This is a genomic window from Haloarcula sp. CGMCC 1.6347 (assembly GCF_037078395.1).
Classification (GTDB): Archaea; Halobacteriota; Halobacteria; order Halobacteriales; family Haloarculaceae; genus Haloarcula; species Haloarcula amylolytica.
Map to the genome: position 1 here is coordinate 1 of NZ_JAYMGX010000001.1, position 887,820 is coordinate 887,820.

An 887,820-nucleotide genomic window follows, 5' to 3' on the forward strand; every position below is an offset into this window, starting at 1 on the left:
CGGCGGGGTTGCCTCCCGTACCCATCCCGAACACGGAAGATAAGCCCGCCAGCGTTCCGGGGAGTACTGGAGTGCGCGAGCCTCTGGGAAATCCGGTTCGCCGCCACCATTCATACCTTATTCACTCATCGAAGAGAGGCATCTCTCTCCGGTGGGCTTTCGATTTTTATAAGCAGTGCGTAACTACGTGGTCTGACCGAAAGGGTACTGTATGACTCGCGAGGTCAAGCTAAACGAACTTACGGCGCTTCTCGAAACAGCGACGTACCCCCTGCCGGTTGAGACCGCCCAGGCAGAGTTCGACGATGTACAGCTCGTGTACGCAGACGGCTCCGAACCGTTAGCTGCGCTACTGGATCGGGTCAATGATGAGCAGTTCGACTCACCGGACGAGGCACAATCATCCATCTACAGTACTATCCCAGTTGAAGGAGTCGGTGAACCGGGCCAGTCTGAGGGTGAGGGCTAACTGAATTCGCTACGCTTAAACGACCGAGTTGATTACCCCTATTCGTGCCAAGGTGGCAGAGTCTGGCCTAACGCAGCGGCCTGCAGAGCCGCCCATCGCCGGTTCAAATCCGGCCCTTGGCTTCCTCGTCTCTTACACCCCCGAGAAGTGCCGGTATGTAACTGTTACCTGCCTTTCTCTGTAGACTCGACGTTGTGAACTGTTGCTCGAAAACGGTTGCATACAGGATCAAGACTCTATCGAAGAATACAGTACGGACAGTCCGCTCATGAAATCCGTTTCGACGGGGCAACGCCCGACGTAGTGGGATCGCACGAACTATAGTAGCCATTGAAAGTCAATGCACACCTGATCGCACGACAGCAGTGCGATCAGTGTGTAAATCGTTTCAATTGTTACTATACTGTTACGGCCACAAACTGGTTCCCGGGACATTCGAAGCTGGAGTTAGCAGAGATGGGGCGGCGGAGAAAGGTGGATGCCGCTGCTGACCCGGTATCAACTCTTATTTGTCGGCACCAGTATTACAGTTGCAATGGGGTTGTTGGGACGGGAAACACGGCGGAGAGTCGTCGACAACTACGAACTGCTACTGATTTGTCTGATCGCCATCGCTGCGGTTGGCGGATATCTCACGTATACGGGCCACGTTGCTCCGGGAACGGACACAACTACGCGTCAGGTATCGTCGTGGCAGTCGTCCGGATCGTTCTCCCACAATGCGACAGTTCGCAACGGTACCTCGGCGTTTCCAGAGGGTGAAGTGCTCGAAGATCAACCTGTGTATCTCCGGACGGTCGCCCCCGTATTGGACGGCGCGTTCACGTACACGTTCAGCGCCAGCAACGAAAGCGATCTTACGGCCTCGGCTGACGTGTTCGTTCAGTATCGCTCCGTCGAATCAACCCAGAACGGAGAGCTCGTCTACTGGGAGGTCAAACGACCACTGACACAAGGCACTGTGCAGTCGCTGGCCGCGGGTGAGCGGCTGACGGTTCCGTTCTCGCTGAATGTCAGTCGCGCAGCCGAAACTGTTCGACGTATCGATTCGGAACACGGCCAGACGTCCGGTCGACTTGAGATGGCGGTGGTCTCTCAGGTGGCTCTTTCGGGGACGCGAAACGGGCAGTCGGTCGACACGACTCGGACGTATCGCCTCCCGATTATCCCGAGTCAGAGCAGCTACCGGGTCGAAAACGCTGGCCCGGTTCCGAACAGTGGTGACCGAACCGTCGAAGCGCAGGTCGAAAAAGCGTATGGACCGATCTGGACTCTCGGTGGCCCAGTGCTCCTGCTTGGTAGCTTTAGTGGTGCTGCTGCCCTCGTCTACGGGCGCACGACCGACTATCTCACACTTACCGACGCCGAGCGCCGATGGCTCGCATACAAGTCCGCCCGTGAGGAGTTTGACGATTGGATAACCGTCGGCCGGGCTGATCCAGTCGACGACGACATCTGGACAACTTCAGTTGATTCGCTCGTCGGGCTCGTGGACGTCGCAATAGACACCGAGGAACGTATCATCGAGTCAGATAGCGATTCTGAACTCATCGTGTACACTGGTGACCGACTGTTTCGGTACGCGCCTCCGCCAGAACCCGGAACTGATTCGACTGTGGGAAACAGTGGCGCTGAGACGCCGGACTGACCGAGTTGTTTTAGTGCTCTTCGGTGCCGCCGTCGGCAGCTTGCAGTTCGGGCAGTGCATCGAGTTCTGGGACCAGCCGGTACCCGGTCCCCGTGCCGACTGCAGCGGAGAACGCGAGCGCCGCAACCAGCTGCGAGACTGGGCCGAAGCCAGCGCCTGAGGCAGCTGCCACGACAAGAACCGTGAGTACGATTCCGGCAAGACCGATCGCGGTCTCGCGGACAGCGACGCGCCGGAACCGGCGACGGCGGTCACTCGGTTGCGTCTGGAGTACCGGGAGGACATCGTGATATCGCGTCTGCACGAGGTAGTTCGTCACTACGGCGAGCAGGCCAGCGATGAACGCCCACGGCCCCCAGCTAATTCCGAATGCCGGCTCGAAGCCGAGCGTGAATCCGTTCGGTTCGGCTGACTGTTGACTTTCGGGTGTCGTCGGCACGGGCTCAGCGCCACCGCCGGCCACGGTTTCGGGTTCTTCTTCGCTGGTGGTGGGTGTCTCAGCCCGTTCGTCGGTCGACGTCCCGACACCAGTACCGCTGCCACCGCTTCCGCCGCCAGCGGCTGTTTCAGTCTCGTTCCCGTCATCGTTTGCGGTCCCGTTCGTCGAGTTACTGTCCGTCGGCGTTGGCGTCGGCGTCGTGGGATCGCCCCCGTCCTGCGTACCACTCCCATCATCGTCACTGGGTGGCACACTGCCACCACCGCCACCGGTTGACCCACCGCCGCTCCCACCGTTGCTCTCGTCCCCTTCGGTTGACTGCTGTTCGGGAACAGGGGCGGTGATCGATATCGTGCCAGTGAAGTTGCGCTCCGCTGGCGTCACTGCCAGCCCAAAGCGAACTGATTCGTCGGGCTCCAACGAGACGGTGTCGCCGGCGACTTGTGCTCCAGTGTCCATCCGGTACATGCGAACTGTTTCCGGCTCGCTGTCCAGTTCGACGGTAGCGGCACTATTAGTTCCCTCGTAACCCGCAAACCCGACGACGAACAGGTCATCGACGCGGGTCTGACCGTTCGGGAGCACTGGTGAAAGACTGATGCGTAGCTGCCCTGTCTCGTCGTATTCGGCGTACTGGTCCCCGTTTACCGTGTCAGCGGGAGCCAAGTAGACGCCGGAGTTCCGGTCGGGTGCAACCTCGTCGCCGTCGATGAAGGCACCTGTTGCCATAGCGGTCCCTGCGAGGAGGACGACCGCTGCCATGACGGCGACGAGAGTGCGATTCATAGTTGGTTGTGTCGTGCCGACTGCGTTGGATCTTCGTGTGTGCCTGTATCTGGGCCTGTTGGTCGGCGGCCAGCGCCGGAATCGCGTTTCACTTACTGCTGGACCGCCTCGACGACGAAGGTCACGTCGCTGATCTCGCTGAGATCGTCGCCATCGACGCCGTCATCTCGGAGGTCGACAACGATGTCCAGTTCCACGGTGTCGCTGTAGCCGCCGTCTGAACTCCCGCCGTCGGGGTCGAGCGCGATAGCCTGGTCCGAGCCGACAATCGAGACGCCAGCGGATCCCTCCCGGAAGTCCAGAACTTCACCGTTTGTGGGGTCATCCCCAACCCCAGTAGTGCTGTCATCAATATAGAGGTTGACCTTGGATTGGCTGTTGTTGTCGACCTCCAAAGCGTTCTCGAAGCTGGTCTTCGCTTGTTCGTTGAGATTCGTCTGTTCGAAGTTGATGATATCAACCGACTCGTTTGTGTCCGTCCCGACGATGCTCGTGGCACCGCTCCCCGGGCTGAACCCCACCTGTGCCGACCCGGTATCGCCGGTGACTTGGAGATTGACGTTCCGGTCTGCTTCGATAGAGGTGAACGCACCGGAACCAAACACCGCACCCGTCCCCACACTGGCCGCACCAATACTAAGGAGAAAGCCACGCCGATTCATTGGAAGCTAGTTCACGGCATAGCGGCTTAGTACTGAACAGCGTTAGCGGCTTCAATGAGTGCTTTAGCCGGGCTAATGCAACAAAATAGTAAGTGGTAACCTCTCGATAAGCGAACTGAACATGAAACTGAACCGTAGAAGCGTACTCGGTCTCATCGGGACAGTCGGTATCGGATCTGGCGCGGCGTTCGGCTCTGGTGCATTTAGCACTGTCAGCGCAACGCGTGAAGTCGAAGTCAACGTCGTTGGCGCTGACGGCAACGGCTCCGAGATCGCAACCGAATTTACTGACGTGCTTGTCGACGCGTCCGCCGATGAGGTTGCGCTTCGGAATAGCAACGACGATCTCGTTACCGACGCTACGACCCTGTTTCCGACGAGTTCTGACTCTCTTGCTACCGATGGCGGCACGACTGTTTCGACTGACTACGTAAGCCTCATCGCGAACGACGTATCTGTCGTCTTTGGATACGAGGACGGTGGAACCGACGAACGGCTGATGCCAAACAGTACGTACGACTATGACAGTGGGTTCTTCAAGCTGGTCAACAACGACGGAAACTCGACGGCGTTCAACGTTGAGCTGAGTACCGGCAGCGGCCTTCTTTCCGATATCAACGGGAGCGGCGATACCCACAGCGAAGAGGTGTCTGCCGGTGGGGTTTCTGATCTCTCTGCAACCCTCGAAACGGGCGACAGCGCCCAGGAAACCGAAGACCTGACAATCACAATCACTGAAGTATAACGGGTTGGCTCTGCTGTCCGACTCCCTCACCTACCATGCCCTGCTGTCGGCAGACGCCTGCCTCTGGCGATGGATGTCTAGCGTAGAAAATACAGTTACTTACCATTTACAATCAAATACGAACAAAAAATCTATCAAGTAGTGCAGTTTAAACAGGAACATGGGACAGGTGGGGGTTAGCCGGCCAGAAGAGCGACAGCTATCGCGTGATGACGTATACGACATACTGAGCAACCAACGGCGCCGGTACGCTTTACACGCGATAAAACAGGAGGACGAGTGCGCCGAACTCTCTGACCTTGCCGAGCAAGTCGCTGCGTGGGAAAACGACAAGTGCATTCAGGAGATCACGTCCACGGAGCGACACCGCGTGTACACGTCGATGCAGCAGACACATCTCCCGACGCTTGAACGCGCGGGAGTCATCACGCACGACAACGGGACAGTTACGATGACCGATACAGCTGACAGCCTTGACGTGTACCTTGACGTCGTCCCGGGGGATTCGATTCCGTGGGCGGAGTACTATCTCGGGCTCGCCGCTGTTTCGTTAGCGCTCGTCGTCGCTGTCTGGGTCGGTGTCTTTCCACCGTCGGTTCCGTCGCTCGTGTGGCCGACGGTCATCACGCTGCTGTTTCTCGTCTCTGCGGCGTATCACGTCAAGGAGACTCGCCGGCTGCAACTCGGCGCAGCCGATAAGCCACCGGAGTTGTCGGAATGAACAAGAAGTGGACCCGACGTGGTGCACTCGCGTTCATCGCCAGCGGTGCAGGACTGCTCGCTGCCGAAACAGCCGGTGTCACTACCATCGACGCAAAGCGGTCCAGTACCCTGAAAGCGACCGACGGCAGCGATGCACTGCTTGGTATCGACATCGGGCCGGACAGTGACACGGATGACCAGAAGGTCAGTGGCACGGACGGCCAGCAGGTGACACTGGCAACGCTCACCAACAACTTCGACCAGCAACTTACGAGTGTTCGTGTCAGCCCCGGTCCCGCTCCACCGTTCGAAACTGTCCAGACGCCGAACAGGCTTCTGCCGGGCGAGAGCGGCGATGTCACAACGACGCTCGCCTGTGACTCAGAAGGGAGTACCACTGTCAACCTTGATATCACTGCTACCGGTACCGACCAGCGTGTCGAACTGAGCCGATCGGTTTCAGTTGAGTGTCGCGACCCCAGGGTGTCGTGGTGGCACTTCGAAGATGTTAGCAGAACGGATATCCCGGATTCCTGGGCCGCTGGCAACGATGGTGAGCGAGACCGTAGTCTTGACCCGGACAGTGACCCCCTTTATGAACCGGATCTAGCGACATCCAGTCAGGGCCGCGGTGAAGTGCTCAATTTCGATGGTGACGACGTCGTCACCGTTCCCGACGACGATACACTCGACTTGACTGCTGATTTCTCGCTCTCTGCCTGGGTATTCCCCCGAAGTCAGAATGGCCTCACACGACTGTTCAGCAAGTGGAACTCCCGTGGCGACGATAGCTATCAGTTCGGCTTCGGTGGTGGTTGGAAGGGTTCGGACGACAGAGAACTGCTCATCGAGACCACCGACGATAACAAACTCACGGGTGTTTCGCTGACGAAGAACCGGTGGGCACACGTCGTGTGGACCCACGGATCACAGGACAGGGTGTACGTCAACGGGGCGCAAAAGGGGCCGACGTTTTCGCTCCCCGATGCGCAGGCGTCCGAACAACCGCTTCGAATCGGCACCGGCATCAACCCTGGTGGGAACGCTATCTACGGATTCAACGGTGCCATGGACGAACCCAAGGTGTACGACGCCGCGCTCACCGCCGAGCAGGTGAGCAATCTCTACAATTCAAGCACGGCAAGTGCAGGTGGTGGCGGCGGCGATATCACCGGATGAACCCGCGATCATTCACGCCTAAGCAGGCGGCGTACCTGTCGCTTCAGCGGGACCGACCGGTCCCGGCTCCGCTCGCGCGTTGTTCCGAACCCGAAGGTCGCCCCAACTGCCGCTGTGAGGCTTCCTAACACCAGGAGATTGAACGCTCCGAGGGCCACCAGCGGGTGGACTCCGTGCAGCCCCGCGATGACGCCCGGCGGTGCTAGCAGGAAGTATCGATGCTCTTCGACGGTCACGACCGCCTGTTCGCCCGGTGGTGGGGCGGGCACCGACAGCGTTGCCGTCGCGGACCCGCCGCGCTGGACGACAAGCCGGTTACGGTCCATCGCCGCGTCCGGGTGCGATGATTCGAGGATAATGAGCATCGTTACCAGTCCGCCGTTTTCGGCAGTGAACTCGCTTTCGACGGTCTCCCCGGGCGTGACATCCTCGCTAGTGCTGTCGATGGTGACGCTGTGAGTGCCGCTCGGAGCGACCATCGCCGCGTTGGCTGGGACGAGAATCAACACTGCCAGTGCGAGTATAACCGTCCAGCCATTGATGGCGTCCCCGTCGCGCGAACGAGTCCGTTCTCTGGTCCGCTCCTCGCTGGCCCGGAAGCTGTCGACGAAGACGAGCAGAAACAGTCCGAGCCCGATAGAGATGAACAGTCCACTGAGTCCCTGTCCGCTCGTCAGGTCGCTGTTGCCCGGCCCGCCAATCAATACCAAGCCGCTTTCTGCCGCCGTTCGAGCGGAGCTGATGGCGGTGCCGAGACCGGGGAGCCGGACGACCTGTCCGTTGATCTGGAGTGCTGTCGCGACGACTCGGTCGTCCGTGACAACCGGCTCACCTCCGCTCTGGTCTCTGAACGGGTTGTTGTCCCCTTTCGTGATGTAGCCGCCGTCGGTCTCCGCGACAACCCGGTGTGTGGTCAGTCCGCCGCCCTGTAACTCGACCGCTTCGAACACGATGACGTCCCCCGGCTCGATCTCGCCAGCGACGGGTGCAGGAACGGCGACGAACGCGTCGCCCGTGTTCAGCGTCGGTGACATACTCCCTGAAGTCACGTACCCCAGCAGGATCGGCTGTCCGAGGAGCTGCCCGATAACGAGGGAGAGAACGACGAGGACAGCAAGCAGGGTGAACGCGTCCTCGACGGCCTGCCGCAGCATACCTGCAGTAGCCGGTCACAGGTTTTCAACCCTCCGAACAGCGGAGCAGTCGACGCAGTCGCTCATTATTCGAAGCGTACGAAATCGGCGCGTGGGGTCTCTGCGCGCGACGCACTGTCGTATGGTGACCGCGTGGCAGGCCAGTTCTGGTCGACCATATCACTGACCGTCTCGATCACTCTGTTTCGACAGGGATCGTGTGGACCTGCCGGAGCGGCGCGATGTGTGCTTTCGCCGCCTCGTCCAGTGGAAAGGTCCCGTGGATGTCGGCCGGGACCTGGCCGTGGACGACACGCCCGAACGGCGCGGCGGCGGTGGGATACACCTGCTCGGCCAACCGGGCGACAGGGGCCGCGACATCGAGGCCTTCCAGCGCTTCCTTCACAGCCGCTTCGCCGACGTGGACGGACTCCCCGTCGATCAGTATGAACGCGAACGGCGGGTCGTCGAACTGCGCCCGGAGGAACGCCTGAATCGCATCGGACTCCCAGGGGACCGGCGTGATGTCCGTGGCACAGCGGGTTACCGTCTCGGCAGCGCGCCGGAACAGGTCGGTACTGCCGTCGTAGACGAGAAGCGACTGAGTCACACCCCCCTGTACGGGTTTGGGCCGTTTGAACGTTGTGTAGTGTCACAACGGCTTATGCTTCTGCCCCTCTACGTTTCTGTATGGACGCACGGGACGAACCGATGCCCAGACTCGCCCGGCGACTCGAAACAGTACTGGAGAGCGCGCTTGCCGATAGCGTGTCGTGGACGGTCACTACTGACGGCCCAGTCGTCGCTCGACTGCCCGACCGCGAGTTCGCGTTCGAGCGGAACGATAGCCCGGATGGGTACCGGTGGACAGTCGTGTTACGCGCGGACGGTGCGGTCGTGAGCAAGTTCGGGCAGTTCGAGACGGTCGATAGCGTTGTCGAGCGGGTCGAATCGCTCGCCCACTCCGACGCTCGGTACACGGTTTGCTGTGACGGCTAACTGTCCCAGCGCCAGAACTACCCAGCAAGCGAATTCAGTGACCACGTTTCAGTCAGCGACACGTCGCTCGTGGGTAATCTCTATACGAATCCCGTACCAACGAGCAGGCGTATGAGTCTGCTCAAGAACAAGCACCTCCTCAACGGGATCGTCTCACTGGTCGTCAGCGTCGGTATCACTGTCTGGCTGGCCGACGACGAGGACGCGCCGTGGAGCCTGACTGACATGGCCATGGCCGTCGCTATTTCGTCGTTCCTGTCCGGCTTTTTCACCAGCTACTTCGCCGACTGACGCCCGGTGACTCTCTGGACGGGGGAACACCGATGCCGTTCCGGCCCGTCCGACTAGTATGGACGAACCAGAACCCGTCGACGACTGGCCCAACCGCCCGTTCTCGCCGACGGAAGCCAGTGCCCTGCTGGATGACATCGACGGCGCTGTCGCGGTCTGGGTGATGCACCACGACAACGACGTTCGGTCGGCCGTCGTTCTCGATGACGCCCCCGAGGACGCAGTCATCGACATTGTCGTCGAGACTGAGGCTGCCTTCGAAATGTACAGTTACACGAGCGGCGTGTGGATGGACTACGGCACGCAGCGGAAGGACGACTCGGATGCCCCGTCGATGGCAGGAACGCTCGACAGCTACGACGTTCTCGCTGGCGAGTCTGATACAGCCTGACCCGATACATCGACACCGCCGTTACTGGGGCGAGACGCCCCTACCACCCGTCTATCAAGACACTCGAAAAGTAATCATTAAACGGCGCGGCGACTGACCCTCCTGATATGCAACGACGAGCCGCGGCGGCGTACTTCGCGTTCTTCCTCGTTATCAGTGTTGCTGCGTACGCCTACATCGGCGTCGCGGAGAGTCAGCGGCCGGCGGTGTCGCTCGACGCTGACGCCGAACTGACGAACGAGAGTACGTTCACTGTCGACGGAACGGAATACACAGCCACGAACATCCACATGTCCGGCGGCGGCGGTGGCGGCCACGGCGGCGGCGGTGGCAGCATGGCAGCTGACCTCTCGTGGACGAACGAGTCGTCACGGTATACAGCGACGTTAGAGCACAACGCCACGACGACCTACCAGAACGACACCTATCGCGTCCACACTGACGGTAACGAGAGCACGGTGACGCTCGAAGAGGAACTCAACGTCAGCGCACTCCTCGTCGAGGACTCCTCAGTCCAGAACACGCTGGCGACCCAGAACGGGACCGAGTACGTGGTCTACCAGTCGAACAACACGCAAGTCCCGCTGAGTGAATGGCTCCCAGAGCCGGAGACGGTGTCGTTCACCACCGGCGATACCTACCCGCACGCGACCGATAGCGGCACCCAGGAGACCACGATCTCCGAAGTGACCGACGACGGCGCGACCCTCGAATGGTTCGCACCGCGCGAGAACACAATCGAACTTTCGGAGGGTGGGAACGTCACGCTGAACGAGCAGCAGTTCTTCACGCACTTCCCAGACCATAGCACCGTCCAGATCGTCCCGATTCAGCAGTACGGCCAGTACCAGGAGACACTCGACCAGCAGGACTACTTCCACGAGCGCAAGAACGGCATCTGGGGCGTCTCGATACTCTCGGGCATCGCGGCCGTGCTGATGCTTGGGATGGCGTATATGCCCGTCCGCGGATAACAAGCCGTCTGTTTTTGGTCTTCTTCGACGACCGGTTTACGCGTCGGCTGCCCAGCTGATGTACGCTAGTCCGACACCGAGCACGCTCATCAGGACCGCCGCGACCATCTGTACAATCGCCGCTGCCATCGACGCGTGCGTCTGCCACGGTGTGCCGGCCACCGCCGCGAGCGTGGCGACGACGAGCAACACGCCGACAGTGACACCTAGCGGGCGCAGCGGCTGTGCGAGTACGCGCTGAACCGTACCGGTAGTTCCGTCCATACTGGTGCCATCCGCCGTCTCGGTGGTAAATGAACCGGTCTCGGACTCTGTCCTGTCGCGCTGCTTCTTGTACACAGAACAGCGGGCCGGGCGGGAGTTGAACCGGAGGAAGACATGCTCGCTCACATTCGTTCGCTGTGCGTGCCTTCCAGGGTTCAACTCCTTCCTGCCGGTTCACTCACCGACTCGCGGTGCTCGTCGGTTCGTTGCACGGGCCGGAGGGAGTTGAACCACCTGCACTTCGCTCACTACGTTCGCTCGTGCCGTAGTTCAACGCCCTCCGTAGCCGCTTTGCTTCTCACGTCCGTTCGTCGCAAAAGCGGGCCGGGAGGGAGTTGAACCCCCGACCATCTGGTTAAAAGCCAGACGCTCTGCCTAACTGAGCTACCGGCCCTCGCTATTCGCTCGGGGGAGCGGCGATTAAGACCTTACGGTCCGTCGTCGAAGTACGATTCGATAGCCTCGCTGATGACTTCTCCGGGGGAGGCCCCATCGAGTGCAGCCTGCCGGCGGAGTCGACAGTAGGCGTCGCGGCCGAGTTGTGTCCGTAACTCGCCCAGCGCGTACCCGTTTCTGGCGAGCGCCGCGTCCACGGACGCGCCGTCGTTGACACTGCTGGCAACGGACCGGATCTGGCGGACGGTGAGGTCGTGGTCGAGGGCGGCCCACGCCAGTAGGAGGCGGGATTCGCCGGAGACTCTGGCGATGTGTTTGGCCGCCGTCGGCGCAATTTCTCCCTTGGCGACGTGAATACGGACGGACCGCGGGAGGTCGTGCACGCGGGACCACTTCCGGATGAACGAGACCGACGCCTCCCCGCCGGCCCGTTCGGCAGCGGCCTTGTAGGACCCCTCACCACGGACCAGGGCTGCACACGCGGCCGCGCCGCGCAGAATGAACACGTTGTCGTCGGCGCCGGCGGTGTTCTCGGAGAACTTCTCGACCGTTCTGGCGGCGAGCTCGAGGCTCTCGGAGTCGTCGGGATCGAACTCGATGGCCTCCTCGGGCCGCTGGCCAGTGAGTGCCGGGTCCCCGCGGATGACCGGTTTACCGACCGGTGATTCACGGTCGGTCGATGGAACGTAATTGTCGGGCCCCTCAGGCATCGATACGTGCTTGGGGAGCACCGCACAAAAGTATCCCGTACAGGGGTGTCATACAGGCTATTGTAAGTCATTCCGGGATTTCGCCGACCCGGGCCGGCGCACTTAATACGCAGTCACAACAGTCTGTATCAGTCGTCAGAGGCGCTCTCGCGCTCTTCGCTCATGTGCTCCCAGATTTCTGTGCAACCGCAGCCATCCTCGACGTTGTCGAGGTGGTCTGTGGTCGGCTCTTCGCGTTCGGCGTCGTCGTCGTGGGTCTGTTGTGCGTTCGTCATCGTTTCTGGCACAGCAGCGACCTGCGTGGCCGCCGCGTGGTGTCGTACTCCTTCGTAACGCCCCCACTATCTTAAACACGGACTCTCCTGTAAGCTTGGCCCGCACTGCGACTTACAGGCAACATATGTTTGTATCTCGTACAGATCCCATCAAATAGTGGGTCATTATGTTCTGATACACTCACCGCATGACTGCGGTGGATTCGTCCCGATCCGGTGATACTTGCGACCGCCGATGCTCTCAGGTATCTCTGGAATCTAATGAGATGTAATGACGACCGACGTTCACCAGCTCGACGACGGGGCCTGGATTTCCGTCAACGACTCGCGGGAAGTGAACGTCTCGGACCTGTGGTTGTTAGCTCGAAGCGACTTCTGTGGGTGTGAGACGACGGATTTCCTCGCCGAGGGGTTCGTAAAAGTGGGCGTGGATTACCCGGATATTCAGGCGCGAATTGCCGGTCAGTGTATCGCCTGCGGTGAAAGCGGTGTTACCGACTGGCTGACGGTCGGCCGCGTCGTAGACCCCGAATCCGGTGAGTTCTACGGCGTCGTCCACGAGAGCGTCCATTTTCCGGAGAAGCGAACCCGGCTTGCCCATCCCGAAGAATAGGCAACAATCTCTTGTTTCGGGGAGTGGTGGCGACGGTTGACGGCAAAGTGTGTTGTATAAGTCTGTGAGACTTGTGGAAGAACACATTAGCTATGCCCAGTAAAGTCGAGAAATGGAAGGACGAGGTCTACGGTAACGAAATCCGGGAGCATCTGATGGAGTTCGCAGAGAAGGGCTGGGACGCCATTCCGGAAGACGAGCACGACGCCTGGTTCGAGCGCTTCAAGTGGTGGGGCCTGTACCACCAGCGCTCCGGCCAGGAGTCCTACTTCATGATGCGTATCGGGACGCCAAACGGCGTCATCAAGCCCGGCCAGCTCGAAGTCATCGGCGAAGTCGCGAAGGAGTACGCGACCGGCCCCGTCGATAACCCCGAGTTCGGCGAGGCGTACTGTGACTGGACGACCCGCCAGAGCATCCAGCTCCACTGGATCAAACTGGAGGACATCCCCGAGATCTTCGAGAAGCTCGAAGCCGTCGGCCTGGGAACGCAACAGGCCTGTGGTGACTCCTGGCGGAACATCGTCGGCTGCCCCGTCGCCGGCAAGGACAAACACGAGCACGTCGACGCCTGGCCCGTCGCCGAGGACCTCCACGAGACGTTCAAGGGCAACGACGACTACTCGAACCTCCCGCGCAAGTGGAAGGTCGCCATCGCTGGCTGTGACGAAGGCTGTGGCCAGGGCGACATCAACGACCTCGCCTTCGAGCCGGCCGAGAAGGACGGCGAACTCGGCTTTAACGTCCGCATCGGCGGCGGCCTCTCCCGCAAGGAACCGCGCCTCGCCCGCGATATCGACGTGTGGGTCCCGCCGGAGCAGGCCGCCGACGTGGCCCACGGCATGTCCGCGCTCTTCCGCGACCACGGCGACCGCGAGGACCGCTTCAACGCCCGCATCAAGTTCCTCATGGACGAGTGGGGTCCGGAAAAGATGCGCTCGGTCCTCCAGGACGACTACGTCGACTTCGAACTGGAGACCGCCGGCGAGGACATGCGCGACCAGTACAGCTACAACACCGGCTCCCAGGACGGGCACAACGACCACGTCGGGATCCACGAGCAGAAGGACGGCAACTACTACGTCGGCCTGAACGTCCTGGTCGGCCGGATGGGTGCCGACGACGTGCTCGAACTCGCGGAACTCGCCGACGAGTACGGCTCCGGCGAGGTCCGACTGACCCAGCGCCAGAACATCATCGTCACCGACGTCCCCGAGGAGAACCTCGACGAGTTCACCAGCGAACCCCTGCTGGAGAACTACTCCCCGGACCCGTCGCCGTTCATGCGCGGGTCCATCGCCTGCACGGGCACGGAGTACTGCTCGCTCTCTATCGTCGAGACGAAGAACCGCCAGGTCCGCTACGCCCGCTGGCTCAAGGACAACGTCGAACTGCCCGAGGACCACAAGGACTTCCACATCCACCTCTCGGGCTGTACGGCCTCCTGCGCCCAGCCCCAGATCGCCGACGTTTCCCTGCGTGGCATGAAGACCCGCAAGGACGGCGAACCGGTCGAAGCGCTCGATATCGGCCTCGGCGGCGGCCTCGGCGACGACCCGCGCTTCGCCGACTGGGTGGAGATGCGCGTCCCGGCCGACGAAGTCCCCGGCGCGATCAAGAACCTCGTCAACAACTTCAAAGAGGCACGCGAGGGCGGCGAGACCTTCCGTGACTTCGTCGAGGACCGCGACGAGGAGACGCTGGCCGAGCTGGTCGAACCCGAAGAGACGGACTACCACGACCCGTACATGCACAACACGAAGATGACGTGGTACCCCTACGCGGAGGACGACGACATGCAGTCCTCGCCCGCGCCCACGAACGGGCAGGGCGAGCCGCTGCCCTCTGACGACTAAGGCGTACTACTGGGCACTCTCGGCTCGTTCTTCGACGAATCGTGCGGTTGTCCGCCGTTTGATTAAGTTTCGTATCTGCCTGTGGCCGGGAGTGCGCTCCGTCGCACGACCACCGTCAGAGCGCTGCTCTGACGAGCCTTCGTTCGCTTCGCTCACGAAGACGGGGAAAGGCAGGCCCGCCTGAAGAAACAAATTTAGTAGCTGTTGTCGCTGAGCATACCGCGAGCGAAGCGAGCGGTTTCACGCGAATCGCTTTGCGATTCGCGCTTTTTCGCCCACGTTTTTCAAGGAGTGGTTCGCGCTTTGCGCGAACCCGACGCAGAAAAAGGTGGTTGGTAAGCCTTATTCGCCGCACTGGCATAGCAGTAAGTGGCAGCGGGAGGCCGGCTCCCGTGGCGCAAGCCATGAGGAAAGTCCCCCCACCTGTCGGACAGGTGACCGGGCGCAAGCCCGGGGCGGGAGACCGTCGGCTCTGGAACAGCAACGACACGTCGTCGCCGGACCGATGAGGTGTGCGAATCCCGAGCGAGGCTGGTCGTGCCCCACCAGACGGTGCGGCACGCGGCCAAAGCGAGGGAGAGGTAACCCACCGAGGGCAGTCGCGACCCGGTGACTCCGGGGCGCGCAGTTGTGGACCACATCCGTGCTCCACCCGTGGGCCGCAGACGCCCCACGCATTCCGTGGGCCGCAGACGCCCCACGCCTCCGGCGACGGACCGATGGAACGGCGAAACCTCACCGGTGCAAGGCCGCGTCGACAGGTAGTCCGACGCCGCGCGCAAGCGCTGGACGTGGCCGCTCAGCCGAATGCTGGCCCGAACAGAAGGGGGCTTACTCCCCGCAGCCACTGATTCTGATAGCGGCGGGTCCGATGGTTACAAGCCCGCGCCGGCCGCAGGCCCGTGTATGACCGCAGCCGACCTTATCGACGACGTTCGTGACGACCAGCAGACGGAACTCTCCCGACTGGGCTCCTCGAAGACGCTGTACGCCGACACCCGCGGCGAGATGGAACCGGACGTAGTGCTGGCGGCGGCGGCCGCCCGCGAGCAGGCGGCCCACGACACGTTCGACGCCTGGAGCGACGACGACCACGACGACGCGGCGGCGCTGTTTGCCGATGCGGCGGGCGAGACGGCCGAGCGCCGCGACAGCCTCGGCGCCGACCCGGTCGACCGGACGCCGGCGATGCACGACGTGCTCGCTGACCTCGACGGGACCGTCGAACGCCTCGGCGGCTTCGTCGGCTGGTCGCTCGTCGACAAGAAGGTCAAAGAGCAGTACACCGGCTTCTTCACCGGCCAGGCGGACCCCCAGACGGCGAGTACGTTCCGCAGCGCTGGCAGCGACGTGGTGGACCTCCGCAACGAGGCCGCCGAACTGCTCGATGCGGTGTGTGAGAGCGACGACGACTGGGACGCCGCGGCGGCGGCTGCTATCGACGTCATCTCGACGGCCTACGACGAGTACTTCGAGACACTGGAAGACCTCGGCGTGAACCCGAAACCGGTCTGCTAACCCTTCACGAACCACGCGGCTCAAGTCCGTCCAGCCCGATGTGTGGGTAATGAGCGACACCGGCGGCCCACTCTCTATTGACCGACCAGATGTCGACCGCGAGTTCCGCGTCGACGCCCCGTTCGAGCCCGCAGGCGACCAGCCCGAGGCCATCGAAGGGCTCGCGTCGGGCTATCGCCAGGGGATGGACCGACAGACCTTGCTCGGTGTGACCGGCTCCGGGAAGACAAACACCGTCTCGTGGGTCGTCGAGGAGATTCAGCAACCCACGCTCGTCATCGCCCACAACAAGACCCTCGCGGCCCAACTCTACGAGGAGTTCCGCGAGCTGTTCCCGGACAACGCCGTCGAGTACTTCGTCTCCTACTACGACTACTACCAGCCCGAGGCCTACGTCGAGCAGACGGACACCTTCATCGACAAGGACGCCTCCATCAACGACGAGATCGACCGGTTGCGCCACTCCGCGACGCGCTCGCTGCTCACCCGCGACGACGTCATCGTCGTCGCGTCGGTGTCGGCCATCTACGGCCTCGGTGACCCGCGCAACTACATCGACATGTCCCTCTCACTGGAGGTGGGCCAGGAGATCGAGCGCGACGACCTGCTCGGGCAACTGGTCGACCTGAACTACGAGCGCAACGACGTGGACTTCACGCAGGGGACCTTTCGCGTGCGCGGGGACACGCTGGAAATCTACCCGATGTACGCCCGCTACGCTCTGCGCGTGGAGTTCTGGGGCGACGAGATCGACCGGATGCTGAAGGTCGACCCGCTTGAAGGCGAGGTCAAAAGCGAGGAGCCAGCCGCCCTGCTCCACCCGGCGGAGCACTACTCGATTCCGGAACAGCGGCTCCAGCGGGCCATCGACGAGATCGAAGAACTGCTGGATCAGCGTATCAGCTACTTCGAGCGCCAGGGTAACCACGTCGCCGCCCAGCGCATCGAGGAGCGGACCACGTTCGACATCGAGATGATGCAGGAGACGGGCTACTGCTCGGGCATCGAGAACTACTCGGTCCACCTCTCGGACCGGGAGACGGGCGAGGCCCCCTACACCTTGCTGGATTACTTCCCCGATGACTTCCTCACGGTCGTCGACGAGTCCCACCAGACGCTCCCCCAGATCCGCGGCCAGTTCGAGGGCGACAAGAGCCGCAAGGAGAGTCTCGTCGAGAACGGCTTCCGCCTGCCGACGGCCTTCGACAACCGCCCGCTCACCTTCGAGGAGTTCGAGGAGAAGACCGACCAGACGCTGTACGTGAGCGCGACGCCGGGCGACTACGAGCGCGAACACAGCGACCAGGTCGTCGAGCAGATCGTCCGTCCGACCCACCTCGTCGACCCGGCCGTCGAGATCGCCTCGGCGACGGGACAGGTCGAGGACCTGCTGGAGCGCATCGACGAGCGCGTCGAGCGCGACGAGCGGGTGCTGGTGACCACACTCACGAAACGCATGGCCGAGGACCTCACGGAGTACCTCGAAGAGTCCGGCGTGAGCGTCGCCTACATGCACGACGAGACGGACACGCTGGAACGGCACGAACTCATCCGGTCGCTCAGATTGGGCGACATCGACGTGCTGGTTGGCATCAATCTCCTCCGGGAGGGGCTGGATATCCCGGAAGTATCGCTCGTCGCGATTCTCGACGCCGACCAGGAGGGGTTCCTCCGCTCGGAGACGACGCTGGTCCAGACGATGGGCCGGGCTGCCCGGAACGTCAACGGCGAGGTGGTGCTGTACGCCGACGAGCGCAGCAACGCCATGCAGTCGGCCATTCAGGAGACCCAGCGCCGCCGGCGCATCCAGCAGCAGTACAACGAGGAGCACGGCTTCGAGCCGACGACCATCGAGAAAGAAGTCGGCGAGACGAACCTGCCCGGGAGCAAGACCGACACCGGCGGCATTTCCAGTGACGGCGCGAGCGACGCCGACGAGGCCGCACACCAGATAGAGCAACTGGAAGAACGGATGCAGGAGGCCGCGGACAATCTGGAGTTCGAACTGGCTGCGGACATCAGGGACCGCATCCGCGAACTGCGCGAGGAGTTCGACTTAGACGGCGGCGACGACGGCGACGGCGTTCCGGCACCCGGCCCGGAGTTCTGATCTGGATCTGGGAACCGGTCTGACCCGGATTCTGGGCACCGCTCTGATACTGCCCGCTCGCGCTGCTGTCAATCGGCCCGCTGACTCGCCCCTGTCCGGCACCGATGCCGCTGTCATCTCGACTTGGACTAATACAACCAAAATTGTTTTACGCGCTACTGCAGTTGTATAGCGTGATGTCCCGCGTCTCGCTCCCACACGATGCGAAGGCCGGTCCCACCAAGCCGGAGGTCCGGGCCGTCCTCGCTAGCAAACTCGCCCTCACCGGGTCCGACCACTTCGCGGAGGTCGGCTCCTGTACCGGTGCCGTCACTATCACGGCGGCGCGCCGGGCCGGGCGGGTCACTGCGCTCGAACGCAAAGCCAGTCGACTCGACGTGACTCGCAAGAACCTCGCCGCCAACGACGTCGACGCCGATGTCGAACTCCGCGAGGCCGAGGCCCCGGAGGGGTTGCCGGACGACGCCGACGCGCTCTTTCTGGGCGGGTCGCGCAACTACGAGGCCGTCCTCGACCACGCCGTCGAGACCGGTGTCGACCGTATCGTGATGAACGTCTCGCGGCTGGAGGTCGCCGGCGCAGCCACGGAGGCCTTCCGAGAGCGCGACATCCTAGAGGAGGTCGTCCAGTTCCAGGTGAGCCACGGCTACGAACTCGCCGGTGCGACGAGTTTCAACTCGGAGAACCCCGTGTACATGCTCGTCGGCAGCGCCAGCGAGGATGTCGCCGCCGACGGCGGCACGCCGGCCGAGACTGGGGCGACGAACGGAGGCCAGCGATGACCCTCTACGGCATCGGCCTCGGTCCCGGCCAGCCCGACCTTGTGACCGTCCGCGGGAAGCGCGCCCTCGAATCCGCCGACGTGGTGTACTCGCCGGGGCGGCTCTCGCGCTCGGTCGCGACCGAGCACGTCCCCGAGGAGCGCATCGGCGACCTCGACTTCCCGATGACGCGCGACGAGGACAAACTCCGGTCGGCGTGGAAGGAAGCCGCCGCCGAAATCGCGCCGACGGCCCGCGACGGCGACGCCGCTTTCGTCACGCTGGGGGACCCGAACGTCTACTCGACCTTTGGCCACCTCCGGCGAACGCTCGCAGCGTTCCACCCCGAGGTCGACCTCGAAGTGGTGCCCGGCGTCAGCGCCATGTCGGCGTTCGCGACGGCGCTGGGCGTCGAAATCACCGCGGGGTCGAGCTTAGCGCTGCGGGAGGCCGACCGCGGCGCGTCGCCGACGGGGCCGGACCGGATGATTCTGTTCAAGGTGACCGACGCGCCGGCTACCCACGAGGGGCTGGTCGAGGCCGGCTACGACGTGGTGTACGGCCGCCGGCTGTTCATGGAGCAGGGCGAGACCGTCGTAACCGACGACCCGAGCGAGATCGACGAGCGAGACTACTACACGCTGGCCTACGCCGAGAAGCCCGAGACCCGCGTCGAGCAGGCGACCGACGCCTTCCTCGAAGCGGCCGACGAGAGCGGCGTCGTGACCGACGGCGGCGAGAACGGCTCCGGGGCGGTAGTGCGACAGGAGCGCTCCGAAGCCGCCCTCTGTGGCGACGAGGTGAAACATGACTGAGAAGACTGATGAGACTGGCGAGACGGACCCGCAGACGGCCATCGACTCCGTCGCCGGCAACCGCGACGACCGCGTCTACGAGCACAACGCCGGCGACGAACAGGAGGGCATCCCCTTCGTCGGGGCCGGACCGGGCAACCCCCGGCTGCTGACCGTCGCCGGCCGCGAGCTACTGGCCGACGCCGACCTCGTGGTCCACGCCGGGTCGCTCGTCAACAGCGAACTTCTAGAGGAGTACTGCGCCGACGCCGAGACAGTCTCCTCCATCGGCAAGGACTTAGAAGAGCTGATTCCGCTGATGCGGGACGCCTACGAGGACGGCGACACGGTCGTCCGCCTCCATAGCGGTGACCCCGCGATTTATGGAGCCGCGCTGGAGCAGATGGACGCGCTCGAACACGAGGGCGTCCCGACCTACATCGTCCCCGGCGTCACCTCCGCCTTTGCTGCCAGTGCTACGATGCGGACCCAACTGACGCTGAACGAGGTCGCCAACCACGTCGCCTTCACCCGCCCGCAGGGCAAGACCCTGGACGAAGACGAGGACCACATCTCCGAGTTCGTCGGCATGGGCGACGTGACGACCTGCATCTACCTCGGGACCCACGCCGTTTCCGAGACGATGGACCGCCTACTTGAGGACGGCCACGACCCCGAGACGCCTGTTGCGGCGATTTATCACGCCTCCTGGCCCGACGAGGACGTCATCGAAGGGACGATTGCGACCATCGGAGAGAAACTGGAGGACGCCGGATATCGCGCCTCCGCGATGGTCGTGATTGGGGACGCTGTTGGTGGTGAGGACTACGAGCGCTCGTTCCTCTACGGCGACTGGGCGAACCGGGGCAGTGATTCGGGTGACAGTTCGCAGGAGGCTGACGACTAGGATGGTTCGTCCGTATCGAGTACAGCCAGAAAGCCCCCGGTCGCTCCAGTCGAGGACCTCGCCGCGCGCGCTCGCTGCCCTCGCGTGCTCGCGTCGGTCGTCTTCCCGGAGCGACCGGCCCCTTTCAGTCCACCCTACAGCACCGCACTCCACCGCGAGCCACACACCTCCCCACCCGATTGCGCTGCTCGCTCGCTGGACTCGCTGTGCTGCTCATCCCTCGCACAGTTTTGGCGCGCCATCCGAGCGCGCCAGCGCGCGCCGACAGCAGTCGAGAATCGAATCGCAGACAGGACCCAGGCGGCTTCCTGGCCGACAGTCGCCTGGGGAAGTTTCACTGGCCGGAGCGAACCCATGAGCACTGACACAGACAACGATTCCAGTTCGAACAGTTGCAAAGCGCCCGACTCGGACGGCGAAGTAGCCGAAGACATCGCCATCGTCGCCTTCGAGCGGAAGATGGACACCGCCGAGGACATCGTCGACGGCATCGGCGACCGCTATGAGTCCATCGACATCCTCGAATACCACGGCGACGTGTTCGAGGAGTACTGGGGCGAGTACGACTGCTTCATCGGCCTGATGGCCAGCGGCATCGCCATGCGCAAGACGGCCCACCTGCTCGATGACAAGTGGGACGACCCGGCCATCTGTGTCGTCGACGAGGAACTCACCTGGGCCATCCCCATCACCGGCGGCCACCACGGCGCGAACCAGGTCGCCGACGACCTCGCGTCGATGGGCGCAGTGCCGGCGATGACCACCGCCTCGGAGGCCGCCGACAAGCAAGGCGTCGAGAAGCAGGCCAAGGCGCTCGACGCCCACGTCGTCAACGGCGACTCGACGGTTGCGACGAATCTCGCCGTCTTGGACGACGAACTCGGCCCCGTCGAGCGCCTCGACGGGCCGAAGGCCGTGCTGGTCGACGACGATGTGACCGTGCTCAAGCGCAACAAGGACGACGGCGTCGTGCTGGGGTGCGGCAGCGTCGCTGGCGCGGATGTCGAGCAGTTCCACGCCGCCTGGGAACAGGCACTGGACGAGGCCGACTTGGACCGCGACGACGTGGAGTTCATTGCGACGGGGACTCGGAAAGCCGACGAAGACGGGATGCTCGCCGCCGCCGAGGAGTGGGGCCTGGGCGTCATCGCCTTCGAGAAGGAGACGCTGGAGGAGTTCGAGGGACCGACCCCCTCGCGGTCGAAGGAACTCATCGGCTGGCCCGGCATCGCCGAGGCGTCGGCCATCGCTGCCGGCAGCGACCACGACCTGTTTGCCGAGAAGACCCGCTACGACGAGGCCGTTACCGTCGCCATCGGGCGCTAACCTCGACGTTTTCCGAGAGTCATGTTCTCAGCTTCGGTTTCCTGTCACCGAGCGACCGCTGAACTATCTGTGGCGATGATTGTACGGCCGTTTCGCGTTCATGTCACTGTACAACTCTAAACTTATTTATTATGTGCGCCTGTGGTGACAAATGGCGCATGACAACACTACTCGAAGGGAAGACGGCGGTCGTTACGGGCGGCGCGAGCGGATTCGGCCGGGCCATCTGCCGACGGTACGCGGAGCACGGTGCTAACATCATTGTCGCGGACCTGCAGGAAGAACCACGCGAGGGCGGCGAACCGACGCACGAACTGGTCAACGCCGAGACAGACCAAACAGCACACTTCGTCGAGTGCGACGTGACCGACCCCGACGACCTGGAGGTGGCTGTCGCCGCGGCCGAGGAACTGGGTGGTATCGACATCATGGTCAACAACGCCGGCATCTCCGAGATAGCGGACTTCTACGAGACTACAGAGGAGGACTACAACCGGCTGATGGACGTGAACACGAAGGGGGTGTTCTTCGGCGCGCAGGTCGCCACCGAACGGATGCGCGAGAACGGCGGCGGCACCGTCATCAACATGTCCAGTTCCGGCGGCATCCGCGGGACTGGGCTGCTGGTCAACTACTGCACCTCCAAGGGCGCGGTCCGACTGTTCACGTACGCGCTTGCGGACCGCCTGAGCAACTACGACATCCGGGTCAATGCCATCCACCCGGGCTACAGCAAGACCCAGATGTTCGAGGACGAGCGCATCGACGACACGACGAAGATGATGCTGAAGGAACTCATCCCCTCCGGCCGCTTCGGCGAACCGGAGGAGATCGCCGACGCGGCGACGTTCCTCGCCAGCGACATGGCCTCCTACGTCAACGGCGAGAGCCTCGTCGTCGACGGCGGGCTGTCGAACACCTGACCGAGAGGGTATCGAACTGTCTGCGGTGCGATTCGCGGACGCGAGTACGATTGAACAGCGACCGCTCTCGACTTCTTCCCGAATCCGAATACAACTGGAATATGGTCTCCCAACACCTTCGCTTGGACTAGTACAAGCACAATTGTTTTATGCGAAAGCGGCGTTGTACTCATCATGCGCCATAGTATCGAGAATCGACCGGCGAGTCGCGGAGCGCCAGGATGAGCAGCGACGGACGCCAGTCGACAACGGCCGCGACCGAGGCAACGCGTCCAGCCGACTACGGGACGCTGTACGTGGTCGGTATCGGGCCGGGGCTGCCCCACGACATGACCCAGCGGGCGAAAGACGTCATCCAGACCGCTGACTGCATCATCGCCTCGAACCTCTACCAGGAGTTCCTGCGGAAGGACGGGACGCTCCCGCCCCAGTCCGCCGAGGTCGATGGGAAATCCGATGACGGCGAGATCGCCGACGAGGAAGGGGCGGTGCTGGAGCGACCCGACGGCAGCCGGCAGACCCTCATCCGGTCGTCGATGGGTAAGCAGGTCGAACTCGCCCGCGAGGCCTTCGAACGGGTCCGGGCCGGTGAGGACATCGCCCACGTCTCCGGCGGCGACCCGAACGTCTACGGGAAGTCCGACCTGCTGTTCACGATGGCCGACGCCGACGACGCCGACGACGTGCCAATCGAGATTGTCCCCGGCGTGACCGCGGCGCTGTCGGGCGCGGCGAACCTCGGCGCGCCGCTGTCGAACGATTTCTGCACCATCTCGCTGTCCGACAAGTGGCGCGGCTGGGAGGAAATCGAGGAGAAGCTCCGGGCGGCCGCGATCAGCGGCTTCGTCGTGGTCCTCTACAACTGTTGGCGCGACTACGAGCGGGCCGTCGATGTGCTGCGGGAGGAACGAGCCGACGACGTGCCCGCCGCCATCGTCAACGACTCCGGCCGCGGCGAAGCCGGCCGGAACCTTGACGACGAGACGGAGACGGTTACGACGCTCGGCGAACTGTCCGAACACGACGACAAGGTCGGCGGGATGGGTTCGTCCATCGTCGTCGGCACCCACGAGACCGAAGTGTGGCGCAACGACTACCAGGAGTTCCTCGTCACCCCGCGCGGCGGGCGTGACGTCGACGATTTCTGACAATGAGCACTGACAACACCACCGACGCGAGTACCGAGACAGAATCGAAATGTGGCGCGAGAGCGAGTTCGTCCACAGAAACGACGCCGGACACGGGCGACGACACCGCCTCGAAGTGCGGGGCCTCGTCGTCATCCGACTCCTCGTCTTCCTCCAGCAGTAGCTCCTGCGGGGCGTCCTCATCGTCTGATTCTTCGGATGACGAGGAGGAGGTCGGCGCGACCGTTGACGATTTCGACGCCGAGCCGGGTCAGCTCATCGCCGTCGGCCTCGGCCCTGGCCAGCCCGAGGGGATGACGGCCCGCGCGCGCTCCGCGCTGCTGGACGCCGAGCACATCGTCGGCTACACTACCTACGTCGAACTGCTGCCCGACGAGGTCACTGAGGGAGCCGACGACATCTACAACACGCCGATGTGCGGCGAGGTGTCCCGAACCGAGGAGGCCATCGACCGCGCGCTGGCGGGCAACGACGTGGCCATCATCGGCAGCGGCGACCCGAACGTGTACGCGCTGGCGGGCCTCGCGCTGGAGATTATCGAATCCAAGGGCGCGACGGCGACGATGCTCGACTTCGACGTGGTCCCCGGCGTCCCGGCGGCCCAGTCCTGTGCGGCTCGGGTCGGTGCGCCGCTGGTCAACGACACCGTCTCCATCTCGCTGTCGGACCACCTCACCGACATGCCGACCATCGAGTCGCGGCTCCACGCCGCCGCCAAGGAGGGGTTCACCATCACCATCTACAACCCCTGGAGCCGGAAACGGCGGGACAACTACGAGAAGTGCTGTGAAATCCTGCTGGAGCACCGCGACCCCGAGACGCCCGTCGGCGTGGTCCACGCCGCCGGCCGCGAAGACGAGCAGGTCGAGATCGTCGAACTCGGCGAGTTGCCCGAACTCGGCGAGACGGACCTCGTCGACATGACCACTACCCTGCTCGTGGGCAACGAGGACACCTACGTCTGGGACGACCGGATGGTGACCCCGCGGGGCTACGAGACCAAGTACGACTACTAATGTACCGAATCACCATCGACCGCGACGCCTGCGACGGCGTGTTCGCCTGTCTCGTCCGCGACGGGCGCTTCGCCGAGGACGGCGAGGGACTGGCGACGCTCGACACCGCGGGGCCGACCGAACTGGAGGTCGACGACGCCCACGCCGTCGCGGCGACGTTCGACGACGACCAGCGAGACGACGCCGAGCAGGCCGCCGCGGCCTGTCCGCTGGACGCGATTCACGTCGAAACCGTCGAGGAGGACGCCACCGCAGACGCTGCGCCAGCGGGTGACACCGAGGAGGTCCAGCCATGAGCGTCGAGACCGGCGCGCCGAACGATATGCTCGCGGCCCACCCCGAAACGGCGTACTTCTGGGGACGGGTCGCCGGCGACGGCGAGTGCGAGGACGGCTGCGTTACCGTCCGGACAAACGACGAAACGGCCGCTCGACGGCTCGCGTCCATCGCTGGCGCGGAGCGGGCCGACCGCCGGATCGTCGAACGCGCGTACGCCCACGACACCTCTATCACCCGCCAGGAGGAGGAATTCACAGTGCAGGTCGTCGGCGGGCTCGCGGACCGCGCTAGCGCCGCGCTTGGCTTGCCTTTCGACGGGGACTCGGGCGGCTACCGCTTCGACGCGCTGGCCGACTACGACCGCCAGCTCCTCCGGGGACTGCTCGAAAGCTGTGGCACCGTCTGTTTCAAGTCCGACGACAACGCTGTCGGCATCTCGTTCGTTCACGAAGACGAGCGACTCCTCCGGACGGTCCAGACGCTCCTCGACCGCTGCCCGGTCGACGCGCCGTACGACGACCTCTCGGAAACCTCGTCGGGCTACTGGTTCGGCGTGGACGACGACGCGGCACCTGCCCTCGGCGACTGGCTCTACGAGGGCAGCGAGGAGACGGGGCTGTTCGCGCCGAGCCGGCGGCGCAAGCTCCGCAAGAGCATCGAACGAGTCCGATGAGCGAAGCGATTACCGCACCCGACACGCTCGACGACGAAGCGGTGTTGCTCGTCGGGCACGGCTCCCGGCGCGAGAAGTCGAACGAGCAGGTCCGTGACCTCGCGGTCGAACTGGAAGGGCGGCTCGGCATCCCGGTCGACGCGGCCTTCCTCGAACTCGCGGAGCCGGCCATCGACGAGGCCATCGCGGGGCTGGCCAGAGCCGTCTCGCAGGTATCGGTGGTCCACCTCTCCCTGTTCGCCGCCAGCCACGTCAAAAACGACGTGCCGCTGGCCGTCGAGCAGGCCCGAGAGGCCCACCCCGAACTGACAATCAACAACGGCGCACATCTGGGCGTCCACCCGGCGCTGCTGGACCTGCTGGACGACCGCGCGGCGGCCGTCGAGGCCGAACTCGGTGTCGACCGCGAGGAGGACGAAGTGGCCGCCGTCGTCTGCGCCCGCGGCTCCAGCGACCCGGACGCCAACGCCGACGTGCACAAGCTCGCCCGGCTGCTGTACGAGGGCCGCGAGTTCTCGCGGGTCGAAGCGTCGTTCATCGGCGTCACCGAGCCGCTGCTTGACGAGACGCTGCACGACATCGCCAAGACCCGGCCCGACGCTGTCGTCGTCATTCCGTATATGCTCGGCGATGGCGTGCTGACCGGCCGCATCAAGGACGGCGCACGCGAGTTCGACGAGGAGTACCCCTACGTCGACGCCGCGCCGGGCGAGCCGCTCGGGACTGACACGCGCCTGCTGGACGTGCTGGGCGACCGCTGGCAGGAGGCCCGCACGGGAAGCGTCGAGATGTCCTGTGACACCTGCAAGTACAAGGTCGAACTGGACGGCTACGAGGAGGACCAGGGCGGCGCTCGCGCGATGCTCCGGGCGCTGACCCACCAGGCCGAACACGCCGACCGCGAGAACGTCGACGACGACCCGCACGTCCACGACGCCCCCGAGAAACACGTCGCCGTCTGCACGAACCAGACCTGCGCGCAGGACGGCGCACCAGCGGTCCTCGAACGGCTTCGCCAGGCTGCCCGCGACAGCGACCAGTGCGACGCCCGCATCACCCGGTCGTCGTGTCTCGGCCGCTGCGGCGAGGGGCCGATGGTCGCCGTCTACCCGGACGGCGTCTGGTACGGCGGCGTCGAGGACGAGGACGCCGCCGATATCGTCTCCTCCCATCTGGACCGCGACCGCATCGTGAGCGAACTCGTCGACCAGACGCTTTGAGAGTACACCCTTACAACACTACGATACCCATGAGCTGCTACGAAATCGAGGCCCTCCGACTGGGCCTCATGAACGTTCTCGGTACCGAAGACGACCACGCCCGCCAGCACGCCGAACAGGAGCTGGAGGGCCACATGACCGGCCCCATCGAGGCCCTCGCTGGCGCGGAGACGCTGGCCGCGATAGAGCGGCATCTCGATGCCGCGCTTGTGGACCTCGAAGAAGACATCGCCGCGACCCCCGAAGACGACCCCGAGTACGACTACCTCCGGGGCCGACTCGTGGCGGTCCGCGACGCCGAGCGGGCGGTGTCGCGCATCACCATGCAGGGCGAGGACGTCCTCGACGGGCTGGGTGAGGCCCACGACGTCCTCCACGAGGCGTTCCCGGTCGATGAGTAGCCAGGGCACTCCGACCGCCGACCTCGGAGACGTAGCGCCGGCCCGCTCGCGCCATCAGGGCCGCCGTTCGGCGGTCACGCTGACCGACGGGCTCGCGGTCGTCGGGACCGCCGACGGGGACCTGCAGGCGTTCGACGTGTCGACAGGTTCCGGCCCTCCACGTCGGCGCTGGCAGTACGAAACAGACGGGGAGCCCAGCGTCGTCGCGGCGGTACCGTTCGACGGCGGTGTCGTCGTCGGTGAACGCAGCGCCCGTGGCGAAATTCGGTGTCATGACACCGACGGGACGCTGCGCTGGCGGTACGAAACCAGGACGGACCTCGGCGCGGCTCAGCAGGAGACGCGCTTCCTGCTCCCCTTTGTCGCGTCCCTCGCCACTGACGGTGACCGGCTGTACGCCGCCGCAAGACGATACGAGCGACGGACTGACGATGACGGGAACGACCTCCGCCACTTCGAGAGCGTCGTCCACGCCTTTTCGCCCGACGGCACCGTCGACTGGACGTACCGGACCGACGGTTCGCCGATATCCCTTGACGCCGACGATGGCCGCGTCGCAGTCGCGTACAACCGCTGTCCCGGCGACCACCAGCACGGCCTCGTCGTCCTCGATGCCGCCGACGGTGACCCGCGCTGGATGTGGGACCCCGGCACCGACGGCCAGCGGCGTGTCGGTGACGTTGCCCTGCTGGACGACGGCGCTGTCGTCTCCAGCCACGGCGACTACTGTGGCTACCGGCTCGACAGCGGCGGCCGGGAGCGCTGGCGTGTCCCGCTGGCGACGCCGACCGACGTGGACGGCGACATCGTCTACGCGTACCCGAACCACGTTCACGCGACAGAGGTGGGCGCGGTGTTTGTGACCGGCAACACCTACCCCGAGGAGGGCCGCGAGACAGAGGCACGGCATCCGACCGAGCACACTGTCGTTGGCGTCTCGCCCGATGGCGACCGTCGCTGGGACGCGCCCGTCGGCGGCTTCGCTAGCGGGCTCGGCACCGACGGTTCGTTACTCGCGGTCCCCGGCGCGCAGAACTTCCGGGACCGCGACGCCGACGACCACGCACTGCGGCTGTTCGATGTCGCAGACGGCCCCATCGACATATTGGACACCGACGGCGTCGTGACGGCGGCCGCAGTCTCCGATGGGACCGCTGTCGCCGTCGAGGAGCCGGTCGTCTACCACGACGAGGGCCGCGAGCGCGGGGCGTACCGGTTGCACCGAGTCGAGATGGGAACCGACACCGGCCGACCGCGTCGTTGACGCGCCGAGGTAGCGATTTGGGCCGGTAACGGTCCGGGCGAACGATTTCTGATTCAGATGTCCTGTTCCCGGTTTGGCTCCGGTTACTGTGTTATGGGGTGTCAAACTAACCGTTCGCTAGTCGTAGCGCCTCGGTATGGGAGCCGAGTATGGCCAATGACACAGACGCGGATCACGAGGAGGGACCGTCGGACGCGGACTCCGAGGCCGACGACGACAGCACTGCTGTCGATGACCACCCAACCGAGCGCGAGCGGGAGTTCGCGCAGATGCAGCGCCGGCTCAACGAGCGGGAGATGGGCCTCGACCAGCGGAGCGCGGAACTCGACCGGCGCGAGGAGAAAGTCGACGCCCGCGAGGAGGAACTCGACCAGCGAGCGACGGAACTGGACGAGCGGGAGTATCGGCTCGACGAACGCGAGGCTGCTCTCGACGACCGGGAGACTGCGCTCGACGAGCGCGAGGCCGAACTGACCGAGTACAACGCGCAGTTATCCGAGCGCGCCGCGGAACTCGACGAGCACGAGGAGACACTGAACACCTACCTCTCGGGGCAGATGGCGGAAGTCAAGGAGGCCGTCGGGGAGACCATGTACGACGCCCTAGACCAGTACGAGGCGGACCGGTCGGGCGGTCGGTTCGGCCCGACCGGCACGATGCTCGTCGGGCTGACCGGTGTCGCGCTCGTCGTTGCCGGGATCGGGTTCGGCGCGCTGGTCTCGGCCGGTACGGCGTCGTTCGGCGTCGGCGGGACGACGACGAACCTCGCTATCGCCGCCGTCGTCGCTATCGTCGGCCTGGCGCTGAATCTCGGAACGGTTGCCGGAAAAATCTGAGCCGCGTCGTCGTTAGTCCGCGGTCGCGGGATAGTCCAGGTCGTCCGCGACTGGGGTATCACTGTCCCCGAGCCAGGCGTGAATCCCTGCGATTGTGGCCCACAGCAGCAACTGGCCGAACACGACCGTCCAGCGGTAGGCTGCGACGAGCGCGGCGGGCACGTCGCCGTGGACCGGGTTCGCGGGTGCGAGCGCGACTGGAACCGCGAGCAGCGCGAGCGGCAGCGCCGTCGCCCCGAGTCGAACTGCCGCGTGGCGTCCCTCGGCCCGTCGATACGTGAGTCCGGCGAGCACCGCGACCAGCGCGCCAAGCGTCATCAGGCCGGCGTACCAGGCGAGGCGCGTCTCCGTTCCGAGCGCCTGCTCGACGCCCGGCGGCTGCGGCGGCAGGACGAGCCACGGCGCGCCGGAGACGGTGAGGAAGCCGGCTCCGGCGAGCGCCAGTCGCTTCGTCGCGCCCGAGCCGGGAATCGCGGGTTCGAGGAAGAAATACGCCATCCCGAACACTGCGACGCCGAAGAGGATACCCCAGAGGACGCCGCCGCCGATGCTCGCGACGGCCGTCGTGAGTCCGGAGACGACGGGGCCGCCGCCGTGGCCGTGCCCGTGTTCGAACGTCTCCAGACCGGCGGTGAACGCGTTGCCGACAGTCGCGACGAACAGGCCGTAGACCAGCCCGCCTGCCACGCCGGCCACTGCGCCGCGTTCGAGGTAGTCAGTCGCCATCAGTGGCAGGTGATCCCGGCGCTGTGTCGGAAGTTGTGCAGCGAGTCGTGCAGCATCGGGTCCTGCACGAACAGCAGCGTGAAACCGAGCGCCGCCACCAGCGCGACGGCGATGGCTATCTGCGGGCCGGTCAGCGACGCTCTGGCGCGTTCGATACGGTCGTACACGCTGTCCGTAGCGCGTGTGGTGTCAGTGTCGTCCTGCATTGAAATCTCATTTGTCTTAAGAACAAGTAAGATTGTAAAACTTCCGCCTGAGACAGCTCCGACGGGGGTTATCGTTCGCTGGCGACGGCGTCGACGCGCTCGGCGGTCAGCGCGTCCAGCGGGACGACTGCTGCGTCTGTTTCGTCTGCAACGAGGTCGAGCAGACCGGCGCGACTCCCCTCGCCCGCATCCACGACGACGGTCCGGTCAGCCGCTTCGCCGAGCGTCCGCGCCGCGCTTCTGGTCGCCGCGACCGGGCTCCCGTCGGCGGCGTTCGCGCGGCCGTCGGTCACGACGACGACGACGCCGGCGTCCGGGTCCGCCCGGTCGAGCACTTCCCGAGCGGCCGTCAGACCGTCCGGTAGCGGCGTCCGGTCGCCGGTCGGGAGGTCCTTCAGGTGCCGGGCGGCCAGCGAAACACTGTCGGTCGGCGGGAGCACCACGTCCGCGCCCTCGCCGGCGAAGGTGACGAACGCGACCTGGTCGCGGGCCTGGTAGGCGTCCTTCAGGAGCTCCAGCACGGTACCTTTCGCGGCTTTCATCGCCGGACGCATCGACGCGCTCGCGTCGACGGCGAACACGACCAGCGTTTCCGCGTCGCCTGCGCGAACGGACTTGCGGAGGTCCCGCGATTCGACGCGGCCGCTCCCGCGGCTGGCCGCCGCCCGGACCGAGGCCGCGGCGTCGACCTCGTCGTCGCGGCCGGCGCGCTCGGTGCGGACCGTCGCACCGCGCCTGGTGTCTGTGGCACTCGCCCGCCCGCTTGTGCTCCCGCCGTCCGTGTCGACCGTCGGGGCGTCCACGTCGGGCGCGCCGCTGTCACCGACTTCCGCGCGGGACTGGCCCGGCAGCAGCGGGGTAGCACTTTCGGGGTCGTCGGACTGCCCGGGTTCACCCTCGTCGCCATCGTCTTCAGTCGCTCCTCCGCCGTCGTCGGCCTCTGTCTCCTGCCGTTCGCCGTCGCTGTCGGCGGAGGCAGGCGTCGGCTGCTCGCCGTGCTCACCCGACTCGTCGTCGCTGTCCTCGCCGGATTCTCCGCTGTCGTCTGGGCGCTGCTCCTGCTGTTCTCTTTCGCCGTCCTCACCGCCGTCAGAATCGGCTCCGTCGTCCGCCGACTCGCCACCTGCCTCGTCCCCGTCGTCGCCGTCTGCGCCGCTTTTCTCACTACCGCTCTCACCATCTTCGGCGGACTCCTCCTCAGACTCGCCGTCTTCGTCATCGAAGTGGTCGTCGAGCACGTCGTCCACATCCGGTGCGTCCTCGAAGGGCCGGGAGGTGAGCCGGTGGGGTAGCGCGAACTCGGCGGCCCGCTCGATGTCCGATTCGAGGACTGTCGTCCGCCCGTCGAGCGCGGCGAAGGTCCGGGCCGTCCGCGCCGTGGCGATGTCCCCTCGGTGGCCGTCGAGGCCGGCGTCCCGACAGAGCTCGGCGATCTGCTCGCGGAATTCGCGGGCGAGGTCGACCTCTGGAAGCAGTTCGCGGGCCGTTCGGAGGCGCTCGCCCGGGTCGCGGTCGTCGGACTCGGGGTCAGTCCGTGCCTCCCCGTCCCCATCCCCGAGCGCCTGATCGATGATAGCGACGCGGTCGTCAAGGTCCTCGCAGGCCGACACCTCGGTCTGGAGGGCGAATCGGTCCCGTAGTTGAGGACGCAGATCGCCCTCCTCGGGATTCATCGTTCCGACGAGCGTGAACTCGGCGGGATGGGTGACCGTCACGCCGTCGCGCTCGACCCGGTTCTGACCGCTCGCGGCGGCGTCGAGCAGCACGTCGACGAGATGGTCGTCCAGCAGGTTCACCTCGTCGACGTAGAGGATGCCGCGGTTCGCGCGGGCGAGCAGGCCGGGGTCGAACTCGTGGTCGCCGTCGAGCGCGTCGGCTACCGACAGCGTCCCGACGACGCGGTCCCGCGTGGCTCCGAGGGGGAGCGTGACGAGCGGTACCGACCGGGTTTCGACCGGTGGGTCCGAGCGCGTCCGGCAGTCCTCACACTGAGCCTCCGGTCTGTCTGGCGGACAGCCGTAGGGGCAGTCAGCGACCGCGCGCTGCTCGGGCAGCAGGTCGGCGAGCGCGCGCACCGCCGTCGACTTCGCCGTGCCCTTCTCACCACGAACAAGGAGGCCGTCCAGGTCGTCGTCCGCCGCGACGGCAAGCAGTCCGTCCTTGAGGTCTCGCTGGCCCACCACGGCCGCGAACGAGGCCCCCTGCGAAGCTTTTTTGCCGTCGCCGAATACAACCATACTTGTATTAGTGCAAACGGAGATTTAATAACGTTATGCCACAGCTAGGACTCTACACCGCGACAGAGAACGAACTCGGGGCCGTCCAGCGGGCCGCGGGCGAGGTGGACGCCGACCTCGTCGTCCGCTCGGAGAGCGACCTCGACGACGAGCCAGCGGTCGAGGCGTTCGTCGACGAACTGACAGACGCCGACGCCGTAATCCTGTGGCTCCACGGAGCCGAGGACAGTATGCCCGGCTACGACCTCGCCGTCGAGCGCCTGCGCGAGGCCGGCATCCCGCTCGTGGTGAAAGCGACGGGCGACGCCTTCGCCTTCGAGGACACGTCGGTTCCCGACGAGCACCGCGACACCGTCTACGACTACCTTGAGAAGGGCGGGGCGAGCAACGTCGCCAACTGCCTGCGCTACCTCGTGGCGCAGTTCGGCGACGCCGACCCCTCGTACGACGATCCGGTGACCCTGCCCACGGAGGGTGTCTACCACCCCGACCACCCGGGCGCGAGCATCGACGACCTGCGGGCGACGTTCGACCCGGCGAAACCGACCGTCGCCGTGTGGTTCTACGAATCACACTGGACCCACGAGAACACGCGCTACGTCGACGCGCAGGTCCAGGCCATCGAGGCCCAGGGCGCGAACGCGCTCCCCATCTTCTGCGAGCCGGCGACCGACGCCGAGCGCCAGTGGAACGCCGAGCAGGTCACCGAGGAGTGGCTCCTCGATGCTGACGGCAACCCGCTCGTGGACGCCGTCTGCTCGTCGTTCATGTTCTCGCTGTCGATGGACGAACGCGGCCGCAGCGCCGACGACGAGGGCGACAGTGCCCAGGACGTGTTCCTCGACAAGCTCGGCGTCCCGGTCATCCAGACCGTGACGACGATGCGCTCGCGCTCGCGCTACGACAGCAGCGACACCGGCGTGATGGGCTTCGAACTCGCCCTTTCCGTGGCGCTACCGGAGTTCGACGGCAACGTCATCACCCACCCTATCTCGGGCAAGGAGCGGACCGACGACGACGCTGGCATCGGGAGCGCGCCGAAACAGCACTTCCCCATCGACGACCGAATCGACCACGTCGCGCGGCTGGCCGTCAACTGGGCCGAACTGCGCCACACCCCGAACGACGAGAAGCAGGTCGCCGTCGTCCTGCACAACTACCCGCCCAGCGACGACGGCATCGGGACGGCGTTCGGGCTGGACTCGCCCGAGAGCACGGTGAATCTCTTGGAGGAACTGGACGCTCGTGGGTACGATTTAGGGGATACGATGCCCGACAGCGGCCAGTCGCTGGTCGAACGCCTCACCGCACAGCTTACCCTCGACGACCGCTGGGTCGCGCCCGAGGACGTGCGCGAGATGAGCGTCGACACCGTCTCGCCGACCCAGTACGGCGAGTGGTTCGAGACGCTCGACGAAGACTTCCGCGAGAACGTCATCGAGGAGTGGGGCGACCCGCCCGAGCGCCCGTTCGCGATTCCCGGCGTCGAGTTCGGCAACGTGCTCGTGACGGTCCAGCCCCCGCGCGGGTTCGGTATGGACCCCTCGAAGGTGTACCACGACTCGGACCTCCAGCCGCCCCACGACTACGTCGCGTTCTACCGCTGGCTCCGCAACAGCTACGAGACGGACGCCGTCGTCCATCTCGGCACCCATGGCAGTTTGGAGTGGCTGCCCGGAAAAACGGTCGGTCTGGACGGCGAGAGCGCGCCGGACCAGCTCATAGACGATATCCCGAACGTCTACCCCTACATAGTCAACAATCCCGGTGAGGGAACACAGGCCAAGCGCCGGTCCTACGCCGCTATCGTCGACTACCTGACGCCGGTGATGGCCAACGCCGGGACCTACGATGATCTCGCTGACCTGGAGGAACTGGCCGACCGCTACCGCGAGGCGGGTATGGAGGACGCCCGCACCGACGACGGCGAGCACCTGGCAGAACAGATCCGCCAGACTGTGGACGAACTCGACCTCGCCGTCGAACTCGGCATCGCCGGTGAGATTGACGAGAAAGCCGACGTTCGAGGTCCGGACGAAGCCGGATCGACCCTTGCGGAAGGTGATGTGGAAGGCGAGGATCTCGACATCGACGCCCTCGTCGAGCGCGTCCACGAGTACCTCACGGACGTGAAGACGACCCAGATACGGAAGGGCCTGCACACGATGGGTGAGCCGCCCGGGGACGACCGACTCGTCGACTATCTAGTCGCCCTGACTCGGCTTGAAAATCCCGGCGCGCCGTCGTTGCGAGAGAGCGTCGCGGGCGTGCTCGGCGTCGACTACGACAAACTACGGAACGCCCCTGGAGAGTACGACGAGGCGCTGGGGATGACCTACGCCGAGGCCGCTGACCACGTCCACGAGACCAGCAAGGACCTCGTCCGGACGCTGGCCGAGCACGACTTCGACGTGCCAGAGAGCGAACTCGAAGACAGCAGTTCGGAGGTGAACATGAACCTCCTCGTGGTCGACATCGAACCGCTCGGGGACGCCCGCGTGCGCTCGGGCGCACACGAGGATTTGCGAGCGGCGCTGGCGTACATCTGCGAGGAGGCGGCCCCGCGGGTGGCCGGCGCGGCCGACGAGATCCCGCGAACCGCCGACGCGCTGGCAGGCGAGTACGTCCCGCCCGGCGGCTCCGGCGCGCCGACCCGCGGCGGTGTCGACCTGCTCCCCACGGCCCGGAACTTCTACACGCTTGACCCGCGGAAGGTCCCGGCCAAGACGGCCTGGGACGTGGGCAGCGAGGTCGCCGACGGCGTGCTGGACCGCCACGAAACCGACGAGGGCGAGTACCCCGAGGAAATCGGCGTCGTCGTCTGGGGCACGCCGACGGTACGAACCCGCGGCGAGACCATCGCGCAGGTGCTCGCGCTGATGGGCGTCGAACCGGTCTGGTCCGACGCGGGCCGCGTCGAGGATGTCGAGCCGATCCCGCTCGAGGAACTCGGCCGGCCGCGCATCGACGTGACGACACGCGTCTCGGGCCTGTTCCGTGACGCCTTCCCGGCGGCCGCGGGGGTCGTCCACGACGCCGTCGACGCCGTCGTCGACCTGGACGAACCCCACGAGATGAATTATGTGAAGAAACACGTCGAGGAGGAGACCGACGATCTCGTCGCCGACGGTATGGACGAGAGTGACGCCGAGAGCGCGGCGAAACACCGCGTGTTCACGACCCGGCCGGGCGGCTACGGTGCCGGGACGAACAAGGCCGTCGACGAGGGCAACTGGGACGACCGCTCGGACCTCGCCGACGTGTACGTCCAGTGGGGCGGCTACGCGATGGGCTCGCGCGGCCGGGTCAGCGACGCCCACGACGCCTTCGAGCGCCGCCTGTCCTCGGTCGACGCGACGGTCAAAATCGAGGACACCGCCGAGCAGGACGAGTTCGACTCCTCGGACTGGTACGCCTTCCACGGCGGCTTCATCTCCGCAGTCACGGAAATCGCCGGCGAGGAGCCCAATTCCTACGTGGGCGATTCCTCGGACCCGGACAACGTCGACGTCTACACCAACGAGGAGAAGGTCCGGAAGGCGATGCGCGCCCGCGTCCTCAACCCCTCGTGGCTCGACTCCATGGAGGAACACGGCTACAAAGGAGCCGGGGACCTCTCGACGACGGTCGATGTGGTGCTCGGCTGGGACGCGACGACTGATGTCGTCAGCGACACGCTGTGGGAGGACGTCGCCGAGCGCTACGCCTTCGATGCGGACCGCCAGGACTGGCTCCGGGACGTGAACCCCTGGGCGCTGGACTCGATTACCGACACGCTGCTGGAAGCCATCGACCGCGGGCTCTGGGACGCCGACGACGAGACCCGCGACCGTCTGCGGGATCTGAATCTGGAGGTGGATGGCGACCTGGAGAGCCGAGCGACGGGCGGTCCGGAGCGAGGCTCTCCGGACGAGCGAGCGGGGAGCAGTGCGACCCGCGAGCAGGACGAGGAGGTGACCTCAGATGACGACTAACACAGACGACGCGACAGACGACGAGACGAACAGCGACGACGACTTCGAGGAGTACGCCGACCTCGGCGCGACCACCTCGAACGCGATGGACATCGCGGAGACGTCGATGGACCGCGTGCGCGAACTCGTGCCGGACGAGACGCTGGCCGACCGCATCCGCCAGAAGTCCGTCCACGCCACCGGCGACCCCGAGTTCCAGTATCTGATGCGGTTCACTGGTGCGGACGACGACGAACCGGTCAGCGCGGGAGCGCGGGCCGTCCTCGACGAACAGCCCATCGTCACCGACATCACGATGGTCAAGGCCGGTATCACCGGCCGCGGGCACGACTGCCCGGTCAAGAAGGCCATCGGCAACGGCGCGGAGCTGGCCGCCGAAACCGGGATGACCCGGACGGCCGCGTCGGTGCTCGAACTCGACAAGCAGGGCGTCTACGACGGGGCGATTGCCGTCGTCGGGAACGCGCCGACCGCCGCGCTCGCGCTGGCGGACTGCATCGAGGACGGCACGCGCCCGGCGGTCGTCGTCGCCACACCCGTCGGCTTCGTCAAGGCCGCCGAAAGCCGGGAACGGCTCCGGGAGGTCGCCGCCGAGCACGGCGTTCCGACCATTACGAACGTCGGCCGCCGCGGCGGGAGCGGGCTGGCCGCCGGCCTGACGAACGAACTGGTGCATGTGGCATCGGACGTGCGCGAAGGGACGGTCTCACTCGATGACTGACGACGACTACGACCTCGATAGCGGACCGGACCCGGCGGCCATCGCGGCGAGCGCGCCCGAGGACCCCGACGCCGACCGGCCGGTCTACGCCGTCGGCATCGGCCCGGGGAACCTCGATTTCCTGACGCCGCGCGGTGAGCAGGCGATTCGCGAGGCCGACGTGGTCGTCGGCTTCGAGACGGTGGTCGACTTCGTCGCCGACCGGACCGACGCGGACCTGCTGACCTGCGGCTACCGGGACGAACTCGACACGCTGGAGACCTTCGCCGAACGCGTGGCCGACGGCGAGCGCGGGACTGCGGTGGCGATGGGTGACCCGAACCACTCGGGCTACCAGTTCGTCGGGAAGGTCCAGCGGGCCGTCGACCGGCCGGTTCGTATCGTGCCGGGCATCTCCTCGCTCCAGATCGCTGCCAGTCGCGCCCGGACGCCGATGGAGGACACGACGTTTGTCACGCTGCACAAGAGCGGCGACCTCTCCGCCGACCTCGACCGGCTTCGGAGCGACGTGGGCGACCGACACCTGCTCGTGTTGCCGCGCCCGTTCGACCTGATGCCCGAAGACATCGCGGCCGAACTGCTGGACGCTGGCGGCGACCCCGAGCTGCCGGCGCTGGTCTACGAGCGACTGACCCACGACGACGAGGACCGGACCGCGACGACGCTCGGCGACCTTGCCAAAGATGCTGGCGGTGACGGCAGGGACGACACGCGGTTCTCGGACCTGTCGGTGTTCGTCGTGCGGCGAGACTGAGCCGTTTTACTGCGGTCAGCTAACTGCGGCGGGCTCTTGCTGCCGCCGCCTGTATTCGTTTATCAGACGGAACGCCAGCACGTACCCGATAGCAGCGAACACGACGGCCAGGATGATGTTCCCCGTCCACAGTCGGACCAGCACGTCGCCGCCCATCGACATCGACACACCGTCGAATGACAGCCCGGGTATCGGCCCCAGAATCCGGTTGCCGAGCCAGAAGCTCGACGCGTACACGCCCCACTTGACTGGCGGATTGAGTATCAGCACCGAGGCAAACAGCGCGACCTTGCTGAGCTGTCTGAACAGGTACGCGAGGACGAGAAAGGCGATGAACCCAGTGCCAAGCGTCGGTAGCGCGGTGAGAAACACGCCGACGCTGAAGCTCATCGCGACCTCCTGCGGAGAGTGGTCTTCTATCAGCGCGGCCACTAGCTTCTCTTTGACCTGGTCTCGCGTCTGCGCTACTCGTCGGCGAACCATCTACGTGCCAGAATGTACCGTGGGTACAAATCGCTTCCTCTCGTCGACGGGAGCTCGGCACTGCCGCCGCGACAGCCCTAATCGCCCTCGCCGTCGGTCGCCATCGGCCGGTTTGTCGCGGCCAGCGTCGCCTCGAACGTCCGTGGTGTGCGCGTGTCGGCCATCGTCCGTGCCGTCTCGACGGCGGTTGCGACGGCTTCGGTGACGAGCGGGTGGTCGTCCAGCGTGTCAGTGTAGGCGAGCCCGCCCCGGTTGAGGTCGAGTTTAGCGGGGATCTGCGCCTCGGTCGCGTCGCTCGGCGCGAGAAAGAGCGGCACGGCGACGGCGTGGTCGTGGGTGAGGTTGTACCTGACACATTCGACGGCGGGGTTTTGCAGCAGATAGCACGGTTCGACCTCGCCGAAGGCCGAGCGCTCGCGCAGGCGCTCGGCGTGGTACTCCGTCACCTGCCGCTGATACGGCTTGCCGCTGGAGCCGAAGGCGACGAGTGCGACGGAGGAGTCGGCAGCTTCCGGTACCGCAGTAGCGGCGCGGTCCCGGAGCGCTTCGGTCAGCAGCGGGCTTCGCCCAACCGGTTCACAGTAATGCGTCTCGGCGTCAACCTCGTCGAGTGCCGCCGGAACGTCCGTGACTGTCGTGTGGTCGTGAGCGACGGTCATCGGAAGCGCGAACACGCGGTCCGCATCGATGGCTACCAGTTCGTCGCGTAACTCCCGACGGGGTTCGTGGTCGTAGGTCAGGACCGTCACGTCGGTGGCTACCCCGCGCTCGCGCAGACGGCGAGCGTGTGTCTCGTAGGGCGTAGCGCGTGACGTGTCCCGACCGATGAGCAGGAGTGTGTCGTGTGGCATTGGTAGCTCCCAACGCTAAAACAACCTAACTTGTTTTAGCGAAAGTTGGCTTGCCTGAACGTTGGCAGGAACCCACTAATACCTTTGGGTCCCCCTTCGCTCGGCTACCGGCGACCGTCCGTTCAGGACACCGGGCACCGTGTCTTATACACGCTCGACCGCAATCTCGGGCCATGGACGTGACCGAGAGCGACCTGCCTGGTGTGGGGAAGAAACACGAGGTGGACATCGGCGGTGGCCAGCAACTGGTCGTCGTGACCCACAACACGGGCACCCGTGAACTGTTCCTGAGAGAGAACGAGAACGCTGACTCGGAGAAACTGCTCGAACTCTCCGACCGGATGGCGCGGATGGTCGGCACGATACTCGAAGGCGCGTACTTCCAGCCGGTCGAATCCGACCACGTCGAGACGATGCTGTCGGAGGGGACACTGCTTGAGTGGTACGCAGTCGAAGAAGACTCGCCGCTAGTCGGGGAGACTCCGGAGAGCGTCGACATCGGCCAGCGGACCGGTGTCACTGTTGTCGCGATACAGCGCGACGACGACGTCATTGCCGGCTCCACGTCCACCGCCGAGATCGAGGCCGGCGACACGATCGTCGTCATCGGCGAACGCGACAACTGTGAGCGATTCGAGAAGCTCCTGTCCGGAGAGCTGTAGACAGATGCCGACAACCGGCTCGTTGGGGGTCCATCGCCATGGCTGACCTGCTCGGTATCGGTGTGTTGTTCGCCGCCGTCGCGGCCGCCACGCTCGTCGCCGTGCGGCTGAACAAGTCGGTGATCCCGTTGTACATTATCATCGGGATGGTGCTGTCGCCGTCGGTCGCGGGCCAGCTCTCCGTCGCCGGCTACGGCCTCCCAGTCGTCGAGTCCTCCGAGTTTATCGAACTCGGCGCGGAGCTGGGTATCGTCTTCCTGCTGTTTTTCCTCGGGCTTGAGTTCAATCTCGACCGGCTGCTGGATCGGTGGGAGCGCATCACCAGAGCGGGGACCATCGACCTCGGCATCAACTTCGGTGTCGGTCTCCTGCTCGGGTTCGCGCTGTTCCGGGACCCGCTCGCGGCCTTCCTGATCGCCGGCATCGTCTACATCTCCTCGTCGGCCATCATCACGAAGTCGCTCATCGACCTCGGCTGGATCGCCAACGACGAGGCGGACCCGTTGCTCGGGACGCTCGTGTTCGAGGACCTGGTCATCGCGGTGTATCTCACGATAGCCGCCGCGCTCGTCGCTGGCGGGTCCGACGTAGGGGCCGCCGCGACCTCCGTCGGCATCGCGCTTTCGTTCATCGTCGCGCTCCTGCTCCTGGCCCGCTACGGGACGCCGTGGTTCGAGCGGGCCTTAGAGACGAACTCGAACGAGTTCACAGTGGTACGAGCCGTCGGCATCACGGTCCTCATTTCCGGCATCGCCCTCGCTATCGGCGTCAGCGAAGCCGTCGCCGCGTTCTTCGTCGGGATGGCCTTCGCTTCGACTACTCACACGCACAAACTGGAGAACCTGCTGGAGCCCGTCCGCGACACGTTCGCGGCGGTGTTTTTCTTCTGGATCGGCGTCGAGACCGACCCCCGACTGTTCGCCGGCGTCGCGGGGCTGGTCGCCGCCGCTGTCGTCGTCACGACGCCGACGAAGATCCTGTCGGGCTATCTGGGCGGCCGCGCGTACGACCTCGACCCCCGTCGATCGATGCGCGTCGGCCTCGGCATGGTCACTCGCGGCGAGTTCTCTCTGATCATCGCCGCCGTCGCACTGACCGGCGCAGGCACGTCGCTGTCGTCCGAGCTAGCCAACGCTGTCTACTCCTTTACCGTCGCCTACGTGCTCGTGATGAGTATTCTCGGGACGATGCTGATCCGGTACTCTGCTCCCTTCGAGGACTTTGCAACGGCCCGCTTCGGGGCGGAGTAACGACAAAAATGTGGGGGGCGGTCTTACAGCTCGCTGTCGGGAACGACGACGACCTTCCCGAAGCCTTCGCGGTCCTCGATTATCTCGTGTGCCCGAGCGATCTCGCTCATCGGCAGCGTCTCGCGGACCCGCGGCTCCATCTCTCCTTGCCAGACCAGATCAAGCACTTCGTCGGCCTGCCCCGGGGTGGCCATCGTCGAGCCGATGACCTGCAACTGGTTCCAGAAGATGCGGTTGATGTCCGTCTCCGGGTTGCCGCCGGTAGTCGCGCCGCAGGTGACGACCCGGCCGCCTTTGACGAGGCTTTTGAGCGAGTCCTGCCATGTCTGTGCGCCGATGTGGTCGACGACCATGTCGACGCCGCGGCCGTCGGTCAGGTCCCGAATCTCGCTCGCGAAGTCCGCCTCCTCGTAGTTGATGGTGTGGTCCGCGCCCAGTTCTTCGGCGTAGTCGAGCTTTTCCTGGCTGCTGGCGGTGGCGAACACCTCGGCGCCGGCGTGGTCGGCTATCTGGACGGCCGCGTGGCCCACGCCGCCGGAGGCACCGAGAACGAGAACGGACTCGCCGGCCTTCAGGTCACCGCGGTCACGGAGCATCCGCCAGGCGGTCTGGAACACCAGCGGCGATGCGGCGGCCGTCTCCCAGTCGACGCCCTCCGGGACTGGCGTGAGATTCTCCGCTGGCACGGCGGCGTACTCGCTGTGGACACCCCGGACGTGCTCGCCGATGATGTGGAAATCAGGCGCGAGCGTCGGGTCGCCCTTCCGCGTGAACTCGTCGCCACCACCGCTCTTGCCGGCGAGGACGGCGACGCGGTCGCCCGGTTCGAACCGCGTGACGCCGTCGCCGACCTCGTCGACGACGCCTGCGGCGTCACTGCCCGGGATGTGTGGCATCTCCAGGTCGATGCCGGGGAGCCCGCGCCGGGTCCAGATGTCGAGGTGGTTCAGCGCGGCCGCCTTCACGTCGATGACGACCTCGTCGCGGCCCGGTTCGGGGTCGGGAAACTCGCCATACTCGAGCACATCACGATCGCCGTGACTGTCGAACTGAACGGCTTGCATCGTCATCACTTCCCGTGGCTCGCTTATAAACGCCAGCCTCCCGGAGGCTATTCTGGTTGTCGTCGCCAGTGTTCGGCCTACCAGCGCCGCTCAATCTGTGTCTATTGCTTATTCTATTCTGCCTATGCACTATATGGTTACAGAATACACCCCTTCTCCCTATCTAGCCGACTTCTATTATTATCTATCGTATATGCAGCCATATCAGCCTGAGATACTGTGGATATCTGGAGATAAAAATACAAAAGACGCTAATTCAGATATTTGAGCGTCCTTCTCGGCCTTGCAACACTGTCCGGGATTGGTGTGTGCTACTATTCACCACTGCTGGCTCGATGAGGAGCATACTTACCGCTCGAACCCGTTCTCTACGCCACCAATGACACACACATCAAACACACCCACTGGTCGCTCTCGGGCCGTTCCGACACGCGACTGCGTGGGTCCTCGCTGCGTGACAGTGGTGACTGACCGATGAATCTCTCACTCGTTATCGTCGCGACGATGACTGGCGTCGCAACCGGCGTCGTGTTCGGACTGCTTGACGTTCCGATTCCGGCCCCACCGAACCTCGCTGGTGTCATGGGTATCCTCGGAATCCTCGTCGGCTATCGCCTCATCGAGTACTTCGACGTCGGCGTCAGCCTGCTGTCGTTGCTGAAGGTCTGACGACGATAGAGCGCTTTTCTGACCTGAGCGTCCCATCTTCTCGCTACCAGAACGACAGTGACGGCAGTGATGACACTGCCGCCGTCAGTGGTCCGCGTGTTCTGTCCCGTTGTGCTGGTGACTGCTTTCGTTCCCGCTGTGGTCGGTTCCAGCGTGGTCGTGATCGCGAGTGAGGCGGCCGTGGTACGTGTCGAGCGTCCGTTCGAGGAGTGCGGTCCGCGTCTCGTGGCCCTCGACGACCGGTTCGACCCACCGCGATTCGGTTCGCCAGTAGCCCATCACGTCGCCGGACGGCTCGATCACCTCCGCGTCGAGGCCCTCGACCCCCCAGTCGTCCGTGTACGCCTGAATGAACGAGACGACGACCGTCTCGATGCCGGCCGCGAGTTCGTGGCCGCGCGTGCTCTTCGTGACGTACGTCAGCCTGACGCGGCTGTCTTCGACGGCGAGCGAGTCGATGTCGACGAACCACTTCCGCAGGTTGGACTCGAACGCGGCTAGCTCGGTGTCGGCAGCACCGCCGGCTTCGTCGTCGCCACCTGCGTGTTCGCTGTCGTGGCTGTGTCCCTCGCCGTGGTCGTGACCGCCGTCTGTGTGCGTGTGGCCGTGCGCCTCGTCGTGATGTGCCCCATCGTCTCCCTTCGCGGGCGTTGCCGTCGAGCCGCTGGCTCCGATGTCGTCCGACTGGCTGTTCTGCGTGCCGCCGAGGCTGCTACAGCCTGCGCTGGTCGCCGCAGCCAGCGCGAGGGTTCCGAGGAACCCACGCCGACTCCGTCGCTGGCTGGCGTCTGTCATGGCTCAGGTCCTCCGTCGCGTTGCGAGCAGCGCTGCGCCGACGAGCGCGAGCAGCGTGACGACGGCGGTGAACCCGGGTCCGGACGCGGCGGTCGTCTCCGACTCCGCGGTTGCAGTGTCATCCGCCGCCGTGGTCGCTGACTCGCCCTCGGTGTCCGCCGGCGTCGCAGTCCCCGTAGTGCCGCCGGATTCGCCGTTGCCGTCAGTCCCGGATTCGGCCTGCTGGTCGGTCGAAATCCAGACCGGGCTGGTCAGCGCTCGGTCGCCGTCCTCGTCGACGACGCGGAAGGCGACCCAGGCGTTCCCGTCGATGTCCACGTCAGTGCTCATAGTGTCGTTCGTCCCGTCGAGCGTGACGTTCGAGACGGTCGTGCCGTTCCGGATGACCTCGGCATAGGCCAGTTCGTCGAGGTTTCGGACCGTTGCGGACGCCTCCACGGACGACCCGGCGGTCGTGTTCACGGTCTCGCCGGGCATCCTGTCGTCGACGGTGAACTCGACGGACGGACCGTACGTCGCGTACGTGTGCCCGTCTTTCACGGACTGAGCCCACTTCTCTGGCGTGACGGGTCCCTCGACGTATGCCCGCGTGCGGGCGGTGCCGTATTTCGCCGGGAAGCACTGCGAACAGTGATCGTCGCTGACACCGGTCGCCGTGATTTCGTAGCCCTCGTTCCAGAGGGTGAACAGCCCCTGGACGCTGGCGGTGTCGGACTCGCCGTACGGGCCGTTGTACGCCTCGATGGCGTCGACCATCGGGAGGTACTCCTCGTGTTGGCCGGGCGCACTGTCGAGGCTGACGAAGCGGTCACCCGGATGGTTGATCTGGAACACCGTCGCGTTGTGTCGGCTGCGGGACTCCTCGATGAACTCCACGAGGGTCCCGTCGGAGTCGACCATCTCCTCGCCGTGCATCGGGTAGGGGTTGAAGTGCCCCAGGTCGCCGGTGGTGATCTCCTCGCTCCGGATGAACATGATGTCGCGCTCTGCGGCCTGTGACTCCATCGAGCCCCAGCCGCCGATGGCGTTGTGGTCGGAGATGAACACCGCGTCGACGCCCGCCGATTTCTGGATGGCGACGAAGTTGTCGATGGGCGTCTTGCCGTCGAAGCTGACGCTGCTGTGGGCGTGGGGGTCGATGCCGACCCAGTTGCGCTCGCTGGGGTCCAGTTCCTCGGTGAACGTCGCGTTGACGCTGACTTTCTCGCCGGGCGTCACTGAGATGTTCTTCTCGACTGGTTCGGCGATGTAGCCGGTCCCGTGGTTGAACACCAGCGTGTAGTTACCGGGCGGGAGCTGGAACGAGGCCGTGCCGGTCGGCGTCGTCTGGGTGTAGACGGTCTCGACCGCGGTGCCGTCGTCGAGCACCGTAACCCGGGCGTCGGCGGGACTGACCTCGCCCTCGTCGTCTATCGTTGCGGTGACGTTGACGGGGGCCGGCCCCTCCAGCGAGTCGAAGTCGGCGGTGGCCGTTTCGCCGCCGCTGACGGTGACGGACTTCGGCTCTGATGCCGCGAATCCGCTGGCATCGGCCGTCAGCGTGTACTCGCCGGCGGGGAGTTCGAGTTCGTACGTTCCGGTCTCCGACCCGACGGTGTAGGTGAACGCGCGGTCGCCCTTCGAGGCGGTGACTGTGGCCTGTGAGACGGACTCGTTGTCCGTGCTTTCGATGCTGCCAGTCACAGTACCCGTCTCGGTTCCCTGCTGCTGGTTGTAGTACTCGCTGGTCGCGCTACTTGAACCGTCCTCGCCGACGAAGAGAGCGAACTCCGCTGACCGCGTTTCGCCGGGGTCGAGACGGTGTTCGAGCCACGGGTCAATCCAGGTCGTGGCACCCGTGTACGAGGTAAAGGAGCCGTTCCCGCCCCAGACGCCGTAGCTCACGCGGTCACCGGTGAGCGCGGCCCAGGGCTGGTCGAGTGTGTCGGCACTCACTGGCGGCGAGCGCGTCTCCTCGAGTCTCCCCGAACCGGGGAGCCAGGTCGACTGCCCCTCGGAACTCAGTGCTGCCCCGCTCTGGAGGCGCTCGGAATCGTTGACCGGGAGGCGCTGATCGCCGCCGTTCTCCATCGTGGTGTTGATCCAGATGTGGCTGGAATTGGCCGGCAGCGTGTACGTCGTCGTGACGGAGACGTTCGGGTTCGTACTGACGTGGCCGGTCGCGGTGACGACCGCCGCGCCGTCCGGCCCGGTGGCGTTCTGGCGCTCGAAGGACTCGTAGACGGGCCACGTCCCGAAGTTGTTGAACGCGAACTCGGCGACGCCGATCTGGTCGGTCGTCAGCCCGTACGCGTTGGCGTCGTAGATACCGCCCGGCAGCGTGCCGAAAGGACCGTTAGTTTCAGTGCCGATGGCGGCGGCGACTTCGCTGTTTTTCAGGACGATAGTCTCGTTCGCCGGCGTCTCGCCGCCCTTGATTCGCTCGCCGGTGACGGCGACCGGCCTGTCCGGTCGCTCGACGTGGCCCGACGAGGCCAGCCACTTCACCGTTCGGAAGAGGAACGGCCGCGTGTCGGTCTGCTGGTGTTCGGCCTGCCACTCGTCGGTGAGATACGTCGTGAGCGACTTCTGGCTGCCGAAGGCGACGACGCGGCCGTTGTCACCGATGTCCCACGTCGCGGCCGCACCGACGATGCGCTCGCCACGGGGGTACTCTTTCTCTGTCGTGGAGTAGGTGTACTCGTAAGTATCGCTGTCACCGTACAGCAACGGGGCCTGCGTCCCGTTTTCGGTGTCGGTGACGTTGAGACTGACTCCGTCGTACTCCACGGTGTCGACGTTGTTCATTATCGGATGCCGGCCCGTGTTGTGCAGAATGACCCGCCACTCGTAGTCCTCGACTGTCTTGTTGGTCGGATCCTGAACGTTCCGGAGCCACTTGTCGCTCTCGCCGTTGAAGTGGAGCCCGTACGGGTCGGTGATGTCGTTGAGCTTGCCGGCGTGGCCCTGTAGTGGCGAGGTCCAGTCCCCGACGACGAACAGGCTGCCGCCGTTTCTGACGTACTCGTCGATTGCATCCTGCTCGGCCTCGCTATAGGCCGTCTGGGGGACGGGAATGATGACCACGTCGTAGTCCGACAGCCCGCTCGCGGCCGAACTGTTCCACGAGGTCAGCCCGCCGGTCGTCGACCGTTTCGTGTCGACGTCGTACCCGCGTTCGCTGAGTCGGTTTGCGAACTTCGTGAACGTCGAGCCCTGATGACTCCCGTCGATCAACACGTCGACGCCGGCACCGCTGTTGTTGAGATCGACCGAATCATCAGGAACCGGACAGCTCCCGTCGAGCTGACAGGTCGCTCCACCAGCCGAGGCCGTCTGTGTTGCTGTCTGACTGTTCGCCGTTGCCAGCTCGTTTTGTTCGCTCGGCGCAGCAGCGGCGCTTCCGAGGAAGCCGGTGCTGACAACCGACAAAACGAGTAGTACGCTGAGTAGTACTGGCCGTATGTGATTTCTATCCATCACTTCCTGTACGGTATTGTGACTATATAGTTAAAATTTATGATAGACGCACTGTTTCCGGATACTGACTGTTCTCCGTAACGAATGATTGACTTTCCCCCTGAGCTGTGGCCCGGACTTCGGGGATGGATGAACCCTCAGCTGTCCCCCAGTATCGCACCGCTTGGCCAGTATAAGACGGCTTTGGCGGACACACCTTGTCTGTCGGCCACACATTCCGACACACGGATTGTGGTAGCGACGACGGCCCGACAGATCGCCCACAGGTCTGTCTCCGGCGGTGTCCGTGTCACAACCGGCACGTACCAGCTTTTAAGACCCGATGGGCGGAACTTCGAAGGTATGTCACGCAAAGTCTTCTTCGATACGGACCCTGGCTGCGACGACGCGGTCATGCTGGCGATGGCGCTCGGTCACGACGGGATCGACGTTGTCGGTCTCTCAACTGTCTGTGGGAACACGACTATCGAGAACACGACGCGAAACGCCCACGCGATACTGGACCTCGGTGGCTACGACGTTCCGGTGTCCCGGGGCTGTGGGCGTCCGCTCGTCGACGATCTCACGACCGCCGAGTGGATTCACGGCGAGAACGGGCTCCACGGCGACATCCCCGACGCCGAGGACGACACGCGGGACATCCACGGGGCCGACGCAATCGTCGAAGCCGCCCACGAGTACGGGGACGAACTGACGATCGCGGCCGTCGGTCCGCTTCCGAATCTGGCGATCGCACTGGCCAAGGAGCCCCGGTTACCAGACCTCGTCGAGGACATCTATCTCATGGGTGGGGCGGCGATGACGACCGGGAACGTGACGCCGATGGCCGAGGCCAACTTCCACAACGACCCCGCGGCGGCCAGCCGCGTCCTGCAGGACGCCAACACGCGGATGGTCGGCCTGGACGTGACCAACCGCGCCACCGTCTCCCCCGAGTTCATCGAGGAGTTCCGCACGGCCGACGGCGTCCGCGGAACCATCGCCGAGTGGCTCGACTACCGACCCGACTCCGGGACCTACCCGCTGGCCGATGCGCCGGCTATCCACGACGCCGCCGTCGTCGCCGATCTCATCGACGAATCGGTACTCACCTTCGAGGAGTACCACATTGAGGTAGACACGACCGGCGGCCCCTGCCACGGGGCCGTCATCTGTGACGAGCACGGCACGACCGACAACGACCCCAACAATCGTGTCGCTGTCGACATCGACGTCGACCGATACCGGGACATCCTTGAGACGGGCCTCCAGGCCTACGCGACGCAGTAGCGGCCGCTTGCTGTGTCGGTTCTGCTATTACAACGCCCTGATAACACCCGTGAAACTGTCTTCGGGGCGAAAATCCGATGAGCCGACAGCCTGAAGCCACGGAAACCAGACCACTGAGGCGCGGACTGCTCCACCGCTGCAGCACGAGTGTGTCCGAACTTGCGCTACTGTGCTATTGCCGACCGAATGCCAATATGGCACAAGTCTGTGATTCACTTTGCGCCATATTACCACACCAGCGTCTGTGTGGATTAATTGTTGTAGTTCCGTCACATTAGCACCCAGCAAATATTTTATATAAACGTTCAATCTAATGTATGCTGTGTCACGAAGCAACAAAGAAGACCTAGAAGCCGCTTCAGCGGACCGATCGGAGAACGATACGACGAACACACCAGTCGACCGGCGGAAGTTCCTCTCGGCTACTGCTGCACTCGGCGTTGCGGGACTCGCCGGCTGTGCTTCCAGTTCCGACGACGGCACCGAGCAGACCGACGAAGCATCTACAGATGCTGAGGAGACCACGACCTCATCTGGCACGGCCGAGAGCACATCTGAACCTGCAACGGGCGAGGTGACGCTCGTCCACGACACCCACGTCCACGGCAGTTATGGCGACCTCGAAGAGGCGGCGAACATCGCTACCTACTTCGACCTGATGAATCAGATCGCGGACAACAACGACCACTCAATAAAGGTCGGATCCGGCGACGACCTGGCCACCTCTATTCTCTCCGCACAGTTCGACGGCAAACACATCGTCGACGCGTTCAACGAGGGCGGGCTGGAGTTCGACACGTTCGGGAACCACGACTTCGACAGAGGGCCGGACGTGTTGCGGGACCGCATTTCCGACAGCGAGTTCCAGTGGGTGAGCGCGAACGCCCGCAACGCACAAACGGGCGACGTGTTCGGCGCTGAACAGGGAGCGAGCCAGTACGAACTCGTTTCGGCCGGCGATGTGACTGTCGGGCTCACGGGCATAATCAACGTCGAAGCGCCGACAATCACCACCATGGGCGAGACGACGGAGGTCCCGGGCCTCGAAGCCCCGGTCGAGGCAGTCGTGACCGAAATGCGGGACGACGGCGCTGATCTTGTCGTCGTGCTGTCCCACGTGGCAAGCCCGGCCGCCGTCGAGCTCGCGGAGTCTGTCGACGGCATCGACGCCATCGTCGGCGACCACGCCGCGACGTTCTCCGAGGAGCCCCAAGTCGTGAACGACACGGTGCTTTCGTTTGTTGACGACGAGTACGACTACCTCGGCGAACTGACGCTCACTGTCGAAGACGGGGAGCGAACCGACCACAGCCTGACGGTGTACGACACCGCTGCCGCGGTTGATGAGGGCCGCGTCGAACCGCACCCAGGTGTGCTCGAAGTCGCGGAAAGCTACGAGAGCAAGCTCAGCGACGAGCTCGACGTCGTCGTCGGCGAGACAACCGTCCCGCTCGATGCCCGCGAAGACACTGTGCGTTCCGAGGAGTCGAACTTCGGGAACTACATCGCCGATGCGCTCCGCAGCCACGGTAACGCGGACGTCGCAATCCAGAACGGTGGGGGTATCCGGACCGACGAACTCTACCCCGAAGGGGATATCACGAGACGGATGGTCTACAGCGTCCTCCCGTTCGGGAACAACCAAGTGACTATCGAGGTCACCGGTGAAACGCTGGTCGAGGCACTGGAGCTCAGTTCGACCGGCGGGGGCGGATTCCTGCAGGTGAGCGGTATGCGCTACACATACGACCCGGACAAATCGAAGGGCGACCGCGTCACGGAGGTAACAGTCGGTGGTGAGCCACTCGACACCGAAGCGACCTACACCGTCGCAACGAACGGCTTCACCGCCACAGGCGGCGACAGCTACACGATGTTCCAGGACGCCCCGAGGATTATCGACGCGAACGAGGGCGAACTGCTGTCGGTCATCGTCGAGGACGCAATCGAGGAGGACGGGACGATTTCGCCGTCGGTCGAAGGCCGAATCAAGACAGAGTAGCTACAAACATGGATTCACTTGGCCGACCATGATTGTCTCGCCGCTGTGTGCGGCGTGTCCTACACTGGGCCGCATCGCCGTCGTGCGCTCTCTCGTCGTCGGTCGTCCGGCATCCCAGCGCCCGCCTTCCGTGCGATGGTTGTAGCCGGGTTCCGTCGTCTCGGCGGTAGCAGACTCTCTCCCGATGTGGCACTCTGACCCGGAGTCGCATCTCGCTCGTAGCTGACAGTACACGGCCAGGCCACGTCTGGCGTGAGAACTGTCGTCTCCTCGCTGTGTCCCCGAGTAGCCCCCTACGTCCCGTCTCCGAGCGTGAGCGTCGTGTCGTCGAACTCCAGAAACGCAGTCTGGTAGCCGCGATGTCGCGCGACCTGTGGCGGGGCCCCGACCGAAAGCGTCACCTCGTCACCCATCGCGATAGCAGGGAACGGGGCACCGTAATGATACCCCAGCTCGGGGTGAACGGCTGCCTTCAGTGGCTCGCGGACCTCCTCGCCGGCGTTGGCCACAGTTGCTCGGAGACCCATGAACGGGAGGGGATACTGGTTGTACGGCGTTCGAGCGGACACGGCGAGATACGGGCCAGAGCTGTCGATTCCGGCCGGAGCCCTACGCAGCACCTGCACCACAAATTCCGCAGCACCACTTTCGACGATCCCGCCGTGTTCACCCGGTAGCGACGCTGCATCCGCCAGCCTTCCGTCGGGCTGCATATCCGTCTCCATCGGTTCGAGCGCCCCCGCTTGTCCCGCCTCGTCGACGAACCGCTCGCGAATGTTGTTCGTGATGTCGGTTCTGAACAGCAGGTCGAACTCGGCGTCCACCGCGTCGGTGAACCGCCCGCGATACTCCCCTAACTGCCGCGCTGAGACCGGGTCAAACGAGAGTTGCACCGTGTACTCTCCCTCCTCCGGAAACGCGACGTTGTCCCCGAAGTGTGGGCCCATCTGCTGGGACAGCATCGGCCACAGCGACTTTTTGGTCACACTGTCGCCGCTTTCGGCGGCTCGAACCTCGACCGGCGGGCTACCCAGCGGGATGCGCTGGTTGTATTCCGGGTCCCACACGGTTGCCATGAGATGCAGTCCCTGCCCGTCCTCGATCTGTACGTAACTCTTCTCCTTGCCAGTTAGTATCCAGAAGTCGTGAAGCAGTGTATAGGACATCGCCACCATATACGGTCCTACCTCCGCCATACCGACCATCCGCATCCCGTCTTGATGTGCCGGGATGTGCACTAATGGCCGTTCCTGGGCAGACGCTGTCGGGAGCTCATTTCCCCGCCCCTGTTCGGTTCCCTCGGGCGTCGATTCGGTACCGCCAGGTGCAGCCTCGGACGGGGTCTCGTCCGCGGCGTCATCCCCCGTTGCACAGCCGGCGACACTCACCCCAAGTGCTACCCCACTCGTAGCGATGAAGTCCCGGCGCGTCGGGTTTCTCCTGGGCGACATGGTATCCCTCTGCTCTCGGAAAGGATAAAAACCTTGTCAGGGATAGACCGTCGCCGTCGTTCGGGCGGACTGTGGGGCCGGCTGGGTCACGACGGACGGGGGAACGAGCGTTTCGAGCGGGGCGGGAGCAAGTAGTTCCCGCGTCGAACCGTCGTAACGTATTGCAGTATCCCGTTGTTGTTCTTCGTACCGACGCCGCCGACATTCGCAACGTCGTCGCCGTTCATGGCGTTCCGGGTCCGGATAAAGTCCGTTATGCCCTCCTGAAGACTGAGGAAGTGTACTCCGGTTTGGCCATCGTCTACCGTCGCGAAATCGCGTCGGAGGAGCCGTGGGTCACCGCCCTCATCTCGTGCACGCGCGAGTTTCTGTGCGTGCCCGACCACTCCCTTCTCAAATGCGTCGTCCTCGACTCGGTCAGCGACACCAGTCTCCGCCACGAGCGACGAATCACCGAGGTTGTCGCCCACACCCTCGACCAGGTTCTCCGCCGCGTGCGTCGCCGAGAACATCTTGGCGACGCGCTGTTCCCGGGAGTCTTGGTTGTACCACTGGTCCAGTTCCGTGCGTAGCAGTGAGAGGTGTTGCGTGGTCCCGCCCGCGAACGGCCCCTCCGCGATCGTTACGCTGTCTTCCGTCGCTTGATTCTGTCGGAACCCCGATTTGAAACCCATGAACAGCGGTGCATCTTCGGGGACCACGCCGTCCGGAACGTCGTCCACGTCGTCGTGTTCCGCCGGGAGCCCCGCACCGATAAACCCCGTCCGTCGGTCGACCAACTCGACCGTCCCGTCTATGGTTTCGGTGACTTCGCTCCCGTTTGCGGTCTCCAGCTCACCGAACAGCGCTTGCTTGGCCTCCAGCACCGCCGAAGCGCGGTCGCTTGCCAGATGAACGAGGAGGTCCGGGGTATCGAACGACGGGTCCTCGAAAGGGGCCAGCGCCGCTGGCTGTGGCAGGTCGACCGACTCGGAGAGCGGTTCGTCATACCGGTCGAAGTACGCCGGGGAGTAGCCGACAGTAAACAGAAGCCCGTCAGACGCCCACCGATACGTCTCCTCTAGCTCGCGAAACGCGTTCTCCGCTTGCGTCTGGTCGCCGTCATCGACCGGTCCGTCGCCAACATAGTCGGCCAGCAACAACACATGGTGCCGAGCCGGCACCGGATTCCCGTGCTCGTCGGTTCGAGAGAACTCGTTCCACGCGTGCTGTCGACTCGGTAGTTCAGCCTCCGATTCGGTGCCAGCCGGCCGGTCGGTACCGCGGTCTGTCCCTCCCGCCTCCGTTGGCTGCCCCTCCAGGTCGAGGCAGGCTGCGAGCCCTGTCGACCCTCCGAGGGCGACGGCTGCGCGGAGCGTTTCCCGGCGGGTCAGGGTCCTGTCTCCGTCTGTCATCAACTACTATCCGTTCGGACGATTCCGGCATAAGTATTGGCCTGAGGCCCAACAGGACGACGCTCGGCGGCCTGACTCCGCGAACGACGAGACGGCTCGCTACTGCGGCGGTCAAAACGGACGGAGTGCGCTTACCGGGAGAAACAGTGCCGCTATTCGTAGATGTGGACGCTCCCGGTGGTGTTGTCCTCGATGTAGTCCCAGTCGTACTCCACGCCCAGGCCGGGGCCGTCGGGGACACTGACTGTCCCGTCGTCGTCGACGGCGTCCATCAGGTCGGAGTAGCCGCCCTCATACACCGGCGGCTGGGTGTTCTGGCAGTCCGGGTGGACCAGCGCCATCTCGTAGTAGTTGGAGTTGCGGCAGGCGGCAATGCAGTGGCGCTGGGCGGGGCCGGGTGCGTGGAACTCCACGTCCAGCCCGAACGATTCGGCCATCCGGGCCACCTTGATCGCGCCGGTAATGCCCGCGTCGTACTCGGGGTCGGCCCGGAGGAAGTCGGTCGCCTCGCTGGCGGCGAAGTCGGACTTGATCTCCAGTCCGCGGATGTGTTCGGTCTGGAGAATCGGCGTGTCGAGTTTCTGTGCCAGCTTCTTGTGGGCGTGCTGTGAGATACCGCCGTCGCGGAACGGGTCCTCGTACCAGAAGAAGCCCTGTTCATCGAGCGCCCGGCCCAGTTCCAGCGCGTCGGCGAACGTCTCCAGTTCGCAGGCGGGGTCGTGCATCAGGTCCATCTCGTCGCCGACCGCTTCGCCGACGGCGTGGACTGCCTCGACTTCGCGGTCGAGACTTCGGGCGTCGTCGCCGCCGCCCCAGCCGTGAATCTTGAAGCCGCCGAAGCCCTCGTCGCGGCACTCCTCGGCGAAGTCGGCGAAGGCCTCGGGCGAGTCCAGCCCGCCCGCGTCGTCGCCGTGGTACGTCGACGCGTAGGTGGGGATACGCTCGCGGTAGGTCCCCAGCAGTTCGTGAATCGGCGCGTCGTAGTACTTGCCGGCGAAGTCCCACAGCGCGATATCGATCGGGCCGATACCCATCCGGTCGTACTTCCGGAGCGCGCGCTTGCATTCGGACCAGTGTTTCTCGCGTTTCAGCGGGTCCTTGCCGATGAGGTACTCTGCGATGATGTTGTACTGGGCGGCTGCCGGCGAGTTCCCACCGACGTACTCGCCCGTGATTCCCTCGTCAGTGTGAATCTGTACGCCGAACAGTTTCCGCGTGGTTGTCTCGCCCGGCGCATAGACCAGATTGAAGCCGTGCTTATCGGTCCCGACGTCATTAAGGGGGTACTCGAACTCTCGGCTTTCGATCCTCGTTATCGTTGGCGACATTTGCCGGACATACTGTGGTGGGGATATTAAAGCTACCCCGCGACAGATACGCCGTCTCTGTTTGAGCGGCCGACACAGCGGTGACCGGAACCACGGTCTCATCTGCCAGCTGTAAGTCTGTGAAGAATCTCGCCATCTCGGGGTGGCGAATATCTTGAAATAGTTACAGCCGGCAGTATCACTCAGTCCAGCGCGTCAATACGACGAATACCGGCCTCACCCAGCCGAACCGAACAGCCGATGTACAGCGGTTCGATGACTCGGGGGTAGTCGAACGACACCGCGTGCTCGTGGAGCACCTTCGGGTCGCCGGCTTCGCCCTGCCACATATCGTGATGTGAGGGGAGCAACCGGGATAGCTGGAGCTGATTTGCGGCCTCGATAATCTCGTTTTCGTCCATGTACCACTTCGTTCTGACACCGCAGTCCGGCTCGGGCTCGTAGATAGAGCCGACGGTGCCAAACGCCAGCGCGCCCACGTCGATGTCGAACCGTTCGCCGACGTCGGCAAACGCCTCGGCAGGCCGGCTATCGCCGGCGTGGAAGAACGTCCCGGCGTCGTGCTCGATGACGTACCCCACCGGCTCGATGGCGTCGGGGTCGTTGGTGCCAGTAACGTGAACGGTGAAATCACCGACAGCGAACTCGTCGCCGACGGCGATCTCGTTGCGCTGCTCGTCGGGGACCCGCATCTCACCGTCGTAGTCCGGGGAGTCATACGATGCCGACGGGGCGTACAGGTCCGCTCCGAGGTCCTCGACCAGCGGGCCGTACGAGGGCGGGTGCATGTGGTCGATGTGTTCGTGTGTGACGAGTGTGGCATCACACTGGGTCGCGTCGGCGGGGTCTATCGGCACCGGAATCATGCGAATGAGGTTCGGCGGGTCGCCAGTCCCGAAGTAGGGGTCGATGTACAGTGTCGTCGACTGCGACCGGAGTACGAAGCCGTTACAACCGAGGTACCAGATTACGACGCCATCGCCGGGGTCTGTCGCCTCTATTTCGTCACGGACGAACCAGTCGTCCCACGTTGACTGAACCATGCGCCGAACTACGCCCGGCCGGGTCAAAAAATCCCGTACCGCATTCAGTCGAGTGTGACTGTCGACTCCGTCTCGGAGGCCTCGTAGATTGCCTTGATCGTGTTGATGTCGACGAGGCCGTGTTCACCGTCGGCGTAGGGCTCAGTGTCGGTCAGCAGACAGTGGGCGAAGTACTCGAACTCCTCTTCCATCTGATCGATCTGTTCGAAGTCGATGTCAACCGTCGTTCCCTCGTGGGAAAGCTGGAGCGCACGGTCGTCCCAGGGATAGAAGGCCGGTTCGACGCGGACCTTGCCCTCGGTTCCGAGTACGGATATGTGACTGTCGAGATGGGCGTTCTGGCTGGCTGTACACACCGCGTACATGTGGCCGGGGAAATCTAACTGGAACGCGCCGTGTTCGTCTGGCACGTCGGCGAACTCTTCCTGTACCGATGCGACAGTCCCCCGGACGGCCACGGGGTCGGCATCCAGCAGGAATCGGCTCGTGTTCAGCGGATAGAGGCCGATATCCATCACGGCACAGCCGCCGGAAAGCTCCCCGTCCAGCCGCCACTGGTCGGGGTCGGGGACGAGTTCGAGGATGGGTTCGGTCATATTCCCGTGGACGAACAGCGGTTCGCCGATGTACCCTTCGTCGATGAGGTCCTTCGCCCGCCGGACGGCTGGCTCGGTGTGCATCCGGTAGGCGATCATCAGCGTCGCGTCGTGTTCGTCACAGACCTCGACCATTCGCTCGGCGCGCTCGATGGTGGCCTCCATCGGCTTCTCACAGAGGATTGCCTTCCCCAGTTCTGCCGCCGTCTCGACGTAGGGGAGGTGGAGCGCGTTCGGGGTGACAATGTAGACGGCGTCGTACGCGTCGCTCGCGGCCCCCTCGTGGAACTCCTCGTAGGTGATCGCGTGTTCGACTGTCTCCGAATCAGCGGCCACATCGGCCGCCTTCTCGCGGTCACTGCTGACCAGCACAGTCGTCTCACAGAGGTCCCCCGCGTCGACGGCGGGCATCGCCTGTTCGGTGGTCCACCAGCCGACGCCGATCATCGCGAACCGTACTGGATCGTCGGTCTCTGTCTGTTCCTGCCAGTCTCGACGGTCGAATCCTCCCGTGAGCGCGTCAACGTTCATGCCGCTGCCATCGACTGGCTGGATATTATCTTTTGTGTTGGCACGCCCGTGTCAGCTCCCGCTGTTCTAGAGTGGCGAATGGTAGTTCGTCTGTTAAGTAAACTAGTCCCAGCAGATGACATAGATGTTTGGTATTATGGAACCATATGACTGTCTCACCCGCAGATATTCTACAGCGACCCGTCGATAATCCGGGCGGAAAATACTGTTTCACGGGCCGTCTGTGGACTGTCTTCGTCTACGCTCTCCGGTTTCCGTATCGAGAATAACGACAGTACAACCGTTACGGGAACCGTTCCATAATACTGAACGGACTGTCGAGGGCGGAGCGCCACGGTTCGTCTGACAGGGGCAACTTCGAAGCCCTGTCGCACTCGCTGTGTTCACACGAGGTGTCTACAATGACTGCCACTGACAGAACGGCGCTGCGCCCATTCGAATGACGGTCTCGTTTCTCGCCGCATTCTGACCGGCTAGTGGCACTTCGCGGTAGTGAAACTTGCTTCGGATGCCGGGGCGCTAACAACGAGAGTGGAACGCCTGTACGGGACAGACAGTGTTGATGCTGGGACCGTTCCACCATCGTCGGTCGGTTGGGCTACGACCATGACTTTGCACGCTTGCTCTTGCGGTGGACAAGAGCAACAGGATATTAAGAATAATACTATATAACTTTATTGTAATAAAAACTACACTCCACCGTCAGCGACGGTGGCCGCCTCCATTAGCTGTTGCGGTACACCGTCTTGATGTAGCTGAAGAACTCCAGTCCGGCGTCACCCTGCTCGCGGTAGGTGTTCGTCGAGGAGCGCTTGAGGCCGCCGAAGGGAACGTGCAGTTCCAGTCCGGTCGTCTTCTCGTTGACCTTGACCACACCGGACTCGGAGCGCTCGATGAACTCGTTTTCCTCCTCGATTCGGTCGGTCACGATGCTGGCCGAGAGCCCGTAGTCGATGTCGTTGGCGACCTCGACACCTTCGTCGAAGTCGGAGACGGGAATCACGGCGAGCACCGGCCCGAACACCTCTTCCTGTGCGATACGCATGTCAGGCTCGACGTCGGAGAAGACGGCCGGCGAGATGAAGTTCCCGGCGTCGTACTCGCCACCAGTGAGTTCTTCGCCGCCCGTTTCGAGGGTTGCTCCCTCCGACTGTGCGATGTCGATGTACTCCAGACTCCCCGCGAGCTCGTCTTCACTGACGTGGGGTCCCATGCCGGCCCGGTCGAGGCCGTTTCCGATCTCGAGCGACTCTGCGTAGTCGACGACGGCGTCGAGGAACTCGTCGTACACGTCTTCGTGGACGATAGCCCGGGAGGTCGCTGTACAGGCCTGCCCCGTCCCGCCGAAGGCCCCTGCCCCGACGATGTCGGCCGCTTTGTCCACGTCGGCGCTCGGCATGACAACGGTCGGGTTCTTCCCGCCCATTTCTGCCTGTGCGCGCTTCCCGTTGCTCGTCGCCTGTTCGTAGACGTGCTCGCCGACGGCTGCGCTGCCGGTGAACGACACCACGTCGACGTCGTCGTGGGTGGTCAGCCGTTCTCCGACCTCGCTACCGGGGCCACAGACCAGGTTGATAGCGCCGTCCGGAATACCGGCCTCGTCCAGCGCCTCGACGATCATTGCGCCGACGGTCGGCGCCTGCATCGCGGGCTTGATGACGACGGTGTTGCCGACCGCAAGCGCCGGGGCGATCTTCCAGGCCGGAATCGCGATGGGGTAGTTCCACGGCGTGATAAGCGCCGCGACGCCCATCGGCTCTTTTTTCGTCTGCAGACCGGCGCGGCCGCCGCTTGGCTGTTTGACAGTGCCGCCGAAGTCGCGGGCCTTCTCCGCGTAGTAATAGAAGATATCAATCGCACGCTGTACCTCGCCCTCGGCTTCGCCGAGCGGTTTCCCCTCTTCGCGGGTCAGCGTCTCCGCAAGCTCGTCTTTCCTGGACTTCAGGATTTCACCGGTCTCACGCAGGATCGCGCCACGCTCCGGGCCAGGCATCCCGCCCCATTCGTCTGTTGCTTCCGCCGCGGCCGCGACCGCTTCGTCGGCGTCCGCCGCCGAGGCCACCGGAACCGTGCTGACGACGTCAGTCTCGTCTGCCGGGTTCGTGACGTCCTGTGTCTCTCCGCTCCCGGTCCATTCACCGCCGATATAGTTCTCATACGTCTGCGTCATACGTTTAATTCATCTCATTCCCAATACTTACGCGTTTCCCATCCTTCGCTGTGCCGCGTCGTTCGACGGTATGGAACGACTGGTGGGTCACGGAGGCAATGCTGGATAACAGGCACCGTAGCCAGTGTAATCAGCGTCGCCGGTCCAACCCCGAATTCGCGATGACCGACTCACAGCGGAACCGAAATTGAAGCCCACTAAAATAGCTACCGCTGTCAAATAGCACCAACACGATCTGTGTGTTGCCAGATCTGTCACAACGTGGGACGTGGCCGCGTTGCGGTATTTGTGTTCCTTGGAAATTACTATTGGTCGGCCGTACCGGTATCCCAGAGCTATTCGCATTCTGTTGCCGTGTCGCTACGACTGATCGCTGCTGCGACCTCTCCTAGTATATAAATACATCTCATAGTCTAACATGTGTATGTATGTTATTGACCCGCTGCTGGTAGTTGCTGGACCGGCCGTCGCCCGAGTCGTCTCCCAGCATTTGATATAGCAGTATTCAATTTATAGCGATAAACCGCACCGACGAAAAAATAGCAGTCAATGCGCTGTAGTACGGCCCAGGGCTCTCGAACCGAGTCGAATCTACCACGCGAGCGGTGCCAGTGTTACCCTTCGATTTCAGAATATGGGTAACAAGTGGACAAGTATGAACACAAATACCGTACTACTCTCTCCAGAATTAACTATTTGGTACTACCAGACGATACTGACGCCCGTACCGAAATTAAACCCGGGCCAACTCGTCGCTGTCCACTCTTTCGAGAAGCGCGTCAACAAGTGCGCTCTTCCGGTGTGAGACCAGCAGATGGCAGTAAATGTCGTCTTCACTGTCCGCACCACAGTTACACAGTGGGCATCCGTATGTGTGGCTCTTTGCCCCCTCGGTCGCTCGCTGCGGGATGCTGGCTTGCATATGCGGATGTAAGCGCCTTGCCGAACATAGCAGTTTCTAGGACCGCTATGTTGCTCTCAATGTGCATATAGAGACTTTCCCCGTGTCGGCCTCGGACGCGACACATCCTACTGCTCACTCACCTTGACGAGATTGGTGTACAATGTTCGTCCCCTCTCACGCCTCAAACGAGACTGTCGTCGGTCAGACACGCCCGCCAAAACCGACGTGTTTCGAGCGGTATCTACCACGAAGAAGACCGATTCCTGGTCATATATGTCCTATATGTTTGTTGAATGAGGTTGTCCATCTCTATAAGCAATCGTTTGCATATACTACGGCGCTCCCGGCCGTCGCTGAACGACGCAGCTACCGACGGCTGCCCGACGCCTCGCTCACCCTCGCGGAACTCCGTGCTGCGCTCTCCTGTAGCCGCTGTATCCGCTCATCCATCGGCGGGTGCGTCGACAGGAGACGTGAAAGCTCGCTGTCCGCTTCGCTGTGAACGTATAGCTGTCGCAGGAGACCGGTGTCCGACTTCGACGCCTGCTCGATTTTCGTGAGGGCTCGGGCGAGTCCAACGGGGTTCCCCGTTATTTCGATCGCGCGGTCGTCGGCTGCCAACTCGCGACGCCTGGAGTAGCCGAGTATCAGCAGCGCTACCGCGAATCCGAGACCGGCAACGACCTGTAGCGCGTACCGCTGTGCCCGCCCGAGCCAGGAGCGCGACCACGACGAGGGGTTGCCACGCAGTAATGCGAACGAGCGCGCGAGGCCACCGGTTAGCACCACGACGGGAAACAGAACAAGGCCGACAAGCCCGACAACCGTCTGGACGAGGCTGTACGCGACAGTCTGAACGAGCGCATCCCGGGTCTCCAGATGCGCGAGTTCGTGTGCCAGCAGCGCCTCGAACTCCGTCGCGGATAACAGTTGGAACAGCCGCCGGTCGACGACGATAACCCCAGCGCCGCCGCCGATGGCGAACGCGTTCGGGACCGGCAGCTCCGCCAGTAGCAACGTCGGCGTCTCGACGTCCATCTGATCGACGAGCGTGTCGAGGCGGCGGTAGACCTCCGGCACACGCGCTCGCGAGAGTTCGACTGCGTCGAGAGACCGCTTGAGCCGCGCCGTAGCAGCCCAGTAGTTCACGATGCCGAGAACAATTGCCGTCACGATAACGACAAGGGCGGCTATCAGCGGCGACGGACGGCTGTCCCACACTGGTAGAAGCAGCGCGTACCCCACGTATGCCGCCGAGAGATAGACCAGCAACGACAACACTCCGACGACGGCCATGAGGAGCCGTCGGGTCACAGCCATATCTGCTGATACGCGTTGCCCGAAAAAGTCACTTCGGTGGTCAGCACGGCGTTTCTGACCCCCAGGTTCTGAATGGGGTTGTCGCTAGCGGCCATTTCATATAGCGCAATGGAATTTATCTAATACTGCTCCAGTGGCAGTCTCATTCGACGAAGCGACCCGAGAACGGCTCACATCCCATTCAAAACGGTCTTTCGAGCAGTGTGGGGCGACACGCCTTTTTGACCGGCCTTCGGACCACAGCGTATGCGAACCGCACGACTGTTAACGGACGATGGACCGGTCACTGGCGAATACGTTGACGGCGTCGTCCATGCTGACGATGGCCAGTATGTGGTCGGCCGCGATGGACGACTCCTCCCGCCGTGTGAACCGACCGCGCTGTACTGCGTCGGTCGGAACTACGCCGCGACCAACGACCAGATGGATTACGACCGGCCCGAGGAACCGGACTTCTTCATCAAACCCCCGACAGCGCTACTCGCCCACGAGCAGCACATCCCTTACCCGCCGTTCACCGACGAACTCACCTACGCCGGTGAGCTGGCTGCGGTCATCGGTGAGCGGTGTCGTGACCTTGACCCGGCTGACGTTTCCGACGCCGTCCAGGGATACACGGTACTGAACGACGTCGACGCGCTGGACCAGCAGGGCCGCACGGCACGGAAGGCCTTCGACGGGTCCGGACCGCTGGGGCCGTGGATCGAGACTGACGTCGACCCCACAGGTCTCGACATGTACACTGACATCAACGACGAGCGCCGGCAGTCTGCCAACACCAGCGAGATGCTGTTCGGTCCCCACGAGGTGGTCGCGTACCTTTCCGAGCGGTTCACGCTCCGTCCGGGCGACGTTGTTGCGTTCGGCAGTCCGGCCAACCCGGGGACGGTCGCGCCCGGTGACACAATCGAGATAACCTACGAGGGTGTCGGGACGCTCCGGAACTCGGTCGTTTCGCTATAACGGCATTAAGACGCTGGGATCGCCATATAGCGACCTTCTTTAGCCTCTTCTCGACAGATTAGCGAATCTGAGCGCTATGGCCCGATAAACTACTAAACGCTATACAAAATCACTGTAGCCGGGTCCGAATCGTCTCTGCGGTCTGCTCGCCGATACCGTCGATAGCTGTCAGCTCCTCGTCGGAGGCCGTCCTGACGTTGTCGACGCTGCCGAAGCGCCGGAGCAGTCGCTTCCGCGTTTCGGGGCCGACGCCGGGCACGTCGTCGAGCGTCGTCGACACTTCATCCCGTAGCGTCTGGTGGTACTGGACGGCAAAGCGGTGGGCCTCGTCGCGAATCCGCTGGAGCAGGTGGAGCTGCGGGGCGTCGCTGTCCCAGTCGTACACGCGGTCGGGCGTGATGACCAGTTCCTCGTCCTTCGCCAGCGCGATGGCCGGCACGTCCCAGCCAGTCTCGGCGAGGGCGTCGCGGGCCGCCCCGAGCTGGCCGTCGCCGCCGTCGATGAGCAGCAGGTCCGGGTCCGGCCGGTCGTCCCGGCCTTCGACGGCGCGCGCGGCCCGCCAACGGAGGAGTTCGCGCATGTTCGCGTAGTCGTCGTTTTGCTCGGTGAGCTTCTTCCGGCGGTAGTCGCTCTTCTCGGGCGTCTCGTCGACGAAGGTGACGTTCGAACCAACGGCTGACCGGCCCTGCGCGTGGCTCACGTCGAAGCCCTCGATACGGCTCGGGCGGTCGATACCCAGTGCGTCGGCTAGACGGCCGCTCTCGTCGTCAGCCCCGCCGCGCTGGCGGGCGTTTTTCAACGCGAGGTCGACCAGCGTCGCTTCCCGTCCGGCACCGGGCACCCCGAGCGTAACGCCCTCACTTTCAAGCCACGCTTCGATGTCCGGGTCGGCGGGGGCCTCGGCACAGAGAATCCGGTCCGGCAGGTCCCGCTCGGCGTAGTACTGCGGGATGAACGCCCGATACACGCCCGCGGTCCCCTCGCTGTCCGGGGCCTCCAGCGTGTGGCGGTCCCGTTCGACGAGCTTGCCGCCCTCGGCGTGGAGCCGGGCGACGATGGCGCGCTCGCCCTCGACGGCGGCCCCGAGAACGTCCGTCGTCTGGTATCCCCCGGAGTCGCTAACGGCGGTGTCGCCCTCGCCGTGGAGCGCCTCGACGGCCCCGAGCTTGTCCCGGAGGTTCGCGGCGCGCTCGAACTCCTGGTTCTGTGCGGCGGTCTCCATCTCGCGGCGTAGCGGGTCCGCGAGGACGCCGGTTTCGCCCTCGAAGTACCGCGTGACGGACTCGACGTCTTCGGCGTACTCGGTTTCGCTGATCTCACCGGTGCAGGGCGCGGTACAGATGCCCATCTCGTAGTCGAGACAGGGTCGGTCCCGGTTGCTGTACTTGTGGTCGGAACACCCCCGCAGGCCGTACGTCTCGCGCAGTGCCTTCACGACCGTCTCGACCCGCCCCTTGTCGGTGAACGGCCCGTAGACGGTCGCGCCGTCCTCGGGGTCGCGGGTCACCTCGATTCGGGGGACTGGATGGTCGGTCAACTGGACCAGCGGGTAGGACTTGTCGTCTTTCAGCCGGACGTTGTACGGCGGCCGGTGGCGCTTGATGAGGTTCGCTTCGAGCAACAGTGCCTGCGTCTCGGTGTCGGTGACGGCGAAGTCGATGGTCTCGGCCCGCTCGACCATCTTGGCGATGCGCTCGCTCCGCGGGTCGGCATACGAGCGCACGCGGTCACGCAGGTCGACGGCCTTCCCGACGTAGAGGACCCGGCGCTTGTCGTCCCGGCCCTGTTCGAACAGGTATACGCCGGGCTCCCGTGGCAACGACCCCGCGCGCTCTCGAACCCCGTCGGCGTCCATTAGCTCGGAGTTGGTGCTCGGCGGGGTTGAACGTCACGGGAGCGGGTCGTCGGGCGCAGGCCGGTCGACGTTCCCGGCGTCGGCAGGGGCCGCCTCCGGAACGATGGCGGCCTCGATTCGCTCGACGATACTCTCGTCCTCCGGCGCAGCAAGTTCGATGTCGTCGTCGCCGGCGACGCGCACGACGAGCAGTCGGTCGCGGCTCCAGAGATAGACCCCGAGGACGACGGCGGCGAAGGCCAGCGCGAGGCCGCCGAACAGGCGCAGCAGGTCGTCCAGTTGCGCCATCAGCGACAGCATCGTCCGGAGCATCCCCAGCATCCCCCCGATACCGACGGCACTGGCGGCACCGCCGCTGTCCAGCGAGACGTTGCTGACGAGGCTGTCGAGGCTCACGGTCATCCCGGCGGCCACCAGCACGACGCCGACGACCAGCGCCTTCACGCCGAGTTCGAGAAACGACCAGTCGCCGCTGGTGGTGACGTCGACGCCCTCGACGTTGGGGCGGTCGACCTGCCGGTAGTTCGACCCCTCGCGGTCGGGCGTGAACACGAGGATACGGTGACTCGTCACGACGACCCCGCCACGGTCCAGCCTGACGTCCGCTTCGATCACCTCGCCATCGTACAGGAGGCTCTCGGCCCGTGCGACCCAATCCATACACCCCGTTTACCGCGGACACCTGTATATTCTCCCCCCGTAACCGCTAACTGTGCGCCCTCGAACATGACAGTATGACCGCCGATCCCCGCTGCCCTCACTGCTCGGAGAAAGTCAGTGCGACCGCGACGTGGTGTATGCACTGCGGCCGGGACTTCGAGAGCCCGGTCGATGCCGGAACCGGGACAACAGTCCTTGATGCCGACGGCAGTCAGACCGCGTCTGACCTCGAAGCGGCCCTCAACGCCGGCGACGTCGACGGTATCCAGAACGCGCTCGCACAGAGCGACAACGGGCCGACACTCGTCGGTGTCTTGCTCGCCGGTATCGCGCTGTTTACCCTCCCACTCGTCTCGCCTCCGGGTGCCGCGCTGTATCTCCTCGTCGTCGCCGGTGTCGGGGCAATTGCCGCGACACAGTCGACGTTCGACGCGGCGCTCAGAACCGGCGGGAAGGCACTCGCGCTTGCTCCCTTCCTACTGGTGTTTATCGACGTGTTCCTCGGATATCTGTTCAGCGGAGCGGTGGCGACCAGTGCCACAGTTCTGTTCGGCCCGGCAATTTACGCCGGTCTGGTCATGTACGGCGTCCGCTGGTATCGTCGTCGCTGAGCGGTTTGCGGTGACCCGAACCCGAGTCGGCGTGCATCTCGATCAGCGTGTCGGAGACTTGCTCGACCGCTCTATCGGCGACGGCCGCTCGCTGGGCGTCCGTGAGCGGGGTGTGGCTGCCCATGGACGAACGTGACTGCTCAATTGGTAAATACTTCCTGCAGAGTACAGTCGCTGTCTGCGTATTCTTTGCGTGAGCGGGTCCCCGCTTTAGAGCACGCATTGATTCGCTTCGTCCGGTATCAAAACTACCATGCCTCCCGGATTCGAGAGTCCACCTACTACAGGTGGTTCTGTGACCGAAAAACGCGAATACAAAGACGAGTACCAGGACAAGACGCTGTATCTCCCGGGGCCGACAGAGGTGCGCGACGACGTTATCGAGGCGATGGCCGAACCGATGTTCGGCCACCGGATGGACCGGATGACGGACCTCTACACCACCATCGTCGAGGACACGAAGGAGTTCCTCGGCACCGACAACGATGTCATCGTGCTCACGGCGTCGGGCACGGAGTTCTGGGAGTCGACGACGCTCAACCTGGTCGAAGACAGTATGCTCGTGCCGACCTCCGGCGCGTTCAGCGAGCGCCAGGCCAACGTCGCAGAGCGCCTCGGCAAGGACGTCGACCGCATCGAGTACGACTGGGGCACGGCGGTCAAGCCCGGCGACATCCGTGACGCGCTCGAATCCGGTGACTACGACGCCGTCGGGGCCGTGATGAACGAGACCTCGACCGGCGTCCGGAACCCTATCGAGGAGATCGGCGACGTGGTCGCGGAGTACCCGGATACCTACTTCATCGTTGACGCGATTTCCTGCCTCGGCGGCGACCAGATCGACATCGAGGCCCACGGCATCGACGCTATCTTCACGTCCACGCAGAAGGCCTTCGCCATGCCGCCGGGGCTCGCGGTCTGTGCCGTCAGCGACGCGGCCTACGAGCGGGAACTGGAGAAGGATTCGGCGTCCTGGTACGGCGGCTTCCAGCGCTGTCTGGACTACTACGACCGGAAGGGACAGACCCACTCCACGCCGGCGATTCCGCTCATGCTCGCGTACCGCAAGCAGATGAAGCACATGCTCGATGAGAGCCACGACGCCCGCGACCAGCGCCATCAGGAGATGGCCGAGTACACGCGCGAGTGGGCGCGCGAACACTTCGACCTCTACCCCGAGGAAGGCTACGAGTCCCAGACGGTGACCTGCATCGAGAACACGCAGGACATCAACGTCGCCGAGACGGTCGAGGCCGTCTCCGAAGAATACGACATGGTGTTCTCCAGCGGCTACGGCGACATCAGCGAGGAGAGTTTCCGTATCGGACACATGGGCGAACACACCGTTGAGAGTATCAAAGAGCTAACCGACGCAATCGAAGACGTGGCCGATCTGTAAATTGAGGAATAATCGACTGAGGCCGGGGCTATAGGCCGTTCTAGGGCGGCTCGCTTCTACCACTTGGCGTTTTCACAGTTTGATAATGCTGGGAAGACTATATTACTGCCGACTACTTTGATGTAGATAGACGAACCATATGAGTAAAAGCAACAGGCGGAGTAGGGACAGCGACTCCTCAACACCGATGAACGTGACCAGAAAACAGTTCGACTGGAGCGAGACGCGACCGAGCGCGGCAGTGACTGAGTACATCTCCGCCATGACCGGCCGGGAACAGACTGACTTCGCACCGCTGTACGAGACTGTCGACCCCGAAGCGCTCGACTCACTCGTCGACTCCTCGAAGCGCTCGACGCCTGTCAGTATCTCGTTTGAATATGCTGGCCACTCGGTCACTGTCCGAAGCGACGGGGAACTCGTTATCAAGGCACCAAGCGCCAGTATTGGCCGATAACTTTCGGTTTGCGGAGTTTTTGCCCCTCCTCTCCTGTTTTCCCCCTGATAGCGATTGTGCTTGTGCAGGATCGAAACGCCCAGTTCCGAATATCTATAAAAGACCGTTTTTAGGCCTCGACGCCCCAGTTATCAGTATTTGAATTCGAAAAGGTAGGCATAAGTCAGGAGGTCAGAAATTCGCACGTATGACTGAAACGAACGTGCGAACGAGGGTTGTGACCCACTACAGCCGACGAATCGGGGTCGCAATCGGTGTGACGCTCGCAGTCACGCTCGCGTTCGGGGCTGTGTTTGCCGCGCACGCGGCAAATCAGGGGGCTGGACTCGCGGCCATTTCTGGGACGCTGTTCGTGGTAACGCTCAATCTCGGACTGCTCGCGATTGTTCTGGCCGGGAACGCGGCGGTCGAACTCCGGCGCCTGACCGACGCCGCGACAGCTATCGAGGACGGCGACCTTGAGACTAGTCCGGACGTCGACCGCGCGGACGAGTTCGGTCGCCTCGCATCGGCTTTTGACAGTATGCGCCGCTCTCTCAGCGACGCGTTCGACGAGTCCGAAACCGCACGTAAGGAGGCCGAACAGGCCAAGCAAGACGCACAGGCGGCGCGACAGGAGGCCGAGGAGTTCAACGAAACGCTCCTTGATCATGCGACGGACATCGGTGACGCAATGACGGCCGCGGCTGACGGCGATTTCACCCGACGCCTCGACACAGACACCGGTGTCGATGCCGTCGAACGGATCTCGGTCGCCTACGAGGAGATGGCCGACGGCCTCTCGGAGACTGTCGTCGATATCCGGCAGTTCGCAACTGATGTTGAGGAAGCAAGCACGGCCGTCGCTGCCGACGCGACAGAGGTCGAGGAACTCAACCAGTCTCTTGCCGTCGATATCCGGGAACTGGCCGGCGATATCGAAGCCCAGGCAACCCAGCTCGAAACGGCCATCGAGGAGACGAACGACCTGTCCGCGACCGTCGAGGAAGTCGCCTCGACGACTGACGAGGTCGCTCGACAGGCCGGGGAAGCCGCGAACGTTGGCGCGACCGGGACAGACCGGACGGCGGAGGCCATTGAGGCCATCGAAGGAATCGAAACCGCTGTGACCCATCTCGATGAGTTGGTGACTGACTTGGATGACCGCATGGACGACGTCGCGGCCACGACCGGACTGATAGATGATATCGCCGAGCAGACGAATATGCTCGCACTGAACGCCAACATCGAGGCCTCACACGCCGGTGACGGCGGTGACGGGTTCGCTGTCGTCGCCGAGGAAGTCAAGACGCTCGCGGAGGAAACCCAGGCGGCGATCGACGAGATCGAGAGTATCGTTGAGGGGGCTCGCGGGGAAGTCGACGAGGTGGCCGACGAGATGGACCACACCAGAGAGCGCATCGACGCGGGCGTTACCACGGTCAATCAGGTCGGTGACGCCGTCGAGCGGTTGACTGACACTGTCGACGATGTCGACGATGCGATGGCCGAGATCTCGCGGGCGACCGACGACGGTGCCAGCGCGACCGAGGAACTGGCCGCGACTATCGACACCGTCGGCGAGGTTGCCAGCGACGTCGCCGAGCAGTCCCACGACCTGGCCGATACGGCCCAGGAAACCGCCGAAACGATGAGTGCCGTCCGGCAGCGGGCAGAGGACCTCTCGACACGGACCCGAGAACTCATCGATCGACTCGATGCGTTCGAGACGCGGGCAGTCGGTCACGGTGGAACGGACGGGGCGACACCGACCGCCGGACAACAGCGCGTCGGGGGCGACGATGATTAGCGGGTCGGCCGTCTACGAGATCGCCGCGGTCCTGCTGGCCGTCGCGGCCGTCGTGCTCTCTGGGTGGCTCAGGCGCATTCCGTCGTCCCACCGACACTACTGCTACCCGGTGGTGGCCGTCGTCGGGATTTCAGCCGTGACGACCGCGCTGACGGCGGCCGGCGTCCTGCCAGTGCCCGGGTCCCAGCTCACTGTCCCGAACATCGTCGACGACTTCGTCGCGTACACGGTGCTGTGGACGCTCACGGTCGCGATAGCCGGGGCGTCCCGCCGAACGTTGGCTGTCGCCGCCGCCATCCCGGCGGTACAGGTCATCGCTTTCAACGGCGGGACGATCGTCGGCGGCGCTATCGGACTCGTCGGCTTTGGCGTCCTCGTTATCGGCCAGCTCCTGCTTGCGTACCTGTTACTCGGCCCAGTCTGGCGTCGTGCGGCCGACCTGCCCGACGACCAGCGGCTCCTGCACTGGAAGTCCCGGAACCTCCTGTTGTTCCTCATCGGGATGCTCGTCGCCTACTCGTTGCTTGCGGTTGCGGACGTGTTCGACCCGTTCGTGTTGACCGTCATCAGCGAGTACATGGGGCTCCTGATCCGCGTCGGCTTCGCCGGGTTCCTGTTTGCCAACGTCGATGCTATCGCGGTCGACCGGACCGGCTTTGCCGGCGTAACGTCGGAGTCGGCTGGCGCTCAGCGCGCTGATTGACGAGGGCCGCTGTTGTTGGTATAACACTCTGCAATCCCAGACGGAGTTGCTTAGTGGTCGGCACCCAGAACAGACTGTAATGGCTGTAGCCGACGACGCTGATCTCGCGGACAACCCCTATGTCGAGGGACCCCCGACCGAGTTCGAGGACACAACGACTCTCGACGAAGCGACGGCCCGCGAGCAAGCTGATCAGTTGCGCGAGGCGCTCCGCTATCACGACTACTGCTACTACGTCGAGAACGACCCGGTCATCGGCGACCGGGCCTACGACGCGCTGTTTGCCCGGCTCCAGCGACTCGAATCGGCGTTCGACCTCGACACCGACGGCAGTCCGACCCAGCGCGTCGGTGGCGAGCCACTCGACGAACTCCCCGACGTCGAACACGTCGCCCGGATGGGCTCTATCGATCAGGGCGGCGAGGAAGCGGACGTGCGAGAGTTCGACGAGCGGGTCCGAGACGGGCTCGACACCGACGATGTGCAGTACTTCTGCGAGCCGAAGTTCGACGGCCTCTCTATCGAGATCGTCTACGAGGACGGCGTCTACCAGCGCGCTGCGACCCGCGGCGACGGCGAGGTCGGCGAGGACGTGACCGAGAACGTCCGTACCATCTCTAGTGTTCCACAGCGCTTGCGCGGTGACTACCCCGACTTCCTGGCCGTCCGCGGCGAGGTGTACATCCCGCGGGACGCCTTCACGGCGTTCAACCGCGAGCGCGTCGAGCGCGGCGAGGACCCCTTCGCGAACCCCCGCAACGCCGCCGCCGGGACGCTCCGCCAGCTCGACCCGTCGGTGACCGCAGAACGCCCGCTGTCGGTGTTCTTCTTCGGCGTCCTCGACGCCTCGGTCGACTTCGAGAGCCACAGCGAGATGCACGAGCGGTTCCCCGAGTGGGGCCTCCGGGTGTGCCAGCGGACCGCCGTCGTCGACGACATCGACACCGCCATCGACTACCGGACCGACCAGCAGCAGGCCCGCGACGACCTCGACTACGAGATCGACGGCGTCGTCATCAAAGTCGACGACATGGACGCCTGCGACGAACTCGGCTCGACCTCGCGCGCCCCGCGGTGGGCCTTCGCCTACAAGTTCCCGGCCCGCAAGGAGGAGACGACGGTCAGGGACATCGTCGTGCAGGTCGGCCGGACCGGCCGGCTCACCCCCGTCGCGCTGATGGACCCCGTCGAGGTCGGCGGCGTCACCGTCTCCCGCGCCTCGCTGCACAACCCCTCGCTCATCGCCGACCTCGGCGTCGACGTGGGCGACCGTGTCCGCATCAAGCGGGCCGGCGACGTCATCCCGGACGTCGTCGAAGTGCTCGACGACGACGGCGACGGCCACTTCGAGTTCCCGGACACCTGCCCGGCGTGTGACAGCCCCGTCGAGCACGATGGTCCGATGGCGTTCTGCACCGGCGGCCTCACCTGTCCCGCCCAGCGCGAGCGCAGCGTCGAGCACTACGCCAGCCGCGACGCGCTTGACATCGAGGGCCTCGGCGAGAAGGCCGTCCAGCAACTGCTGGACGCCGACCTCGTCTCGGACCCCGCGGACCTGTACGAACTCACCGTCGAGGACCTCACCGACCTGGAGGGCTGGGGCGAGACCAGCGCCCGGAACCTCGTCGAAGGGATGGAGGACGCCCGCGAGCCGCCGCTTGCGAATTTCCTCGTCGCGCTGGGTATCCCCGAAGTGGGCACCGTCACCGCACGAAATCTCGCCCAGGAGTTCGGCACGTTCGAGGCGATACTGGACGCTGCCGACGAGGGCAACACCGACGCCTTCGAGGCCGTGCCCGACGTAGGTTCGACCGTCACGCGCTCAATCGTAGAGTTCTTCGAGGGCGAGGGGAACCGCGCCGTCATCGACCGTCTGCTCGACCACGTCAACCCCCAGGCCGCTGAGGAAACGGGCGGCGACGCCCTGAACGGCCAGACGTTCGTCTTCACCGGGTCGCTCGACGGCTACACCCGCAGCGACGCACAGGACCTAATCGAGCGCAACGGCGGGTCGGCGACGAGCAGCGTCTCCGGCAACACGGACTATCTGGTGCTGGGCGATAATCCCGGCCAGCGAAAACGGGACGACGCGGAAGAACACGGCGTCAAGACGCTCACCAAGAGCGAGTTCGAAGAATTGCTGGACGACGCTGGTGTCCTGTAGGCCTACAGGTCCTTGTTTTCGAAGACGTAGTAGCCGGCGACCAGCGGGACGACCAGCCACAGCAGGAGGTAGCCAATGACTGCAACCGTCCCGTACTGGGGCGGTAGCGCGGCGCTGGTACACTCGCCACCGGCCTGTGTCACTTCGAGCGTCCCACCCAGCATCTTCTCGCATGTCGCCTGCGGGTTCGACGTCAGGAGGAGCCGCGAGCGGATCGGCGAGCCCTGCAGGATCTCTTGGACGAGCGTGCGGTACGCCGCGATGGGGCTCAGCAGCGAGACGAACAGTTCGACGTGAAGCTGGGTCACCTCGCCGATATTCGCGTGGTCCGACAGCAGGTTCCCCAGGCCCGTCCCCAGGTTCGACCAGAACACCTGCAGGTAGACGTAGATCCCGAGCGACGCCGCCATCGCCCGTCGTGCAGTCTTCAGCGCCGCCGAGAGGCCGATTGCAAATGCCGTGAACACGACCCCATAGGCCATCGTGGTGAGTGCGAACAGCAGGAACGACTCCCACGCGATCTCAATCTGTGACGGGAGTATCACCAGCAGGGTCGTCAGGAGCCCGACCGTGACCGGAATGAGCGTGATCGCGCTCCGGCCGACGAACTTGCCCGCGAGCAGTTCGCCGCGCGTGTACGGGAGCGAGAGCAGTATCTTCAGGGAGCCGCGCTCGCTCTCCCGGGCGATGGCGGCGTAGCCGATCACGATAGCGACTGCGGGGAGCAGCGGCGCTGCAATGGGCAGTGCGAACCGGACGTACGCGTCTGTCGTCAGCGACGCCCCGGACTCGGCGAACTGCTGCCCGATGTTGAAATACAGGCCAAGCAGCGCCGGCAGCGCGAAGAGGACGATGAAGATCAACGAGAGGACCCAGATCCACGGCGAGCGGACCGTATCGCGGAACTCCTTTTTCGAGATAGGGTACCAGTCGGCGAACTCGGAGTTCTTGATGCTCGTGTCGATATCGCCGAGGAGGCGCTTGACGGGGTTCTGCTCGGCGCTCATGCGTCGACCTCCGGTTGCTCCTGTTCTTGCTGTTCGGTGTAGGCGGCGAACACCTCATCCAGCGAGGCCTCCTCTGTCTCGAAGTTGGCGACTTCGCCCCCGCTCTCCTCGACGGCGTTGAGGACGGCCATCTTCGCGTCGCTGTCACAGCCCACAGTGAGCGTGGTCCCGTCCGCGGTCACGGTCGAGACCTCGTCGAGCCCCTCGATAGCCGCGACCGCGGCGTCGGTGCCGTCGCCGTCGGCCAGCGTCACGCGGAGGACGGTGTCACCGGTGGCGGCCTCGCGCAGCCCGGCGACGCTGTCTTTCGCGATGAGGCGGCCGTTCTGGAGGATGCCGACCGTGTCACAGACGGCCTCGACCTGTCCGAGGATGTGACTGGAGAAGAAGACGGTCGCGCCGCGCTCGTTCTCCTCGCGGATGATCTCACGCATCAGCCGTGCGCCGTTCGGGTCGAGCCCAGTCGTCGGCTCGTCGAGGATGAGGAGGTCGGGCTCGCCGACGATGGCCATTGCGAGCACAAGCCGCTGTTGCATCCCCTTGGAGTAGCCGCCGGCCTTGCGGTCGATGGCGTCGGCGATGCCGACCCGTTCGGCCAGTTCGTCGGCGTCAGCGTCGGCGTCTTTCGATTCGATGACAAAGGAGAGGTGCTGGCGACCGGTGAGCCGGTCGTACACGTCGTAGCCTTCGGGGAGGACTCCAGTGCGGGCACGGATTCGCTTCGGTTCTTCGTGGATGTCGTGGCCGAGCACCGTCGCCGACCCGTCGGTCGCGCGGACGAAATCCAGGAGGATGTTGATCGTCGTCGACTTCCCGGCCCCGTTCGGGCCGAGGAAGCCGAAGATTTCGCCCTCCTCGACGGTGAGGTCGACCCCTTGCAGTGCGGTGAGGCTCCCGAACTGCTTGGTGACGCCATCCAGTTCTATCGCTGCCATACGGCCGGTTTGTGACGGCCGCCTGTATAGTCTTTCGTGTTCCAGTTATCACGCAAGAAAGTCAGCACGCGGCCACACACCGTCTCAGGGCCGGTTACACCTCAGCGTCGGGGTCGTGGCGCTCGGCCATCCGCTGGGCCTCCGTGGCGTAGCGCTCCCGCGTCTCCTCGTCGGTTACGGGTTCGAGCTTGTCGACCTCGACATCCGTCGCTGCCGTAATCCGTTTCCGTCTGAGCAGGTTCGGTGAGAGCTGCTTGGTCAGGTGGCGGTCGCCCTCCGGGGGCGCGTAGATGAGCGTCACCATCCGCTCGTCGCCGAAACTGGAGCGTTCGACCAGCCAGCACTGGACCGTCTCCTCGTCGTCGGTCATTGCTGTGTCGTTTGCGGGCCGGCGGTTTATATCTTACAACCCCCTCTCGAACCGCTGTTACCGGGTCACGTTCAGTCCTTGCTCAATGTCCGCGGTGAACTCCTCGTCGATGTCGACCGCAGTCCCGGCGTTCCGGACCGTATTCGTCGCGACCACGCCCGCGTTGCCCGACCGGAGTCGGATGCCGGCCGCTGAGGCGTTGCTGACCGTGTTGCCCGTGATGGTGAAACTGTACGGTCGCTCTGCACTCCGTGCGTCGGTGTTGTCAGCATCCGCTGGGACCGTTCGCGCAAGGATGCCAACCGGACAGTTGTCGACCTGATTACCCGAAATAGTGATGTCGGACGACCGGGCTCTGGGGGTCCCGGCTACCTCGTCCCGGAGGTGGGTCTCCTTGTACTCGATTTCGATGCCCGCCTCGCCGCCAGGGTCGGGTGCGAACTCCGTCAGGTCCTGACAGACGTTCCCGACGATGGTCCCGCGCTGGGCCGGCGAGCAGGCAATGAGGCTGTGGCCGCCGTCGACGGCGACGTTACCGATGACGGCGAAGTTCGCGACGTTGTACGGCGCGATGTTGTTGAACTTCACGCCGACGACGCGGTTCCCGGCGATGACCACATCGCTGGACTGCCGGAGGTCGCGGTCGCTGCCGGTCGGTGCGGCCCGGCTGGTGATACCGTACCAGTTCGGATTGACGACCTCGTTGTGTTCGACTGTTACACCCGTACATCGCGTGAACGACAGCGCCATCTGGAAGCCGTTTACCGTCCGGTTGCGGGCGATGTAGACGCCGTCGCACTGATCGGCCTGAACGGCTTGGTTGTTCAGCTGTGTCCCGTTGGCGTCGAACTCGATGTCGGTGACGGCGACGTTGTCACCGCGCACGCGAACGAGGTCGTGGCCGGCCGGCAGCGGGTTCGACTGGGACTCGGACGGTGCGGGGTCCTCCCCCGTTCCCGTCTGTGACGCGACGAAGCGGGCCCCCTGGTGGCCGGTCAGCGCGGTGTTGTCGCCCATCGTCGCCGGCTCGCCAAAGCGAAAGGTGTCGGCGCTGGCGATAACGGCCCCGCCGCTGTCCGGCACGTTGTCGAAGGCATACTGGAACGCCTCATCGGCAGTACCGCCGGTCGAGAACGCGACGCTGCCGCTGCCGTCGAGCACCAGATACTCCGTTCCGTTGCCGTTCCCGTTTGATTGTCCGGCTCCCGTCGTGACGAGGTACAGCGCTCCTGCCCCCGATAGTCCAGCCCCCGTCTGTGCCTGCCCGGTTCCGCTGAACAGTCCGATGCCCGCTACGGCACCGATACTGGACAGCACGGACCGGCGTGACGCCTGCCAGCCCGATTGCTGTGACCCAGTACCAGCTCCGTTTATGTCAACAGTCATGTATTTGGGGCTGCCCGCCCGCTCGCAATAACCGCTTATAATAGCAGTCTGACCCGTACGTACTCGTCCATACCTGAACTGTCAGTCCTACATAGCTGGCAAATCTCCGGGAGTGCGGTTGGTGGCGACACGGGTTTCCAATCACCGGAACGCGACACCCGGGCTCACTATCCCCACCGTTGACAGCAGATTTATGCCGACAGCGACGGGACGATACGGTAATCCGACGTGGGCTCCGACGACTCGCCGTTCGACGACGTATCGGCAGACCGGGACTACCTCCGGGTCCTGCTCACTGCCGTCTGTGTCGTCGCCGTGGTGCTGGCGACGGCGACCCTCCCGATTCTGGCCCCTGGTGGGACACAGAGCCCGATGGAGTCCATTATTCCTCTCCCCCAAGAGAACCCGTTCGGGGAGGCTGGGGGAACCTCGACCGGTGGCAGCGGGGGGCAACTCGGCGCGCTGAACCCGGGAAGCCAGACTGATGTTGGCGGCTCGCTCGACAGCGGCGACAGCCCGTACCAGTCACAGGACACGGAGCCGCATTTCACCGTCACGAGTTCGGAACCGGCGTACTGGCGGACCGGCGCGTACGAAACCTACACCGGCACAGGGTGGGACGGACGCGCGGACCCGCAGGCTTACGAGGGGGCGATGGCGGTCGACGGGATGGCCGACACGACAGTCGACTACGAAGTGCGACTGGCCAAGTCCGCCACGTCGCTGCCGACCGTCTGGCGGCCGAAATCCGTCTCGCGCGACGACGTAATGGTCACCGAGTACGGCGCGGTCGCGTCCGAGCGGCCGCTGCCCGCCGGAACGACATACAGCGCGACTAGCGTGACGCCCCCCGACGACCCGGAAGTGCTGCGGACGAGTGGCCGCGATTACCCTGACGCCATAGAATCGCGCTACACGGGCGTGCCGGCGTCGACCTCGGCGCAGGTGGGGCCGTTCACCGACCGGCTGACCGAGGACAGCGACTCGCCCTACGAGACGGCGGCGACCATCGAGGGGTGGCTGGAGGCGAACAAGAACTACTCGCTAAACGTCAGCCAGCCGCCCGAAGACGACGTGGCCTCGGAGTTCATCTTCCAGATGGACGAGGGGTACTGTGAGTACTTCGCCACCTCGATGGTCGTAATGTTGCGCAGCCAGGACATCCCGGCGCGCTATGTCGTCGGCTACTCGACCGGCGAGCGGACCGGTCAGAACCAGTACACCGTTCGCGGGATGAACGCCCACGCGTGGGTCGAGGTGTACTTCGAGGGCGTTGGCTGGGTGCAGTTCGACCCGACGCCTGGCCAGGAGCGTCTGGAATCCGAGCAGCAGGCGATGCAAAACAGCAGCCAGGAGTACAGCGCCGCGGAGTCCGGGAGCCCCGACGAAGAGTTCGCCGTCGGGACGCCAGCGGACGAGCCACAGACCGAAGCCCCGACTGACGGGGCTGGAGAGGAGTCTGGCGGTGACGAAACCGAGGGCACCGAGACAGGTGCAGACGGGACCGGTGACAGCGACGAAACCGGCGACTCGGGCGACGGCGAGACGGTCTCCCAGTCCGGCGAGTTCGTCATCGAACTCAACCGGACGGCGACGCCGGGCGCGGCGGTGGCCGCGACGGTGACTCGCGACGGCGCGCCGGTCGAGGGCGCGACTGTCTCGTTCAACGGTGAGCCGGTCGGAACGACGGGGCCGGACGGCACCGTTTCCGGGACGGTCCCCTACGAAGACGAACTGACGATTAGCGTCGATGCACCTGACGACGAGGACGCACTCGTCGCCCCGTCGGTCCCGCGGGACAGCACTCGCGCGTTTGCTGTCGCCGGCCCGCAGGCCCAGCAGTCGACGAACGCGAGCTACGAACTGAACACGAGTGCATCGGTGAGCATCACCGGCGAGCGGGTCACCGGTGGCGAGGTGACTGTCACTGCGACCGTCGACGGCGTCCCGGTGCGGGACGGCGATGTGCTGCTCGACGGCGAGCAGGAGGCGACGACGGACCGGCGGGGGCGGGCAACGCTCACGCTCCCGACCGAACCGGGCAACGCCTCGATTGCCGTCGAGCGGGACGCTGTCAGCGGCAACACGACTGTCGCGCTCGAACGGCTCTCCGTGGCAACGTCGCCGTCGCTCCCGCTGGCCTTGCCCGTCGCTGGCCAGACGGTGAACGCGACGATGGGCGGGGACCCGGTCACGAACGCGACAGTTGCCGTCGGCGGAGAGCCGACAGCACGGACCGGTGCGGCCGGTCAGGCGACGGTCGGGCTGCCGTTCGCGGCCAGCGCCGAAATTTCCGTTTCGAAGTACGGCCAGACGGCCACGACGACGGTCGGTGGCTTGCTCGTCAACGCCGCGGGCGTCGTGCTCGCTCTCGGTGTTCTCGTCGCTGGGACGGTCATCGGTGCTCGTCGGCGAAACGTCACGCCGGGGACGGTATGGGACTGGGTTCGGGCCGCACGCGAACTCGCAGTCGGGGTGCTCGTCGGCATCGCGGTGATGGCCGATGACCTGCTGGGCCGCCTCCGAACGCGACTCGAACGCACTGTCACGGCGCTCCGGGACCTGCTCGCCGGCCGCCGGTCCCCTTCGGCATTGCTCGACGCGTTGCGAGTGTGGGTCAACGAACGCCTTTCAGCGGCCGAAGAGGCAGCCAGCGATGCGGTGGCGGCCGTCTCCACCACTGACTCGAACGGGGACGACGGAACGCCCGCGGCCCGCGTCACCATCCGCGAGGCGTGGACGCGTTTTCTGACCCACGTCTCGCTCCGTCGGTACTGGATGCGGACGCCCGGTGAAATCGCGACCCACGCCATCGAACGGGACGGCCTTCCGCCGGCCGCGGTTCGGACGGTCCGGGACGCGTTCCGGGCGGTCGAGTACGGTCAGCGAGACCCACAGGAGCACGTCGCGGCCGTCGAGGACGCGATTCGGACTATCGAGGCGGCCGCCGGGCAGCAGTCCAGCGCGACCGACGACACTGACGACGCGACGGAGGGGCGGCCCTGATGCGCTTGCGAACGGTCGTCTTCGGGACTGTGGGGCTGCTGGCGACCGCCGTCGCGGCCGCCCTCATTGTTGCGCCGACGGCCGCCGGCGAGTCCCTGGTCGCCGTGTTCGGCAGTGTTGCCCCGACGACCGCCCTCCTCGCCGGGAGCCTGACCGTTGGGCTCTGTGCGGTTCTTGCCGGCTGGCTCGGTGGGCTCTTCGGCGGTGGCTCGGCGACCGCCTTCGACGTGGCTATCGACACCCCGCCGGAAGACGTGACGGCCACGGGGAGTCGGCTGTTCGCCGCCGACATCGACGCGGCCATCGACGACGCGGTTGCGGGCGACGACGAGGCGATGGACACGGTCACCGAGCGACTCGCCGCGGCGGCGACGACGGCCTACGCTGTCGGCAGCAGTGTCTCGCAGGCGTCCGCCCACCAGGCAGTACGCGCAGGGACGTGGACCGACGACGCCGTCGCGGCGGCACTCCTTTCCCCGACAGAGTCTCAGTCGTTGCTGGCCCGGCTCCGGCTGTGGCTCGACCCGGAGAGCGAGCGCCGCCGCCGCATCCGCCGGACGGTCGACGCCATCGAGCGGATGTCGGGGGGTGAGCGCTGACGATGCATCGCCGCGTGCGGCGCTGGAGCGGCGGCCTCGCGGCGGCGCTGTTTCTCGTCAGCGTCTCGCTTTTGACCGCCGAGCCGCTGTTGCTCGCGGCGACCGCAATCCCCCTCATCTACGTCGCCTACGGCGCGTTGTCGAGGATGCCGGCGGGAACCGACTTGCAGGCGGCACGGTCCGTCTCCGACGCCCAGCCGACGCCCGGCGAACCGGTCGAGGTCGAACTCACCGTGACCAATACGGGCAGCAGTTCGCTGACCGACGTGCGGGTCATCGACGGCGTGCCCGAGGAACTGGCTGTCGTCGAGGGGTCGCCGCGGCTCTGTACGTCACTGCGGCCAAACGAGAGCGCCACGCTGTCGTACGCCGTGATGGCCAAGCGCGGGACCTACACGTTCGGCGCCGCCGCGGTGCGGGTGCGGACGCTGTCGGCCAGCGACGAGGTGACCGTCGACCTGCCCGTCGCCGGCGACGGGACGCTGACGTGCTCGAACACCGTCTCCGAAGTGCCGATGGCCGACGCCACGCTCCCGCGGGCGGGGACGCTTCCGACCGACTCCGGCGGGAGCGGCCTCGAGTTCCACTCCACGCGGAGCTACCAGCCCGGTGACCCGGTCAACCGCATCGACTGGCGGCGCTACGCCAAGACCGACGAGCTGACGACCATCGACTACCGGGAAGAACAGGCTGTCAGGACGGTGCTGGTCGTCGACGCGCGGCCGCCGGCCCGCGTGACACCGGAGCCCGGGTTCCCGACCGGAGCCGAACTGTCGGCCTACGCCGCCGAGCGCCTGTTCGATGCCCTCTCCCGGACCAGCGTCGTCGCGAGCGTCTGTGCCGTCGGACTGGCCCCGGAGGATGTCCCCGGCGGGCTCGGTCCCGATGGACTGGCGTGGGTCGACGCCTCGGGCGGCCACGCGGCCGCCCACGCGAGACAGATATTCGATAGCGTTGGCCGCGCTGCGGCCCGGCAGTCGGATACCGACGCGGCCGATGTCGCTGATGTGTCCGAGGACGAGTCCTCAGAGCAGTCCCAGGGCGGAGATGTGAAGGTGACGACAGCTGATGGCGGCACAATCGAGGACTCGGACCTGCTCGCCGTGCTCGCTCGGCTCCCGCCGACCGCGCAGGTGGTCGTGTTCTCGCCGGCCGCCGACGACTGGCCCGTCTCGCTGGTATCGTCACTTGCGGTCCGTGACTACCCGACGACCCTGGTCAGTCCGTCGCTGGCCCGCGGGGACTCGCTCGGTGCAGCCGTCGCTGGCACCGAACGCACCGCCCGCCTACAGCGGGCTGAACTATCCGGCGCGACCGTCATCGACTGGGACCTCGACAGCCCCATCGACGTGGCGCTCCGTGCCTCGCTCGCGGACCTGTTCAGCGTGTAATCATGGACGATACAATCTCGCTCCCGACCCGGATGCCCTGGACCAGCCTCGCAACCGTCGTCGGCGTGACGGCGCTGCTGGTCGCGGGACTGCTGGGAACCGTCTCCGCCGACCGGGCCGCGCTCGTCGGCGTGGCCACCGGCGTCTTGCTGGCGCTGTCGCTGTGGCTGAGCGGCTGGGACCGCTGGCAGGCGGTCGGGACGGCTCTGGCCAGCGCCCTCGCGCTGCCGGTCGCCGTCGGGCTCATGGTCGCCACCGGCGGCACGGTCGCCTCGCTCGGCGCCGAACTGTTTCCCGTCACCTCGCAGACTGGCGTCCGACCGGCGGTCGTCACACTGCTGTCGCAGGTGGTCGTCGTCCTCGGCTGCCTGACCGCCGTCTTCGGTGCGACCGCGGCCACCCGCGGCGTCGTCGACACTGAGCGGGTTGGGGCCTACGGCGGCCTCGTCGTGCGGACGACCGCCGTTCCGTTCGCTGTTGCCCTCGTGCTGTTCACGCGAGGTGCCGTCGACTTCCTGCAGTCCAACACTGGGACGCCGGGCGTCCAGCAACTGACCGGCGAACTGCTCACTCGGGTGCTGGAACCGATTTTCGACCCGGTTCCCGGGCGGACGCACATCGCTATCTTCAGCCTGCTGCTCGCCCTCGCCGCCGCGGCGCTGGCCCGCGGCCTCGACGCCTTGCCGCTTGCCGAACTCGTCCCGGAGACGAGCGACGCGCCCGACGTCGACAGGGCCGTCGCCGCCGTCGAGCGAACGCTCCGGTGGACGGGCCGGCTCGCCTTGCTGGTCGCACCGGTCGCCGGCCTGTTCGAACTGGGCCTCGGTCAGGAACCCATGGCCGAACTGCTCCCTGTCGGGCTGTACGACCTGCTCGTCACAGTTACGGCCGCGCCGGGCCTCCGCGGGCTCCTCTGGTGGCTGTTCCTCACTGGGACGGCCGTCTCGGTGGCTGTCTGGTTCCTCCGGCGGACGGTCCAGAGTTCGGCCGACCGCGTCGGGACCGTTCTCGCACCGTACGTCGGCGGCGGCGTCATCACGCTCGCCGCGGTGGGGGTCGCGGGGCCGGCAGTCGATGCCATCGAAACGGCGCTCCGGGCGACGCCGGCCGCGGCGGCCGCCGAACAGTTCTTCGTTCCGATACTGGACGTGTACGGCCCCGAGACCGTCACGCTGTCACTGGCCGTCGTGGCGCTGTTTACCGTCGTCGGCGCAGTTGGACAGCTGTGGCTGGCGCTGGCGACGAATTATCTGCGTGAGCGGACGGCCGGCGTCACGCTCGCCGCGGCCGGCCTGTTCGGTGCGAGCGCGTTCGCGGCGACGCTTGACACCTCGGCGTGGCTGGTGCTCGCGGGGCTGGTCGGTGCGGTCGTCGTCTGGGACGCCGGTTCCTTCGGGACGACGCTGGGACACGAGGTCGGCACCGGGGCCGCGACGCGCCGCACCGAACTCGTCCACACCGGCGGAACCGTCGCGGTCGGCGGCGTCGGCGCGGCGGTGACGCTGGGTCTGGCCGGCGTCGCCCGGGGTTCTATCGCTGTCGAGCCGTCGGTCGCCGTGGCTGGTCTCGTGGTCTGTCTCGTCGCCGTGCTGGCACTCGTGGCCGCGATACGGTAGGGCGCACCGAACAATCCATTGTGGTGTGGTGACAAGCAAGTAGCATGACCGACCGGTCCCCGCTGGAGCGAGCCAGAGACAACGTGACGGAACTCACCTCTCTGGCGGTCACCGGGTTCTGGCTCGTTGCTCTCCTCACCGGGCAGGAGTGGTGGCTCGTGGCGCTGCTCGTCGGCTACGTCGTGGTCGTTCCGCTGACCGAACTGCTGTACGGCGATGCGGACGAGGAGGCGGAAGATATCGAGGAAGCGGACCCAGCGCCGTCGAGCGATACTGGCGACGAAACACCGCTGGAGCGCCTGCGCTGCCGCTACGCCGAGGGCGAACTGACCGACGAGCAGTTCGAGCGGAAACTGGAGCGGCTGCTGGAGACGGAGACGCTGGAGGACGCCGAGGACGCGACTCGGGACGAGCGGGAACGGGAGTTCGAGCGGAGCTGAGTGGGTGTAGCGTAGCCGGTCGGTGTCGTTCTCAGTCCGAGCGGATGTCGGGCATCGACTTCCTCGGCGAAAGCGATGGGTTTCGCCGCCAATCCTATGAGTCAGTGGGCGGCCATCGAGGACAGGACGTTGAGGCAGTACACGCCGGCGACGATGAGCGCGATCCCGACGACGCCGACGGGGTCGACCGGTTCGTCGAACACGACGGTTCCGATGGCCGCGACACCGACGATACCCAGGGCGGCCCACGTCCCGTAGACGACGCCGATGGGGAGCTCCTCCAGGGTCAGCGAGACGAGGTAGAACGCCGCGCCGTAGCCGAGAACGACGCCGAGGCTGGGAACGGGCTTCGAGAACCCCTCCGAGAGCTTGAGCGCGGTCGTTCCGAGCAGTTCCGAGGCGATTGCCGCTCCGAGCAACACGTACGGATTCATAGTGAGAACGCCGGCCGGCGGTGGGATGAACGTACTGAAACGCCCCGCCACTTTCGGTGTGTTTCGGCCGCTCGGCGGCCCTGGCGGCGCTTCCGGTGGCAGGGAATCCACGTCGGGGGCGCTCCTCGCGCCGGCCGCACCCGCGTCGAGTCCGGTCCTGTGGACCTTTGTACCGGCCGCTCGACCACCCGACGATGACCGAACTGGCCGAACTCGGGCTCTCGAACTACGAGGAGACGGCGTATCGGACGCTGCTGGTGACCGGTGCGGTGTCCGCGAGCGACCTCTCCGACGCGAGCGGCGTCCCTCGGGGGCGGATCTACGACGTGCTCAACGGCCTCGAAGCCCGCGGGATAGTCCGGACCCAGTCGACTGACCCGACGCGGTACACCCCCGTCGACCCGGAGACGGTTGTCGACAGGCTGCTCTCGGAGCGGACCCGCGAACTGGCGTCGGAGTTCGATCGGTACCGGTCCGTCGCCGCGTCCGTCAGGGCGGACCTCCTGCCCGCGCCGCCCGTCGACAGCAGTTTCTGGCTCGGATCGCTCGGAAGCGAGGAGATGCGGGCGGCGATGAACCGGCACGTCAGGACCGCCCGAGAGCACGTCCGGGCGACCGTCGGTCCGCCGTACGAGCGCGCGTCGTGGGAGACGCTCCAGACCGAGGTCGACGCGTTCCTCGACGGTGTGGGCGAGGACGTGCGGGTCGACCTGCTCTGTAGTGAGGCGGTACTCGACGTGCTTCCCGAGTCTTTCCCCGACCTGCTCGCCGACCGCAACGCGGCGGTCCGGGCGGTGCCGACGGTCGGGGTCTCCTTCGACGTGATCGACGCCGCGGCGGTGACGGTCGACGTTCCGGACCCGCTCTCGCCCGCCGACAGGCTCGGCGTGGTCGGGATCACCGATTCGGAGGTCGCGGCGGCGTTCGAGGCCCGCTTCGAGCGACTGTGGGTCGAGGCGGAGCCGTTGCTGGGGCGGTAATCCGGAACCGACTGACGGCCCCCCGTCTCAGCGGCCGGGGCTGACTGCAGGCACCTCGACGCGGTCCAGCACATCATCGACGACGGTCGCCGGGTCGACCCCGCGAACGCCCGCGTCGGCGGTCAGGACGAGTCGGTGAGCGAACGCTTCCTCGACGACGCTCTTCACGTCGTCGGGAACGGCGTAGTCGCGGCCGTCCAGAACCGCGGCGGCGCGAGTCGCCTCGAACAGCCGCTGAATACCACGCGGGGAGACGCCGACGTCCACGCGGTCGTCCTCGCGGGTGGCGCGGCCGAGTTCGACGACGTAGTCCCGGAGCGTGCCGTCGACGGTGACCGATTCGACTGTCCGCTGGAGCGCCGGCAGGCGCTCGCCGTCGATGACGCTGGTGACGCTCGGGGCCTGTGCCGTCCGGTCGGCCCGCCGGTCGATGAGTTCGCGTTCGCCGCCGAAGTCGGGGTAGCCCATCGACGTCTTGACGATGAAGCGGTCCCGCTGGGCCTCTGGCAGGCCGAAGGTCCCCTCCTGCTCGACGGGGTTCTGCGTGGCGATGACGAAGAACGGCTCGGGCAGGTCGTGGGTCACGCCGTCGACGGTCACTTGCTTCTCGCCCATCGCTTCCAGCAGCGCGGCCTGCGTCTTGGGCGGTGCGCGGTTGATCTCGTCGGCCAGCACGACGTTGGCGAAGACGGGACCGGGCTGGAAGTCGAACTCGCCGGTGGCCTCGTTGAACACGTTCGAGCCGGTGATGTCGGACGGCAGCAGGTCCGGCGTGAACTGCACCCGTTTGAAAGAGAGGTCAAGCGCCGTCGCGAACGACTGGGCGGTGAGCGTCTTCCCCGTGCCCGGCACGTCTTCCAGCAGGACGTGCCCCCGGGCGAGAATCCCGGTCATGACGGTTTCGAGGAAGTGGTCGTCAGCGATAACGGCACTGCCGACGGCGTCGAGAATCTGTCGGCTGGTTCGTCCGGCAGTGTCGTGGTCCATACCGGCGTGTAGACAGCCACCGACAAATACCCTCTCCCTCGGGTCCACAGGTCGGCGGACTGATACCGTGCTACCCTATCACAATAAGAGAGTATTGCCGTAACTCTGAGTTATAGATAGCTAGAGATATATGCATACTGCACATGACTACCGACTACGGATTCGGGACGCGCTGTGTCCACGCCGGCCAGGAGGAGCCGGACCCGGCGACGGGGGCACGCGCGCCGCCCATCTATCAGACCTCGTCGTACGTCTTCGAGGACGCCGACACCGCGGCCGACCGGTACGCTCTGGATGACGACGGCAACGTCTACTCGCGGTTCGACAACCCCACTGTCAGGATGCTCGAAAACCGCATTGCGTCGCTCGAAAACGCCGTCGACGCCGTCGCGACGGGGTCGGGGATGGCCGCGCTCGACGCCGGGACGTTCGTCCTCGCGGCCAACGGCGACAACATCGTGACGGCCTCCTCCATCTACGGCGGCACGCACTCGTACTTCTCGAAGGCCGCCAGTCGGCGGGGCATCGAGACGCGGTTCGTCGACACGCTCGACCCGGACGCCTACGCCGCGGCCATCGACGAGGACACGGCCTACGTCCACTTCGAGACCATCGGGAACCCCTCGCTCGTGGTCCCGCCGATGGAAGACATCGCCGAGGTGGCGCACGACCACGGCGTCCCCGTCTTCGTCGACAACACGTTCGGGACACCGGCGCTCTGTAACCCGCTCGATCACGGCGTGGACCTCCTCTGGGAGTCGACGACGAAGTGGATTCACGGCTCCGGCACAACTGTCGGCGGCGTCCTCGTCGACGGCGGCTCGTTCCCCTGGGACGAGTACCCCGAGAAGTTCCCGGAACTGGGCGGCGAGAACGAGGCCTTCGGCAAGAACTTCGCCGAGGCCTTCGGCGACCGCGCCTTTTCGGTCGCCGCCCGCCAGCGCGCCCTCCGCTCGCTGGGCGACGGCCAGAAGCCCTTCGACGCCTGGGCGACGCTCCAGGGTGCTGAGACCCTCTCCCTGCGGATGGAACGCCACTGCGAGAACGCGATGACCGTCGCACAGCACCTCGACGACCACCCCGAGGTCGCCTGGGTCACCTATCCCGGGCTGGAGAGCCACGAGACCCACGACCTGGCACAGCAGTACCTCTCGGGTGGGTTCGGCGGTATCGTCACCTTCGGGCTGGAAGCCGGCTACGACGCCGGCCGACGGTTCTGCGAGGAGACGGACCTCGCGCAGTTCCTCGCCAACATCGGCGACGCGAAGACGCTGGTCATCCACCCGGCCTCGACCACCCACGCCCAACTCAGCGAGGCGGAACAGCGCGCCAGCGGCGTGACGCCGGACCTCCTCCGGTTCAGCGTCGGCATCGAGGACCCGGAAGACATCATCGGGGACATCGACGACGCCATCGAACGAGTCACATGAACGTCGAACACAACACTGTCTCGCTGGGCGAGTTCGAGTTCGACTGCGGCGAGACGATTCCGGACCTCGAAATCACCTACGAGGCCTACGGCGAGTTCGACGGCGACAACGCGGTGCTGGTCTGTCACGCCCTGACCGGCAGCGCCCACGTCGCAGGCCGCGACCGGGTCGACAGCGCCGACCAGGCCCGCGCCTGGTGGGACGACATCGTCGGACCTGGCAAGGCCATCGACACCACGGAGTACTACGTCGTCTGTGCGAACGTGCCCGGCTCGTGCTACGGGTCGACGGGGCCGAAAAGCGAGAACCCGGAGACGGGCGAGCCCTACGGCACCGACTTCCCGCCGGTCACTGTCACGGACTGGACTGAGGCCCAGCGCGCGCTGCTTGACGAACTCGGGATTCCGCACCTCCACGCGGTCGTCGGCGGCAGCGTCGGCGGCATGAACGTCATCGAGTGGGCCAAGCGTCACCCGGACCACGTCGACCGCATCGTCCCCATCGCCGCGGCCGCGCGACTGGACACGCAGTGCCTCTCGTTCGACGCCATCGCCCGCCGGGCCATCACGACCGACCCGAACTGGAACCAGGGCCACTACTACGGCGAGGACCAGGACCCACCGAACGACGGGCTGGCGCTGGCCCGCCAACTGGGCCATGTGATGTACCTCTCGAAGGCGTCGATGGAGCGCCGCTTCGGCCGCCGCGCCGCTGGCCGGGACGCCGTCCGCACGTTCCCCACCGATGCCGCGGGCGCGTTCTTCCCGTACCGCGACGTGGAGTCGTATCTCGACTACAACGCCGAGAAGTTCACCGAGCGCTTCGACGCCAACAGCTATCTCTACCTGACGCGGGCGATGGACAACTACGACCTCGCCGCTGGGTTCGAGTCCGACGCGGACGCGCTGGCGGCGTTCGACGGCGACGCGCTGGTGATGTCTTTCACCGCCGACTGGCACTTCACCACCCAGCAGGCGGAGGCGCTGGCCGACTCGCTCCGGGAAGCCGACGCGAACGTCGCCCACCACGTCATCGACTCCGACCACGGCCACGACGCGTTCCTCGTCGAACCGGACAACGTCGGGCCGCCGCTCGCGGACTTCCTCGACGACGGCGTCGCGGGCAAGGCCGTCACCGATTCGGTGGTCGAGGACTCACAGGAGAGTGACTTCGCACCGGTCCACAATAGCCTCTTCTCGCGGTAGCGACGCGAGTGCCGTTCGCCGACAGGCGGGTTCGCTGGCCCCGATTCGGCTCGCTAATCATGCACAGATCCACGCTAGCATTTAACATATATCGGCACGACTAGTTCTATGTATGGCTGACATGACCACGAACATCGAAAGTGAAGAGTACTCGTTCGGACAGACGGTGTACGACGAGGACGGGGACGCACTTGGCACAATTCGCGGGTTCGACGAACACGGCTTCTACGTCACGGTCGAGGACGGCATCGAGTCGCTGTCGAGCGAGCATCTCAGCGCCGGGGCCGCGGGCGAGGCCGAACTGATGTGGCGCTGCTGGGAATGCGGCGAGATGGGCCAGATAGAGGACATCCCCGACGAATGCCCGTCCTGCAACGCGCCAAAAGAGGATATCTACTACTGGCAGGAGGATTGAGGCGACGCCCGCGTGACAGGCCGCTTACGCCTGCTCGAATCGCTCGGCGACGGCCGGTCCGACTGACTCCCGCACGGTCTCAACGGCCGACGACGGGAGCGAGAACCGCAGCGTCGTCCAGTCGAGTTCGAGAATTGCGTGCCCGTCCGCATCACCGATGACTACGTACACCAGTGTCCCCCCGTAGACCCGCGCCAGCGCGTCGAACGTTTCTGCCGTCACCGGCACCGCTCCGGTCGTGTGGGTGTCGGTAGCTGAAACGTCGGTGTGGCCCGCGAATGTCTCGACAGCGAACCGCTCGCGCTGGGGAGTGTCTCGCCGGCCGACACCGAGGTGGACAAAGGCCTTTTCGGGGGACCGCGGTGACGCGTCCAGCACCGCCGCGAGTACGTCTAGCCCGACCGCTTCGTCGGGCTCGGTCAGTTCGAACCGACGTATGGTTTCGTCTTCAGGCCAGGTCGGCCCCGGTTCGACGCCGCCGCCGATACCCTCCCACGCCGTGACGATTGTCTCGGTCAGCCGGTCGATGCCGATTTCGTCGATAGCCCGAACTACCGCCTCGGCGTCGTCGGAGTCGCCCATGGCCGCTCGTTCGTCGCTCGCGGCAAAGTGCGTGCTGATTCCGGCGCGCCGGTGGTAGGTTTTTGTCCCGGCCGTCCCTGCTCGTCGGTATGGATATCGTCGTCGTCGGGGCCGGAAGCCTCGGCAGCCTCGTCGGTGGCTTGCTCGCCCGCGAACACGACGTGACGCTCGTGGGCCGCGAGCCACACGTCGGCAGCGTTAGCGAGAACGGTCTGTCGGTAGTGGGAACCGAGGAGTTCCGGGTCCGGCCGGGCGCACAGACGACGATTCCGCAGCGTGCCGACCTCGCGCTGGTGACGGTCAAGGCCTACGACACCGCCGCCGTTGCGACGGACCTCGCGGACTGCACCCTCGACGCTTGCCTCTCGCTCCAGAACGGGATGGGCAACGAGGAGCGGTTAGCCGCCGAACTCGACTGTCCGGTGCTGGCGGGGACATGTTCCTACGGTGCGCGGCTCCGGGAACCGGGCACCGTCGCCTTCACCGGCCGCGGCGAAATCGTGCTGGGGGACCGCAACGGCGGCCGGTCCGCGGTCGCCGACGAGGTCGGGGCGGCGTTCCGTGCGGCCGGCATCGAGACGACCGTCGCAGTGGACATGCCGACCCGTCTCTGGGAGAAACTCGCGGTCAACGCCGGTATCAACGCTGTGACCGCGCTCGCCCGCGTGGCGAACGGCGCGCTGGCCGACTCGCCGGCCGACGCCATCGCCGTGGACGCCGCCCGTGAGACGGCCGCCGTCGCCCGCGAGCAGGGGATCGACCTCTCGGACGAGCGTGCAGTATCGCTCGTCGAACGTGTCGTCGGCGACACCGCCGCCAACCACTCGTCGATGTACCAGGACATCTCGGACGGCCGCCAAACGGAGATCGCCGCTATCAACGGGTACGTCGCCGACACCGCGACCAGGTCGGTCCCCGTGAACGAGACGCTTGCCGGGCTCGTCCGTACGTGGGAGCGACACCGCGAGCAATAACAGCTGTGGCGCGACGGTCCCGGCACGATAGATGTCGGCCTGCGTTATCCGCTGACGCCGAAAGCAGCGGCTCGTGGCTGTTCTGGAATCACACAACGACTATATACACGTCTCCTATGTGTGTCTCACATGACTCCACAGACCGACGGAGCACGGCTCGATGCGCCGCGTAGTGCTCCCAGCGGGACTGCTTCGTGTACTACAGCGAGGAGGCCACTGGTATGACAGCCGACGACGCGGGCGGGAACCGCATCGTCGACTACGAACTGTTCGAGGTGCCGCCCCGGTGGCTCTTCCTGCGTCTGGAGACGGCCGACGGCACCGTCGGCTGGGGCGAACCCGTCGTCGAGGGCCGGGCCCACACCGTGCGTGCGGGCGTCGAGGAACTGCTCGACAGCTATCTCATTGGGGAGAACCCCGAGAACATCCAGGACCACTGGCAGGCGATGTACCGGGGCGGCTTCTACCGCGGCGGGCCGGTCCTGATGTCGGCCATCGCCGGCATCGACCAGGCGCTGTGGGACATCAAAGGGAAGCAACTCGGCGCACCCGTCCACCAGCTCCTTGGCGGCCAGGCCCGGGACCGGATTCGAGTGTACCAGTGGATCGGCGGCGACGAGCCCTCAGACGTGGCCAGCGCCGCCCGGGAGCAGGTCGATGCCGGATTCACGGCGCTGAAGATGAACGCGACGCCCGAAATCGAGCGCGTCGACAACCCGGCCACGGTCGAGGCCGCCGCGACGCGACTCCGAGAGGTCAGGGAGGCTGTCGGTCCAGAGGTCGACATCGGCGTCGACTTCCACGGCCGGGTGACGAAGCCGATGGTCAAACGGCTCGCCTCGGCGATGGAGCCCTACGAACCGATGTTCATCGAGGAACCGGTGTTGCCCGAACACAATGACGCGCTGCCGGCGCTCGCGGCCCACACTGACATCCCCATCGCGACCGGCGAGCGGATGTACTCCCGTTGGGACTACAAGGAGGTGTTCGAGGACGGTGCCGTCGACGTGATCCAGCCGGACCTCTCCCACGCCGGCGGCATCACCGAGGTGTACAAGATCGCGTCGATGGCCGAGGCCTACGACGTGGCGATGGCACCCCACTGCCCGCTCGGCCCGGTCGCCCTGGCGTCCTGTGTCCAGGTCGACGCCTGCTCGCCCAACGCTCTCATTCAGGAGCAGAGCATCGACATCCACTACAACGAGACCACCGACGTGCTGGACTACCTGGCTGACCCGTCGGTGTTCGACTACGAGGACGGGTTCGTTACGGTGCCCACCGACCCTGGCCTGGGAATCGACATCGACGAGGCGTTCCTCCGGGAGCAGTCCCAGCAGGACGTCGACTGGCACAACCCCGTCTGGCGACACGACGACGGCAGCGTCGCGGAGTGGTAGCCCGGTGGCTCCCCCTCGGTAACTGGCTAGGTGGCTCCCCCTCGGTAACTGGCTATCCCCTCGCACTCTCTCACCGGACAACTGTGAGACCGGCAGCACGGACACGCACCAAAGGAAAGGGCTCATATTCCGCGCCCGATACGTACCTGTATGGCCTCCTCAACGTCGTGGAAGCGCGATTTCGCGAGCGGCCTTATTATCCTGTTGCCGCTGCTGGTGACGGTTTACGTTATCATCTATCTCTACTCTATCCTCGCGTCCGCGGCGGTCATCCCGGCGATTGACGGCGAACTGCTAGCGACGCTCGGACTCCCCTCGGGAACGTCGTCTGTCGAACTCGCACGGGTGTTCACGACGCTGATTATCTTCATCCTCATCGTGTTCTCCATCGGCTATCTGATGCGGACGGCCTTCGGCGACATCGTCGAACGGGCCATCGACGACGCGATGAACCACGTCCCCGGGCTCCGGGTGGTGTACAACGCCTCGAAGATGGCGGTCGAGACGGCTGTCGGTGGAACCGAAGAACTTCAGGCACCGGTGAAAATCGAAGTGTGGGACGGGATGCGGATGACCGCGTTCAAAACGGGACAGACGACCGAGGACGGCCGCGAGGTGCTTTTCCTGCCGACAGCGCCGAACATCACGACCGGCTACGTCGTCGAGGTCGAACCACACCGCTACGAGGAAATCGACGAGCGCGTCGAAGAGGCGCTGACACGGATTCTCAGCGCCGGGTTCGGCGACACGGACCGGAGTACCGCCACGCCGATTCCGGTCGCCGACGAGGAAGACCTCGCGGACGACTAGCCGCGCGGTTCAGTTCCCGCTCAGACGTAGTGGAACCACTCTTCGCGGTCGCCGCTCTCGATGACGTCGAAGAAGGCCGACTGGAGTTCGTCGGTGACCGGCCCCTTCGTCCCTTCGCCGATCTCGTTGTCGTCGACGCTTCGGATGGGCGTGACCTCCGCCGCCGTGCCGGTAAAGAACAGCTCGTCAGCGGTGTATAGCTCACCGCGGGAGATGGTCGCTTCCTCGTGGACGGTGTAGCCCATCTCCTCGGCGAGCGTGATTGCGGTGTTGCGGGTGATGCCTTCGAGGATGCTCTCGGCCAGTCCGGGCGTGTAGATTTCTCCGTCCCGGACCATGAAGATGTTCTCGCCCGGCCCTTCGGCGACGTTGCCTTCCTTGTTCAGGACGATAGCTTCGGTGTAGCCGTTCCGGCGGGCCTCCTCGCCGGCGAGCATGCTGTTGACGTACAGCCCCGTCGTCTTGATGTTGGTCGGAATCTGGCTGGAGGCGTGCTTGCGCCAGGACGACACCATCACGTCGACGCCCTCTTCCAGCGCTTCCTCGCCCAGATACGCGCCCCACGGCCACGCGGCGATGGTGGTCTTCGTCGGGCAGTCCTTCGGGCTCACGCCGAGCGAATCGAAGCCGTAGTAAACGATGGGGCGGATGTAACACGACTCGAACCCTTCCGTTTCGATGAGTTCCGTCGTCGCCTCGGTGAGTTCGTCCTTGCTGAACTCGATGTCGAGGTCGTAGGGCTTTGCCGACTTGTACAGGCGGTCGAGGTGTTCTTCCCAGCGGAAGATGGCCGGCCCCTGTTCGGTGTCGTAACAGCGAACGCCCTCGAAAACGCCGGTCCCGTAGTGCAGCGCGTGCGTGAGGACGTGGGTCTGAGCGTCCTCGAAGTCGACGAACTCGCCGTCCATCCAGATGCGGTCGGTCCCCTCGAACATCTCTGGACGGTCACTCATCGCACGACCCCTCCGGTGAGTTGACAGTCGCGATGCCCGCGGGTGATGCCTCCTGCTGTCTCGTCGTGTGTCATATCTACCCCATTGATTCCCGTGGTTAAGAGTGTTGACGGTCCGAGGAGAGTTCGCCACCGAACCGACGCGGTACTGCGTTGACGCCCCTGACAGGCGCTGGTTCAGTCGAACCGCTCTAGCAGACTGGCCCCTTCGACGTACACGAGGCCCTCGCGGTCGGCGTAGGCCCGTGCCGCCGCCGGGGGTAACGCCGCGCCGGTCTCGTCGTCCAGCATCTCACAGACGACGGCGGCCTCGGGCTGGTCGGCCGCGGCCGCGAGCGCGAGCGCGAGTTCGGTGTGCCCTTCGCGGTCGGCCAGGCCGTCCGGGGCCGCACGGAGAAGGTGGACGTGACCCGGTGACCGGAAGGCATCGCTGAACGCGTCCGGGGCCGGGTCCGCCGCGACGGCGGCCAGTTCCCGAATCGTCAGCGAGCGGTCGTCGTCGGTGATCCCGGTGAACGTGTCGCGGTGGTTCACCGTCAGCGAGAACGAGGAGCGCTCGTCGTACGCGAGGTCGTGGTCGGCCGCCGTCGGATGGTCGAGGACCTCCTGCATGAACGGCAGTTCCAGCGCCTCGGCGACGCGGTCAGAGAGGGCGACACAGACGAGCCCGCCGGCGTCGTTTCGCATCCGGGCGACGGCGTCGGGGCTGACGGCACCGGCCGGATAGACGAGGTCGGTCTCGCCTTCGCGGTCGGCGGCGTCGTGGATCAGCACCGGCTCGCCGCGGGCGAAGGCGGCGACGGCGTCGGCCACGCTGTCGGCGTCGACGGCGGTTTCCTCACTCCGAGACATGGACGATCACCTCGTCACCATCGTCCAGCTCCAGCACCTCGCGGAGCTTTTCGGGCGCAATCACTTCGAGTTGCTCCTCGCCGTGGTGGGTCCGCTCGGGCGCGATGACGTGGGCCGGCTCGTACTCGCCGTCGCTGCCCTCTATCGAGGCGGGGTAGCAGTACGCGGGGCCGTACGTCCGCTCGTCGTCCTCCCAGCCCTCGATGGTGACCGGTTCGATGGCGCTCATCCGCGCCCGCTTGCGGACGCTCTCGGCCGTGAGTTCGAGGTTGAGCGTGCCCGCGAACGGCTCGTACCCCAGCCGTTCGATGAACTGTTCCATGTAGCCCGGCAGCGTGATGTAGTGCCGCCCCTCTCCCATCCCCGAGGTGACCACGCCGGTCAGGTCGACGCTGGCGTCGGATTCGAAGATGCGCCGGTAGTCGGCGTACTCGGACTGGAGGCGTCGCTCGCCGTCCCCGGTCAGTTCGACCTCCTGTCCGTCACTGACGATGTCTCGGGCCAGCAGCCCGGCGTCTTCGAGCCGCTGGAGCCGCCGCGAGGCGGTCTGGTTCGAGGCGTCCAGTCGTTCCGCGAGATCGGCACAGGACACCTTTGCCGACTCGTCGAGCGCACCGTCGAGGGCGAGCAGTTTCAGCGTCGCCAGTTCGTCCCGACCGACGCCCTGTCCCGTTGATTCAGCCATGCACTGCAGTAGGGATTCCCGCCGGATAAGCATACCGAAGGTGGAATGCATTCCACTTTTGGAACGGAGAAAAACTGGTACGGGGTTGGTAGCAGAAGCGCGTCTTACCGTTTCTACTGGATACAATTCAAGCCGCTGCCTAACACGTTCGACCCTATCACACCGCTGTGATGGTGGTTCCTCGTCGCACGATACCGTTAGTATTCAACGAGCGAGTCCTGCTCCCAGAACTCGCTTGACTTCTCCAGTTTCGGAACCCATGTGTTCTCGTCCTCGGCGAGCATCGCCACGCGGGAGTCCTCGACCTCCTTCAGCACGTCGTGGTCGGGGAGGTACTCGCCCATCTCTCGGGTGAACTCCCGGACCTCGCTGTGGTCGGGCATGGAGTCCCGGTCGAGGCGGCCCCGCGAGTGGCCGACGTGCATGTATGCCTTCATCTCGACGAAGTCCGCATCGGCCCGGTCACACATCGCCGCGTACCACTCGGGGTGGTGCATGTTGTGGCCTTTGACCAGCGTCGTCCGGATGACGGTGCGGGTGTCGTCTTTCTCGGCCAGGACGTCCAGCGTGTCGATGAGCGAGTCCCAGGCGTCGTCGTCCATCGCCTGTACCGTCGAATCAAACGTCCCGCGGTCGGCGGCGTCGACGGAGACGTATAGCTGGGTCGGGTCACACCGCTCTAGCATCTCCGTGTTGGTCCCGTTGGAGACGAGGAACGTAGTGATGTCGCGGTCGTGGAACTCTTCGATGAGTTCCGGCAGATGCGGGTAGAGCGTCGGTTCGCCGTCCAGCGAGATGGCGACGTGGCGCGGCTCCATCGCCTGGTCGAACACCTCGCGCGGTACCTCGTCGTTGCCGCCGAAGCCCGACAACAACTTCCGCTGGAGTTCCACGGAGGCGTCGGCGACCGCCGCGGGGTCGTCCCACTCCACGTCGCCGAGTTCGTAGGCGTGGCCGGCGTGGTCGCGCCAGCAGAACACGCACCGCTCGTTGCATTTCACGACCGGCGTCATCTGGATGCAGCGGTGGGACTCGATACCGTAGAACATGTACTTGTAACACTTCCCCTCACCGCGAAGGGCGTTTTTCGTCCAGCCGCAGGTCTGGGCGGCCGTGTGGTTCTCACTGTGGTAGGCCGGGTCCGAGACCTGTTTCGGACCGCCGTCGGCGTCACTCATTGGACACCAGTTTAACAGCCAGCGGCAAAAACTCCCGGATGTTGCGCGTCAGCCAGTTCGCTCCGTCGGGCAACTTACGTCAGCTTGACGATGGGGTTGCTCATGTGGTGGCCGACGACGTTGCCGTTCTCCATGATCCGGTCGTAGCCGTCGTCGTCAACTTCGATTCGGGTTTCGCTGTCCTTCTGCATCAGATAGAGTGTTTTGTTCATACACCTGTGGATGCCCCTGATAGGCAAGACCAGAACTACTAGGTGTATAGATACGCGCTGTGATGTATGCTATATGTATCAAACCCCGCCGAAAATATATCTCAGCCGGAAGATTTTGGGGTTTCGACGCTGAGTGTACTAGTATGGGTGTGATTGACACAGTTTCCGAGCTGTTCGGTTCCGGGGACCAGCACTACCGGTTCCGCTGTGCTGACTGCGAGACCGAGTTCGCACAACGCGTGGCGACCGTTGAGGACCTGACCTGTCCGGAGTGTGGCGCTGGGGCGGTGCGGCCGGCCGAGGCGGCGTGAGGTCGGGTAGCCAGTAGGCCCACGAGTCAGCGGCCCAGGTCGTAGAACTCGTCGTTCGGGCGGATGTCGGCGAGCTGTGCGAGGCGGTTCGAGAGATTGAAGAAGGCGGCGACGCTGCCGATGTCCCAGATAGCGCGGCGGCTGTAGCCGTGGTCCTCCAGCCGTTCGAGGTCTGCGTCCTCGATACGGGCGGGCGATTCTGTCAGCTTCACCGCGAAATCGAGCATCGCCTTGTGCGTCTCGTTGATGTCCGCAGTTCGGTGGTTCGCAGCGACCTGCTCGGCGAGTTTGGGCGCGTCGGCGTAGATCCGCAGCAGCGCACCGTGGGCGACGATGCAGTAGAGGCAGTCGTTGACGCCGCTGACGGCGACGATTATCAGCTCGACTTCCTCGCGTTCCAGCGCCGTCTCCTCGACCAGCGCGTCGTGGTACGCGAAAAAGGCCCGGAAGTGCGAGGGGCGATAGGCCATCGCCGGGAAGATGTTCGGCGTGAAGCCGGCGCGTTCGGTCTCCTCTTCGATGCGTTCCTGCAGGTCTTCGGGGAGGTCGTCGATGTCGGGGGTTTCGAACCGAGCCATCACTGTGTCGGAGTCTGCCATACCACACGTCCGTCCGGCCGCGGCTTGAAAGTTAGCTGCCTGCCTGGCCATGGCTGCCGAGAGCCGGTGTATAGTTCTTCCGGGGACGTGGCACGAGGTCGAACAGCCACGCCGGCTCTTTTGCTAGACGGCGCGACCGTTCACATGCATGTCAACGACGACAGAGACGACACAGACGTACGACGTCAGTACCGGCAACTGGAAAGCCGGCGTGCTCGGCGGTATCGCCGGGAGCGCCGTCATGGGGGCGCTGATACTGGTGATGAACACCGCGACGCTCGCCGTCGCAATCCCGTCCCTGTACGGACTCGCGCCGCCGCCGAGCCCGGCGGCCGGCCTCGTCGTCCACCTCTCCCATGGGGCTGTGATGGGCGTGCTGTTCGCCGGGCTAGCGCGGCTCCTCAGTCTGGAATCGCCCGGGGAACTGCTTGGACTCGGCGTCGGCTGGGGCGTCGCCACCTGGGCGCTCTTTGCCGCGCTCCTGATGCCAGTCTGGCTCGGCGCGGTCGGCTCGCCCGCCTCGCCGCCGTTCCCGAACTTCGCGCCGCCGTCGCTGCTGTGGCACGTCGTCTACGGCGCTGTCCTCGCGGTCGTTTACGCCGTGACCGCGGACCGCATCTGAGATCGGCCGTACCTGAGCCGTCGCGGTCGCCGCTACTGCTCCTGAAACACGGTCCACTGTCGCTCGTCGGTTCTGGCGTCGGCTATCGCCTCGACCTTCTCGCGCTGCAGGTCGTCCAACTGCGCAGTCGCCAGCCGAACCCACGACAGGAACTCCCCGCGGAGCCGCTCACGCACTACTTCGGGCGGCTGTGGCGTGTAGACGTACACATGCCCGCCCTCCGGCCTGATTCGCCGGCGCTTCTCGACGACACCGAGGTCGGCGAGGTGATTGAGATGCCGCGCGACGACGCTCCGGTCGTAGCCGATTTGTTCGGCCAGCGCCGTTACGGTCAGTTCGCCGCCTTCCATCACGCAGAGACAGACATCCAGCTCAGTGCCGGACATATCGAAGACGGTCTGCAGCAGGGTTTCGAGTGACGGCTCGCTGACCGCCGTCTCCCCTGTCTCGGTCGCCGCCATCGGCTTGCCACAGCACTCCGGCCGGTTGTCGCCGATGCCGACGCCGCCGCAGGTCTCACACTCGAACAGCCGCGGTTCGTCAGCGGAGGGTGTCATACGACGGGCTACTCACCCCGCCGGTAGAAGCTTCAGGTATGGTCGGAGTAACTACGGGCGGGTGCCGGCGGGTCGCGGTTTCTCGCCCGTCATATAGATGTTAGTCCAAAGGTCTAAGCCCTCCCGGGACGGAATACAATTCACTATGAGCACTGACACAGAGGACGCCAACGACCTGCGCGAGCGAATCACGAACTTCCTGCGCCGCAACTTCCCCCAGATCCAGATGCACGGCGGGAGCGCGGCCATCGAGGAGATCGACCGCGAGGAAGGCAGCGTCACGATCCGCCTCGGCGGCGCCTGTTCCGGCTGTGGCATCTCGCCGATGACCATCCAGGCCATCAAGACGCGCATGGTCAAGGAGATCCCGGAGATCAACGAGGTCACCGCGCGTACCGGGATGGAACAGCAGGAAGGAATGTCCGGCGGCAGCGGCGGCATGAGCCCGTCGTTCCCCGGCGAATCCCGCGGCGGCGACGTCGGCGGCGACGAAGACGAAGGCCCCGAAGCGCCGTTCTGAGGCCAGTTCTCGATCTTTTTTAGAAACGTGGCTAGCCGCAGGTGTGGAAGCGTCTCTCTGAGTCGCCGTCTCTGTGCTCAACAGCCAGAAAGCTCCGACTGGCTCCGATCGGGGGCTTTCTGGCTCGTCGCATCCGAACCAACGCAAGCAACCATCACTGCAGCAGCGAGTCACACAGATTAAGACGACGGGACCAGACCGCGAGGATATGGAGACGGTCGACACGGTCGTCTGGGCGCTGTGGGCGATGTTGCCGGCGTATATCCCGAACAACGCCGCGGTACTCGCCGGCGGTGGCAGACCGATAGACGGCGGCCGAACGTGGGGCGGGCGGCGCGTGCTGGGCGACGGCAAGACCTGGCGCGGGACGCTCATCGGCACCGCCGCCGGGACGCTGCTCGCGCTCGGACTGACACAGGTCGCGCCCAGCGTGAGCGCCGCACTGGGGACTGACCTCCCGACGTTTCCGCTCCGTGCGGGGCTCGGACTCGCATTCGGCGCAATGCTCGGGGACATCGGGGCCTCCTTCCTCAAACGCCGGACGGGCCGCGAGCGCGGGGCCGCGTTCCCGGGGCTAGACCAACTGGACTTCGTCGTCGGAGCGCTGCTCTGTGCGCTCGTGGCTGCGCCGTCGTGGTTTGCCGAGACGTTCACGCTCCCGGTTCTGGTCGTCGTCGTCGTCGCGACGCCGGTGTTGCACGTCGTCACCAACGGCATCGCCTACCTGCTCGGGCTGAAAAACGAGCCGTGGTGAGCAGCGCTGGCGGGGCCGTGCGAACCGACGAAGAAGTGTGCTTTTACGCGCTGACCGAGGAGTGTCGGGTATGACAACACGCGGGGAGACACTGCAACTGGCGACGCGGGGCTCGGACCTCGCGTTGCGCCAGGCGGCGACGGTTCGGGATTCGCTGAGCAGTCGCCGGCTGTCGGTCGAACTCGTCGAGGTGGAGACGACGGGCGACCAGATACGGGACGAACTCATCCACCGACTGGGCAAAACCGGCGCGTTCGTTCGCAGCCTCGACGAGAAGGTTCTCGACGGCGAACTCGACGCGGCGGTCCATTCCATGAAGGACATGCCGACCGAACGGCCCGAACGCCTCGTCGTCGCGGCGGTCCCCGAGCGGGCCGCCGCCGAGGACGTACTGGTGACGCCGGACGGCCACTCGTTGGAAGAACTGCCGGAGGGTGCAACTGTCGGTACGTCGAGCCTGCGACGCAAGGCACAGTTGCTCGCCGAGCGCGACGACCTCACCGTGGAACCGCTCCGGGGCAACGTCGACACGCGCATCGCGAAACTGCTGGCCCCGTCGCTCCAGCAGGAACATCAGGAGCGCCACGAGGCCGAACAGGAGCGGAAGGGCAACGCCGGTGACCCCGACACCGACGAAGAGGACGAACACCCCTACGACCGCACGGTCGAGGAGTGGTTCGACGACCTCACCGAGTTTGAGCGTCGAGCGATGGAGCGGGACCCGGACGTGGAGTACGACGCCATCGTGCTGGCGAAGGCGGGCCTCCACCGGGCCGGGCTCACGCGCTACGTCGGGATGTCCGACCTCGACCCCGACCGGTTCGTTCCGGCCCCGGGGCAGGGCGCGCTGGCGGTGACCGCCGTCGACGGCGACCTCGCGCTGGACATCAAAGACCGGCTGGACGACCCCCAGACGCGTGTCGAGACGACCGTCGAGCGGACGATTCTCGAAGAACTGGGCGGCGGCTGTGTCGCGCCCATCGGCGTCCACGCCCACTTGGAAGGCGGCGTCGTCCACACGCGGGTGCGCGTGCTCTCACAGGACGGCACCGAGGAGGTCTCGGTCGGCCGCGATGTCCCGGCCGAGTACCACATCGACGCGGCACAGGACCTCGCGGCGGAACTCGCCGAACAGGGCGCTGACGACCTCATTGCCGAGGCCAAGCGGGACTCGACAGGCGCCGACGACGACGCCTCGACGGTGCGGGAGGAGGACGAGGAATGACCACAGGCAAGGTGTACCTGGTCGGCTCCGGACCCGGCGACCCGGACCTGCTGACAGTCAAGGCAAAGCGCCTGCTGGAGGAGGCCGACGTGGTGCTCCACGACAAGCTCCCCGGCCCGGAAATCATCGGGATGATTCCCGAGGCAAAGCGCGAAGACGTGGGCAAACGCGCCGGCGGCGAGTGGACGCCCCAGGAGTACACCAACGCCCGGCTGGTCGAACTTGCCGAAGAAGGCAACACCGTCGTCCGACTGAAAGGCGGCGACCCGACGGTGTTTGGCCGCGGCGGCGAGGAACTGGCCCATCTCGCGGAGAACGGGATTCCGGTCGAGGTTGTCCCGGGTATCACGAGCGCGATAGCCGGCCCCGAAGCCGCCGGGATTCCGGTCACGCACCGCGATTACACCTCTTCTGTCTCTTTCGTCACGGGCCACGAGGACCCCACGAAGGACGAATCCGCTGTCGACTGGGCCGCGCTCGCGGCGACCGGCGGCACGCTCGTCGTCCTGATGGGCGTCGGCAAACTGCCACAGTACACCGAGGCGCTGCGCGAGGCGGGGATGGACCCCGACACGCCCGTGGCGCTCATCGAACGGGCGACCTGGCCGGACCAGCAGGTCGCCACCGGCACGCTCGACACCATCGTCTCGGTCTGCGACGAAGCCGGCATCGAACCCCCTGCTATCACTGTTATCGGCGAGGTAGCCGGCGAGCGCGAGCGGGTGGTGGAGTTCCTGGGGGGGTACTGATGCGAGAGGAACCCCGCCTTCGCGTGGCCGCCTTCCGCCCGGCCGACGACCGCCTCGACGACGCGGTCGAACTGCTGGAGTCGCTGGGTGCCGACCCGGTCCCGGACCCGATGCTGGCGGTCGAACCGGCAACGATGCCAAGCGCCAGTGACGAAAGCGATGACGACGACCGAGTCACGCCGCGCACCGACGCCGACTACGTCGTTCTGACGAGCAAGACCGGCGTCGAACTCGCCGCCGAAGCCGGCTGGGACCCCGGCGAGGCGACGGTGTGTGCCATCGGCCAGTCGACCGCCGGGGCGCTCCACGAGGCCGGCTACGGCGTCGACATCATCCCCGCGGAGTACTCTTCGACGGGACTGGTCGAAACGCTGTCTGGGGCGGTGGCCGGCGCGCGAGTCGAAGTCGCCCGGTCGGACCACGGCTCCGCGGTGCTGACTGACGGGCTGGAGGACGCCGGGGCGTACGTCCACGAAACCGTGCTGTATCGGCTGGTCCGGCCGCCGGGATCGGGCGAATCCGCTGCACTGGCGGCCAGCGGGGACCTCGACGCGGCGCTGTTTACCTCCTCGCTCACGGTCGAGCACTTCCTCGATGCGGCCGCGGAGCGCGGCGTCCGCGAGTCCGCTATCGACGGGCTGAACGAGGCGACTGTCGGCGCGATCGGCGGGCCGACGCGGGAGACGGCCGAGGACGCCGGCATCTCGGTCGACGTCGTCCCCGACCAGGCCGATTTCGAGGCGCTGGCCTGCGAGGCCGTCGAGGCGGCGGCCCCGACACACTACGAGTAACGACACTCGGACGGCGGTTTCGGCGTTTCTTCGGAGCTATTCTGCGGCCTCTTCGACGGCGTCGCGCTCGTCCATCTCGGCCCGCAGCGTCGCCAGTTCGTTCTCGACGGCCCGCTCGCTGGAGAGCCGGTCGAGTTCCTGGTCGATGGAGTCACCGTCATCGAGTACCGATTCGAGCTGGCCGCTTTCTTCGAGTTCTTCGAGCGCGGCCGCGCGCGCCTCCATCTGCTCCGTGCGCTCCGTCGCGCGCTCGATGGAGCGGTGCACGTCGGCCATCGTATCGCCAGCGCCAGTAAACGCCTCCGAGACTCGGGCCGACGCCTCGGCGGCCTGATAGCGGGCTTTCATCGTCTCTTTTTTCGTCCGGAACTGCTCTATCTGGCTGCTGAGTTCGGCCCGTTTGCCGACCAGCCGGTCCTGTGTCTCCTGTAAGTCGTCGATCTGGCCCGTCAGCTCCGTGATCTGGCTGACGTTCACCTGCTTCTTCTCCAGCGCCCGGCGCGCGAGGTCGTCGCGCCCCTCCTGCAGGGCGGCCCGGGCCTGTGTATCGTGTTTCTCGACGTTCGACCGCAACCGGGTTCGGTGTATCTCCAGGCGTTTCTTCTGGGTCGTCACGTCGGCGATACCGCGGGTCACGTCCTGCAGTTCGTCTCGCATCTGTTCGTATGAGTAATCCAGTTCTGCTGCCGGGTCCGCGGTCCGGTTTAGCAGGGCGTTGAACTTGGCGCGGATCGCGAACGCGAACCGTCGGAGCAGACTCATCGGGCCTGCTCCGGTCGGACAGGAACTCGAAGCGATTCCGACTGCGGCTCGGTCGTGATAGCTCTCATGTCATCTCGTATGACTGTAGATATTATAATAACAGGGTATTACTCGATTTAATACGGGGTTAATCGGCTAAAACGACGGAAATCCGCGGTTATTCGAGCTTACCGTCTGGCTACTTGATGGGGTGCCGGAATCAATCGATGGACGACGATGACACGAACCCTACTGCGTACGGTCGGCACGCTGGTGCTCGCGCTGACACTCTTCACAGCGGCGGCCGCGGCTGCGCCCGCGGTGGACGGTGACGACGGGACGAACGCCGTCGGCCCGCCCGGCGGTCTCCCGGATCAGGTCCCTGACTTTGTGACAACGATCATCGAAGCGATTCAGGAGTTCCTCGCCGGTGGGAGCGACGACAGCCCCGGCTCGGACGTGAGTGGGGCGGCGACAGGGGTCGGGACGTAGACCGATGAACGGAAAGCTGCTCGCCGTCGGCGGCGCTGTCGTGCTCCTGCTCGCGGGTATCGGCGGCGCGTTCGTCGCCGGCCTCGGTCCGTTCCAGGCGGAAAGCAGCGGGCAGGACCTCTCGGAGTTCCCGACGGAGACGCCTGATAGCGATACCGCCAGCACCGAGGACGGAACCAATGCTGACGGCGGCGCGGCCAGCACTCCGCCGTTTGCGTTCACCGTCGATACTATCGAGGAGTGTGGCCAGACCTGCCGCGACGTGACCTCGACGCTGACGAATCAGCAGAACAGTACGGCGGCGGACATCACCGTCTACACGCGGATTTACGCCGGGAAATCCACTGATGACGGTGACGTGGTCTGGGAGGGCTCCGAGGACGTGGGGACGCTCGAAGCTGACGAGTCCTACACCACGACTCGGCGCGTCGACCTGTCGTTCGGTGACGCCTACGCTATCGAACAGGCGGACGGCTGGATAACGATCCGGACGACTGTCGAGACGGCCGACCGGACCGTCACGCTCAGCGACCAGCGGAAGGTCGCCTGACGGGGCACGCCGGTCTGGGACGACTGACCGCGCGTCTGAACGTTTTTATGCCGGAGCGCACCTATCCCCGGTACGATGACTACGACCGGCCCCGTTCCAGCGCTCGCCGACCGCGCGGCCGCCTGCGCCGACCGACTCCGGGCGGCCGACCGCGTGTTGCTGGCCTCCCACATCGACGCCGACGGGCTGACCAGCGCCGCCATCGCCACCGCGGCGCTGTCGCGGGCCGGCATCCCCGTCGAGACCGTGTTCAAGAAGCAACTCGACGCCGCTGAGATCGAGAGCATCGCCGCCCGGGAGTACGACACCGTGCTGTTCACGGACTTCGGGTCCGGCCAGCTCGACGTGATCTCCGAACACGTCGCCGCGGGCGACTTCGAGGCGGTCATCGCCGACCATCACCAGCCGTCGGCCCCGGACGACTGCCACTCCGACGCGGTCGTCGACACCGACGGTTACGCCGACTTCGACACTCACCTCAATCCGCTGCTTGAGGGCATCAACGGGGCGTCGGAGCTCTCGGGTGCGGGAGCGGCGTACGTCCTCGCCCGCGCGCTCTCGACCGATGAGACGGACAACCGCGACCTCGCCGCGCTGGCGGTCGTCGGCGCAGTCGGGGACATGCAGGCCGTCGGCGGGGAACTCGTCGGAGCCAACGCCGGTCTCGTCGAGGAGGGCATCGCCGCCGACGTGCTGGAGGAGGGCACCGACCTCTCCCTGTACGGCAAACAGACCCGGCCGCTGCCGAAGCTACTTGAGTACGCCACGGAAGTTCCGATTCCGGGTATCTCGAACGACCAGGCCGGCGCGACGCGGTTCCTCGAAGGCCTCGGTCTGGACCTGAAAGCCGATGGAGACTGGCGGACGTGGGCGGACCTCTCCGCCGACGAGCGCCAGACCGTCGCCAGCGGGCTGGTCCAGCGTGCCGTCGAGCGCGGCGTGCCGGCGGACAAGATAGAGACGCTGGTCGGCACGACCTACACGCTGACCGCGGAACCGCGCGGGACGGAACTCCGGGACGCGAGCGAGTTCTCGACGCTCCTGAACGCCACGGCCCGCTACGAACGGGCGGACGTGGGACTGGCGGTCTGTCTCGGCGAGCGCGACGCACCGCTGGAGCGGGCGCGGACACTGCTGTCGAACCACCGCCGGAACCTCTCGGAGGGACTCACGCTCGTCAAGGAGCGCGGCGTCACCCAGGCCGGGACCGTCCAGTGGTTCGACGCCGGTGACGCCATCCGCGAGACCATCGTCGGCATCGTCGCCGGGATGGCGCTGGGGACCGACGGCGTCGATTCGGACAAGCCAATCATCGCCTTTGCCAGCACCGACGAGGACGAGACGAAGGTGTCCTCGCGGGCGACCGGCCCGCTCGTTGGCCGGGGCGTCGACCTGTCGGTCGTGATGCGCGACGCCGCCCAGGCCGTCGGCGGCGACGGCGGCGGCCACGATATCGCGGCGGGCGCGACTATCCCGACCGGCAAGGAATCGGCGTTCATCGAGGCCGCCGACGAGATTATCAGCGAGCAAGTATCGTAGCCGAGACGTAGCAAACTGTGCGGCAGAGCGATTGATGACGCTGCCACCAGTATCAGCAATAAAAGCTATACGTCCGCTTCTCCGAACACCCCACGATGGACTCTCGGGGCCTGTTCGATATCGTGCTCGTCGTCGTCGCCGGCCTGCTAGCCTACACTGAGACGTTCGGCTTCGCGAACCCGCGGACGTCGCTGCAAGAGATTATCGCAGCTATCGCCAGGCTAGACATCCGCGTCTTTCTCGTCCTGGGTGGCATCTTCGGCATCTGCTTCGTCGCGTACCTCACGATGTACCTCCCACAGAAGGACGCACGCACGATACAACGGTGATACTGTCGGCTGTAACTATCTCTGGATAGTCGACACCCCTGGGAGGCGAAATTCGTCACAGACGTACAGCCGACAGTATGAACATCGGGCCATCTTTATCCCCAGCCCTGTACCGTTCTGACAATGACAGAGTTCGACCCCGAGAAGTTCGAGGACAAGTACGCGAACTACTTCCCGGAGCTCCAGAAGGCCTACAAGAACGCCTTCGAGCGGATGAACGACACGTACGACTCCGAGCTAGTCCACGCGATCGACCAGCAGGTCCTCAACGAGTCGGAGCCGTTCTACGAGGACGGCGAGTTCAGTGTCGAACTGCCGGAGAACCCGACCGAGCGGCTCTCGGCGATCATCGTCGACGACGAGAAACTCGACGCCGTGCTCTCCGAATACGTCGACGAGATCGAGCGCGAACTGCGCCGCGTCTTCGACATCGACGACTGACTGCACTCGCCGCGGTTCGACAATTGCTGCGTTATTCCTGTTCTGCCGGTATCCCCGACGAGAGCGGGCGGTGACGCCCTACTCGTCGGCCCTCATCGTCTCGTTCGGTTCGGGCGTCAGGGTTGATTCCGGCTCGGACGGCAGTGCGCCGCCACCGCCCGTTCCGGCACCGGGGAGCGAGCCGCCAGGTCCGGACTCGCCGGTGTCTGCGGGTTGTGGTGCGTCTGCGGGTGATTTCTCGCCTGTGACGAGGAAGTCAAGCAGATTCCCGACTAGCTGTTCGTTGTCGGCCCGGTAGAGGAACTCCTGTGTGAAGACGTTCGTGTCACCGACGGTGACGACGTTCCCCGAGCGAGCAACGACGCCGTACGTGTCCTGTCGCCGGGTCTTCGAGAGCGTTGTCTGTTCCGTCGTAGTGAGTGCGGTGTCGCCGCCCTGAACGGGGATCGCAGCGTAGAAGACCGTTCGGTCGACGCCCTCTGTGAGTTCCGTATCGCCCGTCGGCGTCGCGTAGACGTTCTGGTAGTTGGTGTCGTACTCGTGCATGTTGTACAGGTAGCCGTTCCCGTACGAGAGGCCGTACTGGCTCGCCAGTGGGGCCATCGGCTTGGTCACGCTATCCGAGGAAATCGGGCCGAAAAGCCCCAGTCCGGCGGGACTCGCCTCCGACGGCTCGTTCAGCAAGAGCACGCGACCGCCTGCATCGGTGAACGCGGTCAGACCGTTCAGTTCGCTCTCGGTGTAGCGCTGTTCCGCGCCGAGGACGACGAGAGCGTCAGCCGAACGCAGTGACTCGTTGAGCGGGCTCCCGTTCTGCCGCTCACCGACGTGGTACCGTACCGTTGCTCCGTTTTGGGTCAGGGTCGATACGAGTGGCGTGAGCGCTTCGCGGTCGATGTCGCCGGCGTGAGCGACGTCGATGACAACGGTCTTCCCGGACGCGTCGGCCGACATCGAGAGTTCACCGCTCTCGTCGGCCGGAGTCACGACGGACTCGTCGCTGTTGAACGATGGGGCGTTCACCTGCGTTACATCGGGGGCTGCCTGACCACTGCCACCTATTGCTACGGTGCCGACAACCGCCGAGAGGACGAGTATACCGACGAAGAATCCTGCTCGAACGACCGGACTTGAGCTATCAGATGACATCTCAGGCACCTCCCTGTGCGCTGCTGTTGTAGACGACTTGCTGGTTCTCCGGCGTGCCGTATATCATGAGGAAGTGGACTGTGTCGACGCCCTGGAACGTGTACGGTGCGCCTTCGGCGGCGACGGTAGCGTTCCCACCGGCTTCACTCCCGCCACTGAGGAGGAACAGCCCCTGTGGGTCCGCGGGGTTGTGGTACACGACCTGATACTCCGAGAGGTCGGCGGCTTCGGCCGCGCCGGCTATCGCGGCTTCGAGTCCACCGACTTCGTCCGCATAGCCGGTCTGGACCGCGCGACCGCCCTGATAGGCCGACGCTTCAGCGACAGTCTCGCGGGAGACGTTGAGCCTGTCACCGCGTTCGGTCATGACTGCACCGACGAAGGCCCGTTTCATCGATTCGAGGCTCGCGTAGTACTGGTCGCGCGTCATACCTCGATGAGCTTTGTCTGGTCCAGTAGTGGCGGACGAACTCAGACCGTCGCTCGGCGCGGTTCCGATGACGCCGACGTGGCCGACGAGACTGGCCGGCGTCACGTAGATGCGGTCGCTCGGGACCGCGGTGTAGTACGCGCCGGAAGCGGCGTACTGGTCGACGCTCGTGTACACCGGCTTTTCGGCCGAGAGCCGCTTGACAGCCAGATACATCGACTCACTGGAGGCGGCGCTCCCCCCGGGGCTCGACACCCGCAGGACGACTGCCTCGACTGACTCGTTACTGCGGAGTTCGCGGAGTTTCTGTACCGTGTCCTGTGAGCTAGAACTGGAAATCGTTTCGTCGATGTTCACTACAGCGACGTACTGTTCGTCACCCTCGGAGACCGACGCCGCATACGGTACGACGGCGGCACCAATGAGAATGGCAATAACCGCAAGTACCGTGTACGACTGGAGGGCAGTTGCGACCCGTCTATCGATTGGGTTATTCATGCGACAACATAGATTCGCTGTCACGTTAGCCTAATAAAAGCATAGCCTGAACTGCTGGGTCAGAAGTCGCCGGACCGGAACGACATGAGAAGTTTCCTTACTGTCGACCTGCAACCGATCTCTATGGACCAACGAAAGCCGCCAGCCACGGAAGAGGGCTGGTACGCGCTGCACGATTGCCGGAGCATCGACTGGGACGCCTGGCGCGAGGCCCCCCAGCGAGTCCGTGATCGTGCGCTCTCGGAGGGGATCGGCTTCCTCGACGCGTACGAAGCCGTCGAAGACGCCGAGGAGGGCCAGACGGCGGTGTACACCGTCATGGGTCACAAGGCCGACATCATGATCCTCCACCTGCGGCCGACGATGGGTGACCTCGACGCGGCCGAACGGCACTTCGAGCAGACGGAGTTCGCCGCCTTCACCGAACGGGAGTTCTCCTACGTCTCCGTGACGGAGGCGTCGGGCTACACCGAGAAGTCCCGCGAGTACTTCGAGGGCGAAGTGGACGACGACTCCGGGCTGGCCCAGTACATCCAGGCCCGACTCCACCCCGACGTGCCCGACGACGAGTTCGTCTGCTTCTACCCGATGAGCAAGCGCCGCCAGCCCGACCAGAACTGGTACGACACCTCCTTCGAGGAGCGGGCGGCCCATATCAAACGGCATGGTGACATCGGCCGCACCTACGGCGGCGACGTGAACCAGATGATCGCCGGCTCCATCGGCTTCGACGACTGGGAGTGGGGCATCACGCTCTGGAGCGACGACATGCGCCACATCAAGGAGTTGCTGACCGAGATGCGATTCGACCCCTCGACCTCGCAGTTCGCCGAGTTCGGTCCGTTCTACGTCGGCCGGAAGTTCGACCCGTCGGAGTTGCCGGCCGTCCTGGCCGGTCAGCGCGTTCCGACCGACGACGAGTCGGTTCCGGAGACACCGGCGGACGTTGCGGAACACGAACACGCGCCGGCTGATGCCGGCACGAGTCACAGCCACGCCGAAGAGCCGACGGCGAGCGACGCACAGGCCGGGGCACACGCTGGCGGTGACACCGATAGCCACGGCGGTGCCCATCCCGGGAGCGCCAGCGAGGGCGACCATCCGCATTCCGAGGAATCCTCCGACGAAGACGACTCGGGATCGTCGAGCAGTTCGGGCGGCCGGCCGGACGTCTCGGCCGACTTCGAAGAGGTCGACGACGCACCACAGCGGCTCGGCCGACTGGGGCTGCACGAGGGCGATGCGTACGACGCCGGGGACTACGCGCTGGTGTTCCACTCCTCGGCAGATGCGGAGGACATCGTCGACGACGTGTCCGACCTCGAGAGCAGTTTCGACCACTACGACCGCCACGTCCGGACGGCCGTGCGCGCCGACAGCGGCCAGACCTACGTCGTCAGCATCTGGACGGCGAAAGACGCCGCCGAGACGGCGGCCGGGTTCCTGAAGGACATCGACGGCGTCGAAGAACAGTTCGGCGGCGCCCTCGGCGAGGGTGCCGAGAGCGCCGAGACCGAGGACGGCAGTGACGCCCAGACTGCCGAGTCGTCGCAGTCCATCCGAGAGACGCTCGAATCGGCGGGCGTCTATGCCGGCCAACCACACGGTGAAGACGTGTACGCGCTGGTCGTGTACTCCGAAGCCGACGCGGCGACGCTCGACGAGGAGGTCGCGGACCTCCGGAGCGCGTTCGACCGCTACGACACCCACGTCCAGACGACAGTGTACGGCGACACCGACGGCGACCTCTCGGCTGTCGCGTCACTGTGGGACACCGAAGACGCCGCCCAGACCGCCAGCGACTACCTCACCGACCTGCCCGGCGTTGTCGGCCGCCACGGAGAGGGCGACGGGTTCGGGACGATGGGGATGTTCTACACCGTCAAGCCCGAGTACCACGACGACTTCGTCGAGAAGTTCGACACCGTCGGCGGCCTGCTCGAAGAGATGGACGGCCACCGCGAGACTTCGCTGCTGTTCAACCACGACGACGAGAACGACATGTTCATCGCCAGCCAGTGGGACTCACAGGAGGATGCGATGGCGTTCTTCCGCTCCGACGACTTCTCGGAGACGGTCGACTGGGGTCGCGACGTACTGGCCGACCGACCGCGCCACGTCTTCCTGGCCTGAATCACAGGCCAGCTGTTCGTTATCGACTGGCGACGAACCGCAACCGCCGGTAGTCGACGGTCCACGTCTCGGTCTCTGTGTCGTATAACGCCGGTCGCAGCCGGTCCTCGATACTGTCCAGAACAGCTCCGTGGTCGCGTTCGGGGACCGGAGCCAGCACCGAATCGCCGAACATTTCGAGCCATTCTCTCAAGCCCGCGCTACCGCCTTCAAGCGGTGTCGGACGGTCAAACAGCCACGCCGCGGTGACCTCCAGTCCGTGCGCTTCGAGACGCGACGTGTACTCGCCGAGGCTCGGGAAATACCACGGGTTCTCGGTCTCGTAGCCCCGTTCGGCGAGTACCGAACGGACCGCTGTTTCGACCTGTGAGACGTTCCCCTGGCCGCCAAGCTCCGCGACGAAGCGACCGCCTTCGTCCAAGGCCTCGGCGACCATCGACAACACGGCGTCGTGGCCGTCGCTGGGTATCCAGTGCAGTGCGGCGTTCGAGAAGACAGCGTCGAACGTGCCGGGGTCGTAGTCCCGGGCGTCGGCGACCTCGAACGTCAGGTCGGGATACTGCTCGCGAGCCTGAGCGACCATCTCTTCGGCGGCGTCGATACCGACCACAGCCGCACCTCGGTCGGCGATTTCGGCTGTCAGGTGGCCCGTGCCACAGCCGATATCGAGGACGCGCTCGCTCGGCTGTGCGTCCAGCAACTCGACCACGTCCGCTCCGTACTCGGCGACAAAGCTGTGTCCCCCGTCGTAGTCGTCGGGGTCCCACTCGTTTTCCGGCATTGACTGGGCTATCACCCGAGTGGCATGAAAAGCGTACTGACGGTGTGTGAGTCCGTCTCAGTCGTCGTCTTCGGTCGTCGTCCGGTCGATGTCCTTCTCGCCGAAGTAGATCTCCGCCCCGTCCTGAGCCACCTTCTCGGCGAGGACGGCACATTTCACCCGCATCGGCGAGATGTCGACACCCAGCATCTCTGTGATGTCGTCGCGGTCCATCGCTTCTAGGTCCTCGACCGCCATCCCGGCTAGCTCCTGTGAGAGCATCGACGCGGAGGCCTGGGAGATGGCACAGCCGTCGCCCTGGAAGGCGACCTGTTCGATTGTCTCCTCGCTCTCGTCGAGGACGACATCCATCCGTATCTCGTCGCCGCACATCGGATTCTCGCCGATGTGGGTAAACGTTGGGTCCTCGATCTCCCCGTAGTTCCGGGGGTTCTTGTAGTGATCGAGGATCTGCTGCCGGTACATGTCCGAGCCACCGATACCCATAATTGAACTAAGATACGGCTGTCAGTCGGAAAAGCGTTCCGAGGTATCGGTTCGCATGTATTTTGTTCTTCGGCGGGGCGGCTCCGACGGTCTGTGAGAACTGACCGCCGCTCTCCCATCAGTAGGCAGTATTTACTATCGCAGTCCGTTCTGTCAACACATGGGGCAGAACGACGCTTCGGCTTCAACCGACTGTGCTGTCCGACCTGTGGGGTTCGTCAGCGATGCGCCGGTGATCCGACAGATCGGCGACCGGCCGCTTTTTATCGGCAACAAACACGCGGCGCGGCCCGAAGCGCACGACCGTTCCTTCGAGCACGTCCTCTCGGCGACGGCCGAGGCGTACCCGCTCACGACCGCCCACCACCCGCTCACCGACGGCCCCGGCAACGAGTGGGCGGCGTTCGAGGCGGCCGTCGATACCGCCCGGCGCTTCGTCCGAGCGGACGGTCCGGCGCTGATTCACTGCAAGGCTGGCGTCTCCCGGAGTTCGACGCTGCTTGCGACGGCCATCGCCGCCGAGGAGGATCGCCCGCTCTCGACCGCGCTGGCGGCTGTACAGGAGGCCCGGCCGATTGCGACGCCGAACCCCGCTCTCTACGAGCTCGCTGTCATCTACCTCGCTGCGGACCCGTGATTTCCCGATACGTACCTATTGGACCTACTCCGTGACGGCGTTCTCGTCTTTCGTGACGACTTCGTCGCGGACTCGGTCGACCCACAGCGCAACCGGCCAGTCCTCTGTCTGGTACGGTTCATTCCCTTCGAGCAATTCGAGGCGTCCGACCGAGTCCGACGGCATTGCGACCAGTCCCTCGTGACTGGCTTCTCCCACAGATTCGATCTTGTGTCGTGCTCCACCGGGTAGATAGACGAACTCGCGTCGTTCAGCCCGGATTACTTGCTCGCTTCCGTCTTCGCGTTTCAGCGTGTATCTGGCGGCACCATCGAGGCACAGACACACCTCGTCGAAACTGGGTGCGTGCGTGTGCCAGTCAATGACTGCGCCGGGGTCCATCTCGAAGTACAGCAACTTGAATTCGTTCGTGATACACACAGGGTACGTCCGGATGTCGTCCCCGCCCTGTTCGAAGTGACTGGCGTCGTCGAGTGACACCTTGTACATCGTTTGATCGGGGAGGTGCGTGTAATCGAGCGCTTCCGGCGTCAGCGGCCGCTCCGCTTCATCGGTATCAGTCATTGTCCCGCCGAAAGTTATCGGTGGTGTGTCATATAGGTGGCGTGCGCCGCGGTAATATAAAAACTGTCAATAAACCGATCCGCAGCTCCGACGGAAACTGAGAGAACAACTACGCGAACAGCTGGCGGGCGTCGTCGATAGCCGAAACGAGCTTGTCCACTTCTTCCCGCGTGTTGTAGACGTAGAAGGAAGCACGCGCAGACGCCGGGACGCCCATCTTGTCGTGGAGGGGCTGGGTGCAGTGGTCGCCGGCGCGGATGGCGACGGCGGAGTCGTTGAGGATCGAGGAGAGGTCGTGGGCGTGGACCGAATCGAGGTTGAACGCGACCAGACCGCCCCGTTCCGTTCCCGCGGCCGGGCCGTACGTCTCCACGTCGCCTTCGTCCCGCAGTTGTTCCAGCGCGTACTGGGCGAGCTGCTCCTCGTGACGCTGGATTCGTTCCATGCCGATATCGTCGAGGTAGTCACAGGCCTCCGCCAGCGCGATGCCCTGGCAGATGACGGGCGTGCCGGCCTCGAACTTCCAGGGGAGGTCGTTCCAGGTGGCGTCCTCGAAGGTGACTTTCTTGATCATCTCGCCGCCGTAGAGGTACGGCTCCATCTCCTCCAGCAGGTGCTTTTTGCCGTAGAGGACGCCGATACCGGTCGGACCGGCCATCTTGTGCCCAGAGAAGGCCAGGAAATCGGCGTCGATGGCTTCCACGTCGACCGGGCGGTTCGGGACCGACTGGGCCCCGTCGACGAAGATGTACGACCCGTGGTCGTGGGCGATGTCCGCCAGTTCCGAGACGGGGTTGACCGTCCCGAGCGTGTTCGAGACGTGGACGACGCTGACCATCGCCGTGTCGTCGGTGATGATTTCACGGGCCTGGTCCATGTCGAGCGTGCCGTCCTCGTCGACGCTGATGTAGCGACACGTCGCGCCGGTCTTCTTGGCGATCTGCTGCCAGGTGACAAGCGAGGCGTGGTGTTCCATCTCCGTGAGGACGACCTCGTCTTCGGGCCCGAGTTCGTTCAGGCCCCAGGCGTAGGCGACGAGGTTCTCGCTCTCCGTGGTGTTCTTGGTGAAGACGATTTCCTCGCGCTCGCCCGATGCGCCGATGAACTCGGCGACGCGGTCGTGGGCGTCCTCGTAGGCGACGCTGGCCTCCTGGCTGAGCTGGTGGAGGCCGCGGTGGACGTTGGCGTTCGTCGTCCGGTAGTAGTCGGCGATGGTCTCGACGACCGGCTCGGGCGTCTGCGTGGTGGCCGCGTTGTCGAGATACACCACTTGTTCGCCGCCGAACTCGCGCTGGAGGATGGGGAAGTCCTCGCGGATACGCTCCACGTCTAGTAGTTCAGATTCAGCGTGTCCCATTGGTTCTGTTCAGGGGCTCAACAGGCAACATTCCTTCGGTCGCAGGTATTACGGAACGGTTCGACGGGAGTGCGGCCAGTCCATGTGACAGCCTGCAGACGGGCCAGTAAACGAGCGTTCAGCTCCACCGCAACCGTGTTGACGATTAGTGGCGTCCCGGAACGTGGACTGGCAGGATTACCTGACTGGCAGGACAACTGACTGGCGTATCTCCGTCTACTCTACGGGTCCGCGCCCGACGGTGTAGACACGATGGCTGGTGTCAGACAACGTCAGTGTGTCCCGCCCGTCGATGACGACTGAGCCCGCTGGTCGGCCCATCGAGGCCCAGTCTAGCGCCCCGAACTCGTTGTGCGGTGTGACCATGACGATAGCGTCGTAGTCCCGCTCTGACGCCCGAGAAAGTGGTAGCTGCTTCAGGTCGAACTCGGCGGTATCGTCGAGAAGCGGGTCGATCCCGTCGACGTCGGCCCCGGCCGCTGACAGCCTCTCTGCGATTGTACGGGCCGGCGATGTCTGCGTTTCCTCCACACCGGGGCGATAGGTCAGCCCGAGCACAAGGACGCTGGCCGCGGCCAGTTCCACGCCGTCGGCGGCCAGTTCTTCGCGGAGTGTCTCGACTGTAAACACCGGCATCGAATCGTTGACCTCGCGTGCGGTTTCGAGCAACGGCGCCTCGGTGTCAAACGGTTCGATGAGGAAGTGGGGGTAGACTGGGATACAGTGGCCACCAACTCCGGGTCCAGGATCGTGGATGTCACAGAACGGTTGCGTGTTGGCAGCCTCGATTGCTGCCCGAACGTCGACGTCAAGCTCGTCGGTGAACGTCGCTAGCTCGTTTGCCAGCGCGATGTTGACATCACGGTACAATCCCTCAAACAGCTTGACACATTCGGCAGTGGTTGCGTCGGCGACAGCGATAACACCGCTGTCGTTGATACTGGTGTAGATGCACTCTGCCAGTCGGGTACTTTCATCGTCGACACCGCCAACGACCTTCGGGTACGCGCCGCGGATGTCCTGAATAGCGCGTCCACTCGCGGTCCGCTCGGGACAGAATGCGACACCGAACGCATCGGTCTCTAAGCCGGCTGCCGCAGCGATGTCGGGCTGGACGCGGTCAGCAGTCGTCCGTGGTGGAACGGTGCACTCAACAAGGACGAGGTCCCCGGGTGCGACCTCCTCCGCAATCCCATCGATAGCAGCGTCAAGCATCGAGAGATCGGGCTCAGACGTGTCAGTGAGCGGTGTCGGCACGATGACGACGTGAACGTTCGCTGCAGCCGCCGCAGCGGCCGGGTCAGACGTCGCGCGAAGTTTCCCGGCGGCGACACAGTCTGCCACTAAATCGGGCAGTCCCGGTTCGCGCTGGACGTGGCAGTTGCCAGCATTGACACTTTCAACGACTGCCGGATCGATGTCGACACCGATGACAGCGCCACAGACGTCGGCAAACACAGCAGCCAGCGGGAGCCCCATCTTGCCGAGTCCGTACACTGCCACCGGGAGGGTTCCGTTTTCAAACGCGGTTTGAACCTGCTCGGCAGTGGCGTCGTTCCCGTAAACGCCACCTACTGACTCAGTCTGTCTGTGCATTGGTGGTGAACTCCCCTTCCGAAGATCCCGTGTCGAACGCTTTTCGGTCAATCGTCTGTGCTAACTCGACGGCTTGGATCCCGTCCTCACCTGTGACACGCGGTTGGCTGTTCGTCTGTACAGCATCGAGGAAGGACTCGAGTTCGCGTTTGAGTGGTTCCCCGGTGCGTACTGCCGGTTTCTCGACGATACTCTCATGGCGGTACCGGACCTCGTTGTCCGTCGCAACGTACTCCGGAACTGACTGGCGATGGACTTCCAGTGACTGATCAATGAAGTCAGCGGTCACGTAACAGGAATCCGCGGTGATTTTGAACTGGCGGATCTTCTTTTCTGTGACCCTGCTCGCCGTCAGCGAGCCAATGACTCCGGAGGCAAACTCTAACGTTGCTGTCGCGTATCGGCCCTGTGCAGCGCCGCTGACCTGAATATCTGATACTGCGGACGGCAGGAGATGACAGATCAGATCGATGTCGTGTATCATGAGGTCGGTGACTGCCGAGTCCTCAACAGTGCGATCGACTGACGGCCCTAGCCGTTTGGCCGACACAGAAATAACATCGATATCTGTGAGGATCTCATCCAAGACCTCTGTCACAGGGTTGAACCGCTCTATATGGCCTACCTGAAGGGTCACGTCCTCGGCATCCGCAGCGTCGATGAGGTCGCGTCCGGTCGCAGTCTTCACGACCAACGGCTTTTCGATCAACATCCCAGTCCCAGCGTCAATACACTGTCGAGCAACCTCGGCATGGTACCGCGTCGGGACGGCGATTGAGACCGCATCGGCTTGCTTGCACAGTTCCGCGCTGTCACAGGCCCGGACCCCATTTTCGTCAGCGATCTGCTTTGCTCGGTCCGCGTTGGCGTCGGCAACGCCGATCAGCGTCGCACCGGACAGCTCGTTGTAGACACGGGCGTGGTGTCGACCCATTGCTCCGACGCCAACAACACCGACATCGAGCGTCTCACCCATACGTCTGGACCACCTCCGCCACTCGCTCGACCTCACGTTGCTCCAGCGCCGGATGTACCGGAAGTGAGCATACTTCCGCAGCTGCGCGCTTCGCTTCGGGTGTGTCGGCAGTAACACCGCTGTACGCCTCTTGTTCATTGATCGGGGTCGGGTAATAAACACCGTATCCGATATCGTGTGCGGTGAGATGGTCGATCAATCCGTCTCGGTCCCGACAGCGAACAGTGTACTGATTGTAGGCGTGCCGGCGGTCGGACGGTTCGACAGGAGTCGTCAGGTCAGTCGCCGAGAGTGCGTCAGTCAGTATCGTCGCGTACTCTCGCCGAGTCGCGACGTACTCTGGAAGGCATTCTAGTTGTGCTAGGCCGATAGCGGCAGCGATACTCGTCATCCGGAAATTATGCCCTACGTCGGTGTATCCCTCGTCGCCACGACCGTGGTTGACGAACCGCTCGGTCCGAGCCGCGACCACAGGATCGTCGGTGACAACCATCCCACCCTCGCCAGTAGTCATGTTCTTTGTTGGATAAAAGGAGAAACAGGCCACATCGCCGAGACTACCGACCGGTTCGCCGCCGACAGCCGCTCCGTGGGCCTGTGCCGCGTCCTCCACTAGCGGTATGTCATGCTCGTCAGCGATTCTTCGCAACCTGGTCATGTCGGCAGGTAATCCGTAGAGATGAACAGCGATGATAGCGTCGACGGCCCCATCGTGGGCCGCAATAGTCCGTTCAACGCTGTCGGGGTCTAAGGTGTACGTTGCCGGAGCGATGTCGGCAAATATCGGCTCCGCCCCGGCGAGGCGAACTGCGTTCGTGCTCGCGATGAACGAGAACGGCGTCGTCAGGACACGGTCGCCACTTCCGATGCCAAGTCCTTTCAGCGCAGCGTGGAGGGCTGTGGTCCCGTTGGCGGTAGCAACGGCGTGGGACACCCCACAGTGCGTGGCGAACTCGCTCTCGAACTCTCGCACCTGCGGACCGTCCGCCAGCTGTCCGCTATCGAGTACTGCTTGCACCCGCTCGCGCTCCGCATCCCCGATGTCGGGTGTGGCAAGGTTGATCATTGCTCTAGCCTGTTTCGTGTATCTAGTTCAGGCGGCAGTGGTTCGTGGCTGGCCGGGACGCCGACCACTAAGCTATTCGGCGGAACATCTGTCGTGACGACTGCCCCTGCAGCAACAAAGCTGTGCTCGCCGATAGTCACATCAGGTAACACCGTGGCGTTCGCCCCGATAGTGACTCCGTCCTCAATGGTTGGCCCCGACAGTCTACCGTCGCTACGCACTGGATACCTGTCGTTTGTCAGGACTGCATGTGGGCCGAGGAAGACGTTGTCCCCGATGGTTGTCTGAGACGGGACGTACACCCCTGTCTGAAGACTAACATGAGAGCCAATCTCCGTCTTCCCATCGATAACGGCGTTCGTTCCGAGTACGACATCGTCACTGATGGTTGTATGCTCCCGAACCAGTGCGTTGTGTCCTGTGACAAACGATGCTCCAATGGCGACGTCACAGTAGATGACTGTCCCGGCACGTACTGTTGCCGCTGTGCCGAGGACTGTCGGTGAGACATCGTCATTGTACTCGTAGCCCACCGTCGCCTGTGGCGAAATAGTTGCGCTTTCACCCACCTCAGCTCGCATAGAATTCGATACCTCCGCTCACCCTGTTGCTCGTAAATACGTTGTTCAGCAGGAAAGGAACCAGCGTGTTACTGGCCGAGTACTGCTCTCCATACCACCAACAAGCCCTATGGTTAGAAGGCATGTCCAAGCGGCTATTTTTACTATACAGGCTTTATTATAAAGTATATATTTTATATAATACTACCATACCTATCAGTAAGTTATTCTTTTCAACGAGTGATTATATACACAGTACCTGTAAAATCAGGAGTACTGTGCAAACCACCGATACAGTTGCAGTAGTGAATCGATACCGGCTCCGCTCCGCTCCATAGAGTAGAACCCGGTTAGCTCGGGCCCGAAATGGAGTTTATACCTGTTTAGACGGGGGTCACCTGCACCCACCAGTTCATAGGCTGTTCGCCCCCGCTCGATCGCATCAGTAATCCCTCGCCAGATGAGCAACTCATTGACCGGGAGGTCCACATGATCGGGGGGCTTGACGTTCCCGAGCCAGCCCGAAATTGTGTCTCCGTCGTCGTAATAAATGTGCCCGCCGACGACATCGCCATCCACTCGGAGAACGTAGGGGCGGATTTGCCCCGGTTGAAGCGCTTCGTAGAGCCGCCCGGGGAACCCAGTGGGAACGGGGAACGGCTCGCCCTGCTCGTTGTACCGGCTTTCAACGTGGTGCATCACCGTCTCAGTCGCGTCAAGTCCTTCCTCAGAGATCGTGTACTCGGACTCCGACTCCTGCCCGATACGGAGCCGCCGACGCGCCTCGCTGGTAAACCGGTCTCGAACGGCGTCTTTTCCACCAGAGAGGTCGGTGACATACGTATACTCCGGCCGAACTGTACAGCCATTCCACTTGAATTGCCGGACGTCATTGAGCCCGGTTGGCGACCGCACTCGGAGGTACTTCGGATCAATCGTGTCTTCGATATACTCGAATGCTGCATCGATGAATCCCTGCCGACGTCGTTCACGCTTGCGTTGCTTGGGGTCCCCTCGAACGACGAACGCCGGACCAAGTCGGGGAATCCAGAGGTTCGGTGGCGGGGAAAAAACAGCACTGAACGGCCCCTTTCGAAGCTCGAAGACTGGCAGAACACCGATCGGCTCCTGTCCCTTGAACCCCATCAGCCGGTGGATTTCCGTCCCTGAGTCGGCTGCCAGTTGCTCTAGAGCCGCACACCGGTGGAAGACAGTAGCGTGTGGCGAATGTTCAAGAGCGCTATCCCACTCTTCATGTCGGTCTGTCCCGACGCACTCAATCTCGATACTCATTGTCGTGGTTTGGTTCCAGTTGTCATCTCAGTAGTTCTGTCCGCGATAGAGCCGGCGTCCGAATTTGAACGCACGCCAGGCGACCGCCGAAAGCCCTCTGTCCCACTGGACGATCGGGCAGACCGCTGGTCCGTACTGTGACTTATACGTAAACAATCCGTCTCTGAAGTCCGCACCCGTCGCGCCGAAGTCGTAGCTCTCGAAGCCAGCGTCAATGGCCCACTGAATGGCCGCGCCATGGAGCTGTTCCGATGTCCCGTATTCGTAGGCTGACGTCTCCGGAACTGCCGAAAAGTAGTATCTGAGGGCTGACTGCTCCTCATCTACGATGCAGATGTGCCGGCCGAGGGTATTGCCCTCACGGCGAGCAGTAAACACCTCGACTCGTTCGTCCATGTGTTCGGCAAGCGCCTCAAAGAAGGCCATTGGAAAGCTATCCGCTCCGATTCGCTCCATGTTCTGGACGTAGTCGGCATGGATTGAGGCCAGCATCGGGCCATCGAAGTCAGTTCGTTCGACGGTAACTGCGTCGTTGCGTAGTTCCGTCCGTCGTGTCCGGTCCATTCCGGACTTGATACGGTCCCACCCGGGCGCAAGGTCAAGTACGAGTCGGCAGGAAGTGACTGTCGATTCATACCCTTGGCCGATGAGGTACTTACTGTATCTGTTCTGTGCCTGGCTCCCGGTCCGTATTTTGTGCGAAAGCGCCTGCCGTGGCGCTGCTGTTGTGAGTGCCGACAGCATCGTATCGAGGCACGACTCGTGGTCTGTGGCGATTACTGGACCGCCAGTGCCGGGATGGAGCGACACTAGACGCTCAGTTGGCAGGTGCGAAGCCGTCGCTTCCACAACCCGATCGGGGCCCGGTAGATCCGCTGGGTCGGGGGTTGCAACCGGTACCAGGACAGTCGGAAGCACAGCAACCGGGTTCGATCCTTTCGTCACGACCGCGTGATAGGCTGGCCGATCCAGACCTGCTTCGACTGCCCGGAGCCACTCGTGCCGGTGGAACACCGTTCCGAGGTCCGACTGTGTGACGAGATTGTTCCACTGGTTCGCGTTGACGGCTGTAACTGTACTGTGGATCGTCGTCTCGTGAGCAGTCATGCACACCTCCGGTCGATAGCTGATCGGTACACTGCGGTCAGACGCTCTGCCATCCGATTCAGACGTAGCGGCTCGACAGCAGCCCGTCCGTGGACAGCCTCTGACGACTGGAGGGTCGCTGTAAGTTCCGTCGTGAGTTCTTCGTCGTCCGCGCAGACGGCAGACCGAGCGGCCCCATCGATCAGACTTGCGACGTCACCGACATCTACCGAGACCACTGGTGTATTACACGCCAGCGCCTCTTTGACCGCGTTCGGTGACCCCTCGTGGGTCGAGGTCAGTATGAGCGCATCTGCGGCGTTCATGTATGTCGGGACCCGGTCGTGGGCGACCCCATGGACGACCTCAAGCGAGACCGGCGTGTCGAGACGCTCGTTGACCGCATCTATGACACGGACGGCTCGGGGATGGTCCTTTTCGGCACGGTCGGGGTCGTAAGGAAACAGCACGTGATATTTGCCGTCATCCCAGCCCAACGTCTGTTTGGCAGTTTCGGTCGGGACTGGCTCGAACTGCTCGAAATCGACGGCATGAGGGATCACATGACACGCTTCTCCAAGCGCATCAGCCATGGCCGAAGACATTACGACGACTTCGTCAGCGAGCGTGGCACACTGGCGACTCAGCCAGTCGTACTGGCCGAAAATGTCCGATCCCCATAACGACAGGACGACCGGACGGGTCGGCTGTGCCAGTGCCATCGGCGCAGTCAATCCATAGTTAGCGTGGACGAGGTCGTATTGCCACGGGGAGGCACTAAGCGATTCCGTGTAGAACTGGAGATACGCCATCGGTGACCGAGTAGCTTCGTCGCCACCGGGCACCTCCAGAACCGTACAGTTGATGCCGTGACGCTCCAGCGCTTCGACTTGCTTGTGAAAAAACGGCCGCCGGGTTGTCACAAGCTGAAGAACGTCCATCGGGATTTACTCCCTCTTTGTGGCAGGAGTGGTCGCTGGGTCCTGCCAGAGACACTCAGTCACGTACACCCACCTCTGTCCCAGGACTCTTCCGGTGGTCGAGGACCACTCCGAGCGAAAAGACGAGGACGCCAAACAGGTTTGCGAGCGCCGCCGCTGTAAGTCCAGTGTCTTGTGCCAGCCCCAGTACGCCGGCGACCAGTCCGACGCAGATCGCACTGAAACCAGCGACGTAACACAGTACGAGCGGGTAGACCCCCTCTCGGACGTATGCTCGATCCAGTCGTGAACAGAAGTTCCGCACCAACAGCCACGAGACCCTTGGAATGTACTCCCGATAGCGAATACTCGACTCGGCTTCATCGTACTTCGCTGGCATCGGAACATCTGCAACCCGCATCTCACTAACGCTGAGTTCCACAAGCAGATCGTTGCAGTACCCGTAGTACTCGTACATCCCGTCAAGGTCGATCGCCAACAGCGCCTGCCGTGATATGGCTGTATACCCGTTCTGGGGGTCTGTTATCCCCCAATAGCCCGACGCGACCCTTGTCAACGCTGTGAGGATCGCATTGCCGACAAGCCGGGCACGGGGCATCGCTTCACGATACGCCGGTCTGTGGAGACGGTTACCCTTCGTGTAGTCCGCCTCGCCGTCGATGATGGGATCGAGGAATGAGTCGAGAATACTCGGATCCATCTGCCCATCACCGCCCATCACGGCAGTCACGTCAATGTGGTCCCGCAACGCATGGCGGTACCCTGTTTTGATCGCGCCACCGACGCCGCGATTAGTTTCGTGGCGTATCGGGCAGACTCGCTGTTCAAACCCACCATCTGTTTGCACGGATGGCTCCGGATTGGACTGGGCATCCGCCTGGTCCAGTCTTGCGTGTGCCTGAATTTCTGTCCATGTGTCGTCTGTCGAGCAGTCGTCGATAGCGTAAATCCGGTCGACGTATTCCGGAATTGTATCGATGACAGTCCCGACGAGTCCCGCTTCGTTGTACGCTGGGACAACCACACCAACAGTGTGCCCTCTATACATCCTCACCCATCAGGCTGAGACAGTCAACTGGCCCCATCAAGGCCTCGCTCGACCGCCTAGCACATATGTATAGTATCATATCTCTCTGCTAACTCCACAGATAGTGTGGCGATGGCTGACTCTCAGTTAATTATAAGTTCATTATCGGTAGAAGGATGGACTTACTAGGTCTGCTGCGGGGCCGAGCCGACAGTCCGCTGTGCGACTGTCTCCATGGTCCGGACCGCGAGACCCGGGCCACGCTTTTGATCGATATATGATAATACCGACTCCATCCGCTTGATCCCCGCGTCGTTGATGAGATTGTTTGGATGAAGCCAGAGGTGGAAGATTCCATCACCACCGTCGACCTGGTTGACCCCTCGCTGGACCATTTTGACAACGGGGTCAGCCCACAGTGTCTCAGTTATCTGGCGAGCCCATCCTTCGAAGCAAAACAGTAACAGCGACGCCGGGATCTCAACGAGTCCATGCTCGTCGACACGAGGATGGACAATGGGCGGCGTAATTCCTAGCGGCGAGCCACTGACGGCCCGAACCAGTGGCGTCAATCGATTGTCAGTGTGCCAGCACGGTGGCTGCCGCCCACGGTAACAACGAAAACCCGATCTCGCAAGGACATCGCGATGTGCAACACGGTTACGTGGGAACACGAAACTGGACAGATCAATTCCGCAACGGTCGGCGAGCTTGTGACACCGCCCCAATTCGGCCGCCGCAACAGACTTCGAGGCCCTGCTAGACTGGAAATTAACGTGTGAAAAGGAATGACAAGCGATTTCGTGGTCGACTGTCGCGTCGGCAACTGTGTCAATGAGATCCGGCGCACACCACAGATCCTCATGCTCTGAAGACCGTTCTCTGTCAAACCACGCCGCATCGAGCGGGTGGTTCGGGTGTCGACCATCACAGTCTTCAAGAAACAAGTGGCCAACGACCGCCCAAGTGGCGGGAAGATCATACTTTTCAAACAGGTCCAACAATTTTAGCCACATCTCCCGGGCGCGCGCGAGTCGTCGGTCCGGTAAGACCGGGAAATCGACAAACCCCCATGCGAGTTCGGCGTCCAGCGAAATGACGACGGTCCCCATCGATTGGATGTCTTCAGAATCTAGGGTGTTAGTAACGTTCTCCTTAGAGTACTTTTTAGCGCCGTGGACACCCCACATCGCCGTCAGGAATATTCTGTCCGTAGTGGTTGTTCCCGAAACGAAGGTTTGTTAACGATTCGACGTGTGGCTGGATGACTGCTTCGTTACCCCGACCCGCCGATGGCTGCTTTGGGTTGTAAAACCAGTTGTGGTGGATCTCACCGCGGTCTTCGGGGACGCCACGGATGCTGACGTGCGTTCCCGGTTCCCCAGGATGTCGACCAACGTGTCGGAGGGGCGTGAAGGTGTTATGATGGATCAGCAGCGTCGTCCCACCCGGCTGATGTGTTCCGACCTGATAGGAGGGTGTTTCGGTGCCGCCAAAGTGATTGTATCGGACCTCGTATCCGGCCTTCCCGGTCCCACTCGCAACAGAATGGCGATTAAAGTCGAATCGATTGTACTCTATGAGCGTGTTGTCCCCGTCTAAACATTGGATACCGTAGCCCAGTCCGCCCATGGGGTTGTCGTGGATATGGCAGTGATGGATATGTGTCGACGTTCGGAGTTTGAGTGCTGCGTGGTTGAACCCCCATAGCTCGGTGTTGTCGATTTCACAGCCTGTTCTCTCAACGGTGACGCCACTGGATACCGGGGTACTGTACTCGCGATATCCGGTTTCGGGTCCTCTGATCTGGAGTCCGGTCAATCGGACGTCCTCGCTCAGGCCCATGAGGTGTTCATAATCGATGACGCCAGTGGAGATCTGGCCACCCGACGCGCCGTCGATACCACGGTTAGAAGCGAGGGTTACTCCGGCAGGCACAGTTAGCCGGTCACTTCCGGTAACTGGCGAGGCATCAATGGTAGCGTCGCCAGCAACGTAGACAATATCGCCGCGGCCAGCAGCATCCAGTGCAGTAAGCAACTCGGAGAGTGTCTCGACTACGTAGTTGGCATCTGACTCAGGAACCGTGTTGGTATACCTGCCGCCACCGCCGATCTCTGTAGCCGGATCTGGAGACCGCTCAAACGGCGAGAGGTCGATCTGCTTCCCATCAACGTATACCGAAGCGAACGGCTCAACGGGCCCGAAGTCGATAATCTCGCCGGAAAAGTAGTACTGGTCGCCGTAGCCGTTACCAGTATATCCGTCGATCATCCAGGTGTCGTCGTCGTTACGGACGATCCTGTCATTGTCGTCAGCGGCGTTTTCCGTATCACCAGTACACGGAATCGGCTCACCCGTCGTCGTCAGTTCGTAATCGAGTTCAGAGGGGTCTTCGGTGGTCTGTATCTCAACGACGTGGTCAGCCGGTGCAACTAGCTCCGAGACTGTAACCACCGCTCCGTCCAGCCGGATTTCGTAGTTCCCACTGGCATTGAAATCGGTAACGATACCGTTGATTTCGTAGCTATCGCCGAATCCATTGCCTGTCCACCCAATCGCAGTCCACGTTTCGTCGTCGTTTTTCGCCACGCTATCATTGGCCTCTGCTGCGTTCTCGCCGTCATTTACCGGGACAATCTCGCCTGTTGTGGTAAACTCGTAGCGCACGTCGAGGGAGCCAGTCTCGCTTTGCTGATCCGTTGAAATTATTTCGAGAGTGCGAGAAGATGGCATTCCAAGTCCCTTCGGAATCATCGGTACTGTACTTGCAGCCAGTATGCCTCCCAGTAGCTGCCTTCGCGTCAGTAGTAACCGTCCCTCTTTGGCGGAGTCCGCACTAGAACTGGCCCCATCATAACTGTGGGGTAGTATGTAATTCTTTTCGACCATTCAGGAGAACGTTACTAATAATGCAATAAAGCGTGATTACGACTACCGCATTTTTCGGGGCCAAGTAACTACCAGTTACGCTTCAGTTGGTAGGAACAGATTCAGACAGTAAGCCGAACCTTCCGCACGGATGAGTCGATAAGCGACAGCGGCTCGCCGGGAACCTGAATGGTTGAGTCGGTTATTAGGCACTCGTCTGCACTGGTGAACCTAACTCCATCGCGCCCCGCTCCCGACTGCTCGATTACGCAGTCCCGCAGTACTGTTCTGTCTCGATCAGCGATAACAACGGCAGCACCGCCGGCTGCGTCGCCAGTCACACTAACGTTCCGGAGAGTAAGTGGTGCCCCGGTGCCGCCACTGTCCCCACTGATGGCCCTGACCGCATTGTACTCGTCTTTGTCGACGTGGATCGTCGTGTTGCGAACGGTCGAAGAGTCGTGGTCGGGGTGATAGACGATAGCACCGAATCCGGGGCCTGCGTCACTAGTGATAGTGATATCGCAGTCGCTGATGAACTGTCCGGACTGGGCACGTAGCCTGATTCCGCGGACATTTAGCTTCTCCAGTGACGGGTACGGTGGTACCGAATCGACGCGAACCGTGACTCCGTAAGCCGTCGATCCGGTCGATCCCAGCCGAACGTTAGCGATGTTGTTATTTGCGTACAGACCCCCTTTAACGTGTACAACGCCGTCCCGACCCCTATAGTTCCGACTGCTTCGGCCCGGCGCGGAGGCATAGAGTCCGTTATTGGGGAAGTTAGCGACAGTGCAGTTCTCGAATCGAAGTGTGCCGGCGTGGTTTTTACCGACGAAGATACCAACGCTGTTCCCCCCTTGATGTCCACCGTCAGGGGCAGAGACATCTCTCACAACCCCTGTCGAATCCGGGTCGCGCACGTCAAACCGGAACCCGACGTGTGGTATCGTCCGGTCCTGATCCGGCAATTGACCACGGATTCTGAGGTCCTGAGCCAGAAAGTCACCATTAGCGATCACCCTGAGAGTGTTTCCGAATCCCGGCCGTGAAAAGTCAAATGTCAGTCCATTTAAAAGGAGGTCTTCGACCCCTTCGAACGTAATGAGTGAGCGCTGATCGCTGGCTGGTGTCGCGGGCTCAAACAAGACCCGCGCCTCGGGCTTCGCTCGTAGACCCAAGTTACGAACAGGGCCGACGTCGAGGGAGCCAAGACGATACCTTCCCGCGGGGAACTCGATGAGTGTATCATCATCGATGTACCCCTCGAGGACGTTGTCGATCCGTTCCGACCCATCGGGGTCTGCACCCGCTGCAATGGCGTTGACGACAGTGTCGAACCGCGACTGGGTCGTGACAGTCCCGGGGTAGTTAATACCGACTGTCAAGGCCGTAGCGGCGATCCCTTTAAGAAACCCCCGCCGCGTCCGCTGGCCTCCATTCATTGCCGCCTGTAGCTGTCTGAGATATTATATAATACACACCTTACCGTCGACGAGTCGGGTAGCTCTCGCTGCCTTCCCGTGCGGTCTCCGGGTTGTGTACGCATAACTCCCCTTTACTTATGACCGTAACCGTAGACTTTCGGTGCAAATGATAGCAGGAACAATCACACGAGGCATTCGACCCGTACCGGTGGGTCTGTAACCCCTGAGCCGATGGCACAGCGTCGCTCTCTCCTACTGATTCATCACCGCGATGTTAGATCACCGTTCAGCGCGACTGTCCCACACTACATCTCGACAAAGCTTGCAGCTACACACACTGTTCATGTCATCTGTAGCGCCGACAAAGACCACGATGCAGGCGATACCGGTAACACGTCAGTCGTTTACCATCCGATCCGAACCGGCAACACCCGCCTCGTTTCGACGATAGCGTTCTTCATCATCGCCACACTGTACGCGACCGTACTCGGGGCTCGGCATCGGTTCGATGCCACCTATGGCTTCCAGCGAACCCTCGTTCAGGCATGGGTTGGTGCTATTGCCGGTGACTCGCGCTTTGTCGCTGGGCTTCAGGTGGTTCCGGTCCGACAGAAGCGTGACTTTGTCACGTCTAGACAGGCAGATATGTCGCCCGTGGAGCGCCTCTCCGTCATGATCTGGGCAGGGTACGCCGCCGCAGTCAAAGTGGCTTTGCAGCGGTGTGATCAGGTCACCTGTCTGACTGAGGGGATCCGTCAAGTCACCGAACAGGAGTACGGACTGGACCTCTCGTCGGCGACAGTCATCGGAATGGGCGTTGATACTGAGACGTTCGAGCCCGCTGACGGACGACAGACTGGTGACTCCTTCTCTAGACCACTGACCGTGACATACGTCGGCTCGCTCGGCGCAGCCAGGGGGCTCCCACACGTTATTGAAGCGCTCGCAGAGTGTGGCGAGACGTTTGAGTTCCATATCGCGGGTGATGGCCAATCCGGTTACATCGATGCAATGCAGGCAAAGGCTGTGAAGTTGGGAGTGGCTGACCAGATCGTCTGGTACGGACGAGTGCCCCACAGTGACGTCCCAGGGCTGTTGACCCGGACTGATGTGGCCATTTCTCCGCTAGAGGATATCGAGTCGTATCGAATCAGTTACCCGGCGAAACTGCTCGAATACATGGCAGCCGGCGCAGTCGTCATGGCAACAGATATTCCGCCACACCAGCGCCTGATTACGGACGGAGACAATGGGCTCCTGTACGATGGAACAGCAACGGGGCTTTGCTCGGCGATCGAGCAGTGTCTCGATGACCCGGCTCTCGCCGGTCAAATCGAGCGCACGGCCAGAGAAACTGCTGAGGCGCATGACTGGAGCACCGTTGTCGACAAACACGCTGCAGCGCTGTTCCCAACTGCTACGCCCAACCAAGCGACCCCATAGCCTGCCGCAACTGGATTCGGATACCGGAGTTAGCCAACAACAGCCCGGCGTAACTCAACACGCCGACTCCGAGGCCAACGCTGAGACGAAGCCAGCCGGGATCGAAGAGACGAATCACCAGCGCAACTGTACCAGCCATCAGTGTCGCCGCGATAGCGCTCCAAACGATTCGTTTACGCGGGAGTGGAATGCGGACGAACTGCCGCACGTAATAGATTGACACCACGGCGGCCGCCGCCGCGCTCAGAGTCGTTGCGACCGCTGCTCCACGGATACCGAAAGACGGAATGAGCGCGAGATTGAGAACAACGTTCGCACTGATAGCGACGACACTGCCCCGGTAGCCCAGTTGCGGCGCATCCATTGCGTACAGTGCCGGACCGATAACAAGCTGTACTGACCGGAGGATCTTCTCTAGCATAAACACAACCAGCACAGGATAGCCCGCAGCAGCCGCGCTTCCGAAGATAGTGGTCAAAAGATCGGGGCCAAGGACGACTGCACCGGCGAACGCTGGAATAGTCGCGTACAGCGACAGCTGAACCCAGGTTCGGAAGGCGTCTTCAATGCGTTCAAACCGGTCCCGGTCGTGCCATCTTGAGATCTGTGGGAACAACGATGTGCGGATAGCGTTGGTCAACAGCAGCGCGACAGCGGCAACCCGCCAGGCGATTTCGTACACACCGACGAGCGATACCGGGACGAACAGACGGAGGATCGCCACGTCGATCCACTCGTAGACGATTCCGCTGACACTCCCGACGAACAGGTACCGCCCGAATCCAACGAGTGCGCGCGCCCGATCCAGTCGGGGCCAGCCCACCCTGATATCGAGCCGTGCCATGGCTCCGAGCGCAGCCGCGAGGTCGCCCAGCACGAACCCGAGAACGAGGCCACTTGCACCCATTCCATTTACCACGAAAACGGCACCCGTTCCAACCCAGGTCAGCTTTCCGAATACTTTCACCGCTGCGTTACGCTCAACCTGGAGCTCCCCCGCGAGCAGGCGCAGCGCAAGCTCTCGGACCTGTCTGATGACGAGGCCGGTGACCAGAATGGGTACAACGCCCGGAATGCCGATATACTGCTCAACATACGAGGCAAATGCCACTAGACCGGCCAGCCACGGCAGCACCAGCAGTGTCTTGACGACGAGTGCCGTCCCGAGAACCTCGCCCATCGGGGCAGCAGCCGAAAGCTGTTTTTCAACCGCCTTCGAGATGCCCAGATCAGCGGGGATATTGAGCATCCCAATGACTGCCTGAAAAAGAAAGAACGACCCGATAGCCCCAGTGCCCATAGCTCGAGTGAACCCGGCAACCGCCGCAAACTCAATGATCGCGAGTGCGATATTTCCGGAGAATAACTTCAGGACGGCCGTTCTAACTTCCATATAGCAACACCAGTACCTCGTGGACTGCGCTGGTATCCATTTGTTAGCAGGGGATTATCTAGCTATAGCAAGGCGTACCGCGATTGAAACCGATGCATACCGACGGGATAGAGGGTGTCTGTATCGGTTCAATCGTTACCACCAGTTCGGATAAGCTCGACCATGTGCTCTGTTACGTCACGCTGCTGTGCCAGGAGCCGCTTACGTTCGCGCTCCCAGCGCTCCGCGTCATCGTCAGACAGCAGAGAGTCGGCCCGGTCGATGGCCGCTGTCCCATCTGTATACGAGTACAACAGCTCCCGCTCCTCCAGTTCGAGGAAATTGTGCATATCGTTGTCTCCGACGACGGAATTTATTCGGATAGCTGGTGTCCCCAGCAGGGCAGCCTCAGTTGGCATCGTCTGTGAATCACCGATATAGAGGTCGGCAAAGTAGAGGAGGTCATGGACCAGATGCGGCGGGACAGCGAGCTGATGCCGGTCGTACTCTGACGGCAAGTCCCCCTCACAGGTAATATACACCTCGCCCCGATCACATAGCTGCTCAACGAGCTGTGACCTGGTAGCCGCGTCGAGCCCCTTTTCACCGATATCGTGGTACGCATCCCAGCCCGCCAGTCTGACTACGGTGTAGGTCGCATCTGGGTTGACACCGTGGGCTCGTAGACGCTCTGGGTCCGGCTTGAACCGGTCGGGGTGGAGGTACGCTAGCTCCTGGAACCCGACCGTGTGTGACTGTCCAAAGGGAACGTGAAAGTCCATCCCCGGTGGCGAACAGATATCGTCGACGAATGGGAGCGTGAGTCCGTGATACAGCAGTCGAACCGTCCGCGGGCGAAGGATTGTGTCCATGTACACAAGGTTCCGACAGCCAAGCGCAGTGGCGACGTGGACCGCTGGCGGGGCCAGCCGCGCGACGATTACGGAGGGATCAAACTCACGGGCCAAGTTGTAGAGCCGCCGCTCTCGCTTCGCAAGCTCGGCTGTCAGCTCCACTAGCCCGTCGCTTTCGGTGGTAAGTGTGACGTAGTCCAGTCCCTCGGCCGAGAGCAGGTCAACCGTCATCTCCTTCTCGCGAGCAGCCACGAGCGTCTCGAAGCCCTCTGCTTCGAGCTCCCGGGCGGCATATTTGAAAAGATGGACCTGTGCGGGATGATTGACGCTGAACAGGACTCGCTCACTCATCGGCTGTCTCTCTCGTCGACGTTGCAGTTTCAGAACTGGGTCCCTCGTGGGCCGGTATCCATCGGTGCATAAGATCTGGTATTCCTGCAAGCGATGGCCAGTAATTTATACTCGAATTAGCTGTCGAGAGTCCGAGGCTATACGCGGATGGGGTCATGGTAATCGTACCTCGACAGGGACAGACACCACTCTGAGTGCATTGTCCCGCGTGGGTGTTTCCGGGGCCTGTCCCTCATATAGGAGCACGACGACGGTGCCGTTGCCCGACGGTCCATCGAGTTGCACGCTCACGTCGTCCGTTACCGGGATCGACGGTCGAGCGGTAACAGACGTCCGCTGCCTGACTGACCAGGAACCGGAGCCGTTCCCCGACTGGCGCTCAAAGCCGACAACGTACGTGTACTCTTGGGACGTATCGCCGTGGTGTTCGATTTGGACTGTGTAGTTACCCGTATCACCCGGGAAATAGACGCCCTGGTAGTCTTCGATGGTCACATTTCCTGCAGCGTTCTCAGTTCCGATTGCGAGTTCGGCGTTCGCCGTTGCTCCGTTTCCATCGAGAACCACTACGCCAGCGGCGGTGACCAGTACCACTGCAACGACGGCGGCCAAAACCGGTAACACGTCGATACGTGACTCGATGCCGAGCACTTCGCGTCCAAGCCCGCCGTCCACCGGCGGCTCCCAGCCTGTAACAGTCCGCCGGCCCGCAGCGACGGCACAGCACCCAACTGTCACGGTAGCGGCGACAGCACAGATCAGCGAGAGGCGAATCCGAGTCACCATCGAGAGGCCGTACAACACCATCGGGAGTCCCGATGCGCTTGCGACAACTGCGAGTGTCACACGTTCGACCGGGACAAGCCCGTTTAGCCGGTTACGAGGTCGCGTAGGCGGGGCTCGGCCATCGCTTGTGACTGATTCGATAGTCAAGCTCGGGAAGATCGCAGCGACCAGAGCATATCCCGGCGCGAACAGCAACACTGGCAGGGCAACGGGGATCCGTGCCGTCGGTCCCAGCCATCCCGGAGACTGCAACACCGAAGCCACCACGGTCGTATAGCTGGCGACGAGTAGCAGATCGGCGTACGGTCCCGTCCGGTGTAGCAGCCGGTTACACAGTGAGCGAATCATCGGTAGCTACCCTGACACCTCGAAAGTACGGCAGTACTGGACCGCCCCATTGTTATAAACTACGGCCGAATCGGACGGACAGACGAGTTCCCTGTCAAGCTGTACTTTTTTGAACCGACCGTTAGCAGTGATGATTGGCGACCCAGTGGACTGATAGCGCCGGTACACCCGGTCTCTGCTCTCAAAGCCGCCGCTATCGGTGTCGTACTCTAACGGCCGCGACGACTGGTTTTGCCAGAGTGGAAACACCATCCGGTAGGGGTGATCGGTCACGACTGTACTCCGATCCTGTGACCGGAGCGCTGAGATCGATTCCACCGCAGCCAGCTCAGACTCCGTGTGTGAGTACCGCGGGTATGCTTCCTCAAAGGCAGGGTCCTCGAGCGTCGCCTTACGTGAGACGAAGACTGACCCGGGGAACACAAGCGCGAGAATCAGCATACAGGCGACGACAGTACGGGTCCCAAACTGTTGTGTGACGTATCGCAGGCCAAATACGCCAACGATTGCCATCAGGACATAGAGGAACGCGAACCATCGATCCGGAATGAAGACGTTGACGCCAAACAGTGGGAGCCCCAGTGTGAATACAAGCATAATCCCCGCGCCGACAACAAATATCGCGGAGAGTTGGGTGAGGCGGTGTCGCTGAAGCAACACCAGTAGTCCCAGCACTAGCAGACACAGCAGGATCGAGAACCCCATTGCGTCAACGAGAGTCACTGCAGTGGGGACATCTTGCACGATTGAGGCGGGCAGTTCTTCACTGGCGGCGTTACTGCTGCGCAGGTTGAGGAAGCCGGCACCCGAGAGGTCGCTGCTGAGCAGTACAATCATCCGGCCGATAAATGACTGGTCTCCATAGGGCGTAACCGACCAGAACCCCATTGCCAGTACCGTCGTCGTACCGAACAGTCCAATCGTGTTTACCGTTGGAATCTCCGAGGGGACGCGGTCCGCGACGCCACTGAGATAGTCCGTATGGTCTGTGACGAGCTTGGCGACGACACCGGCACCAAGCAGTGTAAGCACGATGAACGTCGACACCTGATGGACCAGGACGACCGACAGACAGCAGTACAGCGTAAGCGCATACAGTGGGCGCCGGGTGTCGGTGTAGAATAGCTTCGTTAGTCCGAACAGGACAGCGGCGAAATAAACGAGCCCAAGACTGTTCGGGATAACGTCGATACTCCAGCGCAACATATAATCGCTCATCGTGAACAACGCTGCAGCGAGAAGCGAGCCCCGTACTGCTAGCATATACCGGGCTGTACTGTATACTAGTAGTGGCGTCATCGGAATGACGAGCGCGACGCTCGCAAACATGGCTGTCCGGAGACCGGATCCGAACAGCGCCGCACCGCTGACGACGAGTATGTGATACACCGGTGCCACCGAGTACTTCGACTCGGAGATCGCAGCGGTTGTTCCGGCGGACTGTATGTCCGCGATGAACTGGGTTACGTGAACCCATGTGTCGACGCCAATGAATCCTGGAGTGGTCAGCAAGGCAGTGTACTGGATCACGAGCAGGAGCCCGAGCAGTTCTGCCAGCACGACCCGGGGCCGCAATGCCGATGTCTCAGCGAAAACGATCTGCGCAATGATTGCCGTGCCAATGACGCCGCTCACGAGATGGAACTGAATTGTCCGGCCGTTCTGGAGAGCCCCAAGCAACGCCAGGGCTCCAATTCCAACGATGACAGCCGTCTCTACGACCCGTACCGCGTTCTTTCCCACGAACGCTGTCGTGTGCGTGCGTGCTTCGTCGGTTCGTAGCCACCCCGCCAGATATGTCAGGCCAGCAACCCCACCACATAACGGGACTATGAGAACAAATATCTCTGTTGTGAACAGCACCAGTGGCGCGAGCAGTACTGTGGCAACTATTCCGACACAGGCGATAACAACGTCTCTCGGAACGGACTTGCGACTGATTTTCGGGACCGACGGCAGATTCATGTTTGGCCGTCAGCTACCCTCCACCAGATCATGGTTCCCCTTGCGTGATACGATACTTTGTTAACCAGATCTTTCGGCGTAACCAGCCTGAAAGCGGCTGCTTTCCGCGAATGAATGTGTAATACTACCACGGCACACAGGTGTGGTGAGCAAAGCCCGTGCTCTCTCGCTAGTCAGACACTTCGGAATATGTTGTGTACCGCCTAAGAGGATCTGTACTATCAATAAAACCGGTAATGAAGCGTTATTAGACAGCTGAGGTTTCTTTCGGGGCACCCTGTACACAGGCTGTCGTCCGCTATCGATAGCGGGAACATGTGGATCTACTCGGAGTCAGACTCGGCGGCCATCGCGTGTTGTTCCCGGTAGGTCTCCAGCAGGTAGTTGTCCCAGACGAGGTCCCCGAGGACGTGGGCGTACAGGACGAGGGCGGTAAACAGCGATAGCGGCTCGGAGACGAGCCAGAGACCGAACACGACCACGCCGCCGATGAGGTGGTGGCTGAGCAGTCGCTGGAGCGGCCAGAGGTCCTGCGGCCCGAAGATCTCGTCTTGGTCGAACACCGCGATCTTCGGGTTCCGGAGGCAGCGGCGGAGCGCGGCCCAGTCCCCGGTCTCCAGTCGGGCCACGGCGAAGTGGTCGAAGTCGATGGCGACGCCGACGACGACTGCGTAGCCGACGGCGGCCCACCACGGAAGAGGGACCGGTAGAACGGTGACGCCCACGGCCCCGACGGCTGCAGAGACGATGGCGTGGTCTCGAGAATACATACGTGCCCTCTCGATGGGCGCACCCAAAGACTGTCGGGGTCGGCTCGCGGCAGCGACCTGAATTACATCCAGAGCAGTTGCGCGTGGCGCGTCTCGCCCAGGTCGAGCACGTTCTCTTCGTCGACGAAGCCGTGCTCGACGGCGACGCTGACGGCGTCGTCGCCGACGATGTTGGCGACGGAACAGCGGGCGAGGCTGTCGACGATTTCGTCTTCGGTGGCCGTTTCGCCGCCGTAGAACTCCTCGTTGACGGTCAGCGATACGGGACCGTTCTCGAACGTTTCGCCCATGATGTCGGGGTCACAGACCGAGACGAGCAACCCCTCGTCGGTGTCGCGTTCGTTGAGGATCATTCAAGCAGTTGCTGTTCGGCCTCCTCGCGCATCTCGTCGACTTCCTCGGCCAGTTCCTCGGCGCGGTCGAACTCGCCGACCTCTTCGAGGGCGCGGGCCTTCTCTTCGAGCACGTCGGCGTTGCGGAAGCCGAGGCGGACGGCGTTGTCGAAGGCGTCGATGGCCTCGTCGGCCAGCCCGCGTTCGAGCAGGAAGAAGCCACGGTTGTACCAGCCCTCGCCGAAGCGGGGGTCGATCTCGACGGCGCGCTCGGCGTGTTCCAGCGCCTGCTCGGAGCGGCCAGATTTCCACAGCGCGTACGCGAGGTTCGTCTCCGCCGTGGCGGCGTGGTCGGACTCCTCGTCGAAGTTGAGCGCTTCCTTGTACGCGCCGATGGCGGCGTCCCACTCCTCGAGTTCCGCGTGGGCCGCGCCCTTGTTCGTCCAGGCCTCCTGTTTGAGCCGGTCGTCGTCCGTGTACTGGGCGACGCGCTCGAACGTCTCGGCGGCCTGTTCGTGGCGGTTGATGTGCATGTACTCCAGGCCGACGTCGAGCAGTTGCTCTGGGTCGACGGCGTCAGAGGAGATATTCCGCTGGTCCAGCAGGTCGGTGACGACACGGGAGTCGACGGGGTCGACCTTGTCCGGGTCCACCTCGAACTCCGGCGGTTCGAGATCGAACCCTTCGTAGGGGTCGTCGAACCCCTGGCCCTCGGAGAAGGCGTGGTCGTCGTCGTGGTCTGTCATGCCTCCTGATTGACGGCCAATCCGGTTAAGGGCTACGTCCACGGCTCGTGAAGATTTAGGTGTCCTGCGGTCGGATTCCCGGATATGCGGGACCCACTGGCAGTAGACGCGTTGCTCGTCTTTTTCGGGGGTGTGTTCGCGGTCGTTAGCTGGGCCGCTATCACCTCGAACGAGGCCCCGCTGTCACTGTCCGCCGCTGGAGTGGGCGTTGCAGGAACGGTCGTTCTGGCGGTTCTCGTCGGACGCTACTACGCGCAGCTACCGGCGTTCGGGCGCTGGGTATCCAGTCCGGCAGAGACGCCCCGGGCACGAGCGCGGGTAGCCCTCCTGATTGTGGCGGCCATTCTCGTCCGGCTATCTCTCGGTCTCCTTCCTGACACTGCTATCCCCGCTCTCTTCGGCGTCGCGGTCGCAATGGTCGCTCTGGGGCTCGGACATAGCCTCTGGCGGTGGTATACAGCCCCAGACCACAGCAGCCACTGACCTCCGTCGTAGCTTTCTTGCGGACACGACCGGAACCGCTAGCTATGGCCAAACGCCTGTTCGTCAGCGTCGATCTGGACGGGCTCAGCGACGCCGTAGCGGCCGTTCAGGACCGGTTCGACGGCGTCTCTGGGCTTCGGCTGACCGACCCCCCACAGGCCCACGTCACGCTGAAGTTCCTCGGCGACACCGACCCGGACCGCGTTGACGACATCGTCACTGCCCTCGAAGGGGCGGTCGAAGACAGCGGCGTCGAGCCGTTCGAAGCCGAGCTTGGCGGTCTCGGCGTGTTCCCGTCGCTGTCCTACATCAGCGTCGTCTGGGTCGGCGTCCGCGACGGACAGGGTGGCGCGGAACTGGCTGCGCTGCACAAGGCGGTCGAGGATCAGACCGTCGCGATGGGGTTCGACCCGGAGGACCACGAGTTTACGCCGCACGCGACCATCGCCAGAATGGACCACGCCGGCGGCAAAGAGACAGTACAGAACGCCGTCGAGAACGACGACCCTGACGTGGGACGCCTGCAGGTCGAGGAAATCCGGCTGAAAGAGAGTGAGCTGGGACCTGACGGCCCGACGTACCGAACCGTGGAATCAGTGTCGCTGTGAGTGTGTATCGACACGGCCAGGCAGTTGCTATCGGTGCGCGTTCTATGTGAACGGTATCAGTGGAATATATTAAATTCCTGTCAATAACTGCACGCCAGCGTCGGGACTATCGTAGCACTGGCCTATAACCGAGTGAGGGGGCGTCAATTAGCCACTTGAGAACCTATTTACAGCGTATCAGCAGACTGTTTAGGCCGACCAAAATAAATCAGGTTAGTGACAATTTTTATCGGTCCGAGCGGCGTAGGACCGATATGGTCGCCGTTGAGAACGTTGCTTTCGTGTTCGTTGCGGGGTTGCTTACGGCGCTTGCCACCGGCCTCGGTGCGATCCCGTTCTTTCTCGTCGATGAGTTCTCCGACAGATGGAACGTCCTGCTGTGGGGGCTGGCCTCGGGAATCATGGTCGCCGCATCGCTCTTCGGACTCGTCCGGGAGGGGCTGGCATACGGGTCGCCGCTTTTGATGGTTCCCGGCATTCTCGCTGGCGTCCTGCTCGTCGTCGTTGCCCACGAACTTCTGGATGACTTCGACCAGTCACCCGAGCAGTTCGAGCGGGCCGACTTCAAGAAGCTTCTGCTTATTCTGGGCATTCTGACTGTCCATAGCTTCCCGGAGGGCGTCGCCGTCGGCGTCTCCTTCGCGGAACTCGGGCTGGAGTCGGCCACGCCCGAATCCGCTGTGGGTATCCTCGGCGTCTCCGTCCCGCTGCTGGCTGTGTTCATGACTGTCGCCATCTCCATCCACAACGTCCCTGAGGGGACTGCTATCGCCATCCCGCTCCGTTCGCTGGGTGTCAGCGAGTGGAAGATGGTCTGGTGGGCGGTGTTCTCCTCGCTGCCACAGCCGGTCGGGGCCGTTATCGCGTACTACTTCGTCACGCTGGCGAAGGCATTTCTCCCGTTCGGCTTCGGCTTCGCCGCCGGGGCGATGGTGTATCTCGTGCTCACGGAGTTCGTCCCCGAAGCGCTGGAGTACGGCGACGGCTTGCCGGGTGGCGGTAAACGCGAACTAACTGCCGGCGTCGCTGTTGGCGTCTTGGCGATGGTGCCGCTGGCGTTCGTCTAGAAGGGGAGTTTGTTCCGGATGACAGTGAGGTCGACGAAGGCCTTCAGCGGATCGTCGTAGTCATCGACGCGTGTTTCCATCCGGTAGTTCGAGTGGTCGACGGCGAAGAAGTACGGCCCGGGTTCGTCCAGTGACTCCCGCGCGCCGCCGTCGTCCGTGGACGCCCGGTAAATATCCGACCCCTCCGGCTGGACCGCTGTCTGGCTGAACTCGGGGTTCCCCGGCGGTGTCTCGTCGGGCTCCCGACCCTTGATGAACGTGTCGTACTGCTCGAACTGCTCGCGGTCAGTAAAAAAGTACACGTTGAACGGGATGTCCGCTTTGACGATATACCGTAGCTCACCGCCGGGGTCGGATACGTCCGGAATTTCCTCCTTGATCCACGCTTCGTGCGGGTCAACTCTGACGTCCTGTTGCACGCTGACGACGACCTCACCGCCCCCACCCATGCAACCAGAGCTGACGGCTGTCGCACTGACACCCATTGTCTGGAGGAATCTCCGGCGCTTCATCCATTGATAATCAGGGTCACGGACTACTTAGTTCTACGTCCGCAGTTATAGCCGCTGATAACGGGCCGCGACCGGCTCGAAAAGGAAGGAATTTAAACCACGGCGCGGAACAAGCACCATACCATGGGTAAGAAATCGAAGGCTACGAAGAAGCGACTGGCCAAACTCGACAACCAGAACAGTCGAGTCCCGGCCTGGGTCATGCTCAAGACGGACCGCGAGGTCCAGCGCAACCACAAACGACGCCACTGGCGGCGCAACGACACTGACGAATAATGAGCGCCAGTGACTTCGAGGAGCGTGTCGTCACCGTCCCGCTCCGAGACGCGCGAGCCGAACCGAACCACAAGCGCGCAGACAAGGCGATGATCCTCATCCGCGAGCACCTCGCCAAGCACTTCTCTGTCGACGAGGACGCCGTCCGCCTCGACCCCTCGATCAACGAGGCGGCCTGGGCCCGCGGTCGCGCCAACACGCCGAGCAAGATCCGTGTTCGCGCCGCCCGCTTCGAGGAAGAGGGCGAAGCCATCGTCGAAGCAGAGACCGCAGAGTAACGTTGCTCCGCGCGGCTTTCTCCGGGTCGTCGTACGTGGGTGTGTTCGCCCGTGCGACCGACGACTGCGTGCTGGTTCGCCCAGACTTAGACGAATCGCTGCTTGAGGACCTGAGCGACGAACTCGGCGTTCCGGCCGTGCCGACCACCGTCGGCCGCTCCGGGACCGTCGGTGCGCTCGCGACCGGCAACGAGAACGGGCTGGTCGTCTCCGAACGCGTCCGCGAGACCGAAATCGAACGGATTCAGGATGTCGTCGACGTGCCCATCACCAGAATGCCCGGCCGGATCAACGCCGCCGGAAACGTCGTCTGCTGTAACGACTACGGCGCGTACGTCCACCCCGACCTCTCTCGGGATGCCGTGCAAGCGGTCAAGGATGGGCTGGACGTGCCCGTCGAACGCGGCGTCATCGCCGGTGTCACCACCGTCGGGACCGCCGCCGTCGCCACCAACAAGGGCGTGCTCTGTCATCCGAAGGCCACGGACGGCGAACTCGACGCCCTCGAGGACATCCTCGACGTGCCGGCCGACATCGGGACCATCAACTACGGCGGTCCGCTCGTCGGCTCCGGGCTGCTCGCCAACGACCACGGCTACGTCTGTGGCTCGGACACCTCCGGGCCGGAACTGGGCCGTATCGACGCGGCGCTCGGCTACATCGACTGACGCGGTTTTCGTTTTACCGCCCGCTCAGGACGGATGCTGGTGGCTGAGTTTTTCTGCCACCACGCTCGGAACGGGCAGTCTGCAGTCCCCACACGCCCAGGCCCGACTGGTCCCGCCGCGCTCCAGCGTCAGGTCCTGCCTGAATCGCAGGGCCGCACCGCACTCGCACTGGTAGGTCGTCTCGCTCATAGCTGGCTGTACGTATTGCCCCGGGAAATCCATCTGGGTCGGCAACCATGACAACTCGTGTCAAAGAATAATATAGTGCGTCCCCAAACGTCACGTATGGTCCAGCGAACACCGCCCGCGGAAGACCAGAACCGCCTCGTCTGCCGGAAGTGTGACTATTCGACAGGTGTGCTCCGGCCGTCCTGTCCAGAGTGCGGTGGCGACATGCTGTACGCGCCGGCGTCCGAGGAGTAGGCCCGTCACTCGTTTTCCAATCGCGTTGTCGTCACAGTCGCAGGACAGGACGATCCATCTCGTGAACGAGACACACCCGGGACGGGCGGAAGGGGAAGATACTTCCCTGCCCTGCCCGCACCTGCGTGTATGAGCACGTACACTGTTCGCGGTAGTTTCCCGGCCCGAGACGGCCCACAGCAGTTCGAGAAGGAGGTCGACGCGCCAAACGAGAACGTCGCTGAGGAGCGCGTTTACAGCGACTTCGGCTCCCAGCACAACCTCAAGCGCACGCAGATCACGATCGAGGAGGTGGCAGCATGATGGGCGGTGGCGGCGGTGGCGGCGGCGGTCAGATGCAGCAGGTCGCACAGGAGATCGAGCAGATGGAGCAGGAAGTCGACGCTATCGACGAGGAAATCGAGCGCCTCCGCGACAAGCAGACTGACATCGACGAGGCAATCGAGGCCATCGAGACGCTGGACTCCGGCTCCACGGTGCAGGTCCCGCTCGGCGGCGACGCTTACATCCGCGCGACTATCGAGGACATCGACGAGGTCGTCGTCTCCCTCGGTGGCGGCTACTCCGCAGAGCGCGAACAGGACGGCGCTGTCAGCACGCTGGAAACCAAGAAGGAGACGCTGGACGACCACATCAGCGAGCTGCAGGAAGAGAAGGCCGAAGTCGAGACCGAGATGGAGGAGCTCGAACAGCAGGCCCAGCAGATGCAACAGCAGCAGATGCAGCAGATGATGCAACAGCAAGAGCAGGAAGACGAGTAAGGCCGCCATGTTCGACGGACTGAAGGACAAACTCAGCGGGTTCACGAGTGATGTCGAGGAGGATGTCGACGACGACGCACTCGAAGCGGAGGATGAACCGGACGCCGACGAGGCTGACGGGGAAGCACCTGCCGACCAGGCGGCCGACGCCGAGCCCGCAACGGACGCGCAGTCGTCCGAAGACGACACGCAGGCGGCTGCGGCCGAGCCGACGGCCGAAAGCGACCAGCCACAGACTGGTTCTGAACCGCCGGCCGCTGACTCCGAAGCGATAGACGAGCCAGCCACAGCGTCGTCTACGGCAGTCGAAGACGCGGATGAGGTCCCCGAGGAAGCTTCTCAGTCGGACGACACCGCAGTGACTGATGACGACTCGGCATCCGAAGCCGATTCGGAGTCCGAAGAAGACGACGACGGCGGCCGCGGCCTCGCCGCGAAGGCGAAGCTCATGGCCACCGGGAAGACGGTCATCGAGGAGGAGGACTTACAGAGCCACCTCGACGACCTCGAACTGGCGCTGCTGTCGAGCGACGTGGAGATGAGCGTCGCCAACGAGATCCTCGACGGTGTCAAGGAGAACCTCACGGGTCAGACCCGCCGACGGCTCTCCAGCACGGGGAACCTCGTCCGGGACGCGCTCCGGGAGTCGCTGTACGACGTCATCAACGTCGGCCAGTTCGACTTCGACGAGCGCGTCCAGCAGGCAGACAAGCCGGTCACCATCGTATTCACCGGGGTCAACGGCGTTGGGAAGACGACCTCGATAGCGAAACTCGCCCAGTACTTCGAGGAGCGCGGACTCTCGACGGTGCTCGCCAACGGCGACACCTACCGCGCCGGCGCGAACGAGCAACTGGAGAAACACGCCGAGAACCTCGACAAGAAGATCATCACTCACGAGCAAGGCTCGGACCCGACGGCGGTCGTCTACGATGCCGTCGAGTACGCCAAGGCCAACGACATCGACGTGGTGCTTGGCGATACGGCCGGCCGACTCCACACCTCGGACGACCTGATGGCCCAGTTGGAGAAGATCGACCGCAACATCGACCCGGACATGACGCTGTTCGTGGACGAGGCGGTCGCGGGCCAGGACGCCGTCAACCGGGCGCGCGAGTTCAACGACGCGGCCGAGATCGACGGGGCGATCCTGACGAAAGCCGACGCCGACCCGCAGGGCGGCGCGGCCATCTCTGTCGCGCACGTCACCGGCAAGCCGATCCTTTTCCTGGGGACCGGCCAGGACTACGGCGACCTCGAACCGTTCGACCCCGAGGAAATCGTCGACAGCCTCATCGGCGAGTAGGACTCGGCCTTCGCGGTTACTTTTGCTGCTACCCCGCGTTCTGAAACGCTACTGTCGACCCTGTTTGTGTAGAACCCGGCGAGTTCGCGCTCTTCCGACGGGAACGCACCGCGTGCGATGCGGCAAATACTGCCACTCCATCGCAGGTGTGGTCGTTTTCGCCGACAGGGGCGCGTTGAAGTCGTTTGGTGTTCATGACTGATCCACACAGTATCGTAGCATGACACCAATGCAGGCAATCGAACGACGCGACGTTTCCGGCGATGTGAGGAATGGGGCTGACAGTGGTCTCGCGGAGGGAGCCACCGATGTCTGATGGACGCTACTGCCGGCAGGTCGCGCCGGCTGATGTCGCACCCGAACTCATCGTGCTGTCGTCGGGTGACCATGGTCTCCCGGTTGACGAGCCGCGGCTCGTAACTGACGGAGGCGTGCCGGTACCCGATGTTCCAGACGACGGCGGCGACAATTACGGCTACGGGAGTTCCCGCGAGGATGGAGACTGATCTGCCCACTGCGTTCAGGTTATGACGTTGCTAAACGGCGACTGAGCGATTTTGACCGCTAAAACGGCTGTCTGACTCACAATGCAGGGCCTGATATCGTTGCCCCAGGGGCGAAGATACCTATGCGCTCGATAACCGCTCGGGAACAGTACGATTAGTTGTAACTCGGGCCTCGAACCACACTGCAACAGGCCGATGTTCGGCTATCGAAGTGTAGAACCACCCGTGAACTGGCCGAAATATCGGACTCGAACCAATCATGGTCTGAAACAGATCGTTTATATTTGCTTTGCGAACCGGCCCACCTTCGGGTGTTGCTAAGCCGTTCTGTCGGCTCTCCGTCAGACGCTTAGTAGGTCATTCACAAACTGTCCGGCTTCTCTTCGGGCAAACGCTATGGGACGACCCACATCTCGACGGAACGTTATCAAAATCGCAGGCGGCGCACTCGTGGCGCTGGCTGGCTGTAGTGACACTGGCGGTAGCGGTACGGAGACTGGCGGTGGCGGCGGTGCCGAAGCTCCGGGCACATCGACGGCAGCAGAGACTGACGCGATGACGGAAGCCGGTACGGAATCGCAGACGGAAACTGAAGCCCAGACCGAAGAGGGAACCGGGATGGATACTGAGACGGAACTCGGCGAGAACGAAACCGATGCCCTCGGAAACGAGACCGAGATGCCGGATACTGAAACTGAACTGCCCGGCAATGAGACCGACGTACCGGGCAACGAAACCGAACTGCCCGGGAACGGGACCGAGGCCCCGGGCAACGAAACTGAAATTCCTGGAAACGAGACAGATATTCCGGGCAACGAAACGGACATACCCGGGAACGAAACCGAGATACCTAGCAACGAAACCGAACTGCCCGGCAATGAGACCGGCACGGTCGGGAACGAGACAGCGACGACTGGCAACGAAACGACCGCGAACGAAACCGGGGAATAAGCCGCCGTACCAGGTCCTTTTTCCACCGGTTGGGTGAGCTACTCTCGGGCGGCCTCGACGGCGTCGACGAACTCCGCGGCCTGTTCGCGGACGCCGTCCATGTCGTCGTTTTCGATTGCTTCGTAGTTGACCAGCGCCGAGCCCGCGCCGACGGCGACCGCGCCGGCATCGAAGAACTCGTCGACGTTGTCGGCCGAGACGCCGCCGGTCGGCATAATCGGGACGTCGCCGAGCGGACCCTGCAGCGCGCCGATGTGTGCCGGGCCGACCGTTTTCGCCGGGAACATCTTCAGGATGTCCGCACCCGCCTCCATCGCGTCGGCGGCCTCCGTCGGCGTCATGACGCCGGGGATGGCGAGGACGCCCTCGCGGTTACACACGTCGATAACGTCCTCGTTGAGGTTCGGTGCGAGGACGAACTCCGCGCCGGCCTCGATGACGTTGCGGGCGGCGGCGGCGTCCATGACCGTGCCGGCCCCGATGATGGCGTCGGTGTCGTCGAGCGCCTTGTCGACGGCAGCGATCATGTCCGAACAGCGCTTCGCGTCGGCCGTCAGTTCCAGCGCTGTGACGCCGCCTTCGTGGACGGCTGTCGCCACGTCGACCATCTTTTCCTCGGGAATCCCGCGGAGGACTGCCGTGACGCCGCTGTCGACCAGTTCCTGTTGTACCGCCTGTTTGCTCGTCATAGGCGCAACTGTGGTGGGGTGGCTGAAAAACGTGTCTGAACCGCCGAGCCCCCTCGCTACGCGTCGGGGTCGTACGGGCGCGCGATGTCAGTCGGTGGTGCGCCGACGCCCAGCACGGTAACTGACTCGTCGGCATCAGCGGGGTTGTGCGCGCGGTGTGGGCTCTCCGGCTCGGCGACGAACACCTCGTCGGCCGAAACGACGTACTCCCCGTCGGGCGTTTCGACGTGGAGCGTGCCGTCGAGCACGTAGAACAGTTCCTCGCGGGTCTCGTGGTAGTGGTAGGCCCGCGAGAGGTCTTCGCCGGGTGCCATCTCGTAGGTGGCCGCGTGGAGCGCGTGGAGTTCGGCGGCGTCGGAGACGCCGCGCCGGTCACAGGGGTAGTCCGCAGTTTCCGACAGGTCCTCGGGGTCGATCTGGTGGTAGCCCATATCGTCGGTGGGGGCACCGGCGGGCAAAAGCGTGACCACGGCGGGGCGTCAGGCGAACAGCCAGATCAGCACGGAGAGCGTTCCGATTGAGGCCACCGTCGAGGTGAAGACGTTCAGCGAGGCGAACGCGGCGTCGCCGCCGAGTTCCGTCGTGTAGACGTACGTCGACACCGCTGTCGGGGTGCCGAGCATCACGACCGCTGCGCCCAGCGCCGTCGCGTCCATCGCTAGCGAGGAGTACACCAGCCACGCCAGCGCCGGCATCCACAGCACCTTCAGCCCGACGACGCTGACGGTCTTCTGCAGGTCCGCCACCGGGAGGTCCGTGTCCAGCGTCGCACCGATACACAGCAGGGCGACCGGCAGCGCCAGTTCGGCCGGCGGGCCGAGCGCACCGACGAGTCGCTCCGGAACGGACAGCGACAGGACCGAGGCTGTGATGCCGGCCGCCAGCGCGATGAGCACCGGGTTCGTGAGGAGTTTCTTGCACTCGCCCAGCAGCGAGGCGTCGCTGCCGTTGATGCGGACCAGCAGGAACACCGTCACCGGGACGTGGGTCACCGCGCCGATCCCGAGGATGACGCTGGCGACGGCCGTCGCTTCGCTGCCCATCGTCGCTGCCACGAGCGGCAGCCCGAGAAACCCCATGTTGCTGTGATACGACTGGACGACGGAGACGCTGCGGCGGTCGGGGGATTCCAGGCGCCGGTGGACGAGCCAGCCCAGCGTTATCGTCAGCGCGATGACGGCCCAGAAGCCCCCGAGCAACGCCGGCGAGATAATCTCCCGTAGCGGGCGGTTGTACGTGGACCGGAATATGAGCGCCGGCAGGGCGACAGTAAAGACGAGTGTGGTGAGGATATCCGTCCGCCGGTCGGTCAACAGCCCGAAGTGGCCGGCGGCGACGCCGGCCGAAAGAAAGGCGACCATGAATCCGAGCTGCCCGAGCACGCCCATATTGTCGACCAGTCGGTTCGACCTCTTCACCCTTTCGCCACCGGTAGACGTGGAATTAATCGTGCAGATGTCGCATACAGATAGCACGTCTCGCCCGAAGATGGCCGGAAACGTGAGATGGACCTGCCGGTCTGCCTCGCTCCGATAGCAACGAGCGAATCAGCCCCAACCGAACGGATACGGCAGTCATCCCAGCGGTTAGCGGGCGACAGCATGACAACAAGCCTTTACCCGCGCCGTCGCGTATCTCGCGCTAACAATGGTACTCGACGATCTTGGGAGTTCGCTTCGGGGGACACTCGACGACCTCCGGGGGAAGTCCCGGCTCTCCGAGGAGGACATCGCGGACATCGTCAAGGAGATTCAGCGGTCGCTGTTGCAGGCCGACGTGGACGTCGGGCTCGTACAGGACCTCTCTGACAGCATCGAGACGCGTGCGCTGGAGGAGGAACCGCCGGCGGGGACGACCCCACGCGATTGGGTCCTGCGAATCGTCTACGAGGAACTGGTCGACCTCGTCGGCGAGTCGACCGAACTACCGCTCGAAGAGCAGACCATCATGCTCGCCGGCCTGTACGGGTCGGGGAAGACGACCACGGCCGCGAAGATGGCATGGTGGTTCTCGACGAAAGGGCTCCGACCGGCCATCATCCAGACCGACACGGACCGGCCCGGCGCGTACGACCAGTCCAAGGAAATGGCCGAACGCGCCGAGGTCGACTTCTACGGCGACCCCGACGAGGACGACCCCGTGAAGATCGCCCGGGACGGGCTGGAAGCGACGGCGAACGCGGACGTTCGCATTGTGGACACGGCTGGTCGTGACGGCCTGAACGAGGAACTCATCGAGCAGATCGAGCGCATCGAGCAGGAGGTCCAGCCCGACCGGGACCTGCTCGTGCTGGACGCGGCGATGGGCCAGAGCGCCAAGAGCCAGGCTGCCGACTTCGAGGCGGCGATTGGCATCGACGGCGTCGTCATCACGAAACTCGACGGGACGGCGAAAGGTGGCGGCGCGCTCGCCGCCGTCAACGAGACTGACTCCACCATCGCCTTCCTCGGCTCCGGGGAGACGGTCAAGGACATCGAGCGGTTCGAGCCCTCCGGGTTCATCTCGCGCCTGCTCGGGATGGGCGACCTCAAACAGCTCACCGAGCGCGTCGAGCGCGCGATGGAGGAAACCCAGGAAGGCGACGAGGAGGACTGGGACCCCGAGGACATGCTGGAGGGGCAGTTCACCCTCAAGGACATGCGCAAGCAGATGCAGACGATGAACAACATGGGGCCGCTGGACCAGGTGATGGACATGATCCCCGGGCTGGGCGGCGGGCTGATGGACCAGCTCCCCGACGACGCGATGGACGTGACCCAGGAGCGGATGCGGGACTTCGACGTCATCATGGACTCGATGACCGAGGAGGAACTGGAGAACCCCCGCGTCGTCGGCCAGTCCCGGACCAGGCGCATCTGCCGTGGCTCCGGCAAGCCCGAGGAGCGGGTGCGTGAACTCCTCCAGCAGCACAAGCAGATGGAGCAGATGCTCAAGCAGTTCCAGGGCATGGGCGACGGCGACATGGAGCGGATGATGAAACAGATGCAGCAGGGCGGCGGAGGCGGCGGTGGCATGGGTGGTATGGGCGGCGGCGGTATGGGGCCGTTCGGCGACTGACGCCGCTTTCTCGGTCCGCGAGACGTGAGACGCGACGTTATTTTTGATGATTGATGTTCGAAATCCGGGCCAGAACTAAGGGTTGGCCCGTCCTACGGACGAAGCGAGCATGTACGAAATTGTCGCTGGGATAGACAAAAGTGAGGCTCGTGGGACCGCCATCGCGGAAGCGATAACCGAGATTCCGATGGACGCCAGCGAGGTTCGCGTCACGCTGCTGCACGACTTCGAGGAGAACCCCGAAGGCGCGTCCGTCGATCAGGTGGCCTCCGTGCGCCGGGCACGGGAAGTCCTCGAGGACGCCGGCGTCGAGGTGGCGCTGGAGGAGTCAAGCGGCGAACCGGCCGACGCGATCCTCCGGCTGGCTGACGAGCACGACGCCGACATGATCGTTGTCGCCGGACGCAAGCGGACGCCGACGGGCAAAGTGCTGTTCGGCAGCGTCACACAGAGCGTGATTCTGGGCACGGACCGGTCCGTGCTGGTCTGTAGCGGCAAAGAAGAGTAACGCCGCAGTCAGACGCCGTACACTTCTTCGACCCGTTCAGCGAGCGGCGATGGGTCCGTCCGGCCAGTGATCCGCTCGACGGGCTCGCCGTCCTCGAACAGCACGACGGCGGGTGCCGCGTTGACACCGACCGACTGACAGAACTCCGGGGACCGCTCGCCGGCGAGACCACCGACTGGAACGCCCTCGGGGAACGCGGCCAGCACGTCGTCTAATTCCGCTTTCATCGCTTCGCAGGGCTCACAGAACAGTTTCCATACGGTGACGACACACCGGTCGTGGGCGTCGACGAAGGCCGCGTAGCTGTCGTCGTCTAAGTGTTCGACTGCGTCGGGGACCGGCGTCTCCGGCCCCAGTTCGGTCGCCATCTGTGCCATCGTCGTCAGTTCCACGGAGGTGTAGGAGCCGTCGACGTTCGACCGCAGCGTCAGGAACGTGGCGAACTCCTCGCGCGACACGTCGAGTTCGTCGACCCGCTCGGCTGCTTCGGCGGCCGAATCGAGGCCGAACACGTCGGCGACGGACTCGTGGAACTCCGCGTCGCCCATCGTGACGTAGGTGTCGTAGTACACCCCGCGGTCGGCCTCGAACGCTTCCGTCGTGCTGACTTCGTCCGTTTCCTCGTCGATGACGACGACACCTTCCGATTGCAGTGCGTCGAGCAACGCTTCGGCGGATTGTGTGTTCGACATTCAGACACCTAGGTACTTGTCGCGGGTCTCTTGGTCGTTCTGCAGTTCCTCGGCGGCCCCCTCGAAGACCACCTGGCCGCGGTCCAGCACGTAACACCGGTCGGCGATTTTCATCGCCGCGACGGCGTTTTGCTCGACCAGCAGTATCGTCGTGCCGTCCTCGCTGATGCGTTCGATGGCGTTCTCGACGGACTCGATAATCTGCGGTGCCAGCCCCTCGTATGGCTCGTCGAGCATCAACAGGTCGGTGCTCTGGTGGAGCGCGCGGGCGATGGCGAGCATCTGCTGTTCGCCGCCCGAGAGCGTGCCGGCCTTCTGGGAGCGTCGCTCGTCGAGTCTCGGGAAGTACTCGTAGATCTCCGCCGTCGACATCCCTTCGTCGCGGAAATCGAGCTTCCGCCGCCAGGTGTTCGACTTGTTGCGGACGGTGTCCGCGAGGTGGAGGTTCTCGGCGACGGTCAAATCAGTGAACACGCGCCGTTCCTCCGGGACCAGCGAGATGCCGCGGACGGCGATGTCCTCCGGCGGGTCGTTGGTGATGTCCGTTCCGTCGAACTGGATCGTGCCGCTCCGGACGTCGGGCGGCGTCGCCCCGGAGATACACCGGAGCGTCGAGGTCTTCCCCGCTCCGTTGCGGCCCAGCAGGGCCGTGATCTCGCCGTCGTCGACGTTCATCGACACGTCCTGAATGATGTGGCTCTCGCCGTAGTAGCCGTTGATGTTGTCCACGTCGAGCAGCGTCATTCCTCGACACCTCCCAGGTACGCTTCCTGCACAGCGGGGTCGTCCTGCACTTGGTCGGGGGTCCCCTTCGCGATGACTGACCCGCGGTTGAGGACGATGATACGGTCGGAGATGTCGAAGACGATCTCCATGTCGTGTTCGACCAGCAGGAACGTCAGGTCGAGTTCATCCTTGACTCGCTTGATAAGGTCGACGGTCGATTTCGTCTCCTCGGGGCTCATCCCGGCGGTCGGCTCGTCCATCAGCAGCATATCCGGTTCGGCGGCCAGCGCAATGCCGAGTTCGAGCCGGCGCTTGTTCCCGTAGTCGAGGCTGGCGGCCTCGTTCTCCCGCTCGTCGTACAGCCCGACCGACTCGAGGACCTCGTTCGCCAGTTCGTCGACCGCCGGATAGCTGTTCTGGTTGCGGAAGAAGTTGAACCGGAACGAACCGTGTTCGGCCGCCAGCGCCGCGATAGTCGCGTTCTCCTTGACGGTCAGTTCGGGGAAGATAGAGGCCGTCTGGAAGGACTTGCTCATCCCCCGCTGGACGACCTCGTGTGGGTCCATCCCGATGATGGAATCCCCTTGGAACGCGATCTCGCCGTAGCTCGGTTCGAGCCGTCTGGTGACGAGGTTGATGAACGTCGATTTCCCCGCGCCGTTGGGGCCGATGAGGCTCACGCCTTCGCCCTGTTCTATCTCCAGGTCCACCTCGTCGACGGCCGTGAGGCCGCCGAACTGCTTGGTGAGCCGCTCCGTCTTGAGGACCGTCATTCGTCCTCACCTCCGACGACCATGTCACGGACGTACTCGATACCGCCCCAGATTCCGTTCGGGAAGAGGACGACAGCGACGACGAACACGATGCCGAGAATGAGGTGCCAGAAGGGCCCCAGCGTCGGGAACCCGCTGACGATATTCTCGATGTACAGGTACAGGCCGGCACCGAACAGCGGGCCGAACAGCGAGCCGACGCCGCCGAGCACAGTCATGATGACGATGCGCCCGGACTCAGTCCAGTACAGCGACTGCAGGGGCACGTAGTTCCCCTCGATGGTGAACAGGCTCCCGGCGATGCCGGCGAAGGCCGCCGAGATGATGAACGCCATCAGCTTGTACCGCCAGACGTCCAGGCCGACGAACTCTGCCCGCCGCTCGTTCTCGCGAATCGCGCGGAACACGGTCCCGTACGGCGAGTGCAGGATGCGGTTCGCCATCGCGACCGACAGCACAGTCATGACGGCCACGAACACGTACAGCATGTTGTCGACCAGCATCGACAGCGGGAACGGCACCCCGCCGTGGATGTCGATGACGCCCAGCAAGTGACCGATATCCACGGAGGTGAACCCGTTCTCACCGTTCGTGAGGAACGCCAGCGGCGACGCCGCCAGATAGAACGACATCTGGCCGAACGTCAGCGTCAGGATGGCGAAGTAGATTCCGCCGCGGCGCAGCGACAGGAACCCGACAATCCACGCCATCAACACTGCAAACACCGTGCCGGCGAGCAGCACCAGCAGCGGCGAGCTGCTCACGCTCGCGCTGAAGATACCGGCGGCGTAGGCCGCGCCGCCGAAGAAGACGGCGTGGCCGAACGACAGCAGGCCGGTGTACCCGAGCAGGATGTCGAACCCGACGGCGAAGATGCCGTAGATGAGTACTAGCGTCGCCAGCTGCGTGTAGCCGTCGAGGAAGTTGTTGAAGAGGAACGGGAAGACGGCCACGCCCACGACCGTGAGCAGCACCGTCGATATCTCCCGGTCGCGGAAGCTGGCCCAGCGGTCGCCGAGACCGCCGGTGACCTCCGCGTCGGCGTCGGTCGCCGCCGTGGCAGTCGCGTCGCGCGGTTCGTCGCTCACGAGACATCAACCTCCGAGCCAAGCAGCCCCTGCGGACGCACAAGCAGGATTATCGCCGCGAGCGCGTAGATGCCGACCTGGCTCCAGGCTGCGTAGCCGGTCTGTATGAGCAGCACCTGTAGCGTCCCGAGCATCAGTCCGGCCACGACAGCCCCTTCTATCTTCCCGACGCCGCCGATGACGACGGTCAGGAACGCCGGTACCAACTGTTCAGTACCGATGTTGGGATTGACGTTAGCGAGCGGGCCGCCGACGACGCCGGCCACGCCGGCGAGGGCGGCACCGATGCCGAAGACGACGAGGTACGGCCGGCTCAGCCTGATCCCCAGCAGGCGAACCATCTCGTCGTCGAGGGTACCGGCCTGAACGATGAGGCCGAAGTCAGTGTACTCGACGAGGGCGTACACGGCCAGGACGAGGACTGCCGTAATCACGATGACGCCGAGTCGCCAGCGCGGGAAGTTCCCGACCACAGGCAGCGCGATGGGACCGGATGCCCACGAGGGCTGTGGGAACGGCTGGCTGTTCCCGCCGAGCATCGCTCTGAGCAGTTCCTGGACGATGATTGCGAGCCCGAAGGTCACGAGAATCTGGTCAGTGTCGGGGCGGTCGTAGAACGCCTGTGCGATGAATCGCTCCATCAGGAGGCCGATGACGAACACGACAATCGGCACGATGACCAGTGCGGCGATGAATCCCAGTCCGATGCCGTACGACTGGATGCCCCATTCTACCAGTTGACCGTCATTCAACGGAACACTTCCAGTTATGAACAGCCCCAGATACGCACCGATGAGGTACAGCGCCCCGTGGGCGAAGTTGACGAATTTCAGCGTCCCGAGGATAATCGACAGTCCAACCGCGAGCAGGACGTAAATCGCGCCCTGTTGCAACCCATTCAATAAGATGGTGAGGATGTCCGCGAGTAGCGTCACGCCGGATCCCCCCCACCGCACTCTGCTCGTACTCTCTGCGTATTCCTAATCATGCTAGTTTTTGTGTATCAAGTAAGGCAACCTCATGAACTATAAATCATGAGGGACACGGTCCCCTGTCCGGATTCCGTCCTATTCGTCGCCGTATTCGCCGAGTTCGCACTCTGCGGCCGGTCCGGAATCGCACGCGTATCCGACGTCGTCCCGGGACGTGATCTCGACAATGTCGATGAAGTTCCCGTCTGACTGTTCGCTCTCTGGCAGCCCCTGAGCGACCGGAATGTCCCGCTGGGCCTGGTGGTCGCAGGCACGCATCGTCTCCTCGCCCATGCCGATGTAGCTGTACTCGTAGTCCTCCAGTTGGCGGATGACCTCCGGCGGGTAGAACGTGCCCGCACGTTCGGCGGCGGCCGCGTACTGGAGCGTCTGCGAATAAGCGAGCTGGGCCGGGCCGGACGGGACGCGGTCGTACTCGTCCTGGAACGCCTGGGTGAACGCGTTCGACGCCTCGTTGTCGATCTGGGAGTCCCAGGCGATCGTTCCGTAGATGCCTTCGATGGAACCACCGGCGGCCTGTGCCATCGGGCGGTTGTACAGCGGGACGACGAGTTCCATGTCCTCGTCGATACCGGCATCGACGGCCTGCGAGACGGAGTTCGCGCCGTCCAGCCCGTAGTGGTTCAGGACGAGCACGTCCGCGCCGCTGTTTGCGGCCTCCGAGAGATACGAGGAGAAGTCGCTGGTCCCGAGCGGCGTCGGCACGCTGTCGACCTCTTCCCAGCCGATCTCCGAGAGGAACTGGTTCATCGAGTCCTGTTGGGTCTGGCCCCAGGAGTAGTCGGCGTACAGCTGGTAGAACTCGTTGTCCGAGCCGTACTCGCTTTCAAGCACCGGCGCGAGTGCCTGCCCGGTCATGTACGCGTTGAACATCTCCCGGAACCCGTACCGGGCGCAGTCTTTGCCGGTCGTGTCGTTGGAGTGCGTCAGACAGGCCATGAACATGACGTTCTGCGACTGACAGAGGCCCTGTACGGCGATGGCCACTGCGCTGGAAGAGCCGCCCGAGATCATCACCACGTCGTCCCGGTTTATCATTCGCGAGGCGGCCTGTCGAGCGGTATCGGCGTCGGTCGCCGTGTCGCCGTTCACCGAATCGACCGTGTACCCGAGGACGCCGTCGCCGCTGAGGTCCTCGAAGGTGTCCACCCAGCCACCCCCGTTGTTGAGGTGCTTCTGGGCGAGTTCGTACGCCCGTAGTTCGTCCTGGCCCTCTGAGGAGTAGGGCCCGGACTGTGGAACGTTGAACCCGAACGTGACCGTGTCGCCCTCGACCGGGAAGTTCCCGAGCGACGGGTAGTCGTCGCCACCATCGCCGCCACCGTCGCCACCATCGCCGCCATCGCCGCCACCATCGCCACCGTCGCCACCGGAACAACCGGCCAGTCCCGTCAGCCCTGCCACACCTGCAACGCCCGTACTCTTCAGCAACTGTCGTCGGTTGACCGTACTGCCATTAGTTGGCATGTTCCATACGGTGGTTCAATCTATCATAATAGTTTCGGTAGGTTAATCAACGGTTTCACATCTATGTACTGACAGATATCGGCTAAACGACGATCCGTAGACTTATTCCGATCTGATTGGTTTGCTAGAGCATGGCGAGGAATCTGCGTCGGCAGTTACTCGTCTTCATCGTCGTCGTTACCGCGGGCTGTGGGGGGTTCGGGTTCAGCGGCGGCGACGACTCGGCGACGCCGGTGACGCCCGCCCCGGTGCCGACCGACTCCGCGACCACGTATCCGGCCGGCGTCGGGGCGACAGGCGTCACCAGCCCATCTCTGCTCGGTTCCGCACACGGTGACCGTCTCAACGGAACCGGGTACACGCTGACGATGAACCGGACCGTCAGATATGCAAACGGGTCGTTGCGGTCCCACCTCCGAGTCCAGGTCGCGCTGGACGCGAGCCGGACACATCTCGCTAACATATCTGTCCGCGGCCCTGCCGCCCCGGTGCTCCTCGGTCGGCCGCCGGCGACCGCGTCGTTCTGGTCCGACGGCGATACGTATCTCCGCCGACTCGTGCGCGACAACCAGACGATCTACAACGAGTACGACCCGCCGGACAGCTACGCCGGAACGTGGCGGTACTGGGTTCACGCCGCCGCGTTGAACGGCCGTCCGGCCGCCGACGTCACTCGGACCGTTGCCCCGTTCCACACCCGGACCTTGCGGCCCCAGCAGTCAGACGGGACCACCTACGTCATCAGGGGGGACCGGCTACGGGAGAACACCTCGTCGACAGCGTGGGCGTCCCGGGAGAACGCGACGCTCGTCGCCCACGTCACGCAGTCGGGCCTTGTCCGCGACTACCGGACCGAGTACACGACGCTCACGGACGGCGACGAACCGGTCACCGTCACCAGAACTGTCAGGTTTACCGCGGTCGGCAACACGACGGTCGGACCGCCGCCGTGGCGTGACAGGGCGCAGTCGACTCCCGGTTGAGGGCGCGCCAGCGCTATCAGGGGGCTTTTTTTCGCTCGCCGCCCTTCGCCCTGCAATGACTGTCCGCGAGGTGGCACTCGAAGCCTACCGGGAGTCGCTCCCGGTACTGGCGCTCAGTGCGGTCGGCGGCCTCTTCGCGGGCGTCGTCCTCGGCGGCATGGACGCGGAGTTACAGGACGTCGCCGGGCTACTCGTGCTCGTGCCGGCGCTGCTTGCCACTCGGGGGAACGTCTACGGCTCGCTCGGCGCACGCCTGGGGTCGGCGCTCCATCAGGGGCTTATCGACCCGACGTTTTCTTTCGACGACGACCGCATCAACGCCGCCGTCGCGGCGGCACTGGCAAACGGCGTGCTCATCAGCGGCGTCGCCGCGGTGATGGCCGTCGCCCTGCTCGCCCTGGTCGGGCGACCGTCGGCCCCGCTCACAACCCTCGTCGCCATCGCGCTCATCGCGGGCTTCGTCTCCGGACTGCTGTTGACCATCGCCGTCGTCTCGGTCGTGTTCGTCGGCTACCGCCGCGGGCTCAATCCGGATACGCTGGCCGGCCCGGTCGTGACGACGACGGGCGACGTGGTGGGCATCGCGACGCTGCTGGGCGCGACCCGCCTCGTCCTCGCACTGGGGGGTGGCTGAGTGGCGGAGTTCGCCTCCCAGTGGTCGGTCTCGGGTATCGTCCGGACGATGTTTCCCATCCTGGTCGTGCTCACCGCTATCGAACTCGGGAGCGGCCTCGTACTCGATACCTTCGAGGGAACACTGCTGCAGTACCCGTCGCTGCTCGTACTCGTTCCGGTGACCATCGGGATGGCGGGCAACCTCGGCAGCATCCTCGCGGCGCGGTTCTCGACGGCGTTTCACCTCGGTCTTTTGTCATTCGCGGCGACCGATGACCGGCTTGCCGGCAACGCGATCGCCACCGTTGCCCTCGCGGTGACGCTGTTCCCGCTCGTCGGTGCCGGTGCGTGGCTCCTCCAGGCCGTCATCGGCGGCACTGCGCTCCCGCTCCGGACGGTCGTTCTGGTCGCGCTCGTCAGCGGGAGCCTGCTGGCGGTGCTGGCCATCGTCGTGACGACGGTGACGACCTACGCCGCCTACCGGTTCGAACTGGACCCCGACGACGTGGTCATTCCCGTCGTCACGAACGTCTGTGACGTGCTGGGCGTGGTGGTGCTGTTCGGCGCTGTGCGGGTGTTCGTGTGATCTGGTGAAGTGGCTGTGCTAGCCACAGACGCGATTGCTCGCTCAGCGCGATTCTGTCGCTACCGATGGGCATTTGCCAGCTAGACCACTACTTTCAGACGTGCAGTCGCTCGTCGCCGCCGTGCTTGGCCACCCCATAGTCGCTGTCCTCGGAGAGGTCGCTGTCCGGGTCCTCCGCATCACGCTTTTCCTCTCCTTTGGCGTGTTCCTCGCGGAACTGGCGGTCGCGTTCGGACTGGTCGAGAAAATTGCCGTTGTCTCGCGCTATCTCACGTCGCCGGCGAACCTCCCGGACGAGGTTGGCACCGCTATCCTGACGACGACGGCGTCGACGACCGCCGGCTACGGGATGCTCGCCGACTTCCGCGAGTCCGGCGTGCTGTCCGACCGCGCGACGATAATTGCCGTCACCATCAACACGTTCTTCGGCTTCGCCCAGCACATCATCACGTTCTACGCCCCGATACTCATCCCGATCCTGGGCTTTCGGGTGGGGGTGCTGTACGTCGCCACGCGGGGGCTCATCGCGCTGGCGATTACGCTGACCGGCATCGCCGCCGGTGCGGTCCTGCTGGACGCGTCCAACGTCGGTTGGTCGACCGCAAATACGGACCCGGCCCCTGACGGCGGGACGGCCGACGACGCGGGCGACGTGTTCGACGAGCGTCCGGAGAGCCGCCGGGCAGCGGTCAGGACGGCGTTCGACGCGACGGCCGAGAAGGTCCGGGACATCCTGCCCCGACTGGCGGCCATCTACGCCGTCGTCTCGCTGCTCGTCGCCTACGGTGACGAGATACTGGCGCTGGCCGGCAGCGACGGGGCCTCCGTCACCGCCGCCGCCGACGGGTTCGCGGGACTGCTGGGGCTGCCCGGCGCGGCCATCCCCGTCATCGCCGCCTACGCGCTCGACACGACCTCGGGGGCGACGGTCATCGCGCCGCTCATCAGAAACGGGACCTTCACCGCCCGGACCGCCGTGGCGACGATGCTCGTCGGCGGCATCATCTCCTTTGCCGTCTCGACGTTCAAGCGCTCGATTCCCTTCCAGTTCGGCATCTGGGGCCGGGAGTTCGGCACGAAGGTCATCGTCGTCAACACGGGGCTGAAAATCGTCTGGATCGCGCTGGCACTGGTCGTCCTGCTGTAGTGCGAAACCGGTGGTCCGCCGTCAGTCGAACGTGTAGGCCATCATCACCTCGTCGACCTGCTCGCCGTCGATGCTGTAGTGGTTCCGGCGGATACCCTCGGTGTTCCAGCCGTGGTCTTCGAGGAACACCATCGCGTTCTCCGTGATCGCCGGCACGCTGTTGTACAGCTTCCGGTAGCCGTTGGCCTTCGCCCAGTCCAGCCCGCGTTGCATGAGCTGGCTGCCGATGCCCTGGCCACGCTGCTCCTCCCTGACGCCGACGGTGAGCTGGGCCGTCTCGCGGAGCTTGTCCAGCTGTGGGAGGTCGAGGTGGCACCAGCCGATGACCTCCCCGTCGACCGTGGCGACGAAGAACACCCGCGATTCGACCGTGTTGTGTCGCGTGACAGCGTCCTCGTACAACAACTGCTCGGCGACGCTCTCGGCGACGACGTACGTGCCGTCGCTGGAGACGTTCCGAATGGTCTGGACGAGCCCCTCGAAGTCGTCGTTGTGGGCCGGCCGAATCGTGTACGTCAGCCCGTCTGTGGTGTGTTGCTCGACTGAGCCGACATCGAGCGCCAGCGTCAGGGTCCCGCCGTCGTCCTCGATGTAGCCCTTCGACAGAAGATGTGTCAGCGCCTCTTCGAACGCCTCCGGCGAGAGGTCTACCATCTCACGGACTCTGTGCCGTGCCGCCGTCCCGTGTCGCTCGACGTGCTGATACACCTCCATCGCGGCGCTCGTCTCGAAAGTCGGCCGTTCGACAGCGTCCATATCGAGTACATCTACTAGCAGAATATTAACAATTGTTATTCGGTAACACGAAACATGAAACGTGGTGGGAGTTCTGTCCGAGCAGTCCCGTCGACTGTGACGAGATGCGTCCGACTGTCGATTTAGACTGTGTCCGGAATCGGGTCGGAGATGACGACGGCGTCGCCTTCGATGACGCAGTTCCCCTCGGAATCGTCGACAGCCGTGGCCAGGCGGAACCGGTTGTCCTTGATGCGTTCGACGACCTCACAGCGGGCCGTGACCTCCTCGCCGATGTCGACGGGTCCCTGGTAGCTCAGCTCCTGGGAGAGGTATATCGTCAGCCCGGGGAGCCGGGCCAGGGCTGCGCTGATGATTCCCGAAACGAGCGTTCCGTGGGCGATCCGGCGACCGAACCGCGTCCCTTCGGCGAAGTCCGCGTCGAGGTGGAGTCTGTTCGTGTCGCCGCTCGCCTCGGCGAAGGCCTCCACATCGGCCTCGGATATCGTCTTGCTGAACCGGACGTGGTCACCGACGTCGATACCGTCGGCGGTCCCGTAGCTCTCGAACGTCCAGTCCTCGCTCTCGTACAGCGTGTCCGGTCGGGTGAACCGCTTTTGCTGTGGCGGCTCGCCGGTCGGTCCCTTCATGCGTGAGAGGTGCGGAATGTAGTCCGAGAGGTCGGTCGTCGTGACGATGCCGACGAGAGTCCCGTCCTCGACGACGGGCAGTTTCTTGATGTTGTTCGTCCGCAGCCGATCCACGGCCGTTTCGATGTCCGCGTCGGGCGTGATCGTCACCAGCGTCTCGGCCATTACGTCACCGACCGACAGCGCTCTGGTATCCCCCTCGGCTGCGGTGACGGCGACGATATCGCTCTCCGTGATGATGCCGACGCAGCCGCCGTCGTCCTCGACGACGAGCGAGCCGATATCCTCGTCGCGGAGGCGCTTCGCCGCCTCGATGACCGGCGCGTCGGGGCTGATGGTTTCGACCGGCGTCCGCATGATATCTCTAACTGGTAGCGGGACGAGCATCCTACCGGAACCCAGACATGGCAGACGTATAACAGTCCGCCCGACGACACCGGCACCCTTGTGTCGCCGGCCACCGATATCTCGACAATGCGTCGGCTCGCGTTCGGTCTCGTCGTCGTCCTCGTGGTCGCTGCCGGCTGCAGCGGCTTCACTACTTCTCCGTCTCAGCCCGCGGGGACCGCCGTTGACAGCCAGTCAGCAGTCGACGTTCCGGAGCCCGCTGTCACCGTGACCGTCACAGCTGTCGTCGACGGCGATACGATACAGGTCGCCTACGAGAACGGGACTGGTGACACGGTCCGACTGGTCGGTGTCGACACGCCCGAAGTCCACATCGAGAACGACCCCGCGGAGTTCGAGGGCGTCCCCGAGACCGACGCCGGTGCGTCCTGCCTCCGCAGGGCCGGCACGAACGCGTCGTCGCTCGCCAAGCAACAACTGCTGGGCGAGACAGTCGGGCTCGCGTTCGACCAGAATCTGGACCGCCGCGGCTACTACGACCGACTGCTGGCCTACGTCGTCCTCGACGGGACGCTGTTCAACTACCGACTCGTCGAGACTGGTCATGCGAGGGTATACGACAGTGAATTCTCCCGCACCGACCGATTCTACGCGGCCGAGGACGTTGCCCGCTCTGATCGGCGCGGGCTCTGGCGCTGTACGGACCCGGACGCAGTGACCCACACGGCTATCGCCGACGGCGGGACCGAGAGTGCCAGCGGCGTCGAGATCGCGGAAATCCACCCCGATGCGACGGGCAACGACAACGAGAACCTGAACGACGAGTACGTCACGCTCACGAACACCGGCGACGCGGCGCTCGACCTCTCAGGCTGGACAGTCAGCGACGAAGCCGGCCATCAGTACACGTTCGCGGACCTGACCCTCGACCCGAACGCATCGGTGACCCTGTACTCCGGTAGCGGAACCGACACCGACACGGAGCGGTACTGGGGCCGGAGCGGGGCGGTCTGGAACAACGACGGCGACACTGTCATCGTCCGGAACGCCAGCGGCGAGACGGTCCTGCGGCAGTCGTACTGACGCCGCTACGCAGGGATGGCAGTATAAACCGTTCCAGTGCTAACCGCTGGCATGGCCATCCGGCGGCTGACACCCACCCCACGGGCGGTCGACTGGGGGCTGTTCGCGGCGGTGGCGGCGCTGCTTGCCACCGGTGTCGCCACCATCTTCGCAGGCATCCCCAGCAGCGCGTGGATTATCGACCTCCACGCGCTCTCCGGCGTGGTTCTGACGCTCCTGTTGCCGGTGAAGCTCCGCCGTGTCGCCCATCGCGTCGCTCCGTCACGGCTGACCGGTGCCCGCGTCCTTTCGGTCGTTCTGGCCGCGGTCGCACTGGGCGCGCTCGGCACCGGTGTCTGGTGGATATTCGGCGGCACGCTCGACCTCGGGCCGTGGGGGTTGTTTCACCTGCACGTCGCGCTCGGCCTGCTGGTCCCGCCACTGCTACTGGTGCATCTCCGTGCTCGGTTCTACTCTCCAAGACAGGCCATCCGGGGCGGCCGCCGGGACGTCCTCCGGTACGCCGGGCTGGTGACTGCCGGCGCGCTCCTCTGGCGAGTTCAGGGGCCAGTCAACGACGCGCTCGACTCGGCCGGCGCGGACCGCCGGTACACCGGTTCGCGGGAGGAAGGGACCGACGATGGCAACCGGTTTCCCGTCACCAGTTGGGTCGCCGACGACCCGGACCCGGTCGACGCGGCCGACTGGTCGCTGTCGGTTGCCGGCCGAGTCGCTCAGGAGACCAGCTACGCTGCCGGCGAACTCTCGCCGGACGCGACCGAATCGGCGATACTTGACTGTACGAGCGGCTGGTACTCCGGCCACGAGTGGCAGGGCGTTCGGGTCGGTGACCTGCTCGACGCCGCCGACCCCGACGACGCGGCGGCGTGGGTCCAGTTCCGCTCGGTGACCGGCTACCGGTGGAGCCTCCCGCTGTCGGAGGCCCGCGATGCCGTGCTGGCTACCCACGTCGACGGCGAGCGCCTGGCCCACGGGCACGGCTACCCGCTCCGACTCGTCGCACCGGGCCGCCGTGGCTTCCAGTGGGTGAAGTGGGTCGAGTCGGTTCGGGTCAGCAAGCGCCGCGAACTCGGTGAGTGGCTCGCGATATTCGTGAGCGGGCTCTGAGTTTGCTCGTGTGCTCCAGCAACAGAGCAGTCGCCGTTCTCTCGGGGTAATCCCGCGTGGAAAGAGGGGATTACCCGCAGTATCTGCTCACTTCGGACGGGTACACCCCGACGCACTGTCTCTCTACGCTGACTCGGCGCTCAGCACAGTACGACAGGCCCAGCGGTCGAAAGAGCAGCTTACCACTGTAGTTGTCATTGAAGCTACCACTAACGAAGTGCTGTGGAGCAGTAGCGGGGGCTATGAACTGGCGGCAGCCCGCCCGACTCACCGGCCCGTCGAACACCGCCGTCGCCCTGTGGGCGGTTGCCGTCGCCTTCTTCGGCGTCGGTGACCTCGTCACGACGCTTGTCGGCTACAGCATCACCGGCGTGACGGAACTCAGCCCGGTCGTCAGGCTACTGCTGGAACGGCATGCACTGCTGGTGTTGACTGGCCTGAAAGCCTTCGTATTCGTTGGCTTTTTCGCCATCTGGAAGTACGTCTCCTGGCCGTACTCCATCGGTGTCCCGCTCGGACTGGCGCTGCTGGGCGTCGCGGTGACGGCGTGGAACACCGGCATCATCCTCACCGCCCTTCTGGCCTGAAACCGCCGGCTGACCGCCTCTGATACCCACGGCGTTCTGTGCCGGCAGTTGTATGTGCTACACCAGCGCGTCGATAGAATCCCAGAGGTCCGGCCCGCCGTCGTCGCCCGACTCGTAGTGAATCGGTACGAAACCGGCGTTGCGGGCGCCCTCAACGTCGGTTTCGTACTCGTTACCGACCATCACATACTCGTCGGCCGGTAGTTCCTCCCGGACCCGGTCGAACGGCGCGCTGTCCGGTTTGTGTGCGCCGACCTCGTAGGAGGCGACGAAGCGGTCGAACAGGTCGGTCAGCCCGTGGTGGTCGAGCTTGCCGACCTGCCGCTCCCGGACGCCGTTGGTGACGATCGCGAGTTGGTTGTCGGCAGCGAGTGCGGTCAGGCTATCCCGGGCCGCGTCGGGTACGGTCGTCGACGCGTACTCGGTCTCTCTGAGTGTCTCGACCACCGCATCGAGGTCGGCGTCCGCTCCGGCCGCCTCGACGACGGCGGCCATAGATTGACGGTACGGCTCCGGTTCCAGTGCCTCGAAGGCCGTATAAAACGCGTCTTTGCTAACCGCCCGGAGTTCGTCCGTGTACTCGATACCGTGGGCCTCGACCGTCCGGCGGATGATGTTCTTGTACGGCTCCGGGTAGTGGACGACCGTGTCGTCGAGGTCGAAACAGATGGTCGTCGTCATGTCTCCTCGTCGTAGACCGGCTGGCCGTCCTCGGTCGGCGGCGCGACGTAGTCGATGTACTCCTCGGCCGTCGGTTCGTGGACGGTCACGTTCACATGGATATCGCCCAGTTCCGAGGGGTCACCGACCGCGAAGTTGATACGCCCCTCGAACGCCGCTTGCTTCTTCACGTCGAACGCGAAGGTGTCCTCCTCCAGATTATCGAAGAAGACCGACCGGGCTGTATCCAGGATTTCCCGTCGGTGGAGCAGCTCGGAGAACCCGTCCATCGTGTGGACTTCGGCGACGAGTGTACCCTGCTGGTGAGTCGGGTCGGCCTCAGGGAAGAGGTTCCGGACCGCGTCAGCGACCCGGTCGGTCACTTCAGTGTCGTTGACGGGGGCCTCGATTCGGATGTCGACGGAGTAGACGGCGCTCATTGGTCGAGTGCCTCCGGTCCGTCCCGAATCAGTGTGCGGACGGTCCGCTGGAACGCGGCCAGCGTCTCCGTGTTCTCGATGGTCAGGTCGGCCATCTCCATGGCCTCGCCCATCCCGAAGCCGAGTTCGCGAGCGTCGCGGTCTTCAAGCGATTCGCCGCCGTCCTCCGCCGAGGTGTCCCGCCCACGGAGGTCGAGGCGGTCGGCCCGCAGTTCGAACGGGGCGTCTATCTCGACGAGCAGGAACCCGTCGCCGAACGCCGACTCGAACGCCTCGACTTCCACATCCGACCGGATACCGTCGACGAGAACGGTGTCGTTCGATTCGAGTTCCGCCTCGATCATCGGTAGCGAGCGCTCGGCGATGGCGGCGGGACCGTTCTCCGCCCGGAGCGCCTTTGCAACCGTCCCGTGGTCCGATGCGGGGTCCAGTCCGCGGTCACGGCACTCCTCGCGGATGACGTCGCCCATCGTCACGACCGGCACGCCCATCTCGGCGGCGACGTTCGCTGCCTCGCTTTTCCCGCTGCCCGGCAGCCCGACGATACCGATAACTGTCATTGCCGGGCGTAATCGAGCAGCGGGCAAAAGCCCTCTCGTTCGGATCGGTCCTCACCGCTCGCGGACGACGACGAACTCCGCGAGGTCCCGCAGGTACTCCATCGACTGGGATTCCGGGGCGTCGATAGTCGACAGCGACTCCAGCGCGGCGTCGGACTCGGCCCGCGCTCGTTCGTTTGCCTCCTCGGTCGTCAGTTCCGTCACTTCCACCAGCGACGGCCGCTCCATCTCCGCGTCGGTCCCGGCCGGCTTGCCCAGCGTTTCGGCGTCGGCCGTCGCATCGAGTACGTCGTCACGCATCTGGAAGGCGACGCCGACCCGTTCGGCGTACTGGCCGACCGCCTCGACCGTGTACGGGTCCGAGTCGGCGGCGATAGCGCCAAGTTCCGCCGCAGCGCGGAACAGCGCCCCGGTCTTTCGGCGGGCCAGTTCCATGTACTCCTTCTCGTTAGAGGGCTCCGCGACCAGTTCCATCGCCTCGCCTTCGCCCAGTTCGACCATCGACTCGGAGACGGTCTGCATGGCGCGCTCGTCCGTCGAGAAAAGATTGAATGCCTCACCGAGCAGGCCGTCGGAGGCGATGATGGCCGGGCCGTGGCCGAAGGCTTCCCAGGCAGCCGGGGACCCCCGCCGGAGTTCTGACTCGTCGATGATGTCGTCGATGACCAGTGAGGCGTTGTGGACGAGTTCGATGCCGACCGCGAAATCGACGGCATCGGCCGGCTCCCCACCCAGCGCCTCACACACCAGCACTGTCACCGTCGGCCGCACCCGCTTCCCCCCGGAAAGCGCCACATGACGCACTTCGTCTGCGAGTTCGTCCGGCTCCACGCTGTCGAGGACAGCCTCCAACCGCTCCTCGACCCGGTCCCGCCGGCGCTCGAGATACTCCATTACCGCTCCCTTAGGACTACCATAAAAAGTACCTTGTCACCCGCGATTCAGTGTGTGGTGGCTACTTGAACTGTTCGATGAGTGCCGGGACGACCTCGAACAGGTCATCCTGAATGCCGTAGTCGGCGATATCGAAGATCGGCGCGTTCGGGTCGGTGTTGATGGCGACAATCGTGTCCGAGCCCTTCATCCCGGCGACGTGCTGGACGGCCCCGGAGATGCCGATAGCGATGTACACGTCCGGGGTGACGACTTTCCCGCTCTGGCCGACCTGACGGTCCTTCGCCAGCCAGCCGTTGTCGATGAGCGGCCGCGAACCCGACACCGTCGCGTCCAGCGCCTCGGCGAGGTCGTGGATGATATCCAGGTTCTCCTCTTCTTCGATACCGCGGCCGACGGACACCAGCACGTCCGCGTCCGTGATGTCGATGTCACCACCGCCGACCTCCTCGAAGCCTTTCACGGTAGACCTGACGGCGCTCTCGTCGATGGTCGCGTCGAACGCTTCGATGGCAGCATCCCCGTCCGCTTCGATGGTCGGCCACTCGGCCGGACGGATGGTCACGGCCGCCTGGTCGGCGTGGACGTCGATCGTCGTTTCGGCTTTCGAGCCGTACAGTTCTCGGGTTGCAGTGAGGCCGTCCTCGGCGTCGATATCGACCACGTCGGTCACGAGCGGCCGGTCCAGCCGGTTAGCGACCGCTGGCGCGTAATCGAGGCCGTTGACGCTGTTTGGCATCAGGAGGACGGTCGGGTCCAGCTCCGTGGCCAGCTGGGTGACGACCTGCGTGTACACGTCGTGGTTGAACTCCTCGCCGATATCGACGGTGTGGACGGTGTCGACGCCCTCGCGGTTCAGCTCCGCCCCGAACGCCTCGACGTCACCGCCGATGACGGCGGTGTGTAGCTCGCCGCCGAGTTCGTCGGCGAGATCGCGACCGGCTGCTAACTGTTCCAGGCTCACTGGGCGGAGCTCCCCGCGCCGGTGTTCGGCGATAGCGAGAACTGACATTAGCTGGTCACCCCCTTCTCCGCGAGCAGTTCAGCCAACTCGGTCGCCGTTTCCTCGGGACTCCCCTCGAACACCGTCGCCTCGCCCTCGGTTTCAGGCTCGTACAGCGAAGTCTGTTCCAGCGGGCTCTCGATCCCGGCCGCGTCGAGGCCGATGTCCGCCAGGCTGTACTCCGCGAGCTCCTTGCTCTGGGCCTGCCGGATGCCCCGAAGGCTCGCGTAGCGTGGGTCGTTGATCCCGGTCTGTATCGTCAGGACGGCCGGAATCTCGATGTCGGTGAGTTCCTCGACGCCGCCTTCCAGTTCTCGGTGGACGCTGGCGACACCTGCCTCCAGATCGAGGTCGAGATCGTTGACGACAGCGCCCCACTCCATGTCGAGTTTGTCGGCCAGCGTGACGCCGGTCGCCCCGAACCCGTCGTCGGCGGACTGGACACCGGTCAGCACCAGATCGGGGTCTTCCTCGGCAGCGACGGCGGCCAGCACTTGGGCCTTCGTTTCGGGGTCCAGCAGGCCGGCGTCATCGAGTGCGTCGTCCCAGACACGGATCGCTCGGTCGGCCCCTTTCGCCAGCGCTTGCCGGATCGTTTCGTCCGTCTCGGACGGGCCGATAGTGGCGGTGACGACCTCGACGTCGTCGTGGGCCTCCTTTATCTGGACGGCCGCTTCGACAGCGTACTCGTCCCACTCGTTGAGGTCGGCTGTGACGTACCGGTCGTCGATAGCGAGTCCGTCGATCTCGAACTCGTCGTCGACGGCTGCCACCTCCTTCACCGTGACAAGGATTTTCATGCTGAGACGTCCGACCGGACAGCGAATAAACGTTTTCGAACCAGAAACCACGCCCGGCTCGTTTACAGTCAAATAGTCCGGACAGTTACTCGTCGAAGTCGGTGATCTCTTCGTCCGGGAACGAAATGAGGTTCTCCCGACCGATACGGAGTTTGTCGATGCGGCCCTCCTCGTCCATCGCTGAGAGCAACTGCGACACCTTCGCGTTCGACCACCCGGTCTCGGAGACGATGCGAGCCTGCTTCATCCGTCCGCCGTTTTCTTCCAGGAGCCGTTCGACGCGTTCCTCGTCGCTCAGCAGTTCGACGTCGACGTCGTCCGAGGCTGCGGTGTCGCTCGCCGGGGCTGCCGTCCCGGCACTGTCGTCTCCGTCGTCGTCGGTCCCGGCAGCAACCGATGGCAGCGCGTCAGTGTATCCGGTCTTGAACATGTAACCGACGGCCCCGACGAGCAGCACCATCAGCACGACCCCGCCGATCCAGGTCGAGTCGACGCCGCCGAACATCGATCCAGGGGTTTCTGCCGGCGTCTGGGTAGTCGGTTGTTCGCCAGTGTAAACGACGGACAGGTACCCCGGCTCGAACGTCCGTCGCCCCTCGAAAATCAGCTTTCCGTCGTCGACGGCGCTCGGGGCGCTCTCTACCCCGTACTCAGGCGGTGGCGAGATAACGAGTCGCTGGTCCGCAGTTAGCGTCCCGAACCACGTACCGTCCGTTGAATTGAACGCGTCCCCGACGACGATGTTCTCGCCGGTGACGACTGCGAAGTTCGTCCACGTAAACTCGAGGATCAGTTGCCCCTTGCGGTCTGACACCTCGTACCGACGGTCGACGTCGGTAATCTCCATCTCGCGGCCGGTGACGGCACTGGCCTCGTCGCTCGCCTCCCGGAACGACGGCAGCCACACTGCCTCGGTGTCCTCGCTGGCGAACTGCTCACCGGTGTTTCTAAACGACTCAGTTTCGGATTCGTCGAGCGCGTAGGTGTCTGTTATCGTCCACTTGGCATCGCCGTTCGATTGGATCTGGAGAGCGAACGTCGTGTTCTCCGCGACCGGTGCCGGCGTCCCGGTCGTCTGCTGGGCGGGGACGGTATCCGTTGCCGCCGCTGTCGCAAGCGGCGGGGTCGCCAACAGGGCAAACAGGACAAGGAGGAGGAGGGCACCTGATACCCGCGGGGTCATTCTCGTTCACCGATGAACGTTCTGGGGGCAAAACCCTTTCCATCCGAGAATAAAACGTCAGCGGGCGCTTTGAAAGGTCTCGTGGCTTCTCAGGTCATTATTGATACATGGAGAATGGGGAGATTTTTGTACGGTGGGCGAGTATGCGATGCTGAATGCGTCCCCTCCCCGCAGTCGGTGTGATCCTCCTCATGGTCGTCTCCGTGGCTGCCCCAGTGACTGGGTTCGCCTCGCCGGCCCAGACCGCTGACGGCAGCGATCAGTTGCCACAGGTCACGGTTGTCGACAACACGACGAACCATCTCACTATCCCGGCCAGCGACGTCAGGTCGACGACGTACAACCAATCGTCGATCGATGTCGGCGTCGCGGTTGCAGCCGGATCCAGTGACCTGCGGAGCGACTACGCGACGACGACGTTCGAACGGAAGTTCTTCCAGCAGGACAGCGAGGCCGCCCGCGACCGCCTCGTCGACGAGACATTGACCAATATCGAAAGCAAGCGAACGAGTCTGGAACAACGGAATCAGATCGCAATCCAGCAGTACGCAAGCGGTGCGATAACCGCTAGGGAGTTCCTGCGACAGCGGGCGCTGCTCGACGCAGAGTCACGTCAACTGGCAACCCGACTCGACCGGATTCGGGCGACCGCTGGTACCGCACCGGACTACTCACTGTCACCGAACCAGCGCTTCCGGCTGGAAAACAACAGGGGCGTGCTCAAGACGTCCCGTGGCCCGATTAGTCAGCGTATCAGCGCTGAAACCGCCGGTAATACCGAGCCGAACACGGTATACGTCGAGGTTTCGTCCGAGGGGTACATGCTGTCGACGGTCGTAGACGGTCGGTACACGCGTGAGACGTATCTCGGACAGGACCGCGAACAGACGGCAATCGACCAGTTCGCCCGGACCAACGACTCCCTCCGTGCGGTCAACACGCGGGCGGAGACTCTCTACCCGTGGCTCTACAGCGAACAGTACCCGTCCGTCCAGACGTACGGCCGGAGTGCCATCTACCAGATTCAGGCCGATCACTCGAACGGACAGCTAACGGCCTATCTCGACGGCGGCACGACGAATGTCTTCTACGAAACCCAGCACCTCGAACTGACGACAGTCGACCGGTCGGAAGTAGCGACGAACGTGAACCAGTCAGTTCGCGTCCGAGTCGAGCAGTCCTTCGAGTCCGGACCGCTGCTCGTCACGGTCAGCGACAACAGTACGGGATCCACGGCGGATGCGACTGTCAGGATAAACGGTAAACGGATCGGGACGACCGGTACAGACGGCTCTCTCTGGACTGTCGAACCCCGCGGAGAGTACACGGTTACCGTCACCACACAGGACGGCGACCGAGTACAGGTTCCCGTCAGTGGATCGGCGTAGCACGGAAGAAAGCGGCTCTATGGTCGCTGTTACTCTGGTACTTCTGCAATCGTCGTAATCGCTCGGGGACTACCTGGTCGGGACTGCCGGACCACGTTTTTCGGGTTCGGGTGACCTTCGGTCACCGCTCACCGCAAAAACGTGGGCGAAAAAGCGGCCACTCGCTTCGCTCGTGGCCGAAGGGCTTACTCTGGTACTTCTGCAATCGTCGTAATCGCTCGGGGACTACCTGGTCGGGACTGCTGGATGTGGTGTTCGAACTCCTCGAACCCGGCCTCAGTGAACATCCGGTCGGCTTCCTCTTCGTCGTAAAACAGCATGATGGCGTCGGCCATCTTCTGGAAGACAGTCGAGTTCGGGTAGTCGGGGCCGACGATGAGGACCTTGCCACCGGGTTTGGTCAGTCGGCGACACTCCGCCAGCGCGTCGACGGGGTTGGGCCAGTACTCGATGGACCCCGAGGACCACACCGCGTCGAAACTGTCGTCCTTGAACGGGAGTCGCTCGGCGTCACCGAGATGGTAGCGTACGTCGCCGAACTTGCCGAACTTCTCGAAAGCTTTCGAGAGCTGGTGGGGGCTCTGGTCGAGCCCGTACACCGTATCGACGTGTTCGAGCAGCCCTTCGGTGGCGAAGCCGGTGCCACAGCCGACATCGAGGACCTTGTCGTCGGGCGAAAGATCGAGCATCGCGATCGCCTCGTCGCGCATCCGTTCGTCCCAGATGAAGGGGTTGATCTGGTCGTACACCTTCGAGAGATACTTGTAGAACGTCCGCGCGCGGGCCTTGTTCTCGAGGACTCCCATTACTGCCGGCTTAGGACTTGGCGGTCATAATTCCCCGGATTTTGGCCGCTCTATCACACGGGGAAACTTCGCAACTACCAAATAGCCGCTCTGGCAACGCTCACATGATTAGAGAATGCCACGGCCAGAAGTTCTTGACAGGATACAGGAGGCCGAGCAGGAGGCCGACGAGATCGTCGCAGAGGCCGAACAAGACCGCGAAGACCGCATCGCGGAGGCTCGCGAGGAGGCCGAGGAGATCCGCGAATCCGCGCGGGAAGAGGCCGAGACGGCCGCCGAGGACCGTCTCGAAGCGGCTCGCGAAGAGATCGAGGCCGAGCGCGAGCAGATCATCGAAGACGGCGAGAGCGCTCGCGACGACCTCGAACAGCAGGCCAGTGAACAGATCGACGAGGTAGTCGAATACGTCACAGACCTGTTCGAGGAGGCGGTGCATGCTCAGACCTGAGAAGATGTGCCGCGTCTCGGTGACGGGGTCGAAACGCGCGATGGAGCAAACTATCGAGGCCGTCCACGACCTCGATATGCTCCACGTCACCGAGTACGACGGCTCCTGGGACGGATTCGAACCCGGGAACTCGCTCGACGGAACCAACGAGGTCGCCGATAAACTCGTCACGGTCCGCTCGCTGCAGTCCATTCTCGGTGTCAGCGATGAGGACGCCGGTCCGACGCGGGTCGTCACAGACGACGCGATCGAGGACCAACTCGAAACAGTCCGAACCGAGGTCAACGAACTCGACGACCGGCGCGACGAGGTCCGTGACGAACTCCGGGCCGTCGAGGACCGTATCAACACGATGGCGCCGTTCGTCACGCTCGGCATCGACCTCGACCTGCTCCGTGGCTACGACTCGCTGTCCGTCGTCGTCGGTGAGGGCGACAGCGACGAGATCGAGGCTGTCCTCGCAGATAGCGACGTTGAGACGTTCGAGCTGTTCACCGAGGACGGCGTCGTCGCCGTGTTCGCACAGGCCGACGGAGACGCCCTGCAAGACGCGCTCGTCGGGGCGACGTTCTCCCGACTCGAAATCCCAGAGGGCGACGGCGACCCGACGGCGTATCTCGAAGAGCTGGAACACGAGAAACAACAGCTCGAATCGAAGCTCTCGACCGTCGAGGACGAACTCAACGAACTCCGTCTCGACCACGCCGGGTTCCTGCTCGCGGCCGAGGAGAAACTGGCTATCGAGGCCCAGAAGGGCGAAGCGCCGCTCACCTTCGCGACGACGGAAAACGCTTTCATCGCCGAGGGCTGGATTCCCAACGAGCGCTACGAGGAGTTCGAGCGCGCCCTTTCGAGTGTCGTCGGCGATGCCGTCGACATCGACAGGATCGAAATCGCCGAGTACGACAGCGAGGGGCACGCAGAGTCCCACGAAGAAGTCGAGCGGGAAGGCGGCAACAGCGGCGAACCCGTTGGAAGCTCCGTCGATGCTCCCGAACCGGAGAGCGAGCGCCAACCGCAGGAAACCGTCGCTGACGGTGGCGTCATCACGATGGGTGACGACGCGCCGCCAGTCATTCAGGACAACCCGAAAGGCGTCAAGCCGTTCGAGGACCTCGTCGAGGTCGTCAACCGGCCGAAGTACGGCGAGTTCGACCCGACGGTCGCCTTCTTCCTGACGTTCCCGGCCTTCTTCGGGTTCATGATCGGTGACCTCGGCTACGGGCTGCTGTATATGGCGCTGGGGTACGGGCTGTACTCGAAAGTCGACAGCGACGTGATCAAAAGCCTCGGCGGCGTTGCGATGTGGGCCGGTGGGTTCACGGCGCTGTTCGGCGTGCTGTACGGCGAAGTCTTCGGACTGCACCAACTCGGGGAAGTCGTCTGGGGCGGTCATCCGCCGATGCACAAGGGGCTCCAGCCGGCTTACTCCGACTACGCGCTGGCCTGGCTGACGATAAGCCTGCTCGCCGGAACGGCTCACCTCGCCGCGGGCTGGATATTCGACTTCGTCGAGAACCTGAGCCACAGCCTCTGGGACGCAATCACCGAGAGCGGGTCCTGGCTGCTGATGATGTTCGGTCTGTGGGCGTGGGTGTTCTCCGGTGCGAACGGCGCAGCGCCCGACTTCCTCTACACCGCTGAGGCGGGCGTCTTTGCCGGGAACCCGTACGCGTGGGGCTTCACGGGACTGCCGGCCATCAACCTCTTCACGATTCCGGGACTCGGTGCGCCGTTCTCGGCGTGGCTCGTCCTCTTCTTCGCCGGTCTCGTGTTGCTGGCACTCGCTGACCCGATCGAGGTCGTCGAGTTCCTCAACGTGCTGGTGAACGTCCTGTCGTACACGCGACTGGCTGCCGTGCTGCTGGCCAAGGCCGGGATGGCCTTCGTGGTCAACCTGCTGTTCTTCGGGGCTTACGTCGACAGCAAGGGCGGTTGGCACTTCGGTATCGGTGGTATGCCGACGATACCCGAAGGCACGGAATCGGTGATGTACCACGGGTACGAGGTCACTAGCGTGACGTTCCCCGGCCTCATCCACTCCGGCATCGCCGCTGCGCTGGTCGGCGTCCTCATCCTGGTCATCGGCCATCTGCTCGTGCTGGTGCTGGGTATCACCAGTGCCGGCCTCCAGGCCGTTCGTCTCGAGTACGTGGAGTTCTTCGGGAAGTTCTTCGAGGGCGGTGGGAAGCGGTACAACCCGTTCGGCTACGAGCGCAACTACACGACTGAGGACTGAGCGCGCGCTTCCCTTCTCTACGGGCTAATGCTGGTTGTTTACTGCCGGTTCTCCCTACTCCACAGCGGATATCGACTGCTACACGCTCACAACCAACTACAGCTGAGCCGCTAAACCGCCCGAACAGCACGCTGACGAACCGTTTTGGGAAGCTTTATGAACTACGTGGATTCACATACGCCTGTTCGGACACGAGCAATTCCAGAGACTACACATCCATGATCGAAACCATCGCACTCCTTGTCAACGCAGTACTGCAGGAAGGTACCGCCAGTGCTCCAGCTATTCCGGCTTCAGCCGGCGCAGCACTCGCAGTCGGACTCGCCGCGCTCGGTTCGGGGTATGCGGAACGTGGGATCGGGGCCGCCGCAGTCGGCGCAATCGCAGAAGACGAGAGTATGTTCGGCCGCGGGCTCATCCTGACAGTCCTGCCGGAAACGCTCGTCATTCTCGCGCTTGTCGTCGTCTTCGTCGTCTAACAACACTCCGTCTTTTCCAATAATGAGCCTTCAAACAGTCGTAGAGGACATCCGCGACGAGGCCCGCGCGCGTGCTCAGGAGATTAGCGACGCGGCCGACGAACGTGCCGAGGAGATTATCGCCGACGCCGAGGCCGACGCCGAGCAGATCCACGAGGAACGCGAGGCCGAGGTCGAGCGGACCATCGAGCAGGAGCGAGAGCAGCGACTCTCCTCCGCGAAGCTCGAGGCCAAACAGGCTCGACTCAACGCCCGGCGTGACATCCTCGAAGACGTTCGCGGCGACGTCGAGGACGCGCTTGCGGCCCTCGAAGGGGACAGACGAGAGGAACTGACACGCGCACTGCTTGACGCCGCTGTCGATGAATTCGACGACAGCGACGAGCTGTCGGTGTACGGCCGTGCGTCGGACCAGTCGCTTCTCGAGGATGTACTCGATGACTACGACGGCGCGACGTACGCCGGCGAGCGGGACTGCCTCGGCGGCGTCGTCGTCGAGAGCGGTGAGTCACGAGTCCGTGTGAACAACACGTTCGATTCCATCCTGGAGGATGTCTGGGAGGACAACCTGAAAGCAATCAGCGACCGCCTGTTCGAAGACCAATGAGTTCGCGAACGGGAACGAGCGGCCAGGGAAGCAACTACGAGTACGTCATCGCACGGGTTCGTGCCCGCAGCGCGTCCCTGTTCGACGATGACGACTACCGGAAGCTGGTCCGCATGGGGACGGGCGAAATCGCCCGCTTCATGGAGGAAACGGAGTACGAGACCGAAATGAACGCGCTCGGCTCCCGGTACGACGGCGTCGACCTCGTCGAGTACGCGCTGAACCGCAACCTCGCGAAACACTTCGACGACCTGCTTCGCTGGTCCGAGGGGGCGCTGTACGACTACATCGCCCGCTACCTGCGGAAGTTCGACGTGTGGAACGTCAAGACCGTCATTCGCGGGCTCTACTCGGACGCGGAGCGGACCGAGGTCGAGGACGACCTCATCCGGGCCGGCGAGTTCACCGACCGACGTATCGAGGACCTGCTGAACGCCGGCTCTATCGAGGAGGTCGTCGAGCTGCTCGACGACACCATCTTCGGTGACACGCTGGCCGAAGCGTTCGACGTGTACGAGGAAAGCGGCGTTCTCGTGCCACTTGAGAACGCGCTGGACCGCGCCTTCTACGAAACACTGCTGTCCGGCTTACCGGACAATCCGGAGATCGACAGCCCGACCGGGCTGTACGTCGAGTTCCTGGAGACGGAAGTCGACTTCCGCAACCTCCGGAACGCGCTCCGGCTGGCCCGCAGCGGCGCGGATATCGACCCCTCGGAGTACTTCATCGAGGGCGGCCAGCTGTTCGACGCACAGGAGGTCGCACAGCTGTCGACGAACCTCGACCAGCTGGTCAGTGCCGTCCGCGAGAGCAAGTACGGCGACGACCTCGATCAGGCGCTGTCGGCGCTTGAGGAGGCCGACAACCTCATCGACTTCGAGCGGGCGCTGGACGCGGCGCTGCTCGAATACGCCGACCGGCTCTCGAACCGCTATCCGCTGTCGGTCTGTCCGGTGCTGTCCTACGTCCTCGCCAAGGAGCGCGAGGTCGACAACATCCGGGCGATCGCCCGCGGTCGCGAGGCCGGCCTCGGCCCCGACGAAATCGAACAGGAGCTGGTGATCCTATGAGCCAGGAGATCGCTGTCATCGGAAGCCCGGAGTTCACGACGGGCTTCCGGCTGGCGGGCGTCCGCAAGTTCGCGGACGTGCCTGCCGACGAGAAAGACGAGCAGCTCGACGACGCCGTCGAGGAGATGCTCAACGACGACGACGTCGGCATCGTCGTGATGCACGACGACGACCTGTCGCATCTCTCACGCGGTGTCAGACAGGACGCGGAGACGAGTGTCGAGCCGGTGATGGTCACGCTCGGCGGCGGCACTGGGAGCGGCGGACTGCGTGAACAGATCAAGCGAGCCATCGGTATCGACCTGATGGACGAGGACTAACCATGAGTCAAGCAACAGACACAGACGTCCGCGAGGACGGCATTATCGAAAGCGTCTCGGGACCGGTCGTAACGGCTCGGGACCTCGACGCCCGGATGAACGACGTCGTTTACGTCGGCTCGGAAGGGCTGATGGGCGAGGTCATCGAGATCGAAGGAAACATCACCACGATTCAGGTGTACGAGGAGACCTCCGGCGTCTCCCCCGGCGAACCCGTCGAAGGGACAGGTTCGCCCCTCTCCGTGGACCTCGGGCCGGGCATGCTCGACGCCATCTACGATGGTGTCCAGCGCCCGCTCGACGTGCTCGAAGAGAAGATGGGGTCGGCGTTCCTCGACCGCGGTGTCGACGCGCCGGGTATCGACCTGGAGAAGACCTGGGAGTTCACCCCTGAAGTCGAGGAAGGCGACGAGGTCGAGGCCGGCGACATCGTCGGCACCGTCCCCGAGACGCCGAGTATCGACCACAAGGTGATGGTTCCGCCCGACTCCGAGGGCGGCGAGGTCGTCGCCATCGAATCGGGCAACTTCAACGTCGAAGAGACGGTCGTCGAACTGGACAGCGGCGAGGAGATCCAGATGCATCAGGAGTGGCCGGTGCGCCAGCAGCGACCGACCGTCGAGAAGGAAACCCCGACGGAACCACTCATCTCGGGCCAGCGCGTGCTCGATGGCCTGTTCCCGATTGCGAAGGGCGGAACGGCCGCCATCCCCGGCCCGTTCGGCTCGGGGAAGACGGTCACCCAGCACCAGCTCGCCAAGTGGGCCGACGCGGACATCGTCGTCTACGTCGGCTGTGGTGAGCGTGGCAACGAGATGACGGAAGTGATTGAGGACTTCCCGGAGCTTGAGGACCCGACCACCGGCAACGCGCTGATGGACCGGACCTGCCTCATCGCCAACACGTCGAACATGCCCGTCGCGGCGCGCGAATCCTGCGTGTACACGGGGATCACCATCGCGGAGTACTTCCGCGACATGGGGTACGACGTGGCGCTGATGGCCGACTCCACCTCCCGGTGGGCCGAGGCCATGCGTGAAATCTCCTCGCGACTCGAGGAGATGCCGGGCGAGGAAGGGTACCCCGCGTACCTCTCCGCTCGACTGAGCGAGTTCTACGAGCGCGCCGGCTACTTCGAGAACATCAACGGCACCGAGGGGTCCGTCTCGGTCATCGGGGCCGTCTCGCCGCCTGGCGGGGACTTCTCCGAGCCGGTCACCCAGAACACGCTGCGTATCGTCAAGACGTTCTGGGCGCTCGACGCTGACCTGGCCGAACGCCGGCACTTCCCCTCTATCAACTGGAACGAGTCGTACTCGCTGTATCGCGACCAGCTCGACCCGTGGTTCGAGGACAACGTCCGGGCCGACTGGCCGGAGACGCGCCAGTGGGCCATCGACACGCTGGACGAGGAAGCGGAACTGCAGGAGATTGTCCAGCTCGTCGGGAAGGACGCGCTGCCCGAGGACCAGCAGCTGACGCTTGAGATCGCCCGCTACCTGCGCGAGGCGTGGCTCCAGCAGAACGCCTTCCACGACGTGGACACGTTCTGTGAGCCCGAGAAGACCTACCGCATCATGGACGCTGCCAAGACGTACAACGATGCGGCCTTCGAGGCGCTGGATGCTGGTGTCCCCGTCGAGGAGATTACCGACATCGACGCCGCGCCGCGGCTCAACCGTATCGGCGTCCAAGAGGACTGGAACGAGTACATCGACGACCTCGAAGACGACATCGAGTCTCAACTGCGGGAGCTGTACTAACAATGAAAGAGTATCAGACAATCACGGAGATCAGCGGACCGCTGGTGTTCGTCGAGACCGACGAACCGGTCGGCTACGACGACATCGTCGAAATCGAGCTCAGCGACGGCGAGACCCGCCGTGGCCAGGTGCTCGAATCCGCGAGCGACTACGTTGCCATCCAGGTGTTCGAGGGGACCGAGGGTATCGACCGCGATGCCTCGGTTCGCTTCCTCGGCGAGACGATGAAGATGCCCGTCACCGAGGACCTCCTCGGGCGGGTCATGGACGGGACCGGCCAGCCGATCGACGGCGGCCCGGAAATCGTGCCCGACGAGCGCCTCGATATCGTCGGCGAGGCGATCAACCCCTACTCCCGGGAGTACCCCGAGGAGTTCATCCAGACCGGTGTCTCGGCCATCGACGGCATGAACACGCTCGTCCGTGGCCAGAAACTGCCGATCTTCTCCGCCTCCGGCCTGCCACACAACGACCTGGCGCTGCAGATCGCGCGACAGGCCACAGTGCCGGAAGAGGAGGAAGGCGGCGACGACGAAGGCTCCGAGTTCGCTGTCATCTTCGGCGCGATGGGTATCACGGCCGAAGAGGCAAACGAGTTCATGGACGACTTCGAGCGCACCGGCGCGCTGGAACGCTCCGTCGTCTTCATGAACCTCGCGGACGACCCGGCCGTCGAGCGGACGATTACGCCGCGGCTGGCGCTGACCACCGCCGAGTACCTTGCCTTCGAGAAGGACTACCACGTCCTGGTCATCCTGACGGACATGACCAACTACTGCGAGGCACTGCGCGAGATCGGTGCCGCGCGTGAGGAGGTCCCGGGCCGGCGTGGCTACCCCGGATACATGTACACCGACCTGGCGCAACTGTACGAACGCGCCGGTCGGATTCAGGGCCGCGAAGGCTCCGTGACCCAGCTGCCGATCTTGACGATGCCGGGCGACGACGACACGCACCCGATTCCGGACCTTACCGGGTACATTACCGAAGGGCAGATCTACATCGACCGCGACCTCAACAGCCAGGGTATCTCGCCGCCAATCAACGTCCTGCCAAGCCTGTCGCGGCTGATGGACGACGGTATCGGCGAGGGGCTGACTCGCGCCGACCACGCCGACGTGAAAGACCAGATCTTCGCCGCATACGCGGAAGGTGAGGACCTGCGCGACCTCGTGAACATCGTCGGTCGCGAGGCGCTGTCGGAACTGGACAACAAGTACCTGGACTTCGCCGACCGCTTCGAGGAGGAGTTCGTCGACCAGGGGACTGACACGGCTCGCAGTATTGACGAGACGCTCGAACTCGGCTGGGACCTGCTCTCGATGCTCCCGAAGGATGCGCTGAACCGCATCGACGAGGACCTCATCGAGGAGCACTACCGCGAAGACGAGGCCGCCGAAACTGTCGAAGCCGAAGCCTGACAACGGCCCTATATCTCACGGCCGTTCGCAATTTTTACCACATATTTTGGGTACGCGACTGTTTAGCGTTGACCTCCTATACTAGCGTGCACTATGCCAGAACCAGGGAGTGAAGCGATATGGCTGTGGTTAGGTACAGCGGGCATGTTCCTCGGCATGCTATACTTCATCGCGCGTGGCTGGGGTGAAACCGACAGCCGACGCCAGAAGTTCTACATCGCGACAATACTGATCACGGCAATCGCGTTCGTGAATTACCTCGCGATGGCACTCGGGTTCGGCCTGACGTTCATCGAGTTCGGCGGGTCGGAACACCCCATCTACTGGGCGCGATACACCGACTGGCTGTTCACGACGCCGTTACTGCTGTATGACCTCGGACTGCTTGCAGGGGCAGACCGCAACACCATCGCCTCGCTCGTCAGCCTCGACGTGCTGATGATCGGTACCGGTGTGGTCGCGACGCTAAGCGCAGGGAGCGGCGTGCTGTCGGCCGGCGCGGAACGGCTGGTCTGGTGGGGTATCAGCACCGCCTTCCTGCTGGTCCTGCTGTACTTCCTGTTCGCCTCGCTGTCCGGCCGGGTCGCAGACCTGCCCAGCGACACGCGGAGCACGTTCAAGACGCTGCGAAACCTCGTGACGGTCGTGTGGCTGGTCTACCCGGTCTGGTGGCTCGTCGGCAGTGAAGGACTCGGCCTCGTCGGTATTGGGATCGAGACGGCCGGCTTCATGGTCATCGACCTCGTCGCGAAGGTCGGATTCGGTATCATCCTGCTCCGTAGCCACGGCGTGCTTGACGGCGCTGCGGAGTCGACCAGCACCGGCGCAACGCCTGCAGACGACTAACGACTGCCGTTCGCCGACTTCGTTTTTTGGGTGTCGATCCGGAAGCGGCGGCGCTCGAACCGAAATAACTGGAAACCGTTAACTGCCTACGTCGAAAAAAGACCCGTAATGGCTAAGGACGTCAAACCCACGCGCAAGAATCTGATGCAGATCGAGGACCGCATCGAGCTGTCCGAGCGTGGGCACGACACGCTGGAGAAGAAGCGTGACGGCCTCATCATGGAGTTCATGGACATTCTGGACCAGGCCCAGGACGTCCGTGAAGACCTCGACGGTTCCTACGAACGGGCCCAGCGCGCGATCAACATGGCCCGGGCGATGGAAGGCGACGTGGCCGTCCGCGGGGCCGCCGCAGCACTGAAAGAACACCCGGAACTGACGACCCAGTCGAAAAACATCATGGGCGTCGTCGTCCCGCAGATCGAGTCCAGCAAGGTCCGGAAGTCACTGGACGAACGCGGCTACGGCGTCATGGGGACCTCGGCCCGCATCGACGAGGCCGCCGAGGCCTACGAGGAACTGCTCGAGAACATCATCCTCGCCGCCGAAGTCGAGACGGCGATGAAGAAGATGCTCGAAGAGATCGAGACGACGAAACGGCGTGTCAACGCCCTCGAATTCAAGCTCCTGCCCGACCTCTACGACAATCAGGAGTACATCGAGCAGAAACTCGAAGAACAGGAGCGTGAGGAGATCTTCCGCATGAAGAAGATCAAAGCCAAGAAGGAAGAGGAAGAGGACGCGCTCGCGGCCGAAGAAGAATCGGAAGAAGAGCCCGAAGCGGTCACTGCTGACGACTGATCGGGGAGTCCGTCCTGACCGGTATCGTTTTTGCGCTTTCCCGTCCGTGCTTGAGTATGTCCTGTCCCGACTGCGGTGGCGACCTCGTTTCGTTCCCAGTCCCGGCCGATCTCCAGCAGTTTCTCCCCGGGAACGCACCGGGGGCCAGCGTCTGCCAGTCCTGTTTAACTCTCGAACCGGAGACGGAGCCACCCACTGCTGTCCCGGATTTTACTGGTCTCGACAGTTCGATTCCAGATGACGACGGCGCAGCGGTCCCGCTGGTGTTGCTCGTCGGGCTGCTCGATTCGCTGGCGATGCACCGGGAGGAGATCACTGCGTTGCTGGAACGAATCGAGCGCGAGGGCGTCGACCCGCTACTGGTACTGGACCGCCTCGACGCCAGCTACGGAGAGGCGGCCCATGTCGACCTCGGCCGTCGTCGTCGGCAACTGGAACAGTTGTTATAACAGAACTGAACGTGCGAACGACACGCGTTAGACGCCCGTCGAGTAGCGCAGCAGGCCGGCGACGCCGCCGAAAGCAGTCAGCAGCTGTTCGCCCTTCTCGAAGTCCGTCGAGATGAACACCGTCTCGGTGCCGCGCTGATCGGCCAGTTCCATCAGGTGGTCGATGGCGTCTTCGCGCTCGCCGTCCTCGGCGTCGACGGTGGCCCCACAGCGGGAGCACTCGTGGTCGTCAGTCCCGGCGCTGCTGTTGATGAGTTCGTACTCGTCGTGGCCGTTCTCGCAGGTGTAGGCGACCACGTCCTTCCGGAGGTCCTCGGAGATGAGCAGCTGTTCGACCGCGCCCATGTTGAGGTTCTGGCGGGTCTGGTCGAACCCGTAGGTGGCCTTGTCCCCGTTGTGGAGCTGCTTGAAGAAGTCCTCCATGAGCTCCTTGTCCCGGAGCATCTCGTGTTCGGCCAGCACGTCATCGGCCGCGTCAACGAGGTCGTACAGCCCTGACTCGTCCGTGTAGGCCACGTCGAACTTCCCCAGCACCATGTCCTGGAGTTCGTGGTGGAGGTAGTCACCGTCGAGGAACTCGTCTTTCGTCGGTGAGGGACCGCCGACGAGGATGCCGTCCAGTTCGTGGCGGTCGGCGACGAACAGGTCGTTCGCCATCCCCGCGACTTCCTGATAGAAGTTGTCGATGGCTTCCAGCCGGAGGCGGGCGAAACGCTGGGCTGACTGACCACCTTTTCGCTGTTTGCCCGGGACCAGTGAGGAGGCGGACTTGACGGGCTCGACCCGTTTGCCCTTCAGCCAGCCGACGTTTGCCTCGCGCCGGTCGAGCACGATGAGGCCGAACAGTCCTTTGTCGGCCAGCATGTGCTCCAGGGGCTCGGTGAGGAACTCCGAGTCACAGTGATAGCGGAACGATTCGATGGGGTCCGGCGGGGATTCGAGTACCTTCGTTACCATGTCGGTCCGACCGCCGCCAGTGTCGAATGCACCCGAGAACACGACCAGCCCGTTTTCGGGGGGTCGCACGTCGTAGTACCGGAGGCGGTCCTTGATTGAGGTGAGTGCGTCCTGCACCGCCGTCCGGGTGTCCTTCGATTTGATGTTCGAGGCTTCGGAGTGCTCCTGGGTGACGTGGGCGACGACGTCGCTGATCTGCTTGTCCTCGGGCACGTAGATAGAGACGAGTTGGGTTCCCGAGCCCTGATACCCCTTGAGTTCCTCTATTACCTTCCGGAACTCGTATTTATGCTTATCTGAGTATTGCTCCGTATTACTTTTATCGTCGGAGGCCATGTGTGTTCTTATGGGAGACAAGACGACGAAGACGGTAAAGGTTGACCAATCCAAAGCCGAAGATTGGGACGAGTACGTACAGGAGAATGCACATATAGACAGCGTGAGCCACCTGATTCGCCTGTCTGTCGAACGGGAATTGAGTGGAGCCTACGACCAACCACAGACACCTTCAGACGCCTCAGACGACGCCTCTTCAGGGGAACTACTCACTACCCTCAGACAGATACAGACGGGCATAGGTGACTTGGAGGAACGTATGAGTGCGCTTGAACAGGTGGAAGAAGCGGAAGCCAGCTACGACTTGAAGAAAGCTATATATGAGATTCTGCCAGCAGACACCGAGTTGGAAGACCCTATTGGGATGATTGACGAGATTCCAAAGCCTGAGAACCCAGACGATTTAGGCGTTATGACACCTCAAGAGGTAGCGCGGAAACTCGGGGCAGACGTAAGTGATGTAGAGGATACACTCAAGGAACTTGCCGAGACGACAGGGCAAGTACAGCGAAGTGACCTAAACCACGACGGAAACCACTACTGGAAGAAAGGCCAATGAACGACGACGACTTTCAGCGGGTAATCCGTCGTGTCGAAAACAACAAGTCAGAACAGACTGCTACCCAGTATATTGCCAAGATTAGGGATTTCCGCGAATGGCTTCAAGACCGGGATACTGCCTTTGAGGAAGCCGATGCAATCAATATCGAAGACTGGCTGGCTCACCTTGATAACAAGTACACCAATGCCAGCAGTGTCGGCAAAGGGGAAGCCGGTTTGGTGGCCGCATACGAGGAGTTGAACAAGCTCATTCAAGCTGAACGAATTGACGGAGATAACAGTGAGTGGGGAAGATTCGGAACTCCGGCAGAGCAAGCCGACTACTCTCCACAGGATTCAAGCACTTATAAGAGTCGAGAAACCCGCGAAGACGTAGAGTACCTGAAGCCGGCAGAGGTGGACAAGCTTGCGAGGAATACGGAGCGGCTTCGAGACGAGTTGATGATTCGGCTATTGTTCCAGACGGGGCTTCGAGTCACCGAACTCTGCGAGATTCGGGAGAACGACGTAGATAGAGACGAAAGAGAAATCAACATACGGGGCAAGGGTCAGAAGAATAGAGCGGTATTCTATCAACCTTCTCTTGACTTGCTCATGGACGTATGGATGGACGAGAGACGACCAGCAGTCTATTACGCCGACGAGAGCAAGTACCTGTTCCCTACGTCTCATAGTGAGAATATCACTCGACAGACAGTGGAGGAAGTTGTACGAGAGGCGGCAGACAGGGCAGAGCTACAGGAAGTCTATGGACGGAACGCAGACGGACATGAGCTACACACAGTGACGCCCCACGTCCTGCGCCACTCTTTTGCTATGGCCGCTCTGGATAATGGGTGGGACGTATACACACTGTCTCAGGCACTCGGACACGCAGACGCAGAGACGACTACCTCCACTTATTTGCACGATGATAAGGAGAGGAAAAGGCGGGCCTTCCGACAACGTGGCCCGACGACGGACGACTAACCCGGCTACACTCTCCTGGCAAACTACTGCAAGACAATGGATGGGGACGCAACGTGACCGTGGAGACATCTCTCAAGACTCCAGTCATCAAGCCGTCACAGAATAGGCAAAATCTGGTTAGACCGTCTCGAACACATCTCCGCACTGCCGCCTGAAATAGACGCTTTCGGTTGATTAGGGAACTCGTCAAAGATGTCGCATTGCGAAACGGATGGGCACTCTGCACATAGTTTTACAGCAAACAGGGTTTTAAGTGGCTATGCCAGCTATGTCAAACCGTAATGGCGGGCAATCCAAACCAGTATATCGAAATCGGCTCAGATGGCATTCGGTTTGTGATGGAACACCAGTCCATCACCAGCAACGAAAAGACGATGATTCCCCGTGAGGAGGTTCCAGTTGACGAAATGCCAATCGATAACATCACTATCAACGGAGTGAGCAACATCGAATCGATTGATGATGATTCCGGCCAGCTCATCCGTATGAAGTACGATGAAGTAGAATATACTACTTCAGGAGATGATAAACCAGAGGACGAAAGGAGCTTTTTTGAGAAGCTTGAAAACGAGACTGGTATCGCGTTTGACGACACGTCACAGGAGTTCATTTTCTCCGAAAACAAGACTGGCAAAAAGAACTTTATCGACTTCATGAGGGTCCTCTTTGAGCAGGGGCACATGACGAAAGACGACCTCCCGTATCAGACAAAGTACGCCCGCAACGCCTATCTGCTTAATACAGAACCAGTAGACCAGAAAGGCGAACAAATGAAGCGAACTGGCGAACCGGTTGAAGGAGTTTACGTCGCCACACACTACGCTGAGGACCAGAAGAAGAAGTATATGAAACAGCTTGTCAACGATTTCGTCAAAGGAGAATCAATCGACACATGAGCCGTACCGCTCAATCAATCACAGCACAGGAAGTGGTAGACCGAATTAGAGGGGATAAAGAGGCTTATCAAGACGCCGAAGTGCTACGATTCCTCTACCACAATGCCAGTATGAGCATGAGGCAAATCGGAGACATGTTCGATGTCTCCGGCCCGGCGATAGACTACTGGATGCAAGAATACGGCATAGAGAGACGAGAGATGGAGGAAGGTTTTCGTATCCGGCAAGTGCAGGATATGGAACTCGGAGAAGATAGCACACCCCGCCTGGAAGACCTTCAGCAGTTTTTGGACTAAATCGCTAATCGAGACGTAGGTCAGTGTCTCGTTTGCCCCAAAGGAAAGGTGGACCATCGAAAGGAAATAAACCAAAACCGGCCCGATGCCCCGCCTAACACCGCAAGGCGACGGCGACTGAGGGGTGCTTGCCCCCGCAGGGAGACGGAGACGCTATAGGGACGAAGGACCGCCAATCGTGAGGCGGTTGAAATCACTCGTTATGAGTCTCAAAATTTAACGGTGGAGAGCAGTAAGGTTGAAGAATTCACTCATTTGTGGGATACAGATTATCAAAAATAGATATCGTCCGAAAAACTATTTGTTGGCTCCTGATTTGGGTAATATCAGATGGCCCGACAAGAATCTGAGAACCGACAAAAAGAGGGTTTTCAATGACGACCATTGTACTGAATCATTCTCGTGAGGACGCCAAGGTAATTATCAAAGCGAGTATGGAGAAATCAGACTCGATTGACAAATACACCGATGAGGGACAACGTATTCTTGGCCAGCAGGAAGCGTCCCTAACTGGTGGAAACGGGGCTCGCTTGATGGTTGACATATCTGAAGCCCAGAAACAGACGAATCAGGTGGAAATTGAAGTGACAGCAGAAAAAGAGGTTAGTGTTGATATTGCCACCAGTCCCGAAGATATCAAATCGGAATTTCTTAGCCTCATTAATGAACTTCGAGAGAGGGAGATAGCTGAGCTTGTCGAGGAAATGAATCAGGCCGTTGAATCCAAGGAAGTGAGTAATTCGGCGGAATTTAGTGACGCCCAATCCACATTGGCTAAGCGGTTCCTGATTGTCTTTACTTCCATTATGGGTTTTTCTATAGTTGCTGGTATTCTCATGATGATTGTCATCACAATTATCGTGTTCCTATTTTTTGGATTAGTATTTATATGAGATTGAAATATTGACCCCTACTGTTAATCAAGCCGTGGGTCTTTCCGTCGGTCTCCTCTAAGCCACCCTTGTATAGCTTCCTCCAGAGCCTCACCTGAAAGTTCCTCTGTGTCCTCAGACGCCTCAGGCCGACGTGAGCGAAGCTCATCTTGCTTCTCATGCACGCTGGCAAGTTCTTCGAAAGTCGAGACAAGTTCATCTGAAATGCGCTCGTCGTCAAATTCGGCAAGAGCCTCAGCATCGTCGTCAGAGACTTCTACTGTCCATGTTAGTTTGGTACTCACTGTCCTACCTCTTCGATGTAGTTCTCTGCCAATCGCCGGACGACAGCACCACGGGGCACTTGTCTCTCAACTCCATACATTATTTCTGACGCCTGTGACAGCGTATTCAATTCCTCTTCAGTCATGCGAATCATAGTTTTATTCTCGTTCGACATAGTTTATTTCAACCAATTAAAATGAGCCAATTGGCCAGGCTCGAAAGAGCGAGTTGGTACTGGCCTCACTCACGCCAGTTATGACAGATATACCTGTGAGCAGTTGAGTACGTTGAACAGTACAACTCAACCATCAGTGAGAAGCAGCATCCTTGGAATCGTTGCTACCCAATAGTACATATGCACTCCAGCTACTTAAACATTTCGATTTTGATATATCAAATGCTATCAAAAACATATTGTCTGACGAGAATTGGCAGTTTTTATATAGTCGGGGTGGCTTATTTATATAGGGGTAGATATCCATATTATTATAAAAAACGACATATCAATCTGAAAACCTTATATATTCAAACCTATATTTTGATGACGACACCTATTCAATCCGATAGGACAGAGAAAATGAAGTTTCAAAAGATTTAAGTGTCTGGGACACCAATAGTATAACAAGACAGATTAGATATACGTATTGAATCCTCTATGTGGTTTGAAAGAGCAAGGGCCAAAGGCCCCTACAAGAACTTATACACTCTTGTATTAGGATTCCAGAAACTTAAATATTTCGATAGTCCTTCCCTTGCTTGCGCTTCTGTCTATGATTCAACATGCGAGCAAACAATAGTAAGAAAAGCGATAGTACAGGCACAGAGACATATATAGAAGTATCGGAGACACTCGTCTGGCAAATCCTCTGGTTCATTCTCGTAGTATTGGTGGTTGCTCTATGAGTGCGACGGAGTGCCTTCGAGGAATGGCAGACATACTTGATGAGACAGGCGTGACGGTTGAACTTGAATCGTTTGAGCCTGACCTTTTGATAACCCACCCGAATAGAACGGTTGACAAATTCTGTCAGTGGCTCAGGGGAAAACGAGAGTCAAACCTCACGGAATATGAAGACACTACGGTTCAATTCAACCCGGAACACAATTGGTCACACTACAAGGCACGACAGAATTTCGCCAAGGCCAAAGACGTAGATAGGCACTTCTGGAACTCCTACGACGAGTTTACGACGGTTCTCATCACCCGAACAGCAGACGAGAATGACGCGCCTCTCGTGGAGCAAACGGAAGCTCTGACGCTAAAGTCCTACCACCAGTCACGCTACCGATTGCTCAAGCGACTCTCAGATGACTACGCGGCTTGCTCAGTCTACGCACCGAAGTACCCTACCCATGTGGAGAGAACGGTGCGCACTCACGTACACACAGGCATATGGCTACCCGGTCACGTTGAACCGGAAGCCTTCGACTTGCTCAAGGACAAGCACATGGCCACCGTGGAGGGAGCGACGGATTGCCACATCACCGTCCGACATCATTCGTCCGATAGCTACCCACCCGTTGAGAACGGTCTCGACTCCACCCGTGGGGCGACGACGGCACTACCCTACGAGTTGGCGGCAGAGAACCAACCCCTCATGAATACCGAGACAGACGCCTCAGACTTGTACGACGAGAGGTGTCTTGAGTGGTGTGCGACTCTCTCAGCAGGCGACGACGGCAGTCACGACACACCGGGAATGAGCTACTGGCGAGAGCTTGGTAGCTTCGGAGAGTATGCCGACAGGGTGGAGAACAGTATGAAGCGACAGGTAGAGAGAGACTTGCGCCGTAGTAGATTACCCCACCGTACAGAACGGTCTGAGACAAACGTCATGCCAGAACTTGATGAACCAGAGCCTTCCCCTCTCGGAATATCCAAACCCGCCAGAGAGAGCCTGATACGAGCAGTTAGTCAATTGGCCCAAATCCCGACACCCGAGAGAAGGCTTGAGTCTCCCGAAATCGGTGAGCTAAGGGGTGTCCATGGCCATAATTAGAGTCTGAGAATATAGAGGAAATCTCACCAATGAACGACGAAATTACACTAACAATTCCAGAGACTCACGACAGAATCGTAGAAATCGTAACCGAATCGCTTGAAAGTGAGGGAATCGACTATGAGACAGAGAAACGGCTTGATGATAGCAGTAGGGTAGATGTGTTCTACGACGGGGTGGTAGTAGAAGTGAAATCGGTGGTAGGAGTGGTGGACGACGACAAGCTTGCCCGATATGAGGCACACCCGGAAGTGTCCGAAGTGGTGTTAATCATGCCCGAACCCCATGCTCAGAGAGTCGAGACAGGGGGCAGACGGGTTGTCACAGTACCACGGGAAAAGTTCACAGTGTCGTTCGGAGAATGAGATTTCTGGAACTACCGGCAAATATACCCGACTAATCCGACTTTCTGTAATTCGGCAAAAAGAGCCAGCAATTGTTGCCAGATAGTATTACAATCTAATACTGTAGCGACTTGAACTCGTATTTCTGCTTGTCAGATTGCTCCTGTTCCTGCTGCTCGCTCATTACTCTCTGTTGGCCGAGGTGGCGTAAGAACCTGTTGACAGGGAGCGAAGGGCGGCCTTCGGGTTAGCGAGCGGGGAGGCGACCCGTGAGCAGCGAGGGGCGCGAACGGAGTGAGCGGCCCTCGTGCCCGAGCGGCAAAGCCGTGAGGCCGATACGACAGACGTGACAACCGAGCTATTTGACTAGCGGTGAAACCACCTACTCTGAACGTCGCCTGGCCCGTCCCGATCCAACAAATGACAGTCGCATTTATATGACTGCCTGCATTGTACCCAAGCAATCAGATTATGGCGGGGTACGTGTGTACGATTGCGGGCGGCAAGGGCGGCGTCGGAAAGACGACGACCGCGGTAAATCTCGGGGCTGTGCTTCAGGAGATGGGCTACGATGTCGCCGTCGTCGACGCGGATCTGGGAATGGCGAACCTCGGCTCGATGCTCTCTGTAGAGCCCGAAAAGAGCCTCCACGAGATTCTGGCCGGTGAGGCTGCCGTGAGTGAGGCTTTGACTGATGCGCCGGGCGGACTCACGGTGATTCCGGGTGAACAGTCGCTGGAGGCGTTTGCGGACGCTGATCCCGCAAAGCTCAGGAAAGTCATCAAGACGCTCCGAAATGCCTACGACGTGGTGTTGATCGATACCGGGGCTGGACTGAGCCACGAAGTCGCCGTGCCGCTTGGGCTGGCCGACGGAATCGTCCTCGTCACGACCCCCGACGACGTTGCGGTGGGCGATACGGTCAAAACGGCCCAGCTAGCGAACCGGATCGACGGGACCGTTCTCGGTTCGATCATCAACCGCGCGACCCGACACACTGACGTCGCGGCCATCGCCGAGCAGATGGAGTTCCCGCTGCTTGCGGTCATTCCGGACGACCCGCAGGCGACGACAGAGGAACCGCTCGTGCTCAACGCCCCCGAGAGCACGGCTGCCGACGCCTATCAGCGGCTGACCGAGGCGCTGGAGGGTGTGTTCTTCCGCGGCGAGAGCCCCGAAACGGATATCGAGACGATACTCGACGACGAGTGGTTCCTCGACGACACTGAGGATCACTCCGATGTCGACGACGACGAGGACTCCGGCGGTGTGTTCGGCCTCTTCAACTGACGGCTCTGTACCCGCCAGCCGGTCCGGTCTCAGCCCGCCGCTCCGACCGCATCTCGCTGTCTCTGACTCATTCCGGAAGCGGCGGCCACAGCGTCGCGACCGTTTCCTGAATGAGTTGAGTCTGTGCCCGGCGCAGTCGCTCCGAGAGCGACGATGCAGAGATGTCCAGTTCCTGGGCCACGGCGTCCAGCGACGTGCGCCGCGGAATCTCGAAATACCCCATCTCGTACGCCGTCCGTAGCGCTTCCAGTTGTCGGTCCGTGAGCCCGTTGCCGGGCGACTTCGGCTCCGCATCCCGGGTCAGCCGCTCCAGTCCGAAGTCCGCGTTCCGCTGCCAGAACGAGGCGAACTCGGTGAACGCCGCTCGGTCGGCGAACCATCCCAGTTGCTCCCACCCGTCTGCGGTCACGGTTATCCGTTCGATGATGGCGTCTGCCGTGGCGAGTGCTTCGAGTCCGTCCAAGTCATTGATTTGGCCACCGAGTTGTTCCTCGAAACTCAGCGCCGGCACTGCCTGATACCGACGGGTATCGCCGGCCGTCCCGATACGCGTCCACTCCTCGATATCGTGGGCATCAGTGAACGCCCGCTCGATGGCCTGCTCGGAACCACCCGTCACGGTCCCAATAAACAGCGGGCGGCGACCGTGATTGTACTGCAGCGAGAGGGTGATCGTCGCTTCGGGTACCGCAGCCGCGACCGACACGAGCGGCAACGCGTCGCAATCGATCTGAAATTCTGCGATAAGCCCCATACGGCATCGCTCGCTGCCAGTGCTGAAGCGCCTGTCGAAACAGAGCATCGGCGTGGCTGTCGGTCCTGCTCTTGACACCCCTACTTAAACGGCCCAATCACTGAGAGAACGGCTTAGCCCGACTGCGTTCGACCGTATGTTGTATGCAGCCGACACCGTCCGCAGACGAGACCGAAGTCGAGTTCGAGCGCTACGGCGATGGCCAGCCACTTCTCCTCCTGCACGGCGGGATGGCCCCCACTGAGTACTGGGGACCGGTTATCCCAGAGTTCGAGGGCTACGGTGCTGTCGTCCCCCAGCGTCCGGGGTTCGGGACCTGTCTCGACTCCCCCGCAGAAACGAGCGCAGACGAGGTGCTGGACCGCGAAGTCCAGTACGTCCAGACGCTTGCCGACGCTGTCGACGGCGAGCCGATCCTGTTCGGGCACTCCTACGGCGCGCTCACCGCTATCGAGGCCGCGACGGCTACAGAAGTCGAGGCTGTCATCGCGTACGAACCGGCGGTACTTCCCGCCGACTACCGGGCGGATGCTGACCTCGCGGACCGAATGGCCTCGCTCGTACAGAACGGGGAGCCAGAAGAAGCGGTGAAACGCTACATCGAACAGGTCCTCCACCCCGACGGCATCGAGGACCTCGACGCCTGGCTGGCGGAGTGGCCCGTCTGGCCCGACTGCGTGGCCCTCGCTGAGGAGGTCGTTCGGATGAACTGGTCCGTCGAGCAGTACCGGCTCCCCGACCGCCTCGATGTCGACGCCCCAACGCTCGTTCTGTCCGGCACCGACGGGCCGGATTTCCTCCGGCAGAGTGCCCGGGCCGTTCACGACGCACTCCCCCACAGCCGATTCGTCGAGTTCGACGGGGTCAGCCACAGCGGCCCCGCTGAGGCACCTGCACTAATCGCGGCGGAAGTCGACGCGTTCCTGCAGAATTAGGCCGGCTCGACGGACTTTTCGCGGCAATCGCGCCTGTCACATCGGATTCCCGACGCAGACCGCTCCTACATCGAGGTCGGCGCTTCGACGCCCAGCGCGTCGAGTGCGTTCGCAATCGTCGTCCGGGTCCCGTCGACGAGCGCCAGCCGCGCGGCGCGGGTCTCGGGGTCGGCATCGAGCACGGGACACTCTCGATAGAAGGCGTTGAACGTCTCGGCGAGGTCGCGGGTGTAGGTGGCGACTGTGTGGGGCGTCAGGTCGTCCGCGGCTGCTTCGATGACGGCGGGGAACCGGGCCAGTTCGCGAAGCAGATCGCGTTCTTCCGGTTCTGACAGCGGACCGAAGTCGGGCTCCTCGGGGATGTCGGCCTCCACGTCACCCAGGATACCACAGCAGCGCGCGTGGACGTACTGGACGTAGGGGGCGGACTGGGCTTCGAAGTCCAGCGCGCGGTCCCACTCGAAGGTGATGCCCTTGGTCGGCTGTTTCGAGACGATGTCGTAGCGCACCGCTCCGATACCGACCTGGCGGGCGATGCGGTCGATGTCGTCCTCGTCGAGGTCGCCGCGGGTCCGGTCGTCCAGCCGGGACTCGACCTCTTCGCGCGCGCGGTCGATAGCCTCATCGAGCAGGTCGTCGAGGTCGATACCGGTCCCCTCGCGCGTGCTCATCCCGCCTTCGGGGAGGTTCACCCAGGAGTAAAACACCTGCCGGAGCTGGTCGGTGTCGTTGTCGAGCAGTTCCAGGGCCGCCGAGAGCTGGTCGGCCTGGAGTTTGTGGTCCTCACCCAGCACCGTGACGGCGCGGTCGTAGGTATCGAACTTCCACTCGTGGTGGGCCAGGTCGCGGGTGGTGTACAACGATGTGCCGTCGGAACGCAGGAACACGAGGTTCTTCTCGAAGTCTGGTAGGTCCAACTGCCAGGCATCCTCCTCGTAGACGGCGCAGTCGAGTTCCTTCAGCCGGTCGACCAGGTCGTCCGTGTCGCCGTTGCGCATGAACCGCGTTTCCTTGACGAACTCGTCGAACTCCGCCGGGAGGCGGCCGAGCGTGGTCTGCATCCCGCCCAGCACGGTGTCGACGACCTCGGCGACGCGCTCGTAGGTCTCCTCGGCGCCGTTTTCGAGGCCCTGTAGAATGGACTGAATCTCTGTCTCTGCCTCCTCAATCTCGTCGGGGTCGCCCTCTTCGAGGACGGTGTTGCCCTTGCGGTAGTACCGGACCATCTCGTACTCCGGGGACTCCCGCTCGGGCTCGGGCAGGTCGGACTCGTCGAACGTCTCGTAGGCCCAGGTGAACACGGCGATCTGGCGGCCCGCGTCGTTGACGTAGTAGTGGCGGTCGACGTCGTAGCCGGCGTAATCGAGCACCCGAGCGACGGCGTCGCCGATGATAGGGTTGCGCGCTCGTCCGACGTGGACCGGGCCGGTCGGGTTCGCGGAGGTGTGCTCGACAACGACGCTGGTGTCGCGGTCGGGAAGCCGCCCGAACTCGCTCTCCGTGACTGACTGTAGGGTCTCGTCGAAGTACGCCTCGCTCGGGAGGAAATTGACGTACGGCCCTTGTGTCGTCACAGCACTGACGTAGGTGAGGTCGTCCGTGTCAATCGCCTCGGCGATGTCGCCGGCGACGTTCGGCGGCGCAGTACCGACCTCGCCGGCCAGCCGGAAGGCGACGCTCGATGCCAGTACGGCGTCGACATCCTCCGGGGGTTCCTCGATACCGAGGTCCTCGGCCGGCAGGTCGAGGGCTGTGAGTGCGTCGGCGAGGGCGTCCTCGACCTCCGCACGGAGCTGCAGGAACATACGCCGGGCTTTCGCGGCGGGGAGTAAATGGGTAACGAAACCCCGGCCGTCTCAGACGGACTCCTGTCCGTCTCAGGTCAGGAGCCGCGGGCCGAACACCATCAACAGGAGGCCGCCGATCATCGACACCGTGATCGCGATGGAGACGGCCGTCGTCACCCGCCGCCCGTCAGAGACGGGCAGCCGCGAGACGAACGATTCGGTCGACGCCCGCAGGATGTGGCCACCGTCGAGCGGGAACGTCGGGATGAGGTTGAACTGGCCGATGACGAGATTGATCCAGCCGGTCCAGAACAGGACGTTCGCGAGCAGGAACACCGGCGTCGTTCCGAGCGCCCCGAGCGGTCCCTGGACGGTGTAGAAGTTCGTCGCGATGCCGGTGAAGCCGGCGAAGTTGTAGCCGAAGCCGCCGGCGACGCCGATAAAGGGGAGCAAGAGCGTGCTGAAAATCCGCTGGGCGAACGAGAACTCGGAGACTGACGTGGGGGTGTCAGGCGACCCGCCGAGGAATTCCAGGAATGCGGCGGCGGGATAGGCGTCGATGCCGAAGTCACTGACCTGAATGCCGCTGATACCCTGCTGGATGCTGACGCCGATGATACCGTTGTCGACCTGCTCGCTTTCGGCCATCGTCACCTCGTAGGTCTCGCGTTCACCGTCGACGTAGCCGGTGACCGACACCCGGTCACCGGGTTCGCCGCCCTCGAGGGCCTGCATTAGCGCTGCCCCGCTGTGTGTTCGTTCCCCGTTGACGTCGGTGATTATCATGCCCTCGCCGCTCGGTGCTCCTTCCCCGGCGAGCGGGCCGTCCTCGGCGACCAGCACGTATGCGCCGAGGGCAGTCGTGACCGTCTCCCCGGATTCGGTTTCGAGCGTCGCGACGGGATGCTCTCGGGCTGCCTGTTCGAACTCACTGCGAGTAGCCACCGCAGTCCCGTCGACAGAGACAATCGTCTCACCGGTTCCAAGTGGCGCACTCTCGAGGGCCGCCGAGACGACGACGGACCGCTCGACAGAGACGGTTTCGGCATCCTTCCGAGCCACTTCGACGGTCTGTGCGTCGCTCTCTGCGAGCACCGCTTCGAGTTCCTGCTGGTTCTCGACCGACTGGCCGTCGACGGCCGTGATGACGTCGCCCGACTCGATACCCGCATCGGCGGCGGGGGTTCCGCTGATCGGGCTCCCGACCGGCACGCCGTCGACGACAGCGACAGCGCCGGCGACTGGCCCGAACAGCAACAGGAGCGTGATGATCGCGAGCGCGAAGTTGTTCGTCACGCCGGCCGTGTACATCCGGGCCTGCGCGCCGCGGTCGGAGCGCAGGAGTTCGTCTTCGTCGGGTTCGACGAACGCGCCGATGGGGATGATCGCCAGCAAGGCCAGCCCCATCGACTCGATGTCGATGTCCTCGACGCGACAGAAGAGCCCGTGGCCGCCCTCGTGGACGACGAGGCCGAGCAACAACCCGAGCACGATTTCGGGTGCGACCGACAGCGGGAGGAAGTCGTTGACGCCGGGAATCGCCAGCGCGTTCCGCGGCTCGTTCAGTGCGGAGGGCTGTGGGTTGACGAGCGCCTGGTAGGCCCCGAGCGCAACGAGGAGGAAGGAGCCGACCATCACCACGAGTCCGAACCCGACGCCGAGGTTCCCCCAGGCCCGCCAGAACCGCTTTGGCCGTGCGAGCCAGTCGAGGACAGCTTTGCCCTTCTGCGTGTGAATCGTCGTAATCGGGCCGCTAAAACGAATATACTCGGGGACAACGCCGCGGGTCCGTAGCGCCATCGCGAGGAGGGTGTAAGCGACAAGGCCCGCGAGGACCCACGTCAGCGTACTCACCATTTACCCGAAACTAGGTTTAGCCAAGCAAGAGGGTTTGGTTTGGGACACACCGTCAGCAGCCAACGGTGAAGTGACCGCGCCGCAAACGACCACACAATGTACGACCACGTTCTCATTCCCGTCGACGGGAGCGACGAAGCCACGGCAGCCGCACGGCGTGGCCTCGCACTGGCTAAGGACTTCAACGCGACTGCCGAGGTGGTTCACGTCGTTGACCAGCGAGCGCGCAGGCTCACGCGAACGGACCGCGAGAGCGGACGCCTCCGCGAACACGGCGAGTCCGTCCTCGCGGACATCGAGTCGCTCGCCGACGATATCGGCCAGCCCGTCACGACAAAATTGCTGGAGGGGAAACCGAGCGTGCAGATCGACAAGTACGCCCGCGAAACCGACGCAGGGCTCATCGTCCTCGGTCGACAGGGACTGACCGGTCTCGGGAAGCGACTCCTCGGTGGCGTCACCGAACAGCTCCTGCATCGAACTGCGGTGCCCGTGCTCGTCGTTTCGGACGGAACACAGGCGGAAGGGAACGAATTCGACTACTCACGAGTCCTCGTCACAACTGACGGGAGCGAGACCACAAACACGGCGACGCGACACGTCGCGGCGGTTGCAGACCAGTACAACGCTCTGGTTCACGTTCTCAATGTCGTCGATATCCAGGCCGCCGGCGGAGCGTTCAACGCTGGCGGGCTGAACGAGGCGTTCATCGAACGACTGGAAGCGGACGGGCGTGATGCCGTCGCAGCAACCGCCGACGAACTCGAAACGGCGGCTTCGGACGTAGCGGTAGAAACCGCCGTGGAACGGACGGACTCGCTCGATGGCGTCGCCGCTGGCATCCGCAAGTACGTCTCCGATCGGGACATCGACCTCGTCGTGATGGCGTCACACGGCCGCTCGAACCTGAAACGCCAGTTGCTCGGCAGTGTTACGTCCCAACTGCTCCGAACTGTCGATGTCCCCGTGCTAGTGACGCCCCGTTCGACCTGAGCGGGTGGACGAACCACCCGTTCTATGTATCGTGGGAACGTATCGCAAGACGGTGCCGGACAATGCCAGAAACCTGCGGTATCTGTGGTGAAACCGTTCCGTTCGACGCCACGGTTCACGCGATGATTCACACTCACAGCGAGACGGGCGTCATCGACGCGTACGTCTGTCAGGACTGCTACGACGAGCGTCTCGGACCGATGTTCGAGCGGGTCGACACGCAGGAACAGTCGCCCTGAGAGAATCCCCTGAATAGGCTGCTACGGACAGGTAGGACCTTCCTACTCCGCCCTACTCGTTCCGACGGAAGCGATCCACGACGAACTCCTGATCCAGTTTCGCGATGAACGTTCCGAGCTGTGGGCCTTCGGTGTCGTCGAACAGCAGCCGGTAGCCGGCCGAGAAGAACTCGCCGATGTCGATGTCGTTTCGCTTCGCCGTTTCGTATATTTCGGCCTGAATCGCCTCGCCGTCGTGGCCTTCGGCGATGAAATCGGCCAGCTCGTCCAGCGCGGCCGCCGTCGCGTCGTCGAAGGACACGTCGGGAATCTCGGCGCGCTTGAGTTCGTAGTTGAACTCGTTGTTGGTCAGGCTGGCCCACTCCTGGGCGCGCTCGACGCGGGCGAGCGCCTGCTCGACGGCCCACTCCGGCGCATCGTCGGGGATATGGCCTTCCTTCCGGGCGATCTGCTCCCGCTGTTCCGGGTCGTCGGTCATCCCGAGCACGGCTGCGAACGTGTAGGGGATCCGAACGCGCTGTTCACGCGGTTCGTCCACGACCATCGGGTAGGCCCGCTCGGCGAGTTCGGCGTCGTCCTCGCTGGCCTCGACTTCCCCGAAGTAGCGCCGCTCGAACCGGTCGAACTCGTCGACGAGCTGGTCGACGTTCTCGACGGAGAAGTCCCGCTGCTTCCGCGGATCCTTCACGAAGAAGTACTTGAACACCTCCGGTTCGAGAATGTCCAGCACCTCGTCGACGGTGATGACGTTGCCCGAGGAGGAGGAGAGCGGTTCGCCGTCGAGCGTGAACCATTCGTACACCATCGGGACCGGCGGCTGAATGTCCAGCACGTTCTCGGCGACGTCCTCGCCGGAGGGCCAGGAGCCCTCGGCGTGGTCCTTGCCGAACGGCTCGAAGTCGACGCCCAGAATTTCCCACTGGGCGGGCCACTCGAAGCGCCACGGGAGCTTTCCGTCCCGGAGCGTCGCTGTCCCCTCGTGGCCACAACCCTCGATGGTCTGGTCGCCGGCCTCGACGTCCTCACAGACGTATTCGACTTCGCCGGCGTCGAGGTCGACTTCGGTGACGCCCTCGGTGAGCTTGCCGCACTCCTCGCACTGGGGCAGGAACGGGACGTAGTCGTCCCCGACCTTGTTCTGGTACTCGGCGAGCACGTCGCGGGCCCGGTCGGCGCGTTCGAGCACGCGGCGGGTCACGGGTTCGAACTCGCCGTCGGCGTACAGCTCGGTGTTCGAGACGAACTCCACGTCAACACCGACCAGATCGGCGCTTTTCCGCAGGAGCGTCGTGAAGTGGGCACCGTAGGAGTCACAGCAGCCGAAGGGGTCCGGGATGTCGGTGTACGGCTTCCCGAGGTTCCGCCCGAGCGCGCCGGCGTCGACCTCGCCGAGGCCGACGACGTTCCAGTCGAGGTCGGCGAGCTGACGGGGAACCGCCCGAAGCCGGTCTTTGTCGTCGGCGGTGAACACCTGTCTGACTTCGTGGCCGCGGTCCCGCAGGGCCTCGGCGACGTAGTAGCCCCGCATTATCTCGTTGAAGTGACCGATGTGGGGGACGCCAGACGGGGAGACGCCGCCCTTGATGACGATTGGGTCGTCGGGGTCGCGCGCCTCGATAGCGTCGGCGACGGAGTCGGCCCAGAAGGCTCGGCCGCCGCCGCGGCCGACCTCGTAGGGGTCTTCCGCCATCTATGCCTCCGGAAGAATCTCGGACCCGTCGAACTCGCCGTCTTCGACCGCGCGCACGACGTGTTCGGGGTCGGTACCGTCGAGCACTATCGTCCGGATGCCGGACCGCTGGATGATTTTCGCGGCCAGCAGGTCGACGGGCGCGCTGCTGCCGGCGTCCATCTCGATGTCGGCGATCACGTCGACGAGTTCGCTCGCACCGAGTTCGTCGAACCGCGTCGCGTCGTCGTCTTCGTTCGGGTCGGCGTTGTAGACGCCCGGGACAGACGTGGCGTAGACGAGCAGGTCCGCGCCGACGTACTCCGCAAAGGCGGCCGCCACGGCGTCGGTGGTCTGTGCGGCGACGATGCCCCCGAGGACGGGGATGTCCCCGCGACGGATGGCTTCCCGGCCCTCGTCGTAGCTCTCGGCGGGTGTCGGCGCGGCGCGGTCGTCCAGGGCGGCGATCAGTAGCCGGCCGTTCAGCCGCGTGACGGCGATACCGAGCTGGTCGAGCTCGATTTCGTTTGCGCCGAGGTCGCGGGCGGTCCCGATGTAATCGCGTGCGGTCGGTCCGCCGCCGACGACGGTCCCGAGCGTGTGTCCCTGTGCATCGAGCGACTGGATGGCGTCGGCGTAGTCGGCGACCCGGTCCGCGTCGAGGTCCGGGGCCAGTACGCTTCCGCCAATGGAGACGACGACTTTCATTAGCCCGCCGTAACCGCGATGCACTCTTAAGGGTTGTCAAGGCCACTGACTGCTGTCTCTCTAGTCGGCCCTTTCTGGTTCCCACAGCGATTGCTGTCGGTCGCGTCCCCGCGAGAATGTCCGTCTGACGCGTGCCCGACGTGCTGACGCGTGTCTGACGCTTCTGGGAAACTAACGGTGAAATTCGCCGCATATTGGCGCTACAGATGGTGATATCTCTCTTTCACAGACCGCTCAAAACACCACGAAACTTGCGCCGATTTACGGTCTAAGAAGGCTTTGTGAAATGTCTAAAAGAATCTGAAACGGTCGTAAAAAATGCGTTTTAGCTCGATTTGTCCTGAAAGTGACCGAAGTGACCTGAAGGTTCCTTCCTTTATATACTCCCGGCGGGGTTACGAAGAAGTGAGGTGACAAAGATGAGCGCTACCGCAACGCCCTCCGGCGAGGAAGAGCCCTCCAAAGAAGAGCGACTGAAGTCGTTCCTCGCAGAGAAGGCAAGTGACGGCGAGATGTATTTCAAGAGCAAGTTCATCGCTGACGAAGTCGGTCTCTCCCCGAAGGAGATCGGTGCCCTGATGGTCAAGCTCAAGGACAGCGCGTCCGAGATCAATGTCGAGAAGTGGTCGTACACGAGCGCGACCACCTGGCGTATCGAGCCGGCGTAGACGACCGGTCCCCGCGTACAGTTCTTGGACGATAGTACCTGCTATAACAATTGAAACGATTTACACACTGATCTCACTGCCATCGTGCGATCAGGTGTGCATTGATTTTCAATGGCTACTATAGCTGTGTGATCGTTCGCGGAGTATTTGTGCCCGCATCGTTTACGAGTAGCTGATGAGTGGCTCCGCGGACCCGCCATCGCCTGATCGACTGGCCGGCGTGTTCTCCGTCTCGTCAGTGCGGCGGACGGATGGGACCGTCCAGTATATCGGCGACCCGCTAGTGCCACCAGCCGCCGCTGTCGAGCAACTCAGGCCGCTGTTTCGACAGCGGGGCTACGACGTTCGACTCGAAGAACTCGGCCCGGAATCCGGCGATGCAGCAGCCACTACGAGCAACGGCGGCACTACTGTCGTCGGCGGTCCGGGCGCCGGTGACTCGATGACCGCCACCGGTGGTGCGTTGAACCCGCGCCCGGACCAGTACGCACTGGTCGCGGAGCCTGCCGACACGGACACTGGCGGTATCCCGTGGCTCAACATCGGGCTCCTACTCGCGACTATCGCGTCGACCCTCTACGTCGGCGCGAGCGCCTGGTACTACATCCCGGTCGCTGAGGACCCGGTTCGCGTTTTCGAGGCCTGGCCGTTCGTGGTCGCGATGCTCGGCGTGCTCGGCATCCACGAACTGGGTCACTACGCTGCGGCCCGCCATCACGGCGTCGACGTGACGCTTCCGTATTTCATCCCGTTCCCCTCGTATCTGGGGACGATGGGGGCGGTCATCAACATCCGCGGACGCATCCCCGACCGGACGGCGCTGTTCGACATCGGCGTCGCCGGCCCGCTCGCCGGACTTGTCGCGACGACGGTCGTTACCGTTATCGGCCTCTCGATAGACCCGATTACGGTTCCGGAACGCGTGGCAAACAGCGACACCGGCGTCATCATCACGTTCAACTATCCGCTCCTGTTCCAGGCGCTGGAAGCGCTGGTGAACGCGCTGGGACTCGGGACCGAGATTGGGCCCGGCGAATCGGTCCACCCGATCGTGTTCGCCGGCTGGGCCGGGATGTTCTTCACGTTCCTGAACCTGCTCCCGGTCGGGCAACTCGACGGCGGTCACATCGTGCGGTCCATCGTCGGACAGCGGCAGGAGACCGTCGCCGCCGCTGTTCCCGGCGCGCTGTTCGCACTCGCCGGCTACCTGTATTTCACCCGCGACCCGCCGCCGGTCGGTTTCGGCGTCTGGGGCCTGTGGGTGTTCTGGGGCCTGTTCGCCACCGGACTCGCGTATGCTGGTCCGGCCAGACCGACAGTAGACACAGAACTCGACCGACGGCGGGCGCTGCTCGGCCTGTTTACGTTCCTACTGGGGCTGGCCTGTTTCACGCCGGTTCCGTTCGAGATCAGCGCGGTCTAACTGTCAGCCCGCGTCGCGGCCGGGACATTCTCAGTGTGAGTACCCGCGGTCCGGAAGCGTCTCGCCGTCGAGCGTGACCCCGCGCTCGGTGACCGTTCCGATCCGCTGTAGCGGGCACGGCACGGCGTCTCTGGCTTCGGGAACGTCCGATTCGGGCAGCGTACAGACCAGTTCGAAGTCCTCGCCGAAGAACACGCCCAGCTCTCTCCGCTCCTGCTCAGTCTCCGCGAGCGCGTCGACTTGCGCGTCTATCGGGAGCGGCTCTTCGACAGCGAAGCCACAGCCGCTGGCTTCGGCTAACTGGTGCAGCGAGCGGGCCAGCCCGTCGCTCGAATCCATCATCGCCGTCGCGTGCGGTCGGAGCGCGACGCCCGCACGTACGCGGGGATCGAACTGAAACAGCTCGTTCGCCCGGTCGGTGTCACCCCGGTCGAACAGTTCGAGCGCGGCGGCTGACCGGCCCAGCGTGCCGGTGACACAGACTGCGTCGCCGGGCGACGCGCCCGAGCGACGGATCGGGTCCGCGGCCGCCCCGATGGCCGTCGTCGCGACGGTGAACTCGTCGTGGTTGTCTAAATCCCCACCGACGTACTCTGCGCCGACCGCGTGACACACGTCCTGTGCGCCGTCGACGAACGCCGCGAGTTCACCCGCCTCGAACGACGGCGCGCCGTACGCGGCCACCGCGGCTGTCGCGGCGGCTCCCATCGCGGCCACGTCCGACAGCGAGGCGGCGACGGCCCGCCAGCCGGCCGTGTAGCGGGTCGTCCCCGCTGGGAAGTCCGTCCGCTCGTGGAGCATATCCGTCGTGATGACTTGCCCGTCCACGACGGCGCAGTCGTCGCCCGCGTCGGGAAGCCGGTCGGCGAGGTCGGCGAGTGCAGCCCGCTCGTCCATACCCGGTCGTCGGTGTCCCGGGGCAAAACCCTCGGGGTATCGGTCGGCGGGACAGGGTCGGTGGGTTGAAACCGGAGACTGCCAATCCCATCTACATGGATGGGAACCGGATGGCGACGGTCGTCGGGTTCGCGGCAGCACTGGCCGTCCTTGGGGGGCTGGTGTGGTTTGTCGGCATCGACGAGACGCTGGACGCGCTCACGACGGCGGACCCGTGGGCGCTTCTCGCTGTCGCGGGCATCGCCATGCTCTGGCTCGTCTCGTGGGGGCTGGCGCTGTGGACGGTCCTCCGAGCGCTCGGCGCACCGGTGGCGCCACACACTGCCGTTCTCGTGTTTGTCGCCGCCGTGTTCTCGAACAACGTCACGCCCTTCGGCCAGGCCGGCGGCGAGCCCGTGAGCGCGCTGTTGATATCGACGGCCGCCGACACCGAGTACGAGACCGGGCTGGCGGCTATCGCCACCGTCGACACGGTCCACTTCCTGCCGTCTGTCGGGTATGCCATCGTCGGCTTCACGTTCGTCGCCGCCGGTGCGGTCCAGTTGACCCGAAACCTGGCGTTTGCCGCCGGTGCTGTCGCGGTACTCGCGGTCGGTATCCCCACTGCTGCTGTCCTGGGCTGGCGACACCGGGACCGCGTTCAGGCGGCAATCATCCGCGGTGTTGTACCGACTCTCGCCGCGCTGTCGGCCGTCGTGCCCCGATGGTCACCGCCGTCCGCCGAAAACATCGAGACGCGAATCGCGGGGTTCTTTTCGGCCATCGAACGCATCGCGACCGACCGGCGGACAGTCCTCCAGACCTTCGGGCTCTCGGCCTTTGGCTGGATCTGCCTGTCGGCATCGCTGTGGACGTCGCTGTACGCCGTTGGGGCACCGGTACCGGTCGAAGTCGTCCTGCTTGTCGTTCCCGTCGGGAGCATCGCCAGCGTCGTCCCGCTTCCCGGGGGGTCCGGGGCTATCGAGACGGTTCTCGTGACGCTGCTGGTCTCGACGACCCCGGTTTCGGCCGCCCTCGCCACCTCTGCGGTGCTGATCCACCGCGTCGGGAGCTACCTGCTGCCGACGGTTATCGGCGGCGGCGTCGCCGCTGCGCTCAGTGTCGACCGGGTCGCATCGCCCGAGGAGTGACACTCGCGGTTCCCGACGGGAGAGAGCATCGCTGCCCTATGGGCGAGTGAACGGTTCACGCCCGCCGACTGCGAACGACGCGTTTAAATGACGGCGACGGAAAGAAATCTGCAATGGCTACACTCTACGACGTTCCCCCCGAGGAACTCATCGAGGCACTTACGGAGACGCTCGCAGACGAAGACGACATCGAAGCGCCGGACTGGGCCGAGTACACCAAGACCGGCGTCGACCGCGAACTCCCACCCGAGCAGGAAGACTTCTGGGCGCGACGCGCGGCCAGCCTGCTCCGAAAGGTCGCCGTCGACGGCCCCGTCGGCGTCAACGCCCTCCGCTCCGAGTACGGCACCTCGAAGCAGGGAACGACCCGCTACCGCGTCCGCCCCCACCACAAGACCAAGGGCTCGGGCAACATCATCCGGACGGCGCTCCAGCAGCTCGAAGACGCCGGCTACGTCGAGACCAGCGAGAACGACGGCCGCCGTGTCACCGGTGACGGCCGCAGCCTCCTCGACGACACCGCAGGCGACCTCCTGACGGAACTCGACCGTCCGGAGCTCGAACGCTACGCGTAACTGACGCCTTTCTCGCTGTTTTTCAGCCGGCCCGTAGCTCCTGCTCCGAAATCGTTTTCCGACCCACTCCAGTACTCTAATACAACTATGAGTGGCGACCCCAGCGAGGAGGAGCTCGAAGAACTCCGGAAACAGAAGATGGAGCAGCTCAAGGAACAGCAGGGCGACGAGGGCGAGGCGCAGGAGGCGGCCAAGCAGCAGGCCGACGCCCAGAAGCAGGCAGTCCTCAAGCAGAACCTCACCGACGGCGCACGCAAGCGGCTCAACACGGTCAAGATGTCGAAACCGCAGGTCGGCGAGCAGATCGAACAGCAGGTCGTCGCGCTGGCCCAGAGCGGCCGCGTGCAGGGCCAGATCGACGAGGACCAGATGAAGGAACTCCTCTCGGAGCTGACGCCGGACTCCAAGAGCTTCGACATCAAGCGCCGGTAGATGGAGTGTGCCCTGTTGTACAGCGGGGGCAAGGACTCGACGCTGGCGGCGCTCTTGCTCGACCCCTTTTACGATGTGACGCTCGTCAGCGGCTCCTTCGGCGTCTGTGGCACCGACCCCGCTCGGGAGAGCGCGTCGGCTGTCGGCTTCGACCACGCGACGGTCGATCTAGACCCGGACGTGGCCCACGACGCCGTCGAGCAGATGCGCGACGACGGCTACCCGCGCAACGGCATCCAGCGGGTCCACGAACACGCCGTCGAAACAGTTGCTCGCGGCGACTGGGTTGCCGGCGCCGACGGCATAGATTCGCTTACGGCCGTCGCCGACGGCACCCGCCGCGACGACCGGGTGCCGACCATCGAGCGCCCGCTCGCACAGAGCGTCGAGGACCGCTTCGGCGTGGACTACCTCGCGCCGCTTGCGGGTATCGGCCGCGGCGCTATCGACGCGATGGCCGCAAACCGACTCGTGGTCGAGAGCGGCCCCAGCGCCGAGATTCCGAAGGCCGACTACGAGGTCGAACTCCGCGCGCTCCTGCGGGAGCGCTACGGCGAGGGTGCCGTGACCGACGTGTTCCCCGAGCACACGCAGTCACGCGTGCGGGGCCTGCGGTAGCCGTCGGTGGGGCGGGTCTCGTGCGTGTTCCGGTCAGGCTAGGCGATGTCCCGGCTGGTGTCCACGTTGATCCGGTCGGTGAGGTCGAGGAATATCGGTTCAGTGAGCGCTCGGCCCCCGCGGAACTTCGGGACGAAGAGCCTGTTTTCGATGGCGTCGTCGTTTCGCTTCGTTTCGAGATCGAACACGATGTCGCTCGTGTACTCTGTCCGGTGGCGCTGTGACGGCGTGGCGCCGTGTTTGAGCGCGTACAGAACCGCAACGCTGTCGGTCTGTGTAAGTCTGGATTGCAGCGTTTCGAGGAAGGCCCGAAACTCCCCTGTGTCGGCGCGCTCAAGTGGTTCGACCGGATCGACGACGAGGAGCGACTCCTCCGTGACTCCCTCGACGTGGGCGAGCGCGTCGCTGATCGGGGCTTTGCGGTCCAGTTGGCTGACTGCGAGGTCGTCGTAGGTCCCCCGCTGGGACCGCAGCGCCGACGTGACTGTGGTCGGTGCCTGTTCGCCGGAGAGATACACCGTCTCCTGCTGGGCGACGAACTCGGAGAGAAACAGCTCCGCCTGGCTCGCCGGTTCGGCGAGCAGCGTGACGAGGCTCCCAGTCGGAATGCCGCCGTCGAGCTTCCGGTCGAGTGCTCGAACCCCCGTCTCGAATCGCTGTGTCACTGTCTCACCCCGCGCGGCGTCAACCGGTGCCTTGCCCATCCCATAGGGCCACCCTCGATAGACCGCGTCTTTGTTGTCCCCTCTCTAACACGGACCGTTCCCCGTGTAGCCGGCCACTAGCCCTTTTGACGCCAGCGCGTGCCGGCCACGCCCGTCTGTCACGGACGGACTACTGTCGAAAGCAGCAGCGAGCCCCTGTTTTAGTGAGTCTTTACTGGGCACGGTTCGTTGGTCACGGTCAGCGTGAACGAACAGGTTCAAGCGCGCCCTCGCTGTAGACGCGGGTATGTACGACTCCGTCAAGGGCTTTCGTGATTTCTACCCCGAGGAGATGCAGGCTCGGCGGTGGGCCATGGACACGCTGGAAGACGTCGCACAGCGCTACGGCTTCCGGGAGATCGGCACGCCGGCGCTGGAACCGACCGAGATGTACGTCGACAAGAGCGGCGAGGAGATCGTCGAGGAGCTGTACAGCTTCGAGGACAAGGGCGGGCGCGAGGTCGCGCTCACGCCGGAGCTGACGCCGACCGTCGCGCGGATGTTCGTCGCCAAGCAACAGGAACTCTCGAAGCCGATCAAGTGGGTTTCGACGCGACCGTTCTGGCGCTACGAGGAGCCCCAGCAGGGGCGGTTCCGTGAGTTCTACCAGACCAACGTCGACATCTTCGGGTCGGCGGAGCCGACGGCCGACGCCGAGATTCTGGCCGTCGCCGTGGAGATGCTCACCGACCTCGGACTGAGCGGCGAGGACTTCGAGATTCGCGTCTCCCACCGGGACATCCTCGCGGGCGTGCTGGAGTCGTTCGGGGCCGACGTGGACGTGCCCGAAGCGATTCGTGCGGTCGACAAGCGGGCCAAGGTCGACCACGACGACTACCTCGACGCGCTCGTCGAAGCGGGGCTCAACTACGGCCAGGCCGACAAGTTCGACGAGATGCTCCAGATCGACGCCGAGGAAATCGAAACGCTCGCGGACCTCACCGGCTCCGAGGATGTCCGCGCGGCGACCGACAATCTGCAGGCAGTGCTCGACGCGGCCGAGGACTTCGGCGTCCGCGACCACCTCACCGTCTCGCTGACGACCGCGCGCGGGCTGGACTACTACACCGGCGTCGTCTTCGAGTGCTTCGACTCGACGGGCGAGGTGTCCCGCTCGGTGTTCGGCGGCGGCCGCTACGACGACCTCATCGAGGGATTCGGCGGCCAGCCGACGCCGGCCGTCGGGTTCGCGCCCGGCCACGCCACGCTCCAACTCCTCTGTCAGCGCGCCGGCGTCTGGCCCGCCGAGGAGCTGTCGACGGACTACTACGTCCTACAGGTCGGCGACACGCGCCCGACCGCGGCCCGAATCGCCCGTGACCTGCGCGAGCGCGGCCACGTCGTCGAGAGCGACGTCGCCGACCGGTCCTTTGGCGCGCAGATGGGCTACGCCGACGGCATCAACGCCGAGACGGTCGTCATCGTCGGCGAGCAGGACCTCGAAAACGACGAGGTGACGCTCAAGGAGATGGACGACGGCGAGCAGATCAGCGTCCCGCTCTCGGCGTTCCCCGGCGACTACGACCGGCCGACGTTCGAGGACTTCGCGGAGTAGCGCCACCTAACGGTCGGATTGTGACAGTAACTTTTTGCGACCGCCGTGTTGATTGTTCGACATGCAGCTCCCCTCCATCGCCCTCCCGAGGTGGAAGCTCGTCGCGACCATCGCGATACTGTCGACTGGCTTTGCCATGCTCGCAGGTGCGGCCGGCCTCGGAAACGTGCTTGCTCCGATATTTATCATCCTCGGCTGGTTCATTCTGGCTCCGCTTGTCGCCCTTCTGGGATCGAAACTACCGATGGTTGAATCGCCGGCGGCCGAGCCGGACTCGGATGAAACCGAGATGACCACGGCGTCGGAACCGACGGTAGATCCGGTCGACCAGCTCCGGGAGCGGTACGCCCGCGGTGAACTGACAGACAGCGAGTTCGAGCGGCGGCTGGACCGCCTGCTGGAGACCGAATCGCTCTCGGCGAACAGCGAGGCAGAGAACACGGCCGGTGAGGTCGATAGGGAAGTCAGCCTCGAAACCGAGTGACGGAAGACACTACTGCCGCGTGGCCACTACCCCTGCGTGAAGCCGTTGTGAGGCAGGCCGGTCAGAGCGCCCGCTCCATTTCCATCTCCACGCGCTCCTTGGCGATCGTCTCGAAGCCGACCGACTCGTACAGCGCTCGGGCGACGTGGTTCGTGTTCGAGACGGAGAGCCAGACGCGGTCGAGCCCGTTCTCCTGCCCGTATCCGAGGAGCACGCGGATGAGCTGTGAGCCGATGCCGGCGTGCTGGTAGTCCGGATGGACGAAAATCGCCAGTTCCGAGGTGTCCTGATACGGGACGAGGACGGCGTGGCCGACGGCTTGCTCCTCGTGCCAGACAACGACGTTCAGGCCGTCTTCGACGAGATTCGGCAGCCAGTCGCGGATATCCGCCTCAGTCCGTGGTGGCACGCCCTGTGACCGGGAGTCGGGCCCGAAGTCAGCATACATCTCCACAAGTGGGTCGATGTCGCCGTCGTAGGCCTCGATTGTCACCGTCCGCCCGTCGTGGTCGGTGAACGTTTCGGGCGGGCGGGGGAAGTCGTGATCCGCCGCGGCGGCGTTGGACATACTCCCACCTTTGTTCTCAGCATGCCTAAGTTCGTCTATCCTTCCCAGCGACTGAGATTCGGGTGAGACAAGTGGCTCGCAGTCGACAAATCGGTATGCGCGCCTATCGCGTGGCCTACGACGGCCGACCGTATCACGGGTTCCAGCGCCAGCCCGACGTCGACACCGTCGAGGGGCGACTGCGCTCGGCGCTCGTCCGCCTCGGCGTCTGCGAGCGCGGCGACGGCTTGCCCGAGTGCTACGCGGCCGCTGGTCGGACTGACGCCGGTGTGTCCGCGCGGGCACAGACAGTCGCCTTCGACGCGCCGGCGTGGCTCTCACCGGCGGCGTTCAACGGCGAACTCCCGGACGACATCCGTGTGTGGGCCAGCGCCGATGTCCCCGACGGCTTCCACGCGACCCACGACGCCGCCGAACGCACGTACACCTACTATCTGTACGCGCCGACGGACACGGACCGGCCCGGACATCGACCCGTCGACGACGAACGGTGGGCCGATGCCGTCGACGCGCTCGCTGGGACCCACGACTTCCACAATCTCACGTCCGACGACACCGGAACCGAGCGAACCGTCGACATCGACTGGACGCGGGACGGCCAGTTCCTCGTCGTTCGGCTCACGGCCGGCGGGTTCTGCCGCCAGCTGGTTCGTCGGCTCGTCTCGCTCGCGGCGACTGTCGCGGACGGCTCCGCCCAGCTGTCGAAGGTTGACCGTATCCTCTCGCCGGAGTCCGTCAGTGGCCCCGACGGCGTCCCGCCGGCCCCGCCCGAACCGCTGGTGCTGACCGACGTTCGTTACCCGGACGTTGCCTTCAGTCGGGACGAGGACGCCGCTGCGGACGCACGGACGGTCTTCGAGCACCGACGCGCGAACGCCCACACGACAGCGCGGGTTGCCGACCACATAACCGACGGGCTGTAGTTCCCCGTCGCTGAAACGAAGGCTTACTTCGGCCCCGTCCCAAGAGCGGGCTATGAGTTCGGTACCCGCACGGAGCGACATCGACGAGGCGTACAAGTGGGACCTCGATTCTCTCTACGCCAGCGACGAGGACTGGGAAGCCGCCTACGAGGAGGCGGAGGAACTGATCGAGGACCTGTCCGCCTACGAGGGGCGCGCCACCGAGGACGCTGCGACGCTGTTAGAAACTCTGGAGACCTATGAGGAACTGATGCGGACGGTGTCGAACGTCGCCGCCTACGCCCGGATGCGCCGGGACGAGGACACGACCGACGACACGTACCAGGCGCTGACAGCCCGCTCGCAGTCTCTCTCGTCGGAGGCCAGTTCGGCCGCCTCGTTCCTCGACCCGGAACTGCAGGATTTGGAATACGACGACATCGAGGCGATGATCGACGCGGAGCCGGGGCTGGAGCCCTACGAGCACTACTTCGACGACGTGCTCCGGATGAAAGACCACACCCGCTCGGCCGAGGTCGAGAATCTCCTTGCAGAACTCGGTGAGGTCACCGGTGCGCCCGGCGAGGTGTACAACATGCTGGCCAACGCCGACATGGCGTTCCCGACCGTCGAGGACCCCGACGGCGACCAGCAGCCCATCACGCTCAACAACTTCACGACGCTGCAGAAACACCCCGACCGAGAGTTCCGCCAGCGCGTCTACGAGGCGTTCTACGACGAGTGGGACACCGTCCGCAACGCCGTCGGCACGGCCTACAAGAACGCCGTCAAGACGGACGTGAAGATGGCGAACGCACGGGACTACGACACCGCCCGCGAGGCCGCGCTGGACGGTCCGAACGTCCCCGTCGAGGTGTACGACACGCTCGTCGACACCGTCCACGACAACCTCGACACGCTCCACCGCCACGCCGACCTCAAGCGCCAGTCAATCGGGGCCGACGAACTCCGGATGTGGGACCTCTACGTCCCGCTTGTGCAGGAGGAATCGCCCGAAATCGAGTACGAACAGGCCTGCGAATACGTCACCGAAGCCGTCGCACCGCTGGGCGATGATTACCAGTCCCGGCTCGCCGACGGGCTGGATTCGCGGTGGGTCGACGTGTACGAGACCGAGCACAAGCAGTCCGGCGCGTATTCGGGTGGCACCTACGACTCCCAGCCGTTCATCCTGATGAACTACCAGGACGACGTGGAGTCGATGTACACGCTGGCCCACGAACTCGGTCACTCGATGCACTCGGAGTACACCAGCGAGGAGCAGCCCTTCGTCTACTCCGGCTACGAGATATTCGTCGCCGAGGTCGCCTCGACGGTCAACGAGACCCTGTTGACCCACCATCTGCTGGACACCGTCGAGAACGAGCGTCTGCGCCGACACATCCTTAACGAGTATCTCGAACGGTTCCGGTCGACCCTCTATCGGCAGACGATGTTCGCCGAGTTCGAGCTCCGCACCCACGAGATGTCCGAGGCCGGCGAGCCGCTGACCCCCGACCGGCTTGATGACCTCTATCGGGACCTCAAGGGCGACTACTACGAGCCGGCGGTGCTCGACGACCGCATCGCCCGCGAGTGGATGCGCATCCCGCACTTCTACCGGGCGTTCTACGTCTACCAGTACGCGACCGGCATCTCGGCGGCCGTCGCGCTCGTCGACGGCATCCTCGATGAGGGCGAGCCAGCCGCCCAGCGGTACATCGACTTCCTCCGGAGCGGGTCGCGGCAGTACCCGCTGGAACTGCTTCGCGATGCGGGCGTCGACATGGCCAGTCCGGACCCCGTCGAGTCCGCGCTCTCGACGTACGGTGAGTATCTCGACGAGTTCGCCGAGTTGCTGTAGGACGGCCAGTAGCTATCCGGTGCCTGTCTGGCTGTTCGAGCCACCGGTCTAACCGAACGCTACAGCCCCGTCCCGACACGGATAACCCTTTCACCCCCTGTGACCCGAAGGCACTTTGTGTCTCAACCGTATAGTATCGACCATCCAAATGTCGCGCAGTCCCTCGCTTCCGGAACGACCACGGTTGGAACTTGATCCCGATATGACGCCTGACGAGCGTCTGGAGGCACTCCGGGAACATTTCAAAGAGATAGTACAGGTCAACGAACAGCTGACCGAGCAGCTTGACGCCGCCCGTGACCGGCAACACGACCTCACGGACGAGGTCGACCAGCTTGAACGGGAAAACGAGACGCTCAAGACGTCCTCGCTGTATATCGCGACAGCCGAGGAGCTGACCGACGACGGCGTCGTCGTCAAACAGCATGGCAACAATCAGGAAGTCCTGACCGAAGTCTCGCCGTCCATCCGCGACGGGCTGGAGGCCGGCGACCGCGTCGCCATCAACGACTCCTTCGGCGTCAAGCAGATTCTCGATCCCGAGACTGACGCCCGCGCACAGGCGATGCAGGTCGACGGCTCGCCGGACGTCTCCTACGACGATATCGGCGGCCTCGAAGAGCAGATCCGCGAGGTCCGGGAAGCCGTCGAGGAGCCGCTGGTCAACGCCGAACAGTTCCGCGAGGTCGGTATCGAACCGCCGAGCGGCGTCCTGCTGCACGGCCCGCCCGGCACCGGGAAGACGATGCTGGCGAAGGCCGTCGCCAACGAGACCGACGCGACGTTCATCAAGATGGCCGGCTCCGAACTGGTCCGGAAGTTCATCGGCGAGGGCGCGCGACTCGTCCGTGACCTGTTCGAACTCGCCGCCGAGCGCGAACCGGCTATCATCTTCATCGACGAAATCGACGCCATCGCGGCCAAGCGAACGGAGTCGAAGACCTCAGGCGACGCCGAGGTCCAGCGGACGATGATGCAACTGCTCTCCGAGATGGACGGCTTCGACGAGCGCGGGGAAATCCGCATCATCGCGGCGACGAACCGCTTCGACATGCTCGACCGCGCCATCCTCCGACCCGGCCGCTTCGACCGCCTCATCGAAGTCCCGAACCCGGATGTCGAGGGCCGCGAGCGCATCCTCGAAATCCACACCACGGAGATGAATCTCGACGACGACGTGGACCTGGGTGCGTTCGCCGCCGAGACCGACGGCCTCTCCGGTGCGGAGCTAGCGTCGCTGGCGACTGAGGCCGGGATGTTCGCCATCCGCGACGGCCGGACGACGGTGAAGCAGTCCGACCTCCACGACGCCTACGAGAAGATCGAGGCCGACGACGACGCCAGCAGCGTGCCGGTCGCGTTCGCGTAGCGTCGGTACAGCAACCCGGTTTTTCGCGGTTCTCGGACTTACGGTACGGCCAGCAGATTATCGACTACGGTGACGTTGGCCTGTTCGAACACCGACCGCATCTCGTCGCTCAGCGATACGTCCGTAATGACCATATCGATGTCATCGACCGTCGCGAACTCCCGGAAGCTCTGACTGTCCAGTTTGCTGCCGTCAGCCACCAAGATGACATGCCGACCGCCTTCACAAAGCAGCGTCTTGATGCGCGCTTCGTCCTCGTTTGAGACGGAGAGACCGCCGTCGCTCTGGACCGCATCGGTTTCGAGAAACACGATGTCGAAGTTCGTCTTCCGGAGATACGACTCGGCGCTGGGGCCGACGAGTGCGTCCGAGGTTTGACGCAGCGAGTCGCCGACGACCTTGACTTCGCCGCAGGTCTCCCGAAGTTCGAACGCGCTTTCCGGTGAGTTCGTCGCGGCGAGCAGCGACACCGCCTCCGGGATGGCTTTCGCCACTTCACGGGCCGTTGGCCCCGTATCGAAGAAGACGGCGTCGCCGTCACTCAGTTCCTCGACGGCCCGGTCGGCGATCGCCCGCTTGCCGCTCGGGTTGTCAATGCTGTCGGTCGTGCCAGACTCGTTGATCTCCTCTTTCGAGGCTGGGAGCGCACCGCCGTGAAACCGTTCGATGAGCCCGTCCTCCGCGAGTGAGGAGAGGTCCCGCCGGATCGTCGCCTCGGAGACGCCGAACTCCTCGGTGAGCTCCTCGACCGTGACCCGATCCGATTGGTTCACTTGTCGAACGATCTCCTTCCGTCGTTCATCAGGTATCATGTTCTGTTACAGTGTGACATCGGTGGGTCCGGACCCTGCGAGCGAGTTCGGCCTACGACTGGTGTATGTGTTATCTATTGTCATCATCGATCTCGAAAGAATCGGCCCCACTCCCAGGGCCGGCGTCGCAGTCTAGTGATTTGCGAGATTGCTCGATGGCGTTCAGTGGGATATCATGCAGTATGTAGACGTTCATGAAAAACTCTCTCCCGGTACTAAGTACTGAGGACACCGAACAGTGTCGCGACGACTACCCCGACACTGCTGATGATTGCGCCGCCGTAGATACCGGTCGCGTAGTTGAAGACTGCAAGGCCTGCCAGCCCGAACGCAGTCCCGAACACGAGCATATTGGCGGGTGCCATCCTATCGGTGAGCGCTGCGGCCATCGTCAGATCGTCGCCTGCTGTTCGATCTTCGAATCGTACGTGAGCGATTCGCCCGTGGCCGGGTCGAAATACTGGAGCGAGTCCCTGTCGAACCGGAGGTTCACCGCATCGCCCATCTCGACGGTCGTATCCGGATCGACCGCGGCCTTGATGCTCTGGCCGGTCTCGAGTTCGAGTTCTAGGACGGTCTTCTCGCCCTGCGGTTCGACGACTTCCACCGTCGCCGGGTGGACGTTCGCCGGGACGCCGTCCTGGTTGAGCGCGATGTTCTCCGGGCGGATGCCCAGCGTCACCCGGTCACCGAGATACGGTTCGAGCGCGTCGGTGAACTCGTCGGGGACGTTGTGGATCGCGCCGCCGAGATCCAGTTCGAACTTGCCGGCGGCGGACTCTTCGAGCGTCCCTTCGAGGAAGTTCATGCTCGGTGAGCCGAGGAAGCCGGCGACGAACATGTTTCGCGGGTTCGAGTACACGTGGGTCGGTTCGCCGACCTGCTGTATCTGCCCGTTGTCCATGACCGCGATCTGATCGGCCAGCGTCATCGCCTCTACCTGATCGTGGGTGACGTAGACCGTCGTCGTCGACAGCTCCTCGTGCAGTTTGTTCAGTTCGGCACGCATTTGGACACGAAGCTTCGCATCTAAGTTCGACAGCGGCTCGTCCATCAGGAACACCGCGGGATCACGCACGATTGCGCGACCCAGCGCGACGCGCTGTTGCTGTCCGCCGGACAGCTCCGACGGCCGGCGATCCAGTAGCTCTTCGATCTGTAGCAGTTCCGCGGTCTCCTGGACCCGCTCGGTGATGATCTCCTCGTCCGTGTCGTGTTGCTCCAGCCCGAACCGCATGTTGTCCCGCACCGTCTTGTGGGGATACAGCGCGTAGTTCTGGAACACCATCGCGATGTCGCGCTCGTACGCGCGAGCGTCGTTGACGATGTCCTCGCCGATTCGGATTTCACCGCCGGTCGCCCGTTCGAGCCCCGCGATGAGGCGCAGGGTCGTGGTCTTGCCACACCCTGACGGGCCGACGAGGACGGTGAAGCTTTCGTCGGGGATGTCCAGCGAGATGCCGTCGACTGCGGTAACGTCGTCGAATTCCTTTACGAGGTCGGTGAGTTCTACGTGTGCCATAGTTAGTTACTCCTTGACAGCTCCTTGTGTGAGTCCGCTCACGATGTACTGCTGGAAGAACAGGCCGAACAGGATGCCGGGTAACGCGGCGATCATCCCGCCAGCTGCGAGGTGTGCCCAGTCGACGAAGTCGTCGGCGACGAACAGCGAGACAGCGATCGGTAGCGTCTGTGCCTGTTCCGAGGACGTGAGAACGAGCGCGAAGACGAACTCGTTCCACGAGAAGATGAACGCGAGGATGGCGGTGGCCGCGATACCCGGCTTCGCCATCGGCAGAATGATCTTGACGAACGCTTCCCAGCGGGAACAGCCGTCGATCTGGGCCTGTTCGTCCAGCGATTCGGGGATGCCGTCGAAGTAGTTCTTCATGATCCAGACGGCAAACGGGAGATTGAAGAACGTGTACGTGAGGATGAGTGCGAGCCGCGTGTCGTACAGGCTCCCGGTGAGCCCGCCGATGAGCGGTGGGTTCGACATGATCTGGAAGAACGGGACGATCAGTGCGATGGGCGGGATCATCCGCGCGCCGACGATCGACAGCAGCAGCGATTTGTTCCCCAGGAAGTCATACCGGGAGAAACTGTAGCCGGTGACCGTCCCCAGGGTGATACAGATGAGCGTCGTCGTCGTCGCGACGATCATGCTGTTGATCGTGTAGTTGTCGAACGGCCGGTTCGTGAAGATATCAATGTAGTTCTGTGCCGTCGGGTTCTGCGGGAAGAACGTGATCGGCAGCGACAGCACTTCGCTCGATGGCTTGATGCTCGTGATGAAAATGTAGTAGATCGGGAACCAGATGATCAGGACGTACACGGCGAGCAGTCCGTAGGCCAGCAGCCGCTCGCGGGCGACCGACGGCCACTCGTTCTGTGTATCCAGTCCCAGCGACCGACGCAGTCGGTTGAGTGGTGATTTCTTCGTGCTCATGCTTCGTAGGGTGACTCGCCGAATAACTTGTACAGACTGGCCACGATGGCGAAGGTCACGGCCAGCAGGACGACTCCGAGTGCAGCGCCGGTCCCGGGTTCGTTGAACACCTGTGCGGTCCGGTACAGCCAGGAGGCCCATACCTCAGTCGACTTCCCTGGGCCACCCTGGGTCATCACCCAGACCAGGTCCAGTGCCCGGATGTCGAAGATGATACGGATGGTCAGCGCGACCAGTATCGACGGTTTCAGGAACGGATACGTGACGTTCCAGAACCGGGACCACCGACTGGCCCCGTCGACTTCCGCGGCGTCGTACAGCTGCTCGGGGACGTTCTGCAGGCCCGCGAGCAGGATAATGATGATAAAGGGCGTGAACACCCAGACGTCGGCGATGATGAGCGCCATCATGGCGAGCGCGCCGTCCGAGAGGAACGGGATGTTCCCGGAGATGACGCCGAGGCGCTGGAGTGCGCCGTTTATCGCGCCGAAATCGGACTGGAACATCCAGCGCCACATCAGCCCGCTCATCACGTACGGGAGAATCCACGGGACGATGACCGCCGTCCGGAACCAGCCCCGTCCTTTCAGGTCCTTATCGAGCAACAGCGCGATGCCCAGCCCCAGCAGGAACGAGATGGAGACGCTGAAACCGACGTAGATGACTGTATTCGTCGTTATCGAAACGAAACTGGGGCTGAATACGCCGAGCGCGGCATCGCCCCCTTCGCGTGCGAAGATCAGCCGCTGGAAGTTCCGCAGACCGACGAACTCCATCTCATTCGTTATCGGGTTCCGGAACTGGAGGCTGCTGAGAAACAGCTTCGCGGTCGGGTAGACGATTATCGCGGCGATCCACAGAAGCGTCGGCCCGACGGTCAACGGGACGAACAGCTTGTCGAGTTTGCGACGCAACGGACTCTTTTCTATTGACATATTATCTATATATCTTGGACCGCGCCGATCAGATGAGGCCGATGTCCTGGTAGAGACGCTCGATGTTGTCGTAGGCGTCGTTGAGCGCCGCCTCGGGGTCTTTGTTCCCGAGCAGCGCCGGCGTGAGCTGTTCGTTCAGGTAGTCGTCGACCTGGGGCTGGGCCAGGTAGGTCTCGCTCTGTGCGTTTTCGAGGTTGAACCGCATGTCTTCGAGCAGCCAGGAAGGGTACTCGTTTTGGATCTCCTCGTCGTCGTACACGTCGGGGACGACACAGGGGTTGCCCTCGACGAGCATGTTGTTCTTGCAGGACTCTCGGGTGGTCATGAAGCGGGCGAACTCCTTGGCCGCGTCTTTGCGTTCCGAGAACGCCGAGACGCTGATGCCGTTCGTGTCCTGGAACGTCGCGCGGCTCTCGGGGCCTTTCGGCGGTTTGGCGCTGCCGATTCGGTTTTCGTCCCATTCGTCGATAGCGCGCGCCCCGAGCGGCGTCCAGGACTCGACGGTCGCGTACTGGCCGGCGATGAAGTTGTCACCGATGCCACCCTCGCCGAGGCTGGACATCCCGTCGGGGGTGATGCCACGCTCACGGAGCCCGTTGAAGAACTCCAGCACCTCTTTGCCTTCCTCGACGAACACCGGCTCGTAGCTGTCGTTGAACAGCTGGCCGCCGGCCTGGTAGAGGAACTGCTTGAAACTGAACACGGACTTGCCGGCCCACGTGAACGCGAACCCGGACTTCTCGCCCTGTGAGAGCTGTTCGCCCTGACTCAGCACCTCGTCCCACGTGTCCGGCGGCGCGTCGAAGCCCTGGTCGTTCAGGTACTGCTGGTCGTAGAGGTAGCTTCCCCACTTCCCGAACTCGGGGGCCATGTACGTCTGGCCGTCGAACTGGACGAGGTCGTTCAGCGAGTCGGGGAACTTGCTCATGTGATCGTTCCCGAGGCCGATCGGTTCGAGCCAGTCGGAGCTAACGAAGTCAGCCAGCCACCAGGTCGGCCCGTTGAAGGCGTCGACGGTGCTGTCCTGGTTCCGCCAGATCGTCGTCAGGCTGGTCTTGAGGTTGCTCCACGGGACCTCGTTGACTTCCACGGAGATGCCGGTCTCCTCCTCAAACCGATTGATGTTGTCCTCCGTCCCCGGGTCGAACTCCAGTGACCCGGCGTTGTAGAACACGATTTCGTCTGCCATGGTCTCCGAACCAGTGCCGGTCGTGGCACCGTCTGAACTTTCACCGTCGGAGCTTTCGCCGCCGGAGCCGTCCTCCGTGCTCGAATCGGAGCCGCCGCTGCAGCCAGCGAGTGCCGCTGTCCCGATGACACCAGCGCTTTTGATGAACGTTCGACGAGTGCGTTTTGAATTCTTCTGCATGCAATCGCTCACGAGACAGCCATGGATTATAAATTATGGGGGTAATTAAGAATGAACGCTCATCTCATAAATAATAAAATAAGCGTCCAAAAGTAGATATTAGCGGCTAAAAACGTCTTTGAGATAGCAAGCGCTATAGTATATTATTGGTTATATATTAAATCGTATATTTTTGTGTGATTGATTTCACTCACAAATCTGAATTCGAGCGTGTTTTGAACGGTCCGTTCACCGAATCGTGCAGACCCGGTAACCGACTGAATCGGACTTCCGTCATTCGGTTCGGTATCGAGACGCCCGAAGGTCGCCTGTGGCCCGCGTGACCCCGCGCGATTTAAGCCACACCGCCCGGTATCAGTGCCCGTGACAGAGCGCGGACGGACGCGGCGGGCGTTTCTGGGGACGCTCGCGGCGACGACGGTCGGGTCAGTTGCGGGGTGTCAATCACAGTTCGATCCGCTCGCATCGACGGCGCTTGACGAACACGCCGCCACACAGTTCCGGCAGGGGCTCCTGAACCAGGGATATCAGGACGCGTCGATACCGGACGCTGTTGAGCGGGCCTGGGAACTGCCGGCCAACCGCGGGGACCACACCGCGGCGAAGGGGAGTCCCGTGCTGGCACCGACCGGTGACCTGATTTTGGCCGACGACACCGGCCGCGTGCGGGCCATCGCACCTGATGGCGAGGTCCAGTGGGCGACGACCATCACGCAGGCCACCCGGGGGAGCCACGGCACGCCGGCTATCGCCAACGACACCGTCTACATCGGGGCCTACGACGGCGCGCTGTCGGCGCTGGACCTCGAAACCGGAAAGCGGCGCTGGCGGACGGAACTCGGTGATGCCATCGGCGCAAGTCCGACCTACTACAACGGGTCGCTGTACGTCGCTGTCGAGCACGCGGCTCCGAGCGGGAGCGTCGTCGCGGTGAACGCCGCGACCGGCGACGTGCAGTGGCGGGACAGTCGGCCGACCGACCATCCGCACTCGACGGTGGCGCTGGACCGCGAACACGGTCGTCTGCTGTTTGGCTCGAACGACGGCTACTGCTACGCGTGGTCGTTCCCGGGTCTGGAACAGGTGTGGCGGTACGACACCGGCGGCGACGTGAAAGCCCCCATCGCCGTCGCCGACGGGACCGCTATCGTGCCGTCGTGGGCCGAGACGGTCACTGCCGTCGACGTGACCGACGGCTCGGAGCAGTGGACCTTCGAGGCCGACGCCGACGTGATGTGTGCGCCGGCGGTCCACGACGGCACCGTCTACGTCGGCAGCCACGACGACCGGGTGTACGCACTCGACCTCGAAAGCGGCGAGGAGCAGTGGCGCTACGACACTGGCGGGTGGATTATCGGGAGCGTCGTCGCCACCCGAGGCCACGTCCTCGTCGGGTCCTACGACGGGCGACTGTACGCGCTGGAGCGGGACTCGGGAGCGAGGGTCTGGACCACCGACAACCGCGGCCATGTGACGAGTGCTCCGCTGGTGACCACCGACGCCATCTACTACACGGAGCGCGCGGTCGAGGGCGACCCGAACCGACCGGGAATGTGCTACAGACTCGTTCCGGCATAACGAAGCGAAACCCCTTACCCCGCGGACCGTCGACTGTCGCCTATGAGTACTATCCGGGTCGTGTGGGGGACTGCGACCGGCCCGACCGCACTGGCCGCGTACGACGCGGCACTCGCCGAGGCGGGCGTCCACAACTACAACCTCATTTCGCTTTCCTCTGTCATTCCTACCGAGCCGGCTATCGAGGTGACGGAGACGGCACCGGACCTGGGGCCGCCCGGCGAAGCGCTAGAGGTCGTCCAGTCCTCGGCGACAGCCGAGCCTGGTGAGAGCGTGGCCGCTGGTATCGGCTGGGCCCGCAGCGAGGACGGGCCGGGCATCTTCTACGAGGTCGACGGGGGCAGCGAGGACGCGGTCCGGATGGAAATCCGCGAAGGGCTGGCCGCCGGCCGGGACCTCCGGGATTGGGAGTTCGTCGAGGAGAACGTGTACGTCGAGTCGGCGTCCGACGACGCCGAGTACGCCAGCGCCGTCGTGCTCGCCACCTACGGCGAGAGCCACCCCGTCGTGTAAGCGGCATTGCACCGACGGTTCCGGTCAGAACTGTGTTCGACCCTGGGTTTTTAGTCCTCCCCCCCATAGAGACAGAGAACGTTCATGTACGGTAATACGTCGTTTGGTGGGGAGACGGAAGAAGTGACGCTGACCGCGGAACAGCGTGAGGAGCTCCGACGGGACCTCTCAAGCGTCGCCGCCCGGACCCGCGAACTCCTGCCCGGCGAGTTCGTCGTCGGTTCGGAAATCAGCAACAGCACGACTGGACCGCGGGCCACAATCGCGGTCCAGCCACCCGTCGGATCGGTCGTCAGCGCCGACTACACGCCCGAGGACCCGGAAAGCGCGAGCATCTCCGACGCCGAGCGCGACGACCTCGCGCAGGGCATCGCCGCCTCTGCGGCCCTGCAGGTCAAGCAGGTGATGGGCGACGACACCTCGCCGACGGCGCAGTAACGACTGTCGTTTTCAGTTTTCGCCGGGACAGTCGCGGAGCGGAGACGCCGAAATCAGGCGTGGCCATCACTGGCGACTGGCGGATTATAGAACAGCGCGTAGCCGATAGAGCCGCTGGCCGGGAGACTGCCGGCACTCAGCGCAGTCACGAGGCTGATGGAGGTGACGACTGCGCCGAGCGACGCCAGCAGCATCGAGAGGGCGATGCTGGCGAGCACGAGGTCAGGCATCGACGGGCGGCCGGACATTCGTGTCTCTACAGAGACACGCCTGCTAATTAAATATTATTACTCGTGCAAACGGTGCGCTGCCCACCGCCTACTTCCACCAGAACTACGAACCGAATTCTGAACCGCACTACGGGGGTGACGGAACTGCGTATTACTACTACAACTCTCGCAAGTCCGTGGAGATCGTACGCAGAGAACTCAACGAAACGCTCTACACAGCAGTTGAATCGGGGAATTGCTCCTTACACGCACGTACGCAGAATCAGGATAATTGCTGTTGGTTCATAACTGACCTCAGAACATCTCCATTCTTCTTTTTGTAATAACTCCGGGTATAGGGAATTAGTTCTGGGTCAAGATATAGACAATCAAAGTCCCATAGAGCATCAGCAGTAAATGTTGCAGTTTTTCCAGAGTCACCTTCAGTATCGCTTTCGTTGAATTGTTCTTTTTCCATTTCACCCATACGAACTTCCCAAACCCAAGGTGTATCCTTTCTCTCACCTCGTTCGTAGCTTCTGTCTCTCCCGCCGAGGACATATCGTACGACGACGTACATACCGGGCTTAGCGATATGGCCTTTTGGTTGGTTATCTTCCATAGCCATCTTGACCTCAATACCGGGAACACCGCTCTGCTTCCCGCTACTGATTAAATCGGGGAAGTTCCCTGCGTTCACCCGATACAATCCATCAGATGCTCCAGCTACACCAGATGCGAAGAATTCTCCAATAACTGTTGACAGAGCCGCATACTCATCGAACTGTTCTGCGAGCGGGTCGAGACCTCGACGGCGTAGTGCGAAATCAATCGTGTCCAGGTTCTCATAAATCTCTTCGACACCATTGAGAATCGCAGAGCTATCAAACGGAACTTCTTCGAGAATGTCTGCATCTTCTATAACGTATTCCCTGTTTGCTGTCCTGAATGATTCGGGATTTGTAAGTTCCGTTATTGTGATATCTAATGCTTCCGCAATCCGCATAGCAATCGACAAACTCGGCTCTCTCTCACCTCTCTCGATTTTTCCCAGAGTAGTCCGATGTATATCAGCAGCCTCGGCAACTTCTTCAAGCGAGCTTTCGTGTAGTTCACGAAGTTCCTTTATCCGATTACCAAGCTCCGACTTGAACTCATCGTCCATAAGATATTGAGAGAGACCGACCGATTTAAGAATGGTTGTGACAATTGTCTCATTAACGGATTGACTGTTTCTTCTGAACGTGGGTCGTGAAGATTATTAAGTGCGTATAGCGACACAGTATCTTAATGAGCGAGAGTTCCAATCAAGAATATTTAAAAAGAAATGAGACAATTGTCTCATACAACCTATGGTAGGTGTAATCGATCTGTTTTGTGGAACGGGAGGATTCACATACGGGTTCAAGACTCACCCATCAAATGAGTTTGAGGTTCTCCTTGGACTCGACAAAAAAGGAGCAGCTACAGAGACCTTTAAAGAAAACCATCCTTCAGCTAGCGTCGTTAATGAAGATATCCGAGAGTGGCCTGCTGAGAAAACTGCTACAGAGAAGGACATTTCTCCTGATGATGTGGATGTGATTGTAGGCGGCCCACCCTGCAAAGGCTTCTCTTCAATCCGCCCAGACCGCGGAACTGAGGCTGAAGACGAGAGGAACGGCCTCTATACAGACTTCGTGAATTATGTCGATTTCTTTGAACCTGACTTCTTCATTATGGAGAATGTAGTGGGTCTTGCCACTCACAACGACGGAATAACGATTCAGAAGATTATCGATAGTGTACGGGATATCGGATATAGTGCTGACTGGCGAATTGTTAACGGCGCTAACTTCGGACTTCCCCAGAGGCGTGAACGCCTGATTATGATTGGTTCGGGAGATGACCGAGTTATCGAATTTCCACGACCTACTCATCAAGCTAATGGGCGAACTATTGGCTACAAGGACGAGTCTAAGGTAATCACAGCTCAGCCGACTCTTGATAATTTCCGTGCTGGGACTTCCCTACCAGAAGGCCGTACCATTATGGACGCTATCGGTGATTTACCTGAATTAGAGGCTGGAGAGGAAGTAACAGAGTACACCAAGCCAGCGCAGAACGAATATCAAGAGACTATGCGGAAGAATTCGAACGAGCTCTCTCTACATAAGGCGACGAAGCACCAGTCGAAAATGATGACCATCATTAGGCATAGCGGTCCAAATAAAGAAGCTACAATAGAGAATCTTCAAGCGTCTGATGAGGTAGACGATGTTGAGGATTACATAAGTAGTGGCTATAGCTCAAGCTATTCTCGTCTGGACCCAGACCTTCCATCGGTTACGATTACGATGAACTTCATCCATCCTGCTTCGAACAAATGTATCCATCCGTACCAAGACCGAGCTCTAACTCCACGAGAAGGTGCTCGGGTACAGAGTTTCCCTGATGACTTCGAATTTGTTGGTAGTCGAAGTGATATTGTGGAGCAGATCGGTAACGCCGTACCTCCGCTACTCGGTCGTGTGTTGGCCGAGCATACTCTCGGAATGTATGATGATTCGTATGAGACCGACTATGTTGCCTGTGTTACTGAGAAGAAGGACCAACGAACAGTTAGTATCTAACTGAATCTGTTTATCTGGGTACAACCCTACATTTCGGGTCGAAATTGATTAGAAGGACCGCCTTGAGAACATGCACGACACCATGCTTTCCCAGGGTGGTATCCCTAACAAGGTGTTTTCCGATGTATACGGCGCACTACCCGTGGTGGAAGAAGTATTTGAGGGGGCGGACAGGGACGCTATCGCCGTGAAGTTCGGAGCAACGGCGGCTGAAGTCGCAGATGACGCGGGTGTGTCGGAACTTGAAGCAGGGAAGGCGCTCGTTCAACTCTACTACGAGGACGATTACAGCGACGTGCAGATGTTGATGATCCACGGGTTTGACGCTCCACACTACTGGAGGGAGGTGGGTCAATGAGTGCCATGGACCCTATCGAGAGTTACCGCGAGAGTTACGTACCCCGTTCACAGTCGGATACGGCAGAGAACACGGTAAAGCGCCACGTCCGACACCTTCGAAAGTTCGAGATGTGGCTTCAAGACCGTGGGAAGGAGATCACTGGGGAAATCGAGGTGGAGGATGACCTACTGCGGTTCCATCGGTGGATGAAACTGCGGGGTGCTGGCACCAAGTTCCCAGAGTGCGATACCGTGGCGGACCCTTTCGAGGACCTTTATCCTGACTGTGGGGCCGACGTGTCGTAGGGTGAACCTGTCGGCTACTCGGAAGGGACAATCAAGAACGCAACGGGGGCAATCAGCAAGTTCTTTCAGATACAGCGACCAGATGATCCGAACCCCGTAGACCAATGAGAAACCACAGGGTCGGACGGTAAGTGGTCAATCACCACGGAGAAGAAGCGGGCCACTCGGGAGGGTGTGTTCTACCTCGAATCCGATGAGGTTGACCAACTCGTTGAGGCGGCAGACGGCTTTCGAGACAAATTGATTATCCGCATCTTGGTTTCCACGGGCATGAGGCGGTCGGAGTGCATCAGCCTGCGGCTCAGGGACGTGGAGCCTGACCAGAAGTATATCCTCATCTACGAGCGTAAGAACGACGACTATCGGAAGGTCGGTTTTCGCTCAGACAAACTGGCGCGGGATCTCCAGATGTGGATTGACCATTACAGACAGCAGGAATACGGGGCCGCGGAAAGCGACTACCTCTTTCCCCCCGACGGGAAGGGCAAGAGCGACCATCTGGGTGAAACCGTGGTGCGAGACATTGTGGTTGAAGCGGCAGAACGAGTAGGGATTCAAGACGACTACGGGACTGACGCTTTGGGCAGAACGCAACACCTGGTAACTCCGCACGCCCTACGGGCCACATTCGCCGTCCAATGCGCTAAGAACGGTATTCCCGCGCCGATGGTCAAAGAGGCATTGGGCCACCACTCACTCAATGTGACCGACATCTACACGTCCGTGATAGATGATGACGCGGCAAACATGATTCGCCGTGACGGACCCTCTTTCTAACGCTGTTGGGACCCACTCTTCACACTTGTATCACAAGGCGGGACAGACTGGGGCATTTGACTCACCTTGTCGGGTCAGCCGACGGAGGGTCTTCTTCAACCACTCTATCATTTTCTATGTCACTCTTCATAATCTTCCCCACTTCATCTGATTCGTTGTAGAGGTGGCGGAGTGGGCGTTTGTATTCCCTATCACAACGAGGGCAGACCCAAACCCGACGCGTAAAAAACACCCATTTTGTGACCTTTCGACGTGTGAGTTCGGTATCATCATGCGGGCAAAAAGGCCCTTCTACGTGGATATACGGCTTTGATCGCCTAGAATTGCTCCCGTAGATCCCACACCAATTTACGCCCCACTTTTGTACTGTAACCGCTTCCTCAACACGATTCGGTCTCCCCTTCACTACATAACCAGGTGGCGCGTTGTCGCTAACCAACTCTTCTCTACGCCTTTTCAGGTAACGGAAGACTAGGCTAAGAAGTATGAACACAACTGTAAAGATCAGTATGAATCTCGGGACGGGTTCAGTAAGAAATGCAATTGGTGGAGTTTCGGAATAGACTTCTCGGGATACCAAATCATAGAGAAGGGTAGCAATTAGAGCGGCTACAATCCGCTTCGCAGTGACTTTGAAAAAGTCCCTCATTTACACACTAATTGATCATACGATACTTAAAAGACTTTGAGAGCTGAGGATTGTCCTTACAATCGAATCTAACGCAGTTGCGAAATGTGGGAATGAGAACCCCTCACGACGATAACTCAAAGTCATCTTCTAGAGATTTTATTCGCGGGAGCTGTCAAGGCGATGGTCCCGCTCACCGTGGTGGGGGCGTTCGTCTTCGTATTTTTCAAGTTCGCGGGGGAGATGGCATAGATGTCCGACTTGGACGACGCGGATGATCTGGCGACCGCCGTGGCGATACTCGGAGCGGCTGGTGTCCTCCTAACCATGACTTCGAGTATTGGTGACGCGAGTACCGCCCAAATGGTCGCATGGGCTACGGACGTGATTCGGACTATCGCCGTTCCGTCTTTTGGGCTTATTATCCTGTTCTGGTTCCTTCTCAAAGCCGAACCGCTGATAGACGCCTTCGCAGACTGGTGAGGAGGGCAGTCGGCATAACATCTTTACTTGAAACCCATTGAGTGAGCCTATGAACAGCCTACCATCTAAAAACAAGATAGTGGTGTGGCTGTTCACCTTCGCTTCAATATTGTTCGTAACTCTCTCTGTGGTTTTCGACTATCGCCCTACTCAGACATACCTGCAGATCTTTGAGAAGTCTCTGTTGCTGATCCTCCCGACATCAATACTTGCTATATTGATAATATATTACAAAAACAACTTTTGAACGGTGTGTCGCAGGTGGTCAGATATTATCTCAATACGTCACCCAAGGCTACCCACCACCTACTGTGGAGCGATAGGGACCCATCCGCTCTGTAATCTTGACGGGGCGGGGTCGCGGGGTGTGACAGTTGAGCTGGAGTGAGGCGAGAACAGTTGTGAAGCGGCTACCTATCAGGTTGGTAGAGTTGTTTAGCGGGATCAATCCCGACCGTCGGCTATTCCCTCCGAATTTGTGTACACATTCGACTACACAATTCGCCTATTTCCCCCAGAAGGGGTCCCGGTTCCGGTGTTTCTCCAGATACATCGACAGCGCCTCGCGCTCGTCGACGGAGATGTCCTCCTTGAGTTCCTGTTCCAGAATCTTCGCGTGCTTTTCGGGGATTTCGACCCAGAGGTCGTCGCCTTCCTCGATCTGGCGGCCGACGGTCGGCCCCTGGATCGAGACGGCCATACGCTCGCCGGCGCGGGCGGAGTCCACGTCCTCGCCCTCGTCCTGGATCGTCTTGAGGGTCCCGACGCGGTTTGCCTCGCCGTTCTCCCATCTGACGACGTTGACGTTCCGGCGGAGTTCACCGGAGAGGATTTCGACGCCGACGACGGCGGGGTCTGACTGGCGGAACGTGTGGTCCTGCAGAATCCGGAACTTCGCGGGTCGGGTGATGTTCTCCAGAATCTGCTCCTGCTGGGCCTCCTCGATGGCGGTGACGTGGTCGTCGTAGGACTCGACGAGCTGGTAGATGACGTCGTCCTCGAACAGCTCCACGTCCTCCTGTTCGGCGAGGTCTCGCGCGTCGTCGAGGACCTCGACGCTGAAGGCGAGAATCGCCTGGTTGGTCGGCTCGCCGGCCGTTTCGGCGACTCGCACGTCCCGCGGGGCGACCGCGCCGACCTCGGCGCGCATAACCGGGATCTCTTCCTCTTCGAGCGTGCTCGAAAGGGCTTCCAGCGAGCCGAGGGTGTCGGCCTTGATGACGACGCCTTCTTCTTTCGTGGTCACCTCGATTTCGGCGAGTTCCTCCTCGACTTCGGCGATGACCTCGCTGCGGTCGCGGTCGCGGATGACGCGGATCGGCGCACCGGCCATCGCGTCGCCGAGGTCCGGCGCGGCGATCTTGACGCCGTCGGCGGCGGCGACCTGCTCGACCTGCTCGAACTCCTGTTCGGTCCGTATCTCTTCGAGCGGGCGTGGCCGAAGCAGCGCGCGGACATCAGTGACGATGGGGCCCTGCAGACCGCCGACGACGATGGTGTCGTCGTTGCGGATGGTCCCGTCGTAGATGATAGCGTCGAGCGTCGTTCCAAAGCCCTGGGTGTCTTTCACTTCGAGGACGGTCCCGACACCGGGACCGCTGGTGTCGATCTCCATCTCCTCTTTCATGTACCGCTGGGACAGTCCCATCATCACCGTCAGCAGGTCAGGGATGCCCTCGCTCGTTTCGGCCGAGACCGGCACGACGCCGATGTTAGCCTGGAAGTTCTGGACGCGCCAGTACATGTCCGCCGAGAAGCCGTTGTCCGAGAGTTCGCCGATGATCTCGTAGAGCTTCTCGTTCAGGTCGGACTGGACGCGGTCGGACTGGGCGTCCATCGTCTGCTGGACCGGCTGTCCCTCGTTGGGATTCCAACCGGGGACAGTGTCGATCTTGTTCGCAGCGACGATGAACGGCGTCTGTGTGCGCTTGAGGATGTCGATGGCCTCCAGCGTCTGGGGCTGGAAGCCGTCGTTGACATCGACGACAAGGATGGCGATGTCGGCGAGCGCGCCGCCCCGAGAGCGAAGCGTCGAGAAGGAGTGGTGCCCCGGTGTGTCGATGAACAGCAGGCCGGGCAGGTCGAAGTCAGTCGGGTCGACGAGGTCGCCGGCGATCTCGGAAATCACGTCCAGTGGGACTGCCGTCGCGCCGATGTGCTGGGTAATCGCGCCCGATTCGCCGGCGGTGACGGCCGAGCCGCGGATCTTGTCGAGCAGGCTCGTCTTCCCGTGGTCGACGTGGCCCAGAACGGCGACGATGGGCGTCCGCAGGGTGTCGTCGGTGGCTGTGGTGGGGTCCGTGTCAGACATAGATGGCTCCAGAAGTTGTCAGAACCGAGTCGTCGGTGGCAGTTAAGTTCGTCGTCATCAGACGCGCGCGACCGAACGTGGGGCTAAGCGGGCGTCACTCGGTTACAGTGAACGACCCCGTCATGCCGACGCTCTGGTGGGGGACGCAGTGGTACTCGTACTCGCCGGGGACCTCGAACGTGTAGGCGTACTCGTAGCCCGAACTGTACGTCGTCCCATCGTCGCCGGGCGTCCCCGACCAGTCGCTGTCTTCCGGCGTCGCGGTCGGCTTGACGTTGTGGCCGCCGGCCTTCCAGACCCACAGCACGGTGCTACCGACGGGGACCTCGAAGGTTTCCGGGTCGAAACTGAAGCTTCCCGGCGCGACGGCGACCTCCTGGTCGGCGTCCACCGGCGTTCCGGTCGGCGTGGGCGTCGCTGTCTCGGTCGGGGCGGCCGTGGCAGTCGGTGTCGGCGACTCAGTCGGCGTCGGTGTCGCCGTTTCAGTTGCCGTCGCGGTTCGAGTCGGCGCTTGTGTGGCGGTGGCTGTCGGTGACGGTGTTCCGTCGCCGCCGCTACTACAGCCTGCCACGGCCCCGATGACGGCGGCCGCGAGGCCCCCGAGAAACTGACGCCTGTTACTGTCCATGCGTACCCGTCGGCCGCCTCTCGCATAGGGTTGTGGCTCGCTGTAGATGTTCCGGGGCGCGTCGGAAGGTCGAAGACGGCACCATGGCCGCCGATACCGGTATCCATCGGTCCACATCGCAGCTCACCTGTCGGACATCCCCGTGGCGTTTATGTAACCTCGTTCGGAACAAGGGGGTATGGCTGCAATACTCGCAGAAAACCTGTCGGGGAAAGACGTGATGGGGACTGACGGCGCGGAGATCGGCAGTCTCTACAACATCACGATGGACTTTTCCTCGGGCGCGCTGCACAATCTCGTCATCGACCCTGCGGAGTCGCTCCGCAACACGAACTTCGAGTACAGTGACCAGGGCCGCCTGCTTGTCCCAGTTGAGCGGGTCAAGGCGGTGAAAGACCATATGATCGTCAAACGCTAGATGTACGTTCTTGACTCCTCGGCATTTATCAACGAGTATCATACTGACGAGCAGATAGCGACGATTCCGCTTGTCAGAGAGGAACTGGAGGACGAGGCCGCCTATCGCTTCGACGCCCTCGAAGGCTCGGGAATGCACCTTCACATCCCCGAGGACAACACGGTCGAGCGCATCGAACGCGCCGCCAGCGAGACCGGTGACCTCGCGGAACTCTCGGAAACCGACATCCGGCTGATCGCGGCCGCGTTCGAACTCGACAGCCGACTCGTCACCGACGACTACGCGATGCAGAACGTCGCGGAGAAACTCGACGTGGCGGTCGAAGTCATCGCCCGTGAAGGGATTTCCGAACAGCGGGAGTGGCTGTTCCAGTGTGCCGGCTGCGGCCGTGAGTTCGACGAGAACCGCGACCGCTGTCCCATCTGTGGCAGCTCGCTATCGCGGAAGAACCCGGCTTAGACGGTTTGTTCGTCCCGGGCTTCGAGTCCGAGCTCGACCAACTGCGAAAGCACTTCCTCCTCTGTGATGCCGTAGCGCCGCGCAAGCGTTTCGATGATCCGCGCTTGGTCGTCATCACAGACGATGGTGAACCGCCGAGTCATGCCATCGCCTACAACGGTAGTTCGCATAAACACCCGTCAGACAGCAGTCAGACGCCTCAAACTGCCGGATTTCCTGTAATCTCGATGTACAATGTGAGAAACTGGATGGCATTGAACGCCCCGTGAATAAAGATGGGGACGAGCAGGTTCTCGGTCTTGAGATAGCTCAGGCCCAGCAGCGTCGACAGGACGAACACCAGTAACAGCGAGAGGACGGTCTGTGTCGGCGTCCCAGTACTGTACTGCCCGAAGTGGACGACGCCGAAGACGGCGCTCGTGAGTATAATCGCCTGCAGATCACTGAAATCGTCGTAGAGGTACTTCTGGATGATGTTTCGGTAGATGAACTCCTCGCTCGGCGCGATAGTGAGAAACGCCAATGGGACCATCACGAGCAGGAACGAGGGGTCTCTGTTGGCTAGCTCTTCGACGCTGCTTCGGGCCGCTTCGAGTCCAAGCGCCTGGATGAGGTAACTGAAGCCAAACAGCGCGACCATGAGGACGGCGACGCCGCCGACGCTGTAGCCGATATCACGGAGACCGGGTCGCCGCAAATCGAGATCAGCCCAGGTCCGGTCTAGCCGGTTGGCGACGGCCGCCCCGAAACCGACGAAGCCGACGCCGATACCGATAGTGAGCGTGATGTACGTCGGTCCGGTGACAGTCCCGCCGTCGAGCGCCGCGGCGCTGACAAGCCCTGCGGCCGCGGCTCCGAGCACGACGAACTGGGCGAACAGCGTGCCCACGAGGAAGCCGGCCAGCCCGATTCCCGTCGCGACCGAGAGCGCTCTGGCGACCGTGTACAGCCGGTCGTTTGCCACGTCGGCCGCCAGCGCCCAGCCCAGCGCAATCGTCACGCCGCCGGCCAGCACCGCGAGATACACGGCGATTCCGACAGTCGCCTCGACGCCGGGACGGAACTCCGGCCCGAAGAAGGCGACGAGCGTCGCGAGCGTTGCGATGACGCTTGCGCCTGTCGCGCCCAGACCTGCCTGACGACGGTCGAGTGCGCCGTGACGGACAAGTGAGAAGGCGAGCGCGGCGACGACGAAGCCGGCGGCGGTGACCTGGCGAGCGGTGACCGGACCGGCCGTCGTCGCCGGTGTCATCCAGCTAACGACGCCGGTTTCGGTGGCGACGAGTACGACGAGACCGAGGCCAGCGGCGAGAACACCCCAGTTCGCGGCAGTGTCGTCCATTATCGGCAGTCCGTTGCGCCGGCCTAAAGGGACTCCGTTTCGCCGATCCGCAGCCGCTCGCGCTCGTCGATAACCGCCGTCTCGTCCGTCGACTCGCCGCGGATGAGCGCCCGCGTGGCGTTCTTTCCCCACTCGACGGCAGGCTGGGTGAACGTCTCAACCTCCGCGAGTTCGCCGACGAGGACGCAGGCCGCCTCCATCGCGTACAGCAGTTCCCCCAAGTTCTCGGCGTCGAGGCGGTCGATCTCAACTTCCAGCGCCGGCCGGTCAGCCGCCGGCAAGCTCGCTACCGTGGCCTCGTACTCGGCGTCGATGAGGCCGCCGAGGTCGGTGCCGGCGAGATACGACAGGTCCTCGTGGTCCGGATCGGGAATCGCCACGTCGGCGCGTTCGCGCGGCCGGACGAACGTGATGACCTTGTCGCGGTGGCCGGCGCGGTACAGCTGGAGCTGGGAGTGCTGGTCGGTCGCGCCCAGTGCACGCGCGGGTGTCTGGCCCCGCCCGTCCTTGCCCAGGCTCTCGGCCCAGAGCTGTGCGAACCACTCGCCGAAGGACTCCAGGCGCTCGGCGTAGGGCATGACGGCGTTGACCGTCGCGCCCTCCTCTTCGAGTGCGTAGGCCATCGCGCCGTAGGCATAGGCCGGCGAGTCGTACAGCGACGGCGCGAGGTCGTCAGCCGCTGTCTGGCCGCCGGTAAGCAGCCCTTCAATGTCGATACCGAGAATCGCCGGCGGGACGAGCCCGACCGCCGAGAGGGCACTGAAACGCCCGGGGACGCCCTCGGGCACCGGCAGCGTCGGCAGGTCGTGCTGGTCGGCGAGCGCCCGGAGCGGGCCGGACTCGCCCGTGGTGACGACGATGCGCTCGGTCCAGTCGACGCCGCGGTCCTCGTAGGCCTCGCGGACGACGAGGAAGTTCGCCAGCGTCTCCGCCGTCGTCCCAGAACGCGAGACGACGTTGATGGCTGTGTCGGCGAGGGAGAGGCCGTCGAGCGTCCGCCGGACGTGCTCCGGGTCGACGTTGTCCAGGACGACGTGGCTGTCCGGGTCCTCGGCCAGCGCCTCCGTGATTGTTTTCGCCCCCAGCGCGGAGCCACCGATCCCGACGGTGATGACCGAGTCGGCGTCGGCGACCGGCGCGACGGCGTCGCGGATGGTCTCGGCGTCGGTTGCTTCGGGGAGGTTCAGCGACGCGTAGCCGAACTCGCCGTCGTCCCGTCCCTGCTCGATTCGCTTGTGGGCCGCGGCCACCCGCTCGTCCAGGTCGTCCAGCGTCGCTCGCTCGACGCCCGGGTCGGCGGCACTGGCAAGCGCGGCTCCGATATCGACGTGCATACTGGGGGTGTCGACGGGCGGGTACAAACAACTCCCGGACGGCATGGCAGGCCGCAGACGTGGCTCCGCTCTCACCGCTGGTCGGACAACACCGCGCTTAACCACGCGCTCGCCTAACCCACAGGTATGACAGACGCGACGGCAGAGCAGTCCGTCACAGCTGACGCCGACGACGACCGGCCCGAACCGTACAACGGCCTGCCGGGTGCGTTCCCGTACGCGTTCCGGGCCAGCGACTCGCTGCTGTTCAAAGCCTACGTCCCGGTCGCGCTGTTGCTGTCTGTGGCGATTACGCTCGTGTTCTCGCTCGGGCTGATAACGCAACTCGCCGAGACCGGGAGCGTCCGCGGCGGCACGTTCACCTTCTCGCGGAGCTTCTTCCTGTTCATCGGACTGTTGCTCGTCGCGCCGCTGCTGGCCCCAGTGCTCTCCGTCGCGCGCCGTCACCGACGGACCGCGTCCTCGGTCGCCTACGACCGCGCCCTCGCGCTCTCGGCGTTCCTGTTCATCGGGTCGATATACCTCGCGCTCTTGACCTCCGCCCCGGCGGAGCTTCGCGAGCCGACACAGAGCGCCGTCGTCGGGTTCTTCTACTCGCTGCCGCCGCTTGCGGGCCTGGCCCCGCCGCTGCTCGCGACGCTGGTGATCTATCTGACCCACCGGCTGCTGAAGTAGCGCCGCCGGCCCACGGCCCCCACTCCTCCGAAGCGATACGACACACCGTCCCCGGGTCGAAACGGGCAAGAACGCCCGCCACGAATTAGCGTCTATGACAGCGATTGAAGGGACATTTCTGGTCACGAACGCCGACGACGCGTCGGCGACGCTTCGGAACGTCGCGGACTCGCAGGTACTGACACTGTCGGACAACCCCGGTGTCGAGGCCGGCGAGGTAGTGGAGGGGACAGTCGAACCGGAGCCGCCCATGGAGGTCACGTACACCGTCACCGAAGTCGCCGAGCGGCGACGCATTCCCGTCGAGAGGGTCGACCTCGCGCCGACGGCACAGACGACCGAAATCGCGGCGGAACAGGCCCCCGGCGAGCTAACGACGGTCGAACGCGCCGGCGAGGGCGAGGTTCACGTCCTGACGGTCCCGGACGACGAGACGGACGAGGCTGCGGCGGATGTCGTCGAGGACGAAACCACCCTCTCGCGGGCGGCCAGGCTCGGCGTCGACCGCGTCGAGGTTCGGACGGCAGAGGGCGTCGTCAGCGTGCGCTACCTGCCGGACTGACGCGTTCTCTCGTCCGCTCCAGTTTCCTATTCGGTCGGTCCGGCGGCGCTCTGAACCTGCCAGCCGCCGGCGATTCCGCAGGCCTCCCGCTCGGTGTAGACGAACGCGGTGTCTTCGGTCACCGCGGACCCACCCTCGACGGATTCGATCTGAAGCGGGAAATCCAGCGTGTCGCCACAGCAGCCGACGCCGACGAACTCCGTCCACACGTCGCCCGGCGCGGCGGTATCGTGTGTCTTCCGGAGGTACGCGCGGAACGGCGAGCCGTCGATTTTGTCGCGACCCCAGCCGCTGAGGTCCGCCGGGTAGGAGAGTTCGACCCTGGTTGCGCTTTCGGGCATACTCGGATATACGTGATAAACTGCCATAGATGTACGGCACGGCGGATGTCAGCGGCAGTGATTGAGAAGGCTTATTCGCCCCCGTCTCACACCGTTCCGTCATGTTCGAGTTCGAGGTCCCGGAAGTCGATTACACCCAGTATTCGAACCGCCAGCTGGTGGCGGTTCCGCTGGTGGTGCTTGCGCTCTCGCTCGCGGTCATCGGTGGTTGGTGGGCTGTCACCGGGGCACCAGTCGACCGGGGCATCGACTTTACTGGCGGGACGGAATTAACGATAGGGACAAACGCGACGCTCACAAACGAAGAAATCGAAGCCACATTCGACGAGCCGGTTGTTTCGGTGCAGGGTATCACGACGACTTCGGAATCCACCTACGAGAATCAATACGTCGTCACGTTCGACAATTCGGCCAACGTGTCTTCGGTTCGGTCCGCTGCCCAGTCGGCGGAGGAACTGACACTGTTGGGGAGCGGAACGACATCGCCGCTGTTTGGCGGGCAAAACCAGCGTCTCGCAGTCATCGGTGTCGGAGTTGCGTTCGTTGGAATGAGCCTGCTCGCGTTCGCCTTCTTCCGCACATTCGTCCCGAGTATCGCCATTGTTATCTCGGCGTTTTCCGATATCATGATTCCGCTCGCGATAATGAACCTCCTTGGAATCAAGCTTTCACTGGGAATCGTCGCAGCGCTTCTCATGCTGATCGGGTACTCTGTCGACTCGGATATTCTGTTGAATAACCATGTTCTCAGACGTTCAGGCGGGTTTTACGAATCGACGTACCGTGCGATGCGAACCGGTGTGACGATGACGCTGACCTCTATTGCAGCGATGACAGTGATGGCGGTCGCAGCGACACTATTCGGGATTGGCCTGATGGCCGACATCGGCTTGATACTGGTACTTGGACTGACGGCTGACCTGATGAATACGTACTTGCTCAACGTTACGCTACTTCGCTGGTACAAGTACGAGGGGGTAAACCGATGAGTACCCTTCGAGACAATTGGCGAGTCGTTTTACTGGTCGTGCTTCTCCTGACCAGTGCCATCGCACTGTTCGTTCCCGGAGTTCCGCCGGGAACGAGTGCTGATGGACCGGCCGACGCATCCGGTCCTGCAGCGAGTGAATCCGAACAGTTGACGAACCTCAACTACGGTATTCAGCTCAGCGGTGGAACCCGCCTTCGCGCCCCTATCGTCGGCATCACTGCCGAGAACGTCAACGTGACGCAGGCGGATTCATCTCAACTTGAGCAAACAGTGGCCGACGAACTCGACCTCGACACAATAGACGTCCGGGTCCGACCTGTCACCTCTGAGCGAAGCGCGGGGGCTGTCGAGGTCGTTACAAAAGACGTCACGCATCAAGAACTCCGAACGGCACTCGAGAACAACGGGTATCAGCCGACCACCGTACGTGACGGCGTGACGCCGGAGACGCGCCAAGAGATGGTCGAAGCCGTTGACGAGAAACTCCGGACCTCAGCGCTCAGCGGTGCGTCAGTCCAGGTTGTCAACGTTCCCGGTGGCCAATACTTCGTCAGTATTACCGCCCCAGATCGGGACCGAGAAGAGCTCGTCGACCTGCTGAACGAGCGCGGGACCGTCAAAATATACGCCGTGTATCCCGGCGGTGAAAACGGGTCCTTCGTCCGCGAGGAAGTGCTCAAGCGCTCCCAGATGAGTGATATCTCGGCTGCGGACAGGGAAGGCGTCGGTTGGGCTGTGTACATCACAGTCAGCTCGGATGCCGCCGACGAGTTCTCACAGCGAATGGTCGATGCCGGGTTCGGTGACGGGGCCCCGTGTGGAAACTACAACCATTCGGATATTCAGCAAACGACCGCCGGTGGGTCGGCCGACCCTGCACTTGCAAACGATGAACCTGGCTGCTTGGTCCATACGTTAAACGGAGAGGTTGTCACAGCCCGGGGCGTGACGCCGGGCCTCGGCGAGAGCTTCGCCAGTGGCGAGTTCGCTAACGACCCTGTGTACGTAATGCAAACTGGAAGCTCGGACAACCCCGCTGAAACGGCCAGTGAAATCGAACTGAACCTCCGGGCCGGACAGCTTCCGGCACCGCTCGACCTCTCTGAAGACTCCGGCTCGTCACTCGACCCGGCGCTTGCCGAGCGGTTCAAGCAGAATTCGCTGTTGACCGGTTTGCTGGCTGTCCTCGCAGTCAGTCTCGTGGTCTACGTGCGATACAAACGGGTTGAGGTTGTCGTCCCGATGGTCGTCACGGCGCTGTCGGAGGTGTTCATCCTCCTCGGGTTCGTCGCCTTCGTCCAGTATCCGCTGAACCTCTCGCATCTGGCCGGTTTCATCGCAGTCATCGGTACGGGGGTGGACGACCTCATCATCATCGCCGACGAGATCCTCCAGCAAGGGGAAGTCGAGACCGGACGCGTGTTCCAGAGCCGCTTCCGCAAGGCGTTCTGGGTCATCGGCGCGGCCGCGGCGACGACTATCATGGCGATGAGTCCGCTGATGGTCCTGCCACTCGGCGACCTCTCCGGGTTCGCCATCATTACCATCGTGGGCGTCCTCATCGGCGTGCTCGTGACGCGGCCGGCATACGGTGACATCCTCCGCCACCTCGTGCTGGACGAGGACTGAGCGGCTCCCGCTTTCTGCCTGTTACGCAGTACTGGCCGGGTTCACGCACTCCAAGTTCGCTGTCGAACTGTTCCCGTTCAAAAGTCGCCCAGCGACGCCTGTTCTGCCGCCGCCAGCACGTCGTCACACGTCGACCACGACCGGCGGGCACACGCCGGCAGCTCGCCGTGGTGGTCGACGTAGTCCGCCAGGAACGCCCGCGTCGTCGGGTCGCTGGGGTAGCCCGACCCCACGTCGCCGTACTCCTCGGCCAGGTCCGCGACGTGTGCGTCGCGGGCGACCTTCGCGACAATCGAGGCGGCACCGACCAGTGGGTCCGTCTCGTCTGCGCCGTGTTCCGCAGTCACCGTCACGTCGGCGTTGACCGCGTCCGCGACCCGGCGACCGAACCGCGCCGCGTCGGTGTCGCCGGCGTCGACCGTGCCCAGCAGGCCGTCACGGGCTACTACCGATAGAGCCTCTGCCTGCGCGTCGACGGTCAGCGTGTTCATGTCTGTCCCGTCGGCGTCGATGCGTTCGACCGGAATCTCGGCGACACCGACGGCGTCGGCCGACTCGCGTATCTCGCCAGCTAGTCGCTCGCGGCGCTCCGGCCTGATGCCCTTCGAGTCGCCGACACCATCGGGCAGGGCCGCCGGGTCGGCCCGGACGGCGGCGGCGAACATCGACCCCAGAACCGGCCCTTTCCCGGCCTCATCGACGCCGAATCGCATGACTATCCTCTGGACGGCGCTGCAAAAACAGCTTCCGATTGGACGGCGGCCCGGCGCGTTACTCTCTGAGGAACTCGTCTTTCGCGAACGGCTCGTCCTCGCCCTGCACGTCGATTACGTCGAGCGCCGTCACCACGGCGTCGGTGTCGAGCAGGCCAGCCAGGCTCGGCTCCGTGCGGCCCTCGTCGCTGGAGACGAGTTCCTTCACGTACAGGCCGCCCTCGCCGTGGATGCGGAGTTCGGCGTGACGGTCGTCGGTCAGCTCGCCCTCGGCGTCGTACACCGTCCGCGTCCGGGTGATATCGGCGCGTCGGTGGGTGACCCGCTGGGGCGTCTCCTGCTGGATGGTCGTCCCGTCTAGTTCCGCCAGTGCGTCCTGCAGTGCGTCGGCGTCGACCGGTGCCCCGAACTCCACGTCCATCCGGTAGGTCTTCGAGGCGTCCAACTCCTTGACGCGTTCGACCATCTCGTGGGTCGCCAGATGGAGGTCCGTCACTTCGACCTTCCCGTCGGCGAAGGCGTTGATGTCGGCTTCGAGTTCGTCGGCGTCCACGTCACGCTTGCGTGGTTCCATTACCTCGATAACGAACGGGCGGCCCGAATCGAGCATTCGGGCGTCGACGTCCTCGCGGCCGGCACCGTGGAACACGGCTTCCTCGCCGTCCATCGCCTCGCGGACGACGGGCGCGGACAGCTGCTCGACGCTCTCGTCGTAGCGGTAGCCGCTACCGCCACAGCCGTCGCAGGGCTCGCCCTGCCACAGTCCGGTCCCGTTGCAGTCGTTGCAGGGCCACTTCGTCTGTGGAATATCGCGTTCGAGCTTGCGGTAGCGGCCGTAGACGAACGCCGAATTGACGTGGGTCTCCACCTCATCTGTCGCGAGGTCGAGGGTGAGCTGGACCGCCGGACGACCGAACTCGACCTCCGCGCCGGTCAGGTCGCCGATCCGTTTGCCGACCTCGCGGTTGAGTTCGGTCTTCAGCGCTTCGCCGGCGTCGGGGTCTAGCCCGATGTCTTCCCGGAGCAGTTCGTCGTTCTCTTCGAGTAGTGGCGGCACCTTCGTCCCGACCTGGTAGGTGTCGAAGTCGTAGCCGCGGACGGCGCTCGCGGCCTGTTCGGCCCACCAGTCGAAGCGGTCGCATTCGTTTTCACACACCCAGCAGTCCTCGCCCGCCTCGAAGGGGTCGTCGTCTGCGAGCGCAACCGTCACCCGCAGGGCGTGGCCCCGTTCGGCGTTGGCCAGCCCGAAACTTCGGTCGGCGAAGAGCCGGCCGAGACAGGAATCACACAGCGGCCCGGTCGCAAGCGCCGCACGGGCGTCCTCAAGTATGCTCATTGCCTGAGCCGACGCGTCGCCACCGTAACTGCGTTTCGACCTCTCGGTTACCCGCATCAGTCAGGCTGCGACCGTGTTCGCGCTCACTCCCCGGTTACGCCACCGTCGTCTGTGTCTTTGCCCTTCGGCTGCGCTTGGTCGAACAGTTCGCCCGGAACCTCCTCGGCCGAGATGGAGATGGACCGCTGGGGAAACGGGATCTCGATGTCCTCAGCCCGGAATCGCTTGTAAATCGCGCTGTTGAGTTCGTGTGTCGCGCGGGCTGTCAGAGCCGGGTTGCTGACCCAGCACAGCAGTTCGAAGTTCAGCGCGGAGTCGCCGAACTCCCGGAAGCGGACCCGCGGATTCGGGCGGTCTTGGACGAGATCCTCGGCTTCAGCCAGTTCAAGGAGAATCTCCTCGACGTGGTCGATATCTGTCCCGTAGGCGACACCGACGGGGACGCGGATCCGGCGCTTCCGTCTCGGCGTCGACTCGTTGACGATGGCGGCGTTGTTGAGCTTCGAGTTCGGCACAGTAACGAGGATGTCGTCGCGGGTGCGGATGACCGTCGAGCGCACGGAGATGTCCTCGACGCGGCCGCGTTCGCCGGTTTCCAGCACGACGAAATCGCCGACCGCGTACGTCCCGTCGAGATACAGCGACAGCGAGCCGAAGAAGTTCGCCAGCGTGTCTCGGGCCGCCAGCCCGACAATGATGCCCATAATCCCCGCCGAGGCAAGCAGTGGCGTCACGTCGATGTCCCAGAGGACCAGTAGGAGGAGGACGCCGCCGCCGGAGATGAGCGCGCTCCAGACGTTCTGGAGGATGGGAACCATCTGGCGGTCGATGTACGCCGAATCCGTCGCGAGGGCTGACGCCTGGCGGCCGATACGCAGCAGAATCACCATCCAGACGATGACGACCAGCGAGAGCGTCCCGGCTTCTAGCGAGACAGCGACGGCTGGGCGAACGTCGTAAATCTGTGCACCCGCGTACGCGCCGCCGAGGCCGACTGTGACGTACACGGCGGTGTGGATTCCACGGAAGACGATGTCGTCGACGTCGCCCTCGATGTGGGGTGTGACCCGCCTGAGAAGTCGGTCTCCGAGGACACGGATGGCCAGCGCGAGCGCGACTCCGCTGCCGACGAGCACCACAAACCCTTGCCAGGCCGGCAGCCCCGACAGCAGGTCTACCACCCCGCTTCCCAGTTGCATACCCCCGTTTGGACACCAGCGCTATATATACTGCCACGTCGACGGCCCGAACCGAACGGCCTTTGTCCCGCGGCGTCCGCTCCGTGGGTATGAACCCGATTCTCGTCGCTATTCTGCTGGGCCTGTTGCAAGGGATACTGGAGTGGATTCCGGTCTCCAGCGAGGGCGGCGTCGCGCTCGCCTCGACGGTGGCCACTGGCGTCTCCCCGGCCGCCGCGACCCGCCTCGCGCTCTTTCTTCACGCCGGGACAGCGGTCGCGGCGACGGCCTACTACCGCACTGAAGTTCGAACTATCCTCCATTCGATTCGCCAGCTCTCCCGCCGTCCGTTCGCCGACGAGACGGCGGACCTCTCGTTTATCGTCATCGCGACGGCGGCGACCGCCGTCACTGGTCTTCCCGCGTATCTGGTGCTCGACGCGGCTGTCTCAAATCTTGAGGGTGGACTCTTTCTGGCGCTGGTCGGCGGCCTGCTCGTCATCACTGGCCTGCTCCAGCGGTTCGCCGCGGCGCTGTCGCTGGGCGAGCGCGAGGTTCCGGACTGGATCGATGCTGTCCTCGTTGGAGTGTTACAGGGGCTGGCTATCCTTCCCGGTGTCTCCCGATCCGGGACGACGGTGAGTGCCCTGCTGCTCCGGGGCCACGAGGGCGAGTCGTCGCTTCGACTTTCGTTTCTGCTGTCGATTCCAGCTGCGCTCGCCGCGAACGCGCTGGTCCTCGTCGACGACGGCGTCCCCGCAATCGACCCGCTGCCGGCCGTCGTCGCGCTCGTCGTGAGCGCCGTCGTCGGCTACCTCACCGTCGACGCGCTGGTCCGCCTCGTGCGGCAGGTCCCGTTCTGGGCGGTCTGTACGGTGTTCGGCGGGCTGGGCGTCGTCGGCGGGCTGCTCGTCGCGCTGTAGCGACCAGAGGGCGGCCTACTCCTCGTACTCGACTTCGGTGCCGCTGGCGACCGGCTGAAGGATGTACTCGCCTGTCTGGCCGCGCTTGACCGGCGTGAAATCGGCCGTGAACACGGTACGGGTGTCCGCGCGGATCTCGTACTCCTGGGTGAACTGCAGCGGCGCGTCGCCGGGCGTGTCAACTGTCGCGTCACCGCCTTCTGCGAGCGTCCCATCGACGCCGGTCACGTCGAGCTGGAGGAACTCGTAGGTGTCAACGTCGAGTTCGGTCTCGTCGATGAGCGAGGTGTTGCCGTCCTGGAGCTGGACCAGGTCGGCCTCCTGGGGCTCGTCGAACTCGTGGTACTCGCGGGCGTCGCTCGTGTCCGCTGTCGTCGATTCCTCGGTCGCTGTGTCCTCCTCTGAGACTAGCTTTACCCAGATACCGGCCATCGTGATGACACACGATTCGAAATCAGCGATGTCGCCCGGCTGGTCGGTCACCTGTGTCGCGAGCGTGCCTGTTTCGGTGCCGCTCCCGGAACAGCCGGCGAGACCGACCGTGCTCGCTGCCGCGAGGCCACCGGCGGCTTTCAGATAGTCGCGCCGAGACGTCGTTCCTGACTGCTGTGGATCGTGCATACACTGTTCGATAGCCGCCCCAGGGTAAAGGAGCCGGCAGATAGTCAGGCCGAGTTCAGCCGAGTTTCGCCCGGTTTGCCGGCAGTGAACGGTTTCCGGGCCGACACAGACCGGGTGGTATCGACCAGTGCCGTGCTGGCGACGATGGAAGTTATTTATCCCTTGGCATCAAATCTGTAGTACCAGCGGCCATGAGTGGTGACGAACGCAAACTAGTCGACACATCGGGAGACTTCCAGTACGTCGTCCGCGATGGCGACACGGTGACCGACCCGAAGTGGCGCTCCTGTCGACTCATCGTCACCAACAAGCGACTCATTCTGGCGACGAACGGCTCGAAACAGCCCATTCCCCACTCCAACATCACCCTCCCGTCGAACCCCGACGATCTGGTCCCCGACGGCGGGACCGGCGGTGCAACCGCGCTGGAGGTCGGCAACAACGTTCTGCTCGTCGACACGCCGAACCTGGACGACTTCGAGACGGAGTACGTCCGCGCCACGCTACAGGGCGAGGTCATCCTCGCTCGACAGCAGGCGGTCGTCGGCGGCGTCGTTCAGGAGGACGCCGAGTGGAGCAAGGCACGGTTTCAACTGGACGATGACATCATCCGCCTCCAGTTTCCCGGCGGCAAGAGCATGTCATTCGAAATCGAGGACGTCGGAACCATCGAAACCGGGACCAGTACCGTAATGGGCCAGGAGCGGGAGGTCATCGAGGTCGAACACACTGACGACCAGGACCGTAGCGTCGAGACCCACATCTCGGGGATGGACCACCACACGCGGGCACTGAAGACGCTGTTCACCCGCGTTATCGAGGACCGCGAGGACGATTACGAACTCTCGGAGATGGAGAGCCAGGTGTTGATGGCGCTGTACTCCGGTGTCTCACCGTTCGAGATGTCCGATTTCGTCGGAACGACGCCCGACGAAGTCGAGGAAATCTATCAGAAACTGCTTGATATTGGGGCGGTTGACGAGGTCCGGGTTCGGACCGAGGTCGCGTTGAACGCGCAGGGGCGGAATATGGCGAGTGAGGCAATGAGTGAGAAATAGCGAGGGGCCGACCGGAGGGAGGGCCCTCGGATAGCGAACGAGGAACGCAGTGACTCGTGAGCGGCGTGGCGCTACGCGCCACGAACGAACGGCGATGCCGTGAGTAGCGAGAGCCCGAGCGAAGCGAGGGGTCTCGAATAGCGAACGGGGAGCGTTAGCGACCCGTGAGCAGTAGAGAGGCGCTACGCCCATCTGAACGAGCGGTACGGTAATGTGACCCGCAGTGGCGGTTTCCCTGCCGGTCTTGCTGTGGCACAGGCAGCCCAGACGGACCCGTGGCCTGCCCCGGTCTTGCCGTTTTCACTCACCCAGGTATTCGACGTCTTCAGCCTCTGTCACCGATACCCCATCCGGAAGGTCGGACTCCGGGACCGGCGTCAGGGTGAGGACGTCACCCGCCTCGGTCTGTACCCACTCCTGTCCAGTCGCTTGACTCCAATCGTGTGGTTCCCAGAACCCCGACTCGAAGCGCATCCAGATGTCGAGACCACTGTAGTACTCTCCCGTCGAACTTTCGTATATCATTGCTGAACTCCACAGCGTCTGCTGCCGTCGAAAGAGTCAATGCATCTACATGGTCTTATTAGTACCGGCGAGAGCGAAATTCGACGGCCTTGAGAATAGAGGGGTGCTTGGATGACCCGGGTACGGCGGTGATTCAGCCACTATATGTGTATCTTTCACAAACCCCTCGTGAACTGGCTGTGAATCCGTCGCCACCGTGACAAACGGAGCCCGACCTACTGCTGTTCCATCGCCAGCTCAAGCGACCAGAAGAAACCGTAGTACGCGACGACGCCGCCGGCGAGCGTCAGGTAGTAGACCCACTGCGGAGCCGACAGCAGGTCGAAGATGACGCTCACGGCAGTCACCCAGGCGATAGCGAACACGAGGTCGACGAACATCCCTCGCTTGTGGTCGCGGACGTGGTTGCGGAGGGTGTCGACGACGCTCATCGGCGGCCTCGCGTGGTCCGCAGCGATTGGAGTCGATTCAGTGCCATGGTACTGTCAGTCTTCAACGTCCGTCTCGCCGTGGACGTCGACGACGAGCACCGGCAGTCGGGTCCGGCGGAGCACTTTCTCCGTGACGCTGCCGAGGATGACGCGTTTCAGCCCCGAGCGGCCGTGGGACCCCATCACGACGAGGTCGATGTCGTTGTCCTCGACGAACTTCCGGATCGCGCGCGCGGGCTCGCCGGCGGTGATGTGCTCTTCCACTTCGACGCCGTGTTCGGCGGCGCGGTCGCGGACGTAGCCGGTGGCTTCGTCGGCGTCTTCCTTTATGTCGGTCATCTCCTCCAGGTTCCCCTGGCGGATGCGGTCGACCTGCTCTGTCCCCAGCGAGTAGCTGGTGGCGTCGACGTCGACGACGTACAGCGCGTGGACCGTTGCGCCGTACTTCGAGGCGATGTCGACTGCCTGGTCGACCGCATTTTCCGCGGTTTCGCTGCCGTCAGTCGGAACGAGAATGTTGTCGTACATGGGTTTAGTCGTCTGCGGGGGTGCCGCCGCTGGTCTTGTCGCCGACGACGTCTGCGGCGGTCTCCTGTTGCCCCATCGGTTCGGGGCTGTGACACTGTCGAACCATCTGCTTCGTCTCCAGGGGCGGCTCGGGCGTCGCCAGCGAGACGGCGATGGTGACGATGAACACGACCGGCGTCCCGATCAGCGCAGCGCCGATGGGCGGGACGTACTGGGCGTATATCGGGACGATCGCGCCGCTCTCTCCGGCGGCCGCTCCGAGCGCGCCGATGTAGTTCGGCAGGACGCTGTTGATGATCGAGGTGATCCAGATGAGCAGGCCGAGCACCATCCCGGCCAGTGCGCCCTGACGGTTCGTGTTCTCCCACCAGAGGCCGAGGAAGAACATCGGGAACAGCACGACGCCGGCCAGCGAGAACGCGTAGGCGACCAGTTCGCCGATGAGCGCCGGTGGGTTGAACGCGGTCACCGTCACCAGCGCGCCCATGCCGATGATCGTCCCGCGACCGATGAGCACCTGCTGGCGCTGGGTCGCGTCGGGGTTGATCAGTTCGGTGTAGATGTCGTGTGCGACCGCTGAGGAGGCCGTGATGAACAGCCCGGCAGTCGTCGCGATAGCGGCGGCCATCGCACCGGCCGCGACGAGGCCGACGAACCACGTCGGGAGGTTCGCGAACTGCGCGGCGAGCACGACGATCACGTCACCCTCAGCGCCGGACATGCCGCCTTCTGCGGCGTAGGCGCTCGCGCCGGTCGTCGCCTGGAAGAGGTCGACGCCGAAGGCCGCCATCGCGGGCGAAGCCCAGTACAGCAGGAGGATGAAGAACAGCCCCCACACGCAGGACCAGCGGGCGACGCGCTCGCTTCTGACCGTGTAGAACCGGACGAGGACGTGCGGGAGGCCGCAGGTCCCGACGATGAGCGAGAACGCCGTCGCGATCCAGAGGTAGAACGGCTGGTTCACGAACGGCGCGGAGAACTCGCGGCCGAGGTCGGCGATCAGCGCGCCGTACTCGATCTGCGGGAGCACCGTAGAATAGCCTTGCGAGAAGCCGACCACGTACACGCCCGCGAGGAACGCGACGATGAGGATCGTGTACTGAACGGCCATGTTCTTCGTCGCGCCCAGCATCCCCGAGAGCGCGAGGTAGCCGACGGTAATGGTCATCATCACGACGATCATCGGGATGATGTCGAGGCCGAAGACGTACTGACCGACCAGCCCCATGCCGCGGGCCTGGCCGACGGAGTAGACGTACGCGATGAGCAGCGTGGTGAACGCGGCCAGCGCCCGGGCAGTCGGCGAGTTGAACCGGTCGCCGACGAAGTCCGGCGCGGTGTACTTCCCGAACCGCCGCATCTGCGCGGCCAGGAAGATGAGCAGGATGAAGTAGCCGGTCGTCCAGCCGACGATGAACGCCAGGCCGTAGAAGCCCGAGAGCGCGACCAGCCCGGCCAGTCCGAGGTACGAGGCAGCGGACATCCAGTTCGCGCCGATGGCCATCCCGTTCTCGATGTTCCCGATGCCGCGGCCGGCCACCCACATCCCCTCGGTGTCGGCCACCTTGAACACGTAGCCGATAACGAGGAACGAGGCCATCATCAGGAAGACGATGATCGCCGGGACGAGTTTGAACGAGATATCCAGCGCTTCCGCCTGTAGCGGGACCGTCACTGCTCGACACCCCCGTCAGCGGCTGTCGCTTCGCCAGCCTCGGTCGCCGCGCTCTCGACGGAGTCGGGGTCGATCCCGTACTTCTGGTCGAGTCGGTCCCGGTAGCGCGTGTACACTACTGCAAGGATGAGCGCACCCGTCGGCGCGCCAAGGGAGACGAGGAAGTAGTGCAGCGGGAAGCCGAATATGGGCGTCCCCACGGTCATCATCTCCGGCGCGATAGCGGTCATCGTCACCGGCCCGAACACGACCAGCGCCCAGAGCACGAAACTGCTCCAGATGATCTTCAGGTGGTCGCGCATGAACGGCGTGCTCGGCCGTAACAGGTTCACCTCCCTGTCGAGGTAGTCGATGTCTTCGTGGGCGGCCTCCGTGCCGCCATCTGGTTGGATAGTTGACTCTTCTCGGTCCGCAGGCGTGTCTCTTGACATGGGTTGATAGGTTGAAAATTCGTGGTGCTGTTCGCCGCTACGGCTCAGTCACCCTGGACTTTTGTCTCGATATCACTGACGACGTCAGGGTTTCGCAGCGTGCTCGTATCGCCCAGTTCCTCGCCGTTGGCGATGTCTTCTAGCAGGCGGCGCATGATCTTCCCGGAGCGGGTCTTCGGCAGTTCGGGCGTGAAGATGACGGCTTCCGGTCGGGCAATCGGCCCGATAGCGTCCTCGACGCCGTCGATGATCGCACTGCGGAGTTCTTCGTCCTCTTCGTAGCCGTCCTCGGTGATGACGTAGGCGTACACCGCTTCGCCCTTGATGTCGTGGTCGCCACCGACGACGGCAGCCTCCGCGACACCCTCAACGCCGACGATAGCGCTCTCGATCTCCATCGTCCCGAGGCGGTGGCCGGAGACGTTGATCACGTCGTCGACCCGTCCCAGCACGGTGATGTACCCGTCGTCGTCGATTTTCGCCCCGTCCTCGGGGAAGTACACCCAGTCGTCGGAGTCGTCGCTGTCGGTGTCTGAGTACTCGGCCCAGTACTCGTCGATGAACCGCTCGTCGTTCTTGTACAGCGTCCGGAGCATGCCGGGCCACGGCTTGTCGACGGTCAGGTAGCCGGCGCGGCCGGGCTGTACCTCCTCGCCCTCGGTGTCGACGATGCGGACGTCGTTGCCCGGCAGCGGCGGCCCGGCCGACCCGGGTTTCATGTCCTTGATTCCGGGCAGCGTCGTTATCATCATGCCGCCGGTCTCGGTCTGCCACCAGGTGTCGACGACGGGACATTCTTCGCCCCCGATGTGTTTGTAGTACCATTTCCAGGCCCGGGGGTTGATCGGCTCGCCGACCGTGCCCAGCAGGCGCAGGCTGGAGAGGTCGTGCTGCTCGGGGTACTCCTTGCCCCACTTCATGAACGCGCGGATGGCCGTCGGCGCGGTGTACAGCTGGTCGGCCTCGTACTCCTCGACGATGTCCCAGAGGCGGTCCTTGTCGGGGTAGTCCGGCGTCCCCTCGTACATCATCGTCGTCGTCCCGAGCGCGAGCGGGCCGTAGACGATGTAGGAGTGGCCGGTAATCCAGCCGATGTCGGCCGAACAGAAGTACGTGTCCTCGGGTTTGATGTCGAGCACCGCTTGGGAGGTCCAGGCCGCCCACGCGAGGTAGCCGCCGGTGGAGTGTTTGACGCCCTTCGGCTTCCCGGTGGTCCCGGAGGTGTACATGAGGAACAGCATGTCCTCGGCGTCGCGGTCGACCGGCTCGACTGTCTCGCCCTCGTTGTCGGCGACGACGTCTTCGAAGGCGACCTGATTGTCCGCGTAGTCGTGGTCGAAGCTGTCGCCGTCCATCAGCCGCTCGGCGACGATGGAGCGTTCGACTTCGTGGTCGACGCCGCTCAGCCCCTCGTTGGCTTTGTCGAGGTGGTCGAGCGGGTCGCCGCGGCGGTAGTAGCCGTCGCAGGTGACCAGATACTCCGAGTCGGCGGAGTTCATCCGCGTCGCGAGCGCGTCCGCGGAGAAGCCGGCGAACACGACGGAGTGGGGCGCGCCGATACGAGCGCAGGCCAGCATGGCGATCGGCAACTGCGGGATCATCGGCATGTACATCGTCACGACGTCGTCCTCGCCGACGCCCATCTCGCGCAGGCCGGCCGCGAACTCGTTGACCTTCTGGTGAAGTTCTTCGTAGGTGTAGGTGACGTTGTCTTCCTCGACCGGCTCACCCACCCACTCGATAGCGGCTTCGTCGCCGCGCTCCTCCAAATGGCGGTCCAGACAGTTCGCCGAGGCGTTTAGTTTCCCGTCCGTGAACCACTCGTAGAACGGCGGGTTCGAGTCGTCGAGTACCTGATCGTAATCCTCCTCCCAGTCGAGCAGGTCGGCGGCCCCCTCCCAGCACTCCGGCCAGTTCTCGGTAAACTCCTCGTAGATACCCTCGTCCGTGACGTTCGCCTGCTCGACGAACGACTCCGGGGGCTCGAAAACCTCCTGTTCTTCGAGCCGTGCTTCGAGTTGGACATCTTCATCTGACATGGTCTATCATCGATATTTCACAGCGGCCATATAAACGGGGGGTCTAACTACGATAACATGAAACAGGGTTTCAGTTGTCGGTCGGCTGTCGCGGTTCGGTCGGCCGGTCGTCGAAAAACGCGGTCAGGACCTTCTGCTGGGCTTTCCTGAGGTGATTGTGCAACGTCGGCGACGAGACGTCCAGCGAGTCCGCCAGCTCTTCGGCGGTCGACCCGCGGGGCCACTCGAAGTAGCCGCTGTGGTAGGCCGCCTGGAGGACGGTCTCCTGCCGGTCGGAGAGCGTGTCTGTCAGTCGGTCGCGGAACCCTGTCTCCGTCTCGGCCGGCCGTTCCGTCTCTCGCTTCGCCGCTAACGACGTCTCCGGGTAGGCGTCGGTGACGGCGTTGACCGTCGGTCTGATGTCGGCCTCACTGGGGAGTTCGACTGCGATAGTCGCGACGCCGTCGGTGGCCGTCACAGAGCGAACGCGGCCACCGCTCTCGACCAACTGGAGCGCTGGCGTGTCGGTGACTACGACCTCCAGTAGCAGGCCGTCGCTGTGTTCTTCGAGGAGTCTGGCGTCTGTCACACCGTCGTCGGCGTCCGCGTACGACAGTACCGACTCGGCCGACGCACCGTCGACCATCAGGTAGTACAGCAGCGACTGGCCCGCAACGGGGACGACGCCGGACAGTTCGACCGTACACTGCAACGCCCCGGACACCCCGGCGGTGAAGGTCCGCTCGTCCGCACAGTGGAACTCCAACTCGGTCACCGTGTCGGCAAGCAGGAGTCGCTTGCGTTCGGCGGCGACCTGTGCGTGGCCGACCTGAACCCCGAGCGCGGACAGTACGGCGCGTTCCGCGTCGGTAAGCCCCTCCCTGGAACCGACCCCGATGACACCGGAGACGGTGTTTTCCCTGACGAGCGGGACCAGCGCAACCGGTCCGGCGCTGTCGTCGACGACACGAACCTCGCCCACGTCTAGCGGCGCGGTGACCGACTCGATATGCTCGTGAATCTGGTGCTCGACGGCCGACTCCGAGATCTCTGTCGTCGTGCGCAGTGTCAGCCCGTCGCCGGTACGCTCGGCGAGCCAGGCGAACTCGAAGCCCGCCGTCTCGGTCAGGTGGTCACAGACTGCCGTCGCAATTGCTTCGCCGGTCGCGGCGGCCGCAAGCGCCTCGCTGACCGTCGTGATCCAGTCGAGGGCTCGCCGAGACTCGCTCGGGGCCGCCCGCTCGTCGGACCCGTCAACGGCCGCGACGATGGTTTCGCGGTCCGGTTCGTCAAGCAGCGGCTCCAGCCGGGTGAGCCGGTCCCAGCCGCCGAGCGCGCAGACCACGTCCGGCGGGACGCCGTCGTCCAGCAGACTCGCAGCGAACCGCCACCGGAGGTCCCGCGTGGAAACCTCCTGCAGGTGCGGTGCCGCGTCGGCGGCACGGTCGGCCACCTCACTGACGAGCATTTGGAGCCGACGCGGGGAGACGGAAACCAGCGGCTCGTCGTCGTCCGTTCCGGCCGCGTTCGCGTACTTCCGTATGTCGTGTTCGACCGAGTCCGGAAGGTACGTCTCACGGACAACCTCGTTGCCGTCCCGAACGGCAAGCAGGCGATGTCCCTCGAACTCGGTGATATCGGCCAGCCGAACAGCCGTCATCTCCGCCGGACGGAGTCCGACCTCCGCGCCGAGCCGCAGCACGAGGTCGGACCGGTGTGTCTCGGCCGCACGCCGGAGCTGTTCGTACCCTCGTTCACCGATGTGGTCCGCTGCTCCGTCCATATGCTTCGGAAAATCAGAGAATACCGAAATAAGTATTGCGGTCATATCGTGGGGATGGCTGGGAAGAGACCAATAAAACAGTCACTAAAGACATTATTGTCGACAAAACATTTCGGTGATATAGAAAAATACGAAATATCTCACTCCCTTCTCGTCGTCGACTGGATCTCCCCGAGGATTTCGGGGTTACGTAGCGCGCTGGTGTCGCCCAGTTCCTCGTCGTTCGCCACTGCGGTCAGCAGGCGGCGCATAACTTTGCCCGAGCGCGTCTTCGGAAGGTCGGGCGTGAACACGATCTCCTTGGGGCGGGCGATACCGCCGATAGCGTTGACGATAGCGTCTTCGATGGCTGCTCGGAGTTCGCTCTCGGTGTAGCCGTCCTCCGGGGAGGCGAACGCGTACACCGCTGTTCCGGTCGTCTCGTCGTCGGCCCCGACGACGGCGGCTTCGGCGACGCCGGTGACGCCGGCCACCGTCGACTCCAGTTCCTTGGTGCTGAACCGCCGGCCGGCGACGTTGATCGCGTCGTCGATTCGACCGAGGAAGGTGATGTAGCCGTCGTCGTCGACCGAGACGCTGTCTTCGGGGTAGTACCGCCACTCCCCGGCGCTGTCCGGGACGCTGCCCCAGTCCGTTCCGTCGAGTAACGCGCGCGGCATCCCCGGCCAGGGGCGCGTCACGACGAGTTCGCCGGCCGTGTTCGGCTCGACCGCCGCGCCTGAGCGGTCGACGACGGACGCCTCGATTCCCGGCAGCGGCGTTCCCGCGGCCCCGGGTTTCATCTCGTCGACGCCGGGCAACGTCGATACGAGCACCGCTCCGGTTTCGGTCTGCCACCATGTGTCGACAATGGGGCACTCGCCGCCGCCGATGTGCTCGCGATACCACTCCCATGCGCGAGCATCCATCGGTTCGCCGACCGTACCCAGCAGGCGAAGGCTGGAGAGGTCGTGTCGGTCGGGGTACTCCTCGCCCCACTTCATGAACGCCCGAACGGCTGTCGGCGCGGTGTAGAACACGTCGACAGCGTACTTCTCGATGAGTTCCCACAGCTGGTCTTTTTTCGGGTGGTCCGCCGTACCGTTGTACAGTACTGTTGTCGTGCCGAGCGTGAGCGGGCCGTAGACGATGTAGGAGTGACCGGTAATCCAGCCGATATCGGCCGAGCACCAGTACGTGTCCTCGGGCTTGATGTCGAGAACTGACCGAGCGGTCCAGGCGACGTGTGCGAGATATCCGCCGGTCGTGTGGGTGACGGCCTTCGGCTGCCCGGTCGTTCCCGAGGTGTAGATGCGAAAGAGCGGGTCGTCCGCCGCCCGCGAAACCGGCTCGACTTCCTCGCCCTCGTGGGCCGCCAGCAGGTCGTGATAGTCGTCGTAGTCGTCGCCTAAGTGCACATCACGGCCCAGCCGGTCGAGCACCACGACCGACACGTCGTGGTCGACGGCGATGCGCGCGTTATCCGCCTTGTTCTTTTGTGCGACGGCGCTACCGCGGCGGTAGTAGCCATCGCAGGTGATGAGGTACTCCGAGTCGGCTCGCTCCATTCGCGTCGCCAGTGCGTCCGCGGAGAACCCGGCGAAGACGACGTTGTGTGGCACGCCCAGGCGCGCACAGGCCAGCATTGCGACCGGGAGTTCGGGCACCATCGGCAGGTACAGTGTCACCACGTCGTCCGGTCCGACGCCGCGCTCGCGCAACGCCGCGGCGAAGGCGTTGACTTCCCGGTACAGTTCGAGGTAGGTGTAGGTGCGGGACTCGCCGAGGTGCCCCTCCCAGACCAGTGCGAGCTGGTTCTTCCGCTCGGGGAGGTGCCGGTCGAGACAGTTGTATGCGGCGTTTAATCGGCCGCCGGGGAACCATTCGAACGGTGGCCCGTCTGTTCCACGGAGCACCGTCTCGAACGGCTCCTCCCAGTCGAGCAACGCGGCGGCCTCGCGCCAGCAATCGGGCCACTCCCGTTCGAAGCGGTCGTAGACGGCCGGGTCCGTCACGTTCGCCTGTTCGACGAACCAGTCCGGTGGTTCGACTGTCTCTCGCCCCGTCTGGGACTGGTCCCGATCCGGTTCGTCACCCCGTGTCATCAGTTGACAGTACACCGCCGTACTCAAAAAATATCCTATCTAATTGTGCACGATTCCGCTGTGAGTGGCTCACCAGTGCAGTCGGCCGTTCTCACTTTCGACACTGGCGACGGAACTTATATTGAGTCCTGCGGTCAACGAGTGTACGAGAGGCCGGTACGGGGTATGAGCGACACCGAAAAGAAGATCGCCGATACGAAGGGGCAGTTCCTTCAGGCGGTCTCACAGGGCCAGCGCCTCACCGACGCCGAGTGGCGAAACTGTCGCATTATCCTTACCACCGAGCGGGTCGCCCTGCTGGGTGACGACAAGCGACAGATTTCACTGACCGACATCGACCGTATCGCCGACCGGTTCGACGTGAACCAGCAGAGCGCCGGCGTCTCCGACTACGTCGCGCTCTACGTCGGCGAGGACGTTATCCTCGTGTCGGCATCGGACCACAGGACGTTCGAGACCGACTTCTACCGGGCGAGTCTCGACGGCGCAATCGTGCTGGTTCAACACCCTGCACTGAAAGGCGGCGTCGTCCAGTCCGCCGAGTGGACGAAGGGCCGCCTCAAAGTGACCGACGAGGCGCTGAAACTCGCGATGGCTGACGGGCAAGCCGTTGTCATCGACCGCGCCGACATCGGTGACCTCGCTGTCGAAGAGAAGCAGGTCAGCGGCGAGGAACGGACGGTCATTCAGGTCGAGCACAGCGAGGACGACATCAGCGTCGAAACACATCTCGCGGGCGAGGAGTTCCACGCAACCGTCCTCCGGACGATGCTCGAAGAGAGCGCCGAACAGAACCAGGCCGATCTGGACCTGAGCTCGACTGAGAAGCGGGTAATCATGGCGCTACACTCCGGCGTGTCGCCGTTCGACATTCCCAACTTCGTCGGCATTGACGTTGAGAAAACCGAGGAAATCTTCGACCGACTGATCGAACTCGACGTGATAAGCGTGCTCCGGGAGCGGACGGAAGTGAATCTGACGACGAAGGGCCGTCGGGTCGCCGGCGAGCGGATGGGCGAGCAGTAGTCCGTACCCGGAACCAGTGAAGCGTCGCGAGGACCGACTGTCTCGGACGCTCCCTCCCGTTCGGTTTCGACGCCACAAACTGGACATGCGTGGCGAGTAGACGCCGACCAATCTCGGTAAGGCCGCCATATTGAAGCCCCTCCTCCGTCTGCAACAGGTATGCACATCGATACGGCTGTGGTCCTCGCTGCGGGTGAAGGGACTCGCCTCCGGCCGTTGACGCGAAACCGGCCAAAACCAATGCTTCCGGCCGCGAACCGTCCGATCCTCGAACACGTCTTCGACGCACTAGTCGAGGCAGGCATCGAGAAGCTGGTCGCCGTCGTCGGCTACAAGCGCGACCGCGTTCAGGACCACTTCGGGCCGACGTACCGTGGCATTCCTATTTCCTACGTGAGCCAGACGAAACAGCTCGGTAGCGGGCACGCGCTCCTCCAGGCGCGGAGCGTCGTCGACGGCCCGGTTCTGGTGATGAACGGTGATCGTCTCGTCGACGCGGCCACTATCGAGTCGGTAGATACCTCCTACGCGGAGACTGGGCACACAAGCATCGCTGTCATCGAACGACAGGACACCAGTCGGTACGGTGCCGTCGAGGTACAGGACGGCGATATTGTCGACATCGTCGAAAAGCCCCAACACGACGAGTTCAGGCTCATCAACGGCGGCGTGTACGCCTTCGACGGCGACATCTTCGAGGCTATCGACGAAACGACGCGGCACGCCGGCGAGCTGGCACTGACCGACACTATCGAACTCCTGCTCGAATCTGACCGCATTCAGGCAGTCGAGGTCGACGGCATGTGGGTCGACGCGACATACCCGTGGGACCTGTTGACCGTCGCGCGCGAGGTACTGGCCCGGGGTCGGGTCGTCGAATCGGCCCGCGACGAGCAGGTATGGGTCGACAACTCCGCACGCGTCCACGACGAGGCGACCCTCCAGTCGCCGGTCGTCATTGGCCCGGACTGCGAGGTCGGACCGGACGCTGTCATCGGTCCGAACGTCGCGCTTGGCCGTAACACCACTATCGGGGCCAACAGCGTCGTCCAGCACACCGTCCTCGACGCCGATACGCGTGTCGACCCGAGTTCGACCCTCGTCGATACTGTCACCGGTCAGGACGTGAACCTGGGTGTCAATACGGTCGTCCCCGGCGGCCCGGCCGATGTCCAGGTCGGCACGGAAGTGTTCGAGGACCAGCGGCTCGGTGCCGTTATCGCCGACCGTGCTGTTGCACTCGGTGACGTGAGCTTCGTCTCCGGATCGCTCGTGGGCCCCAACGCTCGGCTCGCCACTGGCGTGACAGTCGATGGAACCGTCCGCGAGGGCGCGGAGGTGGTCCGCTGATGTGTGGTATCATCGGCTGTGTCGGCCGCGGCGACGAGACGCTCGACACGCTCGTCCACGGCCTCTCGAAACTGGAGTACCGCGGGTACGATTCCGCCGGCGTCGCACTGGCGAACAGCCACATCGACCTGTGCAAACACTCCGGCAAAATCGCCGACTTGCGCGACGCGCTGTCGGAACGGACGCTCTCGGGCTCGGTCGGCATCGGCCACACCCGCTGGAGCACGCACGGCCCGCCGACCGACGAGAACGCCCACCCCCATCAGGACTGCACCGGTGAGGTCGCGGTCGTCCACAACGGTATCATCGAGAACTACCAGTCCCTGAGAGACGAACTCGTGAGCGCCGGCCACACCTTCACATCTGACACCGATACGGAGGTCGTCCCCCATCTCATCGAGGACGCGCTGGACGCCGGAGCCGACCCCGAAGACGCTGTCAGAGAGACGGTCAGCCGACTTGAAGGCAGCTACGCCGTCGCCGTCGTCATCGCCGGCTGTGACTCGGTGTTCGCTGCGCGGAACGATTCGCCGCTCGTGTTAGGCATCGACGACGATGCGACTTATCTGGCCAGTGACGTACCCGCCTTCCGGGACTTCACCGACAAGGTCGTCTATCTCGCTGACGGCGAGTTCGCCCGACTCAACGGTGATGGGTGGGCTGTGACTGACACCGACGGCAATGTCGTCGAGAAAGACATCGACACTATCCAGTGGGACCCCGAAGAGACCGGCAAGAGCGGCTACGACCATTTCATGCTCAAAGAGATTCACGAGCAACCTCGTGCGCTCCGGCAGTGTCTCCGCGGCCGCGTCGACGAACTCGCCGGGACGGTCGACATCGGTGACCTCGGAGATCTCTCCCCGACCGGCGTCCAGTTCGTCGCCTGCGGGACCTCCTACCACGCCGCCCTGCATGGCGCGCAACTGTTCCGCGAAGCCGGTATCCCCGCCCAGGCGTTCCTCGCAAGCGAGTACGCCACTGCCACGCCACCCATCGGTGACGCGCTCGTCGTCGGCGTCACACAGAGCGGCGAGACTGCGGACACGCTATCGGCACTTCGGGCGGCTCGCCGCCGCGGCGCGCGAACGCTGGCTGTGACCAACGTCGTCGGCTCTACCGCGGCCCGCGAGTGCGATCACGCGCTGTACATCCGTGCTGGGCCGGAAATCGGCGTCGCCGCGACCAAGACTTTCGCCTCACAACTGGCCGCGCTGAACCTGCTCGCACTCGGAACGTCCACAACCGGCGACGCCCGGCAGGTCATCAGCGCACTCCGTGACCTCCCCGGTCACGTTCAGGAGGTTCTCGACGAATCTGCCGCTCAGGAGGTCGCTGAGTTGTATCAAGACGCCAACGCCTACTTCTTCATCGGCCGCGGGTATCAGAATCCCGTGGCGCTCGAAGGCGCGCTGAAAATGAAGGAGATTACGTACAAGCACGCCGAGGGCTTCGCTGCGGGTGAGCTGAAACACGGCCCGTTGGCGCTGGTGACCGAGAACACGCCCGTGTTCGCTATCGTGACTGGTGACGACGAGCGCACCCGCAAGACGATCGGGAACGTCAAAGAGGTCGAAGCACGGGACGCGCCGGTGGTCGCGATTACGGACGGACAGAGCGACGTTGAACGGTACGCCGACCATGTGCTCCAGATTCCGGAAACCCATCCGCGAGCCGCTGCGGTGCTGGCGAACACGCATCTGCAACTGGTGTCGTATCACACGGCCGCGTTGCTGGGGCGGAACATCGACAAGCCGCGAAACCTGGCGAAAAGCGTGACAGTCGAGTGAGCAGCGCGTAGCTGGCTATTTGCGGCTCTCTGGGAGCTCTATCGGATCGGGGTTGCCACTAATTTAGCTGTTGTTGAACCGGAGCGGCTCGCTTTTCCAGAGCAGGCTACAGAGGTGGGGGCAGAATTTCTCTAGGGTCTCGCAACTCAAGATGTGACAGCACCGAGCATAGAGTGTATAACTCGTATGCTTCCCAGGGTTTGTGCCGCGATACCATCTGCTGGAGCGTTTTTCCGAGATACGTGAGTTCACTACGAACGGTGTACTCCGGCCGATACTGGAGCAAGTGGGTCGTACAATGGCCTGCCAGTTCTCACCGATTCCTGTATGCCATCACGAGGTCAATAAGAACGCTCCAGACCTGCCTTGAAACAAGCTTCATATCATAGCTAAACGACTGGTCACGCACGTATTCGAGGTCGTATCGCAGCTTTTCGCTCGGCTCTTTTCCAGTCACATGATTAACCTGGGCGGGCCCGGTCAGGCCTGGCTTGACGAACCATCGTTTCTGCCAGTCAATGACACCGGTCTGGATATCCGAGTCCAGTTCCGGCCGTTCGGGCCGTGGGCCGACGACGCTCATATCACCCCGTAGTATCGACCAGAGCTGTGGTATCTCATCCAAGTGCGTCTGTCGCAGCACTCGGCCAACCGATGTCACGCGTGGATCGATCCCACCCGCATCCTCGTCACTGATTTTCACGCCGGTCTCGTCTTCGGCGTTCTCGATCATCGACCGGAACTTGTAGATGGAGAAGGTTTCACCGAAAACTGCTGTCCGGTCTTGCTGGTACAGTATTGAGCCGCCATCGTCCAGCTTTATCGCGACTATGATCCCAACAATCACGGGCGATAGCGCGACCAGCCCAGCCGATGCAAACGCGATATCGAACGCGCGCTTGAGAATATAGTCCTGTATGTCCCATGGCTCGATCTCCACGTCGATCAGGGTTCCGACGCCACCGCTGGCGGTCAACACAGAGTCTGTATGGTCGCGATGGACTTTCGCGTTGACACCGTACTCGTAACAGGCGTCGAGAGCGCCGAAGAACTCCGCCCGGTCGGCATGTTCAAACGCCAGCACGACCGTATCGATATCATACTCGACGAGCACGTCCTCGATTCGCGAGAGGCCACCTAACCGTTCCAACCCACTCGGGTTAGTGCCGCCGTCAGCGATGGCTTCGGTCCGTTCGATTGTCGTAATGACACTCGTTGGACAGAGATAGCCCAGGAGCGTCCCGTCGACTTCACTTGCCACTTCTTCTATCACCTTGAGGTCGTCCCCAACGACGATGGTTCGTTCGCCGTTCGACGACGGCCGCTTGCGAATCCACACGAACCATGTGGGCAGTGCGACCAGTAATAAGGGAGTTACTAACACGACCGTCAAGCGCGGCAATCGGTACGTGTAGTCGAAGTAGCCGATTGTCGCCAGAACAAGAACTGCTACGAGCACCCGCTTCTGGGCCAGTGCTATAGCGTCGAGAATTCTTCGCGGGCGGGGTTTGTACAGTGGGAGGAACACACTAACGACGACTGCGATTGTGACCAACAGTTCAAACGTGAACTCCGACCCAGTTGGGGGGTCAGTCGGTAGCCGATTGAACACCGGGATGGTTGTCGCTATCGACTGGATGGTAGCGTTGTTAACAAGTGCGACGGCGGCCGCTGTCAGCACGACGACGCCGGCTACACTTGCGACCCGGTACCGCCAGCCACTATCCATTATCAGTGTGATTGCCGAGTTCCGGGATAAGTCCTGCGTCCCGGGACTCAAATACTGAAGCTACTGTAGTCAAACCGCCCTGAATAGACGGTGTGCTACTGAGAGACAGTATTGCACGAGAGCTGTTTGCGTACTGACGCACCCACGACGAACGTACCAGCGCAGTCGTATCGGCTATCACAACGTCGATCCAACTACGTGACTGTGTGGTCCTCACTGGTTACTGACCAGGCTATCCTGTGTGGCCCCTCACTCGCTTGCAGCGATATTCTCGGCAGCCATTTCCGGGTCAATCTCGCCCTGTAGCCGTTCCTCGGCCTGATCGCGGTCAGCTGGATAGCCGATATCGTTCCGCCAGCCGTCCATGCGGATCGCGTCGATCGTCCGCCCGGAGTGCAACAGGAGGTCAATCGCGTCACTGATCTCGTACTCGCCGCGGTTGGAGGGCTGTACCAGATGGCAGGCGTGGAAGATGGCCGGCGTGAACGTATAGAACCCGGTCATCACTAGGTTCGACGGCGGCTCCTCCGGTTTTTCGACGACTTCGGTGATCTCGCCGTACTTGTTGGTGTCACAGACACCGTACCGCCCGGCCTCATCCCATGGGACTTCCTCAACGAGGAAAGCGGCGTCGGCACGTTCCTCCGCCTGACGGTTGACGACATCTCGGAGGTTCGCTTCGAAGATGTTGTCGCCGAGCATCAGCATGAAGTCGTCGTCGACGTGCTCCTCGACGGTCAGAAGCGCGTGTGCGAGGCCGTTCTGCTCGCGCTGGTGGGTGTAGGTGATCGGGACGCCTTCGAACTCGTCCTCGTAGTGATTAATGATGGCCTGCTTCTTGTAGCCGACAACTACCAGCAGTTCGTCAGCGCCTAGTTCGATCAACTGCTCGAAGCAGTGGGTCAGAATCGGTTTCCCCGCGACCTCTACCATTCCCTTCGGCTTGTCTTCGGTCAGCGGGCGGAGACGGGTCCCCTCACCAGCGGCGAGTACGACAGCTTTCATATATCTCAATTCGTTGGCCGTCCGATAAAACTCTTGTCGAATTATAAGATCCGAATTATAATATCCGCCCCTCGACTACTGCCGCCCGATGAACGTCAGTATTGTCGGGAGCGGATACGTCGGGACGACGGTCGCGGCGTGTCTTGCGGATCTCGGACACGAAGTGGTAACGATAGACATCGACGAGGACATCGTCGACACGGTCAACGACGGCCGGCCGCCGATACACGAACCTGGCCTCGACGAACTCGTCGCCGAACACGGCGGCGGTCGACTTCGGGCAAGTACCGACTACGACGAGATCCTCGATACTGAACTGACGATGCTGGCGCTCCCGACGCCCTCGAACGACGACGGGAGCATCGACCTCCAGTTCATGGAAGCCGGTGCGGCATCCGTCGGCGAGGCGCTGGCCGGCGCCGAGAACGCGGCAACGGATCCACACCTCGTCGTCACGAAGTCGACTGTCGTCCCAAACACGACCGAGGACCGGCTCGCCCCCCGTATCGCCGACGCCGGTCTCGAACGCGGGACGGACTTCCTCGTCGCGTCCAATCCCGAGTTCCAGCGCGAGGGGACGGCCGTCGCGGACTTCCTGAACCCCGACAAACTCGTCTTCGGGACGGACGACGACCGCGCGACGGACCTTCTCCATGACCTCTACGCACCACTGCGTGAGGCCGCTGACGGCGACGTGCCGGTCGTCGAGACCGGTATCGCCGAGGCCGAGATGATAAAGTACGCCAACAACACGTTTCTGGCGACGAAAGTCAGCCTCATCAACGACATCGGGAACATCTGCAAGGAGTTCGGCGTCGACGCCTACGAGGTCGCCGATGCCATCGGACTCGACGACCGCATCGGCGAGCAGTTCCTCCGGAGCGGCGTCGGCTGGGGCGGCAGTTGCTTCCCGAAGGACACGGATGCCATCATCGCCGCTGCGCGGGAACAGGGCTACGACCCCGCCGTCCTTTCGGCGGCCGTGGAACTGAACGACGCCCAGCCCGAGCGCCTCCTCTCCCTACTTGACGACCACGTCGACGTGTCCGGCAAACGCATCGCCGTTCTCGGCCTGGCGTTCAAACCCGGAACGGACGACATCCGGAACACGCGCGCGGTTCCGGTCATCGAGGGACTCAAAGAACGTGGCGCGGAAATCGTCGCCTACGACCCCGTTGCCACCGAGAACATGCGCGAGCGCTATCCCGACATCGAGTACGCCGACTCGGCGGCGGCCGCCCTTGCGGGTGCGTCAGGCGCTGTTGTCGTCACTGACTGGGACGAGTTCGCAGCGCTCGACGCTGCGTTCGACGAGATGGCAGACTCCGTCGTCGTTGACGGTCGACGCATCATCGAGCGGCGCGACGGTATCACCTACGAAGGATTGACCTGGTAGCGCAGTCAGTTACCTGCCTGTATTCGCCTGTCGATGACGGCTACCGTGCCGGCAGCGAGTAGCGCCACAACGAGCACGGTCGGGTCCGAAGACACGTACAGGCTCGGCGTCGGCGGCCGCCAGTTCGTGAACGGATACAGCCAGGCACTCGCTCGCCCGTCGGCGTACACTCGCATCCCATCGAGCAGCAGCGACGTGAGGCCGCCGAAGGTTACGAGGCCGAACACGCGCCGCCAGTGGCGTCTCTCGAATGCGACGGTGATGACACCGGCCAGTAGCAGAAATCCACCGAGTGTGGAGAGGGGAGCATAGGTAAACGGAATACCGAGAAGTGCTTCGACCGTGCTCTCATCAACTACGATTCCGACTTTCACCAGATCGGGAATTGCCGCACCACCCATCCCAACGACGACCCAGCGCTTATCGAGCCAGTCGACGCGCCAGCTCGCGACCGTGAGGAGGATGTATGGTACGAGCAGGTGGGTCAACAGGTCAGCCATCGCGGGCCTCCAGTGTCCACGTATCTCGGTCGACACGCCAATAGCGGAAGAACAGGAGTAGGAATCCAAGCGCGCCGACAGCCGAGGCACCGTACTTGTAGAACTCCGCCCACCGACTGCTGTTGACGACTTCGACGCGCTCGGCCGCTATCGCCCGATCTGGCTCAAGCGTTCCGTACACCTGAACGACGCCACCGGGTTCGACGGCCGCTTCCGTCCCAGTGACCCTGAGCGTTATTGCCGTCCCGTCGCTTTCGGCCCTGATTGCCATTCCGCCATCGCCGGTCTCCGTCACTGTTCCAAACACCATGAGGTGCTGTCCGACGTACGACTCGTACCCGGTCGAAAGGTCCGCAGCATCTGGATACGGGGACCGCTGCTCTTCTGTAACTGCCGCGTGGACGAACAGTCCACCGAGTATCAGACACAGCACAAGTACGATGACGGCACGAACCCAGACGCGCACACTCTCTGTTCTTTCGGTGGGTACAATGGTCGTTTCGCTTCAGAACCACAGCGTGTCTGTCTCCGAAAATCACTCGACAGTGACGTTGCCGCCGTCGTACACTGTCTGTTCTGTGACTTCGACGGTCGTTTCACTTCCGCTATCGGTCGTCACGGTGTATATCCCGGGGTTTGCGACGGTAACAGTGAACGCACCGTTCCGGTCGGCTGTCGTCTGGCGCTCGTAGTCGACCTCCCTGTCTGAGACGGCGACTGTCGTTGCGACCGAGACGGTCGAATTCGGGGCTGCAGTCCCCCGGATCTCTCCACCGGGAACGACCGCGAACGCCTTGTGGCTCCCGTCTTCGCTCGTGAAGAGCGGCCGGTAGCGGGCCAGTCCGTCCACATCTCCGTTCTGGCTTCCGAAGTGCTGGTGTAACCGAGTGTACATCGTGCTGGGTTCCTCCAGTTCCATCTCTGTCGTTACGACGTATCCGACTCGACCGGAAATCCGATTGTGGGCCTCATCAGGGTCCGTTGCTGCGACAAACGGCCCGTACGTCTGGCGGGCGTAGCTGTAGCTCCGTGACTCACCGTTGACGAAGTAGTTGTACACGCGGTTCTGTCCCCAGCGGCTGAGGACGTAGTTTTCGGGGTAATCGAGCCCGCGATCGGCGGCGTCTGCCTCGATTGCAGTCGCCGCACTGTAGGTCCCGTCCTCGACGAGCACCTGGCTCGTTTTGACTGGAACCTGCACCATTCCGAGGGCCCCGAACAACAGAAACAACACGACCAGCGATGCAACTGCCCGGCTGTCGGGAACGAGTACGTCTCGAAGGTCGCTGTCGCCAGTCGTCAGCACCGGTCGGGCGAGATCGACCCACGAGGCGGCCCAGACGAACGCGAGGCCGGCGAACAGTGCGAGAAACGGGGCCAGTTCGCCGACGAAACGGACCTGAATCACGGCGAGAGCGAACAGCACCCAGGCGTAGCTACTGGCGACGAGCCAGCCGCTTCGGTCGTTCCGAGCGAGGTCGATTCCCCACGCCATTGCTGGAAGCGCCAGGAACAGCGTCAGGCCGAGCAGGAACAGGAAGCCGAAGGCGTCTGCGCTGAACAGTCCGTACGTCTCGGCGATCGCGTCGGACCGAAACAGCGTATCGAGCCGCCTGTCGAACGTGCCCCACTGTTCTGTGAAGCCGAAACGAAAGACGAGGAGGCTGACGACGCCAAGTCCGACATCGACCACAGCCAGTTGTCTGGCAGTGCCACCGAATCGTCTGGCCGCTTCTGCTGTCGCGATGACGACGACAGTGCCCAGCGTCAGCAGTGCTGGCGTGCTAGCGACGAGCGCAGTCTGCCAGCCGGTGACAGTATGAACACTCCAGGCGAGTATCGCGCCGAGGCTAACGCCGGCAAGGACCGGCGCGTTCCTGACCAGTGCCGACCGGTCGTTTGAGCCATCCAGCAGTGTCTGTCCCAGCACCACCAGACAGACCGGCAGGACAAGCAATGGCCCGGCTTCCCACGCAAGTACCTGTCCGGCAATCCCGACACCGATACCGACCGCGGCGATCCACGGCTGGGGTCGCCGAAGCGACGTTCGGTTCGTGGCCGTCGTTAGTGCGACCACGAGTGCAAGCGCGGTGAGTCCCAGCCAGGGATAGTCGAAGGCGTGGTGATCTGCGAAACCCAGGCTCGTCCGAAAGGCGTGGCCGGGAATGAACGCCAGGAAGAGGACCGATGCGAGACCGACACGCCGATCGCCGGACACCCGAACCGCGAGTAGATAGAGCAGGACGCCCGTGACGAGTGCCGACACGACCGGATACCAAGCGAGAACGTGGCCAATAACTGCTTTGCTCCCGCCGAAGAGGCTGGCGACCCACCAGAGCGTCGCGACCGTGAGTGGCTCCCCGTTGGTTACTACATCCGGAATCACGGAGAGCGCTCCGAAATCGGCCGGGCCGCCAGCGCTTGCCGCGACCTGCTCGACGTGATATCTGTAGTAATACGGATCGTTACTCGACAGGACGATGTCGTCGCCGCGGTAGATCGACCCGATGACGTACGTTCGGGCGACAAACACGACCGCTAGAGCAGCGACGAGCAGGCCAGTTGCTCGCGCGTCGAAATCAAACCGTAGCGCGTCACCGAGAGCCGTCCCGCTCTCGCTGTCGCTACCAACCGCGGAGTCATCGTTGAGCGCGGCCCGCACAGTGTCGGGATCAGCGACGCGGTACTCGTCACCGTCTTTCTCGACGATGCCCGCTGAGACGAGTTCACCGAACTGGCCCGAATCGATGGGAATGTCGTCGAACGTCCAGCCGTCCTGTTCGTCGTCGACGGCCAGAACCGCCGCTGTCGCGTCTCGTAGCTCGGGTCGGTCATCGAGTACCGCTCCCGCCCCGGGCGTATCGCTCATGTATCCTCTCTTTCCGGTCTGGCGAATAAATCCATCGGGACTCGCCGTCTACGTGTTTGCCGACTCTAGCGCCGCTCGAACCGCCGATTCCACGTCGTGTTCCGGCGTCCAGCCCAGTACGTCGGTCGTTCGGCCGGTGTCGACCGGGAACGAATCGACGAGCGTCTCGTCGTCGCCCCGCGGGTTCTCGACCAGTTCCACGTCGGCATCGATGTCGGCGGCCGAGGCGGCGATATCCTTGACGAGTTTGGCGACGGTGTGAACACCCGGGTCTTCGTCGCTGGCGATTTCGTACTTCTCGACGCCGGTCTCGCCGCGGTCCAGTTGCTCCAGTAGCCGTTCGCAACTGTCGACGTACGCCCGGGCCACGTCCTTGACGTGGATGAAGTTCCGGGACTGCGTCCCGGGCTCGTAGACGGTCAGCGTCTCGCCGGCGAGCGCGCGGTTCACGAAGAAGTTGATGACAGTCCCCTTTGAGACGGTTTGACCGTCTATCTCGTGACTGCCGTAGAGGTTCGAGATCATGAACTGGTGGGCGGGGAACGCGCCCTCGGCGTACGTCTCGATGTCGCGCTCGTTGAGCAGTTTCGTCCGCCCGTACCAGTTCAGCGGGTCTCGGGGGTGGTCGACCGTAATGGGGAACTCCTGTGGGTCGCCGATAACGGCCATCGAGAACGGGAAGATCAGCGCCGCGCCGGTCTTGCGGCAGAACCAGGCGACGTTGTCGGTCCCCTGAACGTTGACCTCGTAGGCCAAGTCCTGCTTCTCTTCGCAGTCGTCGACGCCGGAAACCGCGGCGAGGTGCATCACGACGTCGGCCCCGTCTAGCACCGCTTCCAGTCGGTCCCGGTTCCGGATATCGACGTGTTCGATGTCGACATCGCCGACGGACCGCACGGTGCCGAGATAGAAGTTGTCGATGGCGGTGATCTCCCAGTCGGGGTGGGCCTGCTGTAGCTCGTAGATGACGCGACTGCCGATGTAGCCCGCACCGCCGGTGACGGCGATGTGGGGCGTGTTGTCTGTGGGTTCTGTCTCAGGCATTGGTGGTAAATTTCTCTGCGAGGTCGCGGACGCCCTCACGGAGCGTCCACGATGGTTCGAAGCCGGTCTGACTCAGTCGGTCGAAGTTGACGTGATACGACGGGCCGGGATGCTCGTCTTCGAGATAGGTCACGTCGACCGGGGCGACCTCGTCGGCGACGATATCGGCGATTTCCGAGATCTGGTAGTTCGATTCCATCGACCCGACGTTGTACACCGACTCGGCCCAGGACTCGGGGTCGCACGCGGCCTCCGCGTAGGCGCGGGCGGCGTCCCGGACGTGGATGAACGGCCGCCAGTTCGAGCCGTCGCCGTAGACGGTGAGCGGGCGGCCGGTGAGCGCGCGGAACACGAAGTAGTTCACGACGAGGTTGAACCGGATGCCCGGCGCGTGGCCGAAGTTGGTGGCCATCCGCAAGGCGGTGCCGGTCATGTCGAACTCCTCGCAGTACTCCCGTAGCAGCGTCTCGGACTGGAGTTTCGTCTCCGCGTAGGGGTTTATCGGGTCCGGATCGATTGTCTCGTCGATGTCGGTGCTGGTCGCGCGGCCGTAGACGTTACACGAGGAGGCGAAGACGACGTGGTCGACGCCGAGTTTGCCGGCCGCGGTCAGGACGTTCTCGGTGCCGTCGTAGTTGATGGCGAACGTCTCTTCGCGGCGCTCGTGGGTGCTCGACGCGCCAGTGATAGCCGCGAGGTGGATGACGCGGTCGACGCCGCGCATAGCGCTCTCCACGTCGCCGTACTCGCGGACGTCGCCGCGGCGGAATTCGAGGCCGTCCCCGAGCGTCCCGAGCAGCGCACGCGGCGATCCCGAGGAGAGGTCGTCGAAGACGACGACGCTATCCACCCGGTCGTCCGCGCGCAGCAGCGGGACCAGCGCGCTGCCGATGTAGCCACAGGCTCCGGTGACCAGCACGTCCATCGTCAGTCCTCGCTCAGGACGCCCGGCAGGAACCGGTCCTCGTGGGCTTCGATGGTGTCGGCGTACCGCGTCAGCGTCCCGAAGATGTCGCCGACGCCGTCCTCGAAGGACTGGGACTGGCCGCCGATGAGGTCGGCGTAGCGGTCGTTTTCGATCTCCATCTTGTGCGTCTCGTCCTCGTCGCGGGGGTTCTCGAAGTGCTCGACGTCCACATCGAGGTCGTACTCGCTACCCACGTCGGCGATGGTCTCGGCGATTTCGACGATGCTGATGGCGCGCGTGACCTGGTTGTACACCGTCAGACCCTCGGGGCGCTCGTCGGGATCAGTCAGGGCCACTTCGGCCAGCCCTTCGACGGCGTCCTCCAGCGAAATGAACGGCTTGCGCTGTTCGCCCTTGCCGTAGACGGTGACGGGGTAGCCCGCGACGGCCTGCGCACAGAAGCGGTGCGTGACCGTCCCGAAGTAGTAGTCGAAGTCGAAGCGGGTCTTCAGCCGGTCGTCCTCGCGGGTCTCCTCGGTCTCGGTACCGTAGACAATGGCCGTTCGCACGTCCGAAATCGGGATGTCGAACTGCGTGTGGGCCAGGCGCATGTTCTGTGCGTCGAAGCCCTTGGTCGCGTGGTACCAGCTCCCGCCCATGTTGGGGAACGGCACGTCGTCGCGCTCGCCCTGGTTCTCCATCGCCGCGCCGCCTTCCGGAATCGGGAACTCCGGCGCGCCGTAGACGCCCGTCGTCGTCGTCTCGACGAAATGGGTGTCCGTGAGGTCGTGTTCTTCGAGGCCCCACAGGAGGTTCCGCGTCGCCTGTAGGTTGTTGTGCTGAGTGTAGTTCGCTCGCTCGCCGTTGATCTGGGAGTACGGCGCGGAGGGCTGGGCGGCGGTGTGGACGACGACCTCCGGCTCGTGGACCGTCAGCAGTTCGTCGACGAAGGCCTTCTCGGCGAGGTCGCCCTCGACGAAGGAGAGGTTCGTCAGGCCGTGGACCTCGCGAGCCGCATCGAGGCGCTCGTCGATGCTGGCAACCGGTGTCGCGCTCGTCGCGCCGACGTCCTCGACCCACTCCCGTCGGGCGAAGTTGTCTACGAGCAGCACTCGGTCGTCCGTTCGGTCCGCGATTCGCAGTGCGGCCGGCCACCCGACGTAGCCGTCGCCGCCAGTGATGAGGATGGTCATAGTTACTCAGTTAGTGAGTAACTGCGATGCGTAATCAATCTTCTGTTCAGTTGCCTGCTAGTCTCGTCCAGCCTGACTGCTCATGAGACACGTATTCGTCCGCAAAACAGCACTGTTCACCCGCTACTGGCCGATATCGAATCGCTCGAAGTATTCCGTGACGTACTGGTTTGCATCTGCCGGTGGCTCCGTGACGGTGCGATACGAGTCGTGCTGGTCGTCGAGTGTAATCTCCGCTCCGCCGTCGGGCACGACTCGGTAGACAATCGGTATCGTGTGTCTGGAGTCGACACCGTCGACTGACGACGTGTCCCAGAAGTGTTCGCTGACGCCAAGCCGTTCCGTCGCAACCGATGTGAGGCCGAGTTCCTCCCGGGCGATGCGTTCTGCCGCGTCGTCCAGCCGCTCGCCCTTGTAGAGGCGACTCCCCGGCCAGAACCACTCGCCTTTGGCTGGCTCGTTCTGCCGCCGTGTCAGCAAGATACCACCCTCGTACTCGACGACGAGGTCGACACAGGGCTGGGGCATATTGTCGAGACAGGTCGCGAACGTCTCCGTCGGAATGCGTTCGTCGTGGCGGTCCATACCTCCCGCTTGCGGGCCGCCGGTGAAACCGCTCCGCTTCCCGCCGTTTCGCAACCGTTAAAACTGACCCTGTCTTCTAGCCGATTGCTATCGCACGGGCCGGTGGGGTAGCCTGGTATCCTTCGGCCTTCGGGTGGCCGTAACCGCGATTCGAATTCGCGCCGGCCCATACCATACAAACCCTTTTTCCCGGGTTTCCTAACAGTTAGCGGCCGCTCTACGGGGTGGTCGCTGTGAGTATTCAGCGGGCTCACGAGCTGTCCATCTGCGACTACTGCGGCGGCTACATCGAATCACCACGACAGCCGTGCCCGGCGCTAGACGAGGGGGTGTGTCGTCCATGAGCCGTGCCAGCCGCAGCTGGCAGGCGAGCGACGACCTGCCTCAGTCTGTTGGTGGCCCGTCGACGTTGTCGATGCCCGACGACTGGACGCTGTCGACGGCGTGGAAGCGCGCACAGTCCGAGAACGACCGAGGCGGCGCTATCAACGACGCCGAGCGTGTCGTCTACCTGAGTGACGGCGACAGCACTCACCGCGTGCTGTGGGCGCTACAGGGCCGCACACTCGTCGCAGACTGCGACTGCGCCGGCTACCAGTACCACGGCGGCTGGTGTGCCCACGTCGCTTCGCTGTGGTGGCAGTGGGTCCGCGGGCAGATCGTCGTCGCACATCTCGACACCGGCCGCGAGTACCCATCACCACCAGCATGGCTCCGCCTCGACGACGAACCGACCGCTTTCAACCAACTCACTCCTGCCGAACTCGACGCTTACCTGACCTGTGACCTCGGAAGCCTCGGGGTTCGGGAGTACGCCCGACTCTCCGGTCGCTCGCCCGGAACCATCGGGAACCTACTCCGCTCTGCCCGTGACGAGATGGAGGGCCGCCGATGACACAGGCGCGCACGCCCGCCCTAGCGCGTGACCTTCTGGCGACCCCATGGGGGGCTGTCCTACACGTACCAACATCGGCGTCCGTCACCGCGCCGTATGGGGATTCGGCCCCGTCTTACGGGGAGGTGGCTAGTCAGACATGACTGGTGGAAGCCAACTTCACGAAGAAGATGGGAGTGACAAAATCACCTTCCGTCTGTCGACCACGCTGAAAGAACAGTACAAGGAACAGGTCGACAACATGAGCGCCGATCTAGAGGAATACGTTCGTCAGCGCGTTTCGGAGCCGGAGACTGATGGCGGGCTTGAACCATATGCTGACCCGGACAATCGAGAACTTGCCATTGCCTACCGGACGCTCTGCGAGAAGCGCACTGATAACGGCATTGTCCGAGGAGAAAGCGCGAAGCGTGCACTTGCTCAGGCTGTCGATAGTATCGACCAACAAGACGCACAGCGCCTTCTTGCCCGACTTGAGAAACGCGGGTATGTCCATCTTCAGAACGGGATACCACCAAGCGACTACACCGCTGTCCACGTCCGACCGTTCTCACGTAAGGGTGGAACTCAGAACCAAACTGCCGATGCGTGATATCCGTCTTGCTTAGTTAATTATTAACTAAGCAACAGGTTTTATTTTGTATATAGCCCCATCAAAGACTATGACTCGAAATACAACCGGTGTATCGATGCCCGAGTCAATGGTCGAAAACATCGACGAGAACTACGTAGCGGCCGGATACCACAGCCGCTCTGATTTGATACGAGATGCGATTCGTGACAAGTTGTCTCAGATTGAACACCAGTCAAAGTAACCCGTTTCTCTATTCTCTGTTGTTGACAACAAGCGAGCACCCTTGTTAGTAGTGCCACTATCGCCGGCCGCATGGCCGCCAGCGAGGAAACAGACAGCTCCCAACCTGCGGACCCTTCTACAGTAGCGGAATTAGAGGCGCTACCGTACAGCGAGAAACAGCGTCTCGCCGGGGAACACGGGTACGGGCGAATTGTCGGTGTAGAGGAGGCAGAATTAGAGAATTTTCTCACAGATACACTCGCACTCAGTGAGAGCGAGAACGTCGACAGTGGCAACGATAGCGAACCGGAGGGAGGAACCCAGACAGTGACAAACTCAGAGAGTACGAGCGCCAGCACAGAGACACAGACAGACGCTATCTCCGTCGGTCACGAGGGGAAAGAGAAGCTATCCCCTGAAGGAGCGCCAGACGACGAAGGAACAGCAGTAGAACCACCCAGCGGTGTCGACTTAGACGGGCTGTCACCAGACGACCTCGAACCGAGTGAGTCGGCGTCACCAGCGAATCAGAGCGAGAATAGCAAACACGCTGAGAAACCAGAACAGCAGGAGCAGAACGACAGTAGCGAGAACAGCGAGGATAGCGGTGGCCTGTTGGACCGGATACGTGGCGATAGCGACCGTTCAACAGACGAAATCGTAGCGGAAGCAGATAGCGAGGGAGAACGACAGCGCCGCGAGGAAGTCCGTGAGACGTTCGCTGACGCCTTCGGTGAGGAGCCAGGAGAGAGCGGCGACAGTGCCGAGGGACAACCCGACTCCGGCGGTGACCACTCACCAGCGGGAACCCAGCAGGCCAGCGGCATGGTAGTTGATGAGACGGTCGTGAAGCACCTCATTGGAATGCCCTTCTCGATGACCGCGACGATGACTGACTGGGAGGGCTGGGAACTCTCTGAACAGGAGAAAGCGGCCAATGCAGAGCTGTTCATCGCCATGTGTGACGAGCACGATGTCGATGTCGGCCCGACAGCGATGTTCGCTCTATCGATGCTGGGAACCGCTGGGGGCCGAGCGATGCGCTATCGTCGCCATCGAGATACTGACCCGGTTGAGACTGACCGGAAACAGAGCGAAGACGCTCCTGAATTCAACGACGACGTGACAGCGGTACGCGGTCAGGACGGCCGTCGAGATCGCCGCGACACTCGCGCCGAACACAGAGCAGAACAGAGCGAGAACAGCGCAGAAAGCGAATTCGATTTTGAAGACAGCAGTACCTGGTAATCATGCAGGAAATCATTCAGCAGCTCGCGTTAGTAGCGAGTCAGGCAGACGAATCGCCCGAAGAACGAACGCAGCGACTCAAACAAGTTGCCGACGACAGTGGTGCAACGGCCCGGACACTCTACGAGGTGGAGGAAGATCTTCGCGGACTGGGATGGTCCGCTCTTGTCGACAATGAGGAAGCAGTCGACCAGATCGAGGCGAAGCTACAGGGGTTCGCTCCGATGTTCGGCCTCGACCCACAACGCGCGGAGGACCAGTTTGGTCCTGAGACATTCATCCATCTCTTCTCGCAGTACGCGCTTGCGAGGCCGGAGGCGACAGCCTACGCTATCGCTACGCTTGACGACGTACTCACCCGGCGCGGGCTGTACGATGAGCTTGACGTCGACGTACCGGAACCCGGCGAGTACAGCGGCAGCGAGGGGCAATAGCAAGCGATGGATATTGACCTGAGCGAAATCTCGGTCATCCTCGGCCAGAAGAACTCGGGGAAGTCAGTGCTCTTCGAGCACCTGCTGACCCAGACAGAGCGCTACATCTGTATCGATCCGAACGCCGAGCATGGACCACCGGGTGCGGTGTTTCCCGATGATCCCGGTGACGTGCTCGACCACTGGATGCGCGGCAACACTCAGCAGGTAATTCGAGAAAATCCGTTCACCGAGGATGTCCTCGACGAGTACCTTCGAGCGTTCGGCCAGCTCAAGCGGTGTTACCTCTATCTCGATGAGGCACACAACTGGATGTCCGCACATCATATTCCCGAAGTCCTTCAGCACCTCGTGAAGTGGCACGTCACCCACGCTAACTGTGGGTTGGTACTCGCCGCTCACAAGGCGAAAGAAGTCCACGATCAGATCTGGACACAGACGGACAACTACCTGATTTTCGCCTACGGTGACCACGAGGACAGCAAATTCAGCAAGGTGAGTATCCCCGACAAGCACCGGGTGACCGAGATGGACCCGAACGCGTACCAGTTCCTCACGTACAAAGATGTGGCTGGAGCATCATCGACTATCAGAGGGCCGGTTGAGATTCCGGCGCACCTACGATAGCGTAAAATAGCGCGTACAGACTTCTCGCGGCCATCCGCTATCGGTGTTGTCAACAAACAAATACTGAATCATCCCTCGCGGCAACTACTGGTCGCATGGTTTCGACCAGCACAAGCGGAAACTCGGAGTCGGGTGGGTCACCCAGTAGCTCCGGGTCCAATGGTATCGTCGAGTTCCTGAAAACGCCCATCGGGATGGCTGCTGTGGGCGGGTTCGGGGCTGCAATCATCGCGGGCTACTTCATCATCTGAATTATGGCACTACAAGTCTCTGAACGGAACGCTGCTATCGGTGCCAGCGCGGCGGCAGGGCTTCCCGTTCTGATGTCGGCAGGAGGTATCAACATCGAGGATCGACTGGTGGACGTATCGAATGCAGTGTTTGAGGGCGACCTCGGCTCTGCATCGATGGTCACCGGTGGGGCCTTCTCGCTCATCGGGCTCGGGCTCATTGCGGCAGCATGGGTCGGCCCGCTTCGGGGCTCGCTCGGGATGCTCGCTATCGGTATCGGAATCGGCTTCGCTATGCTCGGTGTCCAGAGCTTCGACGCTGCACGGAGGGCCAACTGATGACCGACGAAACACTCAGCACGGAACTCCAGTACGCGACAGTCTCCGAGAACGTCGCGGGTACGCCGACGCCGATCACGACGTGGGACGTGCCGGAGGGAATCGCTATCTCTATCGCACAGGGATCGCCAGCGATTCTCGACGTTGAAGCCAAGGACGGCGGCAACGTCTCGCGCTCGACGAAGATCGGCTTCGGCTATCGGGAACCGAACGACCCGCTGGATTCGTGGACGGTCATCAGCGAGTTCGCCGTCTCACCGTTCAACACACTGTCGCTGAAGGACCAGCAGTCCGGCGAGAACGCACAACGCCGCCGGGTTCGGTTCCTCCGTGACCGAGTTCCGAATGGGCGGCTGACGCTGGAAGACGCTGACGAGCTGGCGCTTCTGGTGAACGGCCCCGACGTGGTCGACCCGGCAACGCTGTTCTTCAACTACCCCATGCAGGTGGACAACCGGTAGACCATGAGCGGAGCCAACGCACGGCCGGGGAAGACGGTCTACCTCGGTTCTGAGATGTTCGATTTCAAGAGCTATCAGCCCGGTTCAGAGGGAATCGTCGCCACGACGAAGGTCCCGAGCACACAGGTCTGGAAGGTTCCAGTCGGGATGCCGCTGGTGGTAGCACTCGTCGGCAAACAGACAGCGACGGCAGCAGGGGGTGACACTACTACGGTCGACCTCACTCCCGAGGCCCCGATCGTCGACTACATGGACGACGTGACTGCCGGCGAGTACACGACCGACGCCTCGCTCGTCGGCTACTTCGACAGCGACGGTGACGGTGACCCGGATACGCTCATTACTGACAGCACAGACACGCAGTACACTGGCACGTTCGGGACTGACGGCGATTTCGTTGCGTCGGCAGAGCTGAAAGAGACGACCGGAAACGGCGATGTCTCAGTCGCCTTCTACGCGGTGATGCGCCACGGGCTGACGAAGATACAGAAGCGCAACAGTGGGAAGGGCAACGTCTCGCAGGAACTTCAGAGCGAAGACAGTATCACATGGGCGTTCTCGAACCCGGATTCGCCGGAGACGGACCGCCAGATCACATGGGACGGACGCAACAGCGGGATGCGCGGTGTCCTCCCGCCGAAGTTCAACATGGACCTGCTGTTCTTCGACACAGAGTTCGCCACGGCTGTCGAGGCAGCCGACGCGGAGAACGTCGAGGTGAGTATCCCGGTGAATCAGCGGCCCCTTCGACCGGATGAGGAGGCTGCTGAACTCCGGCGAAAGGTGACCCAGACCATGGTGGCCTAACGGGCCACCGTTCCAACACATGGTGATTCTACACGACACTGACGACCCAGATAGCAGCAGTACCGATACTGGCTGCCCGTGTGACAGCGGCGGGAACGTGCTTGCAGGGCTTGCGGAGAAGGCCCGGATAGTGGCCGACCTGATAGCGCCGTTCTCGTCGCTGTTGACTTCGCTGGTGCAGGCTGCGACTGTTCTGGCACTGATTCGGGGGCAGTCGATATGAGCGGGTATGGACTCATCGGGACAGATACACCGATAGACGATCTGCTTGAACAGTACTTCCCCGGCGCACCGAGGAACGTGCTGTACGAGGCTTTCGAAGACGAAACGAACGCGCTGCTGGCGGCCCTGCTGATGGAGATGCGGGGCGACGACATCGACCAGAACGTTTCGGGCGACTCGGAAGCGGTGTACTACAGCGAACCCGGCGTTCCGGTTGACGATACCGACGAAGAGACGGTTTCGTGGGACTTCGCCGCGGATACCGTCGTCGTCTACGGATTTGACTCCCCGATAGTTGTCGCGTTCAAGTCGACAAATAAGGCTGACCGGTTCATCCCCCTGACCCCGTCGGACGCGCCGTTCTCTCTGTCCCCGCCGGGCGGGCTGGGTGCCTCAAAGCTGTGGTATCGGAAGATGACCGAGGGAGACGCCAGTACCTCCCTGAACGTGCTGGCACTCAAGTAAAATGACGTTTACAGGACCAAACGCAGTTACCTGGGGCGAAGCGCTCGCGGCACTCCGCGACAACATCGACAGTATCAGTGGCTGGAGTATCATCGACACATCGGCCAACGGCGGTGCGACTCCGCTCACTGCTGGTGAGTGGTTCGTGCTGGAGACGCCGAACGGCGAGAACCACCGTCTCAAAATCCGAGATAACAGATACAGCGGTGGCATAACCATGGAATCCGGTCCCTCGTGGGACGCCGGAAACACGACATGGGAAGACCGCTACGCCAACGATGTCGAACAAAAGACTGGAAGCGACGGATACGGCGATCCGATGGCGTACGCTCCAGACGACCGGGGTGGTAAGCGTATGTCCATGTCTCACTCCGTGAGCTACTACCTGGACTACACAGACTCGGGATGGGCATTCTACGCGGAACGGAACGAGGGCGATGGTAACGATGAAGACCTCGCTATCGGGATGGCCGAACTTTCGAAGACATGGGACTTCGACTCTGCGGCCAACCGGGAAAGCAACTACGCAATCCTGTGGCACGCACAGGCTTACGACACCGACTACAATAATAGACGAAAGAGGCAGTGGACGAACTTCCTCCCGGCGATGAGCGGCACGCAGTCGGGAAGCACACACCATGGCCGCGGGATGGTGAATCCCGACAACAACTACGCGAACTACACCACCACCGACAACGTCGTCGCCAGTTCGCAGTATCGGAACAACCGCAACAACGATGCAATCATCGGGACCCATGACCTGTGGATTCGGGAGGAAAGCGGTCAGGACGCAAGCCACGAGGACACGATACAGGATAGCGGTGCGAACAACCTGTACAAGCTCCTGAAGGCTCACAACGTCGCGCAGGTCGGTATCGGGATGAGGTAATCCGATGGCGACGTACACTGAAGCACCGGCCGGGACAACCGCAGGAAGCCAGATGCGCCCAATCCCGGCGAGGACGGGAACCGCTTCTGACGGGGAAACACTGAGTACGGAGCGTCCAACTCCCCAACGGGCGGCGACCGTCGCAGCTGGTGCGACGACCGACACGATACGGCCCCGTCCACGTCGGCCCGGTGACCGAGTAGATACGGTCACAGTCTCCCTCGACCGGCCACGGGTCACTCGTTCTCGGGACCACGCCACCAGCACCGACCGGAGCGGGGTACTTATTCCCGCAGCGTTTCGGCCGGTGAGAGTTTCGGTGGTGGACCCAGACGGGAATCCACTACCCGAAGTTGAATGGGTGATGTCGGCTGGTGTGTTCCCGACAGCGGCTACTATCGACGGTAGCGCACAGGGTGACCTCCCGTGTCTTGCTACGACGTACAGCCAGTTTATGGGCGTAGCGCGCCGGGACGGTGGTCCTAACGGAGTTCAGTACACATGGTTCTCACCGGCTATCGATGCCGATGGGAACCCACTACAGGAGCCTATCGGCCCGCTTGATGACAGCGCTGAGATCGTTCTCGACCCGGTCGAGATCAAGGGTCTGTACGCTGGGACCGGGGCAGACTTCGGAGGGATGTTAGGATAATGGTGAACCTGAATATCGACCAATCAGAGCCGTATATCGACAGTATAGACGTACCGAGCGAGGCCCGCCCAGATGAGTCGTTCACCGTGACGGTCACAGTCGGAAACGAGAGTTCGATTATTGCCCCGCAGGATGGGACGTGTCAGAGCGGGATACTCCAGTTCAACACTGGATGGCGGACGCCGGTCATCATCTACGTCGACGGGCAAGAAGTTCATCGAGAAACGAAGTGCCTCGACGGCAATAGCGCCCCGAAGACGGTGACCAAGCGAGTGACGCTGGGTAGTGGAGAACACAGTGTCACCGCGGAAGTGCTGAAAGTTCCGAATGACACGGTTGCAGAAGAGCGGGCGGCGGAGGTAACCGTTCACTCTGATGCACAGGACCCGGCCCTGCCGACGACAGGTGACCGACTGACAGAGATGATTAGCGATATCGCAGACGCGCTTGGCGGAACGACCCAGCAGGTGATGCTGGGGTTCGCTCTAGCCGTCGTGCTGCTGGTGGTGATCTGAATGGTGACGTTCGCTGGCGGTATTCCAGACGGCGGGCTCGTACTGGAATCAGTCGGAACGACCTCGTTCGCTGTGTACAGTCCCGACGATCCGCGTGTCGACCGACGGCAGGAATACGAGCCACAGCTACAGGCCGAAGTGACGAACACCTCTTTCGAGGAACGAGAGGCAGCGGTCATCTGGACATTCGATGATACCCATGTCCAGAGTCAGACTGAGACGATTGAAGCCGGACAGACGGCTACAATCTCGAATCGGGTTCCGTGGGAGAGGCTACAGGAGAACTTCGACCTGATTCCGGGCGACTACGAACTCGGTGTGCAGCTGCTTGGCGGCCCGTCGTGGGACAAGCAGACGACGACGTACGGAACGATGCACGTCTACGAGAAGCGTGTACCCGGCTCCGGTGATGAGCCGAACGACGAACCCACGTACCCACCTATCAGTGACGGCGATCCACCTGACGGAAGCAGTGACCCGCCGCCTGAGAACACCGGGCCAGAGTCTCCGCCTGCCCTGCTACCTGACGGGTTCCCGACGCTGCCGGCGGTCGGGCCGCTGACTGCCCCACAGACAACGCTTGCGGCCCTCGCGGTCGTTGCGGTGGTGGTGCTTCGATGACGGTAGCACGGCTACTGGGGCAGGTATTCGGTGCGTTGACCGGTATACTTGGTGTGCCCGGAACGCTGCTACTCATCGCCGTCGTCGTTGGCGCCGTGGCAATCTGGAGGGACGCTGATGGTTGAACCGTACACCGCAGCGGCATGGGCGGTCAGCGTCTCATCGATGCTCGTGGTCGGTATCACGGGCTGGGTCGGCCGCCGCGTGGTCGGCTACGTCGAGGAGACGCGCAACGAGGCGCAAGCGGCCCACGAAACCGCAGAGAAAGCCGTCCGTGTTCTCCGAGGTGAGGAAGGGATCGACGACGCCGGGCTCGTCGAGGATGTCCGGTCACACCGCCGGGCGCTCGTCGACGAAGGTATCTACCCACCGAAGGCAACGGACGGAGGTGAGAGCGATGCCTGACCTGACGTGGGTACAGCTGGGCGCTCTCATCTGGTTCTGTGTCACGTTGGCGGTCACCGACGGTGCGGCGCTCTCCCGACTGGGAATCGCGTGGCTGGCGAAGCGGTTAGGACTACGGCCAGCAGAGATAGTACGCTTCGAGGCGGCGGCTGGCGGTGGTGAGGAGTGACGGAAGTTCTCGATATCCGGTCGCTCCCTCGGACTCGACAGGAGCGGTTACAGCGGTCGAAGTCGTTTGGCGACGTTGCCGAGGAGATCGTGGCTGAGGTGTACGGCTTGGAAGGCCTATCGCTTGACCCGGACTGGTGGGACCTCAGACATCCCAGCAGGGCAACGAAATACCAGGTCAAATCGACATCAACGACAGTCGGCAACAGGTATCCCGGCGATGGTCGCTTTCGCGTCTGGGAAGGACAGACGCGCTCTCTCATCGCGTCGGACGCACAGGCGACGGCGTGGTACGCGTTTGTGTTCCTCGATGAGACGGACGGCGTACTCCGAATCACGCGCATGAAGCCGTCGACGGTGAACAACCTCGTTCAAGATCGGGGCGGATGGAACCGCTCGGGTCATTCGATGGGGAAGCAGCACAAAATCCCGTGGGACGAGGTTTTCTGAGTGGCCGCTTCATGGGTGAGAGTAGGAGACTTTTCATGAAGGAATCTCTTGGTTCGATTCGGAGGTTATTTTCCCAAAGACACCCACGATTGCTCTATGACTGATTTTGATGATGTTCCAGTAGAAGATCTGGCTTATGCAAAGAGACAGTTACTCCAATCTTCAATGCGGCTGTCACAAATCAAAAATGAGTATCATTTAGCTGATGAAGACGCTAAACCAGATGAAATCTCTTCAGATGATCTTAATGAGATTATGCTGGAAATTGGGCCTGAAGTCGTAATTTCGGATTGTCAAGTATGTGTTGAGTTGTCTGCAAAAGCTATTTTCAAATCAGTAGGTGTCAATCCTCCTCAGCATCACGATATCGAATTTACCGACAATCGGGTGAAGGGGTTACTTTCAAGCCTCGAAAAAGACTATGACGAAATAGAAGAGATTTATAGAGTCCTTTTTCTAACCCAGTTCTGGGAACGATTCTATACGCTCGCGAAGTACGGGGCTCCTGAACAAAATATACCCTCTAGTAGCTTTATGGATCCCCGTGATGCAAAAAGAGCAGTTGACGATGCTGAGTTCTGTTTGGATACCGCCATGAATCTCCATGATTACGTTCTCGACCAGAAAGAGATGTCATTGGACGATTTTGACTTTGATTTGTATTTAGACATCGAAACAATCGATCCACATTCATGATTAAATATCATTTCGAATACCTCAAGAACCACCGTTCTCGTACAGACTGTACGTAACTACCAGCTTTTATATATTTGGCGTGGGTGTACGAGTGTATGGGTGATATTGGGTGCTACTGCCGAGTGAGTACGCAGGACCAGAGCCTTGACCGGCAACTTGAGTCGACACAGGAGTATGCTGAGGGCGAGTTCGGCGCGGATTTGGGAAGGCTCCGATTCTATAGAGACAAGTCCACCGGAACCAACACGGACCGATCAGACTACCAGCAGATGATGGATGACGCCGAGAGCGGGGAGATCAAGGCTGTAGTGGTTCACAGTATCTCGCGTATCTGCCGGTCCATCTCCGACTTGGAGCGGACGGCGTCGCGGCTTGAAGACGCTGGCGTCGAGCTCCACATCATCAGCGAGGGGTTGACTCTCCGGCCTGACGAGAGCGACCCGTACCAGACGGCGCTATTCCAACTTCTCGGCGTGTTTGCGGAACTGGAAGCGAACATGGCTCAACAGCGGACGAAAGAAGGCATCGCCGCGCGTCAGCAAAACGACGACTATCACCACGGACCTGCTCCGCTTGGCTTCGAAAAAAATGATGGCCTACTCGTTGAGGCAGCTAATTATCATGAAGTAGTGAGTGTTCTTGATATGGTCCAAAAAAACGAAATATCAAAGAGAAAGGCGGCAAAGCGGTTAAACACGTCAAGACCAACAATTAATAGAGCGATCAATAGAAGTGACTTGTATGGGATATAATAACAGACTGAATTAATTCTATTCAACAGTTTTTAATCCACACCAGCATATGGGAGATTATGCAGTCTGGTACACTATACCTTTGTGACAGTCTGTCCACTGGGTTGGACGATTTTCGTGCTACCGTCGCCCTTCCACAGCAGGCACCCGTCGACAGCGTCTCAGAAGGCATAGATATCCGCGACTCAAAAAAGACAGAAGATGGAGTCCTGATTCAATCGGGCGATGCGGCTGCGGAGGAGCTGATTGAGGACGAAGTCACGCAAATTACAGATAGTAGAATATCAAACAGAACTAAAGAGACAATTAATGCTAATTTTGGGACATTTACTTACTCCAGTGACGGCATTCTTATCGTAGGCGGTGGTAGTAGTTTCATTCCACAAATAATCAGTGAGCACACCGAAATTAATGCCCAATCTTCAAAAATAGATATCAACTCATACTTCGATTTCCTGCGGTCGGTGCATGGTCCTGATGATGTTGAAGTATGGAAAGTTGGCTTTGAAGAGAAACGGACGAACGCAGATAACGGAGTTCTTCACGGATCGGATTTGATGAATGACTCTGAATTAAAACCGCTACTTGAGTCATCAGAAAAAACTCAATTAGGTGTCGAATTCCAATTCCGTGGCGAGCGAATAAACCTGTATGTTGCAGAAAGCGGCTATTTTGACATCTATGAGCCGACGAACTATCCCGATAAGCAGGTTGTAGAGTTCCTCCAAGACCAGTTGACACAATTTGCAACAACAGAATAGGCGTAGCTTGCTGTAATGCGAAGTTGTTTTTAATAAGTTACCGGTAATGTCCATAATAAGCACATAACTATGGCACCAACATCAACTACAATTTACTTCCCTCCAAGTGGATACAGTGTTAGTTCTCTTCAGGACATAATTGATGGCATTCTGTTAGAAAGAGACGATGAGAAAGTCTCTGAACCTCTCAGGACCGAATTTCGCAATATAAACGATACTAATAATGGTTTTTCCGCAGCGATGCGGTTTGAGGTTCCAAAGAAAGAATCCGGCTGGGATGGTGCTGAATTCGGAAAGACGACACACCAGTCGCGTATCCGGTTTACTAACTCAATCAGCAACGGTGGAATGATGATATTTGGTAAAAGTGATCTCCATAACGAGATTCAATCACGATTGGACGATCTTCTATATGAACATGGTCCCGATGGTTTCAGTCCCGGTGAGCTGGAACAAGTTGAGATTGACCGGGAGAATATTGAAGATATTCTTGAATCAGATCGGCTCATTGAATCCAGAGCAACGTACAAATCGCTTGATGAAAACACTTCAAGCGCATCATTGGCTGGAAGGCTCGAGGAATCCGATACCGCTGAGCGGTTTGAACAGCGGGGGAACAAGGTTTGGGTCATATATGAATCGGAATCATACGACCGAAAAGTCGGTCTTACTTCAAAAAACAATGCAGCGGTCTTCTACGGAGATTGGAACAATGATGAAATGGCAATTTATTGGTATCGGATTATTTTGAACGAGTTTGATGTCTAACCGTAGAGAGTAACCATCTTCTTTGTTTTCGTAATCGCTTGACCAACAGCGCTCTCATCAAGATTCCGTAGCCGAATCGTGTCGTTCCTTATTTCCAGTTCAAGACCTTCGGTAGTCGTCGCTTTGATATTCTCGAACCCCAAGTCGTCCATCACACGGTTAATTAAAGGCGGCTGACCTGTTTCGCAGACGAATGAATATGCGTTTCCATCCATTTCTGCTGGTATATCCGACTCAACGTTCCGAAGCACCTCATACGAATTGAATAGCATTTCCTCAAGTTCACCGTATGGCAGCTCACCAGAAACAGCTATTCTAATATGACTCACAACCTTCTGCTCAGACTCTGTTTCTGGCATACCCATTCCCATACTCTCTCCTAACCCACCCGGACCCGACATTTCGCTTTCCCACTGCAATTGAACATCCACCTGATACTTTTTCCCCCCATTTTTACGGGAAAAATCGAACCGATCAAGTGAACTCTGTGGGCTGGTTCCCAAACTCACTCTCAGGTCTTCAGTTAGTTCTCCTAATTCTGCGGGGTCTTCAACCTCATACCCACGAGAAATTTTTGAATCGATAACATAACCTCGACGGAAAACGGCATTGCTGGCCCGGTTTATTATATATTTTATTCGCAGCTTGATATTACGAGGTAAAAACCACTGTATGACAAGCGGAGCTAGTGCTCCAACGAGAATCGTCCCTACTGTTGTGGTCAAACTCATTTTGTGTGTGTTTTGAGCGTCTATCTTTTGTAACAGACTGTCTATCGCTATATTATTGCTTCAATATTCGGTGGACATACGGCTTATTATGATATTTTAGCTCTAGATATAAGTACTTCGGCAAAGTCCGGAGTGAAAGTGAAACTGATAGCCATACGCTTATGACCAATTCACTTCCTCAGAACGTGCTTGCGGCCATTCAGCTGGCGTCGGGTACCTGTCCTGAAACACAGCACTTGGGCGCGGATTCGGATAGTGCTCCGCATCGAGATCTCCATTTAGGTACCGGATTCCATCTCCAGTCAGGTCGTACGAGTGCTTAGCGATTGGCTCGATAAGGCCAGCGTAGTAGAGGCGAAGGCACTGCTCGCGGATGTGGCCTTCCGAGGCAGAGAACCCCCGCGAGCGTGCCATCACCGATGGGGAGCCCCACCCTTCGCGGTCAATGTATTCGAGTATACGCTCGTCCAGTTGGGTCATCCAGTAGGCGGACTTTCTTGGAGGCATATTTCAAACCTGCTCGTGACTTTCATCTGCTGACGAGCTGCTATCGTCAAACATTGAGTCTACCTCATCAGGAGCGTCTTTCGAGGTGTCTATTTCGCCATCCAAATAGCGCTCACCGCGCTCAGTGATTACATAGACCCCGTTACCCAGGTGCTCCAACAGCCCGTGCTCTACGAGCTTCTTTGCTCGTTTGTGTACGTATTGACGAGAATAGCGAACGTATCCACTGTCAGCCATCGCCTTTGGGCGACCAGACCCCTCATGACGTACATACTCCAAGATTCGGTCATCAGCGAGTACCATCCAGTCACCCGAGTAGCGCATAACTAACTTATTGAGACCGTAGTCTAAAACACGCTCGAATAGGCTCGTTAGTATCTTGTAGCATATTGAGAGTACACCGTAAACTATAGTAGACATAAGTTAGTAACTGGTGGATGCATGGCACGATTCCTGACTATGTCTATTTCCATGTCGCCAGAAATGGCGGATGAGATAGACAGAGAAGCCGACAAGCACGGTATGAACGCATCGCAGTACGTGCGTCAAGTGCTGCGCGAGCACGACACGACGCCGTTCAACTGCGAAGACACGGTCTTGTGTGTGGACGAGAACAGCGAGGAGCGTCGAAACGAGGGGGCCGCCTAAACTATGTCCAGTAGCGTCGAGGCCCCCGATTCGGAAAACGACACCGGCCAGCAAAAGACTGACGACGACGCGGAGGACGGCCCATGAACGACGAGAAGATCGACCCTGAGGACCTGCCACTGCATCCGGAGTACACGCCGGCGATGGTCCAGATTCAGGGCCAGGGTGTCGTCTACGTCGCGGACTACCAGACGCTCGAAAGCGGCTGGGTTCGTCTCACCGAGTGGCGTGACCGCCGCGTCAAACTCCCGCCGCACAAGATTGAGGCGATTCGAGAGGTGCGGACGGAGTACTACGACGCCGGTACAGACGGCGAGTACGTGAAGGCGAAGCGCGTGGCCCACGACGAGCAGCGAGAGGAGGCCAGCGCTGACGACTCCGGCGGCAAGGTGGTGGTCGCGGATGACTGACGCCTATAGCCTCACAGTCGAACTCACGCGGGGCGGCGACAGCAACAACCGCGACAAGATGAAGGCGAAGGTCTCGGCTGACAGCGTCGACGAACTGCGCGAGAAGGTCGAAGCGGTTCGTGGCGAGATGCAGGAGTGGGCCGACGACTTCCGTAACATCCAGCCGCAGGTTCGCCGCCAGCTCCCGGACGACCAGAGCGAACTGAGTGAGTTAGAGGCATGACTCGCGGCGGTAGACGGCGGGGCGACCCTACAGAGCTATCTCCCCGCGAGGCTTGCCAGCGCTACCTTCGACGCCGTCGGTCAGACTCGACAGAGAAGAGCGTTCACGGCTGGGAGTACCGGCTGAAGCTCTTCGTTGAGTGGTGTGACTCCGTCGGCATAGAGACGGTCGGGGAACTGCGTGGCTACGATCTCGACGAGTACTACGAAATGCGGAGCGCGGAGATCGCGCCGGCCACGCTCGAAGGCGAGATGTGGACGCTGAAGATGCTCTTCGAGTTCCTCGAAGACCTCGAAGCGGTCGACCAAGGTCTATCAGAGAAAATCCGCATCCCTGACCTTGACCCAGAGGACCGGTCAAACGATACGAAACTTGCTGCCGACAAAGCAGCAGCACTGCTGTCGTATTACCGTGAGAGCGACAGAGACTACGGAACTCGGCAACACGCGTTCCTTGAACTTGCGTGGAACACTGGCGCTCGACAGGGCGGCCTTCGGGCCCTGGACCTTCGGGACACGGAGCTGGGGAGTAGCCCTTACGTCGAGTTCCGCCACCGACCGGAAACGGACACCCCGCTGAAGAACAAGCGCCGCGGTGAGCGCCCGGTGGCGCTTCCAAGAGAGACGGCCGATGCGCTGGAGGCGTACATCAACGGCCGTCGGTACGATGTGCGGGACGAGCATGGCCGTCAGCCGCTGCTGACAAGCGCGAAGGGGCGGCCGACGACCAACACCATTCGAGTGTGGAGCTACCTCGCCACGCTCCCGTGCAGCTACGGGATGTGCCCTCACGAGAAGGACATCGAGAAGTGCGACTGGAATGAGTACGCCCACGCCAGCAAGTGCCCGTCGAGCCGGTCCCCGCATCAGATTCGGACGGGTTCGATTACGTGGCACCTAAACCGAGGATGGCCGCCGGAGGACGTAGCGGAGCGCGTCAATTCCTCGGTGAGTACTATCGAAGATCACTACGACAAGGCAGACCCCGAACAGCGGCGGCGACGGCTTCGCAACCGGATGGAGGACCGCCGCCGACCACTCATCAACGAACTGGAGTTCACCCAATGACACCAACTGACCCATCAGCGACGATTCGACAGCGAACCGAGTATGAGCATCCTACGAAAGCGGTTAGTTCCGCGTCGCGCCGGCCCATTTTTCAACACCACTTTCAAGCAGTATCTGGCCCATCATTTGCATCCGCTCTCATCCGTCGGTTTCACCTCGTGAGACTGCATACGCCTGGCCGCGGAATCGGAACCGACGCGAGTCAGCATCGTAGCCGAGAACACCGTCTACAGCCCGTTCATCGGTTTCGACAACAACGCGACGCACATCGTCTGTCAGGAACGGGAGGGCATTGCGAAGCCCGCCGTCGGGCGCGATGAACCCGCCCGTCATCACCTGTTCGGCGAGAACCCGTTCGTCCGCGCTGTCGGCGCGCGAAAGGGAGAACGTCGCGTCGGGCGGCTGCTCACCGTCACCGTGGCGGCCGGTCGTCACCGTGACGGTGTCGCCGTCTCGGACCGTTGACACGTCCTCGGTTGGCGTCACTGTAGCGCGGTCACCGACCAACTCCACCAGAGCACCGCTCTCGTTTTTTTCGTGCCCGTAGCCGGCGACGACAGCGTACTCGCCACCGCCGAGATAGCCCTGCGTGAGGCCGTCGCAGTTACAGTCGCCGGTGCTACAACCGACCGCCTCCCCGTTGAACGCTCGGAGACCCCAGCTTTCTCTGCCGCCCGGCCCCAAGATGCGACAGTCGGACGTGTGGCCCGTCGGGGCGATGTGGAACCACTCGCCGTCGACGAGTTTGTAGAGGTCCCAGTGGCCACACTGCAGCCGCTCGTGGCTGTTGTTGACCATCTCGAAGCCGATCTGTGTGTCCAGTTCCGCCCGCTCGGTACTGGGCCGAACGAAGGCCGGAGTCGTCCTCGCTGCTTCGTGGAACCACTGGACACCGCCGTCGCCGGGAAACGGCGGCAGCGAGCGGCCGGCAAAGCGGGAGTCGGTTTCCGGACCGGGACTTCGCGTGTCCCAGACGGAGACCGAGAGTGACCCGGCCTGACCGCGGAACTCGTAGGTGCCGGTCGGCCGCCCGGACTGGCCCGGTTCGCCGACGAGGGCGTACTCCAGTTTGACCCATTCACCGGGATTTAACCGGTACGTCTCTGGCATCCACGGACCGACATCGTCGACGCGCCAGTACCCCTCGTCTGTTCGGCCGAGTGAGGGCACTTCGTCGGCAAGGTCGTTGTTGTCTGTGGGTGCGAGATGGAGGCGCGCTTCGTGGTCGTAGCCGCTGGGTTGGCGGCTGTGTGTCTGTCCGACTCCTGGAATCCACTTGACCCTGAACGTGTTCTCGAACTCGTTGCTGTTCTGGAGCCAGCCCCGAAGCGTGGCCGGATGGTCGTCGGTCGCCGTCTGGTCGAACCAGAGCCCGATTCGCGCCCTGTCGGCGGTGTGGAGTCCTGGCGAACTGAGGGCGTAGGTTCGCGGCCCGGTTTCCAGTTCGATGACGGTCGTCGGATTCTCGGGTCGGGGCGGGTCGCCAGTGCCTGTCGGCGTCCCTGTCCCGCTGTCATCTGGATCAGTCGGTGACTGTGTCGGGCGTGGTGCGGGCGTTACGTCTGCGGTCTCGTCTGAGCCGAGGGTGCCGAACGAACAGCCGGCGAGTCCGGCCAGCGCACCCGGGATCGACGCGAGGAGGGCACGTCTGCGCATAGTCCGCGATTCGTCGCACCCGGTAAACCCTTTCTGGACGCTCAGACGGCGTTTGTAGCGTCTTTCGTATCGGTACTGACAGCAGTCGACGGACGTAAATCGCCGTGGGGTGACGAGTCAGTATGCGCCAGTTCGTCATCATCGGCCACGACGCCCCGACGACGCCGGAGTTCTCGCTCGACGACCTGGCCGGCGCGGCCGGCCGGCTCGACGTGCTCTGTCGGTGTGTCACCAGCGCGTTCTTCCTGAGCCACGCCATCCGGGAAGACGTGCGGGTCCACCTCATCCTGGCGGATGAGTACACCGTCACGTTCGATGGGAGTGACCTCCGCCGACTGAACCCGGACGAGCGGTCCACGGCGGCGCTGATCCGCAAGGCGCTGGAAGAGCGCGAGGAAGCTATCGGCCACATCCCGGTCGAAACGTCGCCCGGGGTGTCGCTCACGCGACGGGGGTTCGAGGGGACGCTCGACGACGCGGCGAGCCGCGGAACTGTCGTCCAACTGCACGAGGACGGCGATCCCATCGTCGACGTTGCACCGCCGTCGGACCCGGTGTTCGTCCTCTCGGACCATCACGACTTCCGGGACGAGGAAGCGACGCTGCTGGCCGACCACGCGGACGAGTGTGTCTCGCTCGGGCCGAAGGCCCTCCACGCTGACCACTCGATCACGGTCGCGCACAACTGCCTCGATACGGACGGGTTCGAGCAGTACTGACGGGGCACGCTGGGCGACTGCCAGAAGGGTTTTCCTCCGCGGTTCGCTGAATAGTGTATGGGATTATTGGGCTCGGAGACAGCGACGGGTCGCGCTGTCGGACGACGTATGGAAGCGACGAGGGATCGATGACTGACCGGGACGCGCTGTCCCGCCGTGCGGTTCTGCAGACGGTCGCCGGAGCCGGCCTCGCGTCCGTCGCCGGCTGTTCGGCGTTCGAAGGCGGGAGCGACGACGCGGCCTCGACAGTCGAGGGCGAACGGGCCGAAGAACTCGCGCGCCGGTTCGCGCCGACGCTGTACTTCGATCAGGCGGAGCCGTGGTTCCCGACGGACCCGCGTCCGTACACCAGCGAACAGGACGGGGAAACCGTCGTCGACGGGTTCGACGCCTTCGACGGGTATCACGAGCGGATGACCGAAGGGGAGCCGCCGGACCCGACGGCGTTCTACAACGTTGTCGAGTACGAGAACTCGCCGCTCGCCGTCGTCCAGTTCTGGTTCTACTCGGCGTTCGACCAGTTCACGACGAACTTCCACTGGCACGACTGGGAGGTCCTGCATGTGTTCGTCGACACGGGGACGGGCGACCCGCAACTGTACGTCGCCAGCTCGCACTCCCGGAAGGTACCCAACAACGAGTTCCTCGACCCCGACCCGGAGATGGTCCCACGCATCCTCTCGGAACTGGGGTCACACTCTAGCGCGCTGTCGGTCAACGACGCTCGCGACCGGTTCACCCGGCTGCCGGAGGGCGACCGGTTCGCGGACATCACGAACAGCGCCGTCGAAACCATCGAAGACCTCGCGGAGATCCCCGTCGCTTACGGGCTCCCGCGCGACGAGGGGTCCCGGCTCCCCTACCTCGTTCCGGAGTACGAGGGCGCGCCGCTGTACGAACACGAGCGGCTCCCGTCGGTCAGCCGCGAGGACCTCATTTCGGAGTCGCTCACGATCCGTTCGTTCGACAGTCTCACCCAACCACCGACGGACCTGCCGACGCGGGAGACGGGGCTCGTCTTCCAGCACACCAACCGCGGCGAGGCCGACCCGGACATCGAGTACGATCTCGTGCCGAGCAGCGAACTGGAGCACATCGCCGATTTCACCGGCCCGCAGTTGAGCTTCGAGTTCGCCGTGCCCGAGTTCGTCGAGGACGCCGTCTCGGGGCACATCACGACAACGGGCGCGCCCTGGAACCAGCCGCGATACGAGAACCCCGCCGCGGACATCTCCGAGCCCAACCACCGGGCGGCGCTGGCCGAGCGCTACGACGCCATCGGGGCACCGGCGGAGATACGCACCGTCGTTGCCAGCCTCTCGGAAGCCGTCTCGAACGACGACGCGCCCGAGGACGATGGGCTCACGACCGAGGACACGTCCGTCGAGTCCGTCGCCTTGCTGGAGAGTGACCCCGAGGCCGTCCCGACCTTTTCTGGGCTAGCCGTCGTTCAGGACGTGCCCGCGGGCGACCACCGATTCACGGTCAACGGGGCCGGTGTCGCACCACACAGCGAGACGGTGTCGGTCCCCGACGCGGAGTCGGCTGACGGGCCGACCAGAGCCGGTGTCGACGGAAAACTCCCCCTGGTCGCCCGGGAGAACGCGACCCGCCTCGAAGTCGATCCGTCGGGAGCCGACAGCGACCTCACCGACCTCGCCGTGGAGGACGACTTCGCCGGCCGGCTGTACGACGCTCCCCTCTCGGAACCCGACGCCGTGTACGTCCACAGCGGCGGTGCGTACACGACGGAGGTCCGGGACCGCGACGACGAGATCGGCGCGTTCCGCGTCAACCCGGACCCCGAAGCCGAGACTGCCGCAACAATCGACGAGCCCCGAACTGGCAAGGCGTCGCTGGCATCGTTCCTCGTCGACATCGCCGAGGAAACGCGGCAATCGGTGCTTGACGAGATGGACGATGGCGGCGACGACGGTGACACCGATGACGACGATGACGACAACCCCGGGAGCAGCGGTGGCTCCGAGAACGCGATTCGAGGCCTCGAACGGGCGCTCGCAGCTGTCGTGGAGGCTGCCAGGCGGGCGACAGAACGCGCCGAAGCCGGCGACCGCGGGAACGCTGACAAACAACTCCAGGCCGTCGCCGACCGGCTCCAGCGCGTCGCGACCAGAATCGAGGACGCCAGCGACGACCTGTCCGACCCGCTGTCGAACGCAGCCCGGAAGCGCCTCGATCAGGCCGAGCGGCGGACCGAGCAGGCCCAGGCCGCCGACAAACTATAAGTTCTTCCTCTGCGCTTAGAGCCCGCCCCAGCGGGCTAGCGCGCCGGCGACGAGCACCAGTCCCCCGGCGATGAACGTTCCGGGGACCGGGAGGACGAACAACACGGCACCGAGCAGGAGGCGGAGCGTCGATATTCTCATTCCAGCCACACGTAGCGCACCACGTCGTATCGGTCTGGTGCCTGCATATTCGTGGACCCGTGCCGGTTTTGCCAGTGCGGGCCACACTGCTGATATGGACGAGGAACTCACCTGGGAGACGCTCGGTGCCGAAACCGCCTACGCCTGTCCGGGGTTCGATATCATTCGCGAGGCCGTTCGCCTCCCCGACGGAACCGAGGGAGAGTTCGACTATGTGCAACACGGCGAGAGCGTCATCGTGCTCCCGTTTACCGCTGATGGCGACGTGGTCGTCATCGAGGAGTGGCGACAGCCGGTTCGCCGAGTCAACCGCGGCCTGCCGGCCGGGACGATGGAGGGCGAGGACGACGACCCGACCGTCGCCGCCGCCCGCGAACTCCGCGAGGAGACGGGCTACGAGGCCGACGCTTTCGACCACCTCTACACGGGCGAACCGGCCAACGGCAACACCGACTACGTGTTCCACTACTACGTCGCACGCGGGTGTGTGGCCACGGCCGACCAGGATCTGGACCACAACGAATCGATTCGGGTCGACACCGCCGACTTCGACTCGCTGGTCCAGTCGGTGCGCGACGGGACGCTCCGTGACAGTCGGTCTGCCGTCGGTATCATGTACTATGCCCTGTTCGAGCGCTGAACTGACGACAGTTTGAAACTCTGCGGAATGGTACCATTACGCATATGGCCTCGATTGCACTCGACGAACAGACGGAACGCCGGCTGGATAAACTGCGCGCGGCCGTCCGCCGTCGGACCGGCCGGCCGGTTTCGCGGGCGGAGTTGCTCGAACGGCTTGTCGAGGACGCCTACGGGTCCCGTGACGAGGTGGTCGATATGTTCCGGACGTCACAGGCGTACGTCGCCGACGAGGACTCCGGGACCGTCCACCGTCCCGAGCACAAACTGGTGCCCGGCGGGCCTGAGCGGTCCGACGAATAGCGGCGGGTCGCCGGTCGGGTCGTCTGTTCCGCTCTCAGACACTTCTCGGGCGACGATTGTGGGAACACAACCCTTAGGCACGCCGACCGACGACGACGTGTAATGACGAATTTCGAGGTCCGCCAGTACGACGCAGCGGGCCGGCTGGGCGAGCTAACGGTGCCGCGGGCCGGCGTCACCGTCGAGACGCCGACTATCCTGCCGGTGGTCAATCCGCACGTCCAGACGGTCGCACCGGCGACGCTGGCGTCGGAGTTCGGCGCGGAGATACTCATCACGAACAGCTACATCCTGCACGGCTCCGACGACCTCCGCGAGCCGGTGCTGGAGCAGGGCCTCCACGACTTGCTCGGGTTCGATGGGGCTATCATGACCGACTCGGGGTCCTTCCAGCTCGCCGAATACGGCGACATCGACGTGACTACCGAGGAGATTCTGGAGTTCCAGCACGAAATCGGCTCTGACATCGGCACGCCGGTGGACATCCCGACGCCGCCGGACGTGGACCGCGAGCGAGCGACAGAGGAACTCAAAACGACCCAGGAGCGGCTCGAACACGCCACTACCGTCGACACTGGCGAGATGCTCGTCAGCGCGCCAGTCCAGGGGTCGACCTACCCGGACCTGCGGGAGCGCGCCGCCGCGGACGCCGTCACCACCGGGCTGGACGTGTTCCCGCTCGGGGCCGTTGTCCCGCTGATGAACGAGTATCGCTACGCCGACCTCGCTGATGTCGTCGCGGCCTGCAAGCGCGGGCTGGGGGAGGTCGGCCCGGTCCACCTGTTCGGCGCGGGCCATCCGATGATGTTCGCGATGGCGGCGGCGCTGGGCTGTGACCTGTTCGATTCCGCGGCGTACGCGCTGTACGCCCGCGACGACCGGTATCTCACGGTCCAGGGGACGGAACTGCTCGACGAACTGACCTACTTCCCGTGTCACTGCCCGGTCTGTACCGACCACACGCCGGCAGAACTCGACGCGATGGACGCCGACCAGCGCGAAGAGCTGCTCGCCCGGCACAACCTCCACGTCACCTACGGCGAAATCCGGACAGTGAAACAGGCGATTCGCTCGGGTAACCTCATGGAACTGGTCGACAGTCGCGCCCGCGGCCACCCGGCGATGCTCGACGGCTATCGAGCGTTGCTTGACCACGCCGAGCAACTCGAACGGACCGACCCGGTCTCGAAGGACGCCTTCTTTTACACTTCAAATGAAAGCGCTCGCCGGCCCGAAGTCCGCCGCCATCAGAACCGACTGGAGCGCCTCCCGGTCGAGGGCGACGAGGTGCTGCTGACCGAAGGGAGTTCCAGCGCGCAGTACGACGAAACCTGGGGCGTCCTGCCCCCGTTTGGTCCGTATCCGCGCGAACTCGCGGATACCTATCCGTTGACCGCCGAAACTCCGGACCGGACCGACCGAGCGGCCTACGAGGCCGCGGCCACAGGGGTCCGGCGACTCGTCGAACTCCATCCCGACGTGTCCTTCACGCTGGTCCACGACGACTGGCCGGCGACGGCGCTGGACCGCGTGCCGGACGGCGTCCGTCTGCGCGACCTGCACGCTCGCGACTGACGGCGCAGTTGTCTCGACCGCTGCCGGTCAGACCGTCGGCACGGCCACGTTCTCGTCGGCCGCCTCGCGCCAGGAACGGGTCGGCTCCCAGCCCAGCAGTTCCGTGGCTTTGGCCGTCGAGTACGCCGCGTCGTCCCCTTCGACCGTGCAGTCGTCCGGGACAGTACCGTACTGCTCACGCATGAGTTCGACCAGCGGCCGGCCCAGCGCGTTGTCCGGGCCGACGCAGTTGAACGCTTCGTGGCCCGAAACCTCGCCCGTGAGCGCGGCCTCCACGAGGTCGACCACGTCCCGCACGTCGACGTACGACCAGTAGTTGCCCGCCCCGGCCGCGAGGTCGTCGACGTACTCCTCGGCCCGGCAGGGGTACTCCCCGGGGATCTGTATCCATGAGGGACGAATCGACGCCACCGAGACGTCATCCCGGCGAGCAATCGTTTTCCCGATTTCCTCGGTGACGACCTTCGAGAGCCCGTAGTCGTCCTCCGGCCTAAGCGCGTGCTGTTCCGTAATCGGGAGTTCGTCAGGTACCGGCGTCTCTTCGGCGAAGAAGAAGCCGTACGCACCGTCCGAGGAGCCCTGCACCACGTCAGCGCCGACGCGGCCGGCCGCCGAGAGCACGTTGTGTGCCGCGATGGTGTTGTTCTGGAACAGGTCTACCCCAGGGTGGTTCCCAGCGACCGGAATCGCCGCCCAGTGGACCACTGCATCTGGGTCGATGGCGGTGAGCGCGTCGAACACGCTCCCAGCGTCCGTCAGGTCGAGCGCTCGGTACCCGACAGCCGGATGCCCCCCATCGTCGGGGAGGCGGCGGTCGAGCACTGTCACGTCGTGCGGTCCGGCGAGTCGGTCGACGATCCAGCGTCCGGAACTGCCCCGGCCGCCGGTCACGACAACATCCATAGCTGCTCTGTGGCCGCTGGCATCCAAAGCGTGGCGGTGTGCGTCGTTGGTGCCAGCTACTTTATGTGTCGAGCCGGAACCGCTCGCCGTGCGTGAACGTCGTCCAGCCGAGGATGCGCTCGTCGCGATGCGGTCGGTCGGGGTTGTCGATTGCCGCCTGCTGGGCCGAGACGTACGTCGGGACGTTCTTCACCGGCTGTCCACTCTGTTTGAGTGTTTCCAGATAGGTGTCTTTCTCGTAGTACGAGTAGGCCACCTCGTACAGTGAGGACGCAGCCTCCTGCTTTCTGGCGGGGAAGCCGTCGTTGTTGACGAACCGGTCGGGGTCGCCCTCACCCATCGCTTCCCAGGCCTCCGGGTCAGCCACGTACGGCGCGTGGGCGTCGAGAATACGTTCGATGGCACCCCTGTCACCGTCGAACTTCTGGTACTCGTACAGTGTGGGGCCGTCGAGTTTGTCGGCGTAGAGTCGGCTGAGTTCCGCGGCGGTGACCAGTGCCTTCGCCGCGTACAGCGAGTACGCCAGACTCGACGCACGAATAATCTCGTTTTCCAGCAGGCCGTCCTCGCGGAGTTGGTTGAAGCCGGTCTCGCGGTTCCGTTGCATGGCCTTCCGGAACCGGTCCCAGTCCCGGAGATACACGGAACCGGCGGCGTGGGTCATCTCCTGCCAGTTGAAGATGTTCTGTTGTCCCATCTCGGTCGGAATACCGTGGCCCACGTCGTCCAGAAACGTCCGGACCCACTCCTGCAGGTCGGCCTCCGTGCCGACGCTGTCGTCGTTCCACGCCTCGTGGCCGCGAACGAGTTCCGCACCCCACCACATTTTGGGGAGCGTGATGAACTGCTCGATGCTGTTCGTTTTTACTGGTGCCATATAGGTCTCCGAGTTCAGGAACCAGTGGTCTAGCAGTTCGACGGCTTTCTCGGCGTACTGGTCCGCGCCGGTGTACTGGTAGGCGAGGCCCAGATCCCGTATTCTGTCTCCTGTTCTGATGGCGGCAACGTAGTCCTTGCGCGCTTCGGGGTCCTCGGGGCCCTTCGTTTTGAACTCGTGGCCGTCGCCGTTGTCCGTGACGCTCTCGGGATCCGCTGCCATCGCGTCGCGGACATCGTCGATGAAGGCTTCGTGGGCCCCTGTCCACGGGCTGTCTCCGTTCTCGACACGGGACTGTATCGCAGCCAGTGTATCGAGATGGACGAACATTGCGGGCCCGCTTTCCACTGTTGACTCGGCTACTTGTTCCGTCGGTGTCGGCTCCGTCTCGTGTGACGCGGCCCTCGCGTCCGAGTCCCCTGAGGAGAGGCCGGTCGAACAGCCCGCCAGCGCTACGGCTGTCCCCGAGAGGGCGAGCAACACGTCTCGTCGTGTCTGTCGCTGCACGAACGGTCAGTCGTCCCCTATAGATTTAGTTAGGGCCCAGCTAATCAGCGGATAGCGACCTGTCCGCGATAATCATGGCCACATAACTGTCGACCGGAACGAAGTATGCTGAGTTTGAACGCACCTTCGGTCGCCACCGAGGCCGGTGCTGGTACAAAGGCAAGATAGTTGGTCGCGCGTGGCTGACGCCATTGCATGACCGACTACTTCGAGATCCACGAGCGCGACAGCGCCGCGCGAGTGGGTGAGCTACGCCTCGCCGACTCCGTGACGACGCCGGCGCTGGTCGACGACGTGGACACAGAAACGCCGGGCGACTGCCGGCACGTCCTCGACGACGCCGGAAGCCGCTGGCCCACCGAGCAAGACGCCCCCGATGGCGACGACTCGCTGCTCACTGTCCTGCCCCACCGCGGACTCCCCGCCGGCACGCCGGACGAAGTCGCCGAGGCCTTCGCCGTCGACTATCCCGACGTGTCGTTCCCGAGCGCGGCCGTCGTCTCGTCCGATACCGCGACCGACCACGGCAGCGACGCCTACGTGCTCGCTGGTGCGCCCGGCTACGTCGGGCACGCGTCGGCGTTCGTCGATGCCGTCTCGACCGTCCGGGAGGCTATCCCCGCCGACACCGCGCTCTACCTGCCTGGCGTCGCCACGCCGCGAAACGTCGCGACGCTCGTCTACGCCGGCGTCGACCTCGTGGACCCTGACCGCGCCGTCGTCCGCGGGACTGAGGGCCGGTATCTCACGACCGACGAGGCGTACTTCCTCGAAGACCTCGACGAACTGCCGTGTGCGTGCCCGGCCTGCCAGCAACCACGCGATGAGTTCGACCGCGAGGACTGCGTCGAACACAACGTCAATGCCCTCGCCGCGGAACTTCGGCGCGTTCGCCGCCGGATTCGTGACGGCAGGCTTCGGGACTACATCGAGGGACAGGCCAGACAGGACAACTGGCTCACCGCGACCTTCCGGCGACTGGACCAGCAGTACAGCTATCTGGAGGAGCGCACGCCGCTCATCCGGCGGGCCGACCTCTCGGCGGCCAGCGACGACTCGTTGCGCCGCGTCGAGATCCAGCGCTTCGCCGAGCGCGTCACCGACCGCTACGTGCCGCGCTTCGACGACCGCCCGCTCGTGCTGGTGCCGTGTTCGGCACGGAAACCCTACAGCGATTCCCAGAGCCACAAGCAGTACCACGACGCGATCAAGTGGCGCGCCCACGTCGTCTCGATGACCTCGCCCATCGGCGTCGTGCCCCAGGAACTCGAACTCACCTACCCCGCCCAGCACTACGACTCCGTGGTCACGGGCAACTGGACCGCCACCGAAATCGAGTTCGTCAGCCGCGTACTCGAACGCTATTTAGAAGGCACCGACTACCCGGAGATTATCGCCCACGTTCCCGGCGAAGGCTACCGCGACATCTGCGAGCGCGTGGCCGACTCGCTGGGGCGGGAGTTCACCTACACGGTCACCGACCACCCGACGACGGCGGACTCGCTGGGGAACCTCGCCGCCGAACTGGAAGGCTGGGACCGATATCCGAAACGGGAGCGCGAACACAACACTATCCGTGCTGTCGCTGACTACCAGTTCGGCGCGGGCGCGGGCGACGAACTGTTCGACGACCTGTCGACGCAGGGCCGGTATCCGCAGTTGCGGGCTGACGACGCCGACGGCGAGCAGCTTGCGGCGCTGGCCCAGCAGTACGGGGTCCTCTCGCTGACCACCGCTGGGGCGCGCCGCTGGGTCGAGAGCGACGTTCACACCAAAACGGTCGAAATCGAGCCGTTCGTCCCCCACGGTTCGGTGCTTGCACCGGGAATCACGGACGCCAGCGACGACATCCGCGTCGGCGACGACGTGGTGATTCGGGGCGACGCGGCCTTCGGCGTCGGTCGCGCCCAGATGAGCGGCCCGGAGATGCAGTCATCGACTCGCGGCATCGCCGTCCAGATGCGTCACGTCGACGAGCAGTAGGGCCGTCTTTGCCGGTCACCGGATTAGACTGTGCGGCGCCTGACCACGCGACTTATCTGCCGAACGGGAGAACCGTCAGTATGGCTTGGTCGGAATTCCGCCGCTACCTGCCCGCTGTCGGGTTTTCGCTGTTGTTACTCGTCACCTCGCTTCTCCCAGTTCCCGAGGGGGCGGGAGAGCAAGTCCCCGCGCTCCTCGGTTTTACGCTGGATAAGTGGGTTCACGCGGCGAGTTACGGGATACTGGCGGCACTGCTCGCGTGGGGCCGACAGGCCCGTGATGTCACCACAGTTGCAGCACTCGTGACCGTCTCTATCTGCTACGGGACGGGTGTCGAACTGCTACAGGGGCTCGTCCCGTCACGCGGTGTGAGCGGCGCTGACTTCGTGGCTAACGCGGTCGGGGCCGTCCTTGCCGGACTGTCGTGGCTCGCGGCTCACCGAACTGGTGCGCTTTCGGACCAGACCGACCCACGATCCCGGCAGTAACGAAGCGGCTTTACGCGCTCATCGGCTACCTCGCCCCAATGAGCAAGCCCAGTCCTGAAGTCTACGAGGAGGGCAAGGGCATGGACGCCCACAACTCCGTGATGCGTGACATCCGGTCGCGCAACGACTCGACGTACGACCCTCGTGAGCCGACTCGCGTGTGGCTCGACGAGGACAACACTCCGGACGGCGTCTACCAGAGCCTGACCATCATCCTGAACACCGGCGGCTGCCGGTGGGCGCGCGCCGGCGGCTGTACGATGTGTGGCTACGTCGCCGAGAGCGTCGAAGGGGGGACCGTCGCCCACGAGGACCTCATGGCCCAGATCCAGCACTGCCTGGACCACGAGAGCGAGAACAGCGACGACAAAAGCGGCCTCATCAAGATCTACACCTCCGGGAGCTTCCTCGACGAGCGCGAGGTGCCGGCGGAGACGCGACAGGCTATCGCCGAGACCTTCGCGGACCGCGAGCGCATCGTCGTCGAGTCGCTGCCGGACTTCGTCGACGAGGAGACGGTCGGCGACTTCGTCGATGTGGGTCTGGAGACGGACGTGGCAGTGGGTCTGGAGACAGCGACCGACCGCGTGCGCCACGACTGCGTGAACAAGTACTTCGAGTTCGCGGACTTCGAGGAAGCCTCCGAAGCGGCCCAGGCAGCCGGCGCCGGCGTCAAGGCGTATCTGCTGATGAAACCGCCGTTCCTCTCGGAAGCCGAGGCCGTCGAGGATATGAAGCGGTCGGTACGGCGCTGTGCGGCCGTCGACGGCTGTCACACTGTGTCGATGAACCCCTGTAACGTCCAGCGCTACACGATGGTCGAGGAGCTGTACCACGACGGCGGCTACCGGCCGCCGTGGCTCTGGTCGGTCGCCGACGTGCTGGAATCGACGGCCGACGAGGATGTCATCGTCGTCTCCGACCCGGTCGGCCACGGCAGCGACCGCGGCCCGCACAACTGCGGCGAGTGTGACGACAAGGTCCAGCGCGCCATCAAGGACTTCGACCTCCGACAGGACCCGTCGGTGTTTGAGCAGGTGAGCTGCGAGTGCGAGGCGACGTGGGACGCCGTCATCGAACGTGAGAAGAGTTACTCGCTTCCGCTCGCTCGATAGCCCTTCGACCCGGAGAACCCGTGTGACGTCCTGCCGACCAACGTTTATCCGTCTTTCGCGCCTAAGACTGTTCGATATGACCCCGAACGGTGACCAGGACAGGCGCAGTTTCAATACACGCGGGACGGTCACGGAATGTGACCTGTGTGGCGAACGGCGACAGTGTATCGACGACGATGGGATGGTTGCCTGTAGTGCCTGCCAGTCCGACCTGCTGCCGTCTAACTGGGGTCTCTGAGGCGACCCAAGCCACCGTGTTTCACTCGCTTACGATGACTCATCCGGCCACGACTGTTCGATAGCGGGAATGACGCCGACGGTCGCGGTTGCCTTGAACGAGGCGACGAGTTCTGCGCCCGTGGTGATATCGAGTTTGTCGAGGCTCGTGTCGGTCACCACCGCCGACAGCGTCGTGTCCGGGTCGACTGCCAGTGCGACCAGCGCGATAGAGGTACCTTCGTCGATACGCTCGACGGTACCCGCAAACTGGTTCCGCGCGCTCGTCCCCGTCGGCTCCGGAGCCTCGGGCGGCGCGTTCAGTGTCACCGTGTCGGCGCGAATGCCGACTTCTACGGTGTCGCCGGGGCTCGCTTCGGTGTCGACGATGGCCCGGACTGTCCCCGGCGGCGTCTCGACGGTCGCCAGTTCGCCGTCGCGGTCCACGACGGTCCCCCGGAGGACCGTCTCCGCTGCCGTGGCGACGCCGTCGAACTCGGCCTGAAGGCGCTGAAAGCGGGCCAGCAGTTGCTCGGCGGTGTCCGTGAGTTCGCTGCCGCCGCCACCGCTGCCGCCGCGACTGCGGTCGACTAGCGGGCCGAAGGCGTCCTCTAATTCGACGACTCGGCGCTGGGCGTGGGCGTAGGACCGGCCGAGCGCGTCGGCGGCGCTGTTCAGCGACCCGTGGGCTGCGACCGCCTGCAGGAGCGTCCGGTCGCGGGCAGTCAGCGCCACGTCGCCCTGCCCCAACTGCACTTCGACGTCCGCGGTCGCGTCCATACCGCCACATGACCGCGCCATCACAAAGGCGTTGCCGCGCGGGACCTGCGACCCCGCTGAGGACCAGTGTGACAGACATCACCATCAACAATTAAGAACCCTGCCGCCGTCGTTATGTCCATGTCGATGCAACGCCGACGCTTCCTCGCATCACTGGGGGCCGCCTCCGTGGTCGGGCTCGCTGGCTGTGCTGGCGAGAGCGACCCCAGCGGTTCGACGGCGACACAGACCGGTGGCGGGGCGGACGGACAGTCCGGTGGGGCACAGACCGGTTCGGGCCAGATCGGCGACGGTGAATTAGTCCTCGCCACGACGACGAGTACCTACGATACGGGACTTCTCGACGCGCTCCATCCTGTGTTCGAGGAGAACTACGGCGTGACGATGAAGACCATCCCGAAGGGGACTGGCGCGAGCCTCCGGACGGCGCGGGACGGCGACGCCGACGTGATCCTCGTTCACGCTCGCAACGCCGAGGACAAGTTCATGCAGGACGGCTTCGGCGTCAACCGCCGGGACGTGATGTTCAACGACTTCGTCATCGTCGGCCCGGAAGACGACCCCGCAGGCATCAACGGGATGGAAAGCGCCACCGAGGCGTTCACGACCATCGCCGAGAGCGAGTCGACGTTCGTCTCGCGGGGCGACGACTCCGGGACGAACAAGAAGGAACTGCTCGTCTGGGACGAGGCCGGCACGGACCCCAGCGGCGAGTGGTACCGCGCCGTCGGCAAGGGGATGGGCGATACGCTCGTGCAGGCGAGCCAGACCGGCGCATATACGCTCGCCGACCGCGGGACTTACCTCTCGATGCAAACCGAGATCGACCTCGCGATTCACGTTCAGGGGCCGCTGCAAGGAGGTCCGGTCATCCTCAAAAACCCCTACGGCGTGATGGCGGTCAACCCCGCGAAATACGACGACGTGAACTACGAGGCGGCGATGGCCTACATCGGCTTCCTGACGAGTCCGACCGGACAGTCGATGATCGCCGACTACACTGCCAACGGCTCGCAGTTGTTCTTCCCCAATGCCATCGCCGAGGAGCCGAACTTCGGCCAGTACGTCCCGCAGGGGTACACGGCACAGCAGGCCAGCAGCCTCTCACCGCAGGACAAAGAGTACCTCTACTGGGTCGACGAGCAGGTGCCGGCCGACTACTGACCCCGATGATTCCACTGCAAGCACAGCTCCCGGACGGCGGCTGGACGTACGTCGTGAGCATCGTGGCCGTCTCGCTGTACGTCAGCCTCACCGCCGTCGGTCTTAGCACGCTGTTCAGCCTGCCCGTCGCGCTCGGTATCGGTTTCACCGACTTCCGCGGGAAGCGGCTGGTCACGGCCGTCGTCAACACCGGCATGGGGTTCCCGAGCGTCGTCGTCGGGCTGGTCGTCCTCATCCTCCTGTCCAACAGCGGCCCGCTGGGGAGCCTCGACCTCGCGTTCACGCCGCGGGCGATGATACTCTCCCAGTTCATCCTCGCGACGCCGGTCCTGCTGAGCGTCAGCCTCTCGGCGGTCGAGGGCGTCGACCAGTCGGTGCGCGACGCGGCCTATGCGATGGGCGGGACCCGAGTCGACGTGGGGCTGGCGGTCATCAAGGAGGCCCGTTTCGGCATCGTCACCGCGATTCTCGCCGGGTTCGGTCGGGCCATCAGCGAGGTCGGGTCGATACTTATCGTCGGCGGCAACATCGTCTACAGCGACGGCCAGTCCTACACCCGGACGCTGACGACGGCGATAACGGTCGAAGCTCGGCAGGGCCGCTACGAGGTTGGTCTGGTCCTCGGCGTGATCCTCCTCGCGCTCGTCCTCGCCGTCAACGGCCTCGGGTCGTGGCTCCGGAACCAGGGCCGGGGTGAGCGGTCGGTATGACACTCTCCGCGACCGACGTGTGCGTGGGCTTCGGCAACTCTCCCGTCCTCCGGAACGTCTCGCTGGCGGTCGACCCGGGCAAAGTCGTCACCGTCGTCGGCCCGTCCGGCACCGGCAAGACGACGCTGTTGCGCCTGCTTGCGACCTTCCGCCGACCCGACGATGGAACGGTCGCATGGGACGGCGACGATATCTGGGCGATGGCCGACGACGAGCGACTGGGTATCCGCCGGCAGGTGAGTATGGTGTTTCAGGAGCCGAGCCTGTTCAACGCACCCGTCCATCGGAACGTCTCCTACGGCCTGCGCGTCAGGGAGCCCTGGCGAGCCCGAATCCGACGCAGCATCGGTGAACTCGTCGGTTCGTCACGGCCCGCCGATACCGTCACGTCCGCGCTCGAAACGGTCGGGCTTGCGGACTCGGTCGACCAGAACGCGCTCTCGCTGTCCGGCGGCGAGGCCCAGCGGGTCGCGTTCGCGCGGGCGCTCGCCGTCGATCCGGCGGTCATGCTGCTGGACGAACCCACGTCGAACCTCGACCCGCACAACACGGCGCTGCTCGAAAACGCCATCGAGCGGGCGCGGGACCGCGGCGTCGGCGTCATCGTCGCCACCCACGACATGCACCAGGCGAAACGCATCTCAGACCGAATGGCCTTCCTTCACGACGGCGAACTGGTCGAGACCGGCCCGCCCGAGCAGTTGTTCGAGGACCCCACCGACGCCCGGACGGCACGGTTCCTCGACGGCGAACTGCTCGTCGGTGACCGGGAGAGGTCGCGCGTGCCGCAGTCGCCCACAGCCGACCCATAACTGGCGATTTCACTTACACTCCGGTAAGCATGTGCTTATACGGCTTGACCCACAAAGCTGGAGTAGGGACCGCCGGACTATGTCACACGCTCCGCTGGTCCCTTCCCCTTTGAAACGAAACCGGATAGCGATGCGACTACGCGTCCGGGTCAGATCTTCTGTGAAACCACCGCAATGAAAGCCGAAGCTGCCGGTGTTACAGCGGTAGCGAGGCGAAAGCCCATCGGCTTTAGCCGTGGGATGAAGCCGACAACTGGGAATCTATCCACGCTCGTAGCCACGACTGGGGTTAGATGTTTGCCTAACATCTTTAGGTGAGTGACATCTATATACTGACGATGCCTCGTGGGTTCGACAGGGAACGTACCAGCGTCCACAAACTCCAGTACCACTTCATCTGGTGTCCGAAATACCGTAAATCGGTGCTTGAGGGCGAGGTACGTACCCGCCTCGAAAAACTCATCGAAGAGAAAGCCGACGAGCTCGGGTTAGAGATACTGGAATTGGCGATTCGCTCCGACCACGTACACTTGTTCATCACAGGCGACCCGACGCTCGCCCCGAACAAGATAATGCAACAGGTCAAGGGCTACTCCTCACGCCGACTTCGGGACGAGTTCGACTTCGGTTTGCCGTCGCTGTGGACGCGCTCGTACTTCGTCTCAAGTGCGGGCGACGTATCCAGCGAAGTCATCGAGGAGTACATCGACGCCCAAGCAGGTGAGTAGCCATGAAACGGAACGTCTCAACCACGGTTCGGGTTAAACTCCACTCACTGACAAACAGGAAGACTGACTTGCTCGCCCGTGAGTATGAGGCGTTCCAGACTGAGGTACACGGTGGAGACGCTGACCTGTACTCTGCAACCGACCAGCAGGCGTCGAAAGTACAACGGCAGAAAGACCCAAATCCCGGTACGGAACAACCTGTCGTCCTTCGCAACGACGTGTTCGATGTGGCCTACGACGAAGACACCGTTCTCTCGTCGTGGTGGGTGAAAGTCCCTGTCTACGACCCTGAGAAAGGACAAGGCAACTCCATCTGGTGTCCGGCCCACGTCCCACAAAAAGACGAACAACTCGTCCGTGAGGGGAATCTTCGAGACAGCGAACTGGTGCGCCGTGACGGTGACTGGTACGTGCATCTCGTCGTCAAGCGATCTGTGACCGTCCAAGACGAGTACGACGACGTGCTGGCTATCGACATGGGCGCACGGTGGGTCGCTACCTGCGCGTTCCTCTCTGACCGCAAAACCACGTTCTACGGCGAGGAAGTGCGCCGTATCCGCGAACACTACAAGCAACTGCGCAAGTCCATCGGGAAAGCCAAACCCCGACAGGGACAGCAGGTGGTTGAGCGTATTGGGGACGCCGAAGCACGGAAGGTAGACGACCGTCTCCACAAGATCGCTCGCTCGATTGTAGAGGATGCCGAGGAACGGAACGCGGTCATCGTCGTGGGCGACCTTGGCGGGATTCGCAAGGACAACGACAAGGGCCGATACGTCAACGACAAGACCCACAAGATGCCATTCGCTCGCTTGCTGAACTACATCGAGTACAAGGCCCAGGGCGCGGGTATCGACGTGCAACTGGTCGAAGAATACGACACGTCGAAAACGTGCAACCGCTGTGCCTGCGAAGGTGTCCGAACAACGCAGGGGCGTTTCGAGTGTCCCGAATGTGGGCTTGATGACAACGCAGACAAGAACGGTGCGCTGAATATCGGCAAACGAGCCTTGGGCAAGTTCTTGAAACCGCTGTCCGAGGCGGGGGCTGTACTGGCACAGTCCGAAACGCAGGTCATCGTCCAACGCGACGACGAACCTGCGAACCTCTCTGTTTCCGTGGATTCAACCCCCAGTGGGGGAACCCCACGGCTTTAGCCGTGTGGAGGATGTCAGTCGGCGAAGCCCTCGAGCACGCCCTGGCCGTCGGTCCGGCCCAGATCCGAAAGCGTCGCCCGCTCGGGGTGGGGCATCATGACGGCGACGTGGTCGTCCTCGCCGGTGACACCGGCCACGCTGTGTTTCGAGCCGTTCGGATTCGCCTCGGGGGACACGTTGCCGTCCTCGTCGCAGTACTTGAACAGGATTCGGTCTTCGGATTCGAGTTCGTCCAGTCGGTCGTCGGTAATCTCGTAGCGGCCCTCGCCGTGGGCGATAGGGAGTTCGACGACCTCGCCCTCCTCGTACTGGCTGGTCCAGGGCGTGTCGGCGTTCTCGACGCGCAGGTGGACGTGTTCACACTGGAACCGGGCGCTCTCGTTTGTCGTGAACGCGCCGGGGGTCAGCGACGACTCACAGCCGATCTGTGCGCCGTTACAGATGCCAAGCACCGGCGTTCCTTCGCTCGCGGCCTCGCGGACTTCGGCCATGATGGGCGAGCGGGCGGCCATCGCGCCGGCACGGAGGTAATCGCCGTAGGAGAAGCCGCCGGGGAGAACGACCCCGTCGACATCTTCGGGGAGGCCGTCCTCGTGCCAGACGAGTTCCGCGTCGAAATCGAGCGATGTCAGGGCCTGCACGGAGTCGCGGTCGCAGTTCGAGCCGCCGAACTGGATGACGGCGATGGTCACGCGAGCCACCTCCGCGTGTTAGAATAGGGCATCGCCGTCAGCTTCGAGGCGATGGTCATTCTGTCTCGGTCACCTCGATGTCGTAGTCGTGGATGGTGGGGTTCGCCAGGAGCCGCTCGGCCATCTCTTCGGCGCGTTCGGCCGCGTCCTCGGCGCTGTCGGCGTCGAGGTCCAGCTCGAACACGTCCGCCGAACGGAGGTCGTTCAGGTCGAAGCCGAGGCGCTCCAGAGAGCGCTGTGTCGTCTCGGCTTCGGGGTCGAGGACGCCCCGCTTGAGTCGAACGGTGACAGTCGCGGTAAAGGCAGTCATTACTGGCAAGCGAGCGGGCAGCGGAGAAAACGCTTGTGTTCTCCCGGCAGGTCACGTCCCGGCGCTGACCGGCGTCCAGTCGGACGGCTGGTCGGTCAGCCCTTTGACCCGGATGTCGAGGTCGCCCGCGTCAGCGTGCAGATACCGGTGGGGACTCGCGTGTAGCCGCTGGCGTACGTCGAGATCGGTCCGCGTGTAGCGCCGCGGCTCGCCGTCGGTACAGTACACTGCGCCGATAGCCCGCCCCTCCTTGTCCGTGATTCGCACGCCGGCGTAAGACCTGCTGTCGAGCCGTTTCAGTGCGTCAACTTCGGCGAAGCGAGGGTCCTCGTGGGTGGCCTCGGCGACCATCGCCCCGCCCGAGAGAATCGTGTGGGTGCAGATGGAGTCCTCGCGGGAGCGCGTCCGCCGTTTCCGCGCGCTCGTCGGCATCCGGGTGAGCACAGAGAACGGTCGGCGAATCACTCGTCACGGCCGTACATACACGGACGGATACACAGAGCGTCGGTATCCACGCTAGGTGGAAAACGAAGGCTTTTGCCGAGGGACTGCCGACTCTGGGTCAAATGAATCACGACGCTGTCCGGAGGTGGGTATCGTGACGCGCGGTCTGACTGAGATCACGGTCGTCGGTGAGGACGACACGGGTCTCATCGCCGAAGTGACCTCGCTCCTGTTCGAGCGCAGTATCAACATCGAGGACCTCGACCAGGCTGTCCGGGAGGGCGTCTTCCGGATGACCATGCGCGTCGACACGTCCGAGATGGTGACGACGGAGGAGAAACTCCGCGAGGACCTCACCGAACTCGGCGACGAACTCGGCGTCGACGTGCAGGTCCGGTTCCCGTCTGACCGCGAGACACAGACCATCGCTGTCCTCGTCACGAAGGAGTCACACTGTCTTGAGGCGCTGTTCGAGGCCTGGGCCAACGGCGACCTCGGGGCCGACATCGAAGTGGTCATCGGCAACCACGACGACCTCGAACCGCTGGCGGCCAAGTACGACGTCCCGTTCCACGACATCGGCGACGAGAAGGGGACGCCAGACGAGCAACAACTGCTCGACTTGCTCGCGCAGTATGACGCCGACCTCATCGCGCTGGCCCGGTATATGCGCATCCTCTCGCCGGACGTCGTCTTCCGCTACGAGAGCCGCATCATCAACGTCCACCCGAGCCTGCTGCCCGCCTTCCCCGGCGCGTCGGCGTACATGCAGGCCATCGAGGAGGGCGTCCGCATCGCCGGCGTCACCGCTCACTACGTGACGACGGACCTCGATCAGGGACCGATCATCACCCAGCGCGCGTTCAACGTCCCCGACGACGCCACCGAAGAGGAACTCCAGCAGATCGGCCAGCCGCTGGAAGCCGAGGCGCTCATCGAGGCCATCAAACTCCACCTCAACGACGAGGTGAACGTCCACCGCGGCCGGACGAAGCTTCGGGACCCCGAGGAGACCTCCGCCCAGCTCGGCGCACCGGAGAAACTCGACCAACTGAACCCCGACCGCCCCATCGACGGCCTCGGCGAGTTCGTCGCCGAGGACGACGGTGAGATCGAGGCTGACGACTGAAGTTCTTCTCCCGATTCAGAGTTCGCTAGCGGCGCTAACGGCTTCGTCGAGTGACGGCGCGTCGAACACGTCGCCACCGACGTAGGCGTTCGTGCCGGCGCAGTAGAGGTCTCGCGCGACCTGAATCACGCTCTCGTCGAGCGACTGCGGCGATTCGTCACAGAGGGATTTCCAGTCGGCGACGCCCTCCGCGTCGGCCTGCTGTTTGGCCTCGCTGACGGCCTCGACCCACTCGGACTGGGTGCGCTTGTGGTACTGGCGGATGACCTCCTTCGAGACCTGCTGCCCTTCGTAGGAGAAGCGGTTCTCGTCGAACGTGCCGACCACGTCGGCCACGCGGATCTCCCCGTCGTAGTACAGGCATTCGATTTTCCCGTCCTCGTGGACCAGATCGGCCTCGGCAGCCTGCTGGGTGACGATGTGGTTGACCGCGCGGGCCAGTTCTTCCAGGCGGTCGATGCTGGCCGTCCCGGCGATCCGGTCGGCCGCCTCGCGGTCGAGATACCGGTCCTGCTCCTCGTATTTCGTCGAGAACTCCACGATCGGTTCGTCGAGGTCCACGACCTCCTCGGGCCAGGTGTCGTAGTCGAGGCCGTGGTCGGCGGGCTCGGTCCGGGACCGTAGCGACGACCCGACGCCGACACGGTTCCGGAAGACGATCTCCAGGGGGATGAGGTAGTTCTCGTCGGCCGCCCCGTGGTAGGCGTCGTAGTCGTAGCGCCCGTCCTCGAAGGGGAGGTCCGGGACCTGTGTGAGTTCGATGACCATCTCCTCGGGGGCGGCGTCGGCCGACAGCGCCTCGCCGAGGTCCAGCACCTCGTCGCTGTCGGGGAGCCTGACGCCCTCGTAGTGTGTCGGGACGTGGTTCTCCTCCAGCAGTTGGAAGTTGTACGCGCCCATCGTACACAGCGACGCGCCCTTGTCGGGGATCTGGTCCGGCATCTTGCCCCAGTCGAACACGGAGTAGTCGTCCGTGAACACGAACGCGCCGCGGCCGAGGTCCTCGGCCGTCGCCGGTTCGTCCACGCGGAATTCCTTGACGCTCGTCATTGTGCCCGCCTTTCGGGCCGGGGACAAAGACGTTTCTCATACTGTCGGCTGTAAGTCTGTAGAGCATTTCGCCACCGCGAATATCTTAAAATAGTTACAGCCGACAGCATCACTCGCGCTCGGAAGGCAACGTTTTCCGTCGGGCTGTCGACTGACCGTCTGATGGCTTCCAGTCTGTTGGTCGAAGTCGCGATCATCGTCGCCGCGACGGCAGCGATCTGGAAAGGGAGCGACTGGCTCGAATCCTCGAGCGAACGTCTCGCGACGTACTACGGTCTCCCGGAAGTCGTTCAGGGCGCGATCATCGTCGCCGTCGGGTCGAGCTTCCCGGAGGTCGCAGCGGTCGTGCTCTCGGCGCTGGACGGGTCGATGTCTCTCGGTGTGGGCGCAATCGTCGGCTCGGCGATTTTCAATATTCTCATCATCCCCGCAGTCGCGGGCATCGCCACGGACGACGAACTCGAATCGAGTCGGACGCTCGTCTACAAGGAGGCGCAGTTCTACATGCTCGCCGTCTCAGTCCTGCTCATCACGATGGCGCTCGCGGTCATCTACTACCCCGGCGAGGCGACGCTTACGGGCGTCATCACGCGGCCGCTGGCGGCGATTCCGCTCGCGCTCTACGGACTGTACGTCTTCATCCAGTACCAGGACACGGCCGACCACGACCCGGGGGAAGACTGGACCGCCGGTATCTCTGTCGGGCGGCAGTGGCTCTTTCTCTTGCTCGGCCTCGCGGTCATTCTCGTGGCGGTGGAGAGCCTGGTCCACTCCGTCAAAGTCATCGGCCGGGCCGCCGGCGTCCAGGAGTTTCTGCTCGGCGTGACGATTCTGGCGGCGGCGACGAGTCTCCCCGACACGCTCGTCAGTGTCAGAGCGGCCCGCGACGACCGCGGGGTCACGTCGCTCGCGAACGTCCTCGGCTCGAACACGTTCGACCTGCTCGTCGCCATCCCGCTCGGCGTCTTCATCGCCGGCGCGTGGACCGTCGACTTCGCGATGGCCGTGCCGATGTTCGGTGTCCTGACCGGGGCGACGATTCTCCTGTTCACCGCCCTCCGGACCGACCTCGTGTTGAGCGAACCCGAATCGTATGTGCTACTCGTTGCCTACGCGGCCTTCGTCGCCTGGATCGTCGTCGAGACCGCGGGCTGGGTCGACGGCGTATTACCGACCTGACCTATCGCTCCCGGAACTGCAGCCGCTTGCGTCCCGAAACACGGGGACCTGTCGACCTTGTGGACCATGTGCGTACCCATACGTTTTTGACCGTTCTTTCCCTCCTGTCCAGCAATGCCGGACGTCCCAGAGACCGTCGGTACGCCGGACGGCTCCGTCGAGTTCGAGCACCGTCCGACGACTGCCCAGTCGTTCGAGAACGCGCTCGCCAAGGCGAGAAACGGGACGCGACTGACAGTCGACGACGCAGTCGAACTCCTCACGACGGGCACCGACCGGGACGGCATCGACCACTACCGGAAAGAGCAGGTACTCGAAGCGGCTGACCGACGCCGGGCGGAGGTCGTCGGCGACGAGGTCACCTTCGTCGCGAACCTCAACAACAACGTCACGACGGCCTGTAACACCGGCTGTCTGTTCTGTAACTTCAAGGACCGCTCCGAGCAGTTCCGCAGCGACTCCCAGGAGGACCACGGCGGCTTCACGAAGACGCCGAGTGAATCCCGCGAAATCGTGCGGGACGCCCTCGACCGCGGCATCTACGAGGTCTGTTCGGTATCGGGGCTCCATCCCGCGCTCGCGCTGGACGACGAGCACCGGGAGATACTGGAGACGAGCGACCGCGGGGACCTGAACTACCGCTCCCCCGACGAGTACGAGAAAGACCCGGCCACCTACTGTGAACAGATTCGGGCGATGAACGTCGGCGACGTCCACCTCCACTCGATGACGCCGGAGGAAGCCTATCACGCCCGCCGCGGCACCGACTGGTCCTACGAGGAGGTGTACGGTCGCCTCCAAGACGCTGGCCTCGACAGCGTGCCCGGTACCGCCGCCGAGATTCTCGTTGACGAGGTCCGGGACGTCATCTGTCCGGGCAAGATCGGGACCGACGAGTGGCTCGAAGCGATGGAGGCGGCCGCGTCGGTCGGCCTCGACATGACCTCGACGATGATGTACGGCCACGTCGAGAACGAGCGCCACCGCGCGCTGCATCTGCAGCGCATCCGCGACCTGCAGGACCGGACCGGGGCGATCACTGAGTTCGTCCCGCTCTCGTTCGTCCACGAAGAGACGCCGCTGTACGAGCGTGGCATGGTCGAATCGGGTGCGACTGTCGACGAGGACGAACTGCTGATCGCCGTCTCGCGGCTCTTCCTCGACAACGTCGACCACATCCAGTCCTCGTGGGTCAAATACGGCGACACGCAAGGACTGAAGATGCTCACCTGCGGCGCGGACGACTTCATGGGGACCATCCTCTCCGAGGAAATTACCAAACGCGCCGGCGGCGACTACGGCGAGTTCCGGTCGTTCCAGGAGTACGCCGACATGATTACCGCTATCGGGCGGACGCCTGTCGAGCGGTCGACGGACTACGAACAGCGCCGCGCCATCGACCCCGACGCCGACGTGCTCGGCCCGCAACTCGGGCCACAGGCTGACGGAACGCCGTTGCTCGACTGAAGTAGTGGACCACGGCTGGGCACTGGCCGTGGTCGACGTGGTAGAGTATTCTGCCTGGCACTGCTGTCAGAGGCACGTCCAGGCATGATATGTATTGGTATGCCAGTATATGTGTAGCTACGGCCTAGTCGACTAGGCGAGTGATGTCCAGTATCCGTTCTGACTGTGACGGCTGTTCATGCGCAGAGGCCAGTGGGCGGGATCACACGCTCGCCGGATTCACGCCGCGGTCCAGTATCGACCGGAACCGTTCGCCGTTGTCGTCCTCAGCCTCGATAGCCGCCTCGATGGGCTCCGAGAGCCAGCCGTCGTCGACGAAGCGGTCGTAGACCGGCAACCGCTCGCTCAGTGGCACCTCGGCGGCCTCGGCGACGGCCGTCAGTTCCTGCAGTGCGGGCCACTCGTACTCGGGGTTGATGTGGTCCACAGTCACTGGGGAGACGCCGCCCAGGTCGTCGATACCGCAGTCGGTCAGGTCCCGGGCGGGCGCGAGGTTCGGCGGAACCTGTACCGACACCTCCTCGGGAAGCGCTGCGCGAGCCATCGCCGTTACCCGGCGCATCGTCGCCAGGTCGGGAGAGCCGCCCTGCCAGCGCTCGTTCTCGACGACGGGCTGGACGATGACCTCCTGGATGTGGTCGTAGCGCTCGTGCATCTCGCGGATGGCGAGCAGGCTCTCGGCGCGGTGGTGCCAGTCCTCTCCGATACCAACGAGGATGCCGGTCGTGAACGGAACGCCGAGTTCGCCGGCCACGCGGAGGGTGTTGAGCCGCTGGCCGGGGTTTTTCGCCCGCGGGCCGCCGTGGGCCTGGACAGCCGTGGTCGTCTCAAGCATGACGCCCATCGAGGCGTTCAGGTCGGCGACGTGGGCCATCTGCTCGCGCGTCTGGTCGCCCGGATTCGCGTGCGGGAGCAACCCCTCTTCCAGCGCGATCTCGCAGGCCTCCCGGAGGTATTCGTGAATAGAGTCGTGGCCCCACTCGGCGAGCTGGTCGTGGACGGCGGTGTAGCGGTCGTCCGGATCGTCGCCGAAGGTGAACAGCGCCTCAGTGCAGCCGGCGTCGGCCCCGCGGCGGCAGGTCTCGCGGATCTCCTCGCGGTCCATCAGCTCTGCTTGCCCCGGCGGGTCGTAGTACGTGCAGTAGGTACAGGTGTATCGGCACGCGGTCGTCAGCGGCAGGAACACGTTCCGGCAATAGGACAGCGCCGACGCGGCCTCGATGTCCCCGGGCATCACCGACAGCAGGCGCTCGATGTCGGCGTCCGAGATCTCGATGTCGATGTCGTACGCGTCCGTGCCGGGTATCACGTCCCGGGGTGTGCACCCCACGAACAAAAACCTTCACTCGCGGCTCGCGGTGACACGACCGTCTGTGAGCGACAGACTGAAACCGGCGTCAGTGAGCCAGTCCGCGGCCGCGCCGTCGCTGTGTAGCAGCACTTCAGCGAGGTCGCCCGGTTCGTCGATGTCGGTCGCGAGCCGCCGGGAGTCGACTTCGGTCACGGCGGCTCCCTCGTCCCGGGCAATCCGCCGGTGGTCACGGATCGACGCGCCGTGGTAGTCGACCCTGAACCCGGGGTGGCGACTGACGAAGGCGTTCGTCCCGCCGCCCAGACCCGGGGCCAGCACGACGTCGGCGTCGGGGGCGAGCAGTCGCTCGATGCTTTTCGGCGTTACGAGCGGCAAATCCGCCATCACGACGGCAAGTGCGCCATCGCCGTCAGTCACTGTCGACGCGAGCAGGTCGTTGACGAGCGGGTCGAGCCCGCGGTCGTCGACAGTGAGCGGTGCGGCACAGCCGAGCGGCGCTGTCGAGATGACTTCGGGTTCGTGGCCCGCCGCTGTCACTGCGTCGACGACGTCTGCAAGCATCGCTTCGGTAAAATCACGGCGCTCGTCGGGAGAAAGAACGGACGCAAGTCGCGTTTTGGGGTCAGACCCCGAGACGGGGACGACGAGACGCATTACAGCTTGGAGTACTCGTCCTCACTCATCTGAGTGTACGCGTAGTAGCCGCCACCGACCAGCAACAGGAGGACGACGAGTCCGCCGCCGACCAGCAGGAGCGTTCGCTGGGTCTGAGCGCTCTGCTGGGCCTGCTGTGCCTGACTTTCGGCCTCCTCGGCGAGGTCCTGGGCGTTCTGGAAGTTCCCGTTCTCGTAGGAGGAGATAGCGCTACTGACTAGATCCTCGGCGTCTTCGTTCCCACCGGCTTCGTCGATTGCGGCCTGCGCGTCGTCGATTGCCTGTCTGGCCGCTTGGCTCTCTTCAGTGTAGTGGTGGGCGGTGTCGTTGCGGAACTCGTCCTCGTTGCTCCCGCTGATCCGACTGAGCGAGGCAACCCGATAGTTCTGTGCCGGGTCGTACGTGTAGTTCGAGATGGCCGGCGTCGTGCCGACGAGTTCGATGCGAACCTGGTCTCCGTTATTGTCGATCTCCAGGTCCTGCTCGAAGGACTGGTCGCCGTAGGTTTCTTGGCTCACCTGGCTACCCGCACGCAACACAGTGACCGTCCAGCTAACGTCCTGGAGTTCGGTCGAGCCGGCGAGCGTCCACTCGTTCGGTGCGTCGGTGAACGGGTCGTCAATCGTGTACGTCACCGACACCTCTTCCTCGACGGCCGTCTCGCTCGGGACTCCCTCGGCAGAGACAGAGAACGCACTCGCTGTGCCGGCGGTCGCGAGCAGCGCGACAACACAGAGGAGTGCGGCGGTCTTGTTAGAACAGCGGATCAAGTTCATCTTCGTCGTCTTCGACTAAGTCCTCTAAGTTATCTTCGCTTTGGTTACGGATATCATCGATGTTGTCCTGTGCCTCGATGGCGACCTGCTGGAGTTCCTTGATTCGTGGAACGTTGTGGACGCCGGCCAGCAGAATGGACGCGGCCACTTTCGGGGCGTTGGTCGGATAGTCGCCACCGCGGACCTCCATCGAACCGGTCTGCTCCTCGAGCCACTTCCGGCCGCGCTCTATTCCCTTCCGATTCAGGTGCTCTGGCGGCCCTGCCATCACGAGCAGAGCACGCTCCGCACCTTCGATCTCACAGGGGAGCGTCAGCCTGCCGAGCGCGGCTTTCCTGACGAGCGACGTGATACGGTTCGTCGTGTTCGCCGTGTCCATCCCGTCGTCAGACGAGTCGTCGCCCTTGAACCGCGAGAGCAGGCCGCCGCCGCCGGAGGATACCTCGACGTCCTCGGAGGCGTAGCCAACGGTGGACACGCCGCCGCCGTCGAGCGTGTTGATGATCTCGGAGGAGTCGACGACGCTTTCGGCGACGTTGTCGCCGGCCTCGATCTCGCCGGCCCCGAACAGCACGCCGAAGCGTCGGACGATCTCCTCGTTGATGTGATCGTAGCCGCCCTCGACGGACTCGCCGGTCTGTCGCCAGGCGTCGTTGTCGAACACCATCAGATTGTCCACCTCGCGCACGAACGTCTGGAACGACCGAGCGGCGTTGAGGGTGTAGATGCCACCCTCGTCGCTGCCCGGCAGGACGCCCAGGCCGTACACCGGTTCGGTGTAGATGCGTTTGAGGTGTTTCGCGACGACCGGCGACCCGCCCGACCCCGTCCCGCCGCCGAGACCGGCGACGATGAGGAAGGCGTCGACTTCGTGGACAGGGATGTTGTCGATCGCGCCCTGAACCTCGTCGATGTCCTCTTCGGCGATTTCCGCGCCGAGTTCGTTGTCTGCGCCCACGCCGTGGCCCTTAACGCGGGCCTGGCCGATGAGCACTCGATTCTCTTCCGGAATGTGTTCTAGCCCAAGCAGGTCTGCTTTCGCTGTATTGACCGCAACAGCCGAGCGGACGATTCCCGAGCCGGTCTCCTTGTCGTACTCGAGGAATTTGTCCACAATTTTGCCACCGGCCTGCCCGAAGCCGATCATCGCCAGTTTCATTATATAGTTCTCCGCTTAAAGGGTCAAAGAGCGATAGCGAGTATAAGTGTTTTGCCCGGATCTCAGCCCTGAAAGCCAGGATTGAAAATCAATACTAGCTAACACAACTCTCTTTAGGAGGTGGCTACTGTCGACGCTTATCCGTGGAGGTATCCGCTGAGTGTCGTTAAAGAGCCACTACTGGCTCCGAACGCGTCGATTTCGTTCGTTGTCGGAGTGTTATCGAATTTGAGTGAGCGGTACTGGTCGGCACCCATCGGGAACCCGACGCTCCCCAGCACAGAGAGACCGACCTTCGCCAGCGGCATCGGGAGCGGGACGATGCTTACCGACGATCCCTCGGCATCGTACACCTGATTGGTCACGTCTCTGAGCGTCAGCACTTCCGGCCCACCGATCTCGTAGGTCTCGCCGACGTGTTCTTCGGATTCGATACTGTCGACGAGCATCGGCACGAGGTCACCGACCCAGATGGGCTGGAACTTCGTCTGTCTACCGCCGCCGGGGAGCGGATACAGCGGGACGCCCGGCGCGAACATTCCCTTGAGGCGCTTCGTGAAGGAGACGAACTCCCCGCCCTCACCGAAGACGACCGACGGCCGGAAGATGGTCCAGTCCAGCGAGGACTCCGTAACGACCTGCTCGGCCCGACCCTTCGACCGGATGTAATGCGTGTCGCCATTGGGGTCCGCACCCAGCGCACTCAACTGGACGAACCGGTCGACGTCGTGCTCTTCGGCGGCTTCCACGCTGTTTTCGGTCCCGCCGAGATGGATGCGTTCGTGCATCTCGTCGCCGCCGTCCGGCTTGAACAGGGGCGACAGTGCGACCAGGAAATACACCGTGTCCTGGCCCTCGAACGCGCTCTCGATGCTGTCGTACTCCGTGACATCCCCGGCAACAGTTTCGACACCGCTGGGAAGCGTCGCATCCTCCGGTGACCGGGACAGCGCAGTGACCGTGTGTCCCTGGTCGTCGAGTTCACGGCACAGGTGTTGCCCGATGAATCCAGTCCCGCCGACGACAAGTACATTCATAGACTCCAGTACGGTCGGTAGAACCGTAAAGGTGGGCGTGTTTGTTCGGCTAACCGGCCCGCAGTCCGGCCACTTGTGTCAGCCTACGGATGCACTGTCCGGTCGGGGCGCTTACGTCCCCCCACACGGATTGTGAGGTATGCTCGTCACGCTCGAAGGATTGGACGGGAGCGGCAAGACGACCGTGTGGGAACGGCTCCGAAGCGACGACACGGTCCCCGATGACACCGTGTTCACGCGCGAACCGACCGACTCCTGGTACGGGGACGCCGTCCAGCGCTCCATCGACGACGACGACGCGGACTCGCTGGCCGAACTGTTCCTCTACACTGCCGACCACGCCGCGCACCTCTCGAACACGGTCCGACCTGCGCTCGGCGAGGATCGACTCGTCGTCTCCGACCGCTACAGCGACTCGCGGTACGCCTATCAGGGTGCGACACTCGAAGCTAGTGAGACGTTCGACGACCCACTGTCGTACGTCCGGGAGGTCCACGCCCCCTGGACCCGTCCGCCGGACCGGACCGTGTATCTCGACCTCGATCCCGAAACCGCCGCACGGCGAAGCGGCGCGACGAACAAGTTCGAAACTGCTGACTATCTTTCGACGGTTCGTGACAACTACGAGCGACTCATCGACGCCGACCCGGAGCGGTTCGTACGCGTTGACGCGACCGCCGACCCGGACACCGTGTACGAACGCGTTCGAGCGGCGATTCTCGATTAGTCCATCGACGCCGGCAGTTCGACCTCGTCGGGGGCAGGCATCCAGAAGTAATCGAACGTGATTCCGATAGCGAGCGGAATGACGACTGTCATGAGGATGACAGCCGTCTGACTCCCGAGATCCGCGCCGAGTCTGAACACACCGCTCAATACGAGGAGGATGACGACCATGACCACCGGACAGAGGAGCAGCGAGTAGACGATACTTCCCCACCGCGTGTGCAAACGGACGCGGAAAAAGCGCGTCATGAGCGCCGTCACAGCACTGTTGACCAGCACGATGACGAGCAGGCCGATAATACCGGCGACACTGACCATGTTCGACGTAGGGCGGCAAGTCCCTTTGCCGTGTCGGAAAAACGTGGCTCGCTCACTCTAAACAGATGTACGTGCGCGTGTCAGCGACACCGTTGAGATCACGGACGTGACCTGCGACCGACTGCATGATATCGTACACCTCCGTGCCCGTCGCTTCGGCGATGATATCGTACTGCCCAGCGACGATGTGTGCTTCGGTGATGCCCTCGGCGTCGCGAACTGCCGCAAGAAGTTCTTCTGATTTGCCGGCAGCGGTCTTGATCATAATGAACGCGCTAACCATATTGTGGTGTGTCGTATCATAGCACGAAAAAGCTTCCGTCAGGGGACAACAACGGCTTTGTTGTTTGATAGCGTGGTCAAGGCGTCCGGTGGTTCCACCGGGTGGGTACTTTTATTCACCCCCGCCCCATAGGAGCGTGTATGCGATTCGTTATCGTGGGTGCAGGTCGTGTCGGACTGCGGACGGCTCGCGTCCTGCAAGAGAGTGGCCACGAAGTTGTCCTCATCGAACGCGATGAGAACGCGGTCGAGCGCGCGCGGACGGCTGGCTTCGAGGTGATCGCGGGTGACGGCGCTATCGAGGAGACGCTCGGTGGCGCCGACCTCGAAGCTGCCGACGCGCTCGGCGCGCTCACCGGCGACCTGAACGACAACTTCGTCGCCTGTATGATCGCCAAGGAACACGGCTGTCGAACCGTTATGCGCATCGACGAGGACTACCGCGAGGAGATCTACCGACGCTACGCCTCCGACGTCGACGAGGTCATCTACCCCGAACGGCTGGGCGCTATCGCCGCGAAGAACGCGCTGCTGGGCGGGAACATCCGCGCAGTCGCCGACATCGCACAGAACCTCCAGCTCGTGGAGTTCACCATCCAGAAGCAATCGCCGATGGAGGGGTACTCACTGTCGGAGTTGGAGCTTCCGTCGAATTCCCGACTGATGGCGCACGGGAAAGGCGAAGCCCCGCTCGCCATTCCCGACCCGGACGAAACACTGGAGGCCGGCGACCGGGTCGTGATACTGGCCGACTTCGAGACGCTCTCCGACGTCCGTAGTATCGTTGTCGGTGAATCAGAGCCCGCGACCGCGCTTGGAGGTGCCTGAACATGGTTATTGCGTACGTGATGGTTAAAGCCCACACCGGTGATGCGGACCGTCTGAAAAGTGATATCGAAGCCGTCGACGGCGTTGCCGAGGCCCACATCGTCGCCGGTGACGTCGACTTCATCGCAAAAGTGAACGTGGAGACGCCCGCCGAAGTCAAGGACGTCGCAGCGACACATATCCAGGAAATCCAGGGCGTCGAAACGACACAGACCTACATCGCGATGGACTAAACGACGCGGCCACGGTTTTCGGCGCTCTGAACCGTATAGCTACAGCGGCGTCCCGCCGCGGGTGCCTTCGCTCCCGCCGGTACTCGCCGAATCGAGCAGGTCAGCCACGACGCCAACGTAGTCGTAGCCGGGAATGACGCCCTCGACGTACGTCCCTTCGACGTACTCGACGAAGGTCTTGGCAACGTCTGCGGCTTGCCGTTCGCCGCCCATCGTGTACCCGAACGTGACGACGACCTGTTCGTCGTCCTCGACGACGCTGTAATCGTCCAGTTCGACAGATGTCCGGGTCGCTTTCGGCGCGTCCTCGAGCCGCCGCTCCAGTGTCTCGAACCAGCCGTCGATGACGGCGTCACCGACCTCGTCGCTTGTCGCGGCCTGTAGCGACGGCGCTCTAACCGTCACCTCGTAGTTCGTCCGCCACTCCTCGCCCGCAGTCGCGGTCACACGACCGTCGAAGTTCGTCGTCTCGACAGCGTAGCTATCCCCGGCCGGGACGAGCGCATCGTGTCGGTCGAACGCTTCGGCAACGTCGTCTGGCACATCAGTCATTACGCCGGTATAGGCCACAGACGTGCAAAAACGCGTCGTGTCCGGTTCGTCTCCGTTCGAATTGCTAGCCACTCGACGCTACTGTCTGAGCGTCACACCCGAATCTGTGACCGACGCAGCTGTGCCACATCTGTGCCAAGTCAGGCTGTCAAGTGTGTCACAGATCAGCGGCCAAAGTTGTCTCTTGTGGACTACTGTAGCGACTATCGCAGGCGCACAGCGTCCGGTGGCAATCTGCACCCCACTCGCATCGCTCCTCGTGTCCACTCGTCGCAGAATCCGAGGGATGGGATTCGAACCCGATGCAAATCCTCACTTCGTTCGGATTTCCGTGATTCGAATCCCACGATGACATTCGTTGCTCACGGATTGTTCGCAACAGAATGCGAGGGATGGGATTCGAACCCACGGACCCCTACGGGAGCGGGTCTTAAGCCCACCGCCTTTGGCCAAGCTCGGCTACCCTCGCGCAGATTGAACTCTGCGGGGGCTAGTGAATGGTCCTTTCGGTCTCGGACTGCGAGGTGTCCTATCGCGTCCCACCACAGTCAGGTCGGCGGAACTCGATAGCGACCGTGACACACTGATTCAGCTGTCACTTCCCCTCAGACACCCGCCCTACTCCTCGACTGGGAGCCTGTCGGTCGGGAGGAACTTCGTCCGGTCGGCGTGGTCGAACGTTGCGACCGGCGTCCCGTCCAGTTTCCTGAGCAACGTCTGGAACGTCGCACCGTCGTTCGCGGCGGTAACCGCGTTCCCGGCATCCTGGAGTTTGTACGCGCCAGCGATGAACAGCGAGGCGGCGTCCGGATCGAAGTACTCGACGGCCAGAAACACCTGCTGCCCGACCGTCCGCCGGTACACGTCGTACGCTTCGAGGGGGTTCGATTCGACCAGCCGCGTCACTTCCTCGGCCTTGTTACCCGGAATGACGAACACGAGTTCGAGTCCGTCACCGTCGTCGACTGTCTGCAGGCCCGCGTCCCCGGCCGGGACGACGACGGCCTCGCGGCCGTTAGCGCGCCGCTGGTCAGCCAGCGCCTGTGTCTCTTCCAGCGTCTGTTTCCACGATGCTTTGCGGTCGTCCGAACCGGCGGCAAGCCGTTCGAGGTCGTCTGTCCCCTCGCCACCTGTCTTAACCATATCCTGTCGTTACGCCCGCGGGAGGTAAATGGTGGTGTCACTGGACGCCGAAGACGACCTCCATGCTCAGTGAAAGCCCGAGGACGAACAGACTCGCGACGAAGAGCTTCACCGGCGGTGAGAGCCGGTCTTCGGGCGGGGCGAGCGTGTCGAGTGGCGGCACGACGCGGGCCAACACCGACTCGAACGGCGTCCGCTCCCGCGCTGACACGCCGAACGACACGCCGGACTCATCAGACTCGTCGGAATCGAGGGACGGCGCGCGCCACAGGGTGATCGATGCGTAGCCGAACAGCGCGAAGCCGATAAAAAACAGCACGAACTTCACCGTCACCCAGCCACCGCCACGGAGCGGCGAGAGCACGCCACCGATAAGCGTTGCTGTGAGTGTGACGCCGAGGGCGTACCACAGCAGATCGAGTACCTTCCCCGCCAGGTTATCCATCGTGCGTGTCGTAGCCACGGCGACGCAGTTCTTCGCCGGGAGCGTCGTGGTCCGTCGCGTGCCGGTGACAGAAACTCGTCCGTCTGTCGTCGACATCGTAGTACTGCGGCGTTTCGGTGTCACACCGACTGCCGAACGCTTCCTTGAGGTAGGCCCGTGCAGCGTCGGGGTCTCCATCACTGAGATACGTCACAGCCTGTTCGACGTGCTCTCGCACGTCCGGCGGGAGGTCCACGTCGCTGAACTCCTCGTCGACGATCTCATCGCCGTCGGCCAACGCGGTCTCGAACCCGAGCCGTTCCTTGAGCCGCTCACCGATCGACTGTTCCGCGCGGGACCGCTCACGAATGACGTCACGGAACTCCCGGATACGGTCCCACACTTCGTCGCTAGCGTCTATGTCTTCGGGCCGAATCCGGACGGGACACCGCGTTGCGAAGGGGCACCCCTCCGGCGGGTCCCGTGGACTCGGCGGTGAGCCAGGCAGGGTAATCCGGTCCGCCTGGGCCGTCGGATCCGGTTCCGGAATCGCGGACAGCAGTGCGCGCGTGTAGGGGTTTTCCGGGTTCTGGAACAGCTGTTCCGTCGGCCCGACCTCCATGAGGTTCCCGAGATACATCACCCCGACGCGGTCACAGATGTGCCGGACCACGCTCAGGTCGTGCGCGATGAAGAGGTACGTGAGACCGAACTCCTCCTGAAGTTCCTCCAGCAGATTGAGTATCTGGGCCTGGACGGACACGTCGAGTGCCGACACGGGTTCGTCGAGGACGACGAACTCCGGTTCGAGCGCGAGTGCCCGAGCGATGCCGATACGCTGTCGCTGCCCGCCGGAGAACTGGTGGGGATACCGGTAGTAGTGCTCCGGCATGAGCCCGACCTCGTCGAGCAGTGTCCGCACCTTCTCCCGACGCTCGCGGGCCGTCCCCTGTTCGTGGACGTCCAGCGGCTCGCGGATGATCTCGCCGACAGTCATCCGGTCGTTGAGGCTCGATTCGGGGTCCTGAAACACCATCTGGGCGTTGCGGCGCCACTGCTTGAGGTCGCCGCCGCTGAGTTCGGTTATATCGGTTCCATCGAAGGAGACCGTCCCGGACGTGGCGGTCTCCAGTTGGATGAGCGTCCGACCGAGAGTCGTCTTGCCACAGCCGGATTCACCGACCAGCCCGAACGTCTCGCCGCGCGCGATCTCGAAGTTCACGCCGTCGACGGCTTTCACCGGGTCCCCACCGAACAGTCCACCGCCTTCGTAGTACGTCTTCAGGTCCTGCACATCGAGCAACGTCTCGCCGGTCTGGTGTGACACAGTATCGACGATTGATTCACTCATCTGTGTCACCTCCCTCCAGTTGTCCGCCGGTGTCTCCGGCACTGTGGCTGTGGCCACCATCAGCCCTGGCATCGCTGTCTTCGGACCCGGCCGGGCCGGTATCCTCACCGGCTTTTCGGCGCTCAGCCGGCCAGTCGTCCGCCGACAGCGCTTCGCTTGCCTCGGCGCCCGTCTGGTCTGCGTTCTCTTCGTGGTGTGTCACAGTGTCGTCGGTAGGCATATCTTCGGGATACAGGAGACAAGCGGCGGTGTGGTCTGCTGATTCGCCGACCTCCACATGGGCGGGATGGACCCGCTCACACTCGTCGAAGCCCTTCGGGCACCGGCTGACGAACCGGCAGTACGACGCCGATTCGTGTGGCGTCGGCACGTCCCCTTCGATAGTGGGCAGCCGATCCGTACTGGGGTTCCGACCGGGAATACTCTGCAGTAGTCCCTGCGTGTATGGGTGGTGTGGGTTCGCGAACAGTTCCTCTACGGGTGCTTTCTCGACGACTTCCCCGGCGTACATCACGGCGACGCGGTCGGCGACCTCCGCGATGACGCCCATGTCGTGCGTAATGAACATGATACCGATGTCACGCTCCGTCTGGATTTCCTGTAGCAGGTCCAGAATCTGGGCCTGAATGGTGACATCGAGCGCTGTCGTCGGCTCATCACAGATGAGCAGGTCGGGGTCACAGGCCAGTGCCATCGCGATGACGGCTCGCTGGCGCATCCCGCCGGAGAACTCGTGGGGGAACTCGTCCACACGCCGTGCCGCGTCGGGGATGCCGACTGCACGCAACAGTTCGATGGCTTCCGACTTGGCTTCGGTGCCTTCCATACCACGGTGGAGCTCCAGCGCCTCGATGATCTGGTTCCCGACAGTGTACACCGGGTTGAGCGAGCTCAGCGGGTCCTGAAACACCATCGCGATGTCCCCGCCACGAACTGACCGATACTGCTTTTCCGAAAGCGTCGTCAGCTCTCTCCCGTCTAATCGGATAGACGACTCCTCGCGGATTTCGCCCGGACTGTCGACCAGTCCCATTATCGAGCGTGCGGTGACACTCTTGCCAGAGCCGGATTCGCCGACGATACCGAGCGTCTCGCCGCGCTCGATGTCGAACGAAACGCCGTCGACAGCGCGGATCTCCTCTCGCTCGCTGTGGAACACGGTTCGGAGGTTGTCAACGGCCAGCAGCGGTTCGCCGTCGTCGGTGTGGCTCATCCGCCACCACCTCCGGCGGCCGCGCCAGTCGCACCGCCTTCGGCACCCTCACTCTGTGGGTCGATAGCGTCACGAATCCCGTCGCTGAATGCGTTGAATCCGGTGACAACCAGCGTAATCAGGATGCCCGGGATGAGCGAGATGTGCCAGGACTGACTGGCGATGTACTGCTGTCCGATGTTGATCGCCCGCCCCCACTCGGGAGTCGGGGCGGTGATCCCGAGTCCGAGGAACGACAGGGCAGAGACGGAAATAATCACGCCACCGAGCGTCAGGGAGGCGTAAACCAGGAGATAACCGAGGATATACGGTGCCATATGTTTCCGCATAATCACAGTGGGTCGCTGGCCGTAACTCTTTGCCGCGTCGACCCACTCCTGTTCGCCGACCTGTAACGCAGGGCCACGGACCGCTCGCCACAGCCCCGGCCAGCGTATCAACGCGAACAGGAGGATGAACAGCATGGCCCCGCTGTATAGCTCTGCTATCCAGTGGTTCCTGAACACCACCGTCGCAAGAATCACCAGCAGCAATGCTGGCATTGCCTGGACGGAGTCACTGGTCAGCACCACGATGAGGTCGGTCACCCCCTTGTAGTAGGCGGTAACTAATGCCAGCGTCGTTGCGATAAAGCCCGCAATCGCCATCGACCCGAGTCCGATGAACAGTGACACCCGTGCGCCGAACGCGAGGAAGGTGAACAGGTCCTTGCCGCTGACGAGCGTTCCGACAGGGTGGAACCGCCCGAAGTCGTCGTAACTCCAGATTCCGACGTTGCTGTCCCCGCTACCGCGGGAAGCGGAACCGAGGTTCGCTTCACCGATGGTAATCGTTTCGACCGTCTCCGTGTCCTCGTTGTAGTACTTCATATCGTGGGAGTACGGTCCCTCGATATTCTCTTCGGCCGTGGTTGGGCCGACAACGGGCGCGAACGCGGCCATCGTAATGAAGAAGACGACGACAGCGAGTCCGAACAGTCCCCAGTAGTGGCTTCGGAGTCGGTCGATGACGTCGTCAGTCGGCGTCCAGTTAGCGGCGCGGTAGTGTCGGCGGAAGAGCACGTAGCCGTACCACAGCCAGCCCAGCAATGCTGCAACGTATGCATACACAAGCAGGAAGCGGATGAGCCACGCGTACTTCGGCTCGAGGCCGAGGAAGGTTCCCTGCCAGGCGCTCCCGTCGTAGTACCCTCGGTTGGGTACCAGTTCGCGGCTCAACAGATGCGGCAGTTCGCTGAAGAAGGCTGACGCACTGGCGAACGCCTCGGCGCCGGGCGCTCCCGGGAGCAACGCGAGTCCGGCGCCTATCGCGCCGAGCAGCCCGTCGAGGTACGTCGGGCCTTCGAGCAGTAACAGGACACAGAGCCCTGCCGCCCACAGTAATGCCGGTCTGGGGTGTGCTTTGAGTCGGTCTCTTAACGGCTGATCGATGTCGTCGGTGAGTTCTGTTTCCATCATCCGTCGTACCCCACACGCGGGTCGATAATCGTGTACGCGAAGTCCTGTACGATGTTCAGGCCGACAATAAGCAGGATGAACAGGTACATCAGTGTGCCTACAAGCGGCAGATCACCCTGTTCTGCCGCCCGGAAGAACAGGAGGCCGATGCCGTTGATAGAGAAGACAGTCTCGACGAGCACTGACCCGCCGATCAGGATGAACGCTTCCGCAGTGATGACCGGCACGAGCGGGATCAGGGCGTTCCGGAAGATGTGCTTCCACACCAGCACTCGCGGTGAGACGCCTTTGGCCTTGGCCGTTTCGACGTACTTCGAGTTGATTGTCTCAAGGACGGCGGTTCGGCCGATGCGCATCTCTGTACCCATCGACGCGGACCCGAGCACCAGTGCGGGCGGCAGTATCTGTTTTGTCGCTTTCGCGAGGTTAGTCCATGCCTGTCCCGGGTCAGTTAACAATCTCGTTGGGTTCTTGAGTACCGCGAGGTTCGGCGAGGTCACGACGTTGGTCTCCACGATGAAGCTGGTCCAGCTGAACCCGAACAGCTGTTCCGACTGCGAAAGCACCGTAACCAGAATCACCGCAAGCCAGAAGTTCGGCATCGCTCGCCAGACAATCCCACCGAAGGAAGCGAAGTAGTCAGAGAACGTATTGGGATTCAGGCCGGCGTAGAAGCCGAGCGGGATTCCGATACCGAGGGCGATCAGGACCGCCCAGAACCCGAGCCAGATCGTCCGTGGTGCGTAGCTGATGATGAGGTCGATGGCCGGCGTTCCGGAGTTGATGACCCACGATTGGCCCAGATCAAACAGGAACAGATTACTCATGAAATCGAAGTACTGCTCCCAGAGGGGGTCGTTCAATCCCAATCGCTGCTCGATCTGTCGAATCGCGCGCGCATCGCCTTGCGGCCCGAGGATCGCCGCCGCGGGGCTGAGCGGCCCCAGCCGGATGATTGCAAACGTTACTGTCGTCCCGAAAATGATAACGGGGATTGACAGAGCCACGCGCTTGAACAGGTATGTGAAGCGGCTCATGGCTTGTCTTGTCTCGGTTGTACGGGTGTTTGTGAGTTCATAATCTTTGAGGGCTGCGAACTTGGTACCGTCACCGGGTGTGACGGAAACGAAACGCTAGCGGGACGGGACTACTCTCTCTCTCCGAGAGACACAGTGTTCATCTTCTGTCGGCTCGGCCCCATCCCGGCCGGCGGGGTAAAGTCGACGTGGTCGTACCAGAACAGCTCCCTCAGCTCGTGATACACCGGCAGCATTGCGACGTCTTCCCAGTTCGCGTTCTCCAGTTTGATATACGCTTCGTTCCGGGCAGCCTGGGCTTCTTCTGTCGGTGCCGGGTTATCGCTGAGCGACTGGTACGCCTCCTCTGCCTGCTGTGCGGCGTCGCCGTTCTCCGGTAGCCAGTTGACGTAGGAAATCGGGAAGTCGAGGCTCGTATCGGTCTGTGGCGGGTTCAGCAGCTGGAGGAAGTTGTCCGGGGCGGGCCAGTCGGCGACCCAGCCAAGCGAGTACATCTCTAGCTCGCCATTGCGGCCGCGTTCGAGCAGCGTGTTGAACGGCGCCTGATTGACTTCGAGGTCGATGTAGACGCTCTGAAGCTGGTCCCGGAGGATGCTTGCCGTTTCGCTCCAGACACCGGACTCGTAGATCGTCAGCTCGATGGCGACACGCTCGTTTTCGCCGTAGCCGGCCTCTTCCATCACCGAGCGGGCCTGGCCGAGCTGGCTGTCGTCGTAGCCGTACGGGTACTCGTTTTCGGCGCGGTCGTTGTAGTTTTGCGCACCGCCGGGGAAGATAGATTTCGGCGTGAAGTTGTACGCGGGCTCGCCGCGCTGTTTGAAGACCTGCTCGACAACGGTGTGCTGGTTCATGGCGTACGCGACGGCCTGGCGGACCGGCTTTGGCACGCTGGCCATGTTAAAGCCGAGATAGAACACACCGATGTTCGATACACCGGAGTAGTTGGCCGTCGCACCGTTACGCAACTCGCCGTAGGTTCCGATCTGACGACCCTGGTCGTCTTCTTCCTCGACGGATACCTTCCCGGGGTCGTACTGCGCCGTGGGGAGCTCGAAGATGTCGGCATTGCGGTTCATCGCGTAGTTGTAATTGGCCGAATCGTTCTCGATGACCGCAAAGTGGACGCCGTCGACGTTCGGGCTCTCGCCGTAGTAGTCGTCGTACGCACTGACCCTGGCCTCAGTTCCGGAGTCCCACGTATCGAACTCGAAGGGACCGTTCCCGATGGGGTTCGAACTGGAGAACTCGCCCTGGCTCACCTCGCCGTCGTACCCTTCGATGTCGCCGACCATGCCCTCGGGAACCGGTGAGAAGGAGGAGTACGCGAGCATCTCCAGCGTGGAGGCGAACGGCGCGTCTAGCTGGATCTCGAGCGTTGTTTCGTCAACGGCCGTGACGCCGAGTGTCCCGGGCTCGTACACTTCCTGTTCTTCGCCGTCGACCGTCTCGGTCGTCGTTTCGTGTGTGACGCCCAGCGAGTCCAGAACGAAGTAGGCACGACTGGAGTTGTCAGATGCAGTCAGCCGCTCGAACGCGTAGACGAAGTCACTGGCGGTTACGGTGTCCCCGTTGTGGAACGTCGCGTCCTTCAACTGGAACGTATAGGTCGTGAAGTCGTCGGATACTTCGTAGTCCGCAGCCATAAGCCCCTCTACAGCGGGCTGGCTGTTGGGATAGTTCATCAGCGGATCGAACATCTGCTGGATGACGATCCCCGACTGGGTGTCGGTCGCCTCAATCGGGTCCATCGTCGTCATCGTCCCCGTATTGACTCGCCAGAGGTCACCGTCCTCTTTCAGGTCGGTCCCGACATCGCCCCCACTGCTGTCCGTCGAGTCCATACCGTCTCCGGTCCCCGCCTCGTCCTCAGTTCCGTCACTGTCACTATCACTTGAACATCCCGCCAGTGCTGCGGCCGCCGCAGCACTGCCCGTCGCTTTCAGAAACGATCGACGCTCCATGCTACTTGAACGTGGCATATTGATACCCAAATTGCCCCCCATAAATAGAAGTTATGTCATACAGTAGCTTGAAATATTAAACTGCTTGCATCAAGAAATTCAGTTTATTATCTATAGTAATCTTACATGATATATCCTGTGGTGGCTGATTTCTGGGGGCGGAGATTCACCCCCGCAGAACCGAGTTCTCGGTGTCGCTGACCGCGCGCACGGGATACTACTGGACTGATAGGTGGCAGTAAAGCTGTCGCTATCAGAAACTGCGCTACCAGTCGACGGAGAGTGACCCGTCGCCGTTCGGGTCCGGGGCGATCTCTTCGTTCGTTCGCCGGTCGATGACGTGGATGATGCCCCGGTCTTTCTTCGCCGGGCAGGCCTCCGCGGCCGCGATGTTGTGATCGAGGTCCTCCTCGTCGATGAAGTAGGCCTCGGGCTTGGCGATGCCGGTGTCTAAGTCGAGCGTCCAGTTGCGTGACTTCTCGGCGCACTTGCCCGCGCCGAAGCACTTGTTGGCCTCGAAGATGATCTTGTAGGGCTTCTCCTCGACCGGGGGGCCGTCCTGTTCGCCGAACTCGCTCGGGTCGACGGGGTCGTCCGCGTCTGCCATTACTCCTCGTTCGAGGCGGACCGCCTTTCGATTGTCGGTCTCGGCCGCGTTCGCCCGCTACGTCTCGTCCGTCGACACGACCTCGACGAGGTCCCCGACGGCGAGGTCCGTACCGCGGTCGCCCTCGGGAACGCGGGCGATGAGCATCAGGGTGTAGAAGTGATCGAAGGCGTCCCGGTCGGCCCACTCCGGAAACGTCTCTCGCCGGCGTTCGATGAACCGCTCCCGGAATTCCGGGGTTTTCCTACCGGTGTCAGGGTCCCGCTGGGGGACGACACAGCGACCGCAGGGCGTCACCCCTTCGAAGCGGACGCCGCCGGCCCGGAAGGCAGGAGCGTCCGTACCGACGAAGCGGTCCTCCCAGAACGCCGGAACGCCGCCGATTTCGACGTTCGCGCGGAGCCGCCGTCGCAGCCCTTCGACGGTCACGTCGTCGAACCACGATGCCACGGTCTCAAGCGTCGCAGTGCTGATGACCGACGGTCCCATCTCCCGCCGGTCGACGTATCCGAGCGTTTCGTCGCGCTCGACGGTCAGGTCCACGTCGAAGAACGCGCTGAGCCACTCGGCTGCTCGGGCGCGGTCATCCGCATCCCGGAGTTCGAACGACACGCTATCGCCATCAGTGGTGACCGACAGCGTTCCCGTTCCAGTGTCGTAGCTGGTGTCGGTGTCGTGGACGCGGTCGGTCCGCTTCCCGTTGACCACGTCGCCGTCGGCATCGAACATGGCGAACTCGCGGTCGTGCGCCAGCGTCCCGCCCGGGCGGATCGATACAGAGTCGCAGTCCATGCCGTCCAGTGCCTTGACGGGGTAGACGGTGAGTCGCTCGACGTGTGCCACTATCGGTTGCTCGCTCGGAACAACGAAAACGTTGTGTGGTTACCGGTGAATCTCGACGGATTCGAGCAGCATCTCCTCGGTCGGTGCATCGTTGCGGTCGGTGTCGACGCTGCCGATGGACTCGACGACCTCCATCCCGTCGATGACCTTCCCGAAGACGGCGTGTTTGCCGTCGAGGTGGGGCTGGGCGTCGAGCGTGATGAAGAACTGCGAGCCGTTGGTGTTCGGGCCGCTGTTGGCCATGCTGAGGACGCCCGGGCCGTCGTGGCTGAGTTCGTCGTGGAACTCGTCGTCGAAGGAGTAGCCGGGGCCGCCGCGGCCGGTGCCGGTCGGGTCGCCCATCTGGATCATGAAGTCCTTGATGATGCGGTGGATGTCGATGTCGGTGTACAGTGGGTCGATGCGCTTCTCGCCGGATTCGGGGTCTTCCCACGCACCGGTCCCCGGGCCGACTTCGGTCCCGTCGTAGTCGTCGGCGCCTTCGGCCAGGCCGACGAAGTTCTCGACGGTGGTCGGCACGCGCTCGTCGTACAGTTCGACTTCGATTTCGCCCTCTGTCGTGTGGAGGGTCGCAGTCAGGTCACTCATACTCAATCGGAGGGAAGCCCGGCAGAAAAGCTTGCCCACTGACCGAGAGTTCAAGTACCGATACGAGGCCATCGCCGCCATGATCTGAGTAGCCGTCGCGTGGCGGGTCGCGGGAGCCCGACACGTCGCCACGCCAGCGGGAGTGTCGGCTGTTCGCTATTCCGGGCTACGGCAGGTGTGACAGTAGCAGCTTCGACACCTGCTCGGGGGCGTCGAACTGAACCCAGTGGCTCGCCGCCGGGAGCCGCTTGACTCGACAGTCCGGGACCCACTCGTCGAGGTCCTCAGTCAGGGCGAGCGAGAGCGCGTCGTCCTGAACACCCCAGATAAGGAGCGTCGACGCTGTCACCGGCTGGTCGCCGATGCCGCCTGCTGTGAGCGTCAGCTTTGCGTTCCGTCGGCCGAGTGCCCGGTAGTAGTTGACCGCGGCCGTGCGTGCGCCCGGCTGCCCGAGCGCCCGCTTGTACCGCGTCACGTCGGTATCGGTGAAGGCGTCGGGGCGGGTCGGCCCGTCAGCGAGGATGCGCTCCAGCACGGTGCAATCCTTCCAGCGGAGGCTGGCCTCGGGAAGGACGGGAAGCTGAAAGAACAGCACGTACCAGGACCGCAGAACCTGGTCGAGCGAGCGGCGGAGCTCTCGCTCGTACGCTGACGGGTGGGGTGCATTCAGGACCGCTAGCTGGTCGACGATATCGGGACGGTCGATGGCGGTCTGCCAGGCGATGACGCCGCCCCAGTCGTGCCCAACAACGTGGGCCTGTTCGTGGTCGAACGCCGAAACGAGGCCCGCGACGTCGGCGACCAGTTCGTCGATGTGGTACGCCGCGACGCCGTCGGGTTTGTCGGAGTGATTGTACCCCCGGAGGTCCGGCGCGACCACACGGTAGCCGGCGTCGGCGAGCGCCGGTATCTGGTGTTTCCACGCGTACCAGAACTCTGGAAAGCCGTGCAACAGGACGACGAGGTCACCGTCCGGCGGCCCAGCGGTCACGGTGTGGAGCCTGATACCGTTGGTGTCGACCAGCTCGTGGACGCCGGGTGTTTCCGATGCGGGTACTGTCCACGCAGTGCTGTCACGAGCGCTGGCGTGTTGTCCCATCAGAATCACTTCGCCCGCTCGGTAGAAGTGGGTTCCGCTCCGTACCCCGTCGCCGGATTAGAAGGCCCGGAGGTCGTCGAGTATCTCCGCTGCGCTGCCGTCAGCAATCGCCTCACGGGCCTGTTCGAGGCCGTCCCGAATACTGTCGGCGTCCTCGCGGGCGTAAATGCGGAGGGCGGCGTTGAGCGCGACAGCGTCGGCGAAGCCGTCCTCGCGCTCGCCGGCCAGCACGGCCTCGGTTATCGCCGCCGACTCCCCGGCTATGTCGTCGACCTGCAGGTCCTCGCTTTCGATGTCCATCCCGTACTCGCCGGTACGGATTTCGAAGTCCGCGATGTCCTCGTCGTCGGACTCCTCGTCGGTAACGGGCCATTCGGCCACGACCGTCTCGCCGGGGCGAACGTCGTCGTAGCCTTCCATTCCCTGGAAGAACAGGGCGCGCTCGACGCTGCTGGTCTCGGACTGGACGAGCGTTCGTACCATCTTCTTCGCGAAGGCCAGATGGTAGAAGCTGCCGAGATGTACGCTGGCGTTGGCCGGGTTCGCGAGCGTCTCGACGGTGTTGACGAAGGTCCGGACGCCCATGTTGTCGCGGCGCTCGAACAGGGTGTCGATGCCGGGATTGAACGCCGGCTGGTAGTAGAAGCCGAAGCCGACCTCGTCGACCATATCGGCGCTTTCGCTCGATTCGATCTCCGTTCGGACGCCCAGTTCGTCCAGAACGTGCTTGTAGGCGTCCTGTTTCTGCGTGGGGACGCGGTCGCCGGAGTGAACGACAACGGGCGTGCCCGCGGCGGCGGCGACGACGCCCGCGGCGACGCCGAGAATCGCGGACCGACCTTTGCCGTCGTAGTTGGCCCCGCAGTCGACCGGGTCAGCGTCCGGAGTGGCTGTCTCGACCGATTCCTCGGACATCACGTCGACATAGGCAGCCAGTTCCTCTGGGGTGTTGCGCTTCCAGCGGTTGGCGAGCCAGAACGCGCCGAGCGTCGTGTGGTCGGGTTCGTCGCCGAGGATGCGTCGGAACGCCTCCCGGGCCTGCGTGCGGGACATATCGTCGGCCGATTTGTGACCGGAGCCGACGACTTCCGTCATGAGTCGTTTGAGCGGCCATTCGCCGTACTCCCGGGTCGCTTGCGCCATGGAAACGTGTTCGGGCCAGAGTTCAAAAGCCCCTGCGTTTCGTTCTCAATTTGCGGGAACTGGCTGTGGTCCCGAAAGGGATACACCATTACACTCCTAACGAGGATCAATGAGTCTCCAGTCGGGCGAATGGCGCGAGCGCATCGACGAGGTGGACGCCGCGCTCATCGACGAGTTCCAGAGCGACTTCCCGATTCAGGACCGCCCCTTCGAGGCTGTCGGTGACGCACTGGGTGTTTCGGCAGAGACAGCACTTGATCGGGTCAAAACGCTCCGTGACGACGGCATCTTCCGTCGCTTCGGCCCGGTTCTGAATCCGCCGGTCATCGGCTCTTCGACGCTGGCCGCTGTCAGTGCCCCGGAGGACCGGTTCGACGAGGTGGCCGAGATCATCAACGAGTACCGGCAGGTGAACCACAACTACGCTCGCGACCACGAGTGGAATATGTGGTTCGTTGTCACTGCAGGCTCCCGACAGCGACGCGACGAGATTCTGGCCGAGATTGAGGAGCGAACCGGCTGTTCGGTGCTCGTCTTACCGATGTTGACAGACTACTACATCGATCTGGAGTTCCCGGTCGTCAACGGCGACCGGTTCGCCCGGGAGAGCCTGGAGACGACTGACGCCAGCGCAACCCGGATAAGCGAGGACGCCGCCGTCGACCTCTCGGAACTGGACCGGCGATTATTGCTCGAAATCCAGAGTGGGTTCCCGCTCGTCGCGACGCCCTACCGGGACGTGGCGGACGCTGTCGATGCCGACGTGTCCGAAGTACTCTCGGCTATCAAGCGACTCCAGCGAACCGGCTGTATCAAGCGCATCGGCTGTGTCGTGAACCACATCGTCACCGGGTTCGACAACAACTGTATGGTCGTTTGGAACGTGCCGGACGACGCCCTCGACGAGCGGGGACAGGCAGTCGGGGAACTCCCCTACGTCACGCTCTGTTATCACCGGCCACGCCGCCCGGAGCAGGACTGGCAGTACAATCTCTTTACCATGATTCACGGGCGCGAAGCGAGTGTGGTCGACCAGAAGATAGACGAACTCGCCACCGAACACCTCCCCTACGAACACGACCGACTCTACTCGACGGCGACGCTCAAACAGACCGGAGCGCGGTACGACGATATCGTCGGCCAGTAGGGCCTGGATAATAAGGTAGACGGGCTTGTGACAGCCGGAATCCTTTTGCAATTCTGTTCTAAACATGCTAGCTAATGACAATGGGTCGGCAAGCGACAATCCTCGTCGTTGACGACGAACCAGCCGTGGCCGACGTGTACGCGGAACAGTTGCGGGACCGGTACACAGTCGAGACGGTATACAGTGGTGAGGCCGCCCTTTCGAAGCTCGATTCCGCAGTCGACGTTGTCTTGTTAGATCGGCGGATGCCGGACCTCTCCGGCGATGAGGTGCTGTCGGCGATCCGTGAGAAACGCTACGATACGCGCGTAGCCATGGTGACCGCGGTGGACCCCGACTTCGACATCATCGAGATGCCTTTCGATGACTACGTCCTCAAACCGGTGTCGAAGGAGGACCTCTTCGGGACAATCGAACAGTTGCTCCTGTACGCCGATTACGAGGAACGCCTGCGTGAGTGCTACTCGCTCACGGCGAAATACGCTGCACTGGAATCGTCGAAACCACAGGCCGTCCTCGACGAGAGCGAGGAGTTCGCTGAACTGAAGGCCGAACTCGCGGAGGTCCGGGCGGAGCTTGACGATATCACCGATTCCTTCGACGCCACTGACTTCGAGTTGCTGTTCCGGGACTTCGAGACGGGTGAATCGATGCCGGACAACACACAGCTCTGACCCGGTTCGGAGCGGGTCGTTTCTACGGTGGCGATGCTCACGGCGACCTTCCCACCCTTTCGAAAGCACTAACCGATTCTCTTCCATAGGAAGGGCAATGAGTCAGCAACTCCCGGACGTGCAGGCGTCGAGTCCGGACGTAACGGTCGGTCTCAATCGCGTCGGTGTGACGGGCGTCGAGAAACTCGTCAAGCTGGGGCGTCGTGACCGCGACCCCATCGTGCTCATGGCGGAGTTCGAAGTGTTCGTGGATCTGCCGTCTTGGCGAAAGGGGGCCGATATGTCCCGCAATATGGAGGTCATCGACGAGACGCTGGAGACCGCCGTGTCCGAGGAAGCCTATCGGGTCGAGGACGTCTGTGGCGACGCCGCCGAACTTCTGCTGGAGAAACACGACTACACGACGAAGGCGGAGGTCCGGATGGAAGCGGAGTACGTCACACACGAGTCCACGCCGGCCTCCGGGATGCCGACGCAGTCGACCGCCGATATCATCGCCTCGGCGACGGCGACCGAAGACGGGACGAGCGAGGAGATCGGCGCTCGCGTCACCGGGATGACTGTCTGCCCGTGCTCCCAGGGGATGTCAGCCTCCCGTGCCCGCGAGACGCTCCAGCAGCTAGATGTCGACGACGACGTCATCGAAGAGTTCCTCGAAACGAACCCGCAGGCCGGCCACTCACAGCGCGGCCACGCCACGCTCACAGTCCAGAGCGAGGGCGCGCCCGAAGTCGACCTGAACGAACTCATCGAAGTCGCCCGCGACTCGATGAGTGCCCGCATCTACAACCTCGCGAAGCGGCCCGACGAGGACCACATGACCTACGAGGCCCACAAGGACGCCAAATTCGTCGAGGACTGCGTTCGTGCGCTCGCCGAGGGCGTCGTCGAGACGTTCCCGGACCTGCCGGACGATGCCGTCGTGACGATGAAACAGTCCAACGACGAGTCAATCCACCAGCACAATGCCCACGCCGAGCGCGTGGCGCAGCTGGGCGATCTGCGGCAGGAAGTTAGCGAGGACTGAGCGCAGCGAAGTCCTCGGAAATTCGAGCGGGGAGCGCGAGACGCACCGCGTCTCGGTTACGAACGGCGAAGCCGTGAGCGTAGCGACCCGCGAGATTGCGGTCGCCGTCTGTGACGCTGGTTCTAATCCTCTGCTGACCCAGCTACGGCGGGCCGACCGGCTTCGCTTCGGCCCAGTGTTCTTCAAAGGCCTGGCTGATATCGGCAGTGAAATCGGAGTCTTTCATGTCGATGACGCCGAAGGTTTCCTCGCGGCCGAGTGGGTGTGGGACCTCGATACAGACCTCGACACCGTCGAGTAGTTCGAACGTGGTCCTGATGTTCGGGCTGGCGCGGGCGCTGTAGTTGTCGTAGTGGAAGAGGCGCTCGTAGTACTCGCGGTTGGCCTCCTCGGGAAGGCTCTCGAACAGATCCGGTCGGACGAGCAGGGACACCTCGACGCCCCGTTCCAGCGCCGCTTCGAGTTCATCGACGATCCGCTCGGTGCCGGACAGAATGTCCACTTGCCGGGCGGGTGCCGAGCCGACCATAATGATTTCGTCGTCGGCGGCAGCCAGCCGTTCGAGCAACAGGTCAAGCGAGTCGTTGGGGCCGACGGCGGCCGTCCAGAACGGCTCCTCGACGGGGTCTGCCGACTCTAGTTGTGACGAGAGGTCGTCGACGATTTCCTCGTACTGGCCGACCTTCTCCTGGAGTTCGCGCTTCTTGTCTTCGAGCAGGCGGTCGAGGGCCGTGTCCGGCTCGACGGCGACGTATTTCTTGGGTCGGCTGGCGGTCTGGCTGCGGACGAGATTGTACGTTTCGAGGCTGTTGAGCACGTCGTAGATGCGGCCCATCGGGACGTCGCTGGCCCGCGACAGTTCCTTGGCCGTTGTCGGTCCCGTTTCCAGTAGCGACCGGTATGCTCTAGCTTCGTACTCGGAGAGGCCGAGATCTCTGAGACTGGACATACCCATACATCAGGGTACGTGTGCAAAAACTTATCGGGGGTTTACCGTTTGTCCACGTTTGCTGCCGTTGTTCGTGTCAGCGTTCGCCAGTTATCGAGGCTTCGAGGTCGGTCGGCGTCGTTCCCTCGGCGACGATAGCGTCCCCGTCGAGGAGTCGCGCCGTGCCGTCGCCGTCCGGCTCCGGAACGACGGTGGTCTCGTGGTCGGCCAGTCGCAGTGCCGCGCGGTGGAGGTCGGTCCCCGCTTCGGTGCCGACCGTGAGCGTCTGGGGCTGCTGGAGGCGGGCCGCGACGCCGGCGTAGCCGGCGACCTCGACGCCCATCCGTTCGGCCGCGCCGGCGAAAGACTCGACGGCGGAAAGCGCTGCGTTACGGTACCGGCCCTCGCCGGTGAGTGCCGCGAGGTCGACCAGTGCGTCGGCCAGTTCTACCGTCGCGTCGAGCGGATGGAGCGAGCGGTTACAGAGCCCCGCGCCGCTGGCGGGTCCGTCGCGGAACGCGCCGCCGTCCTGCTGGCGGTTCTCGATGGTCCAGTCGGCGACAGCTCTGGCCGGCCCCGGCTCACCGAGGACCTGCCAGCTCGTCGTCAGGCCCTGAAGGAGCTGGGCCTGGTCCAGCAACAGGCCGGTATCGCTGTCCGCGCCGTCGTAGTGGGCGACTTCGCCGTCGTCGACGAGTGACTCACAGACAGCGTCCCGGGCGCGACTGGCGTACTGCTGGGCGCGCTCGTCGTCAGTGTAGGCAGCGACCCACAGCAGGGCATCGATGGCGAGCCCGTTCCGGTCGGCGAATACCGTCTCGTCGACGTTGGGGGACACCGTCCCTTCGCGTTCAGTCGGCTCCAGCCGGTAGTACTCGTCCGAACCGGCCTGACTCGCCGCGAACGCGTCGCCGGCCCACAGCGTCGTCGTGAGGTAGTCGACGGTCCGCTGGGCGGCGTCCCGGTACGCCTCGGTCCCGGTGTACCGGTAGCCGTGCGCGAACGCCCGGACCAGGGCGGCGTTCTCGTCCAGCAGTTTCTCGCGCCGTGGGTTCCCCCAGTTGCGCTCCGTCGAGTATCGGAAGAAGCCGCCGTCGTAGGTGTCGAGCAGGTGCGTGCGAATCGCTTCGAGTGTTCGGGTGGCCTGGTCTCGCGCCCGGACGAGAGCGAACTCGACGGTCCGTGGCAGCGGGAACTTCACGTCGGTTCCCCAGCCGCCGAACTCGTCGTCGAACGCGCCCAGCAGTTGCTCGACCATGTGCTCCTCGATGCGCGGCCGGAGCTCACCGGCCGGCGGCGATTCGTCCTGAAGCTGTCGGGGGACCGAGCCCGCCGCCGCGCCCTGTGCGTCCCACGACTCTCGCACGGAGTCCAGAATGCCGCGGAACCCGTCCGGCCCGAGGAACGTCGCGCCGGTGATAACCTCGCCGTCAGGAGTCAGAAACACCGTCGACGGGAACCCACCCATCGTGTACCGCTCGCGGACGCGCGGATTGCGGTCGGCGTCGACACGAACCGGAATGAATCCATCGTTGATGTTGGCCGCGATGCGCGGCTCGCCGTACGTGCCCCGGTCCATCGCTCGGCACTCGGCGCTCCACGGGACCGTCAGCGCCAGCAGCACCGGCTTCCCCGACTCGGCGGCGTCCTCGAACGGGGCTGTGCCCCACTCGCGCCACTCGACCTTGGTGTCGCGTGCGTATTCGTCCATACCAAGCCTGGGCGGTGGGCGTACAAAGGCCCTCTCACTCCCGGCGAAAGACCGATTGGCGGGGCGGCCCAAACGTCGGCGATGGATACCCAGCAGGCGATTCCCGAACCACCGGAGCCGGTCACGCCGGGCGACCGGCCGCCCCGTCTCGGCCGTGTCCCGTTCGTCGACAACACCGCCGCGATGTTGCGTGACCCGCTGGGGTTCTACGACCGCGCTGGTGGCCACGAGGCCGACGTAGTGGGGTACAACGTTGCCGGGACGACGGGCTGTTTCGTCTGCCATCCAGACCTCGTCGAGCAGGTGCTGGTAACCGATGCTGACGCCTACGAGAAGGGGCGACTCCTTCAGGACACCCTCGGACAGTTCATCGGCGAGGGACTGTTCTTGCTGGAGGGCGAGGAGTGGCAGCGCCAGCGGACGGCGCTCCAACCGGCGTTTTACCGGGAGCGCATCGCCGCCTACGGCGACACGATGACTGAGTTCGCTGACCGGACGGCGGCGGGCTGGAGCGACGGCCAGCGCATCGACGTGCTCCCGCACATGCAGTCGCTGACGCTGAACATTCTCGGCAAGACGCTGTTAGACGTGGACATCGAGACCACCGCTGACGCGCTGGAGCCGCTACTCGACGCGCTTCGCAAGCGGCTGGACCCGCGGTCGCTGTCGGCGTACCTCCCGCTGTGGGTCCCGACGGGAACAAACCGCGCCGTCAATCGCTCGCTGGCCGAGTTCCAGGCCACGCTCGACGACGTTATCGCTGCCCGCCAGCGCGAGAACGAGAGCGCCCGCGAGGCGCGCGACGACGTGCTCTCCCTGCTGCTTTCGCTCGACGACGAGACGATGGACCGCGAGCGACTGGGTCACCAGCTCTTGACCTTCCTCGTCGCCGGTCACGACACGACGGCGCTGACGCTCACGTACGCCTGGTTCCTGCTGGCGAACAACCCCGAGTGCCAGCAGCGCCTGCACGAGGAACTCGACGCGACGCTGGGGAACAGCCGGCCGACGCCCGATGACCTGTTCGAACTGCCGTATCTCGATGCCGTGCTGAACGAGGTCCTGCGGCTGTACCCGCCCGCGTTCACGGTGTTTCGCCAGCCGACGGAGCCGGTGACGCTCGGCGGGTACGAACTCTCGACGGACGCACAGCTCACCCTCCCGCAGTGGCTCGTCCACCGGGACGAACGATGGTACGACGCACCTGACGCGTTCCGTCCCGAGCGATGGAACGACGACCTCGAAGCGTCTCTCCCGGACTACGCGTATTACCCCTTCGGCGGTGGCCCGCGCCATTGCATCGGCATGCGCTTCGCCCGGATGGAGGCCAAACTCGCGCTGGCGACCATCGCCCAGCAGTACGCTGTCGAACCGGTCACCGAACTGCCGCTGTCGCTGGCGATGCAGATTACGCTGAGCCCCACAGAGCCCATCGAGGTCCGACTACGGGACCGCTGACCCGCTACCCCGGTGGCCGACAGCCGGGTCCCGCTCTCGAAAGGCGTTTGGGGGCGGGCCTGCAAGCAGTGGTATGCTCCGGGTCATCGGGCTGTTGCTGCTCATCCCGCTGTTCGACATCGTGTTGCTGGTGGCACTTGCAACAGGAGTTCTATTTCCTGTTCCACCGCTTGTTCTCATCGCGCTCGTCGTCCTGACGGCGCTCGTCGGCATGCTGCTGGTCCGCGCCGAAGGCCGTGCGACGCTTCGGAAGATCCAACAGCGGCTCGCCGTCGGCGAACTCCCCACCGACGAACTCATCGACGGCGGCCTTCTCATCGCCGCCGGCGCGTTCTTCCTCACGCCCGGCCTGGTTACGGACTTCGTCGGCCTTCTGCTTGCGGTGCCGTTCACCCGCTACCCCGTCCGTGCCGCCACACGCCGCTGGGTCGTCCGGCCCTACATCGACGCCAAGACCGGCGGTTTCGCCAGCGGGCAGGTGTACATCGGTGGCTTCCCCGATGACGAAGGCGGCCCCGCTGGACCCGGTCCGACCGGTCCGGAGGGCGGCCCCGGTCCGGGCTCTGGTTCCGGTTCCGGCACCTCCTTCGACCCAAACGACGCCACCGACGTCGACTTCGAAGACAACGACGAAAACTGAAGCCCTGACGCGGTTTCACATCCCCAACCGCCCGCGAAACGTTACCCTTTTCAATACCCCTCGGGTACAGATGAATGCGTCGGGCCAATAGCTCAATCAGGTTGAGCGCTCGGCTGATAACCGGGAGGTTCGCGGTTCAAATCCGCGTTGGCCCACTATTTCTGCGCCACACAACGAGGAACGGAGTGACGAGTCTGTGCCGCATGAATCGTGTCTCCGAGCGGATTTGAGCCTTGGAAGTCGCAGCGGACGAACGCAGTGAGTCCGACCGTCTTCCTCCGGTTCAAATCCGCGTTGGCCCATACCGAGTTCTTCCCGTTCCTGACTTTACCAGAACCGGATCCACAGCGCCGTAGTTCGTCTATTTCGACGGAATTGAAAAGTGCCGTTGAAGGAAGTATTTGTCAACTCGCAAGGGAACCTTGCGGACCCTGCCGCCGTCTGGCGTTTACTACGGCTCAGGCTGTGCTCACGAGTGAGGCGTGTCTGCACGATTCCGACCGCGAACAAACACACCCGGAAAACTTTCCTTCCGGTTGCCTGTCAGTAGCTGTATGCGACGACGCCAGTTCCTCGCGAGCGGAACAGCCCTCCTCTCGGTTGCTGTCGCCGGCTGCGGCCATCCCGCCGTCGTGCTTGACATGGACGACGCGACAGCGGCCGACATCGCCGACGAGGTTTCGATGTCGCCCAGCCCCGAGTCGGCGGAGTACACGGTCGCCTCGGAGGCCGTCGAAAACGGTTCTGCGATGCGCCGGGGGCGATACGAACTGTTCGACCAGACCGATACCGTCCGGATCGACGATGCCTTCTACGAAGTTTCGGAGACGGCACTCGAAAGCAGCGACGTGACGGTGTACGAGGTCCGAATCGATTTCGATCCGGCTGATTCGACGGCTGAGATCGGCGATATCGCCTACGAAGAGCTACCGACGGCGGACCGCCAGCGCCTTGATCCGATCATCTCGGATGACAACCCACCCACCGGGGACGGGTACGACGTGGGTGTCGGGTACGGAACCGCCGAGGAAGTGGGTGACGGGTCGGTGTTCGTTCCGGAGCGCCAGTACGATATTATCGTCCACGACGGCGACCGCTATCGGGTTACGGTCAGTACACGAACGACAACAGAGACCGAATACCGGTACGAGGCGACGGAAGTCGCATCGGATGTCGACTCGTTCGCCGACCAGATTCGAGACCAGTACCTGTTCACCCTTTCAGGCCTTTCCGAAGCCGAGCGAGAGGTCGTCGAGGAGGCCATCGACGGCGGCTACTTCGAGGACAACGAAGCCTTCGAGTCGGTCACTGACCGCATTCGGGAGCACGAGGGAATCGAGGTCACGGACAGCTACGGGACGTGGTTACTGGAGTACGAACAGGTCGAGTATCTCACGTACGTCGAGTGGTAGCTATCCGGTGTACTCGTCGAACAGGTCGGCGACACGCTTCTCTATCTCGTCGCGGATTTCCCGCACCCGCTCGACCGACTGCCCGTGTGGGTCGTCTAGCGCCCAATCGCGCACTGCGACGTCGGCGTCGAGTTCGAGCGTCGAACATCCCATCGTCGCAACGACGGTACAGCCGTTGAGTTCGTCGTCCGAGACCGGTCGCGGGACCCGGTCAGACAGATCGATGCCCAGTTCTTGCATGGCTTCGACGACTTCCGGATGCACTTCGTCCGCGGGGTCTGTGCCGCCGGTCAGGATTTCGACCTCGTCTTCGAGTCCGCGGCGGGTGCGTTCTCGCTCGGCAAACGCTGCGGACATCTGACTTCGGCCCGCGTTCTGGACACAGACGAATCCGAACTTCAGGGGCGTATCAGTCATCGCGTAATAGTTCCGAGCGAGCGGAATAACCCTTCCTAAGACCGCTATTGTGGTCTATATATCCGAGACGCTCCCCACTGTACGGCACCAGTGGTCGGCGAGCCGACCCGCGGCGGTGCCGCCTCGCGCACCTATATCCCCTCCACATTGAGGGGGCAGTTCCTTCGGCTATCCAAGTCCGTGCCTGAGTACATGCCGGAGTACCGCTTCACGTGCCCGAACTGTGATGCGTGTGCAACGGTCGACGGTGGCGTTCGAGACCGCCTGTTGGTTGTTGGATGCCCAGTCTGTGCCGGGCCAGTCGATACCCCGGCGTTCGTCGAGGTTTCGCCACACAGCACCGATAGTACCTGAGCCACGCCGTTGCCCGTACTGAATTGGTCCGAGAGCTGCGAGGTCTGGATCGCAGCTTTCACTGATTACACAACTTATTTGAACCTATCTTAAGACTGACTGGACATGATAGAAGACGCACTTCGCTACCAGACACAGGGCGATGACTGGGTCAAACGCGTCGCCCTCGGTGGCGTCGTACTGTTTTTCGGCTTTTTGCTCGTTCCGCTGTTCACGTTCCAGGGATATATGCTCGAAGTGATGCGCCGGGTCCTCAGGGGCGAGACTGACACGCCGCCGGCCTGGGACGAACTGGATCTGGTCGAGATAACTGTCGACGGAGTCCGACATACAGTCGTCGTTATGGGGTACGGGGTGGTGCTCACACTCGCGCTTGCTATCCCGGGTCTGCTGGTGATCGCCGGCGGACTCGGCGATTCGGGGGGACTGCTGCTCGTCGGCGTGCTCGTCGCTGCCTTGCTCTACTTTATTGGCGTTCTCGCAATGGCAGTGATACTGCCCGTTGCGACAGGGAACTTCGTCCGGGCTGATAGTATCGCTGCGGGCTTTGACCGTGATGTGCTCTCGTCTGTCGGGACAAGTCGAACAATGCTGATGGCCGTGGTGATGGCGTTTGCGGTCAACATCATCGTCTCCGTTGGAGCGACCGTTCTGGGGTTCACCATTGTCGGCTATCTGGCGGTCCCGTTCCTCGCGTTCGTCGGCCAGTCAGCGATTATGTACATCTGGGGGCGTGGCTTCGCGGACGCATACGAGGAGGAGTACGGCGAACCGCCGCTCGAACCCACGACTTCGACTGGCGGGACACACGGGTCCGGCCCATCCACGGCAGGGGCCACCTCGGGTGTGAACGACCCGGTGGGTGATAGTTACGCCGACGATTCGGGCCGGAGCGACGACACCGACGAGAGCGGATTCGGCACTTCGGCCTGGGACGACGACGGTGACAGCGGGGGACGCCGATAACGGTTGCTGGGTACGGGTCGTTTACCGCAACGCGAAGCGCTGTTAGAAATCGCTTAACTGCGACTGGAGCCCGGCGACCAGTTCGGACTTGCGTCGTAACTGCCCGAGAGTGACGGGGAGCTGGTCGGCGATGGCCGTCAGCGTTTCCCGGAAGGACTGGGCGGTCCCTGGCTCGCCGTCGAACGCGTTGCGGACGCCCTCGCGTACCTGCCAGACGCCGACCGGGGCCCAGTAGTCGTCGGTGATCTCCCGCAGCACCAGACACTTCGCCTGTCTGTCGCGCTCCTGCAGGTGTTCGAGGACGCCGAGTCGTGCCGCGTAGTACGCCCCTGCAGTCTCCTCGACGTAGGCGGTCCGCCCCTCGTAGCCCTCGTGAGCACTGGACATGTAGTAGCCCGTCTCGGGGCGTGGGTTCCAGACGCTCTGGGGGGCTTTCATCTCGACGAGTTCGAACTCCCAGCGCCCGGGTGCGAGCACGACCCAGTAGCGGTTCCCCATGTACTCGTTGTACCACAGTTCCGGCTTGTCGATGGTGTCGGCGTTGCGTAGCGTCCCGCGGACGTACTGCCCGACCGTGTCGTCGACGGCGGTGATCGACCACCGCGTCGGCACCAGTGACCGCTCGCTGGCCTGCCCGAGCGCGCCCGCCGAGAGGATCGTGTTGATGTCGTACACGTCGAACCCACGGCGGTACAGATACGCCATCGCACCCTCCGCGCGCCAGTCGTCGTCCGACAGCGTCTTTTCGACGGGTCGGGGAACGTGGGGGTTCTCCGCCAGGTCGGCACCGGTCGCGTGGGCTCGCGGCCCCGTCGGCGTCCCGACGTCGTCGAAGCTCACATCCATCTCAGGGGTACCGTCGAGACCCACCTCCACGTCGACGGGATGGTCCGCGATAGCGACTTCACGCTGGACGCCGACGAAGCCGTTCCAGACATCGTGAACCCCGCCACCGCCCCGCCCGCCACCGGCGCTGACGGAATCGACTGATGTCGTCTGGGTGGAGTTCACCATGCCGGTCCGGCGCTGGAGGACGTCCTCGATACCAAGTCCCTCCTGGTACCAGTCGCCGCTGGTCGCGAACCCGGAAGCGGCGGCGTCGGTATCGACCGGAGAGAGCAGGCCCGTCGAGACGTTGGGATACCCCGACCGGCCGACGAATATCTCCGGGGCTGTCGATCCGAACAGCGAATCCCCTTGCACCGCGTCCTCGAACTGCCGCTCGACGTCTTCGAGGTGGTCCGTGATGGCGTAGGATTTCTCCGCCGCGAGGTGGCGCCGCTGTGCGGCTTCGTCCTCCTCGAACCCCTCGATGAACTCGTCGAGTTGCATCTGTCACGCTTTCGGTCCTCCCCGATAAGAACCTTTCCGGCGGTCCGTGGGAGAGCAACTCTTACAGGGTTGGATTGAGTAACAACAGGTGATATAAATCATGGTAGATACAACGAAGTGGTTCCTGCTCGGCGCGACGCTGGTCAGCATGGTCGTCGTATTCGTCTCTGCTGTCATTCCCGTCGCGTACCAGCAGGCGCTCGTCAACCTTCTCGTCGGGGAACTCGCGGCCCTCACGCTCGCACACTCCACCTACCGCGTCTCGTCAGGGAAACAGGTAAGCCCCGTTGGCGCGGCGATAGCCATACTGTCCGGGATTGTCCTGTTTCTCTCACCCATCCTCATCGAACCCGTCGACCCAATCCTGTCGATAATGTTCGCCGCCGGCGCCGTTGTCACCGTCGGCGGGCTGGTCGGTGTTCTCGGTCGGGTACTCGGCGGTGAAGAGGGTCGACAGACCGGTGCCGAGCGAATCAGCAGAAACGCCGGAAACTGACCGGCCGACCACAACGTCTATACCGACGGGTCAGTCACCCTCGGACAATGCCGGTCATCGAATGCGACGAGACGACGGCCCGCGAGCGTCTGGCGGATGCGGGGCTCGACATTCAACAGGGAAACACCGACCACGAGCGCTGGCGCGTCGAATACGGCGGCGCGACGGCGGTCGCCTACGACGGAAAAGTCGTCGTACAGGGTGAGGGGACTGCACAACTCGAGGCGCTATTGCGCGGCGATGACGGCGGTCGCGTCCATGCGTATTTTGACGGCGCATCGCGGGGCAACCCGGGACCGGCCTCGGTCGGCTACGTACTGGTCGACGACAGCGGAATCGTCGCGGAAGGCGGGGAGACGATCGGCACGGCGACGAACAATCAGGCGGAGTACAAAGCGCTCATCCGCGCGGTCGAAGTCGCACGCGATTACGGATTCGACGATGTCCACATTCGGGGTGACTCAGAGCTTATCGTCAAACAGGTCCGTGGCGAGTGGGATACGAACGACCCAGACCTGCGCGAAAGCCGTGTCCGCGTGCGCGAACTGCTGACCGACTTCGACGACTGGCAGATCGAGCACGTTCCGCGGGAAATAAACGACCGTGCGGACGAACTAGCAAACGACGCACTCGACGATGACTGACCTGCCGACAGACGTGACCGAACGGGCCGAACGGCTGACCAGACTCGCTCGCGAGGCGGTCGACGATGCTGAGGCCGGCGCCTACAGGACCGAACGCGACGAAATCCTCGCCGAATACGACTACACTGCCCGCATCAGGAACGACGAGACGGGTGACGTGCTCGTCTGCCATCCCGTCGAATGGGTCGATGACGGCGTCATCCGTCCGGAGCGGGTCGACGACATCGACCGTGGCGTCGAGATACGGCTTTCGGGTCCCGGCGACCCGGACGAGTGGGCGGAAATCGACGCTGCAAACCGAGCCGTCGTCGAAGCTGTGACCGAAGCACACGGTGAGACACACGGCGCCAACGCGGAACTGCTCGCCGATTTCATGGGTAACCACTACGCGAAGCCCATCTCGGAGGCGACACCGGACGAAATTCAGGAGTTTCGGGACGACTACGTCCGACGGAACGCGTGGCCAACTGCGGAACAACAGTCGGCCCTCGACCAGTCGATCCGTCTCACTGTGGAAGAAGCCGGTGGCCGCGTCCCCGACGCGTAACCGTTCGGTATACCCGCCGGTAGTCAGCGTTTGGTTCGCATTAAGAATTGATTAACAGTAGTTCGCAGGTGCCCAGATGCGAGTCTACTGCTGCGCCGCGATCAGGTCACGCAGTTCGTCGGCTCGACCGTCATCGGAGATGAACTTTCCGAACACCCATCCGAGCTGGTCGAGGACTGCGTCCTTGCCCGACTCGGTCAGGGAGTACTGGTTCGTTCGCTTGTCGAGTTCGCTCTTCTCGACGAGGCCCATCTCGACGAGGTCGTCGAGGTTCGGGTACAGGCGACCGTGGTTGACTTCGTCGTCGTAGTATTCTTCTAGTTCGCGCTTGATAGCGAGACCATACCGCGGCTCTTCAGCGAGTATTACCAGGATATTCTGCTGAAAAGCGGTAAGCTCTTTTGCGATGCCCGGACTGTCAGTAACTGTTTGTGCCTCTGACATAGTTGGGTAAATGTCAGCAAGCTATTTAACACTTGTTAACTCTGGCGCACAACGCCTGCTGTGGGGCATTAACCACCACACAACTAGCAGGTACAATAATATCGAGAAATTTATATTATGTGGATTCAGTTAAATTGAGTTTCCGATTAATCTGCTTTCAGATTGTCGTTTACAGGTAGTAAGTGTAATCTAAGAATATATCTATAGTTAGATATTATTGGGTTATATAGCGCATAATACCCAATAGCTGTGGCTATTACGAAAAGATTTTTTGACGGCGTCGCGCAGTCGCCGGTGATGACGAACCTCTGGGAAGACCTGGAAACCGGACCGAACCCGCCCGAAGAGATCTACGCTGTCGTCGAGTGCCTGAAAGGCGAGCGTAACAAGTACGAATACGAGAAGGACATCCCTGGTGTCGTCCTCGACCGTGTTCTCCACTCGAACGTTCACTACCCGTCTGACTACGGTTTCATTCCGCAGTCGTACTACGACGACGAGGACCCGTTCGACGTGTTAGTCCTCGTCGAAGACCAGACGTTCCCCGGCTGTGTCATCGAAGCCCGCCCCGTGGCCCTGATGAAGATGGACGACGACGGCGAGCAAGATGATAAGGTCATCGCAGTTCCGGTCGAGGACCCGCGTTACGACCACATCGAGGACCTCGACGACATCCCGCAGCAGACCCTCGACGAGATTGACGAGTTCTTCTCGACCTACAAGAACCTCGAAGAAGGCAAAGAAGTCGAAACGCTGGGCTGGGAGGACAAAGAAGCTGCAAAGGACGCTATCGTCCACGCCCAGGAACTGTACGACGAAGAGTTCAACTGACGCTTCCGGGACCACATTTTTGCGGTTTTGTTCCACCGCCGCCGTATTTCCAGAAGTAATACCGGCAGGTGTCTCCGATTATGTATGAGCATGGGTAATTTTTTGCCCGTGTAACCACTATCGATACGTGTATGGCTACTGATGACACCGACGCGGCGCTGGACCACACGACTGTCGTTCCGCGAGTCGAGCGGCGGTCGACACCCGGACTCGCACATCTGACCGTGGTCCCGGAGAACGCGGACCAGTCGTCCTGATCGTGGGCTGTATCGATGGTTTTGCCGCTTTCGGTGACGCGGCTCCGAAAAGAAGTTTCTTGTTCCTGACCTGACTAACGGGTCGTATGGGATTATTCGACCGATTGAAGGGCGACGACGCACCGCGTGTTGCCTTCTTCGGCATTGACGGCGTACCGTTTAGCCTCATCGACGAACACCCCGACGTGTTCCCGAACCTCACGGAGATGGCGTCGGACGGAAGCGCCGGCCCCATCGACAGCATCGTTCCGCCCGAGTCTAGCGCCTGCTGGCCGGCGCTGACGACCGGCGTTAACCCCGGACAAACGGGCGTCTACGGCTTCCAGGACCGCGAGGTCGGCTCCTACGACACCTACGTCCCGATGGGGCGTGACGTGCAGGCGACGCGCCTGTGGGACCGCGTCACCGACGATGGCCGCAATGCCACGGTTCTGAACGTGCCGGTCACCTTCCCGCCACAGCGGAACGTCCAGCGGATGGTGTCGGGCTTCCTCTCACCGGGCGTGGACAAGGCCGCCTACCCGGACGAACTCCGGGACCACCTTCAGGACAGCGACTACCGGATCGACGTCAACGCCAAACTCGGCCACGACGACGACAAGAGTGACTTCGTCGAGGACGCCCACAAGACGCTGGAAAAACGCTACGAAGCGTTCAAACACTATGTCGAGCAGGACGACTGGGACCTGTTTTTCGGGGTGTTCATGACCACTGACCGTGTCAACCACTTCCTGTTCAAAGACTACGAGCGCGACGGCGAGAACCAGGAGGCGTTCTTCGAGTTCTACAAGCAGGTCGACGCCTATCTCGGCGACCTGCGCGACCGACTCCCCGACGACGTGACGATGGTCGTTGCCTCGGACCACGGTTTCACTTCCCTTGACTACGAAGTCCACTTCAACGAGTGGCTCCAGGAGGAAGGGTGGCTCGACTACGCGACCGACGACCACTCCGAACTCGGCGATATCAGCGAGGACACCAAGGCGTACTCGCTCATCCCAGGACGGTTCTACATCAACTTAGAGGGCCGGGAGCCGAACGGCAGCGTTCCCGAATCCGAGTACGAGTCCGTTCGTGCGGACCTCAAGGAGAAACTCGAATCGCTTGAAGGCCCGGACGGCAAGAAGGTCGCCGACCGTGTCGTGACCAAGGAAGACGCCTTCCGCGGCGACCACGACGACATCGCGCCGGATCTCACCGTCGTCCCGAACCACGGCTTCGACCTGAAAGCCGGATTCAAAGGCTCCGAGGACGTTTTCGGCGTCGGACCGCGAAACGGGATGCACAGCTTCGACAACGCGACGCTTCTGGTCGATGACCCGGACGTTCGCATCGAAGACGCCGATCTCTACGACATCGCGCCGACCGTTCTCGACCTGCTCGACCACGACTTCGACCGCGCGAAGTTCGACGGTAGCAGCCTCGCCTGAGGCTGCCGTCTCAGTCGATCGATTCCGGTATCTGCGCCGAAAACAGCTTAGAACAGTCCGTCCAGTTTGTCGTTTGTGAACTCGTCCGGGTCGGTCGTCCCGCCCTGGGAGTCAGCCGCCTCGCGGGCGCGCTTCATGAACTCGTCGACCCGCTCGGACCGTTCGACGCCCGAAAGAACGATGAGCGACGCGATTTTGTCGGAGCCGAGCGGGAAGTCCCCGCCCCGGACCTCCATGCTCCCGGTCTGGTCTTCCACCCAGCGGCGCGCTCGTTCGACGCCCTTCCGCGAGAGGCGTTCGGGGTCGCCCGCGACGACGAGGAGGGCCGAGTCGGCCTTGACCGCGTTGGGCAGGCTCATGCTCGTGAGGAGGGCTTTCCGGGTGACGCTGGTGATGGTGTTGACGTTCTCACCGGCGTCCTCGCTGGCCTCGGCGCTGGCGTAGCCGATGGAGGCGATACCGCCGCCCCTGAGCGTGTTGATGATCTCCGAGGAGTCGACGACGCTCTCACCGACTCCCTCGACAGCCTCGCCGGAAGCAAACAGCAGGCCGACGCGCTGGGAGATAGCGTCGTTGACGCGTTCGAACCCGGCAGCGACGCTGTCGCCGCTGCCCCGCCAGGCGTCGTTGTCGACGAGGAGGAGGGAATCGGCCTCGCGGGCGGCGGTCTTGAGCGAGCGACCGGCGTTCGCCTGGTACAGACCGCCTTCGTCCCGGCCGGGGAGGATGCCGAGGACGTACACCGGCTTCTCGTAGATGCGCTTGAGTTCGCGGGCGAGCATCGGTGCGCCGCCGGAGCCAGTGCCACCGCCGAGTCCGGCGACGACGACGATGGCCTCGGCCTCGGTCGTGATGCGCCCATCGAGTTCGTCGAGCACCTCGGTGGCGTTCTCCTGCATGATCTGGGCCCCGAGTTCGTTGTCACCGCCGACGCCGTGACCTTTCACGCGGTCCTGTCCGATGAGGGCCGTGTCGATATCGAGGTTCTGGAGGTCGGCTCGCGCCGTATTAACGGCGAGGGCCCCCCGGACAGCGTCGAACCCCATGTCGTAATCGAACTGGGCAAGCGACTGGGTTACTTTCCCACCAGCCTGCCCGACACCAATCAGGACGACTTTCATATCAGATGTCTTGTGAGGCTGACTAATCAACGTTGTCCTCACACTGTCAACGGGCGACAAGGAGCGGTGAAACGGTTCTTGGCGCGGAATACGGGGTTCGATTACTCGACGTGAGGCGTGTCGGGTGGCTACTCGACCCGGAGCGTGTAGATCCGCTTGCGGGCGTCGGAGAACGAAAACCGGGAATCGATGACACCGACGTCTTCGAGGCGGGAGAGGGCGTACCGGACCGTCCGCGGTGGCAGCAGCGTCTCCTCGGCGAGTTGGCTCTGAGTGAGGGTGTCGTTGTACTCCAGGACTTTCGCGACGAGTTTCGCGCTCGGCGGGAGATCGCGGACGGCGTCCCACCCGCTGGTCTCGTGCTCGCTGTCGGTATCAGCGGACTGGATATCGGATGCACTCATGGTACTTCCTCTGTATCCAATACAGGATGATAATATTTTCTGTTCGTAATTATGCTCTGTAGAAATGTTTCGGCAAAAAACGCGGCCACGGCCGGGGGTCCAGCCCGAAAGTTTACCTTCGGTACATCCGGTGTCACAGACGTGGACGAAGTCGAGGTCAGCACGGTCGTGTACGTCCCACCCGAAGAGGTCTACGAGTTTCTGCTGGACTTTCCGGGCTACGCACGATACTCGGAGTATCTCGACCGCGTGGTACAGGACGGCGACGGCTCGCCGGGGACGAACTACGACCTCGTGTTTTCGTGGTGGAAGCTCTCCTACACCGCTCGGTCGGCGGTGACTGATGTTTCGCCGCCGACGCGCATCGACTGGCGGATCGTCAAGGACATCGACGCCGAAGGGTACTGGGCAGTCGAGCCTGACCCGGACGGCGTCCCGGCGGACGTGGAGACGGCGTCACGGGTGCGGTTTCACGTCGCGTTCGACCCCGGGTCGGCCTCGGACAATGCCGTCGACCTCCCCCGACTCGTTTCGATGGACTGGGTCATCGAGAAAGTCAAGCCGCTCATCCGCAAAGAGGCGACCAAAATCGTCGAACGCGTCGTCGAGGACCTCGAAGGGCAGGAACGGGACGTCGACCTGAAGATTCACGCCGGTCCGGATTCGGTGTAACGCGGCGACGGCGCGTTACTCGGGCGTCTCGTAGTCGCCGCCGTACCGGATGAAGAAGTACGCGAGTCCGAGCGTCGCGACCATCACGAACGAGGTTGCGACGCCGAGCGTTTTCGCGCTGTTTGGCACTTCCGGCGGACCGGCGCTCTCGCCACCACCGCCGCCGGAGGACTTCGTCGGGTAGTCCGTCCCGACGACGACGGCCCCCTTCATCCCGAGTCCTTCGTGTGGCACGCAGACGTAGGGGTAGATGCCGTCTTCCTCGAAGGTGTGCTCGTAGTTGACGCCGGCACTGGAAGTTGTACTGCCGGAGTCCAGCGGGCCGTCGCCGTCCGAGACGACGTTGTGGCCGCCGCCTTCGCCCGTCCATTCGAACTGGACGGTCGCGCCGTTGTCGACGTGGACGGCAGCCGGACCGAACCCGTACGCGCCACCGTTGGCCTGTACACCGACTTCGACGGTCACTGTGTCCTTCCCGGTCTCATCGACGGTCGACCCGTCGAAGTTCCCGACTTGATCCAGGAAACCACCGTAGTCCGGCTCGCCGCCGCCTCCGCCACCGTCGCCGCCTTCGGTGCCTTCCTGTGCGGTCGCGGTGCCTGCTGCGGCCGACGCAGCCGTGGCCCCTGCCGCCGTCCGCAGGAAGCCCCGACGGGACACGTCCGCTCTACCGTCTGTCATACCTGACCGTTTGTGACTCCCCGTCCTGAATATGTCGGTTTCGAATCGGGGCAGTACTCTTCACAGCATATCACAACAGCCACGGCTGCCGTGAAACATTTAACGCCGGTAGAACGAAATCACCGGTATGTCTACCGGAAGCCACGGGGTCGTCGGCGGGATCCGTATCGACCTCAATAGATTACACGAAACGTGGATGGAACTCGTGTATCCACGTCAGCGAAACGCTAACGACACCGTCCTCGGGACGTGGACGCCGGACTCCTCGGTCGGGTTGGCCCTCTATCGCCTCTGGTCTGCGCTCGGGGTCCCAGTCATCGCGCTGGTGTATCCGCTGGTACTGTGTGGCGTCGTCCTGCGCTACCAGACCCGTCGCATCGACGGCACGGCGACCCGCCTGGGCGTCGTCGGCGTCGTTCTACTCTCCGTCGTCGCCTGGGGTGGCCTGGCGGCTCTCGCGCGACTCGAACCGGGGAGTATCGACCTCGTGTCGGGTGGGTTCACCGCCGTCGTTGTCGCCGGCGGCGTTGCGACGCTGTCGGCCGCACTGGCTGTCACGTTCCGGCGGGTCGGCGGCCGCGGGACGACAGTCGCGCTGGCGTATCCGTTCGCCATGACGGCCATCTTCCTGCCGCCTGTCGTCGCAGCGCTGTACTCGACGACCGTCGCCTCGGTCGTCATTCCCGCGAGCGACTCGTTGTCCCGGTGGTTCCTCTACGAGGTGCTGGCCGCTGTCGGTGTCGCGGAGTTCTTCATCGAGAACTTCGAGCGGGAAGGCATCGCCTACGTCATCATCTGGCTCGGCATCTCCATCCCGCTGGGGTGGGTGCTCGGGCTACTGGTGACGCTTGCGGACTTCGTCCGACCGACAGAGTAACCGCAAAGCCAACGTTTAGACGACCCGGGCTCCAATGATCGGCTGTTATGGAATTCGATACGACAAAGACTGCAATCGCCTTTCTCGTCCTTGTCGGGGTAATGGTGAGCGGCTCGTTCATGGGAATGCCTTCGAGTATCGCACTCCCCGTCAGTGTCGGGCAGATAGTCGTCTTCGCGCTAATTCTAGCGCTCGGCGTCAAACACGGCGAGTACCGCGCGACTCGCTAAACGGCCCCGTAGCGGACGATTAAAAGGAGCTACGACGGCGTTGCGTCGCCCGGCCGAACAACGGTTTCTTCCGGTGCATCTCCATCGGCGACAGCGATGTCCGCGGTCTCGTCGCCACCGAACACCACCGTCGCACCGGCCCGCATCGGTGCAAGCAGTCCGGCGACCACTGCACCCGCAGTCGTCATCGGTGCCCGGAGCGCGACAGTCGTCTCCGCGTCGATGTCGTAGTCAGCGACGACACGACCGCTCTCGGCCATGAGTTCGCCGTGTGTGTACGTTCTGTCGGCCGCCAGCACGTCGTCCTCGGGCGCGACTTCGCCCGGCGGCTGGAGCGGGTTCTCGCTCCACAGCTCCCGCTCGAACTGAGCGATGGTGGGATCATCGACTGGGCCGCCGTAGGCCAGCCCCTTCGTTCCCGGCCCCTGCGTGTAGCGGTCGAGCCATGCCGCTGGTGCGACCAGTGCTGTCGCATCGACCGCATTCGGCGGGTCCATATCGACGACCGCGCCGTCGAGTGCGGCCGCGAGGAAGGCAAGCAGTGCGTCCGGCGCATCCCGAAGGTAGCCCGGCCGATCTTCGTCGGTCGGCTCTTTCGGGCCGACGACGACGGCGACCCGCGTCCCATGCCGGACGCCGTAGTGCCGCAGCAGATTCCCGCCCTTCCAGGCGTTCGTAGCGAAGTCGGAGTAACTGTACGGTGTCGACCGCTCCGGCGAGCGAAAGAGAACACCGTCGCGGTCGCGGGCCTGCGCGACAAGGTCACCGAGTACCTGCATGTGTCGTCGTTTGGCCCCGCCGATGAAAAACAGCGCGGCCACAAAGCCGATATAAGTGGCCTCCTCCACGCTCTAGAAATGAAAAGACAACAACAAGTCGCCGACGTGCTCAGGCACAACGATATCGACACGCCGCCAGCCTACCGGCTACTCGATGTGGTGGCCGAACTCGGCGACATCGCGGCCGAAGTCAACGAAACGACCGGCTACGGTACCGACTCGACGGCGCTGTCGCTACGGGAGGACGAACTCGGCGACGCCCTGTTCGCACTGCTCGCGCTGTGTGAACAGCTCGATGTCAGTGCCGATGCCGCGCTCTCGGCGGCGCTCGCGAAATACGAGGGTCAGTCCGGCTCAGACGGGACGCCGGCGAGTGGCGACTGACTACAGCGAGTTCTTCAGTTTCTCGAAGAAGCCTTCCTCGACGTCGACCTCCTCGCCACCGGCCTCCGCGAACTGTTCGAGGGCCTCCTTCTGTTCGGCGTTGAGGCTGTCGGGCGTGACGACCTGCACCTGTACGTAGAGGTCACCCTTGCCGCGTCGGCGGAGTCGCGGCATTCCTTTGCCCTCCAGTCGGAACACTTCGCCGCTCTGGGTGCCGCTGGGCACGTCGACCTCAACTTCGCCGTCCAGCGTCGGGACGGTGATAGTGTCGCCGAAGACGGCCTGCGGAAACGAGATGGCCTGCTGGTGTTGCAGGTCGTCGCCGTCGCGCTCGAAGTCCGGGTGGTCCCGAACGCTCACCTCGATGAGCAGGTCGCCGTTCGGGCCGCCGTTCTCGCCGGGTGCGCCCTCGCGCTCCATCCGGAGCGTCTGCCCGTTGGCGATGCCGGCCGGGACCTCGACTTCGAGGCTCGCGTCGTTCTGGACGACGCCGTTGCCCCGACAGGTCGAGCACGTCTCGTCGTACAGCGTCCCCTCGCCGTCACACCGGCGGCAGGTCGTCGTCTGCTGAACCCGTCCCATCGGCGTCTGCTGGACCTGCGTCGTCTGGCCTTGGCCGTTACACTCGGGACAGGTTTCGGAGTCGGCTCCCGGCGGATGCCCGGCCCCGTCACAGTCGTCGCAGGCTTCCGGCCGGGTGACGTTCAGCTGCTTCGTCGCGCCGTCGTAGGCCTCTTCGAGGTCGATCTCCAGTCGGGTCTGGAGGTCCTGGCCCTGTCGCCGTCGGCTGCCGCCACGGCCGCCGCGGCCACCGCCGCCGAAGAACTGGTCGAAGATATCCTGCATATCGAAGCCGCCAGCGCCGCCGCCGAACGGGTCCCCGCCCATGCCGCCGCGGCCGCCGCCACCGCCAGCGCCGCCACGCTTCTCAGCCTGCTCGAAGCGCTCGTGACCCATCTGGTCGTACATCTGGCGCTTCTCCTCGTCGGTGAGGACCTCTTTGGCCTTTTTCGCCTGCTTGAACTTCTCCTCGGCGTCGGGGTCGTCGCTCACATCCGGGTGGTATTCCCGGGCTTTCTCTCGATAAGCCTCCTTGATCTCGTCTTCGGAGGCGTCCCGAGAGACACCCAGTATCTCGTAGAAATCCTGACTCATTCGTTGTACGAGGCTTAGACGATTGAGCTACTTCAAAAGAACGGGTTGCCGACTAGTAGTGTTCGACCCGTACCGGGGCGCTTATTTCCGTGCCGGGGGAGGATTCGGGCAATGAATCTTGAGTCGTCGCGTGGTCACCGGGGTCTCGTCACGGTCGAGCGAGTCGCAGTCTGGGGGCTCGCGGCGCTGGCCGTTGTCGGGCTGGCCGCACTCGTCGTCGGCCCCGGCGCGGACCTGCGGACGGCGTCCCCGTCGGTCACCATCGACGGCCAGTTCGACGCCGAGGCAGGGGCGGTCACGCTTACCCACGCCGGCGGGGACAGACTCACGGACACCAGCACGCACGCGCTGACACTCGTCGTCACCGACGCCGACCGGAACCGCTCGACCACGCTGACGTGGGCCGGGGCGGACCAGCTACCCGTCGAATCTGACGATACAATCGTTCTTGACGACCCGCGCGTGGACTCGGACGGCGACGGTAACTACCTCGACGGCGACGTCTCCGTCGGCTTCTTCCTCGACAGCGGCGATACCGTTGCGGTTCGCTGGACCGGTCGGCCACTTGGCGCGCCGGGCGAGCGGACGACGACGCTCGACACAGTGACGCTCGGTAACGAGACTGGCTGACTGTTTGCACCTCACAGGCGGGCCCGCTAGAGCGTCTCCGGGAAGCGTCACCGGCCGCCGTCGGTGGTGTGCCTGTCCTGCAAACGGTCACGAACGGACGGGCCCGGTGCGGACATACACGTCCCCAGATCCGGTCACGGTCACAGCGTAGTCGTCCAGCTGAAACGAGAGCGAAACGGCTCTGTCCGGACCTGACGCATGGACAAATAGCTCGTCAAGCGCGTCCGGATCGAGCGTTTCGATGAGGGGCGATAGCTCTATGGCCTCTCGGTCAGCCGCGGTCGCGACCGTTTGCATCACTGCGACTGACGGTGAGACAACGTCCCAGTCGAACTCCGCGTGGAGGGTGTCCGGGTCGTCAGATGTCCGGTCGGGCCGCCTGTCGGACCCACTCATTACTGGAAATATGTCTATCTATCATATTAATTCTACTGTCAATTCATCAGTTGGATATGTGATGTATAATACAGCTATCTAATATCGGAGTGAACACCGGTTACATGTCTGTGAATACACGGTGTTGGTTACATTTTATAACCGTAGGCTGATACAATAGCTATCCGATGAACTTGCTTTTCGGAGTGAACTGTTTCCACCGAGAGTGAACACTGGGGTCGAAATACGGGCAGCGAGATGACTGCTGAGTTCCATCTTACAGCGATCTGCTTCGGGGAAACCACGTTCTGGACGCGCCGCTCAGAGCCTGTCGGACCGATCTTTTGAAAATAGCACGCAGCAGATGTGGTTGGGACACATAGATTGCTGCGTGCCAACTACTCATAGTCAGGACCCATGTATAACAGTTGTGTGATTAATTGAGTAAACATAGATGTCACGTTGAAATAACTTCGACGCAGATCGTCGATTACAACCGCTGGAGGCTCCTTCAGTCACAATACGCTATGGATCGTTCGTCGAACAACGCTCACTGAGACGAGAGCCGACAGTGTTACAGTAACAACGTCTTTTACCTGTGGGCGTCATCTCTCTACACATCCTCGGCTTCCACCGAGATGAAGGTTGGGACACATGACATCTGATGCAACACACGAAGAAGCAGTAAGTTTACTCCAGGAGTTGGGCCTGAAAGAGTATGAGGCGAAATGTTTTGTCGGACTCTCTCGGATGTCCAGCGGTACAGCGAAGGGACTGAGCGAGGTGACGGAGGTCCCGAGAACGCGGGTCTACGACGCCGTCCGGATTCTCGAAGCGAAGGGGCTGGTCGAGGTCCAGCATTCCAGTCCCCAGCAGTTCCGGGCCGTCCCGCTCTCCGAGGCCACCGAAACGCTCCGCGATCAGTACGAAGAGCGCGTCGAACGCCTCCAGTCCGCGCTACGCGAGATGGGAAGCATCGAGTCCGACGACGACGACGAGGCCGAGCTACAGGAGGTCTGGTCGCTCACCGGGTCCGAAGCTATCGAGAACCGTGCCGCGGCAATCATCGGCGACACGACCAACGAAGTGGTCCTCGTCATCGGTTCCGACGCGGTCCTCACCGAGCCACTGATCGAGCAACTCAATTCCATCGACTCGGATATCGACCTTATCGTCGGAAGCGGGTCCGCTTCGATACGGGACCGTGTGGAACAGGAAATCCCACGCGCGACCGCGTTCCTGTCGGAACTGGACTGGCTCCGCGGCGAGATGACACCGCAGGAAGACGCTGCTGTCGGCCGGCTCCTGCTCGTCGACCGGTCGGCAATGCTCGTCAGCTCAATTGACCCGCAGACTGGCGACGAACAGGCCATCTTCGCGACCGGACTCAGAAACGGACTCATCGTCATCGCGCGCCGCCTCCTCTCGCAGGGCGTCGTGGAAATGACGCCACTCGAACAGGATTAGCGAACAACGCAGTTCGGGATTTTGCCCTCCCTATCTCTCACTCGTCGTAGTTCTCGGAGAGGAACGCAAGGAGCGGTCGGACCTGCTCGTACTCCGGGCCGCGTGTTACCCAGTGAGTCTCCCGGTCCCACTTGATGAGCTCCATCTCCGCTAACTTCGGGAGATGCCGGTGATAGAGGTCCGCCGGGATTGCCGGCTCTCCCACTGGTGTCCGACTGCCGTCGAACTCCGAGATGGACGGCCGCCACCGCTCCGTGTCACGTATCGCTAAGAGTATCTGCCGACGGTCTTCGTGTCGCACCGCGTCGAGGTGGGTGCTCAGCCGCTGCGCTTGTATCTGTTTCTGGTTGCTCACTGTGCGGCCGTACGCTCGACTATCTGATATATATGCGCTATTTTCATTATCTTATACTGTTTTGATTATCAGGGTTACCTGCGCTAGGCGATCCCTACTAATACTCCGATTCCTTGGTTAGGAGGATCGGAACAGCGATGTGCCCGCTCACAGCGATTGTCAACTCAACATGATGGAACGCAGCCATGTACTGAACAGATACTCCTACTGACCCAATCCGACCGCTTCGTGAATCCGACAACGCTCCCCAGACCCGTGGATTCAGCTTCAGCACTTCCGGCACTCAAAAAATATGTGCCGTTCACCGTTGCGAGCCCGCCAGACACGTCTAACGAGCTGGTGAAAACGACTTATTCTTCGTCATCGTCTTCGAGACGTTCGCTCCGCTCACGTCTCGAAACACCGGAAGATATCGCTTCGCTCATCTTCCGAGCCGACGACTCGGCCTCGTCCTGTTAGTCCTCGTCTTCGTCGTCGACGTCTTCGAAGTCGGCGTCGACGTACTCCTCGCCCTGCTCTGCAGCGCCGCCTGCTGCGCCACCTGGTCCAGCGGCTCCGCCGGCCCCGGCTGCGCCGCCCGGACCAGCGCCCGCGGCACCGCCGGCGGCCTGCTGGGCCTGGTCCTGGTACATCTGCTTGCCGATCTCCTGCAGTTCCTCGCTCAGGGTTTCGGTGACCTCCTCGTAGTCTTCCTTCGTGGCGTCCTCGTCTTCGAGGACTTCCTCGACGTCCTCGATTTTCGCCTCGATGTCGGACTGGAGGTCTTCGTCGATCTCCTCCTCGTTCTCGTCGAGGAGCGTCTCGGCACGGCGGACGGACGCTTCGGCCTCGTTGCGCGCTTCGATGCGCTCGCGGCGCTGCTCGTCCTCTTCGGCGTGCTGTTCGGCCTCCTGTTGCATCTCCTCGATCTGGTCGTCGGAGAGGCCAGCACCGCCTTCGATGGTGATATCCTCCTTGTTGCCCGAGCCCTTGTCCTCGGCTTCGACGTTGACGATCCCGTTCTCGTCGATGTTAAAGGACACTTCAATCTGGGGCGTGCCCGCGGGGGCCGGCGGGATGCCGGAGAGCGCGAACGCGCCGAGCAGTTCGTTCTCCTCGGCAATCTCACGCTCGCCCTGGAAGACGCGGATCTGGACCTGCGTCTGGTTGTCTTGAGCGGTCGTGAAGATCTTCGACTCCTCGGTCGGAATGGTCGTGTTCTTGTCGATGAGCCGCTCGAACAGACCACCCTTGACCTCGACACCCAGCGACAGCGGCGTCACGTCGAGCAGGACGATGTCGTCCACGTCGCCGCTCAGGACGCCGGCCTGGATGGCCGCGCCCAGCGCGACGGCCTCGTCGGGGTTGACGTTCTTCTTCGGCTCCTGCCCGGTCATCTCCTCGACCTGGTCCTGCACCTGGGGCATCCGCGTCGAGCCACCGACGAGAATGACCTCGTCGATGTCGCTTTTGGTGTATTCAGCGTCGGCAAGCGCCTGCTCCGTCGGGCCGACGGTGCGCTCGATGAGGTCCTCGGTGAGGGACTCGAACTTCGCGCGCGTGATCTTCTGTTCGAGGTCCAGCGGCCCGTCGTCCGTGGTCGCGATGAACGGGAGGTTGATGCGGGTCTCCTTGCGCGAGGAGAGCTCGATCTTGGCTTCCTCGGCGGCTTCGGTCAGCCGCTGGAGGGCCTGCCGGTCGTCGCGCAGGTCGATGCCGTGTTCGGCCTCGAACTCGTCGGCGAGGTAGTCGATGATGGCGTGGTCCCAGTCGTCGCCACCGAGGTCGTTGTCCCCGTTGGTCGCGACGACTTCGTAGACACCCCCACCGAGGTCGAGGATGGAGACGTCGAAGGTGCCGCCCCCGAGGTCGTACACGAGGACCGTCTGGTCGGACTCGTCGTCGAGGCCGTAGGCCATCGCGGCCGCGGTCGGCTCGTTGACGATGCGTTCGACCTCGAAGCCGGCGATCTCCCCGGCGTCCTTGGTCGCCTGGCGCTGTCGGTCGTTGAAGTACGCCGGGACGGTAATGACGGCCTTCTCGATCTCGTCGCCGAGGTACTCCTCGGCGTCGTGTTTGATCTTCTGGAGGATCATCGCCGAGACCTGCTCCGGCGTGTACTCCTCCCCGTCCAGTTCGACCGAGTAGTCGTCCTCGCCCATGTGGCGCTTGATCGACTGGATGGTCTCGTCGGGGTTCTTTACCGCCTGGTTCTTCGCCGGTTTCCCGACGAGTCGCTCGCCGTCGTCGAACGCGACGACAGAGGGTGTCGTCCGCTCGCCTTCGCCGTTGACAATGATTTCGGGGTCGCCACCTTCCATGACCGCGAACGCGCTGTTCGTGGTCCCAAGGTCGATACCCAGAATCTTGTTGCTCGCCATCTTACCCGCTCATAGCGGATTGCGCCGGTTAAAAGTTGCTAGATGTACTGATCGGAAAAACGGACAAAGGGGCCTCCTCCGGGCGTTTTTCTACTCGGTGGCGTTCCCTGACCGGTGATTATTTAATGTACCGCAATACGACCGCTATACCGTCGTGGTCGCCCGCTACTCCTCGCTCTCGCTGACGGTTACCTGTGCCTCGCGCAGCACTTTGTCGGCCATCTCGTAGCCCGGCCGGTGGACATCGGCGATGGCTCCGTCCGGCTGGTCGCTGTCGACGCGGGCGAGCACCTGATGCTGTGTCGGGTCGACGTCTCCGCCCGGTTCGGGGTCGATAACCTCGACGTTCTCGGCGTCGAGCACGTCGTCAAGCTGGCGGAGCGTGGACTCGACTCCGCCCCTGATATCGGTGTCCTCGTCCTGTCCGAGCGCGCGCTCCAGATTGTCCCGAACGTCGAGCAGGCGCGTCACGAGGTCCTCAGTGGCACGCTGTTGCTCCTGTTCGCGGCGCTTGTCCATCCGCTTCTTGTAGTTCTGGAACTCCGCCTGCTTGCGCTTGAGCTTCTCCTCTAGCTCCTCGATGTCGCCGTCCTGCTGTTCGACCTGCGATTCGAGACTGTCTGCGCGCGTCCGCAGCGCGGAGAGTTCCCGAGCGATGTCTTCGGGGTCCGATTCGGCGACCCGGTCGACCAGATCGTCGTCGACGTCGAACTCGCCCAGGTCAACCTCGTCTGCGGTGACGTCCTCGGGGGCGTCTTCGAAATCCGCGTCGACGTTGCCGTCCGCTTGCGCCTCGCTCGCGGTCGACTCCTCCGTCGCGGCCGTGTCGTCGGCTGCGTCCTGCTCGGTCATACCCGATAGAAGTCGTCACATGGATAAAAGGATTCAGAAACGGTGTGGCGGTGACACTACCCACCGAAGCCGGCGTCACAGGAGGAAGCTAACGACCATCAGGACGAGGAACACGACGACGAGTATCTTCGCTATTCGCATGCTGAGCCCCGCCACGCCCCCCAGGCCGGCCAGCCCAGCAACGACGGCGAGGACGAGAAACAGCAGCGCTAGTTCGAGGAACCCGCCACCGGGCTGAAGCGGGACCGCAATTAGTAGGTGCTTCATGACGTTGTGTACCGCCCATCCCGATTTATTATAGGTCCCCTAATCAGGGACCGATGGCGAACGCGCCGGGGTCGTACTGGAACCGCGTTCGATAGGCAGTCCACTCACCGAGTTCTTTCAAGCGGTATTTCGCGAAGGAGGGGTTCCGGACCAGTTCCAACTCTGCGAGCCGTTCTCGGACCGGGTCGAAAAGGGTCGCCCAGTCGAGTTCCTGGAGCGATTCGTCCGGGTTCGCTTCGCTCTCAGTGAACGTTAGTCCGTCGTCTGTTCGCTCGATGGTCCCGTACTGGTACCGGGTCCAGACGGTATACTCACCGAACGGAACGGTCTCAGTGGGTGGCGGCGGTCGACGGTACTGCGCCTGAAACCGCTGGTGTAGTTCGTCGCCACCCCACAGCACTCCGCGGGTAAGGAGCTTGATCCGTCGGTTGGCGTCAACGCCGCTGTTGTAGACGATACGTGCGTGTTTGTATTCGCTGGACCGGAACTGCTCGGCGACGTCGTTGTCATGGTGGATATCGATCTCGTACTGATACGGCAGTGGCGTCCGACTTGCGCGTTCGAGCACTGAGACCGTCTCCTCGCCCCGGCGCAGGTCGTCGTACGGTCCTGTTCCACGCCACTGCGCCGGGTCAGCCTCGTCGGGGTCGACCCATCGGTCCATACTAGTACTATGCGTGAAGCGTTCTTAGCTTTTCCCGCGGCTCATGAGTACCTGACCCGGAATTATCGACGTTGGCCCCGGAACGACGACCTACACCAGCACGCGGTCGAGTTCGACAACGAGGCCGCTGTCGGCGTCCGGGTCGGCGACGAGCATCCCCAGACAGACCGCAGCGCCGTCGGGCGTGACACAGACGACCTGCGACCCCACCTCGGCCGTCGCGTCACCTACTTCGGCCAGGCCGGCTTCGATGACACCCGGCGCATACACCGGCGCACCGTCTTCGACTTCCCGAGCAGCACTCGGTGCAATCGTGACCCGCGGCAGGTGGACCAGCGCGCGCTCCGCCGGCTGGATAATCTCGCGGAGTTTCCCCTCGTCACCCTCGTCGGCAAAGGCTAGCGCGTCGACGAGGTCGTGCATCGTCGACAGCGACGCGTCGTCGAAGGTGCCGGTCGCCGTCCGGCGGAGGTCGCCCATGTGTGCGCCCGTACCCGCCGCCAGCCCGATGTCGTGACACAGTTTCCGGATGTAGGTCCCCGAGGCACAGCGGACCCGCAGGAGCAGTCTGCGCTCGGCCTGTTCGAGGATATCCAGCGCGTGAATCCGCCGCGAGCGCAACTGGCGCTTGACCGCGCTCTTCCGGGGCGGCTTCTGGTAAATCTCGGTCTCGAACTCGGCGACGATGTCCGTGATGTCGGCCGGGGCCTGGTCGTGGAGTTCGAGCACGGTGACGTACTCCTTGACAGCGTCGTCGAACACCTGGGCCATCCGGGCGGCGTCGCCGAGCAACACGGGCAGACAGCCCGTCACCTTCGGGTCGAGCGTCCCGCCGTGGGCGACCCGGTTCTGGCCGGTGGCGTCGCGAATCCAGGCCGCGACCTGGTGGGCCGAGGGTCCCGGGGGCTTGTCGAGGTTGACGACGCCGAAGGAGCGAAGCGAGTCCAGGTCCCGGTCGTCGGGCGGGGCACGGAGCGTCATCGACTCAGAACTCGTACCGGATGTTCTCGACCGGTGCCTTCCCTTCGTCGCCGTCGGGGCTGTACGATTCGACGGCGTGCAGGGTCACGCTCAGAACGCCCTGCGGGTCCCAGCGGGCGGTGTTGACCGCCAGATCGTAGATAGAGAGGTCGTCGAAATCGATGTCGTAGTAGTCGCTGTAGCGCTGGGCCTCGCTCTCGCCGCGCTCCCGGGTTTCAGTCTTTGCCTGCTCGAAGGGCTTGTTCTCCCGCGTCGCGATGCGGTCGGCGCGTACATCGAGCGGCGCGGTCAGCCACAGTTTCATGTCGGCGTACTCGCCCGCCATCCAGCCGGCGAGACGGGACTCCAGTACGAGGTCGTCGCGCTCGGCGGCGATATCCCGGAGCCGGCGGTCCAGATCGCGGTCGATCTGGTCGTCCTCCTCGGCTGCTTTGTTCAGTTCGAGCGGCGTCATCCCGCGTTCCTCGGCCAGCGAGCGGAAGATGTCCCCGCCGCTGACGTGCTCGTAGCTCAGGGCGTCGGCCAGGCTCTTGGCAAGTGTGCTCTTGCCGCTGCCGGCCGGGCCGGAGACGGTAATCAACATAGAGGTGTTCGGGAGGCCCCGATAGAAAGGGCTGTCTCTTCGCGCCTACCCGGTCGGCGTCGTCTCGACGTTGAGCGCCTTCCGGATGATCTGGGTGAACGACAGCGAGCACAGGAAGTACCAGACGATCCACGCCTGAACTGGGCCGGCGACGCCGTTGCGCCACGCTTCGACCTCACCGAAGATGGGCAGCGTGATCACTGGGCTCGCCTCGACGCCGGCTCCGAAGACGATCCAGTAGAGCCAGAGGAACAGCGGGATGTTGACCAGCATGATCCACACCATCGGGCGGAACTGCTGTTTGAACATCCCCATCTGGTCGGTCATCAGCTCCATCTGCTCCTCTTCGAGGCGGTCAAGTGCCTCCTGGTCGTCGCGTTCCTTCGCGGCTTTGCGGCGCTCTTTCAGGTCCTCCATCTTCTCCTGGTGGTCGCCCATCCCCGACATATCCATGAGGTTGTCCTGGAGAATCGTCGAGGTGGTGCCGGTGATGATCGCAAGCACCAGGATGACGACATAAAAGGGAAGCATATCGTTGAGCGGCCCGAGGACAATGTCGATGACCCCGCCTGCGATAACGTCGCGGACCGAGGTCATCGAGTAGCCTGCGAACAGGCCGAGCGTCCCGAGGCCGGCGAGCTTGTCCCACTTCGACCAGCCGCTGTCGTCGTCATCGTCGCTGGGCTCGGCGTCGGACTCTTCGAGTGCCTCGCGGACGCCCTCGGGATCGTCGATAACGAACCCCTCGCCGTCGGCGTCGATGAGCAGGCCGGATTCGATGAGCCGGCCCCACTCGCCGCTCGTGAGGTCGTCGCTCACGTCGCTCCAGGTGACGGTCCCGTTCTCTTCGGCCGCAGCGAGTACCGTCGAGAGCGCATCAGTCATTGCCTCGCCGTCTTCGGCGAGTCGTTCTACCTTCGGCGCGGTACGTGCCATTGTGTGTGCTTGAGGTGCGACGGCATATCAACGTTTTACTCTGACTGTCTCGACGATGTCGGCCTCGAACGGCGGTTCCGTCGCGTCTCAGGCCGTCTGTGCGTCGACGGCGTCCTGAATCTCGCTCCAGACCTCGTCGGGGGTCTGTTCGCCATCGACGGCGACGAAGCCGTCGTGGTCCCCGTAGTGGTCGATGACCGGTGCGGTGTTGTCGTCGAACACGTCCAGTCGGTTGCGGACGGACTCCTCGTTGTCGTCGTCGCGCTGGATGAGGTCGCCGCCACAGTCGTCACAGACTCCGTCCTCTTCGGGCTGATTGAACTCGACGTGGTAGTTCGTTCCGCAGTCGTCACAGACCCGCCGGCCCGTAAGTCGGTCGACCAGTTCCTCGCGGGACACGTCGAGCGAGAGGATCACGTCGAGTTCGGTCATCCCTTCCAGTTCCTCGGCCTGGTCGAGATTGCGCGGGTAGCCGTCGAGTACGAACCCGTCGGCCTGGGAGAGCGCCTCGTCGACGATGGCGTTGACGACCGCGTCCGGCACGAGGTCGCCCGCTTCCATGTACTCGCGGGGCGTGTCGTACTCGGTGTCCATGTCGCTGATGTCCATGTCCTTGTTCCCCCGGAGCGCGTCTCCGGTCGTGATGTGTTCGACGCCGTACTCCTCGGCGAGGTTGGCGCTCTGGGTCCCTTTGCCGGCTCCCGGCGGCCCGAGAATCAGGATTCGCGGATTCGACATAGGCAGGGTTTCCAAGGGGTCGGTTAAATGGTTGTCCAAATCCTGCCGTCGGGTCGTGCTGCCGCCACCCAAAGGTGTGTAGGCCCCGCCGACCAACCGATGATATGCTCGAACCCGGAGCGCCAGCGCCCGAGGTCAGCGCACAGAACCAGTTCGGCGAAACAGTCTCGCCTGACTTCGAGGAGCCAACAGTGGTGTACTTCTTCCCGGAGGACTTCACCGGCGGCTGTACCATTGAAGCCCGCGATTTTCAGGAACACCTCCCGCAGTTCCGCGAGGGCGGTATCACCGTCTACGGCGTCTCGATGGACGACGTGGCGACCCACGACGAGTTCGCCGAGGCGGAAGGCCTGCTGTACGACCTGCTGGCCGACCCCGACGGGACCGTGGCCGAAGCGTTCGGCCTGGACACCAGCGGCGGCCGGACGGACCGCCGGACGTTCGTGCTGGCCGACGGCGAAGTCAAGTCCGTCTACGACCCAGCCCCCTCGAACCCCGAGGGCCACGCCGAGGAAGTGCTCCACGACGTTCGCAACGAGTACATTCAGGGCGGCTGACCTGCCTTTCGTCTTTGGCTTCTCGGTTTGAGTATCTGCCCGACCACGTCCCGTAGTCGAGGACCGGCGCGCTACTGCTGGTCGTCCGGCGGGTCCCGCGCCGGTAAATAGAAGAAGACGGCGTTCCCGTCACCGCTCCGCTCGAATCGGAGCTCACCGCCGAGAGACTCGATACACCACTTCATGACGAACAGGCCGACGCCGGTACCGTGCGCCGTTTCTGTGGCCTGCGTCGGGTCGAAGAGCGCGCTGATCTCCGTATCTGGAATCGGGGGGTTCGAATCACGAATGCAAATCTCCACTCGGCCGGTGTTCGGTGACGGACCGATGCGTACCTCGACTGACGGGGTGACAGCCTCACTGTGAATGATTGCGTTCTCGATGGCGTGGGTGAGTGCGTATGTGAATGCGTCATTGCTGTCTACCCACAGCTCCGCCCGTTCGGTAACGGTAATCTCTGAAGTAGGGTAGTCGGTCAGGATGGTGTTCACGATACCTCGTACCCTGCGCGTGACGTGACAGCGAGTGTAGTCTGTGCCGGGGCGCGCGACTGCCCGTTCGATCTGCTTGACGGATTCGACGATGTTTGTGAGGTTTTCGACGCGGGACCGAATCGTCTTGCTGGCGTCCCGCACGGCCTCAGTCCCGGCTGAAGCTGTGATACGAGCCGTGTTTCCGGCGATGACTGTCGCTTCGTTCCGCAGGTTGTGTCGCAGTATCCGCCAGAGGAGCTCCTCGCGGTGGTGTGTCTCGAAGTACTCCGTGATGTCACGGATCTCCGCACAGACGTACGTCCCCCCGGACACGACCCGTTCCGAGAGGTGAATCCGGGCCCAGATGAGCTCGCCGTCCGCCCGTTTGATCCGCCAGGTGAACTGGCGCGACTCGCCCGCGGCGCTGTCCTGCAACCGGGACCTGAAATCGGCGACAGAGTGGACGAATGTGTTTGCGGTGTACTCGCTGATCGACCGCTCGCGCAACTCCGAAACCGAGTATCCGAATATCTCTGCCAGCCGTTCATTGCCGTCCAGAATAGCACCACTGTCGGGGTCGTACAGTGCGATGCCGATGTTGAGCGCGTCGTATGCTGCTGGAAGCGCGTGCCCCGTCTGAGATGCCATTGATAGTTCAGGTAGCTCGGCGAGACGCCTTGTTGTTACTAATAGCAGTACATAGTGCTATAACGCAGTACAGACATCTCGTCGCCCAGCGGGGTAGTTCTCCGTCGCGCTGACGGGAATGCTCGTTCAGACTCCTTGACGACTGCCTTCGAAACGGAACCAGCCGCTACTCGCAGAGGTGCCGGCTCGGACCTGCGGACGGTCTCAGAACACTTCAGCGCCGCCGCCGATTCGGGTCTGGTACACGCGGGCGTCGACGCCGCGCTCACCGAAAGCGTCGAGCATCGTGCTCGCGATTTTCCGGCGGTCTTCCTCGGCACAGGCGGCGATAACCGTCGGTCCGGCTCCGGAGATAGTGACGCCGGTGGCTCCGGCCGCCAGCGCGGCCTCGCGGACCTGCTCGTAGCCGTCGATGAGTTGCGCGCGGGCCGGCGTCACGACGGTGTCGTGCATCCCCTGGCCGACGAGTTCGGGGTCGTCGCGATGCATCCCCGTCGTCAGCGACGCGGCGTTGCCAACCGTCTCTACCATCTGATCGACGCGGGCGGTCTCGGGGACGACGTTGCGCGCGTCCCGCGTGGAAACGACGATGTCGGGGAGACACGCGACGAGGGGGATGTCGGCGTCGACCTGCGTGACGCCCTTGTCAGTCGCGATGGTGAACCCGCCCATTATCGAGGGGGCGACGTTGTCGTCGTGGGCGTCCCCGGAGACGACGGCCTCGCCCTTGGCGGCGATGGGAACCAGTTCCTCGCGGGAGTAGCCGCGGTCGTACAGTTCGTTCAGCCCGACGGCCGCCGCGGCGGCGCTGGCCGCGGAGGAGCCAAGCCCCGATGCGGGACGGACACCCTTGTCTATCTGAATGTGGGCCGGCGCATCAAGCGCCTCGGCGACCGCGCCGACGGTGTTTTTGTCGGGGTCCTCCGGGATATACTGGCTGCCAGCGCCAGTCATTTCGATGGTGACCCGGTCGGCCTTCTCCAGACGGACGACGTCGGCCGGACGCTCCAGTGCGACGCCGAACACGTCGAAGCCGCTCCCGAGGTTCGCACTGGTAGCCGGCGCCCGGACTGTCAGCATGCCTGCGAATTTCAGCAGTGTAGGCAAAAAGGTAGCGAACCGACACTGTGGCCGTTTCGCAGTACTGAGAACGCGGCCCAAAGGCATAATACAGGGAAACCTGACGTTGGAATAGGTATCGATATGGATGTCGACATCGCCACGGTCGCCATCCTCGGGAACGCGGGTGGGGCGCTCATCGGTTTCGCAATCGCTGTCGTCGCCGCCCGAAACCAGGATGTCCCCGGCGCTCGCCAGTACGGCTGGCTCGCGGTCGCTGGGGGCTGCTGGTGTGCTATCTCGATATGGCAGATAGTCGTTTCGGACCCCGCCGCTGTCAGGACAGTGTACCTGCTGTCGCGAACCGCCGCTATGCAGGTCATCGGGCTCTGGGTCGTCTTCGCGCTCGTCTACACCGGCCGACAGTCGTGGCTTCGGCCATCGTCTCTCGTCCCGCTGTTTCTCGTGGTGAACGCGGACGTGCTATTACTGCTGACGGACCAGGCACACGACCTCGTCGAAGTGGCGGCCGTGCCTGTCACTCAGCTCGGTACGACGCTGGTCGCCATCCAGCGCGGTCCCACGTTCGCGGTACTTCTCGCCGTCAGTTACGGGCTGTTACTGCTCGGATACGCACTCCTGATCGAGTTCTTGTTCCGGTCGCAGAACGTCTATCGGCGACAGACAGCGGCGATCATTATCGGAACCGGCCTTCCGATATTCGTCGCTGTGCTGTATGATTTCGGCTACACGCCGCACCCGGCCATCGACTTCACGCCGGTAGCGTTCTCGCTCAACGCGGTGCTCGTCGGCTGGGTACTGTTCAAGGACGAATCGCTGTCTGTGACGACGCTGTCGGGTGACACCCTCGTCGACAACCTCCCCGACCCAGTCATCGCTCTCAACGACGACTGTGTCATCATTGATTACAACGCCGCGGCGGCCAGCGCGCTGGATCACCCGGACCCCGACGGAGAGCTACTTGACGACCTCGTCCCGGGGCTCGTTGACCACATCGAGCGTGGCGAGGTGTTCTCGTTCGGAGATTCGTTCACGTACTACAACCCACAGACGACGAGCCTCACCGACCAGTCCGGGACGGAACGCGGTCGGCTCGTCGTTCTCAGGGACGTGACCGGCCAGCAGCGCCGTCAGGACCGACTCGAAGCGCTGCAGGCCGCGACCCAGCAGTTCATCGAGGCCGAGACCGCCGAGGCGGTCGCGGAGATGGCTGTCGAGTTCGCGACGGCCGTCCTCGACCAGAACGCGGCGGGCGTGTTCCTCGAAGACGACGGCATCCTCGAACCGGCCGTCATTAGCGAATCGATTGCGGAACACGTCGAGGACGAACTGCTGTACGCCTCGCCGACGGACGAGCCCGAAAGCAAACTCTGGAAGACGTACGAAACCGGTGAGATACAGGCCGTCTCGCTCGATAAGGACGGACTCGACCCACTGGACAACGCGCTGATGCTGCCGCTTGGCTCCCACGGCGTGATGGCGATTACGTCCCACGACAGCACCCTCGCCACGGAGGACAGGCGGTACGCCGCGATTCTCGCACAGACGACGCAGGTAGCCCTCGACCAGGTCGAACGCGAGCGCGAACTCCGCCAGAGCCGAAGTTCTGTTCAGCGACGCCGCGAGCAGATCGAGTTCTTCAACGGCGTCCTCAGACACTCGCTGCACAACGCGATGGTCGTCATCCGCGGCCGCGCGGAGCACATCAGAACCGACGTGCCGCGGTCGAAACGACGGCATCTCGACAGCATCAGCAACTGGTGTGGGAAGCTCACGGAGATGAGCGAAACGATCCGGGATATCAACAACACCGTGACGGCGAGCGAAGCTGAGCGGTTGGACGCCGTCGACCTCAACGCCACGCTCCGTCGCTCGATTGAGTCGCTCCGGGTCGAGTACGAGTCGGTATCGGTCTCCTGTGAACTGGTCGGAGACTACAGCGTGCAGGCGAACGCACTGCTCGAAGAGGTCCTCCTGAGCATCCTCCGGAACGCGGTCGACCACAACAACGCCGACACCCCGCAAGTGGCCGTCTCGGTCCAGCAGGCCAGCGACTGGCTGCAGGTCCGTATCGCCGACGACGGCCCCGGAATGAGCGACGAACTGAAGACGACGGTGTTCGAACGCGGGCTCTCCCCCGACCAGACCGCCGGCGGCTTCGGCCTCTACTTCGTCTCAGTCATGATGGACCTGTACGGCGGGACGCTCTGGTTCGAGGACAACCACCCGACGGGGACCGTCGCGATCCTCGAATTCCAGCAGGCGGTGACGGGTGATGAGGCGGAAGATGACTTCGGACCCGACGACACGGAGACGGCGGCGACCGAAGCGCAAACTAAATCCCACGACCGCTGATAGGTCGGGGTATGATTGGCGTCGTCGGTGGCGGTATCGCCGGCCTCTCGGCAGCGTACCGGCTCCAGCAACGCGGCCACGAGGTCCGTGTGTTCGAAGCGAGCGAGGATCTGGGCGGCCTGGCAGCGACCTACGAGACGGCCGGGGACCCCATCGAGAAGTTCTATCACCACCTCTCGAAATCCGAGGAAACCATCGTCGAACTCGCCGAGGACCTGGGCCTCGGTGACGCGGTCGAGTGGCACATCGGGAAGAACGCCTACTACGTCGACGGCGTCGTCCACTCCATGGACAAGCCCTGGGAGATCCTCTCGTACCCGCATCTCTCGCTGTACGACACGTTCCGGCTGGGGATGCTCGTCCTCGACATCGACGTTCGCGGCGGCGTCCCGAAGTTCGACACCTACGAACGCTTAGAGGACTTCGAGGACGTTCCCATCGAGGAGTTCGTCGTCGAGCACACCAGCCGGGGCGTCTACGAGAACTTCTTCGAGCCGCTGCTCGACGCGAAGTTCGGCGACCGGAAAGACGACGTGAGCGCCGCGTGGCTGCTCGGGCGGGTCAAGTTTCGCGGCGAGCGGGACATCCTGAACGGCGAGATTCTGGGCTACTTCGACGGCGGATTCGGCCGACTGCTCGACGCGCTGGTCGACGCCGTCGGCCGCGAAAATATCTCCACGGGCACGCGCGTGACCGAGGTCGATACGAGCGGCGGGACCGTCTCGTCGTTGACGGCCACGGACGGAACCGAGACGACGGTTCACGAAGCCGACGACGTCGTCGTCGCGGCGATGCCGAACGTACTGGAGGCGTTGACCGGCTACACCTGCGATATCGATTTCCAGGGGACGGTGTGTTCGGTCATCAGTATGGACGAACCCCTGCTGGATACGTACTGGCTGAACATCGCCGACGACGCCCCCTTCGGCGCGCTCATCGAACACACGAACTTCGTCTCCGCCGAGCGGTACGGCGGCGAACATCTGCTGTACGTCGCTCGTTACATCCAGGACGAATCCGAAGCCATCTGGCAACAGACCGACGACGAAGTCGCCGAGACGTGGCTGCAGGGCATCGAATCCCTCTTCCCCGAGTTCGACCGCGACGCCGTCAACTGGATTCGGACGGGCCGCAACCCCCGGACGGCACCGGTGTACGAGCGCGGCTATCTGGACATGGTCATCCCCTACGACCTCGGCGACGCCGTCGCGGACGGTCTCTACTACGCCGGGATGGCCTCGCGTGCCCAGTATCCGGAGCGCTCGCTCAACGGCGGTATCGTCGCGGGCTTCGAGTGCGCCGATCGGATCGCACGCGACCCGTCAGCGGCGACGAAAACCGACGATTCGCCGCTTTCGGAAGCCCAGCGCTGAGCGCTCTGCTGCCCTCAAATCCGTTCTCTATCGGAAAGCCCAATTCGGTGTGTGCCGCCCGAGTTAGTCGCCAGCCGCGCCTTCCACGTCGTCCTCGTCGACGACCGGTGCGTCGGTCGGGCTCACGTCGTCCGGCTCCTCGCGGCCGCCGCCGACGACCATCTCGCCGTCCTCGGTTTCGACGTAGACGTCGTCGGCGAAGCCACCGACGGCGTGGGGGTGTTCCGGCTCGTCCAGCCGCTCCGGCGTCGACGGTGCGTCGGCAACGCCACCGGCTGGGCGGAACGTCCCGAGCGGGTCGTCGATGGTGATGCCGTGGGCGTCGAAGAAATCCGCGTACCGCTCGTAGTGGGCTTCGAGTTCGTCGGCCGGGAACTCCATCATCTCCGTCCAGCCGTGGTTGTAGAAGTCGAAATTCGCCTGGATGTGGGTGATCTCCCGGGCCTCGGCCTCCGAGTACTCCGCCTGGAGCGCGGCCACGTAGGTGTCCATCGTGGCGTCGAAGAAGTCGTCGAGGTGGTCACGCCGCTCCTCCCGGTGGGCCTCGTCGGCCTTCCCGAGGAAGATCTTTGTGTGGAGTTTCACCAGCCCGTAGTTGGCCACCGACCGGACGCCGGGTGTGGTCAGCGCCTTCTTGCTCGCCCAGTGGCGCGGGTTCTGGTATATTTTCATTTCAGTCACGAATACGGGCTACAGCGCCTTCAAATCCCCGACTATCGGTGTCTTCAGTGCGCTATCGCAAACGATACGCAGATAGCAATCCACATTAAGCCTGATTTCGTACCGCCCGTACATGAGCACGTCGCACGTAATCATCGGTGACGGCATCGCGGGTGCGTCCGCAGCCGAGACAATCCGGGAAGCGGACCCGGACGCGTCGGTCACAGTCCTGACCGACGAGGGGGAGGCACTGTACAACCGGATCCTCATCAAGGAGTTCGCCAAGGGGAAGCTGCCGGAAGCGCCGATCTCCATCCACGAGCCGGAGTGGTACGACGAGCGTGATATCGACCTGCAGCTGAACACCCACGTAACGGACATCGATCCCGACGCTCACGAGATCCACACCCACAAGGGGGACACCTACGAGTACGACAAGCTGCTGGTGGCCACGGGTGGGACGCCGGCACAGCTCCCGGTCGAGAACAGCGACGCCGACGGCATCCACCACTTCTGGACGTTCCAGGACGCGCGTGGCATCCGCGAGCACGCTGACGAGTCCGACCAGGGCATCATCGTCGGGGCGGGACTGCTCGGGATCGACCTCGCGGCGGTCTGTGCCGCACAGGAAATCGACGCGAAGTACCTGATGCGTGGCAACCGCTGGTGGCGCTACGCGCTCTCGGAGGACGGCGCGGAGATCATCCACGAGGCCCTCGAAGAGAACGGCGTCGAACCCGTCTTCGAGTCCGGCGTCGACCACTTCGAAGTCGACGACGACGGCCACGTCACCGGTGCCGTCGACCCCGACGGCAACCACTACGACGGCGAGTGGGCCGGCGTCGCTATCGGCCTGAACTTCAACACCGAGTTCCTCAACGGAACCGGGCTCGAACTCGACGACGGCGTCGTCGTCGACGAGTACATGCAGACCAACATCGAGGACATCTACGCCGCGGGCGACCTCACCCAGTTCTACGACACCATCCTCGACTCCCAGGCGCAAAACGGCGCGTGGGGCTCGGCCAAGGAGCAGGGGTCGGTCGCCGGGACCAACATGGTCGCAGACGCCGAGGAGAAGGAGTTCCGCTGGGTCTCCTCGTACTCCATCACGCACTTCGACTTCCCGTTCCTCTCCTTCGGGCACCCGACCCGCGGCGACGACGAAGCCGAACGGAAGTACTCCGACAGCGAGTGGCGGCGTCTCGCCTTCGAGGACGGACAGCTCATCGGCGGCGTGCTGATCGGCGACCTCTCACAGCAGTCGGCGTTCAAACAGCTCATCCGCGAAGAGCGTCAGGTCGCGGAGAAGAAGGAACTGCTGCTGGAGAAGGAAGTGGACCTCGAAGAAGTGAAGGCACAGACGCCCGCCCCGGCCGAATAAGGCCCGCCGACACCGATCTTTTTCAGCGCTGCGGACGTAGTGACGCGTATGCGTGACGCCCTCTCCAGCATCGTTGCCCGGCTCACCCGTCGTGACGGCCAGTCGGGTGGGGCAGACACGGCAGCCGATGACAACGCCAGTTTCGCCGGCTCGCTGCTCGATGCGTCGGTCAATTACAGTCACGGCCAGAGCGACCGTCAGGCCACTAGCGAGATGGCCGCAGTGCAGGAAGAGGCCAACCGCCTCGCACAGGCGGACCAGCACCGCGAGTAACTACCAGCAGGAGAACGACGCTCTTTTTTCGCCCTAAGGCGGAGAGTCGCGTATGGATGGCGGCAGCGGCGATATGACACTCGCGTTCGACCTCGACGCCCTCAAGCAACTGGCCTACCCCGACAGCGTGTTCAACGACGCGCGCCAGTGGTCCGAGTACGTCGGCGTCATCTCCGAACAGCCCACCTACGTCGTGACTAACTTCACCCGGAAACACCGGATCAGACAGGACTTCTTCTCGGGGCCGCGCGGCCGCGAGGAGAGCCTCGAAAACGTCAAAGAGCAGTTCGACACCGACCGGCACGTCTTCGTCGGCGGAACCGATGAGGACGCCGACCTCGCCGAGACGGCGGGCTGGGAGTACCTCCCCGTCACGCAGGCCGCGGAGGCGGCCGACTGGGACCTCGGCGAACCGGAGACGCCGGACGCGACAACCGACGCGGACGAGGAGCGCGACGACTGGCCGTAGGCGCGGACATCTCCGGCTGACAACAAGTCGAGTAGTTTTATATTTTCCCGGTTATGGGTGGTGTGTATGGCCCTCCAAATCGGCCGTGCCTTCCAAGACGGTATCGACGAACTACTCAGTGAGCGCGGGGCGGTGTTTGCCGGCGTATTCATCGTCTATGGATTGCTCAGCTCTGTCGTCTGGGCGTCGCTTTCACAGGCGTTCACAGAACTGTTCCTGGGGCAATTGCCGAGCGATGCACAGGTCAATCAGGCGGCAATGGCTGGCGGGACGCCACTGGCACTCGACCTCCCGCTTGCAGTTGCTGCCGTCGGCGCGCTCGTGCTGTTTGTGGTCAACGAAGCGCTGAACATCGTCGCGATTCGTGCCTTTGCCAGCGATGACCGTGAACCGATTCCCGACAACGTGGGCCGGCGACTGGGCAAAACTGTTGGGATCGCGATCGCAGCCGGCATTCTCACTACTATCGCAGTGGGCGTCGGCCTTGTTCTGCTTATTATCCCCGGACTGGTGTTTGCACTCCTGTTTTTCTTTGTCCGACAGGAGATTGCGCTGAACGACAGCGGAATTATCGAATCAATCAGCAACAGTGTCAGTATCGTCACCGACAACCTCCTCGCCGCGTTTGTCCTTGCCGTTGTGCTCGCGGTGCTCGGATTCGTTCTTGGGGGGGCTTTCAGCCTCCTCCCGATATCGCTACCACCGATGGTCCTGACGACGGTATCGACGGTTCTCTCCAGTGTCGTCGGCGTGTTCTCGATTGCTGTGACGACTGTCGCATATCTCCAAGCGACTGAGTCTGACCACGATGTCGCCCACGAGACGGAGTCCGTCGGCGGGCTCTAGGCCGCTGCGGTTCGTATCGCGGCCTTTAACCACGGGAGCGACCAATCACGGATAATGGCTGAACCGCGCGTGCCCGGCGGGCGCGAGTCCGAACTCGAACTGGCCTGTGGCGAACGCGTCGACACGCATGACCTCCATCTGGGCATGCGGGAGTTCGCGTGTGACTGCGGGAAGACACACGCCGTTGTGCTGGACCCACACCCGCTGGCACGCTTCGTTCCGGAGTTTCTCACCGAGGTGCTGCACGCGACCATCGAGACCAACGACGACTACGACGAGTTCACGACTGTCCACCTGATGGGCGTCGTGATGGAGGAGTTCCCGGAGAAGGTCGTCGCCGCCGACACCAGCGAGGACGGGTCGGTCGGCTTCTCGCTGGCGTGGGTGAGCGATTTCGACTCCCGCCGCCTTCACGAAATCGTCGTCGAACTGCTCGTGGAACTGATGGAACACGCAATCAGCCACGCCGAGGACGACGACGTGATGGCGGAGTTCGAGGAGCAGATGCTCCAGTTCGACGTCGACGCGTTCGTCGAGCAGTACCGGGACGAGCGGAACTTCGACGGCCGGTCGGACACCGCAATCTGAGGCCGACTGCGACCTGAGTACTTAGTGGGTCTGGCTCGCACACCTATGCATGGCGGGTCGTGTGGTGATCCTGCTCGTGCTCTTGCTTTTTGCGGGCTGTGGAGCCTTCGGCGGGGCGGAGCGACAGACGGTGACGCCAGTTCCGGTCCCCGAGCAGTCTCAGGACGGCCGGGTCGAACCCGCCCTGACCGAGGACGCCGTCGACGCAAGGCGACTCGCGGCGGCCCACCAGCGCGCGACGCGGACCCGCTCGTACGTGCTGGGGATGCGGCTGTCGCTGGAATGGGGCACGCAGATCGTCTCGCTCGTCGTCGACGACAGGTATCACTACCAGTTCCGGACCGAAATCGTCGACCAGAACTACACCAGGCGGGTGTACACCAACGGGAACCGACGCTACGTCTACGACAAGCGAGCACAGGGAGCCTGGACCACAGCGAGGCGGCCAACCCCGGTCAGCGGGGTACTCGACCCCGACCCTGCGCGACTCATCGAAGCCTACCTCGCAACGAACGTCAGCGCCGAGCGCCCGAGGGACAACTGCGACACCTGCCCCGTGATACTCACGGCCACGGACCCACCGGCGGCGTTCGAACCAGCCGACAATTACAGCGTGCAGGCGATTGTGCGGCCGGACGGGCTCGTCCAGTCGCTGACGGTATCGTACTGGGACCGCTCCAGGAACTCCCTGGTGAGCTACGAAATCCGGTACTCTGCAGTCGGCGAGACAACCGTCTCCCGACCGACGTGGGTCCGAAAGCGCTGGGGGAACGCGACAGACAGCGACCTCGAACTGTCCGACAGCCAGTGACACGCCGCTGTCGGTCGATTTCCCGAAATCAGCCGTCTGACTGTTGTCTGACGGTGTTATATGATGGTTGCGGTGTTGTAACTGTGTATGGCTATACGTGAGGGAGAGTTCGAGCGCATCCTGACAGTGCTCGAAGAAGCCGACGCCGACGGCACGCTGACGGCCCGCGAGATATGTGACCTCCTCGAAGAACACGACGAGGCGTTCGGGAGCGCCCACCGTGTCGCGACAGTCCTGGGTCGCCGTGCGCAGTCCGGCGAGGTCGAGGTCATTCAGGGCCAGCCCTACCGGTATCGCGTTCCCGACCGCGACAACTGACGGCTCTCAGCACCGCTACCGTCGGAATTCTAACTTGTGGCTCCGCTGTGAGACAGCCAATCGTGTGACACACATACGTTACGATATTCGAAATTAGGCTTCGAGCTTCGCATCCTTTCGCCGGGCTTATTACGATGTATAGACTCCGCTCGTACAATGACAGCGGACGAGGACCGTACAATCCTGCTCATCGGCAGTGGCCCGATCAAGATCGGACAGGCGGCCGAGTTCGACTACTCCGGCGCACAGGCGTGTCGCGCCCTCCAGGAAGAGGGTGCCCGCGTCGTGCTCGTGAACTCGAACCCGGCGACGATTATGACTGACCCGGAGATGGCCGACAAGGTGTACCTCGAACCCATCAACACCGAAGCCATCTCTGAGATTATCCGGAAAGAAGACCCCGACGGCGTCATCGCCGGCCTTGGCGGCCAGACCGGCCTGAACGTCACGGCCGAACTCGCCGAGGAGGGCGTCCTCGACGAGTACGACGTGGACGTGATGGGGACGCCGCTGGACACCATCTACGCGACGGAGGACCGCGACCTGTTCAAACAGCGGATGGAGGACATCGGTGAACCGGTGCCGCGCTCGACGACCATCACGCTCGACGAGGGCGAGTCGGTCACCGATCTGGACGAGGAATCGCTCGTAGACCGCGTCGAAACAGCTGTCGACGCGGTCGGCGGGCTTCCCGTCATCGCACGCACGACGTACACGCTGGGCGGTTCCGGCTCCGGTGTCGTCGACGAGATGGACGAACTCATCGAACGCGTTCGCAAGGGCCTGCGCCTCTCGCGCAACAACGAGGTCCTCATCACCGAGTCCATCTCCGGCTGGGTCGAACTCGAATACGAGGTGATGCGCGACGCCGACGACTCCTGTATCATCATCTGCAACATGGAGAACATCGACCCGATGGGCATCCACACCGGGGAGTCGACCGTCGTCACCCCCTCGCAGGTCATCCCTGACGAGGGCCACCAGGAGATGCGCGACTCCGCGCTGAAAGTCATTCGCGATCTGGGCATCCAGGGCGGCTGTAACATCCAGTTCGCCTGGCACGACGACGGCACGCCCGGCGGCGAGTACCGCGTCGTCGAGGTGAACCCGCGCGTCTCCCGCTCCTCGGCGCTGGCCTCGAAGGCGACCGGCTATCCGATTGCCCGTGTCACGGCGAAGGTCGCGCTCGGCAAGCGTCTCCACGAGATCGACAACGAGATTACCGGCGAGACGACCGCCGCCTTCGAGCCGGCTATCGACTACGTCGTGACGAAGGTCCCACGCTGGCCCATCGACAAGTTCCGCGACACGGAGTTCGAACTCTCGACGGCGATGAAATCCACCGGCGAGGCGATGTCTATCGGCCGGACCTTCCCCGAGAGCCTGTTGAAGGCGCTTCGCTCCTCGGAGTACAACCCGGCTGCCGACTTCGACGAAATCGACGACGCGGAACTCGAAACGGAGTACCTCGAAAAGCCGACGCCGGACCGCCCCTACGCGATGTTCGAGGCGTTCTGCCGCGGCTACACCGTCGAGGAAGTCGTCGATATCACCGACATCAAGGAGTGGTACGTCGAGCGGTTCAAAGAGGTCGCCGACGCCGCCGACGCCGCCCGCGAGGGCGACTACGAGACCGCCGCACAGGCCGGCTTCACCGACCAGGAGATCACCGCGCTGGCCGGCGGTGAGTTCAACGACACGCACGTCTCCTGGCTCCCGGCGGACCTTGACGAGGACGGCGGCGACGAACCGGAAGTCGAGGCAGCCACGGACGGTTCCGGTGTCACAGTGGACACTGTCGAGACGGAGACGACCGACCGCGACTTCAAGCTCGTCGACACCTGTGCCGGTGAGTTCGAGGCGACGACGCCGTACTACTACTCGACGCGGGACCCGCTGTCGGGTATCGACCGCGACGAACTCCAGATCGACCCCGACTTAGAGAGCGTCGTGGTCGTCGGTGGCGGCCCCATCCGTATCGGGCAGGGCGTTGAGTTCGACTACTGCTCGGTCCACGCGGTCCGCGCACTGGAGGACCTGGGCATCGACGCCCACGTCGTCAACAACAACCCCGAGACGGTGTCGACGGACTACGACACCTCCGACGGGCTGTTCTTCGAGCCGGTCACCGCCGAGGAAGTCGCCGACGTGATCGAGGCGACCGAAGCCGACGGCGTGATGGTCCAGTTCGGCGGCCAGACCTCCGTCGACATCGGTCACCCGCTCGAACAGGAACTCCAGCGCCGCGACCTCGACTGCGAGATCATGGGAACCTCCGTCGACGCGATGGACCTCGCGGAGGACCGTGACCGGTTCAACAAGCTGATGGACGAACTCGGCATCTCACAGGCCGAAGGCGGCTCCGCGACCTCCAAGGAGGAAGCCCTGGACCTGGCCCACGACATCGGCTACCCCGTCCTCGTGCGCCCGAGCTACGTGCTCGGCGGCCGTGCGATGGACGTGGTGTACAATGACGACGACCTCGAAACGTACATCGAGGAAGCCGTCCGCGTCAGCCCGGACAAGCCGATCCTCGTCGACGAGTTCCTCGCCGACGCCGTCGAACTGGACGTCGACGCCGTGGCCGACGAGGACGACGTCCTCATCGGCGGCGTGATGGAACACGTCGAGACGGCGGGTATCCATTCGGGCGACTCCGCCTGTATGATTCCGCCGCGGTCACAGGAAATCAAGGACGTGATGCCACGTATCCGCGAGGTCGTCGAGGACATCGCCGACGCGCTCGACACCGTCGGTCTGCTGAACGTCCAGCTGGCCGTCCGCGACGGCGAGGTGTTCGTCCTCGAAGCGAACCCGCGCTCGTCCCGTACCGTTCCGTTCATCTCCAAGACGGCCGGCGTCCCGATCGCGAAGATCGCCGCCAAGGTGATGTCCGGCGCGACGCTGTCGGAACTCGACGTGCAGGAGCAGATTCCCGAGCAGGTCTCCGTCAAGGAAGTCGTGCTGCCCTTCGACCGCCTGCCGGGTTCGGACCCGCGTCTCGGCCCGGAGATGAAATCCACCGGCGAGGTCATGGGGACCGCCGGCTCCTTCGGCAAGGCCTACCAGAAGGCCCAGATGGCCGTCGGCAAGGCAATCCCGCTTGAGGGAACGGCCATCGTCGACCTGCCCATCCTCGGCTTCGAGGAGCACTTCGACGTGCAGGACTTCGACGACTACGCGGACACCGACGCTATCATCGACGCCATCCAGAGCGGCAAGGTCGACCTCGTCCTCTCCCGCGACCGCGACGTGCTGGAAGCCTGCGTCGAGGAGACCGTGACGTACTTCTCGACCCACGAGAGCGCCGAAGCGGCGCTGGAAGCCATCAACTCCGCCGACCAGCCACTCGCCGTCCAGGCCATCGACGAACGGCCAAAGACCCAGCGCGAGTGGGGCGCTGAGTAACGCCGGCTAGCCGCGGGAGCAGACCGCTCACCGCGGCGGCACCGATTCCTGTCACTCGAACAGATCGGCACAAATACTTATTCGTTGGACACGCTCATATACTCTCCATGGCCGATGCAGTACGTGTCCTACACGTCGAGGACGACCCCGAGTTCGCGTCGATGACGGCGGCGTTTCTCAGCCGTACCGACGACCGCTTCGACGTGATTTCGGCAACATCGGCGAGCGAGGGGCTCACCCGGCTCAGCGAGGAGCCCATCGACTGCGTCGTCTCGGATTTCGATATGCCCGGCCAAGACGGCATCGAGTTTCTGGAATCCGTCCGGGCCGTCGACGAAGACCTCCCGTTCATTCTCTTTACCGGGAAAGGCTCCGAGGAAGTGGCCAGCGAGGCGATTTCGGCCGGTGTGACGGACTACCTCCAGAAGCAGCAAGGCACTGACCAGTACACGATTCTGGCCAACCGCATTGCCAACGCGGTCGAGCAGTACCGGTCACAGCGGGCACTGGATGCGAGCCGGAAGCGGCTCTCGCTGTTTATCGATAAGTCACCGCTCGGCGTCATCGAATGGGACGAGAGCTTCGAGGTGGTTCAGGTCAACGAGAAAGGCGAGGAGATTCTCCGGCGTGGGGAAGCGGACCTCGTCGGCAAGGAGTTCGAGACGCTCGTTCCGGACTCGGCGCTGGATGCGGTCGAAGAGACGATCACGGCCCTACAGGAAGCCAGCGGTGGCTACTATACCGTGCTCGATATCGAGACCGGCGACGGCGAGCAGATCGTCTGTGAGTGGCACAACCGCACCATCCGAGAAGACGGGGAGACCGTCGCGATCTTCTCACAGTTTCGGGAGATAACGGAGCGCCGGCAGCGACAGCAGCGTATCGAGGCGCTGCACGACACGACCCGGAAGCTGATGCACGCTGAGTCACGCGAGGCTGTCGCCGAACTGGTCGTCGAAACCGCACGCGACCTGCTCGGGCTGCCGCTCAGCGCTGTCTTTCTCGCCGACGAGTCGGCCGACGCTCTCAGACCGACTGCAGTGACCGACCAGGCACAGGCGATCATCGACGAGCACCCGACGTTTCGCGAGGGCGACAGCCTCGTCTGGGAGGTGTTCGAATCCGGCGAACTGCGCGTCTTCGACGATGTCTCCACTAACCCCGGCCGCTACAACCCCGACACCGACATCAGCAGCGAGATTCTGATCCCACTGGGCGACCACGGCGTGCTGATCGCCGCATCGACCGACGCCGATGCATTCGAGGACGCATCGATCTCACTGATGCGGACTCTCGCTGCCAACACCGAAGAGGCGCTTTCCAGACTCGACCGGCAGCAAGAGCTCAGAACGCTCACGGAACGCCACGAACTCGCGCTTGAAGGTGCCGAACTCGGCGTCTGGGACTGGAACGTCAAGACGGACGAGGTCACCTTCGACGAGCGCTGGGCCGATATGCTCGGCTACTCGCTCGACGAACTCGAGCCGTCGGCAGACACCTGGGACGAACTGATCCACCCCGAAGACCGCGAGCGGACCTACGAAGCACTGAACGCCCACTTCGACGGTGAGACGGAGATCTACGAGTGCGACCACCGGCTCAAGACGGATACCGGCGACTACCGATGGATCCGCGACATCGGCAAGGTGTTCGAACGCGACGAGAACGGCGACCCGGTACGTGCGGTGGGGATCCATCAGGACGTGACCGACCACAAAGAACGGAAACAGGCCCTCGAAGACACGAGCCGCAAACTGCAGGTCATTCTCGATACAGCGCCGACGTACATCCTGATGAAAGACACCGACAGTCGCTTTCTCTTCATCAACAGCGCGGCCCGTGAGCTCTACGGGGTCGACGCTGACGAGTCCGTCGTCGGCATGAGCGATTACGATATTCTTCCGGATCACATCGCGGAGCAGACCCACGCCGACGATCAGCGGGCCCTCGAACAGAGAGAGACCGTCGAAGTCGAGACGGTGATTCCTGTCGACGGGACGGAGCGGACACATCTGACGCGGAAGACGCCGATACTCGACGAGGACGGCGAGCCGTACGCCCTCTGTGTCGTTGCGACCGATATCACCGACCAGAAACGGCGCGAGCGGGAGTTGGCCCGCCTCACCGACGAGTACGAGGCGGTGTTCGAGAACACGAACGACGCCATCGCGCTCGTCGACATCGAGGACCCGGCGGACGATCCGACGTTCCGCTACGTCCGGACGAACGAGGCCTACGAACGACAGAGCGGATTCGAAACCGAGTCACTGACCGGTCAGACCCCAATCGAGGCTGCCAGCCCGGACACCGGCCGTCGAATCGCCGACCACTACGAGCGGTGTGTCTCGGCCGGCGAAACCATCACGTTCGAGGAGCGGGACCTCCACCCGACCGGCGTCTGGGAGACACAGGTGACACCGATCTTCGCTGACGGGGAGATCGACCGACTCGTTGCTATCTCCCGGGATATCTCCGACCGCATCGAGTACCGCGAGCAACTGGAGCGGCAGAACGACCGGCTCGAAGAGTTCGCGAGCATCGTCAGCCACGACCTCCGGAACCCGCTCAGCGTCCTCGAAGGTTCGCTCGCCCTCGCCAGAGACACCGGCAACGACGAGCAGTTCGACCGCTGTTTCCGTGCCATCGACCGCATGAAGGAACTCATCGAGGACCTGCTGACTCTGGCCCGTGAGGGGGACACGGTCTCCGAAACGGAGCCGCTCGCCCTCGAATCGACTGCGCTGTCCTGCTGGCATGCCGTCGAGACGTCTGATGCCACTCTCGAAGTCACTGCCGAGAGCACGATCTACGCCGACGAGAGCCGCGTTCGCCAACTCCTCGAGAACCTCATCAACAACGCCGTGACACACGGCGGCCCGGCCGTCACTGTCGAGGTCGGTGATCTCACCGATTCGGGCTTTTACGTCGCCGATGACGGCGGCGGTATCCCGGCTGAACAACACGAAACGGTGTTTGAGAGCGGTTACACCACCACTGACGGTGGCACCGGGTTCGGGCTCGCTATCGTCAAGGAGATCGCGGCGGCACACGACTGGTCGGTATCCGTGACCGAGAGCGAGGCTGGCGGCGCACGGTTCGAGTTCAGCGGCGTCAGACAGGAGTTCTGAGCTGGGGGGTGTGATGACTGCTCGCCGTGAACGCCCTCCCCTCCACCATTACAACTCTGTACTATCGCACCGATATACTGGCTATAGGTAATCAATATTCATATATTGGTGCCTATCTGTCCTGTTCTGGGTCAATAATGGCACGTTCGTAACACTCATTTCCGGGGCTGTGGCACTAGCTGTATGGATCGCGTTGCAATCGCTGTCGCCGCTCCGGGAAGCCGATGATAGAAGACGTCACCGAGCGGGCGGAGACAGTTGCGGAGATGGCTCCCGGTAGCTCGGTAACGACGGCAGTCCTCGCCGGACACGAGAGCCGGTTCTCCGAGTCACCACCACTGAACAACCCTCCGCTGACGTACCTCGACGGCGCGGAAGCCCCGGCGTATCTCCTGACCAACGGGAAGCGCGGCATCGGGCGCGGGACGAAACGCAAGACTGATTCGCCGGTCGGCGACCGTCGGACGGTCATTCTGATTACCGGCCGCCGGACGCTCTGCCTCATCGGGAAAGACGAGGACGACGAAGTCATCGAGGTCCCACACGAGGCGGTTGCCGACGTTACCACCAAGTCCGGATTCCGTGCGCACCGCCTCGCGCTCCGGACCCCACGGAAGATGTATCACTGCTGGGTGCACCGCAAGACCGACAAGACAACCCTCAACGCGGCCGCCGAGTTCATCGAGAACCATCAGCAGGACAGCCCGGACGCCATCGACGGCGACGACACCGCCAACCGGGTCATGTACCGCGGCCGCCCCGTCGCACCGCAAGACACCACAAACGAAGACGAAGGCAGCGACCAGACCACGTACTATCGCGGGCAGCCAATCGACGACGACAGCGACTGAATTACCCGGTTCTCACTCGCTACGCTCGCTCCGAACCGCGCCGCTCACGGTTCGCTATCGCTCACCGTTCGCATAAAACGAGGCCTCTCACTCCGTTCGAGCCCTCGCTCGGAAGCCCGGGGACCCCTCCCTACGGTCGGGCTCTCCCTGCTCACGGCTCCTACCGTCGCCGCTCGCAATTCCGAGGGCCGCTCCTTTCAGTCGCGCCCCTCGCTCTCCTCACGGTTCGTTACCACTCACCGTTCGGGTGTCCGGAGACCCCTCGCTACGCTCGGGCTCTCCCTACTCCCCCGCCATCCCTAGCACATCATCGAAGAAGCCGAGCGAATCGTGCGGGCCGGGGTTGGCCTCGGGGTGGTACTGGCGCGTGATGATGTTCAGGTCGTCGTTTTCCAGCCCTTCCGGCGTGTCGTCGTTGACGTTGACCTGGGTCACGTCGAGTTTGTCGCCGGGGTCGGCGACGGTGTAGCCGTGGTTCTGGGTCGTCATCACGACCTGATTGGAGCGCAGGTCACGAACAGGCTGGTTGACGCCGCGGTGGCCGAACTCCATCTTCTCGGTTTCGCCGCCGAGCGCGTTGGCGACGACCTGCTGGCCGAGACAGATGCCCGCAAGCGGCACGTCGCCGACGTAGGTCTCGACGAGTTCCCCAGCCTGCTCGAAGTTCTCGGGGTCGCCGGGGCCGTTCGAGATGAACAGCAGGTCTGGGGCGACGGCGGCCACGTCGTCCTCGCTGGCGTCGTAGGGGAAGACGTGAACCTCGGCGTCGCGTTCGACGAGCGACTCGGCGATGGAGCCCTTTGCACCGCAGTCAACCAGCGCAACCGTCGCACCGTCGCCGCCCTCGTTGTGGACCTCCACGTCGTCGACGGAGACCTGCGCGCCGATGTCGGTGTGGTCGGACATGTGCTTGCACTCGTGGAGTTGGTCGAGCGCGTCCTGTTCGGTCACGTCCGGGCCGGCGGCGATGCCGCATTTCATCGCCCCTTCGTCGCGGATCTCGGTGACGATGTCGCGCGTGTCGAGGTGGTCCACAGCGGGGACGCCCTCGGACTCCAGCCACTCGGCGACGTCGTCGGTCATCTCGCGAGCGACGGCGGCGCGCGGGTGGACGCGGTCCGACTCGAAGCGCTCCTCTCGGACGCCGTAGTTCCCGATGAGCGGGTAGGAGAACGTCAGCACCTGCTCCTCGTAGGACGGGTCGGTGAGGCTCTCCTCGTACCCGGTGTACGCTGTTGTAAAGACCAGTTCGCCACGGGCGGTGCCCGGAGCGCGAGCGCGCGCCTCGATGACGCGGTCGCCCTCGATTGCCACGTATGCGTTAGCCATTACGAGATGCGTACACTATAGTCGGCCATAAGGGTTGCTTTCGAAGACGAGTTTCGAATTTCGTAATCCTCAAGTCACGGCCGGTGATACTGTCACATCTCGATGGACGACCTCGACAGAGAGATACTCTCGATACTCCGCCGGGACGCCCGAACCCCGTATACTGAGATCGCGGACCGGGTCGGCACGTCGGAAGGGACCGTGCGAAACCGCGTCGAACGACTGGTCGAGGACGGTGTTATCGAACGCTTCACTGTCGCGACGCGGACCGGCAACGTGAAAGCGATGATCGAGGTCAGCGTCGATGTCAACGTCGACACGGCCGAGGTTTCGGACCGCATCGCTGACTGGCAGCAGGTCGATTTCGTGTGGCAAGTCTCCGGCGAGGAGGATATCGTCGTCGTCGTCGACGCCGCCGACACCGACGCAGTCAACGGGCTCATCACGCAGGCGCGTGAGTTGGAGGAAGTTGTGGGGACGAAGACGAGGCTAATTTTGAACGAACGAGTTGGGTAACGCGCGGCACCGCCGCGCGAGCCAACTCGGTGAATCGGAATTCGCCGAGTGAGGTTGATTTTGAACGAGCGCGTCGGGTGAGCAGCGAGGGCTCGAACGGAGTGAGAGGCCTCGTTTTATGTGAACGGTGACGACAGGGACCGTGAGCAGCGAGGGCTCGAACGGAGTGAGAGGCCTCGTTTTATGCGAACGGTGACGACAGGAACCGTGAGCAAGGGCCCCTCCCCTATGGTCAAGGTCCCCGGACTTCCGAACAGCAGGCGGAGCCGTGGTCCCCACCAGCACCGACGTGACACCCTGATTTCATGTCCGTTGGGCTACGACAGACGGTATGCAGTTCCCGGTGGGCCTGGATACCGACATCGTCTCGGCGTACGGACAACTCGCGACAGACGGGGCGCAGTTCCTCGCCGTCGCGGCGCTCCTCTACGCTATCGGCCGGCTAGTCGTCGTGCCAGCAGTCCGATGGCTGCTGTCACGAACCGAGACTAACAAGACAGTCGCCAGTGCGCTGACCAGCGCCGTCCACCTAATCTCGGTCATCCTCGCGGTGGTCATCGGCGCTAGCGTCGCGGGCTTCCGGGGTGCACTCGCGGGGTCGACCCTGCTGGCGGCGGGCATCACGCTTGCGGTGGGGCTGGCGGCACAGGACGTCCTCGGGAACTTCGTCGCCGGCGCGTTCATCGTGACGGACCCGGACCTGAACGTCGGCGACACTATCGCCTGGAACGGGATGCAGGGCACAGTGGTCGACATCGACCTGCGGGTAACCCGGATTCGGACGTTGGACAACGAGCGCATCATCGTCCCGAACACGGCGCTGGCGACGAGTGCGGTGACGAACCAGACCTCGACTGGGCCTATCGGAATTTCCTATCAGTTCGGTATCGGCTACGACGACGACATCGAAACCGCGCAGGCCATCATCGAGAACGCCGCCCGCGACCTCGACCACGTCTCGGAGAAGCCGGCTCCGACAGCTAGAGTCAGCGACCTCGCGTCGACGGCGGTCATCCTGACAGGCCGGATCTGGATCCCCAACGAACGGCGGAACCGACTCGCGTCAGTCAGGGCTGCGTTCATCCAGCAGGTACAGACCGACTGCCGCGCCGAGGGCATCGATCTCAGCGACACGAGCCAGCACGAACTCTCCGGCGACATCGGCGTCCACGACAGCGTCGGGCCGGCGCACGAGCGAACCGAGTAGCCACCGCTCGGGACCGTGTCCGGCCCCGCGTTGTCTGCGAGGTTCCCAGCGCCCGTATATTTATAACTGTTCATAATCTGGTACGTATATGGACGAGAAGCGCTTCGTCGTTGCCCTCTTCGGCCTCGCTGTCGCGGTGGTGGTCGGCGTACTCGCATATCAGTTCATCGCGGCGCTGACCGTCTCCGTGTTCCTCTATTATTCGACGCGACGGTACTACAGTTCCCTGCGCAGGCTCCGCCTTCCAGCGCGGGTGCGTGCGGTCATCGTCATGGCATCGCTGGCGATTCCGCTCCTATTGCTCGTCAGCTATGCGGCCGTCCTCCTCATTGTCGAAGCCCGGCAGTTCGTCACCCAGTACGCGCTCGTCGACGTGGCCGCGACGCACGTCAGTTGGCTTGACGGCGCGGAGTCCGTGCCGGACCTCACCGTCGAGGGGCTGTACAGCGCCTACCAGTCGGGACAGCTCTCGCCGTTCGTCGACTTCCTCAGCGAGAACGCGATGGTGCTTACCTCGGTCGCCTCCCAGTTCGTGCTCAATCTGTTCATCACGACCATCGTCACGTACTACCTTCTGGTGGACGGGCGGCGCATTCGTGAGTGGTTGCTCCGGTTCGACGACGGTGCTATCATCCGCGAGTACCTCGAAGCTGTCGACGAGGAACTGGAAGCGGTACTGTTCGGCAATCTCCTGAACGTGTTGGCGATTTCGCTCATCGCCATCGCCGCGTTCACCGGCTATAACGTCGTAGCGCCGGCGGCTGTCGAGGTCCCGTATCCGACGCTCGCCGGCGCGCTGACCGGTATCGCGAGCTTGATTCCCGTCGTTGGGATGAAAATAATCTACCTCCCGTTGACCGGTTTCACCGCGCTCCCGGTGGTGCTCGACGGGCAGTCTTCGCTGCTCGCGTACGTGCTCGGATTCCTCCTCGTCGCGGTGGTCGTCGTCGACACGATTCCGGACCTGCTGCTTCGGCCACTTCTCAGCGGCGAGAGCACGCACGTCGGACTCCTGATGCTCGCGTACACGCTTGGTCCCGTCGTGCTGGGGTTCTACGGGCTCTTTTTCGCCCCGATACTGCTCGTCGTCGGCATGACGTTCGCGAACACAGCACTCCCTCGTCTGCTCGGCGCGAGCGAACCGGACGGTATCCACCCCGATCAGTTACGACTAGAAGACTTCAGCTAGCCGCTGTGACCGGGGCCGGAAATCGAACGCAAATGGGCGGTTTGCGAGGGACAGGTCTCGACGGCCGCGCCGGGGTGTGTCTCTGTCACACACGAGACGAACATTTATATTCAGGTCAATTTAACTAGGTGAAAATGGGGATGGACTCCGATTTCCCCTCCTGTCAGGTGGCTCCGGACGACCAGATCGGGGAGTTGTACGTGGCGACGCGACGGCTGATGACTGCCGAGGACCAGTCCGAAGTCGCGACTACCGCTGTCGAGACTGCGACAGCGATTCTCGACTTCCCGTTCAGTGTCTTCTGGGAGGCAACTGATAGCGGGCTCAAAGCAGAGGCGATCTCTGACCCGCTTCGAGAGCACGTCGAGGTTCCGGATGATCCGGGACAGGTACTGCGACACGAGCGCGGGAGTTGGCTGTGGGACCACTACGAGAGTGACGAGACGCAGCGGGTCCTCGTTGATGAAGAGAAAGCGGCGTCCGACGCGCCACTCCACGGCGGTATTACTGTCCCACTCGGCGAGTACGGGCTCTTGACAGCCGGGACGGATGAGCGATCCGAACCGACCGAGCGGGAGACGCAGTTGGCCGACATCCTCGGGAAGAACGTGCTCTCGACACTCGAACGGATCGAGCGCGAGCAGGAGCTGAAACGGCAGCGCGACAACCTCGACCTGCTGAACCAGATCGTCCGCCACGACCTCACGAACCACTTACAGACCATCAGCGGCCGGGCGGAACTGCTCCGGGACCAGTGCAGCGGCGACGCTTTGGAACACGTCGACGGGATTCGGGAAAGTAGCCAGGCAGCCGCGGAACTGCTTGAGACGGCTGGGGATCTCGCGACGGTAATGCGACAGACGGACTGGGAGACCGAGCCGGTGGCGCTTGGACCAGTACTGTCCTCGGTGACCGAGGATATCACAGCGACGTACAGCGACGCACAGGTCACCGTCCCGGACGAGTACTCGTCGATGCGGATACAAGCCGACGAACTCCTGTCCTCCGTGTTTCGGAACGTCCTGACCAACGCCGTCCAGCACAACGACTCGGCAACACCGTCGGTTGTCGTCGACGTGATCGACGACGGTGACGTGGTCCACGTCACTGTCGCCGACGACGGACCGGGAATCCCGGACGAGCAGAAACAGGCGGTGTTCGAGCGCGGGGAGAAACGCCCGGACAGTGACGGTACCGGGGTCGGCCTCTACCTCGTCCGAACGCTGGTCGACGCGTACGGCGGCGACGTGTGGGTTGAGGACAACGAGCCGACGGGGACGGTAGTCGGGGTTACGCTGTTGACGGCAACGGACGGCTCCTGAGGCGGTTTTTCCACCGGGCGGTCACGCTACTGCGCTACCAGCCCGTCCAGTAGATGTATCGCGCCGTGTTTGTCGAGCGGGTCGTTCGCGTTCCCGCAGTGGGGCGACTGCACGCAGGCCGGACAGCCGTCGGCGCAGTCACACGAAGTCAGCATCGACAGCGTGGTGTCCATCAGCGGCCCGATGTCGTGGTAGCCGGCTCGTGTCAGGCCGATGCCGCCGGGGTAGCCGTCGTAGATGAAGATGGTCGGCTCGCCGGTGTGGGGATGACGCGGCGTCGATAGCCCGCCGATGTCGCCGCGGTCACAGAGGTACTCGAAGGGGAACATCGAAATCATGGCGTGCTCGGCGGCGTGGATGGCTCCCGGGAAGTCGCCAGGCTCGCCGCCGCCGTCGGGCGCTGCATTGCCGGGCTGACCGCCGCTACTGCCTCCACCATCGTTTCCGCTCTCGCTCTCGCCACCGGAGTCGCTTTCGGCTCCGTACGCTCCCTGCCGTATCTCGCTCTCCAGGTCCGACGGCACCGTATGGTACAGCGCCTTCGTCTCCAGTGTGGTCTCGGGCAGGTCGAGCGAACGCTGGCCGAGTACCTCCCCGGAGGAGCCGTCGCGGCGCTCGTAGCCGGTGATCTGCTTGCGCATCGTCACGGACGCGAACCGGACCGGCACGTCCTCGCGGGTCGGCAGTCGCCGCTCCGCCAGGTCCGCCTCGACGGTGATGGTCTTGTCGTGCAGGACGCGGGTGAAGTAGTCGGCCCACGTCCGGTCGAGTTCGGCGACGCCCGCATCGAGGTCGAGGTCAGTCACCTCGTAGCGCCGGCCCTGGTGGTGATAGATCGCGCCGGGATAAGCGTCCCGCAGCGCGTCTTCGACGGAGAGCTTCGCTATCACGTCGCCGTTCGCCACGAGTTTCACTTCGCCGTCGTCGACGGTCCGCAGGTTCATCTCGTGGTGTGGGCTGCCGGTGCCGAGCCAGCGCATCCCCTGGTCGGTCTGGCGTCGGTCGAGCTTTCCGGCTGATTCGAGGTCAGCGACCACGTCGGGGAACGTCTCGCCGAAGTAGCGGTCGTCGGTCGGCGAGAGCCAGTTCTCGCAGGCGGCCGCATGGACGTGATCCGGAAGCAGTTGCTCGTTTTCGGGGTTGGTCACGGCCTGCTCGGCCCCCGTCTCGAACAGCGCGTCAGGGTTGCGCAGGACGTACTGATCCAGTTGGTCCTCGCCGCCGACCAGCGCGACCAGCGCGGGGTCGGTGCCGCGACCGGCCCGTCCGGCCTGCTGGAAGGCCCGCATCCGCGTTCCCGGGTAGCCGTCCAGCAACACGGCGTCTAAGCCGCCCACGTCGACGCCCAGTTCGAGCGCGCTGGTCGACCAGACGCCCCGCAGGTCTCCCGATTGGAGGCCCTGCTCCAGTTCGCGTCGGCGGTCGTCGGTCAGCGCGGCCTGGTACGCGCCGACGCTGTCGGCAAGGGCGTGCTCGCCGCGGCTCCGGAGTTCATCCGCGCTGTCGCTGGCGTACCGCTCGGCGGTCTGGCGCGACCCGGCGAAGACGACCGTCTGGAGGCCCCGCTCGACGAGGTCCACGAACAGCTGTTTCGTCTCGACGTGATTCGACTTCCGGCGGCCGCTCCCCCAGCCGTCGCCCTCGTACTCCGGCGGGTTCCACAGCAGCCAGTGGCGCGGCCCGCTGGCGCTGGCGTCCTCGTCGACCAGCGCGAACGACTGCTCGGGCTGGCCGGTGACGGCCGCCGCGTGTTCGACCGGATTGCCGATGGTCGCCGAGCAGCAGACCCACTCCGGGCCGCCCGCTGTTGCGCTGTCGCCTCTGCTGCCGTTGCTTTCGCTGCTATCGCCGCCGGCGTCGAACCGCTCGGCGACCCGCTGGAGGCGACGCATCACCAGCGAGACGTGGCTGCCGAACACGCCGCGGTAGCCGTGCACCTCGTCGATGACGACGGTTTCGAGGCGCTGGAAGAACCAGTCCCACAGCCGGTGGGCATGGGGGAGGATGCCGTAGTGGAGCATGTCCGGCGTCGTCAGCAACACGGTGGGCTGGCGCTCCCGGATGGCCTCCTTCTCGGATTTCGACTGCCGACCGGTGTACTGGGCGACGGAGACCCCGGAGGCGAAGCCGAGCCCCTGGGCCAGTTCCGATAGCGTCTCGGTCTGGTCGTTGATGAGCGCGACCTGTGGCGCGATATACAGCGTCGTGGCCCGTCGGTCCAGCGCCCGCTCGAACGCCGGCACGGTGTAGGCGAGGCTCTTGCCGCTGGCCGTCTCGGTCGCGAGGACGACGTTGTCACCGGACCGGACCGCTTCGATTGCATCCACCTGATGGGCGTAGAGGTCCGTGATGCCCTGGTCGTCGAGAACGCTGGCGAGGCGGTCAGTCACCTCACAGTCCGCGGTTTTCGCGTCCTGACCGGGTATCGTCCGCTGGTCGACGATCTGTCCCTCGTAGTACGGACGGTCCCGGAGCCACGCGATCGTGTCGTCCACGGGCGGGGTACGTGGACGAGAAGTATCGGTGTTGCTGTTTTCAGTCAGTCGTGGACTGCGCGGGCGACCGTGTCACATCGCGTTCCCCCGCGGGTGGGAGAGACGCGACTGCCGCCGGGAGCGTAGCTATCGGTACGGTGTCGTGAGCGTTGCTGGTGTATGCGCTCTCATCCGTCTCGACGGCGAGACAGGCACCGCCAGTCTCGACAACCCGGCTGTTGCCGTCACCGGTTTCGCCCGCTATCACGACGGCATCGGCGGCAGCGGCGAGGTCGGCGGCGCGCTCGCGGGCTGCGTCGTCGATGCCGGCGAAGGCCGGGACTGTGACCGCCTCGCAGCCGAGGTCCGCGGCCCGCTCGGCAGCTGTGTCACCGGCGGGGACGACGCCGATGCTGACCCGACAGCCGGCTCCAACGAGTTTCGAGACGGCGGCGGCCGCCGGCCTGCCGGTTCCGACGACGTGGACGCGACGGGCGACCGATTCCCGGTCGGCCAGCGGGGTCACGAGCGGCGCGTCGGTGCCGGGCTGGGTCGTCACCAGCGTCTCCGCGTCGAAGGCGTCACGGAGCGTGTCGCTCGTGAGCACGTCAGCAGGACGGCCCGCGGCGCGGACCCCGCCACCGGCGAGCAACACCAGTTCGTCGCAGTACCGTGCGGCCAGGTTGAGGTCGTGAATCGCGGCGACGGCCGTCTTCCCGTCGTCGACGAGCGCTCGGACAAGTTCGAGCGTGCGGACGGCGTGGTTGATGTCGAGGCTCGCCGTCGGCTCGTCGAGCAGGAGGACCGGCGTTTCCTGTGCAAGCGCCCGGGCGAGGAGGACCCGCTGGCGCTCGCCGCCCGAGAGCGAGGTGAACGGCCGGTCGGCGAACTGGGTGACGCTCGCGCGCTCCATCGCCGTCTCGACGGCGCGCCGGTCGGCCTCGTCCATACGGTCGAACCGGCCGAGATGCGGTGTCCGGCCCATCTCCACGGTCTGTCTGACGCTGAAGTCGAACGACAGCGCAGTGCCCTGTGGCGTGCTCGCAACGAGGCGGCTCACCGCTTTCGCGGACTTCCTGTGGATGGGTTCGCCGTCGACGCGAACCGTTCCGATGTCCGGGTCGAGCGTCCCCTTGATTGTCCGCAGGACGGTCGTCTTGCCCGCGCCGTTGGGGCCGACGAGGCCGACGAGCGAGCCCCGGTCGACGCTGAAATCGACACCCGAGACGACCGACTGACCGCCGAAGGACACCGCGAGGTCGGACATGTCGAGCATCGGTCCAGTGCGGTCCTGTCCCGGGTTCGTGTCGTCGGCTGCGGGCTGCTCGCTCATAGCTCGTGTACCTCCCGCTTCCGGAGCAAATACAGGAAGAACGGCGCGCCGAGGACGGCGGTGACGATGCCGACCGGGACCTCGGCGCTGCCCGAGCGTGCCAGCGTGTCCGTCGCCACGAGGAACGACGCGCCGGCGAGCGCCGCTGTCGGGAGGAGTATCCGGTGGTCCGGCCCGACGAGCAGCCGCATCACATGAGGGACGATGAGGCCGACGAAGCCGACGATGCCGGCGACGGCGACACCCGCCGCCGTGATGACTGCCGACAGCGCGAGCAGGACCCGCTTGGTCCGTTCGACCTCGATACCGAGGCTCTGAGCGTCCTCCTCGCCGAGCAGCATGACGTTCAGATCGCGTGCGTAGGCGAGCAACACGACGAACGGGATGGCGACGAGCACGACGCTGCTGGTCACTTCGGGCCACGACGCGCCCTTGAGATGGCCCATCAGCCAGTACAGCGCCCGGCGGATGCTCTCGCCGCTGTGGAGCAACAGGAAGGAGACGACCGCGCCGAGAAACGTCTGTATCGCCACGCCGGCCAGCAACAGCGTCGCGACCGGCGTGCGGCCGTTTCGCGTCGCGATGAGATAGACGCCGAAGGCCGCGACCAGCGCACCCACGAAGGCCGCGCCGCGGAGGCCGAGTCCGAACGGGATCACGACCGGCGCGACGATGAAGCCGACCGCGCCGACCGCCGCGCCGGAGGAGACGCCGATAATAGAGGGGTCGGCCATCGGGTTCCGGAAGATCCCCTGCATGATCGTCCCCGCGGCGGCGAGCGAGAAGCCGACAACCGCGCCCAGCAGTATCCGTGGGAGCCGGACCTGCATCACGATCTGTGTCTGGAGGTCGCTCACGGCGTAGGAAAACACATGGGCCGTGGTCACGTCGACGGCGGGGCCGGAGACCGAGATACCCGTCGGGACGACGACGGCGTTGAGCAGCACTTTCCCGACGACTCCGGGCGGAATCCACACCGGACCGATGCCGGCGCTCGTCGTCACCACGGCACAGAGGACGGCGACGAGCCCCGCCGACCACCCGACAGTCCGACCCGCGAAACGCATGTATGAAAGCCCAGTTGCAGTAGATAAGTATTTATTGCTCCTGACACCCGCATAGGGCATGCGACGACTTTCTCTCGTATGCGTCTTTGTCCTGCTCGTCGGCTCGTTCGCGGGTGTCGCTCCGGCCGCAGCAACAGCCGATACGCAGGCGGACGACTGCTCGTTTCCCGTAACGATGACTGACGCGACCGGGACCGAGGTCACTATCGAGGAGCGCCCGGAGCGAGTCACGACGACCAACCCATCGGCGGCACAGACGATGTGGGAGATCGGCGGCCGCTCTCAGGTCGTCGGGCTCACCCAGTACGCGAGCTATCTCGACGGTGCTGAGAGCCGAACGAACGTCTCAGCGAGCTTCGGCGTCAACGTCGAGCGTGTCGTCGGCACGAACCCGGACCTGGTGATCGCGCCGAACGCCAGCGCCGGTGACGTGGCACCGCTCCGGCAGGCCGGGCTCACAGTGTATCACCTCCCCGCTGCGACAACTATTGAGGATATTCGAGCGAAGACGGCGACTATCGGTCGGCTGACCGGTAACTGCGAAGGCGCGAGCGAAGCGAACGCCTGGATGGACGCGAACGTCGACGCCGTTCGGCAGGTCACCGCGGACGCCGAAGACCGACCGACGGCGCTGTACCCACTTGGCGGGGGGTACGTGGCGGCGAACAATACCTTCGTCACGTCGCTCATCGAACTCGCGGGCGCGGAGAACGTCGCGGCCCGCAACCACACCCAGTACCCACAGCTCAACGACGAGGTCATCCTCAAGCTCGACCCGGATGTTCTCTTCATCACCGAGAACACGGCGACCATCGCGCAGACGGAACCATACGCCAGCACGACCGCTGGCGAGACCAACACGACGGTCACCGTACAGGTGCGGAACATCAATCAGCCCGCCCCGCGGAGCGTGGTCTCGTTCGCGCACAACGCCACCGCACAGCTCTATCCGGACCGCTACGACGCCGACAGCTACGTTCCCCGATCGGCGGTGACGCCGGCCGAGACCAAAACGAGCGAGCCCACGCCCGCGGACCACACGCCGAGTACTGACCAGTCCACGACCGACGCCAGCGGTCCCGGGTTCACCGCCGTCGGGGCGCTTGTCGCACTGCTGGCGCTGGTCTGCACACAGCAGTTCCGCCGCCGGAGGCCGTAGCGCCATGGACAAGCAAACTATCCGCGAAACGGTCTGGGACGCGCTGGAAGAGCAGGGTATCGCCCGGTTCCCGTTCCCGCCCCACGACCGGATTCCGAACTTCGAGGGCGCAAGCGAGGCCGCACAGCGCCTGACCGAGACGGCGGTCTGGGACGCCGCCGAGACGGTGAAGGCGAACCCGGACTCGCCACAGCTCCCGGTCCGACGGGCGGCGCTGCGGGCCGGCAAGACGGTGTATATGGCCGTGCCACGGCTCCGGGACGAGCGGTGCTTCTACGAACTCGACCCAGCGGAACTGGACGATATCGAAGCGGCACCGGCGGTTTCGAACGTCGCGGACCACGCGCGACAGGTCGGCCCCGAGGCGGTCGGGAGCGTCGACCTCGTGGTGTCGGGGTCGGTCGCGGTCACCGAGGACGGCGCGCGTATCGGAAAGGGCGAGGGGTACAGCGACCTCGAATACGCCGTCCTCCGGGAACTGGGGCTGGTCGACGAGACAACGCCGGTCGTGACGACGGTTCACGAACTCCAGATTGTCGGCGGCCCCGAGGGCGTCGTCGACACCGCCGTGCCCGTCGACGACCACGACGTGCCGATGGACTGGATCGTGACGCCGGAGCGAACTGTCGAAACGGCGACCACGCACACGACACCAGCGGGCGTCGATTGGGACGCGCTTACCCCGGCGCGCATCGACGAGATTCCAGTGCTTTCGACCCGCCGGCCCGACTGAGATTGTGGCCGCTATAGCTGGGTTAGAACCCTGGTAATGGAAGCTTACCGGCGGTACAACTTTAGCCCCACACGCCTTGGAACGCATATGGATACGCCCGTGGCTACGCCGAACCGTCACGGGGCCGATGGGACCGCCGGTCGAGTGCGTGTCCTCTACGTCGACGAGGACTGCGACGACATCACGGCGGTCAAGGAGGCGCTGACTGGTAGCACTGACGAGTTCACGGTGACAGTGTGTGAGACGGCGGATGACGCGATCAGAACTATCGAGAACGCGTCGTACGACTGTGTTGTCAGCGAGTACCAACTGCCGGACCGAGACGGAATCGAACTGTTACGGGCCGTCCGGGAGCGGTCCTTCGACCTCCCGTTTCTGCTCTTCACTGACAAGGGGGACGAGAGCGTGGCCAGCAACGCTATCTCTGCCGGCGTCACGGACTACGTGACGAAAACGCCGCTTTCGGAGCAGACGGAACTGCTCCGACAGCGAATCACCGCTGCTGTCGCCCGCTATCAGGAGGAAGCGGACATTCTCGACCGGATGACCGACGCGTTCTTCGCGGTGGACGAGAACTGGGAGTTCACGTACGCCAACGAACGCGGCCGACGCGTTATCGGCCGTGTGATGGGGGCAGAAATTAGCACTGCGGACCTACTGGGGCGCAACATCTGGAAAGTGCTTCCGTCCTTGGAAGGAACAGAGTTCAGCAAGCAGTACCGGCAGGCGATGACCCAGCAGGAACCAACATCCTTCGAGGCGTACTTCGAGCCGCTACAGACGTGGTTCGAAGTGTCTGTGTACCCGTCGCCGGCCGGGATTTCGGTGTATTTCCGTGACATCACTGAGCGTCATAAGCACGAGAAGGAGATCAGGGGTAGAGAGCGGACGCTCAGAGAGATTTACCGGGTCATCTCCCGGAAGGACCTCGATTTCGAGGACAAGGTCGAGCGCCTGCTCGAAATCGGACAGACCGTCCTCGGAACCGAAACGGCCGCGCTCTCACGCATCGATGGCGACATGTACGTCTTCGAAATCGTGCGCGACCGGACGGGGGCCATCGAGGCGGGCGATGCAGTCCCGCTGGACGCGACGAACTGCGAGCGGGCCGTCGTCGAGGAGAAGACGCTGGTGCTCGCTGATATCGCCGAGGACCGGCCAGAACTAACTGAGAGAGCGGGCTACGCCGAAATGGGCGTCTCCTGTTACCTCGGCACGCCCGTTGTCGTCGACGGCTCCGTATACGGTACGTTCTGCTTCTACGGCACCGAGCCACGCGACTCGTTCTCGGAGTGGGAAGTCACGCTCGTCGAGTTGATGGGGAACTGGGTCAGTTACGAACAGGAGCGCGAACGCCGCGAGCAGGAACTCACCCGCGAGCGAAACCGCCTGGAGGAGTTCGCCAGCGTCGTCAGCCACGACCTCCGGAACCCGCTCAACGTCGCGTTCGGCCGGCTCACGCTCGTCGACGAGGCGTACGACGGGGACCCGGAGCACGTCGAGGCGCTCCGGCGGTCGCTCGAACGGATGGACGAACTCATCGACGACGTGCTCGCGCTCGCCCGCGGCGGCCACAAGGTCATCGACGCGACCGAAGCGTCGCTAGACGATATCATTACGGCCGCCTGGGACACCGTCGAGAGTTCGGACGCGACGCTCGAACGCGTCGACACGGACGCGCGAATCACGGGCGACCAGACACGCCTCCAGCAACTGTTCGAGAACCTCTTCCGAAACAGTGTGGAACATGGTTCCACAAGCAGTCGGACGGAGTCCGACGACAGCGTGGAACACGGGGGCAGTCCGACGGGGGCCGACGACACCGTGACCGTCCGCGTCGGGACGCTCTCGGACGGGCGGGGGTTCTACGTCGCGGACGACGGCCCCGGTATTCCCGAGGACGAGCGCGACGAGGTGTTCGAACGCGGCTACACTACGAGCGAGGACGGGACCGGGTTCGGACTGGCCATCGTCTCCGAAATCGTCGACGCACACGGTGCTCGGATCACCGTCTCGGAAAGCGAAGACGGCGGCACGCGCTTCGACGTGACCGGTATTCAGGTCGAGTGAAGTTGGTCGACGCAGTCCCGGATGAGGCCGTCGACGTTTTCGGGGAGCGTCGGGTGGTAGGCCCGATCCGGAAGGTCGCGCACGTCGAGTCCCAGCTCGACGATGATCTGGAACTTCTTTGCGAAGCTGTCCGCGTGGTAGTGCATCCCCTGCCAGCCGAGTACTGTCCCGTCGTCGGCGTCGACGACGAGCTTCGCCAGCCCCTCGGGCACGTCCTTCGATTTGAACACGCCGTCGTCGCTGGCCTGTCGCGTCGCCGTGACGACGTCGTAGCCAGCCGCTTTCGCCGTCTCCTCGTTGTGGCCGACGCGGGCGTATGGGTACACGCCCAGCCCGGAGAAGATGACGTGGTGGTGGACGTTCCGGTACTCTTCGAGGCTTCCACCGGCCTCCTGCCGGACGATGTTCTCGGCCGCGGTGAAGCCCTGCTCCTTGGCGACGTGGAGAATCGGCTCCTTGCCGTTGACGTCGCCGACGGCGTAGATGTGGTCGGCGTCGCGGGTCTGCATCGTGTCTTTCGCCCAGTCGCCTTCGACCGAAACGGGCGTGTTCTCAAGCCCCAGTCCCTCGATGGTTGGTCGGCGGCCGGTAAAGAGGAACAGCTGATCGGCCTCGAACGTCTCCTCGCCCCCGTCGTCGTACTCGACGGTGAGGCGGACGCCGCCGTCGTCTGTCTCCTCCAGTTCCTTCTCGTAGCAGTTCGTCGGGATCGTCACGTCCCAGTTGTCCTCGTAGATGGAAAGCGCCTCGTCGCCGAACTCCGGGTCGCCCTCGTCGATTGGCCGGTCGTCGTGCTCGATGACGGTGAGGTCCATGCCACCGGCCTCCGCCAGATACGGGACCATCTCCATCCCGATGTATCCGAAGCCCATCACGATACCGGAGTCGGGGAACTCCGTGGCGTCGAGTACCTGGTCGCTGGTCATGAAGTCGACCTCGTCGATGCCGGGTGTGTTCGGAACGTTCACGCTGGAGCCGGTCGCGATGACGACGTAGTCGGCTTCGTGCTCCTCGCCGCCGGCCCGAACCGTGTGCTCGTCGACGAACGTGGCGCTGTCGTGGATGAATGTCACGTCGTCGCGCTCGGCCATCTCGTGGATGGAGTCCCGCCGGTGACCGGCCCAGCCGAGTACGTGGTCGTCCTTGCGCTCGACGACGGCCTCTAGATCAACCTCCGGCACGTCGCCGACGAGACGCTCGTCGTGGCGCGCCTGGAAGCGATGGGCTCCCGCGGAGAGCACTTCTTTGGACGGCATACAGCCACGAAGGATACAGAGGCCGCCGCCGGGCTCGCCGTTGTCGATGAGTGTGAGCTCGATGTCCTCCTCCTCGACGAGGTCGCCGGCGACTGCGGCCCCGGCACTGCCATACGCGCCGATGATAACGACGTGAGTCATACCAGTGCTAGGGCGATGCCCGCAAATAAAGGCTTCAATGGCGTGTTTCGCCCGAACACGACCGGCAGTGGAGTCGTGCCTCGGGGCCGCGGATCAGTCGTCGCCGTCGACGGATGCCGGTGGACGCGACCGCCCGAGCCCGAGTATGCCACGAACCGACCAGTCGGCGTTGAATACCCGGTCCCAGACGACGAGCGCAGAGGGGATCACCAGGAGGGACGCGAGGAAGGCGTACGCGATTGACAACGCTGTCAGGATACCGAACTGGCCGATTGCGGGGAACACAGCCAGCCCGAGCACGCCGATTCCGAAGGTCGTGGTGAGCATACTCCCGAACAGCGCGCCGCCGGTCCCGCGGACGGTCCGGTCCAGCGCCGTTTCGAGGTCGTTTTCCTCGAACTCGTCGGCGAACCGGTGGGTGACGTGGACCGAGTAGTCGACACCCAGACCGATAGTTATCGCCAACATCGTCGCTGTGAGCGCGTTGAACGGGATATTGAGTAGCCGCATCGTCCCGCCGAGCCACGCCACCGTGACGACGACGGGGATGATGTTCACGAGGCCGAGCGACGGCCGCCCTTCCAACATATTGTAGATGAGGATGAGGAACACCGACGCGCCGATAAGCGCAATCGCCAGTGACTGGATGGCCGACTCCAGAATCAGGTCCGAGACGGCCTGGAACACGACGACCGAGCCGGTCGCCGTCGCCTCGTACCGGAAGTCGTCGGCAACGTCTCTCGTATCGGTGGTCACCTCTGCGTCGGTCGCGTCCGATTCGACCGTGTAGACGACGCGTGCGCTCCGATAGTCCTCGGTAATGTAATTTAGCGCCGTACTGCGGGCCGGCGAGTCGAGCAGATACTCGTAGATCTCTTCGAGGTTATCGTCCGGGACGCCGTTGTCGTTCCGGTCGTTGCGCTCGACCATCCGGCGGAACTCGGGGTCGCGCTCGGCCTGGTCCTGGATGACCGTCACGATAGACGTCGAATCAGCGCGTCCGTCCTCTCGGATGAACGAGTCCGGCGGGTCGTTACCCGCCCGATACATCTGTTCGAGCGCCGCGTCGTTCCGCATCGGCCCCTCTACGTACACCGTCGCCTCACTGGACTGTGTCGTGTCGAACCGGTCGTCGAGGAAGTTCGTCACCTCCGTTACGGTGTACTCGCTCGGGGCGAACGGTTCCGGCAGGGCCTCGACGAAGTCCGGGTTCTCCTCGGGCGGCAGGAAGTCCTCCTGGCTGAACGACGTCGAGACGCCGGTGGCGTAGTAGCTGGCGCCGACCGTGGACACGAGGACGATGACGAGGAAGATGACCGGGGCGCGGTTCGAGATGACGACGCCGCCGCGCAACACGTCACCGAGTGCGGAATCCTCTGCACCCAGCGGCGTCTCGCTGAACGTCGGGATTGGGTAGCGCTGGCGGAGTCGGTCAAGCTCCACCTTCGCGGCGGGTAGGAACACCCCAAAGATGAGGAAGGTGAAGGTGATACCGACGGAGGCCACGTAGCCGAAGTCCTGAATCGGCGGTAGCGCGCTGGTGAGGTTCGCGGCGAACCCGATGACCGTCGTCCCGGTCACGATGAAGAAGGCGACAAGCAACTGGTCGGTCGTGATTCGCATCGAGTCCTGTATCGACGCCCCGGTCTCACGCTCCTCGCGATACCGATTGACGGCGTGAATCCCGAAGTCGATACCGACCGCCAGCAACAGCGGCGGCACGGCGATGAGCATCTGCGAGAAGGGGATGCCGGCAAGCCCCATGAAGCCGAACGTCCAGACGACGGCCATAAACAGCGCGAGTAGGCCAAGCGCCATGTCCGCGAGGTCGCGGTAGGCAATCGTCAGGAAGAACAGGATGAACAGCACTGCCGCGGGCACGGTCAGGATGAGCGAGTCGCCGACGACGTTCGAGAACTCGTCTGCGACGATACCGCTGCCGAACAGGGTGATGCCACCGTGGTCAGCGCTGGCGACAGTGAACCCGGCCTGTTTCTGAATGCTCGTCAGCGGACTTGACCCGCCCTGTCCTGACCCAGAAGAGATTCCGGCCGGGACCTCGTGTGTGACGACGCCGATTGTCGCCGACGCCGAGGCGGCTTTACGGTTGAAGTCCTTGCTCAGCAGCGATTCGAACCGTGGGTTCTGCTCGGCCGCGCGCCTGACGGCGGCATCGATCTCACCCGGTGTCGCAGACTCGACAGCATAGACCTGTTGCTCGGTCGTGGTCGCCTCTGGATCTACCTGCTGGGCGACAATGCTGGCGGCGCTTGAGGTCGACGTGACACGGAGCTGTCCGTGCTGTTCCAGCCGATGCTGTGACCTGAGCATCCGGAGCAGCGCCGGCTTCGAGAGCACGTTGTTCTCCTGCTGGATGAGCTGTGTGCTCCCTGTATCCGGAGAGAAGGGCGGCGAGAACTTGTCGTTGACCTCCTGTAGTGCCTCCTCGGCGGGAAGTCCGGTCGTAAACTGCGACGTCCCGGAGTTGGTCGAGACGCTCCCGAGGCCGGCGCTGAAGACCACCGTCACGACCAGGAAGAGGAGCACCACCTTCCGTGAATCGTGGACGATGCGGTCGTCCGCCCAATCGATGTAGCGCTGGTAGTCCATGCGTTAGCGGAACCTGAAGTAGCCGCCGATGGCCAGGGCGGCCACGAGTGCGACGCCGATAATCGCCGTCAGCGGCGAACTGCCACCGCCGGAGTTGGTCACGGAGATCGGGAGGCGGTAGGTGTCGGACGTCGGCGTATCTCCGTCCGGCTCCTCGTACTGGAAGTCCACCGAGACGGGGTAGCTTTTCGTCATCGCGGAACCGCTTGCGCTGATACCGAACTCGATGGTCGTCGACTCGCCCTGGTCGAGGCTGTCGACGTACGCCTGATCGTCCGACACGGAGATGGGGGACTCGGCGAACAGCTTCGCCTCGATATCGGTCAGTCGCTCGCCGGCGTCGTTGGTGATGGTCACTTCGAGCGTGCTGGACCCGCCAACGTCGACGGACGCGTTCGTCGTCTCGACGATGAACTCGTCAGCGCTGCCGTCGACGCTCTGCCGGATTTCGAGCGTGTCGCTCTCGCGCTGGTCGCCCTCGCTGTTGCGGTAGTTGGCGACGAAGTCGAACTGCCGCGGGCCGGAGTTCGCGTTGTCCGACACGTCGGCGTCGAACGAGACGGTCGTGGACTCGCCCGGTTCGAGGTCGCCGACCGCGTACTGGGTCTCCTTCGGCGAGATGTTGTCGTGGGTGCTCGCCCAGTTCAGGACGACGTTGCGGACTGTTCGGTCGCCGGTGTTCGTTAGGGACGCTTCGATGGTTCCGTCATCGCCCGCCTGGAGGGTCGACTCCACGTCGCCCATGGCGAAGGACTGTTCGGGTTCGGGCGTGAGTCCGAGCGAGATGTCGTCAGCGACGCCGGCATCGCCTTCGGGGTCGTCGTAGCTCACTGACGCCGACAGGGCGTAGCTCTGTGTCTTGGCGTCGTCGCTGGCGCTTGCGTCGACGCTCACCGTTCGCGTTTCGCCGGGCTCCCAGGAGCCGACGAACTGCGACGTGGACTCGGACTGCCCGAACGTAATCGCGCTGTTCTGCGTGGTAAGCGACACTGTCGCGTCCGAGACAGTGACAGGACCGTCGTTGCGCAGGGTCACGTTGTAGGTCCCGGAATCGCTGACAGCGACGGCGCTATCGGTACTTTCGACGGTGAACGTTTGCTCGGGGTCGGGCGTAATACCGAGCGAGGAGGCGGTCGTGCTCTTTCGCACCCCGTCCGTGTCGTCGAAGTCGACCTGAAGGTCGAACTGATACGGTTCGGCTCTCGTATCACCGCTCGCACCGACGCGGTACCGGAGGGTACGCTGTTCACCGGCCTCCCAGGTGTCGATAAACCGGGAGCTGCTGGCGTCGCCACCGACTGTGAGTTCAGAGTTCGTCGATTTCAGCGTCACCGAGGCTTCTCGGGCCGGTTCATCGCCGGTGTTCTCGACGGTGACTGCGACCGTGCCGGTCGAGTCGACGCGTGCGCCGGAGTCGACGCTTACCACGTCAAAAGCTGCATCGTCGTCGATGTCGAGTTCGAGTTCGATCCGTTTGGTCGCGGTCTCTTCGTCCCGTGCACCGTCGTTTTCCGAAATGTAGCTCGTGTACTCGTATTCGACGATGACAGGAACAGTGTAGCTCCCGGGACTTGCGTCGTCAGCGACGCTGATGTCGAAGGAAATGGGTTGGGTCTTCCCTTCCGGGACGGAACCCACAGCCTGTTTGCTCGTTGTCACCGTAATCGGGGCGTCACCGTCGTTGACTTTGACTGTGGTCCCGCGGGCGGTCGTCACCTCGCTGCTCTGGACACCCTGGGTCGAGGACCCGGAGTCGATCGTTCCGCTGTTGACGAGGACGACGTCGAGTGTCGTCTCCTCACCGGGCGTGACGGTATTATCGACGAACGTTGCGTCGAAGTCGGGGCTCCCGGTTACGGCGGCGATCGCCGTTCCGGATGCCATGAGCAATGCGACAACTGCCAGCGTCAGTAATGTTCGTGGTTTCATGCGTAGGGACACTTCGGACATTCCTTGCCGTTGTTTCTGTCTGGAGCGGACGTCATGCTTGGGAGATCGGGATATGTACCCACATACGTCTGTGCAGACTCCCGCCCGAACCGTGTACATCGAACGAACGTTCGGTCGCCTATCAACGTTGTGGTTCCGTAACAGTGGGAAGATATTTACTGCCCGAACGAATATTCGGTCGGGATGACTGATGGAATTCCGTTCGCCGGGGAGCCAGCGGACTCGCACGAGGCGATAATGCGGGCCACGTTCCGCGCCCTCCGGGAATACGGGTACGCCGGACTTTCGATACAGCGAATCGCGGACGAGGCCGACCTCAGCAAATCGACGTTCTATCACCACTTCGATGGCAAGGAGGACCTCCTGCTGTCGTTCCAGGAGTTCATCCTCACGGAATTTAACCGCATCTTTCAGGTCGAATCCACCGGCGACCCCGAACAGGACATCAAGACGTTTGTCAGCCTCGTTCTCGACGATTTCCCGGACTGCGTCGAAACGCCGGACAAGAACGCCGTCCTCGGGTCGTACGTCGAGATGCGCGCCCAGGCGGTTCAGAACCCGGACTTCCGCGAGAAGTTCACTGAGACGGACGAACTGTTCGCCCGGCAACTCGTACAGATCATCGAGGACGGCATCGAACAGGGGGTCTTCGCCGACGTCGACCCCGAGACGGTGTCGCGGTTCATGATCACGATACTCGACGGCGTGATTCTCCAGAGCGCAACTCGTAACGACAACCCTGTCGCCGAGGTTCGGGACACTATCGACGAGTACATCGAAGAGACGCTGATTCTCGGTACCTATAGTAGCCATTGAAAATCAATGCACACCTGATCGCACGACGGCAGTGCGATCAGTGTGTACATCGTTTCAATTGTTACTATAGCTTCGGCTTATCGACTGGTACGTCTCCTTCAGCTCCTCGAAATCGTCGTTTTCGGCGTGCAGCACCCACTCCAGTTCTTTTGCCCGTTCTTTCAGCCTGGTGTACTCGTCGCTCGACTCCAGTTGTGATGGGGATCTCTCGCGTTCCAGCACGGAGAGCTTCGAGGAGATCCGGAAGTACTCGTCGAGCCTGTCGTCCTCGTCGGGCCTGTCGAGGTGCTGGTCGAGCGCCGACAGAAGCGTCGACTGGTCGACCGGCTTCTGGAGGTAGTCGTCGAAGGGCATCTCCAGAATGTTCAGGTCGGCGTCGACTGCGGTCAGCATGATGATGATGCCGTCGTACCCCCGCTCGCGCAACTGCGACAGCACGTCGTCACCGTGGACATCGGGCATGCGCCGGTCGAGCAACACGGCGTCGAACTCCGGGCCGGCAGCGTCGAGCGCCGCCTGCCCACTGTACGCGACAGTCGTCTCGTAGCGCTCGCCGAGTTTCAGAGCCTGCGTGTCGGCGACGTCGTGCTCGTCGTCGACGACGAGCACCCGCGGCGGACCGCCTGTAGTTCTTGACACGGTATTACACCGTTCTAGGGCTGGCAACTGTATATGTTTTATCAGCAGCCGCCTCTCGAAAAGCGTTAACCGATGGCCCATTGAGTGTGTACCGATGAGCAAGTCGTCGGCGGGCACAGGCGGTCGACATCGCCTCGGGAGCCTCGCGGCCGTGGTCGGTTGGATAGGGGCAGGAGCGGTCGTGCTCGCCACCGTGGCGCTGGTGGTGCAGTCGGTGTTCTCGCTGGGGCTCTCGGAACAGGTCACCGTGGGCCTCGGCCTGGCGCTCGGTGGGGGACTGGGTGGCGTCTCCTATCTCCTGGTGACTGATTCGCCCGGCGAGGCGACCGACGAGACGATGACGGTGTCGGCAGACGTCGAGCGAACACCGGAGCCACAACCGGTCGATCTCTTCGACGGTCATCCGGACCCGGTGTTGTACTTCGCCGACGAGGGGCACGGCCCAGTCGTGCGTGCAGCCAACGAGGCGTTCGGGACCACGTTCGACGTGCCGTCCGACCGCCTCGACGGAACGGCGCTCTCCGAGGCGCTGCTCGTGGCTGGTATCGACGAAGTGGACGCCGAGACAGTCAGTACAGTAGACCTCGATGTCGTGGCCCTCTCGACGGCACTCGACGAACCGAGGCAGTTCCGACTGCGGACGGCCGGCACCCAGTCGACTGGCTACCTTCTGCTCACACCACTGGGGACAGCGGGCGATTGAACGGCCGAACGCCGCTCACGGGTCGGCGGCGTAACGGAACTTTAAAGATTCCATCCCGGCGAAATTCTGGATAGGAATGCTCGCGTCACCGCTGCAACTCATCGATAGTTTCCTGCTGAACTACACCATCGGTGATGTCCTGCTACTCGGCTTTGTCGGTGGGCTCGTCGCAATTCTCCCGCAACGGTCGCTCCGGATGCTGGGGCTGCATACGATTGCGCTGGGCGCACTGCTCGTGATTACGCCGGCGTCGGCGATGGAACCAAGCAGTGCGAGCGTCCTCGCGTCGTCGTTCCAGTACAAACTGTTCGGCCTGGTGCTGCTCGTCCTCGCACCGGTGCTGTACGCCGTCGGTCGGCGTTAGGCTAGCTTGTCCAGTGCGGTGAAGAAGTCAAGCGGCGGCCCGGCGAGCCGGACCGGTTCGCTCGCACGCGAGACCGTAATTCGCTCCGGCGGGACCACGTCTTCTCTGACCCGTCCGTCGCTGACGACGACGCCGCTGTCGGCGTCCGTGAGTTCGACGACGATTTCGCTGTCGACGTCGACGACCAGCGGCGGCGTCCCCATTTCGTCTGCCATCCCGGTGATGATGAGGCCGGCCACGTCGGGATGGACGAGCGGGCCGCGTTCGCTGAGGTTGTACGCCGTCGAGCCGGTGGGTGTCGCCACCAGCACGCCGTCGGCGTGACCGGACGTGTACAGCGAGTCGTCGACGTACACGTCGAGCGTCGCCCCGCCGCCGTGACCGCGGCGCTCGCCCTGGACGACGACCTCGTTCAGCGCCGGCGACAGCTCCCAGTCGTCGCCGCTGGCCTGGAGCCGCGGCTTGGCCCGCGTTCTGGCGCTCCCGGTCTTCTGGATGTGTTCGACCTCCGCGACGACTGTCTCGACGGCTTCTTCGGGTGCGATAGCGTTCAGAAAGCCGACCTCGCCGAGATTGACGCCCAGGATCGGCGTCGACCCCGCGCCGCGGGCCGCGTACAGAAACGTCCCGTCGCCGCCGATGCTCACGACGAGGTCACAGGCGGACATCTCATCGACCGGGGCCGAATCTGGTACGGCGGCCTCCCACGCGTCGTGGTCTCCCAGCGCCCCGGCGGTCGTTTCGTCCACGACGACGGCCGCCGACGTGGCGCGCAGTCGGTCACACAGTGTACTCGCAAGCGACATGGCCCGGTCGTTGTCCCGCTGCGCGACGATACCGACAGTCATTGCCGGACGTTCCCGCCGGCCGCATATAAACCCTCTACGACGGCAATTATATCCGTCCCGACGCGTATCCACTTCCATGGGCCGTTCGTGTGGCTGGTGGTCGTGCGTATGAGCGGGGACGACGGGTCCGACGACGACTGGTTCGAAAGTGCGCTGGACGACGAGGACGGCGACAGCGAACAGACGGATACCGACGATACTTCGGCGACACAACCCGAGAGCGACGCCGAGGAGCCTACATCTGCGGACACTGGGCCGTTTGCGGCAGACAGTGACGAGAGTGATAGCAGTGGGGGCGACAGCCCCTTCGACGACGATGGGGGCACTCCCTTTAACGAGGAGAGTGACAGCAGCCCGTTCGACGACGGCGGCGATGACCCCTTCAACAGCGGTGGAAGTGAGGCCCCCGATACCGACGCTGGGTCCTCCGGCGACGACGGCGGCGGGCTCTTCGACGACGACTTCGCCACCGCGTTCGAGTCCGCCGGCAGCGGCGGCGGTGACAGCGACAGCGGCTTCGAGGAGGAGTTCGAGTCCGACATCCCGCGGGTCGACGTCGGCATCGAGGGCCTCGACCAGATGATTCAGGGCGGGATTCCACGGCGTCACCTCATCGTCACCATCGGCTCGGCCGGCACCGGGAAGACGACGTTCGGACTGCAGTTCCTCCACCACGGCCTGCGGAACGGCGAGAACGCGGTGTTTCTGACCCTTGAACAGTCTCACGATGCGATACTGGACACCGCCAGCGAACGCGGCTGGGGATTCGAGGAGTACGAGGAACAGGGCCAGCTAGCGATTGTCGACCTCGACCCGGTCGAGATGGCAAACAGCCTCGACAACATTCGTGGCGAGCTTCCGGCACTCATCGAGAAATTCGACGCCGACCGGCTGGTGCTCGACTCCGTCTCGCTGCTCGAGATGATGTACGACGACCAGTCCCGTAGACGCACCGAAGTGTTCGATTTCACCCGGTCGCTGAAACAGGCCGGCGTGACGACGATGCTCGTCTCCGAAGCCAGCGAGAGCAACCCCTTCGCGTCCAGACACGGTATCATCGAATACCTGACCGACGCGGTGTTCATCCTGCAGTACGTCCGGTCGGACACCGGTGAGACACGACTTGCCGTCGAGATACAGAAGATACGGAACGCGAACCACTCCCGGGAGACGAAACCCTACGAGATAACGAACGACGGTATCTCGGTCTACCAGCAGGCCAACATCTTCTAAGCCGTCGCCGTCCCGACCGACTCCGGTTCGTCCCGCTCGTCGAGTGCGGCGTTGTAGCCGCCGGCCCAGAGGTCCGTCGCGACGACCAGCACGTAGAAGGTGGCGAACGGGCTGAGAATCACGGCGAGGAGCGAACCGAGGAACGGTATCACATTGAGCAAGTTCACCACGACGTTGACGGCGATGAACAGCGCAATCGAGACCAGCCACGGCGTCGCGTACTTCGGGGACAGGACTAACTTCCGTAGCGTCCCGAAATCGAACCCAGCACCGAACTCGCCGGTACAGGCGAAGTGGATGATGGCGGCCGTCGCCACGTAGCCGAACACCAGCGACAGGACGAACGAGATCGCCAGCCCGCCGAAGAGGCCGGCCAGGCCGGCACCCGCTCCGGCGCGGGTCCCCGTCGCCATCGCGAACAGGCTGCCGCCGACGGTCACCCCGAACACGACGAGCGGGACGAGCATGTACACGATGCCGATGACCCAGGCCTTGAGACCGTCGACGAGCAGTTCGCCCCAGTCCTCGAACGCCGGCGGCTCTGTCGCCCCGTCCGCCCGTTCGCGGACTGCCTGAACGAGATAGCCGTACACGAGGATACCGGGTACGAGGAGAAAGGCGAGGAGGCTGAGAACGCCGCCGATGAGGACGGTCACGGTCCAGTCGTCGTCTTCCATGGGATATCTGAGTGTATCTTCGAGCGACTCCATGTTTCTTGGTCACACCCTACATAATTAGTTACAGACACCTTGCCGGGTTATTCGCTCGGCTTACCGCAGGACTGCGATGTGTCGATTCCAACACGATTCCTCTCAAATCGCGCCAGCTTGCGGAACCAATAAATCACAACCGGGCGACAGGAGGGATATGGTACTACTCGTGCCCTTCGACGGTTCGGCCCTGTCGAAAGCCGCGCTAACGCGGGCGATGGAGTTCGCGGACTACCGCGACGAGGACATCACTGCGCTGTCCGTTATCCCGGACGATGCGGCGTACGCGCGGGAACGCGGCTGGATCGACGCGGACGAGGTGTTCGATACTGAGACCGTCGCCGACCGGATGCGAGAGCAGGCCGAGTCGGTCGCCCCGACGGCGTCGTTCCGCTACGAGGTCCCGGAAGACGTGAGCTCGATGGCATCGACGACGACAGATATCACTCGGACCATCAGAGAAGTCGCTCACGAAGAGGGGGCCTCAATCGTGTTCATCGGCAGTGAGAACGCCGGACGGGTGTCGACACCGGTCTGTAGCGTCGGTTCACCGGTCTCAGAAGACCCACAGTACGACGTCCATATCGTCCGGCACCCGTAGCGCTATCTGACGACGGTTACGGGGACGGACGCCCGTCTGACGACGATTTCGGCGACGCTGCCAAGCAGGATGCGGGACATCCCCGAGCGGCCGTGGCTTCCCATGACGATCTGGTTGATGTCGTGTTCGTCCGCGTACTCCACGATTACCTTCGTCGGTCGCCCGACCTCGATGACGCGTTCGACGGACTCGACACCGGACTCGGCCACTTCAGCTTCGAGTTCGTCGAGCAGGTCCTCCGCTGTGGCCTTCTGTTTCTCGTACCACTCCTCGGAGAAGGAGGGAATCGATGCCTCCGCGCTGTAGCCGGCCTCTGCAGGGTTGATGACGTGCAGGAGAACGACCGTCGCGTCCGGATACTCCTCGGCTGCGAACTCACACGCTTCCGTTGCCTGGTCGGAACTGTCGACCGGAACGAGGATTCGTTTTGCCATACGTCCCATTCCGCTGGGGTCGGTTTGAATCTTCGGCCCGCTGCAATCGGTGAGCGGGTCTTCGGTCTGTCAGTCTCGCCCGTGACGGGTCACACACGTCGACAGACCAATTAGTTCGACTGGCTCGGAGTTATCCGGTGAGTAGACGACCCGCTGGCCCTTCTCCATGTAGGGGACCTTCGATTCGAGGTTGCTGGGGATGTTCACCGCCGAGATGGCGTCCTCGTCGCCGAGATTGAGTACCATCGTCGTGTTGATCTGCTTGAACACCGGGTCGGCGATGTCCTGGGGGTCCTGCGTGATGAGATACAGGCCGAGGCGCTCCTTCCGACCCTGTTTTGCGGCTTCGGTGAACTTCCCGATGACCTTGCCGGCCTGGACGCTGTCGGCGTCGGTGAGGAAGTTGTGGGCCTCGTCCATCCCCAGCACGAGCGGCGTCTCCTTGATGCGGTCGTAGTCCGGGTCGTTCGAGAGCTTCTGGTCGATGAGCAGGCTGGAGACGGCCAGCACAATGGTCGATGCCGTCCGGGAGTCCGTGATGTGGTACGTCGGGATGACCGTCAGCCCGCCGTCGCGGACGAACTGCGATATCTGATCGGTGATGGGGCGAGCGTCCTGGTCGAAGACAGCGCCGAAGCCCTGAACGCGGCGCTTGACGGCGTCGAACGTGGCCTCGTGGACGTCGCCCGCCTCGTCCAGTTCCTCCTTGAGCGCGGGGTCCCCGAGGAAGGTCCGGAAGTCACTGTACGTGCCGCTTTCGCCGTATTCTCGCTCGAACCGCGGGAGCAGCGTGTTCACCAGCGCGCCGTACTGGTTGTCGTTCAGGCTGGAGCCGGCGATGAGCCAGGGGTTGTCGTGGACGAGCGAGAACGGGATGGTGAACTCCACCTGCTCGGCGCGGTGGTGGCTGGCGTTGTAGTCGGCCCCGGCCACCTTCGGAACGAAGGCGATGGTGTCGTCGTGCCCGCCGTAGGCGACGCCCTCCCGCTCACAGCGGCGCTCGAACTCGTCGGTCATCGCGGGGTTGTCGTCGTGCATCTGCGCGTACTCGTCCTGGGGGTCGAACTGGACGACGGCGAGTTCTGGCGTGCGGCCGTCGCCCATCTCGTAGGTCCGGCCGAGATACTGCCGCAGGACGTTCTTCGAACTGTGAGTCTTCCCGGACCCGGTCCCACCCGCGACAAGGGTATGCCGGAACACGAGCGGGTCGCCGGCGTCGTAGTCGTCTTTCAGCCGGTAGTCGATGGTCGGCGGCTCGGCGGCCGTCCGGACCTTCTCACCGCCGACGGCGAGATGACCCAGGAAGACGCCGTCCTCGGGAATCTTCAGGCCGGTTTTGATCTCGGATTTGTCGGTGGCCTCCCGGACGACGGTTTCGGGTTTGGGCACCCGGTCGGTCATCCGCCGCTTGAGTTCGCCACCGTCGCTGTACAGCACTGCAACCGGCTCAAGCTCGGCGATGAATTTGAAATCCCGCTCGTCGATGCCCCGCTCGCGCATCGCCCGCCGGGCGTGGATCTCTGTCGCGTCGTCAGCGTGGAACTCCTGGGCGTATTCCAGCGCCTTGATACGACAGAACAGTCGCTCCCCGTCGGGGTACGGAACGAGCAAGTACGTCCCGATGCGAAGCCGCGAGCGGTTCCGCGCGGTGACGTACGCGCGCAGGACTGTTTCGTCGGCTTCCTCGCTGATCCGGAGGCCGTTCGCCGCCGAGAGGACACCGAGACCGGTGTCTGTTCCGGCCGGTGTCACGTCCATATCTTCGAAGTCGTCGTCTGTCGATTGTGCTGTCGGGTCCGTGCCCCCCGACGCGTCGACAGCCTGGTCGCCGTCGTCGGCCGTCTCGGCAGAATCGGCGGCCTCGTCGTCGGCCGCCGCGTCGTCGCCGTCGAAATCAGTGAAATCCCCGAGGTCGGACATACCCCAGTTCAGGGTAGCCGGGGATTAACACCTTTCCCCGGCAGCATGAATGTGAAACCTTACCCGGATGGCTGTCAACGAACGCATATGAAGCCGACGCGGGTGATGTCTTTCAATGTGCGGTACGACACCGCCGGGGACGGGGGAGACGGGTGGCCCCACAGGCGGCGGCTGGTGGCGGGAATACTCCGGTATCACGACCCCGACATTATCGGGATTCAGGAAGCGATGACCCACCAGCTCCGGGAGCTAGAGGTGTTGCTGGACGGCTACGAGTGGGTCGGTGACCCGCGTGACGCCGTCGACGCCGGTGGGGAGCACACGGCCATCGGCTACCGGGCCGAGCGCTTCGACTGCGCGGCCACGAACACGTTCTGGCTCTCCGAACAGCCCGCCGAGCCGAGCAGCGTCGGCTGGGACGCCGCATACCCCCGCGTGGCGACCTGGGCGCGCCTCCGTGATCGCGACACTGACGAGGATCTGCTGTGTCTGAACACGCATCTGGACCATCGAGGGGCTGACGCGCGGGTCGAGGGCATCGAACTGGTTCTCGACCACCTCGATTCCATCGCCCGTGAGGCCCCCGCGGTCGTGACCGGCGATTTCAACTGCGTCGTCGGCGAACCGGCCTACGAGCGGGCCGAGGGCCACGAACTCCCGGACGGCCGCACGCTCGTCGACGCCCGCGACACAGCGACCGCGACCCACGGCCCGACGACGAGCCGGACCGATTTCCACAACCTCCTCCCCGAGATGGGGATCGACCATGTGTTCGTCAGCGAGGACGTGGCCGTCGACACCAGAGCGGTCATCGCCGACCGCGACGACGACCACTACGGCTCCGACCACCTGCCCGTCGTGGTCGACTGTGAACCCTGACCCGAGGGAGAATCTTTTGCCTGTGTGGCCCCTACGTGTAACTATGTTGCTTATTCGGGGGACCGCGGGCGGGACGGCGCTGACCGGGACGCTGTACGAGCCGGGTGAGGAGCCGCCCGAGTTCAAGGGCGCGCCGGACGAGGGGACGCCCTACGTCTGGGTCTGTGACGCTTTCTACGAGGTCGAAAGCGGCGGACAGGTCCAGTCCATCGACGACCGCGAGATCCGAATCGCCTTCGAATCCCCGATGCCCCGTGGCTTCGAGACGCGCGATGCGGCAATCGACGCGGCCAAAGAACATGTCAGAACGCAGTTCGCCCGGCTCGGCGTGGCCGGCGAGACGGTCGACGTGACGGTGCAGCAGGCCGAGACGGCGTAGCCGACAGGTCTGTGGAGAACGGCGGCCCGTTTTCTGAGTCAGCGAACGACCAGTGAGTTATACCAATGTGACGGGTGAACCCACTGCGCGTGGCCGAGGACCCGTCCCCGACCGAGGTGTTCGCCCTCCTCGACGATGACTACGCTCGCGCGCTCCTTGCAGCCACGAGTCACAGACCGATGACAGCAACCGAACTCAGCAACGACTGCGACATGTCACTCTCGACCGTGTATCGCCGCCTCGACGCGCTTGAGGACTGCGGCCTCGTCGCCGCTCGAACGCAACTCGCGGACGACGGGCACCACGCGGACGTGTACGAGGCACAGATGGACGCGCTCACTGTGCGGCTTACCGACGGGACCTTCGACGTGACCCTCTCCGTCGAGTCGAAGACACACGAGTTCGCCGACGCTCTAGTGGATCTCTGGGAGGGGCTCTGATGGAGTTTGCCGGCCTCTCCGCCGAAACGTGGGTTACCGTGAACACTGCTTTCCACCTCGCACAGACGGGGGTCGGGCTGCTCATTGCTGCATTGGCGCTCGTTGGCTACCGTCGACGACGGACCCGCTCTATGCTCGCACTGGCCGTCGGAATCAGCCTCCTCACCTTCGTCTCGTACCTCGTTACCCTCAGTGCCGTGCAGGTCCTCCCGCGAGTGGTGTTTCCCCTTCCGGGAACTATCACAGAACTCGTCGGGCTCATCGCCCTCCTGTACGCCATCGTTCTGGCCCGCCGCGATTAGCACGCTTCAGAACGATTCTTCGACGGCGCCCCACCGGATATCGTTGAACTCCCGCTCGCGGTCAGTCTCGAAGGTCCGCTCGATGCGGCGAGTGAGTTCCTCGCTCCCCTGGCGGTCAATTTTGGCGAGTTCGTCGGCCTTCCCGATAGCCAGCGGCGGCCCCTGCTCGCGGGCCACATCGTGGAGTATCTGCCGCGTGAGTTTGGCCCGGCACTCCGGGTCTTTAGTGAACGCGTACGGGGCCTCGACGCGGAACACGAGGTCGGAACGTGGGTCGTAGAGGACGAAAAACGTCACTTCGTAGGCTTCGGGGTCGAGCGACCGCTCGATGCCCAGCGCGTCGCCGTCGGCGGCCATGATGCCGTCAGTTCCGCCCCGCGAGCGGAACCAGTTCGTCGCAGTGAGACAGTCGGTCTGCAGTTCTCCCTCGTCGTCGCGTCGCTCCAGAATTCGGCGGAAGAAGGCGGTGTCGTTCACCCATGGGGCGTTGGTCTTGCGCCGCAGCGCCCGTGTGAGGGCCTTCGTCGAGGAGTTCTTGATGAATCCCACCATCGGAACGTCCCGTTCGACGAACCGCTCGACGAGGTCGACGTAGTTGTTGACCACCGTCTTCGGGCGGTCGTCCTCGGCAAGCAGGTCGGCCAGTTCGGTGTCGCGGTCGGCCCAGCGGAGCACGCCGGTCGGGTAGATCGGCCCGTCGAGGATGAACAGGTCCTCGACCACGTCGGCGTTTGTCAGCGCGTGCTGGCTCTCCGCGAGGTACAGCGCCAGCGCGTGGACGACCCGCTGCTCGTAGCGGTCGACCTGTGGCACGTCGAGGACGCGCCGCTTGGCGTAGCCGCGGTCCCCGCCCTGCCAGTCGCCGTCGAATCCCAGCGTCGCGTCGTTCGAGTGGACGGCCATGATAATCGTTCGGCCGCGGTGGAGTTCGACGTCCGAAGGTACGCTGCCCATCGCCGCCTGTGCCACGTCCAGCACCAGCCCGTTCTTGAACGTCGTGGGATTGATAGTCCCCGAATCCAGGCCGTGCTGGGTCGGAAACGGCGGGTCCGCCAGCGCGATATCCTCGATAGGGACCTTCCGGCGGCGCTGCTCGTCTAGCGGTTCCAGAATCTTCGTTCCGTCCTGCCACAGCGGGTCGAGAAAACTCTCCCAGACTTCCTCGGCGGCCGCCTCCTGGTCGCTCGTCTCGACGGTCTCGCGCACCTGCCCGGCGAGCTTGGCGATGCCGTCGACGTGGACCGGGTCCAGCGTCATGCCCGTGCGTTCGCGGGGACGGGCATAACCCTTTGGTCACCTGCCGATTCGGCGCTTATACTGTCGGCTGTCCGTCTGTGACGAATTCCGCCACTCCGGGGTTGGCGAATATCTTGTAACAGTTACAGCCGACAGTATTACTCCTTGCCGGACTCTTCACGGAGGATGCGTTCGATGGCCTCGGCGATCTCCTCGTAGGACTGCATCGTCAGGCCGTCCGTGGTGATGAGCACGCCCTGGCGCTCGGTCGTCGCCCGCAGGAGGTAGCCGTTAGAGAACGCGCGGACGGTGAAGCGGTAGTCGCCCAGTTCGGACTCCTGATATGCGTTTTTCGTCTGCTTGTACCCCTGCCACTCGTGACCGACGAAGTCGTTGAGGTCGGCGTCCTGTTCGAGGTCCTCCCGCAGGTAGAGTTGCTCGAAGTTCGCACGCGTGAAATACGTCACTGAACGGAGCGAGTCACCCGTCGCTGTCCGGGCTGTCGTGACGATTGCGTCGGCCAGATCGTCCGAGAGAATGTTCCGAGTCATGCCAGACCGAAGGCGGGCCTCCCTCTTAATTTCAGGGTTCCCGATACTGGCAGTGATAGCAGGGTAGTGATATGGAGTACCGACACCAGAACCGCCGAATTTCGCATTATCGACCGTCACGTTCGGGGCTGACCGACAGTGTATTAGGCCGGTCGCGTGACCCACCGGGTATGGACGTCGGACTCATCATCTTAGACGGGTGGGGCCTGAATCCGGACGACGATGTCCGGGATGCCGTCGCCGCCGCCGACACGCCGAACTTCGACCGCTACCGAGACGCAGGCGCAGCGTCGACGCTTGCCACCCACGGCCGCCGGGTCGGTCTCCCGGAAGGTCAGATGGGTAACTCCGAGGTCGGCCACCTCAACATCGGGGCCGGCCGCGTCGTCAAACAGGACTCCGCCCGCGTCAGCGACAGCATCGCCCGCTCGCGGGGCCAGTCGCCACCGGACGACGCCGCACAGGACCCGCCGTTCTTCGAGAACGAAACGGTTCTGTCGGCATTCGAGCACGCCGAGGAACACGGCGGTCGAGTCCACTTCATGGGCCTCGTTTCGGACGGCGGCGTCCACTCCTATCAGGACCACCTCCACGCGCTCATCGAACTCGCCGGCGAGCGCGGGACCGACGCCGTCTCGCACGCCTTCACCGACGGCCGCGACACCTCGCCGACCGGCGGCGAGGACTACCTCACCGACCTCGAAGCCCACGCCGAGGCGCACGGAACTGGCCACGTCGCCACCGTCTGCGGCCGCTACTACGCAATGGACCGCGACCAGAACTGGGAGCGGACCCGCCGGGCCTACGACGCCATCGTTCACCGCGAGGGCGACCACCACGCCGCCGACGCTGTCGCGGCCGCCACTGAATCCTATGCCCGCGACACTACCGACGAGTTCATCGAGCCGACGACCGTCGGCGACCACGCCGGCTTCGAAGACGGCGACGCGGTCATATTTTTCAATTTCCGCTCGGACCGCGCCCGACAGCTCACCCGGATGCTCGGGGATATCCGCCCGGAGGACTGGGGGGCCGACACCGAGCCGCCGGCCATCCGACTGGTGACGATGACGCAGTACGACGAGACGTTCGACCTGCCGGTCGCCTTCCCGCCGAACCAGCCCGAGGACGTGCTCGGCGAGGTGCTTTCGGCGGCCGGGAAGACCCAGATCCGGCTGGCCGAGACGGAGAAATACCCCCACGTCACCTACTTCCTCAACGGCGGCCGGGAGGTCGCGTTTGACGGCGAGAGCCGCGAAATCGTCGACAGCCCTGACGTGGCGACCTACGACATGCAACCGGAGATGAGCGCGCCGGAACTGGCAGACACCGCCATCGAGTTCATCGACCGCGAGGACCCCGACGCGATGGTCCTGAACTTCGCCAACCCCGACATGGTCGGCCACACCGGCGACTTCGACGCCGCGGTGACCGCCGTCGAAACCGTCGACGAACAGCTCGGCCGGCTGGTCGCGGCGATTGGGGCCGCCGGCGGCCACACTCTCATCTGTGCCGACCACGGGAACGCCGACGACATGGGGACCGTCGATGACCCGCACACGGCCCATACGACCAACCCCGTCCCGTTCATCTACCTGGCCGCCGACGGGACCGCCGGCGGCCGGACCGCCCGCGACGGCGGGACGCTGGCCGACCTCGCGCCGACGATGCTCATGCTCATGGGCATCGACCAGCCGGAGGCGATGACCGGCACACCGCTGGTCGAATAGCGGGCGACGCGATCACGCTATTTTTCGAGCAGTGAGAGATACCCCGGCGGCACGCGGTCAGTCGTGTACGTCTCGGTCCCGCGCTTGACGATTCGGCGGTCGTCGGCCTGCATCGCCGCGGCGTCGACGACGAACACGACGGGGTCGGCGGCGTGGCGACGCCCCACCTCGCGGGCCGCCGCGACGGAGTCCGAGAGGTGGACCGTCTGTCGCCCCATCGGCTTCAGTCCCGCGTCGCGTATCGAGGCGGCGTTTCGCGGCGCAGTTCCGTGATACAGCGTCGTCGGGACCGGGTCGTCGGTCGCGTCGAGAGTCACGTCGACAGAGTGCCCGTAAGCCGCCCGAACGCGGCCGCCAGCGGCTACTGTGCTTGACTCGTCACTGGTTCCTGTCCGCTCGAACCGTCCTTTCGGGTCCGTGGCGATGACTCCAGCCAGTGCCTCGCCGTCGGCCCAGTCGTACTTCCGCTCGACTGCGGTCTGGAGGGACGCGAACGCCGTCCACCCCGCTTCGTCTACCTCGATGCCTGCGTCCTCGGGAAAGTGTCTGAGCGCTCCCGAGGTAAATTTCGAGAGCTGGCGCCGCCGTGCGCCGTCGAGAACGAGGGTCCCCTCTCTGTCACAGACCGGGCACGCATCCCCCTCGAAGAAGCTGTCCTCGGGACAGCGACGGACCGCATCTGGCATGGTCGGGAATGAGCCACGACCATACAAAAGCGTCACGCGGACGTGACGACGGCCCGCGTATCGACAGCTGTCCCAGACGCTTTCACCGGCGGCCACGGCACCGCTACTTCCGAAGTAGCGCTTAACTCTCCATCCCGGCGGGCGGGTATCTTCAAGTAGATACAGTCATCAGTCTGCCATAACGAAATGCCGTCCCCAACAGACCTCGAACTCGGCGGTGAGCGGTCCGATGTGTATCGGTTCGTGGAGCGGAACGGCCCTGTCGCGCCCGCCGAGGTGGCCGAAGCCATCAGCGTCGACCCCGAGCGGTTCCAGCACCACGTCTCCATTCTCAAACGGGACGACCTCATCGAGGCCACCGAGGACGGGAAGCTGACCGTGGCGCTCCACCACGGCGAGACGGCCGAACACTACGAGGCCGGCGTCAGCTACGAGATACGGCCTTCCCGGCCGTCGGACCTCTCCGGCGTCGTCGGGACGATACGCGACGTGACCAGCGAAGCGCCGTACATCATCGCGGCCGGTGTCGCCGAGCAACTGGCCTACGAGGACACGCTCGTCCGCTGGGGTCCCAATCGCTGTCGCGTCGTGTTCGTCGCCACGGTCGACGACGACGTCGTCGGCTGGGTCCACGTCGCCATGTCCGAGGTGGCCGAACTCGCGTCGACGGCCGAACTCACGCTCGGAGTAATGGAGACGTACCGCCGTCACGGTATCGGCAGCCACCTGCTCCACCGCGGGGTCGAATGGGCCGCGAGCCGCGGCTGTCGAAAGGTGTACAACAGCCTGCCGGCCACGAACGAGCGGGCCATCGACTTCCTGAAGGAGACCGGCTGGACGGTCGAGGCTGTCCGCGATGGCCACTACGAGATCGACGGCGAACTGGTCGACGAGGTGATGATGGCGCGCCGGCTGGAGTGAGACGGACTGACGGCAAGCGCCACGCTCGTGAGCGGAGAACCCGGAGATAGCGCCCTATGGATTTATGATTGTCTACCGACAAGTGACGACATGACAGTTACCGAACTAGAAGACTACGGAATGCTCCAGATGGACGTCGAGGACATCGAAAAGACCCTCGAACGGAAGAGCATCGGCGTGCTTGGCGTCCCGACCGATTCCGCGCCGCTACTGCGCCCGCTTGGTTTCTGGTACGACGGCGAGTCCACGCTCTACTTCGTCTACGTTCTCGGTGCCGACAGCCGGAAAGTGACGGTGAGCGACCACGCGGACGTTGCCCGGTTTCTCATCTACGACGTCGAAACGACGTTCAACTGGCGCAGCGTCCTGCTGACGGGGACCATCGAACGAGTCCCTGGCGACGAACGCAGGGCAATCGAAGAACAGATAGACACTTCCTGGACGCCCGACGTGTTCGAGCGGGCGGCCGAGACGGAGGCCACGGCGCTGTATCGGTTCCGAATCGACGAGCGGGCCGGTATCAAGCAACTCGAACTCCCGCCGGAACTCAGAACCGAATCTTCGACGAGTGGACCGGAGTAACCGGGACTCAGCCCGTTCGGAAAGAGAAATCCAGCGTCGGCGCGGAGTGGGTCAGCGACCCCATCGAGATGATGTCCACGCCCGTTTCGGCGTAGGCCGGCACGTCCGCAACTGTGATACCGCCGCTAGCCTCGGTAAGCGCGTCGGAAGCAGACGTTGCCACTCTGTCGACGGCCCGCTCAGTTTCCGCGGGAGTCATGTTGTCGAGCAGGACGATGTCCGCGCCGGCCTCGGCGGCCCGCGGGGCGTCCGCCGGAGCTTCGACCTCCACGTCGAGTTTCGTGGCGAAGGACGCCCGCTCGCGGAAGTGCTCGATGGCGTCGACCAGTCCCATCTCGGCGATGTGGTTGTCCTTGACCATCACCATGTGCGAGAGGTCCAGTCGATGGGTGTCGCCGCCGCCGGCCGCTACCGCTCGCTTCTCGATGCCGCGCAGGCCGGGAGTCGTCTTGCGCGTGCCGGCAATGCGGGGCGTGGAATCCGTCGCAGCCGATTCCGCCGCATCGACGGCGGCCCGCGTCTTCGTCGCCACGCCCGAGGCGTGGCCGGTGATATTCACGGCGACGCGCTCGCCGCGGAGGACCGACTGCGCGGGGCCGTCGACGCGAAGCACTACGTCGCCGGCGTCGATAGCGTCCCCGGAGTCGACCGGTGTCTCAACCGCACAGTCCAGATACTCGAACACAGCGGTGGCGGCGTCGAGACCGGCGGCGACGCCGGACTCTTTCGCTACCAGGCGGCCCTCGGTCGTCCCGGGCACGTCGTTGGTCACGTCGTGGTGGCCCACGTCCTCGCGGAGCCACCGCTCGATGTCGCTGTCGGCGAGCATCAGTCGGCCGTTGACTCCGGCGGTTCCTCACTCGCATCCACGAGATTGTGCGTGCCGACGCTCTCCTCGTTCTCGGCGGCGTGGCGCGCGATCAACAGCGCGGTGACGCTGGCGTGGCGGAGTTCGTACAGCGAGCGGCTGGTCCGCGTGCGAACGTAGGCGTCGACTTCGCCCTTGAGCCGGCGGAGGACGGCCATCGCGCGCTGGAGGTCCGCGGGGTCCCGCTCGACGCCGACGTTCTCGTCCATCACGCGAGTCAGCCGCTGGAACTTGTCGCGGGCGAAGCGGTCGGGCAGATCCGGGTCGCGTTCGAGGAGTTCCGGCGCTTCGATTGGCTCCGGCTCGGCCCCGGCGGCGTCTTCGCCGGCGCGCAGGCCCCAGACTAGCCCTTCGAGCAGGGAGGTGCTAGCGAGGCGGTTCGCGCCGTGGACGCCGGTTCGGGAGCATTCGCCGACGGCATAGAGCCGGTCCAGTGTCGTCCGACCGCGGTCGTCGACGCTGATGCCGCCACAGAGGAAGTGCTCGGCGGGCGCGACCGGAATGCCGTCTGTCCAGTCGATGCCGTACTCCTCGCAGTTGTCTGCAAGGTCTGGGAACTCTTCGACGAAGTTCAGGGGAGAGACATCCAGCGTGACCTCGCCGGTCGCCTCGCGCTCGGCTTTGACCGCCCGAGCCACCACATCGCGCGGCGCGAGTTCGGCGTCGGCGTGATAGTCGGGCATGAACCGCTCGCCCTTGCCGTTGCGCAGCAGGCCGCCCTCGCCGCGGACGGCTTCGCTGACGAGGAAGGCGACCTCAGCGCTACCGGAATTACCTTCGAGTACGCACGCCGTCGGATGGAACTGCACGTACTCCATACCTTCCACGTCGGCCCCGGCGAGTGCGGCCATCCCGATGCCGTCCCCAGTGGTGTTGTCGGGGTTCGTCGTCCGCGGGTACAGGTCGCCGATGCCGCCGGTCGCCAGGACGACGCTGCCGGCGAAGTACGGGTCGACCTTGCCGTCGGATTCGAGCATCGCGCCGTGGACACGACCCTCGTGACGGATGAGTTCGAGCGCGGCGGTGTCGTCCAGAATCTCCACGCTGTCGTGGTCGTCGATGTAATTCAGGAACGGGACGTGGATGTGCTTGCCAGTCGAGGCGTCGACGTGGAGGATGCGATCCTCGCTGTGGGCGGCCTCGCGGGTGAAGTCGTGGTCGGAGCCGTTGTGGTCAAAGTCAATGTCGAGGGTGTCAAGCAGCACGTCCTCGACGGCTCCGTTGGCGTTCTCGACCAGCACGCCGACGGCGTCGGGGTCGGCAGTGCCGTCCGAAGCGGCCATGATGTCTTCTTTGAACTCTTCGGGGGTGTCCCGGGAGACTGCGATGCCGCCCTGGGCCCACCAGGATGAGGAGCCCTCCGGGCGGGTCGCCTTCGTGGCGAGCGTCACGTCGTCGCCTTCTCGGGCCGCGGCGAGCGCCGCCGCCAGCCCGGCGATGCCGGAGCCGATGACCAGTACGTCCGTCGTGATCGGGTCGTCCGTCATGGTTAGATCTCCAGCATTCGGTCCATCGCGACCTGTGCCAGGTCCTTCTCCTCGGGCGCGACTTCGATGACGTTGCGCTCGCGACCCTCGACCAGTTCCTCCAGCACCCACGCGAGGTAGTTCGGGTCGATCTGACGCATGGCGTTGCAGTCCATGCAGGCGTCGCCACACAGCGGAACCACGTTCACCTCGGGGTGCCACCGCTGGAGGTGGTGGGTGAGGTGAATCTCGGTGCCGATGGCCCACGTCTCGCCGGGGTCGGCCTCGGCGACGGACTCACAGATGGTCGACGTGGAGCCGGCCACGTCGGCGGCCTCGACGACCTCGCGGCGACACTCGGGGTGGACGATGACGTTCGCGTCGGGGTAGTCCTCGCGGACAGACTCGATGTGGTGCTCGCGGAAGCGTTCGTGTACCTGGCAGTACCCCTCCCAGAGGATGACGTCGTTTTCGACGGCGTCAGCGGCGTCGGTGCCCTCGGCGTCCCACGGGTCCCACTCGACGGTCTCGTCGGCCATGCCGAGCCGGTGGGCCGTGTTCTCACCGAGGTGCTTGTCGGGCAGGAACAGCACTTTGTCGCCCTTCTCGAAGGCGTACTCGAAGGCCTTGTGCGCGTTCGAGGAGGTACAGACCAGCCCGCCCTGCTCGGCGCAGAAGGCCTTCAGGTCGGCGTAGCTGTTCATGTACGTGATCGGGATGATATCTTCGTCGTCGTCGAGCGCCGCGGTCAGTTCCGCCCACGCGGCGTCGACCTGCAGCGCCTCGGCCATGCCGGCCATCGGGCAGGACGCCTCCATCGACGGGAGGATCACGGACTGGTCGTCGTCCGTGATGATGTCCGCGGATTCGGCCATGAACGTCACACCGCCGAAAATCACATAGTCGGCGTCGGACTCGGCGGCCTCCTTCGAGAGCTGGTAGGAATCGCCGATGAAGTCGGCGTGTTCGACGATCTCCCGGCGCTGGTAGTTGTGGCCGAGGATGACCACGTCGTCACCGAGGGTATCGAGCGCGCTCTCGATGCGTTCGGTCCGCTCGTCCGCATCGAGGTCCCGGTACGCCGGCGGGAGCTGCTCGAGGTTGTCGTACTTGAAGAGGCTGAGGTCCGTTTCGAACGCTGCGGTTTCCATTTCGGGCACGATGTATCCACCTGTCGGTACTCACACTTCGGAGCTCTCCCGTGAAAAGATTTTATCTTCAAAGTCGGGGGTTGGTGGGCAAGGAGATTGTATACCTGGTATTGGAGGTAACTACAGTTCTGTTTCCGGTGTTGGTGGCCTATCGGGTTTTATATCCGGCTTTGGCGATCTAACTGCTTCTATATCCCGTACTGTCGAATTATGTTGTTTGTTACCGAGAAACAGGAAACGTGACGCGTCGATACTACCGTCTGTCGGACTTACTCGCCGGAATCGAACACGGTCTGGCCGTCGCTGACGGTCAGCGTGACGGCTACGTCCGAGATATCCGCATTCGGGACGTCCCACGGAGAGGCCGATAGCACGGCGAAATCCGCAACCGATCCCGGCGTAATCGTGCCCATCCGGTCCTCGTCGAAGCCCGCGTACGCGGCACCGCTGGTGTACGCCCGGAGTGCCTCGTCAACTGTCAGCCGCTGGTTCGACTCCGGCGCGGTGACGGACTGCTCGACGCCGTACAGCGGGGAAAGCGGCATACAGTCGCTCCCGAAGGCCAGTTGTGCGCCGGCATCCACGAGGTCGCGGAACCGGTTCGTCAGCGCGCGGCGCTCGCCGAGTCGCTCGTCGTACAGGCCGCCCGGCACCGCCCAGCGGTGGAAGTTCGGCTGCGCCGAAACGACCAGTGGCGACGCCGCCAGTCGCTCCGCCAGGTCGCCGGTGAGCACCTCGGCGTGTTCGACGCGGTGGCGCTCATCCGCGGCGTCGACTGATTCGATAGCCGAAAGCAGCGCGTCGATAGCCGCGTCGCCGATGGCGTGAGCGGCGAACTGGAGGCCCGCGTCGTCGACCGCTGACACGAGTTCCCGGAGGGCATCTGGGTCCGTTCGCCACTCGCCGACGCTGTCGCTGTCGGCGTACGGCTCCCGGAGCCGCGCGGTGCCGGCCCCGAGCGACCCGTCGATGTACGTCTTGATCGCGCCCGTTTGCACTCGGTCGCTCCCGTGGTTCGTCACCAGTCCGAGTTCCCGTATGGCGTCGAGGTGGTCTACCCAGTAGTTGAGCCGAATCCGCAGGGAGAGTGCGTCCTCGGTGTCTAGGTCGCGGTACACTCGCGGGGCGTGAGACTGCCGCACCATGTCGTGTACGGCGGTAATTCCCTTTGAGAGAGCCACCTCCTGTGCGGCCAGCAGGTACTCCCGGGTCTGCGTGTAGTCGGGCGCGATAGCGTCGAAGACGGCCTCGGCGGCTTCCTCGACGAGCACGCCAGTTGGTGCTCCGTCCTCGGTCCGAACGCCGTCGTCGGGCAGGTCCAGTACGTCCAGCGCGGCGTGGTTCACCGACACCGTATGGAGGTCCTCGCGCGCGGCCGCGACCGGCCGATCAGCGCTCACCCGGTCCAGCGTCGCCGCCTGCAGCAGGTCCCCGTCCCAGTCGCTCTCGTCGTAGCCAAACCCCAGTATCCAGCCCTCGCCGTCGTCGGCCGCCAGCAGCCGGTTGATGCAGTCGTCCGGGCCGTCCGCCCCGGCGAGGTCCGCCTCGACTGCACGCCGGCCGACGATGTCGAGGTGCGTGTGGGCGTCGACGAAGCCGGGCAACAGAACGCCACCGCGACAGTCGACGGTCTCGGCACCCGCGGTCGAGAGTTCGTTCGGGTCTCCGACGGCTGTGACAGTTCCGTTCGTCACTGCGACCGCCGATGCCGGACCGTCGCCGGACAGCGGCCGCACCTCACAGTTCGTGAATACGCGGTCGACCATACAAACTCGGCGAGCGGCGACTGCAAAACGCTTGGCCCGCCAAGAGCAACTGTTAGGAGTCCCGAAGCCACACCGGTCAGTATGACCGACTCCGACGCTACGGCGCTCGCGGAGCGCGTTCGTGACGGTGAGTTGCGGCTCTACGAACTGGAAGACCACGCCGACCCCGACGTTGCGGCGGCGGCCCGTAGACACCTGCTGGCCGAGGAGACCGGCGCGGATCTCTCGGCGGTCGGCGACTACACCTTCGACGCCGCTGACGCCGAGAGCAACATCGAGAACATGGTCGGTGCGGCGCAGGTCCCGATGGGCGTCGTCGGCCCGCTGCCCGTCGACGGCGGGGCCGCCGAGGGCGACCACTACCTCCCGCTGGCGACCAGCGAGGGCGCGCTGTTGGCCTCCGTCAACCGTGGTGTTTCGACCATCCGAAACGCCGGCGGCGCGACCGCTCGCGTGCTCAAATCCGGGATGACCCGCGCCCCGGTGTTCCGTGTCGAAGACGTGGCCGAGGCGGGCGAGGTGTCGGCCTGGGTCCGCGAGCACGTCGACGCTCTCGCCGACGCCGCCGAATCGACGACCAGCCACGGCGAACTGCAGGACGTGACGCCCTACGTCGTCGGCGACAGCGTCTTCCTGCGGTTCTCGTATGACACCAAAGACGCGATGGGGATGAACATGGCTACCATCGCGACGGAGGCGGCCTGCGACGTCGTCGAGTCCGAGACGCCGGCTGACCTCGTCGCGCTGTCGGGCAACCTCTGTTCGGATAAGAAGCCCGCCGCTATCAACGCTGTCGAGGGGCGCGGTCGGACTGTCGCCGCCGACGTACTCATCCCCCACGAGCAGGTCGAGGAGCGACTGGACACGACTTCCGACGCTATCGTCGAGGCAAATACCCGCAAGAACCTCGTCGGTTCGGCGAAGGCCGGCGCGCTGGGATTCAACGCCCACGCCGCCAACGTCGTCGCCGCGGCCTTCCTCGCGCTCGGGCAGGACATCGCGCAGGTGGTCGAGGGGAGCAACGCTATCACGACGGTCGACGCCCGGGAGGACGGCCTGTATGCCTCTGTCACCATTGCATCGCTGGAGGTCGGCACTGTCGGCGGCGGGACGGGTCTCCCCACGCAGTCCGAAGCGCTTGACGTGCTTGGCTACAGCGGCGGCGGCGACCCTGCTGGCAGTAACGCCGACGCGCTCGCGGAGGTCATCGCTGCTGGCGCGCTTGCTGGGGAACTCTCCCTGCTCGCGGCGCTCTCGTCTCGGCACCTTTCCTCGGCGCACGCCGACCTCGGGCGGTAGCCCCGGCTTCCCGGCGGCGCACTATCACTGCCGGCTCTGGCTTACCAGAAAGCCGGCCCCCGCAACGAGAACGATGACGCCAGCGAGCAGGAGCGCTTCCTGCCCGAGCAGCGGGCCGAGCACCAGCAGCGCCCACGCCACCGCGAACACGCCGTGGGCGATGGCGAACAGCCGTCGGCCGCGCCGGGCGAACACGACCGTCCCCAGCGCGAATCCGAGCGTGAGGACGACCGCCGAGAGCGCGACCGTGCTCACCCGTAGTGAACCCACAGCAACCGGCTCGACGACCGGCGTGAGCAAGAACAGCAATCCCGAGAGACCGACAAGCGTCCCGACCGCGACTGGGCCGGGCTCGAAGTCCAGCGTCGCGGTCATAGCAGCCGGTACTGCCCCCGGCTCTCCGATGCCTTGCCGGCGCGAACCAGCTTTGTCAGTGCCTTCCGGGTGTACGACGCCGGGACGCCGCGTTCCTCGGCGTAGGCCACGACATCATCCTCGGTCGGCTCGTCGAGGGTCCGCAACGCACTCAGGACGGTTTCCTTGCGGCTCGACCCGTCCGTCGCCCCCTGTTCGGTGCGCTCGGCGGCCGCCGACACGGCGTCTGTATCCACCCCCGAATCTTCGAGGTACGTCTCGTCGTCCACGCCCGCGTCGTCGACCTGGCGCTCCATCTCGGCGTAGGAATCCAACTCCGCGAAGGCGTCCCCCTCCCCCTGTCTGTTCGCCAGCATCGACGCCCGGACCTCTCGGGCGTGGGCCTCGTCGTCCGTTTCGACGAACTTCCGCCGCTTGGCGTGTTTCCGGCGCGTGCCACACCGCGGGCACTGTGTCGTCTCCGGCCGTCCCTCGGTGACCCACAGCGCGCTGCAATCACTACACCCGACGACCGCGTACATACCTCTCTGTCAGGGCCGGACGGTACTGAATCCACCGACAGGCGGCGCGACCACAGCGTGTGGATTAGGATCTCTATAACGAGTGTCACGGCGTCGATGCTCACCCCTGTCGGACGAACGCTTAGGTGGGCCGGGTACGACAGCATAGCGCATGAGGGAAGTACCACAGGCGGCCTGCGAGACAGTCGAAGCAGTCGACGGCGTTCACCTGACACAGTTGGCGGTCGGAGAGCAGATGAGCGTCCAGCAGTTCCACATCGACCCCGGCGCGGCCGTCCCGGAACACAGCCACCGCCACGAGCAGGTCGGCTACGTTGTGAAAGGGACCTTTACCTTCCACGTCAACGGCGAGGAGTACGTCATCGGCCCCGGCGACTCCTACGTGGTCCCGAGTGAGGAGCCACACGAAGCGCGCAACGTCGGCGAGGAACCGGTCCGGGGTATCGACGTGTTCAGTCCGCCCAGATCGAACCCGGACTGGCAGGACTAGCCACAACTGTTTGGGGCCGGCGGCCGTAGCGCAATCAATGACGCGAGCAGTGGCTGCTGTCGTGACGCTCGCGCTCGTACTCGCCGGGTGCTCGGGCTTCGTCCAGCAGGACAGTCCCGAAACAGTCACGCCGGCAGCGGTGCCGACCGATGGGGCCGGCTATCCGCCGGGTGTGAGCGACGAGGCTGTGGTGCCGTCAGTGCTGGCCAGCGCCCACGCGCGGACGCTCGCGACGACGAACTACACGCTGGCCACCCGCCAGCGGGTCACTGACAGCAACGGAACGGTACTCCGGCGGTCTAACCACACACGCCACGTCGCGGCGAACAAGACAACGTATGCCGGGCAGTTCCGCCAGAACGGCACTGAACTGAACACTTTCACGACCCGCATTGACTACTGGACCAACGGCTCCATCGTCGCGGCCCGGTACGACGAGCGAGCGAACCGGCCCCAGCGGGTCAAGTGGACTGTCCGCGACGACGGCCCGGTCTCGGACCTCTCGGAGCGCCGTATGATACGTGGCATCGGGGAAGCCGTCGATCTCTCCGTTGCCGACCGGAGCGACGGCGGCGTCGTCCTCGTCGGCACCCGTTTCACGGACCCTGGCAGGCTCAGTACACCGCTGTTCGTGAGCGACCCTCGCAACGTCTCCGTCCGACTCCGCGTCAGTCACGACGGTACCGTCTCGGCGCTTCGGCTGGCATTCGATGCCGAACGGAGCGACCAGCAGGTCCGTGTCACGCAATACCTGCGGCTACGAAACGTCGGGTCTACGACAGTGACACAGCCGAAGTGGGTCGCGAATACGACCCAGCGGTCGCTTCAGGAATAACCGCCCGTAACGAACAAATTCAGGCGCTACCGAGCGCGGGCAGGACTCGGCGTGAGGCGAGCATATAGCCGGCGTACAGGAGAACCAGTCCAATATAAACCTCCCAGATAGCGAGCGCAGAAATACCGCCGGACATATCGGCGAGAGCGGCCTGTTCGGTGAGTGCTCCTCCTACGGTTAGCCCAGCAGCGAGGAGCGTCGAGAGCAGGAGTTCGAGTAGCTCTGGAATCGATTCTGAAACCATGTATGCGCAGATATCAGTGTCAACCCGCATGTAGCTCTTTCGATCCGAGAGAGCTTAGTAGGCCCACGAGAACGGGCCTGTATGAGCCAAAACTGGAACGCTGACTACGCGACACTCGCAAAGCGCGGGTTCATGCTCGGGGCGGGGCTGTTCCTCCTCGGCATCGCGGGGGAAGTCGCCGGAAGCGCCGTTCTCGGGACGCTCCCCGCCTGGGGCGACACGCTGCTGGTCGACATGGAAATGCTCGGTATTCTCGTCGGCCTCCTCTCGCCGCTCGTGTTCGGTGTGGTCCTTCCGCTGACCGAGTAACCCTTCTCTGACGGATACGCTCGATAGAACGACTCCCGAGCTACGGCCTCGTTCTCCCGACAGCACGACCGCTCGTCTCGCCAGTCCCGGCTGTTGTGCGCGATAAAAAATGGAGAGTTTGGGTGATCTGCGCGACTCGCTTACGCGAGCTTCTCTATATTCTCGACGACCTTCTCGGCGAACTCGCTGGTGGCGAGCTTCGTGCCGCCCTCGATCTGGCGTTCGAGATCGTAGGTGACGTTCCCGGAGGAGATCGTCTCCTCGACGGCGTCGCGAACGAGCTGGCCGGCGTCCTTCCAGCCCATGTATTCGAGCATGAGGCGGCCGGAGAGGATCATCGCGGTCGGGTTGACCTTGTCCTCGCCGGCGTACTTCGGGGCGGAGCCGTGGACCGGCTCTGCGAGACAGCGGGCCGAGCCGAAGTTCGCGCCGGGAGCGATGCCGAGCCCGCCGATCTGTGCGCCGGCGGCGTCGGACATGTAGTCCCCGTTCAGGTTCATCGTCGCGATGACGTCGTACTCGTCGGTGCGAGTCAGGAGCTGCTGGAGCATGTTGTCGGCGATGCGGTCGTTGACAACGAGCGCGTCCTCGGGCGCTTCGCCGTCGTACTCGTCCCACAGCTCGTCCTCGGTGATGACGTTCTCGCCGTACTCCTCTTCGGCGACCTCGTAGCCCCAGTCACGGAAGGCGCCCTCGGTGAACTTCATGATGTTGCCCTTGTGGACCAGCGTGACGCTGTCGCGGTCCTCTTCGAGGGCGTAGTCGATGGCCTCGCGGACGAGGCGCTTGGTCCCGAACTCGGTGATCGGCTTGACGCCGATGCCGACCGGGCCGTCGTGGATGGTTTCGTCGAAGTTCATCTCGTCCTCGACGAACTCCTTGACCTCCTCGACTTCGTCGGTGCCGGCCTCCCACTCGATGCCGGCGTAGACGTCCTCGGTGTTCTCCCGGAAGGTGACCATGTCCATCTCCCCGGGGTCCTTGACCGGCGACGGGACGCCGTCGATGTGGTAGGTCGGGCGGACGTTCGCGTAGAGGTCGAGCGTCTTCCGGAGCGCGACGTTGAGCGAGCGGAAGCCGGCCCCGACCGGGGTCGTCAGCGGGCCCTTGATGGCGACGTTGAACTCCTTGATCGCCTCGACGGTGTCGTCGGGGAGGTTCTCGTCGTACTTGTCCCGGGCGGACTGGCCGGCGTAGACGCGCATCCAGGAGATGTCACGACCGGTGGCGTTCGCGGCGGCTTCGAGCACCTTCTGTGCGGCCGGACCGACGTCCGTCCCGATACCGTCCCCGTGAATGATGGGGATGATCGGGTTCTCCGGAACGTCGAGTTCGTCGTCCTCCGTGACCTGAATCTGCTGTCCCTCGTCGGGAACCTCCACTTTGTCGTAATCGTAGCCCATATTCCGCCAATTGACAGTCGCCCCTAAAGGCGTGCCGCTTTGCCTCAGACATGGTAACACAGTGCGTAAAGAAAGGGCTGCGACCGCATGCCGGCACGTCACTATCGCTATAGCCGGAGGTCATATGCCTTTCGTCTGTCAACAGGTCTGCATGCACGTCATCGTCCACGGCGGCGCGGGCAGTCCACCGGAGTCACCGGCCACTCGGCAGGAAACACTCACCGACGCCGCTGAACGGGCAACGGCGGCGGAGGGTCCGATGGACGCGGTGCTGGCCGCGCTTCGACCGCTCGAATCCGACCCGGCGTTCAACGCCGGCGTCGGCGGGGCCGTCCAGAGCGATGGGGAGGTCCGGACCGACGCCGGACTGATGAACGACGACGGGCAGGTCGGTGCGGTGTGTGCAATGTCTGGCGTTGTACACGCCGCGGATGTGGCCCACAGTGTGGGAACCGAGACGCCACACGTCTTGCTGGCCGGTGACGAGGCCGTCGATTTCGCGGCAGACATGGGTGTCGACACCGGTCGCGACCTCACGACGGCGGAGACGCGCCAGCGATACGAGGCCGCTGACCCACCCGGTGGCGGGCCCGCCGACCACCTCGAATGGGTCCGTAAGCATTTCAGCGGCACCGACACTGTCGGCGCGGTTGCGACCGACGGGGACCGGCTTGCGGCAGCGACGTCGACCGCCGGGCGATGGTTTGCACTGGCCGGTCGGGTCGGCGACGTCCCGCAGGTCGGCGCTGGGTTCTACGCGGACGACCGCGGCGGCGCGAGCGCGACCGGCGAAGGGGAGGCCATCGCCCGGTTCGGCCTGGCCCGCCACGCCGTCGAACTGCTCGACACGTACGGCCCGCGACAGGCCGCCGAGGAAGCAATCGCGGCGTTCGAGGACGCCACCGGCGGGCGCGCCGGCGTGATCGTGCTCGACCACGCCGGTCACACCGGGGCCGAACGCAACACCGCCGCGATGCAGACCGCGACGAGATAGCCAGAGGGAAACCCCTTTGCCCGCGACCGACTAACCGGCGTGCATGACTGACGTGGACTTCGATTCCGAGCAGTACGAGAAATGCCGCGAAGCGGGCGAGATTCTGGCACAGGTGCGCGATGAGGCGGCCGAGCGCGTCGAGGTGGGCGTCTCCCATCTCGAAGTCGCTCAGTGGGCCGAGGACAAAATCAAGGAGTTGGGCGGCAAGCCGGCGTTCCCGGTGAACATCTCTATCGACGAGGAGGCGGCCCACGCCACGCCCGAGCGCGACGACGACGCCACCTTCGGCGAGGAGATGGTCAACCTCGACATCGGCGTCCACGTCGACGGGTGGCTCGCCGACACCGCCGTGACGGTCGACCTCTCCGGGCAGGACGAACTCGCCGAAGCGCCCGCCGAGGCCCTGGACGCCGCGCTGGACGTTGCCGGCCCCGGCGTCGACGTGGGCCGGATCGGCGCAGCCGTCGAGGAGGTCATCGAGGGGTACGGCTACAACCCCGTCGTGAACCTCACCGGCCACGGACTCGGTCACTGGGAGCAGCACACGTCGCCGAACATCCCGAACCGCGAGGTGGCACAGGGCGCGACGCTCAACGTGGGCGACGTGGTCGCTATCGAGCCGTTCGCCACTGACGGCCGCGGCAAGGTGCAGGAAGGGGCCGACGAGGAGATTTTCGCCCTCGAACGGGAAGGGTCAGTTCGGAACCGGCAGGCTCGACAGGTCCTCGAACAGATCACCGAGGAGTACCGCACGCTGCCGTTCGCCGCCCGCTGGCTTGACTCACCGCGAGCAGAGATGGCGCTTCGCCGGCTGAAACAGCAGGACATCGTCCACGGCTATCCGGTACTCAAAGAGCAGGACGGCGCGTACGTCAGTCAGAAGGAACACACCGTCATCATCACCGAGGACGGCTGTGAAGTGACGACCCGTTCGCGGTAGCGTGAACACCGGCTTCGAACCCGCTGGACTGACACCGGACTCCGCTTCTTGAGCATCCACAGCGACATCTCTCTGTGGCCGGTGTGAAAGGGTGTGATGGGTGGGGTGTGTGGCCACGCAGTCAAAGACCGCGTGGCGTATGGAAACGGTGGGGTGGGGGGTGTGTGGCCACGCAGTCAAAGACCGCGTGGCGTATGGAAACGGTGGGGTGGGGGGTGTGTGGCCACGCAGTCAAAGACCGCGTGGCGTACTGAAACGGTGGGGTGGGGGTGGGGTGTGTGGGATGGTCAGGCGTTGTTCATCCGCGTGGACGTGGTTGTGCCACAGATCTGACACTCGCTGACCCGATACGGCTCTCGGGAAAACGCCGCGTTCTCGCGTTTATCGGACTCTGTCTGTATCTGGACACGCACGGCGTGCGGTGTCTCGCGGTCACACGTCGAACAGTGTTCAGCCATGTCAACGCCGTCGTTTATCGCTGCCATCCCGCCTGATACAAGCCGGGTAAGGAGTATAAAAACCACCTTCAGTTCTGGTCCGTTCAGCACTGTTTATCGCCAGATAGCGGCCGATTTTTTCGGATTGCTACCTTAGAGAAGACGAGAATGTTTAAAAGCCCCTCTAAGGCTATAGAATCCGGTCTACGACCGTGAACGGCCAACACTTTTATATACTTCTTTCGCAGTATCAGTCCTGTCGTTTTTGCTGGTGGGTCGACAACTGGCGGTATGGACAAGGTGTTCGCGCCGTGGCGCATCGAGTGGGTCGAACGCGAGGAGACGAACCCCGACGTCGACTGCGTGTTCTGTGCGTTTCAAGCGGGGGACGACGACCGGGCGAACAACCTCGTGGCACGAAGCGACCACGCCTTCGTCCTCCTGAACAACTACCCGTACAACCCCGGGCATGTGATGGTCATTCCCCACACCCACACCGGCGAGTACGGCGACCTCGACGACGAAACCCTGCTCGATCACGCCCGGCTGAAACAGCGGACGTTCGACGCCCTCGAAACGGCGCTGTCCCCGGACGCGTTCAACGCGGGGCTGAACCTCGGTGGCTCCGCGGCCGGCGGGTCGATTGACGACCACCTCCATACTCACGTCGTCCCGCGGTGGAACGGCGACACCAATTTCATGCCGGTCATCAGTGATACGAAAGTCATCGTCGAGGCCGTCGAAGAGACGTACGACCGGCTCTACGCTGCGTTCGCATCACAGGACGGGACAACCGCTCCTGACGACGGGGCTGTCCGCATCAATTGAGGCGGTCGCGGGGAAGTTCAGTCGGGGATAGCTCAGTGTCGAAGCGGCTTTGACGGCGGCCCGACAACGGGGGAGCAATGTCACGCCGCGCGACGCTCAGGCGGGTCGGCCTGCTCGTTCTCGGCGTCAATCTCCTCCTCGTGCTGCTGAAAGCCAGCGTCTGGCTCACCACCGGGAGCTTCGCTGTCCAGTCCGAGGCGGTCAACAGCGCCGCCGACACCGCCTACTCGCTGGTCATCGTCGCTGGATTGTACCTGACGACGCGCCCGCCGGACTTCGAGCACCCCCACGGCCACGAACGCATCGAGCCGTTCGTCTCGCTGTTCGTCGCCGCGGGTATCTTTTCCGCTGGCGGTTTCGTCCTCTGGAACGCCGGTACTGCCCTGCTGACCGGGAACATCTCGGTGACACAGGGCCCAGCCGCCGTGCTCGTGCTCGCCTTCTCGGCCGTCGCGAAGTACGCCCTCTATCGCTACTGTCTCCGCGCGGGCACGGACCGTAACTCCCCGGCGCTCGTTGCGACGGCGAAGGACAACCGCAACGACATCCTCACCGCGGGAGCGGCGCTGGTCGGCGTTGCCGGCGCGATGGCCGGTTACCCCATCGCCGACCCGCTGGCCGCGCTCGTCGTCGCCATCGGCATCATCTACACCGGTATCGAGGTCGTACAGGAAAACGTCACTTATCTCGTTGGCGGCGCACCGCCGGAGGACCTCCGGCGCGAAATCCTCCGCCGCGCGCTGGACCACTCGCAGGTCCGAGGTGCACACGACGTTATCGCCCACTACGTCGGCCCCGAAATCGACGTGAGCCTCCACATCGAGGTGGAGGGCGACCTGACGCTGTTCGAGGCCCACGACATCGAGACGGCGGTCATCAAGTCCATCGAGGAACTCCCGGAGGTCGACGACGCGTTCATCCACGTCGACCCGAAGGAACTCGGCGAGTGGAAAGACGACGAGGAAGTGGAACGGCTCGCTGATCTGGAGTGACGTTTTAGTAGCTTCCGTGCCATGCTGTAGCATATGGGCGACGACTCATCACGTAGCTGGCTCGCGCTCGGACGACTGTTGTTCGGTCTCGGCGTGGCTCTGCAGGCCGCCGAGGACTTCCGCGACATGGAGGACGCAATCGAGTACGCTGAATCTGCGGGTGTCCCCGCGCCGGATTTGTTGGCCCCGCTGGCCTCGGGGATGATGCTGGTCGGCGGGCTGGGGACGGCATTCTGGCGGCTTCCTCGGGTTTCGACCGGGGCCGTCGCCACGTTCCTCGCCGTCGTGACCCCGACGATGCACGACTTCTGGAACGCCGATCCAGACGACCAGAGCGGCGAGCGCCTGGCCTTCTTCGGCAACCTCGCGATGTTCGGCGGAGCGATAGCGTTCCTCCGCGAGGCATACAGTGGCGACTGATTGCCCGGTCGATTCCGACTGAAAATTCGGGCTGCCGACCCGCTTAGTCCGCGACCTGCGCTCGCTCGACCGGCTCGCCGAAGGCGTACACGGTGTTGTGGCTCGTGATCTCCACGTCGACCGTGTCGCCGATTTCGAGGCCGCGCTCCTGGGCGTCGGCGATGACGACCTGCCGGTAGGCCTCGTCGTAACCCACCAGCGACTCGTCGGTGCCGTCCTCGACGAGCAACACCGAGGACGTGTGGCCGACCATCTCCTCGTAGGCCTCGGCCATGAGCTCCATCTTCGCCTCGCTCATCTCCTTCGAACGGTCCTTCTTCGTCTGGCCGCCCAGGCCTTTCATGTCGGCGGCGTCGGTGCCGGGCCGCTTGGAGAAGCGCGTGACGTTGATCTTCTCGGGGCGGGTCTCGCGCAGCAGTGCCATCGACTGCTCGTGGTCGGCCGGCTCCTCGGTCGGGAAGCCGACGATGAAGTCCGTCGACAGCGTCCAGTAGTCCAGGTGGTCGTCAAGCGTTTCGACGACCTCCAGGTACTCCGAGACGGCGTGCTGGCGGCGCATGTCGGCCAGCACGTCGTCGCTGCCGGACTGGACCGGTGCGTGGATGAAGTTGTACAGTTCGTCGTGCTTGGCGAACACCCGAGCCAGTTCCTCGCGGACGCCGTGGAGGCCCTTCGGGTTCGCCATGCCGACACGCACCCGGAAGTCGCCGTCGATGTCGGAACAGATGCGGTCGAGTAGCTCCGGCAGCAGGCTCGTCCCCTGGTTGGTGTCCCAGCCGTAGACGCCGGTGTCCTGGCCGGTGATACGGATTTCCTTCGCGCCGGCGTGGACGAGTGCGCGTGCCTTCTCGACGTTCTCCTCGACCGAGGGCGACTCGATTCGGCCCGTCGCCTGCTTCGTGATGCAGTAGGAGCAATCGGACATACAGCCCCGGGCGATGGGGAGGATACCGACGACGCCGTTCAGCACCGTCTCGGTGTCCGGCGTGATTGTCGGGCACTCGCCGTTGAGGACGTACTGGGGCACGTCGTCCCAGTGGAGTACTTCCGCGTCGACGTCGGCGGTCTGGAACTCCTCGCCCTGTGCGAGCGCCATACAGCCCGTGATGACGAGGTCGGCCGGCGTTTCTTTGTCGAGTTCTTTGGCCCGTGCGAGCATGTTCCGCTCGGTTTTCTCAAGCACCGTACAGGTGTTGAGAATCGCTACGTCAGCCGACTCCGGCCCGTCGGCGGGGTGGTGCCCGCCCTCCCGGAGCGCCTGCTCGATCTGCTGGGTCTCACCTCTGTTCGAGGTGCACCCGTACGTCTCGATGTGATACCGGGCCATTCATCCAGACACTATCGCCAGGACGGCAAAAGGGCGACGGATTGGACCGGTCAGTAGCCGTCGGTTGTGTCCGCGTCGTCCCGCTCTCTCTCCGGTTCGGTCGGCGACTCGCCCTCTGTCTCGGCCTGCCACTCCCGGACGATAGTACCGCCGCTGGAGGCCCCGATTCGCTCGGCCCCGGCCTCGAACATCGCCTCGGCGTCGGCCCACGACCCGACGCCGCCGCTGGCTTTCACCGGGAGGTACTTGCTGAGGATCTCCACGTCGTGGACCGTCGCGCCGCCCTCGCTGAACCCCGTCGCGGTCTTGAGATACGCGGCGTCGGCGTCCGCGACCAGTTGGCCGACCCGTTCGAGTTCGTCGTCAGAGAGCAGCGGCGCTTCGACGATGACCTTCACGGGAACCGGGACGCTGGCGACGACCTCGGTGATGTGGTCCCGGACGGCGTCGTCCTCGCCGGCTTTGAGCAAGCCCACGTTGCACACCATATCCAGTTCGTCGGCCCCGGCGTCCCAGGCCAGTTTGGCCGCCTGACAGACGCTGTCGGTCTGGCCCTGCCCGTGGGGGAAGTCGATGACGGCTGTGAGCGGGACGTTCGCGTACTCCGTCGCCAGCGGGAGGTAACACGGTGGAATGCACGCTCGCATCCCGTACTGCAGCGCCTCGTCGAGGCAGGTCCGTACGTCGTCCGGTGTCGTCGTCGGGCCGAGGACTGTATGCTCGATGCGGTCTGGAATGTCGTCCATACCGCGGGGTGACACGCGGTGTCTACGTAAAGACGGCGGGCGGCGGACGGTGCGGGTCGGGTGTCCCGCTGTAGTGGCTGTCCGCGATAGCCGCTCGTACCGATGCGCCCGCCGTCGGTCTCGTTCGGAAGGTTTTCCCTCGTCGGCGTCGGCGTGAGGGACATGGTACTGCCTTCGGGGTTAGCGCTCCCGCCGCTCGAGTACACTGTGGCGCTGCTTGCAGGCACACTCGTGGTGACAGCGCTGTTGTACGCCCTCGAACCACCGATCGACCAGCGGACCGTGGTCGCCCTGACGCCGTGGATGGCACTCGGCGGCGCGCTCCACGCGTTCCACCAGCCGCCGATCGAAGCGTACAGGCCCGTGGTCGCTCCGCTGTTCGGCGCACCGGCGGTGTACCTCACGACGTTCGTCACGCTGGGCGTCGTCTGGATCACGCTGACGCTGTTCAGCGTCCGGCGTGGCCACAGCGAGACGATATCGCGCAATCTGGGGTACATCGGTATCGGACTCCTGACCGTGTTGCTCGTCATCGCCGTCGTGATGGCACTGGAGTCCGGCCTGCTGGGGCTCATCTGGCCGACTGTCGCCGTCGTCGTCGCAATCGTCGTGACCGCCGTGACGGTGCTTGCGGTCGCGCTGTGGCGGACACCGGTCGTGGTTCGGATGCGCTATGCGGCCCCGACGGTCGTGTTCGCGCATATGCTCGACGGCGTCTCGACCGCGGTCGGCGCTGACGTCATCGGCATCACGGAGCGAACGCCGATCCCGGCCCGCATCATGGAGTTCGCCGACACGCTCCCGACAGCGCCGTATCTCGGCAAAGGCTGGCTGTTCGTGTTCGTCAAACTGCTCGTGGCAATTGCGGTCGTCTTCCTGCTCGATGACTACCTCGAAGAGGACCCGGTCGAAGCGAGCCTCCTGCTCGCGCTCGTGACCGCCGTCGGCATCGGCCCGGCCACGAACAACATCGTCCTGTTCCTGTTCAGCCCGGTCTGAGGGCGGCGTTATTCTGCCACCGAATCGCTGCGTCGCTCCTGTCGTTCCTGTTCGAGCCGCTGACACCCGAACACGAGCGACTCCGGAATGTCCGTCGCGTTCGACTGCAGCGCTTCGAACACGACGGCCACCTCCTCGAACCGCGGCCCGCGACCGGCGACCAGTGGCTCTGTCTCCCACGTAATGAACTCGTGGTCGGCCAGCATCGGCAGGTGGCAGTGGTACAGCTTCTGTCGAAGGACTGCCGGATCGCGCGGGACGTTGGGGTTTACGGCACTTTCGGGGAGTGGGACTGTCTCGTCGGGGTGGGCATCCGACAGCGAGATAATGAGCTGCCGCCGCGACTCGGCCGTAACGGCCTTGAAGACCTCGTCCCAGCGTCTAATCACCTGCTTCCCGTTCTGGTAGCGCTTCCGCGTCATGATATAACTTAGCGTAGTTATTGAGACGGCAGCATATATATTGTCGTGATGTGATATATTGAGTAAACCGATCTCAGGTCGGGTTGAACCAGCCGGGCCCGGAGCGCTACTACGCCGGTGGTGAGTCGATTTGACGACTCCTAAACTGCCATAGTGTGCTACAATGCACATATTGAAATTCTGCTATATCCCTCGTCGTAGATGCTACCGCCAGCGCACTCTCGGATATTTCTGGCGTTGCTACATTGACAGCGCCTCCGTGTTATCGAACTGTTCCGCCGGAACTGTCGACTTTCTCCGATCTGGGCGCATGACACAATGCTCATTGGCACTGCGGGCAAGGGCAAACATGTGCTTGAGTACCCCCTCTCGCAGTGGGCGTTCGTCTGTGTCGTCGCCGGCGCGGTCGTCGGCCTGTTGTTGAACATCCCGATGGTGACACAGGACGAGGGGTACCTGCCAGCATACATCGCCGCGGCCGGACTCACCCGCACCGACCCGGCGGCAGTGAGTCGTCCCCTCGCCGTTGTTGTCCATCACGGCACCGCCCTCGTTGCGGCACTGCTCTACGGCGCGGTCGTTGCAGGCCTCTCGTCCGTGCTTCCGACGGCAGTCTCGCTCAACGGCGTCCCGCTGATACCGCACATCGTCGGCGCTGCGGGCGTCACCGCGTTCATCTACTACTTCTTCGCCCGCGTGGCCATGCCTCGCTTCGGCGGCAGTTTCCGAGACGACACTGACGAGATTGTCCAGCAGTGGGCGCTCACGGCGTTCATCTTCGGGACGGCGCTCGCACTGTTCGTGCCGGTGCTCGTCACCTGGCTGTGAGCTACCTATCTTCGACTCGCTTCGAGAGGTTTCTGTAGGCTCCGAGATACAGGAATACGCTGGCAAGGAGCGCGAACGGGACGACGAGGGGCCACGAGGGGCCGTCCGGCGTTCCCGCGCCGACGGTGTAGCCGGTCAGCAGTCCGAGGATGACTCCGGCGGCGATAGCGATACCCGCCGGCCCTCGCATCCGCCTATCGAACAGCGAGAGATCGTCTGCCATACGTCCGCTCTCGCGGCCGTCCCACCTCACTGTTGCGACCGACAGGAATCCACTGACTACTAAATAGTTCCGCCCGACTGGCCGATATGGCGAAACAACCGCATCTACTCGTCGAACCGGGTGACCTGACAGACATCGCGCTCGTGCCGGGTGACCCCGGACGCGTCGACCGCATCGCGGGCCTCTGTGACGACCACGAGGTCGTCGCGGAGAACCGCGAGTACAAACTCGTCAACGCGACCTACGACGGCCGCGAACTGACGATCTGCTCGACCGGGATCGGGTCGCCGTCGACGGCCATCGCCGTCGAGGAACTGGAAGCGGTCGGCGTCGAGACGCTCATCCGCGTCGGAACGACCGGGGCGCTTCAGGAAGGCATCGAGATCGGTGACATGGTCGTCGCTAACGGCGCTGCCAAGGACGAGGGAACGTCCCAGCGCTACGAATCCAAGTCCGTCCCGGCCGTCCCGAACTACGACGTCCTCTCGTCGCTGGTCGACGCCGCCGAGGCGAACGACGAGGACGTCCACGTCGGCCCCATCGCCACGGACGACGCCTTCTACGCCGAGACGGACGAGTACATCAACGACTGGGAGGCCGCCGGCCTGCTGGCCGTCGAGATGGAGGCCGCCGCGCTGTTCTCGCTGTGTCGTCGCAAGGGCCTGCGCTCGGGCGCTATCTGTACCGTCGACGGAAACCTCGTCGAGGGGACACAGAAGGGCGAAACCGAGGACGAGGAACTCCCCGAGAAAGCCAAGAACAACGTCGAACGCGCCATCGAAATCAGTCTGACGGCGACCACGTCGCTGTAAGCGTCGGCACCGCTGGATTCTGCGAGCGCCTGTCGGGGCTGTCCCGTGTGAGCGACCGGTCGCGCCGCTTCCCGGCGGAGGGCTTAACAGACATTCTCCCGTGGGAACCTGTATGCTCGACCAGTTCCGGAAACGACTCAACGTGGCGGTCAGACGGCTCCGGCGGGTCGAGCGCCGCGAACTACAGGACTTCAGACGGTGGGCCGAGGTGACCGAAAACCTCGTCCATCTCTCCATGCTGGTGTTCGTCCCGCTGGCTATCGTGCTGGTGACGACGCTGGCGAACGCCGTCCCGCAGTTGAGTTTCCTACTGTTCCCGCCGCTTGCGGCGGGGTCGTACACGCTCTTTGTCGATCCGACGAGTAAGTACTCCGACCCGAAGCGGTTCGTCGCGGGACTCACCATCGGTGCGGTCTGTGGGCTGGGCGCGCTCGCCGTCTCGAACAGCTACCTCACAGCCCCGGGCGGCCAGTTCGGCGTCACCGCGCTCGGTGCCGGCTTCGCCGTCTTCGCGACCGGCGTGGTCACCTGGCCGCTCGACATCGAGGAGCCGTCGTCGTACTCCACCGCCCTGCTGGCGCTGCTGGTCGAACCGAGCCAGCGGGCGGCGTTCGTTGTCAGCATCTTCCTCGCGAGTTCGCTCGTGGCAGCCCTCTTCGTCGTCTGGCGCGAGGAGTTCTACGAGCAGCGGGCGACGTACCTGTACGAGTCGATGTCCGGCGACGACCACGTCCTCGTCCCGATGCGCGGCGACTCGGCTGGCCAGACAGCGATGCTGGGCGCACGGCTCGCGGCTGCCCACGAAGCCGGGAAAGTCGTCTTGCTGGACATGGTTTCGGACAACGACGCCGCCACGACCCAGCAGTCGCTCATGCGGGACACGATACAGATGGACATCCGGTCGGAGAACGGGTCCGACTCGCCATCGGCCCGGACTCGTCGCGTCGCTGACGGCGGTGACCCAGCTAACGCGTCGGTATCACCCGACCAGACTGACCTCGAAGCGGAGGTCGATTGGCTGGAGACCCACGCCGACCGCATCGAGACGCGAACGGGCGTCTCCTGTCAGGTCGTCGTCGCGAGCGACGACGGGTCGCCGGCGAAGACGACGCTGCAAACCGCGGCCGAAACCGGCTGTGACCTCATCGTCGCGCCCTACGAGAGTCGACACGGGGCGCTGACGTCGTATTTACAGCGGCTGTTCCGCAGTGAGAGCGATATCGTCGTCCATCGGTCACGGAGCGACCGGACCCGCTGGAAGCAGGTCATCGTCCCCGTGCGGTCTGTCAGTGACGTGGCCCACAACATGGTCGACTTCGCCACGCGACTGGCCGGTCGGAGCGGGCGGGTCGCCGTCGCGACCTGTATCGGGTCCCGCGGGGACCGCCGCCGGGCCGAGGAGATGCTCGCGGACCTCGTCGAGCCGTACGAGGGCGCGTTCGAGACGCGGGTTCCGCGGACGGACATCCAGACGTTCCTGTCCGACATCGCCCCGCAGTACGATCTGGTCATGATCGGGGCGAGCCGCGACCGGAGCAAGGCGTCGCGGTTCATCTCGCCGCCGACGTTCGAACGGCTAGAAAACGTCGAAACGGACGTCGCTATCGTCGACCGCGGCCGGGCCTAGATATCCGCGTCGTCCTCGTCGTTCACGTCGAGCAGGTGGTCGGCGATGTTCTCCATCCCCTTGCGACCCAGCGCGGACTGGACGATGAGATGGCCACCCAGCACTGCCGGGCTGATGACCGTGTCCGCGCCCGCACGGCGGAGCTTCTCGATGTTCTCGCGGTCCGTCGCCGCGGCGACGATGTTGACCTCCGGATTGAGCGTCTGTGCCGTCAGTATCGCCAGCGCGTCCTGTGCGTCGTCGTTCGTCGCCGCGACGACGGCGGCGGCGTCTTCGATGCCGGCCCGTTGCATCGGCTCTTCGTCGCTCGGGTCCGCGGTCAGAACGGCGATGTCCCGTTGCTGGAGCCGCGTGGCCGTCTCCGTGTCCGGCGTGATGACCACGAAATCGATTGCGCCGGTCAGTTCCTCGATGATCGGTTCCGTCAGGTCGCCGTGGCCGAGCACCAGTATGTGGTTCTCGAGCAAGTCCAGTTGTGCGTCAGTCATGTTTCCGAGTGCCTCCGAAAGCCGCTTCTCGATTGCCGGGCCCAGCAGCGACCCCAGTGCGATAGCGAAACTGGCCGTCCCGAGGACGACCACCGACATGCCGAACAGTTTCGCCTGCTGGCTCTGTGGGGTCATGTCGCCGTATCCGACGGTACTAGCCGTGACAAGTGTGTAGTAGAACGCGTCGGTCGCCGTCGAAAGATTGGTGAAGTCATCGCGGAGCGCGTACGACCCCGCCGTTCCGTACATGAGCGAACCGAGGAGCGCCGCGCCCGCGGCCAGTTGCGCCGTCGAGAGGTCGATCGGTCGGTCGAATCGCCGCCGGTTCAGGAGCATCGTCGGGAGCGAAAGCAGCGAGAGCGCAACGAGCGGGATCGATACCGCCGAACTCGGTACGGGGCCGACAAACGGGATCGATACCGCCGAGTTCTGCACCAGCCCTTGAACCGCCGCGACGGGAAGTAAGACGACGGTCGCGTACCACGCGACTCGCAGGCGACGGCGGAGTCCGACGACGCTGACGAGCAGCGTGAACCCCGTGAGCGCACCGGTGAACCCGGCGGTGCGCTGGAGGCTTCGCGGAATGAGGTCCCCGAGCGGCCCGCTAATCGACACGGCACTGATGTTGACCACACCAGTGACGAACGACAGCACCGCCACCAGCACCGGCAAGAGGATTGTCGCGCGCGCTCCCAGCCAGTCCCGCGGTCTGTCCATACCCATCCAGATTACAGCGGTCGGTGTAAATGTACTGTCCGCGGGCCGGAAGCGATTTACTACCGGCCACGCAGGATGTGGACATGGCTTCGCTCCCGGTCGAGGTGTTGATGGGGATCTATCTGGGGCTGTTGGTGGGAGTGATACCGGCGCTCGTGTCGTGGGCGCTAGGGTTCAGTTTCAAGTACTTTACCGGCATTACCGTGCCGGGGTTCGGTGTCGTCGTGCTGGCAATCGCACTTGCCGGCGTCAGCGGCGGCCTCATGGCACTGGCTGACAAGTCGATTACGCAGGCCCCCAACGCCGAGCGAATCATTACTGCAATTATCCTCGTCGGGATGGTGTCGCTGTACGCTCACAGCAAGGGCGACCAGCTCGGGGCGGAGTTCCCGAAGCGGCTCTCTTTCCAGGGGCTACGCGAGAAGAAACTCTCTGCGGACGTGGTCGAGTTCGTCGGCGGCCGCGACGAGGTCCGTATCCGCGTCGTCGGCGACGTGGCCGACATGGAGGGGTATCCGCCGCTTTCGGAGCCACTCCGGGCCGAGATACGCGCCGAGGAGTGGCGGTTCCCGGCGGACCTCCGTATCGGCGAACTCGAACGCCGGATGGAGGAGCGCCTGAAATCGGAGTTCGACCTCGGCGACGCTGCCGTCTCGATAGACGAGCAAGGGCGGGCGACGGTCGTCGCCGCGCCGCCGTTTTCGGGCCTCTCGAAGCGCGTGGGCGACAACCGCCACGCCGTCTCGGTGGACGCGCTGTTGCCGACCGGGCTGGCCCGCAACGACGAGGTGACGGTGCTGACTGAGGACGCACAGGTCCGGGGGACCGTCGTCAGTGCCTGGTCGGCTCCGTCGGCCGACGAGACGCCCGCCGAGACGCCGACGGAACCGGAGATCGCCGACGCCGAGGCATCCCCGGCACCGGTCCAAGCACCGACGACCGACGGCGGTGAGGGCCGGCTCACGGTCGCCGTTACTCGGACGGACGTGCAACCGCTCTTGCGGTCGGCCCAGCCGAAGGTCGTGGTCGAGCCCCGCGGAACACACCGGGAGTACGAACTCGTCTCGCTGCTCCGCCGGGCCGGAAGCCGGTTTCGACGGCTCACGGTCCGCGCCGACGGTCCGCTGGACGGGACGACGCTCAGGGACGCGCACGTCCGCGAGGCCTACGACGTTGCCATCGTCGCTATCCGGACGGCGGACGGCTGGCAGGTCGCGCCACGCGGCGACGCGGCCGTCGAAGCCGGCGACGAACTGTACGCGATTGGCCGCCGTACCGACCTCGACGCCTTCGCGGAGGCGGTCGCATGACGCCGCTCGGCCCGGCACTGCTCGCACAGGCCGGTGCGAACCTGCAACTGGGGACGGTGTCACGGGCGCTGGTCGAGGGCGTTGTCTGGCTCCTCGTCATCACGCTCCTCGCCGCGACGCCGGCGGGCGCTATCGCCGTCTTCTATCGCTGGTACGTCCGTGAACGCATTCAGACCGGGCTGGCGGTCCTGTTCGGCCTGACCGCGGTCGTCCTCGTTATCGGCGCGACGACGGCGCTCAGCGAGGTCATCGCCCAGCGTGAGGACGTGCTGGCGGCCGGTGCAGTCCTGTTGAACCTCGCTGCGTTCCTCGCCGGCGGCGTCGGGGCCTACGGCGGGATGCGTATCGGGGACCGACTGGGCGTCGACCTCTTCGCCGCGACCGGCGGCCGGAACATCGACGCCGACGTGAGCGAGATCGTCCAGACCGTCGGCCGCGTCACGTCCGTTCGCCTGCCCGAGGATATCGACGACATCATCGGTTACGACCCGATGCCCGACGAGACCAAAGAGACGCTCGCGAACCGGCGCTTTCTCTTCCCGCGGCGGCTGACGAAAGACGAACTCCGGGACCGGCTGGTCGTCCGCCTCAAGACCGACTACGGCGTCGGCCACGTAGACGTCGAGCTGGCCGACGACGGCAACGTCGACTACCTCGCCGTTGGCTCACGGGCGGCCGGCATCGGCCCGACGCTGCCGCCCTCGACGAACGCCGTCGCCATCCAGGCCGATCCGGCCCACGCCGCGAGCGCCGGCGATCTGGTTCAGGTCTGGGAGCAAGCGCCGGCGAAGCGCGTGCTCACCGGCGAACTCCGGGGCGTCGCCGACGACGTGGTAACGGTCGCTATCGACGCCGCCGACACGCCGAAACTCGACCCGCAAACGCAGTACAAGCTCGTCACGCTTCCGGTGCAGGACCGCTCCGACCGGGAGTTCGCCTCGCTGCTCCGGGCGGCCGACGAGACGATGGGCACCGCCACCGTCGAACCGGGGAGCGCGCTCGACGGTGCGGCGGTCGGGAGTCTGGCAGTCACTGTGGTCGCGATCACCCGCGACGACACAGCGCCGGAGACGATCCCGTCCCGCGAGCGTGTGCTGGCGGCCGGCGACACTATCTACGCAATCGCCACGCCGGACGCGTTGCGGCGGCTGGAGGAAGCCACGGAAGGGACGGGCGAACCGGCCACGACGCCGACTGTGACGGACGAGCCAGGAGACGATACTGCTGCCGAGGACGGTCAGCCAGGCGCGTCTGACTCCGCTGACCTGACCGAGCGGACTGGCGGGACGGCGGAACCAGCGGCCGACACGACTGATGCCGATGCCCGCGACAGCGCGGGGGATGTCGACGCGACCGAGACTGAGACCGATGACACGACCGACGCCGACGCGGACACAGACACGGCTGACACCACCACCGCCGACGAGCCGACTGGCACCGCCGATGAGGATGAGGCGACTGCTGATACCGCTGCTGACGCTGGCTCGGCTGATATCGGCGCTGACGACGGGACAACCGAGACCGGAGACGAACCCACGGACGACGACCCGCTGGCGGCGCTTCGGAACGCCGATGTGGAGGACGCGGACGACGAGCTGACTGCGGACGAGGCGTTCGAGGACTTGCCGGCAGACGACGGCGACGACACCGTCGAAGTGTGGGACCCCGAAGAGCGGATCGGCGGGGCGGACGACGAGTCTGCTGCCGACGAGGTCGACGACAGCGACTCGGCGGACTCCGAAGCGCCCGCCGAGGACGGAGACGGCGTCGACGACGAATCGGCCGCTGCTGACGATTCGGAGAAGCCAAACTGAGAGGCGGGTACCGTTACTGCCAGATGCACGCCGTCGCGGACTGTCCTTCTCCTGTGCGGCTGAACGGGCCGGACACGGCGCGGTCCGGAACCCTCTTTTGCCGGACGCCCGGAGTACGGCTATGGAGTGGAAACTGTTCGCACACCTCCGGGACGCGGCCGACGGCCAGTCCGTCAGCGTCGATATCGAGGGGGACGCCACGGTCGAGACGGCGCTCGATGCGCTGCTCGCGTCGCGACCGGCGCTCGCCGAGGAGGTGCTCGACGAGAACGAGGAGTTGGCCGACCACATCCGGGTGCTCGTCGACGGCGAGGACCCGTTCGCCGCCGGTGAGGGGCTGGCGACAGCTGTCGACGAGGAGACGGAACTGGCGTTGTTCCCGCCGGTCAGCGGCGGCTGATACGGATTGTTGGCCGGGTCACTTTTTGAGCGGTCCCGCTACCGTCACGTTCGAGATGACGATGCGAACGCCGTCCTGATACTCGGTATCGAGCGTCACGTCCCAGCCGTGGGTCCGGGCGAGCATCCGCAGGTTCGGGAGCGTCATCCCGGCCTCGGCGTCCGGCATCGCGCCGCCGTACTCGAAGAAGGCCTCCGCCGCCGTCTCGCCCGCCGGAGTCCCGTCGTCGGTGATGACGATCTCGTCGGCCTCCCGCTCGACGGTGACCGTCGACGCGCCGTTGTGCGCCGCGAACGTGAACCCGCTCTCGAAGAGGTCCCGCAACCGAGTCGGGTCGGCGATTATCTGTCCCTCCACGTCGGCCGCCATCGTGAGGCCGTTCGTGTCGGCACGGTCCCAGGCTCCGTCGATGACCGGCTGGAGGTCGACAGCCGTCGTTTCGTCGATTGTCTGCCCGTGTCGAGCCAGCGTCGCGAGTCCGTCGACGATTTCTGACATCCGGTCGGCCGTCTCGGACGTCGACTGGAGGGATTCTTTGGCCAGATCGACCTTGCCGCGGTTCAGGGCGTCACCGGCGACGGAGACCCGACCGGTGATTATCTGGAGCGTGTTCAGAAGCTCGTGTCTGATCGCGGTTGCGAACCCCTCCAACTGCTCGTTCTGTCGGTCGAGTTCGCGGCGACGCCGCTCGCTTTCGGTCACGTCGGTGAACACGAGCATCCGGCCGATATCGACCTGTCCCAGCGAAAACGAGGTGTCGCTGACGAGGTAGTACTCCGTCCCGCCGTCCCGGTTCCGTTCGAGAATCTGCTCGTCCGTTTGCAGTATCTCTGAAACGGCCGGCAACACCGCATCAAGCTGCTGCCCGCGGCTTCCGGCCAGTGCCGGGAAGAGCCGTTGCGCCTCACCGTTGGACTCCTTGATGTGGCGATCATCGTCGAGATACACGACGGCCTCGTCAACGCCGTCGGTCAACTGCACGGCGAGAAACGCCTCGTCGTACACGTAGAGGACGCCGAACGCGAACAGTGCGACGCCGAGCGGCTCGTGGTTGATGTCGAGCAGGATATCGCTGACGTACCCGACGATATCAAGCACCGCCGGGATCGCCGTGACACCGACCAGAACGCCGAGCGGACGGGTGTCGTAGTCCGCTTCGAGGAACAGTTCGAACAGCATGAAGAAGCCGACGGTGACGAGCGCGTAGGAGAGTCCCGTCACCACCCAGTGAAACACGCCGTGTGTGATTGCCAGATGCGGAAACGGGTCAGAGACGAACTGCGTGGCGAAATAGAGCCCGTGAAGCGGATTGGTCAGCTTCACCGTGACGATACCGAGGTACACGCTCACGGCGACCACACGGTATAGTCGGTTCCGGTGGAATGCCCGCCCGGTGTACGCCGAACAGAAGTACAACCACGCACCGACCGTCGCGAGACCGACGATGAGGCTGCCGAGGTAGAACGCGTATCCAAGCGTCCCGGGCGTGATCAGGAAACCGAGTTGCAGCGCCGCCCAGCCGCCGCTACAGAGCAGGAGTCCGACCATCCCGCGGCGGGTATCGGGGTCTTCAATGCGAGTCGCTCTGTAGAGCCCGACGCCGCATCCGACCGCCGCGAGGCCGTACGCCGCGACGTATACGAGAAATGCCGGCGAACTCCCAACAAGATCCATCTACCGGTGATAGGGCGGGTATTTGAATGAGTGTTGCGTCCGCGTTATCGGCTATGATAACTCTCCGAGGCCGTCTATCTCGAACACGAAGTCCGGGCGGCCGTCGATGTTCCCGCTGGCGTACGCGGCCTGGGCCACATGGCGCGGTGTCTCGGGGATGAGGACCCGCGTCCCGTCAACGCCGAGCGTAGCTGCGTCAGCGGCTATCGCAGTGAACAACGCCCGCGCAGCGTCGACGTCGCTCCACACCCCGACCGCGTACTCCGAGAGCCGTTCGCCGTCAGCTTCGGTCGTCCGAACGCGACACGCCATCCCGCGTGGCTTATCCCCGACGGTCAGGACCGCCTGGTCAGTCGCCAGCCGGTCGAGCGTTTCCCGCGTCAGCGTCGAGAGCGCCCAGCTCTCCCCGCTGTCGAGCGCGAGCCCGGACAGGACGTCTCGTCCGTCGCTCTCCTGCCAGTAGCGCCACGCTGTCGCGGGGTCGTTTCTGACAGTCATCCCGGGCGTCTCGTCCGCCGGGTCCGGGTGTACCCAGCGGAACGACGTGACCGCCTCGAAGCCAGCAGCCAGCGACTGCCCGAGTCCGGCCTCGTTCCAGGAAAACACCATGCTTCGGCCGACTGACGCGCCGGCATCGGCCGCCCATTCTATGAGGTTGTCGGTCAGCAGCGACCCCAATCCCTGCCCTCTGTAGTCCGAGTCTATACGCATGCCCTGAAACCACGCCTCGGTCTCGGTGAGCATGACGGCCTGCGCGAGGCCGACGGCGTGACCGTCAACGTCGACGACGAGGGTTTTCCGGTCCGCGCCGTCGTCGTCGACCCAGTCGCGGAACACGTCGGGGATGTAATCGGCCATCGCGCGGTCGGCCCAGACATCGCTTGTCAGTTCGACAATATCGTCGTAGTCGTCGTGACGAGCCGTCCGAACAGTCGGCGACATACGGGCAGACTCTCCCGCGACGGTGAAAAAAGGGTCGCGTCGATTTGCCAGCCGGGAACGGCCCGTCCCGCCGAGGCTACCACACCGTGTTCGGTGCTACAGCCACGGCGTCGAGCGCTGCTGAATCTCGCCGGCAAGGGGTTCCTGCATAGCGTCGGCAACGTCGTCGCTGTTTGCCAGCGCCCACATGAGCTTGACCTTCGCTGTGCCGGGGAGCATGTCCTCGCCCTCGATGACGCCGGCGTCGAGCAAGTCCCGGCCGGTGTCGTAGACGCGGTCACAGACCCGGCCTTCGAGGCACTGGCTGGTCATGACCAGCGGGATGTCGAGTTCCTCGATGGTCCCGATCCAGTCGGTGTTGACGTGGCCGAGCCCGGTTCCCTCGATGACGACGCCCTCGCTGTCCTCGGCGGCGGCTTCTAGCAGCGACGGGGCCATTCCGGGGGAGAACTTCAGGAGTTCCACGTCCGTCTCGATGTCGTCGTGCAGCGCCAGGTCGACGGCGTCCCGTTCGGCGTATTCGCGGTGGAACGTAACTGTGCTCTCACCGTCGATGTCGTAATCGACCTCACCGAGCGGCTTCGCGCCGACCGTCTCGAAAGCGTCACGGCGCGAGGTGTGGTTCTTCCGGACGCGAGTGCCGCGATGGAGCGCACAGCGGTCGTCGGACTCGTCGGCGTGCATACAGACCAGCACCTCCGCACAGTCGCTCGTGGCGGCCTCGACGGCGGAGACGGCGTTCATCACGTTGTCCGAGGACGGTCGGTCCGCCGAGCGCTGGCTGCCCGTAAAGACGATGGGGACCGGCGTGTCGAGCATGAACGACAGCGCCGACGCGGAGTACTGCATCGTGTCGGTGCCGTGCATGACGACGATGCCGTCCGCGCCGGCCTCGATCTCCTCGTGGACCGCCTGCGCGAGGTCCTGCCAGACCGCCGGAGTCATGTTCTCCGAGAGGATGTTGGCGACGACGCGGCCGCGGTAGTTCGCCATCCCCGCGAGGTCCGGCACCGCTCGAAGCACGTCCTCGGCGTCGAACTGGGCCGTCACCGCGCCGGTGCGGTAGTCGACCGTCGAGGCAATCGTGCCGCCGGTGGAGATCAGCGAGACCGTCGGGAGGTCGTCGTCGAACTCGATGGCGGACTGGCTCTGTTCGTCCTGTGCGCTCTCGACGTCGTACACGTCCGATTCCAGCACGTCGACGGACGCGTCCTCTCGGTCGATGCCGACGTTGTACCCGCCGTCGAGTTTGACGACGAGGTGGTCGGGCGTACTCGACGGGAGCATCACGCCCTCGTAGGTCTGGGCCGCGCGCTCGACGCGGACCCGGTCGCCTGCGTTCATGCGCGGCACTTTCCGCCGGTGGGACTTGAACCCACTCGTTTCGACGAGCGCTCTCGGTCACGCGCCGGACCTGGCGAGCGGTCGATGGGTGGGTGTCCGCTGTGGTTCTGACCCGGGATGTCAACGTCCGTTACTGCGAGTTACAAACGGCACCAGACCACAATGTTATCCCACTAGACACTCATCTAACAAGTATGGCAGACAACAAGAACGGCCGCGAAGCCCAGGCCCAAAACGAGGAGCGCCGCCAGCGGGAGCGCGCTATCACTGAGGAGCTTGAGCGCGCGGACGAACCCGAGCCGCCGGTCGACCCGACGCAGCTCGCGTACTTCGAGACGGAACTCGATACGCTCGAATTCCCGGCGACAGCGGCTGACGTGGTCGCTACGGTCGGTGACCACGAGATCGAGTCGGTCGACGGGACGTACACCGTTGCGGACCTCTTGCCCGATGCGAAGATCGAGTCGTTCGACTCGCCGGCCGAGGTCCGGACGCGGGTCCAGCGGCCGACCGTAGCGGGGGCGATGAAACGCGTCGTGGAGGCCGCCGACGAGCACCAGAGCGCGTCCTTTGGCGCCTCACAGCGCGACGGCTACGAGCGGACGTTCCGGGAACTGCGGGCTATCGACGCGGATGACGACGACGAAGGTATTCGGGCCATCGCCGACTGGATTATCGAGCGCACCCACGAGAAAGAGACGCTTCCCGGGTCCCGCGACGTCCGCCGACAGGCGGCGAAGTTCTGCCGGTCGAACGGCTACTCGGTTCGCAACGACGAGTGGCTCGGTATCTGAGCGACACACCTCCGTATCCCTGACTGCCGGCGGCCCCCACAAGGACCATACTGCTCGCGGTTCCACACTCTATATGGCCGAACGAACCGAGGAGCGGACCCGCGACGCGGACGCGAAATCGGGCAGTGACCTCGGCGTCGATGTCGGCACGACGGCGTCGGTCGAGACGGATGTGACTGTCGGGGAATCGAGCGACGCGGAGGCGTCTGTCACCGAAACGGCCACGACAGACAGCGGGAGCTACTTCTCGCTGCGGGCGCTGCTGTTCGCCTTTGGCGCGGTCGGCGGTGGGATGGTGCTCGGCGGGCTGATACCGCTCGTCCCGTTCACCGAACTGGTCGGCATCCTGCTTGGCGGATTCGTCTACGGACTGCTCGCCAGCGAGCGCCGATACGCCGAACTCGGGCTGGCGGGCGCTGTCAGCGGCGGCGCAACGGCCGTTCTGTCCCTCCTCCCACAGCTCGCCGCGGGACTGAACGGCACCAGACTGTTCGCTATCGCCGGCGGGGTCGGCCTCGTGCTCGCGCTCGTCGGGCACTACTTCGGTCGTGACCTCCGGAGTGGGCTGACGAAAGACCTGTAGCTCTCTTGACGGCAGATTTGGATCAGTGCCGCGACCGCCCCTTCTGAGCTTACTGTACTGGATAGTCCTGTCGTACGGTATGCCGCGTATCGGTCGACCGGACAAACGATGCCGGTCTCTTCTGCTGGGAGCCTGCGTGTGAAAGAGTGCGCAATACTAGTTTCGACGTGGACAGACTCCCTGTCACGTAATATCGACTGTACTGGTCTTGTGATATAGTGTATGAACAAACCTATATCTCCAGAATAATGGATAATATCTGACCGTCTGATTCACTTTCACGCATTTTGGACACGATATCTTGAGTTGATAACGCTTATAACTCTCGTATGTAAACTCCCGGAGTAGAACGCATGGCACCAGAGACATACGGGCTCATCAGCCTGTTTCCGGCGATGCTCGCCATTGTACTGACGCTGTTCACTCGCCAAGTACTCCTCTCGCTGTTTGCAGGTATCTGGATCGGAGCGACGGTGCTCGTCGGCTGGAATCCGGCCGCCGGAGCCGCTCGGAGCCTCCAGTTCGTCGTGGATAACGTGACCGAACCGTTCAACGTCAAACTGCTACTGTTCACGTTCCTCATCGGGGCAATGCTGGGGATGATCTTCCTCTCCGGCGGGATGAACGCGCTGGCGTCACAGATGGTCAAGCGCATTCGGACCCGCCGGCAGGCGGCGCTTGGCACGTCGCTACTGGGAATGACCATCTTCGTCGACTCGTACGCCTCGACGATGATTACCGGGTCGGTCATGCGCCCGATCACCGACAAGTTCGACATCAGTCGCGAGAAGTTGGCGTATATCCTCGACTCCACCACTGCACCGACCGCGTCGATATCAGTCGTCTCGACGTGGCTCGGGTTCGAAGTCGGACTTATCGCCGAGCAACTGACCACAATCGGGGTGGACCGAAGCGCGTTCCTGCTGTTCCTCGAATCGATTCCCTATCGGTTCTACAGTCTCCTTGCGCTCGCAATGGTCTTTATCATCGTCATCGCGGATCTGGACTTCGGCCCGATGGCGAAGGCCGAACGCAGAGCCAGAGAGGAGGGGAAAGTCCTCGGCGACAACGCGGACCCGCTGATGGAAACACAGGAGGACGATATCGTGACGCCCGACCACGTCGACCCGCGGTGGTGGTACTTCGCCGCGCCGATCGCCGCACTCGTGGGGGTGACCGGGTTCTCGCTGTATTACTCCGGCGGCGGGTTCGCCGGGCGCAGTCTCACCGACGCACTGTCGAACGCGGCCACTGCGGACGCCATCGTCTGGGCCTCGTTCTCGGCCTGTCTGGTCATTCTGACAATTCTGGTCGGGCACGCACGCATCGCGGTCGACGAAGTGAGCGACGCCATCTTCGAGGGGTTCAAAATGGTGATGTTCCCCGTCGCGGTGCTCTCGCTCGCGTGGTCAATCGGCGCTGTGAGCCAGGCACTGGGTGTCGGCCCCTACGTCGTCGCCATCAGTGAGGGGATTATCACGGCCGGGATGCTGCCCGCTATCATTTTTCTCAGCGCCGTCATTATCAGCTTCAGCATCGGCACGTCTTGGGGAACGATGGGTATTCTGTTCCCGGTCGCGATCCCGCTCGGACACGCGCTCGGAGCGCCGCTGGCACCGGCCATCGCGGCGATCCTGACCGGTGCGCTGTTCGGCGACCACTGCTCGCCCATCTCCGACACGACGGTGATGTCGAGTATGTTCGCCGCGAGCGACCACGTCGACCATGTGAACACCCAGATTCCCTACGCAGTGCTGGCCGGCATCGTCGCAACCGGGCTGTTCCTGATGGCCGGCTACGGTGTCCCGGCGTACGTCGCACTCCCGATCGGACTGGCCGCTGTCGGATCTGTGACGTACCTGCTCTCGGAACAGCTGTCGGTCGAGGTTCCGAGTTCGTACGGGTCGAAAGCGGACTGAGACGGTCCGCTGTTTGAACTACTGTTCTGTTCAGACGATTTCCCAGCCGTCGTCGGTCCGCTCGACCACGTCGTCGTCTGCAAGCCGAGTGAGCGCTTCCTCGACGATCTCCGGCGGGGCCTCTATCTCTCGGGCAAGCGCCGGAACGGTGTCGATACCGTTTGCGAGGCCGCTGACCAGTTCCGCGTACAGTCGTCCGTCGCCGTTCTCGAAGCCGGAGTCGATGCGGTCTCGCACGTCGGTCATGCGGGCCTGCACCCATCGCTGGGCCAGCGACAGTTCGTTCTCTAGCTGCTGGAGATGCTCCAGTTCCCGCGCCAGATCGTGAAAATCCCCGTCGGATGTGGACCCAACGTCTATCGAGAGATGGCGGCAAGAGGGCATCTCGAACTCGGGGTTTGCCGGGTAGGCGCTCTTGGTACCGAACTCGTAGGGAGAGACTCGAACTTCCAGACGGAGATTCCGGGCGATAGAGAAGTACTTCCGGCGCTGGTCGTCCGTCCGGGAATCGACGAGCCCGGCGTCTTCGAGCTTCTGGAGGTGGTCGATGACAGCTTTCGGGCTGACGCCGATGTATTCACTGATTTCCGTGACGTAGCAGGGTTTGTGTGCGAGGAGTTTGAGAATCCGCCGGCGGTTGGCGTTTCCAAGGAGATTGAGTAACTCGGCGGAGTCCATCGATACGTAGGTAGCGGGTCACGGTTCAAAAGCATGACTCTCGTCGGGCGGTTTGCTGGTGTCACTCGGCTACGCTAGCTGATCCATCCACGACGTGTTCTGTGAGCCGCTGTTCCCGTTCCCCTGACCGCTTCCGCCATCACCGCCCTGTCCGCCACTGTTCCCCTGCCCGTTATCCTTTCCGCCGTCATTCGCGTTGCCGTTGTTACCGCCGGACGCGCCGCCAGAATCATCAGTACCGTTACTATCAGAGGTGTCGTCAGCACCGTCACTGCCAGAACTTCCGTCAGAGTCATCGGAACTGTCGTCAGCACCGTCACTGCCAGAACTTCCGTCAGAGTCATCGGAACTGTCGTCAGAACTGTCACTGTCAGAACTTCCGTCAGAGCCATCGGCACGGCCACTGTCAGAACTGTCGTCCGAGTCCGATGTACCGGCTGAATCATCCTCCCCACCACTGTCGGCTTCATCTGAACCGCTGTCGTCTCCTGCGGTATTGTCGCCGCTGTCACTGCCGTCCCCATTCCCGTTGCCTCTGTCGTTGCCCTGTTCAGCCCCGTTTCCCTGTGTGGACTCCCCGGTTTCGTTTCCGCTGTCGTCAGGCCCGTCGTCCGGTGGCCCCTGGTCGCTCTCGTTTCGTTGTTGTCCGGGTGCGTCAGCAGGCGGTCCCTGTTCGCTCTGGTTTGCACCCCGTTCGGACGTGTTGGCTGGTGGTCCCTGTTCGCTCTGGTTGGTTCCAACGCCGTCCGGCGGCCCCTGCTCACTTCGGTTGACTCCGGCGTCGTCCGGTGGTCCCTGCTCACCTGGGCCGGCGGTCTCTGGCGGTCCGGCGATGCCGCGAGCAATCGACGAGACCTGCTGGCCGGAGAGCTTGCTTGCGTTCTGTTTCAGTCGCTCCAGTGCGGTGTCGTTCACACCGGTCTGTTCGGCGGCCGTATCGGTGTCGTTAATCGCGGTCTGTAGGCCCGCGATCTCCGCCGTGAGCCGGCTCTGCTGAGCTACGTACGCCTGCTCACTGATGTTTCCGTTCTCGTATCGCTGTTCGAGCGTGGCGTTGCGCTCCTGTAGCCGTTCGAGCCGGTGTTCGAGCGCGCCGGCTCGCTCCGTGACCAGTTCGGCTCGTTCAGTTCCGTTCGATTGGTTGTACGCCGACCGCCACATCCCGTTCTCGACCGTGTCGTTCGCGGCGGCAGAGTTCGACTGGAGAAACACCGTGAGTTGCGTTCCCATCCCGTTGGCAGAGTCGTTCTGCGTGGCCACTGTCTCCGTCGCGGTCTCCTGCGCTGTCACGGCCGGGAGGCCGACAGCGACAGTCCCGACGATGACCAGCACTGTGAGGAGCGTGGCCTGGCGTGGGCTCATTCCTATCCCTACTTCTGCCCTCCCACATCAAAAAGAAACGCCTTCGTTCGTGTCGTTCACAGACGCCTGAAACAATCGCAGATAGTCCAAGAGTGTTTAAGCTGTCTTCTGCGTCGGCTTCCCCATCGGCAGCAGCCGCCAGGCGATCACTACCGACAGCACCGAGAGCGCGACGGTGGCGAGCGGTAACACGAGACCTGGGTCGTACCGCAACGGCGGATGATAGCCGAAGCCGTAGTCGAGCACGTCGTTGCCGAGCGCCAAAACCAGCGCAGTCACGAGCGCACCCTTCGTCGTCCGGGCGTAGTGAGGGACTAACAGCCCCTCGGCAACGAACCCGAGATGGGTGACGATGATGCCGAAATACGCCCACGGGGCGGGGAAGTAGGCGTCGAAGCCGATGTTTAACGCCACGACGGTCCACAGCCCCATCTTGATCAGCCAGACCAGCGCAATAGTGTGGAGGTACGCGAGCGGCACCGTCAGCGGCACCTCGTCGAGTGACTTGCCGAGGAACGGCAGGAGGGTCGCAACCGACAGCGTCATCAGGAACAGCGCCACCGGCGAGTCGGCGTACAGCGGCCAGAGGAACGTTGACACCTCGGGCATTGTCTCGACGTAATACCGGATACCGACGAGCATCGCGACGGCGTTGACGACCAGCAGCCACACGAGACTCGGCGTCTGTTCCAGGTAGTACCGCGCGTACCGACGTGGCAACGGCCCCCGCTGCTCGCTCATGGATCGAATCGGGGCCGGCCGTGGCATAGCCCTGTCGGACGGGAGCCGACACCGCGTCGTCCACCCACTGAGTCCGCGCTGTTTGCACGACGGCAAAAGGTTGCCGGCGAACACTTATGTATGTCAATGACACACATTCAGTTGCACCGATGTTCGAACAGTTTTCGCGCGGATACTACCTCGGCCGCCTCTACGTCGAACCGAGAGACGACGCGGCGGCCGCGATGTGTCGCGAGCAGCACGAACGAGTGAACGAACAGTTGTACGCCTCCGGCGAGGGGGTCGAACGCACAGACTATCCGCTGGTAATGAAACTCGGCTCCCAGCACTTCGCCGTCCACGGGGACGAGCAGGTCCCGGCGGACACACTCGTCGTTCCCGAAACGATGCTTGCGGACGCCAACGTTCGGAACCCGCCCAGCCTCGAAGAAGTGTTTCTGGCGAAAGCGGACCACGCCGCACAACTGCTCTCTATCTCGGAGGGGACGCCGACACTTCCCGATACCGCGGTCTGATGGCGTAAAACCCCGCTCTGGTGACGGTCTCCGCTTCCACCGAGCGGGCAGAAAGCGGGGGACTTCTCGCGGGCCGGTATAAGTAGGTTATACGCTTAAGCTACAGAGCAATGCGGGCAGGTGGCTTCTATTCACCTGTATGTCACAGCGGAACCATGCAGACGATCAGGACAGAGCTACGGAATCCAAATTCTACCTCCCCGCAGGGACCACCCCGTCGTCCGAAGCCGGCTGGTTCGAGCGTCTCTGGGCCGTGCTGTTCAATCATCGCGTCTGAACCATCGATGTGCGAGACTGTGCTGAACAGTGGGGTGATTTCTGATCGGGTCTCCCAGGCTGACCGGCTCGTATCGACGCGCAAACCCTGACCGTAGTCTCGTGCGCAGAAACCACGACCAACCGACCCAGTTAAGCTACCGCACGGCTACCGTTATAACGCCTACTTGTCCGCCTTAGCGCACCAACCACTATACAGAACAATGACCGATATCACGGCGGTCGTCCGAGCCGAGCACCCCGACATAGTGCTCACGGAGACCGTTACTCACGACCGAAGTTCGAAAGTCAGGTCGGTGTCAGAGGCGGGAACAGACCCGACATCGGGAAAATTCTTCTATCACATCGAATCATCCGATTTCCAACAGTTCGAAGACGGATTACGGAACGACAGTACCATTGGCGAATTCGAACGAGTCATCGAAACCCGAGACGACGAGGCCATCTACAGCTTCGAGTACACGGACGAGGCGAAGATTCTCTCTCCTGTAATTTCCTCCGCGAACGGTGTCATTCTCGACATGGAGAACGACGGGAGCGCCTGGATTCTGACAGTGTGGATGCCCGACCGAACGGATCTGGTTCACCTCTGGGACTACGCACAACAGAACGAGATTGATATCGATTTACTGCGCGTGAACGAATACGCCAGTTTAGGGAATACCGACGCTGGGCTGACCGACAGCCAGCGAGAAGCGCTCCTCGTCGCGTTCGAAACGGGATATTTCGAAGAACCGCGGAACGCGACCCTCAGCGATGTCGCCGCTGATCTGGATATCTCTCAGCCGGCAGCCAGTGGTCTCCTTCGACGCGGCATCAAGCGACTCATCATCTCGTCCCTGCGGGATGACAGCGAACCGCCAGATTGACCGACGGCTTCTCGCTGCAGTGGCGGTCCGGGAAGCCACTTTTAAGCCTGTTCCCGTCCGCCATCCAGTCGATGCTTGACCGGTTGCTGGGCAGAGCGTCGCTGAAAGAGCGGGTGGCCGAACTCGAAGAGGAGAACCATCACCTCGAACGACAGCTCGACGCCGAGAAAGAGCGCCGCGCCGACGCAGCGACCGAGCGCCAGCGGGCCGAGGCCGAGGTCAACCGGCTGGAGGACCGCGTCGCCGAACTCCAAGACCGCGTCGAGCGGTTACAGGACGAAGAAGGCGAATCGACGTTCCGGACCGAGGAGACACTCAGCAGGGCGCGGCTGAGTGAGGTACTCGACAGGCTGGAATCTGTCGAGACGGAGCCGGAAGGCGTCTTTACCGCCTACGTCGACGGGGAGCACTCCCTCCCTGCCCCGGTCCGGGAGGCCTTCGGCGACCGCGCGTCGCTGGTCGCCAGCGCCGCGCCGTGCCTAGCTGTTACGGATGACGCAGGCCTCCTGTCGGCGTGTCTGTCCGTCCCCGTGCCGCCGTCGCCGTTCACCGAGTGGGCTGACGCCGTCCAACTGGAGCGGTCGTGGTTCGAACCGACCGGTAAACACGTCGTCGCGCTGGTCCGTTCCGACCTGTTCGCCCTGGGCGAGTACGACGGCCGGGAGCAGACTGCCTTCCACGGGTTCGACTCGGAGCTGAAAAGCCAGCACTCGAAGGGCGGCTTCTCACAGAGCCGGTTCGAGCGGCTCCGGGACCAGCAGATAGACTCCCATCTCGACCGCTGCCGGGCCGCTATCGAGGAGGTGTCCCCCGACCGGCTGTACGTCGTCGGCGAGGGGTCAGTCATCCACGAGTTCGAGGACCTCGCGACGGCGACGAAGCCGGTCGACGCGACCGGGGAGCCGGACGACGCACTCGACGACGCCGTCCGGTCGCTGTGGACTGTTCGGTTGCGCGTGCCGTAGTTCGGGACCCGGTCATCCCAGCTCCGTCGGTGCCGGTTCCGTAGCTTTTTCGCGGGGCGGCGATTCTGTCCGGCTATGGCCGTAGCCATTCTGACACACGACGCCTTCCCCGACCGAGCCAAGACGGCTGTCGGGCTGTTGCGGTACGGCGACCGGGAAGTACGAGCACTCGTCGACCGCGAGCGGGCCGGCCAGCGCGTCCACGACTCGCTGGCGGACGTGCAGGACGCCCCAATCGTCGCGTCGATGGCCGACGCACCCGACGTCGACGCGCTCGTCATCGGCATCTCGCCCATCGGCGGCGAGTTCGACGAGTCCTGGCGCGACGACGTGCGAACAGCGCTCGAACGCGGCTGTGACGTGTACTCGGGACTGCACTACTTCCTGGCCGACGACGAGGAGTTCGCTCGCCTCGCCGACGACCACGACGCCGAACTGCACGACCTCCGCAAGCCGCCCGAAGACCTGACCGTGGCGGCGGGGACCGCCGGCGACGTGGACGCGACGGTCGTGACGACCGTCGGCACCGACTGCTCGACGGGGAAGATGACCGCCTCGTTCGAGATTCGTGACGCAGCACGGGAGCGCGGCCTCGACGCCGCCGTCGTCCCGACCGGGCAGACCGGCATCGCCATCTCCGGCCGGGGCATCGTCGTCGACCGCGTCATCGCCGACTACGCGGCCGGTGCGGTGGAACGGCTGGTCGAAGAAGCACAGGCGGCGGACCTCCTCGTGGTCGAAGGCCAGGGCGCGCTTGCCCACCCGGCCTATTCGGGCGTGACGACGAGCATCCTCCACGGGTCGGCCCCCGACGCGCTCGTCATGTGTCACGAGGCCGGCCGGGAGCGGATTCACGGCTACGAGTCCTTCGACATTCCGCCGCTCCCCGAGTACGTCGACATCTACGAGCGGCTGGCCGCGCCCATCTCGGACGCGTCAGTCGTCGCGGGGATGCTGAACACGCGCCATCTCGACGACAGTGAGGCCGCGGATGCTGTCGCGGGGTACAGCGACGCGCTGGACGTGCCGGCGACTGACCCCGTCCGCCACGGCGTCTCAGACGAGATACTGGACGCCATCCTATGAACTGGAGCGTCGACCGCTACGACCTGCCGCTATCGAACCCGTTCGGAATCTCGCGGGAGACCAGTGAGACCAGCGAAACCGTCGTGGTCGAACTCACCTACGAGGGAACCACCGGAATCGGGGCCGTCACGCCGTCGGCGTACTACGACGAGAGTGCGGCGTCGGTGGCCGAAACGCTGCCATCGCTCTGTGAGGTTGTCGCCCGAATCGGCGACCCGCACGCCCAGCAGCGTATTGAACGAGAACTCGGCGAGCGAGCGCCGGACCAGCCCGCCGCCCGGACGGCACTCTCCATCGCCGTCCACGACCTCGCCGCTCGGAGCCTGGACCTGCCGCTGTACCGCCAGTGGGGGCTCGACCCCGACGCGGTCCCGCCGACCACCTATACGGTCGGCATCGACACGCCCGAGCGGATGGCCGAGAAAGCCGGGACGGCGGCCGACAGCGGCTTCGGCCGTCTGAAGGTCAAACTCGGAACCGACGACGACCGAGCGCGACTGGACGCGGTCCGGGACGCGGCCCCCGACGCCGAGGTACGCGTCGACGCCAACGCCGCCTGGACGCCCGAGGAGGCTATCGACAAGGCGGACTGGCTCGCCGACGCCGGCGTCACGATGCTGGAACAGCCGGTCGATGCCGACGACATCGGCGGTCTTCGCCGCGTGACCGACGCGACCGAGATCCCCGTCGCGGCCGACGAGTCCTGCGTTACCGCGTCGGACGTGCCGCGGGTCGCCGACGCCTGCGACATCGTCAACGCCAAACTGGTCAAATGCGGCGGCCTCCGGCCCGCAATGCGGCTCCTCCACGCCGCTGACGCGCACGGTCTCGACTCGATGCTCGGCTGCATGGTCGAGTCAAACGCCAGCATCGCCGCGGCGGTCCACCTCGCGCCGCTCGTCGACTACGTCGACCTCGACGGGGCGCTCCTGCTGGCGTCGGACCCCTACGCCGGCGTGCCACTCGACGGCGACGTGTTCGCCCTCACTGCGGTGTCGGCCGGCACCGGTGCTCGGCGAGCGCGAGACGCGTAGCTGTGAGACAGTACCGATAAAAATCCGGTTCGGAGTATTATGTGGCCCGTTTACGCCGACTCGACGGCGTCCAGCAGTTCGTCGTAGTCCGGCTCGTTGGTCGGGTCGTCGGCGACCCAGCTATAGGAGACTTCGCCGTCGTCGTCGACGACGAACACGGCGCGGTTCGCGACGCCGAGCAGCCCGAGGTCTTCGATGTCGATTTCGAGGTCGTAGTCCTGAATCGCCGACCGGCCCATGTCGCTGACCAGGTCGAACTCCAGCCCGTGCTCGTCACGGAAGGAGTTCAGCGAGAACGCCGAGTCGGCGCTGAGGCCGAGCACCGTCGCGCCGGCGTCGTGGAAGTCCCCGAGGTGCTCCTGCAGGGCCACCATCTCGTTGGAGCACGGCGGCGTGAACGCGCCCGGGAAGAAGGCGAGCACGACCGGCCCGTCGCCCAGGTGGTCGCTCAGTTCGAAGTCCGCTACCTCACCGTTCGCGATTGTCGCCGAGATGTCCGGCGCTGTGTCGCCTGTGGATACCATCACCCGAATATAACGGCGTCACCCGAATAAATACCCGCCATCCGGCAGGGGTGCCGACTCCGGTTCGCCGTGAGACTGGTCGCTTACACCCACTCCGCAAAGGAGTGGTGCTCGCGGCTCGCCTCGATGTAGTCCCGCTGCATCGACTGGATGGCCGTCGAGAGGTCGTCGCCGGAATCGAGGGACTGTCGAACCCGGTCGATCTTCCAGTCGCTCGGGGTCATGCCGGCCTCGTAGCGGGCTTCAATCGGGTCGAGATACTCGTCGATGCGAGCCTCGGGCACGCCCTGCTCGGCCAGCCCCAGACGGGCGTACTGGAAGATTTCGTCGTAGATCTCGTCGTGGTCGGCCGTCCGCTCGCCCCCCGCTGTCACCCAGGACAGGTCCGCGTCGGAGCCGTCTGCTGCGGCGCTGTAGAAGCTCCGCCTGGCTTCCTGCCAGGGCAGTTCCGCGGCGGGATGGTCGGCGACGACCAGCCCGCGGATGAGACCGACCGTCAGCGCCTGCAGCCCGATCATGTCTTTGGCGTGGGGCTGGGTCGGCAGCGGGCGGTACTCGATGCGGAGCGACTTCTCCGTGCTGGCCCCGTCGACGGGCGTCCCGCCGACGACACAGCGGAGCCAGCGCCAGTAGGTCCCGCGCTTGTGGTCGAACTCCCAGAACTCGTCTTCGAACGCCGTTCGCTCGTCGTCGTGCAGGAACTCCCGGAGGAACGGCGCGAACAGGTCGTCGTCGACGACGCGGCCGACCACGTCCGTCGTGTCGTCGAGGTCCCGCGGCACCCGGACCTTCGGGTTCTCGCTGGTGTTGACCGACTGCTCGAAGGCCGCGATGCGGAGTTCGTGGTGCGTGTTCGCACAGAGCCACTCGCCGTCGGTGTCGCCGTACATATCCGCCGGGAGGAACGGCGAGTTCACCGAGAGCGCGAGCAGCGGCCCGAGCGTCCGGATCGCGGCGTTGTAGTACTCGGTGAACGCCTCGGCGTCCGGAACCTGGAGGTGAGGCTGGATCGAGGTGGCCAGCGACTCGAACAGAATGGTCGGGAACGACCCGCTGTACCCCGGCACGTCGAAGTCGATGCTGCCGCCGGCGTGGTCCAGCGCCTCGTTGTCCAGCGCCACGTATCTGGGGGCCTGCCGCATGTTGTCCGCGAGGACGACGCCGTCGTTCGTCTCGTGTGCCGAGAGGTACTGCTCGCTGCCCTCCTCGGGCGGGATGGTCCACATCGCGTCGAGGACGAGTTCGCAGTTGTGCTTGCTCGCCTGCTGGCGGGCCTGTTTCGTCTGCATCTCCACCGCCGTCGTCTGGACCTCCATCCCGGTCTGGTCGAAGCTGTTGGGTTCGGTGTTGACCTCGGCGTTGTGCAGGCCAAGTTCCTTGTTGGCCTCGCCCTCGAACACCACGTCGGGCAGGCGGGTCAGCCGCCCCTCCCAGTCCTCGGGGTCCATGTACGGCTCGTCACTTTCTTCCTCGACTGACGACTCGACGGCCGGTTCGGCCTCCTCCTCCTCTGGCGTCTCCGGTTCGTCCTCGGCCAGCGGGCTGTCCGGGTCGATGTCGAGCGACGGTCCCTCTCCGGGACCGAACGAATCCTCGGACTCGGCAGCGGTTTCGCCGGCGTTCTGGTCCAGTGACTCACCGCCGGCTGGTTCCAGCGGGTCGCCCTCGTCTGGCTCCAGCGACGGCCCGTCGCCATTTGGTTCCAGTGATGCGCCAGCGCCGTCTTCTGGCTCCGCCGGCGCGTCGAGCGACCCGCTCCAGGCCGCCCCGCCCGATCCGCTCAGGTCGTCGTCGAGGTCTTCTTCGGCGACTCCCTCGTCGTCTGCTTCCTCGTCTGGCTCGGGTGGGTCCGGCTCCGCGTTGATGGCGTACAGTTCGATCTCCAGGCCGACGGAGAACGCTTCGTTGTCGAACTCCCCGGCCTCGATGGCTCTCCGGAGCTGCATCGCCTGTTCGTCGACCCGCTCAGTGAACTCCGCGGCAGTGTCGTCGGCGAGCGACCGGGTCACCAGGTCGACGATATCGTCCATGCTCGGTACTGTGTGGGCTCTTCCACTATAAGTGACCCGTCGTGCGTTTCCAGCGTTGATACTCGGTGTTACTCGAACAGGTCCTCGTGGCGGGCCGCGAGGTTGGCGTAATCGCCGGAGCTGAACGCCTCGAACACCTCGTTGGGGTCGATTGTTGTCTCGGACAGCGGTGTCACCGTGGCTGGGCTCCCGCGGACGAACGACTCGGCGGGGACCTCGTAGCCCGGCGGGACGACCGTTCCCATCGCGACGATGGAGCCCTCGCCGATGGTGGCGTCACTGACCGTGGAGTTGAAGCCAACGAGCGCGCCGTCCTTGACCGCCGCGTCGTTGAGGACGGCCCCGTGGCCGACCATCACCTTCTCGCCGACGGTCGATGCGTGGACGATGGCCCCGTCACCGATCGCCGATTCGCGGCCCACCTCGACGGGGGCCACGTCGCCGCGCAACACGACGCCGGGCCAGACGTTCGCGTTCGGGCCGACAGTGACGTCGCCCACCAGCGTCGCCTCGCGGCTGACGTGGGCGTATCCGTGGATGTTCGGCGTGGCTCCCTCGAACGCGTACTCTCGGCTGTCCATACTGCTCCCATCGTGTCGGCGGCTCGAAAAGATACCGGTCAGAACGGGGTGTTACAGCGGGAGCAAGGCGAAAGCCCACCCCTTCAGGGGTGTGGATGAAGCCGACAACCCGGCAGCTTCGCCTGTAGCCTCACTCAGCGGAGTTTTATAACCGGTGACACCGTATGCATGACCACACCGAGGCGGATCAGCCGCCCAGATAAACGGATAATATCGGGATTCGGGCCACGCTACGTCCAAAAGAATCCCTTTCGGGCCGCTGGCTGTGGATTCCGACACACGGTAACTCCGAATCCCCATACCGGGGATAGGAGTAACGGCGGCTTGGCCCCGCCAGGAGTCCGGTCATGCCGACCTGGCTACAAACCTGAAACTCCCAACCTAGCGGTGCGGTGCCGCGGGAATCCCACGCCTGAAGGCGTGGGAGGAGGTCAATGGTGGTCTGTCCGCTGCCGAGCACGTCCGCGAACGGACCGGCACCCCCACCTGAGCTATTCGATGTGGACCACGAGGACGGGGACAGGCGCGCTCTGTACGACGCGCTCGGTGACGCTTCCGAGATTGGCGACCCGGTCTCGTCCGGTTCGACCGTGGGTCCCCATCACGATGAGGTCGATGTCTTCCTCCTCGGCGTAGTCGGTAATCGTCTTGTGGGGAATGCCCTCTTCCATGGTTGTGACGACCTCGACGCCGGACTCCTCGCCGCTGACCACGATGTCGTCGAGCGCGATGTCCCCCTCTTCCTCCAGCGACTGCCGCACTTCGTCCTGATTGGACTTGTCGGCCGCGACGTACAGCCGCTTGTCCACGACGTACAGCCCGTGAAGGGTCGCGTCGTTGTCGCGCGCGATCGAGGTGGCGTGCGCGAGCGTCTCCGTCGTACCCGAACTGCCGTCTGTGGCTACAAGCACCGAATCGTACATATCCGGCTTCTCATGCGAACTGTGCCCACATAGTAGTCCCTATCACGCTGACACGGCCCGTGGCTGTCCAACCGATGACGAAACTATTTGATTCAGTTTCTGTCGTTCAGTGTATAATCATTCTAACCATTATTTGTCAACAGGAATACTTTTGCCAGTTGCTGCCTATTAACTTCTATACGATGCAGGGGAGCACGCAGCCAGACGACACACGGGCAGAACTATACGTTCGTTCACTCCTGCCCGATGGGCACACGCAGCAACAGGCTGCGGTAATCGACCGTCTTGACGGGCTGTCAGATACCGACATTCTGTCAGAAGTCACCGTTGAGGTTATCGGACGGCAGATTCCGTCCACGCCAGCGGAGGCGCGGACCGAACTCGGGTTGTTTGCCCTCAACCGAGTTAGTGTCTTTCAGGAGTGGGCGAAACGAAACGATTGTTCACTTGAGCCGGCGTTTCAGGTCCGGTCGGTGGACTCGGAAATTTCGGGGGAACAGTACCGGGCACTTGTGTTTCCGGTCCAACTCTTGGCGGAGTACGAGGGGTCGGAACTCAGATGCGTGACGCCGCATACGGCTGACGGGGAAACGACGACTGTCATGGACCGGCTTACCATGCTTGAAGCAGAGGAAGAATCGACGTTCTCGCCGCTAGAGCGGGCGAGCGCGGCACAACCGCCGACGCAGTCTGACCTGCCGGCAGTCGACGCTATCGACGAGGACTCGGACCCGCTGTTGCCAGAGTAGCCCCAGCGTCGCCCGCGTCTCAATACACTTATCCCCGGCCGCCGTCGTATCCTCGGATATGAGTACGGTCACGGTCACGCTGCCCGACGGGACCCCCCTAGAGGTCGAGCGTGGCAGCACGGTCGAGGATGTCGCCTACGAAATCGGGCCAGGGTTGGGTGACGACACGGTCGCCGGCGTCGTCGACGGCGAACTTGTCGACAAACACGCGCCGCTGACAGCCGACGTCGAGCTCGAAATCGTCACCGAGAGCAGTGACGAGTACCTCGACGTGTTGCGTCACTCCGCCGCCCACGTCTTCGCCCAGGCGCTGCAGCGACTCTACCCCGACGCGAAGCTCACAATCGGGCCGTGGACCGACAACGGGTTCTACTACGACATCACCGGCGTCGACATCGACGAGGACGACCTCGAAGCCATCGAGGCCGAAGCCGAGGAGATAATCGAGGAAGACCTCGACATCGAGCGCGAACTCCTCGACCGGGAGGACGCCTTCGAGCGCTACGAGGACAACCCGTTCAAACAGGACATCCTCGAAACCGAGGCTGCGGACGACGAGGTGGTCTCGTTCTACACGCAAGGCGAGTTCGAGGACCTCTGCCAGGGCCCCCACGTCGAATCGACCGGTGAAATCGGCGGCTTCGCCCTGCTCGAAATCTCCGCGGCCTTTTGGCGCGGCGAGGAGGAGAACGAGACGCTGACCCGCGTGTACGGCACCGCCTTCCCGACGGAGGACGCGCTTGACGAGTTCCTCGAACAGCGCCGCAAGGCCGAGGAGCGCGACCACCGCAAGATCGGGCAGGAGATGGACTTGTTCTCCATCGACGAGACGACCGGGCCGGGCCTGCCGCTGTACGAACCCAACGGCAAGAAGATCCTCAACGAACTCTCGGACTACGTTGCCGGCCTCAACCGCGACGCCGGCTACGACGAGGTCGAGACGCCCCACGTCTTCCGTACCGAACTGTGGAAGAAATCGGGCCACTACGAGAACTACGTCGACGACATGTTCCTGCTCGACGTAAACGACGAGGAGTACGGCCTGAAGCCGATGAACTGTCCGGGCCACGCCACTATCTTCGAGCAGAACTCCTGGAGCTACCGTGACCTCCCGGTGCGGTACTTCGAGGACGGGAAGGTCTACCGCAAGGAACAGCGCGGCGAACTCTCCGGGCTCTCCCGGACGTGGGCCTTCACTATCGACGACGGCCACCTGTTCGTCCGCCCGGACCAGATTGAGGAGGAAGTGCTGGCGACGGTCGACATCATCCTCGACACGCTTGATACGTTCAACCTCGACTACACCGTCCAGTTCGCCACTCGGCCCGAGAAATCCGTTGGCGGCGACGAAATCTGGGAGAAAGCGGAGTCCCAGCTCGAAGCCGTCCTCGACGAGCAGGACATCGACTACGTCGTCGAGGAAGGTGACGGCGCGTTCTACGGCCCGAAGATCGACTTCGCGTTCGAGGACGCGCTGGGGCGGCACTGGGACGGCCCCACCGTCCAGCTGGACTTCAATATGCCCGAGCGGTTCGACCTCTCCTACACCGGCGAGGACAACGAGGAGCACCGCCCGGTGATGATCCACCGCGCGCTGTATGGCTCCTACGAGCGCTTCTTCATGGTGCTGACCGAGCACTACAACGGGAAGTTCCCGCCGTGGCTCGCCCCCGAACAGATCCGTCTGCTGCCGGTCAGCGACGACAACATCGCCTACTGTGAGCAGATTCAGGAGGAACTCGACGACTTCCGTGTCACCATCGAGGACCGCTCCTGGACGGTCGGCAAGAAGATCCAGCAGGCCCACGACGACCGCGTGCCCTACATGTGCGTCATCGGCGACAACGAGGAGGAGGCCGGCACCATCTCGGTGCGGGACCGCAAGGAACGCGAAGAGAAGGACATCGACATCGCCGAGTTCCGCGACCACCTCGAAACCGAGGTCGAGCAGCAGCGGACCGCTGTGACGTTCCTCGCCGGCCGGTAGCCGCTGCCGGCCTGACCGGCCCGATCAGTTCTCGCCGACAACACACTGCCAAAACCGGCGCGTGCCAGGCACGCCCTTTTATCCCCGGCGGGCGAGCCGACCTGTATGACCACTGACAGTGGAGAGTCGAGCGATACCATGCGGGAGCGCGCCACCGGTGACACCCGACTCCTCTGGCTCCTGCTCGACGCGGACCGCTGGCTCGTCACCGCCCTCCTCTCCGGTGTCCTGTTCTGTGGGATTCTCGCCGTCGGACTTTTGCATCCTACACCGGCATTGACGCTGTTGACTCGCGGTGACCCGGTCGAAACGCTGTTTCAGGCGCTGATTACGGGGACTGTAACCGCCGTTACGCTGGTTCTGACACTGAATCAGCTCGTCCTGTCACAGGAACTCGGTGCAGTGGGCGATCAGCGCGAGCGGATGGACGGGTCGATGCAGTTCCGCGACGACGTGGCCGACGCCGTCGACACGCCAGTCAGTCCGGCAGAGCCATCGGCGTTCCTCCGGTCGCTGGTCCGCGGGACCGCCGAACGAGCCGAGGCAGCCCGGAACGCCGCCGACGAGACGGCGCTCGATGACGACCTGGCGGCGTTGCTGTCGAACTACTTGGAGGACGTGCTGACCAACGCCGACAGCGTCACCGACCAGCTCGAAGACGGGACCTTCGGCGAATTCGACGTCGTCAAGGCCGCGCTGGACTACAACTACTCCTGGAAGCTGTACGCCGGTCGGCGCATCCGCGAGGCCTACGCCGACGAACTCACCGACGAAATCGACGACTCGCTCGCGGAACTCGTCGAGACGCTCGAACTGTTCGGCCCGGCCCGGGAACACTTCAAGACGCTGTACTTCCAGTGGGAGCTGTCCGACCTCTCCCGGACATTGCTGTACGTCGCCATCCCGGCGCTTACCGTCGCAATCACCTCGTTATTGTTCCTCGATGTGCAGGATTTCGTCGGCGTCACGGCCGGCGTCCCCGACGTGTTGTGGCTCCTCGCGGTGACGACGACAGCATCGCTGCTTCCGTTCACGGTCCTGATATCGTACATCCTCCGTATCGTCACGATAACCAAACGAACGCTCGCTATCGGCCCCTTCATTCTCCGCGAGACGGACCGGCGCGTCGACGTCGACTGGGACTGACGCCGCCGCACATCACCACGGTATAAGTGCCGGACCGGACTCGCTAGTACTATGCAGATTGGCTCGCGTCGGTGTATCCTCAACCCCGTCAGCGGCGACGGCGAGCACGCCGACTACGTCCCGCGGCTGATGGCGGCGCGCGGGTTCGAGGTGTCCGAAACCAAGGCGGCGGGCGACGCGGTCGAACTCGGCCGCGAGGCGGGCCGAGCCGAGGCCTCGGAGGTGGCCGTCTGTGGCGGCGACGGGACGGTGAACGAGGTCATCCGTGGGCTCGACGACGCCGGCCACCTCGACTCGGTGACGCTGAGCGTCGTCCCGGCCGGAACGGCGAACCTCCTGGCCGGGAACATCGGTGTCACGGACATCGAACACGGTGTCGAAATCGCCGACACCGGCGACACGCGCCCGGTCGATGTCGGTGTCGCCGACGACGAGCCGTTTCTCGTCTCCTGTATCGCCGGTCTCCCCGCCGACGCCAGCGTCTCGACACCGGGCGACCTCAAGGAGCGGTTCGGCACGCTGGCCTTTCTGCTCACCGGGGCACAGGAGGCGCTCCGCTTCGACGGGTTCGACATCACTGTCGCGGCTGTCGGCGAGGACGGCCCGTTCACATGGTCGGGCGAGGCCGCCTGTCTCTTGGTGGGCAACGCCCGTAAGTTCGTCGCGGAAGGCGGGCAAGCAAACATGGAAGACGGCCTGCTGGACGTGGCTATCGTCGAACAGATGCCAACGGGGAACCTTGTCGCGGAGGCCATCGGTCAGCGACTCCTGTCGCTCGATACCGACGGGGTGACCCACGTTCGTGCGAAGGGGATCTCGGTTAGCGGCGACGGCGACGAACTCACGTTCAGCCGCGACGGCGAACTCAGCACGCACGAGGCGCTGTCGCTGTCGGTGCGCGAGCGCGCCCTCACGCTTCGCGTCGGGGCGGGCTACGCGCCGAACCCGGACTGAGACCGGTCGCCTGTCCCAGCCGTCCACCGGCGGGGTGATCGGTCGGAATCGCCCCCGACGCTTTTGCCCCCATCCATCGAGGGCAATGGTATGCCCCCGCTCTCGATGGGTGCGCTCGTGGTCTTCGCGCTCGTCGCCGCCGCCCTGACGCTGTTCGTCACCGAGTGGCTGCCGCCTGACATGACGGCCATCGCCGTCCTCGTCGCGCTGGTCGTGCTGGAACCGTACACCGGTGTCCCGGCACGGACGTCCATCGAGGGATTCGCCAGCCCGGCGGTGGTCACCATCGTCGCGATGTACATCCTCAGCGCCGGCGTCGAATCGGCCGGCGTCGTCGACTGGCTGGCCGGGAGGTTGGCGGCGCTGACCGGCGGCGACGAGCAGCGCCTGCTGGCCGCCATCGTGGGCACGACGGGCGTCAGCGCGGGGTTCGTCAACAACACGCCGGTGGTCGCGGTCTTCATCCCGCTGGTCACCGGGCTCTCGGAGCGATACGGTATCTCGCCGTCGAACCTGCTGTTGCCGCTCTCTTTCGCCGCGATGCTCGGCGGGACGCTCACGCTGGTCGGTACCTCGACGAACCTCCTCGCCAGCGACCTCTCGGCGCAGTTGCTCGGCCGGCCGTTCTCGATGTTCACGCTGACGCCCGTCGGCGTCGTCGTCCTCGCCGTCGGCGTGGCCTACCTGCTGACGGTCGGTCGGGCGCTCGTCCCCGAACGGGTCCACCCCGCGGCCGATTTCACGGAGGAGTTCGACATGGACCGCCACCTGTCACAGTTACAGGTGCGCGAGTCGTCGCCGCTGGTCGGACTGACGGTGCAGGAAGCACTGGAAGGCGGCGTCCCCGACGACGTGGTCGAAGCAGTCGCGGACGTGGTCGATGCGGGAGAGTCGCTGCCGACCGAGGCCACCGTCGAACAGGTCCTCGCCGCGAGCGACCCGCTTGACATCGATGTGCTCCAGATCGACCGCAACGGCGAGTCGTTCTTCGCGACGGCCACCGACCGACCGCTCGAACCCGGCGACGTGCTGACCGTCCGCGGGAACCGACAGGCCGTCAATCAGTTCGCCCAGACGCTCGACCTGCGGGACCTCGCCCGCGAGTCCGTCACGGCGGACCTCCTGGCAGAGAGCGGCCATCCGGGCGTTCTCGCGGAGGCCGTCATTCACAGGGAGTCCCGGCTCCGCGGGCGACGGCTCGCCGACGTGCAACTGCGCAGTCGGTTCGACGTGACGGTCCTCGCCGTCCGCCGCGGCGACGAGATCATCCACGAGAACCTCGCGGCGGTCGAACTGTCCGCTGGCGACCTGCTCTTGCTCCAGACGCCTCTCGACGAGGTGGGCCACCTGCAGGACGAGGGGTACCTGTTCTTGACCGAGGGTCCCCCGGAGCTGTTCGACGCGCTCGACGGCGGCCCGCCGTCGCTCGACGCCGCGGCGGCGGTCCCGCTCGCGACCCTGCTCGCAGTCATCGCGCTCGCGGCGCTGGACCTGCTTCCGATCTATATCGCCGCACTCGGCGGCGTCGTCGCCACGGTCGCGACCGGCACGCTGAGCGCGTCGAAGGCCTACGACGCGGTGAGCTGGAACATCGTGTTCCTGCTTGCCGGACTGCTCCCGCTGGGGCAGGCGATGCAAGCGACCGGCGGGGCCGCGTTCGTCGGTGGCCTCCTCGTCGACGCGGCCGGCGTCCTCCCGCCGCTCGCGCTGCTGGCGCTGGTGTACCTCCTGACGGCCGTCCTCGCCAGCGTCATCACTCCGGCCGCGACCGTCGTGCTGATGATTCCGATTGCCGTCGCCACCGCCGCCGAGATCGGCGTCGCCGGGTTCCCGTTCCTCGTCGTCGTGACCTTCGCGGTCGCAACGTCGTTCCTGACACCTATCGGCTATCAGACGAACCTGATGGTGTACGGCCCCGGCGGGTACCGCTTTACCGACTTCCTGCGCGTCGGCGGCCCGCTACAGCTCCTTCTGTGCGTCGTCACGACGCTCTCGGTGTCTGTCGTCTGGCCGCTGTAAAAGTCCCGCGGCGGCGTTACTTCTCGTCTTCTTTCAGTTCGTCGAGTTCTGACTCGACCTCGCTCTCATCGACGTCGACCTGCGTACTCTCGTCCGTGAGTTCCTTCTCCAGTTCGGCCTCGGAGACGTCTGCGTCGCTCGACCCGCTGTCGCCGTCCTCGGCTTTCCCCATCTCGGCTTTCAGCGTGTCGAGTTCGGCGTCGACCGAGCCTTTCTGTCTGACCTCCTCAAGCTCTCGCTCCAGCGAACTCTCATCAGAGATCTGGCTTTCGAGAACACCGTCTTCCTTGAGTTCGTCCATCGCCTGTGAGCGGGCTTCCATATCCTCGGTGCGTTCCTCCGCACGCTCGATAGCCTGATTGATGTCCTGCATCTCGTCGCCCGCGCCCGTCATCGCCTCGTTGACGCGCGCCGACGCCTTCGCGGCCTCGTGGCGGGCCTTCATCGTCTCCTTCTTGGTCCGGAACTGCTCGATCTGTTTCTGGAGTTCGTCTTTCTGCTCGACTAGCTGGTCCTGCTGGCTTTGCAGGTCCTGTATCTGGCCCTCCAGATCCTCGATCTGGCTCATCTTCTGCTTTTTCTTCTCCAACGCCTGACGGGCGAGGTCCTCTCGGTCCTGCTCGACGGCCTGGCGTGCCTGTTCGTTGTGCTTCTCGACGTTCTCTTCGAGGCGGCGCTTCTGTATCTCCAGTCGCTTCTTCTGGGTCGTCAGGTCCGCGATGCCCTGCTTGACGTCCTGCAGTTCGTCACGCAACTGCTCGTAGCTGTAGTCGAGGGTCTCTGTCGGGTCCTCCGCCCGGTTCAGGACGGCGTTGAGCTTGGAGCGGATGACGTACGACGCGCGCGAGAGGATTCCCATGTATGCGCATTGGTCTCTCCAACCTTAAATTTCTTACAGCGGTGTGGCGTCTGAACACGTATGACTACCGTCGGGATACCGGGCGGGCGGGGCGTCACCGCGTCGCTCGACCGGCCGGCGTCGGACTCCGTCGTCGTCGCGTGCCCGCCGCATCCGCAGTACGGCGGCTCCCGGTCTGATAGTCGCCTGGAAGCGGTCAGCGACGCGCTTGCTCCCGATATCGGCTGTCTCCGCTTCGACTATGGCGCGTGGGACGAGGGCCGCGGCGAGCGGGCCGACGCCGAGAACGCCCTGGCGTGGGCAAGTGAGCGGGCAGACGCCGTCGGCCTCTTTGGTTACAGTTTCGGCGCGGCCGTGGCGCTCTATGCGGCTGCCGAACTCGATAGCGGGTCCGAGCCGGCGGTCCTCTCCGTCCTCGCTCCGCCGGCCGGACTGACCGACCATCTCGATGCTGTCGCCGCACTCGACGCCATCGACTGCCCGGTACAGGTCGTGGTCGGCGAGCGCGACGACACCGTGGACTGGGAGCCGGTCGCCGACCGCGCTGTCGAACTGGGACACGCCGTGGAGCGACTGCCGGCCGACCACCACTTCGTCGGCCAGAGCGGCCGCATCGGCGAGACTGTCGGTCCGTTCCTCCGTGACCGATTGTAACGCAACTGCTGGGCAGTACAGAGCGTCATACAACTTTTTACAAGGTATTGATTTCAGACAGTGTCGCCTGAATAGACTGCACGGTAGGACTGCATATGTAACGCGGAAGACGTATAAGGTATCCAGAGATATTGTTCGTGCGAGTCAACGTTCAGTTCTCCGTGATACGGTATTCATGGGGTGCACTTTTACAGCGTTTCTCGCTATTCTTGGCGGTCTTATCGCTATGGTTCTCAGTGAACCTCCTGTAACGTTCTTAATCGACCCGTTCACAGACCCATTTTGGCTGGTCGCGGTAGCTATCGGTCTGTTTTTTTGTTGTCACCGCGTACCGACGGGCAAACGCAAATTTCGCTTAAGGTATGGCATCTGTGCTGATATACCTACACATCTACCTAGCAGCTGTTCCAGCAGGAAAGTTGTCGAACCACTAGGATTACACCTATGGAAACGCTGCTATCTAGATAAACCACCGGTTTCGACAAAATAGTTGAGCCATCCTGTAGTCTGCCGTTCTCCCAGTCGGCAGGCGGCCGATCTCTTCAGGCGGTGCGGTTGTGGTCTGGCGACAGCTATCACTAATGCTGGTCCCGACCGGCCACTGAGGGCCGCACACCTGGCGGCCCTCAGTTCCCTCGTCTACGCACTCATATCGGGTAGATCGTATACCTCGCCTCGGTCTATCATGTGATAGATCGACACCAGCATTTTCTGAGAGCAGGCTACGATCGCCTTCTATGAGTTTTTCCGGCCTGCTAGCCGCTGGTAGAAACGGATCAGGTACTCATCGTTACAGGTGTGAACTGCTATGTTTGCAGCCTGGACGAGCAACCACCGGACACAACCCGATCCACCTTTCGAAATACTTCCTTCGATCCGCGAGTCGGGCGACTCGCGGATCACTGGGTTCAACCCAACGTAGCTGACAACCGATTTATCACCGTCCAATCGACTGATCTCGCCTAGCTCGGCGTAAATTGTCAACGCTGTATAGTAACTCACGCCGGGTATCGTCATCAGCAGCTGGGTCTCCTTCAGAGACCCAGCGCGCTCTTCGATCGTTTCTTCGAGGTTCCGAATTTCCTCGGTGAGCGTCTCAATCAACTCAATATACGACCGAGGATCAGGGTGAGCGTTACCGGCTGGCGAGTGTAACGGGCGGTCAGGTGAGCATCGCTGACGGTGACAGCCGCCGGTCGGAGGGAACGCCTGTTTAGGAGGAATCTCGATCTAGTATATTAACACTTGACAACCCTGAACCTCATATTAGATTTGGCAAGTAAAACTCAATAAACATGAATATAAGAGGAAGAATCACAGAACCAACCAACTGAAACAGTATATTCACTTGAAGTGGATAGAGGCTCACGGAATTATAATTGTCATAATTCCGTTGAACTCGTTCGAGTTCTAACCGCTTATTTAATTCAGACAACTCGTCTTGATCCGGATCATTCGTAGCCTCCTCTATTTGATGATATTCCTCACGGAGTTCCTCAAGTACAGCATCACGGTATTCTTGTGCTCTCCGGTTAACGATGGCAGTCGGATAAATAAAGGAGGCAAATATGGTTAGAATCAATATTCCTGCACCAGCAAATATGATTTCAGAGACACCGCCTGCTGATGAAAAATAGAACAGGAGCGGTAAAAATAACGAGGCAGTTGAGAATAGAAGCGTAGTTCGGATAGAAACATATCCAACATTGCTAAGCCCGCCTAAATTGTCAGGGTGCAAGGGATCAATCTCTAATTCGTACTCTGTGAGTTCACGAATGAGTAGTATTGTTGTAATTGGGCCAACATATCCATGACTCAAAATTGATCCAATGTAGATAGCGTATGCATATGTGGTCCAAATAAATATTGAACCTGTGCCTGTCATACCCTGCGCTTTGAGCGCTGGTTCACTCACGTATACGATACTTGTTAGTAAGACCGTAAAAAATATTGAAACGGACAATCGGTGGTTAGCGAAAAATTTGTTATACTTCCTCGATAACCTTTCCCGTTCCTGTTTGTCAGGGATGAGTTCAGAAAGATGATTAAAAAACGCCGGTAGTACTCTTTCATCGTAATACCAAATTAGAGATGGTGCAATATTAATCCAGATTAACCCTAATATAGAAGCATAAATAAATGAGATCGTAATTGAGTCCCAAAACAGAATCGTGTAGCAGATGGATAATATATTCCACGGCATGGAGAATTTCAATATACTAACTGCTACTGGGTTCGAAATGCCAAGTATTCCATTCTCAACCTGCTCACTCACCCAATGAGAGTCATAATCAAATTTTTCATGCATGTGCTTAATCACTCCAATTTTGCTGAATTATATTCCCAGTTATCAGTATAGGCATCAAACAGTCGCTTGAGCATCTGGCGATCTGCAACGAGTTGTGTAGCAACAACTGGATGCTGAATAACACGTCCAATAACACGCTTTGGTTGACGAGTGATATCATCGATAGTCAACCCTTCCAGAGCTTCAGCGACACTGGCGAGTAGATGTGGGTCCTCGTGTTCAACCCAAGCACCTCGCATCAATCGGGCGAGACGATATTCCGATTTCATGTTATTAAATAATTCATCTGGATAGTCAGATTCCCTGCCCTCTGCAATCAATTTACCGAGGAGATTTGCAGATCTTATGCCCTGACAAATACCTTCTCCTTGGTATCGGTTAGCTATCCCGGCCGAATCGCCCACTAGGAAGACATTATCTTCGGGCATATGAACGGCTTGGGGTTCAAGACTGGGACCACGCGGAATCGTATAAATATTCACGTCCTCCTGATCTGGCACTGGGAAACCATTACGCTCTGCTGCTGCCTCCAACGCACTCATGTAATCATTCGGCCGTTGATCACCCGCCCACCCGATTCCAACGTTCGCATGTGTTTCTGACTTCGGGAATGACCATGAGTACCCGACATACCCCTCAAAGAAGATTCGTGGATAATCGATATAGTCAGAAAAATCCCCTTCCACCGTAGCGTTTAGGGCTACCATGTCCCCTGTATAGTCTGGGACTTCATCATTAATCTTAGATGTAAGAGATGGTTGACCCGTCGCATCCACGACGTAATCATATTCTTCAATTATATCATGATATTCATTTGCCGTGATTGAACTGCCAGTCTCGAAAACGACCCCTCTATCGGAAAGCTTCTGTGCCCACTTTTGTTCTACTGTATCACGGTCACATATATAGCCTGCATCACACCTGAGATTCGAGACTCCCAGTGGCTCTTCATTATGACTTCGATCAGTACCGGAGTATACTCGTAGTTGGAAGCCCGTGACATTATTGAGAAATCCATTCGAAGAGGTTTTTTTCAGAGGTACGAGGGTGGCATCGTTGATGGCCTCGCCACAGTCAACTCGTTTTTCATCGTATTCCTGACGTTCGAAGACACGTATCTCGTTTATTTTTCCCAGACCAACTAATTTTTCTGCGGCACCCAACCCCGATACCGAACCACCAATTATGGCCACATCCTGTGTTTGTGGATCCATTTCTGTCATATATTGTAGAGCCTGTTTTAATAATTCTCGGTTAAAACCATTGAGCTAACCAATCTAAGAGTGATTGTAAACCTTAATTCTAAAAATATGAACCCTCTGTTTTCCTCATTATATGGCCACAATTTGGACAATTGAACTGCATGTGGTGCTCGTCTTTGATTATACCATCATCGTGGGCCTGGCGGAAATCTGCATTTTGCTTCGCACAGGGTAGGTGCCAATGTTCCTCACAGTTTTCGCAGGTCCCATACTGCGTATTCTCTACACTCTTTTCACAGTACATACACTCGGGAGAACCGAAAAGTCCCATAGAGTATCTAATATGGCAGTGGTACATAATATTAATTATCAGGGCACTTTTTGATGTTAAACTATAAAATCCCGCGCTTGGACGCAACTGGATCAATAGGTTGCTGAACTCAGCGTCTGTATCTTGTCCGAGATTCTTGAAAAGTATCGATTTAGTCAATAGGTTGAATGATGTGTGAGTTACCTGTACTGACCGTTTCAACTCGGGCCTGACAACAGTTCTATGACACCATAGGACAGTACCGAAAGACAGAGACACCGGCGGCCCGACCTCCGGACATGAACCGCGCGCTCACGTTCGCCGCTGTTTCGTTCACTACTACTCTGGTAGCGCTATTAGTACTGATGCAGACGGCGCTCGTCGCGGGCGGCCCAGCCAGAGCGGTCGTCCTCGCCACGATGGGTGGGGTGGGGACGTACGTCGCTATCAGATCCGGCGTCCTCAAATCCTAACCCCCGATCGAAGGTACATTTATAATATATACTGATAAATATTGTAGTATGTCAACGCACGCCAGGGAGGCGGTGTCGCAGTCGACACGCCAGGGCGCCGTGTCACTTCTGGGAGGCTTCGTCGCCGGCTACCTGCTGTTTATTGCTATCGGCTCTAGCCCCGGCGACGCGCTGTTTTCGGCGCTGTCGCTTGCCCTTCTCGTGACGGCGTGGCGCGTCCTCACACAGCCCTCACTGTAGCCGCGTTGACACTGCGACGCGGTGGCGAACAGTGCGCGCTCCGAAACCGTTTAGACCACGCGGGGTTCACCGTCGGTATGCCGACCGAACCCGAAACGGACTACGACCCGGAACTGGGTCGGAAGTTCATCTTCGTCACCGGTGGCGTGATGTCTGGCCTGGGGAAAGGCATCACCGCCGCCAGCACAGGTAGATTACTCAAAAACGCCGGGTTCGACGTTACAGCGGTCAAAATCGACCCGTATCTGAACGTCGACGCCGGTACGATGAACCCCTTCCAGCACGGCGAGGTGTACGTGCTCAAAGACGGCGGGGAGGTCGACCTCGACCTGGGGAACTACGAGCGCTTCCTCGACATCGACATGACCTTCGACCACAACGTCACCACGGGGAAGACCTACCAGCACGTCATCGAGAAGGAGCGGTCCGGCGACTACCTCGGTCGCACGGTCCAGATCATCCCGCATATTACCGACGACATCAAACGCCGCATCCGCGAGGCCGCCGAGGGCAACGACGTCTGTATCATCGAGGTCGGCGGCACCGTCGGCGACATCGAGGGGATGCCGTATCTCGAAGCGCTCCGGCAGTTCGCCCACGAGGAAGACGAGGACGATATTCTCTTTACCCACGTCACGCTCGTTCCCTACTCGAAAAACGGCGAGCAGAAGACCAAGCCGACCCAGCACTCCGTGAAGGAACTGCGCTCTATCGGGCTCCAGCCGGACATTCTGGTCGGCCGCTGTTCCGACAAACTCGACATCGACACGAAGGAGAAGATCGCGCTGTTCTGTGACGTGCCGACGGAAGCCGTCTTCTCGAATCCCGACGTCGACGACATCTACCACGTCCCGCTGATGGTCGAGGAGGAAGGCCTCGACCAGTACGTGATGGAGGAACTCGACATCGCGACCGAAGCCCTGCCCGAAGACGAGCGGGAGAACCGCTGGCGCGACCTCGTCACCCAGCAGACCGAGGGCGAGGTCGAGGTCGCCCTCGTCGGCAAGTACGACCTCGAAGACGCCTACATGTCCGTCCACGAGGCGCTGAAACACGCCGGCCTGGAGAAGAACGTCGACGTGAACGTCCGGTGGGTCAACTCCGAGAAGATGGGCGACCACCACGCCGACCGGATGCGTGAGGCCGACGCCATCGTCGTGCCGGGTGGCTTCGGTGCCCGGGGCACGGAGGGCAAAATCGAAGCCATCCAGTACGCCCGCGAGAACGACGTTCCCTTCCTCGGGCTGTGTCTCGGATTCCAGATGGCCGTCGTCGAGTACGCCCGCAACGTGCTGGACTTGGACGACGCCCATTCCGCGGAACTGGACGAGGACACCCCACACCCCGTCATCGACATCCTGCCCGAGCAGTACGAGATCGAGGACATGGGCGGGACGATGCGGCTGGGGGCCCACGAGACCGACATCGACGCGAACACCCTCGCTGCGACGCTGTACGGCGGCGAGTCCTGCACGGAGCGGCACCGCCACCGCTACGAGGTCAATCCCGAGTACATCGACGACCTCGAAGCCGCTGGGCTGAAGTTCTCTGGCTACGCCGAAAACCGTATGGAGATACTCGAACTCGCGCCCGAGGACCACCCGTACTTTATCGGGACGCAGTTCCATCCGGAGTTCCGCTCCCGACCGACGCGCGCCAGCCCGCCCTTCGTCGGCCTGCTTGAGGCCGTGCTCGGCGACGACCCACACAGCGTGACGACCGAGGAGGTGAGCCACTGATGGTGGACGTCGACGAGTTCATCGCCGACGCGAAAGCCGAAATCGCCGACGAGATCGGCGACAAGAACGCCGTCATCGCGCTGTCGGGCGGTGTCGACTCCTCGACGGCCGCCGCCCTGGCCTACGAGGCCATCGGTGACCAGCTTACCCCCGTCTACGTCGACACTGGGCTGATGCGGAAAGGCGAGACCGACCAGATTCGCGAGACGTTCAGCTACATGGACTCGCTGCGGATCGTGGACGCGCAGGACCGCTTCCTAGACGCGCTCGGCGACGAGACCGACCCCGAGGAGAAGCGCCACATCATCGGCGAGCAGTTCATCCGGGAGTTCGAGACTGTCGCCAAGGACGTGGACGCGGACTACCTCGTCCAGGGGACCATCTACCCCGACCGCATCGAGAGCGAGGGGACCATCAAGTCCCACCACAACGTTGGCGGCCTCCCCGAGGTCGTCGACTTCGAGGGCATCGTCGAGCCGATGCGGGACCTCTACAAGGACGAGGTTCGTGAGGTGGCCCGCGCGCTCGACCTCGAAGAGATCATCTCCGAGCGGATGCCGTTCCCCGGCCCCGGCCTCGCCGTCCGCATCATCGGCGAAGTCACCGAGGAGAAACTGGAGGTGGCCCGCGAGGCCAACCACGTCGTCGAAGAGGAACTGGAGGAGTACGAACCGTGGCAGGCGCTCGCCGCTGTCATCGGCAAAGCGACGGGCGTCAAGGGCGACAACCGCGTCCACGGCTGGGTCGTCGCCGTCCGTTCCGTCGAGAGCCGGGACGGGATGACCGCCCGCGCACAGGAACTCGACTGGGACACGCTCCAGCGCATCCAGTCGCGCATCACCGGGGCCCACGAGAACGTCGCCCGCGTCGTCTACGACGTGACCCACAAACCGCCCGCGACCATCGAGTACGAATGAAGGTCGTTCTCGTCGGCACGGACCCGAACGGGCTCACGGACGCGCTCGAAGCCGAAGGCCACACGGTGTCGGTCGCCGACGTTGGCAACCGTCCCGGGCTGGAGGAGGCCGGCATCCACGAGGCCGACGTGTACCTGCTGACCGAGATGTCGCAGGCGACCTCCATCGCCGTCGCCAAGGACCTCGCCCCCGACCTCCGGGTCGTCGTCTACGCGGCGGGCTCCCTGCCGGACTTCGCCAGCCGACAGACCGACCTCGTCGTCGACCCGGACCTGCTCGGCGTTGAGGCGGTCGCCGAGGAACTGTAGGCTCGCCCGGTCTTTTCGTGTCTATGGTGTCCGCCCAGCAGTACCAACAGCCGGTCCGGCCGCACCCTCTTGCTGTTGAAGGAGCATAATTTAACACATTCTTCGACGGATTTAATAGATAGATTAAGAGAGTAACTACTGGATACACCTATGCTAGCGATTCAGGCCGTCACGGAACGACCGCTGTTGCTGCAAGCGAACGTCGCTGACCGAATCGTCGAATTCCTGACAACCCTCGTCGCCGACGGCGTATCGGCCGTCGGGACGATACTGATTGCGGCAGTCATCCTTGCCATCGGCTACGGGGTCGGCGAGTACCTCGACGGCGCGGTGTACGACTGGACGCTCGAACGCGGGCTCGACGACCGCGCCGAGGAAACGCCGGTGTCGGCCGTCACAGCGGAGTCGGACCCGGTCGCGTCCGCAGCAGGTCTGCTCGCCCGATATCTCGTCTATCTGGTCGCTGTTCTTGCGGCGGTCAGAACGCTGAACATCAGCGAGCTCCGGACGCTCGCCGCGACGCTGTTCGGGTACGTTCCGAACATCGTCGCCGCCGCAGTGTTCCTGGTCGTCGGGTTCGGTCTCGGCCGACTGCTGGGCACGCTCGTCCCCGGCCTCGTCTCCCGGCCCGGTCTCACGGAGAACTTCCCGGAAACGCACCTCGGACAACTGCTCGACGCTGACAGCGGCACCGTTGGCAGAGTGGCTGGTCTAGTCGTCGAGTACTACGTCTACGCGGCGGCCGTCTACGTCGCTGCGGCGACGCTCACTATCGCTCCCGTCGCGGCCCTGCTCCGTGATGGGCTGACCTACGCGCCGACCCTGGTCGGTGCCCTCGTCGTCCTCGTCCTGGGGGCACTGGTCGCCGACCACGTCGCCGACGTGATCACGTCGGTCGATGCAGCCGAAGAGTGGGTCTCGAAGCCGCTCCTCTCGGGAACGCTGCAGGCGCTCGTCTACCTGTTTACCGCCGTTATCGCGCTCAACCTCGCGGGCGTCGACTCGCTGCTGCTCGCCGTGTTGTTGCTCGCGGTCGTGTTCCCCGTCGGGATCGGGTTCGCGCTGGCGGTCGGGCTGGGCGGCCAAGACTTCGTGGCCGGCCGGCTCAGTAGCGACTAGGCCAGCCGTTTCACAGCGTCGCTGCCAGCTTACTGAGTTTCGCGGAACCCCCTTCCTCGAAGGGGACGCCGTGGCCCGGCACGGCGGTCTCGAAGTCAGGTGCGCGCTCGGCGAAGTCTCTGATACTCCGAGCAACGGCGTCGGTATCGTAGCTCACCAGCCACGGCGAGGGCTCGAAGCGGCCGCTGTCCTCCCGGACGAGGTCACCCAGCAGTCCAAGCGAATGGTCTTCGCTGACGTAGCAGACGTGCCCCGGCGTGTGGCCAGGGGTATCGTAGACAGTGAAACTGCCGACGGTGTCGCCGTCGGCGAGGGGGACGACGTCGTTGTCCGGCGCGTCGAGGAACGGCGAGACGAGTCGCTGGAACGCCCCCTTGTGGGTGCCCAGCGGCGGAGCCTGCTCGCCGGTGACCAGCGGGGCGTCCCGCTCCCCGACGTAGATAGTCACGTCGATGCCGTCGAAGGCCGACAGCCCGCCGACGTGGTCGAAGTCGAAATGCGTCAGCAGAATTCGGTCCAGATCCCGGAGTTCGTAGCCGGCGTCGCTCAGGCCGGCGATGAGCGCGTTGCCGTGCCAGGGTAGCCCCGCGTCCACGAGCGTTAGCGCTCCGTCGTCGTCGGCGAGCGTCGCGTTGACGCCCGTGAGGTCGTACCACCAGATATCATCGGCGAGCGCCGTTACCATAGCGCGGGATTGGTGTGTCGTCGTCAAAACGCTTGGTCACGAGTCGACGTGGCCGCTGAATGAGTCGGCCGTGGCGCTCAGAACGGCAACTGCGACCGGACGAACTGCACGCCGGTCTTGACCGTCGACGGGTCCCGGATCCGCTCCATCTCCGCGTCGGTGAGTTCGAAATCGAAGACTGCCATGTTCGCTTCGAGGTGTTCACGGCTGGACGCTTTCGGAATCGCTGCCACGCCCTCCTGCTGGACCAGCCACCGAAGCGCGACCTGCGCCGGAGATTTTCCGTACTTGTTGCCGATCTGGACGAGTGCGGGATCGTCGAGGACGCCGCCGCGAGCGAGGGGGCTGTAGGCGGTCAGGAGCACGTCGTGGATGCGACAGTAGTCCAGCAGTTTCCGCTGGTCCCAGTAGGGGTGGTACTGCACCTGGTCGGTGAAAATCGGAGCCGATGAGATGTCCCGCGCCTTGTCCAGCAGCGACGGCGAGAAGTTGCTGACGCCGATATGGCGGACCAGCCCCTCCTCGACGAGGTCGTTCATCGCCCCGAGCGTCTCCGACAGGGATGCCATCCACGGCGTGTTCGGCCAGTGGATGAGCAGGAGGTCGAGGTAGTCCGTTCCCAGTTTGTTCAGGCTCTCCCGCGTCGACCGTCGGACGCTCCGCTCGTCGCGATTGGAGCCGTCGAGCTTCGTCGTCAAAAACACGTCCTCGCGGTCGACCGCGGCGGCGTCCATCCCCAGTCCGACCTGCCGCTCGTTGCCGTACGCCTGCGCGGTGTCGATGTGGCGATAGCCCATATCCAGAGCTGTTTCGACGGTTTCACGGCAGGACTGGCCGGTGAGCTGCCACGTCCCGAGGCCGAGTGCGGGGACCGACGTACCCTGGACCTGAATGTCGTCCATGCAGGGTGTTGGAGGGGGCCGGTGAAAAGTCGTGGCTCCGACGCGCCGCTGTCCCGAGCCGGCCAGCGCTACTGCGTCGTCGTCACTTTTCGAGAATGGTCCCGCCCGAACCGACTGCGATATCCGTGCCGCCGCGGACGACGGCCGTCAGGTTCTCGCCGGCGGGCGTCTCCTCCTGGGTCCAGTCGCCACCGCCGAGGGCGTACACCTTGCCGCCGCCACCGACGGTGTAGCCGGCGCTGTCGTCGTCAGTGACCTTGATATCTCGAAGGCCGGCGTCGCCCGTGTCGGTCGGCGTCCATTCGGAGCCGTTCCAGTGGAAAATCATCCCACCGCCGCCGGACACCCACACGTCGTCCGGACCGTCGGAGTCGACGCCGTAGAAGTTGACGTTGGCGTCGGCGAGGCCGACCTTGTTCCACGTCGAGCCGTCGTCGGTGGCGAAGACGCTCTTGTTCCCGTCGACGATGTGGCCCGAGCGCACGCCGTGGAAGTCGACGGCGTTGATCGCCGACCCGGAGCCGGGCGTGGTGTAGTCCCACGTCTCGCTCGCGCCGTTCTCGAAGCTGTAGTACATCTTGCCGGAGTCGCCGGCGACGTAGACGTTCGCCTCGCCGGCCGTGCCGGTCACGGACACATCGTTGAAGTTGTTGGTCACGTCCATCGGGGCGCTGTGGTCGGTGAGCACGCCCGACTCGACGTCGTATTCGCCGATAGCGCCCGAGGCACCGACGAACCAGAGGGCCTTGCCGTCGTCGGTTACGTCGGCCCCGTAGAGGCTGTTCCCGTTGCCGGTCGGGCCACCGCCGACGACCTTCTGCCAGCCCCTGCTGGTCCGTTCGAGGACGATACCGCCACCCGCCACCGCGTACGCGCCGGTGGCCGTGTATTCGACGTCGTGGAGGGTGTTCCCGGTCGGGGACTCGACGGACTCCCAGGGACCGGCCGCCGCAACCGTCCCGGAGATGGCCGCCCCACCCAGTGCAGCTGCAGCTGTCGCGCCGATACCCGTGAGCACGCCGCGTCGTGTCGCGTTGCGATCGGACATGACACCCGACCCTGTGGACTGTCTCCACTTCAATGGGGGCCGCGGTTAACGACGTTTCACCGCGATTGAAACGTTTAAACGGCAGATATTCGGGAGAACAGCCGGTTGGGATTGGGGAAAATCGGCGACCCGAGACGAATCGGCAAATATCACGTTAAGCCGGCTAAACGGACACAAGACTGATACCGCGAGTCCGCCGAGTCGGCTCAGGACAGTTCAGCGACGAGGGCCGGGGCTTCCGCCGCGATGATCTCGTCGATAGCGACACGGGCCGCCGCTGGGTCCGCGGGCAGGCAGAACACCGGCGTCTCTCCAGCGATCCCGGCAGTCGCACGGACGGCGATGACACCGGTTCCCTGCTGTTCGAAGAGGAGGCTCCGGTACACTTCCTCGAACCCCGGCAGGGCCTTTTCGAACAGTGGGTGGACTGCTTCGAGCGTCTGCGCCGACGGGGCGACGCCGAGGCCCCCCGCGGTGACGACGATCTCCACGTCGTCGCGCCCGACTAGTCTGTCGACGGCACCCTGAATGCCGTCGTAGTCCCCTCGCAGGCGCTCGCGGGCGGTGACCGTCTGTCCGGTCGCTTCGAGTGCTGTCTCTACCGCCTCGCCTGTCGGGTCGCTCTCCTCTGTTGCCGTTCCGACCGTGACGACGGCGGCGGCCACCTGCCGCTCCTGGGCCGCGTCGTCCTGGGATACTGTCTGCGCTGGTGGTTCATCCGCTGTCGGCGGCGTCTCAGCCTGCGATGTGTTTTCCGCTGGGTCGCCTGCCTGTGTCTCAGAAAGGGGGTCTTCGTGGGGTCCCTCGTCGGGTCGCTCGGTCGCCCCGCCGGTCCCTTCAGCGTCCTGTGTTTCGGCCGCTGGATGGCTGCTTTGCTCTACCGCCTCGTCGATTCGTTCTACGACGGCGCTGTCGGCTTCAGGCTCCGACGTGGAACCGTCACCGTCCTCCGTTTTGTCGTCCACCGCCGAAGTCTCTGTTCCGTCACCCCCACTTGCTGCTGTGTCGTCGCTTCCCGGCGCTGTGTCCGCTGCATCGGTTGGCTCTGAAGTGGTGGCCTCGGAGTCAGTATCGACCGCCGCGGATTCCTCGTCGTCCCCCGTCTCGCCCTCGTCTGTCTCGTCGTCTTCCCCGTCAGTCGGACCCCGGCGTGTGTCACGGGACTGGAAATCCACTATACTACTCCATCGGTCGCGGTGGATAAATACCCTGACGACCGTTTGCGGGACTGTAATGTATATAATATCTGAAAACGATAGGCTTAAAATATAGCCATATGAAACAAAATGTATGGCTGGGAGCTACCACGTCGTCTGCCATGAGTGTGCGTTCGAGGGACTGTACGAAGACTCGTCGGTTGCGGAGGGCCAGCGGGACGCACACGCTTCATCCAGCGGCCATCGGATGAGCCTGCGTGACATCTCGAGCCAGGAAGCACCTGGTCTGTCGCAGTAGCGGGACCGTTAGCGTTTTGCGCTCGCTTGCCTGATGCCGAGACATGCAGCCACGTTGTTTCGTCGGTATTCCTGGGGGTGGTCCCATCGTAACGCACCGTTCGAGCGGACGCGACGGGGTGTGTGCCGATGGCTGACGACGAGTCTGGCTACGTCCACCGTCCCGACACGGAGCCACAGTCCGCAGACGCCCCATCTGCGGACAGTGAGACGGGTATGGAAGCCACCGACGGTCCCGAGTTCGGGACGAGCGGCTGGATTCTGGTCGGGATGATCGGCGTGGCGTTCCTGCTCGTCCCCGGCGCAATCTTGCTCTTGCCGTCCGCACAGGGCGTTATCAGCAGTTTCGGGCTCACGCTCCGGGACGCATATCTCACACTCCCGCTCGTTCCGGCGTTCGTACTTGGTGCCCTCGCCGTGTGGTCCGCGGTTCGTTCGCAGTCGAAGTGACCGAGAATAGTTATATCAGGGACGCCATTACTACGCTACTGAATGGTCCTGTCGCCGCTTACTGTCGTTTTATTGTCTGGTGTCGTCGGTATGGGCGTCGCCTTTCTGGTGTGGCTCCACCGGGACCGGCCGGGTGCGGGACCGCTGGCAGTGTTCGTCGTTGCGGCGAGCCTCTGGGCCGTGACGTACGGTATCGAGCTCGCTGTGCCGGGGCTGTCTACCATGGAGCGACTCGTCCAGGTACAGTTGACGCTCTCAGTAATCATCCCTGTCGCGTGGCTCGTGACGATTATCGAGTACACGGGACACCCACACTGGCTCACGCAACGCCGAACAGCGCTGTTGCTCGTCGAACCCGCGGTGTTCGTCACACTTGTCTGGTCGAATCACGCTCACAGACTCATCTGGTCCGGTCATGGGACACAATCCGTCTCCGCATCGTCGGTAGCGCTCGCTCCCGCGTACGAAGTCCTGTACTGGGGGCACATGTCCTACATACTACTGTTGATCCTCGCCGGCGGTGTCCTCCTGTTGCGGATGCTGTTCCGGTCGAACCAGGTGTTTCAGGGCCAGGGGATCGCACTGTTGCTCGCCATCGCCGTCCCGACGGTCGTCCAGTCGCTGTTCGTGCTCGGTGCGCTACCGACTCCGTTCAACCCGACGAGTCTCGGGTACGTCGCCTCGGGGGCGGTCCTCTCAGTCGCCATCCTCCGCGGGCAACTGCTCGACGTGGCACCAGTGACCCGGGAACTGGGCCGGGAAGCGATCTTCACCGAAATGGACGATATGGTTATCATCGTCGACGACGAGCGCCGCATCGTCGATATCAACGCGACAGCCACGGTGCTGTTCGACGGCGACCAGAACACGCAGCTGGGCCGTTCGCTACCGCATACAGTACCGGCACTCGCCGAGACGGTCCCCGGCCCCGGTGAGCGAACGCAGACTGAGACGACCCTCGAACACGAGGGCAGCGTCCGGTACTACGACGTGCGCGTGATACCGCTGTACCGCGCGTACGGCGTTGTCTCGGGCCACCTCATCAGCCTCCGAGATATCACGGAGCGGCGACAACGGGAACAGCGACTGGACGTACTCAACCGCTTGCTCCGTCACGATATCCGGAACGAGATGAACGTCGTCAAAGGGAACGCGGACCTGCTCCGGGACACGGCCGACGCCGACGAACGCGAGCGACTCGACCGTATTATCAGCACAGTCGACGACATCGTCGACCGCAGTAACAAGATCGGCCGAGTCACCGAGGCCCTGGAGACCGAACAGCACAGCCCGACAGCGCTTCAGACGCTGCTGGAATCGGTCGTGAGCGATGCTCGGGATCGCCGCCCCGACGTGGCGATCACGCTCACCTGCGAGGATGATCTCTGGATACAGGGCGGTCCGTCGATCCTCATCGCACTAGAGGAACTGGTCGAGAACGCCGTCGAACATCAGGCGACCGATGGGGGTCCTGTCGAAGTCGAGATTACGGCGACGCGGACCGACGGAACACCGGGCGTCCGTGTGGCCGTTCACGACAACGGTCCCGGTATCACCGACCACGAGCGCGAGGTCATCCGCTCGGGAACCGAAACGCCGCTCAAACACGGCTCCGGCGTCGGGCTCTGGCTCGTCAACTGGATCGTCCGAAACCTCGGCGGCCGGATGTCGTTCCCCGATACGGCCGAGCCGGGAACGACTGTGGAACTGCAACTGCCGGCGGCTGAGCCCGCCCACGCGACAGACGAGCCAGCGACGGCCCGAAGCGAGAACGCTGACTGATCGCGGCTGTCTACCACTCGATTTCGGCCCTATCGCGCCAGAACCGCCCGCTCGGTGCCTCTGGTCGGAAGCGAGCGAGCCACACCGGCGTCTCGGCCCCCTCCTCGGGCGTCCGTGGAGCGCTCCCCTCGGTCATGTCCGTCTGGACGTAGCCCGGACAGACCGAGTTGGCGATGAGGCCGTCGGCCGCGTACTCGCCGTCGAGGTACTTCGTCAGCCCGTTGACGCCGGTTTTCGAGATGCGGTAGGCCGGCGTGCCGCCCGACTGGCTCTCGGTGATGGCTCCCAGCCCGGAGGACATGGTGACGACGCGGCCGCCACCGTCAGCCAGCAACAGCGGGAGCGCGTACTTCGTCATGAGGACCGCCCCCCGGAGGTTCGTCTCGAGGGTGTGGTCGATTACGTCGGTCGGCATCTCGTCGAGCGGCTCTCGTGAGTCCATCACGCCGGCGTTGTTGACCAGCACGTCGAGCCGTCCCTGCTCACGCTCGATGCGGTCGACCGCGGCGACCATCCCGTCGTCGTCGGTCACGTCGAGTTCGATGGCATGGCGGTCCGTAGCCGCGATGTCGCCGGTATCGCGAGCGCCGGCGTACACTGTCGCGTCGAGGTCGACCAGTCCGTCGGTGATTGCCTTCCCGATGCCCCGCGTGGCTCCGGTGACGAGTACGACCTGGCCGTCGAGAGAGTCGTACAGCGGAACGTCCATACCCGGGGTTGGGTGGCCGGGCCGAAAAGGAAACGGGTCGGGGCGGCGTCACTGCGATGCCTGCCGCCCGCGCTGATGCTGACCGTCGGCGTTACCGTTCCTCGTCCCGGCGCATCGCGATCTCGAACCAGGGACAGAGGCGGAGCTGGCGGTAGTACTCGGGGTGTTCACGCAGTCGCTCGTAGGGAACCCACATGAGGCCGTCGACCTCCTCGGGGTTCGGTTCCAGCGAGGTGTCGTGGAGCGTGGCCTGCAGGACCGCACAGACTTCCCATTCGAGGCCAGCGTTCTCGTAGTAGCGCTTGTACTCGAACCGGTCGGTCACGCGGAGGTTCTGGTACTGCGAGGGGTCGATGCCCAGTTCCTCTTCGAGTCGCTCCTCGGTGGCTTCGACCTGTGTCTGGCCCTCGACTGGGTGGGAGGCGACGGTGCCGTCCCAGTGGGTGTCCCAGAGGCGTTTGTTCGCCGCGCGCTGGGCGAGCAGAATCCGGTCGTTCTCGTCGAACAGCAGGGCAGTGAACGCGCGGTGGCGAACCCCCTCGCCGGTGTGGGCGTCGAGCCGATTGACCAGCCCCTCCTCGTTGTCGTCGGCGTCCACCGCGATGACCTCCTGTCGGGCGTTTTCGTGCGTCTCGTCGACCGCGTCGGAACTCATATGTCGTACCTCTCACAGAGGCGCGTATTACGCGCTTCGACTTCCCCTCACCGCGCGGGGAGGTCCGAGACGAACTGTTTCAGGATCTGCTCCTCCGCGCGGTGGAGGGTTTCACTGCAGGTCGACTTCGCGATACCGACGCGGTCCGCCAGTTCCGTTAGCGAGCACTCCCGCGGCGTGTCGTAATAGCCCGCGTCGATGGCCTCCTGTACCAGTTCCAGTTGGCTCTCGGTGAGCACCTGCTCGGTTTCGAGGTGTTGCTGGATGCGGTCGACGCTGAAGGAGATACCGAACTCCTCCAGTTGCTCGCCGAGTTCGGAGAGTCGCTCCTGTGGCGCTGATATCTCCCAGACGGCCTCGCCGTTGGACAGGGTGAACGGCATCTCAAGCGGGACGCCCGAGCCCTGGACTGGGAAGAGCAGGAGCGGCATCGACGTCTCGAACTGAATCAGCGCGCTGTCGTCCCGGTGTGAAAGTATCTCAAGGGTCGTGACCGACTCCCGGTTCTCGATATCACGGAGAACCGCTGGGAGGTCGTCTGATGTGATCTCCGCTAGCCCGACACCGGAGTCCTCGCCGGGGAGCGCAGACAGGATGCGAAACGTCGCGTCGTCGTACGCTCGCGAGATGTCGCCGATCCAGATCTCATCCGGAATCGTGAGCGTGAGTTCAGCGTGTGGCATTGGTGTATCCGAATATATTCGCCCGACCCCCGCGTCCGTAATCCCGAACATGTTCGTACAGTTGCGATAGGAATAAGAAACTTGGGGAGTGGTGTCACACACTATCAACACGAGATCAGGTCGCGCAAAACCAGAACGCCGAACATCTCCGGGTATGGCGAACGCTTATTCCGCCGGCCGCTGGCCGTCTGGTATGGAGCGCGTCTCGCTGACTCGGACGGTCCCAGCCGACCCAGAGACAGTCACCGACCTGATAACTGACGTGGAGCCGTTTATGCTTGCGGCAGGGTTCGACGAGGTGACACTCGACGGGGACAACCTCGGCATCACGAATCGCGTCGGACTCTTCGAAATCGAACTGGACCTCGAAATCGTCGAAACTGACGCAGTGTTGCGGTACGAGCAGCGGCAGGGAATCTTCGAGTCGATGATGACAGAATACACGGTCGAGGCCGTCGACGGCGGGACCGAAGTCACGGCGACGACGGAGTACAGCGCGCTCGACCTCCCGGTGCTCGGCGAGATGATCGATTCGACCGTTATCTCGCGACAGCGCAAGAAGGAACTGAACAAGCAGTTCGACTGGCTGGTCGAACAGGTCTCGTAGTACTACGTGTGATAAAGCCGCTCAGACGAATTATTCTCTGCAATCCGTTGTGTATAACAACCCGAACATCTTCGGGAGAGGACCGAGGGATACCCACGGATTACCAGTACATATGAGCCATTCCCACGAGGACGTGCCTCCGGTTACAACCGAGGTTCACGACAACTCTTGGTCGGCGAACCTGGAGACGCCCGCACACGCCGAAGACCCCGACGTGGTCGTCGAACAGGCCATCGACGCCGTCGAGATGACGACGGCTGGGAACCACGTCAATCTGGTGAGCCACGCCGACCACGGCCATCCGGAAACCTACCTGTTCGACGCGCTGGCGGAGGCGTTCGGCGAGACCATCTCAGTGGAGTACGTCCAGCAGTGTGGCTGTGGGGGCCACGTCACCCGCGTCCACCGGGAGGCATAGATGCGCGGGAAACTCGATCTCGACCAGCAGCCGCTCGTGCTGATCTGGGAGGTGACCCAGGCCTGCGAACTGGCGTGCAAGCACTGCCGTGCTGATGCCCAGCCACGCCGTCACCCCGACGAGCTATCGACGGCGGAGGGGAAGGCGCTGCTGGACCAGGCCCGCGACTTCGGCGACGGCCAGTTGGTCGTCCTCTCGGGCGGGGACCCGCTTGCCCGCGAGGACCTCCCGGAACTCGTCGACTACGGCACCGAGCAGGGCCTCCGGATGACGCTGACGCCCAGCGGGACGAACTCGATCACGCAGGACCGACTGGCCGAACTCGACGACGCCGGACTCCGGCGGCTGGCCCTGTCCATCGACGGCGGCGACAGCGAATCTCACGATACCTTCCGGGGCGAATCCGGGAGCTTCGAGGCGACGATGGCGGCGGCCGAGGCGGCCCGTGACCTCGATATCCCGCTGCAGATAAACACCACCGTCTGCGCGGAGACGGTCGAACAGCTACCGGTGATCCGGGACCTCGTCGCGGACCTCGATGCGGTGCTGTGGTCGGTGTTCTTCCTCGTTCCGGTCGGCCGCGGGCGGGTGCTGACGCCGATCGATCCCGAGCGAGCGGAGCGCGTGCTGTCGTGGCTCCACGAGGTCAGCGAGGAGGCATCGTTCGGCCTCAAGACGACCGAAGCGCCCCATTACCGGCGCGTCGCGATCCAGAACCAGGACGAGGGCGCGGGCGGGCTCAAACGCCGGATGGGTATACGCGCCGGCAAAGGGTTCGCCTTCGTGAGCCACACCGGCGAGGTGTTCCCCTCCGGGTTCCTGCCGAAATCGGCAGGTAGCGTTCGGGAGGAGAGCGTCGTGGACATCTACCGGGAGTCGTCGCTGTTCCGGCAACTCAGGGACGACGACGCGTTGACGGGCAAATGCGGGGCCTGTCGATACAGAACGGTCTGTGGCGGCAGTCGGTCGCGAGCGTACGCGACGACGGGGGACCCGCTGGCGGCGGACCCCCTCTGTGACTATCAGCCGGATGGGTTCGAGGGGTCGGTTCCCGACCAGCACCCGGCAGATTGAGGGGGTTTTTCACTCCGTGGGAACGCGCCTCGCCCGTTTTGTAATGTGGTGTCACAGTAACTCATATGAGCGACTCCGGCATTAGAGTGGAGCTGTCGGTCGACACCCCTGGGGCCTGTCCGGTGGCGAGCGTCTCGGACGAGGCGGGCGCGGCCGTGACCGACGTCGCCCGAAGCAGCCCAGATGCAGACGGGCAAGTCATCGAAGAGTTCACCGCGACGGGCACTGACGAAGGGGCAATCGAGGCCCGGGAGGACATGGACAAAGTGTTCGCGACGGGCAACGGCTCCCGCTACCAGTTCTCACGGTCGCGAACTGAGTGCGTCTGCGAGGCGGTCGAAACATACGACTGTCCGGTCGCTGATATCCGTGCCGAGGGCGGACAGCTCCACCTGACCTTCCACGCTCCCGATGTCGACCGGGTGCGCGCTATCGTGACACGGCTGAAGGAACTGTACGACGGCGTCTCGCTCCGGTCGATGCGTCGGAACGGCGACGTTGACCCGGTGGACTCGATCCTCGTCGACCGAAGTAAACTCACCGACCGGCAACAGGAGGTACTCGAAACCGCCGTCGAGATGGGCTACTTCGAGTATCCGAAAGGGGCCAACGCCGGTGACGTGGCGTCGGAACTGGACATCTCCGTCTCGACGTTCGCTGAACACCTCGCCGCCGCCCAGACGAAGCTGCTCGACAGCATCATCGCGGAGTAGGCCCACAGCGCGTCGCTACTACTGCCATCGGCGAGCGAACGCCGCTAACAGGAGATACGTATAGAGAAGTGCACCGAGAACCCCGGTCGCCGTCCCGACAGACGTCATCCGGCCGAACTGGCCGACGAGTCCGATTAGCTGGATGCCGAGTCCGCCGCCGAGCAGTCCAATCGACAGCAGCGCCGTCCGGTCGTTCGCACCGGGCCAGACGCCGACCGCCGGCGGGTAGAACTGGAACGCCGCACCGACCACGGTGAGTCCGAGAAAGCCCGCCAGCATCGCCCGATAGTGTGCGCTCACCAGCGCCGGGCTCCGCCCGGTTACGGCGAGAGTCAGCCCGAACCCGATACCGACGACACCGGCCACAACTGCCACCAGCACCGCGTAGAACCCGACGCGGCGGCGCTCCGACCGCAGGAAGAGAACGATATACGACAGCGCAAAGCCCACGACCGCGGTCGCCTCCACGACGCCACCGATGAGGAGGAGTCTACGGTCGAACAGACCGAAGCCCAGCAGCGCGGGACCGACAGCGCCGGCAACGATGACAACCGTAACGACCGGTCGCGGCGCTTCAGCGACCAGAAACCGGGGAAACAGACGGAAGCCGACACCGAAGACGAACAACGCTGCCGTCCCCGCAGCGAGCAAGTGCGACAGTTGCTGGGGGAGCGTCGACCCGAAGCCGGCAGCGGTCGTGAGCGTGCCACCTGCGGCAAGTGCGAGGTAGCCGAGTGCTATCGGGACCGCGACGTTGGCGGTTCGGTCGACCGGCTTCCGATGGGCGTTCGGACCGCCGGTCCCCGTCGCCGCGCCGGTGACGTTGCCGCGAATCGTCCACCCCAGCGTGCTGAGAAAGACAGCGACGCCGCCTGCCCAGAGCATGGTTCCGACGGGCTGGAGCCACGGTGGACCGAGCGGCGCGAGCGCTAGCCCTGTTGTGCCGAGGACCGACAGCGGGAACTGCACGGCCGGCCCCCGATCCCACGCGAGGTCCCGGTCGAAGTACGACGGTACGAGCGCGTAGGCCTTCCCGAACAGGACGTGCAGGACGAACCCGTAGAGGCCGAGCGTGACGACGACGCGGCGGGGCGCGGCGACCGCCATTGCGGCGTGGAAGCCGACGAAAAACAGCGCGCTGGCGGTGACGAACCACCGCGAGACGCGCTCGGGACGCATCTCACTCCGGTCGGATCGTGACGTGCCACTCCTCGTCGGCGACCTGTTCCGTGTCGTACTGGTATCCTTTTCTCGTGAGGACGTCGTACAGCGGCACCGGCTCGAAACTGTTCACCAACCGGAGCGCCTCGCTCTCGCCCACGGAGTCGAGGGCGTTCATGATCTGTTCGAACGGTTCTCCGTCGACGTCCCGAACGTCGAGTTCCTGTACCGACTCCTGGTGATCTGTGCTCATACGTTCGACGACGGTCCCCGCCAGTCAGGCGCTTGTCCCGAACGTATTCGGCTCCATGGCAGGACAGTACCCCGTGGTACGAGCCCGAACGGATCGCCAATACCACTGCGTTACTCCCGGTATCGCGCTACCGCAGCGTGGTGTAGCTCAGTCCGGCAATCGCGACGAACTGCAGCGAGCGCAGGACCAGCACGGCCTGCTGGACGTGTGGGTCGCCGGCGTAGAAGCTCTGCATCGAGAAGAAGAAGTAGACGGCGATGGCGTTCTCGGCGAGCATCGCGACGGCGAAAGCGATGAGGCCGGCGACGAGCCCCGTCCGGAACGTCGCGTAGTTACGGACCCAGACGCCAAGCAGCGGGAGCAACAGCAGGACGTTGAGCCCCGCGAGCGCCGCCGCGGCGGTGATGAGCGGTCCCATCGCCATCAGCGACACCTCTCTATATCTGTCCCCGTCATTCGTCCATCTTCTCCACGATCTCTTCGAAGGTGTCGCGGTAGTTGTCGAACTGATCCGTTAGGAAGTAGAGTTTGGCGTACTCCTCGTCGCCGGATTCGACCACGTCGTGGTCCTCTAGCTGTTCCATGTGGTGCCTGACCGTCTTGTAGCCCACGTCGAGTTCGTCGGCGAGTTCGTTGGCGTTCATCGGTCGGTCCGAGAGAGCGTCGATGATGCGCGCCCGGTTGGCGCCGCCGCGCGTCGCCGTCAGCAGATACCAGAGCGCTTTCTCCATCCCACTGTCCTCCCGGGAACTGTGTCTGCCCGTCCTATAGTCCTGTCTCTCCCCGTCGAACAGCGCGCTGGACTCGGATGCATGTGCCACGATGGGATACGAGGGTCAAGACAGGCGGCAAATAAAGCGTTTCTTCGCACTCTCTTCCGAGACTGTTCCAATTTCGGGATAACTGTCCGGCGCGGTTCCGGCTTCCCCGTGAGCGCTCAGCGAACCGCCGCCGTCGCGTCGGCCATGATGTCGATGGCCTCCTTTAGCGTCGCCATGTCCGTCGCGTAGGAGATTCGGGCGTAGCCCGCGCCGTGCTCGCCGAAGGCGTCGCCGGGGACGACGACGACCCCGCGGTCGATGACCTCGTCCACCCAGCCCTCGGGGACCTTCGGCATCGCGTAGAACGCGCCCTTGGGCGTCGGACAGTCGAGCCCCATCTCGTCGAGACCGTCCAGCAGCACGTCCCGGCGCTCCTGGAAAGCCTCGCGCATCTCCGACACCTGGTCCTGTGGGCCGGACAGTGCCGCTTCGGCGGCGTACTGGGCCGGGGCCGACGCACAGGCCTGGGCGTACTGGTGGACCCGCAGCATCCGCTCGATACGGTCGGTCGCGCCGGTGACCCAGCCCAGCCGCCAGCCGGTCATCGAGTACGCCTTCGAGCAGGCGTTGACGACGACGACGTTGCCCGTGTCGGTGAACTCCGCCGGCGAGCGGTGCTCGCCCTCGAACACCTGGTGTTCGTACACCTCGTCGGAGATACACAGCACGTCGTGCTCGTCGGCGATGCGGGCGAATTCCCGCATATCCTCGGGGGACTGGACCGCTCCGGTTGGATTCGCGGGCGAGTTCACGACGAACGCCGCCGTGTTGTCGGTGATGGCCTCCTCGACCGTTTCGGGGGCCATCGTGAGGTCCTCACGCAGCGGGACCGGCCGCGGCGTCCCGCCCGCGAGGTGGGTCAGCGCGTCGTAGGAGACGAACCCCGGGTCCGGGAAGATGACCTCCTGACCCTCATCGACGTGGGCTTCCAGTGCGATGTGCAGCGCCTCGCTCCCGCCCGACGTGGCGATGATGTCTCCGGGGTCGACATCGAGGTCGTTGTCCCGTTTGTGCTTGGCGGCGATTGCTTCCCGGAGTTCCTCGGTTCCCTTGTTCGACGTGTAGGCGTCGACTTCCCCTGCCTGAATGGCCTCGACAGCCGCCTGGCGGGCGTGCTCCGGCGTCGGGAAGTCCGGCTGGCCGAGGCCGAGGTTGATGGCGTCCTCGCCCGCCGCCTCGAACACTTCGCGGATGCCAGAGATCGATACCTGCTCTACCCGTCGGGAGAATCCAGTCATATTCTGTTTGGGGGCGGCCGGCCCGATAATTCTTCCTTGTGCTTCGGTAGCATTAGCGGCGTCCGTCTGTTCTGTTGCTATTGCCGACCGGTATAAACTACTATAACGTTCATAACTATTCCTTTATATATCAGAAAACAAAATAAACACGTATTTATAAAGTAGCATATATAATTTTGTTTATTAGACACCGGGTTGCATGAGGAATTATATATTAATTTTATAACCCACCCATATTTATTGGGAGTCGGATGTCCCGACATACCCTGCCGAAACCGTCCAGAAGATCAGTTATCAAGGCACTCGGCTCCGCTGTAACCGTCGCAGCTTTTGGTGGAGAAGTCAGCGCATCACAGGAAGCTGACACAGAAGAATATCTGATTGGTGTATCAAATGATAGGAACGCTTCAGATGTTCATGACAAAATAAAAGAACGGTCTGACCTCGAACAGCTCGATATCATCGACGTGAACGAGTCACTTTCGTATCTTCGCTCAGCAGTCCCGCAGAAATTCAAGGGCGAAATCCTTCCGACAGTCGAAGGAATTGACGGGGTCAAATATACGGAATTCAACCACGTTCGCGAGCCGATCGCCACGGTTCCGAACGATCCGAAGTTCGACAGCCAGTACGCGCCACAGCTGGTCAATGCCCCGAAATCATGGGACATTACGTTCGGAAGCGAAGACGTCACCATCGCCGTCATAGACACCGGTACAGATTACACCCATCCCGACCTCGACGGGCAGTTCGGGAGCCAGAAAGGACGTGACTTCGTCGACAACGACGACGATCCCGCCCCACAATCCGCTCAGCACGGGACACACGTCTCCGGTATCGCTGCCGGCGAAACGAACGACGAAACCGGTATTGCGGGCGTCAGTAACTCTCGGCTCCTGAGTTGCCGTGCACTCGGCCCGAACGGGGGCCGAACCGCCGATATCGCTAACGCCGTCCAGTGGGCGACTGAGCAGGGGGCGGACATTATCAATATGTCTCTCGGTGGCGGCGGCTACAACCAGACAATGAAAAACGCGGTCTCAAACGCGTGGGATCAGGGTGTTCTCCTCATCTGTGCAGCCGGGAATCATAAGGACAGTGATCCACCAAGCCAGCAGGACGTGTCGTACCCAGCGGCCTACGAAGAATGCGTCGCCGTTGGTGCCGTCGATAGCAACAAGAGTCCGACCGAGTTCTCGAACTACGGCGAGAAGGTCGACATTGCGGCACCGGGCAATGACATACTCTCATCCGTTCCGGGGGGAGACTACGCGCAGTTCCCCGGGACGTCGATGGCGAGTCCTGCTGTCGCCGGCGTCGCTGCGCTCGGGCTCGACAGACATGATTGGTCCGTCAGCCAGGCCCGACAGAACCTTCTCGACACCGCCCAGCCACTGGACGCAGACGGCCAGTTCGTCGGTTTCGGCCTCGCGGATGCATACAACTTCGTAACCGCCGGTGGCGGAACCGAAAACGAACCGCCGATCGTGACACTCAAGGACGATTCGCGAACTGTTTCCGTCAACGAGGAGGTTATATTCAACGCCAGCGGTTCCCGTGACCCTGATGGTTCGATAACGAACTATCGCTGGGAGTTTGGCGACGGATCTGACCCCGTCGAGGGAGCGGACGCAACAGAGGTCAGCCACACGTACGCCAATACTGGCGAATACACCGTTACTGTCACTGCGACTGACAACGACGGTGCCGAGGCAACCACGTCAGTCAGCGTCTCCGTCACCGATGAATCGAAAGACCGTCTCACCGAAGAGTTGTCCGGGTCACTCGATGGGATGCTTGACTACGACAAGCAGACGTACTCCCTCAAGACGGAGTCGCCCATGCAGCTGATCCTCAGCCTCGATGGCCCATCTGACGCCGACTTCGACCTCTATGTCTCCTTCGACGGTCGCACGCCCACCCCGAACGACTACGACCGCGCGTCCTATACGCAGGACAGTAGCGAACAGATAATCATCGACGACTTCTCACAGGTCAGCGAGATCGGCATACTCGTGTATGTCTACAGCGGAAGCGGAGACTACACACTCACACTGGAGGAAATCGGAAAAACAGGCTCGTAATTTAATTGCCGTTCTCTCGTTTCGACTGAGTGCGTAGCGCCCCTCTCGCTCTTCCACTTTCAGTTCAGCGGGATTTCACGCTGCTTTGACATCGCAATCGCGCCACCGCCACCGACGCTCACTCGCCTCGCCGCTGGCGGGGCCTACCGGACCACGGACATCGCAATCGCGCCGCCACCGCCGACGCTCACTCGCCTCGCCGCCGGCGGGACCTACCGGACGACAGACATCGCAATCGCGCCGCCACCGCCGACGCTCATCCCCACGATGCCGCGGTGATGGTCTTCCCGCTCCATCGCGTACAGCAGCGTCGTGGTGAGGATGCCGCCGCTGGCCCCGATGGGGTGACCCAGTGCCACCGCGCCCCCCAGCGGGTTGTGCTTCTCGGCGGGGATGTCGAGTTCGTCAGCGACGTACACCATCTGGGCGGCGAAGGCTTCGTTGAGTTCGAAGTGGTCCACGTCGGCGACGGTGAGGTCGTTGCGCTCCAAGAGCTTTGCGACGACGTCCCGAACCGCGATGGAGAATTCCGCCGGGTCGCGATAGGCAACCGCGTAGTCCTCGACGTGAGCCATCGGCCCCAGCCCCTCGCGCTCGACCGTCTCGGCGTCGGCAAGCACCACTGCGCCCGCGCCGTCGGAGAGCTTCGAGGCGTTGCCGGCGGTGATCGTGCCGCCGTCCTCGAAGGCCGGCGGGAGCGCCGCCAGCTGGTCCACTGTCGTGTCCGGCCGCGGTCCCTCGTCCTCCGTTACGAGGCCGTCAGCCGTTTCCACCGGGACGAGTTCCTCGGTGAACTTCCCGGACTGGATGGCCTCGACGGCCCGGTGGTTGCTCCGTCGAGCGTACTCGTCCTGTGCCTCGCGGCTGATGTCGTGCTCGGCGGCGATTTCCTCCGTCAGCGTGCCCATGTGCGCGTCGTAGTGTTTGTCCCACAGCGAGTCCCAGATCATCGCGTCGACGAGTTCGCTGTTTCCGTGCCGGCGGCCGCCGCGCATGTCCGGCACGAGATACGGCGCGTTCGACATCGACTCCATGCCGCCGGCGAGACACACCGACGCCCGACCGGCCTCGATGCGGTCGGCGGCGGTCATGATCGCCCGCAGTCCCGACCCCGAGGCCTCGTTCAGCGTCGTCGCGGCGACATCGTCAGGTAGCGGTGACTCGACGACGACCTGTCTGGCCGGGACCTGGCCGACGCCCGCCTGCACCGCGTTTCCGAGGCCGACCCAGTCGACGCTGTCTTCGTCGACGCCGGTTCGGTCGAGCAGTCCCTCGACGGCTGCAGTACCGAGCTCTGTCGCGCTTCGCTCTGCGAGCCCTCCCAGCAGTTCACCGTGTGCGGTGCGTGCGCCGTCTACCAGAACCACATCCGTCATACGGCCTACATGAACCTGAGCCTACAATACTGTTCGCCCGACGATGGACGGCGTCTTACAGCGGGAGCAAGGCGAAAGCCCACCCCTTCAGGGGAGTGGATGAAGCCGACAACCCGGCAGCTTCGCCTGTAGCCTCACTCAGCCGGAGTTTTATAACCGGTGACACTGTATGCATGACCACACCGAGGCGGATCAGCCGCCCAGATAAACGGATAATATCGGGATTCGGGCCACGCTACGTCCAAAAGAATCCCTTTCGGGCCGCTGGCTGTGGATTCCGACACACGGTAACTCTGAATCCCCATACCGGGGATAGGAGTAACGGCGGCTTGGCCCCGCCAGGAGTCCGGTCATGCCGACCTGGCTACAAACCTGAAACTCCCAACCTAGCGGTGCGGTGCCGCGGGAATCCCGCGCCTTCAGGCGTGGGAGGAGGTCAATCCTCGGTTGCCGTCCGCAGTTCCTCGATAGCCGTCTCCAGTCGCCGGAGCGTCGCATCAGCGTCGGTGTAGCCTTGCTCGTACTCGTCGTATGCGTTGTCGGCTTCGCTCAGAAACGCTTCGACGGCTTCGTGCATCTCGTGGTCGCTCATGGCTGTCCCGACGGTAGCCGACCGGAAAAGTCCCGCTACTTGCTGGTTACTGCGTCACATCGTAGTCGACGCTCGCGTCGCGGAGGGCGTCGGTCACACGACCGACGGTGTCCTGTGTCGCGACGACGACGGCATCGAGTCCCCGAGATGCGGCGTCGGCGGCCACCTCGCCCGCCGCGAAGTGCGTCGTCGGTTCGATGTCGGCATCGCGGAGCGCGACGACGGCCTCGACACCCGCGGCGGTGACGATGGGGGCGTCCGCACAGGCCGCGGCGATGTCGTCGACGTTCTCGACCGGCCCCGACCGGACCGGCGGAACCTGTATCACGCTGACGTGGCCGGGGTCGAGGTCGATGACGCCCTCGAAGCCGGTGACCCCGACGACCTCGCCTTCCGCGGCGCTGGTCGTCGTCACGCCCGTTGCGTCGCCACCGCCGGGGTCGGCGTGCAACAGGCCGTCCGACAGCGAGAGCGTGACCGTCTCGCCCTCAGCCAGGTCCGCCGTGGCAATGGCGGCGTCCTCCTGCACGCTGCCAAGCACGTCGTCGGTGACGTGGTCGGCGAACCGGCGCACGTCGGTGGCGGACTGGAACACCCAGTCGACGCCCTCCTTGGTGACGCGGTAGCGCGACCGCCCTTCCTTCTCGACGAGGCCGTCGTCGACGAGTTCACGGATGTACTCGCTGACGGCCTGGCTCGTCACGCCGACGGCGTCGGCGATTTCGCCCTGACTCACCGCGGGCTGGCGCTCGGCGATCTCCACGAGGACCCGAAACCGCGTCGCGGCCCGCTTGTTCTCCAGGACGTCGACCATACAGAAGTCACGGGAGTCGCAGGTAAAAATACCACCGACACTGTCAGGCCGAGACATTCGGCCGCGGTCCGGCCGCCTGCGATGGGGCCCGTCGCCGTGACCGACAATATAACCGTCACCAGCGCCGACTGGACGGCGATGACAGCCAGTTACGACGACCGGGCGCTCCTGCTCGGGGAGACGCTCGTCGTCGCGGATCTCCACGTCGGCCGGGGTACTGGTGGGAATCTCGAACTGCCGGTCGGGTCCGGTTCGGACATGGTCCAGCGGTTCCAGTCGCTCGTCGAGCGCCACGGCCCCGAGGAGGTCGTCGTCGCCGGCGACCTCCTCCACTCGTTCCAGACCGTTCCTCGGTCGGTCGAGAGCACCGTGGCGGGGCTCAAGAGCGCCTGTCAGGAAGTCGGCGCGCGGTTGGTCGTGACGCCGGGCAACCACGACACGATGCTCGACAGTGTCTGGGACGGCCCGACCGAGACGGAGTACTGGGTCGGCGATACCGTGGTCTGTCACGGTCACGAGGCTCCCGAAGTTGACGCAGAGCGCTACGTCGTCGGGCACGACCACCCGACCATCTCCATCGAGGGCCAGCGCCGGCCCTGCTATCTCGCCGGGAGCGGCCAGTACCGCGGCAGCGACGTGGTGATGCTCCCGTCGTTCAACAGGCTGAACGCCGGCGTCGAGGTCAACGAGATGCGTGCCGGCGACTTCCAGTCTCCACTCGTCACCGACGCCGACCGACTTGAGCCGGTCGTCTGGGACGAGAGCGGGCGGGAGACCCTGTCGTTCCCGCCGCTGGGTGAGTTCCGTCGAATGTTATAACGGTAAATATTTGGCCTGCGACGGTGGACGCTGGAACATGGTTCAGACAGAAATCGCGCTGGGTCTCATCGCGATTACGCTGCTTTCGCTACTGCTGCTGTACTTCGCGACGATAAAGTACGTCTCGGAAGTCCTCGAAGGGGAGGGACACGACCACGAGGGAAACACGAATAGCGGCGGTCCGGCCGCATAGGCCGCCGTTCCCTTCCTGCAGTCGTATCGGCGTTTTCCTTATCGAAGCAGATCAGCGGCGACCTTGCCGCTTTCCAGCGCAGCCTGTATCGACGACCAGCGGGTGTAATCGCCGGCCAAGACGGCGTTCCCGTCCGGCGCTGTCGGGTCCGGAAGCGAGTCCCGATACCCCGGCGGCTGGGCGAACTGCGCGAACGGGACGCGGTCGGTCCGGAGCAGTTCCAGCGCCTCGAAGCTCGCGTTCGGATACCACGACCGAAGCGCATCCCGGACCGCTGCGGCCAGTTCCGCGTCGTCTTCCGCCGGCGTCCCGAGGAACGTGGCGCTGTACAACTCCATGCCGGCGGGGGCGTACTCGCTGGCGACCGCCGACAGCGGCGCGACGGTGTTCGGCCGGTCGTCCGCCGCGTTGAGGATGATGCGCTGTCCGGTCGTCGGTGCGCGATTCGTCGGGAGCGCGAAGTACTGGGTGACACAGCCGACCGGCTCGGTCGGAATGGCGTCGATGTCCGTCAACTCCGCCGCGGTTCGCGGGTCCGTCGCGACGACGGCGCTCTCGGCCGTCACCGTCTCGTTGCCCACTTCGGCAGTGACCTCGCCTTCGTGGGTTTCCAGGTCCGTCACGGCCGCGTCGGTTTCGATGGTCGCGCCCGCTGAGCGTGCGCGGTCGGCGAGCTGTCGCGGCATCGCCTGCATCCCGTCGGCGGGGACGAATATCTCGCCCTCGCTCAGCATCTTGTAGGTGTATTCGAAGATGCTGCTGTCGGTTCCGAGCGAGCGGTCGAGCGTGATGCCGCCGTAGAACGGCGCGGCGAACCGCTCGACGAACCGCTGTGAGAAGCCGTAGTCGGCGAGGTACTCCCGGATTGTCTTTCCGCCCCGGGAGAGCAGTTCGACTGGCTCGACGTTGGCCAGCTCGCGCTGGAGCCGGAACAGCCGGAGCTTGTCGGCCGTGCGAACGTCGGTGTTGAGCAGCGTCTGAGGCGCGGCCGAGGGGTTCCGGAGCGGGTCCGACAGCACCGAACGGTGGTTCGGACTGGCGATGGTCGCGCCCGGTGTGAACGTCCGCGGAGCCAGCGCCTCGATGTCGAGTTCGCGCTTCGCCGCGGGGTAGGCGGTGAACATGACCTGGAACCCGCGGTCGAACGTGTAGCCGTCCTCGTGGGTCGTCCGGACGCGACCGCCAACGTCCGAGCGCTGCTCGAAGACGGTCACGTCTCGGCCCGACGCAGCCAGGTGCCTGGCGGCGACTAGCCCGGAGAGCCCCCCGCCGGCGACGACGACATCTGTCATACTTCCCAGTTCGACCGCCCGGGACAAGAGCGTGCTGAAGCGGGACCGGACCACACTTGGTCGTCCCGTCCACAGAGAGAACCATGGAGACGACTGCGGCGTTTCGCGGCCTCATCTGCACGGCGTGTGGCGCGGAAACCGACAGCACGAGCGACCGCTGTCCCGACTGCGGCGGCGTTCTCGTCGGCGACTACGACGTTCCTGACCTGACGCCCGAAGCGCTGCCCGACACGACGGGACCGGGCCGGTACGAGTCCCTTCGGCCCTTCCCGCAGGACGCGACGGTGACGCTCGGCGAGGGGGCGACGCCGCTGGTCCCGGTTCCGGACCTGGCCGAGGAACTCGGCGTCGACTCGGTGTACGTCAAAGACGAGGGGCGCAATCCCACGGCCTCGCTGGGCGACCGCAGGCTCTCGCTTTCGGTCACCGCCGCCGCGCAGCGCGGGGCTGAGCGCGTCGTGACGCCCTCGACGGGCAACGGCGCACAGGCCAACGCCGCCTACGCGGCCCGCGCGGGCATCGAATCGAAGGGATTCGTCCCCTCGCGCTGCCCGTTCCTCAATAAGGCGATGGTGAACGTCCACGGCGGCGATATGCGCGTCGTCGAGGGCCGGTACGACGACGCCGTCTCGGCGTTCGACGAGGAACTGGCCGAGGAATCCGACGGGTGGGTCCCGGTCGCGCCCGGCCACCCCTTCCGCATCGAGGGAGCCAAATCCGTCGCCTTCGAGACGGCCGACGACCTCGACTGGACGGCCCCAGACGCGGTGGTCCACCCCACCGGCCACGGTGAGACGCTCGTTGGCCTCGAACGTGGGTTCCGGGCGGCTGCCGACAGCGGCCTCACGGACTCAGTCCCACGAATCTACGCCGCACAGCCGGACTCGACGGCCGCCATCGCTGACGCCGCGAGCGCGGGCGACGACGAACCCGCGACCATCGAGCACCCCGACACCATCGTCGGCCCGCTGGAGGTCCCCGACCCCGCTGCTGGCGCGGCGGCACTCGACTCGCTCGACCGCTCGGGCGGCGACGGCGTCGCCGTCCCGGACAAAGACATTCTGGCCGGCGCGGTCGACGGCTGTGAGATGGGGCCGGAAACCGGTGCGACCGGTGGGACAGCCATCGCCGGCGCGCGAGCGTTGGCCAACGATGGGGCCTTCGACGATAACGATGTCGTGGTCCTCGTGAATCCCGTCGCCGGGAGCAAGGAGGCGGACCTGCTGCGCAGCCACCTCATGAGCCAAGGTATCTGAGCAACCGGCCGAAATGCGAGGGTGTTACAACATCCCACGATTCGGTGTTGTTTAGCCCGTCGTGGCACAACACAGGCCCGATGCGCACTGCAGCGTTCCGTGAACTCACTGGGCCGGACGGCGTCTCGATTATTAACCAACCGACCCCCGAACCCGGACGCGGTGAAGCGGTGGTCTCCGTGGAGGCGTGTGCCATCAACCGCCACGACCTCTGGGTTCTCGAGGGGGACTCCGCGATGGTCGACACGGACGACCTGCCGTTCGTCAGCGGCCTTGATGTCGCCGGCACCGTCGATACTGTGGGCGAGGGCGTTACTGCCGTCGAACCCGGGGACCGTGTGGTCCTCTGCCCGAACGAGACCTGCGGGACGTGTCGCTACTGCCGCGAGGGGCCGGAGAACCTCTGTGAGAACTTCTCGCTGTACCACGGCGGCCTCGCCGAGGCGGCCCGCGTGCAGGCCGATCGCCTCGTCAGGCTCCCCGACGGCGTGGAGACGGTCGACGCGGCTGCCCTCCCGACAGCCTACATGACGGCCTTCCATATGCTCCGCCGGATTGAGGCCGGTCCGGGGGATCTGGTGTTCATCCCGGGCGTGACCGGCGGTGTCGGCGTCGCAGGCGTGCAACTCGCGTCCGTTCTCGGTGCTCACAGCGTCGGGACCTCGTCCTCACAGGCGAAACTGAACCGGGTCGAATCGCTCGGCCTGGACTACGCCATCGAGAGCACCGACCCGGACGAGATTCGAGCGGCGGTCACCGACATCGGAACCGTCGACGGCGTGCTCAATCATCTCGGTGGCGAGTACACGCAGCTCGGTCTGGACGTTCTCCGACGCGGCGGCCGGATGGCGGTCTGTGGACGGACGGCCGGTGGCACATCCGAGATCGATATTCCCGACCTGTTCCTCGGTCACAAACGAGTCATCGGGAGTACGATGGGGACGCAGGGCGACCTGGAGCGACTCGTCGGGCTCGTCGCCGACGGCAACCTCACCCCGGAAATCGACGAGACGTACTCGCTGGAGGAGACCGGTGCGGCGTTTGCGGCGATGCAGGACCGCGATGGCGTCGGGAAGTTCGTCGTGACGCCGTAGTCACCCCCGCGACCCGGGACGGTGTTTCTCCGGACCGATTCCGGTGGAAACGGGGCAAATGTGAGGCCGTCAATTCATCCCTCAGTCTCCGTCACTCACCGAGCGACGATGACTGGAACGGGTGAGTTACGGAACACTTTCTGGGCGACGTTCCCGACGACCAGTCGATCGGCCAACGCGCCGCCGTGACTTCCGAGTACGACCGCATCGAAGTCGTCGGCTCTATTCAGAATCGCCCGAGCCGGATGTCCCAGTTGTACCTCGGTGGTGATTTCGACATCGTACTCGGCAGCGATCTCCCGAGCGTCGTCGAATACCGCCTCCGAACGCTCCTCCGCGGCCGCTTCGACGTCTTCCGAAAGAGCCAGTGCCGTGGCCGCTCCCCCCAACGGTGACGGTCCGCCCACGACGTGTAAGACAGTAATCTCCGCCCCAGGGTGGTTCTCAAGGGCGTACTCGAGCGCCCGCTGGGCCATCTCCGAGTCGTCCATCGGAACGAGAATCTGTGAGATCATATCCCGACTACGGTCAGGTGGCTGATAAAACGGTGGTGCGCTTGTCTCATACTGTTGGCTGTAACTATTTCAAGATATTCGCTACCTTGAGGTGGCGAAATTCTTCACAGACTTACAGCCGACGGTATCAGGATAAGCGACGTATTACTACTGTGGTGATCTTCTATCTCGCTACGGCTTTTGTCGGGTACTGTGTCGGTTGAACGAGGCGTGCGAGATGCAGCACGCGTACGCGGCATAAGATGATTCTCGAATGAACGACGCTACTTCGTGGTGAGAATCGAACGTAGTGTTAAATCAATAGCCTGTCAAACTGTGTCCATGAGCCGAACGATCGACTCGATTCTCGTGCCGACCGACGGCAGTGACGGCGCGCGGATCGGTGCCCGGCGAGGTATCGATCTCGCTGCCACAATCGGTGCCGACCTCCACGTACTGTCAGCGGTTGACTCCCGTGACATCGAACCGGATCTGAATTCTGACGGGCAGACTGACCGGGAGCGTCTCCTCGAAGCGGAGGCAGAACGAGCGGTAGATTCCATCGCCAGACTCGCCCGGGCACATCTCTCTGGGCAAATCACGACCGCTGTCGAGTCGGGCATCCCGTTTCAGGTGATCAACGACTACGTCGATACCCACGACATTGATCTCATCGTTATGGGGACACAGGGGCGGACAGGGTTCGAACGGGTTGTCCTCGGGAGTGTCGCAGAAAAGACGCTCCGGACCGCAGATGTCCCGATTGTCACGGTAACGCCGGACGGGGACATCGTCGAAATCGGCGACCAGCGGTACGACAACGTTCTGCTCCCGACTGACGGCAGCGAGGGCGCAGAACTCGCGATCGAGTGGGGAATCACGCTAGCTGAGGTGTTTGACGCGACGATACACACGATGTATTCCGTCGATACGAGTCGCTTCGGCGGCGTTGAGGGGGCAGCCGAGATTCACGACGCGCTTGAGCAGACCGGCCAGGAGGCACTCGAGACGGTCCATGAGCGTGCCAGGGATGCAGGCGTCAGTGTCGCGGGTAATATCGCAAGCGGCCCGGCTGCACGCACTATCCTCTCCTACAGCGAGGAACACGATATCGACCTCATCGCGATGGGAACACACGGTCGATCCGGCCTCACGCGATATCTGACCGGAAGCGTCACTGAGACCGTTGTCCGTAATGCGGCTGTACCGGTCTGTTGTGTCCCGATGCAGTGACACGCTTGTCGGGTAGCACCCTCCGGTCAGTCATCGCCTGGCGATACCCTGGATTATCGACCGATTCTCGGGTGAACAACGCGTTCGAGAACCGCTGTCTGATATCCTACGATGCCCGCTGTCTCGACGCGCCGGACGCGTGCTGTTTCGCAGTCGTGTACGCCTCTCTGACGCGCTTGAACTCGTCCTCGTTGCCGCCGTGATCCGGGTGGACCTCCTTGACGCGCTCACGGTAGGCCGATTTCACGTCGTCCAGTGATGCATTCTGTGTCAGTCCCAGTTCGCTGAACGCCTGCACTGTCGGGTGTGGTTCCTCCTCCGGGTCCGGGCCGAGGTTGACTTCAGGTGTCTCGAAGGGAAGGCGTGCGCCGAGATAGACCCCCGGCATCTCGTGTTCGACCAGTACGGGAACGGTCGGCGACCGCTCGATGCGGTAGTACGCCCGGGCGTCGAACGTGATCGCCACGTCCCGTTTCGGCAGGTAGAAGGCGACGTGTTGCCCCTCGACGAAGTGGTTCTCGGCGAACTGCTCGTCGATGGCGGTGAGGTACTCCCGCAGCTCCGCGCGGCGTCGCATCTCTCCGCCGTCGGTCGCCTGTCGGTTCGGCCGCTCGGCCGGAAACACACGATTGGCGAGGACGAACAGCCCGGCGACGACGAGGGTTCCGGCGACACCGAGGACGAGCCCGAGGAGCAGCCACTCCGGTAGGACGCCCGGTTCTGTCTGCACGCCCCTCCGTTAGGCTCCAGTGGTAAAGAAATTCCCGCTCTCCGGTAGCACCGACTCCGCGGTCACCAATACCGAGACACGGGAACGGCAATCCGACTCAGCCGATGTACCTGAGGTCCTCGTCGGCGGGCGACGGGGAGTTCTGCTGTTCCATTTCCTGGATCTTCCGGACGACCTCCTCCATCTCGTCGGCGCGGTCCTCAAGTGAACTGTAGTCGACCTCGAACCCGATGACGTCCTGAAGGATTTCGAGGACGGCCTGCGCGCTCTTGGGATCGACCAGATAGCCCGATGTTTCGCCCATGAGACAACTGGCCGGTACGTCCCGGCGCTTGCTCAGGCCCAGCAGCAGGCCGGAGACGCCGACGATGCCGCCGGCCGGTTCGTCTTCGCGGAAGGCCACGCCAGCGTCCTCCAGCGTTTCCTTGAACTCCTCGGTCGTCGTCGCGCCGAGTACGTCGTACTCCTCGATGAGTTCACCGGTCGGGACGCCGCCGAGGGCGAACACCCGCTGGACGCCGAACTCGTCGGCGATGTCGAGGAACGTGTCGGTCAGGCCGTAGTGGCCCTGGTTGTCCTGCGCCTGATGGTCCCCGGAGAGGACGAGCAGGTCCTGGCCCTCGTCGGGGGTGACAGCGTGGAACTCGGCGCAGGCGAGTTGTGCCTGGCCGTCATCGATGCTGACCTGCGGCGGGAAATGCGTCGAGTAGACGCGACGGACGAGCTCGCTTTCGAGCTCCTCCAGCAGGTGTTCTGCGGCGAGTTTGCCGACGTGGCCGACGCCGGGCAACCCCTCGACCAGTACCGGCTCGTCGAGGTCGGGGTCCGCTACGCGCTCGATGTCGAATTCGTCCATACGGCTTATTCGCGGCTGCGGCGCTTAAGAGAACGTCGATACTCGCCGTAGCTGTCTTCGGGCGAGAACGGCGCGGGTGCACTGTTGACCGCCTCGTGTCCGCACTCCGGACAGGTGTCACCCAGCGTGTACACCGGCCGGTCGTGTTCGGATTCCCAGGCGGCACAGACGCGGATATCCGATTTCATCGGTGGTGAATCACTGGCGCAGCAACCGACTTACTCGTCGTCTTCGCTGCGTTCGCGGTGGAACTGCCCCGACCCACCGTGTTGCTCAACGACTTTCGCGGCGCGGTCTGCACTCTCTTCGAGTGCGTCCTCGGCGGTCTTGTAGTCAGGCGCTTGCACCTGAATGCGGTACTCGGGCGACCCGACGTAGGTCACTTCGAGTTCGATCTCGTCGGGGACCTCGCCGTTGCCCTCCGCGGCCTGCAGCGCTTCCTTGATGATGTCGACGCCGTCGCTTTCGGGACAGGACAGGTCGACGTAGCCGGTGACCTGCACGTACGGCACGGAGACATTGTTCCGGGCCGTCTGGACGATGGCGTCGATCTCCTCCTCGGAGAGGTCGACGTCTTCGAGGGCGTCGTTGCCGTGGATCGCCGCCGACTCGAACCCGTCGTACATCGAGCCGAACTCCGCCAGCAGTTCGTTGGCGATGGCGGCGTAGGTCTCGTCGTCCAGGTCCTCGCCGAAGGCCAGTTCCATCCAGTTGTCGGCCTTCTGCTCGTTTTTCCACTCCTGAATCTTCTCTTTTCGCTGGTGGTCGTTGACGTCCTTGATCGAGAGGTCGATCTGCTGGGCGCTCTCGTCGACGTCAAGCACTTTGGCAACGACTGTCTGCCCTTCGTTGACGTGGTCGCGGACGTTTTTGATCCATCCGCTGGCAACCTCGGAGATGTGACAGAGGCCGCGCTTGCCTTCGTACTCGTCGAGGTCGACGAACACGCCGAAGTCCTCGATCTCGTCGATCTTGCCGACGACGAGTTCGCCCGGTTCGGGCCAGCCGCTGTATTTCATCCTATCGGGCCTCGACGACGGCGGTCACTTCGCCTTCGATGTCGGCCTTGCCGCCCGTCGGGCGGGCGATGGTGTGGCCACAGACGGCACACGAAACTTCGCTCGCGGCCTTCTCGAAGAGGGTCTGTTCGTTCTCGCAGTCGGGGCATTCGACGGTGATGAAGCTTCCTGCCATCGTTACTCCTGGAACTCCAGTCGGCCAGCGCGCCATCCCTCGCGGAGGTGGGCCTTCCCACACTCGCCACAGCGGTACTTGAGGTCCGTCTTCTTGGTGGGCTTGTCGCCACCCGGGACCTTCGAGAACTTGCCGTCGTTCCCGATACCGGAGTTACGCTCGCGCTGGCGGTCGATCCACTTCATGCCGGTCTGACGGCCGCTACGGACTTTCTCGACCTCGTGTTCCTGGTGCTCGTTACAGTGCGGACAGTACGTATTGAATCGTCGTGGCATCTGCATAGATATCGGCCTTACCGAGCGATTTGACGTGGCCGCTTAAAACCCGTTTGGTTCGCACCTGTTGTGCGGCGCTCGATTCCCCGCTGCTGTGACTGAGTGACCGGCGCTACGACAGCTATCCCACACCGTTACCGGAACCGCGCGGAGGGACCGGTCAACTCGATTCGGACCGCGCCGAACACGTCTGACGTGTCTGCCCCGGCCACCAGTTCGAGATTCACCGCTTCGCCAGCAGAGAGCGACCCCAGCTTCATCGCCAGTTCCTCGTCGATGTAGTCCACGACCTCGTAGACTTCGTCGGCTTCGACGTCCCGGAGTTCCATCCGTCCGTCGTCGTCCATCGGGCTGACGACGACTGAGGCCCGCTCGCACGACCGCTGCTGTTGTTTCAACATACACGACTGTCGCTATTCCGGATATATAAATATCCGCTATCAGGATGTTTACCATCTAAACACTATCGGCAAGAGTATAAGGTCATTCTAGTCACAGGTAGTTCACCTGTCGCCCGCTGTCGGCTAGTGCGTCGTGTCGCAATCGCCTTCGAAGTCACTAAGTACGCTGTTGGCAAAGGAACGGGCATGAAGAAGCTCATTATCCACGGCGACCCGGGGCTGCGAAAGGGCGGCCGCATCGAGTACGAAGACGAGGAGTACGAGGTGTTCTCGGTCTCGCGGCAGGGCGACTGGCACGGCCCGGACCGACCACAGCTCTGGTGTACCATCGGCTCGGAGGACGAGGAAGAGACGTTCAAACGGCAGGAGTACATCCCGATGCATCTGGACACGGACGACATCGAGGCCGAGGCCGTCACCGTCCTCCGCGAGCGCGCGCCGCCGAACGCCGAGTCCTGACCGGCCCGACACTGCGCGCTGAGTAACCGCCGTTCGCCCGCAGCAATCCGCTCTCCGTTTTCAGAAGTACTCCGGTCGCACCTGATAGATAGTGACGCCGTCGGCCTGTTTCGCCACGGTCACGCCCTGTAGCTGGTCGACAGTCACGTCGCCGTAGCGGGCCCGCTCGGCCGGCCCGACGTAGACGTAGCGCACGTCGTACGCTTCGAGGAGGCGACGCTGCTCGGTCGCGTCCCCGGTGTAGATCGTCTCCACGTCGTCGACGCGGCGGTCGTACACCGTGTCGTTTCGGTACTGGGCCTCGTGTGTCCAGCCGGCGACGGTCGGCAGGCCGGTCAGGCTCGACGGCGCGCTTGCGCCCTCACCGTCGTCGGCGTTCCACTGATAGCCCGCGGGCGCGGCCGTGACGATGGTCGGTCGGCCCTCAGTGTTGTCGTCGAGCCACCGAATCGCCTTGGCTTCCTCTGGGTGGTCGTCGTCGAGATAGGCCAGCCCGTCCAGTGTCGGATCGCCCGCGGCCTCGACGTGGTTCGAGAGCGCGAACACGCCGTACAGCGACGCTGAACAGACGAGCAAGGCGACGAACGCACGGACGCCGATGCTTGCCCACGCTCGTGCGCGGTCGTCGGTCGGCCGCCAGCGGGTGAGCAGCCACGCTAGCACGGGGCCGGCGGCGACGCCCCAGAGCACCCACACCTGCATGTACGTCTTGAAGACGGTGTTCATCCGGCCGATGTTCTCCCTGACGAAGACGAACTCGACGAGGAGAACGAGGCCCGCACCGGCGAGAATCAGCACGGCTTCGAAGCCGACGGGTCGGTCGCCGCCGTCAGCCAGCGCCGGGACCGCGGCGACGGTTCGGTCGAGCGTCGGGGAGCGCGCGAACAGCCACGCGCCGAGCAACAGGGGGACGAGCAGGCCGACCGCCGCGATGTCAAGTGTGGCCGCGAGCGCCGCCGTTCCGACGGTCACCAGACCGACGATGCGGGCCGTGCTCCGGCCGACAGCACGCCCGGTCTGGGCGTACAGGTACAGCCAGAACGGGGCGACGAACAGGCCGTGAACGGCCAGTAGCTCTAGCAGCGAGGTCCGGTCGGGCAGGACCGCTATCTCGCGTCCGCTCGCCGGGCCGAGCCAGAACGGGAGCGACCAGAGCAGTCCCAGCGCGAGGACGCCACCAGCGACGGCCAGCCCCATCCCGACTCGGACGCCCTCCTGGCCCGGCCCGTTCAGCCGGAGTCGCTGTCCGACATGCTTCGGCAGGAGCGTCGTCGGGTCGGCCGGCGCGACGGTGACCGTCAGCAGGGCCAGCCCGCCCATCGACGGGAACGACCAGGTGTTCGTCACGGCCATGATGCCGGCGACGGCCGGGAGCGCGCCGAACAGCAGTGCGACCCGTCGGCGGCGTTCGGCGGCCGGCGTCTGGTAGTAGCTGAAACAGAGCGCGGCGGCCAGCAACAGAAAGCCCGTGCTCATCATGTGTGCGTGCATATCGCCGTTGAGCCAGGCGAACAGCGGGAACTCGTCGATGACCAGCGCAGCGCCGGGCTCGTACGTTCCGAAATCGGCCGCGCTATCTTCGATGACGCGGCTCGCGTCCCAGTAGCTAAACGAGTCCGGACCCGATGCGAGGCCGTCCAGTTCGTAACCGCCCCGCTCGACGACTGTCTGGCTCAATCCATCGGGCAGAAGCCAGATGACGAACTTGGCGGGTGTCGACAGATTGCTCGCGATGCCCACACAGAACGCCGTGAGGCCGGCTGCCAGTCGTCGTGGGAGACCGCGTTCGCTCGCGACAGCGCCCGCCAGTCCGTACGCCGCCGTGACAAGCGTCGCGTAGAAGCCCGCCAGCGCGAGATTGTACGCGAACTGTCCCGCGGTTCCCGTTATTCTGGTGAGGATCGCCGCGACGAGGTGCCCGCCGTAGTAGTACGCGACCGGTTCGCCGGCGAACCACATGTCCTCTAGCGGGAGGCTGTCGGCCCGCACGAGCGACTGCAACAGTCCGAAATCGAGGAACTTCTCGCCGCCAATGGGGACGATCCCGGGGTCAAGCGCGCGGATGCCGACGACGAACAGAAACGCGACTGTGAAGACGCCGGCCGTCTCGGCATAGGTTCGAGCGTTCGGTCCGCCATCAATCCACCAGACAGCTAGCGTACTCACAGCGAGAACGCCGACGCCGAGCCAGACACCGACTGTCAGCGAGAGGCGACCGGCGAAGTAGGTGACCAGCCACAGTATCGAGACGGCGACCGGGACGCCGAAGGCGAGCCCGCGGTCGGCGAAGCGAGGGAACAGCAGTCCAGCGACGGTCCCGCCAGCGTACAGTAACAGGAGGTAGAGGGCGAGCCAGGAGGCGAGGAGCCCGTATTCCATCAGTGAAGGGACCGGTTCGCTGGCCTATACGCTTTTTCGTTGCTCCCGGACTTATGACCTGATTAGGGACCGGTAGCTTCGAACTGTTTTTACTTCCGCCTGTCCGATTACTCGGCAATGTCGCCGACCGTTGGGGTTGTCCTCCCAGCCTACCGTCCCGACATGGACCAGCTCGGGACCTATATCGCCGCTATCGACGATGCCCTCGATCCGCGGACTATTGTCGTCGAACTCGATGCGCCACGAGACGGCGTCCCTGCACAGCTCCGGTCGCTCCCGGCAGCGGTCCACACTGTGCCCTACCGTCGCGGGAAGGGCGCAGCGATCACCGCCGGGTTCGAGCGATTGGAGACCGACGTGCTGGCCTTTGTCGACGCCGATGGATCGACACCGGTTGCCTCGTTCGAACGGATACTCGATCCGGTCACCGACGGCCGAACGGACCTCGCCGTTGGCTCTCGCCGCCACCCGGACGCCACGGTCGCCACCCACCAGACGTTCGCCCGCCGGTTCCTCGGCGACGGCTTCGCGTGGCTCGCCGGCCAGTTGCTCGACGCGCGGCTGTACGACTATCAGTGTGGTGCGAAAGCCATCGATGCGGCCGCCTGGGAGCGTGTACGCGACCATCTGTACGAACCCGGGTTCGCGTGGGACGTCGAACTGATAGCTATCACCGCGGCGCTGGACCTGTCTATCGAAGAAGTCCCCATTGAGTGGGAGGACAAGCCAGGCTCGACGGTGTCGCCGATACGGACGTCGATAGACCTGCTCGAGGCACTGCTGACGGCCCGTCACCGGTCGAAGCAACTGCGCGATGATCGCTTCCACACGGCTCTGGCCGATCACCTCGACGAACCAACCGCCCTTGTCGAGAAAGACCGATGATGGACATCGAACAGCAGGTTCGCCGCGTCGTTCCCGACCGGTTCGAGTCACTCGTGTCGGGCGTCCGGTTCGGCCAGTTCGTCTCCGTCGGTGTCGTCGGCGCGATCAGCGACAACACGGTCCTCGCCGTACTCGGCCTGGCGTTCGGCGTCAGCGATATGTGGGCCAAAGCCGCCGGCGTCGAGACGGCGATCCTCGTGATGTTTCTGGTCAACGAACACTGGACGTTCGCCGGCCAGGGTGACACCGGCCGCCGTTCGTTCGCCAAACGGCTCGGGAAATCCCATCTGGTCCGGTCCGGCGGCGTCGCGGTACAGCTCGCCGTCTACTGGCTGCTTACACAGTGGCTGACGGTTGAACTCGTCGTCGCCGGAACTGATCTGTGGTTCATCGCTGCGAGCCCGCTCGCGATTGGAGTCGCGATGCTGGTCAATTACGTCGCCGAGAGTATCTTCACCTGGCAGGTCCACGCGGACGAGTGAGAATAGCGCGTTACTAACTCACGGACGGCACTCGAATCACAACCCTTAATGAGGGGACCGGACTACGAGAAGGTAGCGGGATGGGATAGCCAGGAGATTCCGGCGGGCTCATAACCCGCAGATCGGTAGTTCAAATCTACCTCCCGCTATATTCTGTCGCTCACAAATCCGTGAACGACTGGAATAGTCCAGTAGATTTGAAGTAGGTCACGAGCGACCAAAGGGAGCGACGTGAACGTGGTTCAAATCTACCTCCCGCAATGTTTTCGCGCTGCAGACTGCTTTCAGCCTGTTCACCGCTATTGCTCACTGCTGTGGAGGTACCCTTCTCTGGCCGCTGTGAGTGTTCGGTACAGTGCGGCGACTAACGCAACGACGAGCAGCACGCCAAGGACCTGTGCAGCCGTATTCTGCGTCTCGAATGCCCACGGGAGCGACAGCGCTAAAAACCCGATAGAGACGATAAGTCCAGCGAGTGTCGTGACGGTGACTAACAGATACCGGGCACCACGCTGAAATGAACCGCCGCGGTCCAGCGTAGCGAGCCCGTATCGCTGTACCATCGCCCCCTCCAGCGCCAGCCAGAGTGCCAGCAGTGCGGCCACGCTGAAGCCGATGGTTCCAAGCGGGTCCGGAACCGCGACTCCTATTATATCGGCGATAATTCTGCCTGCGAGGACGAGTAGCCCGAGCGTCAGTGGCCCAAGCAAAGCAAGTGAACTAAACAGTGCGGCGAAATCCTTTGTGCGGGACCGAATGGAGGGGGACACAACAGCCGGTATCGGCTCAGATTTTTGTAAGCCTACTGGTGACTACTGGCGGCTCGCTCTCGACTCGCTACAGGAACCGTATCAACAGCCGCTCTAGTCGTCGCCGTGCTCGTCGACGATAGTGACTTCGCCGTCGATGACCTGGACGTTGATCAGCGTCTTGGCGTCGTACCCCGCCTCGTCGAGCTTGTTCGTCCCGTCGGCTTTCTTGATCACACAGACGATATCGCGGATGTCTGCACCGATGTCTTCGAGCGCGCCCGTGAGTCCGGCCAGCGTCCCACCGGTCGAGAGCACGTCGTCGAGCACGAGCACTTGGTCGCCCTCGTACACGTCGTTGACGTACATCTCGCTCTCGGAGTAGCCGGTCACCTGAGACAGCGATACCTCGCCGTCGAGTCCGTACTGGCGCTTGCGGACGACGACGAGCGGGATATCGGTCATCAGCGAGACGGCTGTGGAGATGTGGATACCCATCGCCGCCGGTGTGACGATTTTGTCGACGTCGTCGAGTTCTGCCTTCCGGATGATCTTGATGACGATCTCGCGCAGAAGTTCCGGTCGAAGCATCGGGACCCCGTCGCTGATGGGGTGGACGAAGTAGTGATAGCCTTCCTTCTCGATAATTGGCGCTTCGAGTAGGGACTTCTTGAGTCGGTCCATGCTGGCGGTACTACAAGCCCGTACTAAAATTCTCCGTCACCGACTCAGTAGAGCGCCAGCAACTCACCGAGCGCTCGCATCATCGGCAGGAGGTGCGCATCACCCAGTGCGTAGTACTCGACGGTGGTTAGGAGTAGAAATACGGTCGCAACGCCCGTTGCGGCACCGAGAAGCACTGCACCGGCCTGCCCGGCTCGGTCTTCGGAGCGACCACACAGCGCCCAGATACCGAGTGGAATAGCGATTCCAAGCGCGAGCAGCGCGTGCAACTGGAACGCTTCGCCGATGCCGTTCACCGTCAGCGCGACGAACACCACAGTCACTTGCCCGCCGATCAACACGGTCCCCGCAACTGTCCAGAGGAACACGTCCCAGTGGTCCGCGAGGCTCCCGCGTACCGCTGGGAGCCGCACGAACAGATACACGCCGAGCGGATAGAGCGGGAACAGATACCGGGCGGTCACCTGCGCGTGCAGCGGCAAGCGGCTGTTGTACAGCAGGACGACGCCGACGAACGCCGTTATGGCGAACGCGTCCACGACACGGTCGGCGCTGAGTGTCCGGTCGGCCATCGACGAGGGCAAACGCAGCCGTCGGACGACTGGAAGCGCGCCGAGCATAGCAACGAGCACCGGTGCGGATTCGAGCAGCGAGAGATTGACGGATTCCTCACCGGTGTTATCGAGCGCACTGCCCGCGCTTCCCGACCGCACGAACGCGTGATACACGTCATCTGGTTGCTGCTGGAGTGTTTTGAGTCCCGAAACGAGTTCGCCGCCAAGCAGCAGCAGTGGCCGCATCCCACTTTCGAGGATCCCGAGCAGGGGTGCCAGCGGCGTGAGCAATCCACCGGACCCGCCTCCTCCACCATTGCTCCCACTCCCGCCGGCACTGTTCGCGGCATCGCCACCGAGGGAGCCGCCACCGGAGATCAACCTCGGCGGTTTAATCGGGGACCCGGAGATGGCGATATTAGTGAGGATGAACGGCAGCAGGGAGAGTGCAAAGACGATGCCGATACGCGCGAGCGTTTGCGGGCGATTGTCCGGGGCTGTCGGGATATCGACCAGTGCCAGGGCGACACAGAGCAGGAGCGCTTCCGGAGCGTGTACCCACGCGTACAATCCCACCAGCGCATATGCGAGCGCGCGGAAGGTTCGCCGCTGCGTGATAACTGGCCCATCCGCTGGCTTACGGCTCCGATAGAGGCAGTACGCGATGCAGACGACCACCGTCCCGGTGACAGCGTGGCGCTTTGGCACCGTCGCCCAGAAGGCCAGCGGTGTCCCGGCTGTGAGCACCACGGCGCTCAGGAGCCCCAGCCGGCGTGTGTGCATCCGACTGAGAAGCCGATAGAAAACCACCGGCGTAAACGCCGCGATGAGGAGATGCGTCAGTTGCAGCGCGTACAGATGGGTTCGGTCGGCGTCGAGTGGCTGTGCCAGCGCGACGTTCAGCCCGAACAGTCCCAGCACGGCAACGGTACCGCCGTAGAGGACCCAGTCGCCGTCGGTGTAGTGACTGCACTGGACCACCAGTGCCAGCAGCGCGAGCGACCAGAGCGCGACCAGCGCGATGCGGAGTTCAACGACGGCGGTGAGCAGGTCGAGCACGAATACGGCCGGCAACGAGAGGACAACAACACCGTAGTTGCGCGCGTACCACTGGCCGCCGTACCTGCTCGCTCCCGGTGTATCGAGCCCGGGTCCGTAGGTCGCCTCGGTCATCGCTAGCTGTCCGTTCGAGAGGCTGTACAACCCATTTGCCAGCGTGTAGGAATCGTTTATCAGGAACGCCGTCCGCCACAGCAGCCCGAACAGCACGACCGTCGCGAGAAACACAGTCAGGCCGAGCCGGTCACCGAACAACACCGAGTATGCCGTCTCGCGGGTGTTCGACAGCGCGGTCGTCCGCTGTCGGAGACGCCCGACGAACTCCGTCGCCGTCATTCGACCACCGATATCGTGACGTTGCGCGTCGCCACTACGCCGTGGCCCGCCCCGTCGCGCTTGCTCACGGTCACTGTTCCGTTGTACTGTTCGCGCTTTATCTCCCCATCGGTGAACGTGTCCGACGCCAGCGTCAGGTCGTAGGTATCACCGGTCGAGTCGTCCAGGAAGTGATTCGTCGTCCGCGTGTACCCCAGTTCCTCGATTGTGAGTTCGTAGACGAGTGTCGGCCGTCCGGTCCGATTCGCGAAGTGTACGCGGACCGGTGGCGCGTCAAGGTAGTAGCTCGCCGCACCGTAAGACCCTTTCTCAAGCGTTACTTCATCCGGCATTTCAACTGTGGAAACCGTGACGTTGCCCGATTCGAGTGTCACTGGTTCTGGCTCGGATGCCAGTGTGACGCCGGGGACCAGCGGGCCGGAAAGCAGTGTGACGCCGAGTATAATGGCGATCACACTGGTGATAACAGCCCGCGTTCTTTCCATTGTTACCAGTCACTAGATATCTGGCAATAAAAGTATCGTGACGGATTCTCGGGTTTGATTCTAAGCCGGCGACTCTGACGCCAGAACCCCTCTCTGAGTTGGCTTCCCGACCTATTAGAAGGGCGTAAAAGGGGAGACCTATGTTTGAGATGATATAATCACTGCAACAAGGCGAGAGCGTAGCGAGTCGCAGTAGCCAGCGTCTCGTGGCCTTTCTGGTTGTATTGGTTTGCTGCTACCAGAAAACAACGGTGCTGCCGCTCAGTGGCTGAAAAACAAAGAAATGGTGGCCAGATTATGCGTCAGGACCGGTGTCTTGTGCGAGCGTAGCAGAGCTGTCGCCTTCTTGCGTCTCGTAGACGACTCGAACTTCGTAGTCACTCGGAACACCATCATCTGCATCGTCACCAAGACGGGCGGAACTTCCAGCGGTCACTTCGGAATCCGAATTCAGACTTCCATCAACAGCGTCCGATGTCCACTGGCCGGTGTTCCCGTCACCATTATCGGTATCATTGTCCATATTACTTCCGCGAACGTACAGTTCCTTTGGACTGATACTGTCGCCACCGTCGTGCGTAATCGTCAGTGCCCGCTCGGTACCCCCCTCATAATCGAACGAGAAACTAGCCTGCGGCGTTGCCTGCTGCGCCTGGTCGCCGAGACCAAGCACGAAGGAGGCAATTACTGCGGCCAGAATGACCGTGATTGCGACCATCAGGATGACCCCGATGACCGGCGACACTGCGTCGTCGTCGTGGATGAGTTGTTTGATATCCATGGTTTGTTCGACGCACACCGCGAGTGTGACCCGAGTAGGAACCCCCTATACATCGAAGGATTTCCTTACCGGCTCGCGGGGTGTGCTGACTCAACCACATGAGATGTGCCCACTTATACTCACAACACGTTTTAGCCGTTCAACGTTGCCTTGAAATCCTTCAAGGCTGGCTGTACCGCCGAAATTCGATATGGCGGTGCGTGGATAGTTCAGCGGTAGTCGAGACAAACGAAACAGTACAGGCCGTGAAATAAACAGGAGTTTAGTTGTCGGACTCGGCTTCCTGTGCCACATACTCGGTCAGTGTCATCTCACGACCGGCGTAGGTATGATAGCCCGCGGAGACGCTGAGTACAACCGCAATCAGTGTGGTCCAGACCAGCGGCGGAATGACCGTGAAAGGATAGACGCCGACCCAGAGGATCGTCACGATTGCCAGACTGACCGCGCCGAGCGAGAGGTAGTACTCGCGCCAGGGGAACTCGCTTCCCGGCACGATTTCGAGATAGACGGTGAGTTCCTCCGTGTGTGCAGTCTTGGAGATCGTCCCGTTTTCATCGTCGTAGTCGATGATACCCGTTTCGTCCATCCGCGGGAGATGGGACTGCTGTAACGTGGTGTAGACGCGCTTCCGTTGCGCGCTCGTAACCTCGGTATCCGGGCACTCGTACTCCTGTGCGGCGACGTGTGACGCGAGGTCACCGAGCTGTACTGGCCCGTCGTGTTCCCGTAGATACTGCAACGTGTAGCGACGCCGTTCGTTCTGCAGGACGTCGAATATCTCTCCTTTGGAAAGGTCATCCTCCGTCGTGGAGTCCGACCGTTCTACCTGCTTACTCATATCATATTCTCCAGTTCCCCACCACCCATCGCAGGGAATACAGCCAAACTCAGAGTGTTCATCAGTTATAAACTCGCGGATTTCACTGCCGGAAAAAACGATGGCTACGTGAGTTTATGCGCTTGGTCCGGACGCAGTTGCGAGCGTCGCAGAGTTATCACCTTCTGCCGACTGGTAGACTAAGTTGATCGTGAAACTGTCTGAGTCAACTCCGACAGTGACACTATTACCTGCGACAACCTTGCTATTGCTCCCGCTGGCACCTCCCTTCCATGTACCCTCCGACGTCATATCAGGATTATCTCCCTCAGACCCACTGGCGACATCTCCTCTGAAGTATAAATTACTCGCTTTTATTGAGTCACCACCCTCATGAGTGAATTTAACCCAGTCATTTCCATCATCGTACTCCGTACTAAAGCTAGCCTGTGGAGCCGTGTTGCTGACCTGATCGCCCAGACCGAGGACGAATGTTGCGATAACGGCCGCGAGGATGACCGTGATTGCGACCATCAGGATGACCCCGATGACCGGCGACACAGCATCGTCGTCGTTGAAGAATCGTTTGAGTTCCATTGTTGTGTCCGCACGCATCAACAGGTCCCCCTGTTATGCCGTGCTTATCGAATCGTAGCTATGGAGATATATAAGTCTGCACCTGTATTATCAGAGCCTGTAATCACCTCACCTGCTAACAACTATTCTGAGGTGTTTGAACCCAAATATCCCTGACTGTACCCTCAATTATCACAGAAGATGTTTTTAGAACATCATGAAAGGGCCAGCAGTGCTACCGTAACGAAGACCGCGAGGATGAGGATGCTGAGTCCGATACCGGCTCGCATCGGATGTACGAGGCTGTCGTCGTCGCGTAATCGGGCAATCACGTCGTTCGGGGAAGTCACTGTTCGCGTAACGACGGTCGTCGCCTGAACCACTGTGCGGTCCACGGCGGCGTACAGTTCGGTCACGCCGACGACGAGGCCGCGGGAGCCATAGAAGACGGCGGGGTTGTACAGTTTATCAATATCCGGGACGCGGCCGAGCTTCGAGAGGGGCTTCTTTGTCACCGCGAAGCCGATCAGCCCGAGGACAGCGAGCACGACTCCTTCGATGAGATGGGGGATGGTGTAGGTCTCGTAGACGTGGTCGACGACGGCCCCGCTCGTCACGTCGAACGGAAGGATGGTGAACAGGGCTGTATCGTACACACCGTAGATGATACAGAGCGCGGCTACGGACACCATGGCGACGCTCTGGAGACGGTTCGCGTCCGGCACGCTCCCGTCGTACTCGCCGTGGAAGAACGCGTAGTAGCCGAACTTGATGAACGACATGAACGTGCCGACGCCGCCCAGCAGCAGCATCCACTCGAGCGTATAGAACTCACCGAGCGGGAGCGGTCCCTTTCCGAAGGTGTAGTGGCTTCCAGAGATGATGATGCCCTTGCTGACGAAGCCGTTGAAGCCGGGGAAGCCGGCGATAGACAGCGCAGCGACGGAGAACGCCCCAGCGGTGATGGGCATCTCTCGCCAGAGGCCGCCGAGTTTCTTCAGGCTCTCCGTGCCGGTCCGGTAGATGACGACACCGGCGGTCATGAACAGCAGGCCCTTGTAGAGGATGTGGTTGAATACGTGCGCGAACGCGCCGGCCTGAGCGAGCGGCGAGCCGATACCGACGCCGGCGACCATGTACCCGACCTGGGATTGGATGTGATAGGAGAGGAGCCGACGCATGTCGTTCTGGAACAGCGCGAACAGCGCGCCGAAAATCGCCATCGCACCGCCCATATAGGCGATGGCTTCGTGGCCGTTGGGGAACGCGCGGTACATACCGTAGACGCCGGTCTTGGTCGTGAACACGCAGAGGAAGACGCTGGCGGCGATGTGCGGGCGCGGATAGGTGTCGGGTAGCCATGCATGCAGGCCGATGAAGCCGACGTTGACGCCGATACCGATAGCTGCCAGCGCGGCGGCCAGCCCGGACGAAATACCGGCCGTCTCCGGGCCACCCGGTACTGATGCGAACAGGAACGTCTCCACCTCGACGTAGTGCCGGAGGATGGCGGCCATCAACAGCGTGCCGCCTAGGCCGTGCAGCAGGGCGTACCGGAAGCCTGCCCGGACCGCCTTGCCGCCGTAGTGCCACACCAGCAGCGTGCTGGTGACGGCCATCAGCTCCCAGAAGAAGATGAGTGTGAGCCAGTCGCCGGCGAACACGGCCCCGAAGCTCGTCGCAACATACGAAAGCGCGAACGCCGTCTGTGTGGTGTCGGCCTCACTGGCGTAGGAGTAGAGGATGGCGACGGCGGCGATGAGGCCGAAGATGATGCCCATCAGCCGGGAGAACGGGTCGACGTTCAGGAGGACGGCGTCGAACCCGAGGAACTGGGTCCGGAGGTGTGCGCCTTCGGGCACCATGACTGCCCACGGCACCGCCAGCGCCGGGACGAGCGCACCGATGGCGTGTCCGGCCCGCCGCGGGAGCCGGGAGACGACGATTGCCAGCGCGAGCAGTATGACCACCGGCGGAACCGTCGTCAGCATCGACATTAGACGACCACCCCCGGGAGGTTCTCGACGATAGCATCGACGATTTGCAGGAAGACGGCCGTGTGTGGCACCGTCCCGAGCAGGAGCGACAGCGTGGCTGCGGTGAGTATCGGCCCGAGCATAAACCACGTACTCTCGCCGCCGCGCCAGCCGCGGTCGTCCCAGCCGCCTGCGGGCGGGCCGCCGTGGTGTTCGTGTTCCTCGTCGTGTTTCCCGAGGTGGTCGACGTGTTCTGGCTTCGGTACCTCGCCCTCGTCGGAGTGACCGTCGGCAGCGCCCGATTCGTGGTCCTCACCGCCGTCGGCCCGAACCTTGTCTCGCCCGCCAAGTGGTCCCCCGATGAGGGGCTTCTCGTCGTGGTCCTCCGGCGACTCGAAGTACGCCTGATAAACAATTGGCCAGAAGTACGCGATGTTGAGCACGCCGGAGACCAGCAACGCGGCGGCGAAGATGAGCCCGCCATCGAGGCTCAGCGCGCCGATGACGAGGTACCACTTGCTGACGAACCCGGCGACCAGCGGAATTCCGGCCATCCCGGCCGCAGCGACGGCGAAGGCGGCCATCGTCAGCGGCATCCGCTTCCCGATGCCGGCCATGTCGCTGATGTCGTCGGTGTGGGTTTCGACGTGGATTGCGCCGGCACAGAAGAACAGGGTGAGCTTCATGAACGCGTGGGCGGGGATGTGGAGCAGGCCGCCGGTCAGCGCTTGCCCGTGGAGCAGGCCCAGCCCCAGCACGATATAGGACAGTTGGCTGATCGTCGAGTACGCCAGCCGACGCTTGAGGTTGTCCTGTCTGAGCGCGATGATACTCGCGGTCAGGAGGGTAAAGGCCGCAATCGCGGCGAGCGGGAGGCCGACGCCGAGTTGCTCCATCGTCCCGGTTCCGTACACGTCGAGGACGACCCGAGCGATACCGAACACACCGCTCTTGACGACGGCGACGGCGTGGAGTAGGCCCGACACCGGCGTCGGCGCGACCATCGCGTCCGGGAGCCAGGAGTGCATCGGCATCAGTGCGGCCTTGACGCCGAAACCGGCCGCAAGCAGGGCGAAGGCCGCCCGCGCCAGCGTCGGGTCGGCCGTCGCGAGGCCTTCGAGGCCACCGGGTGTGAATGCGGTTGTTCCGGCGAGGACAAACACCAGAACGGTTCCACCCAGCACGGCGACGCCGCCACCGAAGGTGTATGCGAGGTACTTCCGGCCGGCGGCGCGGGCCTCGTCCGTCTCGTCGTGGGTGACGAGCGGGTACGTCGACACCGTCAGCAGTTCGTAACAGACGAACAGCGTCAGCAGGTTCGACGCGAACGCGACGCCGATAGCCGACGCGAGGCTGGCGGCGAAGGAAGCGAAGTAGCGCGTCTGCGCGTGCTCGTCGAGGCCGCGCATGTAGCCGATGCTGTAGAAGCTCGTGACGATCCACAGCAGGCTCGCGAGCAGGCCAAAGAGGAGCCCGAGCGGGTCGACGCGGAACGCCAGTTCGATGCCGGTGGCCAACTGGCCGAACGAGAAGACGTACCGCGTCCCCGACAGGACGCCGGGGACCATGCTCGCGACGATAGCGAACTTCGCGACTGCCACCGTGATGGTCACCCCCTCTCGCACGTTCGGACGACGTTTGAGCGAGAGAATCACGGGGATAGCCACCGCGGAGACGAGAATTGCCAACAGCGGTCGAAGCGATGAGATGTCAGTCATTGGGTCAGGAGTTGTGGAAGCGTTTCTCGAAGCACCTGTTCGAACGCCGGTACGGCTGCGGTCAGCGCGACCGCGAGCGCGGCTGCGATGACGACGACGGCGATCATCCCGAACGAGACCGCCTGTCCGCTCCCGTCCGTCACGGGAGCCTCGTCAGGCGTATCCTCCGAGTGAATGGTCGCCTCGGCGAAGTAGAGCCGCTCGACGAGGCGGGCGAAGTACGCGAGCGTCAGCAGCGTACTCGCGAGCAACACGGCCACGACGGCCCAGTTCTCGGCGTTGACCGCGCCGAGGACGATGTACCACTTGCCGACGAAGCCGACCGCCGGCGGAACGCCGACCATCGCCAGCGAGAGCACGGCGAACGAAAACGCCGAGAGCGGGACGCGGCTTCCCATCCCGGCGTAGCCGTTCACAGTCGTCGCGCCCGTCTTACGCTCGATGACCCCCGTCGCGGCGAACAGCCCGCCTTTCATCACTGCGTGGCCGAGCAGGTGGACGGTCGCGCCGACGACGGCCAGCGGGGTCGCGATGGCGAATCCGGCGATGACGAGGCCGAACTGCGACACCGAGGAGTACGCGAGCATCCGCTGGACGCTGTCCTGCGAGACGGCGAGCGCGCTCCCGGCGATAATACTCACGCAAGCCAGTCCGACCAGCGCCCAGCGAGCGACGGGCACGGCCGCCAGGAACTCCACGGTGAACACGGAAAACAGCAGTCGGGCGAGCGCGTACGCCGACACCGTCGAGACGAGCGCCGAGATGAACGCGCTCACGGTGTCCGGCGCGTTCGCGTACGCGTCTGGCTGCCAGGTGTGCAGCGGGAACAGGGCGACTTTCACCGTCAGCCCGCCGATCATCAGCCCGAACGCAGTCAGGACGAGCGTCGAGTCGTAGGCCGCCATCTCCCCGAGTTTGCTCGCCAGGTCAGCCATGTTGAGCGTCCCTGTCGCCGCGAGCAGGTAGCCAACGCCGAGCAGATACAGCGAGGCCCCGACGGTCCCGATGATGAGGTACTTCAACGCCGCGACGGCGGCGCTGGCGTCCCGGCCACTGGCTACGAGGCCGTACGCCGCGAGCCCCGTGATTTCGAGGAACACGTAGAGGTTGAACACGTCGCCGGTGACGGTCATCCCCGTCAGGCCGGCGACCAGCAGCAGGTACAGGCCGTAGAAGGCGTTCGAGTGCGGGCCGGCCTGTCGAGCGTACGCGAGCACGCCCAGTGACACGACGGCCACGAGCAGGGCGACGGCCCCCGAGAGCCCGTCGACGACGAGTTCGATGCCGTACGGGGCGGCGAAACCACCGACCGCGTAGGAAACAGTTCCGCTCGCGCTGACAGTCCACGCGAGCAGCCCGGCCAGACCGGCCTGGCCGACGAGCGTCAGCGTCGCGACTGGCCACCCTGCCCGGTCGCTGACGAGGCTGGCGACGAGCGGTATCGAACCGCCGACGATCGGCAGGACGACCAGCAACACAGGGAGCTGTTCAATCATAGTAGAGCTGTTTGAGTTTGTCTTCGTCAAGCGTTCCGTACTCGGTGTAGATGCGGATGATAAGCGCCAGCGCCACGGCGGTCAGGCTCACCCCGACGACGATAGCGGTCAGGATGAGGACGTGTGGCAGCGGACTCACGTAGGGGCCGCCGCCCTCCTTGATTATCGGGGGGTTCCCGCCGGCCCGGAACGCGAGCGTGATGAAAAACAGGAAGATGCCCGTCTGGAAGATGTTCATCCCGATGACCTTCTTGACGAGGTTCTGGGACTCGATGAGCATATAGAGGCCGATACCCAGCAGGAGCATCACCGCGAAGTAGTTGTAGTGTGAGTTCAGCAGTTCAAACATTAGCTCTCATCCTCCGGTGAGTCGACGGCGTGGCCGAACCCGGCCGCGAGCAGGAAAAAGAGGCCGATGGCAACGCTGGCGACGATACCACCGATGGCCAGTTCGACGAGCTCGATGGCGTAGGCGACCACATGCGAGATGAACTGTTCGTACAGGTGGTATTCGAGGAAGTTCCCGCCCAGGAGCATCGTTCCCAGGCCGATTGCCGCGAACGTGAGCACGCCGCCGGACGCGAGCGCGGCGACGACGCGGACGTCGAGCCAGTCCCGGGCCGCGTCGATGCCGTAGGCGAAGGCGAGCATCATCACAACCGACCCGGCGATGACCCCGCCCTGGAATCCCCCGCCGGGGGAGTTCGCGCCGTGGAACATCACGAACAGGGCGAAGGTGAGGACGAACGGCGACACCACGCGGACCGTCGTCATGATGATCGTGCTCTCGACGTACAGTCCGGTTCGCTCGTCGCTACTCATGCGAACACCTCCTGTCTGAGGACGGTCAGTGCCGCCACGCCGGCGGAAAAGACTACGACCGCCTCACCCAGCGTGTCGAATCCACGGTAGGCCGCGAGCACGGCCGTCACACCGTTTTTGACTTCCGTATCCGCGTACGCGTTGTCTATGTAGTACTGCGTTACTTCGCCGCTGACGACGGGGTTTGCCGCGCCGTCCGCCCCGACGGCGGGCAGCGACGGGACCGTCGCGATCATGACGACGACGAACGCACCGACCAGGACGACGGTCGGGACGCTGATCGACTCGAACAGGCCGTTCTCCTGTGGCCGAACGGTGTTTGCCAGCGCCAGGATGAACAGGATCGTCATGATGCCGGCCCCGACAGCCGCTTCGGTCAGCCCCACGTCAGGGGCCTCGAGCATCACCCAGATAATGGAGATGCCGAGGCTGTAGGCGGCAAACGCCATCAGCGACGCCAGCACGTCACGGAGTACGGCCGCGCCGATAGCACAGCACAGCACGAACACCAGCAACACTCCCTCGATAAGTGAGAGCGTCATGACTCGCCCTCCTCATCGCTGGCAGTCCACGGCTCGATACCCTGGTCCTGTGCCGCCCGGGCGACGGCGTGGGCGGCGGTGGGGTTCGTCAGAAACATAAACACCAGCAGGAAGACGGCTTTGATCGTCGCGAGGTCGGTCTGAATCGCGAGCGCGGCGGCCCCGATAGCGAGGACGGCACCCAGCGTATCGCTCTTCGATGCCGCGTGCGTCCGAGTGTACACGTCCGGCAGTCTGACGATGCCGACCGAGGCGACGCCACCGAAGAACGCACCGACCAGTGCGAGTACAACGATCCCCAACTCCAGCGGCGTCATAGCACACCCCCGTGTTCGACGTTGAACTTCGAGAACGCTATCGAGAGCAGGAAGTTCAACAGGGCGTACACGAGCGCGATATCGAGGAACAGCGGCTTATCGAGCGCGCCGGAGACGAGCGCGATAGCGATGACGGTGTTCGTCCCCATCACGTTGACCGCGATGACTCTGTCGTGGTCCGTCGGCCCCGCGAACACGCGGTACAGCGACACGATAGCGAACAGGACGAACGCGCTGGCGATCGCCAGCAGCGCCGCCTCGAACTCAATCATCGTCTGCCACCTCCGGGTCGTCGATGTCGCTCTCGATTGTGCCGTCGCCGTCCCCCTGCCCCCGTTCGCGCGGCGAGGGAATCGCTGCGGCCTCCCGGCCGTAGAAGACGAACCGGACGGCCCGTTCGAGGCCGCCGTCGAACAGGTCTTCGCGCGCACTCCCTGTGAGCGAGTGGATATCGAACGCCTGTTCGGAGACGCTGACGGTGAGCGTCCCGGGCGTCAGCGTGATGCTGTTTGCCAGCGTCGTCACCGGTCCGTCTCCCCAGATGGCCGCCTCCAGTTCGACCATCTCGGGGTCGATTGGCAGCGACGGGTGCAAGACGACGTAGGCGATTTCGAGGTTCGCAACCGCGATCTCTTTGAGGAGGTACGGGATGTAGAGGGCCATCCGGGCGAACTGCCCCGGAACCCGTGTCAGCGACGGCTGGCGACTGAACGCGATCGGCGCAAGCAATGCAGTGACGATAGTCGCCGTTATCGCGCCAGTGAGGAAATCCAGCGGTTTGTACGAACTCAACAGCAGATAAAACAGGTAGGACGCCCCGAAAATGGTGAGATACTTCGGGAGTGTCGCGGCGCGAGCGAGCGCGGTCGACCGTGCCGGCCGCTCGACGGGTGCGGTCTCGACGTCGATATCGCCCCGGACGAGTTCGACTTCGAGCGGCCGGAGCATCGGCGTCGTGCCGCCCGGGTTGAACTCCGGATCGAGGACGACCCGTTCGATGCTGTGTTCGTCGGCGTAGGCCAGTATCACGTCGGCGTAATCGCCGGGGCTGAACAGGTAGCGGTCGGCACCGATGACGCCCAGTTCCACGTCGAGGTTCGACGGCGGGTCAGCACCCAGATCTTCGTCGAGCCAGACCTCGATTCGGTCGAGCAGGTCTTTGGCCTGGCCGAGTTCCGTCTGGGCGTCGGGGTCGACGGCGCGCGTGCTTGCGACGGCGACGAGGTGCAGGGATACCTGTTGCTGTCCCTCACTGGCCGCCGATTCGGCCTGTTCAATGGCGTAGGCGACGGTGTTACGGACCGTCACCGAATCGGCTACTGGCACGAGCAGGCGACGGGGTGGTGGTACAGTCACAGTATCTGTTTAGAAACTCCGAATAGCGGTTCGTCGGGCAGTACTGTCGTTATCGGACCGGAGCAACGGAACACGCAAAACTATTTCGTAATCGGTTACGCGGTCAGCCACGACTGGACAGATGGGCACCGAGTTCGTCGGCGACACGAGCGCCCAGCCCTTCCTTTTCTCCGACGTACTCCGTGGCCGTGTCCGCGTCAACGAGCAGGGCGCGCGTCTCGTCGGCCCCCATCACGCTCGCGTCGTTGGCGACCACGAAAGTCAGCCCGGCCCGCTCGCGTATCTCGCGGGCGCGCTCGATCAGCGTCTCGTCGTCGCCCTCGGTTTCGACTTTGAACCCGACGATAGGGAGGTCGGGGTGGGCCGACCGAACGGTGTCGATGAGTTTCGGCGTCGGTTGCAGCGTCAGCGTCAGTTCCGCCTGCCCACTCTTGATTTTCTCCGGTGCCTGCTCGACGGTGTAATCCGAGATGGCGGCCGCCGAGACCAGCGCGTCGGCCGAGTCGGCGACCCGACGGACGGCCTCGGTCATCTCCGCGGCTGATTCGACCTGCTCGACGGTGGCGTACGGCACGTCTGCCCCGTCGTGGACGAGCGTCACGTCGGCCCCGCGGGCGTAACAGGCCCGCGCAACTGCCCGGCCGGTCCGTCCCGAGGAGCGGTTCGAGAGCGTCCGCACCGGGTCGACCGACTCCGTGGTCGCGCCCGCCGTTACGACGACGTGCTCGCCCGCCAGCGGCCGGTCACCTGCGACCCGTGCTGTCGCCGTGACGATGGCCTCCTCGGTCGCGATTTTGGCCTTCTCCTCTTCGATTCGGGGGTCCACGAAGTCGACGCCCCAGGACTCGACGCGGTCGATAGCGTCCAGCACGCCGGGGTGGTCGTACATCGGCTCGTGCATCGCCGGCGCGACGACGACCGGCACGTCCGCGCCGAGGGCGGTCGTCGCACACGTCGTCACGGGCGTGTCGTCGATGGCTCCCGCGATCTTCCCGACGGTGTTTGCCGTCGCCGGTGCGAGCAAGAGCACGTCCCCCCAGCCCGACCGTCCGCAGAGGTCGACGTGCTCGACGCTGCCCGTGATTTCGGCAACAACCTCGTTGTCCGTCGCGAACTCGAGTGCCCACGGGTGGATGATCCCCGTCGCGCTGTCGGTCATCACGGCCCGGACGGACGCCCCCTGTCGTCGGAGTTCGTGTGCGAGTTCTACCGTCTTGACGGCCGCGATAGACCCCGACACCCCCAGAACGACGTTGACTCCGGTCAGCATACCTGCCGGTTCGCGGTGCGGGGGTAAAAGCCCCTGTCTCTCCGGCGGGCTAGTCGCCGTCAGTAGCGGGCTGCTCGTTTCGCGTATCACTCCTGTCGCTGCTGGTACGTGGTCCCCCGTCGTGAGCGTTCAGCGCGAGGGTGAAGGCGGCTATCGCAAGCAGGACCAGTCCGAGCGCGACTACCGAACTGAGCGAGAGTCCGGTCGACGTGGTCGGAACTGCGACCGGAATGAGAACGTACCTGACGAGCATCACGAGCAGGATAGCTCCGGCGAGGACGGCCGCAGTGCCGGTGACGTGGACGAACTCGCTGTCGGTCGTTTCGGCGTCCCGGCCCAGCTGGTGGCCGATACTGCTGGCGTGCGCGCCGGCGTCCCAGACCAGCAGCGCTGCCGCGCTCCCGATGAGGACGAGTATCGGTGCGAGTCCGCGCTCCGCTCCGAGCAGCGTCATGACGAACAGGAGTCCGCTCCCGGCCGCGAATCCCGCCACATGTCGGGACAGCAACTCCGCACCGACTAGTTCGGACAGCACCGTGACGAGCCCGCGAAGGACGACGACCGAAATCAAGACGCCGAGGAGGACCACGGTCGCCGAGCCGTAGTGGCCGCCCCCAGTATAGGTCGGTGCTACCCGCCGGGTCACGCCAGCGGCCGTAAGGGCTAGCGCGCCCAGCAACAGTCCGATAGGAACCACGATACTGCCGGCCTGCCGGGCCAGCGACCGTCCGGGGTCGTCCCCGAGCCACTGCAGCAGCCACTGCCGGAGCTGTTCGACGACGAGGATACTCAGTAACGCCAGCAGTCCGGCCGCAAGGGGGAGATGGAGCGGGCCACTGAGAGCGACCCGCAGAGACGGCCCGACCACCGGGAGGGTGCCGAGGAATCGGTCGAACAGTCCCTGCGCCGTCGGGACAAACGCGACGAGCAACTGCAGGCCCACGGCGGCTTTGACGTAGCGGTCGACGTCCCACCAGCTCGTCCCCAGCAGGTCCAGCCGCCCGAGCGTCCGGCCGGTCGTCGCCGTGGGTGCCGGAATCCACGATTCCAGCGTCTCCGTGACCCGGTCCAGCAACAACAGGGCGAGGAGGACGCCGGCCTGTAGCGTCACGAAGCCCACGAGCGGCTGGACCGAGAAGCTGGCGACGACACGGACGAGCACCCAGGGCAGCCTGACGGCAGCGGCGACGGCACAGACGATTGTGACGCAAGTACCGACCACCAGTACCACGAAACTCTCGTCGAGCATCGCCGTGAGTTCGTCCGTCGCGTCGGTCGGTGGCACCAGTCCGCTACTCGCGTCGATGACGACGAGTGTGGCGGCCAGCGGGAACCCGAGCGCCACAGCGAGCGACCAGTAGTCAGCAGCCAGTAGCGCGGTCCCACAGAACACGCCCGCGCCGATGACGACGGCGACGCTGCCGCCGGCGATGCGTTCGTGGGTATCGCTACGGAGCGCCCAGGCCCCGGCCGCGAGACAGAGCCCGCCGACGAAGCCGGTCAGTACTACTATCGGGTCCACGACAACGACAGCGAGAACGAGCGAGACGAGGACTGCCACGCTCCCGGCCAGCGCCGCGCTCGATGCCGCCGGTCGACTGTCGAACTCCGTCATGCCCACCGCTCCGTTGCGCGAATGAGGGCTTTGGCGAGCGGTTCCGCGGGCGTCCAGTCGACGACTCGAACCCTCCCTCGAAGGTCGTCGAGGCGGGCCGTTCGGTCGATTCGTTCGACGGTACTGCCCGGGCTGTCCCCGGTCGTCATGTCCGGGCTGACAACCGTGACTGCGTGTCCGTACGCCGCGAGCCGTTTTGCCGCATCGGCCGCTCGGTCGTCGAGCAGGGGCGTACAGAACACGACCTGTGACTCGCTCGGTATCGAGCGGTCGAGTGTCGCCACCGCGTCGCCGCCGTCGGCGATACCGTACCGGTCTGCCGTCTCGGTCGATGACGACATTCGCCGGGCGCCGGTGTCGAGCAGCGACGAACTGCGGGTCCCTGCCGACCCAGTGACCGACCCGCTCACAACCGTCTCCAGAAACGCCTCCAATCGCTGTTCCTGTGCCCGATTGGCCGACGGCTGGAGCGTCTCACAACTGTCGTAGACGGCGGCGCCCACGCGGTTGTCCATGTCCAGTAACGCCGAGCCGACCTGCTGGGCCGCGTAGGCACAGAACTGGACAGCCGTGGGTGCGCCCGCTTCGCCCGCAACGGGATGTCGGGAATCCACGAGCGTGATGACGGTGGCCGCCCGCGTCTCCTTGAACTCGACTGTCGCCAGCTCGTTGGTCTTCGCGAGGCGGTTCCAGTCGACGCGGCTCATCGGGTCCGAGGACTGGTGCTCGCGGATGGCGTAGAAGGCGAGGCCGTTCCCGCCTGCGTCCGTCGGCACGCGCCCGGACTGGGAGAGCGTCTGGCCCGAGAGCGGGACAGTGTCCACACTGGCACTGCACGAGACCGTCGTCTCGACGGTGACCTGCTCGGCGAACTCGACGGTCCCGGTCAGGTTCCGGCAGACGACTGCTACGTCGGTGAACGCGTGGTCCCCGCGCCGGGCTTCGACGGTGTAGGTGACCGAACCCGACGCCCCGGCTTCGAGATGGGTACCAAAGCGCGGGGACCCCTCGACTACTTCCAGCCGCTCGGGGACGCCGTCGAGGACGCGAACGTCGGGCAGGGTCGCGTCCCCGTCGTTCGTGAGCGTCAGCGTCACTGTCACTTCCGAGCCGGGGAGCGGGTCGGCCGGTTCGACGTGACGCTCGACTGTGAGCGTCGGTTCGGGGTCGCCGATGGCCGCCTGATAGGCCGCGTACACAAGCGCCACCGCCGCGACCATGAAAATCGCCGGGTTCCCGGTGACGATTCCGGCCCCGCCGGCCACCAGCGCGGCCGAGACACCGACGTTGCGCTGTGTGGTCTCTCGGGTGCTCATGCACCCTCACCCCGCTGGAGCCGGCGTATCTCGGCCGCCGCAGCCTCGACTTTCCGGTCGAACCCCTCGCCGCTGGCCCAGTCCCGTAACTGCATCTCGATTGGCGGGTCGGGCGCCTCCGGGCCGCCGAGGAACGCGGCCGCCCGGCGGTTATCCGTCCACGAGCCAGTACGGACGTCCCGGGCCGCCGCCTCCGTCGACATGTCCGCCGTTTCGACCAGCACCTGTCTCGCGGCCTCGCGGAGCCTGTTCCTGACTTCGGACGCATAGCTCGCTTCGAGGCCGTTGTAGGGGTCGACACGCCCGTCGATTTTCGCGAGTAACTCGTCGATATCCTCGCCGACCATATCGCCGGATTTCGCCTGTGTCGCCTCGGACTCAAGCAGTTCGTCGAGCAGTTCTGCCGGCTCGTCGTCGGTGCCACGGTCACGATAGGGGCTGTGCGGTTGGCTCCCCTTTATCGGCGGAAGTGCGGAGTCCTGCGTCCGGACGACAGTGTACAGGCCGAAAAGGCCGATTACGGCGGCACCGATACTTGCACCGAGCTGGAGCCGCTCGGCCGTCCCGCTACCGACGTCCGGCAGGACCGAGGGAAAAGTAACGACGAACACCGCCCCGGCAAGTGCGACGAGTCCCAACAGCGTGTGCCGGACGAACTTGCGCCCCGGTGTCGGGCGTTCGACGCTGACGTCGATGGTTGCGCTGGCGGTCTCACCTTGTCGTGACTCTGAATCGCTCATCAGTCGTCACCTCCGCCGAGGAGCTGTCTGAGGGCGTTCCGGGCCGATTCGGCTCGGGCACCGGTCGCCGACCGCCCGCCGTATTCGACCTCGCGGAAGAGGGTTGTTAGCCGGCGAACGGGCTCTGCCGGAAGTCCGCTGTCGATAGCCCGGCGGGCGTACTCGCCGGGCGTCGCCGTCTCCGGGTCCGGGACGGAGACGCGGTCGGCCAGCAGTGCCCAGGCCTCTTGGACGGACAGACTATCGATGTCCGGGCCGTCGTCCGCCTCTGCCGTCGATTCGGTGGCCGTCGACTGTCTTGGCTCCGAGTCCGACGAACCAAACAGCGACGGGCTGTCGACGCCACTCCGGACTGAGGCGAGGAAGCCGCCAGTCCCGCCGAAGCCGCTGAGGGCTTTGAACGGCGCGACCGAGAGCGACCCGAGCGCACTCGGTAGGCCGGCAACCCCTCGCAGTGACATCGTGCCGACCGACCCGATTCCGGTTGTCAATCCTGTCAGGACACCGCCGGAGACGGCGCTGATACCGGCCCCGACTCGTGAGAGCGCCGCCGACCCCGAGAGCAGCGCGGCGGTCGTTACCTTCGGAATCCGACCGATGGTCCGCCCAACCGCGCCGTTCGAAACCGCCGAGACGACTGTCCCGGCCAATCTGTCGAGGAGCGGGTGCAGGAGGAATCCGGCGTCTGTCGACCCGTCGCGTTCCGGGTCCGATGCCGCCCGGATGACACCGACCGCGACGACGCCGAACCCGCCGATAAGCGCCAGCCCGATCAGTTTCACCAGCACGGGGGATCCACTGTCTTCGCCCTCGCTGGCCGCTGGTGTCTCTGTCGCCGTCTCCGTCGGTGTTGGCGTCGCTGTCGCCGCCTGTTCGTCGCTCGCGCTCGGCGTCGTCTCTGTCCCATCGCTCGTCGCTACCGGTGTCGACCCACCGTCGACTTCGTCGGGCGCTGTGCCGCCGGGTGTGACCGGCTCGCTCGCTCGGCTGTCGAGGGGACCGCTCGACTCGAACTCGACGCCGAGCGCGCCGGGAAACAGCGCCGTCCCGAACAGGACAGCGACCGCACAGAGGAGGGCGAGGGCGGCACGCACCAGCTTTGTTGACACTACGGGACCGTTTTCGGCGGTAGAATAAGTATTTTCTCTCACTGCTGGACTGTCCGAGCAGAAAACCTTTCATTCGCTGTGGGTATAGCAGAACTACCCCCTATGCGGACACTGACTCGCCGTATCCTGTTGACTCTCCTGCTCCTCCTCGCCGTTGACCTCGCTGTGGTCGCGACCGCGGCGGTGCTCCTGACGCCCTGGCTTGCGCCGGTGCGGGACGCCGTTGCGTCCTCGCTTCCGTTCGGTGGGGCGTCGGCACACATCGCCTGGTGGGTGGCCGTTCTCGCCCCCGCCCTCGTGGCGTTTGTCTGGGCACAGCTGCGATACACCAGCGCCCAGACGATGGCCGAGGTCGACGCTCGTATCGTCGGCCCCGAGGAGTACCCCGCCCTCCACGAACGGGTACAGCGGCTCGCACAACTGGCCGACCTCACGCCGCCACGGATTGCCGTCGCGGACGCCGACGTACCGAACAGCTTCGCCATCGGGACGCTCGGCGGCGCGACAGTCGTCGTCAGCGAGGGACTGCTGTCGACGCTCGGAGGTGACGAACTCGACGCGGTGCTGGCCCACGAACTCATGCACGTCGCCAACCGCGACGCGACCGTCATGACGCTGGCCAGCTTCCTCCCGTCGCTGACAAACGGCGAGTACGACCCGCTCGATGACCACCTCCCCGGCGGGAACGGGAGTCGCTATGCGCTCGGGCTGGTCGCGCTCGGACTCGCGTACGTGTTCAGTGCCCGGGTGCTTGCAGCCCCCGTCGGGAGCCTCTCGTTCACGCTTGGTTTCCTGTTCCTGTTCGCGGTGACAGTCCTGTTCGGCGGCGTCGCGCTGGGCGTGTTCACTGCCCCCGTCGTCGTCCTCGGCCGGTCGCTGTCGCGCGCTCGGGAGTTCGCCGCCGACCGGAGCGCGGCCCAGCTGACCGGCGACCCCGCCGCGCTCGTCGGGGCGTTAGAGACACTCGAAGGAGCTGACGACCGCCCGAGGACCGACAAGCGCTCCGCGTACGCGGGCGTTCGCGGACTGTGCTTCCTTCCACACGGCTTTGACACCGAGGCGTCGAGCGATTCCCTGTCTATCGAAACGCGGTCACACCCGCCGACGGCCGAGCGGATTGAACGGCTGCAGTCAGTTGCACGCTCGCTCGAAACAGGGGCAGAGTGACTGCCGGAAGCCGTTTCGACCGCCGTACGGTCGAACCGGGACCCTGTTACAGCAGTCCCTCTCAGTCTGAATCCTGGTCGACGCTCGGGTGCATCGTCGGCTCGCCCGGCATCGGCTCCTCGAAGTACCGCCGCATGACCTCCAGTGACTCCTGTTCGCGTTGCTTGCGCTCTGCCTCGTCGATCTCCTCACAGCCCGGCGGAACCGGGCGGTCGCGGCCGGTGAAATACCCCTCCGGCGCGGTCCAGTCGTGATAGAAGTCGATGTCTGCGTCCTCCAGCAGCGTGAGCCCGACCTGTGCGCCGTGGCCCGCGGCGACGATGGTCTGGTGGTGCTGCTCGGCCAGCCGACCGGCCGCGTACAGCCCCTCGATGTCGGTCCGCCCCTGGTCGTCGGTTGAGATGAACTGCTTCGACCCGCGGTCGATGAGCCCGATTTCCAGTCCGTCCAGATACGAGGGGTCCGACCAGGACGCGGCGATGAGGTACGTCGCGTCGTAGGACTCACCGTCGGCACAGGTCACCTCGAAGCCCCCCTCGGTTTCCGCCACTTGCTCGGCCTCGCCGTCGATGAACCAGACGCCGGCCCGACGCGCCTGTGCCCGCATGAGTTCGAGCAGGAGCCGAGGGTTGATTCCCGCCGGGAATCCGGGGTAGTTCTCCAGGTGAGCATTGCGGTTCAGTATCGACTCACCGGTCGAGATGATCCGAGTCGACAGGTCGGCGCGAGCGGTGTAGATCGCCGCCGAGAGCCCGGCGACGCCCCCGCCCACGATGATGACCTCTTCGCGGTCGGTTGGCATGGACAGATGTTCCCAGTGGGGGCCAACAAACGTGCCGGTTTGAGACCTATAGACAGAAAGCGGCCAGTAGCGGTCTCCTCAGGGCACACGCCGGGCGATACAGTTTCTGAGACTACCCGAAGCCTCATAACGATACACCCACTAAAGGCGTCGTAATGACCGACACCGTCGACGAGGTCGATATGCCGTACGACGATGACGCGTCTCAGCAACAGAAGATCGAGGCGCTGCAGGAGCGGCTTGAGGTGCTCGAATCCCAGAACGAGGAGATGCGCGACAAGCTGCTGGACGCGAACGCGGAGAACAACAAGTACCAGCAGAAGCTCGAACGGCTCACGCACGAGAACAAGAAGCTCAAGCAGTCACCGCTATTTGTGGCGACCGTGCAGGAGCTCTCCAGTGACGGCGTGATCATCAAACAGCACGGCAACAATCAGGAGGCCCTGACAGAGGTCACCGACGAGATGCGCGAGGACCTCGAACCCGACGACCGCGTCGCCGTCAACAACTCCCTCTCTATCGTCAAACAGCTCGACGACGAGACCGATGTCCGCGCTCGCGTCATGCAGGTCGACCAGTCGCCGGACGTCACCTTCGCCGACATCGGCGGCATCGAAGAGCAGATGGAAGAGGTCCGCGAGACCGTCGAGATGCCGCTGAAGAGCCCCGAGATGTTCGAAGACGTCGGCATCGACCCGCCGAGCGGCGTCCTGCTGCACGGCCCGCCCGGCACCGGGAAGACGATGCTGGCGAAGGCCGTCGCCAACGAGACCGACGCGACGTTCATCAAGATGGCCGGCTCCGAGCTGGTCCACAAGTTCATCGGCGAGGGCGCGAAGCTCGTCCGCGACCTGTTCGAACTGGCCCGTCAGGAGGAGCCCGCCGTCGTCTTCATCGACGAAATCGACGCCATCGCAGCCAAGCGAACGGAGTCAAAGACCTCCGGCGACGCCGAGGTCCAGCGGACGATGATGCAGCTGCTCTCGGAGATGGACGGCTTCGACGACCGCGGCGACATCCGCATCATCGCGGCGACGAACCGCTTCGATATGCTCGACCGCGCCATCCTCCGCCCCGGCCGCTTCGACCGCCTCATCGAAGTCCCGAACCCCGACGTCGAGGGCCGCGAGCAGATCTTCAAGATCCACACCCGCAACATGAACGTCGCCGACGACGTAGACTTCGAGGCGCTGGCCGAGGAGATAACGGACGCCTCCGGTGCTGACGTGAAGGCTATCTGTACCGAGGCCGGGATGTTCGCCATCCGCGACGACCGCACTGAGGTCACGATGGCGGACTTCCACAACGCCTGGGAGAAGATCCAGCAGGAGGAGACCGACGACGAGGACGTCTCCCGGACCTTCGCCTGATTCGGCCACGCTTCTATTGCAGTTCTTTTCTGTTTTCCGAGTCAGCAGCCACTGCTCCGGCCCGCAATCGCGCTGTCGTTCTCGTCCGTTTCAGAACACAGTTACCACTCCGGTCCTGAACTGTTGCTATGGCCGTCGCAGACACACTCCAGTCGCGTGCCCGCGCTCGTCCGCGGCTCGTCACCGCTGTCGTCTCGGTCGTTGGCTACGCGCTCGTGTTCGGCGCGTTCGGTGGCGTATTACCCCTCCCCGAGTTCTCGAACGACACCGTCATCCTGCTGGGTGACGCAATCGCCGTCGTCAACAGTATCGCCTTGCTCGCAATCATCGCCGGCGTCTACTTCATCAAGAACGACCAAGTACAGAAACACCGCGTGGCGATGCTAACCGCCTTCACCCTCATCATGGTGTTTCTGGCCCTGTACATCCTCAAGGTCGGCGGCGGCTTCGAGAAGGAAATCGTCGCCGAGGGCTTCGTCTGGACGGCGTACATCGTGATGCTCGCCATCCATATCCTGCTGTCCGCGGTGTCCGTGCCCGTCGTCGTTCACGCCGTCGTCCTCGGGCTGACACACTCCCCTGCGGAACTCAGGGAGACGGTCCACGCCCGCGTGGGCCGCATCGCCGTCTCCGCCTGGGGGCTGAGCCTCTTTCTCGGGCTCGTCACCTACGTCATGCTGAACCACATCTACGGCTGGGTTCCCCGGTAGCAACAGGAGTCGTGGCGCGTGTTCGAGTTGTGTTTCGTTTAGCAGGACTGGACGCAAAGAGCCAGAAGACCCCCTTTCAACCCTACCCATACCGGCTGACCAACCGGCTACGGGTGGGACTGAAAGGGGCGGCTGGCTTCGGGAAGACGGCCGAAGTAAGCACCGCAACGCAGTGAGGAGCACAGCGAGGCCCTCGACCGAAGCCAGCCGGGGCTTTCTGACTGTCCACACACTGATTTGCTTAACAAACACTACACGCGTTCGGTGGCGAACGATTTTGCCGGCCGCCGCCGTAGCCCACGGCAATGACCACAATCAAGGACAGCGTCCACGACCACATCGAGGTCCAGGGCGTCGCGGCGGCGTTGCTCGATACGCCGCCGGTCCAGCGGCTCAGGCATATCTCGCAACTCGGCACGGTGACGCTCGTCTACCCCTCGGCGAACCACACCAGATTCGAGCACTCGCTTGGGGTGTACCACCTCGCGGACCGGGCGCTGTCGCATCTCGGAATCGAGGGCCAGCAGGCCGAACGGGTCCGCGCGGCGGCGCTCCTCCACGACGTGGGACATTCGCCGTACAGCCACAACGTCGAGGCGCTTATCCACCGTCGGACAGGCAAGTACCACGACGACGTGGACGAACTGCTGGGCGACGGTCCGGTCGCGCGGGTTCTCTCGGAGCACGGCCTCAACCCCGACCGCGTGGCCGGTCTGGTCGCCGGCGAGGGCGAACTCGGCCAGCTCGTCTCCGGCGAACTGGACGTCGACCGAATGGACTACCTGGTCCGTGACGCCCACCACACGGGCGTGCCCTACGGGACGATCGACCACGAGCGGCTGGTCCGGGAGCTGTGTTTCGTCGACGGCGAACTCGTCCTGGACGAGGGGAACGTCCAGACAGCCGAGTCGCTCCTGCTCGCGCGGGCGCTGATGAACCCCACCGTCTACCAGCACCACGTCGCCCGAATCGCCAAGTCGATGCTGCGCCGGGGGACGGAGGAACTGCTCGCCGCGACGGACGCGACGGCCGAGACGCTGCGCCGGTGGGACGACAGCGACCTGCTCGTGGCGCTCCGGCAGTGTGACGCGACGGCGGCGTACGCGCGGCGGCTGACCCAGCGGGACCTGTACAAGCGCGCCGTCTGGGCGGAGTGGGGGGCCGTGCCCGACGAGGTTCTGGCGGCCGACCACGAAGCGGTCGGCGCGATGGAGCAGGCTATCGCCGACGAAGCGAACGTCGACAGCGACGCTGTTGTGCTCGATATCCCGCCCGAACCGTCGATGACCGAGTCGAGCAGCCGCGTCCTCGTCAACGGCGACGTCCGCCGGCTCGGCGAGCAGTCGACACTGGTCAACGCCATCCGCGCCGCCCAGCGCGACCAGTGGCGGCTCGGCGTCTACGCGCCGGCGGACGAGAGCGAGCGGGTCGGTGCGGCGGCGATCCGCGAACTCGGACTCGATCTCGACGGGGCCAGAGTCCGGGACGTGCGGACGGGCATCCATGCCACCCTCGATGAGTTTAACTGAGAGAACAGGCGAACGGAGAGTATGATTCTCGAAGGGACGATTCTGACGGGACGGTCGTTCGAGGCTGTTGAGGGCCGTGTCGTGGTCGAAGACGGGGAGATAGCCGCCGTCGAGGAGACCGCGGTCGACAGCGACGACATCGTGGTCCCGTCGTTCGTCAACGCTCACACCCACATCGGCGATTCAATCGCCAAGGAGGCTGGGGAGGGACTCTCGCTGGAAGAACTGGTCGCGCCGCCGGACGGTCTGAAACACCGGTTGCTTCGCGATGCCAGCCGGGACGAACTGGTGGCCGCGATGGCACGGACGCTGTCGTTCATGGAGCAGTCCGGGACTGGCGCGTTCATCGAGTTCCGGGAGGGCGGCGTCGAGGGCGTCCGCGCGATACAGGACGCGCTGGCGGGTTCAGACCTCGACAGCGCAATTCTCGGGCGCGAGACGACGGATGCGATGGAACTGGCCGACGGGTTCGGCGCGAGCGGGGCCAACGACGGCGAGTTCGGGGCGGAGCGGCGCACGACCCAGGAGGCCGGGAAGCTGTTCGGCATCCACGCGGGCGAGGTCGACAGCTCCGACATCAACCCCGCGCTCGATCTGGACCCGGACTTCCTCGTCCACATGGTTCACGCCGAGTCGCTGCATCTCGAACGGGTCGCCGACAGCGAGATCCCCGTCGTCGTCTGTCCCCGGTCGAACATCGTCACCGACGTTGGCCGTCCGCCGGTCGAAGAACTGGCCGACCGGACGACAGTCGCGCTCGGGACGGACAATGTCATGCTCAACAGCCCGTCGATGTTCCGCGAGATGGAGTTTACCGCGAAGCTGTACGACATTTCCGCCCGAGAGGTGTTACGGATGGCCACGGTCAATGGGGCCGAAATCGCTGGGCTTGGCGGCGGTCTGGTCAAGCCCGGGCAGCCAGCACGCCTGCTCGTTCTCGACGGTGACTCGGATAACCTCACCGGGGCGCAAAATCCCGTCCGGGCTGTCGTTCGCCGGGCGGAGACGGCCGACGTTCGGCGGGTCGTCCACCCCAAGACTGAATAATTCTTATCACTGCGGGAATAGTATCCTTGGACGATGCCCTCCACCACCGACCGCGCCCTGAGCACACCGGCGAAGATACTCCTGTACGGCCTGCTCGGCGTCGTCTCGCTGATCGTCGTCCTCACCGTCGTGAGTTTCGTGTTCGAACTGCTGTGGGGCCTTATCGGGCTCCTGTTCGGTATCGTTGCTCTGGCTGCCACCATCGGCGTCCTGGCGGCTATCGGCTACGCCGTGTACTGGCTCGCTTCGAGCATCACCGGTCAGGACGAGGCGACGCCGTCGACCACCGATGTGTCAGAGACGCGGGCTACCGACACGGCAGGTGTGACCAGCGCCGACGAGACAGACTCCGTCGAACGACTCTCCGAACGCTACGCCAACGGGGAGATAACCGAAACCGAACTGGAACGCCGGCTCGAACAGGCCCTCGACGAACCGGCGCTGGATGGCTCCGGGGCAACAGAGTACGAACGGGACCGAGAGCTGAACTGAGCTCTATCCTGCTCGGTTGTTGTATGCTATCTGTTACCAAACTATATCCCTTCAGACAGCCAACAGTACAGCATGTACGACAGGATACTAGTACCGACGGACGGCTCACCCGGGTCGCGAGTGATACTCACACACGCTGAGGCGCTCGCCGACACCCACGACAGCGAGATTCATGCGCTGTACGTCGTCGACACCGGCCGGTTCTCGACGCTCCCGCACGAACCGACGTGGGAGAGCGTCACCGACTCGCTCCACCGCGAGGGCGAGATGGCCCTGGACATGGTGGAGCGTCTCGTCGCCGACGACGTGACTGTCACGCGAGCCACAGCCGAGGGAAGCCCGAGCCAGGAAATCGTCGACTACGCGAACCAGCACGGTTGTGACCTCATCGTGATGGGAACCCACGGGCGTGGCGGCATCGACCGCCTGCTGCTGGGGAGCGTCGCCGAACGGGTCGTCCGGTCGGCCCACGTCCCGGTCGTTACCGTTCCGGTGGAGACAACGCTGCAAGATATCTCGGAGGACGAACAGCCTACCGGCGTCCCACAGTGACGTGTCTCCTGTCGTCGCCCTCACTCCGTAACCGGACGGAGATGTTCGCAATCTCCCGCTGAAACGACTTCTGTACCGGATTCTGTCTCGATGACGAGCGCGCCCGGGAACTGGATATCAACAGCTTCGCCCTCGATGGGGCCGCCCGGCGTCTCGACCCGGACCTGTTGTCCCAGCGTCGTCGCGTACTCCCGCCACGCCTCGACGACCTGCTCCGTGTCCTGGCGCAGTGAGTCGAACTCCTCCAGCAATCGCTGGGTGAACAGCCGTCTGTCGACCGGTTCGCCGCGTTCGGCCGAGAGGCTCGTCGGGTTCGCCTCGTCGGGTAAGTCCGCGGGGTCGACGTTCGCGTTGACGCCGATGCCCACGACGACCCACGAGACGCGGTCGGCCTCGCCTTCCATCTCGGTGAGGATGCCGACTAGCTTGCGTTCTTCCTCGCCGCGCCGGACGAGCACGTCGTTTGGCCACTTGATGTTGGCCTCGACACCGGCCTCGCGAGCGGCCCGCGTCACCGCCACGGCCGACGCAAGTGTAAACACCGGCGCGTGGGCCATCGGGACGTCGGGACGGAACAGCACCGAGAGCCAGACCCCGCCGCTCGGCGAGTGCCAATCGCGGTCGAGTCGCCCCCGGCCGCCGGTCTGCTCGTCGGCCAGCACCACGACGTCCGACGCCCCCTCCGCCGCGAGGTCGCGGGCACGAGCGTTCGTGCTCGGGATGCTGTCGTGGTACTCGACCGAAAAGGGTGCATCGAGGCCGTATTCGACCGCGCTTGCCCCGAACTCAGGTACCGAATCGAGGACGTAACCCGCGTCGTCGCTCCGGACCTCGAACCCCTCGTCGCGGAGGGCTTCGACGTGCTTCCAGACCGCGGAGCGCGAGATATCCAGTTCGTCGGCGAGGGTCGGCCCCGAGACGGGGCCGTCCGCCAGTGCGTCAAGCACTTGGTGGCGTGTCTCGTTCATATGCGGAGCTTCGACCGGCCGGAATAAAAGGCGTCTGCAGAAGCGGTTCGGAGTGGGGCGGTGTGATGCCCGGCCCCGACCTCACCCAATCACGAAGAGCAGGTCGCCCATGTCGACTGACTCACCCTCGCTGATGGCCACGTCGTTGATCGTGCCGCCGCGCTCAGCGACGATGTCGTTTTCCATCTTCATGGCTTCCAGCACACAGAGGACGTCGCCGGCCTCGACCTCGTCGCCTTCCTCGACGTTGACCTCCAGAATCGTCCCCTGCATCTCCGCGGCGACTTCCTGCCCCTCAGCGGCGGTGGCACTGCCGCCCCCGCCGTCGGAACTACTGCCGCCCTGTGGCCGCTGTGGCTGGCTCCCGCCGTCGGCGTCCACGTCGCCGACGTTGATCGGGGGTGCGCCGCGCTCTTCGAGGTCGACCTGGAAGCGCTTGCCGTTGACCTCCACGGTAAACTCGCGCTCGACGACTTCCTCGTCCTCGTCGCCGTCGGATTCGGTGACGGTGCCCCACTTCTCCTGGGCCTCCTCGACACGCGTCCGGTCGAGTTGCTCGTCGAGGTACTTCGTGGTGTGTGTGCCGCCGACGAACTTCTCGTCGGTGAGCATCAGGCGGTGGAACGGGATGACGGTCGGGATGCCGTCGATGTCGAAGTCCTTGAGCGCCCGTTTCCCGCGCTCGATACACTCCTCGCGGTCCCCACCGTAGGTGATGAGTTTCGCGATCATCGAGTCGTAGTCGGTGACGAGGTCGTCGCCCTGCCGGAGCGCGTCGTCGAGGCGGACGCCGATACCGCCCGGCGGGTCGTAGGTGTCGAGGCTGCCGCCGGTCGCGGGCGCGAAGTCGTCCGCGGCGTTCTCGGCGTTGATGCGGAACTCCATCGCGTGACCTTCGATCTCCACGTCGTCCTGTGCGAAAGTGATCTCCTCGTCCATCGCCACCCGCAGTTGCCACTTGACGATGTCGATGTCGGTGATCTCCTCGGTGACGCAGTGCTCGACCTGAATACGGGTGTTCACTTCGAGGAAGTAGAAGTTCGCGTCCTCGCCGAGCAGTTCACCCGGCTCGCGGTCGGTGTCCTCTTCGACGAGGAACTCGACGGTCCCGGCGTTGTAGTAGTCCGATTCGCGGACGCCGCGGCGGGCGGCGTCGCCGATTTTCTCCCGGAGAGCGTCGTTCAGGGCCGGCGATGGCCCCTCCTCGATGACCTTCTGGTGGCGGCGCTGGAGCGAGCAGTCACGCTCGCCCAGATGCCGGACGTTGCCGTGGTGGTCGGCGATGATCTGGACCTCGATGTGGCGGGGGTTCTCAAGATACCGTTCGAGATACACCGAATCGTTCGAGAAGTACGCCTCACCCTCCCGCTTTGCGCTTTCGAGTTGCTCCTCGGCTTCCTCGGGATCGTGGACGATCTTCATCCCACGGCCGCCACCGCCGCCCTCGGCCTTGATGGCAACCGGGAAGCCGTTTTCCTCGCCGAACTCGACGACCTCCTCGGGGTCCTCGACCGGGTCGGTCGTTCCCGGGACGATTGGCACGTCGGCCGACTGCATGATCTTGCGGGCCTTCGTCTTCTCGCCCAGCGCCTCCATCGACTCGCTCTCGGGGCCGACCCAGGTGACGCCGTCCGTCTCTTGGACGCGCGCGGCGAAGTCGGCGTTCTCCGCGAGGAAGCCGTACCCGGGATGGATGGCGTCGGCGTCGGCCTGCTTGGCAGCGTCGATAATCGCTTCCTGATCGAGATAGGAGTCCGCAGCACGGGCCGGACCGACGTTGTACGCCTCGTCAGCGTATCGGACGTGCCCGGCGTGCTTGTCGGCGTCAGAGTAGACGGCCACTGTGCCGATGCCCAACTCCTCGCATGCGCGCATCACGCGCACCGCTATCTCCCCGCGATTAGCGACGAGCACCTTATCGAACATACGCCCTCATACTGAGAGTCGGCCCATAAAACTATGCGCAGATAGCGGCCAAACTTACATATATAATCATGTTAGTATGAGACATGGCCGCAAATCCAGATAGGGCACCGCCAACTGATACGGATTGGTGTAGATTATTTCCGGATAGCTCCGACACCGGGGTCGGAGCATACCAATAAATCGCTCCACCAATCCGTATAACAGAAGAACTGTCCGTGGTCAGAACCGTTCGGTGCGGCCGGCGGCGCTCCAGGGGTCGGTCGGCGCGTCCGTGCGGACTCGAACGGACCGTTTCTGCGTAGCTTCGACGCGCCCGGAGAACGACCACTGTTTGCCGTCCCAGGAGTCCCCGTCGTCTGCCGCCGCAGCCGCCGCGGCCGCTGCCGCCGCGCGCTGGCGGTCAGTGAGATGCGCGCCGACAGCGACGGCAATGGCGGCCGCCTCGTCCGTCGAGGCGTCGTCGAGCTGTGCGGCGATCTCCGCGACCAGTTCGGCGTCGACAGCCGAGTCAGTGTCTGCCGCCATCGTTACAGTGGGATGTTGCCGTGCTTGCGGTCAGGCTGGTCCTTGCGTTTCCCCCTGAGGAGGTCCAGGTCGTCGATGAGCCGCGGGCGGGTCTCCTGCGGTTCGATGACGTCGTCGACGAAGCCGCGCTTGGCCGCCGTGTAGGGGTTCGCGAAGGCGTCGCGGTACTCGTCGATGAGTTGCTGCCGGCGGGCCTCCACGTCGTCGGCGTCTTCCAGTTCGTCGTCGTAGAGGACGTTCACCGCGCCCTTCGGCCCCATCACGGCGATTTCGGCGGTCGGCCAGGCGTAGTTCATGTCCGCGCCGATGTGCTTCGACGCCATCACGTCGTAGGCCCCGCCGTAGGCTTTCCGCGTGATGACGGTCACCAGCGGGACGGTGGCCTCCGAGTAGGCGTACAGGAGCTTCGCGCCGTGGTTGATGATGGCGTTGCGCTCCTGGTCCTTGCCGGGCATGAACCCGGGCACGTCGACGAACGTGAGAATCGGGATGTTGAACGCGTCACAGAACCGGACGAAGCGCGCGCCCTTCCGCGAGGCGTTGATGTCCAGCGTCCCGGCGTTGACCCGCGGTTGGTTGCCGACGACGCCGACGCTGTGGCCGTCCATGCGGGCGAACCCGATGACGATGTTGCGCGCGAAGTCCTCGGCGACCTCGAAGAAGGAGTCCTCGTCGACGATGTGCCCGACGACGTCCGTCATGTCGTAGGGCTTCTGCGGTGCGTCGGGGACGGCCGTCTTCAGCCCCTCGTCCCGGCGGTCAGGGTCGTCCCAGGGCTCGACCCGCGGCGGGTCCTCGACGTTGTTCTGGGGGAGATACGAGAGGAGATACCGGATATCGTCCATCGCGTCCTTCTCGTCGGCGGCCGTGAAGTGGGCCACCCCGGACTCGGAGGCGTGGGTCTTCGCCCCGCCGAGTTCGTCGAAGCCGACCTCCTCGCCGGTCACCGTCTCGATGACGTCCGGCCCGGTGATGAACATGTGGCTGGTCTCCTCGACCATGTAGACGAAGTCCGTAATGGACGGCGAGTACACCGCGCCGCCGGCACACGGCCCCATGATGGCCGAAATCTGCGGGACGACACCGCTGGCCTGCTGATTGCGGTGGAAGATGTCGGCGTAGCCCGCCAGCGAGTCGATGCCCTCCTGAATCCGCGCGCCGGCGGAGTCGTTCAGGCCGATGATGGGCGCACCCGTCTCGATGGCCTTGTCCATCACTTTACAGACTTTCTGTGCGAACGCCTCGCCCAGCGACCCACCGAAGACGGTGAAGTCGTGGGCGAAGACGTACACCCGGCGGCCGTCGACCTTTCCGTAGCCGACGACGACGCCGTCGCCTGGTACCTTCTTGTCTGCCATATCGAAGTTCGTCGAGCGGTGTTCACGGAGCGAGTCGATCTCGACGAAGGTACCGTCGTCGAGGAAGTAGTCGATGCGCTCACGAGCGGTGAGTTTCCCGCGGTCGTGTTGCGCCTCGATCCGTTCCTCGCCGCCGCCCCGCTCGGCCTCGGCTTTTCGTTCTCGAAGGTCCTCGACACGGTCATCGTGGCTCACGCGATATCACTTCTCCCGGACCGGAGCATATCCGACTCCTTGCGGGCATCCGAGAAAAGCGTTATCAAACTTCACCATTATTTCTCGTATTCGATAACCGAAACCGGCGGAGTTTTGAGCGATGGCCCGTTGAGTTCGCGCGTGAAGAACGTCACGGCCCGCCAGCACAACCCCTTCGGCTTCGACGCACCGTGTGAGCCGTTCGTGCCCGGGTACGGCGACGCCAACGCCCACTTCCACGTCATCGGCGACCATCCGGGTGTCCACGGTGGCGAAACGTCCGGCATCCCCTTTACCGACAACGCCGCGGGCGAACGTCTCCAGCGGGCGCTCGTCGAGGCCGGACTGCTGGCCGAAGCCGGTGCGCCACCGACCGTCGAAAAGACGTATCTGTCGTATCTGTACATGTGCGGCGGCGAACCGCCGACCGAGTCGGACTACGACGACCTGGAACCGCTGTTCGACACGGAACTCCGGGCCATCACCGCCCACGTTCTCCTGCCCGTCGGCGAGCGCGCCACGCGACATGTGTTCGCGAACACGACATCGGAGCCGACCGAGTCCATAGACATGGACGCGCGCCACGCCACGGAGGTCGTCGGGAGCGGCTGGCTCGTCTACCCCATCAAAGAGCCCGCGGAGTGGACCGCTGACGAGGAGGACGCCCTCGTCGACGCGCTGACCGCGCTGCTGGAGACGGACTACCGCCGCGAGGCGGACCTCGGACGGTTCATGCCGGGCGAGGACCCGTATCTGGTGCGGTAGCTGCGCCTCGACTGATTTCTCTGGCGGTCGCGGTTCCCGGTGACTCGAAACAACGGAATTACAGCGACCACTCGTCCGAGAGCGGGTCCGCGGACGCCCAGTACGTGTCGAACGTCTCGATAGCCCACTCGCGGACGGCCGGCGCGGTCGTGTCGATTGACGCCTGCAGGACGCCGTTGCCATCCCGCAGCAGGAGGTGGACCACGTCGTCGGCAATCATCACGGCGAGTGGCACGCCGTCGCTCCGGACCCGGACTGAAGCGTCCGGCTCGACACGGAGCGATTCGAGCCGACGCCGGAGTCGGTCGTCCGCCGCGAGCGCGTCGATGGCGCTTGGCGAGAACACGCCCGAGAACCGCTGCTCCCCCGCGCTGACTCGTTCCTGAACGACCCGAATCGCCTGGTCGTTGAACGCGTGTGAGAAGGTCCGGACCTCCTCGGCGTCCCGAAGCAGGTCAAGCAGCCGCTGGACCGGCGCGTTCGGGCGCGTCTGGCTCGGGACGGTTATCGTGGCGTCGGCCAGATGTTGCAGGTCGAAGTCTATCGCGTCGGTGGGAAGGTACTGGACGATGTCGCGCAGCCGGCGCTCGGTTTCGAGGCTGTCGAGCAGGTCGGTGAACCCGTCGGCGACGATGCGGCCCGTCGCCGTTGCGACGTACTCGCCGCCCGTTCGGCGTATCCACGACCGCTCTTCGAAGTCCGCGATGATACGCCCGAGCGTCGCCTGTGACGCACCGGTTTCGGCCGCGAGTTCCCCGCGTGAGTGGGGGTCCGCCGCCAGAAGCCGTAACACCTCGACCCGGTTCGACGAGAGCGCGAGGAACTCGATCTCTTCGAGCGCCGATTCCATACCGCCGCGTTGGGGAGTCCGTCCTAAAGCGCTTTCGCAGTGTGAAATAATTTCACACCGTGAATATCCGCCACGGGTGTTCGGCCGTTTCGCGTTATGTAAGATTTTCTAAACGGCCCTATAAGCCTCGATCCCGTACCGTAGAGTACGATGACTCAGGTTTCTCCACGCCCTCTCTCTGTCGGCTGTGCAGATATTTCAGAAATTAAATACGAGGTGGCGGCATGATTTCGCGCCGCACGCTCGCCCTCGCTGCGGTTGCCAGCGTCCTGCTCGGTGGGACCTTCGTCGGAGCGAAGGCAGGCCTCTCGTACCTCCCACCGCTTCTGTTCGTCGCCCTTCGGTTCGACATCGCCGCCGTCGTGCTCCTCGGCTACGTCGTCGTGACCCGGTCCCGGGACGAACTGCTCCCGCGAACCCGTGGCGACGTGCTGGCGATTCTCTCGACGGGTCTATTCGCGCTCGGCCTCGCGAACGCGCTGATATTCGTGGGCCAGCAGTCCGCCACCAGCGCGGTCGCGGCCATCGTGTTCAGTCTCAACCCGATACTGACGCCGGTGTTCGCCGCCATTCTGCTCTCCGACGAGCGGCTCTCGGCCCGCGGCGGCCTCGGGATGGTCATCGGCCTGCTCGGCGTCGGCCTCGTCGTCAGCCCCGACCCGGCGATGCTCCTGAGCGGGGGCATCGGCAAGCTCATTCTGTTCGCTGGCGCGACCAGCGCCGCGCTGGGCAGCGTCCTCATCCGGTGGTCCGGCGGCGACCTGTCGAGTACGGTCCGGACCGCGTGGGCGCTCCCCGTCGCCGCCGCGCTCTCTCACGCGCTGAGCATCGGCATGGGCGAATCGGCGGCCACGGCGGTCTGGTCTCCGACCGCGATAGCGGCCCTGCTGTACGTCGGTATCTTCGCCGGGGCAATCGCCTACATCGCCTACTTCGGCCTGCTCGATGTCACCGGTGCGATCCAGGCCAACCTCATCTTCTACGTGGTCCCCGTCGTGTCGACGCTTGGCGGGTGGGCCGTGCTCGGTGAGACTATCACCTCGACCGCAGTGGTGGGCTTTCTGACCATCTTCACGGGATTCGCGGTGCTTGGCAGCGAGTCGGTCGATATCCACGCACTGCTCCCGGGTACCGCTGACGAGGGTGACACTGCGTCCGAGAGTCTCGGCATCGCGGACGAACCACGCGGGTTCGAATCCGACTGAGATTGGCTGTTAGGGTGTCGTATAGCTGCTGTCAACCGGTCAGCCGGGTTGTTGAAAAGCGGGTCTGCATCCGCCGGAAACCGATACCGTACGTCGGTTATATCGGCGGGATGATCGCCGGGTCCTCGGCGAGGAACAGCGTCTGCAGGCCGAGCGCCAGCGTCAGGATGACGCCGAGGATGACCACCGTTCGGACCATCCAGAGCCAAGTCGGGCCGAACGCCCGGAGTCCACCCGTCCCCTGTCGAAGCTCGGCAACTGCGTCAGAGGAGAGCACCCAGCCGACGAACACCAGAACGAGCAGCACCGACAGCGGGAGGAACAGCTTGTACGCGAGCGTGTCGAACCAGCCGAACCACGCCAGGTCCCAGGCTGATGGGAATCCGAGAACGAACAGCACAACTCCGAGCATCGCCGACAGAGACACTCGCGAGTACGACGTGTTGTCGACGCCGTAGGAGACTGCAACTTCGAGCAGGCTGATCGCGGAGGAGATCGCGGCGATGAGGACAACGCCGAAGAACACGATACCGAGGAGTCGCCCCCCGGGGAGCTGTGGGAACGCCGACGCCATCGCGACGAAGATGGCGGACGGGCCGCTGGTGTCGGGACTGATGTTGATGGCGAAGAGAATCGGGAACACGACGAGACCCGCCAGCACACCGACGAGCGTGTTCGTCACGACGATGATGCCACCGTCGACCGGGAGGCTCTCGTCGTCACCGATGTACGAGGAGTAGGTGATCATGGCTGCCATCCCCAGCGAGAGGGTGAAAAACGCCTGTCCAACTGCGAACGGGATCAGGTCGCCGGCGTTCGCCGCCAGCGTGGAGAAGTCCGGCGAGAGGAAGTAGCTGTAGCCAGCGCCTGCTCCCTCGAGTGTGGTGACCCAGGCCGCCATCCCGATCATGAGGATGACGATGCTGGGGACCATCACCTTCGTCGCCTTCTCGATACCGTCCTCGACACCCACTGCGACGATGCCGACACAGATTAGCAGGAACAGCGCCTGCCCGGCGACGGCCTCTGGACCACTGGAGATAGCGCCGAAGTACTCCGCGGAGTTGCCGAAGTATGCGCCCGTCGCGCTACCGAGGATATACCGCATGACCCACCCGCCGACGACGTTGTAATACGAGAGGATCCAGAATCCCGTAAAGACGCCCAGGCCACCGACGACCCGCCACTGCTTGAACCCGAGTTCTGCGAACGCGTCGACGGCATTACGGTTCGTTCGCCGACCGATGATGAACTCCGCCAGCATTGCCGGGAAGCCGATGAGCAACACGGCGGCGAGGTAAAAGACGAGGAACACTGCGCCGCCGTTTGTCGCGGTCTTGAACGGGAACTGCCAGATGTTTCCGAGACCGACTGCGCTACCGATCGCTGCGAGAAGGAACCCGAGCCGTGAGGCCCACGTTTCTCTGTCACTCATTGTGATGCGGCATATTCTTCTGGGGTATAAAAACCACCGTGATTCCGGTTCGCAATACCATCCGATAGTATGACCAGTCTGACATCATTTGCGACGGCGAACAGCAGCAGCCGAGAGGTCCACACTGACACCTCCTTGCTGGTCATTTCTCGACAGCGCGGATATGTGACTTCGAATCTACCTATCTGACCACGTCTGGAATCTGTATCTCAAATAATCAAAAACAAATCCACGATGAAAATTGTTGGGTTTGATTCATGTTCGCCGCGTACTGTGGAACGTAGAGACCGAACCTCCGGTTCTCGGACAACAGACATGGACTATTCAGATACAGAGCGGATTGTTGATGAATCGCTCGAGTTCCCAGCGACGCATACGGCTGTGATTGAACAGATCGGTGCCATTGAAATAACGTCTCCCTCCGGTAACTCGGTGACTATTCAAGAGACGTTAGACCCGGTCGAAGAGGAGAGTTATCTGACCGCGGATGCGCTTTACACCTCGATTATCGGCAATCTCGACGAGACATTCATTGGACGCAAGTACTATGATGATCGCGGGGGGATCGCAATCGGAACTGAGATCAGAGACGAATCTACCGTCTCTTTCTGACGATTGCTCCCGCTCATCCAGACTCCCGGTCGCCGTTCTGGACACGATATCGGTGGCTGACCAGGCAATTGCACCGATACCCAGAATAGTCACCCGTGACGTGGTGGACCGTACTGCCGGTAGACGACACTGTCCGACGGTCCAGCCAGCAGCATCAGACCTCGCCGTACACCGGCACCGCTGCGCCGCTGGTCACGGTGGCGGCGTCCGAACAGAGGAACAACATCACGTCCGCGATGTCTTTCGGGTCGACCCACGTTTCGAAGTCGGAGTCGGGCATCATCTCGCGGTTCATCGGGGTGTCGATGACGCTCGGCATCACGGCGTTGGCTCGCACGGCCCCGAGGTTCTCCGCCGCGATGGTCTCGGTCAGTAGTCGGACGCCGGCTTTCGATGCGCGGTAGATACCGTCGCCGTCACCGCCCTCCAGTGACGACCGCGCGGAGACGGAGACGATTGCGCCCTCGGCAGCCCGCAAGTGTGGAATCGCGTGTTTCGACGCCAGAAACATCGTCTTCAGGTTCACGTCGAACAGGAAGTCGAACGTGTCCGCGTCCGTCTCGTGGATCGGTGTGCCACCCCGCCACGTCCCGGCGATGTTCAGCAAGTAGTCCAGTCGCCCGTGTTCGTCAACGACTGCGTCGACAGTCTCGGCGACAGCCTCCTCGTCGCTGAAGTCCGCCTGGTAGAAATCCACGCTGTCGGGATCGGACAACAGGAAGTCCTCGGTGTTCGGTTCGATGATGTCGCTGCCACAGACGGTCGTCCCGGCTTCGAGGAACGCGTTTGCGACCGCGCTGCCCAGCGCCCCGCCGATACCCGTAACCAGTGCTACCTCGCCGTCGAAATTAAATTCGGCTGACATACATTTGTCAACGGATAGTAGGAAGATAAATGCCCATCCCCGGAAACGCGAGGGGCGGGCCGGTAAACCGACGACGGGGTCCGCAGTAGCCGGTCTACGGCGTGACGACGAGTTTGCCGAGGAAGCTGTCGTTCAGTACGTCGTCGTGGGCGGCCGGGACGTCGTCGAGGTCGTACCGGCGGGCGACGACCGGCGTCAGGTCGTCGTCGGCCATGAGCGTCGCCAGCCGGGAAAGCACCGCGCCGAACTCCGGCGTGTTGAACATCGAGACGTGGTGGACGCTGAGGGCTTTGGCCCGGCAGCGCGGAACGTTCTCGAACGTCGCCGCGAGGTCGGTGTTCCCGATAGCGGCGATTCGCGCGCCCTGGGCGGCAACCTCGGCGTCGAACGCGAGGTAGTCGTCGAGCCGGTGGTCGAGAATCACGTCCGGCGCGCCGGCCTCGACCACCGCGTCGGCGAGGTCGTCCCGGCTGTAGTCGAACACGTCGTCCGCGCCGAGGTCGGCCAGTTGGTTGTGGTAAGCCGGCGATGCTGTCGTCGTCACCTGCGCCCCGTTCGCCGCAGCCAACTGGACTGCAACGTGGCCCACGCCGCCGCTCCCGCCGTGAATCAGCGCCCGCTCGGCCGGCTCCAGCGAGCAGGCGTCGACGAGCGTCTGCCAGGCGGTGACGCCGACGAGCGCGACGGCCGCGCCCGCCTCGGCGGACACCCCGTCGGGGAGTCGCGCCAGATGCGACTCCGGAACAGTGACGTACTCCGCGCAGGTTCCCTGAAGCCAGTTGCCCAGCCCGGTCGCGAACGCCCGGTCGCCCTCGGTGACGGTGGCCACGCGCTCGCCGGTCGCGGCCACGGTCCCGGCACAGTCGGAGCCGGGTATCCAGGGCAGTTCGCCCGGCTCGTAGTCGCCGGTCCGGAAGTACGTATCGACCGGATTGACCGCCGCTGCCTCGACTTCGAGCAGGACCTCCTCCGGACCTGGTGTGGGTCGTTCGATGTCGTCGACGCGGAGCACGTCCGTCCCGCCGTATTCGTGGAATCGTACAGCACGCATTGGGGTATGCGTCAGGTGGTATCGGGAAAACCTTTCCCCACAGACTGAGCGGCCCTGAATATGGATACCGATATATCGCAGTACGTGACATCACCGACGGCGAACGGTCCGGGTCGGGGACTCATCTCGGCGGCTGCAAGGAGTGTTATAACAACAGTACAATTGACCAACGTTAGTTGTGCTGGGGGCCGAAGGGTTTCCACAGTTGGTCGTAGCGTTTATCATCGGTGAAAATTGCGTAACAACCCTTTATTAGCACGTTTGCGTAGCACTGGATGATGGAACCAGATAGGGACTCGCCACTCCCGAGTTTTATTGCTGGCAGTTACGCCGCCAGACTCGGGTTGGCGCTTTCATTCGCGATAATTGTTATTATCGCCGCCGGGGTCCTGACAAGCGTGCAGGCGTCCGCCACTCTCGAGGAAGACGTTGCGGACGACATCACGGCGCTGTCAGAGACGCAGGCCGCACAGTTGGACGAATGGTTGACGACATCGCAGCGGGATGTCCGATCAACGTCGCGACTCCCCGTGTTCACTGACGGGACGAACACGGAGAAACAGCAACGACTGGAGGAGTTACGGTCCAACGAGGAACTCCCGCCCGGTGTCGTCGCAGTGCACTACTTCGACACCGAGACAAACGAGATTCGCGCCAGTTCGAACCAGGACTTCATCGGGGTCAACGCTGCCGAGCAGGGCGCACCGTTCGCTACGGACCCGCCGCAGTTCGACGGTCCCGACGACACGCATGTGACGGAGCCGTTCTCTGTCTCGGTCGTCGACCATCCGATAGTTGCCGTCGTTTCGCCGGTCCCCGGTGACGAAGACAGAGCGCTCGTGTACATGATCGACCTCCGGGAGAAGGCCGATCAGATATCGAACCAGCGCGATGGGTCGTTTACCACGGTCGTCAACACTGACGGCGAGTTCGTCTCCCACCCCAACACCTCGATGATCGGGTCGACGGCACCGATCTCGGAGATGGAGTCGAACCCGCTGGGGACGCTCGAACCCGGCGAGAGCGCCTTCCACGAAACGGACAGTATGCTGATGGGACTGAACCGACTCGAATCACAGGACTGGGTCGTTATGGTCCACGCTGATCGCCAGAACGCGTACGCCCTGAGCGACCAGATCAACTCCGACCTCATCGGGCTCATTTTGCTTGCCGTCGTCAACCTCGGACTCATCGGAGTCACGATCGGCGGAAACACGATCGCTTCGCTGCGACGGCTTTCGGTGAAGGCCGAAGCGATGGCCGAGGGGGAACTCGACGTCGACCTCAGCACGTCACGCGAGGACGAGTTCGGAACGCTGTACGCCGCCTTCGACAATATGCGGGCGAACCTCCGGACGCAGATATCCGAAGCCGAAACCGCACGGCAGGAAGCCGAGGAGGCCAAAGAGCAGGCACAGACGGCCCGTGAGGAGGTCGAATCCGAACGCAACGAGATGGAGGCGCTGACCGGCCACCTCGAACTCAAGGCACAGCAGTACAGCGACGCGCTCGCCGCCGCCGCTAACGGTGACCTCACCGCACGGGTAGATACGGACAGTATGAACGAAGCGATGGCGGAGGTCGGCGAGGACATCAACACGACGCTGGATGCGCTCGAAGACACCATTGCCGACATGAAGGCGTTCGCGGCCAACGTCATCCAGTCCAGCGACCGCGTCAACTCGAACGCGGAGCGGGTCGACCAGGCCAGCAAGCAAGTGTCGAAGTCGATAAACGAGATATTCGAAGGCACAACCGAGCAAAACGAGGGGCTGGAATCGGCGGCCGCCGAGATGCAGAACCTCTCGGCGACTGCACAGCAGGTCGCCTCCTCCGCTCAGCAGGTCGCTACTACGTCCCAGTCGGCCGCCGAAGTCGGTGAGGACGGCCGCGAAGCCGCACAGGAGGCCATCGCGGAGATGAGCGCCATCGAGGACGAGACCGGCGAGACCGTCGAAGAGATCAACGCGCTCGACGACGAACTCGACGAGATCGGCGAGATCGTCGGCGTCATCACGAGCATCGTCGAGCAGACGAACATGCTCGCGCTGAACGCCTCCATCGAGGCCGCCCACGCTGACGGTGACGGCGAAGGGTTCGCCGTCGTCGCTGACGAGATCAAGGGCCTCGCAGAGGAGACCAAGGAGGCCGCCGCCGACATCGAGCAGCGCATCGAAGGCATCCAAGAGCAGGCCGGCGACACCGTCGAGACGATGGAGTCGACCAGTAACCGGATTACTGAAGGCGTCTCGACGGTCGAGGAGACCGTCGATGCGCTGGAGACCATCGTCGAGTACACTGAAGAGGTCGACACCGGCATCCAGGAGATCGACCGGGCGACCGAGGAACAGGCCCGGACCGCACAGGACGTGATGGGGACAATCGACGACCTGACGACGATCAGTCAGCAGACGGCGACGGAGGCAGATACTGTGGCCGGCGCGGCACAGGACCAGTCCGCGTCCATCGACGAAGTGTCGGACTCCGCGACGGAACTCAGGCAGCGGGCTGACGACCTCGAATCGCTCCTGGACCGCTTTACGGTCGAAAACTCGGCCGGGACGGACACCGACAGCACGGCTGTGGTGGGGGACGACTAACAATGGCAACCATAACGACCTGGTTCACGCTGGGACTACTGGGTGAACTGCTCGGGACGGCCGTGCTGGCATACGGCTACACGCTCGTCCCCGAAAAGACGCGGAAGCGGTACCTGCTGTTGATCGCCATCCCAGGTATCGCCATCATCGCCTACGCCCTGATGGCGCTCGGCTTCGGCTCGATACAGAGTGGCGGCCACGCAGTGTACGTGATTCGCTATATCGACTGGCTGTTGACGACGCCGCTCAACGTCTGGTTCCTGGCGCTCCTTGCCGGTGCAAGCCGGGAGGATACGGTGAAACTCGTCGTCCTGCAGGCGTTGACTATCGTCTTCGGGTTCGCCGGTGCAGTCACGCCATCGCCGATTAGCTACGCGCTGTTCGCGGTCGGCGCAGCGCTGTTCGGTGGCGTCATCTACCTCCTCTACCGGAACATTGCGGCAGCTGCGAAGTCGACCCTGTCCGACATAGAGATCAGCCTGTACCGCACGCTCCGGAACTTCGTCGTCGTCCTCTGGATGGTGTATCCGGTCGTGTGGCTGCTCGGTGCGGCAGGAGTGGGCCTCATGGATGTCGAGACTGCGACACTCGTGATCGTGTACCTCGACGTGGTCACGAAAGTCGGCTTCGGCGTCATTGCCTTGCTGGCAATGATGGACCTCGGCTCAGTCGGCGAGAGTGCCGAGGAGCCGACAGCGGTTGCAGGGGACTAGCGAGGGGCGCGAACGAAGCGAGGGGCGCGAACGAAGCGAGGGGCGCGAACAGAGTGAGCGGCCCTCGTTGTCGCGAGCGGGGAGGAACGATCCGCGAGCAGTGAGCGGCCCTCGTTGACGCGGTCGGCGGCCGAAAACCCGCGAGCGGTCCCGATTTTGCGAGAAACTCACGGCACGTCGTTGTGTCGCCTCAGCAGTGCCGGTCTTTCAGGACCGGTCCTCATTGACGCCACCAGACGGTTCTGCTTCGTCAGTCGCGTCGGCTGCCTCGGTCTCCTCGACGGTATCGAGTGCCTCCGGAAGCTGGTTCTCAATCAGCCAGAACGTCAACCGGTAGACGCCGTAGCCGAGCAGGACGAACAGCACTAAGTCGATGAGATACAGTTCGACGAATTCGAGGAGCGAAATTTCGCTGAGCGCGAGGTCACCGGACAGGATGAGAAACTCCAGCGTGGCGACGACGAACAGCGCGGGTGCAAAGAGGATCACCAGTCCGATGACGAGAAGTGCGATCCGTTTCTGCGACGAGGAGACAGGCATACTTACGGTATCGGTGTCCAGACAGATAGTTCTGCACGCCTGTCGTTCCCAGTCCGGTAACGAACGTATAAGCTGCACTACCGGTGCCAGTACCTGCATAATGAGAGCGAACAGAGAACGATGCTACCGCACAACAGGGAACGCGGCCAGTCAGTGGATGCCCATCGCTTCGATCTGCTCCTGATACCGGTTCCGGATGGTGACCTCTGTCACCTGGGCCACGTCGGCGACCTCGCGCTGGGTCTTCTTCTCGTTGCACAGCAGCGAGGCGGCGTAGATGGCCGCGGCGGCGTAGCCGGTGGGTGATTTCCCCGAGAGCAGGCCCTGCTCGGCGGTCGTGTCGATGATCTCGTTGGCCTTGGACTGGACCTCTTCGGAGAGTTCCAGTTCGGAGGCAAAACGCGGGACGTACTGCTTGGGGTCGACCGGCTCCATCTTCAGTTCGAGTTCCTGGGCGACGTACCGATACGTCCGCCCGATCTCCTTCTGCTCGACCCGGGAGACGTCCGAGACCTCCTCCAGGCTCCGTGGGATACCTTCCTGTCGACAGGCCGCGTACAGACAGGCCGTGGCGACGCCCTCGATGGAGCGACCGCGGATGAGGTCCTCGTTGAGCGCGCGTCGGTAGATGACCGACGCGACCTCTCGAACCGAGCGGGGGACGCCCAGTGCGCTGGCCATGCGGTCGATCTCCGACAGCGCGAACTGCAGGTTCCGTTCGCCGGCGTCTTTCGTTCGGATGCGTTCCTGCCACTTCCGGAGGCGGTGCATCTGGCTCCGCTTCTCCGAGGAGAGTGACCGACCGTAGGCGTCCTTGTCCTTCCAGTCGATCTGTGTGGTCAGCCCCTTGTCGTGCATCGTCTGGGTCGTGGGGGCTCCGACGCGTGACTTGGACTGGCGTTCGGAGTGATTGAACGCCCGCCACTCCGGCCCGCGGTCGATGTTCTCGTCCTCGATGACGAGGCCACAGTCCTCGCAGACGAGTTCACCACCGCCGTCGCTAGATATGGACTCCGACTCACACTCGGGGCAGGTCTGCTGGCCCGTGCTCTCGGACTCCTCCTCGCGTTCCTCCTGGTCAGAATCCCGCTGGCGCGTCGGCCGTTCCATGTGTTCTTTTACGGAGAAAAGCCAATCACGTATAAATGTTTGGGCGAGACCAACAGATTTGCCGGATCTGGATGCTGGCCGCGGATGCTAGCTGGAATGATCATGTTAAATTTAGCTAGAACTGTCTATGTTTCGAACGAGCGGTGGGTGTAACCGGCTGACACACCCCGTTTACACTCCGCGATGATGATGGAGCGCGGACGGATCGGTAGCGGTCGACCGGCATATCGCGCTCTTTTAGTCCGGGACTCTCCCACTCTGACGTATGAGCAAGGTCAATATCGGGCTTCGTGGCTGGCGCTTCGACGAGGACGTACTCGGGCCGGACGGACGGGTCCGGCCGCTCAAGACGATGGAACCGGAAACCCGGCAGCGGCTGCTGGTGCTCGCAGAGCGGGTCGTCGACCCCTGTGACGCCTGCTGGCTGATTCACGGCGACGAAGACATCGAGCAGTGCAACGTCGCAGATGCTATTTACGGGGAGCCGATGGGCGAGGTGGTCGTCTGCTCGGACCACGAGACGGACTTCATCTACTGGTTCCGCGAGGAGGGCGGCGAGGCCCACGCCGGAGAGACGGACCTGGCCTCGGCCTTCCACGAGTGGTTCCTCGACGGGAACCGAGCTCCCGAGGGATATGTCGGCCTCGAACACGTCGAGGAGGACCCGACAGCGCTGCCGGAGGCCCCCGACAGGGACGAAGCGATTCCGGGACTCGAAGAAGAAGTCGAGCAAATGGACGAGGAAGACCTCGACACGATTGATATGGACCTCAGCGACCTGGACGTATGATATCGGTCGCCGTCGTCGACGCGGAGACGCCGGGCAACGTCGGCACCATCGCCCGGTCGATGAAGAACTTCGGCCTGTCGGAGCTGTTACTTGTCGACCCGCCGGAACTGGACCCCGATGGCGAAGCATACGGCTTTGCCGGACAGGCCCGCGACGACATCCTCCCGAACGCCCGGACGGTGACGTTCGACGAGATCGTCGAGAATTATCACACCGTCGCCTGCACGGCGACGACGAACGAGGACCCCGCCAACCACGTCCGGTATCCGGCGACGACGCCAGCCGACCTGGCCGACTCGCTTCAGGATGTCGAGGGCGACATCTGCGTCGTCTTCGGCCGCGAACGGGTCGGGCTCTCGAACGACGAACTCGCACGGCTGGACGTCATCTGCTCTATCCCGGCCAGCGCGTCGTATCCAGTGTTGAACCTCGGTCAGGCGGCCACCATCGTGCTCTACGAACTCCGCGAGCTAACTGTCGACGAGACCCAGCACCCCGAACAGCTGCACACGCTCGCCGAGACGCCGTCCGTCGAGGGGCTACACGAGGAGTTCGACCGCTTCCTCGGTGCTATCGGTCACCCCGAAGAGAAACAGCACAAGGCCCGGCGGCTGTTCCGCCGGGTGCTCGGGCGTGCACAACCCACTGGCCGGGAGACGAAGACCCTTCGCGGCCTGTTCCGGCAGGCCCGACAGCGAATCGAGCGTGCCGAAGACGAGTGAGGTTCAGTCGTGTTTCTCAGGTCCGGTTCCGGAGTCGAACAGCGCGCCGATGACGGCGTCGTGAGCCTTCCGCAGACGGTAGTGTAAGGTCGGCGCGGAGATGTCGAGCGTCGCAGCCAGTTCCTCGGCGGAACTCCCTCGCGGCCAGTCGTAGTAGCCGCGTGCGTAGGCAGTCTTGAGTGCGGCGGCCTGTTTCGGCGTCAGCCGGTCGCGTATCCGCGTCTGGAAATCCGTGGCCGTCGAGACTGGCTGGTCGACGTACTGCTTGCTCCGCAGTTCTGTCCCGGGCGCGACCTCCTGAATCGCCTCGACGACGGCGCGGACGTTGATATCCGGTGCCATCTCCGCTGTGAACCGCAGGTCGCCGTCCGCTGCGACGGCCCGCCGCACGGCCCCGCCGTAATCTGTGAGCGTGTCAAGCGGCGATGCGGATATCTCGTCGAGCGCGACTTCGAGCAGGGGCGCTCGGTTCTCCGCCGCCGTTTCCACGACGGTACAGGACTCGACCGACGGCGTCTCAGTGAGCGCCTGACACACCCGATCAGTGTCCACACCGCTGATGCGAACGTAGTGGAGGCAGTTCCCGGAACTGGTCGGGACGCGCCGTTCGAGCGTAAACGAACAGTCGTGCATCGCCGAGAGGCCGGCGAAGACGTCGTCGGAGTCCGGCGTCAGGAATTCGAGTTCGACCGTCGTCGCCGCCAGCAGTGACTGCTGACTGTGGACGCGCTGGATAGAAAGCGCGATAAGTCGCCCTAGATCGGCCAGAATACTCGACTCACGGCAGCCAATCGTGGCTTCTGTCGATGCGTACACCATCAGGACGCCGTACGTGGTCTCGCCAGTTGTCAGGGGAACAGCCGCGACGGAGCAGCGGTCTGTGAGTAGTGGGCGGTCCATCCCGGTGTCCGAGGGCGTCGACACGTCGGTGATATCCTCGACGACCTGTACCTCGCCGGTGTCGATGGCGTCGATGGCGAGACTGTGCTCGCCGGGCGAAATCTGCTCCGGCGTTGCCGTGTCGATCCCAGCGGCGGCACTCAGTGTTATCCTCGTGGCACTCCCGCGGCTCCCGGCCCACACGGCCTGGTACAGGTCCGATTCAGTGAGATGCGTACACACTGCCGATTCGATTTCCTCACGCGTCTGTGTGTCCTGTAGCGCCTTCGCGATCTCTCTGCCCAGCACGTTGAGCCGCTGTGTCTGTTCGAGTTCGTCACGCTGTCGTTCGAGTTCGGCCTGTCGGTCTTTGTGCGCAGTGATGTCCCGAGCGACGAAGATGACGGTGTCGAGGTCGTACGCGCGACTTTCCAGCGGCGCGACCCGCGCCTCGAACCACCGCTTGCCACTGGGAACCTGCAGTATGTACTCCACGGACTGGAACGACCCGGTCCGCAGGGCCGCACGAACAGTCGCCAGTAGCGAATCAGCGGTCTTGTGTGGAAGACACTCGTGTAGCGTCTGACCGACAAGCGTGTCCGTATCGTCGACCGTCACCATCGTCTCGGGGTCGGTCAGACAGTCGAGAAATCGCCCTTCCGCATCAATGATGAAACTGGGGTCTGGGAGGGCAGTATTCAACGCGCTTCGCTGTTCCGTGTGGCGCTGTCGTTCGAGTTCGTAGCCCGCCCAGTCCGAGAGCAACCGGACGAACGTCAGATCCCACTGCGTGAACACTGTCTCGCGTGGTTCCAGCCCGTAGAAGCAGAACGTCCCGTACACGGCCCCGTCGACGACGACGGGCGCGCCGATGTAGTTCGCGATTCCCCACTCCGGGTCAGCGAGGTCCGGCGCGTCCGCAGCAACGTCGCTGATCGCGAGCGGTTCGCGGTGTTCGACGACGTGTCTGCAGTTCGGGAGGTCCTCGATGCTGGTCGTGCTGCCGGCTTCGAGGTCGGCAGTCGCCGGTGCAGTGACTGCCTCGAACACGTACTCGTCGCCGTGGACCCGGGAGAGCGTCCCAAACGACGTATCGAGCGTCTCACAGCCGAGCTCTAGCAGCGCGTCGAGTTGTTCTGTGAACGTCCGGTTCGCGTCGGTACAGATATCGTAGGCCGCTTCGAGCACTGACTCTCGTTGCTTCCGGGCCGTGATGTCGATATGTGCGATGGAGGCGTACCTCGCCCCATCGATGGTGAACGGAGCGGCGCACAACCGGAACCACTGTTTCGCCGACGTGGTGTGACACGGGTATTCGAGTTCGAACGAGGACTGGTCGCCGGCGAGGACGGTTCTGATCCCGTCGGCTGCCTGTTGCCCGGTCACGTCGTCAGCCATGTCAGCGACGTCGAGGTAGTTCACGCCCAGCGTATTCGGTGTCAGCTCTGTTCCGTTTGCCCGGCCGAACTCGCTCCACGTCTCGTTCGTCGAGAGGATCACCCCGGACTCGTCTACGATCGCAAACATGAGTGGGAGTGTATCCATGGCTGGCCCGTACAGGGCTGGGATATCATGGCCATCCATGACACTTGGGACCATGAGTCAAGTGTGGCGGCGAGCTACTTAACGCCCGGTGTCTGGTTAGAATAGTAATATTTTGTCGGGGCACACGTCTGTGGTGAATACTATGCAGAAATCGAACTCCAGAGCTGTATTCGGGCTGATTTGAACACAAGCTTGGCAAAACAACTAACAGATATTCACATACTAACCAATTACCGATTGACCCAGATATATCATCCATGAATCCGATTCGCCCCGATTTATTCTAGGGGCCTAGAGAGAGTGCTTAGGACAGTCAGCGCTGTAGCGAGGCACAGGATACTCAACATCTCACTATGGATTCCACTGCCAATCCGGTTCGCGTCGAACTGTTCGTCCGGTCCCTCTGTCCGGGAGATGCAACGCAACAACAGAACTACCTGATCGACCGGTTACAGGCTCTCGAGGACGCGGGCTATATCGAGGACCTGTCGATATTAATCTGGGGGCGCCGGATCGAACCGCGGCTCGCACAGCGGACTGCGGAGGGACGACACCTGTTGGAGCGGCTTTCCATGTTCGAACAGTGGGAGCGCGACTCCGATGCCTCGCTTGCCGCCTTCGACTGGGAGCACCCGCTGACGAACATGGTTTCTGACGAATCGGTCAGCGTGATCACGCTGCCGACGCTTGCCCTCGCGGAATACGTTGACGATGACCTCACGCACGTCGCCCCCTGTACGCGGGATGGAACGGTCCACCGCGTCACCGACCGTGTCAACCGTCTCGCGGATACCGCAGACCTAGCCGACGAACTCGAGCACGAGCGTACCGTGGTACAATAGCGTTCGAACCGCCCCGAACCTGCCACGATAACTGTCCCCATCCAGCACCATACCAATCAAAATGAATACGAAACAAACTGAGATCCCCGACTCGCTCCCGCTGGACGACCGACTGTCGCTCCTGTCGTCGCACTACCGGCGGTACCTCCTGTACGGGCTTTCACAGTACACGACGCCGGTTTCACTAGCCGTGCTCACGGATACGGTGACCGAATTCGAACACGGGACACCGGCCGAACAGCACCGCGACGAGCGACTCAAGATTTACACGGCCCTCTATCACAACCACCTTCCGCGGCTGGTCGATGCCGGTGTCGTCCAGTACGACCAGTCGGAAGATATGGTCGATATCGGGCCGAATGCGCCGACCCTCGTCCCGCTGCTCGAGTCGACGGTCGAACACGACCTGTCCGCGAACGGTGACGGCCTGTCACGGGACCCTGTCGATATCGACTCCTTACAGCCCGAGCGGAGCAATTAAGCCCGCTTCTGTATCTCCGAGCGCAACACGTCACTGACTGTATCGCCGTCAGCTTTGCCACGGAGTGCGCCCATGCACTCGCCCATCAGCGCCGAGAACGCCCCCATTCCCTCCTCGGCGACCTGGTCCTCGTGGCGCTCGACGACCTCGACAACGGCGTCCCGGACCTCCGACTCGTCGACGCCGCCCAGTCCCTCCTGCTCGACGGCTTCCTCGGCCGTCAGCGACGGGGTCTCGGCGAGTGCCGTCAGGAGGGCTTCCATCCCCTCGCGCGGCACGTCTCCGCCGTCCACCAGCAAGATTGCGTCCCGCAGGTGCTCGTCGGTGAGGTTCCCGACAGGCACGTCGTCGCGGCGGAGTTCGGTCAGCGTCGACTCCAGCGTGCCGGCGGCCAGCGTCGGGTCGACGCCCTCGCCCTCCACCAGCGCCTCGAACAGCGGCCATCGCTGGCCGTAGGCGACCTGCTCGGCGAGGCCGGAGCCGAGGTCGAACTCGCGCTCGTACCGGTCGACCTTCTCGGTGAGTAGCTCCGGGGTCTCGACTTCGGTCACGTCGGGTTCGACGGGCGGCACGTCCGTCTCGGGGTACATCCGGGCCGCGCCGGGGAGCGGACGGAGGTACCGCGACGTGGCGTCCTCGTTCGCATCGCGGGTCTCCTCGGGGACGCCTTCGAGCGCCGTCTCGGCCCGTTCGGCAACGGCGTCGATAGCCAGTTCGGCGGTTTCGGGGTCGTCGGCGACGATGGCGACAGCGTCCTCGGGGCCGGCCCCAACAGCGTCCCGCAGCGCCTCGACTTCCGCCTTAGTGACGCCGTAGGCCGGCAGTTCGTCGGTATGGAAGATGCCGCCCGCGCCGTGGCGCTTGGCGTGGTCGGACAGTTCCGTCCCGAGCCGCCGGTCGGGCTGAATCTCGTGGCCGACGAGACCGTCGAAGCCGGACAGCAGGAGGCCCTGAACCTTGCCGCCTGAAGAGAGTGCACCTTCGATGACACCCGAATCCGTGTCCTCGAACACCTCGGTCACGTCCTGTGGCTCACCCACCGAAGCGTCACGGTCGGCGAGTTCCTCGGCGATGTCCAGCAGTTCGACCTGCCGACGGACCTCGTTGCGGACGAGGTCGTCGATATCGTCGAGGCTCTGAACGCCTTTCAGTTCGATTCGTGCGCCCTCCGCAATGGAGACGTTCACGTCCTGGCGGATGGTCCCGAGGCCGCGTTTGACCTTCCCGGTGGAACGGAGGAGCATCCCGATGCGCTCGGCGGCCTCGCGGGCCTGCTCGGGCGAACTGATGTCGGGTTTCGTCCCGATTTCGACCAGCGGGATGCCGAGTCGGTCCAGCGAGAACCGGACGCCGTCGTCGGTCTCTTCGACGCGCTGGCAGGACTCCTCCTCCAGTAGCATGTCCTCGATACCGACCGGGCCGGCGCTCGTCTCGATGGCCCCGTCGTTGGCGACCAGCATCGAGCGCTGGAACCCCGTGGTGTTCGAGCCGTCGACGACGATCTTGCGCATGACGTTCACCTGGTCGACGACGGACATGTCCAGTAGCTGGGCGATTTCGAGCGTCGTCTCCATCGCCTCGCGGTCGACCCGGTGGGGCGGCTCGTCGTCCTCCTCGACGAGGCAGGTCGTGTCGTAGGCCAGGTACTCGAACTCCCGGTCGACCATGCTCTCCTCTAAGGCCGCCTGGTCGATCTCCCCGAGTTCGCTCTTGGTCGGGTGCAGATAGCGGGTAAAGGAGCGCTCGCTCTCCTCGGGTTCGCGGATCGCCGTCGGACAGTCACAGAACAGTTTCGTCGCGGTGTCGAGTTGCTGGTGGATCTCCAGCCCGGCGACGAGCCCCAGCTCCTCGTAGTCGTACTCAGTCATTGTCGAGGTGTCCGGGACCGGGGGCCAAAAAACGCACCCTTCCCGCGCTCGCCGCCGTGCTTTTGGCCGTGTCTCCCTCACTGTCAGTATGCGCTGGCTGTCGACAGCCGCGGTGGCCGTCCTTCTCCTGACAGCCGGCTGTAGCGCCCTCATCGGCGCTGACGACACCGAAGGGGGCACCGTCACGCCGGCACCGGTTCCGACAGCGGCGGAGTCGGACACGGCAACGTCGCTGGACTCGCCGCCCGGCGTTACCACGGAACGGCTCGAAAACGTCGCGCTCCTGTCAGCGGCCCACCGGCAGGCGCTCAACGGCACTACCTACACCCTGAACGAACGCTACACCGAACTCACAATCGGGAACGACAGCACCTCTGTCCGGCGCACCGAGACTGTCGCCGTCGAATCACCGACGCGGTATCGCGACGAGATGGTCAGACTGACGACTGACTCGAACGGGACTGTCGAGCGGTACGAACAGTCGACCTACGCCGACGGCACCAACTGGTACGAACGACGGGACGACGGCACCGTCGAGCGCCAGCGTGGCGAGGTCCGATTCACCCGCGACAAGTACGCCTACCGGACGGCGTTCTACCTGAACCGCTACGCCGTGGTCAACCAGAGCGCCACGGCCGTCGTCACACGGGACGGCAGCCGCGCCTACCGGATTCGCGGTTCCGGCGGCGAGATTCCGACCACAGAACGGCTGGCGGAGTTCCGAATCGAACTGCTGGTCGAACCTGCCGGCCTCGTCCGCCGATTCAGCGTCTGGTATCGCACCGAAGACCGCATCGTCGAATACAGCTTCTGGTACGAGGATATCGGCGAGACGACGGCGGAGCGGCCGGCGTGGCTCAACGAATCCGCATCGACGAACTGAGTGGGGCCAGCACGCGGCACCGCACACCCAGCGGCTACAGGCGGTCCGTTTCGGTTCGAACTTCGTCGGTTCCGGACGTGCTCCCGGCCCGGTCGTCGTAGTACTTCCGGCCGATGAAACCGTCGTCAAGGTTCCCGACGAGAGAGTTGTACAGCCCCTCTGCAGACTGGTACGTGGCTTCGCTGGTCCGAGCCAGTACCTCACTCATCTCTACGGAGTCGCCGTTCTGGGCGACCAGCTCGACGTCGCCGAGCTGGTGGACGATAGTGGCGTGGTCCGCGGGAAAATCACAGGCCTGGTCGAACAACTGTAACGTTTCGGAGTAACGCATCTGTATCAGATACTCAAGTCCATAATTAAAAAGCATTATGAATATGAATTGTCTGGTGATTGGTTTTGCCAGTCGGATCTGGCGGCGAAGGCGAAACCAAATACCTCAGTATCCCTTTGCGGGGAAAACATATCACTGATAATGACATATACTTTCACATGACAATCAGACCAGCAACTTCGGACGATGTGACGGCCATCAACCAGGTTGCGACGGCTGCCTGGGAGACGGATTACCCGTTGCTCACCCAGGAAACAGTCGAAGACGGCGTTGGCGACTGGTATTCGCCCGAACAGATCGAATCGGAACTGGTCGAATCGCAGACCCTTCTGTTCGTCGCCGAGCGCGAAGAGCACGTCGTCGGGTTCGCACACGCGACGTGGCACGAAACCGACCGCGCGGGGTACATCCTCCGGCTGTACGTCCATCCCGACTACCGGCGCGAGGGGATCGGTCGGTCGCTGCTAGAACGGACCTGCGAGGAACTGTTCGAGCACGACATCGACCGGATTAACGCGATGGTCCTCTCGGCGAACGAGCCCGGAGTCGAGTTCTACCAGCAGTTCGGGTTCGAGTTCGCCGACGAGAGCGAAACCGAAATCGGCGGCGAGCGCTACCCCGAGAGCCGGTACGTTCTCGACGGCGAGTCGTGGACCTGAGCGACGAATCGCTCGCAGCGCCGCCGCCGCTCTCGAAGGCTCTCACCTCACGAGAGGTGCGTGACGAGTTCCGTGACGCGGCCACCCGGGTACTCGACCTCGTCGACCTCCTGCTCGACGACGTCACCGGCGAGGCCCGTCACGTTTGAGAGCGGGATAACGCGCTCCCGGCCGTCGTCCTCCGGTACGGCCCAGACGACGTTCCCCATGACTTTGGCTGTCGTACACTCGATACTGGTATCGCCGTCCATCGAACTGTCGAGGAACACTGTGGCGCTCATGTATTATCTTTTGACACGATAGGACATAACCGATACGGTCAGGTCGGGGTGTCGCTGATTATCCGAGCAGAACCGAACAGAAACTACTGAGTCACAGCGGAACTCTCTGCTGTTCGCGGCTCCTCACGTCGCCGTTCCGGTACGAGGGCCGCTCACTCCGTTCGCGCCCCTCGCTGCTCACGGGTCACTCCGTTCCCCGCTCGCATTTTCGAGGAAGCTCCCTACGGTCGCTTCCTCGCTGCTCGCGGGTCGCTATCGCTCCCCGCTCGCTTATCCGAAGGCTTCGCTTCGCTCAGCCTTCGCTACTCGTCGCCGAGGATTCCACGCTTCGTCATCTTCTCGGGGTCGAGTACGTCGTCGACCTCGTCCTCGTCGAGATAGCCCTCTTCGAGGACGACCTCGCGGATGGTCTTTTCCTCGGCGAGGGCCTTCTTGGCGACCTTGCTCGCCTTGTCGTAGCCGATGGCGGGGTTGAGCGCCGTCGCCAGCGCCATGCTCTGCTCGACGCGCTCGGCGCAGTGCTCGGCGTCGGCTTCGAGCTTGGCGACGAACTTCTCGCCGAACACCGCGCTGCTGTTGGCGATAAGCTTGGCCGACTGCAGGAAGTTCGAGGCCAGCACGGGCTTGTAGAGGTTCAGGTCGATCTGGCCCTCCGCCGCGCCGGCCGAGACGGCGGCGTCGTTGCCGACGACCTGCTTGTGGACCTGATTGACTGCCTCGGCGACGACGGGGTTGATCTTCCCGGGCATGATCGAAGAGCCGGGCTGGTTCTCCGGCTGGTCGATCTCGCCCAGCCCGTTGCGGGGCCCGGACGCGAGCAGTCGGAGGTCGTTGGCGATTTTGTTCAGCGAGCCGGCGACCGTCCGGAGCGCACCGTGGGCCTCGGACATCGCGTCGTGGGCGGCCTGGGCCTCGAAGTGGTTGTCGGCCTCGCGGAACTCCAGGCCGGTTTCCTCGCTGATGTACGCCGCCGCTTTCGCCGGGAACTCGGGATGGGTGTTCAGGCCGGTTCCGACCGCGGTTCCGCCGAGCGCGAGTTCGGCGAGACGGCCGTGAACGTCCTGTACGCGGGAGATGCCTTTCTCGACCTGCGTGCGGTAGCCGGAGAACTCCTGGCCCAGCGTCACCGGCGTCGCGTCCTGGAGATGGGTTCGACCGGTCTTGACGACGTTCTCGAACTCGTCTTCCTTGGCCTGGAGTTCGTCACGGAGCGTCTTCAGGCCCGGAATGACGTCCTTCTCGACGGCTTCCAGCGAGGCGACGTGCATCGCCGTCGGAATCACGTCGTTGCTGGACTGGCCGAAGTTGACGTGGTCGTTGGGGTGGATCTCCCGGGTCCCGATGTCACCGCCGTACAGTTCCGTGGCGCGGTTGGAAATGACCTCGTTGGCGTTCATGTTCGAGGACGTGCCCGAGCCAGTCTGGAACACGTCGACGGGGAACTGGTCGTCGTGTTCGCCGGCGATGACCTCGTCGGCGGCCTCGACGATACAGTCGGCTTTGTCTTCCGGTATCGTTCCGAGGTCGCGGTTCGCCTGTGCGGCCGCTTTCTTGACCACGCCGAGCGCTCGGATGAACCGCCGCCCGAAGGTCACGTCGCTGATCGGGAAGTTCTCGACGGCGCGCTGCGTTTGTGCGCCCCAGTACGCGTCGGCTGGCACCTGCATCTCACCGAGACTGTCCTGCTCTGTCCGGTACTCGTCGGTCATACGTCCGGGGGGTGGTCCGCCCGGTCGTAAAACCCACCGGTACGAGTCGGGACACCACTCGGCACAGGCCTGGGGCTGCCGGGACAGTCGCTCACTGAGCACCACGGGTCCCCGGTCCGACAGCGGAGACCGTGGGGCTCAGAACCCGTGACCTAGATAAACGTGTATTATCATTCGGAAATATTAAGTAGAATCTCTCTCCACTTACCATGAGTTCGACGCCACAGAGACGTTCATGACTGATGCCCCACAATGTCCGGTGACGGCGGTGTGTCGCTGCCGTCGTCGGCTGTCGGGGCCCGATGGGACACCGACGGACGTGACACATCGCGAACACTCGCAGCCGGTGTACCCGCCGCGTTGCAACCGCTCGCCCGCTCGGCACGACGACGGGATGGCACACCCGTCACCGTGCGTTCCCACGCCGCTTGCCAGCCTGTGTTGGTGCGACAGGCTGGCCGGGTCGCGTGGGCTACGCGCGTGCTGGCTGGCGAGACTATGTGACTGACGACACATCCGTCGGGACGATGGACGGCGAACTCACGTCGGCGAACGACTGACACAACCATGCGCGAGATACTCAGCAGACTCCTCGCCACCGGGGGTCGGCTCCGGTCGGCGGTATCGAGAGACGAATCGGACGGTGACCAACTGGCAACAGACGGGGGGGCGACCGTGAAGACGACCCGGGGCGACTCACTCCGGAACTCACTGCCGGTCGAGTGGGAACTCGTCGAATCCGCCCCGTTCTGGCTCCCGCCAGTCCTGTTTGCGGGCTTTTTCGTCTACGGCGCTATCGCCTGGAACTTCCTCCTATCGCTGACCGATTACAACGGCCTCGGCGGTGCACAGTACGAGACCTTCGACCTCAGCATGTACAGCCGTATGCTGAACGATGGGGCGTTCTGGCAGGCGGCACAGAACACGGTGGTGTTACTCGTCGTGTTCACCGTCCTCTGTCTGGCACTTGGCCTGTTCGTGGCCATCCTCATCGACCAGCAGATACGCTTCGAGAACACGTTCCGAACGATATACCTGCTCCCGATGAGCCTCTCGTTCGTCGTCACGGCGACGATGTGGGCGTGGGTGTACAACGCCCGCAACGGCGTTCTCAATCAACTTCTCCGGGTATTCAATCTCGAAGGAGCCATCGTGGGACTACTCCGCCCGGCCGGGGTCAACGCCGAGGTCATTCAGTGGCTCTCCTGGAACACCACCGCACTGGCGGCGGTCATCTTCGCGCTGATCTGGCAGTTCAGCGGCTACGCGATGGTCGTCTTCCTCGCCGGCCTTCGAGCAATTCCGACCGAACACTACGAGGCCGCGCGGGTCGACGGTGCGTCGACGGTTCGTCTGTACGCGCGGGTCATCATCCCGCAGCTCCGTGCCTCCGCGGTGTCGGCGTCGGTGGTGCTGATGGTGTTTGCGCTGAAAGCGTTCGACTTCATCTACGCGCTCCGTGGCTCACAGCCGGGGGCGAACATGGACATTTTGGCGACGATGATGTATCGGGTCGCGTTCGACAGCCTCCAGTGGGCGTACGGGTCAGCCGTCGCTATCGTGCTGTTTGCCCTCGCGCTGCTGGTCATCGGCCCGTACCTCTACAGCGAATACCGACGGGGTGAACTATGAGTATCAGAGGCGGCAATTTCATCGACGAACTCCGCAGTACAGAGAACAGTCGTATCGGCCTGTATGCCCTCCTGCTGGCGGGCATCGCCTTCTACCTCTTCCCGGTAGAGACGGCCGTGATGACGATGTTCAAGACCGAGAGCGCGTTCGCCCGGACGCTCCCGTTCGCGCCGCCGGGCGCTGACGGCTTCACGCTCGACGCGCTCAGTACCGCCTGGAACACGCTCCGCCCGGGACTGATAAACTCGCTGTTGATGGCGATTCCGGCGACGATTATGTCGGCGCTGCTGGGAAGCCTGACCGCGTACGGACTGACGACGATTAGCTGGCGCGGCCAGGTCGGTGTCGTCGTCCTCATCATCGCGGGCATCTTCATCCCCTACCAGGCCGTGCTCGTCCCGCTCTCACAGTTCTGGTTCCGGGTGTTCCCGGGTCTGGCCGAAGGGTTCATCAACACCCTCTTCGGCTTCATTACGGGCGGCAGTTGGCAGTATCCGAGCCGTAACGGCTACGTACAGTTGCTGCAGCTGTCGGTTACCCACGCGGCGTACGGGATTCCGATCTGTACGCTGCTGTTCCGGTCGTACTACCAGAGCATCTCCGAGGAGATGATCGAGGCCGCTCGCCTCGACGGCGCGAGCGCGTTCAGCATCTACCGCAACATCATCCTCCCGCTGTCGCTGCCGATGTTCGCGGTGACGCTCATCTACCAGTTCACGCAGGTGTACAACGACCTGCTGTTCGCGCTGGTGCTCATCAACGAACCGGCCTCGCAGGTGGCGACCCAGCGCCTCGCGGCGCTCACTGGCGGGGTCGTCCAGTCGTTCAACACCACGATGGCAGGGGCCATCGTCGCAGCACTGCCGACGCTGCTCGTCTACATCGTGTTCGGCGAACAGTTCGCGAAAGGCGTCGCTGGAGAGTAATCACGGAGGTATTCACAATGGCACAACTCACACTGGACGAGGTAACGAAGACGTTCCAAGACGACGACGGCGAAATCATCGCGGTTGACGAGGTATCGGTCGACATCGAGGACGGCGAGTTCCTCTGTGTCGTCGGCCCATCGGGCTGTGGGAAATCGACCACGCTGCGGATGATCGCCGGGCTCGAAGACATCACGCGCGGCGAGATCCGACTGGACGGTCAGATCATCAACGACCAGCCGCCGGCCCGCCGGAACGTGGCGATGGTGTTCCAGTCCTACGCCCTGTACCCACACATGACCGTGCGGGAGAACATGGCGTTCGGGCTGGAGGAATCGACGGACATGCCCGACGACGAGATCAACGAGCGCGTCGAGCAGGCGTGCAGAGATATGGACATCTTCGAACTCATCGACCGCAAGCCCGGGGAACTCTCCGGCGGTCAGCAACAGCGCGTGGCGCTCGGCCGCGCTATCGTCCGGGACCCCGAAGTGTTCCTGATGGACGAGCCGCTGGCGAACCTGGACGCGAAGCTCAAAGCCGAGATGCGGACGGAACTCCAGGAGCTCCAGCAGGATCTCGACGTCACCACTGTCTACGTCACCCACGACCAGACGGAGGCGATGACGATGAGCGACCGTATCGCCATTCTCAACGACGGCGTCCTCCAGCAATGTGCGACGCCGCTCGAGTGTTACCACGAGCCGAACAACCTCTTCGTCGCCGGCTTCATCGGCGAGCCGTCGATGAACTTCTTCCCAACGACTCTGGAGGGGTCGACGCTACGGGGCGAGTGGTTCGAGTACGAACCCAGCGACGAGACGGTCGCCGAAGTCGAGGGGACGACCGACATCACGCTCGGCATCCGGCCCGAAGACATCGAGTTCGTCCAGACTGACACCGGCCCGAACGTGTTCGATTCCACGGTCAACGTCGTCGAGCCACGCGGGAACGAGAACACGGCCCACCTGCAGTTCGACGAGACGATGGACGACCAGTTCATCGCGACGGTCGGCGGCATGAAACAGCTCAAGGCCGGACAGCGCGTCAAAGTCCGGTTCCCCGAGAACGCGATTCACCTCTTCGACACGGCCAGCGGCCAGGCTATCCGGAACCGCACGCTCGACGAAATCGAGACGGTCGAATCCGTCGTCTGAGCTGAAATCGTCCGCGGTCGTTTTTAGTGCGCTATTGGTCAGTCGTGGGTTTTCGCTGTCACGCCCAGCGGTCAAGCCCGGTCTGGACGACTGACTCGTCGATGCGCTCGAACCCGCGAGCGACCTCCTCGGCGTCGACCTCCCACTGCTCGGTGACGAACGCGCGGGCGGCGTCGACGTCCGGCTCGATGCTGTCCGGAATCTCGTAGTCGTCGGTGACTGCGGGGTCGAGAAACAGGTTCCGGATGCGGTCGGCGTGGTCGATGTGTTCGTCCCGGGCTTCGAGAACGGCGTAGAGGTCGCCGTGCTCGTGGAGTTCCGTCACGGCGGTCTTGGGACCGATGCCGGAGATCCCCTCGTTGAAGTCCGTCCCCATCAGGATGGCGGCGTCGACCAGTTGCTCCCAGGTGAGGTCGTGCTGTTCGAGTGTCGCCTCGAAGTCCATCAGTTCGGGGTCGCCCTTCGACGTAATCTGGCGGAGCGTCATCGGCGCACCGAACAGGAGCGCGTCGTAGTCCTCCGTCCCGACGTAGTCTACGTCACCCCGCCGGGCCATCACCGACGCCTGCCCCTCGCCTTCAGCGGGGGCGTCGACGATTGGCACGTCGAGCAGTTCCAGCAGGTCCCGCGTCGTGTCGACGATGGTCTCGGTCAGCCGCTGGGTCCGGGAGTCGAGCTTGGCAACGCGGGTGCTGTCGCCCGCTTTGCGGGCCGCCTCCAGCTCGGACTCGTACTTCTCGCGTTGCTCGCGGCGTTTCTCGACCTCGTCGTCTTTGAGGTCCGTGACCGCGCCGTCGAAGACGAACACCGGCGTGAGGTCGTGTTCGAAGAACTTCGGTAGCCCCTGGATGACGCCGATGAGGTTCGCCACCTCCTCGCCGTCGCCGGTGGTGTATTTCGACTCGCTAGTGAACTTCACCGTCGTCGTCAGATAGCGATAGAGCCAGTTGTGGGCGTCCACGGCGACGACGCTCCCGCCGAGGTCGCCGAACGACACGTCCGATAGCGCCGCGAGCGACCGTAAATCAGCGTTTCCCATTGGCAGGCCTTTGGCCGACAGCCGTTTGAATCTCCCGGAGATGGCACGGGGCTCCGGCAGGCCAGTCGACTCGATCGGGCCGATCAGCCTGATGTGGCTGTCCGTCCGGACGGCGGTTCGGCCCAGTCGCCGAGGACCGACGGCGGGTCGGCGTCGGCCTTCGCCGCGAGAAACGACTCTTCCTCTGGCGAGAGATCGCGCTCCCGAAACAGGTCCAGACCGGCCTGATACCGTTCGGTACTGCGGTCGCCCGGCCAGACGAGGTCGAGTTCGGCCATCCCCGACTCCGCGCCGCTGAAGCAAAACCCGGCCCGGTAGGCGGCCTGGTAGGAAAACGGATTGTTGACGCCGATGGACACGCGCTCGAAGTCCCGCTCCGTAGCGCGGTCCCGAACGAACCGGAGGAGGCGGGCACCGAGCCGGTCGCCCTGCCGGTCCTGCCGAACGGTGATATACCGGACACAGAGCGTGTCGGGGTCGGTCCGGTCGGCGTCGAACGCGGCCGCGGCCACCACGCCATCGTCCCCGACGACGGCCTTCCCGGTCGAGGTCATCACGAACTTGCCCGCGTACGCGAACTGCTCGTGGTCCAGCCGGAGCCGGTGGCCGTCCTCGGGCCAGCCGAGCAGCGTGAACTCCATACACCGACACTGGGGCCGCCCACTGTAATCAGTGCTGGTCCCTGTTCTAAGGTACCAACCGCCGTCGTCGAATCCGGGAGAGCGAAGTGCCCGGAGCCGGAACTACCTGTATGAGCGTCTCGACGGTGGGGAACGGTCGTATCGAACTGTCCGCTCGGACGGCGCTGGTCGCCGTCGGTGACCTGCTGGCGATTGCTTTGTTCGTCGGTATCGGGGAGTTGACCCACGGTATCAATCCGGTACTCAACCCGGGTCGGTTCGCCGGGACGCTGACCCCCTTTTACGTCGGCTGGCTCCTCGTCGCCGGATTCGGGGGGCTGTACACCGCCGCGGCGACCGGAACGGTTCGAGCGGCTCTCGGCCGCACTATCGTGGGGTGGGTACTAGCAGTCGGAATCGCGCAGGGACTCCGTTCGACGGCGCTATTCCCCGGCAATGCGGCAGTGACGTTCGCGCTCGTATCCGTGCTCGTCGGTGGCACGCTGTTGCTGCTCTGGCGCGGTGGAGTTGCAGTCGCAAAATAAGCGGCCTGTAGCAGAGCTGCGGTGTCGCTGACGGACTATCGCAGGTCGGCGACTTCGAGCGATTCTGTCGACTGAATCCATGCCTGGTGGTTCTCCCGGTCGTAGATTACGAACTCTTCGTCGCCGATGTTCAGTTCTGCGTATCGTCGTTCTTGATCGTCGGTCGCGGCGTCCGTCGTGTTGTCCGTTGCGTTCGTGCTCATTGTCTCGTTTGGGAATCGGCGTTCCGTTTTTCTCCGATTCAACGTCTCTTGGCGTACCTAATAAGCACATGGACCCAGTTATCATCGGAGAAAATAGGGGGCATTACCACACCAGGAATCCCTAATCTAGTTCTCAAATTCTGAAAATAGGTAATTCGGAGGGCTCTATCCGAGAAACAGAGAACCGTCACAGCAGTCATCGTATCCCGGCTGGCAAACACCGCATTCCAGTTTGTGGTGAAATATCATATCCTGCGTACGACTGCGGGCCAGCAACAACGGGTCGTCCCTGCCCTTATATTGTGAACAGTCCACAAGAATAGGCCTATATTAATCTTTCCCCAAAATCCAATCCATAACTTATGAGTTTGTTACTCAGCGGGTACTGAATAAATTCGTAGGGGCCATTGAGTGTATTATCCCGTATTTTAGGGAAACATTCATATACTCCGCTACCGTAGAATAATTCATACTTATGACGGGATATTACGACATCATTCTCGGACTCATTCCGCTCGCCATGGCCGGCATCACCGCCTCTCTGTTCGTTGTCGGCTTCGAACTGACGACGGCGATTCCGATGGCCTCTGTCGTAACAGTCGGCCTCATCGGCCACGCGATGTTCGTCCGTGCCCCCGTCGACCCGGTTCCGAACGACACGTCGACCCAACAGAACCCGCAGTCGGACCCGCTACAGACTGCGGACTAGACGCATTCCTGCCCGTCTACTCTCCCGTTTTCGATAGATATCCGGTAACCGGTCCCCGGTCGTACAGATTGGCACCGCCGGGCAGTATAAGAGTCGGTCGCCCAAACGACGGAGTATGACGACAGATGCGACAGCGCTGTTCCTGCAGAGCGACGAAGTAGCTGACCTCGCCGAACCCACCGAGTACGTCGACGCCGTCAGAGAGGGGTATCGCCAGCGTGGCGAGGGTGCCCCGGCGACTCCCAGAACAACGCTGTTCTCGGACGAGCCTGCGGGAATGTTGACGGGCTATCTCGCGATCCTCCCCGACACCGGCGCGATGGGCGGGTACACCTACGCGGCCGGTTTCGGCGGGCGAGACGCGCACTTCACGCTCCCGATCTTCGACTCCGACAGTGGCGACCCGCTCGCTGTTCTCGACGGTGCGAGCATGAACCCGCACAAGACTGGCGCGGCCGGGGCAGTCGGTGTCGACGCACTGGCCCGCCGGGACGCCAGCGACCTCGCAGTCATCGGCAGTGGCGCACAGGCCCGCGGCCAGGTCCGTGCGACGGCGACAGTCCGAGACTTCGACCGCATCGAGGTGTACTCCCCGACGGCCAGTAGCCGGGAGTCCTTCGCCGCGGAGATGAACGACGCGCTGGACCCGACAGTGGCTGCCGTCGCGTCCCCGGCCGCAGCAATCGAGGGGGCCGATGTCGTTATCACGGCGACCAGCGCGAGCGACCCGGTGTTCGACGGCGACCTGCTCGAGCCGGGAACTCACGTAACCGCGATGGGTCAGTACCACCCCGAGAAGCACGAACTGGACGCGACGACGATCGAACGCGCCACGTACGTTCCGGACTTGCGCGAGCGGGTGACACAGGACGCCGGGTCGTTCATCAACGCCCTCGATGCGGGCGTCATCGACGAGGACCACGTCCACGCCGAGCTAGGTGATATCGTCGCCGGCAACGCGCCCGGGCGGCAGTCACCCGAGGAGATTACAGTCTTCGACTCCGGCGGCACGGCCATCGAAACCGTCGCTGCGGGCCACATGTTGTACGAACGGGCGAAGGCCGAGGGTCGCGGTGAGGAGATCGATTTCTCGCCCGCGAGCAAGGCCCTGACCGGACGGTAGCGGCTACAGGAGAATTAGAGGTACGGGCCGAGACCGAGGGCGTCTACCAGACTGATACCGGCGGCGAGTGCGCCGACGATGTAGCCGGCGATGGTTCCACCGTTTAGAAGCGGGAGTCCTGCGTGTGCGCGCCCCTTCAGAACCATCCAGAGCAGTATCGTCAGGCCGACGTAGGACCCGAGCATCGCGGTCAGCGCCGGCAACGGGACACCGAACACCGACAGTACGTCCGACGAAGCGAAGAACGCGGCGCTGGCGACGAGTATCGACGGGATGATGGCGTCACCGAGACCGATAAACAGCGCGTCGCGCTCTAGGGGGTCAGTGTGACTGCTGTCACTCTCGTCTGTTTCGCCGGCGCCCGTCGCTTCGTCGGGGCGTTCCCCCGGCTGGCTCCCATCCGCAACCGCCGGACTGTCCGCGTCGGCTCCGGGTTCTGTGGTCGCCGGCTCCTCGGTCGCGTCGTCCGCCGCCGTTGCGTCGTCGTCAGTCTCGTCTTCTGCTACCGAGTCCGCCGCCGTTGCGTCGAGATAGGAGTACGACAGCGTCATCGGGATCACGAGGACGACGGGGACCTTGAGGTCCATGACGCCCGAGGCCAGCGTGAGCATGTGCTCAGTTCCGTAGACGCTGATCGCATCGTACACGGCGAGTACAGTCAGCAGGACGAGCGCTGGCAACACCCCGAAACTGATGCCGAACAGGCCGGCGGCGGCAGCCCCCATCACCGCACCGGCGGCGTCGATGACGTACCACTCGGGATAGACCAGCAGTGCCGTCCCCAGGCCCAGCGCCAACAGGACGGCAACGACGTTGAGGCCGGCGTACGTGAGCACCGGCGGCACCAGCACCTGGAACACGTATAGAGAGAGCCAGGCCGAGGAGAAGACAATGAGCCCGCGAATGAGCTGGTCCACGTCGTAGCGGAAGGCAAGCAACATAACTGCCGTTGCGACCAGGATCGCCCCGACGTACATGAGGCTGTTCGTGGGGTCAGACGGGTCTTCGACGGCCTGGTAACCAGCCGATTCGAAGGGCTGGACCAGCGCCAGCGCGCCGAGTTGGACGAACAGGAAGATACCAGCGATAAGGCCACAACCGCCGAGGAGTCGCCACCGTCGCTCCATGCACACACGTCCTGCAGGAACCGGTTTGAGCGTTACGAAGCAGATGTTGACAGACGTCGGCGGTTTGGAGGGCTCTTACCGCGCGTACAGGACTGTGCCGACCAGCGCTGGGAGATGCACGCTGTCGTTCGGCGAGACAGCGAGATACGGGCGCTCGACCGGACCGAACACGTCGACGACGGAGCCAACCGTCTGGAGTTCCTCGTCGACCACGTCGGTTCCCACGGACGCGTATTCGTCGCCGGGTGCCCGGACGACGGCCAGTCCCTGTGCGACCCGCGAGACAGTGCCGATGCGTTTCATTCACGTAGCGCCTGCATGTAGGCCGCCACAGCCCCAAGCAGGTCGCTTTTCGTCGCGTCGTCTGCGTCCTTGACGACGACTCGCCCGCGGGCCTCGTACTCGCGTGGATACGTCTTGTCCCGCTCGATGACCACGTCGTAACCGACCTGCTGGACGGCTTTGGCGATCTCGTCGACAGTCGGGTCCTCGACGGCCAGATCCAGTGACACGCGACGCCCGTCGCTACGCGAGCGGTTGGCGTCGAGTGCCGCCGGCCAGATAACGTTCTCGACCATACCGGCAGTGGCCGCCCGTGGCATATATGGGTTATCGTCACCGGCGACAGTAGACGAAATGAAAATCAGATGAAGTATATGAAGAATCAAGCTTACATACCTCTGTAATCTATCCGTGGCATATGGTAAAGAAAGGGTTACTCGCTATCGCCGCCGTGGTGCTCCTCGTGGTCTTGGGGACGGGAGTGCTTGTCGGAGCACAGTTCGCGGGCGGGACAGCGGATACGACGACACAGACAACTGACTCACAGAGCGACGACGGTAGCGGTGGCTCACCGACGACGGCGACGGCGGGCAATAGCACTACGCCAACACCGACGCCAGGAGCAAACGGGACGGCGACACCGGCCGAGACTGCGACCCCGAAACAGGAGTCGATCCCGGCACGGAAGTTCAATGAACAGAACGTCTCCGACTACGTCCGGCAGTTCCTCAACGAGGAACGCAAGGCTGCAGGTGTCCCAGCGTTCGAGTCGGGACTCCGGACCGAAGAGGATCTGAACGAGATGGCAAAGGGCCACAGCGAGCAGATGGCCGTCGAAGGGCAGGCGATCCACAAGATCGACGGCGTCTCCAGCAAAGACCGATACGAAAACACCGGGCTCTATGACCGGTGTACGTTCGACTCTGCGGAGGGTGAGTACATAGAGCAACCGGACCGAAACCGGTTCGAGGCGGTTGAGCAGACAGTCGCCGGACAAACGTACGAAGAGGACGGCAAAGAGCGGTTCCACGCCACCGACAAGGAAGTCGCCAGAAAGATCGTCGATGACTGGATGGCATGGCCGGACTACCGCGAGCGGCTCACGCTCCGCAACGCGAATCTCGTCGGCATCGGCGTGGAGATAACCGATACCGGCAACGTGTACGCGACTGCCAACATCTGCGGATAGCGGTCGGACTGGACGACCGACGCGGCAATTGTTCTGACCGCCGGGCTGCTCGTGAGTGCTGTCTTGCTGCCACTGTCCTCTCTCTGTTCAGATTCTACGCTTTTCGTCCACATGCAAGCAGTGCCGTCGCTGTCCCGTTGTTCTCTGTGGTCGGGGAATCGCTGGTGGCAGTACTCAATCTGACTATAGCGTTCCCCGGCATGCTGCTGCCTCTCATAGCGTGGCTAAACCAGTGGCTGTTCTCCTGCCCCTCACAAGACACTTACACAACCGGTCTCACCAGCTATCATGAATCGCCGACAGTTCCTCTCAATCTCAGCACTTTCCAGCTCTCTCTCCGGTTGTGTTGAGTGGAATTTTGACGGTACTACCGAAAACAACTCTTCAGCACCGAAGGCGACAGAAACGCCGAACGACACTGCCACTGAAACCGGGACGCCGCCTTCCGATGTATCGACACCGGAATGTTGGCCGTCGATGTGTGCCGGATCGAAACTCGTGGCAGTCCAAGTCGCAGGTGATTTTTCGGGCGACGTTGTGCTAACTGCCACCTGTCAGAACAAGGAGTTTTCAGTTCAACCAGGCGAATCAGTCCGGATCAACCGCGAGGCGGACGCTGAGGTCTGTGGAATCAGATTATATATCGACGGCAAGCACGCATTCAGTGATAGGGTTAGCAGCCACCAAAGCCTGAACCTGACAGTTGATTCGAGTGGCGAAGTGACTGCAAGATGGGTCGTTCAGTAACGGACTGACAGGCCGCTTCGGCGTAGTACTTCCATCTGATCGTGACTCCCATTCACCCTGCCGGAAATTCGCGATCTGCTGGCTGAGAATAATCTTCCGTAACTCGGCAGTTCTCGAAGCGAAAAGACGCCCAGCTACCGCGCTACTCGTCGCTGCCTTCGGAGTCGTCGCCGCCGCTCTTTTGCTCTGCCAGCCAGTCCTCGTACTCGTCCTGCGGGACGACCTCTACGGTCCCGAGCATCTGTGAGTGACCAGAGCCACAGTACTCGGCACAGTAGAGCTGGTACGTGCCGGTGTTACCCGCGTTGGTTCGGAGACGGTTGTACTGGCCGGGGAACGCGTCGGATTTCAGTCCAAGTCCGGGAACGTGGAACGCGTGTAGCCAGTCGGTCGACGTGACCCGCAAGGACACGTCCTGATTGGCCGGTATCTTCATGTTCGTCGTGGTGGACACCTCCGCCTCGCCGTCCCAGCTCGATTCGTTGTAGTAGAACGTCCAGCCGTACCGCTGGGCTTCGACGGTAATGAGTTCAGTGTCCTGTTCCTGCAGCTCGGCTTGGTCACCGGCCTCGGCGGTGACGTACGGGCTCGCCATCACCTGGTAGGAGGCGACCCCGACGAACAGGAGAATGATCGCCGTCGCGATGGTCCAGGTGACTTCGAGTCGGCGGTTCTCCTGCGTGGGAAGCGCCTCTTCCTGATTACGGAACCGCCAGACGGTGTAGATCAGAATCCCTTCGACGAGGACCGTAATCGGGAGGGCGACGTACAGGAGGTTCATGTTCAGCCCCCAGATGAGGCTATCCGTCGTCGAGTCCTGAATCTGTGCGGCGGCGGCCGGCTCGGCGGCGAGCGCGAGCAACGCAGCACCGAACAGAGCGACCAGACCGGCGCGTTTCCGGGTCATGGATGCGGCTTAGGATTTCGGGGATAAATAACTGCTGTCTTCGCCGCAGGCTCCCGATTTGTAGCGATAGGGCAGCGGAACGGCTCCGGACGGAGACAGCGGAATCGCGAGGTCTAAGTGGCCAGCATCGAAGGATACAATAATGGCAGAGAGCCGGACCTTCACCGGGCTGCTCGCCGCGACCGCCGTCGGCGTGTACTTGCTAGTTCTCGCCGGCGCGACGACAACGCTCACCGATGCGGCAGCAGCCTGTACTACATGGCCGCTGTGTGACGGACCGGTCGACGTGACGAACACGGCCCTGCTGGTCGCCTGGGGACACCGACTCGTCGCAGCCGCCGTCGGACTCCTCGTGGTGGCTGTGGCCGTTATCGGGCTCCGATCCAGCTGTCGCGGCCGCGTCAAGGCAGCTATCCTCCTCGGCACCGCGCTGTACCCGGTCCAGATAGCGCTCGGTGCCGTCGTCGCGACGAGCACCGAGACGGCGCTCCCCGGTGCCCACCTCGCTCTGGGGATGGGCATCTTCGGCTGGTTCGTGCTGGCCCTGGCGTGGCACCTCGAAGCTGAGACGGGCAGTGATGACGAGACCCCCGTGAAGAACCCGACACTCGCGCCGGAGCCAGCCGACGACGGTCCGGCACGGTCGCCGACGCTCTCCACCCGCGAGCGCATCGTCGAGACCGCATCGGCGTACTTCCGCCTGATGAAGCCCCGGCTGATGTGGCTCCTGTGTCTGGTCGCCGCGGCCGGGATGGCACTCGCCGCCGGGCAGACGCTCACCGTTCGGACGGTGCTGCTCACGCTCGGGGGTGGCGTCCTCTCTATCGGCGCGTCGGGGACGTTCAACCACGTCCTCGAACGGGATATCGACAAGCGGATGGACCGGACCTCGGACCGTCCCATCGCGACCCACCAGATTCCGGTCCGGCACGCACTGGCCTTCGGACTGCTCCTGTCGCTTGCGTCGCTGGGGCTGTTCTGGCAAGTGAACGCGCTCGTGGCGCTGCTCGGACTGACCGCGATCCTGTTCTACAGCGTCATCTACACGCTCGTACTGAAGCCCAACACCGTCCAGAACACCGTCATCGGCGGGGCCGCCGGCGCGCTGCCGGCGCTCATCGGCTGGGTCGCCGCTGACGGGTCGATCGGCCTCCCGGGCGTCGTCCTCGCTATCGTCATCTTTCTCTGGACGCCAGCACACTTCTACAATCTCGCGCTCGCGTACAAGGACGACTACGAGGCGGGCGGCTTCCCGATGATGCCGGTCGTCCGCGGCGAGACCGAGACGCGCAAACACATCGTCTACTATCTCGGGGCGACGCTCATCGCCTCGGGCGTTCTGGGCGTGCTCACGTCACTCAGCTGGCTGTACGCCGTCACGTCGGTGTTGCTGGGTGCAGTGTTCCTCTGGGCCGTCATCCTGCTCCACCGTGAGCAGACCGAAGCGGCGGCGTTCCGGGCGTTCCACGCGTCGAACGCCTACCTCGGGGCGGTCCTGATCGCCATCGTCGTTGATGCACTCGCACTATGAGTACCACGACAGCAACCTTCAGAGATGCAATCCCGGACACACGCTCGCTGGTGACCTGGGCAGCCGTGTTGAACGCGGAGGCCATCCTCGTTCTGGGCTACGTCCTCAACACGGCCCAACCCGCGACGGACCCCTTCCTGTTGCTGTTCCCGTTCATCTGGCTCAACATCGCCGGCCTCGTTGTCCTGCGGGTGCGCCCGGAACTGACAAGTCGCCGGCGAACGCTCGGCAGTGCGGTCGTCGCCCTGGGCTACCTACTCGTGCTGGGGTACGTCGGCGGCGTGTACGGGACAGGCGGCCAGGGGACGGGGTTCCGGCTAGTCATGCAGGCCCCGCCCGGGTTCTCGCCGACGGTCGTGTTCAGCGGCGCGACTCTCAGCGTGGTGCTCATCCCGTGGAAAGTCGCCGGCTACCTGGCGCTCTCGTATCTGGTGTTCGTGACTGCCGTCGACGCGAGCGGCGGCGCGGTCGGCGGGGTCGTTGGCCTCTTTTCGTGTGTCTCCTGTGTCCTCCCGATTATCGCGTCGATACTGGGCGGGTTCGTCGGCATCGGGGCGACGCTGTCACAGGCGGCACTGTCCCAGTCGTACGGCCTCTCGACGGTGGTGTTCGTCACCTCGGTCGGACTCCTGTACGGCGTCCACCGCTTCGACGTGACGCTCGTCGGTCGGCTCCGACGGCTGGTCGATCGACCATAGAGCTTTCACGCAGACAGCCGTGAAAGCCGGTATGAGCTCTGTCGAAATCGAATACTGCGTCCCGTGTGGGTTCCGCGAGCGAGCAGTAGATGTTCAGCAGGCGGTTTTATCCGGACTGGAGCGGGAACTCGACAGCGTCCGGCTGGTCATGGGCGACCACGGCGTGTTCAGAATCAGTGTTGACGACGAGACCGTCTACGACAAAGCCGAGGCCAGTGAGGAGTTCGACGTGGATGCTATCGTACGCGAGGTCCGGTCGCACGTCATGTAACAGGGTATCGTGATGTCAGTGGAATCCCGTACCGGAGCTGCCATCGGTTTGAGACGGTCTACCGTACAACAAACTATTTATTGTTCTGCTGTGACATCTTCGGCAAATGGCGACGAAAACCGAGTTCTGTGACCACTGCGAAGACACTCAACCAGTCGTCACGGACAAGCCGTGGCTTCCGGCCGTCTGTCTGAGATGTGGCCGTAACGTGTAGCCGATAGCCGCGCGAGAACGGAACTGCTTTCGGCCACCCGACCGGACGAGGGCGCATGGACGAGGTACTGGTCGCGTCGGATGTCGGGCGGCGGTACGGCGATACGGTCGCACTCGACGGCGTTTCGCTGACGGCGACCACCGGAGAGGTGCTCGCGCTGGTCGGTCCCAACGGGGCTGGCAAGACCACACTGGTACGGGCGTTGACCGGAACGACGGACGCGACCGGCGAGGTGACGCTGTTCGGCCAGTCGCCCAGAACGGTCGCCCGCGACCGAATCGGTCTGCTGCCACAGTCGTTTTCGCCCCACGAGCGGCTGACGGCGCGGGAGCTGCTGGAATACTACGCCGGCCTGTACGATGACACTCGCGACGTCGAGGCTGTCCTTGACGACGTCGGTCTGGCCGACACTGCCAGCACGACATACGAGAATCTCTCGGGCGGGCAGCAGCGACGGACCTGCGTCGCGACGGCGCTGATTAACGACCCTGACCTCCTCGTGCTGGACGAGCCGACCACCGGCATCGACCCAGCCGGTCGGCGTGACCTCTGGCGACTGCTGGAGGGGCTTGCCGACCGCGGTGTGACGATACTCGTCACGACACACTACATGGAGGAAGCCCAGCGGCTCGCGGACCGCGTCGGCCTCCTTGCCGACGGGACACTCATCGCACTCGACTCGCCGGACGCGCTCGTGGCGGAGCACGGCGGCGACAGCCAACTCATCGTCGACGGGACCTTCGACGAGGCCGCCGCCTCGGTCATCGACTACCCGGCGGAGACGGCGCTCCGGAACGGCCGGCTGGTCGTCTACGGCATTCGCCCGGAGTCTATTGGCAACATCACTGAGCAACTGGGACAGGCGGGCATCGAGTACGACAGCCTGACCTGGAAACAGCCGGACCTGGAGGACGTGTACCTCGAACTCACCGGGACGGCTGTCGGCCAGCGCGGTGAACCAAAGCAGACGGAGCCGGCCGCGGGTGGTGTCCAATGAGCCGAGTGGGGCGACTCACAGCGGAGACGCGCGCGGCGTCACTGGCTTTCCTCCGGCGGCGGACGGCCGTCTTCTTCACGTTCTTCTTCCCGGTCATCATCGTCGTCATCTTCGGCGTGCTGGTCCAGACCCAGCCGGGTGGCGGCGGGCTGTTCACGGAGCCGCCGAGCTTCTACGCGCCGGGGTATCTGGCCGTCGTCGTCCTGTTTACGCCACTCTCCCGCGTCGGTAGTGAGGTGGCGCGGCATCGGGACGGCAACCGCTTCGAGAAACTGGCAACGACACCACTGACCCGGACCGAGTGGCTGCTGGCACAGACACTCGTCAACGTCGTTATCATCGGCATCGCCGGCCTCATCATACTCGGCATGATGGTGTGGCTGACCGGCGCGACCATCCGCCCGTCGGGGCTCCTGCTCCCCTTTGTCGGCCTCGGCGTCGCGCTGTTCTGTGCAGTCGGTGCGATGCTGGGCAGCCTTGCGGACTCGCAGGATGGCGTCATCGCGGCGAGCAACGGCCTCGCGCTCCCGCTGCTCTTTCTCTCGGAGACGTTCGTCCCGCAGAGCCTGCTGCCCGCGTGGCTGCCGACGTGGCTCTCGCCGCTGACGTACTTTTCGCGTGGCGTCCGTGCGGCGACGACCGGAACTGGGGATGCGCTCGGCCCGCTCGCTGTTCTCACAGTCTGTGCCGTCGTCGGCTTCGTGCTCGGTGCGCGGCTCCTCCCACAGACGGACTGAGAACCGACGGGACCTTTTACAAGCGTGCGACCGACGACAGCAGACTGGACAGCTCCGCTTCAGTCGCATTCCCCGACTTGATAGCGTCTTCGGGGTCACGTCCCATCTCTTGGACGGTTTCGATGGCGCGGTCGGGGCCGTAGTCGTAATGATACACCAGCCATGCGGCGAGTACCTGCCCGGTGCGGCCGATGCCGGCCAAGCAATGAACGACGACTCGCTCCCCTGTCTCACAGGCATCGACCAGGAACGGCAGAATATCGTCGTGGAGGCGGTCTTGAGGGATGAGTTGGTGATCGGGAACCGGTACGTGGCGGACTGATGACGCTCCGAAGGCCTCCCGATAGCGCTGGATGTTGGCCCCAGCGTCGTCGAGTTGCTGTCCGGGAAGCAGACAGCAGACCCGCCCGATGTCGTGTGCCTGCATATGTGCGATCCAATCGTCGAGAGCGTCCTGATGCGTGGCGGCCGAATGCCAGCCCGGCGCACAGGACCCGTAGACGTACTCTTCGTTGGAGGCTGCAGGCGCGAAGCGGTGTGGATTCACGATGGGCATAGCACCCGTTACCCTGCCTATCCCACCGACCCCCTTCATTCTACCCACCCAGTTCTCAGCTGTGATTCTCTGAATAGAAGGTGGTCTCCACGAGACCGCTTTCCAGCCCTGACCAGCTTCAGTGACCACGTTTATACTGTCAGTTCCCCCTACGTCGAGACATGGTGACGTTTCTCGCCGGCGGGACGGGAACGCCGAAGCTCCTTGCCGGTGCCGACGACGTGTTTTCGCTGGCGGCGACGACTGTCGTCGCTAACACGGGCGACGATATCGAACTGGGGGGCCACCTCGTGTGCCCGGACCTCGATACCGTCCTGTTTCTCGACGGTGAGGTCCTCGACCGGGAGACCTGGTGGGGTATCGCCGACGACACCGCCGAGACACACAGTGAACTGACGCGGCTCGCCGACGCCGCCGGGCTCGATGGCGGCCCACGATACCTCCCCGACGACGCGCAGACTGAGGGCCGAGATATCGCCCGCTGGCGACGCTTCTCCGGCGTTGCGGAGTTCATGCACATCGGCGACCGGGACCGCGCGGTCCACGTCACGCGCACCTCGCTCCTTGACGAGGGCCAATCACTGACAGCCGTGACTCGGACGCTCGCCGACGCGTTCGGATTGGACCGGACGCTGTTACCGATGAGCGACGACCCCGTCGCTTCGATCATCCACACGCCGAGCGGTCCGATGCACTTCCAGGAGTGGTGGGTCGGCCGCAACGGGGAGCCGTCGGTCGAGGACGTGGAGTTCCGAGGCTCCGAGGCGGCCAGCACGACGGATGCCGTCCTGACCGCACTCGACGATACGGTTGTCATCGGCCCGTCGAACCCCGTGACTTCGCTCGGACCGATGCTCGCCATCAATGACATCGAACAGGCGCTACACGAGACACCAGTCGTCGCCGTCTCGCCGTTCATCGAGGACACGGTGTTTTCCGGGCCGGCGGCGGACCTGATGGCCGGCGTCGGGCTGGAGCCCAGCACTGCCGGCGTGGCCGGGGCGTACCCCTTCGCTGACGCGTTCGTACTGGACGACGACGATTCCACGCCGCTCGACGTGCCGGTCGTCCGAACCGACACGACCCTCAACGACGCGGCCGACGCTGAGCGGGTGAACCGTGCCGTCGAAACGGCCCTCTCGGAGGTGGCCTGATGTTCGAGCCGCGCGTCGCCCTCGCGAGTCTGAGCGGCGAGGCCGACGCGTCGTGGGCCCGCGCGGTCGAATCCCACGTCGGGTGTGCGTTCCTCGGCGGTATCGCACTCGACGACCGGACGCGCGAGGCCGCCCGAGCGATGACGGACCGCGACCGCTCCGAGTTCCTGCCCGATGACCCGGTCGCGTTCGTCGACGACCAGCTCGGCGCGCTTGCGGACGCACCACTGCGCCCGGCGTTCAACGTCCGGAGCGCGACGCTTGGCCCCGTCGAGCGTGTCGCCGCCGTCTGTCAGCGCCACGACGCCATCATCGAGATCAACGCCCACTGCCGGCAGAACGAGATGTGCGCTGCGGGTGCTGGCGAATCGCTACTTCGGGAGCCGGACCGGCTGGCCGAGTTCGTGGCGGCCGCAGCCTCGACAGGAGCAACCGTCTCGGTGAAGGGCCGCGCCGAACTCGATGGCGTCTCGCTCCCAGCCGTTGCTCAAGCCATCGAAGACGCTGGTGGAGACCTGTTCCACGCCGACGCGATGGACTCGGAGTCGGTCATCGCTGACGTGGCCGACGCCACCGACCTGTTCGTCGTCGCCAACAACGGCGTTCGAGGGAGGGAGACGGCACAGGAGTACCTCTCGTACGGTGCTGACGCCGTCAGCGTCGGTCGCGCGAGCGACAAGCCGGCGGTACTCGACGAAGTCCGCGCAACGACAGCGGCGTGGTTCGGGTCGGAGGTGTCACCGTGAGCGAACGGTCGGTTGCACAGAACGCCCAGCTTGCACTGCTGCTGGAGGTCTCCGGGACGCCGAAGCCCGGCAACGTCGACCGCGAGCGGGAGTACGATGACCTGCGGTTCGAGCATTTCATGGCCGGGGCTGTGGGGGCGCGGCCGGGGCTTGACCGCGCGGCTGCCGCCGACCCTATCGGTCCCGCGTTCGAGACAGCCGTCGAAGGGATGGCCGCCCAATCCGGCGGGAACACCCAGTTCGGGGCCTTGCTGGTGCTCACGCCCCTTGCCGCCGCGGCCGCGGACAGGCGACTGTCACCATCCGATGTCGATGCTGTGGTTCATGAGACGACTGTCGACGACGCGGCGGCGTTCTACCGCGCCTTCGAACATGTCGACGTGGCCGTCGACGACCCGCCCGACGGGCTGGAGCCGCTCGATGTTCGCCGTGGACGCGACGCGATTCCGGAACTCCGCGCGCGAGAGATGACGCTGTTCGACGTGATGGCGTCCAGCGCGGATGTCGATGGCGTGGCCGCTGAGTGGGTGTCCGGTTTCGAGCGCGTGTTCGAGGCCAGCGAGTGGCTACTGGACGGGTCTGGCCCAGTCGCTGACCGCGCATCGGACGTGTTCATCGAACTGCTCGCGGCGGAACCGGACACCTTTATCGTCACGCGGCAGGACCGCGAAACCGCTGAGGAGGTCCAGCGACGGGCACAGGCCGTTCTCGACGGTGCGGAAACCGCGACCGACCTCGCCGAGGAGTTCGTCGAGCGGGATATCAACCCCGGAACGACTGCTGATCTCGTTGCGGGCGCGCTGTTCGTCGCGCTCGAACGGGGGCTCGAAGTGTGACCGGGGATTCCTCTGGAGATGGCGGCCCGGACTCCGGTGGCTCCGGGAAGGAGTGGCCTGTCGCGCTCGCCGGCGTCTCCGAGACCGTCGTCACTACCCTGGGGCCGAACGAGCGCTGGAATGTGGCTGCGCTGGGTGTCCATGCGCCGGACGGCGACGGACCAGCCACGGCGACGACGTGGGGCCGGACCCGGACCTGGCGGAACTTCCGGGAGCGTGGGGGCGGCTACGTCCAGTTCACGCGCGACCCGGTCGACTTCGCCGAGGCGGCGCTGTCGGTCCGGGAGGAGGACGACCCTGTCCTCGATAGCGCGGACGCGTGGGTCGAAGTCGATGTGGAGCGGCGTGACTCTGGCTCGAAGGGAGACACCCAGTGGGTCGAATGGGCGCTACACCCCGTCGACAGCGCCGTCACGCGGCGGGTCGTGCCGACGACGAACCGCGGCCACGCCGCCGTCGTCGAGGCGACTGTCGCGGCCTCGCGACTTGACGTGCTCAGCTACGACAGCGAGACGCTGCTAGACCGTCTCGCGTACTTCGAGTCCGTGGTCGAAACGGCCGGCGGCGAACGCGAGCGAGCGGCTTTCGAGCGCGTACGCGACCTGGTCGACGCCGAGTGGTAGGGACGCCGCACGGAATGAGGGGCACACAGGCGACACACGACGACTCGTGACAGACTGTGTCGCACTCTCGCGGACCCTGCCACGGCGACGTTCAGCGCACGGTAACGGGTCGTTCCACCCCTACTGATAAACGTTCGCGTGCGTGGTCCGTTCCGAACCCTTTTTGAGTGCGACCAAGCAAGTAGCGCGCATGGCAATCAAACCCGCCTACGTCAAGAAGACCGGGACGCTCCTCATGGAGCGATACCCTGACGCCTTCGGTGCAGACTTCGAACACAACAAAGACGTCGTCGAGGAACTGACCAACATCGAATCCAAGGGTGTCCGCAACCGCATCGCCGGCTACGTCACCCGGAAGATGAACAACCCGGTCGAAGCGTAATTCGGTTCTTTCTCTCTGTTTCTTGCCGGTGACTGAGCCGCTGCTGTATCGGCTCTGAACCCTTACTGCTCTGGCTGGGCGCGCTGGCTGTCGCTCTGGCGCTTTCGGTGGATAATGCCCTGCATGTTGGCGGTGCGGGCGGCGATGTCGCGGAACGACTCGCCGACGTCGCTGTCCTCGTCGAGGACGAGCGGTTCCCCGGTCGCGCCCCCTTCCCTGACTTCGGGGTCGAGCGGGATCTCCCCGAGGAACGGCATCTCCGTCTCGTCGGCGAACTCGCGGCCGCCGCCGCTGCCGAAGATGTCGTGTGTGCCGCCACAGTCCGGACAGACGAACGAGGACATGTTCTCGACGATACCCAGCACAGGGGTCTCGTGGCGGCCGAACATCCGGAGCCCTTTCCGGGCGTCGTCGAGCGCGACTTCCTCCGGGGTCGTGACGATGACGGCTCCGGAGACGGGCACCTGCTGGAGCATCGTCAGTTGCGTGTCGCCGGTTCCCGGCGGCAGGTCCACGACCATGTAGTCGAGTTCGCCCCAGAGCACGTCGTCCCAGAGCTGTGTGAGCACGTTGTCGACCATCGGGCCGCGGAAGATAACCGGGTCGTCCTTGCCGACGAGGAAGTCCATGCTCATCAGCTTCATCCCGTGTTTCTCGACGGGAATTATCTCCTCGTCCTCGGTCGCGCGCGGCGATTCGTCGGCGTCGAGCATCCGCGGGACGTTCGGGCCGTACACGTCGGCGTCGAACAGGCCGACGCGGGCGCCGAGCCGCGAGAGGCCGGCGGCGAGGTTCACCGCGACGGTGGACTTGCCGACCCCACCCTTCCCCGAGGCGACCGCGATGACGTTCTTGACCTTCGGGAGCGGGTCCTCGGCCTCTGGGACGCCGCGGTCGACGCTCGCCGAGAGGTCTATCTCCTGATCGGTGTCACCCAGCGCCTCGCGGACCTCGTTCGCGATGCTCGTCTCCGTCGGCGAGTACGGCGCACCGAGCGCCAAGTCGATGCTGACCTCGTCGTCGGTCACGTCGATACTGTTTATCAGCCCGAGTGAGACGATGTCAGCTCCGAGGTCCGGGTCCTCGACCGTTCGCAGGCGCTCGCGTACGTCGTCTGTATTCATGCACAGGAGTAGGTCCCGGAGGTGCGATAAGGATTGTGACCCGTCGAATGCGGGCAGTCTGCTGCCCCGGCCCCGCAACAGCGGATAAGCTCTAATGTGTCACTCTCGCGTGCGCGAAGAACACTATCTCTCTATGGACGTCGAAACACGTAGACGCTCTCCCCGTCCAACTCGGCGCGCAACTCGCCGCTGTCGTGGTCGAACACGAGTCGCTCCGGCGTCCCGGCAAACGAGTGCAGCGGCATGCCGGTGTCTAATGTCCCGTCGGGGGCCACTGCGACGTGGGTTCGGCCGCTGAAGTCGGCCCGGAGGGTGCCGTCGTCCGTTTCGGTAACCGTGCCGGACCCTGAGAACCGTTCCAGATGGTCACGGACCGCTGTTCGGTCGGTCGGGTCGACGCTGTTGCCGCCGTCGGTAACGCGCTGGCGCATACGTCGACATGGGCGCCTATCGACGAATGTGCTATGCTGGCACCTGACAAGTGCAGCGATGCTTGCGATTCCATGTCTCTGTGGGTATGTCCCGAAGTCACGCTGTCGGGCCCCTTCGTTGCGTTTAAATACAACCCCGGAATAGAATCGGATAGACTCGTGTAGGGGGACCAGCCCCCGAGTCCGCGTGCTGCGGGCGCGAGTGTCATAGAACGCGTGTCGTGGTAGCCAAGCCTGGCCCAAGGCGCAGGGTTGCTAACTCTGTGGCGTACAGCCTCCGGGGTTCGAATCCCCGCCACGACGCTCACCCATCAGTACCTACATATGAGTGCAGAAGACCCCAACGCGGGCGAGGACGCGGATGCCGAAGAGGAGGAGGACATCCGCTATTTCGTCCGTATCGGACAGACAGACCTCGACGGGACGAAATCCGTCGAGCGAGCACTGACAGAACTGAACGGTATCGGCCACCGGGCCGCCCGAATCATCACCCAGAAGGCGGACGTGGACCGGCGCGCGGTCTTCGGCAAGCTCGACGACGACGTCATCGAGCGCGTCGTCGACCACGTCGAGAACTTCGCTGACGAGGTGCCCGAGTGGATGGCCAATCACCAGAAGGACTACTTCACCGGTGAGACCACCCACGAGACCGGCAACGACCTCCAGCTCACCCGCCGGCAGGACATCAACCGCATGAAGATGATCGACTCCTACCGCGGTGTCCGCCACAAACGCGGCCAGAAGGTCCGTGGACAGCGTACCAAGTCCACCGGCCGGACGGAGGGAACCATCGGCGTCAACGTCGAGGCGATCAAAGAAGAGCAGGCTGAGGAAGCCGCCGCGGAGGATGACGAATAATGGCGCTTGGTTCAAACACGAAGTTCTACGAGACGCCGAATCATCCCTTCCAGGGCGAACGCATCGCCGACGAGGCCAACCTCATCGGCCGCTACGGCCTGAAGAACAAAGAAGAGCTCTGGCGCGCACAGTCCGAGCTCCGCGGCTACCGCCGCGAGGCCCGGAAGCTGCTGGGCAGCGCCGGCGAGCACGAGACCGAGTCCGAGGAGTTCCTCGCTCGGCTCAAGCGCTACGGCATCCTCAACGAGCAGGACCAGCTCGACGACGTGCTGTCGCTCGACGTGACCGACGTGCTGGAACGTCGCCTGCAGACGGTCGTCTACCGCAAGGGCTACGCGAACACGCCCGAGCAGGCCCGCCAGTTCATCGTCCACGGACACATCGTGCTGGACGACGCTCGCGTCACTCGACCCGGCATGACGGTGGAGACCGCCGTCGAGAGCTCGGTCGGCTTCGACGAGCACAGCTCGCTGTCGGACGAACTCCATCCTGAGCGCGCGGAGGCCCAAGAATGAGCGAAGAAACCGAAGACATCTGGGGCATCGCCCACGTACACGCATCGTTCAACAACACGATCATCACCATCACCGACCAGACCGGCGCTGAGACGCTCGCGAAGAGCTCCGGCGGGACGGTCGTCAAACAGAACCGCGACGAAGCGTCGCCGTACGCGGCGATGCAGATGGCCGAGGTCGTTGCGGAGAAAGCCCTCGACCGCGGTGTCGAGGGCGTCGACGTCCGGGTCCGCGGTCCCGGCGGCAACCTCCAGACCTCGCCCGGTCCGGGTGCGCAGGCGACGATCCGCGCACTCGCCCGAGCAGGTCTGGAGATCGGTCGCATCGAGGACGTCACGCCGACCCCGCACGACGGTACTCGTGCACCCAAGAACTCCGGATTCTAACCAATGACACAGGACTACGAGGTTGAGTTCGTCGAACGCGGCGAGCGCGAGGCACGGATCCTCGTGCGCGGCATCACGCCGGCTTTCGCCAACGGCGTCCGGCGAGCGATGGTCGCGGACGTACCGACGTTCAGTATCGATACCGTCCGCGTCATCGAGAACACCAGCGTGATGTTCAACGAGCAGATCGGTCTCCGACTGGGACTGGTCCCGCTGACGACCGACCTCGACGACTTCGAGATCGGCGACGAGGTGACGCTGTCGCTGTCCGTCGACGGGCCGAGCACGGCCTACTCCAGCGACCTCGTCTCCTCGGACCCGATGGTCGAGGCGGCCGACGACAACATCCCGATCATCGACCTCAAGGAGGGCCAACGTCTCGAAGTCGAGGCAGATGCCGTCCTCGATACCGGTCGGGAACACGCCAAACATCAGGGCGGCGTGGCCGTCGGCTACCGACACCTCCAGCAGGTGGAGGTCGTCGGCGACCTCGGCGAGTTCGAGGACGACGACCCGAACATCCTGCGTGGCGTCATCGAAGAGCAGGCGGCCGAACACGCCGCCGGCGACGCCACAAACGGCGAGCTCGTCGCGACAGACGAGTTCGACAACGACCTCCGGAACCGCTACCCCGGCAAAGACGTCGAGGTCTCGGACGTGCCGAACGCGTTCGTGTTCCACGTCGAGACGGACGGGTCGTTCACCACCGAGGAACTGGTCCTGCGCGCGGTCGAGACGCTGCGTGACCGCGCGACCGAACTGAAAGACGCAGTCCAGCTGTAACGACACAATGCCCCGACACACCCCACCACTACCGATGACCGCCCGCTCCCCGAGCGCGAGGACCGAAAGGGGTTTTACGGGGCACGCAAAACGAACAATCGCGCGCAGGGATAGCCAAGTTTGGCCAACGGCGCAGCGTTCAGGGCGCTGTCCCGTAGGGGTCCGCAGGTTCAAATCCTGCTCCCTGCACTTTTCCCACAACGGAGGAATCATATGAGTAAGACGAACCCGAGACTCAGTAGTCTCATCGCCGACCTGAAGTCAGCCGCCCGCAGTTCGGGCGGTGCTGTCTGGGGCGACGTCGCCGAGCGCTTAGAAAAGCCACGGCGCACACACGCGGAAGTCAACCTCGGCCGTATCGAACGATACGCCCAGGAAGACGAAACCGTCGTTGTGCCCGGCAAGGTGCTTGGCTCCGGTGTCCTGCAGAAGGACGTCACCGTCGCCGCTGTCGACTTCTCCGGAACCGCCGAGACGAAGATCGACCAGGTTGGAGAGGCTGTATCACTCGAACAGGCAATTGAAAACAACCCAGAAGGCTCCCACGTCCGGGTGATCCGATGAGCGTCGCAGAGTTCGACGCGGATGTCATCGTTGACGCCCGCGACTGTATCATGGGCCGCGTCGCATCACAGGTCGCCGAACAGGCACTCGACGGCGAGACGGTCGCTGTCGTCAACGCCGAGCGCGCTGTGATCACCGGCCGAGAGGAGCAGATCACGGAGAAGTACAAGAAACGTGTCGACATCGGTAACGACAACGGGTACTTCTACCCCAAGCGACCGGACGGCATCTTCAAGCGCACCATCCGTGGCATGCTGCCCCACAAGAAGCAGCGTGGCCGCGAGGCGTTCGAGAACGTCCGTGTCTACCTCGGCAACCCGTACGACGAGGACGGCGAGGTCCTAGACGGCACGTCGCTTGACCGACTGTCGAACATCAAGTTCGTCACGCTGGGCGAGATCAGCGAAACGCTTGGAGCGAACAAGACATGGTAACGAACACGTCTGGCAAGAAGAAGACCGCCGTCGCCCGCGCGACCGTTCGCGAGGGCGAGGGCCGCGTGCGTATCGACTCGCAGCCGGTCGAACTCGTCGACCCCGAGCTGGCGCAGCTCAAGATGCTGGAACCGTTCCGCATCGCTGAGGACGACCTCCGCGGCGAGGTCGACGTCGAAGTGTCCGTCGAAGGTGGCGGCGTCATGGGGCAGGCAGACGCCGCCCGAACCGCCATCGCTCGCGGGCTCGTCGACCACACCAACGACGCCGAACTCCGTGACGCGTTCATGGAGTTCGACCGCTCGCTGCTGGTCAACGACGTTCGCCAGTCCGAACCCAAGAAGTGGGGCGGCCCCGGTGCGCGGGCCCGCTACCAGAAATCGTACCGCTAAGGTGATACAGGTATGATGGTACCGGTTCGGTGTTTCACGTGCGGTAACGTCGTCGGCGAGCACTGGGAAGAGTTCAAAGCACGCACCCGCGAGGCCGAGGAGCCAGAGGACCCGGAGAAGGTCCTCGACGAACTCGGCGTCGAGCGGCACTGCTGTCGCCGGATGCTCGTCTCACACAAAGACCTCGTCGACATCGTCTCACCCTACCAATGAACGCACAGGAAAGCCGCTACGAGAAGGCCCGCAAACTCGGCGCACGAGCGCTGCAGTTGGCCCACGGTGCTCCCGTGCTTATCGAGACGGAACACACCCAGCCGATACTCATCGCCGCCGAGGAGTACGACGCTGGCGTCCTACCGTTCACGGTCAACAGGAGTGATTAACGATGACGCTCATCACTGACATCCGACTCCGCCGCGTCCTCGACTCCCGCGGGAACGCGACCGTCGAGGCCGACGTTCTCACCGAGAGTGGGGGCTTCGGTCGTGGCAAGGCACCGAGCGGCGCAAGCACGGGCGAGTACGAGGCCATCGAACTCCCCGCCAACGAGGCTATCGCCAACGCCCGCGAGGAGGCACTCCCGCGACTCATCGGCGAGGTCCACGCCGGGAACCAGCGTGACGTCGACGCGGCGCTCCACGCCGCCGACGGCACCGACGACTTCTCCGGCATCGGGGCCAACAGCGCGGTCGCCATCTCGATGGCGGCCGCCAAGGCCGGTGCCGACGTGCTGGGCGCACCGCTGTACCAGCACCTCGGCGGCACGTTCCGGGGCAACGAGTACCCGACGCCGCTGGGCAACATCATCGGCGGCGGCGAGCACGCCGCGGACGCGACCAACATCCAGGAGTTCCTCGCGGCCCCTGTCGGCGCACCGAGCGTCGAAGAGGCTGTCTTCGCCAACGCCGCGGTCCACCAGGAGGTCCACGACATCCTGGCCGACCGCGACCTGCCAGCGGGCAAGGGCGACGAGGGCGCTTGGGCACCATCCGTCTCGGACGACGAAGCGTTCGAGATCATGGACGAAGCCGTCGAGACCGTGGCCGACGACTTCGGCTTCGCTATCTCGTTCGGCCTCGACGTCGCCGGCGCAGAACTCTACGACGCCGACGAGGACGGCTACGTCTACGACGACGGCGTCAAGTCCACACAGGAGCAGATAGAGTACATCGCCGGGAAGGTCGAGGAGTACGACCTCGTCTACGTCGAGGATCCCCTCGACGAGAACGACTACGAGGCCTTCGCGGACCTGACCGCACAGGTCGGTGACCAGACGCTCGTCTGCGGCGACGACCTGTTCGTCACGAACGTCGAGCGCCTGCAGGCCGGCATCAACGCCGACGCCGGGAACTCCATCCTGATCAAGCCGAACCAGATCGGGACGCTCACCGACGCTGTCGACGCCATCGAACTGGCGACGGCAAGCGGCTACGAATCCGTGGTCTCCCACCGCAGCGGCGAGACGGAAGACACGACGATTGCACACCTCGCTGTCGCCACAGACGCCCCGTTCATCAAGACCGGCGCGGTCGGCGGCGAGCGCACAGCCAAGCTGAACGAACTAATCCGTATCGAGGACAACGCAGTATGAGCGGCAACGAAAAAGAAGGTCTCGACGCGTCCGACTCCGACTTCGATCCGTCCGACGAGGACGACGAAGCGGCCGACGCGGAGACCGAAACGGAAGCCGAACAGCCCGCCGACGACGCCGCGGAGGCGACGGAGGCCGAACCAACCGATGCCGACACAGAGGCCGACGAAGCGGCCGAGGCCGACGAGGCCGCCGGCCCACAGCTGGACGAGGACGTCATGCCCGACGAGCAGTCGGAGGCCGACCTCCTCATCCCCGTCGAGGACTACCTCGGCGCCGGTGTCCACATCGGGACCCAGCAGAAGACCCAGGACATGGAGCGGTTCATCCACCGCGTCCGGACCGACGGGCTCTACGTGCTGGACGTCTCGATGACCGACGAGCGCATCCGCACCGCCGCGGACTTCCTGGCCAACTACGAGCCAGAGCAGATCCTGGCCGCGTCGTCGCGCCAGTACGGCCGGTTCCCGGCCGAGAAGTTCGCCGAAGCGATTGGCGCGCGCGTCCGCACCGGCCGGTTCATCCCCGGCACACTGACCAACCCCGACTACGACGGCTACATCGAACCCGACATCGTGGTCGTCACCGACCCGATCGGTGACGCCCAGGCTGTCAAGGAGGCCATCACGGTCGGCATTCCGGTCATCGCGATGTGTGACTCCAACAACACCACGTCGAACGTCGACCTGGTCGTCCCGACGAACAACAAGGGGCGCAAGGCGCTGTCGGTCGTCTACTGGCTGCTGGCCAACGAGACGCTCGACCGCCGCGGTGCCGAGCCGACGTACGGACTCGACGACTTCGAGTCCGACATCTAACGTCGCTGAACTGTTTCGTTTTCCGGCCCGTTGACGCACAAGTGGCGACGCCGGTGTCGCCAACACAAGACCTACCACGAGGCCCGGAGTACCACCGGGAAATGGAAGAGGGAGACACGTTCGTCAACGCCGTCATCGGTGCCGTCGCGACCGCTCTGCTGAGTGGGTTCGTCCCGCTCGCGCCGCTGCTCGGCGGCGGTATCGCCGGCTATCTCGAAGGTGGCGAGCGAGACGACGGGGTCCGGGTCGGGTTCCTGTCCGGCGTCATCGGGCTGGCGATCTCGCTGATCTTCTTCGTGGTCGTGTTCGTCTTCCTGGCCGCGTTTCTGGCGTTCGTTCCCGAAGCACTGGGTGTGTTCGGTGCGATGGGGTTGCTCGTGCTCGCCCTCGGAACGGTAATGACGGCCGCGTACTTCCTCGGATTGAGCGCACTCGGCGGCTGGCTGGGCAACTACGTCAAGTACGACACGACCATCGGCGACTGACTGGCCAGCCGCGCTGTCGGTAACTACATCACGGGGGACGCCACTACCGAGAACGCATATGCGTGAGTCGGTGACTAACGCTGGTATCGGGGCGCTCGTCACGGTTGCCCTGTCCTTTATTCCCTTTTCGTCGGTGGCTGGGGGTGCCGTGGCCGCGGCGAACCACGGCGGCGGCTACCGGACCGGCCTCTGGCTGGGGGCGCTGGCCGGCGTCTGCGCGATGGTGCCGCTGCTCGCCCTCTTTCTCCCGGCGCTGTACATCGCCGGTCTCCTCGGGTTCGGGATTCCACCCGGCGCACCGGGGTACGACCTGTTTCTGGCGCTCGTGTTCAGCTTCTTTCTGCTGTACACTGTCGGTCTCAGCGCCCTCGGTGGTCTCGGCGGCGTCTGGGTAAGGGGACACACCGACTGGAACCTAGACGCCAACCGCTGGCTCTAAACGTGCCTGAACCGCGCTCTTCCCGACATTTGGCATGCCATTCAAGCGTGTCCGACACTAACGTCAGCCGATGTCAAAGACGCCGCCCGGACCGAAGGGCGAACCGCTGTTCGGCAGTAGCCGTACGTACGCTCGGGACCCGTTCCGGTTTATCTCGGCGCTGGAGCGAGCATACGGCGACGTTGCCCGATTCGACATGGGGCCGATGGACACGGTCATGCTGTGTGACCCGACGGCAATCGAGCGCGTACTGGTCTCGGAGGCCGACCAGTTCCGCAAGCCCGACTTCCAGGGCGATGCGCTGGGTGATTTGCTGGGTGACGGGCTGTTGCTGAGCGAGGGAGAGACGTGGGAGCAGCAGCGAAAGCTCGCCAACCCCGCGTTCTCGATGGCTCGGTTGTCTGGGATGGCCGACCGCATCACCGGCCACGCGGAGGACCGGATTGCCGACTGGTCTCACGGCGACGTCATCGACGCCGAGCAGTCGATGACCCGGGTCACGCTGGACGTGATTCTGGACCTGATGATGGGCGTCGAGCTTTCCGAGCAGCGAGTCCAGACTATCGAGGAGCAACTGTTGCCGCTGGGTCAGCGGTTCGAGCCGGACCCTATCCGGTTCGCCATGCCCCAGTGGATGCCGATGCCCGACGACGCCGAGTTCGACCGCGCCGTGCGGACGCTGGACGAGGTGCTGGACGACATCATCGCGGTTCGCGAGGACTCGCTTGGGACGGCTGAGGACGGCCCGATGGATTTCCTGTCGGTGCTCCTGCGTGCCCGCGACGAGGGGAACCAGTCGCCCGACCAACTGCGCGACGAGATGATGACCATGCTGCTTGCCGGTCACGACACGACGGCGCTGACGCTGACCTACACTTGGTTCCTGCTGTCGGAACACCCCGAAGTCGAACAGCGGGTCCACGAGGAACTCGACGACGTCATCGGCGACGACCGGCCGGGGATGGAGCACGTCCGCGAACTGGACTACCTCGAATGGGTGATTCAGGAAGCGATGCGGCTCTACCCACCGGTGTACACCATATTCCGGGAGCCGACCGAGGACGTGACGCTGTCGGGCTACGAGGTCGAGGCGGAGACGACGCTGATGGTCCCGCAGTGGGGCGTCCACCGCTCCGAGCGGTTCTACGACGACCCAGAGACGTTCGACCCGGAGCGCTGGAAGCCCGAACGAGCCAGCGAGCGGCCCCGGTTCGCCTACTTCCCGTTCGGTGGTGGCCCGCGCCACTGTATCGGGAAGCATCTTGCCATGCTCGAAGCACAACTCATCATCGCGACGACGGCTAGCCAGTACCGACTGGAGTTTCAGGGGGAGACGCCTCTGGAGTTGTTGCCGTCGCTGACCGCCCATCCTCGGCAGGAAATGTCGATGCGCGTGCAGGAACGGTAGCACGGACTCCGATGGGACCACTCCGGTGCCGTCGTCGCCTCACAGTGCGGGTTCGACGTGACAGGGACTTGGTCATCAGCTATTTACTGCAGAACCCCGTGTAAGCGTACAAGAACAGCGGGCTGAACGTCTCTCCGGTGACCGATTTCAGCCGCGGTCACGGTGGGAGGGCCCCGTTCACAGCCGACTACTCGACCATCATGACACTGCTGCAGAACACCACTGGCGGCAATCGTCCCGCGCCGTTTGCAGTTGTCCTGCGACCGGACCTGTCCCGAGACAGTTCCCAGAGCCATATCGCTTCGACTGCTCTTGAGCAGGGAACGATATCTATCCCGGCGCAACGGCCGGACTCGAACGGGATACCGAATGACGTCTGAGACCGCTGTCAACGGGGACGACAGGGTTCAGGTCCTCTACGTCGGCACCGATTCGGACGACGCCGAAACGCTGTCGACGGCGCTCGAACGCGAGAACGGCCGTTTCACGGTCGAAACGGTGCGCACTGCTCCCGAGGCTGTGGCGAGGCTGGCTGACGATACCGTAGACTGTCTCGTCTCCGACTACGACCTGCCCGAACAGAACGGTATCGGGCTTCTGGAAACGGTCCGTGACGAGCACCCGACCCTCCCGTTTATTATCTACACCGCACAGGGGAGCGAAGCGGTCGCCAGCGAGGCGATTTCGGCCGGTGTCACGGACTACCTCAGGAAAGAGCCGGGCACCGAACAGCATGTGGAGTTGACGAACCGAATCTTTGACGCCGTCGACCACTCCCGATCACAGCAGGCGGTCAGCGAACGGAACCGAGCGCTCCGGAGCTACGAGCGGATGGTCAACTCCATGCAGGAGGCAGCCTGTATTTACGATGCGGAGGGGCGGTTCGAAATCGTCAACGAGACCATAGCAGAGTGGTACGACACGACGCGCGCTGCGCTCGAAGGACAGACCAGTAGACTCGTTCCGCGTATTCGAGCCGAGGGTGAAACAGACCGCTACCAGGAACTGCTCGACGGAACGCGGGAGCAGCTTAGCGGCGAAATCGAAGCGGAGTTCCCCGGCCACGGACACGCGGTGGTCGCGTACCAGCTAACGCCGCTGGTCGTCGATGGTGTTATCGACGGCATCGTCGGCGTCGCTCGGGACGTCACCGACCGGAAAGAGCGCGAACAGAAGCTACTCCGGAACAAACGCGCGATAGACGAGGCCCCGGTCGGTGTCGTTATCACCGACCCTGGCCAGACGGACAATCCGCTGATCTACGCCAACGACCACTACCGCGACCTGACTGGCTATTCGCTTCCGGAGTTACTCGGGAAGAACTGCCGAATGCTACAGGGCGAGAACACCGATCCGGAGTCCGTCGCTACAATGCGGGACGCGATTGACGCAGAGGAGCGGGTGACGGTCGAACTCAGGAACTACCGGAAGGACGGGACCGAGTTCTGGAACAGGGTTCGGATCGCGCCGGTTCGAGACGACGACGACGGGACAGTCGTCAACTACGTCGGGTTCCAGCAGGACATCACGGAGCGGAAACGACGCGAGAAACGATTAGAGGAAACGTCGTCGCGGCTGGAAGCCCTCTTCGAGAATTCACCGGACATGATCGACGTGCTTGACGCTGACGGGACGATCTGCGACGTGAACCAGCGGTTCTGTGCGGAGCTGGGGTACGACGAGAGCGAGGTGCTCGGACGGTCGATCTGGGAGTTCGACCTGACGTTCGACGCCGAGGACGTGCAGACCCAGCTTTCCGGGTTCAGTGTCGACGAGCGCCGGAAGTTCGAAGGCCTGTACGAACGCCGCGACGGGTCGACGATGCCGGTCGAAGTACATCTGCTCCGACTCAGCCTCGACGGCGAGGACCGGTTCCTGGCGATCAGCCGTGATATCACGGAGCGCAAGGAACGCGAGCAGGAACTCGAACAGCAAAACGAACAGCTCGAACAGTTCGCCAGCGTCGTCAGTCACGACCTCCGGAACCCGTTGACTGTCGCCCGCGGACGCCTCGAACTACTGCGTGAGGAGTCCGATAGCGAGCACATCGACGCTATCGACGGCGCACACCAGCGAATGGATACGCTCATCGACGACCTGCTCACGCTCGCACGCGACGGTACGTCACCCGCGTCGCCCGTCATGGTTGACCTCGAACCGTTCGTCCAGACGTGCTGGCAAAACGTCGACACGAAAGCCGCGACGCTCCGCACTGACATAGCCCGCCCCATCCGCGCCGACGAGAGCCGCCTCCGTCAACTGTTCGAGAATCTCGTCCGCAATGCGGTCGAACACGGCGGTGACGACGTGACCGTGACCGTGGGCGAACTGGCCGACGGCTTCTACGTCGCGGACGACGGTCCCGGTATCCCTGTGGCCGACCGCGGAGACGCGTTCGACGCCGGCTACTCGACAGCAGCCGAAGGGACCGGCTTCGGCCTGAGCATCGTGAAACAGGTCGCTGACGCCCACGGCTGGACGGTCCGTATCGAGAGCGAGGCCGACGGCGGCGCGCGGTTCGAGTTCACCGACGTCGACACTGTGTCCGAGTAGTCCCCCGGCGTTCTCCTGACCGACGACTCCGAAAACGCCTAACGCCCTGGGTGCACACGAGCGGGTATGGTCACGTCGAGCGCTCCCGGGAAGGTGTACCTGTTCGGGGAGCACGCGGTCGTCTACGGTGAGCCGGCGGTGCCCTGCGCTATCGAGCGGCGAGTGCATGTGACGGCAACCGAGATCGACGAGGGGTTGCGAATCCACGCGAACGACTTGCAACTGGACGGCTTTACCGTCGAGTACTCCGGTGACGGGGAGAGCCATCCGGACGTGGACGTCGCCGAATCGCTCGTCGAAGCCGGCATGGGGTACGTCAACGAGGCAGTGGCACAGGCCCGTGACGCGGCCGACGCGCCGGAAGCGGGCTTCGAGATCTCCGTCGAGGGCGACATCCCGCTCGGGGCAGGGCTGGGGTCGTCTGCCGCGCTCGTCGTCGCGGCGATAGACGCGGCGACCAGGGAACTCGGCGTCGAACTGCCGGCCAGTGAAATCGCCGACCGTGCCTATCAGGTCGAACACGAGGTACAGGACGGGCAGGCCTCGCGGGCGGACACGTTCTGCTCGGCGATGGGCGGGGCGGTCCGCGTGGAGGGCGACGACTGCCGGCGGCTGGACGGCATCGATACCCTCCCCTTCGTCATCGGCTACGACGGCGGGGCCGGCGATACCGGGGCGCTGGTCGCCGGCGTCCGGAACCTCCGCGATAAATACGACTTCGCTGCCGACACCGTCGCGGCAATCGGCGATATCGTCCGCGAGGGCGAAGCGGTGCTGGAAACGGGCGATTACGAGCGGCTCGGGGAGCTGATGGACTTCAACCACGGATTGCTCTCTGCGCTGGGCGTCTCGTCGCGGTCGCTGGACTCGATGGTGTGGGCGGCCCGCGACGCCGACGCACACGGCGCGAAACTCACCGGGGCCGGCGGCGGCGGCTGTATCGTCGCGCTGGACGAGACGGACGATGCGCTCACGGCGCTGAAGTACACGCCGGGGTGTGAGGACGTCTTCCGGGCCGAACTGGACACCGACGGGGTCCGGCAGGAATGACGGCCGTCCTCAAACTCGGCGGGAGCGTCATCACGAAGAAAGACGAACCCGAGACGGTCGATACGGCGGCTCTGTCGGCGGCGGCTTCGGCTATCGCCGAATCGGCGGTCGGTGAGGATATCGTCGTCGTTCACGGTGGCGGGAGCTTCGGCCACCATCACGCCGCCGAATACGGCGTCAGCACGACTGCGGGGACCCGCGACGTGGGCGGCGTGCAGGCCATCCACGGCGCGATGTGCCGGCTCAACGCCGCTGTCGTCGATGAACTCACCGGTCAAGGAGTCCCGGCTGTTCCGGTCCACCCGTTTTCGGCGGCCGCACGCGACGCCGACAGCGACCTTTCGCTGCCGACGGCGCAGGTCACGACGCTGCTCGACGAGGGGTTCGTCCCGGTCCTCCACGGTGACCTCGTCGCACACGCCGGTGCGGGCGCGACGGTTCTGAGCGGCGACGAACTGGTCGTCGAACTCGCGCCCGCCGTCGACGCGGACCGCGTCGGCGTCTGCTCGACCGTTCCCGGCGTCCTCGACGAGGACGGGACCGTCATCGACCGCATCGAGACATTCGAGGCCGTCGCATCGGCACTGGGTGAGAGCGACGCGACGGACGTGTCGGGTGGGATGGCCGGCAAGGTCCGTGCGCTGCTCGCCCTCTCGGCCCCCGCCGTCGTGTTCGGACCCGACGCGCTCCCCGCGTTTCTCGCCGGTGAGAGCCCGGGAACGACTATCGCTGGTGATGACGACGACTGGTGAGACTGCTACTACTGTCGTCGACTGGCCCGTCCCAGAACGCGATTTAGTCCATAGTGTGCCCAGGCTGGCTGATACAGCGGTATCTCTGCCCAGGCCTGGCAGACTGGTAGCTTAAATATCACTTCTTCGACTGTCGTAACATATTTGTCCTCTGTTATCAATTATGCGACTATGTCTGCAGTAGGTCTGACCGACGTCTATCGATACGGAACGAGGTTTCTCGGGACATTGCTTGTCGTCGCCGGCGTCGGTGGCGGCCTCATCGCTGCAGGGTACGTGCTGATACAGAACGGCTCGCTCGGCTCGCTTGCGGGGAACGCGGGCTATCGCGCGGTACTCGGTATCGTCGTCGGTGCGCTCGGTGGCCTCCTGTTGCTCTCCGGCCTGCTCGGCCTGAGCCACAAGCTCATCGCCGACGCGACGATGGCGGGCACGCTCGCGGCCCAGACAGCACAGCGTGGTGCGAGCGACGTGGCAGCCGCCAGTCCTCCAGCGAGCGACCAGGCAGCAACTGAAACGGCCGATGGTAGCGCCGCAGCGGCGACCGAATCGGATTCGGAGTCGGAAGAACCGACGACGGAGTCGGCCGAGACTGAACCGGCGGTTTCTCAGGAGACGGAACCGGCTGCCGACTCAGCGACTGTCGAGCCGGCAACGGCCGAACCCGAGGTATCGGAGCCGGTCGCTGACTCCGAGCCGGATGCGGACTCGTCCGGAGACTCGGGGATCCACGCGTCCCAGGAACCCTCCGACCCATCCGACGGGACAGTGGCGTCCGCTACGTCCGACGCTTCGGCGGCCGGGACTGATGACGCACCGGTGACGGCAGCCGACGAAGATCCGCTGGCGGATGCTGACCCGGCAACAGCTGATGACCCGGTAGCAGGCGATGATCCAGTGACAGACAAGGACCTTCTGGACACCGACGACACTTCAGGACCACCGTCGACCGACGACACGATGGCCGCGGCGACAGACGACACGATGGCCGCGGCGACAGACGAAGACGAAGTGGAGACGGCCCAGAACGAACAGCTATCGAACCAACAGCCGGCGGAAAACGTTGCTGGACCGGAATCTGAAGCAGTGGACGACACCACTGCGGAGCCATCCCCGACGGACCTCGCCGGTGAATCGGAAACGGTAGAGCCCCAGTCTGAACCCAGCGAGCAGTCGGACCGCGACCTGCTCGCCGAGGACGCCGGCGAGGAACCAGAATTGAGCACGGAACCACAGGAGTGGACTCCGCCGGACCCTGCGGAGTTCGACACGCAGAGCGAGGAACCCGCTGCGGCTGACGACTGGGGAGCGGACGAACCAGTACCGGCCGACGACTGGGAAACCGAACCTGAAGCCGATACCGGACCCACTGCTGTCGGATCACCAGATGACGCCGAGGCGGACCAGCACGACGCCGTGACCGAGGACACCCGACTACTCGACGAATCCGGTAGGGCAGACACGTCCAGTGGCCCGCGGACGACGGACGACCTGTTCGGTGGCGGCACTGCTGACGAGCAATCCGATTCCCGGGCCGACGAGAGCGTACAGGGCGAGGTGGAGTCACAGGACGCGGACGCGACTGACGACGAGGACACGACGCTCGCGGACGACGGTGTCACTGGTTTCGACGTCTCCAGTGACGACGACCCGCTCTCGGACCCCTTAGACGACGAGTAGCGACGAACCCACACCGTTTTAAGAAGCGCCGTTGTAGTCCGGAGTAACCGAGCGCACGGCCGCTCGCGGACTGCGGTTCGGCGGCCGGCAGACGGCGGATGTAAGTTGCGGGACGGAAGTCCCTCCCACTGCGGTTGCACAGGCTACGGGCGTACCCGACTGGCCTGGAGCGCCGACGCGGATGAAGTCGCCTACATTGCAGATACCGTCGTTGCCGTGCCCCACCGGATGCCCGCGGCCGGCTTTCCACTCGGAGCTACAACCATGGAAGTCGAAATTGCGACAATTGGCGGTTACGAGGCTGTAGGCCGACAGATGACGGCCGTCCGTGCAGGGGACGACGTCGTCATCTTCGACATGGGCCTGAACCTCTCGAAGGTACTGATTCACGACAACGTCGAGACGGAACGGATGCACTCGCTGGACCTCATCGACATGGGTGCCATCCCGGACGACCGGGTCATGTCCGACCTGGAAGGCGACGTGAAGGCCATCGTGCCGACACACGGTCACCTCGACCACATCGGCGCGATATCCAAGCTCGCCCACCGCTACGACGCCCCCATCGTCGCGTCGCCGTTCACCATCGAACTCGTCAAACAGCAGATCAAGAGCGAGGAGAAGTTCGGCGTCCAGAACGACCTCGTCAAGATGAGCGCCGGCGAGACGATGTCCATCGGCGAGCGCAACGAACTGGAGTTCGTCAACGTCACACACTCCATCATCGACGCGATCAACCCCGTGCTTCACACGCCGGAGGGCGCAGTCGTCTACGGGCTCGACAAGCGGATGGACCACACGCCGGTCATCGGCGACCCCATCGACATGAAGCGGTTCCGCGAGATCGGCCGCGAGGGCGAGGGCGTCCTCTGTTATATCGAGGACTGTACGAACGCGGGTAAGAAGGGCCGCACGCCCTCCGAATCCGTCGCTCGTCGCCACCTCAAAGACGTCATGACCAGCATTGAGGACTACGACGGCGGCATCGTCGCCACGACGTTCTCCTCGCACATCGCCCGTGTCAAGAGCCTCGTCGAGTTCGCTGACGACATCGGCCGCCAGCCGGTGCTACTGGGCCGCTCAATGGAGAAGTACTCCGGCACGGCCGAACGACTCGACTTCGTCGACTTCCCGGAAGACCTGGGAATGTACGGCCACCGGAAGTCCGTCGACCGGACGTTCAAGCGGATCATGAACGAGGGCAAGGAGAACTTCTTCCCCATCGTTACCGGCCACCAGGGCGAGCCCCGCGCGATGCTCACCCGGATGGGCCGCGGCGAGACGCCCTACGAGCTAGACGACGGCGACAAGGTCCTCTTCTCGGCCCGGGTCATTCCGGAGCCGACCAACGAGGGCCAGCGCTACCAGTCCGAGAAGCTCCTGGGCATGCAGGGCGCGCGAATCTACGACGACATCCACGTCTCCGGTCACCTCCGCAGTGAGGGCCACTACGAGATGCTCGACGCGCTCCAGCCGAAGAACGTTATCCCGGCCCACCAGAGCCTCGAAGGGTTCGCGCCGTACGTCGACCTCGCGGAAGACATGGGCTACAAAGCCGGACGGGACCTCCACATCACCCGCAACGGCAACATGATCCAGCTCACCGAGTAAATCGATGTCCGAACGCCATCAGCAGGTCGAAGACGCGATTGTCGCCCGACGAGACCGGGTCAACGACGCCCTCCCCGAGGACCTTCCGGTGCAGAAGCCGGACCACCTCTACGAGGCGTCGCGTTACCTGCTGGACGCGGGCGGGAAACGGCTCCGCCCGACGGTCCTGCTGCTGGTCGCGGAGTCGCTGCTCGACGTCGACCCGCTGACGGCAGACTACCGTGACTTCCCGACGCTCGAGGGCGGGCAGGCCGATATGATGTCGGCCGCGCTCGCCATCGAGGTCATCCAGACGTTCACGCTTATCCACGACGACATCATGGACGACGACGCGCTCCGTCGCGGGGTGCCCGCCGTCCACAAGGAGTACGACCTCTCGACGGCGATTCTCGCCGGCGACACGCTGTACTCGAAAGCGTTCGAGTTCCTGCTCGATACCGGCGCGGCCCCCGAGCGGACCGTCGACGCGAACAAGCGACTCGCGACGACGTGTACCCGCATCTGCGAGGGCCAGTCCCTCGACATCGAGTTCGAGCAACGCGACGTCGTCACGCCCGAGGAGTACCTGGAGATGGTCGAACTCAAGACGGCCGTGCTGTACGGCGCGGCCGCCTCGATTCCGGCCACGCTGCTCGGGGCCGACGCGGAGACCGTCGACGCCCTGTACAACTACGGGCTCGACGTGGGTCGCGCGTTCCAGATTCAGGACGACCTGCTGGACCTGACGACCCCCTCGGAGAAACTGGGCAAGCAGCGCGGGTCCGACCTCGTCGAGAACAAGCAGACCCTGGTGACGTTACACGCTCGCCAGCAGGGCGTCGACGTCGGCGACCTGATCGACACGGACTCCGTCGAAGCCGTCTCGGAGGCCGAAATCGACGCGGCCGTCGAGCGCCTGCGCGACGTTGGATCCATCGAATACGCCCGCCAGACCGGGCAGGATCTCATCGCGAGCGGCAAGCAGAACCTCGAAGTCCTGCCGGACAACGAGTCTCGCTACCTGCTTGAGGGTATCGCGAACTACCTCGTCGAGCGCGACTACTGAGCGCTCCGACAGTCCGTTTTTCCCCGCGTCTTTCGACCCTGAACAGTGCTGGTCAGCAACTAAGACCTGTCAGCCCCTAGGCAGTCGTGTGACTCGGTTCCTCCTCTACGGCGGCAAGGGCGGCGTGGGCAAGACGACCGTAGCCGCGGCGACCGGCTACCGGCTAGCAGCGGCGGGCCACGAGACACTGGTCGTCTCCACTGACCCCGCGCACTCGCTGGCCGACGCCGTCGAGACCGAGGTCGGCGGCGACCCGACGGAAATCCAGTCGGGGCTGTGGGGTGTCGAGATCGACCCGCAGACCGGTATCGACCGCTACCGGTCGCTGTTCGAGGCGCTGGCGTCGGAGTTTTCCGACGCCGGGGTCCGGATTGACGAGGACGAAATCGCCGACCTGTTCACGACCGGCGTGATGCCCGGCAGCGACGAACTGGCGGCCATCGAGGGCATGGCGACGTACATCGAGAGCGACCGCTGGGACCGCGTGGTGTTCGACACCGCCCCGACCGGCCACACGCTCCGCCTGCTCGACCTGCCGTCGGTGATGGACCGCGGCGTCGCGACGGCGATGGACCTCCGGGATCAGGTCCGCCGGAAGGTCAACACCGCCCGGACAATGATGTTTGGCCCGATGGCGAGCCGACGCGACGACGGTCCGGACGACTTCACCGCGATGCGCGAGCGGATGGAGCGGGTCGGTACAGTGTTGCGAGACCCAGAGCAGACGGCGTTCCGGGTCGTCACCATTCCCGAGACGATGGCCGTCCGCGAGACGGAACGACTCGTCCAGAAGCTCCGCGAGTTCGACGTGCCGGTGACGACGCTGGTCGTCAACAAGGTCATCGAGGACCCCGGCGACTGCCAGCGCTGTCAGGGGAAGCAGGCCGTGCAGGAGGAGGCTATTGCTACACTTCGGGAGTCACTGCCCGAACTGGGCCTGTGGACGGTGCCCGACCAGTCCGGCGAGGTGACCGGTCTTAGCGCGCTGGAACGGGTCGCGGACTCGTTAGGTGCTGTTGAATAACTACTCTTCGTTTGTGGGTAAACCGTCCTGCGTAGAATACGCAGCCCGTCTGCGAACTTACCAACCAGAAAACACATGCGGCCAGAGATGAGTTGCTTGCGTCATGAATCTCCGTCCGATTCTTGCGGTGTTTCTCATTATCACTGTCGGCATCGTAGCTTCGCTACTCCTGTTTCCCACCCTTTCTGCCCACAGCGGCCCGCCCGATGTAACGACGACTGACACGCCGACGATTGATCCATCTGTTCCGGCTCCATACCAAGGAACGAAAGCCGAACCCTCTGTCGTCATCCAGGTCGGTGCCACTGGGGATGGTTTGCCGATTCAGGTTTGGAATGCTAGCCCGATGAACCGAACCGTATCTGTCGAGATAGTACATACTGACAGTAATTCTTCAGTCCTAACCCGTACAGAAACACTGCCACCGAACGGGACACTTTGGTTGGAAATTCCGTCCCCAGGGTACCTCCTCACAGTGACGGACGAAGCAACACAGACGACTGGAACGTACCCAGTAACAACTGACCATTTCGACTGTAATTCCCGGTTTGCAGAAGTCCGTATCGGTAGCAACGGAACAGTGGATTCTCGGACCGTCTCCACAAGTATGGGCTGTTGACGGTACTCGCTGTACTAACCAGTATGCCTGCACCCCGTACTGAGTGAAGCGAATCGTTGCAGACCAAGGAGCTATGCGAACTGTTTGCTGACACCCTGCCCCCATAGCTGGCTGAACCCGACGGCGTTTTGACCCTCCCAGTCGCAGGTCCCAGTAATGGACGACGAGCTGCGAGACCGAATCACGGAGGCGGCGGAGACAAGCGCCCTCCTGAACGCGGTCAAACACGACAGCGAGGCACAGGTCGGAGCGATCATGGGGCCACTCATGGGCGAGAACCCGGAGTTCCGCGAGTACGGCGACGAGATTCCGGGCGTCATCGCGCCGGTCGTCGAGCGGGTCAACGGGATGCGTAGTTCTGAACGCCGCGAGCGGCTGGCCGAACTTGCGCCGGATAAACTCGAAGAACTGGAGAGCGAGGACGAGGGCGAGGACCACCCGCTGCCGGACCTGCCCAACGCCGACGAGTACGACACCGTCCGGATGCGGGTCGCGCCCAACCCCAACGGCCCGTGGCACATCGGCCACGCGCGGATGGCCGCCGTCGTGGGGACGTACAAGCAACGCTACGACGGGGAGTTCATCTGCCGCTTCGACGACACCGACCCCGAGACCAAGCGGCCGGACCTGGACGCCTACGACGCGATTCTGGACGCCATCGACTACCTCGGCTTCGAGCCCGACGAGGTGGTCAACGCCAGCGACCGGGTCGAGACCTACTACGAGTACGCCCGGGAACTCATCGACAAAGGCGGGGCCTACACCTGCTCGTGCCCGCAGGGTGAGTTCTCCGACCTGAAGAACAGCGGCGAGGCCTGTCCCCACCGCGAGAAGGACGCCGAGACCACGCGTTCGGAGTTCGAGTCGATGGTCGAGGGCGAGTACGACAGCGGCGAGATGGTGCTGCGGGTCCGGACCGACATCACGCACAAGAACCCCGCGCTGCGGGACTTCGTCGCCTTCCGGATGGTCGACACGCCCCACCCCCGCGAGGCGGCCGCGGAGTACCGCTGCTGGCCGATGCTCGACTTCCAGAGCGGGCTGGACGACCACCTGCTAGGCGTCACGCACATCATCCGCGGCATCGACCTGCAGGACTCCGCGAAGCGCCAGCAGTTCGTCTACGACTACTTCGACTGGGAGTACCCCGAGGTCATCCACTGGGGCCACGTTCAGGTCGACGCCTACGACGTGCCCCTCTCCACGTCGAGCATCGCCGAACGCATCGCGGACGGCGAACTGGCGGGCTGGGACGACCCGCGAGCGCCGACCGTCGCCAGCCTCGAACGGCGCGGCATTCGCGGCGAGGCCGTCGTCGACGCGATGATCGAACTCGGGACCTCCACGTCAAACGTCGATCTGGCGATGTCCTCGATCTACTCGAACAACCGCGACCTGATCGACGACGACTCGGACCGGGCGTTCTTCGTCCGGAACAGCGACGACCACGGCGGCCTCGTCGAGCGGCAGGTCGTCGGCGGGCCGGACGCCGGCGAACCGCCACTGCACCCGGACTTCGAGGAGCGTGGCCGCCGCGAGATTCCCGTGACCAGCGGTGTCGTCGTCGAGGGCGACGACCTGCCGAGCCACGGCGAGCGTATCTGGCTCAAGGGGTACGGCTGCGTGCGCCACACCCGCGACGCCTTCGAGTACACCGGCGACGACATCGACGCCGTCCGCGAGGAGGGCGTCGACGTGATTCACTGGGCACCGGCTGATGGGCCACAGGTCCGCCTCCGGACGATGGACGGTGACGTGTCAGGCGTGGCCGAACCGGGACTGCTCGATTACGACGCTGACGAGGTGGTTCAGTTCGAGCGTATCGGCTTCGCCCGCCTCGACGAGGTCGCGGACGACCCGGACACGGAGTCCGTCGCGTACTTCACCCATCCCTGAGGCCGCCGTCACGACGACTCTGCGGTCGGTTCTTCGCCCTGTGTCTCGATCTCGACGCCGCTGAACTCGAACCGGGCGCCGCCGTCCTCGCTGTCGGTAATTTTCAGTTCCCAGCCGTGGGCCTCAGCGATCGTTTCGACTATCGACAGGCCGAACCCGGTGCCGTCATCGCTCGTACTGTAGCCCGATTCGAGGACGGCGTCCCGCTGGGCCGGCGGAATCCCCGGGCCGTTGTCGGCGACGTAGAAGCCGTCCGGCGTGGCTCCGAGCGTTATGGTGACCGCCCCTGCCCCGTCGACCGCTGGCCCGGATTCGGGAGTAGCACCGTCTCTGCCGTGTTCCACGGCGTTTCGTACGAGGTTCTGGAACAGTTCGACGAGGCGGTCGGGGTCGGCCAGTACGCGCTCCGGCGGGTCCCGAATCCGGCGCTCAGCCGCGCTCGTTGGCGCGGCGTCCCACGCCCGAGCGAACGTGTCTCGGAGCGACACCGGTTCGGGGTCGCCGATGTCACGCCCCTCGCGGGCCAGCGTCAGGGTGTGGTCGATGAGCGTCTCCATCCGATTGAGGGCGTCCGTTGCGGCCGTTATCGACTCGCGTACGTCCGCCGAAGCGTCCTGTGACGCCAGTTCCAGATGGCCGCTGGCGACCTGCAAGGGGTTCCGGAGGTCGTGGCTGACGAGGCTGGCGAACTCGTCCAGCCGCTCGTTCTGGAGTTGGAGTTGTCGCTCCCGCCGCTTCTGGTCGGTGATGTCCGTGATGACGGAGACGCTGCCGACCACAGAGCCACTGAGGCCGCGTATCGGGGCAGCAGCGAGGCTCACGTCGACGTGGCTCCCGTCTTTTCGCTGGAGTTCCGTTTCGTGGCCTGCCAGACGCTCGCCCTCGAGTACCTGCGCATGAAGCTCGATGGTCTGCCGTCGATTTTCGGCCGGGATAACGGGGACCGTTTCGCCCAGAACCTCGTTCGCAGACCAGCCGAACAGCTCCGTTGCGGCGGGGTTCCAGACCTCGACGACCCCGCCGGTGTCTGTCGCAATAATCGCGAGCGGGGCGGCCTCGACGAGCGTCTCTAGGCGCTCGGTCGTCACTGCGAGTTCGGACTCGATTTCCTTTCGCTGTGAGATGTCACGGACGATGCCGACGCGGCCGGACTCACCGCCGGCCAGTTCGATGTCCGCTGCGTCGACTTCACAGGGGACCTGTTCGCCGGACGCGGTCCGTATCAGGAACTCCCCCGACCCGTCGTCCACCGGTTCGGTTTCCATCTGTCCCAGCACCGTCTCGAAGCGTTCGCCGACGAGACTGTCCTCGACGGTACCGACCAGTTCGGCGAACGGGTCGTTGTACGTGACGAACCGGTCGTGCTCGTCGAGGACGTAGACGGGTTCGCTGACGCCCTCGAAAATCGTCTTGTACTGCGCCAGCCGCTGTTCGCGCTGCTTCCGCTCCGTGACGTCCCGGAGGACGACGAGACGGCCAACGAGTCCGTCGAACCGGTCGGTAAACGGGGTCACTTCGAGCTCGACGAACCGCTGCTGTCCGTCCACGGTGAGGGCGAGTTCCGACCAGTCTGACTGTCCGTCGTCGTCGACCGCGACTTTGTCCCAGGTCGGAATGACGGTGTCCACTGGCTGGCCAACGAGCGTTTCCTCGGGGCCAGCGAGGAGGGTCTCGGCCGCTGGGTTCGCGTGGCTGATACAACCGTCGACGTCCAGAACGAGCGTTCCATCGCCCATTTGCTCGACGATGGTCTTCTGGGCGGCTGGCACCGGGTCGAGTGTCTTGAACGTGTAGAGCCCGGTCGTCATCGCTATCCCGGAGACTCCCCAGGCGAAAATCGTGGCGTCTTCGGGAATCTGTAGGAAGTACTGCTGGGTCAGCGCAATGGTCCAGGGAGCCAGCGCCGCGACGAGGACGGCAGCGGCCTGTGTTCGGTACAGGTGTCGCGAGCGGACGAACAACTGAACGAGAACGACTGTCCCGGCGAGCGCCGCAATCAGAATTGTCGCCATGTGGGCGACGAACACCGCTGTGAGGCCGGTCCCGGCCGTCACCACCAGCGACCCCACAGAGCCGCTGGGCGGGAGGTCGAACAGCGATACGCCCGGAAAGACGAACACGGCCACCAGTATCAGTGGATCAAGCGACAGTAGCCCGACGGCCCGGCGTGTCACCGCCCGGTCGAAGTCGGCGTACTGCAACGCGGCATACAGCCAGGCGATGGCGACTGCACCCTGCGCGATGGTCGCGACCTGTCGGGCGAGCAACTGGGTCGACAGCGTCGTCGCGGTGATGTCGACGGCGTAGCTGGCAGCACCGACTGATAGAGCGAGGTGAAACACTACCATCGGCGTCCCGCCAGGGTCATCCCGCTTGCGCCACGCGAGTAGTGAAAACACCGCGGAAAGGCCCGTCAGGACCCACAGGGCCGTCACGAAGCGGCCGTACATCGTTCCAGTAACGATACGCCTATTCCCACTTTATCTTATCGGTAGATGGGTATTATTAGTAAAAATAGCGCTTGCCTGTAGCCGGTCCACCATTATCCGCATCATTCCTTCTAACCCGACTGAGGCCTGTACGAACGGGATCCTCGAAGTGCGCCTGCCCGTCGAGACGGGCGCAACGGCCCGCAGTAAGCAAATCGAGGTCGAAGGCTAACCGTCGGGCCGCAGGTGTACCGCCCGATAACCGAGCTTTTTCGCTTCGTTCAGAACGATGTAACTGACTGTCAATCCCTCAAGAACAGAGAGCCGGCGAGTGGGATGGCAGTCATCGGCCAGCAGGCTCCGGCGGACAGCGGGTTCTCCAGCGGTGACTTCGTTCGCCTGCAGGAACGCAGCAGTGACCAGTCGGGTATCGCGAACGTGTGGCCCAGCGGCTGTGATGGCGCTGGTTGGGGCTGCGGCGTCGGTGGCCGCCCGCGATGCCGATGCCTCGCTCGACTCCAGCGTCGAGAGCGAATAGCGTCGGGCTTATGTCCGCGACGGCCCGACTGTAGCCCGTGACAGACCGCGCCCCGGAGTCAGTGACAGTGCAGCGTGACATCCCGTTCCACGAGGGGGACGGCGAGACGCTGACGCTCGATCTGTACGACTCGCCAGCGGCCAGCGGCCCGAAACCGGTCGCCGTGCTTGTCCGCGGTGGCGCGTTCACGTCCGGCGACAAGGGCGAGTTCGCCCGGCACGCGCTTGACCTCGCTGCGGACGGCTTTCTGGTTATCGAGCCTCGGTATCGGCTCGCGCCGGAGTGGACGTTCCCGGCGGCGTTGGTCGACGTGAAAGCCGCTATCGAGTGGGCCAGAACGGAGGGCGAGAGCTACGGCGCGGACACTGACCGCATCGTCGGCGTCGGCCACTCGGCGGGCGCGAATCTCGTTGTCCTGGCAGCGCTGACGGCGGATGAACCCGGGTTCGAACCCGAACTGTACCCCGGCGCGTCTTCGGCGCTGTCGGCCGCTGTCGGCTACGCCGGCGTCTACGACTTCCACGCGCTCGACAGCACCACCGACGTCCCAGCAGGCGAGGGCCATCGCGCGTATCTCGGCGGCGGACCCGATGACGAACCCGCGGCCTACGACCTCGCCTCGCCGGTCGGACAGGTGAACACCGACGCTCCGCCGACGCTGTTGCTCCACGGGACCGACGACGACGTCATCCCGCCAGCCCAGTCCGAACTACTGGCCGACGCGCTCGGGCCGATGACCGATGTCGTCCACGAGACGGTGCCGTCGGATCACGGCTTCCCCTTCCACGGGACGCACTACGATGACGTGTACGAACGGACCGTCGAGTTCATCCGGCGAGTCGGAGTCGGCGGTCCGGATACTGGTGACAGGGCCGGTACAGGCGAGAAAACCGGCTTGCCCGGCGGCGACCTGCCGGGACCGGCCGACCGTATCGACGATCTCGGACCGGAGGACACTCGGGGCCCGGATCGCCGTGACGGCCCCGGATTCTGACGGTCAGGTCGAAAAGTTAAGTAGCTCGCAAAAGTGAGATAAGATACCAATGGCCATAGATCCGGAGTTCGAGGAGAACCGCGACGTTGTCGAACAGCACGACGGACACGACGTCTGGGGGCCGGTCGACGAGCCCGAGGAACTGGGCATCCACGGGACACACGTCGCCGTCGACTTCGACATCTGCATCGCCGACGGCGCGTGTCTGGAGGACTGCCCCGTTGACGTGTTCGAGTGGGTCGACACGCCGGACCACCCGGAGAGCGAAATCAAGGCCGACCCCGCCCACGAGGAGCAGTGCATCGACTGCATGCTCTGTGTCGACGTGTGTCCGGTCGACGCCATCGACGTGGACCCAGGCCGTGCCGGTCGTATCTGAACTATCGGACTGTCCTGTTTCCGCGGGATTGCAGCGTTCTACACCCCAGATATAAACGCCCTGTAGCTGTCAGCCTGTCGTCATACAGCGTGCTGCCGGATTCTACCTCACCTGAGACAGAGACGCCGACCTGTCATACAGATTTGTAAACATACATTTATTATAGATTCTTGTGTGAGATACACTCACGAGGGTCGTGATACCATGCATACAGTCGTCATGACAAAAGGCGTACCGGACTTCCGCGAGGGACAGGTATCGTTCGACGAGGATGGCCATCTCGAACGCGGGAAGACACCGACGGTGATGAACCCCAACGACAAGCACGCGCTTCGGGCGGCGTTCCAGACGAAAGTCCGCAACGGGGGGCACGTCTCGCTGATGAGCATGGGGCCACCGGGATACAAAGAGGTCTTACAGGAGGGGATGCGGGACGTGTACGCCGACGACCTGTATCTCCTCTCGGACCGTGAGATGGGGGCCGCAGATACGTGGGCCACTGCGATGACCGTCGCCACCGGCCTGCAGAAACTGGACGACCAGCCCGATCTGGTGTTTGCCGGGTTCAAGACGGCCGACGGCGAGACGGGTCACACCGGCCCACAGACCTGCTGGTGTCTGGACTGGCCGATGATTACCCACGTCGTCTCGCTCGACATCGACGAGAACGCCGGCACCGTCCGGGCCAAGCGGCTGGTCGATGGCGACATCTCCGAGATCGAGACGGTCGAAGCGCCGATGCCGTGTTTCATCGTCGCCGACCCCGAGTTCGAACCGACTTACCGGAAGGCGAGCCACCGGCTGAAACACAAGGATCTCCGCGATGAGACTCAGGAACGGGCCGAGGAGTACGAGGACTATCTCACGGTCTGGGACCACGAAGACCTCAACCTCGACCCGGACTACATCGGGCTCGACGGGTCCCCGACCATTGTCTCCGGTGTCGACCCGATTCCGAAGGCTCCCTCCGAGCGTGAGGCGACGATTATTGAAGCCGACGACAGCGAGGCGCTGGTGCCGATACTGGACGAACTTACGCCGTACGCGGTAGGTGACTGACCATGCCTGACATCGACCCCACGGAACACGAGATTGCCGAGCTAGGCCCGAAAATCAAGGACGTCGACGACGCGGACGAACTGCGGGCGATGCTGGCGCTGGAGGAAGACGGCGAGAATCGAGTCCCGGTCAAGACGCTCATCGAGGACCGCATCGAGAAAGTCGAGGACGAGGGCGACGGCGAGATGGACCCGGAAACCGTCGACCTCGCTGACCTCACGGTTGCCGACGTGGCGAACATGGTTCGAGAGGTCGACGACGGCGACGTGCTCAGAGACCTGCTCGAACGCGAGAAAGCGGGCCAGGACCGCAAGACGGCGAAGTCCCAGATAGAGAGCCGCATCGAGTCCGTCGAAGGGACCGAGGAAACCGAAGGTGAGGAGACGGCGGAAGTCGAGTACGTTCCGCCGGAGGAGAAGTATCCCGAACTCGACCACCCGACCAACGACAAACAGTGGGTCGAAGGGACCGTCGGGGCAGAGTACCGCGACATGTGGGTGTACTGCGAGACCCAGGCCGGCGAACTCGTCGACGTCTCGAAGGAGATGCTCGGGAAGGCCCGGGAACTGATGGACACCTACAACGAGGACTACGATGAGGACGAGCGCGTGGTCGCCGTGCTCATCGGGTCCGACGCGAGCGACCACGTCGAGGACGTCATCGCCTACGGCGCGGACCTCGTCGTCTACCACGAGGACCCCCGTTTAGAACGGTTCCGCCACCAGCCCTACACAGAGATTTTCTGTGACATGGCCCGTGCCGGCGGCGAACTCGCCGCCGAGGGCCGCGAGGACGTCGCGTGGAAGGACTACCACGAGCCGCGCTACACCGTCTTCCCGGCGACGAACAACGGCCGGGACCTCTCGGCGCTCGTCCAGGGCGAACTCGACTCCGGGCTGGCCTCCGACTGTTCGGGGCTGTACATCGAGAGCGCGATGATCTCCAACCCCGCGAAAGTCGGCACCGCCGGTGACAAGAAGGAGTTCGAACGGGTGTTGCACATGAAGCGCCCGGACTTCTCCGGGTTCGAGTACTCGACGATTCTCTGTATCGACAAGCCCAACCGGGACTTCCACCCGCAAGGGGCGTCGGTGATTCCGGGGAGCTTCGAGATGCCCGACCCAGATTACGAGCGCGACGGCGAGGTCGTCGACTACGAGATGGACCTCGACGAGGAGTGGTTCACAGTCGAGGTCGAGGAGTACGACCGCCTCTCCGGCGGCGTCGACCTCACCGGCAACGACGTCGTCGTCGCCGTCGGCCGGGGCATCGGCGACGACCCGACACAGGGCATCGAGCAGGCGCTGGACCTCGTTGACGCCTTCGACGAGGCTGACCTGGGACTGTCCCGCGGCGTCATCACTTCGTCGTACTCCTTCGACAGCCACGTCGAGCAGTACGTCACCGAAGAGCGCCAGATCGGCGAGTCCGGGCAGGAAGTCGAACCTGACGTGTACATCGCGGCGGGCATCTCCGGCGCGATTCAGCACAAGGTCGGCTGCGACGAGTCGGACACGATAATCGCCGTCAACACTAATCCGGACGCCGACATCCGTGACTTCTCGGACTACCTCATCGAGGGGGACCTGTTCGAGGTGCTCCCGCAGTTGACCGAGGCGGTCGAAGCCGGTGAACTGGGTGCGATGATGGAGGCCAGCGATGACTGACGCCGTTGAGGAGTACGAGGCGGTCGTCGTCGGCTGCGGACCGGGCGGGGCCGCCGCGGCGGCGACGCTCGCGCGAAACGGCGTCGAGACGCTCGTGCTCGAACGCGGCGTCGACGCCGGCTCGAAGAACGTCTCGGGCGGGCTCATCTACGCCGAGGAGTCGGCCCCCTACACCATCGACGGGCTGTTCCCGGACTTCCGCGAGGAGGCGACGGAGCGGCCGGTGACGGAGAACCTCATCCACAACATCGCCGGCGACAAGGTGAAATCCTTCGACATCGGCGACCTGCACCACCACGACACGGCCTGGGCCGACGCGGTGTTGCGCCGGAAGATGGACTCGTGGCTCGCCCAGCAGGTCCACGAGCGCACCCGGGAGACCGGCGGCGGCCTCCTGACCGAGGTCCACGTCACGGGCCTGCTCCGCGAGCGGGGCGAAATCGTCGGCGTGACGACCGAGGAGCTAGACCCGATCAAGGCCGACATCGTGGTGGCGGCCGACGGTGTCAACTCCGAGCTCGCCCGCGACGCCGGGCTGATGGACTGGGAAGAGCCCGAGGAGTGGTTCCAGGGCGTCAAGGCCGTCGTCGACATGGAGCCCGAGGTCATCAACGATCGCTTCGACGTGGCCCCCGACGACGGCGCGGCCCACCTGTTCTCTGGCGACCTGTTCGACGGCGTCCGGGGCGGCGGCTTCCTGTACACCAACGAATCCTCGCTGTCTATCGGCACCGTGTTCCACCTCGACTCCATCGCCGAGGAGCGGGCCGAGCCACACGAACTGCTGGACAGCCTGCTCACCCATCCACTCATGGCCCAGTGGCTCGGCGACGAGTACAACGAGCGCGAGTACAGCGCGAAACTGGTTCCGGACTCGAAGAAGGCGGCCCATCCCTCGCCCCACAAGGACCGCCTCGTGCTGGTCGGCGACGCCGCCGGTCAGATGCAGGCCCAGGGCCCCATCATCAAAGGGATGAACCACGCCGTCACCGCCGGGGCGCTGGCCGCCGAGGCGTTCGCCGACGCGAGGGCGCGGAACGATCCATCCCAGGCCGGCGAGCTGTACGAGAAGAAACTCCACGACGAGGGCGTGATGGACAAGCTCCGGCCGACCGGGTACAAGGTGTTCGGGCAGCTCGGCGAACTCAGTCCCGTCGACGACCTCTCGAACGCCGTCGCCGACTCCGCAGTCGGCCGATTCGGGGTCCGCGCGGCGGCCGGGTTGCTCGAACGGGCCTACTCGTCGCCGCGCATGGTGTCGATGATCCCCGACACCAAACTGCCCTACGTGACGCTGCCGACGGTCATCGCCGAGGAACTGGGCGAGCCCGTGACCGACGAGAACACCGTCTCCCCGCCCGATTTGGCCGACCGTATTGGCGACCTGACCTACGACGTGGGCGACCCGCACATCGAACTGGTCGACAACTCCTTCGAGGCGTCTGGGACCGCCGTCACGGCCTGCCCGGTCAGTGCCCAGGACTTTGGCGGCGGCTGTTACCGCGACGAGACGGTCAAAACTAACGGCAGCGAGGAACACCTCGTGAGCCTCGATACCCAGCCCTGCGTCGAGTGCGGGACCTGCGCCATCGTCGCCGACACCGAGTGGGAGCACCCCGCTGGCGGGAAAGGGGTGGAGTTCAAGCAGGGGTGACCTGTTCGGCGATGCGCGGCCAGTACGACGACCGAATCCGGGCGCTCTCCCGCCGGGCCGAGGAGGCCCACGAGTCGCTGGACCCCGACCCGCCGGACGAGGAGCGCGCGATGGAAATCGTTCGGGAGGGGTTCGGTCCCACAGTAGCCCTGTACTGCGAGGCCCGGACCGGCGGGTCGTGGGTCCGGTTCTCCGAAGCGGAGTTCGAGCGGCTGGAACGGACGATGAACGACTGGCTTGACTGCTACGCCACCTGCTACGGCGTGGAGTTAGCCGGCACCTACAGTGTCAGAGCGGCCGCAGAGCTGCTCGTCGATACGCACAACGCCCGCGACGTGGCGGTTCTTTTGACCGGCGTTCCGGAGCAGTAGCGACTGTCTACTGTGACTTACACGATCTTTGATAAAAGACTAAGTACTGTGTCGTGGTAGCAGGTACCATGGAGCTAACAGAGCCACTGCAGTTCGACCACGAGGACCGACGGGACATCTACGAGTACGTCGAATCGCACGGGTCAGTTGAGCCACGAGCCGCACGGACGTCGCTGCAGATGGACCCGCGCCCGTTCGGCCACCACGTCGCGATACTCAAACGCGACGGCGTGCTGGCAGAAATCGACGGGGAACTCCGCATCGCGTACAACGACACCGTCGAGGAGGAGTTCGAGGCCGACGACATCGAGTTCACCATTCGGCAGGCCCGTCAGGAGGACCTGACCGGCCTCGTCGGGGCCATCCGAGCCGCTATCGGCGGCGGCGAGTACGTCGACGCTGAGACTGTCGCCGACGTGGTGGACAGCGAGGGTGTGTTGCTCCGACACAACGAACTGGAGTCGCGCATCTTCTTCGTCGCCTGCATCGACGACGACGTTGTCGGGTGGGTCCACCTCAAACACCCTGAAGTGGAGAAGCTCAGCCACACGGCGGAGCTGACGCTGGGTGTCCTTGAACGGTATCGGGGCCACGGTATCGGTTCCCAGCTGCTCGCCCGGGGCACCGAGTGGGCGGCGTCGAACGGCTACGAGAAGCTGTACAACTCTGTCCCATCGACGAACGAGGACGCGATCGAGTTCCTCGAAGGCCACGGCTGGGACACCGAAGCCGTCCGTGAAGACCACTACAAGTTCGGCGACGAGTACGCCGACGAGGTGATGATGGAAGTCGACCTCTAGGACTCCGTCCGACCCAGCGCCCGAATTGTCTCCCGAGCCAGGTCACCGTCGACTTGCTGTGGCACTGTCAGCAGGAGTTTGTCGATTATCTCCCTCTCCGCTATCGAATCTCTCTTTTCGCGGGCCTGAGCCGGCGTCCCGGCGATGCCGAGGTCAGCCGTCATCTCGTCAGTGACGAGCTCCGTCGCCTCCCCGCGGTCACCCGCCTGCCAGGCGTCGGCGATGCGCTCCGCCCGGTCCGGATACGTCTCCGCGACGGCCCGGCGATACCCCTCGCCGCTGCCGACGTAGTAGGCGATGTGCTGTCGGAGTTCCTCGGTCGCCCGCTCGGAGTCCTCGTGGACCACCGCCGGCACGTACGGGGCGACGGAAATCTCGCTCGGGTCGCGGTCGGCATCGCGTGCCGTCTCCGTGATGTAGTCGAACGCCGACTCCAGTTCGGAGAACGGAATCATGTGCGGCAGCCAGCCGTCGGCGAGTCTGGCGACGACTCGCCTGTTCGCCGGCCCGAGCGCGGCGTGATACACCGGCACGTCGCGGTCTAGCGGCGGAACGCCCCTGACCGACACAACCTCGCCGTCGTAGGTCACCCGTTCGTCGCTCGTCATGAGCTGTTTGACTATGTCGATGGTCTCGTGGGCGCGACGGACCGGTCGCTCGAACTCCATGCTGTGCATGTTCTCGATGGACCGGGCTGTACTCGTTCCCAGGCCCAGGACTGCCCGCCCGTCTGAGACCCTGTCGAGGGTCGTCGCTGTCATCGCCAGCACGGCCGGCGACCGCGAGAAGACGTTGAGTATCGCGCTCCCGATTTCGATGTCGTCAGTCCGGGTCGCGATGTCCGTGAGTTCGACGACGGAACTGGCACCCCACAGTTCGTTCAGCCAGACCGAGTCGTAGCCCCAGTTTTCGGCCTCGACGGCCAGGTCGATTGTGCTGTGGTCCTCGACGCGTGGCACGACGACTCCCAGATGCATGGTGTGACCGACCGCCGGAAACCTAATAAAGAATCGTGTTGGTAGCTCGCTGCCGTTCCTTTCTACCCTGGCACCCTCACTCCTGGCCAATCATCCGCTCCTGCTCCTGCCAGTACTCCTCGCGGAGTTCGTACTTCTGGATTTTCCCGGTCGCCGTTTCAGGGAGCGAGTCCCGGAAGTCGATACCTGCAGGAACCTTGTAGCTTGCGACGCGTTCCCTGAGGAACTCGAGAATATCCTGTTCGGTCGCGTCGCTGTCGGCCGTCGGGACGACAATTGCCATCGGCGTCTCGCCCCAGTCCTCGCTCGGGGCCGGAATGACCGCGGCTTTCAGGACATCGGGGTGGTCGTACAGTTCGTCTTCCAGTTCGATAGAGGAGATGTTCTCACCGCCGGAGATGATGATGTCCTTCCGGCGGTCCATGATCTGTACCATTCCGTCCTCGTCCCACGTCGCGAGGTCGCCGGTGTGGAAGTACCCTTCGACGCGGTCGTTGAATGCCTCCTCGGTGATCTCGGGCTTGTTGAGATAGCGGTCCATCACCTGGTTGCCCTGCACCACGATCTCGCCGATGGTCGTCCCGTCGCGTGGCACGTCGTTCCCGTCCTCGTCGACGACCCTGATATCGGTACACAGCACCTGGGACCCCTGCGTGACCTTGAGTTCCCGGCCCCGCTCGGCGATGCGCCGCGGGGAGTTGCTGGTCGTGATGATCGGGGCCGTCTCGGTCAGGCCGTAGATGTGGATGATGCGCCAGCCGAACTCGTCTTCGACGCGTTCGATGGTCGCCGTCGCCGGGGCACTGCCGGCCGTCGCGATCCGTACCTCGCGGTCACCCTGTGTCACGACGTCGCCGTCGTGAGCCCGGTAGTGCTGGATGAGTTTGTTCAGCACCGTCGGCGCGCCGCACATGAACGACACGTCGTACTCTCGCACTCGCCGGAAGGTGTCCGCGGCGTCGAAGGTCCGCTGACAGACGTGAGTGCCGCCGGTCCCGGTGATGGCGTAGGTGTGGCCCCAGCCGTTGCAGTGGAACATCGGGAGCGTCCAGAGGTACGTGTCGTCGTCCCGTATCTCCATGTGCTGATTGAGCACCAGCGCGTGCCAGCTCTCTGTCCGATGGGTTCTGACCACGCCCTTCGGGTCCCCTGTCGTGCCGGACGTGTAGTTGATGCTGGCGTCGTCGTCCTCGGCCATGTCCGGCCGGTCCGGTTCGGCTGTCGGCTGCCCGTCGAGGATACCGCTGTAGGCTTCCCATTCCCCGTCGATACGGTCGGGCTCGTACCCGATGAACGTCTCCGCAGGAATGTCGTCCCGTACCGGCTGGACCTTCTCCGCGAAGTCGTAGTCGGCGATTACCGTCGCCGCTTCACAATCGTTCAGAATATACTCGATTTTCGCGGGGTCGAGCCGGTAGTTCAGCGGGACGAACACGGCACCGAGTTTGTTCGTCGCGTACAGCGTCTCGATGAAGTAGTGTGTGTTCGGCGCGAGGACGGCCACGCGACTCCCCTTCGAGACGCCCCGGTCCGACAGCGCGTGGGCCAACCGGTTGACCCGCTCGTTTACCTCGGCGTACGTGTACTCGGTGCCGTCGTGGGCGACGATACCGGTCACGTCGTCGTAGATGTCCGCTGCACGGTCGATGAAGTCGGTGGTGAGCATCTCGCGTTTCATGATAACACGCCTCACTTGTCGTATTCAATCCCAATTATTATTATATTTTCTTCGTGAACGGTTGACAGCCACCCGAACCGATACCTCCGTGTGAACTAATCTGTCTATCGGGAGAACAACAGCCTACGGCCACTCGTCCTCGTGGCCGTCCATCGGCGCGGGGACGACGCCGTCCTTCTGCGCCCAGACGCGAGCGTGGTTCGGACACACTTCGCGGTTCGCGTCCCAGGGGATGTGGAGTTCGACTGCGGCCTCGTTCCCGCAGTCGTCCTCGGCACACCGAGTCATAGGAGCGCGACGGCGACCATAGTGACCAGTATCGACGCCGTCAGCAGGGCCTGGACGATGCCCGAGGCGAGCATGCCGACGGTCGTCACCAGGGCGGCCTTCGCGCTCCCGCGAGCGTCCTCCTGCCGGTAGAACTCGACGACGAACACCGTGCCGGCGACGCCCAACAGGATGCCGAGTGGTCCGGTGACGAAAAAGAGGACGAGCGCCACGACGCCAGCCAAGGCCGCCGTCCAGTTCGACGCCCCGCCGACGCGTGCGGCGACGGCCCCGCCCGCAATGTCGACGGCCCACGTCAGCAGGCCGACCAGCGTCAACAGGGCCAGTACGATCGTTCCGGGCTCGGTCATGCCGCTGGCGACCCAGTAGAGATAGACGCCGGCGAGCGAGACGAGTGCGCCGGGGACCTGCGGTGTGAGGCTACCGATGACACCGCCGACCAGCAGGGCGAACGCGAGCACGAACAGCAGCGTTTCGAGGCCGAGCAGGCTCATTGGTGTCTGTCGAGTTCCTCCTGTACCCAATCGTCGCCGTACAGACGCGTCAATCTTTCGACTATTCCGCCCAGCGTTCGCATACACTCCCGCTCAGAGACGAAATCCAGTTCCGTGGCAACAGTCGGCCACGGATGCGCTTGCAGGACTTTTCGGACAAGCAGGCGTTCCTCTCGCGGTGACAGCGCGGTCCGCTCCGCCGCGTCCGAGAGGTGTCGACGGGTGAGTTCACGGAACGGCTTCGGGTTCGTGTCGAGAACCGACGCGCCGCCGGGGACGCCCGCGACCAGTCGCCACTCCCATTCGGAGAGCGAGAGCGTCGGCTCCACGTCGGTCGCCTCGATGACGGCCCGGACCACGTCTGGGTCGCAGTCGTCGAGCGAGTCTGACAGCACCGCCGCGATGCGGTCCTGAAACCATCCACTGTGTCGGGTCGAGAGCGCCGCCCCGTCGTCGGAACAGGGGTCCAGCATCACGACGGAGTACTCGCCGCTGGTCGCGTTTCGCGAGGTGGCGAGGTGCACGGTACTGTAACCGTTGTCCGCCCAGAAGCGGACGAGTTCCGGCGTCGCACCGTAGCTGACCCCAAGCCAGTCCACTTGGTCGGCGAACTCCGTCTCGATTTCCGAGAGGAGTTCGGAGCCGAGCCCGCGGGACCGGGCCGCGGCGTGGGTCGCGATGCGGAGGACCCGCTGGCCGACCGGAATCCCGGCGGCCTCGTCCCGGAGCTGCGTCGACAGCACGTCCGGAAGCATGTTCCCGCGGACCCGCCCGCCCTCGTACATCGTGGCTCGCGTGTCCGCCGAGAGCCTGCCCTCCTGAGCCAGCAACGCGACCGCGACGACGTGGCCCTCGTGGGTCAGTGCCCGGACAGTGAGATTGGGTGCGTCGAGCAGTCGAGCCAGATCCGAGGGTTCCGTCCGGTAGTGGGCCAGCACGAGTAGGCCGAAGGTCTCCCGGAGCAGGTGTTCGTCGGCGAGCAGGTCAGCCGTCGAGAGCCGGCGGTACTCGACGGTTTCCGGCGTCGCTTCGGTGATGAGCTGGTCGACCGGCGGGCGCGCGTCCAGCAACAGCGCCCGGAACGCCCACACCTCCACGGGATCGGCGTCGCCGTACCGGATGGGCGTCGTCATCGACACGTCGGTGACCGTGTGGTCGCTTTCCGCCAGGCGGTCCCGGAACCGCACCGAGAAGCCCCGGCCCGCCCCCTCGTAGCCGTGGACGGTCGTGGTAAAGGCGACCGCCGGGGCGTCGAGGAACTGTTCGAGTCGCCGGACTGGCAGGGCCGCGGCCTCGTCGACGATGACCACGTCAGGATCGTCCGGTAACGCCGCGGCCTCGTCGGGGGACGAGTACCGCACACAGCCCGCCCCCGAAACGTCGAGCCGGTGGGGGGCCGACGCCTGATCGTGCGTGAAACCATTATCGAGGGTTCCCAGCAGATGTGCTGCCCGCGCGAACACCTCGCCGGCACTCCGGTACTGCGGTGCGGTCACCAGCACGTCCCTGCCCGCCGCGGCGAGATTGCCGGCGGCCAGCCCGGCGGCGCTGGATTTCCCTCGACCGCGGTCGGCCTCGACCACGACCGCCGTACCGTCGTCCCGCAGCCCCTCGAACGCCTGGACTGCGTCCCGCTGGTCGTCGGTGAGACACTGGGCGTAGGTCTCGGAGCGGAACCGCGCGTCGGCTGGCAGTTCCGGGTCTGGAACCGGGTGACTCGGCGGCGGATTCGTCAGACCATCCTGCTCGACAGTGCCCGTGTCGGCGTCGACGATGGCGATACCCCGGTGTGCCCGGAGCGTCTCGACGAACCGACGGCGGAAGTGGCCGGTCACGTCCTCGACGCCGAACGGCGGGACCGCGAGCGAGGCGTCGAACCCGTCCCGCTCCTCGGGCCATCGGTCCAGCGGCGGCGCGAGAATAACGTAGAGGCCGCCGCCGTCGACTGCACCGACGGTCCGCCCGACCGCGTCCGGCCGCAGTTCCTCGTGCGCATCGACGACGACGGCCGTCCGGGTCCGCCCGAGGAGGTCCCCGGCGCGGGACTGCTCGTGGTGTTCACAGTCGAGGAACGACTCCGGCCCGACGACGGTCGTCTCAGCGCTGGGGATATCCGCAGCGTCGAGGGCTGCCCTCGCTCGCGCCCGGGTTCGGTCGGGGTCGCCCGCCAGCACGAGCAGTCGCCGCTCGTTTGCGCGGCGGGCCTCGGCTCGGAGCGAGCGCGCGATGTCCATACCGGTGGTGGCGGACGAGTCAGTATGGACCTGACGGTCACGGCGCCATCGAGGTACGCTTTTACCGGATCGGGCACAGTCGCCGGTATGGCACCCCTCCAGACCCCGCTCTGTGCCAAAATCGGTATCCACCACCCAGTTGTGCAGGCACCGGTCGGAAGCGTCTCCACGCCGGCCCTGGCCGCGGCGGTCGCGGACGCGGGTGGCCTCGGGATGCTGGCGATGTCGTGGCGCGATGCCGACGCGATTCGTGATGCATACACGGAAGCCGCAACCGCGACAGACGGCGTGATCGGCGTCAACGTCGTCCTCGACGAATCGACGGGCGTGCTCTCGCCGTCGGCGTGTCTCGATGCGTGTCTGGACGCGGGCACGTCGGTTGTCTCCTTCTCCTTTGGCGACGCCGAACCGTACATCGACCGGGTCCACGAGGCCGGTGGGACGGCGATGGTAACGGTCGGAAGTGCCGCCGAGGCCGAGGCTGCCGCCGACGCCGGAGCCGATGTCGTCGTTGCACAGGGTCGGGAGGCCGGCGGCCACATCCAGAGCGACGTGACGACGATGGCACTGCTCCCGCGGGTGGCTGACGCGGTTCCAGTGCCAGTCGTCGCAGCCGGCGGTCTCGGCGACGGTCGCGGCCTCGCGGCGGCGCTGACACTTGGGGCTGACGGCGGCTGGTTCGGCACTCGGTTCGTGGCGACCACAGAATCGGGCGCGCACGAGACCTACCGGGAACGCATCGTCGATGCGCCCGAGACGGCGACGCGGTTCACCGAACTGTTCGACCGGGGCTGGCCGGACCAGCCACACCGGGTCCTCGAAACCGACGAAGTCAGACAGCAGCCCGGTGCCGATTCAGATGGGGAAACCGGCGGCAGCGATTCCGAACAGGTCGCACGGATGCCCGACGGCGAGCCGATCAGTCGGCTTGCTGATATGCCTCCGCTTGCGGACATGACCGGCGACGTCGAAGCCCTGCCCCACTACGCTGGCCAGAGCGCCGGGCTCGCACAGGACGTTCGGCCCGCCGGCGAGGTGGTTGCCCGTCTCGTCTCCGACGCGAGGGCTGCGCTGGCCGATGCGTCGGCGGCCGCGGAATAGACAGACCACCCGACAGCACCCGTGTGCCGGCCTGGCACGCGATTTCGGCTTCGAAAGCGCTTTTAGGGCCGGTGGCACAGAATGGGGTACAGCCTGCGCCGAGTTGATGATGCTCCCAGCCTTTTCAGGATACACACCATCACGGTGTGACGGGCCTCGCGGCCCGGACACGGCGGGGGAGCCTGAGCTCGCGCGCAGGAGGTGAACATACAAATGCCAGTATACGTAGATTTCGACGTTCCCGCGGACCTCGAAGACGACGCCCTTGAGGCGCTCGAGGTCGCCCGGGACACAGGCGCGGTAAAGAAGGGTACAAACGAAACGACAAAAGCCATCGAGCGCGGCTCCGCTGAGCTCGTCTTCGTCGCCGAAGACGTCCAGCCCGAGGAAATCGTCATGCACATTCCGGAGCTTGCCGACGAGAAGGGCGTTCCCTTCATCTTCGTCGAGCAGCAGGACGACCTCGGTCACGCCGCCGGGCTCGAAGTCGGCTCGGCCGCCGCAGCCGTCACCGACGCCGGTGAGGCTGACGCCGATGTCGAGGACATCGCCGACAAGGTCGAGGAGCTTCGGTGAGGTGACCTCGGATGAGCGCTGAGGAATCCGAAAGCAGCGGTTCCACGCCCGCCGAGGTTATCGAAGTCGTGGGCCGGACGGGGATGCACGGCGAGGCCATGCAGGTCAAGTGCCGCATCCGCGAAGGCGAGAACCAGGGGCGCATCATCACGCGCAACGTTCTCGGCCCGGTCCGCGAAGGTGACGTGCTCCAGCTCCGCGAGACGGCTCGCGAGGCCGACACCATCGGAGGGCAGTAACCATGCCCCGGACACGCGAATGTGACTACTGCGGCACGGACATCGAACCCGGCACGGGGACGATGTTCGTCCACAAGGACGGCGCGACCACGCACTTCTGTTCCTCGAAGTGCGAGAACAACGCCGACCTGGGCCGCGAGGCCCGCAACCTCGAATGGACCGACACCGCCCGCGGCGAGGCCGGTGAGGTCGAGGAAGCGGTCGAGGACGAAGCCGAAGAGGCGGACGCAGAACCGGCAGCTGACGCTGACGAGGCCGAAGCAGACGCCGAGGAAGCGGCTGCGGACGAGGCCGACGAGGACGCTGACGAAGACGTCGAGGACGAAGAAGCCGAGGAGGCCGAGGCCTGATGTCCGAACACGAGCGTACGTTCGTGATGGTCAAGCCTGACGGCGTCCAGCGCGGTCTCATCGGGGACATCGTCTCCCGCTTCGAGGACCGCGGCCTGAAGATGGTCGGTGGCAAGTTCATGCAGATCGACCAGGAGCTCGCCGAGGAGCACTACGGCGAGCACGAGGACAAGCCGTTCTTCGACGGACTCGTCGACTTCATCACCTCCGGACCCGTATTTGCGATGGTCTGGGAGGGCCAGGACGCGACCCGGCAGGTCCGCACCATGATGGGCGAGACCGACCCCGCCGAATCGGCTCCCGGCACCATCCGCGGTGACTACGGGCTCGACCTCGGTCGGAACGTCATCCACGGCTCCGACCACGAGGACGAGGGCGCAAACGAGCGCGAAATCGAGCTGTTCTTCGACGAGGACGAACTCGTCGACTGGGACCAGATCGACGCGCCCTGGCTGTACGAGTAACGCCAGATCGGCTGTCGCGTTTTTTCGAGCACAACCACCTTGAGGGCGGCGTCCGTACCGCTCAGTATGAGCCTGACGCTCTACCAGCTCGACGGCTGTCCGTACTGCGAGAAAGTCGCCGACCGACTGGACGAACTCGGGATCGACTACGACAGCGTCTGGGTCGAGGCGCTGCACTCAGAACGTGACGAAGTGAAGCGGGTCTCCGGCCAGCGGGGCGTCCCGGTGCTGGTCGACGACGACCGCGGCGTCACGATGGCAGAGTCCGAGCGCATCCTCGAATTTATCGAGACGACCTACGCGCCCGAAGCCCAGTCGGTGTAGAGGTAGCGGGCGGCCGCGCCGAGGCTCGCAAATAGCAATGGGAGGAAGAACATCAGAATCAGGAGCCACAGCACCGCTGGTGCGGCCTGTCCCTCGCCCCCGCCGTCGAACATAACTGTCCGGACGAACACGAAGCTCCCGATAAACCCAGTGACGACGTAGCCAAATCCGATGCCGGTTCCGACGAGCGCTGCCTCTTCGAGCAGGCTGTCTGACCGGGAATCGCCGCGGTAGCGTTCGAACAGTGCGCCGACGGTGAGCAGCGAGACGATAGGTATCAGGAAATAGACGATAGGGGGGATGCTCGCGTTCTCAACACCGTACAGGACGTTCCGCGCGGCCGAGCCGTACACCTCGGCACCTGTCGCAGTCACCAGTGTCGGCACATGATGGGCGTTGTACAGCACGAACCCGTACTGGACCAGCCGGTCCGACAGCTCCTGCAGGCCGACCTCCGGCGGGCCGACGAGAAATAGCAGCGTGACGAGCAGATACTCGACAGCCAGCGTCCCGGCGGCGACGCCGGCAGCCCGGAGCCACGGAAACGTTCGGAGGCTCTCGGCTAGCAGGTGACTCTCCGGCTGTGGCTGCTCGGCAGTGGCGGTCGGTGGCTCGTCCACCAGCGACTCGTCGACCGGTACCCCGGCCCCCTCGCCGTCCGCCTCGTCGGTCCCGTGTTCAGTCACGTCTAGCCGTATCAACTTCAATGACGGAAAAAAGGGTTCCGGTGGTCGCTACTCCGACTCGAAGTCGAGCGCCGCGCCGTTGATGCAGTACCGCTTCCCGCTCGGCTCCGGTCCGTCGTCGAATACGTGGCCCAGATGACCGCCACACTCGGCACAGACGACTTCCGTTCGCTCCATCCCGTGGCTGTTGTCTGCCTGTGTCTCGACGTTGCCTTCCTGATACACGTCCCAGAAGCTCGGCCAGCCGGTCTCCGATTCGAACTTCCTGTCGCTATCGAACAGTTCCGTCCCACAGCCGGCACAGGTGAACACGCCCTCGTCTTCTACGTCGATGAGGTCGCTGCTGAACCGCGGCTCTGTTCCGGACTCGCGGAGGATTCGGTACTCCTCGTCGGAGAGAATTTCGCGCCACTCTTCGTCGTTGTCCGGGAGTTCTCCTTTGGATTCACTCATGGGCTACCGTACGCTTTCCAGTGGTAAAAACCTAAAGCCAGGGGTGGGATTTGAACCCACGAACTCTCGATTACAAGTCGAGTGCTTGGACCACCCAAGCTCCCCTGGCGCGGTTGTATACCTGCGTTGTGTGGGGACCGTTTAGAGAGTATCGTTTTCGGTCGGCTTTTCGAGCTCGATTCGGTGTGGTGCGTAGCCGTGTGCTCGGTAGAACTGTCGGGCGGATTCGTTGTCCGCCATCACCTCCAGCGCGAGGATCTCCGCACCGGCCTCGCGAAGTAGCTCCTCCGCCGTATCGAGCAGTTCGCTACCGACTCCCTGACTCCTGTGGACCGGTTCCACGAAGATGTTCTCGATGATACCCCGCGTCTCGTCTTGTTCGTACCGGCCGCTGTCGATGGTCACCATGACGAACCCGACGATCTGCCGGTTTATACGGGCGATACGGACGTTCTCGGCGACAACGCGCTGTACGACAGTCTCCCGGACCGCGGTCCGGTTCCGGTCCCCGAACAGATGTGAGCCGTGGGTACGTTGGCTCTCCGCCAGTCGGACCCACAGGTCGACGATGGTGTCCACGTCGTCCATCGAGGCGGTGGCGATTTCCACGGTGCTACTCCGTGTCGTACGGTCAAAACAGTTCGGCTACGCCGCCGTATCCGTCCGCTGTGAGAGGTGGGACCGGCTGGCGTGGGTCAGACGTCACGACAGTCCGCACAGAGGAGTTGCCCGTTGAACGACGCCAGGTCCCGTGTAAACGTGCTACAGGCGGAACAGATACCCTGATTATCGAACGAATCCTCGGCGGCGGACTGCATCCCGTCGGTGGTGGCTTCCTGCCCGGTCGTCGCAACCGTCGAGGGTTGCTCGGCGACCTCCGTCGCCTCGCTCTCTAACCTCGCAGTCGAGAGGATGTCGTGCTCGGTCAGCGTTCCGAGAGGCTCTCCGTCGGCCGTTACCAGGAGAAATTCGGCGGACCGTGTCGCCATTCGGTCCCGGGCCGCCGGGAGTCCAGCATCGGGTCCGATTGTCGGAATGGATTCACGCATCACGTCGCCGACGGTGGCAGTCTCCGGGTTGCCACCGTCGACGATGTACGCCAGCACGTCCCTGTCCGTCGCGACGCCGACCGGTTCGTTCCCCCGTAACACGAGAATCGGATGCTGGTCCTCTCGGATCAGCAACTCCGTCGTTTCGAGGAGGTCGTCGGACTCGCTTGCGCCGACGTACTCTCTGTTCATAACCTCCCGCACAGTGACCTCACCGTTCATGTGCCTAAGTACCACACGACCGGTCTAAAAGATACCTCCACTACGTTTATATCGCGTGGTTCACAACTTACTCGGTTGTCTCGGTTTCGATGCTAACGGCCTCGCCAGTCGCCCGACAGGTCTCTAACGCGTGCTTGGCGTCCATCCCGGCCGTAGCTGCCGTCCGCCCGCGTCCGACACCGACTTTCAACTCTACGTCGACCGCGTCACGGACGTGGTTGATTGCATCGTGGTAGTCTGCCTCGTCCAGGTCCGGACAGACCGCGATGACGTTGTCACCGCCGACGAAAAACGACAACGAGTCGTGGGCTTCGCGCATATACTTCATGAGCGCCGCGTACCCCTGCTCGATCTGGATGAACGTGTCGAACTCGTTGAGCTGGTCGGTGTACTTCTCGGTGGCGTCGTCGACATCGAAATGCGCGAGTTGCACGTCTGTGGGCTTCCGGAACTCCTCGCCGATCGTCTGGCCGCGTAGCACTTCTCGCCGGCCCTTGTCCTGTGCGCTACCGGCCTCCTGTAGCTGCTCTGTCGCCGTTCCCAGCGCCGAGACGGGTGTCGTTCCCGTCGCGACCGAGAGGCTCATCGTCACCGGGTAGCGATTGCCGACGGACTCCTGAATGAGTGCGTGTGCCGCCTCGTCCAGTCCGTTCGTCACGGCGATCATGTTGTCGAACCGCGAGAAGAAGATGTAGCCGTCGCGGTTCCCGAACAACTGTGCGAGGTCAGCGTACAACCGGGACTGGAGCGTCTGCAAGTCGACTTCACGGCGGGGCTCAGGTGTCACAGTCCACGGCCCGTAGTTATCAATCTGTATATGGGTGATCTGGGTGTTGGTCACTGTCCATCGTTCGTTTAGAAGCAACGGGTATTGCTCTGTCGAAATTAACCGGCAGAGTGGACTGAAGGCCGGTCCGGCCGGTGTCGGACTCCGGACATGCGAGCCGATTCAACGGGGGTCAGTCGGCACCGCGTCGGGGCGCTGTATCTCGACGGTCCCGATCATCGAATCGTACGCGACGACGTCCGTTGCCGTTAGTTTCGGGAGGTGCTCGATGAACAGTTCCTCGGTGAGTTCGTCCCTGTCAGCGTCAGGGACTGCCGCTGGCTCGATGTCACGCTGGGCCGCCAGAACCGCCGCCGCGAGGTCTGCGACGACAACCGGTTCACCGCGGTCTGCCAGTATCGAGAGCGCGCGACGGCGAGTGTCGTCCGACAACAGATCGGCAACAACCTCCTCGGGGAGTCCCTGCTCGGTGCGGTCGCCGCTTGAAGATGTCGTCGCCATACGCGACGCTACACCGGCCTCCCACAAGTATGTGTCGTGCCCACACACTCCACACAGTCAGGCCTGTTCGAGTCTGTACGGCCACCAGTCCGCCTCGCGCAGCGCGCGCCCGAGAGATTTGTGAAAGTCCGGGAAGTCCTCGAACTCCTCCTGATCGACGTACTCGAAGATGTCCGCCACGCTGACGACCGTCTCGTAGTCGATCCGAACCGGGTGGTCCCCGTACTGTTCGACGTATTCCTCGGCAGTCAGTGGGAAGTCCTCGTCCTCGTCGACTTTCTTCGCCAGCACAGCGTGGCCGTACTTGCGCCGGCCCTCGCTTCCTTCCTCACCGTCCGGATCGTGTGGCCAATCCATACGCGATTCTCTGGACACTGGCACAAAAAGGGTTTCTCTCCCCGCCTACAGTTCGAAGCCGCTGTCGTTCCGGCTGCCACCCCGTCGGAGGAGCGCAATGACGACGCCGAACAGGAGTAACGCACCGAGAAGTCCGCCGATGACCAGCACTGTACTGATGCCCATGACCGTCGCCGGGAGCGGCCCGAGTCCGCCGTCACCGTCACCCGCGGGTTCGGTCTGGACTGCTGGCTCCGTTCCAGTCGGCTCCGTCTTCGGCTCGGCACCGCCGTTCTCGTCGGTCTGGAGTTGGCTCTCGGTTACTTTGATTTCACCGGCGTTGACGTCGTTGAAGCCGATCTGGAACGTCCCCGGCGTCGTCACGACCGTCGACAGCGTCACTGTCTGTTCGGTGTCTGCCGGCACAGTCACCGAGGTCTGGTTGACGACCTCGTCGTCTACCCGCATCTGCGCGTCGTACGTGCCTGGGGCACTGCCGGCGTTTTCGACAGTTCCTCTGACGCTGACCCGATATCCGTCTGTCGCCTGTTCGCTGACGACTGACGTTCGCGTGACGGAGAACGACGGCTCAATTTTCCCGATGGCGTAGGCCGTCGCCCCTACGGTATCCGCCTCGTAAACAATACGGTCGGGCTGCTCCGTGGCGACGGTCGTTTCGGCGGCTTTCCAGGATCCGTTGACGCGATGATACACGCGGACATCCTGTGGTGTTATTCCGGCTGACTGGAGTGTTGAGCGGTCCAGCGCGAACTGCATCGACGACGGCTCGACGCCGTCCGACGACCCGACAGTCACCACACCGAACACCGATGCGTCGTCACCGGACGGTACCGCAAGGTCTGCCGCGCTGGGATCAGTGTACTCGGTCACGTCCTGCGTGAATGCCTGCCGTGATGCGTTGACCGTCCAGGACTGGACGGCAAAGGATCGGTTCGTTTGTTCCGATACGTTCAGTTCGTAGGGTTCGTTCGTCGGGACTGTCCCACCGCGTATCTTGAGCTGCCGCGTAGTCGAGTCCGTACGCGTTGTCTCGACTAGTGCCGGCTTAACCTTGACTCGACCAGCTGATTTCCCTGGGCTTTTGACTTTTATTCTGTACGTTCCAGGGGTATCAAACTCCAGTGCCTGCGTCCGCTCGACCGACGAGTCGGCGTCGACGACCACTCGATCGGTTGCTCTGGTTGTGCCGTTTACTACGTACTCAATGCTCAACGCGCCGCCCGAGCTGCCGGTGTTCTGGACCGTTGCCGTGACGTTTACCGATTCACCGGCCAGTATCGTGTTCGCGTCTTTCGACGCGCCGGACACGAACAGACTCGGTTCAGCAACAGCGGGGCCCGCTACCGTGGCTGCGAGGAGGAGAGAGACGACACAGACGATTAGGAGACCCGGAAGATGCTGCTTTGGGGACCTATCTTCACGTACCATTACGCAAATATAATCCAGACCATCGACATAAAACCGCCCGATTGCTTCGATTCGGTAAACTGTGCCTACACATCGGAAGGCAGCGAATTCTGTCCACCTCTTCTGTAGGCTCTCGGACTGGACCGAACGTTGCTGTAGTTGCATTCGAACCAGAGCAAGACGGTCGCACTCACTGTGTGCGCTGCGACTCGTCGGCTTCAAATCTCAGCTGGTGTACTTGCCACTCACGGTTTGTTCGTGGCAAAATACGGTGGGACTGGGATTTGAACCCAGGAATCCGTGAGGATACCTGCTTTCAAGGCAGGCGCAATAGGCCGCTCTGCCATCCCACCGCAGTCGGGCATACTGCGTGGGCCTTCTAAGACCTGTCGGTCTCTCGGACCACGGTCGGCTCGCCCTCGTCGTCGACAACACGGATTCCGAGGTCATCGAGGAACGTCATCGTCCGTTCCGGTACGACCCGACCAGCTCGGTTCCGGGCGCGTAGCAGCGGAACCATCGTTTTGAGATCCGATTGCGTTTCGAGGACCGGCGTCGACGGGAGAAAGTCCACGTCGAGGCCGGCATCCGCGGCGCGCTCGCCGATGGTTTCGACCGCTGGGGTGGCGTAGCTGTCCTCGAAATCTATCGGCTCGCCGAAACCCGCGTAGTAGACACGGCCGCCCTCAGCAGGGCCGAGTACCACGCCGCTGGATCGGAGTTTCATCGCCGCGCTGTCGATGAGTTGGCGGTTCAACAGTGCCGCTGTCGGTTCGACGGCGGCGACGGTTGCGACGTCTTCCCGGTCGAGGAGGTGTGTGACAGTGTTCCCGACCCGACCGGCGAACGTCGAGCCGACCTGTACCTCGAACCGGGCGTTGCCTGGCGATTCGAGGGCCTCTGTCACTGGCTCTCGCACCGCAGTCTCGGGGTCTACGCCGTCTGGGACCTGCTCCGAGGGACGGTAGTTCACCAACAGTTCGGCCCCGCTGATCTCCACCGCACGACAGACGTCAAGCAGCATTGCCTCGTACAGTCCAGCCGCCTCGGCGTCGTCCAAGAGGTCGCCCGCCAGGTCCTGTAACACGACCCCTTCGACTGGCGGATCAGCCAGTACAGTTACCGTAGTCATACTGTCTTCTCGGCCCGACTGTGATTAGTCGCTTGTGTTCCGACGCAGCTACAGAACAATTATAAGATGTGAGCAGTATTTGATAACTAAGAGAAACTATATGGAGCAATCCCAGACCTACAGATGTGACGGATGTGGGTCGGAGTACCGGGTTCTCGGGGAGCCACGACCCAAGATCGTATGCCGCGACTGCGAACGCGAAGCCACGTTGTCCGGGACTGCGGCGGCACAGCGGGCGTACCATATCGGCTACACGCGGTATCGCGAAGCGCGCCGGCAGCTATCCGACGCGCTGGCGACCGTCGAAGACGGGGAGATGGCGCTCGCTCGCGGTGGGTTCGACAGTGCCGCGTCGGACTTCGAGGAAAGCGTCGAGGAGTTCACGACGACTGTTCGCGAAGCGGACGACGACTCGCTGACCGAGTTAGCGGAACGGGCGCGCAAGAAAGCGACCTGTCTCTGGCAGGCCGCCGAGTGGCTCAGCGGCATGACTTACGCCAGCGAACAGGGTGAATCGACACAGGCGAGCCAGTACCGCCACGACGCCGAAAACCGGCTACAGGCAGCGACGGAGTACGGGACAGTGTCGAGCCCGGAAGAGTTGCTCCAGACCACTGAGAGCGAGGTCAAGTCTGATACCTGACTACCGTCCGCGCCGGCCCTTTGTCTGCCGGTAATCCTGTCCGAGCGTCTCGCTGAAGTGTTCCAGAAACGCTGTCCGTTCCTCGTCGGTCTGTTCACTCGGCGGAATCATCGGGAGGATCTCGAACCCGCGGCCGCGGATCGTCGTCGCGTGCCGGTCCTCGATATCGAGTTCGTCTTCGCTCATCGTCGTGTACTCGAAGGCCAACTCTTCGAGCGGGCGCTGTCCGACCGGCAGCAGGATTTCGGGGTTTATCATCCGTATCTCGCTGTTGAGATACGGCTCGCAGTTGACGACCTCCTCGTCGGTCGCCGCCCTGTCGGGATGGCGACAGCGGGTCACGTACGTCAGGAAGGTGTTCTGTAGCTGCGGCCTGTCGGCGTTCGGGTCCGAGCACATGTCGACCGCGGCGAGGATGTCGAGCAGTTCGCGCTCTTGCTCGCCGGTAAAGGGGATACCGGACTCGTCAGCGCCGACTGCGGGCGAGTCACCGAGGACGATGAACTCGGCGCCCACGTCGCCGTAGCCGTGGACGACGTTCTCGCGCGTCTCACACAGCGCGGGGCAGTTCTGGCACGCCTCGTCCATCCCGAACGGGTTCGACTTGGACTCCTGTTGTGCGTCCATCTTACTCGTCGTCGATGGTTTTCGCGTGGGTGTCCGCGTCCTCGGGGTCGTTCTGCGGGCTGGACGGGTGGTAGTCGGTGTCGTACTCGCCCGGGCGGTCGTCGAGCCGGTCGGGGTTGATGCGGCCGCCGAGCAGCATGAAGTCGAGGACCGTACAGGCCAGCATGGCCTCGACTACTGGGACCGCCCGCGGCGGCAGGACCGGATCGTGGCGACCGGTGACGGTAATTTCCTTGCCTTCGCCCGTCTCCCAGTCGACCGTCTTCTGGGACTTGGGAATCGACACCGGCGCGTGCCACGACACTTCACCGTAGATAGGCTGGCCGGTCGTGATGCCGCCCTGGATGCCGCCGTGGTCGTTGCCCACCGGCGTCGGGTGGCCGTCCTCACTAAACTCCCAGTTCTCCGTGTACTCACTGCCCTTGGTCGTCCGGGCTTCACGGCCGATGCCGTACTCGAAGTCGTTGACCGCCGGAATCGAGTACATTGCCTGGCCGAGGCGGGACGGGAAGCTATCGAACCGTGGCGCGCCGAGGCCGGACGGGACGCCGCGACATTCGAAGTAAATCGCGCCGCCGATGGAGTCGCCCTCCTTCTGGTGCTTGTCGGCCAGGTCGCGCATCTCCTCGGCCGCGTCGGGGTCGGCACAGCGGACTTCGTTTTCCTCGCTGTGTTCGAGCATGTCCTCGAAGGTGACCGGCCCCGATTCGACATCACCGATCTGACAGACGTGGGCCTTGATCTGGACGTCGTAGTCGGACTGTTCGAGGACCTGCTTGGCGACGCCGCCGGCGGCGACCCAGTTGACCGTCTCGCGAGCGGAGGAGCGGCCGCCGCCGCCCCAGTTCCGGGTCCCGAACTTCGCGGAGTAGGTGTAGTCGCCGTGGGACGGCCGCGGAGCCGTGATGAACGGCTCGTACTTGCCCGAGCGGGCGTCCTTGTTCTGGATGACCATCCCGATGGGCGTGCCCGTCGTGTAGCCGTCCTGAATCCCGGAGTTGATCGTCACCTTATCCGGTTCGCCCCGGGAGGTGGTGATCATCGACTGGCCGGGCTTGCGCCGGTCGAGGTCTTTCTGTATCTCTTCCTCTGAGAGTTCGACACCCGCCGGGACGCCGGAGACGGTACAGCCCATCGCCTCCCCGTGGGACTCGCCGTAGGTCGTCATGCGGAACAGACGACCGAACTCGTTGCCGTTCATTACAGTGGTGTCGGGGTTGGGGGCATTTGAACCTTGTAGATGTGGCCGGTGCTTGTCCCGCTATAGGCGACGATAGCGTCGGTATCCCCGCTATCTACCGCTCGACGGCCGCGCCGAGCGAATCGAGTACGTCGAAGAAGTCCGGGAAGGACACGTCGACGTGTTCCGCCCCGGTCACTGTCGTCTCGCCGTCGGCGACGAGGCCGGCGACGGCCAGCGACATGATGATACGGTGGTCCGCGCGACCTTCGACGGTCGTGCCGACGAGGTCGCTGTCAGCGCCGTAGACGAACAGTTCGTCTTGGTGCTCCTCGACCTCTGCGCCCATCTTCGTGAGTTCCTCGGCCATCGCGCTCACGCGGTCGGTCTCTTTGTACCGGACGTGCTCGGCGTCGGTGATCCGGGTGACGCCGTCGGCGGCGGCCCCCAGCGTCGCGATGGTCGGCAGGAGGTCAGGCGTGTCTTCGACACCGACCTCGATACCAGTCAGATCTGACTGTGAGACGGTGATTTCGCCCTTGTCCTCGTCCCAGTCGAGGTCGGCTCCCATCCGGTCAAGGATGTCGACGATGGCGGCGTCGCCCTGAGCGCTGGGGAACGCCGACGTGACGCGCAGGCCGTCCTCGGCGGCGAGTGCGCCGGCCGCGAGCAGGTAGCTCATCGACGAGAAGTCCCCGGGGACGTTGTAGTCGCCGCCCGCTGGCGTGTAGGACTGACCGCCCTCGACGGTGAACCCGTTATCTGTCTTCTCGGCGTCGACGCCGAAGTCCGCCAGCACCTCAAGCGTGATGTCGACGTACGGCGACGATTTCAGCTCGGTCGTCAGATCGATGTCGACGCCGTCCGGCGAGACAGCGCCGGCCATCAGCAACGCAGTGATGTACTGCGAGGACACGTCGCCGGGGATCTCGACCGCACCGCCGTCGACGCCGCCGCCGACGACCAGCGGGGCCTGGCCGTTCCGGCGAGTCGATTCGGCGTCGCCGTTCAGTTGTCCGATGGCATCGAGCAGCGGCCCCTGGGGGCGCGACCGGAGTGAGCCGTCGCCAGTTAGCACCGCGAGATTGTCCTGCAGCGCGGCTGTGGCGGTGACCAGCCGCATCGTCGTCCCGCTGTTGGCACAGTCGATAACGTCGTCCGGCGTCCCCGGCCGGCCGTCGAAGCCCGTGACTTCGACCGTCGATTCGTCTTCAGCGAGCGAGACGCTGCCGCCGTAGGCCTCGACGGCGCGCATCGTGGCTTTCGTGTCTGCGCTCACGAGCGGGTCGTGGACGACCGCGCCGTCGGCGTAGCCCGCGGCCAGCACCGCCCGGTGCGTGTAGCTCTTCGACGGCGGCGCTTGCGCCGTCCCCTCGACCGTCGATTCGGCAATCGTGATGTCCATGCCCGGTCGGTAGCGGGCGTTCGACAAGAGGCTACCGCTCTCTCACCCCACCGATGGCGGGAGCAACGACCTTGTGGCTGGCAGCGGTACCACCGCTATGGTCCCAGCGATGGACGGCGCGACCGCTGTCGTCACGGGTGCGAGTAAAGGTATCGGCGAGCAGATAGCCCACGCGGTAGCGGGTGCGGGCGCACATACAGTCATCTGTGCTCGCGACGCGGAGGCCCTCGAACGTGTCGAAGCCGATATACGGGATGCAGGCGGCTCCGTGACCGCGATTCGGACGGACGTGCGCGACGAGTACGACGTAGAACGACTGGTCGAAACTGCGACGCGGGAGGGGAACGGTGCGATACAGTACGTCGTCGCCAACGCCGGCGTCTACCACGGGATCGCCGGCGAGACACCGCTCACCGAGGAATCCTACGCCGCATTCGACGACCACCTCCGGACGAACGCTCGGGGCGTGTTCTCGACGATCCGCGAAGCCGTCCCACACCTCGGTCCGGACGCCCGCATCGTCGTCCCGACGGGCGTCGTCGCCCGCGAAGGGATGCCCGGCTACGGCTCCTACGCCGTCTCGAAGGCCGCCGCGGAGGCTGTCGCCCGCGGGTTCGCCGCCGACCTCGACGTCCCGGTCGGTGCAGTCGACCCCGGACAGGTCGCGACGGACCTCTCCGGCGACGGCGGACGCGACCCGGAATCCGTCGCTGAAATGGTCCTCTGGGCGCTCCGGGACGCTGACCCGTCGGCACTGGACGGCGGCGTCATCGACTGGGGCGACTATCGGTCGGCGACGCGGTAACCGCCACCGATGGGTTTATTAGCAACAGCCCAGTGATTGTAGATAATGTCTATTAACTCGAACTCAATTTTTAATAACGCTGGCCGAATCTCCACCGCCGGCATCGCGAGTGTCGTCGGCCTGGTGATCCTGTCCGGCGTCGCAGTCACCGGCGGGGCGAGTAAGGTCCTGGTCATCTCCTGGGTCGCGTTCGTGGCAATGGCACTGGGCGCGTGGCTCGGGGCGCGGGCCGATGAAACGAACCCCTACCGACTGGTCTGGGGCTACGGGCTCGCGAGCGGGGCGATGGTCACGTCGGCGGCCATGTTCCTCGTCCCGCAGGCGATGGGACTGGGCGGCCAGGCCGGGGCAGCGCGTATCGGCGGCGTCGGCATCGCCGCCGGACTGGTCACCGGCTACGGCACCCACACTATCGGCCACCGGCTGACCCACGTCGAGACTGCCTTCGACATGACGACGCTTGCCATCGCCGCCCACGCCCTCTCGGCCGGCCTGGTCATCGGGCTGGTCTACGCCTCGATGCCCGAACTGGGTATCCTGCTCGGCCTCGCTATCGTCTCACACAAAGGGCCGGCCGGCTACGCCGCCGCCCGGCGGCTCGGACGTAGCGGCAAGTCCGCGACTGCCCTGTTGCTCCCCGCGGCCGGCGTCGGCCTGACGGCGATCCCGTCCGCGCTCCTTCCGGTCCCGGAGTCCGCCCTTCTCAACGCAGTTATCTTCGGGTTCGCCGCCGGTATCTTCCTCCACGTCGCGATGGACTTCCTGCCGAACTGCGAGGCCGGCAGCGAGATCGACGAGGTCTGTGAACTCCACGACCACTCCCACGACCTGCTCGACGAACTCCGAACGCACGCCGTCGGGTCGACGGTGGTCGGCGCTGCTGTCATCGTGCTGGCCTGGGTCGCTATCTGAACGCGCGTCCGTCGTCACCGGACGGGCACAGTCACAGTGATTCTCGTCCCGTCGGTATCGGCCTGGATATCCATATCGCCACCGACGTAGCTGATGAGCCAGTACGCGAACCACAGCCCCAGCCCGGACCCGTGTTCGAGCGGCTTCTCTTCCGCCGCCTCGATGACCCGCCGCTCTTGGTCCGGGACCCCCGGCCCGTTGTCCGCAATCGTCACTGTCGCTGTCGAGTCGTGGCGCTCCGTCCGGACGGTGACCCGCGGTACCGATGCGTCCGAGTGCTTGATACCGTTCTCGATGAGTTCCTGCAACGCCGGAATGACCTTCGCGTCTATCGTCGGCGACGGGACGGAGTCGCTCTCGACGACGAACTCGGCGTCGGGGTGCGCTGCGGCCAGCCCGTCCGTGATGTCACTGAGGGCGTCTTCGAGTTCGCGCTCGACATCGTCGGTAAGCGAGTCCGCGAGCAGTTCCTGTACGTGGTGCGCTTTCTCACTGATGTCGAGCAGGGACTGCACGTTCGCTTTGATCGTCTCAAGGTGGTCGAGCGCGTCGTCGTCGTCGACTAACTCTGACAGGATATCCGCACGTCCGCTGATGGTCGTTCCGTTGTTCCGGAGATTGTGCCGGAGAATCCGATGGAACACGGTGAGCTGTTGCTCGCGTAGTCGGCGACCGGTAATTTCGTCCTGCATCCCGACGAACCCCTGGATCGTCCCGTCCGCGTCCTGAATCGGGGCGATGGTCTGGTTGATGATGAACCGCTCGCCGGACTTGCGCTCGTTTACGATCTCGCTCGTCCAGACCTCGCCGCGACAGATCGTGTCCCAGAGCCGTTCGTAGAACTGTTCGCCCTGTTCACCGGACTTGAGTATCCGCGGTGTCCGGCCAATCGCCTCTTCGGCGCTAAACCCGGTGAGTTCCTCGAACGCCGGATTAACGTATTCGATGACACCGTAGGTGTTCGTTATCAGAATCGCGTGGCCCGCGTGCTCCACGGCGTTCCTGAACCGCCGGAGTTCGCTGTTTTGTTCTCTGAGGTCCGCAACGAGGTCCTCAGTGTGGCTGCGCCGGGCGAGGAGGTTCGTGATGGTTCGAAAGAGCGCCTGCGTGTCCAGCGGCGCTGTCATGATATCATCGACGACGAGTGGCTGCTCGGCCGCGTCGATATCGGGCAGGTCAATCCTGACTGGCGTCTCCTCACGACGGACCAGAATCACGGGGCAAAACACCGGATCTGCCCGGTGTTTGTACCGCTCTATCGACTCTCTGTACTTCGGAAACGACGACTCGTCGACGATGTGGAGGTCGACTTCCCGGAACTCGTCGTCCGTGATCGGCGTGTGGTGTTCGGCGACGACGGAGGCGAGTGCCTCCCGGTTGCCGTCGCCGGCCAGCAGTAATTGGACGTCGGCCATCGGTGGTTAGCGAGTGGGCGACCGCCCGCTGCTATCTCCATGCTGTTCAGGGACGCCCTCGAACACGCCGTGCATCCCCGAGACGGGGTCGCCGACCTGTAGGCCGTCGGCGGTTATCTCGAACCGCCGAGGGACCGTCTCGAACCCGCCGACGCGCTTTTTCAGCGCACCGATGACGCGCTGGAGTTCTCCCTCGACCTCGATGTAGTTCTCGAAGACGATGTTGTCCGCGAGGTAGCTGACGTTCTCGCTCGTCGGCTCGTGCAGGCCCGTCACGTCTCTGCGCTGGTCGATCAGGACGACGGCGACGTTCCCGCGCGTGAGCTGCTGTGTCAGGGCGTGGAGCCGCCGACGCAGTTCCACGTCGTCTTGCCCGTGTTTGATCGCGTTCTTGTAGCCCGCGATGCCGTCGATGACGACGAGTTCGGCCCCGCGCTCCGCGGCCTGGGTCTTCACGCGGTTCGCGAACTCCTCGGGGGACAGCGCCAGCGACTCGACCTCCTCGATGTGGAGTGTCCCCTCGTCACGCAACTGCGAGAGCGGCATCCCGAACGTCTCACAGCGGTAGGTGAACGTCTCGATGGATTCGTCGAACAGGTAGGCGAGCGCCGGGGACCCGTCTGCCGCTGCGGAGGCCAGGAACTCAGTCGCCGTCGTCGACTTGCCGACGCCGGACGGACCACTGAGAATCGTCACTGTCCCGCGTTCGAGTCCGCCATCGAGGAGCGAGTCCAGTCCCGGAACCCCGGCGGAGAACTGCGTTGGGTCGAACGACCGCGTCCGCTGTTCCGGTTCGAGCGCCGGATACACTTCGACACCGGACTCGCGGATTTCCATCCCGTGTGAGCCGTCCTGTTGGCCGATGCCGCGATGCTTGCGCAGTCGAATACGCCGACCCGCCTTCTCGTCGCCGTAACTGAGCGAGATGATGCCGTCGCTGAGCGACCTGAGTTGGCTGTCCATCTGATTGCTCGGCGTCTTGGTCGCCAGCACGGTCGTCTCCCTGTCTTGCAAAAAGCGCGCGAAGGAGATGATGCGCTTGCGAAACTGGTACTCGGTCGGTTCGAGATACTGGAAGTGTGTGATCGGATCGATGAGGACGCGGTCCGGGTCCACCCGCTCGATTGTCTCGCGGATATCCGAAATCAGGTGGCCGTCCTCGACGTCTCGGGGCTTGACCACGTCGTACGACTCGGCCTCCATGAAAAACTCCGAATCGGGGCCGACATCCAGAAACGTCGCGTCGGCGATATCGATGCCGAGTTCGGCAGTGTTCGCCAGCAAATCGGCAGCCGATTCTTCGGCGTGAATAAACAGCACGTCGTCGCCCGCTTCGAGCCCTGCTTCGAGAAACTGCGTGCCAAGCAGTGTTTTTCCGGTTCCGGGCGGCCCGATAACGAGATACAGCCGCCCTTCCACAAGCCCGCCTCTGAGAAGCGAATCAAGACCGGAGATACCGCTGGAAAGGCGCGTGAACTGCCGCGAAGGAGAGGGCATAGAGAGAGTATCGGATGGCGGGTAATAAGCATCTCGCGAGAACACGGGCGTGACAACCGAAGACAGTCCACGAAACACCGATTCGCGTCTCCTCGCTCTTTCGACTAACGTGGGCGAAAAAGCGACCCCTCGCGCCGCTCGTGGTCGTCCTACTCCTCGTCGAGCAACTGCTCGGCCAGAATCGGGACAAACGTCCGCAATCCACCTTTTTTACCGCCGGGTGTGCTCCCAGTGGTCGCACACCACTCGGTAAAAAACGTGGGCGAAAAAGCGACCACTCGCGCTGCTCGTGGTCGTCCTACTCCTCGTCGAGCAACTGCTCGGCCAGAATCGGGACAAACGTGCCGATGTCGGTGACCATCCCGACTGCCTGTGCGGAGCCGCGGTCGAGGAGTTGGGTCACCGTCGCGGGGTTGATGTCGACGCAGACGACCCGGGTCGTCGAGGGGAGACAGTTCCCGACGGCGACCGAGTGCAGCAGCGTCGAGAGCATCAACACCATGTCGGCCTCGTGGGCCTGCTCCCGAATGGCGTTCTGGGCCTCAACGGCGTCGGTGATGGTGTCCGGGAGCGGGCCGTCGTCGCGGATAGAGCCCGCGAGAACGAACGGCCGGTCGTTTTCGATGCACTCGTACATCACGCCGGACTCGATGGTGCCGGAGTCGACGGCCTCCTCGATGCCGCCTTCGCGGATGACCTCGCTGATGGCGTAGATGTGGTGCTTGTGGCCGTGGCGGGGATGGTCAAGGCTCTCTGTGTCCATCCCCAGCGAGGTGCCGTAGATGTCCCGCTCGATGTCGTGGACAGCGAAGCCGTTGCCGGCCGAGAGCATATCGACGTAGCCCTCCCGGACGAGGCGAGCGAGGTCCTCGCGCGCCCCGGAGTGGATGAGGGCTGGCCCACAGACCGCCATCACTTTGCCACCCTCCTTTTTCGTCTCTTTGATGGCGTTCGCGATCTTGCGGATGGTCGACTCCGACGGCCGCTCGGAGGAGACGCCGCCCTGCATGAAGCCGAACGCGCCGCCCGAATCGCGGGGCCGCTCCGGCGGCTGGACCTTGATGCCGGTTTCGTCGGTGACGACCATGTCGCCCTCCTCGATAGCGTTCAGGACCTTGGTGTAAGCTCGGGGGTAGTCTCTCGGTTCCTCGTCGTCACCGTTCGACTGTTCCGAGGCGCGGTGCGCTTCGCCGTCTTCGACGACCACGGCGCAGTCCATCTCCATGTCCTCGACTTCGATCCACTCGCCGTTGTGGCGGATGAACGTCGGGTGGTTCGTCGTCGAGTAGAAGCCGTGCGGGACGACCTGGTCGTCGGGCGCGGGGACGAGCGTGGCGTCTTTCGGGTCCGAGGGGTTGACGCCGTGCTGGTGGAGTTCGTGGACGATCGACTGCAACTGGTCCTCGTCGTCGGCCTCGACGAGCATCCGGGCGTAGGACTCCTCGTCTTTGTGGCGGCCGATATCGAACTCCTGAACGGAGAAGGAGCCGCCAAGGTCCATGATGATGCCGAAACAGGACTGCATCATCCCGGAGTCGATGATGTGGCCCTCTAGCTCGACTTCGCGAGAGACGGTCATGGCCAAGACATGGAGACAGGTGTGTAAGACGGTTTTGGGTCTGTGCTACCCCGGCGGCCCGGCTACCGCCCGTCAACGTGTCGTTGCACGGCCCACGACTCTCCCTCGCTGGCCGCACGCAGCCGCTCGAAGAACCGCTGTAGCCCGTCGGACTCCGTGGTCGGCAGGACGTGCAGTCGGACCGTCCCGTCGCGGACGGCGACGCGGAACACGTCGGTCGTCTCCTCGTCGCGGACCAGCCACAGCGGCATCGGCAGGTCGTGGAAATCACCGTAGCGGTACGGTCCGGCCTCGAGGATGTCGACGACTGTCTCGGCGAGTTCCGGCGTCGCCCGCTCCTGTTCCGGGACAAGTCGGAACTCCGTCCCGCCCTCGTATTCAACCCCACTCCCGTGGGGAAAGCGCCGCTGTGGGTGTGCGGGGATGCTGAACGAGGGGTCCGTGGTCATCTGTCACGTAGTTGGGCGCTTTCGGATTTAAATTCGCGGGCCATGCAGGGCTCGGTAGTATAACCTCCCCTGTGTCTGTGGCGTCGATCCGACGCGGTCTAGCATGACCGGTGGCGAACTAAAGTCATGAGAGTGAATTGTCTCCGGAGTGAGGAATCAGTATGCGCGTTAGTCTGGCGGTGGTAGACCGTCTCGTCGCGAACGGCATCGATACCGTCTTCGGAATCCCGGGGAAGCAGTCCCTCCCGCTGAACGAGGCCATCGGCAAGCGAGACGACATCCGTTTCGTCGTGGCACGACACGAAACTGCGGTCTCACATCAGGCCTGGGGCTATGCAGAGACGAGCGGGCAGATAGCGAGCACTGTTGTCGTCCCCGGCCCGGGCGACATGAACGCGATGAACGGCCTGAAAAACGCGCTGAACGACTGCACGCCGCTGGTGCACTTCGCTATCGAAACCGAGCCGGCGCTCCGGGGCGGCGATGCGATTCACGAAACCCCGCCGGACACCTACGACAACGTCGTCAAAGAGAACATACTACTGAAAAACCCCGAGACGACGGCGGCGACGATCGACCGGGCGGTACAGGTCGCCCAGACACCGCCGAAGGGGCCAGTCAGAGTCGGGCTCCCCAAGAATTACTTGCAGATGGACGTGCCACTCGCCGGTGCAAGCACACCTGCGACACCGTCCACCAGCACCGTCCCGGAGCAGGCGGTTGCGGAAGCCGCCGAGCACCTGCTCGCGGCCGAGATGCCAGTTATCATGGCAGGCGGTGGTGTGCGAGCGTCGGGTGGGACGGCGGCGCTCCGAAGCCTCGCCGAGCGACTTGACGCGCCCGTCGTGACGACGTACAAAGGCAAGGGCGTGCTCCCGGAGGACCACGACCTCAGTGCCGGTGTCCTGAGCGGGAGTGCAAGCCCAGAACTACTGGACTGTCTCGCCGACTCCGATGCCGTACTCGCCGTCGGCTCCGACCTCGACGCACACGGGACACGCGGGTGGTCCGTCGAACTCCCTGAGACGCTCGTTCACGTCACGATTGACGCCGACGACCTCGGCACGGGCTATGACCCGACTGTCGGCATCCTCGCAGATGCCGCGGACGCGATGACGGCGATCGAGAACAAAATCGCGGCGGCCGATACCGCTCCTGCCACGAAGACGGCCGGAACCGAACGCGCACAGGCTGTCCGTGATGCCACTGCGCGTCGTATCGAACCGCTCGTGGATTCGGAACCACCGCTCACCTCCGTCCGTGTGCTGCAAATCCTCCGGGACGCAGTCCCTTCGGATGCCATCACGGCCGTCGACGCCGGGGGGTTCCGCGTCTGGGCGCTGAACACGTTCGAGGCGTACGGACCGCGCAGCTACGTCAACCCCGGGTCGTGGGCGACGATGGGAACCGGACTGCCGTCGGCGATTGGGGCACAGCTAGCGAACTCGGACACACCCGTCGTTGCGCTGACTGGTGATGGCGGCCTCATGATGTGCGTGCACGAGCTCCATACTGCGGTCGCCGAGGACCTCCCGATCACCGTCGTCGTCCTCAACAACGACGATTACGCGATTATCAGCGAGGAGGCCGGCCGGAGTTACGACCTCGACCACCAGGCGTACGGATGGGACACGACGCCGATTGACTTCGGAACTGTCGCTGCCGGAATGGGGATGGAAGCAGTGCAAGCCGACACGGCGTCCGAAATCCGCACGGCGGTTCGCGAGGCGGTGCAGACGGACGCGCCGACGCTCGTCGAGGTCAGGACCGACCCGACGGAACCGCAGGCGAGTGAGTGGATGCGCGAGTAGTGGATTTATCCACCGGCGACGACAAAAGTAGCCCATGTGTGGCCGCTACAGTTTGTTTTCCCCCCGAGAAGACATCGAGGCGCGGTTCGACGCCGAGTTTTCCTTCGACTACGGGTCGCGATACAACGCCGCCCCGAGTCAGGACCTGCCGGTCATCACTGCCGAGTCGTCCGGCACAATCCAGCGGATGGAGTGGGGGCTGATTCCGTCCTGGGCTGACAACCGCACGGACCACAGGCACATCAACGCCCGCGCCGAGACCCTGGCCGAGAAACGCTCGTTCGCCGAGGCATACGAGTCCCGGCGCTGTCTCGTCCCGGCTGATGGGTTCTACGAGTGGGTCGAAACGAGCGACGGCAAGCAACCGTATCGCGTGGCGCTGCCGGACGACGACCTGTTCGCGATGGCGGGGCTGTACGAGCGGTGGGTGCCGCCACAGCGACAGACCGGGCTGGGGGAGTTCGGCGGGAGCGGCGGCGATTCGGGCGGAGAAGACGATATCGTCGAGTCGTTCACGATTGTGACGACCGAACCGAACGACGCCGTCGCCGACCTCCATCACCGGATGGCTGTCATCCTCGATCCGTCGGAGGAGTCGACGTGGCTGCGCGGGAGCGTCGGCGACGTGACTGCACTGCTCGACCCGTACGACGGGCCGATGCAGACCTATCCGGTTTCGACGGCCGTCAACAGTCCCGCTAACGACTCGCCGGAACTCATCGAACCGGTCGGATAGCGACGGCGTTACTCGCTCGGCGTGTTCTGGCGCTTGAACTGGTGCAACATCTTCCAGAGCGTCTCTTCTTCGACCTGGTTTTCGGCGGCGGATAGCTGACGGTACAGGCCCTCAGAGACGGTAATCTCGGGCATTACTGGAACGCTCGTGTGGAGGCAACATAAGCTTCTGGAGACTCGGAACCGAGTGAATGTATTCGTCCCACAATATTCTGGGTGCGTCGTTACGGGGGCTAATCTCCTTCTCCCGGTGTATGCAGTCGTACGCCCAGCGAGACGACGGTACTGTCGCGTCCAGTGTGACTGAGCTCATCGGCGACACGCCGCTGGTCTGTCTCGACAGCTTCGCGGACAATCTGCTCGGCAAGGTCGAAGCGGCTAATCCTTACTCCGTCAAGGACCGCATCGCGCTGTACATGGTCGAGGCGGCCGCCGAGTCCGGTGACCTCCCCGACGACGGGACGGTCGTCGAAGCGACCAGCGGCAACACCGGCATCGGGCTGGCCGCCGTCTGTGCCGCACGGGGGTACGACTGCGTGCTGACGATGCCCGAATCGATGAGCGAGGAGCGCCGGCAGTTGCTGTCAGGGCTCGGCGCGGACCTCGAACTCACGCCGGCCGACGGCGGCATGAGCGGCGCAATCGAGCGCGCGAACGAACTCGCGGATGCGCCGGGAACTGTCCGCGCCCGACAGTTCGAGAACGAGGCGAACCCGCGCGCCCACCGCGAGACGACGGGTCCGGAGATATGGGCCGATACCGACGGCGACGTAGACGCCGTCGTTGCCGGTGTCGGGACCGGCGGCACGATCACCGGCATCTCGGAGTACATCGAAGAGGAGGTCGGCGCGGACCTCACCTCGGTCGCCGTCGAGCCTGAACAGTCCAAACTGCTCTCGGCGGATGACCCGGACAGCCACGACATCCAGGGTATCGGTCCCGGATTCGTTCCGGATATCCTCCGACGTGACCTCGTCGACGAGGTGCGGACTGCGAGCAAGACGGAATCTATCGACGCGACCCACCGACTCGCCAGCGAGGAGGGCATCATGGTCGGTATCTCCTCGGGTGCGGCGCTGCACGCGGCCGCGGAGTACGCTACCGAGAACCCCGACGAGACGGTGGTCGTCGTCCTGCCGGACACCGGCGAACGATACCTCTCGACGGACCTGTGGGAATAAGCGAGAAACGTAGCCGCGCGGCGGGGAAAACAGCCCTCAGGCGACGCGACCGAACGCTAGCGTGCCGCTGATGCTCTCTATGTAGGCCTCGACGACCTGCCCTTCGCGCGCTCCGGAGACGAAGATGGTGTACTTCCCTTTCTCGGCGACACCGTCGCCCTCGCGGCCGGTGCCGGTGATCTTGACCTCGTAGGTCTCGCCTTCTTCGAGCGTGGGTCGGTCCTGCTGCGTGTTCGAACTCGCGCCCTTGGCGACCGGGCGGAACGCACCACAGGCCTGACAGCGCAGCATGTCGACGCCGTCCTCGTTCTTGAGGACGGTGTCGGGCAGGCCACACTCGGAACAGGTGACGTACTCGGCGACGTACGCGTCGATGGCGGCCTCGAAATCAGCGGTGTCGAACGAGCCGTTGTAGCGGGCTTCGCCGCCGTCGAACTGGCCGTTGGTCCCGAACTCGCGCTGGATGGCTCGGTGGAGATGCTGGGCGTCCCGCGAGACTGCGTCGGCGATTGCCTCTAAGTTCGTCAGGCGTGTGAACGCACCGTCGGTCTGGCCCTCGGGGTCGGGAATCGAGAGCCGTTCACCGGCTTCCCGGGGCTGGTCTGGTAGTACGTCGTACGCTCGCTGTAGGGCGGACTCGTAGTTCATACATCTTAGACGGTGCTGGCACGTAAATGGATTCCGTCACATCTGTAATCTCCTATCGGCCAATGATATTAATACTGAGAGTGGATAATTGATTGACATGGATCAGCACGAACAGCCTGTGGAGACGCCGGGACTCTCGTCCAAGCGACTCGATACGCTATTACGGACGCTGGCAGCCGAGCCCCGGCGGATGATATACACTTACCTCACCGAACACGACTCGGCCTCAATCGCGGAACTCACTGACGTGGTCGTGGGCTGGTCCAGCGCGCGTGCTCGAGACACCGACGCCTGCAACTGGGATGATACCCGCACGTCACTCCACCACCGCCACCTCCCTGTTCTCGATGACGCTGGCGTTATTAGCTACGACGCTGCCCAGCGGACCGCGACGCTGGCATCGCTGTCGCCATCCACGGCCGAGGTTCTGGCGACGATAACCGATCTGGATACCGCCGAGACAGACCACGAGGACTGATCGTGGGCCGATGACAGTTCGTACCCTCCTCCGACGCTTCGAGGACTCGGACGTGGAGATAACTGTGTACGGTCCGCCCGCAACGAAGACTGTGGGCGAGCGTCTGGCAACTCAGGGGATCGATGCCACCTGGCAGAAACTCCCGACCGGACACCGGAACGCGTTTGCCGTCATCCGTCGGGACGGTGTGTTCGCCGAGGCAGTCCCGCTCACCGCGCTGCAGGCGTTTCTGTGCGATCCGACGGCCGGTATCGGCGACAGCGAAGCGCCTGACAGTGATCCGGGTCGACAGCTTCTCCGCTCGGCGCTCGCGAACACGCTCCTCGCATCGCTCACGCCGGCACAGTTGCTCGCAACGTCGCACGAGTTCGAGGACAGGGCCTACCGCGTCGGGGAGGGAACGCTTCGAGTGAGCTTCCAGTCGCTGTCGATCTTCCGCTCTCAGCGCGCCCGATACCAGACGCTCGCCAGCGACACGGAACTCGACATCCACGTTTACGGACGAGACGACTGGGAGCCGCCGGCGATTCCCGGAATCTCGTTCCATCCGCTCACAGACACCGCCCTCGAACAGGTGTGGCTGCTGGCGTTCGACGCCGCCGGCGACGACCAGAACAAGTGTGCACTCGTCGCCGAAGAAACCGAGGACGGACCGTTTCGTGGTCTCTGGACGTACAACCTACGGCTGGTCGACGAAATCATGACGGCGGTTGTGGCTGTCGACGAGTAGCAACTGACCACGAGTCGGCCCGGAAACACCCAGCGGATGCTATGCCGGACATGACAGCGGAACCCGAAGCCCGAGGCCGTCACGCTCGATAGTCGTTCCGAAGGGCCGAGAGCGCTCCCGGAGTGTCTCACGAAGCCACTCAGCCACCGCTTCGTCGGCACGTCCGACCTGCGTGTACGCGTTCTCGACCGGCGTGAGTTCGAGCGCGGCCAGCCGGCCGTCCACGATATGGAGTTCGAACAGGACGCTCCGGTCGTTGCGGTAGCCGTCCTTAACTGCGTAGTCGTCGACGAAGTTGCCGGTGTCGTACATGATGGGGCGACCGCGGTACATCTCGATGCCCTGGACGACGTGGGCGCTGTGGCCGTGGACCACGTCGGCACCGTTGTCTACGAGCCAGCGGGCGAACGCTTGCTGTGTCTTGCTTGGCTCTGTCACCCAGTTCGGCCCCCAGTGGGCGGTGACGACGAGCAGGTCCGGGTTGGCGTCGCGGGCCGCCGCCAGCGCACCCCCGACGCGGCGGCGAGTCAGCGGGTGGGTCGGGTCCAGCGGTGCGTAGGCCGTGCCGGGGCTGTCGCCGTCGGCAGCGTAGCTGGGCGACTGGTCAGTGACGGCGACGACGGCGATAGAGAGTCCACCGACGTCGATGACCGCCGGTTCGAATGCGGCGTCTCGACTCTCCCCAGCGCCGGCCGAGGCGATGCCACCGTCGGCGAGATGCGCCGGCGTGTCCGTGAGCGCCGCCGGTCCGAAATCGAGCAGGTGGTTGTTCGCCAGTCCGGCACAGGAGACGCCGGCGCGGTCCAGCGCGGCCACGGCCCATCTCGGGCTCGTTCGGAAGTGGAACGTACGGCCGGGCCGCGGTTCGCCGCGGTCCGAGAGACAGCATTCGAGGTTCGCCACCAGCCCGTCGAGTGACTGGAGTTCGTCGAGCATCGACCCCCAGACGGCCGTCGGTCCGTCGGGGGCATCGCGCCAGCGTTCGTCGACGCTCCGGCCCAGCATCACGTCGCCGACGAACCCGATGCGCACCGACGCGTCCGTCGGGACCGACGGCGGACACGCCACCTCCGCGTCGCCAGCAGCACCAAGACAGCCCGAGAGAGCGGTGAGACTCCCGAGGGCGGGGCCACCGCTGGCGAGGACGGTTCGGCGGGTCGGAGCCACGATGGGGACAGTTACACGGGGACCGCCTTGAATTTCGGTCCCCGGGAGTCGGCCTCACTCCAGATGGTGGTAGTCGAGTTCGTAGCCGACGTCGACCGCCTCGCTGACGGCCTCGCTCGGCTCGGCCACGCCGCGGGTCGTCAGTTCGAGCCCGGTGTCGCCGCGGTCCACGAGGATGTTCCGCCGCCAGTCTGGGTCCACGTCGGCCGCGTCGGTGCGGTAGTGCGCGCCGCGGGACTCGTCGCGCTTGCGCGCGCTCAACAGCAGAGCTTCGGCGACCGTGAGGCTGAAGAACAGGTCGACGGCGAGTTCGAACGACAGGCTGGTCCGGTCGCCATCGATGCCGATGTTCCCCGTCCGCTCACGGAGGACATCGAGCGCGGCGAGCCCGTCCGACAGTGATTCGCCGTTACGGAGGATGCCGGCGTGGTCCCACAGCAGGTCGCCGAGGTCCGCGAGTAGCTCTTCTGGTGTTTCGTCGCCGTCCGTCGCCTCCAGTTCTTGCAGCGACCGGAACTCGCGCTCGGCGATGGCACGCTGGCCAGCCGGCAGGGCGGCGTCGCGGTCGTCTGTCACCTGCGCCGCGACGTGGTCGCCGACGAGCGCGCCGATGGCGACCGTCTCCGCGAGCGAGTTCCCGCCCAGGCGGTTCGCGCCGTGGACGCCTGCCACCGTCTCGCCGACGGCGTAGAGCCCACCAACGCCGGTTTCGCCGGTCTCGAAGTCGATATCGACGCCCCCCATCGAGTAGTGGGCGGTCGGCGCGATTTCCATCGGCTTTTCCGTGATGTCGACGCCGAGATCCATGAACCGCTCGTACATCCGCGGGAGCCGCGATTTGATGTAGTCGTCGTCGCGGTGCGAGATGTCCAGATAGACGCCGCCGTTCTCCGTCCCGCGGCCCTCACGCAGTTCCTGAGCGATGGCGCGGGCCACCACGTCCCGCGCGTCGAGTTCCATCTGGTCAGGCGAGTACTCCTCCATGAACCGCTCGCCGTCTTTGTTGAGCAGTCGACCGCCCTCGCCCCGGACCGCTTCGGTGACGAGGCGGCCGTCCCAGTCCTCGCCGTAGCGGTCGCCGACCATCCCCGTCGGGTGGAACTGGACGAACTCCATGTCCATCAGCGACGCGCCGGCATCGAGCGCCAGCGCCGGACCGTCGCCGTTGTTCTCCTCGTCACGCGAGGAGTGGCGGTTGTACAGCGCGGAGGACCCACCCGCCGCCAGGACGACGTGGTCCGACTCGAAGAGGATGAACTCGCCGCTCTCCATGTCGTAGCCGGCCGCCCCGTAGACATGATCGCCATCCGAGAGCAGGCGCGTGATCATCACGTTGTCGCGGTAGGGGATTTCGAGCGACTGGGCCCTGTCGACGAGCGTGTCGAGCATCGCCTCGCCCGTGCGGTCGCCGACGAAGCAGGTCCGGCGGAACGACTGCGCGCCGAAGTATCGCTGATTGATCTTGCCGTCTTCGGTCCGGTCGAAGGGCATGCCCCAGTCGTCGAGTTCCCGGATGCGGTCGGGCATGTGCTTGGTCGTCAGCTCGACCGCTTTCGGGTCGTTGATGAAATGGCCCTCGTCCAGCGTGTCTGCCGCGTGGATGGTCCAGTCGTCCTCCGGGTCGAGCGACCCCAGCGAGGCGTTGATGCCGCCGGCCGCCCAGGTCGTGTGCGCATCGCCGTGGTCCCGCTTGCCGATGACCAGCGGTTCGACACCGTTCTCGGCGAGTCCGATAGCGACCCGCGCCCCGGCAGCGCCAGCGCCGACGACCAGCGCTGGTACCGACACCGTCTCGTAGTCGACCGCCGGACCTGCATCGGTCGCCCGACCGTCGGCCGCCTGCTCGCCGTCAGCGGATGGCTTCTGTGGTGTCATCGTTTAACGTAGGTGCTGTAGGCTTATGAGGCCTTCGCGCACACGCGAACTAGAAGGTATGATTAGCCGGTACTAGGCATGATTAGCCGGTACTAGGCATGATTAGCCGGTACTAGGCATGATTAGCCGGTACTAGGCATGATTAGCCGGTACTAGGCATGATTAGCCGCCACTGTCGGTAGTGTCAGGCGAATCAGTCCTCGCCTGCTGTCACCGACCCGGCACCACTGGACTGCACGCCCGTGTCTTCGCTGTCGGTTCGATCCGCATAGACGATCTGCCAGCCAGTGACCCCCATGAACAGGAGCACGAGCGGCGAGAGAAAGCCGAAGAAGTAGTACGGCGCGTATTCCAGCGTCGGGACGCCGAGTGTCCCGGCCATGAACAGCCCGCCGCTACTCCACGGGATGAGCGCACTTGTCGTCGTTCCGGACGCTTCGATGGCCCGGGAGAGGTTCTGACTCTCAAGCCCCTGTTCGTTGTACAGATTGCCGAGCGTCATCCCCGGGACTACGATACTCACGTACTGCTCTGCTGCGAGAATATTCATCGAAACAGCGGAAACAGCGGTCACGCCTGTGAGGCTCGCGACGTTGTGACAGAGTCGCCCGAGATGGTGAGAGAGGACCGCGAGCACGCCAGCACGTTCGAGCAGGCCGCCCAGCGCGAGCGCGGCGATCGCAATCGTCACGATCCAGGCCCCGCCGGTCAGCCCCCCGCTCTCTAAGAGTCCGTTCACGAGCTCCATGCCCGTCTCCGGGGCTGTCCCGGACTGTGCCGCCGACCAGGCGGCACCGAATCCGGTTCCCTGCACGAGCATCGAGGTCGCGACGCCAGCGAACACGCCCGTTCCGAGCGTCGGCAGTGCGGGGATGCCACGCAGCGCAAGCCCGAAAGTCACAACGATTGGCAAAAATACGAGCGGCGAGACGACGTACGTGCTCTCGATTGCCGCCTGGATAGACGCAACGCGGTCCACAGGAATGGCCCCAGCGGCCCGCAGTCCGAGGCCGGCGTACAGGAGGACGGCAATGGTGAACGCCACGAGCGTGCCGGCCCGCATCGCGTTGATGTGCTCGTACAGGTCGGTATCTGTCACTGCGGCGGCCAGATTCGTCGTATCCGAGAGCGGGGACTGCTTGTCCCCCGTGTAGGCCCCGCTGAGGATAGCGCCGGCGGTCATCGGCTCGGAAATACCCAGTCCCGAACCGATACCGATGAGCGCCACCCCGAGCGTCCCGGCCGTCGTCCAAGACGAGCCGACGGCGAAGGAGATTATGGCAGAGAGAATAGCCGCTACAGGGAGAAACACCGTCGGCGTGAACAGCTCCAGACCGAAATACATCAGGCTGGGAATCGTGCCCGCCTGGATCCACGACGCGATGAGCGCGTAGACGGTGAACATGATGAGAATTACCCGCATGCCCATGAGCAGGCTGCTGGCGATCCCGTCGTACAGGTCTTCCCACGTCAGCCCGAGGTGATACCGTGCGAACAGGCCGGTGAAGGCGATCCCCCAGAACAGCGGGAACTGTGGGTCCAAGTCGAAGGCAATGAGGCCCACACTGAGGAACACGATCATCCCCGCAATCGGCACGAGAGCGGCACCCAGCGACGGCCGCTCAGCCGGGTCGATATCGTCGAACAGCCGGGGTTCGAACTCGACCATCACTGCACCCCGTCGCGTCTATTCTGCCGGGTTCCGACGTGGCGCTGGTTTGAAGCCGGTGATTTCCGCAAGCCCTGTCGACACGCTCCGATACGCCTCTGCCGACCACCTGCGACGGCCCCGCGTGTCATATTTATATCGGCGATAACCACAGGTGGGTTAAAACAGGCTCCATTCCGGCGTGGGCGTGGGGATTGGTAGCTTACTACTGTCTGTCGACAGTGTGTGCGTCCGCCGGGTCGAAGCCGACTGTCACCGTGCCCGTCGGCGGGTCTTCGGCTCGTAACAGGAGTTCTCGGCCCTCCCAGTCGAGGTGAACGCGCGTCGTCTCCCCGAGGAACTCCGCGCTCGTGACGGTCGCCGTCAGCGCGTTCCGGTCGGCACCGAGGGTAAGCCGCTCCGGTCGCACACAGAACGTGAGCCGGTCCCCGGCCGAGACAGCGGCCTCCGGGCCGCTGTCACCATCCAGGGCCACTGAGAGCGTCGTACTGTCGACCGTCACGTCCGCGATGGATCGTCCACTCTCGTCGCTGGAATCGTCAACCCTGTCGGTCGACCGAACTGCCGTCACCTCACCGCTGAGAACGTTGTTGTCGCCGACGAAGGTGGCGACGAACTCTGTCGCCGGCTCACGGTAGATGGTCCGCGGCGGTGCGACCTGTTCCGGCGTCCCGTCGCGCATGACCGCCACGCGGTCGGACACCGCCAGCGCCTCCTCCTGGTCGTGGGTGACGTAAATCGTCGTAATGCCCAGTTCCTGCTGAATCTCGCGGACCTGCACCCGGAGGCGTTCCCGGAGCTTCGCATCGAGGGCGCTCATCGGCTCGTCGAGCAGGAGTACGTCGGGGCCAGGGGCCAGTGCGCGGGCCATCGCCACCCGCTGCTGCTGGCCGCCAGAGAGCGTGTCGGGGTCTCTGTCCATCATATCACCGAGGTCGACCAGTTCCAGCAGTTCTCGCACCCGCTCCTCGTCGCTGCCGCCGCCGGGCGGGTCGGTGAACGAGAGCCCGTAGGCGACGTTCTCCCCGACGGTCATGTGCGGAAACAGCGCGTAGTTCTGGAAGACGACGCCCACGTCGCGGTCCTCCGGCGGGACGCCGGTGACGGATTCACCGTTGAACCGGACTTCGCCCTGCGTCGGCTCCTCGAAGCCGGCGATGAGCCGGAGTGTCGTCGTCTTCCCGCAGCCGGAGGGGCCGACCAGCGTGAAGAACTCGCCCTCCCGAACGGAGAGCGAAAGGTCATCGACGGCAGTCGTCTCGCCGTAGCGTCTGGTGACGCCGTCGAGTTCGACGGCCGTCGGGGCGGCGTGGTCCGAGTCAGCTCCGTCCGGGGGCGGCTCCTTAGAACCCAACGTCGTCACCCCCCAGTCGGTCGATGAGCAGGAAGCTCGCGCTGGTGACCACGAGCAGGACGACGCCCATCGCCGTCGCGGGGCCGAGCCGGCGGCCGATGAACCGCTCGATGGCGATGGGCATCGTGAACTGGTTCGTTCCGGAGGCGAGTACAATCGTCGCCGAGAACTCCCCGATAGAGATAGCGAAGGCGAAGGCGGCCCCGGCGATGACGGCCGGCCACACCAGCGGCAGTTCGATGTCCACGAGCGCTCTGGCTCGCGGCGCGCCGAGTGCGCGGGCGGACTCGACCAGCGTGTGGTCGATACCTTCGAGGCCGGGCGCGACCGTCCGGACGACGAACGGGTAGCCGGCGACGGCGTGGGCGGCGATGATGGCGAGGCCGCCGCCGACGGCGATTCGCGAGCCGCCGACCTCGACACCGAAAACGAGGCCCCGGAGCAGGCCGAGGCCGACAACGATACCCGACACGGCGAGTGGGGCCATCGCGACGGCGTCGATGAGCTTCCGGCCGCGGTAGTCCCGCGTCGTGAGGACGGCCACGACGACGCCCATCGGTAGCGCGACGGCGAGCGAGGCGACGCCGAACAGCAGCGAGTTCCGGACGGCGTCCCACGGCTGGACCTGGAACGACGCGCCGGTCGTCTGGCGGTCGACGAGGAACTGGTAGTTCGCCAGCGTCAGCCCCTCTGGACCGCTGAGGCTGGCGAGGATCATGCTCGCTATCGGCGCGACGAACACCGCCAGCGCGACGACGGCGTAGACGGTGAGCCCCAGCCGAGGGAGCAGTTCACGGACCGAGAACGACGGGGGCGTCAGGGGTCGGCGCGGGAGCGGGCGAATCCCCCGCGACCGGACGGTGTGCTTGGCCTCGTACCGGAGATACGCGTACAGCAGCCCAAGCGAGATGCCGAGTTCAATCAGCGCGAGGGCGGCCGCCTCGGCGTACTCCAGGTCTCGGATGAGCCGGTAGACGAACACCTCGACGGTCGCCAACTGGAACCCGCCCAGCGCGAGGACGATGGGGAACGTGCTGAAGGTGAACACGAAGGTCAGCGCCGCGCCCATCAGCACCGACGGGTACAGTTGCGGAGCGACCACGTCACGGAACGCCCGGAAGGGACTCGCGCCGAGGCTCCGCGCCGTCTCGACCGCGCTGGCGTCGACGGACTCCCAGGCGGCGGTGGTCACTCGGGCGACGAGCGGGGCGTTGTAGAACGCGTGAGCGATGACGACGGCCTCCAGCGTGAACAGGAGGTTCACCTGTCCCAGACCGAGCGCGCCGAGCACGGCGTTTAGCGTCCCGTTCCGGCCGAACGTGGCGACGAAGCCGACCCCGACCATTATCGACGGGAGGACGAAGGGGAGAATCGTCAGCGATCGGAGCGTCCGCCGGCCCGGGAACTCGTAGCGGGCCAGCAGATACGCCGCCGGCAGGCCGAGGGCGACGCTGGCTACCGTCGACAGCGCCGCCTGGTACGCCGTGAAGCCGATGACGCCCAGCCGCCGGTCCGGTGTGCGGATGCTTTCGATGACGGCTCCCACTGGTTCGCCGACGAGCAACCGCGCCGGCTCACCGAGGTAGAACGGGTCCCGAAGTATCGAGGCGAACACCCGGCCCGTCCAGCGGCCGTCGACGAGGACACTGTCGATAAAGACTGTCGCCACCGGGTAGTAGAAGATGCCGAGCAAGAGGGCGATAGTTGCGACCGCGAACCCGACGATTGCCCGACGCTCGACAGTGTTGCGGACGGTCCGGCCTCGCTCCCGGGACGGACTGCTCGCTGTCTCCGTTGACTCCTCACTGTCGCCACTACCACTGTCGACACCATCTGCACCGTCGCTGAAATCTCGGGCCACAGTCCGTCGTCGTCAGTTCGAGGCGAACTGCCGTTCCCAGTCTGAGATCCAGCCCGAGACGGAGCCCTTGAGCTCGTCGTAGCCGAAGGTGACCGGCTCCGGGGGCTCCTGTGCCAGCTCGGCGTAGTCCTCGGGGAGATCGGCGGACTCGGTCGCCGGGAACTGGACGTTTCGGACGGCGATCTCGCCCTGGATCTCCGGGCGCAGCAGGAAGCCCATGAACTCCCGGGCGAGGTCGGGGGTGTCGGCCCCGTCGAACACCGCCATCCCCTCCGGGTTGGCGTAGCCCTGGTCGTTCAGGAAGCGGATCTGGTGTTCCTCGAGGTCGGCGTCGTTCTGGTCGGCGAACACCTGGTCGGTGGAGTAGGAGACGACCATCGGCGCTTCGCCGCCCGACCACGCGCTGTAGGCGTCGCTCCAGGAGCCAAGCACCCGAACGTCGTTGTCCTGCAGGTCGCTCCAGTAGTCCAGATAGCTGTCGGGGCCGAACTCCTTGACCGTGTGCAGCAGGAACGCCCGTCCGGTGGCCGAACTGGCTGGGTTCTGCGTGATGAGGTCGCCGGCGTGTTCCTCGGCCAGCAGGCCGTCGAAAGTCTCCGGCGCGGTGGTCTCCGTGCCGTCGAACACCAGGCTGATGTAGCCGGTGTCGTAGGGGATTGCCCGGCCGTCGGGGTCGAACTGCAGGCCCGGCTTGATGTCGTCCTGCCCGGCCACGTCGCCGACGTCGGCGAACAGCCCGTCGTCGAGGTTCTCGTCGATCCGGACGAGGTGATCCGTGTTCAGCCCGAGGTACATGTCGGCCTCGATGTCGACGCCGGCGTTCCGGCGCTCGATGTAGTGGTTGACCTCGTTGCTCGGCGTCTGCCAGATCAGGCGGGCGTCGAACTCCTCCTCGAAGCGCTGTTTCACCCACGCGCCCGGACTCGTCGACGGCGAGTCGACGAAGGCGCTGTAGGTCCCGACGACGAGCGTTTCCTCTACATCGCCGGCGTCGCCGGTACTCGTCCCGGTCGCGGTTGACTCGTCCGTACTCGACGCCTCGGTGCTCGACTCGTCGCTACCGCCCAGCCCGGCACAGCCGGCAAACGAGACGGACACCGTCGCGCCGGCCGCTGTCAGGAAAGACCGTCTATCCATTACTCCGTGGTCACACCCAGTGGTACTTAACCCCGGTGTTCCAGAATCCTAACGTCTCAGCGTCTCAAAGCACCGCAGCAGTCGTTATTACCCCACGGTACTGCAGGATGGTGACTGAGTTGTAGGCGACGACCGCGAGCGTCACCACGGCGAACAGGGCGAGAAACACCGTCGCGTTGCGCTCGGAGAGCAGTCGCCACCCCGCGACCAGCCACAGCATCGCCCCGAACTTCACCAGCCAGAAGCCCGCCAGTCCGAACTCCGCGAGCATCCTGCGGACGACGACGTTCCCCTCCTGCAGTCCGACCGTGAGCCCGGTCATCGTCAGGAGGATGTCCCCGACTGTTGCGACGAGGATGACGGTCCAGAGTACTGCATGTGTGTGCGACAGGTGGTGTTCCCACCAGAGCGTCACCCCACTCTCGTCTGTCTCTGCGCTCTCTTTGCCGGGCATCACCGACATATTGGACGGAAACAGCATGAATACTCGGGCCAGCCGTGTCGACGAAGGGACTGTTTTATTTTTGCCGTCGTGGAATCTCCCTCCAATGAATCTCGTCGGCAAGTGCCCGCCGACCACAGCCAAGCTCGACGCCGCGGCCGACCGGGGCTTCGACAGCGTGGAACTCCACCTCCGGCCGTCGGACCTCGACGATGTCGGGGCTACAGCGGCGATGGTCAAACAGTCACCCGTCTCGGCGGCGTCGGTCCACACGCTTCACGCTCGCCCGGACGATCCGGAACCGTTCCGCCGGAGCGACGCGCTGGCCGAGCGACTCGACGCTTATCTGGTGGTCCACAGCCAGTACGCCCAGCACACGCACACCACCCTGCTGGACAGCTACGACTTCGCCGCCCCCTGCGGCTACGAGAACAACCCCGGCGCGAGCCAGTTCTCGCTCGCCAACCTCCTGCTCGACCGCGGCCACGACCTGGTGCTCGATACGGCCCACCTGTTCATGTCCGAGCCAGCGTATCTGGAGTCACTCTCGGACCTCCTGAAAAGCTACGGCGACCAGATTCAGGTCGTTCACTTCACCGACGGAACGCTCTTGAACGACGGCCTCCCCTTCGGCAACGGGGAGATACCCCTCGAACGAACGGCCGAAATTTTGGCTTCGGAGTTCGACGGCGACGTCGTGCTTGAGGTCATGCCCGACGACCAGGCCGACGCCCGTCGGCGTGTGCTGGAGTGGCTCGACTGAGATCAAAAGGCAGTGTTTAGTGAGTGAATAGAAGTTACGAACAGCCAGAAAGCCCCGGCTGTCATCGGACGCGCAGCGTCCGATTGCCCGCGAGAGCGAAGCTCTCGTCCTGGCTGAACTCGGGGGTGGTTCGAAAGACGCGTCGCGTCTTTCGTCATCACGAGAGAGCAAAGCTCTCTCGAACGACCTCGCTGCGCGCTTCACTCACTACGTTCGTTGCAGTGCTTGCGTCGTCCGCCGTCCTCAGAAATCAAAGATTTCTGATGGGCTGCGCAAGAGCTTCGCTCTTGCGAACGTCGTTCAGCCAGCCGCCCCTTTCAATCCCACCCGAGCCGGTTGGGAAAGCGATGCTGGGTGGGACTGAAAGGGGTCGCGTTCTCAGCGAACCCCGGCGAAGTAAGCACCCACTGGAGCGCAACGAGCCGCGGGTCGCGAGGGACCGGCGGTCCCTCGTCTCGGCGAGCGGCGGAGCCGCGAGCCAAAGCTGAGAACGCGAGGGCTTTCTGGCTCTCTGCAGTCGTCACTGCTAAACTAAACACCACCGACCGAAACTGACACAGCTTTTTGCTCGTCCGCTTCGAGTGTGGTGGTACGACATGTCACATGACGTTCTCAGTCGGGCACCCGACGACCGGGTACAGGCGCTCGATTCAGACGGTGAAATCGTCGACCCAGACCTCATCCCGGACCTCTCTGACGAGGAACTGGTGTCGATGTACCGCGATATGCGCTTTGCGCGGCAGTTCGACGAGCGGATGATAAGCCTCCAGCGGCAGGGCCGGCTCGGCACGTACTCCTCGCTGGCGGGTCAGGAAGGGTCTCAGGTCGGGTCGACGTATGCGCTGGCCGACGAGGACACTATTTTCTACCAGTACCGGGAGCACGGCGCGCTCGTCGCCCGCGGGCTCCCCTGGGAGTACGTCCTCTACTGGATGGGCCACGAAGCGGGCAACGCCGCTATCGGTGACGTGAACGTGTTCCCGCTGAACATCTCCATCGGCGCGCACCTGCCCCACGCCGTCGGGTGGTCGTGGGCGGCAAAGAAAAAGGGCGACGAGAACGCCGGCGTCGTCCACTTCGGCGACGGGGCCACCAGCGAGGGGGACTTCCACGAGGCGATGAACTTCGCCGGCGTGTTCGAGACGCCGACGGTGTTCTTCTGCAACAACAACCAGTGGGCCATCTCCGTCCCGCGGGAGCGCCAGACCGCCAGCCAGACGCTGGCACAGAAAGCCGACGCGTACGGCTTCGACGGCGTACAGGTCGACGGCATGGACCCGCTGGCGACCTACACCGTCACCGAGGCCGCCCGGGAGCGAGCGGTGGGTGCCGACGGAGAGGAGCAGGAACCCATCTTTATCGAGGCCGTCCAGTACCGCTTCGGCGCGCACACGACCGCCGACGACCCGGACGTGTACCGGGACGACGCGGAGGTCGAGCAGTGGCGCGAACGCGACCCGCTGGACCGCATGGAGGCGTTTCTGCGGAACTGCAATCTGCTGGACGACGAGAAGATCGACGTGATGGACGACACCATCGGCGAGCGACTCGGCGAGATTATCGACAACGCCGAAGCACATGCCGCGGACCCGACGGACCTCTTTGCCGACGTTTACGCCGAATCCACGCAGAACATCGATGAACAGCGCGAGTACTTCGAGGGCCTCCGCGAGCGCCACGGCGACGACGCCTTGCTCGAGTCCGAGTAGCCGACCGAGCCTGTTATTGCTGTCCCGTCGCTTCCGTCTACTGTGACAGAGTGGCCACCGGTGGACCCCGCCGACGCAACGGCCGTTGCACAGCAGCGTGACGAACTGGTCGCGGCGGTCCGGGACCACGCCGGACAGGTCGCCTACCAGCTCGCCAGGCTGGAGGGCGGCGACTACGGGCAGGCGGACATCGAGACCGACCGCGGCGAGTGGACCGTCAAGTACGAGGGCGGCGACCTGGAGTACCTCCGGTTCTCGCCGTCGCGTGGCTCCGACACGTACGTCATCTCGACCAAACAGCCGCCGGAGCCGGAGCCGCTGGCTGCCGCACTCGCCGACTACGACGCCTTCGTCGAGGGGTTCAACGACTACGTCGCGTCCCTCGACGGCGTTCTCGACGACGTGTCGACGGAGTTTCCGGACATCGCGACGACCGACGGTGTCGTGGCTGAACGCGACCGCGTCCTCGGTCGCATCCGCGAGATCTGCGACCAGATCGCTCGGGAACTCCAGCGCTACGAGGGCGGGGACTACGGGACCTTCACCGACCGAATCGGCGGCACCCGCTGGGAGCTGAAGTGGGACACCGACGGTGCGTCGTATCTCCGGGTCGGCGGGAGCAACGGCCTCTATCTCCTCTCGCAGTACGAACCGCCCTCGGCCGCCGACATCCGCGAGTACGCCCCACAGTTCGCGGACTTCGTCGACGCGTACAACGACCACGTCGACGAACTGGAATCGGACCTCGGAACCGTCGAGCTCTGAGTCGGCTCAGCCACTGTCGGCTGCGGCACTGTTTCACCCGGTGAGCGGATAGTGTGCCAATTCGGTAAGTGCTGTCATTTTCGCACAACCGCTGTACAGCAGCTGAATTACCGAAGAATACCACCGAACAATATGTCGGCAGGGTTTTCAGGGGGCCTCACCCAAGCCGGAGGTATGAGTTCGACCGAAACCGTCGACAGTTCGGCTGTTAGCAAGGGAACGCTCGGTGAATACGCCGAAGCGATGGGGCCGTCCTGGATCGCAGGTGCAATCGCCGCCGGCCCGGCGACGATTGCCAGCCTCGTCACCGCTGGCGGTGCGTTCGGCTACAGCCTCCTATGGGTCGTCGTCCTCTCCGCGGGGGCGGGGGCGCTGGCCCAGTACCTCGCGATGCGGCTGGGACTGTTGACCGAGCGGGGCATCGTCGCCGTCGTCGAGGACCACCTTGGCGAAACGTGGGCATGGCTGCTGGTCGGCGACGCGGTGCTTGCGGCCGGCGTCGCACAGCTCGTCATCATGAAGACCGTCGCCACGGTCTCGGCGACGGTGACCGGTATCGACGCGCGCGTCTGGGGCGTCGCCTGGGCGCTCATCCTCGCGGCGGGATTGGCGGGCGGCGGCTATCGATTCCTCGAACTGGCCGCGAAAGTCCTCGTTCTGCTGGTCGTCGTCGCGTTCGTCGCCAGTCTGTTCGTCGTCCCCATCGACGCCGGCGCGGCGGCGACCGGGCTGATCCCGTCCGTCCCGTCCGGGAGCGCGCTGGTCGCGGCGGGCATCCTCGGCGGCGCGGTCCACATCACGCTCATCACGATGCACTCCTACACGATGCGAGCGCGGGGCTGGACCCGCGATGACTACGACCTCGCGACGGTCGACGTCGGGGCGTCCATGCTGGTGGCTTTCGGCATCTACAGCCTCGCCATCTTCCTGGTGACGGCGAGCGTGCTCACTTCCGGCGACCTGACGACGGTCGGCGCTGCGGAGGCTCTCGGCCCGCTGGTCGGCGACAGCGCCCGCTGGCTGTTCCTGCTGGGCCTCTGGGGCGCTGCCGTGTCGACGCTTGGGGGCAACACCATCGTCCCGCCGTTCCTGCTCGCCGACAAGCTCGGCTGGGGCACCACTATCGAGGACAGCCGCTACCGCGGGCTACTCGTCGCCGTCGCGCTGCTGTCAGCGCCCGGTGCGTTCATCGGCGGGAACGTGCTCGGCCAACTCGTCCTCGTGCTCGCGCTCGGCACCGTCGGCACCCCGTTCGTCATCGCCCTCGTCCTCTACCTCCTGAACTCCGACGCGGTTCCGGAGTCGAACTCGCTGGTAGCGAACGTCGGTGGGCTGGCGCTCATCGCTGTCTCGGGCGGGCTCGCCGCCAACTTCGTCGTCGAACAGCTCGGCGGCGGCGTCGGCCCGCTCTCCGGGTTCGTGCTGGCGTTCGCTGTCGCGCTCGGCATCGCCATGGCCGGGCTCGGCGGGAAGTTCCTGCGGGAGGAACTCCTCGCGTGACCGGCGTCGGGTTCCCGCTCTCGGGGTCGACGCTCGTCACCGGTCCCTCGAACGCCGGCAAGACGCGGACGACCGCTGCCGCCATAGATGCCTGGCTCGACAGCGAAGGACCCGAGGGCGTTGTCGTCCTCGATTTCGCGCCCGAACTCGAACGGGACGGAACCGTGCTGGGCGGCCGTCTTGACCGATTCATCACCGTCCCAGAGTCGGTCTGGATAGGCCGAACCGATGCCAGTGCGCCCCGCGCCGAGAGCGAGACGAACGACCAAGCGGTCGCCCTCGCCCGGGAAAACGCCCGCCGTGCCGAGCACCAGATGGACACGCTCCCGGGGAATCCCCGTGCGGTGTTCGTCAACGACGCGACGATTCCGTTTCAGCACGACTCCGCTGCGGTCAGCCGGCTCACCGACTACTGTGACGAGGCGGACGTGGCCGTGCTGAACGCTTTCGATAGCGACGAACTGGGCGTCGATGACCCGGTGTCACGGGCCGAGCGGGACGCGCTCGATAGGCTCCGGCGCTGGGCCGACCGGACCGTCGACCTGTCGTAGCGTCCCGCGCCAGCAGAAGAAGTCCGGGGCGTCGAACGCTGACCGGACGCGTCAGCGGCGGGCTACGACCCGCCGCGTTTCCGGAACCAGACGCGCTCGCCGACCGGACTCTCGTCGTCGCCGATGTCCAGCCGACTGACGAACAGGTCGCGAATGGCCATGGTGACGACGAGTTCAGTCGGCGCACCGGACTCGTTTTCGACGGTGACGACACAGTGACCGTCTCGCTCCGCTATCTCCGTGATTGTGCCGACGGTCCATCGGTCGCGGTGGTGTGACGGTTCCTGTGCGTGAATGCGGTCGTGATCCATAGAACTGCTGTGGGTTATCTTACCGGTTCCACTCGTAGAACCACCACGCGCCGCCGAGCACCATCAGGCCGATACCCAGCGTGGAGGTGGCCGGCTCCGGGATGATGAACAGCACGAGTCCGATGAGCACCATTCCGACCGGTTCGAGTTCGTCGAGATACTGGATGATGTCCATACGCGGTAGTTCACCCGCCTGCCGTATAGAGGTTCGTCCGGCTATCGGGGAGTGAGAACGAACCGCAACGGTGACTGGATTAGCGGAAGCGGAACGTTTCGAGGTTCTCCGGCGCGAAGGTCCGGATGTTCTGGTCGTGGTACAGCGACGAGGAGAGGTCCTGTGTCGCGGATTCGTCGCCGTGCACGCAGAGGATTTTCTCGGGTCGGGGGTTCATCGTCTTCACGAAGTTTTCCAGCCCCTGTCGGTCGGCGTGGCCGGAGAAACCGTCGACTGTCTCGACGGTCATCTCCAGTGGGACTTTCTCGCTGCGCCCGCTGCCGCCGACGGATACCTCGTCGATGCCGCGCTGGATTCGGTTGCCGAGCGTTCCCTGCGCCTGATAGTCGACGAAGGTAAGCGTCGAATCCGGGTCGGGACCGAGCTGTTCGAGCCAGGACATGACCGGCCCGCCGGTGAGCATCCCCGAAGTAGAGAGGATGATAGCGGAATCGCCATCGGCGATCTCCTGTCGTTCCTCGTCGCCGCCGTCGATGGGGTTGAACTGGTCAGCCAGGAACGGGTTCTCGTCTTCGTCGAAGAGACGGTCCTGCAGACCGTCGCGGAGATACTCGGGATAGGTCGTGTGAACGGCCGTCGCCTCCCAGATCATCCCGTCGAGGTGGACCGGCATCTCGGGGATGTCGCCGTTCCGCATCGCCTCTTCGAGGACGAGCATGAGTTCCTGTGACCGCCCGACGGCGAAGGTCGGAATGAGGACCTTGCCGTCGCGGTCGGCGGCGTTCTGGACGATCTGTTTGAGCTTTCGCTCCGAGTCTTCCTGGTCGGTCTGGTAGTCGTTGCGGCCGCCGTAGGTCGACTCCAGCACGAGCGTCTCCACCCGCGGGAAGTCGTTGACTGCGCCGTCGAACAGGCGCGTGTCATCGTAGTGGATGTCGCCGGAGAAGGCGACGTTGTACAGGCCGTCGCCGACGTGGAAGTGACACACCGACGAGCCGAGGATGTGGCCGGCGTTGTGCAGCGTCAGTTTGATGTCGGGCGCGATGTCGGTCACGTCGCCGTACTCCAGCGGGATGGTGTGTTTGATCGCTTCGCGGACCATCTCGGAGTCGTACGGCGGGGTCCGGCCGTCGTCCGCGGCGGTATCGAGGTAATCGAGCGTCAGCAGGCCCATCAGGTCCCGCGTCGGCTCGGTGCAGTAGATGGGACCGTCGTAGCCGTACTCGAACAACAACGGGACCAGCGCGGAGTGGTCCAGATGCGCGTGGGTCAGGACGACGGCGTCGATGCCGTTGGTCCCGGCCCCGAACGCCTCCGGGATGTCCAGATACGGCTTTTCGCCGTTGGCCCCGGGCTTGTTGCCACAGTCGATGAGGATGCGCGTGTCCGGCGTCGAGAGGATGAACGCGGCGCGGCCGACCTCTCGGCAGCAGCCCAGTGTCGTGATGCGGACGTACTCGTCGTCGGACATCGGCTCGCGGTGGATCTGCCGGCCGACGCGTTCGAGGATGTCCCGGCGGTCCTCGCGCTCCTGTTTGAGGAAGTTCCGGACGTTCTCGACTGTCGAGGACTCGATGGGGGGCGTTCGAACGACTTCGGGCGTCCAGCCGACCTCTTGCGTGATGTCACGCAGGGTCGAGCCGCGCCGGCCAATGACGACGCCGGGCTTCTGTGCCTGGACGACGACTTCGCCGGTGTCGGTGTGGAAATTCAGGTCCATGACGCCGGCCTCCTCGGGGATGAGTTCCCGAATCGCCGCCTCGGCCTCTGCTGGCGGAGCCAGTACGTCAGGATCCGGGCGGACCGTAATTCGCTTGCGGAGTTTCGATGCGAGCCGGCGAACGAGGTCGCTGTTCGCGGCGAACTCCTTCGGGTCCCGCGTGTATATGACGAGTTCCGGTCCCTCGTACGTGACATCCGAGACGGAGATACGGCGCGGGACTTCCTCGTCAATCGTTGCCTTCACGTCTTCGAGTTGCTTGTCTACAGTGCTCATAGCTCAAAACGGGGTATCATCCCGGTAGCGGGGCCGTCCACGGCTGGTGCGGGCCGACCTGGAGCCGCGGGATGTACGCTCTCTAATAAAGTCATCAGTTATCGGTGAGTTGCCTCCGGACGTGGAGAGATGTCCGGAAAACCGACCTCTATTTCTCAGTATTCCCCTCGTGTTATAAAAGCCTTCGCAATACGGAGGGTAGGGGGCCGGACCGCGGTCGACGCGCTGTTGCCCAAAGGAGTAAACGCACACCGTGTGAGACGCCGCCATGCGACTGACACCGGACACAGTCCGCGACGAGTACGAATGGGTACAGGACCGTCGTAGCGACGTCGTCCCGCTGGTGAACGAAACGCGAGCCCATCTCGGGTCCCAGTTCGACGTCGACGTCGACCCGCTCACAGACGACGCCTACACGGCCGCCATCGACGAGGTGTTCGCCGACGGCGACCGTGCGGTCAACGTCGCCGCGCTGGTTCGTCTGCTTCGAGAACTGGACGTCGAGAGCGATTACCCGGGCTTCGTCGTCGACGAACTGCTGGGCCGTGAGCTGGCAGCGATGATTGCCGGCGAGCAACCGCTCCGGTTGCTTGCGGAGGCGACCTTCCACGTCGCAGATGTTCGGACGCACGGAAACGACGGGGAGGCGGCGGGCGCTGATGACCTCGACGCCGCACTCGCGGCCGGGGTCCAGACGCGGGTCCCGGGCTGGCCGTGGCAACAGACAGAGAGTCCGTTCGCCGTGGAGTGAGCCGTGGTCCGCTCTCGCAACCAAACGACTGGTCGAGGCGGTCAGCTACCCGAAAACGAGAACGAGGGCGTCGTCAGGAACGCCGTCTCGTACCCCTCGTGGCGGGACACCTGTGGCGGGGCGACGACATCGACACCGACAGACGGCTCCTGGGTCGCCGTCTCGACGACTGCGCCGTAATGATACCCGAGTTCGGGGTGGACCCCAGCGGTCAGCGCGTCGTCGAACACCGTTTCGCCGTCGGCCTCAACACTCCCGTCGAGGGACATCATCGGGAGGGGAACGCGGTTGTACGGCGTCCGAGCCGAGACGGCGAGATACGACTCGCCATCGGAGAGGAACGCGGCGTCCTGTACCCACGTAACGGCGTACACGCCGTCGCTCCCTTTGTCCGTCCCGAGGACCGTTCCGGGCAGGGCCGACACTTCTGGGACCCGCGATGTCGGTACCATGTCCATGTTCATCAGGTCGACCGCCCCGCGCTCGCCCTGTGAGTCCGGGAACTCCTCGAAGGAGAGTTGGTCGCGGGTGCTCTGTGCGAAGTCGAACTCGACCGTTGCCTCGCCGGCCTCGCCGAACCGACCGTCGAAGGCCCCCAGTCGGCGTTCCCCCATCCCGTTGACGCGGACGGAAAGCTGGTAGACGCCGTCGCCGTCGAGCGCGTAGTTGTCGCCGTAGTGAAAGCCCATGTTCTGGGAGATCATCGGCCACGGGGACTTGTCGGCGACCGTCTCGCCGTCGCGTTCGATGGTGATCGAGAGGCCGGCAGACACCGGGAGTACCATCTCGGTCTCGGGGTCCCAGACGGTCGCCATCAGGTGGACGCTGTCCTCGCTCCGGATGTCGACCTTTTCGGCTGTCGTCCCGGTTACCGTCCAGAAGCGGTGGGGAAAGGAGTAGCTCAGCCCGACCATGTACTCGCCTGCCTGTGCCATCCCCGCCATCCCCATGCCCTCAGCGTGGGTGGGGCGGTACGTGGCGTCGGGGCGGTTCTCGACCAGCGGGGGAGCGCGTGTCGACTGGGAACTCAGCGAACCACACCCCGCCAGGACCGTCGTGCCGGCGAGGCCGGCACTGGCGAGGAACTGTCGGCGATTCATGCACCGCCTTTGGGTCCTCGTCTGAAAGACCGTTCTGGTACGATAGCCGAATGCCGTGGCGGGACCTAGACGGCACAAGATACTTTCCATCGGTCGGTGCAATCCCGGCCGTGTCCTCCAAAATCGCCCGCACTGCGGTCCTCGGCTTCGTCGTCCTGACCGCGGGATGTTTCGGCGCGCCGTCACCGGAGTCACCGGCCTCGTCAGAAACAGCGACAACCGGTGCATCCCCGACAGGGACCGTCGAGTTCCATGACGGTCCGAAGGACCCGCCCGCCCGACCCACGACACTGAACGAGTTCTCCGCCCGTGAGTTCGTCTACGAGTACCAGTATCGGAGCGTCTACAACGGTCTGTGGCAGGGCGAACACACCGAGATGAGCCTCGATTGCCGCGTCGACAACGTCACCGAACGGTCGTGGGGGTACGACGTCGTCATCACTTGTACAGGATCGTCGACGACCGACCCGCCGGCCGACTCGACAGCGACGGACGGCCCGATATCCGACTACTTCACCCAGTCGTATCGCTACAGCGTCAGCGCCGACAGCCTATCCCGTGAATCAGTCGAGAACCGCGACCCGGTATCCTGACGGCACCGGGCCAGTCAAGCCGGGTCGGCCGGTGGGAGCGCCCGCAGGGCACGCGGCGGGAGCAGGTAGTTCCCGCGTCGGGTGACTGTCATGTACTGGAGAATACCGTTGTTCACCCGCTGGCCGACAGCCGAGTCGTTAGCGACGTCCGTTCCGTTCATCGCCTGTTTCGTCGCGACGAAGTCGGCGATAGAGCGCTGCAGCGAGAGGAAGTGCAGCCCCGCTTCGCCGCCGTCGGTCGAACTGAAGTCCCGGCGGAGAAGGGTCGGTGTTCCGTCGTCCCTGACGCGGGACATCTTCTGTGCGTGGCCGACGACACCCTCCCGTCGACCGCTGTCGACCACGTCTTCGGGGCACTCGCCGGCACCGTTGTCAGTGCCGAGGTTCTCGCCGACGCCTTCGACCCTGTCCTCGTCGGCGTGGGCCGGACAGAACATCTTCGAGACGCGCTGGTCCCGGGAGTCCTGTTCGTACCACTGCTGGAGCTGCAGCCGGATCTTCGATAGGTGCTGGGTCGCGCCGCCGGCGAACGGTCCCGAATCGACCGTTACGCGGTCCTCGGAGGCCTGATTTTCCTTGAATCCGGACTTGAACCCCATGAACAGCGGGGCCTCTTCGGGGACCGGGTCGGAGTCCGGAACCCCGTCGACATCCTGATTCTCGGCGGGGAGGCCGGCTCCGACGAAACCCGTCCGTCGCTCTGCCTCGTGCAGGACGCCTTGGAAGGTCGCGCTCATTTCGTGGTCGTTCGCAGCGTCCCGATTGCCCTTCAGCGCTTCTTCGGCCTCGATGACGGCCCGCTCGTCGTCACTGGCGAGGTGCAGGAGCGCGTCCGGCGTGTCGAGTTCGGGGTCTTCGAAGGGGGCAAGCGCCATCGGCTCTGGCAGGTCGACGCCGGCTACGTCGGCCTCGAAGCGGTCGAAGTAGGTCGGGCTGTACCCGAGGGTGAACAGCAGCCCCTCGTTGCTCCACTCGTAGGCCTGTTCGAGGTCTCGGAGCGCCGTCTCGACCTGATCGCGGTCGGCATCTGTCGGCGTTCCGTCGCCGGTGTAATCCAGTAGTAGAAGGACGTGGTGGCGCGACAGTCGGTGGTTCCCCGCGTCGTCGGTCGCCAGCGACGCGTCCCAGGCGTGCTGGCGCTCCGGGAGCGACGAGGGGTCGTCGGTACCCTCGGGCACCGTTCCCGACCCGCGGTCGAGACAGGCGGCCAGCGCCGCGGTGCCGCCGATGGCGACGGCGCTCTTGGCGAACTCGCGTCGGGAAATTCCGCGTTCAGTCATCACCCACCCTATGGACTGCCCGTGCAATTGGGTTGTGGTACGGGACTCGAAATCGGCCACTGTCCGCGGGTAGTCGAACTAGCCGCTCTCGAAGAGGCGGTCGAGTAACCGGGTGAAGCGGTCAGACAGGCGGTCGGGGGCCGTGGGGTCGACCGTCGCGAGCAGTTCGACCGTCTGGTCACGCCGACAGAGCGCCAGCGTCACCCGTCCCCCGTCCCGACGCTTTTCGACGATGTCGTGTTCGACCAGGCCGCTGAGGTGGTGTTCGAGCGTGCTCCGAGCGATGTCGAGGTGGTCGGCCACTTCGCCGGGGTGAGCGGCTTCGCGCTCTATGAGCGTGACGAGAACGTCTCTCGCCGTCTCGCGACGGAGGAAGGCGATGGCGTGGCGCTCCCAGGGGTCGAACGACGCCGTGTAGTAGTGTGTGCGCCCGTTGACCGACTCGCTGTGAACGCCGTCGAGTCGGCCCAGATGGTACTGCACTTGTCCCGTTGCGAGATCCAGTGCCCGCGTTAGCTCCCGGAAGTGGACTCCGGGATGGGACTCGATGTGTCGGTAGATGCGGGCTCTGGTGTCGCTCATAGTCCCTCCTCGTCGAGTCGTTTCTCGACGGTCCGGGCGTAGTACACTGCGCCGAGGACGAGGACGACAAAGAGGGTATCGAGCGCGTGTTCGAGGAAATGGTGGGTCGGTCCTGAGACCAGTGAGAACCCCGACAGCAGCGCGATGAGCGGGCGGGCAAACAGCGCGGTGAGTGCCAGCGCAATCAACAGATACGGACGCGTCCTGCGCTGGCGGTACGCAACCAAGGCGAGCCCACACAGGACTGCCCCGGCCACAGCGGAGAGGACGACGACGGCGGCGATGTCCCAGCTCCCGGCACCGAGATGGCCCCCAATACTGAGCGGTTTCATCAGGCGTTTACTTCGGAACCACGGTGCCTCAGTCGTTCGGTTTTGCGCGACTTTTTTATCGGACCGCTGAGACGTGGCGGTATGGACTGCATCGGCTTCATCTGCGAGCCTGAACACCCGGTGTTCGGTGCCGTCGCAGAGCGGCTCTCCGCCCGGGGGTTCGACGTCCAGTTTCTCCGCCCCGGAAACCCGGTGGCCAGAGCCGATATCGACGACCTGGCCGCACTCGTCAACACGACGCTCCGGCCCGAGTCGTTCAGCGCCCTTCGCTACGCCGACAGGGTCGGCGTCGAGACGTGGAACGGGTTCCTGCCGACGACGGCGCTGGCCTGCCGACTCGTCGCCCTCCACGGACTGGAGCAGGTCGGCTGTCAGGTCCCGACCGTCTGGTTCGAAAAGCCGGATCGAGACTACGTCGCCCGGACTCGCTACGCCTGGGACGGGATGCCGGCGAACAGTGACGAGGGCGATTTCTACCAGGCTCGGGTCCGGGCGGAGCCGGTCGAGTACAAGTACTTCGCCGTCAACGACGGCCGCGAAACCCATCTCCGGGCGATTCAGGTCCGGTCGGAAGTCACCGGGCTGGACCACGTCATCAGCGAGGAAACCGTCGAGGTGACGCTCGCGGCCCGCGTCCGGGAGTTGCTGGACCGTTTCGGCGCGCGGGCACTCTGCGTCGAGTTCGTCGCGGGCGAGGAGGGGTTCTACGCGCAGGCTGTCGACCCCGCGCCGGGATTCACCGGGACGGGAATGGAACGCCGTGTCGCTGACTCTATCGCCTCGCTGACGACAATCGGTGCCTGAGTGTCGGCGCGGGGTGCGTTTGACAGCGCTGGCTCTGTTACTGAGGCACAAGATTATACAGGTTCACCGACGTGGTAGCGACCGGAGCCTTTCATGAGCACGTTCGTCCATCTCATCGCGGACTACGGCCCGTCAGACCCGGCCTTTTCGGAGGTCGTCCACCGCCTCACCGCCGCAGACCCGACCATCTCCGTCCAGTCGACCGAAATCCAGCCGTTCTCCACCGTCGCAACGGGATTCTGGATCGCACAGCTCGGCGTCCACAACCCCGCGTTCGACGACCTGCTGATTTACTCGAACACCGCGCCACGAACCACGGAATCGACGCCGGAGCGGGCCGACACCGGCGGGCCCCTGTGCTATCTCGAACTGGACAACGGCGTCCCCGTCGTCGCCGTCGACGCCGGCTACAACCTCTCGTTTATCGCCGACTGCGCGACGACGTTCCGCGAAATCGAGCTCCCGGCCGACACCGGCCAGTTCCGGTCGCGGGACGTGTTCCCGCGCCGCGTTGCCGAAATCGCAAGCGGCAATCGCTCTTCGCTCGGGGCGGAGCGCTCACTCGACGACGTCCCGGCCCCGCCCGAGTCCGTGGTCTGTCACGTCGACGGCTACGGGAACCTCAAGACCTCGATTCGAACCTCGGAGTTCGAACCCGGTAGTGACACAGTCGCTGTCGAACTTAACGGCGCATCCCGAGAGGTCGTCGTCAGGGACGCTGTATCGGACGTTCCGGAGGGGTCCCTCGCTATCGTCCCGGGGTCGGCTGGAGGTGGCGACCCGTATCAGGAGCTGTTCTTGCGCGGCGGGTCCGCGGCATCGGCCTTCGGTACCCCGGAGCCCGGAGATAGTCTCTCTATACGGGCGGAATAGAGCTGAGATCGACCTCCGCTACGACGGTCCTCGCGGCGCGAAGCGGGGCATAGAACTGGTCCGGTCGGCGTGCCAGCGGCTCACCACCCTTCGGGGAGTTTATTAGCGCCGTGGGCCACGACACACCTAATGAGTGGCGAGCAGGAACTCGGCATAACCGAGAGCAAGGAGCATTCACCCGGCGAGTGGTACGCCGAGGTCGTCCAGAAGGCCGGCCTCGCGGACTACGCCCCCATGGGCGGGTTCATCGTCACGCGCCCACGCGGCTACGCCATCTGGGAGCGTATCCAGAACAACCTCGACGGCTGGTTCAAGGACACCGGCGTTCAGAACGCCTACTTCCCGCTGTTTATTCCCGAGAGCTATCTGGAGAAGGAGAAAGACGTCGTCGAGGGGTTCGACCCCGAGGTCGCGTGGGTGACCCACGGCGGCCACGAGGAACTCGAAGAGCGCCTCGCCGTTCGGCCCACCAGTGAGTCCATCATCGCGCCGTTTATGGCCCAGTGGACCCGCTCGCATCGGGACCTCCCGATGCGGCTGAATCAGTGGTGTTCCGTCGTCCGGTGGGAGGCCACCGAGACGAAGCCGTTCTTCCGAACCAAGGAGTTCCTCTGGCAGGAGGGCCACACCGCCCACGCCGACGAGGACGGCGCGTGGGAGGAGACGATGACCCGCCTGGACCAGTACGCGCGCCTCTACGAGGAGGTCATGGCGATGCCGCCGCTGAAGGGCCGCAAGCCCGAGCACGACAAGTTCCCCGGGGCACACACCACGACGACTATCGAGACGCTAATGCCGGACGGGAAGACTGTGCAGGCCGCCACCTCCCACTACCTGGGGACCTCCTTTGGCGAGGCGTTCGACATCACCTACGCCGACGCCGACGAGGAAGAAAACACGGCCCACACGACCTCCTGGGGGCTGTCCTGGCGTGCAATGGGCGCGCTCATCATGACCCACTCCGACGACCAGGGGCTCGTGCTCCCGCCCGCGCTCGCACCCGATCAGGTCGTCGTCGTCCCCATCTGGCAGGAGGACAACAAGGACGAAGTCATCGACTACGCCGCCGACCTCGCTGCCGAACTGGACGAGGCCGGCGTCCGCGTCGAACTCGACGACCGCGAGCACCGCAATCCCGGCTTCAAGTACAACGAGCACGAACTACACGGCGTTCCTCTCCGAATCGAAATCGGTCCCCACGAGGTCGAGGACGGGGAAGCCACGCTGGTCCACCGGCCCGACGGTGAGAACGCGACCGTCGACCGCGAGGGCATCGCCGACACCGTTACCGACCACCTCGACACTGTCCACGCCAAGCTGTACGCCGACGCCGAGGAGACGCTGGAGGGCGAAATCCGCGAGGCTGAGTCCCGTGAGGAGATTCTGGGCACTATCGGCCAGCACGGCGGCTACGTGAAGTGTGGCTGGTGTGGCGACGCGGACTGTGAGGAACCGATCAAAGACGCTATCGCGGCCGAAATCGTGATGGTTCCCCTCGACCGCGACGAGGAGCCGATCCACGACGACTGCGCCATCTGCGGTGAGGACGCCGAGGAGACGGCGTACTTCGCGAAGAGCTACTGAGAAGGCGGGTGCTTACTCCGGTATCCGGTCCAGAAACGCGCCGGCTTCGGCCCGGCCCGTTTCCATGAGGTCCTCGATGAACCGAGGGTCGCGGTCGCGCTTCGAAGCTGCTGTCAGCTTTTCATCGAGTCCCAGTCGCCGTATCTCGATGTGTTTGAAATCGTCCGGGAGATACCCCTTTTCGACCCATTCGTTGACCTTCCGGACGAAGAACAGCTCCTGATTCAGCGAGAGATTCCCCGATAGTTCCTGCCGGCGGTCGGTGATCTCCGCAAGCGATGTCGGGCGGTCGTCGCGGGTCTGTGGCTCGATCTGGATGACCCAGATCTCGTCCGGTTTCGGTCGGTCGCTGGTCAGGAACTCCCGGATCGGTGGGTTCTGTGAGAACAGGCCGTCCCAGTGCCAGTGGCCGTTCAGTTCGACGGCTTTGTACAGCAGTGGGAACGCGGCCGAGGCCAGCACCGTCCTCGCTGTGATGGCATCGTCGGTGAACGTCTCGAACACGCCGCTGTTGACGTTGACCGTGCCGACGGTCACATGTGGTGGTGCCTCGTCGGCGAGACTGTCGAACTCGTCGAACTCGATGTGGCGGTCGAGCAGCGATAGGAACCAGTCGTGGCCGACTGCTCCTGGCGTCGCGTAGGGCGAGATGTCGGCCGCAGGGACCATGAGATTCTGTAGTCGCTTGCGCCAGACGAGCGACTCGTTCAGCAGGACTGAGGGCGGTGTCGTGGCGGCGACGTCACGCCAGACGTCTCCCAGCAGTTTCTCGGCGTCGTCGGGGCCATCACTGAGCAGTCCGTACCAGGCCGTGACCGCACAGAGCGCGCCACCGGAAGTACCACTCAACCCCACGAGATTGTACTCGTCGTCGACAGTTGGCAGGAGTCGTTGCAGCACACCGGCGGTAAACGCACTGTGGCTGCCGCCGCCCTGACAGGCGATGGCGACGCTGGGTCCATGACCAGACATGGTTTAATTCATATACGAGGGGCTTGCATAGATAGTTGCCGGCCCACCGATACTGCCGGCTGTGAGCCGGTGAAGTGTCTTGCCACCTCTGGGTAGCGGGCATCTTCACTAACACAGCCGGCAGTATGAAGGAAGGATGGGGTCGGGGAGCGTGTGACATTTTCCTCCGTGCCCCCGATGACCACTGCTGTCTCTATGTATATAAATCGCCGTCAGACTACAGTCATACAAACGCCAAACGGCGAACAGATACCGTCGTGGGAACCGTGGATGTATCGCCCATTCTGGGTCATCAGCGGTGGGCCGACAGCCCCGACGTGATCGACCAGTCGGGGTGCGGCGTCGGGGAGACAGTGGGCGACTGATTGGGTGGTGCATTCGTCGTCGCGAGCGCAGAATATTAAGACCTTATATATCTCTATGCATCGCTGCAATCGGTAGATCTCCGGAACCAACACGGTTATACCTCGCCCTATGTTATCGGTTGTCATGGACGACGTGTTTGTCGGACGAATTATGTCATCACCTGTCACCACTGTTGCTGCTGACGCGAACGCGAAAGCGGTCGCCAAGCGGATGCTCGACGAGAACATCAGCTCTGTTGTTGTCGTCGACGCTGACGGAGCGTTGTTGGGGATTCTCACCTCCACGGATTTCGTCGAAATCGCCGCAGAAGGTGGCGATACGACGGCGCTAGACGTGTCTGACTTCATGACGACGGAGCCGGTTACAGTAACGGCAAACGACCCCATCGAGGCGGCCGCAAGCCTGATGCTGGACCACAGTGTCCACCACCTTCCTGTCGTCGATGAGACGGAAGGAGTCGTCGGAATGTTGACGACGACTGACATGACGGCCTACGTTTCGGGTATCGAGCAGTCATCCGCTCCTGTGCTCGGCTGAACAGCGTGTGAACCGCCAGCCCGCGGACGACCGTTTATAAACCATGATACAGCCCCAACAATCGTTATAAATATATACTCCCTAATGTGGGGTTAAACAACACTAATACCATTAGGATTACCCTCTTATAGTGGCATCCCCAGTCGTGAAACACATGGTTGAGCGACAGACAGGTCTCTCTGCAGGTGACGCCGGGCTTGCAGATCCCACGGACGAACGGTCGAACTGTGGCGTCGGGGTCGTCATGGACCTCGACGGCCAGAGCGACCACTGGGTTGTATCGGACGGACTCGAACTCCTCGACAACCTCGAACATCGAGGGACGACAGGAGCCGAGCAAGATACGGGCGACGGAGCGGGCATCATGCTCCAGATCCCCCACGAGTTTTTCGCTGCCGAAGTCGACGCCGACCTGCCGCCTGCCGGCGAATACGCCGTTGGCACGCTCTTTCTCCCGAAAGACGACGAGGTCGCCGGGAGTCTGAAGGACCTCGTCGAGACGGAACTCGCCGCGGAGGGCCTCGATGTCCTCGACTGGCGCGACGTTCCCACGGACAACAGCGACTTGGGCGCAACGGCGCTCGAATCAGAGCCCGCCATCGTCCAGTTTTTCGTCACCTCCGCGACGGGCGAGACCGGCGACGCCTTCGAGAACCAACTGTATATCGGCCGCCGGTCGCTCGAAAACACCGTCAAGGAAGAGAAACCGCCGGGCCACGAGCGCTTCTACGTCGTCTCGCTCGCCACCGACGTAGTGGTGTACAAAGGCCTGCTCAAGGCCGAACAGCTCGAAGACTACTACCCTGACCTCGAAGACGAGCGACTGCAGTCCACGTTCGCGATGGTCCACGCCCGCTTCTCGACGAACACGCTGGGCGCGTGGCACCTTGCCCACCCCTACCGCCGTGTCATCCACAACGGCGAGTTCAACACGATTCAGGGGAACATCAACTGGATGCGCGCTCGGGAGACCGACATCCAGAGCGACGAGTTTGAGGGCGACTTAGAGAAGATCAAACCGATCATCGACGATCCCGAGCAGTCAGACACTGCGAGCGTCGACAACGCGCTCGAACTCCTGCTTCAGGGCGGCCGCGACCTCCCCCACGCCCTCCGGATGCTCATCCCCGAAGCCTGGCGCGGCGAGATGAACGACGTGACCGGCGACCGGCGCGACTTCTATGACTACCACGCCTCGCTGGTCGAGCCCTGGGACGGCCCGGCGCTCGTCGCAGCCACCGACGGCGACCGCATCGGTGCCGTGCTGGACCGGAACGGCCTCCGCCCGTGCCGCTACGACGTGCTGGAGGACAACACGCTCGTGATGTCCTCGGAAGCCGGCGCGCTGGAACACGACGCGAGCGAGATTCGGGAACGCGGCCGGCTCCAGCCCGGACAGTGTTTCCTCGCCGACCCCGAAGAGGGGCGTGTCATCCCCGACGAGGAAGTGTTCGACGACATCACGGACGACAAGTACGGCGAGTGGGTCGCCGAGGAACAGGTCGCCCTCGACGAGGTCGCCGACCGCGAAGACAACGAGCCACAGGACCCCGCGGACGCCCTCCGGAGCCACCAGGCCATGTACGGCTACACGTACGACGAGGTCGACCACCTCATCGAGCCGATGGCCGAGAAGGGGAAAGACCCCGTCGGCTCCATGGGCGACGACACGCCGCTGTCGGTCCTCTCGCAGTTCAACCGCCCGCTGTTTACCTACTTCAAGCAGCTGTTCGCCCAGGTGACGAACCCGCCGCTCGACTACATCCGCGAGGAACTGGTCACCTCGCTGGAGTCCCGGCTGGGCTTCCAGCGCAACATGCTCGACGAGAGCCAAGATCACGCCCGCCAACTCGTCCTCGACTCGCCGATCCTCACCGACGAGGAGACGGCGTCGATCAAGGACCTGGACGCGAACGACATGTCCACGAAGGTCATCGACATCACCTACGAGTCGGGTGGCGACCTTCGGCAGGCCGTCGAAGACGTGCGGGCCGAAGCCGACGCCGCTGCCAAAGAGCACGACATCCTTGTGCTCTCGGACCGCGCGGCCAGCGAGGACCGCGTCCCGATTCCCAGCCTGCTGGCCGTCGGCGGCGTCCACCACCACCTCGTCCGCAACGGCCTCCGCAACCACGTCGGCCTCGTCGTCGAGTCCGGTGACCCGCGAGCCGTCCATCACTTCGCGACGCTCATCGGCTACGGAGCCGGTGCCGTCAACCCCTACCTGGCCTACCAGACCATCGAGGACCTGGTGGCCGGACCGGACGGCGCGGACCTCGCCGACGCCATCGACGCCTACATCACCGCCGTCGAGGACGGCCTGCTGAAGACGATGGCCAAGATGGGTATCTCGACGGTCGAGTCCTACCAGGGCGCTCAGATCTTCGAGGCCGTCGGCCTCTCCTCGGACTTCATCGCCGAGTACTTCGAGGGGACGACCTGCCGAACCGAAGGTATCGGCATCGAGGAAATCGAGGACGACCTCTCCCAGCGCCACGAGGTGGCCTGGAGCGAGGAGGAGCCCGACATGCCCCGCCAGGGCGAGTACGAGTTCCGCTCGAACGGCATCCACCACCAGTGGAACCCCAACACGGTCGGCAAGATTCAACAGGCCGTCCGCATGGGCGACTACGACACGTACAAGGAGTTCGCCGAGCTGGTCAACGACCAGAACGAGGAGCTCCAGACGCTCCGTGGCCTGCTCGAATTCGACTCCGACCGCGAGTCGATTCCCATTGAAGAGGTCGAGCCGGTCGAAGACATCGTCGAGCGCTTCGAGACCGCGGCGATGTCGCTCGGATCGCTGTCGCCCGAGATGCACGAGAACAACGCCATCGCGATGAACCGGCTCGGGGCCAACGCCAACACCGGCGAGGGCGGCGAGCCGCCCGAGCGCTTCGACACCGAAAAGGAGTGTACGACCAAGCAGGTCGCCTCCGGTCGCTTCGGCGTCACCTCGGATTACCTCGCGTCGGCCGACGAGCTCCAGATCAAGATGGCCCAGGGCTCCAAGCCCGGCGAGGGCGGTCACCTGCCCGGCAAGAAGGTCAACGAGATGATCGCCCACGTCCGCTACGCGACGCCGGGCGTCGGCCTGATCTCGCCGCCGCCGCTGCACGACATCTACTCCATCGAGGACCTCAAGCAGCTCATCCACGACCTCAAGGCCTCGAACCCCGAGGCCGACATCAACGTCAAGCTGGTCTCCGAGGACGGCATCGGGACCATCGCGGCCGGTGTCGCCAAGGCCAACGCCGACGTGGTCCACATCTCGGGCCACGACGGCGGGACCGGCGCGTCGCCCAAGACCTCGATCAAGAACGCCGGCCTCCCGTGGGAGCTCGGTGTTTCGGAGGCCAACCAGATGCTCCGGGCGACCGGCCTGCGCTCGCGCATCAAGGTGACCACCGACGGCGGCATGAAGACCGGCCGCGACGTGGCCGTGGCCGCCCTGCTCGGTGCCGAGGGGTACACCTTCGGGACCGCGTCGATGGTCACCTCCGGCTGCGTGATGGCCCGGCAGTGCCACGAGAACACCTGTCCGGTCGGCATCGCCACGCAGAACGAGAACCTCCGCGAGCGCTTCCCCGGCGAGCCACAGCACGTCGTCAACTACATGACGTTCGTGGCCCAAGAACTGCGGGAGATTATGGCCGAACTCGGCTTCGAGACGGTCGACGAGATGATCGGCCGACCGAGCGTGCTGGCACAGCGCGACGACGTGTCCCAGCCGAAGGCCCAGAAGCTCGACCTCTCGGGAGTCATCGCGGAGCCGGCCGACAACGACGGCCGCTACAAGCAGGAGGAACAGACCCACGAGGTCGACGAACAGCTCGACTGGGACCTCATCGACGCAGCTGAGGACGCCATCTACGACGGTGATCCGGTCGCTATCGACACCGAGATCAACAACGTCGACCGTGCGGTCGGGGCAACCCTCTCGAACCGCATCTCCCGCGAGCACGGCGGCGACGGCCTCGCCGACGACACTATCCGGGTGGACTTCGACGGCACGGCCGGCCAGTCCTTCGGCGCGTTCCTCGCACAGGGCGTGACGATGGAGCTGACCGGCACGGCCAACGACTACGTCGGCAAGGGCCTCTCCGGCGGGAAGCTGATCCTGAACACGCCGGACAACGCTCCCTTCGACCCGGCGGAGAACATCGTCATCGGCAACGTCGCGCTGTACGGCGCGACCCAGGGCGAAGCCTACGTCAACGGCATGGCCGGCGAGCGCTTCGCCGTCCGCAACTCCGGGGTCAAGGGCGTCGTCGAGGGCGTCGGCGACCACGGCTGTGAGTACATGACCGGCGGCGCTATCGTCGTGCTGGGCGAGACGGGCAAGAACTTCGCGGCCGGGATGTCCGGCGGCGTCGCCTACGTCTACGACCCCGACGGCGAGTTCGCAGCGAAGGCAAACACCGGCATGGTGTCGCTGTCAGAGACCCTCGAAGGAAAGGACCGCCAGATGATCACCCGGCTCGTCGAGAACCACGCTGCCTACACCGACTCCGACCGAGCGACCGAGTTGCTCGAGAACTGGGACGCTGAAGTGGAGAAGTTCACGAAGGTGATGCCCGACGCCTACGCCGAGGTCATCGCCGACCGCGAACGCGACGACGTGCGCAACGAGCCGCCGGCCAAGGCCGCGCCCAGCGCCGAAGCCGCTGAGGCCGACTTCGCCGCTTCGACAGACGACTGAACCGCGGTTATTCCACGTTTTTGTTATACGGAGTCGGTCACAGCCCGCGTCTTTGCGACCACAATCGAGTGAGTTCTGTTAGTGATGGGAGACTGTGACAATCAACCGCTGACCCTATAGCCGTCGGGCCAAAGTGCTGGATATGGTCCCCGTACAACCAACCGTAGTATCGTGTCGGAGCGCATCATGAGTGACATCCCCGGTCCCGATCCCGATTCCGGATCGGACATCGACATCGATGTCGGCCGCGGCCTCCGTATCGGTGTCGGCGTCATTGTTGCCCTTGCCGTCGCAACGGCCCTATTCGGTGGCTACCATCAGGTCCCCGAAGGCCACGTCGGCGTGCAAAAGTCGTTCGGCGCGGTAACCGGCGACGAGCTCCAGCCGGGCGCACACATTATCGTGCCGGTCAAGGACTCGGTTCAAGACGTGGAAATCCGGCCGCGGACCTACACGATGGCCAACACAGAGGGCGAGGGCGACAGAGCGACACAGTCCGATGCAGTGACGGTCCAGACCATCAACGGGACGACAGTCGACATCGACATCACCGTCCGGTACAAGGTCGAAGAGGCGGACGCGGCAGGGTTCGTCATCCAATGGCGAAACGTCGAGCAAGCAGAAGAACGACTCATCCGACCGTCCGTCCGGTCGCAACTCCGTGGCGAAGCCGCCGGTATCCAGACAAGCGAGATATACACCAACAGCGGCCGTGAGCGGCTTGGTGAGGCGGCACAGCAGAAACTTGAATCCGCGTTTGAGGGCGAAGCGCTCGTCCTCGAAGAGGTACAGGTCCGTGACGTCGACCTCCCGGACTCGTACGACCAGGCGCTCAACGACAAGGAAATCGCAAAGCAACGCGTCGAAGAGAAAAAGTTCGAGATTCAACAGGCCAAACGCGACAAGGAACGACAAGAGATTCAGGCCGAAGCCGACGCCCGGGTTATCGAGATTCGCGGTGAGGCGCTCCGGGACAATCCGGTCGTGCTGAAACAACAGTACGTCCAGAGCATCGACGATTCAGATAAGGTCATTCTGGCGACCGACGACGACGGGACACCGATCATCCTGCAGACTGGCAGGAGCAGCGGCGGGAACACCTCCAGCGCGGATACAGGGTTCTCGACAAACGTGACGAACGCGACAGGCGGGAACTGACCGCAGGCACGAGGAAGCGCCTCGTTCGTTTTTATTTCGCTGTGCCGGGTACCTGTCGAGTCATGCAGTTAACTCCTGCCGGATAATAACCGCGTTCGACGGGGTGTGCACAACTCGAACGGTCACCGTGTCGCCCGACTGCAAGTCGCAGTCCCCGCCCGCGATCCGGAAGACGATCACGTCGCCGGGACGGAACTCGTCTGTAACCAGTGCCCCGGTATCATCGGCACCGCGCTCCGTGAGCGAGCCAGTGCTCTCGTCGAAGATATCGTCGCCCTCGATGTTGTCACTCTGTGGCCGGTCACCCGATTTCGCCGGCAGATTGACTAACCGCCCGTGCTTTTCAGTTCCGTCGCCGCTACAGTCGGCACTGACTGCCACTTCGATATCCGAGACACGGACGACATCTCCAGCAACGTGCGTGATACGGACGATGCCCCCGTCGAACCCATCCTGTGCGGCGAACTCACCGTCTGATTGGCCGATTACGGGCGCTGTATCATCCAACGTCTCCGCGAGGCCAACCGTCGCCACAGACAGCACTGCCGCGAGAACGACAGTTACCGCCACGAGAAGGATAACCGAAATGATCGAGGAGACAGCACGCAACTGACCCGTCACTGGGTCTGCTACTATCCGGTTACATAAAAACATCCGCAACGGGACCGGCGTGAGACGTCGTCTTGAACCCTATATTGCCGGTTCTATCGTCCCATTCTGCGGAGAAACAGGTCGTCTTGCCGCCCCGGCAAACAATCGGTGTCGACTGTCGGACCCGCGGCAGATGCCGGCGGTGAGCCACACTGTTTTGCTGGTCCCGTTCGAGCACGGCATATGGACAGTGTCCTCGTCATCGGCGGCGGTCGGTTCATCGGCCGGCACACAGTCACAGAGTTCCGCGACGCGGGCTACGACGTGACGATGCTCACCCGCGGCCAGCGCTCGAATCCGTTCGCGAACTCCGATGTCGACCACATCAAGGGTGACCGGAACGAGCGGGACACGCTCGAAACCGCTCGCGAGCGGGTCGATCCGGACGTGGTCGTCGACTGCGTGGCGTACTTTCCGGAAGATGTCCGGGCGGCAACCGACGTGTTTGCCGACGTCGACGCGTACGTATATATCTCAAGTGGCGCGGCCTACGGCGCCGAGCGAACGCCCAAGCGGGAGGGGGAGACGCCGCTCGCGGGCTGTACTGCCGAGCAGGCCACAACCGACAGCACGGAGACGTACGGGCCACGGAAGGCCGAAGGCGACCGCGAGGTGTTCGCCGCCGCGGAGGACGGCGTGCGGGCGATGAGCGTCCGGCCGACCGTCGTGTACGGTCCCTACGACTACACCGAGCGGTTCGCCTACTGGGTCGACCGCGTGGCCGAGTACGACCGGATCGTCGTTCCCAGCGACGGCCTCAGCCTGTGGCAGATGGCCTACGTCGAGGACGTGGCGAGCGCGCTTCGCCTCGTCGCGGAGCGGGGAACGGCCGGCGAGGCCTACAACGTCGGCGACGAGCACGCGCCGACACTCCGGGAATGGGTCGACCTGCTCGCCAGAGTACACGAGACGGACGTCGAGACCATCGGCGTCGGCGAGCGTGAACTCGCGGCGGCGGGGCTGGACCCCGACGATTTCCCTATCTACCGCGACTCACCGCATCTGTTGTCGACGGCAAAGCTCCGCGACCTTGGCTGGTCGTCGACGCCCCACGAGACGGCGCTGGCCGTGACCGTCGCCGAACATCGGGAGAACGACCGAACCGGTCGGGAGTTCGGACCTGACCGGGACACGGAAGTGGCGCTTCTCGACCGCTTGACCGAGTGACAACTACGCCCGGCGGAGCGTCGTGTGCTTGACCTCGTAGTCCTCTAAGAACGCGCCGTATCCGCCGACGGTGATGCGGCCTTGTCCGGTGTCGACGACCAGCGAGTTCTCGAAGCCGAAATCGCTGTTGTGTGGCTCGACGAGATTCTGTCGGATATCGACCACCGTGCCGGATATCACTTCGAAATCGTCATCCGAGCCTGTCGGTCGCGCGTACAGGTCTGCGACGACGGACTTCCCGGCCTGGAGCGCGAGCGTGGTCGTGAACACGACGGGACGGAACATGTCGTACCGGGCCGGAAGCGATGGCGGCCGCGAAAGGAGGACCTCCTCGCCTATCGGCCAGTAATTGCCCAGGTAGGAACCGACTAACACCGCCGCGACCGCCTCCTGCGTGAACGTGATCGCGTTCGTCTCGTCGTGGTCCCAACTGAGCATCGTCGACGGCGAGACGAACCCGCGCTGCTGGTCCGTCGCAAGCAACGAGGGCGCGCCGTCGAGGCCGAGACGGACGGCGTTGGCGACCCCTTCCAGTTCAAGTTCTATCGTTGCCGGGTCGTAACTCGACAGCGTCAGGAGCACGAGGATGCCCCGCTTGCGGGCGCGGCGGAGCGTGTCGCGGATATCTGGGAGTCGGCGGGCCGGGACCTGGAGCACGACTTCGCACTCGGCGGCGTCGATGTGTTGTTCCAGCCGTTTGACGATAGTCGGTTTGGATTTGACCACCTCGAAGGCGTTGTCGTCGGACGAGGTGTCCTCGTACCGGGTCTGTACCGCTGCCTCCAGCGTGTCGAGTTCGCGTTTCAGCGCGCCGAATGCCTCCGACGGGGGCGTCGCACGGATGACCGTCGGCGTCCGGTGGTCGTCGACGGTGACGAAGCCGTCCGCGGCCAGCGAATCACAGATGTCGTACACGTAGCTCTTGGAGACCCCTGCCGTCTCGGCCACCGTCCGGGCCGTTGCCGGTCCCGTTTCGACGACGGCGAGGTACGTATCGGCCGCTGTTTCGGAGAGGCCGTACTGCTGGAGTCGGTCCCGGACGGCCGCGTTGGGTTGGCGTGTGGAGTCAGGCATAACTGTCCCGCTCAAACCGTGTTAGCTGGCTTCGTGTCATTGGATCGCTGTTTCAGATAATGTTACTGAGAATATATAATGATTCGTGGGCGTGCGAGCGGGCCGGCGTGTGTCTGTACGTTGTGGTGCTCCAGAGCACGGGGAGCACCGGCAGAGCGGGACCGCGGCGGCCTGGTCAGGAACGGTGCCGAACCTCGTCGAGCAGGTCGACGACGTCTTCCATGGTGGGGTCGCGGCTGGTGTTGTCGCCGTTGCCATTTCCGTTCCCGTTGTTGCCGTTGTTTCCGCTCCCGTTGCCATTGCCCCGACCGGGGTTGCCCCCTGACCCGTTCGGGAGGCCCGGAACGGGGTCCGGTTCGGTGATGCTCGCCGTGTTCTGGACGGTGAGCGTGGTCGTCGGGCCGTCCTGACCGACAGTGAGTTCGTACTCGCCGGCTTCGACGACCTTCGGCCCGACTCCGAGCACGTCACCGGGGACGACTTCCAGCGCCGTCAGGTCAGCGGTCACGTCCACCGTGGCTGACTCGCCGGAATCCAGCGAGACGCGCTCGTAGCCGAGCAGGCGGCGCTTCGGCTGGAGCACCGAGCCGTAGGACTGGGTGTTGAACACCTCGACGATGTGTTCGCCGGGCATGTCGCCGGTGTTCGTCACCTCGACGCCGACGGTCACCTCGGACTGATTGGCCGGGTTGCCGACGGTCGGCTGTGTGACCGAGACGCTCCCGTACTCGAAGTCAGTGTAGGAGAGGCCGTGGCCGTACTCGTAGATCGCAGTGTTGTCCGTTCCGCCAGTCGACGTCGGCTCGTAGCGGTTGTACTGCACGGGCGTCGTGCCGACGTTCTCGGGCCAGCTGAACGGGAGCTTGCCCGAGGGGTTGTACTCGCCGACCATCGTCTCGGCGATGGCGACCCCGCCGTCGCTGCCGGGCTGGCCGGCAAACAGGAGGGCGTCGAGCCGGCTGAACGTCTCCGGGGACCCCCGCGGCGCGCCGGCGAGCATGACGCCGATGATCGGCGTCGAATCGTCGGCGGACGCGACGACGGTGTCCAGAAGCGCTTGCTGGGACTCGTCGAGTACCAGTTCGTCACGGTCGCCGAAGCCCTCGTTGTGGGTTCCCTCGCCGAGAACGACGACGACGGCGTCGGACTCGGGGGCCGCTGACTCGACCTGTGATCGCTGCTCGTCGGTGAAGTCGAAGTTGCCGTTCTCGTCGCTTTGCTGGTTCTCGCCGTCGCCTTCTCCGGCCCACCAGGTGGTGTTCTCGTACGAGGTTGGGACGTGCGTGAGACTGCCGACGCGAGCGCCCAGTTCGTCTTCGAGGAGGTTCTGGCGCGGGTACGGGCCGCCGGCGCTGGCCCCCTGCCAGCCGAGCGTCCAGCCGCCGTGTTGCATCAGCGCGCGGGTGTTGTTGCCGTCGCCGTCGACGCCGGGCCCGGTCAGCAGGACGTTCTCGTCGCCGGACAGCGGGAGCGTGTCGTCGTCGTTTTTCAGGAGGACCAGCGACTCCTTTGCCATCGTCTCAGCGGTCTCCTGTGCGCCGCCGAGCACGTTCCCGATGCGGGACTCGTCGACCGTCGGCTGTTCGAACAGGCCGAGGTCAGCCTTCAGTTCAAGACTCCGCCGAACAGCCTCGTCGATGCGCTCCATGGGAATCGCGCCGTCCTCGACGAGTCCGACGACGGTGTCGATGAACTGGACCGGTCCCGGCGCGTCGCCGCCGTTGCCGATCATGTACATGTCGACACCGGTGTTGATGGCCATCTCGGTCGCCGTTTCGAAATCGGGCGCGTAGTCGTGGTTCGTAACCATCCGGTTGAGGTCGTCCCAGTCCGAGACGACCATCCCCTCGTAGCCGTAGGTGTCCCGGAGCAGCGTCGTCAACAGCCAGTGGGAGGCGTGGGCCGGAACTCCGTTTATCGACCCGCTGTTGACCATCACCGTCCCGGGCTCGGACTCCAGTGCCTCCCGGTACGGCGGGAGGATGTTCGTCCGGAGGTCACGCAGCGACGTCGAGGCCGGTGCGCGGTCGTTGCCGTTGTTCGGGACCGAGTAGGCCGCGAAGTGTTTGACACACGCCGTCAACCGGTCGTCGTCCTCGAGCGCTCGCGCTCGTACCCGTGAGACATCCGCTTCGAGTTTCGGGTCCTCGCTGATGCCCTCGAAGAAGCGCCCCCACCGGGGGTCCCGCTGGAGGTCCGTCGTCGGCGCGAACGTCCAGTGTGCGCCCATCGACGCCGTTGCGTCGCTCGTGTGGCGTTCAGCCTCTGCAATCAGGTTCAGGTCTCGCGTCGCACCCATGTTCAGCCGCTGGGGGAACACCGTTGCCCCCTCCAGCAGGCCGTTCCCGTGTGTCGCGTCGACGCCGTAGAGGAACGGGATGTCGTGGTCGGCGTTCGTCAGGTTGTACTCCTGTAGGGCGTTGATTCCCTGGACTACGGCGTTGGCGTCGAAACTCGGCGGCTCGGCCCCACCGGAGAGGATCGACCCGACGCCGAGTTCGCTGAAGTACTCGCCGACCGTGTCGACCCCGAAGCTGTCGGGGACGTTCGATTCCTCCGGCTCCGCCTCGAAGGAGCTGATCGCGACCTGTGTCATCTGGGCCGCTTTCTGTTCCAGTGTGAGGTCGCCGACGAGCGAATCGACGTCCGGTTGCGCCGCGGCGGTCCCAACACCTGCGCCGGTTGCGGCCGCTGCCGTGGCCACACCGGTCGCTTTCAGAAATGTCCGCCGAGACGCCCGCATACCGTCGTCAGTCGTGTCATGTGGCATGACAGGCACACCCAAACAGTGATGTTAATAATTGTTTTTGGAAAACTGGCGTGTGATTGTTGTCAAAAGATTTCGGTTACCGCACAGTCGGACCGCCAGTTGCACCTAAACTGTTTTCACGCGTGCCCGGAGACAGGCAACCATGTTCGAGAAACGCACCTGGATCCGCCTCCCCCGGAACGTCGTGGTCGGGCACGGCGTCCTCGGCCGGACAATCGAGGCCGTGAGCGAGCTCCACCTGACCGGGCGGCCGCTCATCGTCTCCAGTCCGACGCCGCACAAGGTCGCGGGCGAGAAAGTGGTCGCACAGTTCGAGGACGAGGGGTACGACCCATCCGAGATCGTCATCGAGGAGGCCAGTTTCGACGCCGTCCAGCAGGTCATCGACCACGCGTCGGAGATCGACGCGGGCTTCCTACTGGGCGTCGGCGGCGGGAAAGCCATCGACATCACGAAGATGGCAGCCGACGACCTCGGGCTGGGGTTCGTCTCGGTGCCGACGGCGGCGAGCCACGACGGCATCGTCTCGGGCCGTGGCTCGGTCCCCGAAGGCGATACGCGCCACAGCGTCGCTGCCGAACCACCACTGGCCGTCATCGCCGACACCGAGGTGCTGGCAGAGGCCCCCTGGCGGCTGACGACCGCCGGCTGTGCCGACATCATCTCGAACTACACCGCGGTCCGGGACTGGCAGCTTGCCCACCGCCTGAAAAACGTCCACTACTCCGAGTACGCCGGTGCGCTCTCCCAGATGACTGCCGAGATGCTCGTCGAGAGCGCCGATTCGATAAAACAGGGTCTGGAGGAGTCCTCGTGGATCGTCGTGAAAGCGCTCGTCTCCTCCGGCGTCGCGATGTCCATCGCCGATTCCTCGCGTCCGGCAAGCGGCGCGGAACACCTGTTTTCCCACCAGCTGGACCGGCTCGTCCCCGACGGCGCGCTCCACGGCCATCAGGTCGGTGTCGGCTCGATCATGACCGAGTACCTCCACAGCGGCCAGAAAGGCAAGTGGAAAGACGCCAGGGACGCGCTGGCGGCCATCGGCGCGCCGACGACGGCGGACGAGCTCGGCATCGACGACGAGACAGTGATCGAGGCGCTGACCACGGCCCACCAGATACGGGACCGCTACACGGTGCTCGGCGACGGGATGAGCGAAGAAGCGGCGATAGAAGCAGCAACAGTCACTGGTGTTATCTAAACTAGTTCTGCGACCGCGACATCGCTCGAGTCGTCCCATCGAATCGACGCGTCGGCCCCATCGACCGTCTCGGTGTCATCGCCTTCGAGTGCGGCGCTGTTGACTTCGGCGTCGAACACGATACTGAGTCGATACACCGTCTCGGCGTTCTGGTCTGTCTCGTTTCGCACGCCACAGATGGTCGCCCGAACCGCGTCCCGAATGGTACACGAGACGCCGGCTGTTTCGGTGACGACTCGTTCGGCCGCTGCCGCCGGCCGCTCGGCCCCCTGTGTCTGTCCCTGTGGGATCTCCCAGGACCCGTCGGCGTCGCTGAGTAGCACGTCGCCCGACTCGTTGTGGACGAACGCGTGTACATCCACCTGCCCCTCTCGCGAGCGTTCGACAGCGCGCTGGTACCCCTCCGCCCCCACCGAAAAGGTGGTCTGGTCCACCGGCGTCGAGCCGAACTCCTGTTCGAGCCGGGCGAGGCGTTCCTGCACCCGCGCTCGCGAGCGCTCGGCTATCTCCATACGAAACGGTGCTTCGGCAGCGTAATAAATCCGCCTGAACGCTCTCATAGTTTGAAACTACCCTGTGCGCCGGCTGTGATTCCCTGTAATACCGCCCGTCACAGCATTCGGTCGGACCTCTCAGACGTGCTTGTTGAGGAACTCGACGACAGCGGTGTAGGCCTCGATGCGGTTCTCCCGCTTGCTGATGCCATGTCCTTCGTCGTCGAAGACGAGTTTCTCCACGGGAACTCCCCGTTCGGCCGCCTGCTCGGCGATCTGCTCGGCCTCGCCGACTGGAACACGCGGATCGTTGGCCCCGTGGAGGACGAACAGCGGCGCGTCGATGCGGTCGACGTTGTTGATGGGCGAGATGGATTCGAGGAACTCGCGGTCTTCGTCAAGGGAGCCGTACTCGGCCTCGCGGAGTTCGCGTCGCCAGTCACCGGTGTTCTCAAGAAACGTCACGAAGTTGGCGATGCCGACCACGTCGACGCCGGCCGCCCAGAGGTCGGGGTACTCCGTCAGCGCCGCCAGCACCATGAAGCCGCCGTAGGAGCCGCCCATCGCCACGATTCGGTCGGGGTCGACGGCCGGGTGGGCGTGGAGCCAGTCGACGCCGGCCCGCAGGTCCTTCACCGAGTCCAGCCGCTTTTCCACGTCGTCGAGGTGCGTGTAAGCCTTCCCGTAGCCGGTCGACCCGCGGACGTTGGGCTCAAAGACCGCGTAGCCTCGCGAGAGGAAGTACTGGGTCAGGCCCGAGAACGACGGGCGGCGCTGGCTCTCCGGGCCGCCGTGGATGTCGACGATGACGGGCGTGTCGCCGTCAGCACCGGCCCCGTTAGCTGCACCGTCCGGCAGCGAGAACAGCGCCGGAATCTCTCGCCCGTCGAAGGAGTCGAACCGGACGACCTCTGGCTCGATGAACGTCTCGCGCGGGATGCCGGCCGTCGAAGCGGCCGTCCACTGCTCGCTCTCGCCCGTCTCGGTCTCGACGACGAACACGTTGGTATTGACCCGCCGCCCGGTGACGCTAACGGCGAAACGCTCGGCGTTGGGTCCCCAGGCGACGCCGCCAGCCAGCCCGCCCGGCAGGTCCGGCGTCGGGAACGTCTCGATGGTCGTCGGCCCCGTCAGTTCGCCGACGGTGAGTTCGTTGTAGCCGTCGACGTTGCGCGAGTACACGAGGCGGCCGCTGTCCTCGTCCAGCGCGACGCCGTCGATGTTCCACTGGTCGTCCGAGCGCACGACGTCGAGGTCGCCGTCGAGCGAGAGGCGGGCCAGTTCGAGCGTGTCGCTCTCCGCATCGGTCACGAGATACACCGAATCGCCGTCTGGTCCCCACGACGCGCTCGTGTAGCGGACCTTCCCCTCGTGCGGCGTGAGATGGCTGAGGTCCCCGCTGTCGATGTCCAGCACGTAGATGTCCTGGTCGAAACTGGAGTGGGCTTCGCTGACCAGCAGGCGCTCGCCGTCGGGCGAGAACCCGCCCACGGAGAGCCAGCCGTCGCCCTCCCAGACCAGGTCCGCGTCGTCGCCGGTCGCGGCGCGGTCCTGCACGTAGATATCGAACACGGCCTTGTCGCGGCGGTTCGACGCGAAGGCGAAGCGTTCGCCGTCGGGCGACCAGCCGCCCCAGCGGTGCTTCGCGTCGGGCATTCCGGTGAGTTCGTGGACGCGCCCGTCCGCGTCGAGCCGGTACAGCTGCGCCCGCTCGTTGCCGCCCTCGTCCATGCCGAAGACGAGTTCCTGGCGCTCGGGCGAGTAGTCGACGAAACTGACGCTGTCATCGTAGAAGGTCAGCTGCTCGGGCCAGCCGTGGGGCTCGGTGAGCGACCAGAGCTGGGCAACGCCGGTCGTGTTCATCAGGAAGGCGAGCGTCCCGTCCGGCGCGAAGGAACTGCCGTAGGCGCTGCGGACGTTCAGATAGCGAGAGAGGTCGTACGCGGTCACAACCGGTGGGACGGCAGGGACCGGCAAAACCCTTTGTGGCGGCCGTGGTCTGATACAGCGGAACGCGACAGTATCACCCGGACAGCCGCTTGAGCGGCTCCTCACCCTGCCAGCGGGCGTACGCGTACGAAGCGACGAGGAGGATGCCACCCAGCACGAGGAACGAGAGGGTCCGGGCGAGCGTATCGAGCCCCTGCGTATCGTAGAGGAACACCTTGGTTGTCACCAGGCCGAGGACGACGACGCCCTGGAGCCGGCGACTGCGGGCGTCAAACGCGAGGCCAGCCCCAACGAACGCGAGCCCCAGGACGGCCCATGCGACCGATAGCCCGGCCCCCGAAAGCTCCAGTCCCAGGAACACCACCGCGAGCCCGGTCGCTGTCCAGGCGTACGGAGCAGCCATAGAGAGTTCGCGGTCAATGCCGGGAACCGTTGTCGATGCCCCGCCGAACCACCGACCGAGCGCGTAGAAGACCGCGATTCCCAGCAGGTAGGCGGCTGGTCGCCCCATCGCGGTCGCCAGCGGGTCCGCGAGCGAGAACGCCGGCAATTCGGTCGCGTCCACGGCGAGCAGTTTGGCGACGGTCCCGACGGCGACGAGGTGTCCGCCGATACGAACTGCCCTCGCGTCGCGGCGGGACCCGACCGTCAGCGCCCCACAGAGCAGGCCGAGAAGTCCGGCGGTCGCAAAGAACGGGTCGGCCGCGAGGACGACGCTGACGGCGAGGAGCACGACGGCAAGCATCCCAGCGGCGCTGTCTTGCTGTCCGAGGCGTGACCCCGTGACGGCGTAGACGCCGACGAGGGCGAGTCCGACTGCGCCGACAGCCACTCCGTCCGGCGCTGTCGGGATGAGTCGACGAACGACGCCTTCCAGCAGGATCGCGGCGAACACGGCATTGAGACCGGTCGTCGCTTCCACCAGTCGGCGGTGCCATCGGTCTGTTCGGTCGCTCGCACGGAGCACGTACACACCAGCGGCGTAGACGGCGAACGTCGCGGTGAGTATGGCGGTGGCAACCGCTTCGGGTGGCTCTAGCCTGTTCATCCAGGCGATGTGGAGCACGTAGGCCGGGACGACGCTGCCGAGGACGAGCCGGCTCCACGGCCGGACGGCTGCGATGGTCACCAGCCCGGCCGTGAGAAGCACGACGTAGGCCGGCGAGACGACGAAGGAACCGGCGTCGAGTCCGACGTAGGCAGTGACGTATCCCAGCAGGAACGCCTCGCCAGCGACGGCCGGCGCGTGGTCCCGCACCGAGACGACCGCTGTGGCGGCCACGAGAGCTGTCAGGACCAGCATGACCACCCACAGCGGCGCTCCGATGGCGGCGCGGTACGATTCGAAGCCGTAGGCCGCGTAGACGCTGAAATACGCGATTGCGAGGCCGGTTCCCGCGACGAGTCGGCCCCACCGGTCGTAGCCCTGTCGCTCGGCGGCGTACCGGCCGCCAGCGAGCAGTATGAGCCCGCCTGCTGTGCCGGTGAGCACACGCCCGAGCGGGCCGAGGTAGCCCGCCTCGATGGCCAGGCGGATGAAGAAGACGACGCCGACCACCAGCGCGAGTCCGCCGACCCCGCCGAGCCACTTCATCCCGATGTCGCGCTCCCAGTTCCGCTCGCCGGACGGCGCTCCGCTGTCGGCTGTCTCGCCGGTCTCTGGCGCTATCTCCGAATCTTCCGCGGACTCCGATTTTGGAGCTGTTGTGTCCACTTCAGTGGTTGCAGTTTCGTCCCCGGCAGACGGAGGCGGGTCGGTGTCGAGTGCCGATTCCAGGGCGGTGATGCGTGTCTGGAGGGCATCGACCTCGGCGCGGAGGTCCCGTACTTCCGCTTCGAGGTCCTCATCATCGCTCATACACTGACACGTTGCGCGGTCGCTGTAATAAACATCCAGTCGAACGACAGTTCCGGCGGCCAATCCGCCATCTGTCGCCGTCAACCGCGAACGGGTGGATTTTTGAGCGGCCACGTCGTCGCACCTGTATGCGTGTCGCGGTCGTCGCCATGGAGACGAGTCAGTACCGGGACACAGTGGGCCGGACCCGGCTGGAGCGGGTGGCTACCGAACTCGCCGCTGCCGGCCACGACGTGACCGTGTTCTGTTCGCAGTGGTGGCCGGGGTTCGACAATCAGCGCGAGCGCGGCGGCGTCACGTACCGCGCCGTCACCGTCTCGCCGACTGTCCCTTCTTTCTGTGTCCGCCTCCCGGCCATGCTCGCCCGGTTCCGCCCGGACGTCGTCCACGTCCACCCGACGCCGTCGTCGGTCGCACTCGCGGCCAAGACCGGTGCAACGCTGTCTCGCGCCCCGCTTCTCACGGAGTGGTATGGGGACGAAGACGTGCCCGAGAGCCGCCGGGCCGACCTCGCGCTCCGCGCGTCGGACTGTCTCGTCACCCCCTCCGAACTCGTCCGCACGCGGGTCCGAGAGCGGGGAGCGACGGCGGACCAGACCACGGTCCTCCCACAGAGCATCGACATGGACCTCGTCCGGGACGCTGACACGGATGAGGAGATCGACGTGGTGTATGCCCACAAACTGGACGGCAGCGCGAACGTCGAGTCGCTGCTGCTCGGGCTGGCGGAACTCAGACAGAAGGGCTGGTCGGCGACGATCATCGGCGACGGCCCGGAGCGGGAGTACTACGAACAGGAGGCGGCCGACCTCCGTATCGACGACCGCGTGACCTTCGCTGGCGCGTGCGACATCGAGGAGCGCGTCTCGATCTACAAGGGCGCGCACGTATTCGTCCAGACGGCGTTTCGGGAGTGCTTTGCCACGGATCTCCTCTGGGCGATGGCCTGTGGCTGTATCGGTATCGTGGAGTACCAGGCCGAGTCGTCGGCCCACGAACTCATCGAGCAGCGCGACCGCGCGTTCCGGGTGACGAACCCGCAGGAGATCGCCGACAAAATCGCCGAATCGGCCGACTTCGAGCGCCGGACTGTCGACGAGTCCTGCGCCGAGTTCGACCACGCACAGGTCCGGGCAGAGTACGAGGACCTGTACGAGTCGCGTATCGAGGAGACCGGTCTTTTCTAATCGGAACACCGCTCAGACGCGCTGATGACGCGAACAATCGCCACCAGTCAGTACGGGATGACGCGGAACCCTTCGGGGAGCACCAGCCCGAACACGAGGAACAGCGCGGCCGCGATACCCGCCGCGATGAGAGCGTAAGGCGCTTGGCTCCGGACGTGGACCATGTGGTCGCTGCCGCTCGTCGACGACGCCAGGACGGTCGTGTCGCTGATGGGCGAGGTGTGGTCGCCGAAGATACCGCCGCTGAACACCGCACCGAGGACGAGCGGGAGGTTCGCGCCCGTCGAGAACGCGAGCGGGATGGCGATTGGGAACATGATGCCGTAGGTCGACCACGACGAGCCATCGGAGAAGCTGACGAACGAGGTCACGAGGAAGACGCCGACCGGGATGATAAACGCCGGGACGCCGCCGAAGACGTTCGTCACGAACGACGAAATACCCAGTATCGTCACCGCGTTCTGGATGGAACTGGCGAACATCAGGATGACAGCCGCGAGGAGGATGCCCTTGAAGCCGACCATCATCGCGTCGGTGGCATCGTCGTTGGACGGGATGTCGCCCTTCCAGCGATACAGCAGGAAGGCGAGGATGAGTGCCGAGAAGGACGCGAGACCCAACTGGACGCCGCCGATGTTGAACGCCCAGGGGCCGCTCGGGGGCGTGATGAGTTGCCAGCTGCCGAGCTGGAGCAGCGTGGCCCCCATCCCTTCCTTCCCCTTGACGTAGATGACGGGGCTGGCCCGCCAGAACATCGCGCCGAGGCCGACGACGATCATAGTGAGGATGGGCCAGGCGAAGTTCCGCCAGTCCGGCGTCGCGGTCTCTGACACCTCGTACTCGTCCATCTCCGCGGAAATCATCGGGTCGGCGTCGTCGCCGACGACCTTCCCCTCGTTTCTCGCTCGGGATTCCTCCGTCCCCATCCCGTAGATGTTTGGCACGACCTGCCACGCGACGAGTCCCGCGAGACCGAGCGCGATCCAGGAGTAGAAGCCGGTAAACAGCGTGTTGAAAAACAGCGGCCAGACGGCACCGGTCGCCGCGGTGACCTGCTCGCCGCCGGTGTTCACGAAGTTGGTCATGCCCGAGGGCAGCGTCCCCTGCTGCTGTGCCTCGACGAGGCCGCCCCCGATGAAGCCGACCATCGCCGCCCCCCACGTCGAGTAGAACGCGAGCCGGGAGGCCGGCGACCCCGCTGAGTCGACGTAGTAGGCCAGTTTGGCCCGCGAGACGTCGAACTTGTCGGTCAGCGGCCGCATCATCGAGCCGACCACGAGGCAGTTGAAGTAGTCGTCGATGTGGATGGCGATCCCGGCTAGGAACGCGGCCTTCTCGGCGTCTGCGGCGGAGTCGGCCCGCGCCACCAGCGCCTCCAGTACGCCCTGGATCGCCCCGGCTCGGATCATCAGTCCGATCAGCCCGCCGATTGCGAAGATGGCGAGCAGGACGTTCTTGACGTACCACTCCCCGAACAGCGGGGCCGTGGCGATTATCTCCGGCACGAGCTTCAGCCCGAAGATCGCTCCGAGTACGATACCACCGACGCCGACCGTCCAGGGACTGCCGTCCTCGGCCTGTGGCTGGACTGTCGCCACCTCACCGCCAGCGGTGATCAGGTCCGACGGGACCCCAACAGCCTGGGGATGTAACGCGCCGACCAGCACGCCTGTGATGACGATGCCCACGAACAGCCCGATCAGGGCGTCCCGGGTGTACCAGGCGAGACCGATGGCGACGAGCGCAGGCACGATCGACCACGGTCCAGCCGCGATTCCCTCAACCATGCCGGCAGGTCTAAGTGGCGCTATATTAATGTACGTGTTCGGACCGACGGGGCGGTCGCCCAGACGAAACCCGTTTGAGCGTCGACACCCACCAATCAGTAGTGACAGCCGAGGAGCCAGCCGACCGAGACGACGACTCGGACCTCGCGGAACTCGAACTCGACGCCGTCTACGACGCTATCGACGCCGTCGGCCGTCCACACCTGACGGCGACAGAACTTTCCCGGAAGACGGATCTGACGCCCGACGAGGCGCGGGAAGCACTGGACCGCCTCGCCGACGACGGTGACATCGAGCGCCAAGACGTGTCCGAGGTCGAGTCTGTATGGTATCCGGCAGATATCGCCGAGGTGACCGACCGCGAACGCGTCGTCCTGTTTCCCGACCGCCGCGAAGTCGTTGTCGAACACCCCGATCAGTTCACGCGGGCGCAACTCTCACAGTTCGCGCGCCTGCAGGACACCAACCGTTCGGGCGGCTACGTGTACGAACTCCGCGAGGAGGACATCTGGGCCGCCCCCCACGAGTCCCTTGATGACCTCCTGACGACGATGCGGGACGTGCTGGGCGAGCGCTCGCCCCACCTCGAAGAGTGGGTGACGAGCCAGTGGGAACGCGCCCGGAAGTTCCGCCTGAAGACCCACGAGGACGGCTACGTCGTCCTCGAAGCCGAGAGCGACGACCTGATGGGCAACGTCGCCCGGCCGAAACTCGACGACGACCACCTCCGGGCTCCGATTTCGGACTCGGAGTCGTGGGTCAACGAGGACGCCACGGCCGAGATCAAGCGCACGCTGTACGAGGCGGGCTATCCAGTCCGGGACGACCGGAACCTGGAGACCGGCGACGCCATCGAGATGGACCTCCGCCTGCGCCTGCGGGACTACCAGCAGGACTGGGTGGAGCGGTTCACCGAGCAGGGCTCGGGCGTGTTCGTCGGCCCGCCGGGGTCGGGCAAGACCGTCGCCGCGATGGGCGCGATGGCCGCCGTCGGCGGCGAGACGCTGATTCTCGTCCCCTCGCGCGAACTCGCGACGCAGTGGCACGACGAACTGGTCCGGCATACCTCGCTGACCGACGACGACATCGGCGAGTACCACGGCGGCGAGAAGAACATCCGGCCGGTCACCATCGCTACCTACCGCACCGCCGGGATGGACCGCCATCGGAAACTGTTCGACCAGCGCAAGTGGGGCCTCATCGTCTTCGACGAGGTCCACCACGTCCCGTCGCCCATCCACCGCCGGAGCGCGGACCTCCAGACCAAACACCGCCTGGGCCTGACCGCCACGCCGACCCGAGAGAGCGACGACGAGGAGGAGATATTCACGCTCATCGGCCCGCCAATCGGCACGGACTGGGGGAAACTGTTCGACGAGGGCTACGTGGCCGAACCCGAGGTCGAAATCCGCCTCGTACCGTGGGGCAACGAGACCGAGCAGTCCGAATACAGCTCCACGTCGGGCCACGACCGCCGGCAGGCCGCCGCCAGCAACACCGGGAAAATCGACGAGATACGCTACGCACTGGCCGAGAATCCGGCCGCGAAGGCGCTCGTGTTCATCGAGTACTTAGACCAGGGCGAGGCCATCAGCGAGGCCATCGACGCGCCCTTTATCAGCGGCGAGACGCCACACGCCCGCCGGGAGAAGCTGTTCGACGAGTTCCGCCGCGGCGAACTGACCACGCTGGTCGTCTCCCGCGTCGGCGACGAGGGCATCGACCTGCCGGACGCCGAACTCGCGCTCGTCGCGTCTGGACTGGGCGGGTCCCGTCGGCAGGGCGCACAGCGGGCCGGGCGGACGATGCGCCCCGCCGGCGACGCCCGGATGGTCATTCTCGCGACGCGGGGGACGACAGAAGAGGACTTCGTCCGCCGGCAGATGCGCCACCTCGCTTCCAAGGGCATCCGCGTGACCGAGACGGAGGCCGAGGCCGTCGAGCCGCCCGAAGTCGAGGAGTAAGCCAGACGCGCTGACTGTAGGTCGATCTTATTCCGTGTCGGTATCGAGCCGGCGCGCGGTCTCGGCCACGTCCTGAATCTTCGCCGTCTGTTCTTCGTTCGTCGCCGCGAGGTCGTCCAGTTGTGCCGTCATGTCGTCGATGCCGCTCGACAGTTCGTCGATCATGCTGGCGACCTCCTCGGTCGACGCCGCCTGGTCGTCGGTGGCCGCCGAGACCTCCTGTATGCCCTGTGCTGCCTCGTTGACTGCCGACACGATCTCTTCGAGTTGTTCGGCCGCCGTCTCGACCTGATCGATGCCCTCCGTTACCTGCTCTGTCACGGTTTCGAGGCTCTCGACGGCGTCGACGGTCTCGTCCTGGATCTCCGTGACGGTGTCTTCGATCCGGTTCGCGTGCTCCTGAGAATCCCCGGCGAGCGTCTTGATTTCGTCGGCGACGACGGCGAATCCGTCGCCGGCTTCTCCGGCGCGTGCGGCCTCGATAGACGCGTTCAGAGCGAGCATGTTCGTCTGGTCCGCGATATCGTTTATCACTTCGACGATGTCGTCGATCTCGTCGGCCTGCTCTTGCAGGCCGGCGATGTCCGAGGAAACCGTGTCCACGGCGTCGTCGACGTCGTTCATCATAGCCGCGGCCTGCTGTGCGGCTTCGTTCCCGCGTTCGGCCTTCCGCTCGGCCGACGTGCTGGTACTCGCGACCTCCTCGGCGGTCGAGGCGATCTCCTCGATGGTCGCGCTCATGTCCGCGACTTCGCCCGCCACCTCGTCCATCGACTCGGACTGTGTCTCGGCTGTGTCGGTGATTTGCTGGTTCGTCTGGGCGACTTCCTCGGCTGAGGCGCTCAGTTCGTCGATTGGCTGCTGGAGTCCGCTCTCGACCTCCTCCATCAGCGCTTGCTGGTCGTCGATTGCCGATTCCAGGCGCTGGCTGTACGAGTCGATGTAGGTGTCCATCGCCACCTGCTGGTCGAGGTTGAGGAGTTTGAACACGGACAGCGCACGCGACCGCATCTCTTCGAGTGCCTCGTCCCGGGCGGCGTCGCCCGACTGCAAGTCCTCGACGATTGTCCGCAGGAAATGTTCGAAGTAGATGCTGTAGGCCCCGAGATAGATCTTCGGGCCGAGGTCGAGCATGTCGTGAATCTTCCCGATACGGGCCCGGTTCTCGAAGTACTGTCTGTCGTAGGTCCCGGCGACGAGGTCGCGGAGGTACTGCGACTGGGTGTTTTTGAGCTGGTCGACCGACTTGGTGGACCGCCCGAAAATCTCGACGGTTTCGTCGAACGATTCGAGGTGATCGTAGAAGTCGTCGACGACAGATTCGGCCCGGGCGTTCGTCTTCGCCTCCATCGCAGTGAGATTATCGATATCCGACTCGTCAAATCCAGTGAATTCCTTCCGCCAGCGGATCTCTTCGGCGTCCAGTCCGATACGATCGGTAAGCGTTCCGCCGTCGACCCCTTTTCTGTCAGAAGAGTTGATACGCTCTCGGGAGTTCTTACTCCCGTCCCGTAATTCCATGGCGGACCTCCACCGATACAAACCTTATATGTTCGCTCCCGATTCTCATTGTTGAAAGTATTATCGAGGGACACCCCGAATATTACGGGTGGGATGGTGGTATCATACATATTCGTCAGTAATTCGAAACGGAATCTCCCGACCAATCGCGATTCGGACGGTCCTTCTGATACGGCTGCCCGGAGTCTGGGAACGCTGGCGCTCTACCCTTGTGCCTGAAAGATAGCGAAGGTCCCCCCAAGCTCGTCGTCGACCGACTCGGCCGACTCGATGTGAAAGCCGGCGTCAGTCAGCAGGTCAGCGTTACGCTCTCGCCCGTGGAAGCTCCAGGCCATGGCGGTACCGGTGTCCAGCCAGTCGTCGTTGGTACCCTCCCACGGGTCGTCACCGAGTGCGGCCAGCAGTCGTCCCCCGGACCGGAGCACGCGGTTGAATTCCGAGAAGACGGCGGTGTGTTCGGTTTTCGGGACGTGGATGACGGCGTGGTAGGAGACAACAGCGTCGAACGTACCGTCAGCGAACGGGAGCGTCGCCAGGTCACCACGGACCAGTCCGTCGGAGTCGACAGTATCACAAGCGGTACGGAGCTGTTCGGCTGAGATATCCAGTCCGATGGTATCGTGCTGATCGGCGAGAACTTCCATTGCCGGCGTACCCGCACCACAGCCCGCATCGAGGACACGACTACCATCAGGGAGGGCCGTTGCAAGCGATTCGACAAGGGTCCGTTCGCGACCGTTCCCGTCCCGCTTCTCGGCGTAGGTACTCGCAATTTCGTCGTACCCCTCGCGGACAACGTCTCGCTGATCCATACCAGCGGTGCTCGGTGGTGGCGTAAGTGCTTTCGGTCCGGTGGCATTACGGACAAACAGCGCCGCTCAGTCCTCGAATTTCTCCGGGTTCTGAGCTGCCTCAGCGACCCGAACCGCGGCAACGTTCTCCGGGACGTCGTGGACGCGAACGATGTCGGCCCCCCGTTCGGCCGCCAGCGTTGTCCCGGCGATAGTCGCCTCAAGACAGTCGCCCGCTTCCTGCCCGACCAGTCCGAACAGCGACTTGTGGGAGTGGCCGACCAGGACGGGACAGCCGAGTGCCTCGAACTCCGGGAGGCGGTCGAGCAGTTCGAAGCTCTCCGTGGCAGATTTCCCGAAGCCGATGCCCGGGTCGACGATGATCTGCTCGCGGTCGAGTCCGACCTTTTCGGCGAGCAGGACGCGCTCTGTCAGTTGGTCGATGCAGTCCTGCACCACGTCGTCGTAGTGGATGTCGCTGTCGGGGTCGACCGGCGTCTCGATGGAGTGCATCACGACCACCGGCACGTCGTACTCGGCAGCGACGAGGCGCATCTCGGGGTCTTCGAGGCCGGACACGTCGTTCAGGATGTCTGCCCCGGCGTCGAGTGCCGCCCGCGCGACAGGGGCCTTCCGCGTGTCGACGGAGATGGCGACGTCCAGCTCCGAAAGCGCCTCGATGACCGGCACCACGCGGTCGATCTCCTCCTCGACCGGGACCGGTTCGGCACCGGGCCGGGTCGACTCCCCGCCGATGTCGAGAATGTCCGCGCCGTCCTCGACCATTTGCTCAGCGCGGGCGACAGCGTCCTCAACGGCGTTGTACTCGCCGCCGTCGTGGAAGGAGTCCGGCGTGATGTTGCAGATACCCATGACCGCCGTCCCGTCGTCCCAGGGATACGCTGCCGACGTGTCGGGCTCGGACTGTTGGATGGACAGCGCCGCCCGCAGTTCGTCGGCGAACGACGCGAGCCCGTAGGGCTGGCCGTCCAGCTTCTCCGCGAGGCGCTTGTACTGGGCCATCGTCGCCATCATGACCACGTCGATTGGTTCCTCCTCTTGACCGTCCAGACCAGAGACGGCACACTCGCCGCCCAGGGACAGCAGTTCCTCCTTGAGGTACTGGGCCTGTCGCGGCTGGACGCGGGTGCGCAGGACGCGGTGGACGCCCTTCCCCCGCATCCGCCAGGCCCCGGTATCGGTGACGTGGGCGCTCTCGATGGTCTCGCGGGCCTCGGCCAGCGAGTCGACCTGCTTGGGGATCAGCGAGCGCGACCAGCCGGTCCGGGCCTCCCGGACGGCGTACAGCGACCCGGTCACGAGGACTGCATCACCGGAGTCCGCGGCGTCGAGTGCGATATCGAGCGCCCCGGAGACGTCGCTTCGCGTCTCGATGGTGGCGTCGGTCGTGTTCTCCACCGCGGTCGCGACGACGTGGTGGGACTCGGCCCGGTCGACGTTGGGCTGGCAAGCGACGACGTGGTCAGGGCCCGGTAACGCCGCGGCGATACGCTCGTGGTCCTTGTCGACCATCGCGCCGATGACGACGTGGAGGTCGTCGTAGTCGAACGAGGACAGCGTCTCCGCGGTGCGCTCGATGCTCCCGGGGTTGTGTGCCCCGTCAAGGACGACCAGCGGCGACTCGTTCATCACCTCGAACCGACCGGGCCAGTGAGCGTTTCGGAGTCCGCGTTCGAGGTCCGTCTGCGAGACGTCCGCGACCTGACGGCACAGTGTGGCCGCGATTCCGGCGTTCTGTGCCTGATGAGCGCCCAGCAGCGGGAGGGAGGTATCGACGCTCCAGTCGGGGCCGTCGACCGAGACCGCCCCCTCCAGGCCTTCACGACCGCCGTAGCTCACGGATATATCGGCCTCGCTCTCGGACGGGTTCTGGTCTGTCTCGACGGCGCTCCCGACGGTCACGACATCGTCGGTGAACTCGCGGACGGCCGCGAGCGCGTCGCCTGTCGTCCCGGTCACCAGCGGATTGCCGTCCGGGGCGACGTGGGCCTTGTCGTGGGCGATTTCCTCGACGGTATCGCCGAGGATGTGGGTGTGTTCGAGCGTCACGGACGTGACGGCGCTTGCGACCGGGTCGACCACGCTCGTGGCGTCGTATCGGCCGCCGATACCGACCTCCAGCACTGCAACGTCTACGTCCTGGCGGTCGAACTCCCACAGCGCCATCGCGGTCATCGTCTCGAAAAAGGTAGGCGAATCGTTGGCCGCGCCCTGTTCGGTCACGTACGCCTGAACCGATTCGACGAACTCGACGAGCGCGGCCTCGGAGAGCTTCCTTCCGTTGATCCGGATCCGCTCGCGCACGTTGTCGAGATGCGGGGACGTGTACAGTCCGACATCGAGGCCGGCCTCCCGCAACGTTCGTTCGACCATTCGCGCGGTTGACCCCTTCCCGTTGGACCCCGCAATCTGGACGCAGCGAAGCCCCTCCTGTGGGTCACCGAGCGACGATAGCAGGTCCTGCGTGGCAGCAGTACCGGGTCGCGAGGCGAACCGGCGCAACTCGAAGAGGAAGTTCGCGGCCTCGTGGAACTCCATGGTCGGGCTATCGGAGCCGTTCGCTTTAGCCTGTCGGACTGTTACGTGTGTCCGCCGCGAAGACGCCACGAACAGCCCGCGTAGCCAACTGGTCCCCCACTGACCTGCCGGCGAAATTACGGCTGGTCGCTGCGGTCGCGCGTGGCCCACCGACCGAGCGCGCTCGACAGAATCAGGAACGCGGCACCCAGCAGCGGTGCCGGGTCGATCTTCGCCTCCGGTCGCTCGTCCGTATCCGTCTCAGCGGGCTCCGTCTCCGCTTGCTCCAGAGTGTCCGTCTCGGTCTCTGACTTGGGAGCGCCAGATAGCTCCGAACCCGTCTCAGTGTCTTGCTGTCGGGACTCGGACTCAGTCTGTGGCATCTCTGCGGCCAGCGACGTTTCCTGCGCCTCCGGAGTCGGCGTTTCGTCGACATCTTCCACTACGGTTGTCGGCTCGAACTCCGTCTCGGCCGGTGATGGCGTGTCAACGCTCGGTTCAGCCGGTGGTGGCGTCTCGTCCGGACGTTCCGTGGCCCATTCCGACGCGTCCCCGGCGGTGCTCCCGGCATCGGTTCCGTCGGCGTTGCGGCGGCGGTACCACCAGAGCCCGGCCGTTGCCGCGCCGAGCGCGATGAGGGACAGCCCCGTGCCGAGGAGTCCCCACTGTCGCCACAGCGACTTGAGGCGGTCCGTTAGACCCGGGCCGGAATCCTCGGCTCCGTCCGGCCCCGCTGGTGATGGGACAGCAGCGTCGTCGTCGGCAACGGCGACGCCGGGAACGGCGTCGAGCGCCGAGGCGACAGCGTCCCGCTCCACCTCGACTTCGAGAAACGTGGGTGCGTCCATACGCGACCCGTCGTCGGGCGACTATGTAAAACCCGCTCAGTGCTATTCCCGGGCCGGTTCGTACTCGGCGTCGGTCGCCGCGGTCCGCGACAGGTCGGTCTCCATGTCGACGGCGTCCAGCAGTTCAGAATCCGGGTTCTCTGACTCGCCGAGAAGCGCCTGCAGTTCCCGCTCGTACTCGGCCTCGGAGAGGTCCCCCTCGACGTACCGGCGCGTCAACGCCTCGTGTCGCTCCTCGACTGTCGGCTCCGGCGGTGCGAACACGTCGGAGAGGCCGAGCGACGCGAGCGGTGGCACGACTGATTCGAGACGGGTGAGCCCACCAGCGACGCGCTGGCTCTTCGGCACCGACGCCCGCCGGGCCAGCGCACGGACCAGCGCGACCGAGAAGACGATGTCAACGCCCACTAGGAGCAATGTGCCAAGCAGGAACCCGGCGAAGGTCTCGATGACCGCGCCGCCGCCGAGAAGCGCCCCGACTGTCGCGACGACACCGACGATTCCCAGCCCGACAGCCCCCAGCGTCGTCAGAACGACGGCGGCAAACAGAAGCAGCAGCCGGTTATCTCTCACCCAGTTCACACCAACGATAGCCGGAGGGCGTTGAAATGGTTTGTGTCAGCGCTCGTTCTCTCGCGACTCCGGATCGCTTTGGGGAATTTCGTCGGTCGCCGGCACGTACGAGCGGCCCGAAGCGGACCACCCGCCCCAGATCCACTCCCGGATGGTGAGCTGGCGCTTGGACCCCTGATCCCGCGCTGTTTCGAGCCGCCGTTCGGTCGTATGGAAGTAGTTGACGACGGTCACGAGCACGACGCCGCCGACGGAGTTGCCGAGAAGTACCGGCAGGACGAACTGCCAGAGGCCGACCGACAGTGCCAGCTCGCCGATAAACACTAGGTAGAACATCTCCGTTGCGGAGACGACGACGTGATAGAGGTTCCCGAATGGAATCGCCAGGAAGGCGATGTAGATCAACACGAGTCGGGAGATGCTGTCCCGCAGCGAGTAGTCGACCCAGACGACGCCGGCGACGATGAGGCCGGCGAACACCGCCTTCGAGAACAGCGTTAGCTGTGAGGTCGCGATAGCTTTCTGGGCGAAGCCGGCGGCGGCCGCCGCCGCGTCGTCGGAGAGAACGTCGGTCGTCGCCAGCGCGAGCGCCCCGAGCATTCCGCCGAAGACGTTCGACACCAGGACGACGACCCAGATACGGAGCAGCGACGGGATACTCGCCAGCCGTTCGAGGACGAGCGCGACCGGCGGGAGCGTGTTCTCGGTGTAGAGCTGGTAATCCCCGAGAATGATGAAAACGAACCCGAGCGGGTACAACAGCGCGCTCAGTATCGGGTCGCCGCCGGTCTTCGCGTACAATGACGCGTACAGCATGAACGTCACTGTGATAGCGAACCCGCCCGCGACACCGGCGAAGAACATCTCGCGAGTCCCGACTGTCACCTCCTCGTCGGCCGCGACGATGATGCGCTGGAAGATCTCGTCCGCGGAGAACCGGTCGCGGATGACACTCCCACCCGCCGGGGCACCGCTCCGAGAGACGTCCACAGCGTCGCGGACAGCTTCCTCCCGATCGTTGTTGTCTGCCATCGGTCGCTGGTTGAATAGCCGGTATGAAACGTCTTTCGTTGCCGACAGTCAGCCCGGAGAAGACTTGCGGAAGAGCCCGCTGTCAGTCCGTCTAAACCACCGATAGACTTTGGACTCGTCTATCGAGTATTAGACTGACGCTCAGTCGTGTCTGAACGACCGCTGCCCGGTGAACACCATCGCCATGTCGTGTTCGTCGGCGGCCTCGATGACGCTCTCGTCGTTCTTCGAGCCGCCGGGCTGGATAACCGCCTCGATACCGGCGTCGGCGGCCTCCTCGATACCGTCCGGGAACGGGAAGAAGGCGTCCGAGGCCATCACCGCGCCCTCGGAGTCCTTCCCCTCCGCGTGTTCGTCGGCCTTCATCGCGGCCAGCCGGACGGCGTCGACCCGGGACACCTGCCCCATGCCGATGCCAACCGTCTCTGTCCCGTCAGCGAAGAGGATGCCGTTGGACTTGACGTGTTTGAGCGTGTGCCAGGCGAACAGCAGCGACTCGATCTGCTCGTCGGTCGGTTCGCGCTCGGTGACGACCTCTAGATCGTCGGCCGAGAGGTGCTGGGTGTCCCGCTCCTGAACCAGTCGCCCCCCGACGAGGGGCTTCTCGGTCAGGCTGTCCGTGACCTCGAAGTTGTCGGACCGACCGGACTCGCCCGTCCGGCCGTCCCCGGGGCTCACATCCAGCACGCGGAGATTGTCCTTCTCGAACAGCACGTCGAGCGCGGCGTCGGTGTAGCCGGGCGCGACGACGACCTCCTTGAACGAGTCGATGATCTGTTCGGCGGTGGCGGCGTCGCACTCGCGGTTCAAGGCGACGATGCCGCCGAAAGCGCTCATCGGGTCCGTCGAGAGGGCCTTTTCGTAGGCGTCGGCCACGGAGTCGGCAGTCGCACAGCCGGCCGGGTTGGTGTGTTTGATGACCGCCGCGGCGGGCTCCTCGAACTCCTTGATGAGGTTCAGCGCGCCGTCGGCGTCGTTGTAGTTGTTGTACGACAACGCCTTCGCGCCCTCGTTGAGCTGGTCGGCGTGGACAACGCTGGCCTCGGAGACGGTCGTATCGGTGTACAGCGCGGCGTCCTGGTGGGGGTTCTCCCCGTAGCGCAGGCTCGACGCGAGGTCGTCCGAGACGATGCGGCGGGCGGGGAAGTCGCCGCCCTCGTCGCCCTCTACTGAGACCGTGCCTGCATCCCAGTCGATGGTGACGCGGTCCTCGGCGAACCATTCGATGACGCGCGGGTAAGCGGTGAACTCACCCTCGTAGAGCACGCGCTCCTTGAGGCTGTCCTCGTCGTCACCTTCGAAGACGGGAATGGGTTCCTGCGTGACGATGGGGCCGCCGTCGACGCTCTCGTCGACGACGTGGACGGTACAGCCCGTCACCTTCACACCGGCGTCGAGGACCTGCTCGTGGGCGTTCGCCCCGGTGAAGTTCGGCAGGAGGCTCGGATGGACGTTCAACGCGGTCGGTGTCTCGTCGAGGAACGTCTCGCTGAGGACGCGCATGTACCCGTCCAGCGTGACGAGGTCGAAGTCGTACTCCGAGAGCGCGTCGAGAACGCGCTCCTCGTGGGACTCGCGCGACTCGTCCGCGTCACGCTCGACGACCTCGGTCGGGATGCCGCGCTCGGCGGCTGCTTCGAGCACCGGCGCGTCGGCGTCATTGGTCAGAACGACGGCGAAGGACGCCCCGCCCGGGGCGCGGTCCGCGATGTTCATGAGGTTTCGGCCGCGGTTGCTGGCCATGCCGGCGAGTTTCATGTGGGACCGACGGACCGGCCAGTGCAAAGTTGTTGCGAAACCCCCGGCCGGTCTGTGGCGTGCGACCGAGCCACACCGAACCCGGGTCACCAGCGACGCCGTTTACAGGTCCGGTGTGCATTTGTAGCACGCCGCCAACTCGCCCGTATGGCGAAGCTACGGTGTCAGCGCGCTGGTATGGTTGCTGCCGTTGGCGGTATCGTCTGGATCGGCTGGGCCGTTGCGCTGTCCGCGACCGACCAGACAGCAACGAACCTGCCAATCATAGCCGGTATCGTCATCTCTACACTCGGTATCGTGGTCGGCCACTACGCCGTCGAGGACTTCTACGGCGCACGGATGAAGCGGCCCGGGACCGTTGGCGCGTGGGTCGGCGGCCTCGGCGGCCTCGTCTTCGCGGCCGGGCAACTGGTCCGCCTCCTCGACGGTGGTGGCGAGGCGGTCATCGGAATCGGCGTACTCGTGCTGGTCAGCGGGTCGATACTGGTCGCGGCCGGTCTCGTCAGGACGCGCATCCAGCCGCCGTGGCTGGGCGTGTTGCTGGGAGTCGGGACCATCGCGTTTCTCGGATTCGAACTCCAGCCAGCAACGGCAACCGTCTACGGCCTCGCGTGGGCCGCACTCGGACAGGACCTCTATCGTTTCGACCCGCCGGATGGCCGCTTTGGCGACGCCGACGGCGACTACGGCTGGCTGAACTGAGGATTGCCCGCTGACGCAATCGTTTCTCGCCTGCTTTCTCGAAGCTCCTCCGATTGAGCCGACATAGATATCGTTGACATATACTACTGGTCCTCGAAGTAGTGGCTGGCCTTTTTAAATATATCTAGACTTATTCGGCAACCACCAGATATCTCTGATACTCTGGACAGGACACTTCCTTCGTATAAAAATAGTGTAGTCGAAAAACCATAATATTCATTAGTAAGATATTCAATGTTAATACTGTAATGCAAGCAGTACTACTAGAAGAGTTTCAGGAACCGCTAACAGTACAGGATGTCGAACGCCCCGAGCCCGAGCCGGACGGTGCCGTCGCCGAGGTCATCGGCTGTGGTATCTGTCGGTCCGACTGGCACTGCTGGCAGGGGGACTGGGACTGGTTCGGCTACCGGCCCGACCCGCCACACGTCCTCGGTCACGAGCCGACAGGCAGAATCGTCTCCGTCGGCGAGGACGTCGAAAACGTCGAGGAGGGCCAGGAGGTCGCTATCCCGTTCAACTTCGCCTGCGGGACCTGTGACCTCTGTCGTAACGGGCGCGAAAACATCTGTGAAAACCACATCGGCCTCGGGTTCATGAACCAGGCTCCCGGCGCGTTCGCCGAGGAGGTCCACATTCCAAACGCCGACCTCAACGCCGTTCCGCTCCCGGACGATATCGACGCCGAATCGGCCGCCGGAATGGGCTGTCGGTTCATGACCTCGTTCCACGCGATGGCCCACCGCGCGCCGGTCAGTGCCGGCGACGACGTGGTCATCCACGGCTGCGGTGGCATCGGGCTCTCGGCGGTCCACATCGCGAACGCCCTCGGCGGCAACGTCATCGGGGTCGACCTGATGGACGAGAAACTGGACCGTGCGGAAGACCTCGGCGCTGTCGCCACGGTCAACGCACAGGAGGTCGACGACCCCGCAAAGGAGGTCAGGGACATCACTGACGGCGGTGCCGACGTGTCTGCGGACGCGCTCGGTATCGCAACGACCTGCCAGAACGCGGTGAACTCGCTCCGCAAAGGCGGCACGCACGTCCAGATCGGACTGACCACCAGCGAGGAGGAGGGGATGGTGTCGCTCCCGACCGACGAGTTCGTGGCGAAAGAAATCGACTTCAAGGGGTCGCTCGGCCTCCAGCCATCGCGGTACAGCGAAATGCTGGACATGGTGGAGTCGAGCAAACTCGACCCGACCGCGCTGGTCGAGGACACGGTCGACATCCACCAGGTGCCCGACGAACTGGCCGCGATGAGCGACTACAACACGGTCGGTATCCCGGTCTGTAACGAGTTCAGCAACTAACGACGCACCTCCTTTTTACCCGAACCCCGACTCTCCACCCTTCCCGCCGCCACGCTACGCGTCGCTGTCGCACCGCGTCGCCGTTGGGGGAGAACGACACGCTTTTTCGCGCCTCCCGCGCACACTCCGGTATGACCGAGAGAGGGCCACTGGCCGCCGTTTCGCCGCTCGACGGCCGATACGCCCGCTACACCGAGCCGCTCGTCCCGTACGCCAGCGAGCGGGCGCTGATGCGCGCCCGCGTCGAAGTGGAAGTCGAGTATCTCATCGCGCTCGCCGACCTCGACGCCACGTCGCTGTCAATCGACGACGGCCAGCGCGCGACGCTCCGGGCGCTGTACGAGGCGTTCGACGACGAGGACGCGAGCGTCGTCAAACAGCTCGAAACCGAGGGCTACGGCGAGTACGCGGCGACCAATCACGACGTGAAGGCCATCGAGTACTTCATCCGGCTGGGTATGCCCGACGATCTCGACGCCGCCAACTGGATTCACTTCGGGCTGACCAGCGAGGACGTGAACAACCTCGCTCAGCGGCTGCTCGTCAAGCCTGCCGCCGAGGAGGTGCTGGTGCCGGAACTCCGCGAAATTCGGGACACGCTCGTGGAGATGGCCCACGCCTACGCCGACGTGCCGATGCTGGCCCGCACCCACGGCCAGCCCGCGACGCCGACGACGTTCGGCAAGGAAATGGCCGTCTACGCCTCGCGGCTGGGCCAGGCCATCGGCCGCGTAGAGCGCGCCGCCGACGCCCTCTCCGGAAAGCTTGCCGGCGCGTCGGGAACCTACGCGGCCCACGTCGCCGCCTACCCCGACGTGGACTGGCAGGCCTTTGCAGAGTCCTTCGTCGGCGACCTCGGTCTGGACCACGAACCGCTGACGACGCAGGTCAACCCCTGTGACGACCTCGCGGTCCTGTTCGACGCGCTCCGGGGGGCGAACAACATCCTGCTGGACCTCGATCTGGACGTGTGGCTGTACGTCTCGGACCGCTACCTCGGCCAGGAGGCCGTCGAGGGCGAGACGGGGTCGTCGACGATGCCACACAAGGTCAACCCCATCGACTTCGAGAACAGCGAGGGGAACCTCTCGAAGGCCAATTCCGACCTCGTGTTCCTCGGCGACTACGTCACGAACTCCCGGCTCCAGCGGGACCTCTCGGACTCCACGGTCAAGCGCAACATCGGGGCCGCCTTCGCTCACTGCCTCATCGGCTACAGCAAGTGCCAGAACGGGCTGGCGAAGGTCGTCCCCAACGAGCAGGTAATGGCCGACGACCTGGCCTCGACGCCGGAAATCATCGGCGAGGCCGTTCAGACGATCCTCCGGCGCGAAGGGTACGCCGACGCCTACGAGCAGGTCAAAAAGGCCACTCGGGGCCGCGAGGTCACCATCGAGGACTTCCACGATATGTTTGCCGACCTCGACGTGAGCGACGAGGTCCGGGCCGAACTGGAGGCGCTGACGCCGACCGATTACACGGGGATCGCGGCGCAGCAGGCCGACGACATCTGAGCGCCGCTGTCTCGCCGGTGCTGTTTTCGGGTCGACGTACCACCGCGGGGAACGCAACTATCACGAGTGTGGCCGCCTTCGTCAGGGGTAGATGGTCCTCGGCACTGACACCCGGGTCCTGACGCTCGCGTTCGCTCGGATGGCGGACGCGCTGGGCAACTCGTTTCTCATCATCGTGCTCCCCCTGTACATCGCCAGCGGACAGGTGTCGCTCGCCGGTATCGCCGGCCAGCAGATACTCGGGTTCACGCTTCAGACGGAGACGCTGATCGGACTGGTGCTCTCATTGTTCGGTCTGCTGAACAGTTTTGGCCAGCCGTTCACCGGGCGGCTCTCGGACCGGACCGGTAAGCGCCGGATTTTCGTCCTCACCGGGCTGGTGCTGTTCGCTATCGGCAGCGCGGCCTACCCGTTCCTCTCCTCGTACTGGACGGTCCTCGCCGCGCGGGCATTTCAGGGACTCGGTGCGGCGTTCACGATTCCGGCGACGGTGGCGCTGGTAAACGACTACGCGGCGAGTGACGCCGAGCGCGGCGGGAACTTCGGCGTGTTCAACACTTTCCGGCTCATCGGCTTCGGGTTCGGGCCGATAATCGCCGGCGTCGTCATCACCGGCGGACTCGCCGCGAACGACGTGGTGACCTACCGATTCGCCGGCACCGCGATATCCGGCTTCACCGCCGCCTTCGCCATCGCCGTGCTGGGCGCTGTCGTGAGCTTCGTCCTCGTGTGGGCCCTGATTCAGGATCCGCCGGTCGATGCCGAAGCGGGCAAAGACCTCTCGATAGCGATTCTGGACCGAGAGGGGGAGGGGCTCGATTCAGTGTTCGTCCTCGGCGTCGGCACGTTCATGATGGCGGCCACTATCGCCCTGTTTGCCACGCTCGAAGGGCCAGTTCGAATGCGGCTGGACGAGTCGACCCTGTTCTTCAGCGTCCAGTTCGCCGCCGTCGTCATCGCAAACGTCGTTTTTCAGGTGCCCATCGGCCGAGCGAGCGACCGGTTCGGCCGGCGGCCGTTCATCGTCGCCGGGTTCGTCATCCTCGTCCCGTCGGTGTTCGCACAGGGTGTCGTGACTGGCCCGTGGCTCATGCTCCTGGCGCGGTTCATCCAGGGGATCGCCGTCGCGCTCGTGTTCGCCCCGTCGCTCGCACTCGCCGGTGACCTGGCCGGCGCGCGCGGGTCCGGGACGACGCTGTCCGTCCTGACGATGGCGTTCGGCCTCGGCGTCGCTGTCGGACCGCTGGCGTCGGGCCTGCTGTACAATTTCGGGTCTTTCAGCACGCCCTTCACTGCCGGTGCCGCGCTCGCGTTCGTCGGACTCGTGCTGACCTACACGCAGGTCGAGGAGACGCTGGACCTCGGCCAGGAGCCGGAGCAGCCGGCACCACAGGACTGAGCCGGTGACGCAGCCACCCGCTCGGTCGGCCGCCAGCCCCGGTGACAACTGACCGGAATGGTTAGGATGTACGATTCCGTATAGTGTGGTATGTTCACAGACCGCTCGGATGCGGCGCAACAGCTCGTGGCCGCGCTGCGCCGGCGGGATGTCGTCGGCGATATCGTCGTCACGCTCGCACCGAACGGCGTCCCCGTCGGCAACGTGGTCGCTGACGCGACCGGACTCCCGATGGATGTCATTGTCATACAACGTATACGTGCTCCAAACCACCCTGAGTTGACTATCGGGGCCGTCGCGCCGGGCGGCTTCTCGTGGATCAACAGCCCGATGATGCGGTTTCTGGACGTGAACTGGGAGTACGTTCAGGAAGCCAAGACACACGCGAGCGACACCGTCGAGACCCGGGCAGTCGCCTATGGCGAGACGTGGGGGCCGCTCGACGTGGCCGGCAAGCGGGTCCTGCTGGTCGACGACGGGATTCCGACGGGGGCGGCGATGCGCGTCGCCACCCAGCGACTGCGGAAAGCAGGTGCCGACGAGGTTATCGCCGCCGCCCCCGTCGCGCCGCCAGACGTGCTCGAGGAGGTACAGCGGTGGGCCGACGACGTCGTCGTCCCGTTGAAACCGGCAGCGTTCCAGGCCACCGCGGACTACTACGAGGAGTTCGAGACCGTGACGGACGAAGAAGCGACGACGGCGCTCTCGGATATCGTCCAGCGGCGGTCGGCGTAGGTCGTGATTGTCCGCTTCAGACCAGTCGCTCGACCGTCTCCCGCACGGCTCGCGCGGCCGTCCGAACCTCTGAGAGACGGACGTACTCCCGTTTCGAGTGAGCGACAGCCCCCCTCTCGTCGCTCAGGTTGCCGGGACCGAACACCACGGTCGGCCCGTTGCTCGCGAAATACGAAGCTTCCGTCGCGGCCCCGAACTGCCGGACCACGCCGCCGCTTGCTTCCTGCAGCGTGCGGACCAGTTCTGCGTCGGTGTCGGTCGCGAACGCCTCGGGGAACGGCGTGTCCGGGCGAATGAGGTCCACGGTGAGACTCATCGAATCCGGGAGCCACTGTTCGAGGTGGGCCTGCAGGTCAGCACAGAAGGACTCGCTGGTCTCCGGCGGGACGCTCCGACGGTCGAACGTGATGGTGCATTCGGCTGGGACTTGGTTGGTCGCCTCGCCGCCCTCCACCATCGACGGGGTGAGGATGGGGTAGCCGAGCGTCTCGTGTTCGCCGGGCCCCCGGGCTCGCGGTTCCCCCTCGTCACCGCTCGCGGTTCCCGAGGCGCTTCGCGCCTCGCTGTCATCATATGACTCTATCGCCTGTAGAATCGGTGCGGCGGCACGGATCGCGTTGTGACCACTGCCGGGGTCGGCGGCGTGGGCGCTCTCGCCGTGGATGGTGACCGTGCCTTCGAACTGGCCGCGAGCGGCGGTACACACGTCGAGGCCGGTCGGCTCGCCGACGATGTAGCCGTCGGCGTCGATGGTCTCGGCGAGGTGTGCGCCGCCGGTCTGTGTCGTCTCCTCGTCGGTGGAAATCGCCAGCGTGACCTGACCGTCGTCGGGCGTCACGGTGAGGAACGCATCGAGGAGGGCCGCGAGCGGGCCTTTCGCGTCACAGGCCCCGCGGCCACAGACGATGTCGCCGTCCCCATCGCCGCCGGTGCCATCGACAGTCTCGTCCAGCCCCGGTGGTTCCGCCCGCCGCTCGTAGGGCAGATGCGGCGGCACGGTGTCGATGTGCGTGTTAAGCAGGATATGCGTCCCGTCGGGGTCACCTCGTGAGGCGACGACGTTCCCGAGGTCGTCTACGTCCGGGTACTCCCCGGCGTCTTCGAGCGTGTCGACCAGCAGCGAGCGCATGTCTTCGACGCTCTCGTGCGACGGCGTCTCGACGGCCTGCCGGTGGAACGAGGGGATGTCGAACGCCATTACTGTTCCATGCGGGTCACGTCCGCCAGATCTTCGCGCTCGCGGACGAGCCGCGTTTCGCCGCCCTCGAAGGCGATCTCGGCAGGGCGGGGCTGGGAGTGGAACTGGTTCGCCAGTTCGTAGCCGTACGCCCCGGCGTTGCCGATGGCGAGCAGGTCAGTCCGTTCGGGCCGTGCGATGGGCCGGTCGGTGCAGAACACGTCGGCGCTCGTACAGCAGGGGCCGCCGACCGACACCGGTTCGGCCTCGCGGTCCGGCGCGGTGACGTTCCGAATCGGGTGGTAGGAGCCGAACATCGCCGGCCGGATGAGCGTCGCCAGCGAGGCGTCGACGCCGACGACGGTCGTCGCCGGCGTCTCCTTGACCGTGTTGACCTCGGTGAGGATGCATTCGGCATCGGCGACGACGTACCGACCGGGTTCGAGTTTGACCTGTGCGTCGAGGTCCCCGACCGCCTCGCGGACCTTCTCGCCGACGGTATCCATGTCCAGCGGCTCGACAGTCTCTCTGTAGGGGACGCCGAAGCCACCGCCGAAGTCGACAAACTCCAGGTCCGCGCCGTCAGCGATGACCTCTCGGCCCATGTTAGCGACCTTGGCAATGGCCCGGCAGTGGTCGTCGAGGTCGTCGTGAAGGACGCCGCTGCCAGCGTGAGCGTGCAGGCCGACGAGGTCGAAGCGCCCGCGTACGTCGGCTGCTACTTCGGGCACCTCGTCGTAGGGGATGCCGAACTTGGCGTCCTTTCCCGTCGCGACTTTCTCGTGGTGGCCCGTTCCGATGCCGGGGTTGATGCGGATGGCGACGCGGCCGTCGTAGCCGCGCTCTTCGAGTCGGTCGAAGGTGTCCCGCGCGCCCCCCGTAATCGTCAGTCCGGGATGCTCTGCAGCCAGTTCGACGGCACAGTCGAGGTCGTGATCCGGCGGATTGACGGCCGTGTACTGGAGCGTGTTCGGGTCCGCGCCGGCGTCGATGGCCCGCTGGAGTTCCCCCCATGCCGCACATTCGATGTCGGCTCCCGTCTCCAGTAACTTCGAGAGGACAGCCTGCCCGGTGTGGGCCTTCGCGGCGTACATGACGTGGGCGTCGGGAAACGCCGCGGCGAACCGCTCGTAGTTCTCGGCGACGCGGTCGAGGTCGACGACGTACAGCGGCGTGCCGTGCTCGGCAGCCACCGCCGCGAGGCGCTCGTGGTCCCAGTCCGCGAGGCGGCGGACCGGCGGCGAATCGTGGCTCATTGGGGAAACCACAGCGTCGGCGGCTAACAAGGGTTCCGCTTCGATATCCACGGTTTGTCCCCGTATTTTCGGAATGCCCACTGATTTCGTTGAGTGGGTTCTCACGATGAACTCGGCGTACTCAAAGCACCCTCCACTGCCCGCCGGACGAGATGATACCGAGAGTGCTCCCTGCGGTCACTTCTCGCTGCTCACTGTTCGCTTCGCGCATCGTCGTCGGGCGGTGATACCGCCCGATTGCCTGCAGGCCCTTCGGTCCCGCTCCGCTCGCTTTACCGCGGACCGCACTTCGTGCGGCCCTCGCTGCTCCACGGCTCCCGCTGGTCGCCGTTCCGTCGAGGTTGCTCCCGCTGGTCGCAACCTCGCTACTCCACGGCTCGCGGCTTCGCCGCTCGGATTTCGAGGTTCTTCGCTTCGCTCAGAACCTCGCTACTCCACGGCTCCCGCCGGTCGCCGCTCCGTCGAGGAAGCTCCCTACGGTCGCTTCCTCGCTACTCCCGAAGCGCGTCTTCTCTCTCCGTCGCTTCCAGCGTCTCCTCCTCGACGTCGGTCGCCACGACTGCCGGCTTGTACGCCCCACCGGGAATCAGATCGTTCTCGCCGACCGAAGAGTCGACGAAGCGCTGGAACGCGCGCCGTTCCGGCGGCAGTTCGCCGTACAGTACCTCGTCCTCGACGAGATCGTAGACGGGAATCCGCGGCGTCAGGAGCGTGTTCTCACCGACAATCGAGCCTTCGCCGACAACGAAGCCGCTGGTGACGCGACAGCCAGCGCCCAGCGACACCTCGTCCTCAACGATGACTGGGGCGTTCTCGACCGGTTCGAGGACGCCGCCGATGAGCGTGTTCGCGCCGAGTTTGACGTTCTCGCCGATTTGCGCACAGGAGCCGACGGTGTCACAGGAGTCGACGAGCGTGCCGTCGCCGACGTACGCCCCGACGTTGACGAAGGATGGCGACATCATGATGCAGTCCTCGCCGAGGTACGCGCCGCGGCGGATGGTCGTGCCGTCCGGCGTGTTGCGGGTCCCGCGCTCGCCGAGGTCCTCGGTCTCCCGGAGTGGGAGTACATCGTGGTAGTCGACGCCGCCGTACTCGCGGGCGACGGTTTCGCGCAGGCCGAAGTTCAGTAGAATGCCCTGCTTGACCCAGGCGTTCGCCTCCCACTCGCCGCCGGACTGCTCCGCGGCGCGGACCTCCCCCGCTTCCAGCGCCGCGAGGAATTCATCGAGTACGGCGAGGTGGTCGTCGGTCGCTTCGGCGGCCGTCAGCCCGTCCTGTTTCCGTTGCCAGAGGTCGTCGATATCGGCTTCGAGGCTCATACCACCCGGTTGCGACGCCGGGGGCTTACCTATCGGGGTTTCGGGATGGGTGTGTTGCCACGCCGCATTTTCCGTCTGTCGTTCTCTCAGTCGGACCCGCGGCCGGGGATGTACCCGCATTCCCGGCACATACTGATGCGCGGTGCCGTCGCTTCGAATTCGCTGGAACATCGCGGGCAATCGGTCGCTGGTAGTTGTACGCGCTGGTTCGTAGCCATACACGATACGCGGCAACTCCGGCATATAAGGCTGACCGTGGTATTGAGAGAGGTATTCGAGTGTGTATTATCACATATTCATATTTTCCGAACACCGGGTGTCGATATGGGAGCCGCTCACCGATCCGTCTATAGTAGCCATTGAAAATCAATGCACACCTGATCGCACGACGGCAGTGCGATCAGTGTGTAAATCGTTTCAATTGTTACTATAGAACCGCAATCAATTGCCGCGAGTAGACCACTGAAAACCGTCCCGTGTTTCCCTCCCGTTCTCGCTCAGGCGTCTACAACGTCGCCGAACTCGTACCAGCCGGCGTCGCGGCCGACGAGCCACGTCGCCGCATCGAGTGCGCCGGCAGCGAACACGCCGCGGTCCTCGGCCCGGTGCGACAGCGAGAGGACTTCGTCGTTGCCGGCCAGCACGAGTTCGTGCTCCCCGCGAATGTCACCGGCTCGCCTGGCGAACACGCCGATTTCGTCGTCGTCGCGCGGTGCGTGCCCTTCCCGGCCGTACACCGGCTCTACGTCGCGCTCCTCTTGGATCACGTCGAGGATACTGTTGGCTGTCCCCGACGGCGCGTCGACCTTGCGGTTGTGGTGGGTCTCCATGAGTTCGAGGTCGTAGTCGTCGAGCGTGGCGACCGCCTCACTGACGAGGCGCTGGAGGACCTGAATCCCCTGCGAGAAGTTGGTCGCCTTCAGCAGCGGAATCTCATCGCTGGCGTTTCGCAGTCGGGCCAGCCCGTCATCGTCGAAGCCGGTAGTTCCGACGACCATCGGGACGCCCGCTTCGACGCAGGCCTCGGCGACGGTCAGCGCGCCCTCGGGGACGGCGAAGTCGACGACAACGTCCACGTCGTACTCCCGGAGCGCCTCGGCGGCATCGGCGGGGTCGACGACCGGGACGCCGTCGACCGCGTCCGTCTCGCTGGTCGCAAAGCCGACCACGACCTCGCTGTCGGTGGCGGCCTCGACGACGGCCCCACCCATCTGCCCGGTGACGCCGTTGACCGCCACCCGCGTCATCGCTCGGCCTCCGCGTACTCGTCTTCGAGGTCTTCGGTTTCGAGCGTCGCGAGCACGTCACGCAGGTGGTCGAGGTGTTCGTCGGACAGGCGGGTTAGCGGCGAGCGGAGATGTGCCGGGCCGTAGCCCCGAATCCGCATCGCTTCCTTGACCGGGATGGGGTTTGTCTCGACGAACATCGCGCGGAACAGCGGGCCGAGTTCGTGGTGGATCGCTCGCGCTCGCTCGAAGTCGCCGGACAGCGCCGCGCCGACCATCGCGCAGGTGCGCTCCGGTTCGATGTTGGCCGAGACCGAGATACAGCCGGTCCCGCCGACCGACAGCATCGGTAGCGTCATCCCGTCGTCGCCGGACAGCACCGCGAAGTCCTCTTCTCGCGTGCGTTCGATGATCTCGGAAATCTGGTTCATGTCGCCGCTCGCGGCCTTGTAGGCCCGGATATTCGGATGGGATGCGAGTTCGACCGCCGTATCCGGCTCGATATTCTGGCCCGTCCGCGATGGGACGTTGTAGACGATCTGTGGCAGGTCGACGGCGTCAGCCAGGGTCGTGTAGTGGTCGACGAACCCCTGCTGTTCGGGCTTGTTGTAGTACGGCGAGATGAGCAACAGGGCGTCAGCGCCGGCCTCGGCGGAGCGCCGGGACAGCTCCAGTGCTTCCTTGGTGTTGTTCGACCCCGAGCCGGCGATGACCGGCACGTCGTCGACGGCGTCGATGACCGCCTCGACGACCTCGATGTGTTCGTCGTGGGAGAGCGTCGCCGATTCGCCGGTCGAGCCGACCGGAACGAGGCCGTCGACGCCGGCGGATTCGAGCCGCTGGGCGTCCTCTTGGAGCGTTTCGAAGTCGATACTGCCGTCCTGGTGGAACGGCGTGCACATCGCCGGGAACACGCCGCGGAAGTCGATAGCTGTCATTGCTGAGTGTGTGGTGTCGCTGTGGGTTCGGTTGTCCGGTCGGAAACGGTGCGATAGCCGGCCGATACCGCCGGCTGTTGTGTGTCAAACGACCTGGCCCGAGACGGAGTCGCCACGTCCGCCACGAGCCGCTAAAACGTCGGCTTGCGTTTCGCGCGGACGACGCCCTCGCCGGGGAGCCACGAAACGGTTCCGGACTGACGGCGTCGTCGCATGGTTGAGTAACCAAGCGTGACCGACTTAGCTTTTGTGTTCTCGCTGTCGCCTTTCACAGTGCATTCGAAGCCTTATCGAGTCGTCGCATGGAGACGGCGGGACCCCCATCGTGTGGCAGTACGCCAGCGTTTCCCTCGGCTTGTCTGGGAGACGCTGCTGGAGCAGGCCCGACTGTATTTTGGTATTTGCGTCCTGTCTGAAACAAGCGGTCAGAGGTGTACACATTACATTCTGACAATAACACATAAGTATCGGCCACACAACACATACTGCAAGGTACATAATATCGGCAGGTATGCGTCGAAGACACTATCTTTTAGCCACCTCCAGCGTCCTCGGATTCGCCGGCTGTTCGAGTACCAGCAGTGATCCGACCGAGACAGCTGCAAAAACGGAAACCGAGAACACTGAGCAACAAACAGCTGGAAATACCGAAGAGATGACAGAGCGTCAACTCAGTGATCACATTCGGCCAGCTGAGAGTCCTGAGTCCCCGGTAAAAGACCTCTCGTGTGAGAAGGGCAACTTCACTCGCCACCCGCCAATGTATGACGAAGGCTCCGTTCCGTGGGGAGATACTGGATATGTGTCACTACGGATTGATGGGACAGCGTTTGAATACGGTGACACAGCCCAAATTACGCTGACAAACACGTCTGATAGCACCCTCACTCTGGGTCTTAAGTATATGTACCAGATCGAACTGCTCACTGAAGATGGCTGGCAAGATGTCCGTGGACAGACCGGGGACGATGAGTTTCAATACGTGGATCTGGGTACCGAGGCAGCGCCTGGGCAGGTATTTGAATGGTCGCTCCGTCTGACCGAAGATGGGGTGGTTCCCGGCGAGAAAGATTTTACTGTGTGTCCTGAACTCGTCTCCGGTCGGTATCGGTTCGTCTACTGGACAGCTACTCCGGTAGCAGTTGCGTTCGACCTCCAGAAGTAGGCTGTTCCGCGCTTGTCTGAGTGAAACGCAATGCTCACTAAGTTGACTGCACGCCTCGGTACTCCGCCCCTTTTATTGACAGGTTCTATCCGCGACCAGAACTGCTGAAGCGACAACAACTGGTTAGTTGGGGCATAATTACGCCGTTCTTTCACGTTTGTATCCCGAAAGCATATTCCGGGCGGTAGCCAATACCTGATATGACAGTTTCCCAGCCGGGACAGCGCGTGGCCGTACTGGCCGACGCGCAAAACCTCTATCACACTGCCCGGAGTCTTTACTCGCGGAACATCGACTACGAGGCACTACTGGAAGAGGCCGTTGACGGCCGCGAACTGACCCGCGCAATCGCCTACGTCATCCGCGCGGATTCACCCGAAGAAGAGTCGTTCTTCGAAGCGCTCGTCGACATCGGCTTCGAGACGCGTATCAAGGACATCAAGACGTTTCAGGACGGGTCGAAGAAGGCCGACTGGGATGTCGGGATGAGCCTCGACGCGGTTTCGCTGGCGAATCACGTCGATACGGTCGTGCTCTGTACTGGCGACGGAGACTTCGCTCGCGTGTGTCGGTATCTCCGCCACGAGGGCTGTCGTGTCGAAGCGATGGGATTCGAGGAGTCGTCCTCTGAAGATCTCAAAGCGGCCGTTGACGGGTTTATCGATATGAGCGACGATTCCGACCGGTTCCTGCTATAGCCCACCCAGTGTGGGCGCTCACTCTGCCACCGTGTCTCCGTTAGCCAACCACGGTACCGGATACCTTCTCACAGTGCGACGGCCTCACAGCTGCTCTCATCTGGGTTACCCTCGACGGAAAAATACCTCCGCGGTCAGACCGGGCGACCGTCTTCTGACGTTCCAACGAGGAGGGCTCCGGCGGCCAGTCCCAGTGCAGCCAGCGCTCCGGCAGCGGCCGGGATGCCGATGTCGATTGCCCCAGTACCAAGGATGAGCACGGTGCTGATCGCCAGCAGCGCAGCGCCCAGAATCACTTTTCGCGTGTCTGTAGGCATGTCACCCGTCACTTGGAAGGCATCCGGTATAAATTTCCCCAAAATCGACGGAGGAAAGTATGGTACTAGGAAGCAATGCCCACATCGTTCCTGAGAGACGCCACCGCTCCGGCCCGGCAGAACGGAAATTCCGGCCCACCTGCATAACTGAAGCAGCAAACACATCCCCGTGTAGTTCCCCCGACCAGTTGGGTCACAGAGACGGCGTGTTGTCATATGCTGAGGATAGTCGGTACACCCTCGCGCTCGTCACGGAACAGGCGCGAGATGGAGACCCACTGCAGTTCCAGGCGTCGTGGTCGGATCGCTGACCGCGGATCGGATACAGAGGCACACGCCCCGTGTACTCGGGCCGGGGCGACTGACGGAGCGAACCAATGGCATTCCGGTTCGGGACTCCGTCACCCATAGGGCCGGACCGTTGATTCGGAACGGATTGGGGGAGTGGCATTCACCATCGCCACACGATTTCGGTCGGCCGTGGTTCGGGCACCCACGGCTGGGCGACCATTTCATTTCAGACTGCGCCGGACAGTGGTACGGACAGAACCGAAAGGCGGTTTATCACCCGGCATCGAACACGGGCAATGAGTGACGACGAGTTCCGCGGGCTCCGGCGCGCGGCCGACTACCAGTTCGGCGGTGGCGGCGGGACAGCGCTGTTCACCGGCGCTGACGCCCTCGACGTAACACACACAAGCTCTGGCCGGCCGCGACAGGTCCATGCCACGGACGGCCGCATCGCCACGTACGGCGACGACGGACGCTTCCGACTCGGACTCGCCGGCGGGAGCAGACTCCTCGATGCCTTCGACGGGCCGCGACACCGCGTGGTCGTCGGCGACGAGAGCGAGCCCTTCATCCGTGAGGGCCGCAACGCCTTCGCGAAGTTCGTCCAGTCCGCCGACAGCGCTCTCCGTCCGGGCGACGAAGCCCTCGTCGTCCACGAGGACGGCTATCTACTCGCCGTCGGCCGCGCGGAACTGCCCGGCAGCGGCATGGACGACTTCGAGACGGGGATGGCCGTGAAGGTCCGGCAGGGCGCAGAGGACTGACGGGTTTTGTGGCGATCGCCGGGGCGTGCCGCCCTCGTGGGTTGGCACTATCCAGGATGGTCGACAAGGATTAGTATGACAGAAAGCATTTGCTGCTCCCTTCGAGACGAGCGATATGCGCCGCCGCACGCTCCTCGCCGCGCTTGCGCTCTCCCCAGTTGCCGGCTGCAGTGCGCCCGGTGACGACACGTCGACGGACGATTCGACATCATCGACAGCCACAACGACGCCACAGGAACAGCCGACAACGGCAGTGACCAGTACACGGCAGGACACGCCGACGCCGACAGTAACGCCCGCTCCGGACGACCCGATCCTGTTTGTCGTCGACAACGACACGGACAGCGAGCAGACTGTCACACTCACTATCACGAGAAACGAAACGGCGGTACTGGACGAGACGGCGACGCTGGCTGCCGGCGAGTCGGTCGAGTATGACCCGATGATCGGTGCGACCGGCGAATACACGATCACTGTCCAGGTGGAGGGTGGCCCCAGCCGGACCATCGACCGGCCTATCGGCCGGTTCGCGGTCAGAAACGGCTCGAACCACTTCGTCGACATCACCGCCGAGGAGATACGGATATACTGGGAGGAGTAGTCACAGCACCAGTCCGGACTGCAGCAGCCACACGAGAACCGTCACCGTCACCGCGCTGACGACGGTCGTCAGGAACACGGTCGCGCTGACGAATTCGCCTGGCGAGCGGTCGCCAGTCTGATGGCTGAACGCGCCGACGAGGATGATGGTCGTCACGCCGGTCGGCGTCGCCAACAGGAGCACGACCACCCGCGCGACTGTCTGGTTCTGGAACCCGACCACGAGCACCGCGGCGAACGCGAGCACTGGCGCCAGCAGGAGTTTCAACGCGCTGGCGATCCCGACCGACCGGAAATCGCTGTTCCCGTCGACGTTCGATAGCTGGATGCCGAGAATGAGCAACATCACCGGAATCGAGGCGTTGCCAAGCAGTTCGAGTGTCTGCATCACTGTCGAGTCTGTGGGCGGCACTGCGCCGACCCATCGGAGTGCAAGCGCGACGACGACAGCGTAGACGAGCGGCACGCCGAACACACGGCGCATATCCGCGAGCGGGCTGTCGCCGCTACCCCGGGCGGCGATGTAGATGCCGACGGTGTAGAGTAGCACGCCCTGCAGCGCGGTCACGAGGACGGCCGTGCTGCGCCCGGTCGCGCCGAAGGCGAAATCCGCCAGCGGAATGCCGTAGTTCCCGGTATTGGGGAAGATAGCGACGAGGACGAACGCGCCGAGCAGCGGTTCCGAATGCCCCGTGAGGCGGCCGACGCCCTCCGCGATGAGAAGCATCGCCGCGGTGAACAGCACGACAGCGAGGACGACGCTCAGAATCGTATCGCCGGCCAGCGAGGACGTTGTCAGGCTGTGGACCACCAGCGCGGGCGCGAGGACGTACACCGTGATGGTGTTGAGCGCGTCCGGGTCCGTACCTTTCACCCGGCCGAGCGCGAAGCCGGCCGCAGCGACGGCGACGACCGGGAGGATGGCCGTGGCGAAGATGGACAGCAGTGACACGGCGGGGATGGACGGGCGATCCTTAGAATCGTTACGAAGCCGTGGGAGCGTGCCGGTTTCGCCCGGTCGACCGGCCTGCCCCGCGACGGACTCCAGTCCGAGCCCGGGTCGCTACGCTTTTCTGCCCTGCCCCGCCAGTCACACGTATGTTTGGCGGAGGCGGCGGGATGAACCCGCGCAAGATGAAGCAGATGATGGAACAGATGGGCATCGACATGGAGGACATCGATGCGCAGGAAGTAATTATCCGCACCCCGGACGAGGAGCTCGTCTTCGACGACGCGGAGGTCCAGCTCATGGAAGCGCAGGGCCAGAAGACGTACCAGGTCGTCGGCGAACCCGAGAGCCGCGAACTCGGCTCCGGCGAGGGCTCGGCCGCGGCGGCTGCGGACGACGCAGACGAGAGCGGCAGCGACTCCGGCGTCGACGAGGACGACGTCGAACTCGTCGCGATGCGGGCGGGCGTCGACGAAGACACTGCGCGAGAAGCGCTGGAAGCCAACGACGGCGACCTCGCCGACGCGGTCGACGAACTGGAGTAACGTGGCGTATCTCTTCGTCCACGAAGACCGCGAGTACCTGCTGGACCCCGGCGAGCGCTTCGAGTCCGACCTCGGTATTCTGGAGGTCCCCGAGGACGTGGAACCGGGCGATGTCGTCGAGACCCATCTGGGGACCGGCTTCACCGTCCGTCGGCTGCGCGGCCCGGACCTGTTCACCCACCTCGAACGCACCGGCGCGCCGATGATGCCCCGCGACGTGGGGCTGGTCGTCGGCAAGACCGGCGTGGCCGCGGCGGACCGCGTCCTCGACGCCGGCACCGGGACCGGCATCCTCAGCGCGTACATGGGCCGCATTGGCGCTGACGTGGTCACCTACGAGCAAGACCCCGAATTCGCTGAGGTAGCGCGCCAGAACATGGAGACCGCTGGCGTCGCGGACACCGTCGAGGTCCGGACCGGCGACATCACCGACGACCTCGACGACCTCTCGGGCTTTGACGTGCTGACCCTCGACACCGAGGACGCCCCGACTGTGGTCGAGCGAACGCCGACGCTGCTGGACCGGGGCGGATCGCTGGCGGTGTACTCCCCGTTTGTGGAGAACACGCGCGAGGTCGTGGCGACGGCCACCGAGGTCGGCCTCGACGGCGTCGAGACGCTCGACACCATCCAGCGGGAGATGGACTTCGACGACCGCGGCTCCCGCCCATCGACCGGTGGCGTCGGGCATACCGGCTACCTGACATTCGCGCGGCGGCCCTGACGGCTCCGGTCACCCCTCTCAACCCCTCTTGTTGGGGTCGACTTTAAACATGTAGTAGCACGTACACTGTACTGCATGAGCGAATCAGAAACGCCGATGGAGACGACAACTTGGCCAGACCTCGCGATCGGGCTCTATGACCGCCTGACTGGTCGTAATGCGGAAATAACGTACGACTTCGACGACATGGAAGTCGATGTCCCGAGCAAGGCCGGCGAAGACGCCGAGCACGCTCGCTGGCGGGTCGATGGCACGCTGACTATCACGACACGCGATAACGACTGACAGTGGTCACCACGGCGAAGGCGGTCGGTGATCTGTTCGACCAGGTCGAGGGAAAGCCGGACCTGCTCGTCGACGCCGACCTGACCGTCGAGCGGGACGGGGTCGCGTTCAGCGTTCGCGGGTACGACGACCTCGTCGCCGTCGACCTACCGTCTTTCGGGGCGGCGTTCGCCCTCTGGCGGGACCGACCGGTCGAGGGAAGAGACGCCGCCGCAGCGCTGACTGCGGCCGGACTGACGGCTGAAATCCGCGTTCGCGGAGCGCCCGTGGCCCGCCTCGGCGCGGACGCCGTTCCGAGTTCGCTCGCAAAACGGCTCGGTCTCGGGCCGATAGAGCTGTTCCTCGACGGCGCGCTTCTGGCGCTTACGCCACGGCGCGAATGAGGTCAAGCAGTTCGGCCCGGTAGTCCGACGGCGACCGCTGGAGGGGGTCAGGGGGGGTCTCGATGCCGAGCAGTGACGACAGCGACTGGTCGGGGTACGCGCCGGCGGCGATACGGAACCCATCGCCGTGCCAGACGCCGACCCACCCGGTGATCGACAGCGTCGCGTCGACCGCTTCGAGGTCGAGCTCGGCGCTGTAGGTCCGGAGCCGCGCCCGGTCGCCGCTGTCGACGCGGACCCGCTCGCTCCGCCCGCGCTCGACTGATACGAACCCTCTGTCGGCCAACTCCTCGGCGAAGGCCGACTGCGCTTCTGAGCGAACTGTCGGCAGAATCATCGCCGGTCCGATACCCGGCGCGAGCGGCGGGGTAAACGATAGCGCGGTCGCGAAGAAGAACCGCCACTGGTGGTCGAACCCGACCGCGTCTCTGACCGCCTCGCGCGTTTCGGCGTCGTCGTACACTTTCGTCGCGCCCTCGACGCGGGCCGTCGGTAACTGAAAGACGGTTTCGACGCTCTCGTCGACGAGCTCCCAGCCGCCGTCGCACAGCCGGTCCGCGGGAACGTCCGGGAACGCGGGGTCAGTGGGCACGGTCCGGCCTCAGTGGTCGTCCTCGCGCCACTTGTGTTCGCACTCGGTGCAGGTGAAAAAGCGCGTCTCGGACTCGTCGGCCGCGCGGATCTGCTTCATCTCGTAGAAGGCCCGCTCGTTGCCACACTCGGGACAGCGTGCGCCCGTCGTCGGTCCCATGTCTTCGGCGTCGACCTCGGAGGTGTCGACGACTTCCGACTCCTCCTGGCCCTGCGTGGTGACGGCCATCTCCTGTTCGGTCTCGGCGTTTCGAGCCTTCTCGTAGCCGCAACTGCCACAGACCCAGCGCTCGTCGTCCGTTTTCATCATCGAACCGCATTCGTCGCAAAACTCCATTGTAGTACCACCGTTTGCCTGCCGACCGTGTTAAATACCCGGTTTCGCCCAGGCCGTTCTGTCGGTCCCCATCGCTGTGCAGTGCGGAAGCTTAGCAAAATCGGAGTGCCGACGGTATCAGTCGTTGCGAACCCACGCCGAACAGGGTTCCATGTCGTCCATGACCTCGCCGTGGAACGAACAGTACGGCTCGATGTCGCCGTCCTGCATCACGTACTCGAAGTGCCGGCAGTTCCCGCAGTAGGTGTCCGGTTCGCCCTGGTGGACCGCCGTCTCGGTGATCGCGTCGTGCCCCGTCGTCGCCGTGCCGCCGTCGGTCGACGGCGACGCTTCCGGACCGGCTTCGGCTATTTTCGGGTCGAGCGCGTTCTCGGAAGGGCCGGTTCGGTTCGTCCCACGCGACGCGGTGTTTTGCTGGCCGGTGTTCGAGCCAGTGGTCGCCCGACGGTCCGACTGTCGCTCCGTCGCCGTGCCGCTGTCCGACCGTCGCTTGGACCGCGTGCTGCGGTCAGACTGCGTGCCGCCCGTCGGCTGCCGACTGCGGCCGTTGGCCGTGCGCGTAGTGCCCGAGCGCTGTCCGGTCCCGCCGTCGCTGACAGCGCCCTCGTCGGTCGCACTCGCTCGGTTCGTCTGCGTCTCGACCGTGCCGTCCGGGTCCTGTCCGAAAAACCCGATGCCGCCCAGTCCCGGCAGCGTCCGGGCTTCCTCGACGAGACGGATCGTCCCTTCCTCGGTCACTTCCATGCGTGCCGTCCCGCCGGGGTCGTTTCGCGTCTTGAACGTCGCAAGCGACGCGAACAGGCACCAGAACGTCGTCACGATACCGGCGAAGTAGACGACGCCGGTGAGCAGTGCCAGCAGCGGGTCGCTGCTGGTCCAGCTGTAGGGATACAGCGACCGGAACAGCACGACGCCGACTGTTGCGACGCCCGTGCCACCGAGGGCGGTCAGCCGGATTCGACGACTGGCCGGTAACACCGCGAACACGCCGAGGATGACCGACGGCAGCCCGAGCCCGGCGATGACGCCGGCGATCCGCCTGGCTGCGTAGGCGTCCAGCCCGTATCTGTTTCCGATGCCGGTCGTTGCGAGCGCGATTGCCCCGACGAGTCCGGCAACACCAACGAGAAACAGGGCTGTCCCGACGAGTTGCTGGCGGCGCGATGCGACGCGCCCAACCTCCCCTTCGTACACGTCGGTGAGACTAGTCATGCAGTATACTACTGCTACATCCGATAAAACTACCCGTCAGACAGATGCATGACGCGGGCACGCGCGTGATTCACCAAGTGCGCGAGCCGTTCCGAAAGCACTAATCGGACCCACGGGAACAGTTCGGGTATGAGCGACGACGAAAGCGAGGACGCGGAGGAGCCGGCTGTCGAACTCGGCGACGGACCAGACGTTGCCGGTGCGCCGCTGGCCCGCGTCTCGGCCCGGCTCACCTGGGGCATCGAACACAGCACCATCGTCAGCCGCGAAGGGGACACGACGATTCGGACGCCGGACGGCCCGCAGGAACTCGCAACGGTGCTCGAGGACGTCGACATCCCGTACTTCGCCGACCGTCAGGAGTTCGAAAGCGCGGTTCGGGACGTCATCGGGACCGGCCCCATCCCGACCGAGTGAGGGCGGGAACGGACTTCTGTGGCACCAGCACGACCCATCCCAGTTACAGCTGCTGTGATCTGTGCAGCGTGTGTTATCATCCCCTCATACTCGCGGTCCGATATCGCGTCGAACCACAGGCTTTGATACCGTCTATTGCGGAGACAGCGTGTGTTCCACAGAAGTGGCCTCTCCTGGAAAGAGCGTGCCGCCTTCGCTGTCTGGGGACTCGGGGTATTCATCGTCCTCCGGACTCTGTACGACGTATTCGGCGTGGCAGGGCGAGAATTAGCTATCGCGGCTGGTGTCCTGGTTTTTGGCTCGTTCTACGGCGTCTTCATGCCAGTCTGGCGGCGATTCTCGGCGGAATGACTCACACGAAGAACCGGCGGTACAGACACAGCGGCGTCACCGTTCCGACGCAGTTGGGTCCACTATCGTAACGCCACAACGCAACAGTTTGCTACCTGTTACCGCATATTTTCGAGCGCATACACCGTGTCGGAGATGATCCATTCCGTCTCACAATCGGCGTGCTCGATACTGAGCGCGTTGAAGGTCTCTCGTCCGTCATCAACCGTTATTTCGAACGCTCGGCTACGAAGCGACTCGGGATGGGGACTCGGTGGGGACACACATCTCCCTCATAGAGTGGGACCGATAAACGAGTCGATTCGCCGCGACAGGCCCATTACACGCCGATTGGCCGCCGTCTGGCGATTGGTTATGAATCGCCCGACTCGCTCACTTCGGCTCTGCCGCGGCGCTTGCCGAACAGATACGCGGCCACGACGAGTGCGAGGGGAACGACGAGAAACATCCCCATCATGACGAGCATGACGAACAGTTCAGTAGTACCGGGCATCCCGGGAAACAGGAGGAGGGCCATACATCCCGTACTCCCGCCTGTCGCAAAAACCCAACTACCGGGGGTTGGCTATCGAACGGCAGCCCCGGAGAGCGGGAATCGTTCTCGGGTGCCGACAGCCCGGCGTTAGACGTGTGGCTCTGGGAGCAGGTCGTCGAACGCTTGGGCGTCCAGCCACTCACAGAGCCTGACGAGCTGTTCGGTCGCGGCCTCGAACATCTCGGCCCCCTTCTCGGCCGTTGCGTCGGTCTGGTCGCCCAGGACACCGTTGCCGGTGTTATCAGCGGCGTCGTAGAAGGTTCGCGAACCGTACTTCTTTGTCTCCGCAGCCTCGACGCTCGGAATCCCGCCGTCCCGTGCGTCTTCGAGGCGGTCGTCGTGAACCAGCTCGGAGCGCAGGTGTTGAATCATGGCCGTCTCCTTCGGCCCGCCGTGTGGCCCGTTCTGCTCGAACAGGTCGTCTACGAGGTCCGGGATACTCTCGTCCCACATCCACTCGATGGCGTACAGCAGTTCGTCGTCCCGGAGCCGCCGGCCGACCTCCCGGAGGTGCTCGACGTTCCCGCCGTGGGCGTTCACGTAGATGACCCGGTCGATGCCGTGGTACGCCAGATTCCGGGTGAACGACTCGACGTAGTCACGAAACACCGGTGCGTCGACCCACATTGTCCCGTTGAACTGTCTGTGATGGGGACTCACGCCGACATTGATCGTCGGGGTACAGAGGTAGCCAGTCCTGTCGGCGGCTTCCCGGGCGAAGGCTTCCCCGATGAGGTGGTCCGTCGCCAGCGGGAGATGTGGCCCGTGTTGCTCGGTCGATCCGAGCGGGACGAGCGCCAGCGACTCCGTCTCGAAATAGTCGCCGAGGTCCGGCCAGGTCTCGTCGGCAAGGTACATACCACTGCTGGTGACGGACGCGTCTTGAATCTGTGCTTCGCCACGGCCCCGCGGCGGGATTCAGGTAGTACGAAGGACTCAATCGAACAGCTCGTAGACGCGAGCCTCGTACGGCGCGAGCGTCACCGTTTCCGGGTCCGGGTCGTCGTGGTCGTAATTGCACGCTAGCAGCGTCGCATCGGCGTACTCGACCGGGAGGTCGAAGGTTTCCGTCGCGTCGTCGAAGTGCAGGACGACGAGGACTTTCTCGGTTCCCGAGTCCGTCGACAGCGACCGCGTGAAGGCGAAGACGGTTTCATGCTCGGGGAGCAGGTCGGTGTAGTCCCCGTACACCAGCACGTCCCTGTCGGAGCGCAACTGGATGAGTCGCCGGTAGTAGTTGTAGACGGAATCCGCATCGGCTTGCTGGTCGGCGGCGTTGATCTCCCTGTAGTTCGAATTGACCTGAATCCAGGGGTCGCCGTCGGTGAACCCGGCGTTTTGCGAGTCGTCCCACTGCATCGGCGTTCGGGCGTTGTCGCGGGTCCGGTAGCCGACGACGTCTTTCACGTCCTCGTAGCCCTCGACGCCCTCCCGGTCGAGTAGCTCCCGCGCGTGGTTGATGGCGTCGACGTCGCGGAGGTCGTCCATCGTGTCCCAGTCGGCGTTAGTCATCCCGAGTTCCTGGCCCTGGTAGATGTAGGGCGTGCCACGGAGCGTGAGGATGAACGTCCCGAGCAGCTTCGCGGATTCCCGGCGGTAGTTCTCGGTGTCGCCGTAGCGTGAGACGCTCCGCGGCTGGTCGTGGTTCTCCCAGTACAGCGTGTTCCAGCCGTCCGCCGCCAGCCCGTCCTGCCAGCGGTCGACGATACGCTTCAGCTCCGGCAGGCTCCAGTCGCCGACCGACCACCGCTCACCGTCAGCGTAGTCGAGTTTCGTGTGCTGGAAGTGAAACGCCATGTCCAGCGGGCCGTCCGCGCCGGCGTACTCGCGGGCCGACTCGACGGTGAGCTGTGGCATCTCTCCGACAGTCATCACGTCGTAATTCGACAGCACCTCGTCGTCCATTGCGTCGAGATACGACAGCATCTCCGGCCCGTCGATGAACTGTTCGGACCCGACCCACTCGCTGTCCGGGTCGCCGTCGGGCAGCCCCTCGACTTTCGACAGGAGGTTGATGACGTCCATCCGGAAGCCGTCGATGCCCTTCTCCAGCCACCACTCGATGGTGTCGAAGACGTCCTGTCGAACGGCGTCGTTGCGCCAGTCCAGGTCCGGCTGTGAGATGTCGTACAGGTGGAGGAAGTATTCGCCGCGCTCCTCGTCGTACTCCCAGGCGGAGCCCCCGAAGAAGGACTCCCAGTTGTTCGGTGGCGTGGGCTCGCCGTCCTCGTCTGTTCCGCCCTCGCGCCAGATGTAGTAGTCCTCGTACTCCGGGTCGCGCTGGCGGGACTTCCGGAACCACTCGTGTTGGTCCGAGGTGTGATTGACGACGAGGTCCATGACGAGCCGCATATCCCGGTCGTGGACCGCTTCGAGTAGCGCTTCCCAGTCGGCCATCGTCCCGAACTCGTCGTAGATGGCCTGATAATCGCTGATGTCGTAACCGTTGTCCTTCTGCGGGGAGTCGTACACCGGATTGAGCCAGATGACGTCGACGCCGAGGTCGGCGACGTAGTCCAGCCGCTCGACGATGCCCTGTATGTCGCCGACGCCATCACCGTCGCTGTCGTTGAAGCTCCGGGGATAGATCTGGTAGACGACTGCCTCCTTCCACCAGGCGCGCTCTGCGGTCATACAGAGGGGTAGCCTGACGCGTTGCTTAAATCCACGGGTTCATACAACACCCGTTGTAAACTCTTAACTCGCCGGCTAGAGATGGCTGCAGTACCGCTACAGTTCCAGCACCGTGTGTCGCGGCAGTTCGAGGTCGTAGCCGACTGCCGAGACCGTCTCGGTCGGCCAGTCGCCGGTCGCGGACAGGAGTTCGATGTCGTCGGCCGAGACGAGATAGGTGTCCTCACTCTTCGCGCCGTCGATAGTCGGGTTCCACGCGTACCCATGTGGCAACGCGACCTTGACCCCGCTTCCGGGCGTGGCGATCCATTCCCGGCCGGCGAAGCCCGTCGCACCCCCCTGGTGATGGTTCTGCCACTCGCCTTCCCAGCCGACCTCGGCGTAGGCGTTCTGGATAGCGTCGAACACGTCGCCCGCTGTGCCACCATTCTGGCCGGCTGCCTGTGTCGCGGCCAGTGCAGTGGTCTCGACGCAGGCGGCTTTGCGGGTTCGCTCCACCAGCCACTCCGGCGGGTCGAACGCGACCGCTCGGGTGGTGCTAACGTGGAGCCCGTTCCGCTGGACGGTCACCGACATGAGCGCATAGTCGCCGAGTTCAGTTTCGGTCGAGGTGTAATGGCGGTAGGATTGTGCCCGCTCGGCGCTACCGACGAGTACGACGGGCGTAGCGATGCCTCGGCCTTCGAGCTTCTGTCGGAGCACGGCGGTCACATCGAGTTCGGTGTGGGACGGCTCGACGTTCCGCGCGACTGCTTCGACTGCTTCGGCCGTGTCTCGCGCGAGGTCACGACACTGCTCGATCTGGGTCTCGGTCAGCGGCTGTCGGAGCTGTGTGGCGTCGACTGACTCGAAGCCGGGGACGTCGAAGTCCGCCGCCGCCGGCGTCGGGCTCGCTTCGGCGACAGCCTCAGCCAGCGACTGTGCGTGCCAATCGAATGTTTCGACGGCCACGTCGCTGCCGAGTTCCTCGTCACGCAGCCGCGGCGCTTCGATGTTGTCGGTGACGGCCCGTATCTCGTCGCCGTCGTAGCCCGCGGCGGCGACGCCGATGTCGACTTCGCGGTCGACGACGTTGTCGCCACCCCCAGTGAGCCACGCGAAGGAGTTCGGTCGGGCGAACCAGACGGCTTCGAGTCCCGCTGTCCGGAGGTACTGGTCGAGACGGTCTGTAAGCGTCATACCCTGACATCCCTCCGGCCCCCAGTAAAAACCAGGGACAACACGCGCCGACAGGACCGGCGCCACAGGGCTCGCACAGCGGCAACTACGACACACACCGTTCGCTACTATCGCGTTCGGTTCCGGCCCTGACTCATTCGGCGATGCCGCTGTCAGGGTCCCGGGACTGGAGCAGCGAGTACATGACCGACTGGAAGGCGTCGCTGTCGACGGACTCCACGACGTGGGTGTTCGGTTCGCCGTCGGTCACGCCGTTGACGTCGACGCTGGTGTACCCGCGAGTGAGCCCGTCGCGGTCGTCCACCGCGACGTGATACGTCGACACCTCCTCCCGGAGTTCCGGGTAGGCAAGCAACGCGGCAGTGACGCTGTCCGGGAGTGCCGTCCACCCGGGGTCGTCGGGGCCCTCGCTGTTGAACGCCCGGGCCTGCTCGGTCACGGACTCGAAGAACGACGCCAGTTCACTGTCGAACGCTGATACCGCCTCGAACTCGGCGGTGCCGAACACCGCGTCCCGAAGACACACGCCCCAATCGACGAGCGTCACCTCGAAGGCGTCAAACACGCGTTTGGCGGCGTCGGGGTCGACCCACAGATTGAATTCCGCGGCGGGAGTAATGTTCCCCTCACAGTTGACGTTCCCCCCCATCACCCACACTTCATCGACGAGATCTGGCAGGTCTGGCTCGCGGGCGTACGCCAGCGCCAGGTTGGTCAGCGGTCCGATGCAGAGCAGCGTGATTTCACCCGGGGCCGCCCGACAGCGGTCGACGATCTCGTCGGGGCCAAACCCTGCCGCCGATTCGATGCCGGTCTCGGGGAACAGGTCCCCGCCGAGGCCGTCCTCGCCGTGAATGTACGTCGCGTGTTCGAACTCCTTGAGAAGCGGCTGTCTCGCCCCTTCGTAGACGGGCACGTCGATGGAATCGGCGAGTTCGAGCGTGTATTTCGCGTTCTCGACCTCTCTCTCGAAGGACACGTTGCCGGCGACGATTGTGACTGCCTCGACGGTAACTCGATCACTGAGGCAGGACAGCAAAATTGCCTGTGTGTCATCGCCCGCGGTGTCCGTGTCGATGATGACGCGTCGCATACGCCCTCGTCGTATGGCACATATAAATCGTTCCGGGCCACAACTGCGTGCCACAGCTATCTGTGCGTCACTCGATAGCGGTGGGTGAACGGCCAGCTGATACGATACTGCAGACCGCCGGAGTTACACCATCTCGAGGCGGTGCCCGCTGTCGTCACCGAGCGATTCGTACACGATGCGTGCGGCAGCGATGTCCTGAATCGCGAGCCCGGTCGAGTCGAAGACGGTAATCCCGGACAGGTCCTCGCGGCCCGGCGCGTTCCCGACGACGATCTCGCCGAGTTCGGCGTCGATATCCGACTCGTCGATATCGCCCGTACTCCAAGGGACGTTTATTTCGCCGGAGTGGGTCGTCTGTTCGAAGTCGTCGATGACGAGCGTCGCCTCGCGGATGACCTCCGTGTGGAGTTCCTGCTTTCCTTCGGCGTCGGCACCCATGGCGTTGACGTGGGTGTGTTCCCCGAGGTCGTCGAGCGTGACGATGGGGTCCTCGACCGGCGTGACCGTCGACAGGACGTCACACTGGGCCGCCTCGGAGATGGTCCCAGCTCGCACGTCGAACTCGTCGCCGAAGGTGTCGATGAACCGCTGGACGCGGTCGTCGTCGAGGTCGCTGACGACGACGGATTCAATCGGTCGCACCTGCGAGATGGCCTCCAGTTGCGTGTACGACTGGACGCCGGCACCGATGATGCCCAGCGAGGACGCGTCCTCGACGGCGAGGTGGTCCGTCGCCACGGCGGCGGCCGCCCCGGTTCGCTTCATCGTCAGCGTCGTGGCGTCCATCACGGCAAGCGGGAAGCCGCTCTCGGGGTCCGTGTACACGAGCGTCCCCATCACGGTCGGCAGGTCGAACTCGTCGGGGTTGTCCGGGTGAACGTTCACCCACTTGATGCCCGACGCCTCCCAGTCGTCCGTTTCGAGATAGGCCGGCATCGACCGGAAGTCCCCGTTGTGCTGTGGCAGGTCGATGTAGGACTTCGGCGGCATCTGCGCCGTGTCGTTTTCGTATGCGGCGAACGCGGCCTCGATGGCCGGCACGAGGTCGGCCATCTCGACGGCCGCCTCGATGTCCGTACTGGGGACGATAGTCGTCTGGTTGTCCTGTCGTGCTGTCGAATATAGTGAGTTGCTCATAGTGGTTCGAATCTGTGATATCGGTTTATTCGATCGCGCTATACTGATTCAATATCCGTCTCGGCGCTCGTTGGCAATCCTAGAACGACCCCCGAGACAGCGTCTTGAGGTGGGTGAGACGGCCGCGGTGCTCCGCGTCGTCGAACGATTCGACCTTCGCGAGGACGCGACAGCCGACGATGTCTGCCTCACCGTTCTCGAAGTAGAGGCGGGTCTCGCCGACCAGTGCGACCAACTCGCCGGATTCCTCGTCGAGTTCCGTGACGTACACCTCTATCTCTTCGCCCGCCTCGAACGTCGGCGTGGTCGTCCTGAAGGACATTCCGGTGAGGAACTTACTGAATATGCTCATAGACGGGTCACATCCTTGGATTTGCGGTCAGTGGTGTATTCGAGCCCGAAGCCGGTCAGTGCGGAGAGCAGGAACACACCGAACAGGAACCAGCCGTGGAAGACGTACGGCCAGACATCAATGGGGTTGACAACCATCGCACTGGTGAACCACTCGTACTGGTTCGGGAGGCCCTGCAGCGTCGCAAAGCCGATGAGAACGCCGCCACCCCACGGGAAGATGTACCCGAGCGCCGAGGTGTTCGCGTCGAGGATATTCGCTCGACGGTAGCTGTTGATGTTGTACCGCTGGCCGATGCGGGCGATGTACGGCGCGATCGCGATCTCTGCGGCCGTGTTGATCGTGATCATCGAGTTGACGAGGGCAGTGCCGACCACCATCGTCGTTTCGGCCTTGCGAACGCCCGTTGCGACGTTTTCGAGGAGCCACTCCTGGATCGCCTCGAAGCCACCGCCACGGATCATGATCTCTGACCCGGCGACGATGAGCAACACGAGCACGATCAGCGGGAAGAACCCGGCTGCACCGTTGTAGATCGACCCGGTGACGCCGGCGTTTTGCGGCGCGACCACTTCCGCGATGGGAAGCGAGCCGGCCCAGCTCGCGGCTGCTGACGTTTCCGGGACCTTGAACAGCAACACGGCACTCAGCGGTGCGAGACCGAAGACGATGTTGAAGGCAACAGCAACGATGAGTCCCCACGAGATCGCCTCAACAATGTGTCGGCCCATGACTGCCGTCACAATGACGACGAGCATGGAGATGAGGTGCAACAGTCCCGCCGGCTCGCTGTTCTGGACGAACAGGTCCTGCGCCTGTTGGGAGATGTCCAGCCCGGGCATCGCGTTCCCGGCGAAAACGTACGCCGCGAGCGCCAGCACCGCAGCGATGATGGCGTACTTGAACCGCGAGGCGACGACGCCGCCGATGTCGGCGTCCTGCGTCACCGCACTCACGATTGTCGTATCACTGACTGGTGCCAGGTTATCGCCGAAGACAGCCCCTGAGAGAATTGCTCCGAACAACAACACCGGATTCGCACCGAGCAGGATGCCGGCCGGGAAGAACAGCGCCGAGAAGGCGACTGCCGCGCCGTACCCGGTACCGATACCGGTCGTGAAAAGCGCAGCGAGGATGAAGGTGGCGGCGGGGAACAGCGCGCCCCCGACTTCGGCCGCGTTCGCTGCCCAGACGAGTCCGCCGACGAAGCCACCTGCCTGCAGCGTGTTCGAGAACATTCCTGCCCAGAGCCACGCGACGACTGCCGTCGCGGCGACCCGCTTCGTCATCCCATCGAAGATGGTGTTCGCGTAGTTCTTCCAGTCTCCCTTGGCGAAGAACATCCCGACGATGAGCGCCACGAGCATCCCCGCGACGAGTCCAGTCGTGTCCCCGATACCGAACAGGCCACTCTGGACAATTGCCCACAGGATAAACAACCCTATGGGAATGACGCTCATCCACCGTCCGCCGTAGAACTCGATTGCTTCGACGTCCGGACCAGAGATCTCCTCGATCTCTGTCCCATCGCCACTATCCGTGTCTGACATGCATTCTGTGCCTCGTCAGATACACACGCAAAAGATCATGATAATAACTATCTCTCCGGTAACAAATCACAGGTGCCGCCTCTGGTGAAGTCTTGTCTCGTCCCGGCCGCTGTGGCTATATAAAAGTCCACTTCTATTGGATTTCGGACAGCGTCCTAACCTTATATATCGCACAAAATCCGGGGAGACGGACTAATTTCGGGCGTGAGATTATAAAATATAACCTTAGGTAATTTCCCCTCTCAGTAGCTATCACATATACACATAATATCCACAGAACCGGTTCCACTATGTCCGGACCTTTTTATACTACTACCAAGTCCACAGTGGTATGGACAGCTCTAGCGGTCGTCGTCTCCAGACGACCGAAACCTCCCTCGCGATCATCGATGCGGTAAACGAGCTGGGGGAGGCTCGAATGAGTGAGCTTGCGGACCGGCTGGACCTCTCGACGAGTACCATTCACGTTCACCTCAAGACACTCCTAGATCAGGAGTATCTGGTCAAACGAGGCGAGCAGTACCGACTCGGTATGAAGCTGTTCCACCTCGGAGAGGGCGCTCGGACCCGAAACGAGTGGTACGAGGTCGCCCGTCGCAAAACACACGAACTCGCCGATAGCTGTGGCGAGGAAGTCACGTTCGCCGTCGAAGAGTACGGGCGTGCGATAACCCTGTTCAACGTCGTCGCAAACGTCCCCTCGAAAGGGTTCCAGGTGGGCCGGTACTACTACCTGCACAACTCGGCAGTCGGCAAGGCGATTCTCGCCGCGTTGCCGGAGACCCGAGTCAACGAGATTCTCGACCGGTGGGGGCTGCCCGCCGAGACAGAGTATACAATCACCGACCGCGAAACCCTCATGGAAGATATCGAACGCACGAACGAGCGCGGCTATTCGGTGAACGATCAGGAAGCGGTCGAGGGGCTTCGCTCGGTCGGCGTACCGGTCACCGCTCCACACGGCGGCGTCCTCGGCGCACTGGACATCTCCGGCCCGCTGTATCGGCTGCCGCCGAACGAGGAACTCGCGTCGATGCTGCAGGACGTCGTCGAGGAGTTGGAGTCGGAACTCGGAGTGCAATAGGCGTTCAGTCGCGCTCGCGGTCCAGTAGGCGTTCAGTCGCGCTCGCGGTCCAGTAGGCGTTCAGTCGCGCTCGCGGTCCAGTAGGCGTTCAGTCGCGCTGGGGGTCACAAATACGGAACAGGGACCGGGACGCTGGCTCTGACAGTCCGGACCCGGCAAGGCGAAGCACGGGTCGACGCCGTCCCGTCGTCAGTACCGGTCAGCGTCTCTCGGGCCGAGCAGCGTGGCCTCGACTTTCCGGAGGTGTTCGTGGAACGTCGTCTTCGCGATACCGAGTTCGTCGGCCAACTCGCTCCCGCTTACCGCTCTCGGGTAGTCGTAATAGCCGCGTTTGCGGGCCAGTTCGAACACTTCCCGCTGCTTGTCCGAAAGCTGGCGAACAGCCAGCCCGTCGCGCTCTCTGCTCCCGGTGGTCGCGGACGTAATCTGTGTGACGGTGATCGACGCGTCCTTCTGTGCACACACGGCGTCGAGTTTTTCCTGTATCGCCGCCCGCGATTCGTCGATGGCGACCGTCCAGTACTCGGTCCCGTCGCGGATTCGGATCGGCTCCTGATTCATGAACCCGTGTGAGACCAGCGCGTCGTGGATGCTCTCCTCGGGGCCGTACTCGACGAGCAGCGTGCTCGTCGCTTTGTTTACCGGTGCCGATATCCCGCCGAAGCTGCGACGGGTGTCCATCTCTGTAACCGCATATGTGTGATCGGACGCCCGAGTCGCCGCAACGAGCGCGTCGACTGCGTCCGCCGACTCCGCGTATGCGACGACGTGGGCCTTGACCTGCTCGCCCACTAGATACGCCGCGTTGACCAGCAGTCTGGCCGAGGTGGCCGCCGTCACTTCCCGCATCCAGCAGTCGGGATGCTCCAGTTCGAGTGTCAGCTGGAGACCGCCGCTGGCCGAGTTAGCGGTCGCATCGGAGCTGTCAACTCCCATCGTTCTCTCCGGGTTCTGCGGCGTGACCGTGCTTGGCTGTGTTTGCTTTCACCACGGGGAATCGTCCTCCAGTGGTCTCACCGGGTGCCACACATGTAAGGCTCTGGTTTGTCAGTCACGTCGGCGATCTACATCAGTATGGACTTGCGTCGAAAATACGACGAAGGCACGCCCGCCGTTGTGCTCGCAGAGGGGGAGTTCGGACAACCGGAAGGCAAGACGGCCAACGGGATCGTCATGCACGGAGAGCTGTTCGACGCGCAGGCCGTCGTGGACTCGACGTGTCCGAGCCCCAACGCCGGCGCGGCCCTCGATTGGCCGGCGGCCGACGACGTGCCGGTCGTCGAAACCGTCACCGAAGCGCTGAACCGAGCCCCGGACGCGGCCGTCCTCGTCATCGGCGTCGCGCCCGCCGGCGGTGACCTCCCGGCGGCCTGGGTCGAGGCTATCCAGCGTGCGATGGAACGGGGCTGTGACGTCGTCTCTGGCCTGCACGTCTTCTTGAGCGAGCGCCCAGCCTGGACCGAGCGCGCCCAGCAACACGGTGTCGACCTCGTCGACGTCCGGAAACCGCCGTCCGTCGCCGACCTGACGCTCGGTGACGGCCGCGGGAGCGAAGCCGACGCGGATGTCGTCCTGACGATGGGGACCGACTGTGCGGTCGGGAAGCGGACGACGACCTTCGAACTGTACCGGGCGGCGACCGATGCCGGACTCGACGCCGGCTGGGTCGCGACGGGACAGACCGGTATCCTCGTCGGCGCGGACCGCGGTGTCGTCATCGACCGGGTTCCGGCCGACTTCGTTTCGGGCGTCGTCGAGGACATGGTGCTCGACGTCGCAGCGGACCACGATATCGTGTTCGTCGAAGGGCAGGCCGCGCTCACGCACACCGCCTACGGCGGGGTGACGCTCGGGCTGCTTCACGGGGCGGCCCCCGATGCAGTCGTGCTGGCCGACGACCCCTCCCGGGAGGCCCGGTCACATTTCGATGACCTCACTGTGGCCGGTGTCGAGGCCGAACGCCGTGCGATTACCGACCTCACAGAGACGACAGTCGCCGCCCTCTCTACCTGGGGCGACCCGGAGGAAGAAACAGCTCGGACAGGCCTCCGGGCGGCGAACATCTACGACGACGACGGCCCGGAGACACTCCTCGCGGCCGTTCTGGAGGAACTATGACCCGTATCGACGGCGTCTCCGTCGAGGCGCTCGACCACGAACTCCACGAACCGTTCGAAATTTCGCTCGGAACCCGAGAGAAAGCGCGGAACCTGCTCGTCGCAGTAGAGACGGACTCAGGTGTAGTCGGCTACGGAGAGGGGTCCCCGCTGCCGCCGGTGACCGGCGAGACGCAGGCGGCCGCCGTGGCGACTGCCCGGTCGGTTACGTCGCTGCTTGAGGGGGCGGCCCTCGCCGACTACCGCGAACTTGTCAGTGACCTGCGGGCAGCAGTGCCCGGAGCGGTTTCGGCGCTGTTCGCCGTCGAGACGGCACTGCTGGACGCGTACTGTCGTGACCGTGGTATCCCGCTCTCGGAACTGTTCGGCGGCGCGCCGACCACAGTTACGACTGATATCACCGTTCCGATAGTCACGCCCGACGCGGCAGCCGAACGAGCCACGCGCGCCGCAGCTGCCGGCTTCGACCACATCAAGGTCAAAACCGGCGGCGAAATCGACGCCGACGTGGCCCGAACAGTTGCGGTCGCGGATGCAGCGCCCGACGCGACGATCACGGTTGACGCGAATCAGGGCTGGACGCCGAAGGCCGCAGCGACGTTTGTCGACGAGGTGACCGCGGCCGGGGTCGACCTTGCCCTGGTCGAACAGCCGACACCGAAAGACGACATTCGCGGTCTTGCGAGGGCACGCGACAGACTCCCGGTTCCCGTCGCCGCGGACGAGGCCGTGTTCACGCCGGCAGACGCAACGGCCGTGGTTCGCGACGGGGCTGCCGACGTGATCAACGTCAAACTCGGGAAATCGGGGCTCCTCGGGGCAGCGGCGATTGCGGCCATCGCCGAGGCCGCCTCCCTCGACTGTATGCTCGGCTGCATGCTCGAAGGCGCGACCGGGATCGCGACGAGCGCCCACCTCGCCGCTGGGCTTGGTGCCTTCGATTACGTCGATCTGGACGGCCACCTGCTGTTTGACGAGTGCCCGCCGTCGATGTCGTTCGGCCCGGATATCGATATCGACGGACCGGGACACGGGGTTTCACCGCCGACGGCCGTGAGTGACGCGACTGAACGCTGACGCTGTGTAGCGAGCGTTCGCCACGCAAAATAGCGTCCGAGCGGTTACTCTGCCGACTCCGCCGCCTCTTCGACGTCGGGACCGTCCTCGGAAGCATCGCTGCCGGTTGTCACTCCGTCTGCATCCCCACCGTCGGTTGCCGCACTGTCCGCAGTGGCGGGGTCGTCGGCTGCTGTATCGGCCGCCGACTCGCTGTTATCTGAATCGCTTCGTTCGTCGGCTGGCTCCGTAGTGTCAGTGTCAGCTTCGAGCGATTCGGCCATCTCGGCCATCGCCGCAGCGGATTCGTCCGGGCGGTCTAGCACTGCCTCGGTGTGCATCCGCATCTCCTCGCTGGTGCGGATTGTCCCGTCGACCGTCGCGTTCTCGTGGAGTTCGACGGTCGTCCCCGAGATGTCGCCCCAGATCTTCGCGCCCGGGCCGACGCGGACGGTGCCGCTGCGGGTCGTTACGTCCCCTTTGATCTCCGTGCCCCGGCCGACCACGATATCGTCTTTCGCGCGGAGGCTCCCGAAGACGACCGTGTCACGGCCGACTTCGAGGGACTTCGCGCGGATGTTGCCGTGGAGCCGACAGTCGTCGCCGACCGTCGCCGGCGTCGAGACGCGCCAGGCGTCGTCCGAGACGCTCGCACCGCGTGGAATCAGAACCGGGTCGTGCTCGTCACCGCCGTCGTCTAGCATCTCGTCGATTACTTCCTCGGCCGCGTCTTCCTCGCCGATGCGGAGGAGTTGCGAGAGGTAGACGAACAGGAAGACGATGGTCGGCATCGGATTGCGGATGACGATCCAGCCGTTCGCCTCGAACCCGTTCTCGATGTCCACGTCGTCGCCGATATCCAGGTCGCCCGCGACACGGAGTTCGCCGCCGATGTGTACCCGTTCGCCGATGTAGGCGTCCTCACCGACGAGGACGTTGTCCGCGACATCACACCACATGTCCAGCCGACAGTCACCTTCGGCTTCGATGTGGCCGCCAAAGCGGACCCGCTCGTCGGCGATGACCGTCCGCCCGCGCACGCCGAACTCCACGGTCGACTGGCCGCCGACGATGACGTCACCGTCGGTCACCAGGTCGTGTTCCTCGACAGTCGTCCCGTCGGGAATGTCGAGTTCGGACAGCGGGTCGGAGCCGAGAGGCACGGTATACATAGCGGTTTCGTCGGTCTTAAACCCTCATGACGCGCATGACGCGCGTCTGACGCTGGTCCGACGGGGCCGGCACGAATCATGGATTCGCACCGGTAGCCGTGCCCTCAGGTAGGCCTGTGCGTAACCCGTTGACAGCCAGAACGTGACAGCTGAACGGCCATAACGAAGTAGTTCACCGATACAGTGGCTCCGGTATGTTACTCGAACGCCGCCACCTCTCGCTTGCACTCGTAGTGCTACTGACAGCGTCCGCCGGCTGTAGCGGGCTGTTGGGTACTGATCCGGGCACAGACGGTACGGACACCGAAGTAACGGCGACGCAGATTGATGCCAACGGCCCTGCACCCGGGTCGTCCGGGTTCGACGCGGCGGCCATCGAACGCGGGCACTTCGAGACGCTGTCGAACTCGTCGTTCACCACTTCGCTGTCGTTCCAGCTCTCGACGGTCCGCGACGGCGAGAACCGGTCGGTGTTCATCAACCGGACCGTCGCTATCGACCGCGACAGCGACCGGTCGCTGTCGACGGGCGAACTGGTCCAGGCCAGCGGCGACACGCTGGCGACGACGACCTACACGGCCGACGGGACCACCGCCGAGCGTCGAGTTCTCACCCGCGGTGACGACACGATGACGGACTACCGCTCCGCGACACCGCCGTACGACGGCCAGGTCCAGCCCGTCAACGAAAGCAGCGTCATCGACCGTTCGCTGCTGCAGTCGCTCGGGTCGGACATCAACTGGACCTACGCCGGAACCGAGACGGTCGACGGTGACAGCGTCTCGCGGTTCGAAGCGACCGGGAGCGACGTCACCGGCTTCGCGGCTGACGACGCTGTCTCGACGAACGTCTCGGCCAACGGGACGACGGACTCGGCCAGTGCGACTGTCCTCGTCGACGAGGACGGCGTCGTCCGGTCGTTCCAGTACCGCGTGACGACCGAGCGGGACGGCCGGCCGGTGACGGTGACGCTGTCGCTCTCCGTCTCGAAGGTCGATGACACCACCGTTGCGGAACCGGACTGGCTATCCGAGGCGTAAGCCGGCGAGCGGGGTCGCGAACTACTGGAACCGCTCGGCGCTGAACTGCCTGGCGACCCACTGTGAACTGTCGAGCGCCTCGACGCCGTGCTGAAGACGCGACAGCCGGTCCCTTGTTTCCGCTTCGTCCAGTTCAAGCGCCCGCTCGATGGCGTCCGCAATCGCCTCGATGTCGTGCGGATTGACCGTCAGCGCGCCGTCGAGATGGGTCGCCGCGCCGGCCAGTTCGCTCAACACGAGCGCGCCGTCGCCGTCGACACAGGCCGCCGGGTACTCGTGGGCGACGAGGTTCATCCCGTCGCGGTGTGGCGTCACCACCGCGACCTCGGCGGCCCGGTACAGCCCGGCGAGCGTCTCGTTGTCGAGTTTGGCCTCGGTGTAGACGATGGGCTGCCAGTCGTCGGTCCCGAAGCGGTCGTTGACGCGCTCGACGGCATCGACCACGTCCGCGCGGTACCGGCGATAGGCGGCGATCCCCTCCCGGGTTCGGCTCGCCTTCTGGACGTACGTGAATTCGCTTCGCAGGTCCGGTCGCCGGTCCCAGAGGTGTGCCAGCGCCTCGATCCGTTCGGGGATGCCCTTCGAATAGTCGAGCCGTTCGACGCCGAGCGCGAGGCTGATCGACGTGTCCGAGCGACTGCCGCCAAGCACGGTATCTCGGATACTGGTCACGTCCGCGTCCTGTGCCCGGTCCCGAACCGCCTCGACGTCGATACCCAGCGGGTTCGCGACGGCTCGTGTCCTGTCGCCACCGCGGGTGACCGTCCCGCTATCCGTGTCAACGCTCGCCCCGGGGAACGCGCTGTCGACACACTGCAGGAACTGCTCGGCGTAGGCCGCCGTGTGGAAGCCGATGACGTCACAGGCCAGCAACCCGTCGAGGAGCGCGTCGCTGTGGGGGCAGTGCCGGAACACCGACGGTGCAGGCCAGGGGATGTGCCAGAACTGCAACAGCGTCGTATCCGGTCGCCGCTGTCGGACCAGTCTGGGTGCCAGCGCCAGGTGGTAGTCCTGGAACCAGACCGGCTGGCCCGCGTCGGCGACCGCATCGACGGCCTCGGCGAACTGCTCGTTGACGGCGCGGTACTGCTCCCAGTAGGCGGGTTCGGCCCACATTCGGCCCGTGTCCTCGTGACAGAGGGGCCAGAGCACCTGGTTGGCGTAGCCGTAGTAGTAGCCCTGCACCGCCGCGTCGGAAAGGGGGACGCGCTTCAGGTCGTATGTGGGGGCAGACGGCGGCACTTCGACGATGCCCTCCTCGGCAACGGCCATATCGGCGTCGCCGCTGCCCCAGGCGACCCAGGTGCCGCCCCGTGACTGCATCACCGGGTCGAGTGCGCTCGTCAGCCCACCCGCCGCGGACTGGACCCGTATCTCGCCGTCGTCGTCCCGCTCGTGGCTATACGGTTCACGGTTCGAAACGACCACCAGCGAGTCCGGAACTGCACCGTCTTGCGCGTTTACTGACAGTTCCGAGACCATTTGCCTGCGGTAAGTGCTGCCCTGCCTTGAGACTGTCGTGGACTACTGAATCGTGTTCCCAACGTAACAAGTCCTCGGGCTTGTGACGCCTGTCCTCCATGTCTGACGGTAAGAGAAAACTTATACCGGAGGCCTCGAAAGAAAGGGGTGAAAGCCGAAAGGGCACCCGGGTAGGGGTACACGGACGTGCCATTTCGGCTCAACTCGGTTTATCTGGACACGAATTCGATAGCGACAGCTACGCTGTGGGGCGTTGGTAGTGTGAAAGCGGTATGACTGGCTAGGTGAACAAGACAGAAGCACGTTCACTCCGTGGTGTCTGACAACAGATGGAATTTCACACCTGGGAACCAGTGTACGAGGATATCCTCGATGATTTCGGCTATCCTCGCGATGGCGACGAGCGTGCCCGCGACCGATTCGGTGACCTGCTCGGCGACGACAGCACGTACGACCCGGCGCGACTCGGACTCGACGGCGCAACGGTCGCCGTCGCCGGGGCCGGCCCATCACTCGAAGCCGAGGCCGACCGGGCAGTCGATGCTGACGTGGTCTTCGCGGCCTCCACGGCCGCCGACCGCCTCAAGACGGAAGGCATCGCCGTCGACTGCATGGTCACGGACCTCGACAAGAACGCCGACACCGGGCGGGAACTGACCGCCGACGGGACGCCGGTGGTCGCCCACGCCCACGGCGACAACATCCCGGCACTGGAGACACATATTCCGGCCTACGACAGCGAGTTCGTCGTGCCGACGACACAGGCGGCCCCCGCCCCGCCGGTCCGCAACTACGGCGGCTTCACCGACGGCGACCGCGCCGCGTTCCTCGCGGACCACTTCGGCGCTGCCGCGCTGGTGTTCCCCGGCTGGGACTTCGACGACCCGTCCGTGACTGCGGAAAAGCGACAGAAACTCCGCTGGGCCGAGCGCCTGCTCCGCTGGCTGGAACAGCGCCGCGGCGAGCGCTTCGACGTGCTCGACGGCCGACGTGACGACATCGAGCCAGTCGCTACCGACTGACGCCGAGTCCCCGACTCAGGGCGCTAACACGTCGATGGTCGTGTCGATAGTGTCCGGTTCGGCAGCGCGGGGGAACGAGATGTTGATTGCGTCCACGCCATCGATGTCTTCGAACTGTGTGATGTGGTCGCGACAATCCTCGGGCGTACCGGCGACGGCGATGCTGTCCAGTAGCTCGTCGCTGATCGCGTCGACGGCAGCCGCTTTGTCGCCCGATCCCCACTGCTCGGCGATCTCGTAGGCGGTGTCCTCGTACCCCTGGCGGGCCAGCGCGTCGCGGTAGAACGTCCCCATACCGCCGATGTAGAACGCGACGTGCTGACGGGCCAGTTCGCGGGCCTGCTCCCGGTCGTCCATCGCACAGCACGTCAGCGACAGCGTCACCCGCTGGTCTGACCGGTCGCGGTCGCCGAGATCCGCTCCGCGCTCGAAGTCTTCCAGTCGATCTCGGAGGCCGTCGGCGGTCAGCATCAGCGCGTGCCAGCCGTCGGCGAAGCGACCGGCGAGTTCGACCGACTTCGGGCCGAGGCCGCCGGCGTCTACGGGCGGCGCGGGTTCGGGCGGCTCACAGCGCAGTCGGAACCCGGACAGCGAAAAGATGTCCCCGTCGTAGTCGACGGTTTCCCCGGAGAGCACCAGTTTCATGATGTCGACGGTCTCCCGCGTGTACTTGAGCGGATTCTCGAACTCACGGCCGTGCCAGCCTTCGATGACGATGGGGCCGGACGGGCCGACGCCGGCCCGGAAACGGCCGTCCGAGACTTCCTGCAGCGTCGCCGCGGTCTGGCCGAGCAGCGCCGGCGACCGCGAGTACACGTTCAGAATTGAGGACCCGAGGCCGACCGTCGACGTGTGCTCGGCGATGCTAGTCAGCGTCGTCACCGCGTCCCGCCCCCACGTCTCCGGGAGCCAGACCCGGTCGTAGCCACTGTCCTCGGCCTGCTGACTCATCTCGACCAGCGTGTCGACCGACGGCTGTGCCGCGACCGGGAGATAGACATCCCGCGCTGTCATCTGCCGCCCTCCACGCGTCGAGCGACGACTGGCTGGACGCCTGTCAGCGACTGGAACGTACGTACCTGAGACATGGCTCGCAGTGCGGCCGCACGGGAGATAAAGCCACATGAGAGGGGGAGTGTCGCCCGTTGTCCGCGGTTTATTCACAGCGCGGTGGCCGGGTCGCTAGCGTCTCTAGAGGAGCTAATCCCGGTGCCGTCGGCATCCTTCGGATCATCGTCGACGTGTACTGTGTCAGCGTCCTGTCTGAGATGTCTGCCCACTGAGCAGGGGGCAGTCACGTCACACATGACGCTGAGAGTGTGCCCGTACCGGACGGTTGGACGCTCGACTCGGCGACCGGCTATATGAGGCACCCGCTTCTACGGGTACCTATGCCGTTCGACCCGGACCGCGTGACGACGATTACCTTTGACTCGTACAGCACTATCGTCGATGTCGAGGCAGCCCAGAAAGCCCTCGCCGACCGGGTGGACGACCCCCAGCCGGTGTCCCGGCTCTGGCGCTCCCGCTCGCTGGCGTACACGTTCCTCGCCAACCAGATCGACGCCTACAAGCCGTTCTACGAGATGAACCGCGACGCGCTCCAGTATGCGCTGGACGCCCACGGCGTCGACATCACGACGGAGGAGCGCGACGAGATTCTCGCGGTCTACCACGAACTCGACGTGTTCGACGACGTGCGGGACGGCATGAACAGGCTCTACGACGCCGGCTACGACCTCTATGTCGTCTCGAACGGCAACCCCGAGATGCTCGAATCGATGGTCGACTTCGCCGGCATCGGTGGCCTGCTCGAAGACACCGTCAGCGCCGACGAGATCCAGACGTTCAAGCCGGCGGCCGAACTGTACCGCCACGCAGCGGAGCGAACGGAGACTGATATCGAGGAAATCGCCCACGTCACCGCGGGCTACTTCGACGTCTACGGCGCGATGCACGCCGGGATGCAGGGCGTCTGGGTCAACCGCGACGACGGCCCGTGGGACGCCTTCGCCGGAGAGCCGGACCTCACTATCGGGTCGTTCCACGACCTCCACGACGATCTAGTGTAAAAGTCGGCCCCGGAACCGACCTACACGCGCCGCGACAGCGACGCTCGCAGTTCGCCAGCGAGTTCCCGATGGCCGTCCTCCGCGAGGCTGTCGGTGACGACTTTCAGCGCGGCCGCGGCACCGCCGACGTAGAGACTGTCGCCGTCTTTCTCGACGACCACTACGTCGGTCACCTCGGCGACGGCCCGGAGGCTTGCTCGTGCGGCGTCGGTCAGGTCGCCGAGCAGGAACGTCAGCGTCGCGCCGTCGTCGGTGCCGCCGGCGACCGTCTCACCGAGTGCCTGATGGCGAGCCACCTCCCGTAGTGTCACGTCAGTCAGTTCCGCCACGGTGGGGCCGGGTTCGGTTTCCGCTCGCGTCGTCCGCTCGTCGCCGAGCGCGTCGGCCACCTTGACCACGTCGTGGGTCTCGCGTGTGTCGTGCGTGCGGATGATGTGCGCCCCGCGTTCGACTTCCATCGTCGCCGCGGCCAGTGACACGGCGAGTTGGTTCTCCGTCTCGGGCTGGTCGGCCAGGTCACCGAGGAAGTCCTCGCGGTTGGTCGCGGTGAGCATCGGTCTGTCGAAGGCGCGGAACTCCCGGAGACGGCGGAACATCTCCCAGTTGTCCTCGAACTCCTTGCCGTCGTACCAGCCGCCGAAAGCGGGGTCGATGATGGTCTTGTCCGTGAACCCGTCCCGCTGGAGCGCCTCGAAGATGTCGTCGATGCTCTTCAGCGCGCCGGGCCGGGCCAGGTCCGGCGGACTGGCCATCTTGACGACCGGCATGTCGTGGTCTTCGACGACGCCTTTCATGTCCGGGTCGGCGAAGCCACACACGTCGTTGATGAGGTCGAAGCCGTGGCCGATGGCTTCCTCGGCGACTTCTGCGTACCGAGTTTCGAGCGACAGCGGCACGTCGGCGTCGAGTTCGTCGACGAGCGGCGCGACCTCTTCGAGCCGGTCTTTCTCCATCTCGACCGGCTTGGACTCGTACTTGGGGTTGGCCGACTGGAGGCCGACATCAATGATGTCCGCGCCGGCGGGGACGAGGTTCTCCTCGATAGCCTCGGCGGCTTCCGCGGGGTCCAGATACACGCTCGGCTTGTACCCGGAGTTCGAACTCATGTTCAACACGCTCATGACGCGTGTCGGGTGCCCATCACCCACCGGGAGGCCGTCGATTTCGACCGTTCGCATACCGCTCCCTGAGGACTGTGGATACAAAGGTCCCGCGACATCGGCGGACCGACGACGCTATGGTACGTATCACTGACACGAGATCACCGCGTTTTATATATACAGTTGCATGAATTATACGGGATGGGTGGGGAGTTAATGGTCGCATTCGATCTCGATTCGTTCGAGGCCGTAACACAGCAGTTGATGGCTGCGGAGTCCGAGCGTGAGATATGCGAGATCGCAATGTCGGGGATTTCGTCTGTGTTCGAATTGCCACTCGGAGCGCTGTGGCTGTATGACAGCGACGCGTCGGAACTGCAGTTGGCGGCGTCGACGGAGCGGGCGGACGAGGTATTCGACTGGCCGGTCACCTACCGGCCCGGCAACAGTCTCTCGTGGGAGGCGTTCGAGCAGGACGAAGTTCGGACGTACTCCGAACTCGACGACGAGCAGCGCCAGTACAACGAGAACTCGCCCGTCAGCAGCGAGATAATCCTGCCGCTTGCCGAGTACGGCGTTATCAACATCGGGTCCCTCGCCCCCGTTACGTTTGACGGCGAAACGCTTCGACTCGCCCGGATGTACGCGACGCACGTCCAGGCGGCACTGCAAAAAGCCGAGCGCGAGCACGACCTCCGCGTCCAGCGCGACCGGATGGAACAGTTCATCGGCGTCGTCTCCCACGACCTCAGAAATCCCCTCCACGTCGTCGAGGGGCGACTCGAACTCGTGCGAGAGACCGGCGACCTGTCCCATCTCGAAGATGCGGAGGAAGGTGTGGCTCGCATGGAAGCGCTCATCGACGACCTGCTGACCCTCGCAAAGAAGGGGTATGCGGTCGAAGACCGAACCGCCATTTCGCTCGATACCATTGTCGAACAGACCTGGGAGATGGCCAGAACGGCTGACGCAACGCTGCGGGTCGAAGGGTCCGCCCCGGTGTTCGGTGACCAGAACCGCCTCAAACAGGTGTTCGAGAACCTCTTTCGGAACGCGGCGGACCACGCGGGCGACGACGTGACCGTCTGGGTCGGTCCGATTCTCGACGACGGGACAACCGAGATAGACACTGCAGACGAGCGAACCGAGGGCCGCGTGACCGGCTTCTACGTCGCTGATGACGGGCCCGGCATCCCCTCCGATGAACTAGACTCCCTTCTCTCAGTAGACAGCTTTTCAGGGAGTGACACCGGCCTTGGCCTGTCTATCGTAACGCAGATAATCGACGCCCACGGCTGGGACATCTCGGTGACAGAGAGCAGGGCCGGCGGCGCACGATTCGAAGTGACCGACGGGACGAAACCGGTTTCACCGTTTCACTCCTGGTAGCGCGGAGACGGCGACTGATAGCGTCCGAACCGGGTCGACCGACAACGCCCGAATCGGGTATCAGTGCTGTCGGCGACGGGATTGACAGATTTATTTGCTCGCCCGCTATATGGTACGCCAGTGCAGACTCCGGAACAGGACATCGAAGCCGTGCTGACAGAGTCAGGCCCGGATTACGAGGGGTTTCAGTTCGAGACACCGGGTGGGGGCCACCAGAGCGATGTCTACATGGTGACGCTACGCCACAAGGGCGAGGCGTACGAGGTGGTCGTGAAATTCAAGCCACAGGGCGATGTCCCGTTCGCCGTCGAACCCTGTCTCCACGACTTCGTCGCCGCCCGGACCGACGTCCCTGTTCCACGCATCCTCGTCTACGAGGACGACCCCGACGCCGACGTGCCGCCGTATTTCGTCACTGAACGCATCCACGGCGAGAACTTGGCCGAAGAGTTCGCCGGGCTTTCGACCGAGGACCGACGGCGGGTGCTCGCCCAGTCAGGGCGGATTCTCGGGGACATGCACTCCGAAATCGGATTCGAAGCGTTCGGCCGACTCACGCTCCACGACGACCGGATCATCGTGAGTGACTGGATGGGTAACTGGCGGGAGTACTTCGAGAGCCTCACCAGATCCCACCTCTCTCATCTCGATGGGACGCCTTTCGAGGACATGACAGACCGGGCGTGGGACTGTATCGAACCGGCCCTGAGTATGGTGCCCGAGGACGGCGTTCCGCGGCTGGTACACGACGATTTCAGGCCGGCGAACCTGATGTTCGAGCAGACGGCGGATGCGCCGATTACGGCCGTCCTCGACTGGCAGGACGTGCTCGCGGCGCTGCCGGAGTACAACCTCGCACAGACCGAATTCCTCTTCATCGACTCGTCGTTTCAGGACCCGGAGCTGCGCGATTCGCTCCGGACGGTGTTCCACGAGGGCTATCAGGAGATGCGCCCGATGGCGTTCGACGAGGGCTACGAGCAGCGACGCCCCCTCTATCAGCTCTCGACGCTCCTGTGGCGGATGGCCGGCTTCGAGGCCGTCTTCGCCGACGAGTCCGGTCTCGCCGCCGCTCGCGCCGAAGCCCAGTACCGCCAGCAGTTCGAGCGGCTCGTCGAGGAGATACAGGCAGATTAGGTCGTCTCGGGTGATTGCCCGCTGTCGACCAGGTCCCACACAGACTCCCAGTCGAGTGTCGTCTGTGCGCCGGGTGACTGCGCTGCGAGCGCGCCACAGGCGTTGGCGACCGCGAGAACCCGCTCCGGGTCGGCCGCCTGTGCGTTGGCGAGAAGATACCCGGCGGCGAACGCGTCCCCCGCGCCTGCGGTGTCCACAGATTCTATGGGATACCCGGCGTTCGTGACTGTCCGGTCGTCGATATAGGCTGTCGCGCCGCAGTCCCCGTGTTTGACGACGACCGTCGGCACTGTGTCGAAAAGGCCGCTGTCCTCGGCGTGGTCGGCCTCCCGGTCGTTGCAAAACAGGATATCCGCGTGTGAGAGCACCGCCGAGTAATCCCGGAACGGGAGCCGGCGGCCGGGATCGAAGCTCACCGGGACGTCCGCGGCCGCGGCGTCGCGGGCGAGCGTCGCAGCGGTTGCGGGGTCCTGGCCGGTCAGGTGGAGGTGGTCCGCCTCGGCCAGGGTCTCGGCCGGGAGATCCGACGCGCAGAACGCCTCGTTGGCCCCGTCGTTTCCAAGCACCGCGACGCCGCCGTTCTCGTCCACGATGAGGTATTTCACCGCCGTCGGTTCGTCCGACTCGACCAGTAGCGTCTCGACGCCAGCCGCCGCCAGTTCGCCCCGAGCCTTGGTGCCGTGGTCGTCCCGGCCGACGCTCCCGAGGACCAGCGGGTCCGCATCAAGTCCGGCGAGTGCGACGGCCGCGTTCGACGCGCTCCCCCCGCTGGACTGTGACCGGTCGGTGATGCGCCCCTCGCCGTCGGGCTTCGGGAAGTGGTCGACGTGGAGCGTCACGTCCCAGTTGACGTGGCCGGCACAGATGACGCGCATGTCCACCGCTGGGGGTGGCGCTGTGATAGCAGTTTCCCACTGATACGGGCTGGTGTCGCCCCTTCCCACTCCCGGGAGGGACATAGCGACACCAGCCCGTACGAGAGATATGCAGCATATTTAACATTGCCCGGAACGGACCGGCGCACATGGCAACGGTCCCCGATAGCGTCCTCCCGAGGAGTGGTTGGGCCAGCAGACGACTACGGCAGGTAGAGGTGACTGCGTGATGCGCCACGGTGTGGCTGTACTCGCCTGCTTAGTCGTCGTCGGCTCGCTTCCGCTTTCAGTCGCCGGCGCGAGCGTCAACGCGTCGATATCGAACGTCGAGGTGTCGCCGTCATCGCCAGCACCGGGCGAAACCATCACGTTCGACACGACTGTCCGAAATCTAGAGAGTAGCGACGCCCCGCTCGAAATCAACGACATCGCGATCCGGAAGTCGGGCGGAAGAGGAGTCACAGAATACGAGCGCGTCTCGAATCTGGGCTCGATCTCGCCGGGCAGCACGCTGGAAGTACCCCTGACTGCATCGTTTGATTCGTCCGGCAGCAAAGACCTCCGCGTCATCGTGTACGGCCGTGACCGCGGGACGGGCGAGAACGTCGAACTCAGATATCCGGTGAAACTGAACGTTCAGGACCGGCACCCGCAGGTAGATATCACGGCCAACGACTCCGTCGCCGGCGTTGAATCGACCGGCGAAGTCACTGTCGCAAACGGGCTCGACACCCAGATAACGAACGTCGAAGTCGTCGTCGAGGGCGAGGGCGTCGAGATGACACAGAGCCGGACGGTCCGGTCGAGCGTCGCACAGAACGGGTCGGTTACGGCCCCGTTCCGGTTCCGACCTGAATCCGCCGGCGAACATCCGCTGACTGCAACGATCAGCTACACCGTTGACGGAGATACCACTCGCAACACGACCCGGACGACAGTCATCGAGTCGGACCCGCTCCGGAACAGCGTGGAACTCGATACGTCTGCGGTCGGTAGCGGTACCGACCGCGCGCTACGGGTCGCCGTCTCCAACGGGGCCAACGCTCCGCTCTCGGATGTCATGATCAGTGCAACGTCCGAGAACGCGTCGTTCCAGCGCGTGTTGCTCGAGAACATCTCGGCCAGTACGACCCGGCAGGTGCGACTGAACGCCACGATGGACGAGCCCCGGGCGGACGTCACCGTCACGGCCAACTACGAACTCGGAACTGAAGCGGAGCAGACGACCACCGAAACGACGCTCCGATCAGTCCCGGGAACGATAGACCTCACTGGTCTGGACGTAATCCGACAAGGCGGTCGACTGCAGATTTCTGGGAGTGCGAGCAACGTCGGGTCGACGGATGCGGACAGCGTCCTCGTCAGTGTCGTCGATACCGAGACCGTCACTCCGGCGACGCCGAACCGCGACTACTTCGTCGGCACGGTCCCGGCCAGCGACTTCGTCTCCTTCGACGTGTACGCACGGACCGAGGGGAACGTCACGTCGGTGCCACTCGAAGTAACGTACCTCGTCGACGACACGCGGAAGCGACAGACGTTCGACGTCGATCTCGACCGGATGGGCGGTTCGGCACAGCAGCCGGAGCAGGACGGCGACAGCGAAGGCGGTGACCAGAACAGCATGCTGCCGGTGTTCGTCGCCGGTGGTCTGGCGCTACTGGTCGTCGTCGGTGTCCTCGTGCGTCGCTACCGCCGCGGTGACGACGATATCGAGGTATGACGGTCATCGACGCACAGGGACTGGTCAAGCGCTACCGTACCGGCGGCCAGACCCTCTACGCGCTGGCGGGTATCGACTTCGCCCTCGAAGCCGGCGAGTTCGTCTCGATTATGGGGCCCAGCGGCAGTGGCAAGACGACCCTGCTGAACATCCTCGGACTGCTTGATACGCCGACGGAAGGGACCGTCTTGCTGGAGGGGCAGGACGTGACCGGACTCGGCGACAGCAAGCGGACCGCGCTCCGCAAGCGAACGATCGGGTTCGTGTTCCAGCACTTCTATCTCCTGCCGACGCTGACTGCCGTCGAGAACGTCGAAGTACCCTTGCTGTTGGACAGCGACCCGAAAGTCACGAAACGGGCCAGAAGGCTCCTTGAGCGGCTTGGGCTCGGTGACCGACTCGACCACAAGCCCGACGAACTCTCCGGCGGCCAGAAACAACGCGTCGCCATCGCGCGCTCGCTCATCAACAGCCCAAAGGTCGTTCTCGCCGACGAACCGACGGGCAATCTCGACAGCGAAACCGGGCGACAGATACTCGACGAGTTCCGCCGCATCGCTGACGAGGACGACGTGGCAATCGTCGCAGTCACCCACGACGACCTGGTCAACGAATACGTCGACCGGACCGTCCATCTGGTCGACGGCACCATCGGGAGGGAACGGAAGAATGGCAGGTAGGTTCTTCCCGGCCGCGCTGATGGCGCGGCGCAACCTCACGCGGACGAAGATGCGGTCGTTGCTGGCGTCGCTGGGAATCGTCATCGGCGTCGTTGCCATCGCTTCGCTGGGGATGTTCGGCGTCGCGCTCCAGTACTCGTTCACCCAGAACCTCGGCAACGTCGGCAACCAGCTCACGGTGTACCCGAACTCCGGCGAAAACATCACTGAACTCACCGAACGCGATATCCGGACGATCCGCAGAGAGGCAAGTCCGACGGCGACTGTCTCGCCGGTAAAGACGCGCACGGAACCGGTGTCGTACAACCGCGAGGACGCTGTCAGGGAACAAATATACGGCGTCGAGGACCCGGCGGCGTTGTACGAGGCCAAGGAGGGACGGGTCTCGCCGTTCCGGTCCGGTGCGCTTGTCGGGTCAAACGTCGCGGAGGAGCACGACCTGCATCCCGGGAGCCAGATCACCGTCAACGGGACCAGTGTCCGTATCCGGGCTGTGCTCGAAGAAGGTGACCCGTTCTCCTCGACGAACCCCGACAACCGAATCATCATGCCGGCGACGTCGTTCAGCCAGCGTGGCTACTCGGAAGTGTACGTTATCGAGTCGACCGGGACACGGGCCAACGAGACGGCAATGGGGATCCGCGACGCGCTCAACGACCGTGAGGAGCGGGTCTTCGTGCAGGAACTGGGCTCGCTCGTCGACACCATCGAGGAGCAGTTCCAGATCATCAACACCGTCCTCGCCGGCATCGCGTCGATTTCGCTGCTCGTCGCCGGCATCTCGATTCTCAACGTCATGCTGATGTCCACCGTCGAACGTCGGGAGGAAATCGGCGTCCTCAGAGCGGTCGGCTACCAGAAGCGGGATGTCCTCAAGGTGATGTTGATGGAAGCGACGCTGCTCGGGTTCCTCGGCGGCATCGCTGGTGTCATTCTGAGTGTCGGTGCCGGGCTGGCGATAAACCACTACGCCGTCGGCGACGCGATGGCCGTCTTCAGGCTGCCAAACGCCTGGTACGTCGGCGCGGCGTTTACGTTCGGCGTGCTGACGGCCATCGTCAGCGGCCTGTATCCGGCCTGGAAAGCGGCGAGCGAAGAACCGGTCGACGCGCTACGCGGTTAGATCGTCGCGTCGACGCCCGGTTCCAGCAGCGGATCGGTCCGGTCGACCGACAGCGAGTCGAACTGCGCGAGCCAGTTTTCGTCGCCGCGCTCGAAGGCCTCCAGCGCGTCGCCGACGGTGTAGGTCCGTTCGTTGTCCGAACACGGGAACACGCCCTCCAGGTCGTCGCCGTCGTAGATCGCAAGCGAGACGACCGGGAACACGACGACGTCGTCGACGCGGTCCATCCCGACGTAGCTCCGATTCCGTCGTTCGAAGGCCGGTTCGAGCGAGTGGCCGTTCTGGCCTGCCCAGTCTGTGAACTCCTCGTAGGTCTGGATGGCTTCCGACCGCTTGTCCTCCGCCATCGTCCTGATCCGCTGCCACTCACCGGCGACCATCGACTCGCTGAACACGCCGTTGGCCTCCAGTCGCTTGACCCGATTGAGTACCTGCTGTTGGGCGTCGAACGTGCCGTAGGTATCTCCACGAAGATACAGTTCCGCCCGAAGATGTGTGTCCCCTGTCATAGCTTTCACATCGCTAGCTTCTCCAGAGACCCTCAAAACTCTTTCCCAGACGTACACGCTAGCATATAACATAATCTTGGAATAGAGAATCAGCGGTATTAGTGCCTCTATATTCATAATATGGGGTATTTACCTGAATACGGAAGCCCCTTATATTATTAGTACGTCAACAATTATTTTCCTCTTAGGTCGATGTTGATTTCGATATCTGTCGAACAAATTAGTGGCCAGTTCCTTTCAGTTGGGACGAGTAATTCACAAATTTATAAGGAATCGTATACTTGTCTATTCGGGGCTTTGGTGTTCAAGCATCCCCGTGATGACCTGTTCGAGGTCACGCTGGCCAGAGGCTCCACATGTCTTGCTCGATCCCGCACCGGGGATGGTCGCATACGTGTCTGCTACATTTGCCGGTTCCGTGACCGGTGCGCCCGAGAATATTCGATAGCTGCCGAAATCACAGCCCACCTTCGTCGAAAATACGGGTAGTCGGGTCCACGCTGCATTTGGACTCCTGTTGACCGTTCCAACCGCGCTGCTCGCGGGTCGCTACGTTCACGGCTCCGCCGTTCATTTTCGAGGCGCAGTGCGCCTCGCTCTCCCCGCTCGCTATTCGAGAGCCCTCACTACGTTCGGCCTCTCGCTGTTCGCGGCTCACCCCGTTCGCCGCTCACGTCTAGCAGTTTTCGCTTCCGCTGGTCCCTCAAACCGCGCTGCTCGCGGTTTCACCGCTCGCTATCCGAGATTCTCGCTCCGCTCGAATCTCGCTAGTCGTCAGCGTGCGCTTCCGCACCACTCGCAACGACCTCTAGCTCGCCGGCGTCCAGCTCTTCTTCGATTTCGCGAGCCGCCTGCACCATGTTCTCCATCTTGCCGCGGGCGACCTCGCGGGGCAGGAGCTTCACGCCGCAGTCCGGCGAGACGGTGAGTCGCTCCGGCGGGACGACCTCCAGCCCCTTCTTGATGTTCTCCTTGATCTCTTCGACGGACTCGACCTCCGCGGTGTGTGCGTCTAGGACGCCCATCGCGAAGTCCTTCGTGAACTCGTGCTCTTTGAACACGTCGAGCTGGTCGTAGTCGCCGTTGGCGAGTTCCAGGTCGTACTCGTGGACCGGGTAGTCCAGAATCTCGGGGTAGATGCGCGAGTAGTCACCGTAACAGACGTGCAGGCCGAGACGCACGTCGTCGGGGATCTCGTCGACGATGCGCTCCAGACACTCGCCGACGATGGCGTGGTCGTCCGGCGTCGTGGCCAGCGCGGGCTCGTCGATCTGGATGTAGCGAGCGCCGGCCTCGACCAGCGCCTCGATCTCCTCGTTGACGAGGTCAGCCAGTTCGTAGGCCAGCTGTTCCTCGCTGTCGTACACTTCGTTGAACGACCAGTTCGCAAGGGTGTACGGGCCCGTAATCGGGACTTTGACCGGCCGCTCGGCGACCTCGTCGGTGAACTCGAACTCCTCGACGAGCCACTGCTCGCCGTACTCGACCTCGTCGGCGACGCTGGGCTTGTCGAAGTAGTTGTGGCCCCACACCTTCACGCGGCCGTTGAACTCGTAGCCGTCGATACGGTGAGCGAAGTACTCCACCATCTCGTTGCGGCGCATCTCGCCGTCACAGATGACGTCGAGGCCCGCTCGCTCGTGCTCGTGGGTGATGAGTCGCGAGGCGTCGTCTTTCGATTCCTCCCACTCGTCCTCGCCGAAGTCGGCGTCCTCGTCCTCGAACAGCTCGCGGGCACGGTCGTGCCACTTGGGTTTGGGGTAGGAGCCGACGACGGTCGTCAGCAGGAAGTGGTCGTTCGGGTGATCCGCCGGTTTGAACTGGTCTCGTGGTCCTGTCATCGTTTTATGCCTCCGCCGCCTCCAGGTCCGCGGCGTTTGCGAGCGCTTCGAGTTTGTCTTCGAACTTGTTCACCGGGAGATAGAACGTTTCTGTGTTCGCCGTCGCGTAGACGGTGTCGTAGGCGGTGTTGGTCTGCTGTTCGAACCAGTCGATGCGGTCTCGAATCGTCTCCGGGGACTCGACCAGCGTGTTCTGGCCGTCGACGACGCCCAGCGCCACGTCGTCTTTCGTGCCGTACTCCTGGACGTTGTAGACTGTCTGGTCGTGGTTCGCCACGAGGTCGAAGCCGATGGCATCCACATCGGCGTCCATCAGGTGCGCGTAGGCCTTCTCCTCGATTGCACCCCAGTAGGTGTGAGCGACGACCTCGGCGTCGGCGGCCGAGGCGACGGCGTCGATGGCGTCGGCGGCACGCTCGTCCTCACCGTCTTCGGGCGCATTCTCGACTAGCGACGGTTCGAGCAGGAACAGCGTCTCCACGTCGGGGAAGGCGTTCACTTCCTCGACGAGGAACTCGGCGATGGCGTCGAGGAACTCGGCGTCGTCGCCGTAGTGCTCGTCGGTCGCCAGGTCCGCAAGCGAGTACGGGCCAGGGAGCACAGCCTGCAGGCCGTCGTCGACGTGGTCGGCTGCGGCACCGAGGTCTGCGGCGACGTCGCCGCCGTCAGCACCGAGGTCGCCCTGCACGACCGGCTCTCGGTAGAAGTTGTTGTTGTCGTAGTAGCGGACGATACCTTTGGTCTCCACGTTGTCGTGGACCGCGAGCGGGTGCGCGAGCATGTCGTCCCAGCGCAACTGGCCCTCGACGACGCGGTCGAGCCCGGCGTCCTGCTGGATGGAGATGACTTCCTCGCGCGCTTGGTCGTAGGCCGCGACGACCTCGCCGGACTCGTCGCCCGAGATGAGGTCGGTCTTCTGATGGCCTTTCAGATCTGCCAGTTCGTCCTTGGCCCAGTCCGGGAGCGGAAAGAGCCCAGGGGTCGTGGCGATTACCTGTGTCATTGCCGTGGAGTAGGAAATGACGGGCTTTAATATTTCCTATTCGATTAAATGCCCAGCAGTAATCAATCTCGATAGAACCGCAGGACGACGAGCGCTTCGTATGGGTGTTTCTCACTCGCAAGCTGCTCGCTCGCCAGCCCGTGTTCGCTCGCGTACGCTCGTACCGCGTCCGGGTCCGTGAGACTGCTGACGAGCATGAGCGCTTCGCCGCCCGGAGCCAGCACGCGCTCGACGGTTTCGAGAAACGGGTCGACAAGGCGACGGCCGTCGTCCCCGCCCGACAGCGCGTGTTCCATCCAGTCGTCCCACTCCTGTTCGGACGGCGTCGGCAAGTAAGGCGGATTGAACGCTACGAGGTCGAAGGCATTCGTCCGGAACGGTTCGACGAGGTCGCCGCGAACGACCGGGACGCCGTTTTCTGCCGCTTCTCGACAGGCCAGCGGGCTCACGTCGATGCCGACCGCCCGCGCTCCGGCGTCGGCGAGTGTCGCGGCGACGTAGCCGGATCCCGTCCCCACGTCGAGGACGGTGTCGCCCGCATCGACTCGCTCGCGGGCCGTTCGCGCCAGCAGGTCCGAGTCCTCTGCGGGCTGGTACACCGACTCTACGCCCCGCTGGTCAGCCAACGAGGGACGGTCACCGGTGCCGCTGTCTCCGTCGGCCGCATCCCGACCGTCGGACTCCTCACCCATCTCAGGCCTCCGGCTGGCCGACTTCGTAGGCGAGCGTCGCCAGCGTAGCGAAGTCGGCCGGCGTGAGCTTTCCGGCGCGGGCGCTCATGAGGTCCTCGTCGGCGGCCTCGACCACCGCGTCGGGGTCGCCCAGTCCGGAGATGTGGGCCGTGTTCCGGACGGCGTTGCGCATCGTCTTCCGGCGCTGGGTGAACACCGCCTTCAGGAAGTCCATGAAGAACTCGTCGCTGGGGACGGTGTAGTCGGGTTGCCTCGGCGTCGTCCGGACGAGCGCGCTGGTGACGCGGGGTTGCGGGTCGAACGCTTCTGGCGGCACTGTCTCAACAATCTCCACGTCGGCGTAGTGGCCTGCTGTGACCGAGAGCCGCCCGTAGTCGTCCGTCGCGGGGTCGGCGGCCATCCGCTCGGCGAACTCCCGCTGGAACATCAACAGGAGCGGGCGCTGCTCGGGCAGCAGTCGGAAGGCGATCTCCGAGGACGCGCCGTAGGGGAGATTCGAGATGCTGGCTGTGAAATCCGGCAGGTCGACTTCGAGCGCGTCGCCCTCGACAACGGCGAGGCGGTCCGCTGCTATCTCCTCGGTAAACTCCTCGCGGAGGTGGGCCGCGAAGTCCGGGTCGCGTTCGATTGCGGTCACCGTCTCAGCCGTTGCGAGCAAGCGGTCCGTCAGCGCACCCGGGCCAGCACCGATTTCAAGTACGTGCGAGAGGTCGACGTCCGCGTCCATCGCGTACTCCGGAATGCGGTCCAGTACCCGGTCGTCGACGAGAAAGTGCTGGTCCTGTCGGGTATCGGCCCGTTTGCCGGCCCGCCGGACGAGCGCGTCAGGATCCCGACTCCCAGTCTCGGTCGTAGTCATTAGCGAACCGTAGCGGGTCGCGGTAGAAAAGGGTCGCCTTATACTGGTGGCTGTCAGCTTCGCTGCTTGCAGCCGACAGTGTTACGAGGACTGCTCCTCGCGCCGGACGAACAGCCGGTACTTCAGGTCGTCGTCCTGTAGCTCTTCGAGTATCCGCTCGACAAGCGTCTCCTTGGGGCTGTGGAGGCCGCTGACGCGCTCTTCGAGGTCTTCGAAGCTCTCGAAGGGCTTTCGCTTCCGCTCGTCGAGAAGCGTGTTCCGGAGCTTCTTCCCGATGCCCGGCAGGAGGTTCAGCTGGTGGAGCCGCAGCGTGATCGGCTGGGCGTCGTTGTAGAAGTCGACGAACCGCTGTTCGTTCGCTTCGACGATCTCCTCGACAGCGTAGTCGAGTTCCGAACGGGCGCCGCTCGGGATATCTTCGAACTCGACTTCCGTCACGCGGCCGAACTCCGTCAGGTCAACGCGGTCACCGAACGCGATATCGACGTCCTTGTCGTCGAGCTGGAGCTCGTAAATGTAGAACTCCTCGACGTCGAGCGCATACGCGAGCGGCTCCTTCTGGTGCTGTGGCCGGTCGTCTCCGGGCCGCCCGTGTGGGAGGACATCGAGGACAGCCGCCATCATAGAGTCGCCGCCGCTCTCCGATTCAGTCATGCCAGGCAGTACGACCACAGCACACTTAATGCCGGTGGATGCCCCGAACCGCGGCACGGAGCGCCGTCGCTATCTTCGCTTCGGTCCAGCGGCAGCGAAAACTAGATCTCGACCGCGTAGCTGCTCGTCCGTGAAAGTAGGGATAGAGCGGCGAAGAGCCGAACTGACGATTGTCCTCGCTACGCGTACTGCTTGACGATGTTGAGAATCTCGTCGAGTTCGTCGCCATCGAGCGTGTATCGCTCCTTGGCGAACACGGCGCGGAGCTCGTCGCGGTCCAGCGGCCGCAGGTTCGCGATTTTGTAGGCCGTCGGCGTGTCGACCTTTTCGAGTTCTTCGAGGTCTTCGACCAGCTGCAGCGACTCCTCGGGGTCGAGGACGGCAAAGCGGTTGACGTGCTCGATAGCCCGCTTGAGCTCGTAGCGCATCTCGCGGTCCTCCTCGGCCGCGCGCTCCATCTCGAGGTCTTCGAGTATCTCCTTGGTCTCCGCGACCGTCAGGAACTCCTCACTGACCTTCTCTTTGAATATCGTCATTCTTGTCGGCGCAGGTGCGCAGCGGTGACGATGATGGTCTTCGCCTTGCCACCGTCGACGATGTCGACCTTGTACGCGTCACCCTGCTTCCCCTCGACGGTTCCGGTCTGGCCGTCGAACCGCGGGTGGAAGCGGCCGTTCGGCACTGACGGGTCGATCTTGAGGTGGACTTTCTCACCGTCGTCAAACTCTTCGACGGCGCGCTGTGGTGGCGAGGTGCCACGGTCGCGGGGCTTGTTCTTGAGCTTGTCTCGTGTTCCTTCGAGAGGTCCGTTTGAACTAGGCATTCTTGCTCCTCGCTAATCCGGTCGCCCTAATAAAACGTGCGTTCCGCGACCGTCACTGGTCACGCTCTTGCAGTTGCTACGGTACCGAGTGGAAAACTACAGCGGCGAGTCGATTACAGGCGACCGGTGCTCTCGACGGAGACCGACTCGACGTCATCGACGTTCGCAAAGGCCTCTTCGACGGCTTCCGTCCCACCGGTGTCGTCAGGGACGATGACTGTCGGCGTCAGCGCGACGAGGCCAAAGGCGACGTCCTCGCGCTCGAACCCGTTGATCTTCGTTCCTTCCGGAAGCACGCCCTCGAGACGCTCCTGCAGGTCGTCGAGGTCGACTTCGGGGCTCTCCGGCATGACCTTGATCTTGGCTGCTACTTTCCCCATTGTTATGGCCCCATGAAGCCGCAGTCCGGGCATTTGTAGAGGTTGCTCTGCTTCCGGCAGGTGGCACAGCGGTAGATCTGCTGGCCACAGTCCGGGCACTTGAACGCGGCGGCGTTCGTGCCGGCGATGTTGATGCCACACGAGACGCACTTGCGCGCCTGTTTCTGTTGGCTCTCGCTCATACCACTCCGTATCCGACCGCGGCTTTTAACGATTGCCAAACGCGACCGCCACCGCGAGTGACTGGCATGGCCCTAGTTCCCGGGCAGGATGTCCCCGAGCGCAGCGCCGATTGCCATCGGAACGAACGCCACGGCACAGATGCAGGCCGACTCGTAGACGACCGCGGGGTCGGTCGACCACTCGACCAGCCCCCAGCCAGTAAGCAGTGCGACGGAGACGACGAGTGCCGTCCCGGTGACGCCGACGAGTCGCCGCGGGATGAATCCGAAAATCGGGTTCGCCACCCGAACGTCCTGAAACTCGGCCACGTACAGAATGGAGATGACCAGCCCGACAGCGATAGCGACTGTCGCGGCGAGATACAGCGGGTGCTGGGCGATATGCCGGCCGGCGTCGATAGTTCCGCCCTCGACCGCCATGGGAATCCCGAACAGCAGCGAACCCAGCAGTGCCTCCGCGAGGTCTGACCGGCCAAAGCCCCAGACGACCCGGCCGAAGGTCGCGGGTTCGTGGTCCTGAGAGTCCGCGGCCGCGCGCATCGCGTCCCGGACCTGCCGTCGCTCGTCCTCGGAGTCGACGAGCTGTTCGAGCTCCTGAAGTTCGTCGAACAGGGCCGCGAATTCGTCGTCTTCTGGGTCCAGTTCGGCCGGTGGGTCCTCCTGCGAACTCATCTGATATCGGACTCGCTATCTCGTGTTGGCACGTCCGGGTCCGGTTCGGCACCGGCCGTCGGGGTACCGTCTTCCCAGACGTAGAATCCCTCGCCAGCGACAGCGCCACGTTGCCCGTCCTCGACTTTCTGTCGGAGCAACGCCGGCGGTTCGAACCGCTCGTCGAGCCGGTCGGCGAGGTCTTCGAGCGCGGTTAGCACTGTTTCCAGCCCGTGGCGGTCGGCCCGGACGAGTGGCCCGTCGCGGTCCGAATCGCCGCGCTCGAACGTCCGGTCGATGTCCCGAATCCCGGCGACGCCGTCCTCGACCATCCGAACGGCTTCGACGATGGTAGCGAGTTCGAGGCGTAGCGCGGCAAATCCCGGCGTGTCGCGGACGACGACCGGCGACGCGTCCAGGCTCTCGACGAAGTCGGTGACTCGGTCGCGGGTCGCCGCCGTCGTCTGCTCGGCGATGACGACCTCGACGATAGCGCCATCTGGTGGATCGACGAGGTTGAGTCCGACTGCTCGGTCCGGACTCAGCAGGCCAGTCGCGACTGCGGTCACCGACAGCGACGTGTCGCTGACGGCGATGAGCGTCGCATCCTCGACCATCGTCTCAGTTTCGGCGACGACTTCCCGGTGGCTGTCCGTTTCGCCATCGGTTGCGTCGATGATGATATCGCTGCCGCTGACGGCACTTTCGAGTCCGGTGGTTCCGTCGATACCGGCCGAGACATCCCCGTTGAGTGCGTGCCGAATCTCGTCGACGCGGTCCATCACAGCCGTCGCATCCGTCCCCCGAAGACGCACCTCGTGGCCCGCACGGACACATCGCTGTGCGATATCCCGCCCTCGTCGTCCGGTGCCGAGTACGGCCACAATCATGAGTAAACCACTGTACGCCCCGGGTTAAGCCTTTACGCCACAGTCTATCACGGTCCTGTCTCCGGTCCGTACCGCTTGCTGGTCGACCAGATGGGGCGCGGTGACGGCAGTACGTTTTTTTCAACACCGGTTGTATCCCCGGCCATGGATATCGGTGTACTGACGGTTCCCCTGGGCGGGCAGTCGCTCGACGAGGCGCTGGCGTACCTCGACGACCTGGGGATCGATGCGGTCGAACTGGGATGTGGCGGCTTCCCCGGTGACGACCACCTCGACCGCCAGGCGTATCTCGACAACGAGGAGAAGCAGGCCGAACTCGAGGCACTCCTGGACGAGCACGGCCTTCGGGTGAGCGCACTGGCGACCCACAACAATCCGCTCCATCCTGACGACGAGCAGGCCGCCGAGGCCGACCGGGAACTCAGGGAAGCGATTCGGCTGGCCGACCAGCTCGACGTGAACACCGTCACGGGGTTCTCTGGCCTGCCCGCCGGTGGCCCCGACGACGAGGTGCCGAACTGGATTACCGCGCCGTGGCCGACCGAACACGCCGACGCCCACGAGTACCAGTGGCGCGTCGCCGACGAGTACTGGTCGGACCTCGCGGCCCACGCCGGCGCACACGACGTGGACGTCGCCATCGAGATGCACCCGAACATGCTGGTGTACGAGCCCCGCAGCCTGCTGGAACTGCGCCGGCGGACGAACGACCGCATCGGCGCGAACTTCGACCCGTCGCACCTGTACTGGCAGGGCATCGACGTGACCGAGGCCATCCGCCTGCTCGGCGAACACGACGCCATCCATCACTTCCACGCCAAGGACACGAAAGTGTACGAGTCGAACGCCCGGGAGAAGGGCGTGCTGGACACCGCACCGTACACAGACGAAGCGGACCGGTCGTGGCTGTTCCGCTCTATCGGCTATGGGCACGACGAATCCCACTGGAAGGACGTGGTGTCGACGCTGCGGATGATCGGCTACGACGGCGCGCTCTCCATCGAACACGAGGACTCGCTGACCAGCGCACGCGAGGGACTGGAGAAGGCCGTCGACGTGCTCGACCGCGCCGTCTTCGAGACACAGCCCGGTGACGCTTACTGGGCTGAGTAAGCGATACGGGCGGTAGTGCGGTCTTTTTCCGGCACTTACCCTTATATACTGTCTGTGAGATACTACGACTGGATTACCGTATCCAGTGACACGCTATGGACATCGAACTCACACACAAGCCCTCGTACACGCACGTCCGCGTTGCCCTCGACAGCGGCGAATCGATACTCGCGGAACCCGGTGCGATGGTCAGCCACTCGCCGACCATCGAAATCGAGACGACGACCAGCCGGGACGGCCTCCTCAGCTCCGCGAAGTCGATGCTCGGCGGTGAGTCGCTCCTGGCGAACGAGTTCACTGCTAAGGGCGGCCCCGGGACCGTAACCCTCGCGCCGCCGACGCCCGGTGACGTCCACCACCACGAACTCACTGGCGAGACGTTGTACGCCGTCGACGGGGCGTTCCTCGCAGCCGACCCGGATATCGACATCGACTCCGAGTTCGGTGGTATCAAGTCGATGCTAGCCGGCGCGAGCATCACGCCGCTGGCGCTAAAGGGGACCGGAAACGTCCTCATCGAGGCCTTCGGCGGGCTGGAAACCGTCGAACTCGACGCCGGCGAGTCCTACACCATCGACAACGACCACGTCGTCGCCTGGGAGGAGTCGGTCAACTTCGACGCCCACCGCGTCGGCGGCCTGAAATCGACGCTACTCAGCGGCGAAGGGATCGTGATGGATTTCACCGGCCCCGGAACGGTCTGGTATCAGACGCGCGGCCTCGGCTCGTTCACCTCGGCTATCGCCGATGCACTGCCCGGAACAGGCGACAACGACGGCGACCGCTCCGCTCTGGACGACTTTATCTGAGCCCCGCCGAAGTTTGCCGGAAAACCCGTCTTCAGGAGAGTGCCTTCGTGATATCCGTCGACGACACCATGCCGACGTAGTCCTGATGCTCGTCGATGACGGGGAGGTGCTTGATGTCGTAGGTCGTCATCATCGCTGCGGCCTCGCCGAGTTCGAGCGAGGTCGTCACCCGCTCGACCGGCGACGTCATCACGTCGCCGACGGTCGCCGACGAGAGGTCCTTCCCGGCCGCGACGGCGTCGACGATGTCCGTGGTCGTGATGATGCCCGCCTGCGCCCCCGGGACGAAGATGCCGTTGATGTTCTGCGCTTGCATCTGCGTCGCAGCCGCTTTGACGGTTTCGTCGGCAGAAATAGTCTCTAACGGCGTCGACATGATGTCCTCGATGCGGACGGTCGTTTCAGTGGCCATGCGCTGTCAACGCACGCATCCGGTTTTGGCTTTTCCCTCGGTGCGGCCCGCCGCCCTGCCGTCACCATGAGTGTTATTTCGGCCCCGAGTGAACAGCCGCGCATGACACTGGACATTGGGATGCTCGGCTATCGATTCACGGCCACCTTTTTCCCGCTCGGGTGGCCTTCGGCCACCACTCGCGGCAAAAACGTGGTCTTGCTGAACGAAGTGAAGCAAGGCTCGAAAGACGAGCGACGCGAGTCTTTCGGTGGCGAAAAAGGCCGCTCGTTCGCTTCGCTCACTCGCGGTACAACTGAGGTGATGGCATGACCCTCGATATCGGCATGCTCGGCTATCGATTCATGGGAAAGGCCCACGCGAACGCGCTGGACCGCCTGCCCATGTTCTTCCCCGAAGCGCCGGCGGTCAACAAGGACGTACTCGTCGGCCGCGACGAGGACGCACTGGCCGACGCAGCCGACCAGTTCGGCTTTGACCGGACTGCAACGGACTGGCGGGATATCGTCGACGAGGTAGACGTGTTCTACAACCTCGGCCCGAACCACGTCCACGCAGAGCCGTCAATCGCGGCGCTGGAGGCCGGCACGCCGACCTTCTGTGAGAAACCGCTCGCGCCCACGCTCGATACGGCGGAGGAAATGGCTGAGGCCGCCGCGGACGCTGGCGTGCCCGCGGGCGCGGCGTTCAACTACCGCTTCGTCCCGGCCATCCAGTACGCGAAGGGGCTCATCGACGACGGCACACTCGGCGAGATTCATCACTTCCGCGGGCAGTACCTCCAGGACTGGCTGGTCGACCCCGACGCGCCGTGGTCCTGGCGCAACGACGCGGAGATGGCCGGAAGCGGGGCACTCGGCGACCTCGGCTCGCACACGGTCGACCTCGCCCGGTTCCTGCTAGGCGACGCCGCCGGCGAGATAACCGACGTGAGCGGCCACCTGCAGACGTTCACGGAAGAACGCCCCGTAGAGGGAAGCGACGAGACGCACCCGGTGACCGTCGACGACGCCTACAGCGCACAGGTTTCGTTCGACAGCGGCGCCATGGGAACGCTGGAGGCCTCCCGCGTCGCCAACGGACACAAGAACGCTCACACCATCGAAATCGAGGGGTCGAAAGGCGCAATCAAGTTCGACCTCGAACGGCTGAACGAACTGCAGGTGCTCACCGAGGGCGACCGCGGCTTCCAGCAGGTGCTTATCACCGACGAGGACGACCCCTACGTCGACCACTGGTGGCCACCCGGCCACGTCATCGGCTGGGAGCACACGTTCGTCCACGAGAACTACGAATTCCTCTCAGCCGTCGCCGACGGCGGCGAACAGGAGCCGTCCTTCGCCGACGGCCTCGCCGCACAGCGGGTCCTCGACGCAATCGAGCAAAGTGACGAGCGCGGCGAGCGGGTCAGCGTCTAGGGTCGAACCGAAACCCCCTTTCGGCGGCCACTGGTAGCTCCTGCCATGCTCTCTATCGCGCTGGCCGGTAAACCGAACGCCGGCAAGTCTACTTTCTACAAGGCGGCGACGATGGCCGACGTGGATGTCGGGAACTACCCGTTCACAACCATCGATGCCAACCGCGGGGTCAGCCATGTCCGGACCGAGTGCCCCTGTCTCGACCGGGAGGAGCGCTGCGGCGACGACAACTGCCGGGGCGGCAAGCGCTATGTCCCCGCGGAACTCATCGACGTAGCCGGCCTCGTCCCCGGGGCACACGAGGGCCGCGGCCTCGGGAACCAGTTCCTCGACGAGCTGTCGACCGCCGACGTGATTCTCAACGTCGTCGATGCCTCCGGCGGCACTGACGCTGAGGGCGAACCCGTTGAAGTCGGCGAACACGACCCCGTTGAGGACGTTCACTTCGTTGAGGAGGAGATGGACCTGTGGCTCGCCAGCATCGTCGAGCGCAACTGGGAATCAATCGAACGCCAGTCCCGCTCGCCGGATTTCAAGCTCGACGAGTCGCTGGTGGACATGTTGGCCGGCGTCGGGGCCTCCGAACTCGACGTGGCGCGGACGCTGCGGGATCTGGAGTACCCCGAGGACCCCATCGCCTGGACCGACGAGCATCGTGAGGCGCTGGCGACGGAGATCCGCCAGCGGACGAAGCCGCTCGTCGTCGTCGCGAACAAGGCCGACATCGCCCCGGAGGGGAACATCGAGGCCCTGCAGGAGGCCGCCGACGTGGTCGTGCCCGCGACGGCCGACGGCGAACTCGCGCTGCGCAACGCCGCGCAGGCCGGCGTCATCGACTACGACCCGGGCGACCCGGACTTCGACATCGTCGGCGACGTGAGCGACCAGCAACGCGAGGGGCTGAACCGCATCCGCGGCGTCATGGAGGAGTGGGGTGGCACCGGCGTCCAGGGCGCTCTAGACACCGCCGTCTACGACCTGCTCGATCACCTGACGGCCTACCCCGTCCAGAACGAAACGCACTGGACCGACGGCCAAGAGAACGTCCTCCCCGACGCGTTCCTGCTGCGCCAGGGCGCGACGCCCAAAGACCTCGCCTACGCCGTCCACTCCGACATCGGCGACGGGTACATCCACGCCGTCGACGCCCGCGAGAACCGGCGTATCAGCGACGAGACGGAACTCGAAGAGGGAGCGGTCATCAAAATCGTCAGCGACGCGAACTGAGCGAGTGCGGCCGGCGCTATAACCGCCTTCTCGGCCACCTACTTCGGCAGTAAGTCCTGCAGCGTCGCCCGAATATCCTCGCTCCCGGGGCTCTGTGGTACCTGCCCGAGCACGTCCCGCCCGAGTCGCTCCGTCGCCGCACCGACCGAAAGCCTGTCCAAGAGAGCCCCGTATTTCAGTGCGGGCCGCGGCGACACGTCGAACAGCAGGTCGCGCTTCCCGATGAGCGAGTGGGTGATCGACAGAATTTCGACGGCGTGGTCGACGTACTGGTCTCTAGCGTCATCATCGCCGTATTCGGCGAGCGCGGCCAGCAGGAACCTCTCCAGTTCGGCCTCGCGGTCGTGAAGCGCCGGCGGGTCCGAGAGGACGGTCGTCCCGTCGGGCCGTTCCGGAAGCATACTCCGGCGGGGCGCATACGAGAGGACCGCGCCGGTGGTGGGCGTGGTTGCAGCTGGGAGTGGTGCAGCCAGTCGCTTCGAGGGGGTCGTATCGGTGAAGACGACGTGGAGGTTCGCCGGTTCGCCGCGCACCGGCTCGTCCCAGCCGTCTGGGCTGTGTTCGTAGCCGCGCCGGAGTGCCTCCCGAAGCGTGCGTACAATCCGCCCGCCTTCGCCTTGGAGTTCCAGATGGAGCACAACGGGCCCGTCACCGCTCTCGTCGATAACGGACCACAGCGCCGGGAGCGCGTCCGCAGCGCCAGCCGAGAGTTCGTAGCAGGCGGCGTCTCGCTCTGCGGCCAGCAGCCGGGCGAGCGTGCTGCCGCGCCAGCCGGTCAGGTCGGCGACGTAGAACCACGGAAGGGTGTGTATCGGGCCGACTGCGGCGTCGCCGGCCGCCGTGTCGATAGTTGGTGGGACGGTCTCCAGATAGCTATCAATAGTCGCCAATTCGGGCGCGAAATACTCGGTCGTCGCCGGAGGGAGGTCGGTCGTCCGGCGACGGTGGTCGTCGACTGAAGCCATAGGCGGTGTACGCCCGAGTGCCGGAAAACGCTGACGAGAAGGGAAACCCGTTTTTTGCCCCGTCCCGAATCAGGGGTATGAACGTACGGACGATAGCCGACCTGGGTCCCGACGAGCGGGCCGCCTTCTTCGACCGCGACGCCGGCGTCGACGCCGTCAGAGACGACGTGCGCGATATCGTCTCGCAGGTCCACGAGGAGGGCGACGTGGCGCTCCGGCGCTTCGCCGAGGAGTTCGACGACGTGTCGGTGGGCAACATCGACATCACGGACGCCGCCGAGCGAGCCTACGAGGAAATCGACGACGACGTGCGCGAGGCCATCGAGGACGCCGCGGCGAACATCCGCGCGTTCCACGAGCGGCAGGTCCCCGAAGACTGGCGCGACGACTTCGAGGGGCGGGAACTCGGCCGCCGCTATCGCCCGCTCGACAGCGCCGGCGTGTACGCGCCCGGTGGGACCGCGGCCTACCCCTCCAGCGCGCTGATGGGCGTCATCCCGGCGAAGGTCGCCGGCGTCGAGCACGTCGCTGTCGCCACGCCGCCGGCCGAGGAGGTCAACCCCGTTACGCTGGCCGCCATCCACGTCGCGGGTGCCGACGCCGTCTATCAGGTCGGCGGCGCACAGGCCATCGCGGCGCTGGCCTACGGGACCGAGACCGTCAGCGCGACCGACATCGTCGTCGGCCCCGGCAACCGCTGGGTCACGGCGGCGAAGGCCGAGGTCCGCGGCGACGTTGCCATCGACTTCCTCGCCGGCCCCTCCGAAATCATGGTCGTCGCCGACGGTGACGCGGACCCGGAACTGGTCGCGGCAGACCTCGTCGCCCAGGCGGAACACGACGAGAACGCCTCGGTCGTCGCCGTCACCGACGACGAAGTGCTTGCTGATCAGGTCGTCGACGCCGTTGACGAACAGGCTGACGGCCGGGAGCGCGAGGCAGTTATCCGCGCCGCACTGGACAACGACGGGTCCGGCGTTCTCCTCGCTCGCTCGATGAGCGAGGCCGTCCTTTTCGCCGAGGAGTACGCCGCCGAGCACCTCTCGATTCAGGCCGACGACGACGAATCACTCCTCGAACGGATTCCCTCCGCCGGGTCCGTGTTCCTCGGCCCGTACAGCCCCGTTGCGGCGGGCGACTACGCTACCGGCACGAACCACGTCCTGCCGACTGGCGGCAACGCGCGGGTCACCGGCGGCCTCTCCGTGGACACGTTCGTCCGGTCGACGACGGTCCAGCGGCTCTCCGAGGATTCACTGGACGACATCGCGGATACGATTACGACCCTCGCCGAAGCCGAAGGGCTGGAAGCCCACGCCGAGAGCGTCCGCAAACGGTTCGAGGAGTAACGCGGTTCCGGGGCTTTCCTAGAGAGTAACAGGGTGTATCTCTCCGAACCGTTCCACCGGCGTCACTGTTAACACGTTCGGGCGTGGATACTTGTGTATGAGCAGCACAGCAGACGACGGCGATCCGAACCTCGGGGGCGAGGACGTAGCCGTCACCGAGCAGGCAGCGGGAGAGGCACTGGACCTCCTCGAAAGCGAGGGGATGGACGTCGACGAATCCGGACTTCGCCTGTACGTCCAGCAGGGCGGCTGTGCCGGCCTCTCCTACGGGATGCGGTTCGAGCATGCACCTGAAGAAGACGACGAAGTGTTCGAGCGCAACGGGCTCCGCGTGTTCGTCGACGACGCCAGCATCGACTACATCGAGGGGTCGGTACTCGACTACGAGGGCGGCCTGCAGGGGGCCGGGTTCCACGTCAAGAACCCGAACGTGGTCAGCGAATGCGGCTGTGGCGAGTCCTTCCGGACGTAGCTACTCTTCGAGTTCGAACGCCACGACGACCTCGGCCTGGTACTCGCGGCCCTCGACGCCGGCGATCTCGACGCCGAGTTCCTCTACCTCGACCCACTTGAGATTGTCAAGTGTCGCCTCCGCGCGTTCGATGGCGTCGTCGGCGGCTTTGTCGAAGCTTTCCGAACTGGTCCCGATCAGCGTGATTTTCTTGAAAACCATTTTCGTGAGACCTGTTCACACGGACATGGCATAAAAGTACGGACAGGTCACTGCGACTGCCGGTCGAGCAACGACTCGACGTGACCGACCACGCCGGTGAGGTGTGCCGTCCCCCAGATCGCCACGATAATCGCACCGATAGCGTCAAACACGAGATCGAGCATCGTGTCGCTGAGACCGAACTGTGTCAGAATCGTGTCGTTCCCGGTCGCCGATGCGGCGAGCGTGATCGAGAACTCGATGACCTCCCAGAGCACGCCGAAGGCCATCACGAACAGGAGGAGGAACACGAACATGAACCGCGAGGGGATCGAGATCTCGTCGGTGTGCTCGTCGAGTGCGCGAACCGTCGTGTACCCGACTGCGGCGACGACCGACGACGAGAGGGCGTGGGTGAAGTGGTCCCACCACCAGATGGTGACGTAGAAGTTCTCTTCGGACCCAGGCAACCCGACAGTTCCGAGCGCGTGGAAGAACGCCGCCGACGTAATCCACAGCGTCAGCGCGGGGTCGAGCGTGATGCCGTAGTCACGTTCCAGCAGCGCCGGGAGCTGCGTGACGAGGATGGCGACACCCGAATTGACGATGATGCCGACGTTGCCCCGCTCGATACCGACCGCCAGGAGCCCGATGAGTGCGAGTGACAGGGCCCGCGAGAGCAGTTGTTGTGTCGCCGGACTGATTCGGAGGCGGTCACGGACCTTCATACGTCCGGCTGGACCTCCTCGGGGACGCGACTGGTCCCGGCCTGCTGTCGGACGTAGTACGCGAACACCACGCCAGCGCCGATACCGGCGATGGTCGACGCGACGAACTCCCACATCACCGCTTCCTCGATGACGTGTTCTGACACCGTCGGATCGAGGATGAAGGTGGTCCCGAGGAACTGGTCGGCCACCCAGCGGACGACCGCCCAGACGCCGGCGGTGGCCATCGTGGTGATGGCGACGAAGACGACGGCGAACCGGGGCGTCATCCGGACGGGGGTAAAGAGCTGGAGTTCGACGGCGAGGATGAGCGCGATGGCGGCGACCGAGAGGTAGGTCGCGAGATTACCGGTCATCGAGAGCGTCGCAAACAGGCGGCCGACGACGGGCAACGCCGCCAACAGGAGGATTTCCCAGGGGAGCATGGCGTCCCGGTTACGCAATAGAACCGGCGGAAACAGCGCCAGTGCCGCGACGGCAGCCGCGAACCCGGCCCACAGCACGTCGGCCTGAACAGCACTCGTCACAGAAACGGCGGCGAGCATGGCGACGATGCACCACGCCGCGAGGGCGTTGACGCGCCTGTCCCGGAGCAACCGCGCTACGTCTCGGCTCATAGTGTCAGGTGAGCCGCGACTCGAAAAACCCTATCGACCGATGCCGGCGGCGTGGGCTGTTCAGATAGCCCCATACGCCATGGCATACGCGAGCGCAGCGATGGTCACCGCCGCCAGCCCCGTCACGACCGTCTCCAGCCAGTCGACGCCGTCACTGAACGGCCGGGTCGGCGCCCCGACGACGCCCAGCGCGAGGACGCTGAACACGAAGTGCGCCGACCGTTCGAGCGTCGGGGCGGGCAAGAACAGGACGGCCGCCCCGTAGCCGATTCCCAGCGCTGCCCGGGGACGGACGAGTTCGGTCAGCGTGTATCCACGGAGGTGGACGTAGGTCCACACGGCGAGCCAGACCGTCGCCAGTTCGATAGCGAACGCCGCCAGGAGGTGCGTGGTCGGGTCGGGGTGGAGTATCACCCGCTCGGCGACGAGGCTCACGTCGAAGGGGTAGAAGAACGGGGGCGGGCCGCCGGTGAAGAGGTCACCGAACGGGTGGGTGAGCAGTCCAAGTAGGGCCAGCCCGGCCACCGTCCGGGGGCTGATATCGCGGGACTGTGCGACCGTGGCGACACCGAGCACGGCCAGGACGAACACGAGCATCACGAGCCCTGCGATGGGGCCGCTGAGTACGCCTGTGAGAACAGTCGCTGCGACGCCGATTGCCAGCGATGCAATTCGGGCGGGCCGTGATTCGGTCGCCCAGAGACCGGCCGCGGCGGCGAGTGCCGCCCCCAGCAGGAGCGAGTGCGTCGGCCCGCGGTGGACGACGTTCGCGGTCTCCCAGAAGCCGTCCGCCGTCAGATTCTCGGCGGCCCCGACGAGCAGCCCGAAGGGGGCGTAGACGATGTCGACGTCGGGAACCGCGGCGAACAGGCCAGCGATGACGCCCAACTGGACCGCCCGCTCGCGGGAGAGTCCAAGCCACCACGCGGCGAGGCCTCCGAGGGCGAACGCGAACAGCGCGTGCCCGACGAACATACGCCGAGTACGACGGCGATACGCTTAAACTCCATGTGTGACGGGATAGCGCGGGACTCGGCCCGCTCAGGACGCGGAATCGACTTTCGTCCAGCGTTCTTCGATGGCCGCGTTGGCCCTGACGACAGTATCGCCGTCGACCCGGAACCGCGTCTTCCGGAGTTCGATGGCGGCCACCTCGCCGGTGGTGTCGCCGGTTTTGATGGTGTCGCCGGGGTTGAAGTCGGGGTCGCGGAGGAGGTAGACGCCGGCGACGGCGTCCTTGATCATCTCCGAGAGCGCGTAGGAGACGCCGAGCGCGAGGAAGCCGGTCGCCGTGCCCAGCGACGCGGCGATGGCGGTCAGGCCGATGATAGAGAGGAAGGATAGCGCCACGCCGAACCACAGGAACACGAGGACGATGACGCCGAGAAACTGGCGGTACACGGGCGACTCGCCGGGCAGCGACCGCTTCAGAACCGCCCGGACGACGAACATGATGGCTTTGATACCGACCGCAGCTATCGCGAGAAAGACGAACGCGGTTATGAGGCGCGGGAGCGCGTCGACGACGTTCGTGACTAGCTGTTCGAGCGCTCGATTGATGACACCGACTTGCACGCCGGATGGTGGACGGAGAGCCCCCTAAGTGTTGGCGTCAGCCGATATGGCTGTGTCGCCGGGGTGACGGACCACCTCGTAGTCACCGTCCTCGGTAATACCGATGACGGCCCAGTCATAGGATACGTCTCGTCGAGTGAGACGGCGGCTGAGGTGCGTTGCCTCGCCCGTGCGTGTGACGAAACAGCGCAAATCGCCGCCCTCGGGTATCGGGTCCTGCGAGTCGAGCACTGAGACAGTGACGACGCGCCAGTCGCGTTCCGCTCGCAGTTCGGTGCCAGTGCGCGACACGGTGTATCCGAGGTCGTCGAATATCGACCGGGCCTGCTCGTCGAGTGATGTGGTAACGGCCCCCATCTGAGAGTCAGTACCACCGGCTATCTGATAAACGTTCCCACTAGCTATGTGGCTGACAGTTGGGCCGGCGACACAGCCGTCGAAAAACGCAGAACAGCACGGGTCTGTCACCCGGACCCGACTGTTACTCGTGGGCCGCGTCCCACTCCTCAGCCTTGCGGAGGTTCGAGCAGTCGTTACAGCGGATGCGGCCCATCGAGTCCATCGCGTTGTTGAACGTCTCACAGTTGCTACAGAAGTAGCCCCAGCGTCGCTCGCGGTCGTCATCGCGGTAGACGACATGAAACGCGCCTTTCGTGCCGATGTCGCCGTCGCTCCTGTCGACGTACAGCGTCTCGCCGTCGGGACCTTCGAGTGCGTCCATACGTACGCATGACGGGCCAGCGGCTAAATCACTGCGGAAACCATTAATGGCTGGTTCCCCTGAACTGCGGGTGTGAGTCCCCGGATCATCCAGTACTCCGACGTGGAGAAAGCGTACGATACACCCGAACGGATCGGGCGATTTGCGGGGACAGTGACCGCCGCTGACGGCCCGGATGCGCTGGTGGTCGGCACCGGGGACAACACCGGTCCGGGGGTGCTGTCGCTGGTCACCGACGGCGAGCAGTCGCTGGACCTCTTCACTGCGCTGACACCCGCGTTCGAGACGCTTGGCAACCACGACTTCGACCACGGACTCGACGCGACGCGGGACATCATCGCCAGGTCGCCCCAGACGTGGCTGACTGCGAACGTCGAACAGGACGGCGAGCGGTTCGCCCGACGACTGACCCGGCCGTGGGCGAGCCGGACCGTCGACGGGCAACAGCTCGGCTTCGTCGGCGTGACCGACCCCGACACGGCCGCAGCTAATCCACAGGCGACGACGCTGACGTTCACGGACCCCCTCGAAGCCGTCGCTGAGGCGGCCACGGCACTTCGAGCGGACGGGGCCGACGTTGTTGTCGTGCTCTCCCATCTGGGCCGTACTGACGAGAAACTGGCCCGCACCTGCGACGTGGACGTCATCCTCGGCGGGCACGTCCACGAGCGCCGCATCGACCGTGTCGCCGGCACACTGCTCACCAGACCGGGAGCCAACGGCAAGACCGTCGTCGAGGTCGACCTCGGCGGGCCGGAACCGACTGCGGAGTTCCGCGAGACTGCCGACGGTCCCGTCGACGACCACGTCGCAGAGGCCATCGAGGACAGACTCTCCGCTGCGGGACTCGACGAGGTCGTCGGGCACGTCGAGGAACCGCTGGACCGGAGCCGGGCGACGACCTACGGCGGTGAGTGCCGCCTCGGCAACCTCGTCGCGGACGCGTACCGGTGGGCGACGGGCGCGGACGTGGGCCTCCAGAACAGCGGTGGCCTCCGGAACGACACGGTCCCGCTGGACGGGGCACTCACGGTCGCCGATATGGTCTCTATCGTCCCCTTCGAGGAACCCCTGACCGTCGCCGAACTGACGGGCGCGGAGCTCCGGACGCTGTGTCGACAGGGCAGCGGGCGACAGGTCGAGTTCGGAGAACCGGACTGGTGGCACGCCCACCTCAGCGGCGTCGAGCTGGTCTGGAACGACGACACGCAGACTATCGAGCGACTGCGAATCGACGGCCGACCGGTCCGTGACACCGAGACGTACACGCTCGCGACGAGCAACTACCTCTACTACACGGAGCGAGAATTTCCTGTCTTGACCGAGTCTCATCGGGTCAGCGTCGCTGACGTACAGTACGAGGCGCTGGCCGACTACGTCCGCGAGACCGATATCGCCCCGACTGTCGACGGGCGACTCACTCGTCGCTAGCGATTTAAACCTCGGCACGGTACATCTCGCCGATGCCACAGGTCGTCGTCCCAGTCAGATACCCGCTCTCGGAGAACTCCAGAGCCACGCTTGCGGAGGCCATTCAGATCGCCGACGAGGAGGACGCGGACCTCACCGTCTTACACGTTAACCTCTACCAGAACAGCCACCGGGTCGACCGGACGGAACTCAAACAGGCCGTCGAGCAGTCGTTCGGCCACGTCCCGCGGACGCGGTACGTCGTCCGGTCGGGGATGCTCGTCGAAGAGACGATTCTCGACGAGGTCGCCGCACAGGACGCCGATATCGTCGTTATCGGGAGTAAACAGGCGAGTCGCTGGCGACAGATGATCCGGCGGCTGGTCGACGACCCCGACGTCGAACAGTTCCTCCGCGAGGAACTCGACTGCGAAATCGTCACTGTCGAGCCGGATGCCCAGTCCAGCCGTCACTCGTCAGCGAGGTCGTCGGGGTCCTGACGGGGTGGGACGGGCGAGTCACCGGTGGCCGCGTGGCTCCGGCCACCATTGTTCAGTCCGCTCAGTCCGTCGTTGAGTGAGACGTTCATCTCCCCGCTGGTGTCGTCGAAGTACAGGTGCGAGTGCGGGTAGGCGATTTCGACGTTTGCGTCTTCGAGCCGTCGCCAGACGTTCGTCTGGACCCTCGAGCGTGCGGCGAGCAGTTTGTACGGTTCCGTCACCCAGTACCGGAGCGTCAGCAACACGCCGTGGTCGGCGAACTCGTTGATATACACAGTCGGCGAGGCGGGATACCGGGCCGCGCCGACACGGATGTCCGGCCCGCCGGAGATGACGTTGTCCACCTCGCGCGCGGCGTCTTCGATCAGCTTCCGCGCGGCCGGGATGTCGCTCTCGTAGGTGACGAGGACGTCGAGCGACAGCCGCGTCCGGGAGTCCTCCGCCGAGTAGTTGATCACGTCGCGCTGGCGCATCTCCCCGTTGGGGATGACGAGGAAGGTGTTGTCGAGCGTGAACATCTTGGTGTGCCGCAGCGTGATGTCCTCGACAAAGCCGCGCTGCCCCCGGTCGGCGAGTTCGATCATGTCGCCGATCTCGTAGGGCTGATCGGCCAGCAAGAAGACCCCAGAAATCAGGCTCCCGAGGATCGGTGCCAGCACGAAACCCACAGCGGCCGAGAAGACGGTAATTAACAGCGAAATGTCGGCGAGCTGTAACCCGTAGATGTTCAGGATGGTCAGCAGCGCGAACACGTACACGCTGACGCGGATTCCCCGGAGCGCCATCCGGGTCAGGCTGGGTCGGCGGAATCGCTGTGCGACCCGCCGACCGAGGAGCCGAACGAGGATGCGAGAGATCGCGATGGCCAGCGCGATGACGAGGAGCGACTTGCCGACGTTCGCGATCCACATCGGAATTTCGAAGGGGAGAAATCCTCCGATGTCAGTGGCTACCTCTGTCGCCACTTCCGTCGCGGCTTCGGTCGGCGTCGGGGTGGGTGTCTGCAACGGCCAGACAGGGCCAAAACGCATGCCATGGAATCGACACCGCCCCGAGAAAAGGGTTCCCCTCCCGAACTACTTATACTGTCGGCTGTAACTATTTCAAGACATCCGCCACCCCGAGGTGGCGAAATTCTTCACAGACTTACAGCCGACAGTATTACCCCTTGCGGCCCGTCTGAAAAAACATGTCTTCCGATGACATCTCGGTGGTCCTCTCGGACGACCGACCACCGGTCGATACGCTGGCAGTCGGCGTCTCGGAGTACGGCTTGGCCGGCCTCACGGCCGTCGATTATCTCGCCGACCAGCATTCGATGCGAGAGGTCGGTCATCTACGGACGCCGGGACCGCCGTTCATTACCCCATTCGAGAACGGAACACCGAGACATCACACGCGGCTGTATGTCGACGAAGCAGCGTCGTTTGCAGTCTTAGTCGGCGAACGGTTCGTGCCACCAGCCCAAGCCAAGTCGCTTGCCGAGGCAATCACGACTGCCGGGGAAAAACTGGACGCTTCGAACATTACGATGCTCACCGGCGTCCCCATCGCGCACGGGCCCGACGACCACGCCCCGTTTTACATCGCAACGCCAGCGTATCGGGAAGCGTATCTCGACGATACCGACATCAGGCCGATGGGGAGCGGGTTCCTCGACGGACTGAGTGCGGAGCTTGTCACCATGGGTATCGACGGCTCGCTTTCGACCGGCGTTTTCACAACGCCGACACATCCGCAAGCGCCCGATGCTGCGGCCGCAATCAGACTGCTCACCGCACTGAAAGAGACCCATGCGATCCAGATCGACACCGGTCCGCTAGAGGCCTTTGCCGCGAATATCGAAGCCCACTATCAGGCACTCGCTGAGCGGATGGAAGCCGCCGATTCCGACCGAATGTCTGATGACCGAATGTATATGTAATTGCTAAAATTTGGGACGTTCATCCATGTTTTCGTGGATTAAAACTATATCAATTCCACATTGTGCGTGAACAATAAAACATTTCGCCGACACCTTTTTCAGCGTACAGCGCGTTCCTTTCCTTGATGACCTCCACCGAAATCTACACGACCAGCGCGGTCGACTCAGACCCACCGCCACAGACGCGGTCCAAGACATCGCTGTTTTGCCCCCACTGCGGTCACGAGAGCGCAGTGACGGGCGACTGGACCGCCGAAGCAACGGAACACAGTCTACAGCTCCGGTGTCCGGACTGTGACACCGTCGTCCAACAGCGATAGACTGCGTAACTACTTCTCGCCGTCTGTAGACGAGGGACTTCCCGGGTTCTCAGCGGGCGGACTCACTTTGATGAACTCGACGACGAGATACACCACTGAGATGACGGCCAGTATGAGCAAGAAACCCGCTTCTGAAGAACTCTGCAGACTCACTCCAAGGGTGGCAAGCGTTGCAACGAGTACGGCGGTACACCGACGGATTGTCTGGCGGAGGAGGGCAGTGTCGTCCATACGTGGCTTCTTCACTGCCAGCAACAAGAACCTTCGACCCCGCTTTCCGTCGCCGGGACCCGTCCTGCTGGATGCGGAAAAGACAGCAGTCCGCCTCATACTGTTGGCTGTGACTATTTTAAGATATTCGCCACCCCGGGTGGCGAAATTCTTTACAGACGTACAGCCGACAGTATCAGTACTCGTGGATTCCGTCGTCAGTGACGACCGTATCAAGCAGGTGCGTCGGCGTGGCGTCGTAGGCCGGATTTGCGACCTCGAACCCCTCCGCGGGTTCCCGGAGTACCTCAGATGGTGACCGGATCTCGTTTTCGAAGGCGAAGGCCCCGTCGACGTACTTCGCGGCGGCCCCGACGACCGTCACCGGCACGTCGTTGTCCGCCGCCGCCGTCGCAATCGGATAGGTGCCGATGCGGTTGTACAGCGTGTCGTCGACGATGCAGTCCATGCCGACGAGCACGCGGTCGACCTGTGACATGAAGTGGCCGGCGGCGCTGTCGACGATGAGCGTGACGTCGACGCCGTCACGGTCAGAGAGGTGTCGCGTCATCTTTCGACCGAGGAAGCGTGGTCGCGACTCCGTCACGTACACCTCGAAGCTGTGGCCGGCCTCGATGGCGTCGTCGATGGCCGCAAGGACCGTCGAGGAGAAGTCGTGGGTCAACAGCACGTCGTCGTCGGCGATCTCCGACACGGCGCGTGCAGCGGCGCGGTCTTTCGACGACTCCACCGAGTCGACAACGTCGTCGATAGCCTCGGTAGTCAGTTCCTTGGCAGTCGCCACATCGTCGGGGTCCGCATCCGAGACAGTGGTCACGATTTTGTGCTGAGTGGTATGGAGGGAGGCGTGGGAGGGGTTCGCCCGCCGGAGGGCGCTGCTGTTCCGGTCGAGCGAGCGGAGGTAGTCCTCGACCGTCGGGTACTCCCTGTCAGTCAGGTCCCGGAGCGCCTGGGCGGCTTTGACTGCGACCACGGAGGAACTGTGGGTCTGCATCTCCGAGATCTCCTCGACAGTCTCGTCTATCATACCGGTGGCTGTGAGTTGGACCGATATGTGTCTTCCCCTCGCCGTCGAACAGCATTTAACGCCGTCTCACATTAGGGGTGATAGACGGCTATGGGACAGTTCAGGACTGAGACCGTCGGGATGACGGAGGGCATCGGCGTTGCCGTGCTCATCGGACTGACGCTACTCGTGACGGCTATCGTCGGGCTGAACGTCCTCGTCATCGAGGACGACGACGGCGGCGGCCCGCAGGCGAATTTCAGCTACGACTACGTCGAGGACAACGAACTGCTCATCGTTACACACGCCCGCGGCGACGAGTTCGAAGCGGGGAACGTCGAATTCGAAGGACCGAGCAGAACGGTCACCTGGGCACAGGTGGCGAACCGGGAGCCCGACGCGATGATCGGTCCGGGCGACATCGCGCAGTTGAGCAGCGGGAACGCCTACGAGCGGCGGGTGAGCGCCCGTGACACGATTACGATATACCACAACACGAGCGGGAACCGGACCCAGCTAGACCAGTGGGACGGCGCGAACTGACGGCGGTACTGCTGTAGACCAGTCAGTCCGCCGAAGCGACGGTCTCACGGTCGCTCTGTGCCGGCCGACCGAACCAGTCGTCGAAGGAGAGCGGCCCGGCACCCATCGTGAACACCGCTGAGGCCATTCCGAACAGCGTGATGTGCGCGAGCACCGGGTCGTCCGGCAGGCCGAACAGCGTCGTGGTGAACAGAATAAAGGAGACGGCCGCGGCCCCGCGGGTCATGAAGCCGAAGATCAACACCAGACCGACCAGCACCTCGGTCAGGCCGGCGCCGAGCACCCACATGCCGGGGTCGACGGGCACGACGGCGGTGAGATCGTACTTTTCGACGACCAGCAGCGCCTGGCCGGGGTCGGCGAGTTTCTGGAACAGTCCGAGGTAGATGAACGTCACACCCATGCCGACCCGGACGATGACCGGGACGTACTCGCGGTACGGTGCCGTCGCCGAGTCGAGAAAGCCCTTGAGATAGTGGACCGGGTCGACGCGGCCGTAGTAGGTCCCGTCGGTGCTGGCGACCTGCTGGAGCATGTGGTCGGCGCTCGGGCGACCACCGCCCAGAATCAACAGTGCCAGAAAGGCCGGGACGTACTCCATAGCGAGCACGACGCCCGGGTCGACGGTCAGTGCCCATCCGTAAGTCAATAGCCCGATAGTCGTGACGATACGGGTCGCGAGCCCGAACAGGAGCGTGAACCCCAGCCCGATAAACAGGGCACGGACGAGCGGGTTCGTGGTCGGGTCAAACGTCACTGTGGGAGCGAACAGGTATCCCTGGAAGCCAGCGCCGACGAGCGGCAGCCCCACGCTGAGTCGGAGCATCCACGGGACGAGGTCCGCGTAGCCGACGAGTACGTCCCGGAGGATGACGATGTCCGTAATCGTGGGTCGGACCCAGAGATATGCCGCGAGGCCGACAGTCACGGCGAACCCCGAGGCGCCGAAAACGGCCGCGTTAACCGGGTTCGACAGCACGGATATCGCAAACGCCACCGCGTCGAGGGCCTCCCCCGGCCCCCCGGTCACGTAGTCGACGTGTGCCGCCGCGGGTCGCGAAAAGAGAGTGAGAACGAGCGCGACAGTTCCGGCGAGACTCGGGATACGCGTCTTCATACCTGACAATTCGTGGGCTAGCTACCTAATCCTTCGTTCGTTCCCTGCCGGTTCGACAGCCCACCTCTGTAGGCGGTGGAATTATATCTACGCCTCCACTACTTATACGGCAGTGAGCGTCAACATCGAGACACAGATCGTCGAACGCGGGGACGACGAACACGTCGACGCGGCGTGGCGGCTCAAGGAAAACATCCGCGAATCCGACGGGGTCCTGCGACAGCGGCGGGGGTTCTTTCGCGACGCCTACCGACGGTCGACCACCTATCTCTACATCGACCGGTCCAAGGACCGCCTCATCGGCTTCGCCGCGGTTCGACGCGACGGCTACATTCTCTTTCTCGCAGTCGACGACGAGTACAGGGGCCACGGCTTCGGCAAGCGACTCGTCGCCCGCGTCGCCGAGGACTACGGCAGCGTGACCTGCCACGCCCGGGCGACGAATCGGGAGGCGATCGGCTTCTACAAACACATCGGCTTCGAGATCCGGCGGCGCATCGACAACTACTACGAGGACGGCGGCGACGCCTACTACCTCAAACTCGGCGAAGACTCTATCACTGACAAACTGTCGAAGTTCCTGCGTAGCTAAGCGAACGCTTTTCAAGGGACCTCCCCAACGAGGTAGCCGATGGAAGAGCGGACCCGCGCGTACCTCCGTGGCCGGTTCGGCGATCACTACCGACAGGCGTCAGTAACGCCGCCGCCGGCCGCGAACGAACGTGAATGGGGATTCATTCCCTGGACCGACGGCCCCGGCGAGACGATGGTCCGCCATCGCTCGCTGCTGGACCTCGGCGAGATCGAGGACTTCCTCGGTCGCCGGAAGCCCCGCCACGTCTACTTCTCCGCGGGCCGCTACGACGAACCGAGCGCTTCGACGATGTCGGACAAGGGCTGGCGCTCCTCGGACCTCGTGTTCGACCTCGACGCCGACCACCTGCCCTCGGTGGTGCTTGGCGAGGACACCTACGCCGAGATGCTCGAAAAGTGCAAGGACGCGCTGCTTCGACTGCTTGACTTCCTGGAAGACGACTTCGGCTTCGAGGACCTGACCGTCGTCTTCTCCGGCGGTCGGGGGTACCACGTCCACGTCCGAGACGAGCGCATCCGCGGCCTCGAACGGGACGCCCGCCGGGAAATCGTCGACTACGTCCGCGGTATCGGCCTGGAGTTCGACGAACTCGTCGACGAGGAGTCCGTCGCCGGCACGGCCGGCCGGTCCAGTCCGGCACAGAAGCGGACGCTCTCGACGGAGGGCGGCTGGAGCGCCCGCGCGCACCGCCACATGCTCACTGTCGTCGACGACCTCCTCGCGATGGAGGAGGCGGACGCGCTCGAACAACTGCAGGAGTACGACGGCATCGGCGAGGGGAAGGCGACGGCGGCGCTGAACGCGGCCCGGTCGAACTACGAGCAACTGGAGGCCGGCAACATCGACGTGCATCCGGCGTTCTACCAGCTGGCGAAGATCCTCCTTCATGAGGTCGTCGCGGCGGACAACGCGCCGATAGACGAACCGGTGACGACGGACACGAACCGGCTCATCCGCCTGCCCGGGTCGCTACACGGCGGCAGCGGGCTTGAAGTCCAGCGCATCGACCGCGAGGACATCGACGCGTTCGACCCGCTGGTCGACCCCGTGCCGGAGACGTTCCGGGGCCACGACATCACCGTCGAGGTGACTGACGGGGGCCTCGTCGAGCTGGATGGCGATAGCTTTACACTGGAGGCGGGTAATCAGACTGTACCAGAGCACGTGGGCGTGTTTCTCATGGCCCGTGGCCGCGCCGAGAAGGGGAAAGAATGAACGTAGACGAACTCCAGTCCGTCCAATCGCGGGAACGCCAGACCGACCAGCTCCAGCAGCTGCGCGAAACGTTCTACGAGGACGCCGGCCAGTTCATTCAACAGCTCCGGTCGGAGCGCGACCGCGCGGCCGAGCGCGCCGAGGACCCGTTCGACTCGCCCGAGGTCAACCGCCTGACCGACGATATCAAGACCGCTGAGCAGACTGTCGAAGCCGTTTACGAACGGCGCGTCGGCAAGATCGTCAAGATGGCGTCGCTGGCCGCGGCAGACATGCCGACCGAGGACGACGGCCTCACACGCGAGGAGCGGGACCTGTTCGAGACGATGGTCGAGGCTATCGAGTCCAACCGGGGCCACGTCCTCGACGTCATCGCGGGGGAGGCCCCGACCGGCGCGGTCGGCGACGAGCCGAACTCGGACGAGCGACAGGCCCCCGATCCGGAGCCACGTCAGACGGCGGACGAACCGGCAGCCGACACGGCCGACCCGCCCGAGCCCCTATCGACGCCGGACACGGGTGTCGACGCGGCCGACATGATGGGCAGCGGCGGGGACCAGTCGGAGCCAGCGGAAGAACCCGACACACCGACGCCGCCGGACCTGGATACGGGCAGCAATCCCACTGTCGACAGTCAGTCCGATCCGGCAGACGTGCCGGCCGCCGGTGACGACGTACCGGTCCCACCGGCCGAACCCGGCGCTGAGTCCAATTCCGGACCAGCGGCGGACCCGACGCACGCCGACGGCGGACCGCAGTCACCAGCCAGTTCAGATACCGCTGGAGCCGCTGACGTGGACCGACGGACGGTCCGCATCACGGACGACGTGGGCGAGATATTCGGCGTCGACCAGCGCGAGTACGACCTCTCGACGGACGACGTGGTGACGCTGCCGGCCGACAACGCCGACCCGCTGGTCGAACAGGACGCCGCCGAACCGTTAGAATAAGCCGACGCGACGGGCTGGAACAGGCCGCTGTGCGAAGTACCGCCCGACATTCTGTTCTGTGACAGCGATGGACTATTTGTGGACAGTCGTGCAGTTGAGACGTATGAACACGCACGTCCGCATCGTCGTCGCGCTGCTCCTCGGCGTACTTGCGTTTGCCGTCACGACCGTCTCGGTGACCGCCGGCTTCGAACCACAGATAGAGTTCTCGCTGCTTATCGGCCTGCCAGTGGGCGTCTCGGCCGGCCTGACCGGACTGCTCGCCGGCTACGTCCTGCTGTGGCACCGCGACCGAGCGGCGGCGGGCGAACTCTCCGACCGCGCGGCCCGCCTCCGACTGGCCGCGTTGGCGACCATCGCGGACTTCGTCGTGGTCACTGCGGCCGGCGTTGCGCTCTACGTGTTCGGCAATAGGGGCCTCGGTATCAGCCTGCTCGTCGCGGGGCTCCCGGTGACACTGCCCCTCGCTGCCGCCGTCAGCTACGTACTGACCGGCGGCAGCCGTAACGAACAGGGCGGGCTCCGGACGCGGTAACCACGGTCGGAGCAGCAGATTCGGCCGCCGACGCTCGTTACGGCTCCGGGCGCGAGCCGAGCGTGAGTTCGACTGTCTCCTGTGTCCCGTCGCGCTCGACCAGTACGTCGACCGTCTCGTCGGGGCTAGTCTCCAGCGCGAGGAAGCTCCCAAGCGCCTGCCGCGTCGGCGTCGGCGTGTCGTCCATCTGTCTGACCACGTCACCGCCAGTGGGAATCTCCGTCCCCGAAATCGTCGTCGCCCCGTCGCTTCCCTGTAGGACGCCCGCCGCTGGCCCACCACTGACGACACGGGTGATGTACACCCCGGACCCGGGGTCTAAGTTGTTCGCCTCGGCGATCCGCGGCGACACGCTCTGGAGGCCAACACCCATGTACGGATGGTCGTAGTCGCCGGTCTGGATGAGCGACGGCACGACACGCTGGGCGAGCGGGGCCGAGATGGCAAAGGCGACGTTGTCGCCGCCGCCGGAGTTGATGACACCGACCACGTCGCCCTCAAGCGTGACCAGCGGCCCGCCGCTGTTCCCCGGGTTGACCGGTGCGTCGGTCTGGACCGCGTCCGCGATGGAGAAGTTGTTCGCGCTCTGGAGCGTGCGGTCGACGCCGCTGACGATGCCCGCGGACACCGAGCCGGAGAGGCCAAACGGGTTCCCGATAGCGACGACTTCGGTCCCGACTGTCGTCTCGGTCTCCACAAACGAGAGAGGTGTCACGTCCGGTGTCGCGCCGATGCGGAGGACCGCCAGGTCGCTGTACACGTCCGCGCCGACGACGGAAGCGGAACGCCAGCCGGTGTCGGCAAAGCGGACGTAGTACTCGTCCCCGCCCGCGACGACGTGTTCGTTCGTGACGATGTGTTCGTCGTCGACGAGGAAGCCGCTCCCCTGCCCACCACGCGAGTCTTCGGCGTACACCCTGATCGAGACGACGGCATCGGCGACCTCTTGATAGACGTCGGCGTAGACGCTGTCGGACTGCGCGACCGCGTCGGCCGACCCCGACTGGTCGGCGGCGTTACCGTCCGAATCGCTGCTGGTCCCGGGGCTCTGACAGCCAGCCGTGGCCGCGACGGCCGTCCCGAGGGCCCCTAACATCGCTCGGCGCGTGAAAGACTGTTTCATACTGGGGCGTAGGCCTGGGCTGCGAAAAAGGCACGGTCAGGTCTCGCTACCGCACCCGAGTGCTCGATTGCGGTGTGTCGTGACTTTCAGTTCGCCCTCGAAGACGGGCATAAACTACAATCGTCCCGATAGCATACGGGGGGGCATGGCAGAGGATTCATCGGGAACAAAAATGCCGACACCGGGGTTCGTGTTGCCCGGTCTGCGATGTGGTGTCGAGATGGCACTCGTCGGGACAATCGTACTGCTCATCGGCCTCCCGACCGAGGAGCCGATACGGCTGGGAATCGTCTTCCTGTCGGCCCTACTGGCGATGACTGTGGTACTGTTCTGGGCGGTCGGCCGACATATGCGACGCTGGATCCGCTACGCACAGGGCAAGCCGACCCGGACGACGCCGTTCGACTGAGGGAAATGTCTCAGCCAGCACAGCCAACAGTGCGGTCGATGCCGGCTGGATTAATAACAAAACCGAGTTTATTTATTAACTAATCCCACTTAGAGCGCCGGTTTTAGCAGTTGAATTAATAAGAGCGGGTAGCCTAGCACCGGTAATGACGGAGTCCGACGGCTGTTCGGATGGCGATGGATGTGGCTGCTCGAATGCCGATAGTCACCCGACAGCGACGGGCTCACACGATGGGGCCCGCGTCGCGCAGCTGTCTGTCCCCGAAATGGACTGTCCCTCCTGTGCTGGAAAGGTAGAATCGAGCGTCCGCGAACTGACGGGCATCGAGGGAGTCGACGCGCAGGTAGCGACGGGCCGGCTCACCGTCGAGTACGACGAGGCCGAAACGGACGTGGACGCGATAGCGGCGCGCGTCGAAGCGGCGGGCTACACCGTCGCAGACGACGGCGGCGAGACGCTGCGGTTCGGGGTCCCGGATATGGACTGTGCCTCCTGCGCCGGCAAGGTCGAGAGCGCGCTGGGGAGGGTTGACGGTCTCAGAGTCGTCGAGACGCACCCGACTACCGGGACGGCCGTCGTCACATACGACCGGAACGCGACGACGGAGGGCGACCTCGTGGCGGCAATCGAGAGCGCCGGGTACGAGGTCACGGAGACGACAGGCGAGGACGACACGGCGACCGGGCAGACGGACGAGAACGGCTCGCTCTGGACCAGCTCGCGGGCGCTGAAGACGTGGGTCAGCGGCGTGTTCGTCGCGTTCGGCCTCCTCTTCGAGTTCCTGCTGGCCGGCGTGAACACGCAGGTCGGGAGCGTCTTCGGGTCGCCGCTGCACGCCGCCGACATTCTGTTTCTCATCGCGGTCGCGACGGGCGGCCAGGAAATCCTGCGTGGCGGCTACTACTCCCTGAAAAACCGGAACCTGGACATCGACCTGCTGATGTCCATCGCCATTCTGGGCGCGCTCACAGCCAGTCTGGCCTTCGGCGAGGCGCTGTACTTCGAGGCCGCCACGCTTGCGTTCCTGTTCAGCGTCGCGGAACTACTGGAGCGCTACTCGATGGACCGCGCGCGGAACTCTCTGGCGGAACTGATGGACCTCTCGCCCGACGAAGCGACGGTCAAGCGGGATGGCACCGAGCAGGTGATGGCCGTCGGAGACGTGCAGGTCGGTGATGTCGTCGTCATCAGGCCCGGCGAGAAGATTCCGATGGACGGGGCGGTCATCGAGGGGACCAGCGCGGTCAATCAGGCACCGATCACCGGCGAGAGCGTCCCGGTCGACAAGACCGAGGGCGACGAGGTGTACGCCGGGACAATCAACGAAGAGGGGTATCTGGAAGTACAGGTCACGGCGGCGGCCAGCGACAACACGCTCTCGCGCATCGTCCAGATGGTCGAGGACGCCCAGTCGAACAAGACCGAGCGCGAGCAGTTCGTCGAGCGCTTCTCGGCGTACTACACGCCGGTCGTCGTCGCGTTCGCCGTCCTTGTGACACTGGCGTCCCCCACCGTGTTCGAGGTGGCGTGGTCGACCGCCGTCGTGTACGGCCTGACCCTGCTGGTGCTGGCCTGTCCCTGCGCGTTCGTCATCTCGACGCCCGTCTCAGTCGTCTCGGGCATCACCAGCGCCGCGAAGAACGGCGTGCTCATCAAGGGCGGCAACCACCTCGAAGCGATGGGCGCGGTCGACGTGGTCGCGTTCGACAAGACGGGCACGCTCACGAAGGGCGAACTGACTGTCACCGACGTGATTCCGCTCAACGGGAACACCGAGGAGGAGGTCCTGCAGTGCGCCCGCGGCCTCGAACAGCGGAGCGAACACCCCATCGGCGAGGCCATCGTCGCCGAGGCGGGCACTGCTGGCGTCGAAAGTACCGAAGTCGATGACTTCGAGAGCATCACTGGGAAGGGCGTCCGGGCGGACCTCGACGGGACGCCTCACTACGCCGGCAAGCCGGGGCTGTTCGACGACCTCGGGTTCGACCTCTCGCACGTCCACGCGACCACCGACGGCGGCGTCGTCACGAAAACGGCACAGCAACTCTGTCAGCGCCACAACTGCCTGGACCTGCTGGCGGACACGGTTCCGGAACTCCAGGCCGAAGGCAAAACGGTCGTCATCGTCGGGACAGAAGACGAGATAGAGGGTGTCATCGCCGTCGCCGACGAGGTGCGCCCGGAAGCGAAAGCCGCCGTCTCACGGCTCCGCGAGCTGGGCGTCGAGCGGACGGTGATGCTCACCGGCGACAACGAGCGTACTGCGGGAGCTATCGCCCGAGAAGTGGGTGTCGACGACTACCAGGCCGAGCTCCTGCCCGACGAGAAAGTCGCCGCTATCGACGACCTCGTCCAAGAATACGACGGTGTCGCGATGGTCGGGGACGGTATCAACGACGCGCCGGCGCTGGCGAGCGCGACCGTCGGCGTCGCGATGGGGGCCGCCGGTACAGATACCGCCCTCGAAACTGCCGATATCGCCCTCATGAGCGACGACCTCTCGAAGCTCCCGTACCTGTACGAACTGGCCAACGACGCAAACGGCGTCATCCGGCAGAACATCTGGGCCAGTCTCGCGGTCAAGGCCGGCCTCGCACTCGCCGTGCCGTTCGGCCTCGTCCCTATCTGGGTCGCCGTGCTCGCGGGCGACGCAGGCATGACGACGGCCGTGACCGGGAACGCGATGCGGCTCTCGCGGGTCCGGCCGGAGAACGGTGACGGGGCGTAGTCAGGAATGATCGTCCGCCCCGGGCGACTGTAGTATTAAGTGGACGCCGGGAGTAGCGTGCATCCGACATGGAGCTCACATGGTACGGCCATTCGACGTGGCACGTAACAGTCGACGACACCGAATTGCTCATCGACCCGTTCTTCGATAACCCCAAGACGGACACGGACCCCGAGGAACTGGACCCGGACTACGTGTTGCTGACCCACGGCCACGCCGACCACATCGGCGACGTGGACCGCTACGAGGGCTGTGGGCTCGTGGCTACGCCGGAAATCGTCGAGTACTGCGAAGACAACTTCGGTGACTTCGACGCCGTCGGTGGCATGGGGATGAACCTCGGCGGGACCGTCGAAATCGGCGACGCGTTCGTCACGATGCACCGCGCCGACCACACGAACGGCATGGACACCAGCTACGGCACGAGCGGCGGGATGCCGGGTGGCTTCATCATCTCGGACACGAAGCCCACACAGGTCAGCGACGCGGAGTCGACGACGTTCTACCACGCCGGCGACACCGGTCTCATGACGGAGATGCGCGACGTCATCGGCCCGTTCCTCGAACCGGACGCCGCGGCGGTGCCGGTCGGCGACCACTTCACGATGGGGCCGATGCAGGCCGCCGTCGCCGTCGACTGGCTGGACGTCGACCACGCGTTCCCGATGCACTACGACACGTTCCCACCTATCGAAATCGAAACGCAAGACTTCGTGAACGAGGTCAAAGGCACCGGCAGCGACGCCGAGGTCCACGTCCTCGACGGCGACGAGAGCTTCGAGCTTTAATCCGGTCGTTCCACGTCGGTCACGGTAAACCGCGCGCCGCCCGCCTCGCTGTCATCGACGGACAGCGACCAGCCGTGTTCTTTCGCGATCCGGTTGGCGATGTAGAGCCCGAACCCGCTGTTTTGTTTCTCTGATGCGTACCCCGCTTCGAGCACCCGCTCCGGTGGCGAGACGTCGACGCCAGGCCCGTCGTCCGCGACAAAGAATCCCGAGGACGTGGCACCGACGCGAATCGCGACGTCGGGGCCGCCGTGTTCGACGGCGTTCGAGAGCAGAATCTCGAGAAACAGGCGCATCGACTCCGCGTCCGCCAGCAGTCTCCTGTCCGATGTCACTTCGAGCGATGCGGCTTCGAGCGATAGCGAACTCCACACGTCCCAGACGACCGTCGAGAGCCACTGTTGTTCGGGCTCGAACGCTGGCGAGTCGCTCGACGCCAGCGAGACGACCTTGTCGACGATACCGGAGAGCTGGTCGATAGAACGCTCCACAGCGTCGATGTGTTCGTCGTCGGCCTCGACCTGCGAGAGATGGCCGGTCGACACCTGGAGTTCGTTTCGGAGTTCGTGTGCGGCCAGCAGCGCCACCTTCCGGAGACGTTCGTTCTGTTGTCTGAGGAGACGTTCGCGCTCTTTCTGGTCGGTGATATCCTGCGTGATACCGATGAGGCCGATTAGCTCGCCGGTCTCGTCGTACCAGGGTATCTTCGACGTTTGGAGGTGTTTCCCCATCGACGGCGAGAACTCGTGGATGTCCAGGACGTCGGCCCCGTCGTTGATGACCTGTAGGTCGTCACCGCGTGCTGCATCCAGATACGTCGCCCCGGCGGGGAGCCCGTCTTCGTCTCGCCGGCCGAGCAGTTCCGGCGGGGCGTACGACGAATCGTTGAGCAACAGATAGTGCCTGTCATCGTCTTTCACGTACAGGTGCTCGGAGTACCGTTCGAACATCGTGGCGAGAATCGTCTCCGGCCGGGAAGCCGGTCGGGCGGCCATCGTCTCGCTGTCTTCGAGTGCTGCATCGACTGCGGCTGCCAGTTCCGGCGACCCGAGATCGTCGTCGACCGTCCGAATGTGATCTCCACGGTCCGCCTCACTGCCGTACATGATCACCGGGAGGTTCGGGTAGAGCCCGGTGGCTGCCTCCGCCAGATGACCGCCCGCCATCCCTCCACACGTCACCGGGACGACGAGGCAGTCAACCGCGGTACGTAGCAGTGTCGTATCGACGCATTCGGGCTCTGTCGTCTCGACCGTTGCGTCGATTGCTGCCTGTTCAAGTGCCGCCTGTAACTGCTCTCCGGCAGCAGTCTCGGCAGCGATGAGGAGGACGGTCGGCGGGGACATCAACACGCCCACGATTTGTCCCGGGATTGTAAATAGGTTTAGCAGTCATGATGAAAATAAAACAGGATACAACAGCGGAACGACCCCCTCCAGCCGATACTGGACACCGCTGCCAGAAGCGACCAGCCGCCTTCTGGATTGCACCATTAAGTGAACTGAAATGCTCGCTATAGGCGCATCTCATGTCACGATGGTTATCTCCCGACAAGAGAACTGTACGGTGATATTCGATAGAACGGGCCGTCGTCGGTGTAGTCGACAGGCGATCATGATATATAGATGAAAGGAGTCACAACATCCGAGTATCCGGGCGGCGTATAGTCAGGTGTGTCCGAAACGTACGTGTGCGCCCGATGCCAGGACGCCGTCGAGCGGAACTTCGAGGTTCGGTCGATCATCAGGACCTGCAGCGAGTGCGGCGAGAACGGTCGGTTCCTCCACAGGTCGCTGGTCGAGTCACTTTCTGAGATCGCCACAGAGGACCGGCCGGACGGCTGGGACCAGATGACACTGGACGAGCGGTTCGAAGCGGCGCTCAAAGAGGGGCTCATCACGGTCACACGGACATAAGTCTGTGCCGCCACGCTGACGACTCCGTTCGGTTCTGACGGCGCCTAGTTCTGCCGGTGACCTGCTCCGGCGGCGTTCGTCGGTCGACCCGCTACCCGATGCCACTGTCGTCGGTTTCCCACACTGTTGGCTGTGGCTAGCTCAAGATATTCGCGGTAGCGAAATTCGGTACAGTCTCAGTCCCACTTCGCGCCGGGGTTCGTCACCGCGCCGTTCGCCGCGGAGCCGAAGTCGCTGTGGTACTTCGCCAGCACGCCGCTGTCGTACGTCGGTTCAGGGTCGTAGTCTTCGAGGCGCTGCTCGATCTCCTCGTCGGTGAGGTCGACCGACAGTTCGTGGTCGTCGATGTCGATGGTGACGGTGTCGCCGTCCTCCAGCGCGGCGATGGGGCCGCCGACGAACGCCTCGGGGGCGACGTGGCCGATAGAGAAGCCCCGAGTCGCGCCGGAGAAGCGGCCGTCGGTGAACAGCGCCACGTCTTCGGCGTGACCCTGGCCGGCGACGGCTGAGGTCACGCCCAGCATCTCACGCATACCGGGACCGCCCTGTGGCCCCTCGTTGCGGATACAGATCACGTCGCCGGACTCGACGTGGCCTTCCTGCACGTACTCCATAGCACCCTCTTCCTGTTCGAACACGCGGACCGGACCCTCGTGATGGAGGTGGTCCTCGCCCGTGATCTTGATGACCGAGCCGTCGGGCGCGAGGTTGCCCGAGAGGATACGGATCGCACCGCGCTCGTGGATCGGGTCCTCGACGGTGTGGAGGTAGTCCACGTCGAGGTCCTCGATCGCGGGCGGGTCGATGCGTTCGAGTTCCTCTTCGATCGTGTTGCCCGTGACCGTGAGTTCGTCGCCGTGGAGCAGGCCGGCGTCGTTCAGCGCCTGCAAGACGACCGGGACGCCGCCGACCTCGTGGAGGTCGTTCATGACTCGCTCGCCGCCGGGCTGGAGGTCGGCGATCTTGGGCGTCCGGGCGCTGATTTCGTTGAACGTCTCGATGTCGAGGTCGATGCCGGCCTCCGCCGCGAGCGCGAGCAGGTGGAGGACGGCGTTGGTCGACCCGCCGACCGCGACCTGCAGGGCGATGGCGTTCTCGAAGGACTCGCGGGTGAGGAAGTCGGAGGGACTGCGGCGTTCCTGCACCACCTCGACGGCGAGTTCGCCGGCCCGGCGGGCCTCCTCGTAGCGGGACTCGTGTTCGGCCGGCGGGGAGGCCGACCCGAGCGGCGCGAAGCCGAGCGCTTCGGAGATGGAGGCCATGGTGTTGGCGGTGAACATCCCGCCACAGGAGCCCGCACCGGGGCAGGCGTGGCGTTCCATCTCGTCGAGTTCGCCCTCGCTCATCTCGCCGTCGGCGACCGCGCCCACGCCTTCGAAGACGTTCTGGATGGTGACCTCGCGGCCGTCGTGCTCGCCGGGCATGATGGAGCCGCCGTAGAGGAAGACACTGGGCAGGTCCGTCCGGATAGCGGCCATCATCATCCCGGGCATGTTCTTGTCACAGCCACCGATGGTGACGATGCCGTCCATGCGCTCGCCGAAGGTGACAAGTTCGACAGAGTCGGCGATGATTTCGCGGGAGATGAGCGACGCCTTCATCCCCTCGGTCCCCATCGAGATGGCGTCGGAGATGGTGATCGTCCCGAACTCGATTGGCATCCCTTCAGTGTCGTCGATGCCGTCGTAGGCAGCGTCAGCCACGTCGTCCAGATGGACGTTACACGGCGTGATGTCGGCGGCGGGGTTCGCGATGCCGATCATCGGCGAGGACAGGTCCTCGTCGTCGTAGCCCATCGCGCGGAACATCGCGCGATGAGGGGCCTTCTCGTAGCCCTCTGTCACTTCGGTACTCCGGAGATCCGGGTCCTTCTCCGGCCGTTCTTGCCGTTCCTGCTTGCTCATATGTGAGCGTCGCCGTGAGCAACCTTAAATAACTTGTACTCGCGGTAACGTCCCACACAAGAGCGCGGCGAAACCCACCGGTGACAGCAGCTTCTTTTCCGTCGGGGACTTCCGCCGGCGTATGCCGACGGTCACGACCGCCGCGCGACTCCACTTCGGGTTTCAGAACCTCTCGCTCGCTCACGAGCGCCTTTACGGAGGCGTTGGGCTCGCTCTCGACGAGCCGCGGCTGACCGTCGAAGCGACACGAGCCGACACGGTCCAGTGTGACGACGCGGCGGCCGAACCGTACGTCCGGCGCGTGGTCGACGCGCTCGACGTACCCGGCGCTGCTGTCTCTGTCGAGGAGCGGTTCCCGCGACACGTCGGCCTCGGGAGCGGTACGCAGCTCTCGCTGGCGACGCTCATCGCCGTCGTTCGGGCCTACGACCGGACCGCCGACGCCCGGACCTACGCGCCGCAACTGGGCCGGGGCGGCCGGAGCGGCGTCGGCGTGGCCGCGTTTGAATCGGGTGGGTTTGTCATCGACGGCGGGCACCCGACGGAGCGCTTCACTGCCGAACCGCCAGCCGAAGGTGACTGGGACGTGCCGCCGGTGCTGGCCTATCACGACATCCCCGCACACTGGCGCTTTGTCATCGTCGTCCCGGACACCGACCCCGGCCAGAGCGGCAGCGCGGAGGACCAGAGTATGCGGCAGGCCGTCGAGCGCGCCGACCCCGGCATCGCCGACGAGATCTCGACGCTGTTGACCCGGCGGCTGCTCCCCGCGATTGCCACCAGAGACCACGGCGACTTCGGCCACGCCGCGGCGCGGCTGGGCCGGCTCAACGGCGCGTGGTACGCCGACGAACAGGGCGGCGTCTACCGCCCGCCCGCCGGCGCACTCGTCGAGTCGCTGTCGAGCGCCCCGGTCATCTCCGGAGCCGGCCAGAGCTCCTGGGGACCGACCGTCTGGGGCCTGACGACGGCAGACTACGAGTCGGAGGCTCGCGAAGCGGGCGCACTGGCACTCGATGCGGCCGGCGTCGAGGGAACGGCTCGCGTCGTCGCGCCCCGGAACACCGGTGCCTCACTGACTGAATAGAAGCCGGGCTGTGTGGCTTTTCAGTACGAGCTACCGGCACTAACGACGACTCTTGCAGCCGCCAGTGCGGTTATCCGTCTCGGCAGCAAACCCCCGTCGATGACTGCACTGTTCTCACCGCTGGAACTCCGCGAGACGACTGTCCCGAATCGCGTCATGGTGTCTCCGATGTGCCAGTACTCCTGTGGGGCCCGCGACGGCCTCGCCACCGACTGGCACCGCACACACCTCGGTTCACGCGCCGTTGGCGGCGCGGGCCTGGTCATGACTGAGGCGACCACTGTCGAAGCCCGCGGCCGTATCTCCCCGGAGGACCTGGGTATCTGGAGCGACGAGCACGCGGCAGCGCTGGAACCGATTACGGAGTTCATCGCTGAACAGGGCAGCGTACCGGCTATCCAGCTGGCCCACGCCGGGCGGAAAGCCTCTATCGAACGACCGTGGGACGGCCACGACCCGCTCCAGTCCGACGACGGCGGCTGGGAAGTCGTCGGACCGAGTGACGACCCCTGGCCGTACGAAGACGGCGAGGCACCGCCGACAACAGCGCTCGATCAGGACGGCATCGAGGCGGTCATCGACTCGTTCCGCGCCGCCGCCGAGCGCGCGCTCGACGCCGGATTCGAAGTCGCAGAGGTCCACGCCGCCCACGGCTACCTCTTGCATCAGTTCCTCTCGCCGGTGACGAACCAGCGCGAGGACGACTACGGCGGCGACTTCGAGGGGCGCACGCGACTGGTCCGCGAAATCACGACCGCCGTCCGCGAGGTCTGGCCCGACGACAAGCCGGTGTTCGTCCGAATCTCGGCGACGGACTGGCTTCCCGACCGCGATTCCTGGACCGTCGAGGACTCCGTGCGACTGTCGGACCGACTCGCCGACATCGGCGTGGACCTCATCGACGTGAGCGGCGGCGGCATCCACCCCGAGTCCCGCCCCGACTACGCCGGCCCGAACTACCAGCTCCGGTACGCCGAGCGGATTCGAGAGGAAACGGAGTCCGACATCGCCGTCGGCGCTGTCGGCGGTATCACGACGCCCGAACAGGCCGAAGCCGTCGTCGCCAACGACCGGGCAGACATGGCCATCGTCGGCCGCGAACACCTCCGGGACCCGTACTTCACGATGACCGCAGCGAGGGAACTCGACGCGACCGACGAAATCGAGGGGCCGCCGCAGTACCGTCGCGCCTGGGGCTTCTAAGGGCCTTAGATCTTGTCGAGATCGAGGTCCACGGCGTACCAGTCGAGCACGAGCAGGAAGGCCGCGCCGACGGCGGCGGCGGCGACGAACGCGATGAGAACGTCCGTCGAGAAGCCGACTTTATCCTGTACTTCAACGACCGGGGCGCGTAACGCGCCGACGACGAGCGCGACGAGGAAGGCAAGCGTTGCCCGACGGTTGTAGTCCAGCGCGCGGCGGACGACCCGTGCGATGGTGAACAGGCCGACCAGTCCGCCGACGATGAAGGTCACGACGGGGACGGCCGTCGCGGTCACGTCGTCGACCGAGCCGCCGGTCGCGAGGCCGATGAGCGCGTCGATGAACTCGCTAAGCGCCCTCGTCATCCGGGTGTACTGACCGAGGATGACGAGCAGCAGCGACCCGGAGATGCCAGGGAGGATCATTGCGCTGACGCCGATCATCCCGGCGACGAAGACGAGGAGCAGGCTCCCGCCGGTGCCGTCGCCCCCAGCCGAGATACCCGATACTAGGAAGGCGACGAGGAACCCGACGACGCCCGCCGCGGCTTGGAGTGGCGTCTCGATTGAGAGACCGCGTAGCAGGACGAGCGCGGAGGCGGCGATGAGGCCGAAGAAGAAGCCGAAAAGCAACGCCGGCGTCTCCTGGCTGGCGACGGTGACGATGTGTGTCACGATGACGACGGCGGTGCCGACGCCGGCGACCAGCGCGAGGAGGAACCAGATGTCGAGTTCGAGGAGTTCCGAGAACGCACCGCGTACATCAACACCGCCGTCTAGCGGTGTGAGCGCGCGGACGAATCGTACTATGCGGCCCGGCGTAACGGCGGTAATCGCGGCGATGAGTCGCTCGTAGACCCCGGCGATAAGCGCGATTGTGCCCCCGGAGACGCCGGGGACCCCGTCCGCACTGCCCATACAGAGGCCGATGAGAAACGTTCGAATCCACGCACGAAGCGGTGGCACCGAGCCCAGAACCGTCGGCGGGTCCCGGTCGGGAGGGGTGGTCATCACTGAACGCTTCCAGCATCACGCTCAAATCCCTTGTGGAGTTACATCGTATTATGCTGCTGTCACAACTGCGAGACTGCGGCTGAACAAGTGGCCCGCGACAGCGCTAGCTCCGCTTCGATAGCGTGAGCACGCCGTTCCTGAGTGTCTGGACTGCGCCGGCTGCCGGCAGGTCGACATCGAACTCGGTCTGGAGGTGCGGGGCGTCGACAGCAACGATGGCTTCCGTCCCGATGATATCGACTGTCACATGGTCGTCGCTGACCTGAAGCGAGTCGAGGTCGACGGCGACCGTCCAGCCGTCGTCGTGGTCGGTGTGCGAGACGTGTAGCGGCGACCGTTCAGTTTGTGCGTCCATTCGTCAATCATGGGTATGTGTTACACACATAAAGGTCCACGTTCGGCGCGTGCCAAAGCTCGGCCAGACAGGAACGCTATCCTGTACGTCGCTACACAGCAGGGCCGAGATAGCCCCATGCTTGCAGGCGGTCGCCGTCGCCGTCGATCCACCGCTCGCCGATGTCGTCGCGATAGTAGCAGTTCGGGATGAGAATGTCGTCGACGCGTTCGTACGCCTGTTCTCGCGCCGCCTGCATCGTTTCGCCCTTGCCTGTGACGACTAGCGGCATCCCACTTTCGCCGGCGACCCGCCACTGCCCGTCGACCGCCGCTCCCGGCTCGCTTCTCTCGCCGGTCGCGCGGTCCGTGCCCGCAACAGACACGCGCTTCGCGTCCTCGATGTGGATGCCCTCGCGGCTGTCGGATCCGAAGACGACCGCGGCGTTGCGGGAGTTCTCGTCGTACGTCTTCTGGTCGTCGAACGGGAACGGCGGGAGGACGACCCGAACCGCGACCTGATATCCACGGTGTACCTCTAGACCGGGGTCGCGCCCGTTCGCCAGGTCGAGGAAGAACTGGCCTGTTTCCGATTCGAACGACTCCTCTTGCAGCGTGATTGTGGGGTACCCGAACCGCGGCGTGAACTCCAGCGGATAGATGCCGTCCTCGTTGACGATGCAGTTGATATCGATGCTGCCGACGTAGCCCTCGTCGGCGAGCCAGCCTTCCACCTTGCCGAGTGTCTCCGCAAACAGTTCGTTCCGGCCGGCCCAAAACATCGAAGTCCCCATCTCGCCGGTCGAGGGACCGATGTTGCCCGGAAACAGCTTCTTGTGCTCGAAGTTGAAGTTGATCGGTTCGACGAACGACTCGCCGTTGAAGAAACCACAGACGGCGATTTCGACGCCCTCGACCTTCCGCTGGAGCTGGAAACCCTTCATCCGATGGCCCCACGCCTTCTTGTACGCCTCCAGTACGTCCACGATGTCGCTGCCGTCGTCCTCGTTGCCGACGTAGAGCAGTCGTTTGACGTTCTGGACTTCGCCCAGCGGTTTGATGACGTACGGCGCAGGGTTCTCCTGGACGTGCTTGATGCCGGCGTCGAAGTCCTCGAAGACGTGATGCTCGATAGTGTTGACACCGTGGTCTTCGAGGACCTCCATGGCGTAGCCGCGGTCCTCTTCGAGCGCATCTGTGTTGGGTGTCCCGCCAACGACGGCGTGGCCTTCAGCCCGGAGTTCCCGGGCGAGTTCGCCGGTACCGATGTCGCCACCGACCCAGATGTCGTCGAAGACGACGACGTCGGCCCAGTCGAGGTCCCCCCGCCAGTCGTCGGTTTTCGGTACGAATCCGTCGGCAATCTCCTGATCGCTGTCGGCTTCGATGTAGTACCGGACGTCGTGCCCTTCTCGGCTGACCTGCCAGGCGATGTCGCCGATGAGCGCCGCGTCCAACGAACAAAAGAGGAAATTTGCCATGGCGCGTCTGCGGGCGGGTGCGGGGTAAACGTTTCCCGTCCTGTCGACCGCAGGTCATTGACATCGCGATGGCAGCGAACCGGCCAGTCATACCCGGCTGCTCGATGCCCACTGATCTATTTAAATAAACCCACTTCCGTAAGCCGAACCGTTTTAGTCCCCATCTGTAAATCCCCACGTATGACACGCGACGAACTCGCGTCCGCGAGTGAACTGCTCGAATCGGCGGCCGAAGACACTGACAGCGACGAGGCGAGCGAGCGCCTCGCCGAACTCGCTGCCCAGCTTGACTCCCTTGCGACCGACGAACGCGGCCCGGACCACGGCCGACTCGCCCGCATCCAGTCGGCGCTCAACGACCTCAGCAGTGGCGACGCGGAAGACGTGACCGAAGCCATCGACGACGCCGACGACCAGATCAACGAGTATCGGTCCGACCTCGAAGGGGTCTGAGGCGGCGCTCCTGCGCCAACACACGGCTGCCCGGTGACTTTCTGCGACGGAAAGACGGCTTTCGAACCGATGAGTCGCTACGACTCTGTCGCGGTTTCCTCGTCGACCGGCTTGATCCAGTGTGTCACGTCGTTGTTATCGTCCGGGGCCCGCAGATGATACGTGACTTCACGCGGCTCCGTATCGTCGACGTACGGTGTCTTAGCGTCGTGCGTGATGCCCGCTGTTTCTCCTGGCTCCAGTACCCTATCAAACCGGCCGACAGGCGCGTAGGCGACTCGCGGGCCGGTTCGGTTGAGTGCGAGGACGTACCGACCCGCAGTGTCGCCCGCGTTCGTGACTGTTATCTCAAGCGTCGGCATGGCTGGCTCAGTGACGCGCTCCGGTCCGTCGAGAGTAACGTCGAACGACGGCAACGGTGCTTCGAGTCTGTTCTGAACTGTCTTCGGCGGCGTCCACTCCCCGCCGGGCCAGGACAGTCGGGTGTCGCTGGCTGAACCGGTTTCGGGCAGGTCAAAGACCAGCGGCCCGCCGGCCTCGGTGAACTGTCGGCCCCACTCGCCGTCGCGATACAGACCGTTCCTGAACGTCTCGGGGCTGTACGTCGACCCGTCGAATCTGAGCGAGAACGCGCCCCGGTCCACTCCCGAGCCCTCGACGGTCGTCGTGAGGACGAGAAACTGGCCGGCTGTCGGTTCAACGCTGATAGAGTCAGTGCGGGGAATCACGACGCCCGGCGCCACCACGGCGTCCGTGACAGCCACACCGGGCGGCGACCCAGTATCGGGTTCGCTGACGGCCGGTGACGGCACCGGCGTCACTGACCCGGTGTCCTCGGTTTCACTCTGACATCCTGCACCGGTGATAGCCAGTCCGCAGAGTGCCAGAACACGACGGCGGTACATGGCTCTGCGTTGCCCTGCCCCCGATAAATGCTTTCAGAAGGCACGGGTTCAGTTTTGACCGACTGTTTCCAGTTCGGCCCGGAATAGACCTGTCTCCTTGATCTGGGTCGTCTGTGTCGCTGATGAGGCAGGCGATGTCAGATTAAATAACATCTTAATTAATGTTTGTGACTAACCAAAAGCTTTTGACAATTCCATTGGTTTCAGTCAAATGTGTATCAGGTTGGGGGATCGGGTGGCGGTACCATCCCTACGTGGTGATATCAATGAGCAAATCAACGAATGGCCGAACGGCCCCTAAATCGATGCGTCACAAGCAAATACTCGATGTAGCGGCTGAGAACCCCGAGGCATCCATCGCAGAGCTTGCGGCCGAAGTACCGAGTGCGACAGCGGAACTGGTCGAGCGAGTTCTTGAGGAACACGGCGACCCGGCTGAGGCCGACGAGACGGAAACGGCCGACCAGTCACAGAGTGAACCGTCAGCCGAGTCGCAGTCGTACCCCGCCCCTGCGGACCTCTCATCGACAGAACGTGAGACGATCCGAGCAATCCAGAAACACCCCACCGCATCCCAGCGAGACCTCGCGGAGAAGCTCGGCGTCACCGCTTCGACGGTGAGCAACCGCGTCAACGGAATCGACGGGTTCGACTGGGCGAACCGAGAAGCGTTCGCAAACGCTGTGTTCAGCGACGGAGAAGCCGAACCAGCGACGATATCGGACGATTCAGCAACCCAGGCACCCGATACCCAATCGCCGGAGTCAACAGACAACCCCGACGGAGCCAACAGTCAAGCGTCAGGCCCTGATACTGCGTCCGACGACGGCGACCGCTCGCCAACGGAAGTCGAGACAGCGGCCGGCGAAGTGAACACCACGCTGACTACGTTCCAGTCGACCGTCGAGGACCTCTCCGAGCAACTGGCCGAACTCGAAGGCCAGGTCGAAACCGTCACCGACGGCGGCGGCTCGCCACAGCCGTTTCAGGACCCCGAACTCGTCCACAAGGTCGTCCACGCGTGTATGGACTCCGACAAGATATCCGAGGAGGAAGAGCTCCGGATTCTGGATTCGCTGCTCTAGTTGTACTCACGCCATCGGTGGCCACACTCTTGGCACTTGAAAAAGCGCGTCGGCGGTTCGTCGGCTGACCCGGTCTGTTTGATCGTGTACCACGCTTTCCCGTGTCCGCATTCCTCACAGGTCACGTCGTCAGCCGTCGGCTTGCCCTCGAAGTTCGAACCCTCCTCGGTCTCTATCAGTTCGTCGCCGCTCTGTTCGTCCGTGCTGACGAACTCGGCTGCGCGGTCCTCGTCTTTCGCGACCCGCGCGCCACAGGACTGACAGACCATCTCGTCACCGTCGCCGTGCATCATCGAGCCACAGTCGTCGCAGAACTGCATTTAGTAGTAAAGATTATTTTTAACGGCATCTTTTGTCGGACTATCCCACATGGCTGATGACGACGAAAAAACCATCGTAAACGCCCAAATCACCGAATCCAAGAAGGAACGGTGGGAGAATGCGGTTGACTCAGACGGGAAGTACCCGTCGATGTCGCACCTAATTCGGGTGGCGGTGGAAGACCAATTGAACGAAGACGAGTCTGGGGAGCCAGACACGCCGAGTGAGGTTAGCATTGATTTCGACATGGATACCGTGATAGATGAGTTGGATGTCCGCTTTGATGAAGTCTACGACCGTCTGGACAGAATCGAAGCGAGTGCTGACGCACAGCAACAGGATGAATCATCTCTTACGACGGAAATCATCGACATCATCCCCAGTCTGCCAGACCGTGATGCCGCGCGAATGTGGATAGACCAGCGAACCGACGCAGATGGCAACCTCAACAACGAGTATATCTCCGCCGATGAGGAGGGACGAGCCATAGCGAGTGCGACGCGGCTGGCGAATTATCTTGATGAGGATGAAGGGGTTGTTCGCCAAGCCTGCTATCGGATAGATAAAAGCGGTCAACGATTTTGGACGGCACGAGAAAACGGCGAGACGTGGTTATTCAATCTGACTAATGAGTGAAGAGATAACAGAGGCAATCGATTACGAAGCAGAGGACTGGACACTTGGGAAATCGCATAAACGGTGGGTACAGTCGGTGACTGGCGAGCGTGCGAATATGGATAAGGTCACCACTGTCCCTAATTTATTCAGAGCGTGGTGTGCAGGCGAAGGTCTCGTGATAGATGATACGCGAGACCCCTCAGACTGGGAATACCCAGCCAAAGCGGATTACGGTATCCCCATCGAATATCCCAATGACGTAACGAAATACCACCTGAAGGGATGGTATAAAGCTCTAAAATCTACGGGCTGGGCGGGGTCAACTATCATCAGCTACCACGGCGGCGTGATGTACCAGTGGTTCGTGTGGATGGAGGATAGGGGCATAATTGACGACATCCTTGTAGATGAAATCGACGTTACTACCATTGACGGAATTAAACGGGGTAAATCTCGCCTTGCGGAATACTTCCGAGAGCAACGCGGTGTCATTCATGCTACTTATGAAGAGTATCAAAAACTGCGGGCGAATGTTGCAGAGCCTAAAACCCAGAATGAGTTAGTCATCGCCTTGATGTACACCACTGGAGTGCGTGAGAAGGAACTTCGAAACATCAAAAAGAGCGACTTCGATGACGAGGTAGACAATTGTATCTGGGTCTCTACGGCAAAAAACGGCGATTTGAGACCCGTATACTACGACCCTGACCTCCAACCTCTATTAGATTACTGGCTGGACGTGGAACGGAGTGCTATCTATGGGTCGGAGAAGTCGGATTACATCTTTCCGACGAATATGAATGAGAAGATGGCGAGGAACACTCCAAATAACATCGTCACAGAAGCTGCTGAACGGGCTGGAATCCAAGAGTATGGTCCAGAAGATGCAGCAGGGCGACCGCGACGAAGGATAACGAGTCACGCTTTACGACGTGGATTCGCTGTACGTTGTGTGAAGAATGGGATGGACATTCGCACCCTCCAACGGTTACTCGGCCACAGACAGATTGAACAGACGAAGGTCTACCTACGATTCTCCGACAAAGACGTGCGGAAAGGATACAATCAGTACGCCCCTCATCGAACGTCTGAGTAACCACTCACACGATTCTATATCGGTTCATCTCACTCTGCATATCTTCGTACACACAGTCGCCCGTATATACGCCTATACGCCAATTCGTGCAGTCGCATATACAAATAGACGAATAACCAGACTTCTTGCTTAGATAGCCTCTCAGCGTGTACTACTTTATTGCGTCATTGTGTCATTGAGTCGATGGATATTAAGTCCTGCTTGATAGTATCATATGTATGACAATCAAGTCTGTTCGTATCAAGGCGAGTAAGAACCGGGAGCAATTTGAGCAGTTACCAGTCCGGGGAGAATTCAGGAAGAGGGATGTCGAAGTGCTGGACAATGACCAGTCTCTCTGGGCGTATTTTACCAACTCATCAAGTGGAATTTTAGTTCAAGTTGGATTCGATGATGACGCCAACGTGGGGATTTACACGTGGCCATCTGATATGCAGGATTTTCTTACGGAATTTCAGTCCGGTAATTGAAACTTGTTACTAACTGACACGAAAGACGCTTTTAAGTACTTCCCCCAACATATCAATAATCGTATATGTTGGATAACTTTGACCCGCTACAGGTCCTCACCACCATGTTGGCGTATCTGTTTGCGTTGACTGGTGTGGTGGCTAACGGTGTCGGGACGTTCAGTATTGAAGGAGTAAACATCGGAATGACATTGGTGAGTATGGGTGGTCAGGCACTCACACTCGCACCAATGCTGGCAATCGTCTCATTGGTAGGAGCGTACCTGCTCAATAATCGTGATTTCAGCGATTTCAACGACCTCCAGACCTATATCGCTGGAATTGGTATCGTACTGGTTCTTGGTACAGCACTCGTTCCCGCGATGACTGCATTTGTCATGGGTACGGCGTTCGTGGGTTGGATTGTACTTCTGATTGAGGCAGTATCGTTCTCAATTGTAGCTGGTTACTGGAATGGTGCATAGATTATGACTGGAAATAACACTTCGAAGATTGCGTTGGTGATGGTACTGATGGTTGGTGGGTCGATGGTCATTGCCCCGGTCGCCGCACATGATGAATTAAATCCATCAAAATGGACCACAGAGCAAGATTGGAATAACCTAACCGACAGTCAGACTGGAGTTTCTGTATCCAGTGGTGGTTCGGTATCGATTGATGAGAATACTACCTACGCGTCGAATAACATCACGTTGTCTGATGATGCACACTCAGTGGGAGTCAATATCACAACTAACGACATAGCCGCAGATACCGACATTACGCTAGTCAATGCTTCTGACGGGTCATCGGTAGGCTCTGTGGGTGTCTTTGGCAGCACAGGAAATCGCCTCGTCGCTAGTGATGTTACGGCTGGTGATTATTATATCGAAGTAGCGGTAACAGACGATGCTGATGGCACTGCTGAGTCGGTCACAATCGATAATATAAACGCCGAACTGCAGAATAGCGACCCTGTGCTAGTTCGCGGTCAGGCATCAGACGAATATCGAACTGAAGTCGGAGATAACGTCACTCTTGACTTTTCAGCGTCATTCGACGCTGACGGCGATAATCTGACGTACTTCATCAAACAGAATGGTAAACTGAACGGGACGCAGGTAGATGGCGATACGCACACGCTGACCCACGATTCGATTGGCGAATACAGATACGATGTGCAGGTCGAAGATGAACACGGTGCCATGATGGACGCCGGTGAGCAGATTACAGTGACTGTGCTGGAAGACGGGTCACTGACCACTGAAACAGACACGGATACTGGAGGTTCCGGGACAACTGGAGACAGTACTGGGCCACTCGGATTTGGCATCCCACTCATTGTCTACGGACTTGTTGCAGGTGTACTCATCTTGGTCGGCGTTGCATCGATTGACGAATAACTAAATAGGCGTGTCAGCATTCCAGAGTGCAATTCTCTGGGCGTCTCTCATATGACACTGAACAAGTCTCTCCGAACGATGGGGGTGATAGTCTTGGTTAGCTTAATCGCTTTACAAGGATTGGCTCCAGTCGTAGGAACTGCATCTGCAGAACCCGTCGGTGTCGGGTCTGGTGATGTACGAAAATGCTCTGAGGTGGGCACCATGCAGATGTATAATCCAGATTGTCAGCCACACTATGGTGATACGAACACAACTACTGTAAACGGCAAGCAGACGGTCGTGTACGAGCCTGTTAATGTGGAAGGTCGCACAAACGAGCAAGTCCATTACGATTTGTTCTTGGATGGCGTTTTCATGAAAGATTCATCAGAACAACATACAAAACAAATCCGTTCACACAGCAACCAAACTGTAGCTCTGGCGTATTCTGAGGCTTGGAATAATATAGTCAAGGTGCGTAACAATGGTGGCTCAGAAAGAGAGGCTGAAAAAGCCGCATATGACTCAATTAACGAATTTTATTCGATGCAAGAGAAGTCTCTATACGTCAGCCAGAATCGGAAGGCTCAGCGGACGCAGGTGATGGTTCAGACACTGAATGAGACTAGCGGACTCACAACAGACCACATTCTGATGGTTCCGGAGTTTGATGCAGGACATTTCGAATTTCCGACGAACAATGTCACACTGTCGAATGGTGAGCAGATGACTGTAGTGACTGCAAAGTATTGGAACGAAGATACTGGGTCTGGTTACGTTGATGAGGAAGGATATCACTGCTATACGCCATACAACCCATCTACTGGGTGTTCAACAACTCCTGACAATACTGCTATTGCCGATTGGTTGCAGATGCAGGACCCTGATGGGAAGACCATCACAATCATTGACGGGCGAGAGTACAATACATCGTATCAGCAAATCAACGATAATCGCAAACAAGCTATCGATAACGCTGATAAAATTGTAGATAGTGTTTACAAGAACTGTGAAATAGGCGAATGTCAACCACAGGACGCTGGCGGAATCAGTATGATTTATTCGATGTCGTCTAACTACGATAGTACCGGTCATTACGCCCCAGTAGCGGCGTTGATGGGTTCGGAAGGTCTCGCAGGCAACGGTGATTCTGCATACAATATCACGTGGCAACAGCGTCAACCAGACGGAAACCTCAGCGAGTCGAAGACAGCATCAGGGCAATTATTCTGGACTGATGGTACGTTCCCAAATGATACGGTAGAAGATGGGGTTACGTACAATGCCTCTGAACAGAATGGAACTGCATACTTTGTCTATCAAGATGGAACTATGGCGGGCGAAGTTACGTTCAATGACGAGTATACGGTCAACTCTATAACTAACACTAAGACCGGGGAACAAATCAACTCAACAACTGCCCAGAATACACAATTCGATACGACAGACACTCAGAACCTGAATAAGAATATTAAAGAATTGCTTGACCGGATGGAAGAGCTAGAGAATGAACAGAATAGTGGAATTTCGCTTGGAGGGACTGGAATAGTAAGCGACATCCTATCTCAATTTAGGGAGATAGGGATTCTTGCAATGATTTTCGGCGGAATTGCTATTGTTATCTTCATCAAATTGTGATTCTTATGATTCGAAATTTATCTATTACACTCGTTGTGATTTGCCTGCTGTTTACCGCATCACCAGTGATGGCCCAGTCAGAGACTTCGACCGAGACTGGGATTACCAACGACCAGATTATGGAGTGGTACAATTCCGAAGCCGACCTGTCTGATGAGGACGCAAAACGTGCATTAGACTACTATAATAGCAACTACGAGGAGTTCGACTCCGAAGTGCGTGGGTCTGTCTCATTGTACTTGGAAGGCGAGGTCAACGAGGCTGAGACATCGACTCCAGAACCTACGGCAGACCAATCGGATGTATCCAAAGACGATTTCCTCCAGTACGCCCGGGAAGGTCGGGATGTATCCAAAGACGAAGCCCGGTCGCTATACAGTGCATATACGGATAACATCGGACGGTTTGACTCAGATGAACGGGAGCTTGTGGAGAACTGGCTAAAAGACCAGATTGCAGGTCGGAAATCCGAACCTACAGGGACTGGTCTGGATGACCGTTCGTTCCAGTTTGTAGACGATGATGGCTCAAATAATACAGAGACAGAAACTTACCAACCCGCTCTGGAGGCTATCAACGACTCTCAAGTTACAGGGTCTGAGCTACCCGATGTATTCGATTACCGGGGCGAACGAGTCTTGCCCGGGTTACGTTTAGAATATGAAGAGTGGTCGGGTAATCACACGACACTGATTCTGGTTGCTGACCGTGATATGACCGTATCCTTGAACGATGCATGGCTGGCATCATCGGATGTTGACCGTGCCGCTCCACGATATGAAGTAGACCTTCAACAGGGCCACAATGTTGTTCAAGTTCGTACGCTGGCGGACAGTCAGGGTGAGGAGTATCTGGCTGTCTCATCAACGGACTACGTGAACACGATAACGAACCCATACGAACCCTTCATCGACAGGATTCAGAAGCGGCATATCCCTGCTATTGTAGCAGGCTCTGTGCTGGGATTCGTGTCGTTGTTCGTCCTGTTTGCTAGCTCACGCAAGAACAAGTATAAAGGTCGATTCGTCCACATAGACAAGGTTCTCAATCGAATTTAGGTGATATTATGAATGTACAACTAATCGCAATCGGCGTTGGAAGCATCGTACTATTGGCTGTTATTGGAAAATACTTCGAAGAGTCGATTCGGGGCGGCATCCGGGGACTGAGACTTAAATTGCAAACAGAGGGCGTGGCGACCACCAAGCGAGACAAGATAATCAATGTCCTCTTGAAGAAAGAGTTCTGGCTATTTGTGGCACTCTACGGCGGTGCAACGTACGTTTTCATCCAGCGGAAGGGTGCAGACAGTATCATGCTCCGTGCGGGTATTGCAGGAATGCTACTGACGATACTGGCGGCTCCAATCGCATACATGCTGGCTAAGATGTATGTGTCTGTCAGCAAGGACACTGTGGCTGCATTTGATGCAACTGAAGAGAATCACGATTTGTACGTCACCGGTCCAGAGACCATCTCTAAATTGAAAAATGAGACTGATGAGAGAATCGGTCGGCGGGAGACTCGGTTCGGGAATACAGTTCATGCAATTCAAGATGTTCTTGATGCAAAATCTCTGGAAATCAGAGGACTTGGGCCACGAGAGACACCCGACGACGATGCCATCATTGCTGACCCTAAGAGACAGCTAGAGGCGTGGCGAGACACGATTATGGACACCTTCGCACAAGTCCGTGACGAACTGGTCGCCCGACCTGCTCAGCAAGCTCAGTCGGAATACGAGACCGCTAACCAGTTCGCACTGGACTATGAGCAATCTTCCTCACGTTACGGAGAGAAACAGGAAGAAGCGAAGCGGGAGATGTCGAATTACGAAGGGAGAGAATCAGATGAGGATAAACCCGAATCTGAACCTGACGAGAAAGAAGAGTCACTTGGAGAGCTAGCTAGACAGATGGTAGACAACAGTATGGACGAATCTTCCAAGGGTGGTGATGAATGAGTACTAGCAATGACGGGTATTACGGGGCGGCTGAGCTATCAGAACGGTTCGACCAACTGCTGGACATCGACGTTCCCCGGGATGTTGTTCAAGTAGAAGACAAACGGGCACTGGACGTTCTGCTGATGATTCTGCAGAATTACGACCCGAACTACCATCCCGACCTTACCAACGACCCGATGCAAGCTCCTGCTGTACAACGTCTTCTACAACGTGCGTTGTCACGCGGGGCGTGGGATGCGATTTATACGGCTCACGGGGCACGATTGGATGCGTACACGGGACTGACCAGCAACTACGCCGATATGTCCCCAGACGAAGTTCTCGGGGAGATTGAGTCACTCTGGAAGGATTACCCCACCTTTGCAACCTACGTCTTCGCAAAAGGTCCGCCAGCAGGTCCGACCGGCATGGGTAAAACCAACTTCAGCTACAAGCTGTTGAACATCGGTCAACGAGTCTATCCTCAGATGAAAGTGGCATCGAACAACGATAGTGACCCGTACAAGACCATCCAATCGTGGACAGACCTCGTAGAGTGGCTCAAGACTACGGATGGTCGGAAGTCCTTCTTGTTCGATGAAGCCGCACAGGAGTTGATGTACGCCGATATGACGGCGGGTAAGGTCGTATCCAAGCTCTTGAAGCTACTTCGTCACCACCGGGGAAATATCATCTTCGTCGGCCACACTGGGCGAGATATTCCCAAGGACGTTCGACGCCAGTTGTTGATTGTCAAAAAGCTGAGTCAAGACACTGCTGAATTCGGTGTTGGTCTTGAAGAAACTGGAGAAGGGATTGCAATCTCAAGTAGTATTCTGAAGGTCAAGGGAATCCGAGAGACACGTACAGACTATGACGATATTGACGACGAAGGTCACTTCGACTTCGACGGTCTGGATGGTGATGGTAGTAGTGATGAGTCTGATATCGAAGATGCACCCCGGTGTCAAGCAACAACTAAGGACGACGAACTATGTCCCAATGATGCCAAGATTCCGGGCAAAAACCCGGTCGTCTGTAAATCACACCGGAACAAGCGAGATGAATTCACTTCAGACGATTCATCTAATAGCTGTAAGGTTTGCTCAAACTCTGTGGGCATCAAGAACGGCTTTTGCGTCAATCACGATGAAACCGATTTAGAATAGATTATTTCTAATCTGACCGTGAATTCACGGTCAGAATCGCTTCTCTACCGTGAATCTGAAAATATACGCACGCGTGCGTCGCACGCCTTGGCATAGGGTAAGCCCCCCTCCCCCTCTAACCGTATCGGAGGAACACTAATGGGATAAGTCACCTGATAGTATAATGTCTATGATAAGACAATCAAGCCCTGACGCAGAAGATGTTGCACAGAAGCTCCAGTCAGAACTAGAACTGGACGATACACCGACTATCTGGGATACTCACAATCACCGTGGTCAAAACATCAATGTCGTGACCGGAATCAAACACTATCCAGATGCAGTCAGTACGATGGAGCAGTGTGACACAATCGTTGGTGACGACATCGACGCACTGTCAATCCGGAAAACGAACGCATACCCACATGATGACGCAGTATGCGAACTTCACGCAGTCGTCGCCTACATCCAATAATGAACCAATCAAACACCAACGCAGAATGGACGAATGGAGCAAATACAATCACCTGCCCTGACTGTGGAAATCTAGTCTACGTCAGCGGACTGGAGACCTCGTGTGATTGCTAAGATAAGATTCGATGTAGTGGCTGAACGGCCATGAACCAACGATTCATTTGCTCAAGTAAACATTCAAGCCTCGTCTGGTAATCAATCCGGGCGAGGCTTTTTCTTATTTTAGCGACATACCTTTGCAATCGTATGATAGTATCAAATATATGGTAAATCAACTTACCGAAATCACGTACGCTGGAGAACAGATGCATCCAATCGATGTCGTAACTTCACTCCGAGCCGTTGGAGCGTCAATGCGAGAAGTCCGGGGAATCTTGATTGGACTCGGACTGTCACCTGAGACAGTCTACACAGCGACGTACCAACAGTGACTGACCGAGTTTTGCAAGCAATCGTAATTTGCTTGTTTATCTTGATGTCACCAATCCTATTCATCGCGGATATCTATCTCACACTTCGAAAGTAGGTACGTACACATGTACATCCTCGCTCTATAGGGAGGTTTATTAGGGAAAACACGCCAGATTAGATATAATGTTAGAGCCGGAGGATGTGGCTGATTGGTTAAGCTCGGACTCCGCGAACGGCCTCGTTCACGGAGATAATCGCGAGGTTCTGCAGAATTTTCCTGACGAGTCTGTCGATTGCATCATTACATCACCACCATATTGGGGCGTGCGAGAATACAATGGCGAAAGTACGCTTGGGAACGAAGACACGTTTAACGATTTCATCGACAATCTACTAGACATCTTCTCAGAACTTCAGCGTGTCCTCAAGCCCGAAGGGAGTTTTTGGCTAAATATCGGAGATACGTACCAGAACAAGGATTTGGCAGGAGTTCCGTGGCGAACTGCATTGGCGATGAAGGACAGGCAAGACTGGGTTCTACGGAATGATATTATTTGGAATAAGGTCAAAGGTAACCCAAGCTCGGCTAGTGACCGACTCCGTGTGATGCACGAGTATGTCTTCCACTTTGTCCAACAGCAATCGTATTACTATGATGATGATGCTATTCGTGACGATGAAGACTTTGAGTTGACCTACAAGGAAAACGGGGATGTAGTCTCACCTACAGGTGTGTCTGGGGCACGATACCGTCGCCAGATTAAGAACAACGAGAACCTTACTGAGGAGGAGAAAGAGAACGCACTGGAAGCCCTAGAAGAGCATCTAGAGATGATGAAGAACAGGGAAATCAAGGACTTCCGTATGGTCATCCGTGACCAACAACGGACGACTCACGGAGATTCAGAAGACCTCTCAGGTCGGGCACGTGAGAAAGCAGAGAACGGATTCTACTTCCTCCGTTACAACGCGAACGGCCCGATGCCCGAGAATATCTGGGACATTGTTCCCGAAGACGAACATAGGGATGATGCACACTGTGCCGTCTACCCGGTCGAACTTTGTGAACTCCCCATTAAGGCCACATGTCCCGAGGATGGTGTCGTGCTAGACCCGTTCGTCGGTACCGGGACAACGGTCGTCGCAGCCAACAAGCTACAGCGGCGTGCTATTGGAATTGATGCCAGCAAAGACTATCTTGAGACAGCGAAAGACCGTCTTGATAGCGGTGTACAGATGACCTTCGATTCGTTGTAGCCTCAGAAGCGTTCTTGAATCGTTTGTTTAAATTCGTCCTTAGTCGGTGCCTCAGCATCTTCTGGAGCTACCATCATGCCAGTAATCCCTTCAATGTCGGCAGAAAGTTTCTCATCGATTTCCCACTCATACTGCTCTGACTCGTAGCTGTAGTTCAGCGAGTAGCTGTAAAAGTGAACAGGGTCGTCCGAACGAGCAGGCCGCAACCCAGAGGCATCGTAGTTGTCCCGGATATATTCAATAGACACGTCCTGCACAAGGAAAATGAGGTTTTCTCCCCAGTCACGGAATGTCTGACCTTTCTTAAACGCTTGTTGCATCATCGTCTTCGTCAATGACATTGCCCAGTTGATACCGTATGTTCCATCCACATCAGTCATATCACGGTCTTCATCAAAGTACCCCTCCCGATACTCCCATACAGAACCCGTGGTATCCAATGCCTGTATCTCCACTCCTGCGAAATCCAGTACTGTCCCATCATCTGCTCGCTTCCCAGCCACGTAGTCTATTGATGTGCCGAGTAGTGGAACTTCTGGTGTAGCGAAGTACTCTCCCTCATCAACGAACAGTGGTTCGATTTCTCCAAGTACATCCTCCGTCTCAAATCGGTGTGGACAAATACAGTGTGGGCGGTACTCATCCTGTCCACGACCTCGGTAACCGACCGAACACGTTCCGATACTCTCTCCTTGACTCTTACGTCGCTTCTTGCATGTGTCCCCGAGAAATGGGCAGTGGTCATCTTCCATCCCCTGTTCAGCATTTTGTCGATTACTATAGAACTCCCCATAGAATTCTACAGGATATTTTCCAATTTCAGGCTGCATAAGCCGACATGAACAATCACGGTGCATGAATCTACCGGAGGTATAACCAGATATGATAAAGCCCCTCCAAAGCTAGTTTTAACCTAATTTCATATATTCGATAAGAATCAATTTAACGTTCATGATGAGGAATATGAGTGCTCTCTTATACATCTACATCGTACCCATATTTGTACAAATGACTCTAAGAGATTCTGTATGGCACGAGACGATGACACAGCTTGTGAAGACCGGGCAGTTTAGGATTAGCGAATTGCCTTTTGATGAATCGCAGCGACATACTGTTCGACGGACGCTTCGTGAGATGGAATCGTTAGGTTGGCTGTCCCGAGAGAATGACCGTTCCGCAACGTGGAGAATGGGCGAGCAAGCCGAACTTCATCTTAATGTCTCTGCGGAGAAGATAGAAGCGGCACAGGTTTGAGTAACAGACGAAACGAGGGGTGTTCTGAAAGACGCTTTTAAGTACTTGAAGTACCATTACTCTAACATGTCAGATAATAACTATGATGACATTCGACGTGCGATGTACGAGCGTGGAATCCCGAAGCAGGAACAGGATTTGATGATTCAATTAGCCAGTGATGCTGGCCGAATGAATGTACTGGAGGAAATGTATGGTGAGAACTGATGGTGTCTACTTATGACCAGATAGAGAACCTAGGAACAGTCTGTCTCATATTTGGAATCGTCGTTGCTGGATTTGGTGTGGTTGGTATATTCACCTTCGACGCACCTCACGACGTGTCTGCCGAAGCATCTAAGATGGCAGATATGAGTGATTCAGAGCTTCAGCGGTACCTCATTGATTGGAACGTAGAGGATGGCAACGACGATGAGCGAGAATACACTGCACAGGAAGTGGTCAACGAGATGGAAGACCAAAACCAATCTTCGTTCATATTCAACCTAATCAGTGAACTCCTGCTTGTAGTAGCAGGACTGTTGGGTGCATACTACGGCCACAAGCGAGGTGATTTAGAATGACGTTCACTCGTCGCTTCTCCAGTGTGTTCACCACGGTCGTCGTGACCGGGATGTTCGCTGGAAGCTATGTAAACTCATCCGCCTATTTGTTCCCGTGGTGGCTGTTTCCGACAGTGGTCGTCGCCATCACGGTCGTACTGACACTGATGAGCTTTGGCGTCACCCATCTGCTCCACGGTGATTCCGATGTCTGAACTCACTCAAGAGGAGCTAGAACTCCTCCTCCTGAACAAATCTAATGTGCAGGGACTAGTCCACGTGGATACCGTCATTGACCTTCTCCAAGCACACGATGAAGCTGCAACAAGTCCGGGTGGTTCAGTATGATGTGGAGCATCACTGAAATAGCATCTCCTGCTGGACACGACCCAGTAGTCTCCCGATTCAAGACGCACAAGGGGTACGGCATCATCCGAGTGGACAGGGATTTCGTTGAAGTCGAAGTAATTGGCTACTCTAAAACTCACAAAGTCTACGTTGGGGAGACTCCGCCGGAAGGTTACGAGAACCTGTTCGGAGAGAATCCGTCGCTTGAAGACGTTGAAGCAGTATTCCCAGATTACATCTCCGTCGAAGCCGAGTACCTGACCGCATGGGGCGAGGACTGGCCATCTAAGATGGAGTCGGAGAAAGTGGAGTTCATCGATGACGGTCTCACTCACGCACAATATATGGGTCACAAAGGAACTGGTCGGACGAGAGCCAGAGCTCTCCGAAACCTTGCCGATTCCTTGGAGCAAGATGGTGGTTCAGCGTGAACTACATTCAATTCAATGTACTGTGTGGCATCACGTTCGGAGCATTTGCTGGAGCGGTCCATACGAGTGTCTACGCGTTCCTGTTCTACGCGGTTTTCTTCTCCGTGCTGTTCGTCGTTGGAGAATTCACCATAATGTTCGCGAGAGCAGGAATTACCAAGCACCGGACAGGAGATTGGCCGTGGGATTCGGACGAGGTGGTTGAATGAGCGTCACCATCACCATCAGCGACGATGGCCAAGTGGAAGCGATGCACAACTCTGGACGCATACTGTGGTCACTGGAACTTGATGCTACAGACGATACATTTGATGAAGACCTTGCAAATTGGATAGGAGAAGTAACTGCACAATACGCTGACTGATTTTTCTATCAAGTATCAGAGAGAAAACCGGGCAACTTGGCAATATTTGCCTATTGCCGGGTATTCGATTTAGAGCATCGGAACCAAAGGTGTGTGGACTCGTCTTTCTGTTTATCTGGGTATTCGTGTACACAAATAGGCGTCTATACGCCTACACGCATTCTACTATTTTCACCCGGGGAGTGTTGATTTCCTCACATGGCCAATGTGAGTGCTATCACGAATCAGATATACACGATATCTGCAGTCGGGACAGTCTTCATAGGAATCCTCGCACTCGTGTATGGAGTTCAAATTGAGGTCGTGGAACCCATCGTCCTATCAGGTGCGTTGGTCGTCGGCATCATCAACATCTATTGGTTATTCAGAGGTTCCGGGGCGTACTGATTCTTACCAACGCAGAACGAGCTATTTGGAGATGGTAATTGAATTGACTTGATTAGGTATATGAGCAGAAAGATGAAGTATACCCATATATTTGAACAGGTGTATGAAACGTAGAACGTATCTAACTGGTACAGCAGTGGGATTGTCAGCACTCGCAGGATGTGGTGGCGGTGGCACAAGTGGCGATGACGATAGTCCAATAGATGCAGAACCAGAAGAGTTGTTGCCAGCAGCGGACTTATTCGGTGATGAATGGGAGAAGCAGGGCAATGGAACAGGCGGGAGTTTAACTCCAATAGAACTTGACGGTGATACTGCAAAAAATTCGTTTGCAACTGACGGTGGTCAACAAGGAGTTGATGTTGAGGTGACTGTATTCGAATCAGTTGATGAGGCTATGTCTGGTTTTGAAGATATGCGTGATGCCGACTCATCAGACCCCAGTGTTGAAGATGTTGACATTGCATCCGAGGCGTATTTGTTTGATGCATTTGACACCGTTTATTTCAGAGACGCTAACGTAATTGGTATGTTAAGCCACGTGAGCGATACCTCGCCAACTAAACCAGTAGAATATGGTGCTGATTGGCATAGAAATTGGCGAGAGTAAATACAAAATTGTGTGAAGATTTCTATGACACGCTCTCTGCAAGTAATTCTAACCGAGGTCTCGTGCAGTCTCATCGTCGATTAAAGCAGACATTGACGCAGTGTGGTCGCTTCCTTTCGTTTTGATTCGTAATCGATTTCATCGTCATCAGTATGCACTGTAACCGTCGCTGGTCCACCAAATTCGATGTCAACGTGGCCACTACCTTCTGCCATACCGATTAATGTCGCCCATCTTATTTCTCAGTCATGCTCAAGTATCTGGTCCAAGTCTATTGATAGATATTCATACAGGCGTATATACGACTATACGCATATTCGTCTCTACTGTTCGATTAATTAACTTATATCCGGTGACGAATAGGATTGACAATCCAGTACCAGAGAGGTGGGAGTACAAAAATCCCAATCCCCAGAATGAACATCCACATTGCTATCGCTGCTTGTGTCGGGTAAATATATTGAGTACTACCGTACCACAAAGCAGCTACGATAATCAACACGATTCCACCGAGTATCCCATATAATCCTGATTTAAAATCAAAATGACCTCCACCGGAAGGAGAGTCTGAATGGTCTACATTCTGTTTTGACTTGTCTACATCCTGCTTTGGATGGTCTACTTCTTGCTTTGATTTTGACGCTCTATCTTGAACACTCTCACCACAAGATGAGCAAAACTGTACGCTATCATCTAATTCCTCACCACACGACGAGCAATACATGGTATGTAACTGATGGCCCAGTCAATTAAACCTTAGTCTACAGATGTTTATATCAGATTTTCAGGTTCTAAAATGACAATAAGATAACCACAGGGTATAGGCAGTTCACGTCGAAATAATCCTTTAGAGATATGATGGAACGAATCAAAGATATTATAAAATATACAAATAAGTCGAACCAATACTCAAAAAGAGAGCTTGCAATAATAACTGGAAAACGTGTTACAAAGATTGCTTTAATTGTATGTCTCATTATAGGAATTGCATCACTATTCGTCCAGAAGCTCCCTCTAGCAACATTCGGTCTACTGCTGGATATACTGGCTGTGCTATTACTTTCAATCGGAGCTATAGACGATTATCTAGACGACCTCCATGCCGATTCTCTCGCACCAGACGTAGGTGATGAAGAACATAGCGATAAAACTCGGTATGACCTGATACGAGCAATAGACGAGTCAGTTGCAGTATTAATGCTGGTGTCTGGGTTCGCCCTTCAGATACCAGCAACTTTCTGATACAGCCTCAATTTTCTCAAAGATATAACTGCTGAATATTACCAACGGCGATGCACCTTTGCGATAGTAAGATGATTGATATGTATGGAACAATTCTTGTTAGAATCGATGCTGGCATTCAGTATCATACTGAATTGCGGGCTCATAGTCCTCCTCTCCGAAGAGTGGGGTGATGAATCGTACCAGAGCGACTTCTCCGATTATAACGGTGGTAACCGATGAGATTCCAAACACTCCGATATGACTTCCAACAACCTGAGTGGCTCGCCGTGCTGTCGGCAGTAGTCCTGACCTCGCTCGTGCTGGCCGAAGTGATGTCCCCTCCGTACTCGTACATCGCATCAGTCGCAACGACGACGCTCGTGTTCGTTGTGTACCGAGGAGCGGTTGGACGACCAGATTGAACTGCCGAGTCTACACGAGTTCCCGAATACACGTATAGACGTTTATACGCAGAGATTCCTACACAAATAGTCTCCTACACCTTGTCTGAATCTTACCAACCAGCGATGTACCTTTGCACTATGTTGAATAAGTGATATGTATGGCAAGCAAGTACGAAGACCCGGTTTCGATGGATTGGATAACGTTCCTCTCAATCTGTACAGTAGTAATCGGATGGCCAGCCATCCAACCAGTGAGTATAGAGCCGTCCAGCATCGAACCACTGCTGTGGATATTCTGGGGAGTTTTCACCCTGCTGTTCGTAGCATACCTCGCACTCCCTCGTCCAGAAAGTGATGGTCAATGACTCAAAAAATAGGTAGAGGGGAATGGTATCTTATACAGTTCACACTCCTCTGTTTGTTAGTAATAGGGAATGTTGTCATCCTGCCAGTCACCCTTGCTATCAAGACGTGGCGACAAGCTCGTGCGAGTTCGAAAGACTGTGATGTTATCCGATGCAGGAATTGCGGAAAGAATCAGTATGGTGAAGAGAATCAATACTGTACCCGGTGTAACTTGTCCTCAACTGATGTGATGTACACTGGTGATGGTCGATGACTGACCCGGGATATCCTATCATCGGTAACATCGTCGCAATGGTCGCGGTCGTGTGCAGTATCCTTCTTCGCCTACTTTCAGACTGATTGCTGAGCTTCCGATTCTTATTATAACCGCACCTTTTGTCGGCTCTCAGTCGCTCTAACCCACCTCTTTCGTATGCGAGAGCGTCAGCACTACCGATTTCCCAACGATTTCCGTAGCTTCTACCCTTACATTTGGTGTAGGGGTACACTAATAGGGTATAATCTCATTGCTACATATATGATGTCTAACACATCCAAAGGAGGTGCAAAGAATTCGAACAAATACTACGTCGTCTGGAAGGTTACCTACGGAGGTTGGGACAAAACACTCGTCTCTAACACACCTGTCACCGCTAAGAAAGCGAACAATCTCATAATGAAAGGTTCGCTCAACTACGTGACGAATCACGGCACATCCATCAAGAACGTAGACAACAGCGGTCCCGTCCACAGCGTAATGGCGAACCCACTTACTGGGTCGAAGCCCATCAAGTGGTACGCCAAGGGGTACGACAGCTACAGTGCAGCAAACAAGGCTATCAACAACTTCGACCCACGTGACGTATGAGCCACGATATCTACCTCAGTGACCAGCAGAAGCGAATCGTTGAACTGCTTGATGATGAGAACACGTGGTCGGAAGCTGCCAACGAACTCGGAATAGCCCAATCGACGCTAGAAGAACAGATGCGTCGTGTCCGAGAGAAACGTGAACGGTGCGGGGCGACGCTTGACTGGCTGGCCGAACACGGTCGTTGACTGGCACGGAACAATTTTACGAACCTGTACCGTCTTATTTGAGTGTGAATGATTTCGAATTGGATGCTCGTGTTCTATTTTACACGATAGTATCTATCACGGGTGTCGCTTGCTTCATCGTTATCGGTTCAGCTATAAACTCTACTACGATGATTGACCCGGGCGCACCACTTTACGACACTCAATCTGGATTTATCAAGGATGTCGGCAATTCATTTCCCTTGATAATGAAAAGTGGAATTGCGATAGTTATCACCTCTATTTGTGTGTTAGTCGCTTATAGTTCGCAGTCTGGTCGCTAACTCTTCTTCGAATATTTTTTAGGCTCGTTGTAGACGTTTAGATGTCTATACGCATAGACGCATATTGAGATATCCGAATATTTGTTTAGCCGATAGTCAGTTTGGGTTTCTTCTCGTAGACTCCCAAACTGAACCTACTTTTCGACCCTATATCGGGGTGAAATGTAGGGTAAATCGCGTCAATATGCAGACTCCCAAACTGAGAGACGCTTTTAAGTACTTGTAGGATAATTGATATTATATGGTAGATGACCTGACCAAGGCAGAACAGGAGGTGATTGAAGACCGACTCCACCTCATCGATGACGAAGAATCTCACATCAGCATTGACGAATTTCTTGACCAACTGGCCGACGACCTCGCAGGTAATTCACAATGAATCCAGAACTTACCAACGCCGAGTGGGAGATGGTACTGGCACGACTGGCCGAAGTCCGGGACGGACACTATGTTGACATTGAAGAAGGTGATTCCCGATGATTGGCATCTTTGAGATTGCAGCAGGGATTGTAATCGGCGGAGTTGCCTTAGCGATACTACCGTACGTACTGTTCGTACTAGTATTCCTACTGTCCGGGGTATTGATGGGAATTGACCGGGTGATTAACCGATGAATGAACGTCAAATCCTTATTGAAAAGTTGAAGTCCGGGGAGTCTCTGAATAGCGAAGAACGACTGAAGATTATCGGATACCTGCAAATCCGAGCAGGCCACAATATCAAATCATGGCGTTCACAGACAGGTGATTCTGCATGAACGTCCCAGAGAACGTCCAGCTTGAAGGAGTCCGGGGAGACCAGATTGTTTCACTGGAGACATGGGAGGTTGATGACGACGAAGACGACTGCCACGAAGCAGATGGTGACGAGCGATGAATCTGTCCACCGAACAGAAGAACGGTGCAGTTGTGATGACCGAAGACGGTGAGGTCTCGGTCGAAGTAGGGTCGTATCACTGGGAACGTGGATACGATGACGAGTTCCCTATCGAATTCGAACACGACCATTACGGTGGCATCAGCGGACGGATTGAGATGTCTCCCGATGAGGCCCGACAGTTCGCGAACAATATCCTTGAATCTCTTGAGAAAGGTGATTCCCAAGGGGAGCACACATCAACCTCTGACTTCGTTGGTGATTCTAGATGACAGGACTTCCAACGTGGGCTGACGGTCACGTCGGTCTCTGGTCGTGGAAGTGCCCCGAATGCGGCGACAAGTGGCAGGACGACATGGATGGCGAGACCGTCACGTGCCACTCGTGCAACACCGGGTTCTCCGTGACCCTCCAACTGACTCCCAGCGACCACGTGAGCGACGACACACTCGCCGCCTGCTACTCCAGCGGCGCACCGACCATCGAAGAGGTGGCCGAAGCGACCGGGCAAGACCCTGAAGACATCCGAGCGACGATTCAGGAAACTATCCTCGCAGACAAAGGTGATTCCGCATGAATAATACGAAATACCATCTGGGAGACTGGCTCATCGAAGAGTATGACCGCTCCCGACATACGATTATTGACGTTGACCAGTCCTACGACCAGCCAGTCTACACCCTCTTAGAACTCTACAAAGGAGAGATGGTGGAACGAACGGTCGCTGAAGATGGACTGGACCACGGTTTCACCGTAGTAGCATCAAGCCCACTCGCTGGAATCTCCCCGGACGAAGCGATGGATATGTTCTCAGACTCTGACGAGTTCGGCCCGGGAGAGATTGAACGCATCAACGGGATGTCGATGGTTGATGGTATCCACGCGATGGCCGACGGCGATTTCGCGACGTTCGAAGACCTCTGGGACGCGGTACAGGAAGCGAAGGACGACAAGTTCGTTCGACCCGACCAACCGTTCGAATTCGACGACGAAGGTGAATCAGAATGAGTAACACAGAATCCAAGACACAGACCGTGCATCGCTACGTGAATCTCCGAGAAATCGACCCTCTACGGGACGCAGCACACGACCGAGACCTTCGCTATGATAGCCTCGGGCGTCGCCTGCGTGATGAGGCACTCGTCGTGCTGGCCATTGACCTTGGACTCCGGGTGAACGAATTGCGTTCACTGAAAGAATCCATGTTCCGACTTCAGGATGGGGAAGTAATGATTCCCGGGCACATCCAGAAGGACTACCCGGACGAGAATATTACTCCGAGTGATGCAACTATCGTGCTGGACACCTACGGTCACTTTGGAACAGTGAGGCTCTTGAGGAGCTACTTCAACAGTGAATGGTATCAGGACCGAGACAGTGACTACGTGTTCCCCTCTCGCCAGTCAAACCAGATGTCCACAGAGTCGATGAGGAACGTGGTAGAAGACCTTGCTCAACACGCAGACATCACTGTTCACCGCTCGGATGGAGAACCCGCCGACCCCGAAGAATTGCATCCTCATGCCTTCCGACACAGCTTGGCGAACTACATGTTAGCCGACGACGACACTCGCCTCGTGGACGTTCGAAACAGACTCCGACACCGTTCTGTGACGACGACAGAACGAGTCTACGACCACTTCCAACGACGGTGAGGAAAGACCTCAGATTTTCTTATCAAGTACTTCTATCCACTTTAGACTGACTTCCAGTAAGCCGATTATCAGAGACATCACTCCAACTGTAGATATAAAAGAGAAACCCGTAGTAGCTGAAATTGCAACTAGAATCAGGCCGATGACTCCGAAGAAAACTTGGAGAGTGCGGAATCCAAGCTGGACTGTGGCTTTAGAAAATTTAGAACTTTGGTGGGCATGGCTTGCCTCTTTGTAGGTAGCAATAATTATTTTGTCATACTCAGAGAGATTTGAGGACTCGCTTTCTTCCCCATATTGATTTGACTCAGAGGTAATGGTCTTCTCAGCATCATCTGAGTCATCATCAGTAGCCATCGATAGCCCTCAAGATATCGTATATCAACCAACGAGCGAGACCTATCGCTGACCCGAGTGCAAGAGTCAAGAACAGGAGCCCAACACCAATATGAGCGAACTCAGCGGTCAAATTCGGGACAGAATACAAATCGGTAGATAAGAAAGCCACACCACTAACGAATGCTGAAAATATTAGCAGTCTTGAAAGCTTATATTTAGCCTCTTGCCTTCTTTTTTTATACAACCTGCTGGACTCTAGCTGGACTTCGAATATATCTTTTTTCTCAGATGGCGATAGGTCAGTCAAGGATTCCCTGAGATGTTCAGAATCTTTAGGACTGATAAAGCCCAACCCGTGTCCATGAGATAGGTTACGTTGACCTGAAAAATCATCTTCATCAGGGTCATCTGATGAGCGAATCACATCTTCCCAATCATCAGAGCTTTGGGAACCCGAATTTGTCATATTATAATAAATAACTGGTTGGTACTTAGAATCCCCGGCTTACACAATAGTACATGTGTACGTACACACCCCCGTACACAGAATCTGCTACGTGGCAAATGACATAACTTCGCAGAAGATATTTCCCCTATTTATACATTACTCTATTATCAGTATATTTTAATTACCAGTTTACCAACACACCTATAGGGGTATAGGTCATCTATCCAATTGCAATGGTCGCAAACACCACAGCAGAAGACCGAGAACAGACCGCTAACAAACTTGACGCAGACTTTGACGAGTACGAGGCAGAAATCCGAAACGCAAACGAAGTGATGTACGAAGATGATGAAGTTGTCGTACTCGTTGACTCATCACTGAACGGGCTTACAGAGATGGCAAATACACTCAGTATTGACCACACGGTCGCTCAGAACGTGATGGACAATCGCATCGATGCTCTCACCCGTACGCTGGAACAGCACACAGACAATCTCTGGGAACTCCGAACGAACACCCAAATCCTCGTGTTCAACAAGTAATGGCCACAACACAATACATCGCAGACGATGTAGACTCGCTAATTAAACAAGCTCAGAAGCAAGACGGAGACACCGAACAGATGGAGTTTCCAACCCGAGCAGAAGTCATCCGGCGGGCGTTGGATGACTACGTTGACTCCTGATTCAGTTTTTTGAGGTAATTTCGATGTTCTCTTTGGAGTTGTAGAAACATATTTAGTCTGATAGGTATTAATTACCAACGATGGCTATTGTAACTAAAACAATTAACGGCTACGGACCATATCAGTATAGAGTCACCTACGAGAACGGAAAGCACCACTGGGAATATATTGGGCCAGTAGGTGGGGAAGATAGTTCTTCAACTGCCGACGTTGACCAAGAAGATGAAAGCAATACAAATGACGAGGGACTCGCGATTGAAGACGTGGGAACGTATTCTGACGGTTCACCACAAGTATTGATTGACGAGCTTGCTGATGAGCTTGGAATCGACCCGGGTGAGATTACATCAATCAAGTCTGTGTCTGGCGAAGGGAAGGACGAATTTGATTGGGTGAGCGGAGAGAGTGTTACCAACGGTCAGTATGAAGTGTACGTTGATTCAGAGCTCGCGGAACGAGTGAAAGTTGAGAAAGATGGAACTGACGCAAAGCTAACTACGCACGATTCCCGGCGTTCTCTGACAGAAGGTCTCCCTCGCACAAGCTGGCGTACGTCTGGATTTGATACGGATTATAGTGAAATGGTTGGCAAAGAAGTTGAGATGGAACTGGAGTCTGGAGAAACCGTCAGTAAAGAGTTAGTACTACACGATGACAGTGAATCAAGTGAAAGCAGTATCGGACTCAAGGAATCAGGATATACTGCTCTCGTAGATGATGGGTCAATCCAATGGACAAGTGACGGCCCAGTCTATGCGAAGCAAGGGATTATGTTCGATTCAGAGAAAACACCTGTAGAATCCATCACGGTCAAAGAGTGAGAGTTACCAACGTGGGAAACACCTCATTCAGACCGTTTTTCAACGACGTTGAGGATTGAAACAAGACTACTCCTCTTCTTCCCGGTCTTCGACTATTTTTGCTTGAGCGATGAGATAATCACCTAAATCCTTAGCTTGGCCCGGGGAAAGTCCGACCCCTAATCGCATCTCCCCACCCGAGGAACGAGATTTGATTGATATGCGAATTTGCTCCGGTTCTGCCGACTCTACCTTGATAGTTGACTTACCCCCCATCTCCAAATCCACATACCCACCTTCATCTGGAATTTCGATTTCCATAGATGAGTTAGAAACGGAGGGATGATATATGTAATCCTGACTATATTTGCGTTATATTTTGAGACCACAATCGCCGGAATACATTTGCAGCATAGTAACAATAATCTGATATGAAATCTCAATCAAGACCGGTATCATCAAGTAAACAATTTCGTGATGTACATATGGATAAACAATCCACGAAAGTACTTGACCTGTTCTGTGGTGCTGGCGGGTTCTCAGTCGGTATTGACGATGACACCATCGAAGTGATAGCTGGTATTGATATCAATGAATCTGCATTGGAGACTTACCGGGCAAACATCGATGCCCCGGGATACAACATTGACATAGCAGAAACGACGCCAGAGGAACTGTTACAACAAATTGGAGCAGATACAGAGGATATTGATATCGTCACTGGCGGGCCACCGTGTCAGGGATTTTCACTGGCAGGTGACCGAGACCCGGATGACCCTCGGAACAAGCTCGTTGATTCATACTTTGACCTAATAGCCCACATTGAACCATCTCTATTCTATATGGAGAACGTCAAAGGTCTCCTTTCGATGGATGATGGTGAAGTCATCCGGGGACTTGAACAACGAATTGAAGACATCGGATATGAATACGATTATAGCGTCCTGAATGCGGCAGACTACGGTGTTCCACAGACACGGGAACGACTGATACTGATTGGGTCGAAGCACGTCTTACCAACGCTTCCAGACCCAACACACGACGATGATTGGGTTCCACTGCGAACTGTTCTTGATGGAACTGGAGAAACTGCAGATGGAAAATCGTACTTAGTAACATCACCGAGTGGAGATTCCTATCAAGTGCATGGGAGAGATTCGTTCCGTACAACAGATGCACCTGCGTACACGCACACAGGCAGGTACTCCCGGTTAATCCCGCCAGAGTTTGTTCCACACGACGATGCGACTCCTGCCACTGCCCAACACAGACGTTTGACTAAGCGAGAGTCTGCACGAATCCAATCCTTCCCGGATGATTACGAGTGGCGTGGAAACGGAATCATGCGACAACAAGGAAATGCCATGCCTCCACGACTGGCCAATGCGATATCCTCATCTATTGCAATCCTGAAATATAACAATCTAAAAGCAGACTTGCGAGAATCACGCAGCTACCCGAATGTTGAAACACATAGACAAACGAAGCTTACAGACCACGGATTCGTCCTTGCTGGCGATTGAGGATTAGAAGGCTGTCTGCCGTATCCCTTGGGCGTGGCTGTCGCTGGGAGGTTCACAGCTTGTAAAGAAGCCCCTCACAGCCAGAATTTTATTTTTTTTGGGTAGCTGGCGAAATGTGTAGGCGGCGGGTTCTGACGCTGAAAGCCGAACGGTGCGGAGAGGCTGTCTAACGCAGTTCTTCAAATCGGAACTCTCTCTTTTCTTCTTTTCCTCAGCTACTACGTTATTATTATAATATGAAACTAACATTTAGGCGTATATTTTATACGTATAATAACCAGCTAATTAGCCCAATTGGGATAGTTTGTTTTTGGGCATATTCTGGAGTTTCGGACATCTTTGTCAACTCGCTCAATCCTAACTCGTGAGACCTCGTTTTTCGGTGGATTTGGTTTCACTCTCACTACCTGTTGCCGACACATTCTCAGTGCCACCCAAGAAAATAAAATTCTCAACTGCGTCGAATCACCAGTTTTGACTGACTCCCGGCATTTGTGTGGTCACTCGCAATATCGGTCACCCACCCAAATATAAAAAATTCTATTTTGACCTCTTTTTACCCCTGATTTTGGCGTCTGTAAGGCTTTCACTATACTCAGACATCAATAATTTGAGGGGGTGTTTGAAGTAAAGACAACCGTCCGAGGTGGAAGTAGATATATAAGGTAAGAAATCTAAGATGTTAGTACGACAATGAGTAATCAAGTTGAAATTATTGACAAGGCGGTGAATATTACAGATGGAAAGCCAGCAGAAAAGCAACCAACGATGCCGGGATGGGCAATTTCAGCCCTTCAATCGGGCGAAATTCGACAGATGAGTAAGGGAGTTATCGCATACGAGTGTATGATGATGGCCGACACCGGACATTCGGATTCGTTCACAACTATCGAAAACAAGGTAACTTCCTCAGTGTCAGAAAATCTGAACAAGATGCTGGACGAGATGGTATCAGAACATGTTGCAGATGCTAGATACAACCTACGTGAATCGTGTGACTACCCGGAAGACCACACGGAAACAACTAAACTTCAACTTCCGAGCGAAGTTGTAGACGAAATGCCCGACTACGAATCTGGATATCATATCGCGGATGCGGTCGCATACGTGTACGCCAGTCCTTGGACATCACGGAGTGAACGACTATCGGACGTGCAGGACTTGGTGGCCATCATCCGAGGTGATTCGGTCGATGACCCATCGGACTTTGTACAATCTGTCATTGACAATGATTCAGCCAAGTATGATGTTCAAACACTACACGATGTAGTTGAAGGAGAAATCGAAATCTGGGAGCAGTCTGGATTCGACCTTGCTGAACTCAAGCGGGTTGCAGATGACGTGACACAGAACAAGGAAGCACGACCAGCGGCACTTGAGTCTGCATTAGAAGCTGAAGATGACGTGTATAGCTATGAAGAAATCGTGGAGGTAGCAAAAGATGTCTACGATTGTGTGCCATCGTCGGCCCGAAATTATGCAGACCGAGTGAACCTTAATTCCGGCATTAAAATTGAACTGGAAGAGACTGCAGCAGAGATTGCAGATACAGTTGACCAGCACAATTCGTTGACTGCGGCTTCCATCTGGGACTTGATTGGATTCCGTGGCAGCATATCCACTGACCAAGCAGACGAGCTATCTGGTGTGTATACTGAATCACTTGAATTCGCGGAGACTATTGCAACTCTCCGTCGCTGTATGCGGGATTCCGTCCAGTCTGAACCAAAACAAATCCAGAAAGGACATCAGAAGATGACGGAGTGGATTAACGCCCGGGAGAAGCAGGGTCAGGAACAGCTAGCTTGAACTTCGTTGAAGCGTAGAATCACTACTGTTCTACTGCAATAATTTTTAACGGTATTCACACGGAGAACAGGTCGGTGAATTTGTCCTTCCAGTTTTCCAGATTCTCAATCCGAAACTTGAGTCCCCTGTGTTTGTTTTCAAGGGCTTCCACACGTTCAATCGTATTCTCCAAGACCTCGTTCTCACGGGCATCAAAATACATGTCTGATGCATCGCTACTGATTGTGTTTTCGTCGGCGTATCGCACACCTGAATCAGTCAATCTTGCGACCTTGGGGGCATCTCGTGCTCCATATCCAGATTTTGCTTTACCAACGGTGATTAGGCCCATATCTTTCAGCTTCTCAAATCGGTAATCTCGTGAGTTTTTGGAGATGCCTGTATCTTCGTAAATTTCTGTGGTCGATGCTTCTCCGCCCCGGTCATAGACTGAAAACAGAAACACCTCTGATTTTACGTCCATATTGGATGGGTAGTTATCCATATTATATTCATTGATAGACAAGTGCAAATATCCTTTCATCCGTTGTAACCCGTCACTAACGCATTAGACGCGAAAGACTGGTAGATGGTGTCAGATGGTGCTATTTGAGACCCCGACACCTTCCATAAGGCCCTACCCATTGATGACCTTCAAAACTGATTGTTGTAGCGAGTGTCACCAGTGACGCAACCCATCCTTCAATTGAGAGAGTACATTTCGTGAGCTAACCTTCAAAATCCTGCTCAAGAGTATTTCTATTGAGGACTTGGATTTCACTGTTCTTCATTGAAAGACGGTCCGGGGAAGTTCCCCGGGTGATAATCAAGCCCGCGGTCACGTTGACCATCTATTCATAGGGGTCATAAGTACTTAAAAGCGTCTACTATTTGTCATTTTATTCTACTTTTGGATTGGGAACACACTAATGGGATGTATCAACCAAATAATGTGTATGGTAACTGATGATCAAGCCATGATAGCGAATTGGGACGTAACTGAATTTCACACAGCGAAGGACTTAGACGCCCTACATCGCCACGTAGAATGCTACAACGTTCCACTCACACGCTGGCATATTGGGGAAAATTGCACGTTCACAGATGAGAACGAAGGTCAAGCAAACGACATAGAATCCAATCCTGTTCAGACTGGTGATTCACTATGATGGTCCAGACTGACCTAACGCAAGTTGACAAGCTTAAATCACCACAATGTACTTGCGGAAATAAACTGTCCAAGTCTGATTTAAAATCTGGTCATGACCATCCAGAAATAGGATTTGAGTGGTACGACTGTCCAGAATGTAAATCTCTGAGTCACCCAGATACGATTAAATTTGGTGAGTCACTATGATTTTTGAACACCTGCAGGAGGACAAGCAGGCGGAATTGCTGGTCTACTTTGACGACCTTGAACAGGAATCCCTTGATGCACAGAATCACGACGCACAGGCGTTCACAGAGAATGGACAGTTGAAGGTATCTGAAGTGGGCTACGGGTGGATTAGTTCTGATACAACGTGTGCAGACTTGTTCAATGGAGGTGACTCCAGTGGTTCACAGTGAGTATCCGACCAAGTGCGGGTTCGGATTACGATTCAAAGATGGAGGATGCACGTCGCTTCAGCCCGTTATTGTGCAAGCGAGTTGCAGAGCGATTTGGACTTTCCCCGGGTGAAGTTTCGAACTTAGAGATGGCCGACGAAGGTGATGCTGTAGACCGTGACCTTTCTGGCATTGATGCGGTTCTTGAGTTCCCACGTGGCGAGGCAACAGTGGCTTTCCGAACACGACCTGATTCAGACCGTTTTGAAGTGGACTTCTCACTTCGAACAAAGTCACGCGATAATCTTACTAAATCAGAGTGGAGTAAGCTCCGACGTTCATACAATGGAGACGAGTTTGAGGGCGAGATTGCGGACTATTACGTATTTGCTCGCACGGACGACGAACGCATCATTGATTGCTACTTGTTGCGTACAGACTGGCTCACGGACGTTATCTGGGGTGGCGAAGAAGACCCTGAAGCACAGTATCCCGAAAAGCAGTCTGAATCAGGTGGGGCTGCGCGGTACATCCCTATTGATGACATCAATCGGGCGGTTGTAGCGGAATTGTAGTTAGAAAGGTTCAGACGGCATTCTATGGGTGATGGGTGTTTAAAAAGAATTTTTACTCCGCGATACTGTTGTCGCAAAACTGCATACACGCTCGTCGGATATCGAGGCAAAAAGCCGTTACTGCTCGTCCTCGATCTCGTGTTGCTCGGCGACGACCGGACAGTCAAGCAGCCGGACCGTCTCCATGTCGAGGAACTCCATGATCTCGGTCCCCTCGTTCGTGCAGTGTGCGTTCGGCGGTGCGGAGAAGTGTTCACACTGCTCGCAGTAGCGGTGTTTCGACACCTCCGCATACCGGCTCTCCGGCGTGGTCTCGCTATCGTCGTCCGCAGCGATTTCCGCCCACACCTTGTCCGCGTCGATGTGATCGACGTCGACCCGCTCGAATACGCTCTCACCGCTTCCAAAGGGGTCGTCGCCGCGGCTGTCCATTTCCGAAAAGGGGTCGTCCGGGTCGGGTGATGACCCGGAAAGGGGATTGTCTGATTCAGTTGCCGAATCCGAACGGAACTCTTCCGTGTCGACGGCCGAGAGCAGGTCGTCAGCATCGGTTGCATCGGGTTCCGCCTCGGACGCACCGTCGGCCGGTTCGTCGCTCGGTTCGCTGCCCGGCCACCCGTCGTCGGGTGGCTGGCGTGCGTCTGTCGAGCCGTCCGCGTCGTCAGGCTCCGAACCGAGACGCTCGAACGGGTCGCCCTCGCGGTCGTCGCCCGGGTCAAGCTCCTCGAAGGGGTCTTGCTCGTCGTCACTCATTGGTCTCGCCCGGTTCAAGCTGTGCTGCGGCCACCAGCCGCGCCTTCGAGCGGATAATGCCGCCCTCGGGCCGGACGTCCGACACCGTCGTGTTGCAGTGTGGACACTGGGGTTCGGTCAACAGTCCGATCTCGACCTGCTCGTCACAGTTCGAACAGCGTGCCGTCGAGATGTTCTCCTGGGCCGCGGCGCGTTTCAGCCGGTCGACCGCTTTCTGATTCTGGTCCCGGCCGCCCTGGTCGTCGCGGAGGTCGCTGACGACCCAGGCGACGCGGGTGAGTTTGTCTTCGACATCGTCGAGTCGGCTGTCGATGTCAGCGACTCGCTCGTTCTCTGTTTCGAGCGACTCGGTCACGTCGCCCCGAAGCGCGGCGAGTTCCGCCTCGATATCTTCGATCTCTTGTGTGAGTGCATCGATACGGTCGAACTCCTCGTGGCCGTGGTCGGCCGGCGCTTTCGCGTCGGCCTCCCGTTTGACCTGCACGACGCGCTCGCGAACGTCTTCGATTTTCGTCTGAAAGTCCGCTTCGAGCGCGTCGAACCGCTCGGTGAGTTGGCGTTCCACCGTGTCGACGATGTCGGGGAGCTGTGAACTGACAGCGCTCTCGGTCGCCGCTTCGACTGAGCCGTTCAGCTTCTCGTCCACGGTCGCGGCGACGACGGCATCCAACTCGTCCGCCGATGGCTGAATGAGGTCGTCAATCCCATCGTCCGAATCGGCCGCTGTCATGTATGCGGCCAGCAGTTGCTCCATGACGGCGTCGCGAGGCACGCCGAGCGTCTCGGCCTGCTCGGTCAGCCACTCGTCTAGATCTGCAGATAGCTCGACGTACACTCCTCCGTCATCAGTCGACTCGGAGGACATTACGACACCCTTGACGAACAAGACTGATAAGGGTTTACCGCCGATTTCAGATACCGAGAGCGGGAGCGAACCGTCAGCACGCCGCTCGTTGTTTTCTGTCGACAGTTACAGAGGGTGGTTCGCTGACTATCGTTATCGAATCTTACGAACGTCGCTGATATCGAAGCCGGCATCGCCCAATTCGGTCTCGAACTGTACGATGTCCTCGTCCTCTATCTGCGAGAGGACGCCGCGGAACTGCTGGACGACGAGGGTCCGGGCCCGGGTGGAACCGCCGGACTCCCACGCGAACTCCATCGTGCCGTGAGATGCGTCGACGAGCTGCCCGTGTTGCACCGACGACAGCGTCTCCGGATTGACGTGTAAGAGGATGAGGCCTCCCCACTGGTGGGCCGCCTTCTGGATTCCCTGGACGAGCGAGCTGATGTCCGACCAGCTGACTTCCTCGTCCGTCGCGCTGACGAGGTCGGATAGCGAGTCGATGACGACGAGGTTCCCCGTCGCCACCTCGTTCAGGACCATGCCGAGCGTGCCGAGCAGGTCCTCCCGCTCGTGGCGCGCCCGGAGGTCGGTGATTGACGCGGTTTCGCTGGCGTACCAGTCCCGCGGCACCGGACTGATGTGGAAGTACCGCTCCGAGAGGTCGTGGAACTCGACCGCCTGGCTCCCCTTGTCGACCACGTCGTCGTCCATCGCTAGCCGCATCTCGCTGACCAGCTGCGCCTCGCCTGCGGTAAAAGAGATGTAGTGGACTTCTTCGGGGGCAACAGCGTCGGCCGAGCGGTCGCCGTAGTAGAGGTCGTGTAGCTCCCCGTCCACCTGTTCGAGCCCGTTGATGAGTGCGCTCGTATGCATGAACTCCCGGGAGCCAGCGCCGGCCTCGCCGGAGAGCAGGACGACGCTCCCGGCGGGCGCTCCACCGTTGATGATGGAGTCGAGCTGCCGGATTCCGAACGGGATTCGCTCCATACGTCCTCCTACCTACGCGTTCGCTTAAACGCTTGGCCTGTCTCCTCGGTCGTGGTCGGCGGAGCGACGGCGTGCCAACAGGACTCACCGCCAGACGGCACGGCCGAGTCGCGTCTCCGAGAGGTCGAAGTCGAAGCGGTCCGTCCAGAGGAGGCCGGCCCCCAGCAGCGCGGCCAGGCCGACCGGCACCCAGTTCGCGTAAAAGAGGTTGATACCGCCCCACAGCAGGACGAAGCTCACCAGGTCGTCGAGCATGAACGGGCAGTCCCGGAGCCGCCGTCGGAGCCTCGCGCGGTCGAACCCGAGGTCGAACAGCAGGACGGCGACCGACCCCGACAGGAGCCAGCCGGCGTAGTTCTGCCATGGGACGCCGTAGAACTGGGGCGTCTCGTAAATCCAGAAGCCGATTGCCACAGCGCCAGGGTCGAGCACCAGGTCGACGAGCATCACCGTCGCCAGTGTCGCCAGCAGCCGCACCGCGGCTGACGCCGCTCTGTTGCCGAGCAACAGCAGGACGAGCAGGTAGGCGTTCAGGACCAGCGGGAAGAAAAACACCGGGAGCCCGAACGGCACCTCACCCAGAAGCATCGGACCGAGGTCGACGCCATACGTAAACTCGCCGTAGGGCCAGCCGGTCCGCACGCCGACGAGTTCGATGCCGTAGGAATAGAGTGTCAGCGCGACCAGCGCCAGCCCGGCCCGGCGGTCCACGAGCGGGAACACGCCGGCCACGAGGGGTAATCGCATCACGAACGTCCCAAAGAGGACGAAGTAGGGGTTGAACGCGAGCGGGTCGGGTAAGAGTCCCTCGGCGCTTGCGAGCAAGGTCACCGCGCCGACGAGCGGGAAGACGACGGCGATGGTAAAGCGGTTCTCAGTGACGAACTGGTCGAACTGCGCGGTCGCGTCGGTCCTCGTCTCCGGGAGTGTCCAGCCCGCTATGGTCCGGTCTTCGCCGCTAGCCATACAGCATCACCCACAGGGCGATGAGTGTGAAACCCATGCCGACGACGGTGTTGATCGCGGGATACCACCAGTACGCCTCGTCGATGTCGACGCCGATACCGAGAATCCCGAAGACGAGGCCGGGGTAGACGAGCAGCAGCAGGCCGAACACCCAGTGCGTGTACGTGAACACGAACGCGGCCGTGAGCCAGCACATCACGCAGTAGTAGTAGGTGTTTGACTCGCCCAGAAACGTCGCCGTCGTCTGGATACCGGCCTCGCGGTCGGGTTCGATGTCGGGAATCGCGGAGAAGGTGTGCATCCCCATCGCCCACAGCCACGCCCCGGTGACCGCCGTCGCTGGCGGGGCAACGCCTTCGATAGCGGCGTAGCCGATGACACCGGGCAGGATGTACAGGCCGTTCGAGATGGAGTCCAGAAACGGCGTCGTCTTGAACCGCAGCGGCGGGGCCGAGTACTCGATAGAGAGCCCAATCCAGGCGAGCAGGGCCACGACGCCAAGCGTCGGCAGCCCAAGGACGAACAGCAGCGCGAGCGCGCCGCTTGCGACGACGATGGCTGTGACGGCGCTGTCCCCGCGGTAGCTGACCTCTCGCCCCTCGTCCTTCTTGGGATTGTGCTCGTCGATGTCGGCGTCGAAGATGTCGTTGACGCCGTAGAGAAACACGTTCCCGGGGATGGTGAAGTACAGAAACAGCGCGACAGCCAGCGGCGCGAACAGCTCGTTCGGGCCGTCGGCCGCGTAGCTGACGCCGACGATGACCGGGCCGCCGAGGTAGAGCCAGAAGCGCGGTCGGGAGAGGCGCAACAGGTACCCCACCAGCGTCTCCTCCGGCGGAATGACGGCTTCGATGCGGTCGGTCGGGAGTTCTGGCATTACTCAGGCGATGTCCTCGATGAGCGCCTCCGCGGTGTGCTCCCCGCTTATGAGACACATCGGCACGCCGATGCCGGGCGTCGTGAACGACCCCGTGAAGTAGAGGCCGTCGACGGCCGACGAGCGGTTGTTGGGCCGCAAGAGGGCCGTCTGGCGGAGCGTGTGCGCCAGACCGAGTGCCGTGCCCTCGGTGGCGTTGTACCGCTCGCCGAAGTCGGAGACGGCGAACTGCTTCTCGTAGACGATTCGGTCGCGCAGGTCGACGCCGGTGTTGTCGGCGATATCGGCCAGAATCTTCTCGCGGTACTCCTGGCGGATCTCGTCGCCGTCGTGCAGCCCCGGCGCAATTGGAACCAGGACGAACAGGTTCGAATGGCCGTCGGGGGCGACGCTGTCGTCGGTCTTCGAAGGGACACAGAGGTAATAGGCCGGGTCGTCGGGCCAGGCCGGCTCCTCGAAGATATCGTCGAAGTGGGGGTCCCAGTCCGTCGGCAGGACGAGCGTGTGGTGTTTCAGCGGCTCCACGTCGCCCTCGACGCCCATGTACATGAGGAAGGCAGACGGCGCGTAGGTCTTGTCGTCCCAGTAGTCGTCGTCGTACTGGCGCTCGTGTTCTGGCAGGAGCTCCTGCTCGGCGTGGGCGTAGTCGGCGTTGACGACCACTTCGTCGGGATGGGTGGTGTCGCCGTGAACCGTCTCGACGAGGAACCCCTCTTTGCGCCGGGAAATTTCGTCGACCTCGGCGTCGGTCTCGTAGGTGACGCCGAGTTCTTCGCCGAGTTCGACCAGACCGTCGACGACCGCACCGACGCCGCCGTCGGGGTAGTAGACGCCGAGGTTGAAATCGACGTGGCTCATCATATTATAGAGGGCTGGCGTCGTCCGGGGCGATCCACCCAAAAAGACCAGCGTGTACTGCATGATCTGCTGGAGCTTCGGGTGCTCGAAGTAGTCCTCGACGTGGCCCTGCATCGAGCCGATGAGCTGGAGCCCGACCGGAGCGGCGGTCATCACGTCGAGGTCAATCCAGTCGCGCAGCTCCGAGCGGTCCTCGTAGACGAACTTGTTCATCGCCGTCTCGTAGTGCCGTTCGCTCGTTGCGAGGTAGTCCCGGAAGGCCTCGCCCGCGCCGGGCTCGTACTCTTCGAACTTCCGGGCCATCTGGTCGTTGTCGCCAGTCACGTCAATTTGGTCGCCGTCTTTGAAGAAGATGCGGTAGTGGGGGTCGAGCCGCTGGAGGTCGTAGTAATCCCGCGGCTCCTTGCCGAAGTACGCGAAGAACCGCTCGAACACGTCGGGCATCAGGTACCACGACGGACCCATGTCGAACCGGAACCCGTCCACCTCCAGCCGGGAGGCGCGGCCCCCGAGTTGCTCGTTTTTCTCCAGCAGCGAGACCTCCGCGCCTGCGTCCGCCAGGTAGCACGCAGCGGAGAGGCCGCCGATGCCGCCGCCAACGACGGTCACGTCTTCACCGGACAAGTCACTCATTACTAGTATTGAGGGGCTGGAGCGTCAATAAATGGGCGGCCAAACTGCATCGGTATGGTATTCGTCGGCACATCTCGGGATACGGAGCGGCGCAGTGGGAGACGTATATGGGGATGGGGGCCAGACTGGCACGTATGGAACCAGACCTCTCCGCACTGGACGCGTATCTCGACGACGCCGGCGTCGACGGCTACCTCATCGACGCGGATTCCGAGGCGTCAGACCAGTACTACCTCTCCGGTTTCGACGCGCCGGACCCGTTCATCACACTGTACGACGGCGACACGCATCTGCTCTTCCCGCGGAGCCTGGAGTTCGGCCGGGCGAAGCGCGAGTCGCGGGCCGAGATCGTCGAGCGGTACGTCGACTTCGACCACCAGGGGAAGGTCGAGGAGTACGGCCCCGACGAGGCAGTCTCACACGTCCTCGCGGATTTCCTCGCGGCCTACGACGTGGACAGCGTAGCCGTGCCGCCGCGGTTCCCGCTCCGGACGGCGGACAGCTTGCGGGAACGTGGTGTCAATGTAGCGGCCGACACCGACGGCATCGTCACGGAAATCCGCGCGACGAAGACCCAGACCGAAGTAGATCACATCCGGACGGCCCAGCGGGCCAACGAGGCAGCGATGCAGGCGGCCGAATCGCTGCTCGAAGCGGCGGAAATCGCTGCCGACGACACGCTCGAAGTTGACGGCGAGACGTTGACGAGCGAGCGCGTGAAGGAGGAAATCGAGGTGACGCTGCTCCGACACGGCTGTTCACTGGACGAGACTATCGTCGCCTGCGGCGCGGACGCCGCGGACCCCCATGACCGCGGGAGCGGGCCGGTCGTCGCTCACGAGCCCGTCATCATCGACATCTTCCCGCAGGACAAGACGACGAAGTACCACGCCGACATGACGCGGACGTTCGTCAAAGGCGAGCCGAGCGACGCGGTGCGCGAGTGGTACGACCTCACTGAGCGGGCGATGGAAGCGGCGTTCGACGCGCTGGAACCCGGTGCGACCGGCAAAGACGTACACGACGCTGTCTGTGACGTGTACGAGGACGCCGGCGAACCGACGCTGCGCGACGACGAACGAACGGAGACGGGGTTCATCCACAGCACGGGCCACGGCGTCGGGCTGGACGTCCACGAGCTCCCACAGCTGTCACCGAACGGTGGGGACCTCGAACCGGGGCACATCGTCACTATCGAGCCGGGCCTCTACGACCCCGACGTGGGCGGCGTCAGAATCGAGGACATCGCCGTCGTCACTGCCGACGGCTACGAAAACCTGACCGACTACGAGATCCAGTTAGTCGTCTGAGCCGGTCGGTTACAGCCGTTCCATCTGGCCGCCACAGGACGGACAGGCCGCCTTGGCGTCTTCGGTCCGGGTCCCGCACAGCGTGCATTCGTAGCGCATTTCAGTCGGGTCGCCGTCGCCCGAGCCGCTGTCGCCCCAATCGAACAGTCCCGACAGTCTGGGGAGCAGTTTCATGCTGGCCACCGTTTCGATATATGCTACCTTTTATCAGAACACTTGGTACCATACAACAGTATCTTCCGCAACTCCATCATGAACATTTATTATGAATGGGTCGAAAGGTGGGGGTACCCAATGCTTGTATCCGACGTACGCCTTTCGCGCCGACCCGACACTGCACCGCCCACGAACTACCGACGACGGCCGACACGACCCCCAGGATGACAACACGAATCACGACCCCCCGAAACGACGACTCGTACCCGACAACCACGCTGCCCTTCGACGACGCGGAGAGCAAGTCCCGCCGTGCGCCGAAGATGTTCTCGCCGACCAATCACGCCACGATGGGCCAGTTCGACACTGAGGCCACGGACCCGCGGTAAGCTGGGACACAACGCATATCCCGCCGGCATGCCTCCGTGCCGATATGTCCGATTACACCACAGTATCGATTCCGAAGGACCTCGCGGAGCGCGTCGAAGAGACGATCGAAGGGACGAGTTTCTCCAGCACCTCCGACCTCGTTCGGTTCCTGCTCAGGAGTATCGTCGTCCAGCACCAGCGGGAAGGCGAACTGACCGAAGCGCAGTTCCAGGATATCACCGACCAGTTGCGGGACCTGGGCTACTTGGAGTAACCGCTCCGGAGACGGAACGCTACTGCGGATACTTTTCCGGAGGCTCGACGTCGAGAACCGTGACCTCCTGTTCCTGCCCGGCTCTGTCGAAGGCCCCGAAGGCGTCGATATCCCACGGCGGGATGCCGACGAAGATGACCTCGTGCAGGTCGTCGGTCTTGCTGACGCCCATGTACCCGTCGGGGTGGGAAACGAACCGGCCCTGTGTCTGGCCGGCCGGCGTTCCAAGGTCGACGCCGAACACCGCCTTCACCGAGGCCCCGGCTGAGGGGAGATAGAAATCAGTGAAAACCGGCGTCTCGTCCGGCAAATCAGCATCCGGGAGCTCCCCGGCCGGCGTGACGGCCAGCGAAATCGTCACGTCGTCAGGTTCGGCTTCGCTGGCGAGCCGTAACAGCGTCTCGACGAGTCCGCGTGTGACGTAGACCACGCCACTCCTTCGCACGGGCCGGGTAAAACGGCGTCGCTTCCGTCGGTTTAGCCGAGCACGAGCGACTTGAGGTTCTTCGCGTACAGGCCCGGCGTCCGGCCGCGCGACCCGCGGAGCGCGTACGCGATGTCCTCGGCGGCACCTTCCATCACGCCCTCCCCGTGTCCGACCAGGACCCGCTCGGGGTCCAGCCGGGAGAGCTTCTTCGGCGGGAACAGGCGCAACATTGGGTGGACACCGAGTCGCTCGTCACCGGCGAGGAAGTAGTCCGCCGCCCCGACTGCCTCGGGGACGACCAGCGTATCGTCCTCGTCGCCATACAGCGCGGCCTCTTGCCAGAACGTGTTCTTGATAATCTTGTGGACGCCGTAGTCCGTGCCTGGCAGCTGTCGGTGCATGCGTTCGACCGGCGCATCGATGTCTTCCTCGACACCTGACATCCACTCGGGGATGTACACTGACACGTCGTGTCGGTTCGCAACGGCGGCGCTGTCGCGTTTGTGCCGGTCTAACAGGATGACGACGCCGGCCACGTCGCCGAACTCGGCGAACAGGTCGTCGATACCGTCGACGTCTATCGGGTCGACGACGAACACGCCGGCATCCGTCTTGAGGACGTGACTCGCCCGGACCATCATTTCGTCGGGATACGGAATGTAGCTCACGCCGCGCTCCCAGCGGTTCGTCTCCAGCCACGCCGCCGTTTCGTCCTGCGTGTTGGTTGGCATACGCCTCTGTACGGGCCTGACGTGAATAAATGGTCGAGAACGGGAAACTCGCGTGCTGGGGTTGTTTCGCCTCCGAAACGTCGTCCACAGCGGCTTTGTCGGTGGCGACCGAAGTGCCGATATGCTCTCCTCGCCCGCCTGGCTCACACTGGAGGTGAAGTATCCGGACCGTGCAACGGCGTTCTACGAGGCCTTTCTGGAACTCGACGTACTCTCAGAGAGCCCAGACGAGGCCGTGCTCGCGGCCGGCGACACCGAACTCAGGCTCCGCGCGCCGGGGACGGTTCCGCGCGGCGGGCTCCACACCCACTACGCACTGACCATTCCCGAGCGGGAGTACGACGACTGGTACGGCCGGCTGGACGAGCGCTTCGACCTGGTCGAACACACCTTCGGGGACGCGCGCTCGCTGTACTTCTACGACCCGCAGGGCAACTGCGTGGAACTCGGCGAGCGGGCGGTCGACGGCGATGGCGTCACCGGCCTGTTCGAACTCGTCCTCGAAGTCGAGGACCTGTCCTCGGCCGTGGCGTTCTACACCTCGCTGGGGTTCGACATGGTCGACGACGGCCGCGACGAAGGCCGCGTTCGGCTCTCGACCGGCGATCTCGATCTGGAACTGTGGTCACCGCGGCTCGGCATCGCCGACGCCCGCGGCGGGGTTCACGTCGACTTCGGCGTCGTCGCCGAAGATCCGAAATCGACGGCCAGGGAAGTCGCTGACGACGCGCTTTCGGTCACCTCGGTCGAGGACGGCGTCCGAATCAGGGACCGAGACGGTCACTATCTGACGCTGGTGTCGGCGTAGGCACCCGCCGGTGTCGGCGTAGCGGGCCACCGATGCTGGCGTAGCGGGCCAGTGGTACCGGGGTTGAATCCGCTGGAAGCGAATATAATGACTACCCCCGTATTAGTAGCTGTATAGACTCCTCATAGGCAGGTTCTTTTCGTGTCGGCGGCCACGTTTCACCCGAGGATGTCCCCGACTGACTCCCGGACCGAGCAGGACGTTCCGCCGAAGGCAACGCTGTTCTGTCCGGACTGTGGGCACCAGAGCAGGTACGACGGCGACTGGATGGTGGTCGAGCGCCACTGCGGCACGCACTACCGCTGTCCGGACTGCCACGCCCAGATCACGACCCGACCGAGCCACACTGACAGGGGTTCGCCCCGGTTCTTCGACACCTACTGGCAAGCGTGGGACCGGGGTATCCGCGTGTGGCACGGACTGCTGCAGCGATTTCTCTCTCCTTGAACGATCGTGGCACCTACTGCCCGGTGCCTGAGACGCCGAACCCCGCTGTGCTCGATACGCTCGCCCTAGAACCATGTCGTCTACAGCAGGACTGCACGAAGGACACCGTCTGTATTGCCAGTCAATCCAGCCGCTCGGAGTCGATACTGACGCCCGGCGGCGTCACAACCAGAAAGCCGCGGAAGTGCATCAGTTCGCCGCCGGCCTCCCGGACCGGCCGGGCGAACCCGGCGGCGAGTTCGTTCAGGTCGCCTTCGACGTTGAGAACCAGGACTGACCCGTTTTCGATGGTGTTGACCCACTGCTCGGGCGGTTCCGACCCGTCGAGGACGCCCAGCACGACGCGGTTGCTGCCGGCCCCGTCCCGGTCCTCGTCCATCTGGTCCTCCACGGCCTGCAGGTCCAGGCCCTCGAAATCGCTCATAGCCACATCCATGCGCGGACAGAGCAAAAATCCTCCCCAAACCGTCTGACGCGCGGCAGTCGCTCTGGCCGCGGTCGCAACCGTGTGCCGTGTGCACGTCTCCCCGCCTTATGAACAAGTATAAATAGTGGAAGCCTCCAGATACAGGTGCTTATGTCCAACAACGAGGGCACGTCGGAATCTCCGGCGGATCGAGTTCTTCCAGGGCACACTGGATTCCACGTCTGAGATAACAGACGCACGGATTTTCGACACCACGCTGCGCGATGGTGAGCAGTCACCACGTACGTCGTTCAACTACGAGGACAAACGCGAGATAGCCGCGCTGCTCGACGAGATGGGCACCCACGTCATCGAGGCCGGGTTCCCCGTCAACTCCGACGCGGAGTTCGAGGCAGTTCGGGACATCGCCGAGTCCACGCGAGTGACGACCTGCGGACTGGCGCGTGTGGTCGAGAAAGACATCGAGGCGGCCTTGGATTCAGGTGTGGACATGGTCCACACCTTCGTCTCGACGTCGGACGTACAGTTGCAGGATTCCATGCACGCGACCCGCCAGGAGGCGCTCGACACCGCCGTCGACTGTGTCGAGATGATCAAAGACGCGGGCGTCGAGTGCATGTTCTCGCCGATGGACGCGACTCGGACTGACGAGGACTTCCTCGTCGAAGTCATCGAGGCTACGTCCGCGGCGGGGGCGGACTGGATCAACATTCCGGACACTTGTGGGGTCGCCACGCCGCGGCGGTTCTACGACCTCATCGAGATCGTCGACGACTGCACCGACGCCTACATCGACGTGCACACGCACGACGACTTCGGACTGGCGTCGGCCAACGCCATCTCCGGCTTCGAGGCCGGAGCCAGTCAGGCGCAGGTGTCGGTCAACGGCATCGGCGAACGCGCCGGCAACGCGGCCTACGAAGAGGTCGTGATGGCGCTGGAGTCGCTGTACGACGTCGACACCGGAATCGACACCACCCGCATCACGGAGCTGTCGCGGATCGTCGAGGAGAAGTCCGACATCGGGGTGCCGGCGAACAAGCCCGTCGTCGGGCGCAACGCCTTCTCCCACGAGAGCGGTATCCACGCCGCCGGCGTCATCGAGAACTCCGACACGTTCGAGCCGGGCGTCATGACCCCCGAGATGGTCGGGGCCACGCGCGAACTCGTGCTCGGCAAGCACACTGGGGCCCACTCGGTTCGGGAGCGGCTCGTCGACGCGGGTTACGACCCGACCGAGGCGGAGGTCCGAGAAGTGACCCGCCGCGTCAAGGAGTACGGCGCGGAGGAACAGGTCACCATGTCGGTGCTCGAACGGTTCGCCGAGGAGATCGGCGTGACCGAGGAAAGCGAGGAGGTCCGGGCGTAGGTCGATGACCTCGCTTCCGGCCGTCACTACGAGTGAGCAGCTACCGGTGAGTACCCGGTTCCGAGCGGCTGTCCGCCAACGGCTATCACAGAACGTTTATTATTCGGGACGAACTGCATTTGGATGTGATGACCGCGGCTGCTGGGCGTCAGGTTCGACCACCCGCCAGCACCGCGACCGCTATTCTCGGCGTGCGTATTGTAGGGGCACTATAGCCCCTCATTTCACATTTTCACCCCCGGCCGAATCGATTCGCCTGAACACCACAGAGTCACCAGTCATGCACGCAGCATACACATCACCGCGGTATCGACCCCGAACACGAACAGACGGAGGGCTGACACGATGAGCGAACGCGCATCCGTCCCCAAGGAAGCGGAAGAAACAGAGTCGGAGACCGAACAGGAACCGGTCACAACGGGCGCACAATCGGTCATCCGTGCGCTTGAAAACGCCGGGACCGACTACGTCTTCGGCGTTCAGGGCGGCGCAATCATGCCCGTCTACGACGCGCTGTACGACTCCGACATCAACCACGTCACGATGGCCCACGAGCAGGGAGCCTCGCACGCGGCGGACGCGTACGGGATCGTCACCGGCGACCCCGGTGTCTGTTTTGCCACGTCCGGCCCCGGCGCGACGAACCTCGTGACCGGCATCGCCGACGCCAACATGGACTCGGACCCGGTCATCGCGCTGACCGGCCAGGTCCCGACGGAGTTCGTCGGCAACGACGCCTTCCAGGAGACCGACACCGTCGGCATCACCCAGCCCATCACGAAGGAGAGCTACTTCGCCGCCGACTCCGACACCGTCGGCGACGACGTCAGCGAAGCGTTCGCGCTCGCCGATGCCGGCCGGCAGGGGCCGACGCTGGTCGACCTGCCGAAGGACGTGACCCAGGGCGAGACCGAGGTCGAACCCGGCAGGCCGGAGACGCCGGAGACCTACGAGGTGCCAGAGGAGGCCGACGACGGGAACGTCCAGGAGGCCGCCGAGGCGCTGGCCGAGGCCGACCGCCCCGTCATACTCTCTGGCGGCGGCGTCATCAAGGCGAACGCCTCGAACGCGCTCCGGGAGTTCGCCATGGAGTACGATATCCCGGTCATCACGACGATGCCCGGTATCGGCTCCTTCCCCGAAGACCACGAACTCTCACTGGAGTGGGCCGGGATGCACGGCACCGGCTACGCCAACATGGCGATTAGCAACACCGACTGCATGCTGGCTATCGGGACGCGCTTCGACGACCGCCTGACCGGCGGCGTCGACTCCTTCGCGCCCGACGCGGAGGTCATCCACGTCGACATCGACCCCGCGGAAATCAGCAAGAACGTCTACGCCGACTACCCGCTCATCGGCGACGCCCGGGAAGTGCTCCGGCAACTGTTCGACGCGATGCCGCGCGCGCCGGACGCTGACGAGTGGCGCGACCAGTGCCAGACCTGGAAAGACGAGTACCCGATGGACTACGATACGCCCGACGACGAGCCGCTGAAACCGCAGTACGTCGTCGAGCAGTTCTCGGAGATGACGCCGGACGACACCATCGTCTGTACCGGCGTCGGCCAGCACCAGATGTGGGCCTCCCAGTTCTGGGAGTACACCGAGCCCCGGACGTGGGTCTCCTCCCACGGCCTCGGGACGATGGGCTACGGCGTGCCCGCCGCTATCGGTGCGAAACTCGCCGCGCCGGACCAGGAAGTCGTCTGCTTCGACGGCGACGGCTCGTTCCTGATGACCGTCCAGGGTCTCTCGGTCGCCGTTCGGGAGCAACTGGACATCACCTACGTCGTCCTGAACAACGAGGCGGTCGGGATGGTCCGCCAGTGGCAGGACGGCTTCTACGAGGGTCGCCGGATGGCCTCCGAGTACCCGTGGATTCCGCAGTTCGACAAGCTCGCCGAGGCCTTCGGCGCGCGCGGGTTCACGCTCGAATCCTACGAGAACGTCGAGGAAACGATACAGGAAGCACGCGACTACGACGGCCCGAGCGTCATCGACGCCCACATCGACCCCGGGGAGAACGTCTTCCCGATGGTCCCAAGCGGCGGTGACAACGGCCAGTTCGCGCTCAACGAAGACCAGCTGGACATGATCTAACAATGACTGGAGGAATGCCAGGCCCCGCGCCGGACGAACGGATGCGCCCGAAGGGCCGACGCAACATGCAGGGCATCCGCGTCGACCCCGAGGCCGAAGTGACTCACGAGCCGCGACAGGCGGTGCTGTCAGCGCTGGTCAAGCACCGACCGGGCGTGCTTTCGGAGGTGTCGGCGCTGTTCAGCCGACGCCAGTTCAACATCGAAAGCCTCACCGTCGGGCCAACGGTCGACGACGACACAGCCCGGATGACGATTCTCATCGAGGAACCGGAACCGGGAATCGACCAGGCGAAAAAGCAACTGCGGAAGCTCGTGCCCGTCATCTCGGTCAGGGAACTCGAAGGCGAGGCCGTCCGGCGAGAGCTCGCACTGGTGAAAGTCAGCGGCGAGAAGCCAGACGACGTCAACGCCGTTGCCGACATGTACGACGGCCAGGCCGTCGACGCGTCGACCGATTCGGTCACCGTCGAAATCACGGGCAGCAAGCAGAAAATCGACGCCGCCATCGAGGCGTTCAAGCAGTTCGATGTGCAGGAGATCGTGCGAACCGGGGCCGCCGCACTGGAACGCGGCCCGAAAACACTAGAGAAAGATGTCTGACGAACTTACCACAACAGTCTACTACGACGAGGACGCTGACGTATCGACTATCGACGACGAAACCGTAGCCGTGCTGGGCTACGGCTCACAGGGACACGCCCACGCGCTGAACCTCCACGAGTCCGGCGTCGACGTGATTGTCGGCCTCCGCGAGGACTCGTCGTCGTGGGCCGACGCCGAGGACGCTGGCCTCCGCGTCGAGACGCCCGACGTGGCCGCCGGCGAGGCGGACCGCGTCGTGATGCTCGTGCCTGACACGATTCAGCCGGCCGTCTACGAGGCCATCGAGGACGAACTGGACGCCGGCGACACGCTCCAGTTCGCGCACGGCTTCAACATCCACTACGGCCAGATCGAACCGCCGGAAGACGTCGACGTGACGATGGTCGCGCCCAAATCGCCGGGCCACCTCGTGCGCCGGACCTACGAGCGCGGCGAGGGGACGCCCGGTCTCATCGCGGTGTATCAGGACGCGACCGGCAACGCCAAGGAAGAGTCGCTGGCCTACGCGAAGGGCATCGGCTGCACCCGCGCCGGCGTCATCGAGACCTCCTTCCAGGAAGAGGTCGAGACGGACCTCTTCGGCGAGCAGGCCGTCCTCTGTGGCGGCGTCACCGAGATGGTCAAGGCCGGCTTCGAGACGCTGGTCGACGCCGGCTACGCGCCGGAGATGGCCTACTTCGAGTGTCTGAACGAGCTGAAGCTCATTGTCGACCTGATGTACGAGGGCGGCCACATGGGCATGTGGAACTCCGTCTCCGATACCGCCGAGTACGGCGGTCTCACCCGCGGTGAAGAGGTCATCGACCGCGAGGGCATGGAGCAGATTCTCGAAGAGGTCCAGAACGGCGAGTTCGCTCGCGAGTGGATCAACGAGAACCAGGCTAACCGGCCCGCCTACAAGCAGTACCGCGACGCAGAACAGAACCACCAGATCGAAGCCGTCGGCGAGAACCTGCGCGACCTGTTCGCGTGGGGTGAGGACGCCGACGCCGAGAAGACAGAAGCCCCAGCAGATGACTAACGAACACACGGATCCAACGGACGGCGAACAGAGCGAATCGCGCACAACGATGGGCAGCATCGAGCACACCCACCCCGAGACGAACGGGACCTTCGGCGCGGTGTTCCGCCGCGGCCCGGTCGTGGCCGCCGACGGCGGCGAACGCGACGCGGAGGAGGAGGAGACTGACGAGACGATGGAAGACATCGACCACGAAGCACCCGACGAGGGTGTCACTCGCGCGTACGAACGCGGAACTGAAGGGCGGGACGAGACAGTATGAGCCAGGGAACGCTGTACGACAAGGTATGGGACCAGCACAAAGTCACGACCCTGCCGAACGGCCAGGACCAGCTGTTCGTCGGCCTGCACCTCATCCACGAGGTCACCAGCCCGCAGGCCTTCGGGATGCTCAAAGAGCGCGGCCTCGAAGTCGCGCGCCCGGACCTGACCCACGCGACGGTCGACCACATCGTGCCGACCGCGAACCAGGACCGGCCCTACAGCGACGACGCGGCCGAGACGATGATGGCCGAACTCGAAGAGAACGTCCGCGACGCCGGCATCCAGTTCTCCGACCCGACGACGGGCGATCAGGGGATCGTCCACGTCATCGGCCCGGAGCAGGGCATCACCCAGCCCGGCAAGACCATCGTCTGTGGCGACAGCCACACCTCCACCCACGGTGCGTTCGGTGCGCTCGCGTTCGGTATCGGGACCAGCCAGATTCGGGACGTGCTGGCGACCCAGACCATCGCGATGGAGAAACAGAAGGTCCGCAAAATCGAGGTCAACGGCGAACTCGACGAGGGCGTCGAGGCCAAGGACATCATCCTCGAAATCATCCGCCGGCTCGGAACCGAGGGCGGCGTCGGCTACGTGTACGAGTATGCCGGCGAGACCATCGAGAACCTCGACATGGAAGGCCGGATGTCCATCTGTAATATGTCCATCGAGGGCGGCGCTCGCGCGGGCTACGTCAACCCCGACGAGACCACCTACGAGTGGCTCGAAGAGACGGACTACTTCCAGGAGCACCCCGAGAAGTTCGAGGAACTCAAGCCGTACTGGGAGTCCATCCGCTCGGACGACGACGCCGAATACGACGACGTCGTCGAAATCGACGCCAGCGAACTGGACCCGGTCGTGACATGGGGCACCACGCCCGGCCAGGGCATCGGCATCGACGACCCGATTCCAGAGCCCGAGGACCTGGCCGACGACAAGGTCGACACCGCTCGCCGCGCTCAGGACCACATGCGCGTTGAGCCCGGCGAGACGATGGAAGGGTACGATATCGACGTGGCCTTCCTGGGTTCCTGTACCAACGCTCGACTGCCTGACCTGCGCCGCGCGGCCCGTATCGTCAAGGGCCGCGAAGTCGCCGACGACGTGCGAGCGTTCGTCGTCCCCGGCAGCCAGCGGGTTCAGGAGGCAGCCAGAAAAGAAGGCCTGAAAGACATCTTCGAGGAAGCCGGCTTCGAGTGGCGCAACGCCGGCTGTTCGATGTGTCTGGGCATGAACGAGGACCAGCTGGAAGGCGACGAGGCCTGTGCCTCCTCCTCCAACCGGAACTTCGTCGGTCGGCAGGGCAGCAAGGACGGCCGGACCGTCCTGATGAACCCACGGATGGTGGCCGCCGCGGCTATCACTGGCGAGGTCTCTGACGTGCGCGACCTGAAGGAGGTGAATCTGGCGTGACCGACCCCACCGAGGATATCCCGTCGGTCGACTACGTCGAAGGCACTGGCATCCCGATCCGCGGGAACGACATCGACACGGACCAGATCATCCCCGCGCGGTTCATGAAGGTCGTCACCTTCGACGGTCTGGGCGAGTTCGCCTTCTTCGACCTGCGGTTCGACGACGAGGACAACGAGAAGAACCACCCGTTCAACGAGGAGCGGTTCCAGGACTCGAACGTGATGGTCGTCAACAACAACTTCGGCTGTGGCTCCTCCCGCGAACACGCGCCGCAGGCGCTCATGCGCTGGGGCATCGACGCCATCATCGGCGAGTCCTTCGCCGAGATCTTCGCCGGGAACTGTCTCGCGCTCGGCATCCCGACGGTCACCGCCGACCACGAGACGATCAACGCACTCCAGCAGTGGGTTGACGACAACCCCGACGGCGAAATCGAAGTCGACGTGCGGGCGGAGACGGTCACCTACGGTGACAACGAGGTCAACGTCAGCGTCGACCGCGCCCAGCGTGAGGCCCTCGTCGAGGGCAACTGGGACACGACGGCGCTGATGAAGGCCAACCAGAACGCTATCGAGGAGACGGCCTCGCAGTTGCCGTACCTGGATCAGACGCGGTCGGATATCGAAGCGGACGATTAACGCGAGGTCGCCCCGCGACCTCGGTATGCGCGAACGGCAGCGCCGTGAGCGCAGCGCGATCATTTTCCGTTCACGGCCAGGTCGGTAATCCGACGGTCGTGCCACAGGAGAGGTCTGTCCCGGAGATGGCAAGACCAATAGCTGTGCGGGGCGCGTCATTCTCGCATGGACCAGATTCGGGAGATACACATCGCGCCGCTGGGGCACGAACGCGACCGGATCGCCGAACCGATTCACCAGCACAACGCTGACGACGTGTACCTCCTCACAGCGACGACGGAGCCGTCACGGCTGACGCCGTACCAGCAGGCGCTCGTCGAAGAACTGGACGCCAACGGCGTCAGTGTCGACCTGCACTGCGCGGATCTACATGACCTCTACGACGTGCTGGCGGTCGTGACGACGCTGACCGCCGACCATCCGGAAGATATCGTGCGCGTCAACGTCTCCAGCGGGCCGAAAGTAGCGGCCATCGGAAGCGCCATCGCGTGTATGGCGACGGCGGCGACGGCCTACTACGTCCATCCCGAGGAACACGTCCCGCCGATTTCAGCGGAGCCACTCACTCGCGGGATGGAGCGCGCGGAGGTCCTCCCGTCGTACCCCATCGAAGCCATCTCCCGCGATCAGGTCGCAGTACTGGACTATCTCAAGCGGACGAACACGGACACCTACACCGCCAAGAAGTCAGACCTCATCGGGTTCGCCGAGGACGCCGGGCTTTCGTTCATCGACGACGCGGACCCGGCAAACGAGAAGGCGAAGTTCGCGCTGTTGAACGCCAACATCGTCGACCCGCTGGTCGAAGACGGGTACATCGCGGTCAGCGATGTCGGCCGGACGAAACAGGTCGAACTGACCGAAACCGGGCAGAACGTCCTCCACGCCTTCCGACACAAACTCTGAGCTAAGCCACCCTCTGCCGTGACCGGCGCTTGGTATCGTTGCTTCGACAGCAGTGGTCCCTGCTGGACCGATAGTATTGATTGTATTTTTTGTATCTGTAGTATCTATGGTGTCAGTAGTTTCCATAGTATTGTGGTAGTAAATACATATTAACCACCACAATACTCGGGTGCGCACGGTCCCTGGCGACGCGCTGTTCCCGTCGCTTCGGCCCTCCACCAGTTCGATGCGCTCGCTGGGGAGCCGTGCCACCGCGCTGCCATCCCTGTCTCGACCCAGAGTCACCCTCTGGCTCGCCGTGTCGAGACGGTCCACCGCTGACGCGTTCCACGAGTATGGCGGACCCCGGAGTCAACCGCTTCGGATCCGCTCCGGAAACTCCCGCTCGACTGACGCTGCCACCGCCCGAGCGCTGCGTGTGAGACAGCGAACCGAACCACTTTCACCGGCCGACTACGTGCCTCCTGCTATGACACACGAGATAGCCGTTATTCCCGGCGACGGGATCGGACAGGAGGTCACACCCGCCGCGGTCGAGGTTCTGGAGGCCGTCGATGCCGTCGACTTCGACTTCGTCGAAGGTGCGGCCGGCGACGCAGTGAAGGCAGAAACCGGCGAGGCGCTGCCCGAAGAAACGCGCGATCTGGCGGCCGACGCCGACGCGACGCTGTTCGGCGCGGCCGGCGAGACGGCGGCCGACGTCATCTTGCCCCTCCGGCAGGTCGTCGGCTCCTTTGCCAACGTCCGCCCGGCCCGCTCGTATCCGGGGCTCGACGCCGTCCAGCCCGACACCGACATCGTGTTCATCCGGGAGAATACCGAGGGCGTCTACAAGGGCATCGAGAGTGAAATCGCCGAGGGCGTCACCACTTGTACGCGGGTCATCACCCAGGAGGCCTCGGAGAAGATCGCCGAGTACGGGTTCAGCTACGCGAAGGGGAACGGGTACGACGACGTGACGATTGCCCACAAAGCCAACGTCATGCGCACCACGGACGGCCTGTTCCTCGATACGGCCTCGGCGGTCGGCGAGGACCGGGACGCGTCATACGACACCGCGCTCATGGACGCGCTCGCGATGCACCTCGTGATGAACCCGCAGGACTACGGCGTCGTCATCTGTCCGAACCTCGCCGGTGACATGCTGTCGGACCTCGCCGCCGGCCTCGTCGGCGGCCTCGGTCTGCTGCCGTCGGCCAACATCGGCGAGGAGAACGCGCTGTTCGAGCCAGTTCACGGCTCCGCGCCGGACATCGCCGGCGAGGGCGTTGCCAACCCCTCGGCGATGATTCTCTCCGCCGCGATGTTGCTCGACCACCTCGGATACGACGAGCAGGGCGATGCTGTCCGGTCGGCCGTCGAGTCCGTGCTCGACTCGGGTCCCCGAACGCCGGATCTGGGCGGCGACGCATCCACTGAGGACGTGACCGCCGCGGTTATCGACGAGCTGTAGGCAGTTTTCTCGCACTCTATCTGGGCAGAAACAAGCACAGTCCGATAGAAAGAGGTAAAACCGAAGCGAAACAATCACAGCAGAGAGAATGCTCCCGGCCGAGCGAAAGCGCACTATCGTCCAGTTGGTGACAGAGCGAGACGGCTGTTCAGTGTCGGAACTGGCCGCGGAACTCGAGTTTTCGAAGGCGACGATCCGCCGTGACCTCCGGGACCTGGAGTCGCAAGGCCGCATCAAGCGGTCCCACGGCGGCGCAGTACCGGCGTCCTCCGCCGGGACCGAGCGGCCGTACGGCCAGCGTGAGGTTGACCACTACGCGGAGAAACAGGCCATCGGCGAGCGAGCGGCACAGGAGGTCCGTGAGGGCCATGTGGTCTGTTTCGATGCGGGCTCGACGACGATGGAAGTCGCTCGCGCGATTCCGGACACCGACTACGTCGCGGCGACGAATATGCCGGAACTCGCCACTGATGTGGCGGAGCGAGACGTCGATGCGAAGCTCACCGGTGGGAGTCTCCGACCGCGGACCCGGGCGCTCGTCGGCCCGATGGCCGAGCGAGCCATCGAGCGAATGAACTTCGACCTGTTGTTTCTGGGGACGAACGCCCTCGACAGCGCCGCCGGGCTGTCGACGCCAAATGAAGACGAGGCGGCCGTCAAGGAAGTCATGGTCGAGCGCGCCCGCCGGGTCGTGCTGGTCGCCGACGCGTCGAAGTTCGGCGACCGGAGCTTCGTCAGCTTCGCCGATCTGGACCAGGTCGACCTGCTGGTCACTGACGCCAGCCCGTCAGGGGCGCTCGCCACGGCACTCGCGGACGCCGACGTGACCGTCGAGGAGGTCAGCACATGATCGTCACCGTCACCTACAACCCCGCCGTCGACCAGACGATTCAGTTCGACGAGCAGATGGCTCCCGACCGTGTGATGCGGGCCGACGAGGCGCAGTTCGACGCGGGCGGGAAGGGCATCAACGCCGCGCAGTTGCTCACGGCCATGGACCGCCCCTGTGTCGCGACGGGACTGCTGGGCGGGTTCACCGGGTCGTTCATCAGAGAGACCCTGCAGGGCGACGGCGTCGAGACGGCCTTCGTCGACGTGGACGGAACGACGCGTCTCAACACCACCGCCATCGCGGCCGCGGAGGAGTACAAACTGAACCAGGCCGGACCGACTGTCGGCGAGTCGGTCGTCGACTCGCTGCTCGAACGGGTGCGAGCGCAGTCCCCCGACCGCGTGCTCGTCGGTGGAAGCCTGCCGCCGGGGCTGTCCCCCGATGCCATCGACCGCATCGCGGGCGGCGGCGACTGGGAGACAATCGTCGACACCGGCGGCGACGTCCTCCGGGAGCTCGATGCCCAGTACGGGCTCTGCAAACCGAACCGAACGGAACTCGGCGATGCGACTGGGGCCGATGTCTCAACCGTCGAGGGGTGTGCGGACGCGGCGGACACGTTCCGGGAGCGGGGTTTCGACCGCGTGCTGGCCTCCCTCGGCGCAGACGGCGCGGTCCTCGTCGGCGACGAAGGCCGGCTGTACGCCGAAGCCCTCGACATCGACGTCGTCGACACCGTCGGGGCTGGCGACGCGCTCCTCTCGGGCGTGCTGAGCGCCTGGGAAGCCGGCGCGGACGACGAGACGGCGCTCCGGACCGGCGTGGCCGTCTCCTCGCAGGTGGTCCAGCGAGCCGGGACGGCCGTTCCCGACCTGAACGACATCGACTCGCTCCGGGACGGCGTGACGGTTCGACGACTGTAGCGGGCAGAAAAAGCGTCGTAGAAAGCGGAGACTGCAACTCAGAACTTTTCGAGGTAGTCGTCGACGAACGCGCGCACGTCGGTCAGCGACGGCTGGTCCGCGGTCCGGACGAAGTAGCCGGCGACGGCGTTGCCGACGACGACGGCGGCCGCCGGCGGGAGTCCGGCAATGAGTGCGAGCCCCAGCCCGGCGTTGAAGTGGTCGCCGGAGCTGGTCGTCAGTTCCGGGTTTGAAACGGCGGGAACGGCGACACTGTCGGTGCCGTCCGGTGAGACGACGACCGAGCGCTCCACGCCGTGGCCGACGAACCAGGTCGGCTCCAGGGCGTCGTACACCGCCTCGGCGTCATCGGTGAACGACCGCTCGGCCTCGCCGGCGTAGGCGTTCGCCAGAACACCAGTCTCGGCCCGGTTCGAGGAGACCACTACGTCGGTCACTTCATCCAGTCGGCCGATGGCTTTCCGGCCGGCACGGAGACGGTCGCCGTCGAGCTTTCGCACGTCGCCGGGGTCGACCAGAACAGTTTCGGGCGGGTCGTCGATGTCGCCCCACAGGTCACGGAGGCCGTCGAAGATGGTCGGCAGGTCCGGCGTCTCGGACCAGTAGCCAGTCCCTAACAGACTCGCGCCGTCGAGCTTCCCGGCCAGTCGGTCGTGGCCGAAGGCCGCGTCGAGTTCGGCCCAATCCAGCGACATCGTGTCGCCGATCTCGGTGAGCATGAGCTTCCCGTCGTCGAACTCGACGGCATCGGTGACGCCGGGGTCGCCAAGCGAGTGGAGGTCGTACTCGCCGAACTCCGCCTCGAAGGCGTCGTGGACCGGGTCACCGTACATCCCGACCATCACGGGGTCGAACGACCAGCCGCCGAAGGCCCGCGCGAGGTGGCTGGTGTGGCCGCCGGTCCGGCTGCCCTGCTGGAGCCACTCGAAGGAGAGGGAGCTGTCGGCGGCGACGGAGCGGTCGATGCGGTCGCCAAAGCCCTCCAGCGTGGCGAGGCGCTCGTGGCTCTCTGGGTCGATGCGGTCCGCGACGACCTCCCGGACGCGGTCGAGGTAGCCGTCGAAACCGAAGACGACCCGGCCGGCGTCGATAGCACCGGGAAGCGCGTCGCTATCGGGCAACGCTTCGTCCGCCGCGGCGACGGCTCGGCGCGTCTCCTCGTCCATGGCCTACAGGACGTCGTCGGCTGTCGCGTCCTCGAAGATGACGCCTTCGAGCTTGTCCAAGATGTCGTAGGGGTCGTCGCGCTGCCAGACGTTGCGGCCGACGGCGAGGCCGGAGACGCCGACGTCCATGCAGTCCTCGACGAGTTCGAGGAAGTCGCGGTCCGAGGTCTTCGACCCGCCCGAGAGCAGGACGCGGTTGTCAGCCGCCGAGCGGACGGCGTGGGCCATCGCCTCCTTGTCACGCGGATACTTGACCTTCGTGAAGTCCGCGCCGAGTTCGAGGCCGATGCGGGCCGCGTAGGCGATGGTCGAGGGGCTCCGGTGCTCCTTGATGGCCTGTCCGCGCGGGTACGACCACATCGCGATCGGCAGGTCGTGGTCGCGGGCGTTCTCCTGGACCGGGCGGAAGTCCTCGAACATGTCGGTCTCGCGGTTGACGCCCGGATAGACGGTGTACCCGATGGCGTCGGCACCGAGTTCGGCGGCGTAGTCGACCGACCAGTTCTGTGGCGAGTACGGGTCGCCCATCCAGAGGTCCGACCCGCCGTTGAGCTTCGCCAGCAGGTTCACGTCGTCCTCGTAGCTCGGGTAGTACGTCTCGGCGAGGCCCTTGCCGACGGCCAGCGCCGTCACGGCGTCGTGGGTCGCCATCTCGAACACCTCACGCGGGTCGAGGCGCTCCTCGACGCCGCTGAACTGCTTGGGACCGTGTTCCAGCCCGTGGTCGTGGGCCAGCACGAGCGTCTTGTCGTTCCGTACGAGCGGTGAGTCACCCAGTGGTCGCATGTGTCGTGTTTCTACCGAGAACGACCATTAACAGTTTTCGGTTCTGATTTGTTACTACTGTTCGCGTTCGTTTTTGAGCGAGGGCGGGAATTAAGTGTGTTCCAGTGAAAGGTTCGGGTATGCCATCCGTGGAACTGGACGCCGAGACAGTGGACCGCCTCGACGATCTCCGCGTCGAGGACGAATCGTACGACGACATCGTGACGGAACTCATCAACATCTACGAGGCCGAGGAGCTAACGCTGTTCCACGGCGGCGACGAGTACTAACCCTGGGCCTGCTCGCAGACGGACTTCCAGCGCCCGTTCGACTCCAGTTTCTCCTGCAACTGCTCAGCGTACGCCTGTGCGAGGCGTGCTGCTTCTTCCTCCTGTTGTTTGTTGCCGCCGCCGCCGGACCCACCCAGTCCGAGCGCGTCTTTGACGCCCGAGAGGAGGCCGCCCCCCGAACTCCCGGACTGGTCACCGCCCGGTCCGCCCATCGGACCCTGGTTGGCGACCCGCTCCATCTCGGGCATGACGCTAGAGAGCTTCGAGGTATCGGCGACGATCCGAGCGGCGTCAGGGTCGCCCGGGTTCTCGATCTCGAACTCGACTGCAGTCATCACGAGCCCCCACTGCTGGCTGGAGAACGACGACGCTTTGACCTGTTCGTTGAACCGCTGGTCGACCGCCATCCGTTCGCCGGCGATGCGATCGGTCCAGTTTGAATCGCTCATGGACTGGTGTTTGCGGGCCGGCGGTATGAGCGTTTCCCGCTCCGTGCGGTGTTCTACGGTAAAAAGCACCGTTTCTGGGCCGGCTGTTACGTCCCCCACCGACCCACTGCCACGTCTTATTGTCTTCAAAACGGTTCCAATATGTTAAGTTAGCTCACGATATACTTGCATCTCAATGACTACTGAGTTTGGGACAGGGCAGGCGACGGGGGACTCTGGCGATGCCGCAGCTATGGACGCCATACGGGAAGCCATGGACGCCATCTCGGCCAGCGAACCGGACTTCTGTCAGATTTTCTGCTCCCCGACATACGATTACGAGGCGGTGCTGTGGGGCGCTCGGAGTGTTGTCGGTTCAGATACCGAAATCGTGGGCTGTTCGTCCTCTGGAGAGTTCACTGAAGCCGGTTCGGGGAATGGAACTGTCACAGTCGGCGTCGTTTCGTCGGACTCGATACAGTTCTTCTCCAGCCTCTCGACCGAACTCAGCGCTGATCCCGAGCGCTGTCTGTTCGAAGCCGTTCACGACCTCCCCGCGAGCGAGGACCCTGCTGTCGATGGGTACCCGCATCGGACGCTCATCAACCTTCACGACGGCATGGCCGGAATCGGAAACAAAGTCACCCGACTCACCGAGCAGTACCTCGACGACGAGGAGACGCCTGTCGTCGGGGGGTCTGCGGGCGACGACCTCCAGTTACAGCAGACCCACGTCTTCCGGAACGACCGCGTGGAGACGGACGCCGTCGTCCTCGCGCTCATTGCCTCAGAGGACCCGCTCCCGGTGACAGTCAACCACGGCCACGAACCGATCTCCGAAGCGATGACGGTGACCCAAGCAGAGGGCAGCACCGTGTACGAACTCGACGGCAGACCTGCGTTCGAGGCCTGGCGGGACGCGATCCGAGAGGATGCGATGGAGACGTACGATATCGATGTCGACGAGTTGGAAGCAGGGTCCGAGGACCTCGTCATGCTGCTCGGCCGCTATGAACTCGGTATCGAGTCTGAACCGGACGCGGATGCGGACGGACTCGCCTCTCGGATCAAGACCTTCATCGAGAGCAAGCTCATCTCGACGAAAGGGTACAACATCCGGTGGCCGGGCCATACAACCGACACCGAGGGGCCGCTGGATTTCGCTGTCACCGTCTCCGAGGGGACGGAAGTGCGGGTAACTCACAGCAATAAATCCGATCAGGTGTATGCCGTCCGGAACGCCGCGACCAACGCCGCAAACGAACTCGGCGGGGGAAGCGTCGCGGGCGGGTTCGTGTACGACTGCGCCTGCCGTGCGATGATACTCGGCGACGACTTCGACGACGCCGTCGACACGATTCACAGCGCTATCGACGCGCCCTTCGCCGGCTTCGAGACCTATGGCGAAGTCTGTTCGGCCGATGAGGATTACACTGGCTATCACAACACGTCCTCGGTCATACTGCTGTTCCCGGAGTGACGACGACAAGCCTACTATCAGCGAAAAATAAACGTTATCCCCCTGTTCCTGCCTGCTCAGACGCCGGACTCGATGGTGATTTCGGCGTGCAGATCGTCCTGCAGCGCCGAGTGGACGTGACAGATGTCCTCGGCGAGTTCGACGATGTCCTGCTCTTCGTCGGCAAGCGATTCCTCGACTTCGACGTGGAAGTCGATGTACTCCAGGTCGTCGTCCTCGTCGAGACCCGCCGCGACTTCGACGTCGACGCTGCCGATGTCCTCGTGGCCGTACTTGTCTGCGGCGACGCGCAGCGCCGGGATGTAACAAGAGGCGTAGTCGGCGGCAAGCACCTCGTTCGGCGACGGTCCGTTCTCGCTCAGCGCGTCGACGATGAGCTCCCATTCGCCGTTGATGATGCTCTCTACTGTGTATCCTTCCTCGCATGTGCTCTCGACTTCGATATCTGCCATAGCACTCCTGTGGACACAGCCCTTCCCCTAAACATTTCCTGGTGGCATTTCTGCCTGCGGGCGCGAAACGCAGTGACTCACCAGCGTGGCACCGGGCTACCGCGGGTAGACCGGCTAGTCGGGCACTGCGAAAGATAATACACCTCCAGCCCGTATGAACGGGCAATGGAACACCTCGCACCGTCGAACGTGCCGGTGTACGCCACGCGGGAACACCAGCGCGAGATCTGGGAGCGGTGCCGGGACCGGGGACAGCCAGTCCTCGCCGTCAGGGACGCGACGCGGGGGTTCATCGTCCGGTACGACCTCCAGCACCTGTCCTACGAACTCTCGGACACCACCGTGCAGGCGCTTCGTGACCGTGTCCGGTCCCGTCGACCGTATCCGACGACCACGGACCCGATATCGGAGACTGAGGGCGTCGGCGGCGAGGCCGGCCCGGTGTCCGGCGAACTCCACGCGGACACGGAACAGGCCGCCAGAGAACTGGCCTCGCACATCTCGGGGTTCGTGCTGGACCGGTCGAACTGGCGGTAGTACCGAAACAACGCGGATGGGGATTTTTCCCACAGCCGTGCCTTGAGTTCGTATGGCAGTCGCCCGACACGAGAGCGGTCCGTTCGCGACCGTGAGTGCCCTGGCCTCGCAGGTTCACCCGGTGTTCATGCTGCCACCGCTTGCGACCTCGCTGTTCGGGGGGTTGCTCTCCGGCGGATTCTGGCCACCGGTAGCAGCGCTCCACGCGGGTGCGATGTTCTTCGCCGTCTATACGGCTCACGTCAAGGACGGCTACGTCGATTTCCACGTCCGCGGCGAGGACGACGACCATCCGCTCACTGCTTCGGGCTGTCGCATGGCGCTGGTCGGTTCCGGCGTCGGCTTCGCGCTCTGTGCGGCGGCCATCTGGCTGCTGGTCGGTGCCGGCGCGGCGCTGCTGACGCTTCCGACCTGGGTCATCGGCTACACCCACGCGCCGCAGTTGGATATGAACCCCGTCGGCGCGACGATGGGCTATCCGTCGGGCATCGCGCTGGCGTTGCTAGGCGGCTACTACGCTCAGGTAACGACGCTGACACCGCGAGCACTCGGTCTCGCGGCCGTGTTCCTCCTGCTGCTGACCGGCATCAAGATCATCGACGACGAGCAGGACTACGACTACGACCGGTCGATACAGAAACGGACCGTCGCCGTCGTCCTGGGCCACCAACGCGCTCGGCGGCTCGCGTTCGGCCTGTTCGGCGCGGGCCTCCTCGGAATTGTCGGGCTGTCCGTGGCATTGCCCGGGGTTCCGCCGAGCGCCGCGGCGGCTGCGCTCGTCTTCGGGACGGTTGCGGCTATCGCCCAGCGAGGCGATCCCGAAACCGCAACGATGCTGCTAATTCGCGGGTCGTATCTCCTGTTGGCCGTCCTCGTCACTGCTGTCTGGTTCCGACCGCTAGCGTGAGTGTGGCTGTTCTGCAAGTCGCTCGCCTCGCGACGATCCGAAACGGCGATCCGAAACTACCATCGCTCGAACCACACCTCCTCGGTCAGCCTGAAATGTGTGTGAGCATGTGGGTCGTTGAGACGACCAGCGATATCGTCACCATCGAGACGGCCATGACGCCGGCGACAACCGGCGAGAGGTCCCCGGTGAGGCCACCGACTGCGAGCAGTACAGCGGCAATGATAGTACAGACCAGTAGTGCCAGATGGACGAACAGCCACGGTCCGACACGGCGGAGTGAACCGAGCAGCGTCTCGACTCCCGACGACTGTGTCGGCCGGACTCGCTGGCCGGGCTTGTAGTACTCTGCGGCAGTCCCGTAGCCCGTGCTTCCGCCACGAGTCTGGGTGGGCCGCTGTGTCGCTTTCGCCGTTGCCCCGCCCGTCGTCCCTGTGTCGGCCCGCTGGTCGACGTACTGCTGTGCGATATCACTGACACCGCCCGTGGCTGTTCCGCCGTCCGCGCCGCTGTCGACGTGCCTGTTGACGTATGCGTCGTGACCGAGCCGGTCGTATCGCTCCCGCTCGGCCTCGTCCGTGAGCACGTTCTTCGCCTGCGTGAGTCGCTTGAACCGTTCTCCCGCGGCGGGGTCGTCACTCACGTCCGGGTGATGCGCTTTCGTCTGTTCCCGGTAGGCGCGGACTATCGTCTCCTCGGTGGCATCTGGGTCCACCCCCAGAATACCGTAGAACGTCGCTTCCATACACACCCCTGTGTATTTATCCAGTTGGACCAGGTGTATAATAAGGTACCCACTCCCTCACGCTGCGATATCGCTCGTCTGTCGCCGAGTCGCCGGACTGAAACTGCGTGGCTACCACGGTTCTGTATGGACGAAGTCACCGAAGACTGGGAGACACAGTTGCAAGCCAACCGGGACGAGAAAGACCGGTTCTTCGCGGAGCACCGCCAATCCCCGATTCCGCCGGAGGACCGCGACGATTTCGACGGCCTCAGCTACTTCGACCCGGACCACGACTATCGGGTCGAGGCGACGGTTACGGTCCACGAGACGCCGGACTCGGTCGATCTGGAGACGAGCGACGACCGAACGGTGCGCTATCTCCACGTCGCGACGCTGTCGTTCGACCTCGACGGCGAGTCCCGCGAACTCCACGCGTTCCGGCAGGCCGCCGACGAGTCCCGGACGCTCTTTGTTCCGTTCCGGGACAAGACCACCGGACAGCAGAGCTACGACGGCGGCCGATACATGGAACTGGAACCCGACCGCGACCTGAGCGACGGCGACGAGATTACGCTGGATTTCAACCTCGCGTACTCGCCGTTCTGTGCCTATAGCGATACCTTCTCCTGTCCGCTCCCGCCGGAGTCGAACTGGCTCGACACCGCGGTGACGGCCGGGGAGCGGATCGACTGAGGCGTCTTTGCCGGCAGTCACGACACCAACACCAAACGAATTGTTTACACATCGCCACGACCAAGGCAGTGTATGGCAACGGCGACCCGCGACAGTCCGATCCTGCAGGCCTTCCAGTACGGGTTTACGCTCTTCTCTGCGCTCTCGCTGGGGGTGATTGGCCTGGGATTCGGATCGATCCTGCTTCTCACCATCGCATTTTCGCTGTCACTCGGTGCAGGAGTACAAATAACGCAAGTACAGACGCTGGTTCTCGGGCTGATAACGGTCCAGGGAATCGGCTGCCCGGTCATCGCGTACACGTACATCAAGCTCAGACCGGTGATCAGAACGAAGCTCCGCGAGGTGTTCTCTTACTCTGCGGACAGCGGCGAGTTCGATATCGGTGTTTCTGTGCCGAGTTTCCGCGAGGCCGCCATCGTCGTGCTGGGCTACGCCAGCGCGATGGTCGGACTCGTGGTAGTAGCCGTCATCATCACGACGCTCGTCTCGATGTTCGGAATCGAAACGGCAACCAATCAGGCCGCGGAGATCGGCATGGAGAACCCCGATGTCCTCCTCCTGTTGATTCCCGCCTCGTTCCTCCTCATCGGCCCTGGCGAGGAACTGCTGTTCCGTGGGGTCGTCCAGGGCCGCATTCGGGACTACTTTGGCCCGATTTCGGGCGTCGCCATCGCGAGCGTCATCTTCGCCGGCATTCATTACCCCGCCCTCAGCGGCGGGTCGGTCACGGGCAAACTTGTCGGGGTGTGTGCCCTCCTCATTCCGTCGCTCATCCTCGGTGCAACCTACGAGTACACGGACAACATCGTCGTTCCGTCACTCATCCACGGCGCGTACAACGCCACGCTGTTTACTGGCCTCTACGTCACCGTGAAATTCAGTGGTGAACTCTCGTCCGCCGCGGGCGTCCTCAGTAACAGCGGGTTCTGACCGGCCCCTGCCCCAGCAGGCCCGTACTATAGCACGTTTGTAAATCATGTGATTAGTTGCCTGGCTTGCACACGCAAGGGAGCTGGTATTCTTGATGATCGTGTGCAACCTAAAACAGTTCAAACGGGGGCTTACAGTGGCGCTATATACGAACGACCACTTTACCACGTACCTCGCCTTTTTACCCAGTAGCAGAACCTGAATCGGTTATATTACTTTGAAATGACAAACGTCTTATTAGCGTTTTTGCACAACATTCAAACAGATGGTTGGTTCAGTGCGCGTCTTACATATCGATGACGAACCGGACTTTGCCGATCTAACTGCGGTATATCTCGAGCGGGCCATGGATTCATTCAGCGTCGACACCGCGATGCGGGCCGACGAGGTCATCACGGACCGCCCGCAGGACACGTATGACTGTATTATCAGCGACTACGATATGCCTGGCATGAACGGGCTGGAGTTCCTCGAACGGATTCGCGAGGACGCACCGAAGCTTCCGTTCATCCTCTACACTGGGAAGGGCAGCGAAGAGATCGCGGCCGAAGCAATCTCCGCAGGAGTCACGGACTATATCCAGAAGGAACCGGGAACGTCCCAGTACACGGTGCTAGCGAACAGGGTGCAAAACGCGGTCGAAGCCCGCAGAGACGAACTGCAAGTCACGCGTGGTCACCGCGCAATGAACGCGGCCTGGGACGGCATCAGCACCCTCGACGACGAGGGTCGGTTCACCTATTTGAACGACGCCTACGCGGCCACGTTCGGCTACGAGCGCGACGAGCTTCTGGGCGAACACTGGCAGAAAATCCACTCGGCAGAGAGCCTCAAAACGGTCGATGATGAAATCCTCCCGGCTGTCAACGAGAACGGGACGTGGACGGGTGAGACACTGCTCGAACGCGCCGACGGGACACAGTTCATCGGCGAACACACCGTCGCGAGTATCGAAAATGACGGCTCCGTCTGCGTGGTCCGTGACCGAACTGACCGCGAAGAACTCGACAAGCAACTGCGACACGAGCGCGAGCGGTTCCGGCTACTCGTCGATGCGGTCGAGAATTATGCGCTGTTTCTGCTCGGCCCCGACGGCCTCATCCAGTCGTGGAACGCCGGTGCGAAACAGATCACGCAGTACGAGGAATCTGATATCCTCGGTGAGCATTTCTCGACGTTTCACACAGAGAAACAGGTGGCCGACGGCATTCCCGAGCAACTGCTGCGAGAAGCCGGGGACTGCGGCAAGGCCACCGACCGCGGGCTCCGGGTTCGGAAAGACGGGAGCACGTTCTGGGCAGATGTGACCATCACTGAACTCCGGGAAAACGGCGACTCCCGTGGCTTTGCGAAAGTGGTCAAGGACATCACGGAGGAGATCGAACGGGAGCGGCTACAGGCGACGGCCGAACGCTACCGAGAGAAACTCTACGAGGTCACGAACGATACAGACCGACGGTTCGAACAGCGGTTAGTCGACGTACTGGAACTCGGTGTCGAGTATCTTGCCGTCGATCAGGGCCATCTCGTCGCAATCGATCCCAAGGCAGGAACGCATGAAATCATCGCTACCAGCGGCGAACCGTCTCTCACTGCCCCCGGCGACATCACATCGCTTTCCGAGACCTACTGCCGACGGACTGTCGAATCCGACGGTCTGCTCTCGGTCTACAACGCCGAGCAGCAGGGTCTGGGTGACGACCCCGCATACCAGCGGTACGGTATCGGCTGTTACCTCGGTGCGAAAATCGAAGTCGACGGTGAACTGTTCGGGACGGTCTGTTTCGTTGCTCGTGACTCCCGGTCGGGCCAGTTCAGACAGGACGAACAGGCCTTCGTCGAACTACTCACTCGCTGGCTCAAGTACGAACTGAGCCGACGCGACGGACAGATCCAGTGGCCGCTGAAGCCATGATAGTAGCAACATTTTCTACTTTCGGTTTGCGAGTCGGTTCCCACTGTTCCTGTCACTAATTCGCAGTCCGTCGAGAGCGACGATTTAGCCTCAATGACCGTTTCATCCCCGTCTTATGATCGAACTGCGGGACTGTTTGTCTGGTTGCTCTCTTTCTGGCGGTCTCGACCCGGGGGACACTGCCACTGGTCGTCTCAGACATAGCTCCTATATATCAGCAGAATATCGCCCGGAACACTAACGTCCGGCATCATCCTCGGCGGTGTGCCACGTCAGCCGGCAAACCCTCGTGCCGGGCGGGTCGCCGGAAGGCGACCAGATGCGCAAGCGGCGGTAGCCGCGAGCGCGGGTGATTACGGCGTAATCACCGAACGCCCAGACGGTGCAACCGTCTGGCGGGTCGCCGGATACGGCGACCAAGTGCGGTATGAACCGCGGTCATGTCGCGTGCCCGGGTTCTCCGGGTCGTCATCGTCCCGGTAACGGGTCTCAGTCGGGGATTGAAGGCACGCACTCGTAGTTCGCCGGTCGCACACCTAAGGGTGACGTTCAGACGGCGTAGTCGTCCTCGCGCAGTTGGACGTACTTGCCGTTGCGGTAGGAGAACTTCTTCCGCTTGTAGGAGAACACCATCTTGATGCCGTTGAGGCCGCCACGGAGCGCCGCGTCGGCCTTGATTCCGCGAGCGTCCATCAGGTCATTGGCAGTGGTAAAGGCCCGGTCCCAGTCGGTGGGCCGCCAGTCCCGAACCATGTCCGCGAAGGTGACGTTCCGGAGGATTTCGTCGCCGATGGCGTCGTGCCAGGCGTCGTTGTACCGTTCGAGGCGGTCGTTCGCGGCGAGGCGGCCGGCGATTTTCCCGGTGCGAACGGCGACGTGGTCGCCGCCCTCGTGGAACGCCGAGGTGGTCCCCATTGCCCCGCCGGCCACAGCGATGCCGGCACCCACCGGGGACTCTATCGGCCGAGTCGAGGAGATAGGGTACGTCTCCGTCCCCTTCGATTTCCCACGGTCCTCGACGAGCGGGAAGTCCTCGAGGTCGTACGCCTGGAACTCCCGTTCGAGCAGTCGCTCGATGTACTGCCGGCCCTGTGGGATGCTGTCGTCGCTTTCTCTGAGTAGGTCCCACTCGCTGCGGTCGTAGGCATCGATATCCAGCCCGATGGGCATCGTCAGACCGATGCGCGCGACGGAGTTGTCGTTCGGGAAAATCCATGGATACGCAGTGTGGCCGGGCATCATGCCCCACCAGAACTCGATGAACTCCGGCGTGAACAGTTCCTCGGGCATCCGTCGGTGCTCCTGATAGGCGATGTGGTTGGCCTTGTTCGACGGCATGATGTCGGCCATCGTCTGTCCGGCCGGGAGGAACTGGTCGAGCGTCCCGCCAGTGACGGTCCGCTGTGGGCCATCCGCGAGAATCACGTACTCAGCGGCGATGTCTTCACCGTTGGCCAGCCGAACGGTGTGTCGCGGCGAACTCCCCAGGTCGGTCTCGACGCCGGTGACGCTGACGCCGACGCGGTAGTCCGCGCCCGCTTCCGTTGCCCGTTCGCGGAGCCAGTCGTCGAACCGCGCCCGGTGGAACGTGATGCCGAAGCCGTCGGCGCTGGAACTGATACCGGTCTCCGTGAGCGTCATCTCCGTCGAGGGGCCGTAGAACTTCGCCCCGTCGAGTTCACTCAGCACCACGTCTTCGGGGAACTCCGACCGCGGAATACCCATGATGTCGAACCAGTAATCGAGCAGCCCGGCGGCGTCCGTCGAGTCCGGCCCCGCCCCCTCGCGGTCGGCTCTGGGGACCCCCTTTTCGAGGAGGACGGCGTCGGCCCCGTGGTCGGCTGCAGCCTCGGCCGCCGACGACCCGGCCGGGCCACCACCCACAATGGCGACGTCTACGTGTTCCATACCCGCTACGGCGTCCCGCGCCCGCTAAAACCTATTGTCTTGCATCGAATCCGCGGTCTGATGCCCTCCTGTGACTGATACGGGTCTTAGAGCGATTTACCGGGATGTTCCGACCCCGGGGCCGGAGCTAGCCGAAACTAATCTACAGCAATCCGTCCCAACTGGGCCACATTAGGCTATGGTTCGGTCACTGTGTCGGCAAGCGACACGTCGTGTTGTTCCAGCCGCTCGACGGCCCGCTTGTACGCTTCGCTCTCCGCGAGTGCCGTCGCCCGTACTGCGTCAGCGACTGTGGCTCGTCGGTCGGCAAGTCCCAGGAGCTCCCGGCGTTGCGTCTCGTATTCGCACCGGCGCTGAACTGCCGAGAGTACCGACAACAGGGTATCCCGGTCGGCGGGCTTTCTGAGATACGAATCGACGGGAATGTCCAGAATATCCACGTCCGGCTTGACGCTGCTTATCATCACGACCGCAGGGGTAACTGGCCGCTGTCTGAGTCTTGCGGCGACGGTTTCGCCGTCTAGTTCCGGCATCTGCCGGTCCAGCAGTACCGCATCGATTGAGTCGTCAATCCGCTGTAACCCCGTACGGCCGTTACCGGCCTCTATAACCTCGTATTCCTCCGGAAGCCAAAGTTTGTAGAGCTGTCTATAGTCCGTATCGTCATCAATTACCGCAACGCTCGTCGGTCTCCCCATTCCTTCGAAGTTCTACGTTGGTCATCCTACAAATATGCTAAGATATCGGTATACTATTAGTACAAATTTTACTAATCTAGACTGGTAATTCCTCCGTTCTCTAAATACAGTAATACTAACAATATCTCCGGAGCGCGGTCAACAGACTGCCGGCACCGTTTTGAGGCCCCCGCGTGGACAGCCGGTATGGTTCCGCACGCCACAGGAGGGGTTCAATGGCCGACATCGTCGTGACCCGATACGCCGTTCACGGAATGCCGGTCGACCAGTACGCGGCAGCGCTCCGGGAGCGACTGCCGGAGTGGGACATCGCCGTCGCGGAGACGCCCGAGGCCGAGCGGGACTTGATCGCGGACGCGACGGTCCTGACCGGCAACGATGTCTCACCGGAACTGGTCGACACTGCCGACTCGCTGCGGTTGTTTGCAGGGACATACGCCGGATACGACCACCTCCCGCTCTCGGAACTGGCCGACCGCGACATTGCGCTCACGACGGCCTCCGGCGTCCACGGGCCGAACGTCGCCGAGAACGTCGTCGGCTCGTGGCTCGCCTTCGCCCGGGGCTTTTTCACCGCCCGCCGCCACCAGCGCGACCACGTCTGGCAGTCCTTCCACACCGACGACTTCGCTGGGAGCCGCGTCTGCATCGTCGGACTCGGCGAGATCGGTGAAGCCATCGTCGACCGCGTCCAGGGATTCGACGTGGAAACTGTCGGCGTTCGCTACTCGCCGGAGAAGGGCGGTCCGACCGACGAGGTGTACGGCTTCGACGACATCCACGAGGCCGTCGCCGACACGGAGTACGTCGGTCTCGCCTGCCCGCTCACCGACGCGACACGTCATCTCATCGATACCGAGGTGTTCGAGACGATGCCTCCCAGCGCGGTGCTCACCAACGTCGCCCGCGGCCCAGTTGTCGATACCGATGCGCTGGTCAGTGCGCTCCAGCGCAACCACATCGACGGCGCGGCGCTGGACGTGACCGACCCCGAACCGCTGCCCGGCGACCACCCGCTGTGGGACTTCGAGAACGTCCTCATTACGCCACACAACGCCGGTCACACGCCGAGCTACTACGAGCGACTGGCAGATATCGTCGCCGAGAACGTCCAGCGGGCCGAGCGAACCGGCGAGTGGGACGGGCTCAGGAACCAGATTGCGCTGTAAGTGCTATCGCTGAATCGAACGCAATAGCCCTTACAGGTAGCCGCGCTTGTTCAGCAGTTCGCCGTTCAGCACGCTCGCGCCCGCGGCACCCCGCATCGTGTTGTGCGCGAGGCAGTTGAACTGGACGCCGTCGGTCGTCTCGCGGAACCCACCGACTGCGACGCCCATGCCGTTCTCGACGTTGCGGTCCAGTCGCGGCTGTGGGCGGTCGGGTTCCTCGAACACCGTGATGAGTTTCTCCGGCGAGGACGGCAGGTCGATACCGGTAGCCGACTCCATCGCGGCCTCGGCATCAGCCGTGGAGATGTCCTCCGTGGTGTCGGCCCAAACGTTTTCGAGGTGGCCGTCGAGCGTCGGGATGCGGTTACAGGAGGCTGCCACGTCCATCTCGTTGAGATGGACTTCCGCGCCGTCGAACGAACCGAGCAGTTTTCGGGATTCGGTCTCCATCTTCTGCTCCTCGCCGCCGATGTGCGGGATGGCGTTGTCGATGATCTCCATCGACGAGACGCCGGAGTAGCCCGCGCCGGAGACGGCCTGAAGCGTCGAGACACGTACATCGGTCAGGTCGAACTCTCGGTCGAGGGTGGCCAGCGGCGGCACCATCGTGATGGTCGAGCAGTTCGGGTTCTTCAGGAGCGCGCCGTCCCAGCCACGTTCGTCGCGCTGGACTTCGAGGAGGTCGACGTGGTCGGCGTTGACCTCTGGGATGATGAGCGGCACGTCCTCGTCCATCCGGCCGTTCGAGGAGTTCGAGGAGACAGTGTAGCCGGCCTCGCAGAACTCCGGTTCGACCTCCGCGCCGACACTCGACGGAAGCGAGGAGAAGATGAGATCGACGTCGTCGGGTACCGAATCCGGGTCGGTGGCGCGGACTTCTAACCCAGCCACGTCCTCGGGAATCGGGGAGTCGACACGCCACTTGGCAGCGTCCTTGTATGTCTCGCCAACGCTTGCGTCGCTGGCCGTCAGTGCTGCGATTTCGAACTCGGGGTGGGGGTCGAGCAGTTGGATAAGTCGCTGCCCGACTGCGCCAGTCGCACCGAGCACACCTACGCGTACAGTCATCGCTTGACACACGGCTGTGGGTGGTCAAAACAGTTTGGATACGAAAGCGGTACCGCTGCCTTCGTAGGATTACTCGACCTCGGTGTCCTCGAAGACCCATTCGATGACGCGGGCCTCGACAAGGTCCCGCTCCTCGACGTAAGGGTCGTCGCGGTTCGCCAGCGTCTCCTCGGCTTCGGCGCGCATCTCCGCTTCGATCTCCGTGTGGTCCGGCTCGTCCCGGATGTCGTTCAGCAGCGCTTCGAAGTCCTCCCGGAGGTCGAAGGAGGCGCGGGCGGCGTTACACCGGGACAGCGGACTCATCCCGGTCTCTAACACGAGGTCCCGCACCGTCTCCCAGTCGGAGTCACAGAAGTAGATTGACACCTCGCCGACGATGTCCTGCCAGGCGATGGGGTCGGCGTGCTTGAGCAGTGGGACCGCCCGCGGAGGCAGGTCCAGACGGGTCTTCGTGTCGGGATTCCCGCACAGACAGCAGGCCTTCTCTGTTTTCCCCGTGTACATGTGAGACAGTTGGGTCGGACGTATTTGGACCCATCGCAGGAGGGCGGTAACTGGCCGGCTATACCGGAATGAACTCGGGGTCCACGTCGTTCAGGCGGTCAGTGTTCGAGACAAACTGGTAGAAGTCGCTGTAGAGGTCCGTACACTTCCCGTCGGCGTCGTAGCGGAGCGTGTGCCAGTCGGCGACGACGGCGCAGTAGCGCTTCGCCCGCGTGAGCGCGACGTTCAACCGTCGGGGGCCGTCGACCGGTCGCCCGAGGAACCCGACGTTCCCGGCTGCGTTGCTCCGGACGAGCGAGAGGACGATGGCCGTTCGTTCACCGCCCTGAAACGAGTCGATAGTGTCGACGGTGACGCTGTCCGCATCGTCAGTACGCTCCGTGAGTGTTTCACGAATGCGAGACACTTGTGCGCTGTACGGTGTGATGACGCCAATCTCCTCGGCGGGCACGTCCGACAGCAGGTCCTGAACGAGATGTGCGACCAGTCTGGCTTCGGTGGGATTCGATTTGGAGTGACCGACCGTTTCGACCCGGCCGCCGACATTGTACCCCTCGATTGCCGGCCGGTCCGCAAGCGGGTCGATGGCCCGGCCGTTCCGCAGTGTCCGGTCGTAGAACCGCCGGTTCGGGAAGTACGCGATGTCCCGGTGCATCCGGTATTGGGTCTGGAGCTGGAGGCCGACGCCGTCGTAGACGCCGCCGTCGGAGTAGAGATGCTCGAACAGCGAGTGGCCGTAGCTCGACGCCGGCGGTTCGTCGCTCGCGCTGTAGGGCGGGAGCTGTCGGTGGTCGCCGGCGAGCACGGCGCGGTCGGCCCGGACCAGCGGGATACACGACGCCGCGCAGGTCGACTGCGTCGCCTCGTCGAGCACGACCAGGTCGAATTCCCGGGCGAGCGTGGCGGCGCTGTTGTTCGTCACCGCCACCACGTCGGCCCGTCCGGGTACGTCGCCGTAGGCCCGCCGGACGACGCCGTTCGACGACTGGCCCGCGTTCACGCGGTCGAGGGTGTAGTCGCCGTCGCCGTGCTGGCCGTACGCGTGCAGCGACTGCGGGTCCACCGTGTCATCCGTCGAGGACCCTGCCACGAGATTGTCGACGGCCTGGTTCGAGTCCGCACATACCAGCACGTCTTCACCGGCCTGTGCGGCCCGCCGGACGATTTCGACCAGCGTCCGAGTTTTCCCGGTTCCCGGCGGGCCGTGGATACAGAACAGGTCGTCGGCCAGCAGCGCGTGCTCGACGGCCAGTTGCTGCTCCTGATTCAGTTCCCCGTCGAACTGGTCGCTCCGGGCGGCCGCCCCGTTCGAGAAGGTTATCGGCCGGTCGCCGGCGAGCACGTCCCGGAAGCGGTGGTCAGACAAGGCCTCGACCGCCTCCCGTTCGCGGTCGAACGGAACGGGGTTGAGCAATGCTGTGAGTCCGTAGGTGGCGTCACCGTCGGTGAGCGCGCTTTCCAGTGTCGTCGCGCCGTCGACCTCGGCCCAGTTCACCGCGAGCCAGACCGACCGCCCGCGGATACGCTCGACCGTCGCCGCGACCGGGAACGGGCCGGTCGCTCGGGACCCGTCCACGTCGTGGACCAGCACCTCGTTCCCCTGGTGGATGCCGAAGACGGATTCCACGACGAAGGCCCAGTCGCCGCTCCATTCGGCGGCAACGTCGGCGGGCGGGTCGACGCGGAACCGGTACGTTCCGTCGTCCCTCCCCCGTGCGTGGAGGTCGGGAACCGCGTCGCCACCGGCCTCGTACACCTCGCCCGGCGAGCGCCGCTCGGCCCGTTCTCGGTTGTGCTGGCGAGTCGCTTCGCGTTCGCGTTCGACGTGTGCGTGAAGGCCCGCAATCAGGTCATCTCGCGGTATCGGGTTCCGCGGCGGCTCACTGTCGTCTATCGGTGAGTCGTAGGAGGGCGGGTACGTCTCCGGGACGTAGTCGGAGTGCCAGAAGCGGATCCGGTCGGCGAGTCCCGTGGCCCCGAAGTCGTCCGCGTCGACGAAGTCACGTTCGCCGTCGCGCTCGAAAACGAATATTCCGCCGTGAAGGGAGTGGTCGGTGAAGGCGACGAACTCGCCGGTGAGCCGCGCCGAACCCGGTTCGTGCAGCGGGATGCACACCCAGTCCTCCTCGGGGTGGGCGAGTCCGTCGTGGTGGCTCGCGAACTCGGCGACGGGCCGTGCGGGGATGACATCGCCGCGGTCGTCGAGGGCGTCGTCATCGGGGACACACAGCGTGGCGTCGTCGAGGTCGAAGGACCCGATGACGTGGTCGAACAGGAGCGACATCTACCCCCGATTGTGCCCCGCTGTCGTAAAACAGTACGGCCCACCCCGACAGCCCGTCACACCGGACAGGAACGTTTTAATCGCCGGACCGGCCACACATCGGTATGGATACCGCCGAGCGACTCGATCTGGTGACGAAACACACCACAGAGGTCGTCACCGAGGACGAACTGCGAACGCTGTTCGAGGAGAGCGACCCGTCGGCGTACATCGGCTACGCGCCGACCGGCGAGATGCACATCGGTCACTTCACGACGATGCGGAAGCTCGCGGACTTCCTGCGGGCCGGCATCGACGTGACGGTTCTCATCGCTGACTTGCACGCCCACCTCGACGACAACAAGTCGCCGTTCGACCTGCTGGATGCCCGCTCGGCCTACTACGAGACGGCCATCGAGGGTATGATTGAAGCAGCCGGCGCGGACCCCGAAGACGTGACCTTCGTCCGCGGGACCGACTTCCAGCTCGACGAGGACTACACGCTCGAGATGTACCGGATGGCTGCCGAGACGACCATTTCGCGGACCCAGCGCGCCGCCAGCGAGGTCGTCCGCGAGTCCGACAGCCCGAACCTCGGCGGGCTCATCTACCCGCTGATGCAGACGCTCGACGTGAAGGCACTCGACGCCGACATCGCCTACGGCGGCGTCGACCAGCGCGGCATCTACATGCTCTCCCGCGAAATCCTCCCGAACCACGGCGGCGAGTCGCCGATTTGCCTGTTTGCCCCGCTGTTGTCGGGCCTTTCCGGCGGCAAGATGAGCGCCTCCGACGAAGCGTCCAAGGTGAACCTCACCGACAGCCCGGCCGAGGTCGACGAGAAAATCGGGCAGGCGTACTGCCCGGCCGGCGAGGTCGAGGAGAACGGCGTGCTGGAATACCTCAATCATCTCGTCTTCCCGGTACTGGACGTCCGCGGCGAGTCCTTCGTCGTCGAGCGCCCGGAGGAGTACGGCGGCGACCTCACCTACGAAAGCTACGACGAGGTCGAAGCGGACTTCGTCAGCGGCGAACTCCACCCCGCCGACCTGAAGCCGTCCGCCGCGGGCGCGATATCGGACGTTATCGACCCGGTTCGGGAGCGACTGGCCGACGAGGACGAACTCCTCGCCGAGGCCTACCCGGAAAAGTACGGCGCGGAGTGACGCGGTCGTCCGATGCCACCCTCTGACCCGAGCGCCGACAGCGACGACCCGGCGCGCTCGCGGGCCGCCGTCCGCCGGACGTACGAGGACATCGGCGACCACTTCTCGAAGACCCGGGAGTACGCCTGGCCGGAGGTCGAATCGTTCGTCGACGGGTCCGGCAGTGTTGGGACGGCGCTCGACGTCGGCTGTGGCAACGGCCGCCACGCGGAACTGCTCGCTGGGGTCGCTGATCGCGTCGTCGGACTCGACGCCAGCCGCGCGCTCCTGCAGGCGGCGACCGACCGCGTCGGCGATAGCGTGGCGCTGCTGCAGGGCGACGCGACCCGACTCCCGCTCGCTGCCGGGGCCGTCGACCTCGCGGTGTACGTCGCAACACTGCACCACCTGCCGTCGCAATCCGCCCGCCGCGCCAGTCTGAGCGAACTGGCCCGCGTGCTCGCGCCGGGCGCTCGGGCGCTCGTCAGCGCGTGGAGTACGGCCCACGACAGCTTCGACGCCGACCCTGACGCGGACGAAGGCTTCGACACGACCGTCGACTGGACGCTCCCCGGCGGGGAGACGGTCCCGCGGTTCTACCACATCTACGCGCCGGCCGAGTTCGAGCGCGATGTCGCCGACAGCGACCTCCGACTCGTCTCGATGGAGCTGTCAAGCGGCAACTGTTACGGGGTTGTCGAGCCAGAAGGGAAACGCACTTAATTGCCTTCCATCTATGGACGTGTACGTTCGCACTCGGGCGAAACACAGTCCATCTGGTCTGTGTCCGCACGAGTGAGCGTGCGGCAGTGGTGAGCGGTTCCGACGGAATCGCGAGGCACGCCGTGAAGACGCGAAGCGATGAGCGGCGGTGGTCTAGTGGTAGGACCTGAGCCTTCCAAGCTCATGGCCCGGGTTCAAATCCCGGTCGCCGCATCCTGCGAGGAACGGACGTGACGAGCGGATGCTGTACGGAGGGATTTGAATCACGCGAGACGAGTGCAACGAGTCTCGCCATCGGGTTCAAATCCCGGTCGCCGCATTTTGCTGTGAGCACAACCGCGAACAGCAAATGCTGTACAGAGGGATTTGAACTACGGAAATCCGAGCGACAGCGAGGATTTGCAGTCGAGTTCAAATCCCGGCCGCCGCATTCTGTGTCAGCAAAAACGATCAGCCGAGGCGTTATCAGGCGTTTTGAACTTCGTCGACGTCTCGCAGCCATCTTCGTAGCTCCCAGACGCCGTCACTCCGGTTCGACGGCAGCCTCCTCAAACTCCGCCCAGTCGTCGCCCATCCACTCCTGGAGGCGGTCGGTGACGCCGGCGAAGTCTTCCCCATCCTCGAAGGACTCGACGACGACCCAGCCGTCGCCGTCGCGGTCGTAGCCGAGGCTGTAGCCGCGGTCGCCGTCGATGATAACGACGAACGCGGCTACCACGTCGAGGTCGGGGAAGAACCCGACTGGCGCGAAGCCGTAGTCGTCGTGCTGGGCTTCGAGGGCCGAGATCTCGCTCGTCGAGAGCGGTCTGTCCGGCAGCGAGTCCGTCAGTTCGGTCATTACGTCGCAGTCGTGGGGAGAGGATTGAAAGCGTTTCGAGCGGGGCGCGACCGGGGAACCTCAAAGTGTGAGTCGGACATAACTTCGGCCAACATTGAAGTATTATCATGACTTTTGTTAACATGGAGCTTCCTACGCTCCCGGCGGGAACGACCGTCGTACCATCCGGGATTGGCATCGGCGGACGATCATCGCCGGTGGAGACTGGCCACTCCACCGGCCACGTATCGCTTTGGAACTAACGGCAGACGGAGCAGCTGACACCTCACCCCCACCCCCACCCCCACCCCCACCCCTTTCCCTGCTCCCGATTTTCGAGGTGGTTTCGATGTACCAGTCCATACGTTGACCTGATAGGGCCGGCGAGGGCCGGAGGGATTTTCTGCCAGTACGCGTAGCGTCGGGTATGGACGCCGCGCGGCTCCCCGGGACCAGCGGACCCGAGCAGATAGTCGCGCACGTCGACATGGACTGTTTCTACGCCGCCTGCGAACAGCGGCGGGAGCCGGCACTCAGGGGCGAGCCGCTCGTCGTGGGGATGGGCTACGAGAACGGCGCGACCCACGGGGCCGTCGCGACAGCGAGCTACGAGGCGCGGGCGTACGGCGTCGAATCGGCGATGGCGATTTCTGAGGCGCTGGAGCGGCTCCCACGGAAGGTCGACGCCGTCGAGGACCCGGCTCTCGATGTCGAGGATGCTGGGTTCTACCGCCCGGTCGAGATGGACTTCTACGAGTCCGTCGCCGCGGATGTCCGGGACATCCTCCATGCAGAAGCGGACGTCGTCCGCGAGGTGAGCATCGACGAGGCGTATCTGGATGTGACCGAACAGGTCTCCTGGGAGACCGTCGAGTCGTGGGCACAAGACCTGAAAGACACCATCGAATCGGAGGTGGGCGTGGTCGCGAGCGTGGGTGTCGCGCCGACGATGAGCGCCGCGAAGGTGGCCAGCGACCGCGACAAGCCAGACGGTCTAGTCGTCGTCGAACCCGGGGCTGTCCGGGAGTTCTTTGATGACCTCCCCGTCGAGGACGTCCACGGCGTCGGCCCGGTCACCGCCAGAGAACTCGATTCGCTCGACATCGAGACCGCAGGAGACTTGGCGGCCGCCGACCCGGAACTGCTGGCCGACCGCTTCGGCGAGCGCGGCCGCGAGATACGACGCTACGCCCGCGGCGAGGACGAGCGGTCGGTGACTCCGAAAGGCGACCCCAAGAGCCTCTCGCGGGAGTCCGCGTTCACCGACGCGACGGCCGAGATGGAGGCCAAGTGTCGACAGGTTCGCACCCTCGCCGACGCTGTCGCCGACCGCGCACAGCGAAAGGGCGCGCGCTACCAGACCATCGGCATCAAGGTCGTGACGCCGCCGTTCGACGTGAACACGCGCGCCCGGTCGCTCCCCGGCCCGGTCGAGGAGCCCGACCTTGTCAGGCGCGTCGCGCTGGACCTGCTCGGTGAGTTCGACGACGACCCGGTGCGGAAGGTCGGTGTCCGCGTCTCGAACCTTGATTTCTCGGCCGGCGAGCAGGCCAATCTGGACGGGTTCAGCGGCGACGCTGGAACCGAGGAGACGACCGATAGCTCCGTCGCCGACAACAGCTCGGAGACGGCTAAAGAACAGGACGAGGAAGGACAGGTCGGTCTCGGAACGTTCGGTGAGAGCGAGGCTGCCGGAGATACGATGGACGAAGATGGAGGCCCCGCTGACACTCACATTTCACTCCCGCCCGGCCAGACCACGCTCGCGGATTTCTAGTTAGGCGACACCGTGTTCCAGATTCTCCAGCAGTTTCCCGACGAACAGACCGGCTCGCGGTGAGATAGTGTCGTCTGCTGGGACTGCTGTCGGATGCGCGGCCAGCGTGTCGACGAACCGCTGGCTGTGGGTCATCGCGTGTAACATATCGACTACGTCGACCACCAGCCCCTCGTCGCTGGTATCCATCCCGGCGTACCGCTCCTTCTCGGCCTCGGAGTAGGTGATCGTCCAGGCCGGCCCGCCGGCGGCCGTGACGATGTCGTCGAGCGGAGCCACTTCCAGCAGGCCGTCGTCACTCCCGACGTACACGGTTCCGTCCTCGACGAACGTCTCGTATCTGTCCATGGACAGCCCCACCGAACGAGTGTGTCAAGGTGTCCCACCACAATAGCCGTTACCCCGTCTCGGGCTGACTGGCACCGCTCACAGTCTGTTTCGCGTTCGCATCTCGTCGTACCCGGGACACTGTCGGTCAGCACAATCGGTTTACAACTGTCGTTTGTCAGGGAAGATATGGTTGAGTTCGGACCACGCGACCGCGAGGCGGTCTACAAGTCCATCTACTCGCGACGGGATATCAGACGATTTTCCGCGGACTCCGTTCCCGATGACGTTCTGACACGGATCCTTGATGCCGCACACAACGCGCCCAGCGTCGGGTTCTCGCAACCGTGGGATTTCGTCGTGATCGAGGACGAACAGACGAAGTCAGCGGTCGCCGCGATTGCCGAACGGGCGATAGCCGCCGCACGCGAAGGCTACGAGGAGCCGCGCAAATCGGATTTCGGCCAGTTGAAACTGGAGGGGATAACCGATGCCCCGGTGAATATCTGTGTTACCTGTGACCCCACTCGCGATGCGCCACACGTCCTCGGCCGGAATACGATGCAGCGAATGGACGTCTATTCGACGTGTCTCGCCGTACAGAACCTCTGGCTCGCTGCCCGTGCCGAGGGCATCGGTGTCGGCTGGGTCTCGTTTCTGTATCCCCACGAACTCCGTGCGGTGTTGAACATTCCACACCACGTTCAGCCTGTGGCCTACCTCTGTGTCGGCTACCCGGAAGACGGCTTCCCTGCTGAACCGGTACTGCAACGGGAAGGCTGGCGTAGTCGCATCGACAGAACGGAACTGGTCCATTACGACGAGTGGGACCCCAGTCGGACGCCCGAAACGAAGTCATAGCGGCGTCGGTAACCGAAGCCCGATAGCACACGAGAATTTGAAGCCCGAGCGAACGAAACCTCGGACTGGCTTCGAACTGTTTGCCTTGCGTCCAGACCTGTTCCATAGCTGATGGGCGTCTGACGGAGAGTTATGGGGCCTGCGCGTCTCATTCGTGACAGAAACGCATGGCAGAGACCGAACAGATAACTGTCGCGACGACGAGCGCGGGGCCGGGTGGGACCGGTGAGCCGGGCGAGACCGTCAATCTCCCGGTGGTGGAACTGCTGACCGGCCGGGGGTTCATCACCGGCAAGAGCGGGTCCGGGAAGTCGAACACGGCGAGTGTCATCGCCGAGAAACTGCTGGACAACGGGTTCGGCCTGCTTATCGTCGACATCGATGGCGAGTACTACGGTCTGAAAGAGGAGTACGAGATCCTCCACGTCGGCGGCGACGAGGAGTGTGACATCCAAGTCACCGAAGACCACGCCGGCAAGATCGCCTCGCTGGCGCTGGAACAGAACGTCCCGATCATTCTGGATATCTCGTCGTTCCTTGACGAAGAGGAGGCAGAGACGCTGCTGACCGAGGTCGCCAAGCAACTGTTCGCCAAGGCGAAAAAGCAGAAACAGCCGTTCCTGATGCTCGTCGAGGAGTGTCACGAGTGGATGCCCGAGAAGGGGTCGATGGGCGAGGTCGGGAAGATGCTCATCAAGATCGGAAAGCGCGGCCGGAAACACGGGCTCGGTATCGTCGGCATCAGCCAGCGCCCGGCCGACGTGAAGAAGGACTACATCACCCAGTGCGACTGGCTGGTCTGGCATCGGCTGACCTGGAACAACGACACGAAAGTGGTCGGGCGCATCCTCGACAACCAGTACGCGGACGCCGTCGAGGACCTGGACGACGGGGAGGCGTTCATGATGAACGACTGGGCCGAGCAGGTCAGCCGGGTCCAGTTCCACCGCAAGCAGACGTTCGACGCCGGCGCGACGCCCGGCCTCGACGACTTCGAGCGCCCGGAACTCAAGTCCGTCAGTGACGACCTCGTCTCCGAACTGGAGACCATCAGCGAGGAACAGCAGGAGACGGAGAACCGCATCAAGGAACTCCGCGAGGAACTGGACAAGAAGAACTCCCGCATCGCCGAACTGGAGGCGGAACTGCAGGACGCACGCGACCTCTCGCGGATGGCCGAGCAGTTCACCGAAGCGATGCTGGACCAGGCCGAGGACTACAACCCCGGCCGGACGGAACAGGAGAAAATGCGCCGCCAGCGCGAGCGGTTCGCCGACTCGTCGGATTCAGATAGCGAGGCAGATGCCGACGGCCCCCGTGACGAGCAGTCCCCGGAGCCGGACGAGACTGCCGACGCCACGTCCGGCGGCGGGTTCGGCGACGCGTTCAGCGCCTTTGCCGAGGACGGGGCCGCGATGAACGGCGGCAGCGCCAGTGACGGTGCGGAGACGAACGGCCACGCCGCAAACGCTGACACAGTGACGAACGGGGCCAGCGCAGACAACGGTGCCGCGGCCGTGTCAGTGAATGGGGTGGCCGATACAGACACGACCGACACCGACGACGAGGACCTGAGAGCAGCCATCGCCGAAGCCGTCGAAGCCGAGGAGTCGAACGGGGCAACTGGGTCCGCTGAAGACGAGTCTCCGTCCGACTTCGACGGTCCTGCCGTCTACGGCGACTTGCGAGCCGACATCGAAGAGTTAGACCGAAAGACCCGCCGAATGCTCGCGTACTACCGCGAGCAAGGCCCCGGAACGCCGCTGAACGCCCACTTCTCGGCCGGCGGCTCCGGCGACCGGACGGCGGCCTACGCGCGAAACAGGGAACTCCGGCTCCGCGAACTGGTCGAACACGTTGGCCGCGGGAAGTACGATTCCCGGCTCGCGGCGCTGGTTCGAGAAGAGAGCGACCGTCGACTCGACGAGGATGAGGTAGAGTCGGTTGTCTCCCGACTCGAATCTGCGTTTCTGGACGGAAACGGCGACTGAAAAGGTAGTACCGCGATAGCGGCGATTTTACAGTAACGGTTCGACGAGGTCTTCGAGCGCCGCACGCGGGTCGTCGGCCTTCGCGACGCCACTCGCCAGCAGAACACCGCTCGCGCCGAGGTCGCTCGCCGAGACGAGGTCCTCGCCGGTCGAGATGCCGGCGCCACAGAGCACGTCCACGTCACCGTTGACGCGGGCGGCGGCGTCGACTGCGCCGGTCACGATGTCCGGATCGGCCTTACTGACAGGCGTGCCGGTGCCGATGAGTTCCGGCGGTTCGACGGCGACGCCGTCGGGGTCGAGCGCGGCGGCCGCACCGATCTGTGCGGGGTTGTTCGCACAGACGATCGTTTCGAGGTCCGCGCGGTCGGCGGCGTCGAGCGCCCCGTCGATGTCCGCCAGTTTGAGTCGGTTCTCGGAGTGGTTCAGGAGCGTGCCGACGGCACCGGCGTCCGCAGCGGCCTCGGCGAGCGTACTGCCGGTGTGGCTGCCGTGCTCGACGGCGCTGACGTGCTGGGCCCACGTTTCGACGCCGGTCTCCGCAACAGGGCCGATCTGTGCGGCCTGTGGCGCGACGGCGACGCGAACGCCGGAGTCGTCGCTGACGTCAGCGGCGGCGGTCGCTACTTCGACTGGGTCACACGGGTACGCCTTCAGATTGACAAGGACGAACATACGAAACGCACCGGCTGCTGTCGGGAAATAGGTTGCGAAGCCGCCGTTTGGCGTGCCTACTACTGCGCTGTCGTTCCATCTCGGTCCACCGCTCGGGGATGACAATTATTACGCTTCGGCCGAGACAAGAAACGAGACAAGCCGTGACAGCAGGGGATGACGACACACCGACCGTTCTGATAGTTGAAGACGAGCAGCATCTGGCCGATCTGTACACCGATTATTTATCCGACCAGTATCACGTTCAGACGGCCTACAGCGGCGAGGAAGGACTGGAACTGCTGTCGCCCGACATCGACGTGGTGCTGCTCGACCGCCGGATGCCGGTCGTCTCCGGCAACGAAGTGCTCGCACAGATCGAGGAAAAAGGCCTTCGATGCCGCGTCGCGATGGTCACCGCTATCGACCCCGACTTCGACATCATCGAGATGCGCGTCGACGACTACCTCGTCAAACCCGTTACTCGCGACGACCTCCAAGAGGTTGTCGACCGACTGTACAAGATCCGGGAGTACAACGACAGACTCCGGACACTCACGTCGAAAAAGCTCAAGCGCAACGTCCTCCGCGTCGAGAAGACCGACCGGGAACTGCAGGACAGCGACCGGTATCAGGAACTTCAGGACGAGATCGAGCGTATCTCGTCGAACGTCGAGTCGCTCGCAGACGAACTCGACGTAGAGAAAGACGACCTCCAGTTGTAACCTAGTCCTTCCGCTTCACGACGTCGCCGAGCGTGTACTCGCCGTCGCTGCTGCCGCCGGACCACTCCGTCTCGTCGGCGCTGCCGCCGGCGCTCAGGGAGATCTCGAGCGCGCTTTCGAGTTTCTTCTGGACGTCGTCGCTGGGCAGGGAGTTACCCTGTTCGAGCTTCCGGATCAGGCTCGCCTTCTCGTTGAGTTGCTTGGCGAGTTCCTCCTGGCTGAGTCCCTGGGACTCCCGGCCCTTGCGGATCCGGTCGTGGTAATCCTGTGCGATCTCGTCCATCTCGTCGAACATATCTCGACGGCGGCCACCGGACCCGCCACCACCCGAGGAACTCGACGAGGAGGACGAACTCGACGACGATGACGAGGAGGACGACGTCGAGTACTTCGTCGACGTAGACGACGTCTCCTCCGTCTTGACCTCCGTGCCGAAGTCGGTACACTCGTCACAGACGTCGAGTTCGGCTCCCTCGATTTTGACGCGGTTCGGAGACGAAACCTCCGTCCCGCACATCTCGCACTGAACCATACCGACGGCTTGGACGGGGCGCGGTTTGAATGTTACCCTGCGCACGCTGGCGCTGGGAATCCTGTTCTCACGTAGACAGGCTTCCTGTTTCGATGACGTGACTTGCAGACATTTGCTGAAGATCAGCGGTGTCCGTAGCGGTCACAGTCTCCACAGGCGTTGATTCGGGCCATCCCAGCCCTAGTTCAGAAAACCCCCTTTGCAAGACGTTCATCGCTGCATTCGCATCCCTATCTGTCTCAAACCCACATGATGGACAGGAGTGTTCCCGGACCCAGATGGACTTCGATGACTCCACACCACACACCGCACATTCTTTTGTCGTCCCTGCTGCTTCGACCTGCACAACGTGCGTACCGTACAGATCGCCCTTGTATTCAAGCAAAGTGATAAACTGTCGCCACGCCGCATCCTGCTTGTTCCGACCGTTTCCATCCGCTCGAAGCATACTCTGAACGTTCAAGTCCTCCACAAACACGGCATCGTACTCCTTGACGAGCCACGTCGTTATTTTGTGCTGGTAGTCCAGTACTTTCCGGTGGATGTCGCGTTTGGCCTTCGCCACTTCGACTCGCTGATTCTCGTAGTTGTTCGACCCATGTTCTTTCCGCGAGAGTTTGCGGTGCGCACGTCGGAGTCGTTCGTATTCGCCTTCGAGATCGAGCTAATCCACGGTCTTCCCGTCGCTGGTATGGATGTAGTTCAAGATGCCGAGGTCAATACCCACGCTGTTGCTCGGGTTGAGTGAGTCCACATCGGGCTTCTCGGGCAAGTTAGCGTCGTCGATTTCCAACCCAAAGGAAACGAACCACTCACCGGTAGTCTCTTTCTTGAACGTGGCTTCCTTTATTGAGGAACCAGCAGGGATTGGACGGGAGTACCGTATTTTGACCCATCCGACTTTGCTGAAGCGAACGTACGCAAACCCGTCTTGGCCCCTCTTTTCATCGAGGTCGAAACCAGACTGGTTGTACGTCACGCTCCGGTAATCGGTGGGTGCTTGCCGTTTGAGACGACCAACGGTGTGCCCGTTCTCTTTTTGTTTACGAAGGTTCGAGAGGTTGCGGTGGAAGCGGGCAACGGTAGCTTGCGCGGCTTTCGAATACGTTTCCGCGAACACTGGCCATTTTTGCTTCCACTCAGGGAGTTTGTTGTTCTGGTCGAACTCACTCGGCTTAGCATCCACGGGGCTGTTCGTGTAGTCCCATCGGACGTGGTTGTATAGTTGGCGATGAATATTTACCTGATGTTCCAGTTCGTCCGCTACCCCTTCTGTCGGATAGGCACGGTAGCGGTAACTGTGTTCCATCGCTATCCTTGATTGCCGACATGTTTATTTAATGGTTTGTGACATGGAGTTTCGGCTTCATCCCCGTTCATGGTGTGTCGGGGGATTCGCCACGCTGATCAGTATAAATAGTGCACTGGTCGTTCTCAGCGGGATGCCGGTCCGTCAATTGCTGAACCGATGTTCAGTCGAGCGCCCGCATCGCGTGGTAGAACCGCTGTGCGGCGGTGACGTGGCCGACGACGGCGAACACGACCAGCAGCCAACCGACCAGCGTCAGGCCGGCCAGCGCGGTCGGGACGAACGCTGCGATGCCCGTGACAACGCCGACGAGCGCAAGCCGGTCGGCGCGACCGAGCAGGCCGCCGTACACGCGGTCGAGGCCGACCGCCTGCGCCTGGGTCCCGAGATAGGAAGTCATCAGAACGCCGGTGACGGCGGCGATGCCCAGTTCCCACTGGCTCACGCCGGCGGCGAGGCCGACGATGATACCGATGTCGGCGTAGCGGTCGAGGACGTGGTCCAGCAGATCGCCGCCCGAAGACGCGACGTTCAGCTCACGCGCGAGCGCGCCGTCAACGAGGTCGAGCCAGCCGTTCAAGAAAACGAGGACGGCCCCGCCGAGATACAGCAATGGTTCCCGCGCGGCGACGGCGTACACCCCGCCGGCTCCGAGGGCCAGCAGGAACGCGATGACGCTGACGCCGTTCGGGGAGAGGCCGACTCCTTTGGCGGCGCTGACGAACGGCCCGAGCGCGCGGTCGGCCAGCGGGCGGAACTTGTCGAGCGTCATAGCCAGTCGATGTAGGAGACGGTGCCCGCGCTTGGTTCGCGCTTTCCGTCTACGACCGCCTGGATTTCGCTTGCCACCGCGTCGGGGTCCCGGTCCGTCGTCTCG

At 63.4% G+C, this 887,820-nt stretch carries 947 protein-coding genes, 11 tRNA genes, 1 rRNA gene, 1 other RNA gene and 3 pseudogenes (1 of these 963 only partly in view); 514 read left to right on the forward strand and 449 right to left on the reverse strand.

The window, feature by feature from the left end:
- The 4 genes from rrf to VI340_RS00020 form a co-directional block, all read left to right on the forward strand.
- Positions 1-109 (forward strand): 5S ribosomal RNA (gene rrf, locus VI340_RS00005); the annotation flags it as partial.
- Positions 110-211: 102 nt separating this feature from the next.
- A complete protein-coding gene (locus VI340_RS00010; RefSeq protein ID WP_008311400.1) occupies positions 212-469 on the forward strand; it encodes a DUF5789 family protein in 258 nt (85 codons plus the stop codon).
- Positions 470-515: 46 nt separating this feature from the next.
- Positions 516-591, forward strand: a tRNA-Cys gene (locus VI340_RS00015).
- A 413-nt stretch (positions 592-1,004) separates the two neighbouring features.
- On the forward strand, positions 1,005-2,117 hold the full coding sequence (locus VI340_RS00020; RefSeq protein WP_336357514.1) for a DUF5305 domain-containing protein: 1,113 nt from the start codon (positions 1,005-1,007) through the stop codon (positions 2,115-2,117).
- 10 nt (positions 2,118-2,127) lie between these two features.
- On the opposite strand, the gene VI340_RS00025 is transcribed toward VI340_RS00020, so the two are convergent.
- Together VI340_RS00025 and VI340_RS00030 are read right to left on the reverse strand one after the other, a co-directional pair.
- The gene (locus VI340_RS00025; RefSeq protein WP_336357515.1) at positions 2,128-3,342 is read right to left on the reverse strand and encodes a hypothetical protein; all 1,215 of its coding nucleotides are present in this window, start codon (positions 3,340-3,342) and stop codon (positions 2,128-2,130) included.
- A gap of 92 nt (positions 3,343-3,434) precedes the next feature.
- On the reverse strand, positions 3,435-4,004 hold the full coding sequence (locus VI340_RS00030) for a hypothetical protein (RefSeq protein ID WP_049942985.1): 570 nt from the start codon (positions 4,002-4,004) through the stop codon (positions 3,435-3,437).
- A gap of 121 nt (positions 4,005-4,125) precedes the next feature.
- Here VI340_RS00030 and VI340_RS00035 point away from each other — a divergent pair, with 121 nt between their 5' ends.
- The 3 genes from VI340_RS00035 (at position 4,126) to VI340_RS00045 (ending at position 6,630) form a co-directional block, all read left to right on the forward strand.
- Entirely contained in the window at positions 4,126-4,749 is a 624-nt protein-coding gene (locus tag VI340_RS00035; RefSeq protein ID WP_336357516.1) for a hypothetical protein, read from the forward strand.
- 160 nt (positions 4,750-4,909) lie between these two features.
- Positions 4,910-5,470: a DUF7344 domain-containing protein gene (locus tag VI340_RS00040; protein ID WP_008311391.1), complete on the forward strand. Its 561-nt coding sequence runs from the start codon at positions 4,910-4,912 to the stop codon at positions 5,468-5,470.
- Positions 5,467-6,630 (forward strand): LamG domain-containing protein, encoded by a 1,164-nt coding sequence (locus VI340_RS00045; RefSeq protein ID WP_336357517.1) that lies wholly within the window; start codon positions 5,467-5,469, stop codon positions 6,628-6,630. Before VI340_RS00040 ends, VI340_RS00045 begins: the two co-directional genes overlap by 4 nt.
- 8 nt (positions 6,631-6,638) lie before the next feature.
- On the opposite strand, the gene VI340_RS00050 is transcribed toward VI340_RS00045, so the two are convergent.
- Together VI340_RS00050 and VI340_RS00055 are read right to left on the reverse strand one after the other, a co-directional pair.
- On the reverse strand, positions 6,639-7,784 hold the full coding sequence (locus VI340_RS00050; protein ID WP_336330396.1) for a signal peptidase I: 1,146 nt from the start codon (positions 7,782-7,784) through the stop codon (positions 6,639-6,641).
- 175 nt (positions 7,785-7,959) lie between these two features.
- Positions 7,960-8,373, reverse strand: coding sequence for a hypothetical protein (locus VI340_RS00055; protein WP_008311387.1), 414 nt, complete (start codon positions 8,371-8,373; stop codon positions 7,960-7,962).
- Between the two features lie 80 nt (positions 8,374-8,453).
- On the opposite strand from VI340_RS00055, the gene VI340_RS00060 reads away from it, so the two are divergent.
- From VI340_RS00060 to VI340_RS00075, 4 genes are all read left to right on the forward strand, one after another.
- The gene (locus VI340_RS00060; RefSeq protein WP_008311386.1) at positions 8,454-8,762 is read left to right on the forward strand and encodes a hypothetical protein; all 309 of its coding nucleotides are present in this window, start codon (positions 8,454-8,456) and stop codon (positions 8,760-8,762) included.
- Between the two features lie 111 nt (positions 8,763-8,873).
- The gene (locus tag VI340_RS00065; RefSeq protein ID WP_008311385.1) at positions 8,874-9,053 is read left to right on the forward strand and encodes a hypothetical protein; all 180 of its coding nucleotides are present in this window, start codon (positions 8,874-8,876) and stop codon (positions 9,051-9,053) included.
- 58 nt (positions 9,054-9,111) lie between these two features.
- Positions 9,112-9,444 carry a hypothetical protein gene (locus VI340_RS00070; protein ID WP_008311384.1) on the forward strand — a complete coding sequence of 111 codons (333 nt, stop codon included), beginning with the start codon at positions 9,112-9,114 and terminating at the stop codon, positions 9,442-9,444.
- Positions 9,445-9,551: 107 nt separating this feature from the next.
- Positions 9,552-10,418 (forward strand): hypothetical protein, encoded by an 867-nt coding sequence (locus VI340_RS00075; RefSeq protein WP_008311383.1) that lies wholly within the window; start codon positions 9,552-9,554, stop codon positions 10,416-10,418.
- A gap of 36 nt (positions 10,419-10,454) precedes the next feature.
- Here VI340_RS00075 and VI340_RS00080 read toward each other — a convergent pair whose 3' ends face one another.
- The 4 genes from VI340_RS00080 to VI340_RS00095 all read right to left on the reverse strand — a co-directional run bounded on the left by VI340_RS00080 (position 10,455) and on the right by VI340_RS00095 (position 12,063).
- Positions 10,455-10,808: a hypothetical protein gene (locus tag VI340_RS00080; RefSeq protein ID WP_336357518.1), complete on the reverse strand. Its 354-nt coding sequence runs from the start codon at positions 10,806-10,808 to the stop codon at positions 10,455-10,457.
- Positions 10,809-11,002: 194 nt separating this feature from the next.
- Positions 11,003-11,076: transfer RNA gene (locus VI340_RS00085), tRNA-Lys, on the reverse strand.
- A gap of 34 nt (positions 11,077-11,110) precedes the next feature.
- On the reverse strand, positions 11,111-11,788 hold the full coding sequence (locus tag VI340_RS00090) for a DUF7119 family protein (protein WP_008311381.1): 678 nt from the start codon (positions 11,786-11,788) through the stop codon (positions 11,111-11,113).
- Positions 11,789-11,916: 128 nt separating this feature from the next.
- Positions 11,917-12,063, reverse strand: coding sequence for a hypothetical protein (locus tag VI340_RS00095; RefSeq protein ID WP_008311379.1), 147 nt, complete (start codon positions 12,061-12,063; stop codon positions 11,917-11,919).
- 271 nt (positions 12,064-12,334) lie between these two features.
- Here VI340_RS00095 and VI340_RS00100 point away from each other — a divergent pair, with 271 nt between their 5' ends.
- The 18 genes from VI340_RS00100 (at position 12,335) to VI340_RS00185 (ending at position 29,708) form a co-directional block, all read left to right on the forward strand.
- Entirely contained in the window at positions 12,335-12,676 is a 342-nt protein-coding gene (locus tag VI340_RS00100) for a hypothetical protein (RefSeq protein WP_008311376.1), read from the forward strand.
- Between the two features lie 92 nt (positions 12,677-12,768).
- Positions 12,769-14,532, forward strand: coding sequence for a nitrite/sulfite reductase (locus VI340_RS00105; RefSeq protein ID WP_336357519.1), 1,764 nt, complete (start codon positions 12,769-12,771; stop codon positions 14,530-14,532).
- Between the two features lie 371 nt (positions 14,533-14,903).
- Positions 14,904-15,378: RNase P RNA component (gene rnpB, locus VI340_RS00110), an RNA gene on the forward strand.
- A gap of 60 nt (positions 15,379-15,438) precedes the next feature.
- Positions 15,439-16,050: a hypothetical protein gene (locus VI340_RS00115; protein WP_008311373.1), complete on the forward strand. Its 612-nt coding sequence runs from the start codon at positions 15,439-15,441 to the stop codon at positions 16,048-16,050.
- A gap of 49 nt (positions 16,051-16,099) precedes the next feature.
- Positions 16,100-18,160 carry an excinuclease ABC subunit UvrB gene (uvrB, locus tag VI340_RS00120; RefSeq protein ID WP_336357520.1) on the forward strand — a complete coding sequence of 687 codons (2,061 nt, stop codon included), beginning with the start codon at positions 16,100-16,102 and terminating at the stop codon, positions 18,158-18,160.
- A 176-nt stretch (positions 18,161-18,336) separates the two neighbouring features.
- Positions 18,337-18,942 (forward strand): precorrin-6Y C5,15-methyltransferase (decarboxylating) subunit CbiT, encoded by a 606-nt coding sequence (gene cbiT, locus VI340_RS00125; protein ID WP_336357521.1) that lies wholly within the window; start codon positions 18,337-18,339, stop codon positions 18,940-18,942.
- Entirely contained in the window at positions 18,939-19,736 is a 798-nt protein-coding gene (locus tag VI340_RS00130; protein ID WP_336357522.1) for a cobalt-factor II C(20)-methyltransferase, read from the forward strand. The genes cbiT and VI340_RS00130 overlap by 4 nt, the downstream gene beginning before the upstream one ends.
- On the forward strand, positions 19,729-20,622 hold the full coding sequence (locus tag VI340_RS00135; RefSeq protein ID WP_336330388.1) for a cobalt-precorrin-4/precorrin-4 C(11)-methyltransferase: 894 nt from the start codon (positions 19,729-19,731) through the stop codon (positions 20,620-20,622). The genes VI340_RS00130 and VI340_RS00135 overlap by 8 nt, the downstream gene beginning before the upstream one ends.
- Before the next feature lie 354 nt (positions 20,623-20,976).
- The gene (gene cbiG, locus VI340_RS00140) at positions 20,977-21,948 is read left to right on the forward strand and encodes a cobalt-precorrin 5A hydrolase (RefSeq protein WP_008311362.1); all 972 of its coding nucleotides are present in this window, start codon (positions 20,977-20,979) and stop codon (positions 21,946-21,948) included.
- Positions 21,949-22,106: 158 nt separating this feature from the next.
- On the forward strand, positions 22,107-22,871 hold the full coding sequence (locus VI340_RS00145) for an SDR family oxidoreductase (protein ID WP_336330387.1): 765 nt from the start codon (positions 22,107-22,109) through the stop codon (positions 22,869-22,871).
- A gap of 221 nt (positions 22,872-23,092) precedes the next feature.
- A complete protein-coding gene (locus tag VI340_RS00150) occupies positions 23,093-24,019 on the forward strand; it encodes a precorrin-3B C(17)-methyltransferase (protein ID WP_336357523.1) in 927 nt (308 codons plus the stop codon).
- A 2-nt stretch (positions 24,020-24,021) separates the two neighbouring features.
- Positions 24,022-25,035, forward strand: a complete 1,014-nt coding sequence (gene cobJ / locus VI340_RS00155; protein ID WP_336357524.1) for a precorrin-3B C(17)-methyltransferase — start codon at positions 24,022-24,024, stop codon at positions 25,033-25,035.
- A complete protein-coding gene (locus tag VI340_RS00160) occupies positions 25,035-25,331 on the forward strand; it encodes a ferredoxin (RefSeq protein WP_008311354.1) in 297 nt (98 codons plus the stop codon). Before cobJ ends, VI340_RS00160 begins: the two co-directional genes overlap by 1 nt.
- Positions 25,328-25,987 carry a cobalamin biosynthesis protein gene (locus VI340_RS00165; RefSeq protein WP_336357525.1) on the forward strand — a complete coding sequence of 220 codons (660 nt, stop codon included), beginning with the start codon at positions 25,328-25,330 and terminating at the stop codon, positions 25,985-25,987. The genes VI340_RS00160 and VI340_RS00165 overlap by 4 nt, the downstream gene beginning before the upstream one ends.
- On the forward strand, positions 25,984-27,207 hold the full coding sequence (locus VI340_RS00170; protein ID WP_008311350.1) for a CbiX/SirB N-terminal domain-containing protein: 1,224 nt from the start codon (positions 25,984-25,986) through the stop codon (positions 27,205-27,207). The genes VI340_RS00165 and VI340_RS00170 overlap by 4 nt, the downstream gene beginning before the upstream one ends.
- Before the next feature lie 29 nt (positions 27,208-27,236).
- Positions 27,237-27,608 carry a DUF3209 family protein gene (locus VI340_RS00175; RefSeq protein ID WP_008311349.1) on the forward strand — a complete coding sequence of 124 codons (372 nt, stop codon included), beginning with the start codon at positions 27,237-27,239 and terminating at the stop codon, positions 27,606-27,608.
- The gene (locus VI340_RS00180; RefSeq protein ID WP_008311347.1) at positions 27,601-28,872 is read left to right on the forward strand and encodes an outer membrane protein assembly factor BamB family protein; all 1,272 of its coding nucleotides are present in this window, start codon (positions 27,601-27,603) and stop codon (positions 28,870-28,872) included. The genes VI340_RS00175 and VI340_RS00180 overlap by 8 nt, the downstream gene beginning before the upstream one ends.
- Before the next feature lie 149 nt (positions 28,873-29,021).
- The gene (locus VI340_RS00185; RefSeq protein WP_336330381.1) at positions 29,022-29,708 is read left to right on the forward strand and encodes an Rnase Y domain-containing protein; all 687 of its coding nucleotides are present in this window, start codon (positions 29,022-29,024) and stop codon (positions 29,706-29,708) included.
- A gap of 12 nt (positions 29,709-29,720) precedes the next feature.
- Here the strand turns inward: VI340_RS00185 and VI340_RS00190 are convergent, their stop codons facing one another.
- From VI340_RS00190 to VI340_RS00200, 3 genes are all read right to left on the reverse strand, one after another.
- Positions 29,721-30,434 carry a CbtA family protein gene (locus tag VI340_RS00190; protein WP_336357526.1) on the reverse strand — a complete coding sequence of 238 codons (714 nt, stop codon included), beginning with the start codon at positions 30,432-30,434 and terminating at the stop codon, positions 29,721-29,723.
- Positions 30,434-30,640 carry a CbtB domain-containing protein gene (locus VI340_RS00195; RefSeq protein ID WP_008311341.1) on the reverse strand — a complete coding sequence of 69 codons (207 nt, stop codon included), beginning with the start codon at positions 30,638-30,640 and terminating at the stop codon, positions 30,434-30,436. Before VI340_RS00195 ends, VI340_RS00190 begins: the two co-directional genes overlap by 1 nt.
- A 68-nt stretch (positions 30,641-30,708) precedes the next feature.
- The gene (locus tag VI340_RS00200; protein ID WP_336357527.1) at positions 30,709-32,877 is read right to left on the reverse strand and encodes a VWA domain-containing protein; all 2,169 of its coding nucleotides are present in this window, start codon (positions 32,875-32,877) and stop codon (positions 30,709-30,711) included.
- A gap of 35 nt (positions 32,878-32,912) precedes the next feature.
- On the opposite strand from VI340_RS00200, the gene cobN reads away from it, so the two are divergent.
- From cobN to VI340_RS00215, 3 genes are read left to right on the forward strand one after another with little or no spacing between them, the layout of a single operon-like run.
- Positions 32,913-36,851 (forward strand): cobaltochelatase subunit CobN, encoded by a 3,939-nt coding sequence (gene cobN, locus VI340_RS00205; protein WP_336357528.1) that lies wholly within the window; start codon positions 32,913-32,915, stop codon positions 36,849-36,851.
- Positions 36,841-37,572, forward strand: coding sequence for a precorrin-8X methylmutase (locus tag VI340_RS00210; RefSeq protein ID WP_336330378.1), 732 nt, complete (start codon positions 36,841-36,843; stop codon positions 37,570-37,572). The genes cobN and VI340_RS00210 overlap by 11 nt, the downstream gene beginning before the upstream one ends.
- A complete protein-coding gene (locus VI340_RS00215; protein ID WP_336357529.1) occupies positions 37,565-38,326 on the forward strand; it encodes a cobalt-precorrin-7 (C(5))-methyltransferase in 762 nt (253 codons plus the stop codon). The genes VI340_RS00210 and VI340_RS00215 overlap by 8 nt, the downstream gene beginning before the upstream one ends.
- Before the next feature lie 15 nt (positions 38,327-38,341).
- Here the strand turns inward: VI340_RS00215 and VI340_RS00220 are convergent, their stop codons facing one another.
- Positions 38,342-38,809, reverse strand: coding sequence for a DUF2062 domain-containing protein (locus tag VI340_RS00220; RefSeq protein WP_008311333.1), 468 nt, complete (start codon positions 38,807-38,809; stop codon positions 38,342-38,344).
- Between the two features lie 77 nt (positions 38,810-38,886).
- Positions 38,887-39,660: a CbiX/SirB N-terminal domain-containing protein gene (locus tag VI340_RS00225; protein ID WP_008311332.1), complete on the reverse strand. Its 774-nt coding sequence runs from the start codon at positions 39,658-39,660 to the stop codon at positions 38,887-38,889.
- A 173-nt stretch (positions 39,661-39,833) separates the two neighbouring features.
- On the opposite strand from VI340_RS00225, the gene VI340_RS00230 reads away from it, so the two are divergent.
- The gene (locus VI340_RS00230; protein WP_336357530.1) at positions 39,834-40,322 is read left to right on the forward strand and encodes a cation:proton antiporter regulatory subunit; all 489 of its coding nucleotides are present in this window, start codon (positions 39,834-39,836) and stop codon (positions 40,320-40,322) included.
- A gap of 38 nt (positions 40,323-40,360) precedes the next feature.
- On the forward strand, positions 40,361-41,572 hold the full coding sequence (locus VI340_RS00235; protein ID WP_336357531.1) for a cation:proton antiporter: 1,212 nt from the start codon (positions 40,361-40,363) through the stop codon (positions 41,570-41,572).
- Between the two features lie 23 nt (positions 41,573-41,595).
- Here VI340_RS00235 and VI340_RS00240 read toward each other — a convergent pair whose 3' ends face one another.
- Positions 41,596-42,636, reverse strand: a complete 1,041-nt coding sequence (locus VI340_RS00240; protein WP_336357532.1) for a zinc-binding dehydrogenase — start codon at positions 42,634-42,636, stop codon at positions 41,596-41,598.
- 474 nt (positions 42,637-43,110) lie between these two features.
- Between VI340_RS00240 and VI340_RS00245 the strand changes: the two genes are divergently transcribed.
- Positions 43,111-43,305, forward strand: a complete 195-nt coding sequence (locus tag VI340_RS00245; protein WP_004518274.1) for a XapX domain-containing protein — start codon at positions 43,111-43,113, stop codon at positions 43,303-43,305.
- 84 nt (positions 43,306-43,389) lie between these two features.
- On the opposite strand, the gene VI340_RS00250 is transcribed toward VI340_RS00245, so the two are convergent.
- Together VI340_RS00250 and VI340_RS00255 are read right to left on the reverse strand one after the other, a co-directional pair.
- On the reverse strand, positions 43,390-44,100 hold the full coding sequence (locus VI340_RS00250) for a hypothetical protein (protein ID WP_336330372.1): 711 nt from the start codon (positions 44,098-44,100) through the stop codon (positions 43,390-43,392).
- Between the two features lie 3 nt (positions 44,101-44,103).
- A complete protein-coding gene (locus tag VI340_RS00255; RefSeq protein ID WP_336357533.1) occupies positions 44,104-47,559 on the reverse strand; it encodes a CehA/McbA family metallohydrolase in 3,456 nt (1,151 codons plus the stop codon).
- A gap of 342 nt (positions 47,560-47,901) precedes the next feature.
- Between VI340_RS00255 and VI340_RS00260 the strand changes: the two genes are divergently transcribed.
- Positions 47,902-48,828 carry a nucleoside hydrolase gene (locus VI340_RS00260; protein WP_336357534.1) on the forward strand — a complete coding sequence of 309 codons (927 nt, stop codon included), beginning with the start codon at positions 47,902-47,904 and terminating at the stop codon, positions 48,826-48,828.
- 313 nt (positions 48,829-49,141) lie between these two features.
- Positions 49,142-50,830, forward strand: coding sequence for a 5'-nucleotidase C-terminal domain-containing protein (locus VI340_RS00265; RefSeq protein WP_336330369.1), 1,689 nt, complete (start codon positions 49,142-49,144; stop codon positions 50,828-50,830).
- Between the two features lie 293 nt (positions 50,831-51,123).
- Here the strand turns inward: VI340_RS00265 and VI340_RS00270 are convergent, their stop codons facing one another.
- The 7 genes from VI340_RS00270 to VI340_RS00300 form a co-directional block, all read right to left on the reverse strand.
- Positions 51,124-52,281 (reverse strand): iron transporter, encoded by a 1,158-nt coding sequence (locus tag VI340_RS00270; RefSeq protein WP_336330368.1) that lies wholly within the window; start codon positions 52,279-52,281, stop codon positions 51,124-51,126.
- Between the two features lie 86 nt (positions 52,282-52,367).
- Complete coding sequence (locus VI340_RS00275) at positions 52,368-53,675, reverse strand: DUF7405 family protein (RefSeq protein ID WP_336357535.1); 1,308 nt, start codon at positions 53,673-53,675, stop codon at positions 52,368-52,370.
- A 152-nt stretch (positions 53,676-53,827) separates the two neighbouring features.
- A complete protein-coding gene (locus VI340_RS00280) occupies positions 53,828-55,003 on the reverse strand; it encodes a mandelate racemase family protein (protein ID WP_336357536.1) in 1,176 nt (391 codons plus the stop codon).
- A gap of 182 nt (positions 55,004-55,185) precedes the next feature.
- Positions 55,186-56,046: an MBL fold metallo-hydrolase gene (locus VI340_RS00285; RefSeq protein ID WP_336357537.1), complete on the reverse strand. Its 861-nt coding sequence runs from the start codon at positions 56,044-56,046 to the stop codon at positions 55,186-55,188.
- Between the two features lie 44 nt (positions 56,047-56,090).
- Complete coding sequence (gfo6, locus tag VI340_RS00290; RefSeq protein WP_336357538.1) at positions 56,091-57,173, reverse strand: D-xylose 1-dehydrogenase Gfo6; 1,083 nt, start codon at positions 57,171-57,173, stop codon at positions 56,091-56,093.
- 724 nt (positions 57,174-57,897) lie between these two features.
- Positions 57,898-59,343: an aldehyde dehydrogenase family protein gene (locus VI340_RS00295; RefSeq protein WP_336330364.1), complete on the reverse strand. Its 1,446-nt coding sequence runs from the start codon at positions 59,341-59,343 to the stop codon at positions 57,898-57,900.
- A 1,270-nt stretch (positions 59,344-60,613) separates the two neighbouring features.
- Positions 60,614-61,567 (reverse strand): M48 family metallopeptidase, encoded by a 954-nt coding sequence (locus VI340_RS00300; protein WP_336357539.1) that lies wholly within the window; start codon positions 61,565-61,567, stop codon positions 60,614-60,616.
- Positions 61,568-61,813: 246 nt separating this feature from the next.
- Here VI340_RS00300 and VI340_RS00305 point away from each other — a divergent pair, with 246 nt between their 5' ends.
- Entirely contained in the window at positions 61,814-62,530 is a 717-nt protein-coding gene (locus tag VI340_RS00305) for a fumarylacetoacetate hydrolase family protein (RefSeq protein WP_008311309.1), read from the forward strand.
- Between the two features lie 109 nt (positions 62,531-62,639).
- Here VI340_RS00305 and VI340_RS00310 read toward each other — a convergent pair whose 3' ends face one another.
- Positions 62,640-64,385: an excinuclease ABC subunit C gene (locus VI340_RS00310; RefSeq protein ID WP_336357540.1), complete on the reverse strand. Its 1,746-nt coding sequence runs from the start codon at positions 64,383-64,385 to the stop codon at positions 62,640-62,642.
- A gap of 33 nt (positions 64,386-64,418) precedes the next feature.
- Positions 64,419-65,045: a hypothetical protein gene (locus VI340_RS00315; protein WP_008311304.1), complete on the reverse strand. Its 627-nt coding sequence runs from the start codon at positions 65,043-65,045 to the stop codon at positions 64,419-64,421.
- 137 nt (positions 65,046-65,182) lie between these two features.
- On the opposite strand from VI340_RS00315, the gene VI340_RS00320 reads away from it, so the two are divergent.
- Entirely contained in the window at positions 65,183-65,656 is a 474-nt protein-coding gene (locus VI340_RS00320) for a hypothetical protein (RefSeq protein WP_336330403.1), read from the forward strand.
- Here the strand turns inward: VI340_RS00320 and VI340_RS00325 are convergent.
- Positions 65,622-65,780, reverse strand: coding sequence for a hypothetical protein (locus tag VI340_RS00325; protein WP_161606628.1), 159 nt, complete (start codon positions 65,778-65,780; stop codon positions 65,622-65,624). The genes VI340_RS00320 and VI340_RS00325 overlap by 35 nt on opposite strands.
- A gap of 171 nt (positions 65,781-65,951) precedes the next feature.
- Between VI340_RS00325 and VI340_RS00330 the strand changes: the two genes are divergently transcribed.
- The 5 genes from VI340_RS00330 to ligA all read left to right on the forward strand — a co-directional run bounded on the left by VI340_RS00330 (position 65,952) and on the right by ligA (position 72,168).
- Positions 65,952-67,055, forward strand: coding sequence for a pyridoxal-phosphate-dependent aminotransferase family protein (locus tag VI340_RS00330; RefSeq protein WP_008311300.1), 1,104 nt, complete (start codon positions 65,952-65,954; stop codon positions 67,053-67,055).
- Positions 67,056-67,242: 187 nt separating this feature from the next.
- Positions 67,243-67,512, forward strand: coding sequence for a HalOD1 output domain-containing protein (locus VI340_RS00335; protein ID WP_008311299.1), 270 nt, complete (start codon positions 67,243-67,245; stop codon positions 67,510-67,512).
- A gap of 187 nt (positions 67,513-67,699) precedes the next feature.
- Entirely contained in the window at positions 67,700-69,301 is a 1,602-nt protein-coding gene (locus tag VI340_RS00340; RefSeq protein ID WP_008311297.1) for a methyl-accepting chemotaxis protein, read from the forward strand.
- A complete protein-coding gene (locus VI340_RS00345; RefSeq protein ID WP_336357541.1) occupies positions 69,294-70,004 on the forward strand; it encodes a rhodopsin in 711 nt (236 codons plus the stop codon). The genes VI340_RS00340 and VI340_RS00345 overlap by 8 nt, the downstream gene beginning before the upstream one ends.
- A 79-nt stretch (positions 70,005-70,083) precedes the next feature.
- Positions 70,084-72,168, forward strand: a complete 2,085-nt coding sequence (ligA, locus tag VI340_RS00350; protein ID WP_336357542.1) for an NAD-dependent DNA ligase LigA — start codon at positions 70,084-70,086, stop codon at positions 72,166-72,168.
- A gap of 2 nt (positions 72,169-72,170) precedes the next feature.
- On the opposite strand, the gene VI340_RS00355 is transcribed toward ligA, so the two are convergent.
- The 4 genes from VI340_RS00355 to VI340_RS00370 form a co-directional block, all read right to left on the reverse strand.
- Entirely contained in the window at positions 72,171-73,175 is a 1,005-nt protein-coding gene (locus VI340_RS00355; protein ID WP_008311292.1) for an ABC transporter permease, read from the reverse strand.
- Positions 73,172-74,110 carry an ABC transporter ATP-binding protein gene (locus VI340_RS00360; RefSeq protein WP_336357543.1) on the reverse strand — a complete coding sequence of 313 codons (939 nt, stop codon included), beginning with the start codon at positions 74,108-74,110 and terminating at the stop codon, positions 73,172-73,174. The genes VI340_RS00355 and VI340_RS00360 overlap by 4 nt, the downstream gene beginning before the upstream one ends.
- Before the next feature lie 94 nt (positions 74,111-74,204).
- Positions 74,205-74,480 carry a hypothetical protein gene (locus tag VI340_RS00365; protein WP_008311289.1) on the reverse strand — a complete coding sequence of 92 codons (276 nt, stop codon included), beginning with the start codon at positions 74,478-74,480 and terminating at the stop codon, positions 74,205-74,207.
- 57 nt (positions 74,481-74,537) lie between these two features.
- The gene (locus VI340_RS00370; RefSeq protein ID WP_442905112.1) at positions 74,538-75,866 is read right to left on the reverse strand and encodes a right-handed parallel beta-helix repeat-containing protein; all 1,329 of its coding nucleotides are present in this window, start codon (positions 75,864-75,866) and stop codon (positions 74,538-74,540) included.
- 228 nt (positions 75,867-76,094) lie between these two features.
- Between VI340_RS00370 and VI340_RS00375 the strand changes: the two genes are divergently transcribed.
- Genes VI340_RS00375 through VI340_RS00395 form a run of 5 tightly spaced genes read left to right on the forward strand, consistent with a single transcriptional unit; the run spans position 76,095 to position 82,918 of the window.
- A complete protein-coding gene (locus VI340_RS00375) occupies positions 76,095-78,872 on the forward strand; it encodes a transglutaminaseTgpA domain-containing protein (protein WP_336357544.1) in 2,778 nt (925 codons plus the stop codon).
- Positions 78,872-79,471: a DUF7269 family protein gene (locus VI340_RS00380; RefSeq protein ID WP_008311284.1), complete on the forward strand. Its 600-nt coding sequence runs from the start codon at positions 78,872-78,874 to the stop codon at positions 79,469-79,471. The genes VI340_RS00375 and VI340_RS00380 overlap by 1 nt, the downstream gene beginning before the upstream one ends.
- Positions 79,472-79,473: 2 nt before the next feature.
- Positions 79,474-80,862, forward strand: coding sequence for a DUF58 domain-containing protein (locus VI340_RS00385; protein WP_008311283.1), 1,389 nt, complete (start codon positions 79,474-79,476; stop codon positions 80,860-80,862).
- Positions 80,863-80,864: 2 nt separating this feature from the next.
- The gene (locus tag VI340_RS00390; protein WP_008311281.1) at positions 80,865-82,478 is read left to right on the forward strand and encodes a DUF7519 family protein; all 1,614 of its coding nucleotides are present in this window, start codon (positions 80,865-80,867) and stop codon (positions 82,476-82,478) included.
- Between the two features lie 44 nt (positions 82,479-82,522).
- Positions 82,523-82,918 (forward strand): SHOCT domain-containing protein, encoded by a 396-nt coding sequence (locus VI340_RS00395; protein ID WP_008311278.1) that lies wholly within the window; start codon positions 82,523-82,525, stop codon positions 82,916-82,918.
- Between the two features lie 101 nt (positions 82,919-83,019).
- Here VI340_RS00395 and VI340_RS00400 read toward each other — a convergent pair whose 3' ends face one another.
- Positions 83,020-83,352 (reverse strand): DMT family transporter, encoded by a 333-nt coding sequence (locus tag VI340_RS00400; protein WP_049942979.1) that lies wholly within the window; start codon positions 83,350-83,352, stop codon positions 83,020-83,022.
- A gap of 194 nt (positions 83,353-83,546) precedes the next feature.
- On the opposite strand from VI340_RS00400, the gene VI340_RS00405 reads away from it, so the two are divergent.
- Positions 83,547-84,332 carry a TrmB family transcriptional regulator gene (locus VI340_RS00405; protein ID WP_049942978.1) on the forward strand — a complete coding sequence of 262 codons (786 nt, stop codon included), beginning with the start codon at positions 83,547-83,549 and terminating at the stop codon, positions 84,330-84,332.
- Between the two features lie 27 nt (positions 84,333-84,359).
- On the opposite strand, the gene VI340_RS00410 is transcribed toward VI340_RS00405, so the two are convergent.
- Positions 84,360-85,319 (reverse strand): AAA family ATPase, encoded by a 960-nt coding sequence (locus VI340_RS00410; RefSeq protein WP_008311274.1) that lies wholly within the window; start codon positions 85,317-85,319, stop codon positions 84,360-84,362.
- A gap of 143 nt (positions 85,320-85,462) precedes the next feature.
- Between VI340_RS00410 and VI340_RS00415 the strand changes: the two genes are divergently transcribed.
- From VI340_RS00415 to VI340_RS00425, 3 genes are all read left to right on the forward strand, one after another.
- A complete protein-coding gene (locus tag VI340_RS00415) occupies positions 85,463-86,749 on the forward strand; it encodes an O-acetylhomoserine aminocarboxypropyltransferase/cysteine synthase family protein (protein ID WP_336357545.1) in 1,287 nt (428 codons plus the stop codon).
- Entirely contained in the window at positions 86,746-87,954 is a 1,209-nt protein-coding gene (metX, locus tag VI340_RS00420) for a homoserine O-acetyltransferase MetX (RefSeq protein WP_336357546.1), read from the forward strand. Before VI340_RS00415 ends, metX begins: the two co-directional genes overlap by 4 nt.
- A gap of 112 nt (positions 87,955-88,066) precedes the next feature.
- The gene (locus VI340_RS00425) at positions 88,067-88,369 is read left to right on the forward strand and encodes a DUF7130 family rubredoxin-like protein (protein ID WP_008311270.1); all 303 of its coding nucleotides are present in this window, start codon (positions 88,067-88,069) and stop codon (positions 88,367-88,369) included.
- 24 nt (positions 88,370-88,393) lie between these two features.
- On the opposite strand, the gene VI340_RS00430 is transcribed toward VI340_RS00425, so the two are convergent.
- Positions 88,394-88,951, reverse strand: coding sequence for a hypothetical protein (locus tag VI340_RS00430; RefSeq protein WP_336357547.1), 558 nt, complete (start codon positions 88,949-88,951; stop codon positions 88,394-88,396).
- An 89-nt stretch (positions 88,952-89,040) separates the two neighbouring features.
- Here VI340_RS00430 and VI340_RS00435 point away from each other — a divergent pair, with 89 nt between their 5' ends.
- The 3 genes from VI340_RS00435 to VI340_RS00445 all read left to right on the forward strand — a co-directional run bounded on the left by VI340_RS00435 (position 89,041) and on the right by VI340_RS00445 (position 92,132).
- Positions 89,041-89,925 (forward strand): ketopantoate reductase family protein, encoded by an 885-nt coding sequence (locus VI340_RS00435; RefSeq protein WP_336357548.1) that lies wholly within the window; start codon positions 89,041-89,043, stop codon positions 89,923-89,925.
- 221 nt (positions 89,926-90,146) lie between these two features.
- Positions 90,147-91,322, forward strand: a complete 1,176-nt coding sequence (gene dgoD, locus VI340_RS00440) for a galactonate dehydratase (protein WP_336357549.1) — start codon at positions 90,147-90,149, stop codon at positions 91,320-91,322.
- A 150-nt stretch (positions 91,323-91,472) separates the two neighbouring features.
- Positions 91,473-92,132, forward strand: a complete 660-nt coding sequence (locus VI340_RS00445) for a DUF502 domain-containing protein (RefSeq protein WP_008311266.1) — start codon at positions 91,473-91,475, stop codon at positions 92,130-92,132.
- Positions 92,133-92,152: 20 nt separating this feature from the next.
- Here VI340_RS00445 and VI340_RS00450 read toward each other — a convergent pair whose 3' ends face one another.
- From VI340_RS00450 to VI340_RS00470, 5 genes are all read right to left on the reverse strand, one after another.
- On the reverse strand, positions 92,153-93,085 hold the full coding sequence (locus tag VI340_RS00450; RefSeq protein WP_004964767.1) for a branched-chain amino acid transaminase: 933 nt from the start codon (positions 93,083-93,085) through the stop codon (positions 92,153-92,155).
- 176 nt (positions 93,086-93,261) lie between these two features.
- Positions 93,262-93,936 (reverse strand): 3,4-dihydroxy-2-butanone-4-phosphate synthase, encoded by a 675-nt coding sequence (gene ribB / locus VI340_RS00455; RefSeq protein WP_014039325.1) that lies wholly within the window; start codon positions 93,934-93,936, stop codon positions 93,262-93,264.
- Positions 93,923-94,621, reverse strand: coding sequence for a DUF120 domain-containing protein (locus VI340_RS00460; protein WP_336357550.1), 699 nt, complete (start codon positions 94,619-94,621; stop codon positions 93,923-93,925). Before VI340_RS00460 ends, ribB begins: the two co-directional genes overlap by 14 nt.
- A 197-nt stretch (positions 94,622-94,818) precedes the next feature.
- The gene (twy1, locus tag VI340_RS00465; RefSeq protein ID WP_336357551.1) at positions 94,819-95,799 is read right to left on the reverse strand and encodes a 4-demethylwyosine synthase TYW1; all 981 of its coding nucleotides are present in this window, start codon (positions 95,797-95,799) and stop codon (positions 94,819-94,821) included.
- 74 nt (positions 95,800-95,873) lie between these two features.
- Entirely contained in the window at positions 95,874-96,011 is a 138-nt protein-coding gene (locus tag VI340_RS00470) for a hypothetical protein (protein WP_004964745.1), read from the reverse strand.
- Positions 96,012-96,154: 143 nt separating this feature from the next.
- On the opposite strand from VI340_RS00470, the gene VI340_RS00475 reads away from it, so the two are divergent.
- Positions 96,155-96,322: an FmdB family zinc ribbon protein gene (locus VI340_RS00475; RefSeq protein WP_336330351.1), complete on the forward strand. Its 168-nt coding sequence runs from the start codon at positions 96,155-96,157 to the stop codon at positions 96,320-96,322.
- A gap of 26 nt (positions 96,323-96,348) precedes the next feature.
- Here the strand turns inward: VI340_RS00475 and VI340_RS00480 are convergent, their stop codons facing one another.
- Positions 96,349-96,921, reverse strand: a complete 573-nt coding sequence (locus VI340_RS00480) for a peroxidase-related enzyme (RefSeq protein WP_008311251.1) — start codon at positions 96,919-96,921, stop codon at positions 96,349-96,351.
- A 148-nt stretch (positions 96,922-97,069) separates the two neighbouring features.
- Here VI340_RS00480 and VI340_RS00485 point away from each other — a divergent pair, with 148 nt between their 5' ends.
- Positions 97,070-97,543, forward strand: a complete 474-nt coding sequence (locus tag VI340_RS00485) for a DUF6789 family protein (RefSeq protein ID WP_008311249.1) — start codon at positions 97,070-97,072, stop codon at positions 97,541-97,543.
- 32 nt (positions 97,544-97,575) lie between these two features.
- On the opposite strand, the gene VI340_RS00490 is transcribed toward VI340_RS00485, so the two are convergent.
- A complete protein-coding gene (locus VI340_RS00490; protein ID WP_008311246.1) occupies positions 97,576-98,100 on the reverse strand; it encodes a helix-turn-helix domain-containing protein in 525 nt (174 codons plus the stop codon).
- A gap of 145 nt (positions 98,101-98,245) precedes the next feature.
- On the opposite strand from VI340_RS00490, the gene VI340_RS00495 reads away from it, so the two are divergent.
- The 5 genes from VI340_RS00495 to VI340_RS00515 all read left to right on the forward strand — a co-directional run bounded on the left by VI340_RS00495 (position 98,246) and on the right by VI340_RS00515 (position 102,139).
- Positions 98,246-98,620, forward strand: coding sequence for a NifU family protein (locus VI340_RS00495; RefSeq protein ID WP_008311244.1), 375 nt, complete (start codon positions 98,246-98,248; stop codon positions 98,618-98,620).
- 208 nt (positions 98,621-98,828) lie between these two features.
- Positions 98,829-99,374 (forward strand): CDP-2,3-bis-(O-geranylgeranyl)-sn-glycerol synthase, encoded by a 546-nt coding sequence (locus tag VI340_RS00500; RefSeq protein WP_008311242.1) that lies wholly within the window; start codon positions 98,829-98,831, stop codon positions 99,372-99,374.
- A 70-nt stretch (positions 99,375-99,444) separates the two neighbouring features.
- Positions 99,445-100,599 (forward strand): hydroxymethylbilane synthase, encoded by a 1,155-nt coding sequence (gene hemC / locus VI340_RS00505; protein ID WP_008311240.1) that lies wholly within the window; start codon positions 99,445-99,447, stop codon positions 100,597-100,599.
- Complete coding sequence (gene cobA, locus VI340_RS00510) at positions 100,596-101,348, forward strand: uroporphyrinogen-III C-methyltransferase (protein ID WP_336357552.1); 753 nt, start codon at positions 100,596-100,598, stop codon at positions 101,346-101,348. The genes hemC and cobA overlap by 4 nt, the downstream gene beginning before the upstream one ends.
- A complete protein-coding gene (locus VI340_RS00515; RefSeq protein WP_336357553.1) occupies positions 101,348-102,139 on the forward strand; it encodes a uroporphyrinogen-III synthase in 792 nt (263 codons plus the stop codon). The genes cobA and VI340_RS00515 overlap by 1 nt, the downstream gene beginning before the upstream one ends.
- A gap of 36 nt (positions 102,140-102,175) precedes the next feature.
- On the opposite strand, the gene VI340_RS00520 is transcribed toward VI340_RS00515, so the two are convergent.
- Complete coding sequence (locus VI340_RS00520) at positions 102,176-102,901, reverse strand: PspA/IM30 family protein (protein WP_336357554.1); 726 nt, start codon at positions 102,899-102,901, stop codon at positions 102,176-102,178.
- Between the two features lie 216 nt (positions 102,902-103,117).
- On the opposite strand from VI340_RS00520, the gene VI340_RS00525 reads away from it, so the two are divergent.
- The 5 genes from VI340_RS00525 (at position 103,118) to VI340_RS00545 (ending at position 106,231) form a co-directional block, all read left to right on the forward strand.
- Complete coding sequence (locus VI340_RS00525) at positions 103,118-103,372, forward strand: hypothetical protein (RefSeq protein ID WP_008311233.1); 255 nt, start codon at positions 103,118-103,120, stop codon at positions 103,370-103,372.
- 4 nt (positions 103,373-103,376) lie between these two features.
- The gene (locus VI340_RS00530) at positions 103,377-103,922 is read left to right on the forward strand and encodes a hypothetical protein (RefSeq protein WP_008311230.1); all 546 of its coding nucleotides are present in this window, start codon (positions 103,377-103,379) and stop codon (positions 103,920-103,922) included.
- 75 nt (positions 103,923-103,997) lie between these two features.
- Complete coding sequence (locus tag VI340_RS00535; RefSeq protein ID WP_336357555.1) at positions 103,998-105,461, forward strand: DHH family phosphoesterase; 1,464 nt, start codon at positions 103,998-104,000, stop codon at positions 105,459-105,461.
- Between the two features lie 95 nt (positions 105,462-105,556).
- Positions 105,557-105,790: a hypothetical protein gene (locus VI340_RS00540; protein ID WP_008311227.1), complete on the forward strand. Its 234-nt coding sequence runs from the start codon at positions 105,557-105,559 to the stop codon at positions 105,788-105,790.
- A 123-nt stretch (positions 105,791-105,913) separates the two neighbouring features.
- Positions 105,914-106,231, forward strand: coding sequence for a DUF5783 family protein (locus VI340_RS00545; RefSeq protein WP_008311226.1), 318 nt, complete (start codon positions 105,914-105,916; stop codon positions 106,229-106,231).
- Positions 106,232-106,309: 78 nt separating this feature from the next.
- On the opposite strand, the gene VI340_RS00550 is transcribed toward VI340_RS00545, so the two are convergent.
- The gene (locus tag VI340_RS00550; RefSeq protein WP_336357556.1) at positions 106,310-107,380 is read right to left on the reverse strand and encodes a DUF4350 domain-containing protein; all 1,071 of its coding nucleotides are present in this window, start codon (positions 107,378-107,380) and stop codon (positions 106,310-106,312) included.
- 1 nt (position 107,381) lies between these two features.
- Complete coding sequence (locus VI340_RS00555; protein WP_336330344.1) at positions 107,382-108,308, reverse strand: S49 family peptidase; 927 nt, start codon at positions 108,306-108,308, stop codon at positions 107,382-107,384.
- A 123-nt stretch (positions 108,309-108,431) separates the two neighbouring features.
- On the opposite strand from VI340_RS00555, the gene VI340_RS00560 reads away from it, so the two are divergent.
- Entirely contained in the window at positions 108,432-110,441 is a 2,010-nt protein-coding gene (locus tag VI340_RS00560) for a heme-binding protein (protein WP_008311221.1), read from the forward strand.
- Between the two features lie 19 nt (positions 110,442-110,460).
- Here the strand turns inward: VI340_RS00560 and VI340_RS00565 are convergent, their stop codons facing one another.
- Both VI340_RS00565 and VI340_RS00570 read right to left on the reverse strand, forming a co-directional pair.
- Positions 110,461-111,222, reverse strand: a complete 762-nt coding sequence (locus tag VI340_RS00565; RefSeq protein ID WP_336357557.1) for a class I SAM-dependent methyltransferase — start codon at positions 111,220-111,222, stop codon at positions 110,461-110,463.
- Positions 111,223-111,279: 57 nt separating this feature from the next.
- Positions 111,280-111,708 carry an iron-sulfur cluster assembly scaffold protein gene (locus VI340_RS00570; RefSeq protein WP_008311217.1) on the reverse strand — a complete coding sequence of 143 codons (429 nt, stop codon included), beginning with the start codon at positions 111,706-111,708 and terminating at the stop codon, positions 111,280-111,282.
- 160 nt (positions 111,709-111,868) lie between these two features.
- On the opposite strand from VI340_RS00570, the gene VI340_RS00575 reads away from it, so the two are divergent.
- A complete protein-coding gene (locus tag VI340_RS00575; protein ID WP_008311215.1) occupies positions 111,869-112,345 on the forward strand; it encodes a protein-tyrosine phosphatase family protein in 477 nt (158 codons plus the stop codon).
- 24 nt (positions 112,346-112,369) lie between these two features.
- Here VI340_RS00575 and VI340_RS00580 read toward each other — a convergent pair whose 3' ends face one another.
- The 14 genes and pseudogenes from VI340_RS00580 to VI340_RS00640 form a co-directional block, all read right to left on the reverse strand.
- Positions 112,370-112,909, reverse strand: coding sequence for a cupin domain-containing protein (locus tag VI340_RS00580; protein WP_336357558.1), 540 nt, complete (start codon positions 112,907-112,909; stop codon positions 112,370-112,372).
- A 109-nt stretch (positions 112,910-113,018) separates the two neighbouring features.
- Positions 113,019-114,266 carry an aminotransferase class V-fold PLP-dependent enzyme gene (locus VI340_RS00585; RefSeq protein ID WP_336330340.1) on the reverse strand — a complete coding sequence of 416 codons (1,248 nt, stop codon included), beginning with the start codon at positions 114,264-114,266 and terminating at the stop codon, positions 113,019-113,021.
- A gap of 216 nt (positions 114,267-114,482) precedes the next feature.
- Positions 114,483-115,862, reverse strand: coding sequence for a nucleotide sugar dehydrogenase (locus VI340_RS00590; protein ID WP_008311210.1), 1,380 nt, complete (start codon positions 115,860-115,862; stop codon positions 114,483-114,485).
- Positions 115,846-116,838, reverse strand: a complete 993-nt coding sequence (locus VI340_RS00595) for a Gfo/Idh/MocA family oxidoreductase (protein WP_336357559.1) — start codon at positions 116,836-116,838, stop codon at positions 115,846-115,848. Before VI340_RS00595 ends, VI340_RS00590 begins: the two co-directional genes overlap by 17 nt.
- Positions 116,831-117,904 carry a DegT/DnrJ/EryC1/StrS family aminotransferase gene (locus tag VI340_RS00600; RefSeq protein ID WP_008311208.1) on the reverse strand — a complete coding sequence of 358 codons (1,074 nt, stop codon included), beginning with the start codon at positions 117,902-117,904 and terminating at the stop codon, positions 116,831-116,833. Before VI340_RS00600 ends, VI340_RS00595 begins: the two co-directional genes overlap by 8 nt.
- On the reverse strand, positions 117,901-118,485 hold the full coding sequence (locus tag VI340_RS00605) for an acyltransferase (protein ID WP_336357560.1): 585 nt from the start codon (positions 118,483-118,485) through the stop codon (positions 117,901-117,903). The genes VI340_RS00600 and VI340_RS00605 overlap by 4 nt, the downstream gene beginning before the upstream one ends.
- A 246-nt stretch (positions 118,486-118,731) precedes the next feature.
- On the reverse strand, positions 118,732-119,757 hold the full coding sequence (locus VI340_RS00610; protein WP_008311206.1) for a GNAT family N-acetyltransferase: 1,026 nt from the start codon (positions 119,755-119,757) through the stop codon (positions 118,732-118,734).
- Between the two features lie 27 nt (positions 119,758-119,784).
- The gene (locus VI340_RS00615) at positions 119,785-120,864 is read right to left on the reverse strand and encodes a GNAT family N-acetyltransferase (RefSeq protein WP_008311205.1); all 1,080 of its coding nucleotides are present in this window, start codon (positions 120,862-120,864) and stop codon (positions 119,785-119,787) included.
- Positions 120,861-121,784 carry a glycosyltransferase gene (locus tag VI340_RS00620; protein ID WP_008311204.1) on the reverse strand — a complete coding sequence of 308 codons (924 nt, stop codon included), beginning with the start codon at positions 121,782-121,784 and terminating at the stop codon, positions 120,861-120,863. The genes VI340_RS00615 and VI340_RS00620 overlap by 4 nt, the downstream gene beginning before the upstream one ends.
- 55 nt (positions 121,785-121,839) lie before the next feature.
- A complete protein-coding gene (locus tag VI340_RS00625) occupies positions 121,840-122,832 on the reverse strand; it encodes a glycosyltransferase family 2 protein (protein WP_008311202.1) in 993 nt (330 codons plus the stop codon).
- Between the two features lie 164 nt (positions 122,833-122,996).
- Positions 122,997-123,206, reverse strand: coding sequence for a hypothetical protein (locus tag VI340_RS00630; protein ID WP_239642301.1), 210 nt, complete (start codon positions 123,204-123,206; stop codon positions 122,997-122,999).
- Between the two features lie 279 nt (positions 123,207-123,485).
- A pseudogene (locus VI340_RS19810) lies at positions 123,486-124,001 on the reverse strand (polysaccharide deacetylase family protein); the annotation flags it as partial.
- On the reverse strand, positions 123,979-125,703 hold the full coding sequence (locus VI340_RS00635) for a right-handed parallel beta-helix repeat-containing protein (protein ID WP_336357561.1): 1,725 nt from the start codon (positions 125,701-125,703) through the stop codon (positions 123,979-123,981). The gene VI340_RS00635 and the pseudogene VI340_RS19810, both read right to left, overlap by 23 nt.
- Before the next feature lie 101 nt (positions 125,704-125,804).
- On the reverse strand, positions 125,805-127,127 hold the full coding sequence (locus tag VI340_RS00640; protein ID WP_336357562.1) for a twin-arginine translocation signal domain-containing protein: 1,323 nt from the start codon (positions 127,125-127,127) through the stop codon (positions 125,805-125,807).
- Between the two features lie 627 nt (positions 127,128-127,754).
- On the opposite strand from VI340_RS00640, the gene VI340_RS00645 reads away from it, so the two are divergent.
- Positions 127,755-128,552: a glycosyltransferase family 4 protein gene (locus VI340_RS00645; protein WP_336357563.1), complete on the forward strand. Its 798-nt coding sequence runs from the start codon at positions 127,755-127,757 to the stop codon at positions 128,550-128,552.
- Here the strand turns inward: VI340_RS00645 and VI340_RS00650 are convergent.
- From VI340_RS00650 to VI340_RS00680, 7 genes are all read right to left on the reverse strand, one after another.
- Positions 128,527-129,945 (reverse strand): oligosaccharide flippase family protein, encoded by a 1,419-nt coding sequence (locus VI340_RS00650; protein ID WP_008311192.1) that lies wholly within the window; start codon positions 129,943-129,945, stop codon positions 128,527-128,529. The genes VI340_RS00645 and VI340_RS00650 overlap by 26 nt on opposite strands.
- 128 nt (positions 129,946-130,073) lie before the next feature.
- On the reverse strand, positions 130,074-131,129 hold the full coding sequence (locus VI340_RS00655) for a DUF354 domain-containing protein (RefSeq protein ID WP_008311190.1): 1,056 nt from the start codon (positions 131,127-131,129) through the stop codon (positions 130,074-130,076).
- 153 nt (positions 131,130-131,282) lie between these two features.
- Positions 131,283-132,263: a DUF1616 domain-containing protein gene (locus tag VI340_RS00660; protein ID WP_239642299.1), complete on the reverse strand. Its 981-nt coding sequence runs from the start codon at positions 132,261-132,263 to the stop codon at positions 131,283-131,285.
- A gap of 6 nt (positions 132,264-132,269) precedes the next feature.
- A complete protein-coding gene (locus VI340_RS00665) occupies positions 132,270-134,006 on the reverse strand; it encodes a hypothetical protein (RefSeq protein WP_239642298.1) in 1,737 nt (578 codons plus the stop codon).
- 545 nt (positions 134,007-134,551) lie between these two features.
- Positions 134,552-134,998: a hypothetical protein gene (locus VI340_RS00670; RefSeq protein WP_008311185.1), complete on the reverse strand. Its 447-nt coding sequence runs from the start codon at positions 134,996-134,998 to the stop codon at positions 134,552-134,554.
- A gap of 62 nt (positions 134,999-135,060) precedes the next feature.
- Complete coding sequence (locus VI340_RS00675; RefSeq protein WP_004518341.1) at positions 135,061-135,351, reverse strand: DUF424 domain-containing protein; 291 nt, start codon at positions 135,349-135,351, stop codon at positions 135,061-135,063.
- The gene (locus VI340_RS00680; protein WP_008311183.1) at positions 135,348-136,076 is read right to left on the reverse strand and encodes a tetratricopeptide repeat protein; all 729 of its coding nucleotides are present in this window, start codon (positions 136,074-136,076) and stop codon (positions 135,348-135,350) included. The genes VI340_RS00675 and VI340_RS00680 overlap by 4 nt, the downstream gene beginning before the upstream one ends.
- Before the next feature lie 84 nt (positions 136,077-136,160).
- Here VI340_RS00680 and VI340_RS00685 point away from each other — a divergent pair, with 84 nt between their 5' ends.
- The 3 genes from VI340_RS00685 to VI340_RS00695 all read left to right on the forward strand — a co-directional run bounded on the left by VI340_RS00685 (position 136,161) and on the right by VI340_RS00695 (position 138,234).
- Positions 136,161-136,559 carry a hypothetical protein gene (locus VI340_RS00685; RefSeq protein WP_336330337.1) on the forward strand — a complete coding sequence of 133 codons (399 nt, stop codon included), beginning with the start codon at positions 136,161-136,163 and terminating at the stop codon, positions 136,557-136,559.
- Between the two features lie 44 nt (positions 136,560-136,603).
- Positions 136,604-137,167, forward strand: a complete 564-nt coding sequence (thpR, locus tag VI340_RS00690; RefSeq protein WP_336357564.1) for an RNA 2',3'-cyclic phosphodiesterase — start codon at positions 136,604-136,606, stop codon at positions 137,165-137,167.
- A gap of 254 nt (positions 137,168-137,421) precedes the next feature.
- The gene (locus tag VI340_RS00695; protein ID WP_008311176.1) at positions 137,422-138,234 is read left to right on the forward strand and encodes a ZIP family metal transporter; all 813 of its coding nucleotides are present in this window, start codon (positions 137,422-137,424) and stop codon (positions 138,232-138,234) included.
- Here the strand turns inward: VI340_RS00695 and VI340_RS00700 are convergent.
- On the reverse strand, positions 138,231-138,683 hold the full coding sequence (locus VI340_RS00700) for a hypothetical protein (protein ID WP_008311174.1): 453 nt from the start codon (positions 138,681-138,683) through the stop codon (positions 138,231-138,233). The genes VI340_RS00695 and VI340_RS00700 overlap by 4 nt on opposite strands.
- Before the next feature lie 186 nt (positions 138,684-138,869).
- Here VI340_RS00700 and VI340_RS00705 point away from each other — a divergent pair, with 186 nt between their 5' ends.
- Genes VI340_RS00705 through VI340_RS00715 form a run of 3 tightly spaced genes read left to right on the forward strand, consistent with a single transcriptional unit; the run spans position 138,870 to position 139,968 of the window.
- A complete protein-coding gene (locus VI340_RS00705; protein ID WP_004518346.1) occupies positions 138,870-139,022 on the forward strand; it encodes a 50S ribosomal protein L39e in 153 nt (50 codons plus the stop codon).
- On the forward strand, positions 139,022-139,300 hold the full coding sequence (locus tag VI340_RS00710) for a 50S ribosomal protein L31e (RefSeq protein WP_004518347.1): 279 nt from the start codon (positions 139,022-139,024) through the stop codon (positions 139,298-139,300). The genes VI340_RS00705 and VI340_RS00710 overlap by 1 nt, the downstream gene beginning before the upstream one ends.
- A 2-nt stretch (positions 139,301-139,302) precedes the next feature.
- Positions 139,303-139,968, forward strand: coding sequence for a translation initiation factor IF-6 (locus tag VI340_RS00715; protein WP_050037477.1), 666 nt, complete (start codon positions 139,303-139,305; stop codon positions 139,966-139,968).
- Between the two features lie 24 nt (positions 139,969-139,992).
- Here VI340_RS00715 and VI340_RS00720 read toward each other — a convergent pair whose 3' ends face one another.
- Positions 139,993-140,157 (reverse strand): hypothetical protein, encoded by a 165-nt coding sequence (locus VI340_RS00720; protein WP_336357565.1) that lies wholly within the window; start codon positions 140,155-140,157, stop codon positions 139,993-139,995.
- 96 nt (positions 140,158-140,253) lie between these two features.
- On the opposite strand from VI340_RS00720, the gene VI340_RS00725 reads away from it, so the two are divergent.
- The 6 genes from VI340_RS00725 to VI340_RS00750 all read left to right on the forward strand — a co-directional run bounded on the left by VI340_RS00725 (position 140,254) and on the right by VI340_RS00750 (position 143,915).
- On the forward strand, positions 140,254-140,391 hold the full coding sequence (locus VI340_RS00725; protein WP_008311168.1) for a hypothetical protein: 138 nt from the start codon (positions 140,254-140,256) through the stop codon (positions 140,389-140,391).
- Positions 140,392-140,520: 129 nt separating this feature from the next.
- Positions 140,521-140,694: a 50S ribosomal protein L18Ae gene (rpl18a, locus tag VI340_RS00730; RefSeq protein WP_004594032.1), complete on the forward strand. Its 174-nt coding sequence runs from the start codon at positions 140,521-140,523 to the stop codon at positions 140,692-140,694.
- Entirely contained in the window at positions 140,691-141,152 is a 462-nt protein-coding gene (gene pfdA, locus VI340_RS00735; RefSeq protein ID WP_336357566.1) for a prefoldin subunit alpha, read from the forward strand. The genes rpl18a and pfdA overlap by 4 nt, the downstream gene beginning before the upstream one ends.
- A gap of 7 nt (positions 141,153-141,159) precedes the next feature.
- Positions 141,160-142,458, forward strand: coding sequence for a signal recognition particle-docking protein FtsY (gene ftsY, locus VI340_RS00740; RefSeq protein WP_008311166.1), 1,299 nt, complete (start codon positions 141,160-141,162; stop codon positions 142,456-142,458).
- A gap of 308 nt (positions 142,459-142,766) precedes the next feature.
- Positions 142,767-142,964, forward strand: coding sequence for a hypothetical protein (locus tag VI340_RS00745; protein ID WP_008311165.1), 198 nt, complete (start codon positions 142,767-142,769; stop codon positions 142,962-142,964).
- A 396-nt stretch (positions 142,965-143,360) separates the two neighbouring features.
- On the forward strand, positions 143,361-143,915 hold the full coding sequence (locus VI340_RS00750; protein ID WP_008311164.1) for a hypothetical protein: 555 nt from the start codon (positions 143,361-143,363) through the stop codon (positions 143,913-143,915).
- Positions 143,916-143,953: 38 nt separating this feature from the next.
- Here VI340_RS00750 and VI340_RS00755 read toward each other — a convergent pair whose 3' ends face one another.
- Genes VI340_RS00755 through VI340_RS00765 form a run of 3 tightly spaced genes read right to left on the reverse strand, consistent with a single transcriptional unit; the run spans position 143,954 to position 145,992 of the window.
- Positions 143,954-144,604, reverse strand: coding sequence for a bifunctional 4-hydroxy-2-oxoglutarate aldolase/2-dehydro-3-deoxy-phosphogluconate aldolase (locus tag VI340_RS00755; protein WP_008311163.1), 651 nt, complete (start codon positions 144,602-144,604; stop codon positions 143,954-143,956).
- 56 nt (positions 144,605-144,660) lie between these two features.
- Positions 144,661-145,035 carry a cupin domain-containing protein gene (locus tag VI340_RS00760; protein ID WP_336357567.1) on the reverse strand — a complete coding sequence of 125 codons (375 nt, stop codon included), beginning with the start codon at positions 145,033-145,035 and terminating at the stop codon, positions 144,661-144,663.
- Positions 145,036-145,083: 48 nt separating this feature from the next.
- Positions 145,084-145,992, reverse strand: a complete 909-nt coding sequence (locus VI340_RS00765; RefSeq protein ID WP_008311160.1) for an AEC family transporter — start codon at positions 145,990-145,992, stop codon at positions 145,084-145,086.
- Between the two features lie 259 nt (positions 145,993-146,251).
- Between VI340_RS00765 and VI340_RS00770 the strand changes: the two genes are divergently transcribed.
- Positions 146,252-147,661 (forward strand): signal recognition particle protein Srp54, encoded by a 1,410-nt coding sequence (locus VI340_RS00770; protein ID WP_336357568.1) that lies wholly within the window; start codon positions 146,252-146,254, stop codon positions 147,659-147,661.
- Between the two features lie 109 nt (positions 147,662-147,770).
- Positions 147,771-148,169: a universal stress protein gene (locus VI340_RS00775; RefSeq protein WP_008311156.1), complete on the forward strand. Its 399-nt coding sequence runs from the start codon at positions 147,771-147,773 to the stop codon at positions 148,167-148,169.
- Between the two features lie 8 nt (positions 148,170-148,177).
- Here the strand turns inward: VI340_RS00775 and VI340_RS00780 are convergent, their stop codons facing one another.
- The 6 genes from VI340_RS00780 to VI340_RS00805 all read right to left on the reverse strand — a co-directional run bounded on the left by VI340_RS00780 (position 148,178) and on the right by VI340_RS00805 (position 153,907).
- A complete protein-coding gene (locus tag VI340_RS00780) occupies positions 148,178-148,861 on the reverse strand; it encodes a thioredoxin family protein (protein ID WP_008311154.1) in 684 nt (227 codons plus the stop codon).
- Positions 148,862-149,605 carry an ABC transporter ATP-binding protein gene (locus VI340_RS00785; RefSeq protein WP_008311153.1) on the reverse strand — a complete coding sequence of 248 codons (744 nt, stop codon included), beginning with the start codon at positions 149,603-149,605 and terminating at the stop codon, positions 148,862-148,864.
- Positions 149,602-150,360, reverse strand: coding sequence for an ABC transporter ATP-binding protein (locus VI340_RS00790; RefSeq protein ID WP_336330325.1), 759 nt, complete (start codon positions 150,358-150,360; stop codon positions 149,602-149,604). Before VI340_RS00790 ends, VI340_RS00785 begins: the two co-directional genes overlap by 4 nt.
- Positions 150,357-151,448, reverse strand: a complete 1,092-nt coding sequence (locus VI340_RS00795) for a branched-chain amino acid ABC transporter permease (RefSeq protein WP_336330324.1) — start codon at positions 151,446-151,448, stop codon at positions 150,357-150,359. Before VI340_RS00795 ends, VI340_RS00790 begins: the two co-directional genes overlap by 4 nt.
- On the reverse strand, positions 151,445-152,383 hold the full coding sequence (locus VI340_RS00800; RefSeq protein WP_008311148.1) for a branched-chain amino acid ABC transporter permease: 939 nt from the start codon (positions 152,381-152,383) through the stop codon (positions 151,445-151,447). The genes VI340_RS00795 and VI340_RS00800 overlap by 4 nt, the downstream gene beginning before the upstream one ends.
- A 132-nt stretch (positions 152,384-152,515) precedes the next feature.
- Entirely contained in the window at positions 152,516-153,907 is a 1,392-nt protein-coding gene (locus VI340_RS00805; protein ID WP_336357569.1) for a substrate-binding protein, read from the reverse strand.
- Between the two features lie 131 nt (positions 153,908-154,038).
- Between VI340_RS00805 and VI340_RS00810 the strand changes: the two genes are divergently transcribed.
- The 4 genes from VI340_RS00810 (at position 154,039) to VI340_RS00825 (ending at position 157,238) form a co-directional block, all read left to right on the forward strand.
- Complete coding sequence (locus VI340_RS00810; protein ID WP_336357570.1) at positions 154,039-154,890, forward strand: DUF7537 family lipoprotein; 852 nt, start codon at positions 154,039-154,041, stop codon at positions 154,888-154,890.
- 55 nt (positions 154,891-154,945) lie between these two features.
- The gene (locus VI340_RS00815; RefSeq protein ID WP_008311143.1) at positions 154,946-155,524 is read left to right on the forward strand and encodes a magnesium transporter; all 579 of its coding nucleotides are present in this window, start codon (positions 154,946-154,948) and stop codon (positions 155,522-155,524) included.
- Positions 155,525-156,091 carry a magnesium transporter gene (locus VI340_RS00820; protein ID WP_008311141.1) on the forward strand — a complete coding sequence of 189 codons (567 nt, stop codon included), beginning with the start codon at positions 155,525-155,527 and terminating at the stop codon, positions 156,089-156,091. It begins immediately after the preceding gene.
- Positions 156,092-156,191: 100 nt separating this feature from the next.
- Entirely contained in the window at positions 156,192-157,238 is a 1,047-nt protein-coding gene (locus VI340_RS00825; protein ID WP_336357571.1) for a nucleoside recognition protein, read from the forward strand.
- Positions 157,239-157,259: 21 nt separating this feature from the next.
- Here the strand turns inward: VI340_RS00825 and VI340_RS00830 are convergent, their stop codons facing one another.
- Together VI340_RS00830 and VI340_RS00835 are read right to left on the reverse strand one after the other, a co-directional pair.
- Positions 157,260-157,994, reverse strand: a complete 735-nt coding sequence (locus VI340_RS00830; protein ID WP_336357572.1) for a GNAT family N-acetyltransferase — start codon at positions 157,992-157,994, stop codon at positions 157,260-157,262.
- Positions 157,995-158,116: 122 nt separating this feature from the next.
- The gene (locus VI340_RS00835; RefSeq protein ID WP_336330316.1) at positions 158,117-159,010 is read right to left on the reverse strand and encodes a CBS domain-containing protein; all 894 of its coding nucleotides are present in this window, start codon (positions 159,008-159,010) and stop codon (positions 158,117-158,119) included.
- An 87-nt stretch (positions 159,011-159,097) separates the two neighbouring features.
- On the opposite strand from VI340_RS00835, the gene VI340_RS00840 reads away from it, so the two are divergent.
- The 3 genes from VI340_RS00840 (at position 159,098) to VI340_RS00850 (ending at position 161,748) form a co-directional block, all read left to right on the forward strand.
- Positions 159,098-160,054, forward strand: coding sequence for a lamin tail domain-containing protein (locus VI340_RS00840; protein WP_336357573.1), 957 nt, complete (start codon positions 159,098-159,100; stop codon positions 160,052-160,054).
- Between the two features lie 51 nt (positions 160,055-160,105).
- Positions 160,106-161,161: a molybdopterin-dependent oxidoreductase gene (locus VI340_RS00845; RefSeq protein ID WP_336330315.1), complete on the forward strand. Its 1,056-nt coding sequence runs from the start codon at positions 160,106-160,108 to the stop codon at positions 161,159-161,161.
- Positions 161,162-161,403: 242 nt separating this feature from the next.
- Positions 161,404-161,748: a hypothetical protein gene (locus tag VI340_RS00850; protein WP_008311130.1), complete on the forward strand. Its 345-nt coding sequence runs from the start codon at positions 161,404-161,406 to the stop codon at positions 161,746-161,748.
- A gap of 57 nt (positions 161,749-161,805) precedes the next feature.
- Here VI340_RS00850 and VI340_RS00855 read toward each other — a convergent pair whose 3' ends face one another.
- From VI340_RS00855 to VI340_RS00885, 7 genes are all read right to left on the reverse strand, one after another.
- Positions 161,806-162,429 carry an HAD family hydrolase gene (locus VI340_RS00855; protein ID WP_336330313.1) on the reverse strand — a complete coding sequence of 208 codons (624 nt, stop codon included), beginning with the start codon at positions 162,427-162,429 and terminating at the stop codon, positions 161,806-161,808.
- The gene (locus VI340_RS00860; protein ID WP_008311126.1) at positions 162,426-162,848 is read right to left on the reverse strand and encodes an RNA-binding domain-containing protein; all 423 of its coding nucleotides are present in this window, start codon (positions 162,846-162,848) and stop codon (positions 162,426-162,428) included. Before VI340_RS00860 ends, VI340_RS00855 begins: the two co-directional genes overlap by 4 nt.
- The gene (locus VI340_RS00865; protein WP_008311125.1) at positions 162,845-163,408 is read right to left on the reverse strand and encodes an AAA family ATPase; all 564 of its coding nucleotides are present in this window, start codon (positions 163,406-163,408) and stop codon (positions 162,845-162,847) included. The genes VI340_RS00860 and VI340_RS00865 overlap by 4 nt, the downstream gene beginning before the upstream one ends.
- Before the next feature lie 51 nt (positions 163,409-163,459).
- A complete protein-coding gene (locus VI340_RS00870) occupies positions 163,460-164,302 on the reverse strand; it encodes a polyprenyl synthetase family protein (protein WP_004594002.1) in 843 nt (280 codons plus the stop codon).
- 61 nt (positions 164,303-164,363) lie between these two features.
- Entirely contained in the window at positions 164,364-165,314 is a 951-nt protein-coding gene (locus VI340_RS00875) for an electron transfer flavoprotein subunit alpha/FixB family protein (RefSeq protein ID WP_008311122.1), read from the reverse strand.
- Positions 165,314-166,105 carry an electron transfer flavoprotein subunit beta/FixA family protein gene (locus VI340_RS00880; protein WP_008311121.1) on the reverse strand — a complete coding sequence of 264 codons (792 nt, stop codon included), beginning with the start codon at positions 166,103-166,105 and terminating at the stop codon, positions 165,314-165,316. Before VI340_RS00880 ends, VI340_RS00875 begins: the two co-directional genes overlap by 1 nt.
- An 85-nt stretch (positions 166,106-166,190) precedes the next feature.
- Complete coding sequence (locus VI340_RS00885) at positions 166,191-167,288, reverse strand: helix-turn-helix transcriptional regulator (protein WP_336357574.1); 1,098 nt, start codon at positions 167,286-167,288, stop codon at positions 166,191-166,193.
- A 155-nt stretch (positions 167,289-167,443) separates the two neighbouring features.
- Between VI340_RS00885 and VI340_RS00890 the strand changes: the two genes are divergently transcribed.
- Positions 167,444-168,676 carry a DUF7096 domain-containing protein gene (locus tag VI340_RS00890; protein ID WP_336330310.1) on the forward strand — a complete coding sequence of 411 codons (1,233 nt, stop codon included), beginning with the start codon at positions 167,444-167,446 and terminating at the stop codon, positions 168,674-168,676.
- A 185-nt stretch (positions 168,677-168,861) separates the two neighbouring features.
- Here the strand turns inward: VI340_RS00890 and VI340_RS00895 are convergent, their stop codons facing one another.
- Positions 168,862-169,482 carry a methyltransferase domain-containing protein gene (locus VI340_RS00895; RefSeq protein WP_008311118.1) on the reverse strand — a complete coding sequence of 207 codons (621 nt, stop codon included), beginning with the start codon at positions 169,480-169,482 and terminating at the stop codon, positions 168,862-168,864.
- A 115-nt stretch (positions 169,483-169,597) separates the two neighbouring features.
- On the opposite strand from VI340_RS00895, the gene ahaH reads away from it, so the two are divergent.
- The 11 genes from ahaH to VI340_RS00950 all read left to right on the forward strand — a co-directional run bounded on the left by ahaH (position 169,598) and on the right by VI340_RS00950 (position 179,925).
- Positions 169,598-169,930: an ATP synthase archaeal subunit H gene (gene ahaH / locus VI340_RS00900; protein ID WP_008311117.1), complete on the forward strand. Its 333-nt coding sequence runs from the start codon at positions 169,598-169,600 to the stop codon at positions 169,928-169,930.
- Entirely contained in the window at positions 169,917-172,169 is a 2,253-nt protein-coding gene (locus tag VI340_RS00905; RefSeq protein ID WP_336357575.1) for a V-type ATP synthase subunit I, read from the forward strand. The genes ahaH and VI340_RS00905 overlap by 14 nt, the downstream gene beginning before the upstream one ends.
- A gap of 218 nt (positions 172,170-172,387) precedes the next feature.
- A complete protein-coding gene (locus VI340_RS00910) occupies positions 172,388-172,648 on the forward strand; it encodes a F0F1 ATP synthase subunit C (RefSeq protein ID WP_004518385.1) in 261 nt (86 codons plus the stop codon).
- A 22-nt stretch (positions 172,649-172,670) separates the two neighbouring features.
- On the forward strand, positions 172,671-173,255 hold the full coding sequence (locus VI340_RS00915; RefSeq protein ID WP_004593994.1) for a V-type ATP synthase subunit E: 585 nt from the start codon (positions 172,671-172,673) through the stop codon (positions 173,253-173,255).
- Complete coding sequence (locus tag VI340_RS00920) at positions 173,252-174,325, forward strand: V-type ATP synthase subunit C (RefSeq protein WP_336357576.1); 1,074 nt, start codon at positions 173,252-173,254, stop codon at positions 174,323-174,325. The genes VI340_RS00915 and VI340_RS00920 overlap by 4 nt, the downstream gene beginning before the upstream one ends.
- The gene (locus tag VI340_RS00925; RefSeq protein WP_008311106.1) at positions 174,322-174,645 is read left to right on the forward strand and encodes a V-type ATP synthase subunit F; all 324 of its coding nucleotides are present in this window, start codon (positions 174,322-174,324) and stop codon (positions 174,643-174,645) included. The genes VI340_RS00920 and VI340_RS00925 overlap by 4 nt, the downstream gene beginning before the upstream one ends.
- 2 nt (positions 174,646-174,647) lie before the next feature.
- On the forward strand, positions 174,648-176,408 hold the full coding sequence (locus VI340_RS00930) for an ATP synthase subunit A (protein WP_151101014.1): 1,761 nt from the start codon (positions 174,648-174,650) through the stop codon (positions 176,406-176,408).
- 2 nt (positions 176,409-176,410) lie between these two features.
- Positions 176,411-177,829 carry an ATP synthase subunit B gene (locus tag VI340_RS00935; RefSeq protein WP_008311102.1) on the forward strand — a complete coding sequence of 473 codons (1,419 nt, stop codon included), beginning with the start codon at positions 176,411-176,413 and terminating at the stop codon, positions 177,827-177,829.
- A gap of 93 nt (positions 177,830-177,922) precedes the next feature.
- Positions 177,923-178,675 carry a bacteriorhodopsin gene (locus VI340_RS00940; protein WP_023843114.1) on the forward strand — a complete coding sequence of 251 codons (753 nt, stop codon included), beginning with the start codon at positions 177,923-177,925 and terminating at the stop codon, positions 178,673-178,675.
- Positions 178,676-178,783: 108 nt separating this feature from the next.
- The gene (locus VI340_RS00945) at positions 178,784-179,476 is read left to right on the forward strand and encodes a V-type ATP synthase subunit D (RefSeq protein WP_008311098.1); all 693 of its coding nucleotides are present in this window, start codon (positions 178,784-178,786) and stop codon (positions 179,474-179,476) included.
- Positions 179,477-179,532: 56 nt separating this feature from the next.
- On the forward strand, positions 179,533-179,925 hold the full coding sequence (locus VI340_RS00950; RefSeq protein ID WP_336330305.1) for a DUF6276 family protein: 393 nt from the start codon (positions 179,533-179,535) through the stop codon (positions 179,923-179,925).
- Positions 179,926-179,952: 27 nt separating this feature from the next.
- Here the strand turns inward: VI340_RS00950 and prf1 are convergent, their stop codons facing one another.
- Complete coding sequence (gene prf1 / locus VI340_RS00955; RefSeq protein WP_336357577.1) at positions 179,953-181,218, reverse strand: peptide chain release factor aRF-1; 1,266 nt, start codon at positions 181,216-181,218, stop codon at positions 179,953-179,955.
- A gap of 10 nt (positions 181,219-181,228) precedes the next feature.
- Here prf1 and VI340_RS00960 point away from each other — a divergent pair, with 10 nt between their 5' ends.
- The 5 genes from VI340_RS00960 (at position 181,229) to VI340_RS00980 (ending at position 184,833) form a co-directional block, all read left to right on the forward strand.
- On the forward strand, positions 181,229-181,777 hold the full coding sequence (locus VI340_RS00960) for a hypothetical protein (protein ID WP_336357578.1): 549 nt from the start codon (positions 181,229-181,231) through the stop codon (positions 181,775-181,777).
- Positions 181,774-182,748, forward strand: a complete 975-nt coding sequence (locus tag VI340_RS00965) for a tyrosine-type recombinase/integrase (RefSeq protein ID WP_336357579.1) — start codon at positions 181,774-181,776, stop codon at positions 182,746-182,748. Before VI340_RS00960 ends, VI340_RS00965 begins: the two co-directional genes overlap by 4 nt.
- A 281-nt stretch (positions 182,749-183,029) precedes the next feature.
- Positions 183,030-183,644, forward strand: coding sequence for a hypothetical protein (locus tag VI340_RS00970; RefSeq protein WP_336357580.1), 615 nt, complete (start codon positions 183,030-183,032; stop codon positions 183,642-183,644).
- Complete coding sequence (locus VI340_RS00975) at positions 183,641-183,940, forward strand: hypothetical protein (protein WP_336357581.1); 300 nt, start codon at positions 183,641-183,643, stop codon at positions 183,938-183,940. Before VI340_RS00970 ends, VI340_RS00975 begins: the two co-directional genes overlap by 4 nt.
- Positions 183,941-184,314: 374 nt before the next feature.
- Positions 184,315-184,833, forward strand: a complete 519-nt coding sequence (locus VI340_RS00980) for a hypothetical protein (RefSeq protein ID WP_336357582.1) — start codon at positions 184,315-184,317, stop codon at positions 184,831-184,833.
- Between the two features lie 23 nt (positions 184,834-184,856).
- Here VI340_RS00980 and VI340_RS00985 read toward each other — a convergent pair whose 3' ends face one another.
- Positions 184,857-185,117, reverse strand: coding sequence for a hypothetical protein (locus tag VI340_RS00985; protein WP_336357583.1), 261 nt, complete (start codon positions 185,115-185,117; stop codon positions 184,857-184,859).
- Positions 185,118-185,996: 879 nt separating this feature from the next.
- Between VI340_RS00985 and VI340_RS00990 the strand changes: the two genes are divergently transcribed.
- The 3 genes from VI340_RS00990 (at position 185,997) to VI340_RS01000 (ending at position 188,731) form a co-directional block, all read left to right on the forward strand.
- Positions 185,997-187,097: a hypothetical protein gene (locus VI340_RS00990; RefSeq protein ID WP_336357584.1), complete on the forward strand. Its 1,101-nt coding sequence runs from the start codon at positions 185,997-185,999 to the stop codon at positions 187,095-187,097.
- A 29-nt stretch (positions 187,098-187,126) separates the two neighbouring features.
- Positions 187,127-187,462: a hypothetical protein gene (locus VI340_RS00995; RefSeq protein WP_336357585.1), complete on the forward strand. Its 336-nt coding sequence runs from the start codon at positions 187,127-187,129 to the stop codon at positions 187,460-187,462.
- A 450-nt stretch (positions 187,463-187,912) separates the two neighbouring features.
- Positions 187,913-188,731 carry a MinD/ParA family ATP-binding protein gene (locus tag VI340_RS01000; RefSeq protein WP_008311088.1) on the forward strand — a complete coding sequence of 273 codons (819 nt, stop codon included), beginning with the start codon at positions 187,913-187,915 and terminating at the stop codon, positions 188,729-188,731.
- A gap of 67 nt (positions 188,732-188,798) precedes the next feature.
- Here VI340_RS01000 and VI340_RS01005 read toward each other — a convergent pair whose 3' ends face one another.
- Entirely contained in the window at positions 188,799-189,485 is a 687-nt protein-coding gene (locus tag VI340_RS01005) for a helix-turn-helix domain-containing protein (protein ID WP_008311086.1), read from the reverse strand.
- A gap of 143 nt (positions 189,486-189,628) precedes the next feature.
- Here VI340_RS01005 and VI340_RS01010 point away from each other — a divergent pair, with 143 nt between their 5' ends.
- Positions 189,629-190,420 (forward strand): alpha/beta fold hydrolase, encoded by a 792-nt coding sequence (locus tag VI340_RS01010; protein WP_336357586.1) that lies wholly within the window; start codon positions 189,629-189,631, stop codon positions 190,418-190,420.
- Between the two features lie 65 nt (positions 190,421-190,485).
- Here VI340_RS01010 and argS read toward each other — a convergent pair whose 3' ends face one another.
- Together argS and VI340_RS01020 are read right to left on the reverse strand one after the other, a co-directional pair.
- Positions 190,486-192,225 carry an arginine--tRNA ligase gene (argS, locus tag VI340_RS01015; RefSeq protein ID WP_336357587.1) on the reverse strand — a complete coding sequence of 580 codons (1,740 nt, stop codon included), beginning with the start codon at positions 192,223-192,225 and terminating at the stop codon, positions 190,486-190,488.
- Between the two features lie 72 nt (positions 192,226-192,297).
- A complete protein-coding gene (locus tag VI340_RS01020) occupies positions 192,298-194,064 on the reverse strand; it encodes a site-2 protease family protein (protein ID WP_008311081.1) in 1,767 nt (588 codons plus the stop codon).
- Positions 194,065-194,160: 96 nt separating this feature from the next.
- Here VI340_RS01020 and VI340_RS01025 point away from each other — a divergent pair, with 96 nt between their 5' ends.
- Together VI340_RS01025 and VI340_RS01030 are read left to right on the forward strand one after the other, a co-directional pair.
- On the forward strand, positions 194,161-195,057 hold the full coding sequence (locus VI340_RS01025) for a universal stress protein (RefSeq protein ID WP_336357588.1): 897 nt from the start codon (positions 194,161-194,163) through the stop codon (positions 195,055-195,057).
- 62 nt (positions 195,058-195,119) lie between these two features.
- Entirely contained in the window at positions 195,120-195,296 is a 177-nt protein-coding gene (locus VI340_RS01030; protein WP_008311078.1) for a hypothetical protein, read from the forward strand.
- Positions 195,297-195,348: 52 nt separating this feature from the next.
- On the opposite strand, the gene lysS is transcribed toward VI340_RS01030, so the two are convergent.
- Together lysS and pyrH are read right to left on the reverse strand one after the other, a co-directional pair.
- Complete coding sequence (gene lysS / locus VI340_RS01035; RefSeq protein ID WP_008311077.1) at positions 195,349-196,986, reverse strand: lysine--tRNA ligase; 1,638 nt, start codon at positions 196,984-196,986, stop codon at positions 195,349-195,351.
- Positions 196,987-197,673: a UMP kinase gene (gene pyrH, locus VI340_RS01040; RefSeq protein WP_008311076.1), complete on the reverse strand. Its 687-nt coding sequence runs from the start codon at positions 197,671-197,673 to the stop codon at positions 196,987-196,989.
- Positions 197,674-198,092: 419 nt separating this feature from the next.
- Between pyrH and VI340_RS01045 the strand changes: the two genes are divergently transcribed.
- Together VI340_RS01045 and VI340_RS01050 are read left to right on the forward strand one after the other, a co-directional pair.
- Entirely contained in the window at positions 198,093-198,341 is a 249-nt protein-coding gene (locus VI340_RS01045) for a DUF7123 family protein (RefSeq protein WP_004518404.1), read from the forward strand.
- 175 nt (positions 198,342-198,516) lie between these two features.
- Positions 198,517-199,764 carry a site-2 protease family protein gene (locus VI340_RS01050; RefSeq protein ID WP_336357589.1) on the forward strand — a complete coding sequence of 416 codons (1,248 nt, stop codon included), beginning with the start codon at positions 198,517-198,519 and terminating at the stop codon, positions 199,762-199,764.
- A 30-nt stretch (positions 199,765-199,794) separates the two neighbouring features.
- Here the strand turns inward: VI340_RS01050 and thiL are convergent, their stop codons facing one another.
- Positions 199,795-200,661, reverse strand: coding sequence for a thiamine-phosphate kinase (thiL, locus tag VI340_RS01055; RefSeq protein WP_008311074.1), 867 nt, complete (start codon positions 200,659-200,661; stop codon positions 199,795-199,797).
- A gap of 95 nt (positions 200,662-200,756) precedes the next feature.
- On the opposite strand from thiL, the gene VI340_RS01060 reads away from it, so the two are divergent.
- From VI340_RS01060 to VI340_RS01075, 4 genes are all read left to right on the forward strand, one after another.
- Positions 200,757-201,791 carry a lysylphosphatidylglycerol synthase transmembrane domain-containing protein gene (locus VI340_RS01060; RefSeq protein ID WP_336357590.1) on the forward strand — a complete coding sequence of 345 codons (1,035 nt, stop codon included), beginning with the start codon at positions 200,757-200,759 and terminating at the stop codon, positions 201,789-201,791.
- Between the two features lie 113 nt (positions 201,792-201,904).
- Positions 201,905-202,366, forward strand: a complete 462-nt coding sequence (locus VI340_RS01065; protein WP_008311072.1) for a 30S ribosomal protein S19e — start codon at positions 201,905-201,907, stop codon at positions 202,364-202,366.
- 87 nt (positions 202,367-202,453) lie between these two features.
- Positions 202,454-202,798, forward strand: coding sequence for a DNA-binding protein (locus tag VI340_RS01070; protein WP_008311071.1), 345 nt, complete (start codon positions 202,454-202,456; stop codon positions 202,796-202,798).
- Positions 202,799-203,416 carry a DUF7411 family protein gene (locus VI340_RS01075; RefSeq protein ID WP_008311069.1) on the forward strand — a complete coding sequence of 206 codons (618 nt, stop codon included), beginning with the start codon at positions 202,799-202,801 and terminating at the stop codon, positions 203,414-203,416. It abuts the gene before it with no gap.
- 38 nt (positions 203,417-203,454) lie between these two features.
- Here the strand turns inward: VI340_RS01075 and VI340_RS01080 are convergent, their stop codons facing one another.
- Positions 203,455-204,120: an RAD55 family ATPase gene (locus VI340_RS01080; RefSeq protein WP_008311067.1), complete on the reverse strand. Its 666-nt coding sequence runs from the start codon at positions 204,118-204,120 to the stop codon at positions 203,455-203,457.
- A gap of 247 nt (positions 204,121-204,367) precedes the next feature.
- Here VI340_RS01080 and hisS point away from each other — a divergent pair, with 247 nt between their 5' ends.
- A complete protein-coding gene (gene hisS / locus VI340_RS01085) occupies positions 204,368-205,675 on the forward strand; it encodes a histidine--tRNA ligase (protein WP_336357591.1) in 1,308 nt (435 codons plus the stop codon).
- 61 nt (positions 205,676-205,736) lie between these two features.
- Positions 205,737-206,159, forward strand: coding sequence for an SHOCT domain-containing protein (locus tag VI340_RS01090; RefSeq protein WP_008311064.1), 423 nt, complete (start codon positions 205,737-205,739; stop codon positions 206,157-206,159).
- Between the two features lie 61 nt (positions 206,160-206,220).
- Here VI340_RS01090 and VI340_RS01095 read toward each other — a convergent pair whose 3' ends face one another.
- The gene (locus tag VI340_RS01095; RefSeq protein WP_336330292.1) at positions 206,221-206,727 is read right to left on the reverse strand and encodes a GNAT family N-acetyltransferase; all 507 of its coding nucleotides are present in this window, start codon (positions 206,725-206,727) and stop codon (positions 206,221-206,223) included.
- Between the two features lie 95 nt (positions 206,728-206,822).
- On the opposite strand from VI340_RS01095, the gene truA reads away from it, so the two are divergent.
- The 3 genes from truA to pan2 all read left to right on the forward strand — a co-directional run bounded on the left by truA (position 206,823) and on the right by pan2 (position 210,862).
- Positions 206,823-207,650 (forward strand): tRNA pseudouridine(38-40) synthase TruA, encoded by an 828-nt coding sequence (gene truA / locus VI340_RS01100; protein ID WP_336357592.1) that lies wholly within the window; start codon positions 206,823-206,825, stop codon positions 207,648-207,650.
- 52 nt (positions 207,651-207,702) lie between these two features.
- Positions 207,703-209,493, forward strand: coding sequence for an oligoendopeptidase F (gene pepF / locus VI340_RS01105; RefSeq protein ID WP_336357593.1), 1,791 nt, complete (start codon positions 207,703-207,705; stop codon positions 209,491-209,493).
- A 148-nt stretch (positions 209,494-209,641) separates the two neighbouring features.
- The gene (pan2, locus tag VI340_RS01110; RefSeq protein WP_336357594.1) at positions 209,642-210,862 is read left to right on the forward strand and encodes a proteasome-activating nucleotidase Pan2; all 1,221 of its coding nucleotides are present in this window, start codon (positions 209,642-209,644) and stop codon (positions 210,860-210,862) included.
- 38 nt (positions 210,863-210,900) lie between these two features.
- Here pan2 and glpR (VI340_RS01115) read toward each other — a convergent pair whose 3' ends face one another.
- From glpR (VI340_RS01115) to VI340_RS01140, 6 genes are all read right to left on the reverse strand, one after another.
- On the reverse strand, positions 210,901-211,674 hold the full coding sequence (gene glpR / locus VI340_RS01115; protein WP_336357595.1) for an HTH-type transcriptional regulator GlpR: 774 nt from the start codon (positions 211,672-211,674) through the stop codon (positions 210,901-210,903).
- Between the two features lie 215 nt (positions 211,675-211,889).
- Entirely contained in the window at positions 211,890-212,063 is a 174-nt protein-coding gene (locus VI340_RS01120; protein ID WP_336357596.1) for a hypothetical protein, read from the reverse strand.
- A gap of 2 nt (positions 212,064-212,065) precedes the next feature.
- On the reverse strand, positions 212,066-213,196 hold the full coding sequence (locus VI340_RS01125; protein WP_336357597.1) for an ABC transporter ATP-binding protein: 1,131 nt from the start codon (positions 213,194-213,196) through the stop codon (positions 212,066-212,068).
- 6 nt (positions 213,197-213,202) lie between these two features.
- The gene (locus VI340_RS01130; protein ID WP_336357598.1) at positions 213,203-214,123 is read right to left on the reverse strand and encodes a carbohydrate ABC transporter permease; all 921 of its coding nucleotides are present in this window, start codon (positions 214,121-214,123) and stop codon (positions 213,203-213,205) included.
- Positions 214,120-215,058: a carbohydrate ABC transporter permease gene (locus VI340_RS01135; protein WP_336357599.1), complete on the reverse strand. Its 939-nt coding sequence runs from the start codon at positions 215,056-215,058 to the stop codon at positions 214,120-214,122. The genes VI340_RS01130 and VI340_RS01135 overlap by 4 nt, the downstream gene beginning before the upstream one ends.
- Positions 215,059-215,086: 28 nt before the next feature.
- Positions 215,087-216,427: a sugar ABC transporter substrate-binding protein gene (locus tag VI340_RS01140; RefSeq protein WP_336357600.1), complete on the reverse strand. Its 1,341-nt coding sequence runs from the start codon at positions 216,425-216,427 to the stop codon at positions 215,087-215,089.
- A gap of 363 nt (positions 216,428-216,790) precedes the next feature.
- Between VI340_RS01140 and VI340_RS01145 the strand changes: the two genes are divergently transcribed.
- The 3 genes from VI340_RS01145 (at position 216,791) to VI340_RS01155 (ending at position 218,956) form a co-directional block, all read left to right on the forward strand.
- Entirely contained in the window at positions 216,791-218,005 is a 1,215-nt protein-coding gene (locus VI340_RS01145) for an outer membrane protein assembly factor BamB family protein (RefSeq protein WP_336357601.1), read from the forward strand.
- Positions 218,006-218,047: 42 nt separating this feature from the next.
- On the forward strand, positions 218,048-218,518 hold the full coding sequence (locus VI340_RS01150; protein ID WP_008311052.1) for a pyruvoyl-dependent arginine decarboxylase: 471 nt from the start codon (positions 218,048-218,050) through the stop codon (positions 218,516-218,518).
- Between the two features lie 84 nt (positions 218,519-218,602).
- Entirely contained in the window at positions 218,603-218,956 is a 354-nt protein-coding gene (locus VI340_RS01155) for a DUF5811 family protein (protein WP_004518427.1), read from the forward strand.
- Positions 218,957-219,009: 53 nt separating this feature from the next.
- Here VI340_RS01155 and VI340_RS01160 read toward each other — a convergent pair whose 3' ends face one another.
- Positions 219,010-219,204, reverse strand: coding sequence for a hypothetical protein (locus VI340_RS01160; RefSeq protein ID WP_008311048.1), 195 nt, complete (start codon positions 219,202-219,204; stop codon positions 219,010-219,012).
- Between the two features lie 244 nt (positions 219,205-219,448).
- The gene (locus VI340_RS01165) at positions 219,449-220,330 is read right to left on the reverse strand and encodes a helix-turn-helix transcriptional regulator (protein WP_008311046.1); all 882 of its coding nucleotides are present in this window, start codon (positions 220,328-220,330) and stop codon (positions 219,449-219,451) included.
- A 187-nt stretch (positions 220,331-220,517) separates the two neighbouring features.
- On the opposite strand from VI340_RS01165, the gene VI340_RS01170 reads away from it, so the two are divergent.
- The 4 genes from VI340_RS01170 (at position 220,518) to VI340_RS01185 (ending at position 223,199) form a co-directional block, all read left to right on the forward strand.
- Entirely contained in the window at positions 220,518-221,777 is a 1,260-nt protein-coding gene (locus tag VI340_RS01170; RefSeq protein ID WP_336357602.1) for a DNA cytosine methyltransferase, read from the forward strand.
- A 70-nt stretch (positions 221,778-221,847) separates the two neighbouring features.
- A complete protein-coding gene (locus VI340_RS01175; protein WP_336357603.1) occupies positions 221,848-222,135 on the forward strand; it encodes a hypothetical protein in 288 nt (95 codons plus the stop codon).
- Complete coding sequence (locus tag VI340_RS01180) at positions 222,132-222,422, forward strand: hypothetical protein (RefSeq protein WP_336357604.1); 291 nt, start codon at positions 222,132-222,134, stop codon at positions 222,420-222,422. The genes VI340_RS01175 and VI340_RS01180 overlap by 4 nt, the downstream gene beginning before the upstream one ends.
- Positions 222,423-222,596: 174 nt before the next feature.
- Entirely contained in the window at positions 222,597-223,199 is a 603-nt protein-coding gene (locus tag VI340_RS01185) for a tyrosine-type recombinase/integrase (RefSeq protein WP_336357605.1), read from the forward strand.
- A gap of 61 nt (positions 223,200-223,260) precedes the next feature.
- On the opposite strand, the gene VI340_RS01190 is transcribed toward VI340_RS01185, so the two are convergent.
- Positions 223,261-223,848, reverse strand: coding sequence for a hypothetical protein (locus VI340_RS01190; protein ID WP_336357606.1), 588 nt, complete (start codon positions 223,846-223,848; stop codon positions 223,261-223,263).
- Between the two features lie 231 nt (positions 223,849-224,079).
- Between VI340_RS01190 and VI340_RS01195 the strand changes: the two genes are divergently transcribed.
- Positions 224,080-224,310 carry a hypothetical protein gene (locus tag VI340_RS01195; RefSeq protein WP_336357607.1) on the forward strand — a complete coding sequence of 77 codons (231 nt, stop codon included), beginning with the start codon at positions 224,080-224,082 and terminating at the stop codon, positions 224,308-224,310.
- Between the two features lie 505 nt (positions 224,311-224,815).
- Here VI340_RS01195 and infB read toward each other — a convergent pair.
- Together infB and VI340_RS01205 are read right to left on the reverse strand one after the other, a co-directional pair.
- The gene (gene infB / locus VI340_RS01200; protein WP_008311039.1) at positions 224,816-226,621 is read right to left on the reverse strand and encodes a translation initiation factor IF-2; all 1,806 of its coding nucleotides are present in this window, start codon (positions 226,619-226,621) and stop codon (positions 224,816-224,818) included.
- Positions 226,622-226,715: 94 nt separating this feature from the next.
- Positions 226,716-227,249, reverse strand: coding sequence for a plastocyanin/azurin family copper-binding protein (locus VI340_RS01205; RefSeq protein ID WP_008311037.1), 534 nt, complete (start codon positions 227,247-227,249; stop codon positions 226,716-226,718).
- A 178-nt stretch (positions 227,250-227,427) separates the two neighbouring features.
- Here VI340_RS01205 and VI340_RS01210 point away from each other — a divergent pair, with 178 nt between their 5' ends.
- Positions 227,428-227,667, forward strand: coding sequence for a PRC-barrel domain-containing protein (locus VI340_RS01210; protein ID WP_004518435.1), 240 nt, complete (start codon positions 227,428-227,430; stop codon positions 227,665-227,667).
- Positions 227,668-228,126 (forward strand): NOB1 family endonuclease, encoded by a 459-nt coding sequence (locus VI340_RS01215; protein ID WP_004518436.1) that lies wholly within the window; start codon positions 227,668-227,670, stop codon positions 228,124-228,126. It abuts the gene before it with no gap.
- Here the strand turns inward: VI340_RS01215 and VI340_RS01220 are convergent.
- Genes VI340_RS01220 through VI340_RS01230 form a run of 3 tightly spaced genes read right to left on the reverse strand, consistent with a single transcriptional unit; the run spans position 228,123 to position 230,802 of the window.
- Positions 228,123-228,269, reverse strand: coding sequence for a CopG family transcriptional regulator (locus tag VI340_RS01220; protein WP_008311035.1), 147 nt, complete (start codon positions 228,267-228,269; stop codon positions 228,123-228,125). The two genes, VI340_RS01215 and VI340_RS01220, sit on opposite strands and share 4 nt — an antisense overlap.
- Positions 228,270-228,325: 56 nt before the next feature.
- Positions 228,326-229,468 carry a CPBP family intramembrane glutamic endopeptidase gene (locus tag VI340_RS01225; protein WP_336357608.1) on the reverse strand — a complete coding sequence of 381 codons (1,143 nt, stop codon included), beginning with the start codon at positions 229,466-229,468 and terminating at the stop codon, positions 228,326-228,328.
- Between the two features lie 23 nt (positions 229,469-229,491).
- Positions 229,492-230,802 (reverse strand): glucose-6-phosphate isomerase, encoded by a 1,311-nt coding sequence (locus VI340_RS01230; protein ID WP_336357609.1) that lies wholly within the window; start codon positions 230,800-230,802, stop codon positions 229,492-229,494.
- Positions 230,803-230,928: 126 nt separating this feature from the next.
- On the opposite strand from VI340_RS01230, the gene VI340_RS01235 reads away from it, so the two are divergent.
- Positions 230,929-231,477 carry a hypothetical protein gene (locus tag VI340_RS01235; protein ID WP_008311032.1) on the forward strand — a complete coding sequence of 183 codons (549 nt, stop codon included), beginning with the start codon at positions 230,929-230,931 and terminating at the stop codon, positions 231,475-231,477.
- A gap of 94 nt (positions 231,478-231,571) precedes the next feature.
- A complete protein-coding gene (locus VI340_RS01240) occupies positions 231,572-232,039 on the forward strand; it encodes a DUF5812 family protein (RefSeq protein WP_008311030.1) in 468 nt (155 codons plus the stop codon).
- A 26-nt stretch (positions 232,040-232,065) separates the two neighbouring features.
- Here the strand turns inward: VI340_RS01240 and VI340_RS01245 are convergent, their stop codons facing one another.
- The gene (locus tag VI340_RS01245) at positions 232,066-232,380 is read right to left on the reverse strand and encodes a hypothetical protein (protein ID WP_008311028.1); all 315 of its coding nucleotides are present in this window, start codon (positions 232,378-232,380) and stop codon (positions 232,066-232,068) included.
- Between the two features lie 101 nt (positions 232,381-232,481).
- Between VI340_RS01245 and secF the strand changes: the two genes are divergently transcribed.
- Together secF and VI340_RS01255 are read left to right on the forward strand one after the other, a co-directional pair.
- On the forward strand, positions 232,482-233,369 hold the full coding sequence (gene secF, locus VI340_RS01250; RefSeq protein ID WP_008311027.1) for a protein translocase subunit SecF: 888 nt from the start codon (positions 232,482-232,484) through the stop codon (positions 233,367-233,369).
- Positions 233,366-235,000, forward strand: coding sequence for a preprotein translocase subunit SecD (locus VI340_RS01255; RefSeq protein WP_336357610.1), 1,635 nt, complete (start codon positions 233,366-233,368; stop codon positions 234,998-235,000). The genes secF and VI340_RS01255 overlap by 4 nt, the downstream gene beginning before the upstream one ends.
- A gap of 77 nt (positions 235,001-235,077) precedes the next feature.
- Here VI340_RS01255 and rnhB read toward each other — a convergent pair whose 3' ends face one another.
- From rnhB to VI340_RS01270, 3 genes are all read right to left on the reverse strand, one after another.
- Positions 235,078-235,713: a ribonuclease HII gene (gene rnhB, locus VI340_RS01260; protein ID WP_336357611.1), complete on the reverse strand. Its 636-nt coding sequence runs from the start codon at positions 235,711-235,713 to the stop codon at positions 235,078-235,080.
- A gap of 58 nt (positions 235,714-235,771) precedes the next feature.
- A complete protein-coding gene (locus tag VI340_RS01265; protein ID WP_336357612.1) occupies positions 235,772-237,049 on the reverse strand; it encodes a tRNA pseudouridine(54/55) synthase Pus10 in 1,278 nt (425 codons plus the stop codon).
- An 83-nt stretch (positions 237,050-237,132) separates the two neighbouring features.
- Positions 237,133-238,248 (reverse strand): mechanosensitive ion channel family protein, encoded by a 1,116-nt coding sequence (locus VI340_RS01270; protein ID WP_336357613.1) that lies wholly within the window; start codon positions 238,246-238,248, stop codon positions 237,133-237,135.
- 89 nt (positions 238,249-238,337) lie between these two features.
- Here VI340_RS01270 and VI340_RS01275 point away from each other — a divergent pair, with 89 nt between their 5' ends.
- Positions 238,338-239,150: an undecaprenyl-diphosphate phosphatase gene (locus VI340_RS01275; RefSeq protein WP_336357614.1), complete on the forward strand. Its 813-nt coding sequence runs from the start codon at positions 238,338-238,340 to the stop codon at positions 239,148-239,150.
- A gap of 15 nt (positions 239,151-239,165) precedes the next feature.
- Here VI340_RS01275 and VI340_RS01280 read toward each other — a convergent pair whose 3' ends face one another.
- Entirely contained in the window at positions 239,166-239,771 is a 606-nt protein-coding gene (locus VI340_RS01280) for a DUF4382 domain-containing protein (protein WP_336357615.1), read from the reverse strand.
- A 191-nt stretch (positions 239,772-239,962) separates the two neighbouring features.
- On the opposite strand from VI340_RS01280, the gene VI340_RS01285 reads away from it, so the two are divergent.
- Positions 239,963-240,829 carry a CheF family chemotaxis protein gene (locus VI340_RS01285; protein WP_008311015.1) on the forward strand — a complete coding sequence of 289 codons (867 nt, stop codon included), beginning with the start codon at positions 239,963-239,965 and terminating at the stop codon, positions 240,827-240,829.
- Between the two features lie 300 nt (positions 240,830-241,129).
- Here the strand turns inward: VI340_RS01285 and VI340_RS01290 are convergent, their stop codons facing one another.
- From VI340_RS01290 to acs (VI340_RS01325), 8 genes are all read right to left on the reverse strand, one after another.
- On the reverse strand, positions 241,130-241,354 hold the full coding sequence (locus tag VI340_RS01290; RefSeq protein WP_008311012.1) for a hypothetical protein: 225 nt from the start codon (positions 241,352-241,354) through the stop codon (positions 241,130-241,132).
- Between the two features lie 215 nt (positions 241,355-241,569).
- Positions 241,570-241,785, reverse strand: a complete 216-nt coding sequence (locus tag VI340_RS01295) for a hypothetical protein (RefSeq protein WP_008311011.1) — start codon at positions 241,783-241,785, stop codon at positions 241,570-241,572.
- Between the two features lie 54 nt (positions 241,786-241,839).
- Entirely contained in the window at positions 241,840-242,313 is a 474-nt protein-coding gene (locus tag VI340_RS01300; protein WP_008311009.1) for a universal stress protein, read from the reverse strand.
- Between the two features lie 4 nt (positions 242,314-242,317).
- Positions 242,318-243,988: a sodium:solute symporter family transporter gene (locus tag VI340_RS01305; protein ID WP_008311007.1), complete on the reverse strand. Its 1,671-nt coding sequence runs from the start codon at positions 243,986-243,988 to the stop codon at positions 242,318-242,320.
- Complete coding sequence (locus tag VI340_RS01310) at positions 243,985-244,419, reverse strand: DUF4212 domain-containing protein (RefSeq protein WP_008311005.1); 435 nt, start codon at positions 244,417-244,419, stop codon at positions 243,985-243,987. The genes VI340_RS01305 and VI340_RS01310 overlap by 4 nt, the downstream gene beginning before the upstream one ends.
- A 44-nt stretch (positions 244,420-244,463) precedes the next feature.
- Complete coding sequence (gene acs, locus VI340_RS01315) at positions 244,464-246,458, reverse strand: acetate--CoA ligase (protein WP_336357616.1); 1,995 nt, start codon at positions 246,456-246,458, stop codon at positions 244,464-244,466.
- A 70-nt stretch (positions 246,459-246,528) separates the two neighbouring features.
- Positions 246,529-248,220, reverse strand: a complete 1,692-nt coding sequence (locus tag VI340_RS01320; RefSeq protein WP_008311002.1) for a bacterio-opsin activator domain-containing protein — start codon at positions 248,218-248,220, stop codon at positions 246,529-246,531.
- A 140-nt stretch (positions 248,221-248,360) separates the two neighbouring features.
- Positions 248,361-250,304: an acetate--CoA ligase gene (gene acs / locus VI340_RS01325; RefSeq protein ID WP_336330624.1), complete on the reverse strand. Its 1,944-nt coding sequence runs from the start codon at positions 250,302-250,304 to the stop codon at positions 248,361-248,363.
- A 165-nt stretch (positions 250,305-250,469) separates the two neighbouring features.
- Here acs (VI340_RS01325) and VI340_RS01330 point away from each other — a divergent pair, with 165 nt between their 5' ends.
- The 3 genes from VI340_RS01330 to glmS all read left to right on the forward strand — a co-directional run bounded on the left by VI340_RS01330 (position 250,470) and on the right by glmS (position 254,470).
- On the forward strand, positions 250,470-251,330 hold the full coding sequence (locus VI340_RS01330; RefSeq protein ID WP_336330623.1) for a CheF family chemotaxis protein: 861 nt from the start codon (positions 250,470-250,472) through the stop codon (positions 251,328-251,330).
- Between the two features lie 159 nt (positions 251,331-251,489).
- Positions 251,490-252,680: a bifunctional sugar-1-phosphate nucleotidylyltransferase/acetyltransferase gene (gene glmU / locus VI340_RS01335; protein WP_008310997.1), complete on the forward strand. Its 1,191-nt coding sequence runs from the start codon at positions 251,490-251,492 to the stop codon at positions 252,678-252,680.
- Complete coding sequence (gene glmS, locus VI340_RS01340; RefSeq protein ID WP_008310996.1) at positions 252,680-254,470, forward strand: glutamine--fructose-6-phosphate transaminase (isomerizing); 1,791 nt, start codon at positions 252,680-252,682, stop codon at positions 254,468-254,470. The genes glmU and glmS overlap by 1 nt, the downstream gene beginning before the upstream one ends.
- Positions 254,471-254,783: 313 nt before the next feature.
- Here glmS and VI340_RS01345 read toward each other — a convergent pair whose 3' ends face one another.
- Together VI340_RS01345 and aglF are read right to left on the reverse strand one after the other, a co-directional pair.
- Entirely contained in the window at positions 254,784-256,199 is a 1,416-nt protein-coding gene (locus VI340_RS01345; RefSeq protein ID WP_336358182.1) for a sugar transferase, read from the reverse strand.
- A gap of 249 nt (positions 256,200-256,448) precedes the next feature.
- Positions 256,449-257,204, reverse strand: coding sequence for a UTP--glucose-1-phosphate uridylyltransferase AglF (gene aglF, locus VI340_RS01350; protein WP_008310994.1), 756 nt, complete (start codon positions 257,202-257,204; stop codon positions 256,449-256,451).
- Positions 257,205-257,292: 88 nt separating this feature from the next.
- Between aglF and aglM the strand changes: the two genes are divergently transcribed.
- Positions 257,293-258,600, forward strand: a complete 1,308-nt coding sequence (aglM, locus tag VI340_RS01355; protein WP_336357617.1) for a UDP-glucose 6-dehydrogenase AglM — start codon at positions 257,293-257,295, stop codon at positions 258,598-258,600.
- A 5-nt stretch (positions 258,601-258,605) separates the two neighbouring features.
- Here aglM and VI340_RS01360 read toward each other — a convergent pair whose 3' ends face one another.
- The 7 genes from VI340_RS01360 to VI340_RS01390 all read right to left on the reverse strand — a co-directional run bounded on the left by VI340_RS01360 (position 258,606) and on the right by VI340_RS01390 (position 265,698).
- Positions 258,606-259,100: a hypothetical protein gene (locus VI340_RS01360; protein ID WP_336357618.1), complete on the reverse strand. Its 495-nt coding sequence runs from the start codon at positions 259,098-259,100 to the stop codon at positions 258,606-258,608.
- The gene (locus VI340_RS01365) at positions 259,093-259,566 is read right to left on the reverse strand and encodes a hypothetical protein (protein ID WP_336357619.1); all 474 of its coding nucleotides are present in this window, start codon (positions 259,564-259,566) and stop codon (positions 259,093-259,095) included. Before VI340_RS01365 ends, VI340_RS01360 begins: the two co-directional genes overlap by 8 nt.
- Before the next feature lie 69 nt (positions 259,567-259,635).
- The gene (locus tag VI340_RS01370) at positions 259,636-261,969 is read right to left on the reverse strand and encodes an STT3 domain-containing protein (RefSeq protein WP_008310989.1); all 2,334 of its coding nucleotides are present in this window, start codon (positions 261,967-261,969) and stop codon (positions 259,636-259,638) included.
- 48 nt (positions 261,970-262,017) lie between these two features.
- Positions 262,018-263,013, reverse strand: coding sequence for an NAD-dependent epimerase/dehydratase family protein (locus VI340_RS01375; protein WP_336357620.1), 996 nt, complete (start codon positions 263,011-263,013; stop codon positions 262,018-262,020).
- Complete coding sequence (locus VI340_RS01380; RefSeq protein ID WP_336357621.1) at positions 263,006-263,938, reverse strand: NAD-dependent epimerase/dehydratase family protein; 933 nt, start codon at positions 263,936-263,938, stop codon at positions 263,006-263,008. Before VI340_RS01380 ends, VI340_RS01375 begins: the two co-directional genes overlap by 8 nt.
- Positions 263,939-263,940: 2 nt before the next feature.
- Positions 263,941-265,113, reverse strand: a complete 1,173-nt coding sequence (locus VI340_RS01385; protein ID WP_008310983.1) for an NAD-dependent epimerase/dehydratase family protein — start codon at positions 265,111-265,113, stop codon at positions 263,941-263,943.
- A gap of 123 nt (positions 265,114-265,236) precedes the next feature.
- Positions 265,237-265,698, reverse strand: coding sequence for a GDP-mannose mannosyl hydrolase (locus VI340_RS01390; RefSeq protein ID WP_008310982.1), 462 nt, complete (start codon positions 265,696-265,698; stop codon positions 265,237-265,239).
- Positions 265,699-265,794: 96 nt separating this feature from the next.
- Between VI340_RS01390 and VI340_RS01395 the strand changes: the two genes are divergently transcribed.
- The 24 genes from VI340_RS01395 to VI340_RS01505 all read left to right on the forward strand — a co-directional run bounded on the left by VI340_RS01395 (position 265,795) and on the right by VI340_RS01505 (position 278,899).
- Positions 265,795-265,867: transfer RNA gene (locus tag VI340_RS01395), tRNA-Pro, on the forward strand.
- A gap of 171 nt (positions 265,868-266,038) precedes the next feature.
- Positions 266,039-266,593, forward strand: a complete 555-nt coding sequence (locus VI340_RS01400; protein WP_004964360.1) for an SWIM zinc finger family protein — start codon at positions 266,039-266,041, stop codon at positions 266,591-266,593.
- A gap of 139 nt (positions 266,594-266,732) precedes the next feature.
- Positions 266,733-267,185 (forward strand): hypothetical protein, encoded by a 453-nt coding sequence (locus tag VI340_RS01405; RefSeq protein WP_058992735.1) that lies wholly within the window; start codon positions 266,733-266,735, stop codon positions 267,183-267,185.
- A 97-nt stretch (positions 267,186-267,282) separates the two neighbouring features.
- Positions 267,283-267,408, forward strand: a complete 126-nt coding sequence (locus VI340_RS19815) for a ribbon-helix-helix domain-containing protein (RefSeq protein WP_442905115.1) — start codon at positions 267,283-267,285, stop codon at positions 267,406-267,408.
- Between the two features lie 71 nt (positions 267,409-267,479).
- The gene (locus tag VI340_RS01410) at positions 267,480-268,637 is read left to right on the forward strand and encodes a hypothetical protein (RefSeq protein ID WP_336357622.1); all 1,158 of its coding nucleotides are present in this window, start codon (positions 267,480-267,482) and stop codon (positions 268,635-268,637) included.
- Positions 268,638-268,639: 2 nt separating this feature from the next.
- Positions 268,640-269,071 carry a hypothetical protein gene (locus VI340_RS01415; RefSeq protein WP_336357623.1) on the forward strand — a complete coding sequence of 144 codons (432 nt, stop codon included), beginning with the start codon at positions 268,640-268,642 and terminating at the stop codon, positions 269,069-269,071.
- A 6-nt stretch (positions 269,072-269,077) separates the two neighbouring features.
- Positions 269,078-269,698 (forward strand): hypothetical protein, encoded by a 621-nt coding sequence (locus tag VI340_RS01420; RefSeq protein WP_336357624.1) that lies wholly within the window; start codon positions 269,078-269,080, stop codon positions 269,696-269,698.
- Positions 269,699-269,793: 95 nt separating this feature from the next.
- Positions 269,794-269,949, forward strand: a complete 156-nt coding sequence (locus VI340_RS01425) for a hypothetical protein (RefSeq protein WP_154021006.1) — start codon at positions 269,794-269,796, stop codon at positions 269,947-269,949.
- A gap of 3 nt (positions 269,950-269,952) precedes the next feature.
- A complete protein-coding gene (locus VI340_RS01430; RefSeq protein ID WP_058992725.1) occupies positions 269,953-270,267 on the forward strand; it encodes a hypothetical protein in 315 nt (104 codons plus the stop codon).
- Positions 270,267-270,728 carry a hypothetical protein gene (locus VI340_RS01435; RefSeq protein WP_058992723.1) on the forward strand — a complete coding sequence of 154 codons (462 nt, stop codon included), beginning with the start codon at positions 270,267-270,269 and terminating at the stop codon, positions 270,726-270,728. Before VI340_RS01430 ends, VI340_RS01435 begins: the two co-directional genes overlap by 1 nt.
- Before the next feature lie 3 nt (positions 270,729-270,731).
- Positions 270,732-271,535 carry a hypothetical protein gene (locus VI340_RS01440; protein ID WP_058992721.1) on the forward strand — a complete coding sequence of 268 codons (804 nt, stop codon included), beginning with the start codon at positions 270,732-270,734 and terminating at the stop codon, positions 271,533-271,535.
- A gap of 19 nt (positions 271,536-271,554) precedes the next feature.
- Positions 271,555-271,758 carry a hypothetical protein gene (locus VI340_RS01445; RefSeq protein WP_064287524.1) on the forward strand — a complete coding sequence of 68 codons (204 nt, stop codon included), beginning with the start codon at positions 271,555-271,557 and terminating at the stop codon, positions 271,756-271,758.
- Positions 271,755-272,222 (forward strand): hypothetical protein, encoded by a 468-nt coding sequence (locus VI340_RS01450; RefSeq protein ID WP_336357625.1) that lies wholly within the window; start codon positions 271,755-271,757, stop codon positions 272,220-272,222. Before VI340_RS01445 ends, VI340_RS01450 begins: the two co-directional genes overlap by 4 nt.
- 1 nt (position 272,223) lies before the next feature.
- Positions 272,224-273,111, forward strand: a complete 888-nt coding sequence (locus tag VI340_RS01455; protein WP_336357626.1) for a hypothetical protein — start codon at positions 272,224-272,226, stop codon at positions 273,109-273,111.
- Positions 273,112-273,475: 364 nt separating this feature from the next.
- Entirely contained in the window at positions 273,476-273,763 is a 288-nt protein-coding gene (locus tag VI340_RS01460) for a hypothetical protein (RefSeq protein ID WP_129756004.1), read from the forward strand.
- On the forward strand, positions 273,763-274,278 hold the full coding sequence (locus tag VI340_RS01465) for a hypothetical protein (protein WP_058992714.1): 516 nt from the start codon (positions 273,763-273,765) through the stop codon (positions 274,276-274,278). Before VI340_RS01460 ends, VI340_RS01465 begins: the two co-directional genes overlap by 1 nt.
- Positions 274,279-274,899 (forward strand): hypothetical protein, encoded by a 621-nt coding sequence (locus tag VI340_RS01470; RefSeq protein WP_336357627.1) that lies wholly within the window; start codon positions 274,279-274,281, stop codon positions 274,897-274,899. It abuts the gene before it with no gap.
- Between the two features lie 117 nt (positions 274,900-275,016).
- The gene (locus tag VI340_RS01475) at positions 275,017-275,304 is read left to right on the forward strand and encodes a hypothetical protein (protein WP_064287529.1); all 288 of its coding nucleotides are present in this window, start codon (positions 275,017-275,019) and stop codon (positions 275,302-275,304) included.
- A complete protein-coding gene (locus tag VI340_RS01480) occupies positions 275,297-275,473 on the forward strand; it encodes a hypothetical protein (RefSeq protein WP_191907484.1) in 177 nt (58 codons plus the stop codon). The genes VI340_RS01475 and VI340_RS01480 overlap by 8 nt, the downstream gene beginning before the upstream one ends.
- Positions 275,470-275,922 carry a hypothetical protein gene (locus tag VI340_RS01485; protein ID WP_336357628.1) on the forward strand — a complete coding sequence of 151 codons (453 nt, stop codon included), beginning with the start codon at positions 275,470-275,472 and terminating at the stop codon, positions 275,920-275,922. The genes VI340_RS01480 and VI340_RS01485 overlap by 4 nt, the downstream gene beginning before the upstream one ends.
- A gap of 96 nt (positions 275,923-276,018) precedes the next feature.
- Positions 276,019-276,618 carry a HEPN domain-containing protein gene (locus VI340_RS01490; RefSeq protein ID WP_336357629.1) on the forward strand — a complete coding sequence of 200 codons (600 nt, stop codon included), beginning with the start codon at positions 276,019-276,021 and terminating at the stop codon, positions 276,616-276,618.
- 95 nt (positions 276,619-276,713) lie between these two features.
- Positions 276,714-277,370: a recombinase family protein gene (locus VI340_RS01495; protein ID WP_129756006.1), complete on the forward strand. Its 657-nt coding sequence runs from the start codon at positions 276,714-276,716 to the stop codon at positions 277,368-277,370.
- Positions 277,371-277,429: 59 nt separating this feature from the next.
- Positions 277,430-278,131 (forward strand): hypothetical protein, encoded by a 702-nt coding sequence (locus tag VI340_RS01500; protein ID WP_129756007.1) that lies wholly within the window; start codon positions 277,430-277,432, stop codon positions 278,129-278,131.
- Between the two features lie 69 nt (positions 278,132-278,200).
- Positions 278,201-278,899, forward strand: coding sequence for a hypothetical protein (locus VI340_RS01505; protein ID WP_336357630.1), 699 nt, complete (start codon positions 278,201-278,203; stop codon positions 278,897-278,899).
- On the opposite strand, the gene VI340_RS01510 is transcribed toward VI340_RS01505, so the two are convergent.
- Together VI340_RS01510 and VI340_RS19820 are read right to left on the reverse strand one after the other, a co-directional pair.
- Positions 278,896-279,630: a hypothetical protein gene (locus tag VI340_RS01510; RefSeq protein ID WP_129756009.1), complete on the reverse strand. Its 735-nt coding sequence runs from the start codon at positions 279,628-279,630 to the stop codon at positions 278,896-278,898. The two genes, VI340_RS01505 and VI340_RS01510, sit on opposite strands and share 4 nt — an antisense overlap.
- Positions 279,631-280,140: 510 nt before the next feature.
- Positions 280,141-280,461, reverse strand: coding sequence for a MarR family transcriptional regulator (locus tag VI340_RS19820; protein ID WP_442905116.1), 321 nt, complete (start codon positions 280,459-280,461; stop codon positions 280,141-280,143).
- Between the two features lie 147 nt (positions 280,462-280,608).
- Here VI340_RS19820 and VI340_RS01515 point away from each other — a divergent pair, with 147 nt between their 5' ends.
- The 4 genes from VI340_RS01515 (at position 280,609) to VI340_RS01530 (ending at position 282,485) form a co-directional block, all read left to right on the forward strand.
- Positions 280,609-280,785: a CopG family transcriptional regulator gene (locus VI340_RS01515; RefSeq protein ID WP_336358183.1), complete on the forward strand. Its 177-nt coding sequence runs from the start codon at positions 280,609-280,611 to the stop codon at positions 280,783-280,785.
- An 83-nt stretch (positions 280,786-280,868) separates the two neighbouring features.
- Positions 280,869-281,195, forward strand: coding sequence for a hypothetical protein (locus VI340_RS01520; RefSeq protein WP_336357631.1), 327 nt, complete (start codon positions 280,869-280,871; stop codon positions 281,193-281,195).
- Positions 281,188-281,418 carry a DUF7389 domain-containing protein gene (locus tag VI340_RS01525; RefSeq protein ID WP_058992698.1) on the forward strand — a complete coding sequence of 77 codons (231 nt, stop codon included), beginning with the start codon at positions 281,188-281,190 and terminating at the stop codon, positions 281,416-281,418. The genes VI340_RS01520 and VI340_RS01525 overlap by 8 nt, the downstream gene beginning before the upstream one ends.
- A complete protein-coding gene (locus VI340_RS01530; protein ID WP_191449904.1) occupies positions 281,415-282,485 on the forward strand; it encodes a tyrosine-type recombinase/integrase in 1,071 nt (356 codons plus the stop codon). The genes VI340_RS01525 and VI340_RS01530 overlap by 4 nt, the downstream gene beginning before the upstream one ends.
- Positions 282,486-282,623: 138 nt before the next feature.
- On the opposite strand, the gene VI340_RS01535 is transcribed toward VI340_RS01530, so the two are convergent.
- On the reverse strand, positions 282,624-284,141 hold the full coding sequence (locus tag VI340_RS01535) for a hypothetical protein (protein ID WP_336357632.1): 1,518 nt from the start codon (positions 284,139-284,141) through the stop codon (positions 282,624-282,626).
- 122 nt (positions 284,142-284,263) lie between these two features.
- On the opposite strand from VI340_RS01535, the gene trmY reads away from it, so the two are divergent.
- Together trmY and VI340_RS01545 are read left to right on the forward strand one after the other, a co-directional pair.
- A complete protein-coding gene (gene trmY, locus VI340_RS01540) occupies positions 284,264-284,860 on the forward strand; it encodes a tRNA (pseudouridine(54)-N(1))-methyltransferase TrmY (protein WP_336357633.1) in 597 nt (198 codons plus the stop codon).
- Positions 284,861-284,988: 128 nt separating this feature from the next.
- Entirely contained in the window at positions 284,989-287,106 is a 2,118-nt protein-coding gene (locus VI340_RS01545) for a hypothetical protein (RefSeq protein ID WP_336357634.1), read from the forward strand.
- 15 nt (positions 287,107-287,121) lie between these two features.
- Here the strand turns inward: VI340_RS01545 and VI340_RS01550 are convergent, their stop codons facing one another.
- The gene (locus VI340_RS01550; protein WP_336357635.1) at positions 287,122-287,247 is read right to left on the reverse strand and encodes a hypothetical protein; all 126 of its coding nucleotides are present in this window, start codon (positions 287,245-287,247) and stop codon (positions 287,122-287,124) included.
- Between the two features lie 94 nt (positions 287,248-287,341).
- Between VI340_RS01550 and VI340_RS01555 the strand changes: the two genes are divergently transcribed.
- The 3 genes from VI340_RS01555 (at position 287,342) to tgtA (ending at position 289,764) form a co-directional block, all read left to right on the forward strand.
- A complete protein-coding gene (locus tag VI340_RS01555; RefSeq protein ID WP_008310969.1) occupies positions 287,342-287,887 on the forward strand; it encodes an NUDIX hydrolase in 546 nt (181 codons plus the stop codon).
- Positions 287,888-287,931: 44 nt separating this feature from the next.
- A complete protein-coding gene (locus tag VI340_RS01560) occupies positions 287,932-288,189 on the forward strand; it encodes a hypothetical protein (protein WP_336357636.1) in 258 nt (85 codons plus the stop codon).
- Positions 288,190-288,291: 102 nt separating this feature from the next.
- Positions 288,292-289,764, forward strand: a complete 1,473-nt coding sequence (gene tgtA / locus VI340_RS01565; RefSeq protein WP_336357637.1) for a tRNA guanosine(15) transglycosylase TgtA — start codon at positions 288,292-288,294, stop codon at positions 289,762-289,764.
- Positions 289,765-289,791: 27 nt separating this feature from the next.
- Here tgtA and VI340_RS01570 read toward each other — a convergent pair whose 3' ends face one another.
- Entirely contained in the window at positions 289,792-290,667 is an 876-nt protein-coding gene (locus VI340_RS01570; protein ID WP_336357638.1) for an NAD-dependent epimerase/dehydratase family protein, read from the reverse strand.
- A 61-nt stretch (positions 290,668-290,728) separates the two neighbouring features.
- On the reverse strand, positions 290,729-291,874 hold the full coding sequence (locus VI340_RS01575; RefSeq protein WP_193363413.1) for an alginate lyase family protein: 1,146 nt from the start codon (positions 291,872-291,874) through the stop codon (positions 290,729-290,731).
- A gap of 372 nt (positions 291,875-292,246) precedes the next feature.
- Between VI340_RS01575 and arcS the strand changes: the two genes are divergently transcribed.
- The 4 genes from arcS to VI340_RS01595 all read left to right on the forward strand — a co-directional run bounded on the left by arcS (position 292,247) and on the right by VI340_RS01595 (position 295,875).
- Positions 292,247-294,034 (forward strand): archaeosine synthase subunit alpha, encoded by a 1,788-nt coding sequence (arcS, locus tag VI340_RS01580; protein WP_336357639.1) that lies wholly within the window; start codon positions 292,247-292,249, stop codon positions 294,032-294,034.
- Positions 294,035-294,114: 80 nt separating this feature from the next.
- Entirely contained in the window at positions 294,115-294,522 is a 408-nt protein-coding gene (locus VI340_RS01585) for a VanZ family protein (protein ID WP_008310957.1), read from the forward strand.
- Between the two features lie 38 nt (positions 294,523-294,560).
- Positions 294,561-295,637 (forward strand): archaeosine biosynthesis radical SAM protein RaSEA, encoded by a 1,077-nt coding sequence (locus VI340_RS01590; RefSeq protein WP_336357640.1) that lies wholly within the window; start codon positions 294,561-294,563, stop codon positions 295,635-295,637.
- 76 nt (positions 295,638-295,713) lie between these two features.
- A complete protein-coding gene (locus VI340_RS01595) occupies positions 295,714-295,875 on the forward strand; it encodes a hypothetical protein (protein WP_167320675.1) in 162 nt (53 codons plus the stop codon).
- A 29-nt stretch (positions 295,876-295,904) separates the two neighbouring features.
- Here the strand turns inward: VI340_RS01595 and VI340_RS01600 are convergent, their stop codons facing one another.
- On the reverse strand, positions 295,905-296,633 hold the full coding sequence (locus tag VI340_RS01600) for a TOBE domain-containing protein (RefSeq protein ID WP_008310953.1): 729 nt from the start codon (positions 296,631-296,633) through the stop codon (positions 295,905-295,907).
- Positions 296,634-296,753: 120 nt separating this feature from the next.
- Between VI340_RS01600 and VI340_RS01605 the strand changes: the two genes are divergently transcribed.
- The 5 genes from VI340_RS01605 to VI340_RS01625 all read left to right on the forward strand — a co-directional run bounded on the left by VI340_RS01605 (position 296,754) and on the right by VI340_RS01625 (position 301,204).
- Positions 296,754-297,797 carry a substrate-binding domain-containing protein gene (locus tag VI340_RS01605; protein ID WP_008310951.1) on the forward strand — a complete coding sequence of 348 codons (1,044 nt, stop codon included), beginning with the start codon at positions 296,754-296,756 and terminating at the stop codon, positions 297,795-297,797.
- A 5-nt stretch (positions 297,798-297,802) separates the two neighbouring features.
- Positions 297,803-298,507: an ABC transporter permease gene (locus VI340_RS01610; protein WP_008310949.1), complete on the forward strand. Its 705-nt coding sequence runs from the start codon at positions 297,803-297,805 to the stop codon at positions 298,505-298,507.
- On the forward strand, positions 298,504-299,319 hold the full coding sequence (locus tag VI340_RS01615; protein ID WP_336357641.1) for an ABC transporter ATP-binding protein: 816 nt from the start codon (positions 298,504-298,506) through the stop codon (positions 299,317-299,319). Before VI340_RS01610 ends, VI340_RS01615 begins: the two co-directional genes overlap by 4 nt.
- A gap of 338 nt (positions 299,320-299,657) precedes the next feature.
- Entirely contained in the window at positions 299,658-300,047 is a 390-nt protein-coding gene (tnpA, locus tag VI340_RS01620; RefSeq protein ID WP_008310947.1) for an IS200/IS605 family transposase, read from the forward strand.
- A 2-nt stretch (positions 300,048-300,049) separates the two neighbouring features.
- Positions 300,050-301,204: an RNA-guided endonuclease InsQ/TnpB family protein gene (locus VI340_RS01625; protein WP_008310946.1), complete on the forward strand. Its 1,155-nt coding sequence runs from the start codon at positions 300,050-300,052 to the stop codon at positions 301,202-301,204.
- Between the two features lie 14 nt (positions 301,205-301,218).
- On the opposite strand, the gene purQ is transcribed toward VI340_RS01625, so the two are convergent.
- Genes purQ through VI340_RS01640 form a run of 3 tightly spaced genes read right to left on the reverse strand, consistent with a single transcriptional unit; the run spans position 301,219 to position 302,638 of the window.
- Positions 301,219-301,896, reverse strand: coding sequence for a phosphoribosylformylglycinamidine synthase I (gene purQ, locus VI340_RS01630; RefSeq protein WP_336357642.1), 678 nt, complete (start codon positions 301,894-301,896; stop codon positions 301,219-301,221).
- 55 nt (positions 301,897-301,951) lie between these two features.
- Positions 301,952-302,206 carry a phosphoribosylformylglycinamidine synthase subunit PurS gene (gene purS, locus VI340_RS01635; protein ID WP_008310930.1) on the reverse strand — a complete coding sequence of 85 codons (255 nt, stop codon included), beginning with the start codon at positions 302,204-302,206 and terminating at the stop codon, positions 301,952-301,954.
- A gap of 51 nt (positions 302,207-302,257) precedes the next feature.
- The gene (locus tag VI340_RS01640) at positions 302,258-302,638 is read right to left on the reverse strand and encodes a GAF domain-containing protein (RefSeq protein ID WP_336357643.1); all 381 of its coding nucleotides are present in this window, start codon (positions 302,636-302,638) and stop codon (positions 302,258-302,260) included.
- Between the two features lie 157 nt (positions 302,639-302,795).
- Here VI340_RS01640 and VI340_RS01645 point away from each other — a divergent pair, with 157 nt between their 5' ends.
- Positions 302,796-303,779, forward strand: coding sequence for a formyltetrahydrofolate deformylase (locus VI340_RS01645; RefSeq protein WP_008310926.1), 984 nt, complete (start codon positions 302,796-302,798; stop codon positions 303,777-303,779).
- A 15-nt stretch (positions 303,780-303,794) separates the two neighbouring features.
- On the opposite strand, the gene VI340_RS01650 is transcribed toward VI340_RS01645, so the two are convergent.
- Positions 303,795-304,829: a phosphoribosylaminoimidazolesuccinocarboxamide synthase gene (locus tag VI340_RS01650; RefSeq protein WP_336330605.1), complete on the reverse strand. Its 1,035-nt coding sequence runs from the start codon at positions 304,827-304,829 to the stop codon at positions 303,795-303,797.
- Positions 304,830-304,991: 162 nt separating this feature from the next.
- On the opposite strand from VI340_RS01650, the gene VI340_RS01655 reads away from it, so the two are divergent.
- Together VI340_RS01655 and cofH are read left to right on the forward strand one after the other, a co-directional pair.
- Positions 304,992-306,008: a sodium:calcium antiporter gene (locus VI340_RS01655; RefSeq protein WP_008310923.1), complete on the forward strand. Its 1,017-nt coding sequence runs from the start codon at positions 304,992-304,994 to the stop codon at positions 306,006-306,008.
- A gap of 114 nt (positions 306,009-306,122) precedes the next feature.
- A complete protein-coding gene (cofH, locus tag VI340_RS01660) occupies positions 306,123-307,475 on the forward strand; it encodes a 7,8-didemethyl-8-hydroxy-5-deazariboflavin synthase subunit CofH (protein WP_336357644.1) in 1,353 nt (450 codons plus the stop codon).
- Between the two features lie 202 nt (positions 307,476-307,677).
- On the opposite strand, the gene cofG is transcribed toward cofH, so the two are convergent.
- From cofG to VI340_RS01685, 5 genes are all read right to left on the reverse strand, one after another.
- Entirely contained in the window at positions 307,678-308,784 is a 1,107-nt protein-coding gene (gene cofG / locus VI340_RS01665; protein WP_336357645.1) for a 7,8-didemethyl-8-hydroxy-5-deazariboflavin synthase subunit CofG, read from the reverse strand.
- 33 nt (positions 308,785-308,817) lie between these two features.
- Positions 308,818-309,441, reverse strand: a complete 624-nt coding sequence (gene cofC, locus VI340_RS01670; protein ID WP_008310919.1) for a 2-phospho-L-lactate guanylyltransferase — start codon at positions 309,439-309,441, stop codon at positions 308,818-308,820.
- Complete coding sequence (locus VI340_RS01675; RefSeq protein WP_008310918.1) at positions 309,441-310,217, reverse strand: hypothetical protein; 777 nt, start codon at positions 310,215-310,217, stop codon at positions 309,441-309,443. Before VI340_RS01675 ends, cofC begins: the two co-directional genes overlap by 1 nt.
- On the reverse strand, positions 310,195-311,376 hold the full coding sequence (locus tag VI340_RS01680; RefSeq protein ID WP_005536054.1) for a tubulin/FtsZ family protein: 1,182 nt from the start codon (positions 311,374-311,376) through the stop codon (positions 310,195-310,197). The genes VI340_RS01675 and VI340_RS01680 overlap by 23 nt, the downstream gene beginning before the upstream one ends.
- Positions 311,377-311,513: 137 nt before the next feature.
- A complete protein-coding gene (locus tag VI340_RS01685; protein WP_008310917.1) occupies positions 311,514-312,413 on the reverse strand; it encodes a complex I NDUFA9 subunit family protein in 900 nt (299 codons plus the stop codon).
- Between the two features lie 139 nt (positions 312,414-312,552).
- Here VI340_RS01685 and tmk point away from each other — a divergent pair, with 139 nt between their 5' ends.
- The gene (tmk, locus tag VI340_RS01690; RefSeq protein ID WP_008310916.1) at positions 312,553-313,140 is read left to right on the forward strand and encodes a dTMP kinase; all 588 of its coding nucleotides are present in this window, start codon (positions 312,553-312,555) and stop codon (positions 313,138-313,140) included.
- Here the strand turns inward: tmk and VI340_RS01695 are convergent.
- Positions 313,137-313,457 (reverse strand): hypothetical protein, encoded by a 321-nt coding sequence (locus VI340_RS01695; RefSeq protein WP_008310915.1) that lies wholly within the window; start codon positions 313,455-313,457, stop codon positions 313,137-313,139. The genes tmk and VI340_RS01695 overlap by 4 nt on opposite strands.
- Positions 313,458-313,509: 52 nt before the next feature.
- The gene (locus VI340_RS01700; RefSeq protein ID WP_008310913.1) at positions 313,510-313,740 is read right to left on the reverse strand and encodes an Lrp/AsnC family transcriptional regulator; all 231 of its coding nucleotides are present in this window, start codon (positions 313,738-313,740) and stop codon (positions 313,510-313,512) included.
- 140 nt (positions 313,741-313,880) lie between these two features.
- Here VI340_RS01700 and VI340_RS01705 point away from each other — a divergent pair, with 140 nt between their 5' ends.
- Together VI340_RS01705 and VI340_RS01710 are read left to right on the forward strand one after the other, a co-directional pair.
- Complete coding sequence (locus VI340_RS01705; RefSeq protein WP_008310911.1) at positions 313,881-314,567, forward strand: potassium channel family protein; 687 nt, start codon at positions 313,881-313,883, stop codon at positions 314,565-314,567.
- A gap of 2 nt (positions 314,568-314,569) precedes the next feature.
- Entirely contained in the window at positions 314,570-314,800 is a 231-nt protein-coding gene (locus VI340_RS01710; RefSeq protein WP_008310909.1) for an Lrp/AsnC family transcriptional regulator, read from the forward strand.
- A 39-nt stretch (positions 314,801-314,839) separates the two neighbouring features.
- Here VI340_RS01710 and VI340_RS01715 read toward each other — a convergent pair whose 3' ends face one another.
- The 14 genes from VI340_RS01715 to VI340_RS01780 form a co-directional block, all read right to left on the reverse strand.
- Positions 314,840-315,352, reverse strand: coding sequence for a DUF5813 family protein (locus VI340_RS01715; RefSeq protein ID WP_008310907.1), 513 nt, complete (start codon positions 315,350-315,352; stop codon positions 314,840-314,842).
- Positions 315,353-315,736: 384 nt separating this feature from the next.
- Positions 315,737-315,821 (reverse strand) — tRNA-Leu (locus VI340_RS01720).
- Between the two features lie 149 nt (positions 315,822-315,970).
- The gene (locus tag VI340_RS01725; RefSeq protein WP_008310904.1) at positions 315,971-316,495 is read right to left on the reverse strand and encodes a DUF7529 family protein; all 525 of its coding nucleotides are present in this window, start codon (positions 316,493-316,495) and stop codon (positions 315,971-315,973) included.
- Positions 316,496-316,532: 37 nt separating this feature from the next.
- Complete coding sequence (locus VI340_RS01730; RefSeq protein ID WP_336357646.1) at positions 316,533-316,940, reverse strand: DUF7555 family protein; 408 nt, start codon at positions 316,938-316,940, stop codon at positions 316,533-316,535.
- Positions 316,933-318,270: an ABC transporter ATP-binding protein gene (locus VI340_RS01735; RefSeq protein ID WP_008310900.1), complete on the reverse strand. Its 1,338-nt coding sequence runs from the start codon at positions 318,268-318,270 to the stop codon at positions 316,933-316,935. The genes VI340_RS01730 and VI340_RS01735 overlap by 8 nt, the downstream gene beginning before the upstream one ends.
- Positions 318,263-319,483 carry an ABC transporter ATP-binding protein gene (locus VI340_RS01740; protein WP_336357647.1) on the reverse strand — a complete coding sequence of 407 codons (1,221 nt, stop codon included), beginning with the start codon at positions 319,481-319,483 and terminating at the stop codon, positions 318,263-318,265. Before VI340_RS01740 ends, VI340_RS01735 begins: the two co-directional genes overlap by 8 nt.
- On the reverse strand, positions 319,480-320,937 hold the full coding sequence (locus VI340_RS01745; protein WP_008310896.1) for an ABC transporter permease: 1,458 nt from the start codon (positions 320,935-320,937) through the stop codon (positions 319,480-319,482). Before VI340_RS01745 ends, VI340_RS01740 begins: the two co-directional genes overlap by 4 nt.
- Positions 320,937-321,977, reverse strand: coding sequence for an ABC transporter permease (locus VI340_RS01750; protein WP_336357648.1), 1,041 nt, complete (start codon positions 321,975-321,977; stop codon positions 320,937-320,939). The genes VI340_RS01745 and VI340_RS01750 overlap by 1 nt, the downstream gene beginning before the upstream one ends.
- A gap of 110 nt (positions 321,978-322,087) precedes the next feature.
- A complete protein-coding gene (locus VI340_RS01755) occupies positions 322,088-323,938 on the reverse strand; it encodes an ABC transporter substrate-binding protein (protein ID WP_336330639.1) in 1,851 nt (616 codons plus the stop codon).
- 265 nt (positions 323,939-324,203) lie between these two features.
- Positions 324,204-324,545 carry a ferredoxin gene (locus VI340_RS01760; protein ID WP_336330599.1) on the reverse strand — a complete coding sequence of 114 codons (342 nt, stop codon included), beginning with the start codon at positions 324,543-324,545 and terminating at the stop codon, positions 324,204-324,206.
- Positions 324,546-324,602: 57 nt separating this feature from the next.
- Positions 324,603-325,388, reverse strand: a complete 786-nt coding sequence (locus tag VI340_RS01765) for an MOSC domain-containing protein (protein WP_008310890.1) — start codon at positions 325,386-325,388, stop codon at positions 324,603-324,605.
- A gap of 39 nt (positions 325,389-325,427) precedes the next feature.
- Positions 325,428-325,976: a peptidylprolyl isomerase gene (locus tag VI340_RS01770; protein WP_008310888.1), complete on the reverse strand. Its 549-nt coding sequence runs from the start codon at positions 325,974-325,976 to the stop codon at positions 325,428-325,430.
- A 166-nt stretch (positions 325,977-326,142) separates the two neighbouring features.
- Positions 326,143-327,075, reverse strand: coding sequence for an alpha/beta fold hydrolase (locus VI340_RS01775; protein ID WP_336357649.1), 933 nt, complete (start codon positions 327,073-327,075; stop codon positions 326,143-326,145).
- A 57-nt stretch (positions 327,076-327,132) separates the two neighbouring features.
- Positions 327,133-328,218: an anthranilate phosphoribosyltransferase gene (locus VI340_RS01780; protein WP_336357650.1), complete on the reverse strand. Its 1,086-nt coding sequence runs from the start codon at positions 328,216-328,218 to the stop codon at positions 327,133-327,135.
- Between the two features lie 109 nt (positions 328,219-328,327).
- Between VI340_RS01780 and ahbB the strand changes: the two genes are divergently transcribed.
- The 3 genes from ahbB to mptA all read left to right on the forward strand — a co-directional run bounded on the left by ahbB (position 328,328) and on the right by mptA (position 331,066).
- Complete coding sequence (gene ahbB, locus VI340_RS01785) at positions 328,328-329,365, forward strand: siroheme decarboxylase subunit beta (RefSeq protein ID WP_008310881.1); 1,038 nt, start codon at positions 328,328-328,330, stop codon at positions 329,363-329,365.
- Positions 329,366-329,439: 74 nt separating this feature from the next.
- Entirely contained in the window at positions 329,440-330,039 is a 600-nt protein-coding gene (locus VI340_RS01790; RefSeq protein ID WP_049942967.1) for a response regulator, read from the forward strand.
- A 97-nt stretch (positions 330,040-330,136) separates the two neighbouring features.
- Entirely contained in the window at positions 330,137-331,066 is a 930-nt protein-coding gene (gene mptA / locus VI340_RS01795; protein ID WP_008310878.1) for a GTP cyclohydrolase MptA, read from the forward strand.
- Between the two features lie 142 nt (positions 331,067-331,208).
- Here mptA and VI340_RS01800 read toward each other — a convergent pair whose 3' ends face one another.
- Positions 331,209-332,015, reverse strand: a complete 807-nt coding sequence (locus VI340_RS01800) for a TrmB family transcriptional regulator (protein WP_008310877.1) — start codon at positions 332,013-332,015, stop codon at positions 331,209-331,211.
- A gap of 76 nt (positions 332,016-332,091) precedes the next feature.
- Complete coding sequence (locus VI340_RS01805) at positions 332,092-333,705, reverse strand: DUF255 domain-containing protein (protein WP_336330594.1); 1,614 nt, start codon at positions 333,703-333,705, stop codon at positions 332,092-332,094.
- An 81-nt stretch (positions 333,706-333,786) separates the two neighbouring features.
- On the opposite strand from VI340_RS01805, the gene VI340_RS01810 reads away from it, so the two are divergent.
- From VI340_RS01810 to VI340_RS01825, 4 genes are all read left to right on the forward strand, one after another.
- Positions 333,787-335,163: a cytochrome P450 gene (locus tag VI340_RS01810; protein ID WP_336357651.1), complete on the forward strand. Its 1,377-nt coding sequence runs from the start codon at positions 333,787-333,789 to the stop codon at positions 335,161-335,163.
- Positions 335,164-335,236: 73 nt separating this feature from the next.
- Positions 335,237-335,803 (forward strand): FxsA family protein, encoded by a 567-nt coding sequence (locus tag VI340_RS01815; protein WP_008310874.1) that lies wholly within the window; start codon positions 335,237-335,239, stop codon positions 335,801-335,803.
- 81 nt (positions 335,804-335,884) lie between these two features.
- A tRNA-Ile gene (locus VI340_RS01820) sits at positions 335,885-335,958 on the forward strand.
- Positions 335,959-336,357: 399 nt separating this feature from the next.
- Entirely contained in the window at positions 336,358-337,215 is an 858-nt protein-coding gene (locus tag VI340_RS01825) for a hypothetical protein (protein ID WP_008310873.1), read from the forward strand.
- Here VI340_RS01825 and VI340_RS01830 read toward each other — a convergent pair whose 3' ends face one another.
- The gene (locus VI340_RS01830; protein ID WP_336357652.1) at positions 337,216-337,632 is read right to left on the reverse strand and encodes an arsenate-mycothiol transferase ArsC; all 417 of its coding nucleotides are present in this window, start codon (positions 337,630-337,632) and stop codon (positions 337,216-337,218) included.
- Positions 337,633-337,824: 192 nt separating this feature from the next.
- Between VI340_RS01830 and VI340_RS19825 the strand changes: the two genes are divergently transcribed.
- Positions 337,825-337,986: a DUF7560 family zinc ribbon protein gene (locus VI340_RS19825; RefSeq protein WP_152418459.1), complete on the forward strand. Its 162-nt coding sequence runs from the start codon at positions 337,825-337,827 to the stop codon at positions 337,984-337,986.
- A 105-nt stretch (positions 337,987-338,091) separates the two neighbouring features.
- Positions 338,092-338,952 (forward strand): DUF4013 domain-containing protein, encoded by an 861-nt coding sequence (locus VI340_RS01835; RefSeq protein WP_336357653.1) that lies wholly within the window; start codon positions 338,092-338,094, stop codon positions 338,950-338,952.
- A 42-nt stretch (positions 338,953-338,994) separates the two neighbouring features.
- Here the strand turns inward: VI340_RS01835 and nreA are convergent, their stop codons facing one another.
- Entirely contained in the window at positions 338,995-340,284 is a 1,290-nt protein-coding gene (gene nreA, locus VI340_RS01840; RefSeq protein ID WP_336357654.1) for a DNA repair protein NreA, read from the reverse strand.
- Between the two features lie 100 nt (positions 340,285-340,384).
- On the opposite strand from nreA, the gene VI340_RS01845 reads away from it, so the two are divergent.
- From VI340_RS01845 to VI340_RS01855, 3 genes are read left to right on the forward strand one after another with little or no spacing between them, the layout of a single operon-like run.
- Complete coding sequence (locus VI340_RS01845) at positions 340,385-340,780, forward strand: hypothetical protein (RefSeq protein ID WP_336357655.1); 396 nt, start codon at positions 340,385-340,387, stop codon at positions 340,778-340,780.
- A 47-nt stretch (positions 340,781-340,827) separates the two neighbouring features.
- The gene (rnhA, locus tag VI340_RS01850) at positions 340,828-341,424 is read left to right on the forward strand and encodes a ribonuclease HI (RefSeq protein WP_008310865.1); all 597 of its coding nucleotides are present in this window, start codon (positions 340,828-340,830) and stop codon (positions 341,422-341,424) included.
- Positions 341,417-341,971, forward strand: coding sequence for a DUF7108 family protein (locus VI340_RS01855; RefSeq protein WP_008310863.1), 555 nt, complete (start codon positions 341,417-341,419; stop codon positions 341,969-341,971). The genes rnhA and VI340_RS01855 overlap by 8 nt, the downstream gene beginning before the upstream one ends.
- An 84-nt stretch (positions 341,972-342,055) precedes the next feature.
- Here the strand turns inward: VI340_RS01855 and VI340_RS01860 are convergent, their stop codons facing one another.
- Positions 342,056-342,415 carry a PadR family transcriptional regulator gene (locus tag VI340_RS01860; protein WP_004518536.1) on the reverse strand — a complete coding sequence of 120 codons (360 nt, stop codon included), beginning with the start codon at positions 342,413-342,415 and terminating at the stop codon, positions 342,056-342,058.
- Between the two features lie 297 nt (positions 342,416-342,712).
- Here VI340_RS01860 and VI340_RS01865 point away from each other — a divergent pair, with 297 nt between their 5' ends.
- The 3 genes from VI340_RS01865 to VI340_RS01875 all read left to right on the forward strand — a co-directional run bounded on the left by VI340_RS01865 (position 342,713) and on the right by VI340_RS01875 (position 344,933).
- Positions 342,713-343,246, forward strand: coding sequence for an inorganic diphosphatase (locus VI340_RS01865; protein WP_008310858.1), 534 nt, complete (start codon positions 342,713-342,715; stop codon positions 343,244-343,246).
- Positions 343,247-343,377: 131 nt separating this feature from the next.
- On the forward strand, positions 343,378-343,503 hold the full coding sequence (locus VI340_RS01870; protein ID WP_336357656.1) for a hypothetical protein: 126 nt from the start codon (positions 343,378-343,380) through the stop codon (positions 343,501-343,503).
- 86 nt (positions 343,504-343,589) lie between these two features.
- A complete protein-coding gene (locus tag VI340_RS01875; protein ID WP_008310848.1) occupies positions 343,590-344,933 on the forward strand; it encodes an alkaline phosphatase family protein in 1,344 nt (447 codons plus the stop codon).
- A 47-nt stretch (positions 344,934-344,980) separates the two neighbouring features.
- Here VI340_RS01875 and VI340_RS01880 read toward each other — a convergent pair whose 3' ends face one another.
- A complete protein-coding gene (locus tag VI340_RS01880) occupies positions 344,981-346,054 on the reverse strand; it encodes a tubulin/FtsZ family protein (protein ID WP_008310846.1) in 1,074 nt (357 codons plus the stop codon).
- A 128-nt stretch (positions 346,055-346,182) separates the two neighbouring features.
- On the reverse strand, positions 346,183-346,458 hold the full coding sequence (locus tag VI340_RS01885) for a MarR family transcriptional regulator (protein ID WP_008310844.1): 276 nt from the start codon (positions 346,456-346,458) through the stop codon (positions 346,183-346,185).
- Positions 346,459-346,599: 141 nt separating this feature from the next.
- Between VI340_RS01885 and VI340_RS01890 the strand changes: the two genes are divergently transcribed.
- A complete protein-coding gene (locus VI340_RS01890; protein WP_008310842.1) occupies positions 346,600-347,130 on the forward strand; it encodes a type II toxin-antitoxin system RatA family toxin in 531 nt (176 codons plus the stop codon).
- A gap of 15 nt (positions 347,131-347,145) precedes the next feature.
- Here the strand turns inward: VI340_RS01890 and VI340_RS01895 are convergent, their stop codons facing one another.
- Positions 347,146-347,811: a halocyanin domain-containing protein gene (locus tag VI340_RS01895; RefSeq protein WP_008310841.1), complete on the reverse strand. Its 666-nt coding sequence runs from the start codon at positions 347,809-347,811 to the stop codon at positions 347,146-347,148.
- Between the two features lie 127 nt (positions 347,812-347,938).
- Here VI340_RS01895 and VI340_RS01900 point away from each other — a divergent pair, with 127 nt between their 5' ends.
- Both VI340_RS01900 and VI340_RS01905 read left to right on the forward strand, forming a co-directional pair.
- A complete protein-coding gene (locus VI340_RS01900) occupies positions 347,939-348,688 on the forward strand; it encodes a hypothetical protein (protein ID WP_008310840.1) in 750 nt (249 codons plus the stop codon).
- A gap of 47 nt (positions 348,689-348,735) precedes the next feature.
- Positions 348,736-348,918: a DUF7333 family protein gene (locus tag VI340_RS01905; RefSeq protein WP_014039538.1), complete on the forward strand. Its 183-nt coding sequence runs from the start codon at positions 348,736-348,738 to the stop codon at positions 348,916-348,918.
- A gap of 29 nt (positions 348,919-348,947) precedes the next feature.
- On the opposite strand, the gene VI340_RS01910 is transcribed toward VI340_RS01905, so the two are convergent.
- Positions 348,948-349,697: a hypothetical protein gene (locus tag VI340_RS01910; RefSeq protein WP_008310838.1), complete on the reverse strand. Its 750-nt coding sequence runs from the start codon at positions 349,695-349,697 to the stop codon at positions 348,948-348,950.
- Between the two features lie 78 nt (positions 349,698-349,775).
- On the opposite strand from VI340_RS01910, the gene VI340_RS01915 reads away from it, so the two are divergent.
- Positions 349,776-350,081, forward strand: coding sequence for a MazG-like family protein (locus tag VI340_RS01915; RefSeq protein WP_336357657.1), 306 nt, complete (start codon positions 349,776-349,778; stop codon positions 350,079-350,081).
- On the opposite strand, the gene dnaJ is transcribed toward VI340_RS01915, so the two are convergent.
- A complete protein-coding gene (gene dnaJ / locus VI340_RS01920; RefSeq protein WP_008310836.1) occupies positions 350,082-351,236 on the reverse strand; it encodes a molecular chaperone DnaJ in 1,155 nt (384 codons plus the stop codon).
- A 111-nt stretch (positions 351,237-351,347) separates the two neighbouring features.
- On the opposite strand from dnaJ, the gene VI340_RS01925 reads away from it, so the two are divergent.
- Positions 351,348-351,866, forward strand: coding sequence for a hypothetical protein (locus VI340_RS01925; protein WP_008310835.1), 519 nt, complete (start codon positions 351,348-351,350; stop codon positions 351,864-351,866).
- Positions 351,867-351,953: 87 nt separating this feature from the next.
- Here VI340_RS01925 and VI340_RS01930 read toward each other — a convergent pair whose 3' ends face one another.
- Entirely contained in the window at positions 351,954-352,262 is a 309-nt protein-coding gene (locus VI340_RS01930) for a HalOD1 output domain-containing protein (RefSeq protein WP_008310833.1), read from the reverse strand.
- A gap of 633 nt (positions 352,263-352,895) precedes the next feature.
- On the opposite strand from VI340_RS01930, the gene VI340_RS01935 reads away from it, so the two are divergent.
- Positions 352,896-353,708, forward strand: coding sequence for a TrmB family transcriptional regulator (locus VI340_RS01935; protein WP_336357658.1), 813 nt, complete (start codon positions 352,896-352,898; stop codon positions 353,706-353,708).
- A 37-nt stretch (positions 353,709-353,745) separates the two neighbouring features.
- Here the strand turns inward: VI340_RS01935 and VI340_RS01940 are convergent, their stop codons facing one another.
- The 9 genes from VI340_RS01940 to VI340_RS01980 form a co-directional block, all read right to left on the reverse strand.
- Positions 353,746-354,063, reverse strand: a complete 318-nt coding sequence (locus tag VI340_RS01940; protein WP_336357659.1) for a hypothetical protein — start codon at positions 354,061-354,063, stop codon at positions 353,746-353,748.
- A gap of 455 nt (positions 354,064-354,518) precedes the next feature.
- Complete coding sequence (gene dnaK, locus VI340_RS01945; RefSeq protein ID WP_336357660.1) at positions 354,519-356,423, reverse strand: molecular chaperone DnaK; 1,905 nt, start codon at positions 356,421-356,423, stop codon at positions 354,519-354,521.
- A 165-nt stretch (positions 356,424-356,588) separates the two neighbouring features.
- Positions 356,589-357,275 (reverse strand): nucleotide exchange factor GrpE, encoded by a 687-nt coding sequence (locus VI340_RS01950; protein WP_336357661.1) that lies wholly within the window; start codon positions 357,273-357,275, stop codon positions 356,589-356,591.
- 75 nt (positions 357,276-357,350) lie between these two features.
- Entirely contained in the window at positions 357,351-357,542 is a 192-nt protein-coding gene (locus VI340_RS01955) for a DUF1328 family protein (RefSeq protein ID WP_336357662.1), read from the reverse strand.
- A 43-nt stretch (positions 357,543-357,585) separates the two neighbouring features.
- Entirely contained in the window at positions 357,586-358,206 is a 621-nt protein-coding gene (locus tag VI340_RS01960; protein ID WP_336357663.1) for a hypothetical protein, read from the reverse strand.
- A 90-nt stretch (positions 358,207-358,296) separates the two neighbouring features.
- Positions 358,297-359,187 carry an RNA-guided pseudouridylation complex pseudouridine synthase subunit Cbf5 gene (locus VI340_RS01965; protein WP_336357664.1) on the reverse strand — a complete coding sequence of 297 codons (891 nt, stop codon included), beginning with the start codon at positions 359,185-359,187 and terminating at the stop codon, positions 358,297-358,299.
- A 4-nt stretch (positions 359,188-359,191) separates the two neighbouring features.
- A complete protein-coding gene (gene cmk, locus VI340_RS01970) occupies positions 359,192-359,770 on the reverse strand; it encodes a (d)CMP kinase (protein ID WP_008310814.1) in 579 nt (192 codons plus the stop codon).
- A gap of 45 nt (positions 359,771-359,815) precedes the next feature.
- The gene (locus VI340_RS01975) at positions 359,816-360,706 is read right to left on the reverse strand and encodes a DUF106 domain-containing protein (protein ID WP_008310812.1); all 891 of its coding nucleotides are present in this window, start codon (positions 360,704-360,706) and stop codon (positions 359,816-359,818) included.
- 87 nt (positions 360,707-360,793) lie between these two features.
- On the reverse strand, positions 360,794-361,444 hold the full coding sequence (locus tag VI340_RS01980; RefSeq protein WP_008310811.1) for an adenylate kinase: 651 nt from the start codon (positions 361,442-361,444) through the stop codon (positions 360,794-360,796).
- A 104-nt stretch (positions 361,445-361,548) separates the two neighbouring features.
- Here VI340_RS01980 and VI340_RS01985 point away from each other — a divergent pair, with 104 nt between their 5' ends.
- Positions 361,549-362,001 (forward strand): peroxiredoxin, encoded by a 453-nt coding sequence (locus VI340_RS01985; protein ID WP_336329917.1) that lies wholly within the window; start codon positions 361,549-361,551, stop codon positions 361,999-362,001.
- Between the two features lie 71 nt (positions 362,002-362,072).
- On the opposite strand, the gene VI340_RS01990 is transcribed toward VI340_RS01985, so the two are convergent.
- Together VI340_RS01990 and VI340_RS01995 are read right to left on the reverse strand one after the other, a co-directional pair.
- Entirely contained in the window at positions 362,073-363,122 is a 1,050-nt protein-coding gene (locus VI340_RS01990) for a PAS domain-containing sensor histidine kinase (protein ID WP_008310809.1), read from the reverse strand.
- 204 nt (positions 363,123-363,326) lie between these two features.
- Positions 363,327-364,202: a homoserine kinase gene (locus tag VI340_RS01995; protein WP_008310808.1), complete on the reverse strand. Its 876-nt coding sequence runs from the start codon at positions 364,200-364,202 to the stop codon at positions 363,327-363,329.
- Between the two features lie 123 nt (positions 364,203-364,325).
- Here VI340_RS01995 and VI340_RS02000 point away from each other — a divergent pair, with 123 nt between their 5' ends.
- Together VI340_RS02000 and VI340_RS02005 are read left to right on the forward strand one after the other, a co-directional pair.
- Positions 364,326-366,557 (forward strand): sensor histidine kinase, encoded by a 2,232-nt coding sequence (locus VI340_RS02000; protein ID WP_336329916.1) that lies wholly within the window; start codon positions 364,326-364,328, stop codon positions 366,555-366,557.
- A gap of 11 nt (positions 366,558-366,568) precedes the next feature.
- Positions 366,569-367,930, forward strand: coding sequence for an NAD(P)/FAD-dependent oxidoreductase (locus VI340_RS02005; protein ID WP_336357665.1), 1,362 nt, complete (start codon positions 366,569-366,571; stop codon positions 367,928-367,930).
- 63 nt (positions 367,931-367,993) lie between these two features.
- Here VI340_RS02005 and VI340_RS02010 read toward each other — a convergent pair whose 3' ends face one another.
- Positions 367,994-368,602: a DUF6149 family protein gene (locus tag VI340_RS02010; RefSeq protein WP_336357666.1), complete on the reverse strand. Its 609-nt coding sequence runs from the start codon at positions 368,600-368,602 to the stop codon at positions 367,994-367,996.
- A gap of 121 nt (positions 368,603-368,723) precedes the next feature.
- Between VI340_RS02010 and VI340_RS02015 the strand changes: the two genes are divergently transcribed.
- The 10 genes from VI340_RS02015 to VI340_RS02060 all read left to right on the forward strand — a co-directional run bounded on the left by VI340_RS02015 (position 368,724) and on the right by VI340_RS02060 (position 380,666).
- Entirely contained in the window at positions 368,724-369,974 is a 1,251-nt protein-coding gene (locus VI340_RS02015) for an NAD(P)/FAD-dependent oxidoreductase (protein ID WP_008310804.1), read from the forward strand.
- 48 nt (positions 369,975-370,022) lie between these two features.
- Entirely contained in the window at positions 370,023-370,247 is a 225-nt protein-coding gene (locus VI340_RS02020) for a hypothetical protein (RefSeq protein WP_008310803.1), read from the forward strand.
- A 52-nt stretch (positions 370,248-370,299) separates the two neighbouring features.
- Complete coding sequence (locus tag VI340_RS02025; RefSeq protein ID WP_008310801.1) at positions 370,300-370,716, forward strand: DUF7124 domain-containing protein; 417 nt, start codon at positions 370,300-370,302, stop codon at positions 370,714-370,716.
- A 66-nt stretch (positions 370,717-370,782) separates the two neighbouring features.
- Positions 370,783-371,562, forward strand: a complete 780-nt coding sequence (locus VI340_RS02030; RefSeq protein WP_008310798.1) for a hypothetical protein — start codon at positions 370,783-370,785, stop codon at positions 371,560-371,562.
- A gap of 54 nt (positions 371,563-371,616) precedes the next feature.
- Positions 371,617-372,150, forward strand: coding sequence for a DUF5815 family protein (locus VI340_RS02035; RefSeq protein ID WP_008310796.1), 534 nt, complete (start codon positions 371,617-371,619; stop codon positions 372,148-372,150).
- Between the two features lie 49 nt (positions 372,151-372,199).
- Entirely contained in the window at positions 372,200-372,961 is a 762-nt protein-coding gene (locus VI340_RS02040) for a hypothetical protein (protein ID WP_336357667.1), read from the forward strand.
- 87 nt (positions 372,962-373,048) lie between these two features.
- Positions 373,049-373,279 (forward strand): hypothetical protein, encoded by a 231-nt coding sequence (locus tag VI340_RS02045; RefSeq protein ID WP_008310792.1) that lies wholly within the window; start codon positions 373,049-373,051, stop codon positions 373,277-373,279.
- A 156-nt stretch (positions 373,280-373,435) separates the two neighbouring features.
- Positions 373,436-376,687, forward strand: a complete 3,252-nt coding sequence (gene carB / locus VI340_RS02050) for a carbamoyl-phosphate synthase large subunit (RefSeq protein WP_336357668.1) — start codon at positions 373,436-373,438, stop codon at positions 376,685-376,687.
- 107 nt (positions 376,688-376,794) lie between these two features.
- Positions 376,795-379,815: a PAS domain S-box protein gene (locus VI340_RS02055; RefSeq protein WP_336357669.1), complete on the forward strand. Its 3,021-nt coding sequence runs from the start codon at positions 376,795-376,797 to the stop codon at positions 379,813-379,815.
- 224 nt (positions 379,816-380,039) lie between these two features.
- Positions 380,040-380,666 carry a hypothetical protein gene (locus VI340_RS02060; protein ID WP_336329912.1) on the forward strand — a complete coding sequence of 209 codons (627 nt, stop codon included), beginning with the start codon at positions 380,040-380,042 and terminating at the stop codon, positions 380,664-380,666.
- Between the two features lie 282 nt (positions 380,667-380,948).
- On the opposite strand, the gene carA is transcribed toward VI340_RS02060, so the two are convergent.
- Complete coding sequence (gene carA, locus VI340_RS02065; RefSeq protein ID WP_336357670.1) at positions 380,949-381,995, reverse strand: glutamine-hydrolyzing carbamoyl-phosphate synthase small subunit; 1,047 nt, start codon at positions 381,993-381,995, stop codon at positions 380,949-380,951.
- A gap of 102 nt (positions 381,996-382,097) precedes the next feature.
- On the opposite strand from carA, the gene VI340_RS02070 reads away from it, so the two are divergent.
- From VI340_RS02070 to VI340_RS02085, 4 genes are all read left to right on the forward strand, one after another.
- Entirely contained in the window at positions 382,098-382,511 is a 414-nt protein-coding gene (locus tag VI340_RS02070) for an Lrp/AsnC family transcriptional regulator (RefSeq protein WP_008310783.1), read from the forward strand.
- 331 nt (positions 382,512-382,842) lie between these two features.
- Complete coding sequence (locus tag VI340_RS02075; protein ID WP_336329910.1) at positions 382,843-383,718, forward strand: mechanosensitive ion channel family protein; 876 nt, start codon at positions 382,843-382,845, stop codon at positions 383,716-383,718.
- Between the two features lie 88 nt (positions 383,719-383,806).
- Complete coding sequence (locus VI340_RS02080; protein ID WP_336329909.1) at positions 383,807-384,907, forward strand: AI-2E family transporter; 1,101 nt, start codon at positions 383,807-383,809, stop codon at positions 384,905-384,907.
- A gap of 134 nt (positions 384,908-385,041) precedes the next feature.
- Complete coding sequence (locus VI340_RS02085) at positions 385,042-386,229, forward strand: sensor histidine kinase (protein ID WP_336357671.1); 1,188 nt, start codon at positions 385,042-385,044, stop codon at positions 386,227-386,229.
- Positions 386,230-386,255: 26 nt separating this feature from the next.
- Here the strand turns inward: VI340_RS02085 and VI340_RS02090 are convergent, their stop codons facing one another.
- From VI340_RS02090 to btuC, 3 genes are read right to left on the reverse strand one after another with little or no spacing between them, the layout of a single operon-like run.
- Positions 386,256-388,724, reverse strand: a complete 2,469-nt coding sequence (locus VI340_RS02090) for a DEAD/DEAH box helicase (protein ID WP_336357672.1) — start codon at positions 388,722-388,724, stop codon at positions 386,256-386,258.
- A gap of 40 nt (positions 388,725-388,764) precedes the next feature.
- A complete protein-coding gene (locus tag VI340_RS02095; protein ID WP_336357673.1) occupies positions 388,765-390,036 on the reverse strand; it encodes an ATP-binding cassette domain-containing protein in 1,272 nt (423 codons plus the stop codon).
- On the reverse strand, positions 390,033-391,103 hold the full coding sequence (gene btuC, locus VI340_RS02100) for a vitamin B12 ABC transporter permease BtuC (RefSeq protein WP_336357674.1): 1,071 nt from the start codon (positions 391,101-391,103) through the stop codon (positions 390,033-390,035). Before btuC ends, VI340_RS02095 begins: the two co-directional genes overlap by 4 nt.
- A gap of 58 nt (positions 391,104-391,161) precedes the next feature.
- Here btuC and VI340_RS02105 point away from each other — a divergent pair, with 58 nt between their 5' ends.
- The 3 genes from VI340_RS02105 to VI340_RS02115 all read left to right on the forward strand — a co-directional run bounded on the left by VI340_RS02105 (position 391,162) and on the right by VI340_RS02115 (position 395,065).
- Positions 391,162-392,262 (forward strand): PGF-CTERM-anchored ABC transporter substrate-binding protein, encoded by a 1,101-nt coding sequence (locus VI340_RS02105; RefSeq protein ID WP_336357675.1) that lies wholly within the window; start codon positions 391,162-391,164, stop codon positions 392,260-392,262.
- A 4-nt stretch (positions 392,263-392,266) separates the two neighbouring features.
- Positions 392,267-392,995, forward strand: a complete 729-nt coding sequence (locus tag VI340_RS02110; RefSeq protein WP_336357676.1) for a 5-formyltetrahydrofolate cyclo-ligase — start codon at positions 392,267-392,269, stop codon at positions 392,993-392,995.
- 87 nt (positions 392,996-393,082) lie between these two features.
- Positions 393,083-395,065, forward strand: a complete 1,983-nt coding sequence (locus tag VI340_RS02115; protein ID WP_008310758.1) for a hybrid sensor histidine kinase/response regulator — start codon at positions 393,083-393,085, stop codon at positions 395,063-395,065.
- On the opposite strand, the gene VI340_RS02120 is transcribed toward VI340_RS02115, so the two are convergent.
- The 3 genes from VI340_RS02120 to VI340_RS02130 form a co-directional block, all read right to left on the reverse strand.
- Positions 395,053-396,462 (reverse strand): dihydrolipoyl dehydrogenase family protein, encoded by a 1,410-nt coding sequence (locus tag VI340_RS02120; RefSeq protein WP_336357677.1) that lies wholly within the window; start codon positions 396,460-396,462, stop codon positions 395,053-395,055. The two genes, VI340_RS02115 and VI340_RS02120, sit on opposite strands and share 13 nt — an antisense overlap.
- Before the next feature lie 93 nt (positions 396,463-396,555).
- A complete protein-coding gene (locus VI340_RS02125) occupies positions 396,556-399,072 on the reverse strand; it encodes an efflux RND transporter permease subunit (protein WP_008310755.1) in 2,517 nt (838 codons plus the stop codon).
- 3 nt (positions 399,073-399,075) lie between these two features.
- Positions 399,076-401,001, reverse strand: a complete 1,926-nt coding sequence (locus VI340_RS02130) for a COG1361 S-layer family protein (RefSeq protein WP_336357678.1) — start codon at positions 400,999-401,001, stop codon at positions 399,076-399,078.
- A gap of 204 nt (positions 401,002-401,205) precedes the next feature.
- Between VI340_RS02130 and VI340_RS02135 the strand changes: the two genes are divergently transcribed.
- Positions 401,206-401,838 carry a TetR/AcrR family transcriptional regulator gene (locus VI340_RS02135; RefSeq protein WP_008310751.1) on the forward strand — a complete coding sequence of 211 codons (633 nt, stop codon included), beginning with the start codon at positions 401,206-401,208 and terminating at the stop codon, positions 401,836-401,838.
- Between the two features lie 54 nt (positions 401,839-401,892).
- Here the strand turns inward: VI340_RS02135 and VI340_RS02140 are convergent, their stop codons facing one another.
- Positions 401,893-402,447 carry a response regulator gene (locus VI340_RS02140; RefSeq protein ID WP_336358184.1) on the reverse strand — a complete coding sequence of 185 codons (555 nt, stop codon included), beginning with the start codon at positions 402,445-402,447 and terminating at the stop codon, positions 401,893-401,895.
- A gap of 124 nt (positions 402,448-402,571) precedes the next feature.
- Between VI340_RS02140 and VI340_RS02145 the strand changes: the two genes are divergently transcribed.
- Positions 402,572-403,180 carry a hypothetical protein gene (locus VI340_RS02145; protein ID WP_336329900.1) on the forward strand — a complete coding sequence of 203 codons (609 nt, stop codon included), beginning with the start codon at positions 402,572-402,574 and terminating at the stop codon, positions 403,178-403,180.
- A gap of 76 nt (positions 403,181-403,256) precedes the next feature.
- On the forward strand, positions 403,257-403,544 hold the full coding sequence (locus VI340_RS02150) for a hypothetical protein (protein WP_008310747.1): 288 nt from the start codon (positions 403,257-403,259) through the stop codon (positions 403,542-403,544).
- On the opposite strand, the gene VI340_RS02155 is transcribed toward VI340_RS02150, so the two are convergent.
- Positions 403,541-404,392 carry an NAD(+)/NADH kinase gene (locus tag VI340_RS02155; protein ID WP_336329899.1) on the reverse strand — a complete coding sequence of 284 codons (852 nt, stop codon included), beginning with the start codon at positions 404,390-404,392 and terminating at the stop codon, positions 403,541-403,543. The two genes, VI340_RS02150 and VI340_RS02155, sit on opposite strands and share 4 nt — an antisense overlap.
- A 108-nt stretch (positions 404,393-404,500) precedes the next feature.
- On the opposite strand from VI340_RS02155, the gene VI340_RS02160 reads away from it, so the two are divergent.
- Positions 404,501-405,625, forward strand: a complete 1,125-nt coding sequence (locus VI340_RS02160) for a KaiC domain-containing protein (RefSeq protein WP_336357679.1) — start codon at positions 404,501-404,503, stop codon at positions 405,623-405,625.
- Here VI340_RS02160 and VI340_RS02165 read toward each other — a convergent pair.
- Positions 405,622-406,335 carry a DUF4013 domain-containing protein gene (locus VI340_RS02165; protein WP_336357680.1) on the reverse strand — a complete coding sequence of 238 codons (714 nt, stop codon included), beginning with the start codon at positions 406,333-406,335 and terminating at the stop codon, positions 405,622-405,624. The genes VI340_RS02160 and VI340_RS02165 overlap by 4 nt on opposite strands.
- Positions 406,336-406,492: 157 nt before the next feature.
- Here VI340_RS02165 and VI340_RS02170 point away from each other — a divergent pair, with 157 nt between their 5' ends.
- Positions 406,493-406,936 carry a universal stress protein gene (locus VI340_RS02170; RefSeq protein WP_008310741.1) on the forward strand — a complete coding sequence of 148 codons (444 nt, stop codon included), beginning with the start codon at positions 406,493-406,495 and terminating at the stop codon, positions 406,934-406,936.
- Between the two features lie 2 nt (positions 406,937-406,938).
- Here VI340_RS02170 and VI340_RS02175 read toward each other — a convergent pair whose 3' ends face one another.
- Both VI340_RS02175 and VI340_RS02180 read right to left on the reverse strand, forming a co-directional pair.
- Positions 406,939-407,370: a universal stress protein gene (locus VI340_RS02175; protein ID WP_336357681.1), complete on the reverse strand. Its 432-nt coding sequence runs from the start codon at positions 407,368-407,370 to the stop codon at positions 406,939-406,941.
- A 69-nt stretch (positions 407,371-407,439) separates the two neighbouring features.
- Entirely contained in the window at positions 407,440-409,290 is a 1,851-nt protein-coding gene (locus VI340_RS02180) for an ATP-binding protein (protein WP_336357682.1), read from the reverse strand.
- Positions 409,291-409,377: 87 nt separating this feature from the next.
- Here VI340_RS02180 and VI340_RS02185 point away from each other — a divergent pair, with 87 nt between their 5' ends.
- The 4 genes from VI340_RS02185 to VI340_RS02200 all read left to right on the forward strand — a co-directional run bounded on the left by VI340_RS02185 (position 409,378) and on the right by VI340_RS02200 (position 411,290).
- Positions 409,378-410,169 carry an endonuclease/exonuclease/phosphatase family protein gene (locus tag VI340_RS02185; protein ID WP_336357683.1) on the forward strand — a complete coding sequence of 264 codons (792 nt, stop codon included), beginning with the start codon at positions 409,378-409,380 and terminating at the stop codon, positions 410,167-410,169.
- A gap of 43 nt (positions 410,170-410,212) precedes the next feature.
- Positions 410,213-410,548, forward strand: coding sequence for a DUF7113 family protein (locus VI340_RS02190; protein ID WP_008310737.1), 336 nt, complete (start codon positions 410,213-410,215; stop codon positions 410,546-410,548).
- Between the two features lie 89 nt (positions 410,549-410,637).
- Positions 410,638-410,988 carry a winged helix-turn-helix domain-containing protein gene (locus VI340_RS02195; protein ID WP_008310735.1) on the forward strand — a complete coding sequence of 117 codons (351 nt, stop codon included), beginning with the start codon at positions 410,638-410,640 and terminating at the stop codon, positions 410,986-410,988.
- Entirely contained in the window at positions 410,988-411,290 is a 303-nt protein-coding gene (locus tag VI340_RS02200; protein WP_008310733.1) for a hypothetical protein, read from the forward strand. Before VI340_RS02195 ends, VI340_RS02200 begins: the two co-directional genes overlap by 1 nt.
- Positions 411,291-411,296: 6 nt before the next feature.
- Here the strand turns inward: VI340_RS02200 and VI340_RS02205 are convergent, their stop codons facing one another.
- Together VI340_RS02205 and VI340_RS02210 are read right to left on the reverse strand one after the other, a co-directional pair.
- Positions 411,297-412,547 (reverse strand): DNA double-strand break repair nuclease NurA, encoded by a 1,251-nt coding sequence (locus VI340_RS02205; protein WP_336329893.1) that lies wholly within the window; start codon positions 412,545-412,547, stop codon positions 411,297-411,299.
- A gap of 137 nt (positions 412,548-412,684) precedes the next feature.
- Complete coding sequence (locus VI340_RS02210; RefSeq protein WP_008310728.1) at positions 412,685-413,077, reverse strand: DUF7522 family protein; 393 nt, start codon at positions 413,075-413,077, stop codon at positions 412,685-412,687.
- 170 nt (positions 413,078-413,247) lie between these two features.
- Between VI340_RS02210 and gpmI the strand changes: the two genes are divergently transcribed.
- A complete protein-coding gene (gene gpmI / locus VI340_RS02215) occupies positions 413,248-414,807 on the forward strand; it encodes a 2,3-bisphosphoglycerate-independent phosphoglycerate mutase (protein ID WP_336357684.1) in 1,560 nt (519 codons plus the stop codon).
- A 17-nt stretch (positions 414,808-414,824) separates the two neighbouring features.
- Here the strand turns inward: gpmI and VI340_RS02220 are convergent, their stop codons facing one another.
- On the reverse strand, positions 414,825-415,493 hold the full coding sequence (locus VI340_RS02220; protein WP_336357685.1) for an RNA 2'-phosphotransferase: 669 nt from the start codon (positions 415,491-415,493) through the stop codon (positions 414,825-414,827).
- A gap of 186 nt (positions 415,494-415,679) precedes the next feature.
- Between VI340_RS02220 and VI340_RS02225 the strand changes: the two genes are divergently transcribed.
- Entirely contained in the window at positions 415,680-416,414 is a 735-nt protein-coding gene (locus tag VI340_RS02225; RefSeq protein ID WP_008310722.1) for a bifunctional helix-turn-helix transcriptional regulator/GNAT family N-acetyltransferase, read from the forward strand.
- A gap of 90 nt (positions 416,415-416,504) precedes the next feature.
- The gene (locus tag VI340_RS02230; RefSeq protein WP_008310720.1) at positions 416,505-416,996 is read left to right on the forward strand and encodes a pyridoxamine 5'-phosphate oxidase family protein; all 492 of its coding nucleotides are present in this window, start codon (positions 416,505-416,507) and stop codon (positions 416,994-416,996) included.
- Positions 416,997-417,003: 7 nt separating this feature from the next.
- On the opposite strand, the gene nadC is transcribed toward VI340_RS02230, so the two are convergent.
- From nadC to VI340_RS02250, 4 genes are all read right to left on the reverse strand, one after another.
- Positions 417,004-417,825: a carboxylating nicotinate-nucleotide diphosphorylase gene (nadC, locus tag VI340_RS02235; protein WP_336357686.1), complete on the reverse strand. Its 822-nt coding sequence runs from the start codon at positions 417,823-417,825 to the stop codon at positions 417,004-417,006.
- Positions 417,825-419,351, reverse strand: a complete 1,527-nt coding sequence (locus tag VI340_RS02240) for an L-aspartate oxidase (RefSeq protein WP_336357687.1) — start codon at positions 419,349-419,351, stop codon at positions 417,825-417,827. The genes nadC and VI340_RS02240 overlap by 1 nt, the downstream gene beginning before the upstream one ends.
- A 2-nt stretch (positions 419,352-419,353) precedes the next feature.
- Positions 419,354-420,481, reverse strand: coding sequence for a quinolinate synthase NadA (nadA, locus tag VI340_RS02245; protein WP_193363409.1), 1,128 nt, complete (start codon positions 420,479-420,481; stop codon positions 419,354-419,356).
- 269 nt (positions 420,482-420,750) lie between these two features.
- Complete coding sequence (locus VI340_RS02250; RefSeq protein ID WP_336357688.1) at positions 420,751-422,247, reverse strand: amidohydrolase; 1,497 nt, start codon at positions 422,245-422,247, stop codon at positions 420,751-420,753.
- Between the two features lie 81 nt (positions 422,248-422,328).
- Here VI340_RS02250 and hmgA point away from each other — a divergent pair, with 81 nt between their 5' ends.
- Positions 422,329-423,546: a hydroxymethylglutaryl-CoA reductase (NADPH) gene (hmgA, locus tag VI340_RS02255; RefSeq protein WP_336357689.1), complete on the forward strand. Its 1,218-nt coding sequence runs from the start codon at positions 422,329-422,331 to the stop codon at positions 423,544-423,546.
- 24 nt (positions 423,547-423,570) lie between these two features.
- Here hmgA and VI340_RS02260 read toward each other — a convergent pair whose 3' ends face one another.
- Entirely contained in the window at positions 423,571-423,921 is a 351-nt protein-coding gene (locus VI340_RS02260; protein ID WP_008310708.1) for a hypothetical protein, read from the reverse strand.
- Positions 423,918-424,442, reverse strand: a complete 525-nt coding sequence (locus VI340_RS02265) for a DUF5817 domain-containing protein (RefSeq protein ID WP_336329887.1) — start codon at positions 424,440-424,442, stop codon at positions 423,918-423,920. Before VI340_RS02265 ends, VI340_RS02260 begins: the two co-directional genes overlap by 4 nt.
- A 151-nt stretch (positions 424,443-424,593) precedes the next feature.
- Between VI340_RS02265 and VI340_RS02270 the strand changes: the two genes are divergently transcribed.
- Positions 424,594-424,932 carry a cupin domain-containing protein gene (locus VI340_RS02270; protein ID WP_336357690.1) on the forward strand — a complete coding sequence of 113 codons (339 nt, stop codon included), beginning with the start codon at positions 424,594-424,596 and terminating at the stop codon, positions 424,930-424,932.
- 37 nt (positions 424,933-424,969) lie between these two features.
- Positions 424,970-425,767 carry a hypothetical protein gene (locus VI340_RS02275; protein ID WP_336357691.1) on the forward strand — a complete coding sequence of 266 codons (798 nt, stop codon included), beginning with the start codon at positions 424,970-424,972 and terminating at the stop codon, positions 425,765-425,767.
- Between the two features lie 19 nt (positions 425,768-425,786).
- On the opposite strand, the gene VI340_RS02280 is transcribed toward VI340_RS02275, so the two are convergent.
- Entirely contained in the window at positions 425,787-426,011 is a 225-nt protein-coding gene (locus VI340_RS02280; RefSeq protein WP_336357692.1) for a hypothetical protein, read from the reverse strand.
- An 81-nt stretch (positions 426,012-426,092) separates the two neighbouring features.
- Here VI340_RS02280 and VI340_RS02285 point away from each other — a divergent pair, with 81 nt between their 5' ends.
- Entirely contained in the window at positions 426,093-426,320 is a 228-nt protein-coding gene (locus VI340_RS02285; RefSeq protein WP_008310699.1) for a DUF7860 family protein, read from the forward strand.
- Between the two features lie 140 nt (positions 426,321-426,460).
- Here the strand turns inward: VI340_RS02285 and icd are convergent, their stop codons facing one another.
- The gene (icd, locus tag VI340_RS02290) at positions 426,461-427,723 is read right to left on the reverse strand and encodes an isocitrate dehydrogenase (NADP(+)) (RefSeq protein WP_008310697.1); all 1,263 of its coding nucleotides are present in this window, start codon (positions 427,721-427,723) and stop codon (positions 426,461-426,463) included.
- Between the two features lie 151 nt (positions 427,724-427,874).
- Here icd and VI340_RS02295 point away from each other — a divergent pair, with 151 nt between their 5' ends.
- Complete coding sequence (locus tag VI340_RS02295) at positions 427,875-428,717, forward strand: isoaspartyl peptidase/L-asparaginase (RefSeq protein ID WP_336358185.1); 843 nt, start codon at positions 427,875-427,877, stop codon at positions 428,715-428,717.
- A 43-nt stretch (positions 428,718-428,760) separates the two neighbouring features.
- Positions 428,761-429,657 carry a type II methionyl aminopeptidase gene (gene map / locus VI340_RS02300; protein ID WP_336357693.1) on the forward strand — a complete coding sequence of 299 codons (897 nt, stop codon included), beginning with the start codon at positions 428,761-428,763 and terminating at the stop codon, positions 429,655-429,657.
- A gap of 287 nt (positions 429,658-429,944) precedes the next feature.
- On the opposite strand, the gene VI340_RS02305 is transcribed toward map, so the two are convergent.
- On the reverse strand, positions 429,945-430,142 hold the full coding sequence (locus tag VI340_RS02305; protein ID WP_004518623.1) for a DUF7835 family putative zinc beta-ribbon protein: 198 nt from the start codon (positions 430,140-430,142) through the stop codon (positions 429,945-429,947).
- A gap of 243 nt (positions 430,143-430,385) precedes the next feature.
- Between VI340_RS02305 and VI340_RS02310 the strand changes: the two genes are divergently transcribed.
- The 3 genes from VI340_RS02310 to VI340_RS02320 all read left to right on the forward strand — a co-directional run bounded on the left by VI340_RS02310 (position 430,386) and on the right by VI340_RS02320 (position 432,334).
- Entirely contained in the window at positions 430,386-430,922 is a 537-nt protein-coding gene (locus VI340_RS02310) for an HIT family protein (protein ID WP_336329884.1), read from the forward strand.
- A gap of 77 nt (positions 430,923-430,999) precedes the next feature.
- Positions 431,000-431,914, forward strand: coding sequence for a cation diffusion facilitator family transporter (locus VI340_RS02315; protein WP_008310692.1), 915 nt, complete (start codon positions 431,000-431,002; stop codon positions 431,912-431,914).
- Positions 431,915-431,947: 33 nt separating this feature from the next.
- Complete coding sequence (locus VI340_RS02320) at positions 431,948-432,334, forward strand: DoxX family protein (protein ID WP_336357694.1); 387 nt, start codon at positions 431,948-431,950, stop codon at positions 432,332-432,334.
- 43 nt (positions 432,335-432,377) lie between these two features.
- Here VI340_RS02320 and VI340_RS02325 read toward each other — a convergent pair whose 3' ends face one another.
- Both VI340_RS02325 and deoC read right to left on the reverse strand, forming a co-directional pair.
- Entirely contained in the window at positions 432,378-433,661 is a 1,284-nt protein-coding gene (locus tag VI340_RS02325) for a tRNA (N(6)-L-threonylcarbamoyladenosine(37)-C(2))-methylthiotransferase (RefSeq protein WP_008310687.1), read from the reverse strand.
- 50 nt (positions 433,662-433,711) lie between these two features.
- A complete protein-coding gene (gene deoC, locus VI340_RS02330; protein WP_336357695.1) occupies positions 433,712-434,407 on the reverse strand; it encodes a deoxyribose-phosphate aldolase in 696 nt (231 codons plus the stop codon).
- A 162-nt stretch (positions 434,408-434,569) separates the two neighbouring features.
- Between deoC and VI340_RS02335 the strand changes: the two genes are divergently transcribed.
- A complete protein-coding gene (locus VI340_RS02335; RefSeq protein WP_008310684.1) occupies positions 434,570-435,406 on the forward strand; it encodes a DUF63 family protein in 837 nt (278 codons plus the stop codon).
- 8 nt (positions 435,407-435,414) lie between these two features.
- Here the strand turns inward: VI340_RS02335 and VI340_RS02340 are convergent, their stop codons facing one another.
- Complete coding sequence (locus tag VI340_RS02340; protein ID WP_336357696.1) at positions 435,415-435,828, reverse strand: hypothetical protein; 414 nt, start codon at positions 435,826-435,828, stop codon at positions 435,415-435,417.
- 318 nt (positions 435,829-436,146) lie between these two features.
- Here VI340_RS02340 and VI340_RS02345 point away from each other — a divergent pair, with 318 nt between their 5' ends.
- Positions 436,147-436,656: a hypothetical protein gene (locus tag VI340_RS02345; RefSeq protein ID WP_336357697.1), complete on the forward strand. Its 510-nt coding sequence runs from the start codon at positions 436,147-436,149 to the stop codon at positions 436,654-436,656.
- Between the two features lies 1 nt (position 436,657).
- Here VI340_RS02345 and VI340_RS02350 read toward each other — a convergent pair whose 3' ends face one another.
- Positions 436,658-436,879 (reverse strand): hypothetical protein, encoded by a 222-nt coding sequence (locus tag VI340_RS02350; RefSeq protein ID WP_336357698.1) that lies wholly within the window; start codon positions 436,877-436,879, stop codon positions 436,658-436,660.
- Positions 436,880-436,965: 86 nt separating this feature from the next.
- Between VI340_RS02350 and VI340_RS02355 the strand changes: the two genes are divergently transcribed.
- Positions 436,966-437,691: a nucleoside phosphorylase gene (locus VI340_RS02355; protein WP_008310676.1), complete on the forward strand. Its 726-nt coding sequence runs from the start codon at positions 436,966-436,968 to the stop codon at positions 437,689-437,691.
- 112 nt (positions 437,692-437,803) lie between these two features.
- Entirely contained in the window at positions 437,804-439,318 is a 1,515-nt protein-coding gene (locus tag VI340_RS02360; RefSeq protein WP_336357699.1) for an HPP family protein, read from the forward strand.
- On the opposite strand, the gene VI340_RS02365 is transcribed toward VI340_RS02360, so the two are convergent.
- Complete coding sequence (locus VI340_RS02365; RefSeq protein WP_336357700.1) at positions 439,315-440,523, reverse strand: NAD-binding protein; 1,209 nt, start codon at positions 440,521-440,523, stop codon at positions 439,315-439,317. The two genes, VI340_RS02360 and VI340_RS02365, sit on opposite strands and share 4 nt — an antisense overlap.
- A gap of 29 nt (positions 440,524-440,552) precedes the next feature.
- On the opposite strand from VI340_RS02365, the gene VI340_RS02370 reads away from it, so the two are divergent.
- The 3 genes from VI340_RS02370 (at position 440,553) to VI340_RS02380 (ending at position 444,047) form a co-directional block, all read left to right on the forward strand.
- Complete coding sequence (locus tag VI340_RS02370) at positions 440,553-441,833, forward strand: potassium channel family protein (protein ID WP_336357701.1); 1,281 nt, start codon at positions 440,553-440,555, stop codon at positions 441,831-441,833.
- Positions 441,830-443,647, forward strand: a complete 1,818-nt coding sequence (locus VI340_RS02375; RefSeq protein ID WP_336329877.1) for a TrkA C-terminal domain-containing protein — start codon at positions 441,830-441,832, stop codon at positions 443,645-443,647. Before VI340_RS02370 ends, VI340_RS02375 begins: the two co-directional genes overlap by 4 nt.
- A 121-nt stretch (positions 443,648-443,768) precedes the next feature.
- Complete coding sequence (locus VI340_RS02380) at positions 443,769-444,047, forward strand: ubiquitin-like small modifier protein 1 (protein WP_008310667.1); 279 nt, start codon at positions 443,769-443,771, stop codon at positions 444,045-444,047.
- Positions 444,048-444,065: 18 nt separating this feature from the next.
- Here VI340_RS02380 and VI340_RS02385 read toward each other — a convergent pair whose 3' ends face one another.
- The 3 genes from VI340_RS02385 to gatD form a co-directional block, all read right to left on the reverse strand.
- The gene (locus tag VI340_RS02385; RefSeq protein ID WP_336357702.1) at positions 444,066-445,721 is read right to left on the reverse strand and encodes a histidine kinase N-terminal 7TM domain-containing protein; all 1,656 of its coding nucleotides are present in this window, start codon (positions 445,719-445,721) and stop codon (positions 444,066-444,068) included.
- A gap of 51 nt (positions 445,722-445,772) precedes the next feature.
- Entirely contained in the window at positions 445,773-446,663 is an 891-nt protein-coding gene (locus VI340_RS02390; RefSeq protein ID WP_336357703.1) for a GNAT family N-acetyltransferase, read from the reverse strand.
- A 96-nt stretch (positions 446,664-446,759) separates the two neighbouring features.
- Positions 446,760-448,007 (reverse strand): Glu-tRNA(Gln) amidotransferase subunit GatD, encoded by a 1,248-nt coding sequence (gene gatD / locus VI340_RS02395; RefSeq protein WP_008310662.1) that lies wholly within the window; start codon positions 448,005-448,007, stop codon positions 446,760-446,762.
- A gap of 194 nt (positions 448,008-448,201) precedes the next feature.
- On the opposite strand from gatD, the gene VI340_RS02400 reads away from it, so the two are divergent.
- The 3 genes from VI340_RS02400 to VI340_RS02410 all read left to right on the forward strand — a co-directional run bounded on the left by VI340_RS02400 (position 448,202) and on the right by VI340_RS02410 (position 451,303).
- Positions 448,202-448,801 carry a DUF5789 family protein gene (locus tag VI340_RS02400; protein WP_008310661.1) on the forward strand — a complete coding sequence of 200 codons (600 nt, stop codon included), beginning with the start codon at positions 448,202-448,204 and terminating at the stop codon, positions 448,799-448,801.
- Positions 448,802-448,874: 73 nt separating this feature from the next.
- Positions 448,875-449,384: a hypothetical protein gene (locus VI340_RS02405; RefSeq protein WP_336357704.1), complete on the forward strand. Its 510-nt coding sequence runs from the start codon at positions 448,875-448,877 to the stop codon at positions 449,382-449,384.
- A gap of 353 nt (positions 449,385-449,737) precedes the next feature.
- A complete protein-coding gene (locus VI340_RS02410; protein WP_008310659.1) occupies positions 449,738-451,303 on the forward strand; it encodes a Na+/H+ antiporter NhaC family protein in 1,566 nt (521 codons plus the stop codon).
- 30 nt (positions 451,304-451,333) lie between these two features.
- Here the strand turns inward: VI340_RS02410 and VI340_RS02415 are convergent, their stop codons facing one another.
- The 3 genes from VI340_RS02415 to VI340_RS02425 form a co-directional block, all read right to left on the reverse strand.
- Entirely contained in the window at positions 451,334-451,981 is a 648-nt protein-coding gene (locus VI340_RS02415) for an ArsR/SmtB family transcription factor (protein WP_008310658.1), read from the reverse strand.
- A gap of 69 nt (positions 451,982-452,050) precedes the next feature.
- Positions 452,051-453,343, reverse strand: a complete 1,293-nt coding sequence (locus VI340_RS02420) for a hypothetical protein (RefSeq protein ID WP_336357705.1) — start codon at positions 453,341-453,343, stop codon at positions 452,051-452,053.
- 96 nt (positions 453,344-453,439) lie between these two features.
- Complete coding sequence (locus VI340_RS02425) at positions 453,440-454,084, reverse strand: DUF1405 domain-containing protein (protein ID WP_336357706.1); 645 nt, start codon at positions 454,082-454,084, stop codon at positions 453,440-453,442.
- A 149-nt stretch (positions 454,085-454,233) separates the two neighbouring features.
- Here VI340_RS02425 and VI340_RS02430 point away from each other — a divergent pair, with 149 nt between their 5' ends.
- The 5 genes from VI340_RS02430 (at position 454,234) to VI340_RS02450 (ending at position 458,829) form a co-directional block, all read left to right on the forward strand.
- The gene (locus tag VI340_RS02430) at positions 454,234-454,599 is read left to right on the forward strand and encodes a DUF5802 family protein (protein ID WP_008310655.1); all 366 of its coding nucleotides are present in this window, start codon (positions 454,234-454,236) and stop codon (positions 454,597-454,599) included.
- 479 nt (positions 454,600-455,078) lie between these two features.
- Positions 455,079-455,744 (forward strand): helix-turn-helix domain-containing protein, encoded by a 666-nt coding sequence (locus tag VI340_RS02435; RefSeq protein WP_336357707.1) that lies wholly within the window; start codon positions 455,079-455,081, stop codon positions 455,742-455,744.
- A gap of 71 nt (positions 455,745-455,815) precedes the next feature.
- On the forward strand, positions 455,816-456,709 hold the full coding sequence (locus tag VI340_RS02440; RefSeq protein ID WP_336357708.1) for a Vms1/Ankzf1 family peptidyl-tRNA hydrolase: 894 nt from the start codon (positions 455,816-455,818) through the stop codon (positions 456,707-456,709).
- Positions 456,710-456,784: 75 nt separating this feature from the next.
- A complete protein-coding gene (locus VI340_RS02445; RefSeq protein ID WP_008310648.1) occupies positions 456,785-457,795 on the forward strand; it encodes a DUF1611 domain-containing protein in 1,011 nt (336 codons plus the stop codon).
- Entirely contained in the window at positions 457,792-458,829 is a 1,038-nt protein-coding gene (locus VI340_RS02450) for a dipeptide epimerase (protein ID WP_336357709.1), read from the forward strand. The genes VI340_RS02445 and VI340_RS02450 overlap by 4 nt, the downstream gene beginning before the upstream one ends.
- A gap of 50 nt (positions 458,830-458,879) precedes the next feature.
- On the opposite strand, the gene VI340_RS02455 is transcribed toward VI340_RS02450, so the two are convergent.
- The 4 genes from VI340_RS02455 to VI340_RS02470 form a co-directional block, all read right to left on the reverse strand.
- Entirely contained in the window at positions 458,880-459,353 is a 474-nt protein-coding gene (locus tag VI340_RS02455; protein ID WP_044951693.1) for a peroxiredoxin, read from the reverse strand.
- Between the two features lie 83 nt (positions 459,354-459,436).
- The gene (locus VI340_RS02460) at positions 459,437-461,383 is read right to left on the reverse strand and encodes a hypothetical protein (RefSeq protein ID WP_336357710.1); all 1,947 of its coding nucleotides are present in this window, start codon (positions 461,381-461,383) and stop codon (positions 459,437-459,439) included.
- Between the two features lie 68 nt (positions 461,384-461,451).
- A complete protein-coding gene (locus tag VI340_RS02465; protein WP_008310638.1) occupies positions 461,452-461,964 on the reverse strand; it encodes a gamma carbonic anhydrase family protein in 513 nt (170 codons plus the stop codon).
- A 491-nt stretch (positions 461,965-462,455) separates the two neighbouring features.
- Positions 462,456-462,887: a universal stress protein gene (locus VI340_RS02470; protein WP_008310628.1), complete on the reverse strand. Its 432-nt coding sequence runs from the start codon at positions 462,885-462,887 to the stop codon at positions 462,456-462,458.
- A gap of 182 nt (positions 462,888-463,069) precedes the next feature.
- On the opposite strand from VI340_RS02470, the gene VI340_RS02475 reads away from it, so the two are divergent.
- The 5 genes from VI340_RS02475 (at position 463,070) to VI340_RS02495 (ending at position 469,742) form a co-directional block, all read left to right on the forward strand.
- Positions 463,070-463,636, forward strand: a complete 567-nt coding sequence (locus VI340_RS02475) for an HTH domain-containing protein (protein WP_336329865.1) — start codon at positions 463,070-463,072, stop codon at positions 463,634-463,636.
- Between the two features lie 58 nt (positions 463,637-463,694).
- On the forward strand, positions 463,695-465,623 hold the full coding sequence (gene thrS, locus VI340_RS02480) for a threonine--tRNA ligase (protein ID WP_008310623.1): 1,929 nt from the start codon (positions 463,695-463,697) through the stop codon (positions 465,621-465,623).
- 105 nt (positions 465,624-465,728) lie between these two features.
- Positions 465,729-466,769: a hypothetical protein gene (locus VI340_RS02485; RefSeq protein WP_336357711.1), complete on the forward strand. Its 1,041-nt coding sequence runs from the start codon at positions 465,729-465,731 to the stop codon at positions 466,767-466,769.
- 51 nt (positions 466,770-466,820) lie between these two features.
- Positions 466,821-467,723: a diacylglycerol/lipid kinase family protein gene (locus VI340_RS02490; RefSeq protein WP_336357712.1), complete on the forward strand. Its 903-nt coding sequence runs from the start codon at positions 466,821-466,823 to the stop codon at positions 467,721-467,723.
- A 90-nt stretch (positions 467,724-467,813) separates the two neighbouring features.
- Complete coding sequence (locus VI340_RS02495; RefSeq protein WP_049942956.1) at positions 467,814-469,742, forward strand: SLC13 family permease; 1,929 nt, start codon at positions 467,814-467,816, stop codon at positions 469,740-469,742.
- Between the two features lie 16 nt (positions 469,743-469,758).
- On the opposite strand, the gene VI340_RS02500 is transcribed toward VI340_RS02495, so the two are convergent.
- Positions 469,759-470,601, reverse strand: coding sequence for a PspA/IM30 family protein (locus VI340_RS02500; RefSeq protein ID WP_008310618.1), 843 nt, complete (start codon positions 470,599-470,601; stop codon positions 469,759-469,761).
- Between the two features lie 60 nt (positions 470,602-470,661).
- Here VI340_RS02500 and VI340_RS02505 point away from each other — a divergent pair, with 60 nt between their 5' ends.
- A complete protein-coding gene (locus tag VI340_RS02505) occupies positions 470,662-471,255 on the forward strand; it encodes an alpha/beta hydrolase (RefSeq protein WP_336357713.1) in 594 nt (197 codons plus the stop codon).
- 639 nt (positions 471,256-471,894) lie between these two features.
- On the opposite strand, the pseudogene VI340_RS02510 reads toward VI340_RS02505, so the two are convergent.
- From VI340_RS02510 to VI340_RS02520, 3 genes and pseudogenes are all read right to left on the reverse strand, one after another.
- Positions 471,895-472,371, reverse strand: a pseudogene (locus VI340_RS02510) (transposase); the annotation flags it as partial.
- Between the two features lie 145 nt (positions 472,372-472,516).
- Entirely contained in the window at positions 472,517-473,170 is a 654-nt protein-coding gene (locus tag VI340_RS02515; protein ID WP_336357714.1) for a hypothetical protein, read from the reverse strand.
- Positions 473,171-473,571: 401 nt separating this feature from the next.
- Entirely contained in the window at positions 473,572-474,777 is a 1,206-nt protein-coding gene (locus VI340_RS02520) for an NAD(P)/FAD-dependent oxidoreductase (RefSeq protein ID WP_336357715.1), read from the reverse strand.
- A gap of 597 nt (positions 474,778-475,374) precedes the next feature.
- Between VI340_RS02520 and VI340_RS02525 the strand changes: the two genes are divergently transcribed.
- The 6 genes from VI340_RS02525 to VI340_RS02550 all read left to right on the forward strand — a co-directional run bounded on the left by VI340_RS02525 (position 475,375) and on the right by VI340_RS02550 (position 479,871).
- Entirely contained in the window at positions 475,375-475,548 is a 174-nt protein-coding gene (locus tag VI340_RS02525; protein WP_336357716.1) for a hypothetical protein, read from the forward strand.
- Between the two features lie 48 nt (positions 475,549-475,596).
- A complete protein-coding gene (locus VI340_RS02530) occupies positions 475,597-475,788 on the forward strand; it encodes a hypothetical protein (RefSeq protein ID WP_336357717.1) in 192 nt (63 codons plus the stop codon).
- 77 nt (positions 475,789-475,865) lie between these two features.
- Positions 475,866-477,527 (forward strand): CTP synthase, encoded by a 1,662-nt coding sequence (locus tag VI340_RS02535; RefSeq protein WP_008310613.1) that lies wholly within the window; start codon positions 475,866-475,868, stop codon positions 477,525-477,527.
- The gene (gene guaA / locus VI340_RS02540) at positions 477,527-478,444 is read left to right on the forward strand and encodes a glutamine-hydrolyzing GMP synthase (RefSeq protein ID WP_336357718.1); all 918 of its coding nucleotides are present in this window, start codon (positions 477,527-477,529) and stop codon (positions 478,442-478,444) included. Before VI340_RS02535 ends, guaA begins: the two co-directional genes overlap by 1 nt.
- On the forward strand, positions 478,441-478,752 hold the full coding sequence (locus VI340_RS02545; protein WP_336357719.1) for a DUF7126 family protein: 312 nt from the start codon (positions 478,441-478,443) through the stop codon (positions 478,750-478,752). Before guaA ends, VI340_RS02545 begins: the two co-directional genes overlap by 4 nt.
- A gap of 150 nt (positions 478,753-478,902) precedes the next feature.
- Positions 478,903-479,871 (forward strand): mechanosensitive ion channel family protein, encoded by a 969-nt coding sequence (locus VI340_RS02550; protein ID WP_336357720.1) that lies wholly within the window; start codon positions 478,903-478,905, stop codon positions 479,869-479,871.
- A 10-nt stretch (positions 479,872-479,881) separates the two neighbouring features.
- Here the strand turns inward: VI340_RS02550 and VI340_RS02555 are convergent, their stop codons facing one another.
- From VI340_RS02555 to VI340_RS02570, 4 genes are all read right to left on the reverse strand, one after another.
- Positions 479,882-480,556, reverse strand: coding sequence for an MBL fold metallo-hydrolase (locus VI340_RS02555; RefSeq protein ID WP_336357721.1), 675 nt, complete (start codon positions 480,554-480,556; stop codon positions 479,882-479,884).
- A 77-nt stretch (positions 480,557-480,633) separates the two neighbouring features.
- On the reverse strand, positions 480,634-481,458 hold the full coding sequence (locus VI340_RS02560) for an aldo/keto reductase (protein ID WP_336357722.1): 825 nt from the start codon (positions 481,456-481,458) through the stop codon (positions 480,634-480,636).
- Positions 481,459-481,540: 82 nt separating this feature from the next.
- On the reverse strand, positions 481,541-482,506 hold the full coding sequence (locus tag VI340_RS02565; protein WP_336357723.1) for a WD40/YVTN/BNR-like repeat-containing protein: 966 nt from the start codon (positions 482,504-482,506) through the stop codon (positions 481,541-481,543).
- Between the two features lie 206 nt (positions 482,507-482,712).
- Positions 482,713-483,684, reverse strand: a complete 972-nt coding sequence (locus VI340_RS02570) for a molybdopterin-binding protein (protein ID WP_008310598.1) — start codon at positions 483,682-483,684, stop codon at positions 482,713-482,715.
- A 112-nt stretch (positions 483,685-483,796) separates the two neighbouring features.
- On the opposite strand from VI340_RS02570, the gene VI340_RS02575 reads away from it, so the two are divergent.
- From VI340_RS02575 to VI340_RS02585, 3 genes are all read left to right on the forward strand, one after another.
- Entirely contained in the window at positions 483,797-483,961 is a 165-nt protein-coding gene (locus VI340_RS02575; protein WP_023843142.1) for a hypothetical protein, read from the forward strand.
- 128 nt (positions 483,962-484,089) lie between these two features.
- Positions 484,090-484,410: a hypothetical protein gene (locus VI340_RS02580; RefSeq protein WP_008310596.1), complete on the forward strand. Its 321-nt coding sequence runs from the start codon at positions 484,090-484,092 to the stop codon at positions 484,408-484,410.
- 42 nt (positions 484,411-484,452) lie between these two features.
- Positions 484,453-486,192 carry a histidine kinase N-terminal 7TM domain-containing protein gene (locus VI340_RS02585; protein WP_049942954.1) on the forward strand — a complete coding sequence of 580 codons (1,740 nt, stop codon included), beginning with the start codon at positions 484,453-484,455 and terminating at the stop codon, positions 486,190-486,192.
- Positions 486,193-486,202: 10 nt separating this feature from the next.
- Here VI340_RS02585 and VI340_RS02590 read toward each other — a convergent pair whose 3' ends face one another.
- The 3 genes from VI340_RS02590 to VI340_RS02600 all read right to left on the reverse strand — a co-directional run bounded on the left by VI340_RS02590 (position 486,203) and on the right by VI340_RS02600 (position 488,239).
- A complete protein-coding gene (locus VI340_RS02590; protein ID WP_336357724.1) occupies positions 486,203-486,901 on the reverse strand; it encodes an SDR family NAD(P)-dependent oxidoreductase in 699 nt (232 codons plus the stop codon).
- Between the two features lie 91 nt (positions 486,902-486,992).
- The gene (locus VI340_RS02595; protein ID WP_008310591.1) at positions 486,993-487,556 is read right to left on the reverse strand and encodes an NUDIX hydrolase; all 564 of its coding nucleotides are present in this window, start codon (positions 487,554-487,556) and stop codon (positions 486,993-486,995) included.
- A gap of 47 nt (positions 487,557-487,603) precedes the next feature.
- The gene (locus VI340_RS02600; RefSeq protein ID WP_008310589.1) at positions 487,604-488,239 is read right to left on the reverse strand and encodes a helix-turn-helix domain-containing protein; all 636 of its coding nucleotides are present in this window, start codon (positions 488,237-488,239) and stop codon (positions 487,604-487,606) included.
- A 193-nt stretch (positions 488,240-488,432) separates the two neighbouring features.
- Between VI340_RS02600 and VI340_RS02605 the strand changes: the two genes are divergently transcribed.
- The 4 genes from VI340_RS02605 to VI340_RS02620 all read left to right on the forward strand — a co-directional run bounded on the left by VI340_RS02605 (position 488,433) and on the right by VI340_RS02620 (position 491,051).
- The gene (locus tag VI340_RS02605; RefSeq protein WP_008310587.1) at positions 488,433-488,846 is read left to right on the forward strand and encodes an SRPBCC family protein; all 414 of its coding nucleotides are present in this window, start codon (positions 488,433-488,435) and stop codon (positions 488,844-488,846) included.
- Positions 488,847-488,958: 112 nt separating this feature from the next.
- The gene (locus tag VI340_RS02610) at positions 488,959-489,264 is read left to right on the forward strand and encodes a CGCGG family putative rSAM-modified RiPP protein (RefSeq protein ID WP_008310586.1); all 306 of its coding nucleotides are present in this window, start codon (positions 488,959-488,961) and stop codon (positions 489,262-489,264) included.
- Entirely contained in the window at positions 489,265-490,338 is a 1,074-nt protein-coding gene (locus VI340_RS02615) for a radical SAM protein (protein WP_336329850.1), read from the forward strand.
- 65 nt (positions 490,339-490,403) lie between these two features.
- Positions 490,404-491,051, forward strand: a complete 648-nt coding sequence (locus VI340_RS02620) for a helix-turn-helix domain-containing protein (RefSeq protein ID WP_008310582.1) — start codon at positions 490,404-490,406, stop codon at positions 491,049-491,051.
- A gap of 18 nt (positions 491,052-491,069) precedes the next feature.
- Here VI340_RS02620 and VI340_RS02625 read toward each other — a convergent pair whose 3' ends face one another.
- The 5 genes from VI340_RS02625 to VI340_RS02645 form a co-directional block, all read right to left on the reverse strand.
- Positions 491,070-492,230: a hypothetical protein gene (locus VI340_RS02625; protein ID WP_336357725.1), complete on the reverse strand. Its 1,161-nt coding sequence runs from the start codon at positions 492,228-492,230 to the stop codon at positions 491,070-491,072.
- A 1-nt stretch (position 492,231) separates the two neighbouring features.
- Entirely contained in the window at positions 492,232-492,465 is a 234-nt protein-coding gene (locus tag VI340_RS02630) for a DUF2249 domain-containing protein (RefSeq protein WP_008310578.1), read from the reverse strand.
- Between the two features lie 127 nt (positions 492,466-492,592).
- Positions 492,593-492,889, reverse strand: a complete 297-nt coding sequence (locus tag VI340_RS02635) for a hypothetical protein (protein WP_008310576.1) — start codon at positions 492,887-492,889, stop codon at positions 492,593-492,595.
- A gap of 28 nt (positions 492,890-492,917) precedes the next feature.
- Positions 492,918-493,196: an ArsR/SmtB family transcription factor gene (locus VI340_RS02640; RefSeq protein WP_336357726.1), complete on the reverse strand. Its 279-nt coding sequence runs from the start codon at positions 493,194-493,196 to the stop codon at positions 492,918-492,920.
- Positions 493,197-493,402: 206 nt separating this feature from the next.
- Positions 493,403-494,524: a pyridoxal phosphate-dependent aminotransferase gene (locus tag VI340_RS02645; RefSeq protein ID WP_008310574.1), complete on the reverse strand. Its 1,122-nt coding sequence runs from the start codon at positions 494,522-494,524 to the stop codon at positions 493,403-493,405.
- A 467-nt stretch (positions 494,525-494,991) separates the two neighbouring features.
- On the opposite strand from VI340_RS02645, the gene VI340_RS02650 reads away from it, so the two are divergent.
- Entirely contained in the window at positions 494,992-496,608 is a 1,617-nt protein-coding gene (locus VI340_RS02650; RefSeq protein WP_336329848.1) for a S8 family serine peptidase, read from the forward strand.
- A 212-nt stretch (positions 496,609-496,820) separates the two neighbouring features.
- On the opposite strand, the gene VI340_RS02655 is transcribed toward VI340_RS02650, so the two are convergent.
- The 3 genes from VI340_RS02655 to VI340_RS02665 form a co-directional block, all read right to left on the reverse strand.
- A complete protein-coding gene (locus tag VI340_RS02655; RefSeq protein ID WP_336357727.1) occupies positions 496,821-497,984 on the reverse strand; it encodes a thiolase family protein in 1,164 nt (387 codons plus the stop codon).
- Between the two features lie 436 nt (positions 497,985-498,420).
- On the reverse strand, positions 498,421-498,576 hold the full coding sequence (locus VI340_RS02660) for a hypothetical protein (protein ID WP_008310562.1): 156 nt from the start codon (positions 498,574-498,576) through the stop codon (positions 498,421-498,423).
- A gap of 46 nt (positions 498,577-498,622) precedes the next feature.
- Positions 498,623-499,390: a DUF7839 domain-containing protein gene (locus tag VI340_RS02665; RefSeq protein WP_008310559.1), complete on the reverse strand. Its 768-nt coding sequence runs from the start codon at positions 499,388-499,390 to the stop codon at positions 498,623-498,625.
- Positions 499,391-499,471: 81 nt separating this feature from the next.
- Here VI340_RS02665 and VI340_RS02670 point away from each other — a divergent pair, with 81 nt between their 5' ends.
- Both VI340_RS02670 and VI340_RS02675 read left to right on the forward strand, forming a co-directional pair.
- Positions 499,472-500,209: a metallophosphoesterase gene (locus VI340_RS02670; RefSeq protein WP_008310558.1), complete on the forward strand. Its 738-nt coding sequence runs from the start codon at positions 499,472-499,474 to the stop codon at positions 500,207-500,209.
- Positions 500,210-500,246: 37 nt separating this feature from the next.
- Entirely contained in the window at positions 500,247-500,402 is a 156-nt protein-coding gene (locus tag VI340_RS02675) for a hypothetical protein (protein ID WP_008310556.1), read from the forward strand.
- A gap of 38 nt (positions 500,403-500,440) precedes the next feature.
- Here the strand turns inward: VI340_RS02675 and VI340_RS02680 are convergent, their stop codons facing one another.
- Positions 500,441-501,694, reverse strand: a complete 1,254-nt coding sequence (locus tag VI340_RS02680) for an NAD(P)/FAD-dependent oxidoreductase (protein ID WP_336357728.1) — start codon at positions 501,692-501,694, stop codon at positions 500,441-500,443.
- Between the two features lie 83 nt (positions 501,695-501,777).
- Between VI340_RS02680 and VI340_RS02685 the strand changes: the two genes are divergently transcribed.
- The gene (locus VI340_RS02685) at positions 501,778-502,950 is read left to right on the forward strand and encodes a threonine synthase (RefSeq protein WP_008310553.1); all 1,173 of its coding nucleotides are present in this window, start codon (positions 501,778-501,780) and stop codon (positions 502,948-502,950) included.
- 80 nt (positions 502,951-503,030) lie between these two features.
- Entirely contained in the window at positions 503,031-504,044 is a 1,014-nt protein-coding gene (locus tag VI340_RS02690; RefSeq protein WP_008310551.1) for an alcohol dehydrogenase catalytic domain-containing protein, read from the forward strand.
- Between the two features lie 95 nt (positions 504,045-504,139).
- Here the strand turns inward: VI340_RS02690 and VI340_RS02695 are convergent, their stop codons facing one another.
- The gene (locus tag VI340_RS02695) at positions 504,140-504,559 is read right to left on the reverse strand and encodes a universal stress protein (protein WP_336357729.1); all 420 of its coding nucleotides are present in this window, start codon (positions 504,557-504,559) and stop codon (positions 504,140-504,142) included.
- 321 nt (positions 504,560-504,880) lie between these two features.
- On the opposite strand from VI340_RS02695, the gene VI340_RS02700 reads away from it, so the two are divergent.
- A complete protein-coding gene (locus tag VI340_RS02700) occupies positions 504,881-505,771 on the forward strand; it encodes a universal stress protein (protein ID WP_336357730.1) in 891 nt (296 codons plus the stop codon).
- Positions 505,772-505,877: 106 nt separating this feature from the next.
- On the opposite strand, the gene VI340_RS02705 is transcribed toward VI340_RS02700, so the two are convergent.
- The 7 genes from VI340_RS02705 to VI340_RS02735 all read right to left on the reverse strand — a co-directional run bounded on the left by VI340_RS02705 (position 505,878) and on the right by VI340_RS02735 (position 509,227).
- The gene (locus VI340_RS02705; RefSeq protein WP_008310546.1) at positions 505,878-506,501 is read right to left on the reverse strand and encodes a J domain-containing protein; all 624 of its coding nucleotides are present in this window, start codon (positions 506,499-506,501) and stop codon (positions 505,878-505,880) included.
- Between the two features lie 97 nt (positions 506,502-506,598).
- Entirely contained in the window at positions 506,599-507,357 is a 759-nt protein-coding gene (locus VI340_RS02710; protein WP_008310544.1) for a proteasome assembly chaperone family protein, read from the reverse strand.
- 5 nt (positions 507,358-507,362) lie between these two features.
- Complete coding sequence (locus VI340_RS02715; RefSeq protein WP_336329841.1) at positions 507,363-507,545, reverse strand: RNA-protein complex protein Nop10; 183 nt, start codon at positions 507,543-507,545, stop codon at positions 507,363-507,365.
- A 30-nt stretch (positions 507,546-507,575) separates the two neighbouring features.
- On the reverse strand, positions 507,576-508,376 hold the full coding sequence (locus VI340_RS02720) for a translation initiation factor IF-2 subunit alpha (protein WP_336357731.1): 801 nt from the start codon (positions 508,374-508,376) through the stop codon (positions 507,576-507,578).
- 1 nt (position 508,377) lies between these two features.
- Positions 508,378-508,551 (reverse strand): 30S ribosomal protein S27e, encoded by a 174-nt coding sequence (locus VI340_RS02725; protein ID WP_004518703.1) that lies wholly within the window; start codon positions 508,549-508,551, stop codon positions 508,378-508,380.
- Between the two features lie 2 nt (positions 508,552-508,553).
- Positions 508,554-508,832 (reverse strand): 50S ribosomal protein L44e, encoded by a 279-nt coding sequence (locus VI340_RS02730; protein WP_004593654.1) that lies wholly within the window; start codon positions 508,830-508,832, stop codon positions 508,554-508,556.
- A gap of 128 nt (positions 508,833-508,960) precedes the next feature.
- Complete coding sequence (locus tag VI340_RS02735) at positions 508,961-509,227, reverse strand: hypothetical protein (RefSeq protein WP_336357732.1); 267 nt, start codon at positions 509,225-509,227, stop codon at positions 508,961-508,963.
- A gap of 186 nt (positions 509,228-509,413) precedes the next feature.
- Here VI340_RS02735 and VI340_RS02740 point away from each other — a divergent pair, with 186 nt between their 5' ends.
- Positions 509,414-509,686 carry an HAH_0734 family protein gene (locus VI340_RS02740; RefSeq protein ID WP_004593652.1) on the forward strand — a complete coding sequence of 91 codons (273 nt, stop codon included), beginning with the start codon at positions 509,414-509,416 and terminating at the stop codon, positions 509,684-509,686.
- Between the two features lie 60 nt (positions 509,687-509,746).
- On the opposite strand, the gene VI340_RS02745 is transcribed toward VI340_RS02740, so the two are convergent.
- Positions 509,747-512,065 carry a DUF2298 domain-containing protein gene (locus VI340_RS02745; protein WP_336357733.1) on the reverse strand — a complete coding sequence of 773 codons (2,319 nt, stop codon included), beginning with the start codon at positions 512,063-512,065 and terminating at the stop codon, positions 509,747-509,749.
- A gap of 117 nt (positions 512,066-512,182) precedes the next feature.
- Between VI340_RS02745 and VI340_RS02750 the strand changes: the two genes are divergently transcribed.
- The 3 genes from VI340_RS02750 (at position 512,183) to VI340_RS02760 (ending at position 513,581) form a co-directional block, all read left to right on the forward strand.
- Positions 512,183-512,950: a glycosyltransferase gene (locus tag VI340_RS02750; RefSeq protein ID WP_336357734.1), complete on the forward strand. Its 768-nt coding sequence runs from the start codon at positions 512,183-512,185 to the stop codon at positions 512,948-512,950.
- Positions 512,950-513,432, forward strand: coding sequence for a GtrA family protein (locus VI340_RS02755; RefSeq protein ID WP_014039682.1), 483 nt, complete (start codon positions 512,950-512,952; stop codon positions 513,430-513,432). Before VI340_RS02750 ends, VI340_RS02755 begins: the two co-directional genes overlap by 1 nt.
- A gap of 74 nt (positions 513,433-513,506) precedes the next feature.
- Positions 513,507-513,581 (forward strand) — tRNA-Met (locus tag VI340_RS02760).
- A gap of 150 nt (positions 513,582-513,731) precedes the next feature.
- On the opposite strand, the gene VI340_RS02765 is transcribed toward VI340_RS02760, so the two are convergent.
- From VI340_RS02765 to VI340_RS02865, 21 genes are all read right to left on the reverse strand, one after another.
- A complete protein-coding gene (locus VI340_RS02765) occupies positions 513,732-514,142 on the reverse strand; it encodes a hypothetical protein (protein WP_336357735.1) in 411 nt (136 codons plus the stop codon).
- A gap of 153 nt (positions 514,143-514,295) precedes the next feature.
- On the reverse strand, positions 514,296-514,865 hold the full coding sequence (hpt, locus tag VI340_RS02770) for a hypoxanthine/guanine phosphoribosyltransferase (RefSeq protein WP_004518711.1): 570 nt from the start codon (positions 514,863-514,865) through the stop codon (positions 514,296-514,298).
- A gap of 44 nt (positions 514,866-514,909) precedes the next feature.
- On the reverse strand, positions 514,910-516,814 hold the full coding sequence (locus tag VI340_RS02775; protein WP_336357736.1) for a hypothetical protein: 1,905 nt from the start codon (positions 516,812-516,814) through the stop codon (positions 514,910-514,912).
- Positions 516,811-517,299, reverse strand: a complete 489-nt coding sequence (locus VI340_RS02780; RefSeq protein WP_336357737.1) for a hypothetical protein — start codon at positions 517,297-517,299, stop codon at positions 516,811-516,813. The genes VI340_RS02775 and VI340_RS02780 overlap by 4 nt, the downstream gene beginning before the upstream one ends.
- 295 nt (positions 517,300-517,594) lie before the next feature.
- Complete coding sequence (locus tag VI340_RS02785; RefSeq protein WP_336357738.1) at positions 517,595-518,080, reverse strand: type IV pilin N-terminal domain-containing protein; 486 nt, start codon at positions 518,078-518,080, stop codon at positions 517,595-517,597.
- Positions 518,081-518,342: 262 nt separating this feature from the next.
- On the reverse strand, positions 518,343-518,921 hold the full coding sequence (locus tag VI340_RS02790) for a DUF7344 domain-containing protein (RefSeq protein ID WP_336357739.1): 579 nt from the start codon (positions 518,919-518,921) through the stop codon (positions 518,343-518,345).
- Between the two features lie 114 nt (positions 518,922-519,035).
- On the reverse strand, positions 519,036-519,497 hold the full coding sequence (locus VI340_RS02795) for a type IV pilin (protein WP_129755129.1): 462 nt from the start codon (positions 519,495-519,497) through the stop codon (positions 519,036-519,038).
- Between the two features lie 194 nt (positions 519,498-519,691).
- Complete coding sequence (locus VI340_RS02800) at positions 519,692-521,473, reverse strand: Na(+)/H(+) antiporter subunit D (protein ID WP_336357740.1); 1,782 nt, start codon at positions 521,471-521,473, stop codon at positions 519,692-519,694.
- The gene (locus VI340_RS02805; protein WP_336357741.1) at positions 521,473-523,170 is read right to left on the reverse strand and encodes a cation:proton antiporter; all 1,698 of its coding nucleotides are present in this window, start codon (positions 523,168-523,170) and stop codon (positions 521,473-521,475) included. Before VI340_RS02805 ends, VI340_RS02800 begins: the two co-directional genes overlap by 1 nt.
- Positions 523,167-524,666: a monovalent cation/H+ antiporter subunit D family protein gene (locus VI340_RS02810; protein WP_336357742.1), complete on the reverse strand. Its 1,500-nt coding sequence runs from the start codon at positions 524,664-524,666 to the stop codon at positions 523,167-523,169. The genes VI340_RS02805 and VI340_RS02810 overlap by 4 nt, the downstream gene beginning before the upstream one ends.
- Positions 524,659-525,015, reverse strand: coding sequence for a cation:proton antiporter subunit C (locus tag VI340_RS02815; protein ID WP_008310508.1), 357 nt, complete (start codon positions 525,013-525,015; stop codon positions 524,659-524,661). Before VI340_RS02815 ends, VI340_RS02810 begins: the two co-directional genes overlap by 8 nt.
- On the reverse strand, positions 525,015-525,488 hold the full coding sequence (locus VI340_RS02820) for a Na(+)/H(+) antiporter subunit B (protein ID WP_008310507.1): 474 nt from the start codon (positions 525,486-525,488) through the stop codon (positions 525,015-525,017). Before VI340_RS02820 ends, VI340_RS02815 begins: the two co-directional genes overlap by 1 nt.
- Positions 525,485-526,030, reverse strand: coding sequence for a DUF4040 domain-containing protein (locus tag VI340_RS02825; RefSeq protein WP_008310506.1), 546 nt, complete (start codon positions 526,028-526,030; stop codon positions 525,485-525,487). The genes VI340_RS02820 and VI340_RS02825 overlap by 4 nt, the downstream gene beginning before the upstream one ends.
- Positions 526,027-526,347 carry a monovalent cation/H(+) antiporter subunit G gene (gene mnhG, locus VI340_RS02830; protein WP_336357743.1) on the reverse strand — a complete coding sequence of 107 codons (321 nt, stop codon included), beginning with the start codon at positions 526,345-526,347 and terminating at the stop codon, positions 526,027-526,029. Before mnhG ends, VI340_RS02825 begins: the two co-directional genes overlap by 4 nt.
- Complete coding sequence (locus tag VI340_RS02835; protein WP_005535719.1) at positions 526,344-526,619, reverse strand: cation:proton antiporter; 276 nt, start codon at positions 526,617-526,619, stop codon at positions 526,344-526,346. Before VI340_RS02835 ends, mnhG begins: the two co-directional genes overlap by 4 nt.
- Positions 526,612-527,655, reverse strand: coding sequence for a monovalent cation/H+ antiporter subunit E (locus VI340_RS02840; RefSeq protein WP_008310498.1), 1,044 nt, complete (start codon positions 527,653-527,655; stop codon positions 526,612-526,614). The genes VI340_RS02835 and VI340_RS02840 overlap by 8 nt, the downstream gene beginning before the upstream one ends.
- A 151-nt stretch (positions 527,656-527,806) precedes the next feature.
- Positions 527,807-528,973, reverse strand: a complete 1,167-nt coding sequence (gene coaBC / locus VI340_RS02845) for a bifunctional phosphopantothenoylcysteine decarboxylase/phosphopantothenate--cysteine ligase CoaBC (protein ID WP_008310496.1) — start codon at positions 528,971-528,973, stop codon at positions 527,807-527,809.
- Between the two features lie 49 nt (positions 528,974-529,022).
- Complete coding sequence (locus VI340_RS02850) at positions 529,023-530,588, reverse strand: DUF7519 family protein (RefSeq protein ID WP_336357744.1); 1,566 nt, start codon at positions 530,586-530,588, stop codon at positions 529,023-529,025.
- Positions 530,585-531,904 (reverse strand): DUF58 domain-containing protein, encoded by a 1,320-nt coding sequence (locus VI340_RS02855; RefSeq protein WP_008310492.1) that lies wholly within the window; start codon positions 531,902-531,904, stop codon positions 530,585-530,587. The genes VI340_RS02850 and VI340_RS02855 overlap by 4 nt, the downstream gene beginning before the upstream one ends.
- Complete coding sequence (locus tag VI340_RS02860; RefSeq protein ID WP_336357745.1) at positions 531,901-532,644, reverse strand: DUF7269 family protein; 744 nt, start codon at positions 532,642-532,644, stop codon at positions 531,901-531,903. Before VI340_RS02860 ends, VI340_RS02855 begins: the two co-directional genes overlap by 4 nt.
- Positions 532,644-533,753, reverse strand: coding sequence for a DUF4129 domain-containing protein (locus tag VI340_RS02865; protein WP_336357746.1), 1,110 nt, complete (start codon positions 533,751-533,753; stop codon positions 532,644-532,646). Before VI340_RS02865 ends, VI340_RS02860 begins: the two co-directional genes overlap by 1 nt.
- A 102-nt stretch (positions 533,754-533,855) precedes the next feature.
- Between VI340_RS02865 and VI340_RS02870 the strand changes: the two genes are divergently transcribed.
- Positions 533,856-534,920 (forward strand): M48 family metalloprotease, encoded by a 1,065-nt coding sequence (locus VI340_RS02870; protein WP_336357747.1) that lies wholly within the window; start codon positions 533,856-533,858, stop codon positions 534,918-534,920.
- Positions 534,921-534,981: 61 nt separating this feature from the next.
- Here VI340_RS02870 and VI340_RS02875 read toward each other — a convergent pair whose 3' ends face one another.
- On the reverse strand, positions 534,982-535,722 hold the full coding sequence (locus VI340_RS02875) for an NAD(P)/FAD-dependent oxidoreductase (RefSeq protein ID WP_336357748.1): 741 nt from the start codon (positions 535,720-535,722) through the stop codon (positions 534,982-534,984).
- Between the two features lie 155 nt (positions 535,723-535,877).
- On the opposite strand from VI340_RS02875, the gene pan1 reads away from it, so the two are divergent.
- From pan1 to VI340_RS02905, 6 genes are all read left to right on the forward strand, one after another.
- The gene (gene pan1 / locus VI340_RS02880) at positions 535,878-537,092 is read left to right on the forward strand and encodes a proteasome-activating nucleotidase Pan1 (RefSeq protein WP_336357749.1); all 1,215 of its coding nucleotides are present in this window, start codon (positions 535,878-535,880) and stop codon (positions 537,090-537,092) included.
- A gap of 128 nt (positions 537,093-537,220) precedes the next feature.
- Positions 537,221-537,802, forward strand: coding sequence for a DUF420 domain-containing protein (locus VI340_RS02885; protein WP_336357750.1), 582 nt, complete (start codon positions 537,221-537,223; stop codon positions 537,800-537,802).
- Positions 537,803-538,107: 305 nt separating this feature from the next.
- Entirely contained in the window at positions 538,108-539,331 is a 1,224-nt protein-coding gene (locus VI340_RS02890) for an HD domain-containing protein (protein WP_008310470.1), read from the forward strand.
- 21 nt (positions 539,332-539,352) lie between these two features.
- Entirely contained in the window at positions 539,353-540,378 is a 1,026-nt protein-coding gene (locus VI340_RS02895) for an amidohydrolase family protein (RefSeq protein ID WP_336357751.1), read from the forward strand.
- 33 nt (positions 540,379-540,411) lie between these two features.
- Complete coding sequence (locus VI340_RS02900) at positions 540,412-540,870, forward strand: hypothetical protein (RefSeq protein WP_008310466.1); 459 nt, start codon at positions 540,412-540,414, stop codon at positions 540,868-540,870.
- A gap of 72 nt (positions 540,871-540,942) precedes the next feature.
- Positions 540,943-541,422, forward strand: coding sequence for a universal stress protein (locus tag VI340_RS02905; protein ID WP_336357752.1), 480 nt, complete (start codon positions 540,943-540,945; stop codon positions 541,420-541,422).
- 20 nt (positions 541,423-541,442) lie between these two features.
- Here VI340_RS02905 and VI340_RS02910 read toward each other — a convergent pair whose 3' ends face one another.
- The 4 genes from VI340_RS02910 to VI340_RS02925 all read right to left on the reverse strand — a co-directional run bounded on the left by VI340_RS02910 (position 541,443) and on the right by VI340_RS02925 (position 546,394).
- Entirely contained in the window at positions 541,443-542,390 is a 948-nt protein-coding gene (locus tag VI340_RS02910; RefSeq protein WP_336357753.1) for a biotin--[acetyl-CoA-carboxylase] ligase, read from the reverse strand.
- A gap of 81 nt (positions 542,391-542,471) precedes the next feature.
- On the reverse strand, positions 542,472-544,316 hold the full coding sequence (locus VI340_RS02915; RefSeq protein WP_336357754.1) for an acetyl-CoA carboxylase biotin carboxylase subunit: 1,845 nt from the start codon (positions 544,314-544,316) through the stop codon (positions 542,472-542,474).
- Between the two features lie 219 nt (positions 544,317-544,535).
- Positions 544,536-544,841, reverse strand: coding sequence for an acc operon protein (locus tag VI340_RS02920; protein ID WP_336329824.1), 306 nt, complete (start codon positions 544,839-544,841; stop codon positions 544,536-544,538).
- Positions 544,842-544,843: 2 nt separating this feature from the next.
- Positions 544,844-546,394: an acyl-CoA carboxylase subunit beta gene (locus tag VI340_RS02925; RefSeq protein ID WP_008310456.1), complete on the reverse strand. Its 1,551-nt coding sequence runs from the start codon at positions 546,392-546,394 to the stop codon at positions 544,844-544,846.
- Between the two features lie 141 nt (positions 546,395-546,535).
- Here VI340_RS02925 and VI340_RS02930 point away from each other — a divergent pair, with 141 nt between their 5' ends.
- The gene (locus VI340_RS02930) at positions 546,536-547,159 is read left to right on the forward strand and encodes a uracil-DNA glycosylase family protein (protein ID WP_336329823.1); all 624 of its coding nucleotides are present in this window, start codon (positions 546,536-546,538) and stop codon (positions 547,157-547,159) included.
- A gap of 58 nt (positions 547,160-547,217) precedes the next feature.
- Here VI340_RS02930 and VI340_RS02935 read toward each other — a convergent pair whose 3' ends face one another.
- Positions 547,218-548,009 carry a helix-turn-helix transcriptional regulator gene (locus VI340_RS02935; protein ID WP_336357755.1) on the reverse strand — a complete coding sequence of 264 codons (792 nt, stop codon included), beginning with the start codon at positions 548,007-548,009 and terminating at the stop codon, positions 547,218-547,220.
- 224 nt (positions 548,010-548,233) lie between these two features.
- Here VI340_RS02935 and VI340_RS02940 point away from each other — a divergent pair, with 224 nt between their 5' ends.
- A complete protein-coding gene (locus VI340_RS02940) occupies positions 548,234-549,214 on the forward strand; it encodes a DMT family transporter (protein ID WP_336357756.1) in 981 nt (326 codons plus the stop codon).
- Between the two features lie 97 nt (positions 549,215-549,311).
- On the opposite strand, the gene VI340_RS02945 is transcribed toward VI340_RS02940, so the two are convergent.
- Positions 549,312-550,649: a sodium-dependent transporter gene (locus VI340_RS02945; protein WP_008310452.1), complete on the reverse strand. Its 1,338-nt coding sequence runs from the start codon at positions 550,647-550,649 to the stop codon at positions 549,312-549,314.
- Between the two features lie 315 nt (positions 550,650-550,964).
- Here VI340_RS02945 and VI340_RS02950 point away from each other — a divergent pair, with 315 nt between their 5' ends.
- A complete protein-coding gene (locus VI340_RS02950) occupies positions 550,965-551,261 on the forward strand; it encodes a DUF5789 family protein (RefSeq protein ID WP_008310451.1) in 297 nt (98 codons plus the stop codon).
- Positions 551,262-551,415: 154 nt separating this feature from the next.
- Here VI340_RS02950 and VI340_RS02955 read toward each other — a convergent pair whose 3' ends face one another.
- Positions 551,416-552,126, reverse strand: coding sequence for an SDR family oxidoreductase (locus VI340_RS02955; protein ID WP_008310450.1), 711 nt, complete (start codon positions 552,124-552,126; stop codon positions 551,416-551,418).
- A gap of 94 nt (positions 552,127-552,220) precedes the next feature.
- Positions 552,221-553,177 carry an NADPH:quinone reductase gene (locus tag VI340_RS02960; RefSeq protein WP_008310449.1) on the reverse strand — a complete coding sequence of 319 codons (957 nt, stop codon included), beginning with the start codon at positions 553,175-553,177 and terminating at the stop codon, positions 552,221-552,223.
- A gap of 398 nt (positions 553,178-553,575) precedes the next feature.
- On the opposite strand from VI340_RS02960, the gene VI340_RS02965 reads away from it, so the two are divergent.
- Entirely contained in the window at positions 553,576-555,777 is a 2,202-nt protein-coding gene (locus tag VI340_RS02965) for a methyl-accepting chemotaxis protein (RefSeq protein WP_336357757.1), read from the forward strand.
- A gap of 2 nt (positions 555,778-555,779) precedes the next feature.
- The gene (gene sop2 / locus VI340_RS02970) at positions 555,780-556,490 is read left to right on the forward strand and encodes a sensory rhodopsin II (protein WP_336357758.1); all 711 of its coding nucleotides are present in this window, start codon (positions 555,780-555,782) and stop codon (positions 556,488-556,490) included.
- 207 nt (positions 556,491-556,697) lie between these two features.
- Here sop2 and VI340_RS02975 read toward each other — a convergent pair whose 3' ends face one another.
- Both VI340_RS02975 and VI340_RS02980 read right to left on the reverse strand, forming a co-directional pair.
- A complete protein-coding gene (locus VI340_RS02975; protein WP_008310443.1) occupies positions 556,698-557,030 on the reverse strand; it encodes a hypothetical protein in 333 nt (110 codons plus the stop codon).
- 150 nt (positions 557,031-557,180) lie between these two features.
- Entirely contained in the window at positions 557,181-558,140 is a 960-nt protein-coding gene (locus VI340_RS02980) for a transcription initiation factor IIB (RefSeq protein WP_008310442.1), read from the reverse strand.
- 265 nt (positions 558,141-558,405) lie between these two features.
- Here VI340_RS02980 and VI340_RS02985 point away from each other — a divergent pair, with 265 nt between their 5' ends.
- Both VI340_RS02985 and VI340_RS02990 read left to right on the forward strand, forming a co-directional pair.
- On the forward strand, positions 558,406-558,930 hold the full coding sequence (locus VI340_RS02985; protein ID WP_014039720.1) for a hypothetical protein: 525 nt from the start codon (positions 558,406-558,408) through the stop codon (positions 558,928-558,930).
- A complete protein-coding gene (locus VI340_RS02990) occupies positions 558,927-559,652 on the forward strand; it encodes an RNA methyltransferase (RefSeq protein WP_336357759.1) in 726 nt (241 codons plus the stop codon). The genes VI340_RS02985 and VI340_RS02990 overlap by 4 nt, the downstream gene beginning before the upstream one ends.
- A 3-nt stretch (positions 559,653-559,655) precedes the next feature.
- On the opposite strand, the gene VI340_RS02995 is transcribed toward VI340_RS02990, so the two are convergent.
- Entirely contained in the window at positions 559,656-562,130 is a 2,475-nt protein-coding gene (locus tag VI340_RS02995; protein WP_336357760.1) for a bacterio-opsin activator domain-containing protein, read from the reverse strand.
- Between the two features lie 299 nt (positions 562,131-562,429).
- Here VI340_RS02995 and VI340_RS03000 point away from each other — a divergent pair, with 299 nt between their 5' ends.
- Both VI340_RS03000 and VI340_RS03005 read left to right on the forward strand, forming a co-directional pair.
- A complete protein-coding gene (locus tag VI340_RS03000; RefSeq protein WP_336357761.1) occupies positions 562,430-562,918 on the forward strand; it encodes an HTH domain-containing protein in 489 nt (162 codons plus the stop codon).
- Positions 562,919-562,979: 61 nt separating this feature from the next.
- On the forward strand, positions 562,980-563,399 hold the full coding sequence (locus VI340_RS03005) for a DUF7344 domain-containing protein (RefSeq protein ID WP_336329814.1): 420 nt from the start codon (positions 562,980-562,982) through the stop codon (positions 563,397-563,399).
- On the opposite strand, the gene gatE is transcribed toward VI340_RS03005, so the two are convergent.
- Positions 563,396-565,267 carry a Glu-tRNA(Gln) amidotransferase subunit GatE gene (gene gatE / locus VI340_RS03010; RefSeq protein WP_336357762.1) on the reverse strand — a complete coding sequence of 624 codons (1,872 nt, stop codon included), beginning with the start codon at positions 565,265-565,267 and terminating at the stop codon, positions 563,396-563,398. The two genes, VI340_RS03005 and gatE, sit on opposite strands and share 4 nt — an antisense overlap.
- 88 nt (positions 565,268-565,355) lie before the next feature.
- Here gatE and VI340_RS03015 point away from each other — a divergent pair, with 88 nt between their 5' ends.
- Positions 565,356-566,150 (forward strand): DUF7537 family lipoprotein, encoded by a 795-nt coding sequence (locus tag VI340_RS03015; protein ID WP_336357763.1) that lies wholly within the window; start codon positions 565,356-565,358, stop codon positions 566,148-566,150.
- 34 nt (positions 566,151-566,184) lie between these two features.
- Here the strand turns inward: VI340_RS03015 and VI340_RS03020 are convergent, their stop codons facing one another.
- The gene (locus tag VI340_RS03020; RefSeq protein ID WP_008310423.1) at positions 566,185-566,481 is read right to left on the reverse strand and encodes a DUF5789 family protein; all 297 of its coding nucleotides are present in this window, start codon (positions 566,479-566,481) and stop codon (positions 566,185-566,187) included.
- A 158-nt stretch (positions 566,482-566,639) separates the two neighbouring features.
- Here VI340_RS03020 and VI340_RS03025 point away from each other — a divergent pair, with 158 nt between their 5' ends.
- Positions 566,640-567,140: a GNAT family N-acetyltransferase gene (locus tag VI340_RS03025; protein ID WP_008310421.1), complete on the forward strand. Its 501-nt coding sequence runs from the start codon at positions 566,640-566,642 to the stop codon at positions 567,138-567,140.
- A 47-nt stretch (positions 567,141-567,187) separates the two neighbouring features.
- Here VI340_RS03025 and VI340_RS03030 read toward each other — a convergent pair whose 3' ends face one another.
- Complete coding sequence (locus tag VI340_RS03030; RefSeq protein ID WP_008310419.1) at positions 567,188-567,421, reverse strand: hypothetical protein; 234 nt, start codon at positions 567,419-567,421, stop codon at positions 567,188-567,190.
- A 302-nt stretch (positions 567,422-567,723) separates the two neighbouring features.
- Complete coding sequence (locus VI340_RS03035) at positions 567,724-569,130, reverse strand: class II fumarate hydratase (protein ID WP_008310418.1); 1,407 nt, start codon at positions 569,128-569,130, stop codon at positions 567,724-567,726.
- A gap of 567 nt (positions 569,131-569,697) precedes the next feature.
- On the opposite strand from VI340_RS03035, the gene VI340_RS03040 reads away from it, so the two are divergent.
- Genes VI340_RS03040 through VI340_RS03050 form a run of 3 tightly spaced genes read left to right on the forward strand, consistent with a single transcriptional unit; the run spans position 569,698 to position 572,845 of the window.
- Complete coding sequence (locus tag VI340_RS03040; RefSeq protein ID WP_008310417.1) at positions 569,698-570,762, forward strand: carbohydrate ABC transporter permease; 1,065 nt, start codon at positions 569,698-569,700, stop codon at positions 570,760-570,762.
- On the forward strand, positions 570,759-571,688 hold the full coding sequence (locus VI340_RS03045) for a carbohydrate ABC transporter permease (RefSeq protein WP_008310416.1): 930 nt from the start codon (positions 570,759-570,761) through the stop codon (positions 571,686-571,688). The genes VI340_RS03040 and VI340_RS03045 overlap by 4 nt, the downstream gene beginning before the upstream one ends.
- A gap of 17 nt (positions 571,689-571,705) precedes the next feature.
- Positions 571,706-572,845 (forward strand): ABC transporter ATP-binding protein, encoded by a 1,140-nt coding sequence (locus VI340_RS03050; RefSeq protein ID WP_336357764.1) that lies wholly within the window; start codon positions 571,706-571,708, stop codon positions 572,843-572,845.
- 58 nt (positions 572,846-572,903) lie between these two features.
- On the opposite strand, the gene fen is transcribed toward VI340_RS03050, so the two are convergent.
- Positions 572,904-573,884, reverse strand: coding sequence for a flap endonuclease-1 (gene fen, locus VI340_RS03055; protein ID WP_336357765.1), 981 nt, complete (start codon positions 573,882-573,884; stop codon positions 572,904-572,906).
- 83 nt (positions 573,885-573,967) lie between these two features.
- The gene (locus VI340_RS03060; RefSeq protein WP_336357766.1) at positions 573,968-574,525 is read right to left on the reverse strand and encodes a GNAT family N-acetyltransferase; all 558 of its coding nucleotides are present in this window, start codon (positions 574,523-574,525) and stop codon (positions 573,968-573,970) included.
- Positions 574,526-574,635: 110 nt separating this feature from the next.
- Here VI340_RS03060 and VI340_RS03065 point away from each other — a divergent pair, with 110 nt between their 5' ends.
- Positions 574,636-575,049 (forward strand): DUF3054 domain-containing protein, encoded by a 414-nt coding sequence (locus tag VI340_RS03065; RefSeq protein ID WP_336329807.1) that lies wholly within the window; start codon positions 574,636-574,638, stop codon positions 575,047-575,049.
- A gap of 35 nt (positions 575,050-575,084) precedes the next feature.
- On the opposite strand, the gene VI340_RS03070 is transcribed toward VI340_RS03065, so the two are convergent.
- Positions 575,085-575,252 (reverse strand): DUF7331 family protein, encoded by a 168-nt coding sequence (locus VI340_RS03070; protein ID WP_004518770.1) that lies wholly within the window; start codon positions 575,250-575,252, stop codon positions 575,085-575,087.
- Between the two features lie 475 nt (positions 575,253-575,727).
- Between VI340_RS03070 and VI340_RS03075 the strand changes: the two genes are divergently transcribed.
- Together VI340_RS03075 and VI340_RS03080 are read left to right on the forward strand one after the other, a co-directional pair.
- On the forward strand, positions 575,728-575,961 hold the full coding sequence (locus VI340_RS03075) for a hypothetical protein (protein ID WP_008310405.1): 234 nt from the start codon (positions 575,728-575,730) through the stop codon (positions 575,959-575,961).
- 115 nt (positions 575,962-576,076) lie between these two features.
- A complete protein-coding gene (locus tag VI340_RS03080) occupies positions 576,077-577,084 on the forward strand; it encodes an ornithine cyclodeaminase family protein (protein WP_008310403.1) in 1,008 nt (335 codons plus the stop codon).
- 14 nt (positions 577,085-577,098) lie between these two features.
- Here VI340_RS03080 and VI340_RS03085 read toward each other — a convergent pair whose 3' ends face one another.
- From VI340_RS03085 to srp19, 3 genes are all read right to left on the reverse strand, one after another.
- A complete protein-coding gene (locus VI340_RS03085; protein ID WP_008310401.1) occupies positions 577,099-578,211 on the reverse strand; it encodes a presenilin family intramembrane aspartyl protease PSH in 1,113 nt (370 codons plus the stop codon).
- A 75-nt stretch (positions 578,212-578,286) separates the two neighbouring features.
- Positions 578,287-578,514 (reverse strand): H/ACA ribonucleoprotein complex subunit GAR1, encoded by a 228-nt coding sequence (locus tag VI340_RS03090; protein ID WP_008310399.1) that lies wholly within the window; start codon positions 578,512-578,514, stop codon positions 578,287-578,289.
- On the reverse strand, positions 578,511-578,789 hold the full coding sequence (gene srp19 / locus VI340_RS03095) for a signal recognition particle subunit SRP19 (protein WP_008310397.1): 279 nt from the start codon (positions 578,787-578,789) through the stop codon (positions 578,511-578,513). The genes VI340_RS03090 and srp19 overlap by 4 nt, the downstream gene beginning before the upstream one ends.
- A 122-nt stretch (positions 578,790-578,911) precedes the next feature.
- On the opposite strand from srp19, the gene VI340_RS03100 reads away from it, so the two are divergent.
- Together VI340_RS03100 and VI340_RS03105 are read left to right on the forward strand one after the other, a co-directional pair.
- Positions 578,912-579,682 (forward strand): CAP domain-containing protein, encoded by a 771-nt coding sequence (locus VI340_RS03100; RefSeq protein ID WP_336357767.1) that lies wholly within the window; start codon positions 578,912-578,914, stop codon positions 579,680-579,682.
- 288 nt (positions 579,683-579,970) lie between these two features.
- The gene (locus VI340_RS03105) at positions 579,971-580,429 is read left to right on the forward strand and encodes a hypothetical protein (protein ID WP_336357768.1); all 459 of its coding nucleotides are present in this window, start codon (positions 579,971-579,973) and stop codon (positions 580,427-580,429) included.
- A 142-nt stretch (positions 580,430-580,571) separates the two neighbouring features.
- Here VI340_RS03105 and coxB read toward each other — a convergent pair whose 3' ends face one another.
- Positions 580,572-581,336, reverse strand: a complete 765-nt coding sequence (gene coxB, locus VI340_RS03110) for a cytochrome c oxidase subunit II (RefSeq protein WP_008310393.1) — start codon at positions 581,334-581,336, stop codon at positions 580,572-580,574.
- Positions 581,337-581,478: 142 nt separating this feature from the next.
- On the opposite strand from coxB, the gene VI340_RS03115 reads away from it, so the two are divergent.
- The 5 genes from VI340_RS03115 to VI340_RS03135 all read left to right on the forward strand — a co-directional run bounded on the left by VI340_RS03115 (position 581,479) and on the right by VI340_RS03135 (position 585,784).
- Positions 581,479-582,867, forward strand: coding sequence for a heme o synthase (locus tag VI340_RS03115; protein WP_336357769.1), 1,389 nt, complete (start codon positions 581,479-581,481; stop codon positions 582,865-582,867).
- Positions 582,864-583,565, forward strand: coding sequence for a DUF7546 family protein (locus VI340_RS03120; RefSeq protein ID WP_336357770.1), 702 nt, complete (start codon positions 582,864-582,866; stop codon positions 583,563-583,565). The genes VI340_RS03115 and VI340_RS03120 overlap by 4 nt, the downstream gene beginning before the upstream one ends.
- A 31-nt stretch (positions 583,566-583,596) precedes the next feature.
- Entirely contained in the window at positions 583,597-583,836 is a 240-nt protein-coding gene (locus tag VI340_RS03125) for a SelT/SelW/SelH family protein (RefSeq protein ID WP_008310386.1), read from the forward strand.
- A 269-nt stretch (positions 583,837-584,105) separates the two neighbouring features.
- A complete protein-coding gene (locus tag VI340_RS03130; protein WP_336329804.1) occupies positions 584,106-585,047 on the forward strand; it encodes an ABC transporter ATP-binding protein in 942 nt (313 codons plus the stop codon).
- A complete protein-coding gene (locus tag VI340_RS03135) occupies positions 585,044-585,784 on the forward strand; it encodes an ABC transporter permease (protein ID WP_008310382.1) in 741 nt (246 codons plus the stop codon). The genes VI340_RS03130 and VI340_RS03135 overlap by 4 nt, the downstream gene beginning before the upstream one ends.
- Before the next feature lie 16 nt (positions 585,785-585,800).
- Here VI340_RS03135 and VI340_RS03140 read toward each other — a convergent pair whose 3' ends face one another.
- Entirely contained in the window at positions 585,801-586,340 is a 540-nt protein-coding gene (locus tag VI340_RS03140) for a protein-tyrosine phosphatase family protein (RefSeq protein WP_008310381.1), read from the reverse strand.
- 161 nt (positions 586,341-586,501) lie between these two features.
- On the opposite strand from VI340_RS03140, the gene cofD reads away from it, so the two are divergent.
- The 5 genes from cofD (at position 586,502) to VI340_RS03165 (ending at position 590,081) form a co-directional block, all read left to right on the forward strand.
- Positions 586,502-587,494 carry a 2-phospho-L-lactate transferase gene (cofD, locus tag VI340_RS03145; protein ID WP_336357771.1) on the forward strand — a complete coding sequence of 331 codons (993 nt, stop codon included), beginning with the start codon at positions 586,502-586,504 and terminating at the stop codon, positions 587,492-587,494.
- Positions 587,494-588,240 carry a tRNA-dihydrouridine synthase gene (locus tag VI340_RS03150; protein WP_336357772.1) on the forward strand — a complete coding sequence of 249 codons (747 nt, stop codon included), beginning with the start codon at positions 587,494-587,496 and terminating at the stop codon, positions 588,238-588,240. Before cofD ends, VI340_RS03150 begins: the two co-directional genes overlap by 1 nt.
- Positions 588,213-589,076, forward strand: coding sequence for a triphosphoribosyl-dephospho-CoA synthase (locus VI340_RS03155; RefSeq protein WP_049942945.1), 864 nt, complete (start codon positions 588,213-588,215; stop codon positions 589,074-589,076). The genes VI340_RS03150 and VI340_RS03155 overlap by 28 nt, the downstream gene beginning before the upstream one ends.
- Complete coding sequence (locus tag VI340_RS03160) at positions 589,073-589,699, forward strand: DUF447 domain-containing protein (protein WP_336357773.1); 627 nt, start codon at positions 589,073-589,075, stop codon at positions 589,697-589,699. Before VI340_RS03155 ends, VI340_RS03160 begins: the two co-directional genes overlap by 4 nt.
- Positions 589,700-589,889: 190 nt before the next feature.
- A complete protein-coding gene (locus VI340_RS03165) occupies positions 589,890-590,081 on the forward strand; it encodes a 30S ribosomal protein S17e (RefSeq protein WP_004516807.1) in 192 nt (63 codons plus the stop codon).
- A gap of 62 nt (positions 590,082-590,143) precedes the next feature.
- On the opposite strand, the gene VI340_RS03170 is transcribed toward VI340_RS03165, so the two are convergent.
- Positions 590,144-591,205 carry an Mrp/NBP35 family ATP-binding protein gene (locus tag VI340_RS03170; RefSeq protein ID WP_064288320.1) on the reverse strand — a complete coding sequence of 354 codons (1,062 nt, stop codon included), beginning with the start codon at positions 591,203-591,205 and terminating at the stop codon, positions 590,144-590,146.
- A gap of 131 nt (positions 591,206-591,336) precedes the next feature.
- On the reverse strand, positions 591,337-591,636 hold the full coding sequence (locus tag VI340_RS03175) for a hypothetical protein (RefSeq protein ID WP_336357774.1): 300 nt from the start codon (positions 591,634-591,636) through the stop codon (positions 591,337-591,339).
- Positions 591,637-591,854: 218 nt separating this feature from the next.
- Between VI340_RS03175 and VI340_RS03180 the strand changes: the two genes are divergently transcribed.
- The 24 genes from VI340_RS03180 to VI340_RS03295 all read left to right on the forward strand — a co-directional run bounded on the left by VI340_RS03180 (position 591,855) and on the right by VI340_RS03295 (position 612,539).
- A tRNA-Ser gene (locus VI340_RS03180) sits at positions 591,855-591,939 on the forward strand.
- 21 nt (positions 591,940-591,960) lie between these two features.
- On the forward strand, positions 591,961-592,494 hold the full coding sequence (locus tag VI340_RS03185; RefSeq protein WP_008310371.1) for a 30S ribosomal protein S13: 534 nt from the start codon (positions 591,961-591,963) through the stop codon (positions 592,492-592,494).
- The gene (locus VI340_RS03190) at positions 592,494-593,009 is read left to right on the forward strand and encodes a 30S ribosomal protein S4 (protein WP_004593562.1); all 516 of its coding nucleotides are present in this window, start codon (positions 592,494-592,496) and stop codon (positions 593,007-593,009) included. The genes VI340_RS03185 and VI340_RS03190 overlap by 1 nt, the downstream gene beginning before the upstream one ends.
- Positions 593,006-593,395: a 30S ribosomal protein S11 gene (locus tag VI340_RS03195; protein ID WP_004516802.1), complete on the forward strand. Its 390-nt coding sequence runs from the start codon at positions 593,006-593,008 to the stop codon at positions 593,393-593,395. The genes VI340_RS03190 and VI340_RS03195 overlap by 4 nt, the downstream gene beginning before the upstream one ends.
- A 3-nt stretch (positions 593,396-593,398) precedes the next feature.
- The gene (locus tag VI340_RS03200; RefSeq protein ID WP_064288321.1) at positions 593,399-594,178 is read left to right on the forward strand and encodes a DNA-directed RNA polymerase subunit D; all 780 of its coding nucleotides are present in this window, start codon (positions 593,399-593,401) and stop codon (positions 594,176-594,178) included.
- Between the two features lie 104 nt (positions 594,179-594,282).
- Positions 594,283-594,367 (forward strand) — tRNA-Leu (locus tag VI340_RS03205).
- Between the two features lie 24 nt (positions 594,368-594,391).
- Positions 594,392-594,742 (forward strand): 50S ribosomal protein L18e, encoded by a 351-nt coding sequence (locus tag VI340_RS03210; RefSeq protein WP_004516800.1) that lies wholly within the window; start codon positions 594,392-594,394, stop codon positions 594,740-594,742.
- Positions 594,739-595,176 carry a 50S ribosomal protein L13 gene (locus tag VI340_RS03215; RefSeq protein WP_008310363.1) on the forward strand — a complete coding sequence of 146 codons (438 nt, stop codon included), beginning with the start codon at positions 594,739-594,741 and terminating at the stop codon, positions 595,174-595,176. Before VI340_RS03210 ends, VI340_RS03215 begins: the two co-directional genes overlap by 4 nt.
- Entirely contained in the window at positions 595,170-595,568 is a 399-nt protein-coding gene (locus VI340_RS03220) for a 30S ribosomal protein S9 (protein ID WP_004516798.1), read from the forward strand. Before VI340_RS03215 ends, VI340_RS03220 begins: the two co-directional genes overlap by 7 nt.
- A gap of 12 nt (positions 595,569-595,580) precedes the next feature.
- Complete coding sequence (locus tag VI340_RS03225; protein ID WP_004516797.1) at positions 595,581-595,781, forward strand: DNA-directed RNA polymerase subunit N; 201 nt, start codon at positions 595,581-595,583, stop codon at positions 595,779-595,781.
- Positions 595,778-595,951 carry a DNA-directed RNA polymerase subunit K gene (locus tag VI340_RS03230; RefSeq protein ID WP_004516796.1) on the forward strand — a complete coding sequence of 58 codons (174 nt, stop codon included), beginning with the start codon at positions 595,778-595,780 and terminating at the stop codon, positions 595,949-595,951. The genes VI340_RS03225 and VI340_RS03230 overlap by 4 nt, the downstream gene beginning before the upstream one ends.
- Before the next feature lie 2 nt (positions 595,952-595,953).
- On the forward strand, positions 595,954-597,159 hold the full coding sequence (gene eno, locus VI340_RS03235; RefSeq protein ID WP_008310358.1) for a phosphopyruvate hydratase: 1,206 nt from the start codon (positions 595,954-595,956) through the stop codon (positions 597,157-597,159).
- Positions 597,156-597,977, forward strand: a complete 822-nt coding sequence (rpsB, locus tag VI340_RS03240; protein WP_008310357.1) for a 30S ribosomal protein S2 — start codon at positions 597,156-597,158, stop codon at positions 597,975-597,977. Before eno ends, rpsB begins: the two co-directional genes overlap by 4 nt.
- A gap of 101 nt (positions 597,978-598,078) precedes the next feature.
- A complete protein-coding gene (locus VI340_RS03245; protein WP_008310356.1) occupies positions 598,079-598,462 on the forward strand; it encodes a DUF5518 domain-containing protein in 384 nt (127 codons plus the stop codon).
- Positions 598,463-598,520: 58 nt separating this feature from the next.
- On the forward strand, positions 598,521-598,901 hold the full coding sequence (locus VI340_RS03250; RefSeq protein WP_336329794.1) for a DUF5518 domain-containing protein: 381 nt from the start codon (positions 598,521-598,523) through the stop codon (positions 598,899-598,901).
- Between the two features lie 70 nt (positions 598,902-598,971).
- Positions 598,972-600,309, forward strand: a complete 1,338-nt coding sequence (locus tag VI340_RS03255; RefSeq protein WP_336357775.1) for a cytochrome P450 — start codon at positions 598,972-598,974, stop codon at positions 600,307-600,309.
- 369 nt (positions 600,310-600,678) lie between these two features.
- Positions 600,679-602,862: a PAS domain S-box protein gene (locus VI340_RS03260; RefSeq protein ID WP_336357776.1), complete on the forward strand. Its 2,184-nt coding sequence runs from the start codon at positions 600,679-600,681 to the stop codon at positions 602,860-602,862.
- Between the two features lie 66 nt (positions 602,863-602,928).
- Positions 602,929-603,912, forward strand: a complete 984-nt coding sequence (gene mvk, locus VI340_RS03265) for a mevalonate kinase (RefSeq protein ID WP_336357777.1) — start codon at positions 602,929-602,931, stop codon at positions 603,910-603,912.
- On the forward strand, positions 603,909-604,664 hold the full coding sequence (locus VI340_RS03270; protein WP_008310351.1) for an isopentenyl phosphate kinase: 756 nt from the start codon (positions 603,909-603,911) through the stop codon (positions 604,662-604,664). Before mvk ends, VI340_RS03270 begins: the two co-directional genes overlap by 4 nt.
- A gap of 171 nt (positions 604,665-604,835) precedes the next feature.
- Positions 604,836-606,344: a hypothetical protein gene (locus VI340_RS03275; RefSeq protein WP_336357778.1), complete on the forward strand. Its 1,509-nt coding sequence runs from the start codon at positions 604,836-604,838 to the stop codon at positions 606,342-606,344.
- Positions 606,345-606,608: 264 nt separating this feature from the next.
- Positions 606,609-607,955: a ribonuclease J gene (locus tag VI340_RS03280; protein WP_008310348.1), complete on the forward strand. Its 1,347-nt coding sequence runs from the start codon at positions 606,609-606,611 to the stop codon at positions 607,953-607,955.
- 4 nt (positions 607,956-607,959) lie between these two features.
- Positions 607,960-609,000: a geranylfarnesyl diphosphate synthase gene (gene idsA3, locus VI340_RS03285; RefSeq protein WP_008310347.1), complete on the forward strand. Its 1,041-nt coding sequence runs from the start codon at positions 607,960-607,962 to the stop codon at positions 608,998-609,000.
- An 88-nt stretch (positions 609,001-609,088) separates the two neighbouring features.
- Positions 609,089-610,024, forward strand: a complete 936-nt coding sequence (locus VI340_RS03290; RefSeq protein WP_336357779.1) for an ArsA family ATPase — start codon at positions 609,089-609,091, stop codon at positions 610,022-610,024.
- 775 nt (positions 610,025-610,799) lie between these two features.
- Positions 610,800-612,539 carry a glutamate--tRNA ligase gene (locus VI340_RS03295; RefSeq protein WP_336357780.1) on the forward strand — a complete coding sequence of 580 codons (1,740 nt, stop codon included), beginning with the start codon at positions 610,800-610,802 and terminating at the stop codon, positions 612,537-612,539.
- An 8-nt stretch (positions 612,540-612,547) separates the two neighbouring features.
- On the opposite strand, the gene VI340_RS03300 is transcribed toward VI340_RS03295, so the two are convergent.
- A complete protein-coding gene (locus VI340_RS03300; protein ID WP_336357781.1) occupies positions 612,548-614,989 on the reverse strand; it encodes a PAS domain S-box protein in 2,442 nt (813 codons plus the stop codon).
- Between the two features lie 394 nt (positions 614,990-615,383).
- Here VI340_RS03300 and VI340_RS03305 point away from each other — a divergent pair, with 394 nt between their 5' ends.
- The 8 genes from VI340_RS03305 to VI340_RS03340 all read left to right on the forward strand — a co-directional run bounded on the left by VI340_RS03305 (position 615,384) and on the right by VI340_RS03340 (position 622,430).
- Positions 615,384-615,506 (forward strand): hypothetical protein, encoded by a 123-nt coding sequence (locus VI340_RS03305; RefSeq protein ID WP_336329784.1) that lies wholly within the window; start codon positions 615,384-615,386, stop codon positions 615,504-615,506.
- Positions 615,507-615,543: 37 nt separating this feature from the next.
- Complete coding sequence (locus VI340_RS03310) at positions 615,544-616,500, forward strand: alpha/beta hydrolase (protein WP_336357782.1); 957 nt, start codon at positions 615,544-615,546, stop codon at positions 616,498-616,500.
- 49 nt (positions 616,501-616,549) lie between these two features.
- Positions 616,550-616,879, forward strand: a complete 330-nt coding sequence (locus VI340_RS03315; RefSeq protein WP_004593526.1) for a 4Fe-4S dicluster domain-containing protein — start codon at positions 616,550-616,552, stop codon at positions 616,877-616,879.
- A 204-nt stretch (positions 616,880-617,083) separates the two neighbouring features.
- The gene (locus tag VI340_RS03320) at positions 617,084-617,938 is read left to right on the forward strand and encodes an electron transfer flavoprotein subunit beta/FixA family protein (protein WP_336357783.1); all 855 of its coding nucleotides are present in this window, start codon (positions 617,084-617,086) and stop codon (positions 617,936-617,938) included.
- Between the two features lie 2 nt (positions 617,939-617,940).
- Positions 617,941-619,605, forward strand: a complete 1,665-nt coding sequence (locus tag VI340_RS03325) for an electron transfer flavoprotein subunit alpha/FixB family protein (protein WP_336357784.1) — start codon at positions 617,941-617,943, stop codon at positions 619,603-619,605.
- Complete coding sequence (locus VI340_RS03330) at positions 619,598-621,259, forward strand: FAD-dependent monooxygenase (RefSeq protein ID WP_336357785.1); 1,662 nt, start codon at positions 619,598-619,600, stop codon at positions 621,257-621,259. Before VI340_RS03325 ends, VI340_RS03330 begins: the two co-directional genes overlap by 8 nt.
- A gap of 11 nt (positions 621,260-621,270) precedes the next feature.
- Entirely contained in the window at positions 621,271-621,630 is a 360-nt protein-coding gene (locus tag VI340_RS03335) for a hypothetical protein (RefSeq protein ID WP_336329923.1), read from the forward strand.
- 68 nt (positions 621,631-621,698) lie between these two features.
- On the forward strand, positions 621,699-622,430 hold the full coding sequence (locus tag VI340_RS03340) for a GNAT family N-acetyltransferase (RefSeq protein ID WP_336357786.1): 732 nt from the start codon (positions 621,699-621,701) through the stop codon (positions 622,428-622,430).
- On the opposite strand, the gene VI340_RS03345 is transcribed toward VI340_RS03340, so the two are convergent.
- From VI340_RS03345 to tmcA, 5 genes are all read right to left on the reverse strand, one after another.
- Positions 622,427-623,407 carry an LLM class flavin-dependent oxidoreductase gene (locus VI340_RS03345; RefSeq protein WP_008310327.1) on the reverse strand — a complete coding sequence of 327 codons (981 nt, stop codon included), beginning with the start codon at positions 623,405-623,407 and terminating at the stop codon, positions 622,427-622,429. The genes VI340_RS03340 and VI340_RS03345 overlap by 4 nt on opposite strands.
- Before the next feature lie 76 nt (positions 623,408-623,483).
- The gene (locus VI340_RS03350) at positions 623,484-625,085 is read right to left on the reverse strand and encodes a class I adenylate-forming enzyme family protein (protein WP_008310326.1); all 1,602 of its coding nucleotides are present in this window, start codon (positions 625,083-625,085) and stop codon (positions 623,484-623,486) included.
- A 123-nt stretch (positions 625,086-625,208) separates the two neighbouring features.
- Entirely contained in the window at positions 625,209-625,373 is a 165-nt protein-coding gene (locus VI340_RS03355; RefSeq protein WP_008310325.1) for a hypothetical protein, read from the reverse strand.
- Positions 625,370-625,867 (reverse strand): DUF456 domain-containing protein, encoded by a 498-nt coding sequence (locus tag VI340_RS03360; RefSeq protein ID WP_008310323.1) that lies wholly within the window; start codon positions 625,865-625,867, stop codon positions 625,370-625,372. The genes VI340_RS03355 and VI340_RS03360 overlap by 4 nt, the downstream gene beginning before the upstream one ends.
- Positions 625,864-628,101, reverse strand: a complete 2,238-nt coding sequence (gene tmcA / locus VI340_RS03365) for a tRNA(Met) cytidine acetyltransferase TmcA (RefSeq protein WP_336357787.1) — start codon at positions 628,099-628,101, stop codon at positions 625,864-625,866. Before tmcA ends, VI340_RS03360 begins: the two co-directional genes overlap by 4 nt.
- A gap of 87 nt (positions 628,102-628,188) precedes the next feature.
- Between tmcA and VI340_RS03370 the strand changes: the two genes are divergently transcribed.
- The 6 genes from VI340_RS03370 (at position 628,189) to VI340_RS03395 (ending at position 631,155) form a co-directional block, all read left to right on the forward strand.
- Positions 628,189-629,202 (forward strand): NAD(P)H-dependent flavin oxidoreductase, encoded by a 1,014-nt coding sequence (locus VI340_RS03370; RefSeq protein WP_336357788.1) that lies wholly within the window; start codon positions 628,189-628,191, stop codon positions 629,200-629,202.
- Positions 629,203-629,415: 213 nt separating this feature from the next.
- Entirely contained in the window at positions 629,416-629,778 is a 363-nt protein-coding gene (rpl7ae, locus tag VI340_RS03375) for a 50S ribosomal protein L7Ae (RefSeq protein ID WP_004516765.1), read from the forward strand.
- 11 nt (positions 629,779-629,789) lie between these two features.
- Entirely contained in the window at positions 629,790-630,017 is a 228-nt protein-coding gene (locus tag VI340_RS03380) for a 30S ribosomal protein S28e (RefSeq protein ID WP_004516764.1), read from the forward strand.
- Between the two features lie 2 nt (positions 630,018-630,019).
- Positions 630,020-630,367, forward strand: a complete 348-nt coding sequence (locus VI340_RS03385) for a 50S ribosomal protein L24e (protein WP_336357789.1) — start codon at positions 630,020-630,022, stop codon at positions 630,365-630,367.
- Positions 630,367-630,831 (forward strand): nucleoside-diphosphate kinase, encoded by a 465-nt coding sequence (gene ndk / locus VI340_RS03390; RefSeq protein WP_008310318.1) that lies wholly within the window; start codon positions 630,367-630,369, stop codon positions 630,829-630,831. The genes VI340_RS03385 and ndk overlap by 1 nt, the downstream gene beginning before the upstream one ends.
- A 66-nt stretch (positions 630,832-630,897) precedes the next feature.
- Complete coding sequence (locus VI340_RS03395) at positions 630,898-631,155, forward strand: glutaredoxin family protein (RefSeq protein WP_008310315.1); 258 nt, start codon at positions 630,898-630,900, stop codon at positions 631,153-631,155.
- Here VI340_RS03395 and VI340_RS03400 read toward each other — a convergent pair.
- From VI340_RS03400 to VI340_RS03450, 11 genes are all read right to left on the reverse strand, one after another.
- Positions 631,128-631,841, reverse strand: coding sequence for a hypothetical protein (locus tag VI340_RS03400; RefSeq protein WP_008310313.1), 714 nt, complete (start codon positions 631,839-631,841; stop codon positions 631,128-631,130). The two genes, VI340_RS03395 and VI340_RS03400, sit on opposite strands and share 28 nt — an antisense overlap.
- A 48-nt stretch (positions 631,842-631,889) precedes the next feature.
- Positions 631,890-632,294 (reverse strand): peptide-methionine (R)-S-oxide reductase MsrB, encoded by a 405-nt coding sequence (msrB, locus tag VI340_RS03405; protein WP_008310311.1) that lies wholly within the window; start codon positions 632,292-632,294, stop codon positions 631,890-631,892.
- Positions 632,295-632,329: 35 nt separating this feature from the next.
- A tRNA-Thr gene (locus tag VI340_RS03410) sits at positions 632,330-632,403 on the reverse strand.
- Between the two features lie 32 nt (positions 632,404-632,435).
- Positions 632,436-632,903, reverse strand: a complete 468-nt coding sequence (locus VI340_RS03415; RefSeq protein ID WP_008310309.1) for a GNAT family N-acetyltransferase — start codon at positions 632,901-632,903, stop codon at positions 632,436-632,438.
- Positions 632,904-632,989: 86 nt separating this feature from the next.
- A complete protein-coding gene (locus VI340_RS03420; RefSeq protein ID WP_336357790.1) occupies positions 632,990-633,565 on the reverse strand; it encodes a CBS domain-containing protein in 576 nt (191 codons plus the stop codon).
- A 67-nt stretch (positions 633,566-633,632) separates the two neighbouring features.
- The gene (locus tag VI340_RS03425) at positions 633,633-634,406 is read right to left on the reverse strand and encodes a GTP cyclohydrolase III (RefSeq protein WP_049942942.1); all 774 of its coding nucleotides are present in this window, start codon (positions 634,404-634,406) and stop codon (positions 633,633-633,635) included.
- Positions 634,407-634,514: 108 nt separating this feature from the next.
- Positions 634,515-634,853 (reverse strand): DUF7344 domain-containing protein, encoded by a 339-nt coding sequence (locus tag VI340_RS03430; protein WP_008310303.1) that lies wholly within the window; start codon positions 634,851-634,853, stop codon positions 634,515-634,517.
- Positions 634,854-634,910: 57 nt separating this feature from the next.
- The gene (locus tag VI340_RS03435; RefSeq protein WP_004593490.1) at positions 634,911-635,210 is read right to left on the reverse strand and encodes a DUF5785 family protein; all 300 of its coding nucleotides are present in this window, start codon (positions 635,208-635,210) and stop codon (positions 634,911-634,913) included.
- A gap of 45 nt (positions 635,211-635,255) precedes the next feature.
- A complete protein-coding gene (locus tag VI340_RS03440; protein ID WP_336329921.1) occupies positions 635,256-636,518 on the reverse strand; it encodes a PGF-pre-PGF domain-containing protein in 1,263 nt (420 codons plus the stop codon).
- A gap of 368 nt (positions 636,519-636,886) precedes the next feature.
- Positions 636,887-636,970, reverse strand: a tRNA-Ser gene (locus VI340_RS03445).
- A gap of 26 nt (positions 636,971-636,996) precedes the next feature.
- Entirely contained in the window at positions 636,997-637,749 is a 753-nt protein-coding gene (locus VI340_RS03450) for a hypothetical protein (protein ID WP_008310297.1), read from the reverse strand.
- 100 nt (positions 637,750-637,849) lie between these two features.
- Between VI340_RS03450 and VI340_RS03455 the strand changes: the two genes are divergently transcribed.
- Positions 637,850-638,392, forward strand: coding sequence for a hypothetical protein (locus VI340_RS03455; RefSeq protein WP_008310295.1), 543 nt, complete (start codon positions 637,850-637,852; stop codon positions 638,390-638,392).
- Here the strand turns inward: VI340_RS03455 and VI340_RS03460 are convergent, their stop codons facing one another.
- The 3 genes from VI340_RS03460 to aroA all read right to left on the reverse strand — a co-directional run bounded on the left by VI340_RS03460 (position 638,393) and on the right by aroA (position 641,604).
- Positions 638,393-639,019, reverse strand: coding sequence for a uracil-DNA glycosylase (locus tag VI340_RS03460; RefSeq protein WP_008310294.1), 627 nt, complete (start codon positions 639,017-639,019; stop codon positions 638,393-638,395). It abuts the gene before it with no gap.
- Position 639,020: 1 nt separating this feature from the next.
- Positions 639,021-640,220 (reverse strand): chorismate synthase, encoded by a 1,200-nt coding sequence (gene aroC, locus VI340_RS03465; protein ID WP_008310293.1) that lies wholly within the window; start codon positions 640,218-640,220, stop codon positions 639,021-639,023.
- A 94-nt stretch (positions 640,221-640,314) separates the two neighbouring features.
- Positions 640,315-641,604, reverse strand: a complete 1,290-nt coding sequence (gene aroA, locus VI340_RS03470; protein WP_008310292.1) for a 3-phosphoshikimate 1-carboxyvinyltransferase — start codon at positions 641,602-641,604, stop codon at positions 640,315-640,317.
- Between the two features lie 97 nt (positions 641,605-641,701).
- Here aroA and VI340_RS03475 point away from each other — a divergent pair, with 97 nt between their 5' ends.
- Positions 641,702-642,409 (forward strand): SDR family NAD(P)-dependent oxidoreductase, encoded by a 708-nt coding sequence (locus tag VI340_RS03475; RefSeq protein ID WP_336357791.1) that lies wholly within the window; start codon positions 641,702-641,704, stop codon positions 642,407-642,409.
- Between the two features lie 45 nt (positions 642,410-642,454).
- On the forward strand, positions 642,455-643,321 hold the full coding sequence (locus tag VI340_RS03480) for a ZIP family metal transporter (RefSeq protein ID WP_008310290.1): 867 nt from the start codon (positions 642,455-642,457) through the stop codon (positions 643,319-643,321).
- A gap of 14 nt (positions 643,322-643,335) precedes the next feature.
- Here VI340_RS03480 and VI340_RS03485 read toward each other — a convergent pair whose 3' ends face one another.
- The 4 genes from VI340_RS03485 to VI340_RS03500 form a co-directional block, all read right to left on the reverse strand.
- Positions 643,336-644,736, reverse strand: coding sequence for a PAS domain S-box protein (locus VI340_RS03485; RefSeq protein WP_336357792.1), 1,401 nt, complete (start codon positions 644,734-644,736; stop codon positions 643,336-643,338).
- A 6-nt stretch (positions 644,737-644,742) separates the two neighbouring features.
- Positions 644,743-646,233, reverse strand: a complete 1,491-nt coding sequence (locus tag VI340_RS03490) for an ATPase domain-containing protein (protein ID WP_336357793.1) — start codon at positions 646,231-646,233, stop codon at positions 644,743-644,745.
- A 298-nt stretch (positions 646,234-646,531) separates the two neighbouring features.
- Positions 646,532-647,812 (reverse strand): ornithine cyclodeaminase, encoded by a 1,281-nt coding sequence (locus VI340_RS03495; RefSeq protein WP_008310284.1) that lies wholly within the window; start codon positions 647,810-647,812, stop codon positions 646,532-646,534.
- 62 nt (positions 647,813-647,874) lie between these two features.
- Positions 647,875-648,261, reverse strand: a complete 387-nt coding sequence (locus tag VI340_RS03500; protein WP_008310282.1) for a hypothetical protein — start codon at positions 648,259-648,261, stop codon at positions 647,875-647,877.
- 161 nt (positions 648,262-648,422) lie between these two features.
- On the opposite strand from VI340_RS03500, the gene VI340_RS03505 reads away from it, so the two are divergent.
- Both VI340_RS03505 and VI340_RS03510 read left to right on the forward strand, forming a co-directional pair.
- Positions 648,423-650,072, forward strand: a complete 1,650-nt coding sequence (locus tag VI340_RS03505; RefSeq protein WP_008310280.1) for a thiamine pyrophosphate-binding protein — start codon at positions 648,423-648,425, stop codon at positions 650,070-650,072.
- A gap of 34 nt (positions 650,073-650,106) precedes the next feature.
- Complete coding sequence (locus tag VI340_RS03510) at positions 650,107-650,808, forward strand: SOS response-associated peptidase (protein ID WP_008310278.1); 702 nt, start codon at positions 650,107-650,109, stop codon at positions 650,806-650,808.
- Positions 650,809-650,816: 8 nt separating this feature from the next.
- On the opposite strand, the gene VI340_RS03515 is transcribed toward VI340_RS03510, so the two are convergent.
- On the reverse strand, positions 650,817-650,942 hold the full coding sequence (locus VI340_RS03515; RefSeq protein WP_008310277.1) for a hypothetical protein: 126 nt from the start codon (positions 650,940-650,942) through the stop codon (positions 650,817-650,819).
- A 119-nt stretch (positions 650,943-651,061) separates the two neighbouring features.
- Here VI340_RS03515 and cysK point away from each other — a divergent pair, with 119 nt between their 5' ends.
- A complete protein-coding gene (gene cysK / locus VI340_RS03520) occupies positions 651,062-651,988 on the forward strand; it encodes a cysteine synthase A (protein WP_008310275.1) in 927 nt (308 codons plus the stop codon).
- A gap of 36 nt (positions 651,989-652,024) precedes the next feature.
- Here the strand turns inward: cysK and VI340_RS03525 are convergent, their stop codons facing one another.
- Entirely contained in the window at positions 652,025-652,636 is a 612-nt protein-coding gene (locus tag VI340_RS03525) for a translation initiation factor IF-2 subunit beta (RefSeq protein ID WP_008310273.1), read from the reverse strand.
- Positions 652,637-652,733: 97 nt separating this feature from the next.
- Between VI340_RS03525 and VI340_RS03530 the strand changes: the two genes are divergently transcribed.
- Together VI340_RS03530 and VI340_RS03535 are read left to right on the forward strand one after the other, a co-directional pair.
- Positions 652,734-653,114, forward strand: coding sequence for a DUF7344 domain-containing protein (locus VI340_RS03530; protein ID WP_008310271.1), 381 nt, complete (start codon positions 652,734-652,736; stop codon positions 653,112-653,114).
- Positions 653,115-653,124: 10 nt separating this feature from the next.
- Positions 653,125-653,844 (forward strand): DICT sensory domain-containing protein, encoded by a 720-nt coding sequence (locus tag VI340_RS03535; RefSeq protein WP_336357794.1) that lies wholly within the window; start codon positions 653,125-653,127, stop codon positions 653,842-653,844.
- Positions 653,845-653,883: 39 nt separating this feature from the next.
- Here the strand turns inward: VI340_RS03535 and VI340_RS03540 are convergent, their stop codons facing one another.
- From VI340_RS03540 to VI340_RS03570, 7 genes are all read right to left on the reverse strand, one after another.
- Positions 653,884-655,011, reverse strand: coding sequence for a CapA family protein (locus tag VI340_RS03540; protein WP_336357795.1), 1,128 nt, complete (start codon positions 655,009-655,011; stop codon positions 653,884-653,886).
- Positions 655,012-655,065: 54 nt separating this feature from the next.
- Positions 655,066-656,886: an L-aspartate oxidase gene (locus VI340_RS03545; protein WP_336357796.1), complete on the reverse strand. Its 1,821-nt coding sequence runs from the start codon at positions 656,884-656,886 to the stop codon at positions 655,066-655,068.
- A gap of 193 nt (positions 656,887-657,079) precedes the next feature.
- The gene (gene arcD / locus VI340_RS03550; protein WP_336329768.1) at positions 657,080-658,555 is read right to left on the reverse strand and encodes an arginine/ornithine antiporter ArcD; all 1,476 of its coding nucleotides are present in this window, start codon (positions 658,553-658,555) and stop codon (positions 657,080-657,082) included.
- Positions 658,556-658,760: 205 nt separating this feature from the next.
- Positions 658,761-659,918 (reverse strand): ABC transporter ATP-binding protein, encoded by a 1,158-nt coding sequence (locus tag VI340_RS03555; RefSeq protein WP_442905113.1) that lies wholly within the window; start codon positions 659,916-659,918, stop codon positions 658,761-658,763.
- A complete protein-coding gene (locus VI340_RS03560; protein ID WP_336357798.1) occupies positions 659,899-661,770 on the reverse strand; it encodes an ABC transporter permease in 1,872 nt (623 codons plus the stop codon). Before VI340_RS03560 ends, VI340_RS03555 begins: the two co-directional genes overlap by 20 nt.
- A gap of 12 nt (positions 661,771-661,782) precedes the next feature.
- Positions 661,783-662,907, reverse strand: a complete 1,125-nt coding sequence (locus tag VI340_RS03565; protein WP_336329765.1) for a thiamine ABC transporter substrate-binding protein — start codon at positions 662,905-662,907, stop codon at positions 661,783-661,785.
- Positions 662,908-662,971: 64 nt separating this feature from the next.
- Positions 662,972-663,361 (reverse strand): DUF5658 family protein, encoded by a 390-nt coding sequence (locus VI340_RS03570; protein WP_085947227.1) that lies wholly within the window; start codon positions 663,359-663,361, stop codon positions 662,972-662,974.
- 94 nt (positions 663,362-663,455) lie between these two features.
- Between VI340_RS03570 and VI340_RS03575 the strand changes: the two genes are divergently transcribed.
- The 5 genes from VI340_RS03575 to VI340_RS03595 all read left to right on the forward strand — a co-directional run bounded on the left by VI340_RS03575 (position 663,456) and on the right by VI340_RS03595 (position 668,637).
- The gene (locus VI340_RS03575; RefSeq protein WP_336357799.1) at positions 663,456-664,112 is read left to right on the forward strand and encodes a sugar phosphate isomerase/epimerase family protein; all 657 of its coding nucleotides are present in this window, start codon (positions 663,456-663,458) and stop codon (positions 664,110-664,112) included.
- Between the two features lie 596 nt (positions 664,113-664,708).
- A complete protein-coding gene (gene pdhA, locus VI340_RS03580; RefSeq protein ID WP_336357800.1) occupies positions 664,709-665,821 on the forward strand; it encodes a pyruvate dehydrogenase (acetyl-transferring) E1 component subunit alpha in 1,113 nt (370 codons plus the stop codon).
- A 60-nt stretch (positions 665,822-665,881) separates the two neighbouring features.
- Complete coding sequence (locus VI340_RS03585; RefSeq protein ID WP_336329920.1) at positions 665,882-666,586, forward strand: hypothetical protein; 705 nt, start codon at positions 665,882-665,884, stop codon at positions 666,584-666,586.
- A gap of 174 nt (positions 666,587-666,760) precedes the next feature.
- On the forward strand, positions 666,761-668,086 hold the full coding sequence (locus VI340_RS03590; protein WP_336357801.1) for a divalent metal cation transporter: 1,326 nt from the start codon (positions 666,761-666,763) through the stop codon (positions 668,084-668,086).
- A complete protein-coding gene (locus VI340_RS03595; protein ID WP_336329760.1) occupies positions 668,083-668,637 on the forward strand; it encodes a hypothetical protein in 555 nt (184 codons plus the stop codon). Before VI340_RS03590 ends, VI340_RS03595 begins: the two co-directional genes overlap by 4 nt.
- A gap of 62 nt (positions 668,638-668,699) precedes the next feature.
- On the opposite strand, the gene VI340_RS03600 is transcribed toward VI340_RS03595, so the two are convergent.
- The 3 genes from VI340_RS03600 to VI340_RS03610 form a co-directional block, all read right to left on the reverse strand.
- Positions 668,700-668,948 (reverse strand): DUF7861 family protein, encoded by a 249-nt coding sequence (locus VI340_RS03600; protein ID WP_008310253.1) that lies wholly within the window; start codon positions 668,946-668,948, stop codon positions 668,700-668,702.
- 19 nt (positions 668,949-668,967) lie between these two features.
- Complete coding sequence (locus VI340_RS03605) at positions 668,968-669,123, reverse strand: hypothetical protein (RefSeq protein WP_008310249.1); 156 nt, start codon at positions 669,121-669,123, stop codon at positions 668,968-668,970.
- A 79-nt stretch (positions 669,124-669,202) separates the two neighbouring features.
- The gene (locus VI340_RS03610) at positions 669,203-671,119 is read right to left on the reverse strand and encodes a beta-CASP ribonuclease aCPSF1 (RefSeq protein ID WP_336357802.1); all 1,917 of its coding nucleotides are present in this window, start codon (positions 671,117-671,119) and stop codon (positions 669,203-669,205) included.
- Positions 671,120-671,387: 268 nt separating this feature from the next.
- Here VI340_RS03610 and VI340_RS03615 point away from each other — a divergent pair, with 268 nt between their 5' ends.
- Positions 671,388-671,870, forward strand: a complete 483-nt coding sequence (locus tag VI340_RS03615) for a hypothetical protein (RefSeq protein WP_008310245.1) — start codon at positions 671,388-671,390, stop codon at positions 671,868-671,870.
- A gap of 41 nt (positions 671,871-671,911) precedes the next feature.
- On the opposite strand, the gene VI340_RS03620 is transcribed toward VI340_RS03615, so the two are convergent.
- Positions 671,912-672,970, reverse strand: a complete 1,059-nt coding sequence (locus VI340_RS03620) for a DUF7350 domain-containing protein (RefSeq protein ID WP_336329759.1) — start codon at positions 672,968-672,970, stop codon at positions 671,912-671,914.
- A 110-nt stretch (positions 672,971-673,080) separates the two neighbouring features.
- Between VI340_RS03620 and VI340_RS03625 the strand changes: the two genes are divergently transcribed.
- On the forward strand, positions 673,081-673,563 hold the full coding sequence (locus VI340_RS03625; RefSeq protein WP_336357803.1) for a hypothetical protein: 483 nt from the start codon (positions 673,081-673,083) through the stop codon (positions 673,561-673,563).
- Between the two features lie 14 nt (positions 673,564-673,577).
- On the opposite strand, the gene VI340_RS03630 is transcribed toward VI340_RS03625, so the two are convergent.
- The 3 genes from VI340_RS03630 to VI340_RS03640 all read right to left on the reverse strand — a co-directional run bounded on the left by VI340_RS03630 (position 673,578) and on the right by VI340_RS03640 (position 675,757).
- On the reverse strand, positions 673,578-674,843 hold the full coding sequence (locus VI340_RS03630) for a DUF7405 family protein (RefSeq protein ID WP_336329758.1): 1,266 nt from the start codon (positions 674,841-674,843) through the stop codon (positions 673,578-673,580).
- Positions 674,844-674,921: 78 nt separating this feature from the next.
- The gene (locus tag VI340_RS03635; RefSeq protein WP_008310236.1) at positions 674,922-675,425 is read right to left on the reverse strand and encodes a winged helix-turn-helix transcriptional regulator; all 504 of its coding nucleotides are present in this window, start codon (positions 675,423-675,425) and stop codon (positions 674,922-674,924) included.
- Positions 675,422-675,757: a DUF7471 family protein gene (locus VI340_RS03640; protein ID WP_008310234.1), complete on the reverse strand. Its 336-nt coding sequence runs from the start codon at positions 675,755-675,757 to the stop codon at positions 675,422-675,424. Before VI340_RS03640 ends, VI340_RS03635 begins: the two co-directional genes overlap by 4 nt.
- 81 nt (positions 675,758-675,838) lie before the next feature.
- Between VI340_RS03640 and VI340_RS03645 the strand changes: the two genes are divergently transcribed.
- From VI340_RS03645 to proS, 3 genes are all read left to right on the forward strand, one after another.
- Positions 675,839-676,561 (forward strand): hypothetical protein, encoded by a 723-nt coding sequence (locus VI340_RS03645; RefSeq protein WP_008310232.1) that lies wholly within the window; start codon positions 675,839-675,841, stop codon positions 676,559-676,561.
- Between the two features lie 93 nt (positions 676,562-676,654).
- Positions 676,655-677,434: an SAM hydrolase/SAM-dependent halogenase family protein gene (locus VI340_RS03650; protein ID WP_336357804.1), complete on the forward strand. Its 780-nt coding sequence runs from the start codon at positions 676,655-676,657 to the stop codon at positions 677,432-677,434.
- A 129-nt stretch (positions 677,435-677,563) separates the two neighbouring features.
- A complete protein-coding gene (gene proS / locus VI340_RS03655) occupies positions 677,564-679,018 on the forward strand; it encodes a proline--tRNA ligase (protein ID WP_008310230.1) in 1,455 nt (484 codons plus the stop codon).
- Positions 679,019-679,030: 12 nt separating this feature from the next.
- Here proS and VI340_RS03660 read toward each other — a convergent pair whose 3' ends face one another.
- Positions 679,031-679,990 (reverse strand): patatin-like phospholipase family protein, encoded by a 960-nt coding sequence (locus VI340_RS03660; RefSeq protein WP_049942938.1) that lies wholly within the window; start codon positions 679,988-679,990, stop codon positions 679,031-679,033.
- Between the two features lie 489 nt (positions 679,991-680,479).
- On the opposite strand from VI340_RS03660, the gene VI340_RS03665 reads away from it, so the two are divergent.
- From VI340_RS03665 to VI340_RS03675, 3 genes are all read left to right on the forward strand, one after another.
- Entirely contained in the window at positions 680,480-680,893 is a 414-nt protein-coding gene (locus VI340_RS03665; protein ID WP_049942937.1) for a CBS domain-containing protein, read from the forward strand.
- 154 nt (positions 680,894-681,047) lie between these two features.
- On the forward strand, positions 681,048-685,595 hold the full coding sequence (gene gltB, locus VI340_RS03670) for a glutamate synthase large subunit (RefSeq protein WP_336357805.1): 4,548 nt from the start codon (positions 681,048-681,050) through the stop codon (positions 685,593-685,595).
- A 186-nt stretch (positions 685,596-685,781) separates the two neighbouring features.
- Positions 685,782-686,753, forward strand: a complete 972-nt coding sequence (locus VI340_RS03675) for a prohibitin family protein (protein ID WP_336357806.1) — start codon at positions 685,782-685,784, stop codon at positions 686,751-686,753.
- Positions 686,754-686,813: 60 nt separating this feature from the next.
- Here the strand turns inward: VI340_RS03675 and VI340_RS03680 are convergent, their stop codons facing one another.
- Positions 686,814-687,374 carry a type IV pilin gene (locus VI340_RS03680; protein WP_336357807.1) on the reverse strand — a complete coding sequence of 187 codons (561 nt, stop codon included), beginning with the start codon at positions 687,372-687,374 and terminating at the stop codon, positions 686,814-686,816.
- A 213-nt stretch (positions 687,375-687,587) separates the two neighbouring features.
- On the opposite strand from VI340_RS03680, the gene VI340_RS03685 reads away from it, so the two are divergent.
- The gene (locus tag VI340_RS03685; RefSeq protein WP_336357808.1) at positions 687,588-688,571 is read left to right on the forward strand and encodes an NAD-dependent epimerase/dehydratase family protein; all 984 of its coding nucleotides are present in this window, start codon (positions 687,588-687,590) and stop codon (positions 688,569-688,571) included.
- A 3-nt stretch (positions 688,572-688,574) separates the two neighbouring features.
- Here the strand turns inward: VI340_RS03685 and VI340_RS03690 are convergent, their stop codons facing one another.
- Together VI340_RS03690 and VI340_RS03695 are read right to left on the reverse strand one after the other, a co-directional pair.
- Positions 688,575-689,645, reverse strand: a complete 1,071-nt coding sequence (locus VI340_RS03690) for a TrmB family transcriptional regulator (RefSeq protein WP_336357809.1) — start codon at positions 689,643-689,645, stop codon at positions 688,575-688,577.
- Positions 689,646-689,820: 175 nt separating this feature from the next.
- Positions 689,821-692,415 carry a glycoside hydrolase family 3 protein gene (locus tag VI340_RS03695; protein ID WP_336357810.1) on the reverse strand — a complete coding sequence of 865 codons (2,595 nt, stop codon included), beginning with the start codon at positions 692,413-692,415 and terminating at the stop codon, positions 689,821-689,823.
- 142 nt (positions 692,416-692,557) lie between these two features.
- Here VI340_RS03695 and VI340_RS03700 point away from each other — a divergent pair, with 142 nt between their 5' ends.
- Positions 692,558-693,616: an NAD(P)-dependent glycerol-1-phosphate dehydrogenase gene (locus VI340_RS03700; RefSeq protein ID WP_151146770.1), complete on the forward strand. Its 1,059-nt coding sequence runs from the start codon at positions 692,558-692,560 to the stop codon at positions 693,614-693,616.
- Here VI340_RS03700 and VI340_RS03705 read toward each other — a convergent pair.
- The 3 genes from VI340_RS03705 to VI340_RS03715 form a co-directional block, all read right to left on the reverse strand.
- Entirely contained in the window at positions 693,613-694,128 is a 516-nt protein-coding gene (locus tag VI340_RS03705) for an NUDIX domain-containing protein (protein WP_336329752.1), read from the reverse strand. The genes VI340_RS03700 and VI340_RS03705 overlap by 4 nt on opposite strands.
- Positions 694,129-694,248: 120 nt before the next feature.
- The gene (locus VI340_RS03710) at positions 694,249-696,060 is read right to left on the reverse strand and encodes a S9 family peptidase (RefSeq protein WP_336357811.1); all 1,812 of its coding nucleotides are present in this window, start codon (positions 696,058-696,060) and stop codon (positions 694,249-694,251) included.
- A gap of 73 nt (positions 696,061-696,133) precedes the next feature.
- Complete coding sequence (locus VI340_RS03715; protein ID WP_336357812.1) at positions 696,134-697,918, reverse strand: DUF2339 domain-containing protein; 1,785 nt, start codon at positions 697,916-697,918, stop codon at positions 696,134-696,136.
- 128 nt (positions 697,919-698,046) lie between these two features.
- Here VI340_RS03715 and VI340_RS03720 point away from each other — a divergent pair, with 128 nt between their 5' ends.
- On the forward strand, positions 698,047-699,105 hold the full coding sequence (locus VI340_RS03720; RefSeq protein ID WP_336357813.1) for a glycosyltransferase: 1,059 nt from the start codon (positions 698,047-698,049) through the stop codon (positions 699,103-699,105).
- 47 nt (positions 699,106-699,152) lie between these two features.
- Here the strand turns inward: VI340_RS03720 and VI340_RS03725 are convergent, their stop codons facing one another.
- Positions 699,153-700,892 carry a Na+/H+ antiporter NhaC family protein gene (locus VI340_RS03725; RefSeq protein WP_008310198.1) on the reverse strand — a complete coding sequence of 580 codons (1,740 nt, stop codon included), beginning with the start codon at positions 700,890-700,892 and terminating at the stop codon, positions 699,153-699,155.
- Between the two features lie 101 nt (positions 700,893-700,993).
- On the opposite strand from VI340_RS03725, the gene VI340_RS03730 reads away from it, so the two are divergent.
- Entirely contained in the window at positions 700,994-702,856 is a 1,863-nt protein-coding gene (locus VI340_RS03730) for a DEAD/DEAH box helicase (protein ID WP_336357814.1), read from the forward strand.
- A gap of 27 nt (positions 702,857-702,883) precedes the next feature.
- Here VI340_RS03730 and VI340_RS03735 read toward each other — a convergent pair whose 3' ends face one another.
- The 7 genes from VI340_RS03735 to purH form a co-directional block, all read right to left on the reverse strand.
- The gene (locus tag VI340_RS03735; RefSeq protein WP_336329747.1) at positions 702,884-704,377 is read right to left on the reverse strand and encodes a globin-coupled sensor protein; all 1,494 of its coding nucleotides are present in this window, start codon (positions 704,375-704,377) and stop codon (positions 702,884-702,886) included.
- Positions 704,378-704,580: 203 nt separating this feature from the next.
- Positions 704,581-705,189, reverse strand: coding sequence for a class I SAM-dependent methyltransferase (locus VI340_RS03740; protein ID WP_336357815.1), 609 nt, complete (start codon positions 705,187-705,189; stop codon positions 704,581-704,583).
- 66 nt (positions 705,190-705,255) lie between these two features.
- Complete coding sequence (folP, locus tag VI340_RS03745) at positions 705,256-707,727, reverse strand: dihydropteroate synthase (RefSeq protein WP_336357816.1); 2,472 nt, start codon at positions 707,725-707,727, stop codon at positions 705,256-705,258.
- Between the two features lie 116 nt (positions 707,728-707,843).
- Entirely contained in the window at positions 707,844-708,554 is a 711-nt protein-coding gene (locus VI340_RS03750; RefSeq protein ID WP_008310188.1) for a hypothetical protein, read from the reverse strand.
- 42 nt (positions 708,555-708,596) lie between these two features.
- The gene (locus VI340_RS03755; protein WP_049942934.1) at positions 708,597-709,136 is read right to left on the reverse strand and encodes a hypothetical protein; all 540 of its coding nucleotides are present in this window, start codon (positions 709,134-709,136) and stop codon (positions 708,597-708,599) included.
- A gap of 36 nt (positions 709,137-709,172) precedes the next feature.
- Positions 709,173-710,159 carry a formate/nitrite transporter family protein gene (locus VI340_RS03760; protein WP_008310183.1) on the reverse strand — a complete coding sequence of 329 codons (987 nt, stop codon included), beginning with the start codon at positions 710,157-710,159 and terminating at the stop codon, positions 709,173-709,175.
- Between the two features lie 141 nt (positions 710,160-710,300).
- A complete protein-coding gene (purH, locus tag VI340_RS03765; protein ID WP_336357817.1) occupies positions 710,301-711,917 on the reverse strand; it encodes a bifunctional phosphoribosylaminoimidazolecarboxamide formyltransferase/IMP cyclohydrolase in 1,617 nt (538 codons plus the stop codon).
- A 147-nt stretch (positions 711,918-712,064) separates the two neighbouring features.
- Here purH and VI340_RS03770 point away from each other — a divergent pair, with 147 nt between their 5' ends.
- The 5 genes from VI340_RS03770 (at position 712,065) to VI340_RS03790 (ending at position 717,583) form a co-directional block, all read left to right on the forward strand.
- On the forward strand, positions 712,065-712,619 hold the full coding sequence (locus tag VI340_RS03770) for a hypothetical protein (protein WP_049942933.1): 555 nt from the start codon (positions 712,065-712,067) through the stop codon (positions 712,617-712,619).
- 248 nt (positions 712,620-712,867) lie between these two features.
- Positions 712,868-713,935 carry a zinc-dependent alcohol dehydrogenase family protein gene (locus VI340_RS03775; RefSeq protein WP_336357818.1) on the forward strand — a complete coding sequence of 356 codons (1,068 nt, stop codon included), beginning with the start codon at positions 712,868-712,870 and terminating at the stop codon, positions 713,933-713,935.
- Between the two features lie 131 nt (positions 713,936-714,066).
- Complete coding sequence (gene purB, locus VI340_RS03780) at positions 714,067-715,449, forward strand: adenylosuccinate lyase (protein ID WP_336357819.1); 1,383 nt, start codon at positions 714,067-714,069, stop codon at positions 715,447-715,449.
- A 91-nt stretch (positions 715,450-715,540) separates the two neighbouring features.
- Complete coding sequence (locus VI340_RS03785; RefSeq protein WP_336357820.1) at positions 715,541-716,848, forward strand: MFS transporter; 1,308 nt, start codon at positions 715,541-715,543, stop codon at positions 716,846-716,848.
- 90 nt (positions 716,849-716,938) lie between these two features.
- Positions 716,939-717,583: a phosphoribosyltransferase gene (locus VI340_RS03790; protein ID WP_336357821.1), complete on the forward strand. Its 645-nt coding sequence runs from the start codon at positions 716,939-716,941 to the stop codon at positions 717,581-717,583.
- Between the two features lie 16 nt (positions 717,584-717,599).
- Here the strand turns inward: VI340_RS03790 and VI340_RS03795 are convergent, their stop codons facing one another.
- From VI340_RS03795 to dapA, 5 genes are all read right to left on the reverse strand, one after another.
- On the reverse strand, positions 717,600-718,781 hold the full coding sequence (locus VI340_RS03795; protein ID WP_336357822.1) for a M20 family metallopeptidase: 1,182 nt from the start codon (positions 718,779-718,781) through the stop codon (positions 717,600-717,602).
- Entirely contained in the window at positions 718,781-720,016 is a 1,236-nt protein-coding gene (gene lysA / locus VI340_RS03800) for a diaminopimelate decarboxylase (protein ID WP_336357823.1), read from the reverse strand. The genes VI340_RS03795 and lysA overlap by 1 nt, the downstream gene beginning before the upstream one ends.
- A gap of 491 nt (positions 720,017-720,507) precedes the next feature.
- Positions 720,508-721,338, reverse strand: coding sequence for a 2,3,4,5-tetrahydropyridine-2,6-dicarboxylate N-succinyltransferase (locus tag VI340_RS03805; protein WP_336329736.1), 831 nt, complete (start codon positions 721,336-721,338; stop codon positions 720,508-720,510).
- Positions 721,339-721,835: 497 nt separating this feature from the next.
- A complete protein-coding gene (dapB, locus tag VI340_RS03810; protein ID WP_336329735.1) occupies positions 721,836-722,585 on the reverse strand; it encodes a 4-hydroxy-tetrahydrodipicolinate reductase in 750 nt (249 codons plus the stop codon).
- Complete coding sequence (gene dapA, locus VI340_RS03815; RefSeq protein WP_336329734.1) at positions 722,582-723,502, reverse strand: 4-hydroxy-tetrahydrodipicolinate synthase; 921 nt, start codon at positions 723,500-723,502, stop codon at positions 722,582-722,584. Before dapA ends, dapB begins: the two co-directional genes overlap by 4 nt.
- Before the next feature lie 511 nt (positions 723,503-724,013).
- On the opposite strand from dapA, the gene VI340_RS03820 reads away from it, so the two are divergent.
- A complete protein-coding gene (locus tag VI340_RS03820) occupies positions 724,014-724,667 on the forward strand; it encodes a hypothetical protein (protein ID WP_336357824.1) in 654 nt (217 codons plus the stop codon).
- A gap of 200 nt (positions 724,668-724,867) precedes the next feature.
- The gene (locus VI340_RS03825; RefSeq protein WP_004516675.1) at positions 724,868-725,365 is read left to right on the forward strand and encodes a LabA-like NYN domain-containing protein; all 498 of its coding nucleotides are present in this window, start codon (positions 724,868-724,870) and stop codon (positions 725,363-725,365) included.
- A gap of 134 nt (positions 725,366-725,499) precedes the next feature.
- Here the strand turns inward: VI340_RS03825 and VI340_RS03830 are convergent, their stop codons facing one another.
- Positions 725,500-725,682 (reverse strand): hypothetical protein, encoded by a 183-nt coding sequence (locus tag VI340_RS03830; protein WP_336357825.1) that lies wholly within the window; start codon positions 725,680-725,682, stop codon positions 725,500-725,502.
- A 587-nt stretch (positions 725,683-726,269) separates the two neighbouring features.
- Between VI340_RS03830 and VI340_RS03835 the strand changes: the two genes are divergently transcribed.
- Positions 726,270-726,737, forward strand: a complete 468-nt coding sequence (locus tag VI340_RS03835; protein ID WP_008310158.1) for a PUA domain-containing protein — start codon at positions 726,270-726,272, stop codon at positions 726,735-726,737.
- A 115-nt stretch (positions 726,738-726,852) separates the two neighbouring features.
- Positions 726,853-727,338 (forward strand): hypothetical protein, encoded by a 486-nt coding sequence (locus tag VI340_RS03840; RefSeq protein WP_008310156.1) that lies wholly within the window; start codon positions 726,853-726,855, stop codon positions 727,336-727,338.
- On the opposite strand, the gene VI340_RS03845 is transcribed toward VI340_RS03840, so the two are convergent.
- Entirely contained in the window at positions 727,339-728,289 is a 951-nt protein-coding gene (locus VI340_RS03845; protein WP_008310154.1) for an AEC family transporter, read from the reverse strand.
- A 146-nt stretch (positions 728,290-728,435) separates the two neighbouring features.
- Between VI340_RS03845 and VI340_RS03850 the strand changes: the two genes are divergently transcribed.
- The 4 genes from VI340_RS03850 to VI340_RS03865 all read left to right on the forward strand — a co-directional run bounded on the left by VI340_RS03850 (position 728,436) and on the right by VI340_RS03865 (position 730,223).
- The gene (locus tag VI340_RS03850; RefSeq protein WP_008310152.1) at positions 728,436-728,831 is read left to right on the forward strand and encodes a nascent polypeptide-associated complex protein; all 396 of its coding nucleotides are present in this window, start codon (positions 728,436-728,438) and stop codon (positions 728,829-728,831) included.
- A gap of 1 nt (position 728,832) precedes the next feature.
- A complete protein-coding gene (locus VI340_RS03855; protein ID WP_336357826.1) occupies positions 728,833-729,555 on the forward strand; it encodes a methyltransferase domain-containing protein in 723 nt (240 codons plus the stop codon).
- Between the two features lie 75 nt (positions 729,556-729,630).
- Positions 729,631-729,840, forward strand: coding sequence for a hypothetical protein (locus tag VI340_RS03860; RefSeq protein ID WP_004962941.1), 210 nt, complete (start codon positions 729,631-729,633; stop codon positions 729,838-729,840).
- Between the two features lie 2 nt (positions 729,841-729,842).
- Positions 729,843-730,223: a hypothetical protein gene (locus VI340_RS03865; protein WP_008310148.1), complete on the forward strand. Its 381-nt coding sequence runs from the start codon at positions 729,843-729,845 to the stop codon at positions 730,221-730,223.
- Here the strand turns inward: VI340_RS03865 and VI340_RS03870 are convergent.
- The 3 genes from VI340_RS03870 to VI340_RS03880 form a co-directional block, all read right to left on the reverse strand.
- Positions 730,204-730,815 carry a hypothetical protein gene (locus tag VI340_RS03870; protein ID WP_336329727.1) on the reverse strand — a complete coding sequence of 204 codons (612 nt, stop codon included), beginning with the start codon at positions 730,813-730,815 and terminating at the stop codon, positions 730,204-730,206. The two genes, VI340_RS03865 and VI340_RS03870, sit on opposite strands and share 20 nt — an antisense overlap.
- A 9-nt stretch (positions 730,816-730,824) precedes the next feature.
- Positions 730,825-731,151 carry a transcription factor S gene (locus tag VI340_RS03875; protein WP_005535365.1) on the reverse strand — a complete coding sequence of 109 codons (327 nt, stop codon included), beginning with the start codon at positions 731,149-731,151 and terminating at the stop codon, positions 730,825-730,827.
- Positions 731,152-731,268: 117 nt separating this feature from the next.
- Positions 731,269-732,363 (reverse strand): DUF7139 domain-containing protein, encoded by a 1,095-nt coding sequence (locus VI340_RS03880; RefSeq protein WP_336329726.1) that lies wholly within the window; start codon positions 732,361-732,363, stop codon positions 731,269-731,271.
- Positions 732,364-732,492: 129 nt separating this feature from the next.
- On the opposite strand from VI340_RS03880, the gene VI340_RS03885 reads away from it, so the two are divergent.
- Positions 732,493-732,780 carry a DUF5789 family protein gene (locus VI340_RS03885; RefSeq protein WP_008310145.1) on the forward strand — a complete coding sequence of 96 codons (288 nt, stop codon included), beginning with the start codon at positions 732,493-732,495 and terminating at the stop codon, positions 732,778-732,780.
- A 150-nt stretch (positions 732,781-732,930) separates the two neighbouring features.
- Positions 732,931-733,131 (forward strand): hypothetical protein, encoded by a 201-nt coding sequence (locus tag VI340_RS03890; protein WP_008310143.1) that lies wholly within the window; start codon positions 732,931-732,933, stop codon positions 733,129-733,131.
- Positions 733,132-733,229: 98 nt separating this feature from the next.
- On the opposite strand, the gene VI340_RS03895 is transcribed toward VI340_RS03890, so the two are convergent.
- The 9 genes from VI340_RS03895 to VI340_RS03935 all read right to left on the reverse strand — a co-directional run bounded on the left by VI340_RS03895 (position 733,230) and on the right by VI340_RS03935 (position 741,611).
- On the reverse strand, positions 733,230-733,394 hold the full coding sequence (locus VI340_RS03895) for a hypothetical protein (RefSeq protein WP_005535361.1): 165 nt from the start codon (positions 733,392-733,394) through the stop codon (positions 733,230-733,232).
- An 89-nt stretch (positions 733,395-733,483) separates the two neighbouring features.
- The gene (locus tag VI340_RS03900) at positions 733,484-733,648 is read right to left on the reverse strand and encodes a hypothetical protein (protein ID WP_008310141.1); all 165 of its coding nucleotides are present in this window, start codon (positions 733,646-733,648) and stop codon (positions 733,484-733,486) included.
- A gap of 105 nt (positions 733,649-733,753) precedes the next feature.
- Positions 733,754-734,524 carry a creatininase family protein gene (locus tag VI340_RS03905; protein ID WP_336329725.1) on the reverse strand — a complete coding sequence of 257 codons (771 nt, stop codon included), beginning with the start codon at positions 734,522-734,524 and terminating at the stop codon, positions 733,754-733,756.
- A 78-nt stretch (positions 734,525-734,602) separates the two neighbouring features.
- Positions 734,603-736,300, reverse strand: coding sequence for a glycoside hydrolase family 13 protein (locus VI340_RS03910; RefSeq protein ID WP_336357827.1), 1,698 nt, complete (start codon positions 736,298-736,300; stop codon positions 734,603-734,605).
- A 96-nt stretch (positions 736,301-736,396) separates the two neighbouring features.
- Positions 736,397-737,479 carry a M24 family metallopeptidase gene (locus VI340_RS03915; RefSeq protein WP_336357828.1) on the reverse strand — a complete coding sequence of 361 codons (1,083 nt, stop codon included), beginning with the start codon at positions 737,477-737,479 and terminating at the stop codon, positions 736,397-736,399.
- 133 nt (positions 737,480-737,612) lie between these two features.
- On the reverse strand, positions 737,613-738,572 hold the full coding sequence (locus VI340_RS03920; protein WP_336357829.1) for a nucleoside hydrolase: 960 nt from the start codon (positions 738,570-738,572) through the stop codon (positions 737,613-737,615).
- A gap of 123 nt (positions 738,573-738,695) precedes the next feature.
- Positions 738,696-739,709: an ornithine cyclodeaminase family protein gene (locus VI340_RS03925; protein ID WP_336357830.1), complete on the reverse strand. Its 1,014-nt coding sequence runs from the start codon at positions 739,707-739,709 to the stop codon at positions 738,696-738,698.
- A gap of 79 nt (positions 739,710-739,788) precedes the next feature.
- On the reverse strand, positions 739,789-740,061 hold the full coding sequence (locus VI340_RS03930; RefSeq protein ID WP_008310128.1) for a DUF7513 family protein: 273 nt from the start codon (positions 740,059-740,061) through the stop codon (positions 739,789-739,791).
- Positions 740,058-741,611, reverse strand: coding sequence for a Na+/H+ antiporter NhaC family protein (locus VI340_RS03935; RefSeq protein ID WP_008310127.1), 1,554 nt, complete (start codon positions 741,609-741,611; stop codon positions 740,058-740,060). The genes VI340_RS03930 and VI340_RS03935 overlap by 4 nt, the downstream gene beginning before the upstream one ends.
- A 331-nt stretch (positions 741,612-741,942) precedes the next feature.
- On the opposite strand from VI340_RS03935, the gene VI340_RS03940 reads away from it, so the two are divergent.
- Positions 741,943-742,695: an IclR family transcriptional regulator gene (locus VI340_RS03940; RefSeq protein WP_008310125.1), complete on the forward strand. Its 753-nt coding sequence runs from the start codon at positions 741,943-741,945 to the stop codon at positions 742,693-742,695.
- 189 nt (positions 742,696-742,884) lie between these two features.
- Here VI340_RS03940 and VI340_RS03945 read toward each other — a convergent pair whose 3' ends face one another.
- Positions 742,885-743,631, reverse strand: a complete 747-nt coding sequence (locus VI340_RS03945; protein ID WP_336357831.1) for a helix-turn-helix domain-containing protein — start codon at positions 743,629-743,631, stop codon at positions 742,885-742,887.
- 138 nt (positions 743,632-743,769) lie between these two features.
- Between VI340_RS03945 and VI340_RS03950 the strand changes: the two genes are divergently transcribed.
- Entirely contained in the window at positions 743,770-744,813 is a 1,044-nt protein-coding gene (locus VI340_RS03950) for a DUF1611 domain-containing protein (RefSeq protein WP_008310123.1), read from the forward strand.
- Positions 744,810-745,889: a dipeptide epimerase gene (locus VI340_RS03955; protein WP_336357832.1), complete on the forward strand. Its 1,080-nt coding sequence runs from the start codon at positions 744,810-744,812 to the stop codon at positions 745,887-745,889. The genes VI340_RS03950 and VI340_RS03955 overlap by 4 nt, the downstream gene beginning before the upstream one ends.
- A 44-nt stretch (positions 745,890-745,933) precedes the next feature.
- On the opposite strand, the gene VI340_RS03960 is transcribed toward VI340_RS03955, so the two are convergent.
- Positions 745,934-747,040: a polymer-forming cytoskeletal protein gene (locus VI340_RS03960; protein WP_336357833.1), complete on the reverse strand. Its 1,107-nt coding sequence runs from the start codon at positions 747,038-747,040 to the stop codon at positions 745,934-745,936.
- Positions 747,041-747,234: 194 nt separating this feature from the next.
- Between VI340_RS03960 and VI340_RS03965 the strand changes: the two genes are divergently transcribed.
- Entirely contained in the window at positions 747,235-748,080 is an 846-nt protein-coding gene (locus VI340_RS03965) for a DUF7537 family lipoprotein (protein ID WP_336357834.1), read from the forward strand.
- A 21-nt stretch (positions 748,081-748,101) separates the two neighbouring features.
- Here VI340_RS03965 and VI340_RS03970 read toward each other — a convergent pair whose 3' ends face one another.
- A complete protein-coding gene (locus tag VI340_RS03970; protein WP_336357835.1) occupies positions 748,102-749,562 on the reverse strand; it encodes an alpha,alpha-trehalose-phosphate synthase (UDP-forming) in 1,461 nt (486 codons plus the stop codon).
- Between the two features lie 329 nt (positions 749,563-749,891).
- Here VI340_RS03970 and VI340_RS03975 point away from each other — a divergent pair, with 329 nt between their 5' ends.
- The gene (locus VI340_RS03975) at positions 749,892-750,584 is read left to right on the forward strand and encodes a 6-hydroxymethylpterin diphosphokinase MptE-like protein (RefSeq protein WP_336357836.1); all 693 of its coding nucleotides are present in this window, start codon (positions 749,892-749,894) and stop codon (positions 750,582-750,584) included.
- A 15-nt stretch (positions 750,585-750,599) separates the two neighbouring features.
- On the opposite strand, the gene VI340_RS03980 is transcribed toward VI340_RS03975, so the two are convergent.
- Positions 750,600-751,598, reverse strand: a complete 999-nt coding sequence (locus VI340_RS03980; RefSeq protein WP_008310112.1) for a TIGR04024 family LLM class F420-dependent oxidoreductase — start codon at positions 751,596-751,598, stop codon at positions 750,600-750,602.
- A gap of 377 nt (positions 751,599-751,975) precedes the next feature.
- On the opposite strand from VI340_RS03980, the gene VI340_RS03985 reads away from it, so the two are divergent.
- Positions 751,976-752,656, forward strand: coding sequence for a haloacid dehalogenase type II (locus VI340_RS03985; RefSeq protein WP_008310111.1), 681 nt, complete (start codon positions 751,976-751,978; stop codon positions 752,654-752,656).
- Between the two features lie 20 nt (positions 752,657-752,676).
- Here the strand turns inward: VI340_RS03985 and VI340_RS03990 are convergent, their stop codons facing one another.
- A complete protein-coding gene (locus VI340_RS03990; RefSeq protein ID WP_008310110.1) occupies positions 752,677-753,834 on the reverse strand; it encodes a dihydropteroate synthase in 1,158 nt (385 codons plus the stop codon).
- Positions 753,835-753,972: 138 nt separating this feature from the next.
- On the opposite strand from VI340_RS03990, the gene VI340_RS03995 reads away from it, so the two are divergent.
- Both VI340_RS03995 and VI340_RS04000 read left to right on the forward strand, forming a co-directional pair.
- Positions 753,973-755,145, forward strand: coding sequence for a sensor histidine kinase (locus VI340_RS03995; RefSeq protein ID WP_336329716.1), 1,173 nt, complete (start codon positions 753,973-753,975; stop codon positions 755,143-755,145).
- A gap of 120 nt (positions 755,146-755,265) precedes the next feature.
- Positions 755,266-756,282 (forward strand): phosphotransferase family protein, encoded by a 1,017-nt coding sequence (locus VI340_RS04000; protein WP_008310108.1) that lies wholly within the window; start codon positions 755,266-755,268, stop codon positions 756,280-756,282.
- Here VI340_RS04000 and VI340_RS04005 read toward each other — a convergent pair.
- On the reverse strand, positions 756,279-757,157 hold the full coding sequence (locus VI340_RS04005) for a carbohydrate kinase family protein (RefSeq protein ID WP_336357837.1): 879 nt from the start codon (positions 757,155-757,157) through the stop codon (positions 756,279-756,281). The genes VI340_RS04000 and VI340_RS04005 overlap by 4 nt on opposite strands.
- Before the next feature lie 229 nt (positions 757,158-757,386).
- On the opposite strand from VI340_RS04005, the gene VI340_RS04010 reads away from it, so the two are divergent.
- The 3 genes from VI340_RS04010 to VI340_RS04020 are packed head-to-tail and all read left to right on the forward strand — an operon-like array spanning position 757,387 to position 760,683.
- Positions 757,387-758,880: a hypothetical protein gene (locus VI340_RS04010; protein ID WP_008310104.1), complete on the forward strand. Its 1,494-nt coding sequence runs from the start codon at positions 757,387-757,389 to the stop codon at positions 758,878-758,880.
- Positions 758,877-759,560, forward strand: coding sequence for an ABC transporter ATP-binding protein (locus VI340_RS04015; RefSeq protein ID WP_008310103.1), 684 nt, complete (start codon positions 758,877-758,879; stop codon positions 759,558-759,560). The genes VI340_RS04010 and VI340_RS04015 overlap by 4 nt, the downstream gene beginning before the upstream one ends.
- Positions 759,550-760,683, forward strand: a complete 1,134-nt coding sequence (locus tag VI340_RS04020) for an ABC transporter permease (RefSeq protein ID WP_008310101.1) — start codon at positions 759,550-759,552, stop codon at positions 760,681-760,683. Before VI340_RS04015 ends, VI340_RS04020 begins: the two co-directional genes overlap by 11 nt.
- Here VI340_RS04020 and VI340_RS04025 read toward each other — a convergent pair.
- The 12 genes from VI340_RS04025 to VI340_RS04080 all read right to left on the reverse strand — a co-directional run bounded on the left by VI340_RS04025 (position 760,680) and on the right by VI340_RS04080 (position 769,167).
- The gene (locus VI340_RS04025; RefSeq protein WP_008310099.1) at positions 760,680-761,192 is read right to left on the reverse strand and encodes an HTH domain-containing protein; all 513 of its coding nucleotides are present in this window, start codon (positions 761,190-761,192) and stop codon (positions 760,680-760,682) included. The two genes, VI340_RS04020 and VI340_RS04025, sit on opposite strands and share 4 nt — an antisense overlap.
- A gap of 767 nt (positions 761,193-761,959) precedes the next feature.
- Positions 761,960-763,033 carry a methionine synthase gene (locus VI340_RS04030; protein ID WP_008310097.1) on the reverse strand — a complete coding sequence of 358 codons (1,074 nt, stop codon included), beginning with the start codon at positions 763,031-763,033 and terminating at the stop codon, positions 761,960-761,962.
- 4 nt (positions 763,034-763,037) lie between these two features.
- The gene (locus tag VI340_RS04035; protein WP_336329712.1) at positions 763,038-764,036 is read right to left on the reverse strand and encodes a 5-methyltetrahydropteroyltriglutamate--homocysteine methyltransferase; all 999 of its coding nucleotides are present in this window, start codon (positions 764,034-764,036) and stop codon (positions 763,038-763,040) included.
- A 62-nt stretch (positions 764,037-764,098) separates the two neighbouring features.
- The gene (locus VI340_RS04040; protein WP_336329711.1) at positions 764,099-764,728 is read right to left on the reverse strand and encodes a HemK2/MTQ2 family protein methyltransferase; all 630 of its coding nucleotides are present in this window, start codon (positions 764,726-764,728) and stop codon (positions 764,099-764,101) included.
- A gap of 1 nt (position 764,729) precedes the next feature.
- The gene (locus tag VI340_RS04045) at positions 764,730-765,587 is read right to left on the reverse strand and encodes a 16S ribosomal RNA methyltransferase A (RefSeq protein WP_008310091.1); all 858 of its coding nucleotides are present in this window, start codon (positions 765,585-765,587) and stop codon (positions 764,730-764,732) included.
- Between the two features lie 81 nt (positions 765,588-765,668).
- A complete protein-coding gene (locus VI340_RS04050) occupies positions 765,669-766,241 on the reverse strand; it encodes a DUF655 domain-containing protein (protein ID WP_008310088.1) in 573 nt (190 codons plus the stop codon).
- 179 nt (positions 766,242-766,420) lie between these two features.
- Entirely contained in the window at positions 766,421-766,777 is a 357-nt protein-coding gene (locus VI340_RS04055; protein WP_008310086.1) for an RNA polymerase Rpb4 family protein, read from the reverse strand.
- Positions 766,774-767,064 (reverse strand): 50S ribosomal protein L21e, encoded by a 291-nt coding sequence (locus tag VI340_RS04060; RefSeq protein WP_004593356.1) that lies wholly within the window; start codon positions 767,062-767,064, stop codon positions 766,774-766,776. The genes VI340_RS04055 and VI340_RS04060 overlap by 4 nt, the downstream gene beginning before the upstream one ends.
- Positions 767,065-767,177: 113 nt before the next feature.
- Complete coding sequence (locus VI340_RS04065) at positions 767,178-767,444, reverse strand: elongation factor 1-beta (RefSeq protein WP_004593354.1); 267 nt, start codon at positions 767,442-767,444, stop codon at positions 767,178-767,180.
- 2 nt (positions 767,445-767,446) lie between these two features.
- The gene (locus VI340_RS04070; RefSeq protein WP_004516620.1) at positions 767,447-767,626 is read right to left on the reverse strand and encodes an HVO_2753 family zinc finger protein; all 180 of its coding nucleotides are present in this window, start codon (positions 767,624-767,626) and stop codon (positions 767,447-767,449) included.
- Positions 767,627-767,698: 72 nt separating this feature from the next.
- A complete protein-coding gene (locus VI340_RS04075) occupies positions 767,699-768,298 on the reverse strand; it encodes a hypothetical protein (protein WP_008310081.1) in 600 nt (199 codons plus the stop codon).
- Entirely contained in the window at positions 768,295-769,167 is an 873-nt protein-coding gene (locus tag VI340_RS04080; RefSeq protein WP_336357838.1) for a 3-hydroxyacyl-CoA dehydrogenase family protein, read from the reverse strand. Before VI340_RS04080 ends, VI340_RS04075 begins: the two co-directional genes overlap by 4 nt.
- Before the next feature lie 144 nt (positions 769,168-769,311).
- Here VI340_RS04080 and VI340_RS04085 point away from each other — a divergent pair, with 144 nt between their 5' ends.
- Both VI340_RS04085 and VI340_RS04090 read left to right on the forward strand, forming a co-directional pair.
- Positions 769,312-770,280: a sugar phosphate isomerase/epimerase family protein gene (locus VI340_RS04085; protein WP_008310077.1), complete on the forward strand. Its 969-nt coding sequence runs from the start codon at positions 769,312-769,314 to the stop codon at positions 770,278-770,280.
- Positions 770,281-770,375: 95 nt separating this feature from the next.
- Positions 770,376-771,089 (forward strand): TIGR00266 family protein, encoded by a 714-nt coding sequence (locus tag VI340_RS04090; RefSeq protein ID WP_008310076.1) that lies wholly within the window; start codon positions 770,376-770,378, stop codon positions 771,087-771,089.
- A gap of 31 nt (positions 771,090-771,120) precedes the next feature.
- Here the strand turns inward: VI340_RS04090 and VI340_RS04095 are convergent, their stop codons facing one another.
- Positions 771,121-771,501 (reverse strand): CBS domain-containing protein, encoded by a 381-nt coding sequence (locus tag VI340_RS04095; protein ID WP_008310074.1) that lies wholly within the window; start codon positions 771,499-771,501, stop codon positions 771,121-771,123.
- Between the two features lie 102 nt (positions 771,502-771,603).
- Between VI340_RS04095 and VI340_RS04100 the strand changes: the two genes are divergently transcribed.
- Genes VI340_RS04100 through VI340_RS04110 form a run of 3 tightly spaced genes read left to right on the forward strand, consistent with a single transcriptional unit; the run spans position 771,604 to position 774,146 of the window.
- Entirely contained in the window at positions 771,604-771,813 is a 210-nt protein-coding gene (locus VI340_RS04100; protein WP_008310072.1) for a hypothetical protein, read from the forward strand.
- A complete protein-coding gene (locus VI340_RS04105) occupies positions 771,810-772,919 on the forward strand; it encodes a Gfo/Idh/MocA family protein (protein WP_336357839.1) in 1,110 nt (369 codons plus the stop codon). Before VI340_RS04100 ends, VI340_RS04105 begins: the two co-directional genes overlap by 4 nt.
- Before the next feature lie 45 nt (positions 772,920-772,964).
- Positions 772,965-774,146, forward strand: a complete 1,182-nt coding sequence (locus VI340_RS04110; protein ID WP_336357840.1) for a redox-regulated ATPase YchF — start codon at positions 772,965-772,967, stop codon at positions 774,144-774,146.
- A gap of 38 nt (positions 774,147-774,184) precedes the next feature.
- On the opposite strand, the gene VI340_RS04115 is transcribed toward VI340_RS04110, so the two are convergent.
- Entirely contained in the window at positions 774,185-775,111 is a 927-nt protein-coding gene (locus tag VI340_RS04115; protein ID WP_336357841.1) for a hypothetical protein, read from the reverse strand.
- Positions 775,112-775,188: 77 nt separating this feature from the next.
- Here VI340_RS04115 and hisD point away from each other — a divergent pair, with 77 nt between their 5' ends.
- A complete protein-coding gene (gene hisD / locus VI340_RS04120) occupies positions 775,189-776,460 on the forward strand; it encodes a histidinol dehydrogenase (RefSeq protein ID WP_336357842.1) in 1,272 nt (423 codons plus the stop codon).
- A gap of 97 nt (positions 776,461-776,557) precedes the next feature.
- The gene (locus VI340_RS04125; protein WP_008310062.1) at positions 776,558-776,932 is read left to right on the forward strand and encodes a HesB/IscA family protein; all 375 of its coding nucleotides are present in this window, start codon (positions 776,558-776,560) and stop codon (positions 776,930-776,932) included.
- Here the strand turns inward: VI340_RS04125 and VI340_RS04130 are convergent, their stop codons facing one another.
- From VI340_RS04130 to VI340_RS04160, 7 genes are all read right to left on the reverse strand, one after another.
- Entirely contained in the window at positions 776,933-777,133 is a 201-nt protein-coding gene (locus VI340_RS04130) for a dodecin (protein ID WP_004593332.1), read from the reverse strand.
- A 47-nt stretch (positions 777,134-777,180) separates the two neighbouring features.
- The gene (locus VI340_RS04135) at positions 777,181-777,840 is read right to left on the reverse strand and encodes a hypothetical protein (RefSeq protein ID WP_008310060.1); all 660 of its coding nucleotides are present in this window, start codon (positions 777,838-777,840) and stop codon (positions 777,181-777,183) included.
- Positions 777,837-778,457: a hypothetical protein gene (locus VI340_RS04140; RefSeq protein WP_049942928.1), complete on the reverse strand. Its 621-nt coding sequence runs from the start codon at positions 778,455-778,457 to the stop codon at positions 777,837-777,839. The genes VI340_RS04135 and VI340_RS04140 overlap by 4 nt, the downstream gene beginning before the upstream one ends.
- A 60-nt stretch (positions 778,458-778,517) precedes the next feature.
- Complete coding sequence (locus tag VI340_RS04145; RefSeq protein ID WP_008310058.1) at positions 778,518-779,432, reverse strand: metal-dependent hydrolase; 915 nt, start codon at positions 779,430-779,432, stop codon at positions 778,518-778,520.
- 66 nt (positions 779,433-779,498) lie between these two features.
- Positions 779,499-780,032 (reverse strand): mechanosensitive ion channel domain-containing protein, encoded by a 534-nt coding sequence (locus tag VI340_RS04150; RefSeq protein WP_336357843.1) that lies wholly within the window; start codon positions 780,030-780,032, stop codon positions 779,499-779,501.
- A gap of 24 nt (positions 780,033-780,056) precedes the next feature.
- Positions 780,057-780,389 (reverse strand): DUF7116 family protein, encoded by a 333-nt coding sequence (locus VI340_RS04155; RefSeq protein WP_008310056.1) that lies wholly within the window; start codon positions 780,387-780,389, stop codon positions 780,057-780,059.
- A gap of 124 nt (positions 780,390-780,513) precedes the next feature.
- Positions 780,514-780,753 carry a DUF5816 domain-containing protein gene (locus VI340_RS04160; RefSeq protein ID WP_008310055.1) on the reverse strand — a complete coding sequence of 80 codons (240 nt, stop codon included), beginning with the start codon at positions 780,751-780,753 and terminating at the stop codon, positions 780,514-780,516.
- Positions 780,754-780,825: 72 nt separating this feature from the next.
- Between VI340_RS04160 and VI340_RS04165 the strand changes: the two genes are divergently transcribed.
- Positions 780,826-782,184, forward strand: a complete 1,359-nt coding sequence (locus tag VI340_RS04165; RefSeq protein WP_008310053.1) for a bifunctional metallophosphatase/5'-nucleotidase — start codon at positions 780,826-780,828, stop codon at positions 782,182-782,184.
- Positions 782,185-782,216: 32 nt separating this feature from the next.
- Positions 782,217-782,663 (forward strand): universal stress protein, encoded by a 447-nt coding sequence (locus VI340_RS04170; protein ID WP_008310051.1) that lies wholly within the window; start codon positions 782,217-782,219, stop codon positions 782,661-782,663.
- Here VI340_RS04170 and VI340_RS04175 read toward each other — a convergent pair.
- A complete protein-coding gene (locus VI340_RS04175) occupies positions 782,633-783,694 on the reverse strand; it encodes a mechanosensitive ion channel family protein (RefSeq protein WP_336357844.1) in 1,062 nt (353 codons plus the stop codon). The two genes, VI340_RS04170 and VI340_RS04175, sit on opposite strands and share 31 nt — an antisense overlap.
- A gap of 158 nt (positions 783,695-783,852) precedes the next feature.
- On the opposite strand from VI340_RS04175, the gene VI340_RS04180 reads away from it, so the two are divergent.
- Positions 783,853-784,587 (forward strand): proteasome assembly chaperone family protein, encoded by a 735-nt coding sequence (locus VI340_RS04180; protein ID WP_008310048.1) that lies wholly within the window; start codon positions 783,853-783,855, stop codon positions 784,585-784,587.
- A 125-nt stretch (positions 784,588-784,712) separates the two neighbouring features.
- On the forward strand, positions 784,713-784,907 hold the full coding sequence (locus VI340_RS04185) for a hypothetical protein (protein ID WP_008310046.1): 195 nt from the start codon (positions 784,713-784,715) through the stop codon (positions 784,905-784,907).
- A 9-nt stretch (positions 784,908-784,916) separates the two neighbouring features.
- Here VI340_RS04185 and VI340_RS04190 read toward each other — a convergent pair whose 3' ends face one another.
- Positions 784,917-785,138, reverse strand: a complete 222-nt coding sequence (locus VI340_RS04190) for a hypothetical protein (RefSeq protein ID WP_336357845.1) — start codon at positions 785,136-785,138, stop codon at positions 784,917-784,919.
- A gap of 175 nt (positions 785,139-785,313) precedes the next feature.
- Positions 785,314-786,165, reverse strand: coding sequence for a translation initiation factor eIF-2B (locus VI340_RS04195; protein ID WP_336329701.1), 852 nt, complete (start codon positions 786,163-786,165; stop codon positions 785,314-785,316).
- Between the two features lie 90 nt (positions 786,166-786,255).
- On the opposite strand from VI340_RS04195, the gene VI340_RS04200 reads away from it, so the two are divergent.
- Positions 786,256-786,687, forward strand: a complete 432-nt coding sequence (locus VI340_RS04200) for a type IV pilin (RefSeq protein ID WP_008310041.1) — start codon at positions 786,256-786,258, stop codon at positions 786,685-786,687.
- 22 nt (positions 786,688-786,709) lie between these two features.
- Here VI340_RS04200 and VI340_RS04205 read toward each other — a convergent pair whose 3' ends face one another.
- Positions 786,710-787,804: a DoxX family protein gene (locus tag VI340_RS04205; protein ID WP_008310039.1), complete on the reverse strand. Its 1,095-nt coding sequence runs from the start codon at positions 787,802-787,804 to the stop codon at positions 786,710-786,712.
- 112 nt (positions 787,805-787,916) lie between these two features.
- Here VI340_RS04205 and VI340_RS04210 point away from each other — a divergent pair, with 112 nt between their 5' ends.
- The 4 genes from VI340_RS04210 (at position 787,917) to VI340_RS04225 (ending at position 791,099) form a co-directional block, all read left to right on the forward strand.
- Positions 787,917-788,396, forward strand: a complete 480-nt coding sequence (locus VI340_RS04210; protein WP_008310038.1) for a GNAT family N-acetyltransferase — start codon at positions 787,917-787,919, stop codon at positions 788,394-788,396.
- A 39-nt stretch (positions 788,397-788,435) separates the two neighbouring features.
- A complete protein-coding gene (priS, locus tag VI340_RS04215) occupies positions 788,436-789,614 on the forward strand; it encodes a DNA primase small subunit PriS (protein WP_008310036.1) in 1,179 nt (392 codons plus the stop codon).
- Positions 789,611-790,564, forward strand: a complete 954-nt coding sequence (locus tag VI340_RS04220; RefSeq protein WP_336357846.1) for a hypothetical protein — start codon at positions 789,611-789,613, stop codon at positions 790,562-790,564. The genes priS and VI340_RS04220 overlap by 4 nt, the downstream gene beginning before the upstream one ends.
- Before the next feature lie 103 nt (positions 790,565-790,667).
- Positions 790,668-791,099, forward strand: a complete 432-nt coding sequence (locus VI340_RS04225) for a hypothetical protein (RefSeq protein ID WP_008310032.1) — start codon at positions 790,668-790,670, stop codon at positions 791,097-791,099.
- Between the two features lie 37 nt (positions 791,100-791,136).
- On the opposite strand, the gene VI340_RS04230 is transcribed toward VI340_RS04225, so the two are convergent.
- Positions 791,137-792,222, reverse strand: a complete 1,086-nt coding sequence (locus VI340_RS04230; RefSeq protein ID WP_336357847.1) for a S1C family serine protease — start codon at positions 792,220-792,222, stop codon at positions 791,137-791,139.
- 145 nt (positions 792,223-792,367) lie between these two features.
- Between VI340_RS04230 and VI340_RS04235 the strand changes: the two genes are divergently transcribed.
- The 3 genes from VI340_RS04235 to VI340_RS04245 all read left to right on the forward strand — a co-directional run bounded on the left by VI340_RS04235 (position 792,368) and on the right by VI340_RS04245 (position 796,147).
- Positions 792,368-792,631 carry a hypothetical protein gene (locus tag VI340_RS04235; protein ID WP_049942925.1) on the forward strand — a complete coding sequence of 88 codons (264 nt, stop codon included), beginning with the start codon at positions 792,368-792,370 and terminating at the stop codon, positions 792,629-792,631.
- A gap of 145 nt (positions 792,632-792,776) precedes the next feature.
- Positions 792,777-795,359: a heavy metal translocating P-type ATPase gene (locus VI340_RS04240; protein WP_336357848.1), complete on the forward strand. Its 2,583-nt coding sequence runs from the start codon at positions 792,777-792,779 to the stop codon at positions 795,357-795,359.
- Between the two features lie 68 nt (positions 795,360-795,427).
- Positions 795,428-796,147 (forward strand): metal-dependent hydrolase, encoded by a 720-nt coding sequence (locus VI340_RS04245; RefSeq protein ID WP_008310025.1) that lies wholly within the window; start codon positions 795,428-795,430, stop codon positions 796,145-796,147.
- On the opposite strand, the gene VI340_RS04250 is transcribed toward VI340_RS04245, so the two are convergent.
- Positions 796,144-797,493 carry an ATP-binding protein gene (locus VI340_RS04250; protein ID WP_008310022.1) on the reverse strand — a complete coding sequence of 450 codons (1,350 nt, stop codon included), beginning with the start codon at positions 797,491-797,493 and terminating at the stop codon, positions 796,144-796,146. The genes VI340_RS04245 and VI340_RS04250 overlap by 4 nt on opposite strands.
- Positions 797,494-797,820: 327 nt before the next feature.
- On the opposite strand from VI340_RS04250, the gene VI340_RS04255 reads away from it, so the two are divergent.
- The gene (locus tag VI340_RS04255) at positions 797,821-798,063 is read left to right on the forward strand and encodes a hypothetical protein (protein ID WP_008310020.1); all 243 of its coding nucleotides are present in this window, start codon (positions 797,821-797,823) and stop codon (positions 798,061-798,063) included.
- 176 nt (positions 798,064-798,239) lie between these two features.
- On the opposite strand, the gene ilvD is transcribed toward VI340_RS04255, so the two are convergent.
- Positions 798,240-799,967 carry a dihydroxy-acid dehydratase gene (gene ilvD, locus VI340_RS04260; RefSeq protein ID WP_336357849.1) on the reverse strand — a complete coding sequence of 576 codons (1,728 nt, stop codon included), beginning with the start codon at positions 799,965-799,967 and terminating at the stop codon, positions 798,240-798,242.
- Between the two features lie 121 nt (positions 799,968-800,088).
- Here ilvD and VI340_RS04265 point away from each other — a divergent pair, with 121 nt between their 5' ends.
- Positions 800,089-801,054, forward strand: a complete 966-nt coding sequence (locus VI340_RS04265; protein ID WP_336357850.1) for a beta-ribofuranosylaminobenzene 5'-phosphate synthase family protein — start codon at positions 800,089-800,091, stop codon at positions 801,052-801,054.
- A 99-nt stretch (positions 801,055-801,153) separates the two neighbouring features.
- The gene (locus VI340_RS04270; RefSeq protein ID WP_008310017.1) at positions 801,154-802,257 is read left to right on the forward strand and encodes an NADH:flavin oxidoreductase/NADH oxidase; all 1,104 of its coding nucleotides are present in this window, start codon (positions 801,154-801,156) and stop codon (positions 802,255-802,257) included.
- Positions 802,258-802,262: 5 nt separating this feature from the next.
- Here the strand turns inward: VI340_RS04270 and VI340_RS04275 are convergent, their stop codons facing one another.
- The 3 genes from VI340_RS04275 to VI340_RS04285 all read right to left on the reverse strand — a co-directional run bounded on the left by VI340_RS04275 (position 802,263) and on the right by VI340_RS04285 (position 805,084).
- Complete coding sequence (locus tag VI340_RS04275) at positions 802,263-803,267, reverse strand: DUF368 domain-containing protein (RefSeq protein ID WP_008310016.1); 1,005 nt, start codon at positions 803,265-803,267, stop codon at positions 802,263-802,265.
- A 106-nt stretch (positions 803,268-803,373) separates the two neighbouring features.
- Entirely contained in the window at positions 803,374-803,625 is a 252-nt protein-coding gene (locus VI340_RS04280) for a DUF7127 family protein (protein WP_008310015.1), read from the reverse strand.
- A gap of 91 nt (positions 803,626-803,716) precedes the next feature.
- Positions 803,717-805,084, reverse strand: a complete 1,368-nt coding sequence (locus VI340_RS04285) for a phosphoribosylglycinamide synthetase C domain-containing protein (RefSeq protein ID WP_336357851.1) — start codon at positions 805,082-805,084, stop codon at positions 803,717-803,719.
- 180 nt (positions 805,085-805,264) lie between these two features.
- Here VI340_RS04285 and VI340_RS04290 point away from each other — a divergent pair, with 180 nt between their 5' ends.
- On the forward strand, positions 805,265-805,537 hold the full coding sequence (locus VI340_RS04290) for a DUF7553 family protein (RefSeq protein ID WP_008310011.1): 273 nt from the start codon (positions 805,265-805,267) through the stop codon (positions 805,535-805,537).
- A gap of 77 nt (positions 805,538-805,614) precedes the next feature.
- Here the strand turns inward: VI340_RS04290 and VI340_RS04295 are convergent, their stop codons facing one another.
- Positions 805,615-806,442 carry a hypothetical protein gene (locus VI340_RS04295; RefSeq protein ID WP_336357852.1) on the reverse strand — a complete coding sequence of 276 codons (828 nt, stop codon included), beginning with the start codon at positions 806,440-806,442 and terminating at the stop codon, positions 805,615-805,617.
- A 305-nt stretch (positions 806,443-806,747) separates the two neighbouring features.
- Between VI340_RS04295 and VI340_RS04300 the strand changes: the two genes are divergently transcribed.
- On the forward strand, positions 806,748-807,527 hold the full coding sequence (locus VI340_RS04300) for a winged helix-turn-helix domain-containing protein (protein ID WP_008310006.1): 780 nt from the start codon (positions 806,748-806,750) through the stop codon (positions 807,525-807,527).
- On the opposite strand, the gene VI340_RS04305 is transcribed toward VI340_RS04300, so the two are convergent.
- Positions 807,524-807,847 carry a transcription factor S gene (locus VI340_RS04305; protein ID WP_008310004.1) on the reverse strand — a complete coding sequence of 108 codons (324 nt, stop codon included), beginning with the start codon at positions 807,845-807,847 and terminating at the stop codon, positions 807,524-807,526. The two genes, VI340_RS04300 and VI340_RS04305, sit on opposite strands and share 4 nt — an antisense overlap.
- 49 nt (positions 807,848-807,896) lie before the next feature.
- Here VI340_RS04305 and VI340_RS04310 point away from each other — a divergent pair, with 49 nt between their 5' ends.
- The 10 genes from VI340_RS04310 to VI340_RS04355 all read left to right on the forward strand — a co-directional run bounded on the left by VI340_RS04310 (position 807,897) and on the right by VI340_RS04355 (position 818,269).
- Positions 807,897-808,484: a hypothetical protein gene (locus tag VI340_RS04310; protein ID WP_336357853.1), complete on the forward strand. Its 588-nt coding sequence runs from the start codon at positions 807,897-807,899 to the stop codon at positions 808,482-808,484.
- Positions 808,477-809,562 carry a tyrosine-type recombinase/integrase gene (locus VI340_RS04315; RefSeq protein WP_336357854.1) on the forward strand — a complete coding sequence of 362 codons (1,086 nt, stop codon included), beginning with the start codon at positions 808,477-808,479 and terminating at the stop codon, positions 809,560-809,562. The genes VI340_RS04310 and VI340_RS04315 overlap by 8 nt, the downstream gene beginning before the upstream one ends.
- 218 nt (positions 809,563-809,780) lie before the next feature.
- Entirely contained in the window at positions 809,781-810,032 is a 252-nt protein-coding gene (locus tag VI340_RS04320) for a hypothetical protein (RefSeq protein WP_336357855.1), read from the forward strand.
- A 65-nt stretch (positions 810,033-810,097) separates the two neighbouring features.
- Positions 810,098-810,496, forward strand: a complete 399-nt coding sequence (locus VI340_RS04325; RefSeq protein WP_336357856.1) for a hypothetical protein — start codon at positions 810,098-810,100, stop codon at positions 810,494-810,496.
- A 3-nt stretch (positions 810,497-810,499) separates the two neighbouring features.
- Positions 810,500-811,414 carry a hypothetical protein gene (locus VI340_RS04330; RefSeq protein WP_336357857.1) on the forward strand — a complete coding sequence of 305 codons (915 nt, stop codon included), beginning with the start codon at positions 810,500-810,502 and terminating at the stop codon, positions 811,412-811,414.
- Positions 811,415-811,465: 51 nt separating this feature from the next.
- Entirely contained in the window at positions 811,466-813,034 is a 1,569-nt protein-coding gene (locus VI340_RS04335) for a hypothetical protein (protein ID WP_336357858.1), read from the forward strand.
- Between the two features lie 68 nt (positions 813,035-813,102).
- Positions 813,103-814,092 (forward strand): hypothetical protein, encoded by a 990-nt coding sequence (locus VI340_RS04340; protein WP_336357859.1) that lies wholly within the window; start codon positions 813,103-813,105, stop codon positions 814,090-814,092.
- A gap of 8 nt (positions 814,093-814,100) precedes the next feature.
- The gene (locus VI340_RS04345) at positions 814,101-814,997 is read left to right on the forward strand and encodes a hypothetical protein (RefSeq protein ID WP_336357860.1); all 897 of its coding nucleotides are present in this window, start codon (positions 814,101-814,103) and stop codon (positions 814,995-814,997) included.
- Positions 814,994-816,148: a hypothetical protein gene (locus tag VI340_RS04350; RefSeq protein ID WP_336357861.1), complete on the forward strand. Its 1,155-nt coding sequence runs from the start codon at positions 814,994-814,996 to the stop codon at positions 816,146-816,148. The genes VI340_RS04345 and VI340_RS04350 overlap by 4 nt, the downstream gene beginning before the upstream one ends.
- 1,047 nt (positions 816,149-817,195) lie before the next feature.
- The gene (locus VI340_RS04355; protein WP_336357862.1) at positions 817,196-818,269 is read left to right on the forward strand and encodes a DNA-methyltransferase; all 1,074 of its coding nucleotides are present in this window, start codon (positions 817,196-817,198) and stop codon (positions 818,267-818,269) included.
- A gap of 2 nt (positions 818,270-818,271) precedes the next feature.
- On the opposite strand, the gene VI340_RS04360 is transcribed toward VI340_RS04355, so the two are convergent.
- Positions 818,272-819,099, reverse strand: a complete 828-nt coding sequence (locus tag VI340_RS04360; protein ID WP_336357863.1) for a NotI family restriction endonuclease — start codon at positions 819,097-819,099, stop codon at positions 818,272-818,274.
- 633 nt (positions 819,100-819,732) lie between these two features.
- On the opposite strand from VI340_RS04360, the gene VI340_RS04365 reads away from it, so the two are divergent.
- The 7 genes from VI340_RS04365 to VI340_RS04395 all read left to right on the forward strand — a co-directional run bounded on the left by VI340_RS04365 (position 819,733) and on the right by VI340_RS04395 (position 822,205).
- Positions 819,733-820,086, forward strand: a complete 354-nt coding sequence (locus tag VI340_RS04365; RefSeq protein ID WP_336357864.1) for a hypothetical protein — start codon at positions 819,733-819,735, stop codon at positions 820,084-820,086.
- Positions 820,083-820,280 (forward strand): hypothetical protein, encoded by a 198-nt coding sequence (locus VI340_RS04370; protein ID WP_336357865.1) that lies wholly within the window; start codon positions 820,083-820,085, stop codon positions 820,278-820,280. The genes VI340_RS04365 and VI340_RS04370 overlap by 4 nt, the downstream gene beginning before the upstream one ends.
- 129 nt (positions 820,281-820,409) lie before the next feature.
- Positions 820,410-820,844, forward strand: a complete 435-nt coding sequence (locus VI340_RS04375) for a hypothetical protein (protein ID WP_336357866.1) — start codon at positions 820,410-820,412, stop codon at positions 820,842-820,844.
- Complete coding sequence (locus VI340_RS04380; protein WP_336357867.1) at positions 820,841-821,053, forward strand: hypothetical protein; 213 nt, start codon at positions 820,841-820,843, stop codon at positions 821,051-821,053. Before VI340_RS04375 ends, VI340_RS04380 begins: the two co-directional genes overlap by 4 nt.
- Positions 821,050-821,208, forward strand: a complete 159-nt coding sequence (locus VI340_RS04385) for a hypothetical protein (protein ID WP_336357868.1) — start codon at positions 821,050-821,052, stop codon at positions 821,206-821,208. The genes VI340_RS04380 and VI340_RS04385 overlap by 4 nt, the downstream gene beginning before the upstream one ends.
- 198 nt (positions 821,209-821,406) lie before the next feature.
- Positions 821,407-821,595, forward strand: a complete 189-nt coding sequence (locus VI340_RS04390; protein WP_336357869.1) for a hypothetical protein — start codon at positions 821,407-821,409, stop codon at positions 821,593-821,595.
- Positions 821,596-821,698: 103 nt separating this feature from the next.
- Positions 821,699-822,205, forward strand: a complete 507-nt coding sequence (locus tag VI340_RS04395) for a hypothetical protein (RefSeq protein ID WP_336357870.1) — start codon at positions 821,699-821,701, stop codon at positions 822,203-822,205.
- A gap of 343 nt (positions 822,206-822,548) precedes the next feature.
- Here the strand turns inward: VI340_RS04395 and VI340_RS19830 are convergent, their stop codons facing one another.
- Positions 822,549-822,929: a zinc-ribbon domain-containing protein gene (locus VI340_RS19830; RefSeq protein WP_442905114.1), complete on the reverse strand. Its 381-nt coding sequence runs from the start codon at positions 822,927-822,929 to the stop codon at positions 822,549-822,551.
- Positions 822,930-823,060: 131 nt separating this feature from the next.
- Here VI340_RS19830 and VI340_RS04400 point away from each other — a divergent pair, with 131 nt between their 5' ends.
- The 11 genes from VI340_RS04400 (at position 823,061) to VI340_RS04450 (ending at position 828,070) form a co-directional block, all read left to right on the forward strand.
- Positions 823,061-823,447: a hypothetical protein gene (locus VI340_RS04400; RefSeq protein WP_336357871.1), complete on the forward strand. Its 387-nt coding sequence runs from the start codon at positions 823,061-823,063 to the stop codon at positions 823,445-823,447.
- A gap of 218 nt (positions 823,448-823,665) precedes the next feature.
- Positions 823,666-823,851 (forward strand): hypothetical protein, encoded by a 186-nt coding sequence (locus VI340_RS04405; protein ID WP_336357872.1) that lies wholly within the window; start codon positions 823,666-823,668, stop codon positions 823,849-823,851.
- Positions 823,852-823,991: 140 nt separating this feature from the next.
- The gene (locus tag VI340_RS04410) at positions 823,992-824,198 is read left to right on the forward strand and encodes a hypothetical protein (RefSeq protein WP_336357873.1); all 207 of its coding nucleotides are present in this window, start codon (positions 823,992-823,994) and stop codon (positions 824,196-824,198) included.
- A gap of 518 nt (positions 824,199-824,716) precedes the next feature.
- Positions 824,717-825,046 carry a hypothetical protein gene (locus tag VI340_RS04415; RefSeq protein ID WP_336357874.1) on the forward strand — a complete coding sequence of 110 codons (330 nt, stop codon included), beginning with the start codon at positions 824,717-824,719 and terminating at the stop codon, positions 825,044-825,046.
- Complete coding sequence (locus VI340_RS04420; protein ID WP_336357875.1) at positions 825,043-825,237, forward strand: hypothetical protein; 195 nt, start codon at positions 825,043-825,045, stop codon at positions 825,235-825,237. Before VI340_RS04415 ends, VI340_RS04420 begins: the two co-directional genes overlap by 4 nt.
- A gap of 543 nt (positions 825,238-825,780) precedes the next feature.
- Positions 825,781-825,918: a hypothetical protein gene (locus tag VI340_RS04425; RefSeq protein WP_336357876.1), complete on the forward strand. Its 138-nt coding sequence runs from the start codon at positions 825,781-825,783 to the stop codon at positions 825,916-825,918.
- A 374-nt stretch (positions 825,919-826,292) separates the two neighbouring features.
- A complete protein-coding gene (locus VI340_RS04430; protein ID WP_336357877.1) occupies positions 826,293-826,415 on the forward strand; it encodes a hypothetical protein in 123 nt (40 codons plus the stop codon).
- Positions 826,412-826,687, forward strand: a complete 276-nt coding sequence (locus VI340_RS04435) for a hypothetical protein (protein WP_336357878.1) — start codon at positions 826,412-826,414, stop codon at positions 826,685-826,687. The genes VI340_RS04430 and VI340_RS04435 overlap by 4 nt, the downstream gene beginning before the upstream one ends.
- Positions 826,684-826,992 (forward strand): hypothetical protein, encoded by a 309-nt coding sequence (locus tag VI340_RS04440; RefSeq protein ID WP_336357879.1) that lies wholly within the window; start codon positions 826,684-826,686, stop codon positions 826,990-826,992. The genes VI340_RS04435 and VI340_RS04440 overlap by 4 nt, the downstream gene beginning before the upstream one ends.
- The gene (locus VI340_RS04445; RefSeq protein ID WP_336357880.1) at positions 826,989-827,423 is read left to right on the forward strand and encodes a hypothetical protein; all 435 of its coding nucleotides are present in this window, start codon (positions 826,989-826,991) and stop codon (positions 827,421-827,423) included. The genes VI340_RS04440 and VI340_RS04445 overlap by 4 nt, the downstream gene beginning before the upstream one ends.
- Entirely contained in the window at positions 827,420-828,070 is a 651-nt protein-coding gene (locus VI340_RS04450; protein WP_336357881.1) for a tyrosine-type recombinase/integrase, read from the forward strand. The genes VI340_RS04445 and VI340_RS04450 overlap by 4 nt, the downstream gene beginning before the upstream one ends.
- Positions 828,071-828,079: 9 nt before the next feature.
- Here the strand turns inward: VI340_RS04450 and VI340_RS04455 are convergent, their stop codons facing one another.
- Positions 828,080-828,427: a hypothetical protein gene (locus tag VI340_RS04455; RefSeq protein ID WP_336357882.1), complete on the reverse strand. Its 348-nt coding sequence runs from the start codon at positions 828,425-828,427 to the stop codon at positions 828,080-828,082.
- Complete coding sequence (locus VI340_RS04460; RefSeq protein WP_336357883.1) at positions 828,417-828,875, reverse strand: hypothetical protein; 459 nt, start codon at positions 828,873-828,875, stop codon at positions 828,417-828,419. The genes VI340_RS04455 and VI340_RS04460 overlap by 11 nt, the downstream gene beginning before the upstream one ends.
- Before the next feature lie 215 nt (positions 828,876-829,090).
- Between VI340_RS04460 and VI340_RS04465 the strand changes: the two genes are divergently transcribed.
- Together VI340_RS04465 and VI340_RS04470 are read left to right on the forward strand one after the other, a co-directional pair.
- Positions 829,091-829,399 carry a hypothetical protein gene (locus tag VI340_RS04465; RefSeq protein WP_336357884.1) on the forward strand — a complete coding sequence of 103 codons (309 nt, stop codon included), beginning with the start codon at positions 829,091-829,093 and terminating at the stop codon, positions 829,397-829,399.
- 223 nt (positions 829,400-829,622) lie between these two features.
- Positions 829,623-830,363, forward strand: coding sequence for a hypothetical protein (locus VI340_RS04470; protein ID WP_336357885.1), 741 nt, complete (start codon positions 829,623-829,625; stop codon positions 830,361-830,363).
- A gap of 66 nt (positions 830,364-830,429) precedes the next feature.
- On the opposite strand, the gene VI340_RS04475 is transcribed toward VI340_RS04470, so the two are convergent.
- Positions 830,430-830,663 (reverse strand): hypothetical protein, encoded by a 234-nt coding sequence (locus VI340_RS04475; protein WP_336357886.1) that lies wholly within the window; start codon positions 830,661-830,663, stop codon positions 830,430-830,432.
- Positions 830,664-830,827: 164 nt separating this feature from the next.
- Here VI340_RS04475 and VI340_RS04480 point away from each other — a divergent pair, with 164 nt between their 5' ends.
- Together VI340_RS04480 and VI340_RS04485 are read left to right on the forward strand one after the other, a co-directional pair.
- Positions 830,828-831,865: a DNA cytosine methyltransferase gene (locus VI340_RS04480; protein WP_336357887.1), complete on the forward strand. Its 1,038-nt coding sequence runs from the start codon at positions 830,828-830,830 to the stop codon at positions 831,863-831,865.
- Between the two features lie 693 nt (positions 831,866-832,558).
- Complete coding sequence (locus tag VI340_RS04485) at positions 832,559-833,674, forward strand: hypothetical protein (protein ID WP_336357888.1); 1,116 nt, start codon at positions 832,559-832,561, stop codon at positions 833,672-833,674.
- 55 nt (positions 833,675-833,729) lie between these two features.
- Here VI340_RS04485 and VI340_RS04490 read toward each other — a convergent pair whose 3' ends face one another.
- Positions 833,730-834,158: a hypothetical protein gene (locus VI340_RS04490; RefSeq protein WP_336357889.1), complete on the reverse strand. Its 429-nt coding sequence runs from the start codon at positions 834,156-834,158 to the stop codon at positions 833,730-833,732.
- 848 nt (positions 834,159-835,006) lie between these two features.
- Here VI340_RS04490 and VI340_RS04495 point away from each other — a divergent pair.
- Together VI340_RS04495 and VI340_RS04500 are read left to right on the forward strand one after the other, a co-directional pair.
- On the forward strand, positions 835,007-835,222 hold the full coding sequence (locus tag VI340_RS04495) for a hypothetical protein (protein WP_336357890.1): 216 nt from the start codon (positions 835,007-835,009) through the stop codon (positions 835,220-835,222).
- 128 nt (positions 835,223-835,350) lie between these two features.
- A complete protein-coding gene (locus VI340_RS04500; protein ID WP_336357891.1) occupies positions 835,351-835,776 on the forward strand; it encodes a hypothetical protein in 426 nt (141 codons plus the stop codon).
- A gap of 117 nt (positions 835,777-835,893) precedes the next feature.
- Here the strand turns inward: VI340_RS04500 and VI340_RS04505 are convergent, their stop codons facing one another.
- From VI340_RS04505 to crtD, 6 genes are all read right to left on the reverse strand, one after another.
- Positions 835,894-836,529: a hypothetical protein gene (locus VI340_RS04505; protein WP_008310002.1), complete on the reverse strand. Its 636-nt coding sequence runs from the start codon at positions 836,527-836,529 to the stop codon at positions 835,894-835,896.
- Positions 836,522-837,394 (reverse strand): hypothetical protein, encoded by an 873-nt coding sequence (locus tag VI340_RS04510; RefSeq protein ID WP_008309999.1) that lies wholly within the window; start codon positions 837,392-837,394, stop codon positions 836,522-836,524. Before VI340_RS04510 ends, VI340_RS04505 begins: the two co-directional genes overlap by 8 nt.
- Positions 837,395-837,526: 132 nt before the next feature.
- Positions 837,527-838,363 (reverse strand): RAD55 family ATPase, encoded by an 837-nt coding sequence (locus tag VI340_RS04515; protein WP_008309997.1) that lies wholly within the window; start codon positions 838,361-838,363, stop codon positions 837,527-837,529.
- Positions 838,364-838,447: 84 nt separating this feature from the next.
- Positions 838,448-839,329 (reverse strand): bisanhydrobacterioruberin hydratase, encoded by an 882-nt coding sequence (gene cruF, locus VI340_RS04520; protein WP_336357892.1) that lies wholly within the window; start codon positions 839,327-839,329, stop codon positions 838,448-838,450.
- Positions 839,322-840,206 carry a prenyltransferase gene (locus VI340_RS04525; RefSeq protein WP_336357893.1) on the reverse strand — a complete coding sequence of 295 codons (885 nt, stop codon included), beginning with the start codon at positions 840,204-840,206 and terminating at the stop codon, positions 839,322-839,324. Before VI340_RS04525 ends, cruF begins: the two co-directional genes overlap by 8 nt.
- Positions 840,207-840,209: 3 nt before the next feature.
- A complete protein-coding gene (crtD, locus tag VI340_RS04530; protein ID WP_008309991.1) occupies positions 840,210-841,697 on the reverse strand; it encodes a carotenoid 3,4-desaturase in 1,488 nt (495 codons plus the stop codon).
- 134 nt (positions 841,698-841,831) lie between these two features.
- On the opposite strand from crtD, the gene VI340_RS04535 reads away from it, so the two are divergent.
- Positions 841,832-843,007, forward strand: a complete 1,176-nt coding sequence (locus tag VI340_RS04535; RefSeq protein WP_336357894.1) for a M24 family metallopeptidase — start codon at positions 841,832-841,834, stop codon at positions 843,005-843,007.
- 9 nt (positions 843,008-843,016) lie between these two features.
- Here the strand turns inward: VI340_RS04535 and VI340_RS04540 are convergent, their stop codons facing one another.
- Complete coding sequence (locus tag VI340_RS04540; RefSeq protein ID WP_336357895.1) at positions 843,017-843,181, reverse strand: rubrerythrin-like domain-containing protein; 165 nt, start codon at positions 843,179-843,181, stop codon at positions 843,017-843,019.
- A gap of 206 nt (positions 843,182-843,387) precedes the next feature.
- On the opposite strand from VI340_RS04540, the gene VI340_RS04545 reads away from it, so the two are divergent.
- Together VI340_RS04545 and VI340_RS04550 are read left to right on the forward strand one after the other, a co-directional pair.
- Positions 843,388-843,552 (forward strand): hypothetical protein, encoded by a 165-nt coding sequence (locus VI340_RS04545; protein WP_008309989.1) that lies wholly within the window; start codon positions 843,388-843,390, stop codon positions 843,550-843,552.
- Positions 843,553-843,596: 44 nt separating this feature from the next.
- Entirely contained in the window at positions 843,597-843,806 is a 210-nt protein-coding gene (locus tag VI340_RS04550; RefSeq protein WP_008309988.1) for a ribbon-helix-helix domain-containing protein, read from the forward strand.
- A gap of 19 nt (positions 843,807-843,825) precedes the next feature.
- Here VI340_RS04550 and VI340_RS04555 read toward each other — a convergent pair whose 3' ends face one another.
- Positions 843,826-844,236 (reverse strand): hypothetical protein, encoded by a 411-nt coding sequence (locus VI340_RS04555; protein ID WP_008309987.1) that lies wholly within the window; start codon positions 844,234-844,236, stop codon positions 843,826-843,828.
- Between the two features lie 47 nt (positions 844,237-844,283).
- Positions 844,284-844,964, reverse strand: a complete 681-nt coding sequence (locus tag VI340_RS04560; RefSeq protein ID WP_014039966.1) for a hypothetical protein — start codon at positions 844,962-844,964, stop codon at positions 844,284-844,286.
- Between the two features lie 121 nt (positions 844,965-845,085).
- On the opposite strand from VI340_RS04560, the gene VI340_RS04565 reads away from it, so the two are divergent.
- Positions 845,086-845,772, forward strand: a complete 687-nt coding sequence (locus VI340_RS04565) for a VOC family protein (protein WP_044952185.1) — start codon at positions 845,086-845,088, stop codon at positions 845,770-845,772.
- A 168-nt stretch (positions 845,773-845,940) separates the two neighbouring features.
- Entirely contained in the window at positions 845,941-846,219 is a 279-nt protein-coding gene (locus VI340_RS04570; RefSeq protein ID WP_008309984.1) for a hypothetical protein, read from the forward strand.
- Between the two features lie 121 nt (positions 846,220-846,340).
- On the opposite strand, the gene VI340_RS04575 is transcribed toward VI340_RS04570, so the two are convergent.
- Positions 846,341-846,643, reverse strand: coding sequence for a DUF5779 family protein (locus tag VI340_RS04575; RefSeq protein ID WP_008309982.1), 303 nt, complete (start codon positions 846,641-846,643; stop codon positions 846,341-846,343).
- A gap of 127 nt (positions 846,644-846,770) precedes the next feature.
- Between VI340_RS04575 and VI340_RS04580 the strand changes: the two genes are divergently transcribed.
- The 11 genes from VI340_RS04580 (at position 846,771) to pfkB (ending at position 858,179) form a co-directional block, all read left to right on the forward strand.
- A complete protein-coding gene (locus VI340_RS04580; RefSeq protein ID WP_008309980.1) occupies positions 846,771-848,015 on the forward strand; it encodes a LeuA family protein in 1,245 nt (414 codons plus the stop codon).
- A 345-nt stretch (positions 848,016-848,360) separates the two neighbouring features.
- Positions 848,361-850,118: a biosynthetic-type acetolactate synthase large subunit gene (ilvB, locus tag VI340_RS04585; RefSeq protein ID WP_336329689.1), complete on the forward strand. Its 1,758-nt coding sequence runs from the start codon at positions 848,361-848,363 to the stop codon at positions 850,116-850,118.
- A gap of 14 nt (positions 850,119-850,132) precedes the next feature.
- Entirely contained in the window at positions 850,133-850,720 is a 588-nt protein-coding gene (gene ilvN / locus VI340_RS04590; RefSeq protein WP_008309974.1) for an acetolactate synthase small subunit, read from the forward strand.
- Positions 850,713-851,744 (forward strand): ketol-acid reductoisomerase, encoded by a 1,032-nt coding sequence (gene ilvC, locus VI340_RS04595; RefSeq protein WP_336357896.1) that lies wholly within the window; start codon positions 850,713-850,715, stop codon positions 851,742-851,744. Before ilvN ends, ilvC begins: the two co-directional genes overlap by 8 nt.
- Positions 851,737-852,006, forward strand: a complete 270-nt coding sequence (locus tag VI340_RS04600; protein WP_336329687.1) for a hypothetical protein — start codon at positions 851,737-851,739, stop codon at positions 852,004-852,006. The genes ilvC and VI340_RS04600 overlap by 8 nt, the downstream gene beginning before the upstream one ends.
- Complete coding sequence (gene leuC / locus VI340_RS04605) at positions 852,003-853,424, forward strand: 3-isopropylmalate dehydratase large subunit (protein WP_008309968.1); 1,422 nt, start codon at positions 852,003-852,005, stop codon at positions 853,422-853,424. Before VI340_RS04600 ends, leuC begins: the two co-directional genes overlap by 4 nt.
- A complete protein-coding gene (leuD, locus tag VI340_RS04610) occupies positions 853,421-854,065 on the forward strand; it encodes a 3-isopropylmalate dehydratase small subunit (RefSeq protein ID WP_008309966.1) in 645 nt (214 codons plus the stop codon). Before leuC ends, leuD begins: the two co-directional genes overlap by 4 nt.
- 165 nt (positions 854,066-854,230) lie before the next feature.
- Complete coding sequence (locus VI340_RS04615; RefSeq protein WP_008309964.1) at positions 854,231-854,971, forward strand: HFX_2341 family transcriptional regulator domain-containing protein; 741 nt, start codon at positions 854,231-854,233, stop codon at positions 854,969-854,971.
- A 469-nt stretch (positions 854,972-855,440) separates the two neighbouring features.
- Positions 855,441-856,424 carry an isocitrate/isopropylmalate dehydrogenase family protein gene (locus VI340_RS04620; protein ID WP_336357897.1) on the forward strand — a complete coding sequence of 328 codons (984 nt, stop codon included), beginning with the start codon at positions 855,441-855,443 and terminating at the stop codon, positions 856,422-856,424.
- Positions 856,425-856,512: 88 nt separating this feature from the next.
- Positions 856,513-857,274, forward strand: a complete 762-nt coding sequence (glpR, locus tag VI340_RS04625; protein ID WP_008309961.1) for an HTH-type transcriptional regulator GlpR — start codon at positions 856,513-856,515, stop codon at positions 857,272-857,274.
- On the forward strand, positions 857,271-858,179 hold the full coding sequence (gene pfkB / locus VI340_RS04630; RefSeq protein WP_336357898.1) for a 1-phosphofructokinase: 909 nt from the start codon (positions 857,271-857,273) through the stop codon (positions 858,177-858,179). Before glpR (VI340_RS04625) ends, pfkB begins: the two co-directional genes overlap by 4 nt.
- 38 nt (positions 858,180-858,217) lie before the next feature.
- Here pfkB and VI340_RS04635 read toward each other — a convergent pair whose 3' ends face one another.
- Entirely contained in the window at positions 858,218-859,345 is a 1,128-nt protein-coding gene (locus tag VI340_RS04635; protein WP_336357899.1) for a hypothetical protein, read from the reverse strand.
- A gap of 3 nt (positions 859,346-859,348) precedes the next feature.
- Positions 859,349-860,131, reverse strand: coding sequence for a class I fructose-bisphosphate aldolase (locus VI340_RS04640; protein WP_008309955.1), 783 nt, complete (start codon positions 860,129-860,131; stop codon positions 859,349-859,351).
- A 119-nt stretch (positions 860,132-860,250) separates the two neighbouring features.
- Between VI340_RS04640 and VI340_RS04645 the strand changes: the two genes are divergently transcribed.
- On the forward strand, positions 860,251-860,400 hold the full coding sequence (locus VI340_RS04645) for a DUF7557 family protein (protein WP_008309953.1): 150 nt from the start codon (positions 860,251-860,253) through the stop codon (positions 860,398-860,400).
- On the opposite strand, the gene VI340_RS04650 is transcribed toward VI340_RS04645, so the two are convergent.
- The gene (locus VI340_RS04650; protein WP_336329684.1) at positions 860,397-860,849 is read right to left on the reverse strand and encodes a DUF5799 family protein; all 453 of its coding nucleotides are present in this window, start codon (positions 860,847-860,849) and stop codon (positions 860,397-860,399) included. The two genes, VI340_RS04645 and VI340_RS04650, sit on opposite strands and share 4 nt — an antisense overlap.
- Positions 860,850-861,024: 175 nt before the next feature.
- Between VI340_RS04650 and VI340_RS04655 the strand changes: the two genes are divergently transcribed.
- A complete protein-coding gene (locus VI340_RS04655; protein WP_336357900.1) occupies positions 861,025-862,308 on the forward strand; it encodes an FIST signal transduction protein in 1,284 nt (427 codons plus the stop codon).
- A gap of 56 nt (positions 862,309-862,364) precedes the next feature.
- Here VI340_RS04655 and VI340_RS04660 read toward each other — a convergent pair whose 3' ends face one another.
- Positions 862,365-862,760, reverse strand: a complete 396-nt coding sequence (locus tag VI340_RS04660; RefSeq protein ID WP_008309950.1) for an OsmC family protein — start codon at positions 862,758-862,760, stop codon at positions 862,365-862,367.
- Positions 862,761-862,925: 165 nt separating this feature from the next.
- Between VI340_RS04660 and VI340_RS04665 the strand changes: the two genes are divergently transcribed.
- Complete coding sequence (locus VI340_RS04665; protein WP_008309949.1) at positions 862,926-863,297, forward strand: hypothetical protein; 372 nt, start codon at positions 862,926-862,928, stop codon at positions 863,295-863,297.
- 52 nt (positions 863,298-863,349) lie between these two features.
- Complete coding sequence (locus VI340_RS04670; RefSeq protein ID WP_336357901.1) at positions 863,350-864,204, forward strand: UbiA family prenyltransferase; 855 nt, start codon at positions 863,350-863,352, stop codon at positions 864,202-864,204.
- An 85-nt stretch (positions 864,205-864,289) separates the two neighbouring features.
- On the opposite strand, the gene VI340_RS04675 is transcribed toward VI340_RS04670, so the two are convergent.
- Positions 864,290-864,949, reverse strand: coding sequence for a DnaJ domain-containing protein (locus VI340_RS04675; RefSeq protein ID WP_008309946.1), 660 nt, complete (start codon positions 864,947-864,949; stop codon positions 864,290-864,292).
- Positions 864,950-865,075: 126 nt separating this feature from the next.
- Between VI340_RS04675 and VI340_RS04680 the strand changes: the two genes are divergently transcribed.
- The 3 genes from VI340_RS04680 to VI340_RS04690 all read left to right on the forward strand — a co-directional run bounded on the left by VI340_RS04680 (position 865,076) and on the right by VI340_RS04690 (position 868,472).
- Complete coding sequence (locus VI340_RS04680) at positions 865,076-865,624, forward strand: DUF1684 domain-containing protein (protein ID WP_336329681.1); 549 nt, start codon at positions 865,076-865,078, stop codon at positions 865,622-865,624.
- 72 nt (positions 865,625-865,696) lie between these two features.
- A complete protein-coding gene (locus tag VI340_RS04685) occupies positions 865,697-866,557 on the forward strand; it encodes a CPBP family intramembrane glutamic endopeptidase (protein ID WP_151146654.1) in 861 nt (286 codons plus the stop codon).
- 265 nt (positions 866,558-866,822) lie between these two features.
- Positions 866,823-868,472 (forward strand): PAS domain S-box protein, encoded by a 1,650-nt coding sequence (locus VI340_RS04690; protein WP_049942922.1) that lies wholly within the window; start codon positions 866,823-866,825, stop codon positions 868,470-868,472.
- A gap of 549 nt (positions 868,473-869,021) precedes the next feature.
- On the opposite strand, the gene VI340_RS04695 is transcribed toward VI340_RS04690, so the two are convergent.
- Positions 869,022-870,380 (reverse strand): NAD(P)/FAD-dependent oxidoreductase, encoded by a 1,359-nt coding sequence (locus VI340_RS04695; protein ID WP_008309929.1) that lies wholly within the window; start codon positions 870,378-870,380, stop codon positions 869,022-869,024.
- A 176-nt stretch (positions 870,381-870,556) separates the two neighbouring features.
- Positions 870,557-871,078, reverse strand: a complete 522-nt coding sequence (locus tag VI340_RS04700; protein ID WP_008309928.1) for a response regulator — start codon at positions 871,076-871,078, stop codon at positions 870,557-870,559.
- A 215-nt stretch (positions 871,079-871,293) separates the two neighbouring features.
- Between VI340_RS04700 and VI340_RS04705 the strand changes: the two genes are divergently transcribed.
- Positions 871,294-872,247 carry a D-2-hydroxyacid dehydrogenase gene (locus tag VI340_RS04705; RefSeq protein ID WP_008309927.1) on the forward strand — a complete coding sequence of 318 codons (954 nt, stop codon included), beginning with the start codon at positions 871,294-871,296 and terminating at the stop codon, positions 872,245-872,247.
- 30 nt (positions 872,248-872,277) lie between these two features.
- On the opposite strand, the gene asd is transcribed toward VI340_RS04705, so the two are convergent.
- The 3 genes from asd to VI340_RS04720 all read right to left on the reverse strand — a co-directional run bounded on the left by asd (position 872,278) and on the right by VI340_RS04720 (position 876,103).
- On the reverse strand, positions 872,278-873,315 hold the full coding sequence (gene asd, locus VI340_RS04710) for an aspartate-semialdehyde dehydrogenase (RefSeq protein WP_336357902.1): 1,038 nt from the start codon (positions 873,313-873,315) through the stop codon (positions 872,278-872,280).
- A 69-nt stretch (positions 873,316-873,384) separates the two neighbouring features.
- Positions 873,385-873,819, reverse strand: a complete 435-nt coding sequence (locus tag VI340_RS04715; RefSeq protein ID WP_008309925.1) for a hypothetical protein — start codon at positions 873,817-873,819, stop codon at positions 873,385-873,387.
- Positions 873,820-873,877: 58 nt separating this feature from the next.
- Entirely contained in the window at positions 873,878-876,103 is a 2,226-nt protein-coding gene (locus VI340_RS04720) for an AAA domain-containing protein (protein WP_336357903.1), read from the reverse strand.
- A 104-nt stretch (positions 876,104-876,207) separates the two neighbouring features.
- On the opposite strand from VI340_RS04720, the gene VI340_RS04725 reads away from it, so the two are divergent.
- The 3 genes from VI340_RS04725 to VI340_RS04735 all read left to right on the forward strand — a co-directional run bounded on the left by VI340_RS04725 (position 876,208) and on the right by VI340_RS04735 (position 878,163).
- A complete protein-coding gene (locus VI340_RS04725; RefSeq protein ID WP_336357904.1) occupies positions 876,208-877,248 on the forward strand; it encodes a tyrosine--tRNA ligase in 1,041 nt (346 codons plus the stop codon).
- A gap of 12 nt (positions 877,249-877,260) precedes the next feature.
- Complete coding sequence (locus VI340_RS04730) at positions 877,261-877,950, forward strand: class I SAM-dependent methyltransferase (RefSeq protein ID WP_008309919.1); 690 nt, start codon at positions 877,261-877,263, stop codon at positions 877,948-877,950.
- Between the two features lie 142 nt (positions 877,951-878,092).
- Positions 878,093-878,163: transfer RNA gene (locus VI340_RS04735), tRNA-Gly, on the forward strand.
- A gap of 310 nt (positions 878,164-878,473) precedes the next feature.
- On the opposite strand, the gene VI340_RS04740 is transcribed toward VI340_RS04735, so the two are convergent.
- Entirely contained in the window at positions 878,474-878,788 is a 315-nt protein-coding gene (locus VI340_RS04740) for a hypothetical protein (RefSeq protein ID WP_008309918.1), read from the reverse strand.
- Between the two features lie 406 nt (positions 878,789-879,194).
- Between VI340_RS04740 and dinB the strand changes: the two genes are divergently transcribed.
- On the forward strand, positions 879,195-880,544 hold the full coding sequence (dinB, locus tag VI340_RS04745) for a DNA polymerase IV (protein ID WP_336357905.1): 1,350 nt from the start codon (positions 879,195-879,197) through the stop codon (positions 880,542-880,544).
- Here dinB and VI340_RS04750 read toward each other — a convergent pair whose 3' ends face one another.
- Entirely contained in the window at positions 880,545-880,892 is a 348-nt protein-coding gene (locus tag VI340_RS04750; protein WP_336329673.1) for a hypothetical protein, read from the reverse strand.
- A gap of 168 nt (positions 880,893-881,060) precedes the next feature.
- Here VI340_RS04750 and bluB point away from each other — a divergent pair, with 168 nt between their 5' ends.
- The gene (gene bluB / locus VI340_RS04755; RefSeq protein ID WP_008309913.1) at positions 881,061-881,732 is read left to right on the forward strand and encodes a 5,6-dimethylbenzimidazole synthase; all 672 of its coding nucleotides are present in this window, start codon (positions 881,061-881,063) and stop codon (positions 881,730-881,732) included.
- 167 nt (positions 881,733-881,899) lie between these two features.
- A complete protein-coding gene (locus VI340_RS04760) occupies positions 881,900-883,723 on the forward strand; it encodes a helicase HerA domain-containing protein (RefSeq protein WP_336357906.1) in 1,824 nt (607 codons plus the stop codon).
- Between the two features lie 27 nt (positions 883,724-883,750).
- On the opposite strand, the gene tpiA is transcribed toward VI340_RS04760, so the two are convergent.
- A complete protein-coding gene (tpiA, locus tag VI340_RS04765) occupies positions 883,751-884,398 on the reverse strand; it encodes a triose-phosphate isomerase (RefSeq protein WP_014040003.1) in 648 nt (215 codons plus the stop codon).
- 98 nt (positions 884,399-884,496) lie between these two features.
- On the opposite strand from tpiA, the gene VI340_RS04770 reads away from it, so the two are divergent.
- Positions 884,497-885,102, forward strand: a complete 606-nt coding sequence (locus tag VI340_RS04770) for a response regulator (RefSeq protein WP_023843197.1) — start codon at positions 884,497-884,499, stop codon at positions 885,100-885,102.
- A gap of 1 nt (position 885,103) precedes the next feature.
- Here VI340_RS04770 and VI340_RS04775 read toward each other — a convergent pair whose 3' ends face one another.
- The 4 genes and pseudogenes from VI340_RS04775 to VI340_RS04790 form a co-directional block, all read right to left on the reverse strand.
- On the reverse strand, positions 885,104-885,634 hold the full coding sequence (locus tag VI340_RS04775) for a multiprotein bridging factor aMBF1 (RefSeq protein ID WP_023843198.1): 531 nt from the start codon (positions 885,632-885,634) through the stop codon (positions 885,104-885,106).
- Between the two features lie 67 nt (positions 885,635-885,701).
- Positions 885,702-886,943 (reverse strand): annotated as a pseudogene (locus VI340_RS04780) (RNA-guided endonuclease InsQ/TnpB family protein).
- Between the two features lie 163 nt (positions 886,944-887,106).
- Entirely contained in the window at positions 887,107-887,715 is a 609-nt protein-coding gene (locus VI340_RS04785; protein WP_008309889.1) for a CDP-alcohol phosphatidyltransferase family protein, read from the reverse strand.
- Positions 887,712-887,820, reverse strand: partial view of an adenylate kinase family protein gene (locus tag VI340_RS04790; protein WP_336329669.1) — the end only. It continues 398 nt past the right edge of the window; only the last 109 of its 507 coding nucleotides appear in the window; its start codon lies off the right edge, out of view — the gene reads right to left on this strand; it ends in the stop codon at positions 887,712-887,714. Before VI340_RS04790 ends, VI340_RS04785 begins: the two co-directional genes overlap by 4 nt.

Excerpts from the sequence above, each read along its gene's own strand:
- VI340_RS03965 (WP_336357834.1), top strand. The coding sequence starts at position 747,235 with ATGTTACTCGAACGCCGCCACCTCTCGCTTGCACTCGTAGTGCTACTG.
- VI340_RS00355 (WP_008311292.1), bottom strand. The coding sequence starts at position 73,175 with ATGAGCGCCGAGCAGAACCCCGTCAAGCGCCTCCTCGGCGATATCGAC.
- VI340_RS02595 (WP_008310591.1), bottom strand. The coding sequence starts at position 487,556 with ATGAGTTCCGACGCGGTCGACGAGACGCACGAAAACGCCCGACAGGAG.
- VI340_RS00370 (WP_442905112.1), bottom strand. The coding sequence starts at position 75,866 with ATGACTGTTGACATAAACGGAGCTGGTACTGGGTCACAGCAATCGGGC.
- VI340_RS00450 (WP_004964767.1), bottom strand. The coding sequence starts at position 93,085 with ATGAGTGACCGTCCAGAGATGTTCGAGGGGACCGACCGCATCTGGATG.
- VI340_RS01220 (WP_008311035.1), bottom strand. The coding sequence starts at position 228,269 with ATGACTCGGCGGTTCACCATCGTCTGTGATGACGACCAAGCGCGGATC.
- VI340_RS04110 (WP_336357840.1), top strand. The coding sequence starts at position 772,965 with ATGCTCTCTATCGCGCTGGCCGGTAAACCGAACGCCGGCAAGTCTACT.
- VI340_RS01120 (WP_336357596.1), bottom strand. The coding sequence starts at position 212,063 with ATGGCCGCAGCGCTCACCGATAGGATGGCACCCGCCAATATGCTCGTG.
- VI340_RS00285 (WP_336357537.1), bottom strand. The coding sequence starts at position 56,046 with ATGGTTCAGTCAACGTGGGACGACTGGTTCGTCCGTGACGAAATAGAG.
- VI340_RS02380 (WP_008310667.1), top strand. The coding sequence starts at position 443,769 with ATGGAGTGGAAACTGTTCGCACACCTCCGGGACGCGGCCGACGGCCAG.
- VI340_RS04290 (WP_008310011.1), top strand. The coding sequence starts at position 805,265 with ATGACACGCGACGAACTCGCGTCCGCGAGTGAACTGCTCGAATCGGCG.
- VI340_RS03320 (WP_336357783.1), top strand. The coding sequence starts at position 617,084 with ATGCATACAGTCGTCATGACAAAAGGCGTACCGGACTTCCGCGAGGGA.
- VI340_RS00770 (WP_336357568.1), top strand. The coding sequence starts at position 146,252 with ATGGTACTCGACGATCTTGGGAGTTCGCTTCGGGGGACACTCGACGAC.
- VI340_RS00425 (WP_008311270.1), top strand. The coding sequence starts at position 88,067 with ATGGCTGACATGACCACGAACATCGAAAGTGAAGAGTACTCGTTCGGA.
- VI340_RS04445 (WP_336357880.1), top strand. The coding sequence starts at position 826,989 with ATGAATAATACGAAATACCATCTGGGAGACTGGCTCATCGAAGAGTAT.
- VI340_RS00925 (WP_008311106.1), top strand. The coding sequence starts at position 174,322 with ATGAGCCAGGAGATCGCTGTCATCGGAAGCCCGGAGTTCACGACGGGC.
- VI340_RS02385 (WP_336357702.1), bottom strand. The coding sequence starts at position 445,721 with ATGGATCTTGTTGGGAGTTCGCCGGCATTTCTCGTATACGTCGCGGCG.
- VI340_RS03875 (WP_005535365.1), bottom strand. The coding sequence starts at position 731,151 with ATGGAGTTTTGCGACGAATGCGGTTCGATGATGAAAACGGACGACGAG.
- mptA (WP_008310878.1), top strand. The coding sequence starts at position 330,137 with ATGAGTCAGCAACTCCCGGACGTGCAGGCGTCGAGTCCGGACGTAACG.
- VI340_RS02440 (WP_336357708.1), top strand. The coding sequence starts at position 455,816 with ATGCTTGACCGGTTGCTGGGCAGAGCGTCGCTGAAAGAGCGGGTGGCC.
- thrS (WP_008310623.1), top strand. The coding sequence starts at position 463,695 with ATGAGTACGGTCACGGTCACGCTGCCCGACGGGACCCCCCTAGAGGTC.
- sop2 (WP_336357758.1), top strand. The coding sequence starts at position 555,780 with ATGGCAACCATAACGACCTGGTTCACGCTGGGACTACTGGGTGAACTG.
- VI340_RS00150 (WP_336357523.1), top strand. The coding sequence starts at position 23,093 with ATGAGCAGCGACGGACGCCAGTCGACAACGGCCGCGACCGAGGCAACG.
- metX (WP_336357546.1), top strand. The coding sequence starts at position 86,746 with ATGAACGTCGAACACAACACTGTCTCGCTGGGCGAGTTCGAGTTCGAC.
- VI340_RS00895 (WP_008311118.1), bottom strand. The coding sequence starts at position 169,482 with ATGGGAGTCCTCGAGAACAAGGCCCGCGCGCGGACGTTCTACAAGTAT.
- VI340_RS04465 (WP_336357884.1), top strand. The coding sequence starts at position 829,091 with ATGGTCGCAAACACCACAGCAGAAGACCGAGAACAGACCGCTAACAAA.
- VI340_RS01155 (WP_004518427.1), top strand. The coding sequence starts at position 218,603 with ATGTACGGTAATACGTCGTTTGGTGGGGAGACGGAAGAAGTGACGCTG.
- VI340_RS01070 (WP_008311071.1), top strand. The coding sequence starts at position 202,454 with ATGAGTGGCGACCCCAGCGAGGAGGAGCTCGAAGAACTCCGGAAACAG.
- VI340_RS03665 (WP_049942937.1), top strand. The coding sequence starts at position 680,480 with ATGGACGACGTGTTTGTCGGACGAATTATGTCATCACCTGTCACCACT.
- truA (WP_336357592.1), top strand. The coding sequence starts at position 206,823 with ATGCGCGCCTATCGCGTGGCCTACGACGGCCGACCGTATCACGGGTTC.
- VI340_RS02145 (WP_336329900.1), top strand. The coding sequence starts at position 402,572 with ATGAGCAAGTCGTCGGCGGGCACAGGCGGTCGACATCGCCTCGGGAGC.
- VI340_RS00810 (WP_336357570.1), top strand. The coding sequence starts at position 154,039 with ATGGCGAGGAATCTGCGTCGGCAGTTACTCGTCTTCATCGTCGTCGTT.
- VI340_RS02660 (WP_008310562.1), bottom strand. The coding sequence starts at position 498,576 with ATGAGCGACCACGAGATGCACGAAGCCGTCGAAGCGTTTCTGAGCGAA.
- VI340_RS01965 (WP_336357664.1), bottom strand. The coding sequence starts at position 359,187 with ATGACGCTCCGTGCCCCGCCCGACGACCGGGACCTGGACTCGCTTCGC.
- VI340_RS03525 (WP_008310273.1), bottom strand. The coding sequence starts at position 652,636 with ATGAACTACGAGTCCGCCCTACAGCGAGCGTACGACGTACTACCAGAC.
- VI340_RS02860 (WP_336357745.1), bottom strand. The coding sequence starts at position 532,644 with ATGAGCGATTCAGAGTCACGACAAGGTGAGACCGCCAGCGCAACCATC.
- VI340_RS02070 (WP_008310783.1), top strand. The coding sequence starts at position 382,098 with ATGGACGACCTCGACAGAGAGATACTCTCGATACTCCGCCGGGACGCC.
- VI340_RS02535 (WP_008310613.1), top strand. The coding sequence starts at position 475,866 with ATGCCGACCGAACCCGAAACGGACTACGACCCGGAACTGGGTCGGAAG.
- VI340_RS03050 (WP_336357764.1), top strand. The coding sequence starts at position 571,706 with ATGGCACAACTCACACTGGACGAGGTAACGAAGACGTTCCAAGACGAC.
- VI340_RS01715 (WP_008310907.1), bottom strand. The coding sequence starts at position 315,352 with ATGACTGATGTGCCAGACGACGTTGCCGAAGCGTTCGACCGACACGAT.
- VI340_RS01525 (WP_058992698.1), top strand. The coding sequence starts at position 281,188 with ATGACTGACGCCTATAGCCTCACAGTCGAACTCACGCGGGGCGGCGAC.
- VI340_RS02285 (WP_008310699.1), top strand. The coding sequence starts at position 426,093 with ATGAGCCAAAACTGGAACGCTGACTACGCGACACTCGCAAAGCGCGGG.
- VI340_RS01430 (WP_058992725.1), top strand. The coding sequence starts at position 269,953 with ATGGCACTACAAGTCTCTGAACGGAACGCTGCTATCGGTGCCAGCGCG.
- VI340_RS03090 (WP_008310399.1), bottom strand. The coding sequence starts at position 578,514 with ATGAAACGCATCGGCACTGTCTCGCGGGTCGCACAGGGACTGGCCGTC.
- VI340_RS00910 (WP_004518385.1), top strand. The coding sequence starts at position 172,388 with ATGATCGAAACCATCGCACTCCTTGTCAACGCAGTACTGCAGGAAGGT.
- VI340_RS01745 (WP_008310896.1), bottom strand. The coding sequence starts at position 320,937 with ATGGAAACAGAACTCACCGACGACATCGATCAGCCGTTAAGAGACCGA.
- VI340_RS04760 (WP_336357906.1), top strand. The coding sequence starts at position 881,900 with ATGGCAGAGACCGAACAGATAACTGTCGCGACGACGAGCGCGGGGCCG.
- VI340_RS03515 (WP_008310277.1), bottom strand. The coding sequence starts at position 650,942 with ATGCCCGAGATTACCGTCTCTGAGGGCCTGTACCGTCAGCTATCCGCC.
- VI340_RS01235 (WP_008311032.1), top strand. The coding sequence starts at position 230,929 with ATGACAGACGCGACGGCAGAGCAGTCCGTCACAGCTGACGCCGACGAC.
- VI340_RS02445 (WP_008310648.1), top strand. The coding sequence starts at position 456,785 with ATGGCCGTAGCCATTCTGACACACGACGCCTTCCCCGACCGAGCCAAG.
- VI340_RS04030 (WP_008310097.1), bottom strand. The coding sequence starts at position 763,033 with ATGACAGGACCACGAGACCAGTTCAAACCGGCGGATCACCCGAACGAC.
- VI340_RS04105 (WP_336357839.1), top strand. The coding sequence starts at position 771,810 with ATGACCCTCGATATCGGCATGCTCGGCTATCGATTCATGGGAAAGGCC.
- VI340_RS02375 (WP_336329877.1), top strand. The coding sequence starts at position 441,830 with ATGACGCCGCTCGGCCCGGCACTGCTCGCACAGGCCGGTGCGAACCTG.
- VI340_RS00700 (WP_008311174.1), bottom strand. The coding sequence starts at position 138,683 with ATGGGTGGGGGCGGTGAGGTCGTCGTCAGCGTGCAACAGGACGTCAGA.
- VI340_RS02655 (WP_336357727.1), bottom strand. The coding sequence starts at position 497,984 with ATGACGGATGTGGTTCTGGTAGACGGCGCACGCACCGCACACGGTGAA.
- acs (WP_336357616.1), bottom strand. The coding sequence starts at position 246,458 with ATGTCAGATGAAGATGTCCAACTCGAAGCACGGCTCGAAGAACAGGAG.
- VI340_RS04490 (WP_336357889.1), bottom strand. The coding sequence starts at position 834,158 with ATGGATAACTACCCATCCAATATGGACGTAAAATCAGAGGTGTTTCTG.
- VI340_RS03125 (WP_008310386.1), top strand. The coding sequence starts at position 583,597 with ATGAGCTCTGTCGAAATCGAATACTGCGTCCCGTGTGGGTTCCGCGAG.
- VI340_RS04385 (WP_336357868.1), top strand. The coding sequence starts at position 821,050 with ATGAGCGTCACCATCACCATCAGCGACGATGGCCAAGTGGAAGCGATG.
- VI340_RS00535 (WP_336357555.1), top strand. The coding sequence starts at position 103,998 with ATGACTACGACCGGCCCCGTTCCAGCGCTCGCCGACCGCGCGGCCGCC.
- VI340_RS03735 (WP_336329747.1), bottom strand. The coding sequence starts at position 704,377 with ATGGAATTACGGGACGGGAGTAAGAACTCCCGAGAGCGTATCAACTCT.
- acs (WP_336330624.1), bottom strand. The coding sequence starts at position 250,304 with ATGACACGGGGTGACGAACCGGATCGGGACCAGTCCCAGACGGGGCGA.
- VI340_RS02150 (WP_008310747.1), top strand. The coding sequence starts at position 403,257 with ATGCTCGCGTCACCGCTGCAACTCATCGATAGTTTCCTGCTGAACTAC.
- VI340_RS04515 (WP_008309997.1), bottom strand. The coding sequence starts at position 838,363 with ATGGAGCGAATCCCGTTCGGAATCCGGCAGCTCGACTCCATCATCAAC.
- VI340_RS03330 (WP_336357785.1), top strand. The coding sequence starts at position 619,598 with ATGACTGACGCCGTTGAGGAGTACGAGGCGGTCGTCGTCGGCTGCGGA.
- msrB (WP_008310311.1), bottom strand. The coding sequence starts at position 632,294 with ATGAGTGAATCCAAAGGAGAACTCCCGGACAACGACGAAGAGTGGCGC.
- VI340_RS00100 (WP_008311376.1), top strand. The coding sequence starts at position 12,335 with ATGACGACCGACGTTCACCAGCTCGACGACGGGGCCTGGATTTCCGTC.
- VI340_RS01950 (WP_336357661.1), bottom strand. The coding sequence starts at position 357,275 with ATGACCGAGCAGGACGCAGCCGACGACACGGCCGCGACGGAGGAGTCG.
- VI340_RS00630 (WP_239642301.1), bottom strand. The coding sequence starts at position 123,206 with ATGGTCCAGCGAGGGGTCAACCAGGTCGACGGTGGTGATGGAATCTTC.
- VI340_RS03340 (WP_336357786.1), top strand. The coding sequence starts at position 621,699 with ATGGAGCTAACAGAGCCACTGCAGTTCGACCACGAGGACCGACGGGAC.
- VI340_RS00490 (WP_008311246.1), bottom strand. The coding sequence starts at position 98,100 with ATGACACCCTCCGCTGACGAACCGCGGCTGTTCGAGTGTGAGACCTGC.
- VI340_RS00575 (WP_008311215.1), top strand. The coding sequence starts at position 111,869 with ATGGGGCAGAACGACGCTTCGGCTTCAACCGACTGTGCTGTCCGACCT.
- VI340_RS00485 (WP_008311249.1), top strand. The coding sequence starts at position 97,070 with ATGTCAACGACGACAGAGACGACACAGACGTACGACGTCAGTACCGGC.
- VI340_RS04190 (WP_336357845.1), bottom strand. The coding sequence starts at position 785,138 with ATGGACGACACTGCCCTCCTCCGCCAGACAATCCGTCGGTGTACCGCC.
- VI340_RS04440 (WP_336357879.1), top strand. The coding sequence starts at position 826,684 with ATGACAGGACTTCCAACGTGGGCTGACGGTCACGTCGGTCTCTGGTCG.
- VI340_RS00565 (WP_336357557.1), bottom strand. The coding sequence starts at position 111,222 with ATGCCGGAAAACGAGTGGGACCCCGACGACTACGACGGGGGACACAGC.
- VI340_RS01275 (WP_336357614.1), top strand. The coding sequence starts at position 238,338 with ATGAACCCGATTCTCGTCGCTATTCTGCTGGGCCTGTTGCAAGGGATA.
- VI340_RS04485 (WP_336357888.1), top strand. The coding sequence starts at position 832,559 with ATGAGTAATCAAGTTGAAATTATTGACAAGGCGGTGAATATTACAGAT.
- VI340_RS01990 (WP_008310809.1), bottom strand. The coding sequence starts at position 363,122 with ATGGCATCTCAGACGGGGCACGCGCTTCCAGCAGCATACGACGCGCTC.
- VI340_RS02260 (WP_008310708.1), bottom strand. The coding sequence starts at position 423,921 with ATGACCGCGACGCTGGACTTCGAGCCCGGCCCAGTCGCGGTCGGGACG.
- cmk (WP_008310814.1), bottom strand. The coding sequence starts at position 359,770 with ATGTTGATTACCGTCTCCGGCCCGGCCGGCAGCGGCAAGAGCACACTT.
- VI340_RS03025 (WP_008310421.1), top strand. The coding sequence starts at position 566,640 with ATGACAATCAGACCAGCAACTTCGGACGATGTGACGGCCATCAACCAG.
- VI340_RS01605 (WP_008310951.1), top strand. The coding sequence starts at position 296,754 with ATGTCGATGCAACGCCGACGCTTCCTCGCATCACTGGGGGCCGCCTCC.
- VI340_RS02575 (WP_023843142.1), top strand. The coding sequence starts at position 483,797 with ATGGCTGGGAGCTACCACGTCGTCTGCCATGAGTGTGCGTTCGAGGGA.
- VI340_RS00765 (WP_008311160.1), bottom strand. The coding sequence starts at position 145,992 with ATGGGCGTGCTCGGGCAGCTCGGATTCATGGTCGCCTTTCTTTCGGCC.
- VI340_RS03300 (WP_336357781.1), bottom strand. The coding sequence starts at position 614,989 with ATGTACGGCCGCTTCGTGACGGCCCTGTGGGTCCTGACGGGCCTTTCC.
- ilvC (WP_336357896.1), top strand. The coding sequence starts at position 850,713 with ATGTCTGACGAACTTACCACAACAGTCTACTACGACGAGGACGCTGAC.
- VI340_RS03605 (WP_008310249.1), bottom strand. The coding sequence starts at position 669,123 with ATGGACATCATCCAGTATCTCGACGAACTCGAACCGGTCGGAATGGTG.
- dgoD (WP_336357549.1), top strand. The coding sequence starts at position 90,147 with ATGACAGCCGACGACGCGGGCGGGAACCGCATCGTCGACTACGAACTG.
- VI340_RS04395 (WP_336357870.1), top strand. The coding sequence starts at position 821,699 with ATGAAACGTAGAACGTATCTAACTGGTACAGCAGTGGGATTGTCAGCA.
- argS (WP_336357587.1), bottom strand. The coding sequence starts at position 192,225 with ATGTTCCTGCAGCTCCGTGCGGAGGTCGAGGACGCCCTCGCCGACGCA.
- eno (WP_008310358.1), top strand. The coding sequence starts at position 595,954 with ATGACGCTCATCACTGACATCCGACTCCGCCGCGTCCTCGACTCCCGC.
- VI340_RS00145 (WP_336330387.1), top strand. The coding sequence starts at position 22,107 with ATGACAACACTACTCGAAGGGAAGACGGCGGTCGTTACGGGCGGCGCG.
- VI340_RS04450 (WP_336357881.1), top strand. The coding sequence starts at position 827,420 with ATGAGTAACACAGAATCCAAGACACAGACCGTGCATCGCTACGTGAAT.
- VI340_RS00870 (WP_004594002.1), bottom strand. The coding sequence starts at position 164,302 with ATGGAGTATCTCGAGCGCCGGCGGGACCGGGTCGAGGAGCGGTTGGAG.
- VI340_RS01370 (WP_008310989.1), bottom strand. The coding sequence starts at position 261,969 with ATGAGCGATACGCCCGGGGCGGGAGCGGTACTCGATGACCGACCCGAG.
- VI340_RS01000 (WP_008311088.1), top strand. The coding sequence starts at position 187,913 with ATGGCGGGGTACGTGTGTACGATTGCGGGCGGCAAGGGCGGCGTCGGA.
- VI340_RS01025 (WP_336357588.1), top strand. The coding sequence starts at position 194,161 with ATGTACGACCACGTTCTCATTCCCGTCGACGGGAGCGACGAAGCCACG.
- VI340_RS02360 (WP_336357699.1), top strand. The coding sequence starts at position 437,804 with ATGCTCGACCAGTTCCGGAAACGACTCAACGTGGCGGTCAGACGGCTC.
- VI340_RS02805 (WP_336357741.1), bottom strand. The coding sequence starts at position 523,170 with ATGACTGACATCTCATCGCTTCGACCGCTGTTGGCAATTCTCGTCTCC.
- VI340_RS00570 (WP_008311217.1), bottom strand. The coding sequence starts at position 111,708 with ATGGGTATCGGTGGCTCGGACATGTACCGGCAGCAGATCCTCGATCAC.
- VI340_RS02160 (WP_336357679.1), top strand. The coding sequence starts at position 404,501 with ATGAGCGGGGACGACGGGTCCGACGACGACTGGTTCGAAAGTGCGCTG.
- nadA (WP_193363409.1), bottom strand. The coding sequence starts at position 420,481 with ATGGAAACCGCAGCGTTCGAAACGGACCTCAGCCTCTTCAAGTACGAC.
- VI340_RS00340 (WP_008311297.1), top strand. The coding sequence starts at position 67,700 with ATGACTGAAACGAACGTGCGAACGAGGGTTGTGACCCACTACAGCCGA.
- prf1 (WP_336357577.1), bottom strand. The coding sequence starts at position 181,218 with ATGGCCTCCGACGATAAAAGTAATACGGAGCAATACTCAGATAAGCAT.
- VI340_RS02460 (WP_336357710.1), bottom strand. The coding sequence starts at position 461,383 with ATGGACGATATCGTCGACCTGGTGACCCGGTCGCTCGCCGACGACACT.
- VI340_RS04560 (WP_014039966.1), bottom strand. The coding sequence starts at position 844,964 with ATGCCAACCAACACGCAGGACGAAACGGCGGCGTGGCTGGAGACGAAC.
- ilvN (WP_008309974.1), top strand. The coding sequence starts at position 850,133 with ATGCCAGGCCCCGCGCCGGACGAACGGATGCGCCCGAAGGGCCGACGC.
- VI340_RS02715 (WP_336329841.1), bottom strand. The coding sequence starts at position 507,545 with ATGAAATCGGATATCCGCGTCTGTGCCGCCTGGGAATCCGAACACGAC.
- VI340_RS02915 (WP_336357754.1), bottom strand. The coding sequence starts at position 544,316 with ATGTTCGATAAGGTGCTCGTCGCTAATCGCGGGGAGATAGCGGTGCGC.
- VI340_RS02085 (WP_336357671.1), top strand. The coding sequence starts at position 385,042 with ATGGGGATGGACTCCGATTTCCCCTCCTGTCAGGTGGCTCCGGACGAC.
- VI340_RS03140 (WP_008310381.1), bottom strand. The coding sequence starts at position 586,340 with ATGCCCATCGTGAATCCACACCGCTTCGCGCCTGCAGCCTCCAACGAA.
- VI340_RS01885 (WP_008310844.1), bottom strand. The coding sequence starts at position 346,458 with ATGAGTGCATCCGATATCCAGTCCGCTGATACCGACAGCGAGCACGAG.
- VI340_RS02500 (WP_008310618.1), bottom strand. The coding sequence starts at position 470,601 with ATGGGAATCCTCTCGCGCGCGTCGTACGTCATCCGCTCCAAGCTCAAC.
- VI340_RS03720 (WP_336357813.1), top strand. The coding sequence starts at position 698,047 with ATGCGTGTCGCGGTCGTCGCCATGGAGACGAGTCAGTACCGGGACACA.
- VI340_RS03630 (WP_336329758.1), bottom strand. The coding sequence starts at position 674,843 with ATGACTGAACGCGGAATTTCCCGACGCGAGTTCGCCAAGAGCGCCGTC.
- VI340_RS01550 (WP_336357635.1), bottom strand. The coding sequence starts at position 287,247 with ATGAGAATATCGACGCTCCGCCTCCTGCTCGGTGCCGTGTTGTTCGTC.
- VI340_RS04715 (WP_008309925.1), bottom strand. The coding sequence starts at position 873,819 with ATGTACACGGGGAAAACAGAGAAGGCCTGCTGTCTGTGCGGGAATCCC.
- VI340_RS03750 (WP_008310188.1), bottom strand. The coding sequence starts at position 708,554 with ATGGACGCACCCACGTTTCTCGAAGTCGAGGTGGAGCGGGACGCTGTC.
- purS (WP_008310930.1), bottom strand. The coding sequence starts at position 302,206 with ATGACTGCCTTTACCGCGACTGTCACCGTTCGACTCAAGCGGGGCGTC.
- VI340_RS01975 (WP_008310812.1), bottom strand. The coding sequence starts at position 360,706 with ATGGCACGTACCGCGCCGAAGGTAGAACGACTCGCCGAAGACGGCGAG.
- VI340_RS03270 (WP_008310351.1), top strand. The coding sequence starts at position 603,909 with ATGACGGCCGTCCTCAAACTCGGCGGGAGCGTCATCACGAAGAAAGAC.
- VI340_RS03115 (WP_336357769.1), top strand. The coding sequence starts at position 581,479 with ATGGCAGAGAGCCGGACCTTCACCGGGCTGCTCGCCGCGACCGCCGTC.
- VI340_RS03990 (WP_008310110.1), bottom strand. The coding sequence starts at position 753,834 with ATGCGAACGGTCGAAATCGACGGCCTCCCGGTGGGTGATGGGCACCCG.
- VI340_RS02405 (WP_336357704.1), top strand. The coding sequence starts at position 448,875 with ATGGCCGAACGAACCGAGGAGCGGACCCGCGACGCGGACGCGAAATCG.
- idsA3 (WP_008310347.1), top strand. The coding sequence starts at position 607,960 with ATGTCCGAACGCCATCAGCAGGTCGAAGACGCGATTGTCGCCCGACGA.
- VI340_RS03645 (WP_008310232.1), top strand. The coding sequence starts at position 675,839 with ATGGACTGCATCGGCTTCATCTGCGAGCCTGAACACCCGGTGTTCGGT.
- VI340_RS01460 (WP_129756004.1), top strand. The coding sequence starts at position 273,476 with ATGTCGGCTGGTGTGTTCCCGACAGCGGCTACTATCGACGGTAGCGCA.
- VI340_RS02995 (WP_336357760.1), bottom strand. The coding sequence starts at position 562,130 with ATGGTCCCAAGTGTCATGGATGGCCATGATATCCCAGCCCTGTACGGG.
- VI340_RS00590 (WP_008311210.1), bottom strand. The coding sequence starts at position 115,862 with ATGCACAGACAGACTGAGTCAGTAGGTGGCGTTTACGGGAACGACGCC.
- VI340_RS00945 (WP_008311098.1), top strand. The coding sequence starts at position 178,784 with ATGGCTAAGGACGTCAAACCCACGCGCAAGAATCTGATGCAGATCGAG.
- VI340_RS04270 (WP_008310017.1), top strand. The coding sequence starts at position 801,154 with ATGACTGCACTGTTCTCACCGCTGGAACTCCGCGAGACGACTGTCCCG.
- VI340_RS02025 (WP_008310801.1), top strand. The coding sequence starts at position 370,300 with ATGGATGGCGGCAGCGGCGATATGACACTCGCGTTCGACCTCGACGCC.
- VI340_RS02000 (WP_336329916.1), top strand. The coding sequence starts at position 364,326 with ATGGATGTCGACATCGCCACGGTCGCCATCCTCGGGAACGCGGGTGGG.
- VI340_RS02125 (WP_008310755.1), bottom strand. The coding sequence starts at position 399,072 with ATGGACTACCAGCGCTACATCGATTGGGCGGACGACCGCATCGTCCAC.
- VI340_RS02885 (WP_336357750.1), top strand. The coding sequence starts at position 537,221 with ATGGCCGTCGCAGACACACTCCAGTCGCGTGCCCGCGCTCGTCCGCGG.
- VI340_RS04185 (WP_008310046.1), top strand. The coding sequence starts at position 784,713 with ATGACCTCCACCGAAATCTACACGACCAGCGCGGTCGACTCAGACCCA.
- VI340_RS03225 (WP_004516797.1), top strand. The coding sequence starts at position 595,581 with ATGATGGTACCGGTTCGGTGTTTCACGTGCGGTAACGTCGTCGGCGAG.
- ilvD (WP_336357849.1), bottom strand. The coding sequence starts at position 799,967 with ATGAGCAAGCAGGAACGGCAAGAACGGCCGGAGAAGGACCCGGATCTC.
- VI340_RS00360 (WP_336357543.1), bottom strand. The coding sequence starts at position 74,110 with ATGGCAGCGATAGAACTGGATGGCGTCACCAAGCAGTTCGGGAGCCTC.
- VI340_RS03600 (WP_008310253.1), bottom strand. The coding sequence starts at position 668,948 with ATGGATCACGACCGCATTCACGCACAGGAACCGTCACACCACCGCGAC.
- VI340_RS01150 (WP_008311052.1), top strand. The coding sequence starts at position 218,048 with ATGAGTACTATCCGGGTCGTGTGGGGGACTGCGACCGGCCCGACCGCA.
- ligA (WP_336357542.1), top strand. The coding sequence starts at position 70,084 with ATGGCTGTAGCCGACGACGCTGATCTCGCGGACAACCCCTATGTCGAG.
- VI340_RS00545 (WP_008311226.1), top strand. The coding sequence starts at position 105,914 with ATGACAGAGTTCGACCCCGAGAAGTTCGAGGACAAGTACGCGAACTAC.
- tpiA (WP_014040003.1), bottom strand. The coding sequence starts at position 884,398 with ATGTTCGTCCTTGTCAATCTGAAGGCGTACCCGTGTGACCCAGTCGAA.
- VI340_RS02825 (WP_008310506.1), bottom strand. The coding sequence starts at position 526,030 with ATGACGCTCTCACTTATCGAGGGAGTGTTGCTGGTGTTCGTGCTGTGC.
- VI340_RS02810 (WP_336357742.1), bottom strand. The coding sequence starts at position 524,666 with ATGATTGAACAGCTCCCTGTGTTGCTGGTCGTCCTGCCGATCGTCGGC.
- VI340_RS04320 (WP_336357855.1), top strand. The coding sequence starts at position 809,781 with ATGACAATCAAGTCTGTTCGTATCAAGGCGAGTAAGAACCGGGAGCAA.
- VI340_RS04575 (WP_008309982.1), bottom strand. The coding sequence starts at position 846,643 with ATGAGCGATTTCGAGGGCCTGGACCTGCAGGCCGTGGAGGACCAGATG.
- VI340_RS02955 (WP_008310450.1), bottom strand. The coding sequence starts at position 552,126 with ATGTCAGCCGAATTTAATTTCGACGGCGAGGTAGCACTGGTTACGGGT.
- VI340_RS00525 (WP_008311233.1), top strand. The coding sequence starts at position 103,118 with ATGACACGAACCCTACTGCGTACGGTCGGCACGCTGGTGCTCGCGCTG.
- VI340_RS00475 (WP_336330351.1), top strand. The coding sequence starts at position 96,155 with ATGGGTGTGATTGACACAGTTTCCGAGCTGTTCGGTTCCGGGGACCAG.
- VI340_RS00720 (WP_336357565.1), bottom strand. The coding sequence starts at position 140,157 with ATGAGCGAGACGACCTACCAGTGCGAGTGCGGTGCGGCCCTGCGATTC.
- VI340_RS04405 (WP_336357872.1), top strand. The coding sequence starts at position 823,666 with ATGAGATTCCAAACACTCCGATATGACTTCCAACAACCTGAGTGGCTC.
- VI340_RS01930 (WP_008310833.1), bottom strand. The coding sequence starts at position 352,262 with ATGAGTGGGTCCGACAGGCGGCCCGACCGGACATCTGACGACCCGGAC.
- VI340_RS04665 (WP_008309949.1), top strand. The coding sequence starts at position 862,926 with ATGGAACACCTCGCACCGTCGAACGTGCCGGTGTACGCCACGCGGGAA.
- VI340_RS03195 (WP_004516802.1), top strand. The coding sequence starts at position 593,006 with ATGAGCGAAGAAACCGAAGACATCTGGGGCATCGCCCACGTACACGCA.
- VI340_RS02225 (WP_008310722.1), top strand. The coding sequence starts at position 415,680 with ATGCCGTCCCCAACAGACCTCGAACTCGGCGGTGAGCGGTCCGATGTG.
- VI340_RS19830 (WP_442905114.1), bottom strand. The coding sequence starts at position 822,929 with ATGTATTGCTCGTCGTGTGGTGAGGAATTAGATGATAGCGTACAGTTT.
- VI340_RS01505 (WP_336357630.1), top strand. The coding sequence starts at position 278,201 with ATGGCACCAACATCAACTACAATTTACTTCCCTCCAAGTGGATACAGT.
- VI340_RS02935 (WP_336357755.1), bottom strand. The coding sequence starts at position 548,009 with ATGGAATCGGCGCTCGAAGAGATCGAGTTCCTCGCGCTCTCGTCGAAC.
- VI340_RS02520 (WP_336357715.1), bottom strand. The coding sequence starts at position 474,777 with ATGGATCCACAAACACAGGATGTGGCCATAATTGGTGGTTCGGTATCG.
- VI340_RS03175 (WP_336357774.1), bottom strand. The coding sequence starts at position 591,636 with ATGCGCCAGCGCGTTACCGACGGCGGCAACAGCGTCGACCCGACCGAC.
- pfkB (WP_336357898.1), top strand. The coding sequence starts at position 857,271 with ATGATCGTCACCGTCACCTACAACCCCGCCGTCGACCAGACGATTCAG.
- VI340_RS00075 (WP_008311383.1), top strand. The coding sequence starts at position 9,552 with ATGCAACGACGAGCCGCGGCGGCGTACTTCGCGTTCTTCCTCGTTATC.
- VI340_RS04650 (WP_336329684.1), bottom strand. The coding sequence starts at position 860,849 with ATGAGCGATTCAAACTGGACCGATCGCATCGCCGGCGAACGGATGGCG.
- ahbB (WP_008310881.1), top strand. The coding sequence starts at position 328,328 with ATGAGTCTCCAGTCGGGCGAATGGCGCGAGCGCATCGACGAGGTGGAC.
- tnpA (WP_008310947.1), top strand. The coding sequence starts at position 299,658 with ATGCCTCGTGGGTTCGACAGGGAACGTACCAGCGTCCACAAACTCCAG.
- VI340_RS00260 (WP_336357534.1), top strand. The coding sequence starts at position 47,902 with ATGTCACGCAAAGTCTTCTTCGATACGGACCCTGGCTGCGACGACGCG.
- VI340_RS04285 (WP_336357851.1), bottom strand. The coding sequence starts at position 805,084 with ATGGCAAATTTCCTCTTTTGTTCGTTGGACGCGGCGCTCATCGGCGAC.
- VI340_RS02120 (WP_336357677.1), bottom strand. The coding sequence starts at position 396,462 with ATGACTCACGTCGTTATCATCGGCGCGTATGGCAGTGCCGGGGCCGCA.
- VI340_RS01060 (WP_336357590.1), top strand. The coding sequence starts at position 200,757 with ATGGATGGGAACCGGATGGCGACGGTCGTCGGGTTCGCGGCAGCACTG.
- VI340_RS04085 (WP_008310077.1), top strand. The coding sequence starts at position 769,312 with ATGGATATCGGTGTACTGACGGTTCCCCTGGGCGGGCAGTCGCTCGAC.
- VI340_RS03280 (WP_008310348.1), top strand. The coding sequence starts at position 606,609 with ATGGAAGTCGAAATTGCGACAATTGGCGGTTACGAGGCTGTAGGCCGA.
- VI340_RS03935 (WP_008310127.1), bottom strand. The coding sequence starts at position 741,611 with ATGTCAGACACGGATAGTGGCGATGGGACAGAGATCGAGGAGATCTCT.
- VI340_RS01215 (WP_004518436.1), top strand. The coding sequence starts at position 227,668 with ATGTACGTTCTTGACTCCTCGGCATTTATCAACGAGTATCATACTGAC.
- VI340_RS03805 (WP_336329736.1), bottom strand. The coding sequence starts at position 721,338 with ATGAGCCTCGAAGCCGATATCGACGACCTCTGGCAACGGAAACAGGAC.
- VI340_RS02020 (WP_008310803.1), top strand. The coding sequence starts at position 370,023 with ATGCGTGACGCCCTCTCCAGCATCGTTGCCCGGCTCACCCGTCGTGAC.
- hemC (WP_008311240.1), top strand. The coding sequence starts at position 99,445 with ATGACAACACGCGGGGAGACACTGCAACTGGCGACGCGGGGCTCGGAC.
- VI340_RS00180 (WP_008311347.1), top strand. The coding sequence starts at position 27,601 with ATGAGTAGCCAGGGCACTCCGACCGCCGACCTCGGAGACGTAGCGCCG.
- VI340_RS04400 (WP_336357871.1), top strand. The coding sequence starts at position 823,061 with ATGATGGAACGAATCAAAGATATTATAAAATATACAAATAAGTCGAAC.
- tmcA (WP_336357787.1), bottom strand. The coding sequence starts at position 628,101 with ATGGACATCGCGCGCTCGCTCCGAGCCGAGGCCCGCCGCGCAAACGAG.
- VI340_RS03385 (WP_336357789.1), top strand. The coding sequence starts at position 630,020 with ATGCCCCGGACACGCGAATGTGACTACTGCGGCACGGACATCGAACCC.
- VI340_RS02180 (WP_336357682.1), bottom strand. The coding sequence starts at position 409,290 with ATGTCCGACCTCGGGGATTTCACTGATTTCGACGGCGACGACGCGGCG.
- VI340_RS00190 (WP_336357526.1), bottom strand. The coding sequence starts at position 30,434 with ATGGCGACTGACTACCTCGAACGCGGCGCAGTGGCCGGCGTGGCAGGC.
- VI340_RS03335 (WP_336329923.1), top strand. The coding sequence starts at position 621,271 with ATGCGCGGCCAGTACGACGACCGAATCCGGGCGCTCTCCCGCCGGGCC.
- leuC (WP_008309968.1), top strand. The coding sequence starts at position 852,003 with ATGAGCCAGGGAACGCTGTACGACAAGGTATGGGACCAGCACAAAGTC.
- priS (WP_008310036.1), top strand. The coding sequence starts at position 788,436 with ATGGAAGAGCGGACCCGCGCGTACCTCCGTGGCCGGTTCGGCGATCAC.
- VI340_RS01725 (WP_008310904.1), bottom strand. The coding sequence starts at position 316,495 with ATGGTTAAGACAGGTGGCGAGGGGACAGACGACCTCGAACGGCTTGCC.
- dapB (WP_336329735.1), bottom strand. The coding sequence starts at position 722,585 with ATGACGCGGGTGGCGGTCAACGGCGTCACCGGGCAGATGGGTGGGGCC.
- VI340_RS02975 (WP_008310443.1), bottom strand. The coding sequence starts at position 557,030 with ATGCCTGTCTCCTCGTCGCAGAAACGGATCGCACTTCTCGTCATCGGA.
- VI340_RS02610 (WP_008310586.1), top strand. The coding sequence starts at position 488,959 with ATGAGCCATTCCCACGAGGACGTGCCTCCGGTTACAACCGAGGTTCAC.
- VI340_RS01760 (WP_336330599.1), bottom strand. The coding sequence starts at position 324,545 with ATGGCAGACGCGGACGACCCCGTCGACCCGAGCGAGTTCGGCGAACAG.
- glpR (WP_336357595.1), bottom strand. The coding sequence starts at position 211,674 with ATGATACCTGATGAACGACGGAAGGAGATCGTTCGACAAGTGAACCAA.
- VI340_RS03135 (WP_008310382.1), top strand. The coding sequence starts at position 585,044 with ATGAGCCGAGTGGGGCGACTCACAGCGGAGACGCGCGCGGCGTCACTG.
- VI340_RS04280 (WP_008310015.1), bottom strand. The coding sequence starts at position 803,625 with ATGGACGCACAAACTGAACGGTCGCCGCTACACGTCTCGCACACCGAC.
- VI340_RS01290 (WP_008311012.1), bottom strand. The coding sequence starts at position 241,354 with ATGATATACGAAAGTTCGACGGGAGAGTACTACAGTGGTCTCGACATC.
- VI340_RS00815 (WP_008311143.1), top strand. The coding sequence starts at position 154,946 with ATGACTGTCCGCGAGGTGGCACTCGAAGCCTACCGGGAGTCGCTCCCG.
- VI340_RS03915 (WP_336357828.1), bottom strand. The coding sequence starts at position 737,479 with ATGACGCTTACAGACCGTCTCGACCAGTACCTCCGGACAGCGGGACTC.
- VI340_RS02900 (WP_008310466.1), top strand. The coding sequence starts at position 540,412 with ATGCCCTCCACCACCGACCGCGCCCTGAGCACACCGGCGAAGATACTC.
- VI340_RS04415 (WP_336357874.1), top strand. The coding sequence starts at position 824,717 with ATGATGTCTAACACATCCAAAGGAGGTGCAAAGAATTCGAACAAATAC.
- VI340_RS00655 (WP_008311190.1), bottom strand. The coding sequence starts at position 131,129 with ATGAGTGAGCGAGTCCTGTTCAGCGTCAATCATCCCGCACAGGTCCAT.
- VI340_RS02795 (WP_129755129.1), bottom strand. The coding sequence starts at position 519,497 with ATGGAACTCAAACGATTCTTCAACGACGACGATGCTGTGTCGCCGGTC.
- VI340_RS04035 (WP_336329712.1), bottom strand. The coding sequence starts at position 764,036 with ATGACACAGGTAATCGCCACGACCCCTGGGCTCTTTCCGCTCCCGGAC.
- VI340_RS04230 (WP_336357847.1), bottom strand. The coding sequence starts at position 792,222 with ATGAAACAGTCTTTCACGCGCCGAGCGATGTTAGGGGCCCTCGGGACG.
- nadC (WP_336357686.1), bottom strand. The coding sequence starts at position 417,825 with ATGCTCGCCGACAGCGACATCGAGCGGTGGCTCCGCGAGGACGTGGGC.
- VI340_RS03690 (WP_336357809.1), bottom strand. The coding sequence starts at position 689,645 with ATGCCTGACTCCACACGCCAACCCAACGCGGCCGTCCGGGACCGACTC.
- VI340_RS00500 (WP_008311242.1), top strand. The coding sequence starts at position 98,829 with ATGGAGACGGTCGACACGGTCGTCTGGGCGCTGTGGGCGATGTTGCCG.
- VI340_RS00435 (WP_336357548.1), top strand. The coding sequence starts at position 89,041 with ATGGATATCGTCGTCGTCGGGGCCGGAAGCCTCGGCAGCCTCGTCGGT.
- VI340_RS01160 (WP_008311048.1), bottom strand. The coding sequence starts at position 219,204 with ATGTCCGGCCGCCCGTCGATGCCTGACCTCGTGCTCGCCAGCATCGCC.
- VI340_RS02475 (WP_336329865.1), top strand. The coding sequence starts at position 463,070 with ATGCAGGGGAGCACGCAGCCAGACGACACACGGGCAGAACTATACGTT.
- VI340_RS02295 (WP_336358185.1), top strand. The coding sequence starts at position 427,875 with ATGCACGTCATCGTCCACGGCGGCGCGGGCAGTCCACCGGAGTCACCG.
- VI340_RS04040 (WP_336329711.1), bottom strand. The coding sequence starts at position 764,728 with ATGGGTGAGGAGTCCGACGGTCGGGATGCGGCCGACGGAGACAGCGGC.
- infB (WP_008311039.1), bottom strand. The coding sequence starts at position 226,621 with ATGTCTGACACGGACCCCACCACAGCCACCGACGACACCCTGCGGACG.
- VI340_RS03085 (WP_008310401.1), bottom strand. The coding sequence starts at position 578,211 with ATGGAGCGACGGTGGCGACTCCTCGGCGGTTGTGGCCTTATCGCTGGT.
- VI340_RS04135 (WP_008310060.1), bottom strand. The coding sequence starts at position 777,840 with ATGAAGGTCCGTGACCGCCTCCGAATCAGTCCGGCGACACAACAACTG.
- uvrB (WP_336357520.1), top strand. The coding sequence starts at position 16,100 with ATGAGCGACACCGGCGGCCCACTCTCTATTGACCGACCAGATGTCGAC.
- VI340_RS02820 (WP_008310507.1), bottom strand. The coding sequence starts at position 525,488 with ATGAGTAGCGACGAGCGAACCGGACTGTACGTCGAGAGCACGATCATC.
- VI340_RS00845 (WP_336330315.1), top strand. The coding sequence starts at position 160,106 with ATGGCCATCCGGCGGCTGACACCCACCCCACGGGCGGTCGACTGGGGG.
- VI340_RS01700 (WP_008310913.1), bottom strand. The coding sequence starts at position 313,740 with ATGGTTAGCGCGTTCATTATGATCAAGACCGCTGCCGGCAAATCAGAA.
- VI340_RS03255 (WP_336357775.1), top strand. The coding sequence starts at position 598,972 with ATGTCAAAGACGCCGCCCGGACCGAAGGGCGAACCGCTGTTCGGCAGT.
- bluB (WP_008309913.1), top strand. The coding sequence starts at position 881,061 with ATGGTTGAGTTCGGACCACGCGACCGCGAGGCGGTCTACAAGTCCATC.
- VI340_RS00555 (WP_336330344.1), bottom strand. The coding sequence starts at position 108,308 with ATGAATAACCCAATCGATAGACGGGTCGCAACTGCCCTCCAGTCGTAC.
- VI340_RS03430 (WP_008310303.1), bottom strand. The coding sequence starts at position 634,853 with ATGGCGACGACATCTTCAAGCGGCGACCGCACCGAGCAGGGACTCCCC.
- VI340_RS03220 (WP_004516798.1), top strand. The coding sequence starts at position 595,170 with ATGGTAACGAACACGTCTGGCAAGAAGAAGACCGCCGTCGCCCGCGCG.
- VI340_RS00640 (WP_336357562.1), bottom strand. The coding sequence starts at position 127,127 with ATGAATGGAGGCCAGCGGACGCGGCGGGGGTTTCTTAAAGGGATCGCC.
- VI340_RS01590 (WP_336357640.1), top strand. The coding sequence starts at position 294,561 with ATGAGCAAGCCCAGTCCTGAAGTCTACGAGGAGGGCAAGGGCATGGAC.
- VI340_RS00035 (WP_336357516.1), top strand. The coding sequence starts at position 4,126 with ATGAAACTGAACCGTAGAAGCGTACTCGGTCTCATCGGGACAGTCGGT.
- VI340_RS01755 (WP_336330639.1), bottom strand. The coding sequence starts at position 323,938 with ATGGAGCGTCGATCGTTTCTGAAAGCGACGGGCAGTGCTGCGGCGGCC.
- VI340_RS04550 (WP_008309988.1), top strand. The coding sequence starts at position 843,597 with ATGTCCGATTACACCACAGTATCGATTCCGAAGGACCTCGCGGAGCGC.
- VI340_RS00325 (WP_161606628.1), bottom strand. The coding sequence starts at position 65,780 with ATGGGCAGCCACACCCCGCTCACGGACGCCCAGCGAGCGGCCGTCGCC.
- mnhG (WP_336357743.1), bottom strand. The coding sequence starts at position 526,347 with ATGACGCCGCTGGAGTTGGGGATCGTTGTACTCGCACTGGTCGGTGCG.
- VI340_RS00915 (WP_004593994.1), top strand. The coding sequence starts at position 172,671 with ATGAGCCTTCAAACAGTCGTAGAGGACATCCGCGACGAGGCCCGCGCG.
- VI340_RS01400 (WP_004964360.1), top strand. The coding sequence starts at position 266,039 with ATGAGCCGTGCCAGCCGCAGCTGGCAGGCGAGCGACGACCTGCCTCAG.
- VI340_RS00300 (WP_336357539.1), bottom strand. The coding sequence starts at position 61,567 with ATGGCTGTGACCCGACGGCTCCTCATGGCCGTCGTCGGAGTGTTGTCG.
- VI340_RS02190 (WP_008310737.1), top strand. The coding sequence starts at position 410,213 with ATGTTGCTTATTCGGGGGACCGCGGGCGGGACGGCGCTGACCGGGACG.
- VI340_RS04475 (WP_336357886.1), bottom strand. The coding sequence starts at position 830,663 with ATGGAAATCGAAATTCCAGATGAAGGTGGGTATGTGGATTTGGAGATG.
- VI340_RS01140 (WP_336357600.1), bottom strand. The coding sequence starts at position 216,427 with ATGCAGAAGAATTCAAAACGCACTCGTCGAACGTTCATCAAAAGCGCT.
- VI340_RS00530 (WP_008311230.1), top strand. The coding sequence starts at position 103,377 with ATGAACGGAAAGCTGCTCGCCGTCGGCGGCGCTGTCGTGCTCCTGCTC.
- VI340_RS03350 (WP_008310326.1), bottom strand. The coding sequence starts at position 625,085 with ATGAAACGCGAGATGCTCACCACCGACTTCATCGACCGTGCAGCGGAC.
- VI340_RS02055 (WP_336357669.1), top strand. The coding sequence starts at position 376,795 with ATGGCCGATGCAGTACGTGTCCTACACGTCGAGGACGACCCCGAGTTC.
- VI340_RS00905 (WP_336357575.1), top strand. The coding sequence starts at position 169,917 with ATGCTCAGACCTGAGAAGATGTGCCGCGTCTCGGTGACGGGGTCGAAA.
- VI340_RS01695 (WP_008310915.1), bottom strand. The coding sequence starts at position 313,457 with ATGGTCAGTGTCGCCGGTATTATCGGCCTGCTCGTCATCGTGCTGGTC.
- pan2 (WP_336357594.1), top strand. The coding sequence starts at position 209,642 with ATGTCGCGCAGTCCCTCGCTTCCGGAACGACCACGGTTGGAACTTGAT.
- VI340_RS04535 (WP_336357894.1), top strand. The coding sequence starts at position 841,832 with ATGGAACCAGACCTCTCCGCACTGGACGCGTATCTCGACGACGCCGGC.
- VI340_RS04130 (WP_004593332.1), bottom strand. The coding sequence starts at position 777,133 with ATGGTTTTCAAGAAAATCACGCTGATCGGGACCAGTTCGGAAAGCTTC.
- VI340_RS02550 (WP_336357720.1), top strand. The coding sequence starts at position 478,903 with ATGCTAGCGATTCAGGCCGTCACGGAACGACCGCTGTTGCTGCAAGCG.
- VI340_RS02135 (WP_008310751.1), top strand. The coding sequence starts at position 401,206 with ATGACTGATGGAATTCCGTTCGCCGGGGAGCCAGCGGACTCGCACGAG.
- VI340_RS04275 (WP_008310016.1), bottom strand. The coding sequence starts at position 803,267 with ATGACCACCCCTCCCGACCGGGACCCGCCGACGGTTCTGGGCTCGGTG.
- VI340_RS03355 (WP_008310325.1), bottom strand. The coding sequence starts at position 625,373 with ATGACTCGGTGTGCCGAGGACGACTGCGGGAACGAGGCCGCAGTCGAA.
- VI340_RS01380 (WP_336357621.1), bottom strand. The coding sequence starts at position 263,938 with ATGGACGTGCTGGTCACCGGAGCCTGTGGCTACATCGGCAGCGCGCTG.
- VI340_RS01735 (WP_008310900.1), bottom strand. The coding sequence starts at position 318,270 with ATGAGTGAATCAATCGTCGATACTGTGTCACACCAGACCGGCGAGACG.
- VI340_RS01445 (WP_064287524.1), top strand. The coding sequence starts at position 271,555 with ATGGTGATTCTACACGACACTGACGACCCAGATAGCAGCAGTACCGAT.
- VI340_RS02945 (WP_008310452.1), bottom strand. The coding sequence starts at position 550,649 with ATGAGTGACAGAGAAACGTGGGCCTCACGGCTCGGGTTCCTTCTCGCA.
- map (WP_336357693.1), top strand. The coding sequence starts at position 428,761 with ATGACTGACGTGGACTTCGATTCCGAGCAGTACGAGAAATGCCGCGAA.
- VI340_RS00920 (WP_336357576.1), top strand. The coding sequence starts at position 173,252 with ATGAGTTCGCGAACGGGAACGAGCGGCCAGGGAAGCAACTACGAGTAC.
- VI340_RS02010 (WP_336357666.1), bottom strand. The coding sequence starts at position 368,602 with ATGAAAATATACCAGAACCCGCGCCACTGGGCGAGCAAGAAGGCGCTG.
- VI340_RS03975 (WP_336357836.1), top strand. The coding sequence starts at position 749,892 with ATGGAATTTCACACCTGGGAACCAGTGTACGAGGATATCCTCGATGAT.
- VI340_RS03850 (WP_008310152.1), top strand. The coding sequence starts at position 728,436 with ATGTTTGGCGGAGGCGGCGGGATGAACCCGCGCAAGATGAAGCAGATG.
- VI340_RS02320 (WP_336357694.1), top strand. The coding sequence starts at position 431,948 with ATGGGCGACGACTCATCACGTAGCTGGCTCGCGCTCGGACGACTGTTG.
- VI340_RS00130 (WP_336357522.1), top strand. The coding sequence starts at position 18,939 with ATGACCCTCTACGGCATCGGCCTCGGTCCCGGCCAGCCCGACCTTGTG.
- VI340_RS01385 (WP_008310983.1), bottom strand. The coding sequence starts at position 265,113 with ATGACCATCCTCATCACTGGCGGCGACGGCTACGTCGGGTGGCCGGCC.
- tgtA (WP_336357637.1), top strand. The coding sequence starts at position 288,292 with ATGACGAATTTCGAGGTCCGCCAGTACGACGCAGCGGGCCGGCTGGGC.
- VI340_RS01810 (WP_336357651.1), top strand. The coding sequence starts at position 333,787 with ATGGATACCCAGCAGGCGATTCCCGAACCACCGGAGCCGGTCACGCCG.
- VI340_RS01415 (WP_336357623.1), top strand. The coding sequence starts at position 268,640 with ATGCAGGAAATCATTCAGCAGCTCGCGTTAGTAGCGAGTCAGGCAGAC.
- VI340_RS02130 (WP_336357678.1), bottom strand. The coding sequence starts at position 401,001 with ATGAAACCACGAACATTACTGACGCTGGCAGTTGTCGCATTGCTCATG.
- VI340_RS01595 (WP_167320675.1), top strand. The coding sequence starts at position 295,714 with ATGACCCCGAACGGTGACCAGGACAGGCGCAGTTTCAATACACGCGGG.
- VI340_RS01825 (WP_008310873.1), top strand. The coding sequence starts at position 336,358 with ATGCGACGACGCCAGTTCCTCGCGAGCGGAACAGCCCTCCTCTCGGTT.
- VI340_RS02165 (WP_336357680.1), bottom strand. The coding sequence starts at position 406,335 with ATGGAGTCGCTCGAAGATACACTCAGATATCCCATGGAAGACGACGAC.
- VI340_RS00255 (WP_336357533.1), bottom strand. The coding sequence starts at position 47,559 with ATGGATAGAAATCACATACGGCCAGTACTACTCAGCGTACTACTCGTT.
- VI340_RS02325 (WP_008310687.1), bottom strand. The coding sequence starts at position 433,661 with ATGGCCCGGTATCACATCGAGACGTACGGGTGCACCTCGAACAGAGGT.
- VI340_RS00010 (WP_008311400.1), top strand. The coding sequence starts at position 212 with ATGACTCGCGAGGTCAAGCTAAACGAACTTACGGCGCTTCTCGAAACA.
- VI340_RS00585 (WP_336330340.1), bottom strand. The coding sequence starts at position 114,266 with ATGGGACACGCTGAATCTGAACTACTAGACGTGGAGCGTATCCGCGAG.
- VI340_RS02720 (WP_336357731.1), bottom strand. The coding sequence starts at position 508,376 with ATGAAATACAGCGGCTGGCCCGAACCGGGCGAACTCGTCGTCGGCAAG.
- VI340_RS04055 (WP_008310086.1), bottom strand. The coding sequence starts at position 766,777 with ATGACGATATTCAAAGAGAAGGTCAGTGAGGAGTTCCTGACGGTCGCG.
- VI340_RS01450 (WP_336357625.1), top strand. The coding sequence starts at position 271,755 with ATGAGCGGGTATGGACTCATCGGGACAGATACACCGATAGACGATCTG.
- VI340_RS04540 (WP_336357895.1), bottom strand. The coding sequence starts at position 843,181 with ATGAAACTGCTCCCCAGACTGTCGGGACTGTTCGATTGGGGCGACAGC.
- VI340_RS04350 (WP_336357861.1), top strand. The coding sequence starts at position 814,994 with ATGAGTACTAGCAATGACGGGTATTACGGGGCGGCTGAGCTATCAGAA.
- VI340_RS02275 (WP_336357691.1), top strand. The coding sequence starts at position 424,970 with ATGACGCGAGCAGTGGCTGCTGTCGTGACGCTCGCGCTCGTACTCGCC.
- VI340_RS00980 (WP_336357582.1), top strand. The coding sequence starts at position 184,315 with ATGACGACCATTGTACTGAATCATTCTCGTGAGGACGCCAAGGTAATT.
- folP (WP_336357816.1), bottom strand. The coding sequence starts at position 707,727 with ATGGAGTTCCACGAGGCCGCGAACTTCCTCTTCGAGTTGCGCCGGTTC.
- VI340_RS00520 (WP_336357554.1), bottom strand. The coding sequence starts at position 102,901 with ATGAGTCTGCTCCGACGGTTCGCGTTCGCGATCCGCGCCAAGTTCAAC.
- pyrH (WP_008311076.1), bottom strand. The coding sequence starts at position 197,673 with ATGAAAGTCGTCGTCTCCATTGGCGGAAGCGTACTGGCCCCGGACCTC.
- VI340_RS03705 (WP_336329752.1), bottom strand. The coding sequence starts at position 694,128 with ATGGAGATAGCCGAGCGCTCGCGAGCGCGGGTGCAGGAACGCCTCGCC.
- VI340_RS03210 (WP_004516800.1), top strand. The coding sequence starts at position 594,392 with ATGAGTAAGACGAACCCGAGACTCAGTAGTCTCATCGCCGACCTGAAG.
- VI340_RS04010 (WP_008310104.1), top strand. The coding sequence starts at position 757,387 with ATGCGCCACGGTGTGGCTGTACTCGCCTGCTTAGTCGTCGTCGGCTCG.
- VI340_RS00090 (WP_008311381.1), bottom strand. The coding sequence starts at position 11,788 with ATGCCTGAGGGGCCCGACAATTACGTTCCATCGACCGACCGTGAATCA.
- VI340_RS00400 (WP_049942979.1), bottom strand. The coding sequence starts at position 83,352 with ATGAATCCGTACGTGTTGCTCGGAGCGGCAATCGCCTCGGAACTGCTC.
- VI340_RS03725 (WP_008310198.1), bottom strand. The coding sequence starts at position 700,892 with ATGGTTGAGGGAATCGCGGCTGGACCGTGGTCGATCGTGCCTGCGCTC.
- VI340_RS04525 (WP_336357893.1), bottom strand. The coding sequence starts at position 840,206 with ATGCCAGAACTCCCGACCGACCGCATCGAAGCCGTCATTCCGCCGGAG.
- VI340_RS02530 (WP_336357717.1), top strand. The coding sequence starts at position 475,597 with ATGTCAACGCACGCCAGGGAGGCGGTGTCGCAGTCGACACGCCAGGGC.
- VI340_RS00670 (WP_008311185.1), bottom strand. The coding sequence starts at position 134,998 with ATGTATTCTCGAGACCACGCCATCGTCTCTGCAGCCGTCGGGGCCGTG.
- VI340_RS04090 (WP_008310076.1), top strand. The coding sequence starts at position 770,376 with ATGGACATCGAACTCACACACAAGCCCTCGTACACGCACGTCCGCGTT.
- VI340_RS00040 (WP_008311391.1), top strand. The coding sequence starts at position 4,910 with ATGGGACAGGTGGGGGTTAGCCGGCCAGAAGAGCGACAGCTATCGCGT.
- VI340_RS01800 (WP_008310877.1), bottom strand. The coding sequence starts at position 332,015 with ATGTCCAGTCTCAGAGATCTCGGCCTCTCCGAGTACGAAGCTAGAGCA.
- VI340_RS02060 (WP_336329912.1), top strand. The coding sequence starts at position 380,040 with ATGATAGAAGACGTCACCGAGCGGGCGGAGACAGTTGCGGAGATGGCT.
- VI340_RS02425 (WP_336357706.1), bottom strand. The coding sequence starts at position 454,084 with ATGAGCGAGCAGCGGGGGCCGTTGCCACGTCGGTACGCGCGGTACTAC.
- VI340_RS03510 (WP_008310278.1), top strand. The coding sequence starts at position 650,107 with ATGTGTGGCCGCTACAGTTTGTTTTCCCCCCGAGAAGACATCGAGGCG.
- VI340_RS01915 (WP_336357657.1), top strand. The coding sequence starts at position 349,776 with ATGAAAAGACAACAACAAGTCGCCGACGTGCTCAGGCACAACGATATC.
- VI340_RS03980 (WP_008310112.1), bottom strand. The coding sequence starts at position 751,598 with ATGACAGCGCGGGATGTCTATCTCCCGGTCGCGGCACAGCCGTCGGTC.
- VI340_RS03495 (WP_008310284.1), bottom strand. The coding sequence starts at position 647,812 with ATGACCGTCTCTCGCGAAGTCGAGCTAGAGGGCCACATCATCGACTCC.
- VI340_RS02210 (WP_008310728.1), bottom strand. The coding sequence starts at position 413,077 with ATGACTCGGAACATTCTCTCGGACGATCTGGCCGACGCAATCGTCACG.
- VI340_RS00235 (WP_336357531.1), top strand. The coding sequence starts at position 40,361 with ATGGCTGACCTGCTCGGTATCGGTGTGTTGTTCGCCGCCGTCGCGGCC.
- dnaJ (WP_008310836.1), bottom strand. The coding sequence starts at position 351,236 with ATGAGTCAGGATTTCTACGAGATACTGGGTGTCTCTCGGGACGCCTCC.
- VI340_RS03435 (WP_004593490.1), bottom strand. The coding sequence starts at position 635,210 with ATGGATTGGCCACACGATCCGGACGGTGAGGAAGGAAGCGAGGGCCGG.
- VI340_RS03985 (WP_008310111.1), top strand. The coding sequence starts at position 751,976 with ATGCCGTTCGACCCGGACCGCGTGACGACGATTACCTTTGACTCGTAC.
- VI340_RS04100 (WP_008310072.1), top strand. The coding sequence starts at position 771,604 with ATGACACTGGACATTGGGATGCTCGGCTATCGATTCACGGCCACCTTT.
- VI340_RS03970 (WP_336357835.1), bottom strand. The coding sequence starts at position 749,562 with ATGGTCTCGGAACTGTCAGTAAACGCGCAAGACGGTGCAGTTCCGGAC.
- VI340_RS02200 (WP_008310733.1), top strand. The coding sequence starts at position 410,988 with ATGGAGTTTGCCGGCCTCTCCGCCGAAACGTGGGTTACCGTGAACACT.
- VI340_RS00470 (WP_004964745.1), bottom strand. The coding sequence starts at position 96,011 with ATGAACAAAACACTCTATCTGATGCAGAAGGACAGCGAAACCCGAATC.
- VI340_RS01255 (WP_336357610.1), top strand. The coding sequence starts at position 233,366 with ATGAGTACCCTTCGAGACAATTGGCGAGTCGTTTTACTGGTCGTGCTT.
- VI340_RS02625 (WP_336357725.1), bottom strand. The coding sequence starts at position 492,230 with ATGCGTCCCGAGCGCGTCTCGCGGTGGTTCGTCACCGCCAGCGCGCTG.
- carA (WP_336357670.1), bottom strand. The coding sequence starts at position 381,995 with ATGGCTAACGCATACGTGGCAATCGAGGGCGACCGCGTCATCGAGGCG.
- VI340_RS01895 (WP_008310841.1), bottom strand. The coding sequence starts at position 347,811 with ATGACAGACGGTAGAGCGGACGTGTCCCGTCGGGGCTTCCTGCGGACG.
- VI340_RS00160 (WP_008311354.1), top strand. The coding sequence starts at position 25,035 with ATGTACCGAATCACCATCGACCGCGACGCCTGCGACGGCGTGTTCGCC.
- VI340_RS04225 (WP_008310032.1), top strand. The coding sequence starts at position 790,668 with ATGAACACGCACGTCCGCATCGTCGTCGCGCTGCTCCTCGGCGTACTT.
- VI340_RS00625 (WP_008311202.1), bottom strand. The coding sequence starts at position 122,832 with ATGTATAGAGGGCACACTGTTGGTGTGGTTGTCCCAGCGTACAACGAA.
- VI340_RS03485 (WP_336357792.1), bottom strand. The coding sequence starts at position 644,736 with ATGGCCGACGTCCAATTACTGCTGGCCGGCGACGGCAACCGGGAGGCA.
- ftsY (WP_008311166.1), top strand. The coding sequence starts at position 141,160 with ATGTTCGACGGACTGAAGGACAAACTCAGCGGGTTCACGAGTGATGTC.
- VI340_RS00195 (WP_008311341.1), bottom strand. The coding sequence starts at position 30,640 with ATGCAGGACGACACTGACACCACACGCGCTACGGACAGCGTGTACGAC.
- VI340_RS04045 (WP_008310091.1), bottom strand. The coding sequence starts at position 765,587 with ATGACTACGACCGAGACTGGGAGTCGGGATCCTGACGCGCTCGTCCGG.
- VI340_RS04175 (WP_336357844.1), bottom strand. The coding sequence starts at position 783,694 with ATGCGTTTTGGCCCTGTCTGGCCGTTGCAGACACCCACCCCGACGCCG.
- VI340_RS01125 (WP_336357597.1), bottom strand. The coding sequence starts at position 213,196 with ATGGCACACGTAGAACTCACCGACCTCGTAAAGGAATTCGACGACGTT.
- icd (WP_008310697.1), bottom strand. The coding sequence starts at position 427,723 with ATGGGCTACGATTACGACAAAGTGGAGGTTCCCGACGAGGGACAGCAG.
- VI340_RS03020 (WP_008310423.1), bottom strand. The coding sequence starts at position 566,481 with ATGCGTTACTCCGAAACGTTACAGTTGTTCGACCAGGCCTGTGATTTT.
- VI340_RS01980 (WP_008310811.1), bottom strand. The coding sequence starts at position 361,444 with ATGTCGAATCCGCGAATCCTGATTCTCGGGCCGCCGGGAGCCGGCAAA.
- VI340_RS00305 (WP_008311309.1), top strand. The coding sequence starts at position 61,814 with ATGCGAACCGCACGACTGTTAACGGACGATGGACCGGTCACTGGCGAA.
- VI340_RS00605 (WP_336357560.1), bottom strand. The coding sequence starts at position 118,485 with ATGCGAGCTGAGGTGGGTGAAAGCGCAACTATTTCGCCACAGGCGACG.
- VI340_RS03060 (WP_336357766.1), bottom strand. The coding sequence starts at position 574,525 with ATGGAGTTCACGCTGCTCGGCTGGCCCGAGGACGGCCACCGGCTCCGG.
- VI340_RS03795 (WP_336357822.1), bottom strand. The coding sequence starts at position 718,781 with ATGGCGTTCGACATCCCCTCGTTCCACCGGCAGGCCGTCGAGACGCCG.
- VI340_RS00045 (WP_336357517.1), top strand. The coding sequence starts at position 5,467 with ATGAACAAGAAGTGGACCCGACGTGGTGCACTCGCGTTCATCGCCAGC.
- VI340_RS03635 (WP_008310236.1), bottom strand. The coding sequence starts at position 675,425 with ATGAGCGACACCAGAGCCCGCATCTACCGACACATCGAGTCCCATCCC.
- VI340_RS00030 (WP_049942985.1), bottom strand. The coding sequence starts at position 4,004 with ATGAATCGGCGTGGCTTTCTCCTTAGTATTGGTGCGGCCAGTGTGGGG.
- VI340_RS04015 (WP_008310103.1), top strand. The coding sequence starts at position 758,877 with ATGACGGTCATCGACGCACAGGGACTGGTCAAGCGCTACCGTACCGGC.
- mvk (WP_336357777.1), top strand. The coding sequence starts at position 602,929 with ATGGTCACGTCGAGCGCTCCCGGGAAGGTGTACCTGTTCGGGGAGCAC.
- VI340_RS02690 (WP_008310551.1), top strand. The coding sequence starts at position 503,031 with ATGCGCACTGCAGCGTTCCGTGAACTCACTGGGCCGGACGGCGTCTCG.
- cofH (WP_336357644.1), top strand. The coding sequence starts at position 306,123 with ATGCCGGACGTCCCAGAGACCGTCGGTACGCCGGACGGCTCCGTCGAG.
- VI340_RS01360 (WP_336357618.1), bottom strand. The coding sequence starts at position 259,100 with ATGGCTGACCTGTTGACCCACCTGCTCGTACCATACATCCTCCTCACG.
- VI340_RS03040 (WP_008310417.1), top strand. The coding sequence starts at position 569,698 with ATGCGCGAGATACTCAGCAGACTCCTCGCCACCGGGGGTCGGCTCCGG.
- cysK (WP_008310275.1), top strand. The coding sequence starts at position 651,062 with ATGCAGTCGTACGCCCAGCGAGACGACGGTACTGTCGCGTCCAGTGTG.
- VI340_RS02645 (WP_008310574.1), bottom strand. The coding sequence starts at position 494,524 with ATGACTGGATTCTCCCGACGGGTAGAGCAGGTATCGATCTCTGGCATC.
- VI340_RS01410 (WP_336357622.1), top strand. The coding sequence starts at position 267,480 with ATGGCCGCCAGCGAGGAAACAGACAGCTCCCAACCTGCGGACCCTTCT.
- cofC (WP_008310919.1), bottom strand. The coding sequence starts at position 309,441 with ATGCGTCTCGTCGTCCCCGTCTCGGGGTCTGACCCCAAAACGCGACTT.
- VI340_RS04140 (WP_049942928.1), bottom strand. The coding sequence starts at position 778,457 with ATGAGCCGAGACGTAGCGCGGTTGCTCCGGGACAGGCGCGTCAACGCC.
- gltB (WP_336357805.1), top strand. The coding sequence starts at position 681,048 with ATGGTTGAGCGACAGACAGGTCTCTCTGCAGGTGACGCCGGGCTTGCA.
- VI340_RS01555 (WP_008310969.1), top strand. The coding sequence starts at position 287,342 with ATGGACGAGGAACTCACCTGGGAGACGCTCGGTGCCGAAACCGCCTAC.
- VI340_RS04370 (WP_336357865.1), top strand. The coding sequence starts at position 820,083 with ATGACGTTCACTCGTCGCTTCTCCAGTGTGTTCACCACGGTCGTCGTG.
- VI340_RS01610 (WP_008310949.1), top strand. The coding sequence starts at position 297,803 with ATGATTCCACTGCAAGCACAGCTCCCGGACGGCGGCTGGACGTACGTC.
- VI340_RS03715 (WP_336357812.1), bottom strand. The coding sequence starts at position 697,918 with ATGAGCGATGATGAGGACCTCGAAGCGGAAGTACGGGACCTCCGCGCC.
- VI340_RS03695 (WP_336357810.1), bottom strand. The coding sequence starts at position 692,415 with ATGCCACATGACACGACTGACGACGGTATGCGGGCGTCTCGGCGGACA.
- VI340_RS02305 (WP_004518623.1), bottom strand. The coding sequence starts at position 430,142 with ATGGCAGCGATAAACGACGGCGTTGACATGGCTGAACACTGTTCGACG.
- VI340_RS00935 (WP_008311102.1), top strand. The coding sequence starts at position 176,411 with ATGAAAGAGTATCAGACAATCACGGAGATCAGCGGACCGCTGGTGTTC.
- VI340_RS00395 (WP_008311278.1), top strand. The coding sequence starts at position 82,523 with ATGACCGACCGGTCCCCGCTGGAGCGAGCCAGAGACAACGTGACGGAA.
- VI340_RS04570 (WP_008309984.1), top strand. The coding sequence starts at position 845,941 with ATGTCCCCGACTGACTCCCGGACCGAGCAGGACGTTCCGCCGAAGGCA.
- VI340_RS00580 (WP_336357558.1), bottom strand. The coding sequence starts at position 112,909 with ATGACTGATACCGATGAAGCGGAGCGGCCGCTGACGCCGGAAGCGCTC.
- VI340_RS04305 (WP_008310004.1), bottom strand. The coding sequence starts at position 807,847 with ATGCAGTTCTGCGACGACTGTGGCTCGATGATGCACGGCGACGGTGAC.
- VI340_RS04620 (WP_336357897.1), top strand. The coding sequence starts at position 855,441 with ATGACACACGAGATAGCCGTTATTCCCGGCGACGGGATCGGACAGGAG.
- VI340_RS00835 (WP_336330316.1), bottom strand. The coding sequence starts at position 159,010 with ATGCTCGTCCCGCTACCAGTTAGAGATATCATGCGGACGCCGGTCGAA.
- VI340_RS03245 (WP_008310356.1), top strand. The coding sequence starts at position 598,079 with ATGGAAGAGGGAGACACGTTCGTCAACGCCGTCATCGGTGCCGTCGCG.
- pepF (WP_336357593.1), top strand. The coding sequence starts at position 207,703 with ATGAGTTCGGTACCCGCACGGAGCGACATCGACGAGGCGTACAAGTGG.
- VI340_RS01675 (WP_008310918.1), bottom strand. The coding sequence starts at position 310,217 with ATGAACTTGATCCGCTGTTCTAACAAGACCGCCGCACTCCTCTGTGTT.
- VI340_RS04220 (WP_336357846.1), top strand. The coding sequence starts at position 789,611 with ATGAACGTAGACGAACTCCAGTCCGTCCAATCGCGGGAACGCCAGACC.
- VI340_RS03905 (WP_336329725.1), bottom strand. The coding sequence starts at position 734,524 with ATGTACCTTGCCGACGAGACCTGGCCGGACCTCGGCGACTATTTCGAG.
- VI340_RS03065 (WP_336329807.1), top strand. The coding sequence starts at position 574,636 with ATGAGCGTCTCGACGGTGGGGAACGGTCGTATCGAACTGTCCGCTCGG.
- VI340_RS04160 (WP_008310055.1), bottom strand. The coding sequence starts at position 780,753 with ATGGACGCACTCGAAGGTCCCGACGGCGAGACGCTGTACGTCGACAGG.
- VI340_RS00710 (WP_004518347.1), top strand. The coding sequence starts at position 139,022 with ATGAGCGCCAGTGACTTCGAGGAGCGTGTCGTCACCGTCCCGCTCCGA.
- VI340_RS01480 (WP_191907484.1), top strand. The coding sequence starts at position 275,297 with ATGCCTGACCTGACGTGGGTACAGCTGGGCGCTCTCATCTGGTTCTGT.
- VI340_RS03105 (WP_336357768.1), top strand. The coding sequence starts at position 579,971 with ATGAATCGCCGACAGTTCCTCTCAATCTCAGCACTTTCCAGCTCTCTC.
- VI340_RS03000 (WP_336357761.1), top strand. The coding sequence starts at position 562,430 with ATGGATTCCACTGCCAATCCGGTTCGCGTCGAACTGTTCGTCCGGTCC.
- VI340_RS00780 (WP_008311154.1), bottom strand. The coding sequence starts at position 148,861 with ATGTCGAACACACAATCCGCCGAAGCGTTGCTCGACGCACTGCAATCG.
- VI340_RS04335 (WP_336357858.1), top strand. The coding sequence starts at position 811,466 with ATGACACTGAACAAGTCTCTCCGAACGATGGGGGTGATAGTCTTGGTT.
- VI340_RS01245 (WP_008311028.1), bottom strand. The coding sequence starts at position 232,380 with ATGCCCGAAAGCGCAACCAGGGTCGAACTCTCCTACCCGGCGGACCTC.
- cruF (WP_336357892.1), bottom strand. The coding sequence starts at position 839,329 with ATGGCTAGCGGCGAAGACCGGACCATAGCGGGCTGGACACTCCCGGAG.
- VI340_RS01230 (WP_336357609.1), bottom strand. The coding sequence starts at position 230,802 with ATGCACGTCGATATCGGAGCCGCGCTTGCCAGTGCCGCCGACCCGGGC.
- deoC (WP_336357695.1), bottom strand. The coding sequence starts at position 434,407 with ATGGACGACATTCCAGACCGCATCGAGCATACAGTCCTCGGCCCGACG.
- VI340_RS01770 (WP_008310888.1), bottom strand. The coding sequence starts at position 325,976 with ATGAGTGACCTGACTGCGACCCTCCACACGACAGAGGGCGAAATCGAA.
- VI340_RS01710 (WP_008310909.1), top strand. The coding sequence starts at position 314,570 with ATGGTTATTGCGTACGTGATGGTTAAAGCCCACACCGGTGATGCGGAC.
- dnaK (WP_336357660.1), bottom strand. The coding sequence starts at position 356,423 with ATGGCGAGCAACAAGATTCTGGGTATCGACCTTGGGACCACGAACAGC.
- VI340_RS02695 (WP_336357729.1), bottom strand. The coding sequence starts at position 504,559 with ATGATCTCACAGATTCTCGTTCCGATGGACGACTCGGAGATGGCCCAG.
- VI340_RS02485 (WP_336357711.1), top strand. The coding sequence starts at position 465,729 with ATGACCACTGACAGTGGAGAGTCGAGCGATACCATGCGGGAGCGCGCC.
- VI340_RS01195 (WP_336357607.1), top strand. The coding sequence starts at position 224,080 with ATGTCCGACTTGGACGACGCGGATGATCTGGCGACCGCCGTGGCGATA.
- VI340_RS02750 (WP_336357734.1), top strand. The coding sequence starts at position 512,183 with ATGTCGCCGACCGTTGGGGTTGTCCTCCCAGCCTACCGTCCCGACATG.
- asd (WP_336357902.1), bottom strand. The coding sequence starts at position 873,315 with ATGACTGTACGCGTAGGTGTGCTCGGTGCGACTGGCGCAGTCGGGCAG.
- VI340_RS00220 (WP_008311333.1), bottom strand. The coding sequence starts at position 38,809 with ATGGTTCGCCGACGAGTAGCGCAGACGCGAGACCAGGTCAAAGAGAAG.
- VI340_RS04025 (WP_008310099.1), bottom strand. The coding sequence starts at position 761,192 with ATGACAGGGGACACACATCTTCGGGCGGAACTGTATCTTCGTGGAGAT.
- VI340_RS00495 (WP_008311244.1), top strand. The coding sequence starts at position 98,246 with ATGAGCACTGACACAGAGGACGCCAACGACCTGCGCGAGCGAATCACG.
- VI340_RS00480 (WP_008311251.1), bottom strand. The coding sequence starts at position 96,921 with ATGGCAGACTCCGACACAGTGATGGCTCGGTTCGAAACCCCCGACATC.
- VI340_RS03500 (WP_008310282.1), bottom strand. The coding sequence starts at position 648,261 with ATGACCACGGACCCCTCGTTCAGCATCCCCGCACACCCACAGCGGCGC.
- VI340_RS01705 (WP_008310911.1), top strand. The coding sequence starts at position 313,881 with ATGCGATTCGTTATCGTGGGTGCAGGTCGTGTCGGACTGCGGACGGCT.
- VI340_RS04020 (WP_008310101.1), top strand. The coding sequence starts at position 759,550 with ATGGCAGGTAGGTTCTTCCCGGCCGCGCTGATGGCGCGGCGCAACCTC.
- VI340_RS01935 (WP_336357658.1), top strand. The coding sequence starts at position 352,896 with ATGACATCTGATGCAACACACGAAGAAGCAGTAAGTTTACTCCAGGAG.
- VI340_RS02345 (WP_336357697.1), top strand. The coding sequence starts at position 436,147 with ATGCTCATTGGCACTGCGGGCAAGGGCAAACATGTGCTTGAGTACCCC.
- VI340_RS04675 (WP_008309946.1), bottom strand. The coding sequence starts at position 864,949 with ATGGAAGCGACGTTCTACGGTATTCTGGGGGTGGACCCAGATGCCACC.
- VI340_RS03360 (WP_008310323.1), bottom strand. The coding sequence starts at position 625,867 with ATGAGCCTGCTCGGCCTCGAAACGCTGCTGTTCGTGCTCGCGTTCGCC.
- VI340_RS00560 (WP_008311221.1), top strand. The coding sequence starts at position 108,432 with ATGGACCAACGAAAGCCGCCAGCCACGGAAGAGGGCTGGTACGCGCTG.
- VI340_RS02780 (WP_336357737.1), bottom strand. The coding sequence starts at position 517,299 with ATGGAAAGAACGCGGGCTGTTATCACCAGTGTGATCGCCATTATACTC.
- dinB (WP_336357905.1), top strand. The coding sequence starts at position 879,195 with ATGGACGCCGCGCGGCTCCCCGGGACCAGCGGACCCGAGCAGATAGTC.
- thiL (WP_008311074.1), bottom strand. The coding sequence starts at position 200,661 with ATGGACGAGCGGGCTGCACTCGCCGACCTCGCCGACCGGCTTCCCGAC.
- VI340_RS00200 (WP_336357527.1), bottom strand. The coding sequence starts at position 32,877 with ATGGTTGTATTCGGCGACGGCAAAAAAGCTTCGCAGGGGGCCTCGTTC.
- VI340_RS02980 (WP_008310442.1), bottom strand. The coding sequence starts at position 558,140 with ATGGAACGGCCGACGCGCCAGCGGGATTCTGACCAGGAGGAACGCGAG.
- tmk (WP_008310916.1), top strand. The coding sequence starts at position 312,553 with ATGCTCGTCACGCTCGAAGGATTGGACGGGAGCGGCAAGACGACCGTG.
- VI340_RS00675 (WP_004518341.1), bottom strand. The coding sequence starts at position 135,351 with ATGATCCTCAACGAACGCGACACCGACGAGGGGTTGCTCGTCTCGGTC.
- VI340_RS02665 (WP_008310559.1), bottom strand. The coding sequence starts at position 499,390 with ATGGTCGACGTCCTGGAGAACAAGCGGGCCGCGACGCGGTTTCGGGTC.
- VI340_RS19825 (WP_152418459.1), top strand. The coding sequence starts at position 337,825 with ATGCCGGAGTACCGCTTCACGTGCCCGAACTGTGATGCGTGTGCAACG.
- VI340_RS03005 (WP_336329814.1), top strand. The coding sequence starts at position 562,980 with ATGAATACGAAACAAACTGAGATCCCCGACTCGCTCCCGCTGGACGAC.
- VI340_RS04725 (WP_336357904.1), top strand. The coding sequence starts at position 876,208 with ATGGATACCGCCGAGCGACTCGATCTGGTGACGAAACACACCACAGAG.
- VI340_RS01065 (WP_008311072.1), top strand. The coding sequence starts at position 201,905 with ATGGCTACACTCTACGACGTTCCCCCCGAGGAACTCATCGAGGCACTT.
- VI340_RS02850 (WP_336357744.1), bottom strand. The coding sequence starts at position 530,588 with ATGACGGAGTTCGACAGTCGACCGGCGGCATCGAGCGCGGCGCTGGCC.
- VI340_RS01300 (WP_008311009.1), bottom strand. The coding sequence starts at position 242,313 with ATGTACGACAACATTCTCGTTCCGACTGACGGCAGCGAAACCGCGGAA.
- VI340_RS02985 (WP_014039720.1), top strand. The coding sequence starts at position 558,406 with ATGAGCAAGGTCAATATCGGGCTTCGTGGCTGGCGCTTCGACGAGGAC.
- VI340_RS03030 (WP_008310419.1), bottom strand. The coding sequence starts at position 567,421 with ATGAGCGCCACAGTGTTCCTCGACAGTTCGATGGACGGCGATACCAGT.
- VI340_RS00265 (WP_336330369.1), top strand. The coding sequence starts at position 49,142 with ATGTATGCTGTGTCACGAAGCAACAAAGAAGACCTAGAAGCCGCTTCA.
- VI340_RS03775 (WP_336357818.1), top strand. The coding sequence starts at position 712,868 with ATGCAAGCAGTACTACTAGAAGAGTTTCAGGAACCGCTAACAGTACAG.
- VI340_RS03455 (WP_008310295.1), top strand. The coding sequence starts at position 637,850 with ATGGAGCAATCCCAGACCTACAGATGTGACGGATGTGGGTCGGAGTAC.
- VI340_RS04300 (WP_008310006.1), top strand. The coding sequence starts at position 806,748 with ATGCGTCACAAGCAAATACTCGATGTAGCGGCTGAGAACCCCGAGGCA.
- VI340_RS00540 (WP_008311227.1), top strand. The coding sequence starts at position 105,557 with ATGGACTCTCGGGGCCTGTTCGATATCGTGCTCGTCGTCGTCGCCGGC.
- VI340_RS01435 (WP_058992723.1), top strand. The coding sequence starts at position 270,267 with ATGACCGACGAAACACTCAGCACGGAACTCCAGTACGCGACAGTCTCC.
- VI340_RS02230 (WP_008310720.1), top strand. The coding sequence starts at position 416,505 with ATGACAGTTACCGAACTAGAAGACTACGGAATGCTCCAGATGGACGTC.
- VI340_RS02250 (WP_336357688.1), bottom strand. The coding sequence starts at position 422,247 with ATGGTCGACCGCGTATTCACGAACTGTGAGGTGCGGCCGCTGTCCGGC.
- VI340_RS03880 (WP_336329726.1), bottom strand. The coding sequence starts at position 732,363 with ATGACTAGTCTCACCGACGTGTACGAAGGGGAGGTTGGGCGCGTCGCA.
- VI340_RS00230 (WP_336357530.1), top strand. The coding sequence starts at position 39,834 with ATGGACGTGACCGAGAGCGACCTGCCTGGTGTGGGGAAGAAACACGAG.
- VI340_RS04180 (WP_008310048.1), top strand. The coding sequence starts at position 783,853 with ATGTCTTCCGATGACATCTCGGTGGTCCTCTCGGACGACCGACCACCG.
- VI340_RS02370 (WP_336357701.1), top strand. The coding sequence starts at position 440,553 with ATGTACTGTCCGCGGGCCGGAAGCGATTTACTACCGGCCACGCAGGAT.
- VI340_RS02875 (WP_336357748.1), bottom strand. The coding sequence starts at position 535,722 with ATGCCAACCGACCGCGAAGAGGTCATCATCGTGGGCGGGGGCGTCGCC.
- VI340_RS01495 (WP_129756006.1), top strand. The coding sequence starts at position 276,714 with ATGGGTGATATTGGGTGCTACTGCCGAGTGAGTACGCAGGACCAGAGC.
- VI340_RS00310 (WP_336357540.1), bottom strand. The coding sequence starts at position 64,385 with ATGGACGCCGACGGGGTTCGAGAGCGCGCGGGGTCGTTGCCACGGGAG.
- VI340_RS02005 (WP_336357665.1), top strand. The coding sequence starts at position 366,569 with ATGATTGGCGTCGTCGGTGGCGGTATCGCCGGCCTCTCGGCAGCGTAC.
- VI340_RS04155 (WP_008310056.1), bottom strand. The coding sequence starts at position 780,389 with ATGGGGGCCGTTACCACATCACTCGACGAGCAGGCCCGGTCGATATTC.
- VI340_RS03070 (WP_004518770.1), bottom strand. The coding sequence starts at position 575,252 with ATGAGCACGAACGCAACGGACAACACGACGGACGCCGCGACCGACGAT.
- VI340_RS02730 (WP_004593654.1), bottom strand. The coding sequence starts at position 508,832 with ATGCAGATGCCACGACGATTCAATACGTACTGTCCGCACTGTAACGAG.
- rnhB (WP_336357611.1), bottom strand. The coding sequence starts at position 235,713 with ATGCGATTCGGCGTCGATGAGGCCGGGAAAGGGCCGGTTCTGGGGTCG.
- VI340_RS02095 (WP_336357673.1), bottom strand. The coding sequence starts at position 390,036 with ATGAGCGAGCAGCCCGCAGCCGACGACACGAACCCGGGACAGGACCGC.
- VI340_RS00975 (WP_336357581.1), top strand. The coding sequence starts at position 183,641 with ATGAGCCGTACCGCTCAATCAATCACAGCACAGGAAGTGGTAGACCGA.
- VI340_RS04640 (WP_008309955.1), bottom strand. The coding sequence starts at position 860,131 with ATGCGACCACTGGGTGACTCACCGCTCGTACGGAACGACAAGACGCTC.
- VI340_RS03100 (WP_336357767.1), top strand. The coding sequence starts at position 578,912 with ATGGTAAAGAAAGGGTTACTCGCTATCGCCGCCGTGGTGCTCCTCGTG.
- VI340_RS00610 (WP_008311206.1), bottom strand. The coding sequence starts at position 119,757 with ATGAGTATCGAGATTGAGTGCGTCGGGACAGACCGACATGAAGAGTGG.
- VI340_RS01530 (WP_191449904.1), top strand. The coding sequence starts at position 281,415 with ATGACTCGCGGCGGTAGACGGCGGGGCGACCCTACAGAGCTATCTCCC.
- VI340_RS00410 (WP_008311274.1), bottom strand. The coding sequence starts at position 85,319 with ATGGACCACGACACTGCCGGACGAACCAGCCGACAGATTCTCGACGCC.
- VI340_RS02800 (WP_336357740.1), bottom strand. The coding sequence starts at position 521,473 with ATGTCGATGCTGACGACGGTTCCGCCGGTGGTCATACTGCTCGCGCTG.
- VI340_RS02415 (WP_008310658.1), bottom strand. The coding sequence starts at position 451,981 with ATGGACTCCGCCGAGTTACTCAATCTCCTTGGAAACGCCAACCGCCGG.
- ahaH (WP_008311117.1), top strand. The coding sequence starts at position 169,598 with ATGCCACGGCCAGAAGTTCTTGACAGGATACAGGAGGCCGAGCAGGAG.
- VI340_RS03910 (WP_336357827.1), bottom strand. The coding sequence starts at position 736,300 with ATGACCGCAGAGCGCGCCTGGTGGAAGGAGGCAGTCGTCTACCAGATC.
- VI340_RS00175 (WP_008311349.1), top strand. The coding sequence starts at position 27,237 with ATGAGCTGCTACGAAATCGAGGCCCTCCGACTGGGCCTCATGAACGTT.
- VI340_RS02355 (WP_008310676.1), top strand. The coding sequence starts at position 436,966 with ATGGCGAAACAACCGCATCTACTCGTCGAACCGGGTGACCTGACAGAC.
- pan1 (WP_336357749.1), top strand. The coding sequence starts at position 535,878 with ATGACCGACACCGTCGACGAGGTCGATATGCCGTACGACGATGACGCG.
- VI340_RS03675 (WP_336357806.1), top strand. The coding sequence starts at position 685,782 with ATGAGTGACATCCCCGGTCCCGATCCCGATTCCGGATCGGACATCGAC.
- VI340_RS00940 (WP_023843114.1), top strand. The coding sequence starts at position 177,923 with ATGCCAGAACCAGGGAGTGAAGCGATATGGCTGTGGTTAGGTACAGCG.
- VI340_RS00210 (WP_336330378.1), top strand. The coding sequence starts at position 36,841 with ATGACGACTAACACAGACGACGCGACAGACGACGAGACGAACAGCGAC.
- VI340_RS02410 (WP_008310659.1), top strand. The coding sequence starts at position 449,738 with ATGGCACCAGAGACATACGGGCTCATCAGCCTGTTTCCGGCGATGCTC.
- VI340_RS01900 (WP_008310840.1), top strand. The coding sequence starts at position 347,939 with ATGTCTACCGGAAGCCACGGGGTCGTCGGCGGGATCCGTATCGACCTC.
- srp19 (WP_008310397.1), bottom strand. The coding sequence starts at position 578,789 with ATGGTCGAGAACGTTATCTGGCCGGCGGCACTCGACGCCAACCGCTCG.
- VI340_RS02605 (WP_008310587.1), top strand. The coding sequence starts at position 488,433 with ATGGAGCGCGTCTCGCTGACTCGGACGGTCCCAGCCGACCCAGAGACA.
- VI340_RS04430 (WP_336357877.1), top strand. The coding sequence starts at position 826,293 with ATGAACGTCCCAGAGAACGTCCAGCTTGAAGGAGTCCGGGGAGACCAG.
- VI340_RS02035 (WP_008310796.1), top strand. The coding sequence starts at position 371,617 with ATGGCTGAACCGCGCGTGCCCGGCGGGCGCGAGTCCGAACTCGAACTG.
- VI340_RS02755 (WP_014039682.1), top strand. The coding sequence starts at position 512,950 with ATGGACATCGAACAGCAGGTTCGCCGCGTCGTTCCCGACCGGTTCGAG.
- VI340_RS01625 (WP_008310946.1), top strand. The coding sequence starts at position 300,050 with ATGAAACGGAACGTCTCAACCACGGTTCGGGTTAAACTCCACTCACTG.
- VI340_RS03150 (WP_336357772.1), top strand. The coding sequence starts at position 587,494 with ATGTTCGAGCCGCGCGTCGCCCTCGCGAGTCTGAGCGGCGAGGCCGAC.
- VI340_RS00850 (WP_008311130.1), top strand. The coding sequence starts at position 161,404 with ATGAACTGGCGGCAGCCCGCCCGACTCACCGGCCCGTCGAACACCGCC.
- VI340_RS04325 (WP_336357856.1), top strand. The coding sequence starts at position 810,098 with ATGTTGGATAACTTTGACCCGCTACAGGTCCTCACCACCATGTTGGCG.
- VI340_RS00460 (WP_336357550.1), bottom strand. The coding sequence starts at position 94,621 with ATGGCTGAATCAACGGGACAGGGCGTCGGTCGGGACGAACTGGCGACG.
- VI340_RS04005 (WP_336357837.1), bottom strand. The coding sequence starts at position 757,157 with ATGCGCGTCATCTGTGCCGGCCACGTCAACTGGGACGTGACGCTCCAC.
- VI340_RS02675 (WP_008310556.1), top strand. The coding sequence starts at position 500,247 with ATGGTTCAGACAGAAATCGCGCTGGGTCTCATCGCGATTACGCTGCTT.
- VI340_RS03075 (WP_008310405.1), top strand. The coding sequence starts at position 575,728 with ATGACGGGATATTACGACATCATTCTCGGACTCATTCCGCTCGCCATG.
- VI340_RS01575 (WP_193363413.1), bottom strand. The coding sequence starts at position 291,874 with ATGTTCGTCCATCTCGATACACTGGCTGCGATACAGTCCCGTGTCGAG.
- VI340_RS03790 (WP_336357821.1), top strand. The coding sequence starts at position 716,939 with ATGTTCACAGACCGCTCGGATGCGGCGCAACAGCTCGTGGCCGCGCTG.
- VI340_RS04250 (WP_008310022.1), bottom strand. The coding sequence starts at position 797,493 with ATGTCCCCGCCGACCGTCCTCCTCATCGCTGCCGAGACTGCTGCCGGA.
- glmS (WP_008310996.1), top strand. The coding sequence starts at position 252,680 with ATGTGTGGTATCATCGGCTGTGTCGGCCGCGGCGACGAGACGCTCGAC.
- btuC (WP_336357674.1), bottom strand. The coding sequence starts at position 391,103 with ATGCGTTTCGCGGGTCGGACTGTCGGGTGGTCGGCGGGGCTCGTCGCC.
- VI340_RS00755 (WP_008311163.1), bottom strand. The coding sequence starts at position 144,604 with ATGACGAGCAAACAGGCGGTACAACAGGAACTGGTCGACAGCGGCGTC.
- VI340_RS00185 (WP_336330381.1), top strand. The coding sequence starts at position 29,022 with ATGGCCAATGACACAGACGCGGATCACGAGGAGGGACCGTCGGACGCG.
- VI340_RS03835 (WP_008310158.1), top strand. The coding sequence starts at position 726,270 with ATGAGTGACGACGAGTTCCGCGGGCTCCGGCGCGCGGCCGACTACCAG.
- VI340_RS01095 (WP_336330292.1), bottom strand. The coding sequence starts at position 206,727 with ATGTCCAACGCCGCCGCGGCGGATCACGACTTCCCCCGCCCGCCCGAA.
- VI340_RS01005 (WP_008311086.1), bottom strand. The coding sequence starts at position 189,485 with ATGGGGCTTATCGCAGAATTTCAGATCGATTGCGACGCGTTGCCGCTC.
- VI340_RS00405 (WP_049942978.1), top strand. The coding sequence starts at position 83,547 with ATGACCGAACTGGCCGAACTCGGGCTCTCGAACTACGAGGAGACGGCG.
- VI340_RS02560 (WP_336357722.1), bottom strand. The coding sequence starts at position 481,458 with ATGGACGACATTCAGGTCCAGGGTACGTCGGTCCCCGCACTCGGCCTC.
- VI340_RS03570 (WP_085947227.1), bottom strand. The coding sequence starts at position 663,361 with ATGCCCGGCAAAGAGAGCGCAGAGACAGACGAGAGTGGGGTGACGCTC.
- VI340_RS00250 (WP_336330372.1), bottom strand. The coding sequence starts at position 44,100 with ATGACAGACGCCAGCCAGCGACGGAGTCGGCGTGGGTTCCTCGGAACC.
- VI340_RS00600 (WP_008311208.1), bottom strand. The coding sequence starts at position 117,904 with ATGATCAACCTTGCCACACCCGACATCGGGGATGCGGAGCGCGAGCGG.
- VI340_RS04705 (WP_008309927.1), top strand. The coding sequence starts at position 871,294 with ATGGCCGACATCGTCGTGACCCGATACGCCGTTCACGGAATGCCGGTC.
- VI340_RS01240 (WP_008311030.1), top strand. The coding sequence starts at position 231,572 with ATGACAGCGATTGAAGGGACATTTCTGGTCACGAACGCCGACGACGCG.
- VI340_RS02110 (WP_336357676.1), top strand. The coding sequence starts at position 392,267 with ATGGACAAGCAAACTATCCGCGAAACGGTCTGGGACGCGCTGGAAGAG.
- hpt (WP_004518711.1), bottom strand. The coding sequence starts at position 514,865 with ATGGACCGACTCAAGAAGTCCCTACTCGAAGCGCCAATTATCGAGAAG.
- VI340_RS02735 (WP_336357732.1), bottom strand. The coding sequence starts at position 509,227 with ATGTTGAAACAACAGCAGCGGTCGTGCGAGCGGGCCTCAGTCGTCGTC.
- VI340_RS01475 (WP_064287529.1), top strand. The coding sequence starts at position 275,017 with ATGGTTGAACCGTACACCGCAGCGGCATGGGCGGTCAGCGTCTCATCG.
- VI340_RS02310 (WP_336329884.1), top strand. The coding sequence starts at position 430,386 with ATGGACAAGGTGTTCGCGCCGTGGCGCATCGAGTGGGTCGAACGCGAG.
- VI340_RS03460 (WP_008310294.1), bottom strand. The coding sequence starts at position 639,019 with ATGGACGCACAACAGGAGTCCAAGTCGAACCCGTTCGGGATGGACGAG.
- VI340_RS01190 (WP_336357606.1), bottom strand. The coding sequence starts at position 223,848 with ATGAGGGACTTTTTCAAAGTCACTGCGAAGCGGATTGTAGCCGCTCTA.
- VI340_RS02895 (WP_336357751.1), top strand. The coding sequence starts at position 539,353 with ATGATTCTCGAAGGGACGATTCTGACGGGACGGTCGTTCGAGGCTGTT.
- VI340_RS00215 (WP_336357529.1), top strand. The coding sequence starts at position 37,565 with ATGACTGACGACGACTACGACCTCGATAGCGGACCGGACCCGGCGGCC.
- VI340_RS01205 (WP_008311037.1), bottom strand. The coding sequence starts at position 227,249 with ATGGACAGTAACAGGCGTCAGTTTCTCGGGGGCCTCGCGGCCGCCGTC.
- VI340_RS03395 (WP_008310315.1), top strand. The coding sequence starts at position 630,898 with ATGAGCCTGACGCTCTACCAGCTCGACGGCTGTCCGTACTGCGAGAAA.
- VI340_RS01520 (WP_336357631.1), top strand. The coding sequence starts at position 280,869 with ATGAACGACGAGAAGATCGACCCTGAGGACCTGCCACTGCATCCGGAG.
- VI340_RS02680 (WP_336357728.1), bottom strand. The coding sequence starts at position 501,694 with ATGACAGATGTCGTCGTCGCCGGCGGGGGGCTCTCCGGGCTAGTCGCC.
- VI340_RS04070 (WP_004516620.1), bottom strand. The coding sequence starts at position 767,626 with ATGAGCGAGAGCCAACAGAAACAGGCGCGCAAGTGCGTCTCGTGTGGC.
- VI340_RS00650 (WP_008311192.1), bottom strand. The coding sequence starts at position 129,945 with ATGGAAGTTAGAACGGCCGTCCTGAAGTTATTCTCCGGAAATATCGCA.
- VI340_RS04375 (WP_336357866.1), top strand. The coding sequence starts at position 820,410 with ATGATGTGGAGCATCACTGAAATAGCATCTCCTGCTGGACACGACCCA.
- VI340_RS01855 (WP_008310863.1), top strand. The coding sequence starts at position 341,417 with ATGACTGACCTGCCGACAGACGTGACCGAACGGGCCGAACGGCTGACC.
- cobJ (WP_336357524.1), top strand. The coding sequence starts at position 24,022 with ATGAGCACTGACAACACCACCGACGCGAGTACCGAGACAGAATCGAAA.
- VI340_RS02905 (WP_336357752.1), top strand. The coding sequence starts at position 540,943 with ATGTACGACAGGATACTAGTACCGACGGACGGCTCACCCGGGTCGCGA.
- VI340_RS02205 (WP_336329893.1), bottom strand. The coding sequence starts at position 412,547 with ATGACGCTGGACCCGGTCCACGTCGACGGCATCGCCAAGCTCGCCGGG.
- VI340_RS02420 (WP_336357705.1), bottom strand. The coding sequence starts at position 453,343 with ATGAGCCCACGCCAGGCCACGCTCCTCACAGTGCTGGTCATCGTCGGG.
- glpR (WP_008309961.1), top strand. The coding sequence starts at position 856,513 with ATGCTCCCGGCCGAGCGAAAGCGCACTATCGTCCAGTTGGTGACAGAG.
- VI340_RS00885 (WP_336357574.1), bottom strand. The coding sequence starts at position 167,288 with ATGACCCCGCGGGTATCAGGTGCCCTCCTCCTCCTTGTCCTGTTTGCC.
- VI340_RS04685 (WP_151146654.1), top strand. The coding sequence starts at position 865,697 with ATGGCAACGGCGACCCGCGACAGTCCGATCCTGCAGGCCTTCCAGTAC.
- VI340_RS00240 (WP_336357532.1), bottom strand. The coding sequence starts at position 42,636 with ATGCAAGCCGTTCAGTTCGACAGTCACGGCGATCGTGATGTGCTCGAG.
- cofD (WP_336357771.1), top strand. The coding sequence starts at position 586,502 with ATGGTGACGTTTCTCGCCGGCGGGACGGGAACGCCGAAGCTCCTTGCC.
- VI340_RS02585 (WP_049942954.1), top strand. The coding sequence starts at position 484,453 with ATGGTCCTGTCGCCGCTTACTGTCGTTTTATTGTCTGGTGTCGTCGGT.
- VI340_RS01570 (WP_336357638.1), bottom strand. The coding sequence starts at position 290,667 with ATGGATGTTGTCGTGACCGGCGGCCGGGGCAGTTCCGGACGCTGGATC.
- fen (WP_336357765.1), bottom strand. The coding sequence starts at position 573,884 with ATGGGAAACGCTGATTTACGGTCGCTCGCGGCGCTATCGGACGTGTCG.
- VI340_RS03740 (WP_336357815.1), bottom strand. The coding sequence starts at position 705,189 with ATGGATCAGCGAGACGTTGTCCGCGAGGGGTACGACGAAATTGCGAGT.
- aglF (WP_008310994.1), bottom strand. The coding sequence starts at position 257,204 with ATGAAAGCTGTCGTACTCGCCGCTGGTGAGGGGACCCGTCTCCGCCCG.
- VI340_RS04170 (WP_008310051.1), top strand. The coding sequence starts at position 782,217 with ATGCCACAGGTCGTCGTCCCAGTCAGATACCCGCTCTCGGAGAACTCC.
- VI340_RS03450 (WP_008310297.1), bottom strand. The coding sequence starts at position 637,749 with ATGACTACGGTAACTGTACTGGCTGATCCGCCAGTCGAAGGGGTCGTG.
- VI340_RS00745 (WP_008311165.1), top strand. The coding sequence starts at position 142,767 with ATGTCTGATGGACGCTACTGCCGGCAGGTCGCGCCGGCTGATGTCGCA.
- VI340_RS03260 (WP_336357776.1), top strand. The coding sequence starts at position 600,679 with ATGACGTCTGAGACCGCTGTCAACGGGGACGACAGGGTTCAGGTCCTC.
- VI340_RS00880 (WP_008311121.1), bottom strand. The coding sequence starts at position 166,105 with ATGAAAATCCTTGTCACGGTGAAGGAGGTGGCAGCCGTCGACGACGAG.
- thpR (WP_336357564.1), top strand. The coding sequence starts at position 136,604 with ATGGCCAAACGCCTGTTCGTCAGCGTCGATCTGGACGGGCTCAGCGAC.
- VI340_RS02185 (WP_336357683.1), top strand. The coding sequence starts at position 409,378 with ATGAAGCCGACGCGGGTGATGTCTTTCAATGTGCGGTACGACACCGCC.
- VI340_RS03185 (WP_008310371.1), top strand. The coding sequence starts at position 591,961 with ATGAGTGCAGAAGACCCCAACGCGGGCGAGGACGCGGATGCCGAAGAG.
- VI340_RS01655 (WP_008310923.1), top strand. The coding sequence starts at position 304,992 with ATGGCTTCCAGTCTGTTGGTCGAAGTCGCGATCATCGTCGCCGCGACG.
- VI340_RS04660 (WP_008309950.1), bottom strand. The coding sequence starts at position 862,760 with ATGGCAGATATCGAAGTCGAGAGCACATGCGAGGAAGGATACACAGTA.
- VI340_RS01925 (WP_008310835.1), top strand. The coding sequence starts at position 351,348 with ATGAATCTTGAGTCGTCGCGTGGTCACCGGGGTCTCGTCACGGTCGAG.
- VI340_RS01490 (WP_336357629.1), top strand. The coding sequence starts at position 276,019 with ATGACTGATTTTGATGATGTTCCAGTAGAAGATCTGGCTTATGCAAAG.
- VI340_RS00680 (WP_008311183.1), bottom strand. The coding sequence starts at position 136,076 with ATGACAGACCACGACGACGACCACGCCTTCTCCGAGGGCCAGGGGTTC.
- VI340_RS04360 (WP_336357863.1), bottom strand. The coding sequence starts at position 819,099 with ATGCAGCCTGAAATTGGAAAATATCCTGTAGAATTCTATGGGGAGTTC.
- VI340_RS00875 (WP_008311122.1), bottom strand. The coding sequence starts at position 165,314 with ATGTCAGTTCTCGCTATCGCCGAACACCGGCGCGGGGAGCTCCGCCCA.
- VI340_RS01870 (WP_336357656.1), top strand. The coding sequence starts at position 343,378 with ATGGCTACTGATGACACCGACGCGGCGCTGGACCACACGACTGTCGTT.
- VI340_RS04470 (WP_336357885.1), top strand. The coding sequence starts at position 829,623 with ATGGCTATTGTAACTAAAACAATTAACGGCTACGGACCATATCAGTAT.
- VI340_RS00790 (WP_336330325.1), bottom strand. The coding sequence starts at position 150,360 with ATGACGGTCCTCAAGACGGAGCGGCTCACCAAGCAGTTCGGCGGCCTC.
- VI340_RS02495 (WP_049942956.1), top strand. The coding sequence starts at position 467,814 with ATGCCCCCGCTCTCGATGGGTGCGCTCGTGGTCTTCGCGCTCGTCGCC.
- VI340_RS01345 (WP_336358182.1), bottom strand. The coding sequence starts at position 256,199 with ATGGATAGTGGCTGGCGGTACCGGGTCGCAAGTGTAGCCGGCGTCGTC.
- VI340_RS03170 (WP_064288320.1), bottom strand. The coding sequence starts at position 591,205 with ATGAATACAGACGACGTACGCGAGCGCCTGCGAACGGTCGAGGACCCG.
- VI340_RS02920 (WP_336329824.1), bottom strand. The coding sequence starts at position 544,841 with ATGGCGGCAGACACTGACTCGGCTGTCGACGCCGAACTGGTCGCGGAG.
- VI340_RS00270 (WP_336330368.1), bottom strand. The coding sequence starts at position 52,281 with ATGTCGCCCAGGAGAAACCCGACGCGCCGGGACTTCATCGCTACGAGT.
- aglM (WP_336357617.1), top strand. The coding sequence starts at position 257,293 with ATGAACGTCAGTATTGTCGGGAGCGGATACGTCGGGACGACGGTCGCG.
- VI340_RS02950 (WP_008310451.1), top strand. The coding sequence starts at position 550,965 with ATGGACTATTCAGATACAGAGCGGATTGTTGATGAATCGCTCGAGTTC.
- VI340_RS02790 (WP_336357739.1), bottom strand. The coding sequence starts at position 518,921 with ATGAGTAAGCAGGTAGAACGGTCGGACTCCACGACGGAGGATGACCTT.
- VI340_RS01730 (WP_336357646.1), bottom strand. The coding sequence starts at position 316,940 with ATGGATAACCTGGCGGGGAAGGTACTCGATCTGCTGTGGTACGCCCTC.
- VI340_RS02265 (WP_336329887.1), bottom strand. The coding sequence starts at position 424,442 with ATGTACGCGGTCGTCGGGTGTAGTGATTGCAGCGCGCTGTGGGTCACC.
- VI340_RS03190 (WP_004593562.1), top strand. The coding sequence starts at position 592,494 with ATGGCGCTTGGTTCAAACACGAAGTTCTACGAGACGCCGAATCATCCC.
- VI340_RS02635 (WP_008310576.1), bottom strand. The coding sequence starts at position 492,889 with ATGGCGATGGGACCGCTCATCACCGCCGCGGCGGCGCTCGCGGGGCTC.
- VI340_RS02565 (WP_336357723.1), bottom strand. The coding sequence starts at position 482,506 with ATGTCCGATCGCAACGCGACACGACGCGGCGTGCTCACGGGTATCGGC.
- VI340_RS03080 (WP_008310403.1), top strand. The coding sequence starts at position 576,077 with ATGACGACAGATGCGACAGCGCTGTTCCTGCAGAGCGACGAAGTAGCT.
- VI340_RS04355 (WP_336357862.1), top strand. The coding sequence starts at position 817,196 with ATGTTAGAGCCGGAGGATGTGGCTGATTGGTTAAGCTCGGACTCCGCG.
- VI340_RS04080 (WP_336357838.1), bottom strand. The coding sequence starts at position 769,167 with ATGATTGTGGCCGTACTCGGCACCGGACGACGAGGGCGGGATATCGCA.
- VI340_RS03130 (WP_336329804.1), top strand. The coding sequence starts at position 584,106 with ATGGACGAGGTACTGGTCGCGTCGGATGTCGGGCGGCGGTACGGCGAT.
- VI340_RS00315 (WP_008311304.1), bottom strand. The coding sequence starts at position 65,045 with ATGGATTGGGTCGCACGGGCCGAGAGCCTCCTGTACGATGGCGAGGTG.
- VI340_RS00865 (WP_008311125.1), bottom strand. The coding sequence starts at position 163,408 with ATGACAGTTATCGGTATCGTCGGGCTGCCGGGCAGCGGGAAAAGCGAG.
- VI340_RS03825 (WP_004516675.1), top strand. The coding sequence starts at position 724,868 with ATGACAGTTTCCCAGCCGGGACAGCGCGTGGCCGTACTGGCCGACGCG.
- VI340_RS02960 (WP_008310449.1), bottom strand. The coding sequence starts at position 553,177 with ATGCGTGCTGTACGATTCCACGAATACGGCGGGACGGACGTGCTCCGC.
- VI340_RS00245 (WP_004518274.1), top strand. The coding sequence starts at position 43,111 with ATGAATCTCTCACTCGTTATCGTCGCGACGATGACTGGCGTCGCAACC.
- trmY (WP_336357633.1), top strand. The coding sequence starts at position 284,264 with ATGCGCCAGTTCGTCATCATCGGCCACGACGCCCCGACGACGCCGGAG.
- VI340_RS01455 (WP_336357626.1), top strand. The coding sequence starts at position 272,224 with ATGACGTTTACAGGACCAAACGCAGTTACCTGGGGCGAAGCGCTCGCG.
- VI340_RS03860 (WP_004962941.1), top strand. The coding sequence starts at position 729,631 with ATGAGCGAATCAGAAACGCCGATGGAGACGACAACTTGGCCAGACCTC.
- VI340_RS01880 (WP_008310846.1), bottom strand. The coding sequence starts at position 346,054 with ATGAAAGTCGTCCTGATTGGTGTCGGGCAGGCTGGTGGGAAAGTAACC.
- VI340_RS02270 (WP_336357690.1), top strand. The coding sequence starts at position 424,594 with ATGAGGGAAGTACCACAGGCGGCCTGCGAGACAGTCGAAGCAGTCGAC.
- VI340_RS02910 (WP_336357753.1), bottom strand. The coding sequence starts at position 542,390 with ATGAACGAGACACGCCACCAAGTGCTTGACGCACTGGCGGACGGCCCC.
- VI340_RS03545 (WP_336357796.1), bottom strand. The coding sequence starts at position 656,886 with ATGACACCACAGAAGCCATCCGCTGACGGCGAGCAGGCGGCCGACGGT.
- VI340_RS00965 (WP_336357579.1), top strand. The coding sequence starts at position 181,774 with ATGAACGACGACGACTTTCAGCGGGTAATCCGTCGTGTCGAAAACAAC.
- VI340_RS04680 (WP_336329681.1), top strand. The coding sequence starts at position 865,076 with ATGGACGAAGTCACCGAAGACTGGGAGACACAGTTGCAAGCCAACCGG.
- VI340_RS01390 (WP_008310982.1), bottom strand. The coding sequence starts at position 265,698 with ATGGACCGCCACGACGAACGCATTCCGACGGAGACGTTCGCGACCTGT.
- VI340_RS04565 (WP_044952185.1), top strand. The coding sequence starts at position 845,086 with ATGCTCTCCTCGCCCGCCTGGCTCACACTGGAGGTGAAGTATCCGGAC.
- secF (WP_008311027.1), top strand. The coding sequence starts at position 232,482 with ATGTTCGAGTTCGAGGTCCCGGAAGTCGATTACACCCAGTATTCGAAC.
- VI340_RS04505 (WP_008310002.1), bottom strand. The coding sequence starts at position 836,529 with ATGAGTGACGACGAGCAAGACCCCTTCGAGGAGCTTGACCCGGGCGAC.
- VI340_RS01470 (WP_336357627.1), top strand. The coding sequence starts at position 274,279 with ATGGTGACGTTCGCTGGCGGTATTCCAGACGGCGGGCTCGTACTGGAA.
- VI340_RS00830 (WP_336357572.1), bottom strand. The coding sequence starts at position 157,994 with ATGGACGCTGTCGAACGGCCGACTTTCGAGACGAGCGCCGCGATGGAG.
- VI340_RS04600 (WP_336329687.1), top strand. The coding sequence starts at position 851,737 with ATGACTAACGAACACACGGATCCAACGGACGGCGAACAGAGCGAATCG.
- VI340_RS04340 (WP_336357859.1), top strand. The coding sequence starts at position 813,103 with ATGGCCCAGTCAGAGACTTCGACCGAGACTGGGATTACCAACGACCAG.
- VI340_RS00660 (WP_239642299.1), bottom strand. The coding sequence starts at position 132,263 with ATGATTCGCTCACTGTGTAACCGGCTGCTACACCGGACGGGACCGTAC.
- VI340_RS00385 (WP_008311283.1), top strand. The coding sequence starts at position 79,474 with ATGCATCGCCGCGTGCGGCGCTGGAGCGGCGGCCTCGCGGCGGCGCTG.
- VI340_RS01615 (WP_336357641.1), top strand. The coding sequence starts at position 298,504 with ATGACACTCTCCGCGACCGACGTGTGCGTGGGCTTCGGCAACTCTCCC.
- VI340_RS03610 (WP_336357802.1), bottom strand. The coding sequence starts at position 671,119 with ATGAGCACTGTAGACAAGCAACTCGAAGACGTGAAGGCAACGATTGAC.
- VI340_RS01875 (WP_008310848.1), top strand. The coding sequence starts at position 343,590 with ATGGGATTATTCGACCGATTGAAGGGCGACGACGCACCGCGTGTTGCC.
- pfdA (WP_336357566.1), top strand. The coding sequence starts at position 140,691 with ATGATGGGCGGTGGCGGCGGTGGCGGCGGCGGTCAGATGCAGCAGGTC.
- ribB (WP_014039325.1), bottom strand. The coding sequence starts at position 93,936 with ATGTCTCGGAGTGAGGAAACCGCCGTCGACGCCGACAGCGTGGCCGAC.
- VI340_RS02685 (WP_008310553.1), top strand. The coding sequence starts at position 501,778 with ATGGAGACGACTGCGGCGTTTCGCGGCCTCATCTGCACGGCGTGTGGC.
- VI340_RS01960 (WP_336357663.1), bottom strand. The coding sequence starts at position 358,206 with ATGGACCGATGGGTCGACCCCGACGAGGCTGACCCGGCGCAGTGGCGT.
- VI340_RS04060 (WP_004593356.1), bottom strand. The coding sequence starts at position 767,064 with ATGCCTAGTTCAAACGGACCTCTCGAAGGAACACGAGACAAGCTCAAG.
- VI340_RS01425 (WP_154021006.1), top strand. The coding sequence starts at position 269,794 with ATGGTTTCGACCAGCACAAGCGGAAACTCGGAGTCGGGTGGGTCACCC.
- VI340_RS01075 (WP_008311069.1), top strand. The coding sequence starts at position 202,799 with ATGGAGTGTGCCCTGTTGTACAGCGGGGGCAAGGACTCGACGCTGGCG.
- VI340_RS04695 (WP_008309929.1), bottom strand. The coding sequence starts at position 870,380 with ATGGAACACGTAGACGTCGCCATTGTGGGTGGTGGCCCGGCCGGGTCG.
- VI340_RS03930 (WP_008310128.1), bottom strand. The coding sequence starts at position 740,061 with ATGAGCATATTCAGTAAGTTCCTCACCGGAATGTCCTTCAGGACGACC.
- VI340_RS00760 (WP_336357567.1), bottom strand. The coding sequence starts at position 145,035 with ATGGGCTACCACCAGATCGACCCCGAGGACCTGTCGGAAACTGCGGAC.
- VI340_RS04390 (WP_336357869.1), top strand. The coding sequence starts at position 821,407 with ATGGCCAATGTGAGTGCTATCACGAATCAGATATACACGATATCTGCA.
- VI340_RS02870 (WP_336357747.1), top strand. The coding sequence starts at position 533,856 with ATGCGGACACTGACTCGCCGTATCCTGTTGACTCTCCTGCTCCTCCTC.
- VI340_RS00390 (WP_008311281.1), top strand. The coding sequence starts at position 80,865 with ATGGACGATACAATCTCGCTCCCGACCCGGATGCCCTGGACCAGCCTC.
- VI340_RS01985 (WP_336329917.1), top strand. The coding sequence starts at position 361,549 with ATGCTCGAACCCGGAGCGCCAGCGCCCGAGGTCAGCGCACAGAACCAG.
- VI340_RS03925 (WP_336357830.1), bottom strand. The coding sequence starts at position 739,709 with ATGAGCAACTCACTATATTCGACAGCACGACAGGACAACCAGACGACT.
- VI340_RS01545 (WP_336357634.1), top strand. The coding sequence starts at position 284,989 with ATGACTGACCGGGACGCGCTGTCCCGCCGTGCGGTTCTGCAGACGGTC.
- VI340_RS01955 (WP_336357662.1), bottom strand. The coding sequence starts at position 357,542 with ATGAAGCACCTACTAATTGCGGTCCCGCTTCAGCCCGGTGGCGGGTTC.
- VI340_RS02785 (WP_336357738.1), bottom strand. The coding sequence starts at position 518,080 with ATGGATATCAAACAACTCATCCACGACGACGACGCAGTGTCGCCGGTC.
- VI340_RS03345 (WP_008310327.1), bottom strand. The coding sequence starts at position 623,407 with ATGCATCTGGGAGTCGTCGTGCCACGCGTCGAGGACCACAGCACAATC.
- proS (WP_008310230.1), top strand. The coding sequence starts at position 677,564 with ATGAGTGGCGAGCAGGAACTCGGCATAACCGAGAGCAAGGAGCATTCA.
- purB (WP_336357819.1), top strand. The coding sequence starts at position 714,067 with ATGACCGAGAGAGGGCCACTGGCCGCCGTTTCGCCGCTCGACGGCCGA.
- VI340_RS19820 (WP_442905116.1), bottom strand. The coding sequence starts at position 280,461 with ATGCGCTACTCGGGTGACTGGATGGTACTCGCTGATGACCGAATCTTG.
- VI340_RS04435 (WP_336357878.1), top strand. The coding sequence starts at position 826,412 with ATGAATCTGTCCACCGAACAGAAGAACGGTGCAGTTGTGATGACCGAA.
- VI340_RS04065 (WP_004593354.1), bottom strand. The coding sequence starts at position 767,444 with ATGGGGAAAGTAGCAGCCAAGATCAAGGTCATGCCGGAGAGCCCCGAA.
- VI340_RS00320 (WP_336330403.1), top strand. The coding sequence starts at position 65,183 with ATGCACTGCGGCCGGGACTTCGAGAGCCCGGTCGATGCCGGAACCGGG.
- VI340_RS01295 (WP_008311011.1), bottom strand. The coding sequence starts at position 241,785 with ATGAGCGTCGTCGACACCCTCCGCAACCACGTCCGCGACCACAAGCGA.
- VI340_RS02890 (WP_008310470.1), top strand. The coding sequence starts at position 538,108 with ATGACCACAATCAAGGACAGCGTCCACGACCACATCGAGGTCCAGGGC.
- VI340_RS00995 (WP_336357585.1), top strand. The coding sequence starts at position 187,127 with ATGAACGACGAAATTACACTAACAATTCCAGAGACTCACGACAGAATC.
- VI340_RS01510 (WP_129756009.1), bottom strand. The coding sequence starts at position 279,630 with ATGAGTTTGACCACAACAGTAGGGACGATTCTCGTTGGAGCACTAGCT.
- VI340_RS01270 (WP_336357613.1), bottom strand. The coding sequence starts at position 238,248 with ATGCAACTGGGAAGCGGGGTGGTAGACCTGCTGTCGGGGCTGCCGGCC.
- VI340_RS02580 (WP_008310596.1), top strand. The coding sequence starts at position 484,090 with ATGGCTGACGACGAGTCTGGCTACGTCCACCGTCCCGACACGGAGCCA.
- VI340_RS03685 (WP_336357808.1), top strand. The coding sequence starts at position 687,588 with ATGGACAGTGTCCTCGTCATCGGCGGCGGTCGGTTCATCGGCCGGCAC.
- VI340_RS01010 (WP_336357586.1), top strand. The coding sequence starts at position 189,629 with ATGCAGCCGACACCGTCCGCAGACGAGACCGAAGTCGAGTTCGAGCGC.
- VI340_RS03295 (WP_336357780.1), top strand. The coding sequence starts at position 610,800 with ATGGACGACGAGCTGCGAGACCGAATCACGGAGGCGGCGGAGACAAGC.
- VI340_RS01280 (WP_336357615.1), bottom strand. The coding sequence starts at position 239,771 with ATGCACGATCCACAGCAGTCAGGAACGACGTCTCGGCGCGACTATCTG.
- VI340_RS00135 (WP_336330388.1), top strand. The coding sequence starts at position 19,729 with ATGACTGAGAAGACTGATGAGACTGGCGAGACGGACCCGCAGACGGCC.
- VI340_RS04095 (WP_008310074.1), bottom strand. The coding sequence starts at position 771,501 with ATGGCCACTGAAACGACCGTCCGCATCGAGGACATCATGTCGACGCCG.
- VI340_RS02590 (WP_336357724.1), bottom strand. The coding sequence starts at position 486,901 with ATGGACGTTCCGCTGTACGACTCTCTCGACGGCCAGGTCGTACTCGTC.
- VI340_RS04265 (WP_336357850.1), top strand. The coding sequence starts at position 800,089 with ATGCCGACGGTCACGACCGCCGCGCGACTCCACTTCGGGTTTCAGAAC.
- VI340_RS00105 (WP_336357519.1), top strand. The coding sequence starts at position 12,769 with ATGCCCAGTAAAGTCGAGAAATGGAAGGACGAGGTCTACGGTAACGAA.
- guaA (WP_336357718.1), top strand. The coding sequence starts at position 477,527 with ATGGTGGACGTCGACGAGTTCATCGCCGACGCGAAAGCCGAAATCGCC.
- VI340_RS00280 (WP_336357536.1), bottom strand. The coding sequence starts at position 55,003 with ATGTCGCCAACGATAACGAGGATCGAAAGCCGAGAGTTCGAGTACCCC.
- VI340_RS02105 (WP_336357675.1), top strand. The coding sequence starts at position 391,162 with ATGCGACGACTTTCTCTCGTATGCGTCTTTGTCCTGCTCGTCGGCTCG.
- VI340_RS03480 (WP_008310290.1), top strand. The coding sequence starts at position 642,455 with ATGTCTATTAACTCGAACTCAATTTTTAATAACGCTGGCCGAATCTCC.
- VI340_RS00685 (WP_336330337.1), top strand. The coding sequence starts at position 136,161 with ATGCGGGACCCACTGGCAGTAGACGCGTTGCTCGTCTTTTTCGGGGGT.
- VI340_RS02815 (WP_008310508.1), bottom strand. The coding sequence starts at position 525,015 with ATGTTTGAACTGCTGAACTCACACTACAACTACTTCGCGGTGATGCTC.
- VI340_RS04145 (WP_008310058.1), bottom strand. The coding sequence starts at position 779,432 with ATGTTCGTCGGGCACGCGCTGTTCGCGTTCGCCCTCGGAGGCCTCGCC.
- VI340_RS03325 (WP_336357784.1), top strand. The coding sequence starts at position 617,941 with ATGCCTGACATCGACCCCACGGAACACGAGATTGCCGAGCTAGGCCCG.
- VI340_RS02615 (WP_336329850.1), top strand. The coding sequence starts at position 489,265 with ATGCGCGGGAAACTCGATCTCGACCAGCAGCCGCTCGTGCTGATCTGG.
- VI340_RS03370 (WP_336357788.1), top strand. The coding sequence starts at position 628,189 with ATGGCACCCCTCCAGACCCCGCTCTGTGCCAAAATCGGTATCCACCAC.
- VI340_RS02700 (WP_336357730.1), top strand. The coding sequence starts at position 504,881 with ATGAGCCGAACGATCGACTCGATTCTCGTGCCGACCGACGGCAGTGAC.
- rpl7ae (WP_004516765.1), top strand. The coding sequence starts at position 629,416 with ATGCCAGTATACGTAGATTTCGACGTTCCCGCGGACCTCGAAGACGAC.
- VI340_RS03660 (WP_049942938.1), bottom strand. The coding sequence starts at position 679,990 with ATGTCTGGTCATGGACCCAGCGTCGCCATCGCCTGTCAGGGCGGCGGC.
- VI340_RS03250 (WP_336329794.1), top strand. The coding sequence starts at position 598,521 with ATGCGTGAGTCGGTGACTAACGCTGGTATCGGGGCGCTCGTCACGGTT.
- VI340_RS02040 (WP_336357667.1), top strand. The coding sequence starts at position 372,200 with ATGGCGGGTCGTGTGGTGATCCTGCTCGTGCTCTTGCTTTTTGCGGGC.
- VI340_RS03590 (WP_336357801.1), top strand. The coding sequence starts at position 666,761 with ATGAGTTCGACCGAAACCGTCGACAGTTCGGCTGTTAGCAAGGGAACG.
- hisS (WP_336357591.1), top strand. The coding sequence starts at position 204,368 with ATGTACGACTCCGTCAAGGGCTTTCGTGATTTCTACCCCGAGGAGATG.
- VI340_RS01210 (WP_004518435.1), top strand. The coding sequence starts at position 227,428 with ATGGCTGCAATACTCGCAGAAAACCTGTCGGGGAAAGACGTGATGGGG.
- cbiT (WP_336357521.1), top strand. The coding sequence starts at position 18,337 with ATGTCCCGCGTCTCGCTCCCACACGATGCGAAGGCCGGTCCCACCAAG.
- VI340_RS00070 (WP_008311384.1), top strand. The coding sequence starts at position 9,112 with ATGGACGAACCAGAACCCGTCGACGACTGGCCCAACCGCCCGTTCTCG.
- VI340_RS00445 (WP_008311266.1), top strand. The coding sequence starts at position 91,473 with ATGGCCTCCTCAACGTCGTGGAAGCGCGATTTCGCGAGCGGCCTTATT.
- VI340_RS02365 (WP_336357700.1), bottom strand. The coding sequence starts at position 440,523 with ATGGACAGACCGCGGGACTGGCTGGGAGCGCGCGCGACAATCCTCTTG.
- VI340_RS01685 (WP_008310917.1), bottom strand. The coding sequence starts at position 312,413 with ATGAATGTACTTGTCGTCGGCGGGACTGGATTCATCGGGCAACACCTG.
- VI340_RS01500 (WP_129756007.1), top strand. The coding sequence starts at position 277,430 with ATGCAGTCTGGTACACTATACCTTTGTGACAGTCTGTCCACTGGGTTG.
- VI340_RS01130 (WP_336357598.1), bottom strand. The coding sequence starts at position 214,123 with ATGAGCACGAAGAAATCACCACTCAACCGACTGCGTCGGTCGCTGGGA.
- VI340_RS01560 (WP_336357636.1), top strand. The coding sequence starts at position 287,932 with ATGGCCTCGATTGCACTCGACGAACAGACGGAACGCCGGCTGGATAAA.
- VI340_RS02545 (WP_336357719.1), top strand. The coding sequence starts at position 478,441 with ATGAAGGTCGTTCTCGTCGGCACGGACCCGAACGGGCTCACGGACGCG.
- VI340_RS02435 (WP_336357707.1), top strand. The coding sequence starts at position 455,079 with ATGACCGATATCACGGCGGTCGTCCGAGCCGAGCACCCCGACATAGTG.
- VI340_RS02855 (WP_008310492.1), bottom strand. The coding sequence starts at position 531,904 with ATGAGCACCCGAGAGACCACACAGCGCAACGTCGGTGTCTCGGCCGCG.
- VI340_RS01815 (WP_008310874.1), top strand. The coding sequence starts at position 335,237 with ATGCTCCGGGTCATCGGGCTGTTGCTGCTCATCCCGCTGTTCGACATC.
- VI340_RS01265 (WP_336357612.1), bottom strand. The coding sequence starts at position 237,049 with ATGAGCATACTTGAGGACGCCCGTGCGGCGCTTGCGACCGGGCCGCTG.
- VI340_RS03275 (WP_336357778.1), top strand. The coding sequence starts at position 604,836 with ATGTCTGCAGTAGGTCTGACCGACGTCTATCGATACGGAACGAGGTTT.
- VI340_RS03530 (WP_008310271.1), top strand. The coding sequence starts at position 652,734 with ATGGATCAGCACGAACAGCCTGTGGAGACGCCGGGACTCTCGTCCAAG.
- VI340_RS03505 (WP_008310280.1), top strand. The coding sequence starts at position 648,423 with ATGCGCGTTAGTCTGGCGGTGGTAGACCGTCTCGTCGCGAACGGCATC.
- VI340_RS02170 (WP_008310741.1), top strand. The coding sequence starts at position 406,493 with ATGGTACTACTCGTGCCCTTCGACGGTTCGGCCCTGTCGAAAGCCGCG.
- VI340_RS02340 (WP_336357696.1), bottom strand. The coding sequence starts at position 435,828 with ATGACGCGGAAGCGCTACCAGAACGGGAAGCAGGTGATTAGACGCTGG.
- VI340_RS04690 (WP_049942922.1), top strand. The coding sequence starts at position 866,823 with ATGGTTGGTTCAGTGCGCGTCTTACATATCGATGACGAACCGGACTTT.
- VI340_RS04775 (WP_023843198.1), bottom strand. The coding sequence starts at position 885,634 with ATGGTTCAGTGCGAGATGTGCGGGACGGAGGTTTCGTCTCCGAACCGC.
- VI340_RS01910 (WP_008310838.1), bottom strand. The coding sequence starts at position 349,697 with ATGCAGGTACTCGGTGACCTTGTCGCGCAGGCCCGCGACCGCGACGGT.
- VI340_RS04420 (WP_336357875.1), top strand. The coding sequence starts at position 825,043 with ATGAGCCACGATATCTACCTCAGTGACCAGCAGAAGCGAATCGTTGAA.
- VI340_RS01330 (WP_336330623.1), top strand. The coding sequence starts at position 250,470 with ATGAGCGACACCGAAAAGAAGATCGCCGATACGAAGGGGCAGTTCCTT.
- VI340_RS04770 (WP_023843197.1), top strand. The coding sequence starts at position 884,497 with ATGACAATTATTACGCTTCGGCCGAGACAAGAAACGAGACAAGCCGTG.
- VI340_RS00095 (WP_008311379.1), bottom strand. The coding sequence starts at position 12,063 with ATGACGAACGCACAACAGACCCACGACGACGACGCCGAACGCGAAGAG.
- VI340_RS01780 (WP_336357650.1), bottom strand. The coding sequence starts at position 328,218 with ATGGCGCAAGCGACCCGGGAGTACGGCGAATGGCCGCTCAAACGACTC.
- VI340_RS01030 (WP_008311078.1), top strand. The coding sequence starts at position 195,120 with ATGCCAGAAACCTGCGGTATCTGTGGTGAAACCGTTCCGTTCGACGCC.
- VI340_RS03950 (WP_008310123.1), top strand. The coding sequence starts at position 743,770 with ATGGACTTGCGTCGAAAATACGACGAAGGCACGCCCGCCGTTGTGCTC.
- cbiG (WP_008311362.1), top strand. The coding sequence starts at position 20,977 with ATGAGCACTGACACAGACAACGATTCCAGTTCGAACAGTTGCAAAGCG.
- VI340_RS03840 (WP_008310156.1), top strand. The coding sequence starts at position 726,853 with ATGCGCCGCCGCACGCTCCTCGCCGCGCTTGCGCTCTCCCCAGTTGCC.
- VI340_RS01775 (WP_336357649.1), bottom strand. The coding sequence starts at position 327,075 with ATGGGACAACACGCCAGCGCTCGTGACAGCACTGCGTGGACAGTACCC.
- nreA (WP_336357654.1), bottom strand. The coding sequence starts at position 340,284 with ATGCAACTCGACGAGTTCATCGAGGGGTTCGAGGAGGACGAAGCCGCA.
- hmgA (WP_336357689.1), top strand. The coding sequence starts at position 422,329 with ATGACCGACTCCGACGCTACGGCGCTCGCGGAGCGCGTTCGTGACGGT.
- VI340_RS00960 (WP_336357578.1), top strand. The coding sequence starts at position 181,229 with ATGGGAGACAAGACGACGAAGACGGTAAAGGTTGACCAATCCAAAGCC.
- VI340_RS02015 (WP_008310804.1), top strand. The coding sequence starts at position 368,724 with ATGAGCACGTCGCACGTAATCATCGGTGACGGCATCGCGGGTGCGTCC.
- VI340_RS01440 (WP_058992721.1), top strand. The coding sequence starts at position 270,732 with ATGAGCGGAGCCAACGCACGGCCGGGGAAGACGGTCTACCTCGGTTCT.
- VI340_RS04235 (WP_049942925.1), top strand. The coding sequence starts at position 792,368 with ATGGCAGAGGATTCATCGGGAACAAAAATGCCGACACCGGGGTTCGTG.
- VI340_RS04700 (WP_008309928.1), bottom strand. The coding sequence starts at position 871,078 with ATGGGGAGACCGACGAGCGTTGCGGTAATTGATGACGATACGGACTAT.
- VI340_RS01790 (WP_049942967.1), top strand. The coding sequence starts at position 329,440 with ATGACAATGGGTCGGCAAGCGACAATCCTCGTCGTTGACGACGAACCA.
- VI340_RS00620 (WP_008311204.1), bottom strand. The coding sequence starts at position 121,784 with ATGGACGTTCTTCAGCTTGTGACAACCCGGCGGCCGTTTTTTCACAAG.
- VI340_RS04115 (WP_336357841.1), bottom strand. The coding sequence starts at position 775,111 with ATGGCTTCAGTCGACGACCACCGTCGCCGGACGACCGACCTCCCTCCG.
- VI340_RS00380 (WP_008311284.1), top strand. The coding sequence starts at position 78,872 with ATGCGCTTGCGAACGGTCGTCTTCGGGACTGTGGGGCTGCTGGCGACC.
- VI340_RS01080 (WP_008311067.1), bottom strand. The coding sequence starts at position 204,120 with ATGGGCAAGGCACCGGTTGACGCCGCGCGGGGTGAGACAGTGACACAG.
- coxB (WP_008310393.1), bottom strand. The coding sequence starts at position 581,336 with ATGACCCGGAAACGCGCCGGTCTGGTCGCTCTGTTCGGTGCTGCGTTG.
- VI340_RS03475 (WP_336357791.1), top strand. The coding sequence starts at position 641,702 with ATGGTCCCAGCGATGGACGGCGCGACCGCTGTCGTCACGGGTGCGAGT.
- pdhA (WP_336357800.1), top strand. The coding sequence starts at position 664,709 with ATGTCACATGACGTTCTCAGTCGGGCACCCGACGACCGGGTACAGGCG.
- VI340_RS03885 (WP_008310145.1), top strand. The coding sequence starts at position 732,493 with ATGAGCGACGACGAAAGCGAGGACGCGGAGGAGCCGGCTGTCGAACTC.
- VI340_RS01640 (WP_336357643.1), bottom strand. The coding sequence starts at position 302,638 with ATGCCGACGAGCGCGCGGAAACGGCGGACGCGCTCCCGCGAGGACTCC.
- VI340_RS01905 (WP_014039538.1), top strand. The coding sequence starts at position 348,736 with ATGGAATTCGATACGACAAAGACTGCAATCGCCTTTCTCGTCCTTGTC.
- VI340_RS00615 (WP_008311205.1), bottom strand. The coding sequence starts at position 120,864 with ATGACTGCTCACGAGACGACGATCCACAGTACAGTTACAGCCGTCAAC.
- VI340_RS03995 (WP_336329716.1), top strand. The coding sequence starts at position 753,973 with ATGGTCGCATTCGATCTCGATTCGTTCGAGGCCGTAACACAGCAGTTG.
- VI340_RS03640 (WP_008310234.1), bottom strand. The coding sequence starts at position 675,757 with ATGAAACCGCTCAGTATTGGGGGCCATCTCGGTGCCGGGAGCTGGGAC.
- VI340_RS00840 (WP_336357573.1), top strand. The coding sequence starts at position 159,098 with ATGCGTCGGCTCGCGTTCGGTCTCGTCGTCGTCCTCGTGGTCGCTGCC.
- VI340_RS01865 (WP_008310858.1), top strand. The coding sequence starts at position 342,713 with ATGACGAACCTCTGGGAAGACCTGGAAACCGGACCGAACCCGCCCGAA.
- VI340_RS02555 (WP_336357721.1), bottom strand. The coding sequence starts at position 480,556 with ATGGTAACGGCGCTCGCCGATGATATCTGGTGGTACGACCTCACGGGC.
- VI340_RS02505 (WP_336357713.1), top strand. The coding sequence starts at position 470,662 with ATGACTACCGTCGGGATACCGGGCGGGCGGGGCGTCACCGCGTCGCTC.
- VI340_RS03615 (WP_008310245.1), top strand. The coding sequence starts at position 671,388 with ATGCGACTGACACCGGACACAGTCCGCGACGAGTACGAATGGGTACAG.
- VI340_RS04645 (WP_008309953.1), top strand. The coding sequence starts at position 860,251 with ATGCCATCCGTGGAACTGGACGCCGAGACAGTGGACCGCCTCGACGAT.
- VI340_RS03785 (WP_336357820.1), top strand. The coding sequence starts at position 715,541 with ATGGTCCTCGGCACTGACACCCGGGTCCTGACGCTCGCGTTCGCTCGG.
- rpl18a (WP_004594032.1), top strand. The coding sequence starts at position 140,521 with ATGAGCACGTACACTGTTCGCGGTAGTTTCCCGGCCCGAGACGGCCCA.
- VI340_RS02350 (WP_336357698.1), bottom strand. The coding sequence starts at position 436,879 with ATGGCAGACGATCTCTCGCTGTTCGATAGGCGGATGCGAGGGCCGGCG.
- twy1 (WP_336357551.1), bottom strand. The coding sequence starts at position 95,799 with ATGAGTGACGCCGACGGCGGTCCGAAACAGGTCTCGGACCCGGCCTAC.
- VI340_RS02030 (WP_008310798.1), top strand. The coding sequence starts at position 370,783 with ATGGCCCTCCAAATCGGCCGTGCCTTCCAAGACGGTATCGACGAACTA.
- VI340_RS03215 (WP_008310363.1), top strand. The coding sequence starts at position 594,739 with ATGAGCGTCGCAGAGTTCGACGCGGATGTCATCGTTGACGCCCGCGAC.
- carB (WP_336357668.1), top strand. The coding sequence starts at position 373,436 with ATGACAGCGGACGAGGACCGTACAATCCTGCTCATCGGCAGTGGCCCG.
- hisD (WP_336357842.1), top strand. The coding sequence starts at position 775,189 with ATGAACGTACGGACGATAGCCGACCTGGGTCCCGACGAGCGGGCCGCC.
- VI340_RS04730 (WP_008309919.1), top strand. The coding sequence starts at position 877,261 with ATGCCACCCTCTGACCCGAGCGCCGACAGCGACGACCCGGCGCGCTCG.
- VI340_RS04125 (WP_008310062.1), top strand. The coding sequence starts at position 776,558 with ATGAGCAGCACAGCAGACGACGGCGATCCGAACCTCGGGGGCGAGGAC.
- VI340_RS04200 (WP_008310041.1), top strand. The coding sequence starts at position 786,256 with ATGGGACAGTTCAGGACTGAGACCGTCGGGATGACGGAGGGCATCGGC.
- VI340_RS02220 (WP_336357685.1), bottom strand. The coding sequence starts at position 415,493 with ATGCCAGATGCGGTCCGTCGCTGTCCCGAGGACAGCTTCTTCGAGGGG.
- VI340_RS01845 (WP_336357655.1), top strand. The coding sequence starts at position 340,385 with ATGGTAGATACAACGAAGTGGTTCCTGCTCGGCGCGACGCTGGTCAGC.
- VI340_RS02465 (WP_008310638.1), bottom strand. The coding sequence starts at position 461,964 with ATGGACAGCCGAGAGTACGCGTTCGAGGGAGCCACGCCGAACATCCAC.
- VI340_RS03945 (WP_336357831.1), bottom strand. The coding sequence starts at position 743,631 with ATGGGAGTTGACAGCTCCGATGCGACCGCTAACTCGGCCAGCGGCGGT.
- VI340_RS02600 (WP_008310589.1), bottom strand. The coding sequence starts at position 488,239 with ATGCCACACGCTGAACTCACGCTCACGATTCCGGATGAGATCTGGATC.
- VI340_RS04345 (WP_336357860.1), top strand. The coding sequence starts at position 814,101 with ATGAATGTACAACTAATCGCAATCGGCGTTGGAAGCATCGTACTATTG.
- VI340_RS02725 (WP_004518703.1), bottom strand. The coding sequence starts at position 508,551 with ATGGCAGGAAGCTTCATCACCGTCGAATGCCCCGACTGCGAGAACGAA.
- VI340_RS00515 (WP_336357553.1), top strand. The coding sequence starts at position 101,348 with ATGCGAGAGGAACCCCGCCTTCGCGTGGCCGCCTTCCGCCCGGCCGAC.
- VI340_RS00950 (WP_336330305.1), top strand. The coding sequence starts at position 179,533 with ATGTCCTGTCCCGACTGCGGTGGCGACCTCGTTTCGTTCCCAGTCCCG.
- VI340_RS02390 (WP_336357703.1), bottom strand. The coding sequence starts at position 446,663 with ATGTCGCCGACTGTTCGGACGGCTCGTCACGACGACTACGACGATATT.
- VI340_RS00970 (WP_336357580.1), top strand. The coding sequence starts at position 183,030 with ATGGCGGGCAATCCAAACCAGTATATCGAAATCGGCTCAGATGGCATT.
- VI340_RS00750 (WP_008311164.1), top strand. The coding sequence starts at position 143,361 with ATGGGACGACCCACATCTCGACGGAACGTTATCAAAATCGCAGGCGGC.
- VI340_RS01170 (WP_336357602.1), top strand. The coding sequence starts at position 220,518 with ATGGTAGGTGTAATCGATCTGTTTTGTGGAACGGGAGGATTCACATAC.
- VI340_RS02450 (WP_336357709.1), top strand. The coding sequence starts at position 457,792 with ATGAACTGGAGCGTCGACCGCTACGACCTGCCGCTATCGAACCCGTTC.
- arcD (WP_336329768.1), bottom strand. The coding sequence starts at position 658,555 with ATGGTCGAGTTCGAACCCCGGCTGTTCGACGATATCGACCCGGCTGAG.
- VI340_RS00695 (WP_008311176.1), top strand. The coding sequence starts at position 137,422 with ATGGTCGCCGTTGAGAACGTTGCTTTCGTGTTCGTTGCGGGGTTGCTT.
- crtD (WP_008309991.1), bottom strand. The coding sequence starts at position 841,697 with ATGAGTGACTTGTCCGGTGAAGACGTGACCGTCGTTGGCGGCGGCATC.
- VI340_RS02075 (WP_336329910.1), top strand. The coding sequence starts at position 382,843 with ATGCAGTTCCCGGTGGGCCTGGATACCGACATCGTCTCGGCGTACGGA.
- VI340_RS04740 (WP_008309918.1), bottom strand. The coding sequence starts at position 878,788 with ATGACCGAACTGACGGACTCGCTGCCGGACAGACCGCTCTCGACGAGC.
- cobN (WP_336357528.1), top strand. The coding sequence starts at position 32,913 with ATGCCACAGCTAGGACTCTACACCGCGACAGAGAACGAACTCGGGGCC.
- VI340_RS02620 (WP_008310582.1), top strand. The coding sequence starts at position 490,404 with ATGAGCGACTCCGGCATTAGAGTGGAGCTGTCGGTCGACACCCCTGGG.
- VI340_RS04330 (WP_336357857.1), top strand. The coding sequence starts at position 810,500 with ATGACTGGAAATAACACTTCGAAGATTGCGTTGGTGATGGTACTGATG.
- rpsB (WP_008310357.1), top strand. The coding sequence starts at position 597,156 with ATGAGCGGCAACGAAAAAGAAGGTCTCGACGCGTCCGACTCCGACTTC.
- VI340_RS04315 (WP_336357854.1), top strand. The coding sequence starts at position 808,477 with ATGAGTGAAGAGATAACAGAGGCAATCGATTACGAAGCAGAGGACTGG.
- VI340_RS03700 (WP_151146770.1), top strand. The coding sequence starts at position 692,558 with ATGTTCGAGAAACGCACCTGGATCCGCCTCCCCCGGAACGTCGTGGTC.
- ndk (WP_008310318.1), top strand. The coding sequence starts at position 630,367 with ATGTCCGAACACGAGCGTACGTTCGTGATGGTCAAGCCTGACGGCGTC.
- VI340_RS04750 (WP_336329673.1), bottom strand. The coding sequence starts at position 880,892 with ATGGACAGATACGAGACGTTCGTCGAGGACGGAACCGTGTACGTCGGG.
- ilvB (WP_336329689.1), top strand. The coding sequence starts at position 848,361 with ATGAGCGAACGCGCATCCGTCCCCAAGGAAGCGGAAGAAACAGAGTCG.
- VI340_RS03015 (WP_336357763.1), top strand. The coding sequence starts at position 565,356 with ATGCGCTGGCTGTCGACAGCCGCGGTGGCCGTCCTTCTCCTGACAGCC.
- VI340_RS04295 (WP_336357852.1), bottom strand. The coding sequence starts at position 806,442 with ATGTACCGCCGTCGTGTTCTGGCACTCTGCGGACTGGCTATCACCGGT.
- rnhA (WP_008310865.1), top strand. The coding sequence starts at position 340,828 with ATGCCGGTCATCGAATGCGACGAGACGACGGCCCGCGAGCGTCTGGCG.
- VI340_RS02525 (WP_336357716.1), top strand. The coding sequence starts at position 475,375 with ATGAACCGCGCGCTCACGTTCGCCGCTGTTTCGTTCACTACTACTCTG.
- VI340_RS00415 (WP_336357545.1), top strand. The coding sequence starts at position 85,463 with ATGACTACCGACTACGGATTCGGGACGCGCTGTGTCCACGCCGGCCAG.
- lysS (WP_008311077.1), bottom strand. The coding sequence starts at position 196,986 with ATGGCGGAAGACCCCTACGAGGTCGGCCGCGGCGGCGGCCGAGCCTTC.
- VI340_RS00225 (WP_008311332.1), bottom strand. The coding sequence starts at position 39,660 with ATGCCACACGACACACTCCTGCTCATCGGTCGGGACACGTCACGCGCT.
- VI340_RS04480 (WP_336357887.1), top strand. The coding sequence starts at position 830,828 with ATGGATAAACAATCCACGAAAGTACTTGACCTGTTCTGTGGTGCTGGC.
- VI340_RS01465 (WP_058992714.1), top strand. The coding sequence starts at position 273,763 with ATGGTGAACCTGAATATCGACCAATCAGAGCCGTATATCGACAGTATA.
- VI340_RS00065 (WP_008311385.1), top strand. The coding sequence starts at position 8,874 with ATGAGTCTGCTCAAGAACAAGCACCTCCTCAACGGGATCGTCTCACTG.
- VI340_RS00050 (WP_336330396.1), bottom strand. The coding sequence starts at position 7,784 with ATGCTGCGGCAGGCCGTCGAGGACGCGTTCACCCTGCTTGCTGTCCTC.
- VI340_RS04195 (WP_336329701.1), bottom strand. The coding sequence starts at position 786,165 with ATGATAGACGAGACTGTCGAGGAGATCTCGGAGATGCAGACCCACAGT.
- VI340_RS00275 (WP_336357535.1), bottom strand. The coding sequence starts at position 53,675 with ATGACAGACGGAGACAGGACCCTGACCCGCCGGGAAACGCTCCGCGCA.
- VI340_RS00990 (WP_336357584.1), top strand. The coding sequence starts at position 185,997 with ATGAGTGCGACGGAGTGCCTTCGAGGAATGGCAGACATACTTGATGAG.
- VI340_RS00365 (WP_008311289.1), bottom strand. The coding sequence starts at position 74,480 with ATGACCGACGACGAGGAGACGGTCCAGTGCTGGCTGGTCGAACGCTCC.
- VI340_RS02430 (WP_008310655.1), top strand. The coding sequence starts at position 454,234 with ATGTTCGAACAGTTTTCGCGCGGATACTACCTCGGCCGCCTCTACGTC.
- glmU (WP_008310997.1), top strand. The coding sequence starts at position 251,490 with ATGCACATCGATACGGCTGTGGTCCTCGCTGCGGGTGAAGGGACTCGC.
- dapA (WP_336329734.1), bottom strand. The coding sequence starts at position 723,502 with ATGACAGCTATCGACTTCCGCGGCGTGTTCCCGGCGATGTGCACGCCG.
- VI340_RS03575 (WP_336357799.1), top strand. The coding sequence starts at position 663,456 with ATGAATCTCGTCGGCAAGTGCCCGCCGACCACAGCCAAGCTCGACGCC.
- VI340_RS04205 (WP_008310039.1), bottom strand. The coding sequence starts at position 787,804 with ATGAAGACGCGTATCCCGAGTCTCGCCGGAACTGTCGCGCTCGTTCTC.
- VI340_RS03230 (WP_004516796.1), top strand. The coding sequence starts at position 595,778 with ATGAACGCACAGGAAAGCCGCTACGAGAAGGCCCGCAAACTCGGCGCA.
- VI340_RS01135 (WP_336357599.1), bottom strand. The coding sequence starts at position 215,058 with ATGTCAATAGAAAAGAGTCCGTTGCGTCGCAAACTCGACAAGCTGTTC.
- VI340_RS03045 (WP_008310416.1), top strand. The coding sequence starts at position 570,759 with ATGAGTATCAGAGGCGGCAATTTCATCGACGAACTCCGCAGTACAGAG.
- VI340_RS03940 (WP_008310125.1), top strand. The coding sequence starts at position 741,943 with ATGGACAGCTCTAGCGGTCGTCGTCTCCAGACGACCGAAACCTCCCTC.
- VI340_RS04615 (WP_008309964.1), top strand. The coding sequence starts at position 854,231 with ATGGACCAGATTCGGGAGATACACATCGCGCCGCTGGGGCACGAACGC.
- VI340_RS03315 (WP_004593526.1), top strand. The coding sequence starts at position 616,550 with ATGGCCATAGATCCGGAGTTCGAGGAGAACCGCGACGTTGTCGAACAG.
- VI340_RS00430 (WP_336357547.1), bottom strand. The coding sequence starts at position 88,951 with ATGGGCGACTCCGACGACGCCGAGGCGGTAGTTCGGGCTATCGACGAA.
- VI340_RS00595 (WP_336357559.1), bottom strand. The coding sequence starts at position 116,838 with ATGGGTGAGACGCTCGATGTCGGTGTTGTTGGCGTCGGAGCAATGGGT.
- VI340_RS03760 (WP_008310183.1), bottom strand. The coding sequence starts at position 710,159 with ATGGCAGACAACAACGATCGGGAGGAAGCTGTCCGCGACGCTGTGGAC.
- VI340_RS01750 (WP_336357648.1), bottom strand. The coding sequence starts at position 321,977 with ATGAGCCGCTTCACATACCTGTTCAAGCGCGTGGCTCTGTCAATCCCC.
- VI340_RS04245 (WP_008310025.1), top strand. The coding sequence starts at position 795,428 with ATGGAGCTCACATGGTACGGCCATTCGACGTGGCACGTAACAGTCGAC.
- VI340_RS04635 (WP_336357899.1), bottom strand. The coding sequence starts at position 859,345 with ATGGACGAGGAGACGCGCCGAGCCGTCGCCGCGGCGGACGAAGCGTTG.
- VI340_RS03200 (WP_064288321.1), top strand. The coding sequence starts at position 593,399 with ATGACACAGGACTACGAGGTTGAGTTCGTCGAACGCGGCGAGCGCGAG.
- VI340_RS00785 (WP_008311153.1), bottom strand. The coding sequence starts at position 149,605 with ATGACGCTGCTCGACGTGGACAACATCAACGGCTACTACGGCGAGAGC.
- VI340_RS01515 (WP_336358183.1), top strand. The coding sequence starts at position 280,609 with ATGTCGCCAGAAATGGCGGATGAGATAGACAGAGAAGCCGACAAGCAC.
- VI340_RS02115 (WP_008310758.1), top strand. The coding sequence starts at position 393,083 with ATGGATACGCCCGTGGCTACGCCGAACCGTCACGGGGCCGATGGGACC.
- VI340_RS01285 (WP_008311015.1), top strand. The coding sequence starts at position 239,963 with ATGAGTGGTGACGAACGCAAACTAGTCGACACATCGGGAGACTTCCAG.
- VI340_RS01375 (WP_336357620.1), bottom strand. The coding sequence starts at position 263,013 with ATGCCTGAGACAGAACCCACAGACAACACGCCCCACATCGCCGTCACC.
- VI340_RS02710 (WP_008310544.1), bottom strand. The coding sequence starts at position 507,357 with ATGGACGAATTCGACATCGAGCGCGTAGCGGACCCCGACCTCGACGAG.
- VI340_RS02175 (WP_336357681.1), bottom strand. The coding sequence starts at position 407,370 with ATGGCAAAACGAATCCTCGTTCCGGTCGACAGTTCCGACCAGGCAACG.
- VI340_RS01180 (WP_336357604.1), top strand. The coding sequence starts at position 222,132 with ATGAGTGCCATGGACCCTATCGAGAGTTACCGCGAGAGTTACGTACCC.
- VI340_RS00725 (WP_008311168.1), top strand. The coding sequence starts at position 140,254 with ATGGTCCAGCGAACACCGCCCGCGGAAGACCAGAACCGCCTCGTCTGC.
- lysA (WP_336357823.1), bottom strand. The coding sequence starts at position 720,016 with ATGAGCCACGATTCGCCGCCGGTCCGCCGCCTCGCGGACTGGGACCAC.
- VI340_RS02400 (WP_008310661.1), top strand. The coding sequence starts at position 448,202 with ATGGCAGACAACAAGAACGGCCGCGAAGCCCAGGCCCAAAACGAGGAG.
- aroC (WP_008310293.1), bottom strand. The coding sequence starts at position 640,220 with ATGAACGGCAACGAGTTCGGTCGTCTGTTCCGCATGACGACCTACGGC.
- VI340_RS00165 (WP_336357525.1), top strand. The coding sequence starts at position 25,328 with ATGAGCGTCGAGACCGGCGCGCCGAACGATATGCTCGCGGCCCACCCC.
- VI340_RS01995 (WP_008310808.1), bottom strand. The coding sequence starts at position 364,202 with ATGCTGACAGTCCGGGCGCCGGCTACCAGTGCGAACCTCGGGAGCGGC.
- VI340_RS00550 (WP_336357556.1), bottom strand. The coding sequence starts at position 107,380 with ATGTCATCTGATAGCTCAAGTCCGGTCGTTCGAGCAGGATTCTTCGTC.
- VI340_RS04460 (WP_336357883.1), bottom strand. The coding sequence starts at position 828,875 with ATGACAAATTCGGGTTCCCAAAGCTCTGATGATTGGGAAGATGTGATT.
- VI340_RS01420 (WP_336357624.1), top strand. The coding sequence starts at position 269,078 with ATGGATATTGACCTGAGCGAAATCTCGGTCATCCTCGGCCAGAAGAAC.
- VI340_RS01175 (WP_336357603.1), top strand. The coding sequence starts at position 221,848 with ATGCACGACACCATGCTTTCCCAGGGTGGTATCCCTAACAAGGTGTTT.
- VI340_RS03035 (WP_008310418.1), bottom strand. The coding sequence starts at position 569,130 with ATGACCGACGAGTACCGGACAGAGCAGGACAGTCTCGGTGAGATGCAG.
- VI340_RS01600 (WP_008310953.1), bottom strand. The coding sequence starts at position 296,633 with ATGGACGCGACCGCGGACGTCGAAGTGCAGTTGGGGCAGGGCGACGTG.
- VI340_RS04545 (WP_008309989.1), top strand. The coding sequence starts at position 843,388 with ATGACAACACGAATCACGACCCCCCGAAACGACGACTCGTACCCGACA.
- VI340_RS01020 (WP_008311081.1), bottom strand. The coding sequence starts at position 194,064 with ATGGTGAGTACGCTGACGTGGGTCCTCGCGGGCCTTGTCGCTTACACC.
- VI340_RS01585 (WP_008310957.1), top strand. The coding sequence starts at position 294,115 with ATGGCTTGGTCGGAATTCCGCCGCTACCTGCCCGCTGTCGGGTTTTCG.
- VI340_RS00890 (WP_336330310.1), top strand. The coding sequence starts at position 167,444 with ATGCGTCCCCTCCCCGCAGTCGGTGTGATCCTCCTCATGGTCGTCTCC.
- VI340_RS04500 (WP_336357891.1), top strand. The coding sequence starts at position 835,351 with ATGGCCGACGAAGGTGATGCTGTAGACCGTGACCTTTCTGGCATTGAT.
- VI340_RS03830 (WP_336357825.1), bottom strand. The coding sequence starts at position 725,682 with ATGCCTACAGACACGCGAAAAGTGATTCTGGGCGCTGCGCTGCTGGCG.
- VI340_RS02155 (WP_336329899.1), bottom strand. The coding sequence starts at position 404,392 with ATGACTGTCGGTATCGTCGCGCAGCGGGACAACGACCGGGCCATGTCG.
- gfo6 (WP_336357538.1), bottom strand. The coding sequence starts at position 57,173 with ATGAACGTTGACGCGCTCACGGGAGGATTCGACCGTCGAGACTGGCAG.
- VI340_RS01830 (WP_336357652.1), bottom strand. The coding sequence starts at position 337,632 with ATGACTGATACGCCCCTGAAGTTCGGATTCGTCTGTGTCCAGAACGCG.
- VI340_RS02835 (WP_005535719.1), bottom strand. The coding sequence starts at position 526,619 with ATGATTGAGTTCGAGGCGGCGCTGCTGGCGATCGCCAGCGCGTTCGTC.
- VI340_RS03620 (WP_336329759.1), bottom strand. The coding sequence starts at position 672,970 with ATGAATCGCCGACAGTTCCTCGCCAGTGCCGGCCTCGCCGGCACGACG.
- VI340_RS03490 (WP_336357793.1), bottom strand. The coding sequence starts at position 646,233 with ATGCCCTCTCCTTCGCGGCAGTTCACGCGCCTTTCCAGCGGTATCTCC.
- VI340_RS00805 (WP_336357569.1), bottom strand. The coding sequence starts at position 153,907 with ATGCCAACTAATGGCAGTACGGTCAACCGACGACAGTTGCTGAAGAGT.
- gpmI (WP_336357684.1), top strand. The coding sequence starts at position 413,248 with ATGGACGTCGGACTCATCATCTTAGACGGGTGGGGCCTGAATCCGGAC.
- VI340_RS02455 (WP_044951693.1), bottom strand. The coding sequence starts at position 459,353 with ATGGTATCCACAGGCGACACAGCGCCGGACATCTCGGCGACAATCGCG.
- VI340_RS00025 (WP_336357515.1), bottom strand. The coding sequence starts at position 3,342 with ATGAATCGCACTCTCGTCGCCGTCATGGCAGCGGTCGTCCTCCTCGCA.
- VI340_RS03955 (WP_336357832.1), top strand. The coding sequence starts at position 744,810 with ATGACCCGTATCGACGGCGTCTCCGTCGAGGCGCTCGACCACGAACTC.
- VI340_RS01090 (WP_008311064.1), top strand. The coding sequence starts at position 205,737 with ATGCAGCTCCCCTCCATCGCCCTCCCGAGGTGGAAGCTCGTCGCGACC.
- VI340_RS00775 (WP_008311156.1), top strand. The coding sequence starts at position 147,771 with ATGTACGAAATTGTCGCTGGGATAGACAAAAGTGAGGCTCGTGGGACC.
- VI340_RS03650 (WP_336357804.1), top strand. The coding sequence starts at position 676,655 with ATGAGCACGTTCGTCCATCTCATCGCGGACTACGGCCCGTCAGACCCG.
- VI340_RS04410 (WP_336357873.1), top strand. The coding sequence starts at position 823,992 with ATGGCAAGCAAGTACGAAGACCCGGTTTCGATGGATTGGATAACGTTC.
- VI340_RS03770 (WP_049942933.1), top strand. The coding sequence starts at position 712,065 with ATGGCGAAGCTACGGTGTCAGCGCGCTGGTATGGTTGCTGCCGTTGGC.
- VI340_RS01405 (WP_058992735.1), top strand. The coding sequence starts at position 266,733 with ATGACTGGTGGAAGCCAACTTCACGAAGAAGATGGGAGTGACAAAATC.
- VI340_RS01225 (WP_336357608.1), bottom strand. The coding sequence starts at position 229,468 with ATGGACGACACTGCCGCGAACTGGGGTGTTCTCGCCGCTGGCCTCGGT.
- VI340_RS01740 (WP_336357647.1), bottom strand. The coding sequence starts at position 319,483 with ATGAGCCACACCGACGACGGCGAACCGCTGCTGGCCGTTGACAACCTC.
- VI340_RS01650 (WP_336330605.1), bottom strand. The coding sequence starts at position 304,829 with ATGACGAGCGTCAAGGAATTCCGCGTGGACGAACCGGCGACGGCCGAG.
- VI340_RS00170 (WP_008311350.1), top strand. The coding sequence starts at position 25,984 with ATGAGCGAAGCGATTACCGCACCCGACACGCTCGACGACGAAGCGGTG.
- gatE (WP_336357762.1), bottom strand. The coding sequence starts at position 565,267 with ATGACTGAGTACGACTACGAGGAGCTGGGGCTCGTCGCCGGGCTGGAG.
- VI340_RS02315 (WP_008310692.1), top strand. The coding sequence starts at position 431,000 with ATGTCACGCCGCGCGACGCTCAGGCGGGTCGGCCTGCTCGTTCTCGGC.
- VI340_RS02280 (WP_336357692.1), bottom strand. The coding sequence starts at position 426,011 with ATGGTTTCAGAATCGATTCCAGAGCTACTCGAACTCCTGCTCTCGACG.
- VI340_RS01310 (WP_008311005.1), bottom strand. The coding sequence starts at position 244,419 with ATGTCAAGAGACACGCCTGCGGACCGAGAAGAGTCAACTATCCAACCA.
- VI340_RS02490 (WP_336357712.1), top strand. The coding sequence starts at position 466,821 with ATGCAGATTGGCTCGCGTCGGTGTATCCTCAACCCCGTCAGCGGCGAC.
- VI340_RS03165 (WP_004516807.1), top strand. The coding sequence starts at position 589,890 with ATGGCAATCAAACCCGCCTACGTCAAGAAGACCGGGACGCTCCTCATG.
- VI340_RS00705 (WP_004518346.1), top strand. The coding sequence starts at position 138,870 with ATGGGTAAGAAATCGAAGGCTACGAAGAAGCGACTGGCCAAACTCGAC.
- VI340_RS01835 (WP_336357653.1), top strand. The coding sequence starts at position 338,092 with ATGATAGAAGACGCACTTCGCTACCAGACACAGGGCGATGACTGGGTC.
- VI340_RS00930 (WP_151101014.1), top strand. The coding sequence starts at position 174,648 with ATGAGTCAAGCAACAGACACAGACGTCCGCGAGGACGGCATTATCGAA.
- VI340_RS00635 (WP_336357561.1), bottom strand. The coding sequence starts at position 125,703 with ATGGTCGAAAAGAATTACATACTACCCCACAGTTATGATGGGGCCAGT.
- VI340_RS02045 (WP_008310792.1), top strand. The coding sequence starts at position 373,049 with ATGGCTATACGTGAGGGAGAGTTCGAGCGCATCCTGACAGTGCTCGAA.
- VI340_RS02240 (WP_336357687.1), bottom strand. The coding sequence starts at position 419,351 with ATGACGGACGACCCGATCACGACGGACGTACTGGTCATCGGCTCCGGC.
- VI340_RS01050 (WP_336357589.1), top strand. The coding sequence starts at position 198,517 with ATGAGTGGCTCCGCGGACCCGCCATCGCCTGATCGACTGGCCGGCGTG.
- VI340_RS04655 (WP_336357900.1), top strand. The coding sequence starts at position 861,025 with ATGACTACTGAGTTTGGGACAGGGCAGGCGACGGGGGACTCTGGCGAT.
- VI340_RS02775 (WP_336357736.1), bottom strand. The coding sequence starts at position 516,814 with ATGACGGCGACGGAGTTCGTCGGGCGTCTCCGACAGCGGACGACCGCG.
- VI340_RS00860 (WP_008311126.1), bottom strand. The coding sequence starts at position 162,848 with ATGAGCGCCGTCTACTCCGTCGACATCCGAATCGAGGCCCCCGTCAAC.
- VI340_RS00335 (WP_008311299.1), top strand. The coding sequence starts at position 67,243 with ATGAACGTGACCAGAAAACAGTTCGACTGGAGCGAGACGCGACCGAGC.
- VI340_RS02470 (WP_008310628.1), bottom strand. The coding sequence starts at position 462,887 with ATGTACGATTCGGTGCTTGTAGCCACAGACGGCAGTTCGGGTACGACG.
- VI340_RS04785 (WP_008309889.1), bottom strand. The coding sequence starts at position 887,715 with ATGACGCTCGACAAGTTCCGCCCGCTGGCCGACCGCGCGCTCGGGCCG.
- VI340_RS02745 (WP_336357733.1), bottom strand. The coding sequence starts at position 512,065 with ATGGAATACGGGCTCCTCGCCTCCTGGCTCGCCCTCTACCTCCTGTTA.
- VI340_RS04495 (WP_336357890.1), top strand. The coding sequence starts at position 835,007 with ATGATTTTTGAACACCTGCAGGAGGACAAGCAGGCGGAATTGCTGGTC.
- VI340_RS04310 (WP_336357853.1), top strand. The coding sequence starts at position 807,897 with ATGGCTGATGACGACGAAAAAACCATCGTAAACGCCCAAATCACCGAA.
- VI340_RS00345 (WP_336357541.1), top strand. The coding sequence starts at position 69,294 with ATGATTAGCGGGTCGGCCGTCTACGAGATCGCCGCGGTCCTGCTGGCC.
- VI340_RS02940 (WP_336357756.1), top strand. The coding sequence starts at position 548,234 with ATGATTTCGCGCCGCACGCTCGCCCTCGCTGCGGTTGCCAGCGTCCTG.
- VI340_RS03120 (WP_336357770.1), top strand. The coding sequence starts at position 582,864 with ATGAGTACCACGACAGCAACCTTCAGAGATGCAATCCCGGACACACGC.
- VI340_RS01805 (WP_336330594.1), bottom strand. The coding sequence starts at position 333,705 with ATGGACGAATACGCACGCGACACCAAGGTCGAGTGGCGCGAGTGGGGC.
- VI340_RS01320 (WP_008311002.1), bottom strand. The coding sequence starts at position 248,220 with ATGGACGGAGCAGCGGACCACATCGGTGAACGAGGGTACGAACAGCTC.
- VI340_RS03535 (WP_336357794.1), top strand. The coding sequence starts at position 653,125 with ATGACAGTTCGTACCCTCCTCCGACGCTTCGAGGACTCGGACGTGGAG.
- cobA (WP_336357552.1), top strand. The coding sequence starts at position 100,596 with ATGACCACAGGCAAGGTGTACCTGGTCGGCTCCGGACCCGGCGACCCG.
- VI340_RS00020 (WP_336357514.1), top strand. The coding sequence starts at position 1,005 with ATGGGGTTGTTGGGACGGGAAACACGGCGGAGAGTCGTCGACAACTAC.
- VI340_RS00060 (WP_008311386.1), top strand. The coding sequence starts at position 8,454 with ATGGACGCACGGGACGAACCGATGCCCAGACTCGCCCGGCGACTCGAA.
- VI340_RS04425 (WP_336357876.1), top strand. The coding sequence starts at position 825,781 with ATGGTAGATGACCTGACCAAGGCAGAACAGGAGGTGATTGAAGACCGA.
- VI340_RS00855 (WP_336330313.1), bottom strand. The coding sequence starts at position 162,429 with ATGACGACGACCATCTGTTTCGACCTCGACGACACGGTCGTCCACTAC.
- VI340_RS02080 (WP_336329909.1), top strand. The coding sequence starts at position 383,807 with ATGGACGAGAAGCGCTTCGTCGTTGCCCTCTTCGGCCTCGCTGTCGCG.
- VI340_RS04720 (WP_336357903.1), bottom strand. The coding sequence starts at position 876,103 with ATGTCGCTCCTGTTCGACCACGTCATCGGGTCCTTCGACCTCGACGAC.
- VI340_RS04670 (WP_336357901.1), top strand. The coding sequence starts at position 863,350 with ATGGCAGTCGCCCGACACGAGAGCGGTCCGTTCGCGACCGTGAGTGCC.
- VI340_RS01680 (WP_005536054.1), bottom strand. The coding sequence starts at position 311,376 with ATGAAACTGGCGATGATCGGCTTCGGGCAGGCCGGTGGCAAAATTGTG.
- VI340_RS03960 (WP_336357833.1), bottom strand. The coding sequence starts at position 747,040 with ATGTATACCGTGCCTCTCGGCTCCGACCCGCTGTCCGAACTCGACATT.
- VI340_RS02640 (WP_336357726.1), bottom strand. The coding sequence starts at position 493,196 with ATGGAGAAAGCGCTCTGGTATCTGCTGACGGCGACGCGCGGCGGCGCC.
- VI340_RS04240 (WP_336357848.1), top strand. The coding sequence starts at position 792,777 with ATGACGGAGTCCGACGGCTGTTCGGATGGCGATGGATGTGGCTGCTCG.
- VI340_RS00295 (WP_336330364.1), bottom strand. The coding sequence starts at position 59,343 with ATGACGCAGACGTATGAGAACTATATCGGCGGTGAATGGACCGGGAGC.
- VI340_RS19815 (WP_442905115.1), top strand. The coding sequence starts at position 267,283 with ATGCCCGAGTCAATGGTCGAAAACATCGACGAGAACTACGTAGCGGCC.
- purH (WP_336357817.1), bottom strand. The coding sequence starts at position 711,917 with ATGAAACTCGCCGGCATGGCCAGCAACCGCGGCCGAAACCTCATGAAC.
- VI340_RS03900 (WP_008310141.1), bottom strand. The coding sequence starts at position 733,648 with ATGGCCCTCCTCCTGTTTCCCGGGATGCCCGGTACTACTGAACTGTTC.
- VI340_RS00645 (WP_336357563.1), top strand. The coding sequence starts at position 127,755 with ATGTCGCCCGTGGAGCGCCTCTCCGTCATGATCTGGGCAGGGTACGCC.
- VI340_RS04050 (WP_008310088.1), bottom strand. The coding sequence starts at position 766,241 with ATGACTGAATCGGAGAGCGGCGGCGACTCTATGATGGCGGCTGTCCTC.
- aroA (WP_008310292.1), bottom strand. The coding sequence starts at position 641,604 with ATGGACATCACGATTGCCGAATCGACGGTCGAGGGGACGGCGCAAGCG.
- VI340_RS03380 (WP_004516764.1), top strand. The coding sequence starts at position 629,790 with ATGAGCGCTGAGGAATCCGAAAGCAGCGGTTCCACGCCCGCCGAGGTT.
- VI340_RS03820 (WP_336357824.1), top strand. The coding sequence starts at position 724,014 with ATGCGTCGAAGACACTATCTTTTAGCCACCTCCAGCGTCCTCGGATTC.
- VI340_RS02670 (WP_008310558.1), top strand. The coding sequence starts at position 499,472 with ATGGGGCCCGTCGCCGTGACCGACAATATAACCGTCACCAGCGCCGAC.
- gatD (WP_008310662.1), bottom strand. The coding sequence starts at position 448,007 with ATGAACGCAGGCGACCGGGTCCGCGTCGAGCGCGCGGCCCAGACCTAC.
- VI340_RS04075 (WP_008310081.1), bottom strand. The coding sequence starts at position 768,298 with ATGAGTTCGCAGGAGGACCCACCGGCCGAACTGGACCCAGAAGACGAC.
- VI340_RS01860 (WP_004518536.1), bottom strand. The coding sequence starts at position 342,415 with ATGTCAGAGGCACAAACAGTTACTGACAGTCCGGGCATCGCAAAAGAG.
- VI340_RS04455 (WP_336357882.1), bottom strand. The coding sequence starts at position 828,427 with ATGGCTACTGATGATGACTCAGATGATGCTGAGAAGACCATTACCTCT.
- VI340_RS03420 (WP_336357790.1), bottom strand. The coding sequence starts at position 633,565 with ATGAACGGTGAGGTCACTGTGCGGGAGGTTATGAACAGAGAGTACGTC.
- VI340_RS02630 (WP_008310578.1), bottom strand. The coding sequence starts at position 492,465 with ATGAGCACAGATCACCAGGAGTCGGTACAGGAACTCGACGTTCGGGAC.
- VI340_RS02335 (WP_008310684.1), top strand. The coding sequence starts at position 434,570 with ATGGTACTGCCTTCGGGGTTAGCGCTCCCGCCGCTCGAGTACACTGTG.
- VI340_RS03565 (WP_336329765.1), bottom strand. The coding sequence starts at position 662,907 with ATGGATAGACGGTCTTTCCTGACAGCGGCCGGCGCGACGGTGTCCGTC.
- VI340_RS01045 (WP_004518404.1), top strand. The coding sequence starts at position 198,093 with ATGAGCGCTACCGCAACGCCCTCCGGCGAGGAAGAGCCCTCCAAAGAA.
- VI340_RS02740 (WP_004593652.1), top strand. The coding sequence starts at position 509,414 with ATGAAGAAGCTCATTATCCACGGCGACCCGGGGCTGCGAAAGGGCGGC.
- VI340_RS01535 (WP_336357632.1), bottom strand. The coding sequence starts at position 284,141 with ATGCGCAGACGTGCCCTCCTCGCGTCGATCCCGGGTGCGCTGGCCGGA.
- arcS (WP_336357639.1), top strand. The coding sequence starts at position 292,247 with ATGACCGACTACTTCGAGATCCACGAGCGCGACAGCGCCGCGCGAGTG.
- VI340_RS01165 (WP_008311046.1), bottom strand. The coding sequence starts at position 220,330 with ATGGACGATGAGTTCAAGTCGGAGCTTGGTAATCGGATAAAGGAACTT.
- VI340_RS03920 (WP_336357829.1), bottom strand. The coding sequence starts at position 738,572 with ATGCGACGCGTCATCATCGACACGGACACCGCGGGCGATGACACACAG.
- coaBC (WP_008310496.1), bottom strand. The coding sequence starts at position 528,973 with ATGCTGACCGGAGTCAACGTCGTTCTGGGGGTGTCGGGGTCTATCGCG.
- VI340_RS04510 (WP_008309999.1), bottom strand. The coding sequence starts at position 837,394 with ATGTCCTCCGAGTCGACTGATGACGGAGGAGTGTACGTCGAGCTATCT.
- VI340_RS02990 (WP_336357759.1), top strand. The coding sequence starts at position 558,927 with ATGATATCGGTCGCCGTCGTCGACGCGGAGACGCCGGGCAACGTCGGC.
- VI340_RS00115 (WP_008311373.1), top strand. The coding sequence starts at position 15,439 with ATGACCGCAGCCGACCTTATCGACGACGTTCGTGACGACCAGCAGACG.